The following is a 913,463-nucleotide window of genomic DNA, read 5'->3' on the forward strand; positions in this document are numbered from 1 at the left end:
GCTCGCGGCGAGGGTGGTGAGCGCCGCCTGCGGCATGTCGGTGGGGCTCAGTTCGGACGTGCCCCGGGCCAGCATCCGGGTGACGTCGACCGCGACGTTCCCGACGCCGATCACCACCGCCGACCTCGCGCCGGCCACGAACCCGTCGTCGACGGCGTCCGGATGGGCGCTGTACCAGGACACGAACTCGGTCGCCGACCAGCTGCCCGGCAGTTCCTCGCCCGGAATCCCGAGATGCCGGTCGGTGGCGGCGCCCACGCAGTACACCACCGCGTGGTACAGCTCGCGCAGCCGCGCCGTCGGCACCCCGTCCGGGCCGATCTGGACGCCCCCGAGGAACCGCACCCGCTCGTGCTCCAGGACCGTCCGCAGATTGTTCTGGAGGGACTTGATCTTCTCGTGGTCCGGCGCCACCCCGTAGCGCACCAGACCGTACGGGCACGGCAGCCGGTCCAGGACGTCGACGACCACGTCGGGGTCCTGCTGAACGAGGCTCTGGGCGGTGTAGCACCCACTGGGCCCGGAGCCGACGACGGCGACATGAAGCACGGCGGAACTCCTTGTCCAAAGATCGTCAGGAGTCGCTCTCAAGTCCAGCATCGCACCGCGGCCGCTCCGCTGACAGGGTGCAGTGCGCCGCATGGGTGCGTGTTCGTTCGTATGGAATGTGATCATGCGGTTACGTTGCGTGTGTGCTGGAAGCATCCTTTCTTAATCTTTCCGATCGCTCCGCGGCGGACGGTGCCGTGTCGGTGTGGCCCGCGTGGAGAGTGTGGGACGGCAACGGCGCCACCATGTGGTTCGGCGTCCGGCTGGAGTTCGGCGACGGCGCCCGGGTCGACGCGATCGCCGTGGTGTCGGAGGGGTGTGTGTCCATCGAGGACGTACGGGCCGAGCCGGCGCTGTCCCTCGACGACCTGGCGGCGCTCGCCGACTGGATCGAGGATCCGCTCTCCGAGGCGTGCGGGATCGGGGCCGTACCGGACGGCGGTGAACCGGACACCGCCCAAGCGGACACCGTCGGACCCGGCGGTGCGGACGCCGCGCCGAGCGGGGCCGGGGCGGCCTGGCCGGGCGGCGTCGAGGGGCAGTGGCTCGTCGCGCAGAAGTACCGGGCGGCCCAGGAGCAGGGCGTCGACCCCGTTCTCGCGGTGATGAGCGCGACGGGACACGGCCGCCGCAAGTCGCTCAGGCTGATCGGGCAGGCGCGCGACGCCGGCTTCCTGACCCGGCGCCGGGCCCGTCGCTGAGAGCGGCCCCAGAGGTGGCGGCCGTATCGGGCGGGTCCGTCAGAGCATGTCCCGCATCCGGGTGATCTCGCTCGTCTGCTGCGCGACCACCTCGTCGGCCATCTCCTCGATCTGGATGTTGTTGCCCTGCCCCTTCACGTCGGTGGCCATGGTGATCGCCCCTTCGTGATGGGTGATCATCAGCGTGAGGAACAGCTGGTCGAATGCCTTGCCCTGCGCGGCGCGGAGCTTTCGAAGCTGTGCCTCGGTGGCCATGCCGGGCATCGAGGCGTGCTCGTGGCCGTGGCTGTGTTCGGCCCTCTCGGCCTTGCCGTGGTTCTTCAACCAGCCCTTCATGGCGGTGATCTCCGGGCCCTGTGCGGCGGTGATCCGCTCGGCGAGGGCCTTGACCTTCTTCGACTCGGCGCGGTTCGGGACGAGTTCGGTCATCTCCAGGGCCTGGTCATGGTGCACGATCATCATCCGCGTGTAGTCGACGTCCGCGGAGTTGGGGGAGTCGTCCTCGGCGTGCATGCGCGCCGCCTCCTCGGCGGACAGCTCGCGGTTCGGCTCTCCGGGCTTGCCCGGTGCGATCACCGAAGGCCCGCTCCGTGCGGCCGGCTCGGAGTCGGAGTCGCATCCCCCGAGCGCGAGCACGGCCAGGGCGGCCAACGCGGCACCGGCGAGCGGCCGTTGACGCCAGGGCGTCTTGGTCACATGTCTGTTGCCCCCTGTTGATGTGTGCATGGTGAAGACGATACTCGGGCTTGCATGAACCGTTCCAGTGCGAACGGTCAAGGGAGGAAACAGTGATCCTGTTGAGCAATCCCCGAACACGCCGCAGACGCCTGGGAGTCGTCGCAGCCGCCGGTGGACTCCTCGCCGCGCTGCTGACCGCGCAGCCGGCCGTCGCCACCCCGGACCCGGGGGACGGCCCCGCCCAGGAACAGAAGGTCTCCGAGAGCACCCGGGCCGAAGTGCGGGAGGCTCTCGCGGACGGCGAGATACCCGGTCAGAACGAGATCGTCCACTCCGACAACATCGAACACGTCGCCAACATCCCCAAGGACGTGCTGCCGGGCACCAATTCGGACCTCGCCTTCCAGGGCAGATACGCCTTCGCCGGCAACTACGACGGCTTCCGCATCTTCGACATCGGCAACCCGAGGTCACCGAAGACGGTCGCCCAGGTCCTCTGCCCCGGCTCCCAGAACGACATCTCCGTCTCCGGCAACCTGCTGTTCCTGTCCACCGACTCCTCGCGCAGCGACAGTAGTTGCAACAGCACCACACAGCCCGCGACCGAGAAGTCGTCGTGGGAGGGCATGAAGGTCTTCGACATCAGCGACAAGACCAACCCGAAGTACGTCGCCGCCGTGGAGACCGCCTGCGGTTCGCACACCCACACGCTGGTGCCCGAACGCCGCAACGTCTACGTCTACGTCTCCTCGTACTCGCCGAACGCCGCCTACCCCGACTGCCGGCCGCCGCACGACGGCATCTCCGTCATCAAGGTGCCGCGGTACGCCCCCGAGAAGGCGGCGGTCGTCGGCTTCCCGGTGCTGTTCCCCGGTGAGGGCCCGGACGGCGGCGGCAACCCGGGCGCGCCCACCAACCCGGGTGTCTCCAAGACCACCGGCTGCCACGACATCACGGTCCTGCCCGGGAAGGACCTGGCGGCGGGTGCCTGCATGGGTGACGGGATCCTGTTCTCCATCGCCGACCCGGAGCACCCGAAGGTCATCGACCAGGTCCAGGACAACGTCAACTTCGCGTTCTGGCACTCGGCGACCTTCAACCAGAAGGCCGACAAGGTCATCTTCACCGACGAGCTGGGCGGCGGCAGCGGGGCCACCTGCAACGCGGAGATCGGCCCGAACCGCGGCGCCGACGGCATCTACGACATCGTCGGCAAGGGCGACAAACGCAAGCTCGTCTTCCGCAGCTACTTCAAGATCCCCCGACACCAGGCGAACACCGAGAACTGCGTCGCCCACAACGGCTCGCTGATCCCGGTCAGGGGCCGCGACCTCATGGTCCAGGCCTGGTACCAGGGCGGCGTCTCCGTGTGGGACTTCACCGACTCGGCCCACCCGAAGGAGATCGCCTACTTCGACCGGGGCCCGCTGACCACCGACACCATCAGGTCGGCCGGTTCGTGGTCGGCGTACTACTACAACGGCTACATCTACTCCAACGAGATGGCCAGGGGCTTCGACGTCCTGAAGATCAACGACCGGCGCACCGACCCGGCCCGCTGGGTCAAGCTGCGCGAACTCAACGTCCAGACGCAGCCCGACTACTTCGACTGACCGTCCGGGCAGCCGGGTGCGGACCCGGTCGCGAAGAACCGCGACAGATCCGTGTCGCACGTCCCGCCGGGCTCGGTCTCCGAGACCGGCGGGACCCCAAGCTCCCAGTCCAGCCGGTAACGCTTGAACAGCTCGGCCCGCAGCACCGGCACGGGCATCGGGGCCCCGGGCACCAGCGCCGCGTAGACCGCGCCCATGAGCAGGCAGCGCAGCATGGGGTAGTCGGCGTCGACGTCCAGTGAGCCATGCCGTACACAGGTGTCCCGCAGCAGCTCGGCCAGCCGCCGCTGCTCCGGGCACGGCATGAAGCCCTCGGCCTGGAGGATGCCCGCCATGTGCTGGCGCATCAGCACGGGCCGTTCCCGGGCCAGGCCCAGGATCGCGTCGATGGCCCGGGCCATCCGCTCCGCTCCGTCCTCGGTGCGCGGCTCGCGCTCCAGCGCCTCCTGAAGCGTGCGGTGCATCAGCCGGTGCACGGCGGACTGCACGAGCTGGCGCTTGCCGGGGAAGTAGTACGACACCAGTCCGCGTGCCGAGCCCGCCCGGTCCGCGATGTCACCCAGCGTGGTGGCCTCGTAGCCGCGCTCGCCGACCACCTCCACCGCCGCCTGCAGAAGCCGCTCCCGGGAACGCCGCCGCAACTCTTCATTGACCGAGGCGCTGCGCGGGGACATGCTGTAACTCCTGCGTTGACTGGCTGCCAGCCAACTATACTCAGCGCGTCCGGCCCGGCCTCGATACGGCCTGGCCGGGGCTGCTGTCTGCCCCGGGCGACACGGGGGATCGTCCGGGGCGGGCTCGCCCCCTGATGGTCGCCGGAGGCTACTTCTCCGGTCGTGGGGCGGTGCCGTTCGCCCGTGGCCCGGCGCCGCCCACCAGGTCCAGCACCGGCCGCAGCGCGTCCGGCCGCCGGTCCGCCGGCAGATGGTCCACGAAGTGCACCGCGCAGCCCAGCGCCGCCGCACCGCCGTCCGCACGCCGGTTGTCGCCGACCATGACGACATCGCGCGGATCGGCGTCGAGCGCCTCGCAGGCGGCCGCGAACAGCCGCGGGTCGGGCTTCTGGATGCCGTGCTCGTACGACAGCACATAGGTGTCCACGTACGGGTCGAGACCGTGCTCCCGGAACACCGGGCGGAGGTCCCAGCCGATGTTGCTGACCACGCCCACACCGACGCCGCGCTCACGCAGCGCCCCCAGCACCTCGGCGCTGTCCGGGTACGGCCCCCACGCGGCCGGTGTCATGTGGCGCTCGTAGAGCGCGTCGTGCAGCCGGTCGTCGGGCAACTGCACATGCCGGGAGAGGGCGGTGTACGCCGCCCGGTGCAGCTCCGCGCTCTTGTCCCGCACTCCCCAGACGCTCGCGACGTCCTCGGGCAGCCAGGACGGGTCGGCCCCGCCCGGCAGCGCGCCCATCGCCTCCAGCGCCTGCGCCGCCTCGGCCAACTCGGCCTCGGTGAGCTCCACTTGGACCTCGGCGAGCGCTCCGCGCAGCCAGGACTCGGTGGACTCGATACGGAAGAGGGTGCCGGAGAAGTCGAACAGGACTGCGGTCATGGTGCGGATCCTACGGCGCCGTGTCGCGCCGCGCGGGAAGATCGCCGCGCTGTGTGGAGCCGGGTGGCGCTCAGCCCCGTCGGCGGGCGTGCACCCCCACCGCCAGCACCACGACCAGCGCCCCCAGCAGCCAGCCGCCGACGACGTCCGTGGCCCAGTGGACGCCCAGCCAGACCCGGGTGAGCCCGACGCCGGCCACGGAGACTACGGCCACGGCGACGGCCGTACGCCACACAGCGCGCTGGGCGCCATGGCGGTGCAGCAGCCACAGCAGGAGACCGCAGACCACCGTGGCCGTCATGGCGTGGCCGGAGGGGAACGCGGCGTAGTGGGCGGAGTCGACGGGGTCGGGCCAGACGGGCCGGGGGCGGTCGACCAGGGCCTTCAGGGTTTGCTGGATCGCCGTGGCCAGTCCGCAGGCGGCCAGCAGCCACACGGCCGTCCAGCGCGCGGCTCTGCGCCACACCAGCCAGATCGCGACCGCGACGGTCAGGATGCGCATCGTCCACGGGTCCCAGACCCAGTCCGTCAGGATCCGGAACGCGTGCGTGACGCCGCGCTCGTCGACCGCCCAGCGGTGCGTGGTCTCCGCGATGTCCCCGTCGAGGGTGATCAACGGGTGCCACCGGATCGCGACCAGGGCGAGCAGCAGCGCCGAGCACAGCGCCAGGGCACCGGCCCAGCGGGAGGCTCTGCGTTCGGCCGGTGGACGGGGCGGGGACTCGACGGTCTGGGTGTGCATACTGCGATCCTCGCCGACCGATGGGGCGAGAGGCCAATGCCGGGGCTGGGATCGCGACGCCCGCCACAGGAGGACCGCCTCGTGCGGCGGGCGTCGTGCCGGGCTTGCGGCGCGCCGCCTCAGAGCGTCAGCAGCATCGCCAGCATCGCGATCCCCATCGACACCCGGCAGGCCCGCGCCAGCTCCGGCCGGTCGGCCCAGCCGACGCCCGCGCCGACGCTCGCGCCGCCGGCGGTGACCGGCAACAGCCGGACGCCGGACAACAGCACATATCCCGTGAAGTACAGGAGCAGAGCGCCCGTCAGGAGAGGGATGCCGGAACCGCCGTGCCCGAGCCGGTGGTCGGGTGAGGCGGCCATCACGATCGACATGTAGACCATGGCAAGGGCCCCCACCAGATGGTGCAGATGGTGCCCGCCGGCCCGCGCCGACCACAGGGCGTGCACGGTGGCCGCGCCGAACACGGCGACATAGCCGGGCCAGGCCCACGACGGCGGGGTGAACGCCGCGGCGGGCACCGCCATCGCGGCCATGCCGAAGCCCATCAGCGCCTCGCCGCCCGCGGCCCGGCGCTGTTCCTCGACGTGGCTGCGCATCCGCAGCAGGCAGTAGGCCCCGGTCGCCGCACACAGCGCGACCAGCAGCCAGCCGGGCGAAGCCGGTCCGTGCACGCGCACCTCCCCGCTCGACGGTCTCGGACAGTGCGTCGATGCCCCGGCCGTGCGGCGCGCACGCGAGCGCAAGGGTGTACACGGGGAGCATTCGACGGAGCACGGCAGGTCACGGCGACCGGTGGAACTGGCGATGTACACGATGGCCGGATCCCTGTGCGCGCTGTACGCGCACCAGCGTCCCTACGCGGCCCGGGTCCGCGCCCTGGCGTCGGTGGCGCTCGGCAGGGGCCCCCGCCGCCGCGTACGTCGAGGCGCACGGCACGGGCCGCGATCCCGCCCAGGCCCACGCCGCCGTGCGCACCGCCCTCGGCTGCGCCCTCACCGGCTGCGCCTCCCACCCCCTGGGGATCGGCCCCCTACCGGGCCCTGGTGCCCCTCGCCCACACCGGCGGGGTCGCCCTGGTCGGCGCGCTCGTAGGGCTCGGCGCTGCCCTCGCCGGTCGCGGGTCGCGCGTGCCGAGTGGAGCGGACCACGTACGCTCGCCGCTACGGGGCGAGGCAGGGCACCGCACCCGGACCAGCGCACGGGCGACACGACGGAGGGCGTACGGCCATGACGGCGACGAGCGGCGGGCCGACCGGGACGAGACATGACACGGTGGCCGGGGTGGTCCGCCAGTGGCGGACCGTCCACCCCGACCTCGACACCGCGCCGATGGAGATCATCGGCCGCATCAACCGCTGTGCCGCCCTCCTCCAGCAGGCCGAGGACGCCCCCCTGCGCCGGGCGGGCCTGAGCCGCCCCGAGTTCGACCTGCTCGGCGCGCTGCGCCGCACCGGCCATGAGCTGACCCCCAGTGAACTCGCCCGCGAGACCTTCGCCTCGGGCGCCGCCGTCACCAAGCGACTCAAGCAGCTCACCGAGCGGGGCCTGGTCGAGCGCCGCGGCGACACCCGCGACCGCCGCGTCGCCCACCTCCGCCTCACTGACGCGGGCCGGGACCTCGTCGACGGCATCCTGCCGGAGCAACTCGCCTACGAGACGGCCGTACTCTCCGAGCTCGCCCCCGAGGGACGGGGCGAACTCGCCTCCCTGCTCGGCGAGTTGCTCGGCCGGCTGGAGGGACGGCTGGGAGCGCTGCGCGCCTGAGCCGAGCCCGTCAGCTCTCGTCGGCCGACCGGTACACGCCGAACACCGCTCCCTGCGGGTCCCGCAGCACGGCGATGCGCGGCCCGTCAGGGAGGGAGGTGGGCTCCATGAGGACGCTGCCGCCCGCCCGCGCCGCGTCCGCCGACGTCGTGTCCACGTCCACCACCGCGAAGTACGGCATCCAGTGCGCCGGCACCTCGTGCGGGAACTTGTCGTCCATCGCGAGCATGCCGCCGAAGTCGGCGCCGTCGACGCCCCACTGCGTGTAGTGCTCGGCGGCATTCACGGTCCAGCCGAACACCGCGGTGTAGAACTCCACGGCCCGCTCGGGCGCCCGGGTCAGCAGCTCCACCCAGCCCAGCGAGCCGGGCGCGTTGAGCAGCCCCGCCCCCGGGAACGACCGTGCCTGCCACAGCTGGAAGGCCGCCCCGGTGGGGTCCATGGCCACCGCGAACCGGCCCATGTCGAACACGTCCATCGGGCCGACCAGCACCGTCCCGCCGGCCTGCGCCACCCGCGCGGCCGCGGCGTCCGCGTCCGGCACCGCGAACGACACGTTCCACGCCACCGGCTGCCCCTCCTGGTACAGCGGCGTCAGCGCGGCCACGGCCGCGTCGCCCAGGTGCGCGATCGTGTAGCCGCCCGCCTCCTGGCGCGGATCGGTCTCGGCGCGCCAGCCGAACAGCGCCTCGTAGAACCGCCTGGCCCCGGCCAGGTCACTGGTGCCGAGCTCGGTCCAGCAGGGCCCGCCGGTCACCGGCTTGTCGAGCTTCATGGCGCTCCTCCCGCGAAGGACCCCCTCCAGCACGCTAAGCCCCGCCCGGGGACCCGGCCATCCGACCCGAACGCCCTGGTCCTCCGGTCAGTACACCTAGATCCCGGGGCGGTACCGCAGCGGATGGTCCGCCGGTACCTCCACCAGCACGATCCGCGTCCCGTCCGGGTCGGCGATCCACATCTCGATCAGTCCCCAGGGCTCGCGCACCGGCGGCCGCACGACCCCGACGCCCTTCGCCACCAGCTCCTCGTGCGCGGCGGCGACGTCCTCGACCTGCATCCACAGCTGCACGGCCGGGGACGGCGGCGTCTCGGAACGCCCCGAGACCTCCAGGAAGCCCCCGCCGAGGAAGTAGACGGTGCCGCGGTGCGGGCCCGTCCCGAACTCGCGGTAGACGGCGAGGCCGAGCTGCTCGCCGTAGAAGTGCCGGGACCGTTCGGGATCGGTGGGTCGGAGCAGGGTCCGGCCGCTCAGTACGTGCACCATGCAGTCGGAGCCTAGTGGCGCGTTACGCTCAGCGGTGCCCGAGCCGCGCCCGAGTAGGGGAGAACCGCACCATGGACACCACCGCGACCGACTCCTGCGCCGGAGTCGTCTTCCGTGACGCCACCGAGGCCGATGTGGACACACTGGTCGCGTTGATCGAGTCCGCCTACCGCGGGGACTCCAGCCGGTCGGGGTGGACCACCGAGGCGGACATCCTCAAGGGCCAGAGGACCGATCCGCAGGGCGTGCTGGAGGTCCTCAGATCGCCCGACAGCCGGCTGCTCACCGTGGAGCGGGACGGACGGGTCGTCGGCTGCTGTCAGCTCGAACACCGTGGGGACCACGCCTACTTCGGGTTGTTCGCGGTCAGCCCCGCGCTCCAGGGCGCGGGCCTGGGCAAGGTCATCATCGCGGAGGCCGAGCGGCAGGCCCGCGAGACATGGGGTGCGAGCGAGATGCACATGACCGTGATCTCCGTACGGGAAGATCTGATCGCCTGGTACGAGCGGCGGGGCTACCGCCGTACGGGACGGATGACCCCGTACCCGTACGGCGACGAGCACCTCTCTATCCCGCAGCGCCCCGACCTGCAGTTCGAGCTGCTGGTCAAGGCGTTGGTGTGACGTTCACGCGGTGAAGCGGCCGGTGCGTTTGATCTCCGGGTAGTCGGTGGTCGCGCCGTCCAGCTCCAGGGCCCGGACCAGCCGCAGATGGTCCTGGGTGTTCACCACCCAGCCGATGATCCTGAGGTCCGCCTTCCGGGCGTGCTCCACGACCTCCAGGGTGATCCGGCGGATGTTCAGGCATACCGTCGCCGCGCCCACCGCGACGGCGCGGTCCACGATGTCGGTGCCGTAGCGGCTGGCGATCAGCGCGGTGCGCACCCCGGGCACGAGGCGGGCGATCTCGGCGACGGCGTCGTCGTGGAACGAGGACACCTCGACCCGGGGCGCCAGATCCCGGGCGTTCATCACCCCGGCGAGCGCCCGTGCCGCCGCGACGTCCTTGATCTCGGCCTGGAGCGGCGACCTCACGGCGTCCAGGACCTCTTCGAAGACCGGCACGCGCTCGCCGCGGCCCGCGTCCAGGGCGCGCAGCTCGGCGAGGGTCTTGTCGGCGATCGCGCCGGTGCCGTCGGTCGTGCGGTCCACGTCGGTGTCGTGCATGACGACGAGGGCGCCGTCCTTGCTCAGGTGGAGATCGAGTTCGATGACGTCGAGGCCGGCCTGCTGGGCGGCGACGAAGGAACGGAGGGTGTTCTCGGGTTCGACACCCATGACTCCGCGATGACCGATGGTAAGGAAGTTCAAGGTTCAACTCGCTTCCGTCGACGGCGGCTCGGCGTGCGCGAACCGGAGCGGAGCGTTCGCGCGGCAGTGCCGCAGCCTAGTGGTCCGTGCGCGTGATGAACCCCACGTGTACACGGGGTTCGCGGCGGTGGACATGTCGTGCCTGGCTCGCGCCCCTGACGGTGGTCACCCTGGCGTGGGCGAGTCCCGCGGGGATTGACCGGACTTGCGGGGTGAGTGATGCGTATGCCCACGGAGCGCCGGTCTAATCGCCGTAGAGGCATCCGGCAGGAAAAAGTTCGGTGACTTTGGGGGTCTGCAGGATAATTTCCCGAGGTCTCACTTGCTGGGAGAAACCTCGTATGCGTACGGTGTCCCGACGCGAGGTTCTCCAGCGGAGGATGGGACATGACGGAAATTCTTGTGCAGGCGGCTTCGGGGGATCAGGTTCCTCCCATGACCAGGGTGGTCGAGCACCCGGCATGGCCGGTGCTCAAGGATGCCGTGGAGCAGATCCGGCCATGGCAGTCCAAGGACGGGTCGATCGACTTCGAGGCCGAGGGCGCGCCCGCGCGTGCGGACGCCGAGGCCGCCGTACGCCGCGTCGTGGCGGCCGTCGAGGAGCTGTCCCCGCTGCTGCCGCACGACGCCGACTACCACGCGGCCCTGGTGAAGGACCTGAACCGCTGGGCCGAGGGCGGCTTCGAGGTGCCCGACTTCCTCGACTCGCTGCTGGCCTTCCAGCCCGCCGCGAGCCGCGCGGACGGCCTCCAGCACCTGGTCGTCTTCGCGATGTACACGCAGAACGGCAACCCCGACCGCAACCTCGAGGCGGTCGTCCTGCGCATGGTCTGGCCGGACTGGCTGGCCGAGCTGGAGCGCACCCGCTACGACAACCCGCTGTTCTGCGGCATCAAGTTCGAGGACTTCACGGCGGGCTACGACACCAACTCCGCCGTCCTCTTCCCCGAGACCATCGCCGTGCGCCAGGCCCCCGAGCGCTTCAGCTGGGGCGGCATCTTCTGCGACCGCGAGGCCGCCCGCTTCCGCCGGGTCACCGACGCCGCCGTCGACATACTCGGCCTGGAGCTGCCCGAGGACATCGCCGCGATGGTCCACGACCAGAAGCGCTGCGAGGAGGCCTTCGTGCTGTGGGACATGGTCCACGACCGCACCCACAGCCACGGCGACCTGCCGTTCGACCCGTTCATGATCAAGCAGCGCCAGCCGTTCTGGATGTACGGCCTGGAAGAGCTGCGCTGCGACCTCACCGCCTTCAAGGAGGCCGTGAAGCTCCAGGCGGACGGCGTCCCGCAGGCTCGTGACGTGCAGTACGCGGTGCTGTTCGACCGCATGTTCCGCTTCCCGGTCACCGGCGAGCGGGTGCGCAACTACGACGGCCTCGGCGGCCAGCTCCTCTTCGCCTACCTGCACAAGCACGGCGTCGTCCGCTGGACCGACAACAGGCTCGCCATCGACTGGGAGCGCGCCCCGCAGGTCACCAACCAGCTCTGCGCCGAGATCGAGAAGCTCTACCGCGACGGCATCGACCGCCCCAAGCTCGTCCACTGGTTCGCCGGCTACGAGCTCGTCTCCACCTACCTCGCCCCGCACCCGGGATCCAAGTGGGCCAAGGGCCCCGACGCCCTCGACCTGTCGCAGCCGCCCCGGAAACTCGTCGATGACGTGCTTCCGGACGAGTTTCCGCTGAGCATGTTCTATGAGGCCCTCTCCAAGAAGCTGAAGAACGTGATCGCCTCGACCCGGGGCATCCGTGCGGAGAGCGCCGAGCGAGTCGCCGCGTGAGCGACCGCAGCACCAGCAACACTGCTCAGGAGGCGAAGAACATGGCGGGGAACGGAGCTCTCAGCGGTGCGGTGATCGCGGTGGCCGGCGCGGGTGGCCCCGCGGGCCGGGCGGCGCTGCTGCGACTGGCCGAGGCCGGTGCGACCGTCGTCGGCGCGGACAACGATCCCGAACGGCTCGCGGAGGCCGTGGACGCGGCACGCTACGCGTCCGGCGGCGCGACCGTCACCGGCGAACCCGTCGACCTGCTCGACCTGCAGTCCGCCCGCGAGTGGGCCGACCACATCGAGAAGGACTTCGGCCGCATCGACGGCTTGGTCCACCTCGTCGGCGGCTGGCGCGGCAGCGAGACCTTCGTCAAGACCAGCCTCGACGACTGGGACTTCCTGGAGCTGCTGCTCATCCGCACCGTGCAGCACACCTCGCTCGCCTTCTTCGAGGCCCTCCAGCGCAGCGACCGCGGACGGTACGTACTGATCAGCGCCGCCGGCGCGACGAAGCCGACCGCGGGCAACGCCTCCTACGCCGCCGCCAAGGCCGCCGCCGAGGCGTGGACCCTGGCGCTCGCCGACGCCTTCCGCAAGGCCGGGGGCGCCGAGGGCCCGTCCTCCGCGGCTGCCATCCTGGTGGTGAAGGCGTTGGTGCACGACGCGATGCGCGCCGAGCGGCCCAACGCGAAGTTCGCGGGCTTCACTGACGTCAAGGACCTGGCGGACGCCGTCGTCGGCGTCTGGGACAAGCCCGCCGCCGAAGTGAACGGAAAACGCCTGTGGCTGACCGAGAAGCCGTGAACCCTCCGAAGACCGACGCGCGTCGCCATCACGACCCGGAGGTCCGCGGTTTCGCCAGTGACAACTACGCCGGCGCCCACCCGGAGGTGCTCGCCGCCGTGGCCCTGGCCAACGGCGGGCACCAGGTCGCGTACGGCGAGGACGACTACACCGAGAACCTCCAGCGGATCATCCGCAGCCACTTCGGCGCCACCGCCGAGGCGTTCCCGGTCTTCAACGGCACCGGTGCCAACGTCGTCGCGCTCCAGGCGGTCACCGACCGCTGGGGCGCGGTGATCTGCGCCGAGAGCGCGCACATCCACGTGGACGAGGGCGGGGCGCCGGAGCGGATGGGCGGCCTCAAGCTGCTCACCGTGCCGACCCCCGACGGCAAGCTCACGCCCGAGCTGATCGACAAGCAGGCGTACGGCTGGGACGACGAGCACCGGGCGATGCCCCAGGTCGTCTCGATCACCCAGAGCACGGAACTGGGCACCCTCTACACGCCGGACGAGATCCGCGCCATCTGCGAGCACGCCCACGCGCACGGCATGAAGGTGCACCTGGACGGCTCCCGGATAGCCAACGCGGCCGCCTCCCTCGACGTCCCGATGCGGACGTTCACCGACGCGGTCGGCGTCGACATCCTCTCCCTCGGCGGCACCAAGAACGGCGCCCTGTTCGGCGAGGCGGTCGTGGTCCTCAACCAGGACGCCGTCAGCCATATGAAGCACCTGCGCAAGCTGTCCATGCAGCTCGCCTCCAAGATGCGTTTCGTGTCCGTGCAGTTGGAGGCCCTGCTCGCCAAGGACCTGTGGCTGCGCAACGCCCGTCATGCGAACGAGATGGCCCAGCGGCTGGCCGAGGGCGTACGCGCCGTCCACGGCGTGGAGATCCTCTACCCGGTGCAGGCCAACGGCGTCTTCGCCAAGCTCCCGCACGACGTGAGCGAGCGCCTGCAGAAGAGGTTCCGGTTCTACTTCTGGGACGAGGCGGTCGGCGTCGTGCGCTGGATGTGCGCGTTCGACACGACCGAGGACGACGTGGACGCGTTCGTGGCGGCGCTGAAGGAGGAGATGGCGCGCTAGGCGTCACGTGAGCCCCGGAATCTGCATAGATATGCGATCACTCGAAGAGTCATTGACTCGCGAGTGATCGCGTTTCTACTGCAGCATGGAGCGGGCGGATGACTCGTATGTCTATGCACAGCTAGGGGACCGGCATCTGCACGGTGCCTGGCATCGGCAGGATCCGCGCCTTCACGCCCGACCCGGAGTCCAACGAGTTGGACTATCCAGTCCTGTATGCTGAACCGCACCCGGCGACCGGCCGTACCTGTGGAAGACGCTCCCCACCGCACTCTGAGGCAGCCGATGACTCTCTCCCTGACCGTGTCCGACGAGGTGCGTGCCCTTGCGCCCGGTTTCACGCACGTCGCCGTCGAGGCGCACGGCCTGGTCAACGGCCCGAGCACCGATGCCGGCGCCGCGCTCCTCGACGACGCCGCCCGCCGGCTCGCCGTACGCCTGGACGGGCGCGCCCCGCACGAGGACCCGCACATGGCGGCCTGGCGCGAGGCCTACACGGCGTTCGGATCGAAGCCGTCGCGCACCCGCAATTCGGCGGAGGCGCTCGCCAAGCGGGCCCTGGCCGGGGCCGGGCTGCCGCGCATCAACGTCCTCGTCGACGTCTACAACGCCATCAGCGTCGCCCACCTCATCCCCGTCGGCGGCGAGGACATCGACCGCATCCAGGGCGGGATGCGGCTGGTGCGCGCCACCGGGGACGAGGACTTCGTGACCGTGGCCGGCGGCGAGGAGGTCGTCGAGCACCCCGACGCCGGCGAGGTGGTCTGGCGCGACGACGCGGGCGTGACCTGCCGCCGCTGGAACTGGCGCCAGGGGCCGCGCACCCGGCTCACCGAGGAGACCACCTCCGGCATCTTCCTGCTGGAGAGCATGGCCCCGATGCCGGTCGCCGAGGTCGAGGCCGCGGCGGCCGAACTGGCCGAACTGCTTCAGAAGTTCAGCCCCGGAGCGCGGATCACGGTGCGTTCTCCGGCGTCGTGACGGCCGGGCGCCCGAGCGTGTCGCGGGCGCACCTGCGGAAGTCCGCCACCAGCCGGCCGCGATCCCCGGCACGCGTGGCCAGCACCACATGGCTCGGTTCCACGCCCTCCAGGGGGACCGTGGTCAGATCGGGGCGGATCGTGTGCACGCGCGGGGTGGCCGGGACGATCGCCACGGCCTGACCGTCGGCTATCAGCTCGTACTTGTCCTCCATGGCCTCCACCAGCGGACCGTCCGGCGCCGGCCGCCCGTCGGGCCGCGGATCGATGCGCCAGTAGGCGTTCCACACCGGGTTGTTCCGCACCCGGGGCATGGGCTCGTCGGCGATGTCGTCCAGGGTCACCGACTCCTTGCCGGCCAGGCGATGGTCCAGCGGCACCATCAGCACCCGCGGCTCGTCGTGGAGGACCGTCACCTCCAGCCCGTCGGCCGGGAGGGGCAGCCGCGTCACCACCGCGTCCACCCGGTGGTCGAGCAGGGCCAGATGTGCCTCCTCCCACGGCAGGTGCACGGCGTGCACCTCGGCTTCGGGACGGCGCCGGCGCAGGGCGCGTACGGCCGGGGTGACGATGAGGGTCGTGGTGTAGCCGACCGTGAACCTGCCGGGCCGGGCCGCGGCCCGGGTGCGCGCCGCGGCCTCGGCGGCCGACCGCAGCAGCGCCCGCGCGCGGGGCAGGAAGACCTCCCCGGCCTCGGTGAGCCGGGTGCCGCGCGGGGTGCGATCGAGCAGGCGGGCGCCCAGCTCCTGCTCCAGCCGGCGGATCTGCCGGCTCAGTGACGGCTGGGCGACGCGCAACGCCTCGGCGGCGCGGCCGAAGTGGCCGTGCTCGGCGACGGCCGTGAAGTAGCGCACGAGGCGCAGATCGAGGTCCGGTGAGGGCTGCGGTGGCTGGGGCACTCTCCCAACGTACGCCTCCTCACCGCACTCTGGGCTGGGGTGATGCCTGAAACGTATGGCTCACTGCGAAAGGGGACTTGGACCCGGGGTGCCTCGTGCTCGCAGGGTGGAGTCACCGGCCCGGAAACGTCCGGGCCTTCCGACTTCCCTGCCGAAGGAGTGCTTTCCTGTGCGTGTCCTCGTCACCGGCGCGACCGGATTCATCGGGTCCGCCGTCGTCCGCGACCTGCTGCGAGCCGGGCACCAGGTCCTCGGGCTCGCCCGCTCGGACCGTTCCGCCACGGCGCTGAAGGAGGCCGGGGCCGAGGTGCGTCGGGGCGACCTCGACGACCTCGCCGGCCTGCGGGAGGCGGCGGCCGCAGTGGACGGCGTCGCCCATCTGGCGTTCATCCACGACTTCTCGAACTACCCGGCCGCCGCACAGGCCGACGAGCGGGCCATCGAGGCGATGGGCCAGGCGCTGGCGGGCAGCGACCGCCCTCTCGTCGTCACCGCCGGCACCATGTCGCTCGCGCCGGGCCGCACCGCCACGGAGGAGGACGTGGTCGACCCGCGGACAACCGCGGTGCCCCGCCGGTCCGAACAGGCCGCTGCGGCGTTCGTCGAGCGGGGTGTACGGGTCTCGGTGGTGCGGCTTCCGCCGTCGGTGCACGGCGAGGGCGACCACGGCTTCGTCCCGCGTCTGATCGAGATCGCCCGCGAGAAGGGCGTCTCGGCCTACCCAGGCGACGGCTCCAACCGCTGGCCCGCCGTGCACCGCGTGGATGCGGCCCGTCTCTTCCGGCTGGCCCTGGAGGCGGCGCCCGCGGGCAGCAGGCTGCACGGCATCGACGACGAGGGCGTCCGGGTGCGTGACATCGCCGAGGTCTTCGGCCGCCACCTGAATCTGCCGATGACCTCGATTCCTCGTGAGGAGGCGGCGGGTCACTTCGGCTGGCTCGGCCCCCTCTTCGCGGCGGACGCCCCGGCGTCCAGCGCGCTCACCCGCGAGCTGCTGGGCTGGCAGCCCACGCGGCAGGGCCTCCTGGCGGACCTCGAAGCGGGCCACTACTTCAACTGAGGGCCGGCACCACCGGCGTTCGACCGACGCCGGCCGGCTGTGCGCTCAGCGCGCCTCGGACTCCCGAACCTGCTCCGCCGTGGGCGCGGTGCCGCCGAGGTGGGCCGGCATCCACCAGGTGTCGCTCGCGTCCTTGGGACGCACGGGGTAGGCGCGCTGGGCGGCCTCCAGGAGTTCCTGCACCCGCTCGCGCAGCTGGCGGGTGATCGCGCCCGCGTACTTGTCCTTGGAGGCCTCGAGAGCCTCGCCGACCCGGATGGTGATCGGGATGTGGCTGCGCCTGAAGTTGCGCGGGTGGCCCTTGGTCCACAGGCGCTGGGTGCCCCACACGGCCATCGGGATCAGCGGTACGCCCGCCTCCTGGGCCAGCCGGGCGGCGCCCGACTTGAAGCTCTTCAGCGTGAACGACTGCGAGATCGTGGCCTCCGGGAAGACCCCGACGATCTCGCCGGACTTCAGCGAGTCCAGCGCGTGGGCGTACGCCGCCTCACCCTGCTCGCGGTCCACCGGGATGTGCTTCATGCCGCGCATCAGCGGACCGGAGATCCGGTGCCGGAACACGGACTCCTTCGCCATGAAGCGCACCAGGCGCTTCTGCGGGAGCGCCGCGAGCCCGTTGAAGACGAAGTCCAGATAGCTGATGTGGTTGCTCACCAGCACGGCGCCGCCCGAGCGCGGAATGTTCTCCGACCCCTTGCAGTCGATCTTGAGGTCCCACGCCTTGAACAATGTCTGGGCGAAGCCGACGACGGGACGGTAGACAAGCTCTGCCATGGACGGGGTGGACCCTTCCTTCTCTGCCTGGGAAGGAAGCTCCCAGTGGGAAAGTTACGCAGCCGTAGGTTTACGGCTTGCCGCAGATCGTGCCCCAAGAACGGCCGAGGGCCAAGCCCAAGTGCCTGGGAACGGCGAGATCCTCGTCACGTCCACCCCTTGATCCACCTCGGACTTTGGCGTCGCCTTTACCCGGCGGCGGCCGTGAACCGCCGTGCGAGCAGGTACATCTCGCACCCCAGGCAGTAGCCGAACACGGCGTTCAGGAACGCCGCCGCGAGCGCCGCCCCGGTCGCGGCGAGACCCAGCCAGTCCGGCCCGAGCGTGTACCCGATCAGCCCGACGCCCGCGAAGACCAGTCCCACCGCCTGGGCGAACCGCGGCGGCTGCGGCGCCTCGAACTCCGTCGGCGGCCCGATCCGCGGCCGCACGGCCCTGCGGAACAGCCGGCCGTACGGCGAACGGCCCACCCCGCCCGCCGCGCCCAGCGCGAACGCCAGCGTCTGCCAGGCCAGCAGCCAGGCGCTGCCGGTGACCAGAACGACCGCGAGCACCACGGTCGTCACGGCCGCCCCGAAGCGCGGCCCCCTCACGTCGATGTCCATGAATCAAGCATTCCGCATGGGAAAGGCTTCTGGGGAGTCGGGAATCTTTGCGGTCCCGTGAACGCTTGAGCAGGGTGATGACCGGACTTGTGGTGTGCGTGGCGGTGCTCGCGGCGGCGAGCGCCTACGGAGTGCTGCATCGGCGGCGGAGCGGGAGAGTAAGGGTGCGCGGGCGCGACGACGGAAAGCGGCTCGGGGCGGCCGAGTTGGGCACCGGGCTCGGCGAGCGCGCCACCCTCGTGCAGTTCTCCAGCGCCTTCTGCGCGCCCTGCCGGGCCACCCGGCGCGTGCTCGGCGAGGTGGCCGGCATGGTCCCGGGTGTGACCCATGTCGAGATCGACGCCGAGGACCACCTGGACCTGGTCCGCCGGCTCGACATCCTCAAGACCCCGACCGTGCTGCTCCTCGACGCCGACGGCAACGTGGTGCGGCGGGCCACCGGTCAGCCGCGCAAGGCGGATGTGATCGCCGCCCTGGGGGAAGCGGTCTGAGGGGCCGTGACGCGAGGGTGAGTCATCTCCCACATCGCGGAACGTACTTGACTGTGTGCACCAGCTATCGTCAGCCTGACCGTATGCCTGAGGAACTCCTTCTCTTCGGACGGGCCCACGTCGATCTGGCCCGCACCGCGAGCGCGTGCTGTCCGAGCTGTTGAACGGCCACGGATCCCCACGTCTCTCCTCGCAGAAGGACAACTCCATGACGGCCATCTCCGGCCTCGGCACCCCTCGGCTCGCCTCACCGGACCTGCTCCGCTCGGTCTTCCGGCGCCATGCCGCCGGAGTGGCCGTGATCACGGCCACGGGTGAGACGGGCCCGGTCGGCTTCACCGCCACCTCCCTCACCTCCGTCTCCGCCGAGCCCCCGATGCTCTCCTTCGGCATCGGAACCGGTGCCTCCAGCTGGCCCGCGATAGCCGCCACGGACCACGTCGGTGTCCACATACTCGGTGAGCACCAACAGGAGCTGGCCGCCACCTTCGCCCGCAGCGGCGCCGACCGCTTCGGGCCGCCCACGGTCTGGCGCGAGGGCCCCGAAGGCGTTCCGCTGCTCGACGACGTCCCGGCCTGGATGGTGTGCCGGGTGGTGGGGCGGGTGCCGGCCGGCGATCACCGCATCGTGCTGGCCGAGGTCGTCCTGGGCGACCCCACGGGTCCCGGGCAGCCGCTCGTGTACCACCAGGGCAGGTTCAACGGCCTACGTGACTGACGTCACCGGACTCCTGTGACCGAACCGGCGTTCCGTGGTTCTGCGAAGCCGTCGAATTCCGATTACGCTGCGTTGCAAAGGTCACAGTTCAAAGCGCTTGCTTAGCGGGGACGAACTGGGTGTACTGACGAGTAATATTTCGTTCGGAGCGCGGGTCGCCCCGAACGGGATCGGCCGCTTGGGGCGCCTATGCTGCCTGCAAGTAGGCAGCAGAGAAATGTCGACGCAGTAGGAGAGCCGGCGTGAGCTTGAGGATCGTTGTCACCGTGAAGTACGTGCCCGACGCCACTGGCGACCGGCACTTCGCCGATGACCTGACCGTCGACCGGGACGACGTGGACGGTCTGCTCTCCGAACTCGACGAGTACGCGGTCGAGCAGGCGCTGCAGATCTCCGAGAACTCCGACGACGACGTGGAGATCACCGTTCTGACGGTGGGCCCGGAGGACGCCAAGGACGCGCTGCGCAAGGCGCTGTCCATGGGCGCGGACAAGGCGATCCACGTCGAGGACGACGACCTGCACGGCACCGACGCGATGGGCACCTCGCTGGTGCTGGCCAAGGCGGTCGAGAAGGCCGGCTACGACCTGGTGATCTCCGGTATGGCCTCCACGGACGGCACCATGGGTGTCGTACCGGCCCTGCTGGCCGAGCGTCTGGGTGTCCCGCAGGTGACGCTGCTGTCCGAGGTCTCCGTCGAGGACGGCACGGTCAAGGGCCGCCGGGACGGCGACGCCGCCTCCGAGCAGCTCGAGGCCTCCCTGCCGGCCGTCGTGTCGGTCACCGACCAGTCGGGCGAGGCGCGTTACCCGTCCTTCAAGGGCATCATGGCCGCCAAGAAGAAGCCGGTTCAGTCCTGGGACCTGTCCGACCTCGACATCGAGGCGGAGGAGGTCGGTCTCGAGGGTGCCTACACCGTCGTGGACGCCGCGGCCGAGCGCCCGGCCCGTACCGCCGGCACGATCGTCAAGGACGAGGGCGAGGGCGGCAAGCAGCTCGCTGAGTTCCTCGCGAGCCAGAAGTTCATCTGAGCTCGACTTCGCTGACCGCCCCTCAAGTTTCGCAAGCAGGAGAGCATTCCCATGGCTGAAGTTCTCGTCTACGTCGACCACGTGGACGGTGCCGTCCGCAAGCCCACCCTGGAGCTGCTGACCCTGGCTCGCCGCGTCGGCGAGCCGGTCGCCGTCGCACTGGGCAACGGCGCCGCCGACACCGCCGCCACCCTCGCCGAGCACGGCGCCGTCAAGGTCCTCACCCACGAGGCGTCCGAGTACGCCGACTACCTGGTCGTCCCGAAGGTCGACGCCCTGCAGGCCGCCGTCGAGGCCGTCTCCCCGGCCGCCGTCCTGGTGCCGTCCTCCGCCGAGGGCAAGGAGATCGCCGCCCGTCTGGCGCTGCGCATCGGCTCGGGCATCATCACCGACGCCGTCGATCTGGAGGCCGGCGACGAGGGCCCGGTGGCCACCCAGTCGGTGTTCGCCGCCTCCTTCACCACCAAGTCCCGTGTCTCCAAGGGCACCCCGGTCATCACCGTCAAGCCGAACAGCGCGGCCGTGGAGCCGGCTGCGGCGGCCGGTGCGGTCGAGGCCCTGGCCGTCACCTTCTCGGCGCAGGCGACCGGTACGAAGGTCACCGGCCGCACGGCGCGTGAGTCGACGGGCCGTCCGGAGCTGACCGAGGCCGCGATCGTGGTCTCCGGTGGCCGTGGTGTCAACGGCGCGGAGAACTTCGCGATCATCGAGGCGCTCGCCGACTCCCTCGGCGCGGCCGTCGGTGCCTCGCGTGCCGCGGTGGACGCGGGCTGGTACCCGCACACCAACCAGGTCGGCCAGACCGGCAAGAGCGTGTCCCCGCAGCTGTACATCGCCTCCGGCATCTCGGGTGCGATCCAGCACCGGGCCGGTATGCAGACCTCGAAGACGATCGTGGCGATCAACAAGGACGCCGAGGCCCCGATCTTCGAGCTGGTCGACTACGGCGTCGTCGGCGACCTCTTCGACGTCGTCCCGGCCCTGACCGAGGAGATCAAGACCCGCAAGGGCTGATCACCACGCAGGCACAGCGAGGCCCCCATGACCGTGTCGACGGTCATGGGGGCTCGTGTCATCCCAGGGTCAGATACGCCTGCACCGGCAGATGGTCGCTCGGGAACTGTCCGTCGTCGGAGAACGTGTTGATCACCGCCCGGTGCGCCGTGACACCGGGTGTGCTCAGGATCCAGTCGATGCGGTCGCCGTTCGGGGTCAGCGGCTGGTAGCCGTGGAAGGTCGCGTACAGCGCGCTGCGCTCGCGCGCGGTGTCCCAGGTGTCGACGAGACCGGAGCCGAGCAGCGAGTCGTACACCGCGTTCTCGTGGGCGGCGACATTGAAGTCCCCGGTCACCAGCACCGGCAGCGAGCGGTCGAACCCGGCGATCCGCTCGGCGATGAGCGAGGCGCTGCGCTCGCGCGCGTACTGGCTCACATGGTCGAAGTGGGTGTTGAGGGCGTAGAACTCCCGCCCGTCGTCGGTCAGATCGCGGAAGCGGACCCAGGTGACCATACGGGCGAAGCGGGCACCCCAGGTGTTGGAGCCGATCACGGCCGGGGTGTCGGAGAGCCAGAAGTGGTCGTACTCGGTCGGGCGCAGGCGCCGGGAGTCGTAGAAGATCGCCATGGATTCGTCGCGGCTGCCGTGCAGCCGTCCGGTGCCGACCCAGTCGTAGTGCGGGCCGAGGTCGGAGTCGATGTCCAGGAGCTGGGAGAAGATCCCCTCCTGGGTGCCGATGACATGCGGGGCCTCGCGGCGCAGCAACTCGCGCATCACCGGTCTGCGCACGGTCCAGCTGTTGGGTTCCGTCGTGCTCGCGAAGCGCAGGTTGAAGGACATGACCCGCAGGTGGCCGCGGGGCGGACGCTCGCCCGCCGAGGCGGCGGACGTGGGCAGTGCTGTACTGGAGAGGGGCGCGGTGACCGCGGCGGCCAGCGCGACTTTCAGGCCCAGGCGGCGCGTGACCCGGCTGTGGTTCGGCACTGAGGCTCCTTCGCTGGGAACTGCCGGACGAGTCGTGCGGGGCGTGCGTATGCAACTGTGATACCGCGTCCTGAGATGGGCGTGAACATGGCGAGATGGGGGAGTGACTCCCCGTGGACATGGTGTTGACCGGGCGGAAGGTCCCCAGATAACTTCATTCTACGGATTGTTGATTCCGCATGGTGGAAATCAGGAGGATGTGGGATGGGTCAGGGCCAGCAGGAGAAGGTGGCGACGAGCCTCGCGGGCGCCGTCAGCGAGGAGATCAGCGCCTCCCTCGCGCCGGTCGACGCCGAGCTGGAGCGCCGCTACCCCGGAGACCCCGGCACCCGCCAGCCCGTGCACACCGTCTACGTCCCCGGCGACGTCTTCGCCGCCGACACCATCCGGACCTGGGGCGAGAAGGCCCTCACCCTCCTCGACGAACACTCACCGGACGCCGCGTCCTTCGCCGCCGTCCTCGGTCTGTCCGACGAACTCGCCGAGCCCGTGTACACGCGCGTGCGCGCCAAGCTGGAGCACGAGCCCATCGAGGACCTGCGCGTCGACTTCGAGGACGGCTACGGCCCCCGCCCGGACGCGGAGGAGGACGAGACGGCCGCCCGCGCCGCACGGCTGATCGCCGAGGCGTACGAGAACGGCACGGCGGCCCCGTACATGGGCATCCGCATGAAGTGCATGGAGGCGCCCGTACGCGACCGGGGCATCCGGACCCTCGACATCTTCCTCACCGGCCTGATGGAGGCCGGCGGCCTGCCCGACGGGCTGGTGCTGACGCTGCCCAAGGTGACCTACCCCGAGCAGGTCACCGCCATGGTGCGGCTCCTGGAGGAGTTCGAGAAGGCACGCGGGCTCGAGCCCGGCCGGATCGGGTTCGAGATCCAGATCGAGACCAGCCAGTCCATCCTGGCCACCGACGGCACCGCCACCGTCGCCCGGATGATCCAGGCCGCCGAGGGCCGCGCCACCGGACTGCACTACGGCACCTTCGACTACAGCGCCTGCCTCGGCGTCTCCGCCGCCTACCAGGCCAGCGACCACCCGGCCGCCGACCACGCCAAGGCGATCATGCAGGTCGCCGCGGCGGGCACCGGCGTACGTGTCTCGGACGGCTCCACCAACGTCCTGCCGGTCGGCCCGACCGAGAAGGTCCACGACGCCTGGCGACTGCACTACGGCCTCACCCGCCGTGCCCTGGCCCGCGCCTACTACCAGGGCTGGGACATGCACCCCGGTCACATCCCGACCCGGTACGCCGCCGTGTTCGCCTTCTACCGCGAGGGCTTCGAGCAGGCGGCGGGCCGTCTCGCCCGGTACGTCAACCGGACCGGCGGCGACGTCATGGACGAGCCCGCCACCGCCAAGGCCCTCGGCGGCTATCTGCTGCGCGGCCTGGACTGCGGCGCCCTCGACATCGCCGAGGTCGCCCGGCTGACCGGTCTGACCCGTGCCGATCTGGAGGGCTTCGCGGCGCCCCGGCGCGGTGACCTGACGGTCTCCGCCAAGTAGCGGGCCGGTCACATCCGTCCGTGCCCGCTGGCGCCGTCACCCGGGCCCCGTACTCTGTACGAACGCAATGACGGGTCACAGGAACGGGGCAGCGGTGTCTTCGGGGGAGAACGGACGGGCGGACGCGGCCGGCCGGATGCTGGCCGGGCGCTATCGCGTCGTGGCACAGCTGGGACGCGGCGGCATGGGCGTGGTCTGGCGGGCCCTCGACGAGGTCCTCGGCCGTGAGGTCGCCGTCAAGGAACTGCGCACCTACTCGGACGCGGACGGGCCCGAACTCGCGGATCTGCGGTTGCGAATGCAGCGCGAGGCCCGCGCGGCCGCCAGAGTGCGGCATCCGGGAGTCGTCGCCGTGCACGACGTCGCCGAGGTCGACGGACGCCCGCTCATCGTCATGGAGCTGGTCGAGGGACCGTCCCTGGAAGCCGTGTTGCGCGAGCGCGGCACGCTCGACCCGCGCGAGGCGGCCGGCATCGGCGCCAAGGTCATGGACGCGCTGGCCGCCGCCCACCGGGCCGGAGTCCTGCACCGTGACGTCAAGCCCGGCAACATCCTGCTGGAGACCACCGGCCGCGTCGTACTCACCGACTTCGGCATCGCGACGATGGAGGACCCGGGCGACGGCTCGGCCACCAACCTGACCCGCACCGGCCATCTCGTCGGCTCCCTGGACTACTTGGCCCCCGAGCGCGCCCAGGGCGGCGACCCGGGTCCGTCCTCGGACGTCTGGGCGCTGGGCGCCACGCTTTACGCGGCGGTGGAGGGCTCCGCGCCCTTCCGCCGTACGTCGACCTTCTCCACGCTCACCGCCATCGTCACCGAGCCACTGCCCGAGCCCGGAAACGCCGGACCGCTCGGCCCCGTCCTCCAGCGGCTGATGGACAAGCGGCCCGAGTCCCGCCCCGAGGCCGAGCAGGCGCGCGACCTCCTCCAGGCGGTCGCGGACGCGGGCGGCAAGGACACGCCGACGGCCGCACTGCGCGGGCCGGCCGGCTCCGGTCCCGGGGACACCGAGCGCAGCGTCCCGGCGGTGCCGCCCGGCTTCGGGCCTGCGGCATCGGCGGGCCACGAGGGGCAGCCGGGTCGGACGGCACCCGCGGGTGAGGCGTCCTGGGGCGGCGACACTCCTGTGCAGGGTGTGTCGCCCGGGTCAGGTCTCGCCGGGGCGGCGGGCTTCGGACCGGAGGCATCGGCGAGCCACGGGGGCCAGCCGAGTCCGACGGCACCCACAGGCCAGGCATCCCCTGGCGGCGACAGTCCCGCGCAGGGCGTGCCCGCGTCCGACCTCCCCGGGGCACCGCGCTTCGGGGCCGCCGCGCCACCGGCGGCGCAGGGACCCGGCACTCCAGGGCTGGGATCCGCCACTCCCGGGCAAGGCACGCCGTCGGCCCAGGGGTTCGGCGCCGCCGACCATTCCGGCCCGGCCGCCGCCGCTCCCGGTAGCCCCGGCCCGGCTGCCGCTCCCGGTAGCCCCGGCCCGGCTGCCGCTCCCGGTAGCCCCGGCCCGGCCGCCACCCCCGGGCAACCGCCCGTGTCGCCGTACGGCAGCACACAGGGCCCGTCCGGACCGCAGCGGCACGGCCTCGGCACTCCCACCCCACCCCACGACCCGGACGCCACCGGCTCCATGGTCACCTCCTCCGGCACACCCTCCCGGCGCAAGGGCCGCGCCCTGCTCGCCGCGGTGGCCGTCACCGTCGTCCTCGCGGCGGCCGGGGTCACCGCCGCCCTGGTGAACAACAAGGGCGAAGCCGGGACCGGGGCGCAGGACGTGTCCTCCTCCACCTCGCGGGGCACGTCCGCCGCGGCGAACGGCAGCCCCGACGCCGGCCGCTCCGACGAGTCCGGCCCGACCGAGAAGGACGACGAGAAGTCCCCCGACGCGACCAAGTCCCCGAGCCGCGGCGCGCAGAGCGATCCCACGGACCGCCCCACCACCTCGGCCCCGACCGAGACCTCGGGCGAGGGCGGCGGCAACGGGGGCACCACGGGCGGCGGTTCCGGCGACGGCGGCACCACGGGCGGTGGCGGCACCTCCGGCGGCTCAGGCACGACGGGCGGCGGCGGAACCACAGGCGGTGGCGGTGGCAGCACACCGACCCCGTCCTGCCACTCCATCGGCGGCGGCAAGTACAACTGCCAGGTCTGGCGGACCGCCAAGTCCTACACCGCCTCCGGCACCGAGGTCGGCGTCCTCAACGCGGGCACCAACTACTTCTACTGCCAGCAGAACCTGGGCCGTCGCGAGACATACGGCGAGTGGACCAACGTCTGGTGGGCCAGGACCGACGACGACAGCGGCAACGCCAACGTCTACGTCAGCGACGTCTACATCGAGGGCGGCGACAACGACGAGCCGGTGCCGGGCCTGCCCACCTGCTGACCAGCCCTGATCGTGTCGCGGACGGGGGCGCGGAGTATCGGCTGCGGCGGACGGAGTGAGGCTTCGACCTGGCCGCGGACGTCCCGACGACGAGCCGCCGCACCACGCACAGGAGCCCTCTTTCGTTGGACTAGCGGCTTGATTAGACCCCGTTCCGCACCGGTTCGAACGGAGGTGCACGGCTACGTACGTAGCCATCGAAGTAGCCATAGTGCTCAGGGCAAGCCAGTGATGACTCAGGTGCCTGGGCCTGCGACTTGGGGCCTCTGCTGGACTATCCGGAGGGCTTGCTGCACCAGTCGAGGTGGTGCCGACACCTGGCGAGCTTGTACCTCTTCAATAGCCCCGCTCGGCTATACAGCTATTCGCGACTGAGGCCGGCGGCCCGGTCGCGCCATCTGACGTCGCAGTAAGGGAGGTAGCGCCAAACGTGCCGAGCCACGTGAAAGCGGGGCTGCGGCTGTTGATCAGCCTCAGCCCCGCTGAGTTTTCCTTCTCGCCGCTACACCTACGAGGGGCAGCGGTTGAGTGGTCACGCCGCGTCGCGCATGGGCGATGGCTCGGGCCGTGAGGTCAGACTGGCGGCGAAAGCTCCATAAGTGTCGGCGTGGTCCTTCAACAGGTGGCTGTACGTACTGCGCAGCATCTCGACTGAGTCGCCTACCCACGCGGCCACGGTGTGCTCGGGGATTCTGTTCTGGAGGCACGTGGAGATGAAGGTGTGCCGGAGGTCATGGAAGGTTGGAAGGTTCCCCTTCTCATCCTTGATCCCTAGCTTCCGCAGCGTGGGCTTCCACAGACATTCGTTGAAGTGGTTCTTGCAGAGGAGGGTGTTGTGTGGCCCCCAGAAGAGGGCCTGTACCGAGCCACGCTGGCAGTCATCGATCTTCTGCTTGTGCTGCCACAGGACGTTTTGTGCGGCCCGCGGAGGGTGGCGGTGCATGTGTTCGTTGAGGGTTTCTTGGAGATACGGGGGGATCGGAACGTCTTTCGTGGTGAGGCGCGGGCTCGTCTTGAGGCGGTCTATGAGCGTGGGCTTGTGACGAGTCTCCTTGGTCTTGAGCACTTGGCGGTGAACGGTGAGCAGCCTTCTGTCTGTGTCGATGACGTCTGTGCACACGGCTAGCGCCTCTGCTTGCCGGACGCCGCAGGCGAAGCCGAGCATCGGGATGGGACGGTAAGGCTCGGGAAACTCGTCATAGATTGCCCAGCACTCGTCTGGGGTGAAGACGTACGACTCCGTCGCGCTTACGTAGGGTCCGGGGACCTCGTATGTGGGGTTGGCGGCGATCCTTCCGTTCTGGAGGGCGTCTCTGATAATCATCTTGAAGACCTTCCAGTGGCCTTCGGCCGTGCGGTTGGCGAGGTTCTTGTTGGCCTCCATCTCCTGGACCCAGACCTCTACTTGGGCCCGCTTGATGGTCCGCAGGCGCTTGCTTCCCCAGCGAGGGTTGAGGTGTAGGCGAATAGACACCTCATAGTTCACGACGGTGCCTTCCTTGGCGCGGCGCCTGCTGAGCCAGTCGGCAGCCCACTCTTTGAAGGTCAGGGATGCTTCGGCAGGCTCCGGAGCTACGCCGCTAGCCATGTTGTCCAGAACGGCTTGCGCCTGAGCCTGGGTTATGCCAACTGACTCGGGGATAGTGGCTCGTGTGCGGTTACCCTCGGCGTTCGTGAGGTTGTAGGACCAGCTATGGCCGCAGCCGCCCTTCTTGGGGCGGTTCTGGTCGGAGCAGTCGCACCGCTTGTAGACAGTGGGCTTGCGTGCCACGGGATACCTCTCGAGATTCAGTGGGTTCGCGGGTGACTCCCTGGCCAGGGGAGTTTGACTGTACGTAGGCGCAGCCGTGGCCGGTCAAGCCCGACGGGCGGGGGCTGGACGAGCGGTGATGGACCTTCTATTCGCGGCAATGGCACCTACGTCGGCGTGCGGGATTCACTCCATGCGCGCTTCTATCCATGCCTCGAAATCGCGCTCCCGGACACGAAGAATGCGATCGCTGACACGTACGACGGGGATATCCCAGTTCCTGTAGTTGTCGAGCACCGTGCGCTTTGTGACTTCCATTCGCTCGGCAATCGTCTCGAAACTCAGCAATACGTTGGAGCCACCGCGAGCCATCGTCGTCCTTGCTTTCTCGTAGGTGTCCCCCGGCGGACCGATCCGGCCGGACGGAGCCGGTTGCGTTCCGCCCGGCACCGATACGTACGTCGATCATCGGAATCTGTTACACCTCTGCGAGGCCCGCCGGTCTCCAGCGCGATGAAGTCGCTTCGTGGTGGTGACGGTTGGGATGGACGGGTTGCCCTCGAGATCGATGGCGGCGGGGTGGTGGCGTTCGTTGGGCATCGCAACATGGGCGCGGCAAATCGGGCGCACGGCCGGGGCGTCTGCGACGGCCGGGGCATACCCGCACCGCGTGGCAGCGAAGGTTGCGCGCCATCGCTGATCTGTTCGATGCGTTCTGTGACTGATTGGTTATGCTGCCTCGGTGCCGCATCGGAACGTGATCGTCCGTTGGTGGGGAGACCGTGGTGGTTGGTCCGAGGGCGGCGCTGTAGTTGATGACCACAGCACCGGCTTGGGGGGATAGCACGCCGTGACCGACATTCTGGAGGCCCTGGTCGCACGCGCCGTAGCAGGCGGGGACGACGGGGCTGACGCCATTGGGGCGTTATACGACGAGCTCAATGACACCGTGTACCACTGGGTGCGGTTCTACATCCGGGACGGACACGTCGCGGAGGATTTGTGTCAGGAAGTGTGGCTGAAGGTCGCCCAGAACATCAGCAAGTACCGCGCGGGGACGTGTCTGCTGGCCTGGCTGCGCACGATCACTAAGAACACCGCGCTTGACTACCTGCGCTCGGTGCAGCGGCGCCCCTCGGAAGTGCTGTACGCCGACCACCTTGAGCTCGACCGGCCGCGCTTCGATCAGAACCCGGAAGAGCACGCCGAACGGCGCGCACTGGCCCAGGCTGTTGCCTATCACCTGCAAAAATTGCGCCATGAGCAGCGGCAGGTCCTGATCCTGCGGTTCTTCGACGGGCTAACTCCGGGGCAGACTGCGCAGATCATGGGGAAGTCGGATGGCGCTGTCCGTACCCTCACGGTGCGAGCGCTGCGCAAGCTCGCCGCAGTCATGCCGGCAGGGGAGTCGTCTTCCGAATTGGTCGAAGAGCTGCTGTCGGCGGCAGCGGGCGGACATAGAGTTGTCGGAACACGGGTTGATGCACGAGAGGCGAGGGTGCATGTCGCGACGCGCTGACCAGAGTGAGCGCTTGGAGCGGGCGCTGGAAGGCGGGCCCATCCCTCATGATGAGGAGACCCGCCAGATGCTGGCTGCCGCGGGTGCACTGCATCCCGGCTACCAACGCAGTCCCTCGCGGGTGCGCGATGCCAGAGAGGCAATGCTCCGTGCGTACGCGCGTACCCAGAACGCGCAGGAGACGCGGGAGGACGCGGGATCCGGTGACGGCCTGGACGAGCCGGAGCTTCATCGTGAGGAGATTGAACTGCCCGACGGTGGGCAGCTCGTGCTCACGGACATCGAAGACATCACACCGGAGCGTGCCCAGAAGATGGCCGACCGCGTCGCTCGCATCCTGAACAGCAAGGAAAGAGACCACCAGAGTTGAGCAGCGCAATACCGGAGGGCTTCGGCGTCTGGGGGCAGCCATGACCGAGTCGCAGCCTCGTGTCCGGATCCACATCTTCACTCCCGAGGACGAGGACGAGGACGACCTCACTGACCTGGGCCTCGTCAATGTTGGAGGCGAGCGCCTCCTGTTCCTGAAGCCTCAGAGCTTCGATTCGGCTGTTCGGCAGGTGCGTTCCGCATTGCCGGATCTCCCGCTGGAGCAGGTTGAGCGCTTGTTGCGCGAGCACCAGGAGTTCAAGGACTTCGAGGAACTGCTGGGGACGGCCAAGTCAGTTTCGCCCTTGGACATCACCCCTATGCTCGACGAGCCTCGCCTGCCGGGACGTCTGCGCGGCCGCACAAAACGATGGGTGATCGCTGCTGCGCTGGCGCCTGCGCTCGCGGGGAGTTGGGCACTGGGCTACTTCAGCGCCGGCAGCCCGGCAGGAACTTCAGCGAGTGTGCCGGACAAGAGCCCGTCGCCGAGTGCCACCGACGCTTCGGCCGTGCGGCCCGCAGCGAAGCCGTTCGTCGGCCCGGAGTTCATGGACTTCTCCAAGGCTGGGCAGATCGACTGCAAGCCGATCGCCAACCTCGAAGCGGAGTGCACGGACGCGGACGGCATGGTGATGTCGAGTAAGGCAGCGATCGGGCCGGACAGCACGATCTTCACCTTCTCGTACGGTTCGGAGCAGATAGGGCTGAGAATCTTCGGAGACGCGACCTACGCGGAGACGTGGGCCCGGCAGGACGGTACGACCGAGCTATACCCTAACCTCACCCGCTCCGGCCGGTACGTGCTCTGGGGCACGGACAAGAAGCGGTTGTCGGAGTACACGGAATTGCTCCAGGCCGCGAATGCTAGCTCCTCGACTAGACCGCACATGATGCGTTCGGCGGCACCGCTCCCGCCCCGTCTGGCCGCGCTCACCCTAGGCACCTTGGGGCTTGGCGAAGGGGACGTGGCGACCATCCTGCACTCGCCGCGCAGCGCGCCGCTCGCCGAGCCCGTACTCCTAGCTGCGCAAGCAGTGCTCGGTGTCCAAACAACCGTTCCGCGGTTCACGGGTGGCGATGACATCGTCGCGATTGCCGCCGGTCTTGATCGGCCGCCTGTGGTGTCCCCGGCCGAGCACACCACGGACATGGACCCCCCTACGGTCCCGATCGTGCCCCGGGGCACTCAGCCCACGCCGATCGAGAACACCGAAGGGACGCAGCCGACTACGTCGACGCCGGCTCCTGCGGAAGAGCCGACCGCGGAAGGACCCCAGGCCGAGCAGCCGACATCAACGCCTGCTCCGGTCGAGTCAACAGCGCCGGAACAGTCCACACCTCCAGCAACGTCGGCCCCCGAGCCGTCGACTCCCCCGGCCTCCGATCCGGTCGAGGAGACGACTGCAGTCCCGGAGCCCACGGCTGTGGATGAGACCCAGACCGACGAAGGCTCCGGCCCGGTCGAGGAAACTCCGGCCGCCCCGGAGAGCCCGGCGCTGTCTGACGAGGGCTCAGCCCTGGTGGAGGAGACTCCGGCCCCCGTGGACCTGCCCGTGGATACCGCCGCTCCCACCGAGGAGCCGTCTCCCGCGGATCCGAGCACGGGGCAGAGCGTGGACGACCTGCTGATCCTGGACTCGGCCTGGACGGTCGCAACCGCCTGAACAGCCAGAGGGGGCCCGGACTGATGTCCGGGCCCCCTCGGTGTACACGGGTCAGAACGGCGGTTCGTCCCGGTGCGGCGCGGCCCACGCGTCGTCGGCTGCGGGACGGTTGTGCACCGCGGCGGGGTGCTGCGCGCTGCCCCCAGTCTTGGTGACCTTCGCGGTGGCGTTGCGCAGGCTGGCTCCGACTTCCTCGACGTCCAGCTCGTAGACCGTGCGGTTGACGCCCTCACGGTCCTCGTAGGAGCGCTGCTTGAAGCGTCCCTGGACGATGACGCGCAAGCCCCGTATAAAGGACTCGGCGACGTTCTCGGCCGCCTGGCGCCACACGGCGCAGGTAAGGAACAGGCTTTCGCCGTCCTTCCACCCGTTGGTCTGTCGGTCGAAGGTGCGTGGGGTGGAGGCGATGCGGAACTTGGCCACCGCGGCGCCGGAGGGGGTGAAGCGGAGTTCGGGGTCGTCGACCAGGTTCCCGACGACGGTGATGACGGTCTCGCCTGCCACGGACAGGGCCTTTCAGGGTTGGGGCCGCCCGCGCGGGTGCGGGCGGCCGGGAAGGTCAGGCGAACAGGCGCTTCCAGGTCTCGGGCCCCGGGATGCCGTCGGCGTCGCTACCGGTCCAGCCCTGGGCACGCTGGAAGGCCTCGACGTTCTTGCGGTCGGCGTCGGACCACCTCGGGCCAGGTCCCTGGGTGTAGAACCTGCCGAAGCCCTTCCGGACGAGCTGCTGCCCGAGCAGGGTGACGCTCGCGTTGCTCTTGCCGGGCCCGAACTTGCCCCGGCCCGGGAACGGGGGCGTCGGCTTCGCCGTGACCTTGGACGGCAGGGTGCCCAGCAGCTTCTTGAGGGACGTCTTGCCGGGGACACCGTCCGCCGCCGTGCCGGAGTAGCCGAGGGACTCCTGGAAGTCCTGGTAGTTCAGGGTGTCGGCGTCCGTCCACGTGGGGCCCGGCCCGCTGGTGTAGTGCCTGCTGAACCCCTTCCTCACCAGGGCCTGGCCGACCTTGGTGACCTGAGTGCCCTTGGCGCCGTAGCCGTACGCCAGGCCGTTGATGGTGACCTGGTAGCGGGCGGCCCCGGAGCTCGAGCCGCTGCCCGGGAGAGAGCCGCCCGGGTCCGGCGCCGCGTCGTAGTCTCCGGCCGGCATGCCCGCCTGCACCCAGGTGTAGAGCCTGGTGCCGGGGCACGCGGTTGCGAACCCGTCGCGGTGACCGCGCTTGGCCAGCGTGCGTCCGGTCTTCCTGCACGCCTCCTCGTACAGGGCACGGCACGCGGCGAGCGCCTTGGCGCTGGGCGCCTGGTCGCCGCCGATGGCGATCTGGACACCGATGCCGCTGATGTTGTGGTTGGGGCAGTGGGCGCCCTGCAGGGTCCAGCCCCGACCCTCGTAGATGTTCCCGGCCTGGTCGATGACGAAGTTGTAGCCGACGCCGGACCAGCCCTGGTTGATGTGCCCGGCCTCGATGGCGCGCATGATGGCGTAGCCGGTGCGGGTGATCGGGGTGCCGCCGTCGTAGTGGACGAAGAACTCGGTGCGCTTCGACAGCGAAACGGTGGCCGGGGCGCCGTTCCAGGGCTTAGCGCCCCAGGTGGCGCGAGAGATGATCTTGATGGTCATGGGGGGTGGTGCCTTCCGCTCTGGTGATCAAGTGGAGGGCACCGTGCAGGGTGCGACTGGTTAACGTCGCGTGCTGCGCCTACCGGCCTTGGAGAACACCGGTGCAGCGGTCATTGGCTAGATTGATCTTGAGCGGTGGAAGGGCCCGTTATCGTGATACGGGCCCTTCGCGATCGGATGCTAGTCAGCGCTGGTGCTCGAACCAGAGGACTAGGTGTGCCGTCACATGAGGTTGGTGCCACGACCGCGATCACCGCGCAGCCGGTGCCCCGGTTTCCGGCTTTCCCCCTGCACTGCCGGGTCGGCTGGCTACCGTCTTCGTATGACGTGGTGGCAGGCGGCCCTTTGGGGCCTGGCCGGCGGAGGAGCGGCCTCGGTGCTGTCCTTCACGACGGCCGTAGTGTCGTCCGGGTACTCCTGGCCCTGGAGGAAGAAGATAGACGCCGGGGAACCGTCTGGGGAGTTGGGGCCGCGGCTGTTCGTGCTGGCCGCCGGGGCCGTGCTGGGCGCCGCGGTTGCGGCCGCCGCGCACGACCAGATCAGCGGCCCCTGGCCAGCCTTCATCTTCGGCGTCGGTGCCCCCGCCACACTCCGCGGCCTGCTCTCCGGCGTCGAGGTCGCCCCCCGCACCTACCCCGCGCCACCCCCTGGGCCCGCGTCGGCCTCGTCCGCGCCGCGCACGGCCCTGCCCGCCCCCGGCCCGGGAGAGGTCCGTGAAGACGCACCCTGACACCCCGCTCGGCCGCATCGCGCTGGCCGCCCGCCCCGCCCGGCCGTGGCTGCACATCCGCGCCTCCCGCTGGTGGCGCCGTGTCCTGCTCGCCGCCGGCGCGCGGCAAGCGCCGTGGGCGGGGAAGAACTGGCGCGGCGCAGACCTGCGCGGCGCGGACCTGGCCGGCGTGGACCTGACCGACGCGAACTTGACCCGCGTGTTCCTGAGCGGCGCGGACCTGACCTACGCGTTCCTGAGCGGCGCGAACCTGACCCACGCGGAAGTGCGCGGCGCGAACCTGAGCCACGCGGACGTGCGCGAAGCGAACCTGACCGACGCGGACCTGACCGATGCGGACCTGCGCAGCGCGAACCTGCGTGGCGCGAACCTGCCCCGTGCGTTCCTGCGTGGCGCGAACCTGCGCCGTGCGAACCTGGCCGACGTGGACCTGGCCGGCGCGAACCTGATCGACGCGAAGCTGCGCGGCGCGAACCTGCGCGGCGCGAACCTGACCCGCGCGAACCTGGACGGCGCGAACCTGAACGGCGCGAACCTGATCCGCGTGGACCTGCGCGGCGCGTTCCTGCGTGGCGCGAACCTGCCCCGTGCGTTCCTGAGCGGCGCGGACCTGACCCGCGCGGACCTGGACGGCGCGGACCTGGACGGCGCGGACCTGACCGACACGTACTTGACTGGCGCGAAACTGACCGGCGCGAACCTGCGCGGCGCGGACGTGAGCGGCGCGAACCTGGCCGACGTGAACCTGGCCGACGCGGACTTTGTGGATTTGACTTGGTCAGAGCAGACAATTTGGCCCGATACGCTTGCCGTGCAGATGCGGGCGCGCTCTGTACCGCTCGGGAGCGGCAAGTGGCGTGTGCAAGGGGCTGGCAACAGCGGAGCCGACCTGGAAGCACCGCCTCTGCCCATGCGTTGACGGCGACCACCACCGGCCTGTGACAGCCGAGACCGCGGCGTGCCCGCGTGCCGTGGCACCAACCTCATGAGACGACACAACTGATACGGAGGCTGACGGCACCGCTACCGACGCCGTACGAGGCATCCCGGATCAAATTGCTCTTCACATCCTGGCCGTGCTGCGCAGCCTTCCGTGCAGCCCACACGCGCAGGCCTCGGATCCAACGCATCCATGGATGCGTTGGGGTGGGGGCATTGCTAGGCTTGCTCACGGTGTTCCCTTCACTTCCTTTCACTACCTGATTGGGTGGGGCATCACGCAGAGAGCCCCCTGACGCTGGCCTGAGAAACTCGCGTTATGGCGGGGCTCCTGCTGTTTCAGCAGTGTAGTGAGCGGCGAAGCCAGCGTGGTCAGTCGGCGTAACACAACTACCCTCTGCGCTCCTGACTGTGACGTTGCGTCACCTTTTTCGCGTTGATTCGCGACGCAACACGGCGGAACGCAGCTCTCCATACTTCTGCTGTGCGTCTCGTCACACTTGGCGGGGCCCTCCTCCTGTGGCGGGACGACGTACACCGTAGGGAGTCGGATCGGCCACCGCACAAAGCCGCCGCCACTCTCGGCCACCAGCTACCTTTTCGCACGTCACAGCGGGGGAGTAGCGGCGAGTTTCATCTAGTTACCGCGAGGGAGCGAACTGAGGCCAACTAGAGCTAGGTAGGGTCAACTGCGGTTTTCCAGAATGGCTGAATCGCGTAGGAAAGCCTCATAGTGAGACCCCGGGGGTGACCGTGAACACCTCGTCTGCGTCCCACTCGCCGAGAACCTCGTCAAAGTGCCTGGATTCAGCATGTTTTCGCGGCGCCACGCGTACTCTGCCTCGCAGGCCTAGGCGTCGGGTCAGAAGACCGTTCGGGCGTCACAGAGCTGACCTGTCAATAGCGTCTCCTCGTCATCCGTCGACCACCTCGGCGTCGACGACGTCGCCGTTCTCGAGCTGTGGCGGGTACTCCACCGCGAACAGGCTGCGGTCTAGGCGCTCTGCGAGGGCGGCCAGGTCGACGACCTGTTCCTCGGGGCCGACGGGTACGTCGCCCAGGCCGTTGATCTCGACCGCGACGACAGCGTCTTTGCCGTAGTGCTCGCGGTGCTGGCGCTCCAAATACCAGGCGTCGGCGCGCCAGTCGGGCGATGTGCGGTCCTCTACGGTCTCCTCGACGATCTCGCCGGTCACGGAGTCGCGGAACCGGCGGGTGGTGACCTTGGTGACGATGCCGCCGTCGGCGACGCGGCGGATGTTCATCATGGCGCGCGCGGCCGCCGTGGCGCGGGCGGTGCGGACTTTCTCGTACAGGGCTGCGTACTCCTCCTCGTCGGGGTCCGGGTCTTCGCCTGCCTCGCGGGCTTCGACTTCGGCGCGTCCGCGGGCCATCCACGCCAGGAAGCTCGAGCGGGAGACCCCGGCCATCTCGGCGGCCAGCTCGACGGCCACGCCCGTGCGCGAGGCGCCGACGAGGCGCGCCTCGACCTCTTCGGAGAGCAGGCGTGGGCGACCGCTGCGGCTCTGCGGCCGGCGTGCCTTGCGTCGGGTGGACATGGTGTTCCTCGGAGGGCGGGTCAGCGGCTGGAGGTGAACATGTGCCCGCACGCGGGGCACGTGGCGTGGGGAGCGCGGCCCTCGCCGTCGGGGCTGAGCTTGTCGCCGTCGCGTTCTCCGTCGTCGGGCAGGTGGAGCAGGGGCGTCTCGTCCTCGCGGCCGCCGCCGGGGAGGGTCTCGGGGTCGACCTGGCCGAGCATCTTGTCGATCTCTTCGTGCGGGATGGCTAGGGAGTCGAACAGCTCCGCCTCGTTGGTGGCTAGGTCCTCGAGGACCTCGGCGAGTTCGCGGGGGTCCCATCCGCCCTCGCCGGGCAGTCGGTTCAACTTGATGGCCAGGGCCTCGGCTTCGGCATCGTTCTTCGATGACCAGCCGCGCAGGATGGGAACGAGCCAGCCGCCGTCCTCGTCGATGGCGATGCCGCTCGGCGCGCGCATGCCGCGGGACTGCATCTCGATCAGGGACTCACGGCGGCCGTGGCCGTGGAGGGTTTGCTGGGTGCGCTCGTCGACGACTGGTATCTCCACTAGGCCGTGCATGTCGATCGACGCGATGATGAGCTCGAGTTCGTGCCGCTTCGGGTTACGGGCCGCCGGTGTCAGGTCGGTGAGCGGCACGTAGGCGATGAAGCGCGGCGGCCTGGCGATCGTCTCGGTCACGGCTGGTGCGGTCCTCTCCCATGCGTCGGTGTCCGGCAGCGGGAGAGGGCTGCGAGCCCGCGGACTCCTACCGCGGCGCCCCGCCTCGCAAGCGGGGCATGCCGTCATGGCCGGCCCTCACCCGCCGCCGGGCCGGTTCCGCCCTCGTACCGGATGGGGCGGAGCCGGAGCTCGGCCGCGTTCGGTGACGTCGCCGAATGCTGCAGAGCCGCAAGGAAGGTAGGAGGGCGCGCTGTTAGCGTCGCGTCCTCCACAAGGCGTTGCCCTGGGTGTACTATTCGGATCGGCTGGGAGAGCAACCCAGCTACCTGGGCCTAGGTGTAACAAAAAGCGGCCGGCGGCGTACCTCAAAGCGACGCCCCGAGACACCCCGCCCGGGAGGACCAAAACCCTGGGCCACGGCGTCCGGGGAAAGAGAGGAACACCCAGATGTCGAACGACGTCGCCGACGGCACCCCGGTTGAGGAGCCGAAGGAGCTCCCCCTGCCGTCTCTTGCGCTGATTGGTGCGCTTGCCCGCGCCATGGAAGAGCATCAGGAGGTGGTCATCAAGCCGCGGAAGGACGCGCCGAAGGTGCCTCTGGTCGAGGGCTTCTTGAAGGAGAGGCGCAAGGACCTCGTCGTGGATGTCGATGGCGTAGAGGTCGGGTACTACAAGGTCTCCACCACCAGGGACCGGTTCGAGGTGGCCGACCGGTCCGCGTTCGACGCCTACGCAGAGGGCAAGGGCGAGATCGACATCGTCATCACCGCGAAGCCTGCGTTCGAGAAGGCGGCGCTCAAGCACGCCACTGTCAGCCAGGAGACCGGCACCGTCTTCGACCGGCGGACCGGTGAGGAAATCCCCGGCGTCAAGTTCGTCCCGGGCGGGCAGCCCACTGGCAATGTCACCTGGACATGGAAGAAGCGCAATGGGGAGCCGGTCGGTAAGGACGTACTGCTGAGGGCTTACCGGGGCGGTCGACTCGACGAACTGCTGAAGGAGACGCCGGAGTTGCTGCCCACGAGGCAGCCCGGCGCGAGCGACGAGTGACGACGGCCGCTTGGGTCCGGCCTCCTGCGGCCGGGCCCCTCTCCCCAGGAACCCAGACCATGACCACGACTGCGACCGACCGGAGTCGGAACTTCTCCGACCGAGCGCACCGCATTCTTTTCGAGCTCGCCATGCATCCCGACGGCGAGTGGGTCGGCGTGACGTCCATCTACACCAGTCTCGGGCTGAACTCTCACGAGGTTCGCGGCGCCCTCACCGAACTGCGCAACGCGGGCATGGCCGAGAGGAAACGGCGCTACGTGCGCGACGAAAAGACCGGCCGCCGGACACACCGCACCTACTTCCGCCTGACCGACACCACCAGCGAGGCATCCGCATGACCAGCCGCCTAGCGAGCCCCACGGCGGTCCGTCACAACCGGCGTCGCCCCTACTACGTCCACGTAGAGTCGACGACCGTCCGCAACACGCGCCTCAGCTACCGGGCGCTCGGGCTGTTGACCTATCTCCTCGATCAGAAGGAGGGGTGGCAGGTTCGGTCCGACCAACTCTCCAAAGGAGAGGGCCGCGAGGGACGTGAAGCCATACGGACCACGCTGCGCCTGCTCGCGGCTGAAGGCCACTACCGCCTCGAGCGGCGCCGACTGCGCAACGGCAAGGTAGTCATGGGCACGGCGGTGTCGGAGTATCCCGTGGAACAGTGGATCAAGGATCACGAGATTTTCAGCACCCAGAAGGATCCGGCCGTCCCCGTCGTCGAGCAGGAGGACGGCACGTTCTTCGTCGAGTACCCCGACGGCACCCTCGGCAGTGACGGGTTCGAGATCGACCCGTACGACGACGCGGAACCCCCCGCCGACCCGGAACCTGAGCCGGGTAAGGGCTTGGCTGAAGAGGAGCCACCCGCCGAGGAGCAGCAGCCCGCCACACCGCCGAAGAACGCCACCCGTACGCGACGCCCTCGCCGAACTCCAGCACAGAAGGCCGCCGATGACGCGAAGAAGGAGGCTGCAGCCAACCAGAAGGCCGAGGAGAAGGCTGCCCTGGACGCGGCCGCTGAGGAAGTCGCCAAGTGGTGGTGGGACGACGCCGAGAAGCACCTCGGCCCATTCGTCGGCAAGACGAACGGCTACGTCGCCATGCGCGGCATGGTGAAAAAGGCGCTGGAGAAGGGCTACACCAAGCGGCAGTGCGCGGACGCCCTCCGGCACGCACGCAAACACCTACCAAGCGCGCAGCAGTGGCAGAACGCCCTTGGGGTCATCACCAACCGCATTGTTCCGAACCAGTCCAACGGGCGGGCCCCGTACAGCGACTCGGCGACCTGGGGCTACCAGGGCGACGATCCGCCAAGCACGCCCGTCGGCACCACCAGCACCCCGGCAGACGACCTTGACGACGCCACCTTCGGCGTCCTCGCACGACCGTAAGGAGCGCCACGATGTCGGTCACCACGGACACCCGAGCCCCCGCTCCGGCGCGCGGCCTGAACGCCCTTGGAGATTTGAGCGCTCATCTCCTCGGTGTCCTCGAGCGCGGCGGCGCCGACATGTCCCAACTCGGCGTGCCCGCCCAGCCCGAGCCGGAGGACGGCCTCTGGGAAGACGTGGCCGTACCGCAGGCCCGCGCGCGGCGGAACATATGGCGGAACAGCATCCTCGATGCCTCGCACGACGAGTACCTGTCGTTTCGGCTCGACCACCTGGACGAGAACCAGAAGCCGAACACGCTTCGGAAGTGGCTCAAGTCGCTGGTGGAGGCTAAGAAGCTCGGTGCGCGGCCGTCGCACCTCAACCTGATCATGACGGGCAACATCGGCAGTGGGAAGACAGCCGGGGCAATAACGATCGGCAACGAGGCAGCGGAGCGGGGCCTGTGGACCCTGTTCGTCAAGCATGCCACCTACCTGACTTGGCGGCGCCCGGACTCTGCACCACGCAACTTGAAGGCATGGGAGGTGCGCAAGCAGTTCGTGGAATGCGACCTGCTCATCCTCGACGAGCTTTGTGGCGAGATGGACATGACTGCCACCGAGTTCGCTCGCAGGGAGACCATCGACCTGATCGAATCCCGGATCGCGTCCGGTCGGCCCACGGCGTACACCACGAACCTGCGCAGCCGCAGGCAGCCGGGCAGTCAGGGCATGGGCGTGGTGGACATCCTGGGGGAGCGGCTGCTTTCCCGGCTCGAGTCCTCCGCCCACCTGGTGAAGGTCGTGGGCCCGGACAGGCGGAAGCCGGCGAAGCCGCTCGACTGGTGACCACCGGAGCGAATAGGCCTATGTGTCCTGGAAACTGACGAGGTGGGAGTTGCAGACGCAGGCGCAAGAGGCGAAAGACGCTATATCGTTTAGTCGATCCGGAAGGCTATGAGCATACGCCGACCGGGGAGACCCGAACGAGAGGAAAGGTGTCTTGAAACGTCTGTCCGCCCGCTCAGACACGGATGAGGAGCCAAAAGCTCTCGATGACTCCGATGTACCGCCCCTCAGTGGCCGGGAGCGCTTTGGTGCTGGGCTGACCGCCCTGGGCGGGGCCGCCGTCGGAGGCCTCGGTTTCTATGCATCGTTCGACGCTGTGTCCAAGGCGGCCGCGTCCTGGGGCTTCACCGAACCGTGGGTCCTGCCCACCGCCATCGACTCAGCCATCCCCGTCTTCACCGGGGCGTATCTCTTTCTCATCCGTATGGACATGCCGCTGTGGTGGGCGCGGCTCGTTCCCTGGGCCCTGAGCCTGGTCACCTGCGCGCTGAACGTCGCCTCCGGCGACTCCCTGTGGTCCAAGGTCGCCCACGGGGCCATGTCCCTGCTCTGGGTCGCCGTCTCCGAGATCGCCGCGCACACATACGCCGTCCGCATCGGCGCGGCCACCGGCCGCCGCCGGATGGACAAGGTGCGGCGGTCCCGTTGGTTTCTCGACCCTGTGGCCACCTTCCTGCTCTGGCGCCGCATGCAGTTGTGGGAGCTGTCGTCGTACGACAAGGCCCTCGAGCTCGAGCAGGAACGGCTCGAGTACCGGGCGCTGCTGCGTAGCAAGTTCGGTCGGGCCTGGCGCAGGAAGGCGCCCGTCGAATCGCTGCTTCCGCTGCAGCTCGTCCGCCACGGCCGCCCACTCAGGGAGACAGCCGCCGCCGGCCTGCTCGCAGCGGGCATCGAGCCCACAGGCATCTTCGCCTCAGCACCTGAGCCGCCCGTGCTTCCGGCCCCGGCCCTTCCGGTTCCGGGGGTGCCCGTCGTGCCCGCCCCGGCCAAGCCCCCGACTCCGTCCGTTCTGCCAGCCGTCAAAAAGCCCCGCCCCGTCGCGGTCACCGCGCCTGCGCAGCAGGGCGGCATCCCGCAGTGGAGTACCGAAGGTGAGCTGTACGAGATCATCAAGGACGTCATCGACAACGGCCGCCGGGACGTGTTCAACGGACCGCTGACCGGCAGGGCGATCGGCCTGGTGCTCGGCAAGCACGAGGGCGAGGGGCGTAAGGTCCGTAGCCGCCTCATCAAGACCTATGCGGCGACGAAGGGCATCAGCATCCCGGACAAGGCCACCATGAACCAGGTCTTCGCCTTGTTTGGCCAAGCGCTGACGCCAGCCAACCCGTAGGGCATCCTGCCCCTACCCGTACCGAAGCGGCGGGCTCCCCACCTGGGGTGCCCGCCGCCTGCATGATCGGACCCTTCCACATGACACCGGAGATCCTGGCCCGGGTCGCTTCCGCTCGAGCGGCCCGTGACCTGTCCGACCTCGCCCGGCAGGCTGTCGCGACGACCGCACAGACCGCCAGCCCGACGGAGCGCATCCGAGAGGCCCGCCGACTACGGGAGTTGGCCAACCAGGTTGTCGAACTGGTCGTGCTCGCCGAGGCCCTGGGCGGTGCGTCCTGGGAGGAGATCACGGATGCACTCGGCCGGCGGGAGCCGGGCACCGTGGAGCGGGAGTTCGCCGAGGACGTCGCCGAGTGGGGCGCCAAGACCGAGGAAGAGTTGGAGTGCGCGGCCGAGGGGCACGACGCCATTGACGAGTGGTACGCCCGGCATCGGGAGGACCAGGACCCGGAGCGCCCAGCTCCTGTTGCGGATCTTCTCAACAGGCATTGAGCTACCCGACCAGGCGGGTAGAATAGTAAGCCGATGTCAACGGCGAGAGGTTAAGCCCTCCACCGTTGCATCCTCCGCGGGAGAGCAACCCGGGGAACCACGAAGTGAGGGAACACCCAGATGCCTGGTATCACCGCGCCTCAACGGCCGCGTACATCCCGGAAGCCGACCGGGCTGCCGAACCCGCCGATGATCCTCCTTGCGGGGGCTGAGAAGACCGGCAAGAGCCGTCTTGCTGCTGAGGGCACCGCCTCCGAGTTGCTCGGTATGACCTTGTGGATCGAGATCGGGGGCTCGGAGGGAACCGCCGACTACTACGGCCGACTCCCCGGGGCCAACTACGAGATCGTCAACCACGATGGCAGCTACCAGGACATCCTCGACGCCGTCCGTTGGGCCGTCGCCCAGCCGCCCGCCGTCGAGGGCAAGCGGAACATGATCGTGCTGGACAACTTCACGAACCTGTGGGACATGCTCAGCGACGAGCAGGCCCTTTACGCCCGGTGGAGGGCGGAGAAGAAGGCGAACGAGCAGCGCCGCCGCGGCCCCAACCCCGACCTCCCCGTCACCGTGGACCCCGACCTGTGGAACCGGGCGAAGGACCGGTGGGGCGAGATCCTGTGGCATCTGCGGCGGCACTCCGGCCCCGTGATCCTCATAGCCCGCCAGGAACTCGTCACCGCGTTCGAGAACGACAAGCCCACCCGGGACAAGACCCGCAAGACCAAGGCGGAGAAGAACCTCCCGGCCGCGGTCGACGCCATCGTTGAGCTCCACGCCCTGGGGGAGGCGTACCTGACTGGCGTCCGTACGCTGCACTGGGATGTCATGCCCGGCCAGAGCGAGCGGTTCGAGGATTTCAGCATCGACGCCCTGCTACGCCGCATGGGCTTCCAGGAGGCCGCCGCCGCTCGCCAGGTCACCGAGGCCCGGCCGGAGGCGTACCTGGACGAGCAGCAGAGGCAGCGCCCCCAGCAGAACCAGCAGCAGAGGCAGCGTCCCCCGCAGCAGAGGCAGGCTCCTGCCCAGCGGGGCGAGCGGCCGAAGCTGACCGGCGACCAGGCTGTCGAGCTGATTCGAAGGGCGCTCGCCGACGAGAGCAACCCGGAGGCCGAGCTGCAGGGCGTCCGGGAGACGTGGGGCATCGTCACCCTGCAGCAGATCCCAACCCGCACGCAGCAGTGGGGCGAGATGAGCGCGGACGACCTGATCACCCGCTCCCTCGCGTACGCCAAGGGTCGCGCCGAGTGGAAGCGGCAGCAGAGTGCCGATGGGCAGGCGGAGCAGACCTCGGCCCCGGCGGCGCCCCCGCCTGGCGCGGCCGCGGCGGACGGGGCCCGGGAGCACCAGGTCCACGAGGAGTCGGAGCCGCCGGCCGACGACGACGCGCCCCCGCCGCCGGACCCGCAGGCAGAGGAGCCGCCGCTGGACGAGTCCCCGGAGGACACCAGCGCGGCCGAGGAGCCCCAGGACGTTCCCGCCGCCCGGCCTCCGGCTGTACCCCGCGCGCCCCGCAGGCCCCGGAACGAGGCCATCGCGCTCCGGGCGCTGAACGCCGAGGCGGACGTCCAGGCCCGGATCAAGATGATGACTGTGGGTGAACACCTCGAGCCGATCTCCGAGGCGGGCGACCCGCCCATGACCGTGCTCCGGGACTACCTCCAACAGCACCGGCCCGCGATCATCGCTCAGCTCGAGCAAGAGGGACACACGGAGCTCGCCGCCTACTACCGGAACGCCCCGACCGTCGACCCACAAATTCAGGAGAAGTTCGCCCCGTACTTCGCGGGCGCGCCCGCCGGGCAGTGAGGTGACGTGAGGTGACGCGCGCCCGACCTCCTTCGGGCGCGCCTCCCCGGCGTGCTTCCCCCTCCCACTCTCATCACCTCACCAGGGCGCGCCCGTGCTGCTCGCGCGCGCCCAGATCGTCCGCGCGCCGTTCCGCCCCTGCATCGCTTGTGTGCGCTCGGTCATTGACCGGGATGCCATACGGTCCGCGGGTGTTACGCCTTCTCCGTCCACCCCAGGAAAACCGTGCGACGGTGAGGCCGGGAGCGCAGGATCATGTTGTTCGAAGGGTCGTCCGAACCATCGAGACCCACGCCCCGACCAGGGCACGGCACGGCACGAAGGAACCTGATCATGCGTCTGATCTTCATCGACGACAGCCGGCAGAGGAACTGCCCCCGCAAGGGCCTGGGAGACCTCGTCGCCCTCGGCGCCGTCAGCGTCCCCGAGAAGGCGATCTCGCCGTTCGCCGAGTCCCTGCAGGAGATCAGGAACAATCTCGGCATCCCCGACGACGAGGAGCTCAAGTGGAAGCCGGCGAAGGGGAGCTTCCTGGCGACCGCCGGGCGCGAACTCGTCACCCAGCTCCGCCGGCGCATGCTCCAGGCTGCGATTGATCACGAGATCCGGTCGATGGTGGTCATCCTGGACCACTCCGCGGCCTACACCGGACGCACGCTGGCCCAGGTCGGCCAGGAGATCCTCAAGTGGCTCTACGAGCGCATCACCATGCACCTGGGCGATAACGGGGAGATCGGCATCGTGATCGCGGACAAGCCTGGCGGCGGGCCAGCACAGGAGGGCAAGTGGCTCGCGGAAACACTCAAACTGACGAACGGCGGCACCGAGTACGTCAAGCCGGACAAGGTCGTACTGCCCATCGTCACGGCCCCAGCCACCACATTCCGCACCTGCAGCTTGCCGACCTCGTCGTCGCGGCGTCCACCGCGGCCGTCGCCGGCATCCCGGCCGGACTCGCCCTCAAGGACCTGCTCTATCCGCTCGCCCACCAGCACGGGCTCGGAGCCATCAACGGCGCCGGCGTCGTCATCTTCCCGGACCACCCCAACCTCTACTACTGGGCGTTCGGGGAGACGCTCTACGCGAGGCCGTCCTACATGATGGGCTACGACCTCCCGCGTCCCGAGAGCACGTACTTCGAGGACGACGGCCTTCAGGGCGAGACACCGGCCCCGTCGCCGGAGTGAGAACGGTTCCGAGGAGGTCAACGGCATCGGGCGCCCGATAGGTGCGGCCGTCGCGGACCGAGCCTCGGGATGCCACCGTCGCGGTCATGGCACGGACGGCCCGATGTCAGTGCCATGCCGCAGACTTGGAGGATGCACCGGAACGGCAGGCTGTTCAGCAGCGGGACTCTTCGCGACTATCTGCACAAGAATCTCCAGAAGATCACCCAGGCGGTCGACGCATGGGATCCCGAGAAGTTCCTGATAACGACCGAGGCCGACGTCATCGAGGAACTGACGAACGCCTTCCGCATCGTGGTGCCCACGCTCGACCGCGAGGGCGTCGGGATCGAGCCGCTGAAGCAGGGCTACGGAGTCGTCGAGAGACTCGGAGACTCCCTCAGGGTCGCCCAGAACACGGTCACACTGCTGGTTCCCTACACCGGAGACCGCGCCATCTTCGCCCTCCAGCCCAACCCCCACATGGAACCGGGACCACAGGGGACGGTGACCGACACGGAGGTCAGGCTCGCCTGGACCGGCCAGAGCACGGACCACGAATTCGTACGCCGAGCCCTGGACGAGAGGATCAGCGAGATCACGAAGTGTCTCGGCTGGGCGCGGGCCAACGTCAACGGCTACAACGCACAGATCGAGCAGGTGATCCCTCAGAGGGTGCATGCCCGCAAGCAGGCTCTTCTTGCCAGCAGGAACCTTGAGGCCTCGCTCGGGTTCCCGATCCGCAAGCGCACGGACGCCAAGACCTACGAGGTCCCGCTGGTCCGGAAGAAGATCAAGACGGAGTCCGCCGAGTCGTCCACGGACCCTTCGTTCAAGCCCGAGCATGTGCTCGCCGACGCGGACTACGAAGAGGCGCTGCGGGTCCTGAAGAACGCCCGTAATCAGCTGGAACGCTCACCCTCGCTGGCCGGCAAGCTCGACGAGGAGGAGATCCGGGATGTGTTGCTCCTGGCACTGAACTCCCAGTTCGAGGGCACGGCCGCGGGCGAGGTGTTCAACTTCAAGGGCAAGACCGACATCCTCATCCGGGTCGAGGACAGGCACGTGTTCATCGGCGAGTGCAAGTTCTGGAAAGGCCCGAAGACCATCACCGACACGCTGAACCAGTTGCTCGGCTATCTGACCTGGCGGGACACCAAGGCGGCCGTGCTGTTGTTCGTCAGGGAGAAGGCGTTCTCCGAGATCGTCTCCAAGGCCCTGGGGAAGCTGGAGGAGCATCCCAACTTCAAGCGGCGGGGCTCGACCAACGAGTTCGGCACCCGCCATGACTTCGTCTTCCATGTCGATGGAGATCCGTCCCGCGAGGTCAAACTGGCCTTCCTTCCCTTCCACCTCCGCCAGGCCGACTCCGGCAGCTGAGACGGGCACGGTCAACGGTCAGACACAAGCCCCGTTCACAACGTTCCCGGCGCGCCCGTGCCGTCCCCCGGGCGCGCCGATCCGCGCGCACCCAGGCGCGCCTCGAGACCACGCGCCCTCACCCCGGCCGCGCCGCGCGCCAAAGCAGACGCGCCCTGGCGCGCGCCCTTGACCTGTACATTCCCGCAGGCGCGCCGCGCGCCTGATCGTGGCGCGGCTCGTCGAGCGCGGCCCCGGGAGATGACCGTGCGGGGCCCTGGTCGGCGCGCCTAGACGCGCGCGGGCTGCTCGAGGGTGAGCGCCCAGCGGCGCGGTGGGCCGCGCGGCCGCGCGCCGATCGACCGTTCCCGCACCGAGGACCGCGCCAGTCCCGCGCGCGGTCCAGCCTCCAGGCGCGCCCGGACATGACGAAGGGCGCGCCATCGGGCGCGCCCTGGGAGAGTGGACGATCGGTCGAGAGCGCGCCTACTGCGCGCCGGACCGGGCCGCGCGCCGGATGTCCCGACGGTCGCGGCGCTCCTGCTGCTTGGCGGCACGGTCCTCGCCGCGGACCTGGCGCAGGAGCGCGAGCAGTTCCTGGGGGTGGGCCTGGCCGAGGAGCTTGAGTGCCTGGAGCCGGTGGTTCGGCTCACTCGGCATCCGCCCCTGGCGTGCGTCCGCGTACTGCACGGCGTAGCGCAGGAACGAGGCCTCGGTCTGCACGCGCTGCCGGAAGCCTTCGACCCGGCGCCGGTGAGTGGTACGGCTCTCGCCGGGCGCCGGCTCGGGCATGAAGCCGGCCGGATCCTCGAGCATCAGGCGGCAGATGTCCGCCGTCCTCCTGGCTACTCTGTGTGAACGGAACGCGAGCTCCTCGACCCGTGGTGACGTCGGCTCGGGCACCGGCTCCCCGAGGACCAATCCAGTCCACCGATCGGAGAAGGCGTCATCGTCCAGTGCCGCCAGTTCCTTCGCATGCTCGTGGGCCAGGTCGTCGACGACGTCCTGGATCGGGCCCATGGCGGCCTTGATCGCCGCCCGCCACGGCGCGATACGGGCCTGCTGCTGCCGCTTGGTCTCCCCCTCCTGGAGGGGGTTGTAGGTCTTCGCTCGCCGCCCGGCCGTCTCGAGGGCGAGGAGCGTACGCGGGGCGAGCAGGGGCGAACTGAAGGCTTCGCCCTGGACATCCCGAGGGACCCGCCGGTCGGTGCCGCCCGTGACGTAGGCGACGACCCTGTCCATGAATGCGTCGTCGCTCAACCGGGACAGACGCTGGATCTCGGCCGCGACCTTCCGCGCATCAGCCATAGGGGGTGCTCCTCCGTTTCGGGTAAGGCCCGTGCTCTCGGGCTCTGGGTGTGCCTGTAAACAGGGTGAGGTGGCCGCACGGTCGCGAAGAGGCGTAGCCGGATCATCGCAGGAGCATCCGCTCCCCGGCCCCGAGTGCTCTACACGCACCCGGTTGATCGGCCCCGTCTTGGCCAAAGGCGACCACGGGCCGTAGGAACACCCTCTTCCGAGAGATGCGTGTCAGCCCATAAACCTTTGACCGGAGTCTCAGACGCGGTTCTTCGCGGCGGCAGTACGGCCACCTCGCTGCAGATGGTACCCGCCGGCCGGAGGACGGACGGGCGGCGTAGGCCTTACTCGGCCTGATGGGACGTCCTCTTGGTCGTCAGGGACTCGATCATCGGGGCGAGCTTGCTCGGCTTCCACACGAGGTCATAGCTCGTCTGGGAGGCAGCCAGTACACCCAGGATCGTGACCATGGTCAGCTTGCTGTGCTGGAACTGATCCCAGCCTCCAGCCGCCGCCACGGCGAAGACGCCGGCCACGAGCGAGACCACGACCGCGACAGCCTTCTTGTACTTCGCCGACCAGGCCGGGCGCTGCACGACCGCGGTGAGCAGCGGGAGCACAGCGCCGACCTGACCGCCGGTGGAGAGAGCTTCGAGCGTTGGAGACATGGTGTTGCCCTTCATGCGGGATTACGTGACGGGCGGACTGTGCGCGAGGTCGGTGCCTTACGTCGCGTCCTGAGTCAGCCGCTGGACCCGTCGCCCAGGTCCTCGGCGATCTCCCGCGGCGGGGCAGGGGCGGGGCGCTCATAGAGCTTCACGACCAGGGCGCGGAGCTGGTGGATGTACTCGACGGCCGCGGCCTTCCAGCGCCTCCACTGCCGCTGTTCCTCCTCCAGACGTTCGACCCGGCTCTCGAGTGTGGCCACTCTGTCGAGCGTCTGCGCGTTCGTCGCGCGCTGCTGCTCGAGGAGCTGGGTGAAGCCCTGGGTCATGGTCTGTACCGAATCCACGGTGTCGGTCTTGCGCTGGTTCCCTCGGTACACCAGCCACGCCCCACCCAGCACGCCAGTCATGCCGAAGATCGGAGAGAGGACAGGCGCCAGAGAGGTGAGCAGCTCCACGGGGGCGCCTCCTCGGTCATCGGCCGTCGGTTGGGGTGCGCGGGAGCCGGGGCCCGAAGTCCCGCGGCTCCCCGCGACGATGACGTTGGAGGAGGGTGGTGGTTAGCGTCGCGTGCTGGCTGCCGTCAGACTCCGTCGATCAGGCGCTCGGCGAGGTACGGGGAGAAGGTGCCTGCCGGGGTGTTGTCGGGAGCGATGCCACACTGGCCGTCCGAGTCGCCGGGGTACTTGATCCACAGCAGGTACTCGGCTCCGCCGACGCCGACCGAGCTCGGGACTCCGAGACGGCGGCCGGCCGGGTTGCAGTAGTCGACGTGCTGCCCGTTGTCGTCCACCGCGCCGTTGCCGTTGCGGGCGGTGTCGATGACAAACTTCACGCCGGTCACGCCCGCGCTGGCGAGCTCGGTGACGACCTGGTGGCCGTAGCCGCAACTGATGTCGGTGGCGTCGAAGTTGCTCACGCCGATCGCGATGCGCTCCGTCGACGCGATGCCGCCCTTGATGAGCCGGGCCGCCGTCTCCGCGGGCTTGAGCCACGTCGCGTTGCCGGCATCGAGGTAGGCCCGGACGAGCGGCTTGGCACCGAAGGCCTGCGCCGCGTAGGTCGACAGTTCATATCGCTTGTCGCGGGCCTCCTGGGTGGGCAGGGACTCGGCCTGGGCGAGGGAGTCGGGTTCGACGATGACGATGGCGGGCCGGTCCCCGATCCCGGCAACGAAGGCGTCGACCCACGCCTTGTACGCCTCGGGGGTGAGCGCACCGCCGTGGGACTCGCCACCGTTGTCCCGCCAGTACATGTTGTACGCGGCTAGGATGGGCACCTTCCCGGCCGCGGCCGCCGCGGACACGTACGCGTCGACGTCGGCCTGGATGTTCTGATTCCAGTCGCCGAACCACTTGGCTCCGGGGCGCCGGGCTATCGCGTTGCGGATCTTCGCGGCTCGCCCGTCGGTGGGGTTGAGGGCCAGCCACTTGAGTGCGTTGCTGTCGGGGTCGACGTAGAAGCCCTCTCGGACGGTCGACGTCGTCAGGCGGACCTCTGCGAGCGTGACGGTGACGGGCGTGCCCTGCCCCATCTGGAAGGACACCTGACCGGTGGTCGTGTCCAGGTCCGAGGTGAACGTGTAGACGAACGACGTGTCGACGGTGCCCAGGACGACGGTCTTGTCCAGGGCCGCAGTCCACGGGTCAGAGCCGAGGCCGACCTGGACGCGCAGCGAGGTGTTCACCTGGGAGGCGCGGGCGGTGAAGGTCAGGGTGTACGCGGCGCCCTTGCGCAGCACGATGCCGTCCTGCCCGAGCGGTGCGTCCCACAGGTTGACGGCGTCGGTCGTGGCGGTCGCGTCCATCCCGCCGGCGGAGCCCGCGGCGATGCTGACCTTGGCGGGGTCTCCCGCCCACCAAGAGGTGGTGCCGTTGCTGAAATCGTGGTTGCTGACGAGGTCGCCGTAGGTTCCGGCCATGGGCGGGTGGTGCTCCTTGCTACTTGGTGAAGGTCACCCGCAACTTGGGCGGGTAGGTCTGGCCGGCGCCTCGGAAGATGCCGTAGTACGTGCGATTCGTGGTGTTGGGGTCGAGCGCGATTCCGCGCCATCGCGTCGAGTCGAAGACGCTGGTGATGTCGACCCACTTGCCTTGATTCCGGGCCCACGAAATGGTCTTGACCTCGCTGTCCGAGCTGAACGTTGCGGGTCGGGAGGTGTGTGGGTGGGCCTTGATGACGGCCTTGCCGCCGCTGGCGTAGTACCAGTGCTCGGCGTACAGGTAGACCTCAGCTTTGACGATCTTTGCGCCGGACAGGTCGGTGCCAAGTGCGGAGGGGAAGCCGATCAACGCGGACTGGATGCCGTTATTCGAGGAGTAGTAGCCCTGAACGCACTTGTTGCCGTAGTAGGCGTTGTAACCGGCGCGCTTGGCGTACGACCCGGACCACGAGGCCGTGTAGGTCTTTGTGTAGGTTTGCACGGGTTCGGCGGCGCTTCCGCCGCCGGTGTTGTATCCACCGGTGACGGGGATCTCCGGGCCGGTGTCCTCGATGTAGAAGACATTGCTGCGGCCGGTCGTGCTCAGCCCAAGGTCGAGGGTTTGCCCGCTGCTGCCGCCTGAGTTCTCGAAGGAGAGCAGCAGGCGGTGCAGACCGCCGCCGAGCGTGGTGCCGCTGGCGTTGTACTCCAAGCTGACTTGCTGGTAGCGGCCGGTGTGGGCGGGCGTGTGGATCGAGGTCTGGCGCAGCGTCGAGGTGATGGTGGGCTTCGAGGTGCCCCCGTCGCGCAGGTAGAGGCGGATCTCTCCGTCCGTGGCGTTGTCGAGGTTTGCGGTCGCTCGGAACACGACCCGGTAGAGGCGTCCGGCCTCGGCGGTGAACGGCAGCTCGTAGTAGCCCATTTCGCTGCCCGTTGCGGTGACCGTGGATGTGGGGTGTGCGCGCGCGACGATGCCCTTGGGGCCGGCACCGATCAGGGCGGAGACGGGATCGCCGCCTACGGTGAGGTCACCCGCGACGTTGAGGTCGGCGAAGTTGCCATTCCCCGCGGTGTCGATGGTTGCCACGGCGGTGCCGTCGGTGCGCAGGGTGAGGTACTGCGGCGCGCCAGTCACCAGAGCGACGGCTTCTTGCCCGGTTTCGTCGAACAGGCGCAGTCCCTGGGGGCCTACTTCGGCGCGGGCGCCGCCGATCGCGCGGCCGAAGACCGGATGTACTTCCGCGTTGTCCCACACGGCCCATCCGCGGGTGGCGGCCGAGGCCTCCAGACACAGCACGGCCTGCGTGGTGCCGGTCGGGGCGGCGACTTGCCCGGTGATGCGCTGCCATCGACCCGGCTCCGGTGTGGTCGTCTCCACCACGCCATAGCCGAGCACGGTGCCCGCTGCGCTCTCCCAGCGGGCGAGGATCTTCACCGCCTGGGCGACGATGTCCTGCGAGACCAGTATGTCGACGCCGAGCCAGAGTTGCGTGCGGGACAGGACCGGGACCTTAGCCAACGGCAGTGTGAAGTATGTAGGGGTGTCGGCGGTCAAGTCGCAGTTGATGCCGACTCCGAAGCGGTTGCCGGGGGCCAGGGCCCAGGGCGCGCCGCCCGCGGCCACGATGTTCGCGGTCGCCGCGGTCTCGAAGGATGGGTCGGGGATCAGGTTGGTGCCCTGGCCTACGGCAATGTGTTCGGGCGTGACGGCCCCGACGGACAGGTGCGTGGTGTTCACGGCCCCTGCGGCGATTTTGCCGGCGGTCACGGATTGCGCCTTTAGCTCTCGCGAGGAGATCGTGTCGGCGGCGATCTTCCCGGCGACCACGGAGTTCGCGGCAAGCAGGTCCGCACCGATGGTCTCCCTGACCAGCTTGGATCCGGGTACGGACGCGTCCTTGAGCCACACGGCCAGGTCAAGCAGCGCGGACAGGTCGGGCCCGTCGACGGCGCGTGGGGTGCCGGCGACTACGGGCGAAGCCTGGCCGGTGATCTCCGCGGTATTTGCGGCGACGAGCCGCACGTACACGGTGTTATAGGCGGCGGTCGCCACGGTGACAGTGCCGCCCGCGGTGTTGCTGATCGTCGCCGCGAGCGTCGTTGCATCAGGAGCGAAGTTCTCGGTGAGGCCGATGTGCACTTGGATGCGAGCGAAGTCGCTGGGGGTGGCGTAGGCGTCTTCCCATTGCCCGTCCCAGGTGACGATCAGTCCGGCGAGTACCGGCTCGAGAACCGGTGCCGTGGGGGTGGGCGGCGGGGTGGAGTTGACCGCGACGACGGCCACCGCTCCGTCGTCCTGGACACCGACGGAGCCGCGCAGCACTCCGCCCTCGTCGTAGATGTCGAGGGAGCCGCCCTCGATGGAGGAGTAGCCGGCCTGCGCGGTGCGCTCTACGGCTTGTATCCGCCGCTCAAGGTCGGCCAGGACCTGGGCGAGGCGCCGTGCGTCCGACTGGATGTCCAGAAAGTTGGCCATGGGCGCGGATGCTGGACGTTGGCCATGGTTAACGTCGCGCGCTGCCCGGCGAGGACATCCGCCGGGTTAGTAGTGGAAGCTGTCGGAGCGCTTCAGGAACAGGGTGCACAGGCCGTCTGCGCTGATTTCGTCGCTGACGATGCGGTGCCACACGTCGACGTCGCCGACCCATGGCACGTGTACTTGAACGCGGATGTCGTCGCCCAGGGCCCAGGAGCCCAACCGGGCGTTGGGGTGGTCGATGATCTGGATGGCGGGGATCTGCAGGGCCTGTGTTCGGCCGGCCAACTCCTGAGTGCCCCGGGTGCGCAGCGACTTGTCCGACGACAGTGTCTTGTCGGCGACGGTGGCAACCCGTCGCAGGCGCCCGTCGTAGCGGTAGACCTGCGCCCGCTTCATCTTCCGGCCCTCGCCTTTGCCGAGCACGATGACTTCGTTGGCGTACTCGTCGCCCATGCCCTCGGGCTTGGCGATGGCTGCGATGTTCTCGCCGTCGGCGAATCGCAGGTCTTTGCGCTTCCTGCCGATCCGCGGCTTCCCCAGGATCAGCCGGTGCTGGATTTCGTTGCCGCTGCCGGTCCAGGCGTGCGTCTCCATCCAGTCGAATGGGGTGTCCCTGGCAAGGGCGTCGAGGGCTTGGCCACAGTCGGGGGCGTTCCACCAGGCGAGTTCCCACGGGTCGGAGCCGTCCGCGGCGCCCAGCTTCTCGCCCAGGTCGTGGGTGTCGACCTTGAGCCCGATGTTCCCGTAAGGGCGTGACTGGACGTGGCTCCAGATGTTCCGGAAGGCGTCGTACACGTCGATGCGAGGGCCGCCGTACGGCTTCGGCGGGGGTGGCACCCGCTGCTTCCCCTTTTGCCCGTCCACCCAGCCGTCATGGTTCTTGTCCTTGCCTGCATACGGGTCCTTGGGCGTGATCAATGCGCCGGAAATCATGTAGCTCTCGTACGGGATGCCCTGCGGGTAGGCGGAGAAGCCCTCGCAGTAGATGGAGGCCTTCGGCCCGTCGTACGCCGTTTTCGTGACGATGCCGCCCCACCGGATACGGCCGTCGATCTCCAGGTACAGCTTGGTACCCCACTCCTGCAGGATCGGCTTGCCGTCGGAACCGATCATGCGGGCGTACTCGGGTTCGATGGTGCCGTTCAACGACCCCGGCCCGGACAGATCCCGTCTCGGGTTCGAGGCCAGAGCGAGGGGTACCTCCCAGTCCAGGATGGGCTCGGTGGCGGCCCGTCCCCCGCTGGCCCGCTGCGCGATGTACCGCCAGCCCGTCGGCACCTCAGATCTCCTCGTCGTCCGGGGCCTCGACGAACTCGACGTCGGCGATGATCGACGTCCCGGCGTCCACGGAGACGTCCCCCGTCTCCGCCTTGTACATGTAGGTCTGCAGGCGGAGGGTCTGCGTCGTGCCGCGCTTGGACGATGGCACGCTCATGTTGTCGGCCACCACGACGGTTTGGCGGCGAATATTGGCGCCTTGGTCGTCATCAATGACTGTGTCCTGGCCAGGGTCCCCACCAAAGACGCTGTGCATCTTGGCGAAGACGTCAGCCCTGGTGAAGCGCAGGCCAGCCACGGTGACGACGATCTTCGCGCGGGTGGCCCACAGCGGCACGTCAATGTCCCAGCTCGCCACACCGGGCCAGTTGTGCCACTTGTTATCGGAGTAGCCGAGCGTGCTCAGTGACGTAGGGAAGACGGTGTAGAGGCGACGGTCCCGCCGCGGACTCACCATCGACCGCAGATCCTTGATCATGGCCTGAGTGATGGCGCTGGTGTTGGCCGGGATGTCGATACGGGCGAGCGCAATGGCGGAGTCCGATGCGCGCACTTGGCTGACGCGTGTTGTCGTGCGGGGCACGCCGCTGATGACCCGGGTGAAGATGTACGGTCCCACCGTCGGATCCGCTGGATTGGGCCACGTCTCCCCGAAGGAGTACGGGTTCTCGACCCGAGCCACGATGAGATCGGAGCGGGGAGATACCCCAGTCGCAGCGATGTCGACACTGTCGGCCGTCGGCAACCGCCCCGCGTACGCCTGATACGCCGCGCCGGCGGCCCGGTTCACGATGGCGCACGCCCCGGTCGTCACCTGCACTTCGGCCCCGGGAGAGGACAAGGCTCTCACTCGCAAGTCTCTGGAGCCGACCACGCCCTCCGCCCCTCCGAACGCGGCGAACGCCAGCAGGCGCGCAACCTCCGAACTGTGCTGGGCGCCGCCCTCGGTGAACCACGGCACGCTGTCCCACGCCATGACTGTCTACCTCCGCTGCTCGATGCTTGGCAGCGGAATGTGGCCAGAGCCGGGGGCTTGTGTCGCGCCGTCGAGGATCACAGGTAGGCGTAGGCGTCCCGCCAGGCCACCGTCATGTAGGCCGTGCCGGTTGCGTCAGTGCCACGCAGCACAAAGTCCTGCGTGCCCAGGGGGAGTTTCATGTCCTTCAGCCGCGGCGTGCCGCGGGTGAGGAGGCCGGCCACCGAGGCGTTGCCGTTACGCAGCACGGTCCGTGCCCAGGGGCGGGTGTCAATCACGACGCGTTCACCGACTCCGAGGGTCAGGTCGAGTCCGGCCTTCCAACGGCCGACGACGTCACACACGGGATTCGTGATCGGGCCGTAGATCGTGATGACCGGCCAAGCGGGCTTCGTACCACCCACCGTGACTTCGCCAGCAACCTTCCCGGAGCCCTCCCCGGTCATCGTCAATGGCGTCGTGAGCGGCCCCACCAGGCCGTGGTGATCGGGTGGCACCAGATCGATGCGAACCTTCTGCTCGACATCGTCGTAGGCCGTGGAGTCCAGACATACAAACGTGCACACCACGGGTGTGTAGCCCTGCCGAGTCAGTTTCGATCCGGCCGGTGCCGCCTTCCGCGGGCGTCCGTAGAAGCGGCGGGCGCGGCCGCCCTGCGTGGTCCTGAGTACCGCTGGGGTGGCGAAGCGTCTACGGACCGCTTCGGCGTCCCAGGCCTGCAGCATTGTTGACACGGCACTGAGGTTCGCATCGTGTCGCCCGAGCTGGGTCGGGGCCTCGTCGACAGCGTCCACGCCCACCTCGAAGGTGATGGTGGCCTGGCCGCGGTAGTCCTGCCCGAGCCGGGCCCCGTCCTCCTGCGGCATGGGCACGTCGCCGGCGTCGACGTCGGCGTAGGTGATCTCGTACGGCTCGATCAGGTAGTAGCCGGACGCGATAGTGCCGAAGGTGAAGTTCGCGCCCGGGTGGACCTCGTTGGCGCTGTAGGAGAGGTTCCATTCGCCCTCACGCAGTGGCATGTGCACCTCCTCGACGGATACGGCGCAGCTCGAACAGGGCGCTGTTCAGGGCGTCGCCCGGAGTCATCGGGGCGCCGGTCATGGTCAGGTTGAGGTCACCGCCGACGAGTGCAGCGGCGGCCGGGGCGGTGCTCACCCGGGTGCGGGCTGCGCTTGCCGTGTTGGAGCTGCGGACGGCACCGGAGGCGTACTGGCGCATGGCTCCCTGGGCGAAGTACACGACCTGGCCACCGAACATCTCCGCGACCCGCTGGAGGATGGCCTCGCTGCGCTTGCGTTTGCTGGGGGCCAGGGGGATGTACGCCTCGCCCTGTGTCTCCGGCTCATTCCATATGCGTATTTCACCCGGCTTTCCGATCTGTGCGATGTGCCGTTCGGCGCCGGCCGCGAATGCCTTGATCCGGCTGGCAGCCGCGCGGATGCCGCCGTTGGCGTAGTGGACGATGCCGCCGTCCGCATGCGTCCGCACAACGGAGGGCTTGCCTGACTCGCTGTACTGGACGGTGACGTGGATGGTGCGGCCGGTGAGTCCGTTGATGCGGTCCTGGATGCGCTGCACCTGGGCCAAGGGCGTGGCGTTGGGCGCCGTGATCTCGATCTTCTTGCCCTTGAGGTCCTTGACTTTGTAGCCGAGATCCTTGATTGCCTGCTGTGCTACCGCGGTCGGCGCTTCCATCTTGAGCTTCTTGCCGGGCGGCAGACCGGCGACCTTGTCGCGGATCGCCTGGAGATCGCCGGTGGCCTGCCTGATGATCGCCTGGACGGTGACCTTCTTCTTGTTCGGGGCGGTGGCGATGTCCTTGGACAGGGCGGCGATGTTCACGCGCGCCCCGCCGGTCGGGGCCGTGACCGACACCTTCTTGCTGCCAGGAATCCGCTGCACGGTGAAGCCGAGGGCCGCGAGCTGTGCGCGCGCCTCGGCCGTGGGCGCCTTGATCTGTACGGCCTTGCCGGGCGGGAGGCTCTCCAGCTTGCTGCGCAGGCCGAGGACCTCGGCGGTTGCGGCCGGGATTCCCTGAGCGGTGACGAGGGTGGTGATGGTGTCCGGGATGAATCCCATCTGGTCGGCGAGTGCCTTGGCCTGGTCCTTGGGGATGCCCATGCTCGTGGCGAGTTCAATGGCCTTCGCACGGGCCCGCTCCATCGCCCCATTGCTCTGGTCCATGGCCTGGGACATCGGTATGAGGCCCTGCTCCCCGGCCTCCATCGCCCGGGTTGCCACGCCCAGCATGCTGTCGCGCAGCTCCTGGAGCTGCGTGTTGAGGGTCTGGCCATTCCGGGAAGCGGTGTTGACCAGTCCGTCGGCGCCGACGAGGGCCTTCCCCCAGCCTTCGGCACGCGTGATGTTGCCCTTCATGGTGTCATCGACCTGGAGCATCACGGCGTTGAGCTGGGCCTGAGCGTCATGGAAGCTCTGCGTGTTGCCGTTGAGGGCATCCAGTGCCCGCTTGAGGGCATCGGTGCGTTCGTCTGCCGTCTTGGTCTTGTCACTGAAGGTCTGCACCGCGGCCTGCAGGCGGGTGTAGGAGTCCGTGCCGGTGGTGCCCGACTTGTTGATTGCGTCGGCGAGTTCCTTGTGCTTCTTCTGGCTCTCCTCGAGCTCACCCTTCACGGCGCCGAGGGCGTCCTTCGCGCGGATCGCGGCCAAGCCCTCGTCGTCCCACGACTGCGCAGCTCCCTGCGCCGTGGTGATCCACTCTTCGTGGTCGTCGGCTGTCTGCTGGAGCTGCTTCTGCAGCTCTCCGAGGGTCGTGCCCTGGCCGAGGTAGGCGTTCGTCAGCTCGCCGAGGCTGACGCCCGCCTTGCGCATCATGTCGACCAGCTTTCCCTTGCCGTCGGCGAGCTCCGTGTCCTGCAGGAGCTGCGCGGCCTGGGCGCGGACGTTCGCGTCGATCGCGCCGCCGGACGCGACCAGAGCATCGGTCAGGGACTTCACTCGTTCCTGGTGAGCCTGGGTGGCACGGGCGGCTTCTTCCTGCCGGGAGGCGAGGAGGCCGAGACCGATGGTGATGCCCGCGATGGCGAGACCGAGCGGACCACCCAGGGCGGACGTGATGCCGCCGATGGCCCTGGAGGCAACCCTGTTGGCTGCGCCGATCCCCCGCAGTGTGCCGGTCAGCCGGTTGCCCTGCGCGGCCGCGCCGGAGTACGCCAGGCCCATGCGCTGCCACATGGTGATCTGCGGGCCCATTACCCCGGCGCCCATGGTGCCGCGCATGGTGGTGCCGAGCGTGCGCACGGAGGTACCTGCGGCCGTGACCGAGGTGCCGAAGGAGCGCAGCATGCCGGCGACGCCGCTGATCACCTTCAGGGCGAGCATCGTGCCCAGGAACGTGGCCAGGACCGTGGTCGCCCCCGGGACGATGTTCATGATCGAGTTGAAGACCTCGAGTAGCCCGCTGAAGGCCAGGAGCAGTACACCGAGGCCGGTTCCGGCGGACGACAGGTTCCCGATCGCTGTGGCGATGTTCGAGATGACGGAGATGAGCGCGGGCCCGACGGATTGACCGAGGGCGTTGAAGAAGGTGCCGAGGGCAGGCATCAACTCGGTTCTGATCTGTCGGACCAGGTCGAGGATTCCGCCGTCCCGCATGGACCGACCGAGCCCGCGCATGAGGTCCCCGAACAGGGCGTTGACCTCGTGGAAGACGGGCGCCGCGTCGCTGAAAAACTGCTCCATGGCGCGCTGGCCGGCGCCCGAGGTCGCCCAGCGCTCAAACCTCAGCATGCTGCCCTCGAGCCCGTCGAGCAGCGCGTTGCCGGTGTCCATGGCCGCGCGGCCGACACCACCGAGTCCCTTGATCAGGCTGCCGGTGGTCCGACCGAGCTGCGCGGCCTTGTCTCCCGCGTGGTCTAGGAACTTGGCGAGGCTGCCGGTCTCCCGGCCGGCCTGCACGGACGCCCGGAACCACTGCGTCAGTCGCTTGCCGCCCTTGGCGACCCGCTCAGTGAACGGCCCGGAAGCCACCAGGAAGTCCAGAGTGGCGCGGCCCATGTTGGCCAGGCCGTCCGTCATGTGGCTGATGACGCGGGAGTTGGTGCCCGCGATCGTCTTGAAGTCCCTGCGGAACGGACCGGTCTGCATGAACTTCGCGCCGCGCTCCGCCAGAGACCCCATCTGGGAGGCCGAGTCGCCCAGGGCGTCCTCGAGGAGCGGGAACACCGACTTCGCCAGGGGCTTGATGTCGTCGGCGACCTTGCTGAAAAACCGCTCGCTGACGGCCATGCGGACCTTGCCCCACGCCACTTGCAGCGAGGACACCGCGGATACCGCCTCACGGGCCGAGGGAGAGAGCTTGTCCAGCGCCTCCTTGACCTTCTTCTGCTGCGCCTCGGTGACCTTGCCGTCCCGGGCGAGCATCTGCTGCGCCTTGACCGACTCCTTGAGGGCGTCGCCGAAGCCCTTGAAGGCGACCGTCGTGCCGATCGCCGCGGTGGCGCCCGCTGTGATCAGGCCGGGTATCGCGCCGAGGACACCGACCGCGGGCGCGGCCGCGGAGACGAGGGCGGTCAGCCCGGCGCCGTACTGGCCGATGAGGGCGACCGCAGGCTGCAGCAGGGAGACGACGGCGCCGACACCGAGCATGCGCAGGCCACGGCCGCGGCCCGGCAGGCGGAAGTTGACCGGGACGTTGACCGGGTTGCGGTCGGCTTCGCCCTGGGCGCCCGCGATGAGTCCGCGGAGTCGGCCGAGGAGTCCACCGCCCGAGCCGTCGCCGTCCCCGTCCGGGCGGACGGGGAGGTTCAGGTCGGCGTCGTCGATGCGTCGTCGGATGCCGTCGAGGGAGGCGCGGAGCCGGTCCTCGTCGATCTCGACGCGGATCTTTGCGGTGACGCCCTTGGACGCCTCCTTGACCGCTTCCTTGAGCCGTCGCTTGAGGCCCTTGGAGTCGACCTCGACTTTGACCTTGGCGGCCAGACCTTCGGCGGCCGTCTCGACTGACGTGCGGAGCTTCTCCGCGAAGCCGGCCAGGTTGGCGACGACCGGAACTTCGAGACGCCCGGCCTGCAGGCCCTCAGCCACTGCGGACCATTCCTCTCTGCATGGCCGCCATGAGCATTTGCCTGTGGCCGGTCATGCGGGGTGCCTGCGGTTCCGGGGTGGGCTGCTGCGGCCGGGGTGGGCTGCCGTGGCCGCTGCGCGTCGTGGTGCCGGAGCGCGGCGGGCGAACGATGGTGGTGGGCTCCTCACGCCGTTTGTCGGCGGCGAGAATGCCGATCTCCTCGACGATCAGCGCCAGCAGCTCCAGGACGTTGTGCCAGCCGCCGAGCGGGGCGGACCGGACCCGGGAGTCGTCTGGGAGGCCGTCGACGAGGGAGATCAGTCGTCGGAGTCCAAGGAATGCGGGTTGTCCGGGACGAAGCCAGACGCGTCGGGCGTCGACTCCGTGGTAGTGGGAGAGGTCGGACTCGACGTCGCTCCAGCGGTCTCGGAGGAGTCGGCCGACCGAAAGAGCTTTCCCAACTCCACCCCGTAGACGCGGGCCAGGCCGGTCGTCAGCCGGACGTAGTCGGGTACGGACGGCTTCCGCTTGAGGAAGTCCTCGGTCTGGTCCTCGAGGAGGATGGCGTACGTCTCGCGGATCGCCTCGAGGAACTTGCGTGGCAGGGACGGGCGCCGGAACAGGGCGTTGACGACGTCCTTGATGCCGGCGTCGCCGTCGGCGGAGTTGATGACGTCGCCGAGGAGGCCGACCAGGTCCAGCTCGTCGGACAGGATCGGGTCGAGGGCCGCGGCCGGCAGCTCCGCCGGGAGGATGAACTGTTCGCCGCGGAACTTCACGGGGATGCCGTCGGGGTGCTGAACCTCGCGGCGTTCGGCGTCCAGGTCGATGACGAACGATGACGACATGTGCGTGACCTCTTCATGAGTGCGTAGCTGGGTTGCCGTGTTTGGCAGCGCGCGGACAGTGGCAGCGCTGCGCGGCTTGTGTCGCGGCGTGCGGCCGCCCTCGCCTCACGGCGCGAGGAAGGGGCGGCCGCAGGCCTGGGTCACGCGTAGGTGAAGCCGCCGGTCTTGGTGACGCTGCCGCCCGCGGTCGTGACGATCACGTCCTTGGCGCCGGAGGTGCTGGCCGGAGTGGTGACGGTGAGCTTGGTGTCGCTCTCGACCGTCAGGTCGGTACCGGCCGTGCCTCCGAAGGTCACGGCGGTCGCGGTGTCGAGGTCGGTTCCGACGATCATGACGGCAGTGCCGCCCGCGACCGGGCCCGTGCTCGGCGTCACGGTGGCGATGGTGGGCACCGGGGGTTGGAATGCCGGGTCGTCCGTCAGCACGTACCACGGATCCGTGTCGTCGCCACCCTGGACGGCCAGGCGCAGCGGGAGCACGGACTCCTTGGTCTTGGCGAGATCCTTGGAGACGCCTTCCATCTGCATGGTGCGAGGGATGACGTAGCGGTAGTGCTTGCCGCCGTCGATGATCTCGATGCACCCGGCGATTTCAGTGCGGCCCCCGATGCGGGGCGGGGCGAACTTGAAGTGCTTCGGGCCGCCCCCGGAGGGGGTGACGGCCGTGATGCGGCCGCCGCCGTACACCGCCCGGAAGTTCTTGCCGGACCACTGCTGCAGGTCCACCTCGACGGTCGCGGCATCCGTCGTCTGGAAGGTCCGGGTGGGGTACGAGGACTGGGCGCTGCGGACCTGCTCGAAGTTCGGCTCAGAGTTGAACTTGAGCGAGTCTTCGGTGAACAGGCCGACTGTGTACCAGCCCGCGGGCATTGCCACCGTGGCATCGGCCGGGGCTGCCGTCCCGACGGGGGCCAGCCACAGGCGGCTGAGCTGAGGGATGAGAATCTCGTTGTTGTTCGTGGTCTCGCCAGCCATGGCGGGCTTCTCCTTGGTGTCCGGTGCTAAGGCGCGGACACCTTGGAGAGCTGGGGTGGTTAACGTCGCGTCGTCACGGGTGGAGGGTGACAGAGAGGTTCATGACCCACCTGGGTTGGCCGTCGACGAGGGGGCTCCACAGCAGCAGGCCCGACGGCTTGATGCCGCTGATGACCGGCCGGCCGGGGACATGGGGCGCCTCCCCCAGATCCTGCGCGGCCGCGGCGCACCGCAGCAGGATCTGCCGCAGTTCGGCCTTGCCCGGCCAGCCGCCGGGATCGCCGTACACCTCGAGCGTCACCTCCGGGGCGATGGCCCAATTCAGGTCCCGCAGGTCCCCGCCGGGGCCGTGGTCGATGCGCAGGTGCGGCCAGGGTGCCTCTTGGATTCCGGACACACGGCCGGGGCCGCCGAGCGCGTCGGCGACCGCCGGGTGTTCCTGCAGCCAGGCGAGGATCGCGGAGACCGGATCCGCGTCCGCCAGGGTGAGCTCGCTCATCAAACCTGGGTGGCGTAGCCCTGGCCGTGCAGCCGGTGGGCGTAGTCCGGGGAGACGAGGAGCTCGGCGCCCGGCGGGTAGTCGGTGCCGTCGATAGCGTGGTGGTGCGCCAGGGTGACGGTGACCGGTTCGACGCCGGTGGGCAGGGCGGGGCCGACGACGTCCGGGTCCGGGGCCGGCCTGCGGGAGGGACGGGCCGGGGCAGCCCCGGAGACGTCCGCGGCGGACTCTTCCGCCGCGGCGTCCGCGGCGGGCTTCTTGGTGGTGTTCGTAGCCATGGCGCGCACTGTGCGCGCCCGGCCCGCTTGTGTCGCGTCGTCAGCGGCGGGCGGCGACGATGGCGGCCGCGCGGGACATGAAGTGTGTGCCGTCGGCGCGCAGGTTGCCCGGGTAGACGGTGCCCACCTCGGCCTCGACAACCATGGGGGCCTGGACGGAGACGGTGACTGTAACCTTCTTCCCGGCGACGACCGGCTGCCCGGTGTTGATGTGCCGGGCGATGCCCTGCGGGTCCTTGTGCGCTCGGCAGCGGCAGTTCTTGAGGTTGGCGACGGCCCGAGAGCTCTCGTCGAGCGGCTCGAGCATGTACGTCGTGGGGCCCACGCCGCGGTGCACCATGTCCCAGCGCATGGAGTCGATCGAGAAGCGCAGGTTCCCGGGGACTTCCTGCCCGTTGGCGGAGACGTGGGTGGGGCGGACCTTGTCGTCGCCCATGGTCACCCAGCGCTTGGTAGGCGGGGCCAGCCGCTTCGCCTCCACCTCGACCTGGTGGGCGATCCGCTGCACCGCGGGGGCCAGCATGCGGGCGAGCTGCTCCTCCAAGCCCTGCGCGGGGGTGAACTTCGCGTCAGCCATCACGGCACCTCGGGCGGGTTGAGCGTGGCAGTGGCCTGCACGTAATCGACATCCGGGACGCCGGGGACCGCGTGCTCGCGGGTGCTCGACAGCGTCCAGGACCGGCCGGTCTCGTCGGAGAGGGTGTCGCCCTCCTTGACCGGCCAGGCCTGCGGATCGAGCCGTACCGACCATGAACCGTCGGGCTGCTCGAGGACCGACCCGGGCCAGGTGCCGCGCGGGGCCGGCTTCTGGTTGGGGTTCGGCGGTACGGGCACGCCGTTGGCGTCGCGCACCCAAGGGTGAGCGAGCACGTACACCGTGAGCATGGCGTTCGGCAGCACGACGGCCACGGTCGTCAACTCTCTTTCGTCAGCGGCCGCGGCTCGAGGAGTACGGCCACGGCGGGCGGGCGGGCTGGTTCAGCGGCGCGAACAGGCGGCGCTTCCACCGGGACAGGCTGTCGAGGGTGGGTAGGGCGCCGGCCTGGCCGGTGGTCGGCTCGGACTCGTAGGAGATCGACTGTCCCTCCGCACTGACGGAGGACACGCGGCGCCCCTGGGAACCCACGCCGCCGGGGCGGTTGCGTTCGGACTCCGCGGCGTGCGTGGTCACGTACCTGACGACAGGGTCGATCGCGGCACCGTCGAATCCGACGAGGAAGTCAACGTCGTAGGTGCCATCTCCGCGCGGGCGGTAGGCGGAGACCTGCACCAGGTCGTCGGCCTCGAACGGCCACGACTTGGGATCCCCCAGGTCCTCGTCGCGGTGCCAGTAGGGGGTGAGGGCGGTGCGAGTGACGAGCTGGGGGATGGCGGGCTGGCCGAGGTAGGCGACGACGTCGGCCTGCGCCTTCCGGATGGCGGTCAGCAGGTCGTCGCGTTGTTCCGCGTCGAGCGGCAGGGGAACGCCGAGTTCCTTGGCAACCGCTTCGGGGGAGGTGACGAGACCCAGCCCGAGGGGCAAGTCCAGGCGTACGGACTGGTCCTTGACGGGCTGGGTGCCCTCGCTCGGGGTGAAGGTGACGGTGGCCCAGTAACGGCTGGGCGGCACGTCAGGCAGCGCGAACCGGTACACCCCGGCGCGCAGCCGGGTGGCTGGTCCCACTTCCGCCACAAGGGTGGAGCGGTCCGGTCCGTCGTACAGGGACAGGCTGGTGACCTGCCCTCCGGCCGGTTCGGGGTCGTAGTGCGCCCCGCCGTACATGGGCTTGTGGTCGTAGGTCGACACCCCGGGCTCCCTTACTGCTGGGTGGTCGCGTCGGCCTGGGAGGCGAGTCGCGCGGCCTGGGCTTCCAGGCGCTCCCGGATTCGCGCGGCGACGCTCTCGGAGACATGGGCGCCCGCGGGCTGCAGGAGGCGGTGAACTGGGTTGCGGTGTGGTCCGAGGAACGTCTTCTCGACCAGGCGCACGGTGCACACGAGGGTGGAGCCGTACGGGGTGAGGGGCACGAACACGGAGTCCACGTCGGCCGGGGGTTCCTTGGTCGCGTCGTCGATGATGACCTCGGCGAGGTTCTCGTCGTCGGGGATGACCTCGGTCGGGGTGGCGTATGAGGGCGCCTCCGGGGCTGCCGGGGGTTCCTGGACGGCCGGCGGCTCGAGCGGAGCGGCGTCGGGCGCCTTCGGAGTGGCGTCGGCGGCCGGTGTCGACTCCTCGGGCTCCTGGGCAGTCGGGGCGGTCTCGTCGGTGGTCGCTGCACTGGCGTCCCCGGCGGGGGCGGTCGCCTTCGCCGGGGCGCCGGCCGTCGTGGTGGCCTCGGCGGTGGAGTCGGCAGCGGTGTTCTTGGTGGCCGCGGTCTTGCGAGTGCGGGCGGTGCCTGCCATGAGTGGCTCTCCCTCTCGGGGTTGTGGTCCGGACGGCGCGTACCCTGCACGGCCGCGCGCGCTTGTGTCGCGCGCTGCGCTGGTTACCTCGAGAGGTTGTGTGAGCAGTGGAAAGCCCCGGGGTGCAGCCCTCGGGGCTTTCCACCGTCAGGTATCAGGAGTAGGTGAAGCCTCCCGTCTTGGTGACGTTGCCGGTGTCGGCCGCGACGACGACGTTGACGGCACCTGCCGCACCTGCGGGGGTCTTGACTTGCAACTCGGTCGCGGAGATGACCTTGAGCTCGGTGCCCGGTGTCGCGCCGAAGTTGACCGCGGAGACCCCGTCGAGCCGGGTGCCCGTAATGGTGATGGTGGTCCTGCCCGCGGCTGGGCCGGTCGTCGGCGTGATGGTGGTGACCGTGGCGGCGGGGTCGAAGTGTCGGTCGGTCTGGGACTGGGGGACGACGGTCCCGGCCTGGTAGAGCAGGTGGCGCCGGGAGCCCTCGGGTCTGCCGTCGCCGGGCCCGTAGGCCTTGGTCTCGTATACGTCCTCGCTGAGGCGCATGGGGGTGTCGCTGGCGGGGACTGCGGGGAACGCGGACTGCTCGATGCGTGTCCCGTCTTCCTTGTAGAGGCCCATGGAATCCTTCCTGGGGTCGAGTGGCCGGCGAAGGATGGGGCACGGGGGTCGCTTGGGTCGCGTACTCGCTGGGGAGCGGGGAACTTGCCCAATTGGGCAAGAACGATCTTGATGTGCCCCCGAGGCGGCTACGGCCGTCCGCCCCTGAACTGCTTGCCGGGGCCACGACGTCGCGCGTCCTGTTCCCGCTGCAGTTCGCTGAACCGTTTGTCGCCCTGCTTCTTCTTGAGGTGCTTGATGTTGTTCGCAGGGATGCCAACCTTCTGCGGGCCGAGCACGGACACCAAGCACCCCTCATCGGCCCGGGAGGTGTACCCGGCCTCGGTGAGGGAGTCCGCGTCGGGGAAGATGTCGACGTGCCGCTCGATGGTCACGTCGACCAGGTGGTCCTCGCGGCCCCCGAGTGAGTACACCCACTTGAAGTTCTCCGGCGGGTCAGGCTCCACGACGTCCCGGAACAGAGAAACGCTCTTGGTGTACGCGTAGAACTTCACGCCCGGCGCGGCCCGCATCACGCGCATCCACGCCTCGGTGTACTCCGTGGAGAAGAAGTCGCCGGCGTCGTGACAGCGAACCCACCGGCCTTGGTACCGCTTGTGCTGGAGTTCCGCGGTCATCTGCGCTTCCCAGCCGGGCAGATCGTCGAGCAGCATCATCAGATTCGCCTCGTGGCGCGCCTTGACGCCCGCGAACCGGTAGGCGCCCTGCCGCGCGTAGCAGAGCTGCGCGCAGATCCCCGCAGACGGGCACGTGTTGTAGGTGCGGCCGTCCGGCAGGGTCCCGGCCCACGCCGGGATGGACCAGTTCCATATGCCCTGTCGCCGCAGGTCTGTGTTCTGGGTGAGTAGCCACCGTGGTTTGTCAGTCATGCCCGGACCGTGGAGTTCTGGGATGGCTTGCGTCGCGCTCAGAGGATCCGCAGGTCGTCCCAGCCCTCGGGGCCGACGCTGAACACCAACAGGCCGGAAGTCGAGACCTCCCCGGAGCGGACGGCGTACCAGTCGCTGCCGTTGTCGAGGGTGGGGGCCTGGATCCACAGCCTCCCGTTGCCCATCTGCTGCGCGCGGAAGTGGTGGTAGTGGCCCGTGATCAGGATGTCGGCGTCCGCGACAGGCTGGCGGCCGAAGGTCTGCCCCCTCCACCAGTCGCCAGCTTTCTCAGGCCGCGGGTACTGGTGGCCGTGAGCCAGGCCTACGATGCGCCCGGCGATGTCGAGCGACACGGTGTCCCGCCACCGCTCCGGCATCACGAACGAGACGTGCCCGTAGGCGTCCTGGTTGCGGGCGTAGGCGTCGGCCACCTGGGACATGACCTCGATGCCCCAGTCGTCGACGGGCGGGCCGACGGCGTCCTTCCCGCGACGAACACGGCCGTGGTTGCTGCCGCACGTCGCGGCGACGACACGGGCGAACTTCCCGGCGAGGCGGTCCAGGCCCTCGAAGGTGACGCGGCGGTGGACGCGGATCATCTCGGTCAGGGTCAAGTCGTTGGTGAACGCCTGCTGCGTCGTGTTCTCGAAGCCTTCGACACAATCTCCGGCGTCGGCCCAGTAGGCGACGGACGGGGCGCGGCCGACGGCCTTGAGATCGCGGATGTGGTCGTCCAGCTTGTCGAACCGGTCGGCGACCCGGGCGATGAGCTCCGGAGTGCCGCCGTCGCGGCCCACCTTCCCGGCCTGGGCGTCGGCGTACACCACGACCAGGGCGCGCTCCGCGGTGTCGACGGCGGCGCGCGGCTTCCGGCGGCGGCGCATCGCGTCCCGTACGAGGGCGTCGACGTCGCCGGCGGACATCCACGCGGGCTCGGCCGGTTCGATGACGTACCGGCAGCGCCACACGGCGCGGGTGACGGCGTCCTCGCCCTGGGCGTCGCGGTGCCAGGCGGCCGGGTCGTGCTTGGCCTCGACGAGGCGGACGCGGAAACCGTCGGGGATGGTCAGCCCCATCTCCTCTACGCGCTTGCGCAGCTCGTCGTCACCGGCCGGTGGCTTGTCGGCGGGCGGGGCGGTGACGACCATCGTGCCGCTCGGCTCGTAGCGCACCCCGCTCTCCCAGCCGCGAGGAACGGCCGGTTGGAGCCGCTGGGTCTGCGCGGGCTGGCTCTGTTCATGGGAGGCAGGCTCGAGGAGCGCCTGCAGCTCGTTGTTCAGGGTCATCGCTCGCACCGGCATCCGTTGGGCTTCCCACGTCGTCGGTGCCGATTGACGGTGTAGGCCGTGACGGCGTCGCCGTACCGGCTGAGGGTCTCGGCGATAGCCGTGGCGGAGACACTGGCCGAGTCCAGCACCGCGCGGAGGGATGCGGCCACGTCGGCATCTGCGGCTTCCAGGAGCGCGCCGACGCTGCAGCGGGGGCCTCGATGAGCGGCGGGAGCGCCCGCAAGCGCGTCCAACTCCTGAGCGAGGCCTATGGGTTGTTTCTCGATCACCAGCGTCCTCCGTCGTCGTGACTGTGGTACGTGGGAGGGGGCGCGCCCGTGGCCCGGGTGCACCCCCTCACCCCCGTCCGGATCACGGGGCCGGCGTGGTCCAGGTGCCGATGACGAAGCTCTCCGGCCGCGGAACCTCGAGCGCCAGGCGCTCGTCGGCGCGGAACGTGATGAGGCCCTGCTCGTAGTTGATGCCGTTCTCCGACGAGACGGTCACGGAGACGTTCTCGCGGTCGTGGAGCTGCGCGCCGAGACCGAACGCGCCGATGAGGAAGTCGGTGTCGGCCATCGCGGTCGTCTCGACGACGTTGAGGCGCCACACCTTCTTCTCGGCGCCGATCGCGACGGCGATGGCGACGCGGAAGGCGCCGTTCTTGTCCTCCTCGACCTCCACGTGCTCCCACATCGTGGGCGACAGGACGATGCCGGTCGGGTCGTATTCGGCCAGCAGCGCCCTGGTGATCGCGCGCCGAATCTGGACGCTGTACTGGTCGGTCGCGAGACCGGTGTACTGCTGGACGCCCGGCGTGTTGTAGATGCCGGTGATGGACTGGCCGTCGCCGATGCTGTGCAGAAGGTCCCAGTCCTCGGCGTACTTGACGCCCTCCACCATGCGTGTGTTGATGAAGGTCTTGAGCCTGGGTTCGTCGCTGAGGATGTTCTTGTGCGCATCGAGCAGGTGCGCGACCTCGGCCACCGGGTACATCACCGGGGTCAGCGTGAGCTTCGACCGTGGGGCGCGGCCCCAGGTGTCGGTGTCCGCCCCGGTCGCCGGCGACGTGCCGTCCGCGGCGTACCGCTCCTTGATCTGCTTGGCGCTGTTCGTCCAGCCGGTCTCTCGCGCGCCGTACAGGACGGCGTTCTTGGTCGTGCTCTTCGGGAACAGGTCCCTGATGTGGAACTTCCTGAAGGGCCTTTCGGCGATGCCGAGGTTCTGCGCGGAGCCGAGGACCTGGTGGGTCACCGTGCCCGCGGACAGGGAGAAGATGGACTTCCCCTCGATGTCGGCGCGGATGTACGGCTTGTCACGGAACCCTGCCTGCGTGGCGTTCTGGTAGGAGGCGGACTCGACGAACAGGTCGCCGAGGGACTTCTCCTCGATGCCGGGACGCTGGCCGTAGTGGGTGGCCGCGGCCGGCGGGTTCTCCGGGGCCTCGAGGTACTGCTTGATCTCGACCAGGCCCTGCTCGGCGTCGATCAGGCTCTTGATCTCCGCGGCCTCGGCAGAGACCTTCTTGAAGGCCTTCGCCTGCTCGCTGGAGACGACGAACTGACCGCCGTCCTCGACCTTGAAGGTCTGGCTGATGCGCTCGGCCTCGGCGGACTTGACCTGGAGCGCCTTCTGCAGCTCCTCGATACGTGTGGTGGTGGCGGGCATTTGGGGTGCTCTCCCTGATGCTGGGGGCGGTTGACGTGCGTCGCTCGCCCGGCCAGCACCGGGACGCCTCAACGCGAGGCGGAATGGAAAGGGGAGACTGGGGTTAACGTCGCGTGCTGCCCGCTCGGGACGTCAAGAGTGGGCAGCACATGGGGTTTGACCTGCTGTTTTGTTGTCAGCGGTGCGGGAGCTCCGCGGGTTGGGTCCGGGTTGGGGGGTGCAACTCAGCTCCGTATCAGGGCGAGTGCGGCCTTCACTTCGTCGGCGTCCATGCGCACGGTGTCCTCCGGTGCGCGGGCCGGCTCCGCGCCCTCGTGGTCCACGTCGTCTTCTCCGTCGTCGACGTCGCCGAAGGCGTCTTCGTCCCACAGGGCCAGTCCGAGCGGGGTGGCGGCCGCCGTACGCTCCGCAGGTGCGGCGTCGTCTTCGTCGGCGGCGATGTCGAGTCCCTTGGCGGACAGGGCCGCGATCAGGTCGCGTACCTTGTCGCGAACCTCCTCGAACTGCTCCGGGTCCGCGGTGCTGCTGCTGACGCGGGCGGTGGCGTCGGCAAGCGTCTCCACGGTGGGCTGGACGACCCGGGCGTCGACGTCTTCGGCCTCGGTGGCTGCTCGGTGGGCGGTGGTGCCCTCCGGTACGACGATGGTGGCAAGTTCGACGGGCTGCGGCTTCTCCAGGGTGATGTCACCGGTGGCCGTGACCGTGTACGGAATCGCGTAGTGGCTGCTGCGTCGCTCGGTCGCCCCGTCTTCGCTGTGCACGGAGACGATGACGCGGTCCGGATAGGTGCCCTCGATGCACGTCCAGGTGCCGCCGTCCTGGTCGAGGAGTTCCCGGACCTTGTCGGAGAGGCGGGAGCGGAACTGTTCCTGCGACTCGGGCATGGGCTTGGGGGACATGGCGAGAGCCTCCAGGTGGGCGATGTGCTTGCTCTTGGCCTCGATGACCGTGGAGCGGGCGGACTTGTGCTCGATGCGAGGCAGGGCGCGGGCGGCCTGTACGGCGGCGCGCGCGGACTTCTTCTCGGTGGAGGTCACGCCGTCCCGGGTGGCGTTGATGATGCCCTCGAGGACGTTCTCGGAGATGGGACGGGTCGGCTTCGGTGCCGGGCCCTGCGGGAGGGCGGCGCCGGCCAGGAGCTCCAACGGAGTTTCGCGGCACTCAGGCCGCAGAAGCGCCATGTCGGGGAGGGCAGTGATCGGCCACCAGGCCGTGACCTCCGTCGCGTCGCCCTTGGGGTCATCGGGGTTGGCGATGCGGCGTTCGTCGTGCGGCACGTTGATCGGCACGGAATCCTCGGTCGGGACGACCGCGACGAAGCCCCGGTAGATGCCGTTCGGGGCCGTCCAGGAGCCGATGACGCTTGCAGTGCCGGGCAGGGTCGAGCCGGTCTCCTCTCCCCACTCGCGTACCGCGGCCGTGAGGGGGTCTTCTCCGTCTTCCCTGTGTCCGCCGGGGAACTCCCACATTCCCGCGGCCGGATCGTCCTCGTCGAGCGTGCGCTGGATCATCAGCACGCGTCCGGTATCGGCGGCCTTCACGACCAGGCCCGCGACTTTGATGGCGTCCTTGCCCTTCGACGAGGCGACGACGTCGATCTCGACATGGGAAGGCGTGGTCTTGTACTCGAGGCCGTCGTGCCCGCCGGTGGCGGACTTCACCTCGAGGCTGCGCGTCAGGGGGTGCGCTCCGTGCAGAACGGGCGATACCTCGTACAGGTCCAGGTGGTGGATGACGCGGACTCCGTCACCGCGCAGGGACGCCTCTCCTTCTCGTACGCGGTAGCCGATGGAGAACGCGGCCTGCCCGTGCTCATGCCACTGCTTGACCTGCTCGTAGGCGTCACGGCCCTGGCGGGTGCGCAGGTTGTAGATCACGGTGGCGACGAGGGCGCCGGCCTCGGCGGGCCAGTCGGGGATGTCGGCGAATCGAGGGTCGCCGGGCATCCACTCCTCGCACGCGGCGACGACGCCGACGGGATCCTTCCACCCGTGATGCCAGACTGATTTGACGGGGCGTGAGGCCAAGGTGCGGGTGAAGGCGCCGGGCAGGACGAGGTCATTGACCTCGTCCACCACGCCGGTGACGGCATAGATTGCCCGGCTGGTGCCTCGCTGGGTGGTGCTGGGGCGTGCGGATCTGGTGGGTGGAGCAGCGCTCGGCACGGCGGGAAACCTCCGGCGGTGGACAGTGGGCCGCCGGGCACCGTGCCGTTCGCGTCTGCCTAGTGTCCTGTGCTGGCCACGGGCTGGAGCGGCCGCTGCTCAGCTTCGGAGCGGGCCATGGACCAACCGCGGTTCCAGTAGCGGTATCCGAACTGCTCCTCGGCGTTGCCGTACATGTTGTACGGGCAGGCGTCGGAGGGGTCTCCGGCCTCGTACGCGGCCTTGCCTTCGTTGAGCCGGTCCTGGAAGGTCTGGCGGTCGAGCTGCACTCTCGGCTCTCCTTACTGGCTCGCGAACATCGGGTCTTGCACGCCGCGGTCTTCGGGCGGGGCCTGGCCGCCTGGGGCTGCCGGGTCGGTCGTGCCGTCTCCCCCTTCGGGGCCGTGCGATCGGGTCATCTGCGCCCCGTCCACGTCGATGGCCCACGCATCAGGGTCTGTGTAGCGCCACATCTGGCCCGTGGAGTCACGCACCCATCCGGTCAGTGTGCCGTCCGGGGCCTGGTCGAGCCAAGCCTGTTCCCCATCGCTGCCGGTGTACGCGGCGAAGGCGTTCTCTGGGTCGGTCTCGTCGCCCTCGTCGTACATGTCTCCGGCCCAGGGGCGGGAGTCGTCGTCGGGCAGTTCCGGGGCCGCGCCCGGGTCCTCTCCGACGCCTTCTCCCTCCGGTGGCGTGTCCGTTGCCGGAGGCGCAGCGTGGTCCTCCGCCGGTGCGGCGGGGGCCGCGGTCGGGTCCTCGGGCAGGTCCTCCACCGCGGGGTCTTCGGAGGGGTCGTTGTCGGAGACGCCGGGGCCGGCCGTCTCGAGTGAGGCCTCTTCGGTGCCCGCGGTGTCCTCGTTCTCGTCGTCTTCCTCCCCGAAAGGCTTGCCGCCCTGGGGGAGAGCCTTGATGGCGAATCCGTATCTGGTCACGTGCGGAGCATGCGCACGGGGGAGCGGCTTGTGTCGCCGCCACCGCCCTCTCACCCTCTACCAAGATCATTCTTGCCCAATTGGGCAAGTCCGCCGGATCGGCTCCCCGGTACGCGCACCTGCCTCGGCACGCTCCCGCTCTCCTCGATGACGTTGGTGTACTCGCGGAGGACCGCGAGGACGGACGCCTCGTCGCCCCCGGCAACGGCCGTCATGGGGCCGGTCGGTGACAGGGCGACGGTCTCGCCCAGGTGGAGCTCCACCAGGGCCGCGGTCCGGTACGACCCGATCACCGGGCGGTCAGCCCGCCCGGTGATCTGCACTGTGTAGGTCGCACCGTCGTCGAACGAGCCGGTGACGGTGAGCACTGCATGCCTCCTTATCGAGTGGCCATCAGGCCCAGGAGGAACGCCCGCAGGTCGTCGTCCTGGTACCAGTCGCCGTTAAACATGGCCTGAACGGACCGCGCGAGACTGTCACCGGTCTCCGGTTGCGTCTGCTGCCGCCGCAGGAGTCGGTCCAGTGCGCTGCGCCGCATGCGGCGGGCGCCGGGCCGGCCGGTGTGCGTCCTGGTGAACCAGAACGCGCGCTGCGCGGCGTCCAGGTCGCCGAGGTGGCGGGCGAAGTGCTGCGCCAGGGCGTGCCCGGCGGTGCCCAGTCCTTCGTCGGCCAGGTCGGCGACAGTGATCCGCTGTCCCTCCGGCTCGTAGCGGCCCTGCGTGCCGTCGACGGCCGTCAGGCGGCGCGACTCGGGGGTGTTGAGCCACGCCCGAGGGATAAGGCGCTGCACGCCCCGTACGGCCCGTTCGGCGTCCGGGTTGGTGTCCGGGCCGAACACGATCGCGGCGTTGCCTTCGGGGCCCATGTCGCGGATGTCGGCAAGGGCTGCGGCGACGGCGTCGGGGACCGCGGCGGCGTACCGGGCCCGCAGGCCGGCGTACTCCCGGCGGGCGGCCGTCAACTCCATGCGGGCCGCGTCGATCTCGACCTCGAGGTCCGGGTCATCCGGGATGGTCGAGCCGCTGCGGGCCGCCTGCAGGTTGACCAGGCGCCGCTCGCTGGTGGCCACGTAGTCGTCAGCGTGCTGCAGCGTGGCGTGCGGGTCGTCGCCGAAGTCGTCGCCGAGGGCTGCGGACAGACGGCGGGTCACGTCCTGGTCGACGTCGCTGCCGGCCGCCCGCAGGGCCGCCATGTGGCGGAGCGCGGTCAGGCCGGGGCCACCGTCGGCCGCCCGGTCCGGCGCCCACTGGATACGGTCTGACCGGTCCGGGAGCCGTCCGGCTGCGAGCCGTCCCCACGTCGTCGGGCGCCGGAAGGTGACGCGCTGCTGCGCCTGCCCGAACCGCCCCGGTTCCGGCATCAGTCCGGCCCAATGAGAGATCCGCGCCGCCAGCGATTCGCCGTCCGCGTCGGGCAGGTTCACCGCACGGTGCAGACGCGCCAGGCGGCGTGACTCCGGCCACTGCCGGACACGGCGGACCATACGGCCGAGGAATGCCCGCAGGCGGGCCAGGCGCTCCCGTGCAGTGCTGTACTTCTCGGCGATCTTTCGTGCTCCGGCCTTCACTAGTTCCGCGAGGCGCTTGGTCATGCGGATCAGGAGAGCAACGATCCGAGCGAGGAGGCCCGGCTGTCGGCCGGCGTCCGGGGACGCCGCGGCGACCCGGGCGGCGATCCGGCGGGCCGTGGCCTGCCGGGAACCGGCCATGTGCTGGGTGAGGATGCGGGCGATCCGCTCGGCGTCGCCCGGGTCCACGCCCGCGGCCTGGAGCTGCTGCAGGAGCGCGTTCACCGCGTCGTCGGCGTGCCCCGTGACCGCCTGCGTGACGTCCGGGTCGGAGTCGGGATCCGTCGTGGACGGTCGACCCGCCACCTGGTCAGGGATGAGACGCAGTAGGTCCCGTGCGCGGGCCGCCAGGTCCTCGTCGCTCTCGTCGGGGAGCGGCTCGAGGTCGTTGATGGTGCGCAGGGCTGCCCGCACGGTGTCCGTGTGCGCCTGCTCGCGGGTGTCGCGGAGACGCCGCTGGGCGGCGGCCCGGTCTCGTCCGGTGATGCCCGCGGCGTCGAGCGCGGCGGCCGCGTGGCGTCGGGTCGCCTGGCGGGCATCGCTCAGGGCCTCCGGGGTGAGGCGCTGGGCGATCTGCTCGCGCAGGGCATGGATGTCACCGGGCGGCTCCGTGCCCGCTGTGGCCTCGTCGATGATGCGCGCGGCCAGGCTGCGGGCGTGGTCGCTGACGATCCGGTCGACGTCGGCCTGCTGCACCTGGTTGGGATCGCGGGGCGTACCAACCGGCGGGAGGGCCGGGGTGGGCCGGTTCCGGTCGTAGACGTTCACCGTACGGCCGTTGTGCAGACCGAAGTCGTGGACGTTGCCCTCCTCGTCCATGCCCGTGAGCTGCGTCCACCAGCCGTTGCGCTGCGGCTCGCCGATGATCGTCAGCCGCCGGTGGCCATTGAACTGGTAGCCGGTCCGGCTCACGGGCGCGTCGATGACGTCGCCGTCTCGCAGGCTTCCCGGGCGGACCCGGGCGACGGGCACCGAGGGTTCGTCCGGCGAGCTCAAGGTGTCCGGGGTAGCCGGAGTGGTCGGGGCGTCCGGGGTGGTGTCCGTGTCGTCGACGTCGGGCGGGGTGACGGGGTCCGGCTCGGCCTCGGGGAGCTGCCACACGGGCATCGCCCCGTGGACGACGCGACGCCGCCACTGCTGGTTCTCCTGATCCTCCAGGAGGAAGCTGCGCACGCCGCCGGGGCCGTCTTCGGCGTCGATGATGCGGAAGACACGCACCTGGTCGCCGCGGCGCTCGTCGGGCATGGCCACCAGGTCGCCATCCCCAACCTGAGCGGCGTTCGACGGGCGAGGCCGGTCGAGGCCCTCGGGCGGGGTACGGCCGGCGGCTCGGTCGAGGTGGTCCGCGGCCCGCAGAGCGGCGCGGCCCTCGAGAGTCGACGGGTCCGCGGCCGCGCGCAGTTGGGTGGCGAGTGCCGAGGCCTGCTCCGGGGTGACGGGCAGATCCGCGGTGATACGTACGGCGGCCTGGTGGGCGTCGGGGTTGTCCTCCGGGCCGTCGGCGTGGTCGCCGATGACGTCCCGGTCGCCCGCGGTGAGGTCCGGGTCGACGGTCGGGCCGGTTACCGGCTCCACCGTGTAAGGCGCGGGGTGCACAGTCAGGTCGTCGGCCGGTCGGGGGGCATCGTCCGGACCGAGCTCCGGGGCGCCGCCGTCCGGGCCCTGGGCGCGAGGCAGTACCGCGCGGGCATCGACGTCGATCTCGCCCATCTCGCCCGTCGTGGTGTCGGCGTATTGCAGGGTGACGCGGTCTCCGTCTCTGCTGGGCTCACCGGTGATCGCGACGGTGGCGAGGTGGCCGTCGAGGTCCAGGACCACGACGTCGCCGTCCTTGAGGTCCGCGGCCGCGGGCTCGTCGATGCCGGTCACCGGTTCCGGGGCGTCGTCGCGCACCTCGCCGGTGACGCGAAGGTCTCCGGCGCTGCGGGTGATGGTGCCGTCGGCCGTGGTGATGGTGACGGTGTCTCCATCGACGTCGTCGACGGGGCCGAGGAGGGCCCCGTCGTTGTCACTGACGACGCTCTGCGTGGTCACCCGGTGCCCGTCGGCGGTCCAGCCGTCGGGGCGCTGCCCGTAGGTGACGGTGACCGTCGTCGGCGAGACCGCGGTGTCGTCGTTGCCGTCGGACCAGTGCACCGAAACGGTGGTGTCGGTGGCGCCGGTGACGGTTCCCCCACGGTCGTCGGTGCTGGTGACGGTGCTGCCGGGGAACAGACCACGGCCCCCGCCGTCGGTGGGGATCTGGTCGGGCAGGTCGCCCGAGCGGAGCGCGGCCTGGGCACCGCTGGCCGGGGACCCGGGCACAACGTCGTCCGGCGCCTCGGCGCGCGCCGCGGTCGCGTTGACCGATGTGTAGACGTTTCCGCTGGCGCCGGTGCCATCCGGGTTTTCCGTGACCCAGGTACGCCACATCTGATCGGTGCGACCGCGGCGGGTGACGTCGACCAGCACGGGCCCTTGGTGGACGTACCCGGCGCGCTGGACGGGACGGCCGTTCTTGGTGGTGCCGTTCATGCGGACCATGTCACCGGGCACGAGGTCCTCGACTCGGGCCCAGTGTGCGGGCTGTCCGCCGATCGGCTCAGGGTCGGGCTCCGGCTCGGGCTCCGCCGGCGGACGGACGGTGTCCTCTGGATCCTTGACGGGCTCCGGCGTCGGCACCGCGGGGGACGGCGTGGTGCCGTCGCCCTGCGGCTCGTCCTCGGCGCGGGGCCGCTCGGTGTCGCTGTCCGGCCCGCCGAGGCCCTCGAGGAGGCGGCGGGCCCAGAAGGCGCGCGCGTCAAGGTCGTTGAGGACGTCGCGCTGCTCTCCTCCTCGCTGAGTGTCGGGCAGGAGGCCACGCAGCCATGCGAAGTCGTCGCGCGCCTGGACTAGGTCGTCCCTCAAGTCCCCGCTGGGCGACCGCTGGTCACGGAAGGCGTCGACCGTGCCGGTCAGCCGCTCATAGCGGGCGCGCGCCTCCGGATTGTTGCGGAGGGACTCCGGCAGTTCCGGCAGCTCCCGCGTCATGCCCGCCAGGTGCACGGTCACGGTGTCCCACACGTCGTCGCTGGGGTTCGCCGGGTCCGCGGGGCCGTCCTGCAGGGCGCGGATGACCAGGTTGGCGATGGCCGTGTCACGGCTCTGGGAACGGCTGTTCAGGTCGTGATCCAGGCCGAAGAACGGGTGGGCGTCCCACACCGGTTCGCGGTCGGGGTCGGACCGGTAGAGGTTGGAGATGGTGCCGATCTGCTGGCCGTCGAGCCACACGGACTCGGATTCGCCTGCAGGGCGCAACTCGGCCCGGTCAGCGAACTCCTTCATCCGGTCATGTCCGCCGAACCGGAATGCGGCGTCTTCCTCGCTCTCGACATCCGCGGGGTTGAACGGCGGCGGCGGGGTGACGTCATCGGCCGTGAAGGGGGCCGTGTCGTCCGGGGCGCCGCTCTCGGTTTCGGCCGCGCGGCGCTGCTCCTCCTCGAACAGGTCTCGGTCTCTGCGGTCTCCGTCGCGGCGTGACTGCTTGAACTGTGCGAACGTCTGGCGGCCGCCGTTGTTGTCGAACCACTCCTGCAGTTCCTCGCTCGCGTACTGCCTCCACCGGTCGCGCGCCGACAGGCTGCCACCGGAGAACAGCTCTCGCTCGTCGAAGGGCAGAGCGCCGAACTTGTACTCGCGCTTGAAGAAGTAGCCGTTCGTGAAGTCGACAGCCTGGCGGTAGCGGGCCTCGTCCCAATCGGCGAACTCGGCACGCAAGACACGGTCGGCCTCCCGCTGCCGGTACTGCGGATACGTGAGCCGGCCGTGGCCGACGTTCTCGTCATCGCCGTCGATCCAGAGGTTCAGCTCAGGCGAGGCCAGTTCCTTCGCGCGCTTGTTGCTGTACTTGGTGCCGGAGAACACGGCGCGCGGATCAATGCCCTGGGCCTCGGCCTCGGAGCTGAGCATGCGCCCACCAGTGGCCTCCATGGCTGCCTGGAAACGCTCCTCATCGAGGGCGTCGAACTCTCGGCGCAAGCGTCCGGGGGCGGCCGAAGCGGGCTGCGTGACGTCCGTGTCGCCGAAGCCGAGGGCCTCATCCATGGCACGGCCGCGGCGCTCCGCCTCTTCGGCGTCCGCCGGCGGAGTGTCCGGTACGGCAGCACGGATCCGCTCGTCGACGTAGCCGTCGCGGCGGTCCATCTCCGCCATGACGCGCAGTTCGTCATCCGGGCCCAGGCCCTGCCGGTAGGCGGCCTCGAGCTCCGGGTCGCTCAGGGTGGAGAGGTCCTCGGGCAGGGTGAACGCACCGCTGCGCTCCTGCTCGTAGTCGTCCTGCACTGCGCGGAGCGCTTGGGGGAGGCTGCGGCCTTCCCCATCACGCCACGCGAGCGCGCTAGCCGGGCCCCACGGCTGGTGCCAGTCGAATGGGTCGCCGTTGCGGTCGGTTATCTCCTCGAACCGCCCGGCGAGGGTCCGCGCCTCTTCGGGGTCGTCCGAAGTCAGGGTGAGGCCGGGCAGGTTGGTGCCGTTGCGGGCCTGGGCGAAGCGCCACACGGTGGAGCCGTCGGCCTGCGGCTCGGGGTACACCGCCAGACCGCCCTCGGGCGACAGAGCGAGGCCTTCCCGGTCCGCCAACTCGGCCAGGTGGGAACGCCGCTCGGGGGTGTCCTCGGCCGCTGTGAGGTCCTCTCCGGTCCGCCAGGCGTTCCGCAGGGAGTCAACGTCGCGGTGACGGGAGCGGCGGGATCGGCCACCGTCACGGTTGCCGGAGGAACCGCTGCCGCCCTCGCCGCCGTCCCCGGTCGCGTCGGGGACGTTGAAGTCCGGCAGGTTCAGGTGCGGCAGGCCGGGCCCACCCGGACCGCCACCGCCGGGGCCGCCGTTGCCGCCACGGTCACGGCGGCGACGCCGACGCCTGCGCCGCTTCTCGTCGTCTTCGTCGCCCTCCGGGGCGTCCTGGTCGTTGTCCTCGCTCTCCGGGCCGTCGCCCTCGCCGCTGCTCGAGTCGTTGCTGTCGTCGCCGTCGGGCGTGCCTGCGTCGCCGCCGTCGGGCTCGCCATCAGGGTCGGCCGCACCGCCGTCGAGATCGCCGTCGCGGTTCCGCTGGCGGCGCTCCTCGTCGTCCTGGTCGTCGTTCTGCTGCTCGTCCTCCTCGCCCTCCTGGGCGCCCCCGTCCGTCGCCTCGTTGCGGTTGTCGTCGTCCTGGCCGTCGTTGGACGCGCCGTCGGTGCTGCGGTCGTCGTCCTGGCCGTCGGGGTCGTCGCCGCGGCGTTCATCGCTGTCGTCCTGCTCACCGCGAGCGATACGTGCAGCGCGGCGGAATCGATCGGCGGCGAGCTCACCCTGCGGGCCTGCGAGCTCATACTGCTCGGCGAGCGCGTCGATCCGGTCTGCGATGTCGCGGAGCTCCGCATCCCGATCTTCGGATGAGTCGGCGCGGTCGAGACGGTCGACGAGCTCCTGCATCTCCGGCAGCGACTCGCCGCCCACGGCGTTCATGCCCTCGCCGAACAGGCCCTGCGCCCGGCCGGCACGGTCGTCGTCGTTCGGGCCGTCCAGGTCCGGGCCGTTGTCGGGGCCGTCAGCGTTTCCGTCGGTGTTCTGGAAGTCCGGATACCGAAGGTCGCGCTCGGCCTTCATGCGGGCTGCGGTGGCCCACGACCTGGTCCTGCGCGTCTCGTACGGCAGCTCAAGGTCCGGGTCGTCGAACTGGCTCTCCAGCCACGCGGCCTCGTCGCGGATCTGGCGGAGGTCGCCCTGCAGATCGTCCGTCTCGCCCCGGCTGACGCGCTGGATGAGGTCCTGCAAACGCTGGATGCGCTCCGGGTCCTGTAGGCCTTCCCTGCTCTGGAGGGTGGCGATGTCGTCGCCGATGTCGGCCATGCGGGCGCGGAGTTCGTGCCGCCATGCCGGCGTCGGCTCCGGCCGCGTACGGTCGCTGGCCCACGCGAAGGTGTCGTCGGGGTGGCTCAGGAAGACGGGGCTGATGTCCGAGCGGGAGCCGTCGAGATTGGAGACGGACAGGACCATCGTCCCGTTGTCGTTCCGGCTCACGCTGTTCACGCGGACCGGCTGCCTCCAGCCCACGGGGTACGGGCGGCCGTTCCCGTCCTGCCGCGTGATCGGCACGCGGATGACGTCGTTCTCGGCCACGTCGTCGCGGTCGCCGAGGGCCCACCCCTCGGGTGCCTCGCTGCGGGCCTGCTCCCGCCGGGCGTCTTCGTCGGCGTTCTCACGGCGGACGTCGCGGTTGCGGACGAGCGCGGCCACGGCCTCCGCGCGTCTCGCGTAGGAGTCGGGGGAATCCTGCCCGTCAGCGTTGGTGTACCGCCACTTGCGAGCGAGTTGGCTGACGGTGCCGGCGTCCTCGCCGTCGACGGTCACCGGGTACGAGCCGTCATCGTTCCGCTTGCCGATCTCGGCCCGCGCGAGCGCTTCGGCCCGCTCCTGCTTCTTCTTCTCCTTCTTCTCACGGTCCCGGCGGGCGTTGTCGCGATTGCGCTGCTCCTCGTGCAGCTTGCCGCGGCGGCTGGCGACAGGGGAGAGCGCGAGCATGGCGTTGCCCTGAATGCGCGGGCCTTCCCCGGTGCGCGAGACGTGCCGGTTCTGCCACGCCTGCAGCTCCTCGAGCTCGGCCTGGATGTCCTCGTCGGTCATGTCCGCCGGCGACGTGTCCCGGATCGGCGCGTCGGGCGCCGTGGCGCTGTCGGCCGTGTCCCTGTCCTCGGACTGCCCCGGGCGCTGCCAGGCGTCCCACTGCTCGGGGGTGAACCGCTCCACGAGGCCACGGGGCGGCATGGTGACGGTGTGCTGGGTCGGGTCGCCGGGCTCCCACTGCTGCCGGTCGTCGTTCCAGCGTCGCGACTGGTAGGTGACGAGAGTGCGGCCCTGGTCCCCGGACGCAGAGGCGGCCCGCCCCTTGAAGGTGCCGTAGTACGGGGCAAGGCTGCGGTCGCGGTCGGCAGGGTTCTCGGCGTCGAACCGGACGAGGTCGCCATCGCGGATGTCCCACGGGTGGAACAAGGTCCCGCCGTTGGGGCCGTCGCCCTGGGGCTCCGGTTCCCGCTCGGGCAGCGCGGCGAGCGCGCGGTCGAGGTCCTGGCCCAAGTCGAACAGACCGGCCCGGACGGACTGCGCCTCGTCGGACTCGGGCAGGAGGTCCCGAGTCAGTCGTCCCGCGACGTAGTCGAGCTGTTCGCGGACGCGCCGCAGGTCCTCGCGGGCGTCGCCGGTCGGCGGGTCTCCGGCGAGGATCCCATCGAGGGACTCGCGGATCTTGGCGTAGTCGCCGCGGATACGACGGACGTCGTCCTTGTGCTGCCGGGACAGGCCCGTGAGGTTCGGCAGGGGCGGGAGCTCGGGCAGACGGTCGAGGACGGTGCGGGCGGTCTCCGTCTCGTCTCCCGGAGTGTCCGAGGTCTCGGGGCCGTCAGAGCCTTCCGCGGTACCGGGGGCCTCGGGGGTGTCCGGGGTGCCGTTGGTGATGAGGTCCGGCGTGCCGAACTCGTCAGTCGGCCGGGGCGCGTTCGGGTCCGCGGTCGGGGCCGGACGCTCGTCCTGGCCGAAATCGTCCGGGGTCATCTGCGTCCACGGCAGGCCATCGCCGGCGTCGCTTGGCTCCCGGTCCGGCACTATGCCGGGCTTGGCCGTGCCGAAGGTGGCGTCGGTGCGGGGCACTTCGAGCTCGACGTCCTCGTCACCGCTGCGGCCGGTGATTAGGACCTGGCCCATGTCACCGCGGCGGATCTCGGAGACCTCTAGCGGCTCCGACCAGCCGGTCACGACGCGTCGACGGTTGTCTTCCGAGCGGCCCAGCTCGGGCACACGGATGGTGTCGTCCGGCTGCACGTCGTCCCACGCCGAGTGCTTCCAGCCCTCACCGGCCCGCTCATTGCGGGCGTCGGTGAGCTTGTTGAGCGCGGTGATGGCGGCCGCGCGAGTCTTGTACCGCTCACTGGTCGGGGTCCGGCCGTCGCGGTCGACGAACAGCCACTTCCCCTTCTTCTCCTGGTAGACGATCCCGATGGGTGCACCGTCTCGGCCCTGGACCTGCTCAGCCTTCTTCGCGGCCAGCGCGGCAGGGTCACGGACGAGGCTGGCCAGGGCCCGGCGGTGCGACTCGTCGCGTCGGCGCGCAAAGTTCCGTTCGGACCGAGCGGTGGTCAGGGCGTGGATGCGGGCGCTGACCTGCCGACGCACGGTCCGGGCCGCCGGATCGTTGCCCTCGGGGAGGGTGGCGCCCTCAAGGTGTGCCAACTCCGCCGCGATCTGGTCGTCCCGCATGGTCTTGGGGTCGGTGGCTCCCGGGCGGGGCGTGCCGTCGTCGGCAGGCTCGTCGAACATCGTCCTGATCTCGCCGCCGCGGCGGCGGGCGAGGACGCTGTCGTACGGAGTGGGCCCGCGGCCCTGCAGGCGCAGGTTCTTCGGGCCAATGGAGTCGACGGTGTCCCAGGAACGGCCGGTCCACACTTCGTCGCCCGGCAGGAAGTCGGTGACCGCCCAGGTCCCCGCCGGGGCGAAGTAGTGCCCCTGGAGCTGCTCGAGCTGCTCCTCGGAGAGCTCCGGCTTCTCGGTCGACTCTTCCGGGGCCTGGTAGGCGACATTCCGCCCGTCCAGCCACTCCTTGAGTCGACGCACCTTGTCCTCGCGGCGGGACAGCGTCATGTTGCTGGGCAGGTAGAAGAACCGGGGTTGTGTCCTGTCCCGGCTGGCCTTGAATCCCAGGCTTCGCAGCACCGCGAACTCTTCGTCGCTGACCATGCCGTTCGGCGTGGGGAAGCGAACGACGGTCCCGGTGCCGCTGTGGTCGATGGTGACCTGGTTGGGGGCCGCGGCAGGCTCGGCGGCCGCCGGGGCATCGGCATCGCTCGGTGCGTCGGCAGCGTCCGGGGCCGGGGCCTCGGCCTCCGGCGTCTCGCCCGCCGGGGAGTCCGCGGACGGGGCGGCGCCCTCGGGGGCGTCTGTCTCGGGTACTTCGGGAGCGTCCTCGTCCGGGTGCAGTACGCGCAGTTCTCGGTCCGCGGCGAGGAAGTGCTCGCCACCGTTCTCGTCGACGACGCGGATACGGCCTCGGGGGGTACGCAGCGGCGGCTCCGCCACGGTGTGCGTGCGCCCCTGAGTGTCGACGAACCGGTCTCCCTCCTCGAAGTCCATCGGCTTGCGGGACTGCGGGGGGCGCAGCTTGCTCGTGTCGCGGCCCTCGGCGTCGGCGAACATGTCCGGCGTGCCAAAGGGATCGTCGGCCTGGTCGTCCGGGTTGTTCGGGTCGGCCACGAACTGCTGCTGTTCCTCCGGGCCGACGTCGAACAGGCCGCCGGGCTCCTCCGCGGGCGCCTTCGGCTTGGGCTTCGGCTCCTCCTTCGGCTTCCGGCCGGCGCGGCGGGCCTCCTCCGCCTCGAGGACTCGCAGGCGGGTGCGGTCGACGCCGGACAGCTCGCCGCCGTTGGCCATCTCCCGCTCCATCAGGGAGACGATCTCGTCGCGGATCTCCCCGTCGTCCATAGAGGACGGGGCTTTGGAACCTTCGGGGCGTACCGCGTCGATCTGCGGGGACACCTCGTCGGGGGTGAGGGTGACGGTGGTGTTCGCCTCCGGGGCGTCAGGTTGGGGGACGTCCGGCTTCGGGGCGTCGGACTCGGCCGCCGTACGCTTCCGCTTCTTCTCCGTGATTGCGCGGGAGTCGGCCTCGAACCGGTCGGCGTTGTCGTCCAGGCCCTCCTCGAGCCGGTGCAGCGCCTTTGCCAGGTCCTGCGTGACGCCCTCGGTGTCCAGCTCGTGGAGAGCGGTCAGGGCGCCATGCATCGCGTCGGCGTTCTCCTGGTAGCCGTCAGTGCCCTTTGGGGTGTCCGTGACGTTCTGCATGTGCTGGGCCAGGGTGCGGAATTCCTCCGGCGCTCCGTCCGGCCACTGCTGCTCGGCGAGCTCGTTGACCTTGCCCCAGTCGCTGAGGACGCGCGCGGCCGCCCGCTTGGCGTCGCCACTGTTGGGGTGCTGCTGCGTGCGGTCGGGGACGTCGCGGAGAACATCCTCCGGCCGCCGGCGGGCCTTGGGTACTACGGTCAGTGTGTCGCCGGGGCGCGTGCCGAACTGGTCGATCTCGCCGCGGCCGCCGAGGTTGCGGGTGGTGAAGGTGCGGCCGCCCTGGTAGCGGTCGATACGCCCGACCACGTGCCCAAACTCCCCGCGTGCAATGACGTCCCCGACCCGGACGCGGTCGGCACGGAGTTCCTCGGGCGTGAAGCCATCGGTGTGCCCGGACACGGCGACCTGGCTCGGCATACGCAGGACACGTGCGGTGTCCCCGGACACCATCACCTTGCCGTCCGGGCCAGTCAGCGTGACGTCCACCAGGGGAGCGCCACGGGTCCCCGGGCCCCCCGAGAACGTGGGGGCAACGGTGCCCTCAACGGTGACCGTTCCCGGCTTGGGCTGATTCCGAGTGCTCATCGGCCACTCGATGTCGCTGCTGGAGACGGTGACCTTGACGCGGTCGCCGGGCTTGAGGGCCTCACGACTGACCGGCGCGGCCGAACCAGCGTCTGCGGCCGGGGCCACAGGCTCGGACGGCCGTGGACGCGCGGCCGCGGGCTTCTTCGCCGCGGGCTTCTTCTTGCTGCTGTCGAACTCCTGGCGAGCCCGCTCGATCGCGGCCCGAATGTTCTCACCCCTGCTGGACTGCCACGTCCGGGCTACCTCGTCCAGGTTCGGGTCGGTGAAGTCGAACACTCGACTGTCAGGGCCGAGACCGTCACCCGTACCCGAACGCACGTGACGATCAAGGAAGTAGGCGAAGCTGCTGGCCTCGTTGCGGTCCTTGAAGTCGCCTGCCATGTCCATGCGCTGGCCGGTCCCAATGGCGGTCAGGTACCAGCGACGGGTTGTGTCGTCGCGGAGGGCGAGCAGCCTGCCATTCGCGGTGGCCTGCAGTTCCTTCTCGACGGCCAGGTGCCGCAGGAACGTGGCCATGGCGGGCTTTTGACCGGGGTGCTCAGCGAGCTGCAGAAGGTGCCGACGGACAGCAGCGATGTCTTTGAACCGGTGGTTTCCAGGCGAGTTGATCAGCCGATTAGGCAGGTGATCGATGTCAACGACCTCGGGCTGGTCATCGTCGTCGTCGGGTCCGTCTCCGTCGTCGTCACCGATGGGGCGGCCCTGATCGTCGGTGTTGTGTGGATCGTTGGGGGTGTCGGGGTCCCCGTCGTCGTCCCGGCGCAGGCCGTTGCCGCGGCGCGGGTCCTTCGTGCGCCGCTCGTCCTCGGCAACGACCTTGTCCTCGTTGTCCGTGGGCGCGGTGCCGTCGGGCCGGGCAACCATGGACACCCACTTGGCGCTGGTGGTGTGCCGTCGGCCGCGGAACTCGTTCGGGCCACTCTGGTCCTGGACGAGGACGCGGTCGTTGGGAAGCGCACGGACAACGCGTGCGAGCTTGCCACCCCACAAGCGAACCGTTCCGCCGGTCTCGATAAACCTGCCCTTGCTGTCGCGTGGGTGCAGGGCGGGGTTCCACTTACGGCGGGCAGCCTTGACCTCGAGGTCGTCACTCAGGTCCTGCAACTCAGCGTGCGCAGCAGCGGGGCGATTCAGCATGCCGCGGACCATGCACACCGGAGGTGGTTAGCGTCGCGCCGTGCTGATCGGGCGCGACGCCGTGATCGCGGCTTACATGGTCTCGGTGAGGATGTGCAGCAGGAACCACGCCGCGCCTCCGCCCAGAATGACGGTGAACAGCGCGCGGCCCGCCTTGGAGCTGCGGATCCGGAACAGCTTGCGGGTGTTCTCGCTGAGCGTGTCGTCGTCCTTCTTGTTGAATAGCGCGATGGCCTCGTAGACGAAGAAGAACGCCGTCCATGAGCCCCAGAGAAGTGCGCTGGTGTTCCTGCGGATGAAGGCGAGGGTGCGTCTCACAGTCACTCCTTGGGGCCGGTGTCGTAGTGCAGGCGGCAACGGCAGTTGATGGTCAGGGCGATCGGAGCGAAGGGGTCGCCGGGGTACCGGAGCTGGGCGCCGTCGATCTCGTACGGGGTACCAACGGGCAGGGTTTTGCCGTGCAGTGCCTTGTGCGCGGGCCGTACGCGGTCGTCCTGGCGCGTGATCCACGTCCGGACGACTCCGGGCCCGGCACTCTCCGCCGCGGCGTCAGCGGCCCCGTTGATGGTCGACACGGCGCACGTCTCCGCGATCCGTTCGACCCAGCCGAGTCCGGCGCGCTCGTAGAACCGGCCGACCGTCCGCTCCAGGTCCTCGAGCCTGAGCTCCGCCTCCGGGATGGTCTGGAGACTGCGCAGTTCCTCGGCCAGGTCGCCGAGCAGCGCGGCTACGGCCTGGCCGGCGTACAGCGCGGTGATGAGAGCAGAGGCGACGGCAGTCGAGGGAGCCGTGTCGGTGCCGGCGATGGCCTGGCCGAGCCTGCGGGCTGTGGTGGTCGCGGCCTGCTGCAGGATCGGGGCGAGGGTGTTCGTCGTCTCCTCTTCCCAGCGGGCCGCACTGACGACGCGGTCTTCGTCGATATTCGCGTCGCCGACCCGGGTGTCGTTCTCGTTCTCCGGCTCCCAGAACCGCGTGTACTTGCGGATCTTCGGCGCGCGGAGCCGGGCGATGATGACCCCCTGCTGGCGTGCCAGAAGCGCAGTGAGGGCTGCCTGTATGGCCATGGAGAGGGCGTCGAAGTCGGTGTCGGTGACCTCGAAGCCCTCGACGGGCAGTGCCTTGGTCTCGAGATGGGCGCGCGCCTTCTCGACGTCCTCGGCGGCGGGGCCGGACTCGGGCTGGATGGTGGTGGCGAGGGCACGCGCCACATCGCCGGCAGCGTCTCCCGGGGCGGCTTCGGTGACTTCGGCGCGCGCCGCGGCAACGTCATCGGCCGCGGTCAGGGCCGGGCCGGAAGGCAGCTCGAGGGGCGCCTGCCCGCGGGCCATGGCAACGTCGTCAGCGGCGGTCGGGGCCAGTTCGAGTGCGCGGGCCTCGGCGACCGCCGCGGCGGCGGACTGGTCCCCGCCTGCTGCGGGCAGTGCGGCGTTCGGGTCGGCTCCAAGGCCGCCGCCGGCACCGGGTTCCGGGGCGAGGCCGAGCGCGGCGGCGTCCTGGTCGTTGGCCGGGACGGGGGCCTTCTGCGGGCTGATCCACAGGGCGCGGGACTGAGGAACGTTGAACCTGGGGCGCCCGGCGATGTCGCGGTACTCGTCGATGGTGATCAGACCCGCCTCGAACTCCTTGCGGGCCTCCTCGCGGGCCTGACGGCGGGGGAACTCGAGGGCCTGCACACCGCTGGTGTCGAAGCGGATCACCCAGTCGTCGGACAGTTCCGGGTCGAACGCCGACGCGATGAGGTTGAGGTGGGGCAGTTCGGTGTGGTCCCAGAAGTTCCACTCTTCGCGGTCGGCGTTGTTGAACGTCCGCTCGGAGGCGTTTCCGATGACGCTCTCGTAGACGCCGAACGAGGAGAGGATCTCGTTCTTCGCAGTGCTGGACAGCGTCTCGTAGGCCATCTCTCGCGGGCGGGCGGAGGTGTCGACGTAGGTAACACCACCGGGTCCTGTCCCGACGAGGGTGAGCTGCCCGGCATTGTGCGCGCCCGGGGCGAGGCGCTTCTGGATTCGCTCGACTTCGTTGGCGTCGACGCCGTCCAGGTCGATGCCGACGATGCCGCCGGGGCGGCCGTCGTTGTCGATAAAGCTGATGTTGTATGTGCGGGCCTTCACGTCCAGGTCGACCGACAGCCCGGCGGCCTCGAGCGGGGTCACGCCGCAGAAAGGATCGGTCGGGTGTGGATCACGCAGCCAGATGACGTACTTCGGCTTGAGCTCCCGGATGCTCCCGTTGTAATCCGTGAACTCGAAGTGCTTCACGTAGCTGGCGTTCTCGTCGTCCGGGATGATCTGGACGCGATCCGGTGGTAGCAGGTCAAGCCTGACCAGGACTCCGCCGCGGCTGTAGGTCTTCTCGATGAACACGCCCTTTTTGCTGAGTAGCAACTGGGCGCTGAGTCGCTTCTTGAAGACGTCGCCGGTCTCCAAGGGGTTGGCCTGCTTGTTCAGCAGCTTCAACAGCGGGTGGTCCTGGAGGACTTCCTCGAACTGCCGCTCGTCGCCGCCGCGGCCGATCTGCACCGGCAGGGTGGAGGCGTGCTTGCTGATCGCCTCGACGCTCTTGAAGGTCCAGATGGAGCGTTCGTAGCCCTCGATGATGACGCGCTCGAGGTCCCAGCCGTCCGCGCGGCCGGGGGTGCCCCACACGTTCGTGACGCCGGCGTACGACATGGACGTGTAGACGCCCCCGGCGAGGAGGTCCTTAGTCTCCGCGGGTGCGGACGGCGGCTCGGCTGTTCTGGGGGCGAGTAGCCCGCGGAGAGTGGGGAGGAACTGGCGGGGCATCAGGCCCCCTCGGACTCACGGCCGGTGGTGAGCGCCAGGCCAGCCGCAGTCACTGCGAGGGCGACGCCGATCCAGCCGAGGGGCACGCATAGCGCGAACGCGCAGCCGGTCAGACCGCTGTAACCGACGCCAACGGCTGTCCAGCGCAGGATGTGGGCAGCGCGTGAGGCGTCGGGCTTGGGGGCGATCAGCAGGCCCGTGGCGAGGATCCCGCCCATGGCGGCGGAGAGGCCTGCGGCCCAGTGGAGTGCGCCCAGCGCCACAAGGACACCGAGCACGCCGAAGGCGGTGAGGCACAGACCGGCGGCTTCGCGGGCGAGGGCCCTGGAGGTTCGCTGAGTAGTCACGCCGCGCACCATGAACAGCGGGCGGCGCTAGTGTCGCGTGCTGCTCAGCGCTTGGGGCGGGAGACCCCGGACATGTAGGCGCTGATGCCGCGCCGGTTGATCGTGCCGCCGGGGATGATCCGCGCGTTGGGTGGCGGGGTGGGGATCTTCCGCTTCGCACGCTGGGTCTTGTCCCCGCCGATCAGATGGCTATTGTCGATCTTGGCGGCGCAGTCATCGCCCTTGACCTCGTCGTACGGCCGACGGCAGCCCTTGCAATAGACCTCGAGCGCGTCGACGCGCTGTCCCTCGGTGGCTTTGAACGAGCCGCGGTAGTCGGCGACGCTCGCGATCTTCGGCGTGACCTCGACCTCGGCGGCCACAACCCAGACGTGGGAGAGGTCCGGCGCTTCGGGTTCGGCGGCGGGCTCCGATGGGGGAGTGGTCTGCTGCTCGGGTGTGGGCCCCGGCGTGGCGGCCGGGGGCGCGACCGGCTGGGAGTCCGGCTCGGGTTCGAGCCAGGCGAAAAGGCTGTCCTGCAGATGGGAGCGGCCGGTCTCGGGCGAGAGGGGGGCTGTCGCGGTCGTCACCGTTCCTCCGGATCACTGCGGGGTTGACGTAAAGTGCAACCCCCTTCACTGCCGGAACGCCAACGGCCGTGTTCTGTTACACCTGCAGCCCGACGCACCGGAGTGCGCCGGGCACATGTCATTGAGACGCGAGCTCGGCGGGATACGAATTCTGCACAACACCGTCTTCCAGGTAGACGGTCTCGTCGATGGCAAGTGCCTGCAGAGCGAAAAGGACCCGCGGCCTCGCCATAGTGGGCAGCCGGCTAATGACGACATCAGTGGGCAACACACGCAGCTCCCCACGCGGATCTCGGTAGGTGAGCGGGGTAACGTCACCGCGGGACATGGAAGCGGTCGCGAGGACGTGTGTGATGACCTTCCGCCGCCGCATCTGCTTCTGGTCCAGCACGACGCGCCGCAGAACAGGGATTCCGCTCATTGCGCCACCTAGAACGTGCTGGGCTGCCTGCCACGGACTCTCTCCCACGTGGACGGCGTCGACGGGTAACACGATGCTGCCCAGGGTCTCGGCCACCAGCAAGCAATCAGCCCCGACCGGGACGAGGAGCTGAACGCCGACCACCGGCGGCCGCCAGTTCTCGTATCCACCGCGACGGCGTGCCGCAGGTATCGCAGCCGTGGCCGGCATCACGCCGGATCGCCTTGTACTGCGGCCACGATCTCATCGAGATGCCGCGGCTGGCTGGTGCTGGGAATGGGCACCACGTGCGGGCCCTGGCCCAGAAGCCAGTGCAGAGGAGCAGCGGGCCCGTACGCCCGAGCCAAGTTTCCGGCGGCGAGCGGCCTGTAGGCCACGTAAGGGATGCTGAGATCCTGACACACCTCCACGACGGGATCGTCGCGGTCGATCTTGTTGAGGACGTTCTGCACCGCGGCGACCGGCTGATCCTTGAGCACCCTGCCGAGGTCCTCGGGTGTGACCTTCGACAGGCCGATGTGCCCGATCTTCCCCTCGTCCTGCATGGCCTGCATGACGGCGATCTGGTCGTCGAGGGCCACCTCGGGGTCGATGCGGTGCAGGTAGCACAGCTCCAGCCGGTCGACCTTCAGGCGGCACAGGCTGGCCTCGACGCACGCTCGCAGGTAGAAGGGGTTGCCGAGGGGCACCCACTGGCCTGGAGCGGGGCGGACCAGTCCGACCTTCGTGGCGATCAGTACGTGTTCCGGGTACGGGTAGAGCGCGTCCCGGATCAGGTGCTCGACGGTGTGGGGGCCGTACGCGTCGGCGGTGTCGATGTGGCTGATGCCGTGGGTGTGCACGGCGTGGCGGAGGACGCTGAGCGCAGTGTCGCGGTCCGTGGGGTCGCCCCAGGTTCCGGGGCCGGTCAGGCGCATGGTGCCAAACCCGAGCCGGGACACCGTCTTCCCAGCGATGGTGATGGTGCCTGCGGGCGGAGTCATACCAGCGCCTCCTTCAGACAGCGCTCAACGGCGACGTTGACGGCGTGGGCGTGGCTGTCGGGGTCACTGGTCACTCGCTGGTGGGGGATGCCGTCGTCGGCCAGGAGGCGGTGCGCGTGCTGGTCGACGAGCTTGCGGTAGCGGGGGTCGTAGTCGTGGCTCGTGTCGACGGGCACTTCCTCGTCGAGCATGGTCGCGAACAGCAGGTCATACTTCGGCAGTTGCGTGGCGGCGAGCGCCAACAGGCGTTCGCGCTCAAGGCGGGGCGCAGTCCCCCCGCGGAACTCCAGCGCGGCGTGCCAGTAGGCGAGGGCATCGTACGAGGCCCGGTCGACGAGGACGACTTCCGCGCCCAGGGCGAGCGCGGCGATCTCGTCGGCGACTCCCTGCGTGATGATCCACTCGGTGGACTGCGCGGTGTGGTGCTGCATCTTCGGCAGGCCGGCTTCCGCAGCGCGCTTGCCGAGTCGACCGGTGCGGGCCACGGTCATGCCGTGGCCGCGCAGCTCCATCTCGATGCGCTTCAGGAGCGTCGTCTTGCCGGTGGAATGCGTGCCGAGCACGCCGATCCGGATGGGCTGGTAGGAGGTCACCACAGAGTCGGGTCCTTTTCTGGTTCAGGGGCACCGGGCAGGCCGGGCGGCACAGCCGCGGCGATCAACTGGTCCCAGGTCTCGTATCGGGAGGCCATGGCGATGAGGAGCTGGGCCGTGGCGAAGGCGTCGAACGTGGCCCTGTGCCGCTGGGCGGGGGCCTCGCTCAGGTCGGGCTGCAGGTGCTTGATGAGGGCGTCCAGGCCATAGCCGCCCAGGCCCGGGAAGGTCTTCTTGGCGAGCCGGAGCGTGTCGAGGACGCCGGCGGGCTCCCAGCCCGGCAGGTGCGCACGCAGCACGCCGTAGTCAACGTGTGCGTTGTGCGCACAGATCCAGGCCGTTCCCATGAAGGCGTGCACCTGGTCCGCGATCTCCGACCATGCCGGCTTGTCGGCCAAGTCCTTGTTCGACAAGCCGTGCACGCGGGTGGCGAAGGCGGTGACCGGCCGGTTGGGGCGGGTGAGCCACGCCTTCGCGGTAGTCTTGTCGAGGCTGCCGTCCCGGACGGGCAGGGCTGCGACCTCGACGAGATCGGGCGGCGTAGTGCCGTTGCCTTCGACGTCGACGACGAGCAGCGCGGGCCAGGTGCCGAAGTTCATGGTGTGTCGGTTCCGTTCTCCGCCTCCCAGCCGATGGGGGCCCGGCCGTGCTGGCGGTAGAGATGGGGATGCTCGCGGGCGTGGCACTGGAAGCCGAACCCGTGCTGCAGGAAGTAACGGGGCGGCTCGTCCAGTCCCTCGACGACGATTGCACGGTCATTGACCTCAACGGCGCCAACTGCCCCGAGGGCGCGCGCCGCGCGCTCGACGTCCGCCAACTCCGGCTTGTTCCATGCCTTCTGGCACAGAGCGATCTGCTCGGGCGGACAGATGTTGCACAGCTCGCGCACCCCGAAGTGGCCGTTGTAGTCGGCCTCTCCATGGGCGTAGGCGACTCCGCAGCTCGTCTTGCGGAACAGTGCCCCCCAGGGCAGGCCACCGGGCAGCCGGCTCGCGTCGAAGGTGTCCAAGATGCGCTGCTCCGCCAGCTCCGGCATGATCTTGCGCCGGGCCGTGTCCTCGTACGGCATCGGCAGGCCGTGCGCCTCGTAATAGGCGGCGATCTCTTTCCGGAAGAACAGGCCCGTGAACACCGTGGCGTGTGCATGCAGCGACAGCTCGCGGGCCCGCTCGATGTGCTCGTCGGAGTCGTTGAGGCCCGGCACGATCGGCCGCCAGTAGTTCACGACCCGATAGCGTTCGGCGTGCTCGTGCAGCATGCGCAGGCTGTCCGCCGCGTACGTGGAGTTGACGGGCTCGATCGCGGGGTCGTCGATGCCGGAGTGGGTGACGAGCACGGTGAGCCGCAGGTTCTTGAAGGTGTTGAGGACGGCGCAGTCTTCGGCATCCACCCGCCACCGGGTGATGATCAGCACGTGGTTGGTCAGGCCCTGGTCGTCGAGGAGCTGCAGCACGCGGAAGACGTGTGGCTTGACGACCGGCAGCATTGGGTCGGTGGCCCGGTTCAGGAGCTGGATCGGTGTCTTGTGCGGGCGGAAGTATTGGTGGTCGACGAGCTGCTTCACGGCGTCCTCGTCGCTCATCAGGCGCCGCGGGGTCTTCATGCCGAAGTTGTCGAACAGGTGGCGGACGCAGTAGCCGCACTCCAGCGGGCAGCCGACGATGTGGTTCACCGACAGGCCCGACTTGCGGTACTCGATCACGTCGGCGAGCTCGGGTTTGAGTTCAGCTATCTGCGCGGGGGTCAGCAGGGGCAGTAAGCGGCGGGCCGCGACAGGAGCAGTCACTAGAGCCTCCGGAGGCTGGGGGCGGTCAGCGGTTGGTGTGCGTGGGCTGGGGCGGAACACCGTTCGAGGTGAGGAGCAGGCGGCGGCCGGCGCCGAACCAGGTGCCGAGGTCCCGGCGGGCCGCATCCGCGTCGTCCGAGGTGTGAACCAGGTTGTGGACCAGGCGTTTCTCGGTGAGGGCGCGTTCGAGGCTGTCGTTGCCGAGGTCGCCGCGGATCGTGCCGGGCGCGGCGTGGGGCGGGTCGAAGTGGCCGATGAGCTGGCGCAGCCGGTTGTGGATGCCTGGTTCCCCGTAGGCGAGAGCGACTGTCACGGCCTTGCCCGCGTAGGCGTCGTCCAGGCAGGCGGGGATGTCTCGGTCGGGGAACCAGCCGCGGTCAACGAGGAGATCCCAGTAGTGCACGTTGGCCTGCCATGCCTGCACGATGACGTCCTGGCGGTTGGCGATGGTGCAGCCGGCGGACTCGATCCGCTTGAGTACGGCGTCCACCAGGCCGCGCTCGACCGCGTCCGGCTTGCACAGGACGACGGAACAGCGGTCGAAGTCGGAGACCTGCAGGGGGCGGCCGGACCCGTACCAGGTGCCGAACTCGTGGCGGGCGCCGGCCGGATCGTCACTGGTGTGGACGAGGTTCCGCACGAGTCGCTTCTCGGCGCGTGCAGCGGCGAGGCTGTCGTCCCCGAGGTCGCCGCGGATCGTGCCTGCCACCGCCCGGGTCGGGTCGGTGTGGCCGATGAGCTGGCGCAGCCGTGCATGGAGGCCGGGTTCACCGTGCGCGAGGGCCACGGTGATCTGCCGACCGGTGTACGCGGCGTCGAGGTAGGCGGGCAGATCCAGTTCCCTGGGGGCGGTGTCGGCGAGGAGATTTCGGTAGACGACGTGCGGCTGCCACGGCTCGGCGATCAGGTCCAGGCGATTCGAGACGGTGAAGCCCGTGTCGGAGATCATCCCGAGTACGCGGTTGACGAGGCCGCGCGCCACGGCGTCCGGCTTGCACAGGATGACCGCCCAGCGCTCGAAGTCGACGCCTTCCACCACGGCGCCGCTCATCGGCCTTCCGCCGCTCACTTAGCACCCCCGGCCGCAGCCGCCGCGCAGGCCGGCCACTTGCGTTCCATGAGCCAGCGCAGGCCGGGGTCGAGCGCGGCCAGGACGCCCGGGTCGAAGGCCATGGTCTGGTCGTGCTGGACCTGCCGGTACAGCTCGAACAGCATCAACACCTGCTGCCAGTACGGATCCAGGCCCAGGCCGCGGATGTGTTCGGCGCTGTAGCGGAGTTGGTTCGTGCGCAGCGCCTCTTCGTGCATAAGGACGTGCGCGATGGTCGCTCCCTCGGTGCCCGCTGGCATTGCCGGGAAAGCGAATGAGGGCACGGTGGGACGTGAGTCGGCCTCGGCCAGGACGCGCTTGACGCGCTCGGCGTTGCGGTCGTTGACGTGGGCGGACCCGATGAAGTGCGTGTACGTGCCGAGCTCCAGGCCGAGCTGGATGGCCGCGTACTCCTGGATCATCGTGAAGGAGAAGACGTCAGACAGCAGGCCGCAGTCGAGATCGTTCGCGCGCATGTTGCAGACCACGTGCAGATGCCCGTCGCGCGGGAGCAGATGCAGGCCGGCCAAGCATGCGACGTCGGGGTTGTTGTGGTCGGCGAGTTCCTTCGCCTTGAACACCGGCAGGTAGCCGCGCTTGCTGTCGGGCTCGGTCAGCAGTAGCTCCATCACTTGGTCGAACTGCGACTGCTTGGTGCTGCCGTTCGTGCTGAACAGCGCGTGGCCGTACGCGGAACCGCCGAGGCGGATGCCGTCGACGCTGCTGGCGCGCATGGACGGGGCGTAGTAGCCGATCATGTCCAGGTCGCGGCGTCCAGCGAGGTACCAGAGCGCTTCGGCGAACTGGAACACCGGGTTCGCCTTGCGCTCGGCGATGTACGGCAGGCGCTGGCGGGGGTTGGTGAGGCGGAACCCTACGCCGATGACCTCGCGGGCGTCGTTGCCGCGGGCCGAGATGTGGTGTTCGGCATCCTCGGTGGCCAGCCGGAGCAGGGCCAGGTAGGCGCCTTCCACACTGGTGAACTCGGGGGTGGTGAGCATGGGGCTCCAATCGAGGGGGGTGGTGTACCTGCGCCATGACCTGGGATCGGATGTCGTCCGGGCCGCCGGGCAGGGGGCCTGCCCCCGGCTGTGGTTGCGCACAGGGCGCCGGGGGCAGGTGTTCATGCGGTGCTGGGTCTGATCGCCTCGGGGTGCGGATCAATGGGCCGGTTCGTAACGGCGAAGACCAGGTGCAATGAGTGCCCCGGAGTATCAGGGGTGCTGACGTCGTGCTTCATGCCGTGCGGCAGAACCATCACGTCCCCTGCCCGCATCACGATCTCTTGCGGAGCGGCCTGGGCGATCGGCCAGACCAGCCACCGCTTCACGCCCGAGAACTGCACGATCAGGCCCGTCCAGGCGTCATCGTGCGGGCCCAGGTTGCGATCACCCGCGAGCGATTCGTAGGCCGTGCAGACCACTTCGCGCCGCAGCAAGCCGGCCAGATAGAGCGTTGCCAGGCTGACCCAGCTATCGCTCCGCACATGCAGGCTCTCGTACACCCGGGTCCTCGGCCGGTCTAGGTGGCACCCGGCGACATCGTCCGCGTGGTCAGGGCGGACGAAGCCGTCGCCGTCGGCCAACGCCACCGTCTGGCCCGGCTGTCGCGCGTCCGCCAGCGGCAACCGCCGATCAGCGAGCCACTCCGCAGTGAACACGCTCCTCTCGCATATGAGACGGTCGGGCGCGAGCAAGATCCCCTGCACAGCCGTCGCCCACAGCGGAGCGAGAAAGGTAGTGGCCGTCGCGAAGGGCGAGTTCAACGTCAACATGACTCGTCCTTCTGGTTGGCCATGACGTACCAGTGCGTGCCGTCCTTCTTCATGCAGTTGCTTGCGCGCGCCAGCAACGCGTACGTGTTGAGGGCGTGGTCGCCGGGGTCGAGGACCTGCGTCGCGTGAAGCACGTCCGTCCTGTCCAGCTCGGACAGCTTGTGCGGCCGCAACTCCACCACACGCCGTTCCGTGTCGACCGACTGAACGAGAACCTCGTCCGGGGCGAGGTCCAGGTCGTGAGGCGTGTGCATGAGCCGGAAGGCACTTCCAGCGGGGTGCTGATCCAGCAACCGGCTGATCTCACGGAACAAGTCGGTCTGGTGCTCGACCAACGTGGGACCCGTAACAGTCATCTGCTACTTCTCCATGGTGTTATGAAATGAGATGGGATGTTCGAGGCGTGGCGCCCGCCCGCCAGGGGGGGAGTCGGACGAGCGCCACGCCAATGCGGGCGTCCAGCTCTCGGGAGTGGCATTGCGAAATCACTGGACGATCGTTGCGGCCCGGCGTGAGGGAACAGTGCCTTGTGCTGTGAGGGAGCAGTCGGATTGGCTCCCCCGCGCCGGGGGTGGGTGCCTGCCCGATGACCGCAGGCCGGATGGGCACCGGGTCACCGGGCAGGGGTCTAGGCGGCCAAGTCGTCGCTGTACAGCGGTACGCCCAGGAGGCAATGTTCGATGCGGCGCAGGGCGTGGTCGACGGCGAGGTCGCCCACGTTGGCGCGCTCGACCCAGCGTGCTTCGCCCAGACCGCCGGCCTTGGTGACGGCCGGCTCGACGTCGTCAGGGATGTCAACCCGGTAGACGTAGTTGGTGCCTTCGCGGTGCTGTCCCGGCTGCTCTGGGACGTGGTCGACGATGACCATGCGACCGGCCGTCGCCCGAAGGGTCAGCCTCTCGGCGAGCAGGCGGCTGAGGGCGCGCCGGGGAAGTTCGTTTGCGGCTGCTGAACCTCCCGGCAGGCCCCACTCGGAGACGGCGGCCCTGTACGGACGGCTGACCATGAGAACCTGTGTGCCCCTGGTGATGAGGGCGAGGGCCCCCACGCGGCGGGGTGGGGGGTCCTGGAACCAGTCTCGTGCCTCTTCGTCCCGTGTCTCTTCGGGCATGACGCTCCCTGGTCTCGATGATGACGGTGGTAGGCCCACTACGGCAGTCCGACAACTGCCGCACCGGGGTTGGTGCCTGCCTGGTGGCCTCATGCCGAACGTCATGGGTTACCGGACAGAGGTCTAGGCGGCGTCCCTCCACTTGGCCTCTTCTGCGGCCATCGCGCGCAACTCCTCTGGAGACACGGCTTTGACCCCGTGAAGGCTGACGACGGTGAAGTTGGCCAGCGTCCAGCGGATTTCCTTATCGCCGACGTGGACGTGCTGAAGATCGCCAGGCCGGGAGCCAGGACTGGGAAGAGGAGCCAGCGTCACCGGGTCGTGGACTACCCCGGCCACACCCCAGAGCGGGTTGTACTCAACGAGCGCGGCAGCGTGCCCCCGCCCGAGGGGAGGGCAATTCTCGATCGCCTCCACCGCGCAGAGAGGATGCACGGGCGGTGCGGCGGTGGTCTCCCCTTCGGCGATCGGGGTCGCGGCACCCACCAGGTGAAGCGTGCGCTCGTCATCGGCCCGCCACCCGAGCGCAGTGTCTCCGCACACCTGGCACAGGCTGTACCGCACGGCACGCTTCTGGCGGTGCGTATTTATCCGGTTGAAGTCCGGCCGGCCACGGCCCTGGGCAAGGCCGGAGCGCACCCACAGTGCCTCGTGGCGCCGGTCGGTCACCGGGTGCTCGTCCTCGTAGCCGATGCCCTCGCCGCCGCGTCCGACAATCCGGATGACGGGCGGCTGGGGCAGGACCTCCCCGGTCCACGCGGTGATGTACGGGACGCGCGTGCCGTTCCAATAGTGCTGTTGTTGCGTCATGGCTCCACCACCCCCGGGGGAAGCACCGCGCACACGGTCTTGCCGGAGCCATCGTGGTGCAGGAACCAGCCGAGCATGGCCCCCAACTCCGCGACCCTCCGAAGGCCTCGCCCCTTTTCTCCTCGGGCTGCGGCTGTGAAGTCTGGGAATGACGGATTGCGGTCGGACACGTCGATGAGGAGATCGCCCGCTTCGTCTACGGCGGCACGCACGAAGATTGTCTGCGTCTCCGCGTGGTCAGGCAGTCCATGACGTACTCCGTTGTCAACAAGACGGGTGAGCACCTCCTCGGCTTGGAGAATGGCACCCACCCAACCGAGCGCGGGAAGGCAGTAGCGGATCCACATCCGTCCAGCTCTCAGGGCAGAGGTACTGCCGGGCAGTTCAGTCTGCAAGGCGGTAACGATCGGCGATGTCTGTACTGCTACTAGACGGTTTGCCCCAACATCCTGGACGGGCGGCTGCACTGTGCGAAGGAGCTGCGGCAGCGCCCGGTAGACCATGCTGGCCTGGGTGGGCGCTCCGCCGAGCAACTTCCGGGCGTGCGCGGCAATGTCGTCAACTTCCCAGATCGACACCTGGAGTTCGTCCAACGCGTACTGCTTCTGCGTCCTGCCGCGGGCCAGCGCCTGGATGTAGTGGAGGACGTCAGGAGGAAGCCAACCGGTGTCTTCAGGGTCTGGAACATCAAGAGCCCCATGGACACGCGCGCGGAAGATGAGTTCTGGTAGGCGCCCGTGCGACTGGCTGCGTTCGGCGCCGAGCTTCTTCGCCACCGCGGACCACATTCTTCCCAGGCCGGCCGCAGGAATGCGGTGCTTCTCCTCAGACAGCTTCTCCGTGATCCCCGAACTTCGAAGGCCGAGCGCTGCTAGTGCGAGCGCACGCCGTTCCGGCAGAGATAGAGACACGGCATCCGCTGGTAATTCGGGACGTACGAGGATCGTCACAGATGGCCCCTCTGAGCAGGTACGACGTCTTGTGCGGGAGAGCGCGTCATGGGGCGTTGTCTCCCATCAGGTCGAGGATCGCGAGGATGGCCAGGGCCAACCGGCGGAGGTGGCTCAGCTCGTCCTCGAGACGAGGGTGCTCTGCGCTCTGGTAGATCAGACGTCGCATCTCGTCGACCGGGTACGGCCGGACGAGGTACGGCACAAGCTCCACGAGCTTGGTGGTCGCCTCCCGGAAGCGCTTCACGATGGCTCTGGCCTCCCGTGGGGCGAGGTCCGCGTACGGGCCGAGCACGGCCTCCAGGTCGTCGTACGTCTGCTCGTCGATTGCCTCGCTGGCGAGGGAACGGCGCAGGGAGTGGAGGATCGTGCCCAGCGTGTCGTGATCGTCGGTGGTCCGACGGCTCAGCAACTGCGTGGCGACGTCGAGAGTCACTGCGGCCATCAGGCACTCTCCTCGGGGAGAGCGAGGGAGCACCAGGTTTCTGCGCCGTCGTCGTTGGTGCCCCATCTGCCGCCATGCTCGGTGACAAGGGCCTCGACTAGGGCAAGGCCGCGACCAGATTCGGCGTCCTCGTTGGCGTCCTTCCGCGTGGCACCGCCCGGCATGCCGTCGATGACGGTGATGCGCAGAAAGCCGTCCCGGACGCTGAGACTCAGGGTGATCTCCTTGGTGCCGCTGTGCAGTACGGCGTTCGTGAGCAACTCGGAGACGATGACCATCACTTCGTCGATCAACGCGCCGAGTCCGCAGAACCTGAGCTTGGCTGCAGCGATTCGTCGCATAGCGCCTACTCGGGTTGCGTCCTGGGGCCGGGGCGGATCGTCGCCAAAGCGGGGCGCGACGGAGATCCGCTCGCTCATCACTTCCCCGTCGCGGCGTGGCACCGCGCGAGGAGTCCGTACGGCTGTCGTCGTCATCACGTCCTCTGGGGGGAGTGCAGGAGCGACCTGACGGCCGACACAGTCCTGCGCAGGGGGGTTCGTTCCGGGGGACCGAGGAGGGCCTGGGCCTCCGTGATGCACCGCGCGAGCGGGACCGGGCTCGTCAGCAACGGCGCCCCGCCGATGGCCTGTTCGTCGTCTGGCGGCTCCAGCCACTGCGCGAGCAGACCGGCCGGCCGAGGTGCGGGCACGAGGATCACGTGACCGGCGCTGAGGCAAGCGGGCCGAGGACGGCGTTCAGGCCACTGGGCAGTGGCCATCAGACTGTTCCAGCGCAGCGCAGTGCCCACCGGTACCAGCACAGCCGCAGAACGCAGGCTGGTGAACAGCACCGCGGGGCCGAGCGGCTGCTCGTACTGGGCGAGGAGCCGGTACGCCGTACTGATCAGGGATCGGTCGGCCATCACGATGTCGAAGGCCATGCCGCACTGGAGTCGCCGAGGGAGGTGGGCGTTCTCCCGCCACAGACTGACCGCCAAGTCCGGGTCCGGGGTCGCTGTGGCGAACCACGCGGACAGTGCCTCAACCTCGGCGACTTCGCGGGTTTCCATGAGCCCTCCCGGCATCACGACGGCACGCGCGGTGTGTGCGATGTGACCCAGTGCAGCGAAGGCGCTGAGCGGTGACCAGGGCTTTTCCCCGGAACTCTGCCGGGCATCTACCGGAACTTTGGCGGCTCTTTCACCGGCCCTTTCCCTCTGACCAGGGCTTTCCGTTGACGAACTCTCACGCGCCGCCACCAGAGTCGCTACCGTGAGGGCGAAACCAGACGGCGAGGGGTGGCCCATGCGTGAACTCAAGCGGTTACGCATCAGCGCGAACCTGTCGCAAGAGGCGGTGGTTGAAGAACTCACCGACCTTGCCAGGCGCCTCCACGCCGAGCGCCGCATCAGCAAGCCCCCAACGTTCAGCGTCCGCCACTTGCGCAAGTTGGAGAACGAAGAACCTCCCCCCTGGCCTCACCCCGATGCCCGCGCTGTGCTGGCGGGCTACTGGAAGCGCCCCGTAGAGGAACTGGGACTGCGGCCGCCGGCGGACGACGGTGGCCTTGTGGTGCTCACGCCTGTGCCCCTGCTCAGTCAGGCTCCCTCGTCCGGCCCGTTGCTGGTCGCCGCCGGATCGACACCGCTCACGGATGCGGCTCCGCCGTGGCTGGCTGAGACCACCACCAGCACCAACCGTTCTGGTGAGTGGCGGATCGTGCCGGAGGAAGTGGAGTTTCTGTCGGCCGCTGCCGATGACAACTATGCGATCGACCAGCAGTTCGGCGCGAACCGGCTGTGGCGTCCAACCCGGGCGCATCTAATCTGGACGCACCACATGATCGACCGGGGTACCTACGACGATCCGCTGGGTCAGCAACTTCACGCCCTGGCGGGGAAGCTCACCACGTCGCTCGGCTGGTTCTGCTACGACGCAGGCCTTCAGACTCAGGCGCGTCAGTACTTTTCCGAGGCACTGAACGCGGCCAACTACACGAGCGATGACGCGCTGGCCAGCCGCACGCTGAGCAATATGGCCAGACAGGCTGTCGACCTGAACAAGGGACGCGAAGCCGTGCGCTTCGCCAAGCTCGGCCAAAGGCACGCGGAACTCTGGAACGCGCCCAGCCGCGTCACGGCCCTCCTTGCGATCCGCGAGGCGCAGGGGCACGCCCGGCTCGGAGACGACTTCAACTGCGAGGCCGCCATCAAGCGAGCCTGGCAGGAGTGGGAGCGCGGGGACGACGAGCGAGACCCGGACTGGGCCCTGTTCCTCAATCTCGCCGAGTTGACCTGTTTGGAGGGCATGTGCCGCCTGGACCTCGGCCAGATGGCGCGCGCGCAAACGCTCCTGGCGCGGTCCGAATCGCTGCAGGATTCCGCCCACTCCAGAAACCGGGGGATGTGCCTCGGCCGGCTATCGGTCGCGGCCGTGGAGAACGGCGACGTAGACCATGGTTTGGCGGCCGCTACGGAAGCTCTGCGCCTCGTCGAGAGCGGGATGTCTTCCACGCGGACGGCCGGACAGTTGAAGATCGTCCATGACGGCATGCTTCCCCATCGGTGCGCCCGTGGCGTTGGGGACCTACTAGAACAGATTCGTGCTCACGTCGCGTGAGCCAGCAAAGGAGAGTGCACCGTGGACCCGGAGTTCCAGCGGCACGATGCGAAGTCGGCGCAGGACGTAGTTTCCGAGCTGGTTGACGTCTATGCCAAGGTGTACGACGTTCCCCCATATATCGGTGACCCGTTCTTCTCGGTCGACTTGTTCCGAACCCGCCTGGAAGCAGCGTTCGACACCGAGGGGTTCGAGACCGTGACTGCCCGTCTGGACGGCCGGATCGTTGGGTACGTACACGGCGCGACCCTGCCCGCAGACAAGCCCTGGTGGGCCTCCCTCGGTGACCAACGGCCTACCGAGCTGGTCGACTTGGCGGAGGCCGGGGGCATCTTCTGGCTCCGCGAACTGATGGTGCTCCCCGAACTGCAGAACCAGGGCCTTGGGCGGCAGATCCACGACACGGTCATTGCCGGTCGCGCGGAGAGCATCACGGCCCTGACCTGCATCGTCGATAACCAGCCTGCCCACGATGCTTACCTGCGATGGGGATACTCCATTATGGGGCAGATCAAGCACGCCCCAGAATCGCCACTTTATGACGCGATGTACTTGCCCTCTCGCTGAAACACGGAACGCACATGACGCAAACGATCACTCGCACGAGTCCCACCCCGGTCCCGGAGACCTCTGGTCGCCGGGACCGGCTCACGCAAGGCCCCGACGTGCTGTTCTGCTACGGCACGCTGCAGTTCGATGCCGTGCTCGAGGCGCTCCTGGGGCGGATACCCGAGCGGACCCCAGCGTCCGCGCCTGGCTACCGAGCGGCTGCACTGGCAGGCCGTGTCTACCCGGGCCTCGTCCGGGCGTTCGACAGCTCGGCGGCTGGCGAGCTACTGACCGACCTCAGCTATAAGGAATGGGAGATCCTCGATGCGTTTGAGGATCTCCGCTATGAGCTGCGCGAAGTCGCCCTCTCCACGGGCAAGCTGGGATGGGCGTACGTCTGGCCGGGCGGGGACGTCCGCCCGGAAGACTGGGACGCCGAGGAGTTCCAGGCCCAGCACCTCACGGAGTACGCGGCTCGCTGCGCGCGGCTCGCTCCGAGCCTCGCCGCGGGACTACCCAAGGGCGAGTAGCACGAGCGGCATCCGAGAGCGTTCCCCGCGCTCGGATGCCGCTTCATCCCCCCGTCGGGGCCCTCGGGTTGTGCACGGGGACCTTGTCGAACGGGTCCTTCTTCCCAGCCTCCGCCGGGCGCACGTAGACCTTCCGGGGGATGGACGACCCCTTGGCCCATCGGCCCGCGTCCTCGAGTTCCTGATCGGTGGCACCCGCCTCGGCGAGGTCGGTGGCGCCGCCCGCGCGCAGACCATGGGAGGTGACTGGTCGGCCGTCGCTCACCAGCCCGGCCTTGGCGAACCAGTGCTTCACCCGCTCGTTGACGACGTGCCCCCGAAGATGCACGCCGCGCTTCGTGGCCGTCTTCGCCCGGGTCTCCTCCGTCGCGGGCATGCCGTTCTTGATCGGGCCGCCGCATCTCCAGGTCCAAGGTGAGCGTGTCCCGCAGTGAACAGCGAAAAGCTCCAGTCGCGGTCGTGTCTCCCCTACGATCTCGCTATGCTCCGACTACTCATCGACACGTCTGTTTGGTTGAATATTGCAAAGCGCCGGGACGGCCAGCAGATCATTGTCCCCCTGCGATTGCTGCTGTCTCAGAAGAAGATCGAACTCCTTGTCCCATCTCTGATCCTGGACGAGTTCGACCGAAACCGCCCGCGCGCAGAAGCGGCAACATCGACGAGCGTTCGAGAGCGCTTTCGAGTTCTCCGTCAGGATCTTCAAGATTATGGTGATGACGAGGCACAGCGTTGGATTGCCGAAATGTCCCACCAGATCCCGTACGTAAGTGCTCGCTCTCTCCAGAACTTCTCTGAAATCTCAGATCTGCTGCGCGTAGGGACACAACTTCCGTCGAGGGACGCGGAGCATGCGGCCGTCGTCAGGCGTGGCCTCGAAAAGCGGGCCCCGCTCCATCTCGACAAGAACAGCGTGGCTGATGCGCTCTTGGTTGAGCAGTATGCAACCGCCCTTGGTGCCGGATCGGGCGAAGATCAGTACGTCTTTGCGACGGCCAACTACATTGACTTCTCGGTCCCTAAGGGCGACCGACGCCAGCCCCACGACGACATTGCTAACCTCTTCACAGCATCGAACTCCCACTATGTCTATGACGTGGATGGCCTGGTCAAGGTTCTCGGAGAGAAACTGGGCAGCGATTATCTCGATGAAGCCGATGACGTGGAATTCATCCAGAACGCATCCGAGACTCGATCACTCGCAGATATTCTTACCGCCGAGCACGAATTCTTTGACAAGATCTGGTATGGGCGAAGTGTGATTCGTGAGGAGCTTCATCCGGAGAAGCATTCCGAACTACCAGAGTCGATTAAGGAAGGCATGATGGCAGCCCGAAAGCGCGTCGAGGACACGTATGGCCTGGAAAGCCTTCCGCCAGTCGATGATTGGGAATGGGGCTTCATGCACGGCAAGCTCTCGGCTCTGCGCTGGGTGCTTGGGGAGGAATGGGACTTCCTCGACACGTGAGCGTCGACCAAGGTTCGAAGGCGCGCCGCAACCCCGACTTCCCTCCGGCGCCGCATCATGCCCGGACCTGATCAGTCAACTGCTGCATCCCCGGGACAAGCTGAAACAGCATCTCCTGTTGGGCCCTGTCCGATCCGGCTCCGTGGGCGGTACTCCGGCGACCGTATGCGGGTCCGGCATCTTCGTCCGTCATCGGTGCACTCAACTTTCGATGACATCGATCAACCTTCACTGACCCGGGACAACGTCGTACGTCGGCAGCATGGACGTAGATGTCGGACAGCACGGCAGAATTCAGTAGCGCACGATTCATTTCAGTGCGTTCTTCAGTGCCGCACCGAGAGATTTCACTGATGGCTGATGGCCCTCCGAGGTGCGCGGGGCGAGCAACTATTTGGCCATGGCGATCGTCTTTCGGGCATGACGTACCCGAGCCCTGCACCGTCCCCGGCTCTGCCTGTCTGGCCGCACTGCTGCCACGGCACTACCCCGGAGGATCCGGTCGGCTGCCGCGGCATTCACGTCCCCGGCCACACCTCGTGTCTCGCTCACCTGGCGGACACCGACCGTGACGCCTATCTGGCCAGCCTGGCCCCCGGCGCCGACATAGATCACCGCGGCACCCCCTTCACCGAGGAGCTGCTGAATCGGTTATTGGGAGCCCTTCGCGACCCTGCCACCGGACACCCCCGCCTGGGCGCCGCCCGGTTTACGTCGGCAACCTTCCAGGGTGGGGCCTGGTTCGGGTTGGCGACCTTCCAGGGCGACGCTGAGTTCGGGTCGGCGACCTTCGAGCGGGCCGCCTGGTTCCCGTTGGCGACCTTCAAGCGCGAAGCCCGCTTCCCGTCGGCGACCTTCCAGCGCGCTGCCTGGTTCGGGTCGGCGACCTTCGAGGGCGCCGCCTGGTTCCCGTCGGCTACGTTCGAGGACGCCGCCGCATTCGAGTCGGCGACCTTCGAGGGCGACGCCCGGTTCGGGTCGGTGACTTTTCAGAGCGGCGCCTGGTTCCCCTCGGCGACCTTCCGGGGCGACGCCCGGTTCGAGCAGGCCGTTTTGAGTAGTCGGCAAGTCTCGGGCCGCTGGTGTGCGCCGGGCGGGTGATGCTGTCCGGGGCGGTGTTCGGCGGCCCGGTGACCCTCTCGTTCGCCACACCTCGCCTTGAGTGCCGCCGGACCCGCTGGTCGTCAACGGCCGAGGTGCGTCTGCGCTACGCAACGGTGGACTTCGCCCATGCGGTCTTCGAATATCCCCTCACGATCGCGGCGGAGCCGGATCCGTTCGTGCTCCCCGACGGCCGACGGCTCGCAGAGGAGCCCTTCGCCGGCGTGCTCGACGCCGCGGTGCGGATGGCCTCGCTGCGCGGAGTCGACGCGGCCCACCTGGTCCTCGCCGACGTCGACCTCACCGGATGCCTGTTCGCCCGCGCCTTGCACCTGGACCAACTGCGACTGGACGGCGCCTGCACCTTCGACACGGTTCCGCCCGCAGTGCACTGGCGGGGCTGGCGACCCATACGGTTCACTCAGCGGCGCACTCTTGCAGAAGAACATCACTGGCGCGCGAGCCAGCCGACGGCGGTCCGGGGTTGGAATGTGGCTGTGTTCGACGCCGGACGCGTCGGCCCGTTGCAACTGGCGCCGGTTTACCGGGCGTTGCGCAAGGCGTTCGAGGACGGCAAGCACGAGCCTGGGGCTGCCGACTTCTATTACGGCGAGATGGAGATGCGTCGCCACGCCGACGACATCCCCCGAAGCGAGCGGAGCCTTCTGACCGCTTACTGGGCGCTGTCCGGCTACGGAATGCGCGCCTCCCGATCCCTGGCGTGGCTCGGCGCCGCCATGCTCGTCACCATCGTGCTGCTGATGGGCTTGGGGCTCCCCCAGGACGCTCCGAAGCAGGAAGCGACCGGCACCGTCCCTACCGGCGGAGGCAGCGTCACCTTCGAGATCGACAAGGACGATCCGCAGAAACCCCACCGGCGACCGGTTCACCGGCGAGCGCTTCGAGAAAGCCCTGAACATCACCCTCAACTCGGTTGTGTTCCGCTCCGCCGACCAGGACCTGACCACCGCCGGCACCTACATCGAAATGACCTCCCGGCTGGCCGAGCCCGTTCTTCTGGGCTTGGCAGCGATAGCCGTCCGTAACCGCGTCAAACGCTGACCCCGTTGAAGCAACTGGTGCACCCGAACCGGCATAGGCCGTCGCACTCTTCACGGACATGTGGGCATCGCGCTGGTAAGGAGTGCCGGTAGTCACACGGCATACCTATACGGCACGGTACGGACCCGCTGACCAGTGGAAACGCTGAAACCGTAACAGGAATCGAGGCCCCGACGTACATGTCATGAGGGCTGGCCCGCACTCGCCCCCAGCAACAGGAGATGCCCCTCCATGAGCACCCCACGGCCCGTGTCCCTACAGTGGTACGACAACCGCGGCATGCCCGTTGCGCCGACCTGGGACCGTGCCCACCTGGTGGACAAGGTCATCAACGCGTACGCGCTCAACGGCACAGTCCTCGACCGCGACGTCGTCGACCTCCACCTCGCCGAGGCCGCCGACAAGGCGGCCTGTTCCCTGCTGCGCGACCAGTGGACCGATGGGTTCCCCGTCGCCGCGTACTCGGAACTCCTCGCAACGATCGCCGCACTTCGCAGCGTCCTCGGCTACTCCCCGACGCCGACGGCCGTAGACGTCAACACCTGGGCACGCAACCTGCGGGACGCCTCCGCCGAGGCCTCGGGGAACGACAAGGACTTCCACGAGGTCCGGATCGTCGAGGGCCCGCACATGGGCGTCCTACTGGGCGTGTGGGGGCCGAAGACGCCGCAGGAGCCGGACACTCTGGCCGGTCCGCTCCTCATGCCTACCGAGGTTGGGGACAGCAAGAACATGGAGTTCGGCACCGCCTACTACCGGCGGCTCAAGTGGCCCGAACCGAACACCGGACGGTGGGAGTACATGCTCGACCGGAAGCGCCCGTTCCCGGCCGCAGGCTCCCGTCCGCGCTTCCTTCCCGTCCCTGCTCAGGGCGGCTGCCCGTGATATCGATCCTCTCCGCCGTCATCCCGTCCCCGGCCGCGGACGCCGCGCACGAAGCTGCGCACGAGACCGCGGCCCGGTTCTGGCAGGGCGCCTACTCGGTGGCCTGCCCGACGTGCCACGTCCAGGCCGGCGAGCTCTGCCTCGCCCGGCGCAGCATCCACGCCGCCCGCCGGAGCCTGTACCTGCAGAACCCGAAGACCACCGGCCTGGTGCCGCTCCTCGTTGGGCGCGTCCGATGACAGCGATCACCACGGCGGCCGGGGCCGCGCGGAAAGCCGTCGCCTGGGCGACGTCCGCCGAGGACGCCGACAAAGCCGCGCGCGACCGTCGCCAGAAGGGCAACGAGTGGGCCTCCCGCCGCGGTGGGGCCGGCAACGCCGCCGACTGGCACGAGCGGGCCGAGTCTTGGGAACGCACCCGCGACAAGGCCGTGGCCATGGCGAACATGTGGGCCAACGTCGCCGGCGTCATGCACCTGGCCGAGGAAGGTGAACCGTCGTGACCGCTCTTGCCGTTGAAGCCCCGGCCGCGCCCGAGTGGTCTGGCCGCCTGGTCGTACGCGCCGCGGACCGCCCCCTGCTGCACATCGCGGGGGAGGGCGTCACCGCCCCCGCCATGCCGGTGTTCACCGTGCCCCTGGAGTGCGTGCCGGACGCCGAGCAGGCGCCGGGCGTACGGACGTGGGACGGGCCCGTGACGGAGGCGAGTATCTGCCCGGCCTGCCTGCGCTCGCTTCGCGGAGAGCCGGAGCCGGAACAGCCGCGGCTCGTCCCCGCCGGCGTCGCCGAGGCCCTGCCCGAACCGGGCGCCGAGCCGGATGCCCGCGGCCGCCACCTTCGCGCCGTCCCGGACCTGCCGACGTACGCCGAGGCGCCCCTGCCCATCGAGCACGCCGGGCGCCGGATCACCTGGTCGGCCTGGAAGCCGGCCCCGATCATTTACCACTATGACCCGTCGTGTGAGTGGTGTGGTGATTCCGCGCACGGCGAGATGACCAGCGGTCGTTCGGGACACCCGACGTCCGAGACGGTCCCACTGCGGATCTATCTCGCCCGCCGGTGCACCTCCTGCCAGTTGATGACCGCATACGAGCAGGTCCCCGGCGACTTGATGGTCATTGCCCACCACAAGTCACGCGCCCCGAAGGACTGCAACCGATGACCGCCGTTGCCGAAGCTCCCGGCCTCCCCGATCTCGAGCAGCGCCTGGCCCTGGTCGCGTGTGGAGAGAACACTCGGCCCGGTAAGACGCGGGCCTGCGACTCCTGCAGCAACAAGAGCGGCACCCTGCTCCGTATCACCGCGACCGGGGCCGCCGACGCCCTAGCCGCGGCGATATGCGGCACCGGGGACTGTCGGGTCCGGACGTGCGACCCGTGCAAGGAGAAGGCCGTCCGGATGATCCACCTCTACAACGAGGAGGCCGAGTGACCACTGCAGTCGCCCCGCCGAGCACCGCCGCGGTTGCCTTCGACCTCGAGGGCGGTCTCATCGACGTCTCGAGCATCCACTACCTGGCGAACGACGCCTCCGCTTTCCACCGCGCGAGCCTCGGATGCCCGCCCAACCGCGACGTCGTGGCAGCCGCACGGCACGCACACGAGAGCGGGAAGACCGTCCTCGTCATGACCGGCGGGGACAAGCGCCTGGAGCAGCTCGTAGCCACGTGGCTGGTGCGTAGTGGCGTACCCGCCACCCTGATCCTGATGCGACCCGCGGCGACTACCGGCCCGGCGCCGTAGTGAAGCGGGAGCGACTGCGCGCCGCCCATCGCCAGTTCGACAGCTTCACCGTGTGGAGCGCCGACCCGAGCGTGACCCGCCTGTCGGAGCAGGAAGGTATCGACGTCATGCCGCTCCCCGGCTACTGGGGGTGCGCCCCAGTGACCAGGTCCGGAAACGAGACTCGAAGCCCTCTTGCAGGGCGGTGATTGCGTAGCCGAGACCCCCAACTTGCTGATCTTCAGGGGTAGATGAGGTATCGATGGACGCATGAGCGATAACTCGAAGCCTCCGGAGTGGCCGCACTGTGGTGTTGGAGCCGATCCAGTTGACCCCGTCGGATGCCGGGGCATCCTCGCACCGATGCAGAATTCTGTGACTTGCCTACCCCATGACCCAACCCTCCAAGAGGAATACCTCGCCGCCCTCACTCCTGGAGACAATATCGACCTCCGCGGCTGCATAATTAAGGAAGAGTTTTGGAATGAAATCTGCTCATCGGTGAACGATGGGGAAGGTCCTAAATTCGGGCGTACTCGATTCAATGAAGCGATATTCGATGGCGATATCGTGTTCGATGACGCCAAGTTCGGTGACGCAGACTTCCGGCGAGCAGTCTTCACGGGCGGCCCATCCTTCGTAGGGCCTCATTTTGCAGATAATGCATCCTTTGAGGATGTGCAATTTGGCGGCATGGTGAATTTCGAAGGCGGCCGATATGAAGGGACTATGTTCTTCGAGCGAGCCCAATTTGCCGGGGATGTGGTCTTTAGCGATCTCACATTTACGGTCGGGAGCTGGTTCAATGATGCCCGGTTCAGCCGAGGTGTCTCATTTCTGGGCTGTCGGCTCTACGGAGGCTTTTGGTTCACAAAGGCCAACGTTGCAGGGACGACAAACTTCATGGATTGCTCGCTAGGTCCAGCCACATTTGTTGACACGGTGTTCGCGGGGGAAACCAATTTCGACCGAGCATCATTTGCTGGCGGCTGCAACCTAGAAAAGACGCGAATCAATCCGGCGCCAATATTCGGCCCAGTCGTTTGCGAGGGGCCACTGAATCTAACTGATGCACAGATTACGGCGCCAGTGGTGATGGATGTTTCGGCCACTGAGATATGGCTAATCGATGCTACGCTGCAGGAGTCCGTCACACTCCGGGCGAGATATGCGGCGATTGATTTGACCAGGGCCCGTTTGTTCTATCCGTGCACCATAACAACCGATCACGCTCCTAGTGAACGGCCAGATGAATCTCGTCTTGCTTTGCGCGCACTTGTCGAGGTCACATCCAACCAACCAGTTCGAAATTGGGTGCATGACTCGGCCACCATATCGATAGTCTCCCTTGAAGGCGTTGACGTCTCTTTTCTTTTGCTCTCTGATGTCAACCTGGTCCGTTGTGAATTTGCCGGGGCGCACCATCTCGATCAGCTTCGCCTTGAAGGATACTGGAATCTCGGCGAGTCGCCCGTATTGGACCGGCGCGGCATTTTCCCTTTTCAACCAACCCGGCGTCTGGTGATAGAGGAAGAACGGAAATGGCGGGCACTCCGCAACAGGCGTGACTATGAGGCAGGGGGATGGGGGCGCCGTCCCGAACGGGAGCAGGATGTTCCAGGCCTGGCAACACTTACCACCACCTATCGCCAGCTTCGCAAGGCCCGTGAGGACGCCAAGGATGAACCAGGCGCTGCGGACTTCTACTACGGTGAGATGGAGATGCGCCGTCACAGCCGAGCATGGAGCGATGCAGAACGCTGGCTGCTCCAGGCGTACTGGCTGCTGTCCGGCTACGGGCTGCGCGCCTCGCGGGCGCTCGGATGGCTGGTCGTGGCGATGATGGCGACGATCCTTTTGATGATGGGCTTCGGCCTGCCGCAGGACTCCCCCAAGCAGGAAGCGACGGGCACCGTCCCACCGGGAGGCGGCAGGGTCACCTTCGAGATCGACAAGGAGGATCCGAGGAACCCGACCGGCGATCACTTCACCGGTGAGCGCTTCGACAAGGCCCTGAGCGTGACGCTCAACTCGGTCGTGTTCCGGTCCAGCGGCCAGGACTTGACCACGGCCGGCGGGTACATCGAGATGGCATCCCGCTTCTCCGAGCCGGTCCTTCTCGGCCTCGCCGCACTGGCGATCCGGGGGCGTGTGAAGCGGTGATCTCGTAAGAGCCGAGTACAGCACCAATCGTCCACGGCGTGCCCATTTCCAATCTTGGACCCGTTATTCCGCGAACGCGCCGTTCCCTGCTTCACTCGTACCCATCGATGCTCCGCTGTCCGTTGGAGTATGCCTTGATTCCGTGGCAACTTCGGTGCAAGCGGCGGAATGGTGCAGCAAGGCGCAATCGGCGGCGCGAAAGTGGAGTGGCTTCTTCTCCCTCCGATCACACAGAATCGCTGTTCGGGCTCCTCGAGGGAGGCCGCAAAGCAAGGCGCGCGGAAGGAGAAAATCGTCCTGGCTGGTTGGCGCCAGAGCTCCTGTCGTGTCCGTGTCGCAGGTTCGTGCGATGATCCCCCGTCATGGGGAGACACATCTGGGGGAAGACGGTCGGCGCGCTGGTCCTGGCCGTGACCGTGGCGGCCGCGAGTGGCTGCAGCAGCTCAAGCGACGAGGACACCGCGAAGCCGGCCGCGAAGGCGAAGACGCTGAGCGTGAAGGAAGCGACCACCACGTTCCAGGCCGCGGTGACGAAATTCGATACGGACGGCGGTTGCCTCGAGCAGGAGCCGGGAACGTGCTGGGAGCAGATGCAGGCGCTCATGAAGCCCGCGCGCGACCTGCGGAAGGCAGCGAACGCCGACAAGGGCACGGGGCCGGAGTTCTGGTCGGAGGCGTACGCGCTGATCGACACTATGGAAGACGGCATCGCCGTGGGGGAGGACCAGGGCGTCCCGGTCGCCGACACGGAGATGGCGGCGACGATGTCGAACCGGGACGACGTCCTCGGCTCCGCCCACAAACTGTCGGACTGGCTCGACGCGCACCCAACTTCGTAGCCACCAAAGCAGGGGGCCCGTACAGCGTCGTATTGTCCCTTAGTCGTGTGCTCAGGCTGGGACAAGGAAGGACGGCACACCGGGCGGTAGCGGTGAGCGCGATGTCGACGCACAGGCGGAGCGGCGTCGGCGTACGGGCGCAGGATCGGCAAGTAGTCGACGGGAGTCGCTCGAAGTTGCTTAGTCAGCGGGAGGTACGTCGCGTACGACCACGTCGAGAGTGGACACCCTCCGTACCGAGGCTCCCTCGTACGTGCGGCCCCTCCGGTACGGGTGAAGGGTGAACGGAACCTGGGTGGCGCGGCTGGTGAGCTCCGCGACGGCTGTGTCCGCGCGGGTCCATTCGACATGCGGTAGCGCAAGGTTGTTGAAGGCGTCATTGCTGAGGGGCTGAGGTAGCTCGGCCCGCAGCACGGTAAGGCGCGAGTCTTCAGGGTTGGGTGTGAACAGCACCGAGGCCGTCAAGCCGCAGCCCGACGCAGTGGCCCCGCCCACTTGGTCAGAGACGACGACTCCGCTGAGGTGCCAGCGGACGATGGCCGTACACCACTCTTGATCCCCGATGCGGTACATCTGGGCCGACTCGATTGCGCCGACAGTCGCGTGGCTGGCCACCCACCCAAGGGCCGGAATGATCGCGTTCTCGCTAATGCCCACCACGGCGTTGCACGCAAACGATCCGTCCACGGGAAGGTAGCCGCCTGCCTGCACCGCTGGCGGGACCTGCTTCAAGACATCCGGACTGTTGAGGATGCCGACCACGCGGTCCAGGTCCGTCGCCGTCGGCTCTGTGAAGTGCGTGACCACCTCGTCCAGATCGGTCCAGTGGACGAACCTAACTTCCAGGCCAGCGATGTCATCGCACATGGGAGACGGGTACACCGTGCCGTCACCGAAGTCCTTGGTGTTGGCGCTGGCGAAGTAGACAGTTTCCTCGGGGTGTTGCCGGGCGTACTCGACTGCAGACAGCCAGATTGCGGCATCCCGGGAACCGGTCTTCGCGCCCTTCGACGTCTTGCATGGAGGGAGGCAGTTCGCCTCTCGGAACGCCGCCTCGCGCAAGGCCTCGTTGCTCGTCGGGATCGTCTCCACGACTTCGCTCCATCTGTCTCGCCAGTGTTCGCGGATGCTGTCCGTCTCGCACAGGCCAATCGGCACCTCCAGCCCCCAAGGAGTGGCCTGCCGCAGGGCCTCAACGGCTTGAGCTGCCGCCTCGAACTTCTCCTGATACTTGATGGCCTGCTGAGCGGCCAGTTCCTCCATGACCATCCACGGGACCCCGACCCGTTGGGCGCCGATCGCCCGGATCGCACGCAGCAGATCGGCGCTGCTGCTCTCCGGGCCGAAAGACCGAAGGATGCTCGTGTCCAGAATGATCAATGCCCGTCTCCTGTCGACCTGTTGAGGTGATCTTCCAGGGTTCCAGTTCGTACGCGCGCGTGCATCCGAATACGTCCCGCGTGCGTCCCTACTGCTGAACCGGAGGGGGTTGTGTGAGGGACGTAAGTGGCCAGCGGCAGGCGCGACTTCGCCTGGCCAGGCAACGGCCGACGCCTGACGTCGTACGGGCTCGTAGCCGATGCGAGCCGAGCGATGTACCCGGCTCCTGGTGGCATCGCACCGACTGGGCCCGTTGGGCAACGGTGGCAGGTGTCGTGGCCGGTATCGGCACCCTGCTGTTCACCGGCATTGCAACGTACTTCGGGGCGATGGTGTCGAGGGACCAGCTGGAGCAGTCACGAGACGACGCCGAGAAGGAAGCACGCAGCCAAGCCTCGCGTGTATCGACCTGGGTCGACTACGCGCAGGACGGCGGAATACAGCTGCACGTTATGAACCGCTCACCAGATCCGGTCTCGGAACTCGACTTGTTCTTTGAGGCCCATAACGGCGCGCCGGATGCCCTCGACCTCAACGTCGTGTATTCCCTGGTCCTGCCCGATCTGCCGCCCTGTTCCGACCTCGTTCTCGACCCCAGCACTTGGCGCTACAGGACTTCAGGGCGCGATCCGGAAAGCCCACCGAAGAGTCCTATCGCTGTCCTACCGTCCAATGACGGGTGGAAGCAGCAACCGGAGCCGGACACGCTGATAGTTGTCTCCCTTCGCTTCGTGGACCGCACAGGAGAACAGTGGTGGCGCGACTATGGGCAGCTCAAGAGCATTGAATCCTACCCCGACAAGTTCACCAGTGAAGGCGCGATCGAGTCCGGAATGGGAGGTTTCACCCGGATTCCTAAGGTACAGCGGACCCCCTCGTGTGATGAGGCTCCGGCGTGATGCCTCTGTGGGCAGAGGGGCGAACGAGGCGGGTGCACAGCGGGCGCGGGTCGTCGTACTGCTCCCATATCGGATCGAGAGCGGGTGTACCGGTGAGAGGCCGAGGCGAAGCCCGCAGGCTCGACGCGTAGGAGGCGACACTAGGGAGCTGAGTCGCGCACTCTTCGCCGGCTGTCCCCATCGGGGCAGCTTTGCCGAATAGAAGGAGTGCGCATGACCGCCATCTCTTGGACCCCGAAGCTCACTAACGTCTCTGGCGCCGACGGCACGACCAGCACGGGCCGATACGTCGACGCGAACGGCGTCTGCACGTTTACCGCGCAGATCAACGCAAAGAAGGAGACCGTGTCGGCCTCCAGCGCCGGCTTCGGCCTGACTCTGCCGGTACCGGCCGCGGCCGGCGTCCGCTACACGTTCCAGCTCAGCCTCGACGGCCGTGACGCCGACAATGGCGTCTGGACCGGTGAGGCGGTGATCTATGCCGGATCAGACGGCACGAAGATCGACCGCATGCGCGTCACCAGCGGCACGAACGGCGCTGCGGTGCTGAACATCGAGCACCTCTACGGTGACGCCGAGGGCGCCACCAATGCGGAGATCATTACCGTTACCGGTTCCTACCCGACAGCCTGATCCCACCGGTGCCGCGGGGCCGACGGCGTTTCCGCGTCGGCCCCGCGGCCTTTCCTGATGTGCTCAAATGCGTTGGAGCCGACGCTCCTCGGACTCCACGAATAGGTATCCCCCACGTGATGAGGGTTTCTGGTCTTCAAGGAGTCCACACACGGGCAGCAGCGCCGAATAGGATGGTCGTTGGCCCGGTACTGCATCCCCCGTCAGTACCGGGCCCTTTCACGTGCCGTCAGTTGGTGGCGTGGTTGTGCTGGATTCGGTCGGCGTGGCCGGCGATGGTGTCGGCGGCCTGTTCAAGGGCGGCAAGGAACGGGTCGTACGCCGCGGTGAGGACCGCGTCTCGCAGGAAGCCGTCGACAGTCTTGCCCGCGGCCGCCGCCGCGATCTGCACCTGGTTCTGCTCGGCGGCCGTCAGCGGCACTGTGAGGACTTCAGTCTGGGCGACGTCCATGCGAGGACCGTACCAGCGCCCTGGGGGCCGTCAGGCGCCGTCTCGGGGCTGATCTTAGTCTTGTGCTAGACGTGGCCGGTCTAGTTGAGCAGTCCGCGACGGCGCGGGGGGTTGATCGGCTCCGGCTCGTACGGGGCCAGGAGGATCGCCTCGGCACGGTCGGGGGACTTCATGCCGCGCCCCTTCATCTGCTTCTTCGACTCGACGACGGAGTAGCCGCCGGCGTTCGACAGCAGCTTCGGTGTGGAGAGCTGCGCCGCGGACTTCTTGTCGATGCGGTAGCGCAGGCGGCCGTGGCCGGTGGACGGGTCGGGTTGCAAGAGGCTGCGGGTGGCGAGCCACATCTCATCCCTTTTGCGATAGGGCCGCATGACGGCGCCCGGGTCGTCCTGGGTGGGGTTCTCGGACACCATCACGCCGACGATCTGCGCCTTGTGCCGCCCGTTCTCGCCCCAGCGTTCAAGCATGCTGGTGACGCCGTGACCGATGCCGTTCTTGTCGACCTTGACGCGGACGGGGTGCGGGGAGCGCAGGGCGTCGGCCAGGCGCTGCGCGGCGTGGATCTCCTCGAGGACCTTCTCCGCGACCTTGACCTGGTCGTCGTTGGCGGCGCCGGCGCTCGCGTGCCGGTTCTCGATGACGTCGCCGACGGAGCGGGCGATGGCGAATTCGTCGCCACCGTCTGCTGCGACGTCCACGCCCAGGCGGACCCAGGCGCCTTCCTTCACGGTGTGGGTGGCGGTCTCACCCTCGAGGCCGAGGTCGCAGAGGCGGTGCCAGCCGGGCCCGGTGGGGTCATCGGCGTTGATGGCGTCCTCGATCCAGGTGGGCGGGATGACGAGGCCTCCGCCGCCCTTCGGGAACCTTGCGTACACCTTGGCCACGACGTACGGGTGATCTTGGCCGTACGCGCGGATCGTGCGGTCCACCCAGTCCTGGTCCGGCATGTGCCGACTCAGCGTGTGCAGGTCGTTCGGGTTGGGCGGGCAGTCCGTGCAGTACGGGACCCGCTCGCCCGTGATCGCCGGGGAGGTGAGGGAGGAGATCGGGATGGTGACGGTGGTCGGTTCCTCCGGGGCGTCGCCCTCGATGCACAGCTCCTCAAACCAGGACGCGGGGTCGTCCATGGCCGGGTTGCCGATCGCCAGCATCGCGGCGTGTCCGCCGGTCAGCAGGTTGTTCGTGCCGTGGCCAATGGCCGGCGCGATACCTCCGGCCTCGTCGACGATCAGCAGGATGTGGGCCATGTGGATGCCCTGCATCGCCGCTTCGTCGTTCGCCGGGGCCGAGAAGCCGTACGCGGCGACGAAGTCGTGCCCTTGGGGGGTGGGCATCTTGTACTGGACCGTGTCGCAGTAGCCGGGCAGGCCTGCCCGGGGGACCACCTTGCGGATGTGGGGCCAGAGTTGCCGCTGCACCTGGCGGAACCGTGTCGCGGTGGTGATACAGAGCGCGGTGCCGACCGGGTAGACGTTGACGAACCAGGTGGCGGCCCGAGCGGCGAGGTGGGTCTTGCCAACGCCGAAGCCAGCCGGGACGGCGACACGCTTGTGGTCGACGAGCGCGTCCAGGACGTCGCGCTGCAGGCTCCATATGGACTCGCCGAGGACGTCCTCCACGAAGCCCGACGGGCTATCCCGCCAAAGCCCGTACAAGGAGCCGGTGACCCGCTCGACCTCCCGCATGACGTACGACCGCTCGCGGGCGCTGATGTCGTGCTTGAAGGCATGGCGTCGCGCGGCTACAGGGGCACGGAGCAGGATGTCGGCGACATTGGAAGCGTCGCGGGAGATGACGCCCGGCTTACGGGCACGCTGCAGCTCCTGGCGTGAGGGGGCCACGCGAAGGCGAGACGAAGGCTGCGTGCGAGACATGCCGGGGAAGGTGCAGCCCGCGAGGATCTAGTGTCGCGGCCTGGCCGACGGTCCATGCCCAGACCATCGGCCAGGCCGCGGAATCCGGCACTGCCCAACAGGAGATGCCACCCGGGGAACGGGATCGGCGGAGTGTGCCGGAAATCTTGCCGGGGGCGCCCCTGCTCCGGGGAGTGGAGCAAGGGCGCCCCCGGTCTCGGGGGGTGCGTGGCTGGAGTGCCTTACCCGGGGGGAGCTCGGGGTCAGATAGCCAGCCGCACCTTGTAGTACGTCAGGGGCCGGATTCTGTTACGCCTGGTCCACGATCGGCGGCGCCGTGGTCCAGATGTCCGTGATGAAGACCGGGTAACTGCGCTGGTATGGCTCGCGCAGGATCCGCTTCGTGAGTCGCTCCAGGTAGTCCCGCGAGAGGGGCGGGCGCTCGATCTCGAACGACCACACCGCCTTGGGGGTGGTCTCGTCGAGCGGCTTGCCCGCGGCGACCCATCGGTCGATGGCCTCTCGGGCGGCCTTCCTCACCCGGGCGAGCTCCTCGGCAATTGCGGCCGGCGAGGTGGACACGAACACGATGGAGCCCTTGCCACCACTGTCGGCATCCCAGCCGAGGGCGGCATCGAGGCGCTCGGCCTGCCGGATCAGCTCGAGCAGCGCGGCGACGGTGGAGCAGCCAGGACAGCCGCAGCTCCCGACCGTGGGCGCGGTCGACTCGGCGGCGTTTTGAGGCTGCTCGGCGGTCGAGGCGTTGTAGGCAGCGACGAGGTCCTGTTCCTCCTCGGCCCGGAGTATCGCCCGGCGGAAGACCTCCATGTCCCTCTCAACGGCAGCCCGCTCGTCGGCGGTAAGCCGAAACCAGGGCTGGAGGTCTCTGCCCTCGCTCTCGGCGATCAGGCGCCGGGTCTCGTAGAGGTGGCGGGTCAGGTTCGGCGGAAGCATCGTGCGCCTGGGCATGGAAGATCGCATCGTCATGCCCAGGGGAACGTCAGACGGCCGGATCCTGTGACACCCTCCCCTCCCATGCCACTGCTGCACCTGGTGTCCCTCGAGGCTTAGCGATCACTGGTACGCGCCGATGCCTGAGCGAAGCGAAGGCATCGGAACCTACTTAATGGTGGTACGTGATCTTGTTACTAAAGGGGCCCAGTTCTCCGGAAGCCGGAAGTCCGGCGACCCGTAAACCGGCGACCGGAAACCCGTCTCCGGTGGCCGGGGACCGAAAACCCGTCTCCGGTGTGACCAGCGGCGAGGCAACAAGAAGACCGGCCCCGATGGTGCTGGGGCCGGTCAGTTTCGGGCGGGCGGTGCCTTACTGGCCGTGGCGCTTACGGGCCGCTGCCCGCTGCTTGTAGATCAGATCCCTGTGCACGCCGGCGTGCTCGGCGATCTGCTCGGGCTTCCAGCCGTAGGGCTCCTGCGACAGTGCAAGCACCGCCTCCTGCATGTAGCGCACGGCGATCTCGCGGCGGGCCCGTGCCGCGTACACGATCGGGGCCGCCTTGAGGAGCTTCTCCTCGGCGTCGGCGACGCGCTTGATGCCCGCCTCCTCGGCGGCCTGGACGAGCTCGGCGTTCGTCCCGTTCGGCAGCGGGTGCCGCTTGTCGCCGAACATCAGTCGGGCGAGCGCGTGCCGATAGCCCATGTTCGTGAGTCCCGCGGTCCCTGACAGGCCGAGACGCTGCTCGTAGAACCAGAGGTGCGCGAGCGCCTCGTCTCGCTCGTCCAGGTGCAGAGCGAGCTCCGCGTCGGCCTGCTCGATGATGCGAGCGGCTTTCACGACCAGGGCGTCGGGGCGCGCCTTGGCGACCAGGTCCTCGGGCCGCTTGAGGCCGAGGTCCTCGAGGACCTTCTGTTCGGCGTCCTTGTCGATCTGGTCGTAGTTCGGGGCCTTGATGCGTGGGCCGTACGTGATCCCAGCCTTGGGCATGGTGGCTATTCTCCGTCCAACTGTGGCGCGGTCTTGCGCCGGCGCGCGGCGACTGGGGCAACCCCATGCCTCCACCACGGCGAGAACAGTACACCAAGGTAAATGGGCGTGTCAGGGACGCCGCGACTGCACGGGCACTGACCTGCAGCGGAGCGCGGCGAACGCGACGCCGCCCAGGACCAGGACGAGGCCGTACCCGTCGCGCACGTACTCTTGCTCGGGAGCTGGGTTGCTCGGGGTGTCGGTGGTCGCGATCCGGCCGAAGCCGATGTTCGGGCCCTGCGGGATCCGTACGGCCCACAGCCGGAACGGACCCAGGCGCAGGTACCGCGGCTCGCGCACGCGACGCTGCAGGATGATGCGGGGACTCATGACGTTGCGCCTGCCTCCCTGGCGCGCCGCTCGGCCTTGTTGCGCTTGTACTCGGCCCACTCCTTCCGCGGCATCAGGGTGAACGCCCCCATGGCCACGCGGCCGATGACCAGGTCGAGGCCGGCCTTCGGGCCGGCGCGGTCCTTGCCGTGCAGTACCCAGCCGATGCCGAGGATCGGCGCCGGGGCTGTGGGCGGCACCCGCCATACGCCGAGGATGAACCGGCCGAAGTCGAGGAAGTGCGAGCGGCGGACGGACAGGAGGAGCTCGGCGACGAGGAACCCGGCGGCCGCGGACAGCGACCAGCACCGCCACAGAGTGAAGGTGATCACCGCATACGCGGCCCACTCGATGCTGCGGACGATCCTGTCCGCGGTCCAGAACGGCAGCCGGTAGCGGACGGTGCCGGGGAGCGTCTCGTAGTCGAAACGGTCGTCCCCGTCCCTCCACGACAGGTGCGCTCTGGACTTCTTCGAGTACGACGCCTGATGGGGGCCGTCGTGCTCGGCGAGGCGCTGGCACTGCCACCGGTCCCCGATGTACCACTTCGGACGGGCCGGGCACTGACGACGTCGCTTCATCGCCGCACCCACGAGAACAGGAAGTCGAGCAGGCCATCGAGGAGCCCCTCGAAGTGGGTGGCGATCCATCCCGGCCCGGATCCCGTCGACGCGCGGCCGCGGCTGCGGCGTTGGCGCTTCATCGGGCGGCCGCCACGGTCGTGGAGCGAACGCCGTCCGGGGTGAGCTGGTACTCGCGGCCGTCCGCGTACATCACCAGCACCTCGCTTGGGAGCTGCGGCCGGCGCACCTTCCACCCGGCCTCGTACGACTCCCGCGGGTTGTCCTCGAACCAGCCGTTGCAGACGGTGCAGACGAGCAGCAGGTTGTGCGCCTGGTTGATCCACTCCTCCCGTGCGCCGCCCATGCCGCGGTTCACACGGTGGTGAATCGTCAGGTCCTCCCGCTTCCCGCAGCGCACGCACACGCCGCCGTCGCGGTCGTAGACAATCGCCTTCACCACGTCGGTCGGGCCGGTTCGCCGTCGTGCCTTCACAGCACTGGTCTCCTCGCCTGCCCCGGGCGCCGGGCCGCAATGGTCACGGCCCTGGTGGGCGCGCCCGGGGCGAGGCGGGGAGAGTGAACGGCGGCCGCGGCTTACGTCGCGTCGACCGGCTGCGCCTCCCACAAGGTGCGCGCCACGTTCTCCGTGCCCTGCGCCGTGCGGGGGCGACTTGCGCAGTTCCATCCGGGCCGTGGACGTCGTTGCGCAACCACCGTCCAGCCGGCTGCGCGCAGGCTCGCGCCGGTCTCGCCTTCCTGCGTGTACGTGATCAAGCGGGTGTACCCGAGCGCCTTCGCGGCTCGCCACGCCGCTCCGTACAGCAAGCTGTTGGCGTTGCGTACGCCGTCCGTCGCGGTCCGAGTGACCTCGAGTGTCTGGCCGTCGTCGAAGTGCCGGGCCACGGGGCGTCCCACCATGGCCACGGCACGCAGGATCCCGTCCTGATCCGCAGCCCCGACGGCGAACACGGCCCCAGGGGGCGGTCTGTGGTGCCGGTGCCACGTGGCGACGAACTCCTTGGCGTCCTTTTGCCGGACCGGCACCAGATGCAGCCGCGTCTCCTCCTCCCTCATCGCCGCGGCTCGGTTCTGCCCAGGGCGCTGGGTGCTGGCTCCAGGAGACGGTGCAACTGCGCCCAGGTGGTCACGCCCAGGACGTCCTCGGCGAAGCCGGCCAGGGTGTCGGCCCACAGTGCGTACGGCGTGCCGTGCCGGAGGTACGACAGGACCAGAAGGTCACACAGGACGTCGTCGTCGAGAATCGCGAGGGTGGCACGCCGGTCGGCGGCGGAGGCCGCGGTCAGGTGCTCGAGCAGATCCAGGCGGGCGAGCCAATCGGGTACGGATGACGTGGCTTTGCACAGGCCGGAGTCGACGATGTTCCGGGCGCGGGCCGCGAGGCCGGCGATCCGGGTGCGGGGTGCGGCGGTCGCGAACATGGCCGCGGACCGTAGGCACGGGCCCGCCTACCGTCGCGCTGTGAGGTGTCGTGACGTGAAACAGCAGATCAGGCCGCGTCATGTCACCTCGTCGAGAGGCGACGGCAGGTGAGGTGACGCGATACGGATCCGGGGCATCACGTCACCTCTCCTCCTGCCGGCTCAGTCCTCGCGGTGCTCGGCGAGCGCCCGCTCGAGGGCGTCGAGGATCGTCACGATGTCGTCGATCTTCACGTAGGCGATCCCGAAGGTGACGGTGCCGTCGTCGTGGACGTCGAATGCGTACTCGGAGTACGTCTGCTCGTCCTCGTAGTGGTAGCTGCCGGGCTCCGCCTCAGCGAACCCGCCGGGGCCCTCGTCGAACCAGTTGGCGCCCCACGTCTCCTTCATGGCCTGGCCGACCGCGGCCTTGGGGACGTGTTCGAACTCGATCGTGGCGCGCCCGTGGTCATCGAGGCACACCTTCCCCTCGCCCTCACCGGGCTTCTTCCAGCGCAGGGTGGGGCCGAAGCACTGGCATTTCTCGGCGGGGGTGAGGGCGGGGAACGCCGTGGTGAATGCTTCCTGCGCGGCGAACTGCTGGTCGTCCCAGCTCATGCGCCAGTCGTGGATTGCTCGGATGACGTGCGGTTGCACGCTGCTCCTTTCCGCCCTGCGGCGCGGGGCCGCCTGGGCGGCGGCCGCGGGACGCGTCGCGAGCGGGCGCACCCTGCACACCGCGGAAGCCTTGCGTCCGCTTCGGGGTTACTGGCCGGTCGCGCGTGACGAGTGTCGGCTGCACGCTCGAGGTGTGGACTGGCCCGTCTCTGTTGCTCTCGTTCAGTCCGTGCAGACGCTGCCGGTGGGCTTTGATCTCCACTACGAACCCAAGTTATGGACAGGGTTTGTTCCTTGTCCGTTGTCCACGGCTGAAACGAGTCGGGCCCTCCGGCAGAAGCCCCGACCCCGTGCCGGCGTCAGTTCTGGCAACCGCACCCTGATGCGGTCCTGGCCTCGGCCATGGTGATCGCGGGGGCGACTGAAGTCTCAGCCGGACGTACAGAAGGCGTCGACGCCGCAGCAGGCGTCTCGCCCTCCGTTCCGCGGCGGCCCGCACGGTCGGATTCGGCAGCTTTGAGGCCGCCGGCGCGAAAGAGCTCATCTCGACCGGGGCTGGTGGGACTTCAGCCGCCCGAGCAGCGCCAGCCCGGCCACTCCCGCACCGACGGACCAGAGCCCGGCAACGACGCGCCGGTGCTGCTGTCGCTGGAAGTCTCGTTGTTGCGCGTACGTACGGATCCCGGAGCCGTGACCGGGGGAGCACCTGTCGCCCGGGACCATCGGCTGCCCATGCTCTTCCTGGTCCGGTCCCATGTTGTGGCCCATGCACGTCACCTCGTCCACCAGGCCCTGGTTCTGCACTCCTTCGAGGGCCTGGTACAGCCCCCACAATCCCAGCGTCAGACAGGCGAACACCAGGACGCCACGTATCGTCACACGCACACTCCACTCCTCACGGACAGGCTGCCGCTGCGAGGTGACATGCCGGACAGGGGGCTACTCCAGGGCCTTTTGGACGGCGGTCAGGATGGCTTCGGTGTCGGCGCCCAGAGCGCGGGCGGCTGTGGTGAAGTCTCGTGCAAGCGTGGCGAGTTGGTTCGGGTCGGGGTGGGCCGGTTCGGACGGGAGCGCCGCGACCCGGGTGCCTGCGCCACGGCGGGAACGGATCAGATCGGCGGCTTCCAGCTCGCGGTAGGCGCGGGCCACGGTGCCCGGTGCGAGGCCCAGATCGGCGGCAAGCTGGCGCACCGTCGGCAGTCGTTCGCCCTCGGTCAACTGGCCGGTGCGGATCAGGGCAGCGAGCTGGGCGCGGACCTGCTCGTACGGCGGTACCGCGCTGGTGGTGTCGACGCGGACAACCGGGCCGGTCATCGTCGGGCCGCCCGGGGCGCCATCACGGTGAACAGGGACCACGCCAGAGTGACCAGCCCCAGCAGGCCCAGGGGGTAGATCACCAAGGCGGTCACGGTGCCCAGCGTCGCGGCGCAGCTCGTGTGCGTCAGCACGACGGCGATCATCAGGACTACGAGCAACAGCTGGCTCGAGACCAGGACACCCCAGGCTGCGGCGATCATCCAGCAGCGGTCGCGGCGCTGCTGGTCGTCGCCGGGGCGGTGGGCGATGCGACGCAGGGCCCAGGCGCAGGCGGCGGTTCCGACACCGAGAGAGACGGCGATCGGGATGCCGTAGAAGAGGCCAGGCCAGGGGCCGAGGGGTTGGTCAGCGCCGTCGCAGCTCCAGGTGACGGCCCGGCCCGCCCGGCCCAGGACGTCGGGGGAGGCCGTGGCAGCGCCGATCACCAGCAGCACGACGAGAGATACCGCCTGGAGCAGAAGCAACGGGGTCGCACGGGGCGGCACGTGGTCTCGGACCCGACGCGGAGTGAGACCGGCGGTGCGTACCGCTTCCCGGGGACGGGGGGTGAGGGCGTCACCGAGCAGAACACCGCCCACCACGCACAGCCCGAAAGCGGTGATGGCCAACACGAGGGGCATGCCGTAGTCGTCGCCGAAATCGCTGGTGTCCATGCTGGCCAACAGCGGCGCGGCCACGGCGCCCACGGCCAGACCGGACCAACGAACGTAGCGGTCCGCGCGGGAGCGGCGACAGGATTCGGGCAGGACGGTGTCGAGCACAGGGACCCCAGTCGAAGTCGAAGTGGTAATGGCTGCGCATTGCGCCCAGCAGAAGCGGACACCGAGTGCGGCAGCCATGCTTGTATCAAGCAGTGAGTACAAGATGGCGCGGACAGGACCTTGTGTCAAATGCTCGATACAAGTTGAGTGAGTGGCCGTTCCCCGCGCATTCGAACACCCCCTGGAGCACTTACACCCACCCTGGCCCTGGGGTGAGCCGCCACGGCCGATCGATACCGGCCGATCGTGGCCACACTGCGTCCGTCCCTGGTGCCGACCACCACCTGTCCAATGCCAAACGACGTCACTTCCCACTGCCACGCTGGGCGATAGCCCGTGGACAGCTCAACAGCGCATAAATCAAGTTCGACGGTCACCGGCTCGTCATGTGGCGGACCGAGGACACCGTGCGCCTGCAGACCCGGTCCGGCCGGGACGCCACGGCCGTCTGGATGGATCTTGCGCTTGCAGGCATGCAGCTCCCTGCCGGGGTCGTCCTGGATGGGGAGGCGATCGTCTACATTGCGGGCCGGATCGACTTCGGGGCCGCGCAGTCACGCGCCAACTCGACCCCGGCACGGGCTCGCGTCCTGGCTGAGCGACACCCTGGCCACTACTTCGTTTTCGACGTCCTACGCCACCCTGCCCATGGAGACACTCGCGGCTGGTCGTACGTACGGCGCAGGGCGCTCCTCGAGCATCTTCTTGAGGAGTACGGCATGGGCCCGCCGATCCAGGCCGTGCCGACGACGACGGATGTTGAGCTGGCCCGCGCCTGGTGCGAGGCGCTGCAGCCGCAGGGCGTGGAGGGCCTCGTCATCAAGGTCGGGGCGAGCACATACCGGGGCGGGTCCCGTCAGTGGCGCAAGGTCCGCCACGCGGAGACCGTGGACGCGAAGGTCGTCGGCCACACGGGGCCGGCCTCGCGGCCGCGGGCCCTGGCCGTGCGTCTCCCGGACGGGCGTATCGCGCTCTCGCAGGCATTGAAGGCGGCGCCGTCCGCGCAGATGGCGCCGTTCCTCGAGGGCGCGGGCCCGGGGCGGCAGGCGCGTACCGGCGGGGGTGATCGGTACCGCGCGGTCGACGTCGACGCGGTCGTGGAGGTTCTGGCGGGTACGACCAGACACGCGGTCGTGACTGTGACCCGCGTGCGGTAGCCCGGGGTGCTGCAGGCGTGCCATGGTGTAAACGACTGCCTGGCAGTCTTTCGGCTCGGGGCCCCTTCTGGCCCTCAATTCCGTCGGGGACCCGTCGCCTCTCATCGGGCCGTCAGCATCCTGGTGCTAGGACCAGGGGCTGGCGGCTTGGTGCAGTTGTATCGCCGCCTCAATCACGCGCAGCGTCCAGTAGGTGGCCGTCATGACGGCCCCTGTGATGACGCAGGCCACTCGGACCCGACGCCACCATGGGCGCTGCTCGTCGTTGCGGTGGTTCTCGGTCCGCACCATGCGGTACCTCCCAACTGCCTGACGGGGGTCAGGCGACCCGGCCCTCGAACTCTCGGGACCCGGGTGTCCGAGAGGGCGTTGCCCGGATGGGGGTATCGCTGACGTCTATTGCAGCACTACATGTGGGGATTGGCTCATACGTGCCGCCGTGACGGGCGGTGCTCAACGCTCGGCGGCATCACGAAACGTATCTGAACGGCTAGTTAGTACTAAAACAGGCAGCAGAGGCGCCTGACCTGCGCATTCTCGTGCGGGTGGAACTGTTTAACCCCGGGTCATGACGCAAAGTAATCGATGTGTCGTGCGTCACGTTCCGCTTGACGGTCTCCTGGTGCATCACTTTGATGCCCCCTCACGAGCGGCGGCCCGCGCCGCATCCATGGCCTCGGCGAACTTGGCGTCGCGGTGGCGCCGCTGGTAGACGGCGGCGGCGGTGACGCCTACGGTGGCCGCGGCCGCCAGAACGGTCGTGCCTGGCTTGCTCAGGGCATCGAGGAAGCGGGCCACTCGTTCGGGGGTGAGGCGCATCTGCCGTGTGTACCCGTACGGCGCGGCCGCCGAGCTCACCGCGTCGCAGGCCATCGCGAACGCCGGGTCGCTCCTCCAGCCGCTGGTGCTGGAGACGCCGAGGATCAGCTCTGCCCGGCTCGGGGCGACACCGAGGGCCAGGAGCCGCAGGAAGTCAGCGCGTCCTGTCCGACCCGCTTCCTCGGGACCGTCGGGGTCACGGCCGGCGAGGGCGATCGTCAGTCGCGCATCGGTACGCGCGCTGGCCCACACGGCGGGCAAGTCGAGGCCAAGGTCTACGACCGCGGTGTCCAGGGCCTGGCCATGCCGGAGGGCGGTGATCAGCCGTTCTGCCTGGCGGGCGGTGAGCTGGTCGGTGGTCATGCTTCCGCACCATAGAGCGGCCGCGGAACGCGCTGTGCCCCGGCCGAGGAGTCGTCCGGCCGGGGCACAGCACGTGGTGGGGTCAGGCTTCGGTGCCGCGCGTGCCGCCGGTTCCGGTCGAGCACTCGGGGTCGAAGATGTTGCAGGCCGTGCCGGTCGGGTCCGGCGGCATGGGCGCGGCCGGCGACGGCGTCGGCCTGGGCGGTTCGCTGCTGGCCGGGGAGCTGGGCGACGGGTCCGCGGGCGCCGTGGTCGTCGGGCCGGGCTTCGGATCGCTCGAGGAGTCGCGGGCCTGAGTGATGACGACCGAGAGCATGGCGACGACCAGGACCAGGGCGAGGCCCAAGCAGACGACCATCACGTGCAACAGGCGCGCGAACCGCGGGCAGGGGGTGTCTCGGAAGCAGGGGGCGGGCTTGGGACAGACGGGGTCGGACACGGGTGTTCCTCCGGTACGGGGACTGGGCGACCGGACGGTGTCCGACCCGGGCGCCTTGCGTCGCGTCCTGCGGAGCGTCACCTGATGCGGACCGGCGGAGCGGGAACCTTCACGGCGGGCGCGGCCGTGCCGGGACCTTCGGGGCGGGCGCCTTCGGCGGGGCGGCGAGCTTGCGCGCGGTGCTCGAGCCGCTCCCGGCATGGTTGGTGCCAGCGGGCGCCGCGCCTGCAGAGCCGTACGGCAGGCACGTCACGGGGTCCAAGGTGCCGACGACGTACCCGGGGCAGCGGCGGGAGCTGCTGTCGCTGTCGTCGTCGACGTCGGCGACCAGGAGCGCGAACAGCACGACCAGGCCGAACACGAGGGCGCCCACGGCGACGGAGACGACCAGGCGGGACGTGCGGTCGTTCGGCGCGGAGAACTTGGTCAGAGAGGGCTTGGTCACGGCGTGGCCTTCCAGGGGCGAAGTGGTGAGGCCGCGGATCGTGGAGGCCGGGGACGTCTTGCGTCGCGCGGTGCCGAACAAGGGTGCCTGCCGGGCCCCGGCCAGGCGGGCGGTGCCGGTACGTGACCGGGCACACGGGACCACGTTGTCTGGGTATGGACGATCTCGAGGACTGCCCGGTTGGCGATCCGCCCTCCCCGCTGCTGCCGCTGCTCACGGTCGAGGAGGCGCAGAGTGTGGTGGAGGTGCTGGGCGCGGTGGCGGCAGGCGGCGCGGTGGACGTGGAGCTCGCCGTCGTGCTCCTGTCGAATCTCGCGGCGAGGGTGCCGTCGCGTGCGGAGTCGTCACTGGGTGCTGCGGAGGCTGAGCTCCTGAAAGCGGCGGCTCCGTTCGGCCCCCCCCACAGGTTTCAGACGCGGTGTACACGGCGTTCTATCAGCTCAGCCGGGCCACCTCTGTAGGGAATGCGGCGACTTTGCGGAGCGCCCGGGATCGCGTGGCCCGGATCGACGGTGCGCGGATCCGACTACCCGACAGCGAGCCAGGCCGACGTCTGCGCTCTGCGCTGAAAGCCTACGCAGCGGCGTGGGTCGCCCTGGACGCGTCCGCCCGGTCGCACAGGGACAGCCCTGCTCAGGCGTAGAAGGGGCAGGGCGTTCTACCGGGGCGGATCCTCGCCGGCGATCCGGTCGAGGTCGACGTCGAGGGCAGCAAGGTCCGGCTGCTCGAGGAGCTCGGTCATGGCAGCCTCGCGCATCTCCGGCTGGTAGGCCTCGGTCACCTCGGCCGCGGTGACGCCCAGGCCGCGGGCAAGCTGGGCGGTCTGCGCGTCGTCGAGACCGTTCGTCGCGGCGATGGTGGCCCAGACGTGGAACGTCTTCTTCGCCTCCTCGTCGAGCTCTCAGCCCATGGCGCGGGCGTGGCGGCACATCCAGTCGTAGAACGACTCGTCGGTCATCAGTCTCCGATCTCGGGGCGGGCCGGGCGCGCGGATCAACGATCCCAGCACCTGGCCCCAGCTTGGGGCGGAACCGCCCGAAGCTGGAGCGGGGACCGGTCAGGCTGCGGTGTCGACGTCGTCGCGGGCCAGGGGGACGGCGCCCTCCGCGGTCTTGAGGGCCTGGCGGGCGGCGACCAGGTCCGGGCCCTGGACGCCGTGGTCCCGGCAGGTCTTCCACCAGCCGTGCGTCTGGACGGCGGCCGTCGCTTCCCGCAGGTCCTCCCACAGCTTGTCGTACGCCTCGGCGTCGGCGGGGTCCCAGCCGGGGGAGGCCTCACGGCCGGCTCGCTCCCGGCCCCGGTCGGTCACCTCCGGCCACCCACTGTTCGGTTCACGGGACCAGGGGAGGCGCGCCTGGAGGGCGTGGAGCTCGGCGTACAGCTCGGCGGCCCGGCGCTGGGCGTCCCGCAGCTTCTGAGGGAAGGCGTGGGCGTTGAACTTCTCCTCCTCGGCGGAGGCATGCTCGGGGGAAGGGGTGGTGGCGCTCATCCTTCGGAGCCTAGTTCGAGAGACCGACAGTGCTCCGGCTCCGGCTCGTTCCGCATCGCGGCGTCGGCACGCGCCAGGGCGTCGGACACGGACTCGCCCAGCGGGGCCGGTTCGTACACGGTGACGGTGGGACTGAGGCGCTCCACGAGGGCCGCGGCGAGATGGTGGTGGAGGGTTCGTTCGTAGTCGGCGCGGAGCTGCGGGTCGCGGTCGATGCACCGCCAGGCGGCGCGGTCGATCTGCTGCTGGACCGTGATCTCCTCGCCGTCGACGGTGACCGTCGCGGCCAGGACGACGAACGGTCCGAACGGGTTGAAGGCTGCGTCGTACACGGGGCCGGACGGCTCGAGGCTGCTCATGTGCGGGGGAACGGCGCGCGGCGGCGGCCTGTTACAGGCGTCCGGCGGTGGCGGCGGGGTGCGTGGGCCAGCCAGTACGGCGGGCAATGCTGGGCGTCCTCGAGCGTCCGGGCGAGGCTGCGGAGCGCCTCGGTCGCGCCTCTGACCTTCGTTGCGGTGTCCGTGCCGCGGTCGGTCATGTCCGGGGGAACGGCGGACCGGGAGTGGCCGTTACATCCGGGCCCGGGAACGGCGACGGCCCCCGCCGTGTGGGCGGGGGCCAGGCGGCCCGTGGGTCAGGTGGCTAGCTCGTAGTCGTCCGGGGAGAGCATGTCGTCCATCTCGTAGAGCTGGGCGAGGTAGTCGCGCACCAGGGCCTCGCCGAGGGCGCCGAACATGCCGGACAGGACGATGGCGGCCATGACTGGGGAGACGACATCGGCGGCCTGTTGGAAGGCCGAGGTGCGGCTGCCCTGCCACGGGTAGGAGCGGCGGAACCCGACGAGGAGACCGGCCTCTGCCTCCGTGAGCCGCAGACCGTCGCTCTCGCGCTTCCAGGTCCGGGACTTGCCGGTGAGGCACCAGGACGGGCCGTCGGCGGAGAAGCAGTTCCCGCCCTTGGCCCGGCCGGTCTTCGGGTCGACGGGCCGGGTGCCGCGCGTGTTGACGCGCTCGCCGGGCTGCCAGCCGAGGGCCTGCGCCATGGACGTCGCGGGGAGCGGGCGGATGCGGGCGGTCGTCGTGCCGCTGCACCAGCGGGAGGCGATCATGTACACGCGCTTGCGGCGGGACGGCAGGCCGTAGTCGGCGGCCTCCATCACCTCACGGTTGGCGTACATCCACTCGGACGAGTAGAACTCCATGGCCAGGTCGTCGAGGATCTCCTCTGGGAGGTTGCTGGACTGCTCCATGGCCATCCAGCGGATCGGCGCTCCGGCGGCCTGGAGGGCGAGCGGCCAGATGACGACCTCGAGCATCAGCGCGATTCGCGGGTCGCTCACGTCTGCGGCCTCCGCGCGAACCTCGTCCCAGGTGGCGCCAGACCGCTCGCGGTAGCCGACGTGGTAGCCGTGCTCTGCGCACATCGGGCACTCGTCCAGGTCGGGGTACAGGTCGTCACAGTCGATGTCGGTGACGGGCATGGTCCCGGCGGCCTCGCTGACGTACCCGATGGCCTCGCACAGGATGACGATGTTCTGGGCCTCCAGGCCGGACAGCTTGCCCGCGGGGGAGAACGTGGGGCACGGCGGGCTGATGATGACCGCGCCGGTGTAGCGCAGCGCGATGTGCTCGGGGTCCAGGGTGGTGATGTCGGCGCAGATGCGGCGGTGACCGGCGGCGCGGGCGGTGGCGCAGGCGTCCGGGGAGATGTCCACTCCGACGGCGTCGACGGCCACGCCGAGGACAGCAGCGATGCCCTCCGACCAGCCGCCGGGGCCCGCGAACAGCTCCACCACGCGGATCGGGTCGCCGGGCAGCGGAGCGAGCAGCCACTCAGCGGGCCACGGGTTGGCGGCGGCCTCCAGGACGGCGTACACCTTCGGCGGGATCGGCATCCCGGCCTTGCGGGCGAGGGTGGCGACGTGCACGGCGGTTGCAACCGCTGGGGGCAGGGTCCGCATCTGGTGTTCCTTCGTTCGTGGTCCTCGTCGGCGGTGCTCTCCACCAACACGTCGAATAGTACACCAAGGGCAATTCAGTGAGGTGTGAACAGAAAAAACGCGCAGTCTATTGCCCTGGGCTGCGCGTTCTCTCTGGGGTGAGGGCTAGTCAGCAGTACGTCGCGGCGTGTGCCTGGGCTTCGAGCACTGCGGCGGCGGCCTCGACGTCCGCCCTCAGATCGACCCCGGCGCGCTGGAGCTCCTCGAGCAGCTCCCCGGCGCTCGGGTCGTCGCCCTGGTCGTACTCGGCAACGTGCCCGGCGACCTTCGTGCGCATCGTGAGCAGCTCGGTCTCGACGGCCAACAGCCGGCGCAGCAGCATCGGCAGCGCGGTGCGGGAGTAGTTGCCGAGTCCCTCGGTCGTCTTGCGCCCGGCGATCGTGTCGGCGTGCACTTCGGCGGCGTCCAGGGCGAGGGGGAACGACGGCGGGGTGGCGGGGCGCAGCATGCGGTCCAGCTCGGCGAGCAGTTCGGGCGTTGCAGGGGTCAGCACAGGGTGGCTCCGAATCGGGGAGGGGTGCGCCCGGGGCTGTGCGGGCCTCGGGCGCAGGGGGGCGGGGTCAGATCACTTGCCGTGCACGGTCGGCGGCTCGGCGTGGTCGTCCGGCTCGCACATCGGCCCGTGCTCCTGGCAGTGCTCGGCAGCGAGCGGGATGCCCAGCGGCGTACGCCCTCCCTCGTTCTCCGCCTCGATCTCTTCGTCCGTCCGGAGCTCCTCCGGCAGGAAGTCGAGGAAGTCGTACCGTGCGAGTTCGTCGATCCGTCGGAGAAGCTCGAGGACTTCCTCCGGCTTCCGGGGGTCGGTGTCGCCCCACAGGGCGGCCAGGTCCTCCGGGACGTCCGGCAGCCGGTCGGACGCCAGGTCGTACGGGTTGAGCTCCCGCACGATCTCGCCCTGGACGTCGCGTACGGAGTCCAACTCGATGGTGTCGTCGTCGTAGTCGCCCATCGGCCGCTTGAGGACCAGGTACGCGCCGGTGGGGAACTGGCGGTGCAGCGTCACGGACACCAGGGACAGCGTCTGTACGGCGGCATACCGTGCCTTGGCCATGGCGTCGTCGAAGGCGGAGAGCGGGGCCAGGTTGGCGGTGGTCACGAGGGGTTGTCCTTCCGGGTGTTCAGCGGGCGAGGTGCGGGGCGAGGGAGACCAGGAAGTCGACGCCGACGGCGTGCAGGTCGACGGAGGCCGGGGTGGTGTCGTGCGCGCGGGCGGCCGGGTCGAAGGCGGGGGCGACGTGCCCGTACGGGCCAGACCCCGATCCGAACGCGAGCCCCTTCTGCTCGAGTTGCTCAACATGCCCGTGCCGGGCCAAGACCTGGGCCATGCGGCGCTCGAGACGCCCCCGGATCCCGGCGGGCACGACCCGACTGCCCGAGGCGGCCTCCGGCAGGAAGTGGGCCACGGCCCGTTCCACGGCGCGCACCGGGCCCTGAATCTGGACGTCGGCCACGGGATTGGTGCCGTGCAGCGTGGCCGAGTAGCGGCACCCGCTCGAGGACCAGGTGACGCCGGACGTGTTCACCAGCAGACCGGCCCGCTCGTACGTGGCCACGCCCTGAGCGCGCATGGCGTTGCCGATCTCGTAGAGCAGCGCGCGGCGCGCGCGGGCGCCGTCCTCGAGGCGGCGGGCGGCCTCGTCGTCGACGACGGGCAGCACCAGGCGCAGGACCTCCCGCGCGATGGCGGCCGGGGCGAGATGGTCAAGGCAGACGTCCGGGCGGGTCGGCTCACGGTCGGGGAGCTGCCATCCGATCTCGGTGTCCCAGGTGCGGGCGACCAGGACCAGGGCGCGCTCACCCTGCACCAGGCGGGCGCCGGGGTACCGGGCGGTCCACCAGGGGGAGCACGGCTCGACGGTCCAGGGTGAGCCGGCCCGCGCGGGCAGCAGCGCGGCGACGTGCTCGGCGAGCGTCACGGCGGGGCAGGCGCGGCGGGTCGGGGCGGTGACGGACGGGGTCATGTCGTGGGGCCTTTCGGAAGGGGCCGCACCCCCGGGCAGAGGGCAGGGGCGCGGCCGGGCGGCAGGGTCAGACCAGGTGCGCGGCGGCGGCGAGGAGGAAGTCGATCCCGACGGGGCCGACCTGCGCGCAGACGCGGGTGCCGTCGTCGACGGGGTCGCCGAGCTCGGCGCGGGACGGGAGCGCGATCCAGCCGTGCAGGTCGTGGTAACCGCCGAACTCGACCTCGTCGGCGTCGACCGGCTGGAGCTGCGCGAACCGGTCGGTCAGATGCCGCGTGAAGGCGCTACCGGCGTCCGTGGAGACGTGGCCGTCCAGCGGGGGCAGCAGGACCGGCAGCGCGCCGTAAAGGCCGCTCAGGGGCCCCTCGTAGGTCAGGTGGAAGTTCGCTGCGACGCCGTGCGCCCACACGCCCCACTCGGCGCCGCTGTCGGCCGTCCACTCCAGGCCGGGACCATCGAGCCGCTCACTGCTCTGGGGGTTGGCGCCGTGGTCGATCAGGTGGAACCCGAACTCCGTCAGCGCGGTCCCCTTGTGGTGCATGACCCGCTCCCACGCCTTCAAGCCGTCGGTCCGGTGCGCGGGTTCCTGGGCGATGGCCTGGACGACGTCGCGGTCCAGGTCGGGCAGGATCCAGCGCAGGGCGCGCGTGGCGAGCGTCGCCAGGGATGCCGGGTCGGTGCCGCCGACGACAGCGTCCGGCGTCACCGGGAACAGGTCGGGCCGGTCGGCGTACAGCTCCACGCGGTCGCCCTCCTCCACGACGATCAGGGAGCGGCGGCCGTCGGTGATCCGGGACGTGGCGGCGTTGTTGCGGATGACGTACGGGGCGGGGCCGACCGTCCACGCCTTGCCCCGGCGGGCGGGCAGGAGGGCGGCGAGCGGGGCGGCAGTGGTCGCGTGGCTGATGGCAGAGATCACGGGTGTTCCTTCACTTCGGGTCAGTCCGGCGCGGTGCTCTCCGGCCGGGCAAGGTGGTCATGCGGGCGGTGCTTGCGTCGCGCCCCGGGGCGGCTCGTGCGTCCGGGCCCCGGGGCGCGACGGGTCTACAGGTCGCCGGGGTTGGCGAGGATGCGGCGGGCGGAGCGCCCGGCAGAGCTGCGGAGCGCGGCCTCAGCCATCCGGCGGGTGCGTGCTCGTTCCTGGGCTTCGGCCACCTGGGCGGCCTGGCGGCGGACAGCTTCGGCGCGCATCTCGTCGACGCGGGCCTGCCAGGCGCGGGCGGCGTCCTCGGCGCTGTCCCCTTCGGAGACGTCCCACAGGGTGGAGCCGCCGCGCAGGTCGGCCAGGAGGACGCGGTCGAACGAGTAGGCGCGCAGCAGGGCCGGGCCGTCGTCGGTCCACTTCGTGACCAGGATGTAGAGCCGGGACACGTCGGCGTCGGCGGGGAGCGCGGGGCAGTCGAACGCGCGGTGGGAAAGGCGGGTGATGGCGCCGTGAGCCTGGCAGCCAGCGAACGGGACGCCGGGGCCCTGCTCGGCTCCGCCGCACGCCGCACGGGGGCAGGTGCAGCCCTGCGGCTGTCCGCCGGTGACCGCGTGGATGTGCCTTGCCAGCAGGTTGGTACGCATCGGGTGTTCCTCCGGTTCGTGGTGGACCCGGCGCTGCTCTCGCCGGGTAGTACGCCGGGCGGGCGCATCCTGTGACGCCCCGCCCGGCTGAGAGGCGGTCAGTGCTGGTTGCAGGGGCGGCCGTTGTCGACGCGGACCTCGGCGGCGAGGCGCAGGTGCTTCTCCCAGACCTTGAAGACCTGGCGCAGCCAGTCGTCCGTGCGCTCCCACTGGTGCGTGCCGTCGGCGTGCAGGAGGTGCAGCGCGTGCGCCTGCACGGCCTCCCGCTGGGCGAACTTGGCGAACTCCGGGCGGGCCGGGTTCAGGGGGCGAGGGAACGGGAGCTCGCGGTCGACGAGCGGCACCAGGACGTACTCGCCGAGCTCGGCGGGGAACAGGGCGGCCGGGTGGTCCACGGCGATCTGCTCGGCCATGAACAGTTCCTCGGTGGCCTCGGTCGGCAGCTCCTCGTACGCGCCGGGCGGCACGGCCTCGAACTCCCGGGCGGCGGCGTCCAGACGGGCGGCGATGCCCGCGAGGGCGGCGCGGATGGAGTCCTCGGTGGTGTAGCGGTCGCGGGCGATCTCGGCGACGACGCGGGCGCGCTGGGCGGTCTGGCGGTACTGGTCGAGGAACGGTGCGGTGGTGGTCACGGGTGTCTCCGTCTCCGGTGCGTGGAAGGTGGGGCCGGGGCGCGGCGGGGGTTTCCGCGCCCCGGCGGTCAGGGGGTGGCTCAGGCGGCGATCAGCGCGGCGCGGACGGCCTTGTACTCGGCCTTGCGCGGCTTGTACGCGGCGGCGATCTGCGCGACCTGGGCGCGGGTGTAGCGGTAGGCGGTGACGGCGTGCTTCTTGAAGCCCTGGGCGGTGCGGCGGATGCGGGCGCGGCGGCCCTTGATGCCCGCGTTCTTCGCGGCGGTGCGCAGCGCCTTGACGACGCCCTTGACGGTCTCGCGGTCGGCGCCGGTGGCGATGACGTGCGTGGCCAGGGAACGGGCGGTGGTGCGGACGCGGCGAGCGGCGCGGGCAACTTCGCGGCGGGCGGCGGAGGCGGCGCGGTTGGCGCGGACGCGGTTGCGGAGTTCGACGGCGCGGCGGGTACGGGCAGAAGCCATTGGGTGCTCCTCGGTTCGTGGTCTGTCGGCGGTGCTCTCCGCCAACAAGAAAATAGTACACCAATGGCAACATCAGAGGGGATGTGTGACTCGAAAGGATTCTAGTCTCCGCAGATGAGAGCGCACACGACCGCTTCCCGCGCGGTCGGGTTCACTGCCTCCGGCTTATCGTTCGGCTACAGCTCGAACAGGGTGTCGGTGTCCGGGGCGGGGGCGGCAGCCGGCCTACGGGTGCCGGTGGCGCGGCGGCCGGTCGGCGCGTCTCCGAACAGCGCTTCGGTGCCGTACGCGTCCGGGACGGCCAGCACGGGCCGGGTGACGGCGTCGGCGTCCACCAGGGCGAGCGGCGCATCCGGGTCGAAGTCGGCGCGCTGCATGGCGGTCCAGTCGATGCCCTGGGCGTCGGCGACAGTGCTCACGGGGTCTCTCCTGTCTCGGGCGGTCGGGGCGCGGTGCTGCGCCCCGACGGGCGGAAGGGGGGCTACGCCTCGGTGGGTGTGGTGACGTTCAACTGGTCGGCGCTGATCGTGTCCTCGCGGGGCGCCGTGTCGGGCGTGCCGTCCCACAGGACGCGGGCTCTGAACGGGCCGTAGAACGAGGGCCGGTACAGGTCCAGCACGAGTCCGACGGACGGGCCCTGTCCGAAGGTGACACGGTCCCCAACGGCGTAGCCCCCGCTCTCCTCGCGCTCCTGCGCGATGTCGGCCGGGTCGACGGGCCGGACCAGGTCGCGGCCGGTAAGGAACGTCTCCTCGTACCCGTCCCACTGCACAGCAACCAGGCCGTCAGGGGCGACGCGGCGCAGGGTGCCGCGCTGTATGTACCGGCGGGGCGTCCGGTCGTACCCCCACGCGGGGGTGTGCCAGGCGATCCGCTCGACGCGCTGCTCCGGCTCGTACGCCATGGGGCACCAGGCGGCGGGCACGTACAGCACCAGGTCGTCGGGCTTGGTCGTGTAGTTCCGCCCGTCCAGCGTGATGGTGCCGGTGTCCCGGGCCAGGGCATGGAGCGGCTGCGTCAGGGCGTAGCGGGGGCGGGTGAACGGGCGGGCGGAGCGTAGGTCGGCTGTGTGGGTGAGGGGTCCGTCGTCGATGCCGACGAGCAGGTCCCCGCCCCGGATCTGCCAGGCGGGCGTGACGCGTACGAGGGAGTGCTCGATGCCGTTCGGGAGCTGCGCGGCGGCGAGGTCGGCGGTGATAGCCATCAGGGGCATGTCGTGGGTCCTTCCGGAGGAGGGGCCGGGGCGCGGGGTGCGCCCCGGCGGGGAGCTGTCAGACGCGGGCGCGGTTATCGGGGAGCTTGCCGACGGCGGCGGCCAGACCGAGGCGGAACCACTGGGCGCGCTCGGAGTCCCACTCGGCGCGGACGAACTCCGGCACCTCAAAGCCGAGGTGGGTACGCGGGGCGCCCGGGTGCGGGTCGACCGGCTCGGGCTCCCGCTCCTCCATGGGCGCGGTGATCGCCTCCACACACTCGTCGGTGAGGCGGCCCGGCCCCCACTCGTAGTCGGCCCCGGGACCCGTCAGCTTCCACAGGGCCGTTCCGCTGTGCGCGAGCGTGTAGCGCAGCTCCCAGGTGCGGCCCAGGTGCGTGACCACGTACGTCAAGCGACTGCCGGGCTTGAGCGTGTCGTCGAACTCCACCCCGGCGGCCGTGAGGGCGGCGCGGAGCTGCGCGGTGTACTTGGCGGGGATGTAGCGGGGCAGGGACACGGGAGCCTCTCTCGGTGGTGCAGGATGCCGGGGCGCGGCAGTGCGCCCCGGCGGGGACGGTCAGGGGTAGGTCAGCGCTGTGCGGTGTTTGCGTCGCCCTGCGAGCCGCACACGCGGTTGCCCATGACGCGGCAGTCCCACCCGCTCTCGTCCTCGTCGACGCGGCCGTCGCGGTTGTCGTCACCCATGGCGTCCGCGCGCCCGTCGAGGAACCCGTCGTTGTACGCGGTCACGGTGTCCGCGTTGCGGTCGACCTGGGGCCGGAAGTCGTCCGGGGTGGCGTCGGACGCGCCGATGGTTCCCAGGGTGCCCAGGACGATCACGGTGACGCCGGACGCGAGGAGGGCGGCCGCGCGGGGGCGGCGCGCCAGGATGCGGCCGAGGCGGGGGAAGCGCTGCATGGGGTGTTCCTTCGTTCGTGGTCCGTGGCCCCGGTGCTCTCCGGGACCGTGGGCGGTGCGCCCGGCGCCCGTTCCGGCAGTGAGCCGGCCTCGGGGGCGGGGCGCACCGCCCGCCGGGGGGTACGGCGGGCGGTGCGGTCTGGGGTTACGCGCGTCCGGCGCGCGCCTCCTGCTCGAGCCACTGGTCGAGCAGGGTGTCGAAGTCCTGGCCGGTACGCGCCACGGCGTAGGCGGCGGAGCGGTCACCGGCGATGAGGCAGTGGACGGTCGCGCCGTCGATCGCGTCGGCCTGGCGGTGCATCTCCTCGAGCTGGTCCTCGTAGCTCTCCTCGTAGGTGAGAGCGAGGTTGTGGACCTTCGCGTCCTCAGTGCCGAGGCCGGTGGTGACGGACAGGAAGAACAGGAGCTGCTCGGTCTTGTCGAGGGAGACGGCCATGGTGTGTTCCTTCGCTCGTGGTCTCGCCCCGGTGCTCTCCGGGGCGGCGGGGTGAACCGCCGAGAAGAACAGTACACCAATAGCAATCTCGCGCAACCGCGTCATCGGATATTCGTCGAAAGTTGCAGGTGATAGTCGTTGTGATAGGCCTGTAACACGGTTCATTGATTGACCTAGGTTGATTATTCTCGAGTGCGGCTGTACGGTCAGGGCACGCCACTAAGGCGGGGTCGGGGCGAGCATCCCCGGCCAGACCACGAACCAAGGAGCACCCGATGGCTGAGACCCAGACGACCGGCATCAAGAACGCGGACGAACTCATCACCCTTGCGGCCGCGTTCGGCCTGACCGTGACGGTCGAGACGACCGACCGCGAGACGCTCACCAGCTACGTGGTGCGCTTCGCGATCCCGGTCCCCGTCGCGTACGCCGGTACCGAGCTGGGCCGCACCATCGCGGGCGACTCCGTGGCGCTGCTGTGGACCAAGGCGAAGAAGAAGGGCGCCCGGGGGTGCCTCGTGGACGCCACCGTCTGGAGCGTCGTTTCCCACCGGAAGGTGCGCACCCTGCGGGAGGTCACCGCCGCCGTCGAGACCCTGGGGCACAACTCCGCCAAGTACGCCCGCGACACTGCGCCCCTGCCGGACGACGTCGTCGACACCCTGCACGCCGTGTTCGTCGACGACCGTAAGGTCCACCCGGGCATCCCCGCCTCCCACGTCCGCACCATCGTGAAGAACCGCCGCTTCCGGGGCTGGACCTTCCACCAGGACGACGAGAACGCCATCTGCATTGAGAGCCGCCGTTACGTCCCCGAGACCGTCACCGGGCCGACCCCGGAAGACGTCGTCGACGCCCCGCACGCCGTCTACGACAGCCACAACGACTGGCACAAGGACATCCCCGCTGCCGACGTCCGCCACATGATCACCGTCCGGCGCGCAGCGGGGCAGTCCAGCCACCAGGGCGACGACGGCACTATCACCGCCACCGGGATCCGGTTCGTTCCGCAGCCCGCCGGCTCACCCTCCCCCGCACGTCAGCACGTCCGCATCGTCAACGGCGGCACCCCCGAGATTGTCGACACCCGCGCGGCCTTGCACGAGATCAACACCGCGATGATGCAGCCGGGCAAGCGCGCAGTCCGCGAGATGTCCGCCTCCGGCTCGAGCGCCCGCATCGTCTACAGGGACCCCGCGCGCGGCACGGTGGACCTGCGCCCCGCCACGGCTGAAGACCTCGCCCCCGCGCCCATCCCGGCCGCCGCCGCGCCCCTGTTCGCCGCCATGGCCGCGTACGAGGCCACCATGTTCTGCACCGGGCCCCGTGACCTCGAGGACCTGGCGCACCAGTTGCTCGCCCTCGGGAAGGTCGCGCCCACGGCGCACCACCTCGAGGTCGGCGAAGCGCACGCGGACGTCGAGGGGGCGTGGGAGGCCCTGCGCACCGCCCCGGACCGTCAGGCCCGCACCACGGCCCACGACAAGGCCCGCGCCGCCGTCGAGCGGGCCCGTGCGGTGATCCTGGCCGTCGCCCCGCACGCCCACCGGATGCACGGCACCGACGTGCCCGGCACGGCCGAGGAGATCCGGGCCGCCGCCGTGGCGTACAACGCCGTCGGCAGCACGCCCGAGGAGCTGTCCGCCGTCGAGACCGGCACGCCCCAGGTGCGCGTGCGCTGCTCGAGCGACTCCGGCACCGGATGGAAGGTCACGGCCACGATCACGGCCGGGGTCGACACGCCCCAGGGGTTCCTCCCCGCGCACCCGGCGATCGTCGAGAAGTTCCGCAAGCGGGACGGCCGCGAGGACGCCGCCGCCAACGCCCGCCGGGTGATCGGCGCCCTGTTCCGCGTCAACGTCCCCGTCGAGTACGTCCGCAGCTCCCGCGGCTGACTCGCCCGGCGCCGTCCGGCCGGATCGGGTCGGGCGGCGCCCTCGAGGCCCCGTACGCGCCCGCGCGCGTGTGGACGGTCCAGAAAGTCCAGAAACCCGCGTCACCTGCCCTGTCTCCCTGGGGCGACGCAAGCCGCGTCCGCGCGGCCCACTGCCCGGCGAGAGCACGCCGGACCGAACCACGAAGCGAGGAACACCCTGTGTCTGCTGCCGTTCTCTTCGACGTTCCCGCCCCTGCGGCGGATGATAAGCCCAAGGCAAAGCGCCCTGCCCTCGTCTACGCCGAGCGTCGTTGGTTCGCCGACGTCGACCGCGTGACGTACCTGGGCACGCATCAGCCGTCTTGGCTCGCCCGCGAGGAGTTCGGTAAGGACTGCATCCCGCTGTGCGTCTCCCACGGGCGCCTGGCCGACCGTAAGACCCTGCCGCGGGCCGTCACCCCGTGGATGCTCGACTCCCGCGGATTCACGGAGCTGTCGCAGCACGGCCGATGGACGGTCTCGCCGTACACGTACGCCGCGGCGGCGCGACGGTACTACGACGAGATCGGCCTGATGGACATGTGTGCCATTCAGGACTGGATGTGTGAGGACGAGATCCTCGCGAAGACTGGCCTCACGATCGCCGACCACCAGATCAAGACCGTCGCGTCGTTCCTCAACCTGATGACGCTGGACGCCGACCTGCCGTGGATGCCGGTGATCCAGGGCCGCACCCTCGACGACTACCTGCGGTGCATCGACCTGTACGACCAGGTCGGTGTGGACCTCACGCTCGAACCGGTCGTCGGCATCGGCTCCGTGTGCCGTCTGCAGCAGACCGACGAGGCCGCCCGGATCATCGAAACGATCTGGGGGATGGGGATCCGCCTGCACGGGTTCGGCTTCAAGAAGACCGGTCTGCGGCGCGTCGCCCACCAGCTCTACAGCAGCGACTCCATGGCCTGGTCCTACAACGCCACCAACCGGGCCCCGATGCCGGAGTGCGTGGGCAAGCACGTCCACTGCGGCAACTGCCCCAAGTACGCCATCGCCTGGCGTAACGCGCTCCTCAACTCCCTGCCGGACGACCCGCAGCTCCTGCTCGCCGCCTGACCCCCGAAATCTTCCGGGGCGTCCGCCGCGGGCGCCCCGGCCCTCACCCCTACAAGGAGAACCCCGTGTCCGCCGTATCCAGCAAGCTCGCCGAACGGTTCACCCAAGTCCGCGAATTGGTCGACGTCGCCGAGATCTACGCCGAGGACGGCGCCGCCATGTCGGCGATGCAGAACCTCGTCAGCGCCATCGCGGCGATCCGCAGCATCATCGAGCCCGGCCCCGGCCAGGACCGGCGGCCCGTGCGGCTGGAGAGGCTCGTGGAGACCGTGGAGGGCGCGCAGCGCACCCGGAAGCCCGAGGAGATCGCCGCCGTGCCGTGGGTCGCCGAGGCGATCGGCCTACACGACCCCGCCATCCGTGCCCTGGGCGAGGTGGCGGCCTTGGCCGAGCAGCGGTACCGGGCCGCGCTGGTCGAGTGGATCACCCGTGACTGGACGTGCCTGTGCGTCGTGAGCTGCGACGAGGACCCGGCGACCGCGTGCAGCCTGTCCGGCCAGCAGCATGTCCACCCGGAGATCCCCGGCCGCCCCGGCGTGTACGGGCCGTGCCCCGTGCACCCGGACGCCCCCGGCGACCGGTAGCAGCTCCCGCAACACCCTTCCCGGGCCGGAGAGCAACCGGCCCCAACCACGAAGCAGAGGAACACCCCATGTCTCGTGCCACGCGCGCGCACACGATCCGCGGCCACCTGGTCGCCGGAGGTCTCGTCGACCTCGGCCTGGGCGAGGCCACGCAGAAGGCCGGCCCCGACGGACACGACGTCGACGGGTTCTCCGTCCGGCAGCACCTCGAGGGGGACACCCTCGTCGTCATCGCCGGAGCGTACGGCCCGAACTGGCTTCGCACACTGGCCGAGTTGACCGGCCGACTCGAGAGCCCTCACGTCAAGTGCACCGTCCGCGGCCAGGCTCCCGGCCTCGGCGACCACGAGGTCCTGGTGCGCTGGTCGACGTCCGAGGAACTGCAGGCCCGGAAGGTGGCCGAGGCGCAGCGCCAGGCCCCGCTCAAGAAGCAGCTCCGCGAGCAGCAGGCCGTCCAGGAGGCCGAGGAGCGGCGCCGCTCGCTCGAGGCGGCCGGGCAGTCCGGCCTGTTCTGACACAGCCCGCCCGGCCGTGACGTTCCCCCAGGCGTCACGGCCGCCCGGCCCTCGCTCATCACCCGGCAGGAGATACGAGATGACGCCGTACGAGCGCCTCATGGCCGAAGCCATCCCGACCGGCAGGTTCGGCCGCCCCGCTGTCGACGACCCGGCCCGCACGGCGACGTCCTCGACGGACACGCCGGAGCAGCAGGCCGCACGCCGCGCCGTTCTGGACGAGGCGCAACACGGCTGGCGCCTTCCGGACGAGCGCTCGCAGCGGAACCGCGAGCGCACCGCCGAGCGCAAGCGCGCCGCCCGCCCGCGTCACCTGCGCATCGTGCCCGACCGGACCGACACCCGAGCCGCTTGACCACCACACGCCCAGAGAGGCACCGCCATGCGCTGGAACGTCACGCCCCGCCGCCGCAAGCCGAACTCCGGCCGCTGGAAGGCCGATCTCACCGAGTACGCCCGCCGCCGGCCGTGGCCGCTCGAGTTCCCGAGCCTGTCCGTCCCCCGCCCCGCCTGACCGCCCGCCCACCGCCGCGGTGCATCGCCCGCGGCCGCCCCCGAGAACGGAACGCCATGCCCAACCAGCTTGCCGTTGTCCGGTCGCTCGGCCAGGACGTCATCGGCCCCAACCACCACTATTCGTTCGGCGAGATCGCCACCATGCCGCCCGAGGCGTACCACGCCGTCACGGATGCGATGGCCGCGATCCTCGAGCGGGTCGCCGTGGCCGTTGACTGGCGGCGCCTCCTCGTCGAGGCGTCGTGGCGGCATATGCGCCTTCACCCGGATCGGAAGGAGGAGCTGCTCTGGTACCAGAGCGAGGCGGAGAACGTGTGCGGCGAGTGCCTGGCCGAGGCTCTCCTGCAGGAGAACACGGGCGCGCTGGACTGGGAGCGGGAGCCGGAGGCCGAGATGCGGCACCAGGCCGTCGACTGGGCCGCGATCGTCGCCGAGGTCCTCCAGCACCGTCGGGGCACCCTCGAGCACCAGTACCGGACGCCGCACCGTGGCCGGTGAGCATGCCGAGGGCCGCACCCTGGTCTGCCCCTGGTGGGACGACGGGCGAGGCGGCCGGTACCTCGTCCCCGGGTGTCACGCGCGCGTGGAGAACCCCGACATCGAGGTCTGCCACTGCCTCACGATCGAGCAGCAGCTCCAGGCCGCGCACCGCCAGAACGCCGCGGCGGGCCGGGCGCTCCGCGGTCAACAGGCCTGGCATGACGCGATCGTCCGGGCCGTCTACGACCACTCCGACGGCATCGCCATCATGAAGGCCGCCGCGAACCTGTCCGAGCACGGATCCGGCAGAGGGGTAGCGCCGTGACGTCGACCTGGATGGGTGGTTGCTCGACTTGGCGTGGACGCAGCCGGCCTTTCCATACCCGCTGTCGACGTTGAGGAGGCGTACGCCGACGGCGAAGACGGTCCTGGCATGGAGCACAAGGAGCTCACCGCACGGCAGCTCCCGGTGATCCGCGAAATCGCTACCTGGCTCACCGATCACAGCCGGAAGGGCCCTTCGTCTAAAAACCCGCCATGGCGGCGCGGGGCGCCCAACACAGTGTCTCAAGAGCTCACCTTCGAGGCCCTCGTGAGGCGCCATCCCGGGCGCCGATGGTGGGCGCGGAACAGCTACCTGGTGGATGCGGCCGCGTTGTTGAGGCCATCCAGCAGTTTGCGCTCCGAGGGGGTAAACGGTGGCTGATCAAGTTGTGGGCGCAAAGGGCCGACCAGGGCCGTCAGCAGCACACGAGGGTGAACGACGGAGGCGGGCGAGGCCTGCAGGGCTAGCAGATCGGTCAGGGCCGTGGCGGCGCGGAATGATCCGGTGGCGGTGCGGGACAAGCGGCTGACGTACCGCTGCAGGAGCCGATCGACGACGTTCGGGTTCGCGCCGGTCGTAGTGGAGTAGTGGATGTCCTGTCCCACCGCGAGGGCCCAAGCGGTGTCGACGGGGCCCGCGATGGCACGTTGGGCACGCCTCGCCAGGCCCGGGGTCAGGCCGTCCGCCAACAGAGTGCGCAGGGCCAGGGCGCCTTGAGCAGCCACCGAGATGCCCTGTGCGTAAACGGGGTTGAAGGACGCGACGGAGTCCCCCAGCGCTGCCAGGCCGTCCGGCCACCGACGGAGCCGTTCGTAGAAATAGCGCCGGTTGGCCGTGCTGTGGGTGATGCTGACGTCGGTGAGTGGTTCGGCGTGGGCGAGCAGGTCAGCCAGAACGGGGTGGCGCAGGGTGCGGGCAAAGGCCTCGAAGGCGTCCGGGTCCCGGGTGGGTTGCCCCCCGGGGGCACCCATCAGGCTGACGTGCCAGCGGTCGCCCTCGATGGGCAGGAGCCCGCCAGCGTTGCCGGGCTGAGGCAGCCGGGGGTCGGCCTGCACACCGACCATGGGCCAGTCGCGGGTGGGGACAGGAGCGCGATAGAGGCGGCTTGCGTAGACGAGACCCGAGTCGATCCGCTTCTCTGCTAGGCCGGTGATACCCAGATGGGTGAGCCATTGTGGGGTGCGCGTGGCCCGGCCAGAGGCATCGATGACGAGACGTGCGCGCAGTTCTGCTTCCTTGCCGTCGGCGGCTTGTACTCGCACGCCTGTGACCTGGCGGTGATCTCCGAGCAGCCCGACGACCTTGGTGCTCGTGCGCACACTGACCCGGGGGTCTTTGAGGACCTGCGCTCGGACGACGGAGTCGGTCAGGTCGCGGCTCGCCGAAAACATGTAGTGAGTGGCACGCTCCCAGCGCCGGTACCAGCCCTCGGGAGAGTAGATGACCATGTTGGTGGTCATCGGTATGCGGTTGGCACCTGCGGCCAGCATCTGCTCCATCGTGCCGGGCAGCAGACTTTCGATGGCCTCAGCGCCGCCTGCATGCAAGAAGTGGATGTGTGCAGCCTGGGGCACGCCAGTGCGTGGCGCGGGCCCCTCGGGTAGATCGTGGGCCTCGATGATTTCCACGGAATCCACGTGGTCCTTGACCGCGGCCGCAGCAAGCATGCCCCCGATGCTGCCCCCGATGACGACGACTCGGGTGGAACTCCAGCGCGGTGCTTCAGTCATGACGGGCTGCTTTCTGCTGGGGCACGTAGTGCTCTTGAAGATTACGGACGATGGGCGAGGCGAGCGCCATAGACAAAGGAACGAGGTCCACCCCGCGCTGTGCCCCGGTCTCGGTGGCCTGTAGCTGGTGATCCGGATTGGTGCGCTGCCGATGGCGAGCGGCGAGGAGCATGGCTGCCTCCGCGGTGATCGCGGCGGTGGACTCGTCGGAGCCGTCGCGGAGGGCCGCGTCATAGGCGAACTCCCGGACGGCAGGGTCGCAATAGGGCGCAAGAGCATGGACTGCGTCGTAGAGGGCTGTCTTCCGCCCAGTCAGGAGCACGGCCGGAGGAGTGCGCCACCAGGGCAGCGACGCGCGGATGGCGCCGGGGGTGGACACGTCCCTGACAGCCTGCCAAAGCGGGTTGAGCTGACGCAGATGCCGGATAGTGCGGGCGATCTCTGCGACGCGCGGACCAGCGAGCGGCACAACGAAGCCGATGGCGCCCAGCAGAGAGGCTGGAGTCGCCAACTGACGGGTTACATCGCCAGCGAGGAAGTCAAGGTTGTAGCCCATCCACCGGGCAACCACAGCCGCCAGCCTGACGCTGGCGTAGCTCACGACGATCAGGTAGGCGGGGGCGAGGATGAGCAAGCCTGCTCGAAGGGAGCCGTGGACTTCCTTCGACCAGCGCCAGCAGAGGATGCTCGCGGTCAACATGGCCACGCCCTGCGCCACCAAGTAAAGGACGATCATCTCTCGGATATAGGGCGTGTTGGCGTAGTAGACATCAAATAGAGTCACCTGCTCCACCGGAGCATCCCCCGCCCAGAACAGGGCAATGACGGCAAGAAGAGCCAGACTGTAGGTGGTGATGCACACCCGTGAGGCACGCCGTGTCTGTTCCAGGGGCGCCGGACGCCAGTTGATGATCAACAGGAGACTCGCGCCAGAGAAGGCGATGGTCGTCAAGTACACCGCTGGGGCGGCAACATTGGTGATCCCAGTGAACTGGTTGAGCGCGACGACGGAATCCGGCGCGGCGAGGACCATAAGGCAGCCAGCCGCGAAGAGGAGCACACAAGCGGCGCGGAGCAACATGTCGTGCCGCCGCCGGACCAGCGCGGGGACTTTCAGAGCGCAGACCAGCAGCAGGATGAACCCGCACACGTAGAAGCCGATACTGTCTGATAATCCGGATGTCACCTTGCCTCTTCTCTCCTCGATACCTGTGCCGTGGGCGCGCCCTCGCGGCTAGCTCCGGCGGACACGGTGCGCCATAGACGCCTGGATCCGGCCAGCGAGCTGGTCCGGGTCAGCGGCGGTGCGAGCCTCGGTGAGGGCAACCTGAACGTCCGTGGCGAAGCGGTACCCGAAGAGCTCCGCCTCCACTTCGTCCTCGTTCTCGTGGGCGCCGGCGCGAGCGGCGAAGTGTAGGGAGGCATCCATGCTGGTGGTGGGAGAGAGCTCCGCGCCATCCGTCTCTGCGATGAGGGCAACGAGTTGCGCCAACGCGTCAGGCGGTTGGCTCTCTTCGGAGCGTGCCGCAGCAGCCCCGTGGGCTGTGAGGCTGCTGCAGTGGCCCTGGAACATGTGCCACGCCTCGTGCCCGATGATCACCAACTGGTGCGCGGGGTCGGTGTTCTGTTCGTAGCCGATCAGGTCGTGGCTGGCGCGGTCGACCCACACCCCGCTGGCGATCCCTGGCGGAAACGGAATCGAGCGCAGCCTCACCGGACGCCCCCGAACCTGTGTGAGGGCATGACCTATCGAGGGAATTAAGTTCTCGTCGCTGAGCGTCGGGCGTAGTTGGCGGACGAGCTCTGCGCTGCGCTTTCGCATCTCTTTTGATCCCGAGCTCACTGGTCTCCTTCATGCTCATCAAGGCTCAGCAGGGCTGTGAGGGTCGCGTTGAGGACCTTCCAGTGCTCCGGTGGCAGATCACGCGCCTGTCGGAGGCGGACGCTTCGGACGTCGTCGAAGGATTCCTGAGCCGGAGCCAGGGGGTCGGGCACGGATTCGGTCCGCTCCGACGCCGGTTGGTGTTTGGCGAGGATGTCGAGCAGTACACGGTTGAGAGCCTCAGGCGCCGGCGCTGTGAAGAACGCCAGACCGTTGCCCTTGACGCCGAAGAACTCCACGAGTCCGTGAAGGAGTTCAACACTAGGTGTCTTCTCGCCGGAGCAGACTTGGCGTGCCCAGAAAGCAGAGATGCCCAACTGGCGGTGGAGGCTGCCAGCGAGGTCCGACATCGGCTTCCCGGTACGCGCCAGATGAGCGTCGGAGAGTGCCTTGATGCGAGCTTGCACCCGATCGTTAACGGTGTCGGCGGGTGGATTCTTGCCCCTGAGCAGGCAGCGAACAGTGTGCTCGGGTAGCGCCGACTTGGCTGCCAGGTCTCGGGGGTTGAGGATGGCCGACCTGTCCAGATTCTGTTCTCTGATGAGCGTCTCGAGGCGCCTGAGGGTCTCGAGGACCGGATTGCCCACCGAAGTGCTCCCGTGGGGTTGGTGATCAGTCGTGGTGCCCGCACTCTACGCGGGCCGGGCCAGAAAAGAAACGATCGTTGCTCAGCAGAGAAAACGATCATTGACATCAGCCGTCTCCTCATTGCAAGATCCCAGCAGTGGAACCGGCCCGTCCACAAACGGCGCGTGATTGCCAGCGGGGGCTCTCGCGAAGAGCAGTGTCTCGCCCGTGCCGTGTGCCGCGCTCAAGGCAGGCCAAGATCACAGAATTCGAACTAACATTCGCATCAAATAGCAGACGGGCCAGACCAGGACCGCGACGATCTCGGACAACGGGACACCCTCACGTGCCCACCTTGGGCATAGCGCCACTCGACGGGACGGACAGCTAGTGACGATCTCTCACGACACATCTCCGCTTTCGACCCTTGGCCTCCGGGTAGGCGTCGCCAGACGAGGCACCGCCCCATCGCATGGGCTACCTGACATAGAGAACTCGATCGAGTTCCGTCTCGGCCCGGAACACGCCCCGGTCCAGAGCATGCGCCGGTCCCGCAGTTTCGTCGCGAAGGTGCTGCCGGCGCTCCTCGCGGACACGCCCAATGCCAAAGCCGTCGAGGATGCGACGCTTGCCGTCCTGACTGAACTTGTCGATGTCACTGCTCGGCATCGCGCCAGCGTTGACCTGAGCGGCCGGGTCTCGTGCGACGGGGATCATGTCCTGGTCACGGTCGGAGAGATGGGTCGGCCGTTGCCGGCGCCCGAGGAGGAACCGGGCCTGTTCCTCGTCCACCGGCTGGTCGATGACATCGGCCAACACCGCGGCGACGGCGACGGGTACGCGACTTGGGCGTCCATTCCGATTCGACAGAAGGTTCAATAGGGTCAAGGAGCCCTAGATTGCTGCCAACTTGCCGTTTGTGGCGGGTGCTTCTTTCTGGTCTCTTAGGTCCGCCGCGGGTCTGGAGAATGGGGACGGGTCCTGCTGTCGGTCATGCTCGCTGGAGCGAAGTGTCGGCGTCCATCGGGGCGTGGGTCGATTTCGGGTGCCGCTCGCGCGAGGCGAATTGCGGCCTGGTGGACCTTGGAAATTGAGTTCTGGCGGCGCTGGCGCGCGGGAAGTCCCGAGCTATCGCGCCGATTTCTGCGAGTGTGTGACGCATGTCACGGGCGAAGTCCACATGTTGGACGCTCTCGAGTCACGTTGACACGCCTGCAAGGCGGAGCGCGTCCTCGTCCCCTGCTCCTGGGCGCCTGACGGACTCAAGTCCCGTCGAAGCCGTGCCCGAGGTGCCCACGAGGCAACTGACGCACGGCATGGTCAGAGGCGGCTGCCGCGCGGCGCCCGGCACTTCGCGCCCTCCGAACCGTCAACGTGGCGGTTAGCGTGCCGTTCGACGCCCGAGCCCGACGCCTAGACCTGCTGCCGTGCGAGGTCTCCGAACAACACCAGGTGCTCTTGCAGGTGCGTATGGCTTGTTGCGGCACTGTGCCACTCCACGTCAGGGATAGGCGTTCCAGCGGGTCGGTTCCACCATGTCTCGACCGTCCGGCGAAGCGTGGCTATCTCAATCAGGATGTCCACGGCCACATTGGCAATGTCATCGGTACCCATCAGCTCCACGTCGATCACCGCCCGCCTCAGGGTGCGCTCCACGACCTCAACCTCCTGGAGCGCGTCTCGCGTTCCCGGCGGCTCCGCGAGTGACTGAGCGTCGTAGGAGTCCGGGATCATCGCGTTGAGCCTCTCCGACAAGCCGTCGGCGTCAAGTAGGAAGGCCCGGTATGCCTCCCGCCGCGTCTGCCGCTTGTACAGCGAGATCGATGAGTGTGCAGTCAGGTACGCGCCCCCCGCTGTCGCCACAGCGCCCACCAGGGCGCCCAGTACAGCCGCCAAGCCCTGATCCACTACGCCCCCGAATCGCCAGTCAGCCAAGGCTGATCACGATATGCGGCGGGGCGCCAAGCCAAGACGGCGGGCTCAGGTTCTCGCACCGCGAGGCCTCGGGGTCGCGGTCATCGCCGACGGCGGAGCAGTGATCCAGCCCCAGGCTGTACCGTGGCCGAGACGCCAAGATGTTCCGACGGAGCCATGGGCCCAAGGGCGGCAACAGTGCGGCGAATGCTGGAGGACAGAGGATTTACGTAGCCGTCAAGGTAGCCACGAACAGGGTCGTCCGCCGCGTTCACGCAGGTGGTAGCGCTGCGGTGACCCTCCTGCCAGCAGAACCTGGGCCGCCGCGAGACCTACGGCGAGTGGACCAACGTCTGGTGGGCCAGGACCGACGACGACAGCGGCAACACCAACGTCTACGTCAGCGACGTCTACATCGAGGGCGGCGACAACGACGAGCCGGTGCCCGGACTCCCGGTCTGCTGAGCACTCAGGGCTGCTCGGCCCGCAGGTGCCCCTCCAGCCCGGAGACGGTCACCAGCTTCTCCTGCGCGAACAGCGAAGTGCCCCGCTCGCACAGCTCCGCGTCGGCGCGTGCCCGTGCGCAGAACTCCTCGGGGGTGACGCCGAACAGCTCCCTCAACCGGGCCGAGCCCACCAGGAGTTCGGTGAGCAGCGGACGCTGGCCGGGGTGGGTGCGCGGCGCGCCGGTGCCGTCGTGCAGGACGCCATGGCGGTTGACGTAGGCGAAGGCGCCGGGGAGCGCGGTGCCGTCCGCCAGCTCGATCCGCACGTCGGCCGCCGGCAGCCAGGCGCGGCCGTAGTTGCCGTCCGGCAGGGGCACGCCCTCGCTCGCGTCGATCACCTCCAGCTGCTCGTCGTCGAGCCAGGTGAGGAACAACTCCCGTGCGTGGCCCGGCGCGTGGAACGGCGACGCCGACACATAGCCCATGCGGCTCACATGCGCGGAGACGCCCACCTCCAGGCCCGTCACCCGGGTCTTCACCATCGGCAGCGGTGAAGCGATGCCGAACGCGTCCATCTTGCACCGCAGTTGGCCGGGGCAGGCGTTGGAGCCGACCGCGAGGACGGGCACGCGGTCGTCGTACACCAGCCGGTCCAGGGGCAGCAGCCGGTCACCGTCGAGGAGCCCGGAGTCCGACGGCCAGGCGCCCGGGTAGAGCAGCGGATGATCGCGCGGCGCCTCGGCCAGGCCCAGCGCCTGAAGGCTGCGGTCGCTCATGGGCGGCTCAGTCCTCCGGCGGCAACTCGCCCGAGCCGCGGGTGATCAGCCGCGTCGGCAGTTCGATGCGCTCGGGGGTGACCAGGGTGCCGTCGAGCTGGCGGAACAGGCGCTCGGCGGCGGTGCGGCCGAGGGTGGCGGCGTCCTGGGCGACGACGGTGACGCCCGGCTGGAGCAGATCGGCGAGTTCGATGTCGTCGAAGCCGACGAGGGCGACGCGGCGGGTCTGCTCGGCGAGGACCCGGATCACGGTGACGGTCACACGGTTGTTGCCCGTGAAGATCGCGGTGACGGGGGAGGGGCCGGCGAGCATCTCCTCGGCCGCCCCGCGCACCCGCTCCGGGTCGGTGACGCCCAGGGACATCCAGGAGTCCTCCACCGGTATCCCCGCGTCCTCCATGGCGTCCCGGTAGCCGCGCAGCCGCTCGGCGGCCGTGTGGATGCGGGGCATGTCACCGATGAACCCGATCCGGCGGTGGCCGTGCGCGATGAGGTGGGCGACGCCGTCGCGAGCACCGCCGTGGTTGTCGGACAGGACACAGTCCGCGTCGATCTTCCCGGCCGGACGGTCGACGAAGACGGTGGCGACGCCCGCCTTGAGCTCGGGCTCCAGATACCGGTGGTCGTCACCGGCCGGAATGACCACCAGCCCGTCCACCCGCCGCGCGCACAGCGCCAGCGCCAGCTCCTGCTCGCGGTCCGGGTCCTCGGCGCTGGAGCCGTTGATGAGCAGGGCGCCATGCGCCCGGGCGACCTCCTCGACCGCCCGGCTGAGGGGGCCGTAGAAAGGGTCCGCGAGATCCTCCAGGACCAGGCCGATGCTCGCCGTACGGCCCTTGCGCAGCACCCGGGCGCTGTCGTTGCGGCGGAAGCCCAGGGCGTCGATGGCCTCCTGGACGCGGCGCTCCGTCTCCGGGGTGACACCGGGCTCACCGTTGACCACGCGCGAGACGGTCTTCAGACCGACTCCGGCCCGCGCCGCGACGTCCTTCATGGTCGGACGGTTGCCGTAGCGGTTGTCGGGAGCGCGGTCGGATCGGCGGATGGTCTCGGGCACGATGCGCTGTCCTGTCCTGTCGTCATCCACGGGGATGCGGCGGTCCATGGGTTTGTATGAGGATGTGGCGTCGAGCATAGAGCCTGGACAACGTTGTCAGATCCGGGAGACACTGTCCACCGCAATCTCCGGCCTGCGCCCCCACCGTGAGACCGGCTCGCCCAATTCCCGTGGTTGACGGGGAGATCCGAATGGTTGACGGGGAGAACTGACACTGATGCACACCGACCTCGTGGCTGCGCTCGACATCGGCGGCACAAAGATCGCCGGAGCGCTGGTGGACGGCCACGGCACGATCGTGGCCCGGGCACAGCGCGCGACGCCGGCGCGGGAGGACGGCGAGACGGTGATGCGGGCCGTCGAGGAGGTGGTCGGCGAACTCACGGCATCGCCCCTGTGGGGGGACGCCACGGCCCTCGGTATCGGCAGCGCGGGCCCGGTGGACGCCTCGGCGGGCACCGTGAGCCCGGTCAACGTGCCGGGCTGGCGCGACTTTCCGCTGGTCCGGCGGGTCCGGGAGGCGGCCGGCGGGCTGCCCGTCGAACTGATCGGAGACGGAGTCGCCATCACGGCGGCCGAACACTGGCAGGGAGCAGCCCGGGGCCACGACAACGCGCTCTGCATGGTCGTCTCCACGGGTGTCGGCGGCGGCCTTGTCCTGAACGGCCGCCTGCACCCGGGCCCCACCGGCAACGCGGGCCACATCGGCCACATCAGCGTCGACCTGGACGGCGACGCGTGCCCGTGCGGTTCACGCGGCTGCGTGGAGCGCGTCGCGAGCGGCCCCAATATCGCCCGCCGGGCGCTCGAGAACGGCTGGCGACCAGGCCCGGACGGCGACACCTCCGCCGCCGCGGTGGCCGCCGCCGCACAGGACGGCGACCCGGTCGCCATGGCCTCCTTCGAGCGCGCCGCGCAGGCCCTGGCCGCCGGGATCGCGGCCACCGCGACCCTCGTGGAGATCGACATCGCAGTGATCGGCGGAGGAGTGGGCAAGGCGGGCGACATCCTCTTCACACCCCTGCGCAAGGCCCTCCACGACTACGCCACCCTGTCCTTCGTCCAGCGCCTGACGATCACCCCGGCACAGATGGGAACGGACGCGGGCCTGGTGGGAGCCGCAGCCGCCGCCCTCGCACGGAAGGCGGACCCGACAGCGGCGGGGGTGTGAGGTCACCGGCGGAACGTTCACTCACCGGCTTGAGGGCCCACCGGGCCGCAGTCGCCCACGGCGGGAAGGGGACGTGCCGGGGGGTGTCCGCCCGCAGCGGCGGGCGTCAACAGACGCCGGCCTCCCTGCCCGACGGCAACCGCCCGACCGAGGACGGACACCCCCCGGCGCGGCCCCGACCCACAACGCAGCGCAGGCGCTACACGAACCCCCACCAGGCGAGCGGGCCGCCGCAGGCATGCCCGCCCACCCGCTCAACAACTCAACCGAGCCTCCGCCCAGTCCCCATGGTCCGAGGTGATTCCGTCACCCCCATCGGTGACAACGAGACGGACGACCCGCGCCCCCCTCACATCGCCCGTGATCGGCTGCGCCGGCATCGCATTGGTGAGGACGCCGGTCGAGGCGGCCTTCGTCCCGTCCGCCCAGATCTCGAAGGCGACGGTGCCGTCCGCCCCCTCCTCGTCATCGAGCCCGACCTGCGCGGTGACGGTCTCACAGGCACCCCCGGCGTAGTACTCGACGGCACTCTCGGCATGGACCCCCAGCCCCGTGCCGTAGACGACACCGCCGATGGTGATCGGCCCGCCGTCGCCCGCCGCGCTCTCTCCGTTGCTGGTGTTGCGCTCGACCGGCCCCCAACCGTTGGTGGCCGACAGCCAGGGAAGGTCACCGAGCCCGGACGTGCCCGGAGGCGGCGCCACCACCACGGTCGCCGTCAGGGGCAGCGCGCTGTCGACGCGGACACCGGCCGGTGAGCGGTAACTCGCCCTGAGGGTGAGGCCGTACGACCCCGTGGGCGTCCCCTCCGGTGCCGTGACCGCCCACGTGGTGCGCAGGGAGCGGCCCGTCGTCAGTACGGGCGAGGCGGTCGGGGACGTCGACTCGACCGACCATCCCTCGGGGCCGGCCAGCGTGACGGACACCCGCCTGGCGGGCGTACGGCCGAGGTCGGTGACCGTCGAGGTCAGCGCGGCCGTCCGGCCCGCCTCGACCAACGGGCCGCCGTCCAGGCCGAGTTCGACGGCGGGCGGGTGCTGGGCCCACTCGGGGTCGGTGAAGGCGCGCAGCAGGACCGTGCCGTGCGCGGGGACGGTCGCGGAGATCGTGCCCGCGGTGTTGTGGCTGCGGTGCTGCCACAGGTCGCGCAGGGTGTAGGCGTCGGCGGCGGGCAGGCCGACCGCTCGGGCGCTCGTGGTGATGCGCTGGGCGCTGCCGGTCTCGTTGAACAGGGCCACCGCGCGGCTGCCGTCCCGCATCTCCTTGGCGACGACCCAGCGTCCGCCCTCCGACGAGATCACGGTGCCCTGTTTGCCGAGCGGGTCCTGGTCGACGGCGATGACCTCGCGGTTGCCGAGGATGTCGAAGGTCTCCTCGGAGGCCGACCGCAGGTCCGAGCCGATGAGCAGCGGCGCGGCCATGATCGCCCACATCGAGAAGTGCGAGCGGTACTCGGTGTCCGTCATGCCGCCGTTGCCGACCTCCAGCATGTCGGGGTCGTTCCAGTGGCCCGGGCCGGCGTGCGGCGCGAGGGGCAGGTTCTGCTTGAGGATCGACAGCATCGAGCCCCAGTTGTCGCTGATGTCGCCGGTGGTGCGCCACAGATGGCCGACGTCGGCGGCCCACTCCCAGGGCTTGTTCTCGCCCCATTCGCAGATGCTGTAGACGATCGGGCGCCCGGTGGCCCTGAGCGCGTCGCGCATGGTCTCGTAGCGCTGCTTGGCGTCCACGCCCTGGTTGTTGCAGTTGTCGTACTTGAGGTAGTCGACGCCCCAGTCCGCGAACTGCCGGGCGTCGCTGTACTCATGGCCGAGGGCGCCGGGGAAACCGGCGGTGTTGCAGGTCTTGGTGCCCGCGCTGGTGTAGATGCCGAACTTCAGGCCCTTGGCGTGGACGTAGTCGGCGACCGCCTTGATCCCGTTCGGGAAGCGGACCGGGTCGGCTACGAGCTTGCCGTCGGCGTCCCTGGTGGGCAGGGCCCAGCAGTCGTCGAGGTTGACGTACTCGTATCCGGCGTCCTTGAGGCCCTTCTCGACGAAGAGGTCCGCGATCCCCTTGACCATGGACTCGTTGAACTCGGCACGGCAGTGGGTGGAGTTCCAGTTGTTGAAGCCCATGGGCGGGGTGAGCGCGAGACCGTCGTCCAGGGCGGGGGCGACGGGCGCGGCGGTGGCCGCGGGGGCGCCGAGTCCCGTCGCGCACAGCAGGCCCGCGGCGAGCGCTCCGGCCAGTCTTCCTCGGGTTGTGCGGGTGTGAAGGTGACGCATCGTCACGTTCCTCCGTACCTGCGAAAGTGAGATGACGGCATGTACGCGTCATGATGCGCTCACGTTAGAACCTGTCGGAGTATGTTGGAAAGTGGTCCGTACCTGGAAATGGCGCCATGACTCACTACGTCGCGACCGACTTTTGAACACGTTCAAGAATCTGCGCTAGACTGGTTCCCGCACCCGAGGGGGAGCCGATGAAGATAGTGATTCCCGGAGGAACCGGGCAGGTGGGCACGATCCTGAACCGCGCGCTGAGCCGCGCGGGCCACCAGGTCGTCGTCCTGACCAGGCGGCCCACACGCGACGGCGAGGTCCGGTGGGACGGTGAGTCGTGGGGCCCGTGGGCCGAGGAGATCGACGGCAGCGACGTCGTGATCAATCTGGCCGGGCGCAGCGTGAGCTGCCGCTACACCCCGGACAATCTGCGGGCCATGATGGATTCGCGGGTGCGCTCCACCGAGGTCGTGGGCGAGGCGATCGCCGGCGCCGCCCGGCCGCCCCGGGTCTGGCTGCAGATGAGCACGGCCACCCTCTACGCCCACCGCTTCGACGCCCCCAACGACGAGGCGACCGGCATCGTCGGCGGCGGCGAGCCCGATGTGCCGGACTACTGGTCCTACAGCGTCGAGATCGCCAGGTCCTGGGAGCGAGCCCAGGAGGTGGCCGACACGCCGCACACCCGCAAGGTCGCCCTGCGCTCCGCCATGGTGATGAGCCCCGATCGCGGCGGCGTCTTCGACGTTCTGCTGGCGCTGGCGCGGCTGGGTCTCGGCGGCCCCGTGGCGGGCGGCGGACAGTACGTCTCGTGGATCCACGACCAGGACTTCGTCCGCGCGGTCGAGTTCCTGATCGACCGGGACGATCTCCGCGGACCGGTGAATCTGGCCGCTCCGGAACCCCTGCCCCAGCGCGCCTTCATGCGGGACCTGCGCTCCTCTTGGGGCGTCCCCGTGGGCCTGCCCGCGACGAGGTGGATGGCCGAGATCGGCGCGTTCGCGCTGCGCTCGGACACCGAGCTGCTGCTGAAGAGCCGGCGCGTCGTCCCCGGTCGGCTGCTCGACGAGGGCTTCGACTTCGCGTACGCCCGCTGGCCGGAGGCGGCCGGCGATCTCGTACGGCGGCGTCGGCGCGCGCGCAGGCGGATCGGCGCGGAGGTTCCGTCATTGTCCGGTTCGTCCGGGGGTGGGGCGTGACCCCGGGGCCGTTTCTCAGTTGAACCGGCCATGAAGAAGCGCAGCATGCTCGCCATCGCCTCCCTGGCCACCGGATTCGTCGTCGCGGCGGTCACTCCGTCCCACTCGGTCGAGTCCTCCGGCACCTCCGGCACCGGGTCACCCTCGTCCGGACTGCCCGGCATGGGCGGTCAGATCAAGGCTGCGGGCCTGGACATGAGCGGCAAGAACAAGCTCGCCGGCCTCAGCAGGACCGCTCCGACCAAGCTCGCCGGGATCAACGTGGACCAGGCGCTGGACACCTTCGGCGGCGCGATCAACCGCGAAACGGACCGGGCCGTGAACAACGCCCCGCACGGAAAGCAGGGGAAGAAGGGCTGACGAGCCCGCCGACCCGATCACACGGCGCCGTACCCCGCAGCGGAGCGGAGGGCGGCGCCGTCGTCATGCGCCCTCTACGGGAGCTGGTTTTGGTGGCAGGGTGGAGCGGGCAAGCCACAGGGGGCCAACAGAAGAGGGGGAAACGTGATCGTTTGGATCAACGGTGCGTTCGGTGCGGGGAAGACCACCACCGCACGGGAACTGATCGAGCTGATCCCGAACAGCACGCTCTTCGACCCCGAGGTCATCGGCGGAGCACTCACCCACCTGCTCCCGCCCAAACACCTCACGGAGGTCGGCGACTTCCAGGACCTGCCGATCTGGCGACGTCTCGTGATCGACACGGCGGCCGCGCTGCACGCCGAGCTCGGCGGGACCCTCGTGGTCCCGATGACCCTGCTGCGCCAGGAGTACCGCGACGAGATCTTCGGCGGCCTCGCGGCCCGCCGCATCACCGTGCAGCATGTGCTCCTCGCCCCGGCGGAAACGATCCTGCGCGAGCGAATAGCCGGGCGGGAGATCCCGACCGACCTGCCCGACGGCGACATACGCCTCCGGCAGTGGTCGTACGACCACATAGAGCCCTATCGCACCGCGCTCGCCGCCTGGCTCACCGCCGACGCGCACCCCGTCGACAACAGCGGCCTGACGCCGTACGAGACCGCCGTACGGATCGCCGGGGCCGTCGGCAGCGGTGCCGTGCCCGTCTGCGACATCGTGCAGACGCCCGAGCCCACCGCCGAGACCCTCGCCGCGGGCGTGCTGCTCTTCGACGAGGAGGGCAGGGTGCTGCTCGTCGACCCCACGTACAAGGCCGGCTGGGAGTTCCCCGGCGGCGTCGTCGAACCCGGCGAGGCGCCCGCGCGCGCGGGCATGCGCGAGGTCGCCGAGGAGACGGGGATACGGCTCGACGACGTGCCGAGCCTCCTGGTCGTCGACTGGGAGCGGCCCTCGCCCCCGGGCTACGGCGGGCTGCGCCTCCTCTTCGACGGCGGCCGGCTCGACTCCGACGAGGCCGAACGCCTCCTGCTGCCCGGACCCGAGCTGCGCGACTGGCGCTTCGTCACCGAGGAGGAGGCCGCCGAACTGCTGCCACCGGTGCGCTACGAGCGGCTGCGCTGGGCGCTGCGGGCGCGGGAACGCGGGGCGGCGCTCTATCTGGAGGCAGGCGTTCCGGCGCCGTGACCGAGAACGCCGTACGGCAGCGGCGTCAGCCTGCGCTCCTAAGGGCGACCATTCCTCGCCGCGGTGGCCGTACAGCTCGGTGACGAGCCAGAGGACCAGGTGGAGGGAGGTGTAGCCGCGGTCGTAGCCACGGTGCCGGTCGAAGAACTCGCGCTCGGGCGACGTGACGGCCACCGGCCCCTGTTCCACCAGCCGGCAGGATACGCCGGCCGGGGCTCGGGCTGGGGACGCTGTCGATGCCGTGGCGGCAGTACGGCGGCATGCCGAACAGGTTGGCGGTGGAGCGACGATTCCCCGGGTGCCGCTCGACAGCGGTGAGCGGCACCCGCTTCACGAAGACTCGTCTGTGCCGAGCGGCCTGCCCGACGCCACCAGGGCCGCGAGTTCGTGGTCGGAGCGAAGCGCGAGGTGTGGGTCGTGGAACCGTCCTCGGCGCCCGCGCCCTCAACTCGCCGCGTAATTGCGCAGGAACAGCGCCTCGGCGACCGAAAGCCGCTCCAGCTCCTGCGGGGACACGCTCTCGTTCACGGCGTGGATCTGCGCCTCCGGCTCGCTCAGGCCGATGAGGAGGATCTCCGCGTGTGGGTAGAGCGCGGCGAGGGTGTTGCACAGCGGGATCGAGCCGCCCTGGCCGGCGTACTGCATCTCCTGGCCGGGGTACGCCACCGCCATCGCGTCCGCCATCGCCTGGTACGCCGGGCTGCCGGTGTCGGCGCGGAACGGCTGGCCCTGGCCGATCTGTTCGGTGCGCACCCGGGCGCCCCACGGCGTGTGCGTCTCCAGGTGGGCCTGCAGCAGCTTGGTCGCCTCGGCCGCGTCCACGCCCGGCGGCACCCGCAGGCTGATCAGCGCCCGCGCGCTGGCCTGCACGGACGGGGTGGCGCCGACGACCGGCGGGCAGTCGATGCCGAGGACCGTGACGGCCGGGCGTGCCCAGATGCGGTCGGCGACCGTGCCGGAGCCGAGCAGCCCGACGCCGTCGAGGACCTTGGCGTCCTCGCGGAACTGCTCCTCGGCGTACTGCAGGCCCTGCCACGACGCCTCGTCGGTCAGCCCGTCCACCGTCGTCGAACCGTCCTCCGCGCGCAGCGAGTCCAGCACCCGGATCAGGGCGCCGAGCGCGTCGGGCGCGGCACCGCCGAACTGGCCGGAGTGCAGGTTGCCCTCCAGGGTGTCGATCTGCACACGGACGGCCGTCATGCCGCGCAGGGTCGAGGTCACCGTCGGCAGCCCGACACGGAAGTTGCCCGCGTCGCCGATCACGATGGTGTCGGCCTCCAGCAGGTCCGGATGCTCCTCGGCGTACCGCTCCAGACCGCCCGTGCCCATCTCCTCCGAGCCCTCGGCGATCACCTTGACGTGCACCGGCACGCCGCCGTTCGCCTTGAGCGCGCGCAGCGCCAGCAGGTGCATGACCAGGCCGCCCTTGCAGTCGGCGGCGCCGCGCCCGTACCAGCGGCCGTCGCGCTCGGTCAGCTCGAAGGGCGGGGTGCTCCAGGCGGCCTCGTCCAGCGGGGGCTGCACGTCGTAGTGGGCGTACAGCAGGACCGTCTTCGCACCCTCGGGTCCGCGCAGGTGGCCGTACACCGACTGCGTGCCGTCGGGGGTGTCCAGCAGCGCCACGTCCTCGAAGCCCTCGGCGCGCAGCGCGTCGGCGACCCAGCGGGCGGCACCCTCGCTCTCGCTCTTCGGGAACTGGTCGAAGTCCGCCACCGACTTGAAGGCCACCAGCTCGGCGAGTTCCGCCCGCGCCCTGGGCATCAGCGAGGCGACGGTCTCGGCGACCGGATTCGGCGACATGGGCACGCTCCTTGTGGGTGCGACGTTGTACGTATGAGTGCTGTGATCCTCCCACAGCGGGCTGCGACGACGCCCGCCGTAGGATGCGGGGGACAGCAGCAGACGGCGGCTTGATCGGGAGCAGTAGACCATCGTGAGCAGCGAGAACTCTTCGGCGGACGACGTGCGGCAGGTGTGGGACGTCGTCGTGGTGGGTGCGGGACCCGCAGGGGCCTCGGCCGCGTATGCGGCGGCGGTCGCCGGGCGGCGCGTGCTGGTGCTGGAGAAGGCGGAGCTGCCGCGCTACAAGACGTGCGGCGGCGGCATCATCGGCCCCTCGCGCGACTCGCTCCCGCCCGGCTTCGAACTGCCCTTCCGGGACCGGGTGCACGCGGTGACGTTCTCCAGCAACGGCCGCTTCACCCGCACCCGCCGCTCCAAGCAGATGCTGTTCGGGCTGATCAACCGGCCCGAGTTCGACCAGCGGCTGGTCGAGCACGCGCAGAAGGCGGGCGCGGAGCTGCGCACGGGTGTCACCGTGCAGCGCGTCGAGCAGCACGGCTCGGCGGTGCCGGACCGGCGCAGCGTCGCCGTCGTCCTCCAGGGCGGCGAGACGCTGCTCGCGCGGGCCGTGGTCGGCGCGGACGGCAGCGCGAGCCGGATAGGGGCCCATGTCGGGGTGAAGCTCGACCAGGTGGATCTCGGTCTGGAGGCGGAGATCCCGGTGCCCCAGACGGTCGCCGAGGACTGGAAGGGGCGGGTCCTCATCGACTGGGGCCCGATTCCCGGCAGTTACGGCTGGGTGTTCCCCAAGGGCGACACCCTGACGGTGGGCGTGATCTCCGCGCGCGGCGAAGGGGCGGCCACCAAGCGGTACTTGGAGGAGTTCATCGGGCGGCTCGGGCTCGCCGGCTTCGAGCCGAGCGTCTCCTCCGGCCACCTGACGCGCTGCCGCGCCGACGACTCGCCGCTGTCGCGCGGGCGCGTGCTGGTGTGCGGGGACGCGGCGGGGCTGCTGGAGCCCTGGACGCGCGAGGGGATCTCGTTCGCGCTGCGGTCGGGGCGGCTCGCGGGGGAGTGGGCGGTGCGGATCGCCGAGGCGCACGACGCGGTGGACACCCGGCGCCAGGCGCTGAACTACGCCTTCGCCGTCAAGGCGGGGCTCGGCGTGGAGATGAGCGTGGGCAAGCGGCTGCTGACGGTGTTCGAGCGCCGTCCCGGTCTCTTCCACGCGGCGCTGACCGGGTTCCGGCCGGCCTGGAAGGCGTTCACGGACATCACCCGCGGCGCCACCTCCCTGGCCGAGATCGTCCGCACCCACCCGATGGCCCACCGCGCGCTGACCGCGCTGGACCGCCGGCCGGTGGCCGAGGGCGGCGAGGTCACCTCCTGACGGTGATCCGGAAGACGGGGTGGTCCGGGGCCGCCGCGACGATCTCCTCGTCGGAGGACTTCGCGGTGACCCCCTGGAAGTACTGGTTGACCTCCCAGCCCCACTTCTCCAGATAGGTCCGCAGGATCGGGAGCTTCTCCTCGTCGGGAAGCTCCACCGCGGAGAACTCACGGACCTTGCGCCCGACGCGGAGCTCCCCGCCTTCGGCGGCGCGCATGTTGCGCACCCACTGGGAGTGGCCGCGGGCCGAGACCAGGTACTGCGCGCCCTCGTGGCTGTGCGGGTTGACCGGGATGCGCTGCATCCTGCCGCTCTTGCGCCCGCGCACGGACATCTCCGCGGTGCCCGCGATGCTGAGCCCGTGCCGGGCCAGCCAGCCGACGACACTGTTGAGGCGGACGTTGAGCGGGCTGCCCTTGAGGTAGTAAGGCGACGACATGGTGACCCCCAGAGTTTGAGAGAGCGGTGCTCTCGCTTGGGAGCAGTGTGCACGACACCGCCGATCCAAAGCAAGAGCAGCGCTCTCGATTGTGTGCACCGCTCTGACTTTCGTGGGAGACTGTGTCACATGAGCATGAGCAGCACGCCACTGGGCGCCCGTGCCCGCGCCAGGATGGAAGTCGCCGCGGCCATCAAGGACGAGGCCCGCAGACAGCTCGCGGCCGAGGGTGCCGCCAAGCTCTCGCTGCGCGCCGTGGCCCGCGCGCTCGGCATGGTCTCCTCCGCGCTGTACCGCTACTTCCCCAGCCGGGACGACCTGCTGACCGCGCTCATCATCGACGCCTACGACTCCGTCGGCGAGCGCGCGGAGGCCGCGCACGCCAAGGCCGCGGACGCCGGGCCGGTGCGGCGCTGGACGGCGGTCGCCGAGGCCGTACGGGAGTGGGCGCTGCGGCATCCGCACGAGTACGCGCTGATCTACGGCTCGCCCGTGCCCGGCTACTCCGCCCCCGACACCACCGTCCCGCCCGCCTCCCGCGTCGGCCTCGTCTTCATCGGCATCGTCCGCGACGCCCACCACGGCCAGGGCCTCACCGAGTTGCCGCCCCTGCCCCCCGAACTGGCCCCCGAGGCCGACCGAATGGCCGCCGATCTCGCCCCCGACCTCCCTCCGGCGACGGTCGCGGCCCTGGTCGCCGCCTGGGCGCAGCTCTTCGGACTCGTCGGGTTCGAGCTGTTCGGCCAGTTCCACCGGGTCGTGGAGGACAGGGAGCCGTTCTTCCGGCACGCGGTGGTCCGGCTGGCTCACGGGGTGGGCCTGGTGGAGGGCGAGCGGTAGGACCGTGCCGGCCGTCGGGGCACGGGCACCGGTGAGGCGTCGCCGGGCCGCCTCGTGCGCGGACGGCGCGTCCGACGGGCGGCCGGTGCGGCACGTGGCCCGCGTCAGCAGCTCGACGACGCGTTCGCGCACGGGGTGCGCGGCGATCAGGCGGACGAGTTCATGGACGTACCCGAAGGACCGGCCGAGCGCGATCTCGCCCGCCTGCCGGCCGCCCTTCCAGATCGGTGCGCCGCTTCTCCGCCCACCGCAGCCGCTCCGCCTCCAGATACGGCGCCCCCAGTCCCTCGGTGAACTCCCCGCGCCACAACTCCTCGGCACGCCGGGCCAGTTCGACCGCGCGCCGCACCTCCCCGGCGCTCCGCCAGATCGTCGACCCGGACGCCGGTCAGCCGGTATCCGGCGCCGGTCCATGTCAGCTCCGGCCCGTCGCTCGGCGCGCGGCGCAATCCGGAGGCGTACTTCTGCACGAGGTCGCGCACGTGGGCCGGTGCCGCCCCGCCCCCACCGTCTCGATCAGGCCGTGGATCAGGGAGTCCGAGACGGCGGACGTACTTCGCCGGGAGTACGTGTGATCACCACGCGCGGGTGACGCCGCCCGGTGGCCATCGCGTCTAGCGTGGCGGACATGGATGAGCAGCAGGTACGGCGGGGCGGCGGTCCGCGGATGTGGTGGCGGCACGGTCCACCGGGGTGGAACCGCTGGGACGACGAGGAGGAGCACGCCCCTCGCTGGCCCTGGCGCTCCACCGTGCTGCTCACGGCCTTCGTGATGGCCGGTTCGAACTTCGCGGCCGAGGGCCAGCACGACCGAGCGGAGCTCGATCCCTTCGCCCGTGTGCTGCTGTTCGTGACGACGGGACTGCTGCTGTGGCGCAAGCGGTATCCGGTGGCCGTCGCGTTCGGGACGTCGGTGGCCGCCACGGTCTACCTGGGCGCCGGATATCCGTACGGGCCGGTCTTCCTGGCCGTCGCGCTGGCCTGCTTCAACGCCATCGTCATGGGGCACCGCAAGGCCGCGTGGACGGCGGTCGGAGTGCTCTGGATCGGGCACGCCCTGGTGGCGCACTGGCTGTACCGATGGCTGCCGCCGTCCGGTGACCCGGCCGCTCCCTGGGGGCAGGAGGGCGTGATCGCCGCCTGGGTGGCGGCGATCGTGGCGGTGTCGGAGCTGGCCAGGACGCGGCGCGAGCAGTGGGCGAAGGACCGGGCCGAGCGGGCGCAGGCGGCGCGGCGGCGGGCCGACGAGGAGCGGCTGCGGATCGCCCGCGAGCTGCACGACGTCCTCGCGCACAGCATCTCCGTGATCAATGTGCAGGCGGGCGTCGGCCTCGCGCTGCTGGACACCGACCCCGAGCAGGCGCGCACGGCGCTCACCACCATCAAGGCCAAGAGCAAGGAGGCGCTCGGCGAGGTCCGCCAGGTCCTCGACACGCTGCGCACGCCCGGTGACGCACCCCGCGCCCCGGCCCCCGGCCTCGACCGGCTGCCCGAACTGGTGAAGCAGGCGGCCAGCGCGGGCCTCACCGTCGAGGTCGAGGGCGAGCCGCCCCGTCTGCCGCCCGGTACGGACCTCGCGGCCTTCCGGATCGTGCAGGAGGCCCTCACCAATGTCGTACGCCACTCGGAGTCCCGGCACGCGCGCGTGCACCTCGATCACGACGACGGCGCGACGCTACGGTTGCGTATCGACGACGACGGTCCGGCGACCGGCGCCGACGCGGGCGGCAGCGGCAACGGACTCGCCGGAATGCGGGAGCGGGCGGCCGCGCTGGGTGGCACGATCGAGGCGGGCCCGCGGGACGACGGCGGCTTCCGGGTGCTCGCCGTACTGCCGTTGAAGACCGCCGCCGAGGTCAAGGAGAAACGGTGATCCGCGTACTGCTCGCCGACGATCAGTCACTGGTGCGGGCCGGCTTCCGGGCGCTGCTCGGTGCGCAGCCCGACATCGAGGTGGCCGGGGAGGCCGCCGACGGCGAGGAGGCGCTGCGCAAGGTGCGCGAACTGCGGCCCGACGTCGTCCTGATGGACATCCGCATGCCGCTCCTCGACGGCCTCGCCGCGACCCGCCGGATCACCGAGGACGACGCCCTGAAGGGCGTGAAGGTGGTCATGCTCACCACCTTCGAACTCGACGAGTACGTCTTCGAGGCCATCCGCTCGGGCGCCTCCGGCTTCCTGGTCAAGGACACCGAGCCGGAGGAACTCCTGCGCGCGGTACGGGCCGTGGTCGAGGGCGACGCGCTGCTGTCTCCCGGAGTGACCCGGCGGCTGATCGCCGAGTTCGCCGCCCGCTCCAAGGAGCCCGCGGCCGCCGGCACCCTCGCCGAACTCACCGAGCGCGAGCGGGAGGTCATGGCACTGGTCGGCATCGGCCTGTCCAACGAGGAGATCGCCCGCCGCCTGGTGGTCAGCCCGCTCACCGCGAAGACCCACGTCAGCCGCACGATGGTGAAGCTCGGCGCGCGGGACCGGGCCCAACTGGTGGTGCTGGCCTACGAGTCGGGGTTGGTGCGGCCGGGCTGGCTGGGCTGAGGGCCCCGCCGGAACCGCATCAGGACGCTGACGACCCGGGCGAAGAACACCACCACCGCGACCGTGGCGCCCACGCCCACGAGGGCACCGCGCGTACCGTCCGACATGTCGAAGGCGTACGCCGGCCCGACGATCGCCCCGAACAGCACCGCCGCCGCGAACGCGGCACTGAACAGCGCGTACCCGATCTCGACGGTGATCGCGTCCCGCTCGGCCTGATCGCGTCGTCCCCCGTGGTTCTCCATGCCTTGAGTCAAACAGGGGTGCGCCCGGCGGAGCAAGCCGCTCCGCCGGGCGCACCCGGGAGGCCTCCCCCTAGTCGCGGACCGCCACGCGTTCCGCTTCCGCCTCCCTCACGGTGGACTTGGCGACCACGACGGTCCGCCGGCCGCGCCGGGTGCGCAGTCCGGTGAGGGCGATCAAGAGGCCCGCGACCGCGATCACGGTGATCACGACCAGGGCGGGCAGGTAGCTGTCGAGGACGGCCTGCGGGGAGGCGGGCTCCTCGGGCGCGTTCGCGGTGAGGACCGCCGTCACCACGGCCAGGAACAGCGCGCCGCCCACCTGGACCGAGGTGTTGAGCAGGCCCGAGACCATGCCCTGCTCGTGCTCGTCGACGCCGTTGGTGGCCTGGACGTTGAGCGAGGGGAAGGTCAGCGCGAAGGCGGAGCCGACCAGCAGCATGGTGGGCAGGATGACCACCGCGTAGACCGGGTCGAGGTCGATGCGCAGGAACAGGACGTAGCCGGCGACCATCAGGGCGAAGCCGATCGCGATCAGCCGTGCCGTGCCGAACCGGTCGATGATCGCACCGACCTTCGTCGCCGACAGCGCCACGAGCGCACCCGCCGGCAGGAACGCCAGCGCGGTGTGCAGGGCAGACCAGTCGAGCAGTTGCTGCATGTACAGCGTGACGAGGAACTGGAAGCTGATGTAGCTGCCGACGAACGTCAACGCGCCCAGCTGTGCCCGGACCTGGGCCCCGGAGCGCAACACCCCCAGCCGGATCAGCGGGCTCGGGCTGCGCCGCTCGACGAGGACGAACGCCGTCAGCAGGACGACGACGGCGACGAAGGACAGGACCGTGCGGGCCGAGCCCCAGCCCACCTCGGGCGCCTGGACGACGGTGAACACCAGCAACAGCATCGACGCGGTGCCGAGGACGGCGCCGGGGACGTCGTAACCGCCGTCCGTCCGCTCGCGCCTGGTGCGCGGCAGCAGCCTGAGGCCGACGGCCAGGGCGATCAGCGCGATCGGCGCGGGCAGCAGCATCGTGAGGCGCCAACTGGCCTCGGTGAGCAGGCCGGAGAAGACCAGTCCCATCGAGTAGCCGGCGGCGCCGCAGGTGGTGTAGATCGACAGCGCGCGGTTGCGCACCGGTCCCTCGGCGAAGGTCGTGGTGATGATGGACAGGCCGGCGGGGGCGGTGAAGGCCGCGGCCAGGCCCTTGACGAAGCGGCTGGCGATCAGCAGCGGGCCCGAGTCGACGAGCCCGCCGAGCAGCGAGGCGAGCGCGAACACGGCCAGGGCCACCAGGAAGACCTGGCGCCGGCCCAGCAGGTCCGCGATGCGGCCGCCGAGCAGGAGCAGGCCGCCGTAGCCCAGGATGTAGCCGCTGACGATCCATTGCAGCGTCGAGGTGGACAGGCCCAGGTCGGCACCGATGGACGGCAGGGCGACACCGACCATCGACACGTCCAGCGCGTCCAGGAACATCGCGGCGCACAGCACCAGCAGGGTGCCCCACAGCCGGGGCGTCCAGCGGTCCGCCGTGGACGGTGCCGCGGGGGAGTTGAGCGGAGAGGTCATGCCGAGGAGGTTACATGCACATGCATGAGATGCAAGCGCATTTAATGCGGCTGCAATAAACTAGTCTTTCTGCTACGGTGCGCCCCATGGCGGCGAAGAAGGCCGAGCAGGCGCTCGTGGACCAGTGGCGGGACATGCTGGCGCTGCACGCGCGCACGCAGTGCGAACTCGACCGCGCGCTGCACCAACACGGCCTGTGCGCCAGTGACTTCGAGGTCATGGACGTTCTGGCCGAGGGCTCCGGGCGAGGCCGCTCGGGGAGCGACTCGTCGTTCCGTGTGCAGGAGATCTCCGAGCGGGTGCATCTCAGCCAGAGCGCGCTGTCGCGGCTGATCGCCCGGCTGGAGAAGGACGGCCTGGTCCAGCGCCTGATGTGTCCGCAGGACCGGCGTGGCGTGGTGGTGGCCCTCACGGCCAAGGGGCGCGCGCTGCACGGCGAGGTGCTGCCCGTGCAGCGCGCGGTGCTGACGAGGATGCTGGCGAACTGACGGTCGTACGGGCCGGGTTCGGCCTCAGATGACGGCGGAGCTCTCCCGCCACAGCGTCGCGACGGAGGCGTCGCCGGTCACCTGCGGGAAGGGCAGCCGGTTCCACAGCGACAGATACAGCCGGTCGGCCGGCCCGGCGATCTCGCAGTCGGCCTGAGCCGCGGCCGCGGCGCCCCGCTCGGTCACCGGCGGCTCCTGCGACAGCCGTACGGTCCACACGGCGTCGTCCGTGTCCGTCGCCCGCACCCGCAGCACCCGGAGTTCGGCGCTGCGCACCCGGCTCTTGGGCCGGGCGTGGAAACCGCGCAGCAACTCGTCGATGCCGTCCGCCGCGAAGCCGGGGTCGATCTCGCTCGGCGTGCCGCCGCGTGCCGACTCCGCGTCGAAGCGGTGCACGGTCGTCTCGTGCGCCTGCCTGCGCGCCCAGAACGCCAAAGGTGACGGGGCGGGCAGGAAGTGCCAGCACTGTACGTCCGCGGGGGCGCCGACGAGCGTGTCGAGGAGGTGCCGATGTCCCTCGCGGAACCAAGCGAACAACTCCGCGCCGTCGAGGTCGGGCAGCCCGCCGTCGGGGTGGTAGGAGGTGTGCCCCTCGGCCACGAAGGCCGCCGCCCAGCGATGCACCATCCCCGTGTGCCGCACCAGATCCCGCACCTGCCAGTCCGGGCAGGTCGGCACCTTCGCGTCGGCCCCGGCCTCCTCCGCGGCTGCGGCGAGCAGCCGGCCCGCACGGTCCAGGACTCGAACGTATTCGGGTGTCTCCATGGACGTGAGTGTGCAGCATGGAGTGCGGTCGAGGGCAAGAGCCATGATCGGCCGTGCGGCGTTTCAGGGGGGAGCGGGGGAGACCAGATCCAGGTGCAGGCGGTTCCTCGTGCGCTTGGGCTCCGGGACGAGCCGGCACCACAGCCGGGGCCCGACGCCACGGGGCTCGACCAGCACCGTCGGGTCGTCCTCCGGGCCGGCGATCCCCAGGGCGCGCAGCCGGGCGAGTTCGGCGTCGTCGTACGGGGCGACGGCGTAGCCGTCCAGGGCGGCCGCCCAGAAACGGGCCGTGACAGCCGGTCGGGCACAGTCGATGACGATGTCGTGGAGGCGGGCCATGCGGATCAGAGACCCTTCCGAGCACCGACGGCGAGGGCGTCCGTCCGGCGGCGGAACAGGAATCGGTGAGCCAGATGGTGGGAGCGTCGCCCCAGTGTGGTCTCGCCGTGTTCCTTCAGGGAGAAGTGGCCGCAGAGCAGGGACACGACCTCGTCGGCGCTCGGGTGGTGAATCGTGTTGCCCAGGGAACCGACCCGGTCGGGGCCTCCCTGGGCCGAAGGGTCCCGGTCCGAATAGCAGACCATCCCGAACAGGCCCTCCGGTCGCACCAGGGCGGCGATCGTGTCCCGGTACAGGTCCCGGTCCTCGGGGCGGATGTGATGGAACACGCTGTAGTCGATCGCCAGGTCGAACGGCCGGCGCGCCCGGAAGCGCAGGATGTCGGCGACCTCGAACGAGACGTTGCCCAGCCCCAATTGGGCCGCGGCCCGGCGTGCCGCGCCGACGGCCGACGCGCTGAAGTCGATTCCCACCGTGTCGTGCCCCGACATGGCCAGCGCGCAGGTGTCGCGGCCTCTGCCGCATCCGAGGTCGATCACACGGGCGGGGGAGGGGACCCGGGCGATCCAGTGCAGAACCTCGGCGGGTGTCTCCGGGACGTCCCAGGGCGTCGGACCATCCCCCACGTCGCGGTAGACGCGCTCCCAGTGCTGGACGGGTTCGACCTTCACGCCGCGGGCCTCCTTGAACGAGTCCGTCCGTTCTCCAGCAGCGCGGCGAGTTCCGCCGCGGCGACCTTGTCGCCGAATCCGGTGCGCTCGGCGCACTGGCTGTATCCGGTTCGATAGACGCAGCGCACCTCCCCTGCCTGGCACAGAGCGGCCTCTTCCATGTCTCCGTCACCGAAGCGCAGGATCCACACGGCGGGTTCGCCCGTGCCGAACCCCGCGAGATGGGCCGCCAGTTCCCGGGTGTGGGGCAGCTCGTAAGGGGTGGGAGCCGGCAGGCCCCTGAGCCTGGCCACGGTGCGCGCACTGGACATGACCACCTGACAGCGCGCCATGACCCGGTTCAGCAGATCCGACGGCAGCCGGGCCTCGATGTCGTGGGGCACCACGTCGAAACAGACCGGCGTTCCGGCCCGGGCCGCTGTCGCCAGGGCGTGGAACACGGCATGGCGTGAGCGTGGGAAGAGCAGCGGATAGCCGTCGACGAACAAGACGTCCGCGGCTTCGATCGCGCCCCGGAACGCCTCGACGTCGGCGGCCGACAGTTCCTCCACCGGCGCGGGCGAGCTGGCCACGAGGGTGCGACGGCCCGCGCCGGGAGAGTCCGTCCCGTCGCGCAGGACGACGACGTAGCCGTTGGGCAGGCCGCGCTGCTGACGAATGCACCAGGTGACTCCCGGTTCGTTCTCCAGCGTGCGCAGGATGTGATCCGTGGAGGGATCGTCGCCCGTCTTCACCAGTGCGTGCACCGCCTCGAAGTGGCGGGTGGCGGCCCGCGCCATGGAGACGGCCGTACCGGCGAGGACCATACGCACCGGAGAGAGGGCATACACGTCCTCGCGCACCTCCGCGAGTGATGCGGGCACAGCCGTGCGCACGTCGAGCCGGAGATCTCCGATGACGGCGACACGGTAGGGCGCGGGTTGCGGGCCGGCGGACTCGTGCATGCCCGTCAGCCGCTGTCGCAACCCCAAGAGCCAGGCTTCGGCAGTCGAGGGCGACAGGTTCAACCGTCGTCACGGTCGTCGACCGACCACCAGTGGGTCTCCGTGTCACCGGGGAATCGCTCCGGGAGGTAGAGATCCGCCTCGATCCTGCGGTCCACCAGCTCGGCCGAGTAGGGGACGCCCGCCTGGGCGAACTCCTCCCTGATCCGTTCCTTTATCTCCGCTGAGTGCTTCTGGCCGCGCCCCACGCCGTGAGCGGTGAAGGACTGCTCGGGCTGGAACATGACGAACGTGTGATCGCTGCTGTGGCGGGAGTGGGACGTCTCGTACAGAGGGGAGAAGACCGAGACGAACATCCGCTGGCGATGGAAGAGGAACTGCCAGCCCGGGCCGCGCACATCGCCGCTGAGCGAGTCGTTGGGCAACTCGTCCACTTCGGTGAGGGCTTGGAGCAGCCGGCGGAACCAGTGCGCGAGGTCCGCCATGGTCGCGGCACCCGGTGCGCGGTCGGCGACGCCGGGCACGGAGATCACGAACCCGTCGAGGCGTTCATGGGGCGCCGCCTTCGCGAACCTCGTCAGATGCGGAGCCAGCTCGGCCACGTTGGCCGTCAGGGATTTGTCGACATCCCAGTCGGGAGCACCCCACAACCGGGACACCGGTGAGAACAGACAGGGCGAGTCGGCCTGCAGCTTGGCGAAGTCCTGGAGCGCGCCGGCCGTACTCGGGTCGTACGCCCTGGCGAACCGCCCCTTGTCACGTACGGCCACGTGATCGAGCTTGCTGTCCAGTTCGTTCGTGAGCGAGATCCCGCAGTTCGCGGAGATCCGGTACAGGGCCTTGTGCATCCGCGGCACGGACGTGCGCAGCGGTACCCAGTCGTCCAGAGTGCGCGGCGTCTTGGGGCCGTCGTAGTAGTTGACGGCCCGGCCGATCTGACCGGCCCAGTGCAGGAGGTCGAGGAGCTCGTCGAACAGACGCGGGTCCTGCTTCGACCGCTTCTTCGCGCCGGGCGCCGAAGCGGACGTGTCCTTGGGCGGATCGGTGACCGGCACGGCGAACTGGTTGGCGGTACAGGTCGAAATGATCCACAGGTCGGCGAGTTCGGCTCCCACATTCGACGATTGGGCGGCGGGCACCGAGGCCAACTCCTGGCTGAATTCCCCTACTTCCTCCAGAAGCCGCACCACGCCGGCGTGCGGGCTCCAGTATCCGCCGACGGCCTGAATCATCTCGTGGACGGCGCTCTGGGTCGGGCTCATGCCGGTCCGGCGGGGACTGCCTCCCACTGTCGCCTCCTTGTGATCCCATCCGACATGGGGACGTGTGACTCCGCGATAGGGAGCAGCTGGGTGAAGTCGTCGATCACCGCGTCGGGTTCCATGACCTCGGAGTCGTAGACGTCCTTCAGTTTTTCCGGTTTCCAGAAGGAAAGGCGCCGCACCGTCGCGTAATTCTCGGGTGCGTACCCCGAACCGTAGCGGGCCCATACCGTCACGGCTCCGATACTGCTTCCGGGCACCAGGTCGTTCGCCACGCTGTCTCCGACGACCAGGACTTTTCCATGGTCCTGGGGAGCGAAATGCCGCAGGGCTTCCGTGTACGGATGGGTGCTCGGCTTCTGTTTCGCATCGGTGAATGTCCGAAGGGCCAGACCGGCGGGTGTGGAGCGATGGGCCAAATGGCGGTCTCCGCTGTGTGCGCCCTCCCAGGCGACAAGAGCGTCCAGTTGCTCCTGCAGCCGCAGACAGCGCACTCGGCGCAGGACTTCGCGGATCGGCGCGTTGCTCACTCCGATCACCGTGAAACCCCGTTCACGCAGGGTTTCCAGGGTGTTCCTGACGCCGGGATAGAGTCGCAGGTGTTTGCTTCGGCTCCGTACGAAGGCCGAGAAACCCGACCAGACCAGGTCGTTGACCTCGTCCGGCCGCCGGGAGCGCAGGAAGTCCAACTCCCTGATCGCCCAACGGTATTCGGGAGCCCGGTGCCGGCTGTAGACGGCCTGGAACTGTCGGTGCAATTCATCCGGATCGACGTCGGCGGCAGAGCTCAGCTCGTCCACCATGGCACGAAAACAAGGACCGAAGTAATCGATCCAGTCGTACAAGGTATTGTCGAGATCGGTGATCAGGACGGGCGAATGGCTCGGCATGCGTCTCATTCTGCTCCGATGGGACACGTGTTGAGCGCCGGACGAGGTAATTCCGATAATGGATTCATCTGAAGGCTTCCCGGGGTAACGAGTTCAGTAGAACGATCAGCATTTCGAACGCGGCGGCCACCGCCACACGGCGGATCGACCCGCCGGTCCGACGCTCGAGGTCGCTCTTGTCTGCGTCCGCGGCATCCGAGATGCCGCGCAGAGCCACGAAGCGTACACGCTTCAGCATTCCGGAAGTGGCGGTTGCCGCAGCTATCCCGGAAGACTCCATGTCGATCGCGGTAAGGTCCCGCTTGTGCTCCTGCAACCAGGCCGTGAATGCCTGGTCGGCGCCCACCACCGGCCCGCAGGCCAGCGGGCCGACCACCAGTGGGCGGGCCGGGGAAACCGTCGGATCACCGGGAAATCGCCGGGCCAGTCGTGTCCTGGCCTGGGCCAGTTCCTCTTCGGCGACGAAGGGCAGTTGGTGGGCGCGGTGGGTCAGGTACTCGTCCGGCCGTACGCCCATGCCCGCGATCCGCAGCCGGAAGCCGCCCCCTCCATCGGATTCGGCCCGGGCGTTGTCCAGGTAGGAGACGACCTGATCGGCCAGCAGAACGTCCCCCGGCTTCAGATCGGGTGACAGCGCACCGGCGATTCCCACGTTGGCCACGATGCGGGGCGGGAAGTCGGCCAGCATCCCGGCCGAGGTGGCCGCCGCCTGTTCCTGGCCCTTTCCGACCATGGTGAAGAGCATGCGCAGGAGTTGGCCGCGCCCGGTCTGCCAGCGCACCTCGTAGGAGACCTGGCCGGTGCGGACGTCCTCCAGCACGGTCAGCGGGCCCAGCGTCTCCTTGGCACATTCGAGGACCACGGCGGTTTCCTCGGCCAGCGCGAGGACGATGAGCACGGTCGCCGGATCGTTCTCCGGCGCCGGTCGTGGAGTCGGCCGCACGGCGGTCGATCGGGTGCCGTGCTCCACGGCCAGGCGTGCGACGCTCTCCATGACGGCGCGCGGACTGCCGCCGCCCCGCGCGGCATCACATGCCTCGGCGTAGAACCCGACCAGGTGCTGGAGTTGTCTGGTTCTGTCGGGAGACGGCCGAGACAGGTGATCATGGACATTTCTGAGCAGTCCGTCTCGCAGAAGGATGACGCTCGGGTCGTCTCTGAGAGCGATGACGTCCTCCAGGGACAAGTGCCCGAAGGCGTCCAGCAGCCCGATCATTTTGAGTGCGCGGCGGTATTCCACCAGATCGACGATGAGTTCGGGGTGGGTACTGCGGACGCCGCAGTCGACGATTCCGATGCGAGGCAGCCGCCCCACCATCGTCGTCCGGTACTCGGTCAGATACCCCATGGCCCAATTCCAGCCGAGTGCCAACTCGATGCGCCTGCGAGCCTGCGGGGTCAGCTCCAGGTCGAAGATCCTCAGATCCTCCACCACACGCCACAGGAAAGCGTGGCTGCCCAGCCTGTCGGGCACCGCATGCAGCGCCCGCTCGTATGCGCTGGGGGACGTGGCGGCCGGAATGGAGTGATAGGCGTTGTGCAGTTCTCGCACCGGGAACGACGCGAGTGCTCCATCGGCGGCCGTTCCGCCCGCGAGCCCCTCGACGTCCAGGGACCAGCGTGACTTGACGTCGGCCGTGGTGTCGATGTTCCGGGCCTGCAGAACGGGGTGCAGGGCACGTAATCGGCGTCTCGAGGCGGGATATTCCAGCAGTCCTTCGAAGGAGGTGTCGGTGAGGTGCGCCCGCTTGCCCTCCAGCAACTGATCGACGTCCATCGTGGATCCCACCAGGAACAGGACCTCGCTCTCGGCCAGTAACTGCAGATCGCTCAACAAGCCCGGTGCCACCGAGGATTGGACGAGGTCGGTACTAGGCATCACCAGGACATCGGGTGACACGAACGCGGTCAGCCGAAGTGCCTCGCGCAACAGGGTGACGACGTCGCGATGCGGCCGGATCCGGCTCTTCACTTCGTACAGTCTCAGCAGTTGCTCGTGCAGGAAGTGAATGAACACCTCAGGCTACCGGTGGTCGGCCGGAGCGGATGTGCCGTGTTTTCTCACCCGTCGCACATGCCCTCAAGCGGTTCGATAAGGCACACGGACCACTTTCCCTGTTCATGGCTTCGCCCCCTCCGCTGCCGCGGCCTGCCGTCAGAACAGATCTGCCTGAGCACTATTCCCCTGTGCCGTTGTTCCGACACCCGGGAATTTCACCGACCCGTCAGCGCTCGGCCGCATGTCCGACGAAGAGTCCGACGACGGCTGCCGTGGCCGCCAGTGCCGCGACACTGGTGAGGGCGATGGGCAGGGAGAACCAGTCGGCCATGAAACCGATGGCGGGCGGTCCGAGGAGCATGCCCCCGTAGCCGAGCGTGGAGGCGATCGCCACTCCCTCGGGCCCGCAGAGCGCACCGGCGCGTTCCACGGCGACGGGGAAGAGGTTGGCCAGGCCGAGCCCGGCGATCACGAAGCCGACGAGCGCGGCCCACAGGGCGGGAGCGAGCGCGCCCAGCAGCATGCCGACCGCGGCGGTCGTCCCGCCCACCACCAAGGTGCGGGTCTGGCCCAGGCGTTCGAGCAGCCGGGTGCCGGTCAGGCGGCCGATGGTCATGGCGAGCGCGAAGCAGGAGTAGCCGGCGGCGGCCACGCCCGGCGTGGTGCCGAGGTCCTGCTTCAGATGCAGTGCGCTCCAGTCGGCCAGGGCGCCCTCCCCGTACGCCGTGCACAGGGCGATCAGACCGAAGGTGATCACGAGTGGACGGGCGCGGGTGCCCGGCCGGCGCGGCGCGGACGTCGACCGCCGTGTGTCCTGCGGCGGTGTCGGGGGCGGGATGCGCAGCAGGACGCGGCCCGCGACGACGGTGACGAGCAGCCCGGTCACGGTGAGGCCGAGCAGGTGCTGGGTGGGGGACAGGGAGCCGGCGACGAGTGCGCCCAGTCCGGCGCCGGTCATGCCGCCGAGGCTGAAGGCGGCGTGGAAGCTGGGCATGATCGGGCGCCGCACGGCGTGCACCAGATCGACCGCGGCGCTGTTGAAGGCGACGTTGATCCCGCCGTACGCACTGCCGAAGACCAGCAGCACGCCGCCCAGGGCGAGCGCCGAGTGGGTGAGGGGCGGCAGGGCGACGCTGAGGGAGAGCAGGACGCCGCAGACCACGGTGACGGGGTGGCTGCCGTAGCGGCGGCACAGGCGGCCGGTGAGCATCATCGTGACGACGGCACCCGCGGAGACCCCGAGCAGGGCCAGTCCGAGGGCGCTGGCGGAGGCGCCGGTCTGCTCCTTGACGGCGGGGATGCGGACGACCCAGCCGGCGAAGAGGAAGCCGTCCAGGGCGAAGAAGGTGGTCAGGGTGGCGCGGAGGCGGCTGAGGTCGGTGCGGGATCCCGGCACGGCGTTGTGCGATCGGGATTTGTTTATTTGCGGCACAAAGTCAGGCTAGGTGGGTGCGGGGGAAGGGGCAAGGGGCGGCCGGAGGGGGAGAGGGCGGCGCCGGGGGCGCGGTACGGCCCCGCGGCGGGATCATCTCCGCCGCCGACTGTCCGGGGCCCGTCCGAAGTGCGACGCTAAGAGACGAGAGGTATCCGCCGAGGGAACTCGGGAGGGCACGATGGGACGTGACGTGCCGGCCCTGGTGTTCACGCGGGAGGACCGCCGTCGGTACCGGGAGAAGATGCACACCTGCCTCGACGTGCTGGCCCAGATGCTGCGCGAGTCGACCTTCGAGAGCGAGCGGCCCAAGGTCGGGCTGGAGATCGAGCTCAACCTGGTGGACGACGACGGGCTGCCGGCGATGCGCAACACCGAGGTGCTCCAGGCCATCGCCGACCCCGCCTGGTCGAGCGAGTTGGGCCGCTTCAACCTGGAGATCAACATCCCGCCGAGAGAGCTGACGACCGGCGGCCCCGGAGCCTGGGAGCAGGCCATCCGCGACGCGCTCAACCACGCCGAGGAGCGCGCCTCCGCCGTGGGCGCGCACCTGATCATGATCGGGATTCTGCCCACTCTCGGGGAGTCGGACGTGGGGGAGACCGCCCTGTCCGGCGATCCGCGGTACCGGCTGCTCAACGAGCAGATCTTCGCGGCCCGGGGCGAGGACCTGCGGATCACGGTGGACGGCGTCGAGCGTCTGTCGACGTACGCCGACACCATCACCCCCGAGGCCGCCTGCACCAGCACCCAGTACCACCTCCAGGTCTCGCCGAGGGACTTCGCGGACTACTGGAACGCCGCTCAGGCCGTCGCCGGTGTACAGATCGCCCTCGCGGCGAACTCGCCGTACCTCTTCGGCCGGGAGCTGTGGCGCGAGACCCGTATCCCGCTGTTCGAGCAGGCCACCGACACCCGCCCCGTGGAGATCAAGGCCCAGGGCGTACGGCCCCGGGTGTGGTTCGGCGAGCGCTGGATCACCAGCGTCTTCGATCTGTTCGAGGAGAACGTGCGGTACTTCCCGGCCCTGCTTCCGCTGTGCGACGAGGAGGACCCGCAGCGCACGCACGACACCGGCGGCATCCCGCAACTGGGCGAACTGACCCTGCACAACGGCACGATCTACCGCTGGAACCGCCCCGTCTACGCCGTCACCGACAGCGGACCGCACCTGCGCATCGAGAACCGCGTCCTGCCCGCCGGCCCCACCGTGGCCGACACCATCGCCAACGGCGCCCTCTACTACGGCCTCACCCGCGCCCTGGTCGACGACGACCGGCCGGTGTGGACGCGGATGTCCTTCTCGGTCGCCGAGGAGAACCTCCACACCGCCGCCCGCGACGGCATCGACGCCCGCCTGTACTGGCCCGGCATGGGCGAAGTCCCGGTCACGGAGCTGGTGTTGCGGCGCCTGCTGCCTCTGGCCCACCGGGGCCTGGAGCTGGCCGGCATGGACGCCGACTGGCGCGAGCCCCTGCTGGGCATCATCGAGCAGCGCTGCGTCACCGCCCGCAACGGCGCCCTGTGGCAGGTGGAGACGGTCCACCAGTTGGAGAAGGCCGCCGCCACCTCCGAACGGCGGGACGCGCTGCGGCGGATGACCAGGACGTACATGGACTACATGCATCTGAACGCGGCCGCGCACACCTGGCCCGTGGACTGACCCGCGCCTCACCGGGGAGCTGGGTCTCCCTTCCACGTCGCCGCCGTTGTCAGCGGCACGGCGACGGGCGGCTCCGCCGACGTCGTCAGCTCGACACGGCGTCCTTCGGCCGCCGAGCGCAGCAGCGCGCTCATCGTCTCCAGCACGTGCAGGGCGAGTTCACCGCTCGCGCGGGGCGCCCGCCGGCCGTCGGCGGCGACGAAGTCGAGCAGGCCGATACCGCGGGCGCCGTCGACGTAGCCCGCCGAGAGCGGGAGCGTGCGCCACTCGGTGGCGCCCAGTTCGAAGAGCCGGACCTCGCCGTCGAAGCGGTTCGGATCCGGAACGGCGAGTGTGCCCGTCTCGCCGTGCACCTCGATCGGCGCGGCGGTCGTGGCCACGCCGTCGAAGCTCGTCGTGATCGTCGTCAGGGTCCCGCCGACGTGCTCCAGGACCCCACTGACATGGGTGTCCACCTCGACCGGGATCCGCTCGCCCGCCCGCGGCCCGGAGCCGATGACGCGCTCGGCGCGCAGCCGCCCGGCAGCCCCGGTGACGGCCCGCACCGGACCCAGCAGATGCACCAGGGAGGCGAGGTAGTACGGACCCATGTCCAGCAGCGGGCCGCCCCCGTCCGTGTAGTAGAAGTCGGGGTGGGGATGCCAGCGTTCGTGGCCCGGCGTGACCATCACGGCCGACGCGAACTGGGGGCGTCCGACGCTCCCCGCGGCCACGGCCGCACGCGCCGTCTGCACGCCGGTGCCCAGGACCGTGTCCGGCGCACACCCCACACCGACGCCCGCCTTCGCGGCGGCCTCCAGCACGGCGTGCGCGTCGGCGAGGCCGGCGGTCAGCGGCTTCTCCCCGTAGACGTTCTTGCCGTGGCCGATGGCGCCGAGGGCGATCTCGGCGTGGGCCGCGGGGACCGTGAGGTTCAGCACCGTGTCGACGTCCGGGCTGCTCAGCAACTCCTCGACGGACAGCGCCCGGACGCCGGGGAGTTCGGCGGCGACTGCGGCCGAGCGGGAGGCGTCGAGGTCGGCGACCGCGGTGATGCGTACGGCCGGATGGCCCACGAGCGTGTCCAGGTACGCGCGCGAGATGACGCCGAGTCCTACGACGCCGATGCGGTGCGCGTCGCCCACAGCATGCCCCTCTCGATGATGGTGCGGACGGCGGGGTGCTCCAGCACGTCGAGGCTGTGGCCCGGCGTCGTCACCACCACACGCCCGGCGCCCCACTGCCGGGTCCAGACCGCCGGACAGGTGACCGGGCGGTGCCAGGGCTGCCACGGCCGGGTCGGGTGGGTGGTGGTGGCCAGCACGTCGATCAGCTCGTCGTGCAGCACCCAGTACTGCTCGGTGTGCAGCTCGAAGTCCCCGACGCCCGCGGTGACGGGGTGGTCGCGGCCCAGCTCCGTGATGTTGACGGTGTGCGGCAGGTAGTTGTCCTCCTGAACCCCCTGCCGCTCGCAGGGCTCCTTGCCCGGGTGGGTGGCGAACTGCCCGCCCACCAGATGGAGATAGTCGGAGGCGGCCCGGAAGGAGTCGGCGATGCCGCCGTGCCAGCCGGTGAAGCCGGTGCCGGCCACGACCGCCGCGCTCAGTCCCGCCAACTCCTCGGCACCGATCTGCGACATCGTGACGCACTGCACGACGAGATCGGTGCCGGCCATCGCGTCGGCGTCGGCGTAGACCTCGGTGGACTCCTCGATCCTGACGGCGTACCCGTTGGCGCGCAGGAAGGGCAGGAACAGCTCCGTGGCCCGGACCGGCTGATGCCCCTCCCATCCGCCTCGCACCACCAGGGCGTTCTTCCGCGTCATCTCGTCCCTTCGTGGGCCGGCACAGTCCCCTCACTATGTGCCGGTCGCTCGCGCGAGGGAAAGAGTCGGGGTTCGACGCGAAATTTTCGGATCCCGGCTACTGGGGTGGTGTTTCGCGCGCAGCATGGCCAGCGTCCGACCAGGGCCGCCTGCACACTTCTCCACGGGAGTTGGTCGCGTGACGGATCAACCGTGCCGGAGACATGCGATGTTCCGCTCTCGGACGCGGCCGTCCCCGGCACCATGACGGCCGCCGAACTGCGCAAGGCCGCGGCGGCGGGCCGCGTCTGAATAACGCCGCCCGGCCGCCGGCGCGTCAGATCCAGCCCTGCTCCCAGGCCCGGTGCGCGGCGGCATGGCGGGTCGGCACGCTCAGCTTGGACATGGCCGAGGACAGGTAGTTGCGGACGGTGCCGGGGGCCAGATGGACCTCGGTGGCGATCTCGGCGATCGACGCGCCCGTACGGGCGGCGCGCAGGACCTCCAGCTCGCGGTCGGTGAGGGGACAGTCGTCCTCGGTCAGCGCGGAGGCGGCGATGTCCGGGTCCACATAGCGGCGGCCGGCGGCGATATCGCGGATGATCTCGGCCAGCCTGGTCGCCGGAGTCGTCTTGGGGACGAAGCCGCGCACCCCGGCGGCCAGGGCCCGGCGCAGTACGGCGGGCCGGGCGTGCCGCGTGACCAGGACGACCTGGGTGGACAGCGCGGCCCGGATCTCCTCGGCCGCACGCAGCCCGTCGGTGGGCGGCATCTCCAGATCCAGGACGGCGATGTCGGGGCGCAGCTCGCGGGCCAGCCGTACCGCGTCGGTGGAGGTCGCGGCCTCCGCGACCACGGTGAGATCGTCCTCCAGCCCCAGCAGGGCGGCCAGGGCGCTTCTGAGCAGGTCCTCGTCGTCGGCGAGCAACAGGCGGATCATCGGGCGGCTCCGTCCGCCGGGCTCGGTGGGTCCGGAGTGGTCCGTGACGGCGCCGGCAGCGCGGCCGTGACCACGAAGCGGTCCCCGTCCCGCCGCCAGGTCAGCTCGCCCCCCGCCGGGCTCAACCGCTCGGCGAGGCCACGCAGTCCCGTGCCCTCCGGCGAGGCCGGGACGTCCGACACGCCGTCGTTGCTCACCCGCAGCCGGGCGAAGCCGTCCGCGACCCGGTACTCGACCTCGGTGTGCTCGGCCTGGCTGTGCCGCAGGACGTTCGTGGTGGCCTCCCGCATCACCAGGCCGAGCAGGTGACGGCCGGCGTCGGTGAGGGCGGTGGCCGCGGCGTCGGGGTCGAGCGTCATCCGCGCGTCGATGCCGGCGGCGGCCAGCACCCGGGTGGCGTTGGCGATCTCGTCGTCCAGAGTCGTACGCCGGTACCCCCGCACCACGGCCCGGGTGTCACTGAGGGCGTCCGCCGCGAGCCGCCGTATCTCCTTCAGCTCCACGGCCGCCCGCGCCGGGTCCGGCTCGACCAGCCGGGCCGCCAACTCGCTCTTCAGGGCGATCACCTGGAGATGGTGGCCCTGGATGTCGTGCAGGTCGGCGGCGAACCGCAGCCGTTCCTCCCGGACCGCCAGCTCCGCCTCCAGCCGCCGCGCCTCGTCCAGTCGCCGTGCGGTGTCCCAGGCCCACAGCGGGCCGAGCGTCACCCAGGCCGTGAAGGCGACCAGCCCGGCGGGGAACAGCGCGGCGTACGCCAACTCGCCGTCCCCCTCGACCAGGCTGACGACGCTCCCGGGCAGCAGTGCGACGGCCCCGGCGGCCACGATCAGCAGGCGTCTGCGACGCGGCGGCAGATACGTCGCGGCGATCGCCACCACCACGGCGGGCGCGACCGGCCACAGCCCGTAGTTCCGCAGGGCCAGCGGAGCCGCCGCGAGCACGACTGCGGCCCCGGCCGCGGCGATCAGCCATCCGGCGGGCGGCCCGCCGGGGTGCGCGTCCGCCACGGGAAGGAGCTTCAGTCGACGGCTCAGCAGCACGACGCTCGACCCCACCTCGACCGCCAGCGCGGCAGCGGCCGGTGCGCGGGCCCACAGCGGAACGCCGCCGTCCAGGACCCACGCGCCGACGAAGACGGCCAGGACACCCGCGATCGTGCCCGGCACGGTCCACCAGGTGTAGCGGCGAAGGCTCGTCAGCCCCGCCGCCCCGTGATCCGCCGCCCGGTCCCCCACCCGGTCATTGTGGCCCACGCCGCATGACAAATGTCATGCCGGTCCGTGACAACGCCACGCGCGGACAGGGGGATTCGGCACTACTGGCGGGCCGCGCCGCGCAGCAGGGTTGAGGTGTCGTCAGCCGATACCCCGCCCCGGTACCGACACAGAGCCCGTCACACACTCGGAGGTTCCCATGTCCACCCCCGCGCCCCACGCGACGGCAGACCGCCCGCACCCCCTCGCGATCCTCACACGGCGCTGGCCCACCGCGCTGGCCGTCGTGGTCTGCGTCTTCAACATGGCCACATACGGATCGGAGGACCTGGCCGGCGCCGTCGGCGGCATGGGGGAGACACTGCCCTTGCTGCCGCTGATCTACCTGATGGTCAATCAGCTCGGCCGGCCCCGGTACACCTGGCCGGTGCTCGGGGCCGGGCTGGTGGCCGTGTTCGGCCTCGGGGCGCAGGACGCGGTCGCCCCGTCGACGGTCCTCGTCGCCTTCGCCGCGACCCTGCTGGCCTGGGGCACCGTCCGCGGAACCCCGAACGGACGGGCCACGTTCGGGGCCCAGGCCGTCGGCGCGGTCCTGTTCTGCGGGCTCGCGCTGGCCGGGCTGGCGGTGGATCCGGATCTGGGCCGCTATCTGGTGGCGGCCGGCTGGTTCTGCCACGGCGTGTGGGACTTCGTGCATCTGCGGCTCGACAAGGTCGTCTCCCGCACCTTCGCCGAGTTCTGCGGCCTCATCGACGTGTTCGTCGCCGTCCAACTGCTGTTCCTGGTCTAGCCGGTGCGAGGAACGGCGAGAGAGCAATGGCCGAGAAGCGACGGGGGCGGGACCCGTAACCGGGTCCCGCCCCTTACGTTGCCACCAGTGGTCTCTCCCGTCCGATCCGCCAACTCCGCGCACTGGGAGCTCCCTTGGACACCGAAGACACCTCCGGCGACCCGCGTTCCGGCCCCCTCTCCCGCCGCAGATTCCTCCAGGCCACCGCCACCGCCACGGCGCTCGCCACCGTCGGCACCCCGGTCGCGGCCGCCGCCTCCGAGGCGACCGCCCTCTCCTTCACCGCGGCCACGGGCGGCTCCGCGACCCTCGCCCCCTCCGGCGACCGGCTGGTCGCCGAGGTGCAGAACGTGCTCTGGTCCCTCCCGCGCACGGGCGGCACCGCCGTCCCGCTCACCCCGCCCGGCCTCGAACCCGCCCGCCCGCAGTTCTCGCCCGACGGCGGCCGACTGGTCGTCTGCGCCTACCGCGGCGGCGGCTTCCACCTCTGGACGCTGCGGCCCGACGGCTCCGGACTGCGGCAGCTCACCGACGGGCCGTGGGACGACCGGGGCCCGGCCTGGTCGCCGGACGGCACCCGGATCGCGTTCGCCTCCGAGCGCGGCGGCGACACCGTGACCGGTGCTCCGTACCGCATCTGGGTCGTGGACGTACGTACCGGCGAGCTGACGCGGCTCACCGGGCGCCCCGGCCAGGACGGGCCCGGCCAGGACGCCCGCTGGGAGGACTTCGACCCGGCGTGGTCGCCGGATGGCGGGCGGGTGCTCTTCGTACGCGGGGGCGTCACGGCCACGGGCACCCTCCGCGCCACCATCGTGGCCTCCGTCGCCGCCGACGGCTCGGGCCCGGTCACCACCGAGCACACCGACGACTCCGGCGCCCAGCTCATGACCCCCGCCGTCTCGCCCACCGGACGCCTGGCCTACCTGCGCACCACCGCCTCACCCGCGGCGTCCTGCACCCTCGTCGTGGACGGCAGACCCGTCGCCGTCCAGGGCGACCTCCTGCCCGCACCGCCCCGCTGGGCGGACGCCCGGCGCCTGCTCCTCACCGTCGACGGGCACTTCCGCCTGATCGACCCGGACGTACCGGGCGACGGCGAGGAGATCCCGTTCACCGCCACCCTGGCGGTGGACCGGCCCCGCTACCGCGGCAAGGCGTACGACTTCGAGGGCGCCGGCGCCCGCCCCGTACGCGCGCTGCACCTGCCCGCCCTGTCGCCGGACGGCCGCAGCGTCGCCTTCGCCGCCCTCAACGCGCTGTGGACCGCCGGGACCACCGGCGCACGCGCGCCCCGCAAGGTGCTGCAAGTCCCCTCCACCCGCTATGTGCTGGCGCCCACCTGGACACCCGACGGCACGGCGCTGGTGTACGCCGACGACCGTGACGGGCTGTTCGCCGTACGGCGCCGTGACCTCGATACGGGGGAGGAGGACGTACTCGCCGAGGGCGGCCGGGTCTTCCCCGCGCTCTCGCCCGACGGGGACCGGCTGGCCTGCCTGGACATGTCCGGCAACCTCGTCGTGCGCGACCTGCCCGACGGCACCGAACGGATCCTCGCCGCACCGCTCGGCTCCGGCGGGCTGCCCGGCCGCCCCAGCTGGTCGCCCGACGGCCGGTACCTGGCGCTCTGCGACCGCAACCGCCTCAACCAGCGCTTCCGGGAGGGCTACAACCTCATCCGGGTCGTCGACTCGACCACCGGGACCGCGGCCCTGCACGCGCTCGCCCCGCACACCTCGCTCTCCGACCGTTACGACTCCGGACCTGTCTGGTCCCCCGACGGCCGCTGGATGGCCGTGGTCGCCGAGTCGGCCCTGTGGCTGCTGCCGGTCCGCGCCGACGGCACCCCGGACGGTGAGCCACGCCGGCTGACGTCCGAGCCGGCCGACCACCCCTCCTGGTCCGCCGACGCCCGCACCCTGCTCTACCTGTCCGCGGGCGCCCTGCGCCTGATCGACGTCCGCAGCGGCAGGACCCGTACCGTCCGCGTCCCGCTGGACTACCGCCGGCCGCGCCCGGCCGACACGGTGGTGCACGCGGGCCGCTTCTGGGGCGGCACCGGCTCGGACGTCCGCGAGGACATCGACGTCGTCGTCCGCGACGGCCGGATCGCCGAGGTGGCCCCGCACCGCGCCGGCCGGTCGGCCGCACACCGCGTCGACGCGAGCGACCGCACCGTGATCCCGGGCCTGTGGGACGCGCACACCCACCCCTGGCAGACCACGTACGGCGGCCGGCAGACCGCGCTGCAACTCGCCTACGGCATCACGACGGCCGTCTCGCTGGGCGGCTTCGCCTACGAGCAGGCCCGCGTCCGGGAGGCCGTCGCCGCCGGGGTGCTCGCCGGGCCCCGGCTGCTGGCCACCGGCGAACTGCTCGACGGGGCGCGGGTCGCCTACAGCATGGGCCGCGCCCACCGCACCCGCGAGGGACTGCGCCGCTCGCTGGCGCGCGGCCGGGCGCTGGACTGGGACTTCGTGAAGACGTACGTACGCGCCCCGGGCTGGGTGATGAAGGAGGCCGCCGACTTCGGGCACGAGCGGCTCGGCGTGCGCAGCGGCAGCCATCTGTGCACCCCGGGCGTGCAGCTCGGCCAGGACCTGACCACCCATCTGCAGGCCACCCAGCGGCTGGAGTTCGGGCACGCGACCTCCGCGACCGGGCGTTCCTACCAGGACGTCGAGGAGATCTACACCGCCACCGACTTCCATCTCGTCGCGACCCCGTTCACGGCCCTGGCCCTCCTCGGCGCCGACCCCGCGCTCGCGGACGATCCGCGCGTCACCGCGCTCATGCCGCCGTGGGACGTCGCACTCGTCCGCGAGCAGGCCGGGCAGCCACCCACCGACGCCCAACTGGCCACCCTGGCACGGGAGATGGACGTCTACCGGCGGATCCTCGCGGGTGGCGGTCTGATCGCGCTCGGCACCGACCAGCCGCTCGTCCCGGTCGGGCTGCATCTGCACCTGGCCCTGCGCGCCCTGCACCGCGCCGGACTCTCCCCGACCGAGGCGCTGCGCACCGCGACGCTGCTGCCCGCGCGGGTCTTCGGCGCCGACGCCGACCTGGGCACCCTGGAGGAGGGCAAGCTGGCCGACCTCACCGTCGTGGACGGCGACCCCTTCACCGACTTCGCCACGCTGATCCGGACGACGGCGGTCCTGCGCGGCGGTGCGCTGTTCGAGCGGGCGGAGCTGGTCGACTCCTACGACGCCGCCCCCGGGCGACCGGCGCGGGAGGAATGGCTGGAGGTGAGCCGCCGTATGCGACGCGAGGGATGCTGCGACCCGGGCCTGTGAGCGGGGCACGGTTCGCACACACCTTGTGAGACATCTGCGCAGGAGTGTCACTCGGGCTGCACACAGCCCGTCGAAAGCCTCGTTAGCGTTGCAGGCCGTTCGATCCCCCGTGCGAACCCAGGAAGACCGTAGATGGACTACTGCTCCTCGTGCCGTCGGCATCTCAACGGGGCCCTCGTGTGCCCCGGGTGCGGCGCCTACGCCCCGGACATCGCTCCCTCCGCGGTAGCGGGTGGCACCGCGTCGGCCGCGCCCGGTCCGACGGCACAGGCTCCGGCCGTCGCCTGGTACGACGGCTACTTCCGTGACGAGCCGGCGCCGCCGTCCGCCACGGACGGGACCGCGCCGCTCGCTCCGGCCGAGGATGTCGAGGGCGTGCCCGCCACCGCCGCCCCGATGGGCCGGGCGGCACGCCGTCGACAGCGGGCCCGCTGGAAGAAGAACCAGCGCCGCGCCGTGGTCGCGACCGCCGTCGCCCTGGTCGGCGGCGGCCTGACCGTCTCGGCGATGAACCAGCAGTCCGGCGACAAGGCCCAGGCGGCCACCGCGCCGGAACGGCCGAACACGGGCCTCCCGGAGCAGGAGACGGACTTCACCCGCCCGACCTCCACTCCGCCGGACACCCACAAGTCCCCGCGCACCACCACGCCCTCCTCGGATCCGACCCCGACCAACGCCGCGCGCGAGTCCGTCACCACACCGCGCACCACGCGGGACTTCACCCGACCGGACGCCGCCGCCACCCCGACCCCCACCGCGCCCGAGGCCCCGCGGACCCGGCCCGGCTCCCCGGACCCCGCAGGGGCGGACTCCGGCGACAGCACGGGCGGGGAGACGGCCGAGCAGCAGACGCCGACCCCGGCGCCGAGCGACAACGCGGACTCCGGAGCCTCCCCGGCGCCGACGAGCCCGGCCCCCGAGGAGACCTCCCCGGAACAGCTCTGCGTGCTCAACCTCGTGTGCCTCGGCTGACCACCCGGGGACCCGGGACCTGACCGCCGCAGCACATGCCACCTGAGATCACCGTCACCCTCCAGCATCGCCACACAACCTCGTGGATGCGGTCATGCTGGAAGAAGCAGGACGACGCCCTCAGGAAGGAACTTTCCCCATGGTCGAGCAGGACGATCGCTTCGATGTCGTGGTCCTCGGCGCCGGCCCCGGCGGCTACGTCGCCGCCATCCGCGCCGCCCAGCTGGGCAAGCGGGTGGCGGTCGTGGAGGAGAAGTACTGGGGCGGCGTATGTCTGAACGTGGGCTGCATTCCGAGCAAGGCCCTGCTGCGCAACGCCGAACTGGCGCACATCTTCACCCGCGAGGCGAAGACCTTCGGCATCAAGGTGGACGGGCAGGTCAGCTTCGACTACGGCGAGGCGTTCCGCCGCAGCCGCAAGGTCGCCGACGGCCGCGTCAAGGGCGTCCACTACCTGATGAAGAAGAACAAGATCACCGAGTTCGACGGCCGCGGCACCTTCCTCGACCCGCACACCCTCCAGGTGGCCGGCTACGACGGCGCCACCCGCACCATCGGCTTCGAGCACTGCGTCATCGCCACCGGCGCCACCCCCAAGCTGCTCCCCGGCACCCGGCGCAGTTCCCGCGTGGTGACCTTCGAGGAGCAGATCCTGGCCGAGGAACTGCCCGGCTCGATCGTCATCGCCGGCGCCGGGGCGATCGGCGTCGAGTTCGCCTACGTCCTGCACAACTACGGCGTGAAGGTCACGATCGTCGAGTTCCTGGACCGTATGGCCCCGCTGGAGGACGCCGAGGTCTCCGCCGAACTCGCCAAGCAGTACCGCCGGTTGGGCATCGACGTGCTCACCTCCACCCGGGTCGACGCGGTCGACGAGTCCGGTGAGCGGGTGCGTGTCACGGTCACCGGCAAGGACGGCGCCCAGCAGGTGCTGGAGGCCGACAAGGTGCTCCAGGCGATCGGCTTCGCGCCGAACGTCTCCGGGTACGGCCTGGAGACCACCGGCGTGACCGTCACCGAGCGCGGCGCGATCGACGTCGACGGCCGCTGCCGCACCTCCGTCCCGCACATCTTCGCCATCGGCGACGTGACGGCGAAGCTGATGCTCGCGCACGCCGCCGAGGCGATGGGCATCGTCGCCGCCGAGACCATCGCGGACGCCGAGACCATGGAGCTCGACTATGTGATGATCCCGCGGGCCACCTACTGCCAGCCGCAGATCGCCAGCTTCGGCTGGACCGAGGCACAGGCCCGTGAGCGTGGCTTCGACGTGCAGGTGGCGAAGTTCCCCTTCACCGCCAACGGCAAGTCGCACGGCCTGGGCGACGCGACCGGCTTCGTGAAGCTGATCAGCGACGCCAAGTACGGCGAACTCCTCGGCGGCCACCTCATCGGCCCGGACGTCACCGAACTGCTGCCCGAGCTGACCCTGGCCCAGCAGTGGGACCTGACCGTCCATGAGGTGGCCCGCAACGTCCACGCGCATCCGACGCTCGGCGAGGCGGTCAAGGAAGCGGTGCACGGCCTCGCGGGTCACATGATCAACTTCTGAGGTCGGGGCGACACACCTCCTAGCCGTCGAGCCACCAGCGGGCCGCCGACCAGGCCAGTGCGTAACTGAGGCCGTTCACCGCCCAGTGCAGGGTCATCGGCGCGATCAGGCTGCCGGAGCGGCGGCGCAGCTCGCACAGCACGACCCCGGCGAGGGCCGTGGCCACGATCGCCACGGCCACCGTCGGGGCCACGCCGCCCGGGCCGTCGCCGAAGGCGGAGGCGACCGCGGCGTTGGAGCGGTTGATGCCCCGGGAGGGCATCAGATGCCACAGCCCGAACAGCAGCGACGACACACCCGTCGCCCACGCCGCACCGTGCCGACGCCGGATCATGGCCCACAACACGCCGCGAAACGCGGTCTCCTCGAGCAGCACGGTCCCGAACGGCACCCGCACCAGCGCTCCCCACAGCATCCGCCCCAGGGACAGATCCGTGGCCCTGGCGTCCCGGAACGCCTCGCGCCCGGCCGGCACGGCGAGCAGGACCAGCAGCACCAGCAGAACGATCCCCACCAGCACCGGAGCCCACCGCAGTCCCCGGCGCACCGCCACCGCGTCGAGCCCCAGATCGGCCCGGGTGAGACCGTCCCAGCGGGCGATCAGCAGCAGGACGGCGGTCGTCGTCACGCAGATGACCACGTACATGGCGGGGCCCCGCGCGAGCCAGTTGTTCAGCAGGTTCGCGGCGGCGAGCACGGCGACAGCACAGGTGATCCGCATCCGGGTTCCAGCATCCCCCGGCGCGGGCGGTCGGCCCAGAAGACGACACGGACTCCCACCTGTGGCGCCCCGCCCCTCCAGTGCGCATCCTCGGTGGTACCGCCACCCAGGGAGGCACGATCGACATGCCGGCCAAGAACCTCACCGTCAACCGCGCGGCCCTCGGCCATCGTCTGGCCTACGCCCTGCGCCACCCCGACCGAGTGCCCCGCCACTTGGCCCGCTCCGCCCGCGACATATGGCTGCGCCGCCGCCACCCGGACCATGTCTCCTACTACCGGGCCGTGATGCGCTCCGACACCCGGGCCGACCCGGACGCCGCCGTCGGCAGCCACAACCGGGAGCGGTGGCTGGCGCTCGGGGCGATGCAGTTCGACTACCTCGTCGGTCACGGGCTGCGCCCCGAGCACCGGATGCTGGAGATCGGCTGCGGCAACCTGCGCGGCGGCTGGCGGTTCATCCGCCACCTGGAGCCCGGCCACTACTACGGCATCGACATCTCGCCCGACATCCTCTTCGCCGCGCAGGACACGATCGTCGAGATGGACCTGCGGCAAAGGCTCCCCACGCTGACCCCGGTGCGCGACCTGACGCTGCGGTTCCTGCCCGACGCCCACTTCGACGTGGTGCACGCGCACAGCGTCTTCTCGCACTCGCCGCTGCCGGTCATCGAGGAGTGCCTGGCCAACGTCGGCCGGGTGCTGGCGCCCGACGGCTGGTTCGACTTCACCTTCGACCGCACCGAGGGCACGGAGCACCACGTGCTGCGGGAGGACTTCTACTACCGCACCGAGACCCTCCTCGCGCTCGCCGAGAAGCACGGGCTGCGGGCCCGCTTCATGGCGGACTGGGAGGAACTCCCGCACCGCCAGTCGAAGATCCGGGTCACGCACGCGGTGTGAAACGCATCCATGAACCGATGCCCCGTCAGTAACTTTTTGTTTCCGGCCAGTAGGTCATCTGTCCCGGACTCTTGACTCGGCATGCGGCAGTGGCCATCCTCGTCGCACATTGTGCGAGGTCATGACAACCAGACCCCGCTCTCCCGCCGACCGAGGGACATGGGCCGTGACCAGAGCCGGACGCCCGTACCGCAGACGCAAGAACGTCACCGTCGTGTCGCTCCTCCTGCTCGTGCTGTCCCTCGCGTTCGGACCCACACCGAGTTCCGCGGCCGGCGCCAACTGGTGGGACCCGACCGCACGGCCGGCGCCGGACTCGCAGATCAACGTCACCGGGGAGCCGTTCACCGGCACCAACGCCCAGGGAGAGGTGCGCGGCTTCGTCGACGCGCACGACCACCTGTTCTCCAACGAGGCGTTCGGCGGGCGGCTCATCTGCGGCAAGCCGTTCTCCGAGGCCGGGGTCGCCGACGCGCTCAAGGACTGCCCCGAGCACTACCCCGACGGCTCGCTCGCGTTCTTCGACTTCATCACCAACGGCGGCGACGGCAGGCACGACCCGGTCGGCTGGCCCACTTTCAAGGACTGGCCCGCGCACGACTCGCTGACCCACCAGCAGAACTACTACGCCTGGGTGGAGCGGGCCTGGCGCGGCGGCCAGCGGGTGCTCGTCAACGACCTCGTCACCAACGGCGTGATCTGCTCCGTGTACTTCTTCAAGGACCGCAGCTGCGACGAGATGACGTCCATCCGGCTGCAGGCCAAGCTGACGTACGACCTGCAGGCCCACATCGACAAGATGTACGGCGGCCCCGGAAAGGGCTGGTTCCGGATCGTCACCGACAGCGCGCAGGCCCGTGAGGTCATCGAGCAGGGCAAGCTGGCGGTCGTCCTGGGCGTCGAGACCTCCGAGCCCTTCGGCTGCAAGCAGATCCTCGACATCGCGCAGTGCAGCAGGGAGGACATCGACAAGGGCCTGGACGAGCTGCACGCGCTGGGCGTGCGCAGCATGTTCCTGTGCCACAAGTTCGACAACGCCCTGTGCGGGGTCCGCTTCGACGAGGGCGGACTCGGAACGGCCATCAACGTCGGCCAGTTCCTGTCGACCGGCACCTTCTGGAAGACCGAGAAGTGCACCGGCCCGCAGCACGACAACCCCATCGGCGGCGCCGCGGCGCCCGAGGCCGAGGAGGAGCTCCCGGCGGGCGTGGAGGTCCCCTCGTACAGCGCGGACGCCCAGTGCAACGTCCGAGGGCTCACCGAACTCGGCGAATACGCCGTCCGGGGCATGATGAAACGCAAGATGATGCTGGAGATCGACCACATGAGCGTCAAGGCCACCGGCCGGGTGCTCGACATGTTCGAGGCCGCGTCCTACCCCGGCGTGCTCTCCTCGCACAGCTGGATGGACCTGAACTGGACCGAACGGGTCTACGGCCTCGGCGGCTTCATCGCCCAGTACATGCATGGCTCGGAGGGCTTCGTCTCGGAGGCCAGGCGCACCGAGGCGCTGCGCGACAAGTACGGCGTGGGCTACGGCTACGGCACCGACATGAACGGCGTCGGCGGCTGGCCCGCCCCGCGCGGAGCGGACGCGCCGAACAAGGTGACGTACCCCTTCAAGAGCGTCGACGGCGGCTCGGTCATCGACCGGCAGACCACCGGCGAGCGCACCTGGGACCTGAACACCGACGGCGCCGCCCACTACGGCCTCGTCCCGGACTGGATCGAGGACATCCGCCGGGTCGGCGGCCAGGACACGGTGGACGACCTCTTCCGGGGCGCCGAGTCCTACCTCGACACCTGGGCGGCCTCCGAGGGCCACGAGTCCGGGGTGAACCTGGCGCGCGGCGCGACCGCGTCGGCCAGTTCCTCGGAGTGGAGCCTGTTCACGAGCTACCGGCCGAACCGGGCCGTCGACGGCGACGGCGGCACCCGCTGGGCGAGCGACTGGAGCGACGACCAGTGGTTCCAGGTCGACCTCGGCTCCACCCAGCTGGTCAAGCGGGTCACCCTCGACTGGGAGCGCGCGTACGGCAAGGCGTACCGCGTCGAGCTCTCCACCGACGGTGAGACCTGGCGGACCGCCTGGTCCACGGTCTCCGGTGACGGCGGCCTGGACACGGCCAGGTTCACCGGCACACCGGCCAGATACGTACGCGTCCAGGGGCTGGAGCGCGGCACCGACTGGGGCTACTCCCTCACCGAGGTCGGCGTCCACAGCAGCTGACACCCAGGAAGAGGGGCTCCATGGCACGGTTGCCGTCCGCCGAGCGGCGGCGACAGCTCACCGAGGCCGCGATCAGGGCGATGGCCCGGGACGGCGTCCCCAGGACGACCACCCGGTCCATCGCCGCCGAGGCCGGCGTCTCGCTGAGCGTCTTCCACTACTGCTTCGACTCCAAGCAGGAGCTGATCGAGTCCGTCATCACCACCATCACCGAGCACTACGTGACGCTGGTGAAGGACGCCCTGCGGCCCAGGGCCACCCTCGACGAGACCGTCCGGGCCGGCTTCCAGGCGTACTGGGACCACGTCCGCGCCCACCCCGACGAGCACATGCTCACCTACGAGCTGACCCAGTACGCCCTGCGCCAGCCCGGCTTCGAGCATCTGGCGCGCCGGCAGTACGAGCTGTACGCCGAGACGTACGCCGACCTCATCGAGCAGCTACGGCGGTCCATGGGCCTGCGGCTGCGCGTCCCCGCCCCCGTCCTGGCCCGCTACCTGGCCGCCATGACCGACGGCCTGACCCTGAACTACCTCGTGCTCGGCGACGAGGCGGCCTGGAACGACATCCTCGACACCGTCTCCGCGCACATGGCGGCGCTGGTCGGCGAGGCCTGACCGGGACGTCACGTACGTGCGGCGGCGGCCCGCTCCCGGTCCGGCTCCGCCGCCTCCCGCCGGAACAGCCACCCCAGCTCCGGCTCCACCACGAAGCGCAGGGCCCGGCGGACGGGCGGTGTGCACAGCACCGTCACCACCGCCGCGCCCACCAGGGTGACGACGACCGCGCCGAGCGGCCGGTGGATCCAGGCCGGGTCGTACCAGCCCCAGTACTTGGAGCCCTGCGCGACGAAACCGTGCAGCAGATAGCCGTACAGCGTGCCCACGCCCAGCACCGTGCACCACATCCGCCGCCCGGGCACCCAGGACAGGAAGCACGCCACCAGCACCAGCGAGCAGACGAACAGGACCGGCGTCATCAGCATCCCGTACCACTCGGGCGCCCCCAGCTCCCGCGCGCTGTCGCGGTGATAGAACCAGGCGCCGGTCATCCGCGGCACCGCCCAGTACGCCACCACGAACGCACCCGCGAACACCGGCACGGCCGCGATCCGCACCGCCCGGCGCCGCACCAGCCGGAAGTGCTCCGGCTTCAGCGACAGACCCAGCACGAAGTACGGCAGGAACTGCAGGGCGCGCTGCAGATCGAGGTCGTTGCCGATCGACGGCGACAGCGTGGCCAGCATCGCCACGGCCAGCGCCAGCGGCACCGGCAGGCGCACCCGCCGCCACAGCGGGGTCGTCAGCCGCCACAGGAACAGCGCCGCCAGGAACCACGTCAGATACAGCGGGTCCAGCAGACTGATCGGCCGGTCCGGCTCCTGATCCGTCCAACGGGTGAACAGGGTGTACGCCGTCTCGAAGACGACATACGGCACGACGAGGCCGCTGACCAGGCGTTTGAGCTGTTCCGGACGGCCGTCGAAACCACGCGAGAAATAGCCGGAGATCACGATGAAGGCCGGCATGTGGAACGCGTACACAAGCATGTACATGGCGCTGACGGCCCGGCTGCCGTCCCGCAACGGCTCCCAGGCATGCCCCACGGCCACCAGGACGATCGCCGCGTACTTGGCGTTGTCGAAGAACGCGTCCCGCTGCTTCGTCGGCGCAGGCGACGGCGCCGTGACGGCGGTGAGGGTGTGCTGCGACATCCCACGCGCCTCACCACTTCCGGACAGCGCAAACCTCCGGGGGCGGCGCACCGGTCACCCGAATGCCCGGCGTGTCGCGATAGGGCCGACTGAGTGTGGCCGTAACCCATGTGATCGCTTCGAATGGTGAGCCCGAAGGACATGGCTGACGGTGGATCACGTCAAGGCTTGGCTCCAGTGGTGATGAAGCGTCAACCGCCCAGGCCATGACGGAAGGACTCACTATGCGTTCTGTCCGCATGCTGCTAGCCACCGCGACGGCCACGGCCGCGCTGGCGATCGCGCCCGCCGCCTATGCCGTCACCGCCGGTGACTGGGACAACGAAGACGGTTCCTACAGCAAGGAGACCGACAAGCCGAAGGACCACGGCAAGTCCGAGGACCATGGAAAGTCCGAGGACCACGACCAGTCCTACAGCAAGGAGCACGAGAAGGAGGGCAAGCACGACGAGCCTCGTGGCGGGATGCACACGGGTGGCGGAGCGCTGGCCGCCGTGACCAACGGCGACGACTGGGGCGGCGACAAGGATCCGAAGCACGACCCGGACAGCTACCGCAACAAGGACGGCGGGCATGACAAGTGGGGCGGCGGCCACGACGACGACTCGTGGAAGGGCGACGACGAGGACTCCTGGGGCGGTGACCACGACGAGGAGTCCTGGCGGTCCGGGCACGGCAAGCCGCACGGCGGGATGCACACGGGCGGCGGCGGCCTCGCCACGCCGGGTGTGACCACGGGCGGACTGGCCGCGCTCGCGGTCGCCGGCACCGGCATCTACGCGCTGCGCCGCAAGAAGGCATCCGGAACCGCGGCCTGACCATGCCCGATGCCCCAGGGGGTGTTGTGAAGGTCCCGCACAGCACCCACGGCGCCCGGCACGCCGAGGGCACGCACCGGCCGTGACAGCGGCCGCTGCCGCGGCGGGCGCGGGCACCGCACGGGACCTTCAACCACACCCCCAGCCGCTGTGGCCGCCGCACGTGCGCCGCGCGTCGCGGCGGCCCCGTCCCCCATCTGCCGTATCCGCTGCCGTGTCCGAATGAGGTGGTGCCCGATGGCCGCCGGCTGTTCCCCTTCCCCCGATACCGATCCGGCCCCTTCCGACACCGCCGGTTCCGTTACCTCACGGCGGATAAGGCGGGCGGCTGTGGCGACCTTCTGGAGCGCGATCGCCGTCATGGTCCTGGCGGTCACCCTGGGCGGCGAGGACCACTCGTCCGACCCGCGCCGCGCCTGGGGCGCCCCGCCGGCGGTCGAGTCGGCCGCCCCCTCGCCGGCCGACTCGCACGGCCCGTCGGCGGACAGGTCCCCGCCCGCCGACCGGCCCGTGGGCAAGTATCTGCAACGGTCCCGGCCGGTGCGCCTGACCATCCCCAAGATCTCGGTCGACGCGCCGTTCGTCGACCTCGCCATCGGCCGGGCCGGCCGGCTCGAACCCCCGCCGGCCGGCAACACCAACCTCGTCGGCTGGTACGCGGGCGGAGCGTCCCCCGGCGAGCCGGGCACGTCGATCATCGCCGGCCATGTGGACACGGCCACGTCCGCCGCGGTCTTCGCCAACCTCAGGGAACTGCGCAAGGGGGACCGCTTCCACGTGGCGCGGGCCGACGGGCGCCGGGCGTCCTTCCAGGTCGACAGCGTGGAGACCTTCGACAAGGACCACTTCCCGAGCGACCGTGTGTACGGCGACACCCCCCGCGCCCAGGTCCGGCTCATCACCTGCGCCGGCTCCTACGACCGCCAGGTCAAGGACTACACCGCGAACCTGGTGGTCTTCGCCCACCTCGTGTGAACCGCGGCCGGCGGCTCAGCACCGCGGGATCTGGGACTTCCAGGTGTTCGGGCCGCCGGTGTCCAGGTACCAGTCGTTGACGTACCCGTCCCCGATGCCGTTGTCGACCCGCATCCAGTACCGGTAGCCGTGCCCGTCCGCGTCCCCGTCCCCCGTGGTCCAGCAGATCAGGCCGAGCTCGTCCCCGTTGTGGTACCGACCGAACACCGGTGACTTCGGGGCGCTGTAGCGCGGTGCGGTGCGTACGGCCAGGTGGGATCCGGCGTCGATGCCGGTGACGTAGGCGCACTTGGCCCGGTCGCCCGAGATGCTGCAGGTGTGGATCGCGGCGCCGGCCGGGCCCGCCGAGGTCAGCACGGCGGACGCCGCGACGGTGAGTACGGCACCCGTGACGGTGAGGGCGCGCAGACGTGTGGTGTGCTTCGGCTGGGTCATGAGAGTCCTACCTTTCAAGGGGGTCAGAACTGGTCATTCGTAAGATCGGTGGGCCCAGGGGCTGCGGGTATGGCTGTCATCGGAGAGCCGTTGGATGGCTCAAGGAACTTGGCCGCCCGGAGCTCCGCGACGACTCGACCGCCAATTGGGAGATGCGACTCGATCGCTGTGTAGGACCACGCCGGCGAGGTCGTCTGCGGGATTGATCGACGACGAGCTGGCGGAGGTGACCGTGCCCCAGATCTGGGCCGGAGTGGACATCGGCAAGACGCATCACCACTGCGTGGTGATCAACACGAATGGTGAACGGCTGTTGTCCCGCCGCGTCCAGAACGACGAGTCCGACCTGTTTCAGCTGATCGGCGACGTGCTGGCGATATCCCCGGACGCGCTGTGGGCCGTCGACCTCAACCACGGCGGGGCCGCGCTGCTGCTCGGCTTGCTGGTCAACCACGGCCAGCCGGTGGCCTATCTGACCGGCTTCGCGGTTCATCGCGCGTCGGGCACCTACCGGGGCGAGGGGAAGACGGACGCCAAAGACGCCTTCGTCATCGCCGACCAGGCACGCGTCCGGCGTGACCTCGGCCTGCTTCGGCCGGGCGACGACATCGCCGTCGACCTGCGCACCCTGACCGCCCGTCGCCTGGATGTGGTCTTCGACCGAACCCGGCAGATCAACCGGCTGCGAGCCCAGCTCCTGGAAATCTTTCCCGGCCTGGAGCGGGCGCTGGACCTGACCCTCAAGGGGCCAGTCATGCTGCTGACCGGCTACCAGAGCCCGGCCGCCATCCGTCGCGCGGGTGTTCGGCGCATCGAGACCTGGCTGAAGAACCGTAAGGTCCGCGGCGCCGCAACGCTCGCCCGCACGGCCGTGGAGACCGCCCAGGGGCAACTGACCGCGTTGCCCGGGGAGAAGCTGGCTGCCGCCATGGTGGCCCGCCTCGCGAAGGCGGTCATGGACCTCGATGCAGAGATCGCGGAGCTGGAGACTCTCATCGAGGCGACATTTCGTCAGCACCCGCACGCTGAGGTGATCCGCAGTCTGCCTGGCATGGGTCCCAGGCTCGGAGCGGAGTTCATCGCCGCTACCGGCGGCGACTTGGGTGTCTTCGGCAGCTCCGACCGCCTGGCCGGATTCGCCGGACTGGCTCCACAGCCACGCGATTCCGGTCGGGTCAGTGGAAACCTGCGCCGGCCTAAGCGATATCACCGTGGACTGCTGCGGACGCTGTATTTGTCGGCGATGGTCAGCCTGCAGTGCTGTCCGGCCTCGAAGGCCTACTACGACCGGAAGCGGCGGGAGGGCAAGGGACACAAGCAAGCACTGCTGGCTCTCGCTCGCCGCCGGGTCAACGTGCTGTGGGCGATGATCCGTGACGGAGAGTGCTACCACGAGACACCTCCCGTCACACTCGCGGCTTGACATCACGATTGGGAAGTTCCTTCTGCCTGTTCGCCGGGATCAGCGGCACTGCGGGATCTGGGACTTCCAGGTGCTCGGGCCCCCGGTGTCGAGATACCAGTCGTTGACGTATCCCCAGGTCCTGGGCGTGGAGACCAGCATCCAGTAGCGGTAGCCGTGGCCGTCGGCGTCCGGGTCCCCGGTCGTCCAGCAGGACAGCTCCAGCCACTGGCCGTTGCCGTAGCGGGCCACCGCCGACGCGCCGTAGCGCGGCTGGGTGCGCATCACCAGGGCCGAGCCCGGGTCGATGCCGATCACCCGGGCGCAGCGCGCCGGGTCGCCCGGTCCGGCGCCGGGGCACGGACGCGGGGCGGCCTGGGCGGGGGAGGCGGTGAACAGCCCGGCTCCGGCGAGCAGGACCGCGGCCGCCCCCGCGACGGCCGCCGACCTGCGTCGGGAGGTGAGCAGGGACGATGTGGGCATCGGCTCCTCCAATCGATCGTGTCGAGCGTCGATGCACCCCGACCCTGACACCGGACGGGACGGGAGACAGCCTCTGATGTCTCAGGGTGGCTCGGGCCCGCGTGGGCGGGGGCCGGGTCCGGTATCGCGGCACTCTGCGCTGACCTCGTGTCTTACAGTGACTGCGACCCATTCCGGCGACTGAATCTGTGAGGTACTCGCCCACCATGCCGACCGAGACGTTTGAGTTTCAGGTAGAGGCCCGTCAGCTGCTCCAGCTGATGATCCACTCGGTCTACTCGAACAAGGATGTCTTCCTGCGCGAGCTCGTCTCCAACGCCTCCGACGCGCTCGACAAGCTGCGCCTGGAGAAGCTGCGCGACGACGCGCTCGACGCAGATGTGTCCGACCTGCACATCGCGATCGACGTCGACAAGGAGTCCCGTACCCTCACGGTCCGGGACAACGGCATCGGGATGTCGTACGACGAGGTCGGCAAGCTGATCGGCACCATCGCCAACTCGGGTACGGCCACCTTCCTCAAGGAGCTGCGCGAGGCGCAGGACGAGGCCGGGGCCGAGGGGCTCATCGGACAGTTCGGCGTCGGCTTCTACTCGGGCTTCATGGCGGCGGACGAGATGACGCTGGTGACCCGGCGCGCCGGCGAGACCCAGGGCACCCGCTGGACGTCGCGCGGCGAGGCCACGTACACCCTGGAGACGGTCGACGACGCCCCGCAGGGCACCTCGGTCACCCTCCACCTCAAGCCCGCCGACCCCGAGAACCAGCTCCACGACTACACCTCGCCCTGGAAGATCAGGGAGATCGTCAAGCGGTACTCGGACTTCATCACCTGGCCGATCCGGATGGTCCCCGAGCCGGGCGACGGCGACACCACGCCCGAGCCCGAGACGCTGAACTCCATGAAGGCCCTGTGGGCGCGCTCGCGCGAGGAGGTGTCCGACGACGAGTACCACGAGCTGTACAAGCACATCAGCCACGACTGGCGCGAACCCCTGGAGACCATCCGGCTCCAGGCCGAGGGCACCTTCGAGTACCAGGCCCTGCTCTTCGTCCCCTCGCACGCCCCGCACGACCTGTTCACCCGGGAGTTCAAGCGCGGCGTCCAGCTCTATGTGAAGCGCGTCTTCATCATGGACAACTGCGAGGCGCTGCTGCCGCCGTACCTGCGCTTCGTCAAGGGCGTCGTCGACGCGGCCGACCTCTCGCTCAACGTCTCCCGCGAGATCCTCCAGCAGGACCGGCACATCCGGATGATGCAGCGCCGGCTGACCAAGAAGGTGCTGTCCACGGTCAAGGACTTCATGACCAAGGACACCGACCGCTACGCCACCTTCTGGCGGGAGTTCGGCACGGTCGTCAAGGAGGGCCTGGTCACCGACTCCGAGAACAGCGAGGCCATCCTCGCCGTCGCCTCGTTCGCCACCACGCACTCCGACGACGAGCCGACCACCCTCGCGCAGTACGTCGAGCGGATGAAGGACGGCCAGGACGACATCTACTACATCACCGGTGAGTCCCGGCAGAGCATCGAGAACTCCCCGCACATGGAGGCGTTCCGCGACAAGGGCATCGAGGTGCTGCTGCTCACCGACGCCGTCGACGAGGTGTGGGTCGACGCCGTGGGCGAGTACGAGGGCAGGAAGCTGCGGTCCGTCACCAAGGGCGAGATCGACCTCGACGCCGAGGACGACGAGAAGGCCGACGGGGAGCGGGCCAAGCAGGCCGAGGAGTACGCCGGGCTGCTCGGCTGGATGGGGGAGCAGCTCGACGAGGACATCAAGGAGGTGCGCCTGTCGACGCGGCTCACCGTCTCGCCGGCTTGTGTCGTCTCCGACGCCCACGATCTGACGCCGGCCCTGGAGAACATGTACCGCGCGATGGGCCAGGAGGTGCCGCGCACCAAGCGCATCCTGGAGCTCAACCCCGAGCACCTGCTGGTGAAGGGCCTGAACCAGGCGTACAAGGAGCGCGAGGACCGCTCGGGGCTCGTGGAGTCCGCCGAGCTGCTCCACACGCTGGCGGTGCTCGCCGAGGGCGGCCAGCCCAAGGACCCCGCCCGCTTCGTGAAGCTGGTCGCGGACCGCCTGGAGCGCACCCTGTAGCCGGGGCTGTCGGCCATGTGGCCGTGTGCGCGGGCCATTGTCAGTGGCCCGCGCTACCTTCCTTGAAGTCGGCTTGCGGCCCCATTCCTGGAGGATTCATGGCCTCGCGGCTCAACCCCTACATCACCTTCGCCGGTGACGCCCGGCAGGCGCTGGAGTTCTACAAGGACGTCTTCGGCGGCACCCTGAACGTCAACACCTACGCCGAGTTCGGCCAGAAGGACTCCCCGATGGCCGACAAGATCATGCACGGCATGCTCGAGGCCCCCAACGGCTTCACCCTGATGGCCGCCGACACCCCGACGGACGACCACCGGCCCGGCAACAACATCTCCGTGAGCCTGAGCGGCGACGACGACGCCGAACTGCGCGGCTACTGGGAGAAGCTGTCCGCCGACGCCTCGGTGGCCGTGCCGCTGGAGAAGCAGATGTGGGGCGACGTCTTCGGCATGTGCACGGACCGCTTCGGCATCACCTGGATGGTCAACATCAGCCAGCCGGCCGGCTGAAGTCGGAGACCTCCTCCAGCGCCGGGTCGCCCTTGTCGCTCGCGCGGACGGTGCCGTCGCCCCGCAGGTCCACCGAGGCGGGTGAGGTGGACACGGCGGCCGAGGTGCCGACCGCCGTGTCCGCGGCTTCCGCCGCGCCCGGTGCAGCGGTCCGTCAGGGCGTGGTCAGCTCATAGAAGCCCCTGCCGAACGTCGCGGCCACCAGGCGGTGGTGACCCGCGTCGTACTCGATGTCGTCGACCGGTACCTGCGGCATGCCGCGGCCCAGACGCAGCCAGTGTCCGCCGCCCGTGACGCTGGTGAACACGCCCTGGTCGGTGCCGATGTAGAGGATGCCGCCGCGGGCGACGACCAGGTCGTTGACGGGTGCGGCCGGGAGGTTGCCCGACAGGTTCCGCCAGTGCCGGCCGCCGTCCGTGCTGCCGTACACATGGGGCAGCGGGGAGCCAGAGCGGTATCCGGAGTGGGTGGTCCAGACGCGGTCGGGGTTCTTCGGATCGACGACCACCCGGGTCACCCAGGGCAGCCCTTCGGCCAGCTTCGTCCAGGTCGCGCCGAGGTTCCTGGTGACCCACACCCGGCCGTCGTCCGTGCCGGCGTACACGGTGCGTCCGTCGTTCGCCGGGGCGATCGAGGTGATCGTGCCGTAGTTGGTGTAGATCGGGTCCGGGCCCGGGCCGCCGCTCAGGTCCGGGCTGATCGGCTGCCAGGTCGCGCCGCCGTCCGTGGAGCGGTTGAGCACCTCGGAGCCGTAGTAGAGGATCTTCGAATCGCGCGGGTCGAAGACCACCGGCGTGAACCAGTTGCGCCGCTGGTACGTCGTCCGGTCCGCGAAGTACGTGAGCGTGTCGCCGCCGTCGGTGGAGCTGAAGCAGTTGCCGTACTGGTAGCAGGCGAAGACGTTGTCCACGTCGGTCGGGTTGATGAGGTTCTCCTCGCCGTCGCCGCCGAGGTACTCGTTGAACCTCTCCCCGCCCCAGGACCGCAGGGAGCCGTTGTCCTGGGCCCCGCCCGAGATGCGGGTGACGTCCTGCGGGCTGATCGCCGCGCTGTAGAGCTGGGTGTAGGGCTGGTGGCGGGACTTGACCCAGCCGCCGTCGCCGTTCGCGTCGGAGCGGTAGACGCCGCCGTCGTTGCCGAGGTAGACCCGGCCCGGGCGGCGCGGGTCCCACACCATGGCGTGCTGGTCGACGTGCATGCTGGTGTCGTCGGCCGTCCAGGTGGCCCCGCCGTCCTTCGTGGTCATCAGGGGCACGCCGGCCACATGCACGTGCTCGTTGTCCCGGGGGTCGATCCACACCTTGCCGAACCACCAGCCGAAGCTCGACTGGGAGCCCGTCATGTCCTCGTTGGCAGGGGTGCGGGTCCAGTTGTCGCCGCCGTCGGTGGAGGCGTAGAAGCCCTCGAAGGGGCCACTGGCCTTGTTGGCGATCGCATAGAGCTTCTCGCCCGCGACCGCCAGGCCGATGCGTCCCACGTCCGGGCCCTCGGCGGGCAGTCCGCCGCCGAGCCGCTGCCAGGTCGCGCCGTCGTCCGTGCTGCGGAAGACGCCCGAGCCGACACCGCCGTACGTCCGCAGTCCGGGTGTGCGGCGGTGGTCCCACAACACGGCGTAGAGCCGGTCGCCGTCGACGACGATCTCGGTGGCGCCGGTGAACTCGTTGGCGCCGGCGAGGATCCGCTCCCAGGTGGCGCCGCCGTCCTCCGAGCGGTAGACGCCCCTGTCTCCACCGCCGTTGTAGAGGGAGCCGGCCGCGGCGACATAGATGCGGCGCGGGTTGGCGGGGTCGATGGTGATGGCGCTGATCGCGCCGGAGTCGCGCAGGCCGATCGGCTTCCAGGTCCGGCCGCCGTCCTTGCTGCGGTACAGCCCCGTCCCCTCGTAGGTGATGCTGCCGCCACCCGGGTTGGGCTCACCGGTGCCCACGTACAGGGTGCCGTCCGGGGCGGTGGCCACCGCGCCCATGGCCTGCGTCCAGCTGTCGGGCCACACCGAGTGGAAGGTCGCCCCGGCATCGGTGCTGCGCCACAGCCCGCCGCTCGCCGCCGCGGCGTACAGCGTGTCGGCGCGCTTGGGGTCGAGGGCGAGGGAGACGATCCGGCCGCCGATGTTGGTGGGCCCGACGCTCTTCCAGCGCCCGCCGACGGTGGGCAGTTCGCGGGCCTGCGCGGCGGCGCGGTCATGCGCGTGGCGCGGCATCGACTCGCCGGGCAGGGTCTTCTGCAGGTAGCGGTACTCCGCGGGGGCGGCCGGTCCACGGACCGGCCGGTACACGTCGGAGGGCCCGGGCGGCGCCGACGCCCCGGACGACGGGGGTGGTGCGGCCGCCGCCGGTGCCGTGAGCAACGCCGCTCCGGTGACCGTGGCGAGAACCAGTGACAGCAGACCTCTGCCCATGTGGACCCTTCCGTCGTCATGGCTGTCTACAACCGGAACGACGGTACGAGAGAAGGCAGTTGGGCAGAAGAGCGCGAAGGTGCCGGCTGTGGCGGGAGTGCGGCCGAGGCTGTTGACGTACCGCCCACGTGGGTAGGTACAGGGCGTAAAGCACCCGAAGGAAGGGAAAGGAGCTATACGGCGAACCCGCGGGGAGTGATCGGCAGTGCCCGGGAGGTCGGGCCCGAGTACTGAGGAGGGGCCACGCATGGGCGGGCAGCCCTTGTATCTCGAACCGCGGCTGGAGTCGCGGCTGCGCTCGCTGGCGGACTCGCCGGAGCTGCTGCACAGGCTCACCGACGCCCTCGGGTCTCCGCTGAACATGGTCGTACCCGACCAACTCGCCGACAACCTCCAGCAGTTCCGCTCGGTGTACGGCTCCCACCACCTGTCCGGCCAGGTGTTCTTCGCCCACAAGGCCAACCGGTCCAGCGCCCTGCTGCGGCGGCTCGCCGCCACGGACGCCGGCGTGGACGTCGCCTCCCTCGGCGAACTGCAGCACGCCCTCGGCGCCGGCTTCACCCCCGACCGGATCACCGCCACCGGACCGAAGAACCCGGAGTTCCTGTGGCTGGCGGCGCGCACGTCGGTCACCGTCAGCCTCGACACCCGAGGCGAACTGGACCAACTCGCCACGCTGGTACGCAAACACGCGCTGCCCCGCACCCGCGTCCTGCTGCGGCTGTCGGGCTTCGAGGCGTCCGGCGTACGGGTGCTGAGCCGCCGCAGCCGGTTCGGCACCGCGGTAGGGGAGTCGACCGCACTGCTGGAGACCGTCGAGCGGCACGGCGACGTGGTCGACCTGGTCGGCGTCGCGTACCACATGGACACGACGAGCCTCACCGAGAAGGCCACGGCCCTGGAAGGCTGTCTGCGGGTCCTGGAGGAGTGCCGCAGCCGGGGGCTTCGGCCCCGGGCCGTGGACATCGGCGGCGGCTTCGGCGTCAACTACCTCGCCGACGGCGGCCAATGGGAGCGGTACACCACCGAACTGACCGAAGCCGTGCTGGGCATCCGCCCGCCCCTGACATACGGCGGCCACGGCTACGGACTGCGCAACGAATCCGGCACCCTGCGCGGCGCCCTCGGCCTGTACCCGGCGCACCGTCCCATCGCGGGCGCCCGCTATCTCGACGAACTGCTCGCGCACCCGGCGGCGTCCCTGGGCGGCCGCCCCCTGGCCGCGCTGCTCCTCGACCACCTCTACGACCTGCACATCGAACCCGGCCGGGCCCTCCTGGACCAGTGCGGACTGACCCTGACCAAGGTCCTGGAGGTGCGCGACCAGGAGACCGACGGCCCCTTGGCCGTACGGCTGGCGGCGAAGGCCGACGACGTGGCGCTGGAGGACCACGGGGTGCTCATGGACCCGGTCGTCGTCCCACGGGACGGAGCGGACGCGGACCGCGCCGAACCGGTCGCCGTGCACCTCTTCGGCAGCCGCTGCCTGGAGTCCGACCTGATCACCCGCCGCACGGTCTTCCTGCCCCGCCGCCCCGTCCCCGGCGACCTGCTGGCCTTCGCCAACACGGCCGGCTACTGCATGGACTTCCACGCCACCCGTGCCCAGCACCAGCCCGCCGCGCGCAAGGCCGCCGTCTGGCAGGAGGGCGACAGATGGCGCTGGTGCCTGGACGACCAGTACTGGCCGACCACACCCGTGGGGGGAGCGCAGTGAGGTACGACAGCATCACCGAGGCCATCGGCAACACACCGCTGGTGCGCATCGACCCGGCCGTGCACGGCCTGAGCCACATCGACCTGTACGCCAAGCTGGAGCTGCTCAACCCCTTCGGTTCGGTGAAGGACCGGGCCGCCTGGAACATGGCCCGCCCGCGGCTGGCCGCCGCGCCCGAGCGGGGCGGTCAGGTCGTCGAGCTGTCGAGCGGCAACACCGCCAAGGCCCTCGCCGTCCTCGCGGGCATGCACGGACGGACCTTCAAGAGCGTCACCAACCGGATGCGCATCCCGGAGATCAAGGACCTGCTGCTGCTGCTCGGCGCGGAGATCGAGGAACTGCCCGGCCAGAGCGAGTGCCTGGACCCGACGGCCACCGACGACCCGCTCACCCAGTTCCACCGCACCCTGTCCGAGCCCGGCAGCACCTACCTGCACACCGACCAGTACTTCAACCCCCGCAACACCGAGGCCCACTTCACCGGTACCGGACCGGAGATCGTCAAGGACCTCGACGGCCGGTCCCCGGACTGGTTCATCGCCTGTGTGGGCACCGCCGGCTCCTCCACCGGCGTCGCCCGCGCCCTGCGCGAACACGACCCCGCCGTACGGGTCGTCGGCCTGGTCGCCGCCAAGTCCGACTTCATCCCCGGCATCCGCACCATCGACGAGGCGCACGAGGTGGGCCTGTTCGACCCCGGCACCTACGACACCATCGAGTCGGTCAGCGCCGACGAGGCCATCGAGGGCATGCTGACCCTCAACCGCCGCTGCGGCATCCTCGCCGGACCCACCGGAGGCGCGGCCTTCTTCGGCGCGCTGCGACAACTACGCGCTGCTGACGAAGAGTTGACGGAGCGACAGTCGGCTGTCTTCATCGTCTGCGACCGCGTGGAGAGCTATCTGAGCTACGTCCGCCAACGGCGCCCCGACCTCTTCGGCCGCCCCCGCCGCGGCAACTCCCCGGCCGACCTGTCGGACGCCGAGATCCGCACGGCACCGGCCCTCGGCGTCGCCGACGCCCAGGCGTGGATCACCACCGGGGAACCGCTCGTGGTCGACCTGCGCAGCCCCTACGCCTACGCCGCCCTGCACATCGACGGCTCGGTCAACATCGTCGACGAGCTCTTCGAGGAACTCCTGCACGGCGGCCTGCCGTTCAGCCGCACCCGCCCCGTCCTGCTGGCCTGCCCGGTCGGCGAGAAGTCCGCCCGCTACGCCGCCCTGCTGACCCGGATGGGCCACCCCGGCGTCCGCAGTCTGACCGGCGGCATCATCGCCTGGCGCGACGCCGGCGCACCTCTGGTACGGGACTGACCGCATGACCGTGTCCAGGACCGATGCCCAAGTGCCCCTCCCCGTCGAGGATCTGGCGGACTGGCAGCGCGCCCTGCGGGCCCAGTTCCCGATCATCACCGCCCACCCGGAGCAGTCCTATCTGGACAGCGCGGCCACCGCCCAGAAGCCGCAGGCCGTGCTCGACGCCGTCCACACCTACCTCACCACCACCAACGCCAACGCCGGACGCGGCACCTACACCTGGGCCAACCGGACCACGACCCTGGTCGAGCAGACCCGCGGCCGGGTGAAGCTGTTCCTCGCCGACCCGGCGCCGGAGCGCTCGGCCGTGCACTTCACGAGCGGCACCACCGAGGGACTGCGCACCGTCGCCCGCGACTGGCTGCCCGGGCTCCTCGCCGACGGCGACGAGATCGTCGTCCCGGTCGCCGACCACGAGGCCAACATCGCGCCCTGGCTGGAGACGCAGCGCCAACTGGCCCGGCAGGGCGTCCACGTCCATGTGCGGCCGATGCCGTACCAGGCGGCGTCCGGCGACTACGACCACACCGCCCTCGCCGAACTGGCCGGTCCGCGCACCCGGTTCGTCGCCGCGAGCCACGTCCACCACGTGTACGGCGGCAACATGAACATCCACCGCATCCGCCGAGCGGTCGGACCGGACGCGGTCATCTGCCTGGACGCCGCCCAGAGCGTCGGCCATCTGCCGGTGTCCGTGGCCGATCTGGACGTCGACTTCGTCGTCTTCTCCGGGCACAAGGCCATGGCCCTGCCCGGCACGGGAGCCGTCTGGGCCCGTCAGTCGCGCGGGCCCGCGTTCACGCCGGGCGGCTGGTCGGGCACCCCCAACACGGTCGGCATCGCCTCCCTCGCCGCCGCCCTGGACTGGCTGGACGCGGCCGGCGCCGACCGGATCGAGCGATGGACGGTCGCGCTCGCGGCCCGTCTCACCGAGGGCCTGCGGCACCTCGACGCCTACGAGATCCTCGGCTGCCAGTCCAGCCTGGCCGCCGACTCACCCGTCCAGCGGCGCCAGGGCATCGTCACCCTCCGCCACCGCGCCATCGACTCGGGAGACCTGGGCTTCATCCTCTTCAGCCACGGCTTCATGGTCCGCTCCGACCAGCACTGCCAGGGCCGGGCGGGGGAGAGCACCGGCTCGGTGCGGGTGAGCCTGCATGTGTACAACACCGTCGAGGAGGTCGACCGGCTGCTGGGGGTCCTTGCCACCCTCGGATGACGTACCGCCGTTAGGGGGAATGGGAACCGTTTCCACCTGTAGGGTCTGGCCCAGACGGTGCGTACGAGTGCGGAACGGCGAGGTGGCACGACCGGATGGGGCTGAGCCTGGCGACGGCGGAGCGATGGGTGCGGCGCTGGGAGCTCCAGCAGCAGCGATACGCCGTGGACCGCGAGGAGCGGTTCACGGTGATCGCCGACGTCGTCGAACAGGCGGTGGCGGACCCATGCGGCCCCTCGGCCCGGCCGCTCGTCGTCGACCTCGGCTGCGGCCCCGGCTCACTGGCCGCCCGGCTCGCCAAACGGCTGCCGCAGGCGGACCTCGTCGCCGTCGACATGGACCCGCTGCTGCTGGAGCTGGCCCGCACCCATCACGCGGACGCGGCCCGCTACGTCGACACGGTGATCGGCGGGGAGGGCTGGACGAACGCCCTGTGCCTCGACCGCCCGTTGGACGCGGCCGTGTCGACGACGGCCCTGCACTACCTGGACCCGGACACCCTGTACCGCACCTACCGGCAGCTCGCGGCACTGCTGCGGCCCGGCGGCGTCCTCGTCAACGGCGACCACTTCCCGCACGACGACATCGCGCTCGCCGACCTCGCCGGACGCGTCGGCCGCCGGCACGCCGAACGCCGGCGCGCCCTGGCCCACGAGGACTGGGCCTCCTGGTGGACGGCCGTCGCCCGGGACCCCGAACTGTCCGACCTGCTCGCCGAGCGCCGGCGCAGGCAGCCGGCCGGCGGGAGCGACGGCGCGCCGAGCCTGTCCGTGGCCACGCACGAACGGCTGCTGCGGCGGGCGGGGTTCAGGCACGCCGGATCCGTCTGGCAGTACGGCGACAGCCATGTGGTCGTGGCCATCCGCTGACCGGATCCGCCCGCTTCGTCACCAAGCACTGCTAAAGGATTCAACGGGCACCTTGACAGGGTGCGTACTGTTTCGCGACGTTTGAGCCTCGCCACAGAGTTCGATACGGGGGACAGTGTGGCCAGGCGCCCAAAGCGCCACCGGGGGATTTCTGCTGGGGGGAGCGGTCGTCATGCGATCCACGAGCGCCATCACCGTTCACAGACCCGAGGAGCTGAACGAGCCGCTGCGCCGGGCGTGGCACCGGGCCATGGACGAGTCGCCCGACTACGCCAACCCGTTCCTGGCGCCGGAGTTCACACTCGGGGTCGGCAGGCACCGCAAAGGGGCGTATGTCGCGGTCCTGCACGAGCAGGGAGAGCCCGTCGGCTTCCTCCCGTACGAGCGCAACGCATGCGGCGTCGGCCGGGCCATCGGCCTGGGCCTGTCCGACTGTCAGGCGCTGGTGCACCGGCCGGGGGTCGGCTGGGACACCCACGAACTGCTGCGGGCCTGCGGACTGTCCGTCTTCGAGTTCGATCACCTCGTCGAGGAACAGCCGTCGTTCGCCCCCTACGTCACCGGCACGTTCGCCTCTCCCGTCCTCGACCTCAAGCCCGGCGAGGGCGGCTACCCCGAGTGGCTGCGCGCCACCTACCCGGGGCTGGCCAAGACGACGCTGAAGAAGGAGCGCCGCCTGGGCCGCGACGCGGGCGAGGTGCGGTTCGTGTACGACGAGCGCGACCCGCGCGTGCTGCGCACCCTCATGCGGTGGAAGTCCGCCCAGTACCGCAGAACCGGGCGGATGGACCGGTTCTCCAGGCCCTGGATCGTCGATCTGGTGGACCACTTCTTCCAGGTCCGCGAAGAGCACTTCACCGGCATCCTGTCCGTGGTGTACGCCGGTGACCGACCCGTCGCCGCGCACTTCGGGCCGAGGTCGCGCACCGTGCTCGCGGCCTGGTTCACCGCGTACGACCCCGAGTTCGGCTACTACTCGCCCGGACTGATGATGCACCTGAGGCTGGCTCAGGCCGCGGGCCGGGACGGCGTGACGCTCATGGACATGGGGCGCGGCGAGAAGGAGTACAAGGACTGGCTCAAGACCCGTGAACTGCGGGTGGCGGAGGGGTTCGCGGTGCGCCCGCACCCGGTGGCCGCGGCCCACCGGATGTGGCGCAGACCGGTGCGCGGACTGCGGAACACCGTCCTGGCCCATCCCCGGCTGCGCGAGCCCGCCGACCGGCTGCTGAAGACCGTCGGCACCCTGCGCACCAAGGGACCGGCCCACGCACCGGGCGCGGGAGCCCGCGCCCGCTGAGCGCGCGCCCCGCTCACCGCCCCCTTTGGGTGACCCTTCGGCGGACCCTTCCACGGAAGCAGGTGACGATGCCGTACGGATCGCGGCTCGCCGCGACGATGACACGGCGCATCGGACGTGAATGCGTCTACACGCCCTCGGCCCGACTGGCCCTGTATCTGGCGCTGCGGCGCTGGTGCCGGCCGGGTGCGCGGGTGCTGATGTCCCCGGTGAACGACGACGTGATCCTCTTCGTCGTCCTCGCCGCCGGACTGCGCCCGGTCCAGGCCCCGGTGTCCCGGTGGGACGGCAACATCGACCCGGCCGCCGTACCGGCGTCCACCTGGCGCGCTGTGGACGCCGTTTTGACCACCAACCTGTACGGGCTGCCCGACCGGGTCGTCGAACTGCGCCGCCGCTGCGCCGTGCTGGGCATCCCCCTGATCGAGGACGCGGCACACGCCATCGGCACGCATGTGGACGGGCAGCCGATCGGGACGTTCGGGAAGGCCGCGGCGTTCAGCCTCTCCAAGCATGTCGCGGGGATGGCGGGCGGCTTCCTCGCCGTCGACGACGCACGCACCCGACGCGAGCTGGAGCTCCTGCGCGACGACCTGCTCACCCCACGCCGCCTGCGCGACGACCTGGCCACGACACTGCGCCCACTGGCCCGGTCCACGATCCGCACGCTCCACCTGGCGCGCCCCGCCTGGCGCACCATGCGGCGCCTCGGCCTGCTGGAGCGCGACGGCTTCCGGATGGCCCTGCACGCACCCCGCCTGGCCGGCAGCGCGCGCGACGCGCCCAGCCTCGCGGCGTACGAGCCCTGGGTCCGCGTCGACCTGCACGGCTTCCGCTCCCGCCACGGGGCCCTGGTGCGCGGCCCGCTGGAACTGCGGATGGCGCTGCTCGACGGCGACCTCGCCCGGCGCCGGGCCGGGGTGTCGCTGCTGTCCGGCACCGCCTGGGCCACCCCGGCACTGCACGACCGGGTGACACACGACGGCCCGCCCGCCCTCTTCCGCGTCCCCCTCCTGGTCCACGACCGCGACAGCGTGGCGGAACACCTGGTCGACCACGGAGTGATCACCGGCTACATCTACGACCCGCCGCTCGACGACTACGCGGGCGCCGAGTTCGTCGAACCGTCCCCCGACCCCGCGGCCGCCCGCTGGTTCGCCGCGCACACCCTGCCGGTCGACCCCCATCTGGCCCGCAGGATCATGGACGCCCTCACCAAGGAACACGTGACCCCGGCCCACCCGCCGATGCCGGTCGCCGACGTACGCCCCGGGGCCGGCCGGGTCACGGGGGAGACCTCGTAGTTCGTCCGGTCGGCATGGTTCGTCCGGTCGGCCTTCCGTGCCTACCCTGGAGGTGTGGCTCGGTCCAACGACGAGGTCGCCGCGCTGTTCCAGGAGTACGCGGATCTGATCTCGATCACCGGAGGAGACGCGTTCCGGACGCGCACCTACGAGAAGGCCGCCCGCTCGATCGGCGGCTACCACGCCGACGTGTCCACGCTCGACGTCAAGGGGCTCCAGGAGATCCCCAATGTCGGCAAGTCGACCGCCGAGAAGATCGTCGAGTACTTCAAGAGCGGCAAGGTGTCCGCCGTGGAGGAACTGCGGGCGAAGATCCCCGCCGGGGTCCGGCAGCTCACGGCCATCCCCACGCTCGGCCCGAAGAAGGCACTCGTCCTCTACGAGGAACTGGGCATCTCCACCACCGAGGAACTCGCCGACGCCATCCACGAGGAGCGGCTGCGCGACCTCAAGGGCTTCGGGCCGAAGACCGAGGAGAACATCCTGCACGGCATCGGCCTGCTCCAGTCCTCCGGCGACCGGGTCCTGATCGACGTCGCCCTCGGTCTCGCCGAGGACATCGTCGCCGAGATGTCGCAGGTCACCGGCTGCAAGCGGTGCTCCTACGCCGGATCGCTGCGCCGCGTCCGCGAGACCATCGGCGACATCGACGTCCTCGTCGCGGCGAAGAAGCCGGAGCCGGTCATGCGGGCCTTCACCGAGCTGCCGTACGTCTCCGAGGTCATCGCACACGGCGAGAAGAAGACGTCGATCCGCACCAGCAAGGGCCTCCAGGTCGACCTGCGGGTCGTGCCGCCGGACTCCTGGGGCGCGGCGATGCAGTACTTCACCGGCTCCAAGGCGCACAACATCCGCACCCGGGAGATCGCCGTCCACAAGAAGCTCAAGCTCTCCGAGTACGGCCTCTTCGACACCGAGACCGGCAAGAAGATCGTCTCCGAGACCGAGGAGGAGGTGTACGCCCGCCTCGGCCTGCCCTGGATCCCGCCCACCCTGCGCGAGGACCGGGGCGAGATCGAGGCGGGGCTGCGCGACGAGCTGCCGGAACTCGTCCAGGAGAAGGACATCCGCGGCGATCTGCACACCCACACCGACCTCACCGACGGGCTCGCCCCGCTGGAGGAGATGGTCGCCGCGGCCGCCGAGCGCGGCTACGCCTACTACGCGGTCACCGACCACGGCCCCGACATGGCCATGCAGCGCATGACCGACGAGCGGATCCTCGCCCAGCGTGAACACGTCCGCGCGCTCGACGGGGAGTACGGCAAGCGCGGCAAGCGGGGCGGTATGCGGGTGCTGCACGGCGCCGAGCTGAACATCGACCCCGACGGCGGTGTGGACTGGCCGCCCGAGTTCCTCGCCGGCTTCGACCTGTGCGTGGCCTCGGTGCACTCGCACTTCAACCAGGGCCGCGAGGCGCTGACCCGGCGGATCGTCAAGGCCTGCGAGAACCCGCACGTCAACATCATCGGCCACCCCACCACCCGCCTCATCGGCAAGCGCCCCGGCATCGACGTCGACCTCGACGCGGTCTTCGCCGCCTGCGCGCGCACCGGCACCGCCCTGGAGGTCAACTCCCATCCGGACCGGCTCGACCTGCGCGACGAGGACATCCTGCGGGCCCGGCGGCACGGCGTGCGGTTCGCCGTCGACAGCGACGCCCACGCGGTGATCCACCTCGCCAACCTGCGCTACGGCGTGGGCACGGCGCAGCGCGGCTGGCTCACCCAGGACGACGTGATCAACACCTGGCCGCTGACCCGGCTGCGGCGCTTTCTGAAGAAGACCTAGCTTTCCGAAGGCCTAGCTTTCCGAAGGCCTAGCTTTCCGAAGGCCTAGCTTTTCAGAACAGGCCCTGGCGCCGGGGGACGTTCATCCGGTGGACGGCCGCGTCCGTGAGCGCCGCGGCCACCTCGGGGACCACCCTCCGCTGCTGTTCGGTGCGCGGTGCGTGCTCGCGCAAGAGCGGTCGCAGGGACCGTACGCGGGCGACCAACTCGGCATCGGTGCCGGCTGCTGCCATCTCGGCGACCTCCCGATCACGACGAGTGACCACCGTGGCGCGGATGCCGAGGGCTGTCAACGCCCGCTCCCCGAAGCGGAGTTGACGCGCGAGCGAGTCCGGTGATCTTCGTTCGTTTGAGCGGCCGTCGAGAAGGGGGGCGTGCCGACGTGGGCCGGGCCGAACGGGTCAGGCTTTGCCCATGTCGCCGCAGAGGGGTTGTCCTGACATTACGTCCCTGCCTAGGGTCGCCCTCGAAGTGCAAGCGCTTTCTGAAGCGGGCTGTCCGCCGACCGTCCGAGGAGAACCGTATGCCCCCACGCTCCGCCCGCCGCCGCGTCGCCGTGATCGGCACCGGCGCCATCGTCAGCGGCAGTCACCTTCCCGCGCTGAGACACCACGCCGACCGGGCGGAGCTGGTCGCCGCCGTCGACGTGGACCAGGGCCGGCTGGACGCCTTCCGCGAACTCGCGGGCGAGCAGGTCGCCGGGTACACCTCGACCGGCGACATGCTGGACGCCGTACGCCCCGATCTGGTCCTGATCGGCACCCCGCCGTCCCTGCACCGGGAGCAGACCGTCGCCGCGCTCAAGGCGGGCGCCTGGGTGCTGTGCGAGAAGCCGCTGTGCCTGTCGCTCGCCGAGTACGACGACATCGCGGCGGCCGAGGAGGCGTCGGGGGCCTATGCCTCGGTGGTCTTCCAGCACCGCTACGGCTCGGGCGCCGTCCACGCCCGCGAGCTGATCGCGGGCGGTGAGCTGGGCGTCCCGCTGGTCGCGCACTGCCAGACGACCTGGCACCGGGACGCCGCGTACTACGCGGTGCCGTGGCGCGGGCGCTGGGTGACCGAGGGCGGCGGGCCCACCATGGGGCACGGCATCCACCAGTTCGACCTGCTGCTGCATCTGCTGGGCCCCTGGGCGGAGATCCGGGCCATGGCCGCGCGCCTGGTCCACGACACCGAGAGCGAGGACGTCTCGACGGCCCTCGTCCGGTTCGAGAACGGCGCCCTCGCCACCGTCGTCAACAGCGTGCTGTCCCCGCACGAGGTCAGCCGCATCCGCATCGACTGCGCCGACGCGACGGTCGAGCTCACCCACCTGTACGGCCACCGCAACGACGACTGGGTCTACACCCCGGCCCCGCACGTCCCCTCCGAGCGCGCCACCGCCTGGCGCACCCCGGCGGCGGACGTGCCCAGTTCGCACACGGCCCAGCTCGGCGCCCTCCTCGACGCCCACGACAACGGTGTCCGGCCGCCCGGCAGCGGCCCGGACGCCCGGGCCACCCTCGACTTCGCCGCCGCCCTGTACAAGTCCGCGTTCACCGGACAGCCGGTGTACGCGGGCGAGATCGGGTCCGGCGACCCCTTCTATCCGGCCATGCACGGAGACCACCCCCACTGGGCCCCCAAGGAGCGCGCATGAGCATCCGTGTCACCCACGCGCACGGCGACCACATCGCGGTGACGGCGGCGAACGGCACCGAGATCCTCCGCTACGTCTACCGTCCCGACCCGGAGGCCTTCGAGTCCCGCAAGCCGTACGCCCACCCGGTGCGCACCCTCGCCGGGCACACCGTGACCGGGTACCGGCCCAGCGACCACCGCTGGCACAAGGGCCTGCAGATGACGGCGAGCCATCTGTCCGGGCAGAACTTCTGGGGCGGCAACTGCTATGTGCACGGCCAGGGTTACCTGCCGCTGCCGGAGCGGATCGGCTCGATGCGGCACGAAGGCTTCCCGGTGTTCGCGGTCGAGGACGACCGGCTCACCGTCGCCGAGGAGCTCACCTGGGTGGAGAACGGTGGTGCCGAGTGGGCGCGGGAGACGCGCGGGCTCATCGTGCACTCGGTGGACGAGGCGGCCGGCGCCTGGGCGCTGGACTGGTCGATCCGGCTCACCAACACCCGTGCCGAGCCACTGCGGTTCGGGTCCCCGACCACCGAGGGCCGGGAGCTGGCCGGCTACACCGGACTGCAGTGGCGCGGCCCGCGCGACTTCACCGGCGGGACCGCCTTCGCGCCGGAGTCCGACGCGGACGCCGACAAGCTGATGGGCAGTCAGGGCCCGTGGCTGGCCTTCACCACCGAGCACGACGACATCGACGGGCACTCCACCCTCGTGTTCGCGCACGCGCCCGAGAACCTGGACGCCGTTCACGAGTCGCACTGGTTCGTGCGCTCCGAGCCCATCCCCACGGTGGCGTTCTCCTGGGCGTTCTTCGAGGAGTTCGAGCTGCCGCCGGGCGAGTCCTTCGAGTACCGCTACCGCATCGTCGTCGCCGACGGGGCCTGGGACCGGGAGCAGGTGGCCGCCCACCTGGAGGCAATGCCGTGGTGAAGCCGAACCTTCCGCACCCGCTGCCCGGCGCCGTCGGCCTGTCCCATCTCAGCGCCTACGACTGGGAGGCCGCCGACGGCGTGTGCGGCGGCAGCCCGCATCTGCACCTGGTGTGCACCGAGGCGTACGTCGTCACCGGCGGCCGGGGTGCCGTGCAGACGCTGAGCCCCGACGGCTACCGGGACATCCCGCTGGAGCCCGGCTCCGTCGCCTGGTTCACGCCCGGAACCGTGCACCGCATGGTGCAGGGCGGCGATCTGCGCATCACCGTGCTGATGCAGAACAGCGGCCTGCCGGAGGCCGGGGACGCCGTCTTCACCTTCCCGCCGGACGTGCTCGCCGACGCCGAGAGATACGCGGCCGCCGCTGTGCTCCCACCCGGCACCGGCCCGGAGACGGCCGCCGCCGCACGGCGCCGCAGGGACCTCGCCGTCGAGGGCTACCTCGCCCTGCGCGAGGCGCTCGAAGCCGGGGACAGCGGCCCGTACCGCGAGTTCCAGCGTGCCGCCGCCCGGCTCGTGCGCGCCAAGGTCCCCGACTGGCGGGAGCTGTGGCGGGCCGGCGCCCTGGCCACGGCCGAGCGCACGGGCGCCCAGCTCGACGCGCTGGAGGCGGGGGAACCGGCGTACCTGGGCGAGGCGACCGCGTACGAAACCGCGCCCACCCGGCTCGGCGGGTTCGGGATGTGCGGCCGCCGGGACGAGTACAACCTGCCGGGGACGACGCTGCCGTACGGCGGCGAGTAGCAGGTCAGGGGGGCCGAGGGGGGCGAGGGGGGCCAACAGAAAGCCCGAGGAGAGGAGAGGTGACCTCGGCATGCCCGGACACAGGACAAAGGGGTTCTGCGCTTCGGCCGCCGCTCTCGCGCTGTGCGCGATGCTGGCGGGCTGCTCAGGATCCGGTGAGTCGGTCGGCGGCGGCAAGGTCGTGCTGCGCTACACGTGGTGGGGCAACCCGGACCGCGCGGAACGCACCGAGCAAGCTGTCGCCCTGTTCGAGAAACAGCACCCGAACATCGAGGTGCAGACCTCGTTCTCCGCCTACGACGCCTACAAGCAGAAGCTCGCCACCCAGGCCGCGGGCGGCGACGCCCCCGACGTGATGCAGCTCGACTACCGCCAGATCGACCAGTACGCCTCGGGCGGTGTCCTGCTCGACCTCGGCAAGCAGAAGGCCGTACTGCGCACCGGAGAGATCGACGCGGGCCTGCTTGCCACCGGCAAGCTGGACGGCACGCAGTACGCGATTCCCCAGGGCCGCGGCACCGAGACCGTCGTCTACGACGTCAAGGCGTGGAAGGCGACCGGTGTCCCGCTCCCGGGCGGAAGCTGGACCTGGAGCGAGTGGGCCGACACCATGCGCGCCCTGGCCGAGGAGACCGGCAAGCCCGGCGCCACCGACCCCGGCTGGAGCGAGGACAGCTTCGAGGTCTGGCTGCGCGGCCAGGGCAAGTCCCTCTACACCGAGGACGGCGGGCTCGGCTTCACCGCCGACGACCTGACCCGCTGGTGGACCTTCACCGACCGGCTCCGGCGCGAGGGCGTCGTCTCACCCGCCGAGCAGACCACGCAGCTCGACGGCTCCGTCGAGAACACCCCGCTCGGCCGCGGTGAGGCGATGACCGACGCCAACTGGGACGCTCCGGCCAGCGGTTACCTCGCCCTGATACCCAGCGGTGTCGCACTCGCGCCGATGCCCTCCGGCGAGGACGGCACCCCCGGCCAGTACTTCAAGCCGTCGATGTTCCTCGGCATCGGGGCCAACACCGCGCACGCGAAGGAAGCCGCCCGGCTCGTCGACTTCCTCGTCAACGACCCACAGGCGGCGAACGTCCTCGGCGCCACCCGCGGCATCCCCGTCAACGGCTCGATCCGCGAGGAGATCGAGCCGCGGCTCAAGGACTTCGACAAGACCATCGGCGACTACCAGGCCTCCCTGGACGGCACCCTCAACGACCCGCCGCAGGCCCCGCCCGCCGGCGACAACGCCCTCCAGACCACCTTCCAGCGCGACTACGACCAGGTGTCGTACGAGCGCATGTCGCCCCGCGAGGCGGCCGAGAACTACGTCACCGAGGCGAAGGCGGAGCTGCGGTCATGACCACCACCACGATCCCCGGCCGCGCGAAGCCCGCCACCGCCGCCACCCCGAAACGCCGCCCCAGGCGCGAACGCCAGGGCGCCGCCTGGGTGTTCCTCTCCCCATGGGTGCTCGGCGCCGTCGTCCTGACCCTGCTGCCGATGGCCGTGTCGCTGTACCTGTCCTTCACCGACTACGACCTGTTCAACCCGCCGCGCTGGGTGGGCCTGCGCAACTACGTCCAGATGTTCACCGAGGACCCGCGCTACTGGCGCTCGGTGGTGACCACCCTGACGTACGTCGTCATCGCCGTGCCGCTGCAACTGGCGCTCGCCCTCGTGGTCGCGATCGCCCTGAAGTCCATGAGGCGCGGCAAGGCCTTCTACCGGTCCGCGTTCTACGCCCCCTCGCTGCTCGGCGCGTCGATGTCCATCGCCCTCGTCTGGCGGGCGGTCTTCAACGACGGTGGCACGGTGGACAACCTGTTCGGCACCGGCGGCTGGGTCAACCAGCCGGGCTGGGCACTGCTCGCCGTGGCGCTGCTGACGGTGTGGCAGTTCGGGGCGCCGATGGTCATCTTCCTCGCCGGTCTCCAGCAGATCCCGGGCGAGCTGTACGAGGCGGCGGCCGTCGACGGGGCTGGGAGGTGGCGGCAGTTCCTGTCCGTCACGGTGCCCATGCTGTCCCCGGTCCTGTTCTTCAACCTGGTCCTGCAGACCATCCAGGCCTTCCAGGTCTTCACGCCGGCCTTCGCGCTCAGCGCCGGCAAGGGCGGCCCCGCCGACTCGACCCTCGTCTACACCCTCTACCTCTACGACCGCGGCTTCGTCGCCTCCCACATGGGCTACGCCTCCGCCATGGCCTGGGTCCTGCTGATCGTGATCGGCGCCGTCACCGCGGTGCTGTTCCGCACCTCGCGCTCCTGGGTCTTCTACGCCTCCGAGGGGGACCGATGACCACAACCGCCCTTGCCCGTAAGCCGGTTCGCTGGGGGCGTCTCGCGCTGCACCTCGGCTGTCTGGCCGCCCTGCTGGTGATGCTGTACCCGCTGGCGTGGCTGCTGGCCACCTCGCTCAAGCCCGCCGACGAGGTCATCGCGAGCCTCGACCTGCTGCCGCGCCACCTGGAGTGGTCGAACTACTCCACGGCCCTGGACGGCGTGAACGACGTCTCGATCTGGCGGCTGCTTGCCAACTCGCTGCTGATCGCGGGCGGCGCGGTCCTCGGCAACGTGATCAGCTGCTCGCTCGCCGCCTACGCCTTCGCCCGGCTGCGCTTCCGCTTCCGCGGGCCGCTGTTCGCGTTCATGATTGCCACGATCATGCTGCCGCACCACGCGGTGCTGATCCCGCAGTACATCATCTTCAACCAGCTCGGCCTGGTGAACACCTACTGGCCGCTGATCCTGCCGAAGTTCCTGGCGACGGAGGCGTTCTTCGTGTTCCTCGTCGTGCAGTTCATGCGCGGCCTGCCGCGTGAGCTGGAGGAGGCGGCCCGGATCGACGGCTGCGGGCCCTTCCGCAGCTTCTTCCTGGTCGTTCTGCCGCTCACCCGCCCGGCGCTGATCACCACGGCGATCTTCACCTTCATCTGGACGTGGAACGACTTCTTCACCCAGCTCATCTACCTCTTCGACCCGGAGAAGTTCACGCTCACGCTCGCCCTGCGCTCGTTCGTGGACGCCTCCAGCACCTCGGCCTTCGGCCCGATGTTCGCGATGTCGGTGATCGCGCTGCTGCCGATCGTGCTGTTCTTCCTCGCCTTCCAGCGCTTCCTGGTGGAGGGCATGGCCAGCTCCGGACTGAAGGGGTGAGCGGGATGCCGGCACGCGAGGCGGGCGAGGTGTTCGGCCCGCGGATGACGCTCTTCGCCGACGTGCTGAGCGTCGGCCTCGCCACGGCCGTGGCCTGTCTGCCCCTGCTGACCGCCCCGGCCGCGCTGTCGACGGCGTGCGCGGTGCTGCGGGGCGCGCGGGAGGGGCAACCGGCCACCGCCGGGCGGTACTTCGCGCTGCTACGGCGCCGGCTGCGGGGCGGCGATCTGGCGGCGGGTGCCCTCGCATGGGCGGGAGTGCTGCTGCTGGCCGCCGATCTGGCGCTGGCCGGGGCGGGACTGCCGGGCGGGGCGGCCTTCGCGGTGACCGCCGCGGGGATCGGGGCGTGCGCCGTCGTGGCCGGACTGCGCGCCTGCGCCCGCCCCGAGTCGCTCACCGACTGGCGGGCGGCCCTGCGGTTGGCCGCCCGGGACTCGGTGCGGGACGTGGGCGGCAGTGGCCTGGTGCTGCTCGCGGTGGCGACCGCCGCCCTGTGCGCCTGGACGCTGCTGCCGCTGGCCTTCCTCGCTCCCGGGCCGTTGGCCTTGGCGCTGACCGCCGTTCATGTCCGACTGGCTGTCATATCCGAGAGTTAAGCACTCATTTGCGCGCATGCGGTGTGAGCAGATGGTTGGGGTGTCGATCATCTTGTCATGAACCTGCGACCCGACGGGCGGGCCGCAGCCTCATGGAGGTGTGGAAATGCGCCGCACACTCGCCACCGGTCTCGCCGCCTCAGCCATGTCCCTCGCGACACTCTTCGCCGCCGCCCCGGCCGCCGACGCCGCCCCCGCCGACAAGCCCCAGGTCCTCGCCGGTTGGACCCAGACCAGCGCGTCCAGCCACAACGCCTGGGTCGCCGCCCGCAACAACCGGTCCGCCTGGTCCGCGTACGGCTTCGACTGGTCCACGGACTACTGCTCCTCCTCGCCCGACAACCCCTTCGGCTTCTCCTTCGCCACGTCCTGCGCCCGGCACGACTTCGGCTACCGCAACTACAAGGCGCTCGGCGCGTTCGACGCCAACAAGTCGCGGCTCGACAGCGCCTTCTACGAGGACCTCAAGCGCGTGTGCGCCAACTACGGCGGCGCGACGAAGTCCGCCTGCTCCAGCACGGCGTGGACGTACTACCAGGCCGTGAAGGCCTTCGGCTGACGGCTCGACGGCAGGAGGGGCGCCGCGGGTGCGGCGCCCCTCTGTTCTTCCTGCCGAGTAATCAGCTCGCGGCCCGGAACGAGCGCAGCCGCAGGGAGTTGCCGACCACGAACACCGACGAGAAGGCCATGGCCGCCCCGGCGATCATCGGGTTGAGCAGCCCCGCCGCGGCCAGCGGCAGCGCGGCGACGTTGTAGGCGAAGGCCCAGAACAGGTTCGACCGGATGGTGCCGAGCGTGCTGCGGGCGAGCCGGATCGCGTCGGCGGCGACGCGCAGATCGCCGCGCACCAGGGTGAGGTCGCCGGCCTCGATCGCCGCGTCCGTGCCGGTGCCCATCGCCAGCCCCAGGTCGGCCTGGGCCAGCGCGGCCGCGTCGTTGACGCCGTCACCGACCATGGCGACCGAACGGCCCTCGCCCTGAAGCCGCTTGACGACCTCGGCCTTGTCCTGCGGCAGCACCTCGGCGATGACGTCCTCGGGCGCGATACCGACCTCGCGGGCGACGGCCTCGGCCACGGCCCGGTTGTCGCCGGTCAGCAGGATCGGGGTGAGGCCGAGGGCGCGCAGCCGCCGGATCGCCTCCGGGCTGGTGTCCTTCACCGCGTCGGCGACCTCGAGGACCGCCCGCGCCTCGCCGTCCCAGGCGACCGCGATGGCGGTACGACCGGCGGCCTCCGCCTCGGACTTGGCCCGCCGCAGACCCTCGGGCAGCTCCATCGCCCACTCCTGAAGCAGCCGCTCCCGGCCCACGAGCACCGCGTGGCCCTCGACGATGCCCTGCACCCCGAGGCCGGGCACGTTCGCGAAGTCCTCCGGCGTGGGCAGCGCACCCAGCTTCTGCAGCGCCCCGTCGGCCACGGCGCGGGCGATCGGGTGCTCGGAGGAGTGCTCCAGCGCGCCCGCGAGGCGCAGCACCTCGGCCTCGTCGGCGTTGTCGCCGGTGTGCACGGCCAGCAGGGTCATCCGGCCCGTCGTCACGGTGCCCGTCTTGTCCAGCACGATGGTGTCGACCTTGCGCGTGGACTCCAGCACCTCCGGGCCCTTGATCAGGATCCCGAGCTGCGCGCCCCGGCCGGTGCCCACCATCAGCGCGGTCGGCGTGGCCAGGCCCAGGGCGCACGGGCAGGCGATGATCAGTACGGCGACCCCGGCGGTGAAGGCGGCGGCCGCACCGGCGCCGTTGCCGAGCCAGAAGGCCAGGGTGCCCAGGGCGAGGGCGATCACGATCGGCACGAAGACGGCCGATATCCGGTCCGCGAGCCGCTGCGCCGCGGCTTTGCCGTTCTGCGCGTCCTCCACCAGCCTGGCCATCCGGGCGAGCTGGGTGTCCGCACCCACGCGGGTCGCCTCGACGACGAGCCGGCCGCCCGCGTTGAGCGTCGCGCCGGTCACCGGGTCGCCCTGGGCCACCTCGACCGGTACGGACTCGCCGGTGAGCATCGAGGCGTCCACCGCCGAGGAGCCCTCGACGACCGTCCCGTCGGTGGCGATCTTCTCGCCGGGACGCACGACGAAACGGTCGCCGACCTTCAACTCCGCCACGGGCACGGTCCGTTCGCGGCCGTCGTCGCCCAGCACGGTGACGTCCTTGGCGCCCAGCTCCAGCAGCGCCTTCAGCGCCGCGCCGGCCTTGCGCTTGGAGCGGGCCTCGAAGTAGCGCCCGGCCAGGATGAAGGCGGTGACTCCGGCGGCCGCCTCCAGATAGATGTTCCCGGAGCCGTCACTGCGGGAGATGGTCAGCTCGAAGGGGTGCGTCATGCCCGGTTCGCCCGCGGTGCCGAAGAACAGCGCCCACAGGGACCAGACGAACGCGGCCGACGTGCCGACCGAGATCAGCGTGTCCATGGTGGCCGCGCCGTGCCGCAGATTGGTCAGCGCCGCCTTGTGGAAGGGCCAGGCGGCGTACGTCACGACGGGCGCCGCCAGCGTGAGCGACAGCCACTGCCAGTACTCGAACTGCAGGGCCGGGATCATGGCCATGGCGACGACGGGCACGGCCAGCGTCACGGCGGTGACCAACCGCTGCCGCAGCGGCCGTATCCCGTCGTCCTCGTCGGCGCCGCCGGTCTCCTCCCGCACGGGCGGCGCGGGCTCCCGCGCGGTGTACCCGGTCGCCTCGACGGTGGCGATCAGGTCTTGGACGGAGACGTCACCGCCGTAGCTGACCTTCGCCTTCTCGGTGGCGTAGTTGACGGTGGCGGCCACGCCGTCCATCCGGTTCAGCTTCTTCTCGATGCGCGCCGCGCACGAGGCGCAGGTCATGCCGCCGATGGCGAGCTCTACCTCGGTCGTGGGGTCGGACGCGGTGGTGGTCATCGCTGCTCCTGTGCGGGATGCGGGCGGGGAGTCCGGTGCGGCAGGGCTCCGGCGGTTCGGGGTGCGGGTCAGGCGGCGCGGCCGGTCAGTTCGTAGCCGGCGTCGTCGACGACCTCCGCCAGCCGGGCGTCGTCGGGCTCGGTCGCACTGGTGACGGTGACCTGTCCGGCGGCGAGGTCGACGTCGACCGCGGTGACGCCGTCCAGCTCGCCGATGACCTTGGTCAGCGTGGCCTTGCAGTGGGCGCAGCTCATACCGGAGACGGCGTAGGTGGTGGTGGACATGGGGTTCCTCCTGTGACGTGTGGTCGCGGTCGACCGCGATACGGGGCGGGAGTATCCTTGCCGGTGTCCATGTATACCCCTAGGGGGTAGGCAAAGCAAGCCCGGATCCGGATTGACTTCATACCCCCTAGGGGTATGGTGAGGTGCATTGAAGACCGCATGAAGGCCGTATGAAGGCCCAGACCCGCAGGAGACCGCCATGCATGCCGGACTGAGGATCACCGCGTTCGCCGCCGCCCTGGCCGCGACCTTCGGCACCGCCTACGGCGTGGGCAAGGGCGTCGACCCCGTCGTCGACGACCCCGCGCCCGCCCGGCACGAGACCCACCCCGAGGCGGCACCGGAACCGGAGGGCGGCGGCCATGGCGGGGGCGGGGCGACGTCGGCCGGCGGGCTCCAGGTCTCCGAGGGCGGCTACACCCTCGACCTGACGACCCCGAGCGTCACCGCCGGCAAGCGCTCCGACCTGCGCTTCGTGATCCGCGACAGTGGCGGCCGCGCCGTCACCGCGTTCCACCGCGAGCAGGAGAAGGAACTGCACCTCATCGTGGCCTCACGCGACCTGGTCACCTACCGCCATCTGCACCCCACCCGCGCCGCCGACGGCACCTGGAGCATCCCCGTCGAACTGCCCCGCGCCGGCGGCTACCGCGTCTTCGCCGACTTCACCCCGGCGAAGAAGGACGCCGAGAGCCTCACCCTCGGCGCGGACCTGGCGGCCTCCGGCGCCTACGCACCGCGGGAGCTGCCCGCCCCGAACGCCACCGCGAAGATCCACGGCTACGAGGTCGGCCTCGACGGTGGCCTGCGCCCGGGCAAGGAGAGCGAGCTCAAGCTGAAGGTCTCCCGGGACGGCCGCCCGGTCACCGACCTCCAGCCCTACCTCGGCGCCTACGGCCACCTGGTGGCCCTGCGCTCCGGCGACCTCGGCTACCTCCACGTGCACCCCAACGGCCGGCCCGGCGACGGCAGGACGAAGCCCGGCCCGCAGATCTCCTTCTCGGCGACCGCGCCGAGCAGCGGCACATACCGGCTGTTCCTCGACTTCCAGCACAGGGGCGAGGTGCACACCGCCGCGTTCACGGTCCGGGCCGGGGCCGCGGGCGCCACCGTCGAGGCGCCCACGCACGAGGACGGTGCCGAGGAGCACGGGCACTGAGGACCGGGGCATGCGCCGCTCATCCCACCGGCCACCGGCCACCGGCGCCCGGTACGCGCGCTCGCCACGCCGGGCTCGACACCCGCCCTGGACCCGCCACCCTGACCACGCCGACCGGAAGCCGGGTCATCTGATGGATGCGCTGAGAGGCGAAGTCCCCGACGACCACGAGCAGGGCGTCGGCGCAGGTGGCCGCCAGGAGGTTGGGGCCGGGGGCCCGGGGAGGCGGCGGGCCAGTTGCGGGGCGATGAGGGCGACGAACAGGATCCACGCCGAGCCCGCCCCACGTCGTCGCCCGTCTCTGGATCCGCAGCCTCCTCGCGGTCGGCGACGTCCGCCCAACTCCGGCCGTTGAGACTTGCAGCGGGGCGCTCACCCCGATGCCGGCCGGCGCCGGCCGCTAGCCGCGGATGCCCTGCCGCCACGCCGGCAGATACACGAGGACGGCGGTCGCGGGCCCGCCGTCCGCCACCGACCGGGCAGCGTCGCGGGAGTCGGGAACCCTCTTTGCGTTGGCCTCATCCAAGTTCGACGTCCTGTCGAGGACACCGGCCGACCGCCCCCGCGAACCCGCCTCATCCCAGCGCCCGGTCCAGGTTGAACGCGGCACTGATCAGGGCCAGATGAGTGAACGCCTGCGGGAAGTTGCCCTGTTGTTCGCCGGTGTGGCTGATCTCCTCGGCGTACAGGCCCAGATGGTTGGCGTACGTCAGCATCTTCTCGAACGCCAGCCGCGCCTCGTCGACCCGGCCGGCGCGGACCATCGCCTCGACGTACCAGAACGAGCAGATGGAGAACGTGCCCTCGTCGCCGCGCAGTCCGTCGGGGCTCGCCTCCGGGTCGTAGCGGTAGACCAGCGAGTCGGACACCAGGTCCTGGGTGAGCGCGTCCAGGGTGGAAAGCCACTTGGGGTCGGTCGGCGCGATGAACTTCGCCAGCGGCATCATCAGCACGGCCGCGTCCAGCACGTCGCCGTCCTCGTGCTGGACGAAGGCCTTGCGCGTCTCGGACCAGCCCCGGGCCATGATCCGCCGGTAGATCCTGTCCCGGCACGCCTGCCAGCGCGGCAGATCCGCGGGCAGACCACGCCGGTTGGCCATGCGGATGCCCCGCTCGATGGCCACCCAGCACATCAGCCGCGAGTACAGGAAGTTCTTGCGGCCGCCGCGGGTCTCCCAGACGCCCTCGTCGGGCTGGTCCCAGTGCTGGCACACCCAGTCCACCAGTGTGCAGACGTCGTCCCACTGGGCGCTGGAGATGGGCTGCGCCCACTTGTCGTAGAGGTAGATGGAGTCGATCAGCGCGCCGTAGATGTCGAGTTGGAGCTGGTCGGAGGCCGCGTTGCCGATGCGTACCGGGGCGGAGCCCTGATGTCCCTCCAGATGCGTGAGTTCGCTCTCGGTGAGGTCGGTGCGGCCGTCGATGCCGTACATGACCTGGAGCGGGGCGGAGTTCCCGTCGGGGCACGGACTGACGTACTGCGTCAGGAACTTCATGAACGCCTCGGCCTCGTCGGTGAACCCCAGCCGCAGCATCGCGTAGACACAGAAGGCGGCGTCGCGCACCCACACATAGCGGTAGTCCCAGTTGCGTTCGCCGCCGAGCTGCTCCGGCAGGCTCGTCGTCGGCGCGGCGATGATCGCGCCGGTCGGGGCGTAGGTGAGCAGCTTGAGCGTGAGGGCGGAGCGGTGCACCATCTCACGCCAGCGGCCCCGGTACTTGGAGCGGTGCAGCCAGCTCCGCCAGTACGCCACCGTCGTCGCGAACTGCTCCTCCGCCTCCGTCCGCGCACACCGGCGCGGCGCCACGTCCCCGCCGACCTGGTCCAGGGCGAACACCGCCGACTCGCCCTCGGAGAGCTTGAAGTCGGCGCGGGTGTCCATGCCGTCGATCTCCAGCGGCACGGTCGCGGTCAGGCCGAGCGCGAGCCCGTCGGACTCGAAGACCGCCACGTCCCCGGACATGCGCACGGTGTGCGGCCGCCGGCCGTAGTCGAACCGCGGCGCCACCCGGGTGCGGAAGGGCAGCGAACCGCGCACGCACACCACCCGCCGGATCAGCCGATGCCGATCGGCCTCGGCCGACGCGCCGTCCACCGGCATGAAGTCCTGCACCTCGCCGACGCCGTCCTCGGTGAAGAACCGGGTGATCAGGACGTTGGTGTCGGGGAAGTAGAACTGCTTGGTCCGGGCCGGCACCGCCGCGGCCAGCTCGAAGCAGCCGCCCCGCTCCGCGTCCAGGATCGCCGCGAAGACGCTGGGGGCGTCGAAGGACGGGCAGCAGTACCAGTCGATCGTGCCGTCCGTGCCCACCAGGGCCACGCTGCGCAGATCGCCGATCAGCCCGTGCTCGGCGATCGGCACGTACCGTGACGCCCCGGGGGCGTCCGTCCCCGTCGGGATCGTGCTCATCGCAGCCTCCCTGGCCCGCCATGCGCCTCGCTCCCAGCGTAGGTGGAAACCGCCGGGCGAGGGGGCGCACGGGATCCGGGGCTCAGACCGCGATGACCCTCAGCCCCGCCTCCTCGAAGCCCCGCACCGTCTCCGGGTCCGCCGCCGCGTCCGTGACCAGTGTGTCCACCGCGTCGGCGGCGCAGATCCGGGCGAACGCGCGCCGGCCGAGCTTGCTGGAGTCCGCCGCCACGACCACCCGCTCGGCGCGCTCGCACAGTAGCCGGTTGATCGCCGCCTCCGCCTCGTCGTGCGCGGCGGCGCCGTGCGTGACGTCGAAGGCGACGACGCCGAGCACCGCCACATCGATGGTGATCTGGCCCAGCACCCCGTCCGCGAGCGGACCGATCAGCTCGTACGACTGCGGACGCGCGACCCCGCCGGTGACCACGATCTTGAACTGGGGGCGCACGGCCAGCTCGTTGGCGATGTTGAGCGCGTTCGTGACGATGGTCAGCGCGGGCGAGCCGGACGTCAGATCGCTGCGCACCGCCAGGGCGCGCGCCACCTCGGTGGTCGTCGTGCCGCCGGTCAGCCCGACCGCCTCGCCGGGCGCGATCAGCTCGGCCACCGCCTTGGCGACGCGCTGCTTCTCGGAGGCGTGCCGGGCCGTCTTGTAGCGCAGCGGCAGCTCGTACGACACCCCGTGCACCACCGCGCCGCCCCGGGTGCGGACGAGCATCTGCTGCTCGGCGAGCTGGTCGAAGTCACGGCGGATCGTGGCGGCCGACACCGCCAGCTCTGCGGCCGCCTCCTCGACGTCCAGCCGGCCCCGCTCGACGAGCAGCTCCAGCAGCGCCTTCCAGCGGGCGTCGCGCGACATCCACCCTCCATTCCTCGGCCTTCCGGCGACCCTAGCGCACCCCGTCGCGCCCGACTGCTTGATAATGCTCGAAAGTCGGCGATACCTTGCAAGAAAGAGCATGCAGTCCGGAGTGGGAAGAACGGGAAGCCGGAGGGTGGCGGCATGACACATGTCGAGGACGAGCTCAACAGCCAGCCCGAGTGCTGGACACGCGCCGCGGCCGAGGCGGCCGGCCTCGGCGGGTCGCTTCCGGCGCCGGGGGAGCGGACCGCGGTCGTCGGCTGCGGGACGTCGTACTTCATGGCGCAGGCCTTCGCCGCACTGCGCGAGGGATCGGGCCAGGGGGAGACCGACGCCTTCGCCGCGTCGGAGTTCCCGCACGGGCGCACCTACGACCGTGTCCTCGCCCTCACCCGCTCCGGTACCACCACCGAGGTGCTCGACCTGCTCGGGCGGCTGAACGGACGTACACGCACCGCCGCGATCACCGCCGACCCCGACACGCCCGTGATCGAGGCCGTCGACGACCTCGTCGTCCTCGACTACGCGGACGAACGGTCCGTGGTGCAGACCCGCTTCGCGACCACCGCCCTCACCCTGCTGCGCGCCCACCTCGGCCTGCACACCGACGCCGTCGTGGCCGACGCCCGCACCGCGCTCGCCGCCGAACTGCCCGAAGGGCTCGTGGAGTGCGGGCAGTTCACCTTCCTCGGCCGCGGCTGGACCGTGGGACTCGCCAACGAGGCCGGGCTGAAGATGCGCGAGGCGTCGCTGTCCTGGACCGAGGCCTACCCGGCGATGGAGTACCGGCACGGCCCGATCTCCATCACCACCGGCTCCACCGCGACCTGGATGTTCGGCGAGGCGCCCGAAGGGCTCGCCGAACAGGTCCGTGCCACCGGCGCGCTGTGGATCGAGGGCCGCCTCGACCCCCTCGCCGAACTGGTCCGCGCCCAGCGCCTCGCCGTCGCCGTCGCCGCGGCCCGCGGCCTCGACCCGGACCGGCCGCGCCACCTGACCCGCTCGGTGATCCTCACCCCCTGACGCGTCCCCCCACACCGAGACGCGTCCCCTCCCGCGCCGAGAAAGGACCGGCCGTGCCCCTCGCGACCACCGGCGAGCTCATCACCAGCGCCGCCACAGCCCGTTCAGCCGTCGCCGCCTTCAACGTCATCACCCTGGAGCACGTCGAGGCCGTCATCGCCGGTGCGGAGTCGGCGGGTTCGCCCGTCGTCCTCCAGGTCAGCGAGAACGCCGTCAAGTTCCGCTACGGACGGCTCCTGCCGCTCGCCCGCGCGGCCGTCGCCGCCGCCGAACGAGCCGCCGTCCCCGTCGCGCTGCACCTGGACCACATCCAGAGCGACGACCTGCTGCGCCAGGCGTCGGACGCCGGGTTCAGCTCCGTGATGTACGACGCGGCCCGCCTGCCGTACGCGGACAACCTCGCCGCGACCAAGGCCGCCGTCGACTGGGCGCACGCCCAAGGCCTGTGGATCGAGGCCGAGTTGGGGCGGCTGGGCGGCAAGAACGGCGAGCCGCCCCTGGACGCCCACGCCCCGGGCGCCCGCACCGACCCCACCGAGGCCCACGCCTTCGTCACCGACTCCGGCGTAGACGCTCTCGCCGTGGCCATCGGCAGCTCGCACGCCATGACCACCCGCACCGCCACCCTCGACCACGACCTCCTCAAACGCCTCTCCGCCACCCTCGACGTCCCCCTCGTCCTGCACGGCTCCTCCGGCGTCCCCGACGCCGAACTGGCTGCGGCGGTCGCGGGCGGCATCGCCAAGGTCAACGTCGGCACGGCCCTCAACATCGCCATGACGGGCGCGATCCGCGACTTCCTCGCCGCGCATCCCGAGGCCGTCGACTCACGCAAGTACCTGAGCGTGGGGAGGGAGGCGATGGTGGACGCGGTGGTGCGCATCGTCCGGGTGCTGAGGGCCGCCGCGGCTACCGCTTGACGGCTTTGAGCACCACGAACTTCGGGTCGCTCGCGACCGTTTGACTGTTGCCGAACAGCCGCCGCAGCTTCACGTGGTACCCGAGATGCCGGTTGCCGATCACCCACAGCTCGCCGCCCGGCCGGAGCGCCCGCCGGGCACCCGTGAACATCCGCCAGGCCGTCGAGTCCGTCGTCGCCTGGTGGGAGTGGAACGGCGGATTGTTGAGCACGAGGTCGACACTCCCGGCCGGCACGCCCGCCATCCCGTCCCCGACCCGGAACTCGGCGTGCCCCGGCACCCCGTTCGCCCGGTACGTCGCCTCAGCCGAGGCCACCGCCTGGAACGACTCGTCCACGAACAGCACCTCGGCCGCCGGGTCCGCCAGCGCCACCGCCGTACCCACGACACCGTTGCCGCACCCCAGGTCCACCACCCGCCGCTCGCCCCTGACCTCCGGCAGATGCCCCAGGAAGAACCGCGTACCGATGTCGAGCCGGTCGGCACAGAAGACGCCGGCGTGGTTGACGACCGGGCGCCGTGAGACCGCGCCGACGCCGTCGGGGAGCGTGTAGGTGTACGGCCACGGGTTGGCGGGCCGGCCCTGCGACGGCCCGGGCGTGCAGAAGATCAGCCGGGCCTTCTTCTCCGCCAGCGAGGTGCGGGTCGGTCCGATGATCCGCTCGAACAGCTGGAGTGTCGAGGTGTGGATCTCCTTCACCATGCCCGTGCCGACGACCACCGTGCCCTCGTGCACCGCGGGCGCCAGCCGCAGCAGCTGGTCCTCCAGCAGCGCCAGGCTCTTCGGCACCCGCACCAGCAGGACGTCGACCCGGTCCGGCGGGGTGTCCTGCGTGGTGAGCAGCCGGACGGTGCCGGGCTCGACGCCGTGCCGGGCGAGGTTGGCCCGGGTCGCCTCCTGGGCCAGGTAGGAGTCCGTGATCTGCGTCGGCCGGTGCGCCGCCAGCGCGGTGACCAGGGCGCCCCAGCGGTCACCGACGACCACGACCGTGCCGGACAGCTCGATCTCCCGCGCCGCCAGATGCCCGAGGAGGTACTCGTCGGAGGCGTCCCAGGCGCGCAGCCGCTCGCGCGGGTCCTCGGGGAAACGGGTCAGTGCGAGCTCGCCCCAGGGCGTCGTCATACGGTCGTTCATCGTGCGTCAAGGCTAAGCGACCCCGGCGACGCGCCCGCACCCGTGGTCGGCCGAGCCGCAGCTCACAACCGGTGGGGGAGGATGGAAGGCATGGACGCCGAGCTGTTCCCCAGGGAGCGTACTCAGGTCGCGCCCGGCGCGGTCCATGTGCCCCGCTGGCTGGACACCGAGCGCCAGCGCGAGCTGCTCGCGGCCTGCCGCGCGTGGGCCCGCCCACCGACCGGCCTGCGCACGGTCCGCACCCCCGGCGGCGGCACCATGACCGCCCGGCAGGTCTGCCTGGGCTGGCACTGGTACCCGTACGCCTACGCCCGCACGGTCGTCGACGGCGACGGCACCCCGGTGAAGCCGTTCCCCGGGTGGCTCGGCGAGCTCGGCCGCAGCGCGGTGCGGGAGACCCTGGGCGAACCGGAGGCGCCGTACGACATCGCGCTGATCAACTTCTACGACGCCGACGCCCGCATGGGCATGCACCGCGACAGCGACGAGAAGTCGCACGCGCCGGTCGTGTCCCTGAGCCTCGGCGACACCTGTGTCTTCCGCTTCGGCAACACCGAGACCCGGAGCCGGCCGTACACGGACGTCGAGCTGCGCAGCGGCGATCTGTTCGTCTTCGGCGGCCCCGCACGGCTCGCCTACCACGGCGTGCCGAAGGTGCACCCGGGCACCGCACCGCCGGAGTTGGGACTGACCGGGCGGCTGAACGTCACGCTCAGAGTGAGCGGGCTGTAGGCCGTCCCGTTCGCGGATCATGGGAGACTCCCCCTCATGAGCGGCAAGGCGGACCCCCGGCCGGCGGGGGAAGGGACCACCTCGAGGACGCGGTTGGACCGGGGGCGCGGTGCGCTGGGACCCGCGTTGGAGCTCGTGCACACCGGACGCGCCCCCACCCGCGCCGTCCTCACCGCCGAGCTCGGGGTGACCCGGGCCACGGCCGGCGCGGTCGCCGCCGAGCTGGAGGCGCTCGGGCTGATCCGGGTCGACGCCCGGCCCGGCGCGGCGGCCGGGTCGCAGGGGCGGCCCTCGCACCGGCTGTCGGTCGCCGAGGACGGCCCCGTCGTGCTCGCCGCGCAGGTGCACGCCGACGGGTTCCGGGCGGCGCTGGTCGGCCTGGGCGGCCGGATCGTCGCCACCGCGCCGGGCTGCGAGACCGTGGACGCCGATCCGGCGAAGGTCCTCGGGTCGGTGGTCGAAGCCGGCGCCGACCTGCTGAGCGCAACCGGGCGGCGCTGCGTCGGCGCCGGACTCGCCGTACCGTCCGCCGTCGCCGAACCGGACGGCCTGGCCCTGAACCCCCTGCACGTGGCGTGGCCCGTGGGCGCCCCCGTCCGCCGTATCTTCGCGGAGTGCGTGCGCGCGGCCGGGATCACCGGACCCGCCTTCGCGGGCAACGACGTCAACCTCGCCGCGCTCGCCGAGCACCGGCACGGCGCCGGACGCGGCGCCCGCGACCTGCTGTGCGTGGCCACCGGGCACCGGGGCGTCGGCGGCGCGCTGGTGCTGGACGGCCGGCTGCACACCGGCAGTTCGGGCCTGGCCCTGGAGGTCGGCCACCTCACCGTCAACCCCGAGGGCAGACCCTGCCACTGCGGCAGCCGGGGCTGCCTCGACGTCGAGGCCGACCCGCTGGCCCTCCTCATGGCGGCGGGGCGGGAGCCCGGCCCCGAGGTCTCGCTGCTCCAGCAGGCCAAGGACCTGATCCGCGACCACTACCACGACCCGACGGTCCGTACGGCCACCGAGGCCCTCATCGACCGCCTCGGCCTCGGCCTCGCGGGCCTGGTCAACATCCTCAACCCGGACCGCATCATCCTCGGCGGCCTCCACCGCACCCTCCTGGACACCGACCCCGAACGCCTGCGCGCCGTGGTCGCCGACCGCAGCCTGTGGGGCCAGAGCGGCGGCGTCCCGATCCTCGCCTGCACTCTCGACCACAACAGCCTGGTCGGCGCGGCCGAGTTGGCCTGGCAGCCGGTGCTGGACGATCCGCTGGGGGCGCTGACGTAAGGGTCACCCCTCCTCGGCGGTCTCCAGGATCCGCGTCCGGGGCGCACCGGCCAGGGGTCGTCGACCGGCCGCTGGTCGGCATGGCTCCTCCTGGGCCGTTCCCGCCGCTCACCTCCATGCTCGACCGCGGGTCGGACGGCCGCACGCCGGCGGTAGGCTCGAAGGCATGCGGATCTCCGTCTCCTCGGACATGGACGAACCAGTGGCCCGATTCCTCGTCGCCGAGCTGCGCGAGCGCGGCCACGAGGTGGCCACCCACGGCGCGCTCAGCCCCGGCGACAACCCCCAGTGGGCGCCCTGCTCGGAGGCCGCCGCCCGCGAGGTCGCCGCCGGGACGGCGGACCAGGCGGTCGTGTGCTGCTGGACCGGCACGGGCGCGTCGATCGCCGCGAACAAGGTGCCGGGGGTACGGGCCGCCCTGTGCACCGACGCGTACACCGCGGACGGCGCCCGCCGCTGGAACGACGCCAACGTGCTCGCCCTGAGCCTGCGACTGACGTCCGAGCCGCTCCTCAAGGAGATCCTCGACGCCTGGTTCGCCGCGCGGGCCAGCGAGGACGCCGAGGACCGGGGGAACGTGTCCCACATCGGACAGCTCGACGACAGCAGGCTTTAGCCCTCCGGGTCCGCCGTCGACCGACCGAGCCCCGGCGACGACGGTGCCCCCACCGAGCGGCAGCCGGTTCCCGAAGCCGGCTCAGGCCATCCCCGAGGACCGTGGGGACCGCCCTCACCACTGCCGGCCCCGCGGCAACGCGCCGCGCCCCGGCGCCGACAGGCGCAGCACCTGGTACACATCGCCCTCGGCCTTGGGCGCGTCGTGCTCCCAGAGCGAGAAGTGGACGACCTCCCACGCATGCGTGTCGACAGCGGCGGCCGCCAGCACGGCACCGTCCTGAGCCGCCAGCCGCGCCGTCTCACTCACCGCGTCCGCCATGAACGCGGCCAACTCCACACCCTCCGGCACCGGTTGACGCCGACGCACGGCGAGCCCGGCGGGGGAGCCCGCGGCGCCGCCCCACAGAAAGGCGTTCATGCCCTCCATGGTGTTCCAGAGGTAGAACGGCCCGTACTGGTTGACCGCCGAGCCGTGCACGCCGCGCTCGCGCAGCAGATACGTCTTGGCCGTCCCAGTCGTCCAGCAGATGCTCGAGGCGGGCGACGCGGGAGCGGATGACGTCCGTGTCGCAGTCGGCGGGCAGGGTGAACTCGTACTGCATGGCGTGCACGCCAAGTCCCTTCTCGGGCCCCCGGATCAGGGGGCACGGGTGTCGGCCGGCGGGGAGAGCAGCGAGAGCAGCCCCCGGACCCCCGCGTCGAAGGCGGCGGGCGAGCCGGACGCGCGGGCGAGGACATAGCCGCCCTGGACGGTCGCGACGATCGTCGCCGCGATCTCCTCGCCGTCGAGCCCGGCCGCGAACCCGCCCCGCTCCCTGCCCTCCTCGACGATCTGGGCGAGCCGCTCCCGCAGCCAGTCGAGCGTCTCGTCGACGGGCGCCCGCAGCGCGTCGCTGGCGATCACGTACGGATCCATCGTCAGCCGTCCGACCGGGCAACCGCGCAGCACGTCGCGCTCGCGCCGCAGATACGCCTCGATGCGCTCGTACGGCGTTCCCGGCCCGTCGAGTACTCCCTCGGCGGTAGCCCGCATCTCCTCGGCGGTCCGCCGGATCGCGGCCAGCGCGAGATCCGGCTTCCCCTTGAAGTGGTGGTACATGCTGCCCTGTCCGGCGCCCGAGCGCTCCGGGATCGCTTTGGGGCTGGTGCCCACATAGCCGCGCTCCCACAGCAGCTCACGGGTGGACTCGATCAATCGATCCCCTGCAGAGCAGTGGAACCCGCCCTGCCTACTCCCCGCGAGGTACACGCACTGCCGCTGGCCGTACGACGACCCGGACCCCCCTCCGGCGCGAGTCTCGAGGCATCACCGAACGAACCGTCCGAACCGAATCGGGAGATGACTCGAGATGCAGACCTTGGCACACTTCGCCGACGGCGGCCCCGGGCCGTGGATCCTCTTCTTCCCGCTCATCTGGGCAGCCGTCGTGATCGGCGGTATCACCCTGCTGCGCCGCACGGTGTGGCGCGGACGCCGGGGCCCGTGGCGCTCGGCCCCCGACGACAACTCGCCCATCACGGTGCTCGGCCACCGCTTCGCCTCCGGCGAGATCGACGAGGACGAGTACTGGCGCCGGCTGTCCGTCCTGGACGAGCAGTTCGGCCGCACGGGCAAGGGCGGTGCGGCATGACGTCCACGACCGTCACGACCACCACGTCGACGGCCGCCCGGGTCGTCGACGCCGTGAAGGTGTACGGCAGCGGCGACACCAGCGTGCGGGCCCTGGACGGGGTGAGCGTCGACTTCCCGGTCGGCCGCTTCACCGCGATCATGGGGCCCTCGGGCTCCGGCAAGTCCACCTTGATGCACTGCGCGGCCGGCCTCGACACGCTCACCTCGGGCACCGCCCACATCGGCGACACGGAGCTGAGCAGCCTCGACGACCGTCGGCTCACCCTGCTGCGGCGGGACCGCGTGGGCTTTGTGTTCCAGTCGTTCAACCTGGTGCCGACGCTGACCGTCGCGGAGAACATCACGCTGCCGCTGGACCTCGCGGGCGGCAGGGGCGACGCGGAGTGGATCGACGCGCTGATCGACGTCGTCGGCCTGCGCGACCGGCTCCACCACCGCCCCTCCGAGCTCTCCGGAGGCCAGCAGCAGCGCGTCGCCGTGGCCCGCGCCTTCGCCGGCCGGCCGGACGTCGTCTTCGCCGACGAGCCGACCGGCAACCTCGACTCCCGCTCCGGTGGCGAGGTGCTCGGCCTGCTCGGCCGCACGGTGCGCCAGACGGCCCGCACGGTCGTCATGGTCACCCACGACCCGGTGGCCGCCGCCCACGCCGACGAGGTCGTCTTCCTCGCCGACGGGCGCCTGGTCGACCGTATGCAGGCCCCGACCGCGGACACGGTCCTGGATCGCATGAAAGCCTTCGAGGTGCCGTCATGAACGCATCCGTCCGCCTGAGCGTGTCCTCCCTGCGCGCCCACAAGCGACGCTTCGCCGGTACCTTCCTCGCGGTGTTCCTCGGCGTGGCCTTCCTCGCCGGGACGCTCGTCATGGGCGACACGCTGCGCGCCAGCTTCGACACCATGTTCGGCAACGCGACCAGCGGCACCGACGCCGTCGTCCGCAGCGCCGACGCCATCACCACGCCCGGCGAGAGCGAGGGCGTGCGCGAGCCGGTCGACGCGGACCTGGTGAGCAGGATCGAGCAGGTCCCCGGCGTCGCGGCCGCCGCGCCCACCATCCAGGGCGCCGGCCAGCTCGTCGGCAAGGACGGCGACCCCATCGGGGGTCAGGGCCCGCCCACCCTCGCCGGCAACTGGATCAACGACCCGAAGCTCAACGCCTACCAGCTCGCCGAGGGGCACGCGCCGCGGAAGTCCGGCGAGGTCGTCATCGACCGCGGCACCGCCGAGCGCGGCGACCTGAAGATCGGCGACACCACGACCCTGCGCACGCCCGACCCGGTCCAGGTGACCGTCGTCGGCCTCGCGACCTTCGGCGGCGAGGACGGCATGGCCCAGGTGACCTTCACCGGCATGACCCGGGCCGACGCCGAGAAGTACCTCACCGCCCGGCCCGGCGAGGCCGCGACCATCCAGGTGCGGGCCGGACCCGACGTCGGTCAGCGGGAGCTGGTCGACCGGCTGACTCCGGTGCTTCCCGAGGGCGTCGAGGCCATCACCGGTCAGGAGTCGGCCGAGGAGAACACCGACATGATCTCCAGTCAGTTCCTGTCCGTCTTCACCACCTTCCTGCTCGTGTTCTCGGGCGTGGCCCTGCTGGTGGCCACCTTCTCCATCCACAACACCTTCGCGATCGTCGTCGCCCAACGCACCCGCGAGAACGCCCTGTTGCGCGCCCTGGGCGCCGCACGCCGCCAGGTCACCGCATCGACCCTGGTGGAGGCGACCGCGGTGGCCGTCACCGCCTCGGCGGCCGGTCTGGCGGGCGGCATCGGCATCGCGGCGGGCCTGCAGGCACTGTTCCCGGCGATCGGATTCCCGTTCCCCGAGGGCGACTTGGTGACCAGCGCCCTGTCCATGTCGCTGCCCCTCGCCGTCGGCATCGTGGTCTGCCTCGGCTCCGCCCTGCTGCCCGCCGTACGGGCCGGCCACACGGCACCGCTGGCCGCCCTGCGCGAGACGGCGGTGGACACCTCCGGCGCCTCCCGCTCCCGCGCCGTGATCGGCATGGGGCTCATCGCCCTCGCGGTCGCCGTCACCCTCACCGGCGTCCTGGTCTCCCCGTCCATCTGGCTGGCCGGAACCGGTGGCGTCCTCGCCCTGGTCGCCTTCGTGGTCCTGGGCCCGGTCGCCGCCACGACCGCGGTACGGGTTCTCGGCGGCCCCCTCGACCGACTGCGCGGCGTCACCGGCGGCCTCGCCCGGCGCAACGCCCTGCGCAGCCCCAAGCGGACGGCGGCGACCGCCAGCGCCCTGATGATCGGCGTGGCCGTGGTTTCTCTGTTCACGGTGTTCGGAGCCTCGCTGAAGGCGACCATGGACCAGACCGTGTCCCGGTCCTTCGCGGGCGACGTCGCCGTCAGCACCCCGTCGTTCGGGGCGGGCGGCAGCGGGCTGAGCCCACGCCTGGCCGACGCGGTCCAGCGACTGCCCGAGGTGGACACCGCCGTCGGGCTCGGCCGAGGAGTCGCGAAGGTCGACGGCGAGGGCCGGGCGCTGACGGTCACCGACCCGGTCGCCCTGGAACGGACCTTCGACCTCGGCAAGGTCGACGGCTCCCTGCGCGACCTCGGCACCGACGGCATCGCCATCACCGAGAAGGAGGCCGACAAGCAGAACCTGACGACGGGTGACAAGGCCCGCCTCACCTTCACGGACGGCCGGACCGAGACCTTCACGGTCCGCGCGCTCTATGGCCAGTCCGAACTCGCCGGCGACTACGTCATCACCCGTGACGCGTGGGCGCCGCACCGCACCCAGGACGCCGACACCCTGCTCGCCGTCTCCTTCAAGGACGGCGTCGGCACGGACGAGGGCAAGGCGGCGGTCGAGAAAGCCGCGGAACGGTACGGCGACCCCGACGTCCAGACCCGGGACGAGTACGCGCAGTCCTCGGCGGGCGGTATCGACATGATGCTCACCCTGGTCTACGCACTGCTCGCGCTCGCCGTGCTCATCGCGCTCCTGGGCATCGCCAACACGCTGACCCTGGCCATCCACGAACGCACCCGCGAGCTGGGCCTGTTGCGGGCCGTGGGCCAGACCCGCCCCCAGCTGCGCGCGATAGTGCGCTGGGAGTCGGTCCTGGTCGCGGCCTTCGGGACCGTGGGCGGCCTCGCCCTCGGCGGATTCCTCGGCTGGGTCCTGGTCAAGGCCTCCGACGGCGCGAGCGACAGCGCCTTCGCCTTCGCGATGCCGCCGCTGCAACTGGCGGTGGTGGCCCTGGTCGGCCTGACGGCCGGAGCCCTGGCGGGACTGCGCCCGGCGCGCCGCGCCGCACGCCTGGACGTGCTGCGGGCCATCGCCACGGAGTGACAGCGGCCCTCAAGGCCAACGGCGGCCGGCGCGCACCGACCGCCGCCCCCTCACCGCCCGGTCAGCCGGCAACGGCCGACCGGGCGGGAGCGCGTTCGGGCCTGCGCAGATCGACCCGCTGCCCGACCTCCGCGAACCGTCGCGCGGGCTTGTCCACCACCGCCCGCTGCGGCGGCCGCGCGGCCGCCGCCCGCGCCGCCGCCACCGGCGTCGGCAGCGTGAACCACACGACCTTGCCGGACGCGCCGTCCGGCCGCGCGCCCCAGCTCTCACTGACCGCGGCCACCATCGCCAGCCCGCGCCCGCACGTGGCGAGCGTGTCGCCGTCCTTGATGTCCGCCACGACCGGCAGTCGCGGGTCGTGGTCGCGCACCGAGACCATGAGCCGGTCGAGCAGCAGCTCGATCTCCACGGTGCACGTCTTGTCCGGCTGGGCGTGCTGGTGAACGTTGGTCAGCAACTCGGTCAGACCGAGGGCGGCGCGGTCTATCAACGGATCCAGATGCCAATAACGCAACTGCGCCGATACGATTCTGCGGACCTGACCGATCCGCGACGGCAGGGCTTGGAGCTCCACCGTGCAGTGCCTGCTTGGGTAACTGATCACGGCTGCGACTCCCCGACTGAAGAGGTCCGGAAGAACACGGAGTACGGATCCAGCAGGGTGCTTGAAGAAAACGGCCGCCTGCTGTCGTGGCCGGCGGGCTGGTTCGCAGCGTTATCGCCGGTAAACCCAGAGTGACGTGAGACCAGCGTGACGCAGGGGGTGCGGTACCGCAACTCGCGGTGACTCAGCCCTTACGCCCCGCGGCCTTCCGTACGGCCTCGATGAACCGGCGTGCCGCGGGTGGGCCGGGCTCTCCCGGAGCGGGGTCGTGATCGCCCAACGTCAGTGAATAGCGCTTGCCGTTGAGGTCCGCGAGCGCCCGGTCGTCCGGGGCGAACCAGGGCTTGGACGCCCGTACGGCCTGCACCGGCGCACTGTCGATCTCGCTGCCGTAGCTGGTGAGCAGCTCCACCCGGCCGTCGCTGATCCGTATCTGCCCGGCCCGGGTCAGCGAGCGCAGCCGCTTCCCGATCCGCACGCCCGTGGCCCTGAACTCCGGCTCAGCCATGCCCCGCCCCTTAGTGCGCCTCGGTGTGCCGGTCCGTCCCGCGTGGGCCGTAACCGGCTCTGATCGTGATCCAGTGTGCCCCCGTTCGGGACCGCTGTCCCGTCCGGTGCAGTGTGCCCGCGTACCGCGTCAAGCACCAGTACACACGTCCCACCTGGGCGCGAGCACTCGGAGCACTCGCGCGAATGCGCCCCCGACGGCGGCGTGAGACCACCGGTCCAGGGTTGCCTTTGAGGTTCTCAAAGGTGTGTTTATGCAGGTGAGAAGCGTGCGGAAGGTGTTTATGCTCGAAGCGGCGGACACGCGGGTCGCCGTTGTCCGAAGAGTATGAGGAGCACGCCGTGAGCACCGTCCAGCAGACCCCGTCCGGAGTGACCCTCGACATCGACCACAGTGACGCCGCCTACCGCGTCTGGCTGAAAGAAGCCGTCCGCAAGGTGCAGGCCGACGCCAACCGCTCGGCCGACACACATCTGCTGCGTTTCCCGCTGCCCGAGCGGTGGGGCATCGACCTGTACCTCAAGGACGAGTCGACCCACCCGACCGGCAGTCTCAAACACCGCCTCGCCCGCTCGCTGTTCCTCTACGGTCTGTGCAATGGCTGGATCCGGCCGGGCCGCCCGGTGATCGAGGCCTCCAGCGGCTCGACGGCCGTCTCCGAGGCGTACTTCGCCAAGCTGATCGGCGTGCCCTTCATCGCGGTCATGCCCCGCACGACGAGCGCCGAGAAGTGCCGCCTCATCGAGTTCCACGGCGGACAGTGCCACTTCGTGGACGACTCGCGGAAGATGTACGAGGAGTCCGCACGCCTCGCGATCGAGACCGGCGGCCACTACATGGACCAGTTCACCTACGCCGAACGGGCCACGGACTGGCGCGGAAACAACAACATCGCCGAGTCCATCTTCCGCCAGCTGCGCCTGGAGCGGTTCCCCGAGCCCGCGTGGATCGTCGCCACGGCCGGCACCGGCGGCACCTCCGCGACCCTCGCGCGCTACGTCCACTACATGCAGTACGACACCCGCATCTGCGTCGCCGACCCGGAGAACTCCTGCTTCTTCGAGGGCTGGACCACCGGCGATCCGGACGTCACCTGCGACTGCGGTTCCCGTATCGAGGGCATCGGCCGTCCCCGCATGGAGCCGAGCTTCGTGCCCGGCGCGATCGACCGGATGATGAAGGTGCCGGACGCGGCCAGCGTGGCCGCCGTGCGCGCCCTGGAGCGGGCCATCGGCCGCAAGGCGGGCGGCTCGACCGGCACCGGGCTGTGGAGCGCGCTGAAGATCGTCGCCGAGATGGTGGCCGACGGACGGCAGGGGAGCGTGGTGACGCTGCTGTGCGACCCGGGGGACCGGTACCTCGACAAGTACTACTCGGACGCGTGGCTGACCGAGCAGGGCCTGGACATCGCCCCCTACACGGCGGCCGTGGAGCAGCTTCTGGAGACGGGCGTCTGGCCCGAGTGAACCTCAGCGGGAAGCCGCGGCCAGCCGCCGGTCCAACGAGGTCACTGCGTCCCGGAAGGCCCGCCCGAGGCCGGCCCGTGCGAGGCCGAACGTGAACCGGAAGGGCGCCGTGCCGTCCACGGCGAACGTCCACTGCACCCGCGTCCCCGCCCCCGCCGGGGCGAGCCGCCACTCCTCGACCATCGCCCGGGCCCCCGGCGCGTTGGTGACGTCGACGCGGTAGGCGTACACCTCCGGGCTCTTCGCCGCGAGGATCGTCTCCTCGAAGCGCGTACCGCCCCTGAGCCGGATCTCGCGCCGCGCACCGTCGTCGAGCGGGCGGGCCAGCGTCACCGCGGCGAACCACTCCGTCCAGCCCGGCACGTCCTCGGCGAGCGCCCGGAACACCGTCTCCGGTGGCGCGGAGATCTCCCTCGCGAAGACATGCCGTACGGGCGCGCTCCCGACGAAGTCGAGCCCCACCTCACGCAGCAGGTGAGCCATGGACGAAACCCCCTATGCCGACACCGCACCGGGCAGCGCCACCATAGCTGGCACCCCGTCAGATGTCTGCACCCTCATCGGGCTCGCCGGCCACCACCAGCCGCCGCAGATGCTCGGCGATCTCCGCACGCGCCGCGCGCTCGAGGCCGGCGTCCGTCACCAGGGTGTCGACCTGCTCCAGCGCCGCGAACGAACTCAGCCCCACCACACCCCACTTGGTGTGGTCGGCGACCACCACGACCCGGCGCGCCGACTGCACAAGGCGCCGGTTGGTCTCGGCCTCCGCGAGGTTCGGCGTGGACAGGCCGGCCTCGACCGATATGCCGTGCACCCCGAGGAACAGCACGTCGAAGTGGAGCGCCCCGATCGCCTGGTCGGCCACCGGGCCCACCAGCGAGTCGGACGGGGTGCGCACCCCGCCGGTCAGCACCACCGTGGCCGCGCCCTGCCGGGGGCCCGTCGTGCGCTGCGCGGCGTGGAAGACGTCGGCGACCCGCACCGAGTTCGTGACCACGGTGAGGTCGGGCACGTCGACCAGCTGATGGGCCAGCGCGTACGTCGTCGTACCGCCCGACAGAGCGATGGCACTGCCCGGCGCGACCAGCTCGGCCGCCGCCCGCGCGATGTCCTCCTTGGCCGTCAGCTCCAGACCCGACTTCGCCTCGAAACCCGGCTCGTGCGTGCTGGCCTCGACCACCGGGACCGCGCCGCCGTGCACCTTCTCCAGCACGCCCTGCCGGGCGAGCGCGTCGAGATCGCGGCGCACCGTCATGTCCGACACGCCGAGCTTGCGGGTCAGCTCGTTGACGCGGACGCCGCCCCGGCGCCGCACCTCGTCCAGGATCAGGGAGCGCCGCTGCTCCGCGAGGAGGTTCTGATTCTCGCTCACGTACGCTTGGATCCTTTCGCCTCGAGCCGTCCGACACACCCCGCGTACCGGCTCTCACAAGGACATTCTCGCGTCCCTCCGGGCCGATGGGACGTCCCATCCTCGCATGGAGGGGTACCCCTTGCGCCACTGGTCGTCCCGACGCGCGCATGCCACATCGATATCGTCCGTTCCGCTGTACTTCACGCGGAACGGGGAGATTCCGTGAGAAGAGGTGTGCGGGACCCTCCCGGTGGAGATCCTGTGCCCGCACGGACAGAAGCCGACGGCTCGTCACGGGGGAAGTGCGAACAGTGGAACGTGCTGCGACGGGCGGGGCGGGCCCCGCCACGGAACTGCCCGACAGGCGGGGTGCGGGGCACCCGGATGCCGGGACCGCCCTGGAACTCCTGGTCCACGGCGTGGGCGGCACCACGCCGCAGGAGATGCTCGACGATCCGCGCACCGTACGGATCACCGGCGACGACACGGCCGCCGTATTCCGGCGCGCCGACGACGTCGACGCGGAGAGCCGGCCGGACGACTACCGGGGCAAACCGGTGCCCGAGGCGTACGTCTGGTGCAACCTCACCTCCGGCAACAGCGCACGCGCCCTGTGGCTGTTGCTGCTGCCGTTCATGGTGGTCAACCTCGCCCACTGGATGCGCCCGACCACCCGGGGTCGCGCGCGGACGGTACGCCTGTACGGACTGCTCGTACGGCTCGCGGGGCTGACGCTGACCGTGCTGCTCGTCGCCGCCGCCTGCGAGGTCGCCCTCGACCTCGCGGCCTGGCAGTGCGCGGGCACGCGCGCGTGCGCCGAGCAGCACAGCTGGCTGGGCTTCCTGTCGCCCGCGGCCTCGGGCGACGGCTGGTGGAGCCACCCCGGCCGCAGGCTCGCCCTGGCGGCTGTGGTGCCCGCCGCGCTGACCGGCCTGCTGTGGTACCTCTCCCGCCGCACCTGGAGCGCGTACGAGTCCCAGCAGCCGATGACCCGCGAGCCCGAGCCCGACGAGGAGCCCGGCGGCACCTCCCTGGGCCGCCCCGGCTTCTGGTACGGCCGCCGCCTGGTCGCCCGACTGCGCGCCGCGCACACCGCCGCCGGCCTGCTCACGGTCGCCGCGGCGGTCGGCTCGGCGGCCGCGCGCTTCGACCGCCGGCCCGGCGGAACCGCACTCCTCGACGCACTGGGCTGGCTCCTGGACGCGGCACTGGTCGGCTGCGCGACCGTCGTGGTCTGGGTGGTCTGCCGCCGCGGCCGCAGCGAGAACCGCCTCGACCAGGAACTCGACGAACATCTCGTACGGCGCCTGCCGCTCGCCGCCCTCGTCCTGCTGGCGCTCACCCTGGTGTACGCCGGCTGGGACCGGCCCGGCTGGCAGTCGACCGGCCGTCTCCCGGGCGACCCCACCTTCGGCGCCATCGCCTTCCTCCAGGGCCTGCTCGTCATCGTCCTGGCCGTCGTCGCCCACGTCCTGCACCGCACGCGGCCCGACCCGCGCGCCGCGATGCGCGGCCTCGGCGGACCGGCCGTGGTGATGCTGGCCTGCGCCCTCGGCGGGGTGATGTCCGGCGGCGTCGCCCAGCGGGTCGCCGACTGGCTCGACGGCGCGGGCACGTCGATCGTCGGCCCGCCGGTCCTGCTGACCTGGCAGGCCTCCGTGATCCCGCCGCTGCTGGTCCTCCTGCTGCTGCTCTGCGGCGGGCTGGCCCGGCGGGCCTGGCGACTGCGCCGCGCCGAGCTGGGCACGGTGGAGCGCGACTACGCCGGCGAGCCCCGGGACACGGCACGCACCGGCCGTATCGCGAGCACGCGCGCGATGGCCACGCTCACCGACCGCGCGCCCCTCGTCGTCGCCACCACCGCCGCGGCGACGCTGCTCCTGGGCGCCGGAGCCCTGGTCGGCGCCCTGACCACCGACGAGACACCGAGCGGGGCCGCCGACGTGACGTACGCCTTCGTGCACGGCGCCGCCCAGACCGCGCAGGCGCTGGGCTCCTGGCTGATCGGCGTCGGCTTCATACTGTTCGTCACCTGGGGCAGGCGCGCCTACAAGGACGCCTCCGCACGGCGCACCATCGGCATCCTGTGGGACGTCGGCACCTTCTGGCCGCGCGCCGCACACCCCTTCGCGCCGCCCTGCTACGCCGAGCGCGCGGTGCCCGACCTCACGTGGCGGATGGCGACCTGGACCCGCGCCGAGGAGGGCCGCCGCCTGGTCATCTCCGGGCACTCCCAGGGCAGTGTGCTCGCGGCCGCCGCGGTCTGGCAGCTCACACCGACCGACCGCAAGCGGGTCGCGCTGCTGACCTACGGCTCCCCGCTGGAGCGCCTGTACGGTCGCTGGTTCCCGGCCCACTTCGGCCCGGCCGCGCTCACCTCCCTGCACGCCGAGGTCGACTGCTGGCGCAATCTGTACCGGATCACCGACCCCATCGGCGGCCCGGTCCGGCTGCCCGGCGACTGCGGCCCCGCGGTGGACCGCGAACCCCTCAAGGACCCGCTGGCGTACGGCCGCACCGTGGAGCACCCGCTGCCCGCGCCCATCCTCGGCCACGGCGAGTACCAGGCCGACCCGGTGTTCGCCAAGGAGCGGGAGCGCCTGCTGGCACGGCTCCGGCCCGGGGTGCCCGGTCAGCGGCCGCAGGCCACGCCCGAGAGCTGATCGGGCCGGCTCGCGCGCGGCGGGTCAGATCAGCTCCGGCAGGTCCTCCTCGTACAGCAGCGTCAGGTCGTCCGTGCTGGGCTCCTCCAGCTGGGCGACCCGGCCCGCGTGCCGTTCCACCATCGCCTCGAAGGTCTGGCGTGCCGTACGGCCGTTGCCGAACGCCGGGCCCTTGGGGATCGCCGTGAAGTACTTCAGCAGGGCCTCGCAGACACCCGGGCCGAGCCGGTACTCGTGCTCCTCGGCCTGCTGCTCCACGATCCGCAGCAGCTCGTCGGGGCCGTAGTCGCTGAAGGTGATGGTCCGTGAGAAGCGGGACGCCACCCCGGGGTTGACCGACAGGAAGCGCTCCATCTCGGCGGTGTAGCCCGCCACGATCACCACGACCGCGTCGCGGTGGTCCTCCATCAGCTTCACCAGCGTGTCGATGGCCTCCTTGCCGAAGTCCCGGCCCGAGTCCTCCGGCGACAGCGCGTACGCCTCGTCGATGAACAGCACGCCGCCACGCGCCTTGTCGAACGCCTCCTGTGTGCGGATCGCCGTGGAGCCGATGTGCTCGCCGACCAGGTCGACACGGGACACCTCCACCAGGTGACCCTGCTCCAGGACGCCGAGGGAGGCCAGGATCTCGCCGTAGAGGCGGGCGACCGTCGTCTTGCCGGTGCCGGGGGAGCCGGTGAAGACCAGATGCCGCTTGACCGACGCCGCCTTCAGGCCCGCCTGCTGGCGGCGCCGGCCCACCTCGATCATGTCGGTGAGGGCCCGCACCTCGCGCTTGACGCTCTCCAGGCCCACCAGCGCGTCCAGTTCACCGAGGACGGCCTTGGATGTCCGCGTCGGCTTCTCCTCGGCCTGCGTGGCGGCGACGAGCGGCTCCTGCTCGGTGGTGCGCTGGCCGGGGATGGCGCCGAGCAGGCCGGGAGACTGGTGCGCCGTCTGCACCGCGGGCTCCGGCGCCGGAGGCGGCTGCCTGAGGCCCGCGCTCTCGTCGCTGGTGCAGTCCTCCACATCGGGGCCCACCCCGGAGGCCGCGTCCGGCCCGCCGTCCGCGAACTCGTACCCCCCGCGCGCGCAGCGCTCCGTACGGCACTTCTTCAGCGTCGTACGGCAGCCGTCGATCACATGGAAGCCATAGCCGGAGCTGCCCCGCACCCGGCAGTTCAGGAAGGTGCCGCGGCCGCCCGCCGAGACGTAGAACCCGGCCTCCGCCGGGGACTCGACCGTGCAGCGCTCGACGGTGGGGTCGGCGCCCTTGGTGACGATCACGCCGGTCTGGGTGCCGTCCAGAGTGCAGTTGTTGAGCATGCCGCCGCTGCCGTGGTCGCGGAACCAGGCGCCCGTCGCCGCGTCCCGGATCCGGCAGTCGTCGAGCTGGGCGGTCGCGCCGTCGCTCACCGAGACGGCCGTGTTGCGCACCTGGGACAGGTCGCTGTCGACGACGTCCGCGCGGGAGCCGCGGTCGAGGACGAACAGCGCGTCCGGCACGTCGCGCACCCGGCAGGAGTCCAGGACGGCGGTCGCGCCGTCGCTCACCCACACCGCGGGATAGTCGCCCGTGCTGTCGAAGATCTCGCACTGGTTGGCGTCCACGCGCGTGCCCGGATCCCACACCGACAGCCCGTTGCGCCCGAACTGACGCACCGTCGTGCGGGTCAGGGTGAGGATCGAGCGGGAGCGCAGGTCGACCGCGTTCTCCGGGATGTCGTGGATACGGCAGTCGGCCAGCGTCAGCACGGCGTCGGTGTCGAGGGTGACACCGTCGGCGGTGGTGCGGTGAACGTCGCAGTCGGTGAGGTGGGCGGTGGCCCGGCCGGTGACCTGGACACCGGAGCCCCGGACCTCGTAGACCTCGCAACCCACCGCTTCCAGCGCGGAGTTCTCCCCGGTCGCCGTCAGTCCCGAGCCCGCGGCGTGGTGCACCCGGCAGCGCTCCAGCCGGGGGTGGGCGCCGCCGCGCACGGCGATGCCGGCCTGACCGGCCGCGACGACCTCGCACTCCTCGAACACCCCGCCCCCGCCGTCCAGTACGGCGATGCCGATGCCCGCGGGGTTGTCGACGGTGCAGCGCCGCACGGTCGGCCGCGCCGCGCCGCGCACCTCGATCCCGGCCGCGGACCGCGTGACGATCCGGACGTCCGTCAGCTCCGGGGCACCCTCCTCGACCAGCAGCGCGGGGGCCGCCGCGTCCTGGCCCTCCACATGCAGGTCCTGAACCACCGCCGACGCGCGCACCGTCAGCGGTACACCGTCCACGGGCGCGATGCGCACCGAGCCAGGGGAGCCCTCGGGGCCGCGCAGGGTCACCGCCCGCTGGACGACGAGGTTCTCCCGGTAGGTGCCGGGCGCGACGGTGAGGACGTCACCCTCGGCCGCGGCCTCCAGGGCGGCGGCGAGCGATGCGTACTCACCCGTGCGGCGCCGCCACCGCGATGTGCCGGTGTGCGTCACCTGGACCGTGCCCTGTGCCATGGCGTTGACGTGCCCCCACCTCGTAGTACGCGGGTTTTGCTGCCGAAGAGTTCGGCCGGTCCACCGTAGCGTGCGCGCGGGCGGTGGGTTGACCAGAGCGGGAAGGCCGTCAGCTGCCGGTGCCGGTCCGGCCCCAGTCCGGACCCGCTCTGTCCCAGGCCTGGTCCCAACGCTCGTACCGGCGACGGACCATGCGCCAGACGACCAGCCGTCTCACGCCCTCGATCAGGCCGACCGTCAGCAGCGCCGCCCCGAACCCGGCGAGCACGGCATGCGTCGCCGCCGTCGCGGAGTCCAGCGGACGGGCCACGGTGCGGCCGTGCTCGTCGGTCCACAGCGGGAAGCGGTCGCCCGGGCGGGGGGTTTCGAGGCGGGCCATGACCCGGTCCTGGTGCACGGTGCCGTCCGGTGCGGTCCAGTCGGCCAGCACCCGGGTGCGCATGTTCCGTCCGGTGGCCGCCTCGGGGTCGACGTCCAGTGAGGAGCCGGGCACCTTGCGGACCACCGTCGCCGTCACCAGGTGCCGGGACGCGCGCTGTTCACGCACGGACTCCTGCAGGGTGCCCTGGGCGAGACCGCCCACCAGCGCGCCCACCAAGGGCGTCACGACCAGGATCAGCAACAGGGCCGCCAGAGCGACCCAGGCCTCGGCCAGATCGGTCGCACGGCGCAGCGGATTGTGTCGCCAGCGCCAGAGTCCGCTGATCGCCCGCATCGTCCGGCCACCCCCTTCCCCCTCCGTGATAACCCGTGGCGGAGCCGTTCACCGGCGGGCCCCGCCGAAGAGAGAGCGAAATCACCTGCGTTCGGGGCCTTTCATGAACTTCTCACGAAGAGTCCAACGCACGGGCTCCGAGCCGAGGTTCCCACCCGGCGTCGTCGGCGGGGATCCTTCTCAGCCGAGCACCGTGACCGGGTCGCCCACCCTGATCGTGCCTCGGGACAGGGGCACCAGGTTCTGGCCGAACAGCAGCCCTCCGCCCAGGCGGCGGTGTCTGCCCAGGGTGAGCAGGGGCTCCCTGCCACGCTCGGCGGTGGTCTGGTCGGTCGTGGTCACCACACAGCGCCCGGACTTCTTGGCGGCGCGGAAGGCGACCTCGCCGATGGAGATCCGCGACCAGTCGTCCTCGGCCCAGGCGGCGGTGCCCGACACGACCACGTTCGGCCGGAAACGGTTCATGGGCAGCGGGCCCTCGTGCGCGTGATCACCCCGTGCGATCAGGGAATTGAGGGCGTCGAGGGAGGCGGTCGTGGTGAGCAGCAAGGGGTAGCCGTCGGCGAAGCTGACCGTCTCGCCCGGCAGGGCGTACTCCGGGTCGACGGGCCGGCAGGTGCCCGGGTCGGCCATGTACACCAGGCGCGCACCGACGCCGAGATAGGCGCTGTACCAGAGGTGTGCGGCGTCGTCCTCGGCGAGCACCGCCTCGACCTTGTCCCGGAAGAGCTCCACCGGCATCGTGCCGACCGGGCTCGGCACGGGCACGGTCAGCGGATCCATGCCGGGCGCGGTCAGCCGAACGCCGCCGCCGGCCAACGGCTCGGCGGCGGCCAGCGCCAGGCGCGGTTGCTGGCGCTGTGTCACGACCTTTCCCCCGTCGTCGATCAGCATCCAGCGTCGATCTCCGGCCAGCCCCCAGGGCTCCACGAGGGCTTCCGGGCGCGCTGTGCCCCGGCAAGCCTTGACCGGATGAACGTGAATCGACTTCAGCTGCGCATGCCCCATGGGGCCATCGTGCCAGGTGGCGCCGACAGCCCTGGGGACAGCTCAGTAGCCGCGGTACTGCTGGTTGTTGTACGGGTCCTGATAGGGAGCCGCGGCGGGGCGGGGAGCCGCGGGGCGCATGGCCTCGTAGCCCGTGCCGCCGGGGGCCACCGGGCGAGGCTGCTGGGCCTGCGGACCCGGGTAGCCGCGCGGCGCGGCCGCCTGCTGCGGGATGTAGGCCGCGGGCGCCTGCTGCAGCGGGGAGGGCTGCTGCGCCTGCGGATAACCGTAGGAGGGCTGGGACGGGGCCGCCGGGAGGGCGGGCAGCGCCGACGGCAGCGCGGGCAGGTTGCTGCCCGGGGTGTCGTAGGCGGCGGGGACCCGGATCGGGGCGATCTGCGGGGTACCCCGCTCGGCCACGAGCGAGTCGTAGATCGGGGTGTCCGGGAAGGAGGCGGAGTAGTAGCCGCCGCCATAGGTGGAGCGGGGGGAGGTCATGGCGCATACGTTAAGCCCACGATGTGCTGGTTGGGGAGACCGATAAGAGGGTTGTTTTACGTGTCTGCAGTGACGCTGGATCCCCAATGCGAGCGAACTTGGCAAAAAGGGACGCCAATCGGCGTTCGGATCGTGTAAATGCCGAGTTCCGGGCCGGTTACCGGTGGTTGACCACCAGTGTTGCCGTGCCCCTGATCGGAGTCCGACGTGGCGGGGAATAGGTTGACCCTGTAGAGAGAACCCAATGGGCGGCCGGGACATCCCTGGCACGGCGATCAGGCGATGGGGGCGGACATGACAATGCCGAAAGGATCGAATGCGCCGGTGCCGACGACGGCACTGCGAGTCGAATTGGGCTGGCGCTCCGGACCCGGCGTGCCCGACGTGGACGCCTCGGCACTGCTGCTCGTCGGCGGAAAGGTCCGCTCCGACGCGGACTTCGTCTTCTACAACCAGGCGACGCACTCCTCGGGCGCCGTCCGGCACGAGGGCAAGCGGGACGCCGGCGGCCGGGTGACCGACAGCCTGCTCGTCGACCTCGCGCGCGTGGAGCCCGCCATCGAGACCGTCATCCTCGCCGCCTCCGCGGACGGCGGTACGTTCGGTCAGGTCCCGGACCTCTGCATCGACGTCAAGGACGCCGCGCAGGGCACCGCCGTCGCCCGCTTCGAGAGCGACGGCGCCACCGTCGAAACCGCTTTCGTGCTCGGTGAGTTCTACCGCCGCCAGGGCGCGTGGAAGTTCCGCGCCGTCGGCCAGGGCTACGGCAGCGGCCTCGAGGGCCTCGCCACCGACTACGGCATCACGGTCGACGAACCCCAGCAGACGCCGTCCACCCTGACGTCGCCCCCGCCCGCGGCGCCCCCGATGACCACGCCGCCGCCCGCCATGCCGCCGGCCGCCCCGACTCCGCCGCCCCAGGCGCCGCCGGTCAGCCTCAGCAAGGTCACGCTCACCAAGGCAGCCCCCTCGGTCTCGCTGACCAAGCAGGGCGGCACCTCGGGCACCATGCGCGTGAACCTCAACTGGGAGGTGCGCAAGCAGTTCTCCGGCTGGGCGAGCAAACTGGGCCGCCCGGTCGCCATGCACAACGACCTCGACCTCGACCTGTGCGCCCTGTTCGAACTGACCGACGGCAGGAAGGGGGTCATCCAGTCCCTCGGCAACGCCTACGGCGCCCTGCACCAGCCGCCGTACATCCACCTCGACGGCGACGACCGCACCGGTGCCGTGGCCAGCGGCGAGAACCTCACCATCAACCTCGATCACCAGCAGGCCTTCCGGCGCATCCTGGTCTTCGTGACCATCTACGAAGGGGCGCGCTCCTTCGCCGACCTGCACGCCACGGTCACCCTCACACCGCAGCACGGCGCCCCGGTCGACTTCTCCCTCGACGAGTGCACGGTCCCCTCGACGGTGTGTGCCCTCGCCCTGATCACCAACACCGGCGACGACCTGATCGTCCAGCGCGAGGCCCGCTACCTGGTGCCCGAGCGCGGGGTCAGCCCGCAGCGCACGGTCGACCACGCCTACGGGTGGGGCATGAACTGGACGCCCGGCCGCAAGTAGTCAGCCCTCGTCGGGCAGGGCGTCCGGGCGCGTGTAGGTGCGGCCCTTCCAGGCCGCGCCGCGCCCCCGGTAGTGCTGCACCGCGGAATCGACCGTCATCAGCAGATAGAGGAACGCGGTGAACGGCAGCAGGGGAGCGAGCCACAGCGGCTGGCGGTAGTAACGGAGCATCGGTACGTACGTCCCCGTCATCACCAGCCACGCGAGGCCCCCGGCGGCCGCCGTCGCCGCATCCGCACCGACCAGGCCCGCGACCACGGCCACGGGCGGCACCAGATACACCAGCGCGAGCCCGGCGACCGTCCCGGCCAGCAGCAGCGGGCTGTGCCGCAACTGGGCGTACGCGCTGCGCGAGACCATCCGCCACAGATCGCGCAGCCGCGGATACGGACGCACGCTGTCCACCCGCTCGGCCAGCCCCAGCCAGATATGGCCGCCGCCGCGCTTGACGGCCCGCGCGAGCGCCACGTCGTCGATGACGGCGTGCCGGATGGCGTCCGGGACGCGGGCCCGCTCGGCGGCATCCGTACGCAGCAGCACACAGCCGCCGGCCGCGGCCGCCGTCCGCGCCCCCTTCCTGCCGATCCACCGGAAGGGATACAACTGCGCGAAGAAGTACACGAAGGCGGGCACGACCAGCCGCTCCCACAGGCTCTCCACCCGCAGCCGCGCCATTTGCGAGACGGCGTCGAAGCCGCCGCTGCGGGCCGCCGCGACCAGCTCCCGCAGGCTGTCGGGCGCGTGCGCGATGTCGGCGTCCGTCAGCAGGAGGTACTCGGGGGCACGCGCGCGTGCCAGGCCGATGCCGTGCCGCACCGCCCAGAGCTTGCCCGTCCAGCCGGCGGGCGGCTCGCCGGGGGAGTCCACCGTCAGCGGCAGTCCGCCGTGCTTCCGCGCCAGCTCGCGCGCGAGTTCCCCGGTGCCGTCCGAACTGCCGTCGTCGACGAGGAAGATCTCCGCAGGCCCGGGGTAGTCCTGGGCGAGCAGCGACGGAAGGCTCCGGGGCAGGACCGCGGCCTCGTCGCGCGCCGGCACCACGATGCAGACCGACGGCCACTCGTCCGGCCGCGTCCGCCGCGGAAGCCTGACATCAGTACGCCAGAAGAAGCCCTGGCACAGCAGCAGCCACAGCCAGGCGGCCAGTGATCCGGCGGCGGTCCACGCGATGGCGCTCACGCGCGAAGTCTGCCCCACCGAAGCGGCCGGCAACGGCCCATCGTCTATCGTGGCCGGGTGAAGATCGCGCTGATGGACTCCGGAATCGGCTTGCTCGCGGCCACCGCCGCGGTACGACGGCTGCGACCCGACGCGGACCTCGTGCTCTCACTGGACCCCGACGGCATGCCCTGGGGGCCCCGAACCACCGAAGACCTCACACGGCGCGCCGTGGCCGTCGCCGACGCCGCCGCCGCGCACCGGCCCGACGCACTGATCATCGGCTGCAACACCGCCTCGGTGCACGCCCTGTCCACCCTGCGCGCCCGGTTCGAACCCGGCATACCGGTCATCGGCACGGTCCCGGCCATCAAGCCGGCCGCGGCCGGCGGCGGCCCCGTCGCGATCTGGGCCACGCCCGCCACGACCGGCAGTCCTTACCAGCGCGGACTGATCAAGGACTTCGCCGACGGCGTCCCCGTCACCGAGGTGCCGTGCTTCGGGCTGGCCGAAGCGGTCGAGCACGCGGACGAGACGGCGATCGAGGCCGCCGTCGCCGCGGCCGCCGCGCTGACCCCCGCGGACGTGACGACCGTCGTCCTGGGCTGCACGCACTACGAACTCGTCGCCGAACGCATCCGCACCGCCGTCCAGCGCCCCGGCCGCCCGCCGCTCGTCCTGCACGGCTCCGCCGGAGCGGTCGCCGCCCAGGCGCTGCGTCGGCTCGGCGAGCCGCCCACCCCCGAGGCCGAGGCGAGCGGCACCCTGACCGTGCTGCTGAGCGGCCGCGAGGGCGAGCTCCCCGAGCCCGCCCTGATCTACGACGAAGGCCGTCTGCTCCAAGCGGTCAGCCCCGCGCAGTGACCGACGGTCACAAAGCGGACGCGTATGGTCCGCGGGTTTCCCGGTCGGCGCAGTCACCCTCTGCGTCGAGGTACCGGCGCAGCGAAACCTGAGTAACCTCATAGCCATGAGGGACCACCCCCACGGCAGGAACCCGCACCCCGATGTCTGGACCGGGCGGGCGACCAACCGGGTCCAGTGGCTGCTGGCACTCATCGGCGCCGCCTGCATGGCGCTCGGGATCGAGCTGGCGGTCGACTCGCCGTGGACGGGCGGCGGCGCGCCGCTCGCCATGGCCGTCGTGGGCTGTATCGCGGCCGGGGTGCTGGTCCTCTTCGGCACGCTGGCCTTCGTGCATGTGGCCCTCAAGGTCGACCAGGAGTGCCTTGAGGTGCGCTGCGGCCACATCGGTGTGCCGCGCCGCCGCATCCCGCTGTCCGAGGTGGTGGGCGCCGACTTCGTGCCCCATGTGACCCCGCGGCACTGGGGTGGCTGGGGCTACAGGTGGCGACCCGAGAAGGGCACCGCGGTCGTCGTACGGCGTGGTGAGGGTCTGGTGCTGCGGCTGTGGGACGGCCACACGTTCACGATCACCGTGGACGACGCGGAGACGGCCGTGAGCGTGATCAGGGAGCGACTGCGGATGCGGGCGGCTGGAACCGCGCACTGACGAGGCCGTGATCGGGTTCCTGGCTTGGTGGTCCGAGTAGCCATGTGCGTCGGCCACAGCTCCGTATGTCGGTTGGCACCATGTGGATCCGCTACACCGCCGTTCACGGAATCATGGGGACAGCCGGTCTCCACGCGCATGAGTGTCGTCCTCGCGCTGCGATGACTCGACGGCGATCGGGCGTGCCGTGGCCAGCCCGGCCAGCAGACCCGCGCCGACCGACACCGCGGTGAAGCTGAGCGCGTTACCGACCGCGGCGATCGCCGCCACGGCCGTGAGTGCCGCACCCGCGGTGAGTGCGACCGGCGTGGGGCGGGTGGTGCGCCACAGTGCGAACAGGATCCAGCAGAAGGCCGCCGCCAGCAGCAGTACGCCGACGAGGCCCTGTTCCGCCGCCTGCTGGAGGGGCGCCGAGTGCGGCTTGCCGTCGGACAGCAGTGTCCTGGTCGCCGTCGTGCCGAGTTCCCTGAAGCGCCCCGGGCCCACGCCCAGGGCGAGGTCCTCGCGTGCCAGGCGCAGTGCGTCGTGCCACAGGTCGATCCGGTGGGCCGTCAGTTGGTCCTCCAGCCGGGCGAACAGCCCGCCGGGCACCGCGTTCGCTGCGATCGCCCAGGTCAGGCCGGTGACCGAGGCCGCGGTCAGGGCCAGTCCCGCGATGCCGAGGCCGCGACGGCGGATGCGGCCGGCGGCGAGCGAGCACAGCAGGACCGCGCAGCAGATGACGAAGCCGCTGGTCGAGCCCAGAGCGGCGGCGGTCACCGCGATTCCGGCCGCGAGGGCCCGTAGGCCCAGGCGCAGGGCGGGCGACGTCGTGGCCCAGGCGGCGCAGCAGGCGGCGCCGACGGAGAGGGTCAGTACGGCGGCGGTGGCCCCGGCGTGGCCCAGGGGGGTGACGATCTGCGGGCCGGGGGAGAGATGCGGAGCGCTCACCGTCAGGCTCACTCCGCCCAGAGCCCCCGCGCAGGGCGCGGCGACCGGCAGCAGCGCCCCGCCGATCCGGCCCGCGGCGTAGCCGGCGGCCACGGCGAGGATCGCCAGCAGCACACCCTCGGGGCGGCCGTCGTGCACGGCGGCCGACACCAGCGACCACGCGGCGCAGGCGCCCAGCACCACCACGCCCGCCGCGTCAGAAACGTTTCGTCTGTCACCGTCCTCATGCGGACCTGCCACAGACGTCATCCCCGCGACACCCAACCCGCCCCCCGAAACCGGTCCCCCGACCTGTGACGGACCCTCGCCGCCCGGACGGACCCCACCGGCCGGTACGACTGAGGCTCCGGCATACCGTAACGGCTTATGGTCGATTTGTGGACGTGTCGTGCAGGAACGATGCGTCGGTCTGTCGACGGCTTCGCGGCCGGGCTTCTCGCCACGGTCCGTACTCGCCCGGAACCATACGTACCGCTCGGGCCCGCCCAGGACCCCGTCGCCGCCGGGCCGCGCTGTCCGTGCCAAGGTCAACCGCCGTACACTCCCGGAGTGACCGTCACCGCAACCTCCGTGGACGAGTCGGACCAACTGGAGCCGCAGATAGCGCCCGCTTCGCGCGTGGCACGGCTCGTGCGCCTGGTTCCGGCCCTCACCGCGGCGCTCTCCGGAGTGCTGCTCTACGTCAGCTTCCCGCCGCGCACCCTGTGGTGGCTGGCCCTGCCGGCCTTCGCCGTCTTCGGCTGGGTGCTGCGCGGCCGCAGCTGGAAGGCGGGCCTCGGCCTCGGCTACCTCTTCGGCCTCGGCTTCCTGCTGCCGCTGCTGGTGTGGACCGGAGTGGAGGTCGGGCCCGGCCCCTGGCTCGCGCTCGCCGCGATCGAGGCGCTCTTCGTCGCGCTGGTGGGCGCGGGCGTCGCCGCGGTGTCGAAGCTGCCGGGCTGGCCGCTGTGGGCGGCGGCGCTCTGGATCGCCGGAGAGGCGGCGCGCGCGCGTGCTCCGTTCAACGGCTTCCCCTGGGGCAAGATCGCGTTCGGCCAGGCCGACGGTCTCTTCCTGCCGCTCGCCGCGGTGGGCGGCACGCCGGTGCTCGGCTTCGCGATCGTCCTGTGCGGCTTCGGGCTCTACGAGTTCGTACGCCTGGTCCTTCAACGGCGGCGCACTCGGGCCATCCAGCGGTCCGCTGCGGCCGTGGCCCTGCTGAGCGTGGCCGTGCCCGTGGTGGGCGCCGTGGCCGCGCGGCCGCTGGTCAGCGACAAGGCCGAGGACGGTACGGCCACCGTCGCGGTCATCCAGGGCAACGTGCCGCGCGCGGGGCTGGACTTCAACTCCCAGCGGCGGGCCGTACTGGACTACCACGCGCGGGAGACCGAACGCCTGGCCGCTGAGATCAAGGCGGGCAAGGCCGAGCAGCCCGACTTCGTGCTGTGGCCCGAGAACTCCTCCGACATCGACCCCTTCGCCAACGCCGACGCCCGTGCCGTCATCGACACGGCCGCCAAGGCGATCGGTGCGCCCATCTCGGTGGGCGGTGTCGTCGAACGGGACGGAAAGCTGCTCAACGAGCAGATCCTGTGGGACCCGGTCAAGGGACCCGTCGACACCTACGACAAGCGGCAGATCCAGCCCTTCGGCGAGTACCTGCCACTGCGCTCGCTCGTCGGGGCGATCAACGAGAACTGGACCTCGATGGTCCGCAAGGACTTCAGCCGGGGCAGTGAGCCGGGCGTGTTCACCATGGACGGCGCCAAGGTCGGCCTGGTCACCTGCTACGAGGCGGCCTTCGACTGGGCGGTCCGCTCCGAGGTCACCGACGGCGCGCAGATGATCTCCGTGCCGAGCAACAACGCGACCTTCGACCGCAGCGAGATGACCTATCAGCAGCTCGCCATGTCCCGCGTCCGCGCCGTCGAGCACAGCCGGACCGTCACCGTGCCGGTGACCAGCGGTGTCAGCGCGATCATCATGCCGGACGGGAAGATCACGCAGCGGACGGGCATGTTCGTCGCCGACTCGCTGGTCCAGGAGGTCCCGCTGCGCTCCAGCGAGACGCCCGCCACGCGGCTGGGCATCCTGCCGGAGATCGCCCTGCTGGTCGTCGCCGCGGGCGGTCTCGGCTGGGCGATCGGCGCCGGGCTCCGCGCGCGGCGCGCCGGTGACGTGTAGCCGTACGCCGGTCGCACGCCCCCGGAACTCGCCGGGGGCGCCCCCACCGGCCCGTTAGGGTCGGGGCCATGGCTACTCCTGACTTCATTCGTACGATCCGGGCCTCGGCCGGCCACCAACTGCTGTGGCTCCCCGGGATCAGTGCCGTCGTCTTCGACGACGAGGGACGGGTCCTGCTGGGGCAGCGCGCGGACAACCACAAGTGGACGGTGATCAACGGCATCCCCGACCCGGGCGAGCAGCCCGCCGACTGCGCCGTGCGCGAGGTGCAGGAGGAGACGGGCGTGCGGTGCGTCGCCGAGCGGGTCGTGCTGGTCAGGTCCGGCAGCCAGGTCACCTATCCCAACGGCGACATGTGCCAGTTCATGGACATCACCTTCCGCTGCCGCGCCGTCGGCGGCGAGGCCCGCGTGAACGACGACGAGTCCGTACAGGTGGGCTGGTTCGAGGTGGACGCGCTGCCCGAGATGGACGAGCGTCAGCTGTTTCGGATCAAGCAAGCACTGGCCGACGAACCCACGTGGTTTGAACCTATGGCCTCGGACTGAAGTATGTGCGGCAACCATATGTGGCCTGGTGGCGGTGCTGCCTAGGGTCGAGCCATGACCTCGCCCAGCACCCTCCCGGCCCGAGGCCCGTCCTCGCCCTCCCCGCTCGACCTCGGCGGCCGCACCGCGCTGGTCACCGGTGCCGCCGGTGGCATCGGCCGTGCCTGTGCGCTACGGCTCGCGGCCGCAGGGGCCAAGGTCAGAGCGGTCGACCGGGACGCCGCGGGCCTGGAGGAGCTCGCCGAGCGGGCCCGGGGGCTCGCCGGCGCGGTGGAAGCACATGTCCTCGATCTCACCGACCTGGACGCCGCCGAACTCGCCGCCGCCGGCACCGACGTCCTGGTCAACAACGCGGGGCTGCAGCTGGTGCGGCCCATCGAGGAGTTCCCGCCCGACGTCTTCCACACGGTGCTCACCGTGATGCTGGAGGCGCCGTTCCGGCTCATCCGGGGTGCCCTGCCCCATATGTACGGGCAGGGCTGGGGCCGGATCGTCAATGTGTCCTCCGTCCATGGGCTGCGCGCCTCGGCATTCAAGTCGGCCTATGTGGCCGCCAAACATGGCCTGGAAGGACTCTCCAAGACCGCCGCCCTGGAGGGCGCACCCCATGGCGTCACCTCCAACTGTGTGAACCCCGCCTATGTGCGCACCCCACTGGTCGAGAAGCAGATCGCCGACCAGGCCCGGGCGCACGGCATCCCCGAGGAGCGGGTGCTGTCCGAGGTGCTGCTGCAGGACAGCGCCGTCAAGCGGCTCATCGAACCGGAGGAGGTCGCGGAGGCCGTGGCGTACTTGTGCGGCCCACAGTCCTCCTTCGTGACCGGCACGTCGCTGGTGCTCGACGGTGGCTGGACCGCGCACTGACCGGCTGGGGCCGGCCGTGTTCCGAGTTGTCCACAGGGCTGACGGGACGACGGTGCGATGAGCAATCCTGTCGGCATGTCCCGCGATCACGTGCACCCCGACCAGCGTTCCGCCGCCGCAGCCGGAGCGCCCCTGAGCAGCGTCGAGACACCGTTTCTCGAGCTGCTGGCCCGGGGAGCGTCCGCCGACGCCTACGAGCAGCCGGCGCTGCTCGCCCGTGCCGAGGGCAGAGCCACCGAGCAGATCGTCGCCCTCGAACAGGCCAAGCTGCTCGCGCTGCGCGTCCGCTCCGAGCTGGAGGGACGGCGCCGACGCGAGGCCGAGCTGTCGGCCCTGTTCGAGACGGCCCACGACCTGGCCGGACTGCGGGACCTGGACGCCGTACTACAGGCGATCGTGCAGCGCGCCCGCTCACTCCTCGGCACGGACGTCGCCTACCTCAGCCTGAACGACCCGGCCCGGGGCGACACCTATATGCGGGTGACCGAGGGCTCGGTCGCCGCCCGCTTCCAGCAGCTGCGGCTCGGCATGGGGGAGGGGCTCGGCGGACTCGTCGCGCAGACCGCCCGCCCCTATGTCACCGACGACTACTTCAAGGACGACCGCTTCCAGCACACCCTCACCATCGACGCCGGAGTGCGCGACGAAGGGCTGGTCGCCATCCTCGGGGTGCCGCTGATGCTGGGGCACCATGTCATCGGGGTCCTCTTCGCGGCGGACCGGCGCGCCCGGGTCTTCGAGCGGGAGCAGATCGCGCTGCTCGGCTCCTTCGCCGCCCTCGCCGCGGCCGCCATCGACACCGCGAACCTGCTCACCGAGACCCGCTCGGCCCTCGCCGACCTGGAGCGGGCGAACGAGATCATCCGGGACCGCAGCGGAGTCATCGAACGGGCCTCCGACGTACACGACCGGCTCGCCCAACTCGTACTGCACGGCGGCGGGGTGCACGACGTGGCCGCCGCCGTCTCCCAAGTCCTGGACGGCGCGGTCGAGTTCACCGAGGTCACCGCCACACCGGCCGAGGCCCTGGAGGCATCCCGCGCCGAAGGCCACGCGGTACGTCACGCCGACGACTGGATCGCCGCCGTGGTCGCGGGCGGCGAACTCCTCGGCGCACTGGTGCTGCGCGGCCAGCCCGGCCTCGACCCCGTCGACCAGCGCACCCTGGAACGGGCCGCGACGGTCACCTCTCTTCTGCTCCTGGCCCGGCGCTCCGCGGCCGAGGCCGAACAGCGGGTGCGGGGCGAGCTGTTGGACGACCTCCTCGACGCCCGCGACCGAGACCCCCGGCTGCTGCGCGAGCGCGCGGCGAGGCTGAACGCCGACCTCGACGCCACCCACGTCGTCCTCGCCGCCCGTCTCGACGCCGCAGCGGCCGACGCCGACCAGGAGGCAGCCGCGCGCAGACGCCTGTGGTCCGCCGCGTCCCACCTCGCCGCGACCCGGCACGGACTGGCCGCCGCCCGCGACGGCGGCACCGTACTGCTCCTGCCCCTCGCATCGGGAGACACGGCCACCGCCGTGGCCCGCCGCGCCGCCCGGCACCTCGGTACGGCCGTACACGAAGCCGTCAGCGTCGGCGCCTCCGCCCCGGTCGAGGACCTGGCCGCCCGCCCGGACACCGTGGCCGCCGCCTACGAGGAGAGCCGGCGCTGCCTCGACGCACTGCGACTGCTCGGCCGTTCCGGGGACGGCGCAGCCGCCGAGGACTTCGGATTCCTGGGGCTGCTGCTGGCGGGGGACCGGGACATCGCAGGCTTCGTCGACCGTACGATTGGCCAGCTCGTCGCCTACGACGAGCGCCGCGGCACCGACCTGCTGCACACCCTCGACGCGTACTTCGCCTGCGGAATGAGCCCGGCCCGCACCAAGGACGAACTCCACGTCCATGTGAACACGGTCGCGCAGCGCCTGGAGCGCGTCGGCCGCCTCCTGGGCGCCGACTGGCAGAGCCCGGCGCGCGTCCTGGAGATCCAACTGGCCCTGCGTCTGCACCGGTTGTCGGCACCGACACAGCGCTGACCCCCGCACGCACGGGCGTACGGGGGTCGGATTCCCGGGCCGGCCGCGTGAGCCGGTGACCAGGGGCCGGAGATCAGACGGTGTGCGCGTCCGTCGCCGGGGCCGCCGCGGGCTCGGCATCGGCGGCCGAAGGGGCGATGTCGGCCAGATCCCGGTGACGGGTCTCCTTGGCCGCGCCGACCGCGATCACCGTCAGGACGGCAGCGGCGATGACGTAGAGCGCGATCGGGGTGGAACTGCCGTAGTCGGACAGCAGCGCGGTGGCGATCAGCGGTGCGGGAGCGCCCGCCGCGACCGAGGCGAACTGGGCACCGATCGAGGCACCGGAGTAGCGCATCCGGGTGGCGAACATCTCGGAGAAGAAGGCGGCCTGGGGTGCGTACATGGCGCCGTGCAACACCAGACCCACGGTCACGGCGAGGAGCAGACTGCCGAAACCGCCGGTGTCGATGAGCCAGAAGAACGGGAACATCCACAGCCCGACGCCGATCGCGCCCACCAGATAGACGGGACGGCGACCGATCCGGTCCGACAGCGCACCCCAGCCCGGGATGACGGCGAAGTGCACGGCCGAGGCGATCAGGACGGCGTTGAGGGCGGTCTGCTTGGAGACACCGGCGGACGTGGTGGCGTAGACGAGGATGAAGGCCGTGATGACGTAGTAGCTGATGTTCTCCGCCATACGCGCGCCCATCGCGACCAGCACATCACGCCAGTGGTGCCGCAGCACGGAGACCAGCGGCAGCTTCTCGGCATCGGCCGCGGAGGCGGTTGTGGCCTTGCGTGCCTCCGCCTGCGCCAGTGCCTGCTTGAAGACAGGCGATTCATCGACAGAGAGACGAATCCACAAACCGACGATCACCAGCACACCGGAGAGCAGGAACGGGATCCGCCACCCCCAGCTTCCGAAGGCGCTGTCCGACAGCACCGCCGTCAGCAGCGACAGCACACCGGTCGCCAGCAACTGTCCCGCGGGCGCACCGGTCTGGGGCCACGAGGCCCAGAAGCCACGCCGACGCGCGTCCCCGTGCTCCGACACCAGCAGCACGGCCCCGCCCCACTCACCACCGAGTGCGAAGCCCTGCACCAGCCGCAACACGGTCAGCAGCACAGGCGCCGCGGACCCGATGGTCGCGTGCGTCGGCAGCAGTCCGATCGCGAAGGTCGCCCCACCCATCAGCAGCAGGCTCAACACCAGCAGCTTCTTACGGCCGAGCCGGTCACCGTAGTGCCCGAAGACCAGAGCGCCCAGCGGCCGTGCGGCGAATCCGACGGCGTACGTCAGGAACGACAGCAGAGTGCCGACGAGAGGGTCGGAGTCCGGAAAGAACAGCTTGTTGAAGACGAGGGCGGCGGCCGACCCGTAGAGGAAGAAGTCGTACCACTCGATGGTGGTGCCGATGAGGCTGGCGGCGACGATGCGACGGAGGTTCGCGGGTGGTGGGGGAGCGGTGGTTCCGGAGGCCATGTGCGCCACTTCCTCGTGTGCGGTGGGGACGGGTATGTGTTCGCACACCGTAGGAAGGCGCAGGTCAGGGGCACATGTGGTGGGGCTACATAGTTCGGGGGCGGGGTGTGCGTGTTGCCCCTATGTCGGCACGGGCCGTCCCTGCCACCGACTTCCTTGAGCGCATCCCAGGAATGGCTGATTCACACCTAAGAGATCAGTCACCATCCGTTGATGAATCATTACTATGTGCCACCCAATGACAGCCTCGTCGAAGGAAGCCGTGTGGAGCGCAGCCGTACCGACCTGAAGATCCGCGCCGTCCTCGCCGCGATGGGCGTCACCGCCGCCCTCGCGGCCGCGCCCTCCGCCCAGGCGGCCCCGGCCGAGCCGGGCGCTCCTCGGGCCGTCGCCACGGCACCGGCTCCCTGCACAGGCGAGTTCGAGGGCGACAAGCGGCTCGGTCCGAAGCACCTGCCGCGGAAGTGGCAGCAGCCGGTGGGGCCGCTGCTCAACCACTACCATCGCACCGGAAAGCTGTCCTCCACCGAGTTCCTCGAGAAGTACTGGCAAGGGCCTGCCGGCACCGGCAGCTGGAAGTACCCGCCGAACGACGGTTTCGCCGAGGTCAACGGCACCGTCGACAAGGCCCCCAAGCTACTGGTCGACGGCCAGCGTCTGGACCGCTTCGGCTCCGAGTACGGCTCGTATCTCGCCCCCGCCGGTGACGCGTACGCCAAGCGCGCCCTGCCCCCGCAGAACCTCAACACCCGGGACGCGGCCTTCCCGTGCGACTATCACCTGTACAAGGTGACCAAGCCGTTCGTCGTCTGGCAGGGCTCCATCGCTCCCTGGTTCGAGCAGCCGGGCGGTGGACAACAGATCAAGCTCGACCCGGCTTTCCTGGATCCGGGCGAGGGACAGCGTCTGAACGTCAACTGGCTCCTGGACCACGGTTATCTGGCCCGCGTCCCCTCGTGAGCCACCGGCAGACACTCGAGCGGGTACTCCGAGAGGCTGGAGTGCCCTCCGAGCACTACTGGATCGAGGGCGTCCACGAACCCACGCCCACCCCGCCCGACTTCGTCTATCTGCGCGCACGGCCGGACGGCGGCTGGGAGACAGGGGTATTCGAACGGGGCACGTACGAGCCCGCCGCCGAGCATCCGACAGAAGCCGCCGCATGCGCCCACCTCCGTACCTTGCTCGGCGTCTGATCATCAACCGCAAGAACGCTCCTACCGGTCTCCTTCCGTCCGGCGGGGTCGAAACGGCGTACTCCGAGGATTCATCACTGGTACAGGTCGCTGCGGCGGTGGTACGGACACATGCTTCGACGGCTCCCCCCGGTTGTCAGGCGCGAAGTTCGAGCACGTGGGTCAGCATGTGACGGTGGCGGCAGGCGGAGTCCATCGGTGGGTGCGGGGAACCGTGTCGGAGATGCCGTAGTCCTTCTTGAGCTGTTCGGGGATCGCGTAGTGCATGACGCGTCCGCGGGTGAGAGAGGACAGCTCGAAGATGGTGGTGAGGTGGCCGAGGCGGTCCAGGGCCCAGGCGCCGAGCGGGGAGTGGTCCTCGATGGTCTCCAGGACGCCGAGCAGGTGGGGGACGGCCTTGACGACGGTGTCCCAGGAGCTGCGGGGGACTTGGAGCCAGTCGGCACAGGTGCCGCCGATGAGGTGGCGGATCAGCGCGGAGACGATCGGGTCGAAGAACGTGCCGGGTACGACCTCCTCGTACAGGTCGATCAGCTGCCGCGTCAGGTTTGCGCCCTCGGCGGACGGCCCCATGTGCCGGATCATGTACAGGTCGAAGAACTGGCGGGCCTCTTCCAGGGTTTTCGGGACGGCGTCCTGGCCGACGCCGAGCATCGCTCCGACGACCCGCCAAGCGTAGAAGTACGCCTCGGCGCCCTCGGTGGACATGTGGATGCCCAGGCGGTGCAGGGAGTCGAGCACGAGCAGGGAGAAGGACATCTGCCCGCCGATCATGTCCTCCTGGCAGATCGGCACGCCCAGTGCCGCGGTGTCCCAGCGGTTCTCGCGCTTGAGGTGGTGGCGGATGGAGGCGTGCAGGAGTCGGACCTTCTGGGCGGCGGGGATGAAGCGGCTGCCGGCTTCGAAGGCGCCGGGCTGCATGAGGTAGACGGTGAACTGGCCGGTCTCCGCCATCCGCTTGGAGGGGTACTTCAGTCCGTGGGTGGCCGACAGCAGCCTGGCCACGTGCGGGATGGCGTAGCAGGCGGGCATGGAGGCGAAGGACAGGGCGGTGGAGATGTGCACGTTGTTGTCGATGAAGAACAGCCGGGCCTTCTCCATCTCCCCCCAGTCGACCCAGGTCGGCGGGACGCTGGTGGCCTGGAGGTAGTCCCGTGCGATGTCGGGCAGCCCGTCCGGCAGGGGAGCGCCGGCGGTGGAGACGTAGCGCATCAGGGTGTTGAACTTGCCGACCTCTCCGCGGTCGAAGAGCGCGGCGACGGTGGCGTCGGCGAGTTCGTCGCCGGCTTGGCGCAGGGAGTCCATCGATGCCTCGGTGTACGTCATGGCAGGGTTCCTTGCCTTCCACGGGGTGCTCGACGAGTGGCGGGAGGGTCTGGTCTGGGGCGGCAGGGGATTGCGCCGCTCCTGTAGGGGCTTGCGCCGCTCCCGTGCGGGGTCAGGACAGGCGGATGGCGGCCGAGTGCGCCAGCGCGGTCAGGGCAGCGGCGGCATGCGGGGGCAGGTTCAGCTCGTGGAGTGCTCCGAGGGCTTCCTCGACCCGAGCGGTGATCATGTCCTCGACGCGGTCGGGTGTCTTCAGCCGGCGCATCACCTCGCGGACCGCGCGCAGACCGTCCCCGTCCGGGTCGCGTCGGCCCAGAAGGGCGCGGAGCTGTTCCCGCTCGTTGTCACCGGCGATGCGCCAGGTCTCCGCCAGCAGGGCTGTGGGCCGGTGGCCGCGTACATCGTCGGCGTTGGCCTTGCCGGTGCGTGCCGGGTCTCCGAACAGACCGAGGAGGTCGTCTCGTAGCTGGAACGCCTCACCCAGCGGGAGTCCGTAGGCGGAGTAGCCTTCGCGCAGCCGCCCGTCCGCGCCGGCGAGGGCACCGCCGATCAGCAGGGGCTGCTCGACGGTGTACTTGGCGGTCTTGTACCGGATGACCTTCAGCGACGCCGTGGTGTCCGGCTCGGCCCCGGTACGCAGGATTTCCAGGCACTCGCCCGCGATCAACTCGCGGGCCAGCGCCGACCACAACGGGCGGGCCCGAGCCAGGTATGCGGCGGGCAGACCGCTGGTGGCGAACAGCTGTCCGGCCAGGCCCATCAGCAGATCCCCCACCAGCATCGCCAGCGACCTGGCGGCGGCGACGGCACGCGGGCGACGGCGTACGGCACCACGCAGAGCGATGTGCGTGGTGGGCCGGCCGTGGCGTAACGGGCTGTCGTCGATGAGGTCGTCGTGCACGACCGCGGCGGCATGCACCAGTTCCAGGGAGGCCGCCGCCCGCACCAGAGCATCGCTGTCCGGCTGCCCCACGGCGCGCCAGCCCCAGTAGCAGAACGCCGCCCGCATCCGCTTGCCGTCCGCGACCACGGCCTCCAGTTGGTCGGCCACCGGACCCAGGAGCGGATCGATCGCCGCGAACTGATCGGCCTCCCCGGCGACGAACGAGTGCACCACCTCGTCGACACGGGCCTTGAACGCGGCCGGCTCCCACCGGTCAGACATCATCGGTGGCCCGCCGAGCCAGGGCGTGCCGGGCAAGAATCTCCAGATGGGCCGGGGGTACGGCCGCGTACCGGTCCAGCATCAGCCGCCCGCGCGCCGTCAGATCATGCTCAGCCTCCGCCGCCAGCTCCGCCGCGTCCGCGCGACGCAGCAGCCCCCGCACCGCCCCCAGGGCGGAACCCACCGTGCTCACCGCAAGATCGGCCAGCCCGGCCACCAGCAGGACCGCCCGCTCGTCCAAGCCCTCGCGTCGTTCAGCTTGTTGCGTCATGCCACTCCCCACCCACGGCACTTCCGGGCGGCGCCGGTCACGCGCCGTCGCCCCAGCATCGCGACACAACGGGCATGGGAGAGAAGGGATTCACGATCGAGTGATCACATCGCTTGACCGTGCGAACAGCGGCCTCCTCAGAGGTGACGCTGCCAGCCCTGGGCGGGTGTGAGACATCGGCCGCGGGCGACGGCGACGAACTTGATGATGCGACGGCGCGGGCCCCTCCACCTGTCTAACGTTCCTCGCATGGATCATCGCGAGCGGCAGTCGGTACAGCACTTCGATCACTGTCCGTGGCTCTTCGCCGAGGAGGCGACCAGGGCGCAGCGCCTGGCCCAGCAGGAGCGGCAGCGGGCCGTCGGCGGGGACACCGAGATCGGCGAGCGGTGTTACGTCGCCGACTCCGCAGCCGTGTTCCCGGACCGGCTGCGGCTCGGCGACGACTCGTACATCGCCGCGCATGCCTACGTCACCGGTGAGTTGACGACCGGTACGGACTGCACCCTGAACCCCTTCACCACGGTCCGGGGCACGGTCACTCTGGGCGACGGCGTGCGGATCGGCGCGCACAGCTCGGTGCTCGGCTTCAACCACTCCATGGCTCCCGACCGGCCGGTCTTCCAACAGCCCCTTACCAGCCGGGGGATCAACGTGGGGGACGACGTGTGGATCGGCTCGCACGTGGTCGTGGTGGACGGTGTGACCATCGGTGACCACTGTGTCGTCGGCGCCGGGGCGGTGGTCACCAGAGATCTGCCCGCCTGGACCGTGGCCGCCGGGAACCCGGCGCGGCCGATACGCGACCGGCGAGACAGGAGCGCGGGTCCGGCGGGAACGCCCGGAGACGTCGCGAACGACCTGACCCGCTTCGCCGACAGCGCCCGTGCTCAGGCCGCCGACATCCTCGCCCGGTGCTGGGACGGCGACCGGTACGTCGACCGACCCGGGGCCGTCCCCACGATGCGTGCGCACTGCGACGCCGTGGAGATCGCCGACCTGCTGCTCGGTTCCGCTCCGCCGCAGCTGGCCGCCGATGAGCACGTCCAGCGGCTGAGTGCGGCTCAGGACCCCGTCAGCGGTCTCGTGCCGGAACTCGGCGAGCCGCTCCCGAGCGAGGACGACGGCGACGACGGCGACGGCGACGGCGATGACGGCGACGGCCTGACAGGAGACGGGGCCGCCCTCTACCACATCCTGTCCGTCGGCTACGCCCTCGACCTGCTGGGCGCATCGTTCCCGCACCCGGTACCCGGAGTACGGGAGATGACGGCAGGTCAACTCCTCGTACGTCTGGAAAGCCTGCCCTGGCGCGACAACGCGTGGGCCGCCGGTGCCTGGATCGATGCCTGGGCCACGGCCGCACACTGGAACCTACGGCACGGCGAGGGTGGCACGTCCGGCTCGCTGGAGGCGCTGTTCGGCTGGCTGCTCACCCGGGCCGACCCCTGGACGGGCATGTGGGGGCGCCCTTCCGCGCAGGCCGGCCGACTCCAGGTCGTCAACGGCTACTACCGTCTCACGCGCGGCTCGTTCGCCCAGTTCGGAGTGCCGGTGCCGGATCCGGAGCGGGTGGTGGACACCGTCCTGGCCCACGCCCACGACGCCCGTCACTTCGGGGCCGGACAGGAGAACGCCTGCAACGTGCTGGACGTCGCCCACCCGCTGTGGATGTGCTCCCGGCAGCTCACCACGGGCACCGGAGGCGACGGGTATCGCTCGGCGGACATCCGAGCCTGGGCCGAGCGGCAGCTGGCAGCGGTGCTGTCCGCGTGGCGGGACGGCCAGGGGTTCGGGTTCGGTGCCGCCGCGGTCGGTCCCGGTCCGGAGCCCGGGCTCCAGGGCACCGAAATGTGGCTGGCGATCGTCTGGTACCTGGCTGATCTGCTGGGCCGGTCGGACGCGCTGGGCTATCGCCCCCGCGGTGTCCACCGGCCGGAACCGGGCACCGTCTTCCCGGCCCCGCCGCATGCCCGTCCTGCCCCTCCGGGCCCCGGCCCTGGGCACCCCTCGACCTGTGCCTGAGCCGCAAGGCCCGGGCCAACGACTGTCGCACCGGCATCGGCCGGACGCCGACCTCGACAGCCGCCACCTCGTACAGCTCGGCGCCGAAGCCCTTCGGCGCTCAACGGCCCCACAAGGCGACGGCCCGGCGCAGTCGTGAAGCGGATGGAGGCGGGCTGTCCTGCTACTGCTCACCCAGAGCGGTGGCGCCTTGGTCGACCTCGACGTCCGAGCGCCGTACGCCGATGAATCGCGTGGGTCGGAAACGTCGGAGGAGGTCCTGCTCCTGATCGGTGGTGATCTCGGTCGCGGCCAGCCGTCCCAGAATCGGCGCCAGGGTGACCCCGCTGTGCGAGACGAGGCAGTAGACGCGGGACTGCCCCGAGGCGTAGCCGGCGACGGTATGGCCGTCCGCGGGCAGTGACCGGAAGCCGATGCGCAGGTCGATTTCCGGTGCACGGCCGGGGCCGGTCAGCAGTGCGGAGAACCGCCGGGCGATGGTGCGTGCGAGGTCCCCGTCCGCGGACGGAGGAGCTGCCGGATCGACCTCCGCATTCAGATCAAGAGCCTGCAGGACGGTCTGCCCGCCGCCCGCGGGGCGGAGATTGAGGCCAGGACTATGGATCACACAGCGCAGGTCGAGTTCCGGCGACCTGGCGTACCCGAGCAGGCCGACCGTCTGCGATCCGCGACCCGTATCCGTCACCATCGGAACGTCGATGCCGGTCCGTGCCGCGAGTCGTTGGGTCCAGCGGCCCGCCGCCAGGACGACTCGATCGCCTCTGAAGATCTCGCCTCCGGCCAGGGCGACGGACACTCCGTCAGACCCCTCATCGATGGCCTTGACCTCTCCGGACACCAGCCTGGCTCCGTGCTGTTCGGCGTCTGCCAGAAGGTTCGCCACGAAGACTTCCGGCAGCACGTACCCCTCGCTGGGGAAGTAGGCGATGGACGTGATGGGCTCCGGGACCCGGAGGTCGCCCGCGATCCGCGTGGCCTCCTCGGGCGTGACCCAGTGGGCGGGGTAGCCGAGCGACCGGAGCCGTTCCACGTTGTCGGCGAGCCATTGTTCGCTGGAGGAGTCCGCCCACTGCAGCGCTCCGCTGGGGAAGTACGAAGGGGCGCCGCGCAGTTGCTCCGCGAGCCTGGGGTGCTCCTCCATACCCGCGAGGTTCAGCGCGTGGTAGTCCGGGTCCAGCTTCCGGCTCGAGTTGGTCCAGGCAAAGGTGGTGGCGGTGGTACCGGCGCCGGCTCCCCACTGATCCAGCAGGAGGACCTCCGCACCGACGACGGCAAGCTGCCTCGCGACGCTCAACCCCAGCACGCCGGCACCGATGATGATGACCTTCATCGTCTGCGCGTTCCCTTCTGTGGAAGGCACGCCGCTCACGGAGCGGGACGGTCGGCATGGAACCGAACAAGGCACATGGACAGTAGCGCGGCCATCGTCCGCTGGTAACACGGAATGCCCCGGCGAGGGCGCCGTCGTCGTACGTCCGCCTCATACCGCGGTACGACGTCGACCCCTCGGACCAGCCCGCGGGGGGACCGGATCGGTGCCGTTCCGTTCCTAGCGTTGCTGGTGAGTCGTCCGACGGGCGCTCGAAGCCGAGGGAAGGCACGCTGATGATCGAGGCACGGCTACTGACCAAGGGGTACGGGGAGAAGACCGCGGCGGCCGCACTCCAGGAGCTGGGCTCGTCGAGCGCGGTCGTCTGCACACCGAGCTCCAACGTCGGCGCCGTCGCCGCCTATGAGTCGGCAGGATTCCGGCGGTGCCCCGAGGTCCGGGATCGATACCGGGACGTCTAGGTGTTGCGGGACCGGAGGCTGTTGACGCCTGGAAGTTCGCGGTGGGTCCGGACGTTGCCTCCAGGTATGAGGATCAGCGAAGCGTCCAGGGTCAGCGGCGTGAGTGCCAGGTCGTTGCGGTACTACGAGGATGAGGGCTTGATCGTCCCGGGCCGTTTCAGCAACGGGTACCGCGACTACTGCAGGTCGACCATCGACCGGGTCCTCGTCATCCGCTCGCTGCTGGAGTCCGGACTGCCCGTGCGGTTGATCAAGGAGGTCCTGCCTCATCTCACGGACGGTCCCGATGATGTCGGCACGGACGTGGTGTGCGCGGAGTTCCTGCACGAGGTGCGGAGTTATCGCGATCGGCTCGCTGCCCGCATCGCCGATCTCAGTGCTCAGCGGGCGGCACTCGACGCCTACCTGCGAGAGGTCCGGCCCACGGACGCATGATCGCCGCTTGACCTTGACGCCAGTGTGAGGCTTCTACGTTCCCCGGCATGGAGATCAACGAGCAGCACCACGGCGTGGAGCGGACGATGCGGGCCCTGGTCCAGCACTCGCACGGCGGGCCGAAGGACCAGAGCCTTACGACGGACCAGCGCCGCCCCACTCCGGGTGCCGGCGAGTATCTGATTCGAGTCGGCGCCGCCGGGGTGAACTTCGCGGACGTTATGCAGACCCGGGGAACCTACGCAGGAGGACCACAGGCGCCCTACGTGGCGGGCTTCGAAGCGGCCGGCGAGATCGTCGCCGTCGGTCCGGAGGTCGCCGACGCGCTTGAGGTCGGCGCCCACGTCGTCGGAGCCGGCCCGGGCGCCTTCGCGCAGTACATGACGATGCCGGCCGCGGAGGCGCTTGCCGTCCCATCCGGCTGGACGGACGCCGAAGCCCTTGGTCTGGTGTTGAACTGGGCGACCGCGTTGGCGGCACTGAAGCCGCTGGGCGAGGTCGAAAGGGGTGACGCGGTGCTCATTCATGCCGCGGCCGGCGGTGTGGGCCAGGCGGCCGTCCGCCTCGCCCACCACTACGGCGCGCGTGTGATCGCCACGGCCTCACCCGCCAAGCACGGCACCGTCAAAGCGCTCGGCGCCGAGGCGGTCCTGGACAGCACCCGCCCCGATCTGACCGCGGAGATCACCCGCCTGACCGGCGGCGTGGACCTGGTCCTGGAGTCCGTGGGACGAGCCACGTTCCAAGTCAGCCTGGCCGTCACCCAACCCTTCACCGGACGCATCGTCGTGTTCGGTGCCGCCTCCGGCAACGCCGGCCTGACCACACACGACCTGGTCTTCACCCACCCCGTGCAGGTCAAGGGCCTGCACATCGGCACGCTGGCAGCCGCGGCCCCGTCCATCTATGGCGAACTGCTCGCCGAGCTCGACACGCTCATCGCCGCCGGCGTGTACTTGCCCGGCACTCCCCAGGTCCACCCTCTGTCGGAGGGACCGGCCGTGCTGCGGGAGCTCGAAGCGGGCCGGACCCACGGCAAGCACGCTCTAGATCCCTGGCGCTAGGAACCGGCTGCGTCTCGCGCAGCGCTGCAAGGCCGGATCGCCTTCGGACTCCCGGCCGACAAGGCTGTGAGGAAGGCCGGGCGGATCCCAGAGGGCGGTGGCGGCCACGTCTGCCGTCACTCCGCAGTCGACGGATTCAGCCGAGACGACGTCACTTGGCGGGTCCGGCCCACAACGAGCGCACATGACCAATGTGTTGAGCGACGAGGCGGCGGCAACGTCGCCCATCGCGGGAACCTCGAGCAGCAGGCGGACATGAGCGAACTGATCCAGTCGGGCGTGGCAGACACTCCGAGCATGTCGGCTGGGAGCCTTGCTCATGTCCGCCCTCACAGTACGAGATCTCATCCGAAGCCCGAAGCCTGAAGCCCGAAGCGCGAAGCGATCAGCGCAGCACGAACCCGGGCGTCATGTCGTCGTCGGGATCGACTACGAACACATGCTCGCCCGTGGCATAGGCGGTCCCGGTCACCATGGGCGTCACCGCGTCCCGGCCGTGTTCGACGCCGCGGCCGATGACGCGGCCGCGGAAGGTGGAGCCCACGATGGAGTGGTGCACGAGGTGCCGGTCCTCGGTGAGGCGGCCGGTCGCCGCCAGCGTGGCGATGCGCGCGCAGGTCCCGGACCCGCAGGGGGAGCGGTCGACCTCTCCGTCGGCGAAGACGGTGACGTTGCGCTGGACCGGGTTTCCGGTCTCGTCGTCGCCCAGGTCCTCGAAGAAGATCACGCCGTAGACGCCGTTCAGGCGTGCGTCGGCCGGATGTTCGGCGTACCTGGTGCCGTTGAGCTCGTACTTCATCTCCCGGCTCAGCTCGATCAGCCTCGGCAGGTCCCGGGCGGTGACGGTGAGTCCGAGGTCGGCGGCGTCGACGTGGGCGTAGATCGCGCCGCCGAAGCTGATGGCCGTATTGATGGTCCCTGCCGATGTCTCGACCTTCACCAGGTCGTGCAGCTGGTAGCTGGGGACGTTGACGAAGTCCACCGATCTCACCTTGCCGTCCGGGCCGGTCGCGACGCGGGCGGTGACGCGGCCGGAGGGGACGTCGATGACGACGTCGGTGACCCCGCCGTCGGCGATCGGCACCCGGCCCGTCCTGATCGCCCAGGCGCCGAGGGCGATGGTGCCGTGCCCGCAGGCCGTGGAGAATCCGTCCTTGTGCCAGAAGAGCACGCCGAAGTGTGCGCCGTCGTCGTCGGGTTCGGTGATGAAGCCGCCGTACATGTCGGCGTGGCCGCGCGGCTCGGAGCACAGCAGTGCCCGCAGTCCGTCGACCGCGGGGTCGCGCATGGCCTCGACCCGCTTGTCGGCGACCGTTCGTGCGTGCAGGGGCGGCACGTCGGTCACGATGCGGAACGGCTCGCCTGCCGTGTGGTAGTCCACTGTGCGGACCGTGAAGCGGTGCTCCATGGCTGCCCCACCCCTCTCGCCCGTGCTTCCGTTTACGGACACCATCAGCGCCAGCATTGCCGATCCCCGGTGACAGTGCAATGTTACATTGCACTGTCACCGGGGATCGGCCTGCCTCAACAGGGACGGGATTTCATGAAGACCATCAGCCTCAGCGAGCGCGAGGTCCGTGCGGCCGTGTCGATGCGCGAGGCGATCGACGCCGTGCGTCGCGGCTTCGTCGGCCTCGCGAACGGCGAGTTCGAGATGCCGACGCGTACCGCGCTGCGGGACGGTCGGTTCCTCGTGATGTCGGCCCACCATCGGCCGACCGAGTCGGCGATGATCAAGACCCTGAGCGTCAACTTCGACCGTGTGCCCGCCATCACCGGCACCGTCGTCTGGAGCACCCTGGATCGGCTCGACCACCTGATCGCAGACGCCGCCGCCGTCACGACCCTGCGCACGGGCGCGGCGGTCGGCGTCGCCACCGACCTCTTCGCCGCTCCCGACGCCGACCGGCTCACCCTGATCGGCGCCGGCGGCCAGGCCCTCGACCAGGTGCGCGCCGTCCACACCGTTCGCCCCCTGCGGCACCTGACCATCGTAGGCACCGGCACGGGACGAGCCCACGCGCTGGCGGACACCCTGCGAGCCGAACTCGACGGCACCGAGATCAGGACCGCCACCGACCCGGCCTCGGCCGTCGCCGACGCTCACATCGTGTGCTGTGCCACCCCGGCGACCAGCCCGCTCTTCCCCGGGTCCGCCCTTCCGGCTCGGGTGCACGTCAACGCCATCGGCGCCTTCCGTCCCTCCATGCGGGAGCTGCCGGACGAACTGCTGGCCACCGGCACCGTGATCATCGATGAACTCGGCGCCGTCCTCGAAGAGTCCGGCGAGATCATCCACGCTCTCCAGGCCGGCGCCATCACCCAGGACGACCTCACCGAACTGGGCACCGCCCTGACCGCGGCCCCACCGGCCCCGCGTGGCAAGCGCACGGTGTTCAAGACCGTCGGTGTCGCCATGCAGGACTGGGCCATTGCCCGCCTTCTGGCCGACAAGTTCCTCTGCTGAACTCCGCTCAGCATGGTTCCGCCTCCTCGGTCGGCCTCACCCACCTGGGCGCGCTGTTCGACGAGGTCGTCGCCTGGAGCACCGCCCTCGCGGGGCTGCGCGATCCGGCCGTCACGGCGGCCGCCTGACTCCGGCGCCGGCGCCTCTGAGGATGAAGGGCGGGCCGCAAGCCGCCGCCACGTGCTCGCGGGAGCCCCCGCCGGCGCCGCGATGGGACCGAGCGCGTTCGCGACATCCCCGGCGCCGGCGGCACCTGCGGCCGACGTGCTGCCCGAGACCGACGTCCTGGTCCGTGGCACCACCACCGAGTCGGTGGGCAAGTGGCTGCCGGCGCCCGCGCACTCGGTCGTCATCGACGCCGCCGTGGCCTGTTACTGCCCGGCTTCGTCGACACCCACCGGCACATGTGGCAGTCCGCACTGCGCGGTGTGGAAGCGGAGTGGACCCTTGGCGACCACTTCGCATGGATGATGCAGAAATGGGAGGCCGTCAACGACGGGGTCACCACCGTCACTGACTGGTCCCACGGGACTGCGTCCCCCGACCTCGGCTGGGTCGGCCGGGCGGCCGGACCAACTCGTCACCATGCAGATCGCGTTCGACATCGGCTGCCCCACCGACGACGCCTGCCTGATGAGCCCTCGACGAAGTGGCTGTCGTGCCGGATGCCCGCAAAGGAAAGGGCAAGGAGAACTCTCTCCTTGCCACTCTCAACGTATAGCGCGCCGGGGGGCTTGCCGCAAGACCCGGGTCACGGCGCACAATCGTCGGCCGAGGCCACAACCTGCGGAAATGGGGGAAGCACGACGTGCGTGCGTTGGGAAAGCGACCAGAGGCGGGGACGTGAACGAGCAGTACGTGTTGGACCTTCAAGAGGTGGACGAGACGCAGGTCGCGGTCGTTGGCGGCAAGGGCGCGCACCTGGGCGGGCTGTCGCGGATCGAAGGCATCCGTGTGCCGGGTGGCTTCTGCGTGACGACGGACGCCTTCCGCCGGATCATGGCTGAGGCTCCGGACATCGACGATCGGCTCGATCAGCTCTCCCGCACGAACCCGGACGACCGGGAGGCGATCCGTGCGCTCGGCGCGCGGATTCGCCGGACCATCGAAGAGATCGCCATTCCGGGCGATCTCGCGGCGGCGATCACCCGCGCCCACGCCCGGCTCGGCGAGCAGGCCGCCTGCGCCGTCCGATCCAGCGCGACGGCGGAGGATCTGCCGACGGCCTCCTTCGCCGGCCAGCAGGACACCTACCTGAACGTCATGGGGCCGACGGAGATCCTCCGGCACGTCAGCCGGTGCTGGGCCTCGCTGTTCACCGAGCGGGCCGTGACCTACCGCCAGCGCAACGGCATCGACCACCGTACGGTCCATATGGCGGTGGTCGTGCAGCAGATGGTCTTCCCGGATGCGGCCGGCATCCTGTTCACGGCCGACCCCGTCACGGGCAATCGGAAGGTCGCCACCGTGGACGCCGGTTTCGGCCTCGGTGAGGCACTGGTCTCCGGCCTGGTGAACCCGGACGTCTTCAAGGTGCGACACGGCGAAGTCGTCGTCAGGACGATCGCCGCCAAACAGCGTGCCGTGCTCGCCCTTCCGGCTGGCGGGACGCGGGAGGTGGCGATCGACTCGCAGCGGCAGGAGCAGCCGGCGCTGACGGATGCGCAGGTCGTGCGGCTCGTGGAGCTCGGCCGGCGGATCGAAGCGCACTTCGGCCGCCCGCAGGACATCGAATGGTGCCTGGTCGACGATGACTTCCGGATCGTTCAGAGCCGGCCGATCACGACCCTGTTTCCCATCCCCGAGACCGACGACCAGGAGAACCACGTCTACGTCTCCGTCGGCCATCAGCAGATGATGACCGACCCCATGAAGCCCCTGGGGCTCTCCATGTGGCAGCTGACGGCCATGGCACCGATGCACGAGGCCGGCGGGAGGCTGTTCGTCGATGTCACCCGGCGCCTGGCCTCGCCCGCGAGCCGAGCCGTCCTCCTGGACCTGATGGGGAGGGGAGATCCGCTGGTCAGGGACGCGCTGGAGACCGTACTCGACCGCGACGACTTCGTCCCGTCGCTCCCGGACGCGAGTCCCGGCGGACCTCCGGCCGGCGGCGCGTCCGCGCCGATCGCGACCGATCCCGCCATCGTCACCGAGCTGATCGAACGCAGCCAGGCGTCCATCGCCGCCCTGGAGCGCGACATCCGGACGAAGACCGGACCGGCGTTGTTCGACTTCCTGCTGGAGGCCGTCGAGGAGCACAAGCGAGTCCTCAGTGATCCGCTGAGCTTCCAGGCGATCATGGCGGGGATGGAGGCCACCTGGTGGCTCAACGACAAGCTGCGGGAGTGGCTCGGCGAGAAGAACGCGGCTGACACGCTCACGCTGTCCGCCCCCGACAACGTCACCTCGGAGATGGGACTGGCGCTGCTCGACGTCGCGGACGTCATCCGCCGGCGGCCGGAGGTGGTGGCGTTCCTCCAGGGCGTCGAGGACGAGGACTTCCTGGACGAGCTGCCGAAACTCCCGGGCGGGGTCGAAGCGCGGGACGCCATCGAGGCCTACCTCGACCGGTACGGCATGCGCTGCGTCGGCGAGATCGACATCACGAGGCCGCGTTGGCGCGAGCGCCCCACCACGCTCGTGCCCGTGATCCTCGACAACGTCAGGATCTTCGAGCACGGTGCCGCCGAACGGCGCTTCGAGGAAGGCCGGCAGAAGGCGCGGAAGAAGGAACAGGACGTTCTGTCACGCCTGCGCGCCCTGCCGGACGGGGACCGGAAAGCCGACGAGACCAAGCGGATGATCGACCGGGTCCGCACCTTCATCGGGTACCGGGAGTACCCGAAGTACGGCATCATCAGCCGCTACTTCGTCTACAAGCAGGCCCTGCTGGACGAGGCCGAGCGCCTCGTGCAGGCCGATGTCCTTCCCGCGAAGGAGGACATCTTCTACCTCACCTTCCAGGAACTCCACGACGTCGTGCGCACGAACCAGGTCGACGGCCGGCTCATCCAGCAGCGCAAGGACGCGTTCCGGTCGTACCACGCGCTCACACCGCCCCGGGTCCTCACCTCGGACGGCGAGGCCCTCACCGGGGCGTACCGGCGCGACGACGTGCCGGCCGGCGCCCTGATCGGCGTACCGGTCTCCGCCGGGACCATCGAGGGAAGGGCCCGCGTCATCCTCGACATGGCGAAGGCCGATCTCGAGGCGGGCGACATCCTGGTCACAGCCCACACGGACCCCAGCTGGTCGCCGCTGTTCGTCGGCATCGCGGGCCTGGTGACGGAGGTGGGCGGCCTGATGACCCATGGTGCGGTGATCGCCCGGGAGTACGGCCTGCCGGCCGTCGTGGGCGTCGAGCAGGCCACCCGGCTGATCCGGGACGGACAGCGGATCCGCGTGCACGGAACCGACGGCTACGTCGAGATACTTGCGTGAAACGCGCCGAGCGGTTGGTCTGTGCGATCGCGTCCTGGATGTGGAGCTACGGCAGTTGCGCTGCCTCGTCGCGATCGTCGACGAGGGCACCTTCACCGACGCGGCCACCGCGCTCGGCGTCTCCCAGGCGCCCGTGTCCCGAACCCTCGCCTCACTCGAACATGCCGTGGGCGTACGGCTGTTGCGCGTACGTCGCGCCAGGTGACGGCCACCGTGACCGGGCTGCGGGTGGCTGCCAAGGCGAGCGGGTGCTGGCGGAGGTGAAGGACCTGGTCCGGGAGACCACCTCGGGCCACACCCGCCAGCGGATCGGCTACGCCTGGTCGGCGCTCGGCCGCGCCGCCCAGGCCGTGGGGAAGGTCCCCCTCGACGTCCGGTCCCTGGGTGCGGACCTGCCCACCGTCGTGGGACACAAGATGCGGGCCCCCAAGGGCGCCGCGGCGCTGTACGTGCGCGAGGGCGTGCGACTGGAACCGGTCGTCCACGGCGGCGGCCAGGAGCGCGGCCTGCGGGCCGAAACGGAGAACGTCGCTCTCGCCGTCGCCCTCGGCACCGCCGCACCACGCTGAACGTCAGCATCGACGGCTTCCTCGGCCATGAACTCCTTGCCGCCGTCCCCGAGATCGCCGCCTCGGCCGGGTCGGCCTGCCGCAGCGGCAGCCACACCCCCTCCACGGTCCTGACTGCCATGGGCCTCGATCCGGCCCGTGCGCTCGGGGCGCTGCGGCTGTCGCTGGGCCGCTGGACGACGGCGGCCGGCATCGAGACGGCGGCGACGGCACTCACCAGGGCGATCGAGTGGCTTGTCAGCCCACGCGGATCACCGTGAACGTCTCTCCGTCCCTCGGCGGACGCGTCCAGGAACGGGTGGTGAACGTGTGCAGCCGCCCGTTCACGATGGCGTGACGTGGCAGGGACGCACCGAACTCCCCGGCCACCGCTTCCAGCAGCGGCCGCTCCGCCTCGGCGGCGTTGTCCAGGTCAGCGAAGAACCGGCTCGGGTCCAGCGCTTGCGGTATCTCCCCGCGCCGCTCGATCTCTCCGTTCGAGTAGGTGAACGCGTACTGCTCGACCCCGTCTCGCGCCACCGAAAGGTGGAAGTGCGGCTCCCCGAACCGCGGCCTCAGGCCGCTCCACACCACGATCGCACGGGTGCCCGCGCTGGCGCCCTCGGCCGGGGAGATCAATCGCCGCTGGTCGAAGGGGGCGGGTTCGCCGTCGAAGGCGAAGCTCCAGTCGGGGCCGGCCCGGCCGACCGCCATGAGAGCCCTGTCGTCGTAGGACGAGAACTCCCTCTGGTCGTTGAGAGATCTGCGGCGCGCGTCCCACAAGGTCATGGGTTCGTTCAGCGCGGTGTCGTCCCCGTCCGCGAGACGTGCGGGCAGCTCCGCCGGCTCCACCCCTTCCACGAGGACGAACCGGTAGGAGATGCGGTTGTTGCCCGGATCCGGCTCCGCGAGCCATGCCAGGTCGCCCGGGTCCAGCCCGGCCTCAGGACCCGGTGCCTCACCCGCCTGCCCGCCCCTTGGCGTGGACAGCAGCTCGCGGCCCCGCTCCGGGGTCAGCAGCGACCCGAGCACGGGGTCGGCCAGCCACCCCAGCGGCGCCAGGTGATCCGGTCCCAGCGGCTCCCACAGGGGCAGGGCATCCAACAGCGTCCGCCATGCGCCGTCGGTGTCTCCCCACCGCGCCGACTCCCGCGCCCGCTCGACCGCCTCCCCGAACGGCCCGGCCGCCGTGTACCGGTACTGGCCGCTTCTGACCTGATCCAGCGTCGCGTACGCCAGTGCCACCAAATCGTCGTCGGCGCCCCGCAGATGGAACCGCAGCGTGGAGTCGTCCCGGTACGAGTGCGCCGCGTGCTCGGCGACCAGCGGCGGCAGCAGATCGGGTGCGTACCGCGGGTCCGTCGCCAGGCCGTCGAAGTACACCATGTAGGACTGTCCGAGCAGACGGCGTATCTGGTCACCCAGCCCGGCGGCCCGCGGTCTGCCGTACTCCTTGGCCTCGTCCAGCGCCTTCACGGCCCGCTCCCAGCCGCCGCGCAGCGCCTCCAGCCGGGCCTCCTGCATCGACGCGTCCAGCCTCTGCGTCGTGTCGTTGACGAACGCCGGCGCCCCGTCGCCCCGGCGCGCCCGCAGGCTGTGGAACTGCCGGTACATGTCCCGCATGAACTCGAGGAAGTTCGCGTGCCGCTCGGGTGGCTCGGCCCGCCAGCTCGCCCACGTGTACACGGCCCACTCGCCGTGCTCGTCCATGTCCTCGGGATCCAGGAGGACGTGGGTGGCGTCGGACTCGACGTCGAGCTGCAGCCCGCGCCGCCAGAGGTCCGCCTCCCGCCGCTCCTCGGGCCCGGAGTCCTCGTCCAAGTACTCCTCGAACAGGTCCGCGAGTCCCGACTCGTTGTCGTGCCAGTGCGCGGCCGCGGTCCCCGCCAGCAGCCACACGAACCCGCCCGCGTGCCGCCACCCGTCACTGACCTCGAGGAACTCCCGGTACGACGGGGGCATCCGGCGGCCGAGGCGCTCCTCCATGGCCGCGATCCGCTCCTCGGTCGCGGGCGGGAACCCGAGCCATCGTGCCTGCCGGGCGCTCTCGTCGTCCTCGCTCCGAACGTCGTCGTCCGGCAGGGAATCGGCCCACTCCCCGCTCCATCCGAGCAGGAAGGACCGCCAGTCGAATGCCGTGGAATCCGTCATGCGTCCGATGCTGCCACCCGCCACTGACAACGCGTCGGCCGCGCACGGGAGTCACCGGGCCTTGAGCGTCACCAGATGCTCTCCGTGTGCCGTGCGCACCTCGTAGCGCACGATCTCGTCCATGTGCATCGCCGACGCGCCTGTCATGGTGTTCTCGCGGGCGTCGTGATGGGCGGCGGACCAACTGGTCACCGTCTCCTCCGAGCCGTCCCGGCCGATGGCCACCAGATGACAGGGGCGCGGACCGGCGCCGTCCTTCACCTTCAGCTCCACCTGGCTGCCGTACGCCTCGTTCTCGGTCGTGACCTGCGCCCACACCCCGGACCGCGCGTCGGTCGCCTCGACGACCTGGGCGCCCCTGTCGTCGCCGCTCGCCATGATCGCGACACCGGGGCCGGCGAGGGCGATCACCACCGAGGCGGCCACGGCGTACAGGGTGCGCCGGCGTCGGGCGCGACGGCGGACCGCCACCGCTTCGAGCAGCCGGTTCAGCATCTGCGGACCCGGCTTGGTCATGGGGTGCACGAATCGGGGCGTGGACCGCCGGTACAGCATCAACTGGCGGGTGATGGGCCCGAACTCGGTCACGTGTGCGGCGCAGCGCGCGCACTCCATGAGGTGGTCCTCGAAGCGGAACGCCTCCGCCTCGTTCAGCACGCCGAGCGCGTACGCGGCGACGTCGCGATGCCTCTCCAGGGACCTCATGCCGAATCCTCGTGCCGTTGGGTGCGGGGTGGGTTACTCCTTGCACCCACTGGTACGCACCAGACAGTCGAATCACTCAAGCCCCTTACCGAATCGCAACCCAAGGATTCGGAGCGGTCGGCGCCGAGGATTGGTCCGAGGAGAAAAGAACTTAAAAAAGATGGATGGCGAGGTGCCCGAGCGGCAGTCCGAGCTGCCACGCAGGGGTCCACACCTTGGGGCCCTCGTCCTCACCGACCGGTACGCCGCCGCCCGGCACCGCGTTCAGATCGGGCGCGAGCAGTTCGGTCTCCTGCAGCCAGCGCCAGGCCGCCTCGGCCAGCTCCAGGTCGGGCGCGGGCCCGCCGGAGTCGGCCGCCTGGGCCGCGAGGCCCGCGATGCGCTCGCGCACCCAGTCCTGCCACGGCTGGTCGTAGGCCGTCAGTGACAGCCAGGTCTCCAGCTGGGTGACCACCCGGATGCCGGAGAGCTCGCCGTCGGTGTCGGACAGGAAGATGGTGAGCGCCAGGGCGTCGCGCCCGGCGCGGAACTCGAAGGACGTCGGCGGCATGAGATCGCCGGTCCGCAGCAGCTCGTCGGCGATGTACTCGGCGTACAACCACGCCATGGGGACGGTGAGTTCGCCGCCGCCGGTGCCGTCCGTGCTCTCCTGACCTCTGTGCAGCATCCCTTCCTGCCTTCCTCCGGTGAGTGCGTCGCCCCACCCCGGGGCCGTGGGCCCTTGCCCAATCCGGAACACGGATGAGGACAGCCGATTACTCAACCGGGGTGTTCAGCAAGGCGCTTTACGGAGGTTTGACTCGCCCTTCGGTTTCACCGCAGGTCGGCCGCGTATCCGGGAAGCACCCGGCGCAGGGCGCGCAGCGCATAGTACGCGCGGGACTTCACCGTACCGGGCGGAATACCGAGGGTTTCCGCGGCCTCCGCAACACTCGCCCCTTGGAAGTACACGAGCACCAGGACTTCACGGTGCTCCGGAGTGAGTGTCTTCACAGCCTCGCGGACATCGAGCATCTCGGCGGCCCGCTCGGCGTGGTCGGAGATCACCCGCGCGTTCTCCAGAATCGCGTCCCCGACCTCCGGCGGCCGCGCCTGCCGGGCCCGCCGCGCGTCGATCGCGAGCCGCCGCCCGACCGTCAGCAGCCAGGGCCGTACGGAGTCGAAGTCGTCGGCGCGCAGGGCCTCGGGATGCTGCCAGGCGCGCACCAGCGTCTCCTGCACGAGGTCCTCGGCGCGCTGCCGGTCGCCGTCGCAGAGCCGGAGCAGCAGCGCGAACAGGGGCCGGCCGTGCTCGCGCTGCAGCGCGGCGAGCTCGTGCTCGGCGGTCGTAGTCCCGTTGGGGAGGGTGGTTCCGGCCGTCATGGCCGTATGGCATCGCAGGCGGCTGCTGTGGGACAGAGCACACACACGGATCTGCGGCGGACGGTCGATCGCGTCGGCGAACGGTTCGATGAACGGTCCCTTCCGCAAGCCGGGGCGCGCCGGACGGGCTAATCGAAGCGGCCGGATTGTTTGCGGGAGTGCACTATTTCGTACCTATTTTGGTGCGTATATACGACCACAAGGGGTGAGCTGATGATCGCACGCAGTCGGCTTGTGGCCATCGCTGCCACGGCTGTCCTCGCCGCAGGAGCCGCCTGCCAGGCCCACAACCGCGAGGCCTCGGGACGCCCGGCCCCCTCCGGGTCCCGGAGCTTCACCCTCGTCGCCTCGGGTGACGTCCTCCCGCACACCTCGATCATCGATCGCGCGCGCTTCGACGCGGGCGGCAAGGGGTACGACTTCCGTCCGATGTTCGCCGGCGTCAAACCCGTGGTCTCGGGCGCCGATCTGGCGCTGTGCCATATGGAGACCATCTACGGCGAGAACGGCGAGTACAGCGGCTACCCCCTCTTCAAGTCCCCGCCCGAAGTGGCCCGGGGCCTCGCCGCCACGGGCTACGACGGCTGCTCCACCGCCTCCAACCACAGCCTCGACGACGGGGCCGCCGGCATCCTGCGCACGCTGAACGCCCTCGATCAGGCGAAGGTGCGGCACGCGGGGACGGCGCGCACCGCGGGCGAGGCGCGCAGTGTGACGGTGCTGCGCGCGGGGGCGGCCAAGGTCGCGCATCTGGCGTACACCTACGGCGTCAACGACTTCCCGCTCCCGCCGGGCCAGCCCTGGGCGGTCAACCTGATCGACCGGGAGAAGATCGTCGCCGACGCGCGCGCCGCCCGGAAGGGGGGTGCCGACGTCGTCGTCGTGTCGCTGCACTGGGGCACCGAGTGGCAGGACGCGCCCGACGACGACCAGGTGAACCTGGCCCGTGAGCTCACCTCCGCCCGTTCCGGCGAGCGCCCCGACATCGACCTGATCCTCGGTACCCACGCCCATGTTCCGCAGGCCTACGAGAAGGTCAACGGCACGTGGGTGGTCTACGGCATGGGTGACCAGGTCGCCGGCGCGATGTACAACCACCAGGGCGTTCAGGACCCGCGCGGCAACCAGTCCACGCTGGCCCGCTTCACCTTCGCCCCGCCGAGCGAGGCCGGGGAACGCTGGGAGGTGTCGAAGGCCGAGTTCGTCCCGCAGCTGTTCGACATCGACGCCGGCCGGGTGCTCAACCTCAACCGGGCCATCGCCAAGGGCGCCGAACTGCGCGGGGTGCGGGACCGGATCCGGGAGGTCGTGCTGAGCCGGGGGGCCGGGGACGACGGGCTGGAGATGGGGGAGTAGGCCCATCCACGCCCGCCCGCCGGCATGGCCGTCAGTCCATGTCCACGTGGTCGAAGGTCTTCAGCATCTGCTTCAGCACCCGCACGCACGCCTGGAGCTCGTCCTCGGTCAGATCGCCGCCGACCTGCCGGTTCAGGGCGTGCTCGCGGGCGAGGATCGCGGTGATGACGGCCTGGCCCTCAGCCGTGATCCGGATCAGCGAGGAGCGCTGGTGCGCCGGATTGGGGGTGGCCTCGACCCACCCCCTGGCCGCCGCGTCGTTGACCATGCGCTGCACGAACTGCCGGGTCAGCGTCATGACCCGGCCCATCTGGGGCACCGTCATGGGCCCGTATCTGTGCAGCAGGACGAGGACGGAGCGCACGCCGACGGACACCCCCTCGACCTCCTCGCCCTGTTCGAGCTTGCGCAGGCCGCGCCGGTACAGCGCGCCGATCAGGTCGAACACCTCGCTGATCCGGTCGCCGAGATCGTCGGGGGAGAGGGGCTTGGCGGAGTCGCTCACCGGACCATCATGACACCTCGGTTGCCAAACCGCGGAGAAGATGACACCTTGGTTGTCATGACGACAGCGAAGAAGGCTTCGGATCTGCGCATGTTCGCCTCCGCCGACGGAGACCTCGCCCACCGCGACGCCGGGGCCGGGGACCTCGTGGTCCTGATCCACCCCGGATACGTCGACCACCGCTACTTCGACGACCAGATACCGGCCCTGGTCTCCGCCGGTCACCGCGTCATCGCGGCCGATGTACGCGGCCACGGCTTCTCCGCCAACGCGAGCAAGCCGTTCCGCTGGGCCGACGACCTCGGTGGCCTGCTGCGCCATCTCGATGCCGGGCCCGCGGTCCTGGTCGGCGCGTGCATGGGCGCGGCGGTCGTCACCGACACCGCCCTGGAATACCCCGAGCTGGTACGCGCGGTGGTCGTCAGCGGCGGCGGGACCAGCGCGTTCGAGTACTCCGACCCGTGGACGAAGGAGCGGGCCGCCGAGTCGGCGCGCATGCTGGGCGCCGGCGACGTCGCCGCCTGGGTCGAGGCCTTCGCCAAGAACGTGGTCGGGCCGCACCGCACCCTGGACGAGGTGGACCCCGACGCCGTGCGCAGGATGCGGGAGATGGCGGCCCACACCATCGCCAAGCACACCCTGGGCGAGAAGGACTGGCACGTGCCCCTCGCCGACCCCTGGAGCCGGGTGCCGCAGATCGACGTGCCCGTGCTCGCCATCCATGGCGCGCTCGACGCGGCCGACGGCATCGAGATGGCCGAACGGCTCGTCCACGGCGTGCGCGACGGCCGCTCGGTGACCATCGAGGACACCGGGCACTTCCCGAGCCTGGAGCGGCCCGAGACCTTCAACCGGATCCTGCTCGACTTCCTGCGGACCCTGTGACGCCCCGTCGCCTCAGCGTGCGACCACGTAACTCAGGTCCTGCACGCTGAGCGACGCCGGCCTCAGACGCAGCCACACGGTGCCGCGCTCCGCCGGGTCGTCGTGCAGATAGTGCACGAACCGCGGATCCCAGCGGCCCTCGTCCGTCCCCAGATAGCGCGTCAGCTTGCGCCGGCCGCGAGGGACGTCGAAGGCCACGAGTTCGGCTTCGCCCCGCGCGATCACCTGGCGCACCAGGCCCGTCGCCGGATCGCACTCGTCGACCACGAGGGCCACCGCCGGGTCCTCCCGGACCCGGTGCACCAGCCGCGCCCACGGCCCGGTCAGGATCCAGAAGGCGCCGTCCTCCCAGAGGAACCAGACCGGGCGCACCGTCGGCCCGTTGGTCGCGATGCGCGCGGTCAGCGGCTGCCGGAGGAAGGCATCGACGTCGAAGTCGGTCACCACAGCATCCTCGGGCAGCCGACCACCCCGCGCATCAGGCCCGGACTCGTCCCTTCGCCCTAGGCCCCAGTCGTCAGATTCCCGCCTGCCGCGCGGCGCCATGCACGCTCCTGCACGCGCGAACCGGCTTCGCTCGGCTCGCGCGGGGGCGCCCCCGTCGCGGCGGGCGCGCGGCCCGCCCTTCGGGCGACGGGAATTCGACGACAGGGGCCCAGGCCCCGCGGCGGGCTACGGCACCACCGTCACCGGCCACCGACCGGCCTTGACCAGCCGAATCGCGACCGACCCCACGATCCGGTGCCCCGCCTGCTCCGACGCGCCCACCACCACGGCGTCGGCCTTCAGATCGTCCGCCGCCTTCACCAGCCCGCTGAAGGGATCGCCCTGGAACGTGTGGAACTCCCAGCGGACGTCGAATATCCCCTTCAACCGCTCCGTCGCGTCCCGGATCTGGGCGATCAGATCCTCGGCGATCTCGTTGGTCGTCTCCGCGACCGGCGCCCCGAGTGCCGCGCCCGCCGCCATCACCGGCTGCACGTACACCACGGCGAGCAGCGCGTTCTGCCGCCGGGCCAGACCACCGGCGTACGCCGCCGCGCGCAGCGAGGAGTCGGAGCCGTCCACCCCGACCACGATGACCTTGGGCCCGTCCGTGCCCCGCTCGAACCGGTGCGCGTGCTGTTCCGTCACGGCAGGAGGCTATCGGAGGTCGCAGATCCGCCCGCCGGCCGGGACGCTCGACGGGCGAGGAGGCCCGGGGCTTCCTACAGTCGGAACATGAGTGCCACCGTGGAGGCCGCACGGGACAAGGACACCACGGGCCCCATACGGCCGCCCGGCCATGGCCTGACCAGCAGGGTGCCGGAAGGTTTCGCGACCTTCCTCGGCGCCCTCGGACTGCTCTGCGCCCTGCTGGCCCTCATCCCACCGCTGCGCACCGGCCTGCGCCCGGTCGTGCGCGCCCTCGACGAGATCATCGTCCCCGTCAGCGCCAACCTCGCCTACGCCGTCTTCCTCTTCCTGCTCGCCGCCGCCACGGCCGCCCGCAAGAAGATCGCCTGGTGGCTGCTCGTCGTCCATCTCGGCCTGCTCGTCCTCACCGACGCCCTCGGCACGGCCCTCGGCGACTACTCGGGCTCCATACCCTCCCTCGTCGTGTGCGGCCTCGCCCTGGCCCTGCTCGTCGTCGCCCGCAGGGAGTTCTACGCCGCCTCCCGCCACGGAGCCGTACGAAGAGCCCTCGGCGTCCTCGTCGTCGGGCTCGCCGCCGGGATCCTCGTCGGCTGGGGGCTCGTCGAACTGTTCCCCGGCACACTGCCGCAGAGCCAGCGACTGGCGTGGGCCGCCGACCGGGTCTGCGGCGGCCTCGTCTCCGGCGCCACCTACGACGGACGGCCACCGCACCCCCTGTACTTCCTGCTCGGCCTGTTCGGCGCGCTCGCCCTCCTCAACGCCGCCGCGACGCTGTTCCGCTCGCAGCGCATGGAGGCCGCCCTGCACGACGACGAGGAGGCCCGCGTCCGCGCCCTCCTCAAGGCCTACGGCGACCAGGACTCCCTCGGCTACTTCGCCACCCGCCGCGACAAGGCCGTCGTCTTCTCACCCAGCGGCAAGGCCGCCGTCACCTACCGCGTCGAGGCCGGCGTCTGCCTCGCCAGCGGGGACCCGGTCGGCGACCGGGAGGCCTGGCCGCACGCCATCGCCGTCTGGCTGGACCTGGCCCGCCGCTACGCCTGGGTGCCCGCGGCGATGGGCGCCTCCGAGGACGGGGCCACCGCCTACGCCCGCTGCGGACTCGGCGCCCTCCAACTCGGCGACGAGGCGATCCTGCGCGTGCAGGACTTCGACCTCGAAGGCCGCGACATGCGGATCACCCGGCAGGCCGTCCACCGCGTCCGCCGCACCGGAGCCCACTGCCGTATCCGCCGCCACCGCACCCTCACCGAGGCGGAGATGGGAGAGGTCATCGGCAAGGCCGACGCCTGGCGCGACACCGAGACCGAACGCGGCTTCTCCATGGCCCTGGACCGCCTCGGCGACCCGGCCGACGGCGACTGCCTCCTCGTGGAGGCCCTCGGCGAGGACGGCCAACTGCTCGCCGTGCTGTCCTTCGTGCCGTGGGGCAGGGAGGGCATCTCCCTGGACCTGATGCGCCGTGACCGGGGCGCCCCCAACGGCGTCATGGAGTTCATGGTCGCCGAGCTGTGCGCCGCGGCCCCGAAGCTGGGCATCCGCCGGATCTCCCTGAACTTCGCCGTCTTCCGCTCGGTGTTCGAGGAGGGCGCCCGCATCGGCGCCGGACCCGTACTGCGGCTGTGGCGGCGACTGCTGCTGTTCTTCTCCAAGTGGTGGCAACTGGAGGCCCTCTACCGCTCCAACGCCAAGTACGACCCGCAGTGGTTCCCCCGCTTCCTCTGCTACGGCGAGGCCGCCTCCCTCGCCCGCATCGGCCTCGCGTCCGGCATCGCCGAGGGATTCGTCTCCGTACCGTCCCTGCACAAGCTCCGCAGAAAGGGGCACCCGCGTGGCGGGCCCCGCCCCGCGACCACCGAAGGACTGCCCTCGCTGGCGGCGCTCGGCCTCGACGGAGGGGACGAGGCCGGGGCGGCCGGGCCGGATGCGGGCCTGCCCGAGCAGGTCCGCATCCGGCACCACACCCTCGACCGGCTGCGCGCCGACGGCGTCGACCCCTACCCGGTGGGCATCCCGCACCGCACCCACGCCCTCGCCGACGTCCAAGCGGGCGAGCAGGTCACCGTGGCCGGCCGGATCATGCTGGTGCGCGACTTCGGCGGCCTCGTCTTCGCCGTGCTGCGCGACTGGTCCGGCGACCACCAACTCGCCCTCACCCGCAAGGACACCGGCGCCGCCCTCGACCGCTTCACCGCCGACACCGACATCGGCGACCTCATCAGCGCCACCGGCCTGGCCGGCACCAGCGACAAGGGCGAGCCGACCGTCTTCGTCACCTCCTGGCAGCTCATCGGCAAGTGCCTGCGCCCGCTGCCCGACAAACGCCGGGGCCTCGCCGACCCCGAGGCCAAGGTCCGCCTGCGCTACCTCGACCTGGTCTCCAGCCCCGCCGCCCGCGACGTGGTCCGCACCCGCTCCACCGCCGTACAGGCGGTGCGCCAGGGCCTGCTGGAACGCGGCTTCCTCGAGGTGGAGACGCCGGTGCTGCAGCAGATCCACGGCGGCGCCAACGCCCGCCCCTTCACCACCCACATCAACGCCTACGACCTCGACCTCTATCTGCGCATCGCCCCCGAGCTGTACCTGAAACGGCTGTGCGTGGGCGGCCTGGAGAAGGTCTTCGAGATGGGCCGCACCTTCCGCAACGAGGGCACCGACTACAAGCACAACCCCGAGTTCACGATCCTGGAGGCCTACCAGGCGTACGCCGACTACGACGTGATGCTCGACCTCGTCCGCGAGCTGATCCAGGGCGCCGCGACGGCCGCCTTCGGCTCGCCGGTCGCCCGCAAGGACGGCACGGAGTACGACATCTCCGGGCAGTGGCCGGTCAAGACGGTGTACGGCGCGATCTCCGAGGTCCTGGGGGAGGAGATCGACCCCGACACCGAACTCCTGCGGCTGCACCGTCACTGCGACCGCGTGGGCGTGCCGTACACCGCCGACGACGGCCACGGCGACGTCGTCCTGGAGATGTACGAGCGCCTCGTCGAGGAGAAAACCCACCTGCCGACCTTCTACAAGGACTTCCCCACCGACGTCTCCCCGCTCACCCGCCGGCACCGCGTGGACCCCCGCCTCGCCGAGCGCTGGGACCTCGTCGCCTTCGGCACCGAACTCGGCACCGCCTACTCCGAACTCACCGACCCCGTCGAACAGCGCCGCCGCCTCACCGCCCAGTCCCTGCTCGCCGCCGGTGGAGACCCCGAGGCCATGGAACTCGACGAGGACTTCCTCGACGCCCTCGAATACGCCATGCCCCCCACCGGCGGCCTGGGCATCGGCGTCGACCGCCTCGTCATGTTCCTCACCGGCCTGACCATCCGTGAGACCTTGCCGTTCCCCTTGGTACGCAGCCGCTGAGTGACCCGCTCGGCCCCGACCGTGGGCCGCGTGGGTGTTTTCATACCGCCGTCCCGGTGTCGTACTGGTGCGTCGGTCTCGAATCGGGCGACGGATGAGTCATGACGAAGGATCAGTTGCCCCGGGGTCTGCTCAGCCGGCGCCGTGCGCTGCTCGCCGGTGCCGCGGCGGTCGGAGCCGCCGGCAGCGCCGGGCTGTTCACGACGTTCGCGGGCGACGAGCCGGTCCGGCGGCACCCCGCCCCGGCCGCGGGCCCGCAGGCGCGCCCCGCGCTCAAGCCCTCCGCCTACCGCCTCCAGCCGCTGATGGGATACGGCCCGCCCAAGGCGGCACCCCGCCGGACCCTGGTACGGCGCGCACCCCTGCTGCGGGTGTCCGGACGCGGCCGCACGATGGTGCTGACCTTCGACGACGGGCCCGACGCCCGCTACACCCCGTACATCCTGGACACCCTGCGCGAGTACGACGTGCGCGCGATGTTCTTCGTGTGCGGCGAGATGGTCGCCGACAACAGGGGCCTCCTGGCCAGGATGGCCGACGAGGGCCATGTCGTCGGCAACCACACCTGGTCCCACCCGCTCCTCACCCGGCTCGGCCGCGGCAGGATCCGCAGGGAGATGGAGCGCACCTGCGACATCATCGAGGAGTCGTACGGCGAGCGCCCCGCCTGGTTCCGCGCCCCCTACGGCGCCTGGAACCGCGCCGCCTTCCAACTCGGCGCCGAACTGGGCATGGAACCGCTCGCCTGGACCGTCGACACCCTCGACTGGACCAGCCCCGGCACCGCCACCATCGTCGACCGGGTGCGGGACGGCGCCGCCCCCGGCGTCGTGGTGCTCTCGCACGACGCCGGGGGCGACCGTTCCCAGAGCGTCCTGGCACTGCGCGCCTATCTGCCGCGGCTCCTTGACGCCGGGTATCACCTCACCGTTCCCGAATGGCATTACGCGTGACGGCTTTCGCCGCCCGACCGGGAAATCCTCAGCGGACCTCGACCAGGCTGGCGAAAGCGACGACGTTCCCGTCATAACCGGTCTGCTTGGAGAAACCGCCGCCACAGGTGATGACCCGCAATTCGGCGTTTCCCTTGGAGGCGTAGACGCGGTCGCCGGGGAAGTTGTTCTTCTGGAACACCTCGATGCCGTACACCTCGAAAACGGCCGTCTTTCCGTCCTGGCGGGCGATCTCGACGCGATTGCCCTTCGCCAGGGAGCCGAGCCCGTAGAACACGGCGGGTCCCTGCAGGTTGTCGACATGGCCGACGACCACCGCGGTGCCCTTCTCGCCCGGCGAGACGGAACCGGTGAACCAGCCCGCCAGATTGGGGTCCTCCGGCGGTGGCGCGCCGACCCAGCCGTCCGCGTCCAGGCCGACCGGGATCATCGGCGCGTCGACCTGGATCCCGGGGATCCTGACCCGGTCCGGCAGCGAGAACGGCAACGGCTGGGCGGCCCGGGCGAGAACGGAGCCGGGCGGCTGCCGGTCCGCCGCGGCCGCCGAGGCGGGCTGCGGCGGACCCTCGTCGAACTCCCCGGAGCCATTGCGAATGAGCGCGAGACCGGTCAGCAGGACAAGCGCTATCACACCCCACGGAGCGCGCTTCTTCCGCCGCTCCTCCTCTTCGGGTAGCTCGAAACCGGACATTCGACTTCCCCTCTCGACGCGGCCGTCGCCACGTCATTCGCGCATACGAAAACGCTAAGTCCCGCGCGTGAAACCGGCGACGGGGCAGAGACGAACGGGTGGCCCGAACTCCTGCGGTGCGCCATCCGAGTTGCCACCGGCCGGAAAATTCTGACAGTGCGTGACCTGCGGCAATTCCGATTGCGGGGTGGTCCCTCGGCGTGTCCTCTCACCAATACGGACCATCGCCGAAATGCGGCCCCGGGCAGGGCAACTGAGGGTCTTTCTTGGAGGCGCTTTCTCGCCGATCGATACCGGGGACGGTACCCGGGGCGTCTTCCGCGGAGGATCACATGCGAACCACTCGAACCCTGGCGGCCGCCGCCACCGCGGTAGCCGCCCTCGGCCTGGCCACCCCCGCGGCCACGGCACGCGACGGCATGCCCGTCGGCCCGAGCAACATCGTCGCCCTGCCCAGCGTCATCGCCCGCGGCGGGCAACTGACCATCACCGTGGACGGCTGCCCCCGCGGCGGCACCGCGACCTCGGACGCGTTCCGGCCCACTACGCTGACCCCGTCCCACGGCAGTACCGCCAAGGGCACGGCGACGATCGACCGGCACGCGAGGCCGGGCGCGCACAGCATCACGGTCCAGTGCCATGGCTCCAGCAGGCCCCTGACCCACCCCAACGCCTTCACCGTCATCGGCGGCGTCCGCGGCGGCCTCGGCGGCAGCACCTCCACGGGCGCGACCCCGACCGACATGGCCATCGGAGGCGGGCTGATCGCCGTGGCCGTCATCGGCGGCGGTGTGTTCTGGATGCGGCGGCGCGCGGAGAAGCGGATCTGATCCGTTGCCGATGCCGGACAGGAAGACAGTCCAACGTCCTCAGGCCTTCGCCCCGGATCCCTGATGGGGATCCGGGGCGAAGGCCTGAGGACAAGATGTGCCGGCGGGACAAGTTGTGTCGGCGACGGCGTCAGGCGCCGTCCTGGTCGGCGTCGGTGCGGCGCCCGGAGAGGCTGTACGTCGTGCCGAGTACGGCCGTGACGAGCACGGCGCCCAGGCCGATCTCCTTCAGATCCAGTCCGGCGAGGCTGCCGCCCGCGCCCGCCCGGACGCCATGCTGCGGGAGGTGGGGCCGTTCCGGCCGGCCGCCGGCGATGGTGAGGTCGACGGTCTGCCAGAAGGTGCCGCAGTAGAACGACACCTCGTACACGGCACCGGGCTTGGCGTCCCGGTCGACCGTGGCCGTGGCCGTCGTCCGCCCCCGGGGAATGGTGACCGTGTCGAAGACCCCCGACGAGACCGTCACGCTCTGCTCGCAGCCCGTCGCCCGCAGCCGGACCTGTCCACCGGGCGCGATGGTGGTGGGCAGCACGGTGGCCCAGAAACCGGAGTTGTCTCCGTGCGCCTGAGCGGTGGGGGCGGTCACGGCGAGAGCGCCGACGCCCAGCAGTGCGGCAGTGACGACACGTATCGCGCGCATGGTGTCCCTCCGGTCCCCGAGGAGCAGTCGCGGACCTTTTCCGCTTCCGGGAGAAATGCACCTCGATGAGCGAAACGCTAGGAAGGCGGGCGCACTTGCGCGATCGGTGTCGTACGAACGGGTCAAGCGGGTGGGCCGGTCAGGGGACGGCGTTCGCCGCCGTCCCCCGGTGAGGGGCCGTCAGCCCCCGAGGTGCGGGAAGAGCGCGCGGAACGGCTCCATCGACGCCGTCACACCGCGGCTGTACGGATCGTCGAAGTCCCAGATGAGAAAGAGCAGGAAGGCGATCAGCGCCGAGAACAGCCCGGCGAGGATCAGCTCACGGGTCGTACGCCGGATCTGCAGGGCGAACACCATCCCGATGGTGACGACACCTCCGGCCAGCAGTCCGAACCACACCACGCCCGGCATGGTGTCCCCGGTCGAGTTGGCGCGGGCGTTGCGCGCCTGGTCCGCCGCGGTCACCTGGTCGAGGAGCGGCTGGTAGGCCTGCGCCTCGAAGTCCGTCTTCGGCTCGTAGTCGGTGACGTCCTCGCGTACCCGCTGAAGCAGTTCGGCGCCGCGTTCGGTGACCGCGCCGTGCTCGGACATGTGCTGCCACTCCTTGGTGACGACGTGTCCGACATAGGCGTTGACATCGTCCCGAATGCGGTCGCGGACGTCGGCCGGATAGACCCGGACCCGCTCCGAGACCTCGTGCAGCGCCACGGCCTCCGCCTGGACATGGTCCTGGGCGGCGCTGCGGGCCTCCCACACCCCGGCGATGGCCAGGCCCAGCACGATGGCATAGACCACGCCGATCCACATCGTCATGTACTCGATGACGTCCGGTGTCTCGGAGGGGTCCTCGTCTTGGGGTGCCGTGCGGTGCCGAACGAGGGTGATGACGACCACCACGGCGCAGGCGGCCAGCATCGCGAGGGTGAGAACAAGCCATTCCGGCAACAGGGGCCTCCAGGATCAGCGCGGACGGAGCGCGGCGACGGCGGCGATAGCGGGCGCCGCGATGAGCAGGACGAAGGTCAGGGGCGACGGGGCGTCGTGCGTCGCCCGCCGGTGCGATGTGGCGCGGTAGGGCGGGTAGTGCACGGTGGAGGCGGAGGGACTCGGGGTGGGCTCGGCCGACGGCTTCGGCGTGGGCTTCGGGGTGGGTGTGGGCGTGGGGGTGGGTGTCGGGGTCGGCCGCGGCCGGGGCGGTGCGGGCTGGGGTGCCGGCTTCGCCGGTGGCGGTGGCGGTGGCGGTGGCGGTGGGGGAGGCGGGGGCTCGGGTTTCGGGGTGTGGGTGGTCTTCGGCGGCGGTGACGTGGGCGTGGGGTCCGGTGTGGGCGTCGGCGTGGGGGTCGGTGTCGGTGTCGGCGGTGGGCACTGAGTCGGCGTCGGCCAGGTGTCCCCGACGATCGCGACCGACGCCGCGCCGTCCGGGCCGGTGTCGGCGTACGCGCAGACCGTCGCCCCGGCCGCACCGGCCGGCGCGGACACCAGCAGCCACGTCAGCGTCGCCACCGTCAACGTCCTTGCGACCAAGCCGGATTGGGTCGGTTTGAGTCCATGCACGACGAAGATCTTGAGGCCACTTCCCGCCTGTACACGCCCGAGGGCGGAGGGAATGCCCCGAACGGGCGACGGATGGCGCTCGAAAGGTTTGAACAGGCGACCTGCGCGTAACCGCCGGGGCGCACGCGCGTGCGACGGGCACAGGTTTCGGAAAGAAATTTGTGCGCCGGTTGAACACGCCAGTGGCTTTCATGCGTACCCCTGGTCGTGCGGCGGCGCAGCAGGGCGCTGCAACACCCTTGTGATGATCGGGGAGTTGACGATGAAGACCTCGTGGCGGAGCGCCTCGCTCGTGGTGAGCGCCGTGGCCGTGGCCGCGCTGACGACGGCATGCGGCTCGGAGACCGCCCCGCCGGCGAGCAGCCAGAACGTGGGGGCCACTGCCGCGGCCGGTGACTACGGAAACAGTGCCGGCCTCGGGTCCGGATACGACGCGGGCGCGGCGGGTCAGGAGGGCGGCGCCTCGCCGTCCGCGGCTGCCGGCGCGAGCGCCGGTGAACTGGCCGTGGCCACCAATGAGGAACTCGGCGAGCTGCTGACCGACAGCGCCGGTATGACGCTCTACCGCTTCGACAAGGACACCGCCGACCCGCCGAAGTCGAACTGCGACGGCGACTGCGCGAGCAAGTGGCCGCCGGTCCCCGCGGACGACGCCACGGCCGGCAAGGACGTCGACAGTTCGGTGCTCGGCTCGGTCACCCGGTCCGACGGCACCAAGCAGCTCACGATCGACGGCTGGCCCGCGTACCGCTATGCGAAGGACGCCAAGGCCGGCGACGTCAACGGCCAGGAGGTGGGCGGCACTTGGTACGCGCTCGCCCCTGACGGCAAGAAGGCACAGGGCGGTTCCGGTGGCGGCGCCGCCGGCGGCGGCGGTGCCGAGGCCGCCGACCTGCCGGGCCTGTCCACGCGCAAGGACCCCAAGCTGGGCGAGATCGTCATCGACAAGAACGGCCACACGGTCTACCGCTTCATGAAGGACACCCAGTGGCCGATGTCGACCAAGTGCACCGGCGAGTGCCTCGACAAGTGGCCCGTCGTCGCCCCGGTGGACGCCAAGGACACCAAGGGCATCGACCTTCAGGGCTCCACCCCCAACCGGGGCTACGTCGTCTTCGACCGCCCCGACGGGATCAAGCAGCAGTCCATCGACTGCGTCCCCATCTACACGTTCGCGGGCGACAAGAAGCCCGGTGACACCAACGGTCAGGGCGTCGGCGGCACATGGTTCGCCGTCCGCCCCGACGGAAAGCCGGTCGGCGCGTCGGAGAAGTAGAGATCACACCTCCCCAGGGTTGATCGCCTCACCCAGCCGAGCAGGACCACGGAAGGGAGGGATGACGACAGCGAGAGTGCCGGACGAACGGCCGGCGCGCCGACTCACCGGTCCGCCCCCTGAAGCTTCACGCGCAGGGGGCGGGCCGGTTTGCCTGCATTTACCGGCACGTGCCACTGGCAGTGACCGGGAACGGATGGTCAATTTCCGTTTCCGCTCGCTCCTTTGGCGGGCGATCAGTAGCCTCTGCTCGAACACCGGATCGCCTACGCCTTGGAGAGATAGATGGAGCGTCCCGCCTGGGCCCCACGGAGCATCGACATCTCGGTGCCCAGCGTCTCGCGGATCTACGACTACTACCTGGGCGGTTCGCACAACTTCGAGGTGGACCGGGAAGCGGCCCGCAAGGCCATGGACTTCATGCCGGGACTCCCCAAGATCATGCAGGCCAACCGGGCGTTCATGCGCCGCGCGGTGCGCTTCGCGGCCGACGAGGGCATCACCCAGTTCCTGGACATCGGCTCCGGCATCCCCACGTTCGGCAACGTCCACGAGGTGGCCCAGACCGCCAGCCCCGGCGCGCGCGTGGTGTACGTCGACCACGACCCGGTCGCCGTCGCGCACAGCCAGGCGGTCCTGGCGGCCAACGACGACGCCGACGTCGTCGCCGCCGACCTGCTCAAGCCGCAGGAGATCCTGGCCAGTTCCCAGGTCGAGCGCCTCATCGACCTGAACCGGCCAGTCGCCCTGCTTCTCGTTGCCATACTGCACTTCGTGGAGGACGAGAACGACCCGTACGCGGCGGTGGCCGAGCTGCGCGACGCGCTCGCGCCCGGCAGCCTGCTGGTGCTCACCCATGCCTCGTACGAGGGAATCCCGCTGCCCGAGGGACGGGCCCAGGGCACGGTCGACGTATACAAGGACATTCGCAACCCGCTGATCATGCGCTCGCGCGACGACATCGCGCGGTTCTTCGAGGGGTACGACATGGTGGAACCCGGACTGGTGCCGATGCCGCACTGGCGGCCCGACACCGCACCGGAGGACGAGGATCCGTGGGCCTTCTCCGGTTTCGCCGGCGTGGGGCGTACCGCGTGAGGGCGGGGCCGGACGGGCCGGAGGACAGACTGCGCCGGTTCGCGACGATCTGGAGCCGGGCGGTCTTCCCGGTGACCTCGACGTCGTCGACCCGGCCGGAGTTCGAGGAGCAACTGCTGCCGCTGGCCCGGCGGTTGAGCGAGGCCCTCAGGGCCAGGACCTTCGACGCGAACGCGGGCAGGGCGGTCGGCGCCGCGCTGGTCGCCGCGCACTGCACCGACCCCGAGGCGCTCAGCCGCTCACTGGACTGCGTCGACGCCTACCTGGTGCTCTACTGCGGCGACGGCGGCGACCAGGAGGACCTGCGGGCACGCTCGTCCAGGCTCCAGCACGCCATGGCCGCCGGGTTCGCCCAGGCGCTGCGCGAGCGGACCCTGGCCGAGCAGGAGGCGATCTCCGCGGCCGCCCTCAAGGCACAGGGCGTCGTGGCCCAGGCGCTGCACGCCACCGAGGCCCGCTTCCGCGCGGTGTTCGAGGGCGCGGCCATAGGAATCGGCATCGCCGACCTCGACGGCAACATACTGCAGGTCAACGGCGCCCTGCTGCGCATGTTCGGCATCTCCGAACAGGCCCTGCGCAGCCGCAACGTCATGGAGTGGACCCACCCCGAGGACGCGCCGCAGACCTGGAAGCTCTACGACGAACTCGTCCGCGGCGAGCGCGAGCACTACCACGTCGAAAAGGCCTTCTACCGGCCCGACGGAACGGTCCTGTGGACCAACCTCACGGTCTCCCTGCTGCGCGACGCCGACGGCGACCCGCAGTACCAGCTCGCCCTCATGGAGGACACCACCGAGCGCCGCCTGCTCAATCTGCGGCTGCGCTACGAGGCCACCCACGACGCGCTCACCGGCCTGCCCAACCGCACCTTCTTCTTCGAGCGCCTGGAGAAGGCACTGGGCGCCGGGGAGGGCCAGCGGTTCGGGCTGTGCTACCTCGACCTGGACGGCTTCAAGACCGTCAACGACAGCCTCGGCCACGCGGCCGGCGACCGGCTACTCGTCGAGGTCGCCGACCGCCTGCAGTCGTGCGCCACCGCGCCCGGCGAGATGGTGGCGCGGCTCGGCGGCGACGAGTTCGTGGCGCTGACCACCGGCCCCGACACCGAGCGCGAGGTCGACGAGCTCGCCGCCCGGATCATGAACGCGCTCATCGCCCCGATCAGTGTCGACGGCCGCGAGCTGACCGTGCGCGGCAGCATCGGCATCGTCGAGGGCCCGGCCGGGGAGCGCGGCCCGGCGGAGGTGCTGCGCAGCGCCGACATCACGATGTACCGCGCCAAGTCGGCGGGCGGCAACCGCTTCGAGCTGGCCGACCCGGAGGCCGACGCCCGCGCCATCACCCGGCACGGCCTGACCACGGCGCTGCCGACGGCGCTGGACCGGGGCGAGTTCTTCATCGAGTACCAGCCGCTGGTCCACCTCGGCGACGGCAGTGTGCGCGGTGCGGAGGCCCTGGTGCGCTGGCTGCATCCGCAGCACGGCGTCCTCGGCCCGGACCGGTTCATTCCGCTCGCCGAGCACACGGGACTCATCGTCCCGCTCGGCCGCTGGGTCCTGGAGCAGTCGGTACGCCAGGCACGCGAATGGCGCGAACGGCACGACGACGCGGGTCCCTTCCGCATCAACGTCAACCTCTCGCCCTGCCAGCTCACCCACCCCGGACTCGTCCAGGACACGGTCGAGATCCTGGAGCGCACCGGCATGGCACCCGACGCCCTGTGCCTGGAGGTCACCGAGTCCGCCCTCATCGGCGCCGACGACGACCTGCTCAAGCCGCTGCGCCGGCTGGCCGAGATGGGCGTCGACATCGCCCTGGACGACTTCGGCACCGGCTACTCCAACCTCGCCAACCTGCGCCGGCTGCCGGTGAGCATCCTCAAGCTGGACCGCTCCTTCACCCAGAGCATGCAGCAGTTCCCGGCCGACCCCGTCGACCTCAAGATCGTCGAGGGCATCGTCTCCCTGGCCCACAGCCTGAGCCTCGCGGTCACCGTGGAGGGCGTGGAGACCGGCGCCCAGGCCGAGCAGCTGCGGATACTCGGCTGCGACACGGCCCAGGGCTGGTACTACGCCCGCCCGGGCCCACCGGAACGACTGCACGAGCTGGCGCTGGTGGACGCGACGGGCTGAGTCCCGGGGCCGTGCGGGACGGGGCGGGCTGCGCCCCGGTCCCGTGGCCCGTGTCGGCGCGTACGGGCGACGACCAGGCCCATCGCTCCCGGCCGACGGACGACCGAGCCCGCCCGGCCCGGTCGTATAGCGTGAGTTCCGCCGACGGCGGCACCACACGCCCGAGCCGGTCAGCGGAAAGGCAGGACCCGCCATGCCCGACGGGCCGATCGATCTGGATCTGCGCAAGCTGCGCTATTTCGTGGCCGTGGCCGAGCGGCGGCACTTCGGACGAGCGGCGCTCGCCCTGCACGTCACCCAGCCGGCGCTGTCCCGGCAGGTGCGTCAGCTGGAGCACGACCTGCGGGTGGAGCTGTTCACCCGCAGCACGCGCGACGTCGCGCTCACCCCGGCCGGCGAGCAGTTCCTGCGGGACGCCAAGGCGCTGCTCGCCGCCTCGGAGGCCGCCCAGGAGCGGGCCCGCCGGATCAGCGCCGGGGACAACGCGCTGGTCGTCGGGTTCATGCTCGGCACGGACGTCAGCCTCGCCCTGAACGCGTTCTCCGGACAGCATCCCCGCGTGTCCATCGAGCTGGTCCGGATGCGCTGGTGGAGCCAGGCACGGGTGCTGCTGGAGGGCGCCGTGGACGTCGGGTTCGTACGGCCGCCCGTCGAGGCCGACGGCGTGGAGCTGCTGCCCCTGTACCGCGAGCACCTCACCGCCGTACTCCCCGTCGAGCACCCGCACGCGCACGACGCCAAGGTCGCCCTCGCCGCGCTGGCCGAGGACCCCGTCCTGGAGTACGCCGACGCGGCCGAGGCCTGGTCGGCCGTCTGGAACGCCGACCCGCGCCCCGACGGCACCCGGCCCGCCCACGGCCCCGCCTTCCACGACATGGAGGAACTCCTCGGTTACGTCCGCGGCGGGCGCGGCATCGCGTTCGTGCCGCACTCCGTCGCCGCCGCCTTCCCCCGGTCCGACATCGCCTACGTCCCGGTCGCCGACGTACCGCCCGGGCAGGTGGCCCTGGCCTGGAACGGCGCGCGCCCCTCGCCGCTCGTCGCGAGCTTCGTCGAGGCGGTGCGTGCGGCCGTGCGGGTGAGCGGGACGGCGTAGAACTGCGCTCATGCCGACTCGGCATCAATGGCGCGGGAAGAGGCATTGGACGGGACCGAACAGGCCCCCAAGACTCGGAGGCACCAGACCTTCCCGGAGTACCTCCCCGACCCTTTGGAGCCCGCGATGCGTGCAGCCGTCGCCACCGGAGCCAACCGCCCGCTGGTCCTCGACACCCTCGACGTCCCCCAGCCCGCCGCCGGCGAGGTCCTGGTCAAGGTCCACGCCTGCGGCGTCTGCTTCTCCGACCTGAGCCTGCTGCGCGGGCACTACCCCTTCGCCAGGTTCCCCGTCGTCCCCGGCCACGAGATCACCGGAGTGGTGACCGCCGTGGGCGAGGGCGTGACCTTCCCGGAGGTCGGCACGGTCGTGGGCGCCCAGTTCCTGTACGACTCCTGCGGGCACTGCGACTACTGCGTGCGCGGAGACCGGATCCTGTGCCCGCGCAAGCGCGTCACAGGCGTCGTGGCCGACGGCGGCTACGCCGAGTACGCCCTGCTCAAGGCCGACTTCGTCACCCCGCTGCCGGACGGCCTGGACCCCGTGGCCGCGGCCCCGCTGATGTGCGCCGGCCTCACCGCCTTCAACGGCCTGCGCCAGGGCGGCGCGCAGGCCGGCTCCCGCGTCGCCGTCGTCGGCCTCGGCGGAGTCGGCGCCCTCGCCGTGCGCTACGCCGCCGCCATGGGTGCCCGCGTCGCCGTGGTGGGCCGCTCCCGGCGCGGCGAGGACCAGGCCAAGACGCTGGGCGCCGAACTGTTCGTCGCCACCGACGAGTCCGACCCGGCCGACGCGCTCAAGGCCTGGGACGGCGGCGCCGATCTGGTCCTCAACGCCGCCCCGTCCACCGTCGCGGCCGCCGCCACCCTGGGCGGCATCGCCCCCGACGGCACCCTCCTGCTCCTCGGCTACGGCTCCGAGCCGCTCTCGCTGCCCACCCAGCCCATGATCCTCAACCGCCTGCACGTGGTCGCGTCCCCCTCCGGCTCCCCGCACGACCTGCGCGACACCCTCGCCTTCTCCACGGCCCACGGCATCCTCCCCGAGGTCAGCCCGATCACCCTGGACCAGGCGCCGTCCGTCCTCGACGCGATGGCCGACGGCACCGCCCGCGGCCGCAGCGTCATCACCTTCGGCTGATCCCGCAAGGAGTTCACCATGCCCTACGTCGCCCTCGTCACCGGTGCCTCCAGCGGCTTCGGCGCCCTGACGGCCCGCGCCCTCGCCGACGCCGGCCACACCGTGCACGCCGGCATTCGGCAGACCACCGGCCGCAACGCCCCGGCGGTCGCCGACGCCCGGTCCTACGCCGACGAGCACGGCGTCGACCTGCGCACCGTCGAACTCGACGTCTCCAGCCAGGAGTCCGTGGACGCCGCGGTCGCCGAGGTGGGGCGGATCGACGTCGTCGTGCACAACGCCGGTCACATGGTGCTCGGCCCGACCGAGGCGTTCACCCCCGAGCAGATCGCCGAGATCTACGACACCAACGTGTTGTCCACGCAGCGCGTCAACCGGGCCGTACTCCCACAGATGCGGGCCCGGCGCGACGGTCTGCTGCTGTGGGTGGGCTCCTCCAGCACCTACGGCGGCACCCCGCCCTACCTCGCCCCGTACTTCGGCGCCAAGGCCGCGATGGACCACCTGGCCAAGAGCTACGCGGTCGAACTGAGCCGCTTCGGCATCGACACGGCCATCGTGGTCCCCGGCTCCTTCACCTCGGGCACCAACCACTTCGCCCACGCGATGCACCCGCAGGACACGGCCACCGCGGAGGCGTACGACGCCTTCTACGCCGGCCTGATGGACGACGTCGGCAAGGCGCTGGCCGCCCTGGCGCCGGCCGACGCCGACGTCCGGGAGGTCGCCCGGGCCATCGTCCGCATCGTCGGCACCCCCAAGGGCGAGCGCCCCTTCCGCACCACCATCGACCCGGCCGACGACGGCTCCGAGCGGGTCAGCGACGTCGCCGACGGCATCCGCACCGACTTCTACCAGCGCATCGGCATGACGGACCTGCTGACCCCCCGCAGCTGACGCTCACCGCTCCAGCAGCATCCGCTGCAACTCCCGCGCGGCCCGCGGCGGCGCCACATCGCTGCGGTGGGCCAGCGCGATCGTCCGGTGCAGCCCGGGCCGGGCCAGCGGGGTCACCCGCAGTCCCCGGCCCGACCGCGCCGCCACCATACGCGGCACGACGGCGACCCCCAGCCCGGCCCGCACGAACCCGAGCACCGCGTCCATCTCCCCGCCCTCCACCGCGAAGTCCGGCTCGAAGCCCTCGGCGCGGCATGCGGCGACCGTCAGTTCCCGCAGGTCGTAGCCGTGCCGGAACATCACCAGGCGCTCGCCCTCCAGATCGGCGATGCGCACGGTGCGCCGCCCACCGCCGGGCCGGGCGGCCTCGGGGGAGGAGACCACCACCAGGTCCTCGCGCAGCAGCTCCACCGTGGTCAGCGCCGGGGACGGCGTCGGCAGGGGCAGCACCACCAGGGCCAGATCCAGGGCGCCGCGCGCGAGCTGCCGTACGAGATCGTGCGAGCCGCCCTCCTCGATCAGCAGCTGGATGCCGGGATAGCGGTCGTGGAAGGCGCGCAGCACGTCGGGGAGCAGGCCGGTGCACAGGCTCGGCGTCGCGCCCAGCCGGACCCGGCCCCGGCGCAGCTGCACCAGCTCCTGCACCTCGTGCCGGGCGGTGTCCGCGTCGGCCAGGATGCGCCGGGCCAGCGGCAGCAGGGCCTCCCCGGCGTCCGTCAGCGTGATGTTGCCGCGGGCCCGCAGGAACAGGTCCGCGCCCAACTCCCGCTCCAGCGCCTTGATCTGCTGCGACAGCGAGGGCTGCGCGACATGCACCAGGTCGGCGGCCCGGGTGAAGTGCCGGGTCTCGGCGACCGCCACGAAGTACTGGAGCTGTTGGAATTGCACCCGGCCATCATAGGTGTCGCATAGGGATTGCCTATGGAAACGAGCCGGACCATGTCTTGGACCGATGGGGCCGTTCGGCCCTAGCGTCATGTTCCATGGCTCTGGCAACGCGGACGGACCGACGGCCGTCCATGGCGCGCACGGTGTGGGACTCCACCGTCGGCAAGAAGACCGTGATGGCGGTCAGCGGACTGATCATGCTGGCGTACCTGGTCGCCCACATGATCGGAAACCTGAAGATCTACTTCGGCGCGGGTGAGTTCAACGCCTACGGCCACTGGCTGCGCACGGTCGGCGAACCGTTCATGCACTACGAGTGGACGCTCTGGCTGATCCGCGTCGTGCTGGTCGTCGCGGTCGTCGCCCACGCGGTCTCGGCGTACCAGCTCAGCCGCCGCGACATCAAGGCACGCCCCAGCAAGTACGTGCACAAGAAGCCGCGGGCCTCCTACGCCACGCGCACCATGCGCTGGGGCGGCATCATCCTCGGACTGTTCATCGTCTGGCACGTCCTGGACCTGACGACGGGCACCGTGCACTCCGGCGGCTTTCAGGAGGGCCACCCGTACCAGAACGTCGTGGACACCTTCTCCACCTGGTACGGCAACGTCATCTACATCGTCGCGATGCTCGCCCTCGGCCTGCACATCCGGCACGGCTTCTGGAGCGCAGCCCAGACCCTCGGCGCCGGCAGCCGCACCCGCGACCGCGCCCTGAAGACCGTCGCGAACGTCCTCGCGCTGCTGCTCACGGCCGGGTTCATCGCCGTGCCCGTGGGCGTCATGACCGGAGTGGTGAGCTGACCATGAACGAGTACACCGACTACACGACCGGCGCACCCGTCGTCGACGGCAAGGCCCCCTCCGGCCCCGTCAACGAGCGCTGGGACAAGCGCCGCTTCGAAGCCAAGCTGGTCAACCCCGCCAACCGGCGCAAGCACACGGTGATCGTGGTGGGGACGGGCCTGGCCGGCGGCTCAGCCGGCGCCACCCTCGCCGAACAGGGCTACCACGTCGTCCAGTTCTGCTACCAGGACTCCCCGCGCCGCGCCCACTCCATCGCCGCCCAGGGCGGTATCAACGCGGCGAAGAACTACCGCAACGACGGCGACTCCATCCACCGGCTGTTCTACGACACCGTCAAGGGCGGCGACTTCCGGGCGCGGGAGTCCAACGTCCACCGGCTCGCGCAGATCTCCGTCGAGATCATCGACCAGTGCGTGGCGCAGGGCGTGCCGTTCGCCCGCGAGTACGGCGGCCTGCTCGACACGCGCTCCTTCGGCGGCGTCCAGGTGTCGCGGACCTTCTACGCCCGCGGCCAGACGGGCCAGCAACTGCTGCTCGGCGCCTATCAGGCGCTCAGCCGGCAGATCGCCGCGGGCAACGTCGAGATGCACCCGCGCACCGAGATGCTCGACCTGATCGTCGTCGACGGACGGGCGCGCGGCATCGTGGCCCGGGACCTGATCACCGGCAGGATCGACACGTACTTCGCGGACGCCGTCGTCCTCGCCAGCGGCGGCTACGGCAACGTCTTCTACCTGTCGACGAACGCCATGAACTCCAACGCCACCGCGATCTGGCGGGCCCACCGGCGCGGCGCCTACTTCGCCAACCCCTGCTTCACCCAGATCCACCCCACCTGCATCCCGCGCACCGGCGACCACCAGTCCAAGCTGACGCTGATGAGCGAGTCGCTGCGCAACGACGGCCGGATCTGGGTGCCGAAGGCCAAGGGCGACGACCGGCCGCCGAACAAGATCCCCGAGGACGAGCGCGACTACTACCTGGAGCGCGTCTACCCGTCCTTCGGCAACCTCGTGCCCCGCGACATCGCCTCCCGCGCCGCGAAGAACGTCTGCGACGAGGGCAGGGGAGTGGGCCCCGGCGGACAGGGCGTGTACCTGGACTTCGCGGACGCCATCAAGCGCATGGGACGCAAGGCCGTCGAGGCCAAGTACGGCAACCTCTTCGACATGTACCAGCGGATCACCGACGAGGATCCGTACGAGGTGCCGATGCGGATCTACCCGGCCGTGCACTACACGATGGGCGGACTGTGGGTCGACTACGACCTCCAGACGACCGTCCCCGGCCTGTTCGCGATCGGCGAGGCCAACTTCTCCGACCACGGCGCCAACCGGCTGGGCGCGAGCGCCCTGATGCAGGGCCTGGCCGACGGCTACTTCGTCCTCCCGGCCACCATCAACGACTACCTCGCCCGCAACCCGCACCATGAGAAGGTCACCGACGAACACCCCGTCGTGCGGGAGGTGCTGGCCGAGACGCAGGACCGGGTCAACCTGCTGCTGGCCGTGGACGGCGACCGTACGCCGGACTCCTTCCACCGTGAACTCGGCGAGCTGATGTGGGAGTTCTGCGGGATGGCCCGCACGGACGCCGGGCTGCGCAAGGCGCTGGAGCGGATCCCGCAGATCCGCGAGGAGTTCTGGCGGCGGATCAAGGTCCCGGGCACCGGCGAGGAGTTCAACCAGTCGCTGGAGAAGGCCAACCGCATCGTCGACTACCTGGAGCTCGCCGAGCTGATGTGCCTCGACGCACTGCACCGCTCCGAGTCCTGCGGCGGCCACTTCCGCGAGGAGTCGCAGACGCCGGACGGCGAGGCGGCCCGCAAGGACGACGCGTTCGCCTACGCGGCGGCCTGGGAGTTCACCGACACGGGCGCCGCTCCCGTCCTGCACAAGGAAGACCTGGTCTTCGAGTACGTCCACCCCACCCAGCGGAGCTACGCATGAAGCTCACCCTGCGCGTCTGGCGGCAGAAGAACGCCGGCACCGAAGGCGCCATGTCCACGTACGAGGTGGACGGGATCTCCTCCGACATGTCCTTCCTGGAGATGCTCGACACCCTCAACGAGGAGCTCATCCTCAAGGGCGAGGACCCGGTCGCCTTCGACCACGACTGCCGTGAGGGCATCTGCGGCGCCTGTTCGCTCGTGATCAACGGCGACGCGCACGGGCCCGAGCGGACGACGACCTGCCAGCTGCACATGCGGTCCTTCAAGGACGGCGACACGATCGACATCGAGCCGTGGCGGGCGTCGGCGTTCCCGGTGATCAAGGACCTGGTCGTGGACCGGTCCGCGTTCGACCGGATCATCCAGGCCGGCGGCTACATCACCGCGCCGACGGGCGCCGCGCCCGAGGCGCACGCCACGCCGGTGCCGAAGCCCGACGCCGACCTCGCCTTCGAGCACGCCGAGTGCATCGGGTGCGGCGCGTGCGTCGCCGCGTGCCCGAACGGGGCGGCGATGCTGTTCACCTCCGCCAAGGTCAACCACCTGAACGTGCTGCCGCAGGGCGCTCCCGAGCGCGAGACCCGGGTCCTGGACATGGTGGCTCAGATGGACGAGGAGGGCTTCGGCGGCTGCACCCTCACCGGCGAGTGCGCCACGGCCTGCCCGAAGGGCATCCCCCTGATGTCCATCACGAGCATGAACAAGGAGTGGCTGCGGGCCACGCGGAAGGTGAAGCGGTAACACGAGCCGCACCGCAGAACGTTCGCCGACAGGTGCGGACGGGCGGGGCCGGGAGTGGTGCTCCCCGGCCCCGTCTCGCGTTTCGGCGCCCCGCCGAGCGAAGCGTTCAACATCCGCACATCAACTCTCCTGGCACAGGTCACGCGTACGCCAACCGGCATCGGAAGAACAGGGGCGGCACCTCACACCGCTCGCAACCGCCCCTTCGCTGCCGTCCCCGGCCCGTGACCAGGAGTAAGCCATGACCGGCGTACTGACCGTCGACCGTCCCCCGCAGCCCACGGCACCCACCCGATACACCGTGGGCCTCGCCCGCAACGAGGAGGACGTGCGCGCCGCCCAGCGGCTGCGGCACGACGTCTTCGCGGGCGAGATGGGGGCCCTGCTGTCCACCCCGCAGCCGGGCCTCGACATCGACGCCTTCGACGCGTACTGCGACCATCTGCTCGTCCGCGAGGAGGTGTCCGGCCAGGTCGTCGGCACCTACCGGCTGCTGCCCCCGGAGCGCGCCGCGGTTGCGGGCCGACTCTACTCGGAGGGCGAGTTCGACCTCACCGGGATCGACTCCCTGCGCCCGAACCTGGTCGAGGTCGGCCGCTCCTGCGTCCACCCCGACCACCGCGACGGCGCCGTGATCAGCCTCATCTGGGCCGGCATCGCCCGCTACATGGTCGACCACGGCCACGAGTGGCTGGCCGGCTGCTGCTCGATCCCGCTCGCCGACGGCGGCACGCTCGCGGCGGCCACCTGGGACCGGGTGCGGGCCAAGCACCTGGCCCCGGAGGAGTACCGCGTACGACCGCTGCACCCCTGGCAGCCGACCGCGCCCGTGCCCGCCCAGCGCGTCGAACTGCCCGCGCTCCTGCGCGGCTACCTCCGTCTCGGCGCCTGGGTCTGCGGCGAGGCCGCGCACGACCCGGAGTTCGGCGTCGCCGACCTGTATGTGCTGCTGTCGATGCGCCGGGTCAACCCGCGCTATCTGCGGCACTTCCTCTCCCTCGTCCCGGCGTGACGGTCGTGGCGGCCATGAGCACGTCCTCCCTGGGTGCCGTGGGTGTCTCCGCGGTGATCACGGGCAGCGCGGGCCACGCCCCCGACGCGGGCACCCTCTGGCGGCCCAGCGCCCCCTGCTCCCCGCGGACCTGCGTCGACACGACGGGACGGGCCAGGGCCGTCCCCCTGGCCGCGTTCCGGATCGCGGCGGTGCTGTTCCTGCTGGTTCTCGGGTTGGCGGCCATTCCGCTCGGTTCACGGATCCCCGCCGGGCTGATCCGGCGCTGGTCCCGCTGGATCGTCCGGGCCGCGGGGGTCCGGGTGCGAGTGGACGGCGGCGCGGCGCCGGACGGCGGGCTGCTGCTCGTCGCCAACCATGTCTCCTGGCTGGACATCCCGCTGCTCGCCGCCGTGCGCCCGGCCCGGATGCTCGCCAAGTCCGAGATCCGTGACTGGCCGGTCGCGGGATGGCTGACCGCCCGCAGCGGCGCCCTGTTCATCGACCGGGACCGGATCCGCGCCCTGCCCGAGACGGTGGCCCGGATCGCCGGGGCGCTGCGGGCGGGCGAGGCGGTCACCGTCTTCCCCGAGGGCAGCACCTGGTGCGGCCGTGCCCAGGGCCGCTTCCGCCGGGCCGCCTTCCAGGCCGCCCTCGACGCGGGTGTCCCGGTGCAGCCGGTGCGGCTGCGCTACCGGGTCGCCGGGGGCGCGCCCGGCACGGCGGCCGCCTTCGTCGGCGAGGACCCGCTGCTGGCGTCGGTGTGGCGGGTGGCCAGGGCACGCGAACTCGTCGCCGAGGTGGAGGTGCTGGAGCCGATCGCGCCGGACAGGCGGGCCGACCGGCGCTCCCTGACCGGGGCCGCCGAGATGTCGGTGCTGCTCGGGACACAGCGCGTCGTACCGCTCCCGGCGCCTGCCATCGGCAACGAACGGCCGGCCCCGTCGTGCGAACCCCTCACGGCATGACCCGGGCGAGATAGCGCGCCGTCGTGCTGTCCCGCGCGCGAGCCACCCGAGCGGGCGGACCCGCCGCCACGATGCGTCCGCCCGCGTCACCGCCGCCCGGCCCCAGGTCGATCACCCAGTCCGCGCCCGCGACGACGGACATGTCGTGCTCGACCACGACGACGGTGTGCCCGGCGTCCACGAGCCCGTGCAACTGCCGCATCAGCACCTCGACGTCGGCCGGGTGGAGCCCGGTGGTCGGCTCGTCGAGCAGGTACAGCGTGTGACCGCGCCGGCCGCGCTGCAGCTCGCTCGCCAGCTTGATGCGCTGGGCCTCACCGCCGGACAGCTCGGTGGCGGGCTGCCCGAGACGGAGATAGCCGAGGCCCACGTCGAGCAGGGTGCCCAGGCTGCGGGCCACGGCCGGGGTGTCCGCGAAGAACTCCGCCGCCGACTCGACCGTGAGGTCCAGCACCTGCGCGATGTTCCGTCCCCGGTACGCCACCTGGAGCGTCTCCGGGTTGTAGCGCGCCCCGCCGCAGTCCGGGCACGGCGCATACGTGCTCGGCAGGAACAGCAGCTCCACGCTGACGAACCCCTCGCCCTGACAGGTCTCGCAGCGTCCGCCCGCGACATTGAAGGAGAAGCGCCCGACGCCATACCCACGGGCCTGCGCGTCGTCGGTGGCCGCGAACACCTTGCGGACGACGTCGAAGAGGCCGGTGTAGGTGGCGAGGGTGGAGCGCGGGGTACGCCCGATCGGCTTCTGGTCGACCGAGACGAGCCGGTCCACGCCCGCCAGGCCCTCCGTGATCTCACCGATGAGCGTGGACTTGCCCGACCCCGAGACCCCGGTGACGGCCGTGAACACCCCGAGCGGGAACTCGGCCGTCACCCCGCGCAGGTTGTGCCGGGTGACCGGGCCGACCTTCAACTGGCCGCGCGGGGTGCGCACTTGGCGTACAGCGGCGGGAGAGTCGTCGAACAGGATGCGCGCGGTGGCCGAGTCCGCGACCGACGCCAGCTCGGCCACCGGCCCGCTGTGCAGCACCCGCCCGCCATGCTCACCGGCCCGCGGCCCCACGTCGACCAGCCAGTCGGCGCCGCGCACGACATCGAGGTGGTGCTCCACCACGAACACCGTGTTCCCGGCGGCCTTCAGCCGCTCCAGCACCCTCAGCAGCGCCTCCGTGTCCGCCGGGTGCAGTCCGGCCGACGGCTCGTCGAGGACGTACACCACACCGAAGAGCCCGGACCGCAGCTGGGTCGCGAGGCGCAGGCGCTGCAGCTCGCCCGCCGAGAGGGTGGGCGTGGCACGGTCGAGGCTGAGGTAGCCGAGGCCGAGCTCGACGACCGGGGCGATACGGGACCTGAGGTCCTCGGTGAGGACACGGGCCGTCTCCGACGAGGCCCGGCCGTCCAGCGTGCCCGCCAGCTCCGTGAGCGGCAGTGCCGCCAGCTCGGCGATCGTGCGGCCCGCGAAGGTCACCGCCAGCGCCTCGGGCCGCAGCCTGCTGCCGCCGCACGCCGGGCAGGGCGCGGCGGCGAGGAACCGCTCCGCCTTGGCCCTGAGGGTGGGGCTCTTGGAGTCGGAGAAGGTCTTCATCACATACCGTCGGGCGCTCATGTAGGTGCCCTGGTACGGCCGTTGGATGCGGTCGGCGTCGCGCACCGGGTGGACGGTGACGACCGGCTGCTCGTCGGTGAACAGGATCCACTGCCGCTGCTCGGCGGGCAGCTCACGCCAGGGCCGGTCCACGTCGTACCCGAGCGCGTCGAGGATGTCCCGCAGGTTCTTGCCCTGCCAGGCACCGGGCCAGGCGGCGATCGCGCCCTCCCGGACCGACAGCGCCGGGTCGGGGACCAGCAACTCCTCGGCCGTACGGTGCACTCGGCCCAGCCCATGGCACTCCGGGCACGCCCCGGCCGCCGTGTTCGGCGAGAAGGCGTCCGAGTCGAGCCGCTCGGCGCCCGGCGGGTAGTCCCCGGCTCGGGAGAACAGCATCCGCAGGGAGTTGGAGAGGTTGGTGACCGTGCCGACGGAGGAGCGGGACGTCGGCGCCGAGCGGCGCTGCTGGAGGGACACGGCCGGCGGAAGCCCGGTGATCTCGCCGACCTTCGGCGCGCCGACCTGATGGATCAGCCGGCGCGCGTACGGCGCGACCGACTCGAAGTAGCGGCGCTGGGCCTCGGCGTAGATCGTGCCGAAGGCGAGCGACGACTTCCCCGACCCCGACACCCCCGTGAACACGGTCAGCACGTCCCGCGGAATGTCGACGTCCACGCCCTTCAGGTTGTGCTCACGGGCGCCGCGGACGCGGACGTAGGGGTCGTGCGGGGAGTACATAAGGCCCAGAGTCTAGGCGAACCGGCCGCACGCCTGTACGAGCCACCGGCCACCTGATGTTCATGAAGCCGTCGGCTCACCCACACCGGCCGCCCATACCGTCTCGCCAGTCTCTCTTCCTACCGAGGAGTATCGTGAGCGCTTCAGCTCTGAGCACTCTCACCGCCGCGCTGCTGATGGTCACGGGCGCGCCCGCCCCGCAGCCGGTCTCCGTCTCCGCGCGCGTCGAGACGCCCGCCGTGTACGACGACGAGGCGGGCGGCGACGCCGACGCCGACGACCCGGCCGTCTGGGTCGACCCCCGCCACCCGGGCCGCAGCCTCGTGATCGCCACCCTCAAGGAGGCCGGCCTCGACGTCTACGGCCTCGACGGCAGGCGCCTGCAGCGCATAGCGGCCCCGGCCGCGCCCGGCGAGGACGCCGCGCCGGGCCGCTTCAACAACGTCGACGTCGTCTACGGCTTCGAGCTGGACGGCGAGAGAACCGACCTGGCGCTGGTCAGCGACCGCGGCCGGGACCGGGTGCGGGCCTACGCCATCGACCCGGCCGCCGTCAGGGCGGGCAGGCCCCCGCTGAAGGACGTGACGGCGGCGAACGCCGCGCCGGTGTTCTCGGCGAGCGAGGCCGACGTCGACGACCAGCGCACCGCCTACGGCCTGGCCGCCTTCAGCGACGACGACAACGCCTACGTGGCGGTGTCGCGCCGCTCGGAGACCCGCGTACGGCTGCTGCGCCTGGAGGACCGTGACGGCCGCGTCGGCTACCGGACCGAGGACACCCTCGACCTGCCCGCCTCCTTCACCCTGCCGAACGGTGAGAGCTGGACGCCGTGCGCCGACCCCGGCGACCACGCGCAGGTCGAGGGCATGGTCGTCGACCAGGAGGAGCACGTGCTGTACGCGGCCCAGGAGGACGTCGGGCTGTGGCGGATCGACCTGGACGACGAGGAGTTCGGCCGGCCGAGGCTGATCGACCGGGTGCGCGAGTACGGCACCCCGTGGACGTATGACCCCGAGGCGGAGGAGGAGTGCGTCATCGACAGCGCCGACGATCCCGGCTTCGGCGGTGAGCACCTGAGCGCCGACGCCGAGGGCGCCACGATCTACCACGCCGCCGACGGCAAGGGATATCTGCTCGCCTCCAGCCAGGGCGACGACACCTTCGCCGTGTACGAGCGCGGTGGCCGAAACGCCTACCTCGGCTCTTTCGCCGTCACCGACAGCGCCGCCACCGACGGAGTGCAGCACTCCGACGGCAGCGCCGTGGTCAACGTCCCGCTCGGCCGGTCCTTCCCCAAGGGCCTGCTCGTCACCCACGACGGCGAGGCCACACCCGCGGACGGGGACCGGGAGGGCACGAACTTCAAGTTCACGGGCTGGGAGTCGGTGGCCGACGCGTTCCCGAAGCCGCTGACGATCGACACCGAGTCCTTCGACCCGCGCGACACGGACTGACCCACCGCCCGGCCGCTCGCCCGGATCAGGCGCCCACGATCCGGGCGAGCCTGCGGTACGAGTCCACCAGCGCCACCCGGTCGTACGTACTGGTCGTGACCAGCACCTCCTGCGCCCCCGTCTCCTTCAGCACCGTCTCCAGCTCGTGCGCGACCTGCTCCTCGGTGCCCGCGATGTGCCCGGTGAGGCCGCCCTCGTAGAAGCCGCGCTCCTTCTCGGTCATCACGAGAGCCTCGACACGCTCGGCGGGCGGCAGCGCGGGGAACGTGCCGTGTGTGCGCGAGTACGCCATCGACCAGGCCTCCGGCACGAGCAGCCGCCGGGCCTCCGCGGGCGTGGCGGCCACCGCGACGGAGCCGGAGATCACCACGTACGGCTCTGCGGCCCAGGGGGAGGGCCGGAAGTGCTCGCGGTAGTGATCGATCCCGCGCAGCATCTTCTCCCTGGTCCTGAGATCACCGATGACCATCGGCAGGCCCGTGCGGGCCGCGATGTCGGCGCCCTCGCCCATGGCCAGCACGAACGGCGGCACGGTCAGGCCCTCGGCGGGCCGCGCGTGCACCCCGGTCGGCGAGGAGCCGCGGAACCAGCCGAGCAGCTCCTGGATCTGCCCCGCGAAGTCCTCCGCGTCCTCCTTGTCCCGGCCCAGCGCCCTGCGCACCCCGTCGGTGAAACCGACGGACCGGCCCAACCCCATGTCGACACGCCCAGGGAACAGCGACTCCAGCACCCCGAACTGCTCGGCCACGACCAGCGGCCGGTGGTTGGGAAGCATCACTCCGCCGGTGCCGACCCGGATGGCGCGGGTCGCGGAGGCGACGGCGGCGGCCAGCACCGTGGGCGCGGAACCCGCGACGCCGGGCACGCCGTGGTGTTCCGACACCCAGAACCGGTGATAGCCGAGCGCCTCGACCTCCTGAGCCAGCCGTACGGTGTCGCGCAGCGCTTCGGCGGTCGGGTGGCCCTCGCGGGTGCGGGAGCGGTCGAGGACGGAGAAGCGGGTCGAGGCGATCACGGAGCTCATACCGGGTTCAACACCTGGGAGCCCACGGGATTCCTCATGGCCCCTGCGGGCTCTTCACGGTGCGATGTTGTGGTTCAGGCGGAACAGGTTGCCCGGGTCGTAGCGCCGCTTGAGGTCCCTGAGCCGGTCGTGGTTCGTGCGGTAGTTGGCCCGTACGCGGTCCTGGTCGTCGCCGTCCATGAAGTTCACGTAGCCGCCGCCCATGGAGTGCGTCTCCAGCGCCCCGTGGAAGGCGCGCACCCAGCCCTTCTGGGCCTCGCACTCCTCCCGGGTGGTCAGCGTCGGGCTGAGCGCGATCGCGTAGTCGGCGTCCCGGTAGGAGAAGGCGGTGTCCTCCGGGCCGACGCGGTGGCAGGCGCCGTCGATGGGGAAGACGACCGTCACGCTCTGGATCGAGGGTGTGGCGGCGCCGTACTGGACGAGGGCGTTGACGGCTCCGTCCGGCAGACCCTGGGTGAAGGAGCCCTTCCAGTAGTGGTAGAGCCCGGCGGGCACCAGGTCGTCGAAGAGCGTGTTGATCACCGGGTAGGGCATGCGCTCCAGGTGCCGGCCCACCACCGGCCCGAGTGCGGCGATCCGGTCCCGGATCTCGTCGTCCTCGTCCGGCGGCCCGCTCCAGCAGGCGATCACGCCGCACAGCGGCCGACCGTGCCAGCGCTCCGGCAGGAACGGCACCGGCGGTCCGAGTCCTACGACGAACACGGCGCCGAGCCGTTCGTCCGCCTCGGCGACCAGCTCCCGGTAGCGGCGGATCACATCGGCGTCGAGCGGGAAGAAGGTCGGCCCGCCGAGGATGTCGGCGACGGGATGCAGCCGGTACGCGAACGACGTGACGACCCCGAAGTTCCCGCCGCCCCCGCGCACCGCCCACATCAGGTCGCCGTGCTGGTCGTCCGTGCAGGTCATGAAGGATCCGTCGGCTGTCACGAGGTCCACCGCGACCAGGTTGTCGCAGGCCAGACCGCAGCGCCGGGCCAGATGGCCCAGGCCGCCGCCGGTCGTCAGTCCGCCCACGCCGGTGGTCGAGACGATCCCCCCGGTCGTGGCCAGCCCGAAGGCATGGGTGGCGTGGTTGACGTCCGCCCAGGTGCAGCCGCCCTCCACCCAGGCGGTGCGGGCGTCGGGGTCGACACGGATCCCGCGCATCCGGCCGAGGTCGAGGACGACCCCGCCGTCGCAGGTCCCGTAGCCGGGGACGCTGTGGCTGCCGCCGCGCACGGCGAGCGGCAGGCCCTGGTCGCGGGCGAAGTCCACCGTGGCGATGACATCGCCCGCGTCGACGGCCCGCACGATGATCGCCGGCCGCCTGTCGTGCATGGCGTTGTAGACCTTGCGGGCCTCGTCGTAGGCCGGGTCGCCGGGCTGGACGACGTCGCCGCGCACGGCTCCGCGCAGCCGGTCCAACAGCCGTTCGTCGAGGGTGGGTGTGTAGGTGGCCATGACCCCACCTGCTTTCCGCTCCGGGCTCGGGAAGAGGTACCTCTCCGGTCTACGCCGGGGCACCGGCGCGTTCATCGCCGGAATCGCCCATCACCGGTGGGCCCGGCATGGGCAGAACGGCCCATGGGGGCCGCCTTCAGGTGAGGCCGTGCTCGTACGCGTACGCCGTCGCCGCCGCCCGCGAGGACACGTCGAGCTTGGCGAAGATGTTGTTCAGGTGCCGGGCGACGGTGTGCTCGCTGATCACCAGCTCGGCGGCGACGGCCCGGTTGGTGCGGCCCGCCGCGACCAGCCGCAGCACCTGGATCTCCCGCTCGGTGAGCCCACCCGGCCGCGGCCGGCGCACATCGGCCAGCAGGGCCGCGGCCCGGCGGGTGTCGGGTACGGCGCCGAGCTGCCGGAAGGTCTGTTCGGCGGACCGCAGCTCCATCCGGGCGCCCTCGTCGTCCCCGGCGGCCCGGTCGGCGGCGGCCAGGGTCATCCGCGTCTGCGCCGCCTCGTACGGCACCCGCAGCTCCAGCCACAGCGTGAGCGCCCGACGCAGTCGGGGCAGTGCGCGGTCGAGGTCACGGGCCGCGAGGGCCAGTGCGCCCGAGGCCGCCGCGGCGCTCGCGTGCAGCAGCGTCGTCGACGAGCCGCACCGCCGCTGCCACTGACGGGCCAGGGTCCGCAGCTCCTCGGCGGCCGCGCGCGCCTCGGCCGTCCGGCCCAGCGCCAGGGAGACCTCCACCTGGGCCGCGAGCAGTCTGCAGCGTTCGAGACCGCCGGCCCCGGCCGTGTCGGCGAGCGCGAGCCGCAGGGCCGTGGCCGAGGCGTCGGCCTTGCCCTGGGCGAGCCGCAGCAGGGCGAGACCGGGCTGCGGGTCGCGGCCGAGCTCGTGGGTGCGGTCGTACGACTGCTCGGCCGCCGCGAGCTCGCCGCGCCGCCGCTGGATCTGGCCGACCACATAGACCGCCTCGGCGGCCATCCGCCGCTCGTACGGCAGCAGTTCCGCGCAGGTCCGCTCCGCCTCGGTGAGCGCCTCGGGCCAGCGGCCGTGCAGCTCCAGCACCTCGACCCGGTGCACCCGGCACAGCCCGCGGAAGTTGTTCTCGTCCGGCATCGCCGCGCACCAGCGCATGGCCGCGTCGGTCCATTCGGCGGCGCGTTCCAGATCGGCGCAGGCCATGGACTGCTGGAGGCCCAGGCAGTAGATCCACCCGGTGAAGAAGGAGCTGAGCTCACCCGCCATGGCCGAGCACATCGCCTCGTCCAGCAGAGCGAGCCCTTCACCGACCCGCCCCTGGGCCACCAGTACGCCCGCCTGTGCCTGGACGCTCATGGCGAGCAGATCAGGGCTGCCGCGGCGCCGCGCGATCCCGGCCATGCGCCGGGCCGTCGCCATCGCCTCGTCGAACGCGCCGCGCCGCTGGGCGTCCTCGGTGTCGACCCAGGCGAGATAGCACTGCTCGACGCACTCCGGCTCACCGCGCAGCTGCCGCCGGGCCCGGCGCAGCCAGCCGGCGGCCACGGCCCCGCGCCCCGCCAGCTGGTGCTCGTAGAACAGCAGCCAGGCCATGTGCCCCGCCCGCCGGGCCGCCCCCGCCTCGACATACCCGGAGTAGGCCCGCGTACGGTGCGCGATCGACTCCTCGACGTGGCTCGTCCACCAGGCGGCGTCGGCGAACGCGGCGCAGTCGTCGGGGGTGAGGCAGGCCGGGTCCAGGCCGCCCAGCAGCCGGTAGGCCGCCGCCCACGCCTCACGCGCGACGGCGTCCCTGGCCTGCCGCAGGGTGTCCGCGGCCGCCCTGTCGATCGTCCGCTCCGCCATCCGCGGCTCCCTTCTCGCGCTCCGCGAGCAGGACCGGCCCCTCACCAGAATAGGCAGGGCGAGCGGAGGGAGTCAGTGAGCGGACACCTGGAGCGGTGCCGGGTGCTCGTGGTCGCAGGTGTCGTCGATGCCGTACGTGTCCCAGGCCGGGAACGGGTCGTCGGCCGGAAGCCCCTCGCCGTCGGTCATCAGGCAGTCGGCCAGCGCCGCCCGGAGCGCCGCCGCGTCCAGCTGCGTGCCGATGAGGACCAGCTCCTGTGCGTGGGGCGCGTCGGTGTCGTGCGCCGCGCTGGGCTCGAAGCGGGCGACGGAGCCGGCCTGCGACCACAGCCCGGTCACCCGCGGCCGGCTGGCGAGGGTGAAGAACCCCTTGGAGCGCAGCACCTTGCCGTACGCGCCGCTGTCGAGGCGCTCGGTGACGAAGGTCCACAACCGCCCGGGGTGGAAGGGGCGTTCGGAGCGGAACACGGTGGAGGAGATGCCGTACTCCTCGGTCTCCGGCACATGGTCGCCGTTGAGCTCCCGTACCCAGCCCGGTGCCTGCTGGGCGCGTTCGAGGTCGAACAGCCGGGTGCCGAGCACGTCCTGGAGCGCCACGCGTCCCTGTACGGCGTCGACGAGCCGTGCGGCCGGGTTGAGCCGGTGCAGCGCCGCCCGCAACTGGTCCGCCGTCCCGTCGTCCACCAGGTCCAGCTTGTTGAGCACGATGACGTCCGCGAACTCGACCTGGTCGACCAGGAGGTCGCTGACGGTGCGCTCGTCGTCCTCGTACTGGTCGAGGCCGCGCTCGGCGAGTTCGTCGCCGCTGTCCAGCTCGGTGAGGAAGCCCGCGGCGTCCACGACCGTGACCATGGTGTCCAGGAGGGCGAGGTCGCCGAGGGTGGCTCCGTCGTCGCGGGCGAAGGCGAAGGTGGCCGCCACCGGCATGGGTTCGGAGATGCCGGACGACTCGATGAGGAGATGGTCGAAGCGGCCCTCGCGGGCGAGCCGGTCGACCTCCTCCAGGAGGTCGTCACGCAGGGTGCAGCAGATGCAGCCGTTGGTCATCTCGACCAGGCGCTCCTCGGTCCGCGACAGCGCGGCCTCGCCGCCCCGCACCAGCGCGGCGTCGATGTTGACCTCGCTCATGTCGTTGACGATGACCGCGACGCGCAGTCCCTCGCGGTTCGCCAGGACATGGTTGAGCAGGGTCGTCTTGCCCGCCCCGAGGAAGCCGGACAGGACGGTGACGGGCAGACGGCGGTCGTACGGCATGTCCGGTCAGCCCTCGGGGCGCAGCAGTCCGCGCTCGTACGCCTTCACCAGGTGCTGCGGCACCAGGTGGCGTACGCCGTCGACCGTCACGGGCACGAGCTGCGGCGTGGTGGCCTTCCACTGGGCGCGGCGGTGGCGGGTGTTGCTGCGGGACATCTTCCGCTTGGGGACAGCCATGTCGGACCTCCTCGGTGGGTGAACACCGAGGAGGCTATATGAAAATGGATCCCATTAACAATTGACCGTTGTTTCCCGGGGCTGCTCCGGCGGGCTAGTCCTTGGTGCCCACCAGCATGCGCACCTCGAACTCCGTGTACGCGGCGTCCTCCTGGGGCTGCCGGCGTTCGCCCAGCACCGTGCCGAGCCAGCCGAGGAGGAAGCCCGCCGGGATGGAGACGATGCCCGGGTTCTGCAGCGGGAACCAGGCGAAGTCGGACTCCGGGTAGAACGAGCCCGGCGTGGCGGAGACCACGGGGGAGAACAACACCAGCAGGACCGAGCAGGCCAGGCCGCCCCAGAGGCTGAGCAGCGCTCCCTGGCCGGTGAAGCGGCGCCAGAAGAGGGTGTACACGATCGTCGGCAGGATCGCGGACGCCGCGATGGCGAAGGCGAGGAACGCCAGCGTCGCGGTGTTGGCGCCCCAGGACACCAGGGCGAGCATCATCGCCAGGATGCCGATGACGGCGGCGGACAGCCGGGCGACCATCAACTCCTCGGTCTCGCTCGCGCGGCCCTTGCGGATCACCTCGCCGTACAGGTCGTGGGCGAGGGAGGTGGCGGCGGCGAGGGTGAGGCCGGCGGCCACGGCCAGCAGCGTGACGAAGGCGAGGCAGGACAGCAGGGCCGTGAGGACGCCGCCGCCGAGGGCGTTGGCCAGGAGCAGCACGGCGGCGTCGCCCTTGTGGTCGGTGTTCGAGATGGTCTCCCGGCCCACGACGGCGGTGGCGCCGAGGCCGAGGACGCCGGCCGCCAGGCAGACCAGGCCCACCAGGCCCACCGCCCAGACGACGGAGGAGCGCAGGACGTCGACCTTACGAGGGGCGAGCAGACGCATCACGACGTGGGGGAGGGCGGCGAGGCCGAGGACGATCGCCAGTTGCAGGCTGAAGAAGTCGATCTTGCTCGAGGTGCTGACGCCGTAGCGCAGTCCGGGCTCCAGGAACTGGGTGCCGGTTCCGCTGTTGTCCGCGGCCGCGGACAACAGGGCGCCCGGGTTCCAGTCGTAGTGGTGCAGCACCATGACCGCGGTGACCGTCACGCCCGCCACCAGCATCACGGCCTTGATGATCTGGATGACCGTGGCTCCGGGTGCGCCGCCGATGGCCGCGTACACGATGACGATGGTGCCGATCACGATCACGCACAGGGTGCGGGTCGCCGCGCTGGGTTCGCCGGTGAACTGGGTCAACAGGGCGATGCTGCCGACGAGTTGGGCGACCAGATAGAGAGTGGTGATGGCCAGGGTGCACACGGCGAGGGCGAGTCGCGCCGGTCGCTGCAGCCGGGGCAGGCGCATGGCGAGGGTGTCGCCGAGGGTGAACCTGCCCGCGCGGCGCAGGGGTTCGGCGATCAGCAGCAGCACCATCATCCAGGCGACCACGGTGCCGCCGAGGTACATCAGCCCGTCGTAGCCGGTCAGGGCGACCAGTCCGGTGCTGCCCAGCAGGGTCGCGGCGGACAGGTAGTCACCGCACATCGCGAGGCCGTTGCGCAGCGGGGACATGGTGCGGTTGCCGAGGTAGAACTCGCTGATCTCGTCGCGCTGAGGGGCCGTCAGCAGTGCCATGAACAGCGTGACCACGACCACCGACAGGAACAGCACGAACGTCAGTTGCAGGCTGAACCGGTCGACGATGCCTTCGGACATGGTCACCACGTGCGGTACCCCCCGGAGCCGGGGCGGACGGTCTGTCCGGCGTCGCCGTGCGAGCCCGCCTGTTGCTGGTGCAGTCGTGAACTCAGGCCGCGGGCGAGCGGATCGACCCGGGTGCGCATGTGCCGTACATAGCACCAGGCCGTCACGCCCATCACGACGAACTGCCCGAGCCCCAGGGCGAGGCCAAGCGTGAGGGCCCCGGCCAGGCGCTGGTTCATCAGGCCGGGAACGGAGTGCGACAGCAGGACGTACAGCAGGAATCCGCCGACGGACAGGAGCGACGCGCGGACGCCGAACCCGCGCTGGGCGCGGCGCAGAGAGTGAAATTCAGGGTCTTCGGATATGCGCTGGGGTGGGGCAGGCGCGTTATTCGGCGAACCGTATGTGGAGCCGTATGTGGAGCCGTATGTGAAAGAATTGTCGTGCCATGGTGAAAAATCGGGCACAGGCGCACCTTCTTCGCTGCGTCATGCCGAACACACTGGTGAGTGCGGGCTTGGTGGGGGGACGGTCGGAGCGGCGAAAGCCGGAAGCCGGAGTATGTCAGCGGGCTCTTTCAACAATCAACCGGCTCTGTGAATTGCCGAACCCCGGTGGCGTGTTCACGCCCCTCACGATTCATCGGCGATCTTCTGTGGCCTGGGAAGAAAGGCCGTCCCGGAGATAGTCCGGACCATGCCTTTCGGCCGGTCTGTCTCAAACAGGACCCAGGAGGATCCCTGAAGCCCCTTTAGGGTGAGAGATGTGACGGACAGCAACGAGCGCCCGATCGCCGTGTTCGACCTGGACAACACCCTCGCCGACACGGCACATCGGCAGCACTTCCTGGAGCGCAGGCCCCGGGACTGGGACGCCTTCTTCGCGGCCGCCCCGCAGGACCCGCCCATCGAGGAGGGCATCGCCCTGGTCCGGGAGAGCGCCGAGGAGTGCGAGATCCGCTATCTCACCGGGCGTCCCGAGCGCTGCCGGCGCGACACCCTCGACTGGCTCGCGGCGCACGGACTGCCCGACGGGCCGGTGTACATGCGGCGCGACAACGACCGCAGGCCCGCCCGGCGCACCAAGCTCGAGATCCTGCGCCGCCTCGCCCGCACCCGGGAGATCCGGGTGCTGGTGGACGACGACGAACTGGTCTGCGAGGACGCCGAACGGGCCGGCTTCACCGTCGTACGGGCGCGCTGGACCGCCCCCTCCGCCGCGCTGAAGGCGGCACAGGAGCGGGAGGGGCGGACCTGAGGACCAGGCTCCTGGCCGCAGCCGCCTAGTCGGACTCCTCCAGGCGGAAGCCGACCTTCATGGTCACCTGCCAGTGCGCGATCTCACCGTTCTCGAGCTGGCCACGCACCTCGACCACCTCGAACCAGTCCAGGTTGCGCAGGGTCTGCGAGGCGCGCGCGATGCCGTTGCGGATCGCCTGGTCCACGCCCTCGGGCGAGGTCCCGACGATGTCCGTGACCCGGTAGGTGTGGTTCGACATGTGGGTGCTCCTCTCACACGCGTCACTCCACCGTGCCCCAAGGCGCGGCATCGCGCGAGCCGTCCGTCAGCGGGCCACGCTCAGTGACAGCGCGAAGCGGCCCTGACGGTCCGTCCACCAGTGCGACTGCTCCAGCCCGGCCGCCGACAGCTCCGCGCCCACTCCCTCCTTGCGGAACTTCGCCGACACCTCGGTGCGCATCTCCTCGCCCGCCGCGAAGTCGACGGCGAGGTCGAGCGCGGGCACCTTCACCGTGTGCGCCGTGCGGGAGCGCAGCCGCATCTCGATCCACTCGTTGTCCGCGTCCCAGACGGCGACGTGGTCGAAAGCGTCCGGATCGAAGTCGGCGCCCAGCTCCCGGTCGATGACGGTCAGCACGTTCTTGTTGAACGCGGCCGTCACCCCGGCCGCGTCGTCGTACGCCGCGACCAGGACCCGCTCGTCCTTGACCAGGTCCGTGCCGAGCAGCAGCGCGTCCCCGGGGGAGAGCAGGGCGCGCACCGAGGTGAGGAACGCGGCCCGCTCGGCCGGCAGCAGATTGCCGATCGTGCCGCCGAGGAACGCCACCAGCCGCGGACCCGGCGCCTCCGGCAGACCGAGGCCGCCGGTGAAGTCGGCGATCAGCGCGTGCACGTGCAGAGCCGGCCGCTCCTCGATGAGCGCGTGCCCGGCCTGGGTGAGCGCGCTCTCACTGACGTCGACGGGCACATACGTGTGCAGCCCGGTCAGCGCGTCGATCAGGTAGCGCGTCTTCTCCGAGGAGCCGGAGCCCAGTTCGACCAGGGTGCGGGCGCCGGTCGCGGCGGCGATCTCGCCGGCCCGGTCGACGAGGATCTCCCGCTCGGCGCGGGTGGGGTAGTACTCCGGCAACTCGGTGATCTTCTCGAAGAGTTCGCTGCCGTGCGCGTCGTAGAACCACTTCGGCGGCAGCGTCTTGGGAGTGCTGGTCAGGCCCTTGAGGACATCGGCGCGCAGGGCCGCGTCGGTGGCGTCCTCGGGCAGGGTGCGGGTCAGCAGGAACGGACTCACGTGCTGGGCTCCTTGGACGGTGCGGGGACCAGGGGGTCGCTGGGTTCCTTGAGCGGGGTGAGCAGCACATCGGTGCGGCTCGCCGCGAGGAGGGTGCGGTCGGGGACCTGAATCCAGTGCGGATCGTCGTCGTAGGGCTCGGAGGCCACGACGGTGCCGCCGCCGGGGCGGGTCAGATACCAGAGCGTGTCGCCCCAGGCGGTCGCGGCGATGGTCTCGCCGCTGGTCAGCAGCAGGTTGAGCCGGGAGCCGGGGGCCGCCTCGGCGACCTCCAGGACCGTGTCGGCCAGCGCCTGCCCCTCCTCGTCGCCGCCGCGCAGCCGCGCGAGGACCAGCGCCCACACGAACGCCGAGTCGTTGCGGGCCTCCAGCGACAGCAGGTCCACGGCGGGCAGGCCGGAGACCAGGGGCGTCAGCGAGCCGGGCCATCCCTTGACCGCGCCGTTGTGGCTGAACAGCCAGGTGCCCGCGGCGAACGGCGCCGCCGCGGCCTCCTGGTCGGCACCCGCCACCGTCGCGTCCCGTACGGCGGCGAGCAGCGCGGTGCTGCGGACGACCCGGGCGAGATCGGCGAAGGACACATCCGCCCAGATGGGCCCGGCCCGGCGGTACCGCGCCGGCACCGGATCCCCCTCGGCGTACCAGCCGACCCCGAAACCATCGGCGTTGACGGTCCCGTACCGCTGCCGCCGAGGCGCCCAGGACTGGCGGTACAGGCCGTGCGGTGGCTCCACCAGGAGTCCGCCGAGCGGCTCCTCGGGGCCCAGATAGGCAAGGTGACGGCACATCAGGCGTCTCCCGCCGAGCGGGCCGTGCGGAACCCGGAGAAGATCTGCCGCCGTATCGGATAGTCCCAGTTGCGGAACGTGCCCCGGCAGGCCACCGCGTCCACGGCGAACGAACCGCCGCGCAGCACCTTGTACTCGGGACCGAAGAACACCTCCGAGTACTCCTTGTACGGGAAGGCCTGGAACCCCGGGTACGGCAGGAAGTCGCTCGCCGTCCACTCCCACACGTCACCGATCAACTGCCGTACGCCGAGCGGCGACTCGCCCTCCGGGTAGCTGCCCGCCGGCGCCGGGCGCAGATGCCGCTGGCCGAGGTTGGCGTGGACCGGCGCGGGATCGGCGTCGCCCCACGGGTAGCGCATCGAGCGGTCACCGGCCGGGTCGTGGCGGGCCGCCTTCTCCCACTCGGCCTCGGTGGGCAGCCGCCGCCCGGCCCAACGGGCGTAGGCGTCCGCCTCGTACCAGCACACGTGCAGCACCGGCTCGTCCGGCGGCACGACCTCGGTGACGCCGAAGCGGCGCCGGAGCCACTGCCTGCCGTCCCGGTGCCAGAACAGCGGGGCGTGGATCGAGTGCTGCCGGATGTGCGCCCAGCCCTCCGGCGTCCACCAGTGTTCGGTGTCGTAGCCGCCGTCCTCGATGAACGCCTGGTACGCGGCGTTCGTCACCGGCGTGGTGTCGATGTGGAACGGCGCCACCTCGCGCCGGTGCGCCGGGCGTTCGTTGTCCAGCGCCCAGGGTTCGGTGGAGGTGCCCATGGTGAACGGGCCGCCGGGGACCAGGACTTCGGACGGCCCCGTGAACAGGGGCACCGGATCCGGGTCGGGGGCGGTCAGGGCTTGCGGCCCCCTGCGGAGCTGATGGGTGATCAGCATCGTCTCGTCGTGCTGCTGCTCGTGCTGCGCGATCATCCCGAAGGCGAAGCCCGCCTCGGTCAGCCGCGTCCCGTGGAACGCGGTGCTCTCCAGGATGTCCAGCACCCGACCGCGCACCTCGGCCGCGTAGTTCCGGGCCTCGCCCGGCGGCAGCAGCGGCAGCGAGGGGCGTTCGGCGCGCGGGTGCTCGAAGGCGTCGTAGAGGCCGTCGATCTCGGGCCGCATCGCCTCCCGCCCGGCGACCGCCCGCAGCAGCCACTGCTCCTCCTGGTTGCCGATGTGCGCGAGGTCCCACACCAGCGGCGACATCAGCGGCGAGTGCTGGGCGGTCAGGTCGGGGTCCTCGACACAGGAGGTGAGCAGGGTGGTGCGGGCACGGGCGGTGGTCAGGGTGGTCAGCGCCCGCTCGCGGAGCGTGTCGACGTCGAAAGCGGGGTCGGTCATGTGCGGATGTCCTTCCCATGCAGGGTGCGGTCCGTGCCGTAGAGCTCGTCCAGCAGGTCGTCGGCGGGGCAGCGGCCCCTTGCGACATAGCGGTCCTGGTACGCCGCCACCGCGTCCATGACCTCGGCCGTGGCCCCCAGCCGGGGCAGGGCCTGTAGCGCCGCCGCGAAACAGGTGTCCGCCACCTCCCGCAGCTCCGGGTCGGCGAGGCCCGAGCGGGCCGCGTCGGTCCACAGCGGGTTGTGCGGCGCGGGCAGCGACAGCGCGCGCTCGGCCAGCGGCTTCACGGCGCGGTAGGCGGTCTCGGCCGCCTCCGGGTCGTCGAAGAGCGCGGTCGTCACGGCGAGCGGCACGATCCAGCCGTCCTCGCCGGGCTGGGCGTCGATCATGCGCAGTTCCAGATGGCCACGCGGTCTGACCGGCGGGAACAGTGTCGTGAGGTGGTAGTCGAGATCCTCCTGCGTGGGCGGTCTGGGCACCCCCGATCCGGGCGCCCTCGATCCGGGCGCCCCCGATCTGGTCCACTCCCGGAACGACAGCCCGTCCGGGACGTCCCACGGGCCACCCTCCCGGCGCACGCACATCACCGGCGCGTCCAGGACGTGCCGCGCCCAGACGGCCCGAGGATCGCCGTTCAGCGGGGGAGCGCCCGCGCGGCCCGGGCCGATCTCCATCCACAGCAGCTGCCGGGTGGAGAGCCAGCCGGTGGGCTCGCTCCCGGCCAGCGGGGAGTTGGCGAACGCGGCGACCAGGACCGCGCCGAGCTGGTGCGCCAGCCACCAGCGCCGCCCGTGCCCGAGGGTGCCGGGCTCGTCGTATCCGGCGTCCAGGCACACCTGGACGGAGGCCGAGGTGCACATCATGGCGCGGCCGGCCGGACCCGCACGGTCCAGATACGCCTCCATCGCGTCATAGCGCGGCTGGCGCAGGAAACGGCGGGGCGAGTGCCAGGGATCGTTGCCGATGCCGACCAGAGCGAGACCGTGCTCGCGCAGGACCGCGCGGGCGGCGTCGAGGTCGGCGGAGACGGTACCGATGCACTCCATCAGGGAGGCGGCGGGCGGCGAGCTCAGCTCCAGCTGGCCGCCGGGTTCGACGGTGAGCGCCGACCTCAGGGGCACGGTCCGCAGTGCGGCGTAGGCCGCTTCGAGTCGTTCGGGTGTCACGGGGAGCCGCGGGCTGCGCAGCTCATGGACGAGCCATTCCACTTCGACCCCGAGCGTGCGGGGTGGGCCGGTCTTGAAGCAGATGCCCCGGACCAGGGCCTCCACCTCGGCTTCGGTGACCGCGGTGCGAGGCTGCTCCGTACAGCCACTGACCGAATCGGACATGTCGGGATCCTCCTGAGAGTCCAGGGTGCAGTGCCACCGGCCCGGATCTTGTGGGGCCGGGTCGGCACACTCGTCCAACCCAAAACCCTCTCGCCGCTTCGCACAAGAGTGCGTAGCGGCGCGTTCCGGAGCGGTAACTTCCGCGCTCCGGGCGTTGGCAGGGGCTTTCCCGGTCGTTCTCGGTCGGCTGTGGGGCCCGGGAATTCTGTTGCACCGCATCACCAGCATCGCTCACGATGCGTGGGTGAGCACGACGGGGGAGATCGCGGGCGGCCCGAGCGGTCGCGTGACCATGGCGCGCACGGGGGTGGCGCCATGAGCGCGCGCCTGCGCGGGATCGCGCGGCAGACGGAACAGATCGTGGCGGCGGGCGGCTACCGCGCGCCCGGCGGCCATGAGGTGACCATCGGCGCGGCGATCGAGGCGGCGCGGGCCGGTACGCGCATGTACGGGCCCGGGCCGCTGCCGCTGCCCCGGATCTCCCGCATGGAGACGTTCTTCGAGGTCACGGGCGAGAGCAGCCTGGAGGCGGCCCGTCGGCTCGGCGCCGGGACCGCCGCATTGAACTTCGCCTCGGCCCGCAACCCGGGCGGCGGCTTCCTGAACGGCGCCCAGGCCCAGGAAGAGGCCCTGTGCCGCGCCTCCGCGCTGTACACCTGCCTGATCGAGGCCCGTGAGTTCTACGACCACCACCGCGCCCACCGCGACGCGTTCTACACGGACCGCGTCATCCACTCACCCGGCGTCCCCGTCTTCCGGGACGACCGAGGCGGCCTGCTGGACGAGCCGTACACGGCCGGCTTCCTGACCGCCGCCGCCCCGAACGCGGGCGTCATACGGCGCAGGACACCCGAGCGCACGGGCGAGTTGCCGCGGGCCCTGGCGATCCGCGCCGAGCGCGTGCTGGAGACGGCCGCCGTGCACGGATACCGGCGGCTGGTGCTGGGCGCCTGGGGCTGCGGGGTGTTCCAGAACGACCCCGCGCAGGTGGCGGGGGCGTTCCGGGGACTGCTCGGGCCCGGCGGACGGTTCGCCGGGGCCTTCGAGCACGTGGTGTTCGGGATCCTGGACCGCACACCCGACAGCCCGGTGCGCGCCGCGTTCGCCCGGGCGTTCCCGGAGCCTCAGGTCCAGCCGTAGCGCTCGTGCAGCCGCCGCCTGACCAGGTTGAACCGCCCCCGGTCCAGGGCGCATGCCTCCCGGCGCATGCCCTGCTCGTGCAGCCGGAGGATGCGGTCCACGTCGACCCAGGAGTCGCGCCCCGATCGGTCCCACGGGCCGCTGCCGATAGCGACCCACTCCCGGTCCCCGTCATGCCGTTTGCTCGACAACTGCACGGCGAGGAACGTGCCGCGGGCCTCCCGTGCGACGACGAGCACGGGGCGGTCCTTGCCCCTGCCGTCGTTCTCCTCAAAGGGAACCCAGGTCCACACGATCTCGCCGGGGTCGGGGTCGCCGTCGTGCGCGGGGGAGTACTCCGTGCGCACCTTGCCGACCGCGCGGGGGTCGGCCTCGGTGGTGGCGGTGGGGCCGGAGCGGCCCGGTACGTTCTCGTCGGTAAGGGTGCTCACGGGGGCACCTTAGGGGCCGGCCCATGAGCCGCGCGTGGCGGGTCACTTCTCGTCCAACGGCACCTTCCCGTTCGGGATGACCGCGCTGGGCGCCGTCTCCCCCCGCTGCGGCGGCCACAGCTCGTGCCACCGCAGCTCCGACTCCAACTGCGCGGCCAGCGAGATCAACAGCGGCTCGCTGTTCGCCGGCCCGAGCAACTGCCCGCCGACGGGCAGATCGCCCACGAACCCGGCGGGGACGTTGACACCGGGCCAGCCCAGCACGTTCCACGGCCAGGCGTAGGGGCAGGCCGCGATCATCGCCCGGTCGGTGGCGAAGCCGCCGAGGCCGAGCATCGCGCCGATCCGGGGCGGGGGAGCGGCCGTTGTGGGCGCGAGGACGACGTCGTACGACTCGTAGAACCTGCCGATACGACGGTGCAGGACCGCCTCCGCACGCCGCGCCGCCCGCAGCGGGAGCCCGCCGAGAAGCCGGCCGAGGCGGGCGGCGCTGCGGGTGCGCGGGTCGAGCAGCGCGGGGAAGGGGACTTCGTCGGCCCACTCGGCGATACCGGCCGTCGCACGCGGGACGAAGGTCAGCCCGATCTGGCCGTACGGCGGATCGGCCTCCTCGACATGGTGCCCCAACGCGCTGAGCTTCTCGGCGAGTTGGACGATCCTGGCCCGCACCTGCGGATCGAGTCGGGCGGGCACGGCGGTGAATGGCGGCCTGAGGGAGAGCGCGACGCGCAGCCGGCCGGGGTCGCGGCCGACGGCCTCGCAGGCGTCGACCGCGGGCGGTCGGTGGGGGTCGAGTTCGTGGTTGCCGGCGGCGGCGTCCAGCAGGAGGGCCGCGTCGGCGACCGTACGGGCGAGGGAGCCGTTGACGGTGATGCCCTTGAAGGACTCGCCGCGCGGCCAGGTGGAGATGCGCCCGCGCTGCGGTTTGATGCCGATGAGGTGGGTCCAGGACGCGGGGATCCGCACCGAGCCGGCGCCGTCCGAGCCGAGCGCGGCGGGGACCAGCCCGGCGGCGACGGCGGCGGCCGAACCGCCGGACGAGCCGCCCGGCGTGTGGTCCCGGTGCCATGGATTGCGGGTGGCGCCGAAGGCGGGCCCCTCGGTGAACGGCCACTGTCCCAGCTCACAGGTGTTGGTCTTGCCGACGATCACGGCCCCGGCCGCCCGCAGCCGCCGTACCGCCTCCCCGTCCTCGGCGACCGGCGGGAACTCCCCGCGGCAGCCGAACGCGGTCGGTTCGCCCGCGACGTTCATGTCGTCCTTCACCGCGACCGGCACACCGAGCAGCGGCAGGCGCAGCCCGGCCGCGAGCTTCTCGTCCGCGGCCGCCGCCTCGGCGAGAGCGGCCTCGGAGCGCACCACCCGGAAGGCGTTCAGGGACTCCTGGCTCGCCTCGATCCGCGCGAGCGCCCCGGCGACGAGGGACTGCGACGTCACCTCCCCGCCGGCCAGCGCACGGGCGGACTCGGCCAGGCCTGCGGCACGGTCGGGCGTCATACGGGCACCTCCGGGACGACACTGTCTACCGAACGGTAACCTCCGGTCGCCGGGGGCGGAACGTTTTCGACCGGTGCGGCTCCCAGGTTCACCACAGGTTTCTCCCAGGTCTCGCCTCCCGTGCGCAAACCATTGACGCGCCCGAGCCTCACCCCTACTTTCTGATCGAATTCCCGAACTACGTTCGAAATGTCGGACGTTACGGACGTGTGCTTCGGGATCGTCCCTTGAGCCCCAGGGAGAGCCGCACGTGACCAGACGTCCCCACACCCCGTCCCGCCGCACCCTGCTGCGCGCGATGGCCGCCGTGCCGGCCTCGGCGCTGATCCTGGGCGAGGCCCCCGGTCTGCTCGGCACCGCGCTGGCGGCCGCCCCGCCGAACGGCTCGGCCACCCGCTACTCGATCGTGCCGTTCCTGAACAGCAACGACGGGACCGTGAACGTCTACCAGTCGGACGACGCCACCGACTTCCGTCTGGTCAGGGCCTCCGCGTACACACCGCCGAGCAACCGCATCCGCGACGCGAGCATCATCAGGCACACCGACGGCTACTACTACATCACCTACACGACCCACACCTGGCAGGACACCAGCACCACCATCGGCTTCGCGCGCAGCAGCGACCGGGTCAACTGGACGTTCCTGTACGACTACCCGGTCCCGATCGCGGGCCTCTCCCGCGCCTGGGCGCCGGAGTGGTTCGTCGACAGCGACGGCAGCGTGAACGTGATCGTGTCGTGCTCGACCGCCAACGACCAGTGGATCTTCACGCCGTATCTGCTGAGGGCGACGAACTCCGCGCTGACGGCGTGGAGTTCACCTCTCGCGCTGTCCGGCATCGGCGCGAACCACATCGACACGTACATCGTGAAGATCGGCTCCACCTACCACGCCTTCACCAAGAACGAGACGACCAAGTACATCGAGTACGCGACGGCGTCGTCGCTGACCGGCCCCTACACCATCTCGAGGACCGGCGACTGGGCGGGCTGGGGCAGCTACCGCGAGGGCCCGTCCGTGATCCAGCTCGACAACGGCGCCTGGCGGATGTTCTTCGACGGCTACGGCGACGGCACGTACTACTACAGCGACAGCTACGACACGTTCGCCACCTGGTCGGCCCCGGCCGCACTGCCGGTCGTCTCCGGCACCGCCCGCCACTTCACGGTCATCAAGGAGACGGTCTCGGGCGGCCCGGCCCTGGCGAAGAACGTCACCCGCTCCTTCCGGTCGGGCAACTACTCCACCCGCTACTGGCAGACGCAGTCCTCCCTGCTCAACCTCCCGGTGGTCAGCGGCTCCAGCACCACCGCCGAGAAGCGGGCCGCCACCTTCACGGTCGTGGCCGGCCTCGCCGACGCCAACGGCTGCTCCTTCCGCGACGCCTCCGGCAACTATCTGCGCCACTACGACTTCCGAGCCCGCTTCGACCCGAACGACGGCACGTCGATCTTCGCCCAGGACGCCACGTTCATCGCCCGAGCCGGCGCCCAGAGCGGCTCGATCCGCTTCGAGTCGTACAACTACCCCGGGTGCTACCTGCGGCACTACAGCTACCAACTGCGCGTGGACCGCACGGACGGGACGGAGCTGTTCCGGCAGGACAGTTCGTTTGTGCCGGTGGCGGCCTGGGCCTGAGCTGGGGCATTGCTGACCTGGGAAGTCGGCTTGAGGGATCCCGGCTGTGGCATGGGCGTTGAGCGTCGGATCGAGTCGCCGTCCGTGGGGAGGAGTGGGCTCCGTTGGTGAGTAGTCCGTGGTGCTAGCGAGTGGGCCTTGCGGTACGACATGGCACATGTCGTAGGAACCGTCTTTGGGCGTCCACGTGGTCCGAAGCGGCACCGTTTGCGTAGGCGGATTCCCTGAGGTCCGGGAGCGTGTACGGAGTTGGTGACACGGGGCGTGACACGTGAGGCGCCTTTGGCGCCCTGGTTCGACAGGGATTCAGTGCAGACGGGGGCCTGATACGACGGGCCTCGCCGACTTGCTCCGGCGAGGCCGGTCGTGCATGTGCTGAGGCCGCCCTGGAAATGCCTCCGCTTCGGAGTTCAGAGGAGCGGGGGAGGGGCGACGTCGTGGTCGGTTGTCCCGGAAGAGACCAGGCGACCCCGTGACCTGCCACGCTGGGCGGCTGCGCGTCGCTGGCCTGCGCAGATGACCTTTCGGCTGTTTCGCGCTCGTGCCCGTTGACGCAACCGGAAGTCCCAGAGAAGTCCCACGGAACTCCCACTGCCGACGGCCACTCTTTCGGCGTTGTGCAGGGTGAGGATGACGTCCCCTCGGGTGGTGTGGCCGGGTCGCCTTCGTGATGGCGCAGGTCCCGACGGTGATCGGCCCGGCATCCGCGAACCCGGCGGGGACGTCGCCGTGACCATCTCGCGCAGCGGTCCGGGAGGTCCGGGAGTTGGTCGATCGTCTGGTTGCCGAGGGGGGTCCGTCCTGCCGACCTCGATGACGACGAGGTCGCCCCTTGAACCGGCTTCCGGAGATGCCGGCTCCCGGACGACGCCGGACGAGCCAGAGGTATACCTGGGCGGGTGGAGTCCGGGCTGTGGCTGCCCAGGTGGGCGTCGGTCCGGGACGGCTGGTGGAAGTGCCGTACCGGACCGATGGAGGTCACGCCTCGCGGGAACCCTCGTACATGGCCTCGATGGCCTTGGTGTACTCGCGCTCCACGACAGGCCGCTTGACCTTGAGGCTGGGGGTGAGCTCACCGTGCTCGACGTCGAGGTCGCGCGGCAGTACCGAGAACTTCTTGATGGTCTGCCACCGCTGCAGTTCGCCGTTGACACGCTGCACGAAGCCGTCGATCAACTCGTGCACCTGCGGTGACGAGACGACCTCCGCGTAGCTGCGGCCTTCGAGGTCGTGGGATGCCGCCCACGGCATGATGACGGTCTCGTCCAGGGCGATCAGAGCGGTGCAGTAGTTGCGGCCGTTGCCGATGACCAGCACGTTGCTCACGAACGGGCAGACGGCCTTGAAGCGCCCCTCGATCTCCGTGGGAGCCACGTACTTGCCGCCCGAGGTCTTGAACAGGTCCTTCTTGCGGTCGGTGATCCGGACGAAGCCGTCGCCGTCGACCTCGCCGATGTCGCCGGTGTGGAACCAGCCGTCGCTCTCCAGTACCTCGTCGGTCTTCTCCGGAAGGTTGTGGTAGCCGCGCATGATTCCGGGGCCTCGGAGAAGGATCTCGCCGTCGTCGGCGATGCGGACCTCGGTCCCGGGAAGGGGTTTGCCGACGGTGCCGACGCGAAGGTCGTCGGCGGGGTTGACGGTGCAGGCGGCGCTGGTCTCGGTCAGACCGTAGCCTTCGAGGACTGGCACGCCGGCGCCGGCGAAGAAGTAGCCGATATCAGGCGCGAGGGCGGCACTGCCCGAGACGCTACCGCGCAGATTGCCACCGAAGGCAGCGCGGATTTTGCGGTACACCAGCCGGTCGGCCAGGGCGTGCCGCACGGAGAGCCACAAAGGGACCCTGCTCCTCGCGGTCGCCGCCACGGTGTTCTGCTGCGCCCTGGCGTAGTCGCGGGCGATGCGCGCCGCCCAGAGGAAGATCTTGTACTTGGCGCCGCCCTCTGCCCTCGCCTTGCTCGCGATGCCGTTGTAGACCTTCTCGAAGATCCGCGGTGCGGACGCCATCACGGTGGGCCGGACGGCGGGCAGGTTGGTGATGATGCGGTCGACACGCCCGTCCACGGCCATCACATGTCCGGTCCTGATCTGGCCGGATATCAGAGCCTTGCCGAAGACGTGGGACAGCGGCAACCAGAGGAACTGCACGTCGTCGGGGCGCAGCAGCCCGCTGACCTCCTGCGCGACACCCTGGTAGGACCAGCAGTCGTGGACGAGGCGAACGCCCTTCGGGCGGCCGGTCGTGCCGGAGGTGTAGATGAGGGTCGCAAGCTGTTCCCGCTCGATGGCACCGACGGCTGCCTCGATCGCGTCAGGGTGCTCTTCCAGATACGCGGTGCCGAGCTTCTCGAGTTCGGCGAGGGACAGCACCTCCAGGCCGTCCACGGGTGAGGCGTCCGCCTGTGGGTCGAAGAGGATTGCGTGGTCGAGGCCGGGCAGGCGGTCGGCATGGGCGACCGCCTTGGCCAGCTGCCCGACGTTCTTGACGAAGATCGCCCGGCTGCCTGAGTCGGCGAGGATGTACGCCGTCTCGTCGGCATTGGTGCTGGGGTAGACGGCGGTGGCGGCAGCGCCCGCGCACATGACGCCCATGTCGGCCAGGATCCATTCCACGCGAGTGGAGGAGATCGCCACACGCTCCTCGGGACGCACCCCAAGTGCAAGAAGGCCGGCCGCGATCACCTTGACCCGCGCGCCGGTCTGCGCCCAGGTCAGCGAGTGCCACTGCTCGGTGCCGGAAGAAGCGCCGTCGTCGACAGGCGTGGGGTAGCGGTAAGCCTCCAAGTCGGGCGTGGCCCGGACTCTTGAGAGGAAGAGGTGCGCCACGGAAACGGGGCGGCTTTCAAGAAGGGACTGCGCGGAACTCACAACGACCTCCGTGCCCGGATGCGCCCATCCAGAGACTTGTTAACTGACTGGTAACTCGTAAGCAGAGCTGAGATTAGAGGCAAAACAGCCGACGCGCGAAGTGCATCTGCTCAGACGGCGAGCCACCGAGCCGACCTCTTCGAAGCCGCGCCAGCACGATAGACCCCCTCGCTCACACGCCCGTTCCGGCCCGACACCCCACGCCGAAATGCCGTAGCACAATAGGTCCTTCTACCGACACCACCGATCTGGTGGCGCCTCCGTGCCTGTAGCGGCAAACACGGTCGACAGTGAGTAGTCCGAGGGCGGTCCATCCGCGTGTCGCGTACCTGCGCCGCTCGTTCCTCCCAGCGTCTTCGAGGCGGCGCCGGACCTGCGTCGAGCCGAGCAGCGCGTCGTCATCCCACAAGACGATTCGGGCAGTGCTGGCCATACGCAACACGACTTCCCGAGCATCGGCTCTGGAAGTTCGGTACGGACCCCTGCCGGTGGGCGCAAACAAGCGTGAAGTCGGCGAGGCCGTAGGGCCGTCCGTCCATCTCGAGTGGCACCCGGTGGAAGCCGGGGCGGTAGCGGGTGTACTGACGGGGCCGTGGGACGGGCGTCGGATGCTGTTCACCAAGGGGCAGGCCGCGGGCGGTCAGTTCGAGGTCTTCGGCGTGAGGCGCTACGACATGCTCCCGTACGACCTGGGGCAGGGGCACGCTGTCAGATCCCTGCTGAATCGCGGTCTTGGGCCCGGTCCCACGCCGTGCTGAGAGCGCGCGCCAAGCGAGGCGCTGCGGCTGTGCGCGACCCTCACGTACACCAACGGAGGACCAACGGAACGGTCTTCCCTCAGACTGCTGCGCTGATGAGTCTTCGATGAATCGCCGACCGTGGGTGCGCTGCGCGCCGTTCGTCAATGCGCTACAGCAGTGGGTGGAACGTGTAGCGACGGCCTGGTCGAGCGGGCAGAAGCCCAGGGCGGGAGGCCGCTCCCCAGACGGCCCGCCACGGTGGAACGGCGTATGAGGGTTCGTCGGCTGGTCAGACCCCGGACGAGACTTCGGTCTTCCCACCAGAGGCCGCGGCTGTTCCCTGTGTCGCCCGGAGTGTCTTGTTGCGGCGTACGGAGGACAGGAAGGAGGCCGCGATCAGGAACACGCCGACCAGGCCGGTGATGATCTCGCTGATCTCGTGTCGGATCGTCACCAGCAGGATCGCGGCAAGCGCACCGATCGCGTAGTGGGCGCCGTGCTCCAGGTAGACGTAGTCGTCCAGGGTGCCCTCGCGGACCAGGTAGACCGTCAGTGAACGGACGTACATCGCGCCGATGCCCAGGCCGAGGGCCATCCAGAAGATGTGGTTGGTGATGGCGAAGGCGCCGATCACCCCGTCGAAGGAGAATGACGCGTCCAGCACTTCCAGGTACAGGAAGAGGAAGAACGCGGCCTTGCCGGCGAGGGCGACCGCCGAGACCGGTTTGCCCTCGGCCCTGGCCTTCTCTTCCTCCTCGTGTGCGTGCTCCTCCTCCTCTTCGAGTTTGTCCTCGAAGTACCCGGACAGGCCGCCCACGACGAGGTAGGTGACCAGTCCGGCGACGCCGGAGAGCAGCACGGTGGCGGACTTGTCCGCGTGGCCCGTGCTGACGTGGGCGTGGGTGGCGAAGGCCATCGCGGTGGCCAGCAGTACGATCAACGCGACGCACACCGAGAGCATGTCGACCTTGCCGAGTCTGGCGAGCGGGCGTTCCAGCCAGGCCAGCCACTTGATGTCCCGGTCCTCGAGGATGAAGTCCAGGAAGATCATCAGCAGGAACATACCGCCGAAGGCGGCGATCGCCGGGTGGGCGTCGGTGACCAGGTCCTCGTAGCGGTTCGGGTCGTCGAGGGCGAGCTGCACCGCCTCGACGGGGCCGACCTTGGCGCTGATGGCGACGATCACGACCGGGAACACCAGCCGCATGCCGAACACCGCGATCAGGATGCCGACGGTGAGGAAGATCCGCTGCCAGAAGGCGTTCATCTTCTTCAGGATCCCGGCATTGACCACCGCGTTGTCGAAGGACAGCGAGATCTCCAGGATCGACAGGATCAGGACGACCCCGAACGCCTCCCATCCCCACTGCCACGCGGCGAAGGCAAGACCGCCCGCTGTTACGGCGAACGACCAGCCGAATGTCCTCAAGATCATGTCTTTCCCATGCGGTCGGAGTAAGTCAGTCGGAGTGAATACGGAGGCTGGAGGTCTCCGGCGCTGCTCGTGTCACGACGCCAGCCGGTCGAGATGGCTTGTGGGCGCGTGGGGTGCTACCTCGAACCAAACGGTCTTTCCCGTGGCCGTGGGTGTACTGCCCCAGTCGGCCGCCAGAGCCGCGACCAGCAACAGGCCGCGGCCGCTCTCGGCGTACGGCCCGCCACCATGCGAGGCCGGGAAAGGGCGAGCCGTGTCGGCCACCTCCACCCGCAGCCGGGCCCTCGTCCAGCTCACGACGGCGCTGTACGGGCCGGTGGCGTGCCGCAGCGCGTTGGCGATCACCTCGCCGGAGAGCAGCGCCAGGTCATCCAGCGTCTCGTCCGGAAGCGGCAGACCCCAGTCACGGACCGTCGACAGGACGAGCCGACGAGCCGTGGGAACGGTCTCGTCCCCCGCGCTGAGGGTGAATCCGCGGCGCAGGGGTTCTCTGTGGAAGTTCACCATGATCATCCCTTGACGGGTGCGCTCCCCGGTGCGGACCGGGCTGCGACACCACGGACACGGTCGGCGCGGGCGTGGGGCGGCAGGCATATGGAGAAGGGGCTGGCAGTGGTTTCCGGGAGCGGCCGGATGGGCTTGTCGTTCGCGCGTGTTGGTGCGTTCTCGCCGGGAGAGGCTGACCCTGCCCACGATGGCTGGCGTGGCCGGCCCGGCCCGGAAGCACCGGGCCGGCCACCTTCCCCTATGTCTGACTCAGGACTTCTGGGCGAGGGCTTTCAGCGCCTTCTCCGCGCCGGGGTTCAGCGGGACGGGGGTGACGATCTCAGCCATGTCGAGTTCGATCTCGGCCGCGGCCGCGTTCACCTTCTCCAGGTCGCTCTTCTTCTTGTAGATGAGGTTGACGATCTCGGCGGCGAGGTCCGGGTCGAAGCCCTTCTTCACCAGCAGCACGTTGGGTACCACGATCGTGGGTACGTCCTTGGGCTGGTTGTATACGGACTTGGGGATGGAGCTCGTCTGGTAGACGTCGCCGTACTCCTCGTTCAGAGCAGGCAGCTGCGGTGTCACGTCCAGGAAGCGGACCTCTTTCTTGAGGCTGGTGGTGAGGTCCGTGATGCCGCCGCTGGGCAGTCCGCCCGACCAGAACAGGGCGTCGATCGTGCCGTCCTTCATGGCGTCCACGGTCTCGGGGAGGCCCAGGCGGTCGGCGGAGATGTCCTTGGCGGGGTCCAGTCCTGCGGCCTGCAGCAGCCGGTTGGCGATCACTTCCGTGCCGGAACCGGGGGCCCCGGTGGAGATTCGCTTGTCCTTCATGTCCTTGATGGAGTCGATCCCCGAGTCGGACCGGACCAGCACCTGGGTGTAGTTCGGGTACAGCCGGGTCAGCGCCTCGATGTCCTGGGGGGAGGAGAAGGACTCCTTGCCCTTCACGGCGTCGCCTGCGGTGTCCAGCAGGGAGAAGGCGATGTCGTAGGTGCCGGCGCCGAGGCCCTGGATGTTCTGCACGGACGCGCCGGTGGTGGTGGCGGTGGCCCGGTAGCCGTCGATGTTGTCGGAGATCAGCTCCGCGAGGCCGCCGCCGATCTGGTAGTAGACGCCGGTGGTGGGCCCGGTCGCGATGGTGAGCCGGCCTCCCTTCCCACCACTGCCGGCGGCCGTGTTCTCCGTCTGCTTCCCGCCACCGCAGGCGGTGGCGAGGAGACCTATGGCGAGTGCGGCGGTGGCGAGGCGCAGGGTGCGCATCCGGTGCTTCACGAGGGTCATGAGGGGAGCTGTCCTTCCGTGATGGTGTTCGCCTCTCGGTTCTCACCGGTGGTGGGGACCGAGAGGGCGGGCTGCCTGCGGCGCACCAGATGCACGCCGAGGGCGAGTGCGAGGGCCGCGAAACCCGCGGTGATCGCTACGGGTTCGAGGTACAGGAGGCACAGGGCGGCGGCCGCGCACAGGGCCCGTTCCACCGGTCCTGCCGGGCCGAGGAGCCGGCCTCCGGTGGCGGCGGCCAGTGCGGCCACGGCGAGGGCGGAGACGGCGGTGGTCCACAGGACGCCCCACAGGCCGCCCGTGCCGAGAAGATGGGCGCCGTTGTCGGTGAGGACGAAGGCGAACGGCACCAGGAACGCGGGCAGCGAGTACTTCCAGGTCGCGACCATGGTGCGCATCGGATTGCCGCCGGTGATGGCGGCCGAGGCGGCCGCTGCCATGGCCGTGGGCGGGCTCACCTCGGAGAGCACGGCGTAGTAGAAGATGAACATGTACGCCTCGTGGGTGGCGACTCCCAGTTCGAGCAGGGCGGGCGCGATGATCACCGCGGCGATGATGAAGGAGGCGGTGACCGGGACCGCGAGCCCGAGGATCGACACCGCCACCGCGGCGAAGAGCACGGTCAGGACCAGCGTCACCGTCGGGTTGTCGCCGAGGACCCCGGCGGCGTCGACGATGACCGAGGCCAGGTTCAGGCCGAGGCCGGTCTGGGTGACGACGGCGACGATCATGCCCGCCGCGGCACAGGTCGCGACGACAGGGAGGACCGACTTGCTGCCCTCGGCGAGGGCGGCGTAGAGCCGTCGCGGAGTCATCCTGTGCTTCGGGTCGAGGAACGACAGCAGGAACTGCAGGGCCGTCGCGTAGACCACCGCCCTGAACGGGGGCAGTCCCATCGCCATGAAGCCGACGATCATGAAGAGGGAGAGGAAGTGGTAGCCGAACCGGCCGAGCAGCCGCAGTGCCGAGGTGGGCTCGTCGTCCACCACGGGCTGCGTGTGGTGCTTGCGGGCGTCGATCTCCACCGCGAGGAGGATGCCCAGGTAGTACAGGAGCGTGGGCACCAGTGCGTACAGCAGGACGGTGAGGTAACTCTCCCGCAGGTACTCGGCGATGATGAACGCGGCGGCGCCCAGTGTCGGCGGGGAGAGGATCGCGCCGATCCCGGCGGCCGCGAGGACTCCGCCGCCCTGCTCCTTGCCGTAACCGGCCCGGCGCAGGACGGGCCAGGCGACCGAGCCCAGGCTGACCGCGGTCGCGGTGCCCGAGCCGGAGACGGTGCCGAGGAGGAAGCCCGCGGCGGTCACCGTGCGCCCGGGCGCGCTGCGGGAGCCGCGGAAGGCCGCGAACGACAGGTCGATGAAGAACTTGCCCGCACCGGAGATGTCGAGGACGGCGCCGAAGATGGTGAACAGGACGATGTAGGTGCCGGCCACGTTCAGCGGCACGCCGTAGACCCCGTCGGTGCCCATGAAGAAGTGGGCCGCGATCGCGTCGATGTCGAAGCCGCCGTGCGCCAGCGACCAGTCGTACGGCAGCAGCCCGCCGTAGTACGCGTACACCAGGAAGCTCGCGCAGAAGGCCGGCAGCACCCAGCCGGTGGTGCGCCGGCACGCCTCCAGGACCAGCACGATCATGGCGAGGCCGACCGCCGTGTCCAGCGAGGTCGGCAACTGGCGCCGCTCGATGAAGGCGTCGAACTCCAGCAGCGGATACAGGCACACGGCGAGTGCCGCCGCGGCGAGCAGCCAGTCGAACCAGGCCGGGTTGTCCTGACGTACGGCCGCCTTGCCCGACGCCCCGGCGGGGGTGGTGGCACGGTCACCGCGTCGCCAGGGCAGCAGCAGCGCCGGTACCCGCACCGTCCCGCGGTGGGTCAGGAAGATCAGCGGCAGCGTCCCCGCGAGGAAGAGGGTCAGGTAGTACTGGGTGCCCTTGGCCACCGGAAAGAAGATCGCGTACAGCACGAAGACCGACAGCGCGGCGCACACCACGGACACGGCCGCGGCTACCCCGGGAGAGAGTTTGCGGGCCGGCCGCTCCTGTTCGAACTCGGCCACGAGCTCCTCGGCTGATCGCTGCCTCGGCTCGGGCGGCACCGTTGCCATGCTCATCGCGGCTTCTCCTGGGACTAGGCGGTTCGTGGTGTCCCAGACCGTGGCAGCTGTTTACACGCGGGCAACAGGGCATGCCCGAGGACTTAACGTAGGTTTAGGGTTCAGTGACGGCGGTCACTTCTACGCTCATCGCAATGGCTGTGACCTGCGCGCTCCCTCGGCACCTCTGCCGCCGGGCCTCAGGGCCCGCCGGATTTCAGTAACCGGGAGGCCGTGTGCGGATACTTCTCGTCGAGGACGACAACCGGGTCGCCGACGCCCTCACCGGTGCCCTTCGACGTCACGGGTACGAGGTACGGCGTGCCGCCAACGCCGCCGACGCCCTGGCCGCACCCCCCGCCGATCTCGTGCTGCTCGATCTGGGCCTGCCCGACCGGGACGGCATCGAGGTGTGCCGCGAACTGCGCGCCCGCGGCGGGATACCGGTGATCGCGGTGACCGCGCGGGGCGACGAGCCCGACCGGGTGCGGGGGCTGCGCAGCGGCGCCGACGACTATGTGGTGAAACCGTTCGGGACCGCGGAGCTGCTGGCCCGGATCGAGGCGGTGCTCCGGCGCAGCGTGAGCCAGCGCGCCCACGAGGACCTGCTTGTCGCCGTCGACGGCCTGGAGATCGACCTCGCGCGGCGCACGGTCACCGTGGACGGGGTGAGCATCACCCTGACCCGCAAGGAGTTCGACGTTCTCGCCCTGCTGGCCCGCGCGGGCGGTGCCGCTGTGCCCCGCGACCGGATCGTGGTGGAGGTGTGGCAGACGACGTACGACGGAATGTCCCGCACCCTCGACGTCCATGTGGCCACCCTGCGCGGCAAGCTGGGGCGGGCCGGGGGCCTGGTGCAGACCGTGCGCGGCTTCGGGTACCGGCTCTCCGCGGGTCCGGGGGCGGCCCGTGGTCCGGGGGGTGACGCCGGTCCGGGAGTCGACGGTGGTGGCGCGGAGGCCGGCGGTCCGGCGGCGGCAGGAGAGTGAGGACGCCGGATGCGCCGCCGACTTCTCGTCATCGTCTTCACCCTGGTCGCAGGTTTGATCGTCGCGCTCAGCCTGCCCTTGGTACGGGCCACCGCCGAACGTACGGTCCAGAGCTCGTTCATCGGGCGGGTCGAGGACAGTGCCTGGTTCGCAGACCTGGCCGCCACCGCCCTGGAGTCGGGGCGGACCGGCCGGCTGGAGGCCACCGCCGACCGCTACGCGAACCTCTACGACTCACGCGTCGCGGTGGTCGACGCCGACAGCGAGACCGTGATCGCCTCGCGCCCCGTCGACCTGGCGGAGCCGCAGGTGCGGTCGGCGCTGCTGCTCGCCCTCGCCGACCGGCCTCCCGAGCAGCCCAGTGTGTGGTGGCCGTGGGACGACCGGCCCTTCGTGCTGGCCGAGCCGGTCCGGCGCGACGGCCGGGTGCTGGGTGCCGTGCTGATCGTCTCCCCCACCGACCGCGCGCGTTCCGAGGTGGCCGACCATCTGACGCTGGTGATACTGGGCAGCCTCGCGGCACTGGTCGTCGTGGTGATCGCAGTCGCGGCGCCGGTGGTCCGCTGGGTGCTCCGTCCCGTCCACGACCTGGACCGCGCCACCCATGAGGTCGCCCTCGGGCGCCTGAAGACCCGTGTGTCCGAGCGGGCGGGCGCCCCCGAACTGCGTCGCCTCGCCAGCCACTTCAACGTGATGGCGGACAGCATGCACGCCGCCCAGGAGCAGCAGCGGGCGTTCGTGGCACAGGCGTCCCACCAACTGCGCAACCCGCTGACCGCGCTTCGGCTGCGGGTGGAGAACCTCGAAGAATTCGTGAAGGACCCGCGCGGCCTGAACGAACTGCACTTCGCTGTGGAGGAGGCCGACCGGTTCGGCGAGATGCTCGACGGGTTGCTGCGGCTGGCAAGGGCGGAGGCGTCCGAGGCGGAACGCGCACCGGTCGACGTCTCCGCCGTGGTGAGACACCGGGTCGTCGCCTGGCGGGCGGCCTTCGCCAGCGCGGGCGTCCCGCTCAGCACGACGATTCCCGACGAGGTGAGCGCGCTGTCCCTGCCCGACTCCCTCGACCACGCACTCGACACCCTGCTCGACAACGCCCTCAAGTTCGGCGACGGCGCACCGGTCGACGTCTTGGTTCACCGCCAGCCTGCTGGGGAAGCAGCGGGGACGGTCGATGTGACGGTACGGGATGCCGGTCCGGGCCTGACCGAGGAGGAACTGTCCCAGGCGGGCGGCAGGTTCTGGCGCAGCACACGCCACCAGAACGTCCGCGGCACCGGCCTCGGCCTCGCCCTCACTCGCATGCTGGTCGAGGCGGGAGGCGGCGAACTGCTCCTGGAAGCCGTACAGCCGCACGGACTGTCCGCCACCGTACGGCTGCCCGCCGCGCCCACGCCCCCGGCCGCCGAGCCCTGACCTCAGGGATGTGACTCGCGGTACCAGCGCTCCGCGCCGGGGTGCAGGTCCAGCGGGTATGTGGCGATCGCCGTACGCCGGTCGAGGCGGCGGGCCTCCGGGTGCGCCCGGATGAGCCGGGACTGCCCCTCGAACAGCAGCCTGGTCAGCCAGTACGCCTCCGCCTCCGGCATGTCCCGCCGCACCACCAGGAAGTTCGGCACGCTCACGGTGGTCACCGCGCTCCTCGCGCCGTAGACGACGGCGGGCACGGTGGTCTCCGTGTAGAGCTCACCGTAGGACTCGGTGAGGGCGCCGACCACGTCGCCGAGGTCGACTAGGCGGATCGGTGTGGTCCGGCGCAGCTCCGTGATCGCCGCCGTGGGCAGGCCACCGCTCCAGAAGAAGGCGTCGATCCGCCCGTCGGCCAGGGCGGACGCCGACTCGCGTACATCGAGCCGCTGTCCGGTCACGTCGTCGTCGGCGGAGAGCCCCGCGACGTCCAGGACGCGTTCGGCGACGATCGCGGTGCCCGACCCCTCGGCGCCCACGGAGACCCGCCGCCCGCGCAGCTCCTTCACGCTGCGCACCGGGCTGTCGGCGGGGACCACGAGCTGCACGTAGTTGTCGTACAACGCGGCCAGCGCCACCACGGGCACGCGACCGGTGAAGGGCGCTCGCCCGGCGACGGCGTCCGCGGCGGAGTCGGCGAGCGTGAAGCCCACCCGGGCCGCGCCCGCGCCCACCCGGCGGAGGTTGTCGACACTGCCGCCGGTGTGCAGGACCCGGGCGGAGGCGTCGGGCAGCCGGCGCTCGATGAGATCGGCGTATCCGGCGCCGTACTCCGCGTAGACCCCGCCCCGGTTGCCGGTGGCCACCGTGACCTCGCCCGAAGGATGCGGCGGCGCGTCGCTCCCGCCGCATCCCGCGAGCAGGAGGGCCGCCGTGAGGGCGGTGGCGAACACGCGTGCCAGCCGCATGGAGATCCTCCTCGACCTGCGCAGCCGTGCGCCTGCCGTGCCGGCTGTGCCTGCTGCACCTGCTGTGCCGGCTCGGGCGGTGTGGGGCGCGTACCTGTGGTCCGCCTCGATCAGCCTAACCACCGTGCGGCCTCGCTTCTTAGCCGGAGGTCAGCGGGCCGCACTGCTGGAGGGGGCCGTGACGTCCGCCCGGGCCGGATCCGGTGCGAGCTCTTCCAGGAGGCCCGGCGAGAAGTTGCCGCCGGTGAGGATCGTGCCCAGCGAGCCGGTGCCGAGGTCGTGCCGCAGGGCGGCGGCGACGCCGACCGCGCCGGAGGGCTCGAGGAGGAGTCCCAGGGTGTCGCGTACCGTCCGCAGGGCGAGCAGGATGTCCTCCTCCTCGACGAGGAGCACGTCGTCGACGACCTCGCGCATCCAGTCGACCGCGGCAGGTACGGGGACTCGTACGGCGATGCCGTCCGCCATGGTGCTCACCGGGCCGGTGGCCTCGGGTACCCCGGTGCGCCAGCTCGTCGCCATGGCCGGTGCGCTCGCCGCGCAGACGCCGATGATCCGGGTGCGGGGTGAGCGGGCCTTCGTCCAGCAGCCGATGCCGCTGATGAGGGCGCCGTTGCCGACCGGGACGAGGAGGGTGTCGAGACCGAGCGGGGCGAGCTCGACGGCGATGGTGCCGGCGCCTTCGGCGATGAGCGGCTCGTCGCCGTCCTCCACGAACACCAATTCGGGGCGGGTTTCGGCGTACTCGCGGGCCGCGTCCTTGGCCTCGTCGAAGTCCCGGCCGGTCTGGACGACCTCGGCACCCAGTTCCCGCATGCGGGCGACCTTGTTCGGGTTGGCGTCGTGCGCGGTGAACACCGTCACCGGAACCGAGCGGGCCCGCCCGGCGTACGCCACGGCCTGGCCGAAGTTCCCGGCGGAGGCACAGACGACATGTGCTCCGGCCGTCAGCCGCCGCACATAGAGGTCCGCTCCCCGCCCCTTGAAGGAACGGAGCGGATTCAGCGTCTCCACCTTGACCACGATGTCCCGGCCGAGCGCACGGGAGAGCGCGGCGTCCCGGAACTGGGGTGTGCGCAGGAAGGCCGGGTCGATCCGCCGGGCGGCCTCGTCGATGCTGTCAGGAGACAAACGTGTTTCGGTCATGACTGATCCTAAGCGGCCACCGGGCAAGGGACGGAAGTTCCGTACCGGATTGGGTACTTCCACGGATCCCCTCGGCAGGTGGCCTGTGCCAGGCTCCGCACGGCCCCACCCCGAAGAGGAGCGATCATGCCCAGCCACGACCAGATCAGCCGCTTCTACGGGCTGCCGATCACCCCACGGATGATCGACGCGTCCGAGGAGCGGCTGACCTTGGCCCTGCTGGAGGCGCTTCAAGAAGGCCTGATCAGGGCCTTCCCCGGATACCGTCGTCGGGTGTGGTGCCACCACGTGCCGGACCAGGCTCGCAGGGACTACGGGGCCTTCACCTTGGTAAGCACGAGGTACGGCGGCTCGTCCGGAGCGCGGAACTCCACCGTCCCTCGGCCGCTCGGGTAGAGCTGAACGCCTGTGACCTTGCGGAGTCCGCCATCCTTGATGTCCAGCATGATGAAGTCGCTGGACGTGTCACTGCTGATGTACTCCCACTGGCCGCTGAAATCGTCAGGGCTGGAGGAATCGTCCGTCGACACGTCAGTGGCGGAGAACGTCCCGTCGGAATCGAGCACGATCTCGCCGCCGGTCGCGTCGTTGTGGTACACGCCGGGCAGTTCGTCGGGGTCGACTGAGCCCATGCCCATACACCCTGAGATGAGTAGCGCGGAAGCGGTCAGGGCAGCGACCAACCACCGTCCACCGGTCCTCTTGCGCATCACGGCCCCAGCGTAACGTTGAACTCGATGACCTGGGTCTTGGGTGACATCGGCCCCGAGTTGCCGACGATCTTGTCGACGAGCGAACCGACGGTGTCGCTCCACAAGTCCGTGTACCCGATGACGGGCGGGCGGGTCGCGGACGCGATGTCCGACTCGTTGCAGGCGGTGTAGCCGTCACACTCGTCACGCCCAGCCAGGAACCTCAACAAGATCGTGTTACGAGCTCTTATTGATCCGAAACGGTAGGTGTTCGGGTCGTTGATCCCTGCGTGAGTTAACTGGTGGGGGACGCAAGGCAGTTGTCGCCGTCGGCGCAGGAGGCCCTTCGGCTGCGGGCGGTGGCCGCGTTGGCGGCGGGCCGGACTCGTGAGGGTGTCGCGGCGGTGTTCCAGGTCTCGCTCAAGGCCGTGGACAACTGATGCGTGAGGTGGCCGGCCGGCGGGCGTGAGGCGCTCGTGGCCCAGCCGCGTGGGCGCCGGGTCGGTGACCATCAGGTTCTCGACGAGGTCGAGCAGCAGGCCATTTGGCAGGCCGTGCTGGATCACCGTCCCTGTGACCTGGGTCTGGCTGGACAGCTGTGGACACGTGCCGGGGTAGGGGACCTGATTGCGAAGCCGTACCGGGTGCGGCTGACCGAGCAGGGGGTGGGTGGGCAAGTACCTGCGCCGCTGGGGCCTGCCCTTCCAGCGCCCGGACAAGCGGGGCGCAAGCCACCCACCCCGTCGCGGCGGCGTCCAGGCAGGCGAGCGCAGCAGCGACCAGCGCACTCGGCCTGGGGTCGTCCGGCCGGTCAGGACCGCCCCCCCCGCCGGCAGGCGTACGCGGAGATGCCGCCGACCAAGGCGTTCCTGTTCCTCACCTTCCTCGGCGGAAACCACACCAGCTACTGGAGCGAAGGCCGGTGCGCCGACTGCCGGGCTGTTCGGCGCACCGCGCCACTGGACTGCTCGCCCCTCGAAGGTCGGATCATCCCGGTGAGCGGTGCCACGGCCTGAGGGCGGTTGGTCAGGAGGCCGGGTGGTCCGTCGCGTCGTCGCGCGTGAGGTAGCGGTGGAGCAGCAGCGCGAACACGCCCGCCGCGATCGGCAGCGTCGTGGCCACGATGCGCCGGATGCCGGCGTCGCCGGTCTGGTCGTAGAGGAAGCCCACCGCGGCGCCGGTGAAGGCGGCCCAGGCCGCGACGCGCACTACCCGGGCAAGGTGCTCCTGGACCTCGCGCTGGCGGTCGCGCTCGGCGGAGACTGCCTCGCCGACGTCGCACTGCTGCGCTCCGAGCCGGCCGTGTTCGGACCGGTGGCCTCCGACTCGACGGTCTCCCGCCTGATCGACACCCTCGCCACCGCCGGGAAGGCGCTGACCGCGATCCGCGCGGCTCGGGCCGAAGTCCGCAGCCGCGTCTGGAAGTTGGCTGCAGATCGGACTCCGGACGCCGACGGGCGGGAGATCATGGACCTGGACGGAGTGCTGGTCATCGCGCACCCAGACAAGCAGGACGCCGCCCCGACCTGGAAGAAGACCTACGACCACCACCCGCTGATGGGGTGCGTCGACCACGGACCGGGCGGAACCGGTGAGCCGGCGGCGGCCCTGCTGAGGCCGGGCAACACAGGCTCGAACACGGCCGCCGACCACATCAGTGCCGCCCGCCTCGCCCTGGCCCAGCTGCCGAAGAAGTACCGGCGCGGGCGGCGGACCCTCATCCGTTGCGATTCCGCAGGCGGCACTCACGAGTTCGTTGCCTGGCTCGCCCAGCGCGGGCGCTGGTTGTCCTACTCGGTCGGCATGGTGATCACCGAGGTCCTCCACAGCCATGTGCTCAAGATCCCGGCATCGGCCTGGACCCCGGCCGTCGAGACGGACGGCGAGGTCCGCGACGGCGCCTGGGTCGCCGAACTCGCCGGCGACGTCCTGGACGGCTGGCTCAAGGGCATGCGGCTGATTGTCCGCGGGGAAGGGCCTCATCCCGGTGCCCAGTTGAGGATCACGGACGTTGACGGCATGCGGATCACCTGCTTCGCCACGAACACCCCCGACCGGCCGATCGCCGAGCTCGAGCTCCGCCACCGGCTGCGGGCCCGCGCGGAGGACCGCATCCGGGCCGCGCGTTCAACCGGCCTGCGCAACCTGCCCCTGCATGACACCGCGCAGAACCAGGTCTGGCTGGAGATCGTTCAGGTCGCTTTCGACCTGCTGGCCTGGATGCCCATGCTCGCCCTGACCGGCAAGGCCCGGCTCTGGGAACCGCGCCGCCTGCGGCTCCGGCTGTTCACCGCCGCCGGCCAACTCGTCACCACCGGCCGTCGCCGCATCCTTCGCCTCGCCCGCCACTGGCCCTGGACCAGCGAGATCACAGATGCTCTTGAACGGCTCGCGCTTCTGCCGAACCCCGGCTGGACAGCGTATTTCGCCTGTCCCTACGAGAAGAGGACCCAGCCCGGGGCAGTGGAACCCGGCGCCCACCCGACGCGACACTCGGGCCGTCCGCATGCCCGCCATCAACCACAGAAGGCGAAACGGTCCATCGACTCAGTCGGCAGACCGTCATGCAAGATCGTTAATGTTTAAGTATTGGATTATCTGGAAACGATAACACGAGATCATATCTGATTAATCTTGCCAATTTCTGCACGAGTGAATCGTCGGCTAAGGCTGGAGCGCTACACTGTCTGCTCAGTCACGAAAAGGCATGACAGGGGGGGAAATGGGTGGCTCGAAAATCAAGCCGGATTCGCCCGAGAGGCTTTCAGGAAACGATACGGGCAGGGATCGAACTGGATTCTTGGGCAATATCGTTGGGGTCACTGGAATTATTGTAACGGTCACCAGTAGTGCTATTACGATTGCAGACACATGGACTGGAGTCGAGTGGCGTAGGGTATTTACCGGGCTTGGCGTGTTTGTCGTCGCTGCCGGAATCTATCAGCTCATGAAGGCTTGGCGGAATCGAAACGTCATGCGGATCATGCTGGCCGTCACTGCCGCATTGTTGGGCTCTTTCTTGACGGGCCTGTCCGTTGGGCAGCTTTCGGCTGAGGGAGGAGAAAGAGGGCCGGACGGAGCCGCAGGCAGCACTTCCAAGCCTCAACCCACGTCTTCATCCGAGTCAACTGCTCCATCCCCTTCAGGGGTCGAGTCCACCCCTCCCGAGGAGCCATCTCTACTCCGTTCGACGAATGGGAATCCCATTACGTGGAACAGCGGCTACGGAATCGACCTTGATTCGGATGACGGGGATTGGGGTATTGGTCAGGGCGAGGAAGGTCGGGATCTCTACTGGTGGGGAGGGTTGAATTACGGGCTCGGCATCGCCTCGGGAAGCCAGATGGCGATCGTTTCCGGAGGCCCGGATATCGGCAAGTGCAGGAATGCGACCGACCTTCAATCTGCGATCAAGAAGGATGAAATCCGGGATGGAATTTCTTTCTGTGTCCTGTCGACAACCGAAAATCACGTCGCATGGGTCACCGTTGCAGATTTTTCGGATTCGAAACGCAAAATGAAGCTCGAAATTACCGTGTGGGATGCGGGCCTGACTGTCTCGTAAATGAGGTCTTTCAGGGTGCCTACTGATCGGGTGACGGGCTAGGGTCCCGGCAAAGTCGTCTGGCAGCCCTGCAACGTGGGATTTGTGGGTGAGTGAGGTACGCGGGCGTGTTCCGGTCCGGGGGGAGTGGGCCCGGGACGCGGGGGCGGCGGCCATGAACCAGCTGCAGCGGGGGCGGTGGACGAGTCGACTCTGCGGCGCCTGTTCCGCGGCTGGACGCGTACCGCCTTGACGCGCTCCTGGGGGCCCTGGGCGGCGACGAGTGCGCGCTCGTCGCGGGTCAGCGGGTGATCGCGGTCGACGGCAAGAGCGTGAGGGGCGCACGCGGCGGTGACGCCTCGGCCCCGCACCGGGTCGCCGCGCTCGCGCATGGCTCGGGAGCGGTACTCGGCCAGGTCTGTGTGCGTGAGAAGAGCAACGAGATCCCCGCGGCCCGCGCACTGCTGGAGACACTCGACATGGACGGGGCGGCATGTTTGGCCGTGGCTCGGTCCTCAGGTGGCTCGTTGAGCTGTGCATGGTGAGGGCTGGGGCGCGTGAGTTGATCGTGGCGGAGTACCGGATCACTGGGCTGGCGTCGAATGTGATCGGTGAACTGATCGGCGAGGTCGGGCCGTTGTGGCACGAACAGCATCAGGCCCGGCTCACGGCTCGATCGCGGCAGCGTGCTGTAGGCGCCGGGGCGAAGCACGGGCTCGTCTTCGTCGACCGGCTGCTGGCCACGCTGGTGAGTCTGCGCCATGGCACTACCCACGACGTGCTGGCCTGCTGGTTCGGTGTGGACCGCTCGACCATCACACGGGCTATCGGCGAGGTGCGGCCGCTGCTGGCGCAACGAGGCTGCACCGTCGCGCCGGGCATCCGGCTGCGGACACTCGTCGAGGTCGTCGAGCACCTGGGTGCCGATGGTCGGACCGGGATCATCGACGGCACGGAGATCCGTGTGCGACGCCCCGCTGCAGCCCGGCCCGGCCGGGCAGTTGCGCGGACATCACCCAGGCCCGACAGCTCGGACTGGCCAAGCTCCTGGCCGACAGCCCGTTCATAGAGATCCTCGCGGATGCCGACGCAAGGCACACTCCTCACGGCGCATCTATGTCGAGCACGGCATCGCACATTGGGCGGCGCGAGCACATGAGCGACATCGTCCAAGCCGTCGCCGGACTGCTCTCACACCAACGGTCCGCCAGCCTCTCCCGCGGCTTTCGAGGGTGAACACCGTCAGTGCCGTAGACCTCGACGTGCCACGGCCAACCAGCACGAGGTCGTTAGTTCCACGTTCACAGCGAAAGACATGACCAAGTAGACGAGCGCCCGCTCGGCTGCCGGCGCTCGCTGAGGAAGGAGGCAGCGTGATCTGCGGACTCGTCGCGCGGGTTCCGTGCACGCCGGCGGCCGCCTCGGGTGTGCACGCGATGTGCACGTGGTCATGTCCGACGGGGCTGCCGCGCAGGTCCGATCAGTGCCAGGGAGTGGAAGGACGTTCCCGGCAGGACAGTTCGTTTGTGCCGGTGGCGGCCTGGGCCTGAGTCGCGCCCACGCCGGGGGGCCGCGATGTTCCATAGGAACTCCCTATAGCACCTCCTGCAATTCAGTCTTTGCCTCTCGTTCTTTTCCACTCGTACCGTGAAACCGCTCGACGAAGTGATCCACCTTTCGTCGAGCGGACAATTACGCGATCGAGAGGACCGGTGGCATGACCACAATGCAGAACGGGTCGGAAACGCGAGAACTCGCGGGAAAGCGCGCCCTGGTCACGGGTGGTTCTCGTGGAATCGGAGCGGCCGTCGTGCGGCAGTTCCTGGACGCGGGCGCCGAGGTGCTCACGACCGCCAGGTCGGCGACCAGCACGGTGCCGGAGGGGGCCGCCTTCGTGGCGGCCGACGTGCGGACACCGGCCGGGGCGGAGAAACTCGCCGCGGCCGCGCAGGAGCTGCTGGGCGGGGTGGACATCGTGGTCCACAACGCGGGTGGGGCGCGACCTCACGCGGGCGCCTCGGACATCCCCGCCGAGGAGTGGCAGGACGCGCTGGACCTGAACTACCTGGCGGCGGTGCGGCTGGACTCGCTGCTGGTATTGGGGATGCGGGAGCGGCGCTCAGGGATGATCGTGCATGTCTCCTCGGCCGCGGTCCTGACCCCGATAGGACCGTTCCTGCACTATGTGGCGGCGAAGGCGGCGCTGGAGACCTACAGCCGGGGACTGTCCCTGGAACTGGCTCCGTCCGGAATCCGGGTCAACACCGTGACTCCCGGCAGGGTCGCGACCCCCGGCGGGGAGGCGACGCGGGAGGAATGGGCGCGCATGAACGTGGCGCCGAGCCAGACCAACGCCGACGACACCACCCCGCTGGGGCGCGACGGTCAGCCCGACGACATCGCCCACGCGGTGCTTTTCCTCGTGTCCGACCGGGCGAGCTGGCTGACCGGAAGCAATCTCGTCGTGGACGGCGGCGAATTCCCCAGGGGGTGACGCCGCCGGCATTCCACGGGACGGGTCGCGCCCGATGGGTGGGGCATTTTCAAGAACGGTCCGAGTCGTTGATCCGGTGCACCAGGTCGAGGACCGACGCCACACCGTCCGGGCCGCCGACGGACAACCCGATCTCGAACTTGCGGACGCCGCGCGAGCGCAGCGTCTCGATCCTGGTCCGTACGTCCGCCTCGCTACCGGCGATGAGGAACCGGTCGCGCAGGTAGTCCCAGACCCCGAGGTCCATCGCGGCCTCGATGTACTCCTGCCTTCGCGCAGTCGACTGGTGTCCGTGCTGTGAGAGGTCGTACAGCTCGCCGAGCTTCCTGACCCCCTCCTGGAACTCGGCCGGGACGAGCTTCGACGACATGTCGAATCTGGCGAAGTGGTGTGACAGGGACGCCACGATCCAACCGGCGTCGGTCACCGCGCGATCCGAGTCGCTGTTGATGCTGATCGCGCCGGTGTTCCAGACGAGGTCGATGGCGTCGGGATCCCGGTTCGCCTGCTCGGCCCCTCGCCGCACCACGTTCATCACTTCACGGACGACGTCCTCGCTGTAGCCGAGCCCGATGAAGATGCCGTCCGCCCTCTGGGCGGCCAGTTCGAGCGATCTCAGCCCGTGAGCCGCCAGGTAGACGGGCACCTTCACGCCCGGTTCCCGCTTCAGCCGCAGATCCGCGTCGCGCCAGCGAGCCCGGCCGTCACGCAGCAGATCCCGGACACACGTCACGTACTCCCCGAGGTCCCGCAGCGTCGCCGCGCGCCGCGCCAGGTTGTACACCCCGCTGTCGCCCGTGCCCATTCCGAGGAACACGCCGCCTTGAGCGACTTCGGCGAGGCTGGAGATCGCTCGCGCGGTCACCACCGGGTGCCGGGTCACCGGATTGGTGACCGCGACCCCGAGGGGCACCGTCGAAACGCACTGTGACAACACCCCGAGCGTGGTCCAGCAGTCCGGGAGCCCGGCCGGTGAGTCCCACACCCCGATCTGGGCCGCGCCGTGTGACTCCGCCCGCGTGGCCGCCGCGACCGCCTCCGCCACGGATCCCGCGCCGATGTTGACCTTGATCTCGATCGGACGCCTGCTGGCCTTCACTGGGGGACCTCCTGGTGTGTGTCGGGGCCCGCCAGCCGTACGCAGCGCCCACGGTGACGAGTAGGCGGGCCACCCTCCGTTGCCGGTGCGACCCGGTCGACTCGGGAGACCACGATGTCGTGGTCCCCAGCTCGGTACTCATCCATCACGGTACTTCTACCAGGTCAACGCGCCGTGCAGCACGGGTATCCCGTCTGCCGCACGCATCCGCGGCCAGGGGGGAGACGGTGGGCCCGAGTCCCGGCCGCCGTCGCCGAGAGCCGTCACGGACCCTCGTGGGTGCTCAACGGCCCGCTCGTCCCCCGCCCTGCGGCCGTTCCGGAGCCGGCGGAACCACCCGCTCAAACAACTCCCTGAAGTGGCGTCCAAGTGGCCTCGGACCAGGTCTCCTTACGCAGGAGTTCGAGCAGGGCCGCCTCCGCCGGACCCGATCCGGGCCGGACCACGGCGATGACCGGCCGGGACACCACCGGCAACACCGGGCGGGCGAGGTGCTCGTAGCCGAGCGGCACCGCGGAGGCCGGGACGAGCGTCACCCCCAGCCCGTGGGCGGCCCAGCGCACGGCCGTCGCCGTCTGGGACACGCGGGCGGCCGTGGTCGGGGTCGGATCGTTGCCCCGCATCACGTCCAGCAGCACGCCGTCGAGCGCGCTGTCGCGGTCGAACCTCACCCATGACTCGCCCTCCAGGTCGCGCAACTCGACCCGGTCCGCGGCGAGTTGCCGGTGCCCGGCGCCCAGCACCACGACGAACTCCTCGTCGCCGAGGTGGTGGGCGTCGGAAGGGGTCCGCTTGCACGCCGCCATCAGGGCGAGGTTCAGTACGCCCTGGCGGCACAGCCGCTCCAGTTCGGCGGAGCTGGGCTCCTCGAAGACGGTGACCTCCAACCGTGGGAAACGGCGGCGCAGCGCACCCAGCGCGCCCGGGAGCTGCCGCGTGCCGAACCCCATCTGGACCGAGACCACCAGCTCGCCCACCAGGTCGTCGGCACCGGCCCGCGCGGTCGACCTCGCCCGCCGCGCCGCGCTCACCGCGACCTCCGCCTCCCGTAGAAACGCGCGGCCGACCACGGTGGGCACCAGTCCGGTCGGCGTGCGGGCGAACAGCTCCACACCGAGTTCCCGCTCCAGTCCGCGGATCTGCTGGGACACCGACGGCTGAGCAACGCGCAGCCGCTCCGCCGCGGCCGTCACCGAGCCCTCCTCGGCAATGGCCAGGGCGTACTCGAACTGACGAAGGCTCATCGACTCCCGTCCCCTCCCCGCGGCGGACCGGGCATCGCCGCCGTAGTCGTCGTAGCAGCAAGTAACCCGGTTCCACCGGCGGAGATTCCCGTGGACCGGCCACGGGCCCGCGTGGCTGCCTCGGGACTGACCCCCGCACGAGCAGCGCGCCCCCGCTCCACCAGTGGTGGAGCGGGGGCGCGTTCACGGCGTGCTGCCGGTGGTGATGATCTCAGCGCACCTCCCGTGCGTACGGCGCGACGGTGATCCGGTCGATCAGGGGCGCGTAGCGGGAGCGCAACGGTACGCCGGGGAAGGTGTCCGAGGCGTAGGTCGTGCCGTCGAAGTTCGGCAGTTCCTCGGAGCGGAAGGTGATCGTGTTCTGTCCCTTGGTGAGTTGGATCGGGACGGTCAGCTCCCAGAAGTTGTTCTGGTGGAAGCTGTGCGGGAAGCCGACGCGCCGCGTCTCGCCGCCGTTGACGGTGATGTCGGCGTGCCGGGCCAGCGGATCCGGGTTGTAGTGGGTGGCCTCGGCCTGCTCGGGGTTGGAGTAGCGGACGCGCAGCGCGTACAGGCCGGGCCGGTCGGCGCTGACCGTGAAGGTGGCGGTGTTGCCGTTGCCCGGCTCTCCGCCGACGCCGGTGATCGCCGTGCCCTCGGTGGCCAGGGAGAGCGGGGTGAGCGTCGCCGAGCCCGCGAGCCGGGCGTCACCCGCCTCGTACGTACGCCCCTTGAGGGCGCCCTCGGTGGGCGTGACCGTGAGGCGGTCGACGAGGGTGCTGGACGAACCCCCGGTCAGCGTCACCTTGTTGATGCCGCCCGAGAGGGAGACCGCCACGCTGCGCCTGCCGTTGGCGAGACTCAGCACCTTGTGCCCGTTGACCGACAACTCGGCATTGGCGCCGCCGAGGGTGTCGACCCTGAGGGTGGCTTCGCGGTCGGCGGGCGAGTAGACCCAGAAGGTGGCGGTTGCGGACTTCGGGAGCCGGGCCGCGCCCGAGCCGGTGGCGGGGGTGCCGGCCTGTGCCGGCAGTGTGTAGACGGGCCCGGCGCCGTCGCTCAGCCAGGCCAGTTCGCCCTCGTACACCTGCGTGCCGGCCGAGGCCTCCGGCAACGACAGGGTGAGCCGGTCGACGATGGCGTCGCCCTTGGTGGCGCGTTCGCCGTCGAGGCTCTTCGCCGCGAGGGTCAGGGTGTGCTTGCCCTTGGTGAGCTTCACCTTGGTGTCGGTGTGGTCCCACACCACCCACTTGTAGCCGAGCGGCAGATGCAGCTCCTGCTCGGTGTCCGCCTTGCCGTCGACCCGCAGGAAGACGTTGGTGGGCCCTTGCTCCTTCACCTTGTCGAAGGTGTTGAGGGAGTTGGCGAAGACGCTCAGGTCGTAGGTGCCGTCTTCGGGTACGTCCACGGTGAAGTCGAGCGTGACGTCGGAGCCGGTGCGCAGGCCGCCCACGTTGTAACCGCCCGAGGTGTAGAACTTCGACACATCGCGGGGCGAGCCCTCGGGGCCGTTCTTCGAGTAGCCGGACCCGGTGTGGGCGGCGTCCTCGGCCTCGTACGACCCCTGCCAGCGCACGGGCGGCGACTGTGTGTCCTTCGCGTCCCCGGCCGGGCTGAGGACGATCTCGTACGCCGAGGACTCCTTCAGCGTCGGCAGCGCACCGTCGCCGAAGTCGACGTCCACCGTGCCGTCGTCACCGACCTTCAGGTTCTGCTCGGCGAGCAGCTTCGGGCCCGCGTTGTCGCCGATCTGCCCGCTCCACTCGATCTCGCGGACCCAGGCGTGCACACGGCCGCCGAAGACCGACTTCGGGACGCCCGCGAAGGTGATGTGGCCCTTGCCGGTGGAGCCGCCGAAGATCAGCCGGGACTGCTTCTTCTTCTCGTCGAGCGTGGCGACGCCCTGCATGGTGTAGTTCTCGCCCGGGAACGGCGGGTTCACCTTGAGGGTGTGCCCGCTCATCGAGGCGTACGCGTGCAGCAGCCACCACTGCCCGTTGCCACGGTTGGACTGCACCGCGGAGTCGGAGAGGTTGCCGTCGATGTTCCAGTACGCGATGTCCGCGTCCACCTTGGACTCCTCGATCGCGGACACCCACTGGATCATCTGGCCGGGGACCGAGGTGTGGTAGTTGAAGGCGTACTCGTTGATGTTGACGGGGAGTCGGGTGCCCTCGCGGTCGGTGCCCTGGAACAGCTCCTTCTCCCACGTCCGGTACTTGGCGACGCTCGTGCGCACCGCCTCCGGGTGGCTCAGCTCGTGCCAGGTGATGACGTCCGGGAGGGTGCCGGCGGCCAGGGCATGGGTGAGGAAGCCCTTGACCTGGCTGTACAGGACGCTGGTGTTGGGCCCGGCGATGCGGGCGTGCGGCATCCTCGCCCTGATGAGCCGGTACGTGTCGTCCCAGGCGGCGAAGTAGTCGTCGGGGTCGTTCAGCCAGCTGACCTTGTTGTAGCTCCACTCGCCGGTGCCGAACATGTTGCCCTCGGGCTCGTTGAACGGCACGAAGACGATGTTGTCCTGGTACTCCTTCGGCAGCTTCAGGACCTGGTCGACCTGCTCGGCGATCTTCTCCTTGTAGAGCTTGAGCTTCTCCTCGGGGGTGTCGCCGGGCCACTGGTAGGGGAAGCCGCGGTGGATGTCGGTCATGTAGATGTAGACATCGCCGTCGGTGGAGTCGGCGAGCGGCTTGACCACCTCCAGCGCGTCGGCACCCGGGTGCTGCGGCCCGTCCTGCGCCTTCGTGGAGACCGTGCGCAGGCCCATGCCCTCGATGAGGTTGTTGGTGGGGACGTCCGGTCCGTACAGGCCGTAGAGGGTGCCGGAGGCGCCGCCGTGGAACGCGCCGGTGTCCGAACCGAGATCGACGGTGAGCTGCCCCTCGCGGACCACGGTGACGGTCGCCTTCACGTCCCGCCCGGCCGCCGTTCCGGCGACCGTGAAGGTCCCCGGGTTCGCGTACCTGTCGGCCGGCACGGCGTCCCAGGTGACCGGCGTGTCGCGGTCGTAGCCGTCGGAGAAGGAGGAGCGGACGGCGGTGGGGAGGGAGGGGGCGGTCCCGGTGGTGGTCCGGACGTCGAAGGACGTCTTCGAGAGTTCCTGGACGGTCGGCACGGACTCGACCGTACCGGCTATCTGCTCGGCGCTCAGCGCCGAGTGCCACACGGTGAAGTCGTCGATCGCGCCCTTGAGCAGCGGATCCGGCCACAGGGACTTGCCGAGGTAGCCGGCGGCGGTGGCCGAGCTGTCCAGCAGCTCCTTGGCCTCGATGCCGGTCGCGGCGGAGGCGACCGGCACGCCGTCGAGGTAGGTGGTGAGCCGGCCGGCGGTGGTGTCGAGGGTGACGGTGACCGTCCGCCACTCGTTCGCGGGCAGCATCGCGTAGCCGCGGACCTGTGCCTCGGCTCCGCCCCCGCCGGTCGTCACGGAGGTCTGGAACACCCCGTCGCCGTTGTACGGAGTGCTGAAGAGGTACTTGGTGGTGTTGGTGCCGAGATCGAAGATCCGCTGCCAGGACGACTTGTCGCCGCTCCATTTCACGCGGGCGGAGACCGTCAGATCGGTCGCGTCGCCGATCACTTCGCGGGGCAGCCGGACGTAGGCGCCGTCGGAGGTGTGCGCCCCGCCGGGCAGGGCCAGCGCCTGGCCGCCGTCCGTGCCCGCGACGGACTGGGCGGTGGCTCCGTTGACCAGGGTCGCCGTCAGGCCGTTGCCGGAACTGTCGGTGATCTTTCCGGAGGTGAGGTCGTCCTGGTCGAAGCTGTAGTGGGCGGCGGGCTGAGGTGCCTCGGCCGCCTGAGCGGGGACGGCGGGCGCGGCCAGCAGGCCCGCGCCCAGGGTCAGTGCCACGGCGGCCGGGGCTCGGCGCCGGGCGTGTCTGTCAGCGGATGACATGGATTGCGTCCTCAATCCTTGAGTAAGGGGTTCCGGGCGGCCCAATGTGCGTCGAACCGGTTCGACATCCGGCTGTCGAGGACTCAGGAACATGCCAGGTGGCAGGGGTGACGGCCCTGAGCTGCTCGGGACGTGAGGAGCTGACCCACGCTCGCCGGAAGGATCACTTCATCGAACCGGTTCGGCGAAGCTAGCACCGAGACAATCGACCAGCAATCCCTCGGACGCAAGGATCTCCGGGGTTCGGGTCGGTTCGCGGAAGTGCTGTCAGAGGTGTTGACAGGCGGTCGGGCGGTTCCTACCTTCACTTCACGCGAACCGGTTCGACGACCGGCCCTCGCTCTTCGTCCCACCCGTACCCTGATGACCGGCGGGCGCTCGCTCCCCCAAGGTGTCGAACCGGTTCGAGCAAGGAGTTCCACGTGAACATCGGTGAGATCGCCCGGCGTGCCGGTGTCTCGCGGAGCACCGTGTCCTACGCGCTCAGCGGCAAGCGCCCGGTGTCGGACGAGACCCGGCGCAGGATCCAGGAGGTCATCGACGAGCTGGGCTACCGGCCCAACGCCAGCGCACGCGCCCTGGCCAACGGCCGGACCAGCACGATCGGCCTGGTCTTCCCGCCGGCCGGTAACCACTACACCGGGATGCAGCTCGACTTCATCGGCAGTGTGGTGGAGGCCGCGGCGGCGCACGACTACGACGTGCTGCTGTCGCCGAGCGGCGTGGACAGCGACCGCTCGTTCCAGCGGCTGCTGGGGGAGCGGCGCGTGGACGGCGCGATCCTCATGGAGATCAGGCTGGAGGACGACCGGGTCGATCACCTGGCCGCCCTGGACTTCCCCTCCGTCGCCATCGGCCGCACCGCTCATCCGGAGCGCGGCTGGTGGGTCGGCCTGGACCACACGGCGCTGGCGGCCGCGTGTGTCCACCACCTCGCGGACCTGGGCCACCACAGGGTCGCCTTCGTCAACCGGCCCGAGCAGCTCCTGCGCACCGGATACGAGTCGGCGCACCGGGGCCTGGACGGGTTCACCAAGGCCGCGGCCGAACGCGGGCTGACGGTCCGGACGTACTGCTGCGGGGACGATGCCGCCGCGGGCCAGGAATGCCTGGCGCGGATCCTGCACGACGACCCGGCCACCACGGCCCTGGTCACGCTCAACGAAGCCGCCCTCGGCGGCCTCTACCGAGGGCTCGCCCGGGCCGGCCGCCATGTGCCACGCGACTTCTCCGTCACCGGAGTCGTGGCCGGCCGCTGGGCGGAGACGGTGACCCCGCAGCTCACCGCGGCGGACGTGCCGGCGGAGGAGATGGGCCGGCGCGCCGTCGACCTGCTCATCGAACGGCTCGACCATCCCGACGCACCGCCCAGGCACCATCTGCTCACGCCCCCGATCTCGTTGCGGGCCAGCACCGGCCCCGCCACCGGCAGACCCTCCGCCGAACCCCCGGGCGCCTGACGCCACATCACCGCCCGCCGTCCCCCTTCACCCCTCCCGAGTACGCCAGTCGCCGCGCCGTCGCAGTCCGACGTGCCCGCCTCCGCTACGTCACCCCTCCCACGGCACCTCCATGCCAAGAACGAAGGACCCGCCATGCACAGCTCCTCCAGACGACGGCTCCTCGTCGCCGTTGCCCTGTCGACCGTCGTCGCCGTCGTCGGCACCGCCTGCTCCACCGGCTCGGGCAGCAGCGGCGCCAAGGGCGCGGACAGCGGCACGTACACCATCTGGGACCCGTACCCGCAGTTCGCCAAGGGCTCGGCCTGGACGAAGCTGCTCGACGAGTGCGGCACCGAAGCGGGCGTGAAGATCAAGCGGACCGGCTTCGACACCAGCGACCTGGCCAACAAGACGCTGCTGGCGGCCCAGCAGGGCAACTCCCCGGACGTACTGATCGTCGACAACCCGGTGGTGTCGACCCTGGCCGAGGCGGGCGTGCTCACCACGACCGAGGAGAACAAGCTCGACACCTCGAAGGTGGACCCCAACCTGCTCGCGGCCGGACAGTCCGGCGGGAAGACGTACGGCACACCGATCGGCGCCAACACCCTCGCCCTCTACTACAACAAGAAGGTCCTGAAGGAGGCCGGGGTCGACACCGCCTCGATCAAGGACTGGAAGTCGCTCACGGCGGCGCTGGAGAAGGTCGAGAAGGCCGGCAAGAAGGGCATCACCTTCTCGGCGATCGGCACCGAGGAGGGCAGCTTCCAGTTCCTGCCGTGGTTCTGGGGATCGGGCGCGAAGCTGACCGAACTCGACTCCGCCGAGGCCGTCTCCGCGCTGTCGCTGTGGAAGAACTGGCTGGACAAGGGCTACGCGCCCAATTCGGTCATCAACAACACCCAGACCACGAGCTGGCAGGAGTTCGCCGGCGGCGACTACGCCTTCGCGGAGAACGGCACCTGGCAGCTCGCCAATGCCGAGAAGGCGGGCTTCGACTACGGCGTCCTGCCGATCCCGGGCGCTGACGGAGGCAACGCCGCGGCTCCGACCGGCGGCGAGTTCGTCACCCTCCCGGTCCAGGAGGACACCGGCCGCTACGCCACCGCCCAGAAGCTGGGGACCTGCCTCACCAGCGCCCAGAACATCTACGACACCGACACCACCCTCTCCTACGTGGCCCCCACCGGCGAGGTCCAGGACAAGCAGGTGGCGGCGAACGCCGAGCTGAAGCCCTGGGTCGACGCGGTCAAGTCGGCCAAGGGGCGCACCAGCGACGACCTGGGCACCAAGTACCCCAAGATCTCCGAGCAGTTGTGGAAGGCCGTCCAGTCCGCCCTCAGCGGCTCCAAGTCGCCCGAGGAGGCACTGGCCGAGGCCCAGTCCGCCGTCAAGTAGCCAGCGGATCGGACCGCAGATGAACCACACGACACAGCTGCCGGACCGCGCGTCCGTGCACGCCCGGAAGGGGGCGGCCGCCACCGCCCCGCCCCCGGCCCGCGCCAGGTCGCCGCGCCGGCCCACCTCCACACAGTGGGCCGCCTGGGGATTCCTCGCCCCGGTGGCCCTCTACCTCATCCTCTTCTACGCCTATCCGCTCTACCGCAACCTCGACCTGAGCCTGCGCCACTACACCGTCCGCTCCTTCGTCCAGGGCGACGCGCCCTTCACCGGCCTGCAGAACTACCGGACCGTCCTCGACGACCCGACCTTCGCCCCTGCACTGCTGCACACCGTGGTCTTCACCGCCGTCTGCCTGTTCTTCCAGTACGCCATCGGCCTGGCCCTCGCGGTCTTCTTCAACCAGCACTTCCGGCTGTCGGCGACCCTGCGCGCCCTGTTCCTGGTGCCCTGGCTGCTGCCGCTGATCGTGTCCGCCTCGACCTGGTCGTGGATGCTCAACAGCGACTCCGGCATCGTCAACGCCGCCCTGAACCTCGTCGGCATCGGGCCGGTGAACTGGCTGACCTCGCCGTCGTGGTCGCTGACCTCGGTGATCATCGCGAACATCTGGATCGGCGTCCCCTTCAACCTGGTCGTGCTCCACAGCGGCCTGCAGTCGATCCCGAACTCGTTGTACGAGGCGGCCGCCCTCGACGGGGCGAACGCCTGGCAGCGCTTCTGGCGCGTCACCTTCCCGCTGCTGCGCCCGGTATCGGCGATCACGCTGCTGCTCGGACTGATCTACACGCTCAAGGTCTTCGACATCATCTGGATCATGACCAAGGGCGGCCCGGCGGAGTCGTCCACCACCTTCGCCACCTGGTCCTACCAACTCGGCTTCGGCAACCTCCTGCCCGCGTTCGGGCCGGGCGCCGCCGTCGGCAACCTGCTGGTCGTCGCAGCCCTGGTGTTCGGCCTCATCTACATGAAGGTCCAGCGAAAGCAGGCGCTGTCATGAACCGAAGCACCCACCGCACATGGTGGAAGACGGCCACCGGCCTCCTGCTGACCGGGATCATGCTCTTCCCGGTCTACTGGATGCTCAACGTGTCCTTCACCCGCGACCAGGACATGCGCAAGAGCCCACCCGACCTGTTCCCCGCCCACGGCACCCTGGCCGGCTACCGCACCGTCCTCGACGAGCAACTGCCCTACCTCGGCACCAGCCTCGTCATCGGCCTCGGCACGGTCGCGGTGACCGTCGCCCTGTCCGCACCCGCCGGCTACGCCCTGGCCAAGCTGCGCCCACGCGGCGGCGGCCTGCTGAGCTTCGTCCTGCTGGCCGCCCAGATGATCCCCGGCATCATCATGGCGATGGGCTTCTACGCCATCTACCTCCAACTCGGCCTGCTCCAGTCCGTCCCCGGCCTGATCGTCGCCGACTCCACCCTGGCCGTCCCGTTCGCGGTGCTCATCTTCACCGCCTTCATGTCCGGCATCCCCGGCGAACTCCTCCAGGCCGCGAAGACCGACGGAGCCGGCGCGCTGCGCACCTTCTGGTCGATCGTGCTGCCGATGAGCCGCAACGCCGTCGTCACGGTGTCGCTGTTCGCGTTCCTGTGGTCCTGGTCCGACTTCGTGTTCGCCGGCACCCTCGTCAACGGCGGTCCGCACGAGCCGATCACCCTGGGCATCTACCACTACATCGGCAACAACAACCAGGAGTGGAACGCCATCATGGCCACCGCCGTCGTGGCCTCGCTGCCCGCCGCGGTGATCCTCGTCCTCGCCCAGCGCTACGTCGCCGCCGGTGTGACCGCCGGAGCCGTCAAGGACTGAGCTCCACCATCCCGTCTCGACCCAGCCGGCCCCCACCCCGGTCGGCCGGTCCGACCTGCACGAGAAACGAGTCACGCCTCATGACCGCCGCCACCCCCGGCCCGGCCTTCTCCGTCCGCGACATCCCGTTCAGCACGTACGGATCCTGGTTCGACATCTCACCCGTGGTCGCGGAGAAGGCCTACGCCGACGACCTCCACCTCGTCTCGCACCAGAACGGCATGCACGCCGTCCTGCGCCTGATCCCGCTGGACCCTTCGACGGGCGCCCGCGCCGAGACCGGCGTCGAGGCGACACCGGCCCTGCTCAGCTGGATCGGCACGGGCGGACGCGTCGACCTCGGCTACGAGTCACCGGACACCGTGCGCCTGCGGGGGAGCGGGCTGGACATCAGGGTGTGTGCCGCCGCGCAGGCGCTGACCCCGTTCAGCGGCACGTACTTCTTCCACGATCCGGCAGCCGACGCGCACGTGTTCACGTCGTACGAGACCGGACGCCGCTACCGGATCACCGTGCTGTCCGGCACCGTCGCCGGCACAACCGGTGCCCAGGGACTGGGCGGCACCGACCGTGGTCTCGTCGTGACCGCGGAGGCGGGCGGAGCCTGGGAGATCGCGATCGAGGAACTCGACACCGCGCGCCCGCCGTACACGTCCGCGGCGACCTTCGACGAGATCGTGGAGACCGCCCGGCAGTCCTTTACGCACTTCGTCGACGCGGTGGCCCCGTGGCGCTCGTCCACCACCCCGGCCGCCGAACTCGCCGCCTACGTCGTCTGGTCGGCGACCGTACGACCGACGGGCCTGGTCACCCGGCCCGCCGTGCTGATGTCCAAGCACTGGATGGACAAGGTGTGGAGCTGGGACCACTGCTTCAACGCCCTTGCCCTGGCCCCCGGTTGCCCCGAACTGGCCCTGGACCAGTTCGCCCTGCCCTTCGACCACCAGGACGAGAGCGGTGCGCTGCCGGACTCGGTCACGCACTCCGAGGTGCTCTACAACTTCGTCAAACCCCCGATCCACGGCTGGGCTTTCAGCCGGCTGCGCCGTCGGCTGCCGACGCCTCCCGGCCGGGAGGAGCTGACGGAGACGTACCGGCGCCTGGCGCGCTGGACCGAGTTCTGGCTCACCGCGCGGCGGGCCCCGGGGGCCATACTGGCCCACTACCAGCACGGCAACGACAGCGGCTGGGACAACGCCACCACCTTCGACCCCGAGCGCGTCGTGGTCACCGCCGACCTGGCCGCGTTCCTCGTCCTCCAGCTCCATGAACTCGCCTACCTGGCAAGGGAACTGGACATGGCCGACGAGGCGGACGGGTGGACGCGGGCGGCCGGGACCATCCAGGCGGCGCTGCTCGACGAGCTCTGGGCCGACGGCAGGTTCGTCGCCAGGGGAGTCGCCGGCGGGGACACCTGGAGCAGCGCCGGCCTCCTCGACCTGATGCCCGTCGTGCTGGGCGAGCATCTGCCCGACGAGATCAGCAGCACGCTGGCCGACCACGTCAAGGCCCATCTGACGCCGTACGGCCTCGCCACCGAGCTGCCCAGCTCACCGCACTACCTCGCCGACGGCTACTGGCGAGGCCCGATCTGGGCTCCCGCGACCATCCTCATCGAGGACGGTCTGCGCCGCGCCGGGCACCACCGGCTGGCCGACGACATCAGTGCCCGCTTCCGCGCCCTGTGCGAGACCCATGGCTTCGCGGAGAACTTCGACGCCCTGACCGGCACGGGTCTGCGCGACCGCGCCTACACCTGGACCGCCAGCAGCTACCTCCTCCTCGCCGAGGCACACGCACGCCGGGAGTGAACGGCGCACGACCATCCGGACGTCGTTCCGCGTGGCGAGTGCCCGGGCGTGGTGGCTCGTGGTGTGCCCTGAGATGTCAGGACGGCTCACCCGTGAATGGAGACACCCGGCATGCTCGGACAATCGAAGGCGTTCAGTGGCTTCTCGGTCGACGACCTCGGACAGGCCCGCCGGTTCTACGGCGAGACACTCGGCCTCGACGTGGCGGAGACCGGCGAAGGGGACATGCGCATGCTGACCATCAAGCTCGGCACCGGCGCCCAGGTGTTCGTCTACCCCAAGGAGACGCACACCCCCGCCACCTTCACGATCCTCAACTTCCCCGTGGACGACATCGAGGCCGCCGTCGCGGAACTGACAGGGCGTGGCGTGACCTTCGAGCGCTATTCCGGCTTCGACCACGACGACAAGGGCATCGTCCGGGTCGGCAACGGCGGACCCACGGCGATCGCATGGTTCACCGACCCCGCCGGGAACGTCCTCTCCGTGCTCCAGGAGAACTGACCGGAGGGCTACCGCCGTCGCACGGGCCAGTCGGCGACCTCGCCGACGAGCTCGTCGAGGCGGAAGGCGTCGGGGCCGGCGACCTCCACCACGCCGTCGACCGGCGCGCCATGGCGGTGTGGCACACGGGGGCGGCGCGAGTTCATCGGTGGCGCGGGCCGCTGGGGCAGGCGGGCCTGAGGGCGATGTCGGGGTGGATGCATGGCTCGCTGCGGGGCACGTACGTAATCCGGCCCGCCCGCCCCGAGCAGGGTGTCCCAGTGACCGCGAGTAGGCGGCGGCCGCGCGGCGCCTCGCCGACGCCGTGCAGGCCGCGGCGTCGGTGCTCTGGTCCTCGGGGCGGACCCGGACCCCGCCCATCGAGTAGTGCGCGGTGGGTGTGATCTCGATCGGCACGCGGGTGCTGTCCAGCATCTGCAGGTCGAGAAGGGCCTGATTAGCCGCGGGGGAGCCGGTTCATGATCGTCTCGGCGTTGCGCAGGCTCCCCCCATCACCGCGTGCGGCCGGAGCCGTAGGCCTCCAAGACCGAGCCCTGGGTGACGATCTTCACCGTGCGCGGGTCGGCGGGCAGACAGCTCTCCTCGACCGCGAGGGCGTCGGCACCGGCCTCGGCCGGTTCGATCGCCGCTCGCGGTCCGGCACCGCCGGTCAGCCGAACTGGCCGGGTCGGTAGTCCCCGGCGGGCTGCTGGTTGATGACGTTGATGCGGTTGTAGGCGTTGATGACGGCCAGGAGCGAGATCAGCGCCACGAGCTGGTCCTCGTCGAAGTGCTTGGCGGCCGCCGCCCACGCCTCGTCGGTGACGCCACCGGCCGCGTCGGCGATACGGGTGCCCTGCTCCGCCAGCTCCAGGGCGGCGCGTTCGGCCTCCGTGAAGACCTCGGCCTCCCTCCAGGCCGCCACCAGGTGCAGGCGCTGCGCGGTCTCGCCGGCCTGGGCGGCGTCCTTGATGTGCATGTCGGTGCAGAATCCGCAGCCGTTGATCTGGCTGGCGCGGATCTTCACCAGCTCCTGGACGGTGCCCGGCAGGGCGGAGTCCGACAGCAGCTTGCTGGCCGAGTTGATGTGCCGCAGGACCTTTCCCGCGAGGGGGTTGCCGAAGTAGTCGAGACGCGGTTCCACGATGATCTCCTGTCTGTGGGGCGGGTTTCCACACCACTGACCGGGGTGGACCGATCCTTGTGACAGCACTCCGTGTGTGAGCCGCGTCTCACGGTTGTCCGCGGGCGCACGCAATTCCTGACAGCCTTTCAGTTGACTTCGGCCACCGCCCGCCGGTGCCCTGAATGTTGAAGAAGTGACGTATGGCACCCTGTGGGAAAAGATGCGCGCTTTGTGACTGTGTGGTGCTCTGGTTGTGGAGGCTATGGCTGACCCCAGAGGAGATGGTGATATGCCTTCCATTGACAAGGCGATCCAGGACACGACCGGCGTGCGGACCGACCTCGAAGCGGCACTCGACCCCGCTGAGCCCGACGGCGTCTTCCGCGACAGCCGTGAGTGCGCCGCGCTGGCGCTACTCTCCGCAGACACCAAGCTGCTGCTGTCCCCGCCGACCCCTCGCCCGAAGAAGGGCTGAGCGGACCGACGGGAGCGACTGAATGGACCAGTCAGGCACTTCGGCCCTGTTGCAGGGCGCGGTGCAGGACATTGCGTCCGACGTGGTCTCCGCCCTGCGGGGCGGAGACCACGTGCGCATGTCCGGCACGATGGCGGTGGACGACATCGAGGGCGGCCTCTCCCTCGCGGCCGTACGGGTGTTGGGAGCGGACCTGCTGCTGCCGCACGTCCTCTTCCCGACTCCGCCCGCCCCGGAGGCACTTGCCGTGTTCCGCAGAACGGTGGAGGCCTTCCCGCCACGCCCCGACGCGGCACCCACCGTCCTGTGGAGCCACTGGGCCATGCGCCGCACCCTGCGGCGCCTGGACTCACCGCTGAACGGCCCGCCCGCAGTCGACGCGGACCCCCAACCCGACGCCGGGTGGCTCGACGACGCGCCCTGGCAGACCCTGACCCACCAACTCGCCGTACTGGCACCCCTCGCGCTGCCCGGCGAGGACTGCGCCGTGACCCGCGCGGCCCGGCGCCGCCCGGTCGACGTGTCCCGGGGCTTCGTACGCGCGGTACGCCGCCGCGACTGGCAGCAGGCCGCCGGAGCGGGACGCTGGCTGACCCTGCTCGACGGGGTGCCGGACACCCTCGGCCTCGAAACAGGGCTGGACTTCGTCGAGTTGATGGGCGGCTCCGACCCCCGGGTGGCCCTCCAGGTACAGGCGGCACGGGTCATGCGGGCCGCCGGGGCGCTCGTATGACAGCCATGGGCGTCGGCGAGATCCGCGAGGTGGGCGCCGCGGCGTTCGCCTGGCTGTCCGCGCACCGCGCCGACTTCGCGCTGGGCGAGGACGCGTTCACCGCCGACGGCCACGTGGACGTCACCTGGAAACCGCTCGGGGAACTCGCCCAGACCTGCCAGAGCGTACGGTCCCACCTGGCGCCGTCGGACCCGCTGCACGCGTGCGCGTCCGACCTGCTGCGGTTCGCCTGGCAGCAGACCGGACGGGGTGAACTCTTCGTACGCCTCCAGCGGTTGGAGCCCTTCGCGACCTACCCCCTGGAGGTCTACTCCGTCTTCGCCGCGGCCGGGCTGCGGCATCCCGGGTACGAGGCCGCCGCCGCCACGACCGCCCGCACCCGGGGCTGGCGGCTCACCGAACAGGAACCCACGCGCCGGCTCGGTGTGCTGAAGGCCGAGCGGCGCAGCGGCATCCACCGGCCTGACGAGTCCGCGCAGGTACTGCGGCGCACCTGGCTGGGCGGACTGCCGGAACCGTGGACGTTCGAGCGCTCCTCGGGGTACGCGCTCACCCACGTCGTCTTCCACGTCACCGACTGGGGCCGCACCCCCGCGGGCGTCCCCGCGGACGTGGCCGCGTATCTGGAGCACTGGCTGCCGTCCTGGCTCGACACCTGCCTGGACGCCGGGATGTGGGACCTGAGCTGTGAACTGCTCGTCGTGGCCGCGAGCCTGCCCGACCCGCCCGACCTGGCGACCTTTCGCAGTGCCTGGACCCGGATCGCGACGGCGCAGCACGACTCCGGCGCGCTCCCCCAGGAGGCTCCCCCGGAGGACCCGAAGGACCCGGAGGACCCGGAGGACCCGGGCCCGGAGCCGGACTTCCTGCACTGCTACCACTCCACCCTGATGGCCGCCTTCGCCGCGGCCCAGACCCTCAAGCGCCTCAGCGGCGCGACCGACGACGACACCGAAGCGGGCGGCGCCGGTCACGCGTCGTACGCGGGCCGCACGCACACCCGCCACGGGGGACAAGGAGTGCCCGGATGACCGACACCCGACTGATGCACACCGTCGGTGTCCGCGCCCTGGAGTGGCTGTGGAACCACCGCGACGGTTTCCGGCTGGAGACCGACGTCGATCCCGAGGTCGGCTTCCTGGAGCGCTTCAAACCCGTCGGCGAACTGGCCCTGATCTGCCGGGTGCTGTTCCGCGAGGGCGTCGCCGGCTCCAAGCAGGCCGAACTGGCGCGCAAGCTCCTCGACCACACCTGGCGGCACACCCTGGACGGCGGCCGCATGCTGGTGCGCGGCCAGCGCGTCGAGCCGCTGTCGCCCATCCCCTTCGAGGTGTACCTCCCGTACAAGGAACTCGGCTACAGCGAGCCAGAGGTGGAGCGCGCCACCGTCCTCTACCACCGGCTCGAAAGCTGGTCGGCCCTGGAACTGGACCCGACCCGGCGCCTCGGACTGGCCGCGTTCCAGCGCCGCTTCGGCCTCCCGCCCCGCACACCCGAGACGGCCCTGGTCGGCCCCACCTGGCTGGCCCGCCGGCCCGAGCCCTGGACGGTCAGCGGGCACATCGCCTACGACGTCACCCACACGGTGTTCCACCTCACCGACTGGGGCGAGCACCCCGAGGCCCTGCCGCCCGACATCGCCGACTACCTCGCGACCTGGCTGCCGGTGTGGATCGACGACTGGCTGGACCTCGAACGCTGGGACCTGCTCGGCGAACTCCTGGTCGTGGACGCCTGCCTGCCCCGCCCCACCCTGGACGAACGGGCCTGGGAGGGCTTCGCCGCGGCGCAGCAGCCCGACGGCGCGATGCCCGCCGTACGCGCGATGCCGCAGGGCGAGCCGGACGAGGTGTTCGACATGGTCTACCACCCCACGCTGGTCGCCGCGTTCGCCTCCTTGCTGGCCACGTCCCGCGCCCTCACCGAACTGACCCACGCGGCGACATGACGGGCCCGACCACGCCGTGGCCCGGGACGGCCGGCGGCATAGGCAGCGACGACACAGGCGGTGACGGCACAGGCGGCCTCGCCGGCGGTGACGACGAGCTTCGTGAGCGGCTCGCGGACGCGGTGGCCGCCGTCGACGCCCCCGATGTCGTCTTCGCCGTCTCCCGGGACGGCCGCCGCACCCTGCACTGCGGTGGCGCCGCCCCGCCCCCGCCGGTCCCCCGGCAGGACCTGCGCTACGAGATCGGTTCGGCCTCGAAGACGTTCGCCGGGCTGCTGCTGGCCCGGCTCATCCAGCGCGGCCTGCTGACCGGGGGCGAGCCGGCCGCCGCCCTTCTCGACCCGCGCCGCCGGACCGACCCGGCCGCGGTGACGCTCGCCCACCTCGTCACCCACACGGCCGGACTGCCCACCCTGCCGCCCGACTTCTATCCGAGGGCGCTCCCCGCCTGGCGTACCAACCCCTACGGCCGCTACGGGGCCGAGCGGGTGACCGGCGCCTTTCTGCGGCACCGCGCGCGGCATCGGCCCGGCACCCGGTGGCAGTACTCCAACTTCGGCGTCGCCGTGCTCGGCCACGCCCTCGCGGCGGCGTCCGGCACGACATGGGAGGAACTGCTCGGCGCACACATACTGCGTCCCCTCGGCCTGACCGGCACCGCCCTGCGCGCGGAGGACCCCAAGGCGGACGCCGTCGGGCACGGCAAGGACGGACGCACGCCCACCCTCCCCTTCGACGCCGGAGGCTTCGCCGCGGCGGGTGCCGTCCGCGCCACGCCGCTCGATCTGCTCACGTTCCTGGAAGCCCATCTCGACCCGGCCGGCTCCCCGCTGGCCGGGGCGCTGCGGGCGGTGCGCACGCCCGTGCTGCGACGCGGACTCGGACACCGGCACGTGCACACGATGGCGTGGTTCCGGCATCCCACGAACGGCGGGCCGATGTACTTCCACAGCGGTGCCACCCTCGGCCAGCAGGCCTTCCTGGGGTTCCGCCCCGACACCGGCACCGCCCTGGTCGCGCTGTGCACCCGCCGCTTCCGCGCCCGCGACGCCTTCATCGCCTCCGCGTACGCGTTCCTCGCTGACGAGTGACGTACGCCGGCATGCGGTGCGGGGCCCGTGCCCCGCACCGCATGCCGTACGGCTCCCGCGTCCTGCTAGAGCCGCTGCCACAGTGCCGGCGTCGCACCCGGCGCCCACCTGCCCTGCGCCTGGTGGCTCTGCAGGCACTGGTAGCGCACGCCCGCGTGGGTGACCGTGGCGCCGGCCTCGTAGACATGGCCCGCGGACCAGGTGGCGGCCGTGCCGTTGTCCCCCGGGGCGGGAGAGCCGCCCTGGGCGGCCGCGGTCTTCAGGACGAGGCCGAAGTCGCTGAGGATCGGGTTGATCGGCTGGTAGAAGGTGGTGCCGCCGTCCGTGCAGTCACCCGAGCCGCCGGAGGTGACGCCCTGGGCCTGGGAGCCGGAGATGTACGGGCCGCCGGAGTCGCCCGGCTCGGCGCACACGGTGGTCTCGGTGACGCCGTCGACGGTGCCCTCGGAGTAGCTGACACTCGTGTCGTGCTGCTCGATGGTCCCGCAGTGCCAACCGGTGGTGGAGCCGGAGCGGCAGATCGACGCGCCGACGAGCGCCTGGACCGAGCCGGTGACCTGTGTGCGCTGGCCGCCCTCGCCCTTCACGTCGGGCGTGGCCGTCCAGTCGCTGTTCACGCTCACCCAGGACATGTCCTTGCCGGGGAACGTCGAGGCCTCGAAGGCGCCCTGCTGGGCCATGTTGAAGCCGGTGGTCGTGTCGTCGGCGCTGCCGCAGTGACCCGCCGAGGCGAAGCCCTGCTGGGTGTCCTTGGTGACGGAGAACCCGATGGAGCAGCGGGCGGTGCCCTCGATGTAGTAGGCCTCGCCGCCGACGAGGTCCGCCAGCAGCCGCGGCCGTGTGGCCGACACCCGGACGGCCACGCCCTTGCCCTCGAGGCCGGCGGCCTTGATGAAGGCCGTGGCGGCCGAGCGCTTGACCGCCTGGACGACGACCCGGTTCGACGGTACGTCGACGTACCAGACCGGTGTGTCGCGCGTATTGGCACCGGTCGCGGCCTTGTCCAGCTTCTCCTTGACGGCCTTGAGCTCGGACAGCGGCCGCTTGACGACGACGGCCTTCGCGCCCTGCGCCTGAATGGCGGAGACATCGCCCGCGTCCGTGGTCGCGACGGCGAGCTCGGCGGAGGTCGCCCCCCGCAGCCAGGCGCCGGCGAAGCGCTTGCCGAGGGAGTTGCGCAGCCGGCCCGCGCGAGCGCCCGCCTCCGCCTCGTTGACCAGCCGCTCGGCGGCCTGCCCAGGCTTCAGCTTCAGATCGCGCTCCATGGCGCGCACCACCGCGGCCGGCGGCCGGTCGGCGCCGAGCGTCTGCGCCGCGGTGGAAGCGGGCGCGGGCGGCGGGGCCGCCGTCGCGGCCGTGGTGACACCGGTGAGGACGAGGGCGCCGAGAGCGGTCAGGGCGGCGCGGCGACCGGCCGCCGTATGTCTGCCGAGCATGCGATGTACCTCCATCGAGTACGCGTGGGATTCCGACCAGATGGAGGCCTTGACGCAAAGACAGGGGTCAATGTCAGAAGAGATGATTTTTCGCGCTTTGGGGGGCCTCCGCAGCCTGCCATGTGCGCCAGCGGGCGGATCACCAAAGTTTCATCGTTCGTTTTCTTGAATCATTCGTGTTTAGCGAGGTAGGTTGACGCCATGACCGCATCCCAGACTCCGACCCCCGCCGAGGAGCTGCGCGGTGCCGGCCTGCGGGTGACCGCGGCGCGTGTCGCGCTGCTGGAGACCGTCAGGGCCGGTGACCATCTCGGCGTCGAGGCCATCGCCTCCGGGGTGCGAGATCGCGTAGGTCATGTCTCCGTCCAAGCGGTGTACGAGGGCCTTCACGCACTCACCGCGGCGGGACTCATACGTCGTATCGAACCGGCCGGCAGTCCGGCCAGGTTCGAGGGGCGTGTCGGCGACAACCACCACCACATCGTGTGCCGGTCGTGCGGTGTCGTCGCCGACGTCGACTGCGAGGTCGGCGAGGCACCCTGCCTGACCGCGTCCGACGACCACGGCTTCGCGATCGACGAGGCCGAGGTCATCTACTGGGGCCTGTGCCCCGACTGTTCCACCGCCAGCAGTGCACCCCGAGCACTGTGATCCACCTAGTTCGGAAGGTTTCCCATGGCTGAGAACCCCGATGCGATCGTCACTGACGCGAAGACGGAGGGCACCGGTGGCTGCCCCGTCGCGCACGGTCGCGCCGCCCACCCGACGCAGGGCGGCGGCAACCGCCAGTGGTGGCCGGAGCGGCTCAACCTGAAGATCCTCGCCAAGGACCCTGCCGTCGCGAACCCGCTGGGCGAGGAGTTCGACTACGCCGAGGCGTTCAACGCCCTCGACCTGGCGGCCGTGAAACGGGACATCGCCGAGGTGCTGACCACTTCGCAGGACTGGTGGCCCGCCGACTTCGGCAACTACGGTCCGCTGATGATCCGGATGGCCTGGCACAGCGCCGGCACCTACCGCATCAGCGACGGCCGTGGCGGTGGCGGCCGCGGTCAGCAGCGCTTCGCGCCGCTGAACAGCTGGCCGGACAACGGCAACCTCGACAAGGCCCGCCGTCTGCTGTGGCCGGTCAAGAAGAAGTACGGCCAGTCCATCTCCTGGGCCGACCTCATGATCCTGACGGGCAACGTCGCGCTGGAGCAGATGGGCTTCGAGACCTTCGGCTTCGGCGGCGGCCGCGCCGACGTCTGGGAGGCCGACGAGGACGTGTACTGGGGTCCCGAGACCACCTGGCTCGACGACCAGCGCTACACCGGCGACCGCGAGCTGGAGAACCCGCTCGGCGCCGTCCAGATGGGCCTGATCTACGTCAACCCGGAGGGCCCCAACGGCAACCCGGACCCGATCGCCGCGGCCCGCGACATCCGTGAGACGTTCCGCCGGATGGCGATGAACGACGAGGAGACCGTCGCCCTGATCGCCGGTGGCCACACCTTCGGCAAGACCCACGGCGCGGGCCCCGCGGACGCCGTCGGCGCCGACCCCGAGGCCGCCTCCATGGAGGAGCAGGGCCTGGGCTGGAAGTCCACCTACGGTTCCGGCAAGGCCGGCGACGCGATCACCAGTGGTCTGGAGGTCACCTGGACCACCAAGCCCACCCAGTGGAGCAACGACTTCTTCAGCATCCTCTTCGGCTACGAGTGGGAGCTCACGCAGAGCCCCGCCGGCGCCAACCAGTGGGTGGCCAAGGACGCCGAGGCGATCATCCCCGACGCGCACGACCCGTCGAAGAAGCGTCTGCCCACGATGCTCACCACCGACCTCTCGCTGCGCTTCGACCCGATCTACGGCCCGATCTCCAAGCGCTTCCACGAGAACCCGGACCAGTTCGCGGACGCCTTCGCCCGCGCCTGGTACAAGCTGACCCACCGTGACATGGGCCCGAAGTCGCTGTACCTCGGCCCGGAGGTCCCGGCGGAGACGCTGCTGTGGCAGGACCCGCTGCCGCAGGCCGAGGGCGAGGCCATCGACGCCGCCGACGTCACGGCGCTCAAGGCCAAGATCCTCGACTCCGGCCTGACCGTCCCGCAGCTGATCAAGGCCGCGTGGGCGTCGGCCGCCACCTTCCGCGGCAGCGACAAGCGAGGCGGCGCCAACGGTGCCCGCGTCCGCCTGGAGCCGCAGCGCAACTGGGAGGTCAACGACCCGGACGAGCTCGGCCAGGTCCTGCGCACCCTGGAGAACATCCAGGGCGAGTTCAACTCTGGTGCCAAGAAGGTCTCCGTGGCCGACCTCATCGTCCTCGGTGGCTCCGCCGCCGTGGAGAAGGCCGCCAAGGACGCCGGTGTCGACGTCGAGGTGCCGTTCACCGCGGGCCGTGTCGACGCGACCGAGGAGCACACCGACGTCGAGTCGTTCGCCGCCCTTGAGCCGTCGTCCGACGGGTTCCGCAACTACCTCGGCAAGGGCAACCGCCTGCCGGCCGAGTACCTGCTGCTGGACCGCGCCAACCTGCTCACGCTGAGCGCCCCCGAGATGACCGTCCTGGTCGGCGGCCTGCGGGTGCTGGGTGCCAACCACAACGGCTCCAAGCACGGCGCCTTCACCGAGACGCCGGGCCGGCTCACCAACGACTTCTTCGTCAACCTGCTCGACCTGGGCACGACCTGGAAGTCCACGTCCGAGGACCAGACCACGTTCGAGGGCCGTGACGCCTCGGGCCAGGTCAAGTGGACCGGCACCCGTGCCGACCTCGTCTTCGGCTCCAACTCCGAGCTGCGCGCCCTCGCCGAGGTCTACGCGAGCGACGACGCCAAGGAGAAGTTCGTCAAGGACTTCGTCGAGGCGTGGGTCAAGGTCATGAACCTTGACCGGTTCGACCTCGTCTGATCCGTACCGAACACCACGTCCAGGCCGGCCCGCACGGGTCGGCCTGGACGTCTTTCCGGGTCCATGGGTGCCACAGAGGCCCCAGTTTTCACAGAACGCACACCGGGGCACATAAATTCTTTAGGTTTCAAGCGCTACGCTCGCGGAAACAGGGGAGTGGCCAACGACGGCCCACCCGTCGCGTCACCCGCTCCTCCTTCCCCCCACCAGCACAGGAGACCCGGCGTGTTTGACGGCGACGTAGTAGTGATCGGCGGCGGCTATGCCGGCGTCCGTCTGGCGAAGCGACTGGACACGACGGCACGGGTCACGCTGGTGGACCGCAAGGAAGTCTTCTTCCACCGCATCGCCTCCCTGCGCGCCGGGGTGCGCCCGGACTGGTCGCACAGCCCCTTCATCCCCTACGACCGGCTGCTCAGCCGTGGCCGAGTGGCCGTCGGCAAGGCCGTCCGCATCGACACCACCGAGCGACAGGTGATCCTCGGAACGGGGGAGCGGCTGCACTACGACGTCCTGGTGATCGCCACCGGCGCCGACTACCCCGAACCCGCCCGCTTCACCGGCACCACCACCGAGGAGGCGGTGAAGTCCTTCGTCACGCACCAGCAGCACGTCGCCACCGCCGACCACGTCCTGGTCGTCGGCGGCGGCCCCTCCGGGGTCGAGCTCAGCGCCGAGATCCGCCTCGCCCGGCCGGACGCCCGGGTCACCCTCGCCCACTCCGGCCCGGAACTGCTGCACTCCACGGGCAGCGCGCGGGCCGGACGCAAGGCGCGGGCCTGGCTGGAGTCCCACGACGTGGATGTGTGGCTGGACTCCTTCATGTCCCCCGGCAACGACTTCGGCACCTACCGCGACGCCCGCGGGAACATCATCGAGGCGGACCGTTCCTTCTGGGCCACCGGCACCACACCCAACACGCTCTGGCTGCGCCTGGCCGGGCACGGCGACTGGCTGACCGACTCGGGCCACGTCAAGGTCGACGAGGCGCTCCGCCTCCGGGGGTGGCTGGACGTGTTCGCGGTCGGCGACGTCAACGACGCCACCGACCTCAAGATCACCCCGGCCGCGCTCGCCCAGGCCGACCTGGCCGCCCACAACATCCGCGCCTACCTGAACAGCGCCGGCAAGCACCGCAAGAAGCCCCGCTTCTACCGGCCGATCCACCGCACCCCGCTCATCGTGCCGTTCGGCCCCGCCGACGGAGTCACCGTCCTGCCCGTGCCGGGCGGCGAGACGGCGGTCCTCGGCAGCCGCACCACCACCGTCACCAAGGCCAAGAACCTCATGACGCCCTATATGAGGCGCCAGCTCGGCTACACCGCGGCGTAGCGCTCCGCTGGGTGGGCCGGGATACGCCGTCGGTCGTCTGCGGCTTCGGTGTGGCTGGTCGCGCAGTTCCCCGCGCCCCTTAGGGGCGCGCCTGTACTGCGTATCGAAGGCGGGCGCGCCGGGTACTCGGAGCCCTCACCCAGCCGGGTGGCTGACGGAGGTGTGATGACTGACCGCAGTCAGGCGATCCTCGAGGCGGCCAAGCAGGTCGGCGCGCTGCTGAAGCGGAACGGGCACAGCTTCGCCCTCGCCGGCAGCGTGGCCGTCTACGCACACGGAGGCAGCGGCCACCTCCAGCACGACGCCGACTTCTGCGTACGCCGCTCCGACGCCGAGGCGGTGGCGGACACGCTGGCCGAGGCCGGCCTCGGCGTCCGTACGCCGCCGGAGGACTGGCTGATGAAGACCACGTGCCTCGGCGAGGACGTCGACCTCCTCTTCGAACTCGCCCATCGCCCGGTCACCACCGACATGCTGGCCCGCGCCCAGGAGATGCCGGTCGACTCGGTGCGCATGCCCGTCCTGGCGCCGACCGATCTCATGCGCGCCCTGATCGAGGCGTTCTCGGAGCACCACTGCGACTTCGGGCCGGCGCTCGCCGCGGCCCGCGCCCTGCGCGAGAAGGTCGACTGGGAGGACGTACGCGCCTCCTGCGGGGACGAGCCGATGCCCGCGGCGTTCTTCTACCTCCTGGAACGCCTGAACGTGATCGAGCCCCGGGAGGTGCACCGATGAGCGGACACGGCGGCCGACCCGCCCCCGGCGCGGCGGAGAGCCTGGACTACCGGGTCGCCCACTTCGCCGACCACCTCGCCGCCGGCGACCTCGGAGAACTCGGCGTGCGGATCGAGATCCGCGGTGAGGCGGTCCTGCTGACCGGGACCGTGCCGTCGGTGGCGTGCCGTGCCGACGTCCTGCGCCTGGCCCGCGAGGAGCTGCCCGGAACCCCCGTCCACTGCGACATCGTGGTCGCGGACGCCTCCGTGCCGGACCACGCCGAGGAGGTCGGATGATCCGGATCGCGGCCGTCGGGGACATCCATCTGGGCCCCGAGAGCCAGGGCGTGCTCCGCCCCTCGTTCGAGACGCTGGACGGCAGCGCCGACGTCCTGCTGCTCGCCGGGGACCTCACCCGCCACGGCACCCGTGAGGAGGCCCAGGTGGTCGCACGGGAGATCAAGGACCTGCCGGTCCCCGTGGTCGCGGTCCTCGGCAATCACGATCACCACGCCGACTGCCCGCAGGAGGTCGCCGCAGTGCTCCGGGAGGCGGGCGCGCGGGTCCTGGAAGGGCAGGCCACCGTGGTCGGCGACGGCGACGTGTGCATCGGCGTGGCCGGCACGAAGGGGTTCGGCGGCGGGTTCGTGGGCCGCTGCGCAGGCGAGTTCGGCGAACCGCTGATGAAGGAGTTCGTCCGGTACTCGCGGAGGTGTGCCGACAGCCTGCGGGCCGCCCTGGAGGAACTCGGCGGGCAGGACTGCGACGTACGCATCGCCCTGACCCACTTCTCCCCGGTGCCGGACACGCTGGCCGGCGAGCCGCCCGAGATCTATCCGTTCCTCGGCAGCTATCTGCTGGCCGAGGCGATCGACAGGGCCGGCGCCGACCTCGCGGTGCACGGGCACGCCCACCTCGGGACGGAACACGGCATGACCAGCGGGGGAGTGAAGGTGCGCAACGTCGCGCAGCCGGTGATCGGCCGGGCGTTCCACGTCTACCACCTGTCGGAGCCCGGCTGAGGCCGCCTTTCCGGTGCGACGGGTACGTTTGGATGGATTCCCGTTCCCCGCCAGTTCCCGGACGGTCCGGCAGTGCTCGCAGATCTCTCCCCGCTCATCGCGGCGACCACCCAGTGGCTGACGCTCTCCTACCCGGCGTGCGGTGGCGCGCTGGCGGCTGCCCTGAGCGAGGTGCAGGCCCGCCAGGCCGTCACGGTCGCGGCGTGGCTGCGCTATCCGACGCCGACCGACGCCGCCCTGGTGCAGATGGCCGGCCCCGGTGGCACGGCCGGGCTGGACTGGATCACCGGCGCGGACCCGGCCGGGCACGACGACGCGGACGACTCCGCCTGGCGCACCTGGGTCGACGAGGTGGTCGCCAGCTGGGCCGCCTGCCTGCTCAGCGACGGCGAGCTGGCCCGGCTCGCCATCGCCCGGCTCGCCAACGGCGGCGGTACGCCGGGTGCGCCGGTCGAGTTCCGGCGCCTGGTGTCCCCCGACACCCGCGACCGCGAGGCGGCGGCCCTGCTGCGCCACCCCGACCTCGTCGCCCCCGTGGCGGCCCTGCACCGCCCGGCCCTGCACGAGCGCATCGACCCGGGCCGGGCGCTGACCGCCTGAGGACGGCCGAGCGGGGCCGTCAGTCCGGCTTGCCGCGTCCCGTCAGCGCGTCGCGCAGACGGTCGACCAGCCCGGCCCCCGGAGCCAGCAGCTTGTTGGCCGGCGGCCTGTCCGGGGCGGCCGGGTGCGGCCGGGTCGGCGCCACCTTCTTGGCCTGACGCACCTTGTCGCCCAGATCGTCGAGTGCCTCCGGGGGACAGGCCGCGCGCAACTGGGGGAAGAGGGCGCCCTCCTCGTCGGCGATGTGCGAGCGGACGTCCGTCATCAGCATCCCGATCAGCCGGTCGAACTCGGGATCGGCGGCGTCGCACCCCTCCAGGTCCTTCATGATCCGCTCGGCCCTGGAGTGGTCCTCGATCTCCCGGTCGGCGATGGCGTCCCCGCCCGCGACATGCCGCCGCACGGCCGGGTACAGGTACTCCTCCTCCGCCACCGAGTGCCGCACCAGCTCCATCGTGGCCTGGTCGGCGTACAGCTTGCGGTCCTCGTGACCGGGCGCGAGCCCCTCGATCCGGCCGAAGAGTTCCTCGACCTCGCGGTGATCGGTCATGAGTTCGTCGATGACGTTCCCACCATGACCCATGTTCTGTTCACCTCCGTACTTCCGCGGCGGCCCGGACGGGCGCGCCGTGCGCGTCGAGTGCCCGCATCCGACGGATGCAACACGGCGCCGCCCCGCGCGCCGACGCCGTCAACGCGCCGCCTAGGGTGCGGGCATGACCTCGCAGCCGTACCTCTCCGAACTGTTCTCGCTGGACCGCCGGGTCGCCGTGGTGACCGGCGGCAGCTCCGGCATCGGCCGGGCCATCGCCGAGGCGCTCGCGCGGGCCGGCGCGAGTGTCGTGGTCGTGGCGCGCAGGAAGGCGGAGCTGGCCGCGACGGTCGACGAGCTGACGGCCCACGGCTGCCGGGCCGCGTGGGTGAGCGCCGACCTGGGCACGCGCGACGGTGTGCGCGCCGCGGCCGAGGAGGCGGTCGAGGCGTTCGGCGAGCCGGACATCCTCGTCAACTGCGCCGGGATCAACCTGCGCCCGCCGATGGGCGAGCTGGGCGAGGACGTGTGGGACACCACGATGGCCGTGAACCTGGACGCGCCGTATCTGCTGGGCGAGCGGTTCGGGCCCGGCATGGCGGAGCGCGGCTTCGGACGGATCATCCACATCACCTCCCAGCAGGCGCACCGGGCGTTCGTGCAGAGCGGCGCCTACGGTGTCTCCAAGGGGGCGCTGGAATCGCTGGCCCGCTCCCAGGCGGAGGCGTGGTCGCCGTACGGCGTCACCTGCAACACCCTTGTGCCGGGCTTCGTCATGACGCCGCTCAACACACGCCTGTCGTCCGACCCGGAGCGGGTCGCGGCGCTCGCCGCGCGCACGATGGTCGGGCGCAACGGCCTGGCCGAGGACTTCGCCGGCGCGGCGGTGTTCCTCGCGAGCCGCGCGTCCGCCTATGTCACCGGCCAGTCGATCTTCGTCGACGGCGGGTTCTCGGTCCACTGAGCCCGCGAGAGCGGGCCCGTCACCGCAGGTCGAGCCGCATCAGGATGCGGGGGTGACCGGCCAGCACGGACGTCGTGTCGGCGACATGGACGAACCCGGCGCGCTCGAAGTTCTTGCGGAGCCCGGCGTACGCCATCGTCAGGTCGACCCTGGCGCCAGCGTTGTCGAGGGGGTACGCCTCGACCACCGGCGCGCCCCGGTCGCGGGCGAAGTCGACGGCGCCCGCGATGAGGGCGTGGCTGATGCCCTGCTTGCGATGGCCGGGGCGGACGCGGACGCACCACAGCGACCACACCGGCAGGTCGTCGACGTGCGGGATCTTGCGGTTGCGGGCGAAGGACGTGGCCGAGCGCGGCGCCACCGCGGCCCAGCCGACCGGCTCGTCACCGTCGTAGGCGAGCACCCCGGGCGGGGGATCGGCGCGGCACAGCCCGGCGACGTACTCGCCGCGGGCCGGTCCGCGCAGCTCGTTGTTCAGCTTCGACGGGATCCGGTAGCTCAGACACCAACAGACGTTCGCCCCGGGCGACTTCGGGCCGAGCACGGCGTGGACGTCCTCGAAGACGGCGGCGGGGCGGACTTCTATGGCCATGGCACCACGATGTCACGGCGCGTACCTGAGCGGCGGGTGACTCGGCGGCTCACGCCGTGGCGTGGAACCCGTGCAGCGTCCTCGCCACCTCCGTGTCGGAGACCTGGCCGAAGTCCTCGTACCACTCACCGATGACATGGAGGCCCGCGGGCTGCTCCAGGCACACGAGGTCGTCGCACTCGGTGCGGACGGATTCGACGGTCCTGGGGCTGCCGACGGGGACCGCCAGGACCAGCCGTGCCGGACCGTGGCGGCGCAGGAAGCGCAGCGCGGCCACCGCGGTCAGACCGGTGGCCAGGCCGTCGTCGACGAGGACGACCGTGCGGCCGTCGATCGACGGGGGCGGGCGGCGGCCGCGGTAGAGGTACTCGAGGCGGTGCAGTTCGTTGCGTTCCCGCACGACGACGTCGCCGAGCCGGTCCTCGGACAGATGCATCATCGCCAGGCTCTGCCGGTCGTACAGCGGTGGATCGTCCGCGGCGACCGCGCCGATCGGCGTCTGCGGCCGGATCGGAGTGCTGATCTCGCCGGCGACCAGCACGTCCAGCGGGGCGTGCAGGGCCCGGGCGACCTCCACGGCCACGGGCACGCCGCCGCGGGGCAGGGCCAGCACGAGCACATTGGGCAGATCGCCGGAGTCGGCCCACTCGACCAGCCGCAGGCCGAGCTCCTGTCCGGCGTGGGTACGGTCGCGAAACGGCACGGCGCTCCTCCCTCACGCTCGACGCAGCCGCCGAGTGCCCGGCGTACCCACCGCGAAACGGGCAGGCGCGGCCGGACGGGCCGGCCGCCCGCACCGCTTTTCGCGTGTTGCGAGGCGGGAACCCGGGTAACCCCGGCACAATCCGGAGTCCTCAACGCGACGTGGCCGGTACGCCGGGCTGCGCACCGGCCACGCGGAGCGCATGGTGGTGACATGAGCACGCGTCCCCTTGTGGTGGTGCTGCCGCCGGGGTCCGACGGCGGCCGTCAGGTGACGATCCGTGGCGAGCCGACGGGCACCGCGTACAGCCTGTTCGACGTCATGGACCTGGTGCACCGCGCGGGCCTGCCCGCCGAGGACCGGGCCGTCGACGACCCCGACCTGATCGAATGGCGCGGCGGTGGACCGTACGACTGGAACGGCACGGACACGTCCGACACGGCGAACGAGTGAACGCCGACGGCTGGATGAAGGGCAGACCCATGCAGTTCCGTGACCGTACGGTGGCCGGGCGGGAGCTGGCGGAGCAGCTGCGCGTCCGGCAGGACAAGGGCATGCTCGCGCAGCCCGTCGTCCTCGCCCTGCCCCGCGGCGGCGCCGCCGTCGCCCGGGAGATCGCCCGGGCGCTGGATGCCCCGCTGGACGTCCTCGTCGTACGCAAGATCGGGGCGCCGTTCCACCAGGAGTTCGGGGTCGGCGCGCTCGCGGGCGGCGACGACCCGCCGCTGTTCGACGAGCCGACGCTGGACCGGCTGGGCCTGAGCGAGGCGGATCTCGCGCCGGTGGTGGAGCGGGAGCGCAAGGAGCTGCGGCGGCGCGAGGAGCGCTATCGGCAGGGCCGCCCGGCGCCGGAGCTGCGCGGCCGTACCGCCATCGTGGTCGACGACGGCGTGGCGACCGGCTCCACCGCACGCGTCGCGGTGCGCGCCGTACGCGGCCGGGAGCCCGGGCGCCTGGTGCTCGCCGTCCCCGTCTGCGCTCCGGAAGCGGCCGAGGAGCTGCGCCGGGAGGTCGACGATTTCGTCTGCCTGCACCAGCCGAGGCTGTTCAGCTCGGTCGGCGAGTGGTACGAGGACTTTCGCCAGCTCACCGACGACGATGTGCTGGCGGTGCTGCGGGGCGAGTGAGGCTCACCCCAACAGTGAGGCTCACCCCAAAGGGGCGGGCTTCCTGAGGGTGAGTGCGCCGTCCGGGCCCAGCGCGACATGGACGCCGTAGCCGATCCGGTCGAGGGTCGTGTGCAGCCAGCCGCGGTCCTCCCGCGGCGCCGGTTCCAGCCGCATCCGGCGGGCCAGCAGGGGCTCCATGCGCAGGTCGGTCAGCTCGCCGGTGTCCGACGCCAGCGTGACGAAGTAGGCGATGCGCAGGTCGTCGCGGTACTGCTCGTACCCCGGGATGCCCTCGTAGTCGTCGATGAAGTCGCCGCAGCCGTGCAGGACGAGCCGGTCCCGGTACACCTCGACGGCGCGCGGGTGGTGCGAGGAGTGGCCGTGCACGACGTCGGCGCCGCCGTCCACCAGGGCGTGCGCGAAGCGGCGCTGGTCGCGGGGGACGACATAGCCCCAGTTGGAGCCCCAGTGCACGGACACGACCACGATGTCGCCGGGCCGTTTCACCCGCCGTATCCGCCGCACGGCCGCGGCCGCCGTCGCCGGCGACAGCTCGGGTACATAGGCGACGCCGGGCAGGTCGGCCGTCGCCGCCCAGTCGGCCGGGATGCCGCTGGTGGCGACGCCGAGGGCGAAGACGAGTATCCGGCCGCCGTGGGGGAGCGGCAGCGCCACGGGCGCGTACGCCTCCTCGGCCCCGCGCCCCGCACCCGCCGTCCGCAGCCCCGCCCCGTGCAGCACGTCGAGCGTCTCCCGCAGACCGGCGCGGCCGAAGTCCCGCACATGGTTGTTGGCCAGCACGCACACGTCGGGCCGGGCCACCGTGAGAGCGGGCAGGTTGGCCGGGTGCATGCGGTAGTGCACCGCCTTGCCGGGCTCGAACGCGTCGCTGCGCGTCACGGACGTCTCCAGGTTGACGATCCGGACGTCGGGACCGTTCGACTCCAGCAGCCGTAGCGCCTCGCCCCACGGCCAGGACGGGTCGACGGGCGCCGGGATGGGGCCGCTCACCGACTCCGCCATGCTCACGTAGGCGCGGGCGTCCGTGACGTACCCCTCCCGCAGCTCCGGGTCGCCGGGGCGGGCCAGGATCTGGTCGACGCCACGTCCGAGCATCACGTCGCCGCAGACGAACAGCGTCACCGTGTCGCCGCTCATGTCTCCACGGTACGAGCCCCACCGGGCCCCGGGAACGCCGGGGGGCGCCCCGGTAGGAAACGCCCCGCGCGGGTACCCCGCACCTGCGACGCCGGGTGTGGGACTCCGTCGGCCCGGGCGCGGGAGGCCGTCATGGAACTGGTCCAGGAAGCTCCCCACCGCTTCCGTATCGCCCCGCACGGCCCGATGCGGGTGCCGGGCGTGGTGTTCGCGTCCCGGAACCTGCTCAGGGACGCCGAGCAGTCACTGGAGCAGGTGGCCGCGGTGGCCACGCTGCCCGGCATCGTCGGCGCCTCGTACGCCATGCCCGACATCCACTGGGGATACGGCTTCCCCATCGGCGGCGTCGCGGCGACCGACGTGGCCGAGGGCGGGGTCGTCTCGCCGGGCGGGGTCGGCTTCGACATCTCCTGCGGGGTGCGGCTGCTGGCCGCCGACACCGACGGCGAGGGGCTGCGGGCGGCGCTGCCCGCCGTGATGGACGGCCTCGACCGGGCCATTCCGCGCGGCGCGGGGCCCGGCGGGGTGTGGCATCTGACCGGCCCGGGGGAGCTGGAGCGGATCCTGCGCGGCGGGTCGCGGTACGCGGTCCAGGAGGGGCACGGCGAGGAGCGCGACCTGACGCGCTGCGAGGACGGCGGGGCGGTCGCCGACGCCGACGTCGACCAGGTCAGCGCGCGGGCGCGCGAGCGCGGCCTCGGCCAGGTCGGCAGCCTCGGCTCGGCCAACCACTTCCTGGAGGTGCAGGTCGTCGACGAGGTGTACGACGAGACGGCCGCCGCCGCCTTCGGGCTCGCCCCCGGCCAGGTGTGCGTGATGATCCACTGCGGCTCCCGCGGCCTCGGCCACCAGATCTGCACCGATCACGTCCGGCTGATGGACCGCGCGATGGCCCGCTACGGCATCAAGGTCCCGGACCGCCAACTGGCCTGCACGCCGGTCGAGTCACCGGAGGGCGAGAGGTACCTCGGCGCCATGGCCGCCGCGGCCAACTACGGCCGCGCCAACCGCCAGTTGCTGTCCGACGCGGCCCGCACGGTCTTCCGCAGGGCCGCCGGCACCCGGCTGTCCCTGGTGTACGACGTCTCCCACAACCTCGCCAAGATCGAGACCCACCCGGTGGCCGGGGCCCGCCGCACGCTCTGCGTCCACCGCAAGGGCGCCACCCGGGCCTTCCCGCCCGGCCACCCGGACCTCCCCGACGAACTGCGCGCGACCGGCCAGCCGGTGCTGATCCCCGGCACGATGGGCACCGCCTCCTACGTCCTGGTCGGCGTGACCGGCGGCGACGCGTTCTCCTCCACCTGCCACGGCGCCGGCCGGGTCCTCAGCCGCCACCGCGCCGCCCGCGCCGTGGGCGGCCGGGAGCTGCGGGCCCGGCTGGAGTCGGCGGGCATCGCGGTACGCCCGCGGTCGTTGCGCGGCCTGGCGGAGGAGACTCCCGAGGCGTACAAGGACGTGAACGAGGTGGTGGCCGCGAGTGAGGGTGCGGGGCTGTGCCGGACGGTGGCCCGGCTGGTGCCGCTGGGGGTGGTGAAGGGCTGAGGCCGCCAGGGGTGGAGGCCGCTGGGGTGATGGCCGCTGGGGGCGGTGAAGGGCTGCGGTCCGCGGCCGCCGCACCCCTCACACGTCCACGGTCACCGCGCACGACCACCCGTACGGACCCGGCCCGATGCGCAGCCCGTGCCAGGAGACGCCCTTCGGGCCGGCGCCGGTGACCTCCACGTCCGCCAGGTCGGCGAGGGCGAGCCGCACGTCGAGGTCGCCGTCCTCGGTGTCGGCCTCCAGGTCGACCGGCACCCGGCCGTCCACGTCGAGACGCAGGACCACCTCGTCGAGGAGCGCGGTCAGCAGCCCCTCGTCGCTGTCCTCGGCGAGCCGCACCCGCTCCACCGAGGTGGGCCGCACCGCCGCGATGTCGGCGAAGCACTCCACCATCCCCAGCGCGGCCTCCACCAGACAGCGCTCCCGGCTCACACCCCACGCCTCGATCCGCACGTCGGCGGTGTGCGGCACCGTCCGGTGGCCGCTCTCGCCGCGCCGCCGCGCCTGGATGTCGTCGTCCATGTCGCCGACCATGGGCACCACCTGATCCGCCGAGTCGTCCCCGAGGAGTGCTCCACGGATAGGGGTACCCGAGACGGGGCACCGCGTACCGCCGGGACCGAAGGAGCCGACATGCCGGACATGGAGCGGGACGAGGCGCGCGGGCGGTTCACCGAGGCATCCGTCGCACGGCTGGCGACGGTCGACCCCGAGGGCCGGCCGCATCTGGTGCCGGTCGTGTTCGCGGCGCGCGGCGACGAGGTCGTCACCGCCGTGGACGGCAAGCCGAAGCGGTCGCGGCGGCTCAGGCGGCTGCGCAACATCGCCGTCAGCCCGGCCGTCTGCCTGCTGGTGGACGCCTACGACGACGACTGGGACCGCCTGTGGTGGGTCAGGGCGGACGGCGGCGCCCGGATCCTGCCGCCCGAGGCGCCGGACGAGGCCGCGCATGCCGAGTACGCCGACGCCGTGGAGCTGCTGCGGCAGAAGTACCCGCAGTACCGGCAGGAGCCCCCGGAAGGGCCCGTGATCGTGATCACCGTCCTGCACTGGAGCGGCTGGCGGGCCGTGCCGGACGACGAGTGAGGTGCGGGCGCGGCGGTCCACAGCCGCAGACCCATTGACCTTGACCATCCACGAACATAATCTCCGTCCTCATATGTAGACGAGGTCTTCATGTGCGGATCCCATTCAGTGGGGTGAACGTAGGCGGCCGGCGTTCGAAGGAGAACAGAGATATGCCGCTCGTGGTGGTCGGGACCAGCGTCCTGGTCCTGCTCGTCCTGATGACCAGGCTCAAACTGAACGGCTTCGCGGCCCTGCTGCTGGTGGCGGTGGGCGTCGGCCTGGTCCAGGGCATCGGGATGGAGAAGATCCCGGACATCCTCGCCGAGGGCATCGGCGACCAGGTCGGCGACACCATGCTCACCATCGGCCTCGGTGCCATGGTCGGCCGGGTGATGGGCGACTCCGGCGCCGCCCAGCGCATAGCCGGCCGGCTGCTCGAGGTCTGCGGGCCGCGCTGGGTGCAGGTGGCCATGGTGCTGACGGCCATGCTCATCGGCGTGACGATGTTCTACGAGGTGGCCTTCGTCATCATCGTGCCGATCGCGTTCACCCTGGTCCGGGTCACCCGGGCGAACCTGCTGTGGGTGGGGCTGCCCATGTCGATCGCCCTGTCCACCATGCACAGCTTCCTGCCGCCCCACCCCGGCCCCACCGCGGTCGCCGCCACCTTCCACGCCTCCGTCGGACTGACCCTGTTCTACGGCCTGTTCATCGCCGTGCCGATCGGCGCGACCATCGCCCTGCTGTGGCCCCTGCTGCCCTTCGTCCGGGCGATGAACCCCGCCATCCCCAAGGGCCTGGTCAGCGAGCGGGTCTTCGAGGACGACGAGATGCCCGGCATGGGCTGGTCGCTGTCCGTCGCCCTGCTGCCCGTGGTGCTGATCGCCGGTGCGGCGGTGGCCGACCTGGCCGGCGCCGGCGACGGCGGCCCGATGCACTTCGTGGCCTTCATCGGCTCCGCCCCGATCGCCCTGCTGCTCACCCTGCTCGTGGCGGTCTGGGCGTTCGGCCCGCGCATCGGCCGCAGCCTGGCCGAGGTCAGCGCCTCCTGCAAGGAGGCCGCCCAGGCGATGGCGATGATCCTCCTCGTCATCGGCGCGGGCGGCGCCTTCAAGAACGTCCTCGTCGAGGGCGGGATCTCCGACTACATCAAGGACGTCACCGACGGCTGGTCGATCTCCCCGATCGTCCTGGCCTGGCTGATCGCGGCCATCCTGCGCATCGCCCTCGGCTCCGCGACCGTCGCCGTCGTCACCGCCTCCGGCGTGGCACTGCCCCTGCTCGCGGGCAGCGGCGTCCACCCCGAGGTGATGGTGCTCGCCGTCTCCTGCGGCTCGATCGCCTTCTCCCACGTCAACGACCCGGGATTCTGGATGTTCAAGGAGTACTTCAACCTGTCCGTCCTCGACGCCATCAAGGCACGCACCACCTACACCACGGTGCTCGCGATCCTCGGCCTCGGCGGCGTACTGGTCCTGGAACAGGTCCTCGACGCCCTCAAGGTCTGACCCACCGCCCGCCCTCACGAGAACGGCACCGCCCGCCATGAGCCAGCCCATCGTCACCCGCTTCTCCGTGTATCCGGTCGCCGGCCGCGACTCGATGCTCCTCAACCTCTCCGGGGCGCACGCCCCTTACTTCACCCGCAACGTCGTCGTACTGGAGGACTCCGAGGGCCGCACGGGCCTGGGCGAGGTGCCCGGCGGGGAGAAGATCACCCGCACCCTGCGCGACGCCGAATCCCTCGTCGTCGGCGCCCGCTTGGGCGACCACAACAACGTCCTGCGCGCGATCGGGGCGAGGTTCGCCGACCGTGACGCGGGCGGGCGCGGCGCGCAGACCTTCGACCTGCGGACCACGGTGCACGCGGTCACCGCCGTCGAGTCCGCCCTCCTCGACCTGCTCGGGCAGCACCTGGAGGTCCCCGTCGCGGGCCTCCTGGGCGACGGCAAGCAGCGCGACGCCGTACGGGTGCTCGGCTACCTCTTCTACGTCGGCGACCCGGACCGCACCGACCTGGACTACATCCGCGCCCCCGACGCACCCGTCGACTGGTACCGCGTCCGGCACGAGCAGGCGCTCACCCCCGAGGCGATCGTCCGCCAGGCCGAGGCCACCTACGACCACTACGGATTCCGCGACTTCAAGCTCAAGGGCGGCGTCCTGCCCGGCCCGGAGGAGGTCAAGGCCGTACGGGCGCTCAAGGACCGCTTCCCCGAGGCGCGGATCACCCTCGACCCCAACGGCGCCTGGTCCCTGCGCGAGGCCGTCGAACTGTGCCGCCCCCTCCTCGGCACCCTCGCCTACGCCGAGGACCCCTGCGGGGCGGAGGACGGCTACTCCGGCCGTGAGATCCTCGCGGAGTTCCGCCGGGCCACCGGCCTGCCCACGGCGACCAACATGATCGCCACGGACTGGCGCCAGCTGACCCACGCCCTGGCCCTGCAGTCGGTGTCCATCCCGCTGGCCGACCCGCACTTCTGGACCATGCGGGGCTCGGTGCGCGTCGCCCAGCTCTGCAACGCGATGGGCCTGACCTGGGGCTGCCACTCCAACAACCACTTCGACATCTCCCTGGCGATGATGGCCCACTGCGGAGCCGCCGCGCCCGGCGAGTACAACGCCCTGGACACCCACTGGATCTGGCAGGAGGGCCTGGAGCGGCTCACCGTCGACCCGCCGAGGATCACCGGCGGCGAGGTCGCCGTACCGGACACGCCCGGCCTGGGCGTCGGCCTGGACAGGGACCGGCTCCTCGCGGCACACGAGCTGTACCGGGAGAAGGCCCTGTCCGGCCGGGACGACGCCGTCGGCATGCGGTACCTGATCGAGGGGTGGACCTTCGACGCCAAGCGGCCCTGCCTCGTGCGCTGAACCCGCCGACGCTCCGTCAGAGGGCGAAGACGCGGCGGGCGTTCCCGTGCAGGAACAGCTCCCGCGTCTCCTCGTCCAGCTTCAGGTCGTCCAGGTGCTCCAGGGCCCGACCCGGCGTGATCATGGGGTAGTTGGAGCCGAACAGCACCTTGTGCCGGCCCCGGCCGCGCAGATACTCCACCAGTTCCGGCGGATAGCGGCGGACGGTGTAGGCGCTGGTGTCGACGAAGACGTTCTCGTGCTTGTCGGCGACCGCGATCATCTCCGTGGTCCACGGATAGCCGATGTGCCCGCACACGATCGTCAGCTCGGGGAAGTCCAGCGCCACCTGGTCGACGTACGGGATGGGCCGCCCCGTCTCCGACGGCCGCAGCGGGCCGGTGTGCCCGACCTGGGTGCAGAACGGCACACCGAGGTCCACACAGGCCGCGTACAGCGGGTAGTACAGCCGGTCGGTGGGCGGCAGCCCCCACAGCCACGGGACGACGCGCAGCGCCACGAAGCCCAACTCCTCGACGGCACGCCGCAGTTCCCGCACCGTGGCCATGGGCCGGGCGAGATCGGCCCCCGCCACCCCGCGCAGCCGCCCGTCGGCCTGCGCGACGAAAGCGGCCACCTCGTCGTTGTCGATCAGCGGACCCTGCGGCCCGTACCAGGCGGCCGCGAGGCCCACCTCCACGTCGGCGTCCTCCAGCGCCGCCACCGTGACCTCGACGGGCAGCGGCTCGTCGGACCGCTCCATGCCGGTCCACCGGCGCAGCGACTCGAACATCTCGTGGTTGGCGTGGCGCGGCGTGGGGTGCTGCATCCAGGCGTCGATCACGGGCATGGACTACGGCCTCTCCGGAGGGGTCGGGATGGCGGGATGTCGGCATGTCGGCATTCACCTCCCACACTCTCCCGCGACCTATGGTGGACGCCATGTACTCGACGCGGGTCTCCCGGCATGTGAACGCCTCGCGCACGGCCGTCTACCGGGCGCTGCTGGACGCGGACGCGGTGCAACGGTGGCGGGTGCCGGACGGGATGACCGGGCACGTGCACGCGTTCGAGGGGCGTGAAGGCGGGGCGTTCCGGGTCTCGCTCACCTATGACCTGCCGACCGGCACCGGCAAGTCGGCCGCGCACACCGACACCTACCACGGCCGCTTCGTACGGCTCGTGCCGGACGAACTGGTGGTCGAGGAGGTCGAGTTCGAGACCGACGACCCCGCCCTGCGCGGCACGATGACGATGACCACCACCCTCACCGCCGCCGCCGACGGCGGCACGGACGTCGTGATCGCGCACGAGGGCATCCCCGACGCCGTCCCCGCCGCGGACAACGAGACCGGCACCCGCATGGCCCTGGCCAACCTGGCCCGCCTCGTCGAGGGGACGCCACCGGCGAACTGACCCCACACTCACGTGATCTTTGCCCGGGCCGGGCCGGCGTGGAGCGCGTGATGGACTTCTGCACCGAGGACGCGTACGTCCCGGAAGCTGAGCGCCGGCCGGCCCTAGCCGCGCGGCAGCACGGTCACGCGGTGGAAGTTGCAGTCGCCCCCTGCAGGTCGCCCGGGCCGGGCGGGCAGGGTCTGATGGGCCTTGAGTGCGGCGCTGACCAGGCTCATCAGCAGATCGACGTCCGTGTCGCAGTCGAGGTGCACGGTCACCCAGCCCGAGCCGGGGACCAGTCGGATCGCCGTCGACCCCTGGAGATCGTCGTGAAACCGCCCGATGGCCGCCACCGTCAGATGCAGGTCCACATCCCGGTCGGAGTGGAAGTGCACGATCTCGCTGTGGACGGAGCGCAGTGCCCGCCCTGCGCCGCAACTGGCCGGGCCCGAGGTGAGGTCGGGCCAGGCCTGCAGTTGTTCCATGGCGCGCTGGGCCAGTGTCATGTACCCATAGTCACCCGATCACCGCGCCGCAACCAGAGGTTGAGCAATTCGTAACCGGTGCGTGAGGTACCTCTCGGCCATCGTCACCTAGTCGGGAGGCGTCGGAGTGTCGTGCGTGCGGTACATCGCCTGAACGTCCAGCTCGAGCTGGACCGTGGGCCCGACCACCGCGATGCCGCGGGCCAGCATGGAGCGCCAGTTCAGGGTGAAGTCCTCCCGGTGCAGCTCCGCCCTGGCCAGCGCAGCGCACCGCAGCTCCGCGCCGTAGCCGCCGTTGACCGACCCCAGGTAGGTGGTGTCCAGCTCCACCGAGCGGCTCACGCCGTGCATGGTCAGCGAGCCGTGCAGGGTCCACTTGGCACCGCCCCGGTAGGCGAAGCGGGTGCTGGCGAAGTCGATGTACGGGTAGCGCTCGACGTCCAGGAAGTCGGCCGAACGCAGATGGTTGTCCCGGGTGTTGTTGCCCGTCGTGATGCTGGCCGCGTCGATACGCACCGACACCTGGGACGCGGCCATGTCGGGCGCCACCCGGATGCCGCCGGTGAACCGCTCGAAGCGGCCGTGCACATGGGCCATGCCGACGTGCTTCGCGATGAACCGGATCGCCGTGTGCGGCGGGTCGAACATCCAGGTGCCGGGCATCGGGAGCTCGAGCTGCCGGGCCGACGCCAGCTGCACCCGCACGGCGGGCTGCGGCGGACCGGCGACGACGTCCAGGGGCTCGCGGTGCGGGGTCAGGCCCTCGGCGGTGACCATGAGGCTGTAGTGGCCCGGGGGCAGCGCGGCGAAGAACAGGCCGTACGGGTCCGTCGTACCGGACGCCACGACCTCGTGCGAGTCCAGCGCGGTCACCGTCACCTCGGCGCCGCGCATCGGCAGCCCGACCGGATCGACGACCTCGCGCCCCACGACGCCCGCACCGGGAGGCACGGGGAACGGGACACCCGGCGCTCCTCGGGAGCGTCGACTCCTGAGCAGACCGAGGCGCATGCTGATCACCTTTCTTCCAGGCATGAGGGGATCCATGAGCGTGGGGGGCGAGTTCGGTTCGGGTCAGTGGGCGAGCGTGGCCGGCGGCGCGCCCTCGTACGCCGCCCGCAGCAGGGCGAGCACGCCGTCGACCGTGACCGGGCGGGGGTTGGCGTACGCCTGGCCCGCGGTCTGCGCGGCGGCCGTCGCCAGGTCGGCCTCGGCGAGGCCCAGTTCGGCCAGGGTGCGGGGCGCGCCGAGGCGTCCGGCCAGGTCCCACAGGGCCGTCGGGGCGTCGCTCGCGTCCAGGGCGCGGGCCATGGCGGCGGTCGCGTCCGGGGCTGCGGACGCGTTGTGGGCCAGGGCGTACGGCAGCACCACCGTGTGCGTCTCGGCGTGCGGCAACGAGAAGGTGCCGCCCAGGACATGGCACAGTTTGTGGTGCAGGCCCATCGTGGTGGCACCCAGACACGACCCGCACAGCCAGGCCCCGTACAGGGCACGCCCGCGGGCCTGCGTCGACTCCGGTTCGCCCGCCACCGCCGGGAGCGCCCCCGCCATCGCCCGTACGCCCTCCTCGGCCATCAGCGCGACCAGAGGCGAGGTGTCGGGGGCGTACAGGGCCTCGACGGCGTGCGCGACGGCGTTGATGCCGCTGGTCACGGAGAGCGGCACGGGCAGGGAGAGGGTGAGCTCGGGGTCGTAGACCACGCTGCGGGGCAGCACCTTCGCATCGCGGCCGGTGCGCTTGACGCCGTGCTCCGTCAGGCCCCACACCGGGGTCATCTCCGAGCCGGAGTACGTGGACGGCACGGCGACCAGCGGCAGCCCGGTGCGCAGCGCGACCGCCTTGCCCAGCCCGATCGACGAGCCGCCGCCCACGGCCACGCACCCGTCGGCGCCGGCCGCGCGAGCCGCCTGCACGGCCACGTCGGCGACCTCGGCCGGAACATGCATCCGGGCCCGGTCGTGCACCCCGACGCAGACCGGCCCGAGCGCGTCGGCGACCGCCCGCGCGGTCTGCGCACCCCGCGCCCCGCACACCACCAGCACCCGCCGCAGCCCCAGCCGCGCCACTTCCCCCGGCGTCGCGGACACCGCCGCCCCGGCCCGGAACACGACCCGCACGGGCCGGCTCTCGTAGGAGAAGTCGAGGGCGTCCGTCACGACGGCTCCAGCACGAGGTCGAAGCGGGCGTGCCGGAAGGGGTTCGGCACGCCGTGCTCCCGTGCCGCCGACGGGTCGTCGACCGGCGCGAAGTCGGTGACCAGGCCCGGCTTGACGGCGAACACCGCGTCCGAGCCCAGGTAGTCGCTCCCCGCCACGAAGATGTGCGTGGTCACCGGGGTGTGCCCGGCGGCCGTGGCGATGAAGTGGATGTGCGCGGGCCGGTAGGGATGCCGTCCGGTGGCCCGCAGCAGCCCGCCGACCGGGCCGTCCGTCGGGATCGGATACGGGCTCGGCACGCATGTCCGGAACCAGAACCGTCCCTCGCCGTCCGCGGTGAACAGGCCGCGCCCGTTGCCCGGGGGCTGCACGTCCGGCCGCTGCACGTCGTAGAAGCCGTTGCCGTCGGCCTGCCACACGTCGACGACCGCGCCGGGCAGCGGGTCGCCGTCCCGGGACCGCACCCGCCCGCTCACCACGCACGGCTCGCCGCCGCCCACCAGGTCGATGTTCGCGCCGAGCTCGCGCACCGGCGACTTCGTCATGTGGAACGGGCCGAGGACGGTCGACTCGGTGGTGCCGGGGCCGTGGCGGTCGTTGATCGTCTCCACCAGCATCGACAGGCCGAGCACGTCCGACAGCAGGATGAACTCCTGCCGGGTGTCCGTGCACATCCGCCCGGTCGCGGTCAGGAACCCGATCGCCCGCTCCCACTCCTCCTGCGTCAGCCGTGTCTCTCGCGCGAAGGCGTGCAGATGCCGCACCAGCCCGGTGAGCAGCTCCCGCAGCCGCGGATCGGCCGTGTCCCGCAGGCTGGCGACGACCTCGTCGGTGACCGTCGGCTCGCCGGTCATGTCGGCTCCTTCCCGTCCTGCTGCCCGCTCATCTCAACCGTGCCCGAGAATCCGCCGCAGTGCGTCCGTGAGCAGCCGTTCGGCGTCCTCGGACCCGCCCGCGTGCCGGAAGGCCACATACCCGTCGGGGCGTACGAGGAGCACGCCGGCGTCGGAGATCTCGCTGAGCCGCGCCCAGTCGCCGTACGGGTCCTCGTACTCCTGGCCCGGTCCGACCACCACCGTCGCGATGTCGAGGGGCTGTGCCTCGGCGGCCCGCAGCCACGCCTCGCCGCCGATGCCGGTGAGCAGCGTGAAGCGGCCCTTGCCGACGGTGTCGAGGGTGGACAGGGTGCGGGTGCCGCGGGTGAGCCAGGCGTGCGGGAGCTTGGCGCCGGGGCGGGAGCTGGGCTGGTGGTACAGCTCGGGGTCGCGGGTGAAACCGGGATCCGGCGTGCCGTCGGGGACGACCGCGGCGGAGGTGTAGCGCTGGTTGAGGTCGACGCCGTGCGCGTTGAACTCGTACACCTTGAAGGCGATCGCCTCGCGCAGCGCGGCCCGCTGCTTGGCGGCGGCCTCGGTGGCGTCCTTGCGGGCGGCGATGTTGGCCCAGAGCTGCTCGGGCGTCTGCGGGGAGAGCCCGTCGAGCGCCTCGAATATGGGGGCGGTCTCGGCGATGGACTTGTTGGCGCGGGTCACGATCTGCTTGCCGACCGGAGCCCGCTCGGCGTCGTAGGTGTCGAGGAGCTTCGGCGAGGCGACGCCGTCCAGGACGAGCTTCAGCTTCCAGGCCAGGTTGTGGGAGTCCTGGATGGAGGTGTTGGAGCCGAGCCCGTTGGACGGCGGGTGGCGGTGCACGGCGTCACCGGCGCAGAACACCCGCCCGTTGGCATACGTCTCGGCGTACATCTCGTTCACCGTCCACGCCGACGACGACTTGATGGTCACCGGTATCTCGTCGTCGCCGACCAACTGCCGTACGACGGACAGGGCGTACTCCTCGGTGAGGTCGGGGGCGCCCGCCGTCACGTCGTAGCCCCACACGATCAGCCACTCGTTCCAGGGCCGCACACAGCGCACCAGGCCCGCGCCGATGCCGCCGACCGTGGCGCCCGGCGCGAGTACCCAGTAGAGGGTGGAAGGGCGGTGCGCGGTGTACCTGCTCAGGTCCGCGTCGAAGACGATGTTGACGCTGCCCGCGACGCCCATCTGGCCGCCCATCGGCAGCCCGGCGTCCTCGGCGACCTGGGAACGGCCGCCGTCGGCGCCGATCAGGTACTTGGCGCGGATGGTGTAGGCATCGCCGCGCAGCCGGTCCTCGACGGTGACCGTGACGCCGCCCGCGTCCTGTTCGAAGGACCGGTAGACCGTGCTGAACCGGAAGTCGGTGCCGCGCGCGATCGCCGCGTCCACCAGCACAGGCTCCATCAGGTGCTGCGGCATGTCGCACATGCGGGTCGGACTGGCCAGTTCGTGCGCGGCCTGCACGAGCGGGTCGTTGCCCCAGGAGCGGACCCGGCCCAGCTCCTCGCCGGCCAGGCTGGTGCAGAAGGTCGTGTCGCCCATCAGATGCTGCGGCGTCGCCTTGGCGATGACGTCCTGCTCGACGCCCAGATCGCGCAGCACTTCCATGGTGCGCTGGTTGGTGATGTGCGCGCGGGGCGTGTCGGCGAGGCTGGCGTACCGGGTGACGACCATGTTGCGCACGCCGTAGGTGCTCAGGGCGAGCGCGGCCGACGCGCCCGCCGGGCCGCTGCCCACGATCAGTACATCGGTCTCGACGGTGTGCACGACAGAACGCTCCAGGAATGAGACAGGGATGACAGCAGACCTCGACTTCCAAGATCATGGAGCGGAGCGGCCCGCCGTGGGTGTCTCAATACGAGACAGCTCCATACGAGACAGCCCGATACGAGACAACCCGCCGTCGCCCCGCGCGCGAGACCACCGATACGGTGGAGGACGCCATGAGCACCGCCGAACAGCTTCCTGCCCTCGCCCCGCTCCGTCATGCCCGCGAAAGGTTCCTGACGGGGCGTCCCCTCCCGGACGGTGTACCGGAGGACGTGGTCGCCGCCTGGCGGCGCGCCCGGTTCTTCGGTGTACGGCCCGATCTCGACGGTCCGGTACGGGAGTCGGCCCACCCGGCCGACTCGCCCCTGCTGGAGGCGGCGCGCCCCGTGCTCGCCCGTATCGCCCCGGCCCTCGACGCCGGGCGCTCGGCGCTCGTGCTCACCGACGAGCGGCTCCAGGTGCTGTGGTCCACCGGCAGCGCCCCCGGCGACGACACCTGCCGCGACCTGTCCGAGCGGGAGGTCGGCCACAACAGCGCCGCGCTCGCCCTGCGCACCCGGCGCCGCGCCGAGGTCCACGGCCCCGAGCACTTCCTCGACGTCTGGCAGGACGTCTCCGCGGTCAGCGTGCCCCTGCTCTGCCCGGAGACGGAGCAGGTGCTCGGCACGGTGACCGTGGCCGCCGGCCTGGGCGCGGGCTGCCGGCCGCATCCGGGCGCCGCCCTCGCCGAGGCGGCCGCCGCGGCGGTGGAGGCGGAACTGCGGGCACGCGCGCGTACCGCGGAACGGGCCTTGCTCGACGCCTACGAGCGCGCCGCACGGGGACGCGCACGGGCGGTCGTCGCTCTGGACGGCCGTAACCGCCTGATCAGCGAGGCCGCGGCACGCCTCGCCTCGCCACAGGTACTGGAGGCGCTGGAGCGCGGCGCCCGGGCGTGGGGGAGGGGCACCCGTGCGTCGTACGACATCCCGCTTCCCGAGGACGCCGGGTGCACCGTCGAGATCACCCCGGTACGGCACGAGGGCCGCGCCCTCGGCCTGGTCGCCGTGCTCGCGCCCCGTCCCGACGAGCCGGTGGCGGCGCCGCCGCGCCCGGCGGGTGCCCTGGCCGGCGGCTCGGTGCCGTGGCGGCACGCGGTCGCGCGGGCGACGGCGCTGTTCCGTACGGCCGGTCCCGTGCTGGTGACGGGCGAGCGGGGCACGGGCAAGACCGCCCTCGCCCTCGAACTGCTCGACGGCACCGCCCCGCTGGTCCTGGACGCCGCGGAGTCACCCGACCTCGGCCTCAAGGCCGGAGAGCGCGGCGAGACGGGGGCCGAAGGCCGGGCGCGGGCCGGCGACCGCCCCCTGCTGCTGCGGCACGCCGAACGGCTGGCCCAGCCGGACGTAGCCGCCCTCAACTCCCTCCTCGACGAGCACCCGGACGCCCGCCTGGTCGCCACCTACACGCCAGGAACCTCACCGGGCCCCTGCCTCCAGCGTCTCCTCGACACCCTCGCGGCCCGTTCGGTGACCGTGCCCGCGCTGCGGGAACGCCCCGAGGACATCCGGGAGTTGCTCCCCGCCCTCACGCCCCGGCCCGCTCCCGGCAGCCCGCCGCTGACCTGGACGCTGGACGCGCTGCGGGCGCTGGAGCAGCATCCCTGGCCCGGCAACGTCACCGAACTCGCCCACCTCATACGGGCGCTGGCGAGCCAGCGGCGGGTCTTCGGGCCGGTGCGGCGCGGTGAACTGCCCGATCCCGTCCGGGAAGGACCCGCGGGACGGAGCCTCAGCCCGATGGAGCTGGCCGAACGCGCCGCGATCCTGGAGGCGTTGCGCCGCCACGGCGGCAACAAGGCGCGCGCCGCGGCGGCGTTGGGGATCGGCCGCGCCACCCTCTACCGCAAGCTGCGGGAGTACCAGGGGCGCGACGCCCTCACTGGGCCGAGGCCCTGACCTCGGAGGTCGTCAGCGTGCCCCGGTCCAGTTGTGCGCCACATCGACGACGACGCGATCGGTCGCGACCCACACCCGGAACGGCAGCCGCGCGCGGACACCGAGCCCGATCTGTGTGTCGCCCTCGAAGCTGCCGACGAACCGGGCGTCCCGGAACGTGCGGTACCCCGTGAGATCGACGCCCGTCAGACGCTGACCGGCCGTCGCGGGATAGGTCGGCTTTCCGGTGGCGGGGTCGTACGCGGGGGCGGCCACGCGTACCTCGATGACGGCTCCGCCGCCGACGGAGATCGGCCGGCCCGAGCCGTCCTGGTACAGGCGGCTGACGTAGCGGACGGAATAGCCGAGTCCGCTGGTGCCCGCGCCGGGGACGTCGACGACCATGCGGTCGAAGCAGGCGTGCCGGCCGGCCCTGATGTTCGTGACCGACTTCGTCGTCGCGCCGGAGCGGGTCTCGGCCGTGCTGCCCCAGCCGGTGGGGCAGGCCGTGGTCTGGGTGGTGGCGGTGGTCGTGGTGGCCTCGGCCGGGACCACCGCCACACCCAAGGTGGCGACCATGAGTGCGGTGGTCGCCGCCCATGTGCTTGTGTTTCGTCCCATTGTGTCCCCCGGGAGGTGATGTGCCTGATATTAGGGGAGACTCCCGCCTTGGTCGAATGGTTGCACTGTCGCGGAACTTCGCAATCCGGACCGACGGCGATCGGCTGCTCGCCCGGGAACCCTGGGCGGACCTGGGACGTTCCACGAAGGACGGCCGTTGCGCACGGCGGTCGCGGGCGGATCGAGGGGGCGATGTGACGCGGTTGACGGTCGTAGGGGGCGGAATCGCCGGCACGGGCGCGGCTCTGGCCCTGCACAAGGCCGGATTCGACGTCGCCGTGTACGAGGCGCATCCCGACTCCGCCGCGGACATCGGCGCGTTCCTCACGCTGGCGAGCAACGGCATGCGCGCCCTGGCGGAGGTGGACGCCTCGGCGGCGGTCACCGCCATCGGCTTCCCGCTGACCGCGATGCGCGTCCTGGACGACACCGCGCCGAAACGGCGCGAGTGCCGCTCGGCGAGGCCGGTACGCCGCGGCTGCGGTACCGGTGCGTGCGGCGCGGCGACCTCAACTCCGCCCTGCAGGCCGAGGTCACCCGCAGAGGCATCGACATCCGGCACGGCATGCGCCTCGTCGCGGTCGAGGACAGCGCTGACGGCGTCACCGCCCACTTCGCCGACGGCACCACGGCCACCGGCGACCTGCTCATCGGCGCCGACGGCCTGAACTCCACCGTCCGCCGGCTCACCGCCCCCGACACGCGGCCGGTCTACGCCGGACAGCACGTCCTCTACGGCTACACGCGCGACGCCCCCGAGGCGGGCCCGGCCGAGACCATCACCATGGTGCGCGGCAGCTCGGTCTCCTTCGGGTACGCGATGTCGCCCGAGGGAGAGGCCCACTGGTTCGCGCGCGTCGCCGACGAGCCCCTGGCCGAGGCCGACATCGAACACGGCACCCCGGCCCGCTGGCGCGAGCTGCTGCTGCCGCGACTCCGCAAGGACGCCACCCCCGCCGCGGACCTCGTCGAGGCCACCGCCGACGACCTCATGGTCACCAACGCCACCGAACTCCCCACCGGGACGCCCTGGCTCTCCGGCCGCACCCTGGTCATCGGCGACGCGGCCCACGCGGCGTCCCCCGCCACCGGGCAGGGCGCGTCGATGGCGCTGGAGGACGCCGTCGTCCTCGCCAAGTCCCTGCGGGACGCCCCGGACACCGACGCCGCGCTCTCCCTGTACGAGACACTGCGCCGCCCCCGCGTGGAGAACAACATCACCGTCAGCGGCAACATCTCCCGTGGCACCCACACCCCGTCGGGCCCCGGAGCCCGACCCGCCGGGGCGAACCGGCGGGGCGACGAGGAGCTCATACGGCAGCTCGCCTGGAGCACCGACCTCCGGCCGCCCGCCTCGTAGCGCGACGCCCCGAATCGATGGTGCTGCCAACCGGCGCAACCCTGACGTGCGCAGGCCCCTCATAGAGGTCGAACCACCCCGGGTTCGCGGAGAGGAGGGCGTGTTGGCCCGTCAGTTGTCCCGTCGACAGTTCGTGGTCTACTCACTCGCGGCGACCACCCTCACCGTCGCGGCACCGCTCGGCTGCGACGGCTCCACCGCCGAGGGCGCCGAGGAAGGCGCGGACGGTGCACGCCGCGCCTCCGACGTCCTGGTCACCGGCACCGACGGCGAGATGCTGGTGCTGGAGGTCACCCCGGCCAACAAGGTCGTCGTACGGCTGCCGCGCGTCGAGGTCGGCCAGGGCGTCACCACCGCCGTCGCGATGATGATCGCCGAGGAGCTGGACGCCCGGCTCGCCGACGTCGCGATCCCGCTCGCGGACGCCCGCAGCGAGGGCAACCAGTTCACCGGCGGCTCCAACTCGGTCAGTTCGCTGTACGGACCTGCCCGCCAACTGGCCGCCACCGCCCGCGCCAAGCTGGTGACCGCGGCCGCCCGCCGCTGGCACGTCCCCGCGCGCACCCTGCGCACCCGGGGCACCCGCGTCTACGGCCCCGACGGCCGCTCGGCCACCTTCGGATCGCTCACCAGAAGCGCCGCCCGGATCACCAGACCCGCCGTGTCGACCGCGCCCAAACCGGCGTCGAAGCACCGGGTGATCGGACGGCCCACGACCCGCATCGACGCCCACGACATCGTCACCGGCAAGGCCAGGTACACCGGCGACCTCACGGCGGCCGGAGCGAAGCCGACGGTGGTGGCCCGGCCGCCGACGCTGGGCGGCAAGGTCGTCTCGGTCGACTCCGCGGCCGCCCGCGCCATGCCCGGGGTCCACGCGGTCGTGCGGTTCGACGGCGGGGTCGCCGTGGTGGCGGAGACCTTCCACCACGCCTTCCAGGCCCGCGACGCCCTGCGCGTCACGTGGGCGCCGGGGCCGCTGGCGAACCTCTCCGACGCCCAGATCCGCTCCCGGCTGCGCGCCGCCGTACCGAAGCTGGGGACACCGCCGCGCGGATCGGCGCAGACCGAGGCCGAGTTCGAGTTCGCCTTCGTCAGCCACGCCCCGATGGAGGTCCTCACCGCCGTGGCGGACGTGACGGCGGGGCGGGCCGAGATCTGGTTCTCCTCCCAGACCCCGCAGTCGGCCAGGGAGGACATCGCCGCGGCGGTCGGAGTGCCGGTGTCGAAGGTGCGGGTCCATGTGATCCGCGGCGGCGGCTCGTTCGGGCGGCGACTGACCTACGACGCCGCGATCGAGGCCGCCGTCATCTCCAAGAAGGCGCGCCGGCCGGTGAAGCTGATGTGGAGCCGGTCCGACGACATCCGGCACGGCAGAATGCGCCCGGCCACCCACCACCGCATCCGGGCCAGCCACGCCCGGGGCCGCGTGGTGGCCTTCGCCCACGCCATGGCCTCGGTCAACGAGTCCTCCGGGGAGCGGGGCCTGTCCACCCAGGGCGGCTCGCGCGCCCCCGCGGCCGCCCCGCTCCCCAGCGACAGCGGCCTGTACAACTTCGGCCGCCTCTCCGGCGACTCGGGCTCCGTCGAACTGGCGATCCCGCTCGGCGCCTGGCGCTCGGTGGACTCCGGCACGGTGCGCACCGCCGAGGAGATCGTCGTGGACGAGATCGCCCGCAGCCTCGGCGAGGACCCGGTCGCCTTCCGCCGTACGACCCTGCGCGGCAGGACCGTCAAGGCCGCACTGGAGAAGGTCGCGACCGCCGGGAAGTGGGGCCGGACCATGCCGCCGGGCCACGCACAGGGCGTCGCCGTCCACGAGGAGTACGGCTCCTGCGTGGCCTGCCTCGTCGAGATCGACGCCGGCGACCCGAAGAACCCCCGGGTGACGAAGGTGGTGATGGCGGCCGATGTCGGAACGGCCGTCAACCCGCGCGGCCTGGAGGCCCAGCTCATGGGCACCGCCGTCGACGGCATCTCCACCGTGCTACGGGCCGGCCTGCACATCGACAAGGGAGCCGTCCGCGAGAGCAGCTTCGCCGACTTCCACTACGCCCGCCAGCGGCACGCCCCGCTGCGCTTCGAGGCGCACATCATGCCCTCCCGGCGCGACCCCGGCGGCGCCGGCGAACTCGGCGTCCCGGCCGCGTCCGCAGCCGTCGCCAACGCCTACGCCCGCGCGACCGGCACCAAGCCGCGCCGCTTCCCCCTGAACTTCTGAGCCACCCGAAGAGAAGGTCCCCCATGCCCTCCTACACCTTCACCCTCAACGGGAAGCGGGTCACCGTCGAGGCCCCCGCCGACATGCCCCTCCTGTGGGTACTGCGCGACCTGCTGCACGTCACCGGCCCCAAGTACGGCTGCGGTGTGGGCGCCTGCCGCGCCTGCACCAGCCACCTCGACGGCGACGAGATCCAGCCCTGCGTCGTCCCCGTCGCCGACTGCGCCGACCGTGAGGTCACCACCATCGAGGGCCTGGCCGACGGCGACCGGCTGCACCCCGTGCAACGGGCCTGGCTCGACTGCGACGTAGCCCAGTGCGGCTTCTGCCAGCCAGGCCAGATCATGGCCACGGCCGCCCTGCTGAAGAAGACGCCCCGGCCGACGGACGCCGACATCGACCGCATCGAGAACGTCTGCCGCTGCGGCACCTACTCCCGGATCCGCGAGGCGATCAAGAAGGCCGCCGCCAACGGCTGACCGCGGCCGGCGCGAAATCCCGGTGCCCCAGCGAGTCCGGAACGTTCGCCGCCGCCGGCCACAACAGGCCGCGCTGCCACCGAAAAAGGTTCGCGGCCGCGGAAGGCGCCCGTACCCTGAGGCCGTGCACAACAGCTTTGAGGGCCCGGGCGCCATGGCGGCGCGGTTCACCGGGCGTCCGGTGACCGGTGAACGTCGGCTCTCCGGCACGCTCGCCGAAGTCACCCTCGACGACGGCCGGGTGGTGATGGTCAAGCGCGGCGACGGCGACCGCGCCGCGCAGGCCGAGGCGGCCGGACTGCGCTGGCTGGCCGAGGCCGGCACCGTCCGTGTCCCGGACGTGCACGGCCACGACGGGCAGTGGCTGGTCACCGACCGCGTGACGACCGGCCGGCCCGGCGCGGCGGCGGCCCACCGCTTCGGCCGCGACCTCGCCGCCCTGCACGCCACCGGCGCCCCCGCGTTCGGCGCCGCGCCGCCCGGCGGCCCGCAGGACGCCTACATCGGACTCGCCCCGATGCGCAACGTCACCGGCCCCGACTGGCCCCGCTGGTACGCCGAGCACCGGGTGCTGCCGTATCTGCGCCGCGCGGTCGACGACGGCACGCTGCGCGGCACCGAGGCGCCCGTGATCGAGCGGGCCTGCGAGCGGTTCCCCGAACTGGCCGGTCCCGCCGAGCCGCCGGCCCGGCTGCACGGCGACCTGTGGAACGGCAACGTCCTGTGGGGCGCCGACGGGCACGCCTGGCTGATCGACCCGGCCGCACACGGCGGGCACCGCGAGACCGACCTGGCGATGCTCCACCTCTTCGGCTGCCCCCACCTGGACCGGATCCTGGAGGGCTACCAGGAGGCCGCGCCCCTCGCCGCCGGCTGGACCGACCGCATCGGCCTCCACCAACTGTTCCCGCTCCTGGTGCACGCGGTCCTCTTCGGCCGCGGCTACGCCGAACAGGCCCTCGCCACGGCCCGGGCGCTACCGCGCACTCGATGACGCCCGGACCGTACGCGACGCGCTGTCCGGCGCGCGGTACACCACCGAAGTGCCCCTCGGTCCTTGGGATGTGAAGGTCCTTCAGGGCCGGTGACTCACTCGGCGGCACGCACCGGGCGTCCGGTGAACGCGTCCAGCAGGATCCGGTCGCCGAGCGGGCGTTCCAGCGTGACCTTCACCTTCTTGGAACGCAGGTCCGTCGTGCAGATACCGCCCCTCGCCCCGACCCGGTAGCCGGACAGCACCACGCTGCCGTCCGTCTCCAGCACGTCCACGCCGGGACCGTCGTCGCATGACCCGTGGTGGGCCAGCACGGTGACGGACCGGCCGTCGGCGGCGACCTCGACCAGCCTGTTCAGCTCCCACAGCCCGCCGCTGAGGTGGTCGGCCGGTCCGATGGGCGGCTCGGGGTGCTTCGGGGAGCTGAGGGCGACCCGCTTGAGCGGGGTGTCGTAGCCCTCCAGGGTGAACAGCCAGGCCGGGACGGTCGCCGGGCCGCGGCTGGTGGCCAGCGTCGTCTCGCCCAGCTTCGCCCCGGTCACCGTGAGGCGCGGCGCGGGCGAGTCGGCGCGGTCCAGCCTCTTGTACGTCTCCCGAGCCCCCGCGAGCGGCAGCGTGAGCGAGTCGCCGTTCGGCCATGTCACCTTCGCGTCCTTCGCGGATGTCTCGGGCAGCTCGCCGCGCAGCACGAAGTTCCGCATGAGGTAAGCCTCCTTGTCGACATCGTTGTGGAAGGCGTCGTCGGGCAGTTGCACCAGGTCCGCCATCGGGAAGTAGCCCTTGCGCCAGATCTCGGCTGCCGGTGAACCGTCCCAGGCCTTGGCGACCTCGCGGGCGCGGGGCTCGGTGTCGGGCGCCGGGTCGGACCGGTCCTCGCTCGCGGCGCCGGTGCCGCATCCGGCGGCGAGCAGCCCGAGTGCGGCGAGCAACCGGACGGTGCGTGAAGCGGTCGTACGCATGGTTCTGGACATGGGATCCCCCCGAGCGGACGGCGAAGAGCCGGACAGGGCGGTGCAGGCGCGCCCGACACTGTGACGGACGAAGGGTGCGGCGCGTTCGGTCGGATCAAGGCCGCGGCCGCCGGGGGATCACTCGCCCCGCCCTGGTGACGCCGAGCCGTCGCTAGATGACGGCGTCGGCGCGCAGGGCCTCGATCTCCTCGCCGCTGTGGCCGAGTTCGGTCAGGATCGCCTCGGTGTGCTCGCCCACCGCGGGCACCGGGTCCATGCGCGCGGGCAGGCCCGCGAGGTCGGCCGGGGGCAGCAGCGCCTGCGCCGTCGCCCCGCCGGGTACCGCCACCTCGCGCCAGCGTCCGCGGTCGGCCAGGACCGGGTGGTCCAGGAACGCGGCGACGTCGTTGACCCCGGCGCAGGCGATGTTGATCGCCTCCAGGTCCTTGAGGATCTCCTCGGCGGCGGAGCGGGCGCAGCGCTCGGCGACGACGGCGTTCAGCTCGTCGCGGTGGGCCACCCGCGCGGAGCTCGTGGCGAAGCGCGGGTCGTCGGTCAGTTCGGGCCGGCGCAGGAACTCCGCGCACAGCACGGCCCACTCACGCTCGTTCTGGATGGAGAACAGCACCTCTTTGCCGTCGGCGGCCGGGTAGGCGCCGTACGGGGCGAGGGTGGGGTGCTGGGTGCCCAGGCGCGCCGGCTGGGTGCCGCCGTAGCGGGTGTAGTAGGCGGGCTGGCCCATCCACTCCGCCAGCGCCTCGAACAGGGACACCTCCACCGGGTGGACCGTGCCCGTGGTGGCGCGCGTGTACAGGGCGGTGAGGACGCCGCTGTACGCGTACATCCCGGCGGCGATGTCGGCCACCGAGATGCCGACGCGCGCGGTCTCCTCGGCGGTGCCGGTCAGCGACACCAGCCCCGTCTGGCACTGCACCAGCAGGTCGTACGACTTCCGGTCGGCCCACGGCCCGGACGTGCCGTACCCGGAGATCGTGCACGGGATCAGCCGCGGCCATCGCTCGCCGAGCGCCTCGACGCCCAGGCCGAGACGGTCGGCGGCGCCCGGCGCCAGGTTCTGCACGAACACGTCGGCGGTGTCGAGGAGCCGGTGCAGGACCGCCAGACCCCGGGGGGCCTTCAGATCCAGCGTGAGGGATTCCTTCGACCGGTTGAGCCAGACGAAATAGCTGGACTGTCCGTGCACCGTCGTGTCGTACCGGCGGGCGAAGTCCCCGTCCCCCGGCCGCTCGACCTTGATCACCCGCGCCCCGAGGTCGGCGAGCTGCCGGGTGGCGTACGGGGCGGCCACGGCCTGCTCGACGCTGACGACGGTGATGCCGGACAGCGGGAGGTGAGGGGCGTTCACAGCGGCGCCCGAAGTGTTTCGACGGCGTGGACCAGTGGGGCCAGTTCGGGGTTTTTCGCGGCTTCGTCGAGGGCTTCGCGCAGTGCGGACTCGTTGGTGGGGCGTGCCTGTTCCAGGAGTTTGAGGCCGGTTTCGGTGACGTCGGTGTAGATGCCGCGGCGGTCGGTGGGGCAGAGGTAGCGGGAGAGCAGGCCGCGGTCCTCGAGTCGGGTGACGAGGCGGGTGGTGGCGCTCTGGCTGAGGACGACGGCGTCGGCGACCTGTTTCATCTGGAGGTGGCCGCCTTCGCCGTTGTGCTGGCGGCTGAGGACGTCGAGCAGGGAGTACTCGCGCACGCTCAGGTCGTGCCGGGACTGCAGGGCGCGCTCGATGTGCGTCTCGATCCTGCCGTGCAGCAGGGAGAGGGCGCACCAGCCCTGGGCGAGGGCGGTCAGCGCGGGGTCCGTGGCGGTCATGGCGCCTGTGTCCTCCGTCCGGATATGAATATCCCTCAGGATAGGCCATGCGTGAAATTTCCGGCGATTGCGTGTAGAGCGCGCCTGCAAGTACTGCCAGGGGGCTCCGTGGCGGCCCGCGCCGCTACGTCCGCGTCAGTCGCCGCATGGTCAGCGCCAGGCCCAGCCTGAACCGGCCCTGCGGGGTGCGCAGTGGCCAGCCCAGCAGGTGTTCGGCGTGCGTCAGCCGCTCCTGGAGCGTGGAGTGGTGGACGGTGATCTCGGCCGCCGCCGCCCGCAGGCTCACCGTCGAGGCGACGGCGTGCAGCGTGGCGAGCAGCCAGGGTGCGGCCGCCGCGGCCGACTCCAGCGCCTGTACGTCGGGCGGCGGCTCGGCGCCCGGTGCGACGAGCCCGGCGAGCAGGGCGATGCCGCCCAGCTCGTCGGCGTGGACGACGCCGGGGCCGGGGTCCTGTGCGGTGCCCTCGGCCGTGAACCGGAGGGCGACGCGGGCCTCGGACCAGGAGCGCGGCAGGTCGAGCACGGCGACGGCGGGCCCCACGCCCACGCGGCCGACGGGCGGCTCGGCGTCCAGGTGGGCGGGCACGATGCGGGGGCGCCCGTCCAGCGGGGCGAGGACACGGGCCGGCGCGGCGAGGTCGAGGCCCAGCCCGCGCGCCGCGTGCAGCCGCGCCGCCTCCGGAGCGGTGCCGTCGAGGACGGTCTCGACGAGGGCCGGATCATCGGCCGGGGCCCGTCCGCGCGTCCGGTCCAGCACGAGCCGTATGACACCGGCGGCCCGCTCCAGGATCACCGCGTCCACGACACTCGGCTCCGCCTGCCCGTCCCGCTCCAGCCACAGCGCGGGCGCACCGTCCGGCGTCAGCGGGGCCGACGGCCAGGCGGGGTCCGGCGGCAGATCGCTCTCCCGGCGCGTCCCGTCGGTCTCGACCCGCACATGGACCCGCCGGTCCGCGTCCATCAGCCGTGCCGGCACCCCGGCCAGCACGGCGGCGCCGCGCACCAGCGCCTCCAGCCCGGCGCGGGACTCGGCGAGCCGATCGAAGTAGGCGATGACCCGAACGGCGGCCCCGGCATCCGGATCGAGCGCGGTCAGGCGCCCGGCCAGCTCTTTCATAGGCCAATGGTGCGGCATGCGGTCAAGTGCCGGGACCTGCGGCCGGCCTTGAGGGGTGCGGGATCGTATGGAGGTGGGGCTCCGTCGTGTGGGTGCGTGCCACGCGGTGTCACGGCTCAGCGGCCGCCGCGACCAGGCCGGCTTTTTCATGGGCCAATGGTGCGGCATGCGGTTGAGTGCCGGGGCCTTCGGTCGGCCTCGTGGGGCGCGGGGCTGTATGGGGGTGCGGCTCCGTCGCGTGGGCGCGCGTCACGCGGTGTCACTGGCTCAGCAGCCGCCGCAACCAGGCCAGCTGCGCCGCTCGGCAGACCTGCGACAGTGCCGCCTGGGGCGCGAACCCGTCGAACCCGTGGAAGCCGCCGGGCCACACGTGCAGCTCGGCCACCCCACCCACCTGCCAGATCCGGGACGCATACGCGACCACCTCGTCACGGAACGTCTCCGCAGAACCGACGTCCAGGAAGGCGGGGGGCAGCCCCGACAGGTCCCCCGCACGCGCCGGCGCGGCATACGCCGGCACGTCGGGCCTGCCCCAACGCTCACCGAGCAGCGCCGTCCAGCCGGTCTCGTTCGCCGTGCGGTCCCACACACCGAGCCCCGCCATCTGGTGGCTGGACGGGGTGTCGTTGCGATCATCCAGCATCGGGCACAACAGCACCTGGCCGATCAGCTCCGGACCGCCGCGATCCCGGGTGAGCAGCGCCAACGCCGCGGACAGCCCGCCACCCGCGCTCGCCCCGGCGACGACGATCCGCTGCGGGTCGCCGCCGAACTCACCCGCGTGCTTCGCCGTCCACTCCAGGCCGGCGTACACGTCCTCGATCTGCGCCGGGTAAGGGTGCTCGGGCGCGAGCCGGTACTCCACCGACACCACGACCGCGTCCAGCTCCTTCGCCCAGGCCAGGGCGACGTCGACGCCCACGCGGTTGTTGCCGAGGATCAGGCCGCCGCCGTGGACGTGGTAGATCACGGGCCGCGACTCCGCGCCCGCCGGGGCGGCCGGCCGGCAGATCAGCAGGGAGATCTCGGGCGCTCCCTCGGGGCCCGGCACCGCACGGTCCTCGACCTCGAAGAACCCGTCCACCGTCAGATCCAGATCCGCCAGCATCTGGATCCCCGCACCCTGGCGGACGTCGGCTATCTCGTCCATCGTCAGGCCGGGCGAAATCACGTCCTTGATGAGCTCCAGCGCGGCGGCGAGCTCGGGGTCGAACGGGGGCGGGGCCTGGGTCATGGCGTCTCCTCACACAGGGGCACGAGTGTGCCCGGCGGCTCTGCGGCCAGCATCGGCGCACCGGCCCCCGGCGTAGCGCCGCCGTTCGGCGGAACCTCCCCGCCGTCCGGCGGGTGGCACTCCCGTGACCTGGAGCTTGCCAGGAGATGACCCGTTGTTCACCTGCCGTGGGTGGAGGAAGTCTCCTGGTGGCGACAACCCTGACAAGGCGGGCGACAAGCGCGCACAGGGCCACGACGGTCAGCAGCCAGATGGCGAGGGAAACGTTCACGGGTGCTACTCCTGGGCGGGCACGTGGACGGTCGTCTGGGTCGTCCTGGCCTGTCTCTTCGGCCTCGGCCTGCTCTACTACGGCGGCGCCCGCCCCACGGGCGAGTTCTTCGCCGGGTACATCACCGAGAAGTCGCTGAGCGTCGACAACCTCTTCGTCTTCGTCCTGATCATGGGGAAGTTCGCGGTCCCGTCCCAGTACCAGCAGCGCGTCCTCATGGTCGGCGTGATCATGGCCCTGGTACTGCGCGCGGCCTTCATCGCGGCCGGCGCGGCGATCATCTCCACGTTCTCGTGGGTGTTCTACCTCTTCGGCGCCTTCCTGATCTGGACCGCCTGGAAGCTCGTCCAGGACGCCCGCAAGGAGGAGCACGAGGAGGAGTACCAGGAGAACAAGCTGCTGAAGATGGTGGAGCGGCGTTTCGGCGTGGCCGACCGCTACCACGGCACCAAGCTGTGGATCGGGCAGAACGGCAAGCGGGTCATGACCCCGATGCTGGTCGTGATGCTGGCGATCGGCTCCACGGACGTGCTGTTCGCCCTGGACTCCATCCCCGCCATCTACGGGCTCACTCAGGACCCGTACATCGTGTTCACGGCCAACGCCTTCGCGCTGATGGGCCTCAGGCAGCTGTACTTCCTCATCGGCGGTCTGCTGAAGAAGCTGGTCCACCTCAGCTACGGCCTGTCGATCATCCTCGGCTTCATCGGCGTGAAACTGGTGCTGCACGCGCTGCACGAGTCCGGGGTCCACGTCCCCGAGATCAGCATCCCCTTCTCCCTGAGCTTCATCGTGCTCGTCCTTGCGGTGACGACGGTGACCAGTCTGCGGGCCTCGAAGCGGCAGGAGCTCGCCGAGGCCGAGCGCGCGTCAGCAGATGGCGGATGAGCGCCACCGCCGTGAGCACCGCCACCAGCACGCACACCCCGGCCCACCCGAAACGGCCGTGGGCACGGGCGCCCAGCCAGGAGCCGGCCGTGCCGCCCAGGTAGGCGCAGGTCATGTACGCGGTGTTGAGGCGGCTGCGGACATCGGCGCCCAGATCGTAGATCCGCACCTGGTTGGCCACCATGCCGGACTGCATGCCGACGTCCAGCAGCAGCGTGCCGACGACCAGCGCGGTCAGCCCCGGCGCGCCGCCCACACCGCCGAACCCCAGCACCACCGCCGACGCGCCGACCACGAGGAAGCACACCAGGTTGACCAGGTCCGCGCCACGGCGGTCCACCAGCCGCCCCGCGACCGGCGTGCACAGCATCGTCCCCGCGTTGACCAGGGCCAGCAGCCCGGCGGCCGTGGCGTCCATGCCGTACACCGGGCCCGTGAGCAGCAGCGCCACGCCGGTCCACACCGCGGAGAAGGCGCCGAACACCGTCGCCTGGTACAGGCACGAGCGACGCAGCTCCGGCTCGGTGCGCAGCAGCCGCAGGGGTGCGGCGAGCAGCGCCGGGTAGGTCGCCGTAGTAGCCGGGGGCGCCGTCGGCAGCAGCCGGGCCAGCAGGGCCGCGACCGCGAGGGACACCGCGGCGGCGACGACGTACGGCGCCCGCCAGCCCAGCCAGTCGCCGAGGGCGCCGCCGAACGCGCGGGACAGCAGCATGCCGGCGAGGGCGCCGCTGAGCAGGGTGCCGCTGACCACGCCGCGCCGCTCGGCGGGCACCAGACCGGCCGCCAGGGGGCCCGCGAGCGGGGCGAGCACCGTGGCCGCGCCGACGAGGGTGCTCGCGGCGACCAGCGGCAGCAGCGCCTGTGCCGTGCTCGCGGCGAGCAGGCCGAGGCCGGTCAGCGTGAGCAGGGCGACGAGCAGCCGGCGCGGCCGCAGCCGGTCGCCGAGCGGGACCAGCAGGAAGATGCCGGCCGCGTAGCCGAACTGGGTCGCCGTCACCACCGCGGCGGCCGAGTCGGGGGACACGCCGAGGCCGGAGGCCACCAACGGGCCGACCGCCTGCGGGAAGTAGACATTGCCCACGGTGACCCCGCACGCGAAGGCGAGCAGCGCGATCGCGGAGGTAGTCTGCCGGGGATGGTGATCCGTCATACGCCGAAGTCCACGGCGGCGACGGGCGGTTGCCAAAGGATGTAGCGGGAGGCTAAATGATCAGCTTCCTGCTCGACGTCGACGACCTCGCGGACACCCGGTTCGCGATCTCGCCGTTGCGTGAGGCCATGGGCAGCCTGCGGGCCCTGCGCGCCCCCGCCCTCTACCCCCTGCACACCCCATGGCGCCGCTCGGTCCTCGACCGTCTCGACCCCGCCGACGGCCCGCTGCTGCGCGCCCTGGTGGGACCGACCCTGGCCCTGCCCGACTTCCTCACCCCGCGCCCGACGACCTTCGCGCCCACGCTGGAGGACCAGCTCGCCGTCGTACGGGCGACGCCTCCGGATCTCGTACGACGCGACCTGCGCGCGGCCCATGCCCCGCACCCCCTCCCGGACGCCCTGCGGCAGATCACCGCACCCGGCGACGCCCCCGTGGCCGAGCTGCTGGAGGAGCTGTCCGACCTCCTGCGGCGGTACTGGGAGTCGGCCATCGGGCCGGACTGGCCCCGGATGCGGCTGGTGCTGGAGGCCGACATCACCCACCGCGCCCGCCAACTCGCCATGGGCGGGGCCCAGCTCCTCTTCTCCGACCTGCACCGCAATGTGCGCTGGCGCGACGGCGTCCTGCGCGTCGAGCAGATGATCGGCTGGCACGAGGTGGACGGATCCGGGCGCGGGCTGCGCCTAGTACCGTCCCTGTTCGCGCACAAACCCGCGCCCCCGGTCAGCGCCGCCGAACCCCCGATGCTCGCCTATCCCGGCAGGGGCGCGGCCACCCTGTGGGAACCGCGCCCCGAGCCCGGCGCCTCCGCCCTCACCGCGCTGCTCGGCGCGCCTCGCACCACGCTCCTGCGGCTGCTCGCCGAACCGCTGCCCACGGTCGAGCTCGCCCGCCGCCTCGGCGTGACGCCCAGCGCGGTCTCCCAGCATCTGAAGGTGCTGCACGCGACCGGACTGGTCACCCGGGCCCGCGACGGACGGCGCGTGCTGTACCGGCGCACCGAACTCGGCGACCGGCTGGCCGACGGGGCTTGACTTCGAGAGCACTCGAGGTTCTAGCGTCACTCGTGACGGGGGCAAGGCCCGGGTGAACGGAGACAGGACATGCGCGTCGGCGTGCACATCAACCGCTTCGACCATCCCGGAGGAGGCCCCGCGCTCGGCAGTGAACTCGCCGCCGCGGGCACCGCCGCCGAGGAAGCCGGCGTGAGCTGGCTGTCGGTCATGGACCACTACTTCCAGATGGAGTTCAACGACCGCGCCGAGGACCCCATGCTGGAGGCCTACACGACCCTCGGCTACCTCGCCGCCCACACCTCCACCCTCCGCCTGGGCGCCCTGGTGACCGGGGTGACCTACCGCCACCCCGGCCTGCTCGCCAAGATCGTCACCACCCTCGACCTGCTGTCCGGGGGGCGGGCCGCCCTCGGGATCGGCGCCGCCTGGTACGACCGGGAGCACCAGGGGCTCGGGGTTCCGTTCCCGCCGGTCGCCGAGCGCTTCGAGCGACTGGAGGAAACCCTGCGGATCTGCCTCCAGATGTGGGACCCGGAGGCCAACGGCCCCTTCGAGGGCAAGCACTACCGGCTGGCCGAGACCCTCTGCGTCCCGGCGCCGGTCAGCGCCCCGCACCCCGAGATCATGATCGGCGGGGGTGGCGAGAAGAAGACGCTGCGGCTGGTGGCCCGGTACGGCGACGCGTGCAACCTGTTCACCACCTCACCGGAGGAAGTCGGGCGCAAGCTCGACGTGCTGCGCGGCCACTGCGACACCGAGGGGCGCGACTACGACCGGATCCGCAAGACCGTCGTCTATTCGGGCGAGGCCGCCGCGACGGGCGACCTCGACGCCTTCACCCGGGAGATCGCCGGTTACGCCAAGCTCGGCATCGACACGGTGATCCTCGGTCCGCGCACCGGCGAACCGGCCGCGTTCATCGAGAACTTCGCGGCACCGGCCGTGCAGCGGCTCGCCGGGCTGGAGTGAGCCGGGGAGATCAACGGCAGGGCGACTTCTGCGCGCTGTCGGCCGGCCGGCTGCGGGAGACGACGCGCATGCCCCGGGCGTCCACGACGCGCATCTGCAGCGAACCGCAGGCGCACCGCGTCCACACCGTGCTGCCCGCCGCCGTGGAGTGGCGGGACACCACCTGGTAGGGCTCGGCGCCGTCGGGCCACCCGCAGTGCGGGCAGACGGTGCCGGTCGTGCTGGTCATGGCGACTCCTCGTGCTTCGGTGGCTGGTTCGGCCGTCGCGACACCACCAAGGGTGCGATGCGTCTTCGTACACGTCCAGGTTGACTTTGTGGACCTCACCTTGAAGCGTGGACTTCATGATTGACCTGCGCCGACTGCATGTACTGAGAGCCGTTGCGCACTACGGCACGGTCACCGCGGCCGCCCGCGCCCTGCACTTCACCCCGTCCGCCGCCTCCCAGCAGATCCGCCAACTGGCCCGCGACCTGGGCGTGGACCTGCTGGAGCCGCAGGGCCGCGGGGTACGGCTGACCCCGGCGGCCGAGAGCCTGCTCGCGCACGCCGACGCGATCCAGGCCCGCTGGGAGCTGGCCGAGCTCGATCTGCGGGCCGATCACGGCGCGCCCGCCGGGCCGCTGCGTGCCAGTGGCTTCCCGCTGGCCGTGTCGGTGCTGCTCGCGCCCATGGCGTCCCGGCTGCGGGAACGTCATCCGCGGCTCAGCGTCCGCATCCAGGAGGCCGAGGTGCCGGCCGGCTTCGACCTGCTCTTCGAGGGGGAGATCGACCTGGCGATCGTCGAGGCGACGATCTACAACCCGCCCCTGAGCGACGACCGCTTCGACCAACAGCCGCTCCTGGACGACCCGTTCGACCTCGTCGTCCCCGAGGACCACCCGCTCGCCGGGCGGGACGGTGTCGACCTCGCGGAGGCGGCGCACGAGGAGTGGATCGCGCCGGTGCCGGAGAGCCCCTGCCGTCCGCATGTGCTGTCGGCGTGCGGGGAGGCCGGGTTCACCCCGGACGTCGTGCATCACGCGATGGACTGGAACGTCATGGCCCACCTCGTCGCCCACCGCCTCGGCGTCGCGCTCATCCCCCGCCTCGCCCACCTCACCCCGCACCTGCCGATCACCCGGGTCCGTTGTACGGGCAACCCGCACCGCAAACTCCTGACCTGCACCCGGGGCGGCGGCCATGCCCGGCCGGCGGTGGCGGCGGCCCTGGCGGAGCTGCGGGATCTGGCGCCGACCGCGGTGGCCTGAGACGCGCGAGGGGGCCGGAGCGCTCGGCTCCGGCCCCCTCGCGGCTGCCTCCGGCGAGGTCAGGCGGCGACCGCCTCGCCCGCGTGTCCGTGGACGCGCGCGATGACCTCGGTGAGCTGGGCGGCGACCTCGGCGTCGTCGGCCGGGTGGGTCTCGGCGAAGCGGGTCACGGAGCCGGGGATGGACAGCTTGATGTCCTCCAGCACCTTGCCGCCGGCCACGCCGACGGACTTGCGGGCCTCGTCCTGCGCCCACACACCGCCGTACTGGCCGAAGGCGGTGCCGACCACGGCGACCGGCTTGCCCGAGATGGCTCCGGCGCCGTAGGGGCGGGACAGCCAGTCGATGGCGTTCTTCAGGACGGCCGGGATCGTGCCGTTGTACTCGGGCGTGAACAGCAGCAGCGCGTCGGCGCCGGCAGCGGCCTCGCGCAGCGTGGCGGCGGCGGCCGGGACGCCGCCCTCGACATCGACGTCCTCGTTGTAGAAGGGGATGTCGGCCAGGCCCTCGAAGAGCACGACCTCGGCGCCCTCGGGGGCGAGCTTGACGGCCGCCTCGGCCAGCTGACGGTTGTGCGAACCGGCGCGAAGGCTGCCGACGAGCGCGAGGATGCGAACAGACATGCGAACTCCAAAGGTGCTGAAACACTGCCGCGGATAATCCGGACCGAGGTCCGTTTAGATTTCTACCACCTAACCGGACCACGGTCCAGTTTCATTCCCGATGCTTTACTCTGGCTTCATGTCCGCACCCGAGCCGCCCTTCCCGAAGCCCCAGGAGCCCTTCGGCACGCCACAGTTGCTGGAGGTCGGCCCCGCCCCCGACGAGCCCTGCCTGCGCGCCGACGCGGCCCGCAACCGCGCCCGGCTGCTGGACGCCGCCGCACGGCTGATCGCGGAGCACGGCGCGGCCGGGGTCACCATGGAGGCGGTGGCCGCGGAGGCGGGCGTGGGCAAGGGGACGGTCTTCCGCCGCTTCGGCGACCGCACCGGCCTGCTGACGGCACTGCTCGACCACTCCGCGCGGAGGCTCCAGGGCGACTTCCTCGGCGGGCCGCCGCCGCTCGGCCCCGGGGCCGAGCCGATCGAGCGGCTGCGGGCGTTCGGCGTGGCGGTGCTGTACCGCGCGGTCGAGCAACTGGACCTGCAACTGGCGGCCCAGCCCGAGCCCGTCCGCCGGTTCCAGCACCCCTCGTTCAAGGCGCTGCACACCCATGTCACGGTGCTGCTGCGGCAGATCCAGCCGGACGCCGACTGCGACCTGCTCGCCCGGACGCTCATGGCGTATCTCGACCCCGCCCTGATCCACCACCTGACCCGGCAGTGCGGGATGCCCATGGAGCGACTGGAGAAGGGCTGGCTGGACCTGGTCGCCCGCGTGACGCGCACAGCGGCGTGAACGGTCAAGGGCCCTGAGTTCAGGCCCGAGTACAGGTTCTGCAAAGATGCGGTGCGTCATGGTGCAGATACCGAAAACGCCCGCGCCCGCTCTCCCCGCACCGCGCTCGGTACCCACGAGCGCCGATGTGGCCCGCCTCGCCGGCGTCTCGCGCGCGACCGTCTCCTACGTCCTCAACAACACCAGCGCCGTCCGGATCAGCGAGCCCACCCGTCGCCGGGTCCACGAGGCCGCCAAGGAACTGGGCTACGTCCCGCACGCCGCGGCCCGCAGCCTGCGCGCCGGGCACAGCCGCATGGTCCTGATGCCCACGCCGAGCTTCGCCGCCGGCCCCCTCTACAGCCGCTTCCTCCGCGATCTCCAGTTGGCCCTCGGCCGCCTCGACTACACCGTCGTCCAGCACGGCGGCGTCGGCCTGCACGGCGACGAGGCCGCCCGCGCCTGGGCCGAACTGCGCCCGGTCGCCGTCCTGGTGTCGGGCTCCGGCCTCGGCCCGAAGGGCGTGACGGTGCTCAAGCGCTCCGGCGCCCGGGCCGTGGTCACCCTCGGCCCCGACTCCGTCGAGGGCGCCCACACCCTGCTCATGGACTTCGAGGCCGTCGGGCACTGCGCGGGCAGCCACCTCTATCAGCGCGGCAGGCGCCGGATCGGCGTCGTCTTACCCGAGGAGGACAACCTGGAGGCCTTCTCCACCCCCCGCCTGGAAGGCGTACGCCGGGCCCTGCACGGCACGGACGCCACCGTGACCACGCTGCCCCTCGCCTACACCGAGGAGTCCGCCGCGCGGCTCGCCGCCCGCTGGCGCGACCTCGGCCTGGACGCGGTGTTCGCCTACAACGACGAGTACGCGATGCTGCTGATGCGCGCCCTCCAGGACGAGGGCGTCGACGTCCCCGCCGAGACGGCCGTCATGGGCGCCGACGACCTGATGCTCGGACGGCTGCTGCGGCCCAGGCTGAGCACCGTCCACATCGAGCTCCCGTCCAGCCGCGACCTCGCGGAACTGGTCGACCGCGCGGTGCGCGACCCTGGCGCGGCGCCCGCGACGCACCGGGTGCTCGGCGCGACGGTGGTGCACCGCGAGTCCAGCTAGGGCCTGTTCCGAGGCCTGCGGACAGGCCCCGGGGGCCCGGTCGACGTACCGTCGAAAGCCAGGGAGGCGTGGGAATGCGTACGACGGTCGGCATCATCGGCGGCGGCCCCGCCGGGCTCCTTCTCGCCCGGCTGCTGCATCGCGCGGGCGTCGACTGCGTGGTGCTGGAGGCCAGGAGCCGGGAGTACGTCGAGCAGCGCCAGCGGGCCGGGATGCTGGAGCAGGGCACGGTCCACGCGCTGCGCGAGGCCGGCGCCGCCGAGCGGCTGGAGGCCGAGGGCCTGGTGCACCGGGGCATCGAGCTGCGCTTCGACCGGGAACGCCATCACATCGACTTCCCGTCCCTGACCGGCGGCCGCACGGTGACGATCTACGCGCAGACCGAGATCGTGAAGGACCTCGTGGCACTGCAACTCGCCGACGGGCCGCCGCTGCTGTTCGAGGCCGAGGCGCTCGCCGTCGAGAAGCCGGAGAGCGCGACGCCCGTCGTACGGTTCCGGCACGAGGGCCGCGAGCGGACGCTGACCTGCGACTGGGTCGCCGGCTGCGACGGCTTCCACGGCATCTCCCGGGACGCCTTCCCCGCCGGGGCCGGAAGGTCCTTCGCGCACGACTATCCCTACTCCTGGCTCGGCATCCTCGCCGAGGTCCCGCCGTCCTGCGAGGAGTTGATCTACGCGCGCGGTGAGCGCGGCTTCGCACTGCACAGCATGCGCTCACCGTCCGTCTCCCGGCTCTACCTCCAGGTCCCCATCGGCACCGAGGCCGCCGACTGGCCCGACGACCGCATCTGGGACGAACTCGCCGCCCGTTTCGCGATCGACGCCGACTGGACCCTGAACCGCGGACCGATCACGTCCAAGTCCGTGACACCGATGCGCAGTTACGTCCACGAGCCGATGCGCCACGGCCGTCTCCTGCTCGCCGGGGACGCCGCCCACATCGTCCCGCCGACCGGCGCCAAGGGTCTCAACCTCGCCGTGTCGGACGTACGGGTCCTGGCCCGCGCGTTCGTCGAGCTGAACCGTACCGGGAGTACACAACTGCTCGACAGGTACTCGGAGGTCTGCCTTCAGCGCGTGTGGCAGGCCACTCGATTCTCGGATGACATGACTAAGATGTTGCACGCTCAACCAGATGGGGATGTGTTCGACCACCGGATGCAGCTCGCACGTCTGCGCCGGATCACCGCATCCCGCCACGCCGCCGCCGAACTGGCGGCGAACTACGCGGGACTTCCACTGCCCGTGTGAGTCCCGCCCGGTGATCGAACGGAGAGTCGCAATGCCGTTGCTCGACCCCAGGACCTGGCAGTCCCGCGCCCTGTCGGGAGGCGAGTACGCCGTCACCGAGCCCGCCACCGGCGACACACTCGGCACCGTCACCCTGGCCTCCGCCGAGGACATCGGTACCGCCGCCGAGGCCGCCCGCGCCGCCCAGACCGAGTGGGCCCGCCTGCCGCACTTCGTGCGCGCCGCAGCGCTGCGCAAGGCCGGCGACCTGTTCACCGCGCACGCCGACGAACTGCGCGCATGGCTCGTCCGGGAATCCGGCTCCATCCCCGGCAAGGCCGACTTCGAGCTGCACGTCGCCGCGCAGGAGTGCTACGAGGCCGCCGCCCTCGCCTCCCGCCCGGCCGGGCAGGTCCTGCCCAGCGAGGCGCCCCGGCTGTCGTACACCCGCCGGGTGCCGGTCGGCGTCGTCGGCGTGATCGCGCCGTTCAACGCCCCGCTGATCCTCTCCATCCGCTCCGTCGCCCCGGCCCTCGCGCTCGGCAACGCCGTCGTCCTGAAGCCGGACCCCCGGACGGCGGTCTGCGGCGGTCTCTCCCTCGCCGCGATCTTCGCCGAGGCCGGTCTGCCCGAGGGGCTGCTGCACGTCCTGCCGGGCGGCCCGGAGGCGGGCCAGGCACTGGTCGCCGACCCGCGTGTGCCGGTCATCTCCTTCACCGGCTCCACGGCCGCGGGCCGGGCCGTCGGCGAGGCCGCCGGGCGCCACCTCAAGCGCGCGCACCTGGAGCTGGGCGGCAACTCCGCCCTGGTCGTGCTGGAGGACGCCGACATCGAGGCGGTGATCTCCACGGCCGCCTGGGGTTCGTTCTTCCACCAGGGCCAGATCTGCATGACGACCGGCCGCCACCTCGTCCACGAGTCCCTGTACGAGGAGTACGTCGAGCGGCTCGCGGCCAAGGCCGACGCCCTCGCCGTCGGCGACCCGCACCGCGCCGAGGTCCATCTCGGCCCGCTCATCGACGCCGGCCAGCTCGGCAAGGTGCACGGCCTGGTCGAGGCCAGCACCTCGCGGGGCGCCAAGCTGGCCGCGGGCGGCACCCACGAGCAGCTCTTCTACCGGCCCACCGTGCTCGCCGGCGTCGACGACGACACCCCCGCGTACGCCGAGGAGGTCTTCGGCCCGGTCGCGCCGGTGCGTTCCTTCGCCACCGCCGACGAGGCCGCCGCCCTGGCCGCGGCCGGCTCCTACGGCCTCTCCCTGGGCATCGTCACCGGCGACGCCGCCCGCGGCCTGGACCTGGCGGAGCGGATCCCGACCGGGATCGTGCACATCAACGACCAGACCGTGAACGACGAGGCCGTCGCCCCGTTCGGCGGCATCGCCGCCTCGGGCACCGGGGCCCGGTTCGGCGGCGAGGCCAACCTGGAGGCGTTCACCGACGTGCGCTGGACGACGGTGCGCGGCGATGTGGCGGGGTACCCCTTCTAGGCCCTACTGGCCGTCCTGCTCGGCCTGCGCCTGCTGGGCGGCGACGGCCTTGTGGACCTCGTCCATGTCGAGCTTGCGGGCCTGCCCGATGACGTCCGTGAGGGCGGCCTCGGGCAGGGCACCCGGCTGCGCGAACACGGCGACACGGTCACGGACGATCATCAGCGTCGGGATCGACTGGATACCGAAGGCGGAGGCCAGCTCCGGCTGCGCCTCGGTGTCGACCTTGCCGAACACAAGGTCCGGGTTCTCCTCGGCCGCCTTCTCGTACACCGGGGCGAACTGACGACACGGCCCGCACCAGGACGCCCAGAAGTCGATCAGGACGAACTCGTTGTCCGTGACCGTCTGGTCGAAGTTCTCCTTGGTGAGCTCCACGGTGCTGCTCATGGCGTTGATCCCTCATCCCTCTTGCTGGTGTACGGGCGAAGCCGTCGGCGACAACACGACCGTACGGTCACGTATTCCGCGCGCGTACCCGTGTGGCCACGCCGCACACCACCCGTAAGACTGAGCCCATGACGGAAACGGATTCCATCGCGTACGACGTCGTGGTGCTCGGAGCGGGACCGGTGGGGGAGAACGTCGCCGACCGCACCCGTGCGGCCGGCCTGTCCACCGCGGTCGTGGAGAGCGAGCTGGTCGGCGGCGAATGCTCGTACTGGGCGTGCATGCCCAGCAAGGCACTGCTGCGCCCGGTCATCGCGCAGGCCGACGCCCGCCGCCTGCCGGGCCTCGCCGGGGCCGTGCAGGGCCCCCTCGACGCGGCCGCTGTCCTCGCCCGGCGCAACGACTACACCTCCGACTGGCACGACGACGGCCAGGTCCAGTGGCTGACCGGCATCGGCGCCGACCTCTACCGCGGCCACGGCCGCCTCGCCGGACCCCGCACGGTGGAGGTGACCGGCTCCGACGGCGTACGGCACGTCCTGACCGCCCGGCATGCCGTCGCCGTCTGCACCGGCAGCCGGGCCGTCGTGCCCGACCTGCCGGGAATGGCCGAGATCAAGCCCTGGACCAGCCGCGAGGCCACCAGCGCGCAGAGCGTGCCCGGCCGGCTGATCGTGGTCGGCGGGGGAGTGGTCGCCACCGAGATGGCCACCGCCTACCAGGCCCTCGGCTCGCGGGTCACGCTCCTGGTCCGCGGCAAGGGCCTGCTGAACCGCATGGAGCCCTTCGCCGGCGAACTGGTCGCCGAGGCGCTCACCGAGGCCGGCGCCGATGTCCGCACCGGGACCTCGGCCGAGACGATCACCAGGGAGAACGGCACGGTCGTGGTCGTCACCGACCACGGCGACCGGATCGAGGCCGACGAGATCCTCTTCGCCACCGGGCGCGCCCCGCGCACCGACGACATCGGCCTGGAGACCATCGGCCTGGAACCCGGATCCTGGCTGGAGGTCGACGACAGCCTGCGCGTCACCGGCAGCGAATGGCTGTACGCCGTCGGCGACGCCAACCACCGCGCCCTCCTCACCCACCAGGGCAAGTACCAGGCCCGTATCGCGGGCGCCGCCATCGCCGCCCGCGCCTCCGGCGTACCGCTCCTGGAGTCGGACCCCTGGGGCGCCCACGCCGCCACCGCCGACCACGACGCCGTCCCCCAGGTCGTCTTCACCGACCCCGAGGCCGCCGCCGTCGGCCTTTCCCTGGCGGAGGCGGAACAGGCCGGCCGCCGCGTCCGCGCCGTCGACTACGACCTCGCCTCGGTGTCGGGAGCCTCGCTGTACGGCGACGGCTACCGGGGCCGCGCCCGCATGGTCGTCGACCTGGAGCGCGAGATCCTCCTCGGTGTGACGTTCGTCGGTCCGGGCGTCGGCGAACTCATCCACTCGGCGACGATCGCGGTCGCCGGGCAGGTGCCGATCAGCAGGCTGTGGCACGCGGTTCCGTCATATCCGACGATCAGCGAGGTGTGGCTGCGACTGCTGGAGTCGTACCGCGACAACTGACGTACCGGGACAACTGACGTACCGGCACAACCGCCGTACTCAGTCCGGCAGTTCGAAGCCGAGGGCCCGAGCCGCCTCGTCCGGGGCCGGCTGGGCCCAGTACTCGGCCATCGCCTGGTTCGAGGAGAGCGAGCGCGGCTCGGCCCGGTCCAGGTAGAGCATGCCGTCGAGGTGGTCCGTCTCGTGCTGCACGATACGGGCGGGCCACCCCGAGAACACCTCGTCGAAGCCGCGCCCGTGCTCGTCCTCACCGGTCAGCCGCACCTCGGCGGGCCGGGCCACCACCGCCTGGTAGCCCGGGACGCTCAGACAGCCCTCGAAGAACGCGGCACGGACGCTGCCCACGGCTTCGTACGACGGGTTCACCAGCACCCGGAACGGCTGCGGCACCCGCCCCCGCACCAGCGCCACCTCCGCCGGCACCGGCGCCGGGTCCTCGACCACCGCGATCCGCAGCGGCACACCCACCTGCGGTGCGGCGACGCCGACCCCTGGTGCCGCGTGCATCGTGATCCGGAGGGCCTCGACGAAGCGGGCCAGCAGCGCGGGGTCCAGCTGACCCTCGAAGCGCTCGGTGGGCCGTCGCAGCACCGGCTCACCGGCCGCCACGATGGGCAACGGGCCCTCGGCGGCCAGGAGTTGCTCGACCTGCTCGGCCAGCGGTGCGCGATGGTTCGGAAGTGCCATCGCGCCAGGATGCCATGACGGCCATAGCGTCGGCGGACTTCCTTGTGGCCTACGTCACTTGAGATGGCGGGAACTCGGCGGTCCCGGCGCCCGACTACTGGACTGCCACAGCAGAGCAACGTCCCCACTCCCCGAAGAGGCCGCCGATGTCCACCGCCCCCACGACCACCAGGGACGAGGCCACGCCACCCGCCGCCCCGGCAGCGCCGAAGAACCGGTGGGCGCCGCTGCGCCCGCTGATCCTGCGCCTGCACTTCTACGCCGGCGTGCTGGTGGCGCCGTTCCTGCTCGTCGCCGCCGTCACCGGCCTGCTCTACGCCGCCTCGATCCCGGCCGAGAAGGTCGTGTACGCCGACCAGCTCACCGTCCCCGTCGGTGAGAACAAGCTGCCGGTCTCCGAGCAGGTCGCCGCCGCCCGCAAGGCACACCCCGAGGGCACCGTCTCTGCCGTACGGCCCTCCCCCGAGGACGACGCGACCACCAGGGTGCTGCTGTCCGGGGTGCCGGGCGTCGACGAAGGCCACACGCTCGCGGTGTTCGTCGACCCGTACACCGCGCAGGTGCGCGGCGCCCTCGAGCAGTACGGCTCGACCGGCGCGCTGCCGCTGCGCACCTGGATCGACGAGCTCCACCGCGATCTGCACCTCGGCGAGACCGGCCGCCTGTACAGCGAGTTCGCGGCGAGCTGGCTGTGGGTGATCGCGGGCGGGGGAGTGGTGCTGTGGTTCTCCCGGCGCCGCGGCCGGCGCAAGGTGCGCGGCACCAGCGGCCGGCGCCGCACCCTCGGCCTGCACGGCAGCGTCGGCGTCTGGGCCGCGGCCGGGTTCGTGTTCCTGTCGGCGACCGGCCTGACCTGGTCGGCGTACGCCGGCGCCAACATCGCGGACCTGCGCACCTCGCTCGGTCAGGCCACCCCGGCGGTGTCCGCCGCGGCGGGCGGCGAGCACGCCGGCCACGGCGACGCGGCGGCCTCCGGCGGCGAGGCCGCGCACGGGGTCGGTCTCGACCAGGTCCTGGCCGCGGCACGCGCCGAGGGGCTGGGCGACCCGGTGGAGATCGTGCCGCCCGCCGACGCCTCCTCCGCGTATGTCGTGAAGCAGATCCAGCGCAGCTGGCCCGAGAAGCAGGACTCGGTGGCCGTCGACCCGGCCAGCGGCGAGGTCACCGACGTGCTGCGGTTCGCCGACTACCCGGTCCTGGCCAAGCTCAGCCGGTGGGGCATCGACCTGCACAGCGGCCAACTGTTCGGCCTGGCGAACCAGATCGCGCTGATGCTGCTGACCCTCTCGCTGATCCTGCTGATCGTGTGGGGCTACCGCATGTGGTGGCAGCGCGGCCGCGGCTCGGCCTTCGGCCGCCCGCTCCCGCGTGGGGCCTGGCAGCAGGTGCCCCCGCAGATCCTCGTCCCCCTGGTGGCGGCCGTCGCGGTCCTCGGCTACTTCGTACCGCTGCTCGGCATCCCACTGGCCGCGTTCGTCGTCGTGGACGTCGTCCTCGGGGAGGTCGCTCATCGGCGGGGCGGGCGGAGGCCCACGGAAGCGAGGTAGCGGGAACGAGAGAAGCCCGAAACAGCCGGCTCAGAGCTGCTCGAAGTCACCCGCCAGCGCCGAGGCGAGGCGCATGTGCGGCTCGGCCTCCTCGTGCCGGCCCTGCCGTTGCAGGGTGCGGCCCAGCATCAGCCGGGCGTACTGCTCGACCGGGTCGCGCTCGACGATGACACGCAACTCGTTTTCGGCGCGCTGAAGTTGGGCCGAGTGGTAGTAGGCGCGCGCCAGCAGCAGCCGCGGTGCGGTCTGCTCCGGCACCTCCTCGACCAGTTGGCCGAGGACGCGCGCGGCGCCGGCGTAGTCCCGGGCGTCGAAGAACAGCCGCGCGCGCTCCCAGCGCTCGGCCGGTGTTCCGTGGTCGTAGTACCTCGTGTCCACTCGTGACCTCCTTCGACGCCGACAACGAAGGCACGTGGTTCAATATTCCACTACTTGACGGCGGCGGCGAGATCCTCCGCGGGTATGCCGTCGTAGATCCGCGCGGTGATGGGGGCGGTCTCGGTGGAGGTCCGCTCGTCGACCACGGAGTCCGCCTCTGCCCCGGTGATCTTCAGCGCGCCGGTGACACCGTCGGCGAGGCGGTCCCGCTCCACCGGCCCCTCGGCGACGGCGGCGAGCCGGAGTGTGACGGACTGCTGGAAGATCGTGCCGTGGCTGGAGGTCATGACTGCTCCTGCTCCTTGTCGGGCTGGCTGTCCAGCGCGAGGTCGGACTCACTGTCCGGGGTGAACGGGTCGAGAGGCGCGTCGAGCAGGATCGCCAGGTCGCGTGTGAACTCCCGGGTGCGCGCGCTGTCCAGGCCCCGAGCGGTGCCAGCAACTGCTGCAGCAGCCCCTGGACGACGGTGATCGCCTCCCGGGTCCGCGCACGTCCCTGCTCGGTCAGCGCGAGCTGCACCGCGCGCGGGTCGCGGGGATCCCGGGTGCGTTCCAGGAGGCCGGCGGTCTCCAGCGTCCGCGCCAGCTTGGAGACGTAGAGCGGTTCGAGCCCGGTGTGGTCGGCGAGGCGCCGCTGGCTGGGGCGCTCGCCGCGGCGTTGCATGCCGTACAGCGAGGCCACCAGCGCGTACTGCGCGTGGGTGAGCCCCAGTGGGCTGACGGCCCGGTCGACCGCGACCCGCCATTTCGTCGACAGACGCCACACCAGGAATCCGGGCGAAACCTTCTCGGAACGCATCGAGACAGCCCCGGGGCACGGACTGACGAGGCGGCCCCGGCGGGGCTAGGTTGGGCGGCATGAGCAATCTTGATCGCGAGGCGGTGCCCGCCATCTGCGGCGGCCGTGGTTTCGTCGTGGCCGAGCCCGTACGCGAACTCCTCAGCCCTCGCCGGGTCAGGCTCGGCGAATCCACCGAAGTCCGTCGCCTGCTGCCCAACCTGGGCCGTCGCATGGTCGGCGCCTGGTGCTTCGTCGATCACTACGGTCCCGACGACATCGCCGACGAACCCGGCATGCAGGTGCCGCCGCACCCACACATGGGCCTGCAGACGGTGAGCTGGCTGCACGAGGGCGAGGTGCTGCACCGGGACTCCACGGGCAGCCTCCAGACGATCCGCCCGCGCGAGCTGGGTCTGATGACCTCCGGCCGGGCGATCAGCCACTCCGAGGAGAGCCCGAGGTCGCACGCCCGCTTCCTGCACGGCGCCCAGCTCTGGGTCGCCCTCCCGGACGGCCACCGCCACACCGACCCGCACTTCGAACACCACGCCGAACTGCCGGTCGTCACGGCGCCGGGCCTACGGGCCACGCTGATCCTCGGCGGCCTCGACGGAGCCTCGTCGCCCGGCACGACGTACACCCCGATCGTCGGCGCGGACCTCGCCCTGTCGCACGGCGCCGACGTACGCCTCCCGCTGGAGCCGGACTTCGAGTACGCCGTGCTGTCCATGTCCGGCGAGGCCCGTGTGGACGGTGTGCCGGTACTGCCCGGCTCCATGCTCTACCTCGGCTGCGGCCGCACCGAACTCCCGCTGCGCGCCGAGTCGGACGCGGGCCTGATGCTCCTCGGCGGCGAGCCGTTCGAGGAGGAGCTGATCATGTTCTGGAACTGGATCGGGCGGTCCCAGGAGGAGATCGTGCAGGCGCGTCGGGACTGGATGGATGGGTCGCGGTTCGGGGAGGTCAAGGGGTACGACGGTGCTCCACTGCCCGCACCGGAACTGCCGCCGGTGCCGTTGAAACCGCGGGGAAGGGTGCGCTGAACTGCGGAAACGCGTCAGCGTTGGTGGCCGAGTGGTGAAGCGCTTTGACCCTGACTCATGACCTGGGCAGCCAGGCGGCTACGCGGCGAACGCCTCGGCGTGCCTGAAGTGAGCCATGGCGGGGCCGCCGGCCGTTGTGGCTGCGGCCCCGCACAGGCGTCGGGGTCAGGACGGGTCGCCGTACTGGAGGCCGCGTCCGTTGGTGCCGACGTAGACGCGGCCGTAGGTGTCGGGGTCGCCGGTGATGACGCCGACGCCGCCGATGGCGCCCCACTGGTGGGCGTCGTCGTTGACGCGGAGCCATGTGGCGCCCTTGTCGGTGGAGCGGAAGACTCCGGTGACGTCCTTGACGGTGCCGATCAGGTATAGGGCCTGGTAGCCGGTGCCCGGCTTGGCCTTGCCGAAGCCGAGGGCGGAGGCGGACTGCACGGACTTCAGCGTGGTGAAGCTACGGCCGCCGTCGGTGGAGTGCAGCAGCCCCTTGCCGCCGCCGGCGATCCACAGGTCTCCGGCGATGCCGGGGACGGCCGTGAGCCGACCGGAGGGCAGGCCGGTGGCGCGGGCGGTGAAGGTCGCGCCGCCGTCGGTGCTGGCGTAGAGCGTGCCGCCGGACAGTGAGTAGAAGGTCCTGGCCGACGAGCGGTCGGCGACGACCACGGCCTCGGTGCCCAGGCCGTTGACCCTCGACCAGCTCGACCCCTTGTCGGTCGAGCGGTACGGGGCCTGACCGGCCTGGGTCCAGACGATGGTGGAACCGTCCGCCGCGAGCGCGACATGGCCGTCCTGGGCGCCGGCCACCGGCTCTGCCTTGAAGCCAGTCCAGCTGACGCCGCCGTCGGTGGAGTAGGCGCCGTCCTGCGCGCCACCACGGCCGACGCGGACCATCATCGCGGGCTTGGACTGGGCGAAGTCGATGTCGGTGCTGTTGGTCATCATCGGGTTCTTCAGCCGGCCGGAGGGCACCTTGGTCAGGTCGTCGTGCCGGAAGCCGCCCTGGTCGCCCATGGAGGTGATGACGGTGGCGCCGCCGGGAGGGGCGATCGCGTCCAGCAGCGCGGTCTCCTCCAGCCCTCGGGCGCCCATGCTCCAGTGGCTGGTGCCGCCGCTGTCGGAGGCGTTCGCGTCCTTGCTGCGCAGGATGCCGTTGCCGGTGCCGTACAGCACGTGCCCGGAGTCGAAGGGATCGATGGCCAGGGCGGTCATCCAGTGCCCGGTGTGGGTGCCGACGTAAGGAGCGGCGGAGGCGTTGCGCACCGACTTGTCGGCCAGTGCCTTCCAGGTCGTGCCGCCGTCGGTGCTGCGGTAGATCTCGTCCTCGGGCCACCAGCGGCCCAGGGTGGTGACCATCACCGTGGAGGGCTTGCGCGGGTCGACGGCCAGACCGGAGAAGCCGTAGTCGCCCCGGGACGGGGAGATGTTCTTCCATGCCCCGCTGCCCGGCGTGTACTTCCACACCGAGCCCGCCGTCACGCCGTTGGGTCCGAGGTTGTTGGTGTACGTCAGGTACAGCGAGCCGTCACCGGACAGCACGCCGTGCTGCGGCAGTTGGCCGGTGGGCTGCCCGGGGACGGCCTGCCAGGTGCTGCCGCCGTCGGTGGAGCGGTACAGGGAGGTGGACCTGTCGGCGACGCCGACGTAGATCGTCTTGCTGCCGGCCGGGCCGTACGTCACGAAGGAGATGCCCGCGCCGCTGCTCGCCCCGTCCTTGATGGGGAACGAGGAGACCTGACTCCACGTCACGCCGTAGTCGGTGCTGCGCCACAGGCCGTTCTTGCGGGTGCCCAGCAGCAGGGTTCCGTGGTTCGCGGGGTCGACCACCAGCCGTTCGCCCGCCCCGCGGCCGTCCTCGTTGCCGCCCAGCTTGAACGGCAGATCGGTGCGCTTGAAGGTGCGGCCCCGGTCGGTGGAGCGCAGGATCGCGCCGTTGCCCGCCCAGTCGTTGGTGTAGGTGCCCGCCCCGAGGTAGAGCCGCTTGGGGTCGACGGGGTCGGTGGCCACCGAGTCGATGCCCAGCAGGTTCCAGTCCTTCTCACCGAGCCAGTCGGTCAGCGGGATCCACTGCTCGGCCGCGGTGTCCCAGCGGTAGGCGCCGCCCATGTCGGTGCGCGCGTACAGCAGGCCCTTCTCCCGCGGGTTGAACACCAGCCCGGTGACGTAACCGCCGCCCACGACCTGGGCGTTCTGCCACCTGTACGGTCCGGCCGCGGCCGTGGTCTGCGCCCCGCCGGTCCCGGCCGCCTGGGTCTGGGCCGTCTTCACCAGCTTCCACTGCTGGTTGGTGCCGCCGTGGCCCGGATACTGGATGACCGCCGCGCCCTGGGCCGTGGAGCCTCCGGAGACGTCCAGGACCTGGCCGCTCCGGCGGGAGGTGAAGGTGACGGCGTCGGAACCGCTCACATCGCTGATCCGCCACTCCTGGGAGGCGGCGGAGGTGTCGGTCTGCTGCTCGGCGGCGGCCGCCCGAGCGGTCGAATTGCCCGCTATCCCCAGCACTTTGCCGCTGTTGCGGTTCACCAGCTCGTAGTAGCCGTCCCCGGTGGGTCTCAGCCTCCACTGCTGGTTGGCGGTGTCCTGGTCGGTGTACTGCTGGATACGGGTGCCGTCGGCGGTGGAGAAGCTGCTGACGTCCAGCACCTTGCCGCTGCGTACGGAGACCAGACGGTAGTAGGCATCGCCGTCGACCGTAGCGGCCTGCGAGTCCTCCTGCGCGAACAGGAGATACGGCACGACCGCGGCGGGCACGCCGAGCAGCACAGCGGTGGCGGTCCAGCGACGGCGGTGCCGGCCGCGGCGCCCGCCGTTCGTGGGGTTGTTCATGGGGAGGCGTTCTCCTTGCATACTGTTCAACAGCGGAAAGCGGGATCCCGGCCCCGGAACTGGCCGGATCCGCTTCCTTGTCGTCACAGGTTCCGCACAGGTTGCCGCGAGTCGGGAACTTTTTCAGATCGCCTCGTGGCGCGGTGGGCGCTGATCCAGCCGGAGGAGGGTCCTCGCCCCTGATCCGGCGCCGGAACCGCGCCCGAGCGGCCCCGGATCAGTAGCCGTAGATCATCTTGTAGGCGACCTCCGGGAGGAACTGTCCGGCCGAGGAGCCGGCTCCGACGCCGCAGTTGCCGTCGGACTCGCCCGGGACCTTGATCCACAGGAGCATCTCGGCGCCTCCGCCCAGCTGGGTGGGGGTGCCGATGCGGCGGCCTGCGGGGTTGCACCACTGGCCGTTGGAGCCATTGCCGTTGCGGCTGGTGTCCACGACGAACGGCTTGGTGTAGCCGTACCGGGCGCCGAGTTCCCTGTTGACGGCGTTGCCGTACGCGGTGTTCTCGGCCGTGGTCAGGTAGTTGGAGACGTTGAGCGAGAAACCGTGGGCCTGCCGGAGGCCGGCTTCGTGCAGGCGCTGGGCCATGGTCGCCGCGCCCGCCCAGGCCGGGTTGCCGGCGTCGAGATAGACCCAGGTGTTGGGGGCCTGACGGTTGAACTCGGCGAGCGCTCCGGTCAGCATGGCCTCGCGTTCGTCGATCTGGGCCTGGTTCATACAGCCGTAGTCCCCGAGGGAGTCCGGTTCGAGGACGACGACGGCCGGGCGGCCCGCGATCCCGCCCGCGAACTGGGCGATCCAGCTCGCGTAGGCGGACGGCGAGGAGGCTCCTCCCGCGGAGTGCCCGCCGCAGTAGTCGCGGTTGTAGATGTTGTAGGCGACAAGGACGGGCAGCTTGTCCCGGGCGTCCGCGGCGCCCACGTACGCGCCGGTGGCGGTGCCGATGGTGCCGCTCCAGGAGCCGAACCAGCGGGCCGTCGGTGTGTTGGCGATGGAGGCGTTGATCGCTTGTGCCCGGCCGTCACCGGGGTTGGCGGCGACCCATCGCTTCGCGCTGGAGTCGGGGTCCGCGTAGAACCCGTTGGTCATGGTCGTGGGGTCCGCCGCGTGGGCGGACGGCGCGGCGGCGAGCGCCAGCGGCAGCGAGGAGAGCGCTGCCACCAGGGCGAGGAGTTTGCGGCGCATGACGGGTACCTCGGCTTTCTGACAGGGGTGCGTCCGAAGGTTGGCGGTGAGGATGGGGAGCGCTCCCACCGAGGAGGTGCTCCCCACAGCACAGTCGGTCAGCAGGTCGAGTTGGTCTGGGTCAGGAGGCCGAGCCGCCACGGGAGGAGGTTGTAGTCACCGCCCGCGTCGGGGTTCATGCCCTGGTAGAGGTACTGGAGCCGGCAGGCGGGGATGGTGAGTGTCTGGTCGTAGCCGGCACGGATCATCTCGCCGTGACTGACGTCGCGGGTCCAGGCGCCCGAGGGGAAGGTGACGTTGTCGGCCCGAGCGAACGGGTTGCTCTCGGACGCGGCCAGGGGAGTCCAGGAGCCGGCGAGACTGCCTGAGGTCCAGGAGCGGAAATAGCGTCGGCCGTCCGATCCGATGGCCTCGACGAGCAGCAGGTACTGGTCACTGCCCTGCACCTTGTACACGTTGCTCGCTTCGAACAAGGCGTACTTGGAGACCCAGTGGCCGTTGCCGATGTTCTGCTTGATGATGTCGGGGTTGGTGGAGTACGAGGCGTTGCCGGTCTGGTACACGAGGTACCACAGGCGTTGCGGCGCGTAGTAGAAGACCTGCGGAGCGGCGCGGTACCCGCGGCCGATGGCGCTGCGGTCCAGGTAGTGGTGCGTGGCCGAGCCGGCCTGGGACCAGTCACTGAAGTTCAGGTAGACCAGGTTGTAGCCGGAGGAATTGGCGACGCTCGCGAACACGTGGTACTTGCCGTTGTAGTGGACGACCGTTGGGTCCTTGATCCCGGCGATGTTGTGGGTGGCGTCCGACTTCGGCGAGATCAGCGGGCCGCTGGAGCTCCACGAGTAACGGCTGGGCAGAGCAGCGGCGTTGGTGGCGCTCCGCGGAGCGGCGGATGTGCCGCTGGTGGCGGCGGGCGTGCCGCCCAGCGTCGTCAGCACCGCGTTGTACGCAGGCTTCTTGTTGCCGCTGCGGTCGAACAGCAGCGGGTTCTCCGAGGCCCGCCAGGAGTCGCTGTCGCGGATGCCCCAGACCGTGATGCCGGTGCAGCGTGCGACGTTCATGCAGGCGCTGACCGTGTTCGCGTACGCGGTCGGCGACGCCTGTGCGATGTCCAGTTCGGTGATCTGGACGTCCACGCCGAGCGCGGCGAAGTTCGACAGTGTGGTCTGAAAACTGGCGGGCGGTCCGCCGGTGCCGAAGTGGGCCTGGAGGCCGACGCAGTCGATGGGCACGCCGCGCGCCTTGAAGTCGCGGACCAAGCGGTGGACGCCCTGGGTCTTGGCGTCGCTCCAGTTCTCGATGTTGTAGTCGTTGTAGCAGAGCTTGGCCGTCGGATCGGCCGCCCTTGCCGTGCGGAACGCCTGCTCGATGAAGCCGTTGCCCAGCACGTCCCGGAAGACCGAGCTGCGGAGCTGACCGCTGGGTCCGTCGGCGAAGGCCTCGTTGACCACGTCCCAGGAGTGGATCCGGCCCTTGTAGCGGTTCATCACGGTGGTGATGTGGTTGTTCATCACGCCGCGCAGTGTGTTCGCGTCCCTGATCGAGCTGACCCAGCCGGGAAGTTGGGAGTGCCAGACCAGGGTGTGGCCACGCAGGCGCTGACCGCGGGCCTGCGCGCGGTTCGCGATCTGGTCGGCGGGGCCGAAGTTGAACCTGCCACGGGACGGCTCGGTCGTGTCCCACTTCATCTCGTTCTCGGCCGTGACCGAGTTGAACTCACGGTCCAGGATGCCGGTGTACGTGCCGTCGCCGAGCCGGCCCGCGGCCACGGCGGTTCCGAAGTACCGTCCGGACTGGGCCGCCTGGGCGCCCAGGGTGGAGGCCTTCACGGCGTCGGGCGCGCCGGTCGCGGTCCCGGGGATCGCCAGGACGGTCGCGGCCAGCAGGGCGAGGACCGAGGCTCGGCGACGGCCGAGGCGTTTCAGTGGGTTCATGGTTCTCCTCGGGGGGTGGGGGGTTGCGTGGTGCGGTCGGTGGCCCCCTCGGGGCGTAGTGCGGTCGATGGACCTCTTCAGGGCGTGGACAGCTCGAACCGCGTGACGCGGACCGCGCCGCCGAGTGCCTGCGTGGCGTGGTTGAAGAGGGCGAAGCGGTAGCCCATGAAGAACCGCCAGTCGTTGCCCAGGAGGAAGGCGGGGCCGAGACGGGTGAAGGTGGTGCCGTCCGTGCTGTAGGAGAAGGTGGCGGGGCGGGCCGTGCCGGGGCGGATGTCCGCGCTCGCGCGCAACCAGACACGGCTGCCCGGCACGGCCGTGCTCGCGACCTCGGTGCCGATGCCGGTCGTGTTCCAACTGCCGTCCATCGTCAGCCCGTTGACCATCACCACCCGCGCCGTGCCGCCGTCACGCCTGATGCCGATCCAGGCGGAGGAGTCACGCAGCAGCGCCAGTCCGGCCCGGTCGCCGTCGCGCATCGCGGAGTGGTCGAGCTGGACCGTGGCGGTGGAGGTGGGGCCCTGGATGCGGTGCGTCAGGGTGTTGCGGGCCCAGTAGAGGTCGTTGGTGACGGTCGCTGTGCGCAGGGTCAGCCCGTTGCCGACCGACCACTTGGTGTTGTCCGGGTTGTGGTTCCACTCCCATCGCGGCTTCAGGGTCGAGCCGTCGAAGGTGTCGACGCCGGTCATGGGGGGCACCGGGCGAGGCGGAGGGGGCACGGCCGGGCTGGGATACGAGGTGCCCCATGAGCCGTCGACGAGCTGCACGACCGGCCAGCCGTCCGAGGTCCACGTCACGGGCGCCAGGGCGGGCATCCGGCCACCGGGGTAGGCGTCGACGAAGGCCATGTAGTACCAGGCGCCGTTCTGCGTCTGTACCAGCCCGCCCTGGTGCGGGACACCACCGCCGGGGATCGGCCCGCGCAGGTCGAGGAGGACCTGCCGCATCGTGTACGGACCGAAGGGGCCGCGCGAGGACTTCAGGATGTACTGGCCGTTCGCGGGGCGGGTCAGGAAGATGTAGTACTGCCCGTTGATCTTGTAGAAGCGGGAGCCTTCGAGGGTGCCGACGCTCGACGGTGTCGTGAACACCTGCTGGGTGCGGACCTGGGTGCGGCCGTCGGGCGAGAGCTGGGCCACGCTGATGGTCGTGTTGCCGTACGCCACATAGAGGGTGTCGTCGCTGTCGACGAGCAGTCCCGCGTCGTAGTAGGGCGTGCTGATCGTCGTCAGCCTGTTCCATGGCCCCTCGGCGGCGGTGGCGGTGTAGACGTACGTCCGGGCGAAGTCGATCTGGCCGAGCCAGTAGAAGGTCCGGTTGCTCGGGCGGTAGGCCAGTGACGACGCCCAGATCCCTCTGACGTAGCCACGGGCACCGTTCAGGTCGTACTTGGCGCCGAAGTCCAGAACGGGCACCGAGTGACCGGCGACCTCCCAGTTCACCAGGTCGTACGACCGGAGGACGGGCGCGCCCGGCGAGTAGTGCATCGTCGAGGCCGAGGCATAGAAGGTGTCACCGACGCGGATGACGTCGATGTCCGCGAAGTCCTGCCAGATCACCGGGTTCGTGAAGGCCGCCGCGGCCGCGAGGTCCGTCCTCTGGGCAGCGGCGGAAGCGATGCCGGGGACCGCGGCCGGAGGAAGCAGGGCACCGGCGGCCAGGCCGGTGGCGGCCGTCAGAGCGCGGCGACGGGACCATGCTTGATGAGAGCATGACAGATCCATGATGGCGTTCTCCCTGTGTGGCTCGGCCGTTGTGTGGCGGCGCTACCTGGAAGTGCCTTGTTTCGCCCGCGTGGAACGACTACGTCCTGGTTCGGTATGTCGAACGCAGATCGATGCTCCGGGCATCCAGGATGATAGGGAGCCCGTGAGTGCCGTCAATACCTCTCGCATTATTCGGTTGACGATTCGAAACATTCGGTGCCGGGTGCGGTGGTCGCGGCAGGTCAACGGCGCACATGAGATGGCTGCGCGTGGCGTTGACGTGTTCTGAAGCCCCTCATTCATCCTTGGCAATGAGAGTTTCCGAATGGCGTGCGAAATTTCGGACCCGATTTCTCAACGGCAGGCCTCAACAGCGCTCGCGTGCTCCCGGCGGACGGGCTGGTGCCGTGGCTGCTGTGGTGCGCGGGTTGCCGTAACTCCTGCATGTGTGGGCCCTTTCGGTCGGTTCAGCCTTCGAGGGGCTCGTAGTCGAACCAGTCGAAGTGGACGGTGCCGGCAGCCGCGTACATGCCGATGACGCGGCCGGTGAAGCCGCCGGCGACCTCGGTCGACAGGTAACGGCCGTCGAGGGCGGCGAGTTCGGTGAACGTGCCGTCGGGTTGCTCGATGCCGAGGGAGACGATGTCGGGTCCGGTGCACGGCCCGTGCGGAGGCGGTGGGTCCGAGATGGTGAGGGCGAGGACCAGTGGCCCGGCGGGTACGGCTTGTTCGGCCACGACCGTGCGCAGGGAGCCGACGCGCGCGATCACCCGTACCTGCGTCCCGGACGCCTCGATCGCGTAGTGGTGCCGCTCGTCGAGGCGGACAGCGAGGCCGCCGCGACCCTGCTCCGGGTCGACCAGGGTGCGGGCCCGGCAGGTGAGGTGCTGCTGGCGGCGGCCGGTGAACACCGCGTCGGGCTCGTCCAGGGAGCCGCCCCGCGCGTGGAGCGTCAGCCATCCGGGGCGCTCCTTGGTGGTGCAGAGCCCGGTGGGGCGGTCCCGCACGGAGATCCAGGTCGGTCCGAGTGCGCTGAGCTCGAAGTCGTCGCGTCCTTCCGCGACGGGGGCGGGGGAGAGTGGCCACGGGAGCGTGGCGAGGTCCGTGGTGACCTCGCCGACGACGGGCCAGTCGTCCTCCCAGGTCACGGGCGCCAGAAAGGTCTCCCGGCCGAGCACGTGCCAGCCGGGGGTGCCGCCGCGCGGCCGTACGCCGAGGAAGACCATCCACCACGAGCCGTCGGGACCCTGGACCAGGTCGGCGTGGCCGGTGTTCTGGACGGGGTGGTCGGTGCCGCGGTGGGTGAGGACGGGGTTGGCCGGGCACGGCTCGAAGGGGCCGGTCGGCGTGCGGCCGCGGGCGATGGACACGCCGTGGCCGCGTTCGGTGCCGCCCTCGGCGATGAGCAGGTACCAGTAGTCGCCGATCCGGTACAGGTGCGGCGCCTCCGGGGCCTTGGCGCCGGGGCCGCCGGACCAGAGCTTGTGCGGTGTGCCGTACGTCTGCCCGGTGGACGGGTCGAGGCGGACCTGCGAGACCCCGGCGACGGTGCACCAGCAGGTGCCGTCCTCGTCCCAGGCCAGGTCGGGATCGATGCCGGGTACGCCGGGTGCGGGGATCGGATCCGACCACGGTCCGGCGGGGTCGGTGGCGGTGACGATCAGGTTGCCGCCGCCCTCGCTGCAGTTGGTGACGATCAGCCAGAAGCGTCCGTCGTGGTGGCGCAGGGTGGGGGCGTAGATGCCGCCCGAGGACGGCATGGAGGCCGGCAGGCGCAACTGCTCCGGCCGGTCCAGGGCGTTGCCGATCTGCCGCCAGTGCACGAGGTCGCGGCTGTGGAAGAGGGGTACGCCGGGGAAGTACTCGAAGCTGGAGCAGGCGAGGTAGTAGTCGTCGCCGACCCGGCAGATGCTCGGGTCCGGGTGGAACCCGGGGAGCACGGGGTTGGTGGCGCGGGCGGGCTGGTTCTGGGCGGGCACCCTTGGTCGTCCTTTCGTCGGGTGGGCGGCAGGGACGGCGCTCAGCGAGCGTCCGGCTCCGTGCGGGTGATGCGCAGCAGCGCCGCGGAGGGCGCGGTGGGCAGGGTCACGGTGAGGTCGGCGGTGTCCGGGTTCCAGACGGCAACGGCCTGACCTGCGGCGGGGTACAGCACCTCGGCACGGGCCGCGTCGCCCGCCTGTTCGGGCAGCCGGAGGGTGGTGGTGGCCGGACCGCCCGGTCGGCGCCAGACGGTGAGGTAAGTGGTGGCGGGGGTGTGCAGGGCCAGGGCGATCCAGGGGGCGTCCCAGCCGGGAAGGCCGAGCGGCCAGGACGGCACGGCCCCCGGCAGGTCGGCGCGGACGGCTTTGTACACGGCGACCGCCTCGTGGACCAGGGAGCGGGCCTCGGGCCCCAGTTCCGGCAGGTGGCCGGAGAGGTGGATGCGGCCGAGGAGGGCGCCGGCCATGGTGAAGGCGACTTCGTCGAGGGAGTCCTCCGGCTGTGGATAGGCCCACACGGCGCCTTGCTCGGGGGTGACGGCGGTGGGTGCGGAGGCCGCGATGGGCGCGTAGAGGAGCAGGTTCTGCTGGTCGCTGGTGGACTGCAGTTGCAGCCGCGACAGCAGGGCGTGGTCCCATCGCATGCCGCCCGAGGCGCAGTTCTCCACCACCAGGTGCGGATGGCGGTCCAGGATGCCGTCGAGCCAGTCGAGGTGCGCCCGGTTGTGGCCGAGCAGGCCGGCGCCCGGGGTCTCGCCGGGGTGGGCGCTGGTGCCGGAGCCGGGGTCGATGTTGTGGTCGAGCTTGAGATAGCCGACGCCCCATGCGCCGACCAGGCGGTCCACGACCTGGTCCAGGTGGGCGCGGGCGGCCGGGTGGCGCAGGTCCAGGTGGTGCCGGCCGGTCTCCGTGAGGCGGACGCCGTCGCGGCGGAAGAACGCCTCGTCGGGCAGGGACTTGGCCATGGGGCTGTCGACGCCGATGACTTCCGGCTCCAGCCACAGGCCGGGGATCATGCCGCGCTCCCGGATGCGGTCCAGCACCTCGTGGATCCCCTTCTCGCCGGGGAAGCGGGAGGCGGCCGGTTCCCAGGCGCCGACGGTGGTCCACCAGCCGCCGTTGTCGCCGTCGTACCAGCCCGCGTCGATGACGAAGTACTCGGCGCCGGCCTCGGCCGCCGCGTCGATCAGCGGCAGCAGCTTCTCGGTGGTGGGGTCGCCCATCAGGCAGTTCATGTAGTCGTTGAAGATGACGGGCAGCCGCCGGTGGTCGGCGTGCGGGCGGCGCTGCGCGCGGCGGTAGCGGGTCAGCGCGGCGAACGCGGCGTCGGGGCCGCCGTCGGCGCTGAAGGACAGGGCGGCGGGTACGGTGCGGAAGGCGGCGCCGGGTTCCAGGGGGTGGCGCCAGCCGTGGTGGGCGTCGGTGGGCCCGAACAGTGCCGCGTAGGCCGCCCGTTCGTGCTCCTGGCACTCCCAGCGCCAGCCCCCTCCGTTGTGCTCGATCTGCCACACCCAGGTGCGGCCGGTACGCCGGTCCGTCAGTCCGCCCATGGGCAGGTGTCCGCAACTGGACCAGGTGCCCTGGCCGTTCAGGGCGAAGCCGGCCTTGCCGTGCCCGTACTTCACGCGTCCGCTGACGCCGGGTGTGGTCCGGCGCATCGGCTGCCGCCGCCAGCGGCACTCGGCGAGCCAGTCGTTGTCCGCCCACAGCAGGTCGGCGGCGTCGACGGCCGCCGGGTCCCGCGGGGTGAGGCAGCCGACCGTGAGCGAGCTGACCGACTCCAGGTGCAGTGTGGTCCGCCCTTCGTTGCGCAGGGTCACTTCGCTGCGGAGCACGGGGATGCCGTCCGGTGACCGGTAGGTCACCTCCGCGGCCAACCCGGTTTCCGGGTCGTGGAGATGCACGGTCAGCGTGTGCCAGTCGCCGTCGCGGGCCGCGCGGTGGGCCCGGTGGCGCAGCCGCCCGCCGAGAGCGGTCCCGATCAGACGGCTGCCCGACCAGCCACGGCCGTGACCCGCGGCCGTCACCTCGACCAGCGGTAGGGACGCACCGGGGTCGCCGCCCGCTTCGCCGGGCAGTCCGAGATGCGTCAGGCGGGCGCCGCCGTCGTCACCGAGGACGAACTCGAGACGCAGGGCGTCGTGACCCCAGCGGAAGCTCCGCTGTTCGTTCTCCATGGTGTCCTTTCCAGGTCAGTGGCGTTCAGGCCGTAGTTGAAGAACGGGGTGAGGCTGCCGGACCACCAGCCGGACTTGTGTGCTGAGTGGGGGGATCACGCAGAGTGCGGGGCGGCCGGGAGCCGAACCTCACTTCGGGTCGCCGTAGATGACTCCGCGTCCGTTCGTCCCGAAGTAGACGCGACCGTGGATCCGGGGGTCTCCGGTCATGGTGTTGCCGGTCCAGGCGTACTGGTGCCGGTCGTCGTTGATGCGGATCCAGGTCCGGCCCGCGTCGTCGGACCGGAAGATGCCGCGCACGCCGCGGATCTTGGAGCTGGTGTAGACGGCGGGGTACGGGGCGCCGGGTGCGGCCTTGCCGAATCCGACGACGTCGCCCTGGTCCACCACTTCGAACCTGGTGAAGGACGATCCGGAGTCGGTCGACCGCCACAGCCCGTACGGTGTGGGGGTGGTGGGCTTGTCGGTGCCGCCGGCCAGCCAGATGTCGCCCTCGTGGCCCGGTACCGGCTTGAACCGGACGTTGCCCGCGGTGGGCAGACCGGTCGCCGCCGTGGCCTCGAAGCTCTTGCCGCCGTCCGTGCTGAGGTAGAAGACGCCGGAGTCGTAGGCGTAGAACTTCGCCGGGTTCACCCGGTCGGAGCGTACGGGGGCCCCGGTCGGCAGCCCCTTCGAGGCCGTCCAGGTCGCTCCGTGGTCGTCGGACCAGCTGACCGGCGCTCCGGCCGGGGACCAGACGATCCGTCTGCCGTCGGCGCTGATGGCGACGGCCTGGTCCTCGACTCCGGGCCCGGTGACGCCGGCCGGCTCACTGCGCGACGGCGTCCAGGTGTCGCCGCTGTCGGTGGAGACGGCGAAGTGCTGGGTCCAGCCGCTGGTGGGGTGGCCGACCCGCACGATGGTGTGGGGCGCCAGCTCCGCGTAGTCCAGGGCCGGGGTGCCGCCGAAGGTCGGGCTGTCGTACATCTTCGGCGCCTTGCGGAAATCCGTGTGCCGGAAGCCGCCGACATCGCCGACGCCGGAGAAGAGGTGCGCGCGACCGGCGGGTGGGCTGATCAGGCACAGGACCGCGGTCTCCTCCAGCCCCTGGGCCCGCACGGACAGGTGCACCGTGCCGCCGCCGTCCCAGTCGGTCAGGTTGTCGGCGCCGTAGATCGTCGCGCCGGTGCCGTACATGAAGTGGTCGGAGTCGAAGGGGTCGATCTGGACGGACTCCATCATCCAGCCCAACTTGGGGGCCATCTCGGGCAGCGACGGCGAGGCGTTCCAGGTCAGCCAGGGGGCGGCGGAGATGTCGATGTCGTAGCGCAGGGTGCGCTCGGAGTTCGAGCCCAGGTCCCACGCGCGGGTCCAGCTCGCGCCGCCGTCGGTGGAGCGGAAGAGGATGCAGTCGGGGTGCCACTTGACCTGGGTGGACACCATCAGGGTGTCCGGGTTCTGCCGGTCGATGGTCAGGCCGCTGTAACCGTACTGGTTGTCGTCGCTGGTGGACGGGACCGGGCTGATGCGGGTCCAGGTGCCGGTGGCGGTGTCCAGCTTCCACACGTCGCCCTTGGACCCGTCGTAGGGGCCGGCGGTGTCGCTGGTCGCCAGGTACAGGTGGCCGCCGACGTGGTCGAAGACCGCGTGGTGCGGGATGAAGCCGGTGGGCTGCCCGGGTACGCGTTCCCAGGTCGCTCCCGCGTCGGTCGACCGGTACAGGATGTTGTCCTTGTCGGCGACGGTGACGTAGAGGGTCCGGGTGGCCTTCCCCGGTCTGCCGGTGCGCTTGTCGAAGACGACCTGCAGCACGCCCAGGTTGTCGCCGTTGTAACCGTCGGGGTCGGTGGGGTCGGGCACGAAGTTGCCGACGTTGGGGAAGTCGGTCACCTTCGCGAAGGTCTTGCCGTGGTCGGTGCTGCGCCACAGCCCGTGGCCCCCGCGCACTCCCAGGTAGAGAATCTTGTTGCGGTTGGGGTCGATCACCAGCCGCTCGCCGATGCCCCGGCCGGGCATGTTGCCGCCCAGCCGGAACGGCAGCGGGGTGGTCTTCCAGGTGCGGCCGCGGTCGGTCGAGCGCAGGATCGCCGCCATGCTCGGGTCCCAGTCGGGGAGGGTGTAGGTGCCCGCCGCCAGGTAGACGCGGTCGGGGTCGACCTCGTCGGTGGCGATGCTGATGATGCCGGTGTGTCCGTACTCGTCCCAGCCGATCCAGTCGGTGAGGGGTATCCACCGCCGGGACGCCGTGTCGAGGCGGTAGGCGCCTCCGATGTCGGTGCGCGCGTACACCAGTCCGGGCTCGCGCTGGTTGAAGACGATGCCGGTGACGAAGCCGCCGCCGACTATCTCGGCGTTGCGGAAGGTGTAGGGCGTGTGCCGGACCTTCCCGGCCATGCGGGCGGATGAGGCGGATGAGGCGAGTGTGGCGGATGTGGCAGATGTGGCGGATGTGTGCGATGTGACGGGTGCGGCGGAGGCACCGGAGGGGGCGAGCAGGGGGAGTGCGGCCGTGGCCGCGCCTGCGGACAGCAGGCCTCGACGGGAGAGGTGCGGGGCATGGGTCATGACGGGTCCTTGCCTTTCGGGTGCGGGTCCGTACGAGGCCTGCGCACAAGCAGCGGTCCGGCCGGCTCCAGAAGGCGACTGCGCAGGCCTCGTCCGGCGCGCCGAGGGTGCCGTACCGGTGAGGTGGCCGGAGTCGGGGGACCGCCGAGGCGCTCGGTGATGGATTCTCCGTCGCTGAAGCCGGAGTTGGTCTCCACGCCGGCGGCTGTTCGCAGGACGACTCGGCGGTTCATCTCACGGCTCATGTCGTTGCGGCCCTTCGTTTGCGTCGATCCGACCGGCGGGCGGGCAGAGCCTGCGTCGTCCGGTGGTCTCATGTCCGGAGGGCGGTAGCAAACCGAGTCGACGCGCTTCGACGTTTCGGTGAGAGTAAGGCCGTGTTTCCGGGGCGACAACGGGCCATCAAGGTCACTTTTCGATAACAGGCGCGGTCGGGGGTGAGAGCACGCACCGCCCTCCATGCAGCTTTACCGCAGGTGAACTGGACTTCTAGGCGAACTCTCAACGAGGAATGCCGACGCCGGAAGAACGGCTCCCGACGACTGGGCGACCTGTGATTGACACACGACTCGGCGTCATGTCAACGTCGAAGCGCTTCGACTCACGCGACAGCGCGATCGAGAAGAGCCGTACGCCGCCCGGCTCCGCAGTCGCCCACCACCGACCTGCCGTTCCGTGACCCCGCGCTACCCCTGGCCCGGCGAGTCGACGACCTGATCTCCCGGCTGACGCTCGACGAGCGCATCGAGCTGCTCTACCAGTACTCACCAGGAGTCCCGCGCCTCGGACTCGGCCGAAGCCATCGCCCTGACAGCGCCCCTCGCCGTGACGGGGCCGGCGCTCCCCGCCCGCACTCTCCTCGGCGGACGACTGGAGGCCGTCGACTTCGACGAGTGCGAGGGCGGTACGCTCGTCGACGCCATCCGGGAGAAGGGGGAGGCGGTCACCCCGGCGACCGGTGACATCCGCTGCGCACTGCGCTACGGGTCAGTCGACCTGGGCAGCCCGGCAGACGGGCCGCGGGTCATCACGGCCGAGGTGTCGTGCGCGACGGAGGAGGACGCGACCGTCGAGATCTACGCCGACGGCGCTCCCGGTGCCGGAACCTTGCTCGCCGCCCTCCGTGTCAGCACCGGCACCGACGGCCGGTACGACTGGCGCACGGTCAGCGCGCGGATGCCGGAGGAGGTGACCGGGGTGCACGATCTGCGTCTCGTTCTGCGGGGCGGTGTCCACCTGGCCGCGATCGCCGGCGGGACGTGGTGAGGAGCGGTGGGACGCGGCGAGAAGACGGTCCGCCGCCGCGTTCCACACTTTCCGAGCGGTGACGCACGGATCTATCCTCTGCCTGAACGTCGTCCGTACCGGAGGAGGGCCGGGGCGGGTATGCGACAGACCGCACGCCATGACGTCGTCTTCGTCGCCGGCACCGCCGGAGAGCATGAACTGACCTGGTCGCAGAAGGCCCATGAACGCGAAGGATGCCACCCCCATCTCCACGGACCCCGCAACAGGAACGTACGGATGGGGCGGGCACTGGACGGCCGGCCCGACATGTCCGCGGTGCTGCATGCCTTCGCCGCGGTCATGGCTCACTTCGAGGCGCTGCGCACGCTCTACCCACGTGACGCCGACGGGCACCCGCGCGCGGTCGTCGTGGCTTCCGGAGTGCTCCGGATCGACGAATACGCCTCCGACGCCCCGCCGACCTACGACGAGCTGAGCGCCTTCACGCTCCGACTGGCCGAGCCCGGATTCGCCCCGGACGACCTGCCGTTGCGGGCCGCCGTCATCACCGTGGACGGCAGACCCATCCACATCGCGCTGTCCTTGCACCACTTCTCGTCGGACACGACGAGCGCCCGAATCGCGGCCGAACACATAGCCCGACTGGCCGCCGATCCGGGCGCCGACCTCGGCTCGGGGTGGCAGCCGCGCCAGATCGCGAGCTTCGAAGCCAGTCCCTCGGGGCGACGGCACGCCCATCGTGTCGACACCCATGACCGGGCCATGCTCCGTCGGTCCGCCATGCCCGAACTCCAGGCGCCCTCGGGCCACAGGGCCGCCGTCTACGACTTCGTATGCCTCGACTCCGCGGCGGTCGCCCTCGCGGCGGCCGGTCTGGCGAAGCAGTACCGGACATCCGCCGCCGCCGTCCTGCAAGCCGCATACGCGTGCACGCTCGCCGAGCACCTCGGCATCGGCACCTGCGTGTTCAACACCGTGATGCCCAACCGGCACACCACCTCCGCCCGCGAGGCGGTGGCCCATATCGCCGGCAGGGCCCTCGTCCCGGTCGACACGTCCCTGGGCGGCGACCGGTTCCCGGCGCTGTGCCGAGCCGTCGACGCGGCACTCGTCAGATCCTCCTCCGTCAGCCTGCGAGAGCCCGACCGCTACGCCAGATCCCTGGACGAGGTCTCCGCCGAACTGGGCCGCTCCGCCCACAACCCGTACGTGGTCAACATCCGCCCCATAGCGCCCCGCACGCTGATCCGGGCTCGCGCGGACAGGGCACCGCAGGACCTCGACCGAGCCATGGCATCCAGCCGTTACCGACGATTCCCCAAACCCGTCGACGCGTACTCCGGAAACCTCTCCTTCGATGTGTGGGGCATGTCCGAGACGGCCGGAATCAGTCTCGGGACGGATGCGACGTCGTTCGACGCGACGGATCTCGAACAGATCCTGCGGTCCTTCGAGAGCCGGCTGGTCGCAGCCGCGATCGGCGGTCACGCCGCAAGGAGCGGCTCCTTCGCCGACGCATAGAGCGCGGCGGAGCGCGGACGGTCGGCGTCGAGGTCACTCACGACGCCGGGTGTGCCGCCTGATGCGAGCGGCCTGCCTCTCTGACTGAGCATTTGGTGCCGTTTTTCCGTACGGGCGGACATTCGCGCCGATGTGAACCGGGACGGCGCGGTCGACGTCACCGGGGATCTGGATGTCGCGGGCAAGGCGGCGTGGAACAGCGGGCGAGGTGCGATCTTCCTGCCCAACCTGACGCCCCTTGCCCTGTCGATCCGTACGGCGATTTCCACACCCGTCATCCGGAGCGTGGGCCCCGGCGGCGGGCTCTCGCTGCGGCCCCAGCTGACACGTGATCACGACTTGGTGCCGCGCACCGTCGACGGGCGGGGCGGTGCTGCGGAGGCGTAGGGGAATACGCCGCCGCAGCGCTCGCATGTCCCGAGGATCAGAGGGCCGTGAAGGTCCACATCAGGTTGGTGCTGGCGCCATCGGCCCACTGCTTGGTGACGGAGCCCGAGGAGACGTCGCCGCCGCCGTCGAGGACCAGGCCGGTGGTGCGGTTGGCGATCGAGTAGCTGTCGCCGCCGCGGTGGGTGATCTTCCACTGCTGGTTGGTGCCGCCGTTCCAGGCGGCCTGTCGGGCCGGAGAGCCGTTGTCGGTGGCGCCCCAGCCGTCGGCGACCATGCCGTTCGTGCGGTTGACCAGCCGGTAGTAGCCGCCTGAGACCGGCTCCGCGTGCCACTGCAGGTTGCTGCTGCCGTCCCAGGTCCACTGCTTGAGGTTGGACCCGGAGGCGACGTTGCCGCCGCTGTCCAGGGCGAGGCTGTTGGTGACGTTGCTGATCCGGAAGTACGTCGCCGGGTTGAACCGGACCCTCAGCGAGGTGATCCGGTCGTTGTTGCCGGTGACCCTGAGGTCGGGGTTGTCGGCGGTGAAGGTCCAGGAAGTGCCGGTGAAGTTGTCTCCGGAGTAGCCGATCACCTGGTAGCCGGGGGCCGGCCGGAGGGAGGAGAGAGTGGCCGCGCCCAGTCCGAGCGCGGTCAGGTCGGCCGCGGTGTGGTCGCCGAGGGGCAGCAGGGCGTAGTCGCCGGTGTAGTCGACGTCCTTGAAGCCGATGGCGCCGGCGAGCGGCCGCAGGCCCGGGATCGTGCCGGAGAACGAGAGCTTCAGGACGTAGGCGTGCGCACTGTACGGCGCGGAGGAGAGCAGGGTGACCGTGAGGCCGGAGGAGTTCTGCGTCGGTGTGGGCAGGTCGATGTAGGTGCCGGCGGTGGTGCCGAGGAGCTTGACCGACGACAGCGAGGAGAGGTCGATGCGGTCCGAGCTCAGGGTCTTGATCGTCAGCGAGCTGCCCGGCCAGCCCAGGATGGTGGCGTACAGGACGTTGTCGGCCTTGTTGCGGGTGAAGCGGATGTCCTGTGGCGTGCCGGCGTGCGGGGTGGTGAAGGAGCCGCCGCCCATCTTCGTCGGGCCCTCGCCGTACGCCGTCCAGGCGCGGGTCGCGTACAACGACTCGCCGAAGCGCTTCAGGTGGTCCCCGATGCCCAGCAGGATGTCCTTCTGAGCCTGCGGGATGGTGCCGTCGGCCATCGGCGCGATGTTCAGCAGCACGTTGCCGTTCTTGCTGACCCGGTCGATGAACGAGTGCAGCATCTGCTGGATCGTGTAGTAGCCGATGCCCTGGGTGTAGCACCAACTGCTGCTGGAGATGCTGTCGTCGGTCAGCCAGTACGGGGTGGTGATGTCGGCCGGGCCGCCGCGCTCGAAGTCGAAGACCTCGCCCTTGCCGTGCATGCCGTCCTTGTACGTGGTGACGACCTCGCGGCCCCAGCTGTTGGCCTGGTTGTAGTAGTACGCCAGGAAGTTGAGGCGCTGTTGCTCGTCGACCTCGTCCAGGTTGAAGTCCTGCCACAGGATGTCGGGCTGGGCGCGGTCGACGACCTCCTTGAGCTTGTCGAACCAGAGCTGGTTCTCCGCGGTCGAACCCAGTTGCCCGTAGAGCTTTTTGAGGCTCGGGTCGGTCTGGGCGGCGACGTGCTCGTAGAAGCCGGTGAAGTTGTACGCGTGATGCATGGCCACCAGCAGCTTGAGGCCCTTCGCACGGATGGCCGTGGAGAAGAGCTTCAGCAGGTCAAGGCCCGGGCCCTTCTTCACCGAGTTCCACTCGTTGACCTGGCTGTCCCACATCGAGAAGCCGTCGTGGTGCTCGGCGACCGGGCCGGCGAACCTGGCGCCGGCGTCGACGAACAGCTGCACCCACTCGTCGGGGTCGAACTTCCCGCCGGCCGACTTCAACTTCGGCGCGAACTTCACGAAGTTGCCCGCCAGGTCCCGAGCACCGTTGATGAAGTTGTGGTACGGCCACGCCGACGGCTGGCCGTAGGTCGCGATGTGGTGCTGGTTGGCGCCGTCTCCGGGTCGGTACATGTTGCGCGGGTACCACTCGTTGCCGAAGGCGGGAACGCTGAAGACGCCCCAGTGGAAGTAGATGCCGAACTTCGCGTCCTGGAACCACTCCGGGGCCGGCGGGTGCTGGTCGACCGAGTCCCAGTCCGGTGTGTACGTACTGGGCGCCGCCTGGGCGACGTTCGCGCCGAAGAGACCTCCGGCAACGGCGGCCGCGGCAACGCAGGTTGCGCCGGCTAGGAAGTGGCGTCTGTTGATCGAACTCGACATGGAGACATCCCTGATGCAGGAGGGGACAGGGGAATGCAGGGCGCCGCTTGTTACGCATGAAGGTCCGCCATGTCTCCGTGTGATGTCAACTGGCGTACAGGGATGAAAGGCCTTCTGTGGCTTGGTAATTGGCTCCACTTGCACATCGTCTGGTGCGATTTGTGGCCATCGAAACATGGCATGTCTGTCGAGGTCTCGTGGCCGATTTGGACCGTCCACCGGCGATGAAAAATGGGATGAATCTCGCGCCTTCGCGGTGTTCGGCATTCGTCCCGGACAGTCTGAACCTGCGCGACGTACCGTCGGCCGGCGTCAACGACTGATCCTCGGCCGACTGGTCCACCGAGACCGGCTTCGTCACCGGCCCACGGATGCCCGGCCTGCAGGTCCTGGACCGCATCGGCTCCGGCGACGGATCCGCCGCCGGCCTGGTCCACGAACTGCTGGGCGTCGCCGGCCTGGAGCAGGCCCTGGCCTACGGCACCGCCCACGGCGGGCTCACCATGACCACGCCCGGAGACGTCGCCATGGATCCCGGGCTGCGGTGCGTCCGTGATCGGCAGCCTCTGCCGCGTCACCCCGGCCGACGACGCGGCAGCCGCCGTGGGCGCGGTCTGGGAAGCCGGCCTGCGGAGGCTGCTGGTGCCCAACGAAGAGCCACGACGCGGCGTCGACACCGAGGGCTTCGTCGTACGGGACGACCTGCGTCGGCAGTGGGACTTCAGCCAGGACGGCGTGCTCCGCTCCATCGAGGGCACGCTTGAGCGCACCGGCCTGGACCGCCTCGACATCGTCGACCTGACAGTCGGCTCTGGACGACGTCCTGCCCGCCGCCCGGGAACTGGGCAAGAGTGTGGTGGTGGGCGTGTTCAGCTCCGGACTCCTCTCCCGCGACCGGTCCGCCGCGGGCATGAAGTACGACTGCCAGGACGCCCCGCCTGCCCTGGTCCTCCGCGCTCGGGCGATCGCCGAGGTCTGCGAGGCGCACGGGACCGCCCTGCCCGCCGCCGCGATCACCTTGCCGCATACGCACCTCAGTATCATCAACGTCACTCTCGGACTGCGGACTGCGGAACGGGCCGGACGAAACGTGCGACTCCAGGATCAGCGCGTCCCCACGGCCTCTGGGACGATCTCCGTGCTCAGGGGCTGCTCAGGTCGGACGTGCTCGCGGGGCACGGTGGCGGGGGAGGGATGCGCGGTGTCTCTGACGGACAAGGCCATCGAGCGGATCCGTGAGCTGATCCGGACCGGTGCGCTGCCGCCCGGCTCGAAGCTCCCGCCGGAGCCGGACCTGGCCGCCCAGCTGGGACTGTCCCGCAACCTCGCCCGGGAAGCGGTCAAGGCACTGGCCGTCGCGCGGGTCCTGGAGGTCCGGCGGGGCGACGGCACCTATGTGACCAGCCTGCAGCCGAGCCTGCTCCTGGAGGGACTCGGGGGCGCGGTGGAGCTGCTCCAAGGTGACTCGGTCGCCCTTCAGGACCTCATGGAAGTACGGCGGCTCCTCGAACCGATGGCCGCGGCCCTTGCCGCCACCCGGATCTCCGACGCCCAGCTGGCCGAAGTGAAACGGCACCTGGACGCCATGCGCGAGGCCCGCGACGACGTGGAACAGCTCAACGCCCATGACGCCGCCTTCCACCGCGCCGTCGTCTCGGCCACGGGCAACGAGACCCTCCTCACTCTCCTGGAAGGGATCTCCGGCCGCACTCTGCGCGCCCGCATCTGGCGCGGTCTGGTCGACGACAAGGCCGCCGGCCGCACCCTGGCCGAACACGAGGCGATCTTCAACGCGCTGTCCACCCGGGATGCCGCCCTCAGCCAGGCCGCCGCACTGCTGCACGTGAGCAACACCGAGCAGTGGCTGAGGGAGCACCTGCGCTCGGCCGAGCCCCTCCCCGTCCGGACGACGGAGCGGAAGTGACGAGTGGGCGCTGCCTGCTCACTGGGTGGAGAAGGTGGCGTCGGACGCGAACTCCGCCGTCCCATCGTGCCGGTGCCGGTGCCGGTGCCGGTGCCGGGGGCGGGGGCGACGTAGACGCCGTACGCCCTGTGGCCGCCGACGGTGACCGGTGCCTCGAAGGCGTTGCCCTTGCCGGACTGGTCGCCACCGGCGGATACGCCGACATGGGCGGCGTCAGGACCGGCGGCCGGACGGCCAAGCCGGCCGTGGTCTCCACCACGCTGCCCGGCTTTCGCAAAGACCGTGGAGATGGCCGCTTCCTCCAGCGGTCTGTCGTTCGCCGGCGTGGTGCAGGGCCGCCCGCGATCCTGGCCGAGCGCGTGGCCGGTGACCGCGGTGATGTGTTGGAAGTCCCGGTTCCGGTGCAGGAGGGGGCAGTCCCCGCAGCTTGGTCTGCTGTCGTGGGACTGCCCTCTTCCGATCGGACCTCTGCCTGTGCGGCAGGGGTGGGGGGTTAGGGGAGTGTGGTCCACTTCTGGTTGTTCTGGCCGTTGCAGGTCCACAGGATGACTGGGGTCCCGTTTGCGGTTGCGGCCCCGTTGGCGTCGAGGCACAGCCCGGCGTGGACGTTGCGGATCGACCCGTCGGCCTGCATGGTCCACTTCTGGTTGTTCTGGTTGTTGCAGGGCCAGATGATGACCGGCGTGCCGTTGGTGGTGCCCTGGTCGGAGGCGTCCAGGCACTTGTCGCCGTAGACGCGGATCTCGCCGCCTTCCCAGGTGGTCCACAGCTGGTTGGCGGCGGTGTGGCAGTCCCAGATCAGCGTCTTGGTCCCGGCCGCGGTGGAGGCACCGTCCACGTCGAGGCAGCGGCCGGATCCGGTGCCGCGCAGGCGTGCGGTGGTGGCGGCCAGGGGGCTGCCGCCGGTCACCTTGAACACGGCGACGCCGTGCGCGGGGACGCTCGCCGAGATCTGGCCGGACGTGCTCGATGTGCCGCCGGTCCACAGGTCGGTGAGGGTGAACGAGCCGCCGGACAGGCCGACTTGTGCAGCTGTCGTGGTGACGGTCGCGGTGCCCTCTCCGCGGTTGACCAGGCCCACGGCGACGGAGCCGTCGGACAGGGGCTTGGCGAACACCTCGGTGCTGCCGTCGTCGCGGACCCGGCGTCCGCCCGCGCCCAGCGAGTCCTGGTTGACCGCGAGCAGGCGCGGGTTGCGCAGGATGGCGCTGACGTCGGCGGACATGCTGCGGATGTCATTGCCGGCCATGAGCGGGGCACCCAGCAGCGCCCACAGGGCGAAGTGGGAGCGGGACTCGGTCAGGGACAGGCCGGGACGGCCGACGACCAGCATGTCGGGGTCGTTCCAGTGTCCCGGGCCCGACTGCGCGGCCAGGGGCGCGGTGACGTCCAGGACGTTGCCCACGCCCATCGGGTAGCTGTTGGTGTTGTTGTTCTGCCAGATGTCGAGCAGGTCCTCGGTCGTCCGCCACAGGTCGGCGACCACACCCCAGTTGAACTTGTCGCCGGTGGGGGCGTGGAAGCTGTTCGGGTTGATGCTGTAGACGATCGGGCGGCCGGTGGCGCGCAGGGCGTCACGCATGATGGTGAACTGTGCGATCTGTTCGCTGAGGGTGCCGCTGCCGGAGCACCAGTCGTACTTGAGGTAGTCCACGCCCCATGAGGCGAACGTGGTGGCGTCCTGGGCCTCGTGGCCCTTGCTGCCGGTGGAGCCGGGGTAGGTGCCCACCCCCTGGGCGCACGTTTTCTCGTTGGGTGCCTGGTAGATGCCGAACTTCAGGCCCTTGCTGTGGATGTAGTCCCCGAGCGCCTTCATGCCGCTCGGGAACTTGGTCGGGTTGGCCCGGAGGTTGCCCTGCGCGTCGCGCTGCGGGTCGAACCAGCAGTCGTCGACGACGACGTACTGGTAGCCCGCGTCCTTCATACCCGAGGACACCATCGCGTCGGCGGCCTGGCGGACCTGCGCCTCGGTGATCCCGCAGCCGAAGCTGTTCCAGCTGTTCCAGCCCAGCGGCGGGGTCAGCGCGGGGCTGCCCGGTGCGGCCTCGGCGGTCGTTCCGGCGGAGGCGGTGACGCAGGCGGTGAGGGTCAGTGCGGTGGCTGCGAGGAGACGCAGCAGTCGTCTGTGTACGGGAACCATGGGGGTCCTTTCCGGGAGGCGAAGCGGAAGCTGCTTTGCCTCCCTTGAGGGGCAGGGTCACGAGCTTGTGATCATTTGTGCGCGGTGCGCGGGTCAGCGCTGAAGGGTGAGCAGGCCGGGCCGGTACGGCAGTTGCTGGTAGGGCGTGTTCGGCGGGATGCCGGGGGAGTAGCCCTGGTAGAGGAACTGCAGGTTGCAGGGGTCGATGGTCATGGTCTGATCGGGGTTGCTGCGGACCAGGTCACCGTGGCTGATGTCGTTGGTCCAGGTGGCACCGCTGTTGGCCTTGCCCGCGAAGGGGCTGCTCTCGCTGCCGGCCTGGAGGGTCCACGGGCCGTTCAGGCTGGAGGCGGTGAACGAGCGGAAGTAGCGGCCGCCCGCGCCCTTCGCCTCAACGATCATGAGGTACTGGTTCTGGCCCTGGACCTTGTAGACCTCCGGCGCCTCGAACAGCTTGTCCTCCGTGTCGCTCATGACCGTCGTGTACGACGAGCCGAAGCTGCTCGGGAAGTTCCCGATCGGCATGGTCGACTTGAAGATGCTGCCCTTGTCATTGGCGAAGAACAGGTACATGTTCTGGTCGTCGGCGATCATGGTCGGGTCGATCGGGCCGCCTGTGGGGAGGCTGCCGGTGAACAGCTCCTGCGGCGCGGACCAGCCGTTGGGGTTGGTGGGGTCGCTGGACGTGCGGTAGGTGAAGGGCCAGGCGGTACCCCACCCATTGGAGACCAGCACCCAGATGTTCTTGGGCGCGAAGTAGAACAGTTTGGGCGCCACCGCGGCCCCGCTGATCCCGCTCTGGCCGGCCGTCGCCATGTCCGACCAGTTCGTGAAGGGACGGAACGTCATCGCGCCCCACGACGACCCGTTCGAGGTGGTCGCGTAGACCAGGTGCCGGCCGTTGTACGTCACGGTGGTGAAGTCCTTCAGCGCGACCCAGCCGTTCGCCGGCTGCGCCAGCGGACCCGTCGAGGTCCACCGGTACGTCGACGGAAGAGCACATGTGCCGCCCGGCGGCGCGGACAGGCCGGTCCACTTCTGGTTGCTGCCGCCGTTGCAGTTCCAGAGCTGCACCGCAGTCCCGTTGGCCGTGGCGCCGCCGCTGACGTCCAGGCACAGCCCGGACTCCACGGCGACGATCGTGCCGTCGGCGTTCACCCGCCACTGCTGGTTCGTGCCACCGTTGCAGGACCAGATCACCGGCCGGGTGCCGGCCGTGGTGGCGTGGCCCGGGACATCCAGGCACTTGTTGCCGTACACGGTCAGCTGGTTGTTGTCCGTCAGCGTCCACTGCTGGTTGGTCCCGCCGTGGCAGTCCCAGATCTGCACGTTCGTGCCGTCGGTCTGGCTGGCGCCCGGCACATCGAGACACCGGCCGGAACCGACACCGCGCAGGGCGCCGGTGGTGGCCGCCTGAGCCGGGTTGGCGACGAGCGTCGCCGCCGACGCCACCAGGGCCGCGAGCAGCACGGACAGATGTCTGCGACGGAAAGTACGTCTGAGCACGGGGACCTCATTCCTTGGGTGAGCGGTTCCGGTCGGCCCCGTCAGGGGCTGTCCGGACTTGATGTGCTGCGACCCGACTGTGTTCGGTATTACGAACGATGGTCGAAGCGTCGGGCAGGCTGGAGGGCGGAGAACGACCAGGATCTGGTTCCGCGGCGGCCTAGTTCCTCAGGATGCGCCACCGGTTGTCGGCAGTGCCGTCGTCCGCGTCCTGGACTGCGAACGCGCCCACGGCGGTGGAGTTGTTCGCGATGGCGAGCAACTTGCCACTGTGCTCGTTGCGGATCTTGTAGGTTCCGTCTCCCTGGCCGAGCAGCGTCCACCGGTGATCGGCGGTGCCGTTGTCCGACCACTGCAGGACAGTCGCGCCGTCCGCCGTCGACATGCCCAGGACGCCGAGCACCTTGCCGCTGTGGGCGTTGCGGAAGCGGACCGCGTTTCCGTCGGCGATCATCTGCCAGTCGTGGTCGGCGGTGCCCGAGTCGTTCCACTGCAGAGCGCGGCCACCGTCGGCCGTGGACATGTTCTGGATGCCCAGCACGAGACCGCTGCCCACGTTGGCGAGACGGACGGTGCCGCTGGTGTTCCAGTAGACGGTGTAGTTGTGGCCGTGTGCGTCGTGGAACGGGCCCAGGTTGACGGTGGAGCCGTTGGCGGTGGCGGTGAAGGCGAGCGAACCGCCGCTGGTCCGTGTGATCGAGGACGTGTTCAGCGACGGGAGGGAACTGAGCGCGGAGTCACCGTAGTTGCCGGACAGGACCACTGGCCCGTAGGTGATCGCGGTGACGTTCGGATTGTCGTTGGCCGCTCGCATGATGACCCGCATGGGCAGGCGGACGGTGACCGTGTCGCCGGAGGTCCAGGCGCGGGTCAGGGTGGCGTAGCTGCCGGGGGTGGTGGTGATGTCCTGCGTGACGCCGTTGACGCTGACGGTGGCCCCGCTGGTCCACCCCGGGATGCGGACGCGCATCGCCCAGGTGCCACTGACGTTGCCGGTGACCTGCAGGGTCGTGGTGTCGCCGACGGGGTACGTCGTGGTCTGGGTGACCGTGATTCCGCGCTCCGACCAGTTGAGCACCGAGGGCACGAACAGGTTCACGATCAGCGTGTCGTCACTGCGGAAGTAGATGGAGTCCATCAGCCTGGTGTGCGTCTCCAGGCCTGTGCCCTGGCAGCACCAGAAGCTGTCGTAGTCGGTGCTCCAGGTGCCGCCGCCCCACGCCGGGCCCACACCGCGTCGGCCTCCCGGGTTGAGCGGGGTGAAGTAGGTGACGTGGCCGTGAGGGTCGGCCGGGTTCTGCTGGCCGATCATCTGGTTCAGCCACGCCCGCTCGTAGTAGTCGAACAGCGCGGCCCGGTTCGGGTCCAGCGCGAACAGTTCCCGGGTGAGGGTGAGCATGTTGAAGGTGTTGCAGCTTTCGCACGTGTCCCGGTTCAGGTAACCGGCGATGGCGTTCGGATCGCGGAAATGCTCCGCCTGGCTGTTGCCGCCGATGGCGTAGGTGTGCGAGGTGACGCAGAAGTCCCAGGCGTTGGTGGCGATGTCCCGGTAGCGACTCGTGCCGGTGGCCTTGTACTCCCGGGCGGCCCCGATCCACTTGGGTACCTGGGTGTTGGCGTGCAGTCCGCTGAGCCGGTCCTGGCCCGACGCCAGCGGGTCGAACACCGCCGCGTGGTCGAACCGCCGGGCGACGGTGAGCCACCGGGCATCGCCTGTCTGCTGGTAGAGATCGGTCAGCACCGCGTTCATGCCGCCGAACTCGGTCTGCAGCATGGTCTGCATCTGCTGGCCGCTCAGCCGGCCGGTGCGCCAGTCGACCCATCCCGCCAGGGCGAGCAGCACGTCCCGGGCCTGTGTGCTGCCGATGTGGCGCCATACGTCCAGCAGCCCGGCGAGGGTCTTGTGGATGGTGTAGTACGGCACGTTGCCGTTGGTCAGGGTCCGCTGCTCGAGAGCGGTGAAGTCGGACTCGGGGTAGCCGGAGAGGTACCCGGCGTTGAAACCGGCGGCGCTGTTGTTGGCCTGGCATTTGGCCAACTCCGCCACCATATGGGTGGCCTTGTCCCGGCAGGTGGTGTCCCCGGTCACGGCGTACAGCTGTGCCCAGGCCGTGAGGAAGTGCCCTTGGACATGGGTGCGGAACGGGAACGTCGGCGCGTCCCAGCCGCCGGTGGCAGCCGCGCCGTTGGTGGACAGCCGATGGTTGGCGCGGAAGTTGTACAGCAGCCGGTCGACATCGACGAACCGCAGGTAGCTCTGCGTACGGTCCTGGTTGTCCAGCCAGCGGCTTGCGGTGAGCCGGACCCGGCCGAGTTCGAAGGGGTGCGCCAAGGCCCCGATGTCGGCCCTTGCGGGAGGGACGGCCGCGTGGGCGGGAGATGCCCCGACGAAGGATCCGGTGGCAGAGGCGGCTGCGGTGGCCCCGGCTAATTGCAGCAGGCGCCGTCTGCTGACGGAGGAAGACATCTTGAACCTTTCGGTGAGGGGAGAGCGACTGCTTGGCCGTCGGTGCGTTCGCTCGTCGGATCTCCGTCCGGAGCCGACGGCATCGATACATGGGATGGATTAACGGACATGAACGTTGCCTGTGTCTAGTCTTGCGACACGAAAGACTGGGTTACCTGCGGGTATGCGTCCGGCTAGCATCTTGACACTGAGTCAAACATTGGAGTGCGCGAAGAAGTGTGAGGAGCGCGAGAGCCGGATAACGTGAACTCGTACTGTCGACAGGGCTCCCGCCCCGCCTGCGCCGCATCGGTCGTGCGTGCCGGAGCCGCGCGCGTGGTGGTGTAGCAGTGCTTGAGACCGTGGGACGAGGGCATCAGCAACGGTCGGGATGGTCCGCGCCGGCAACGATCCGACGCTGACCATCAATGCGGACCAACTCCCTCTGCTGACCGCCCCGGTCATCACCGAGCATCCAGGCACCCCGCCGGGCAACTCATCCGGCGGGGTGTCGGCGTTGTGCGTGGCGACCTCAGGCCATGGCCAGGACGGCGGAGACCAGCGCCCGCAGGCAGGCGCCTTCGGCCTCCTCGTCCGGCAGGGAAAGGCGCTGCATCGTCAGCCCGTCGAAGCCCGCGAGGAAGAACCTCGCGATCGTCTCGGCGGGCTGGGCGAGCTGGTGACCGGCGCGATCGGCGGCCTCGCTGATCAGCTTCGCCGTCACCGTCAGGATGCCGCCGTAGTGGCTGTGCAACGCCTCCTGGAGATGGGGCGTGCGCAGGGCGAACAGGGAGAGCTCGGTGAGGAGCTGGTAGGACGCGGGCTGTTCGAGCACGGTGCGCCACAGCGCCTCGGCGAGCGTGACGATCGTGTCCTCGAAGCTCGCGTCCGTGGGCGCGGCCTGCTCCACCTGGGCGACCAGGTCCTGGGTGAGCTGCTCCATGACGGCCCGGTACAGCTCCTCCTTCGTGCCGAAGGTGTAGTGCACGGTCGCCTGGGCCACACCGAGCTCGGCGGCGATGGCGCGGGTGCTGCCGGCGGCGACGCCCTCCCTGCTCATCAGTTCGATGGCCGCCTTGATCAGTTGTGGGCGGCGCTCCGCCGCGGATACATGAGCCATGCCGGCATTCTACGCGACTCAGTCTGTCGAACAGGTCGCTCGACAAGAAACCCTGGGAATCGGTTCCGTCGATTGACTGTGTCGACCAACACAATCGACCGACATTGTCGAGTGACAAGGTCGCCTGTATGTTTCTGGCCAGCGACAGCCTGCGCCGAATGAAAGGCAAGCTCATGACTCACGAGACCGTGCGCGGAACCGAGCCGATCCCCCAGCGGCCCGCCCTGCCCTTGGTCGGCCACGCCTTCGACATCCCCAGTGGCGCCGACGGCCTGCTCTACGTGATGAAGGAGGCCAAGGAGCTGGGGCCGCTGTTCAAGCTCCGTGTCTTCGGCAACGAGATCAACTTCGCCTCCGGCCTCGACCTGGTCACCGAGCTGGCCGACGAGAGCCGGTTCCGCAAGAACGTGCACCCGGACCTCGTGGTCCTCCGGGAGATCGGTGGCGACGGGCTCTTCACCGCGTTCAACGACGAGCCCAACTGGCGCAAGGCGCACGACATCCTGATGCCGGCCTTCTCGCTCGGCGCGATGCGCGGCTACCACGCGACGATGCTCGAAGTGGCCCGGGAGCTGATCGGCAAGTGGGACCGGGCGGTCGGCACGGAGCCCGTGGACGTGGCCGGCGACATGACGCGGCTGACCTTCGACACGATCGGTCTGTGCGGTTTCGGCTACGACTTCGAGTCGTTCAGCCGGGAGGAGCCACATCCCTTCGTCACCGCCCTCTCGCGAGCGCTCGGCTTCGCCCAGGCCAAGGGGGAGTCCATCCCCGGCACGGAACTGTTCAAGTGGAAGCAGGCCGAGCAGTTCCGCGCCGACGTGACCCTGATGAAGGATCTGGTCGACGACGTCATCCGTGAGCGCCGGGCCTCCGGAGACCCGAGCACCGACGACCTGCTCGGGCGCATGCTGCACACGCGGGACGCGGTCACGGGCGAGCCCCTGGACGATGTCAACATCCGCTACCAGGTGATCACGTTCCTCATCGCCGGTCACGAGACCACCAGCGGGGCGCTGTCGTTCGCCCTGTACTACCTGACCAAGCATCCCGAGGTGCTGGCCCGCGCCCAGGCCGAGGTCGACGCGCTGTGGGGCGACTCGGACGCTCCCGAGCCGGACTACGGGGACATCGGCAAGCTGACGTACGTCCGCCAGGTGCTCAACGAGGGCCTGCGGCTGTGGCCGACGGCCCCCGCGTACGCCGTGGAGCCGCTGGAGGACACCGTCATCGGCGGGAAGTACGCCGTGGGCAAGGGCGAGTCGATCCAGATCCTCATCCCGCAGCTGCACCGCGACCCCGCCTGGGGCGAGAACGTGGAGCTGTTCGACCCCGACCGGTTCCTGCCCGAGCGGGAGGACGAGCGCCCGGTCCACCTGTTCAAGCCGTTCGGCAGCGGCGAACGCGCCTGCATCGGCCGCCAGTTCGCGCTGCACGAGGCGACACTGGTCCTCGCGCTGGTGATCCACCGCTACCGCCTGATCGACCACACCGACTATCAGCTGAAGATCAAGCAGTCCCTCACCCTCAAGCCGGACGAGTTCACGCTGAACCTGGCCCGGCGCACCAGCGGGGAGCGCCGCCTGCCCACCGCCGCGGCCGTCGCCGTGAGCAGCGCTCCCGCCGACCAGGACCGGCCCGCCGTCCGGCGCGCCACCGGCACCGCGCTGACCGTCCTGCACGGCTCCAACCTGGGCACCTGCGCGGGCATCGCCCGCGACCTGGCGGCGGACGGTGACGAGCGCGGCTTCGCCCCGTCCGTGGCTCCCCTCGACGACGCCGTGGGCAAGCTCTCCGCGGGCGACGGACCTGTGGTGATCGTGGCCGCCTCCTACAACGGCCGGCCCACCGACGACGCCACGGAATTCGTCAGCTGGCTGGAGGGCTTGGAGCCCGGCGCGCTCGACGGCCTGGAGTACGCCGTACTCGGCGTCGGCGACCGCAACTGGGCCGCCACCTACCAGCGCATCCCCACCCTCATCGACGAGCGGCTCACCGCCGCGGGCGCCACCTCACTGCTGGAGCGCGGTGCCGCGGACGCCGCCGGTGACTTCGCCGGCACGGTGGACCGGTGGACCGGCGACCTGTGGACGGCCCTGCTGGAGCGGTACGGAGCCGCCGCGGGAGCGGAAGAGGCGGAGCCCGCCGCCGACCAGGAGACGGGACTGTATGAGCTGGAGGACGCGACCGACTCGGTCATCGGCGGGCTCGCGGCACGGCACGGCGTGCAGCCGATGGAGGTGCTCGACGCGTACGAACTGGTCGACATGGAAAACGGGTTGGGCCGCTCCAAGCGATTCCTGAGGCTGCGGCTGCCCGACGGCGTCACCTACCGCACCGGCGACCACATCGCCGTACTCCCGAGGAACCCGGCCGACCTCGTGCGCCGGGTGGCCGACCGCTTCGGCCTCGATCTGGACCGCACCGTCCGGCTCCGGGCCCGTCGCCGCAGCCGGGGCGCCCTGCCCGTCGACCGGCCGCTGACCCTGCAGCGCCTCCTCACCGACTTCGTCGAACTGCAGGACCCCGCCACCCAGGAGCAGGTCGCCGTGCTCGCCGAGCACACCGCCTGCCCGCCCGAGAAGCGGCCCCTGGCCGAACTCGCGGCGCTGGACCCGGAGACCTTCCGCGAGCAGGTCACCGCCGCCGGACGCAGCGTCCTGGACCTGCTGGAGCGCTACCGCGCCTGCGAGCTGCCGTTCGAGGTCTTCCTGGAGCTGCTGCCCGTCCTGCGCCCGCGCCACTACTCGATCTCCTCGTCCGCCGAGGCCTCTCCCGGCGAAGTCGACCTGATGGTGTCGCTGCTCACCGCGCCCCACCGCTCCGGCGAGGGCACGTTCCACGGCATCGCCTCGCACTACCTCCAGACCGTGCACGCCGGCGACACCCTCCAGGCCAGGGTGCTGCCCTGCAGCGAGGCCTTCCGCCTGCCCCAGGACGAGTCGGTGCCGGTGATCCTGGTCAGCGCGGGCACCGGTCTGGCGCCCTTCCGAGGCGCGGTCCTCGACCGCCACCACACCAGGTCGACCGGCACCCTGCTGTGCTACTTCGGCTGCGACCACCCCGACGTCGACTACCTCCACCGCGCGGAATTCGAGGCGGCCGAGGCAGCCGGAGCCGTCAGCATGCGGCCCACCTTCTCCTGCGCCCCCGAGGACGGCGCCCGCTTCGTCCAGGACCGCATCGCCAAGGAGAGCGACGAGGTCTGGGCGCTACTGGAGGCCGGCGGACGCGTCTACATCTGCGGCGACGGCCGCCGCATGGCCCCGGCGGTGCGGGAGGCGTTCATGAAGATCTACCGCGACCGCACGGGCAGCGGTGATGACGAGGCGAGCGCCTGGCTGAGCGCCTTGATCGAGTCCGGCCACTACGTGGAAGACGTCTGGGCCGGCTGACCACCCAGGGCGCGGTGGCCGACGTCACCGCACTCCGCCGAGCCCGCCGACCGACAGGGCCACGGACGCCCCCTCCCCCCACGTCCGTGGCCCTGTCTCCTTCGCAACGTGTCCCGCCCTTCCTGAACTCGTGAGGCCCTCATGCTTCTTGCACACTCGGCGCACCGCCGAGGACCAGTGACAGTCCCCAACTCCTCGCAGAGGAGCGGCCGGTGAACGCGCGCGGCGGCTCCGCCCTGACCTTCGGCGTGGCGGTCGCGCTCATCGCCGGAATCACCCTCGGCAACGGCGGAGCGAACGTGATGCCCGTCTTCGTCGACGACTTCGCGTCACGCTTCGCACTGTCGGACTCCGCCGCCGGACTCGTGGCCGCGACCCAGCTGATGGCGACGGCCATCGTCACCCTGCTGCTGGCCGAGCGGGCCGCACGGCCGGGGCGGGTGCTGATGACCCGCTTCGGCCTGGCCGTCGCGGGAGCCGGCTTCCTGGGAGCGACGGCGGCCACCGGCCCGGTGACCCTGATCCTGGCCAACCTGGTCCTCGGTGCGGGGCTCGGCGCGGTCTACGCCGCGGCCACGGCGGCGCTCGCCGCAACCGACGACGCCGACAAGGCGTCCGCGGTCACCATTTCCGGCGTGGTCGGCGTGACGGCACTGCTGATCATGGGGGTCCCCGCGGCCAACCACGACCTGGGGGAGGGCACCGGCTTCCTGCTCATGGCGCTGTGCTGTCTCGCCGCCTGGCCACTGGTACGCCGACTCCCCGACGGCCCGGCGGCTGCGGTCTCCGGAACCGCCGGTACGGGCGAGGCGGCATCGGCGAGACCGTCGGTCGTGCTGCTCCTCGGCACCGGGCTCCTGTGGGCCGTCACCCAGGGCGCATGGTCGTACGCCTCGGTCCTGGGCCGCCAGCACACCGGCATGTCCCACTCCGCCGTGTCAGCCGTCCTCGCTGTCTCCAGCGTCGTGGCGCTCGTCGGCGCGGCGGTGGGGCCCATGGCGGCGCGGCGCTTCGGACGCATGCGGTCCATGGCCGTCTTCGTCGCGGCGCAGGCCCTCGCGATGGCGGTCCTCGTCCTCACCCACGACCCCGTGCTCTTCACCGTCGCGGCCGTCCTCTGGCAGAGCTGCCAACTGGCCGTCCTGGTGCAGATGCTCGCCGCCGCGGCGCTCATCGACCCGACGGGACGCCTGGTCGCCTCCCTCAGCGGAGCGGGCGCTCTGGGCACCGGCGTCGGACCCCTGGCCGTCGGCGCCGTCCTCGACGGCGCCGGGGCCGACGTACTCGGCCTCGTCCTGGCGATCGGCACCTTCCTCGCCTCGTTGCCCCTGCTCCGGATGACGGTGGCCGGCACGAAGGCATCGGCCGGGCGCGAGCTCGCGCCCCCGTCCGCCGCCGAGAGCGCGTGAGTACTTCAGCCGCGTCCGTCAGGTGACGTCCCCGAGGGCGTGGCGGGCAGCAGCGGCCCGGCGCTGGCCGCTGCGGTCCTCTCCGTGGCCGCAGGGGTCAGTTCCCGCCGGCCGCGCGGTGCATAGGTTCCCCGAACAACGTGAGACATCCAAGGAAAGGAGCGGACTGGTGAGTGAGAACCAGTACGACACCTGTGTGATCGGTGCGGGCCCCGCGGGGCTGGCGGTCGCGAGGGCGCTGGCCGAGCGGGACCTGCCGTACACGCACATCGAACGCCACACGGGACCGGGCGGCCTGTGGGACATCGACAACCCGGGCAGCCCGATGTACGAGTCGGCCCACTTCATCTCCAGCAAGACCCTCTCCGGCTTCGGCGGCTGTCCGATGCCGGACCACTTCGCCGACTACCCGCCGCACCGGCAGATCCTGTCCTACCTGACGTCGTTCGCCGAGGCATACGGGCTCAGGGACCGGATCGAGTTCGGCACCGAGGTCCGCGGCGTGGACAAGAACCCGGACGGCACCTGGACGGTCACCCGGGGCGACGGCCGGGCCAGTACCCACCGGCAGGTCGTCGTGTGCACGGGGGCGCAGTGGCATCCCAACGTCCCCGACCTCCCCGGCGACTTCACCGGAGAGATCCGCCACACGGTGACCTATCGCAGCAGTGCCGAACTGCGGGGCAAGCGGGTGCTGGTGGTGGGTGCGGGGAACTCCGGGCTGGACATCGCCTGCGACGCGGCGCGGTCCGCGGACCACGCGGCGATCAGCATGCGCCGTGGTTACTGGTTCATACCCAAGCACCTGTTCGGCCGGCCCGTGGACACCATCGCCGCGGGCGGACCCCACCTTCCGATGTGGCTGCAGCAGAAGCTGTTCGGCGGCCTGCTGCGACTCCTCAACGGCGACCCGCGCAGGCTCGGTCTGCAAAAGCCCGACCACAAGCTGTTCGAGACCCACCCTGCCATCAACTCGCTGCTGATCCACCACCTCCAGCACGGGGACATCACGGCCAGGCCCGGCATCGCGCGCACCGAGGGCCGCACGGTGCACTTCACCGACGGCACCAGCGACGACTTCGACCTGATCCTGCTGGCCACGGGCTACGTCCACAAAGTCCCCGTGGCGCAGAAGTACTTCGGCGACGAGCAGCACCCCGACCTCTACCTGTGCTCCTTCTCCCGCGAGCACGAGGGCCTGTTCGGCGTCGGCTTCGTCGAGACCAATTCCGGGGCCTACCAGCTCTTCGACAGCCAGGCCCAGTTGATCGCGTCCTTCATCCGGGACGCGAGGGCCGGGCTGCCGACCGCCGAACGGTTCGCCCGCATGATCCGCAGCGACCGGCCGGACCTGTCCGGCGGACTGAAGTTCGTCGACTCGCCGCGCCACACCGGCTACGTCCACAGCGAAGCCTTCGTGAAGTACCTCGGCAAGGTCGCCGAGGGGATGGGCTGGCGTACCGCCGGCCTGCCGCCTCGGGCAACGTCCGTGGGTCAGGAGGCGGTGGCGTCATGACGTACGACTTCCGTGACAAGGCCATCCTGGTGACCGGCGGCGCCGGAGGCATCGGCAGCGCCCTGTGCCACCGCTTCGCCGCAGGAGGTGCCCGCGTCCTCGTGGTCGACATCGACGAGGCGCGGGCCCAGCGGACCGCCGCCGAGCTGCCCGGGAGCGGGCATGCCGGGCTGGGCTGCGACCTGCTGGACGGCGCCGCCGTGCAGCGGATGCTCGACGGCGTCGCGGTCACCCACGGCCGTATCGACGTCCTGGTGAACAACGTGGGCATGACCAGCGCGGAACGCTTCGACGAGCGCAGCGTGGCGAGCATCGAGCGGGAGATCGACGTCAACCTGGTCGCCCCGCTGGTCACGACCCGGATCGCCGTCCCGCTGCTGCGGGCCTCGGCTGACCCCCGGGTGGTCACGACCGTGTCCCTCGGCGGGATCTTCCCGCTGGGCGAGACCCCGATCTACACCGCCTCGAAGTTCGGGCTGCGCGGCGCGATGCTCGCCATCGGGCTGGACCTGCGGGGCAAGGGCATCAAGGCGGGTTCGGTGCTGCCGTCGGCGACCGACACACGGATGCTCCGTCAGGAGGCCGTCGACGGCGGGAACTCCATGCAGTTCCAGGACGCGCCGCAGCAGCCGTCCGATGTCGTCAGGGCGGTCGTGAGCCTGCTGGACAAGCCCCGCCTGGAGGCCTACGTCCGCCCCGCGGAGTCCCGGCTGGTGCGGGTCGCGATGCTGGCGCCGAACCTGCTGCCCAGGCTCTTCCCGCTGTTCCGCAAGCGGGGTGAGCGGGGCATGGCCCGCTATCTGGAGGACCTGCGCCGCCGGGGGCTGGCCCGCCAGGTCGGCGGCCGGTGGGAACTGGTGGAGGAAGCGTGAGCGGGACGGACATCATGGGCATCGAGGAGACACTCGACGTCGTCAATCCCACGACAGGTCAGCTGATCACGACCGTACCGGCGGCGAGCGAGCAGGACGTCGTGCTGGCGGCCGAGCGGGCGCACAAGGTCTTCGACAGCGGCGTCTGGGCCGGCCGGTCCCCGCGGGAGCGAGCCGCTGTGCTGCTGCGCCTGGCCGACCTCATGGAGCGCCACGCCGCCTTCCTGGCCCGGCTGGACTGCGAGGACGCGGGCAAGCCGATCACGGAGTGCCGTACGGGAGACGTGCCCGCGGCGATCGAGTCGATCCGCTGGTTCGCGGAGGCGGCCGACAAGGTCTTCGGCCGCGTCGCCCCCACCGGTCACGGGAGCCTGGGCCTGGTGAGCCGGGAACCGGTCGGGGTGGCCGCCGCGATCCTGCCCTGGAACTACCCGCTGGCCATGGCCGCCTGGAAGGTCGGCCCCGCGCTCGCCGCGGGCAACTCCCTGCTGCTCAAGCCCGCCGAGGCCACCCCGCGCTCCACCCTGCACCTGGCCGCCCTGGCGGCCGAGGCGGGCCTGCCGGACGGCGTGCTCACCGTGCTGCCCGGACACGGCGCCGTCACCGGCAGGGCGCTCGCCCGCAACCCGCTGGTGCGCGCACTGTCGTTCACCGGATCCACCGCCACCGGACGCCGTATCCTGGCCGACGCGGCGGAGACGAACTTCAAGCGGGTGTCCTTGGAGATGGGTGGCAAGAGCCCCCAGATCCTCATGCCGGACGCACTCGAGTACGGCGACGAACTCATCGACGACATGATCGAGGCCGCGTTCCTCACCATGGGGCAGAACTGCACCGCCGGCTCCCGCGTCCTGGTCCACCACAGCATCGCCGAGGACGTCCTGGACCGGTTCACCGCCGCCGCCGAAAGCCTCACCATCGGCGACCCCGCCGACGTAGGCACCCAGGTGGGGCCGCTCATCAACCGTGCCGCCTTCGACCGGGTCGCGGCGGCGGTGGACGCGGCCCGCTCCGCCGGAGCCCACATCCACACCGGCGGACTGCCGCACGGTCTGCCGCCGCGCGGTGCCTACTACCCGCCCACCGTGATCAGCCGGGCCCCAGAGGGCAGCGACGTGCTCACCAAGGAACTGTTCGGCCCTGTCGTCACCGTCCAGACCTTCACCTCGGAGGACGAGGCGGTGCGGTGGGCGAACGCCACCGAATACGGGCTCGCCGCCTCGGTGTGGACCCGCGACCTCGACGCCGCGTTCCGGCTCGCGCGGGGTGTCGAAGCCGGGGTGGTCTCCGTCAACGCGTACAGCGAAGGGGACATCACCACTCCCTTCGGCGGGTGGAAGCAGTCGGGGTTCGGCGGCGCGGAGAAGTCCACGGACGGCTTCGCGCAGTGGACCAGGGAGAAGACCGTCTGGATCCGCACGCGTTGATGTTGCTGGGGAGGCCGGGGCCCCATGGCCGGTGACTCGGTGACTCGGTGACTCGGTGACTCGGTGACTGGGTGACTGGGTGACTGGGTGACTCGGTGACTCGGTGACTCGGTGACTCAATGGCTTGGTGCGCCTTGGTGGCCTGGTGGCGCGGGGGCACTCCCGGTCAGTCCCGGTCACTCCCGGTCTCTCCCGGTCACCGTTCCCCGGCCTCCCCGCGCAGCCGGGCCGGGGTCACCCCGTGCCAGCGGTGCACCGCCCGCCGCAGTGCCCGCACGTCGGAAAAGCCCGCCTGCCGGGCGATGTCCCGCAAGGTCAGCTCGGGCCGGCGCAGCAACTGCTCGACCCGCTCGCGGCGCACTCCGTCGACGAGCGCCTCGTACGTCGTGCCGCACTCGGCCAGACGACGGCGCAGGGTGCGCTCGCTGGACGCGTGCCGCCGGGCCTGTTCGACGAAGGACGGCACGTCGGGCAGGCTCTGCGCGATCGAGATCTCCAGCACCTCCAGCAGATCCTGCTGATCGCGCCTCGACGCCGCCTGCTCCTCCAGGAGTTCCACGACGGTGGTGAAGGTGACCCGGTCGCGGCCCGGCATCGGCCGCCCGGCCCATGCCGTGGGGAACACCAAGCGGTTCGCCACGGCGTCGAACCGTACCGGGCAGCGGAACAGCTCGGTGAACGGCCCCATGTCGCCTGGGGCGGGGAAGGCGAACTCGACGCTCTGCGGGGCGAACTCCTCCCCGGAACTCAACCGCGTGAGGGTGACGACGCTGGCGAACGCCTCCTCGGCCAGGAAGACCGCGACCGCCGGATCGAGGGCGGGATCGGGCAGTTCGGCCCGCAGCACGTAGCCGACTTCCTCCGGCCCGGCCGACCAGACCACCATCGCTCCGGACTGGTTCTGGAAGCGCACGCCCGTCTCGATGGCCTCCCGCAGGGTGCCGGCGGCCATCTGAGCGAATCCGAGGAGCCCCCACGCCGTCAGGTGCTGCGCCGCACCCACCCGCAGGCCCAGGTGAGGGTCACCCGTGAGCTCCAGCGCACGCCGGATGACGGCACTGCCCTGGCGGTACGAGACCCGCAGCGCCGCCGAGCACATCATCGCCTCGTCCAGCCCGACCCGGCTCAGTTCGGGCCGGAGGTCGACGCCGTACCCGTCGGCGACGGGGGTGAGGCAGCGCAGAATGTTCGGCGGGACGGTCGCCGAGGTACTGCGGCTGGTTCCCGGCGACTGCGCCGGGGCGGGGCTGTCGGGCATGGCGTTCCTTGTGACCGGGCGTTGCTCGCTGCACACACAGTAGAAGGGGTTCTCCGCCGGTCCGGCCAACAGGCCGGTCGCGGACGCCAAGAGCCGCGACCGGTCTTCCGGGGGCGCAGAAGATCATCCCTGGGTCAGAACGTCAGCATTGCTAGAACAGTAGGTCGATAGATCGCTTCCGCCACCCGGCCTTGATGTGCCGCACGGCGTCGGGAGAGCGTCCGCGTCGCGCGCCTCGGGCCACAGCGGGTGTCAGAGAGGGCGAACCTGGAGGTGAACGGGGCATTCCGTTGGCAAGGGGAGCCGCCATGGCGAAGGAGGGGCGCCGCGGTTCCCCTCCCGCCCCGGGCTATCGACCCCCGTTCGGCAGCACGGGATCGATCCGGAAGAGTTCGGTGCCGACCTGGCCGACGAGGCCGTGGTCGTGGACCATCAGTTCGGGGGCGACCCCTCCCTCCACCGGGCCGTCCGGCACCCGTACCTCGCCGCGCCAGCGCACCGCGCCGCTGTCCAGGTCCAGGCCCACCAGCTGCCCGGACGGATCGAGGTAGTACGCCACGCGGCTGTCGAGGTCCACCGTGGCCTCGGAGGACAGTTCCCGCATGGAGGGGTCGCGCGGGTCCTCGCGCAGACGCAGCCCGAGATCGCGCGACCACAGCCGCTCGCCGGTGTCGGCCGCGTACGCGACGGCGTTGCCGTCCCCGCCGAACGACAGCACGATGCCATCCGCGACCACACCCGCCGGCAGCCCCTCGACGCGGTGCTGCGACACCTTGCCCGAGTCGAGGTCCACGCGGATCAGAGTGGCGGGGCCGGGGGCGCCGAGGTACCGCTGTTCGCCGGCCGCCGCGCCCAGCAGCACGGCGTCGCCGTCCGTACCGAGGTACGACGTCGGGCCGTCGACGGTCGCCACCGTGCGTGGCTCACCGGTCTCCGGGTCCAGCCGGACGACGGTGCTGCGCTGCGGGGCCTTCTCGCTGTCCGGTGAGCACATCAGGTACGGGACGCCGTCGATCGCGTCCCGGTCGCAGTCGGCCTGCTTCCACGCGTGCGTCCACAGCGTACGGCCCGTCCTGTCGTCCAGCGCCACCACGCTCTTGAAGGTGGGGGCATTGGCGAGGATCCCGCCGTCGAACAGCACGGCGGAGGACCGGCCGCGGCTGTCGTCGGCCAGTTCGTGCTTCCACAGCACCCGCCGGCTCTCGGCGTCGAGGGCGACGAGGTCGGTGCCGGCGTCGGACGCCCCCGGGTCGTGATCGGCGTAGGTGTACAGCACGCCGTCGCGCACACCGGGCAGCGAGCCCGCCGGAGTTCTGCCGCTGTCCGCGTCCCCGGCCTTCTCCTCCCACACGATCTTGCCGCTGCGGACGTCCACGCGGATGCCGTCGTACGCCTCCCCCCGGCAGTAGACCGCGTCGGGCCCGGTGGTGCAGGCGTCCCAGGACTTGCCGGGCAGCGTGGTCTGCCACAGCACCCTGCTCCCCGAGGCCGGCGGCCGGTCCCCGTTGTCGCCGCCCGCGCCGGTGGTGAGGAACGCGCCGACGGCGATGCCGGTGAGGCCGAGCGCCGCGCCGGTGGTGCGCAGCAGCAGACGCCGCCGGCGGCGGCGCACGATGCGGTCGGCGATGCCCGCGGGAGCGGCGGGGTCGTCGGGGGTCCAGCTCTGCAGGACGTCCCGGATCGTGCGGTCCAGCTGGTCGGCGTTCATGTGTGGGCTCCCTTCGCCAGGTTGCTGCGCTGGGTGTCGGATGCGGCCCGGGCCGGGGCACCCAACTCCGGTGCGAGGCTGCGCAGCTTGGACAGCGACCGATGGGTGGTGCTGCGCACGGTGCCCACCGAGCAGCCCAGGGCGCCGGCCACCTCTGTCTCGGACATGTCCTCGAAGTAGCGCAGCACCAGCATCGTGCGCTGCCGCGGGGTCAGCCGGGCGAGCGCCTGGCCGACGGCGATCCGCAGATCGGCGGCGGACGTGCCGTCGGCGACGCCCGTGTCCTGCGGCAGTACGGCGAACGTCGCCTCGCGGTGCGGGCGACGCAGCCGCCAGCGGCTGATCTGATGCCGGTACATCACCTTGCGGACGTAACCCTCCGGGTCGTCGATGTGCCGCCAGCGGCCCAGCGCCTTCATCAGCGCGATCTGCACCAGGTCCTCGGCCTCGTGCCGGTCGCCGCCGGTGAGCAGGTTCGCCAGGCGGAGCAGGGCGCTCCACCGGGCGTCGACGAAGTCCCGGAATCTCTCGTGGTCCTGTGGGTCCATGGGCCCTCCCGTTTCCTAACGCTCTCAAGGACGCGCGGGCCGTGGACGATCTATGCCTGCCGCTGCGGGTTTCTTCGGTTCGGGTTGCGATGAGCGTTGTCCTATCCTGCCCGGCCACCAGAACCAGCGGCCCAGGTCGAGGGCGAGGGCGGGGACGAGGACCGTACGGACGAGGAAGGTGTCCAGGAGGACGCCGATGCCGACGAGGACGCCCATCTGGGCCATCGTCACCAGGGGCAGGCCCGCGAAGATCGCGAAGGTCGCGGCCAGGACGATGCCGGCCGAGGTGATGACGCCTCCGGTACTGGTCAACCCCTCCAGGACGCCGCGCTCGTGGCCCAGCCTCCCGGTCTCCTCCCGGACGCGGTGCATGAGGAAGATGTTGTAGTCGATGCCGAGGGCCACCAGGAAGACGAAGCCCATCAGCGGGATCGACCAGTCGACGCCCGCGAAGCCCAGGGCGTGCTCGAAGAGCAGATTGGAGGCGCCGAGGGCCGCGAAGTACGACAGCACGACCGTGGCCAGGAGCAGGAGCGGGGCGACCAGGGCCCGGAGCAGGAGGATCAGGACGGCCAGGACGACGAGCAGCACGATCGGGACGACCGTCGTCAGGTCGCGGTCGGCCGCCCGCTGGGTGTCGAGGGCCTCGGCGGTGGTGCCGCCGACGAGGGCGTCCATCGGGTGCACGGCCTCGCGGAGGTCGTCGATCGTGTCCTTGGCCGCCTGACTGTCGGGGGCGTCCTTCAACACCACGGTGAGAGCGGTGAGTTGGCCGTTCGGCGTGCGGTCGCCGCCCTCCTCGACGCGGGCCACCCCGGCCACCGCGGACGCGGCCGCCCGCACCTCGGCGGCCCGGTCGGTACGGGTGATGATGTCCGCCGGGTCGGAGGCGCCCGACGGGTAGTGCGCCGAGATCCTCTCCTGTGCCACGACCGACTCGGGCTTGTCCTGGAACATCTCCGCCTGAGTGAGGCCCATGTTGATGCCGACCGCGCTCAGCGCGAGCACGCCGGTCACGGCGACGGACATCAGCCACGACCAGCGCGGGCGCAGGGCGACGGCGGCCCCGACGCGGGACCAGATCGTGCGCGGCTTGCGGGCGGGCGTGCCCTCGTGCGGGACGAACGGCCAGAACACCCAGCGGCCGGCGATGACCAGCAGCGCGGGAAGCACCGTGACCATCGCGAGGAAGCCGCAGACCACGCCCACCGCGCCGACCAGCCCCAGCGAGCGGGAGGAGTTGATGTCGGCGAACGCCAGGCAGGACAGCCCGACGGCGATGGTGGCCGCGGAGGCCAGGATCGCCGGACCGGAGCGGCGCAGCGCGATCCGCATCGCCTCGTGGCGGTCCACGTGGCGGTGCAGTTCCTCGCGGTAGCGGGCGATGAGGAGCAGGGCGTAGTCGGTTCCGACACCGAAGACGAGGACCATGAGGACGCCCGCGCTCTGCGGGTCGACCGGCAGTCCGGCGTGCTTCGCCAGCAGGTACGTGGTGACCTGGGTGAGGACGGCCGCGAAGCCCACCGAGAACAACGGCAGCAGCCACAGGACCGGGCTGCGGTAGGTGAGCAGCAGCAGGACGGCCACCACCAGGCCGGTGGCCAGCAGCAGCGTCGTGTCGAGGCCGTCGAAGACCGCCACCGAGTCGGTGAGGGACCCGGCCGGGCCGCCGACCTCGACGGCCACGCCGGGCGGCGCGTTGGCGCCGGCCACGTCACGCAGCTCGTCGACCTTGTCGGTGATGTCGTCCTCGCTGTCCAGCGGGACGATCGTCATCAGGGCCTCGCCGTCCTCGGACGGGATCGGCTGCGAGAGCGCCCGGCCCGCGGGGACGTACCGTGCGAAGGCGTCACGGTCGGCGGTGGCCTTCGCCCGGGCCTCGGTGCTGTCGCCGGTGTAGACGACGACGGCCGGCATCACCGTGTCGGTACGGAACTTCTCCAGCTCCGTGTTGACCCGCGCGGACTCCGCGCCGCGCGGCAGGAAGGCGTTGGGGCCGGTCTCCTCGACGTCGCCGAGTCTGCCGGCCAGCGGGCCGAGGGCGACGGCCAGGATCAGCCAGACGGCCAGGACCAGCCACTTGCCGCGGCGTCCACCGGGCGCGCGGGCGACGCGCTGGAGCAGCGCACGCATGAGTAGTCTCCTTACGTAGGGAGCGCGCCGCCGGTCCGTCTCGACGGCCGGCGTCAGGGCGCACGGGGCCCGCACCACGGCGCTTGCAGGTGTGACGACCTGCCGTGATGTACGGGTGGGTGTGTCCGGGTCGGTGTTCTTCCTCGGTACGGCCGGGAGTTGCCGCTCCCGGCCGTACACGTGCCGTCGGCCGCTATTCGATCTCGCGCATCATCTTCTCCATCGAGGACACCGACAGCCGGGTCTGCGTCAGCTCGTCCAGCGTCTGGCGCTGTTCGTCGGCCATGCGGCGCTGCAACTCCACGGTGTCCTCCAGGAGTTGGGCGTACTTCGCCGCGAGGTCCTGGTACTGCTGCTCGCGCGCGGCCAGCATCCGGGCCCGCCAGGTGGCGGCGACCTGCCAGACGATCACGATCAGCAGGGTGAAGAGCCCGGCCGCACCCACCGCCCCGACCACCGCACCCACGGTGTCGGCGCTGTCGGCGAGGGTCACCTGTTCCGCATTCACTTCGCTTCCTCTTTCTCGGCCTCGGTGAGCGTCGCGGCCGCCCGGGCGATGACGTCGGGCGTCAACTCGTAGACGAACGGCGTGACGTCGAAGTACTTCATCGCCTTGCCGTCCTCCGCGAGTTCGAGCGTGCCGACGACCAGTCCCGCCGCCTCCAGCCGCTGGAGATGCATGTGCAGCAGGGGCCGGCTCATGCCGATCTCACGCGCCAGTGCGCTGACGTAGTTCCGGCGCTCCAGCAGCGCGCCGACGATCCGCATGCGGTGCGGGTTGCCGAGGGCGGTGAGCACCTTCAGCAACTCGTCGCCCGTCGGTGCCGGAGGCGGGACCTCGGGCATCGCGGCCCCTTTCCGTCGTACCTGTCAGAAAAGGCTGACAGTAGCCGGGAGCACCTGTCAAAGATTCCTGACACATATCGGGGATGGGTCGGGGTCAGATGGGGGAGGCATGGGGGTTGTCTCAGGGTCGGCTCGGGGTCGGCCCACGCTCACCGCAGCAAACAAGCCGTTCGACTGGCGAGTTAACCCGGTGTTTCAGGAGTGGTGGTCGATCGCCGTCGGCGAGCCGCTAGGATCACGGCATGGTTACGGCTCGGTCGCCCCGGCGCATGGACCGGATCCGCTCTGATGCGGGTCCGTTGCTGCGCCTGCTGGCCTTCGCCGTGCTCCTGTTCGGCGTCCTGGTGACGCATGGCGTGCACGTGGAGAGCGTGCAGGGGCACCTGTCCACCAGTGCGATGGCCGCTGCCGGTCCAGCGGCCGACGGGGCTCGCCATGGAGTCGTCGACCCCGTGCCGCAGTTCGCCGCGGAAGGCGACGTTCACCATGGCGGCGGCCATGAGTCGACGCAACCCGGTGAGCAGTGTGCGTCCGGGCAGCCCCAGCAGGGTTCCGCTCTGGCGCTGCCCTGCCTTGCAGCGTCGGTTCGCGCATCAGCCGGTGCCGATGACGCCTCGACCGTGCGCCTGTCCGCCGCCGATCGAGCCGTCGACGGGGCGTCACCAGCGGCGCTGAGAGCGGCCTCCGTGGTGCAGCAGGTCTAGAAGGACGGCGTCCTCCAACCGGCCGCCGGTTGTCACCGGTTCGGCTGGCATTGCGCGACGAGCGTCGTATCCCGTGCCCATGATGGGGCGTCACGTTCGTCGATGCTGTCCTGCCCCCCACCTGTCTGCGCCTCACTCCGGCCCTGCCGGAGACGGGGAAGCAGCGCGGAGGACCTGTGCCGACCCACCCCCGTATGCCCGCGCACGCCCCGTGGGCCCCATGCGACTCATCCCGGTGGCGCCGATTCGTCTCGGCGATCCGCGCCGCGCTCGTCATGGTGTTCGTGCTGTGCGCCGTCATGCACGGTGTCGCCGAGGAGACGCACGCGTCGGCGTCCGTGCCCGCGGCTTCATCAGCGCTGAACTCGGGCGGCGAACCTCATGGGTCTCATGGACCTCATGGTCCTCACACCCCGCACGGCCCTCACGAGACCGAAGGATGCGTGGCGGACGCGTTCGTCCGTACCGCGGCCCAGTCCACGGAGGAGCTTTCCCTGGACCTGATGGCCGTGGCCCTGGCCGAGGCCCTGGCCGTGGCCGTGCTCGTCGCCCTGTCCGTGGCGCTGGGCAGACCCCTCCTGCGGCATCAACTCCGCAGACGTCACAGCGCCCGCTCCGGCCGTGTCGCGCTCGTGCGCACATCGCGCTGGCGGATCTAGACAACTCGCTCGCAGCCGGCCGACCCCAACGGCTGCCGCGCACCCATGCCATGAACGCGGACCCCTGGTCCGCGCCTGTCGCCATGGCGCGCGAGACGAACCCGCACCCCGCATTCATCGAGCGAGAGTGAACACACAGACATGCAGTCATTGACCAAGGCCGCGGTCACCTCGGGCCAGGCCGCCCTGTCCGGCCTGGTGGGCAACACCCCGCTGCTACGGGTGTCGGAGCCGCTGGCCCCGGCGGAGCGAGGCTTCTGGGCCAAGCTCGAGGGGTTCAACCCCGGCGGTATCAAGGACCGTCCGGGCCTGCACATGGTGGAGCGGGCCCGGGCCCGCGGAGACCTGCGGCCCGGCGGACGGATCATCGAGTCCACGAGCGGGACCCTCGGCCTGGGGCTGGCCCTGGCCGGGATGGTGTACGGCCACCCCGTCACCCTGGTCACCGACCCGGGACTGGAGTTGTCCATGACCCGGCTGCTGACCGCGTACGGCGCCCAGGTCAACGTCGTCTCCGAGCCGCACCCCACGGGCGGCTGGCAGCAGGCCCGCCGTGACCGCGTACAGCGGCTGCTGGAGCAGCACCCGGACTCCTGGTGTCCGGACCAGTACAACAACCCCGACAACGTCGCCGCCTACACCCCACTGGCCCTCGAACTCGCCTCCGAGATGGGCCACATCGACGTCCTGGTGTGCAGCGTGGGCACCGGCGGCCACTCCGCGGGAGTCTCCCGGGTGCTGCGCCAGCTCTACCCGGAGCTGACCGTCGTCGGCGTGGACACCACCGGTTCGACGATCTTCGGCCAGCCCGCCCGGCCCCGGCTGATGCGCGGACTCGGCTCCAGCATCCATCCCCGCAACGTCGCCTACGAGAACTTCAGCGAGGTGCACTGGGTCGCCCCGCACGAGGCGGTGTGGACCTGCCGCCAACTCGCCGCGTCCCACTACGCCACCGGCGGGTGGAGCGTCGGCGCCGTCGCGCTCGTGGCCGGCTGGCTGGCCCGGACCATGCCGGCCGACGCACGGATCGTCGCCGTCTTCCCCGACGGCCCGCAGCGCTACCTGGGAACGGTCTACGACGACGACTACTGCACCGCCCACGGCCTGCTGAACTCCCCACCGGCACCCGAACCGGAACTGATCGGCCACCCGGACGAGAAGGAGGTCACCCGCTGGAGCCGGTGCACCACCGTGGTCGACCCCCTCACCGCGGAGGAGGCCCGGTGAAGGGGCTGATCCCGCAGGTGCGGTCGTACGAACGCAGCGTCCAGCTGTTGATGGTGAATCAGTTCACCATCAACCTCGGCTTCTACATGCTGATGCCCTACCTCGCCGCGCACCTGTCCGGAACGCTCGGACTGGCCGGCTGGATCGTGGGACTCGTCCTCGGCGTACGCAACTTCAGCCAGCAGGGCATGTTCCTGGTCGGCGGCACGCTCGCCGACCGGCTCGGCTACAAGCCGCTGATCATCGCCGGATGTGTGCTGCGCACCCTCGGCTTCGCCACGCTCGGGCTGGTGGACTCGCTGCCCGCGCTGCTGGCCGCGTCCGCCGCCACCGGGCTGGCCGGAGCGCTGTTCAATCCGGCCGTCCGGGCGTACCTCGCGGCCGACGCGGGCGAGCGCAGGGTGGAGGCGTTCGCCCTGTTCAACGTGTTCTACCAGGCCGGCATCCTGCTGGGCCCGCTGGTGGGCATGGTGCTGACCGGAGTGGACTTCCGTATCACCTGCCTGGTGGCGGCCGGGATCTTCGCGCTGCTGAGCGTCGTACAGATCCGGGCCCTGCCCGCCCGGCGTGCCGAGGACGCCGGAGGGCGGGCGAGCGACGGCGGTCAGGGCGTGCTCGCCCAGTGGCGCGGCATCCTCGCCAACCGGCCGTTCCTGCTGTTCTCCGTCGCCATGATCGGCTCGTACGTCCTGTCCTTCCAGGTCTATCTGGCGCTGCCGCTTCAGGTGCGCCGGCTCGGCGGGGACGGGGAGTTCGGCACGGCGGCGGTGGCGGTGCTCTTCGCCGTGTCCGGGCTGAGCACGATCCTGGGCCAGACGCGGGTGACGGCGTGGTGCAAGGCGCGGTACGAGCCGGGGCAGGCGCTCGTGCGAGGGCTGGCGGCGATGGGGCTGGCCTTCGTCCCCCTGCTGGCGGCCACCGCCGTGCCCGTACCGGAGTCCGGGGCCGGGCTGTGGCTGCTCGCGGCGGTTCCACCGACGCTCGCCGCACTGCTGCTGGCCGTAGGCACGATGATCGCCTACCCGTTCGAGATGGACACCATCGTCCGCCTCAGCGGTGACCGGCTCGTCGCCACCCACTACGGGCTGTACAACACGATCTGCGGTATCGGCATCACCGTCGGAAACCTGGGCACGGGCGCCGCGCTCGACGCCGCCCGCGCGGCCGGGACGCCCGCGCTGCCGTGGATCACACTCATCGCGCTGGGCCTGGCCTGCGCGGCCGCCCTGTACGGCCTGCACCGCACCGGCCGACTGGCGGCACCGCCCGCGTCCGAGCCGCTGCCGACGGCCGTCTGACCCACCGGCCGGCCGGTGCGGGGGCGGGGCACCGCACTGTGCTCCGCCCCTGCCGCTCGCGGGCTACGGCGGTGCACCCGTTTTCACTAAGGTCCTTGATGAACCTGTGCAGGGGCCGTTGGCCGTGTCTCCGCGACCTGGATCGACCGGCGGCGCACGATAGCGGATCAAAGGAACGGAGGACCGGGCCGCATGGATGCGTGGCAGCCGCTGTTGGTACTCCTCGGTGTGGTCGTCGCGGGCCTGGCCGCGCTCTACGGGCTGGGGTTGTGGCTGGCCGCCGACCGGACCCCGCTCGACAGCGGTCCGTTCTCGGGTGGTCTGGCGCCGGGCGAGCACGCGGTCTCCCGGTTCCATGTCCGCTGGTACGCGGTCACCATGATCTTTCTGGCCTTCGACATGGAGATGCTCTTCATGTACCCGTGGGTGAAGGTCGTGTCGGAGGTCGGGACCCCGGCGGTGGTCGAGATGTTCCTCTTCCTCGGCATCCTGTTCGCGGGCGTCGCGTACGCATGGCGTGAGGGGGCGCTCCGATGGACCTGAGAACACGGCTGCGCAGCCGAGTCGCCCGTCGACCGAGGGTGTTCCACGTGGCGGTGCCGGGCGGCACCGAGGCGCGTCTCGGCGTCGAAGCCGAACTGCGGCTGCGGGGCTGGCCGGTGTCGGGCACACCCGCGGACGCCGATCTCCTGATCGTCTGCGGCACGCCGCGCCCGCACGACGCCGAGTGGCTCGACCGGCTGGAGGCCGGGATGCCGCAGCCCGCCGCGCGCGTCGTCGTACAGGGACCCGCACGGGCTGCGCAGGCCCTCGACACGGGGGCGGCGGCGCTCCTGACTCGACCCGCGCGAGCGCACAGCCACGAAGAGGCGCGTGGCGGCGGTCACGACGGTGGCCATGCCGATCACATGGACCACGACATGCACGACATGCACGGCATGGGCGAGGTGGCCGGGTTGCCGATGGCGGAGCGGGCCGATGACCGGGACCAGCTCCGCCTCGACCGGCTGCACCTACCGCTGGGGCCGGGGCTGGCCGACTGGCCCGCCGGGCTCGTCCTTCACCTCGCGCTGCAAGGCGACGTCGTACAGACCGTCGAGATCGGACAACTGCCGGTGCCGGAGGCCGGGTCGCCGTACTGGAACGAGCCCTGGCTGCGGGCCGCTCAGGGCGAGGAGATCGGGCGGGGCGTGGCGGCACGCCGGCGTTGCGCCGCGCATCTGGACAGCGTGGGCCGCTTCCTCGCCGTCGTCGGCTGGGAGGACGCCGCCGCGCGGTGCCGGCGGCTGCGGGACGAAATGCTGTCGGGCGCTTCACGCGAGTCCATCGGCGGGCGGCTGCGCGCCACGATGCGCAGGGTGGAGCGGTCGCGGACGCTGCGCTGGGGGACCGCGGGGCTGGGCGGGCTGTCGGCGCGGCGGGCGCGCTCGGCCGGGGTGACGGGGCCGGCGTCCGAGGCGGGCGGGGACGCCTATGACCGGCTGCGGGTCTGGCTGCGGGAGGTCGAGCGCGGTCTCGACGAGCTCGACGACGCGGAGCTGTTGGGCTCGGGGCACGTCCTGGTGGGCCCCCGTGGGCGGCTGGACGGCGAGCGGCCGCCGTCCCGGGCCCTGCTCGACGTCCTTCCGGAGTTGCTGACGGGCGCCGAGTTCGCCTGTGCGCGGATCATCCTGGCGAGCCTGGACCCCGACCTGGACGAGCTGGCGTTCGCGCCGACGGCCGGAGCGGCACATGGCTGATGCGGCGCCCCTGTGGGCCACGGCCGTCCTGCCGGTGGCTCTGATCCTGGCCGCCGTGTGCGCGGCGGGCTTCGACGCCGTGCTGTCGGCGGCGGCCGAGCGCGGCCGGGCGGGGACGGTCCGCGAGATGGGCGTCCGAGCGGCGGCTCCGCTGCGCGAGGGCCTGCGGTTGCTGGCCCAGCAGCCCCGGCGTACGACCGCCGCCGACACCCTCCTCATCAGGCTGGGCGTGGCGCTGGTCCCGTTGGCCGCGGTGCTCGCCGGGGCGGTGCTGCCGTGGGGTTTCCGGTCGGTGAGCGATCCGTCCGTCGGCGTCGTGTGGTTCAACGCGATGGAGGCCCTGTCCTGGGCCGCGGTGTGGCTGGCCGGGTGGGGGCCGAACTCGGCGCTGTCACTGATCGGCGGCTACCGGTTCCTGGCGCAGGGCCTGGCGTACGAGCTGCCGCACATGTTCGCGATCACCACCGCCGCCCTGGGCGCGGAGTCGCTACGGGTGGGGGAGGTGGTCGCGGCGCAGGACGGGCTGTGGTTCGTGGTGTGGATGCCCGCCGCGTTCGTCGTCTATCTGCTGAGCGCGCTCGCGATGGCCTTCTGGGGGCCGTTGGGGCATCCGCTCTCCCGGGACGCGGCCGGGGGTGCGGCCGCGGAGCTGACCGGCGTGGACCGGCTGGTGCTGCTGGGCGGGCGGTGGCTGCTGCTCGTGGTGACCGCCGGATTCAGCGTGCCGCTGTTCCTCGGCGGCGGGCACGGCCCGCTGCTGCCGGGCTGGGCGTGGACGCTGCTCAAGACCGCGGCCGTACTGGCGCTGCTCGTGGTGGGGCGCCGGCTGCTGCCCGTGCTGCGGATGGAGCGGTACATGGAGTCGGCGTGGCTGGTGCTGGTGCCGTTGACGCTGCTTCAGGCGCTGTTCGTCGCCGTCGTCGTCCTCAACCGATAAGCGAGAGGCCATGCTTGATGACGTGATCTTCTGGGCGCTGGCACTGCTGGCGGTGGCCGCCGGCGTCATGGTCTTCCGGTTCGACTCCATGGCCCGGGCGACGTACGCGCTGCTGACCTCGCTGCTGTGCGTCGGTGGCGAGGTGCTGCTGCTCGGCCTCGACTACCTCGGGGTCGTGATCGTGCTGATGATGACCATCGAGATGGCCATCATGGCCGTGTTCATGGTGATGTACATGATGAACCCGGCCGGTCTCATGCCGATGACCATGGTGCACAACAAGAAGGGCGCGGCCGTGATCTGCGCGGCGGTCTTCGCCGTACTCGCCGCCGGAATCCTGCTCGCCCCGTGGCCCTCCCGGCGCGGCAGGGCGTCGGCCGATCCGACCAGGGACCTGGGCCGGTCGCTGATGGGGCCGCAGATGCTCACCATGATGACCCTGGGCGTGGCCCTGTTCGCCACGATCGTCGTGACCGTCGTCCTGGCCACGCGGCGCGGTCGCTACGACCGGTTCGGCGACGACCTGAAGGCACGCACCGCCGACGACCCGGTACGGGGAGGGGTGGGCCGATGAGCCTGGAACTGTTCCTGCTGCTCGCCGCCGCCCTGTTCAGCGTAGGGCTGTTCGGCGCGCTCACCCAGCAGTCGATCGTGATGCTGATGATGGGCCTGGAGCTGATGCTGGGCGGCGTCATCGTCGGCGCCGCGGCCGTCTGGCACCACATCGCTCCGGCAGCCGCCGACGGGCAGGTGCTGGTGGTCCTGGCGGTCACGGTCATGGCGGTGGAGATGGCCGTAGGGTTCGCCGTGGTGACGGCGCTGTTCCGGGCCCGTGAGGTCGACATGACCGACATGGCCGCGGAGTTGAAGGAGTGAGCGCGCTGCTGTGGGCGCTCATCGCGCTGCCGCTCACGGTGGGAACGCTGCTGGCGGTCGCCGGCCGCCCGGCGGACCGGTACGCCCCAGGTGTCGCGGTCGGCACGGCCGTCGCCGCGCTCGGCCTCGCCGTCACGGTGGCGTTCGAGCACCCGAGGGTCGAGGCGCCGCTGCTCGAAGGGCTCCCCGCCGGACTCGCGGTCGACGGCCTGTCGGGCCTCATGGCCGTGACCGTCACGGCGGTGACCGCGGCCGTCCTGCTGTTCAGCGTCGCGGACATCGGACCCGGCGAGGCGCGCGCCCGCTTCTTCGGGCTGATGCTGCTCTTCAGCGGGGCGATGCTGACGACGGTCACCGCGACCACGCTGCCGGTCCTGCTGATGGCGTGGGAGGTGATGGGCGCCACCTCCTGGGCGCTGATCGGCCACTGGTGGCGCGACCCCGAGCGAGGCGACGCCGCCAACACGGCCTTCCTCACCACCCGCGCCGCCGACCTGGGCCTCTACCTCGCCGCCGGGGCGGCGCTGGCGAGCGGACAGAGCGGTTCCCTCGCCGATCTCCCGCACGCGGCGGATCCGTGGCAGGCGCTCATCACCGCCGGAGTCATCGCGGCCGCCCTCGGCAAGTCGGCCCAACTGCCCTTCAGCTTCTGGCTGTCCAGGGCCATGCAGGGCCCGAGCCCGGTCTCCGCCCTGCTGCACTCGGCGACCATGGTCGTGGCCGGGGCGTATCTGCTGCTGCGGCTCGAACCCCTTCTCGCGCGGTCCGGTTGGGGCGGGCCCGTGGTGGCGTGGACCGGCGCGGTGACGGCGGTGGTGCTCGGCCTGGTCGCCGTGGCGCAGACCGACCTCAAACAGCTGCTCGCCGCCTCGACCTGCGCCCAGATCGGCTTCATGGTGCTCGCCGCGGGCGTGGGCGCGGTCACCGGCGGCACCCTGCAGCTCATCGCCCACGCCGCCGTGAAGAGCCTGGCCTTCCTCGTCGCGGGCGCCTGGCTGACGGCCCTCGGCACCAAGGCACTGCCCGCCCTGCGCGGTGCGGCCCGACGGCACCGTACGGCCGGGGTCACCTTCAGCGTCGCGGCCCTGGCGCTGGCCGGCGTCCCGCCCCTGGCCCTGTGGGCGGCCAAGGACGTACTCCTCGCCGGCGCCCTCGAGGACAACACGGCGCTCTACGGCATCGGACTGGCCGGCGCGGTGATCTCCGCGGTCTACAGCGCCAAGGCCCTGTGGTTCGTCTGGCAGCCCGCACCTGACGACCATGAGGAACCGCTGCCGCGGGCCACCTGGCTGCCGCTCGTGATCCTGGCCGTCGCTTGCTTCGCCCTGACCGCCACGTCCTTCCCGCCCGTACGCGACGCGATCCAGCGGGTGCTCGGCGGCCCGGCCCAACCGAGCCCGCATGCAGGGGAGTTCCTTCTGTCCGGTGCCCTCGCGGTCGCCGTCTCGGCCCTGGTCTGGGTTCGCGGCCCCCGGCTCCTCACCCTGCCCGGCCGGATCACCGCCTTCGCAGCGCAGTGGCTGCACCTGGAGACCGCCACGCAGGCGATCCTCGTACGCCCGGTCCTGCGCCTCGCCGACGCGCTCGCCGCCTTCGACGACCGGGTGCTGGACCGCGCCGTGGAGGGCACCGCCCGTAGCTCGGTCCGGCTGGCGCGGTGGACCGACGCCCGGGCGGAGCGCCTCGTCGACGGCGCCGTGGAAGGTGTGGCGGGCGGCGCCCGGGCGCTCGGCCGGTGGGCGCGCCGGCCGCAGACCGGGCAGCTGCACCAGTACCTCGCCCAGGCGGTCGTCGCCTTCACCGTCCTCGCCGTCCTCCTCGTCCTCGTGAGGTGACCGCCGTGCTCACGGCCATCGTCCTGCTCCCGACCGCCATGGCGGCCCTCCTGCTGTGCGTGCCGCGCAGCGCACCGCGCCCGCTGTTCCTGACGGTGTGGGCGACGACCACCGCCGCCGAACTGGTCCTGACGGTGATCGTCTGGGCGGGATACCGGACCGACGGCGGCATGCAGTACGAGACGCGCGCCCGCTGGATCCCCAGTGCGGGCATCAGCTACCACGTCGGAGTCGACGGCCTGTCCCTGCCGCTGCTGGCCGTCACCTGCGTGCTGTTCCTCGCCTGTGCGCTGTACGCCTGGCGTCAGACCCGGCGGCCCAGGGAGTTCGCCGCCCTGTTCCTCTTCCTGCAGACCACCTGCCTCGGCCTGTTCGTCGCCCTCGACCTGATCCTGTTCTTCCTCTTCTTCGACCTGTCCATCGTGGCGATGTACTTCATCATCGCCGGATGGGGGCACAGGGACGCGGCCCGCTCCGCCCTGAAGTTCTTCCTCTACACCTTCATCGGTTCCCTCGCCCTGCTGCTCGGCTTCATCGGCCTCTATCTGGCCGCCGACCCGCACACCTTCGACATCGTCGAGCTGACCGACGCCAACCCCCTGGCCGGACGTGCGACGTACGGCGCCCTCGTCCTCCTCGCGATCGCCGTCGGGCTGGCGGTGAAGACGCCGACGGTGCCCTTCCACACCTGGCTGCCGCCCGCCCACACCGACGCGCCGGCCGCCGGCTCGGCGATCCTCGCCGGTGTGCTGCTGAAGATGGGCACGTACGGCTTCCTGCGCATCGCCATGCCCGTCCTGCCCGCCGCCTGGCGCGACCACGCCGTCGTCTTCGTCGTCGTCGGCGTGGTCTCCGTGCTCTATGGCGCGCTGGTCGCTCTCGCGCAGACCGACTTCAAGCGGTTGGTCGCGTACACATCGGTCAACCACATGGGCTACATCGTCCTGGCGATCGGCGCGGCGGGAGTCGTCGGCGGCGACCACGAGGAGGCCCGGCGCCTGGCGGTGACCGGGTCCGTCTTCCAGATGGTCAGTCATGGACTGCTGACCGGCGCGCTGTTCCTGCTCTCCGGTGTGCTCTACGAGCGGGGGCGGACGTACGAGATGTCCGCGTACTCGGGCGTCGCCGAGCGGGCGCCCGTCTTCGCCGCGCTGACCGGCGTCGCCGCCTTCGCCTCGCTCGGACTGCCGGGCTTCTCCGGCTTCATCGCCGAGTTCCAGATCCTCACGGGCAGCCTGGGCCCGCAGCCGGTCGCCACCGGCCTGGCCGTGCTGGGGATCCTCATCACGGCCGGACTGTTCCTGCGCGCCCTGCAACAGATCTTCCTCGGCCCCCTGCGGCTGCCCGCCACCGCGCCGGGTGCCGACCGGCCGTTCCCCGACATCAGGCTCCACGAGAGCCTGGCGATCGTCCCGCTGCTGGCGCTCGGTGTCGTCCTCGGTATCGCACCCCGCTTCGTCCTCGACGTCGTCGAACCGGCCTCCCGCACCGTGCTGGAGCTGCTCGCGCGATGACCGGGATGAACGAGAACCCCCTCGACCTCCTGCCCGAGGTCCTGCTCACCGCCTCGGCCGTGCTCGGGCTGCTGCTCGGGGCCTGGCTGCCGCGCCGCCGTCAGTGGCTGATCGGCGCGCTGGCGATCGGCGCGTGCGGAGCGGGCATCGTGGCCGCCGCGCTGGCCGCCACGGAACCGGTCACCACCGCGTTCGGCGGCTCCTTCGCCGTCGACCCGGTCACCGCGACCGCCCGCGTCGTCGTCCTCGGCGGCACACTCGTCGTGCTCGCCCTCAGCGTCGGCCCGCTGCGGGCCGACCCGCGCGAGACGGAGTTCTACGTCCTGCTCCAACTGGCCTCCGCGGGCGCGCTGATGCTGGCCGCAGCCCAGGACCTGCTGTTGCTCGCCGCCGCGTATCTGCTGGCGAGCGTGCCCGCCTACGCGCTCGCCGGGTTCCGCAAGGACGGCCCCGGCACCGAGGCGGCGCTGAAGTTCTACGTCGTCGGCGCGTTCCTCGGCGTGGTGATGCTCACCGGTGTCACCGTCCTCCTCGCCGCCGGACGGACCACGTCGTATCCCGGGCTGCGCACCGAACTCGCCGAGGCCCCGGGCGGACTGGTGGCGGTCGGCACGCTCGCCCTGGTCGCCGGCATCCTGTTCAAGGCCGGAGGCGTGCCCGCCCACTTCTGGGTGCCGGACGCCGTCCAGGGCAGTTCGGCGCCGGTGGCGGCCTTCCTCACCACCGTCCCCAAGATCGGGGCCCTGGCGGCGTTCTACCGGCTCGCCGCCGTGCCGCTCGCGGACGCGGACCTGCCGTGGGCCGACCTGGTGGCGGTGCTCTCGGTCGCCTCGATGACGTTGGGCAACCTGGCCGCCTTCTTCCAGCAGGACGTGAAACGGCTGCTCGCGTACTCCACGATCAGCCAGGTCGGCTATCTCCTGCTCCCGGTCGCCGTGGCCGGACGCTCCGACCTCGGCCAGGAGGCGCTGCTGTACTACCTGGCCGGGTACGCGCTGACCAACCTCGGCGCCTTCGCCGTCGTCTGCGCACTCCCCGGAGCCGACGCCATCGACGACTACCGGGGCCTGGCACGCACGCACCCCGCCCTGCTGGCCTCGCTCGTCGTCTGTCTGCTGGGCCTGGTGGGCACGCCCCCGACCGCCGTCTTCCTCGGCAAACTGGAAGTCTTCAGCGCCGCCATCGACGGCGGTCAAGCCTGGCTGGTGGTCGTCGCGGCCGCCAACACGGTGGCCTCCCTCTTCTACTACCTGCGCTGGATCGCCCCGGCGTTCCTGGTGCGCGGACCCACTGGCGCCTCCCGCGCGACGGCGGGGACCGCCGCCGTGGTCGCCTACGGGGCGGCCACCGCGTCCGTCGTGCTCGGGCTGCTCGGCGGCACCGTCCTGGACGTGTTGGGTGGTCCCCTCGCGCCGTGACCGTCCACGTCAGATGGCGTCACGCCCGGCCCGACGCGCGCTCCACCACCGTCACGTCCGAAGGCGCCCCGACCCGGGTCGGCGGGCCCACGCGCCCGCGCCCCGGGCCACGTGCAGTTGCGTGTCCCCGTACCGCTCCAGGCCCGCGACCGTCGGATTGGCCGGCTCGGCCACGTAGTTCATCGGCCAGAGCTGACCGCCGTGAGTGTGTCCGGACAGTCGCAGGTCCACCCCGTGCCGCACGGCCTCGTCCACGAACACCGGCTGGGGCGCCAGGAGTACCGAGGTCCGCGACGGGTCCCGGTCCCTCAGCGCGGCCACGACGTCGGGGCCGTCGTCGTGGTCCGCGCCGGAGAAGTACTGACGGCGGTCCAGGCGCCGCTCTCGCCTCCCCGAGGGAGGACCCCGGGACCCCGGGACCCCTCCCGAGCAGTCCTCGTAGCGTGAGCGCGACGCGTCGGCTACTGCGGGAGGTGTCCAAGCGGCGTGAAGGACATGGTGGTGGGCATCGTCTTCGGCCTGGTCCTGGTGGTGGCCTTCTTCGCGGTTCTCTGGGTGCTGGGGCGAAGCGGCGAGATCAACCGGCAGCAGTGCGAGGCGCGGGCCGACGAGTACAAGGGGCAGGCGACCTGCATTGTCGTAGTCAAGTGACCGGTCGGCGGCCTTCTCTCACCCGCTACTGCTCGGCGGCAACCTTGATCATGACCTCGTAGAGCTGCTGCGACGTCAGGGGAGCGGTGGGGAGCGGATGGGCGGCCTCGGTGCGCAGGCCGTCCAGGATGAAGGCGATGCCTCGGCGCCAGGCGTCGGGGACGTCGGTGTCCTTGGTGGCCCGGGACAGCACGGCGTTGTGGCGAAGACGAAGACCAGGTCCTCGCCGGTGAAGTCGGGGCGCAGGGCACCGGATTGCCGGGCCCGCTCGACGATGCGCGTGGCGGCGTCGCGGGCCCGCCCGCAGAGGGCCATCAGGCGTTCGGCGTTCGGGTCCTGCGGCGCTGATGGCGTAGTCCGGCACGTGCGTGTGGCCACCGGGCGCGGCGCGCTCGGCCTCCTCGCGGATCCCGCACCGGCGTACGCCGCCGGGCCGGGAGGGACAGGGCCTCGTCGACATCGGCGCGCGAGCCTGCGCAGAGATGGGTGAGCAGCCCTCGGTGCGGCTCGCGAGCCGTGTGGCCTGCCGCGGTGGCAGGGGGCGCCCCCCCCGCACCGCTCGCCTCGCCTGCGACCGCTGACCGCGCCCGCGGTCCCGTCCCGCCCGGCGTGACTCGCACCGACCAGTTCCCCAGGACCGGCGCACCGCGCCGTGGCACAGTGGCCGTATGTGCGGCCGCTACGCCTCCACCCGCAGCCCCGAGGACCTCGCCCAGCTTTTCCAGGTCGCCGAGTGGCATCCGGAGGAGACCCTCGCGCCGAGCTGGAACGTGGCCCCGACCGACGAGGTCTGGGCGGTCCTGGAGCGCGCGCCGCGCGGCGCCGGCGAGGACGCCCCGGCCCGGCGCCGGCTGCGGCCGCTGCGGTGGGGGCTCGTGCCGTCCTGGGCGAAGGACGCGAAGATCGGCGCGAGGCTGATCAACGCGCGCGTGGAGACCGTGCACGAGAAGCCCGCCTTCCGCCGCGCGTTCGTCAAACGCCGCTGTCTGCTGCCCGCCGACGGCTTCTACGAGTGGGACGAGGTCAAGGACAGCAAGTCGGGCAAGGTCCGTAAGCAGCCCTACTTCATCCACCCCGAGGACGGGCAGGTCCTGGCCCTCGCCGGGCTGTACGAGTTCTGGCGCGATCCGGCCGTCAAGGACGGCGACGACCCCGCCGCCTGGCTGCTGACCTGCACCATCATCACCACCGAGGCCACCGACGCCGCGGGCCGCATCCACCCCCGCATGCCGCTCGCCCTCACCCCCGACCACTACGACGCCTGGCTCGACCCCCACCGCCAGTCGACCGACGACCTGCGCGCCCTGCTCGTCCAGCCGGCCGACGGCCACCTCGGGGCCCGCCCCGTCTCACCCGCCGTCAACAGCGTCCGCAACAACGGCCCCCAGCTCCTGGACGAGGTCCCCGCCCCGTGACCACGGCGAAGGTGAGTACTCGGTAAGGGTTGCCCAGGGGGACCCCCACGGAGCGCTTTTGACATCCGTTTTCACCTAGCGTGGAGCCGAAGCCGGGACGGAGCGCGCTCGGCGGACCATTCGCCCCGCTCGGAGGTATCCATGCCCGCGTCCTCGTCCCGGCTGCTCGCACCGCTGATCACCGGCACCTGTCTGGTCCTCCTCGCCGGCTGCGGCGGCTCCTCGGACTCCGGCGACGGCGGTGGCGCGAACAGCCCCGCCGCGGCCTCCGCCATCCCGGTCGTGGCCTCGACGAACGTCTACGGCGACCTGGCCCGGCGCATAGGCGGCGGCAAGGTCGAGGTCACGTCGATCATCAGCGACCCCGACCAGGACCCGCACTCCTACGAGGCCAACACCCAGAACCAGCTAGCCCTGTCCAAGGCCGAGGTCGTCATCGAGAACGGCGGCGGCTACGACGACTTCATCGACCGCATGCTGAACAGCGGCGGCGCGAGCCCCGACGTGATCAATGCCGTCAAGGTCTCCGGGAAGACCGTACCGGCGGGCGGGGAACTCAACGAGCACGTCTGGTACGACTTCCCCACCGTCGCCAAGCTCGCCGACCGTATCGCCACCGCTCTCGCGAAGGCCGACCCGGCCGACACCGCCACCTTCACCGAGAACGCGAAGGACTTCGAGCGGCAGTTGGAGCCGCTCGAGCGGAAGGAATCCCGGATCAGGTCCGAGCACGGCGGCGAGGCGGTGGCCATCACCGAGCCCGTGCCGCTCTACATGATCGAGGCCAGTGGGCTGAAGAACGCGACACCCGAGAAGTTCAGCGAGGCCGTCGAGGAAGGCGACGACGTCTCCCCGAGGACCCTCCAGGACACGCTGGCCCTGTTCACGGACAAGAAGGTCAAGGCGCTCGTCTACAACGAGCAGACCTCCGGCCCGCAGACCGAGAAGGTGGAGCAGGCGGCCAGGTCCGCCGGAATTCCCGTGGTCCCCGTGACCGAGACCCTCCCCAAGGGCAAGGACTACCTCGGCTGGATGACCGCCAACGTGGACGCGCTCGCCGGCGCGCTCGCCAAGTGAGGCCGGCCACCGGGGCCGTGATCAGTCTGCGAGCAGCGGCACTCTCCTACGGCGAGCGCATGCTGTGGCAGGGCCTCGATCTCGACGTGCACGCGGGCGAGTTCGTCGCCGTGCTCGGCCCCAACGGCTCCGGGAAGACCAGCTTCGTACGCGCCCTGCTGGGTCAGCGTCCGCTCGCCGCCGGCACACTCACGATCCTGGGCCGCCCGGCCCGGGGCGGCAGTGGGCACATCGGCTACGTCCCCCAGCAGGCGACGCTGTCCGCGCAGGCGCCGCTGCGCGCCCGCGACCTGGTCCGCTTCGGTATCGACGGGCACCGCTTCGGACCCCGGCCGGGCACGGCCGCCGTACGCCGCCGCGTGGACGAGATCCTGGCCTCGGTCGGGGCCACCGCCTACGCGGACGTCCCCGTCGGGCTGCTCTCCGGCGGCGAACGCCAACGCGTGCGCATCGGGCAGGCGCTGGCGGCCGACCCGCGGATCCTCCTGTGCGACGAACCCCTGCTCTCCCTCGACCTGCACCACCAGCGGGCCGTCACGGAACTGGTCGACGCCCGCCGCCGCTCCCACGGTACGGCGGTGGTCTTCGTGACCCACGAGATCAACCCCGTGCTGGGCCTGGCGGACCGCGTGCTGTACCTCGCCCGCGGCGGCCACCGCGTCGGCACACCCGACGAGGTGCTCACCTCCGAGGCGCTGTCGCGGCTCTACGGCACACAGGTCGACGTCGTCCGGGTCCGCGACCGCGTGGTGGTCGTGGGCGCGCCGGACGAGGTGGCGCGGCCGCCGCACCATCCCGAACCGTCGCACGGAGTACGGCCATGACCATCGCCGAGGGCGTCTGGCAGCAGATCTTCCACTTCGACCACTACGGCGAACTGCTCGCCCTGGTCCGCAACTCGCTCATCGCCGGGGTCGCGCTCGGCCTGGTCGGCGGACTGGTCGGGGTGTTCGTGATCATGCGGGACCTGCCGTTCGCGGTGCACGGGATCAGCGAGCTGTCGTTCGCCGGCGCCTCGGCCGCGCTGCTGCTGGGCGCGAACATCGTGGCCGGCTCGATCGTGGGCTCGCTGATCGCGGCCGGCACGATCGGGCTGCTCGGTTCGAGGGCCCGCGACCGCAACTCGGTGATCGGCGTCATCATGCCGTTCGGACTCGGGCTCGGCGTGCTGTTCCTCGCGCTCTACAAGGGCCGCGCGGCCAACAAGTTCGGCTTGCTCACCGGGCAGATCGTCGCCGTCGACACCCCGCAGACGTCCTGGCTGCTCGGCACCTCGGCCGTGGTGCTGGTCGCGCTCGCGGTCCTGTGGCGACCGCTCGCCTTCGCCAGCGCCGACCCGGAGGTGGCCGAAGCGCGGGGTGTGCCGGTGCGAGGGCTGTCGTTCGCGTTCATGATCGTGCTGGGCCTCGCGGTCGCGCTGTCCGTCCAGATCGTCGGCGCGCTGCTCGTCCTCACCCTCGTCGTCACACCCGCGGCGGCCGCGGGCCGCATCACGGCCTCACCGGTGCTGCTGCCCGTCCTGAGCGTGGTGTTCGCGGTGGCCTCCATCGAGGGCGGCATCCTGCTCGCCCTGGGCGGCAGCATTCCCATCAGCCCGTACGTCACGACCCTCTCGTTCGGGATCTACCTCGTGTGCAGACGGGTGGGCGGCCATCGGGCAAGGCGGTGGGGAGCGGCGCGCGCCACATCCTGACGTAAGGTCAGCATGAAGATATGAACGAGTCTTCATTTGTTCCTCTATGGTGGTGGCATGACTGCCACGCTCACCCCGTCGTCGGCCGACCGGAAGGCATCCGCCCGCACCACGGCCGCGCCCCGCCGGCGCACCCGGCTCCTCGCGCTGCCGGAGGTCCGCTGGGCCGGCGCGGCCACCGCCCTGTTCCTGCTCGCACTGCCCCTCCAGCTCGCCGGCGCGCCCGCCTGGACCTGGGGCACGCTCTACGCGCTGGCCTACGCCACGGGCGGCTGGGAGCCGGGCTGGGAGGGGCTCAAGGCGCTCAAGGACCGGACCCTCGACGTCGATCTGCTGATGGTCGTCGCCGCGCTCGGGGCCGCCGCCATCGGGCAGGTCATGGACGGCGCCCTGCTGATCGTCATCTTCGCGACCTCGGGCGCCCTGGAGGCCCTCGCCACCGCCCGCACCGCCGACTCGGTGCGCGGCCTGCTCGACCTGGCCCCCGCCACGGCCACCCGGATCGGCCCCGACGGCACCGAACAGACCGTCGCCGTCGAGGAGTTGTCGGTCGGCGACACCGTCCTCGTCCGCCCCGGCGAGCGCGTCGGCGCCGACGGACGGGTGCTGGACGGAGCCGGCGAGGTCGACCAGGCCAGCATCACCGGCGAGCCCCTCCCGGCCGCGAAGGAGCCCGGCGACGAGGTCTTCGCCGGCACCCTCAACGGCACCGGCGCCCTGCGCGTCCGGGTCGAGCGCGACGCCTCCGACTCCGTGATTGCCCGCATCGTACGGATGGTGCAGGAGGCGTCCGAGACCAAGGCGCCCACACAACTGTTCATCGAGAAGGTCGAACAGCGCTACTCGCTGGGCATGGTGGCCGCGACCCTCGCCGTGTTCGGTGTTCCGCTCGCGTTCGGCGAGGAGTTCTCCGCGGCGCTGCTGCGCGCCATGACCTTCATGATCGTGGCCTCGCCGTGCGCGGTGGTCCTGGCCACCATGCCGCCCCTGCTGTCGGCCATCGCCAACGCCGGCCGGCACGGCGTGCTGGTGAAGTCGGCCGTGGTGATGGAGCGCCTCGGCCAGGTCGACGCCGTCGCCCTCGACAAGACCGGCACCCTCACCGAGGGCACGCCACGGGTCGTCGACGTACGGCCGCTGCCCGGAAGCGCTCTCGACGAGGACGAGTTGCTGACGCTCGCCGCCTCGGCCGAGCACCCCAGCGAGCACCCGCTGGCCCGCGCCGTGGTGGACGCCGCACGCGAACGGCGCCTGGACCTGCCCGCCGCACGGGACTTCACGTCCGCACCCGGCATCGGCGTGCGGGCCGTCGTCCGGGGCCGTACGGTCGAGGTGGGCGCCCCGGCCCGGCTGCCCGCCGACCCCGACGGCGAGGTCGCGGCACTGGCCGGGGAACTGGAGGAGTCCGGCCGTACCGCCGTCCTCGTGGCCGTGGACGGCGACCCCGCCGGAGTGCTCGGCATCGCCGACCGGCTCCGCCCCGACGCGGCCGCCACCGTCGCCGCCCTCACCGCACTGACCGGCACCGTCCCGACCCTCCTCACCGGCGACAACCGCCGGGCCGCCGCTCACCTCGCCGCCGAGGCGGGCATCGAGGACGTGCGGGCCGGGCTGCTGCCGCAGGACAAGCTGGGCGCGGTCAAGGAGATGGAGGGCGCGGGCCGCAAGGTGATGGTCGTCGGCGACGGCGTCAACGACGCGCCGGCGCTGGCCGCCGCCCACATCGGCGTCGCCATGGGCCGGGCGGGCTCCGACCTGGCCCTGGAGACCGCCGACGCGGTGATCGTCCGCGACGAACTCGCCGCCGTCCCCACCACGGTCGCCCTCTCCCGCCGCGCCCGCAGACTGGTCGCGCAGAACCTCGTCATCGCCGGGGTGTTCATCGCCGGCCTCGTCGTCTGGGACCTGGTCGGCACCCTTCCGCTGCCGCTCGGCGTCGCGGGCCACGAGGGCTCCACGGTCCTCGTCGGCCTGAACGGGCTGCGCCTGCTGCGCGACACGGCCTGGCAGCGGGCGGCGAGCGAGGGCACCGGCTGACGGGACAGGGGTCGTCACCCGGTCGGTGACAACCTCGGCGGTCAACGGCCCCTGCCGTTCCGTCCCTTGAGGCCGGTCGCAGCGGCCCGCAGGTCGGGGGCGGGTGACGACGGCCGGACCCAGCGCCGAAGTCGGGGCGGGAGCCGCCGGGACGACGGGTGCGACGATGCTCACCGGCGCCGCCGCACCCGGCGAACCGCTCAACTGCGCTCGGTGGCCGCATCGAGCCTCGACGGCCTCTGGCTCGTCCGTTCCTGACACGGGGCGGCCGCGCACACGGTGACTTCCGGCCGTGACGGGAGAGGCGGTCAGCGGCCGGGCGCCGGGCCGGTGCTGTGGCGGAGCACCAGGTCGACCGGGACCAGTGAGTCGGCCCGGGACGGCTCGGTGGCGCCGTCGAGCCGGTCGAGGAGCAGCCGCAGCGAACGCGTGCCGATCTCGGCGAAGTCGGTGCGCACGGTGGTCAGCGGGGGCAGGAAGTGCGCGGCCTCGGGGATGTCGTCGTACCCCACGACGCTGATGTCGCCGGGGACGGAGCGGCCCGCCTCGTGCAGGGCGTGCAGCAGGCCGAGGGCCATCTGGTCGTTGGAGGCGAACACGGCCGTGACGTCCGGGCGCCGGGCCAGGCGCCGGCCCAGCTCGTAGCCGGAGTCGGCGCTCCAGTCGCCGGTCAGCGGGGCCGGCACCGCGGCGCCCGCCGCCTCCAGACTGGCCTGCCAGCTCCCCATCCGGTGATCGGCCGAGGTCCAGCCGGTCGGGCCGGCGATGTGCCACACCGTACGGTGGCCCAGGCCCAGCAGATGTTCGACGGCCTTGCGGGCCCCGGTCCGGGAGTCGCCGGTGACCTGCTGGGTGTCGGCGTCGAGGCCGTTCTCCAGCACGACCAGCGGGGTGTCCAGGCGGGTGTCCGCCAGGGTCTTGCCCACCCACAGCTGCGGGGCGATGGCGATCACCCCGTCCGCCCCCTCGGCGGACAGCCGGTTCACCGCCTCGACCACCGTGTCGGGCTCGGCCGTGTCCAGCGCGATCGAGCTGAGCAGGTAACCGGCGTCCTGCGCCGCGGTGTTGATCGCGGTGAGGATGGCGGCGGGCCCGTAGCGGGCGGCGTCGAAGGAGATCACACCGACCATCCGGGTCCGTCCGCTGGCCAGTGACCTGGCACTGCGGCTCGGCCGGTAGCCCAGCGTCCGCATGGCGGCCAGTACCGTCTCGCGGGTCTCGGGCCGCACCGACGGATGGTCGTTGAGGACCCGGGAGACGGTCTGCTTGGAGACTCCGGCCAGCCGGGCCACGTCGTCCATCACGGGGCGCGCGCCCGCGAAGTTCCGTCTGCTGCGCCCTCTCGGAGCGGAGTCGTCGGCGGAGCTTCGGGTCATGATCGCTGTTCCCTCGACATCGTCACGGCGGTGGCGTCCCGCCCCGGCAGAACCCCAGCATAGGCAGGTGGGCGGGGCGCGGCCCCGGACTCAGCTCGCCCCGACGGCCCAGGTACGCCCGCGAACCCACTCGGCACGCGTCACGGCGGCCGTCCGCGCGTCCCGTGGCGCGTGGACCTTGGCATCGGGGTGCAGAGGCAGTACCCGCACAGACAGGGCCGCTCCCGCCGGCAGCCGGCCGATGTCCCAGACCCGCCCCGAGGAGAACTGGTCGGCGACCAGCGTGTCTCCCACGTACGCCCGCCCGACGTCCCCGGTCCAGTGCAGCCGCAGGAGGGTTCCGTCCGGGAGGTCCTCCGGTACGTCGACGCGGTACTCGGCGGCCACCGTGTCGAAGTACTTGTCCGCCGGGACGCTCGCCCGCTCCAGCACACCCGTCGAGGGCTGGGGCGCCGCACCGGCGGGCCGCACGAGGGTCACCGGCGCATCGCAGGCACGGGGGCCGTCCGCCTGGACGGTGTACCGGGTGAACACCCCGTCCGCCGCGCCGGTCAGCGCCTCCCCGTCCACCACCACCGCCTCCGGCGCGGGCAGCACGGCGAACGACGGCCGCACGGCCGTGCTGTGCACCCGCACCCCGTCGCCGTCGAACACCACCCCGTCCGCGCACAGCACCAGCCGCTCGGCGCCCCACGCCGTACCCCGGTAGACGGTGCGGGCCGTCGCCGCGTCCAGCACCAGCAGCCCGACCCGGCCACCGTCGACGGCCTCCACCTCGACCAGCGCGTCGGTGCCGGGCCGCAGCCCGGTCACCAGGATCCGGCCGTCGACGTCGGCGATGTCGCCGGACGGCGCACCGACGGACGCCACCGTGCCCGCGTCCAGGGCGAGTTCGGGCGCGATGCCCTCGGTGGCGGCGAGCACCAGGACGGTACGGCCGTCCAAGCCGACCGTGCACACGGGCTGCGCGGTGGCCCACTCCAACCGCACACCGGCGACGTCGATCCGCAGCGGCCAGCAGAAGTACGCGCCGCAAGGCACGGTCACCGGCGAACTGGGCAGGGTCAACGCCCTTGAGACGCCCGGGAATTCGACGTTGAAGGCGGTGTCGGGGTGGTCGGGCAGCGGCTCGTGCGGCTGGTGGTTGTTGACGAAGAGGAACCCCGAGGTGCCGTCGCCGCGGACGGCCCACCGCAGGGTGTCCCGGTCGTGCTGGCCACGGGGCCGGTCCTCCGGCAGCACGGACTCCATGGGGGCGATCAGGTGCCCGAAGTCGGCCAGCATCAGGTGCTGGAGGCGGAGTTCGTCGTAGGAGGGCCGGTACTGGCCGTACTCGCCGAGCGGCGCCTGGAAGTCGTACGTCAGCACGGGCAGGTCGTTCGGGTAGGCGGTGGCGTGGGACTCCTGGAGGGTGGAGCGCTCGCCGAGCGGGTTGGTGCCGCCGTGGAACATGTAGTAGCCCTGCCACACCGAGCCGCAGCCGATCTTGGTGAGGCCGAGCGCGCCGATGTCCGCGGCGTCCAGGCGCGGTCGCCGGTGGTAGGCGACCGCCATGCCGCCGCCCAGCTCGCAGGTGGCCCAGGGGAATCGGTCCGCGAGGGCGTCCGGGTCGCCGCCCCGGACGGCGGTCGGCCGCAGATCGGCGCCGATGCCCTCGTCGTCGCGCTGGTGGGTGAAGAAGAAGTGCTTGCGGCAGGTGTCCGGCCAGCCGCCGTCGGCCTCGGTCCAGAACGCCTCCGGGTACCCGCCGTACAGCGGAAACAGCTCGTCGCCGGGGAGCTGGACGCCGCCCCACGCGGTCGACGTCCACAGGGGCGCGCTCAGGCCGGCTTCCTGGGCCATCCGCTTCAGCGTCAGCAGATGGCCGGGCTGGTCGTAGAGCTCGTTCTCGATCTGGAGGGCGATGATCGGGCCGCCGTGGGCGCGGTCCAGGCCGCGAAGCTGCTCGGCGACGGCCGCGAACCAGCCGCGCACGGGCTCCAGATACGCCGGGTCGTCGGTGCGGGGTGTGCAGTCGCGGGCGAGCAGCCAGTCGGGCAGCCCGCCGTTCCGTGCCTCGGCGTGGGACCAGGGGCCGATGCGCGGGATGAAGTCCAGTCCGTGCCGGGCGCACAGCTCCGCGAAGCGGCGCAGGTCGAGATCGCCGTCGAAGCGGACGCGGCCCTCGATCTCCTCGTGGTGGATCCAGATGACGTAGCTCGCGACGGCGGTCACCCCGCCCGCCTTCATCTTCAGCAGCTCCTCCTCCCACTCGGCGGCCGGGTAGCGGGAGTAGTGGAACTCGCCGGAGACCGGGAACCAGGGGCGGCCCGCGCGGGTGAGCCAGCGGCTGGTCACCTCGATCGGGTCGGGGACGCCGGGCGCGTCGGCGAACGGGAGGTGCCCGTGCAGCGGGGGAGTGGTGGGTGCGGGGAGGCGCAGCAGGTGCATCACCAGGTGTTCTCCGGTCCGAGGTCGGGGGTGTCGGTCAGCAGGCCGCGGATCGTGGTGGTGCCGTGCAGTTCCAGCAGGACCAGTTCGTTGGCGCCCGGGCGCAGGACGGGGGCCGGGACGTAGAGGGTGTGCTGGGGGCCGCGGTTCCAGTAGCGGCCGAGGTGGAAGCCGTTGATCCAGGCCTGGCCCTTGGTCCAGCCGGGCAGGGCGAGGAAGGTGTCGGCCGGGGTGTCGACCTCGAGCGTGCCGCGGTGGAAGGCGGGTTCGGCGGCCGTGGTCGCGTCGGACGGCGCGAACGGCACCGCGCTCAGGTCGTCCAGCGGCAGGGGGTGGCAGTCCCAGCCGTGCAGCGGGCCGCCGTCGAAGGTGACCGGGCCGAGCAGGCCCTTGGGCGCGCCGATGCGCGGGCCGTAGTTGACGCCGCCCATGTTCTCGACGAGGACCTCCAGCGTGGCGCCGGGGTGCGGGACGCGGACGGGGAGGGTCTCCTCGTGGCGTTCGCGTTCCAGTACGCCGACGGGGGCGCCGTCGACGAAGACCTGGGCGCGGTCGCCGACCCCGCCCGCGAAGTGCAGCAGACCGTCGCCCGCCGTGTCGAAGGTGGTGCGGTAGAGCGCGTAGCCGGTCTGCAGGCCCAGGTCGTTCATCGTCGCCGGGCGCTCGGTGCGGACGGGCTCGGCGAGGGCCTTCGCGTGCCTGAGCAGCGGCGCTCGGTGGGTCAGCTCGACGGTGGTGGGCGGGAGTTTGGGAGCCGGTGCCGGGGCGGGCTCGTCGGGGACGGGCAGATGGCGGGCGATGACCTCGCGGAAGGCGTGGTACTTGGGGCCGGGGTCGCCGCACTCGGTGAGCGCCGCGTCGTAGTCGTACGACGTGATGGTGGGCGCGTAGGCGTGCTTGTGGTTGGCGCCGTTGGTGAAGCCGAAGTTGGTGCCGCCGTGGAACATGTAGATGTTGACCGAGGCGCCGGCCGACAGCAGCCGGTCCAGGTCGGCGGCCGCGTCGGCCGCGTCCCGCACATGGTGCGGACCGCCCCAGTGGTCGAACCAGCCGATCCAGAACTCCCCGCACATCAACGGGCCTTCGGGCCGGTGCCGGCGCAGCGCCGCCAGGTTCTGCTCGACCCGGCTGCCGAAGGTGGCCGTCGCGAGGACGCCGGGGAGGGTGCCGGTGGCCAGGTGCTCGGGGTCGGCCTGGTCGCAGGTGAAGAGCAGCTCCTCGACGCCCCTGGCGCGGAAGGCCTGCTCGACGTGTTTCAGGTAGGCCGTGTCGTCGCCGTAGGCGCCGTACTCGTTCTCCACCTGGACGGCGATGACCGGGCCGCCCGACGCGGCCATGTACGGCAGCAGCGGAGGCAGGAACGCGTCGAGGTAGCGGTCGAACGCGCCCGTGAAGCGGGGGTCGCTGGAGCGCAGCCGGATGTCGGGGTCCGCTATGAGCCACGCGGGCAGGCCACCGTTGTCCCACTCGGCGCAGATGAACGGCCCCGGGCGCAGCAGGACGCGCAGTCCCTCGTCGTGGGCGAGGCTCAGATAGCGGGGCAGGTCGAGGAAGCCGTCGAGGACGAGCGGGCCGTCGGGGTCGGGCTGGTGCAGGTTCCACGGCACGTACGTCTCCACCGTGTTGAGGCCCATCAGCCGTGCCTTGCGCAGCCGGTCGGCCCACTGGTCCGGGTGGACCCGGAAGTAGTGCATCGCGCCGGAGATGATCCGGAACGGCTCGCCGTGCAGCAGGAAACCGTCGGCGGACGTCGTCAGAGCGGACATGCGGAGACTTCCCTTCGGTTGGGAGGAACGGGGGTGCGGGTCAGCGCGGCCGGGTGGTGCGGATCAGCCAGCGGGTCGCCACCAGGCACAGGGCCGAGACGGCGCCCAGGACGAGGGGGACGCTGCGGGTGCCGGACCACTCGATGGCCTTGCCCAAGGCCGGTCCCGCCACCACGCCGCCGGTCATCGAGGCGGCGATCACCATCGCGCCCGCTCGGCGCGCCCGCGGGGCCGCCCGGTTGAGCCACGGCAGCCCGGTCGGGAAGATCGGCGCGATGAACAGACCCACGCCGGCGTAGGCGTACGGCGCCAGCGCCGGCACCGTGGCCAGCAGCAGACACACCGTCATGCCCGCGCACGAGACCGTGATGATGGCCTGCGCCGAGAACCGCAGCGCGAGCGGGGCGACCAGGAAGCGGCCGACGGTCATCATCAGCCAGTACACGGACGTGGCCGTGGCGGCGACCCCGGCCGAGTAGCCGACGGTCTCCAGATGGGTCGGTTCCCAGCCGCCGACACCGGCCTCGATGCCGACGTGCAGGACGTACAGGGCGACGAACACGGCGAGCACGGAGCCGAGGCTGCGGGCGAGGACCTGGCCGCCGTGCGACTCGGTGGCGGCCTCGGACGGCTGTGGCGGCTGGTCGCGCACGCCGCGCAGGCACAGCAGCAGCGGCAGGTTGGCCAGTGCGAAGCCGAGGAAGACCGCGGGGTAGTGGGCGGAGCCGACCGTGCCGATCAGGGCCGGGCCGAGGATCGCGCCGATGCCGAAGTGGGCGTTGAGGATGTTGAGCATGGCCGTGGAACGGTGGCCGAAGCCGACGGCGAACAGCTGGTTGAGTCCGTAGTCGATCCCGCCGAAGCCGAGCCCGGCCAGCAGGGCCATGGCCAGGGCGGTCGGCCAGTTCGGGGCGAGCGCGAAGCCGGCCGCGCCGACGGCCATCAGCACATACGAGGCGCCGAGGATCCGCCGGTTGCCGATGCGGCCGTAGAGCCGGTCGAAGGGCAGCACGCCGGCCACCCCGCCGACGAAGTGCGCGCTCAGCCCGAGACCGGCGGCCGACGGCGACAGGCCGAACTCCTCGCGGAACGCGGGGATCGCCGGGCCGTAGAGGGCCTGGAGCGCGCCGATGAGTACGAAGCCCACGCATGAGGCGACCACGGCGGCCGGGCTGAAGACCCGCGGGTGCGAAGGTGCCGACGTCAGCGTCATGGACAGTGATGTTACCGGTAACATCTTCGCGCTCGTCAAGATCCGTGCCGCACTGAGCGGCGGCGAGCTCGTGGTGTCGTCGCTCGCGCTGCAGAGTTGGACTGTCAGTACAGAGCCTGGACAGGTAGTCTAGAAGTCGACGGTGTGAGCGGACTGGGAGTGTGCGATGGCGGCCGAGGAGGCCCTGGAGGCGGAGCGGAGCGCGATCCTGGCCGCGCTGAGGCCGGTCGTCGACGGGCTTGTGGCGACGTTCGGGCCGATGTGCGAAGTGGTCCTGCACGACTACCGGCGGCCGGAGAAGTCCGTGGTCGCCGTGGCCGGTTCGGTGACCGGGCGGGCCGTGGGCGGGGCGATGAGCGAGATCGGCATGCGCGTCGTCGCGCGCGGCGAGGAGGCGGGCGACGAGCTGAACTACGTCACCCGGACCCAGGGCGGCAAGCTGGTCAAGGCCTCCACGATGGTGCTGCGGGACTCGACCGGCGCCGTGTTCGGCGCCCTCTGCGTCAACCTCGACATCACCGCCGTGAGCGACGCCCACGCCCTGCTCGGCGCCCTCGCCGGCCTCGGCGGCACCCCGGCCGAGGTGCCGGTCACCACCTTCGGCAACGACATCGACTCCGTCGTCGACGCCATCCTCGACGCGCATCAACCGCGGCAGAACGGCAGTTGGGCCGGTCTCGACCGCGCCCGGCGTCTGGAGCTGTTCCGCGGCCTGGACGAGCGGGGCGTCTTCGCCGTGCGGCGCGCGATCGAGCAGGTCGCGGCGCGGCTCGGCATCTCCCGCGCGTCCGCCTACAGCTATCTGTCCCAGGCGCGCGCCGAGACCGGGACGGCGACGGCGGCGGACCGGGCCGCGACCGACAAGACATCCTCTGGAGGACACGCGTGACGACCACCACCCCACCGGTCACCCTCGACGACGTCCGCGACGCCGCCGCGCGGCTCAAGGGAGTCGCGCACCGCACCCCGGTGCTGCGCTCACGCACCCTCGACGCACTCGCCGGCGCCGAGGTCTTCCTCAAGTGCGAGAACTTCCAGCGTGTAGGCGCCTTCAAGTTCCGAGGCGCCTACAACGCGGCTTCCCGTCTGTCGCCGGAGCAACTCGGCCGGGGCATCGCCGCCTACTCGTCCGGGAACCACGCCCAGGCCGTCGCCCTCGCCGCCCGGGAACTGGGCACCACCGCGGTCATCGTGATGCCCGAGGACGCCCCGCCGTCGAAGCGGGCGGCGACCGAGGGGTACGGCGCCGAGATCGTGACGTACGACCGCTACACCGGCGACCGCGTCGCCATCGCCGAGACCCTCGCAGCCGAGCGCGGTCTCGCTCTCATCCCGCCGTACGAGCACCCGCACGTCATGGCAGGACAGGGCACCGCCGCCCTCGAACTCCTCGAAGAGATAGGGGAGTTGGGCGCGCTGCTGACGCCGGTCGGCGGGGGTGGGCTCATGGCCGGCAGCGCGACCGCGGCCAAGGGGCTGTACCCGGACGTCCGCATGATCGGCGTGGAACCGGAGGCCGGGGACGACACCAAGCGGTCCCTGGAGGCGGGGCGGCGCATCAGCATCCCGGTGCCGCACACCATCGCCGACGGGCAGGCCCTGCACACACCCGGGGAGCTGACCTTCTCCGTGAACCAGAGGCTCGTCGACGAGATCGCGCTCGTGAGCGACGACGAGATCCGCGACGCGATGCGGTTCGCCTTCGAACGTCTGAAGATCGTCGTCGAGCCGAGCGGCGCCACCCCACTGGCAGCCCTGCTCAACGGCCGGGCGGGCGCGCTGCCGCACCGCGTGGGCGTGATCGTCTCCGGCGGCAACATCGACGCGGAGCGCTTCGCCGAGCTCTGCGGGAAACGGGGCTGAGGGCCGGTCGGAGCGGGAGCCCCCGGTTGGCGGCTTCGGATGGACGGGCGGACGATTGAGTGGTAGGAGGCCGGCCGCCGACGGCGGTGTCCAGGGCCGCCGGGGAGACCGGCCCCCGGCCGCGGTGAGACGCGGCCGGAAGGGAGCGCGTCATGTTGGAAGTGAAGACGCTCGACAAGCCGGACGAGCGGCGTGATTTCCCCCGCGGTCACCTCGAAGCCGTCCACATGACGGACCTCGACTTCGCCGTGGCGACCTTCGAGCCCGGCTGGCGCTGGTCGGAGTCCGTGGGCCCGATCGCGGGCACCGAGAGCTGCCAGATGCACCACAACGGCTACATCCTCCAGGGCCGCATGCACATCCGCATGGACGACGGCGGCGAGAGCGAGGTCAGCCCCGGTGACGTCTTCGTCTGCTCGCCCGGGCACGACGCCTGGGTCGTGGGCGACGAGCAGGTCGTGGCCTACGACTTCCAGGGGCAGACGGCGCGGGAGTACGCGAAGAAGTGACCGTCGGCCCTCGTCGGCAGGTCACACGGTGACGACGACCTTCGCGCGCGCGTGCTCCACCTCCAGGTACCGGATGGCCTCGGCCGCCTCGCTCAGCGGACACGTCCGCTCGACGACCGGGGCGATCTTCCCGGACTCGGCCAGCTCCCGAAGCGCCGCGAGGTTCGCCTTGGTCTGCCGGGCCGATATCTCGAGGAGCCGCTGGTGGCGCGCGAAGGGCGCCACCAGCCGCCGCTTGATGAAGAGCCCCATCGGTCCGACGACACTGCCGCCCTCGTACACCCCGCCGCCGGACAGGGCGAGGGTCCCGGTGGGCGCCAGGACCCGCCGGAACTCGCCGAGCGAGCGGTTGCCCACCAGGTCCAGCACCACGTCGTAGCGCTTCCCGCCCCGGGTGAAGTCCTCCTGCGTGTAGTCGACGATCCGGTCCGCGCCCAGTGACCGGACCAGCTCCACGTTCCTGGTGCTGCACACCGCCGTCACCTCCGCGCCGTACACCTTGCCGAGCTGCACGGCGAAGGTGCCCACGCCGCCCGACGCCCCGTTCACCAGCAGGGTCTGCCCCGGCCGCAGCCGCGCCACGTCACGCAGGCCGATGAGGGCGGTGTTGGCCGCGAGCGGTATCGCCGCCGCCTGCTCGAAGGTGAGGTTGGCCGGCTTCGGGCCCACCTCGCCGTCCTGTGCGCACACGTACTCCGCGAACGCGCCGTCGGCCTCCCCGTACACCTCCTCGCCGGGCTTGAGTTCCGTGACCCCGGAGCCGACCGCCTCCACCACACCGGCGAAGTCCCGGCCCCGCACGGGCGACTTGGGCCTGCGGAATCCCATCATGCCGCGGGCCAGCACCGGGTCGCCGTGCATGAAGTGCCAGTCGTACGCGTTGACCGAGGCCGCGTGCACCCGCACCAGCACCTCACCGGCCGCCGGCGTCGGCCTGTCGATGTCCCTGAACTCCAGGGTGTCCGCCGAGCCGTACCGATCCTGGATCACTGCCTTCATGGGATCCCCCTCCGCTCTTGTCGAGCCTAGGAAATCCCCGCTGTTCGGACCATCGGGGACGAACCCTGATTTTCATCGGGGTCCGGACTCGCCTCACCCTGAGGAAACCGTTCGGTTTCCCGTATGGCCGACGCGGCAGGTCAAGGCGGGGCTGTCGGCCGATCCGGCCGTCTCCACATGCGGCTCGCCGCCTGACTAGACCGGCAGCAGCCGCGCCACCAGCGCGCTGAGCTGCCGGGCGGTGCGGCACTCGTGCATCTCGACCAGTTCGGCGTAGGCGGGCGCGGCGGAGTCGCCGGTGCCCCAGACGGCCCGCTGCTCCGGGTTCAACCAGTAGACGCGGCGCGCCCGTTCGGCGATCTGCCGTACCGCCGGCAGATTCGGGTCGCCCATGTTCGTACGGGCGTCACCGAGGACGAACACGGTCGTGCGCGGGCCGACCGCGTCGCCGTAGCGCTCCGCGAACTCGCCCAGCGCCATGCCGTAGTCGCTGCTGCCGTGATAGCCCGTGAGCGTGGCCTCCGCCTCGATGCGGGCGCTGAGGCCGTCCGGGTCGGCGGTGCCGCGGTCGAGCAGCCCGGTCACCTCGTCGATCCGGTTGACGAAGGCGAACACCCGCACCTTGCTGAACTGGTCGTGCAGTGCCTGCACCAGCAGCATCGTGAAGTCCGAGAACCCGGACACCGACCCCGACACATCGCACAGCAGCACCAGTTCGGGGCGCACGGGACGCCGTCTGCGCAGCACCGGCCGCATCGGCACCCCGCCCGTCGACAGCGAGTCGCGCAGGGTCCGCCGTAGATCGATCGCGCCCCGGGAGGCGCGGCGGCGACGGGCCGCGAGCCGGGTCGCCAGCTTACGAGCCAGCGGCTGCACCGCCCTGCGCAGCTCGGCCAGTTGCGCCTTCCCGGCGAACAGGAAGTCGACCCGGTCGGCGGTCGGCGCCACCGCCCGCCGGGCGATCTCGTCCCGTCCACGCCGCTCGGCGACCCGGCGCCGCGCCTCCGTGGCCGCCAACTGGCGGAAGACCTCGATGCGCCGCCGGATCTCGTCCTCCAGGAGCCGGTCGGCGAACCCCGAACTCCCACCCTGACCACGGACGTTGTCGCGCACACGGGCGAGCAGGGTCTGCGGCCGGAGCCGTTCGAGCGCCTGGTACGACGACCAGCCGTCCGACTCCGGGGAGGAACCGTAGCCGCCGAAACCGTCGACCGCCTCGGCCGCCAACCGGGCCATCAGTGCCTCGTCGTTGGCGGCCAGGGCGGACGCCAGCCGGTCGCGCAGGTCGTCCCGACCCGCCGCCTTCTGCTCCGGGCCGCCGACACCGCGCGGGAAGTAGAGGTCGAAGACCGGGTCGAACACCGGCCGTTGGTGGGGGCCGTGCAGCAGCGTCGCCGCCAGGCCCTCGCGCAGCAGCTCCCGGTCCGCGAGGCCGAGCGCTTCGATCGCCCGCGCCGCGTCCACCGTCTCGCCGGTGCCGATCCGGACCCCGTGCGCGCGCAGCGCCCCCACCAGCGACGTCAGCCGGTCCGCGACGCCCGCGGGCGTGGTCACAGGGCGTCCAGGTCGAGCTTGGCGGTCGCCTTGAGGACGTCGTCCTGGTGCTTGAGCAGGACGCCGAGAGTGGCCCGCACGACCGCCTCGTCCAGCGTGCCGGCGCCGAGCGCCAGCAGGGTGCGCGCCCAGTCGATCGTCTCGGCCACCGACGGCACCTTGCGCAGGTCCATCGCCCGCAGCGCGCCCACGACCCGTACGACCGAGCGGGCCAGCGCCTCGTCGAGCCCGGCCACCTTCAGCCGGACGATGCGACGCTCCAGCTCCTCGTCCGGGAAGCCGATGTGGAGGAAGAGACAGCGGCGGCGCAGCGCCTCGGACAGCTCGCGGCTCGCGTTGGAGGTGAGGACGACGAACGGGCGGCGCGTCGCGGTGATGGTGCCCAGCTCCGGGACCGTGACCTGGAAGTCGCTGAGCACCTCCAGCAGCAGGCCCTCGACCTCGACGTCCGCCTTGTCGGTCTCGTCGATCAGCAGCACCTTGGGGTCGTCGCCGCGGATGGCCGTCAGCAGCGGACGCGTGAGCAGGAACTCCTCGCTGAAGATGTCCGTGCGCGTCTCGTCCCACGTCTCGTCGCGGCCCGCGCTGATGCGCAGCAGCTGCTTGGCGTGGTTCCACTCGTACAGCGCGCGGGACTCGTCGACACCCTCGTAGCACTGGAGCCGTACGAGCCGCGCTCCCGTCACCTCGGCGACGGCCTTGGCCAGCTCCGTCTTGCCGACCCCGGCCGGGCCCTCCACCAGCAGCGGCTTGCCCAGGCGGTCGGCGAGGAAGACGGTCGTGGCCACGGCGGGCGAGGCGAGATAGCCGGTCTCGGCCAGGCGTGCGGAGACATCGTCGACGGATGTGAACAACGGGGCCTCCAGTTCGGCAGCACAGCAAGAGAGCGGGACGGCAAGAGAGCGGGACGGCGATACAGCGGGACAGCAGGATCGTCGGGACGGGCCGGGCACCTATCTAAGCGCTTGTTCAGCGATGATGTCACGAGGGTTCCGGGTATCGGAAGGCGGTAGACCGATCGGTTTTCTCTCCTCTCGGGCCGCGCTGCTCATGACGCCACCGCGACCGCCCCGACCGCCGGCGTCCGCAGCATCCGCCGGGCCGTGAAGAGGCTGGTCCCCAGCGTCACCGCCGCCGCGATCGCGGCGACCGCCGCACCGATGCCGTAGACCTGACCCGGCAGCACCTCGTCGGCGCGGACCACGGCGAACGGGACGATCCCCGCGAGCGCGGCCAGCGCGCCGAGGAAGATGCCCGTGACCGTCAGGATCAGCCCCTCGACACCGACCGTCCCGAGCACCTGCCCCACCGTCGCCCCCGCGAGGCGCTGCTGCCCGAACTCCCGGACGCGGTAACTGGTCGCCGCGTACAGCGAGTTGACCAGCATCACACAGACGAAGACCACGATGATGCCGACGACCGTGAAGTTGAGCGTCTCGAGGTTCTTCGCGTCGATCGACTTCGCCACCCCCGAGGCCTCGACGGCCTCGCTCTCCACCGCCTGCATGGTGAGCGTGGCCGTGGCGACGGCCGTGAACAGGATCAGCGACATCAGAATCCCGGCCAGCTCGCCGGACCGCTCCCGCAGATTCCGTACCGCCAGCCACCCGCTCGCCCCGTCCAGCGGCAGCCGGTTCAGCACGCCGTCCAGCAGCCGCGGAGCCAGCAGCGCGAGGCCCACCGACAGCAGGATCGCCCCGTAGGCCGCCGGGGCCATCAGGGCCGCGTCCGATGCCGAGAACGCGAAGGTGGAGGTCACCGAGGCCACACCGGCGAGCAGGGCGGCGGACACGAGGAACTTCCGTGCCCCACCGGGCTGTTGGCGCCCACGCGTCGCCCGCCGTACGGCGAGGAAGGCGGCGCCGGCCGACGCGAGCAGCGTGATGTCGAAGCCCGTGAGGTACGCGATCGGGCCGAAGGAGTGCTCGACGGACTCGGCGACCTGGCCGCTGTCCTGGAACACCTCCAGCAGCGCCCGGCCGCCCAGCATCGCCGGGCCGATCGCCAGCGCCGCACCGACCAGGGCCACCACCACGGCCTCACCGACCACCATCCGCTTGAGCTGCGCCGGAGTCGCCCCCGAGCAGCGCAGCAGCTCCAGCTCGGCGGCGCGCTGCCGGACGTTGACCGTGAGCGTCGAGGCGACGGCGAAGAAGACCAGCAGGGTGCCGTAGCCACCGACCACGCCCGCTGCCGTGGACAGGGTCTCGGCGCTGGTGGAGTCGACGCCGTCCTGCGCCGCCGTGTCGTGCATCGAGTTGAACGTCATGATGATCGCCGCGCCCAGGAACGCGGACAGCAGGGTCGCGAGGAACCGCCCGGGGCGGTGCCGGATCGACCGCATGGCCAGCAGGAACATCGCTCACACCGCCACGGCCACGTCGTCGCCCAGGTGTGCCAGCCGCTCGGCCACCGCGTCCGGGGTCGGCGCGTCCACGCGGCCCGCCAGCCGGCCGTCCGCCAGGAACAGCACCGAGTCCGCGTAGGAGGCGGCGACGGGGTCGTGGGTGACCATCACCACGGTGCGGCCGTGCACCCGCACCGCCTGCTGGAGCAGCCGCAGCACGTCACGGGCGCTGCGCGTGTCGAGGGCGCCCGTCGGCTCGTCCGCGAAGATCACCCGGGGCTCGGTCACGAGCGCCCGGGCGATGGCCACGCGCTGCCGCTGACCGCCGGACAGCTGGCCGGGACGGTGCCCGAGCCGGTCACCGAGGCCGACGGAGGTCAGGACCTCCCTGGCCCGTCGGCGGTCGACGCGCCGTCCGGCGAGCTTCAGCGGCAGCACCGTGTTCTGCGCGACGGTCAGCGTCTCCAGCAGGTTGTACTGCTGGAACACAAACCCGATCCGCCCCCGCCGGAACTTCGTCAACTCCGCCTCGCCGCCTCCGGTCAGCTCGGTGCCGTCCACCCGCACGATGCCGCTGTCCGGCCGGTCGAGCCCGGCCGCGCAGTGCAGCAGCGTGCTCTTGCCGGAACCCGACGGCCCCATCACCGCCGTGAAGGTGCCGCGCCCCAGCCCCAGAGTGATCCCGTCCAGAGCGGTCACGGCACCGTCGTCCCTGCCATGGGTCTTGGTGACCTTGACCAGCCGGAGCGCCTCCGCGGCGGGTCCCTTGTCGTGCGTGGGTCGCGAGCCTGTGCGCAACATCGCCATCACTCTCCGTCCGGCACCCCCTGTGCCCTGCCGAAGAAGTTACGGAGACGACGAGCCGACCACATGGGGCGCAGAACCCGTATCCGAGGGTGTACTTGACGACACCCCGGGGGACCGTCGCCGTCGATCGGCTGGCGCATGACCTCCCCGGGGCGCGGCCGCCGCCAGTCGGCGTACCGCATCCTGGTGGCCACCACCCCCGACCGCCTCACCCCCTCCCGCGCGGACGTCTGGAACAGCGGCCGCGTCACTCACCCACCTCGGTCACCGTGCGCTACATCGAGCGGGGGACCTCCAGGCCCCCGCACGCCGATCGCACGCCCCAGCTGACCTGCGGCGGCCCGTCGTGTGGCGGAGCCGGTCCGGGGAACTCGGCCGGCATGGACGAGCCGACCCGCACCCACGCCTCGTACTGGATCGAGACAGCACCACCCGGCGAGCTCGCGCCCGCGCCGGACGCCGACCTCGAGGTCGACGTCGCCGTCGTGGGCGCGGGCATCGCCGGGCTGTGCACCGCCTGGGAACTGGCCCGGCGGGGTCGCGGGGTCGCCCTGCTGGAGGCGGACCGGGTCGCCGCGGGCGTCACCGGGCACACCACCGCCAAGCTGACGGCCCTGCACACCCTGATCTACGACCGGCTCCGCCGCACCCGGGGCAAGGACGCCGCCCGCCTGTACGCGACCTCGCAGACGGACGCGATCCGGCGTGCCGCCGAGGCCACCGAGGAACTGGGCATCGACTGCGAATGGGAGGAGACGGCGGCCTACACCTACGCCGAGGACGGCGACCGTACCGACGAGCTGCGGGCCGAGGCCGACGCGGCCAGGGAAGCGGGCCTGGCCGCCGAGTTCGTGACCGAGACCGAGCTGCCGTACCCGGTGGCCGGCGCGGTGCGCGTCGCGGAGCAGGCGCAGTTCCACCCCCGCAAGTACCTGATGGCGCTGGCCGCCGACCTGAAGCGCCTCGGCGGCCGGCTCCACGAGCACACGCGCGTGGTCGGCCTCTCCGAGGGCGAGCCCTGTGACCTGACGACCGAGGACGGTGTGAAGGTGCGGGCCGGCACCGTCGTGGTCGCCACCCACTACCCGATCTTCGACCGAGCACTCCTGTTCACCCGCCTCTCGCCGCGGCGCGAACTGGTCGTCGCCGCCCCCGTCGCCGCGGCCGGTGCCCCCACCGGCATGTACATCACCCCCGAGCAGCACACCCGCTCCGTGCGCACCGCACCCCACGGCGACGGCGAGCGCCTGCTCATCGTCACCGGCGAGCACTTCACCCCGGGCTCCGGCGTCGATGTCGAGGCACGCTTCGACGCCCTGTCCGACTGGGCGGTGCAGCGCTTCGGTGACCTCACCTTCACCCACCGGTGGGCCACTCAGGACAACGACCCCACCGACTCCGTACCGCTCGTCGGCCCCCTGCACCCCGCGAGCCGGCACGCCTATGTGGCCACCGGCTTCGGCGGCTGGGGACTCAGCGGCGGCATCATGGCGGGCAGGCTGCTGTGCGATCTGGTCACCGGCCGCGAGAACCCGTGGAGCGAGCTGTACGACCCCTGCCGGGTGATGTCGGTCCTGCGCGAGGGCAAGGACTTCGTCAGGCACCAAGCCGACGTGGCCCGCCACTTCGTCGGCGACCGGCTCCAGCACCTGCCGGGCCCCTCGGCCCCGTCCGTGGCCGACATCGCCCCCGGCGACGGAGCCGTCGTCCACGTGTCCGGCAAGCGCCGCGCCGTCCACCGCGACGAGGACGGCACGCTGCACGCCCTCTCCGCGAAGTGCACCCACCTGGGCTGCCTGGTCGCGTTCAACCGCGCGGAGCGGACCTGGGAATGCCCCTGCCACGGCTCCCGCTTCGCCCCCGACGGGAGGGTCGTACAGGGACCCGCCGTGCGGCCGCTGGAGCCGCGCGACATCTGAGGCGACCCGCTCAGCCGACCAGCACCACCTCCAGGGTGCGCGGGCCGTGCACCCCCTCGACCCGGTCCAGTTCGATGTCGCTGGTCGCCGACGGGCCGGAGATCCACGTCAACGGGCGGGCCGGGTCGAGGTGTTCGAGGGCCTGCGGGACGGAGGACACCACCTGCTCCGGGACCCGTACGACACAGATGTGGTGGTCGGGGACGAGGGTGATACGGCGTCGGCCCTGGTCGGGGGAGCCGTCCAGGACGATGGTGCCGGTCTCGGCGACCGCCACGGCACACGCCGTCACCACGCTGTCGACCTGGTCCAGTTCGTGCGGGGTGCTCTCCGCCCGGTCCGCGACCTGCTCGGCGTCGGCCGCCGACAGCCACTCGCGATCCAGTCCGGGCGGCACGAGCACCGACTTCGCGCCGCGCGCCGCGAGCATCCCGGCGATCGTCGCCGGGAGGTCGGCGAGGGTGCAGCGGTGCACGATCGCCCGGTAGTCCGCCAGGTTCTCGGCCAGCAGGTCGGTCGTTTCCTCGACGCCGCTGTCCCCGTGTGCGCGTAGGTACCCGCGTTCGATCGGGCTGTCGTCGCTCGGTACGTCGGCCGGCACGTCGGCCAGCGCGCGCCGCACCCGGCCCAGGATCCGTTCCCTGCTGCTCACTTGGCGCCGTCCCTTCCACCGTGCGTGCGCTGCCACCAGTCCCGGAACGGCTCCGCCGGCAGGGCCGGCAGATCCCGGGTCCCGCTCCACGCCCTGCCCGGCCCCGGCAGGGAGCGCGGATGCAGCCGGCGGGTGCGCGAGGCGAGCCGCTGGCCGGTGCGCAGCGCGCCCGGGCGGCTGAACGCCCAGCGCGCCGCCCGCATCGCGGCCCGCTCGGCGGCATGCCCCTTCGCGGGTTTGAGCACCACCTTGTTGCCCTGAGCCGTCACCTCGCCGCCCTCAACGACCCGCTCCCGCAGATGCACCAGCACCTCGGGGATGTCGATGGCGACCGGGCACACCTCGTAACAGGCGCCGCACAGCGACGAGGCGTACGGCAAAGACGCGTCGATCTCGCTGGTCACGCCCCTCAGCTGAGGGCTCAGGATGGCGCCGATCGGGCCGGGGTAGACCGAGCCGTAGGCGTGTCCGCCGGCCCGCTCGTACACCGGGCACACGTTCAGGCACGCCGAGCAGCGGATGCAGCGCAGGGCCTGGCGGCCGACCTCGTCGGCGAGGGTGTCGGTGCGGCCGTTGTCCAGCAGCACCAGGTGGAAGGTGCGCGGCCCGTCGTCGTCCGTGGTGCCGGTCCACGTGGACGTGTACGGGTTCATGCGCTCGGCGGTCGAGGAGCGGGGCAGGGTCTGCAGGAACACCTCCAGGTCCCGCCAGGTGGGCACGATCTTCTCGATGCCGACGACCGAGATCAGCGTCTCGGGCAGGGTCAGGCACATCCGCCCGTTGCCCTCGGACTCCACGACGACCAGGGTGCCGGTCTCGGCGACCATGAAGTTGGCGCCGGAGACGCCGACCTTGGCGCGCAGGAACTTCTCGCGCAGGTGCAGGCGTGCCGCCTCCGCCAGTTCGGCGGGCGTGTCGGTCAGGCCCTCGGGCGCCGGCCGGCCCCACTCTCCCATCTCGTGGGTGAAGATGTCCCGGATCTCGCCCCGGTTGCGGTGGATGGCCGGGACGAGGATGTGCGAGGGCCGGTCCTTGCCCAACTGCACGATCAGCTCGGCGAGATCGGTCTCGTAGGCGCGGATGCCCTCCGCCTCCAGTGCCTCGTTCAGCCCGATCTCCTGCGTGGCCATCGACTTGACCTTGACGACCTCCGACTCGCCGGTCGCCTTCACCAGGTCCGTCACGATCCGGTTGGCCTCGTCGGCGTCGGCGGCCCAGTGGACGGTGCCGCCCGCCGCCGTGACCGACTCCTCCAACCGCACCAGATACCGGTCGAGATGACGCAGCGTATGGTCCTTGATCCGCTTGCCCGCCTCGCGCAGCTCCGCCCAGTCGGACACCTCGGCGACCGCCTTGGCCCGCTTGGCGCGGATCGTGTGCGTGGCGTGCCGCAGATTGCCGCGCAGAGTCGAGTCGTGCACGGCCCCGTGCGCGGCCTTCGGAAAGGCCGGCATCCCGAGATACGTCCCACTCATGCCGCCGGCTCCTCCTCCGTGCTGGCCAGAATCTCCGCGATGTGCACCGGCCGCATCCCGGTCCGCAGCCGCGCCATGGTCCCGCCGATGTGCATCAGACAGGAGTTGTCCGCCGCGCACAGCACCTCGGCGCCGGTCGACTCGGCGTTGTGCACCTTGTCCGCGCCCATCGCCGCCGAGACATCGGAGTTCTTCAGCGCGAAGGTGCCACCGAACCCACAGCACTCCTCGGCCCCCGGCAACTCCACCAACTCCAGCCCCTTGACCGCCTTCAGCAGCCGCCGAGGCCGCTCGCCGAGCCCCAGCCCGCGCAGCCCGTGACAGGTCGGGTGGTACGTCACCTTGTGCGGGTAGTAGGCCCCGACATCCGTCACCCCCAGCACATCCACCAGGAACTCCGTCAGCTCGTACGTCTTCGGCACCACGGGCGCCAGCGTCGCCGCGAGGGCGTCCCCGCGCCCCTCCGCCCGCGCCCGCTCACCCATGCGCGGATACAGCTCCCGCACCATCGCCCCGCACGATCCGGACGGGGTGACGATCGCCTCGTACTCCCCGAAGACATCGGAGAAATGCCGGGCCAGCGGCTCGGCCTCATGGCGGTATCCGGTGTTGTAGTGCGCCTGTCCGCAACAAGTCTGGGCCATCGGGAAGTCGACCTCGACGCCCAGCCTGGTCAGCAGTTTCACCACGGCGCGCCCGGTGTCCGGATAGAGCGTGTCGTTGACGCAGGTCAGGAACAGGGCGACACGCATCGCGGCTCCTTGTGATCGATCATCGGATGAGTGCAGGGTAATGCGGGCGCGCGGCCCGGGGGAGACCCCGCTCACCCCCGGGCGAGCCGGGCCTCCGCCTCGCTCCAGCGCGCCGCGTCCCCGCGCGGCTCGTACCGCGTCAACGGCTGCGTACGGGTGAGCAGTCGCCGCCCGTCGGCGAGGTCGCCGACCAGGTCGTGGGCCCGCGCCTGGACGAGGACGTTCCCGAGCGCGGCGGCCTCGGCCGGACCGGCCACCACCGGCAGCCCGCAGGCGTCGGCGGTGAGCTGGCACAACAGGGCGTTGCGGGTGCCGCCCCCGACGACGTGCACGACGTCCACCGGATGACCGGCCAGCCGCTGCGCGTCCTGGACGGCCCGGCGGTGGGCGAGGGCGAGCGAGTCGAGGATGCAGCGGGTGATCTCGGCGGGCGAGACGGGCACCGGCTGCCCCGAGGCGCGGCACGCCTCGGCGATCCGCTCCGGCATCCGCCCGGGCGCCAGGAACGCCGCGTCCCCCGCGTCCACGACCGACCGCAGCGCCGGCGCCTTGGCGGCGTCCAGTAGCAGCGCACCCAGGTCCGGGTCGCCCCAGGCCCGTACGCACTCCTGGAGCAGCCACAGCCCCATGATGTTCCGCAGATACCGGACCGTGCCGTCAAGACCCAGCTCATTGGTGAAGTTGGCGGCCCGGCTCTCCTCGGTGAGCACGGGCGCGTCCAGCTCCAGCCCCGCCAGCGACCAGGTCCCGGTGCAGATGTACGCGAACCGCTCGCCGTCGGCCGGTACGGCGGCCACGGCGGAGGCGGTGTCGTGCGACCCGACGGCCGTCACCGGCACCGGGCCGGTGAGCCCGGTCTCCTCCAGCACCGCCTCGCGCAGCAGCCCCGCCGGATCGCCGGGCTGCCGCAGCGGAGCGAACAGGTCCAGGTCGATGCTCAGCCGGGAGGCGACGTCATACGACCAGTCGCGCGTGCGCGGGTCGATGAGCTGGGTGGTGGAGGCGTTGGTGAGCTCGGTGCCCTGCTCGCCGGTGAGCCAGTACGTCAGCAGGTCGGGGATGAGCAACAGCCGCTCGGCATGGGACAGTTGGGCCGAGGCGTGCGCCGCCGTGAGCTGGTACAGGGTGTTGAACGGCGCGTACTGCAGCCCGGTGGCGGCGTACAGCTCCCGCGTCGGCACGGTCGCCCACACCTTCTCGGCGACCCCCTCCGTCCGGGAGTCCCGGTAGTGCACGGGATTGCCGAGCAGCGCCCCGTCGGCGTCCAGCAGCCCGTAGTCCACGGCCCAGCTGTCGATGCCGACCGAGTCGACCTGCCCGGCCGTCCGCAGCCCGTCCAGCACCCCGGCGTAGAGACCGAGGACGTCCCAGCGCAGCCCCTCCGGCACCCGCACCGGCCGGTTCACGAACCGGTGCGCCTCGGTCAGCTCCAGGCTGTCGGGTCCGACGCGGCCGACCATGACACGCCCGCTGGACGCGCCGAGGTCGACCGCGGCGTACGACTTCACGGCCGCGCTCACCGCAGGAAGGCGGCCGCGACGCCGGCGTCGACCGGGATGTGCAGTCCGGTGGTGTGCGTCAGGTCCCCGCCGGTCAGGGCGAAGACGGCGTTCGCCACATGCTCGGGCAGCACCTCGCGCTTGAGGATGGTCCGCTGGGCGTAGAACTCGCCGAGCTTCTCCTCCTCGACGCCGTACACGGCGGCGCGCTGAGCACCCCACCCCCCGGCGAAGATCCCCGAGCCACGCACGACACCGTCCGGGTTGATCCCGTTGACGCGGACGCCGTGTTCGCCCAGCTCGGCGGCCAGCAGCCGCACCTGGTGGGCCTGATCGGCCTTGGTGGCCGAGTAGGCGATGTTGTTGGGCCCGGCGAAGACGGCGTTCTTGGAGGCGATGTAGACGATGTCGCCGCCCAGCTTCTGAGCGATCATCACGCGCGCGGCCTCCCGCGACACGAGGAAGGAACCGCGCGCCATGATGTCGTGCTGAAGGTCCCAGTCCTTGGCCGAGGTCTCGAGCAGCGGCTTGGAGACGGAGATCCCGGCGTTGTTCACGACCAGGTCGACACCGCCGAAGGCCAGCACGGCCGCCTTGAACGCGTCGGCGATCTGCTCCTCGGAGGTGACGTCCACCGTCACGGCGACGGCCTTGTCGGACCCACCGAGCTCCTCGGCGACGGCCTCGGCGTTGTCGCCGTTGAGGTCCGCGACGACCACACACGCGCCCTCGGCGACCAGCCGCTGCGCGATGGCCTTCCCGATGCCGCTGCCCGCCCCGGTCACCAGCGCCACCCGCGTCGCCAGCGCCTTGGGCTTCGGCATCCGCTGAAGCTTGGCCTCCTCCAGCGCCCAGTACTCGATCCGGAACTTCTCGGACTCCTCGATGGGCGCGTAGGTCGAGACGGCCTCGGCCCCCCGCATGACGTTGATGGCGTTGACGTAGAACTCGCCGGCCACCCGGGCGGTCTGCTTGTCCTTGCCGAAGGAGAACATGCCGACGCCCGGGATCAGCACGATCGCCGGGTCGGCGCCGCGCATGGCGGGGGAGTCGGGCAGGGCGTGCCGCTGGTAGTAGGCGGCGTACTCGTCGCGGTACTCGGCGTGCAGCTCCTCGAGGCGTGCGACGGCCTCGTCGAGCGGAGCGGTCGGCGGCAGATCCAGCACCAGCGGCCGCACCTTGGTCCGCAGGAAATGGTCCGGGCAGGAGGTGCCCAGGGCCGCAAGACGCGGGTGCTCGGCGCTCGCGAGGAAGTCGAGGACGACTTCGGAGTCGGTGAAGTGACCGACCTGCGGACGGTCCTGCGAGGCGATGGCCCGGATGACCGGCGCCAGCGCCGCGGCCCGCTCCCGACGCTCGCCGGCGCCCAGGGCCGCGTAGCCCTCGATCACCGGCCCGAAGGGCTCCGGCTTCCCGCGCTCGGCCAGGAAGCTCTCGGCGGTGCGGATGATGTGCAGCGAGTTGCGCTCGCACTCCTCGGAGGTGTCACCCCAGGCGGTGATGCCATGCCCGCCGAGGACGCACCCGATGGCCTGCGGGTTGGCGGCCTTCACAGCGGCGATGTCGAGCCCGAGCTGGAACCCGGGCCGCCGCCAGGGCACCCACACCACGCTGTCCCCGAAACACTCGGCGGTCAGCTTCTCCCCGTCGGCGGCACAGGCCAGCGCGATACCGGAGTCGGGATGCAGATGATCGACGTGCGCGGCCTCGACGAGCCCGTGCATGGCGGTGTCGATGGAGGGAGCCGCCCCACCCTTGCCGTGCAGGCAGTAGTCGAACGCGGCGACCATCTCGTCCTCACGCTCGACACCCGGGTAGACGTCGACGAGCGCGCGCATCCGGTCCAGCCGCAGCACGGCGAGCCCGCCCTCGGTGAGCGTGCCGAGGTCACCCCCGGACCCCTTGACCCACATCAGCTCCACGTCACCACCGGTGACGGGGTCGGTGTCGGTGCCCTTGGCGGAGGCGTTGCCGCCGGCGTAGTTGGTGTTACGGGGATCGGCGCCGAGCCGATGGGAACGCGCGAGGAGGGCGGCGGCTTCGGGGTGGGGAGCCATGATCATTCAGTCCTATCTGGAAGAGGGTGCGGGGAGCGCCCCGATAGGGGCGCGGGGAACTGCGCGACCAGCCACAGACGGCCGGCAGTCCGCAACGAAACAGAACCCGGCAGACGCTCACGCCCCCCAACCGGCCTGCTGCCCACCAACCCGCTCGGCCACGATCTTCTCGGCCCACCCGGACCGGGCATACGCAGCGATCGGGTCGGCATCGAGACCCATCTCCTCCCGCACCTCACGAAGCAGCGGACGCACATCCGTGTTGTACGCGTCCATCACCACGGCATTCGCCCCGAGCACATCACCGGCAGCCTGCGCCTCGGCCAAAGCGACGCGGTCAACCAGCAACGCCTTCGCTGTCGCCTCCTGCACATTCATCACCGACCGGATGATCGCCGGGATCTTCGCCTCGATGTTGTGGCACTGGTCGAGCATGAAGGCGACCTCGGGAGTGAACCCACCGCCGCGCACCACCTCGTACATGATCCGGAACAACTGGAACGGATCCGCAGCGCCCACCATCAGGTCGTCATCCGCATAGAACCGCGAGTTGAAGTCGAACCCACCGAGCTTGCCCTCCCGCAGCAGCGTCGCGACGATGAACTCGATGTTGGTGCCGGGAGCGTGATGCCCGGTGTCGACCACGACCTGCGCCTTCTCGCCGAGCTTCAGACAGTGCGCATACGCCGTCCCCCAGTCCGGCACATCCGTCGTGTAGAAGGCCGGCTCGAAGAACTTGTACTCCAGCAGCATCCGCTGTCCGTCCCCGAGCCGCTCGTAGACCTCGGCCAATCCCTCAGCAAGCCGGTCCTGCCGGGCCCGGATGTCGTCCTGCCCGGGGTAATTGGTGCCGTCCGCGAACCACAGCTTCAGATCGGCGGAGCCCGTCGCGTCCATGATGTCGACGCACTCCAGCAGATGGTCCACGGCCTTGCGCCGCACCGCCGCATCGGGATGGCAGATGCTCCCCAGCCTGTAGTCGTCGTCCTGGAAGGTGTTGGAGTTGATCGCGCCCAGCTTCACACCACGCTCTTCGGCGTGCTTGGCCAGCTCTGCGTATCCATCGGAGCCGTCGACCTTGTCCCAGGGGATGTGCAGCGCGACGGTCGGGGCCACGCCGGTGAACGCGTGCACCTGAGCGGCGTCGTCCAGCTTCTCGTAAGGCGTGCGTGGAACGCCCTGCTGGGCGAACACCTTGAACCGCGTCCCCGAGTTCCCGTACGCCCACGACGGCGTTTCGACGGCCTGGGTCTTGAGTGCGGCCTTCACCGCGGCGAGCTCGGTCACTGAGGGCTCCTGTGACATCGGGAGGGAAGTCGGACGGTGGTCGTCTGAAGCGCTTCGCTGTGAAACGATTCAAGACGGGAACGTATGGGCCCTCCGAAGGGGTGTCAAGCCCCGTGGCCAAGGCTGTTCCCTGTGACTCCCCCGTGACCTTCGGGCATCGAAATATTTTCGACACGAACCCATTGACGTGACATGGGCTCCATGCCTAACGTCCCGGCAACCCAGTTGAAACCTTTCACGACGCCGAGAGGCCCGTCCCGCCGGCGTCGTCGAGGAGCCCCCATGACCCACCCGTCCACCACGGGTCCGGCCCCGGTTCTCGCGCTCAGGGACGTCTCGAAGTCCTTCGGCGCGGTCCGCGCCCTGCGGGACGTCTCCCTGGAACTGTTCCCCGGAGAGGTGCACGCCCTCGCCGGAGAGAACGGCGCGGGCAAGTCGACCCTGATCAAGACGCTCGCCGGCGTGCACCGGCCCGACGCGGGCCAGGTGCTGCTCGACGGCGCGCCCGTCGTCTTCCACGGCCCGGGCGACGCCCGTGACGCCGGCATCGCCGTGATCTACCAGGAGCCGACCCTCTTCCCGGACCTGTCGATCGCCGAGAACATCTTCATGGGCCGCCAGCCGCGCCGCGCCCTCGGCCGGATCGACCACAGGTCCACCCACGAGGCGACCCTGGCCCTGATGCAGCGCCTCGGCGTCGAACTCGACCCCGACCGCCCCGCGCGCGGCCTGTCCATCGCCGACCAGCAGATCGTCGAGATCGCCAAGGCACTCTCCTTCGACGCCCGCGTCCTGATCATGGACGAGCCGACCGCCGCCCTCACCGGCAGCGAGGTCGCCCGCCTCTTCGGCGTGGTGCGCACCCTGCGCGAACAGGGCGCCGCCGTCCTGTTCATCTCCCACCGGCTGGAGGAGATCTTCCAGATCTGCCGGCGGGTCACCACCCTGCGCGACGGCGCCTGGATCGCCAGCGAGCCGCTGGACGGCATGACCGAGGACGACCTCGTCCGCCGCATGGTCGGCCGCGACCTCGACGAGCTGTACCCCAAGCAGGACGTGAAGCCCGGCGCGGTCGCCCTCAGCGTGCGCCGGCTGACCCGCGAGGGCGTCTTCACCGACGTCTCCTTCGACGTACGGCACGGTGAGATTGTCGGCCTCGCCGGGCTCGTCGGCGCGGGACGTACGGAAGTCGCACGAGCCGTGTTCGGCATCGACCGCTGGGACGCCGGCGAGGTCTCCGTCGAGGGCAAGGCCCTGGTCAACGGCGCCCCGTCCACCGCCATGGCCTCCGGACTCGCCCTCGTCCCCGAGGACCGGCGCGCCCAGGGCCTGGTGATGGACATGTCCATCGAGCGCAACATCGGCCTGACCGGACTTCGTACGACGGTCAGGGCCGGCTTCATGGACCGCGGCGCCGAACGCAGCCGCTCCCTCGACTGGGCCGTCAAGCTCCAGGTGAAGTACGCCCGGATCGCGGACACCGTGAACACCCTGTCCGGCGGCAACCAGCAGAAGGTCGTCCTCGCCAAGTGGCTCGCCACCGGCCCCAAGGTGCTGATCGTCGACGAGCCCACCCGCGGCATCGACGTCGGCACCAAGGCCGAGGTGCACCGGCTGCTCAGCGAACTGGCCGCCGACGGGGTGGCCGTCCTGATGATCTCCTCCGACCTGCCCGAGATCCTCGGCATGGCCGACCGCGTGCTCGTGATGCACGAGGGCCGCCTGACCGCCGAGATCCCGCGCTCCGAAGCCACCGAGGAAACCGTGATGGCCGCAGCCACCGGGAGGGCCGCCGCATGACGGTGACCACTCCCCGAGAGGCCCCCGTGACCGACGTACCCAAGTCCAGCGGCACCCGCCTGGTCGACCGCGTGTTCAAGATGCGCGAACTCGCCATCCTGGTCGTCTTCGCGGCGATGATCGTCGTCACACAGATCGGCAACAGCGAGTTCCTCACCGAGCAGGGCATCAAGGACCTGCTGCTGAACGCGACGATCCTCGTCCTCGTCGCCACCGGCCAGTCCCTGGTGGTGATCACCAGGAACGTCGACCTGTCGGTCGGCTCCACACTCGGCATCAGCGCCTTCGCCGCCGGTACGTACCTGCAGGGCGGCGGCAACTCGGTCGTCGCCGTGTTCCTGGCGGTCCTGATGGGCATCGCCTTCGGTCTGCTGAACGGTCTGCTCGTCAGCCTCGGCCAGGTGCCCGCGCTGGTGGTCACGCTCGGCACGCTCTACATCATCCGCGGCATCGACTCCATCTGGGTCGGCTCCCGCCAGATCACCGCCTCCGACCTCCCGGACGGCTTCGTCGACTTCGGCTCCGGCGGCATCTCCGCGGTGCCGTGGCTGGCGCTGATCGCCCTCGCGGTGCTGGTGGCGACCGCGTACTACCTCAAGCACTTCGGCAGCGGCCGCGAACTGTACGCCCTCGGCTCCAACCCGGAGGCGGCCCGCCTGGCCGGCATCCCGGTGCGCAAGCGGATCCTCGCCGCGTACACCTTCTGCGGGGCGCTCGCCGGACTCGCCGGCGCGATGTACCTGGCCCGGTTCGGCAACGTCGACTCCGGCACCGGCAACGGCTATGAACTCACCGTCGTCAGCGCGGTCGTGGTCGGTGGCGTCGTCTTCACCGGCGGCTCCGGCAGCGTCTACGGCGCGGCGCTCGGCGCGCTGCTGCTGACCTCCATCAACAGCGTGCTGCCCGCCCTCGGCGTCAGCTCCGTCTGGGTGCTCGCCATCAACGGCATCCTGCTCCTCCTCGCCATCGCCGTCGACCGGATCGTCGCGCTGCGCGTGGCCTCCGCCCTGAAGAAGAGGAACGCCCGCCATGGCTGACTTCCCGCTCTCGCGCGCCGTTCGCTGGGACACGGTCGTCGGCGCCCTCCTCATCGTCGTACTGCTGCTGTCGTTCGGGTTCGTCGACGGGTTCGGCAACGCGCTGAACCTGTCGTTCCTGATCGGCAACACCCTCCCGATCGCCCTGATCGCGCTGCCGATGACCCTGCTCGTCGTCTCGGGCGAGATCGATCTGTCGGTCGCCTCCACCGCCGGGCTCTCGGGCGCGGTGATGGGCGCGCTGTGGAACCAGGGCATGACGATCGAGACGATCATCCCGATCTGTCTGCTGCTCGGTGTGGTCTGCGGGCTGGTCAACGGCCTGCTGGTCACCCGGCTCGGACTGCCCTCCCTCGCCGTCACCATCGGCACGCTCGCCGCCTACCGGGGCATCGCGCAGATCGTGCTCGGCTCGGACGCGGTGACCGACTTCCCGACCCAGTACCTGGACTTCGCGGCCGGACGCATCGGCGACACCTTCATCCCGTACGCCTTCCTGCCCTTCCTGGTCCTCCTCGCCATCGCCGTGGTCGCGCTGCACGCCATGCCGTTCGGACGGTCGCTGTTCGCGATCGGCGCGAGCGAGGAGGCGGCGCGGTTCGCCGGGATCCGGGTCAAGCGGCAGAAGCTGATCCTGTTCACGCTCACGGGCCTGATGGCCTCGCTGACCGGGATCTTCTGGGCGCTGCACTACGCGAGCGCCCGCTATGACAACGCCACCGGCCTCGAACTCTCCGTCGTGGCCGCCGTACTGCTCGGCGGCATCGACTTCGACGGCGGCAAGGGAACGCTCGGCGGCGCGATCGCGGGAGTCTTCCTGCTCGGTGCGCTCCAGAACGTCATGAGCCTCCAGGACGTCTCCGCCCAGTCGCAGATCGTCGTCACCGGCGTTCTGCTCGTCCTCTCCGTGCTCGGCCCCCGGGTCGCACGCCAGATCGCCGTAGCGAGGGCGGGCCGCAGAGCCGCGTAAACGCTCCGCTGGAAAGCCGTTGCAAGTCTGCCGGCCGCCTGTGGCTGGTCGCGCAGTTCCCCGCGCCCCTTGGGGCATCCACTCACCTCCGTCAAAAGGACCCGTCATGCGCAAGTCATCCCTCCGCCGTACCTCGGCCGGCCTCGCCGCCGTCACCTCCCTCGCCCTGGCGCTGACCGCCTGCGGCGGCACCACCAAGGAGGACGTCAAGAACGAGGGCGCCTCCGCCGCCACCGCCGGCAAGGCCGACCCGAACGCCGAGCTGAAGAAGGGCCTGACCGTCGGCTTCCTGCCCAAGCAGGTCAACAACCCCTACTTCACCTCCGCCGACAAGGGCGGCGAGGCGGCCCTGAAGGAGCTGGGCTCCAGCTACAAGGAGGTCGGTCCGTCCAGCGCCACCGACACCGCCGGCCAGGTCTCCTACGTCAACACGCTCACCCAGCAGCAGGTCGACGCGATGGCCGTGTCCGCGCAGGACCCGGGCGCCCTGTGCACCGCGCTCAAGCAGGCCATGAAGAACGGCATCAAGGTCGTCACCTACGACTCCGACACCACCGCCGACTGCCGCAACGCCTTCGTCTCGCAGGCCTCCGCCGAGGACCTCGGCCGCACCGAGGTGCAGCTGCTCGCCGAGCAGATCGACTACAAGGGCGAGATCGCGATCCTGTCCGCCGCGCAGACCGCGACGAACCAGAACATCTGGATCGACTTCATGAAGGAGGAGCTGAAGGACCCCAAGTACAAGGACATCAAGCTGGTCAAGGTCGCCTACGGTGACGACGACGCCCAGAAGTCCTTCCAGCAGACCCAGGGCCTGCTCCAGGAGTACCCGAACCTGAAGGGGATCATCTCCCCGACCACCGTCGGCATCAAGGCCGCCGCCCAGTACCTGTCGGGCTCCAAGTACAAGGGCAAGGTCAAGCTGACCGGCCTCGGCACCCCCAACGACATGCGCAAGTACGTCAAGAACGGCACCGTCGAGGCGTTCGAGCTGTGGGACCCGGCCAAGCTCGGCGACCTGGCCGCCCGCGCCGCCGTCGCCCTGGTCTCCGGCCAGATCACCGGCAAGGAGGGTGAGACCTTCAAGGCCGGCGACACCACGTACACCATCGGCAAGGACGGCGTGATCAGCCTCGGCAAGCCGACCGTCTTCGACGCCAAGAACATCGACCAGTACAACTTCTGAGTCTGGAGCGGTACTTCATGCAGCGCGTCTGTTTTCTGCTCAAGGTCCGCAAGGACAAGCTCGCCGAGTACCGCGAACGCCATGCCGCCGTGTGGCCGGAGATGCTCGAAGCGCTCTCGGCCACCGGCTGGCACAACTACTCGCTCTTCCTGCGCGACGACGGCCTCCTCGTCGGCTACCTGGAGACCGAGGACTTCGAGGCCGCCAAAGCCGGTATGGAGGCCACCGAGGTCAACGCCCGTTGGCAGGCCGAGATGGGCGAGTTCTTCGAAGCCCTCGACGGCGCCCGCCCCGACGAGGCGATGAAACCGCTCACCGAAGTGTTCCACCTCGCCTGACCCCCGCTGTATCCCCCTTCCCCTCCTCTGCCTTCCTCGCCGACAATGGAGTCCCCCGAGATGAAGAGACGCACGCTGCTGGGTGCCGCACTCGCCGGAGCCGTCATGACCCCCGCCCTCACCTCCGGCATCGCCCGCGCCGCGGACCCGGGCCCGTCCCTCACCCTGACCGGCACCACCACACTCGACACCCAGGCCATCTTCTTCGTGTCGTACGACGGCCTGGTCAACAACAACGCCTTCCAGAAGAACGGCCTGCTGACCTACAAGGGCTACCAGTACGCCGTCTGGTACACCGCCGACCGCAACGCCGTCGTCGGCCGGCGCAAGTTCGGGTCCAGCACCTGGTCCACGGTCAAGGTCGGCCACACGCTCCGCTACAACGACTCCCACAACGTCATCTCCATGGGCCTTTCCAAGGTCGACGGCCGCCTCCACCTCAACATGGACTCGCACAGCGACGGCTTCACCTACGTCAAGTCGGTCGCCGGCCTCATGGACAACCCGGACGGCCTGAGCTGGACCGCGAGCCGCTTCGGCGCCCCCCAGTCCACCCTGGACGGCCTCGCGCTCACCTCGCAGTTCACCTACCCGCAGTTCATCTCCACCCCCGAGGGCAGGCTCCAGCTCAGCTACCGGGTCGCCGTCTCCGGCAACGGCCGCAACGCCCTGGCCGAGTACGACGGTTCGAAGTGGACCAACCTCGGCGAGTGGAGCAGCTCCACCGGGACGTACAGCAGCGAGCACGGCTCCTCGACCGCCCGCAACATGTACCTGCACGGCATCGACTACGACCGCAACGGCCGGCTGCACTCCTTCTTCACCTGGCGCGAGCAGAACGGCGCCGTGATGTGCTCGTCCGGCGGCATCACCAACCACGACACCGGCTACGTCTACTCCGACGACCGCGGCCGCACCTGGCGCAACAACGCGGGCACCGTCGTCGGCACCACCGGCGGCTCCGACAAGGTCGCCGTCACCGACGGCGGCCTGGTCGTCGACCCGCTCAACCCCGACCACTCCCTGATGAACCAGGAGAGCCAGTTCACCGACTCCGCCGGCCTGCCGCACGCGATCATCAGCTACGTCCCCGGCCGCTTCGGCCAGTGCACCACCAACTACGTCGCCGACCGCACCGCCAACGGCCGCGCCTTCCACGTCCGCAAGAACTCCTCGGGTGCGTGGCAGAAGACGGAGATCCCGGTTCCGCTCAACTCCAGCCAGCGCACCAAGCTGATCCTGGACAAGTACGACAACGCGTACGCGATCTTCCCGTTCTGCCGGATCGCCGGCGCCTCCAAGGCCTCCGGATACACCGACTGGTCGGTCCTGTACGACGGCGTCACGGCCGGGCTGAACGCGTTCGGCGAGGTCGTGATCGACGAGACACGTGTCGGACAGGACAACTTCCTGTCGATCATGTACCAGGAGAAGTCCAGCGGTACGACGCCCTCGGCGCTGCGCAACCTCAACTTCCGCCTGCCTGCCTGATCGCAGCCGTTGTGGGCGGCTTGACGGTAATGTGAAGGCCCTTCCCGCCGCCCGTGTCTTTTCTGTCTCACTGGAGGTCCCTGCCCGATGACCCAGTCGGTGGGTATCAAGGACGTCGCCCGCGCCGCCGGAGTCTCCGTCGGCACGGTCTCGAACGTCATCAACCGTCCGGACACGGTCGCGACCGAGACCCGGGCGCGGGTGCAGTCCGCGATAGACCGGCTGGGCTATGTCCGCAGCGAGTCCGCGCGCCAGCTGCGCGCGGGCCGCAGCAGGATCATGGGCCTGCTCGTCCTCGACATGGGCAACCCCTTCTTCGTCGACGTGGCGCGCGGCGCCGAACGCACCGCGCGCGACGCCGGACTCGGCGTGATGGTCTGCAACAGCGCACAGAGCGCGAGCGAAGAGGCCGAGTACCTGTCGCTCTTCGCCGAGCAGCGGGTGCGCGGCGTGCTGCTCACCCCGGCCGACGCCACCGGCCGCAACATCGAGGCGTTCCGGCGCCACAACATCCCCTTCGTCCTCGTCGACCGCGTAGCCGAGGGCACCACCGAGTGCTCGGTCTCCGTGGACGACGTCGCGGGCGGCGCGCTGGCCGTGCGCCACCTCGTCGACGCCGGGCACCGCTCCATCGCCTACGTCAGCGGCCCGCCCGGCCTCAACCAGGTCCGCGACCGCCGCACTGGCGCCCTGAACGCGCTTCAGGAGGCCGGCCTCGGCCCCGAGCACCTGCGCGAGCTGCCCACCGAGCGGCTCGACGTCGCCGCGGGCCGGGACGCCGGCGCCCGTCTCCTCGGCCTCGGGGGCGACCGCCCGACCGCCGTCTTCTGCGCCAACGACCTGCTCGCCCTGGGCGTGCTGCAGGCCATGTACGCCGCGGGCGTCGGCGTCCCCGACGACCTCGCGATCGTCGGCTACGATGACATCGAGTTCGCCGCCGCCGCGGCCGTCCCCCTGACCTCCGTACGGCAGCCCGCCGTCACCATGGGCACCCTCGCGGCGGAGATGCTGCTGGAGGAGACGGAGGCCGAGACCGGTGCCAAGCGGCACCAGCACCGGCGTGTCGTCCTGCAGCCGGAGTTGGTCGTCCGGCGCTCCAGCCTGTCGGCCCGCTGATCCACCGTTCAGTACGATTTCATGATCCCGGGGCTCGGTCGGCGGACGAACATGTGCTGAACTGGGACGCGGCCCGCAAACCATCCGCCCCGGGAGCACTGTTGACCGTCAGCTACCGCCAGCCCGGCGTCGTCCTCACCGACCGCCACTTCACCGTGCCCCTCGACCACGACGCCCCGACGGGCGAGACGATCGAGCTCTACGCCCGGGAGGTCGTCGCCAGCGACAAGGCGCACCAGGAACTGCCGTGGCTGGTCTACCTGCAGGGCGGCCCCGGCTTCGGCGCGAACCGCTTCGTCGGCAAGGGCGCCTGGCTCGGCCGCGCACTGAAGGAGTACCGGGTCCTGCTGCTCGACCAGCGCGGCACCGGCCACTCCACGCCCGCCAACCGCCAGACGCTGCCGCTGCGCGGCGGCCCCGCGGCCCAGGCCGACTACCTCACGCACTTCCGGGCCGACTCGATCGTCCGCGACTGCGAGGCGATCCGCCGCGAGGTGACCGGCGGCGCCCCCTGGACCGTGCTCGGCCAGAGCTTCGGCGGCTTCTGCACGGTCAGCTATCTCTCCCTCGCGCCCGAGGGCCTGACCGCCGCGATCATCACCGGCGGCCTGCCCTCGCTGGACGCGCACGCCGACGACGTCTACCGGGCGGCCTACCCGCGCATCGAGCGCAAGGTCGCCGCGCACTACGCCCGTTACCCGCAGGACGTCGAGCGCGCCCGCCGTATCGCCGACCACCTCCACACCGACGACGTCGTCCTGCCCAACGGCTACCGCCTCACCGCCGAGGCCTTCCAGTCCCTCGGCATCCTCCTCGGCGGCAGCGAGGGCAGCCACCGCCTGCACTACCTCCTGGAGGACGCCTTCGTCCGCACCCCGCAGGGCCCCGCCCTCTCGGACGCCTTCCGGGAAGAGGCCCAGGGCCTGCTGTCCTACGCGAGCCACCCCCTGTACGCCCTCGTCCACGAGGCGATCTACGGCCAGGACACCCGTCCCACCGCCTGGTCAGCCGAGCGCGTGCGCGCCGAGTTCCCGCAGTTCGACGTGGCCAAGACCCTCGCCGGCGACGGGCCGTTGCTGTTCACCGGGGAGTCGATCCACCCCTGGATGTTCGACAGCGACCCGGCGCTGCGCCCGCTGCGCGAGACCGCCGACCTGCTCGCCGCCCGCACCGACTGGACACCCCTGTACGACTCGGCGCGCCTGGCCGCCAACGAGGTGCCGGTCGCGGCGGCCGTCTACCACGACGACATGTACGTCGACACCGCCCACTCCCTGGCCACCGCCCGCGCGATCCGCGGCCTGCGCACCTGGGTCACCGACGAGTTCGAGCACGACGGCGTACGGGCCGGCGGCCCCCGCGTCCTGGACCGGCTGCTGGCGCTCACCCGTGACGAAGCGTGATGTCGGTGTCACACGTTAGGGTGCGGACATGACCGAGCCGACGCCCCCTCAGCTCAAGCCGATGCCCGACGACTGGCAGCGCGCCCTCGCCGTCGTCGCGCACCCGGACGACCTCGAGTACGGCTGCTCGGCGGCCATCGCCGCCTGGACGGACGGCGGCCGCGAGGTGGCGTACGTCCTGGCGACACGCGGCGAGGCCGGTATCGACACCCTGGACCCGGCGCGGTGCGGCCCGCTGCGGGAGCGTGAGCAGCGGGCCAGTGCGGCGGTCGGGGGCGTGTCGGCGGTGGAGTTCCTCGACCACAAGGACGGCGTGATCGAGTACGGCACCGCCCTGCGCCGCGACATCGCCGCCGCGATCCGTCGGCACCGGCCCGAGCTGGTGATCACGCTCAACCACCGGGACACCTGGGGCGGCGTCGCCTGGAACACCCCGGACCATGTGGCCGTCGGCCGCGCCACGCTGGACGCGGCCGGCGACGCGGGCAACCGCTGGATCTTCCCCGAACTCACCGCACAGGGCCTCGAGCCCTGGAACGGCGTGCGCTGGGTCGCGGTGGCAGGCTCCAGCACGCCCACGCATGCCGCGGACGCGACGGCGGGACTGGAGCGCGCGGTGCGCTCGCTGCTCGAACACCGCACCTACATCGAGGCGTTGACGGACGAGGACCCCGAGAAATACGCCCGTGGCTTCCTCACCGCGAACGCCGAGGCGACGGGGGAGCGGTTCGGCGGGAAGCCGGCCGTGGCGTTCGAACTGTTCAGCCGGTAGACCGGTTCGGCGGACGGAGGAGACGGGGGCATGGTGAGGGACACGGAACTGCTGGCGGACCGCTTCGAGGAGCACCGCGGCCGGCTCAGGGCGGTCGCCTACCGCATGCTCGGCTCGCTGGCCGAGGCGGAGGACGCCGTCCAGGAGGCATGGCTGAAGCTGAGCCGCAGTGACGCGGACGAGATCGACAACCTCGGCGGCTGGCTGACCACCGTCGTCGGCCGGGTCTGTCTGGACATGCTGCGCTCGCGCACCCGGCGCCACGAGGAGCCGCTGGACGACACCTTCGTCCCGGACCCCGTGATCCGGCCCCTGACGCAGATCGACCCGGAGCAGGAGGTGCTCCAGGCCGACTCGGTGGGCCTGGCCCTGCTGGTCGTGCTGGAGACGCTGGAGCCCGCCGAGCGGATCGCGTTCGTGCTGCACGACATGTTCGCGGTGCCGTTCGACGACATCGCGCCGGTCGTGGAGCGCTCCTCGGCCGCCACCCGGCAGCTCGCCAGCCGTGCCCGGCGCCGGGTGAAGGGGGCCACGCCGACGAGCGAGCCCGACCTGGGCCGACAGCGGCAGGTCCTCGACGCCTTCATGGCCGCCTCCCGCGCGGGGGACTTCGAGGCGCTGCTCGCGGTCCTCGACCCCGACATCGTGCTGCGGGTCGACTCCGGACCGCTGGTCGGCGGGGCGGCGGCGTCCAAGGTGGTGCGCGGTGCGAAGCCGGTGGCCGAACAGGCGATGCTGTTCCGGGAGTTCGCGCGGTACGCGCGGCTCGTGTACGTCAACGGCGCGGTCGGGGTGCTCAACGCCCCGGAGGGACAGCCGCAGTCGGTGCTGGGCGTCACCATCGCCGGCGGCCGGATCACCGAGATGTACATCCTGGCCGACCCCGAACGGCTGGCCGGCCTCGACCTGCCGGACCTGGGGCCTGTTCTGAGTTCCCCGCCTGCGCCCCGACGCCCGGCACGCACCCTCGGCGCACGGCGCCACAGGACAGGTGGCTCCGCCACATGACCTGTGGCGCCGCACGCCGAGGGCACGCACCGGCCGCCGCTGCGCCCGCGCTTCGCGCGGACGACGGGGAACTCAGAACAGGCCCCAGGCGGCTGAGTCAGGCGGCCACGGCCAGCGGACCGACGGTACGGTGCGGGGCGACCACCCGCCCGTCCGGCAGCAGTTCGCCGGTGTCTTCGAAGACGATGGTGCCGTTGCACAGCAGGCTCCAGCCCTGTTCGGGATGGGCCGAGACGATCACGGCGGTGTGGTGCTCGGGGCTGTCGGCGGTGGGGCACGGGGGCTGGTGGCTGCACATGACCTGTCTCCTGGGAGTTCTCGATCCGGCGTTGCTCCTGCTGTCGTCGGCCTCTGTATCAGTGGTAGCCGAGCTTGTTTTCCGTTGTATGAGGGGACCCCCACAGCGGCGGAAACTCATCGGTGAGGTTTCGTTCCGCGCCGGACATTAGGCTGATGTCATGCAAGATCACCCCGGCGACCTCATCGACCTGCGCGCGGACTGCGCGAACTGCTTCGGGCTGTGCTGTGTGGCGCTGCCCTTCACCGCCTCGGCGGACTTCGCGCACGACAAGAACGCCGGGACGCCCTGCCGCAACCTCCGCGACGACCACCGCTGCGGCATCCACGCCCGGCTCCGGCAGAGCGGCTTCGCCGGCTGCACGGTCTACGACTGCTTCGGCGCCGGACAGAAGGTCTCGCAGATCACCTTCGCCGGGCAGGACTGGCGCACGGGCTCCCGTGAGCACGCCCGGCGGATGTTCGACGTCTTCCCGGTCGTCCGCCAGCTCCACGAACTGCTCTGGTACCTGACCGAGGCGCTCACCCTGCCCGCGGCCAGCCCCCTGTACGCCGAACTGCGACGGCTGCTGCAGAAGACCGAGGCGCTCAGCCGCCAGGCCCCGGAGGAACTCGCCGCGCTGGACGTGGGCGCGCACCGGCAGGAGGTCAACGTCCTGCTGCTCAGGACCAGCGAACTGGCGCGGGCCGGCGTCCGCGGCCGCAAGAAGAACCGCCGGGGCGCCGACCTGATGGGCGCCCGGCTCAAGGGCGCCGACCTGCGCGGCGCGAACCTGCGCGGCGCCTATCTCATAGCCGCCGACCTGACCGGCGCCGATCTGCGCGGATCGGACCTCATCGGCGCCGACCTGCGCGACGCCGACCTCACGGACGCCGACCTCACGGGCGCGTTCTTCCTGACCCAGCCCCAGCTCAACGCGGCCCGGGGGAGTGCGGGCACCCGGCTGCCCGCCCTGGTCAGCCGCCCGACGCACTGGTGAGCGCGGCCGGAACCGAGCGGAGGGCGTGGAACCATACGGCGGCCATCTTCTCGCAGCCGACCTTCGTGGGGTGAATTCCGTCCACGAGATCAGCGGTGCTCAGCGCGTCGTACATCTTCACCAGATGGACGTCCGGCCCCTTCTGGGCGACCAATGAGGGAATCGCGGCGTTGAACGCCTTGACCCGGGCTTCGAAGGTGGCATCGGACTGCGGGGGAACGGTCGCCACAAAGAGCACGGACCGCGGCTTGACCGCCCGAATGCGGTCGATCAGCCCGGAGAGGCGCCGGGGTGCGTTGGCGATGTCGTGGTTCTGGTTCAGGTCGTTCGTGCCGATGAGCAGCAGGACGGTGCGCGGGTCGCTCTCGTCGAGCCAGGTGTCGATGTTCGCGTCGAGCTGGTCGATGCGCCAGCCGGTGTGGCCCTCGTGGTCGTGGTCACCGAGTGCGGCCGGACCATTGGCCATGGATCCCACGAAGTCGACCTTGTGCCCTGCGGCGGCGAGGAGTTGCCACAGCTTGACGCGGTAGCCACCGGGGTAGGACGTGTAGCCGTCGGTGAGGGAATCGCCGAGCGGCATGATGCGCACCCCGCCGTTGGATTCACCGGGAACGGCTGCCGATGCCGGGGCGCGGCCCAGGACGAGTCCGGCGGTCGTGAGAGCGCCGCCGACGATGACCATGCGTCTGGAAGGCTGTGCGTGCATGGTGACAGCCTGCCGTCGGCTGGGCATCGGCACCCCCACCGACACCGCACCGACTCGAGCGTGGTTGGCGTACGGCTCGATCTTCGATAGGTTAGGCAAGGCTTACCTAAGGAGGTATGGGATGGGTGTCAGCCAATCCTGGACGGCCGCGCCGTCCGCGGCGGAACGCGCCCGGTCGGTGCTCGCCGGCGCGTGGTCCTGCGCAGTGACCGCGGAGAGCTGCCGTGAGGAGCTCGTCGGCGCGCACACCGTGACCGAGGACGGACGTGTCCTGCTGGAGGTGCCGGAGGACAGTGTGCTCGTCACGGCGGCGATCTGCGCGCCCCGCGGGGAGCCCTCCGCCGTGCTGGAGTTCGCCGACGTCGCCCCCGTGCCCGTGCGCAAGCGGATCCGCACCCGGCTCTGGATGTCCGGCTGGTTCACCCCCGAGAACGGCGGACTCGCCTTCCGGCCGACGCGCGTGGTGCTGCGGCAGCCGTCCGGCGCCGTGGTCGTCGACCTCGACGAGTTCGCCGAGGCCACGCCCGACCCCCTGGTCACCGCCGAGGCCCGGCTGCTGACGCACCTCGCCGACTGCCACGCGGACGCCGTCGAACGCCTCACCCGCCTCGTCGACTCCGACAGCCTGCACGGCGCCGTCCGCGTCCAGCCCCTCGCCGTCGACCGGCACGGACTCACGCTGCGCATCGAGCGCGCACGCGCCCACGGCGACGTACGACTGCCGTTCCACCGCCCCGCCGACGACGTCGCGCAGCTCACCGAGCGCATGCACATCCTGCTCGCCCAGGCCAGCGCCGCCTCCTGCCCGCGCGCCCTACAGCGGCAGCGCACAGACGGCGACGGGTGACGCGAACGGCTCGCCCGCGAGGCGCAGTTCACCGCTGTCCTCGTCGACATGGAAGACGCTGACGGTGCCGGACCGCTGATTCGCCGCGAACAGCAGGGTCCCGTCCGGCGAGAGGGCGACCTGCCGCGGGAAGTCCCCGGACACCGGCACCGTGTCGAGCAGCCTGAGCCGAGCGCCCTTCGCCTCCACCGCGTAGCGCGCGAGGCTGTTGTGGCCCCGGTTGGCGAGATAGGCGTAGCGGCCGTTCGGCGTCACCACGATCTGCGCCGGATAGCTGGTGCCGGAGCCCGTGCCCGTGTCCTGCTCCGCGCCGATGGTCAGCCGGCCCGTGCCGGGGTCGTACGCGCAGACCGCGACGCTGTTGTCGACCTCGTTGGCCAGGTAGGCGTACCGGCCGCCCGGGTGGAAGGTGAGATGACGCGGGCCCGCACCCGGCTCGGTCCGCGCCCGCGCGACCTCGTCGAGGGTGCCCGCCTTCGCGTCGAGGCGGTAGGTGTACACCGTGTCCGTGCCCAGGTCGACGGCGAGCACATGGCGGCCGTCGGGGCTGGTGATGAACTGGTGGGCGTGCGGACCCTCCTGCCCCGGACCCGGCGCCGGGCTGGAGTGCGTGACCAGGTCGGTGCGCTCGCCGAGCGCGCCCGAGGCGTCGATGGGGTGCACGGCCACGCTGCCCGTGCCGTAGTTGGCGCTCAGCAGCCAGCGCCCGCTCGGATGCACCGACAGATGGCAGGGCGCCGCCCCGCCGGTGCTCCGGCTCCCCAGCACCTCGCGGTCGGCGAGGCGCACGGCGGTCACGGTGCCGTCGTCGCGCTCGTTGACCGCGTACAGCGTCCGGCCGCCCGGGTGCAGCGCCAGATACGACGGGTCGGCGACGTCCGTGATCGTGCCGGTGCCGGTGACACGGCCCGTGGCCGGGTCGTAGGTGGCGAGGCCGATGCCCCGGCCGCCGCCCTCGGCGGAGGTGTAGGTGCCGAGGTAGAGGGGGCGCGGGCCGGACGGGGCACGGCTCTCGGTCTGGGCGCTCGGGCGGGCCTCGGGGCTGTTCGCCCCGGAGGTCGCCGAATCCGCCGTGTCCGCGGGGGCGGGCGCGCCGTCGCACGCCGTGGCCGCCGGGAGTGTCGCGCCGGCGGCCGACGCCGCGAGGGTGCCGACGAACCGGCGCCTGCTCAGCCCACCACTGCCCATGTCCACACCTCAGGTCGTCGGTCGTCGCGGTCGCGACAGCAACCTTGGCGTGGACCACCCGCCGAGCGCAAGAAAAGCAACGGGCATTGCGACATGTGCAACGAGAGCGGGCTGTCTCGCGCCGTCTACCAGTCGCCGTCCTCCACCGGCTTGCCCTGCGCGTCCTTGAGCGGCGTCACCTGGCCCGGCGCGGGTGCCTGCCACGGCTCGTGGTCGTCGCCGATCCAGTCGCCCACCGGCTGCACCGCCTCCAGCGTGTCGGTGGGGGCGAGATCCTCCGCGTCCTGGTCGTAGTAGTCGAACCAGGGCAGGCCCGCCCGCGTGTACGCGGCCCGGTCGACCGGCGACGGCGGGGGAGCCTCGCCGGTGATGCGGCGCCACTCCGGAGGCGTCACCAGATGGACGAAGACCCGGCCGCCGGGGCGGTCGGCCCAGTCGGAGAGCGGACGGTCGTCCTCGTAGACCTCCTGGCGCATCGAACCGCCGACGCCCAGGCCCATCGCCGCCGCGGGCCGACGCGCCCGGCCCGCCGGCGCCGGGGCGCCTTGGGGAGCCGGTGCGGCCGCCGGCATGGCCGCGCCGTAGCCGCCGAACTGCGGCATCGACCGCGCCCGCTCCGCCCGCAGCCGCTCCCGCGCACGCCACTGCGCGAGCTGCGGCTCCTTCAGCGCGAAGGACTGAAGCTGTACGCCACCCCAGACCTCCTCGCCGGTGACCTGACCCTCGACGGTCGCGCCCAGCCCCAGCGGCACCGCCACGAACTGGCGGACCGTGCCCTTCCCGGAGTTGATTCCGTCCAGCCACGGCTGGCGGGGCAGCACGACATAGTTCTGCGGCTCGCGCGACAGCCGGTCGCTCCAGGGCTTGCCCGAGACCGCGCACACCTTGCCGACGCCGACCTGGAGGGCGGCCGGCTCGGTGGTGCCGCCGAAGCTGAGCCACATCGCCTCGCGCAGATACACGGGGAGCATCACACCGCCGCGCGCCCGCCACGCCTGAGGCACCGTGTCCGGATAGTCCGCCACCCGCCGGATGGGGAACTGGCCGAGCCCCGGCGGCAGCGGATGCGTGCCCTTCTCCGGCAGGCGCAGCGTACGGACGAACCGCACCGCCACCCCGCCCGGCAGCCGCAGCGTGTCCCCGTCGATCCGTACGGTCGTGTCAGCCATCGGCCCGCTCCTCTGGGTCCCGTCCCGGTGCTCCCTACCGAAAACGCTCGCCCATCCCGGTACGGTTCCGCCACAGTTGCTCCTGGACGCCCATGCGCTCGCGCAGCCGGGTCAGACGCGGCATCCGGGTCCGCTGTTCCTGCGACACCCGGTCCAGTTCCTCCAGCAGACGCTGCGAGCGATGCTCCGTGTCCAGCTCGTCGAGGATGCGGTTCACCTCGGTCAGGACGGCGCCGAGCAGCTGCCAGTGCCGGCTCTCGCGCTCGGCCTCCTCGCGCAGCAGCGGGGCGAGCTTGTCGCGGGTGCCCGCCGCCGCGCGCAGCTCCGCCGACAGCCGGGACTCGGCCGCGTCGGCGTTGCTGCTGACATGCGTGGTGACCAGCACCGAGAAGCTGACCACCGCGTCCGCGATCTCGGACAGCAGCTGCTCCACGACGGCGCCCGTCTCCTTCGCGAACAGCGGCTCGGGCTCGCGCTCCTTCGCGAGGTCGGTGAGGGTGCGCGCGAGCACCCGCAGGACGACCGTGCAGATCTCCAGCGTGTCCAGCCCGGTGCGCAGCACCACCCGGTGCAGCAGGCTGTCGCGCACGCGGGGATTGAGCCGCAGACTGTCCTCGGCCTGCCGGAGCGCCGCGTCCACCTCGACGATGTCGTGGTCGAGCCGGCGCGCCTCGTGCAGCCGGGCCGCGGCCTGCTCGAACGGTTGCCGGCCGGCCGCCTCCTCGCCGATGCGCAGCATCAACTGCCGCAGTCGGCGGGCCAGTCCCTCCAGCGACTCACCGGCCTCGTCCACCCACACCGGCGGCGCGAGCAGCAGATTGAAGCCGAGCCCGACCACCGCGCCGATCAGCGTCTCCAGCACCCGCGCCCACGCCGTGTCCCCGACGGTGGTGACACCGAGGACCAGCATCGCGCTGATCGCCACCTCGGGCACGTACTCGTCGACCCGCACCAGATGCCCGACCGCCAGCGAGGCCACGATCAGCAGCGCGAGACTCCACCAGGTCAGGCCCACCAGCAGGCTGAAGGCGATGGCGACCAGGACACCGGCCACCACCGAGTTCACCCGGCGGATGCCGTTGGTGAGCGTGGCGTACAGGGTGACCTGGACGACCAGCAGCGCGGTCAGCGGCGCCGTCAGCGGCGCGGCCTCGGGGCTCAGGCGCAGCGCGATCACGTACGCGATCGTCGCCGCGGCCGCCGACCGCAGCGTCTGGACCACCACGGGGTCCCGGCGCAGCTTCCCGAGCCGCTCCAGGGACACCCTCCCCTCACGTACCTCGCGCATCCTCGGGCTGTTCCCCTTCCACCGATGCTTCCCACCCACCGCTTGCGGAACGTAACCGTCCGCGAGGAACCCCAGATTGATCGCCACGGCCCGGTACGGCAAGGGGCTGAGCTGGTGATCGTCGACACCTGTGCGTCGACACCTGTGCGTCGACACCCGTGCGAGACCGGGCGGCCGACCGGGTCCGGGACTGGGGAAAACCCCCGCCGCCGCCCCGTGGCTGTCCCCACCCGGGCACGGAGGGTCGCGGGATGGTCCCCGTCCGCCCCGGGCGCAAGCCTTGGATCATGAGACAGCATCGGACCGGATTAGTGCTGACCCTGTTCATCATCCTCGCCGCCCTGACCACCGGCATCCCGGCCACCGCCGCCCAGACCCCCACGGTCGTCGACGCACTCGAGGGCGCCGCCCACCCCCTGCGCACGGTCGAACCCGGCGGCGACACCCGCGACCTGCGCCCCCTGGACCGGATGATCGGCGGCGCCGAGGTCGTCGGCCTGGGCGAGGCCACGCACAGCTCGCACGACTTCTTCGCCCTCAAGGACCGCGTCTTCCGCCATCTCGTCGCGGAGAAGGGCTTCCGCACCTTCGCCCTGGAGGCCCCCTGGAGCACCGGTCTGCGCCTGAACGACTACGTCCTGCACGGCAAGGGCGACCCGCGGCGCATCATGCGCGAGGAGTTCCAGCGGGACTACCTGTGGTGGAACAACACGGACTATCTGCGGCTCGTCGAGTGGATGCGGGCGTACAACGTCCGCCACCCCGGCGACCCCGTCCGCTTCATCGGCGACGACGTCGCCTGGACCGGGCCCGAGTCGTACGACGCCGTGGAGACCTACGCCGCCGAGGCGCACCCCGAGCTGAGCGCCCGGCTCGCCGAGCTGTACCGAGGGCTGCGGCCCACCGTGCGGACCGGGGAGTACATCGAGCGTTACCCGGAGCTGCCGTACGCCGAACGAAAGGAGCGGGCGGCGCGCACCGGCGAGGCCCTTGGGCTGCTCCAGCGGACGGCCCCGGGCGCGGACCGTGCGGCGTACGACTGGGCGGTGCGGCAGGCGACGGTCATCGACCAGACCGCCCGGCAGTACGCCTTCGACTTCGAGGACCCCCTCGAGCTCGCCGCGGCCATGCGCTACCGGGACGGGGTGATGGCGGCCAACGTGGTGTGGTGGCAGCGGCACACGGGGGACAAGGTGCTGCTGTCGGCGCACAACAACCACGTCGGCTATGTGCCGGAAGCGCCCGCCCAGTACCCCAAGGTGCAGGGCGCGTTCCTGCGCGAGCGCCTCGGCGCGGGCTATGTGAGCGTCGGCCTGACCTTCGGTCGGGGCTCGTTCAACGCCACCGGCTGGGACGACGACACCATCCGCCGCTGGACGCTGGGACCGGTCGGCCCGGGCAGCAACGAGCGGACCCTCGAACGGGTGCGGCACCGCGACTACCTGCTCGACATGCGGCGCGTCGGCGCGCCGGCCGACGACTGGCTGCGCCGGGCGCGGCCGACGCGCGGCATCGGCACCGCCTATCCGGACGGCCCGCACGACATCGCGCTCGCCCGCAGCTACGACGTCCTGATCCATCTGCACCGGGTGGAGGCGGCGCGGCTGCGGGAGAGGTAGCCCGCGCGGTCAGACGTACAGCTTGTCGAGGAAGGCGGCCAGATTGCCCGTGGTCCGGGCGATCTGCTCCGCCGGCGTCAGGCTCTCCTCGAACCGGCCGCCCGACTCGGGGACCTTCTTGCCGCGGACGTACAGCGAACAAGCGAGGTCGGTGCATATGTACAGGCCGACGGAGTTGCCCTCGCGTCCCGCCGGGCCGGCCTTGCGGGCCGTCATCAGCGAGACGCCGCCGCCCGGATGGGTCGTCAGGCACAGCGAGCACATGCTGCGGTGCAGGAACCCCCGCTGGGAGGACGGGAACCGGAAGGTGACGCCCACCGCGCGCCCCTCGCGTTCGGTCACCAGATAGCTGCGATCGGGCGCACCCGGATCCCGCCAGCCCAGGAAGTCGAGGTCGTCCCAGGGGCGTTCGCCGAGATCGCGGGGGAGGGGCAGCCGCTTGGCCTCCCCCTTCGAGCAGTTGATAAATGAGTTGCGGATGTCCTGCTCGGTGAGTGACCTCATGAGGGGTCTCCTGGGTGTCGATCGACTGAACCTAGGGGATCTAGGTTTGAGCCTAGGTTAGGCAGGCCGGACGGGAGGGATCCAATGGATTTCGCCGATGTGGGGTCACCTCGGGCCCGCGCGGCACTTCGGCATGTCGCGGCCTCCTCCGCGGGGCCGCCCGTCGACCCCGATGTGCGCATCACCCTCAACTTCCATCCGGACCGGCTGGTGCGCGCAGTGCCGATCCTGCGGGCCCTGGCCGAGGACGGCACGTACCGCTCCCAGTTCGTGACGGGCACCAGCAACGGCGGGCTCACCGCCCACCCCGGCGGTGACCGCTGGCGCTGGGAGAGCCGGATCTTCGGCGGGGTCTACGACGACGCGGCCGGACACGAGCGTCCCGTGTACGGCGCGCTGGACTTCCGCCGCCAAGTGGTGGGCGCCGCCCCGCGGTTCGGCTCCTCGCACTTCCGGCTGACCGGCGCGACGCTCGCCCGCGCCACCTTCTGCTACCCCGACAGCGCCGCCGAACCGACCGACTTCGGAGTCGCCGCCGGCATGCACCTCGTCGCGCTGGCCGAGGCCGACCGGCAGGACGCACTCAACGACTACATCGAGGCGCACATCCACGGAGGCGTCGTCCTCGCCCGCGACGTGGAGGCCCTCGTCCTGGACGCCGGCTACCGCGGCACCCCCGTCGAGTCGGCGGCCCGGCTGCTGCCCTGCCCCGTCGAGTGGCACCCCGGCTACCGGCTCACCGTGCCGGAACTGCGCCGCCACGCGGACTACCGGGGTCAGGAGTACGTCGACCTGGGCGCCCGGATCGCCGAGGACGGCCGCGTCGACCCGCGCGTCATCGGGGACGCCGCCCGCACCGGACGTCACGAACCCCAGGACCTGAAGATGGTGTGGCACACCCTGGCACGGTTCGGTGCCCCGGAAGGCGCTGGCACGGCCTACTCCGGCCCGTCCGGGGCGGCCGGTCCCGGCGGCCACACCCCGGCGGCGAGCACGCCCAGCGCATAGGCACGGGCGACCAGCTCCGTACGGTTCGCCGCGCTCCAGCGGGCCGACAGGCGCCGTAGGTGATAGTTCACGCCATCCACCGTCAGCCCGGTCTCCCGCGCCGTCGTGGCACCCCCGGCGAGCAGCGCCAGGACGCGCGCATCGATCGGTGTGATCCGCGCCGCCGGCGCCTCCGGGACCGGCTCCCGTTCGCCCAGGACCCGCAGCATCACCAGCAGCGCCGGCGTCTGCTCCACGGTGGCGCTCACCGGGTCCGCCGTCAGCTCCCCGTACCGCTCCGCACCGCCGGGCGCCCGCCGGCGCACCGACACCTGGTGGCGCGAGCGGTGCCGCAGCCGCAGCGCCTCGGCGTTCCGCTCGACCTGCGTCGCCTCCTGCGGCCGGAACAGCTCCAGCACGTCCCGGCCGCGCAGCTGCCCCGGAGCAGTACCGCACTCCGCGGCCATCGCCGGATTGGCGAGCTGCGCCGTACACATCGCAGACCGCGACCGGCACCGCGAACCGGTCGAAGACCCTGGCGGACGCTCCCTCACCGTTCCCCGCTATCCAGTGGGTCAAGGAGAGCCCAAATACCAACCTCCTCGCCCGGCTGGCGTCCGAAGGGCACGAGCTCAGTCACGAGCTGCTGGATGAGGTCCCGCCGTGCCGGAACCGGCGCTACATCCGCCAACTACTCGTCCACACGGGCACCTTGGAGGAACGCAACGGGATCTCGAACACACCGCACTGGTTCCTGCTCCGACGTGCCCGCCAACGGGCCGCCATGCGCTGCCACCCCGCCTCCGCCGGCCGCGATCTGCGGCGCCGCGTCAGTGTCGCCCTGGACATCCTGGTCTGGATGGACCAAGGCGGCTTGGCCCTCGCCGACCTCGCCCAAGAGCACATCGATGACTGGATCGCCGGGGCCACCAGCCAGCGGCGCTACCTGATCCGCTACTTCCTGAAATGGACCACGAGCCGACGGCTCACCTGCGAACTGACCGTCCCCTCCATCCCGAGCCAGGAGCCCCAGGACCTGCTCGACGATGACGATCGCTGGCGACTCCTGCAACGATGCCTGACCGAGGATGCCCTGCCGACGGCCGTCGGCGCCGACGGTGCGATCACCCTGCTGTTCGGCCTGTCCGCCGAACGCCTTCGCCACCTGACGCCTGAACACTCCAAGTTCGGTGACAAGCACGTCCACCTGGTCCTGGGCCGCCGCCCCGTCCTGCTACCGCCACGGCTCGCCGAACTCCTTCGGCAACTCGCCGAACAGCCCCAACTGCGACCGCAGCTCTCGCGAACCCACCCAGGTCCTCAGTGGCTCGTCCCGGGCATGGTCCCGGGCAAGCCGATCTCAACGCACGGCATGACCCAGCAACTCAACCGGCACAGCATCCCGGTTCGCACCGCGCGCAATGGGGCACTGGCTGCCCTCGCCGCTGATCTCCCCAGCCCGATCCTCGCCGACGTGACCGGGATGCACCGCCACACGCGCTCCGCTGGGTCGCCTATGCCCGACGCGACTGGGCCGAGCACCTCGCCGCCCGGGCAGGAATGAATCGCTAGGAGTGTGTCTCTGCCCAGATCCGTGCTCTTCCTAAGGCACTTGCCCGGGTGCGATCCTGGAAAAGGGCGCGGCCACCCGAGGCGTCCACGTCTCGTCTGAGTCAGGAGGTGTTCATCTCCCGGTGTCGGTATGGATGGCTTGCGTATGGGGTCTCCTCGGAGCCAGCGCCATCGAGGCCCATCAGCTGCACAGCGCCATCGGCCGGGTGAAGAACCTTCCTTGGAGGGTCCAGGGCGAGCTGCCACTCAAGCCTTACTTGGTCGCCCTCGTACTCAGACTCGCCCTGGGCGTGGGCATGGCCGCTGCATTCGGAGCCTCTGGGCAGGCAGGTGGTCCGGTGGGCGTGATGGCGGTCGGCATTGCCGCGCCCAAGGTCCTGGAGCAGTTGGCCGGCGGGAAGCTGGCGGAGCTCGAGATGCTACGGGCGGGCCGCAGCGTCGTGCCTGCGGCCCAACCGGACCCGGAAGCCGAGACCAGGCAGGGCGTTCCGGCAGACTCCGTACAGTCTCTGCAGTCCGACGCTGATTCAACCCGCGTTCCCGAGTCTGTCCCCGATCAGCGTTCCGGGCCGGGCCCCGCCCCGGCGGAAGGAGCAGGTGATGGCTGAGTCATTCATGCAACAACTCATCGCCTCGCTCGCGCGCCGCACGCCCGTCCTCGACGAGTCGATCCCCTCCCGAACCGGCTCGTCGGACACCACGGAGCGGTCGCGTCACCCGGCCAAGCCTCATCTGCTCGCCGAGGACCGGCACGACTTCGAGCGCACCCTGGACGAGGTGCTCGCCGCGGAACCCTCTGACAGGCCAGCACGCCTCGATGCCGAGCAGCTGCGCACGATGGCGCTCACAGCCTCCCAACTTATCGCGGCAACCGCGGCGTCCGAGTACACGCAGTATGTTGAGATGCGGGAACGGGCCAGGAACCCACGTGGGGCCGAAGCACCCCTCACGGATAGTGCCTCAGCCAAGCAACCCGGTGATTCGCGTACTGCGGTCCTAGCCGTCCTCACCCCTGTGCTCTTCGGAACCGCTGCGGTGATCTTCCTGCTCGTCGGCTACGTGCTGGGCATGGCAAGTCCGAAACCAGCAGTCGCCTCCACGCTGCTCACCACAGGCTGGTCCTTCGCTGCAGCCACGGCTGCAAGCCTGCTCATCGGCATGATCGGCCTCTTGCTGGCAGCCCTGCGCAACCGCCCTTCCTACGAGGAATGGGCTCGGAACGAGGAGGTCGCTGCGGCCAGGGACGCCTGGCGGCAGGCCCTGCGCAGGCGGGGCATCGAGCCATTCCTGCGGGAGGTACGCAACGCTGTGAACAGAAGCCTCGATCATGACCAGGCACCGTAGACGCCAGTGGACCATGTTCCTGTGTCTTCCCGCCCCGGACCGGGGCGGGAAGACACTCCATTTTGCAGAAGTCGGTCCTCCAATTCGCGGTCCGGATTCGGACCGGGCGACGCGGACCAACAGGCCTGGAGCTAAAGGGAATACCGCACGGTCGGAATACAAGAACGTCACCGACGACGACGGCAACCACATCTCCGCTGGCGAAGTCCGCGGCGTCCCCTGGGCCGCGATCACACCGGATGTGCACGCTATCCGCGTGCTGGAACGGATGGTGCCCCCGGGAGAACTCCTGCTGAGCTCCGCCCATCACGACGGTCACGGCTACACAGGCGCGTTGAGGAGCGGCCCCTTGGTCTTCCCGACCGAGGCCTTCGTGAACTGGGTGACCGCGAGGCCGAGACTCAAGACATGCCTGAGCAGGCCATCCCCGACGACCCTCACGGTGGCATCACAATGGGCCGGTTCAGAAGGACTCTGGCCTGGCATGTCGCCCGGCGGCCTGGAGGACTGGTCGCGCTGGCCATCCAGTACGGGCACATGCGTACCGTCCTCAACGCCCGCACCTCCAGCGGCTACGGCTCCCGCAGCCGCAGAGGCATCCACGCCATCCTCGACGTCGAAACAGCCCGGGCCGCCAATCTCCGGTCCTGCCGCCCGCCGGGCTCTGACCGCCGCCGCCCACACACCCCCCTTCGAGGGCCGCATCGTCCCCCGCACCTTCGCGAAGAAGGCAGCACCGTCACCGACGCCTCGGGCCACGGCCGGGACGCGACGGCCCCGCGGCAGTACGCCTGACGAACTCGACGAGTTGGCCCCTCACGCCCCCGCCTCGGTCAGCAAGCGCCTGCGTGTCAACGCCAACCGACTCCGTGAGACGGCCGGCATCCACGACGCCACCGCCCGCACTGCCGAGGCCATCACATGAACAAGCAGCACCGGGACGAACGCGCCCGCATCCACACGGCCATGGACCGGCTTCTGGCCGGACGGGCCACGGTGTCCAACGGCAGCCTCACTGTTGTCGCCCTCGCCGCCGACGCCGATGTCCACCGCATGGCCGAGCCGAGATCGAGGGGCTCCGCCAGCAGGTGACCAGGCTCACGCTCGCCAGCGCCGTTCTCACTCAACAGAGTGACGATCAAGCGAGACGCGAGCCCGTTCCCGACCATGTCGTCCCGTTCCCCCGACCGACAACCTGACGGGAGCTGAGATCAGCTGTTGCCGACCTCCCGCGCCGCACGCTCCAGTCTGCGCCGGTGGTCCTCCCACCCATGCCTGATCGCCTGGTGGCATGTTGTCGTTGCCCTGCAAATACCCGACAGATCCGTCGATGAGCTCTCGCACGATGTCGGCGTGGCCGGCATGCCGCTGGGTATCGGAGATCACGCGCACCAGTATGTGGTGCAGCGTCACGTCTCGGCGTTCCTCCGGCCACCATGGGACGTGACCGATCGCGTCGAGAGCCAGCGTCGCGATCGTGCTGTTGGAGTGCTCCCACGCTTGGTGATACAGACCGACGATTGCTTCGCGCGACTCGTCCGCGGTGGCCCACATGTCCGCGTTGGGTTCTACGTCCTCCGTATACCACCAGGGCGGCGGGTTCTCGTCGAAGAACGGCCGCCCGAACGTGTCGCCGAAGTACCCCAGCTCCACGCTGGCGATATGTTTGACCAACCCCAAAAGGTTCGTGCCCGTGGGGGTCAGCGGGCGGCGGATGTCGTATTCCGAGAGCCCATCGAGCTTCCACAAGAGGGCGTCACGCCCGTCTTGCAGGTAACGGAGAAGGTCCGCTTTCGGTTCGATCATGCTGGGCAGTCTTCCACTCAGCACTGACAGCCAGGCTCTACGGGACACCACGGGACGCTACTGCGCCGGCCCCGTTTTCCGGCTTGAGTCGGCGCCATCGTGCGGGGCGCACGGGAGCGTTCGGCGGTAGTTCCCGTGTCAACTGGCCCCACCCGGCCGAGCGGGGTGGGGCCGTCGCGGTAGGCCACCGCGAGGGGTAATGCCGGCTCGGGGTTCTCCAGGGAAGAGCTGGTCTTACGGATCCGCCGGGATTCGTGGCACGAGGAGCTGTCGGTGCGTGCGCCCTCCGCAAGTACCGAGTGCACCGTCGGCTGGTCCGTGAGGCCCTGGCGTCGCCGGTTCCACGGCCGCGAAAGACACCAGTACGGTCCTCGCCACGTCGAGTTGCGGGAGCGCCCGAACGCCGGCCAGCTCTCCGCGCTGGCCGCCGCCAACCCCTGCCTGCCGGAGCGCACCGCACTGGCGGGGCTGCGTGACGATGCGCGCACCCTGGTTGAGGTGATCGAGGGCTTCCCGGCCCTGCGCGGCTCCCTGGACTGGCCGGCCCTCCTCGACCTGCTCACCCCGCTGCGCCCCGCCACTACTCGATCTCCTCCTCGCCCGCCGCCGACCCCGGCGACACTGTGTACACCCGCGTCCAGCCGTGCCGGGAGGCCTTCCGGATCGACACCGGCACGCCCGTCGTCATGGTCGCCTCGGGCACCGGCCGCGCCCCGTTCCGCGGCGCGATCGCCGGCCGTACGGCAGCGCTCGCAGTCGGCGCCGAACTGCCCCCGGCCCTGTGCTACTTCGGCTGTGACGCCCCCGACGCCGACTTCCTGCACGCCGAGGAACTGCGTGCCGCCGAGGCCGACGACGTCCGGGAGCTGCTCGCCGTCGGCGCCCGGATGGCACCGGGCGTGCGGGAGGCCTTCCGCACGCGGTACCGCGAGAGCGCGCCGGGCGCCGACGACGCGGCGGCCGAGCGCCGGCTGGGCGGCCTGATCGCGGGCGGCCGCTATGTGGAGGACGTCCACGCGGCGTAGGTCACAATGGGAGGCGGTTCGAACGCGGCGGGGGACAGGGCTGATCCGGAGGGAGCCGCATGGCGGGGCGTAACGGGCGCACGGTACGGGACCTCAGGCGGGGCAACCGTACCGCCGTACTGCAGCGCCTCTACTTCGACGGCCCCCTCAGCCGTTTCGAACTGGGCCCGGCGACCGGCCTCAGCTCCGGCTCCGTCAGCAACGTCGTCGCCGAGCTGATCGCCGACGGACTGGTCGAGGAGGCCGGCAGCGTCGACTCCGACGGCGGCCGGCCCCGCATCCTGCTGCGCGTCGCGCCCGGCAGCGGCCACATGATCGGCGTCGACGTCGGCGAGACCCGGGTCAGGACCGGCCTGTTCGACCTGACCCTCACCGAACTCGCCCGCGCCGAACGGCCGCTGGAGCATCAGCGGTACGAGGTGGAGGGCATCGTCGGCCAAGTGCGCGACGGCATCGCCGAGGTGCTCACCGAGGCCGGCGTCGGACCCGGGCGGCTGCTGGGCGTCGGCATCGGCGTCCCCGGGATAGTCGAGGACTCCGGCGCGCTCGGGGCGGTCGTACACGGGCAGACGATCGGCTGGGACGCCGTACCGCTGGAGAAGCTGCTGCGCGACGGCTCCCCCCTCCCGGACGGCGTCCCGTACTTCATCGACAACGGCGCCCGCACCCTCGGCCAGGCCGAGATGTGGTTCGGCGGCGGACGGGGCGCCCGCAACGCGGTTGTCGTGCTCTTCGGCTCCGGCGTCGGCGCCTGCCTGGTCACCCCCGAGGTGGAGCACGGGCGGGCCGTCGAGTGGGGGCATCTGACGGTACGGGTCAGGGGGCGCCGCTGCCGCTGCGGTGCGCTCGGCTGCCTGGAGGCGTACGCGGGCGCCGAGTCGCTGCTCGACCGCTGGCGCCTGGAGGGCGGGCGCGCGCCGGAGGGAGCCGACGAGGAGACGGCGCTGACGGCGATGCTGGCCGGCGCCTATCCGGCCGAGGGCCGGGAGGCCGACCAGGCGGCGCTCGGCGTACTGGAGGAGACCGCCGAGTACGTGGGCGCCGGCCTGTCCGACCTGATCAACCTCTTCCAGCCCGAACGCATCCTGATCGGCGGCTGGGCCGGTCTCCAGCTCGGCGCCCGCTTCCTGCCCGCCGTACGGCGGCACGCGGCCGCGTACGCCCTGCGGCATCCGGCGCACAAGGTCACCATCGACCTGGGCCGGCTCGGCCCGGACGCGGTCACCGTCGGGGCGGCGATCCTGCCGCTGGCCGACTTCTTCGCGCACGGCGGCCGGCGCGCCGTGCCCGCGCCCGGGACACCGGCGCCCGAGCTGCGCACGGCGGTGGCGGAGCGGGTGCCGCACTGAGGTTTCGCCGGTGGTGCGGACGGTACTCGCGTGCCCCGGGACGACCTGGGACGACGCGAGGGAGGTGCCGTCATGGCCGACAACCGTCGCGGTGCTCCGGATCAGAACGGCGAGCCGGTGCCGAGGGACCTGCCGGACCAGCAGGCCGACGCCGGTGAGGACCCCTGGGAAGTGCCCGTCGAGCCCGCGGAGGACGCCACCGAAGGGGACGACGTCCCGGACACCGACGAGGCGGGCACGGGACGGCAGGGCGCGCCGCAGTCGGGCACCGTCCACCCCGAACATCCGGCACCGCAGGAACCGTCCGACTGAGCTCAGCCGGCTCCTCCGGTCGGGCGCGGGTCTCCACAGGGGTGCGGGTCAGCCCACCTTGCGGCCCCGCATGGGCTCGGTCGCCGCGCCCTCACCGCGCTGAACGCCGTGCAGGAACTCGTCCAGCACCTCGGGCGCGGTGCGCTCCGGCTGCCAGCCCAGTTCCGTACGGGCGCGTGTGCAGTCCATCAGCGGCAGCCTGAGGACCGCGTCGAAGAGATGCGGTGAGGCCGGTAGCAGATGCAGCCCCCACGCGGCGGCGACCGCCGAGCGGGCCGCCGTGCGCGGGAGCCGCACCGGACGGGCCCCGAGCAGTTCGCCCAGCAGCGCCGCGTCGACCGGCGGGTCGGCGGCGAGATTGAACGCGCCGCGGACGTCGGCCTTCACGGCGAGCACATACGCCGCGGCGGCGTCGTCAGTGTGCAGGGCCTGCACCCGCAGCCCAGGGATGTCGGGCAGGAACGGCAGCAGCTCCGGGCGCACCAGCGGCCCGGGCAGGAAGCGCCCGCCGAAGATGCGGCGCTGCTCGCTGGCCGACTCCCGCTTGAACAGGAAGGCCGGCCGCATCCGCACCACCCGCACCCTGGGATGGGCCCGGTCGAAGGTGTCCAGCGCCCGCTCCAGATAGGCCTTCTCCCGGCAGTACGCGGCGTCGGGCCAGCCGTGCGTCGGCCACGACTCGTCCACGGCCCGCTCCTTCGGCCCCGGCGAGTACGCGCCGACCGACGACGCGTGCACCAGCGTCGGCACCCGCGCCGCGGCCACCGCCTCGAAGACCCGGATGCCGCCCAGCACGTTCGTGCGCCAGGTCGTCGCCGGATCATGCGTGGGCTGGAACGCCCAGGCCAGATGGACGACGGCCGCGGCACCCGCGAAGAGGTCCGCCAGGTCGTCCTGATCGGCGGCGGTCAGGTCGACCGCCGTCCAGTCGGTCTTCGGCGGCGACCAGTGCGGAGTCCGGCGGGCCAGCCCCAGGACGGAGCCGACCTCAGGATCCTCCGAGAGAAGCCGCACCACGCTGGTCCCGACGTTGCCCGTGGCGCCGGTGACCACGATCCTGCGGGCCGCTTCGCTGCTCACCTGCGGTTCCTCCCGGAAGATGGGGACGGGAGCGTCCGGGTACCCCGGTCGGGGCGCGCGCACGCATCCGGCCCGCGCTACGCGGGGAAGGCGTTCACGCCCGTCAGCTCCGCCGACAGGTCCCACAGCCGCGCCGCCTGCCCCCGGTCGGTCGCCCAGTCCTTGACGCCGGTGCGCTCGTCGCTGTCGGGGGCGGGCTCGGCGATGTCACAGTCCTCGAGGTAGACGCCGCCCATGCCGTCCAGCTGGGGCGAGGTCGCCGCCCACACCTGGGTGGCCGCGCCCTGTGCGGGGGTCTTGAAGCCCTCGGGGTCCAGCGGGTCGCCCTGTTCGTCGATCCAGCCGCGCTCGATCATCTCCTCCTTGGAGAGGTGACGCTGCAACGGGGTGAGGATGCCGCCGGGGTGCAGGGAGAAGGCCCGTACCCCGTGCTCGGCGCCCAGCCGGTCGAGGTGGACGGCGAACAGGACGTTGGCGGTCTTCGCCTGCCCGTACGCCTGCCACTTGTCGTAGCCGCCGCGCCAGTGGACGTCGTCCCAGCGGATCCCGGAGAAGTGGTGGCCGCGCGAGGACACCGAGACCACACGGGCGCCGCCGGGCTCCAGCGCCGGCCACAGCCGGTTGACCAGGGCGAAGTGGCCGAGGTGGTTGGTGGCGAACTGGGCCTCCCAGCCGGGCCCCACCCGGGTCTCCGGGCAGGCCATGATCCCGGCGTTGTCGATCATGAAGTCGACCGTGCGGCCGGAGTCGAGGAACCGCTCGGCGAAGCCGCGCACGCTCTCCAGGTCACCGAGGTCCAGATCGTCCACCTCGACGCCGGTGAGACCGGCGAGCGCCTCCTCGGCGGTGGCCCGGCGGCGGGCCGGGACGACGACTTGGGCGCCCGCCTCGGTGAGGGCCCGGGTGGTCTCCAGGCCGAGACCCGAGTAGCCGCCCGTGACGATCGCGAGCTTTCCGGCCAGGTCGATGCCCTGAAGGACCTCGTCGGCGGTGCTGGTCGCTCCGAAGCCGGAGCCGATCTTGTGCTGTGCAGTGCTCATGTCCGGAACGCTACGAATTGGAGCGCTCTCGAAGTCAAGCCGACCGTGCGCATGCGTCCGGACAAGGGAAAGCCCCGACCGGACGGGGGAGTTCCGGTCGGGGCGGTCAGAGTGTGGGCGCGGATGGCGGTCGCCTCTCGGCGAAAGGCTCCACAGGGCTTCAGCCGAACGATCGTCCCTGTGGGCAAAAGGTGAGGCCCGGGGACACTGTCCCATCCGCACCCACGAGTCATTCAACGGGAAACTACCAACGAGTGTTCCTGTGTTTGCCCGGATGTGCGGTGATCTGTGTCACGCCGACGAACTGCGACTTAACGGGCTCACTTCACGTGCTCACTTCGCACGCGTCCAGTCCAGCAGCTCGTCCGCGGTCCAGGTGGTGAGGACCCGCTCGGCCGGCACCGCGCACTCCTCCGCCCGCGCACAGCCGTAGCGCTGCCAGTCCAGCTGCCCGGGGGCGTGCGCGTCGGTGTCGATCGAGAACAGCACGCCCGCCCCGACGGCCCGGCGCAGCAGCCGTCTGGGCGGGTCCAGCCGCTCGGGCCGGCTGTTGATCTCCACGGCCGTACCGGACTCGGCGCAGGCGGCGAACACCTCGTCCGCGTCGAACTCCGACTCCGGCCGGCCGCGTCCCGTGACCAGCCGCCCGGTGCAGTGTCCGAGGATGTCCGCGTGCGGATTGCGCACGGCGGTGACCATGCGACGGGTCATCGTGCGGGCGTCCATGCGCAGCTTGGAGTGCACGGACACCACCACGACGTCCAGCCGTTCGAGCAGCTCGGGGTCCTGGTCGAGGGAGCCGTCCTCGAGGATGTCGCACTCGATGCCGGTGAGCAGCCGGAACGGCGCCCAGGTCGCGTTGAGCTCCGCCACCACCTCCAGCTGCTCGCGCAGCCGGTCGGCCGACAGCCCACGGGCGACGGTCAGCCGCGGCGAGTGGTCGGTCAGCACCGCCCACTCGTGCCCGAGCCCGGCCGCGGTCCGGCCCATCTCCTCGATCGGGCTGCCGCCGTCGGACCAGTCGGAGTGCAGATGGCAGTCCCCGCGCAGCAGCTCCCACAGGCGCCGGCCGCCCTCGGGCGGCTGCACCCCGGGGCGGCCCTCCAGATCCGTCAGATATCCGGGCACCTGACCGGCCAGCGCCTCCCGCACCACGTTCGCCGTCTTCGGCCCCACACCCCGCAGCGACTCCAGCGTCCCGGCCCGCGCCCGCGCCCGTACCTCGTCCTCGGGCAGCTCCGCGAGCACCCGGGCCGCCGTGCGGAAGGCGCGTACGCGATACGTCGGCTCCAGGGACCGCTCCAGCAGAAAGGCGATCCGGTTCAGCGCCTCCACGGGATCCATCGCCACCTCCACCTCCAGGGTTCCCCGGCCCTGCCGCGCCCGCACGGTGGCGCGAACGGGGCGCGGGACGCACGGTCCTCGACTGATGACCTTAAGGACCCTTATGACCCGAAGGACCCGTTGACGCGGGTTGCGCTCTACGCTCTATGCATGACCGAAATCGCGAGCCCGCACATCTCTCAGCCGCGGATCATGGTGCTCGGGGTTCAGCCGGGCACGCCTCCGTTCCGGATCATGGAGATCGACGGTGTCGTCGTCGGATCCGCCAGGGCCGTCACGGACGTCCTGACGACCGCCGCCGCCTTCGGCATCACGGTCCACGACCTGGACGACCCGGATGTGATCCGCTGGGTCGGCGGCGACAAGTTCACCTGGCGCCACCACTAGCCTCCGGCCCTGATGGGCGCCGCCGGCGCAGTCCCACGGCTGGACGGCCGTGCCGTCGCAGCGGTGGGGCCGCACGGGTGCGCCGTCGGGGGAACTACTCGCCGGTCGTCACCGAGACGTGGTCCACCACCAGTTGCTGCGGGAACACGGTGGAGCCGTCCGGGTCGCCGGGCCAGTAGCCGCCCACCGCGAGGTTCAGGATCAGGAAGAACGGCTTGTTGAAGACCCACTGCCTGCCGCCCAGGTCGGCGGGGGTGCGCCGCTGGTAGACGTCGCCGTCCACGGACCAGGTGATGGAGTCGGGCGCCCAGTCGACGGCGAAGGTGTGGAAGGCGTCGGCGAAGGCCTGCCCGTTGGGGAGGGAGTACGCGGCGCCTATGCCGCCCGAGCCCGAGTAGCCGGGGCCGTGCAGGGTGCCGTGCACGGTCGAGGGCTCGAAGCCGACGTTCTCCATGATGTCGATCTCGCCCGAGTCCGGCCAGTTGACCGGTGTGCCCAGCATCCAGAACGCCGGCCACATGCCCTGTCCGCGCGGCACCTTGATCCGTGCCTCGATGTGCCCGTACTGGGCGGTGAACTTCCCGGCGGTGTTCAGCCGGGCCGAGGTGTACTCGCAAGTGCCGTACCAGCACTGGTAGTTGGCCGGGTTCTCCTTCCGTGCGGTGATCACCAGGTGGCCCTGGCCGTCCAGGGCCGCGTTCTTGTTGCCCGAGGTGTAGTACTGCCGCTCGTGGTTGTTGACGTTGTCGCCGGTCTCGATCTGCCACTTCGAGGAGTCGACCGCGGCGCCCGCGGGCCCGTCGAAGGTGTCGGAGAACGTCACCGCCGCCGAGGCGTCGGGCTGCTCCGCCTGCGCCGGGCCGATCGCGGCGGACGCGACCAGGACGGCCGACAGGGTGGCGAGCAGGGCGGTGCGGGGCAGGCGTGGGGAGGCCATCGCGCTTCCTTCCGTACGGCGGCGACCCGATGGACGGGTGCGCCGACCGAGGTGGGGGGTGAAGGTGTCGCACACTTGATTTAAGGAGTGAGGTAAGGAGGCGTCAATACCTTGGTACGGACCAGCGGTTGAGCGGTGCTCGTCGGAGGCGGAGTCGGCGCATGCCCGTGGGCACTCTTCGTCCGCCGCCGAACTGTTGGATTCCTAGGCTTCTCGCCATGAACGCCGCACACATCGGTGAGCTGCTCGCCGTCCTGGGCGCGGGGACGGCCGCCGGCGCCGTCAACGCCGTGGTCGGCTCGGGGACGCTCATCACGTTCCCGGTCCTGCTCGCGACCGGCCTGCCGCCCGTCACCGCCACGGTCTCCAACGCGCTCGGCCTGATCCCCGGCTCGATCAGCGGCGCCATCGGCTACCGGCGCGAACTGAGCGGCCAGCGCCGGCGCATCCTGAAGTGGGGCGCCGGCGCCGTCCTCGGCGGGCTCACCGGGGCGACGCTGCTGCTGGCCCTGCCCGCCTCGGCGTTCGAACGCATCGTTCCGGTCCTGGTCGGCCTCGCCCTCGTGCTGGTCGTCCTCCAGCCGCTGATCAGCAGGAGGCTGCGCGACCGCAGGGCGCGCGAGGGCGGATCCGCCCGCCCCGACGGCGGCGTCCCGCTGCTCGCCGGACTGACCCTGGCCAGCGTGTACGGCGGCTACTTCTCGGCCGCCCAGGGCATCATCTACGTCGCCCTGATGGGCATGCTCCTCGACGACGGCCTGCAACGCCTCACCGCGGTCAAGAACGTGCTCGTCGCCGTGGTCAACTCCGTCGCCGCGCTGTTCTTCCTCGTCGTCGCCGAGTTCGACTGGACGGCTGTGCTGCTCCTGGCGATCGGGTCGGCGGCCGGCGGCCATCTCGGAGCCACCCTGGGCCGTCGGCTGCCGCCCGCCTGGCTGCGCGCGTTCATCGTCGTGGTCGGCACGGTGGCCATCGTCCAACTGGTGCTGCGCTAGGAGGAGCGGGGCTTCCGGGCGTGCACCGCGCGGCTCAGCCGCCGTCCCAGCAGGAGGTAGCCGACCAGGGCTCCGGAGGTGTTGAGGATGACGTCGTCGATGTCGAAGGCGCGCCCGGTGACCAGCGCTCCCTGTGCGAACTCGACCAGGAGCATCACGGTCGCCGTCAGCAGCAGGACCCGCAGGACACCGCGGGTCTTCGGGGCGAGGACCGGGACCAGGATGCCGAACGGCACTCCCAGCAGCAGATTGCCGCCGATCTGCCGGACGGCGTCACGCAGTTCGGGCTGGTCCAGATAGGCCCGCAGTGAGCGGCCCGGATGCAGGTTGGTGTGCGTCAGGGCCTCCGACGCGGGTGAGGGCTGCAGGGTCAGCCTCGCCAGGACGACGGCGAAGGCGACCATGAACGCGAAGGCGCACAGCATCGCCAGCAGACGGGCGAGAAGGCGCAGCGGACTTCGCCCGGGTCGCGGGGTGCGCCCGGACTTGGCGGATCCCTTCGACTCGGCGGATCCCTTCGACTTGGCGGATCCCTTCGACTTGGCGGACCCCTTCGACTTGCCGGAGCCCTTCGGCTGGGCACCACCGCCCGCCGGCTTCGCGCCCTTGGCGGATTTGCCGCCGCCTGCGGCCTTACCGCCCCCTGCGGACGACTTGGTGGTGCCTGTGGATTTGGGAGTGCCGGGGTGCAACGCGGCGCGCGAACGTGAGGTTCCACGGGCCATGCGATCCTCCAGTCTTCAACTTCCCTTTGTAGTAAGGGGATTACCCCGGTGCCGCGAGGCGATGCCGCCGCGTGGCCGACCGGCAGCGACCCCTCCGGTGACCCGGCCGGGGCCGCTGCGGTGAGCGGTCAGGTCGCGTAGGTCACCTTCACCTCCTTGAAGCCGAGGGAGTGCAGGAGCCCCTTGAGCATGTCGGTGGTGTTGGTCTCCGCGCGTGCGGTCAGCCCGCTCTTCTCGGCGGCGTCGCCGATGTGCCGGACCGCCAGCTTCTGCACGGCCTGTTCGCTGTTCGGGTTGTCCGAGAAGAGGTCGCCGATGCGGTCGAGCAGACCGCGCTGCTTGGAGACGGCGTAGGAGCGGTCGGGGTCGAGGGACGGCTTGCCCAGGGCGGCGTGCGGCAGACGGAGCGTGGCGGACGTACGGTCGTCATTGACCGTGACGTCGTCGTCGCCGACCTTTCCGAGGTCGACATAGGCGTCCACGGTGCCGGCGCCGACGTACAGCGTGCGGCTGCCGCGGATGGCGTCGGGCAGGAACTTGGCGTCCTTTTCCAGATCCACGACGATCTGGAAGTTGCCGGAGGCCGCGTCGTAACGGCTGATGTCCTGGATGGACTGGAGCAGTGCGGGACCCGAACGGTCGTTGGTCTCGGTGCCGAACAGGTCCTTCAGACCGGGGAGCACGCTCAGCCGGATCCCGGCGAAGAAGACGACGAGCACCACAACCAGGGCGCTCACCACCTTCGCCCAGCCGGGCATGCGCTTGTTGATGCGCTTGATGGAAGTCGTCATGTCGACGTTCCTCCTTCCCTACTGTTCGAAGTACCCCCAAACCCCTTGCCGGACCTGTCTGTTGACCGATTGCCATCCCTCGACTTCACCCCCGGGACGATCGAGTGGCGGGAGGGACAGATGACGCGGCTGCACTCGTCAGTAGCATGAACCCGCCACCCGGATTGATCATGCGAGGAGCGGAACGTGCCAGAGATCGCCGTGTTCAGCGGCAGTGCCCACCCCGAACTGGCGGCGGAGGTCTGCGCCCACCTCGGGGTACCGCTCAGCCCGACCCGGGTCAGCCGGTTCGCCAACGACTGCCTGGAGGTGCAGCTCCAGGCCAACTGCCGGGAACGGGACGTCTTCCTGATCCAGCCCCTGGTCCGGCCGGTCCAGGAGCACCTGGTCGAGCTGCTGCTGATGTGCGACGCCGCGCGCGGCGCCTCCGCGCGCCGGATCACGATTGTCATGCCGCACTACTCCTACGCCCGCTCCGACAAGAAGGACGCGCCCCGCATCTCCCTCGGCGGCCGGCTCGTCGCCGACCTGATGGTGTCGGCCGGTGCGAGCCGTGTCCTCGCCATGACCCTGCACGCGCCCCAGGTGCACGGCTTCTTCACGGTGCCGGTCGACCACCTGCACGCGCTGCGCGAACTGGCCGCGCACTTCCGGCAGTACGACCTGAGCCGAACGACGGTCGTCTCGCCGGACCTCGGCAACGCCAAGGAGGCCGCCGCCTTCGCACGGCTGATCGGCGCCCAGGTGGCCGCCGGCGCCAAGCAGCGGTTCGCGGACGACCGGGTCAGCATCAGCTCCGTGATCGGCGAGGTGGCCGGACGGGATGTCATCGTCCTGGACGACGAGATAGCCAAGGGCAGCACGGTGCTCGAACTCCTGGACCGGCTGCGGGAGTTGGGGCCGCGCTCGATCCGGGTGGCCTGTACGCACGGTCTGTTCGCGGCCGGTGCGCTGAAGCGGATCGGCGAGCAGCCGGACGTACTGGAGATCGTGTGCACCAACACGGTGCCGATTCCGGCGGAGGAGCGCACCGAGAAGCTGCGCGTGCTGTCCATCGGACCGGCGCTCGCCGAGGCGGTGCGCCGTATTCACAACGGGGAGTCCGTCAGCGCCCTGTTCGACGCGCCGGGAACCGCGTAGGCGGGAGTTTCACAACGTGCCGGACGTGGCCTCGGACTGACCCAGGGCCGCGTCCGGCGTCGGATGCGGGGGCAGCAGCCGGTTCAGGCCGGTGATCCGCAGTACGCGCAGGGTCAGCGGGTGGGTGCAGACCAGGTGAAGCTGCCCGCCGTGGTCGTGCGTCCGGATGAGCGCCCGGTACAGCAGCCGCAGCCCCGAGCAGTCGAAGAACTCGATGCTCCGCAGGTCGATCACGATCCGCGCCTCGGGGCGCGCCGTCACCCGGTCCAGGTAGGGGGTTATCTCCACCGCGGCCGCGATGTCGATCTCACCGAGGAACTCCAGCACCGTGTGGTCCCGGTGCCGGTGGACGCGCAGATGCCGGCTGAACGGCGCAGGATCCTGCTGCACGACGACATCGCCTCCAACCTGTTCACTTGCGGCGGGTGCTCAAATCCAGTCCCCGCACTGCAAGTTACCCTCGATCGAGCGAATCTGAGCATGTTCGATTGACATATGTCTTTGAATTGCGACAGATGCTTCGCGCGATGTACGGGATGTGACCACGACCCCGCGTGACTACGACAGCGCGTGCCAGGCCCTGGACAGCGCCTGACGGAACTGCTCGGTCTGATGGGCCGTGAGGTCCCGCACCATCCGCGCCTCCAGCTCCCGTATCGGCCCCGCGTGCCGCGTCAGCAGCTCGCGCCCCGCGTCGGTCAGCAGGATCAGCAGCTCCCGGCGATTGCGCGGATTGCGCTCCCGGCGGACGAGCCCACGGGTCTCCAGGCTGCGTACCAGATCGGCGATCGACTGCGCCGTGACGAAGGAGTCGCGCGCGAGCTGTGCGGCCGACAGTCCGTCGTGTCTCTCCAGCACGGTGAGCGCGGTGTACTGCAGTGCCGTGATCCCGGACGGCTTGACCAGCTCGTCGAGGTGGGAGCGCACGACGAGCTCCACCTGCTTCACCATGTAGAGAAGTGACGGCGGTGCCTTGGTTGCCTGGGCGTCGAGCATGAGTTCAGCCTAGAGCATTGACAGGAATCCTGTCTGTAAAGAGACTGCGGAACAACAGGAAACCTGTTGGTTGAAATCTTGGCGATGAGGCTGAGGAGTGGCGATGACCACCTTCGAGATCGAACCCGGTCGACTGTTCATCGGGGGCCGGTGGCGCGAGGCCGCCGACGGATCCCGCACCGAGGTGGTCGACCCGTCCCGCGGCACGGTCCTCACCACCGTCGCGGACGCCGGTGCCGCCGACGTGGACGCGGCCGTGCGCGCCGCGCGGGAGGCCTTCGACGACGGCGCCTGGTCCGGGCTGAGCGGCCGCGAGCGCGGCAGGGTCCTGCACCGCGTCGCCGAGCTGATCAGGGAGAACGCCGACACCGTCGCCGAGCTGGAGAGCCGTGACGTCGGCAAGCCGATCACGCTCGCCCACGCCGTCGACGTCACCAACGCCGCCAACGACTTCGAGCACTACGCCGCCCTCGCCCACGCCCTGGACGGCGCGGTCCGCGACACCCCCATGAACGCCCTCGCCTACGTACGGCGCCGGCCGCTCGGCGTGGTCGCGGCCATCACGCCGTACAACTTCCCGCTGATCCTGGCCGGCTCGAAGATCGCCCCGGCGCTCGCGGTCGGCAACACGGTGGTGCACAAGCCGGCCGAGGAGACCCCGCTCAGCGCCCTGTTCATGGCCGACCTGTTCAAGCGCGCCGGTGTCCCCGACGGCGTGGTCAACGTCGTCACCGGCGGACCCGCGGCCGGCGAGGCGCTGCTGCGGCACCCCGGGGTCGACAAGGTCGCCTTCACCGGATCGACCGCGGTCGGCCGGAAGGTCGCGGCCATCGCCGGCGAGGCGCTCAAGCCGGTCACCATGGAACTCGGCGGCAACGCGGCCCACGTCATCTTCGAGGACGCCGACCTGGAGAAGGCTGTCGGCGCGATCATCAAGGGATTCGTCTTCAACACCGGGCAGTTCTGCATGGGCGCACCGCGGCTGCTGGTGGCCCGCCAGGTCTACAGCACACTGCTCGGCATCCTCGCCGACGCCGTGCCCGGCGTCCCGGTCGGCGACCCGGCCAAGCCCGAGACCGTCGTCGGCCCGATGGCGGGGGAGCGGCACCTGCGCAAGGTCGAGGAGTACGTCGAACTGGCCCGCAAGGACGGCGGCCGCATCGTCTGCGGCGGTGAGCGCCTCGACCTGGACGGCGGCTATTACTACAAGCCCACCGTGATCGCCGAGCTGGCGAACGACTCCCGGGTGATCCAGGAGGAGATCTTCGGCCCGGTCCTCACCGTCCAGCCCTTCGACTCCGAGGACGAGGCCGTCGAGCTGGCCAACTCCACCCCGTACGGACTGGCCTCGGGTGTCCAGACCGGCAATCTGGCCCGCGCCCACCGCGTCGCCGACCGGCTGGACGCCGGCATCGTCTGGGTCAACGACTGGGCGATGCTCGACCCCGCGGTGCCCTTCGGCGGCGTCAAGGACTCCGGCTTCGGTCGCGAGTACGGGCCCGAGGCGCTCGACGCCTACACCGCGACCAAGTCCGTCGTCGTCTCGCTCGACTGAGCGCACCGCCAAGGAGAAACCCGATGACCATCCCCACCCGTGCCGCCGTCGTCGAGTCCGGCGGAGCCCCGTTCACCCTCTCCGAGGTCGAGCTCGACGAACCCGGACCGTACGAGGCCGTCGTCCGCATGGTCGCGACCGGCCTGTGCCACACGGACCTCGGCGTGGCGAGCGGCGGACTGCCCTTCCCGCTCCCCGGCGTACTCGGCCATGAGGGCGCGGGCGTCGTCGAGGCAGTCGGCCCGTCCGTGACCGGCGTCGCGCCCGGCGACCATGTCGTGCTGTCCTTCACCTCCTGCGGCGACTGCCGAAGCTGCCGGGGCGGGCACCCCGCGTACTGCGCGACCTGGCTGCCGCTGAACCTCATCGGCGGGCGGCGGGCCGACGGCACCAGCACCATCAGCCGGGGCGGCGAGGAGCTCGGCGGGCACTTCTTCGGCCAGTCGTCCTTCGCCGAGCGGGCGCTGGTGGACGAACGCAGCCTGGTGAAGGTCGACCCGGACGTCCCGCTCGTCTCGATCGCCCCGCTGGGCTGCGGGGTGCAGACCGGGGTCGGCGCCGTGTGGAACGTGCTGAAGCCGGCGACCGGCAGCACGGTCGTCGTCCTCGGCGCCGGGGCGGTGGGACTGTCGGCCGTCATGGCGGCCGCCCTCACCCCGGCGACCACGATCATCGCCGTCGACCGCGTCGGCGAACGCCTGTCGCTGGCCAAGGAGTTGGGCGCCACCCACACCGTCAACGCGAGCGAGGCCGACCTCGGTGACGCGCTCGCCGTGATCACCGGCGGTCAGGGCGCCGACGGCGTCGTGGAGACCACGGGCAACGTCGGCGTACTGCGCCAGGGCGTCGACGCCCTCGCCCTGCGCGGCACCCTCGTGGTGGTGGGCGCCCCGCCGTTCGGCACCGAGGTCGCCCTGGACGTCAACGGCCTGCTCGGCGGCAAGCGGGTCGTCGGCCTCACCCTGGGCGACGCCGAGACACAGGCCTTCATCCCGGCCCTCGTCGAGCTGGTGAAGGACGGGCGGCTGCCGCTGCACCGCCTGATCAGCAGCTATCCGTTCGCGGACATCGACCAGGCGGTGCGGGACATGGGCGCGGGCAAGGCGATCAAGCCCGTGCTCACGTTCTGACTCAGCCGACCGTCAGGACCAGCTTCCCCGTGGTCCGGCCGGTGTCGCCGAGCGCATGTGCCTCGGCGGCATCGGCCAACGGGAAGGTGCCGGCGATCGTGGGGCGCAGCTTCCCCGCCTCCACCAGCTCCGCGATCGCCTTCATCCCGCTGTGCGAGGCGTCCACGAGCATCCGCAGCGCCCGCACACCGAGCCGCTCGGCCGCCACGTAGAACTCGTCCGAACCGCCCGGCAGGATCGAGACGACGATGCCGCCCGGGCGCAGCACGCGCAGCGAGCGTGTGGAGGTGTCGCCGCCGAGCGTGTCCAGGACGACGTCGACGTCCTTCACGGCCTCGGCGAAGTCCGTCTCCCGGTAGTCGATCGCCTCGTCGACTCCGATCTCCCGCAGGAAGTCGTGCTTGCCCGCGCTCGCGGTGCCGATCACATACGCGCCCCGCGCCTTGGCGATCTGCACGGCCACATGCCCGACGCCGCCGGCCGCCGCGTGGATCAGCACCCGCTGTCCCGGCCGGAGGTCGGCGTACTCGACCAGCGCCTGCCACGCGGTCAGCGAGACCAGCGGCAGCGCGCCCGCCTGCGTGTGGTCGATCGAGGCCGGCTTGTGCGCGAAGGCGCGGGCCGGCGCGGTGACGTACTCGGCGTGCGAGCCGTGGCCGAACGGGTAGGACAGCATCCCGAAGACCTCGTCGCCGACCTTGAACCGGGCCACGCCGATGCCCACCGCCTCGACCACGCCGGAGACGTCCCAGCCCAGGACGAAGGGCGGCTCGCCCAGGAAGCCGCCGGTGGCGCGGTGCTTCCAGTCGGTCGGGTTGACGCCCGCGGCGCGCACGCGGACCAGCACCTCGTTCGCGCGCGGCGCCGGGCGCTCCAGCTCCACTTCCTTCAGGACCTCGGGACCGCCGAGGACGTCCTGGCCGATGGCTCGCATCGTGTTCACAGTGCTCATGGTGGATCAGCCTGCCCGGAGCCGCCGCCCAGGAAAATGGCACGATTGCCAACCTTCGATAGGATCGTGCCATGCGTGATCAGGTGCATGGGGAACGGGTCGTGGTGCTCGCCCTGGACGGCGTCTACCCCTTCGAGCTGGGCATCCCCAGCCGGATCCTCGGCGCGGCCGACGGCCGGTACGAGGTGCTGACGTGCAGCGTCGACGGCCGGCCGGTGCACAGCAACGCGGACTTCACCATCGGCGTCCAGCACGGTCCGCAGATCCTCGCCACGGCCGACACCGTGGTCGTCGCCTCCATCGCTCCGCCGTACATCCCCACGGAGCTGTCCGCCGAGGTGGCCGACGCACTCGCGCTGATCCGGCCGGACGCGCGCATCGTGTCGATCTGCACCGCCGCCTTCGTCCTCGCCGCGGCGGGCCTGCTGGACGGCCGTAGGGCCACCACGCACTGGCAGACGACGGAAGCGCTGCGGCGCCGGTATCCGCTTGTGGACCTGGACCCGGACGTCCTCTTCGTCCAGGACGGCCGGATCCTCACCTCGGCCGGAGCCGCCGCGGGCGTCGACGTGTGCCTGCACATCGTCCGCACCGACCACGGCAGCGAACTGGCCAACGCGGTCGCCCGGCGCTGCGTCGTGCCGCCCTTCCGGGACGGCGGCCAGGCCCAGTACATCGAGCAGCCGGTCCCGGACAGCGGAGCCGCGAGCACCGCGGCCACCCGCGCCTGGGCCCTGGAGCACCTCGCCGAACCCCTCACCCTGACCGATCTCGCCGGCCACGCCCGGATGAGCCTGCGCACCTTCGCCCGCCGCTTCCACGACGAGGTCGGGCTCAGCCCCGGCCGCTGGCTGATCCAGCAGCGGGTCGCGCGCGCCCGGCATCTGCTGGAGTCCAGCGACCTGTCGGTGGACCGGATCGCCGGCCAGGTCGGCTTCGCCACGGGCACCTCCCTGCGCCAGCACCTGCACGCCGCGATCGGGGTGTCGCCGCAGGCGTACCGCCGCACGTTCCACCGTGCTGGTCAGTAAGAGTATTTGTCGATTTTCGCCTCCCTGGCTGACCGTGACGGAATACTCACTTCCGCCAAGGCCCGAGGTTGATCCTTTCGGGTTCAAACCCGATAAGCTCCCATCCGGCGCTGCGAGTTGACTCGGTCGCGATCGGTCATCTCGCGATGCGTACTCATGAGTGCGATCGCCCAGCACACCCCCCCTTGTTCGATCGTCGCCTCGAAGGATGCAGATGGAACTCGCCACACCGCCGCCGGCGGCGCGGCCCCCTGTCGCCTGGTACAGCTGGTGGCTCATGCCACTGGCTTTAGGAGGTGGGACCGTTGCCGCCACGTTCATGAGCTCGGAGCGAATAACCGCCGCCGTCGCCGGTGTCGCGGCCACCACCGCCGGCTCCGTGTGCGTACGCCTCCTGCTCCGCACCCGGGCGCAGTTGCGCCGGGCCGAGAGCGACTTCCGCGCCTCGCAGGCCGAGCACTCCCAGCAGTGGCAGCAGCACGTGGCGGGCCTGGAGCGGAAGTTCAGCGCCGACCGCGCCGCCCTGGAGGGCCGCCTCGCCGAGCAGTCCGGCGCCTATGAGGCCCAACTGGCCGAGCAGGGCCGCGCGTACGAGGAGCGTCTCGCCGAGGAGAGCGGCTCCTACGAGGAGCGCATCGCCGCGCAGGCCAAGTCCTACGAGGCCCAGCTCGCCGACCAGGCCGAGGTCTGGCAGGAGCAGCTCACCCACCAACTGTCCGCCGTCGCCCGGCTCGCCGACGAGCAGCTCCCCGACGCGCTGCGCCGACTGCGCGAGGGCGAGGCCATCGACGACGTCCTGCCGACCGTCAACCAGTGCGCCAAGGTCAGCGCCGAACTCCAGGCCAACCTGCGCAAGGTGCTGCGCACCTCGCTGATCGGGGTCGAGGAGGAGTTCAACCGCTCCACCTCCGCCGAGCAGGCCGTGGTCGGCATCGGCAACCGTATCCACGTCCTGACCAGCAAGCTCCGCGGCCGACTGCACGATCTCCAGGGCGAGCACGGCCGGCTGCCCGCCGTCGCCCGTGGCCTGATGGAGCTCGACCAGGCGATCGGCCCCGCCGACTGTCTGGCCGCCAGCATCAGCGTCCTCGGCGGCTCGGACCGCCCCGGCCGCCAGTGGCAGGAGCCGCAGCGCCTGCTCAGCGTGGTCCGCGGCGGCATCGGCCGGATCAAGGACTTCCACCGGATCGACGTACGCCATCTGCCCGAACTCGGCGTCGACGGCGGCCTGGTGGACCATCTGACGCTGATCTTCGCCCACCTCCTCGACAACGCCGCCCGCTACTCGCCGCCCACCGAGCCGGTGCTCGTCTCCGGCAAGGAGGTCCCGAACGGCGTCGGCATCGAGATCCAGGACTCCGGCAAGGGCCTGAACGAGGAGAAGAAGCGCGATGCCGAGCACGCCCTGGCCGGCACCGCGCCCGGCGCGGGTCTCGGTGGCATCTCGGAGGACGCGAACATCGGTCTGCGCGTCGTCGGCATCCTGGCCCGCCGGTACGGCATCCGCGTCACCTTCGCGGACTCGCCGTGGCTCGGCACCTCGGTGGTGGTAGTGGTCCCGCACAAGTACTTCAGCCCGCTGCCCGCGGCCGCCTCCGCCACGTCGGCGCCGGCCGCCCCGACGGCACCGGCCGACACCGCCGCACCGGCCCGCGAGCCGGTCGTCGTCGAGACGGCCCCGGCCGACACCGCCGACGCCGTGGACACCACGCCCGGTGGCCTGCCCCGGCGCCGCAGCAAGCGGCACGAGGGGGCGCGCCACGAGCCGGCCGAGCGCCCGGAGCAGAGCGAGGAGACGACGTCCGTCGCCGCCGTTCCGCCCGACGCGTCCTTCGCCGGCCTGGCCGCCTTCGCCACCGCGGGCCGCGAGGCCGGCGAGGACGAGGCGCCGGCCGATGGCCGCGAGTCCACCGAGCAGCACCGCACCGAAGAGAGCGACTAGTCCATGACGCAGCAGGGAACCGACGTGAGCTGGGCGCTCCGCGACCTGGTGGAGAGCATTCAGGAGATCAACTTCGCCCTCGTGGCCTCCAGTGACGGCAAGGCCATCACCGCCTACGGTGCCGAGGACCCCGACGACGTGGACCGCTTCGCCGCCGTGGTGGCCGGACTGCAGGCGCTGGCCCAGCCGGTCGCCGAGCAGTTCCCCAAGTACGCGGGGCAGCTCAGGCTGGCGATGATCGAGGTCGACGGCGGCCACCTCTTCGTCGTGCGCGCCGGGGTGGAGACCTATCTCGGCGTCCTCGCCCGGGAAGGCCTCGACCAGGGCCTGCTCGGCCATCAGATGAGGGACCTGGCGCGCAGGATGGGCGAGTTGCTCGGCACCACTCCGCGCCTGGAGGAGCACTCTGGATGAGTGCTCCCCGCCGGCCCACGGACCCGTCCGGTCTCGAGCGCTACTACGTCCTCACCCGGGGGCGCAGCGGACCGGGCGGTTCGGCGTCGAGCCTCGACGTGGCGACCCTCATCGTCTCCCGCACCGCCCCGGTACCGGGGATGCAGCACGAGTACGAGGAGATCCTCCGGCGCTGCCGCGATCCGCTGTCGGTGGCCGAACTCGGCGCCCACCTCGGATTGCCCTTCAACATTCTCGCGGTGCTCCTGACGGATCTGCTGGAGGCAGGCCGTGTCCAAGCCCGTGATCCCATCCCGGCGCAGGCCGCCGGGCGCGGGCCCGACCTCGCGCTCCTTGAGGAGGTACTCAGTGGACTTGAAAGGCTTTGACCAGCCCGGCGGGCCCGGTGCCGGGGGCACCCGCTCGGTGAAGGTGATGATCGCCGGCGGATTCGGTACCGGGAAGACCACCATGGTCCGCTCGGTCAGCGACATCAAGCCGCTCACCACCGAGGAGACCCTCACCCAGGCCAGCGCCGGCGTCGACCACCTCATCGGCGTCACCGACAAGACGGAGACCACCGTCAGCCTGGACTTCGGCAAGATCAGCCTCAACGAGAGCCTGATGCTGTACCTGTTCGGCACCCCCGGCCAGGAGCGCTTCTGGTTCCTGTGGAACGGCCTGTTCAAGGGCGCGCTCGGCGCGGTCGTGCTGGTGGACACCCGCCGCCTCGCCTCCAGCTTCCGGGCGATCGAGGAGATGGAGCGGCAGAACGTGCCGTTCGTCGTCGCGCTGAACGTCTTCCCCGACTCCAAGGACTATCCGGTCGAGGAGATCCGGGACGCGCTGGACATCTCCGCGCACATCCCGGTCGTGGCCTGCGACGCCCGCGACCGGGCCTCCAGCCGTGACGTACTCGTCGCGCTGATCCGTCATCTTCAGGAACGCTCGGCCGTCGCACTGGAGTCCCGATGAACGCCCAGCCCTTAAACGATCCCGAAGCGCCCCGCGGTTGCCCCTTCGGCCACGGGACCGAGGTCACCCGGCTGTTCGGGCCGGAGGCGGCGACCGACCCGGGCGGTATCTACGAGCGGCTGCGCAAGGAGCACGGCTCCGTGGCCCCGGTGCTGCTGGAGGGCGACGTCCCGGCCTGGCTCCTCCTGGGCTACCGCGACAACCGGCGGGTGCTGGACAACCCCCGCCAGTTCAGTCGGGACGCGCGGATCTGGCGGGACTGGCGGGAGGGCCGCATAGCGGACGACTCCCCGCTGGTCCCGATGGTCGCGTGGCGCCCGGACTGTGTGTCCCAGGACGGCGAACCGCACCGTCGACTGCGTGGCGCGGTCACCGACGGGCTCCAGGCCGCCGCCGACCGGGGGGTCCGGCGGCACGCCACGCACTTCGCCCACAAGCAGATCGACGCCTTCGCCGACGCCGGGCGCGCCGACCTGGTGGCCGACTACGCCGAGTATCTGCCGATGCTCGTCCTCACCCGTATCCTCGGGCTGCCGCAGGGGGAGGGGCGGCAACTCGTCGAGTCCTCCGCCCAGGTGTTCAAGGGTGGCGAGGACGCGATCGCGCACAACGACCGCATCATGCAGATCCTCGGCGAACTCGCCGAGCGCAAGCGGGCCGAACCCGGTTCCGACTTCGCCACGGCGCTGCTGGAGCACGAAGCCGGGCTCGACGAGGACGAGGTGGTCAGCCATCTGCGTCTGGTGCTGATCGCCGCGCACACCACGACCAGCAACCTGCTGGCCCGCGTCCTGCAGAAGATCCTCACCGACGCCTCCCGGCTCTCCGGCCTCGTCAGCGGCGAGCTGACCGTCTCCGCCGTGGTGGAGGAGATCATGTGGAACACCCCGCCGCTCGCGGTCCTGCCGGGGCGGTTCGCCACCGCCGACCTGGAGTTGGGCGGCCACCAGATCCAGGAGGGCGACCTGCTCGTCATGGGCCTCGCGGCGGGCAACGTCGACCCCGAGGTCCGGCCGGACGGGGTGTCCGTCCAGGGCAACGGCTCGCACCTGGCCTTCAGCTCCGGTCCGCACGAGTGCCCCGGGCAGGGCATCGGCCTGGCCATCATCGAGGTCGCCGTGGACGTCCTGCTGCACCGGCTGCCGGGGCTGCGCCTGGCCGTGCCGGCGGAGGAGCTCAGCTCGACGGCGTCCACGTGGGAGTCCCGGCTGGACACCCTGCCGGTCGAGTTCTCCGTCTGACCCCAACACCGCCGCCCGGCCGGACCTCCGGCCGGGCGGCGCCGTCTGCGCACCCCCTCCCGCGGGATCGAGGCGTCAGCCGTCGAGCCAGTCGCCTGTGACGCCCGTGGGCCGGTATCCCGTGGCGTTCCAGAGGAAATGCGGGTGGGCGCAGCCGAACATGTAGGCGAGCAGTGCGGTGTCTTCCCTCCCGGTCCGAGGGTCGTGCAGGGTGTGAAATTTCTCGGACCCGACTACGCCCGCGTCCTGTTGGACCTGACGAGCGCGGGCCGGCGACGGTGCGGCGCTGGATGCCTCCACCGCGGCGATGTAAGTGCGGCGCAGGATCTCCCATGCGCTGTCGATGTTGCCGTGCCAGGGGCCGTGCAGTGCTTCGAAGGCATGGAGCTCGGCGTCGAAGAGGGGCCATGGCCCGGGGTGTTGGACTCGGCAGCGGGCGGACAGCTCGGCGGCCCGGGGGCTCAGTGCCGGTGCGGTGGGCCGCGGGGCGATGGTGAGGGTGGTGCCGTGGGTGAGGATGCCGGTGCAGGGGTTGGGCTGCAGGTCGCAAAGAGGGCAGTCCTCGGCCGGGGGGAGGCCCGGGGTGATGCCGTCGAACCACAGAGCGTGACGGCCGGTGAGTCCCATCCAGACGATGGTGGTGGTCATCAGCCAGGTGTTCCACATCGGGCTGTGCGCCTCGGGGGTGCAGCCGTACTTCACGAGGGCTATGGCGCACGCGGAGTAGAGCGCCTTGGTGTGGGTGGGCATGTCGGCGAGCCAGAAGTTGCTGATCTCGCCGGTGAGGGCGTCGGCTCGTACGTCGGCCATGTCGTCGATGGCGCGGCACAGCAGCAGGGAGGCGAGGTTTTCCTCCTGCCAGAGTTCGGTGTCGGGGGCGACGTGCCAGAACAGGCAGTCCAGCATCTGCAGGAGTGAGTAGGTGCTCTGGCTGAGCGGGTTGGTCTGGGGGAGCACGACGCCGCCCGCGTGGTGCTGTTGGAGCCAGTACTCGTCGACGGATCGCTTGTGGGCCGCGAAGAGCCCGGAGACCAGGGCCCGTGCGCTGTTGGTGCTGAAGTTCTCGGCCAGGCGTTCTTCGACGTGTTGGGTGAGGCGCGTCGTATCGATGGTGTCGATCACGCGTTTGTATTCGTGGAAGACGAGGATGTCGTCCTCGAAGCGGTGGCGGTGGCCAAGGTCCCGCTCGAGGTCGTTCATCTGCCGGGTCCAGGACCAGCCACCGGTCAGGACGCTGTCGAGTTCCGGGCGGTTCGGCCAGTTCTTGACGGTGAGGGGACGGCCGGCGCTCTGCCGCCAGCGGTAGTCGTCCAGCGTGCGCGCGGGGGGCGTGGGCAGCCGAAGGCACAGTGGACAGTCGCAGACGTCGGTCTGCTCCTCCTCGCGCGGCGGGGTCAGTGCCCGGCTCCTCCAGGCCCCTTCCAGCATCGTGCAGGTCAGTCGGCAGACCTCGACATCGGTGCTGACTTGGGGGAAGGCCGCTTCGATCATGCGCAGGCCGGCGTCGAGGTGCCGCAACCTGGCGTAGCCCTCCTCGTCGGGTGGGAGGAACGCGGGCTGCGCCAGCCGGAAGGCTCCCTCCACCTGCAGCGTGGTGGCGGCGTGGCGGGATCCCAACGCGTCCAGCCGCTGTTGAACGGCGCTCTGGTACCTCCGGTACTCCTCCGTACTCCCCTTGACGCGTTCCGCCATGAGGCGGGCCAGGGCGTTCCCCGCCTCCGTGGGCTGGAGTTGGGCGCTTGGCTGCCCCGGAAGCAGACTGTCGGCGGACGCCTTCGGGACAGCGTCTACGACTCGAGATTTCACACCGGTCTCCCATCAAGTTGCGGCCATGACAACCGAATCGATCGCGTGGGTTCCCCCGTGTGATCTCTACGGAGGACCGGGGAGCTTCGGGGTGTACTCCGGATGTCTGCTGACGGGGGCGTCGGAGGGGAGGTCGAACGTGACGTCCTGAGGCATGCGCTTCCTTCCGGGAGACGGCGAGACAGGGTCCCCCGCCCTGCAAACGGGTGGCCGAAATGGCCACCCGTGCACTCGAACTCAGCTTCTATGGCCGAAAGTTGAACCGAGAAGCGGTGTGAGGCTTCCCAGAGCCTAAATGATCTACGCGTGACCTCACCGTGATGTCCGTTACTGCTTATGCCTCTTGAGCTGCGTATACTCGCGCGCCCCCCACATACGTCTGCGCGACCCGCGTGTCGCTGATCGCCTCCGCCGGCCCGTCGAACGGATCGCGGTCGAGGACGACGAGATCCGCCAGTGCCCCCGCCCGCACCACGCCCGTGTCGTCGAGGTGGTTCACATACGCCGAGCCCGCCGTGTAGGCGGCGAACGCCTCGGCGAGTCCGATCCGTTCACCGGGCAGGAACACCGGCGTGTCGCCGCCGCCCGGCGCCACCCGGTTGACCGCCACATGGATGCCGTGCAGCGGATCGGGGCTGCTCACCGGCCAGTCGCTGCCCGCCGCGAGCCGGGCGCCGGAGCGCAGCAGCGCGCCGAACGGGTACTGCCACGCGGCCCGTTCGGGACCCAGGAAGGGGATCGTCAGCTCGTCCATCTGCGGTTCGTGCGCGGCCCACAGCGGCTGGATGTTCGCGACGGCCCCGAGCCGGGCGAAGCGCGGCACGTCGGCGGGCTGGACGACCTGGAGATGGGCCAGGTGGGGCCGCGTGTCGCTCGGTCCGTTCGCGTCCCGCGCGGCCTCGATCGCGTCCAGCGCGTCCCGTACGGCCCGGTCGCCCAGCGCGTGGAAGTGGCACTGGAAGCCGAGCGCGTCCAACTCGGTCACGTACTTGGGCAGTTGCTCCGGGTCGAGGAAGCTGGTGCCCCGGTTGGCCGTGGCGCAGCCGCACTGGTCGAGGTACGGCTCCAGCAGCGCCGCCGTGCCGGTCTCGGCGACGCCGTCCAGCATCAGCTTGACGCTGCCCGCGCGAAACCGGCCGTGGCTCGACGCCGCCCGCCGCTCGACCAGTTCGGGAATCTGCTCGGCGCCGCGCTCGCGGTCCCACCACAGCGCGCCGACGACACGCGCGGTGAGCGAGCCGTCCCGCGCGGCCGCCAGATACGCCTCGGACGGGTCGTCCATGCCGAGGAACTCCCCGACCAGGGCGTCCTGCCAGGCCGTGATGCCGAGCGCGTGCAGATGCCGCTGGGCGTGCAGCAGGGCCGCCACCCGGTCGGCCCGAGTGGCGGGCGGGGTGAGCCGTCCCACGAGCCGCATCGCCCCCTCCTGCAAGGTTCCGCTCGGCTCACCGGAGCCGTCCCGGTCGATCCGCCCGTCGGCCGGGTCGGGCGTGTCGCGCGTGATGCCGGCGAGCGCGAGGGCCCGGCTGTTGACCCAGGCGCCGTGATGGTCACGGTTGGGCAGATACACCGGCCGGTCGGGCACCACCGCGTCCAGCAGCTCCCTCGTCGGCGTACCGCCCGCGAAGGCCTCCATCGACCAGCCGCCACCGGTGATCCACTCCCGTTCGGGGTGCGCGTCGGCGTACGCCCGCACCGCCGCGAGGGTCTCGTCCGCCGTCCGCGCACCGGTCAGGTCGCACTGGGCGAGCTCCAGGCCGGCCGGCACCGGATGCACGTGCGCGTCCTGGAACCCGGGCAGCAGCAGCCGCCCGGCGAGGTCCACCACCTCGGTCCGCGGCCCGGCGAGTTCGTGCACCTCCTGACGCCCTACGGCCGTGATGCGGTCGCCGGTGACGGCCACGGCGGTCGCGGTGCGGCCCTCGGGGGTGAGGACGGGGCCGCCGGTGAGGAGAAGGTCTGCGTGCATGGTCCGTTTCCTGGTCGGGGTCATCGGGAGGTGGCGAGCAGCTGGGGCGCGTCGGCGTCGGTGCCGGCACCCGTGTGGAAGTACGGCGACCTGCGCACCCATCTGGCCCACGCGGCGGCCACGAAGCCGGACGCGATCATCGCCAGGGGAGTGAAGAGCAGGAACCACCCGTTGTCCGCGCTGACTTCGAAGTGGTCGGCGGAGGTGTAGAAGGACCAGCCGAGGTAACCGCCGAGGCCGAGCAGAGCGGCCGCGCTCAGCGTGGGCAGCACCACCGCCCGCACTCCCTGCCACAGGTCCTCGCGCAGCAGGGCCCGGAACCGCACGGCGGCCGCCAGCGCCGTGAGCGCGTACGACAGGGCGACCACGATGCCCACGGCGGACACCGTCGCCATGATCATGTCGGCGAGCCGCGGGATGACCAGCGCCAGCGCCGCGAACACCGAGGCCAGCGCCCCGATCAGCACCGTGCCGGCGGCCGGAGTCCCGTACCGGGGGCTGACCTTGGACCACACCGGCCCGAGCGTACGGTCCCGGCTCATCGCGAACATCGCCCGGGCCGTCGGAATCACCCCGGCCTGCAGTGAGGCGACCGCCGAGAACATCAGGGCGATCAGGGGCAGCGCCGCCCACGGCTGGGAGGCGAGCCGTTCGCCGAAGAAGGCCAGACCCTCGGCGCCGTGGCCGACCAACTCCTCCTCGGACAGCACGCGTTGGAAGGCGATGGAGCCGAGCAGGAACAGTCCCAGCATGGTGAACAGGGTGGTGAGCCCGGCCCGGGAGGCGTCGCGCGGGTCGCGCACCTCCTCGTTGACGCTGAACGCGGACTCGAAGCCCCAGTAGCAGAACACCGACAGCAGCAGGCCCTGGGCGAGCGCGGTCGGCGACGGGATCGCGAACGGGTCGAACCAGCTCAGGCTGAAGTCGTGCGGGCCGGTGACGATGCCGTATCCGCAAAAGCCCAGCAGGACCACGTACTCGAAGACCAGCAGCCCGGCCTGGAGGCGCGCGGCGGTGCGGATGCCGGTCACGGCGGTGAGCGTGACCGCGACCAGGACCAGGATGCCGACGGCCGTCGTCTGCGCGGTCGAACCCGGGTCCAGCGCGAGGCCGCCCACCCGGTGCAGCCCGGCGTCGCCCGCGAGCTGGATCAGGGCCGAGCCGGTGACCGCCGTGGTGTACGCGAGGAACGCCACCACGGCCACGATGTTCACCCAGCCCACCATGAAGCCGAGCCACGGGGTGAGCGAACGGCCCACCCACACATAGCCGTTGCCCGCGTTCGGCTCGACCTTGTTGAGCCGGGAGTAGGCGCCCGCGATGCCCAGGACCGGCAGGAACGCCAGCAGCATGATCGCCGGCAGATGCAGCCCGACGACGCCCGCGGTGACGCCGAGGCCGATGCCGATGCTGGTGGTCGCGGCCGTGCTGGACGCGGCGATGGCGACACCGTCCAGGACGCCGAGGGACTTGCGCAGCGCGGGCCGCGCGGGAGGGTCGACGATGTAGGGCTGCTGGTCGGACATGGCCGCTCTCCGCTCGCACCGGGGGCCTGGGCGGCCCCGATGAGCGGACATGAAACTGCCCGAGGGGTTAACAGGTCAACGGCGTTGTCATAAGGTGCTGGGCACCGGCCAGAGGGAGGCAGACCATGAGCGAGCGCGTCGTCCCGCCCGCCGCCCGGCAGCGCAGGCGCCCCACCAAACAAGGCGTCGTCCTGTCCGAGGAACTGATCGTCGAGACCGCCCTCAGACTCATCGAGGAGCACGGCGCCGACGCCCTCTCGGTGCGCCGCCTCGGCCGTGCCCTCGGCGCCGACCCCAGTTCGCTGTACCGGTACTTCCGGCACACCGACGACCTGATGCTCGCCATCGCCGACGAACTGATCGGCCGCACCCTGCGCACCTGGCGTCCCACCGGCGACTGGCGTGCCGACCTGCGCGATCTCGGGCTGCGCATGCACGCGGGAGCCCTCGCGCAGCCCCGGGCGGCACTGCTCAGCTCGTACCGGGTGACGGGGCGGGCGCACGAGATCCAGGCCGTCGAGACGATCCTCGGCGTGCTGCGCGGGGCCGGGTTCCCGGACGCCGAGGCGGTGCGGATCTACCACGCCTTCGTCGACCAGGCCCTCGCCCACGGCGCCCTCGACTCGGCGAGCGCGGCGATGCCGGAGGCCGCGCGGGCGGCCGAGGCGGCGGTGTGGCGGTCGACGTACGCGCGGCTGCCGGCCGACACCCATCCGAACATCGCCGCCACGGCCCGCCATCTCGTGGCGGACATGCCACGCAGCTCCTACCCGGCGGCCCTGGACCTGCTGCTCGGCGCGGCCGGGGCCCGGCTGGCGGAAATCCGGTCCCGGACCCGGGAACCGACCGCCGCTGCTGCCGGCCACGTCGGCGAGCGGCCCTACGGGCCGCGACCCGAAGGCGACCGGCACAACGCGCCTCGGCGTCGGCCCGACCCGGGTGCAGGCCTGGCGCGAGGCTGACGAACTGGACGGGCGGGAGCTGATGCGGGACGGGAAGTGGCTGGTGGCGGACTGAAAGCGCCCGACGGGGACACCCGTGGGGGTACAGGGCGCGGGACAGGGCCGTCCCGCGCCCCGGACCCTGCGGAGGAACCATGCCACTGGTGAAAGCGGGCTTCGTGGTGCTCGACTGCGCCGAGCCCGAGAAGCTCGCGGTGTTCTACACGGAACTGCTGGAAGGCGAGCGAACGGACGTCACCGCCAACCGCATCGAGATCAGGGGCGCCGACGGGACCCGGCTGGCGTTCCGCCGCGACATGAACGCGACCCCGCCGAGCTGGCCGCGCCCCGAGAACTCCCTCCAGGCCCACCTGGACTTCGCCGTCGAGGACCTGGACGCGGCGGAACGCAAGATCGTCGGCCTGGGCGGCCGCCCCGTCGAGGCGAAGGAAGCACCGGGCCCCTACGAGGAACGCGGCTACGCCGACCCGTCCGGCCACTCCTTCACCCTGCGGCGCACGGTTGCCGCGACACCGAAGCAGGGTTGAGGCCACGGGGGTGAGCGTCGGGCGGGTCACGGTGAGCGCCGGACCCGCCCGGGTGGGCGGCGCAGACGGGCGTGCTCAGTCGCGTCCGCCCTTGTCGGCGACCGGCCACACCCCCGTCGAGCGTTCGATCGCCTTCGCGCCCGTGCGGTCCGCCAGGCTGCGGGCCATGGCGAACAGGGCGCCCTGTACCGCCGCCGCCAGCAGGATCTCGCCCCAGCCACGGTCGCGGTCCAGGGCGTCGGGGGCGTCCTCCTCGTGCCGTATCGCCATCCAGGTCTTGCGGAAGGCGAGCCCCGCCAGCGCCCCGCTCGCCCAGCCCAGCGCGAATCCCAACGGCTTGTAGGCAAGGGGGAGTTTCGGCTTCTTCTGCTTGTTCCTGGCCATGTGTGCCTGCGCCTCCTTCGTCGGTCAGGGCCGTCCGCGCGCCGGAACCCGCTCGGCCTCGGGCACCGGCCCGGGCGGTGTCCCGTCGCCGAACGGCCTGCCGCCCAGCTCCGCACGGTGGTGCGGCGTCAGCCAGCCCGCCAGATCCGGCCCGAGGGGCACGATGCCGGTCGGGTTGATGCCGCTGTGCACCTGGTAGTAGTGCCGCTTGATGTGGTCGAAGTCGACGGTGTCACCGAATCCCGGCGTCTGGTAGAGGTCACGGACGTACGCCCACAGGACCCGGTTCTCCGTCAACTTCCAGCGGTTGCACTTGAAGTGGCCGTGATAGACGGCGTCGAAACGGACCAGCGTGGTGAACAGCCGGATGTCCGCCTCGGTGATCGTGTCGCCGACCAGATAGCGCTGCCCGGCCAGCCGGTCGGTCAGCAGCTCCAGCCGCCGGAACAGCCGGGCGCACGCCCCCTCGTACTCCTGCTGCCCGGTGGCGAAGCCCGCCCGGTACACACCGTTGTTCACGTCCTCGAAGACATCCGCCATCACGGCGTCGATCTCGTCCCGCAGCGCCTCGGGGTAGAGATCGGGCGCGCCCTCGCGGTGCAGCGCCGTCCACTCGGTGGCCAGGTCGAGCGTGATGCGCTGGTAGTCGTTGGTGACCAGCCTGCCGCTGGGCACGTCCACCACCGCGGGCACGCTGACCCCGCCCGGGTAGTCGGTCTCCCGCCGGTCGTAGGCCTCGCTGAGGAACCGGATGCCGAGCACCGGGTCGCGGTCGCCCGGGTCCAGCGTGAACCGCCAGCTGCGGTCGTCCTGGATCGGGTCGGCGACCGCCAGCGACAGCGCCTCCTCCAGGCCGAGCAACCGCCGGGACACCAGCGCCCGGCTCGCCCACGGACAGGCACGGCTGACCACCAGACGGTAGCGGCCGGACGCCACCGGCCAGCCGTCCCGTCCGTCCGCCGTGATCCGGTCCGTGAAGTGGGCCTTCGACCGCTGGAACGACTTCTTCCCATAGGCGGTGTTGCCCCCGCCGCTCATGGCCGTGCTCCTCTCTGCCGTGCGCCGGGCCCCGGTCGGATACCGGGTTCCCGATCCCACCGAGTCCCCCGTTTCCCGCCGACGGCACGGTGTGAGCGGCACCGATCGGGGCAGTCGGAGTTGAATGAGCGGGACGAACAAGGCGCCGAAGACGGATCGCAGGACCCGTGTCACCGTCCTGGTGGCTCTCACGGCCAACCTCGTCATCGCCGTCGCCAAGGCGGTCGGCGGCCTGATCGCCCACTCGCCCGCGCTGCTGTCGGAGGCCGCGCACTCCGTCGCCGACAGCATGAACGAGGTCTTCCTGCTGGCCGCCCTGCGCCGCAGCCGCCGCCCCGCCGACTCCCGCCACCCTTTCGGCTACGGCAAGGAGCGCTTCTTCTGGTCCCTGCTCGCGGCCGTCGGCATCTTCGTGATGGGCGGCTGCTTCTCCTTCTTCCAGGGCTTCGAGGCACTGAGCGGCGGCGCCGAGGAGAAGTTCAGCGGCTATGTGGCGGGGATGACCGTCCTCGGTGTCGCCCTGCTCGCCGAGGGCGTGTCACTGGTACGGGCGCTGCACCAGGTGCGCCGGCAGGGCGGCATCGCGAAAGGGCTGCGTGATCCGGCCCTGCGCACGGTCGTCGCCGAGGACGCCACGGCCGTGCTGGGCGTGAGTCTCGCCTTCGCGGGCATGGCGCTGCACATGGCCACCGGGCGCATCGAGTGGGAGGCGTCCGCCTCGTTCGCCATCGGCGCGCTGCTGGTGTACGTCGCCTACCGGCTGGGCCGCGACGCCCGCGACCGGTTGATCGGACAGGCCGCCGACCCCGAGGCCGACGCCCGCATCCGTGCGCTGCTGGCGGCACAGCCCGAGATCGACAGCGTGGAGGCGCTGTTCACGATGAAGACCGGACTGGACACGGCCCTGGTGGCGGCCCGCGTCGACCTGGTGCCCGGCCTCGACAGCGAACAGGTCGAGGAGGTCGCCGTCCGCATCAAACGGTCCATCGGCCGCACCGTCGCCGAGGCGGACCAGATCTTCCTCGACGTGACCGAGCGCTCCGCCCGGGAGGCACGGGGAAGCCCCGCCGCGACGGGGGAACGCGGCGGGGCCTGACGCACGTGTGCCCGGCGAACGCGGGTTCATGCGTGCGGGCAGAACAAAATTTTCGCAAGCCCGGACGGCCGGAAGCGACGACCCGCCGACGGCACGCCTTCGACCGACCGGAGTCCCCCGGGAACCCGGTCAGTCCTCGCCGAAGGGCTCCAGCACGAACAGCGGGATGACCCGGTCCGTCTTCCTCTGGTAGTCCGCGTACGGCGGATACGCCGCGACGGCACGCTCCCACCACTCGTCCTTCTCCGCGCCGGTGACCTCGCGGGCCTTCATGTCCCGCGTCACCGTCCCGTCCCGCAGTTCCACATGGGGGTCGGCCTTGACGTTGTGGTACCAGACCGGGTGCTTGGGCGCCCCGCCCAGCGAGGCCACGGCGGCATAGCGGCCCTCGTGCTCGACGCGCATCAGCGGCGTCTTGCGGATCTTGCCGCTCCTGGCGCCCCGGGTCGTGAGCAGGATGACCGGCATCCCGGTGTTCATGAGGGTCGTCCCCTCGGTGCCGCCGGAGCTCTCGTACAACTCCACCTGGTCGCGTACCCACTTGGTCGGGCTGGGCTCGTACTCGCCCTCAAGAGGCATGACATCGGTCCCATCGTCGTGTCCTGGTGCTGACTGACACCGTCGTTCAACAGTGGCATGCGCGAGATTCATCCTGCCCATGGCCACGCCGTCATCCGCACGGCCAGCGCAAGGATCACGCCGCTCGACACCAGCGCCGTCACCAACCGCCCCCGGTGCCCCGTCAGCACCCGTCTCAGCAGCGCCCCGCCCCCGGCCAGCAGCAACTGCCAGCTCGCCGACGCGGCGAACGCGGCCAGCACGAACACCCCCTGTTCCAGGGGCGATACGGCGTCCGTGGCGCGGGTGCCGAGGACCAGGGCCGCGAAGTAGATCACGGTGGTCGGATTGAGCAGCGTGATGCCCAGGAGGGCCAGGTAGGCGCGCGCCGGGCTCGGGGGCGGGGGAGTGGAGCGGGTGGTGAGCCGGTGTTCGCGGTAGTGCCGTACGGCGGTGATCGCGCCCCGTACCGCGAGGGCCGCCAGCACCAGGGCGGAGGCCCAGCGCAGCGGCACCAGCGCCGGACGCAGCGCGCCGGCCAGTGCCGAGCCGCCGACGGTGGCCACGAGTGCGTAGAGCCCGTCGGCGGTCGCGACACCGAGCGCGGCGCAGACCCCGGTCCGCAGGGACGTACGAGCGGTGAGGGAGACCAGATAGGTCGCGACCGCGCCGACCGGGACGGCGATGCCGTAGCCCGCGAGCAGCCCCGCGACGAGCGCGGCGGTCACGACGTGGGAAGCGTGGGCCTCCACGGTCGGCCGGGCTGCTGCTGGGACCGCACCGCGGGAACGGCGACGGTCGGCGGCAGCGAGGCGATGGTCGTAGGCATGGCTGGATTCTGGCGCCGGTGACGGTGGGTCGGCAATCGAATTCCGCCCGAGCACCGGTCCGACCGCACCGCGGGGCCCCTCGGCCACCGTCGAGCCGAAGCCGTGTGCGACGATCCCCGGCCAGATCGCCCCCGCGCCTGATCTGGCCGAACTTGGCGTCGCCTTCTAGATGCCTCGGGCATCTAATGAAGATCGGCACGACGCACCCTTCGTCTGCGAGGTCTTCCATGACGGACACGACGGAATCGCACACCGTCACCTTCCCCCAGAGCCGAACCTGTCCGTACCACCCGCCCGCGGCCTACGACCCCCTGCGCGCGTCACGCCCGCTGGCCCGCATCGCCCTCTACGACGGCCGCCCGGTCTGGCTGGCCACCGGACACGCCCTCGCGCGCGCCCTGCTGGCCGACGCGCGGCTGTCCTCCGACCGCACCCATCCCGGCTTCCCCGCGCCGACGGCCCGGTTCGCCGCCGTCCGCGACCGCAGAAGCGCGCTGCTCGGCGTCGACGATCCCGAGCACCGCGTCCAGCGGCGGATGCTGGTTCCCAGCTTCACGCTCCGGCGTGCCGTCGAGCTGCGCCCGCAGATCCAGCGGATCGTGGACGACCGGCTGGACGCGATGATCGCCCGGGGAGCGCCCGCCGAGCTGGTGAACGACTTCGCGCTGCCCGTGCCCTCGATGGTCATCTGCGCCTTGCTCGGCGTGCCCTACGCCGACCACGAATTCTTCGAGGGCCAGTCACGACGCCTGCTGCGCGGCCCCACGGCCGCCGACACCATGGACGCCCGCGACCGGCTGGAAGCGTACTTCGCCGATCTGATCGACCAGAAGCGGAAACAGCCGGAACCGGGCGACGCAGTCCTCGACGAACTCGTCCACCAGCAGCTGCGCGACGGCGAGCTGGACCAGGAGGAGGTGATCGCCCTCGCGACCATTCTGCTGGTGGCCGGCCACGAGACGACCGCCAACATGATCTCCCTGGGCACCTACACCCTCCTCCAGCACCCCGACCGACTGGCCGAGTTGCGCGCCGACGCCGAACTGCTGCCCGCCGCGGTCGAGGAACTGATGCGGATGCTGTCCATCGCCGACGGGATGCTGCGGGTCGCCGTCGAGGACATCGAGGCGGGCGGCGAGACGATCCGGGCGGGTGACGGGGTGGTCTTCTCCACCTCGGTGATCAACCGCGACGAGGCCGTCTACCCCGACCCCGACGCCCTGGACTGGCACCGCTCGGCCCGCCACCACGTCGCCTTCGGGTTCGGCATCCACCAGTGCCTCGGCCAGAACCTGGCCCGCGCCGAGATGGAGATCGCCCTGCGCACCCTCTTCGACCGCCTGCCGACCCTGCGGCTGGCCGTCCCCGCGGAGGAAATCCCCTTCAAACCCGGCGACACGATCCAGGGGATGCTGGAACTCCCCGTGACCTGGTAAGAGGCTCCGGTCATGCACAACGAAACACGCGAAACGAACGAATCAGGCCATATCCATATCGACATCGACCACGATCTCTGTATCGGCGCCGGCCAGTGCGCCCTGGCCGCCCCGTCCGTCTTCACCCAGGACGACGACGGCTTCAGCGCCCTGATCCCCGGCCGCGAGGACGGCGGCGGCGACCCGATGGTGCGGGAGGCCGCCCGGGCCTGTCCGGTCAGCGCCATCACCGTGTCGGACGAGGAGAGTTGACGGGGCGAGTGCCTCGCTCGGCGCACCCAGTCGTCCACGGGCCCGCACTCCGGTGCGGGCCCGCCCGTCTCAGCGCGCCGCCAACAGCGACCGCGCCGCTTCCCTGGCCTCGGCCGCCGGCCGGGCACTGCCCGTGATCCCCGCCGTCACCATGGCGCCCTCGGCCAGCAGATACAGCGCCCCGGTCAGCCCGTCGGGCAGCCCGGCCCCGGCCACCAGTGAGCCGAGGTAGTCGCGAAACGCCGCCTTGTGCGCCCGCGCCTGTCCCGCCACCCGCTCCGAGAGGGCGCCCAGCTCGCCGTACGAGTTGATCCAGGCGCAGCCGCGGAAGTCCTCCTCGCCGAACCACTCCTGAAGCCAGTCGAAGACGGCCAGGATCCGCCGCTCGGGGTCCGGCTCCCGCTCCACGTACGAGGCGAGCCCGCCGCGCCAGCGCACGTCGCGCCGCTCCAGATACGCCTCGACCAGCAGCTCCTTCGCGGGGAAGAGCTGATAGAGCCGCTTGAGCGAGACCCCGGACGCGCCCCGGACGTCGTCCATGCCGACGGACTGGATACCGCGCCCGTAGAGCAGCTCCTCGGCGGCGTCCAGCACCCGCTCCCGGGCGGTTGCGCTGTCCATGTGCGACCTCTCCCGACCTCTCCTTGACCTGAGAACGTGCGTTCTCCTACGGTAGCAGCCAGCTGGAGAACGCACGTTCTCCACTGCTTCGCCCGCCACTTCGCCCCGGAGGACGACATGACCGACCGCCGCCCGCCCCTGCCCCCGTTCACCCGCGAGAGCGCCGCCCAGAAGGTGCAGGCCGCCGAGGACGCCTGGAACACCCGCGACCCGCACAAGGTCGCCCTCGCCTACTCCGAGGACTCGGTGTGGCGCAACCGCGACACCTTCGTCACCGGCCGCGCCGAGATCGTCGCGCTTCTCACCGCCAAGTGGGCGCGCGAGCGGGAGTACGCGCTGCGCAAGGACCTGTGGGCCTTCGACGGCCATCGCATCGCGGTCCGCTTCCAGTACGAGTGCCGGGACGCCGACGGCCAGTGGTGGCGGTCGTACGGCAACGAGCTGTGGGAGTTCGACGAGCACGGGCTGATGACCCGGCGCGAGGCGAGCATCGACGACGTGCCGATCGAGGAGAAGGAGCGCCGCATCCTCGGCCCGCGTCCGCAGAACGAGCGCGGACTGTCCTTCCCGGTGCGCTAGGTGTACTCGGCCGGGAGGTTGGTGACACGCCCGCTACCGGTTGTTGATCATGGAGGGACCTCCGGGCGTAGTGGAGATTGCCGTCTTCACTCACCTCGGAGGTCCTGGTGGCCCACGCTAATGCCCGGCTGACCTTTCACGGCAGATGCCTGCTGGTGCGTCGCGTTGTCTTCGACCGGCGCCCGGTCGCGCACGTCGCCAAGGAACTGGGAGTCTCCCGGCAGTGTGCTCACCGCTGGGTCAATCGCTATCGGGTCGAGGGCTGGCCGGGGCTGCACGATCGCTCCAGCCGCCCCCGCACCTGCCCCACACGCACGCCGGCCGAGGTCGAGGAGCGTGTTCTTCAGGCCCGCCGACGCCTGCGCCGGGGACCCGAGCAGATCAGCGAGGCCACCGGGGTTCCGGCCCGGACCGTGACCCGGATCCTGCGCCGCCACCACATGCCGCCCCTGGCAGCCTGCGACCCGCTCACCGGGCAGGTCATCCGGGCGGTGCGCAAAAGCGCCGCACGCTACGAGTACAACCAGCCAGGCGGCCTGGTCCACGTGGACGTGAAGAAGCTCGGCAAAATCCCCGACGGCGGCGGCTGGCGCGCCCACGGCCGCAGCGAGGACGTCCGCGGCCGCGGCATCGGCTACGACTACGTGCACGCCGCCGTGGACGACCACTCCCGCCTGGCCTACGCCGAAATCCTGGCCGACGAGAAAGGCGTCACCTGCGCCGCGTTCCTCACCCGCGCGGCCGCGTTCTTCGCCGGCCACGGCATCGCCCGCATCGAGCGCGTGATGACCGACAACGCCCGCAACTACCGCACCTCCGGCTCCTTCCGCGACGCCTGCCAAACCCTGGGCGCACAGCAGAAGTTCACCCGGCCCCACTGCCCATGGACCAACGGCAAGGTCGAACGCTTCAACCGCACCCTGCAGGCCGAATGGGCCTACCACCAGGTCTTTGCCAGCAACACCGAACGCGCCGACGCACTCGCACCCTGGCTGCAGTTCTACAACACTGGCCGCCGACACACCGCGCTCGGCGGCCAGCCACCAATCAGCCGACTGTCACCAAAGTCATGACCGGGTACAGCTAGGCCGTTTGAGTACGGTTCCCGGGTGACCGAACAGGCTGTGGCCGAACTGGCCCGCAAACCCTTCCTCTACGTCGTCGTCTGTGCCGCCGGCACCGCCGCGGACGTCAGCGAGCTGATCACCGCCGCGCAGAAGCGGGACTGGGAGGTCGGGGTCATCGCGACCCCGGTCGCCATGAACGGCTTCTTCGACACCGCCGCCGTCGAGGCCCTGACCGGCCGCCCGATCCGCTCGGCGTGGCGCACCCCGGCCGACCCCCGCCCGTTCCCGCCGCCCGACGCCGTCGTCGTGGCCCCGGCCACCTTCAACACGATCAACAAGTGGGCCGCCGGCATCGCCGACACCCTCGCCCTCGGCACCCTCTGCGAGGCGTACGGCCTCGGCGTCCCCATGGCCGTCCTGCCCTGCGTCGCCGACGCGCTCGCCGCCCACCCCGCTTACCGGGACAGCCTGGTGAGGCTGCGCGGGATGGGCGTGCGCTTCGGCGAGCCGTACGGCGGCGGGGCGGGCGCCGACGGCGGGCGGCCGGAGTTCGGGTGGGTACGGGCGCTGGATCTGCTGGATCGCGCTTGAGTGCCCGGCGGGCAACGCACCACGACGTACGCTCCCCTGGTACCCCACCCGAAAGCAGGAGCAGCAACGATGCAGTACGTGAAGCTCGGTTCGACGGGCCTGGACGTGTCGCGGATCTGTCTGGGCTGCATGACCTACGGTCTGCCCGACCGGGGTCCGCACGAGTGGACCCTCGGCGAGGAGGCGTCGCGGCCGCTGATCCGGCAGGCGCTGGAGGCCGGGATCAACTTCTTCGACACCGCCAACGTCTACTCCGACGGCACCAGCGAGGAGATCGTCGGCAAGGCGCTGCGCGACTTCGCCCGCCGCGACGAGATCGTGCTCGCGACGAAGGTGCACCTGCGGATGCGGCCGGGCCCGAACGGCGCCGGCCTCTCCCGCAAGGCCATCATGGCGGAGATCGACCACAGCCTCGCCCGCCTCGGCACCGACTACGTCGACCTCTACCAGATCCACCGCTTCGACCCGCACACCCCGGTCGAGGAGACGATGGAGGCCCTGCACGACCTGGTCAAGGCGGGCAAGGTGCGCTACATCGGGGCGAGTTCGATGTACGCCTGGCAGTTCTCCAAGATGCAGTACACGGCCGAGCGGGGCGGCTGGACCAAGTTCGTCTCGATGCAGAACCACTACAACCTCCTCTACCGGGAGGAGGAGCGCGAGATGCTCCCGCTCTGCGCGGACCAGGGCGTCGGCGTCCTGCCCTGGAGCCCCCTCGCCCGCGGCCGCCTCACCCGCGACTGGGGCACGGTCACCGACCGCAGCGCCAGCGACAACTTCGGCAGCACCCTGTACGGGGACAGCGACCGGGTCGTCGTCGAGGCCGTCACCCGAGTGGCGAACGAACGCGGCGTCCCCCGCGCCCAGGTCGCCCTGGCCTGGCTTCTGCGGCAGAGCACGGTGACCGCCCCGATCATCGGCGCGGCCAAGCCGCAGCACATCGAGGACGCGGCGGCAGCGGTGGAACTGGAGCTCACGGAGAAGGAACTGGAGGAGCTCCAGCAGCCCTACGTCGCGCACCCGGTCATCGGCCACTGACCGGATCCGCCAGGGGCTCAGTGGGGTCCGTGCCGCTCGAACTCCGTGCCGCACGGGCCCGAGCCCTCGCTCTCCGGCAGGGCGACGCGGTCGCCGCTCATCGTCAGCGTGCGGTAGTGGACACCGATGCGCTCGGCCGAACGCCCGACGTAGTGACCGATGAACGACCGGCGAAAGCGGTCCGCCGTACGGTTGGGCTGCGAGCCGTGCACCAGGCTGCCGTTGAAGAACAGCACGTCCCCCGGCCGCATGTCGACGGGTACCGCCTCCAGGCCGGGCGGCGGCGGGACGTACTCCCGCGCGAAGGACATCTCGGCGTCCGCCGGTTCCGGGCAGAACAGGTCCATGGCGTGCGTACCGGGCACGACTTCGAGACCCCCGTTGTCCCGGTCGATCACATCGCAGGCGATCCACGCCGCCACACAGGTGCCCGGCTCGACCCGCAGATAGAAGTTGTCCTGGTGCAGCGCCTGCCCCCGGGCGCCCGGCGGCTTGAAGTAGAACATGCTCTGCGCGGCCAGCACCTCCTCCCCGAGCAGCACCTCCAGCACGCCGCGCAGCCGCGGATCCAGCAGCACCCGCAGCGACAGCTCGTCGATCTCGTGCGGGTGCATCACCCGCGGATACGCGCGCAGCGGATCGGCGTCCGCCGGCCGGGGCTCGAAGTGCCCGGGCACCGGCCCGGCCGCGTGCAGCGCCGCGAACCGCTCGCACAGCCGGTCGATCTCGACGGGCCCGAACAGCGCGCGTACGACGGTGAAGCCCTGCTCCTGGAACTGGCGGAGCCCGGTCTCGGGCAGGATGGGAGCGCCGGTGGCGCCGATATCCGTGGCTGTCATGCGTCACTCCTCGAGGAGGTGTCGTCGGCCTGCCACGCTAGGCCGCCGCACGCATCAGGAGGATGACCGTGAGCGCTGACGGATTGCCCGACACTGCCGCGCCCGGTGATCCCGCACCACCGCCGGGCCTGGTGGTGGTCGGGCACTTCGACCAGCCGCCGGGGTACGGGATCAACCGGCCGCGCGGCGCGGACAGCTGGCTGTTCACCTGGACGACCGGCGGTCGCGGCCGACTGCGGCACGGGCACACCGAGGCGCGGGCCGGGGCGGGGGACCTGGTGGTGCTCGCGCCGGGAGCCGCACACGGCTACGGAGTCGAACCGGGCGCACGGCACTGGCGGTTCTGGTGGGCGCACTGCCAGGCCCGCCCGACCTGGCGGTCGTGGCTGCGCCCGTACGACGCCGGCGGGGGGATGTACGTCGTGACGCCGACGCCGGACGCGGTGCGCGGGCGCGTCGAGGCGGCGTTTCACCGGATGCTCGCCGACGCCCGCTGGACGGGCACGGAGGCGCCGCCCGTCATGGCGCCGGGGGAGGAGCCGGTCGCCGTGGCCCATGGCACCGCGGCCCGCGAACTCGCCCTGTGCGCACTGGAGGAGGTGGTCCTGCTCACCGCCGGAATCGCCCGAACTCAACTGCCCCGGCCCGGAGTTGACGACCGGGTGCGCAGGGCGCAGGCGCTGATCGACGCCGACCCGGCCGCCGCGCACACCGTCCGCTCGCTCGCCGCGCACGTAGCGCTCTCGCCCTCCCGTTTCGCCCACCTCTTCACCGGTCAACTCGGCCAGTCACCGATGCGCGCGCTGCGCGAGGCCCGTCTGCGGCACGCCGCGCGGCTGCTGGAGACCACCGGCCTGTCCGTGGAACGCGTGGCGGCCGCCTCCGGGTTCGCCAGCCCCTATCACTTCAACCGGGTGTTCCGGGAGCGGTACGGGACGCCGCCCGGCACGTACCGGTCGGTCGGCCCAATGGTTGGCGTGTGAGTTGTGAAGGCCCGGTGGAGGCGTGTGCGCGCGCATGACCAGGCGGAAAAGCCCAAGAGTGGCCGTTCAATGGTTTCCCTGGGGGTCGAACCCCGGCCAGTGAATACCGTTTCCAATTGCTTTGGCGAAATCTCGCAATGGTCGGCGGGTCCTTATTGACCATTCGTCAATTACCGATCGCCGCATGTGTAATGCGCAAAAACGGGAATGACTTGTTCTCGCCCCTTGACCTGTGCAAAGGTGTGCCTCGCTCCCCTACGCCCCACGCTTCACAAGAGCCGCGCCCGGAGCATACCCGTTGGTATGGACCTTTAATGCCGAATGCCCTCCGGAGGAACGCCGCCGTGCATGACGCAGGCCTGTCGAATTCCCCGACCGACGCCCGCATCTCTGAAGTCACGGACGCTCAGCTGAGCGCCGAACTGAAGAAGTGGACGGGGGTGTCGCCGGCGCTGCACCCGGTCGGTGAACTTCTCGACCGGCACTGGGAAGCGGGCTTCGCCTACGCGCGGCTGTGCACGGCCGACGCCAGGTCGGCGGGCATGCTCACCACCGCGGCGTTCACCCGGCTCTTCGGCGAGACCCTGCGGCAGACCGGCCCGACGGCCGCCTGGCGCCCCCGACTGCTCGTCACCGTGCGCCGTATCGCCGCGGAGTGGGACACCGACCGCAGACGGGAACTGCTCCACCCCGAGCTGCGCTCCGAGTCGGAAGGCGCGGAGCGCGCCGCCGCCCGGCTGCTGCCGCCCGCCGAGCGCCGGCTGCTGTCCGGGGCCTTCCAGCGCGTGCCCCAGTCGGCCCGCTGCCTGCTGTGGCACACCGAGGTCGAGGCCGAACCGCTGTCCGTGCCGGCCGCTCTCCTCGGCCTCGACGAGGAGTGCGCGCGTGTCGAACTGGGCCGGGCCCGCGACCGGCTGCGCGAGGAGAGCCTCCAGGTCCACCGCGAACTGGCCCCGGAGCAGGAGTGCCGCCAGTACCTTCGGATGCTGGACGTGACGTACCGGCGCGGCGGAGTCGACGTCGACCCCGATCTGCGCGAGCACCTGGACCGCTGCGAGCACTGCAGCGACAGCGCCTGCCAGCTCACCTTCTTCAACGAGGGACTCGGCCTCGCCCTCGCCGAGGCGGTGCTCGGCTGGGGCGCCGGAGACTATCTGGTGTCCAGAGCGAGCCTGACCGAGAAGCCGGCCCAGGCGGTGCCCGCACCGGCGCCGCCGCAGACTTTCGCAGGGGAGTCCTTCTTCGCCGACACCGCCCTCGCGGCGGATCCGCCCGCGCCCCCGGCCGTACCGCCGGCCCCCGCGCCGGAGGCCTTCGCCCCGGTCCAGGAGCCGTCCGCGGCCCAGCCCTTCGCCACCGCCGACACGGCCGCCCCGCCCGCCGAGCCGGGCCCCCGAAGAGCCCGCCGGGCCGCCCGGCGGGCCGCCCCGGGCACCGAGCCCGCCACGACTCCCGGCACCGGCGGCGCCTGCTCCGGCCGTGCGGCCCTGAAGGCGGCCCGCCGTGCCGCCCGGCGCCGCAATCTCACCGCCGCCGTCGCGACCGCCAGCGCCCTCGTCGTCCTGCCCCTGGTCATCTGGTCCATGGGCGACTCGGGCGACAGCACCGCCCCCACGGCCGGCGACCGTCCCTCCGAGGCGCCCGGCACCGGCTCCGACTCCGCCACCGGCAACCCGTCCTGGGCGGGGGCCGCCGAGGCCGCGAAGGGCGATCTGCGCGGCCGGCTGCACAACATCGGGTCCGGGCTGTGCGTCGGCATCGTCGGCGGGAAGGCCGTCGTGGACGCGGAGACCGAACTCACCGAGTGCTCCTCGGCCGCCGGCCAGCAGTGGGCGTACGAGACCGACGGACTGATCCGCAGCGGCGCCGACCCCGACCTCTGCCTCGACTCCCACCTCGGCTACTCGGTCCGGCTCGCCCCGTGCACCGGCGCCGAGGACTCCGCGACCAAGAACATCCGCTACGACTTCACCCTCCAGGGCACCCTGGTCCCGCGCTTCAACCAGGACCTGGCCCTGACCCCGGCCGCCACCGACGGCTCCGGCGCCCTGGTCCTCAAGAGCCGCGAGGACGAAGGCGACGACCAGCACTGGGTCGTCGACACCTCGACGCCAAAGCTCCAGATGGAGGTCGTCAACTGGGACTCGGTGGCCGAGACGCCGCAGGCCGCCCCGACTCCGACCGCCGAGCCGTCGAAGACGCCGTCGCCCACACCGACCCCGACCGCGACCCCGACGCCCTCGCAGCCGACGTCCGCGAGCCCCTCCCCGACCGACGACGCCTGCCAGTACAACCCGTACGCCTGCTCATGGGGTGGCGACAGCGGCTCGTCCGGAGGCGGGTACGGGGGCGGCAACGGCGGCTACGGCTACGGGTACGGCGGCTACGGGTATGGCGGTTACGGGTACGGCGGCCGCCGCTGAGCGGACGGATCAGCCCCCGGTGCCGGGCTGGACGATCGTCACGAACACCGACGACTCGTTGCCGGCCACCGGCACCTCACCGGCCGTCCACGCCACCTTCAGCGGATCCCGCTCGTCCGGCGGCGTGACCAGCAGCGCCGCCGGCGTCGCGGTGCGGGCCCCGCTGATCTCGGGGCTGGCGAAGGTCAGGCCGGCCCAGGCGCTGCTGCCCGGGGTCAGGGTGACGGTCATGGGAGTGTCGGGGGAGCGCTTCGGGTCCGGGCCGAGCTGCTTGCCCGACGCGTCCACGAACGCGGCACCGGGATAGCCGTGCAGGGTGCAGGTGTGGCCGCCGGTGTTGGTCAGCACGATCGGGAAGTTGCGCTGCCCGGCCCCCGGGCTGGGTCGGCCGATCGCCGCGCGCAACTCGGAGGTGTGGCAGCGGCTCCCGGGGCCCGCGGACTGGGTCGCGGGGCTGGCGGTGTCGGCGGCGCCCGGGGAGGTGGTGCCCGGCTCGGTCGTGGGGCTCCCGGTTCCGGTCGTGGGCGGCGCGGTCGTACGGCTGTCCGTGCCGGGTGGTGTCGACACGGCGCCGGTGCTGTCGCCGCCGTTGCCGCATGCCGTGAGCAGGCTCAGCAGCGCTACGGCGCCGACGAGGGGAGTCGCCCGGTGTAAGGAGGGGAAAACCCGTGCAGGTCCCATGTATCACGACTCCCCGTTCTGGCGTCGGCTACTCACCCTCGTCGAGCAGTCCGATCTCCGCCCAGATCGTCTTGCCGTCCGCCGTGTGCCGGCTGCCCCAGCGCTGGGTGAGCTGCGCGACCAGCAGCAGTCCGCGGCCGCCCTCGTCGAAGATCTTCGCCCGGCGCAGATGCGGGGCCGTGTGGCTGGTGTCGGACACCTCGCAGATCAGCGTGGCCGCGTCATGGATCAGCCGGAGCCGGATGGGGTGGGTGCCGTAGCGGATCGCGTTCGTCACCAACTCGCTCACCACCAGCTCCGTGGTGAACGACGCCATGCTCAGGCTCCAGACGCCGAGCTGGTCCAGGACCTGCTTGCGGATCGGCGCGACGAGGGCCGGGTCCGCCGGGATGTCCCAGGTCGCGACCCGCGAGGCGGGCAGCCCCTGGGTGCGGGCCAGCAGCAGCGCCACGTCGTCCGCCGCGCCGCCCTGCGGGAGCAGCGCGTGCAGAACCCGGTCGCAGGCCTCGTCCAGCGAGTCGGACACGCCCGACAGCGCGTCGCGCAGGATCGCGTGGCCGGCGTCGACATCGCGCTCCCGGCTCTCGATCAGACCGTCGGTGAAGAGGGCGAGCACCGTGCCCTCGCGCAGTTCGAACTCGGCCGACTCGAACGGCAGCCCGCCCAGGCCCAGCGGCGGCCCGGCGGGCAGCTCGATCTCCCGCGGCGCGCCGCCGGGCGGGATCATGACGGGCGAGGGGTGCCCGGCCCGGGCCAGGGTGCAGCGCCGGGAGACCGGGTCGTACACCGCGTACAGACAGGTGGCGCCGACCTCGCCGGGGCCGCCCTCGTGGCCCGCCTCGTCGGACAGCCGCACGACCAGGTCGTCGAGGTGGGTGAGCAGTTCGTCGGGCGCCAGGTCGATGTCGGCCAGCGTGCGCACGGCGGTGCGCAGCCGTCCCATGGTGGCCGAGGCCTGGATGCCGTGGCCGACGACGTCCCCGACGACCATCGCCACCCGCATCCCGGACAGCGGGATCACATCGAACCAGTCGCCGCCCACTCCCGAGCGCGCCGCCGGGAGATAGCGCGACGCCGCCTCCACCGCGGCGGTGCGCGGCAGGGACCTCGGCAGCAGGCTGCGCTGGAGGGCGAGGGCGGTCTCGCGTTCGCGCGAGTAGCGGCGGGCGTTGTCGATGCAGACGGCGGCGCGGGCCGTGACCTCCTCGGCCAGCAGCGCGTCGTCGGGCGTGAACGGCTGGGAGTTCCGGAACCGGGTGAGCACGGCGACGCCCAGGGTGGTGCCGCGGGCCTGGATCGGTACGGCCATGGTGGTGTGGATGCCGTACTCGCCGATCCGCTCGGCGCGCACCGGGTCCCAGGCGAGCCACTCCTGAAGGTCGCCGGTCGACATCGAGGCGACGATGGTGTGGCCCGCGAGCAGCGCGTCGGCCTGCGGTGACGGGGCGGGATACACATCCAGGTGCCCGGGCTTGACCACGGCCTCGGGGCTGCCCGGATTGACGGACTGGTGGGCGACCCGGCGCAGGCCGATCGGCGCGGTCAGCCGGCCGGTGGGCGATTCGCCGCCGTTCTCCGGGGGGTCCAGCAGATCGACGCTGATGAAGTCGGCGAGGGCGGGGACGCAGATGTCCGCCAGTTCCTGGGCCGTGCGGGTGACGTCGAGGGTGGTGCCGATGCGGACGCTGGCCTCGTTGACCAGCTGGAGCCGCTTCTGGGCCAGGTACTGCTCGGTGAAGTCGTGCGCGGCGACCGCCACTCCGCGCACCCGGCCCTTGGCGTCGGTGATCGGGGCCAGCCGCGCCAGCCAGGTGTTCGCCCGGTCGTCGCCGACCGGGACGTACGTCCGTACATCCGTGCCCCGGCCCGTGGTGAGCACGCGAAGGAGCTGCCGCTCGATGTCCCGGCTCTGCGGTCTGCCGGTCAGCTCTGGCACCCGCAGCCCGCGCACATGCTCCTCGGAGAGGCTGAGGATCTCCGCCATGACGGGGTTGATCCTGCGCAGCCGGAGCCGCTCGTCGTAGATCGCGATGGCACACGGGGACGCGAGGAGCCCGACGTCGTCCAGCGGGTCGTCGGGCGGCCGGGGGCCGTCCCCCTCGATCGGGGTGACCACGAGCCACTGGTGGTGGCCGTCGTCCCGCGGCCGCACCCGGTGGGCGAGCAGCCACACGGACACGCTGCCGCCGTCGCGGTGGCGCAGGGTGAGGATGCCGTCCCAACGGTCGCCGTCCGGGGTGCGGGACCCGCGGCCCGCCTCGCCGACCAGCAGCTCCACGGCGGGCCGCCCCACGACCTCGGCGGCCCGATGCCCCAGCAGCCGCTCCGCGCCGGCGTTCCACTCGACGAGCACACCGTCGTCGTCGATGACCGCCCGAGCTGTCGCGGCGTCGTCGAACGGGTACTCCGGGCTCATTGCTCCAGGCTAATGCGTCACAGCCCCATCCAGCCCCGATCCCTCCGGCCGCACTCTTGACTGTCCCGCGCGCCCCCCAGTCAGAATCTGTTTGTTCGCGATCAGTTGTGAGTACTTCTGGGCCCTGATGAGGGAGAGCCGTCATGACAGTCACTCGAAGATCGTTACTGGTCGCCGGTACGGCCGCGCCGGCCGCCGGAGCCCTGCTGAGCACCTCGACGGCACACGCCGCTCAGACCGTCGAGGCCATCGGGACGACGTCCGGTCGCCGTACGCTCCCGCTGCGCGACGGCTGGCGTTTCGCCCTGGTGAACCCGGGCGGGATCACCGACCCGACCGGTGCCCACGCCGACGCCGCCGAGCCCGGGCACGACGACTCGGACTGGCGCGAGGTCGCGGTGCCGCACGACTGGAGCATCGAGTCCGCCCCGACCACCGAGCACGGCACCACCAGCGGCACCGGCTTCTTCCCGGGCGGCCTCGGCTGGTACCGCCTCGCCTTCACCCTGCCGCCCGCGCTCGCCGGCAAGCGGATATCGGTGGAGTTCGACGGCGTCTACATGGACTCGTACGTCTACTGCAACGGCACTCAGGCCGGCCGTCACCCCTACGGCTACACCGGATTCGCCGTCGACCTCACCGACCTGCTGCACACCGACGGCAGCACCGAGAACGTCCTCGCGGTCAAGGTGCAGAACCGGCTGCCCAGCAGCCGCTGGTACTCGGGCAGCGGCATCTACCGCGAGGCCCGACTCGTCGTCACCGAGCCGGTGCACGTGGAGCGCTGGGGCACGTACGTCACGACTCCGGAGATCACCGACGAGCGGGGCCTGGTCCGGGTGCGGACCTCGGTGGTGAACGCCTCCGGCGGCGGCACGGACGTCGAGGTCGTCTCACGGATCGTCGACCCCCGGGGCCGTACCGTCGCCCGTGCCTCCTCCACGGCCGCCGTCACCGACAGGGCGACCGAGACCCATGAACTCACCGTCCCCGACCCGAAGCTGTGGGACTTCGCGACCCCGCACCACCGCTACACCCTGAAGACCGAGCTCCGCGTCGGCGGCAGGACCACCGACACCTACCGCACGACCTTCGGCTTCCGCACGTTCCGCTTCGACCCGGACGAGGGCTTCCACCTCAACGGCGCCCACAGCAAGATCAAGGGCGTCGACCTGCACCACGACCTCGGTGCCCTGGGCGCCGCCGTCAGCATCGACGCGATCCGGCGGCAGATGACCATCATGAAGTCGATGGGCGTCAACGCCTTCCGCACCTCCCACAACCCGCCCTCGCCGGAGATGATCCAGATCTGCGAGGAGTTGGGCATCGTGATGCTGGTGGAGGCGTTCGACTGCTGGCGCTCGCCCAAGACGCGCTACGACTACGGGCGGTTCTTCGACGAGTGGGCCGACCAGGACGTCACCGAGATGGTGCTGGCGGCCCGCAACTCACCGGCCGTCCTCCTGTGGTCGATCGGCAACGAGGTCCCCGAGTTCACCTCCACCTCCGGTCTCGCCATGGCCGACCGGCTCATCGCCGCCCTCAAGGCCTGCGACGACACCCGCCCGGTCGTCATCGGCTCCCACCGGCACCGCAGCGTGCCCGCCCCGGGCTCGCCCGGCGATCTGATCCTGGCCAAGCTGGACGGCCTGGGCCTCAACTACAACACCGCCAAGTCGGTGGACGCCCTGCACGCCCGCTATCCGAACCTGTTCCTCTTCGAGTCCGAGTCGTCCTCCGAGACCTCCACCCGGGGCACGTACCAGGAGCCCGAGCGCCACAACACCGGCGAGAACCACACCCCGGGCCGGCGGGCGACCTCGTCGTACGACAACAACCTCGCCTCGTGGACCATGAGCGGCGAGTACGGGCACAAGAAGGACCGGGACCGGAAGTGGTTCGCCGGGCAGTTCCTGTGGTCCGGCATCGACTACATCGGCGAGCCGACGCCGTACGACGTCTTCCCGGTGAAGGCGTCCTTCTTCGGGGCCGTCGACACGGCCGGCTTCCCGAAGGACATGTACCACCTGTTCCGGAGCCAGTGGGTCGACGAGCCGATGGTTCACCTGCTGCCGATGACCTGGAACCACCGGGAAGGCGACACGGTCGAGGTGTGGGCGTACTCCAACGTCGACACCGTCGAGCTGTTCCTCAACGGCAAGTCCCTCGGCACGCGGACGTTCGACACCAAGAAGACCGTCGACGGCCGGACCTACCTGGAGACCACCGAGGCGACCGGCGACGACAAGACCTTCACCGACGGCCCCTACCCGGGCAGCTACACCAGCCCCAACGGCAGCGCGGGCAAACTCCACCTCACCTGGAAGGTGCCGTACCGGGCGGGGGAGTTGAAGGCCGTGGCCCGCAGGGGCGGCAAGGCCATCGCCACCGACGTGCTGCGTACGGCCGGTGCGGCGAAGGCCGTGCGGCTGACCGCCGACCGCAAGGCCCTGGCCGCGGACGGCCGTTCGCTGGTCTTCGTGACGGCCGAGGTCGTCGACGCCCGGGGCGTGGTCGTGCCCGACGCCGAGCACCTGATCACCTTCGAGGTGGCGGGCGGTTCGCTCGCCGGGCTCGACAACGGGCGGCAGGAGAGCGCCGAGCGCTACCAGGCGAGCACGCGCACCGCCTTCCACGGCAAGGCGCTCGCGATCGTACGGTCCGGGACGAAGCCGGGCACCCTGAGGGTGACCGCACGGGCGGAGGGGCTGCGGGCGGGCGGCGTGGCCGTGAAGCAGGCCCCCGCCCGGTCGGTGGCGCTGACCCCGGCCGCGGTCTTCGAGCCCGACCACCCGGCGCCCCCGGACCACCCCTTCGCGGACGCCAGTTACTCCGGCCGGGGGGACACCCTCCCCGCCGCCATGCTCGACGGCGACCCGGCCACCGGCTGGTCCAACGGCTTCTCCAAGGCGGCGACCGCGCTGCTGCCCGCCTTCGACGGGGCCCGGGCCGAGGACTGGGTGTCCGTCGACTTCGGACGGGCACGGACCTTCGACCGGGTGGAGGTCTCCTTCACCGTGGACGCCACGCACACCCTGCCCGCGTCCGTCGTGGCCGAGGTGTGGGACGGCCGCCGGTATGTTCCGGTCGAGGGGGCCGACGTCGACTGGGCCGACACCTCGGACGCGCCGACCGCCGTCACCTTCGAGGCGGTACGCGGCACCCGGGTGCGGCTCACGCTGGTCAGCGCCCATCCGGGGGAGGCCCGGGGGGCGGTGCGGATCAGCAGGCTGGAGGTGCCGACGAGCTGAGCCGTCGAGCGGTCCGGACGGGAAGGGTCCCGCCAGTCACGTCCGGACCGTTGACGGACTGTCATGTCGGCAACAAGCATGGCTGCGTCCGCATCTGGGAGCGCTCCCACCGCGAGCGTCACCCGCACCTCACCCGAGGAGCCCAGACGTGAAACGACGCAGAACCGCCCTGTTGTCCCTGACGGCCCTGCTGGCGGCGGGGCTCATCGCACTCCCGGCCGCGCCGGCCGGCGCCGAAGAGGTGGAGCAACTCAAGAACGGCACCTTCGACAGCACCACCGAGCCCTGGTGGTCGACCAGCAACGTCACCGCCGGCCTGTCCGACGGACAGCTCTGCGCCGACGTCCCCGGCGGCACCGCCAACCGCTGGGACGCCGCCGTCGGCCAGAACGACATCACGCTGGTGAAGGGGGAGTCGTATCGCCTCTCCTTCACCGCGAACGGCTCGCCCGAGGGGCACGTCGTGCGGGCCCTCGTCGGCCTGTCGGCGGCGCCGTACGACACCTACTTCGAGGTGACGCCGGAGCTGAGCGTCTCCGGGAACTCGTACTCGTACACCTTCACCTCACCGGTCGACACCCCGCAGGGCCAGGTCGCCTTCCAGCTCGGCGGCAGCGCCGACGCCTGGCGCTTCTGCATGGACGACGCCTCGCTCCTCGGCGGTGTCCCGCCCGAGGTGTACGAGCCCGACACCGGGCCCCGGGTGCGGGTGAACCAGGTCGCCTATCTGCCCCGCGGGCCGAAGAACGCCACGCTCGTCACCGATGCCACCGCTCGGCTCCCCTGGAAACTGAAGAACGCCGGTGGTGCCGTGGTCGCCCACGGCTGGACCGTACCGCGCGGCACCGACGTCTCCTCCGCGCAGAACGTCCACTCCATCGACTTCGGCGCCTTCCGCAAACAGGGCCAGGGCTTCACGCTGGTCGCCGACGGGGAGGAAAGCCGGCCCTTCGACATCGGGACGGCCGCCTATGAGCGGCTGCGCCTGGACGCCGCGAAGTACTACTACACGCAGCGCAGCGGCATCGCGATCCGCGACGATCTGCGCCCGGGCTACGCCCGCCCCGCCGGACACGTCGACGTCGCACCCAACCAGGGCGACGGCGCGGTGCCCTGTCAGCCGGGGGTGTGCGACTACACGCTCGACGTCACCGGCGGCTGGTACGACGCGGGCGACCACGGCAAGTACGTCGTCAACGGCGGCATCTCCGTGTGGGAGCTGCTGAGCACGTACGAGCGTGAACTGCTGGCCCGCACCGGGGAGTCGGAGAAGCTGCGCGACGGCACGCTCGCCATCCCGGAGAGCGGCAACAAGGTGCCGGACATCCTGGACGAGGTCCGCTGGGAGCTGGAGTTCCTGCTGAAGATGCAGGTGCCCGCGGGGCAGCCGCTGGCCGGCATGGCGCACCACAAGATCCATGACGAGCAGTGGACGGGTCTGCCGCTGATGCCGCACGACGATCCGCAGAAGCGTGAGCTGCATCCGCCGTCCACCGCGGCCACCCTGAACCTGGCGGCGACGGCAGCGCAGGCCGCGCGCCTGTACAAGCCGTACGACAAGCGGTTCGCGGCGAAGACGCTGGCCGCCGCCCGCACGGCGTGGTCGGCGGCGCTCGCGCACCCCGACCGGTACGCCTCCGAGAGCGACGGCGTCGGCGGCGGCGCCTACGCCGACAGCGACGTCACCGACGAGTTCTACTGGGCCGCGGCCGAGCTGTATCTGACCACGGGGGAGAAGCAGTTCGCGGACCGCGTCCTGAACTCGCCCCTCCACACCGCCGACATCTTCGGCGCCATCGGCTACGACTGGGCCAGGACCGCCGCGGCGGCCCGGCTGGACCTCGCGACCGTGCCGAGCAAGCTGCCCGGCCGGGACAAGGTCCGCCACTCGGTGATCAAGGGCGCCGACCGCTACCTGGCCACCCTGAAGGCACAGCCGTACGGCATGCCCTACGCCCCCGAAGGCAACCTCTACGACTGGGGCTCCAACCACCAGATCCTGCACAACGCCGTCGTCATCGCCACCGCGTACGACATCACCGGCGCCTCGAAGTACCGCGACGGCGCGGTGCAGAGCATGGACTACCTCTTCGGGCGCAACGCGCTGAACATCTCGTACGTCACCGGCTACGGCGAGGTCAACGCCCACAACCAGCACGCCCGTTGGTACGCCCACCAGCTCGATCCGAGCCAGCCGAACCCGCCCGTCGGCACGCTCGCGGGCGGGCCGAACTCGAGCATCCAGGACCCCTACGCACAGAGCAAACTCCAGGGCTGCGTCGGCCAGTTCTGCTACATCGACGACATCCAGTCCTGGTCGACGAACGAGCACACGATCAACTGGAACTCCGCTCTGACCCGGATGGCCTCGTTCGTGGCCGACCAGGGATGAGGACGGTCCCGGTCAAGGAGTGACGTTCTTGACCGGGAGGTCCTTGCTCGCGCCCGCCACGTAGTAGTCCTTGGGCGCGGAGAAGATCACGAACTCGTTGTCGTAGTCCCGGATCCTGGCGCGGACGGTGAAGTTGCCGCGGGCGTCCGTGGTGGTCCGGGCGTTGTAGGAGCTCTCGTAGTACGTCCGCAGGAACACCCGGGTGCCGGCGATCGGGCCGTGCCCGGCGGGCCAGGAGATCCTGCCCTTCACCACGAGGGTGTCGCCCTCGCGCACCGTGGTCTTGTTCACCCGGTACGCGAGGGCGCTGGTGACCGGCCGCACCTTGACGGTCGTGTCCGCGAACGCCATGTGGAAGTCGGTGGGATCGGTGTCGTAGACCGCCCGGAACATCACTTCGTGCCGCGGGAACAGATACGGGCTGGGCGTGCTCTCCACCCGGTCCGCGGGGACGTCCTCCAGGGTGAAGTGCCCCTCGGCGTCCGTGTGGACAGTGCCCAGGCCACGGGTCTCCCACTCGGTCGGGTCGATGGGGTCGCCCCACGGGTTCCAGGTGTCGAACAGCACCGACTCCTCCAGCCGCACCGGAGCGCCGGCGACGGGCGTGCCGTCGGTGCGGGTCAGGGTGCCGGTCAGGTCGACGGTGCGGTGCGTGTAGTCGGTCGTGGCGGTGCTGCTGTCGAGCGTCACCACGTACTCGTCGCCGTCCGCCGCGTGGGCGGGCGGTAAGACCACCGCCGAGGCGGCCATCAGGAGAACGGCGACTGCGGTCGATCGGGCTGCCGTTGAGCGCGGGGACATGTGAACTCCGTTGGTGAGGTGGACCGTTGTCGTGCCCGAAGCACCAGGGGTGTCGGTATGGGGTGTGACAGCGGGCCGCCACCGCGGGTTGTAGGGGCCGTGGGACGTTACGGCCCCCGTACATGCCGTTCGACTGCTGGTCGCCTTCCTGTTCTCCTACCGTTCGTGTTCGACCAGCTCGCCGGGCCGTTCATGAGCGGTGAGGGTGTGGAGCTGCGCCTGGCTGAGCGGCTCGTGCACCTCGATGTACTCGCCGTGCGGGAGACGCTTGATCACACCGGTCTCCCGGCCGTGCAGCACCCGCTGCCGGTCCCGTAGTTGCAGACCCAGGCAGATGCGGCGGGTGACGACGAACACGGCCACCGGGACGACGAGCGCCGCGATCCGGATCGCCCAGGTCACGGTGTTGATCGACAGATGGAGACGGGTCGCCACGATGTCGTTGCCGCCGCCGGCCAGCAGGATCAGATAGAGGCTGATCCAGGCCGCGCCGAGCCCCGTGCGGACCGGGCGGTTGCGGGGCCGGTCCAGGAGGTGGTGCTCACGCCTGTCGCGCGTCACCCGGGCCTCCACGAAGGGATACACACCGATGAGCACCAGCAGCAGCGGGAAGACCACGACCGGGATCAGCACCCCGAGCACCAGTGTGTGCCCCCACAGGGTGATCTCCCAGCCCGGCATGATCCGCACCAGGCCCTCGGCGAAACCCAGGTACCAGTCGGGCTGGGCGCCGGTGGAGACCTGGTCGGCGCGGAAGGGGCCGTAGGACCAGACCGGGTTGATCGTCGCCACGGCCGCCATCAGGGCGAGCGCTCCGAAGACCAGGAAGAAGAATCCGCCCGCCTTCGCCATGTACACCGGCATGAACGGGGCGCCGATCACATTGCGCTCGCTGCGCCCGGGGCCCGCGAACTGGGTGTGCTTGTGGTAGAAGACCAGCAGCACGTGCGCCACGACCAGCGCCGCCATGATGCCGGGGACCACCAGGATGTGCAGCGAGTAGAAGCGGGCCACGATGTCGTCCCCGGGGAACTCGCCGCCGAACAGGAACATCGACAGATACGTCCCTACGATCGGGACCGACAGCAGCGCCCCGTTCACGAACCGCAGGCCCGTCCCCGACAGCAGGTCGTCCGGCAGCGAGTAGCCGAACAGCCCCTCGAACATGCCGAGGAACAGCAGCGTCCAGCCGAACAGCCAGTTGACCTCCCGCGGCTTGCGGAACGAGCCGGTGAAGAAGTGCCGCATCATGTGCGTGAGCATCCCGGCGACGAAGACCAGCGCCGCCCAGTGGTGCACCTGCCGCATCAGCAGCCCGCCTCGCACGTCGAAGCTGATGTCCAGCGTGGAGGCGTACGCCTCGGACATGCGCACGCCGTTCAGCGGGAGGTAACTGCCGTGATACGTCACCTCGTTCATCGAGGGGTGGAAGAAGAAGGTCAGGTACACGCCCGTCAGGATCAGCACGACGAAGCTGTACAGACAGATCTCGCCGAGCAGGAAGGACCAGTGGTCCGGGAAGACCTTGCGCAGATACTTCCGGCCCAGGGAGTGGGTGCCGAGCCGGCCGTCGAACCAGTCCGCCACCCGCTCACCCCGCCCCGGCAGCTCCCGGGCGCTCATGCCTCCCCCCGCTGCACATGCGTGAGCTTCTCCGGATTGGCCACGACGTAGACGCCGGACACCTGCTCGCCGTCCGGTGTCAGGTCCAGGACCAGGACGGCGTACGGCTCCTCGCCCTGGAACAGCACCGCCGCGTCGTCGCCGTTGACCCGCCGGTAGCGCAGTTCCAGGTGGCCGCCTGCGCCGCCCCGGCGCGCGAGCGAGCCGAACAGCCGGGCCGCCTTGTCCCGGCCGTGCACCGGACGCAGTCCCGCCCCCTTGCGCTTGCCGCCGCCGTCCGCCCACACCGTCACGTCCGGCGCGAGGATCTCCATCAGCTCGGCGATGTCCCCGCCCACGGCGGCCCGCACGAACCGTTCGGTGGCCTCCCGGCGCACCCGCGGATGAGCCTCGTACAGCGGCCGCCGGGCGTGCACATGCCCGCGCGCACGATGCGCGAGCTGCCGTACGGCCGCCGGGCTGCGCTCGATGATCTCCGCGATCTCCGTGTGCGCGTAGCCGAACACCTCGTGCAGCACGAACACCGCACGCTCCAGCGGCGTCAGCGACTCCAGCACGACCAGCATCGCCAGCGACACGGACTCGGTGCGCAGCGCCGGTTCCTCGACGCCGTCGTCCTCGCCCTGCGCGACCAGCGGCTCCGGCAGCCACGGGCCGACGTACGTCTCCTGACGGCGGCTGATCGCGGCCCGCCGCGTCAGCGCGTGATTGACGGCGATCCGCACCAGATACGCCCGCGGGTTCGCGACCCCGTCGAGCGGCGCGCCCCCTCCGCGCGCCGTCCACGACAGCCAGGTCTCCTGCAGGACGTCCTCGGTGTCGGCGACGCTGCCGAGCATGTTGTAGACGACGCCGAACATCAGCTCACGGTGCTCGACGAAGACGGCGGTCGCGTCGTCGGTGACGGGTACGGGGATGTCGGACATGCGGGGCCCTCCTGGTGCGCGCTCACTACTGCGAGGCCCGCCGGGGGTCGGAATGTGACATCCCACGGTCGAATGTGACCCACGTCTCCATCGGTCGCATGCCCGACGGCGGTGTTCGGGTGCCGCGAGGTACCGGTGTACATCGCACTTGACCTGCGAGTATTTACGGGTAAGTACCCGAGCGGTACCGTGAGAGCCATGCCAGCTCTCAATGTGGAGTTCAGCGACCGCGAGCTAGAGGACCTGCGGCAGATCGCCAAGGAACGCGGTACGTCGATGAAGGCGCTCGTCCGGGAGGCCGCCGCGGCCGACATAGCACGGCATCGGGCGCTCCAGGAAGGCGCCGAGGCGTTCCGCCGGTTCTTCGCGACGCACGCGGACGAGTTCGCGGCCGCCTTCCCCGACGACGAACCGCCCGTCAAGGGCGAGGGACGGGCCGCCTGACCGATGGCACCCGTCCTTCACATCGACGTGCCCTGGCTGCTCCAGCGGCACGAAGAGGTCCTGCCGGACCAGCCCACGATCAACGACTTCTCCGCGTTGGTCGCCGCCGTCGCCCGCCATCGCGTCGATCCGCCCCGCCTGGGCGTCGACTCCGACCCGGCCTGGCGGGCCGCCGCGCTGCTGCACACCCTCGCCCTGCTCAAGCCGCTTCCCTCGGCCAACGCCCGCTTCGCCTGCGCCTCCGCGGTGGCCTACATGTTCGTCAGCGGCGTCGGCATCGACCCGCCCTACGGCGCCCTCGTCGACCTCGCCCGTGACCTGATCTCCGGCAAGGTCGATGTGTACGGCGCTGCCGACCGGCTGCGCTCCTGGCAGATCTGACCCCTCCCCGCCGGCCCTTCCCGAAGGGCCGCTTCCAGGGGACTGCGCGGGCGCGTGCGCCGGGGAGCGTGCGTGGTGCTCCGGCGCGTGCGTCGGTTTCACACGGGGTGCTCGGAATGCCGAATGATGACACGGCTGCGGCGAGTTGGCACCGTATCTGACTTCCTTTCAGTGTGACGGATGTTGCTCAAGTGCCTTGTTGGTCATGAGCGTGCTGTGCAAGGGTGAACATACCCGTGGGGGGTGGAAAAAGGCCGGCTCATTCGTTCCGTGGGGAACCGGTGCGGATGGATGTTGGTGAATTCTCGCTCCCCGCGCTCGTGTCGAAGAGGTACACACCAAGTCACCGGGTCCCTTTTCGGCATCAGAACTTCTGTGTCATGCGCGTGGGAAGGAATCCGTTCAGTGCCCACCCCCCACCCCCCTCGCCCTCCTTACCCCCCACCCGGGGGTGTTCCGGAGGAATCCGACGAAGGCCTCGCCGCCAGACTCCGGGGCCGCCCGGACGGCGAGGCCGCTCCGTCCGTCGCGCTGCTCATGGCGCGGCACTGGCAACCGGCCCACGAATACGCGGTGATCTGTCTCGCCTCCCCGGCCGACACCGCGAACTTGGTCACCGCGGCCGCGTTCCACCACGTCCTCGACCGTCTGGCACTGGGCGAACCGGCCGTCGCGCTGCGCCCCCGGCTCCTCGTCGCGGTCCGCGACGCCGTCCGGCAGTGGTCGGCCGACGACCGAATAGCGGGCGTTCTGCCGGAACTGGCGAAACCGGCGGGCGGCCGTGGTATGCGTACCGCGAAGTCCATGACGCCCGAAAATCGGAAGCTTGCCGATCGGTCATTCCAGGCGCTTCCGGGACTTGCCCGATGTCTGCTCTGGCACACCGAGGTCGAAGCCGAGCCGCTAAGCGTCCCCGCCGGTCTACTGGGCATGGATACCGTTACCGCCTCGGCCGCGCTCGAACAGGCGCGTGATAAATTCCGCGAAGGCTGTGTACATGCCCATCGGGAACTCGCGCCGACGAAGGATTGCCGGTTCTACAACCGCCTCCTCGATGTCCCGATTCGCCGGGGCGGGGCCCTGTTGCCGGATGTGCAGCAGCATCTGACGGAGTGCCGCTACTGCCGTAACGCCGCCGAACAACTGAGTCATTTCGAGGGCGGTTTGGGCGTACTCATCGCCGAGGCGGTGCTCGGCTGGGGCGCACGCCGCTATCTGGACACCCGTCCGGGCCGTACCCAGAGCGGCGGACCCCGGGCGCGCGGTTCCGCCCGGCACGGTTCCGCGCGCCGGCGCCTCCTGCCGCGCCTCCCCGGGGGCATCCGCAGATCGCCCGGCGGCCAGCGCACCTCACGGACACTGCTCACGGGGGTGGGCGTGGCCTCGGCCGGGCTGATCGCCGTCATGCTCGCCACCGGCCTGCTGACGGACGACGACGGCGTCGACCCCGACGCCACGGCCACCGGCGCCGGAACCCGGCTCCCGCCCGCGGTGTCCACCGCGCCCCCGGGCACCGCCCAACTCCCCGACGCACCGCGCCAGACCAGGCTGCGCAACGCCGACGCCGAGCTGTGCCTCGACATCCGGGGCGAGCCCGAGGAAGGGGCCGGCACCGAGCTGGCCGAGTGCTCCGACGCCGACACCCAGCAGTGGTCGTACGAGAAGGACGGCCTGCTGCGCAGCGTCGCGGACCGCGGCCTGTGCCTGGACTCGCATGTGGACGCCGGTGTGGTGATCCTCGGCAAGTGCGCCGACGACGACTCGGAGCGTGCCGACGACGTGCGCTACGACCTCACCGTGCAGGGCGAGTTGCTGCCCCGCTGGGACGAGCAGCTCGCCCTGACCTCCACGACCGCGGACGTGGGCGCCGACATCGTCGTCAAGGTCCGCGACGGCTCCGAGTCGCAGCGCTGGCTGGCCGATCCGCCGACGTCGGCGAGCCCCGGGTCGCTGTCGAGCGAGGAGGTGGAGACGCCGGAGGCGCGGGCGGTGGGGCTGAGGGAGGAGGAGGCGTAGGCGCGCGGTTCCTCGGCCTCTTCAGGGAGCCGCCGTGCCCCGACCCGCTCAGTTCACGACGTCCCGCGGGGCCTCGCCCGACAGGAACCCCGTCACGTTCTGCACGGCGGCCAGAGCGATGCGGACCAGGGTCTCGCGGGTGACGCCGCCGGCGTGCGGGGAGAGCACCACGTTCGGGGCGCGGAGCAGCCGCAGGGCCCGGGTGGGCGGTTCGGGGTCGAAGACGTCGATGCCCGCGCCGGCCAGGGCGCCCTTCTCCAGCGCGTCCGCGAGGGCGTCCTGGTCGATCAGGGCGCCCCGCGCCGTGTTGATCACGAACGCCGTCGGCTTGAGCAGCGCCAGCCGCTCGGCGTTCAGCAGGTGCCGGGTCTCGTCGGTGAGCGGCGCGTGCAGGGAGACGTAGTCGGCGGTGCTCAGCAGTTCGTCGAGGGGCACATGGCGGGCGCCGCCGAACTCGGCCTCCGTCTTCGGCGCCAGTCGCCGTCGTCCGGCGTAGAGCACGCTCATGTCGAACACGGCCGCGCGCCGGGCGACCTCCCGCCCGATCTGGCCCAGCCCCACGATGCCCAGCGTCTTGCCGCACAGCTCGGTCAGCGACTGCTGGAGCCGGGGGAGTGCCCAGTCGGCGTCGACGAGCGCGGTGTGGGCCGGGATCAGCTGCTTGGCCAGGGCGAGCATCAGGGCGAAGGTCTGCTCGGCCACGTTCTGCGCCTCGGCACCGCTGGAGCCGATGTTGCACACCCGCACCCCGCGCTCGCGTGCCGCGTCCGCGTCGACGTACTCGAAGCCGTGGCTCGCGCACTGCACCAGCGCCAACTCCGGTGCGGCGGAGAGGTGTTCGGCCCTCACCGGGGCGAGCGCGGTGATGATCACGTGGGCCGAGCGCAGGGCGGCCGGGTCCTCGTCGGCCGTCTCGACGACCGTGACGTGCGCGCTGTCGGGGAAGAGCGAGGCGAGACCCGCGCCGATGCCACGGCCGCCGACGTGCGGTGAGATGACGGCGAGGACGTTCTTCGGGGCGGTCATGCGGATTCCTCGATGAGGTCGAAGGGGCCGACCGTGGCGGGGGTGGCGTGCCCGGACAGGGCGAGGGTCAGGTCGAGTTCGGCGAGCAGACAGCGGATGACGTGCTCGACGCCGGCCTGTCCGTCGAGGCCGAGCCCATAGGCGTACGGCCGTCCGACGAGGACCGCCCGCGCGCCGAGGGCGAGGGCCTTGAAGATGTCGTCGCCGGTGCGGATGCCGCTGTCGAACAGCACGGCCAGCCGGTCGCCGACGGCCGCCACGACCCGGGGCAGGGCGTCCGCCGCCCCGACGGAGCCGGCCACCTGGCGGCCGCCGTGGTTGGAGACGATCACCCCGTCCATCCCGGCGTCGGCGGCCGCGCGGGCGTCGTCCGGGTGCAGGATGCCCTTCAGGACGATCGGGCCGTCCCAGTTCTCCCGCAGGAAGGCCAGGTCCGGCCAGGTCTTCGCGGGGTCCGAGAACATCCCGACGAAATGCATGACCGCGGCGTTCGGATCCTCGTGCACCGGCTTGGCCAGGCCGGCCTGGAAGGCCGGGTCGGAGAAGTAGTTGGCCGTGCCCACGCCGTGCAGGAACGGCAGATACGCCTGGTCGAGATCGCGGGGCCGCCACGCGAGCATCGGCGTGTCCAGGGTGACGACGAGCGTGCTGAACCCTGCCGCCCTCGCCCGGGCCAGGAAACTCCGCCCCACCTCCAAATCCTTCGGCCAGTACAGCTGGAACCAGCGCTCGGCGTCCCCCATCGCCTCCGCCACCTGCTCCATCGGGGTGCTGGAGGCCGAGGACAGGGTGAACGGCACGCCCTGCGCGGCGGCGGCACGGGCGGCCGCGCACTCGGCGTCCGGGTGCATGATCGACAGCACCCCGACCGGTGCCAGCGCCAGCGGAGCGGGCAGCGCACGGCCCAACACCTCGACGGACAGGTCCCGTTCGTGCACGTCCCGCAGCATCCGGGGCACGATCCGGCGCCGCCGCAGGGCCGTGCGGTTGGCGCGGGCGGTGCTCCCGTCGCCCGCGCTGCCCGCCACATAGCCGACGGGGCCGGGACCGAGGCGCTGCTCGGTCAGCTCCTCCAGCCGGGTCAGATCGGTGGGCAGCCGGGGCACGGCCCCCGCCATCCCGTTCAGATAGATCTCGTACTGGAAGTCCGCCCAGTGCTTGCCCATGGGTACGCCCCGCCTCTCGCCAGTGAGAACGCGCTGTAGGCAGACCATACCGACCGGTAGGCGGGGAAGTGGATCAAGGGGCGGTCACGGACTCGTGGAGGACACGGGCCAGTTCGCGCGGCTGGGAGAACATCGGCCAGTGGCCGGTGTCCAGGTTCACCAGCTCCCAGCGCTCGCTCTCGAGGAGTTGGGCCGCCGCGCCCCACGGTTCGTCCCCGTCGAGGAGGCACTTGACGTACGTCCCCGCGAGTTCGCCCAGATCGCCCGTGAGCACGGCCGGTTCCGTCGCCGTGGCACCCGGGTGCGGGGTCGCGCGGTGCACGAACCGGGCGATCTGCTCGTCGGTGAGGCCCTGTCCCGCGCAGTCCTCGGCGGTCACCGGCGGCCAGTAGCCGGTCGCCTCGATGGCCTTGCGCACCTCGTCGCTGGGCCAGCCCGCGAGGAACGACTCGCCGTCGACCGGGACGTTCGCGTCGACGAAGACCACACGGGTCAGCCGGTCCCGTATCCGCTCGGCCGCCTGGCCGACCGGCACGCCGGAGTAGCTGTGTCCGACGAGGACGACGTCCCGCAGGTCGAGCCGCTCGATCTCGTCGACGATGTCCCGGACATGGGTCTGCTGCCCGGCGGGCTCACCCTGTCTCTCCGCGAGCCCGGACAACGTCAGGGGATGGACGCCGTGCCCGGCCGCACGCAGTGCCGCCGCCACCTCGTCCCACGCCCACGCTCCGAGCCATGCTCCTGCCACCAGTACGAAGTTGGTCATGCCCGCAACGTAGCCGACGGGTCTGACAACGGCTCCTCCGTCACTCTGTGTCCGCGTCCTCCGGTTCGTTGTCCGGCCCCTGTGCCCGGACCCGCTGGACGTTCTCCAGGGACTCGCGCAGTTCGGTCAGCCAGTCGTCGGTGTGCCGCTGCACCAGCCGTACGCACCAGGCGAGGGCCTCGCTGCGGCTGCGGGCGACCCCGCCGGCGATCAGGGTGTCGAGGACCTGGCGCTCGGGCTGCCGCAGCCGGGTCATCACGGGCGCGGCGACATGGGTGAACAGGGCGCGCTCACCGTCGCACTCCACACCCCAGGAGACCTTCCTGCGGAACCGGCGCTCCGCATCCCGGGCCACCTCGATCCGGGCCTCCCGGGTGCGCTCCCGGAACTCCTGGATCCGGCCCTCCACGGCCGCCTCCCGCTCGGTGTCCGAGACGCCCTCGGCCAGGTGGGGTGCGGGAATGCGGCCGATCACCGTGATCTCCTCGCGGTCGACCGTGACCTCGGTCAGCTCCTCGAAGAGGTCGTCCGGCAGGCGGCCGGCGAACCAGCCGCGCAGCTTCTCTCGTTGTTCGCTGGTAATCATGTAATCACCATTACTCCGCCTCGCCGTGAACACAAGGGCGTGGCGGGCGTGTCAGCCGAGGGCTCAATCGGAATGTTTCAGGCCTATTAATCAGCATGCGGAATCCGGCCAAAGCGCGCGTTGGAACGATCAAGAGGCGCCAGGTTTCGGCGTTGGAACGTTCGAACTCCGTTACTTCACGCCACTGATTCAATACGCAAGGTTACTGAAACCGATGGTGTCGATGTGAGTTTCGGAGCCGGACTCGGCAGACTCCCGGTCGTCGTTCCGGCACCGATCGCGCCGGAGCCGGCACACCCTCAATTCGAGCGGAAGGATGCACACAATGCGGAACACCGCGCGCTGGGCAGCGACCCTCGGCCTCACGGCCACCGCCGTCTGCGGACCCCTCACCGGATCCGCCCTGGCCGACACGGACGCCGCCCCCGCCTCTCTCTACGCCCCCTCGGCCCTGGTGCTCACCGTGGCCCACGGCGACACCGCCGCCATGACCACTCCGGTGCGCGCGGTCACCTTGAGCTGCGCCCCGACGCCCTCGGGCACCCATCCCGCCCCTGGGTCGGCCTGCGCCGAACTGCGTGGGGTGAACGGGGACTTCGACGCCCTCAGAGGCAGAGACGGCGTGCTGTGCACCAAGCAGTACGACCCCGTGGTGGTCACGGTCGACGGGGTGTGGCAGGGCAAGCGCGTGTCCTATGAGCGCACCTTCGGCAACGAGTGCGTGAAGGGCTCCTACGGGACCAGCCTCTTCGCGTTCTAAGGACCGGGATCGCACGGTCCCGTGCAGTTCGGCAGGGCTCGCGGATGGGGAGTGCGAGCCGGGCCGAGGAGGCCGTGCGATCTCGCATCGGGGGTCGGTCGGGCGGAGTGGGGCCGCCCGGCCGGCGCCTCGTGGTACTACCGAGGTGTGCCCTCCTCGCCGGGGATTGCGGGGAGGAGGGGAAAGCGCCCCAGCAGGCCCGCGCCGCGCAACAGCCGCCGGATCCGTGGCGCGTCCGACACGACCCGCAGCCGGCCACCCCGGTCCCTGGCCCGGGTCTCGGCCCGGCACAGGACCCGCAGCCCCGAGCAGTCGAAGAAGACCACCCGCCGCAGGTCGACCAGTACGTCCGACTCGGGAGTGGTGGTCGCGGCCGCCAGATGCTCGGCGAGGAGCGCCTCGGTCGCCAGATCGATCTCACCCATGACCTCGACCACCGTGAACGAACCGCATCTGCGTGTGCGGGCATGGGTGTTCGCCGGGGGCGGCGCGGACCGGGCGGGGTCCATGGCCGGGCCCTCGATCGGATAGGGGGCGCGGTCGTCGGCATCCGGCGTCATGTCCGCTCCACCTCGGCAGGGGCGCATTTGATCGGGGTTGTTACCCGGGGGCGGGGCCGAGCATCCCTGCGGCGCCTCGCGCAAGATCTAGTTCACTCGACCTGATGAATCTCGCCCGACAGGGCTTGACTCTTCGTCGGTCGGTTCCGGCATCCGGTTTATATGCCTTGACAGGCATATAACTGTCGAGGCATGTTGGCGGCATGTCCGACGACGCCTCCCTCTGGAGCGCCCTGGCCGACCCCCATCGGCGGGCCATCGTCGCGCTGCTGCTCGAGCGGCCGAGGTCCGTGGGGGAGATCGTGGAGGAATGCGGGCTGAGCCAGCCGAGTACCTCGAAGCATCTGAAGGTGCTGCGGGAGGCCGGCCTGGTGCGGGTGCGGCAGGACGCGCAACGGCGTGTCTACGCCCTCGACCCGGGCCCGATCGCCGAGCTGGACGCCTGGCTGGCGCCCTACCGGAAGCTGTGGAACGAGAGCCTCGACGCGCTGGGGCGCCGCTTGGACGAGGCAGCGTCGGACACCCGCGAGGAACCCGCCCCGAAGGACTGATCCGCCATGACCACCGAGCTCACCGGCACCTATCTGACCCTGGACGACGGCCGCCCGGCCGTCCGCTTCAGCCGTACCTACGACCACCCCGTCGAGCGGGTCTGGCAGTTCGTGACCGACGCCGACGAACTCGCCGCCTGGTTCCCGTTCCGCGCGGTGATCGACCTGCGCCCCGGCGGCGCGGTCGCCTTCCCCGACGACCCGGACATGGCGGACCTCCCGGGCACGGTCATCGCCGTAGACGCGCCCCGCCACCTGTCCTACGAGTGGGGCGGCGACGAGCTGCACTTCGACCTGGAGGAGATCGACGAGAAGCGCACCCGCTTCACCCTCACCAACGTCCTGGCCGCCGAGGACACCGCCGCCCGCACCAGCGCCGGCTGGGAGGTGTGCCTCGCCGCCCTCGACGCCAGGACGCGTGGCGAGACGTTCGAGGAGCCGCACGCCGGGGTCGACGCGCCGTGGCAGGGCGTCTACGACGGTTATGTCGCCGCCGGATTCCCCTCGGGGGCACCGATCCCCGGCACCGAGGCCTGACCCCTCACGCCAGCTGCCGGCGCACCAGCTCGTGCAGCCGCCCGTTCACATCGGCGAGCAGCTGCGCGGGCGGGCCCTGCTGGGCGACCTTGCCGTCCTCCATCACGATCACCCGGTCGGCGTCCAGCACCGTGGACAGACGGTGCGCGATGACGATGCGGGTGGCGTTGAGGGCCTTGGTGGACTCGATGACCGTGCGCTGGGTCTCGTTGTCGAGGGCGCTGGTCGCCTCGTCGAAGAAGAGGATGCGCGGCCGGCGGATCAGCGCCTGGGCGATCATCAGGCGCTGGCGCTGACCGCCGGAGATCGCGCCGCTGCCCGAGACGATCGTGTGCAGGCCCATCGGCATCCGCTTGATGTCCTCGGCGAGCCCTGCCATCTCCGCCGCCGCCATCGCCTCCTCCGGCGTGTACGGCTCCGTACCGCAGATGACGTCCAGAATGGAGCCGGTGAACGGCTGGGCGTGCTGGAGCACGACCCCGCACTGTCGCCGCACGGCCGACTGGTCGAGCGCCGCCAGGTCCTGGCCGTCGTACAGCACACTGCCCGAGACCGGCTTGTCGAAGCCGATCAGCAGCCTGAGCAGCGTCGACTTGCCGCAGCCGCTGGGGCCGACGACCGCCACGAACTCGCCCGGCCGGACGTCGAAGGACACGTCGTCGAGGACCAGGGGACCGTCGTCGGAGTACCGGAAGGACAGGCGGCGCGCCTCGATCGAACCGGTCAGCGGGCCCGGCCGGGTGCTCGCCGTGCGCACCTCGGGCGTGCCGTCCAGCACCGGCTTGATCTGCTCGAACAGCGGCAGCGCCGCCACCGCCGACACGAACGAGCCCGTGAGCTGGGTGACCGAGGTCAGCAGCATCGTCACCGAGGTGTTGAAGGTGAGGAACGCCGCCGCCGACATCGACCCGCGCGCCGGACCCGCCAGCAGCATGAACATCAGCAGGGTGCACAGCGGCAGATACACCGCGCCCAGCACCGTGGTGAGGTTCTTGATCCGACCCACCTTCTGCTGGAGCTCACGACTGCGCGCGAACTGCGACGCCCAGGCCGCGTACGCGTAGTTCTCCGCCGCCGCGACCCGCAGCTTCGGCAGCCCGCGCAGCGTCTGGAACGCCTGGTTGTTGAGCTTGTTGCTCAGCACCACGAGCCGACGCTGCCAGCGCACCTGCCACAGCCCGAGCCCCAGGAACACCGAGGCGATGACGACGAGCATGCCGATCGCCGCCATCGCCATCGGCACGCTGTACCAGAACAGCAGCGCCAGGTTCATCGCTCCCACCGTCACCGACGAGGCGACGACCGGCCCGACTCCGGCCATCAGACGGCGGATCGCGCTGATGCCCATGGCCTGGCTCGCCAGCTCGCCGGTCGAGCGCTCGGTGAAGAACCGCGTCGGCAGCCGCAGCAGCCGGTCCCACAGGGCCGGCTGAAGCGTCGCCTCGATACGGCCCTCCAGGCGCAGGATCGTCAGGTTCTGCAGCAGCATGAACGCCGCGGCCACCACACTGCTGATCATCACGGCCAGACAGAACTGCACGATCAGCCCGGTCTGGGCCTTCGGCACGAACTCACCGAGCACCTTGCCGGTCGCGATCGGCACCAGCGCACCGATCGCCACCGTGATCAGACCGCTGATCAGGAGGTTGGTCAGGTCACCGCTCGTGCCCCGCATGCTGAACCGCAGCAGCCTCAGCGGGCTCAACGCGCGGTCGGGCAGCGGACGGTAGAACATCACCGCGCGCGGCTCGAACTCCTCCGCGTTGGCCTTCTCGACCGGCGTCTCACGCCCGGTCGACGGATGGACCGCGACATAGCCGCCGCGCCGCCACAGCAGTGCCACCGGCGCACCGGACAGCGCCCGGTGGCCGACGAGCGGGCCGACGTTGTCCCGCCACCACCGCCCGTCGAGCCGTACGGCACGGGTGCGCACGCGCGAGGCGATGGCGACCCGCTCGACCGGGTCCAGCCGGTCGCTCTCGGTGCCGGACTGCGCGGGCTCGGACAGCGTGATCCCGGCCGCCTCGGCGACCAGCTTGCAGGCGGCGTAGCTCGCGTCCGCGTCGGCCGCCGTCGTGCGCTTGTCGCCGCGCTTGCCGATGGACGCCAGCAGCGTCCGATCGGCCTGCGCGCGCACCGCCTCGCCGGCCTTGATGCCCTCGGCGGTGCGCGTCTCATGGGTGCGCTCCAGCTGCTCGATCCAGCGGTCGAGGGTGGTCAGCAGGCGGTACTGCTGGTCGACCATGGACTGCCAGACCGCCGGGTCCATCAGCAGGTCGGCCGCCGCCTCCGCGCCGTACAGCGAGCCGTACTGCACGCTGCCCGGCGGCACCTGCATCCAGAACACGTCGTCGTCGGTCACCTCGGCCGCCCGCTCGGTGGCCATCGGCGCCTGGAAGAGGATGGACAGGCTCCGGCCGACGCCCAGGGCGAGGGCGTACTCCAGGGGGCTCGTCTGCGGCGGGACGTACTGCGGGTTGCCGTACTCGTCGTAGGACCACGTCTGTGTGTTCGCGGGCTGGTACAGCTCGCGCAGTCCGATGCGGTGCACCACGCAGTCCCGGAGCGGGCGGGCCACCAGCGTGTGCTGCGGTCCGGCGACCGGGCCGAGCAGCAGCGAACCCGCCTCCAGCCGGCCGAGGTGGTGCCAGTGGCCCTGCTGTCCGGCGTCGACCGCGAACAGGTCGACCGCGCCGGACGCGACCAGCCACAGCACCTGCGGGCCTTCGAGGTCCAGGCGGTTGAATCCGGCGCAGTCGATGCGCGTGCCCATCTGCCCGAGCGCGCCCAGGACGAGGTCACCCTCGTGGAGGGAGGTCATCTCACCGCTCCTTGACCAGAGCCGCGTACGCGCCGCCGCGCGCCACCAGCTCCTCGTGCCGCCCGCGTTCGACGATCGTGCCGTGCTGGAGTACGACGATCTCGTCGCTGTCGCGCACGGTGCTGAGCCGGTGCGCGATCACCACACAGGCACAGCCGCGCTTGCGCAGGTTGTCCATCACGACCAGCTCGGTCTCGGCGTCCAGCGCGCTCGTCACCTCGTCCAGCACGAGGATGCTGGGGCGGCGCACCAGCGCCCGCGCGATCTCCAGGCGCTGGCGCTGCCCGCCGGAGAAGTTGCGGCCGTCCTGCTCGACCCTGCTGTGGATGCCGCCGGGGCGGCGCATGACCACGTCGTACAGCGCCGCGTCGCGCAGCGCGTCCACCACCGCCTCGTCCGGGATCGACGGGTCCCACAGCGCCACGTTGTCGCGGACGGTGCCCTCGAAGAGGAACACCTCCTGGTCCACGAAGGAGACGGAGGCCGCGAGCGCGCCGCGCGGGATGTCCTCGATGCGCTGGTCGTCGATGCGGATGACGCCCTCCCACGGGGCGTACAGACCCGAGATCAGCCGGGACACCGTGGACTTGCCGCTGCCCGAGCCGCCGACCAGGGCCACCTGCTGGCCGGGTCCCACCGTGAGGTCGAAGCCCGTCAGCAGGGGCTTGTCGAGGGGGCTGTAGCCGAAGGTGATGTTCTGCAGCTCGACATGGCCGTGCAGTCGGCGCGTCGACTCGCCGGTGCCGGGACGGCCGTAGAGCGGGTCCGCCTCGAAGTTCTCCACGTCCTTCAGGCGTGCCACGTCGGCGGCGAAGTCCTGGATGCGGCCCGCGACGCCGTTCAGCCGGGTGATGGGGGCGGTGAAGCGGGTGACCAGGGCCTGGAAGGCGACCAGCAGGCCGACGGATATGCCGCCCTCGATCGCGCGCATGCCGCCGATCCAGAGGATGAGCGCGCTGTTGAGGGTGGCGAGGGTGGGGGCCACCACGCCCAGCCAGGCGCTGGGCACACCGAGGCGCTGCTGCTCCTCCAGCGTGGTGGCGTGCTGTCCGGCCCACTTGCGGAAGTAGCCGTCCTCGCCGCCGGTCGCCTTCATCGTCTCGATGAGCTGAAGGCCGGTGTAGGCGGTGTTGGTGAGCCGGGCGTTGTCCGCGCGCAGCTTGGCGGTGCGGGTGGCGCGCAGCCGGATGACGACCCGCATCGCGACGACGTTCAGCAGGGCGACGCCGATGCCGACGAACGTGAGCTGGGGGTCGTAGGTGTAGAGGAGGATCGCGTAGAGGACGACGACCACCGCGTCCACGCCCGCCGCCGCGAGGTCGCGGGCCAGGGTCTCGGCGACCGCGTCGTTCGATTGGAGCCGCTGCACCAGGTCGGCCGGGCTGCGCTGGGAGAAGAACGTCACCGGCAGCCGCAGCAGATGGCGCAGGAAGCGGGCGCTGGAGAGGGTGGAGGAGATGATGCGGCCGCGCAGCAGGTTCGCCTGCTGCAGCCAGGTCAGCACGACGGTGAGCGCGACGCACGTCCCCATCGAGGCGAACAGCACGCTCAGCAGGGAGGTCTGGCCGCCGATGAGGAACATGTCGATGTAGGTGCGGCTCAGCGCGGGCACCGCCGCGCCGACCACCACCAGCAGCAGGCTCGCCAGGACGGCCGCGGGCATCGTGCCGGCGGTGCCGCGCAGCCGGGCCGGCATCGCGCCCAGGATGCCCGGTTTGCGGCCGCCCTTGGAGAAGTCCTCGCCGGGCTCCAGGACCAGCACGACGCCGGTGAAGCTGCCGTCGAAGTCCTCCATGGGGATGAAACGGCGGCCCTTGGCGGGGTCGTTGATGTAGACGCCGCGGCGGCCGAAGCGGCGGCCCATGCCGTCGTAGACGACGTAGTGGTTGAACTCCCAGAACAGGATGGCCGGCGTCTTCACCTCGGCGAGGGCGGCCGTGTCCATCTGCATGCCCTTGGCCGTCAGGCCGTAGGAGCGGGCCGCCTTCAGCAGGTTGCTGGCGCGCGAGCCGTCGCGGGAGACGCCGCACGCGATGCGCAGCTCCTCCAGCGGGACATGGCGGCCGTAGTGGCCGAGGACCATCGCGAGGGAGGCGGCGCCGCACTCCACGGCCTCCATCTGGAGCACGGTGGGGGTGCGGACGGTCTTCGTCTTCCCCTTCGGCACGGGGCGCTTCGGCGGGGCGGCGCGGCGCCTGCTCCGTGTCTCCTGCGCGGCGCTCACGGCAGCAGCCAGTCGACGGGACGCTCGTCGGCGAGGCGGATCGAGCCCGAGGCCGGCGTCATGGAGGTGAGGCCGAAGGGCGGTCCGTCCGCGGACGACCACTTGTAGCCGCTCTTCGTGCTCGACCTGCGGTCCAGCTTCACCAGTACGGCGACCGGCCGGCCGTCCTTGGTGAACTGCTCGCCCAGCTGCTGGTCCCCGAGGAACGCGGCGATCTGCTGCGCGGACTGCGCGGCGCGGTCCACCGACTTCACATGGCCGCGCAGCACTCCGTACTCCTGGGTGGGCACGGAGGAGACGGTCAGGTCCACGGGGGCCTTGTCGGGGATGGTGGCCGCGTTCTCGGCGGGGACGTACACCGTGGCGTAGAGCGGGTCCTTGGCGTGGGCGATCTTCTCGACCGCGGCGACGTTCGCGCCGGTGGAGATGATCTGCCCGATGGTGGCGGCGAGCGCGGTGACGCGGCCCGCGGCGACCGTGCGCACGACCGTCTCGCCGTCGGCGGTACGGACCTTCAGCACGGGGGACTTGGCGGGGAGCCGCTCGCCCTCCTCGGCGACGACCGCGGTGACCTGGCCGGCGACCGGGCTCTGCAGGATGTAGCTGCCCTGGCCGTGGGTGAGGATGGCGGGCGCGGTGACGGTGGAGGCGACCGAGCCGGTCACCGCCCACACGGACGCGGCGGCCATGACCACCACGGTCACGGAGAGGACCAGCCAGCCCTGGGGGCGGGCGAAGCGCACCGGAAGGTCGAGCTCCTCCGGTGACTGGAGCTTGGCGAGGGCCTGTTGGCGGAACTGCACGGAACTTTCCCTCACCTGAGGATGAGTATTCGGGCACCCGAGAGCCCCGGAACCGGGGAATGGCTCCGGGACTCAGAGGTTGCAAAAGGTGCGATCAGAGACCGGCGACCAGGTTGGTGACCGGGGCGGTCTGCAGGCCGGTGACACCCTCCACGGTGCCGACGACCGTGTCGACCAGGCCGGAGACCGGGGCGATGCCGTTGACAGCGTCCAGGGCACCGTTCACGGCGTTGACCTGCAGGCCGCCGGAGACGTTGTCGAGCTCGGCGTCGGAGATCTCGACGGTCTCAACCTGGGGGGTGGAGTTCATGATGGAACTTCCCTTCCTAATGGATATCTCACAAGGGGGAGCGGCCCCCTCTGGGGACAGATGACGGCCGCGACCGCAGGCGCCTGGCGCCGTTTCCGGAAGCCGTTGGCGGCCCCGCGATGCGATGGATCAAAGCACGCTGTGGGCGCGTGCTTCCAATCAAACATCCGTCTCACCAGGGCACTTGGGCCCCAGGGGCATCGATCCGTGCAGACGTGGGCACGTCTCGTCGGCGAGTTCTTCACATGCGTCACAGCATCGGCTCGGACGGGCTGTTGCATCTGCCCGGGAGTGCTCGGGTCGCTGTGGCGGCGAATCCGACACTCCCGACCCAATGGCGTAACCGGCGGTAGCGGCTTGTGCAGAACCCTGGTCCACGGTGACTTCGTTGAGTATTGAATGTGCGGATTCGTTGAAGCTTGGATTCCGCTCTGTGTTCTCAACCGACCGTTACTGATCAGTGGCGGACCGTGTCAGCCGAGTAGCGCGTAGACCGTGCTCGCCCGCGCCGCGATGTCTCCCGAACCCTCGTCCGTCATCGAGATATCGGCGAACGCCATACGGCGGCCCAGCTTGGTGACGACCGCTTCGATCAGGACATCCGAACCGATCACCGCGCGCTGGAACGACGTCGACTGCTGGACGGTCGTCATCGGTCCGTACGCCCCGCGCGCCACCGACACGGCGATCACGGTGGCGGTGTCGGCGGCGGCCATCAGCGCCTGCCCGGACAGTGCGCCGCCCTCCCGGGCCAGCTCCTGTGACCAGGGCATGCGCAGAACGGCGCGGTCGTCCTCGACCGCCTCGACCGTCAGGCCCAGGGCGAGGACCCAGGGGGCGAAGTTGGCGGAGAGGATCTTGTCGGCTTCAGCGGTGGTCATCGTCATATGGGGGATTCTTCCCGCCGCCGAGCCCTCCTGCGCGGTGCCTGGCCGAATAGGCGTCCCGACTCGGGTGCCCGCAAACGGAATTGAACGCACCACCCGACCCGTGCGTACCCATGGCCAACCAGGCGCCCCGAACAGCCGCCGCTGAGACGGCGGCACAGACCCCGTCCCCCAGGAGGTCGAGAAGTTTGAGTCACAAGCGAATTCCGAAGCGCAAGGCCGCGATAGCCGCGGGCGGCGTGGCGGCGCTCGGAGCGGCCGCGATCCTGTTGCCGAACGCCAACGCGTCGCAGGACGGCGCGTCGGACGCCGCCGCCGCTGCCCCCAAGACTCTGAAGGCGGCGGACGCCTCGGATCTCGCCTCGCAGCTCTCGGGACTGCTCGGCGACGCCTTCGCCGGTTCGTACTACGACGCCGAGAGCCAGCAGCTCGTCGTCAACGTCATCCCCGGCGACAACAACAACGTGGTCGTCCAGGCGAAGAAGGCCGGCGCGAAGATCCGCGAGGTCGAGAACAGCCTCGCCGAGCTCGAGTCAGGCGCGCAGACCCTGAAGGCCGAGGCGACCATCCCCGGCACGTCCTGGGCGGTCGACCCCAGAACGAACAAGATCCTCGTCACCGCCGACTCCACCGTCACCGGCGACAACTGGGACCAGCTCGAGTCGACCGTCGACAGCCTCGGCTCCGGCATGGCGACCATCAAGAAGTCGGCCGGCACCTTCAAGACGTTCCTCTCCGGCGGCGACGCCATCTTCGCCGGCGGCTCACGCTGCTCCACGGGCTTCAACGTCACCGCGGGCGACGGCACCCCCGCCTTCCTGACCGCCGGTCACTGCACGCTCGCCGGTAACGAGTGGTCGGACGCCGAGGGCGGCCAGCCGATCGCCACCGTCGATCAGTCCACGTTCCCCGGCGACGGCGACTTCGCGCTGGTCAAGTACGACGACCCGGCGACCGAGGCGCCCAGCGAGGTCAACCTCGGCAACCAGACCGTCGCGATCAGCCAGGCCGCGGACGCCGAGGTCGGCCTCCAGGTCTTCCGGATGGGCAGCACCACCGGGCTGAGCGACGGTCAGGTCCTCGGGCTCGACGCCACCGTGAACTACCCGGAGGGCACGGTCACCGGGCTCATCCAGACCGACGTCTGCGCCGAGCCCGGCGACAGCGGCGGCTCCCTGTTCACCCAGGACGGCCAGGCCATCGGCCTGACCTCCGGCGGCAGCGGCGACTGCACCGTCGGCGGCGAGACCTTCTTCCAGCCGGTGACCACCGCCCTGGAGGCGGTCGGCGCGACCCTCGGCGACGCCGCGGGCGGCGGCGCGGGCGCCGGTGACGAGGCCGGTGCCGGCGACGAGGCGGGCGCGGGCGAAGAGGCCGGCGCCGGTGAAGAGGCCGGCGCCGGTGAGGAAGCCGGCGCCGGTGAGGAAGCCGGAGCCGGTGAAGAGGCCGGAGCCGGTCAGGATGTCGGCAACGGCAACGCCGACGGCACTGGCAACGGCCTCGGCGAGATCGTCGGCAACGGCGTCGGGAACTGACACCCGAGACCCGACGCACGGATCCGGCTGATCCAAAGGACACACGCGGATCCGAGTGACCCGGACGAGAACGTGGTCCGGCCCTCCGGCGGGAGGGCCGGACCGCTCCGTTTCCCGGGCCGTCAGCCACGCGCCCGCAACAACAGCAACGCCACGTCGTCGACCCGCTCCCGCACCGCCGTGCCGTGCCGCACGAGCAGGTCGGCCAGCTCGTCCAGGGGCCGCTCCCCGGCGTCCTCGAGCAGCCGCCCGAGCTCGGCGAGCGCGTCCTCGATGTCGACGCCCGGAGACTCGATCAACCCGTCGGTGTAGAGCACGAGCACACAGCCGGGCGTGAGATCGACCTGCGTCGTCGGATAGGCGGGCGTGCCGTCGATGCCCAGCAGCGGGCCGCCCGCGAGGTCCAGCACCCGCACCCGCCCGTCCGGCCGTCTCAGCAGCGGCGGCGGATGCCCGGCCCGGGCCATCACCGCCCGGCCGTGCTCCGGGTCCAGGGACAGATACACACAACTGGCGAACAGGTCGGAGCCCAGGTCGATCAGCAGCCGGTTGGTGCTGCGCATGACCTCCTCCGGCGCCTGGCCCACCGTCGTGTACGCCCGTACGGCGGTGCGGATCTGGCCCATCAGCCCGGCCGCGGTGACGTTGTGGCCCTGCACGTCCCCGATCACCGCCGCCGCCAGGCCGTGGTCCGTCGGCACCAGGTCGTAGAAGTCGCCGCCGATCTCCATGCCCTGCGTGGCCGGCAGATAGCGCGCGGCCGCCTCGATACCGGTCAGCGTCGGCAGCGTGTGGGGGAGCAGGGCGGCCTGCAGCCCGTGCGCCAACTGGTGCTTGGCGTCGTAGAGCTGGGCCCGCTCCAGCGCCTGTGCGATGAGCCCGCCCAGACTGGTCAGGACCGCGCGTTCGTCCGCCGGGAAGGGGTGCGGCTCGGTGTAGGCGAGCACACAGGTGCCCACCGGCCGCCCGGAGGCGATCAGCGGCAGATACGCCCAGGCCGCGAAGGAGTCGGGGGCGGCGACCCGCGCCGGATACAGCCGCTCCAGCTCCTGCCGGGAGTCGAAGAACGCGGGCACCCCGGTGCTCAGGACCTGTCCGCCCGGGGTCCGCTCGGCCAGCGGCAGCCCGTCGAAGCGCTCCACGGTGTGCGGGTCCGGAAAGCCGCGGTGGCCGAGCACATGCAGCCGGCCCGACCGCGAGCCCAGGACGACCAGCGCCTGACTGCCGACGGCCGGGACGACCTCGTCCGCGACCAACTGCACCACGTCCTGCACGCTCGCCGCCTCGGTCAGCGCACCGGCCAGGCTCAGCACCTGCGAGATGGTCACCAGTCGGGACGGCGCGTCACCCGGCTGCGGTCCGCGGCGGCCCATCTCCGCCACCGCGCGGGCCCGGCTGATGCGCACGCTCAGCCCGGTCGTACTCGGGTACATGCGGAACGACAGCCACTCGCCGGGCGGACGCAGCGCCACGAACGACGTGGTCTGCTGGCTGAACAGCGCGGCCCGGTAGCGGTCCTCGTAGACGGGGTCGTTGAGCCAGGGCACCGCCGCCCACAGCTGGTTGCCGAGCAGCCGGGTGACCGGGACCCCGATCAGCTCGGCCGCCGCCGGGTTGGCGAAGCTGATCCGGCCGTGCAGATCGAGCGAGCACAGCCCGTACGGCAGCCGCTGCACCATGCGCGCCGCCTCCACCGTGCCGAACATGCCGGCCGCGCCGCCGAACGCCGGACCGGCCAGCAGATCGGGCTCCGGCAGCGGCGGGCGGCTCGCCTCGATGGCCCGCTCCAGGCGCACCGCGAGCCGCCGGCAGGCCGCGGTCAGATGGTCCCGGTCCCGGGCGGACAGCTCCGGCGGGTGCGAGCCCGGCCAGGTCACGAAGATCGCGCCATAGGCCGTGGTCTCGGTGGCCACCGGCAGCGCCGCCAGCGCGAACGGATACGGCAGCACGACCGCGATCCGCGGATACCGGGCCGCCATGTCCTCCTCGCCCCCGACCCACACCAGCCGCCGCTCGCGCACCGCCTCCGCGACCGGGATCGGCGCGCTCAGCCCGACCCGCTCCCACGGTGCCGCGAACGCCCTGGGCAGCCCCGCCATGACCGCCATCTCCAGCACCGGCTCGTCGGCCGCCAGCAGATACACGCCACCGGAGTGCGCGTGCACCTCCTCCATCATCGAGGCCAGCGCCAGCGACAGCAGCGGTCGGCCGACCCGTGTCCTCGCGGCCGCCGGCGCCTGGGCGGACGTCTGCCCGTCGGACACGCCGACCACCTCCTCCGCCGGAGCCTCGCGACGGGTCCCAGGCCACAAATCTCCCTCTTCACGGCCCGCCGCGCACGGCGAGCGGACGGCGCCTTTCGAGCAGCCGCCGCGCAGGCCCCTTCACAGAACGCTCCCAGGGGCTGCGCAGGTGACTCATAAGCGCTGTAATGGCGGACGTGGTCACAGAGGGCGCCGCGGGACGCAGGACGAGGAGACTGCGTGCCGAGGAGGCCCTGAAGGCGCTTGCCGTCGATCCGGACCCGCCCGAGCGACTGCGGCGGATCCTCGAGCAGGCGCTCGTCTTCGGAGGGGCCTCCCTCGCTGCCGTGTACACGTCGAGCGAGGACGGTGAGCTGCTCTGCCTCGTCGAGTCCGTCGGCGTGCCCCGCACTCTGTACGGCCTGCGCGACGGCTACGCCCCGACCGGAGGGTCCCCGCTCGCCGACGCCCACCGCGACGGCCGCCCCGTGTGGCTCGGCCCGGAGCAGCTCGCCGACCGCGCGGAGTCACGGCGGGTGCCGTCGCGGGACTTCTCCCTCGCCGTCCTGCCCGCCCACGGCGACGCCGGCTGTCTGCTGGCCGTGAGCGAGCGCCCGGGCGGCTTCGACGCCGAGGACCGCGCGTGCCTGGAGCTGATCGCCGAGGCCGTCGCCCTGCCCGCACCGTCGGCGGCCGCCGAAGCGGGCGAGCTGCCGGTCAACGCCTTCAGCCTCGCCATGGACACCGGCCGCGTCGAGGTCGGCGACACCATCCTGGACCTCTTCGGCCTCGGCCCGGACGAGTTCGACGGCAAGGTCGAGACCCTGCTCGGCCTGACCGTCCCGGAGGACCTGCCGTCGCTGATGTCCGTCGTCGAGGCCGACCACATGTCCATCGGCGACCGCGAGTTGGAGTTCCGCGTCCTGCAACCCGCCGGCCCGCCCAGGTGGCTCCGGCTGAGCGGCCGCCTCCTGCCCGGCGGCGAGGGCCGCCCGGCCCGCCTCGTCGGCACCGTCGCCGACGCCTCCACCCTGCGTGCCGAGGTCACCGACGTGGCCCGCGTCCAGCGCCTCGCCGCCGCCCTCGCCACCGCCGGCACCGTCCGAGACGTCAGCCACGCCGTCGTCACCGCCCTGCGCAAGCCGCTGCGCGCCGACCGCATCGCCCTCGCCGAACTGGAGCACGACCGCCTCGTCGTCACCGTCCTCGACCCGCCCGAACCCGAGTCCTGGCCGGAGCTGTGGCGCCTGGAGTGGCGTACCGAATGGCCGGACGCGCCCGTGCGGGCCATGCCCACCCTCGCCGCCGCGCTGCGCGAGGGCCGCGCCCGGATCTGGCCCGCCGGCACCCCGCTGGAACCCGCCCTCGCCGACGTCGGCCCCGGCGGCCTCGCCGTGCTGCCGCTGCCCGCCGGGGGCCGCGTGGCCGGCGCCTGCCTGATCGGCTGGGACGCCCCGCACGAGTTCGGCGCCGACGAGCGCGCCCTGCTCACCGCCTCCGCCGGCCTCGCCGGACAGGCCCTGCTGCGCGCCCACGCCTTCGACGCCGAGCACGAACTCGTCGGCATGCTCCAGCGCCAGCTCCTGCCGCGCCGACTGCCCCGGCTGCCCGGCGCGGAGGCCGTCGCCCGCTATCTGCCGACCACGGCCGGCCTGGAGGTCGGCGGCGACTGGTACGACGTGATCCCGCTGCCCGACAACCACGTCGCCCTCGTCATCGGCGACGTCCAGGGCCACAGCGCGGCCGCCGCCACCCTCATGGGCCAGATGCGCACCGCGCTGCGCGCCTACGCCGCCGAAGGGCACCCCCCGGACGTGGTGGTCCACCACGCCAACCGGCTCCTGATGGAGATGGAGACCGACCTCTTCGCCACCTGCTGCTACGTCGACATCGACCTGGAGGAGGGCTCCGCCTGGTGCGTCCGCGCCGGCCACCTCCCGCCCGTGCTGCGCCACCCCGACGGCCGGACCGAGATCACCGAGGCCGAGGGTGGCCCGCCGCTCGGGGTGATGCGGCAGGCCGACTTCCCGATGAGCCCGCTCGGCCTGGCACCCGGCACCGTCGTCGCCCTCACCACGGACGGCCTCGTCGAGTCCGCCGAGGACGACATCGACACCGGCATGGACCGGCTCGCCCGCCGACTCGCCGGCTCCGACCCCGCCCACCTCGGCCTCGTCGCCGACGCCCTGCTGGTGGGGGCGCGCCGCAGCGACGACATCGCGCTGCTCCTGCTGCGCTACGACGGCATGGCCGTACGGCCGCTGCGCGAGAGCTGGACGGTCTGGCGCGTCCCGGAGGCCGTCGGCCACGCCCGCCGCTTCACCCGCCGCACCCTGCGCGCCTGGACGCTGGCGCAGCCGGACGTGGACGCCGCGCTGCTCGTCGTCTCCGAACTGGTCACCAACGCCCTCGTGCACACGGACGGCCGTGTCCGCCTCGACCTCACCCTCGTCAACCACCGGCTGCGCGTCGCGGTCGCCGACGCCTCGCCCCGGAGCCCCGTCAAGCCGACGAGCGTGAGCTGGGAGGCCACCGGAGGGCGCGGGATCCTGCTGGTCGAGGCCATGTCGGTGGCATGGGGAACGGTGCCGGTCAGTGGCGGAAAACAGGTGTGGAGCGAGATCGCCCTGAGGGCCTGAAGCCCGACCCCGGTGAACGCACGACAGCACGGCAGTGACAGACAGGCCAACGCCTCAGTCCTCAAAATGGCCGAATCGGGGCTAAGGTGAAGCAGATGAAGGCTCTCGTGCTGTCCGGTGGCGCCGGTACGCGCTTGAGGCCGATCACGCACACTTCGGCCAAACAGCTCGTGCCGGTGGCCAACAAGGCCGTTCTCTTCTACGGGTTGGAATCCATCGCCGCGGCCGGCATCACCGACGTCGGCGTGATCGTCGGTGACACCGCCACGGAGATCCAGGACGCCGTCGGCGACGGCTCCAAGTTCGGCCTGGAGATCACCTACATTCCGCAGGAACGCCCGCTGGGGCTGGCGCACGCCGTCCTCATCGCCCGTGACTATCTGGGCGACGACGACTTCGTGATGTACCTCGGCGACAACTTCATCGTCGGCGGAATCGCCGACCTCGTCGACGAGTTCCGGCAAGACCGCCCCGACGCCCGGATCCTGCTGACCCAGGTACAGGATCCGCGGGCCTTCGGTGTCGCCGAACTCGACGGCAGCGGCCAGGTCATCGGCCTGGAGGAGAAACCCGAGCACCCCAAGAGCGATCTCGCGCTGGTCGGCGTCTATCTGTTCACGCCCAAGATCCACGACGCGGTCCGCGCCATCACCCCGTCCTGGCGTGGCGAACTGGAGATCACCCACGCCATCCAGCACCTCATCGACCGCCGCGCCGACGTGCGCTGCACCGTCATCAAGGGCTACTGGAAGGACACCGGGAACGTCGGCGACATGCTGGAGGTGAACCGCACCGTCCTGGAGGACATCACCCGCCGAATCGACGGCGACGTCGACGAGGCGTCGCAGACCGTCGGGCGCGTGGTCGTCGAGGAGGGCGCGCGCGTCGTCAACTCACGCATCGTCGGCCCCGCCGTCGTCGGCTCCGGCACCGTCGTCCAGGACTCCTACATCGGCCCCTTCACCTCCATCGCGGAGAACTGCCGGATCATCGACAGCGAGCTGGAGTTCTCCATCGTGCTGCGGGACTCCACGATCCACGGGGTGGGCCGGATCGAGTCCTCGCTCATCGGCCGGCACGTCGAGGTCACCCCCGCGCCCAGCGTCCCCAGCGCCCACCACCTCGTCCTCGGAGACCACAGCAAGGTGCAGATCCACCCATGAACCTTCTCGTCACCGGCGCCGCCGGCTTCATCGGCTCGACCTACGTCCGCAGGCTGCTCGCCCATGACACACCCGACGCGCCACGGATCACGGTGCTGGACAAGCTCACCTACGCCGGCACCCTCGACAACCTCGAACTCGACCACCCCCGGCTGAAGTTCGTGCGCGGCGACATCCAGGACGCCGAACTCGTCGACAAGTTGATGGCCGAGGCCGACCAAGTGGTGCACTTCGCCGCCGAGTCCCACGTGGACCGCTCGATCGACGGGGCCGGCGACTTCGTGCTCACCAACGTGGTCGGCACCCAGACCCTGCTGGACGCGGCCCTGCGCTACCGCGTCGAACCCTTCGTGCACATATCGACCGACGAGGTCTACGGCTCCGTCGCGACCGGCTCGTCCACCGAGGACGACATCCTGCGGCCCAGCTCGCCGTACTCCGCCTCCAAGGCCTCTTCCGACCTGCTCGCCCTCGCCTACCACCGCACCCACGGCCTCGACGTCCGAGTCACCCGCTGCTCCAACAACTACGGACCGCACCAGTTCCCCGAGAAGGTCGTCCCGCTGTTCATCACCAACCTCCTCGACGGGCACCAGGTCCCCCTCTACGGCGAGGGCCTCAACGTCCGCGACTGGCTGCACGTCGACGACCACTGCCGCGGCGTCGAACTCGTGCGCACGAAGGGCCGCCCCGGCGAGATCTACAACATCGGCGGCGGCACCGAGCTGAGCAACAAGGACCTCACCGGGCTGCTGCTGACGGCCTGCGGCGCCGACTGGGACCGGGTGCGGTACGTCGAGGACCGCAAGGGCCACGACCTGCGCTACTCCGTCGACTGGACCAAGGCCCGCACCGAACTCGGCTACCGGCCCCGCCACGACTTCGCCTCGGGCCTGGCCGCCACCGTCGCCTGGTACCGCGACCACCGCGCCTGGTGGGAACCCCTCAAGCGGCGCGTCGGCGAGGAGCACGGATGAGGTGGCTGGTCACCGGCGCGGGCGGCATGCTCGGGCGCGACCTGGTCGAGGAACTGCGCACCCGCGGCGAGCAGGTGACGGGCCTGGACCACAAGGCCCTCGACATCACCGACTCCGAGTCCGTCGCCCGCGCCCTCGCGGCACACCGTCCCGAACTCGTCGTCAACTGCGCCGCGTACACGGCCGTCGACGACGCCGAGAGGGACGAGGAACGGGCCCTGCGCGTCAACGGAGACGGCCCGCGCCTGCTCGCACGGGCCTGCGCCGCACACGAGGCCGGCCTGATCCAGATCTCCACCGACTACGTCTTCGACGGGGACGCCCGAACTCCCTACACGGAAGACGACCCCCCGGCCCCGCGCACCGCCTACGGCCGCACCAAACTGGCGGGCGAGCAAGGCGTGTCGGACGAACTGCCCGCCGCGAGCACGGTCGTACGCACCGCCTGGCTGTACGGCGTCCACGGCCGCAGCTTCGTCCGCACGATGATCGACCTAGAGTCCCGACTGGACACCGTCGACGTCGTGAACGACCAGCGCGGCCAGCCCACTTGGAGCGCCGACCTCGCCGCGCTCATCGCCGACCTCGGCCCCCGCGTCGGCCATGACGCGCCCGGCGTCCTGCACGCCACCAACTCCGGCGAGGCCACCTGGTACGACCTGGCCCGCGAGGTGTTCCGGCTGCTCGGCGCCGACCCCGACCGGGTGCGCCCCGTCACCGGCGAGGCCTTCCCCCGACCCGCGCCCCGTCCCGCATACAGCGTCCTCGCGCCCGGCCGTCGGCAGCGGCTCGGCCTCGCACCACCGCGCGACTGGCGCACCGCCCTGCACGAAGCACTGCCCCGGATCCGCAAGGAGACCCTTCGTGAAACGCCATGAGTTCCTGAAGGAACTGCACAAGGTCAGCGGCAACCGCAACTACCTGGAGATCGGCGTCAACGACGGCCGCAGCCTCCGGCTGTCCCGCGTCCCCACCATCGCCGTCGACCCCGCCTTCAAGGTCGTCACGGAGATCCGCTGCGACGTCCACCTGGTCAAGGCCACCAGCGACGAGTTCTTCGCCCGCGACAACCCGCTCAGCCACCTCAAGGGCGGCCGTCACCCACTGCGGAACCTGCGGCGGGGGCGCAGTCCGCTCGGGTACTGGCGTCGCACCGTCCTCGACCTGTCGTTCATCGACGGCATGCACCTGTTCGAGTACGCCCTGCGGGACTTCATGAACATCGAGCGGCACTCCGACTGGACCAGCGTGATCGTCTTCGACGACATGCTGCCGCGCAACGTCGACGAGGCGGCACGGGATCGGCACACCGGCGCATGGACCGGGGACGTGTACAAGATCGCCGAGATTCTCGGGCGGTACCGCCCCGACCTGGTGACGGTACAGGTGGACACACATCCGACCGGGCAGCTCGTGGTGTTCGGCGCGGACCGGCGCAACACCGTGCTGCGCGACCGGTACGACGAGATCGTCGCCGAGTACGACGTGCCGGATCCCCAGAAGGTGCCGGAGACGATTCTGGACCGGGCGGGGGCGGTGGCGCCGGAGGCGCTGCTGGGGGCGGGCTTCTGGCGGCCGTTGACGAGGGCTCGTGCCTTGGGCGTGGGGCGGTCGCGGGGATGGGAGCCGCTGCGGAAGGCCGTCGAAGGGGTGGGTGGGGGTCACTGAACCGCCCCCTGCCACCTCAGGGCGTTGCCGGACCGCTTCCTGCGCGCATACGGGCGTAGTGGGCGCTGCAGGCCTCGTACGACGGGAGCAGCCCGGCCTCTCGTGCCTCCGCCAGGGACGGAGCCTGCGCGTCCTTCGGGGACAGGATCGGCGCGATGTGCTCGGGCCAGGTGATGCCCAGGTCCGGGTCCAGGGGGTGCACGCCGTGTTCGCGTTCCGGGGCGTAGCCCGTCGAGCACAGATAGGCCACCGTGGCGTCGTCGGTGAGGGCCATGAAGGCGTGGCCGAGGCCCTCCGCGAGGAACACGGCGTGGTGGCCGTCGTCGTCGAGGCGGAGCGCCTCCCAGCGGCCGAAGGTGGGGGAGCCGACGCGGATGTCGACCACCACGTCGAGGACGGCGCCGCGCAGACAGGTCACGTACTTGGCCTGGCCGGGCGGTACGTCGGAGAAGTGGACGCCGCGCAGTACGCCCCAGCGGGAGACCGAGCAGTTGGCCTGGGCCAGGGACAGGTCGTAGCCGGTGGCCTCGCGGAACTCCGCGGCGCGGTACCACTCGTGGAAGCTGCCCCGGTCGTCCGGGAAGACCTTGGGCTCCAGCGCCCAGGCGCCTTCGATGCCGAGCGATCGCATGGCGTCACCTCCTGCGGGCGGCCCGGGCGCGCAACCGGGCCGCCGTCCGGCCCAGCGCCGTGCCGAGTTTGCGTCGTGCCTTGCGGACAAGTCGTCGTAGGGCGCTGGGCCGGGGCTGGTGCACGACGTGCAGGCCGTCGGCCCCGGCGCGCAGGGCGAAGGGCAGTGCGAGGAAGCGTGAACCCGGCGCGGCGAGCCGCACGCGCCAGGTCGTCCCGCGCAGGTCGGCGAGGGGCAGCACCGCCTCGAGCACTGCGCCGGGGCCTTGCGGCGCCAGCGTCGCGGGTACGTCGTGGGTGGTGTGGGAGGAGATGAGACGGAGGGTTGTTCGGGTGCCCGCGCGGGGGACGTGCAGGGGGAGCGGCACGCGCAGCCGGTCGGCCGAGGCCGTCACGGCGTCCCGTGCGAGGGTCGCCAGGCCGAGGCCGTGGGTCGCGCGGTCGACGTCCAGGGCGAGATGGGCGTGCGGTGACGTCCAGTACGGCAGGACCAGATGGTCGCCGGCCAGGGCGGCGGGCGGCGTGGGGCGGGCCGCCCGGGGGGCCGGGCCCAGTCGGCACTCCTTGGTCCAGCCGCCCAGCTTGACCCGGACGAAGGCGTCCCAGACGCCGGCGCGGTTGAGGGCGGCGGGGTCGACGGTGGCCGTCGCGTGCAGCATCAGGCGGACCTGGCCGTCGCCGGCCGGCACCTCCTCGCGGGTGAACTCCACCGGCTGGAAGTACTGGGCGGCGCTCGCGCGCTCGCGCACCAGCAGATCCGCGGTGGCCCCCTTGAACCGGGCCGTCGTGTCGGCGCCCACCCAGGCGACGGCCGCGGCCAGGTTCTCGGGCGGGCCGTCCAGGGGCGTGCGGGCCGTCCCGGCGGGGAAGGTCATCGGCTCACCGGCGGACGTGTACTCGGCGGTGAAGCCGACCCGCAGTGTGCCGTCCTCCCAGGCCACGCGACCGGGGACGGCCGTGAGGGCGATGCCGGCCTCCCACTCGGCGAACGCCTCGACGTCGTCGTAGCGGTCCGCGGTGATCAGCGCGGAGACGACCTGCTGCGTCGGCTGGAGCCCGGCCGCCACGCCGGGTCCGAAGCGCTCCACGACGACCTGGTGCATCTCCTCGAACAACTCCCGGCGATAGTCCGCCGGCAGGGCGAGCAGCCGCCGCCCGCGCATCCGCTCGACCATCTCCACCCGCAGCCAGCGCCGGAACAGCCGGTCGCGCGACGGCCCCGGCTCGGTGTACCGCTCGACGACGTCCAGGGCCTCGCGGAGGTTCTTGAAGTAGCCGCCCGGGTCGAAGCGCTGGAACCCGGCGTTCGAGGCGTCGTCCCGCCGGACGTGGTAGTAGCAGACGTAGTCACCGAGCACCGCCACATTGCCCGCGCGCAGATACGCCTCCGTGACGAAGACGTGGTCCTCCAGGCGCCGTCTGCCCTCGGGGAAGCGCAGGCCGATGTCGTCGAGGAAGGCCCGCCGGAACATCTTGTGCGGGGTCAGGCTGTCGATCAGTGGCGCGTTCTCGACGGTGGCGCGCGGGTGGTTGCGGCGGAACAGCTCCACCGGGACCCCGCGGCCCTTGCCGGCCATCTTGCCGACCACGACATCGGCGTCGTTGGCCACGCCGTAGTCGTACATCCGCTCAAGGGCCTCGTCGCCGAGGTGGTCGTCGTTGTCGACGAACATCACGTACTCGCCCTCGGCGGCGGCGATGCCGACGTTGCGGGGCTTGCCCGACCAGCCGGAGTTCTCCTGGTGCACGACCTTCACCCGGGGTTCCGCGGCGGCCAGCTCGTCCAGCCGGGCGGGCGTGCCGTCGGTGGAGCCGTCGTCCACGAAGATCACTTCGTACTCGTCCGGCGGCAGCGACTGCCGCAGCAGCGAGTCGATGCAGTCCTCGACATAGACCCCCGGGTTGTACACGGGGACCACCACGCTGACCTTGATCGGCATCGGTCTCCATGCCCCCTGAGGGTCGTCGGCCGTTTGCACCGGATTACTGCGCTCGTGGCCAAATGCTAACCCTGTTACTGGGTTTGTCCACCGCTCAACGACACCGAAGGGGCCCGGGGAACCGCCCCGAGGATCTCCGCACCGCTAGCCTGACGGCGTGCGACTGCTGCTGATGTCCGACACCCACTTGCCCAAGCGCGCCAAGGCCCTGCCCGACCGGCTGCTCGCCGAACTCCCGGGCGCCGACGTCGTGTTCCACGCGGGGGACTGGGTGGACACGGCCACGCTCGACCTGCTGGAGAGCCGCTGCCGCCGGCTCGTAGGCGTCCACGGCAACAACGACGGACCGGACCTGCGCGCCAGGCTCCCCGAAACGGCGTACGCCGAACTCGGCGGCCTGCGTTTCGGCGTCGTCCACGAGACCGGCCCCGCCCAGGGCCGCGAGGCGCGCTGCGCCGCCCGTTTCCCCGACATCGACGTCCTGGTGTTCGGGCACAGCCACATCCCCTGGGACACGACCACCGCCACGGGCCTGCGCCTGCTCAATCCCGGCTCCCCGACGGACCGCCGCCGGCAGCCCCACTGCACCTACATGACCGCGACCGTGGCCGAGGGGCGTCTCACAGACGTGGAACTCCACCGGCTGCCACCACGCTGACGGCCGGTGTCAACGGGGAATGGGGCCTGCACAAGATCCGGGCCGCTCCTCGCGTATAGGAAGCGGCCCGGGCGCTGCAGTGCGCTGTCATGGACCTCCTTCCCGCTCAGAGGCTGGGTTCGGGGGCATGAATGCCTCCGTTGTGCCGTGACTACCCCCTCGCGCCCTCCTTACACCATCCGATTTCCGGCCAAATACGGCCGATCGGTGCGGGGGATCACCTCCGACGGCCCCGCCGCCACCGCAGTACCCGCACCACCAGCAGCACCACGCCGAGCACCGCCCCCACCGCCGCGGCGCGCTTGGCCACCGGCGCCCCGGCCGTGCGGAACAGATCCAGCGGCTCGTCCGGCTGCTCCCCGGCCACCGTCGCCTCGCCCGCGGGCGCGGCCAGCCGCTCCGACAGACATCGCGCGAACTGCCCGACCAGCCGGTCGCCCACCTCGGCCAGCACCCCGCGCCCGAACTGCGCCGGACGCCCGGTCACCGTCAGATCGGTGCGCACCGACACGGTCGTGGCGCCGTCGCTCTCGCTGAGCGTGCTGGTGACGGTGGCCCGAGCGGTGCCCTGTCCGTGGATCTCGCGGCCGCTGGCGCTCAGCACCATGCGGTGCGCCGCCTCGTCCTGCTCCTCGAAGACCGCGGTGCCCTTGTATGTCACGGTGACCGGACCCACCTTGACCTTGACCGCACCGTTGACGGTCTTGCCGTCGTACTCCTCGACGCTCGCCCCCGGCATACAGGGCGCCACGCGCTCGATGTCGAGGAGGGTGCGCCAGGCGTCGTCGACCGGGACGGGGACGGTGAACTCGTGGTGCAGCTCCATGACTTCCTCCAACCGGCTGCTGAGCGGGACTTTCAGAACACCCCCTGGGGATGGATCGCGCCCGCCGTGGCCGTCAGCGGTGCGCCGCTGCCGCCCCACCGCAGCGCGACGATCTCGGCGGCGACGGACACGGCGACCTCCTCGGGCGTACGGGCCCCGAGGTCGAGCCCGACCGGCGAGCGCAGCCGCGCCAACTCGTCCTCGCCGAGCCCGGCTTCGGCCAGCCGCTCCATCCGGTCGTCGTGGGTACGGCGGCTGCCCATCGCCCCGATGTAGGCCGCCGGGCGCCGCAGTGCCACCTCCAGCAGCGGCACGTCGAACTTCGGGTCGTGGGTGAGCACGCAGATCACCGTGCGCTCGTCGGTGTCGGTGCCGCCGAGATAGCGGTGCGGCCAGTCCACGACCACTTCGACGCCGGGTGGGAAGCGCTTCGGCGTGGCGAAGACCGGGCGGGCGTCGCACACCGTGACCCGGTAGCCGAGGAAGTCGCCGATGCGGGCGACCGCGGCCGCGTAGTCGATGGCGCCGAACACCAGCATGCGGGGCGGCGGCGCGAAGGAGTGCAGGAAGACGGTGACCGCGTCCTCGCGGCGCTCGCCGTGCGGGCCGTAGTGCCGCAGGCCCGTCGCGCCGAGGGCGAGTTCGCCGCGCGCGTCGGCCGTCACCGCCGCGTCGAGGCCGGACGTGCCCAGGGTGCCCGCGACCCGGTCGGGCCACACGGCGAGCGCCGCCCCGCGCGGCGCGGGTCCGTCGGTCACCGTCGCCACGGTCACCGGACGGCCCGCCGCGACGGACTCCGCGACCTCGCCGAACGACGGATCATCGGCCGGCGTCACCGGCCGCACCAGCAGGGTGATCTCACCGCCGCAGGTCAGCCCCACCGCGAACGCGTCCTCGTCGCTGTACCCGAAGGTCTCCAGACGTGCCTCGCGGCTCGCCACGACCTCCTGCGCGAGCTCGAAGACCGCGCCCTCCACACAGCCCCCGGACACACTGCCCACGACCTCGTCGTCCGGGCCCACCGCCATCGCGGCACCGGGATCGCGCGGGGCGCTGCGGCTGGTGGCGACCACCGTGGCGAGTCCGAACGGCACCCCGGCCGCGTACCAGCCGCCGAGCACCGGAAGAATCTCACGCATCGCCCGCTCCTCTCACCACGGCCGCCAGCCGCTCCAGCGCGGCCAGGCTGTGCCCCTCGACGAAGTCGTCCACGCTCGGCAGCGCCGCCGCCATCCCGGCCGCCAGGGGCGCGTAGCCGGGGCGCGCCTTGCGCGGGTTGGCCCAGACCACCCGGTGGGCCAGCCGGTGCAGCCGGCGCATCTGGGCGCCGAGCAGCTCCGGATCGCCGCGCTCCCAGCCGTCGGACAGCACCACCACGATCGCACCGCGCGCCATCCCGCGCTGCCCCCACCGGTCCAGGAACGCCCGCAGCAGTTCACCCAGCCGGGTGCCCCCGCGCCAGTCCGGCACGGCCGCCGCGACCGCGGTCATCGCCAGATCCGGATCGCGGTGCGCCATCTCCCGGGTCACCCGGGTCAGCCGGGTGCCGATCGTGAACACCTCCGTACGGCTGCCCCGGGCGGCCGCGTGCGCGAAGCGCAGCAGCGCGTCCGCGTACGGTGCCATGGAGCCGCTGACGTCCACGAGCAGCACGATGCGCCGGGGCCGCTCGGTCCGCGTGTGGCGGCGCAGCCGGGCCGGCTCCCCGCCGCGCCGCAGCAGCTCACGCACCGTGCGATGCGGATCGACCTCCCCGCGCCGGGCCGGCCGCCGCCGCGCCGAGCGCCGCGCCTCGCCGTGCAGCGCGAAGGCGGCCAGCAGCCGGCGCACCTCCTCCCGCTCGGCCGTGTCCAGACCGGCGACGTCCCGGTGGCGCAGGACCTCGGCGGAGCTGGCGAGGGCGGCCGTGGGCGTCGTCCCGCGCTCGTCGGAGGCAGGTGTGCGGCGCTCGCTCTCCACGTCCTGGAGCACCAGCCGAAGCCGGGGCACGGGAGCGGGCGCCGGCCTTCGCCCGACAGGTTCCCCGTCGCCGAAACAGGCCGCGAAGACCCGCTCGTAGCGCTCCAGGTCGTCCCGGTCCCCGCACAGCGTCAGCCGCCCCGCCCAGTACACGTCCGCCCGCATCCCGGGCCCGGGGCGGGTGTCGGACGACGGGACGTCCGACACCCGCCCCAGGGCCTCCACCGCGCACAGGAACGCGTACACCCGCTCGGCGCTCGCGTCGACGCCCGCCTCGCGCAGGGCACGGGCGAAGCCGAGGAGGGCGGCGTCCGCGGCGAGCACGGCCGTCACGCCCCTCGGACGGCGAGCACCGCGGCGAAGTCCAGTCCCCGTGCCCGCTCCGCGTCCTCCCGGTACTTCAGCACCGACCCCAGCGTGGCCGTCGCCAGCTCCGCGTCCACCTCGTCGGCGCCCAGGGCGTCGAGGGCCTCGGCCCAGTCGATCGTCTCGGCGACACCCGGCGGCTTGAGCAGATCGTGGCCGCGCAGCTCCTGCACCAGCGCCGTCACCTGCTCCGCCAGCCGCGCCGAGACGCGCGGCAACCGGCGCCGCACGATGGCCAGTTCACGGGCGAAGCCGGGATGGTCGAACCAGTGGTACAGACAGCGCCGCTTCAGCGCGTCGTGCACCTCGCGCGTCCGGTTGGAGGTCAGCACCACCACCGGCGGGGTCTTCGCGCGCAGCGTGCCGAGCTCCGGGATGGTGACCGAGAACTCCGACAGCAGCTCCAGCAGGAACGCCTCGAACTCGTCGTCGGCCCGGTCGATCTCGTCGATGAGCAGCACCGACGGCTGGGTCTCCAGGGCGCGCAGCAGCGGCCGGGCGATCAGGAAGCGCCGGTCGTACAGCTCGCCCTCCAGCCGGTCGGCGTCGGTGACGCCGACGGCCTCGGCGGCCCGCAGCCGCAGCAGCTGACGCGGGAAGTCCCAGTCGTACAGGGCCTGCGAGGCGTCGATGCCCTCGTGGCACTGCAGCCGGATCAGCGGGGCGTCGAGCGCCTCGGCCAGGGCGGACGCGAGCGCGGTCTTGCCGACGCCCGCGTCGCCCTCGCAGAGCAGCGGCCGGCCCAGCCGCAGGGCCAGGTAGCAGGCGATGGCCAGCCCGTCGTCGACGAGGTATCCCGTCTCCTCCAGGCGGGCCCGCACCTGCTCCGGGCCGTCCGTCACGGTGATCGCCGCTCACCCCATCCCGGCGGCCGCCAGCACCGCCCGCTTGGTGAGCACCCGCGCCAGATGCGCCCGGTACTCGGGCGAGCCCGAGGTGTCCTGTGCCGGCCGGGTGCCCTCGGCCGCCTCGTCGGCGGCCCGGGCCACCGCGTCCGGGTCCGACGCGCCGGACAGCGCCTCCTCGGCCGTGGCGGCGCGCAGGGGCGTGGTGCCCATGTTGGACAGCCCGACGCGCGCCTCGGCGATGCGGCCGTCGTCGCGGCGCACCAGAGCGGCCACGCCGACGATCGGCCACGCCTGGGCGACCCGGTGGAACTTCTCGTACTTGAAGCCCCAGCCGTCCGTCTTGGGCACCCGCACCTCCAGCAGGATCTCGTCGGGCGCCAGCGCGGTCTGCAGATAGTCGACGAAGAACTCCCGCGCCGGGATCGCCCGCCGCCCCCGGGGACCGACCGCCACCAGCTCGGCGTCCAGGGCCAGCACCACCGCGGGCAGGTCCCCCGCCGGGTCGGCGTGCGCGAGGGAGCCGCCGAGGGTGCCGCGATGCCGTACGGCGGGGTCCGCGACCGTGGCCGTGGCGGCGGCCAGCACACCGGCGTGCCGGCGCACCAGCGGGTCGTGGAGCACCTGGTGGTGGGTCGTCATGGCGCCGATGGCGAGCGTGCCGTCGTCCTCGCGCACCCCGCGCAGCTCGGGGACGCGACCGAGGTCCACGAGCAGCTCGGGGAAGGCCAGCCGCATCCGCAGCAGCGGCAGCAGGCTCTGCCCGCCGGCCAGGACCTTGGCGTCCTCACCACCCTCGGCGAGCGCGCGCACCGCCTCGTCGACGCTGCGGGGCCGGGCGTACTCGAATGCGGGGGGAATCATGCCGACGCCTCCTTCCCGGTACGAAGGGCCTGCCAGACCCGTTCGGGTGTGCAGGGCATGCGGACGTCCCGCACGCCGAACGGGCGCAGGGCGTCCACGACCGCGTTGACCACGGCCGGCGTCGACGCGATGGTGCCCGCCTCGCCGACGCCCTTGACGCCCAGCGGGTTGGAGGTGGCCGGGGTCTCGGTGCGGTCGGTGACGAACTCGGGCAGGTCGGGGGCGGCCGGCACCAGATAGTCGGCCAGGGTGCCGGTGACCAGGTTGCCCTCCTCGTCGTACACGGCCTCCTCGTACAGCGCCTGGGCGATGCCCTGGGCGATGCCGCCGTGCAGCTGGCCCTCCACGATCAGCGGGTTGACCACCTTGCCGACGTCGTCGACGCACACGTACGACCGGATGCGCACGGCGCCCGTCTCCGTGTCGACCTCGGCCGCGCACAGGTGGGTGCCGTGCGGGAACGAGAAGGTGTCGGGGTCGAGGACGTGCTCGGCGTTGATCGACGGTTCCATGCCGTCGGGCAGGTCGTGCGAGGCGAAGGTCGCGAACGCCACCTCCTGGATGGTCTTGCGCGCCTCGGGCGAGCCCTTCACGCAGAAGGCGCCGTCCGCGAAGTCCAGGTCGGCCTCGTTGGCCTCCAGCAGGTGCGCGGCGACCTTGCGGGCCTTGTCCACCACCTTGCGCGCCGCCTCGTGGACGGCGACGCCGCCGACGACGAGGGAGCGCGAGCCGTAGGTGTCCATGCCCTGGGTGGCCAGCATCGTGTCGCCGTGCATTACCTCGACGTCGTCGAAGGGCACCCCGAGGACATCGGCCGCGATCTGGCTCCAGGACGTGACATGGCCCTGGCCGTGCGGGCTGGTCCCGGTGATGACCTCGACCTTGCCGGTGGGCAGCATCCGGATGCTCGCCGCCTCCCAGCCGCCGGCCGCGTAGCGCATCTCGCCCAGCCAGCGGCTCGGCGCGAGGCCGCACATCTCCGTGTAGGTGGAGACGCCGATGCCCAGGCGCACCGTGTCCTGGTGCTCGATGCGGTCCGCCTGCTCGGCGCGCAGCTTGTCGTAGTCGAACAGGGCGAGGGCCTTGTCGGTGGCGGCCTCGTAGTTGCCGCTGTCGTAGGTGAGTCCCGCGATCGTGGTGTACGGGAACTCCTCGTGCCGGATCCAGTTGTGGCGCCGCAGCTCGATGGGGTCCATGCCCAGCTCGGCCGCCAGATCGTCCATGATCCGCTCGATCGCGAAGGTCGCCTCCGGACGGCCCGCGCCGCGGTAGGCGTCGATCGGGGTGCGGTTGGTGAAGACACCGGTGCAGGAGAACTCGTAGGCCCCCATCTTGTAGATCGCCGGGTACATGGAGGCGCCGAGAACCGGGATGCCCGGGCTGAGCAGCATCAGGTACGCGCCCATGTCCGCCAGCAGCGAGACCTTCAGGCCCAGCACGGTGCCGTCGCGGCGGGCGGCGACCTCGATGTCCTGGACCTGGCTGCGGCCGTGATGGGTGGCGAGGTTGGCCTCGGAGCGGGACTCGGTCCACTTCAGCGGTCGGCCCAGGCGCTTGGCCAGGACGAGGGTGATCACTTCCTCGCCGTACACCTGGAGTTTCGAGCCGAAGCCGCCGCCCACGTCGGGGGCGACGACGCGGATCTTGTTCTCCGGGATGCCGGTGGTGACGGCGAGCAGGACCCGTAGGACGTGCGGGATCTGGGTGGCGGAGTAGAGCGTGAACTCGCCGGACGCGGCGAGCGGCGTGACCACGACGGCTCGCGGCTCCATCGCGCTCGGGATGAGGCGCTGCTGGTGGTAGCGACGGGTCACGACGACGTCCGCCCGCGCTTTGGCGGCCGCGTAGTCGCCGTCGGTCGTGCGGTAGTCGTAGCAGCGGTTGGTGCCCTTGTCGGAGTGGACCAGCGGGGCGTCCTCGGCCAGCGCCCCCTCGATGTCCAGGACCGTGGGCAGCGGCGTGTAGTCGACCTCGACGGCCTCCAGGGCGTCGGCGGCCGTGTACCGGTCGCGGGCCACCACGACCGCCACCGGGTCACCGGCGTAGCGCACCTCGTCGACGGCGATCGGCGGGTGGTCCGGCACCACGGTGCCCTCGGCGACGGGCCAGGCGCACGGCAGCGAGCCCATCGACTCCGCGACGTCGCGCCCGCTGAACGCGGCGATGACGCCGGGGCGTTCGAGGGCGGCGGAGACGTCGACGCGGTCGATGCGGGCGTGGGCCATCGGGCTGCGCAGGATCGCCAGGTGCAGCAGCCCGTTGACGCTGATGTTGTCGGTCCAGTTGGTCTGGCCGGTGATCAGGTGGGCGTCCTCCTTGCGGGGCCGGGCACGGCCGACCTCCCGCTGCACCGCCTCGGTCATGTCGTGACCTCCTGCTCGGCGGCGTCCAGGACGGCCCGCACGATGTTCTGGTAGCCGGTGCAGCGGCAGAGGTTGCCCTCCAGGCCGTGCCGTACCTCGTCCGGTGTGGGGTGCGGATGCTCGCGCAGCAGATCGCGCGCGGCCATGATCATGCCGGGGGTGCAGTATCCGCACTGGAGGGCGTGCCTGACGTGGAACGCCTTCTGCAGTTCGGACCACTCCCCGTCGTGGGCGAGTCCCTGCACCGTGGTGACCTCGCCGCCGTCCGCCTGGACGGCGAGCAGCGAGCAGCTCTTGACGCTCTCGCCGTCGAGGTCGACCGTGCAGGACCCGCAGTTCGAGGTGTCACAGCCGATCGGGGTACCGGTCAGACCGAGGCGGTCGCGCAGGTAGTGGATCAGGAGGAGACGGGGTTCCACGTCGTCCTCGTAGGTGGTGCCGTCCACCTTCAGCGAGATGTGGGTCATGTGCCCTCCAGAGGCCGAGTGGGAATGGACAGGGGAAACATCGGCCGGGCGTGATGTACGTCACTGTATGGCCGTCGCGGTGCCACGGCGAGTGCTGCGGCAGCGTTCGTTGAGCGTTAATCCATTGCCTGATCGGGTCCGGTCCTGCTGCACTTCTCGGGTCCCGTCGTCACGCAACGAGGAGCAGCTATGCGCACTGCGTTCATGTCCACCCAGGAAGGAACGACCCCCTCATCGAAGGACATGACGCTTCGTGCACCTGCTCAACCTCGGGATCCTCGCCCATGTCGACGCCGGTAAGACCAGCCTGACCGAGCGCCTGCTGCACTCGGCCGGCGTGATCGACGAGATCGGCAGCGTCGACGCCGGGAACACCCGGACCGACACCCTCGCGCTGGAGCGCCGGCGCGGCATCACCATCAAGTCCGCCGTCGTCTCCTTCGCGCTGGACGACGTGACGGTCAACCTCATCGACACCCCCGGCCACCCGGACTTCATCGCCGAGGTGGAGCGGGTGCTCGGCGTCCTGGACGGCGCCGTGCTGGTGGTCTCGGCCGTCGAGGGCGTCCAGCCGCAGACCCGTGTCCTGATGCGCACACTGCAACGACTGCGCATCCCCACGCTCGTCTTCGTGAACAAGATCGACCGGCGCGGGGCCCGGTACGACGCCGTCCTGCGGGCCCTCTCGCAGCGGCTGACGGCGGCCGTCGTGCCCATGGGGACCGCCGAGGGCCTCGGCACCCGCGCCGCCCGCTTCGTCCCCGGGTCGACCCCCTCGGCGCTCGACGTCCTCGCCGACCACGACGACGGGCTCCTCGCGGCCTACGTCGAGGACACGGTCTCCCACGACCGTCTCCGCACCGCCCTCGTCGACCAGACCCGGCAGGCGCTCGTCCATCCGGTGTACTTCGGCTCCGCCATCACCGGCGCGGGGACCGACGCGCTGATCGGCGGCATCCGGGAACTGCTCCCCGCCGCCGACCGGGACCCGGAGGGGCCTCTCTCCGGCACCGTCTTCAAGGTCGAGCGGGGGCCGGCGGGGGAGAAGGTGGCGTATGCGCGGATGTTCTCCGGCACGCTGCGCACCCGCGACCGGATCCGCTTCGGCGACACCGGCGCCGAGGGCAGGGTCACCGCGATCAGCGTCTTCGACCAGGGCGCGGACGTGCGGGAGGGGGTGGTGGCGGCGGGCCGGATCGCCAAGCTGTGGGGCCTGGCCGATGTCAGGATCGGCGACGCGATCGGCGAGCCCCGCAAGGCGCCCGGACAGCACTTCGCCCCGCCCACCCTGGAGACGATCGTCGCCCCTGCCGACGGCACCGACCGGCGGGCCCTGCACCGTGCGCTTACCCGTCTGGCCGAGCAGGACCCGCTGATCGACCTGCGCCACGACGAGGTGCGCCAGGAGACCTTCGTCTCCCTCTACGGCGAGGTGCAGAAGGAGGTCATCCAGGCCACGCTCGCCGACGACTTCGGCCTCGACGTCACCTTCCGCGAGACGACACCGCTGTGCGTAGAGCGGCCCCTCGGCTCGGGCGCGGCGGTCGAGTTCAACAAGAAGGACGGCAACCCCTTCCTCGCCACGGTCGGCCTGCGCGTCGAGCCGGCCCCCGTCGGATCCGGCGTGGAGTTCCGCCTGGAGGTGGAGCTGGGCTCGATGCCGTACGCCTTCTTCAAGGCCGTCGAGGACACCGTCCGCGAGACCCTCGGCCAGGGCCTGTACGGCTGGCGGATCCCCGACTGCACGGTCACCATGACCCACTCCGGCTACTCGCCCCGGCAGAGCCACGCCCACCAGGGCTTCGACAAGAGCATGTCCAGCACTGGCTACGACTTCCGCGGCCTGACCCCGCTGGTCCTGATCGAGGCGCTGCGCCGGGCGGGCACCCGGGTGCACGAGCCGATGCACCACTTCCGCGTCGAGACCCCGAGCGACACCCTGGCCGCGCTGCTGCCGGTCCTCGCCAGACTGCGCGCGGTGCCGCAGACCACGCGGACGCGCGGCGCCTCCTGCTCGCTGGAGGGCTCGGTGCCCGCGGCCCATGTCCATGAACTGGAACAGCAGCTTCCGGGGCTGACCCGCGGGGAGGGCGAGCTGGAGAGTGCCTTCGACCACTACGCGCCGGCCGTGCGCGGCGCGGAGCCCGAGCGCCGGCGCACCGATCTCAATCCGCTGAGCCGGAAGGAGTACCTGCTGAACCTGACGCGCAGGGTCGGCAGTTGAACGTGGGGTGGCCGGAGGCGGCGGAGGCCTGAACTTACTCCGGAGTCAGGGGGTGTTGACGGTGTCCTGATATCACCGGACTGTAGTGGACATGGCGAACATACGGACGCGTCTGCTCGTTGTCCTGGTCGTCCTCTTAGGATCCCTCACGGTGGCGGGCCCCTCTCCCGCCACCGCTGCCCCCCTCCCCGACTCCCTCTGGTTCGACGAAACGCCGCTCACCGTGCGGAACGGCCGCTTCGTCGACGGAAACGGCCGCGAGGTCGTCCTGCGCGGCTACAACGTCTCCGGCGAGACGAAACTCAAGGAGAACAACGGTCTGCCCTTCGCGTCGACCGCCGACGCGAAGAAGTCCGCGACCGCGCTGCGCGCCCTCGGCGGCGGCAACTCGGTGCGCTTCCTGCTCTCCTGGGCCTACGCGGAGCCCGTGCGCGGCCAGGTGGACACCGCCTACCTGGCGAAGGCCACCGACCAGATGCGCGCGTTCCTGGACGCCGGGATCCGCGTGTACCCCGACTTCCACCAGGACCTCTACTCCCGCTGGCTGTTCGACGCGGACAGCTGGTACACCGGCGACGGCGCACCCAAGTGGGCCGTCGACCTCGGTGACTATCCCGACGAGTACTGCGGGATCTGCCCGTTCTGGGGCCAGAACATCACGTCCAACGAGGCCGTGAAGCAGTCGACGTACGACTTCTGGCACAACGCGTACGGCCTCCAGGACGCCTTCCTCGACACCGCCCAGAAGACGATGGCCTACGTGAAGCAGAACCTGACCGCCGCCCAGTTCGCGGGCGTCGTCGGCTTCGACCCGTGGAACGAGCCGCACGCGGGCGGCTACGACTCCGGCCAGACCAGCCGGACGTGGGAGAAGGACGTGCTGTGGCCGTTCTACGTCAAGTTCCGCGCCCGCATGGACGCAGCGGGCTGGCAGGCCAAGCCGGCCTTCGTCGAGCCCACCCTCTTCTGGAACGCCAACCTCGACTTCCAGAAGGAGGAGGGCGGACTGCTGGACGCCGGCACCCTCGGCCCGCGCTACGTCTTCAACACCCACTTCTACGACCAGAAGGCCATCTCCGGCATCTTCATGTGGGGCAAGGCGGCCGACGGGCAGTACGTGGGCGACTTCGGGACCGTCCGCGACCGCGCCGCCGCCACCGGGACGGCGGCGATCGTCAGCGAGTTCGGGCACCCGCTCACCGGAACCGTCTCCGACAAGGCGCCGACGGTCTACAAGGCGATGTACCAGGCCCTCGACTCCCGGGTGAAGGGCGCGAACTGGTGGTCGAACCCGGCGGGTTCCGGTCCCGTCCTGTCCGGCTCCCAGTGGCAGTGGGACATCTACAACGGCCGTCACCGCGAGCTGATGAACGACAACCCGGACAAGGTGCAGACCGCAGGCGACGCCTGGAACGGCGAGGACCTGTCCGCCGTACGCCTCGACGACTCGGGAGCGCCGACGCTGCGGCAGGACGCCCGCCTGCTCGACCGGATCTACCCGAGCGCCACCTCCGGTACGACCGTCGCCTTCACCTACGAGGACCGCTCCCGGGACGGTTCCACGACCCTGACCTGGAACCCGGTCCCCAGTTCGATGCCGAACGTGGCGCGGCTGGTGGGATCGGGACAGTACGGGCTGCTGCTGTGGCGCTCCGGCAGCGGCACGGCACCGACCGAACTGCACCTTCCGGCGTCGTTCCCGACCGGGTCCACGACCGTGGTCTCCGACCTCGGCACGGTGTACGCGCCGCCGTCGTACACCTCGGCCACTCCGGTCGGCGTGGCCGCGGAACCCGGCGGCACGGGCAGCCGCCGGCTGCTGCTCACCGACACCGACTCCGGGATCCCGCACTACGCGCTGATCACGAACGGGTCGAGCGCGCCCTCCACCGCCCTGCTGGACGCCGCACGGTCCGAACTCTCCTCCTGGGCCGTGCGGAACACCGGATAAGCACCGCCGTTTGACCCTCCCCTTACGTCAGGCTGCACGCTGTACCTGACGAAAGGGCAGGTGAATGAGTTATTCCGTGGGGCAGGTCGCGGCCTTCGCCGGGGTGACCGTGCGCACGCTGCACCACTACGACCGGGCGGGGCTGCTCTCGCCCAGCGGTCGCAGCGGCGCCGGTTACCGGCTGTACGGCGACACCGACCTGGCCAGGCTCCAGCAGATCCTCTTCTACCGTGAGCTCGGTTTCTCCCTCGACGAGATCGCCGAGATCCTCAAGGACCCGCAGGCCGGCGCGCTGGAGTATCTCCGGGCCCGGCAGCGGCAGTTGAGCGAGGAGATCGGCCGGCTCCAGCGGCTGGCCGAGGTGGCGGAGCGGGCGATCGAGGTCCAGCAGACGGGCGTCGAGCTGACCCCCGAGGAACGCTTCGACGTCTTCGGCGAGATCGCCTTCGACCTCTCCTACGCCACCGAGGCACAGCTCAAGTGGCAGGACTCGGCGGGGCAGCGGGAGTCGATGGCGCGCGCCGCCGCCCACACCAAGGAGGACTGGCGGCAGCTCATGGGCGAGGCATCGGCCTGGCGCGCGGAGTTGCTTGCGGCCTTCGACGACGGGGAGCCCGCCGACGGCGAGCGGGTCATGGACCTCGCCGAGGAACACCGGCTGCACATCGCCCGCTGGTTCACCACCTGCCCGCCCGACATGCACCGGCGCATCGCGGACGACTTCGCGGCCGACCCGCGCGCCTTCGCGCTCGTCGTGCCGCCGTCGCAGCAGCGGCCCGGCCTCGCCGCCTATCTCTGCAAGGCCGTCCACGCGAACGCGGCCCGCCGGGCGGACCCCGAGGAGGACAGATGAGGATCCTGATCGCCGCCGCCGGATCACGCGGCGACGTCGCGCCGTACACCGGGCTGGGGGCGGGCCTGCGCGAGGCCGGGCACGATGTCACCCTCGCCACGCCCGACACCTTCGCACCGCTGGTGCGGGAGGCGGGCCTGGGCCTGCGGAGTCTGCCCACCCGCCCGCAGGCCCGGGGCGGAGTCGAGGGCAGAGGTGAACTGATGCGCGCGGCGGCCGCGTTCGTCACCGAGCTCGGCCGGGGCTTCGCCGACGCGGTGGACGAGGGCACGGACCTGCTTCTGCTGTCGACGACCACCGCCCCGCTCGGCTGGCACCTGGCCGAGGCCACGGGCACCCGGACGATCGGCGTCTACCTCCAGCCCACCGCCCCGACCGGCGACTTCCCGCCCAACGTGATGGGCACCCGCTCCCTCGGCCGCCTCGGCAACCGCGCCGCCGGACGCCTCGCCCTGCGCATGGCCGACCGCGTCTACGCCGAGGCCGTCACCGAGCTGCGCCGCCGCCTCGGCCTGCCACCGCTCGCTCCCTCGCGGATGCGCCGACGCCAGGAGCGGGCGAACTGGCCCGTCCTGCACGGCTTCAGCACGGCGCTCGTGCCCCGCCCGTCGGACTGGCGCGAGGGACTCGACGTCGTCGGGACATGGTCGCCGTACGTCGCACCGGAGCGTCGGCTGTCCGCCGAGGTGGAGGACTTCCTCGCGGCCGGAGCGCGCCCGGTGTTCATCGGCTTCGGCAGCATGGCGGCCGGTCACGGTGAGCGGCTGAGCGAGCTGGCCGTGGACGCGCTGCGCCGCGCCGGGCTGCGCGGCATCGTCCAGGCGGGCAGCGCCGGGCTCGCGGCCGCCGGCGACGACGTCCTGACGATCGGCGACGTACCGCACGAGCTGCTGTTCCCGAGGACGGCAGCCGTGGTCCATCACGCCGGGGCGGGCACCGCGGCGGCCGCACTGCGCGCCGGAGTGCCCGCGATCCCGGTGCCGGTGACGGCCGATCAGCCGTTCTGGGCGGCACGGCTCGCCGCGATCGGCGCGGCCACCGACCCGATCCCCTTCGCGTCCCTCACCGCCGAGCGGCTCGCCGACGCGCTCGGCCGGGTCGTGCGCAAGCAGCCGTACGCCCGTGCCGCCTCGGTCGCCGCACGGCACATGGCGACCGAGGACGGTGTGGGCGCGGTGCTGAAGGCCCTGGGCTGATCAACCGGCCGAGGGGCTCGTCCAGCCGGCCGCCACCCGGCCCAGCCGGACCCGCTGCGGATGGTCGCCGACCGGGACCGACACCTGCTTCTGACCGGTCGCGAAGTCGATGGCCGTGACCTGGTCGGTGCCGCTCTCGGAGACCACGCAGGACTTGCCGTCACCGCTGACCGTGGCCCAGTAGGGCTTGGAGGCGGTGACCAGCGGGCCCTCCTGGAGGGTGGAGCGGTTCACGACCGTGGCGTAGTCGTCCATCGTGCCCGCGACGCACAGCTTGCTGCCGTCCGGGCTCATCGACAGGCCGTGGTGGCGTGAGTCGTTGACGAAGGACGTGCGGTCGTCGCTGGTCGCCGGGTTCTTCGGCAGGGTCTTGGTGCGGGTGATCTTGTCGGTGGCCAGGTCGTACTCGAAGAAGCCGTTGAAGAACGACACCTGGAAGTACAGCTTCGACTCGTCCGGCGAGAACACGGCCGGGCGGACCGCGTCCGAGTAGTCGTTGAGGCCGAGGGCGTCCAGCTTGGGGCGCATGTCGATGACCTTGACCTGCTGGTACGTGGTCGCGTCGACGACGGTGACGCGCCGGTCGCCCTTCGTCCAGTCCAGCCAGGGGGCGTCGGTCTGGGTGTTCACGTCACCGATCGCCATGTTGTAGATGTACTTGCCGTCCTTGGTGAAGATGTTCTCGTGCGGCTTGTCTCCGGTGGCGAACTTGCCCAGCTCCTGGCCGGTCCCGATGTCCAGCACATGCACGGTGTTGGAGGTCGACGCCGACACCGCCACCCGCTTGCCGTCGGGGGACACCGCCATGTGGTCGGCGCGGTAACCGGACACCGGGAAGCGCCAGTTGACCTCTCCGGTGGCCAGGTCCAGGGAGACCACGTCGGCGAAGCTCGGACGCGAGACGACCACGGACCTGCCGTCGGGCGTCGAGTACATGTCGTCGACGAACTGGTCGTGGCCCTCGCCGACACTGTTGCGGATCGCCATGAAGTAGATCCACTTGATGGGGTTGGCGTTGATCTCCGCCATCCGCTCGTCCTTGTCGGGGATGACGTTGATGCGGCCGATCTTCGCGAAGTCGCCGGAGGACTTGATGACATCGGCCGTGCCGTCCCAGTTGTTGCCGACGAACAGCACCTCGCGCAGGGCGGCGGAGGAGTCGGCGGCGGTCGCGGCGGTCGCGGGGGCGGTCACGGTCAGGGCGAGGGCGGCGGCTACGGAGCACAGGTGCCTGGGTCTGATGGCAGGCATGACTGCTCTCTTCCTCTGAGGGGGGGAAATCTGAACACAAGTGCTTTCAGAATCAACTTACTGAAAAGTAAGGAGGGGGCGCCCTTCTCCACAAGACTGCGTACACGACAAAATTGGCCGTCGGGTCGGCGAGGTGGCGGGAGGACAGCGTGGCGGGCAGGCTCAAGGCGCCCACCGGCCGTTACGGCGGCAAGTCGGCCGAGGAGCGGCAGGCCGAGCGACGACGGCGCTTCCTCGACGCGGCACTCCAGCTCTTCGGCGACAGCCCCGGCTACCGGGGCACCACCGTCGCCGCGCTGAGCGAGGCCGCCGGGCTGTCGACCCGTCAGTTCTACGAGGAGTTCCGCACCCTAGAGGACGTACTGGCCGCGCTCCACCTCGAGGTCAACGGGTGGGCGGAGGCGGCGCTGCTGGCCGCGGCGGCGGAGTCGGAGAACCTGCCGCTCGCCGAACGCGCCACCGCGATCTTCCGCGCGTACGCCGGGAACGTCACCGCCGATCCGCGCCGCATCCGCATCACCTTCGTCGAGATCATCGGCGTCAGCGCCCCCATGGAGAAGCAGCGGCTGGCCCGTCGCGCCCGCTGGATCGACCTCGTCTGCGCCGAGGTGGCGGCCGCCGTCGCCCGTGGGGAGGCGGCCCCGCGTGACTACCGCCTCGCCGTGACGGCGTTCATCGGCAGCGTCAACGGGCTGCTGCACGACTGGAGCGCGGGCTGGGTGGACGCGACCCTCGACGAGGTCGTCGACGAACTGGTCCGCATCCTCCTCGGCATCCTCCAGCCGTCGGGACCGCCGCTCGCCGGGGCCTGAGGCCCGGGACGTGCGGGCGGGTCAGCGGCCGAGCCGGTTCACCGCGTCCAGCACAGGAGCCATGCCGTCCTCGGCGCGCAGCCCCTCGGCCAGGGCCCGGGCGCGCCGGCCGTAGGACGGGTCCTCGGTCGCTCGGCGCACCGCCGCCGTCAGCGCCTCGGCCGTGAACCTCCGCAGCGGCACGGCGGCCGGCGCCACGCCGAGGCGGACCAGGCGCGCGGCCCAGAAGCCCTCGTCGAACTGGACCGGCATCGGCACGGCCGGCACCCCGGCGCGCAGCCCGGCCGCGGTCGTGCCCGCCCCGCAGTGATGGATCACGGCGGCCACGCGTGCCGGCCAGAACCAGGTCTGGCAGTACCACAGCACCCGCAAGGAACTGGTCGTCTACGGCAACAAGTGCCTCGACGCCTACAACCGCGGCACCGCCAACGGCACCCGCGTCGTCATCTGGGACTGCAACGGCCAGAACAACCAGAAGCGGACGGTGAGTTAGCGACGTCGCTCCGCTGGGCGTCGGTCACAGCGTGGTCGACGCCCTCTCCGGCTGGGGCGCGTGATGCAGGTCGAACGCCGGGGATTCGGACCGGATCCTCGGCAGGGTGAGGAAGTTGTGGCGCGGCGGCGGGCAGGAAGTCGCCCACTCCAGGGAGCGGCCGTAGCCCCAAGGGTCGTCGACGTCGACCGGCTTGCCGTACTTGGCGGTCTTCCAGATGTTGTAGAAGAACGGCAGGAACGACAGCCCGAGCACGAACGAGAACACGGTCGACAGCGTGTTGAGCGCCGTCAGTCCCTCCACCGCCAGATAGTCCGGAATCCGGCGCTGCATTCCGTTCACACCCAGCCAGTGCTGGACCAGGAAGGTGCCGTGGAAGCCGATGAACAGCGTCCAGAACGTCATCTTGCCGAGCCGCTCGTCGAGCATCCTGCCGGTGAACTTGGGCCACCAGAAGTGGAAGCCGGAGAACATCGCGAAGACGACGGTGCCGAAGACGACGTAGTGGAAATGGGCCACCACGAAGTACGAGTCGGACACGTGGAAGTCCATCGGCGGCGAGGCCAGGATGACACCGGTGAGGCCGCCGAAGACAAAGGTGAGAAGGAAGCCGGTCGCCCACAGCATCGGTGTCTCGAAGGACAGCGAGCCCTTCCACATCGTGCCGATCCAGTTGAAGAACTTCACGCCCGTGGGTACGGCGATGAGGAACGTCATGAAGGAGAAGAACGGCAGCAGGACGCCGCCGGTGACGTACATGTGGTGGGCCCACACGGTCACGGACAGGCCCGCGATGGCGATGGTGGCCGCGATCAGACCCATGTAGCCGAACATCGGCTTGCGGGAGAAGACCGGGATGACCTCGCTGATGATGCCGAAGAACGGCAGCGCGATGATGTACACCTCGGGATGGCCGAAGAACCAGAAGAGGTGTTGCCACAGCAGGGCTCCGCCGTTGGCGGGGTCGAAGATGTGGGCGCCGAACTTGCGGTCCGCCTCCAGGGCGAACAGGGCGGCCGCCAGGACCGGGAAGGCGAGCAGGACCAGCACCGCGGTCAGCAGCACGTTCCACACGAAGATCGGCATGCGGAACATGGTCATGCCGGGGGCGCGCATGCAGATGATGGTGGTGATGAAGTTGACCGAGCCGAGGATGGTGCCGAAGCCGGAGAAGGCCAGGCCCATGATCCACATGTCGGCGCCGATGCCCGGGGAGCGGACCGCGTCCGACAGCGGGCTGTAGGCGAACCAGCCGAAGTCGGCCGCGCCGTCGGGGGTGAGGAAGCCGCCGACCGCGATGAGCGAGCCGAACAGGTACAGCCAGTAGGCGAACATGTTCAGCCGGGGGAAGGCCACGTCCGGCGCGCCGATCTGCAGCGGCATGATCCAGTTGGCGAAGCCGGCGAACAGCGGCGTCGCGAACATCAGCAGCATGATCGTGCCGTGCATCGTGAACGCCTGGTTGAACTGCTCGTTCGACATGATCTGCAGACCGGGTCGAGCCAGCTCGGCGCGCATCAGCAGCGCCATCACGCCACCGATCACGAAGAACGCGAACGACGTGACCAAATAGAGCGTTCCGATCGTCTTGTGGTCGGTGGTGGTCAGCCACTGGACGGCCCTGACGCTCTTGATGTCTCTGATCCTCTTCACGCCCCGCCTGTGTCCGCGCCCCACCCGCACGTCACACTCGAGTGACGCGACGAGAATCACGGAATCGGGTGTGACGATCCGGCGGGTGCCGGACACGAACGGGACATGAGCAACGACGAGATCTTCGCCGCTGCCTATCGCGAGCACTACTGGGCGGTCAGCCGCTATGTCGCGCGGCGACTGGACGGGCGTACGAGCGAGGTCGAGGAAGTGGTGGCGGAGGTGTTCACCGTCGCCTGGCGCCGCCGCGCCGATCTGCCGGACGCCCCGCTGCCCTGGCTGTACGGCGTGGCACGCAACTGCCTGGCGAACGCGGTACGCGGCTACGGGCGCCGTCGGCGGCTGGTCGACCGCCTCGGCAACGACGACGCGGCGCACGGCCGGCACCTGGTGGCCAGCCCCGACGCGGAGGCGCCCGGCGCCTGGGTGCACGAGGCGCTGGCCCGGCTGTCGGCGGCCGACCAGGAGGTGCTGCGGCTGACGGCGTGGGAGGAACTCGGCGTCGAGGAACTGGCCGTCGCCCTCGGCTGCGGCCGACGGGCCGCGTCCATGCGGCTGCACCGGGCCCGTCGCCGACTGAGAGCCGAGATCGACCGTGTGAGCCCGACGACCGCGCCCAAGGAACGAAGCCATGGCTGACGAACTCGAACTGCTGCGCAGGGCCAACCCGGTACCGGTCGACGGCCCGCACTACGGCGACGGCCCGCTGGACCACCACGCCGAACGGCACCTCGACCGGCTGCTGCGCGAGCGGCCGCCCGCCCCCCGCCGCCGTACCCGGCCGGCCTGGGGTCTCGCGGCCACGGCCGTCGTCGTCGCGCTCGTGTCGGCCCTGCTGCTCACCGGCCGGACCACCGCCCCCGCGGTCGCCGCACCCCGCCCGCTGGTGGTGCGGGCCGACTCCACGCCCGTACCGCTGAAGCGGCTGGCCGAGCGTGCCGAGCAGGCGGCGTCGGCGGACTCGCCCGCGCTGCGCAAGGGCACCCATGTGCAGTCGTGGAGCCTGGCCATGAGCGACGCCGATCCGCCGGTCACCCTCCCGCGGGAGACGATCGTGCGCTGGAACGACGACGACAGCCACACGGAGATCGTGGTGGCGACCGACCCGCGCCACCCCGGCCGACCGGTCCTCACCGACGAGGGCGGCGAACCGCGCCTGGTCGACGACGGTCACGTCCTCACCAGACGGACCCATCCGCCGAGTTGGAGCGACGCCCCGCCGGAGTCCCGGCCCCCGCACGACTCCGCGGCCCTGCACGACTACCTGGAGGAGACGGAGCGCGCCTTCCTGTCGGACCACTCGCAGCCGCTGTCCACCGCCGAACTGCTGGACGCCACCAAGACCCTGCTCGACCACTGGACCCTCGGCACCCGCGAGTCGGCCGCGCTGGCCCGGCTGCTGGCGGACGCCCAGGGGCTGCGGCCCGTCGGCCAGGTGACGGACCGGCTGGGGCGGCGCGGGCAGGCGTACGTGTACGACGGTCGAGGCAGCCGCCGGATGCTGATCCTGGACCCCGCCAACGGCGCCGTGCTCGGGCTGGAGGCGACCTTCACCCGCGACGACGCCGAGTTCGGCGTGCGGGCCGGTGACGTGATGGAGTACAGCGCCTGGATGCGCTGACCGGGGACGACTGCCGCGGCCGGACCGGACGTGACCGGCCCGCCGCCGCACGTGCCCTGAAGGTCCAGGTCAGTCGTCCCGTGACCTGGACCTTCGGCAGCGTCCTCCCTACTCGTCCCATGCCTCGATCATGATCTGCCGGGAGATCCTTCCGTCGCGCAGCGTGATCATCGACTCGGACATGACCCGCACGCCGTCCGCGTACTCACAGGACTCGCTGTAGGCCGCACGGTCACCCTGGACCACGCATCCCTCCAGCTTGTGCGTCATGTTGCGGTTGTAGACGTCGGTGAGCATCTCGGCTATCTCGCCACGGCCGTGCAGCACCTTGGGGTGGCTCGGCTGCGCGTTGCGGTTGACGACGCGGATCTCCGCGTCGTCCGTGTAGAGCGACAGCAGCGTGTCCGGGTTCTGTCCTTCTACAGCCCGGCGCAGTGTCTCGGTGTCGAATGCGGGGGTTGCGGCGGTGCCCATGGTGACCTCCTCGGAGGCCCGCGGCACGAAGACGCCGGCCGCGAGGGCCTCACTTCCGAGCCTCCTCCGCCCCGCCGGGCTCGGCAAGCGCTGCCGGAGCACTGGGCCTGACGGGTGAGGGGCGCCGGCCGGCCGTGTCCGGTGGCGGGTCGGTCGCGTTGCGGAAAGCATGATCTCAACACGACGTATCGCCGCCGCCGTTGGTCTCGCAGTCGGTGTCACCGGCCTCGCCGCTCCGCTGGCGAACGCGGGCACGGCGGACGCCTCGACCGCCTCGAAGGCCGGAATGCTCAACCCGGTGACCACCCTCGACCAGCTCGCGGTGTCCGGAGTTCCCGCGGACCGCAGGGCGAAGATGCCGCTGCCGTCCCAGCAGCTGGCCCGGCTGGACCAGCTCAAGGAGCTGAGCCGGCAGCAGCAGCGGCCGCAGCAGCAGATCAAGGCCGTCGACACGCCGGTCACCAGGATGCTGCCCGCCGTCGACCTCTGAGGCGCCGCACCCCGAAGGGCCGCCCGGGTACCGGGCGGCCCTTCGCATGTGCCGAGAGTGACGTGCCGTCTACCCAGCGGTGTCCAGGAAGTGGAAACCGGGCCTCGGGTGCATCAGGAAGTCGTGGTGGGAGATGTTCCACGCATACGCCCCCGCCAGCGCGAACGCCACCCGGTCCCCGGCCCGCAGCCCGGCCGCCGGCACCCGGCGGGCCAGGACGTCCTTCGGGGTGCACAGCTGCCCCGCCAGGGTGACCGTCCCGCCCTCGGCGGCCGGCCGCGGCCACGGGTGCGGCCAGGCGTCCACCGGCAGGACGGAACACGGCTGGTCGTGCCCCTTGGTCGCCGGGGTGCGCAGATGGTGTGTGCCGCCGCGGACCACGGCGAACTCCTCGCCGTGGCTGTGCTTCACGTCCAGTACTTCGGTGGCGTACCAGCCGCAGTACGCCGTCAGCGCCCGTCCCGGCTCGATACGCAGGGTCAGCTCCGGATGCCGCTCGGTCAGCCGGGCGAGCCCCGCGCCGTAGGCCGTCCAGTCGAAGCGGTGCTCCGGGGCGCCGTAGTCGACGTGCATGCCGCCGCCGACGTTCACCTCCTCGAGCCGCACCCCGAGGCCCGTCGCCCACGAGACGACGGACTCAGCCACCGCCACCTGCTCCGCGGCCTCCAGCCCGCTGGCCAAGTGGGCGTGGATGCCGCGCAGTTCGAGCTGCGGGTGGCTGCCGTCGGTGAGCCGCCGGATCACCGGCTCGGCCCGTGCGGGGTCCATGCCGAACGGCGTCGGCCGGCCGCCCATCGCCAGCGAGCTGCCCGCCAGCGACCCGTCGGCCACCGGCAGGTTGACGCGCGCCAGCACGGCCACCCGCCGCCCCGGCGCCACCCGCCGCGCCAGCTCGGCCAGCATGCGCAGCTCGTACTCGCTCTCGACGTGGAAGCGCTCGACTCCCTGCTCCAGCGCCGCCGTCACCTCGTCCGGAGTCTTGCCGGGGCCGCCGAAGGCCAGCGGGCGTCCCGGTACGGCCTTGGCGACATGGGCGACTTCGCCGCCCGAAGAGACCTCGTAGCCGTCGACGTACGGGCCGAGCGCGCCGAGGATCTCCGGCTCCGGGTTGGCCTTGGCGGCGTAGTACAGCTCGACCCGCTCCGGCAGCGCGTCCCGCACGGCGGCGGCGTGGGTGCGCAGGGCCGCCAAGTCGTAGACATACGCGGGGAGTTCGGTCGAGTCGAGGGACAGGACGCGGTCGCGGACCGCGGGCGTGGGCGGCGTCATCGGGCGGCACCTCCGGTCGTGTCGCGCAGGACGTCCTCGGCGAGCGGCGACGGCAGCCGCACATACCCCGCGTCCCGGTCGGCCTTGCGTTCCCAGCGGGTGAGGAGATTGGCCTTGGCGGGCAGCGGCACGCCGGCGAGGAGGGCGGCCAGCCTTGGCGGGCAGCCCCGGTCGTCGGCGTACGCCCGGACCGTGTCGCGCACCCGGGCCCACAGCGCGGCCTCCGCCTGCGGGTACAGGTCGGCGAGGGCGGCGAGCAACTCGGCGACATGGTTGACCAGCAGGCAGTAGACGACGCGGTCCCAGCCGCGCTGCGCGTCGTACGTCATCGGCCCCGCGACCTCGGCCGGCAGCGCGCCGAGGGTGTCCTCGTGGTGGTCGGGGACCAGCTTGGTGCCCTCCAGGTCGCGGAACAGCACCTGCGCGGGCCGGCCGTCGCCGTCGACGCAGATCAGCACGTTCTGCAGGTGGGGCTCCAGGACCAGTCCGTGGTCGAAGTACGCGGACAGGACGGGCGGGACGAGGAGGTCGAGGTACGTCGACCACCAGTCGAGGGCCGTGCGTTCGTCCGCTCCCGCCAGGAGCCGGGACAGATGCGCGCCGCCGGTCGGGTACTCGTCGGCGACGGCGGCCGCGAGCAGGGGAGTGGCGCCGGGGGCGAGCCGGCTCGGCAGGCCCTCGCGGACGATCACCCCGAAGCCCTCGAACAGCGCGCGGTCCGGGGTGCCGTCCGGTCCCGGCAGGGCGAGTGTGCGGTAGGCGGGCTCGCGCAGCATGTCGCTGCCGGGGAAGCGCTCGGCCAGGTCGGCGAGGGCCGGGGCCAGGACGCGGGTCAGCGCGACGGCGCCGGACAGCTCGTAACTGCTGTTCTTGCGCAGACAGTTGGTGATCCGCACGTTCAGGCTGAACTTCAGGAAGGTCTCCCCGTCGTACAGCGTGCGCACCGACGCGGTGGCGGCGAACGGCTTCCCGCCGGGGCCCAGGTCGAGGACGTCGCCCCGGTCGAGGGCGGCGCGCAGCAGCGGGTGCTCGCGCAGCGTCTCGTACTGCCAGGGGTGCGCGGGCAGCAGCCGGTAGCCGTCGGGGACGTCCGTGTGCTGGCGGTCCAGCGGGGCGAGCGACGCGGGGCCGGCGCACTCCTCGGCGATGAGATGCGTACGGACGGCCAGGTGCCGCAGCGGGAAGGACGCGCCCACCTCGGGCGCGTACGCGGACCAGGCGCGCGGGTCGCCCGTGCGGGCCTTCGGGGTGGGGTGGAAGCGGTGGCCGAACAGCAGGGACTGCTCGGAGGCGAGGTAGGCGGAGAGCCGGTCGTCCGTGACTCCGGTCATGCGGGGGGCGGCCAGGGCCGTCCCGACCGCGTCGTGGCTGGAGACGATCTGCTCCAGGAACTCCTCGTTGCGCACCCCCGTCCGCAGCCACAGCTCGTCGTGCGTGTACTCGGCCAGCCGCCGCCAGTCCACCTCCGCCCAGTCCCCGCCGCGCTGCTCGCTCACCGGCCCGGTGAACCGGTGCGCGCCGAGCAGCGACGTACGGCGCAGGGCGACCCGCAGCAGGACACCGCGGCGCGGCAGCCGCAGCAGCAGACGGCCGTCGGTGACGACGCTCTGGTGCTCAGGGCCGGAGACCTCGCGCAGCAGGCAGTTGAGAAGGGTGTGGGCCACCACCTCGTCGGCGGTGGGCAGTTCGGCGGGGGCGACCGGGGCAGTGCCCTGCTCGGGGAGCGAGTCGGTCAGGGAGGGCATCAACGGCTCCAGCGGGTGCGCAGGTGCGAGGTGGGGAGAGCGAGGGCCGAGACGGCGGCGGCGGCACCGCCGATCAGCACGGGTGCGGCCGGTCCGAAGCGGGCGCTGCCCGCCGCCGCGGCCACGCCGGCGGCGACCGCGCCGGCCTTGGAGAAGAACTCGATCGAACCGAACAGCCCGCCGGGCGCCCGGCCCTTGGCGCAGTCGGCGGCCAGCACCGACAGACACACAAGACCAAGCGTGAGCCCCGCCCCCAGCAGCAGCCGTACGGCGATCAGGGCGGCCAGGGATCCGGCGACCGCGTGCCCGGCGAGCCCGAGCGCGATGCAGGTGAAGCCCAGCGCGAGCCCGGCACGCGGCCGATCCCGGAAGGCGGCGTGCACGGCCAGCGCCGCCACCAGATAGCACAGGTGGGGCAGGGCGAACACGACTCCGGACAGCGCCGGGGACGTGCCCGGGAGCCGGTCGTCGACGAGCACGATGAGGTAGGGGAAGGAGATGACGGTGGAGAACACGAAGGCGAACTCCAGGACGTAGAGGGTCTTCAGGGAGACGATCGGCTGAGCGGCGTCGACCGCCTCGGGTATGTGCTCCGGCTCCCGCGCGCGCTCGGGTTCGGGCAGCGCCGCCAGCAACAGGGCCGCCGTCAGCGGCAGTACGGCGAGCAGGGCGTACTGGCGGTGCGGGGACAGCCAGCCCGACAGCGAGCCGACCACGATCGGCGCGGCCACCAGCGCGGCCCGCGCACTTCCCTGCATCAGCGTGAGCGCCTTCGACAGCGCCGGGCCCTGGAGGGTCGCGCCCAGATAGCCGTTCGACGCGGCGAACGTGCCGCCCAGGATGCCCTGCAGCACCAGCGCGACGGTGAAGGTGGCCAGGGAGTCGGCCCAGCCCGCGAGCAGGAAGGACACCGCGAGGCCCAACTGGGCGCGCAGCAGCAGCCGTTTGCGGCCGTAGCGGTCGGCGAGCCGCCCCCACAGCGGGGCGCCGAGCGCGCCGAACACCGTCGGCACGACATAGAGCACCCCGGCCCAGCGGGCGTTCCGGTCGCCCAGCTCCGGGAGGATCTCGGTGAGATACGGGGGCAGCCCCAGCGCGGCGAACGACGCCACGAAGTAGCAGCCCGCCACCGCGTGCACCTGCGCGCGTCCGGACGCCGGCATCCGCAGCGCCTCGGCGCTCATGCCGAACCCCCTTGGGGGAGCAGGTAGTTGGGGCCGGTCGTGTAGTGCTTGTTGATGTCGGCGGCGCCCGAACGCTCCTTGGACAGCAGCGTCCCGGCCGTCACCATCGCCTTCACCGGCAGCTCCGGCGCCTGCAGCACGCGAGCGCGCAGGACGTCCGCCGCGTCGCCGCCGAGCCGGTCGACCGCCTCGGTCAGCCGCTCGCGGACGAGCCGCAGCAGGGCCCGGCGGTGCCGCGTGGATCCGAAGGCGTAGGCGCCGGCGCACAGATGGACGGTGATCGTGGTGAACACGTCGGCGACCGGCCCGTCGTCCGTGCCGAGGATCCGGGCGTCGTCGAAGTCCCATGGCCCGGGCAGGGCCGCGGCGAGCCGCTCGGTGTTGATCCGCGGCCCGTCGTTGTCCTTGAACAGCAGCCGAAGCTCGCCCGACCGCAGCACCAGGGAGACGTTCTGCTGGTGCGACTCCAGCGCGACGCCGTAGCCGAACAGCGTGGTCTGCCAGTCGAACAGCAGGGTCAGGGCCGCGTCCAGCAGGGCGAGCGGATCACCGCCGTAGAAGCGGTCGGCGAGCCCGTCGATCACCGGGCGTCCGTCCGGCGCCTCGGCCAGGAGCGCCGCCAGCGGCACCACCTCGCAGTCGTCGAGCCCGGCCGGGTAGCGGCGGCACAGCACGGCCAGCAGCTCGTGCCCGGCGTGGGCGTACGTCGTCTCGTCGGCGTGCAGGACCGTGTCCCGGAAGCGGGGCTCGCGGGCGATCACCGCCTCCAGCAGCCGCTGGCCCACCGCTCCGTCGACCAGCGTGCCGGGCTTGATGGTGCGCTTGTTGCGCAGGCCCAGCGTGGCGGTGGCGAGGGGGAGTTTGAGGTGGACGCAAGGGTCGTCGACCGTGGCCACGGTCCGCATGGAGAGGGTCGGTACGACGTCCAGGCAGGCGCGGTCGGCCAGTACGGACCCGCCGGGCAGGGCGTCGACGGTCAGCGGATGCACGGGCAGCGTCACATGCGTGTCCCGCAGGTCGGGCAGGCCCAGCATGTCGGGCGTCGGCCAGAACTCCGGCAGCTTGCCCGCCACGGTGACCTCGTCCCAGGGCACGGCGAGCCAGCGCAGCGCGAAGCGCGGGCGGAACTCCGGGGCGTACGCGCGCAGTTGCTCTTCCGTCAGCCCCGAGCGGCCGCGTGCCGTCGGGTAGACGGGGTGGTCGTGGCGGGCGGCGAGCGTGTCGTACGCCAGGCTGCCGCCGAGGCCGTGCCCGACCGTGAGCCGGGCCATGACCTCCGCCCGTGTCGCCGTGTGCAGCCGCAGGGTCGCCAGCGTCTGACGGCACTCCTCGGCGAACGCGTCGAAGCCGCCCCGGTCCTCGGGCTCGGCGAGCTCACGCAGCGCGCCGAGCACGCTGTCGTACGAGGTCAGCTCCGCACCGTCCGACTCGCGTACGAGGACGGGCCGCCGGGCGGCGTACCGGCACTGGAAGCCGTCCTCGGCGACCGGCAGCAGCAGGGCGTCCTCTCCCGTGGCGAGCCGCAGCCAGGGGCCGTCCTGCTCGTGGACGGTCGTGCTGCGGGTGCGCAGGCCGACCACGTCCTCGCGCAGGAGGGCGCTCAGCACCCGGGTGAGGAGTTCCGCCTCCCAGCGGTCCGTCGCGGTCACGGCTGGATCTCCCAGCGCCGCTCGGCCAGGAAGTCCGCCACCGTCCGGTCCACGGCCGGCTGATCGGTGCCGGTGGCACGCAGCACACCGAGGTAGTCGCGGTTGGTGCGGTACAGCTCGTGGTGCTCGCCCACCGCGCGCAGCGGACGGTACGTCAGATGGACGCCGTCCACGTCCAGTTCGGCGGCGGCCGGGGCGCCGACGAGGGTGCCGGCGCGGTCCGCGCACGGGTACTCCAGGCGGGCCGCGCCGTCGCGGCGGGCGCCGAGGTCGGCCGGGAGCGGCCGGCCCAGGTGGGTGCGCAGGATGTGCTCGAAGAGCGGGATCTGCAGCAGGCGGGCCAGCAGCAGGTCGCACTGGTCGCCGATGGCACGGTAGTTGACCTCGATGATCCGCGCCCGCCCCGCGTGCACCACGAACTCGGTGTGACAGGCCCCGAACCCGACGCCCAGCGCGTCCAGCTGCCGAAGGACCTGTGCGACGACCGGTTCGGGGTGGGCGGGGACGAAGGTGAGGCGCTCCTCGATGAAGTACGGCGGCGGTGACAGCTCGGTGTGGAAGCCGCCCAGGACATGGCGGACCCGCCCGTCGCCGAGGGTCTCCAGGGTGAACAGGTCGCCGGGCAGGTACTCCTCGACGACCAGGACGGCGCCCGGTCGGCGGCCCAGGATCTCCTTGGCGTGCGCCACGAGTTCCTCCGGGCCGTCGACGAGGACGACGTCCTCGCTGGCCACGCCCTCGCGCGGCTTGACCACACAGGGGTAGGGCGCGTCGGCGGGCGCGAGCGGTTCGGTCAGCTCGGCCGACCACACGGTGTCCACGCCGGCCGCGGCGAGCCGGCGGCGCATCTCGGCCTTGTCCTTGCAGCGCACGGCGGCCCGCCAGTCCTTGCCGGGGAGGCCGAACCAGTCGGCGGCGAGGGCGGCCTGGGTCTGGAGGTGGTCGCTGTTGGTGAAGACGGCGTCGGGCGTGTGATGGGTCGAGATACGGGTGATCACGGCCCGGAAGTCACGGACGTCGCACTCCAGGACCTCGATGTCCGGGTAGGTGCGGCGGTGCGCGTCGGGCTGGTCGGTGAGGACGGTGACGGCCAGGCCCAGCCGGGTGGCGGCGGGCAGGAAGCCCTCGGTGACGGAGTCCGTCGGGTTGAGGGCGAGCAGGTACAGGCGCATGGCAGAGGGGCGACTTCCGCTAGCGGGTGGGGGGTTGGGGCGGGCCGGGCCGGTCGGGCCACGGCCCGCCCAGAGGGTTCAGCGGCGGTTACTTCGCCGGGAGCTCGACGCCGGTGGCCTTCGCCACGTCCTTGAGCATCTCCTCGGCGGCCTGGACCCCGATGCCGGACATCCAGATCTCGTCCTTGACCTCGAAGACCTTGCCGTCCTTGACCGCCGGGAGGCTCTTCCAGACCGGGTTGGAGACGACCTGCTTCTTCTGGGTCTTGTCCTCGGCGTCGGCGGCGCAGACGAAGATCAGGTCGGCGTCGGCCTGGTCGATCTCCTCGGGGCTGACGTCCTTCATCGTGACCTCGGGGTCGTCGGAGATCTGCGACTTCGGGCGCTGCAGGCCGATGTCGTTCAGGACGACGCCGCTGTAGGAGTTGGTCTGGTACAGACGGGTCGGACCGGCGATGAAGCGGACCACGGACACGACCGGCGTCTTGCCGCCGTCCTTCTTCTTGATCGCGTCACCGAGGGCCTTGGCCTGCGTCTCGTACTCCTTCAGCTTGGCCGCGGCCTCCTTCTCCAGGCCCAGCGCCTCGGCGTGGACCTTGAGGTTCTCCTTCCAGACACCGCCGGTGGTCTCGGTGAACACGGTCGGGGCGATGGCGCTGAGCTTGTCGTAGACCTTCTCGTGGCGGACCTTGGAGGACAGGATCAGATCGGGCTCGAGGGAGGCGATCTTCTCCAGGTTCGGCTCCAGGAGCGGGCCGACGTCGACGGTGTCCTTCAACTCGCCGTCCAGGTAGGCCGGGAAGCCGCCCGAGGTCTTGAAGTGCGGGGCGACCGCGCCGACCGGGTCGATGCCGAGCAGGGTGACGTCGTCCAGCTCGCCGGTGTCGAGCACGACGACCCGCTTCGGCTGGGAGGGGATCTTCACGTCGCCCATCACGGTCTTCAGGGTGCGCGGGAAGGCGGAGCTGTTCTTGGCGGCCTGGGCCGTGTCGCCGTCCGTGGCGGAGTCCCGGCCACCGCAGGCGGCGAGGACGGCCGTACCGAGTACGACGGCGAGCAGCACGGCGAGCAGCCGGCCGATTCCGCGCAGGGGAGATCGCATGAACATGGGGTCTTTTCTGTGAGTGGGGACGGATCAGGCGGTCGCGGCGGAGTGCCGCACCGCACTGCCCTTCGGGACGACCAGCGGGGTGCCGGTCTCCGGGTCGGGGATCACCCGGCAGTCCACGTCGAACACGGACTTCACCAGCTCCGCGTCGAGTACGTCGGCCGGGGCGCCGGCGGCGGCGAGACGGCCGTCCTCGAGGACCACCATGTGGTCCGCGTAGCGGGCGGCCTGACCGAGGTCGTGCAGCACCATCACCACGGTGCGGCCCGCCTCGGCGTGCAGCGCGGCCACCAGGTCGAGGACGTCGAGCTGGTGCCGCAGGTCGAGGAAGGTGGTGGGCTCGTCGAGCAGCAGCAGCTCGGTGTCCTGCGCCAGGGCCAGCGCGATCCAGGCGCGTTGCCGCTGACCGCCGGAGAGCTGGTCGACGGGCTGGTCGCGCAGGGCGGCGGTGCCGGTGCGCTCCAGGGCCTCGTCGACCGCCTTCTGGTCGGCGGCCGACCAGGGGTTCAGCAGCCGCTGGTGCGGATAGCGGCCCAGCCGCACCAGCGCCTCCACGGTGATCGCCTCCGGGGTGACCGGCTGCTGCGGCAGCAGGCCCATACGGCGGGCCAGCGCCCGCGCGGACATCCGGTGGATGTCGGCGCCGTCGAGCGTGACCGACCCGGCGGCCGGGGCGAGGAGCCGGCTCAGCCCTCTCAACAGGGTCGACTTGCCGCAGGCGTTGGGGCCGACGATCGCGGTGACCGCCCCGCCGGGCAGCGTCAGATCGAGGCCGCCGACCACCGTCCGGTCGCCGTAGCGCAGATCGAGGCCCCGGGTGGAGAGCTGGTTGGCGGTCGCGGACATCTGCGGCTCCTGGGTGCCGGTGGGGGACATGTGCGGTGGCTGAACGCCGGTGGAGTGTTGGTGCGGGGCGCCGGTCATCCGTGGTCCCTCCTGACGGGCGAGCTGTGGCGCAGCATCAGCACCAGCAGCCAGGGCGCGCCGAGGGTGGCGGTGACGGCGCCGACGGGCAGCCCCTCGATCGGCAGCAGGTGCTGGACGACCAGGTCGGAGGCGAGCAGCAGCACCGCCCCGGTGAGCGCGGCCAGGCCCAGTGACGCGGCGGTCGGCGGTCCGGTGGCGAACCGCACGATGTGCGGCACGGCGAGCGCCACGAAGGTGACCGGGCCGGCGAGCGCGGCCGCCAGCGACGCCAACGCGACGGCGATCACGAGCAGTTGGAGCCGCGCCGAGGACGTGCGCAGGCCCAGAGCGCCCGCCGAGTCGTCCCCGAGGTCGAGCACGGCCAGCCGCCGGTGCATGGCCAGGGCGGCGGTGAGCGCGAGCACCATGGCGCCGCCCGCTCCCCACACCTCGGTCCAGGTCCGCCCGTACACCGAACCGGTGGTCCACTGCAGCGCCGATCCGGCGAGCTCGGCCGGGAAGCGCACGATCATCAGGTTCACTGCGGCGGCGAGCCCCGCCTGCACGGCGAGCCCGGTGAGCACCAGCCGGGTGACCGCGAGCCCGGAGCCCCAGGCGAACACGCCCAGCAGCAGGGCCGCGAGGAGCCCGCCGCCGAGTGCCCCGAGCGGGATCAGCGCCTGCGATGCCCCGGCGGCGATGAGCGCGACCGCGCCCAGCGACGCCCCGCCGGTCACGCCCATGACGTCGGGGGAGGCCAGCGGATTGCGGAACAGCCGTTGCAGCACGCAGCCCGCCGCCGCGAGCCCGGCACCGGCGACGATCGCCGCGACCGAGCGGGGGGCCCGGAACTGCTGCACCACCAGCACGTCCCCCGGATCGCCGAGCCCGACAAGGGCCCGCAGCGCCGTGCCGGCCGGCATCGGTATCTCACCCGTCGTCAGGGACACGGTGAGCAGCGCGAACAGCAGGGCCAGACCGGTCGCGGCGAACAGCAGGACGCGGCGCCGGACCCGGGCGCGGGACGTGGACTTCGTCCGCACGGAGACGACCGCGGCGCTCACCGGGCCGCCCTCCGCGCCAGCAGCGCCAGCAGGGGCGCGCCCAGGAACGCGGTCACGATGCCGACCTCCAGCTCCGAGGGACGGATCACCAGCCGGCCGAGCACATCGGCCGCGAGCAGCAGCAGCGGGCCGGCGATGAGGCAGCCCGGCACCAGCAGCCGGTGGTCGCCGCCGAGCAGCGGCCGTACGAGATGGGGCGCGGCGAGCCCGATGAAGGCGATCGGGCCGGCCACCGCGACCGCCGACCCGGCGAGCAGGACGACCGCGATGCCGCCGGCCAGCCGGATGCGGGCCACCGGAACCCCGAGCGCCTGGGCCGAGTCGTCGCCCAGGGCGAGGGCGTTGAGGGCAGGGGCGACGGCCAGCGCGACGACCAGGCCGAGCAGCAGGGTCGGCAGGACCGGCCACAGGACGTCCAGGGCGCGCCCGGACAGGGACCCGGCCAGCCAGAAGCGGGCCTCGTCCAGGGTGCGCTGGTTCATCAGCATCACCGCGTTCGTCCAGGACAGCAGCACGAGTTGGAGCACGGTGCCGCCGAGGGCCAGCCGTACGGCGTCGATGTCCCCGGCGCGGCGGGCGAGCGCCTGGGCGAGCAGGGCGGCGGCGGCCGCGCCCGCGAACGCGAACCACACGTACTGGGCGGGGCTGTTGAGCTTCAGCGCGAAGATGGCGACGACGACCGCGAAACCGGCGCCCGCGTTGATGCCGAGCGTGGTCGGCGAGGCCAGCGGATTGCGGGTGATGCCCTGGGCGACGGCCCCGGCGACCCCGAGCGCGGCGCCGACCGCGAGCCCGATGACGGTTCTCGGCAGGCGCAGCCCGGTCACCACGAGGGCTTCGCGACCGTGAGCGTTCCCGAACAGCGCGTCGGCCACCGTGCCGAGCGGCACGGAGCGGGCACCGAGGGCGAGGCTCAGCGCGGTGCAGAGCGCGAGGGCGGCGAGTCCGGTGAGGAAGAGCGGTATGTGCCGCAGGGCACGGAAGGGCACACCGATGGGTGCGCCCCGTTGGGTCGCAGTCACAAGCCGTGAGCTTAGGTTAGGCTTGCTTTATGTTTCAACTGCTGTGTGATCACTGTGGCGTACGCGATAGGTGATCAGTCGCAACCGGTCCACCTGGCATTCTGCGCTTGATCACTATTATAAGGTAAGCCTTACCTAGCTGCCTCTCATTGAAACCTCGTACAGGAGCACAGATGTCCGTGGCGCGCACGCTCGGTGATGTCTATGCCCGGCTCACCGAACTCTGCACGGTGCTGTCGGTGCGAGTCGCCGAGGAGGGCCGGGCAGGTGTGTCGGCGGCGGAGTTGGTCAAGGACGAGTCCGTGCTCGACGCCTTCGTGGCGGCCGAGGCGGCCCGGATTCACGACCGCTACGGGGTCGTTCCGCGTCGCGACGTCGCCGCCTCGCGCGCCCTGCACGACTACGCCTGGTCGGTCTCGCTCCTGATGAGCGGAGCCCGGTACCTCGAACGCCGAGTGCCCCGGATCCGGCCCGAGGACCTGCGCCTGGACCTCGCCACCGCCGAGTTCACCATCACGCCCGGGAGCGACCTCACCTGCCTGACCGACGACCCGGCGGCCAGACTTCCCGGAGTGGTGACGGTCCCTCATGAAGAGGCGCTGGACGGCGAGTTGCGGGCCGCGGTCGCCGATCACATGGGCCCGCTGCTGGACGCCATCGGACCCATCGCCCGGCGCCGCTCACGCGCCCTGTGGGGCATGGTCTGCGACGACCTGGTCTCCGGCATCTGGTACCTCGGCCGCATGCTGGGCCGCGAGGACGAGGCCGTGCGGGCGGCCGGCCGACTGCTGCCGGGCCCCGTGGCCCCGTACCCGAGCGGCGCCGACTTCCGTCACCTCACGACCGACGACGGGCGCCGGCACCCCACCCGCACCCGCGCCGGATGCTGCATGTACTACACGATCCGCCCGGCCGAGGCGTGCGCCACCTGCCCCCGCACCTGCGACGCGGAGCGGCTGCGCCGCCTTCAGGGCTGAAACGGCGATCGGCGGCCGCGCCGCATGACACGGCGCGCCACAACCGGCCGAGTTCACTCGGCCGTGGCCAGGAACTGCGTCGCCGCCAGCTCCGCGTACAGCGGGTCCGCGGCCACCAGTTCGCGATGCGTGCCCACCGCGCGCACCCGGCCCGCGTCCATCACCACGATCCGGTCGGCCATCGTCACCGTCGACAGACGGTGCGCGACGACCAGCACCGTGGTGGTACGGGCGACATCGGCGACCGTGTCGCGCAGCGCCGCCTCGTTCACCGCGTCCAACTGGGACGTCGCCTCGTCGAGCAGCAGCAGCCGGGGGCGGCGCAGCAGGGCGCGGGCGATGGCCACGCGCTGGCGCTCACCGCCCGACAGCCTGGTGCCGCGATGCCCGACGAGCGTCTCCAGACCGTCGGGCAGCCGCGCGACCAGCCCGTCCAGCCGGGTCGTCTTCAGCACGCGGGTGAGGGAGCCCTCGTCCGCGTCCGGATTGCCGAGCAGCAGATTGGCGCGCAGCGAGCCCGACAGCACCGGCGCGTCCTGCTCGACATAGCCGATCGCGGAGCGCAGTTGAGGCAGCTCCCAGTCCGCCAGATCCCGCCCGTCCAGCGAGATGGTCCCGCCCTCGGGGTCGTAGAACCGCTCGATCAGCGAGAAGACCGTCGTCTTGCCGGCCCCCGACGGACCCACGAACGCCGTCATGCCCCGCGCGGGCACGGCGAACGTCACCCCGTGATGGACGTACGGCAGATCCTCCGCGTACCGGAAGCGCACGTCCTCGAAGGCCAGCGCGGCGGGCTCCGCCCCGGTGGCGGGCAACGGCGCGGGCTGCGCGGCCGGTTCGGCGGGCAGCCGCAGCGCCTCCTGGATCCGGGCCAGCGCCGCCGCCCCCGTCTGGTACTGCGTGATCGCGCCGACGACCTGTTGGATCGGCGACATCAGATAGAAGACGTACAGCAGGAACGCCACCAGCGTGCCGATGTCGATCGCCCCGGTCGCCACCCGCGCCCCGCCCACCGCGAGCACCGTGATGAACGCGATCTGCATGGCGAGCCCGGCCGTGTTGCCCGCCGCGGCCGACCACTTGGCGGCCCGCACGCTCTGCCGCCACGACTCCTCGGCGGCCTCGTGCAGCGTCCGCTCCTCACGGTGCTCCGCGCCGGACGCCTTCACCGTGCGCAGCGCGCTGAGGATCCGCTCCAGCGAAGCCCCCATCACACCGACCGCGTCCTGCGCCTGCCGGCTGGCCTTGTTGATGCGCGGCACGATCACGCCGAGCACCGTGCCGGCGCCCAGGATCACGGCGAGCGTGACCGCGAGCAGCACCGGATCCACCAGCCCCATCATCACCACCGTCGCTGCCAGGGTCAGCCCTCCGGTGCCGAGCCCCACCAGCGAATCGGTCGTGACCTCGCGCAGCAGCGTCGTGTCGGAGGTGATCCGGGCCATCAGATCGCCCGGCTCACTGCGGTCCACGGCCGTGATCCGCAGCCGCAGCAGATACGACGACAGGGCGCGCCGCGCGCCGAGCACCACCGACTCGGCGGTGCGCCGCAGCACGTATGAACCCAGCGCGCCCAGCGCCGCGTTGGCGACCACCAGCGCCGACATGATCACCAGCGCCCCGGTGATGGCCCGGTCATGGGACAGGTCGTCGATCAACTCCCGTGCCACCAGCGGCAGAAGCAGCCCCGTGGCACCCGTGACCAGTGAGAGCAGGGCGCCCACCAGCAGGGTCCACCGGTGTGGGCGCACATAGCCCAGGAGCAGCCGCCAGGTGGGCGGAGCGGCGGGGTTCTCGGCGATGCTCACGGGGCTCCTCCGGAGTCGTACGGAGCATTCAGGCTACGTCGGCTCCCGGCCGCGGGGCCTGCCGGTTTCCGGGAGGGTAAAATACCCCTAAGGGTATGAAGAGGAGTGGACGTGGAGCTTCAGTTCGAGGGCGATGACCTCAAGTCGGTGCTGAACCGGCTGCGCCGGGCGCAGGGGCAGATCTCCGGAGTGATCAGGATGATCGAGGAGGGCCGCGACTGCGAGGACGTGGTCACCCAGCTCGCCGCCGCCTCGCGCGCCCTCGACCGGGCCGGCTTCGCGATCATCGCGACCGGGCTGCAGCAGTGCCTCACCGACACCGAGAAGGGCCGCGACAACGGGGAGACGACGGAGCAGATGAAGGCCCGCCTGGAGAAGCTCTTCCTGTCGCTGGCGTAGGCGCGGTCGTGACCGGAAGCGGAGGTGAAGGCCGCCGCCTCCGTGCCTCTACCGATCAGTCACGTCTAGGGTCGGATGTGCACGAAGATCCGCGGAGGAAAGGTTTGGCACCATGGCGCAGGAAGTGCGGGGCGTGATCGCACCGGGCAAGGACGAGGCCGTGCGTGTGGAGACGATCGTCGTGCCGGATCCGGGGCCGGGCGAAGCCGTCGTACAGGTGCAGGCCTGCGGGGTGTGTCACACCGACCTGCACTACAAGCAGGGCGGCATCAGCGACGACTTCCCCTTCCTGCTCGGTCACGAGGCGGCCGGCGTGGTGGAGTCGGTCGGCGAGGGTGTCACGGACGTCGCACCCGGTGACTTCGTCATCCTCAACTGGCGTGCCGTGTGCGGCAACTGCCGCGCCTGTCTGCGCGGGCGCCCCTGGTACTGCTTCGACACCCACAACGCCAAGCAGAAGATGACCCTCGCCGCCACCGGCCAGGAGCTCTCCCCGGCGCTCGGCATCGGCGCCTTCGCCGAGAAGACGCTGGTCGCGGCCGGACAGTGCACCAAGGTCGACCGGTCGGTGGCCCCGGCGGTGGCCGGACTGCTGGGCTGCGGGGTGATGGCGGGCATCGGCGCCGCCATCAACACCGGCGGTGTGGGCCGCGGCGACTCCGTCGCCGTCATCGGCTGCGGCGGTGTCGGCGACGCGGCCATCGCCGGATCGAACCTGGCCGGCGCCGCGAAGATCATCGCCGTGGACATCGACGACCGGAAGCTGGCCAAGGCCCGCACGATGGGCGCCACGCACACCGTCAACTCCAAGGAGACCGATCCGGTCGCGGCGATCCGCGAGCTGACCGGCGGCTTCGGAGCCGACGTCGTGATCGAGGCGGTCGGCCGCCCGGAGACGTACCGGCAGGCCTTCTACGCCCGCGACCTGGCCGGCACGGTCGTCCTGGTCGGCGTGCCCACCCCCGAGATGAAGCTCGAACTGCCGCTGCTCGACGTCTTCGGCCGCGGCGGGTCGCTCAAGTCCTCCTGGTACGGCGACTGCCTGCCCTCCCGCGACTTCCCGATGCTGATCGACCTGCACCAGCAGGGCCGCCTGGACCTGGGCGCGTTCGTCACCGAGACCATCCAGCTGGACGAGGTGGAGAAGGCGTTCGAGCGGATGCACCACGGCGACGTCCTGCGCTCGGTGGTGGTGCTCTGATGGCCGCCCGCATCGAACGCCTCGTCACCTCCGGGCAGTTCACGCTCGACGGCGGCACCTGGGACGTCGACAACAACGTGTGGCTGGTCGGCGACGACCACGAGGTCGTCGTCATCGACGCCGCCCACGACGCCGACGCCATCGCCGAGGCCGTCGGCGACCGGCGCCTCACCGCGATCGTGTGCACCCACGCCCACAACGACCACATCGACGCCGCGCCCGCCCTGGCCGACCGCACCGGCGCCACGATCTGGCTGCACCCGGACGACCTGCCGCTGTGGAAGCTGACCCACCCGGACCGCGACCCCGACGCCCACCTCCTGGACGGCCAGGTCATCGAGGCGGCGGGCGCCGACCTGACGGTCCTGCACACCCCGGGGCACGCACCGGGCGCGGTCTGTCTGCACGACCCCGGCCTGGGCGTCGTCTTCACCGGCGACACCCTGTTCCAGGGCGGCCCCGGCGCCACCGGCCGCTCCTACTCCCACTTCCCGACGATCATCGACTCGATCCGCGACCGGCTGCTCACCCTCCCGCCCGAGACCAGGGTCCTCACCGGCCACGGCGAGACGACCACCATCGGCGACGAGGCCCCGCACCTGGCGGAGTGGATCGACCGAGGCCACTGAGGCCGGAACCGGTCGGACCGGAAAACCCGTGGTCAGGGGCGTGGCGCGACCGTACGATCACGCCCCATGACCACCAACACGCTCGTGACCCTGCATGACGTACGCGTCCTGCGCTGCGCTCCCGACGGCCCGCCCCTGGACAGCGAGAGCGCGGCGCTCGATCTGATCGGCGACGCCTTCGGGCAGGAGGCCGAGGTGGTCGCCGTGCCCGTGGAGCGCGCCGGGGACGAGTTCTTCCGGCTGCGGTCGGGCGTCGCGGGCGCGGTCATGCAGAAGTTCGCGAACTACCGGCTGCGCCTGGTCCTCGTCGGCGACATCTCCCACCACATTGCCGAGAGCACGGCCCTGCGCGACTTCGTCCACGAGACCAACGGCGGCGGTCACATCTGGTTCCTGCCGACCTACGACGACCTCGACGCCCGCCTGCGCCCGGCCGGGTGACCCCTCGACAGGACCGGTAAAAGACGACAGAAGATGTCCGGCTTACCCGGCACCCTCGGGAACGACACCGCACACGAGGCACGGGAGGCCGGACATGTCACAGCCGCTGAAGGACAGGGTCGCGCTGGTCGCCGGGGCGACACGGGGAGCCGGACGCGGCATCGCCGTGGAGCTCGGGGCGGCCGGCGCCACCGTCTACGTCACGGGACGCAGCACACGCGCCCGGCGCTCGGAGTACGACCGCCCGGAGACCATCGAGGACACCGCCGACCTGGTCACCGAGGCGGGCGGCCAGGGCATCGCCGTACCCACCGACCACCTCGACCCGACGCAGGTCCGCACCCTCGTGGACCGCATCGCCGACGAACAGGGCCGCCTCGACGTCCTCGTCAACGACGTCTGGGGCGGCGAGAAGCTCTTCGCCTGGGACAGCCCCGTCTGGGAGCACGACCTCGACAAGGGCCTCAGGCTGTTGCGCCTCGCGGTCGAGACCCACGCCATCACCAGCCACCACGCCCTGCCGCTGCTGCTGCGCCACCCGGGCGGACTGGTGGTCGAGATGACCGACGGCACGGCTGACTACAACAACGCCCACTACCGCAACTCCTTCTTCTACGACCTCGCCAAGGTGTCCGTGCTGCGCATGGCCTTCTCCCTCGGCCATGAACTCGGACCGCGCGGCGCCACCGCCGTCGCGCTCACCCCGGGCTGGCTGCGCTCGGAGATGATGCTGGAGGGCTTCGGTGTGCGGGAGGACAACTGGCGCGACGCCCTCGAACGCGTCCCGCACTTCGCCATCTCCGAGACCCCGCGCTACGTCGGCCGCGCCGTCGCCGCCCTCGCCGCCGACCCGGACGTGGCCCGCTGGAACGGCGAGTCCCTCTCCAGCGGGCAGCTCGCCCGGGTCTACGGCTTCACCGACCTCGACGGCAGCCGCCCCGACGCCTGGCGGTATCTGGTCGAGGTGCAGGACGCGGGGAAGCCGGCGGACCCGGCCGGTTACCGCTGAGCGGGCACCGCGTCGGCCGCGGGGGACGGCCAGCGCGCCGAGTGGCCCGGCGGGAGGCCCAGGTCCTCCCGCACCGCCGTGTAGTAGCCCTCGCGTCCGGCGCGCTGCCGCTCCAGCAGCGATTGCCAGGCCTTGGGATCCCGGGTGCTCGCGCGTACGAAACGCTCCATCTCCATCGCCGTCATCACCCAGTCCCGTGCCCGGTCCACCACCACGGTGCTGCCGAGCATGATCAGCGCCTCGCCCGCCGGATCCCGGCGGCTGGTCGCCTCGCCCAGCAGCGGTTTGGCCTCCTCCAGGGGCAGGGGATCCGGGTGCGGGTCGACGCCGAGCGCGGCGGCGACCCGGAACGACACCGTGACCGTCTTCTTCACCGAGTGCGCGTAGTCGGCGTACACCGCCAGCTTGCGCTCCTCCCAACGCGCCGCCTGCTCCCGGCGAAACCTCGCCTGATCACCCCGCACGACGACCACGTACGAACCGAGCGCGCCGATCACGACGCCGAGGAGCGCGGGGAGTTGCTGAATGAACACCGACATGTTCGTACGCTATCTGCCCGGATGATCGTTTCGGGACTACGTTTGCGTCCATGACGGACACGACGCGCTTCGCGGCTCACGCAGTCCTGATCACCGGCGCGGCCCGCGGCATCGGCGCCGCCACCGCGCTCCGGTTCGCCCAGGAGGGCGCGCGCGTCCTGCTGACCGACCGGGACGGACCCGAGGTCGAGGAGACGGCGGCGGAGCTGCGGGGGCGCGGACTCGTGGCGCGGGCGCTGGTGTGCGACGTCGCCGACCGCGACTCCGTCGAGGCGGCCGTGACCCGCGCCGTGGAGGTCTTCGGCTCGCTCGACGTCCTCGTCAACAGCGCGGCCTGCTGCACACCCGACACCGAGCTCTTCGAGGACGGCCCGGACGAGGCGTGGGCCAGCGACCTCGACATCACCCTGACCGGCACCTACCGCTGCTGCCGCGCCGCCCTCCCGCACCTGGCCGCCACGGGGCGCGGCGCCATCGTGAACATCGGCTCCGTCAACGCCCTCCAGGACTTCGGCAACCACGGCTACAGCGCGGCGAAGGCCGCCCTGGGCTCCCTCACCCGCACGCTCGCGGGCCATGCCGCCGCCCGCGGCGTCCGGGTCAACCTGGTGACGCCGGGCACGGTGCGCACCTCGGCGTGGCAGGGGCGGGACGCGGAGCTGGACGCGGTCCGCGGGCTGTACCCCCTGGGCCGGGTCGGCGAACCCGAGGACATCGCCGCGGCGGTGGCCTTCCTGGCGTCGCGCGACGCGGCCTGGATCACCGGCACCACCCTCACCGTCGACGGCGGCCTCACCGCGGTCAACACCGGATTCCGGGCCGCGGTCCGGCGCCCGGGCGACGACGCCTGAAGCGTCCGGCCCGAGTCCGCCGCGCCCGCCGGCCTGGCGATGTTTCACCGTTTGGTCACAGCCCGGCCAACGCCACAACCGATGCCCCCGCAGGCCGGTCTAGCAGGCAGAAGTCCACAGGAACACGCAGGGGAAGGGCCTGGCCATGGGGGACATACGCAGACGGCGCGCCGTCGCACTCGGCATCACCGCGGGACTGGTAGCACCGCTCACACTGACGCTCACCGCCGCACCGGCGCAGGCGGCCGCGAGCTGTACGACCCAGGCAGGGCCGTACCAGAAGAAGGTGGAGAAGTTCCTCGGCCGCCCGGTCGACGGCAGGCAGTCCGCCGCCGACTGCAGGGCCATCCGGGCCTTCCAGACCAAGCACGGCATCACCCCGAACGTCGGCTACGCGGGTCCCATCACCTGGGGCGTGATGGACCTGATGAACAAGCAGAAGGCCGTCGGCAGGAACCCCAACAGGGACGGCAAGTGCCCCGTCAACAAGGGCCGGATCGCCTGTGTGAACCTCACGCTCCAGTTGAGCTGGATCCAGGACGGCAGCAGGCTGGTGTACGGCCCGGTCCCGGTCCGCACCGGCCGTAACGGCTACGAGACGCGCACTGGTCTGAAGAAGATCTACTGGCGCAACATCGACCACGTGTCGACGATCTACCACGTGCCCATGCCCTACGCGCAGTTCTTCGACGGCGGCCAGGCCTTCCACTCGGTCGGCGTCAGCATGTGGAACCCGCCGGGCTCGCACGGCTGCGTCAACATGACCAAGACCAGTGCCAAGAAGTACTGGTCGCTGCTGAAGAACGGCGACGACGTCTACGTGTACGGCCGCAAGCCGGGCACCTGAGAGATCTCGGGCACCCGGCTCGCGGAGAAACGTCACGCCTCGGGGGCGTCCCCGAAGTCCGGGATGTCCAGCCTGGCCCCGCCCTGCCGCGCCGACTCGTGCGCGACGATGCCCGGCAGGGTGTAGCGGGCCGCCACCCACGCGTTCACGGACGGCAGACTGCGGCTGTTGACCGCGGTCACGAAGTCGTCGACCAGGAAGTGGTGGCTGCCCTCGTGGCCGTTGTGCAGGTTGTCGAACTCCCTCGGCAGCCGGGCGCGGTCGTGCACCGGCGCCGAACCCGAGGTGAAGGCCGCCCGCAGCTCCGGCGCGATGTGCTGGAGCGAGGGGTCGTCGGGGGACAGGGTGGGCTTGGGCTCCAGCAGCTCGCTGATGTCCCTGACCCCCTTCTTGTCCTGCCACAGGGCCACCGTGGCGAGCTGCTCCATGCTCGCCTCGGTGCCGAAGAAGCGGAACCGCGACTCCCTTATGTGCGAGGGGTAGCCCACCCGGCGGAACTCGTTCGTACGGAACGACCCGCCGCCCGCGACCTCGAACAGCGCGGTCGCGTTGGACACGTCGTTGTCGAACTGGGAGACGCCCTTGTCGAAGACGCCGTCGCCCCGGTCGTCCACGACCCCGATCGCCGAGACGCTGACGGCGTGCGTCCGCCATGCCCCGAGCACGCCGCCGACCGAGTGCGTCGGGTACAGCAGCGGGGGATAGGAGGCGGTCGCCTTCCAGTTCTCGCCGCCGCTGTACTGGTACGCCTCGTAGAACCCCAGGTCCATGTCGTGGACGTAGTCGCCCTCGGCGTAGAACAGCCGCCCGAAGGCGCCCTCGGCGATCTGGTTGCGGGCGTGCACGGTCGCCGGGTTGTACTGGCTGGTCTCGCCCATCATGTACGTCAGTCCCGTCGCCTTGACCGCGTCGATGATGGCCGCGATCTCCTCGGCGGTGATCGCCATGGGCACGGCGGAGTAGACGTGCTTGCCGGCGTTGAGGCCCTGGAGCACCAAGGGGCCGTGGGTCCAGCGCTGGGTGAAGACGGCGACCGCGTCGACGGCCTTCGACTCCAGCATGGCCTCGTACGACGGGAAGGTGCCCGCGAGCCCCTGTGCTTCGGCGAGCTGCTCGGCCCGCTCGGGCAGCAGATCGGTGACGTACACGTCGCTGACGCCGGGGTGGGCCTGGAACAGCGTGGCGAACTGGCCGGAGAACTGGCCGGCGCCGACGATGCCGAGGGAGAACGTCATGTAAGGCATGCCCTTCATTGGTCAAGAGATGACTGGTCGAGAGATCACTGGGAGAGGATCAGATTGATCTGGTCGTTGGTCCGGTCGAGGCTGCTGACGGACTCGCCGTTGCCGTAGATGTCCTCCATCGCCGGCGTCATCAGCGCGGTCACGTCGGCCGCGTAGTTGGTGATCGGGTAGGAGAAGGTCCGGAAGTCCTTCTTGTCGGCCACGGGTTCGGTGAACGCCGTGACGTCGATGCCCTTCTTCTCGTAGGCGGCGATGGCCGCCTCGGTGCCCGCGGGGGTGGCGGGGAAGACGACCCCGGCCCTGCCCACCACGGTCTGGCACTTGTCCGAGGCCAGGTAGGCCACCCACTTGCGGGCGCCCGCCTTGTTCTTGGAGGCCTTGGAGATGGAGTCGGCGAGGCCGTTCATCATGGTGGCGCGTTTGCCGGTCGGGCCGACGGGGGTCAGCGCGGTCTTGATGTCGAGGCCCTTGAAGCCGTCGTAGCTGGAGATCATCCAGGCCCCGTCGAGCGCGGCGGCCGCCTTGCCGGCGGCGACCTGGGTGTTGGCCTGGTTGGACTGGACGTTGTAGTCGGAGAACGGGGCCAGGTAGCCCTTCTTCGCCAGGCCGAAGTACCAGTCGATGACGGACTGGAAGGTCTTGCTGTCGTACTGGTACTCGGTTCCCCAGCGTGCCTTCTCCGTGTAGCTCCACCCGGCGGAGGCGGCGAAGGAGCTCCACTGAGTCTGGCCGTCGCCGAAGCCGCCGCCGTTGGTGGCCAGCCCGTAGACCTTGACGTTGTCCTTGTCGAAGCCGGGCTCGTCACCCCGCCGGCCCTTGGCGTCGACGGTGAGATGGGCGATCGCCTTCTCGAAGGTGCCGCCGTCCTTCGGGTTCCAGGCCAGCGAGTTGAGCTGCTCGGCGGTCAGCCCGGCGTCCTTGGCCATCTTGTCGTTGTAGAAGAGGGCGACGGTGTCCCAGTCCTTCGGGGTGCCGTAGCGGTGGCCGTCCTGGCCGATCCAGTTGGCGGCCAGGCCCGGCTGGTAGTCGGAGTCCTTGATGCCCAGGTCGTCCAGCGGCTCCAGCACCTTCAGATCGGCGAACTGGCCGAACTTCTGGATGTGGTCGGTGAACACGTCCGGCTGGGTGCCCGCGATGAACCCGGCGGTGAGCTTGGTCCAGTAGTCGCTCCACCCCAACTGGGTGATCTTCACCTTCAACCCGGGGTTCTCCTGCTCGAACCCCTTCGCACAGGCCTGATAGGCGGGCAGCTGGTTGGTGTCCCACAGCCAGTACGTCACCGTGTTCGAGGACGCCCCGGTCGAGTCGCCCTGCGCACAGCCCGCCGCCAGGGACAGGGTGAGCGCTCCGGCCAGCGCGGTCAGCGTACGAAGTCGCATGGTCAGGTCCCTCACTTGATCCCGGTGAAGCCGATGGTGCTGACGATGCGGCGGGCGAAGCAGGCGAACAGCACCAGCATCGGCAGCGCGGCGATGAGCGTCGCCGCCGTGAGCCCCGACCAGTCGACGCCGGTGGCCGGGGTCTGCGCCCGGAAGATCGCCAGGGCCACGGTCAGCACGCGCGAGCTGTCGCTGTAGGAGACCATCAGCGGCCAGAAGTAGTCGTTCCAGGACGTGATGTACGTCAGCACCGACAGCGTGATGACCGGCGTGGACGCCATCGGCAGGATCACCCGGAAGAAGATCCGCACCTTCCCCGCGCCGTCGAGCAGCGCCGCCTCCTCGACCTCCTGGGGGATGTTCATGAAGAACTGCCGCAGGAAGAACACCGCGAACGGCGTCATGAACAGGCTCGGCAGTGCGATGCCCAACAGGCTGTCCACCAGGTGGAGTTCCTTGATGAGCACGAAGTTCGGCAGCAGCGTGAAGATGGTCGGCACCATCAGCCCGGCCAGGAACAGCGCGAACACCTTGTCCCGGCCCCGCCAGCGCAGCCGCGCGAAGGCGTACGCGGCCATCGCCGAGAAGAAGATCTGGCAGCCGGTGATCAGGGTCGAGACGATCACCGAGTTGAGCAGATAGCGCCAGAAGTCGAGCCCGCCGCCGGCACCTCCCTGGGCGACGGCCTCCTGGGCGGACTGCAGCCCCAGGGCCCGCTCGAAGCCGCTGGTGCTCAGGTCGACGGGGAGGGGGTCGGCGGGACTGGCGTTGAGGCCCGCGTTGGTGGACAGCGCGGTGCGCAGGATCCAGTAGAACGGCAGCAGGGTGATCAGGACGATCAGGCCCAGCACGGTCCAGGCGGCGGCCCGGCCGGGGGAGAACCTGCGGCGCGGCGGTCGTACGGTCGTGGTGGTGGGTGCGGTCACGGCGGCCATGTCGGTGTCTCCCTTCCGTCAGCCGAGATCCGTCTGGCCGGCCCGGGTGAGCCGGTACTGCAGGACGGTGATCGCGCTCAGGACGACCAGCAGCGCGACGGACATCGCGGAGGCGTAGCCGAACTGGAAGCGGCCGAAGGCGGAGCCGTAGATGTAGTACTGGAGCACGTTGGTCGCGTTCGCCGGACCGCCCGCGGTCGTCACGGCGACCGTGTCGAACACCTGGAACGAACCGATCACCGTCATGATCAGCACGACCGCGAGGACCGGCCGCAGCAGCGGCATGGTGATCCGCCAGAACATCCGCCACTCGCTCGCGCCGTCGACCTTGGCCGCCTCGTACATGTCGCCCGGTATCGCCTGCAGACCGGCGAACAGCAGCAGCGCGGTGTAGCCGACGTGCCGCCACACGTTGATCAGGGCGATGGTGGGGATGGCCCAGGTCTCGTCGTTGAGGAACGCGATCCGGTCGACGCCGAGCGCGTTGATGATCTCGTTGCCGATGCCCAGCTGGGTGTCCAGGATCCACAGCCAGACCAGGCCCGCGACCACGTTCGACATCAGATACGGCGTGAGCACGATCCCGCGCAGCACCGCGGACTGCGTCAGTCGCTGGAGGAGTACGGCGATGGCGAGTGCCGCCACCGTCTGCACGCCGATGTTGATGATCACGTACTCGACGGTGACCGTCAGCGAGTCCCAGAAGATCGGGTCGTGGACCATCCGCACGTGGTTGTCCAGGCCCACCCACTCCGCCGGCGTCAGCAGGTTGAAGCGGGTGAAGCTCAGGTAGACGCCCCGCAGCGTGGGCCAGAGCAGGAAGACGGCGAAGCCCAGCAGCGCGGGTGCGAGGAACACCGCGGCGAGCCGCCCGTCTCCCTGGTCGTCGCGGGTCGCCGCCCGCCGTGTCCGCTGCTTGGTCCCTGCCCCTTCGGCGCCGCCCAGGGGGAGACGCGACGGGGGACTGCTGGAGGCGATGGTCATCGGGAGACTCCCTCGGCTGCGGCTCGTCCTCGGCCACTTACTTTTGTGGCGGAAGAATCCAGCCGTCAAGAGTGCGGCGAACATCTTCTTCAAGCCGCCCGTGCTGCCTTAGACTGGCCTGGTTGTTTTCGAAGAGGAAAAAAATGATGTGGGAGCCTGACGACCATGACCGCAGTAGCCGCCAGCTGGCTTCCCCTCAGCCCCGGTGAACGCTCGGTGGCGATCGAGGTGCTCCTCGCCGGCCCCCTGTCGCGCACCGAGCTCGCCCGGCGGCTCGACCTGTCCGCCGGCAGCCTCACCCGGCTGACCAAACCGCTGATCGAGTCGGGCCTCCTCGTCGAGGTCCCCGAAGCGGGCGGCGTGGTGGAGGCGCGCCAGGGGCGCCCGTCCCAGCCGCTGGACGTCGTGGCCGAGTCGCGGTCCTTCATCGGCTACAAGATCACCGAGGACATGGTCTACGGCGTGGTGACCACCCTCAGGAGTGAGATCGTCGCCCGCCACGACCGCCCCCTGACCACCCATGAACCCGCGGAAGTCGTGGCCCTGCTGGGCGAGATGACCGAGGAGCTGGCCGCCGGCCGCCCCCGGCTCGCCGGTATCGGCATCGGCGTGGGCGGTCTCGTCGAGGACCGTGCCGTGGTCGGGGAGTCCCCGTTCCTGCACTGGCGTGACGTGCCGCTCGCCGAGCTGGTCGAGGGGCGCACGGGCCTGCCGGTGGTGGTGGAGAACGACGTCGCCGCCCTCGTCGAGGCCGAGACCTGGTTCGGCGCCGGTCGCGGCCTCGACCGGTTCGTGGTCCTCACCATCGGCGCCGGCATCGGCTACGGGCTGGTCCTGGGCGGCAACCGGGTGCCGTACGCCGAGGAGGACCGCGGCTTCGGCCGGCACTGGATCGTCGATCCCAGCGGTCCGCTCACCCCCGACGGGGAGCGGGGCAGTGCGGTGTCCCTGCTCACCATCCCCAACATCCGCTACCAGGTGCGGGCCGCGACCGGCCGCGACCGGACCTATGAGGAGATCCTGCGGCTCGCCGCCGCGGGGGAGCCGATGCCCGCCCGGGTCATCCAGGAGGCGGCCCGCGCCCTCGGGATCCTGGTCGCGCAGATCGGCAACTTCGTGCTGCCGCAGAAGATCCTTCTCGCCGGGGAGGGGGTGGGGCTCATGGACGTCGCCGGTGAGACCGTGGCGGACACCATTCGCGCCCACCGGCATCCGCTCGCCGCTCCGATCGACCTGGAGACCAAGGTGTCCGACTTCCACGACTGGGCGCGTGGCGCCGCCGTACTGGCCATCCAGGTGCTGGTGCTGGGGGCGGCGGACGCCTGAACTCGGCGGTCGGCGTTGACAGATGGACGTGATCGACAACACGTGATCAGCAACACGTCCGATATGCCCGTCTTAGGTGTGCTTACTCACAGCGCCTTCACGTGCGGAGCCGTATGCTTCACAACATGTCCACCACTGTTGAAATCGCCTCCGATCGCTCGGCTGACGAGGTCAACGAGGAGATCCGGGCGCTGTGGCGCCGGTCGGGCGGGACACTGAGCGTCGAGCAGCGCGAGGAGTACCAGCGCCTCGTCATGGAGTGGGCCGCCGCGGCCCCGCAGACGGCGAAGGCGGCCTGAGCGCTCGACTCGCCGGAGTCCTGAGCACGCTCCCCTCGCCGAGACCGAGCCCGTCAGCCCCAGGTCGCCGAGTAGTACCTCTGATATGCCTTGCGGTCCTGCTCCGCGCGGATGAAGCGGGTCGCCGCCAGCGCGACCAGGCTGCCCGCGATCACCAGCAGACCGGGACCGATGTTCTTCGGGTCCGCCAGCCGGGACAGCAACGTCGACGCGGTGACGCCGGTGATCGGCGTCGACGCGCCGGGCGACGCGTCCCCGGGCGCGGCGGCGCCCTGCGTCGCCGACGGGGCCGGCGCGGCACCCTGCTGCCCCGCACCGTTCGGCGCCGCCACGATCAGCTTCATGTTCAGCGCGGCCAGCGCCTTGGTCACCGGCTGGAAGAACGTCGTACCGCCCGAGTTGCAGTCCCCGCTGCCGCCCGACGTCACACCCAGCGCGACCCCCTCGGAGAACATCGGGCCGCCGCTGTCCCCGGGTTCGGCGCACACATTGGTCTCGATCAGCCCGGTGACCGTCCCCTCGGGGTAGTTCACCGTGGCGTTGAGCGCCGTCACCTCGCCGCCCCGCAGCCCGCTCGTACTGCCGCTGCGGAACACCCGCTGCCCGACGGCCGGATCGGCCGCGCCCGTGATCCGCACGCCCTTGTCGTCACCGATGGACACCACCTCGGCCCCGGCACCCGCCTTTCCGCTCGCGTACTGCACCAGCGAGAAGTCACCACCGGGGAAGTTCTGCCGCACGGTCTGCCCGATCTCCCGGCGGCCCTGGTTGTCCGCGAACCACACGGAACCGTCCGGACCGCAGTGCCCGGCCGTGAGGATGAAGTCGCGCTGCCCGTCGGTGACGTTGAACCCGGCCGAACAGCGCCCGGCCGTCGACAGCAGCGGCAGCGCACCGTTGAGCCGCGTCGTGAACGTGCCCTCGGTGCGCTCCATCCGGACCATGCCGCCCATGCCGTCCGCGAGGTCCGTCATCCGGGACCAGTCGCCGGCCGAGACGGTGCTGTCGCCCTTCACGACCACCTCGTTGGACCGGTAGTCCATCACCCACGCCGTGCCGGCCACCCGGGGCGCCGAACGCAGCGTCGACGTCGCCGAGTTCAGCTTGTCCATGCTGTGGTCGACCATCTTCGCCTCGGCACCGGCCTTGCGCACCTCGGCGGCCGCCGCCTCGTCGGTGACCGCGACGACCGGCTTCCCGTCGGCACCGATCCAGCTGCCCGCCGTACGGGAATCGCCCAGCCTGGAGACCAGCTCACTGCCGGTGCCGGCGGCCGAGGCGGCGTAAGTGCGCGGGACGGCGGAGCCGTCGCCGGGTTCGCTCGCCACGGCGCGGGTGACCATCGTTCCTCCGAGGAGGAGTCCGCCGACGGCCGCCAGCCGTGTCACCCGCCGGACGAGACGTCGTCGTGCGTGCCTCATGCATGGCTCCCGAACCAAGTACAGCGCGGCGTCAATGCCACGGGGCCCTCCCGGAGTTGAGCACCCTCTCTCCATACGGAGCCCGGCACGTCCGTGTTCACCGCACCGGTGATCTTTCTCGCGCGGCGACCTATCTTGTGCCCATGACCAGGATCCCGCACGCGATGTCCGATGAACCCAACCCCCTGCGCGCCCTCGGTCTCGACCGGCTGCGCCGTCGTACGAGCATGAAATGGCGCGCCTACCCCGACGACGTCCTGCCGCTGTGGGTCGCCGAGATGGACGTACCGCTCGCCGAACCCGTCGTGCGCGCCCTCACCGACGCCCTCGCCCTCGGCGACACGGGCTACCCGGCGGGCACCGGCTACGCCGAGGCGCTCGCCGCGTTCGCCGAGAAGAGGTGGGGCTGGGACGGTCTGGCCGTGGAGCGCACGGCGATCGTGCCCGATGTGATGCTCGGGGTGGTCGAGATGCTCAGACTGGTCACCGGACCCGGCGATCCGGTCGTGGTGAACTCACCCGTCTATCCGCCGTTCTACCAGTTCGTGGAGCACATGGACCGACAGGTGGTGGAGGCCCCGCTCGGCCCGGACCTGCGCCTCGACCTCGACACCCTGGACGAAACGTTCCGGCGGGTCACCGGCGGCGGACGCCGCGCCGCCCTCCTGCTGTGCAACCCCCACAACCCGACCGGCACCGCGCACACCGCCGACGAACTGGCCGCGGTCGCCGCCCTCGCCGACCGCCACGGCGTGCGCGTGGTCGCCGACGAGATCCACGCACCGCTCACCGCCGCCGGCGTCGCGTTCGTGCCGTATCTGAGCGTGCCGGGAGGCGAGAGCGGCCTGTCGCTGATGTCGGCCTCGAAGGCCTGGAACCTGGCCGGCCTCAAGGCGGCGCTGGCCATCGCCGGACCCGCGGCCGCCGCCGACCTCGCCCGGCTGCCCGAAGAGGTCAGCCACGGGCCCAGCCACTTCGGCATCATCGCGCACAGCGCCGCCCTGCGCGACGGAACCGGCTGGCTCGACGCGCTGCTGGCCGGGCTCGACGACAACCGGCGGCTGCTCGCCGACCTCCTGGCCGAGCACCTCCCGGCCGTCGCCCACCGCCCCGCCGAGGCCACCTACCTGGCCTGGCTCGACTGCCGCGCCCTCGGTCTCGGCGACGACCCGGCCGAGGTCTTCCTGCGGCGCGGCCGGGTCGCCCTGAACTCCGGAACACCCTTCGGGACCGGCGGCGCGGGGCATGTGCGGATGAACCTGGCGACCTCACCCGAGCTGATCACGGAAGCGGTACGGCGGATGGCGTCGGCGCTCGACTGAGCCGAGCCCAAGGCGGCGGGGCAGCGCCCCACCCCGCCGCCTAGACTGCGCGCCATGGACGACACGACCCAGGCGCGGCTCGGCGCGGGCAAGTACCTGCTCATCACCAGCTACCGCAGGAACGGCACCGGCGTCCCCACCCCGGTGTGGGTGGTGCGGGACGGCGACGCGCTGGGCGTGTGGACGGTCGCCGACTCCTGGAAGGTCAAGCGCATCCGGGCGCGCGGCGACGTCCTCGTCGGGCCCTGCGACCTGCGCGGCAAGCCCACGGGCGAGCAGGTCCCGGCGACCGCCGAGATCTGCGACGAGGCGACCAGCGCCCGCTACCGCGGGCTCATCGCCCGCAAGTACGGGATCGCCGGCCGCCTCACGCTCCTCGGCAGCCGACTGCGCCGCGGCGTGAACGGCACAGTCGGCATCCGGATCACCCTGACGCCCTGACCGGGGTCGGGTACGTCCGGCGACGGGTCACGACGCGTCCAGCACCGTGCCGGTGATCACCGGCGCCCCGGGCAGCGGCTCACCGAAGTCGTCGGTCGGCTGGAGGCGCACCGACTCGGCCGGCTCGGCCACCCGGTCCGCGATCGTCGGTATCCGTATCTCCTCGGTCGTGCTGCCCGCGGGGACGTTCACCCAGAGGGAGAAGCCGTCCACCTTGGACAACGCCCGTTCCGGGTCCGGGGACGCGCCGGTGTTCTCGTCGAGCCAGCGGGGGTCCACGTCCTTCGTCGACACCTCCCGGCCGTCCGTGACCGGCAGTAGGGCGTACGTCGTGGTGATGTCGGCGTCGGCGGCCTCGGACAGGGACACCCGCCACCTCAGCGGCTGCCCTTCGGTCACCCGGTCGGCGACCGGTGTCACGGAGACCGACGGCATCGGGTCGTCGTTCCGCACGGTCACCCCGCCCAGGTGGGCGCCGACCACTGCGCTGCGCACCGCCTTCACAAACACGTTCTGGCCCGTGTCGTAGCCGTAGCGCGTATTGCCCTCGACCTTCACCGGCACATCGATGGCCTGTCCGCCGGGCCGTACCGTCACCAGCCGGTCCGTGACCCGGCCCGTGACCGGGTCGGCGACGAACAGCCGTACTTGTCCGCTGCCCTGCCCCGAGACCTTCACCGGCACCCGGTAGGTCCGCACGCCAAGGTCGCCTTCCTCGACGGTCAGCCGCCCGACGTCGACCCGGGGCAGCGGGGCCGGACGCACCTCGGGCGTGCCCGGCCGCCAGGCCCAGGCGTCCATCAGCCAGGCCCGTCCGGACCGCGTGCGCGGCGTCAGTTCCAGGTTCTTGACGTGCCGCAGGTCCAGCGCGGCCGCGTCGTCGGCCCCGATCGGCACCCGCACCTCGCGCGCCCAGTACGAGGCGGTCCGGTCCGTCCCGGGCAGCCCGTCGACCGTGACGCGGCCGAGGGGCCGGTGCCGTCCGGCGGTGTCGGTGACGGAGACGTCCAGCTGCGTTCCGGAGGTGTTCGGCGGCACGAAGACGCGCAGTGCCAGCGCCTTCGCACCGGCGAGGGACAACGGCCGTTCGGGGCTGATCCGGGCGGCGGAACCGGCCGCCGACCAGCGCAGCGCGACCGCGCGACGGCCGCGCTCACGATCGGTCTCCCACCGCGCGAAGTGCGGTGACACCCCTGCCGTCTCCGACGACAGACAGGCCCTCGCCGTGGCCGGATCCACCGCCGAGCACAGCCGTGCCCCGCTCACGGTGACCTTGCCGTCCGGCAGGAAGCCGGCGCCGCGCCGCGCACCCACCGCATGGGTCAGGACGCGCGCGGGGTCGGCCGAGGGCGCGCGGCGGCCCGAGCCGTCGAGCAGCGGACGCACCCGGTCGTCCTTCGCGACGAACAGCCGTGCCGCCGCCGCGATGTAGGTGGCGCCGGCCTTGTGCTGCTGGTCGGCGGTCAGCCGGGTCCTGGTGCCGGGGGAGCAGACCGCGTCGGGCTCTTCCTCGTCGGTCCAGAAGTCGTCGTCGGCGGGCGCCTGGGCCTGGCCGGGCGTCCACTCGCTGTTGAAGAAGTTGTGGTTGGCGCCGACCATGTAGACCGCGCTGTGCAGGGCGGCACCGCGGCCGACCCGGCGGGTGCCGTCGACGTACACCTCGCCCTGGAGGTCGGAGACGTCGCCGTCGCAGCCCGGCAGGATCGTCATCGACGGCACGTCCGGCACCGGGTTCTGGCCGAAGATCGTCGGGCCGATCAGGACGGTGCCGCGAATGTGCCAGCGCACCGGGCCGCGATAGCCGTCCTGGTCGGCGGGCGGCGGATAGAGGCTGTCCATCGCCGCCCGGTTGACGCCCTCGCCACCCCGCGAGTGCCCCACGAGCAACAGCCGGGACAGATCGGCCCGGGGCGCCTGCCGCACGGCCGCCGGGGCGGTGTCCGGACGCGCGGACCAGCCGGCCCAGCGGGCGAGGTGCTGCCGTACCAGTGACGAGCGGGCCTGTGCGCCGCCGTCCTCGGCCTGCCAGTCCTGGCCGTTGACGCCGTTGGCGGAGATCGACACCGTCACATGGCCCTGGGAGGCCAGGAGCCGCTGGTCGCGCAGATACCCCCGGTGGCTCGGCACCGGCTTGGAGCCGGCGGCGCAGGGCCAGTCGCCGGTGGTCTCGCCCTGCGGGGTGTAGCAGGTGGAGTGCCGGCCGTGCAGGAACAGGGCGAGCGGACGGCGGCCCTCGGCACCCTTGGGCGCCACCACCACGGCGCGCATCTCGACCGGTTCGGCGAATCCGGGCAGCCGCACCGGGGGGAGGTCGTACTCGCCGGTGACGGTCCGGTACGCGCCCGGCTTGCCCGGGTCGACCTGGTTCGCGGGCAGACGCTGCGGCACGCTCACCCCGGAACGTCCGCCGGACGAGGAGCCGGGGGAGGTGTCCGGCGCGTCCAACCGGCGTCCCGCGGCCCGCACTTGAAGGTCCCGCACGGAGTCCAGCCGGACCCCGTCGAGGCCGAGCCGGAACGTCCGCCCGTCCTTCGCCGGAGCCGGTGCGCCGAGGACTCGGTCACCGGCGTAGAACTCGACCCGGGCGTCCCCCATGGGCACCCGCTCGTCGGACCGCCACACCAGCTTCCGCTCCGCTCCCTCGCCGGTGACGCTCCAGTCCGGCGGCAGCCCCTCACCGCCGTCGGCCGCCGCTAACGGCCTCGCACCGGACGCCGGTTGAGCCTGAGCCCACCCTGGCGAGGCCCCCACGACCGCGAGCAACGCCAGCGCGGTGACCCCTATTCGCCGGGCACGTATCACGTGCCCCTCCTTCCGTTCGCTCCGGGACGGGCCGTCCCGGGCCCTCACCCTGTGAGGACGGAAGGTGTCAGTGGTGAGTTGCCTGTGACGACAGGGCAAAGCGAGACGAAGGAGGCCGACCGGCCTGCGGGCAGGACTGGTTGGGCGCCCGGCGGGATAGGCCACCCCAATGAGCCGAACTCCCCGTCACCGCGCCGCCGTCGTCGGCACCGGCCACCGCGCCCGGACCTTCACCCGGGCCCTCGCCGAGCGCCCCGACCACGTCGTCGCCGCCCTCTGCGACCCCAGCCCCACCCGCATGGCCTTCCACAACCGGCTGTTGGCCGAGGCCGGCGCGCCCACCGCCACCCAGTGGGCGCCCGACCGGTTCGTCGACATGCTCGCCAAGGAGGAGATCGACGAGGTCGTCGTCACCACCGTCGACGCCGAGCACGACCGCTACATCGTCCCCGCCCTCGAAGCGGGCTGCCGCGTCGTCACCGAGAAACCGATGACCGTCGACGCGGACCGCTGCGCCCGCATCCTCGACACGGTGCGCGAGACCGGCAACTCCCTCACCGTCGCCTTCAACTACCGCTTCAACCCCGTGCACGAGACGTCCGCGCACTGCTCGTCGACGGAGCGATCGGCGAGATCCTCTCCGTCCACTTCGAGTGGCTGCTCGACGTGCGCCACGGCGCCGACTACTTCCGCCGCTGGCACCGGGAGAAGGACCGCAGCGGCGGCCTGATGGTGCACAAGTCGAGCCACCACTTCGACCTGGTCAACTGGTGGCTCGCGGACGAGCCGAGGGACGTCTTCGGCTACGGCCGACTCGCCTTCTACGGCCGCGAGGCGGGCGAACGCCACGGCTTGCGCCGCGACTACGACCGCGCCCACGGCGCCGACGGGGCCGCCGACGACCCCTTCGCCCTGGACCTGGCCGCCAACGACACCCTGCGCGCCCTCTACCTCGACGCCGAAGAGGACGACGGCTACGTCCGCGACCGCAACGTCTTCGGCGGGCCCGTCACCATCGAGGACGACATGGCCGTCCTGGTGCGCTACGCCAAGGGCGCGACGATGACGTACCACCTCACCGCGTACTCCCCGTGGGAGGGTTACCGGGTCATGTTCAACGGCAGCGCCGGGCGGCTGGAGTTGGAAGTGGAGGAGAGCCAATGGCAGCGGCCCACGACCCGGATCGGCTCGGGCAGCGGCGCGCTGCACGGGGACACGGCCGCCGAGCATGCCGGCGGGGCACGGCTCACCCTGCGTCCACTGTGGCGGGCCCCGGAGGACGTCCCGCTCGTGACCGCCCACGAGGCGCACGGCGGGGGAGACCCGCGGATGCTCGACGCCCTCTTCGGCCCGGTGGCCTCCGGGCGGTCGGCCGACCCGGGCGCGGTGGCGCATCCCAGGGCCACCGAACGCGACGGCGCGCTGGCCCTGGCCGTCGGGCTCGCCGCGAACCGGTGCTTCGAGACGGGACGGCCCGTCGACGTACGGGAACTGGTCCCCGGCCTCTGGCGGGGAGATCAGGTCCAGGCGCGGTAGGGCTCGTCGACCAGTTGGAACACCGGCTCGCCCCGCACCGGGTCCTTCGCCGTCGACAGCCGGACCCGGTCCCCGCTGTGGATGCCGATGGGCGGGCCCATCACCCGGCCGCGCACGACGAACCCCTCGGCCATCTCGATGAGCGACACATTGCGCGCGGCGGGGGTGTTGCGGTGGACCACCGTGGAGTGGCGGATGGTCCCCACACCCTCGCTGCGCTCCGTGCGCAGGTCGCTGCCCTGGCAGACCGGGCACAGCAGCCGGTGGTACATGGCGGTGCCGCACCAGGTACAGCGCTGGAAGACGATGGCGTCCGTCTCGGGGGCCGTGCGGTCGAGGACGCCCGCCGCATGGCCGACGGTCTGACGAGCAACGCTTCCTGAGTGGTGGTACACGCTGGTCAACTCCCTGCGCTGGGCCGGAATCCCACGTGCGCGGCTCACCGTGCCACCGTGCACACCGTCAGCGTATGGCACTCAGTGCCACACGTAAAGGCACTCCGTTCCCTTAATCTCGCCGAGATCCCGGACGCGCGGATCAGCCGCGTCCCAGCGTGGCCTCGATCTCCTGGACCACCCGCCACAGCGGGGCACCGCGCCGGGACACGACGACCACCACGTCGTCGGGCTGCTCGTCCCGGGCGGGCGGCGGGACGGGGGCGACACCGAAGGCCGACTGCACATACCCCAGCGCGTGGTCGACCGCGGCGCTCGCGTCGCCCTGGCCGTCCGAGCGCAGCCAGGACCGCAGCGCGTTGTTGTGCGCCGCGACCACGGCGGCGGCGATCACGTCGGCCTGGAGGGTGCCGTCCCGCCGGCCGGCGAAGCGCTCGCGCAGATACTCGGCGAGCGCCCGCTCGTAACGCCACACCACGGACAGCTCGTACGCCCGCAGTCCGGGCACCTTCTTGGTGAGCCGATAGCGCTGCACCGAGAAGGTCGGGTTCTCCGCGTACATGCGCAGCACCAGCCGGGCCGCGTCGCACACCCGTCGCACCGGCTCGTGCTCGTCACCGCTCGCGGCGAGGAACGCCGTCATGTCGGCGAGACAGCGCTCGTGGTCCGGGAAGACCACGTCCTCCTTGGACGGGAAGTAGCGGAAGAACGACCGCCGTCCGACGCCGGCCAAGGTCACGATGTCGTCGACGGTCGTCTGCTCGTAGCCCCGCTCCAGGAACAGCTGGAAGGCCGCGGCGACCAGGGCGTCCCGCATCGGGGGCTTCGTGCTGCTGGAGCTCATGGACGGAACGTAGCACCCAGGGATGCGTCAATGGCACTCAGTGCAACCCTTGGAGGGAACCGAGTGCAGCCGACGAGCCCCACGCCGCCCGCCCGACCCCACATCCTGTACGTCACCCGACCTGGCCCATCCGTCCCGCGGCCGCCGCCACCGCGACGAGGACATCCTCCTCACTCCCGGCTGCGCGACGACTTCGACCTCGCCCTGTGCCATCCCCGGGACGCGGGTGTACAACCCGCTGTCCGGCAAGGCGGGCATGGCCGGCAAGCAGTACCTGCCCGACCTGACCGCCGGCGGACACCCGGTCATCCCCAGTGCGCCCTGCGCGGGACGGCTTCGTCGCCGTGATGAAGGCGTCGCTGCACCGCTTCCTCGCCGCGCCCGCCTGGCCGGGCCCGCGCGTCCCGTCCCGCGCTGAACCCGCGGGACGTCAACCCCGTATCTCTCCTCGGGGATTGGCGAAGCCCCGTGCAGACGGGGGACGGAAGGAGAGCGGTGTGTCCACACGGCCCGACCCCGCGGAGCCGGACGAAGGCCCGGCCCTGGAACCGATCCGCGTCCTGCGCCCGCGCCGCACCGACGCCCTCGCGGAGTTGTTCAAGGAGTGGGAGCAGGACCAGGCCGGCTACGAGACCGTGGCCGTGCCCGTGGCCCTGCCCGGCGCCGAGGACGCGACACAGGAACTGCCGGCCGTCGCCGAGGACACCGCAGGCGCCCGGCGCCGTGGCCGGCCCGGCCCGGCCGGCCCCGGTTTCCGCCGCACCGCCGTCGCGGTGGCCGTGACGGCGGCCGCGGTCATCGGCTTCGGCGGCGCCCTCCTGCTGCCCGGCCACGACGACGACGCGACGGCCGGGGAACCGGCCCCGTCCGAGACCGCCTCCGCCGCCGAGCCCGACCCGACCGCGCCCGCGGCCCCCGGCGAAGGCGAGGCAGGTGATCCCGCCTGCACCGCGTCCTTCCGGACCGTCAACAGCTGGCAGGGCGGCTTCCAGGGCGAGGTGACGGTGACCAACGCGCCCGCGGCCTCCGCCTCCGGCTGGACCGCGACGGTCGTACCGCCCGACGGCGCCCGCCTCACCCAGGTCTGGGACGGCACCCTCGCCACGGCCCGGGACGGCAGGGCGACGGTCACCAACGCGTCCTGGAACGGCGCTCTGGCACCCGGCGCGAGCGTCACCTTCGGGTTCCTCGCCGACACCTCGGACGCGAGCGGTCAGCCGTCGGCCACGGTCACCTGCGCGGCGACGGCGGGCGCGTCCTGACGCCCGGTGCGCGGGCCCCGGGCGCCGCGCGCCGACGGCTCAGCGGCCGTGGTCGACCAGTGCCTGGGACACGGCGCGCACGCTGCGGGCGATGTGCTGCAACTGCATGACCTCCGCCGCGTACAGCTTGATGGTGTGCTCGATGACCGACTCGGGCAGGCCGAGCCCGGGCAGGTCCGCCCGCGCCGTCTGCAGCGCGGTGCGCGCGACCCGGATCTCGTTGTGGACCTGGATCTGCGCATGCCGTGCGAGCAGCACGGGGTGGCGGATCAGCGCCGGATAGCTGGCGTAGCGGGCCGGCACCAGCTCGCGCAGCCACTTGGCCGCGGAACGCTCCCAGTCGTAGGAGCCGGGGGTCTTGACCTGGCACGGCCAGTCCGGGCTGATGCGCGTCGTCGTCAGGGTCATGGTCATCGCTTCCGGGTGTGCGGCGTCGTCTGGGTGTCCGACGGGGTCGGGGGCGGCCCCGGCCTAGGGGATGACCGGGGCCGCCGCCACGGGCGCTCGCGCAGGCGATGCCCGACAGAACAGCCCGAGCGCCGACGCGGGTAGGAGACGGCGGCCACGGCTGTTCGCAGAGGAGCCCGGAAAGACAGGCGGCAGTCGCACGACGGATGGGGTGACGTGCGCATGAGCGGACCGGCTGCTTTCGGCGGGCGGATGTTGCGTGTGCAGTATTTATATATGCCGTCTGCTTTGCAAGGCGTATGAAAACATTCATGCGCGCTTTGTTGTGAATGCTGCCGGTGTGGCCTGCTTTGACCTGAGTGGATCAGTCCCGGAGGAAGAACTGGTGCTGGTCGGAGAGGTGCTCGTACTCCTCGAGCCGCGCCTGCGTCCGCTCCGGGTCGGCGTCGGTCATGGCCTGCAGCAGCGCGGACGCCATCACGCCGGGCGCGGCGTAGGAGTCGAAGACCAGCCGGGATCCGGTGCCGGTGGCGAAGACGACGTCGGCCGAGTCGGCCACAGGCCCGAGCGCCAGGTCGGTGATCAGGGCGACCCGCAGCCCAGCCCCCTGCGCGACCTGCACGGCGGTGAGGGTCTCGTGCGCGTGCCGGGGCAGGGAGAAGGCCAGCACCCAGGTGCCGCCGGCCTCGCGCGACTGGAGCAGCGCGTCGTAGGCGACGCTGCCGCCCCGGGTCACCAGCCGCACGTCGGGGTGGATACGGCGGGCGGCGTAGGCGAAGTACTCGGCGAGGGATCCCGAGATGCGCAGTCCGAGGATGGTGAGCGGGGTCGACTCCGACAGCTTTCGGCCGATGTCGATGACCTGGTCGGGGTCGGCGAAGTCGCGCCGCAGGTTCTCCAGGTTCTCGATCTCGGCGTCCACGGCGGCCTGGAGCTCGTTGGCACCGTTCTCGTCCGCCGCGACGGGACCTCCGGCCAGGGCCCCCAGGGCGATCGCCTGGAGCTTCTCCCGTAGCGCGGGGTAACCGCTGAAGCCCACCGCCGCGGCGAAACGGGTCACGGACGGCTGGCTGACCCCGACCCGGTCGGCGAGATCGGTGATCGACAGGAACGCCGCCTCGGTGATGTGCTCGATCAGGTACTGGGCGATGCGCCGCTGCCCGGGGGAGAGCCGGGGCTGGTCGAAGAGCGCCCTGAGCTGGGAAGTCGGCGATGCCTCGGTCTCCGGGACCGTCTTTCCCGAGGTGATGGCGGATGCCTGTGCGCGTGCCTGCTGAGGCGATGGCACCGGCGCGCCTCTTTTGTCTCCCACAGTCCTTCAACATAGCTCACGCACCGTGTCGACCATGGCCGCTCCGGCGTCACGGTCACCGGCGGTAGATCGTGATCGAATGACCGACCGTGTCGACCGGCCGACTGCTGTCGATCAGTTCGGCCAGCCGCCCGGTCGCCTTGGCCACCGACGAGGCGGACACGACGAGCAGCCCGCGCACCTCGTCGGCGGGGACCTCGCGCGGATCGGCGGCGCGGATCCCGTAGTGGGACGGCACCCCGCTGCCCTTGTACACCAGCCAGATCCGCTCGCCCCGGTACCGCTCGCGCAGCCGGTCGGCGAGCCTGCCCAGGTCCTGGCCCCAGTCGACATTCGAGTCGTGCAGCCGCAGACGGGTCTTCGCCGGACCGCCGAACGCCTCGTTGGAGTACGGCAGATAGTAGGGGTACGTCCGCAGTGAGCTCACCGCGACGAACAGCACCAGCGCCCCGGCCGCGACCGGCGCCCACCGCCATCGCACCGCGAGCACACAACCCGCCGCCACCGCCAGGAACATCGGCACGAACACGGCGTAACGCGTGCCGAAGTCCCGCGACCCCAGCATGGCCGCGCCCAGCAGCACGGCGGCCGGAAGCAGCAGATACGGTGCCACGGGCCGCAGCCCCCGCACGGCCACCACGGTGACGGCGCCCGCCGCCCACAGGGCGAGCATGCCGAGCGGTGTCTTCACCAGCAGCGCGGCCGGCAGGTAGTACCAGAGCGAGCCCGTGTAGAGCCGCCCGAACAGAAAGCCCTCCCACGGGTGGTTCTCGAAGCGGAACTGGACCCGCATCCCGTCCCGGTACGCCTCCGGGAACGGCAGCAGGTCCACGGCGAGCCCGCGCAGCCCGCGCACCACGGGAACGGGCTGCTCCGGCGCCCAGCGCAGCCGCGGATCGACCACCAGATACGACGCCCACACGACGGCGATCGCAACCAGCGTCACGACACCCGCGCCGACGGCGGCCCGCCCCAGCGCCCGGCGACGCGACTCGGCGGGCACGCGCGCGCACCACACCGACAGCCCGGCGAGCGCGGCCAGCACCGGGACCGCCGCCAGCGTGCTCATCTTCGTCGCCAGGGCAGCGCCCAGCGCCACCCCGGCCAACGGCACATACAGCCGGGGCCGGTGACGGGCCCGCCACAGCAGCCACACCGCCGTCAGCACGAACCCGGCCGCCGGCACGTCCAGCGTCGCGAGCGAGCCGTGCGCGATGACGTCGGGGGAGAAGGCGTACAGCCCGAGTGCCACCAAACCCCCCACCGACCCGGCGAGTTCACGGGCGAAGGCGAACACGATCAGCCCGAACCCGAGTGTCAGGGCGATCACGGGCAGCCGGGCGAAGAGCATCAGGCGCCAGGGGTCGTTCCCGGACTCGTACAGCAGATGCCGCCCCAACCGGCCCTGGTCGCCGGTGAACGAGGGATCGACCTGTGGATCGGCCAGCGCCACCCCCACGCCGACGACCAGCTTGCCCAGCGGCGGATGCTCGGGATTGTGGACCACGCGGTGCTCGTGGAGGTACTCGGCCGCCGTGCCGACGTAGACGGGCTCGTCGATCGTCGGCGTCTGCTGGACGGCGGTCGTGACCATCGCCACGGCCATCTGGCCGAGCAGCACGGCCACCAGGAGGGGCACGAGCCACCGCCCGACGGGCCGCCGCGCGGGGCGGGTGTCGGGGAGCGCCCGCGAGGCCGGGGCCGCCTGCTGTTCGAGCGTCATCATCCGCTCCACGGTGCCGTGCCGGCGGGAGCTGATCCGGAGCCGGCCCATGGGCCTACTCTGCATCAGCTCCCGCCCGGGACACCGTTACCGCTTCAGGAGTCGTACCGACAGACCTTCCGTCGTGTAGACGGGTACGGCCCGCAGCGTGTCGGAGTTCAGCTCCACCCGGTCGAACCGGCCGCGCAGCCGTCGCGCCTCGATCACCGCGACCGTGGTTCCCGCGACCGGCGGCCGCTCTGCGTCGAGCCGCAGCGACAGCACGCCGCCCCGGCCCAGCACGGCCCGGCCGGCCACCTCGAGTGCCGGACCGTGGTTCTTGCGCAGCAGCAGCTCCAGCCGTGTCTCGCCCTTCTGGACGTACGAGCCGCGCACCCGCAGCACCTTGTCCGCGCGGAGCGTGCCGCCCGTCACCCGCACATCGCCCTGGCCGAGGGCGTTGGCGGACGCGGCGACCAGCACGCCGCCCTCGACGGCCGTGCCGCCGTGGTACCGGTTGTGCCCGGTCAGGGTGAGCGTGCCGGTGCCGCGCTTGGTCAGTCCGCCCTCGCCGCGGATGTCGTTGCGCCAGGTGTCGGCCGCGCCGAAGCCGTCGGCCGCCGCGTCCAGCGTGACGGTCACGTCGGAGTCGAAGGCGCCGTAACCGTCCGCCGCCGCGAACAGGTCGAGCCGGCCCCACTGCTCGGGTCCGTCCAGCAGGACGTACCCGGCGCGCAGCGCGGTCGTGCGCAGCACCTCGCGGCGCTGGGCCGCCGTCAGATACGGCTGCCGCGTCTCCAGCAGCACCTCGGCGCCCTTCGGCACCGTCAGGGCCTTGTCGCGGCCGTGCCGGGCCAGGATGTACGTCAGCTTGGGCCGCACCGTACGGGCGTTGGCGTCCCGGTCGGCGTAGGGGTCGGTGTCGGTGCCGGCCGAGTGGGCGTAGGCGTACAGGGTGTCGGCCGTCGTGCCGGTCCGCTCCTGGAAGTAGGCGAGGGCCTGGGCCCGTGCCGCTGTCTTGAGCTCGGCGTTCGCCGGGTCGGCCAGCGCGGCGGCGGCCAGGGCGGTGGCCATGACGCGGCCGCCGATGACGTCGACCGCGGAGTGCATGCCGGACACGATGCGGTCGTGGCTGAGGTCGAACGCCCGGGTCACCATCTCCTGGAAGCGCTCGGGCACGGCGTACGCGTAGGCCAGGGCCGCCAGGTGGAGGGCGTTGGTGTGACCGCTGGGGAAACCGCCGTCCTCGGCCGGGTCGGTGGAGCGCTGCCGCAGCAACTGCGGGGCGACGACCACCTTCGAGTCGTACACCGGGTAGCCGAAGGCGTCCGTCCGTCCGGTGTCGACGACCTCGCTGTCCTCGTTCATGCGCCACGGACGCGGGTACTGGTAGGAGAACTTGGCGGGGTTGCTGGAGGCGAACGGCCCACGCACCGTGTTGACCAGCGTGGCGACCCGGCCGAGCGCCGAGTCGGTGGAGCCCGCGCCGGTCGCGGATCCGGCGGGGGCGTCGGCGGGCACCGAGTCGCTGATCTTGCCCGCGGGGGTGCCGTCCGGTGCCTCGGTGATGGAGGTGACCGCCTTGGCGCCCGCCTTGTACAGCTCGGCCAGCGGGCCGAGCCCGTCGATCACGGAGTAACTCTGGTGCTGGCGGTCGGTGATGAACGCCCGCTTCGCCTCCGCCTCGGTGCGCCGTGCCGTGATGCGCGCGCTGTAGGTCATGTTGGCGCGCAGCACCTCGGGCATCAGCGGCGTGCCCGTGTCCCAGGAGCCGCCGGTCTTCCACACGTTCGCGAAGCCGCCGAGGATCCGGACCACGGCGTTGGTCTCGGGCGTCTGGTTCGCGACGACGTTGGTCTTGTAGTCGTCGACGAACGTGGCGGCGTTCGTGGCGGCCTTGGCGTCGGCGGCGGGGAGCCAGCCGGCGACGGCGGGGACGGCCAGCAGGGCCGCACCGCCTCCGACGGAGGCGGTCAGAAAGCGCCTTCTATTGATGGACGGGGTGGCGTGGCCCTCGGCGGGTGACGACATGCGTGCCTCTTTCGAAGGTCTACGGCCCTACGGCCGGACAGGAGATCGAAGTAATCGACTCGACCGTATGGAGCGCGGGAGACTCATGAGGCGCAAGGGATCGAGTCCTACGAGCGAAGATCTACGGGCGAGTTGTGTCGGACCCGGGATGGCCCGGCGTCCGACAGGTGTCACACAAGTGAACGGGCGAGTGCTACGGCCCCGTCGACCGGCGGCAGTTCCAGGGGGCGCGGCACGGCCCCCGGCACGCGGTCGGCGAGCGCGGCGGCGAACGCCTCGTACAGGACGGACTGCGCGAGGATCGTGCTGCCCGCCACCACGACGTCGTCCACCGGGACCCCGCGCGAGGCGAGTTGCCCGACCAGTGCGGCCAGGGAGCGGCCACCCTCGTCGATCACCGCGCGCGCGAGCGGCGAACCGGCCTCGGCGGCCGCGAACACCACCGGCGCATGCCGGCCCCACTGTGCGGAGACGTCCTCGGCGCCCTCCAGCGCCGCGCCCAGAGCGGGCACTTCGGCGACCTGGAACGCGTCGAGGAGCCCGCGCGCGAGTGCGTCGGGCTCCTCACCGAGGTCGTGCGCCGCCCATACGGCCCGTGCCGCCTCGCGGACCAGACCGGCCGAGCCGCCCTCGTCGCCGAGGACCGCGCCCCAGCCGCCGACCTGGACCGGGCTGCCGTCCGGCAGCCGGCCCACCGCGACGGATCCGGTGCCGGCGACCAGGCCGACCCCCTTGTCCAACCCGGCGGCGGGGACGAGCAGTTCGGCGTCGCCCACCACCAGCGCGGGCGCGTCGAAGTGGAGTTGCAGAGCGGTGCGGAGCTGGGCGCACTGACGGGGCGTCTCGCAGGCGTGCCCGCCCACGGCGAGCGCGGACGGGCGGGTGCCCCTCGGCAGGGCGTCGGCGACCAGCGCGGCCAGCCAGCCGGCGGCGGCCACCGGGTCGTGCGGCCGCCAGCCGCTGCTGGTGCGGACGTGATCGGCGACCAGGGCGTCGCCCGCACGGGCGCGCAGCTGCGTCTTGGTGCCGCCCACGTCGATACCGACCACGAGGGGCGTCGATTCCTGCACAGGTCCTCTTTCGTCGTTGCGCAGCGCGATGACGGCGGGCGAACCGTGCCAAGGGCTCCGCTGGGCGTGCCGCTGTGGCGTCATGTCTGTGCGGCGCCATCGTGGCTGGTCGCGCGGTTCCCAGCGCCCCTTTGGGGCACTGCCGGAACCGCCGCGGACTTCGCTCAGGGAACGGGCGTTCAACAATCGGGAAGCCCCGGGACGGGCCTCGTGCGGAACACGGCAGGCGAGTACCGTGCACTTCGTTAGGAAGTTAACTAACGAAGTAGGGTGCGCGTCAAGAGGCGCGGAAACCCGATGCCGAACGACCTTGGCGACCTCGGTGGAGCCGGGGAGTCCGGGGGCGTTCCCGAGTCGTCCGGTGCGTGCTCGCGGCGTGGGCCTTTGGCCGGTGCGCGAGACTGCGAGCCGGGCGGTGCTGGAGCGCGCCCGGACTTCTCCGGCGCCGCCCGGCCGTCGCAGCACCACCTGGGGAGAGCATGGACCTGAGCGAGAGCGCGCGTGCGGTGTTCGCCGTGCTGGCCGCGGCCGGCAGCGCGACCCGGCCGCAGCTCGCGAGCCTGGCGGGCCTGTCCAAGCCCACCGTGTCCGCCGCCGTCGCGGAGCTGGAGAGCGCCCGGCTGGCCGCCCGCTCCGGCACCGCCTCCGGCGGCACGGGCCGCTCCGCCGCCGTCTACGGTCTCGGGCCCGCCGCCGGGGCGGTGCTCGCCGTGGACCTCGGTCCCGCCCTCACCCGGGTGCGTGGCTGCGCCCTGGACGGCACCCTGCTCGCCCAGGCCACCGGGGCCCGGGAGGAGGCCGCCGACGTGGTGCGCGAGGCACTGGTCGCGCTGCCCGCCGACGCCCCGCTGCGCACCGTCGTGGTCGCCGTCGGCGACGTCACCGCACGCGAGAAGGAGGGCGCCCGCATGCGCCCCGCCACGGCCAAGGCCGGCCCCGTCTTCGACGCCATGGCCGTCGCCCTGCCGCCGGGCGTTCCCGTCCACCTCGAGAACAACGTCAACTGCGCCGCGCTCGCCGAACTGCACGAGGGCGCCGCGCGCGGCCGGCGCACCTTCGGCTACCTGCGGATCGGCGTCGGTATCGGCCTCGGCATCGTGGTCGGCGGTCAGGTGCTGCGCGGAGCCAACGGCGCCGCCGGTGAGCTGGCCCGGCTGCCCTACCCCTGGGACGACGGCCGCGAGCCGCGCCACGAGGCCCTGGAGGAGTACATCGGCGCCCGCTCGCTCCTGCGGCGCGCGGCCGAGTCCTGGCCGGACGAGGACGGGCCCTGCCCCCGCACCGCCGAGCAGCTCTTCGCCCTGGCGGGCCAGGGCCGGTCGGCGGCCCGCGCCGTGATCGGCCGCCATGCCGCCGACGTCGGCCGTCTCGCCGCCGCCGTGACCGCCGTGCTGGACCCGGGACTGATCGTGCTCGGCGGCAGCACCGGCGCGGACCCGCAGGTGCTGCCCGGTGTGCGGGCGGAACTCGCCCGGCTGAGCTGGCCCACCGAAGTCGTCAGCAGCACGGTCGGTGACCTCGGCACGGTGGTGGGCGCCGCCCGGCTCGCGGTCACCCGAGGAGTCCAAACCGTGACCGAGACCGCGGGGGCGAAGGATTGACGGCCTCCGACTCGATCTGCCAATGTCCGGACAAGCGCTTTCTGAGTCGGCCGGGACGCCGACTCCGGGTGAGCCTCCCGCCCGTACACGCAGTACGGCAGCCGCACGAGGGCGTGCTTGTGCGACGACGGCCCTCAGGGCCGGGGATCCCACCCGTCAGGGCGATGCGGCCGGGCGAGGCCGCACCCCCGGAAAGCGAAATTTCTTGCAAAATGCACCCGTGCCGCGTTGGTCGGCGCCGTGCTCCGTCCCCTACGACGAAAAGGGATCGAAGATGACCACTGTAGGTGTGCGGCGCTCCCGCCGACTCGGCCGCGGCGGCATACGTCGCCTGGCTCCCCTCGCTGCCGTGGCCACGGCAGGTGCCCTGCTCCTCTCCGCCTGCGGCTCTGGATCCGAGTCGGGCGGGACATCCAAGTCGCTGACGTTCTGGATCTCCACGGTTCCGGGGCAGGACGCGGGCTGGAAGAAGATGGTGGCGCAGTACGAGAAGGAGACCGGCGTCAAGGTCAAGCTCGTCAACATCCCCTACGACGGCTACGCGACGAAGCTGCGCAACTCGGCGCAGGCGAACTCGCTGCCCGACGTGGCGGCCGTGCCGGCGCTGGACCCGATCTGGTCGAACAAGCTGATCGACCTCAGCGACATCGCCAACAACAAGACCAACAAGATCAACGCCAACTTCGTCGCCAAGGACTCGTCCGGGAAGGTGCTGTCCATCCCCTCGGACGTCACCGCGTCCGGCATGTTCATCAACAAGTCGCTCTTCGAGAAGGCCGGCGTCTCCTACCCGACCTCGCCCGACAAGACCTGGACCTGGACCGAGTTCATCAAGGCGGCGGACGAGGTCCGGGAGAAGACCAAGGCCAAGTACTCCCTGACCTTCGACCAGTCGCCGTCCCGGCTGCGCGCCATGGTGTACGAGATGGGAGGGAAGTACGTCCACGCCGACGACTCCGGCAAGTTCTCGGTGGACGCGGCGACCAAGAAGGCCGTGAAGTACTTCGTCGGACTGAACGACGACAAGACCATGCCGAAGTCGGTGTGGACCAGCGGCGCCGACCCGTCGGCCATGTTCCAGAGCGGTGATGTCGTCGCCTACTGGTCCGGCGTGTGGCAGGTCGCCGCCTACGCGGAGAGCATCACGAAGTTCGAGTGGGCGAGCGTCCCGACTCCCGCCCAGCCGGTGCAGGCCAGTGACGTCAACAGCGGCGGCATGACGGTGGGCTTCAACAACAACGCCGACGCGGCCGCCGCCGCGAAGAAGTTCCTGTCCTGGCTGTACGAGCCGGCCCACTACCAGGCGCTGTGCGAGGCCTCCGGCTTCCTGCCGGTCGAGAGCGGTCTGAACCCGAAGTACCCCTTCAAGTCCGAGGCGGCGCAGGCGGCGTTCAAGCTCTACAACGAGTCCATCCCGCTCTACGACCCGATCTCCGGCTACTTCAACACCGCGCAGACGAACTGGGTGCTGAAGGGCAAGAGCCTCGCCGACGACCCGACCAAGGCGGAGCTCGGCAAGGCGATCAACGGCGAGCAGTCGGCCGACCAGGCCCTGCAGAACATCGTGGACGGCTACAACCAGCAGGTCGGCGGCTGAGCGTAGACCGGCGGGCCCGGGCGGCGGGGTCGAGGACACCGCCGCCCGGCCTCGGGCCCCCACGTGATGCCGGGCTCATGGCCTGAGCCCAGGAACCCATTCCACCAGCACGGAGTCAGGAAGATGACAAAACGCGCCTCGGACGTGTCCGTGAGCCCGCCCAGGAGACGCAGTAAGTACACCCTTGCGCCGCTCGTCCTCATCTCGGCGAATGTCGTGCTCTTCGCGCTGTTCTTCGCCTGGCCGGCGGTGATCGGGCTCGTCTACTCCTTCACGAACTACACGGGCGTAGGGGCGTTCCAGTTCGTCGGGCTGGACAACTACCAGAACCTGTCCGGGGACTCCACCTTCTACGACGCGCTGAGCCGGACGCTGCTGTACACCGTGCTCTTCGTTCCGCTGAACTTCGTGTTCTCGCTGCTCATCGCCAACGTGCTGGTGAGCAGGCACGCCAAGGGCGCGTCGGTCGCCCGCGTCTTCTTCTTCATCCCGTGGCTGCTGTCGCCCATCATCGTGGGCGTCCTGTGGCGGTGGCTGTTCGGTGAGAACTTCGGACTGGTCAACTACCTCATCGAGAAACTCGGCGGAAGCGCCGTTCCGTGGCAGTCGAACGCGGACCTGTCGCTGATGGTGGTGGTCGTGGCGGCGTCCTGGGCCTGGACGGGCTTCTCCATGCTGCTGTTCATCGCGGCGATCAAGAACGTACCGGCGTCCTACTACGAGGCGGCCGCGCTCGACGGCGCCGGTCCGTGGCGCCAGTTCATCAGCATCACACTGCCGAGCATCGCGCCCACTTCCTTCATCGTCATCCTGCTCAACACGATCCACGCGATGAAGGAGTACCCGCTGTTCGCCTCCCTCAACAACGGCGGACCCGGAACGTCGAACAACCTGCTTGTCCAGTACATCTACCAGACCGGCTTCAAATCGGGCCAGATCGGCTACGCGAGCGCCGCGTCGTTCGTGCTCATGCTCATCCTGATGGCCGTCGCGATCATCCAGATGATCGTCAACCGGCGGGTGGAGAACCGATGACAACCACAGACATGCCACGCAAGGTCGACTCCGGGCCCGGACGGGCGGTTCCCAAGAAGCGGCCGGGCGGCGCGGCGAGCGGTGGGCTTCGGCGCGCTGTGCCCGCGACGACACTGCTGTGGGTCCTGGCGGCCGTCTACGGGTTTCCGGTGCTGTGGTTCGTCCTCAGCTCCTTCAAACCGGCGGGAGACTTGTTCTCCTCGCTGGCGCTCTTTCCGGACGACCCCAGCCTGTCGGGCTACAAGGCGGCGTGGGACGGCGCCAACTTCTCCCAGTACTTCATCAACACGACCATCGTGTGTGTGATCGCGACGATCCTCACGGTGGGAGTGAGCTGCTGCACGGGGTACGCGCTGGCCAAGTACGACAACAAATGGCTCAAGGTGTTCTTCATCTGCATCCTGGCCACGACGATGCTGCCGTCCGAGGTCATGCTCGCCCCGCAGTTCCTGGTGGTCCGCGACCTCGGCCTCTTCAACTCGCTCGCCGGCATCATCTTCCCGGCCCTGCTCACCGCGACCGGGTGCTTCATGTTCCGCCAGTTCTTCCTGACGGTCCCCGACGAGCTCATCGAGGCCGCCCGCATCGACGGGGCGCGTGAGCTGTCGATCTTCCTGCGGATCATGGTGCCGATCTCCCGGCCCATCATGCTGACGCTCGCCATCCTGTCGTTCCAGTGGCGGTGGAACGACTACATCTGGCCGCTGCTGATGCTCAACGACCCCGAGAAGTTCACCGTGCAGATCGGCATCCAGAGCCTCGTCGGCGCGCAGAACATCAACTGGTCGGTGGTGCTCGGCGGATCGGTCATCTCCATGATCCCGCTGATCGTCGTCTTCCTGGTGTTCCAGCGTTACGTCATGAACGCCGACATCAACGCCGGACTGAAGGACTGACCTTGCCCCACCCGCTGGACCACGAGTTCGTCCGCTCGGCGGCGCGCGCGGCCGACCGGTCGGCCGCCCCCCTGGCGGCCGACCCGGACGTGGAACCCGCCGGCGTGCCGCACCGTGGTCTGGCGCGGCGGGTGAAGACCCTGGTCGCGGCGTACCGTTCCCCGGACTCGGCACTGCACGGCAGCGGACAGGCGGTCGCCGCCGCGATGACCCACCTGCGCGCCCTGCGGGCCGTGCAGACGCCCTCCGGTCTCTTCGCGGGCGGCGACAACGTCCAGTCACCGCCCGACTCCGCGTTCACCGTCAACGACGTGTGCGACGCGTACGTCCTCGCCGTCGGCGCGGGACCGGAACTGGCCGAGGTGACGGCCGGGCTCGCCGAGATCGCCGGCGCCGCCACCGCCAGTCTCCTGACCGGTGGCGTGCACACCCCGAACCACCGCTGGGAGCTGAGCGCGGCCCTGGCCCGGCTGCACCGGTCCTTCCCCGACGACCGACTCCTCGACCGCGTCGAGGAGTGGCTCGCCGAGGGCGTCGACATCGACACGGACGGTTTGTACTCGGAACGCAGCGCCGTCTACGCGTCCATCGTGACGAACCCGTCGCTGCTGTTGCTGGCCGAGGTGCTCGGGCGTACCGACCTGCTGGACGCCGTCGAACGCAACCTCGCCACGACCCTGGACCTGATCAGGCCGGACGGCACGGTGGAGACCGTCCACTCGCGCCGCCAGGACCAGAAGCTCTCGTTCTCGCTGTGGCCCTACCTGCCGCACTACCGGCTGCTGGCGATCCGTACCGGCCGGGGCGACTTCGCCCGCGCGGCCCGTCTGGCGGCCGCCGCCGGCATCGACGACCCCGACCTGCTCGCCCAGACCCTCCTCACTCCGGACCTGTGCCGCGCCCTGCCGGCCCCGGACGCGGAGAAGCTCCCGCGCGACCGGTACCTCCCCACCGCACGCCTCGCCGCACACGTCTCGGCCACCGCGCACACCGTGGTGTACGGCGGCTCCGACGTGCCCGAGCACCGGCGCATCCGCTCGGGCCTCGCCTGCAACCCCACCTTCCTGCGCATGTTCGCCGGTGCCGCCGTCCTCGACGCGGTCCGCCTCTCGCGGGTGTTCTTCGACCTGGGCCCGTTCCGTGCCGCCGACATGGAACAGCTCGCCGACAACCGGTACCGGCTCACCCAAACCCTCACCACCGCCTACTACCAGCCGCTCCCGAAGGACCTCAGGCGCGACGACGGCGCCTACCGTCTGGTGGACGAGGGCCGCTTCTCCGCGGCGATGGCCTTCCCCGACCGCCCTCAGGACGAGGTCTCCCACACGACCCGAGTCGAGGTCGACCTGCGGGAGGACGGGGCCGACCTGCGGATCGACATCAGCGGCCCAACGGTGCCCTGGGCCCTCGAACTGACCTTCCGGCCGGGCGGCGAGCCGCAGGGCGCCGTACCGCTCGGCGACGGAAGCTGGTGCCTGACGACCGAGCCGTTGACCTACCGCGTCGGCGACGACGAGATCCGCATCGAGGCCGCCGTCGAGACGGGCGGACCGCTCGCCGGACCGGACCGGAGCGACGTACTGCGCTACGACCCGGGGCAGGACCACACCGTGGTCGGCGGCACCGACGCGACGACCGGGAACCGCGTCTACCTCGGTGGGCACGGACCGCAGACACTGACCCTCACACTGCGCGCCACCTCTCAGGCATGAAGGGCTGATCTCCTTGCACCTCCCACGCCAGCTCGGGCCGCTGCACGACCTGCCGGACACTCCGGAGGCGTACGACGCCGTGCTCGCCGACGTCACCGAGCAGGCCCTCGCGCGCCTCACACCCGAGGGCAACCTCGAACACCCCGACTGCGTCGACGACATCGGCGACACCTCGCTCGGCATCACCTCCCTGCTCGCCCTCGCCTGGCAGCGCGGAAAGGACCCGCGGCTGCCGGAGACGGTGCGCCGCAGCCTCGCCTTCCACCTGCGCGAGCGGGTCTACACCGAGGACAACCCCGGCTACCCGAACCTGAAGGCACGGGGCAGCGGCCTGCCGTACGCCCGCTACACCCTGGCGGCGGGCGCCCACCCCATCGGGGACTGGCCCAGCACCGTGTGGGCGCTGCTCCAGGCCGTCAACCTGCTGGATCTGGCGGAGGGGCTCGTCGAGGACGAGCAGCGCGCCGAACTCCTCTCCATGGCGCACGGCTACTGGCGCTGGCTGACCGAGGCGACCTTCTTCAACCCGCAGGAGGCCGGCAACCAGGCGATCGGCTGCGTGGTCGGCGGACTGATGCTGGCCCGGCACCTGCCCGCCCCCGACCGCGACGCGGTGCGTCGGCGCGCCCTGCGCCTGTACGAGGACGAGATCCGCGCCCACCGGGTGCGCGACCGGGGTGCCCTGCTGCCGCCCGAGCACGGCGGGGCGTACGACAACAACTACGGCCCGATCTCCCTGTCCTTCCTCGCCCAGGCCCACCGGATCAGCGGCGAGGAGGTCTTCGCCGAGGACGGCGACGCGCTCGCCCGCTACCTCGACGCCCGGCTCCCCTCGGGCGGCTTCGACAACGGCGGCCCGCGCTACAGCGAGCAGCACAGCGGCTTCGAGTCCGTCCTGGGCCTGCGCTACTTCAGCCGGCGGATCGGCTCCGACCTCGGCCGCTACCGGGGCGACACCCGCTGGGGCCGGCACGCCGTCAAGGCGGACGGCGCGGTCGACGGCCACTTCGCCTGGATGCTGGTCTGGCAGATCCAGGACACCACCCGCTGGCACCGCACACCGTCCCCGACCCCGGCCCGCCACCAACTGCGGGCGGGCACGGTCTCGGTGGCCTTCGACGACCGTATGACCCCGTCGCTCCTCGAGGCGGCCGGCACCTACTACCTCCCCGCCGCCGTGAACCGGCAGCACGGCTTCGGACCGGTCACGGACGGCTTCCTGCACTGCCGCCCGATGGGCGAGGTCCGCGTGCGGGACGTGCGCGCGGGCGGCCTGACGGCCAAGCTGGTCACCAAGCCGGTCGTGGGCCGCGACCACGTCCTGCGCCATGTGCGGTCCCTGTATGTCACCGACGGCACCAGCCTGTGGACGACGGTCGCGCTGGAGCGGCTCCCCGGAGCGCCCTACCTGCTCGCCGGCCTGCCGTACGCCACGGACGACGGCGAGAGGGTGCGCCGGACCGCGGAGGGCGCGGTCACCGCGGCCGGAGAACTCCGGCTGACGCACCCCGAGCCGGACGGCGTGGACTACTTCGACGCCCGTACCCAAGGCACCCAGGAAGAGGCGGCCTTCGCCCTGGCGGCCGACCCCCGCGGCTACGGCAACCCCGACCTGGGCTGGAGCCACCTGGTCTCCTCGACCGCACTGGAGGCCGAACCGGCCCCCGGTGCCCCGCAGGACCTGCACGTCTTCGCCGTGCGCTACGGACCGGCGGGCCCGTTCGCGCCCTCCTTCGCCCACGACGGCTCGGATCTGACGGTCCGCACCGAGGCCTTCACCGCAGTGATCGGCGAGCCGGCGGGCGACGCGCACGGCGAGCCGGAACTGATCCTGCGGCCCGCGTAGACCGTCGCTCGACACCCTTACCGCAGGACGGGCACCGCCGTGACCGGCACCACCAGGTCCGCGCGGTCCCGGGTCGGGGCGACCAGCTCCGCGTTGCGCTGGTCCGAGCGCATCACCCAGGCCACCGCCTGCTCGTGCGACTTGCCGAACTCCTCGTGCCGCGCGATCAGCCGCCGCAGCCGCTCCTCCTCGTCGAGCTCGCAGAACCACACCTCGTCCAGCTCCGGCCGCACCCGGGCCCACGCGCCCGTGCCCAGCAGCAGGTAGTTCCCCTCGGTCACCACCAGCCGGGCGGTCGGCGCCACCGGGACGGCCCCGGCGATCGGCTGCTCCAGAACCCGCTCGAAGCCGGGCGCGTAGACGGTGTCGGCGTCCTCGTGCAGCCGCCGCAGCAGCGCCGCGTACCCCGCCGCGTCGAACGTGTCGGGCGCGCCCTTGCGGTCCCGCAGCCCGAGCCGCTCCAGCTCGACGTCGGCGAGATGGAACCCGTCCATGGGCACATGTGCGACCCACGGGTCCCCGCCACCGTTCAGCTCCCGCACCAGGCGTTCGGCGAGCGTCGACTTGCCCGCCCCGGGACTGCCGGCGATGCCGAGGACGGCGCGGCGGCCGGATCGGGGGAGGGACCGGGCGCGGTCGAGGAGGTCGGCGAAGGTCAGGGTCACCACCAGAGTGTCGCACCCGTCATTCGCCTGGCCGAACAGCGTGCGGCATACCCATCCCTCACGGGTTAGCTTGGCAATGTTTTAATCATTGCCCGTTCCCCGCCCGTCCAACTCGTCGGGCTGTGGGGCTCAGAGGCCCTACGGCTCGTAGGGGTGAGGAGTGGACGATGACCCAGGGCACACGGCCCATGCCCGTCGGTGCGGGACGGCGCGACGGGGTGCTCGTGTCCGGCAGGTCGTGGCGGGCGCGCGGCGAGGTTCTGCTCGCTGCGGTGGCCGCCGCCTTCACACTCCTCCAACTCCTCCTCGTACGGCCCTCGATGGGCCTCGGCTGGGACGAGATCGTGTACGTCAGCCAGGTCGGCGGCGACGCGCCGGCCGCGTTCTTCAGCGCCCCCCGTGCGCGCGGCGTCCCGCTGCTGGTGTGGCCCGTCGCCTCCTGGTCGTCGTCCACGATCCTGCTGCGGGTCTACCTCGCCGTCCTCTCCGGGCTCGCCCTGTACCTGGTCCTGCGTGTCTGGCGCGGACTGTTCCCGGCCCGGGTCCTGGCCGGCGCGGGCGTCTTCTTCGCCACCTTGTGGGTGACCCTCTTCTACGGCCCGCAGGCCATGCCCAACCTCTGGGTGGCGTTCGGTGCCCTGCTCTGCGTCGGCTGCTTCCTGCGGGCCCGCGCCGACCGCTTCGATCGGTGGGCCCTGTGGGGCGTCCTGGCCGGCGCCCTGCTGATGGCGTGGATGCGGCCCACCGACGCCGTCTGGGTCACGCTGCCGCTGCTGGTGCTCGCGGCGGTGGCACGGCACTGGCGGCTCGGGGCCGCCCTCGTCACGGGACTGGTGGCCGGGGGCATCCAGTGGGTGATCGAGGCGTACGTCAGCTACGGCGGCCTGCACGAGCGGCTCAACGAGGCGTCCCGCATCCAGGGCGGCCTCGGCTGGAACCTCGCCGTCGACGACCAACTGCGCAGCCTGGTCGGCCGCGCCCTGTGCCGGCCGTGCGACGTGCCGACGCCCGGCCCGGCCGTCTACGCCTGGTGGCTCGTGCTGCCGCTGCTCGCCGCCTACGCCCTGGCCATCGCGGTCCGGGCCGGACGCGCCGCCCGTACCGTGGTCCCGCTGGCCTGCGCCACGACGGTCGCCTTCCCCTACCTGTTCCTGATCGGCTACGCGGCCCCCCGCTTCCTCCTGCCCGCCTACGCCCTCCTTGCCCTGCCCGTCGCCGATGCGCTGCTCCACCTGGCCACTCGCCCGAACGGCCGCCTGCGACCGGTGGTCGCCGCCGTCGTCGCGCTCGCGTCGGCCGGGCATCTGGTCATGCAGTACATCGTCCTGGACCGCACCGTGGACCGCACCACCGCCGCCCGCGTCGACTGGGCCCGCTCCGCCGCCGAACTCAACCGACTCGGCGTGCGCGCGCCGTGCCTGCTCACCGGAGCCGAGGCCATCCCGGTCGCCTACTACACCGGCTGCGACTCGGGCGCCATCAGCGGCAACAACGCCAACACCACCACGGCCGAGATCCTGCGCACCGCACGGACAATCCCGGTCGGCGCCCTCTCCGTCCCCGGCCACCAAGCACCCCGCTACGCCCAGGACTGGGAACTCCACCGCCTCCACGGCCTCGAGGTCCACATCGCACCGGCGCCGAATGCGGGCGGAGCGGGATGACGTCCGCCGCGGGGCGTCGTGAGCGCCAAAGGCGTTTCCCGGTCGTCCGGTTCAGGTAGGAGTCCGGTTGTCGGTCGGACTCAGGAGGGGGAGTGCCATGACGAGCGAGGAGCACGACGGGCGGCTGGGGGAGGAGTTCTTCACTCCGGGGACGTCGTCCTTCACCGAGTTCCTGGCCGCGCACCGCCCGGCCCTGCTGCCCATGCGCAGCCCCCTCCCCGACGGCGTCCGCGCGGCCCCCGGCCGCTTCCCGCACGGCACCACGGTGCTGGCCCTCACCTACCGCGACGGCGTGCTGATCGCCGGCGACCGCAGGGCCACCATGGGCAACCTCATCGCCCAGCGCGACCTGGAGAAGGTCCACCCCGCCGACGACCACACGGCCGTCGCCTTCGCGGGCACCGTCGGCCTCGCGCTGGACATGGTGAAGCTCTATCAGGTCGAGCTGAAGCACTTCGAGAAGATCGAGGGCGTCCCCATGACGCTCAAGGCGAAGGCGTCCCGCCTGGCCGGCATGATCCGCCAGAACCTCGGCCAGGCCATGCAGGGCCTCGCCGTCGTGCCGCTCCTCGCCGGCTACGACCCCAGGGCACCCGAGGGCGCCCGGGGCCGCATCTTCGACTTCGAGGTCACCGGAGGGCCGTACGAGAAGCACGACTTCCACGCCGAGGGCTCCGGCTCGCCGTATGCCCGAGGGGCGCTCAAGAAGCTGTTCCGCCCGGACATGTCCCGGCGCGAGGCGGTGCTCGCCGCCCTGCACGCGCTGTACGACGCGGCGGACGACGACTCGGCGACCGGCGGCCCCGACATCAACCGGCGGATCTTCCCCAGCGTCTCGGTGATCACCGGGGACGGCTTCGAGCGGCTGGCCGAGGCGGAGACCGAGGAACTGGCCCGCGAGATGGTGGAGCAGCGTGCCGCCCGGCCGGACGGGCCCAACGCCGCGCCCTGACACGCGGCCCCGCTTTCCGTCCCCATGGCCCGGAGCTGTGCTTTCCATGGCCAAGAACTGCCCCGGCCTTTACTGCACATGGTTTGCAAGTACCGGAGGATGGCTGCAGGCTGTACAACGCAGCCGCCCTCCACAGAAAGACACCTCCTCCCCGATGACGGCTGCCCCTGACTCCACTCCGACCCTCCTGGCCACCACACCCGTGTGGCACCGCGTCCGCACCTCCATGACGCGGCAGGAGTGGAGCAGGGTCGGCGGCATGGCCGCCTTCGTGCTCGCCCTGCACCTCGTCGGCTGGGTCACCCTCGTCGCCGTCGTCGCGCCCGAGCACCACGGCGTCGGTCAGCGGTCCTTCGGGATCGGCGTCGGCGTCACCGCCTACACCCTCGGCATGCGGCACGCCTTCGACGCCGACCACATCGCCGCGATCGACAACACCACCCGCAAACTGATGGGCGAGGGGCAGCGGCCGCTGTCGGTCGGCTTCTGGTTCTCGCTCGGCCACTCCAGCGTCGTCCTCGCCCTGGCCCTGCTGCTCTCCCTCGGCGTGAAGGGCCTTGCCGGACCCGTCCGCGACGACGGCTCCCGCCTCCACGACGCCACCGGCCTGATCGGTACGACCGTCTCCGGCGCCTTCCTCTATCTGATCGCGGCGATCAACCTGGTCGTCCTGGCCGGCATCTGGAAGGTGTTCCGGCGGATGCGCTCGGGCAGCTACGACGAGGCCGCCCTGGAAGAGCGGTTGAACAGCCGCGGCTTCATGAACCGCCTCCTCGGCCGCGCCACCAGGTCGATCACCGAGCCCTGGCACATGTACCCGCTCGGCCTGCTGTTCGGCCTCGGCTTCGACACCGCCACCGAGGTCGCCCTGCTCGTCCTGGCCGGCTCGGGCGCCGCGTCCGGGCTGCCCTGGTACGCGATCCTGTGCCTGCCCGTCCTGTTCGCCGCGGGCATGTCCCTGCTGGACACGATCGACGGCACGTTCATGAACTTCGCCTACGGCTGGGCCTTCTCCCAACCGGTCCGCAAGGTCTACTACAACCTCACCGTCACCGGCCTGTCCGTCGCGGTCGCCCTCCTCATCGGCACGATCGAGCTCCTCTCCCTCCTCGCCGACCGCCTCTCCCTGCACGGCCCGTTCTGGAACCGGATCAGCGGCCTCGACCTGAACACGGCCGGCTTCGCCGTCGTCGGCCTGTTCGTCGTGACCTGGGTCGTCGCCCTGGCCGTGTGGCGGATCGGCCGGATCGAGGAGAAGTGGACGACGGGCCCGCGCACCGAGGAGTCCTGACACCGCGTCGCCCTCGCCTCTCGCGCCGGTCAGCCCCGTACCCCCACGTCCTTGCGCCACCTGACGAACTGCTGGTCCGGATCGCCGGTGTACGCCCACGGCGCGCGCGTGGCGCGCCGCCCCAGCATCCGGAAGAGGGCCCCGGCGATGTCCCGGGCCCGCGCCTGACTTGCCGCGTGTGCCAGGTAGTTGAGGTCGCGCAGCTCGCCGGGGGCCACGCCCTGCTCCCCGCGGCCCATGATCCAGCGCTCCCAGGTTCGGCGTACGTCGCTGACGGCGCCGTCGTTGCTCCAGTGCTGCCCGAGCCCCATGGCGGCATGCTGTCCCTTGGCCGCGTCCAGGGCGTACCGGAACTCCTCGACCCGGGCGTACTGCACGAGCACCGGCAGCGGGCAGCCGGGCGGCGCCACCCCGGCCGCGTCGCGGGCGAAGTCGTACATCAGGCCGTGGGTGCCGTGCCAGCGCGCGGAGTAGTAGTGCAGCACCTGCAGATGACCCTCCACGCTGTACGGGTCGCGGCCGTGCAACTCGTCCCACCAGCGCCCCAGTTCCTGCCGCCGTACTCCTTGCGGATACAGCCGTGCCACGGACATCAGCGAGATCCACGGCGTGGGATCGTCTGGATACGAGTCGGCGGCCTTGAGGCACGACAGCACCGCGGTGTCGATGCGCTGCTGGTCGATCGGCACGCCCCGGCCCGCGGCGATGGCCACGTTGAACGCCCGGGCCGTCTCCGTGGCCGCCCGCAGCACCAGCGCGTCGCCGCTGTGCGGCTCGGCGGCGAGCCACGACTCCACGGTCGAACTGCCCGCGCAGGCCTGGGCGAGCAACCGGACCCGGTGGCCCCGCACCAGCCAGTCGGGCCCGGTGGCCCGCAGCAGCTCCCGCAGGCCCTGCCAGCGGCCGATGACGATGTCCTGGCGGGCACGGGTGAGGGGAGCGTCCCCGCAGTCGGGATCGAAGTCGGGAGTGAAGTCGCGTTTGAAGTTGCCTCGCGCCATCGCCGGTCCCCCTCAGAAGTCGGTGGGAAGACCCTCGTGGACGAGGGGACCTCGGTCGCCGCCGCCCCCGGCGGGGACGTAGTCCGCCTCGACGGTCCGGGTGGCGTCGAGCTTGGCGGGGCGGTAGTAGTCGCTGCCCCGCCGCCAGTACCAGAGCATCGGGACCAGCCCGGCCGCGAGACCGCCGATGCCGATCGCGATCGCCGAGCCGCTCAGCTCGCCCAGCGACTCGACGAAGATCCAGAACATGAACAGGGCCCCGAACAGCGGCCACAGCCCACCGAGGACGAAGGCACCCACCGACGTCAGCAGCACCTTGCGGTAGGCGACGACCGCCGCCAGACCCGTCAGCCCGTAGTACACGGCGATCTGCAGCCCGATCGCCGAGATGGCGTCCGCCAGGATGTCGCCCACCGTGCCCAGGGCGTTGGAGGCGACGAACATCGCCAGCGCCACCACGCCGACCACCGCGATCGCCACCCACGGCGTGTTCCACCGGTGGTGCACCCGGCCCAGCGCGGCCGGCATCGTACGGTCCCGGCCCATCGCGAACAGCGAGCGCGTGACCTGGATGAGCGTGGTCTCCAGCGTGGCGACGGTGGACAGCATCACCGCCACGATCAGCAACTTGCCGCCCCAGCCCGGCCACAGCTCCTCACCGAGCACCGCCAGCACGTTGGCGTCGTTCGCCTGGATCTGCTCCGAGGAGAGGATGATGTTCACCGCGATCGTGAACACCTCGAACAGCAGGAAGACGATGCCCACCCCGATCAGCCCCGCGAGCCCGGTCGTACGGCGGCTGTCGCGGGTCTCCTCGCTGAGGTTGCTGGTGACGTCCCAGCCCCAGTAGTAGAACGCGGCGATCAGCGCCCCCGAGGCGAACCCGGTGACCCCGTCGAAGTGCCCGAAGCCGAGCCAGGACCAGTCGAAGGCGCGGGCGTTCGGCGAGTGGAGGAGGGCGAGTACGGCGAACAGGGCCAGTATCGCCAGCTCGACACCGGAGATCGCGATCTGCGCCCGGACGGTGAGCCGGGCCCCGCCCAGCACCACCAGCAGCATGACCAGGAACCAGCAGGCGCCGACCAGCGTGGACAGCGCGGTGTTCCGCGCGAGTTCCTCGTCGAACAGGGTGAGCGTCATCGATCCGGCGGGCAGCGAGCCGGCCACCATGAACAGGGTCGTCGAGATCACCAGCGCCCAGCCGCTGACGAAGCCCAGAAAGGGGTGCAGCGTCCGCCCCACCCAGGAGTAACTCGCGCCCGCGTTCACATCGATCCGGCTGAGGCGGCTGAAGGCGAGAGCGATGCCCAGCATCGGTATCGCGCAGTACAGCAGCGCGGCCGGACTGGCCAGGCCCACCGAGCCGACGAGAACCGCCGTGATCGCTGCGATCGAGTACGCCGGGGCGCTGCCCGCGACCGCCATCACCACCGTGTCGAACGTGCCGAGGGCATTGGCTTGCAGCCCTCTGCCCGTGTTGTTGCTCATGCGCGCCGCTTTCCGTCGTGCACGACGCCGGGGCGATGCGGCCCCGACGGCGTAGAGGGGGGTGGGGTGGAACAACGCCACGAACCGCAGAGGGGTGACCTCGGGCCAGGGGCGGCGAAACGGGGTGGCGGACACTGTACGCCGTTGCGTTGTCGCACGGTCACGCCGTGTGTGCGAGTGATGATAGCCATACCCCTTGAGGTCTCAAGCGCCGTGGGATCTCCCAGGGTTGGACGACGCGCGACGGGAAACGCGTTGAGGACATGCGTGAGCCGGACCGGCAGACGCCCGCGAGCGAAGGAGGCATCCATGGGCACCGAACACACGCCCTCCGAGCAGATGGCGGACGACGCGTACCAGCCCACCGGAAGCAACGAGGAACAGCAGGACGCCGCACCGCTCGACCTCCAGGACGCCGTCGACGAGCGGACCTACGACGACACCCTCGACGAGGGCTACTCCCCGCCGGAGAAGCCCCTCGGGGTCTCCAAGCACGGCACCACCGCCGCCGAACAGCACACCGGCGAGACCCTCGACGAACGGCTCGCCCAGGAGGTCCCCGAGGTCGGCGTGCCGGCCGGCGACGAGGTGGGCGACCTCCCGGGCGGCGACGGCGAACCCGTCGACCCCGAAGCCGGCACCGACCGCGCGGGCCGACTGGTCGCCCCGGACGAGGGCCTCCGCGGCGACACCACGAAGGAGGAGATCGCCGCCGACCGGGGCATCGACGGCGGAGCGGCCGGCGCCGAGGAGGCCGCGGTGCACGTGGTCGACGACGAAGAGCTGCGGGAGGGCGGGGAGACCTGACGCCCGGCCTCGATGCGGGGGGGGCTCAGTCCCCGATGCGGTCGATCTGGCGCAGCCTGTTCGTGGCGTCCAGGGCGGCGACCTTGTACGACTCCGCGAGCGTCGGGTAGTTGAACACCGCGTCGACGAGATAGTCGACGGTCCCGCCGCACCCCATCACCGACTGCCCGATGTGGATGAGCTCCGTCGCCCCCGTACCGAAGCAGTGCACCCCGAGCAGGGTGCGGTCCGCGGGGGAGACCAGCAGTTTCAGCATGCCGTGCGAGTCGCCGATGATCTGCCCGCGGGCCAGCTCGCGGTAGCGGGAGATGCCCACCTCGAACGGCACCCGGTCCTCGGTGAGCTGGTCCTCGGTCCGCCCCACGAAGCTGATCTCCGGGATGGTGTAGATCCCGATCGGCTGGAGGTTGAGCATCGGGCCGACGGGCTCCCCACAGGCGTGGTATGCCGCCGCACGCCCCTGTTCCATGGCGGTAGCGGCCAGCGCGGGGAAGCCGATGACGTCGCCGACGGCGTAGATGTGCGGCACCTCGGTGCGGTAGTGCTCGTCGACCGTGATCCGGCCGCGCGCGTCCGCGGTCAGCCCGGCCTTGTCCAGGTCCAGCTCATCGGTGAGCCCCTGCCGGCCCGCCGAGTACATCATCGTGTCCGCGGGGATCTTCTTGCCGCTCTCCAGGATGGTCAGCGTCCCGCGCGGATGCCGTTCGACGGCGGCCACGGTCTCCCCGAAGCGGAACGTGACGGCGAGGTCGCGCAGGTGGTACTTGAGCGACTCGATCACCTCGACGTCGCACATGTCGAGCATCCCGGCGCGCTTCTCCACCACGGTGATCTTGCTGCCGAGCGCGGCGAACATCGAGGCGTACTCCATGCCGATCACCCCGGCGCCCACGATGACCATGGAACGCGGCACCCGCTCCAGCGCGAGCACGTTGTCCGAGTCCATGATCGTCCGCCCGTCGAACTCCACGCTGCCCGGTCGTGCGGGCCGGGTGCCGGTGGCGATGACGATGCGCTCGGCGGTCAGCAGCCGCTCATGGCCGGTGATCTCGCGCAGGGCGACGGTGTGCGGGTCGACGAAGCGGCCGGTGCCGGCGTAGAGGGCGACGTGGTTGCGGGAGAGCTGGCTGCGGATGACGTCCACCTCGCGGCCGACCACGTGCCGGGTGCGCGCGGTGAGGTCGGCGACGGTGATGTCCTCCTTGAGCCGGTAGCTCTGCCCGTACAGATCGCGCTGGGTGAGACCCGTCAGGTACAGCACCGCCTCGCGCAGGGTCTTGGAGGGGATGGTCCCGGTGTGGATGGACACGCCGCCCACCATGTCGGGGCGGTCGACGACGGCGACGCGGCGGCCCAGCTTGGCCGCGGCGATGGCGGCCTTCTGGCCACCGGGGCCGGATCCGATGACGAGCATGTCGAAGTCGGGCACCCTCCGGAGTCTGACAGCCGCAAGACCGCTTTCGAAAGGGTGAGCCGTGAACCACTGCCCGGCCGAAGTGCCGGATCCGGAACGGAAGTTGCGGCTCGGCGCGGCCCACGCGTCTTTCGCCCCGCCGCTCGGGCGCGATGTCCGGCGCGCGGGTCGATAATGCGGGTATGGGTCATCGACTGGCCGACGTGAGCACGCCGGCCCGGCTGGCCGCCCCGCAGGAGGGCATCGGCCGGGACGAACTGGCGCTCGCCACCCGCAACCACGGCCTGCCCCTCGAAGCCCTGCGCCACGACGTCACCCCACCCGGACTGCACTACGTCCTGACCCACTACGACATCCCGTACGTCCCCGACGACACCCCCTGGCCCCTGACCCTGAACGGCCGCGTCCGCCGCACCCTCCGCCTGGACCGGGCCGACCTCCGGGCATTCCCGCAGGTCACCACCCGCGTCACGCTGGAGTGCGCGGGAAACGGCCGCGCCCTGCTGACCCCCCGCCCGGTGAGCCAGCCCTGGCTCGTCGAGGCGGTCGGCACCGCCGAGTGGACCGGCGTGCCGCTGCGCCTGCTGCTCGCGGAGGCCGGAGTCGGCCCCGGCGCGGTCGAGGTGGTCTTCACCGGCGCCGACCACGGGGTCGAGCGCGGCGTCGAGCAGGACTACCAGCGTGCCCTGCCCCTCGACGTGGCCGTGGGCAGCGACCCCGAGGTGCTGGTGGCGTACGCGATGAACGGCGCCCCGCTGCCGCCGCAGCACGGCCGTCCGCTGCGGCTGATCGTGCCCGGCTGGTACGGCATGGCCCATGTGAAGTGGCTGCGCGAGATCACCGTCGTCGACGAACCGTTCACGGGGTTCCAGCAGGCCGTGGCCTACCGGCTGCGCCGGGATCCCGACGACGAGGGCGAGCCGGTCACCCGTATCGCCCCGCGCGCCCTGCTGGTCCCACCCGGCTTCCCGGATTTCATGTCCCGGGCCCGGGTGGTGCGGCCCGGTCCCGTGGCCCTGGAGGGACGTGCCTGGTCAGGGCGCGCACCGGTGACGCGCGTCGAGGTCAGCACGGACGGCGGGCGCACCTGGCGGGACGCCGAGCCGGCGCCGGACCACGGGCAGCGGTGGGCCTGGCGCGGCTGGCGGCACGACTGGACGGCGACCCCGGGCGAGCACGTGCTGACCGCGCGGGCCACGGACGCCGGCGGCGACACCCAGCCCCTGGACCAGCCCTGGAACCGCGGGGGCTTCGCCAACAACCTCGTCCAGCGGGTCCCGGTGCTGTGCCTGGACGAGGACGGGACGGCTTAGCCCGCAACGGCAACGTGGCCCGCAACGGCACTGCGAAGGCATGCGGCGTCGCCCTGGGTGCACTCCCGCGTCCCCAGGGCGACCGGTGCCGATCGTGGCGGGGTACGGCTAGGGCAGGAGCTTGTCCAAGGCGGACGGCCCCTCGGCCGCCAGCTTGCGCTTGGCCCATTCCAGGTTGCGTGGAGTGATGTCCTTGCCTGAGGCAAGGACGATGTCCTCGGGGGACACCTCGGTGCCGGTACGGGCGTGGAGCAGGTCGTCCGGGGTGGCGCGGTCCTCGGACGGCCCGGACGCTTCGGGCTGGGACGTCGGCATCATCTCTGCTCCTCGGATCCGGATCACTGGTTCGGGCCCGGTGAGGTCATCGGGTCTGTTATCACCATTCAACGCCTGAGCGGACCCTGCATCCGGAAGGGGCCGCAGACCCGCCCCGCACCGGGACCACGTCAGCCCTCGAAGGGCGTCAGCGTCAGCGTGATCCCCGTCGGCGCCGTGTCCTGGATGTACGAGGCGAAGTCGGCCACGTCGTCGAAGGCGAAGCCGTACGCCCTGCCGTCCTCGGTGGCCGTGTGCATCGCCTTGGCGTAGTGGTTGGTCAGGTCGGTCCGGTAGAAGGCGGCGGCGTCGGTCGTCGGCTGGGCGGGGTGGCTGAGCAGGGTCGAGCGGTTGAAGCCGGCGCCGAGGATCGCGGCGACGGGCCCCGTCGTGCCGTCGTTCGGGGCGGCGAGGTTGCCGTCGCAGAACAGCACGTCCCGGGTCGACGGCTTGGCGAAGGACACCTGCGCGGGCCCGTCGAAGGTGAACCGGTCGCCGCGCACCCGCCCGGTGAACGCCCCCGCGTTGGTGGTGACGGTGAGGTCCCGCCCGGTGTACGTGCTCCACACCTCGTCGATGTACGGCGCGAGGTAGTCTTTGGCGAACAGCCCGGCGTCCAGGCCGTGGCCCGGTGCGATGACGCGGGTGTCGTCCACGACGAGCCGGGCGAACTCCTCGACCTGGCGGACCGCGGCGAACGCGGCGGCACGTCCACCGGCGCGCAGCTTGCCCGTGGTCTGGTCCTCGGCGCCGGTCAGACGGATGCTCAGCGGCACGCTGAACATGTCGACCATGGTGGTGTTGCAGAACATCCCCGACGCGTTGTACGTGAACTCGGCGCAGTCGTGCAGCACCGGGTAGTTGGGGTCCGAGGTCACCCAGCCGGCCGGGTACTGCAGCGCGGCGTTGCCGTTGCCGTCGGTGACGGCCTTGAACTTGAGCTTCTCGCCGAGCGACACATAGATCCGGCCGGACATGTGGGGCAGGGACAGCCGGGTCTCGCCGCTGCCGGCGAGGGAGATGGCGTAGTCGGTGAAGCCGTCGGGGCCGTTGTCCGACAGCGCGATCGGCGCGAGGGTGCCGTCGGGCGTGACACGGACCTGCCTGCCGTCCTGGTTGCCGACGATGTAGAGGTGGACGTTCGCGTTGCCGAAGGAGCCGCTGTCGTTGACGATCGTCAGCGGCAGCGGACCCGCAGCGGCGGGCGCGCCATTGCCCGCGGACGTGCCCGCGAGGGCGTACGGGCCCATCGTGGCGGCGGCGGGGACGGCCACCGCCGCACCGCCCAGGGTGAACAGAAGCCTGCGTCGGCCGAGTCGGCGCTGGTGACGGGAAGTCATGTGGGGGGTCTCCCGGAGTACTTGTGGGGGTACTGGGGCCGTGGCGGCGAGCCGTGCGGCCCGGCTCGCCTGAGAGCGCTCTCGAAGCGGGTCGGACCGACCTCGGCCACCACCGATGGGCCCCGATGCTACGCACGACCACGGCATTGGCCAATGGGTCTGCACCAAGTTCAAATCCCCTTGAGGTGCGTGAACTTGACGGACAGCGAAACGGGCACGGCCGCTTAAGCCCTGCCTAAGGCCTGTTTAAGCCTGGTGGTCGTCTTGAGAGCGCTTTCACCTTCTAAACCGATGGACGCCCCTGCCGAAGATCACATATCCTGTGGCTCCACGCCCTGAGACGGACGGAAGGAGGCGAGTGCCGTGCGGTTCACATCACTTCAGCGCTCCCTTTTCCGTGACCCCGGCGTGCGTATCGCGATCTGACCGGGAGCGCTCCAAGCAGCCCACATCCCGGAGGAATCCGTGACCGAACTGGTCATCCGCGCGCTCACCGAGAGCGACGCCCATCTCTTCGACGCACACCCCGACCCGCTCGGCGCCCGTGAGGGCCACCGGCAGACCCGATTCCGCCCCGAGTGGAAGCGGGTGGCCCTGCGCGACGGCGACGTCGTCGCACGTGGCGCCTGGTGGGGCGGCCCCGACGACTCGGAGCCCCTCAACATCAACTGGTTCGACGTGGCCGACGGCGAGGAGGAGGCCGGCGCCGAACTCCTGCGCTCCGCCCCCTGGCGGGTCGAACTCGAGATCAACCTGCCCGGCGGCTGGCGCGACGACCCCGCCCTCAAGGCAGCCGCCGAGGCCCGCTTCAACGCCGCCCGCGCGGCCGGATACGAACTCCTCGTCGAACGCTTCCTGTACCGCTGGACCCCCGACCTCGGCCTGCCCGAGCGCCCCGGACGCCTGCGCTTCAGCGCCGAGCCCGACGACGCGGTCTTCTTCGACGCCCTGCGCCGCATCCACTCCGTCACCCTGGACGCACACGCACTGCGGGACATCGAGGAGGGCGGCCTCGACAAGGCCGCCCAGGAGGAGCTGGACTTCTTCCACTGGTGCCCGTCCCCACGGGAGTGGTGGCAGGTCGCCCACACCCCGGAGGGCGACCTCGCCGGCATCCACATCCCGGCCCACAACCCCTCCGGCCCGACCGTCGGGTTCATCGGGGTCGTCCCGGAACAGCGCGGCCACGGCTACGCCTACGACCTACTCTCCGAGTGCACCCACGTCCTCGTCGAGCAGGGCGCGGAGTTCGTCACCGGCGCGACGGACCAGGGCAACTTCCCGATGGCCGCGAACTTCGCCAGGGCGGGCTACCCCGTCGTCAAGGAACGGATCAACTTCCATGGGGTGAGCCAGGAGTAGCGACGCCAGGCCCCGCGTCACGCGACGGCGGTCCCCTCGAGCTCGACCATCTGGCCGGGGACCGCCAGTCGTGTCACCCCGAGCATCGTGGTGGCCGGCGCCACCCCGGCGGCGCCCAACCGCGACGCCAGCACGCCGTAGTGCGGGAACAGCAGATCGACGTCGGTGGTGTAGACGTTGAGCCGGACGAGGTTCGCGAGGGACATGCCGGCCTCGCCGAGCACGGCCTCCAGGTTGTCGAGGCTCAGCGCCAGTTGTGCGGCCATGTCGCCCTCGTGCAGGGGCTTGCCGTCGTCGCTCATCGCTGTCTGTCCCGAGCAGTACAGGGTCCGGGTGTGCCCGGAGACGATCTCACCCTGGTTGAATCCCAGCTCCGCCGACCACGTCACCGGGTTGACCGCCGTTCGTTCCACTGCCACATCAGCTCCATTCGATTCCTGGAATTTCGTTCCTGGGAGCAAGGAGCCTTCCAACAAAGCACGACATCCTTTGTCATGTATTCGATAGGGTTTTCGTGTGCGCGCCGATCGGTTGGTCTCCCTGGTGTTGCTGCTGCGTCAGCGCGGTCGGCTGACCGCGGACACGCTGGCCCGCGAACTGGAGGTCTCCACCCGCACCGTGCTGCGCGACATCGAGGCGCTGTCCGCGGCCGGGGTCCCGGTGTACGCCGAACGTGGCCGGCACGGCGGGTTCGCGCTGTTGCCCGGGTTCCGGACCGAGCTCACCGGACTGAACCACGACGAGGCCCTTGCCCTGCTGACCGCCGGGTCGGCGCGCGGCGAGCAGGCGTTCGGCCTCGGCTCGGCGCTCGCTTCGGCCATGCGCAAGGTGGTTGACGCGCTGCCCGAGGTTCACCGGGCCACCGCGAGCGACGCGGCCGAGCGATTTCTCGTCGAGCCGGAGACCGATCTGCTCTCACGCCCGCTGGTCACCGACGAGGTGCCGGACACGACCATGATCGAGATCCGGCGCGCGGTGCTCGCCGGACAGAAACTGCGCATCCACTACGCGGCCGCCGACCAGGCGCCCCGGTGGCGCACGGTGGACCCGATCGGCCTGGTCACCGTACGCGACCGGGGCTATCTGCTGGCCACGAGATCCGGCGCGGACCGTACCTACCGGCTGTCGCGGGTGCTGGCCGCCGAGGAACTCCCCGAACCGGCCCAGCGACCGGACCGGGTCGATCTGGACCAGGTCTGGCGGGAACGCTGTGCCCAGTTCCTCTCCAGCGACCACATCGCCGTACTCATCCGGGTGAACCCGGAGCGGTGGGAGGACCTGCTGGGCACCGCGGTAGCCGTCCGCGCCGCGGAACCCGAGACGGACGGACGGCTGCGGCTGGAGGCGACGTTCCAAGACCTGCGCCACGCCGAGTGGGCGCTGTGGCAGCTCGGCACGGACGCGGAGGCCTTGGCCCCCGAGTCGTTGCGCACCAGTCTGCGTGACCGCGCCGCCGCCATCGCCGCCCGTTACGGAGACGCATCCTGAAGCCTTGGCCAGGGCGCGGAAGTCACCTGGAGGAGCGAGCAGTTCGGCGGTGGGAGGATCCAGTGGAGCGAGTCCCGCTGGGCGAGCCCTCAGCGGCTGCCGTTCAGCAACCCCTCCGCCTCGGCCAGAATCTCGGTCACCCGCAGCCCGAACGCCGCGTCGCACGCGTGCGCGTTGCCGGTGCCGGCCGCGGTGAGCAGGCCGTCCCCGGCGCGGATCAGGGCGGACACCGCGCTCTCGGTGCTCTCCGGGAGCACCGTCACCCCGGCCGCGCCCCGCAGTTCCACCGTCGCCCCTGCGGCGGCGGGCGGTGCCGTCAGGCTCAGGGTCAGCGTGCTCGACGCGCCACCGGCGTGATCGAGGACCAGGTGGACGGTGTCGCCCGGGCCGGGCGCGGCCGCCGCCACGCGCCTCGCGTCCCCCAGGACCGGCAGCAGCACGGACAGCGCATGCGGGCCCACGTCCCACAGCGCGCCCTTCTCCCGCCGCCACGGCGAGTCCGCGAACGGATTGCCGTCACCGCTGAACACCGCCCCGAGCCACTGTGCCCGCCCGGTGAACCATCCTTGCGCGGCCGCCTGTTCGGAGATCCACGCCTCGGTCTCCGGCTGGAACCGGGCGGTGAAGAAGACGACCGAAGCGACCCCGGCCGCTTCGACGCCCTCGACGACGGCCCGCGCCTGCTCCACCGTCGGCGCGAGCGGCTTGTCCAGCAGCAGATGGCAGCCCGCCCGCGCGGCCCGCACCGCCAGCTCGGCCTGAACGGCGGGCGGCAGGGCCACGGCCACCGCGTCCACGTCGGCGAGCAGCGCGTCGACGTCGTCGTAGGCGCGCACGCCGTAGCTGTCGGCCAGCTCCTTCGTGGGGGCGGCACGGCGGCCCCACACCCCGACGAAGTCCAGGTCCCCGTGCCGGCTCAGGGCGGGGGCGTGGGCCATCTGGGCCCACGGGCCGGTGCCGAGCAGTCCTATGCGCATGCCGCCGCCTCTCACTGTGCCGAAGCTCTCGCGACCGATGCCGGGCCGCCGGGCGGCTGTCGATCGATCGAGGTGAGCGTGCCACATCGACCGGGAGGCCGTGCAAGCGGTTGCACGGCCATCTCGGCGGCACAGCCGCGATTTCCATCGGACCTCGCGCGTCCCGGCGGCGACGCTGGAGTGGGTCCGGAACGGCCCGTGACCCCACGGACCGTCCGCGGACGACAACGTTGCCCGCGCGACGGCCGAAAGAGCCGAAAGAAGGGGCAGGAACCCTCGCCCGGCTCCTGACCGGCCGTACCACCTTCGTGGTCGCCCACCGTCTGTCCACCGTGCGCCGCGCGGACCGGATCGTGGTGATGGGGGACGGCCGTATCCAGGAGATCGGCACCTACGAGGAACTCCTGCGCCGGGGCGGGGCCTCCACGGCACTGCACGGCGGCCGGGTCGCCTGACGCGTGCTGTCCCACCCGCTCCACCGACGCGCCGTGGTGGAGCGGGTGGCACGGCCGGCTACGGCAGGCCCACCACTCGGCCCAGCTCGATCCGGTCGATGTCCGGCGCCCAGGCGGTCGCGTTGCCGAACGTCACCTTGTTGGACCCCTTCCTCAGATCGACCGGCACGCCCACCGTCCAGTAGTCGTCCGAGCTCCAGGTGTTCTTGAAGGTGACGCGGACCGGCGCTCCGTCGCCCACCGTGATGTCCGCCGTACGGGACATGATGTCCGTGTTGTAGGCGTGGCCGTTGTCGCGCCGGTCGTTGTGCGCGTAGTGCACGACCAGCAGATAGCGGCCGGAGCTTGGCGCCCGCACCGTGAACTCGGCGGTGGAGGAAGGGCTGTTGCCGAGTCGGCCGATGTACGACCCGCCGGAGGCGTACGCCGAGTCGACCAGCTCGGCCCCGCCCGCGAGCGTGGCCGAGTCGGCCTCGTGGCCGAGGGTGCCGGCCGTCGAGCCGGCGCCCGAGACGGTGAGAGAGCGGACGGAGGCGTGCTGCGCGGTCATCGCGACGCGGTTGTTGCCCGCCGCCAGGTACAGCCGCAGGGGCCGTCCGGGCGCCGCCGTCACCGTCTCCCCGTGCAGGGCGAGCCGCACCGCCGCCGAGGCCCTCGGCACCACCGTGTAGTAGCCGTCGCGCGGGGCGTAGACGTCGAAGACCGCCTGGTCACCGGAGCGCAGGACGAGCGCACCCGTGCCCACCCCGGCCGACGAGGAGTAGTCGTACGACGGCCTGCCGCTGATGTCCGCGAGCGTGGCCTCGTACGAGGCGGAGGGGACGCCGTCGCGGGCGGTCAGGTCGACGCGGTCGAGCGTGACCTCGGCGGCGCCCTTGGCCAGCGTCAGCTCATGGGTGCCCGCCGACAGGCGTATCGGCAGTTCCTTCTTGGCGCGGTAGGTCCAGTTCTCGGTGGAGGGGTAGGTGACGGTGACCGGGTCGCCGCCGTCGACCGACAGCCGCTGGGTGGCCGGGGCGCCGGACTGGTTGCCGTAGAGGATCGCCAGGTCGTACGTCCCGTCGCGCGGGACCGTGACCGTGAAGTCGACCTTGCTGGTGGCCTGGTTGAGGGAGCCGACGTCCTTGGTGCCGGAGGCGGCGTAGCCGTTGGCGTTCTCGACCGTGCCCTGGGTGTAGACCTTGCCGTCGGTGACGGCCGCCGCCTCGGCCTCGTACGACGCCGACCAGGGGACGGAGGGCGTGGCCGGGGTGCCGGAGCCGCCCGGGGTGAGCACGATCCGGTAGGCGGACATCTTCCGCATGCCGCGCAGCGGAACGGTCACCGAGCCGTCGTCGGCCACCTTCACCTTCACCCGTGCGAGGACACGGGGCGTCGCGTGCTGACCCTCGTAGCCGGACCAGGCGGCCTCGGCGACGGTCGCGGTGACTGTCCGGCCAAAGACGGACCGGGGGACATGGCGGACCACGACGTCGGAGTCGCCGGCGGAACCGCCGAGCAGCACCTGGGCCTGGCGGCGCCCGGTGTCCAGGGAGGCGAGGCCCTGGAGGGTGTCGATGGTGTCGGCCTGCGGCGGGGTCACCTCGACCGTGTCGCCGGTCAGCCCGGCGTACCAGCGGAAGAACCACCAGCCGCCGTTGGGGATGTTGGAGCGGACCACATGGCCGCTGAGGTTGCCCGCCGCGTCCCAGTAGGCCGCGTTGGCGTACACCTTGTTCCTCTCGAACATCGACACCCACTGCACGAGCTGCCCGGGCACGGACAGGTCGCGGCGGTTGGCGTACTCGTCGATGTTGATCTTCAGCGGGGCGATGCCCGCCTCCCGCTCCAGGGAGCGGTAGTCGTCGTAGTGCGCCTGGAAGTCCCGCAGCGAGCCGGAGCCCAGCTCGTGCCAGGTCATCACCTGGGGCAGGACGTCCTCGCGCTTGGCGAAGGCGAGGAAGTCCCTGAGCAGTCGGGTGTGATAGGCGGCTTCGTTCGGGCCCGCGATCCTCGCGTCCGGATCGATCGCGCGGATCCGGTGGTACACCGTCTTCCAGTCCCTGAAGAACCGGTCGCGGTTGGCCTCGTACTGGGCCTGGTCGGCGACCCCGAGCTTGTACCAGATCTGGTCGGGTTCGTTGAACGGGATGTAGACGAAGCGCTCGCTGTTCGGGTCGGCCGCGACCTCCTTGGCGATCTTGTCGACCTTGGGGAGGTAGTCGTCGATGCCGAGGTCCTCGTACGGCCACTTGGCGTAGATGTCCTGCATCATCACGTTGATCTCGCCGCCGCCGTTGCGGAAGAACGACTTGGAGACGGTGAGCGCGTCGCCGTTGGGGTGCTGGGCGCCGCCCTCCGGCTTCTGCGAGATGCTGGTGACCTTCAGCGGCGCCAGCGCGGCGTCGCTGGGCACCCCGTCGTCGCTGAGCCCGTACAGCGCTCCGTTGGCGCCGAGCATCACCGGGCCCTCGGAGGCGGCCAGGTCGACGGTGAGGCGCTGCGGGTCGGTCGCTGCCGACGCGGGCCCGGCCGCGGGGAGGGTGCCTGCCATGGCGGTTGCTCCAAGTACGGCTGTGACCAAGGTGGTTCTGATGCGGGATCTCGTACGGGCTCGTGTGCGGGTGGGGGTGATCACGCTGCTGGACCTCCAGTCACTGCGGTCATTTGACGGCTCCACTGGTGATTCCGGACACGATCTTTCGCTGGCCGACGACGAACACGGCGACCATCGGCAGGCTCATCACCACGACGTACGCGAAGACGAGATGCCAGTTGTTGAGGTAGAGCTGGGCGCTGGCGACCTGGTAGAGGTTCAGTGGGAGGGTGGCCCGCTCGCCGCCGCCCAGGACGAAGAAGGCGTAGAAGACGTCGCTCCAGGCGTAGAGCATCACCATGATCGTCGCGGTGGCGATCACCGGCCGGAGCAGTGGCAGTACGATCCTGCGGAAGATCCGCCAGGGTGTCGCGCCGTCGATCCGGGCCGCCTCCTCCAGCTCCATGGGGATGGCGCGGATGAAGCCGGTCATGAAGAAGATCGACGTGGACAGATACATGCCGGTGTAGACGGCGATCATGCCGGGCCGGCTGCCCGCGAGGCCGAGCTGGCGCAGCTCCATCACGATGGTGATGACCGCGGGCGGCAGCAGCAGTCCGCTGATGCACAGCGCGTACGCCGTCGACACCAGCTTGGACTTGCGACGCGCGAAGACCCAGGCCGCGCCCGCCCCGAGGAGCAGCACGAGGACGACCGAAGGCACCACGACCAGCAGGGAGTTGAGGAAGCCGCGCAGCATCTCGCCCTGCCCCACGGCGTCCGCGTAGTTGCCGCCGGGCTGCCAGTGCCGGGGCAGGTCCAGGTTCGGCTTGATGGACTCCGCCTGGGGCTTGGCCGAGGTGACGGCGACCAGCCAGAGCGGTACGCCGACGGCCAGGCCGGCCAGCAGCAGGACGAGGGCGGGGCGGCCGTACCGCCAGGCGACGGTGGCGCTCACAGCAGCTGCTCCCTTCGCCTCAGGCCGACGACCAGCGGAATCGCCACGGCGACCACGACCAGGAACAGGACCAGGCTCATCGCGGACGCCTGGGCGTACAGGCCCTGTCCGAAGACCCGGAACATGTAGATGTTGAACACCTCCGTGGCGGCGGCCGGTCCACCGCCCGTGGTGGCCTGCACGATGTCGAAGGTGTTCATCGAGCCGATCAGCGCGGTGGTGACGTTGAAGGTGACGGCCGGTGCGAGCATCGGCCAGCGCACCGACCAGAAGGTCCGCCAGGGCCCGGCGCCGTCCATCCGCGCCGCCTCCAGCATGTCGCCGGGGATGCCCTTGAGCCCGGCCAGATAGATCAGCATCGACAGGCCCATCCACTTCCAGCCGTGGATCAGGGTGACCACCACCAGCGTCCACGTCGTCGAGCCCAGCCACGGGATGTCCGTGCCGAGCACCGAGTTGAGGGCACCGTCCTGATCGAGCAGGGCCTGGAACACATAGCCGGTCGCGAGCGCCGAGATCAGCACCGGCAGGAAGAACACGGCACGGAAGAACCGGTTGAAGCGGGAGTCGGACTCCAGCAGCAGCGCCAGCACCAGCCCGAAGCCGTTCTGGAACAGCGCCGCCAGCAGCGCGTACAGCAGCGTCGTACGGATGGCGCGCAGCAGTGAGCCGTCGTCGGCGACGGTGCGGAAGTTGTCCAGGCCGGTGAACGCGATGTCCGCGTGGTACGAGGACCAGTTGGTGAACGGGTAGTAGAAGTTGAGCAGGTTGGGCAGCAGGAAGAACCCCGCGAAGACGACCAGCGCGGGCAGCGCGAACCACCAGGGGTGGTGCACGGCCGCGCGCGGCAGCCGTCCCACGCCCTTGGGCGCGCCCTGCGCGGAGGTCTGCTCGCGCGTGTGTACGACAGTGTCCGCCATCGCTAGAACCCGGGCGCGCCCTGGGCCTTGGCCACCTGCGCGAACTGGTCCTGGATGGCCTGGGCGGCCTGCTGGGCGTCCTTCTTGCCGTAGATCATGTCGGCGAGGTAGAGGTGGGTGTCGGGGGCGACGATCGCCTTGGCCTGGAAGACTCCGATGGCGGTGGACAGGGCGTCGACCTGGGCCGTGGCGGTCTGCGGCAGTCCGCCGGGGGTGGGCACGGACGGCTGCACGGACGGGATCTTCATCGCCTTGATGTAGTCGGCGTAGCCGGGCCCGAGCCAGAAGGCCAGGAACTGCCGGGCCGCGTTCTGCCGCTTGTCGTCACCGGTCTTGAAGGCGACCACACCGTTGGTCTGGTCGGGGGAGTACAGGCCGGTGGCGGAGGAGTTGGCGACCGGGAACCAGCCGATCTTCTCGTCGATCTCGGCGGTGGAGTACTTGGCCTGCAGCTGGCTCTGGAAGGACGTGACGTTGAGGACCATGCCGACGTCGCCCTTCCACAGCGCGTCGGCCTGTCCGGTGAAGGTGCCGGTGCGGTAGTTCTTCTGCGCCAGTCCGGCGTCGAGCAGCTTCTCCTTGTACTTCTTGATCGCGCCGACGACGACCGGGTCGGTCCATTTCTCCCGGTTCTTGTTGAGCCCGTCCCACCACGCCTTGTCGAGGTCGGTGAGCTGGAGCTGCATCTGCCACTGCAGGGGCCACTTGTCGCCGCCGGCCTCGTAGAGTGCGGCGGCGTCCGTGTCGTCGACGACCTTGTGGCCGAGGGCGAGCAACTCGTCGTAGGACTTGGGGAAGTCCTTCTCGCTCAGCCCGGCCTGCTCGAAGACGTCCTTGTTGTAGTAGACGCCGAGCATGGCGGGGCTGGTGACGATCGCCGCGTACCGCTTGCCGTCGATGACACCGAGCGACTTCTCGGTGTCGCCGAGCCGGGAGACCCAGTCCTCCCTGTCGAGGGTGAGGAGGTTCTGCTGCGGCTGGACGAACGGCAGGGTGGAGATCGACGGCTGCCAGAACATCAGGTCGGGGCGGTCGCCGGAGGCGAGCTTGGTCGGCACGTTCTGCTCGTACAGGTCCGGGATCGCCTGGGTCCGCACCGTCGCGCCGGTGGCCTTCTCGAAGGCGTCGATGACCTGCTTGGGCGCGTTGACCGTGTTCTGCGCGGTCCACATCGTCAGCTTCACGCCGTCCAGGCGGGCGGTCGGATTCACCGCCGGCTGCCCGGTGTCGGACGTGGAGTCCGCGGCCGTGGGGTCGCTGCACGCGGCAGCGGCCAGACCGAGCGCGCCTATCAGTGCCAGTGCGGGGAGTGCTCTTCTCTTCATCACGTGCCTTTCGGAGCAGGTGGTTCAGGAAGCCGGACTCACAACGGCCTTGTGTTCAGGGCGGGTTCAAGCAGGCGGCGGCCCCGAGCTCTCCCGCACCACCAGCTCCGGTACGGACACGGGGTGCGGGGCGACCTGCGCGGCCTCCTCCAGCACCCCGTGCAGCAGGGCGAACGCGGCCCTGCCCAGGCCGGTGAAGTCCAGGCGTACGGTCGTCAGGGACGGGGTCAGATAGGCGGAGTGCGGGGCGTCGTCGAACCCGGCCACGCTGACCTCGCCGGGCACCGGGCGGCCGGACTCGTGCAGGGCGCGCAGCACCCCGAGCGCGAGGTCGTCGTTGCCGCACAGGATCGCCGTGACGGCCGGGTCCCGCGCCAGCTTCCGGCCCGCCGCATGGCCGCCCGCGGGGCCCCAACTCCCCTGCACCGGGCGGGGTTCGGGCGCCCCGGCCTCGCGCAGTGCCTGCCGCCAGCCGCCGGTACGGGCGCTGGTGCGGCGGGTGCTGGACGGGATGGCGACGTAGTGCACCGTCTCGTGGCCCAGCGAGAGCAGATGGCGGGTCGCCCGGTAGGCGGCCTCCCGGTCGTCGGCCCACACCCAGGGGCGGTCCCCGCCGGGCGGGCTCGCCGGGGTCTCGACCACGCCGACGACCGGGAGCTCGGCCGGGATGGCGCCGAGCGCCGCGACACCGGCCGGATCGTACGCGATCACGATCAGCCCGCCGCCCGCGTCCGCCGCCCGCCGCACCTCGGCGGCGACCGCGCCCTGGTCGGCCGATTCCAGTACGCCGATCCCGACCGCGTAGGACGCCGCGCGGGCCGCCTCCTCGACGCCCTGGAGGATGGAGGCGTAGCCGTAGTGGGTGGTGTTCGCGGTCAGCACGGTCACGGCCCTGGAGCGGCCGCTGGCCAGGGCGAGCGCGGTGGCGTTGCGCCTGAAGCCCAGCTCGTCGATGGCGGCGAGCACACGGTCCCGGGTGGTGGGCTTGACGCTGGGATGGCCGTTGATCACCCGGGAGACGGTCTGGTACGAGACGCCGGCGGCGGTCGCGACGTCCCTGATGCTCGCCGGGCGCCTTGTGTGACCGGTCACATTCATGCCAGGATTGTGACCGGTCACACAGGGGCCGTCAAGAGACCGTAACGAGGGATTCACGCGACTGCCTCCGGCGGTACGGGCAGGGCGGGGTCGGGAGGGGAGACACCTTGACCGGTACGCCGGATGTCGCGCAGGAGGACTCCAACCGCCCGCACGACGGCTTCAGTTGGGGTCACTCGATGCTGCGGGCCGAGTTCGCCTTCGCCCCTGACGACACCCTGCGGCTGGTCGGACTGGACCGCCCGGGGGCGATGCGGGCCGCCGATCCGGAATCCGCCCTCCCCCTCGTCGAGCTGACCGCCCTCGGGCACGGCAGCGGCTGGTCCGGCCCGCGCTTCACCGGCACGGCCCTCGGTAGCCGGCTGAAGTACCGCCGCCATCGCACCGGCAGGCGCGGCGACTGGAGGTGGCTGCACGTCGAACTCCACGACCCGGCCACGGGGTTGACGGCGTTCGTCGAGCTGACGTCCCCCGCCGGACTGCCGGTGCTGCGCTCCCGCGTCCGGCTGCGCAACGACGGCCCCGAGCCCCTCGTCGTCCAGTCCGTCAGCAGTCTGCTGGTCGCCGGCCTGCCGGCACCGGACGCCCTCGACGTGCGCCGGGCCCGCAACGACTGGCTGGCGGAGTGCCGTTGGTACACCGAACCGCTGCGCGACACCGTCGCCGACATCGACGTCGACGCCCACCAGCACGACAGCCGCGCCGCCCTCGTCCTCGCCGGGCGCGGCAGCTGGCCCACCGACGGCCATCTGCCCATGGGGGCGCTGACGGAGCGGGGGAGCGGCCGGACCTGGCTGTGGCAGATCGAGTCCCCGGCCGGCTGGCGCTGGGACCTGGGCCAGAGCGCGCGCGGCACGTACCTCGCGCTGAACGGCGCCACGGACGCCGAGCACCAGTGGCGGATCCGGCTCGCCGCCGGCGAGGAGTTCACCACCGTGCCGGGGACGTTGGCCCTCGGCACCGGGTTCGACGCGGCCATGGGCGCCCTGACCTCGTACCGCCGTGCCGTGCGCCGCCCGCACGCGGACCACACCGCGCTCCCGGTGGTCTTCAACGACTACATGAACACGCTCATGGGCGACCCCACGACACAGAAGCTGCTGCCCCTGATCGACGCGGCCGCGGAGGTGGGCGCCGAGTACTTCTGCATCGACGCCGGCTGGTACGACGACTCGTCGGACGGCGGCTGGTGGGACGGCGTCGGCGAGTGGCGGCCCGCCGCGCGCCGCTTCCCCGCCGGCGGCCTCCGGGCGGTGCTGGACCGGATCCGCGAGCGCGGCATGGTGCCCGGGCTGTGGCTGGAGCCGGAGGTCGTCGGCGTACGCAGCCCCGTCGCCGCCGCGCTCCCGCCGGACGCCTTCTTCCAGCGCGACGGCATACGCCTCACCGAGCAGGGCCGCCACCAGCTCGACCTGCGCCATCCGGCCGCCCGGGCGCACCTCGACAAGACGGTGGACCGGATCGTCGGCGAGTGGGGCGTGGGCTATCTCAAGCTGGACTACAACATCGTGATCGACCCGGGCACCGTCGCCCCCGGCGACCTCGCACCGGGCGCCGGACTGCTCGGCCACGCCCAGGCCTACCTCGACTGGCTCTCGGAGGTGCTCGACCGGCATCCGCACCTCGTGATCGAGAACTGCGCCTCGGGCGGCATGCGCATGGACGGAGCCACGCTGTCCGTCGCCCAGCTCCAGTCCACCAGCGACCAGCAGGCCCCGCTGAGCTACCCGCCGATCGCCGCCGCCGCGCCGACCGCCGTACCGCCCGAACAGGGCGCCGTCTGGGCCTACCCGCAGCCCGGCCACGACGACGACCTGATCGCCTTCACCCTGGGCGGGGCACTGCTCGGCCGGATCCATCTGTCCGGCCACCTGGACCGCATGACGCGGCACCAACTCGCCCTCGTGAGCGACGCGCTGACCACGTACAAGACGATCCGCCGGGACCTGGCGCGGGCGCTGCCGTTCTGGCCGCTGGACCTGCCCGGCTGGACCGACCCATGGCTCGCCCTGGGGATGCGCTCGCCCGACGAGCGCACGACGTACGTCTCGCTCTGGCGCCGTGGCGGCGAGCCGGTACTACGGTTGCCGGTGGACCACCTGACCGGTCGCGAAGTCCACACGGAGATCCTGCACCCCTGCGCCGCGCCGGCCGACGCGGCGGTCTGGGACGGGGACGCGCTGCGGGTGACGCTGCCGCACACGCCCGGCGTCCTGCTGGTCCGGCTCACGGCGGGCGGCTGAGCACGCCGGCCCTGGACGGCACATGTCCGGCAAGACAACGGAGCGATAACAGAAGGCAACTGATAGAGGCCTGGCGAGGTCTAGTCCGCCATGAAGATCTCTTTCCTGCTGCACAACGCCTACGGGATCGGAGGCACGATCACCACCACGTTCAACCTGGCCCAGGCACTCGCCGAGCGGCACGAGGTGGAGATCGTCTCCGCCCTGCGGCACCGGGAACACCCGAACTTCACCCTGGACCCGAGAGTGTCCCTGCGGCCGCTGGTGGACCTGCGGCAGGAGAAGGAACATCCACTGCATCTCAGACCGGCGCGCGTGTTCCCCGCCGCCGAATACCGCTACCGGCAGTACAGCGAGCTGACCGACCAGCGGATCGGCGAAGCCCTGGCGGCGACCGACGCCGACGTCGTCATCGGCACCCGGCCGGGGCTCAACGTGCACCTCGCCCTCCAGGCACCGGAGCACGTCGTCCGCATCGGCCAGGAGCACCTCACCCTCGACAACCACTCGCCCCGCCTGCGCACCGCACTGCGCCGCGCCTACCGCCGACTCGACGCGCTCACCACCGTCACGGAGGCCGACGCCGCCGCCTACCGGCGCAAGATGCGGCTGCCCGGAGTCCGGGTGGAGGCCCTCCCGAACAGCGTCCCCGATCCGGTGCTGCCCCCGGCGGACGGTGCCGCGAAGGTGGTGGTCGCGGCCGGCCGGCTGGTCCCCGTCAAGCGCTACGACCTCCTCATCGAGGCCTTCGCCCCGGTCGCCGCCGCACACCCGGACTGGCAACTGCGCATCTACGGCAAGGGCGAGGAACACGAACGGCTGCGGGAGCTGATCCACCGCCTCGGTCTGTACGACAACGCCTTCCTGATGGGCGCCGCGGCCCCCATGGAGGCGGAGTGGGTCAAGGGCTCGATCGGCGCGACCGCGGCCAACTTCGAGCCGTTCGGCATGACCATCGTCGAGGCGATGAGCTGCGGACTGCCCGTCGTGAGCACCGACTGCCCGTACGGGCCCGGCGAGATCATCGAGGACGGCGTCGACGGCCGGCTGGTACCGGTCGGGGACCGCGAGGCCATGAGCGCCGCGCTGCTGGAACTCGTCGGCGACGAGGAGCGCCGCCGTCGGATGGGGCGCACGGCACTGGAGAACGCGCGACGGTACTCCCCGGGCCCGGTCGTCGAGCAGGCCGAGCGCCTGATCGACGAGGTGAGGGCCGGGCGGAGCACCGGGCGACCGGCCTCACCGGAACCCGGCCGAATACAACACGCTCTGGTCAGCCAGGGCTTCGCCGCACGCGACGCCGCGTACACCGTGGCCTCGGGCGCGCTGCGCGCGGTACGGAGGGGACGCCGATGAACACGAAACCCGGTACGACAGGTGCCGGCGGCCCGCGCGCCGACTGCACGGCCGACGCGGACGGCCGGATCACCTTCACCCTCGAGGCGCCCGCGACCGCCGCCCGCCTGCTGTTGAGGCTGCGCCCCAAGAAGGGACAGCCCGAGAAGGTCCTGCACACACTCGACCTGGAACCCGCGGCGGACGGCCGCCTCCGGGCCGTCCTGGAGCACGAGCCCGTACTCGCCGAGGGCCGTTGGGACATGTACCTGATCCCCGAACCGGGCGCGCCCCGCCGGCGACTGCGCCCCGGTCTGCGTGACCTGCGGGCCCTCGTCGACGGCCACCGACGGGACCGGCCCTCGCCGGTCGCCGTGCGGATCCCGTACGCCACCAAGGACGGCTACCTCGCGACGCGGGCCTGGCTGCGCACCGCCCACGCGGAGGTCGCGGGCATCGATGTCACGGACCGCACGATGACGGTCAGGGCACGGCTGCACGGCACCTCGTTCAGCGGGGGAGCCACCGTGCGCCTGCGGCTGCGCGGCGGTGGCGGCACCGTGCGGACCCTGGTGCCGCGCGTCGAGGACGACGGCCGGGGGTTCTCGTTCACCGTGGAGTACGGGGAGCTGGTGGCCGACGACGCCGGAAACCGGGTCTGGGACCTGTCCGTCCGGGCCGGATCGGCCGAAGGGACGGCTCCGGTCCGGATCGGCCGTCTCCTCGACGACGTGGCGGACCGCAAGGAGGTCTTCGTCTTCCCGGAGGCCGTGGTCGGCGGCGCGGTCGTACGCCCCTATTACACGGTCGACAACGATCTCTCCGTACTTGCGGACAGAACCTGACCGCAAGTGTTCCTACGGTCGTTCCATGACGCAGACACAGCAAGCACAGAAGATCCTTGTCACCGGAGCCACCGGAACCGTCGGCCGCCAGGTCGTGGCCGAGCTGCTCGCCCGAGGCCACGCGGTCCGCGCCCTCACCCGGGATCCGGCGAAGGCCGACTTCCCGCCCGGCGTCGAGGTGGTCCGGGGCGACCTGACCGAGCCCGACAGCCTGGTCCCGGCCCTGGAGGGTGTCACCGGCGTCCACCTGATCACCTTCGGCGGGGCCTACTTCGCCCCGCTGGAGACCGGCCCGCGCATCCTGGAGCTGGCCCACGCGGCCGGGGTGCGCCGGGTCACCGTGCTGCACGGTGGCGGGGGGACCCCGCTGGAGGACGCGGTGCGGGCGGACGACGGGGTGGACTGGACGGTGGTCATGCCGGTCGAGTTCATGGGCAACGCCCTGGAGTGGGCGGACGGGATCGTGACCTCGGGCGAGGTGCGCGAGCCGTTCGTCTCCCGGCTGAGCGCCATGGTCCACGAGGGCGACATCGGCGCCGTCGCGGCGGTCGCGCTCACCGAGGAGGGGCACGGCGGACAGCAGTACGTGATCACCGGGCCCGAACTGCTCACCGTCGCCGACAAGGTGGCGACGATCGCGGAGGCCCGCGGCCAGGAGATCGCCCTGGTCGAGCTGACCGAGGAGCAGGCCGTCGCGCAGTGGCGGGCGGCGGGTCACCCCGAGGACGTGATCGGGTTCCTGCTGGAGGCGTACGGCAACACACCGGAGATCGGCCGCACGGTCGTCGACACCGTCGAGAAGGTCACCGGCAGGCCCGCCCGCGCCTTCGGCCAGTGGGCCGCGGAGCACGCGGCCGCGTTCAAGGCGGGCTAGCACCACCGCTCCGCCGTGTCGTGGACGTCCTGTGCGTGCGACTCGCACGAACAGGACGTCCGCGCCGGCGGAGGGGGGCGCTCGAAATGGCCAAATCGGGGCCGGAAGTCGTCTAGACCTCTCAGGAGCCTTGAACCGGCAGGTCCGGGTCTGCTTGGGTGACGGACCGATGGCCGCCGTCCGGCGGCGTATAGGGGGAACGGTTTCTGTGCGGGGCCGGCGACGGGGGCGTGCATGCGCTGGGACTCCGACTCGCGGTTGAGCGGGCGGGGCAGGCTGTTGCGGCCGCACATCACTCTCACCCTTCATGCAGACCAGGGGAAGGTGCATGAGGCATTTCCGGCTGCTCGTCCTGGGCAACGGCATCTCGGCGTACGGCAGTTACCTGAACATGGTGGCGCTGAACGTCTTCGTCTACGACGCCACGGGCAGCGCACTGGCCGCCGGGCTCTTCATGGCCGTACGGCTGGCGACGAGCGTCGTGTCGGGCTGGGTGAGCGGCCGGCTGGTCTCGGCCCATGACCGCAAGCGGCTGATGGTCGGTGCCGACCTGTGCCAGGCCGCGGCGCTGCTGACGCTGCTGCTGGCGCCGGACGGCATGCGCACGGGCCTGCTCTACGCCCTCGCCGTGGTCACCGGCGGCTGCTCGACGCTGTCCCAGGTGGCCCTGCGCAGCAGCATCCCGGAGATCGTGGGGGCGGAGCACCGCGTGCGGGCCAACGGGCTGCTGGTGACGGGGCGTTCGCTGGCCATGATCGCCGGGTTCGCCTCGTCGGGCCTGGTGGTGGCGCAGCTCGGGTACTCCGCCGCGTTCGCGCTGGACGCCGCGACCTTCCTGGTCTCCGCGACGGTGCTGTTCCTGCTGCCCGTGCGCACCAAGGCGGCCGCCGCCGACGGAGGTCCGGCCGAGACGTCCGGTGCCGTGCGCTGGACCGCGCGGATGCTGCTGGGCACCGCGCCGGTGCTGATGGCGATGATCGCGGTTCGCGCCGTGGACGGGCTGGGCTCCTCGTCCCACAACGTCGCCCTGCCGATCTACTCCAGCAGCCTGGATCCCGACCATCCGGCCACGTTCATCAGCCAGTTCTGGGCCACATGGGCCATCGGCAACATCGTCGCCCAGCAGGTGATCGGCCGTGTCACCAAGAAGACCGGGCGGACGCCGGGGGAGCGGGCCTTCGCGCTCGGCGCCTGTGTGATGTCGGCGGGGTTCATCGTGGTGTTCTGCGGACTGCCCACCGCGCCCGCCGTCCTCGCCGCGCTCGTCGCCGGAGCCGCCGACGGATTCACCGAGATCGTCTACGTGTCGCGGCTCCAGACCGCCCCCGACGACCAGCGCGGCCGCCTGTTCGGGCTCTCCGCCTCGGCCGAGAACACCGGCTTCGGCCTCGGCATGCTCGTCAGCGGCGCCCTGCTGGAGAAGTTCTCCCCGCTGCACGTGGTGGCCGCCTTCCACGGCCTGGCGATCGCCCTGTGCCTGGCCCTGCTGCTGTCCCTCCTCAGACGGGGCGGCGCGCGCGGCCCCGGCGCCGAGGAGAGGGCCGACCGTGACACATCGACAGTGGTCAAGGGACGCGGCTGATGACGACGAGCGAACCCGACCCGCGGATGGCCGTCATCGGCATGGCCTTCCGGCTGCCCGGCGCCGACACCCCCGAGACGTTCTGGCGCCTCATCCATGACGGCACGGACACCATCACGCGCTTCACCCAGGAGGAGCTGGCCGCCGCCGGTGTCCCCGCCGAGGAGTACCGGGCACCGGACTTCGTCGGCGCCTCCGGGGTACTGGACGACATCGCCGGCTTCGACGCCCAGCACTTCGCCATGAGCGCCCGCGAGGCCCGCCTCACCGACCCCCAGCACCGCATGTTCCTGGAGTGCGCCCAGCACGCCCTGGAGAACGCCGGCCGTCCCGGCGAACGCGACGGCACCCGCGTCGGCGTCTTCGCCAGCACCGGCTACCACCTGTACACCCTCCAGAACTACCTCCTCAACAACGTCCTGCCCACCGAGCCCGTCACCGACTGGATGGCGGGCATGCAGATCACCGTCGGCAACCACAGCGACTTCACCGCCACCCGCGTCGCCTACCGGCTCGGCCTGACCGGACCGGCCGTCAACGTCCAGACCGGCTGCTCCAGTTCGCTCGTCGCCGTGCAGTGCGCCGCCCAGTCCCTGCTCCTGGGCGACTGCGACATCGCCCTCGTCGGCGCCACCGCCGTCCATGTGCCGCAGGTCCTGGGCTACCGGTACGTCAAGGGCTCGATCCTCTCCAGGTCCGGCCGGCTCAGGGCCTTCGACGCGGGTGCCGACGGCACCGTGGGAGGGACGGGCGTCCTGGCCGTCGTACTGAAGCGGCTGACCCGGGCCGAAGCCGACGGCGACACGATCCACGGTGTCATCCGCGGCTGGGGCATCGGCAACGACGGAGCCGACAAGAAGGCCTTCACCGCCCCCAGCGCCCGGGGCCAGCGCACGGCCATCCGCCAGGCCCTGCGGCGCGCCGGCGTCGGCGCGGACACCATCGGCTACCTGGAGACCCACGGCACCGGCACGCTCAAGGGCGACCCCATCGAGTTCGACGGCGCCGCCCGCGCCTACCGCGAGGACACCGACCGCACCGGCTACTGCGCCCTCGGCTCCACCAAGGCCAACATCGGCCATCTCGACGCCGCCTCGGGGCTCGCCGGACTCGTCAAGACCCTGCTGGTGCTGCGACACGGCGTCATCCCGCCGATGGCGAACTTCAGCGAACCCAACCCCGCCCTCGACCTCGACCGAAGCCCCTTCTACATCCCCCGGACCGCCCGGCCGTGGCCCGACGGCGACGTGCCCCGCCGCGCGGGCCTCACCTCACTCGGCGTCGGCGGCACCAACGTCCACCTGATCCTGGAACAGGCCCCGGCCCCCACGCCCCGCACCGACGCCGCCGCCCCTCCGGACGTGCTGCTGGTCTCCGCGAGCAGCGAGGGCGCCCTGACGGACAACGCCCGGGCCCTGCGCGACCGGTTGCGGCAGCCCCCCGCACCGCACCCGGCGGACCTCGTCACCACCGCGGCCCTCGGCCGCACCCACGGCCGCCACCGGCTCGCGGTCCGCGGCGCCACCCCGGCCGCCCTCGCCGACGCCCTGGACGCCTGGCTCGCCGGAACCGCGGCCGGGACCACGGGGGAGGCACCGGGGGAGGGGCACGCGCGCGTGGCGTTCCAGTTCACCGGGCAGGGCAGCCAGTACCCGGGCATGGCCGCCGCCCTGTACGAGCGCTTTCCCGTCGTACGCGACGTGCTCGACACCTGCGAGCGGCACCACCGCGACCTCACCGGGGACCCGCTGTTCACCGACGACGGCGCACTCCAGGACACCGCCACCGCGCAACCCGCGCTGTTCGCCCTCCAGTGCGCCCTCGTCCGGCTCTGGCACGAGACCGGCGTCGAACCGCACGCCGTCACCGGGCACAGCGTCGGCGAGTACGCCGCGCTGTACGCCGCCGGAGCCCTGTCCCTCGACGACGGACTGCGCCTCACCACCGAGCGCGGCCGGCTGATGCGGGAGCGCTGCGCACCCGGCGCCATGGTGGCGGCGGCGCTCGACCGCGAGGCCGCCCTCGCCCTGGCCGCCGAGGTGCCCGGCCTGGAACCGGCCGTGACCAACGGCGACCGCGCCCAGGTGCTGGCCGGGACGGTCGAGGCCGTGGACCGGGCGTGCGCCCTGCTGGACGACCGCGGCACACCGGGGCGGCGGCTGCCGGTGACCCGCGCCTTCCACACCGCGCTGATGGAACCGATGCTGGAGGAGTTCCGGAAGGTCCTCTCCGACGTGTCCTTCCGGCCGGTGCGCGTCCCGTTCGTCAGCGCGCTGGACGGCGTGACCCGCCCGCCCGGCTGGAGCCCGGATGCCGACCATCTCGTCCGGCACACCCGTGAGCCCGTCCGCTTCGACCGGGCGCTCGGCGCCATCGGGGCCCAACAGCCCGCCGTACTGCTGGAGATCGGACCGCACAGCACCCTCAGCGCACTGGCCCGCCGGGCGCTGCCCGCCGTCACGTCGCTGCCGTCCCTGCGCCGCGGCACCGGACTCGGCTCCCTCTGGGGCGCCGCCGCGGGCCTGCACTGTGCGGGGGCGGACGTCGACTGGCGGGTACTCCTGGCCGGCAGCGGGGGCCGGCGCATCCCCCTGCCCGGATACCGGTTCCAGCACAAGGACCACTGGACGGGGCCGCGGTTGACGGCCCTGAGCACCAGAACAGCAGCGAGAAAGGGAGCCGAAGTGGTTCAGCAAGACGCAGCGGTCGCTCACGTACTCCACAGCATCGTCGAGACGACCTCCCGGCACCTCGGCGAGGATCCGTCGGCGATCGTCGCCGACGCGTCCTTCTTCGACCTCGGCGCCGACTCGCTGCAGATGATCAGCGTGCTGCGGGAACTGGAGCAGGAGCACCGGGTCAAGGTGACGATGCGGCAGCTCTTCGAGGAGACGGGTACGCCGCGGCGGCTCGCGGAGTTCATCGTGGCGCGGATGCCGGCGGCGCCGTCGGAGCAGGAGGCACCGCCGCCGCCCGCGCCACCGGAGCCCGCACCCGCACCCGCGCCCCGGCCCGCCTCCGAGTACGCCACCCGCGAGGAACTGGAGGACCTCGCCCACAAGATCCAGCAGATGTCCCGGATACAGCTCCAGATGATGAACCAGCTCTCCCAGCTGCTCGCCCTCCAGACCGCCTCCGTGACCGAGCGGCTCAACGGCCAGGTGGCCAAGTGACCGCACTGAACGGCATATCCGCCGCACTCGACCGGGACCTCGCCGCGATGACCGAGCTCTCGCAGCGCATCGCCGAGCAGATGAGCGGCGACGCTCCCGTGCCGGAGCAGCCGCCCGGCGTCCACGGCCCCCGCGTCACGCTCGCCCGGACGTCCGGCATGGTGCGGGACGCCTCCCCGCAGACCCAGCAGCGGCACCTGGCCGACCTCGTGCGCCGCTACACCGCCAGGACCCCGACCTCGAAACGCATCGCCCAGCGCTATCGCCGCGTCCTGGCCGACAGCCGTGCCGTCGTCGGCTTCCGCAGCGGCACGAAGGAGATGCTGTACCCCATCGCGGGCCGCCGGGCGAGCGGGGCGCGGCTGGAGGACGTGGACGGCAACGAGTACGTCGACATCACCATGGGCTTCGGCGTCCTCCTCTTCGGCCATGAGCCGGACTTCGTCACCGAGGCCGTCCGCGAACACCTGTCCCGCGGCATCCAGCTCGGCCCGCGCAACGTCGAGACCGGCGAGGCCGCCGAACTCCTCGCCGAACTCACGGGCCTGGAACGGGTCGCCTTCGCCAACTCGGGCACGGAGGCCAACTCCGCCGCCATCCGCCTCGCCCGCGCCGCCACCGGCCGCGACAAGATCGTCACCTTCCTGGGCGCCTACCACGGCCACGCCGACAATGTCCTCGGCCGCCCCTCCGGCACCGGCGCCGACCAGCTCACCGTGCCGGTCTCCCGGGGCATCCCACAGGCCGCCGTCTCCGATCTGCTGGTGCTCGACTACGGCAGCGACACCGCCCTGGAGACCATCGAACGGCAAGCCGGCGACATAGCCGCCGTCGTCGTGGAGCCGGTGCAGAGCAGGCACCCCGCCCTGCAGCCCGTCGAGTTCGTACGCAAGCTGCGGGAGCTGACCCGCCGGCACGGCATCGTCCTGCTCTTCGACGAGATGCTGACCGGCTTCCGCCCCGCCCCGCGCGGCGCACAGGAGCTGTACGGCGTCACCCCCGACCTCGCCACCTACGGCAAGCTCCTCGGCGGCGGCTTCCCCATCGGCGCCGTCGCCGGCCGCGCCGACATCATGGACGGCGTCGACGGCGGCCACTGGTCCTACGGCGACGACAGCTACCCGCCCGCCGACACCACCTTCTTCGGCGGTACGTACATCCAGCACCCGGTGTCCATGGTCGCGGCCCGCGCCGTACTGACCCACCTCAAGGAGCACAGCCCGCACCTGCAGGAGCGGCTCAACGCGCGCACCGCCGAACTGGCCACGACGCTCAACGGGTTCTTCGAGGACGAGGAGTACCCGCTGCGGATCAGCCACTTCGGCTCCCAGTTCCGCTTCGAGCACCGCGCCGACATGGAACTCCTCTACCACCACCTGATGCTGCGCGGCGTGCACGTCTGGGAGTGGCGCAACTTCTTCCTGTCCACCGCCCACTCCGACGGCGACGTCGAGTTCGTCGCGGACGCCGTACGGGATTCACTGCGCGAGCTGCGTTCGGCGGGCTTCTTCCCGAGTACCCGGCCCGTGGCACCGAAGCCCTCCCCACCACGGCCTGAACCGCCCGCGCCGACGCCCACCCCGGTGGCCTCCATGGCCTGGAACGCGGCGGCCGTCACCGGATCCCGCACGGCACCACCGGCGAGCGAACCCACGGCACGCACCACCGACTTCAGCGTCTACTTCTTCGGCGACTACCCACAGGACGCCGCCACGCCCCGGCGCGGCCAGTACGAACTCCTCATGGAGACCGCCCGGTTCGCCGACCGGCACGGCTTTCACGCGCTGTGGATGCCCGAGCGGCACTTCCACTCCTTCGGCGGCCTCTTCCCCAACCCGGCGGTACTCGCCGCCGCCCTGTCCCGCGAGACCGAGCGGATCCGGCTGAACGCGGGCTCAGTCGTCCTGCCCCTCCACGACCCCATCCGGGTCGCCGAGGAGTGGTCGATGGTCGACAACCTCTCCGGCGGGCGCGTGGGCATCGGTGTCGCGAGTGGCTGGAGCGCCAGGGACTTCGTCCTCTTCCCCGAGCGTTTCGGCCGGCACAAGGAGCTGATGTACGAACAGCTCGAAGAGGTACGCAAGTTGTGGCGCGGGGACGCCCTGCGCCGGGCCGGCGGCGACGGCGAGGCCGAGGTGCGGCTCTTCCCACGGCCGGTGCAGGACGCCCCGCCGCTGTACACCGCGGTGGTCGGCAACCCCGCCTCCTACGCCCGCGCCGCCCGCCATGACCTGGGGATCGTCACCAACCTGATGACCCAGAGCGTCGAACAGCTCCGCGAGAACATCGCCCTGTACCGCCGCACCCGGGCCGAGCACGGCCTGGACCCGGACGCCGGGCGCGTGGCCGTCCTGCTGCACACCTACCTCGCGGACGACCACGACGCCGCGAGGACCGAGGCGTACGAACCGCTGTCCCGCTACATGCGCGCGTCCATGTCCGTCTTCAGCGGCGTCACCAACAGCCTCGGGCACCGCATCGACGTCGCCGAACTGAGCGAGGACGACCTGGACGCGGTGTTCCGTCGCGCCTACGGCCGGTACTGCGACCAGCGCGCCCTGATCGGCACGGCGGACAGCGTCCGGCCGGTGGTGGACGCGGTGACCGCGGCGGGCGCCGACGAGATCGTCGCCCTGGTCGACTTCGGCGTCGCGCAGGACGCGCTGCGCGAGGGCCTGCCGCGCCTGGACGCGTTGCGCCGCCACTACCGCCGGCCGGCCGACACCGCCCAGGCGCCGACCATCACCGAAGTCGCCCCGGCCGACGCGCCCTTGTCACCCGGCCAGGAACGGATCTGGTTCCTGGAGCGCCTGCTCCCGGGCCGTACCGCCTACAACGAGGTCAAGGCCGTCCGCCTCGACGGCCCGCTCGACGTACCGGCACTGCACGCCGCGCTGCGCGCGCTCGTCGCCCGGCACGAGGGCCTGCGCACCGTGTTCCGGGAGATCGGGGGCGAGCCACGCCAGGTGGTGCGGCCCTCCGCCGACCCGGACTTCGAGGTCGTGGACGGCACCGGCAGCCCTCGAACAGCTCTCCAGGACGTCCTGACGGCCGAGAGCGCACGCCGCTTCGACCTGGCGGACGGCCCGCTGTTCGTCACCCGGCTGGTCAGGCTCGCCGAGGCGGAGCACGTCCTCGTACTGTCCCTGCACCACATCGTGGTCGACGCGGCCTCCGCCACCGTCCTGGCCCGCGACCTGTCGGCCCTCTACCGGGCCGAGCGCGACGGAACCCCCGCCGACCTGCCCGCGCTCACCTGGACCTACGCCGACCACGCCAGGCGACAGACGGCGTCCGCGCACAGCGCCGAGGCCGACGAGGACCTGGCCTACTGGCGCCGCACCCTCGACGGCGACCTGCCCGTCCTCGCCCTGCCCACCGACCGGCCGCGCCCGGCGACGATGACCTCCAACGGCCGGGCGGTCTTCCACACCCTCGACCCCGAACTGTCCCGACGGCTGCGCGAGTTGGGCCGCACCCGCCGCGGCACCCTGTTCATGACCCTGCTCACCGGGTACGCGGCGATGCTGCACCGGGTCACCGGACAGAGCGACATCGTCGTCGGCACCCCGATCTCCGACCGGCCGGAACGGGCCGAGGACGTGCTCGGGTTCTTCGTGAACACCCTCGCCCTGCGCCTGGACCTGTCCGGCGACCCCACGTTCGCCACCCTGCTGGACCGCGTGCGCACGGTCGCCCTCGACGCCTACGACCACGCCCGTGTGCCCTTCGAGCGGGTGGTGCGGGAACTCGCCCCGCCCAGGGCGGTCGACCGGACGCCGGTGTTCCAGGCGTTCGCCGAGTTCCAGCGGGCCGAGCCGTTCCGCCTCGAGCTGCCCGGCATCGAGGCCACACCGCTGGACGCCGGGCCGGACAAGTCCCTGACGGATCTGACCGTCTACTTCACCGACCAGCCACAGGGCGTCCGCTGCCATCTGGAGTACAACACCAACCTGTTCGACCCGCCCACCGTCGACCGGTTCCTCACCACCTTCCGGGACCTGCTCACGGCCGCGGTCGAATCACCCGACACACCGCTGTCCCGGCTCGCCCCGACGGCCGCCGACGGCGACCCCGCACCGCCCGGCCGGCAGCACGGCCCGGCCCGCCCGATCGCCGAGACCACCGTCCACGAGCTCGTCGCCCGGCAGGCGGCCACGCTGCCGGACAGTACGGCGGTGATCAGCGGCGACAGGCGCCTGACGTACCGCCAACTCGACGACAGGGCCGAACGGCTGGCCGCCGCACTGCGTGAAGCGCAGCCCGCGGTCAGCGGTGAGGTCGCCCTGTGGCTGCCGCGCTCCGCCGACCTCGTCGTCGCCATGCTCGCCGTGCTCAAGGCCGGCTGCGCCTATGTGCCGCTCGATCCGTCCCTCGGCCGGGTGCGTGCCGAGCAGATCATCGCCGAGTGCGGGGCCCGGATCGTGGTGTCGACGCGGGACGAGGCGGCCGCCCTGAAGCTGCCGGCGGGCGTCACCGTCGTACCGCCCGACGCGGCCGCGCACCACCCACCGCGCGCCGCGTCACCCACCGACCACCACGCACCCTGCTGTGTCCTCTACACCTCCGGCAGCACCGGCACACCCAAGGGAGTCGTCCTCGCGCACCGCGGCGTCGTCGACCTGTGCGAGTGGCACCACCGGCGCTTCGGCTTCACCCCGGCCGACCGGAGCGCCGTCGTGTGCAGCCAGAGCTTCGACGCCTCGCTCCTGGAGATCTGGCCGGCACTGACCGCGGGAGCGTCGGTCACCATCGCCGACGAAGAGGTCCGCAGGGACCCGCTCGCGCTGGCCCGGTGGTACGCCGGGCAGGGCGTCACCTTCTCCTTCCTGCCCACGGCGCTGGGCGAACAACTGCTGCGCCTGCCGGCGGACGACCAGCCGCCGCTGCGTCATCTGCTGCTGGGCGGTGACGCACTGCGCACCAGGCCGCGCCCCGAGGCGCCGTACGAGACGGTGAACGTGTACGGCCCGACCGAGATCACCGTGCTGTGCACGACCGAGACCGTCGCCCCGCGGAGCCGGGACCTCACCCCGTCGATCGCGATCGGGCGCCCGGTCGACAACGTACGGCTGAGCGTGCTCGACGAGTCGGGCGAGCCGGTTCCGGTCGGCGCGGTGGGGGAGTTGTACGTCGGCGGACCGGGCGTGGCCCTCGGCTATCTGCACCGGCCCGAACTCGGCGCGGAGCGGTTCCTGCCGGACCCCGACGTCGGCCCGCGGGCCCGCCGGTACCGCACCGGCGATCTCGTGCGCTGGACCGGTGACGGCAAACTGGAGTTCTGCGGCCGGGCCGACGACCAGGTGAAGATCCGGGGCTTCCGGGTCGAGCCGGAGGAGGTCTCCCGCGTCCTCAACGCCCTCGACGGGGTGCGCGAGGCGGCCGTACTGGCCCGACGCAACGACCGGGACGAGGCCTACCTCGCGGCCTACGCCGTCCCCGCCGACCCCGTCGGCACGGCGCCCGACGACCGGCAGGCCCTCGCCGACCTGCTGGCCGAGGAACTGGCTGCCCGGCTGCCGGAGTACCTCGTGCCGCGCGCCTGGCGCGTCCTGCCCGCGCTGCCCACGACGGGCAACGGCAAGCTGGACCGCTCCGCGCTGCCGGCCCCCGACCTCGTCACCACGGCACCGAGCAGCAGGCCGAGCGGCGACGATCCCGCCGTGGGCGGGCGCACCGGCGTCGAGCGGCGGGTGCGGGAGCTGTGGGCGGCCGAACTCGGGATCGACGCCGACGGCATCGCGGACGACGCCTCCTTCTTCGACCTGGGCGGCCACTCGATCACCGCGATACGGCTGGTCAACCGCGTCCGCGAGGAGTTCGGCACCGAGTACCCGATGCTGGGCTTCTACCAGGACCCGACGCCGCGAGCCATGACGGCCCAACTGGCCACCGGCGCCTCCGGGGGACCCGGCACCGTCGAACGCCGGGCACCCGCCACCGCACAGCAGTCCCGCTTCGCCGACGTCCACGCCGACCACCTCCTCCCGCAGGTCTTCAACGTCGCCCTGCGGATCACCTTCTCCGGTGACCTGGACGTGGCGGCCCTGCGCACGGCCCTGAACCGGCTGGTCGAACGGCACGAGGGCCTGCGCACCCGGCTGGCCCGCAGCGGGGACGGCTGGGAGCAGCAGGTGCTGCGCGCCGGCCCGGTGGAGCTGCCCGTCGAGGACCTCACCGCACTGCGGGCCGAGGAGCGCCAGGATGCCGTGGATCGTGCCAGTTCCGAGGCCGCGGAGACACCGCTGGATCCCACCGAGGGCACCCCGATGGCGCTGCGCCTCCTGCGCACCGGCGACAGCACCTGGATCCTGCTGCTCGTCCTGCACCACTCGGCCTGCGACGGCTGGTCCGTCAGCCTGCTGCTGAAGGAACTGGCCGCGCTCTACAAGGCTGCCGCGCAGGGCGGGCCGGACACCCTGCCGCCTGTGCGCTGCCAGCCCGTGGGGTACGCCCAGTGGCAGCGGGAGCAGGCCGACGAGGCCGCCGACGGGCGGAAGCTGGAGTTCTGGCTGCGCGAGCTGGACGGCGTGCCGTTCACCGTCGAGCTGCCGCTGGACCGGCCACGGCCGAAGACCGCGAGCGGACGCGGCGGCGCCGTGATGTTCACCGTGCCGGCCGAGGTACGGGCCGGAGTCGAGCTACTGGCGCGTCGGCGAGGGACGACGCCCTTCGTGGTCACGGCCGCGGCGCTGGGACGGCTGCTCGCACGGAAGTCCGGCCAGCCCGACGTCGTGTTCAACGTCTCCTACGCCAACCGCGAGCGCCGTGCGTTCGAGTCCCTGCTGGCCTGCACGGTCACCGGCTTCGCGCTGCCGGTGCGGGACGGCGCGGCGGATTCCTTCGCCGCCCTGACGGACCAGGTCGCCCGCACGGCCGTGGCGGGCATGGACCGGGCCATGCCGGTGCGGCGGATCGCCCCGGCGATGCGCGAACGTGGCGCCGACGTACCGGACCGGCTGGACGTCGGCTTCGCCTACCAGAGCTCGCTGGAGGCGGAGGTCGAACTGCCCGGCCTGACCACGGCTGTCGAGGACCTCGCGCCCGCCGCGTCCCGGACGGAGCTGACCTTCGGGCTCGTCCCGGCCGGGGACGAACTCAAGGGCTTCGTCGAGTACTCGTCCGACCTGTGGGACCGCGCCACCATCGAGGGCTGGACCCGCGACTACGTCGCCCTCCTGAGGGAGGAGGTCGAGCCGGCCCCGGGGCAGTGAGCCTTGGTCGCGACGCCGTCCCGCGTGCCGTGCGGGACGGCGGACGCGTACGCTCACGCGGCGCTGCTGCTCCTCGGCATCCAGTGCCGGCACGTCACCTCGTGCTCCGTGCCGAGACTGGTCCACCAGCGCTCGCAGCACGCGGAGTCGAGCTCCGCCTGGACGATCGCGTCGGCGGCATCCCCGCCGCCCCGCGAAGCACGCGCGATCAGATCCAGCAGAATCCGCCGCTGCTCACCGATCACCGTCTCCCGTACGACGGCGATCACCGGCACCAGGCCGGCGGCCGCGAACAGACAGGCGGCCCACAGCGGGCCGAACCGGAACTCGAGGATCGAGGTCCAGGCGAGCCCCGCGCTCGTGGCGATGTAGAGGACACACAGCAGGCGGCTGGAGCAGTTCATGGGCGTACACCGTCCTTGAGGCGGATCGATTCCCCCTGTCCAACTGCTCACGGCCCTCGCGGATTCGGGTGAATTATCCCACCGTGACTGACCAGAGGTCGAACGCCGGGAATGACTAGGTGTCGACCGTGGCCTTTCGCTGGAACGCGGAGCGGTAGGCGTGCGGGGTGGTGCCGACCACCCGGCGGAAGCGCTCACGGAACGCCGTCGGTGAGCCGAACCCCGCCTGCCGGGCGATCCGTTCGACCGGATGGTCGCTGTTCTCCAGCAGATACTGGGCCCGCCGCACCCGTGCCCGCAGCAGCCACTGCAGGGGAGTGGTGCCGGTCTGCTCACGGAAGCGGCGGCTGAAGGTGCGCTCGCTCATCCCCGAGCGCTCCGCCATCGCGCCCAGTGTGATCTCCCCGGCCAGGTTGTCCTCGATCCACTCCAGCAGCGGTTCGAGCGCCGAGCCGCGCGGCACGGGCGGATGCTCGTGCACGATGAACTGGGCCTGCCCGCCCTCCCGTTCCAGCGGTACGACGGAGACACGGGCGGTGTGCGCGGCCACGGCCGTACCGAGGTCCCGCCGGATCATGTGCAGGCACATGTCCAGACCGGCGGCGGCCCCGGCGGAGGTGAGGACCTGCCCGTTGTCGACGTACAGCACGTCCGGCTCCACCTGGACGTCCGGGAAACGCCGGGCCAGCTCGCCGGTCGCCATCCAGTGCGTGGTGGCGCGCAGCCCGTCCAGCAGTCCGGCCTCGGCCAGCACGAACGCGCCCACGCAGATGGACGCGATCCGCGTGCCCGCCCGCGCGGCCCGGCGCAGGGCCGCCACGACCTGCTCCGAGGGCGGACCGGTGTCGTCGCGGCCCGGCACGATGATCGTGTCCGCGTCCGCAAGGCCGTCCAGCCCGCGGTCGATACGCAGGGCGAAGCCCTCCGTGGGCACCTCCGGCGATTCGGCGCACAGCCGCACCCGGTAGGGACAGCGGCCGTCCGGCAGCCGTGTCCAGCCGAACATCTGGAAGGGCGTCGCCATGTCGAACGGCACCACGTTGTCGAGAACCAGGATCGCCACGGTGTGCATGAAGGCCACCTTAGGCAGGTTCCCGCCAGCGGCAGAAGCCCAGGTCATGGGTAGGATCCCCGGTGTGGGGCCGGGTGCGGGAGCTGGCGGGAATCCGTTGGAAGCTGTCGTTTCAGCCCCTGTGCGGGCGGCCGGAAGATCCCTAGCGTGGGCCCGGTGACCAAGATCCTGCTCATCCTTCACGTCCTTGCCGCGATCATCGCCGTCGGCCCCGTCACCGTCGCGGCCAGCATGTTCCCGCCGGCCGCACGCCGCGTCCCGGCGGCGGACGGGGCCGTGGCGGTGGGCACCGTCCAACTGCTGCACCGCATCTGCCGCGTCTACGCGGCCATCGGGGTGTCGGTCCCCGTCCTCGGCCTCGCCACCGCCCTGGCGATGGGCGTCCTGGGCAGCGGCTGGCTCATCACGTCCATCGCGCTGACCGCCGCGGCCGCCGGGATGCTCATCGCGTTCGTCCTGCCCCGCCAGGAGGAACTCCTCGGGCAACTGACCGCCGAGAGGCCCGTCGAGCGCTCGGCCACCGTGCAACTCGCCATGGTCACCGGCGTCTTCAATCTGCTGTGGTCGACCGTCACCATCCTGATGATCGTCCGGCCGGGCTCGACGACGGGCGCCTGAACCGGGCCGGGCGGGCGGCCCCACGACGCCGCGTCGGGGCCGCCGTAGTCCCCGTTCGTCCGCCGTCAAGCGCTCTGGCAGAATTCGTACTTCAGTGTGCGTCGGCGCCTAGACTCGACAGCCGTGCCCATATGCACACAGGGGCCACGACACGAAAGGCGCGTTGACGGGTGTTCCAGGATTCCCCCATTTACGACCGGCTCATCGCGGAGCGCGGCGACATCCCCACCCAGGTGCGCAGGGAGGCCGAACGCGTCAGCCGGGAAATGGAGTTCGTGATGCAGCCGGGGCCGCCCCTCGGCGGCGCACCGGCTCCCGGACGCCCGGCACCCCCGGCCCCGGCGTGGCAGCGCAGCGCCCTGCCGCCCGGCCAGTTGCCGGGCTGAGCCCGGTCAGACGGCCTTCGCGCTCGCGCCGTTGACATGGCCGTCCCGCCCCGCGGCGGGGCGGGCGAGCCACCCGGCGATGCTGCGGGCTATCGGCTGACCCGTGTCCACTTCGATGAAGCCGAACTGCCCCGACTGGTTGCACTCCAGGAACCACCAGGTCCCGTCGGCGTCCTCGACGAAGTCGAAGGCGCCGTAGGCGAGTTGGGCCTCCCGCAGGTACGCGCGCACGGCCTCGGCGACGCGCGGCGCGACCTCGACGGGCCGCCACGGCACATCGGACGCGGCGAAGCGGACGTCCACCTCGGCCTCGGTGCCGGTCGCCTTGCGGGCGGCCAGCAACTCCTCGCCGACCGCGGTGAGACGGATGTCGGCCCGCTTGGCGACGCGGCGTTGCAGCAGGGTGGGGCCGAACGCGACGGCCGAGAAATCCGTGTCCGGGGCCACCCTGCTGGTCGGCACCGCGCGCGGCGGGTCCTGCGGATGCGCGCCGGACACCGGCTTGACCACCAGATCCGGAAAGCGCTCGGCGAAGTCCCGGGCGGCCTGCGGGAACGTGGTGATCAAAGTGGCCGGCACGGGCAGCCCGCAGCGCTGGGCCAGCCGTAGCTGCCAGGGCTTGTGGCGGGCCCGGCGGGCCGCGTCGGGATGGTTCATCCAGCGGGCGTCGCTGCCGCGCAGCATGCCGTACAGCGCCTGCCCCGCCTCCTCCGTCAGCCAGGCCGAGGGGCTGGTCGCCCGCTGCGCCGCCGCTCCCGGCCTGCGCAGCCATATCGAGCGCAGCCCACCGATGCTCACCAGGCGCCCCGCGGACGACAGATGGCCGCGGAAGGCGCCGTGCACGAACTCGCCCGACAGGGCGACCCCGCCGGTCAGGTCGGCGGGATCGAGGCGGAACACCGGAACGCCCGAGGCGTTCAGGTGCACGACCACCATGTCGGCGGTCACGTCCTCTTCGCTGGTCAGAATCAAGACGGTCATCGTCGCCGACCTGTGTTCAGTCGTCGAAGTGAGTCTTCGAGCCGGCCGTGGACGTCGTCGTGCCCAACTCCCGCAACAACGCGTGATCACGGGCGGCTATGCGGCCGTCACGGAGCACGTTCAACTGCATACCGGAGTCATAGACGTACGGAGTGGTGACCTCCAACTCCGCTGCCGGCCGTGCATAGTTGAGCGCGAACGGTTGCATCGTCTCTCCCTCACAGGTGCTGCTCCGATCGAGCCTGGTCACCCGGCGGCGGCCCTCGGTCACCGACGCCCTTTGTCTTCTACTTACTTAAACGAATCGAACGGGTGGTTGGTTTCCTTACTTTCTGTAGTCAACGGCGTCCGGCGGCCTCGCCTCGGGAGAACGGCGCAGGGTGCGCAGTGCCAGCAGGAGCACGCCGATGTCGTCCAGATACACCGGATCGGGCATCAGATCGGCCGGCAGCACGAAGTACAGGACGGCACCCCAGAACACCCAGCGCGGCCCGGTCGGCAGTCCGGAACGCCGCAGCAGCCGCCGCGTCCGTACGAGCCGCACCAGCAGGCCGACGGCCACGGCGAGGAGGGCGGCCGCGAGGGCCAGGGCGACGACGATCGCCGCGGTGGTCGACTCCACGGGTCCTCCTCCCGCCGGCGGCGCACGTCGCGCCCCTTGCTGGTCGGATGCCCGCTCACGTCGTGCGCATTGCATGACGGCGGTCACCCGGCCGCATCAAGTCACCCGTCAGGACGGAAGACGCACAAACCGCCCGGTCACCTGCTTGACCGCCCCGACGGGCGAACGAAGCAAGCAGGGAAGTGCCCCCGCCCGACGCAGTAGCCCCACCCCACCAATCCACCGCAGCCGGGATACGCCCCCGGGGTGCACGGGCCGGTCGTTTCCCGTACTTTTCGCTCGCCCCGGCTACTGGTCGGACGTCTCCGGCTGTTCCTCCGCGGTGGCCTTGCGGGGCCGGGCCGTGCCCTTGAGGCGCTCGAAGGTCCGGGTGAGCTGCTGGAGGGGGGACGCCGGGGTGGCGGCCGGTGCTTCGGGCTGCCGTTCGGGTGCCGCCTCGGCGGACTCCCGGTACGCGGTCAGCGCCGCGTGCGCCTGTTCGGCGGCCTCGCGGTACAGGTCGCGGGACTTCGTCATCGCCTCGAGGGCCTCCGCGTACATCGCCACGAGCTTGCGCTCGCGCGCGAGTTCCTCCTCCAGGGTCAGCAGCCGCCAGTCCTCGCGCAGCGCGGTGAGGGCCTGCTCGGCGCCGTCCGGCAGCGGGCGCGGCAGCGCGGCGAAGCGGGTCACGGCGTGGATGAGTTCGGCCGGCTCCGAGCCGTCGAGGAAGACGCTGCGTACGGCGAAGTCGTCGACGCCGTAGCCGGTCGGCGCCGGGGCACCCGGCAGCACCACGGCACCGCCGCGCGGGACCTCGATGTCGAGGTCCCGCAGGGCCCAGTTCACGACACGGAGCTGGCTGGGCGCGGCACGGTGCTCCACCACCCGGTGCGCCAGGCCCGGCGGCAGCATCCCGGCGAGGGGCACGCGGCCGCGCTGGTCGGTGCTCATGGCCTCGTGGACGACGACATGGATGCTCCAGCCGTCACGGGCGGAGTCCCGCAGTATGCGCCGTACCGCCTTGTCGTCCGAGGGGAGCGGGTTGATGTCCCGCAGACGCAGGCCCGCGACGGCCTCGTGGTCCCAGGTCGCGTCCGGATCCTGCGGCCAGAACATGGCGGCCGGCGACGGCCAGCGCGGGTCCCACGGGGCCTCCGCCTCCGCGACCAGCACCCACTGCTGCCCGCTGCCGGAGTCGTGCTCGACGGTCAGCCGGGCGCGCACGGTCACCGACTCGGCGACCCGCCACCGGGCCTCGAAGATCCAGTCCTGGGCGCCCTCGGTCTCGGGCAGTTCCTGAAAGTCGTCGATGGCCCGGCTGTCCTTGAGGTGCCGCAGACTGAGCCGGAGTACGTCCTGTGCGGCGGACCCCGCGTGGCGACCGCGGGCGAACCAGACCGTGGGAGGGGCCGTGGGGCGGGTGCTGGGAGAGCTGGGCATGGGTCCATCTGTGGGGCGGGGGCACGGGCTCGTACCAGTATCGTCGCCGCAGGTGGATGCCGATCGCCTGGGGTCCGCACACGGGGTGTGCGCGATCCGCACCGGCCGACCACCGCTCACTCGTGGCCCGCTCCCCGCCCCGTCATGACAATGACTCGGTGAGCAGGACCCGCCCACCATCCGCATTGGGGCGGGTCCTGCTCGTCCCCGACTCCTCGCTCAGCCGTGGTACGTGATGTAGCCGTTGCCGTCCCGGTCGTTGCGGCTCTTGGTGTAGGAGTGCGAGTCCGCCCCGGCCCCCGAGGGCTTGTAGAGGTAGATCGAGTCCTGGTCGTTGTTCCAGATGAAGTTGCAGTTGTCGCGGTAGACGACGTTGCCCGCGTCGGAGTCGGTGCCGTTGCCGCCCCGGAGCTTCACATAGTCGCCGGGCTGCAGATAGTGGTTGGCGGTGAACCTGAAGCGGTTGCCGGCCTTGTCCTTCACGACATAGCCCTTGAGGTTGACCGTCGTGCGCGACGCGTAGTTCTTGATGGTCAGGTATTCCTCGTCGGTGTTGCCGGTCCGGCAGTTGTTGGAGTCGCGGCCGGGTGCGTCGTACTGGACGCCCCGGATCTTCAGCGCGGACGAGTACTCGGTGGCCTGGGCCGGGGCGGCGGCGAGCGCGGCGAGGGTGCCGGCCGCGAGGGCGGTTGTGGCGAGAATGCGTATACGCATGGAGAAATATCCCCCCTGTGTGGAACTTCTGTGAAGATCCGGAGTGTATCCAGGGACTGTCGCCCCTGTGTCGACTTCACCGAAATGCGAGACGTGGGCGCGGCGACGGCGAAGGGGCCGGGGTGGGAACCCCGGCCCCTTCGGTCGGCCTCGGTCGGTGTCGCCGGCGCCGCCCTACGCGCCGCTCTCCCGGAGCATGTCCTCGCGCTCGACGAGCTTCACGCGCTCCCGGCCCTGCGGCTCGCCCAGGGCCTTCTCGGCGGCGTCGAGCCTGTACCAGCCCTCCCAGGTGGTGAAGCGGACCTCGCGCTCGGCGAGGAACGCCGCCACGGCCTCCGGCTCGGGCGAGGCCGGCGTCTGCAGACGGTCGTTCGCGTAGTCGTCCAGCAGATTCGACACCGTCTCGTTGGCGTCGCCCTTGGTGTGCCCGATCAGGCCCACCGGGCCACGGCGGATCCAGCCGGTGACATACGTCGACTGCAGGTGCTCGCCGGACTCCTGGACGACCCGGCCGCCCTCGTCCGGGACGGTGCCCGTCTCGATGTCCCAGGGCAGCTTGGGGAGTTTGTCGGAGAGGTAGCCGACCGCGCGGTAGACCGCGGTGACGTCCCAGTCCTTGAACTCGCCGGTGCCCTTGACGTTGCCGGTGCCGTCGAGGGCGGTGCGCTCGGTGCGCAGGCCGACGACCCTGCCGTCCTCGCCGAGGACCTCGGCCGGCGACTCGAAGAAGTGCAGGAACAGCTTGTGCGGCCGGTCGCCGACGTCGCGGATCGCCCAGTTCTCCAGGGTCTTGGCGACCATGTCGGCCTGCTTGTTGCCGCGCCGGGTCTCGATCGAGCCCTCGTCGTAGTCGATGTCCTCGGGGTCGACGATGACCTCGATGTTGGGGGAGTGGTCCAGCTCCCGCAGCTCCATCGGCGAGAACTTCGCCTGCGCCGGGCCGCGGCGGCCGAACACATGGATCTCCAGCGCCTTGTTGGCCTTCAGACCGTCGTAGACGTTCGGCGGGATCTCCGTCGGCAGCAGTTCGTCCGCCGTCTTGGCGAGGATGCGGGCCACGTCCAGCGCGACGTTGCCCACGCCCAGCACCGCGACCTTCTCCGCCTGAAGCGGCCAGGTGCGCGGCACGTCCGGGTGGCCGTCGTACCAGGACACGAAGTCGGCCGCGCCGTAGGAGCCGTCGAGGTCGATACCCGGTATGCGCAGCTCGCGGTCGGCCGTCGCGCCCGTCGAGAAGATCACGGCGTCGTAGAACGCCCGCAGGTCGTCCAGGTTGATGTCGTTCGGGTAGTCGACGTTGCCGAAGAGACGGATCTGCGGCTTGTCGAGCACCTGGTGGAGGGCCGTGATGATGCCCTTGATGCGGGGGTGGTCGGGGGCGACGCCGTACCGGATCAGTCCGAACGGTGCGGGCATGCGCTCGAACAGGTCGATGGACACGCCGGGTTCGGCGGCCACGTCGGACTTGAGCAACGCGTCGGCGGCGTAGATCCCGGCGGGGCCGGCTCCGACGATGGCTACCCGCAGGGGGCGGGGCATGATCAGGTTCCCTTCGAGAGGCGATAGATCGACTCGAACGGGAAGCCTAAACTAAGGCAAGCCTAAGTCGGTACGCGGGTCCGACCTATGAGCTCATAAATCAATTCTATGGGGTGTCCGGGAGCCCGGGACCTCGGTTGCCGTACCGCGGGGGCGGTGCGGCAACCGAGGGCTCCGGTCAGTCGAGGTGGTAGCTGTCCCCGTACACCTTCCAGTCCAGCGGTGTGTCGAGGTCGAGGTTGCCGTCGCGCAGGAAGACCCGCTGGGCCGTGTCGACCCGGCTGGTGTCGCTGTGGGCCTCCTCCTGTTTCATGGCCCACACCCGCGCGTCCAGGAAGGCGTGCAGGTAGGTGACCTCGTCACCGCCCTGCGCCGGGGGCCGGGCCCGGTCGAGGGCGCGCCCGCGGATGTTGCGGAAGCTGGTGGGGTCGGTGCCGTCGCCGTGCATCACGATGGCGTCGTAGTACACGAACTGGCCGAGCACCCGCAGGCCGTCGGTCCTGCCCTGGCGTACGGCCGGGTTGAAGTACACCCGGTCGCGCTCGTCGTTCTGCGCCCGCCGGAACGCCTCGTCCCGCGCGGCCCGGACCCAGTCGCCGGGGTAGTCGGGGTCGAGTCCGTCGTGCGAGTCGGTGCCGTTCACGCGGCGCAGCGCCGGCAGGTACGGGGCGAGGACGTTGCCGGGGCGGCGGTCGGCGTACAGCTCGACCAGGTCGAGCATGTCGCCGGTGCCGGAGCAGAAGCCGATGATGCCGGCGGTGTAGCCGCGGCCGTCGCCGATGTCCTCGATGTACTTGTACTGCGCCTTCCAGTCGAGCGAGGAGTTCTCCGCGCTCGACACCAGCTTCATGGCGATCTCCTTCTTCGCCGGGTCGTCGAGTCCCACCGCGGCGTGGCGCGCGGCGGCGTGCGGGGAGTTGAGGAGCGGGGCTGATGCCAGGGACGCGCCGATCAGGGCGAGCAGTGTGCGGCGCGACGTGCGAGCGGGGTGCTTCACGGCGGCTCCAGATGAGGTGGGGGTGGGGAGTTGGCCGTACGTGACACTGATAGGAAGGTTTCCTATCAGACTGTGGACGCGATGGGCAGCGGTCGCGTCAAAGGTTCGTACCTATCTACAAGCCGTCGGCTACGGCAGCGGCTGCTCCGACCAGATCACCTTGCCCGCGGGCAGATACCGCGTCCCCCACCGCTCGGCGAGCTGCGCCACGAGGAACAGGCCGCGCCCGCCCTCGTCCGTCATGGCCGCGTACCGCAGATGCGGCGAGGTGCTGCTGCTGTCGAAGACCTCGCAGATCAGGCTCCGGTCGCGCAGCATGCGCACCCGGATCGGGGCACCGCCGTACCGGATCGCGTTGGTGACCAGCTCGCTCAGGATCAGCTCCGTGGTGAACGTCAGCTCCTCGAGCCCCCAGCTCTCCAGCGTCCGCGTCACGGTGGCGCGCACCTGTGCCACGGCGGCCGGGTCGGACGGCACGTCCCACTCGGCGACCAGGTCGGCACCGAGGGCCCGGGTACGCGCCACGATCAGCGCGATGTCGTCGCTCGGCCGGGCCGGCAGCCGGGCCTCAAGCACCGCCTGGCAGATCTCCTCCGGCGTCCGGTCCGCGCCGGCCAGCGCGTCGCGCAACAGCTCCAGACCCTCGTCGATGTCCCGGCCCCGGTCCTCCACCAGCCCGTCCGTGTACAGCACCAGCCGGCTGTCCCGCGCCAGCTCCAGCTCGGCCGTCTCGAACGGCAGCCCGCCCAGGCCCAGCGGGGGACCGGCGGGCACGTCGGGGAAGTCGACGGTGCCGTCCGGCCGCACCAGGGCCGGCGGCGGATGTCCGGCGCGGGCGATCGTGCACAGCCGGGAGACCGGGTCGTAGACCGCGTACAGACAGGTCGCACCGGTCACCGCGGCGCCGTCGCCCTCCTGGGCCTCGTCCTGGTCGATACGGGCCACCAGCTCGTCGAGGAGCGCGAGCAGCTCGTCGGGCGGCAGGTCCAGCGCGGAGAAGTTGTGCACGGCCGTACGCAGCCGCCCCATGGTGGCCGCCGCGTGCAGCCCGTGGCCGACGACGTCCCCCACCACCAGCGCCACCCGGGCACCGGACAGCGGCAGCACGTCGAACCAGTCACCGCCCACCCCGGCCTGCGCGGGCAGATACCGGTAGGCGATGTCCAGGGCGTTCTGCTCGGGCAGCCTGCGCGGCAGCAGGCTGCGCTGAAGCGTCACCGCCATGCTGTGCTCACGCGTGTACCGGCGGGCGTTGTCGATGGACACCGCCGCCCGGGCGACCAGCTCCTCGGCGAGCGCCACCTCGTCGGCGTCGAACGGCTCGGCCTTCTTCGACCGCCAGAAACTCACCACGCCCAGCACCAGGGACCCCGCCCGCAGCGGCACCGCGACCAGCGAGTGGATGCCGAACTCCACCACCTGCGCCGTCCGCTCCAGATCCTGGGCACGCCAGCCCGGCGCCTCCTGGAGGCGGGGCTCGATGACGGCCGACCCGTCGCCGAGCGCGCGGCCCTGCGGCGAGGAGTCGACGAACCGGATCTGCCGGCCCACCGGGTACAGCGGCGCGTCCTTGCGGATCCCGCTCAGCGCCGTGCGCCGCAGCCGGGTCGCCGCCTCCGGCTGCCCGCCGCCCAGCACCGCGTCGAACAGGTCGACCGTGGCGTAGTCCGCGAACCGGGGCACCGCCAGCTCCGCCAGTTCCTCGGCGGTACGGGTGACGTCCAGGCTGGTGCCGATGCCCACCCCGGCGTCGTACAGCATGTTCAGGCGCTCGCGGGCCTCCTCGGCGCGCCCGGACAGGGCACGCAGCTCCGTCGAGTCGCGCAGCGTGGCGACGCTCCCGGAGGGCTTGCCCCTGAGGTGGGTGGGACGCTGGTTGACCGCCAGCAGCCGGTCCTTGACCAGGTGCACCTCGTCCGTGGCCATCCGGCCGGAGTCCAGCAGCTCGGCCGTGTCGGCGGCGAGGCCGAGGTCGCGGACCCGGCGCCCCTCGGCGTCCTCGGGCAGATCGAGCAGCCGGTGCGCCTCGTCGTTGGCGAGCAGCATCCTGCCCTCGTCGCCGACGATGATCACACCCTCCCGCACCGCGTGCAGGACGGCGTCGTGGTGCTCGTACATCCGCGTCATCTCGTCCGGCCCGAGGCCGTGCGTCTGCCGCATCAGCCGTCTGCTGACCAGCGCCGTGCCGCCCGTGGACAGGGCGAGCGCGACCGCGGCGGCGATCAGGACGAGGGGGAGCTGCCGGTCCGCCGTGCCGCCCACGGTGGCCGTCGTGATGCCGGCCGACACCAGGCCGACGACCTTCCCGTCGGGATCCTCGATCGGGACCACCGCCTGCACGAGCGGGCCGATGGTGCCGGTGATCTGCTCGGTCACCACCCGGCCTTCGAGCGCCGGTTCCAGGTTCCCGACGAAGTGCTTGCCGATGCGGTCCGGCTTGGGGTGCGTGTAGCGGATGCCGTCGGTGTTCATGACGACGATGAAGTCCACGCCGGTCGCCTCGCGAGCCGCCTCGGCCCGGGGCTGGAGCACGGCCGTGGGGTCCGGGCCGTCCAGCGCCTCCCGGGTGCCCGGCGCGTTCGCGAACGCCTCGGCCACCGCCACCGAACGGTTGCGCGCCTCCTGCGTGCTGTCGTAGCGCACCTGGAGCACCAGGGCCACCACTGCGGCGACGACCAGCAGCAGCACGATCACCACCTGCAGCAGGAACACCTGCCCGGCGACGCTGCGCCCACCGACCGCCGACCGCAGCCACGCCAGCGGGCCCCTGCGCCGGCCCGGATCGCGCGGCACTCCCCGTTCGGGCACCACAACAGCGCGGTCGGGCGCACGCCGAGTGCGCGGACCGCTGGGACGACGGGCCGACCGGGCCCCGGATCGACCCGATAGTCGGACCATGTGCCCATGTCTACACTGCCGCGCCTTCGGAGGCGAGAGACGTCACAGACCGTGACAGGAGGTGTTTCCTCTCTCACCCGACGATCACATCGTGAAGCGTCGAGCGCGGGCAACTCCCGTGTCCGGAGCAGGGTTACGACGCCGTCGGCGTGCCCTCACTTCCGGCGCAGCGGCGTGGCCCGCCGGGTGGCGAGCAGCAGCGCGATGTCGTCGGGGCGATCCGCCATGTGCCGGGCCGTCGCGGTGAGCCGGTCGGCCACGCCCGCCAGCGAGCGGCCGCCCGGCCGGGCACCGAGGGCACCGGCCTTGGCCAGCGCCACCCGCAGCGCGCTGATGCCCTCGTCGATGTCGACGCCGGGCCGCTCGACCAGCCCGTCCGTGTACAGCGCCAGCACGGCACCGGGCTCCATCCGTAGCTCCGCGACCGGATACTGCGCCTGCTGGTCCACGCCGAGCACGATCCCGCCCGGCAGATCCACCAGATGGGTACGACCGTCCGGGCGGCGCAGCAGCGGCCGCGGATGCCCGGCCACGGCCGCCTGGGCGACGCCGGTCGCGGGGTCGAGGCGGATGTAGCAGCAGCTCGCGAACAGGCCGGTGTCGAGGTCGATGAGCAGGTGGTTGGTGCCGCTCATGACCTCGTCCGGCGGCCGGTCGCCGAGCGCGAAGGCCCGCACGGCGCTGCGCAGCTGGCCCATGGTGGCCGCCGCCTGCACACCGTGCCCCTGCACATCGCCGATGACCAGGGCAAGGCCGTCCCCGGCGGGCACGACGTCGTACCAGTCACCGCCCACCTCCATGCCCTGGGTGCCCGGCAGATAGCGCCCGGCGGTCTCCAGCAGCGGGTGCTGGGACAGCCGCCGGGGCAGCAGTGCCTGCTGCAGCCCGCGGGCCAGCGCGGCCTCGCTCTCATAGCGCTGCGCCTTCTCCATGGCGTGCGCGATCAGGCCGGCCATGGCCGTGAGCACCGCGCGTTCCTCGCTGCTGAAGCTGCGCGGCCGGTCGAAGCCGAGGATGCACGAGCCCACGGGACGCCCGGAGGCGATCAGCGGCAGGAAGGCGCGGGCGCCCTCCGTCGCGTCCAGCGCGATGCCCGGATAGGCGTCGGCGAGCTGCTGCATCGAGTCGAAGAACAGCGGACGCCCGCTGGTCAGGGTCTCCACCCCCGGCAGGCTCTCGTCCAGCCCCACACCTTCGAACGGGGCGAGGAACCCCTTCGGGAAGCCCGTCTCCCACGCCAGGTACAGATGCCGCTCCTGGAGCAGATAGATGGCCAGCCGGCGGCCGCCGAACGCGGGCAGCAGCTCCCGCATCACCACGGCCGACACCTGACGGGGCGTGACGGCCTCCGTCAGCGCGATGGCGAGGATGATCGGGCGGTACAGCGGGGCGAGCGAGGGCGCCCCGGCCGGCTCCGGAGTGACATGCGGCTCCGGCAGGTCGGACGGCGTGTCCGCCACCCCGTGCCCCGGGCGGATCGTGCAGGTCAGCAGGTCGGGCCCGGGATAGACGGACAGGGCGAGCCAGTCGCCGCCGAACGGGCGGTCGGCGGGTTCCCGCTCGGGGACGGACGGTCTGCGGACATGGAAGTGCACCGGATCCGGAGCCAGCAGGGCCACCCGCAGATGGTCCTCGACGGCGGGCTGGTTCAGCCATGGCACGCCCTCCCACAGCGTCCGGCCCAGCAGCTCGGTGCGCGACCGGCGCAGCAGCCGCGCCGCATGCGGATTCGCGTAGACGACCGACCCCAGCCGGTCCAGGCAGAACACCCCGTCGGGAAGCTGATCGGCCGCCACGTCCGCCACCGCGCCCGCCCCCGGGTCGAGGACGACACCGCGCACCGGCGACGCCCCGAAGGGAGCCGAGTCGTCGTACGGCCCCCAGACCTCGACCAGCCGCAGCGCACCGTTGGCGGCCCGCACATACAGCGGCAGCGCCGGTGGCCGGCCGCCGGCCGCCTCCCGCAGCGCCGCCAGAATCCGGTCCGCGTCCCCCGGGGCGACGGCCGCCGCGAACTCCTCCACGGTGGCGTGCGCCTCGCCCGGAGGCTCGCCGAGCACGACGTTCAGCCGCTCCTCCGCGCTCACGACACCCGACACCGGATCCCAGGCGAACCGGCCGAGATACCCGGAGGGCCGGCGTCTGGCCGGCGGCCGGACGCACAGGGGCCCGCCGTCCCAGGACACCGCCGACCCGTCCTGGTCCTCCAGGGTCCGCAGCGCCGATCCCAGCTCCTTGGCGAGCTGCGCCATGCGCTCGCGCACGGGCAGCAGCTCCGCGGCGTCCGGCGCCGAGGGCCGCAGCACGGTCAGCACGCCGAAGACGGAGGAACCGCAGGTGACGGGGACGTACAGGGAACCGAACTGGAACGGCAGACCGGCCGCGAACTGCGGATAGCGGCGCATCGTCTCGGTCGCGTTCGGCAGCACCACCTCGACCCCGAGCCGGTAGGCGTCCGCGACCGGAAACGGCCGGTCCACATGCAGTCGCCACCATGGCCGGAACAGCGGCCCCGGCAGGCCTTCCAGCACCGCAAGCCGGAGCAGTCCGGGCGTGCCGGAGCGCAGGTAGACCCCTCCCGCGTGGCCACCGGCCGCGCTGATCGCCTCCGCCGAGGCATCGATCAGCAGCGCCGCCAGCCCGCCGGGCGTCCGCTCTGCGCCCTCGGCGCTCACCGTCATCGGCCCTACCTCGTCCGTACGCCGTCGCGCGCGCGACACAGCAAGAATGCGCCACGACGCCCCCCGCCCGCACCTGGGCGGCGCAACCTCGTGCGGAAGATTTCCGGTCAGGGGCGTCCCGCGGCGCTGCGGGACGCCCCTGACCGGAGACACGATCCCCCGCAACCGGGCGGCTTCCCGGCCCGTTGTCGGTGCGAGGCCACGCCATCACCGGGAACACTCGGAAGCGACCCGGCGGGCTCAGCACAGGCAGGAGAGCAGACGCATGGAGTACTACGACCTCGGCGGCCACACCCGCTCCGTCACCACCTCCTCCGCCCAGGCCCAGCTCTGGTTCGACCGCGGCCTGGTGTGGACGTACGCCTTCCACCACGAGGAGGCCGTCGCCTGCTTCGAGGCCGCGGCCCAGGCCGACCCCGACTGCGCCATGGCCCACTGGGGCATCGCCTACGCCCTCGGCCCGAACTACAACAAGCCCTGGGAGTTCTTCGACGACCAGGACCTCGTACGCACCGTCGACCGCACCCACGCCGCGGTGGAGCTGGCCCACGAGAAGGCGGCGCACGCCACCCCCGTCGAACAGGCACTGATCGCCGCACTGCGGGCCCGCTACCCGCAGGCCAAGGCGGTGCCGGACTGCTCGATCTGGAACGCCCCCTACGCCGACAGCATGCGCGCCGTGTACGAACTCGCCCCCGACGACCCGGACATCGCCACCCTCTACGCAGACGCCCTGATGAACCTGACGCCCTGGCAGCTCTGGGACCTCGGGACCGGCGAACCGGCCGAAGGCGCCCGCACGACGGAGGCGAAGGCCGTCCTCGACCGTGCCCTGGCGACCGACGCCGGACGCGACCACCCGGGGCTGGTCCACATGTACGTCCACCTGATGGAGATGTCCCCGACCCCCGAGGCGGCCCTGTCCGTCGCCGACCGGCTGCGCGGACTGGTGCCCGACGCCGGACACCTCAACCACATGCCCTCGCACCTGGAGGTGCTGTGCGGCGACTACCGGCGGGTGGTCTCCGACAACACCGCGGCGATCGCGGCCGACGAGAAGTACCACGCCCGGGCCGGGGCGATGAACTTCTACACCCTCTACCGCTCGCACAACTACCACTTCAAGATCTACGGCGCGATGTTCCTCGGCCAGTCCGAGGTCGCCCTCAAGACCGCGGCAGAGCTCGAGGCGTCCATTCCCGAGGAACTGCTGCGGGTGCCGAGCCCGCCGATGGCCGACTGGCTCGAGGGCTTCCTCGCCATGCGCGTCCACGTGCTGATCCGCTTCGGCCGCTGGGACGACATCCTCGCGCTGCCCCTGCCCGCCGATCCCGAGCTGTACTGCGTGACCACCGCGATGCTCCACTACGCCCGCGGTGTCGCGCTGTCCTCCACCCACCGCGTCCAGGAGGCGGAGGCGGAGCGCCGGCTCTTCCGCGAGGCGGTGGCCCGGGTCCCGGAGACCCGCATGCTCTTCAACAACACCTGCGCCGACATCCTCGCCATCGCCTCGGCGATGCTCGACGGCGAACTGGAATACCGCAAGGGCGACCACGACACGGCCTTCGCCGCACTGGAACGTTCCATCGAACTCGACGACAACCTCCCCTACGACGAGCCCTGGGGCTGGATGCAGCCCACCCGGCACGCCTACGGCGCCCTCCTCCTGGAGCAGGGGCGTGTCGAGGAGGCCGAGGCGGTCTACCGCGCCGACCTCGGTCTCGACGGCACCCTCCCGCGCGCCCTGCAGCACCCCGGCAATGTCTGGTCCCTGCACGGCCTGCACGAGTGCCTGATGCGTCTGGGCCGGACCGGGGAGGCGCAGATGGCGGCCCAGCAACTGCGGCTGGCCGCCGCGCTGGCGGACGTACCGATCGAGGCGTCCTGCTACTGCCGCCTCGACACCACCGCCGAAGGCCCCTGCTGCGCCTGACGGCCGTCGTGCCGGGCGTGCTTCGGGTGTCCTCGACGCCTTCACCCTGCGGCGCCCGGCAGCCTCTGCTCGAACCACACCACCTTGCCCGTGCTCACCCTCGTCACGCCCCACCGCCACGAGAGCTGGTCGACCAGGAACAGTCCCCGGCCGCCCTCGTCGCTGAGCCGGGCATGCCGCATCCTCGGCACCACCGGAGAGTCGTCACCCACCTCGCAGCGCAGCACGTCCGTGGACAGCAGCCGCAGGGTGATCGGCCGGGAAGCGAAGCGCACGGCGTTCGCCACCACCTCGCTGACCATGAGCTCGGTGGTCTCCAGCAGGGACTCCAGGCCCCACTGGCGCAGCGTCCGGCGGGTCAGCCGACGGGCCTGTCCCGCGGTCTGCGGGCGGGGCGCCATGTACCAGTACGCGACGGTCTCCGGAAGGATGCCCTCGAACCGGGCGGCGAGCAGCGCGATGTCGTCGTCCCGGTCACCCTTGCCCAGCGTGCCGAGGGCCTCGTCGCACAGCTCCTCCAGCGCCAGGGGTGCCGCCGCGGAGGCGGCCGCGCGCAGCCGGGCGCACAGCCGGTCCACCCCGGTGAGCACGTCCGAGTCGCGGGACTCGACCAGGCCGTCGGTGTACAGCAGCAGCGTCGCTCCCGTCGGCGCGTTTGTCTCGACGGTCTCGAATCCGCCGCTGCCCACGCCGATCGGCGCCCCGGGCGGGACATGGAGGACCTCCGTGCCGCCGTCGGGGTGCAGCAGGACCGGCGGCAGATGGCCGGCGCTGGACACCAGCAGGCGGTGCAGCACCGGGTCGTACATGGCGTACAGGCAGGTCGCCGTGTGCTCGCTGCCCAGCCGCCCGGCCTGTTCGTCGAGGTGGTGCAGCACCTCGTCCGGGGGCAGATCGAGCCCGGCCAGGGTCTGCACGCTGGTCCGCAGCTGGCCCATGATCGCGGCCGAGGTCATGGAATGGCCCATCACATCGCCGATGACCAGGGCGACGCGGTTGCCGGGCAGGGGGATCGCGTCGTACCAGTCGCCGCCGACCTGGGCGGTGCGCGAGGACGGCAGATAGCGGCTGGCCAGCCGGACGCCGGGCGGCGCCGGGAGGGACGGTGGGAGCATCGTGCGCTGCAAGGTGTCCGCGATGGACGCCTCACGTTCGTACAGCATCGCCTTCTCGAGCCCGAGCGCGGTGTGGGTGGCCAGTTGGGAGGCGACGAGCAGGTCGTCGCCGGTGAAGTCCGGCCGGTCGGGTGCGCGGACGAGGACGACGCTGCCCAGGACCTGGCTGCGGCCGTGCAGCGGGGCGACGATCAGGCGTCCCCCGAGCGGCACCGCCGGATGCGGCGACCCCAGCAGCTCGGCCGTCGCGGGGGCGATGCCCGGCGTGTTCCCCAGCACCGGCCGCCCGTCCTGGAGCAGTTTGGCGAGCAGGCCGCCGGCGGCCGGGCGCACGGACTCCGGTGCCTGGACGGTGGGTGTGTCCGTCGGGGGCGGACCGGAGCCGGGGTGCGGGCGCGAGGCCTGGTCCATGGTGTGCAGCCGCAGGACCGCCGGGGTGCTGCCGGTTTCGTCGCCGACCGGCAGGGGGGCGTACAGATGGACGAACGCGGTGTCGGCGAAGGCCGGGACGGCCGCCCGGCACAGTTCGTACAGGGTCTCGTCGAGGTTCATGCCGCGGGCGATCCGGCGGGTCGCCGCGTCGAGGTAGCGCAGCCGGTCGGTCTGCGGCTCGGCGACGCCCGGTCGGTCGCCCCGCGGGGTTCCGGAAGGGGTTTCCGCGGACAGGGGCGACGGATCGGGGTGCGGCGGCCGATGCGACTTCGTCATGCCTGTCCTTATGCCGGTCCGTCCGACCGTCCGACCGTCCGACCGTGCGGCCCGCGCCGGAGCGAGCGGATCAGGGTCGTCAGGCGCGGCGTCGGCAGCGTAGGAAGATCTGTACCTCCGGCTGGATGTCGGCGGCCGCCGGAGCATAGGAGTGCGAGGACTCCTCGATGATCTCGAAGCCCGCCGTCTCGACGACCTCGCGCAACTCGTCCCGCAGATAGCCGGAGACGCGGATGCTCGTTCCGATGAACGGGATCGTGAAGTCGTCCACATCGGCCTCCACCATCGACAGCGCGAACAGGCCTCCCGGAACCAGCAGGTGGTGGACGGTCCGAAGGGCGAGAGGGATCTCGGCGCGCGGCAGCATGAGCAGGGAGAAGAAGGCGGTCACCGCCTCGAAGCGGCCGAGGTCCAGCGGGCCCCCGGGCCGCAGATCCGCTATGTCCGCCTGATGGAACACCGCACCGGGCACATGGGCGCGGGCGAGCGCCACCATCCCGGCCGACAGGTCCACACCGAAGACCGCGAAGCCCGCCTCCGACATCTGGCGGGCGGTCGGCAGGCCGGTGCCGCTCCCCAGATCCAGTACACGAGCACCGGGCCGCAGGGACCGGATGAGCCACTCGGTGGCCGCGACCTGGCCCTCCTTGTGCGGGAAGGCGTCGTCATAGCGGTCGCCGAGTGCGTCGAAGGCCTCGGCCTGACCGGTGCGGTCGGGCCACAACGCCCCGTAGTCGATCTTGTCGGCGGGGTTGCTCACCAGGAATCTCCTCCCGGAATCATGGGCCATTTTTTCACATTCGTACGGATTCGGTAGGTGGGGGCTCCGCATCCGTGGGGCTGTCCGGGCTGTCCTCCAGGAATCCGCCCGACTGGTGCTGCCACAGCTTCGCGTAGGCGCCGTTCGAGGTGAGCAGTTCGTCGTGGGTGCCCTGCTCGATGATGCGGCCGTGATCGAGGACGACGAGCTGGTCCATGGTGGCGACCGTGCTCAGTCGGTGCGCGACCACCAGCGCGGTCCGCCCCTCCATGAGCCGCCACAGCGCTTCCTGGACGAGGAGCTCGCTCTCCGAGTCCAGCGCGCTGGTCGCCTCGTCGAGCAGCAGGATCGGCGCGTCCCGCAGGATCGCCCGGGCGAGGGCCACCCGCTGGCGCTGGCCGCCGGACAGCTTGATGCCGCGCTCGCCCACCATGGTGTCGAAGCCGTGGGGCAGCGCGTCGGCGAACTCCGTGACATGAGCCGCCTCGGCCGCGCGGCGGATCTCGGCTTCGCCGGCGCCCGGCCGGGCGAAGGCGATGTTGTCCCGCAGCGTGCGGTGGAACATCGCCGGGTCCTGCGGCACATAGGCGATCAGGCCGCGCAGGTCGGCCTGGCGCAGTCTGCTGATGTCCTGGCCGCCGATCAGGATCCGGCCGGCGTCGATGTCGGTCATCCGTAACAGCAGCCGCGTCAGGGTGGTCTTGCCGCCGCCGGAGCGGCCCACGAGGCCGACCTTCGTCCCGGCGGGCACGGCCAGGTCGAGGCCCTCGAACAGCGGCCGGCCGCCGGTGTGGGCGAAGTTCACCCGCTCGAAGCGGACATGGGCGGGACCGGGCCGCAGCGGCTCCGGTGACGGCGGATCCACCACGGTCGGCGGCGTCAGCAGCAGCTCGGTGAACTGCGCGGCCTCCGTCATCGAGCTCTCCAGCCGACGGTAGATCTGGTTGAACTCGAACATGATCCGCGTCGCGTTGGCGTAGTAGGTGAACGCCACCACGATCGCCTCCACCCCGCCCCCGCCCAGCGCGACCGCCAGCAGCAGGCCCAGCGCGTTGGTCAGCACCGACATCGGCGCGACCAGGGTGTCAATGCGCAGATTGCCGTAGTCCCACGACCGCAGGGTGAGCCGGCGCGACGTGGCGACGCGGGCGCGGTGCTCGGCGGCCTCGCGCTCCTCGGCGGCGAACGCCCGCACCGTGTCCATGTTCATCAGACTGTCGGCGACATGCCCCGACACCCGCGCGATCGCCTCCTCGCGATGGTCGACGAGCGCCTGCCGGCGCCGGATCAGCGGCACCACGCACACCGCTGTCAGCGCGATCATCGCCAGCAGCCCGACGACCAGCAGCGGCTCGTAACGCCACAGCACCACCGCCCCGAACACCAGCGGCACGAAGCTGCCCACGATCTGGAACGTCAGTGTGTCGACGAACTGCTCGTAGCGGGCGGCGAAGCTCAGGACGCGCTTGGTCAGCGATCCGGCGAAGTTGTCGTGGAAGAACGCGGCGTCCTTGGCGAACAGCTCGTCCATCCCGATCACATACAGATGCTCGATCCCCAGCGCGTCCAGGCGGTTCAGACAGTGCAGCGCGATGCGCCACAGCGCTTCCGAGAGCAGGAGCACACCGACGAAGCCCAGCACGTACGGCAGCGCCGAGGCGACGGTGACGGCCGTGTCGCCCGCGACGTCGCCGACGAGCTTGGCGACGATCAGCGGCGCGATGTAGTTGATGCCGATGTTGCCCAGGGCCGACAGCAGCATGGCGGGTATCGTCAGCCACCGCAGCCGGGCCAACTCCCGGCCGTAGTAACGAAGTGCGAGCAGCACCGAGCGCTTGCCCGGCAGGACCCTGCGTGACTCAGGCGTTCCCATCCCACCCCTGTATGGCTACGTAGAGTGTCGGTTCGAGTACGCAGTGTCCCGCGGCGGTGGCTGTGGCGTCCAAGTGTTTTCCGGCCGGTGGCGGCGGCCGGGTCACGGCTTTCCCCTACCACAAGTAACATGATCAACTTTCTTCTCGGGTGCCCCTCGCGGGCACCCCGGCACGCACGCTGCCGCCACCCCCCACCAGTTCAATTCCGAGGACCTCGATGTCGTCTCAAAGCGATGCCCTCCAGCAGACGCGCACCGACTACGAACACCACATGCGGACCTGTCGGCAGTGCCATGCCGACACCATGCCCTGCGCGGTGGCCAAGCACCTGCTGCGCCTGTACAACAACGCTCGAAGAAGCGCTGCCCGGCCCTGAGGCCCAACTCTCCCTGGCTCTGGAGGACTTCGTGCGACTCCTGCCCCGCTCCGCGTCCGGCTGGACCATGGCCGTCTTCGGCCTCCTGGCCGCCGTCATGGGCCTGGTGGGGCTGGTCGCCCCCGACGCCCTGCTCCGGCTCATGGGCTTCACGCCCGTGATGGGCCCCGGGCGGGGGACGGGAGATCACACGCTGGTCTTCGTGACGGCGTCGTCCATGGCGGCCCTCAACATGGGTGTGTACTACGTGCTGGCCGCGCTCTGCGACTGGAAGGCGTTCTTCCGCTGGACCGTGCCCTTCCGCCTGCTGACCTGCGCGGTCTTCACGCTCGCGGTGATCGGCGGCCGGGCCCCCGCCGGTTTCCTCGGCGTCGGCCTGTGGGAGGGGATCGGCGCGCTGGTCACGGGTGCGGCCCTGCGCCACGAGAGCCGGCGCACCCCCGGCTCCGGCCAGGTGCCGGCCGCCGTCAGCTGAGGACCGCCTCCCAGGTGTCCACGGCGTAGTGCACGGTCATCCCGTGCCGGGCGTACAGCGCCGGGGCCCCGGTGGCGTTGGCGGTGTCCACACCCAGCCCCACCGTGTCGCGGCCACGGGCGGCGAAGGCGGCGAACGCGTTTCGCAGCAGCAGGCCGCCCAGCCCGGCGCCCCGGGCCTCGCGCACCACGCCGATGCTGCGGATCCAGCCCATGGCCTCACGGTCGTCACGGGCCATCAGGAACCCGGCGTCCCCCAGGTCCTCGGTACCCGCGATCCACACCAGGGACCAGTCGAGGGCGTCCGCGTCGACGTCCCGCAGCCACTGCTCATACGTGCGCGGCTGGAAGTCGAAGTGCTCGGCGAAGCTCGACTGGTACAGCGCGTGGACCCGGGCACGGTCGGCCGGGTCGGCGCACGCCCGCAGCCGGATGCCGGGCGGAACCTCCGGCATCGCAACCTCCACCGAAGTCAGCGGGCGCTGCAGCACGTGATAGCGCCGTACGACGTACCAGCCCCGCCGCTCGATCAGGTCCGTGTCGAGCGTGGGCCGCGTGTTGAGGTGCAGATGCACCACCGCCCGACTCGCGCCGTTCTCCCGGGTCCTGGCCAGGGCCCGGGCCTCCAGCGCGTCCAGGATCAGCTCGCCCGCCCGCTGGTGGTCGGGCAGCACATAGTGGTCGACGTCGACACGCTCGCCCCCCGACTCGTCCCACAGCAGCCCGTACGCCACCAGCCGGTCCCCGTCGAAGACCAGCCACGAGTCGCGGTCCAGAGCGATGTCGGGCCGTTTCAGATCGGCCAGGACGGTGTGCAGATCGGTCTCGGGCCGGCCGATCTCGATCCGGTCGATGTCGTTGAGCAGGTCGGTGACGGCGGCCGCGTCGGCGAGACCGGCGGGGCGAAGGGCGTAGGGCATGGGCCCAGAGTCCGCGCGAGGGCGGGAGGGCCGCAACGGATTTTCGGCGACCCTCCCGCCCTTCCCCCGATGCCCGCGCGGCGTCAGCAGGTCGCGGAGGCCGGCAGGTCGCCGTACTCGTTGCCCTTGAGGTAGACCGCGCTCACATAGCCCTCGACGAGCTTGACCCACACGTTGTTGGTGTAGCCGTTGTCGCGGATGGTCTCGCCGCGTACCCAGCAGTACGCCCCGCGCGGCTGGCCCGCCGCGACGCTGCCGACCTTGGCGTACGAACGCGCGGGTCCGGAACGGACGTTGACCGTCTCGTACGGCACGACGGCGTACGGCGCGGCCATGATCCGGGCATCACCGCGGTTCACGTCGGAGGCCGCGACCGCGGTGGCGGCCGTGAGCGGCCCGAGCAGCGCGAGCGCGCCGGCGCCGACGAGCGCGGCCCGGGCGAAGGTACGGGTGGTCATGACGGGTTCCCCCTGGTTCGGCTGGTCACTTGCCCGGCATCCGGCCGGCACTCGGAACTGTAGGGAAACGCGAGGTCACCAGAACCCTGAGAGTTCTCAGGTACCGTCCGCCACGGCGCGAACCCTACGGTCTGGAACATCAGCGGTGCGCGGCCGCGACGACCGCCGGCACCGCACACCACCGACCCAGGAGAGAGGGCTCGCATGCGCCGCCGAACGCTTCAGACCCTGCTGGCCACATCAGGCGCCGCCGCGATGCTGGCGCTCACCCCGCTCACCGCCCAGGCCGCACCGTACTCGGGCGGCAACTACGGGGCCTACGGCTTCGAGGGCCAGTACCCGACCGTCTCCGGCTGCTCCGGGTCCTTCCGCCAGATCGGGGCGACGAGGACCTTCGAGGGCATGAGGCTGAAGTACTTCTACTCCGACCGATGCGGCTCCTTCGCCCGCATCGAGAACTCCCGCACCAACTGCGCCGCCCTGCTCGAACGCTCGAACTCCGGGGCGGGGCGCGCCGACGGCTGGGTCTCGGAGACCGTCGACCCCGGCATCAACTACGCCTACACGAAGATCGGCAACAACCTCCACGGCCGCGTCTCGCGCGCCCTGCTGGTGTGCGACGGCCACGCCCTGACGCACACGAACTGGTACTGACCGCGGGGCAGCTCCGCGTGGGGGCCGGGATCCCAGGCAACCGAGAAGGCTTTCGGCTCGTCCTTGGGATCATGCACACCGCCAGCATCACCGGCCCCCTGACCGCCTCGCTGCGCCAGCTCCTCGAGTTCGCGTGGCTGCAGACACGCTCCTGCGCCTTCGCCATCGCCCTGATGTCCGGCGTGGCGGCGTCGACCCTGCTGCCCGGCCTCCCCGTGGCCCGCTACGACCTGCTCGTCGTCTACGGCGTGCTGCTGACGGGGCTGTTCTGGCTGCGCGGCTGGGAGAACGCCCGGGACGTCGCCGTCATCGCGGTCTGCCACGTCATCGGCCTGGCCTTCGAGCTGGTGAAGGTGTCCCTCGGCTCATGGAGCTATCCGGAGCCGGCCGTGCTGAAGTTCGCGGGCGTCCCGCTGTACGGCGGATTCCTCTACGCCGCCGTCGGCAGCTATGTCTGCCGCGCCTGGCACCTGTTCGACCTGAAGCTGGTCCGGTACCGCCCGCGCGCGACGGCCGCCGTCGCCGCCGCCGTGTACGTCAACTTCTTCAGCCACCACTGGCTCCCCGACGTCCGCTGGCTCCTGGCCGCGGCGCTCCTCGTCGTCACCGCGGGCACCTGGGCGCACTTCACGGTGCGCGGCGTGCGCCGCCGTATGCCGCTCGCGCTGTCGTTCGTCCTGATCGGCTTCTTCCTGTGGATCGCCGAGAACCTCGCGACCTATGTGGGCGCCTGGCGCTACCCCTACCAGCTCGACGGCTGGCAGCCCGTGGGGCTGGAGAAGTTCGGCGCCTGGTCCCTGCTGATCAGCGTCACCGTCGTGCTGGTGGCAGTGACACGGTCGTACCACGGGCCCGGGAGCACCGGCACGTCGACGCGGGCCGGGCGAAGGCGGAGGCCCGGCCCCCGCCCTCGCTGACCGCTAGGCGCTCTTCGGCCCCGCCTGCTGCACGACCTCGAAGGACCACAGGGTGGACCCGCTCGCCGCCGGCTTGGGGCGCTCCCCGCCTCCCTCGCCGCCGCCCTGGTGGGCCGACTTCATCGGACCCTCCATCCACGCCTGGAAGGACGCCTCGTCACGCCAGCGCGTGTACACGAGATAGGTGTCGGTGCCCTCGACCGGCCGCAGCAGCTCGAACCACTCGAACCCGTCGGAGCTCTCCACGGCATGGGCCCGCGAGGCGAAGCGCTTCTCCAGCGTCTCGCGCTGCTCGGCGGGCACGGTCAGTACGTTGATCTTGACTACGCTCATGGTGCTCATCCTGCCAGGAGGAGCGCCCCGGCCGGTCACCGCCCGGGCCGCCCCCCCCACGCGTGGCTCAGGCCGTGTGCAGCCTCAGCCCGTAGCGGCCGAGTATCTCGTTGACGGGCTGGAACCAGGTCTCCCCGCCGCCGGAGCAGTTGCCCCAGCCGCCCGAGGTGACCCCCTGCGCCTGGTCACCGCTGATGAAGGAGCCCCCGGAGTCGCCGCCTTCGGCGCAGACGCTGGTCTTGGTCATCTGGTGCACCGCGCCCTGGCTGTAGTTGACCGTCTCGTTCTTGGCCAGCACGGTGCCGCAGTGCCAGTGCGTCGTGGAGCCGGACCGGCAGACGGAGGCGCCGACGGGTGCCTCGCCCGAGCCGCGCACGAGGCGGTCCGGGACCGTGCCCCAGCCGAGGACGACCGGTACCGTCCACCAGCCGCTGCCGACGCTCACCCAGGCGTAGTCGTTGCCCGGGAACGAGGAGCCCTGGAAGGTCCCGATGTGGGTGCCGTCCCAGCCCCTGACACTGGCGCCCGACTGTCCGCAGTGCCCCGCGGTGATGAATCCGCCGTGCACCGAGAAGCCTATGGAGCAGCGGACGTTGCCCGTGTAGTACGGGTCGCCGCCGACCGTGCCCGCCGCGAAGGTGCGCGGGGCGGCGGCCACCGTCTCGACCGTGACGGGCCCCGCTGCGCGGGCACGCGAGACGAACCGGCGGACATCGTTGTCAGCCCGCTTGTCGCGGACCACGTTCACGACCACGGTGTTGGCGGCCGGGTCGACGTGCCAACTGCTCACGCCCGACGGCGCGGGCAGGCGGTCGATGCGTGCCTTGGCCGCGTCGAGTTCGCGCGCGCTGTGTGCGACGGTGCGCACGCTCGCCCCGGTGGAGCGGAGCTCCCGTACGGTCGTCGACGGGGCGTCGGAGGTGACGGCCACGGTGAGCCGCTCGCTGGCCGCGTCGAACCAGGCGCCGCCGTAGGCGGATCCGGCCGCCCTGCGCGCCTTCGGTGCGAGGTCGATGGCGGTGCGCTCCGCCGCGAGCCGGGCCTCGGCCCGCTCCTTCGACAGGCCGAGGTCCCGCTGCATCGCCTGGAGCAGCCCGGGGGAGGCGGGTTCGGTGTCGGCCGCCGTGGGGGATTCGTCCGCCGAGGCCTGCCCGGTGCCGCCCGCGGTCCAGCCGCCGAGCACCAGCAGTGCGGCGAGGCCGGCGTACTTGAGTCTGCTGCGTCTCAAGGGAGTTGCCCTTCGTCGTTCCAACAAGGTGGGGTGGAACAACCGCAATCTGAGAGCGCTCTCACTCGGGGTTGGGTAGAGCATAGCGATGTCGGCATGTCAGGTCCATACCAGAGATGACAGGAAGGCGCGGCTCAGCCGAGGTTGCCGGCGCGGGCGTCCCGCCACCGGTCGACGCCGCCGTTGGTGGCGTACTTGTCGATCTCGGCGAGTTCCTCGTCGGCGAAGTCGGGGTTCTCCAGTGCGGCCACGTTCTGCTCCAACCGCTCGGTGCGCGAGGCGCCGATGACCAGCCCCTGGGCCTTGGCGAGGTCGTGGTGGGTGATGCCGAGGCCGAAGGCGCGCAGGACGACCTCGCGCCGGCCTCGAAGGGCTTGTGGTCACCGAAGTTGTGCCGGTATCGAAGGGTGCGGATCATGCTCAGGCCCGGCCCGTGGTCGTCGTGGGCACGTTGTGTCCGTCCACACGTACGACCGGTCTGCCGGACGCGAGGGCCGAGGCGGGCCAGGACAGCGTGACGTCCCTGGACTCGCCGGGGAGCAGCCAGAGGTAGTTGTCGCCGTACAGCGTGGGCAGCACCCGGTCACCGGTGGCGGAGTCGAGGGGCGAGACGCGCACCATCGCCGCGACCGTCGTACCCCGGTTGCGCAGGCGTGCGGTGAGCCCGCGCCGGGCGCCCGAGCGGTCCGTGCCGGTGATCTCGGCCGACACCCGGGTCCGCTCGACCTGGTTCAGCGCGCGCATGTGGGCGGGCTCGCGGTATCGCCAGTACGTGTTCTCCGCCAGCAGGCCGCCGCGCGCGTCCACGAGGCGCAGCCGCAGCAGATGGAAGCCGGGCAGGTCGTCCGGCCGGCCCGCGCTGAAGGCGGTCGTGGTCGACGAGGCGGCGACCATCGTCAACTGCTCGCCGGAAAGCACCGCTTCGACGACCCCGAGGTACGCAAGGTCTTCGACCGCTGGCAGGAGGCGCTGCCGTACTTCGACCCCAACGGCACCGCCGGTGCCTTCCAGGACGCCACGACCGCCCTGCTCAACGGGCGCAGCGGCATGATGCTGATCGGCACCTTCTTCGCCGACGCGGCGCCCAAGGACGCCCTCGACGACATCGACTTCTTCCGCTTCCCGGTCATCGACCCCAAGGTGCCGCTCGCCGAAGAGGCCCCCACCGACGGCTACTTCGCCAGCGCCCGCACCGGACGCCGCGACGGCGTGCTCGACCTGCTCGGCTACCTCGCCACCGCCGAGGCCCAGGAGATCTACATCAAGGGCTCCTCCGGCACCGTCCTGCCCTGCCATCCCGACGCCGAGGACGCCGGCACCCCCCTGGTGAAGAAGGGCCGCAGGCACATCGAGGAGGCCGCCGAGATCACCCAGTTCTTCAACCGCGACTCCAGCGACGCCCTCCAGCCCACCGCCGACACCGCGCTGACCAAGTTCCTCGCCCGGCCCAAGGAGTTCGGGAGCATTCTCGCCGACTGGCAGCGCGATGCCGAGAAGATCTGGAACGTCTGACATGGCCGTCGTGACCGCCCCCCACCGCAAGCCCCCGGTCCCGGCGCCGTCCCGTGGCGGCCGGGCCCGGGGCCCTGGGCGCACACCCCCGCTGGTGCTCGCCTTCGTCCTCGTCCCGCTGCTCGCCGAGGCCGTGTGGGTGTTCTGGCCCGCGCTCCAGGGCTTCTACCTCGCCCTGACGAGCTGGGACGGCGTGTCGACGCCGAAGTTCGTCGGCCTGGACAACTTCCGGGAGATGGCGGGCGACGACATCTTCCGCGGCGCCGTCGGCCACACCGTGCTCTGGCTCGTGCTGTTCGGCGGCCTGTCCGCCCTGCTCGGCCTCGCCGCCGCACTGCTGCTCCAACAGGAGCGGCGCGGCGTCGGCATCTACCGCGCGGCGCTCTTCCTGCCCGTCGTGTTCTCCCTGGTCGCCACCGCCCTGGTCTGGCAGGCCATCTACCAGCCCGACGGAGTCCTCAACCAACTCCTCGAATCCGTCGGCCTCGGCAGCCTGCGGCACGCCTGGCTCGCCGACCAGGACACCGCCCTGTACGCGGTCATCGTGCCCGCGCTGTGGCGGCAGATCGGGTACGTGATGGTCCTCTACCTCGCCGGACTCAAGGGCATCGACCCGGCCCTGTACGAGGCCGCCAAGGTCGACGGAGCGACCGCCTGGCAGCGCTTCCGCCATGTCACCCTGCCCCAACTGCGCAGCGTCAACGCGGTCGTTCTGTCCGTCATCGTCATCGACTCGCTGCGCTCCTTCGACGTCGTGTGGTCGCTCACCCGAGGCGGCCCCTACCACTCCTCCGAACTGCTGAGCACCTATATGTACTCGACCGCCTTCCAGTCCCTGCGGCTCGGATACGGCTCCGCCCTGGCCGTCGTCATCTTCGTGCTGGCGTTTGCGGAGTGCTGGGCATCGGGGCCGACCTGCGGGCCTGGACCCCGCGGCAGCGGGCCGAGGCCGCCCGGTGGATCGCCCGCTACAAAGAGGTGCGGGAGGTCATCCACCACGGACAGGTCCGGCTGCTGGGCTCGCCGGCCGACCCCACCTGCGGAGTGCAGTACGACGCCGGAGAGCACACCGTCGTCGCCGCGCTGAGCACCGGACGCCTCGACGGCGCTCCGCTCGTGCCCGGACGGCCCGACCGGCTCCGGCTGCGCGGGCTGGACCCGGCGGCGCACTATCGGGACACGGCCACCGGAACGACGTACAGCGGCGCCCATCTGCTGCACTACGGGCTGCCCTTCGCCTGGAGCGCCGATCATGATGCGGACCTGGTGGTGCTGGCACGCCGGTGAGCCGCATATGTTTCCCGCACGGCCCGTTCCCGCTCGCGAACCACGCTCACGAAGGAGTCGACCCCACGATGGACCGCTTCACCGGCCGTACGGCCGTGGTCACCGGCGCGGCCTCCGGCATCGGTGCCGCGACCGCCGCGCGCCTGGCCCAGGAGGGAGCCGCGGTGGTGCTCGCCGACGTGGCCGAGGAGCGCGGTGCGGCGGTGGCCGAACGGATCACGAAGGACGGCGGCCGGGCACGGTTCGTGCGGGCCGACGTGGCGGCGGAGGACGACTGGCGCCGGATCGTCGCCGCCGCCCATGACTTCGGGCCCGTGGACGTCCTCGTCAGCAACGCCTACACCGTCGACGTGGCCCCGGCGCACGAGACCACCCTCGAGTCGTGGCAACGGCAGCTCTCCGTCAACCTCACCGCGAGCTTCCTCGGCTTCCGGGCGGCGCTGCCCGATCTGCGGGACCGCCGGGGAGCGGCGGTGCTGACCTCGTCCGTCCACGCGCGCACGGGCATCCCAGGACACCCCGCCTACGCCGCGTCCAAGGGCGCCCTGCTGTCCCTGTGCGGACAGCTCGCCGTCGAGTACGGGCCCGACGTCCGCGTCAACGCCGTCCTGCCGGGACCCGTCCTGACCGCCGCCTGGGACCGGGTGCAGCCCGAGGACCGCGAGCGCAGCGTCGCCGAGACCGCCGCCCGCCGCTTCGGCACCCCCGAGGAGGTGGCCGCGGCCATCGCCTTCCTCAGCGCCGACGAAGCGTCCTACATCACCGGCACGAGCCTCGTCGTGGACGGCGGCTGGAGCGTCGTGAAGGCCTCCGCATGACCCACGCCTCCCCTCTCATCTGCAGAAAGGCTGTACGACATGACGCCCTACGCCCGCTGCGGCGTGCACGGCCAGACCGTGGAGGCCCTCGCCCGCCGCATCCTGTGCGGTCAGATCCCCGAGGGCGCCACGCTCGACCTGGTGGCGCTGCAGAGCGAGTTGGACGTCAGCCTCACCGCCCTGCGCGAGTCCCTGAAGGTGCTCGCCGCCAAGGGCATGGTCGACGCCCGCCAGAAACGCGGCACCTTCGTCAGGGCCCGCGCCGACTGGAACCTGCTCGACGCCGACGTGCTGCGCTGGCAGTTCGAGGGCGCCGACCAGGCCACCGACGCCGACCGGACGCTGCTGCGCAATCTCGCCGAGGTCCGCGCCATCGTCGAACCGGCCGCCGTACGGCTGGCCGCCGAGCGCCGCACCGACGCCGACCTCGCGGCCCTCGAAGCGGCGCTGGAGGCGATGGGGGAGGAGGGCTTCGACCCGGGGCAGGCCGTGGCGGCCGACCTCGCCTTCCACCGCGCCCTGCTCACCGCCACCCACAACGAACTCCTCGAACGCATGGAGATGGTGATCGAGCCCGGCCTCGCCCACCGCGACCGCATCGTGCACAGCCACCCCCACAGCGAGGACCCCGTACCGGCCCACCGCGCCGTCCTGGACGCCGTACGCGACCAGGACCCGCAGGCCGCGGAGGCCGCGATGCGGGCCCTGCTCGTCCAGGCCGGTCGCGATCTGGACCGGGTCGAGGCCGACGACGACACGAAAGGCACCGGCGGCAAGTGAAGATCACTCGAATAGAAACCTTCCTGGTCCCGCCGCGCTGGCTGTTCTGCCGCATCGAGACCGACGACGGCGTGGTCGGCTGGGGCGAACCCGTCGTCGAGGGCCGGGCCGAGGTGGTCCGCGCCGCCGTGGACGTCCTGGCGGACTACCTCCTCTGCAAGGACCCGCTGCGCATCCAGGACCACTGGCAGGTGCTCACCAAGGGCGGCTTCTACCGCGGCGGCCCCGTCCTCTCCAGCGCCGTCGCCGGCCTCGACCAGGCCCTGTGGGACATCGCCGGCAAGACCTACGGCGCCCCCGTGCACGCCCTGCTCGGCGGGCCCGTACGCGAACGCGTCCGCGTCTACGCCTGGGTCGGCGGTGACGAACCCGCCCAGCTCACCGAGCAGATCACCGCCCAGGTCGAGGCCGGCTTCACCGCCGTCAAGATGAACGCCGCCGGCGCCACCTCGCCCATCACCACGGCGGCCGAGACCGCCGCCGTCGTCGCCCGGGTGGCCGCCGCCCGCGACGTCCTCGGCCCGGACCGCGACGTCGCCGTCGACTTCCACGGCCGCTTCACCGCCGCGAGCGCCCGCCGCGTGCTGGCCGAACTCGCCCCGCTGCACCCGCTGTTCGTGGAGGAACCCGTCGTCCCCGAACACGGCCATCTGCTGCCCGGCCTGGTCGCCGCGACCCCGATCCCCCTCGCCACCGGCGAACGCCTCTACTCCCGCGGCGAGTTCCTGCCCGCCCTCACCGCCGGCATCGCCGTCGCCCAGCCCGACCTGTCCCACGCCGGCGGCATCTCCGAGGTGCACCGCATCGCCTCCCTGGCCGACACCTACGGCGCCCAGCTGGCCCCGCACTGCCCGCTCGGCCCCATCGCGCTGGCCGCCAGCCTCCAGGTCGCCTTCGCGACCCCCAACTTCCTGATCCAGGAACAGAGCCGAGGCATCCACTACAACAAGGACGCCGACCTGCTGTCCTACCTCGCCGACCCCGCCCCGTTCCGCTTCGTCGACGGCCACGCGCCCCGCAACGATGCCCCCGGCCTGGGCATCACCCTCGACGAGGCGGCCGTACGCGAGGCCGACCGCACCGGACACGCCTGGCGCAACCCCGTCTGGCGGCACTCCGACGACTCCTTCGCCGAGTGGTGACGCCGTTGCTGCAGATCACCACCGACCCCGCGCACGGCGGCCGCTGGACCTCCCTGCGCGCACCCGGACGCGAATGGCTCTGGCACCGCCCGGACCCGGAACGCGACCGGGCCGTGCCGGGCGACGCGTTCGTGGACGCGGGCGGTCTCGAGGAGTGCGTTCCCACCGTCCGGGGCCTGCCCGACCACGGGGACGCCTGGTCGCGGCCCTGGACCCGGACCGGCGGCACCGAACACGTACGGGGCGCGTCCTTCACTCTCGAACGGTCCATCCGTCCCACGGCCGACGGCGGCGCCCAGGCCGACTACACCCTCACCGCACAGCCCGGCTTCCGCTTCGTGTGGGCGGCCCACGCCCTGCTGGACCTGTCCGCGCACGCAACCCTGCGCATGCCGTCCGGCGCCACCACCCGACTGTTCCCCGAAGCGGCGCCACTCCTGGACGAACCCTGGCCCACCGGCGCACCCTGGATCACCGGCCCGTGGCCCACACCCCGCGGACTGCCCCTGCACCGGCTAGGCCCCGACGACGGCACCGCGGTCGGGGCCGTCGTCGACACACCGCTGTGCTGCGTCCACGACGACGGTGACCGACTCGCCCTGGAACTGCGGGCGGACGGACAACCCGTGTCGATCGCCCTGTGGCGCAACCTCGCCGGCCACCCCCAACCGGACCCCTACCGCAGCACGGGCGTCGAGCCCATGCTCGGCCGCGTCTTCGACCTCGCCGACGCCGGACCCGACGACGCCGCACGGGTCCCGGAGTCCGGCGAGGTCCGCTGGCGGCTCACGCTCACCGGGGCCTGCCGCTGCCCCTCGAACCCCGCACCGAAGGAGCACCGTTCGTGGACCTGACGGCCGCGCTGGCCACTCACCGACTGGTCGCGATCGTGCGCGGCGACGACCCCGACGCCGCGCTGCGCACCGTACTGGCCCTGGTCGAGGAGGGCATCGAACTGATCGAGGTCTCGCTCAGCGGCAAGGACGCCCTCGCCGTCATCGAACGCGCCCGCCACGCCCTCGGCCCCGGCCACCCCCTCGGCGCAGGCACCGTGCTGACCGCCGACGACGCCCGCGCCGCCCACCGTGCCGGAGCCGACTTCGCGGTCACCCCCGGACTCGGCGACGGCGTCACCACGGCACAGGAGCTGGGCATGCCGGTCCTCGCCGGAGTGCTGACCCCGACCGAGATCATCGCCGCCCGCGCACTGGGCGTGGCCGCGCTGAAGGTCTTCCCGATCACCCAGTCCGGGGGAGCGGCCTATCTCAAAGCCCTGCGCGGCCCGTTCCCCGACGCGCCGTTCGTCCCGGTGGGCGGGGTCGACGAGGCCGCCGCGCGCGCCTGCCTCGCGGCCGGTGCCGTCGCGGTCGGCGTCGGCTCGCCCCTGGTCGGCGACGCCGCCGACGGCGGCAGCACCGCCGCGCTCAGGGAGCGCGCCCGCCGGTTCCGCACCGTCGTGGCACAGGCGGCGACGCCGTGACCGCGCAGCTGAGGCCCACCCGCCCCGACCGCCTGGAACTGGGCGAGGGCATCCGCTGGACCGGCACCGACGTCGTCCTCGTCGACATCCTCGCCGGCCGGCTGCTGACCGCACCGCACGACGAGACGGCGCCCCTGCGCACAGTGGCCCAACTCCCCGTCCCGCTGGGCGCCGTGGCACCCCTGTCCGGCCACTGCGGCACCTGGGTCGCGGCCGCCGACACCGGCATCGGCCTGCTGCGTCCCGACGGCACCCTCGACTGGCTGGCGCGGCCGGAGGAGAACGCCCCGCACCGCATGCGCATGAACGACGCCGTGGCCGACCCCTTCGGCCGGTTCTGGGCCGGCAGCATGGCGTACGACGCCGACGAGGGCGCCGGTTCCCTGTACCGCCTCGACCGGGACGGCACGGTCGCGCGGGTGCTGGACGGCATCACCGTGCCCAACGGACCCGCGTTCACCCCCGACGGCGGCCACATGTACCTCGCCGACAGCGCCCGCGGTGTCGTACGGCGCTACCCCGTGGACCCGGTGACGGGCGACCTCGGCGCACCCGAGGACTTCGTCACGATCCGCGAGGGCAGCCCCGACGGCATGGCCGTCGACGTCGAGGGTGCCGTGTGGATCGCCGTCTGGGGCACCGGCACCGTACGCCGCCATCTGCCCGACGGCACACTCGACCGCACCGTGCGCCTGCCGGCACGCCAACCGGCCGGGGTGTGCCTAGGGGGTGTTCTGAGGGTCCCGCACGGCACCCGCGCCCGCCGCGGCAGCGGCTGTTGTCACAGTCGGCACGCACCCTCGCCGCACCGGCCAAAGGGCCAAAGCCGCTGCCGCGGCGGGCACGGGCACCGCACTGGCCCCTCAGAGCACCCCCTGGCCCACGACGTCCTGCACATCACCACCGCCCGCGTGGGCCTTGCCGCACCCGGCCACGACGACGGCGCCCTGTTCACCGTCCGGGTGGACGTGCCCGGCACGCCGACGCCGGCCTGCCGGCTCGACACCGTCCGCAGCCCCTCGACCAGCGGGGACGCCGGATGACCGCCACCTGGCGCCCCGCTCCCGGCCCGGTCGTCTGCGTCGGAGAGACGATGGCCGCCCTTGCCCCCGACCCGCCGAGCCCTCTGCGCACCGCACCCCGGCTGCGTCTGTCGGTGGCGGGAGCCGAGTCGAACGTCGCCATGTACCTCGCCGACCACGGCATCCCGGTCGCCTGGCTCTCGGCACTCGGCGACGACCCGCTGGGACATCGCGTCCGCGACACCGTCGCCGCGACCGGCGTCGACGTCTCGCACGTGCGCACCGACCCCCACCGCCCGACCGGCCTGCTGGTGAAGGATCCGGGCCCCGACGGTACCCGCGTGCACTACTACCGGCGCGGCTCGGCCGCCTCCGCCCTCGGCCCGGACCTGCTGGACGGCCCGCCCGTCCGCACGGCGGCACTGCTGCACCTGACCGGCATCACCCCGGCGCTGTCCGAGTCCTGCCGCGCCCTGGTGACACGGGCACTGACCACCGAGCCGGGCACCCGCCCGTACGCGGTGAGCTTCGACGTCAACCACCGGGCCGCCCTGTGGCCGCACGGCACGGCCCCGGCCGCGCTGCGCGAGCTCGCCGACCGCGCCGACATCGTCTTCGTCGGCCTGGACGAGGCACAGGCGCTGTGGGGCGCGAACTTTACCGAGGAAGGCGTGCGCGCGCAGCTCCGGCGGCCGCGCATCCTCGTCGTCAAGGACGGGGCGAACACCGCGACCGCGTTCACCGAGGAGGGCACCGTCGCGGTGCCGACACCGCGTACGGCGGTCGTGGAGGCCGTCGGCGCCGGCGACGCCTTCGCGGCCGGGTTCCTCGCGGGCCTGCTGCGGGGCGCGACCACGGCCAACGCCCTCCGCCTGGGGCACATCACCGCCGCCTCCGCGCTCCAAGTGACGGGAGACCACGGCCCGTTGCCCGATCCGGCGGAGAGGGAGGCGCTGCTCGCCCTGTCGGCGCGGGAGTGGGCGGAGCGGGCGGTGGTGTCGCCGTCGGCCTGAGCACCCGGACGTTCGCCGCGCGCCGGGAGATTTGCCCGCCTATGCTCCATTTGTGTGACGACTATCTTCCAAGAGCTGGTGGCGAAGGAGCGCGCGGCCGAGCAGGCGCACAGCCGCGTGGAGGAGCTGCGGGGCATGTACGGACCGCCGACCCAGCAGGGCGGCTGGAGCCCGCGGCAGAGCGAGACCTACAACACGGCACTGCGGGCCTGGCGGGATCTGGCCCGGGAGGTGCGGATCGCGCTGGCCGAGTACGCCAGGGCGCAGGGCGCGACGTGCAGCGATGTCGAGGAGCAGGTGAAGAAGGCGGTCTGGCACACGGAGGCGGGCGGCGCGGGGCTGTAGCGGAGCGGGTTGCCGGGCCGCGCCGACCTGTTCACCCGCGGCCCACGCCGGGGCGTCCCAGGGCCGCCGCGAGGAGCAGCGCGGTGAGGGCGGTGAGGGTGACGCCCCGCCAGCCGAGGGCGTCCAGCACAGGTGCGGCGAGTGCGCTGCCGAGGGCGCCGATCGTGAAGTACAGCACGAGGTAGACGCTGCTGAGGCTTCCGGAGCGGCGGGGGTCGAGGGCGATGATGCGGCTCTGGTTGGCGGCCTGGGCGGCGAAGCAGCCGGCGTCGAACAGGGCGAGCCCGAGTGCCGTGACCGGTGGGCGGCTCAGACCGGTGGCCAGCAGCGCGGTTCCGGCCGCGGCGGCCAGGACAGCGGCGGTGATCACGGCGCGGGGGGTGTGGCGGTCGGTGAGGCGTCCGCTCAGGGGGAGGGCGGCGAAGCCGAGGAGCCCGGCCAGGCTGTACAGGCCGATGGCGGTCGGGCCCAGGGAGTGGGGCGGCTCGGCCAGGGCGAGCGCCAGGGCGACCCAGACGAGATTGAACGCGAAGTACCACAGGCCGCCGGTGGCCACGGCGCGGCGCAGCGGTGGGTGGTGGCGCAGCAGCGGGGGAAGCGAGGCGAGGGTGGCGCGGTAGCCGAGGTCGGTGCGGGGACGCTGCCGGGGAAGCAGCGTACGGGCGGCCGCCGCGCAGAGCAGGACGAGGACGGCGAAGACGAGGAGCATCCGCCGCCACCCGAGGACGTCGGCCAGCGCCCCTCCCACCACCCGGCTGAGCAGGATGCCGGCCGACATGCCGGCGGCCACGGTGGCGACGCCGGTGCCACGCCGCCCGGGCCGCGCGTGCCGGCCCGCGATGTTGCCGGCCTGCGCCGCGACACTGGCGGCGGCGCCGATCAGCAGATGGGCGGCCAGGAGCAGGGCCGGGCCGGACGCGGTGGCGGCGATCCCGAGGGCGGCGGCCAGCGCCGTGAGCTGTGCGGTCACCAGGCGACGCGGGGCGACGTGGTCGATGAGGGGCAGCAGGAGGGCGAAGCCGGTCATGCAGCCGACGAGCGCGGCCGTCGGCACGAGGCCGATCACGGAGAGGGGCACGCCCAGATCGGCGGCGACGGCCGAGAGCGCGGGCTGGAGGGCGTAGTTGTTCGCGATCGCCGTGCCGGCTGTGCAGGCGAGGACCAGCGTGCCGCCTCGGGGCAGCGGCCGGGTCACGGCTGGGTGCCGCGGGCGAGGATCACGGCGTAGCGGCACTCGGTGTCGGTGGTGTTGGCGAAGACGCGCTCGGTGGGCTCGCCGAGTTCGATGGTGTCGCCCGCGCCGAGTTCATGGACGGCGTCCCCGTCGTGGAAGGTCAGCCGGCCGTCGAGGACCCAGACGACCTGTCGTACGAAGGCGAACGCCGCGGCCGGGTACGGCACCCGGGCACCGGCCGGCAGACGGATCTCGGCGATCTCGGCGGGGAACCGCGGGCCGGTGATCTGCCGGCGCCGGTAGCCGGTGCCCGGGTCGCGCCACTCGGCCGCGTCGGTCTGGCGGCGCACACCGGGCCGTGCGTCCGCCTCGTGCGGCGCGCCTTCGGCGAGGGCGAGCAGGGACGCGACGCTGAGCTGGAAGGCGGCCGACAGCTTGCCGAGGACGACGGCCGTGGGGCTGCTCTCACCGCGCTCGATCCTGCTGATCATCGCCTGGGAGACACCGGAGGCGTCCGCGAGCTGGGCCAGGGTCCACCGGCGGCGTTCACGTTCGGTGCGGATCCGGGCCGCGATCCGCCCCACCAGAGGATCTACTATGTTGGACATGAATCCAATATATAAGAGGGGTGGTGCTGTGACGGTACGCCCGGCACATCTCGGCGACGCCGAGGCCGTCCGCGCGATCCGCAACCACGCGGTCGAGCACTCGACGGCCCTGTGGACCGACACCCCGCAGTCCCCGGCCGAGGGGGCGGCCTGGCTGTCCACACACATCGAGCGCGGCTCGGCGTTCGTGGCCGACGTGGACGGCGAGGTGGCCGGGTTCGCGGTCTACGGCCCGTGGCGGGAGCTGGACGGATACCGCCACACGGTCGAGGACTCGGTCTACGTCCGCGAAGGCCGGCACGGACTCGGCATCGGCTCCGCCCTGCTCGCAACGCTCGTCACCGCGGCGCGCGAGGCGGGGCACCGGGTCGTCGTCGCCGGTATCGAAGCGGAGAACACCGCGTCGATCCGGCTGCACGAACGGTTCGGGTTCCGGCATGCCGGCACCCTGCCGGAGGTCGGCACCAAGTTCGGCCGCCGACTCGACCTGGCCCTCATGCGACTGGCTCTGAACTGAACCGCCGGCCCGCCCGTCAGCGCATCCAGGCTCGCGTGCCGAACGAGGTGCACGCCCGGGACGCCACCTCGGCGGCGGCCCGCAGGGCCTGGGCGAAGCCCTGTGAGTTCAGCTCCCGTTGGGCGGCGAGGTGATGGGTCAGGGCGCCGTGCAGAACGTCGCCGGCGCCCAGCGTGTCCGCCACCGGCACGGCGGGCACGTCGACGGTTCCGCCGCCGTCGGGGCCCGCCCACACGATGGGCCGTTCTCCCCGGGTGACCGCCGCCCAGGCGACCCCGTGCCGGTGGAGGAAGCGCAGGACGTCGGTGGGGGTGCGGGTGCCCGGCGGATGGAAGTCGGCGGAGCAGACGGCCACGTCGATCCACCCCAGCAGGTTCTGTGTGCCCGGCTTCCAACTGCCCGCGTCCAGGACGGTACGGCGCCCGGCGGCGCGCGCGGCGTGAGCGGTCGCCGTGGCCAGCTGCATGTGGTGACCGTCGAGTTGGACGATGTCGCAGGCCGCCACCAGCGCTCCGAGATCGGCGGGCGGGGCGAGCCGGTGTCCGGTGGCGTTGGTCGAGGCGACGGCACGCTGACCGGTGGCGGCGGTGACCATGATGGAGGACACGGCGGGAGGGTCGGTCGCGTGGGGCGCGAGGTCCGACACGGTCACGCCCGCCCGGTCCAGGTCGACCGTGACCGCACGGGCCAGCGGGTGGGAGCCGATGGCGCTGAGCAGCCCGGCGGCGCCGCCCAGGTGGGCGAAGGTCACGGCCGCGTTCGCCGCCGGACCGCCCGCGGCCACGGTCTGTTCGCGGGCCGTGAGCTTCTCGTCGGGAGCCGGGACATGATCGACGAGCTGGATGACATCCAGGGTGCACAGACCCACGAAGAGCCCTCTTCTCGCGCCTGATCGCACCGAGGCGCACCTCCTCTCGCCCCCACCCCCTGTCCGACCGGTCCCCTCAACCGTGCCCACCCGGACCGGTCAGGAATCGAGAAGCCCCGGCCGCCCGGTCGCCCCTAGCGTGACGTGCATGGCAACCACGACATCCACCCAGTCCCTCGCATCCGTCACCCTCGAGGTCACCGACCCCGAGGCCGCCCGCCGCTTCTACACCGCCTTCGGCGTAAACGAGCACATCGACCTACGCGCCGCCGAGGCGCAGTCCACCGGATTCCGCGGCTTCACCCTGGCACTCACGGTGTCCCGGCCGGCCACCGTCGACGGCTTCCTCGCCGCCGCCGTGGACGCCGGCGCCACGGTGCTGAAGCCCGCCGCGAAGTCGCTGTGGGGCTACGGCGGGGTCGTCCGGGCGCCGGACGGCACGATCTGGAAGGTCGCGACCCCGGCGAAGAAGGACACCGGTCCCGCCACCCGCGAGATCGACGAGATCCTCCTGCTGCTGGGCGTCGCGGACGTGAAGGCCAGCAGGCAGTTCTACGTCGCCCGGGGCCTGACCGTGGCCCGGAGCTTCGGCGGCAAGTACACCGAGTTCGCCGCCGACGGCTCCAGCCCCGTCAAGCTGGCCCTGTACAAGCGCCGCGGCCTGGCCAAGGACCTCGGCGTCGCCGACGAGGGCAACGGCGCGCACCACATCGTCCTCGGCAGCACCGTCGACGCCTTCACCGACCCGGACGGCTTCACCTGGGAGCCCACGACGTCACTCCTGCCCACGAAGTAGACCGCGGCTGCCACGGCGACGGTGCTCAGGTCTCGACAGCGCCCTCCGGACGACGCACACCAGGGGGCTCCCCGCGGATGAAGCGTGACACGACACGGAGGCCCCGCTCAGTCCGCCGGGTCACGGGTCGGCCGGCGCGGAGTTCCTCCCGGGTTCGGGCACGCTTGATCTTGCCGCTGGTGGTGCGGGGCAGGCTCATCGGGCCGACGACCCGGACGGCGAGGCGCGGTTCCGGTCCAGGCTCTTGCGCCACCACCACCGACGGCGACGGCCCGTATCCGCTCCCGCCCGTCGGGACATACGGATCGAGGTGCCACCCCAGGAAATGACTGCGGATCGTGCCACAAAGGGTGAGGCAATGGCCCAGACTGCGGGGATGGAGTTCTTCTGCTACCACCGCGATCGGTCCGACTCGCTGCCCCTGCGCGAGAAGCTGGGGGAGGAGCACTGGTCGTACATGGACCTGTTCACCGAGCAGTTGATCGCGCGGGGCCCGACCTTCGCGGCGGACGGTGAGACGCCGACCGGCAGTGTGCACATCGTCGACCTGCCCGACCCCGCCGCGGCCCGCGCGTTCGCCTTCGACGAGCCCAACTACCAGGCCGGCGTGTACCGGGACGTGCTGCTGCGCCGCTGGCGCAACCTGCTCGGACGCACCATGTGGGACTTCCCCGGCGGCAGCGGCAGCGGCGGCGACCGGTATCTGGTGCTGGGCCTCGGCCCGGAGCGAACCGACGGCCCGACCGAGCCGCCGGCCGGCGAGGACCTCATCGCGTACGGGCCGCTGCTGTCCGACGACGGCACCGCCTGGCTCGGTACGGCGGCGCTGGTCAGGGCGCCGGACGCGGCGACCGCACGTGCCGTGCTGGCGCCCCACCGGTACGCCCATGTCGAGGTCCACGCCTGGGAGTTCGGCGGGCGACGCTGAGGCGGGGGGAGCGCCGGCACCGGCGCTCCCGAAGTCACCCGAGGGGCGGTCGCAGGGTCGCCGGAGTCGGACCGTCCGGGCGCACGGTGATGCCGTACTTCGCCTTCTCGGGCGTGGCGGAGAAGGCCACGGTGTGGGCCGGCAGCAGATGCTCGAGCAGGACGGTCGACTCCCGCAGCGCGAACTGCATCCCGAGGCAGGCGCGCGGACCGATGCCGAAGGGGAGATAGGCACCCGTGTGACTCGGCCGACCGTTCGGGGTGAGGAAGCGCCGCGGGTCGAACCGCTCGGGATCCGGCCACAGTTCGGGATCGCGGTGCGTGAGATAGGGGCAGACCAGGATGTCGGTGCCGGCCTCGACGGTGTGGCCGGCGAGCGTGTCGTCCTCGGCGGCGTGGCGGGGCAGGACCCAGGCGGACGGGTAGAGCCGGAGCGTCTCGTGGACCAGCGCCTGAATGGCCTGACGGCGCTGGTCGGAGCCCTCGCCGCCGGCGGCGAGAGCCTGTTCACGCGCGCCGGGGTACTGATCGAGCAACAGATACAGCCAGGTCAGGGTGTTGGCTGTGGTCTCATGCCCGGCCGCGAGCAGGGTGACCAGCTCATCGCGGATCAGCCCGTCGGTGTACTCGGGCCGCTCGGCGGCGGCGTCGATCAGGACACGCAGCAGCCCCGGGCCGTCGGGGCCGACCTCCCCGCCGCGGGCGGCCTCGATCGCGTGCCGGGCGACCGCGTCGATCCGGGCCAGATCGGCGGCCACGGCTTCCCTCGCGTCCTCGGCATCGGCGGGCAGCGTCGGAAGGGCGGCACCCACGGCCTCCACGGCCGTCAGTTCGCGCTGGGTGTCGTCGTCGAGGGGATGACCGGTGAGCGAACGCCAGATGACGTCCAGGGCGAAGCGCTGCATCTCCCGCCCGACGTCCAGAACCTGCCCGGTCCGCGCGTACGCCGCCCAGCGCTCGGCGGTGACCCGGGCCGCCTCGACGATCCGGGCGTCGTAGCGGCGCATCCCGGTGCCGGTGAACTGGGACTGAAGCAGCCGCCGTTGCCGCTTCCACGCCTCACCCTCGGCCGACAGGACGCCGTCGCCGACCAGCAGCCGTGCGCGGTGGGACCGCTTGACGTACTGCTCCGGGTGGCGGGCGAGCACATGCTGAACGGCGTGCGGCTCGGTCACGAGAACGGTCCGGGCGGGCCCGAGCCGGAAAGCGGCGACGCCACCGACCCGCTCACGCACCAACGCCAGGAGTTCGACCAGTTCACCTCCCCGCGCATGCCACCGCTTCACGAGCTCGGGCTCGACTTCGGGAACCGGCCGGGCCGTTCCGGAAGCGTGTGGGAGGGAGCCGAGACCGGCTTCGGTGTCCATGGTCGTTGTTCCTTCTCGAGGTCGGCCGCGGGGTGCTGCTGCATCGGACTGTACGGGAGGAGCAGGCGCATTTGGTGACAGTCCGCCAGGGCCAACCCCGTAGCGCGCGGGGGCCTTTCTCACGCCACGCCACCCGAGGGGATGCGCTCGCGCTCGTCGATCGGTGAGCATGGCGGACATGGCCTTGTCGACGGAGTTCACGGAACTGTTCGGTGTGCAGCACCCGATCGCTCTGGCCCCGATGGGCGGGTCGGCCGGAGGCGCCCTGACGGCCGCGGTCTCACGCGGCGGTGGCCTCGGACTGCTGGGCAGCGGCAACGGTGACGAGGGCTGGCTGGCCCGCGAGTTGCCCGTCCTGGCCGCGGAGTGCGCCGGGAAGCCGTGGGGCATCGGCTTTCAGACGTGGGCGATCGACGACGGCGTGGTCGGGCGGGCGCTGGAGCACGACCCGGCGGCGATGATGCTCTCCTTCGGCGACCCGAGCCCCTTCGCGGAACGCGTCCGCGACTCGGGCACGGCGCTGATCCTTCAGGTCACCGACCTGGAGGAGGCCCGCAGGGCAGTGGATCTCGGCGCCGACGTGATCGTGGCGCAGGGCACCGAGGCCGGCGGTCACGGGTCCGGGCACGGGCGATCGACGCTGCCGTTCGTGCCGGTCGTGGTGGACCTGGCGGCGCCGGTGCCGGTGCTGGCGGCCGGCGGTGTCGCCGACGGGCGTGGCGTGGCGGCGGCCCTGGCGCTGGGGGCGGCCGGCGCGTTGCTCGGCACCCGCTTCCAGGCCACGGCCGAGGCCCTGGTGGCCCCCGCGACGGCCCAGGCGATCGTGGCGGGGCGCGGGGAGGACACCGAGCGCAACAGGGTGCTGGACATCGCCCGCGCATCGCGCTGGCCCGCCAAGTACACCGCCCGCACCCTCGGCCACCCCTTCCTCGACGCATGGCGGGACCGGGAGGACGAACTCGCTGCCGCCCCGCACGCCCGGCAGGCGTACCGCGACGCCGTCGCCCAGGGCACCATCCCCGCGTTGCCGCAGTGGGCCGGCGAGGCGATCGACCTCATCACCGACCTGCCGTCCGCGGCGGACCTGGTCGGCAGGTTGGCGGCACAGGCCGAGGAGGCACTGTCCCGAGCCGGCAGCCGCTGACTTGGAGCTTCCGGGCCCCCTCCCCGGAACCGCTACCGGAATCCAGTCGCGGCGCATCGGCCTTCAGGCAGACCATGCCCGCCGTCCGGAAGCGGTCCGGTTCCGGTTTCGTCAGCCACCGGCACCGCGTCCTCGTCGCGCAGATCCTCCAGCACAAGCTCACGCGCGTCATCACGCACACGGTCGGCATCCCGCCTGGCCCGGCCGAGCAGGTGCTGCACGCCGTCCGGACTCCTCTCCCCGGCCCATGAGGACCTCGAACGCCTGTCGTGCTGTCGAGTCCGCATCCGCCACACGCTTCCTGCGTGAGCGATGAGTGTGGGCGGCGGATCGGGTCTGCCCTGGTATGACTCGAATCATCGCTGACATCTCGGTCTCTCTCGACGGCTTCGTCACCGGGCCCGACCCCGGCCCGCTCAACGGCCTGGGCACCGGCGGCGAGGCCCTGCACACGTGGGCGTTTTCCGACGACCCCGACGACCGCCGGGTCCTGCGCGAGGGGACCTCCCGCTCGGGCGCCGTCGTCCTCGGCCGCCACCTCTTCGACGTGGTCGACGGGCCGAGAGGCTGGGACGACAGCGTCGGCTACGGCGCAGGCGAGGTCGGCACGCCCGCGTTCGTCGTCGTGACGAGCTCGCCGCCGGAGTCGGTGCGGACGACCAACCTCGACTGGACGTTCGTCACCACCGGACTGCCCGACGCCGTCACCGCCGCGCGCGAGCGAGCCGAGGCGGCGTCGTCGGCCGGCGGCAAGGACCTCGACGTCATCCTCATGGGCGGGGGCGCCACGGTCGGCTCGGCGCTCGACGCCGGGCTGGTCGACGCGCTGACGCTGCACCTCGCGCCCGTCGTGCTGGGCTCCGGGACAGCACTGTTCACCAGTGGAGCGCCGCGCACGCTGGTGCAGCGGAGCGTGATCGCGACATCCACCGCGACACACCTGACCTACGACGTCCTGGGGTGACCCGATGACCACTGTCAACGCCAACGAGATCGCCTTGGGCGTGGAGTCGTTCGGTGCCGACGACGCGCCACTCGTCCTGCTCGCGGGCGGGACGACGATGCTCTCCTGGCCCGACGCGCTGTGCGAGCGCCTCGCCGCCGGCGGGCGCCGTGTGGTGCGCTACGACCTGCGCGACAGCGGGGAGTCGACAACGACGGACCCGGAGGCCCCCGCCTATACCCTGCGCGACCTCGCCGCGGACGCGGCGGCCCTTGCAGACGCGCTCGGCGGGGGCCCCGCGCACCTCGCGGGGATCGGCGTCGGCGGGATGGTCGCCCAGGTGGCCGTGCTCGACCATCCGGGCGCGTTCTCGGCGCTCACCCTGGTCGGCACCCGCGCGGTTGCCCCTGGCCCGCCCGACGGCGACCTCCCCGACCACGACCAGGCGACGATGCGCCGGCTGTTCACGCGTCCGATGCCCGACTGGACCGACCGTGAGGCGGTGGCGGAGTTCGCCGCCGCCGGCGCGGAGATCCTCGGCGACGACCCCGTCGCCGCGCGTGCAACCGCCGTGCGCGTCTGGGACCGCACGCCCGGCACCGCACCCCCGGTCCAGATGGCGAACCAGCTGGGCATGGTGTTCTCCAGGCTCGACTGCAAGCCTCGCTGGCGCGAGCGCCTGCCCGAGATCGAGGTCCCCACGCTCGTCGTCCACGGCCGCCGCGACCGGTTCTTCCCCGTCGGCAACGGCGAGGCGATCGCGCGGGAGATCCCCGGGGCGCGGCTGCTCGTCCTCGAGGAGGCCGCCACCGCGATCCCCGCTGCGGCGGTCGGTGAGGTCACCGAGGCGGTGCTCACACTCGGATAGCGGACGGAGGGCGTCGAGGCCGCGTTCTTCACAGGTCCAGCCGGAAGGCGGCGGCATCGGCGTATCGGCGCGCTGATCCGGACTGCGGGGTGCAGCGAGCAGGTCCGATCAACTGCAGGCCAGTTGCCCGTCAGTCACCGGGCGGGACCGCTGCTGCAGACGGACCCAACGGTGCCGGTAGTTGACGGGGCTACCGGCCCGCTCGCCCGTCACCGCCCGTCCCTCAGGCCCGGGGCGAAGCTCCACCACCGGCTGGTGGACAGTGCCTCCGTCGTACTCGGCCACCTCGACCTCGGCAACCCGCCCCGCACAGAACATGGCCCGCCGAGACCGCCGACGCTCCCGAATCGCGGAGATCTCCACCACGAGCGGGACCGCCAGAACCGCCAGCCCGCCCAGCGCAGGCAGGACCCGGCTCATTTGGCTCACGAACCCGGCACGCCGTGCCGGCCGTACCGGTCCGGGGCGCTCCGCCGATGGCCGCGCACCGCCAGCACACCCAAGGCCAACGCGGCGAGCGCGCAACCGACGGACAACCGCGGGTTGTCGCGGCTCGTGGCGATCTCGGCAAGCAGCAGCAGCCCTGCCGCCAGAAACTGCTGGGCGGTGATCAAGATCTCGCCCTCCACACCGCTCAGCAGGATCGCTTCGCCGATCACCACAAAAGCCCCGGCGAGTGATGACTTCAGCCGGACACGCCCACTTCTGGGCAGGAACAGCACCACCCAGACCAGGGCCACCGTAGCGAAGGCCGGCCACGACCAATTCACGTCCTGCCCCCTTGTCCCATGGCTGGATCAACCTGCCGCGGCACTCCGGTGAGCGCGCGGCATGCGCGCATTCTCACGGCCAACAGCCGGGACCGGTCCCGCGAGCAGAGGCTCGGGAGACGGAGTCGTCGCGTCCAACCGCCGCGTCCGCGCCGTCCTCTTCCACGGTGACGGCGGTCAGCAGCAACGGTGAGTACGCGTGCGGTGACGTGATCAAGGTGCTCCGCGGGTTCGCGAGCCGGCTCGTCCTGACCGTCGTCGGCGGTCAGCCCCGCACATGCAGCCCGAAACCCGTGCGGCCTGCGGCCTCCAGACCCTCCTTCAGGTGCAGCGAGGGGATGTCGTAGTCACCGAAGTTCTGCCGCCGGAACGCGATCGGCTCGGTCGACTCCAGGGTGAGCAGGCGCCGCTCCCACGCCTTGGCGACGTCCGGGTATTCCTCGTCGGTCATCCGGTCGGTGCCGTACAGCACGAACGGCGGCAGTACCTCGATGCCCGGGTAGTAGAGGATGCCGTGGTGGATCGGGAAGAGCAGATCGTCGATGGGGCCGTTGATCCCACGAGCGGCGTAGTGCGACGCCGGGCCGCCGGCGGTCACCGACAGGAGCGCCTTCCTGCCCGCGAGGGTGCCTTCGCCGAAGCGCTCGCCGTACTTGGTGTCGCTGTGCTCGCCGACGCCGTACGCGAAGCGGTAGACGAACACCCGGTCCACCCAGCCCTTGAGGATCGCGGGCATCGTGTACCACCACAGCGGGAACTGGAAGATGATCATGTCGGCCCACAGCAGCTTCTCCTGCTCGGCGAGGACGTCCCGGGTGAGTGCCCCGGCGTCGAAGGCCCGGCCCGAGTCGAGGGCGACCTTCAGCGGACTCGAGGTGTGGGGGCCGTAGTCCGCGGCGTCCACGACCGCCTTCCAGTTCATCGCGTACAGATCGCTCACCCGTACCTCGTGCCCGGCATTCTCCAAGGTGGACACCGCGAGGTCCTTCAGCGAGCCGTTGAGCGACTTCGGCTCCGGGTGGGCGTAGACGATCAGCGTCTTCATGAGAACTCCTTCGGATCGGATGCCCTCGATCCTGGGCGCTGTGCCGCCCGGCGTGCAGGAACGCCGCTTCCGTCGGACGGGACTTCCTGGTAACGGCAGGACCACCCTTCACGGGCAACACCGAGGCCATACTGGAGAGATGGACGATCTCGCGGGCTACCTGCGGACCCGACGCTCCCGGGTCGACCCGGCGGCCGCCGGCATCCCCACCGACAACCGCCGCCGGGTCGAAGGGCTGCGCCGCGAAGAGGTCGCGCACCTGTCCGGAGTCAGCGTCGACTACTACGTACGTCTGGAGCAGGGCCGCGCGACCCAGCCCTCCGAGCAGGTCCTCGGCGCGCTCGCCCGTGTCCTCGGCCTGGACGAGACCGAACGCGGGCACCTCTACCGACTTGCCCGGCAACGCCGCCGCCGTGCGAAGGCACCCGGCGGCCGGGTCCGGCCGGAACTGCTGCGTGTCCTCGACCTGGTCGCCGACGCACCCGCGCTGATCATGAACCACCGCCTGGACGTGCTCGCGGGGAACCGCCTCGCCGGGTTCCTCTACGGCCGGCCGATGCCGGGTCTGAACACGGCCCGGCACATCTTCTGCGAGGAGGCCGAGCGCGGCCTGTACGCGGACTGGGAGACCTGCACCCTCGACGTGGTCGGGCATTTGCGCCTGGCCGCCGGCAAATACCCCGAGGACCCCCACCTGGCGTCGCTCATCGGCGAGTTGGCGATGGGCAGCGAGCGTTTCCGTCGCCTGTGGGCCCGCGCCGACGTGCGCGCCCGCACACATGGCCGCAAGGCGTACCGGCACCCGCTGGTCGGACTGCTCGAACTGCACCAGGAGAACTTCGCGTTACCGGACGAGTCAGGCCTGGAGCTGCTGGTGCTGTCCGCGCCCCCCAACAGCCCCGCCGAGGACGGACTGCGCCTGCTCGCGGGCCTGGGCTCGGACGGCGGTGACGAGCAGTCACGGTGAACGCCAGGATCCGCGAGTAGCTCGACGACGCCTCCCGCTCGGCGAGCGACGGGGTGTCCGCGCGGCCCGACTCGCCCTCTCACCCGCGCCGGACATCGGGCGGATGTACTCGGCCCGGCGTCCGGTCGGCAGCATGCTGGAGCCGGTACCGGAGCCGCTGAGGAGGTTGCATGGACTGGCTGATCTCGGCGATCGGCGGGGCGGTGGTGGTGATCATTCTGCGGGATGTGTTCCACACGCTGTGGCATCCGACCCGCCACGGGGGACTGAGCCGGCTGGTGATGACAACGCTGTGGCGGCTGTCCTCCCGCGGCCGTCGGAAACGGCGGGCCGCCGGCGTCGCCGGACCGCTCGGCATGGCCCTCGTGGTGGCGATGTGGGCGCTGGGGGTGGCCGTGGGCTGGGCGGTGATGTACTGGCCGCACATGCCGGAGGCGTTCGTCTTCTCCAGCGCCCTGGAACCGACCGAGCACTCCCAGCCGGTGGACGCCCTCTACGTCTCCCTGGTGATCGTGGGCACCCTCGGCCTCGGCGACATCGCACCCGCGGCGGAGTGGCTGCGGGTCGTGGCGCCCTTGGAGGCGCTGGTCGGTCTCGCTCTGCTGACCGCCACCGTCTCATGGGTGCTCGGTGTCTTCCCCGCGCTCGCACGGCGCCGGACCCTGGCGCTGCGCATCTGCCATCTGCGCCGCGCCGGAGTGGCCGACGAGCAACTGGACTGCGACACGGGGGCGACGGTGCTGGACGCGCTGGCCGCCGACATCGCCCGTGTGAGCGTGGACTTCGCCCAGTACCCGGAGTCGTACTACTTCTACGACGGGACCGGCGACACCTCCCTCGCGCGGAGCATCGGCTACGCCGCCGAACTCGCCGAGCGAATGGGGCGGGCCAAGCACCCTGGCGCCCGGATCGCGTCCTCCGTGCTCGGCGCCGCACTCGACGACCTCGCCTCGGTGCTCGACGAGCGCTTCCTGCGGACCGGGAAGACCCGGCCGGAGATCCTCGGCGTCTACGCCCGCGACCACGGCGGCGGGATGTAGGGCCTGCCGGCAGAGGGCGATCGGCACCTCCGAAACGGCGGACGGCGGGCCCGAAACGCGGCAGGATGGCCGGCATGACGTTGCCTGCCCTCCCCGAGGAGTCCTTCCAGCGCGTGCTCTGCGTCGTCGCGCACCCCGACGACATGGAGTACGGCACGTCCGCGGCCGTCGCTCGCTGGACCAAGCGCGGCATCGAGGTCGGCTACCTCCTGCTCACCCGCGGCGAGGCCGGTATGCCGAACCCTCCCGAGGAGACGGCACGCCTGCGCGTCGCCGAGCAGCAGGCCGCCTGCGCCGTCGTCGGCGTCGAGCACCTGACCGTCCTCGAACATCCGGACGGCGTGCTCGTCTACGGCCTCGACCTGCGCCGGGACATCTGCCGGGAGATCCGCCGGTTCAAGCCCGACGTCGTGCTCGGCGCCGGTTACGAGGTCGAGACGCCGTACGGATTCGACCAGGCCGACCACCGCGCGGCCGGGCTCGCGACGCTCGACGCGGTGCGCGACGCGGGCAACCGGTGGGTCTTCCCGGAGCAGATCGACGACGAGGACCTTGAACCGCACTCCGTGCGCTGGCTCATCGTCCCCGGACTCGCCGGCTCCGGCGCGACCCACGGCGTCGAGGTCACGGGCGAGCCGCTGCGCCGCGGCGTCGCCTCGCTCGAGGCACACGCCGCGTACCTGGCCGCGCTCCCGGGCCACCCCGCGCCTGAGGACTTCATCCCGAAGTTCACCGCGATGAACGGCAAAGCCATGGGCGTCGAGCACGCGGTCCTGTTCCGCGCCCACGACCTGCAGGCACCACCGGCGTTCGTCACCGAAGCCCTGCAGGACTGACTCGGGGCCACCCGGTGACGAACCGCCCGTCAGCGGCAGGGGCCTGGAGATTCTTGAACCACGCCGGATCGTCGTCGGGCACCCCCTTTGGCCTCGACCGCCGCTTCGCCCCCAATTCCTCCTGAAGGCCTGGACGCAGCCAGGAGCGGCGCGCTCCCCCCGAGGCGAGCACCGCTCAGTAGCCCTGGTCGATCGCCTTCTCCCGCATCAGTTTCTCCAGCTCCGTGTCCGACAGCGGGTGGAGCGTGTTCAGCAGGCGGCGCAGACCGGGTTCGTCGAGGTACTGGCTGCTGACCGCGACCTCCGCGTCCCGGTGGCGGCGGACGAGGGTGACGTCGCGGGCGCCGCCTGGGAGGCTGCGGATCATACGCATCTCACCGTGCACGTCCACCGTGCAGGTCACGCCATCCTCCAGGAACTCGGGGCATCGCAGTGCGGGCGTGAGCGGCGGGCGTGCCGTCAGACCCACGTGCCCCAACTCGTACCCCGCCCGGATGGGGCCGTAGTCGACGCTGAAGTAGGCGGGCCCGACCACGGCACGGGATACCCGCATCCCCGGCGGGGCGGCGGCCAAGTACAACAGCTCCGAACGCTCCCGGTACCGCGCGACCTCCGCCGCGTGCCGACGCTGCTCCGCCTGCGCCGGGCCGACAAAGCCCCCGTAGACCACGCCGGCCGCCAGCACGGCCCCCGCCCCCAGCCGCACCCACCGGCTCGGCACGAAGAACGCCGCGGCCACGGCGTACGGCGCCCCCGTCAGCGCGATTCGGGTGCCGCCGCTCCCCAGGTCGACGTCCCCACCGTAGACGGCCAGGCCCGCCAGGACGCCGAGCGTGCCCAGAACGAAGACCAGGGCCGCCCAGCCGAGTCGGCGCGAAACGGAGCCGCACAGCGGCACCACGGTCCGCGCCGGTATGCCCGCCATGGCCAGCAGACCCACCACCAGCGGCACACCCAACGCGAAGGCCGACAACGCCGCCCCGGCCCCACCGCCCCAGCCCGACACCAGCAACCCGAAGCCGAGCACCGGCACCGCGGCCGTCATCGTCGCCCAGACCAGGAAGAGATGCAGAACCGTCAGCGCTCTTCTGCCGCTCGTCATGCCCGCAGCCTGCCGGACCACGCACGCTGGGAGGCCCTTCACCCCGAATTTCTCCCCCACGCCTCAAGTCCTGCGAACGCATGTGTCATACTCGGGCGCCGATCATGGCAAGAAACGACCGGGGGGCCGTGTGAACGCCGTCTCTCTGGACGCACCCTATCTGGACACGGATGCGGATCAACTCTGCTTCTCGCTGGACCTGACGGAGCGTCCAGCGCTAGCAGAACGTGTGGTGTCGCTCGGCGGGCTGGACGTGCGGCTGCGACTGCTCGGGGCCTCGCACCAGGTCTTCGCCGGTCCCGTGCGGGAGACGGTGGCCTGTCTGCAAGGAGCGGTGAGGGGTCTGCCCGAGACGTGCACCCGTCATCTGCCGGGCTGGGTCTACGACTTCGGCGCCACCACCCGCCGACTGACTCCCGAGGAGTTCGGTGCCGAGGTGGCGCGGGTCCTCGGCCTGGCCACCGACGCCGGGCACAGCCTGTGCGGAGTCTTCCCCGGTTCGCCGGAGGCGGTCACCGCGGTGGTCGTCGAGACGGCCGAGGGACCGCACGGCACCGGGCTGCTCTGGCGCACCTGGCACACGTATCCGCAGAACGGCCAGATCGTATCGACGTACAGCCGGCTGGAGGCCCGATGAACAGCGCCCGACTCGTCCGCGCAGCGGTGGCGGCCGTGCTGGCCGCGACCCTGCTCACCGCCTGCTCCAGCGACGGGGACGACAACGCGGTCCCGCGCGACTGGATCAGGAAGACGTACACCGCGACCGGGGTGGACTGGCTCGACCCGGACAGCACCCCGAGCGAGGTCGCCCAGGCGATCCACGCCGAACGGACGGCCCTGGACCGTGCCTCCGGCGACCGCACGGAGTTCCTGCGCTACGGCGACGACATGGTCACCGTCTCGCCGCACCGGAGCGGCAGCCTGATCGAGATCGAGGACTACCGCAACGGCTACCGCCGCCACAAGCAGCACCTCACCTACTGGCCGGACCCGAACAGCGCCAGCTTCCGCGGCGGCGGCCCCGGCGAGGGCAAGTAACGCCCGTGACCGGCCGGATCATCACCCGACGCATCCCGCACTCCTCCCGCACAGCACCTGATCACGCCCCGACCCCGCCCCCAAGAAAGGCAACGCAGTGACCGAGATCTTCGAGTCGACCGGCCAGGCCCTGCTCTACGGAGTCGTGGGCCTCGTCGTGATGGCCGTCGGCTTCATCGCCCTCGACCTCGTCACGCCGGGCAAGCTGTACCACGTGGTATGGACCGACCGGAACCGTGGCGCGGCCGTCCTGCTGGGCAGCCAGTCCGTCGCCGTGGGCCTGGTCATCATGAAGGCCATCGAGGCGAGCGAGTCCGAGCAGGGCCTCGGCTACGGCCTGATCAGCACGCTGCTGTACGGACTGGCCGGGGTGCTGGTGATGACCGTCGTCGGCATCGTGATCGGCGTGTTCACGCCGGGCCAGATGGGCGCGGTCGTCCTCGACGACCAGGACGGCCGCCCGCACCCCGCCGCCTGGGTCCAGGCCGGCATGTACCTGGGCACCGGGTTCATGGTCGGCGCGGCCATCTCGTAAGGCGCCCTCGGTGAGCGCCACCCTGCAAGGCCGCGACAGCACCGCGGCACCCTCTAGCCCCCCGGTCGTCCGGCACACCCGGGGGGCCCGTTTCCTGCTGCTCTTCGCCGTCTTCCTCTGCGCGGCCTGTGGCCTCGTGTACGAGCTGGCCCTGACCGCGCTGGGCAGCTATCTCATCGGCAACTCGGTGCTCCAGACCTCCGTGGTGATCTCCGTGATGGTGTGCGCCATGGGGCTCGGCTCGCTCGCCGCCAAACCCCTGCGCCGCCGCGCGGTGGGCGCGTTCGCGCTCGTGGAGGGCGTGCTGGCGCTGGTCGGCGGGCTGTCGGTGCTGGTGCTGTACGCGGCGTTCGCCTGGCTCCAGCTGTACACCCCGGCGATGATCGTGGTCGCGGTGGCCGTCGGCCTGCTGATCGGCGCCGAGATCCCGCTGCTGATGACCCTGCTCCAGCGGATCCGGCGGCAGGAGGCGGGCAGCGCGGTCGCCGACATGTTCGCCGTCGACTACATCGGAGCGCTGGTCGGCGGCCTGGGCTTCCCGCTGTGGCTCCTGCCGACGTTCGGCCAGCTGAAGGGCACGCTGGTGGTCGGCGCGGTCAACGCGGTGGCCGGTGTCATCGTGGTGGTGTTCATCTTCCGTCGGCAGATCCGGCGCTGGGTGCAGGGCGCCCTGCTGGCCGGGGTCACCGCGGTACTGGCCGTGCTCGGTACGACGTACGCGCTCGCGGACGACCTGGAGGTGACCGCGCGCCAGCAGATGTACCGGGACCCGATCGTCCACGCGGAGACGACGCCGTACCAGGAGATCGTCGTCACCCGCTCCACCGCCTTCACCGGCGAACCGGACATCCGGCTCTTCCTCAACGGCGACCTCCAGTTCAGCTCCGTCGACGAGTACCGCTACCACGAATCCCTCGTCCACCCCGCGCTCGCGGGCCCCCGCGCCAACGTGCTGATCATGGGCGGCGGCGACGGGCTCGCCCTGCGCGAGGTGCTGCGCTACGACGACGTACGGCACGTCACCCTGGTGGAACTGGACCCGGCGATGACCCGGCTCGCGCGCGATTTCCGGCTCCTGCGCGACCTCAACGACAAGGCGCTGGAAGACCCGAGGGTCGAGGTGGTCAACGCCGACGCCTTCAACTGGCTGCGCGGCGCCCGGCAGCGGTACGACGCGGTCGTCATCGACTTCCCCGACCCGGACACGGCGGCGCTGGCCAAGCTGTACTCGGTGGAGTTCTACCATCTGCTCGGCCAGGTCCTGACGCCGCAGAGCAGGGTGATGGTGCAGAGCGGGTCGCCGTTCTTCGCGCCGAAGACGTACTGGTCGATCGCGAAGACGATCGAGACGGCGGGCTACTCGACCTCCGAGTTCCAGGTCGACGTACCGAGCTTCGGCAACTGGGGTTTCGTCCTGGCCGGCCCGGGCGGCGGTACGTCCCCACCGCTGCGGCTGGCATCGGGTGCGCCGCGACTGCGCTACCTGGACGAGGCGGTCCTGAAGGCCGCCGCGGTGTTCCCCGTGGACCGCCGCCGCCAGGACGTACGGCCGAGCACGCTGATGGACCCGGCCGTGCTGGAGTACGTGCTCGACGAGTGGGAGAACTACTGACCGCCTGCGGGCGAGATTCTTTGCGTGTGGGCAGGGACGGGCTCAGTAAGATCAGACCATGAGCGTCGAGGTGCAGATCGTCCGCGAGGCGAGTGACGAGGTGGTTGGAGCACTCGCCAGTCTGCTCCCTCAGCTTTCGACGTCGGCCGGCCCCGTGGACCATGAATCGGTTGCGCGGCTGCTGAGCAGTGACGCGAACACACTGCTCCTCGCTTTCGTCGAGGGCAGCGCGGTCGGCATGCTGACCTTGATCATGTTTCCGTTGCCGTCCGGTCTGCGAGCGCGCATCGAAGATGTCGTGGTCGATGAGGCGGTCCGGGGCCACGGCGTTGGCGCGGCCCTGACCGAGGAAGCGCTGCGACTGGCGCGGACAGCGGGTGCTCGAACCGTCGACCTCACATCTCGTCCATCCCGGCAGGCCGCGAACCGGCTGTACGAGCGCCTCGGATTCGAGGCCCGCGACTCCACGCTCTATCGCTTCGCCGTACAGGCATAAGCAGACAAACCCGATCATTTTCCGGCCCGTCGGCAACACCACGCCCTCAGGAGGCCGCACGTTCCTGAAGCAGCGTGCGCTCCGCGGGGTTGGTGGTCAGTTCGAGGGCGAGACGGTCCGCGGTGCGGGCCTCGTCGGGGCGGTCGAGTGCGCGCAGCAGGTCGGCGCGGGTGGCGTGGAACAGGTAGTAGTGGTCGAGCTCCGGGGCCAGGTCGTCCACCTCGACCAGGGCGGCGCGCGGGCCCCGGGTGTAGCGGAGGGCGACCGCGCGGTGGAGGCGCGTGACCGGCGACGGGGCGAGGTGCAGCAGCATGTCGTACAGCAGCACGATCTGCTCCCAGTCGGTGTCCGCCCAGCGCGGCGCCTCCGCGTGACAGGCGACGATCGCGGCCTGGAGCTGGTACGGGCCCGGGCGCTGCCGCCTGATGGCACGGGTCAGCAGCGCCGCGGCCGCCGCGATCGCCTCGTGGTCCCACAGGGAGCGGTCCTGGTCCTCGAGCCGCACGAGGGTGCCCTCGGGGGTGAAGCGGGCGGCCGTCCGGGCCCGGTGCAGCCGGATCAGCGCCAGCAGCCCGGCCACCTCGGGCTCGGTCGGCATCAGCCGGTCGAGCAGCGCCGCCAGCCACTCGGCGTCGTCGGCGAGGTCGTGCGACTGAGCCTGTCCGGCGGTGGAGAGGTAGCCCTCGTTGAACAGCAGGTAGATGACCGCGAGGACCTGGGAGAGGCGACCGGCCAGCTCTTCGTGGTCGGGTACGCGGTACGGGATCCCCGCCCTGGTGATCTTCTGCTTGGCCCGCGTGATGCGCTGCGCCACCGTCGACTCCCGTACCAGGAAGGCGCGGGCGATCTGCGCGGTGGTCAGACCGCACACCACCCGAAGGGTGAGGGCGATCTGCGCCTCCTGCGTCAGCGCGGGGTGGCAGCAGGTGAAGATCAGCCGCAGTCGTTCGTCCGGTTCCGAGGTCTCGCCGTCGTCCGGTGGCCACCGCAGCCGCGCGAGCTTGCGCCGGTAGTTCTCCTGGCGCCGCAGCAGGTCCAGGCCGCGCCGCCGGGCCACCGTGAACAGCCAGGCGTCGGGCCGCTCCGGGATGCCCTCCTGCGGCCAGCGCTTCAGCGCCACCAGTACCGCGTCCTGCACCAGGTCCTCGGCGGTGGAGAAGTCGCCGGTCACCTGGATCAGCGAGGCGGCCAGCCGGCCCGCGTGCTCCCGGACCACGCGCGCCAGCCGGTCGTGCGACTCAGCCGTCCCGTACGGCGATGAGGTCACCGCCGCTCACTCCATCGGGCCGGTCTCCACCGGGCGGATCTCGACCACCGGACAGCCGGGCCACGTCCGCACCATCCGCAGGGCCTCGTCGAGGTCGGCGACGTCGATCTCGGTGTATCCGCTGACGACCTCCTTGCCCTCGACGAACGGCCCGTCGACCACGACCGGCTCCCCAGCCCCCAGCCGTACGGTCGTCGCCGTCTCCGGATCCCGCAGCTTCTGCCCACCCGTGATCCGGCCGGCGTGGGCGGCGAACCACTCGTTGACCCGCTCGAACGCCCGCGCCCGCTCGGCCGGTCCCATCGCCCGGAACTCGGCGGCGAACTCCTCGGTCTCGACGAACAACAGCACGTACTTCACGACTGGCCTCCCTGTCCCATCATGGCCGCCATCCGCCGCTGCGCCTCCTGCGGCGTCACGTCCTCCACATGCGTGGCCACCGTCCAGCAGTGCCCGTACGGGTCGACTACCGTCCCGTCCCGGTCGCCGTAGAACTGATCCTCCGGCGCCCGCTTCAGCGTCGCCCCAAGCTCCACGGCACGAGCGACGACCGCGTCCACGTCCTCGACGTAGAGGAACAGGAACGTGGGGCTGCCGGGCAGGCCTCCGGCGGGCGGAGCCTCGGTCCCCAGCATGGGCGAGGCGTCCTCGACGATGACGACCGAGTCCCCGATCTCGATCTCGGCGTGCGCGACGGTCCCGCCCGGACCCGGGAACCGCATCCGCTCGGTGGCCCCGAACACCTCACGATAGAACTCGAGCGCCTTGGCGGCGCCCTGGACGACCAGACACGGGGTGACCCGGCGATAGGCGTCGGGAATCGGCTTCGGCCCGTTTGACGATGACATGGCTCGCCTCCTTGTGGCTCCTGTGCAGGGCGGGAATGCCCTGCTACTGCCCTGCTACCAAGAAGACGATCGGCGGACCGTCGGATACGACAGCCACACCGATCGGATTCCCGGATTTCCGCGTGCGTCGCCGAGGGTGAGGGCCGGCTGCGAGGCGACCAGCGGCCCGGCCTGCATGGCGTGCTCCAGCAGGAGCAGCGCGCACACGCCGGTCGCCGCGAACCCGTACGCCGGAACGCGGCGGCGGCGAGGGCCACGGCCAGCCCCAGGCACACGACGAGCGCGGGAATCCAGCGATCAAGGGCCACATGCGTGCGGTTGCCGGTCGGCGCGGCGGCGGCGAGCGCGACCGCCAGCCCCGCCACCACCCCCGCCACGGCCAGCCAGCCCGTGCCCGGCGGATGCCGGTGCATCAGCACGGAGGCGACGATCACCGTGAGCATGCCGGCCAGCCAGACGGGCCGTCGCAGCAGATCGAGCAGCAGCCCGGCCCGGAACCCCTGCGAGCGCGGGACGGTGAGCGCCGCCTTGCGCTGCAGCACGGTCGCCACGGCGTTGCTCAAGGCCGCGCAGAGCGCGAAGACGACGGAGAGCGGGGTGTGCAGCGCGGGTCACCTCCCGGACCGGCGGGCATGCGACACCGGTCGGCCGCGTCCTGTCCTGCCACCGTCGCCCGCGGCTCTCGCGCCCGCGCGGGGAACGTGCTGCCGCCCGCGATCAGTCGGCGACGGCCTCGATCAGCGAGAACGGTACGGCGTCGACGAGCGGCGTCACCGACGTCAGGGAGAGGCCGGCGCGCCCGCACACCTCCGCGAAGTCCTCGCGGGTGCGCTCCCTGCCGCCCAGGTTCACCAGCATGTTGAGGTCGCTGAGACAGGTGATCCCGGCGTCGCTCGCATGGTCCTCGGCTGTGGTGCCGACGGACTCGGGCAGCACGGGCTCCACGATCAGGACGATCCCCCCGGGCGGCAGCACCTCGCGGCAGTGCGTCAGGATCGTGACCGCCTGTTCGTCCGACCAGTCGTGCAGGACGCTCTTCATCAGGTACACGTCCGAGCCCTCGGGGACGGAGCGGAAGAAGTCCCCCGAGCGCACGGAGCAGCGGTCGGCCAGCCCGTGTCGTTCCAGCGTCTTCGGTGCCCCGGCCAGGCCCTGCTCGGTGTCGAAGACCACGCCGGTGAGTTGTGGATGCGCGCCTAGCACCGCGGAGAGGAGGGTGCCGTCGCCCCCGCCGACATCCGTGACCGACGTGAACCGTTCGAAGTCGAAGGCGTACGGCAGCACGGCGGCCGTCTCGGCGACGGCTTGGCTCATCGCCGCGTTGAACTGCGCGGAGAGATCAGGGTGTTGGGCGAGGTGAGTGAAGAAGTCCGTGCCGAAGACGCCGTCGAACGCGACCTCCCCGGTGCGGACGCTGCCGTCCAGGTGCTCCCAGGCACGGATGATCGCCGGCTCGGTGAACATCCGCACGAACGAGGTGAGCGACTCGGGGTGCCCGGGGTCGAGCAGTGCTCCGGCCGAAGTCACCGAGAAGGTGTCGGGGGCGTGCTCCGTCAGCAGGCCGAGGCCGGCCAGAGCACGCACCAGCCGCGCCATGGCCTGTGGTTCGGCGCCGGCGTCGGCGGCCACCGCGGCGGCCCGGCGCGGGGTGTCACCGACGAGCTCCACCACCCGCAACCGGACCGCGGCGCGCACGGTCTGCGCGGCCATGCTCCCGAACGCGAGCCGGGCGATCAGGTCGCGGTCCGCCATGGCCACTGTCTGGACATCGGTGTTCGACACAGGTGCTGTCCTTTCGTGTGGGGTGATACGTGCGTGAACCGGCGTGTGCGGGCGCGTGTGACTGTCCTTCGGCGCGCGGTGCGCGTCAGCCGGCGGTCGTGTTCATGTCGGCCAGGGCGCCCGGCGTGCAGCCGGAGAGGGCCAGTACATCTCGATGGAGATGGGACTGATCGGCGTATCCGCAGGTCAGCGCGATGTCACTGACACGCTCACCCGCGCACAGCGCGCGGGCGGCCCGGTCGAAGCGGACCAGCATGGCGGCCCGCTTGGGGGTGAGGCCGATCTGGGCACCGAATCTGGACCACAGCCGCTTGCGGCTCCATCCGCAGGACGTCGCGAGGTCGGCGACCCGGACCCGCCCCCGACTGGCCACGATCGCGTCCCACGCGGCGGCGACCTCCGGCGACATGGCCGGCGCCTCGACGGCCCGCCGCGTGAGGAACTCCTCGGTCAGCGCGAGGCGTTCGTGCCATGTCCCGGCGTCGGTCAGCCGCTCGCCGAGGCGGCGCGCGCGTGGCCCCCACAGGTCGTCGAGACCGGTGACGGACCCCTGCAGTTCGCAGGGGGAGACGCCCAGCAGCGCGTATGCGGCCCGGGGCGACAAGTGCACCTCGACGCACTCGACACGCTCACCGCGAACACGGGCCGGCCCCGGCGACAGCGAGGCCACGAGGCCGCGCATGGATCGGTGACCGGTGGGGCTCTCCACCGTGAGCGGGGTGTCACCGAGACCGATGACCAGGATCACGGCGGGCTGGGGGAGTACCCGCAGGTCCAGCCCTACGCCGGCGCGGTCACGGAATCCGGCCATCCGCACTCCGTCGAGTGACCTGCCGCCGAGCGGGTGCACGATCTCCCAGCCGGCGTCGGCATCGCGATCCACGGGAGCGGCGGCCCCGGCCTCATGTGTGCGCATGCCTCTACGGTCGCCGAGATCGGCCGTCCTGTCTTGGACGAAAGTTCCGCGGACCTGGACGGCCGGGCGGGCGGGGCCCGCCCGGCCGTGCTGTCGGCCCCGGGGATCAGGCCGTGGCCGGCAGCACGTGGTCGCCCACGCCGTCCGTGCTCAGGCACAGCGAGCAGACCACCGCGTCATGGGTGGCACAGGCGGTGAGGTCCGGGCGCTCGTACGGCTGGTGGCAGACATGGCAGTCGAGGGTGAGGGCGCTGGGGTTGCCGTCGCCGTCCAGGAGGGGCTCGTCGATGCCGTCGTCGGTGCGGCGCAGGTAGTACCGGCCCTGGGTGACGACGGCCATGAGCGGGGTGAGGAGGAAGGCGATCACGGCCGCGGCGACGGGGGAGTACGGCTGGAGGGTGTCACCGAGGGCGTGGAAGTACATGGCGATGGACAGCCCGGAGGCGGCGCCGAACGCCACGACGCCGACCGGGTTGACGGCGTGGAGCATGCCGCGGCGGAACTCCGGCTGGAGCGGGGAGAGCTTCAGCAGGTACTTGTTGACGCCGATGTCGGTGGCGACGGTGACGACCCAGGCGATGGCACAGTTCGAGTAGAAGCCGAGGATGCTGTTGAGGAAGCTGAACATGTCGGCTTCCATCAGGATCAGCGCGAACGTCAGGTTGACCAGCACGAAGATCATGCGGCCCGGGTAGCGCTTGGTGACGCGGGTGAAGGAGTTCGTCCACGCCAGCGAACCGGAGTACGCGTTCGTCACGTTGATCTTGATCTGGCTGATGACGACCAGGACCACGGCCAGCGGGACGACCATCCAGGACGGCATCATCGCGTCGAAGGCGCTGCGGAACTGCTGGATCGGCTCGGGCGCGGCGGCCGGTCCGACCTCGGCGAGGATGTACACGGCGAGGAAGACACCGATGGCCTGCTTCAACGCGCCGAGCACCACCCAGCCGGGCCCGGCCATCACCACGGCCGTCCACCAACTGCGCTTGTTCTCCTCGGTCTTGGGCGGCATGAAGCGCAGGTAGTCGATCTGCTCGCCGATCTGCGCGATGAGCGACAGACACACGCCGGCGCCGAGGAGCACGGAGGCGGTGTTGACGCCGCCCTCGCCGTCGGTGCCGGCGTAGGCGAGGAAGCGGTCGACCGTGCCGGGGTCGGTGGCGACCAGGTAGACCAGCGGGCCGACCATCAGCAGCAGCCAGATCGGGGTGGTCCACACCTGGAGCTTGCTCAGCGCCTTCATGCCGTAGATCACCAGCGGGATGACCATGAGGGTGGAGACCAGGTATCCCAGCCACAACGGCATTCCGAGGCCGAGCTTCAGCCCCTGGGCCATGATCGAGCCCTCGAGGGCGAAGAAGATGAAGGTGAAGCTGGCGAAGATGACGCTGGTCAGGACGGACCCGTAGTACCCGAAGCCGGAGCCGCGGGTGATCAGGTCGAGGTCGATGTTGTAGCGGGCGCCGTAGTACGCGAGCGGAAGGCCGGTCACGAAGATGACGACGGCGGCGACGGCGATCGCCACGAGCGCGTTCCCCGTGCCGTGGGCCAGACCGATGCCGGCGCCGATGGAGAAGTCGGCCATGTAGGCGATTCCACCGAGGGCGGTGGTGGCCACGACCATGGGGCTCCACCGGCGGTAACTGCGCGGCGCGAAACGGAGGGTGTAGTCCTCCAGCGTCTCCTTGACCGCTTGGTCGGCGACGGCCGACGTCGTCGACATCGTCGATCGTGACTCGGTGGTGCTCATCACGCCTCCCGGTGGGGCTGGGTGCGGGTGCTGCGTCGAAGTGGGCAGCCCCGCATGGCGTCATCGGCACGACGGGGAGTATGACGGGCCGTCATGAGTGCCTTCGGCGGCCTGTATACGACTGTGATCCCACAGCCGGTCACGTTAGATAGCTGTTGTTACCACCGGTTTCGCCTTGTCGTGAACACGATGTTTCGGCGTCGCACGCAGCGCGTCGGCGGCCTTGGCCACCCGCACCGCCGGGTCGATCCAGTGAAGCGCCGTCGCCGTCGCCGACACGACCACGTCATACGACACCTCCGGCAGCGGCCAGCGCTCGAACTCGGCCGTCACCACCTCCACCCCCGCGGCCCCGGCCAGATCGCGGCGCGCGATCGCGGCCATCCGCGGCCCCGCCTCGACGGCCGTGACCCGACACCCGCGCCCGGCGAGCGGCACCGTCGCCTGACCGGTCCCGCAGCCCACCTCCAACACCCGACTGCCGGCCCCGGCACCGGCGAGCTCGTCCAGATCGTCGTACAGCTCCGACGGATATCCGGGCCTGGCCCGGTCGTACCGCTCCGCGTCCTCGTCGAATGTGCGGCTCAGGCGGGTCCGCAGGGATTCCTCGGGCCGGTCGTCGCGTTGCGCGCGCGTGAGATCGTCGGGCATGGGGGTCACGCTGGCGAGAGGGCTCCCCGCCGGCGCGACGGTTTCCCCGCACCCTGCCTTTCCGATGGGAGAAGAATGCGGCCGCGTTTCGAACGACCTGCAGACCTGGCCGAGTCCGCAGAGCTTGCGGAACGCCTGCGCCACGTCTACTGGATCGGCGGCGGAAGCGGCGCGGGCAAGTCGACCATCGCCCGCCGGCTCGCCGACCGGCACGGCTGGCGGCTCTATGCGACCGACGACGTGATGCAGGATCACGCCCGCAGGAGCACGCCCCAGGAAGCCCCTCTGCTCCACCAGTTCATCGCCATGGACATGGACGAGCGATGGGTGAACCGCTCCCCGCAGGTCATGCTCGACACCTTCCACTGGTTCCGAGGCGAGGCCTTCGGCCTGATCGTCGAAGACCTGCTGCGCCTCCCGCAGGAACCACACATCGTCGTCGAGGGATTCCGCCTGCTGCCGCACCTCGTGAAGCCGCTGCTCGCCGCCCCCGAGCACGCCGTCTGGCTCCTTCCCACACCGGAGTTCCGCCAGGCCGCCATGCGGAGCCGGGCCGCGCCGGGGGAGGGGTTCGTGTGGAAGACCAGTGACCCGGAAAGGGCCGGCCGCAACATGGCCGAACGCGACCACATGTTCACCATGCGCCTTCAGAGGGAGGTCGAGCGCCTCCACCTCCACGCCATCCACGTCGACACCACGATGCGGGAAGACGCTCTCGCCGAGCGGGTGACCACCGCATTCCGGCTCTGACTCCGATCCGCCATCGGCCGGCGCGAAACCCGCGCCGGCCGACACAGCTGCGCTGTCAGTGCCTCAGCACTCGCCGCGCCATACGACCTTGACGATGCGCGTGCCCGGGGCCGCGTTCGCCTTGTAGGCGCCGGGGCCGGGGTTGTAGTGCAGGCAGGCCGTTTCGCCGCCCCCGCCGGGCGAGGTGTAGGTCACGTCGACGTGGTCGGCACCCGGGAAGCGCACCCCGTTGTTGAACGCCGAGCGGAAGGCGACGTTTCCACTCCAGTTGCCCTTGGTCTTCACGACGAGCCGACCGGTCTGGTTCTCACCGCTGTAGGCGCAGAAGTACTCCTTCCCACAGCCGGGCGGATTGGCCTCCGCCGACGCGCCCGGCGCGGTGACCAGCACGGTGGCGAAAGCGGCAGCCGCCACTGCCCCGACGGCAGCTTGTTTGCGCATGTCGTTGTTCCCCCTTGGTCGGAATACCGAAGATCTTGGTCACGTACGCGTCTCAGCCTGCCTGTCACCGACCGCCCTCCGCCAGAAGATTCGATCCACGTCGAAAGCGAATGCTGACGGGCATGGCCGACGGCGCGCGCAGGCGATCCGCACGGGAAAGAGGTTGCGCGGCATGCGGATCGATCTGAAGGGCCGCACCGACCTGGTCACCGGTTCCACCCAGGGCATCGGCGCGGCGATCGCCGCCGGCCTGGCCCGCCCCGGAGCCCGCGTGGGCGTGAACGGCCGCAGCCCGGGGTGGAGGACTTCGTCCGCGAACTCGTGGACCGCGACCTGCCGTGGGACGAGGCCCAGCGTGCCTTCATGCGCGAGCACCGCCCACAGAGCCTGCTGCAACGGCTGATCGAACCGGAGGAGATCGCACACATGGTGGTCTACCTCAGCTCCGACCAGGCCTCATGTCAGAGGCTGGCGAGCAGGTCGTTGAGCGGTGTGGGTACCTGGTCGGGGCCGAGGGCCTCGGTGAGGACGCGGGCGTAATGGATCTTGCGCCCCTTCTTGGTGCCGAGGAAACGACGCAGCTGCTGCCTCGGAGCGCGGTCCTGTTGCGCGGGCTGGCGTAGGAAGGTGTGCAGGGCGCGCTGGTCGTCCTGGGCGTGGACGAGTTCTTCGACGCGGTCTGTGCCGAGCGCGCGGATGAGTTCGTCTTCGAGATCGGCGGTGCAGACGAAGATGTCCGGCTGCGCGATGCCGGTGCTGTGCAGGGCGCGGCTGTAGTAGGGACGTTCTGCCACGTCGCAGAGTCCGGTGAGCCGCAGGCCGAGGCCGGCTGGTCCGAGGAGCCGGGCATAGCGTGCGATGCTCATGGCACCGCCCATGGCCACGAGACAGGCGCCCTCGGCCGCCAGGTCCCGACCGCGCCGCTCGGCCAGCGTGCCGACCGCGGCGGCGTCGCTGGGCCCTTCGAGCAGGACGACGGTCCGCACGGACAACTCGGCGGCGAGTTCGCGCGCGGGGCGGCCGGGGCCGCCGGCCGCCCATGCAGTGACTGCTTCCTTGAATGCGCCCATGTCGGCCATGGGGACGAGTGTCCGCCCGTGTGCGGCTGCCGTGCCAGGCGTTTTCCGACGTGGGCGGCCGTGCGCTGTCGGTGGTGCCGTTGGTCGTCGTCGGTTCGACAGGCGGGCGGGCCAGGGCAAGCGGTGACGCGGGCTGTCCGAATCTCCCCGTTGCGTGCAGACGGGGACAGGCCGGTGGGATCAGAGGCGGACGCCGAGCCGTTCGAGCATGGATCACTCGCTGCCGGTTCGCTCAGTCGAAGGGAACGGCGTCTGTCGGGGCGGTGTGCCAGTTGGTGACGATCGGGTTCTCGACGGTGATGGTGCCGACCGGCAGGGAAACCGGGTTGGGGTCGTCGTCACCGACGCCGACGATGATGCTGTCCAGTTCCTTGCCGCCGTTTCCGCTGGTGGTCTTGGGGTTCACGCCGGCGTACGCGGTGATGCTCCCGCTGAGCTTTATCTGCTTGCCGACGGACTGCTCGGCGGGACCCGCCTGGGTGCCGTCGGATCCGAACGCCACGGTCGGCAGCGCGGCGGGCAGGTAACAGGTGATCCCCGACTTCGCCTTCGCGGTGATCAGGATGTATCCGCCGGCCTGGGTCTCGGACCTGGTGCTCCAGGAGATGTCGTTCGCGCCGCAGGTCTGCCCGACCGGCTCCCGCCCGCCGGTGCCGGTGTGGGCACCGGAGCCGGCCCCGTCGCTGGATCCCTGGCCCGACGCGTCAGAGCCCTTGTCGGTGCCCTTGCCGCCGCCTGCGGTCGACGATCCGGACGGGGTGGCCGCATCGCCGGCCGGAGTGGCGGACGAAGACCCCTGCGCGGCGCCGCTGTCCGTGGACTCGCCCGAGTCCTGGCACGCGGTCATCAGCATGGCGCCGCCCACGAGGGCTGCGGAGACGAGGATGGTCTTGCGACGGTTGCCGGACATGAAATCCCCCTGGGTGATCGGTGGTTGACGCCGAAGCGGTTCGGCTTCTCAGTGCCTTTCTCGATCACTATGAGGAGTCTGCGAGCCGAGGGGATCCCGGTGCCTTCGTTCCAGGACAACGCTGTCACGGACTGGTGACATGATCACGAAGCGGATATGGAGGCGGCACGGGATGTTACGTGCCCGTCGGAACTCTCCAAGCTCAGGCCAGGGACTCGAAGTAGGCCTTCTGCGCGGGGTAGTAGTCCTCGAAGTCGGGCCGTGGCCCGCCCGTGCGTGCGGCGGTGAGCATGTCCAGGTAGTACTCCCAGCCGGGGCCGGTCTCGCCGAGGTGCTCTGTGGAGGCGAGGTGCTGGACCAGCCGGAGTTCGGTGGTGCCGTCGGTCTCGGCCAGCAGCAGTTCCATCGACCAGGATCCGGCCTCGTCCTCCATCGAGACGGCGAGCCGACGCGGCGGTTCGCAGGCTTCGATCCGGAGTGGGCACCAGGGCGCCGACTCCTCGAACACCATCTGCACCTCAACGGTGCGGCCGGGAGCCGCCTCGCCGCGCCACGGGCCGAACCAGCGGGCGGTGCGCTCCGGCTCGGTGACACTCGCCCAGACGTCGTCGGCGGAGGCGCGGTAGACGCGCGTGAGGATCAGGTCGTACCCCGTCGGCGTGGGGATGAGCTGTCCGGTGGGTTCGATGGTCATGCCGTGTCCTCCTTGGGGTGGCGTGCGGAGCGCTGATCGTTGGCGGAAGCGGCCCGGCCGCGGTCCCGTCGGGTGCGGTGGACCTCGGTCTCCAGCGCCGCCAGACGCTGCGGCCAGTCGAGGCGCTGGGCGTCGAACTGGGCGAGCCAGGCGGTGAGGTCATCCAGCCGGGAGCGGACGAGCGAATAGCGCCGATGGCGTCCGACCTGCTGGTCCCGGACCAGGCCGCTCTCCCGCAGTACGCGCAGATGGCGACTGACCGCAGGCCGGCTGATGGCGAACCGGGCGGCGATGTCGCCTGCCGTGAGCGGGGTGTGGCGCAACATCACCAGGATCTCCCGGCGTACCGGATCGGCGATGGCGCTGGCCACCTCGCTCAGTTCGTCCACAGCAAAAGCGTAACCTATAGGTTACGCATCAAGCCGACAAGAAGCCATCAGCCATGGCGCGCGACTTGATGCTGCAGTCACACGCGGGGGTGGCCACCCCCACGATCGGTGACCAGCGACGGGCACGGTGACCGGACGGACCGTCTCTGACGGCGACGTTGTGAAGCGGCAACCGAGTCGGACGTGGAAGGGGAGAGGGATGAAACGGCTGTGGGGGCCCGGCGGTGGTCGTCGACCAGGAGCAGAACGAGGGCGAGGACTACGAGATCTCCAGCCTCGACTGCGCCTATCCCGCGGAGGGCCAGACGCCGGGACCCGCCGGCTACTCACGCCTGCCGGAGCGGGATGAAGAGTGAAGCGGCGCAGCGGCAGTGACGCCAGGCAAAGGCTCCTCAGAACCATGACAAACTCTACATACGGGAGAAGTGATGGTTGGAGGAACGGGTGGACTTCGACGCTGTCGCCGACGAGCTGTACGGCCTGCCACCGGGCGACTTCATCACCACCCGGGACGAGCGCGCCAAGGCCGCCCGCGCAGCGGGGGACCGGGATCTGGCTGAACGGATCCACCGTCTACGCCGCCCCTCCGCGTCGGCGTGGGCCAGCAACCTGCTGGTACGCGAGCAGCCGGACGAAACCGAACGTCTGCTCCGGCTCGGCCAGGCGCTGCGGCAGGCTCATCAGGACCTGGACGGCGAGCAGCTTCGGGAACTGTCGGCACAGCAACGGCAAGTGACCTCCGCTCTGGTTCGGCACGCCGGGCAGTTGGCCGCCCGGGCAGGGCAGCGCATCAGCGAAAGCGCCCAACGTGAGGTTCAAGAGACCCTGCACGCGGTGCTGGCCGACCCGGAGGCCGCTCGGCAGTGGGCCCGTGGCCGTCTGACGAAGCCGTTGAGCGCCCCGGTCGGATTCCCCGCCCTGCCCCAGACGCCCCGGGCGCCGAAGACGGCCCCGGCCGCCCGCCGCGATGCCAAGCGGGCCGGCCAGGTGGTCGATCTGAACACCGCGCGCGCCCGCCGCAAGGAGCAACAGGAGCGCCTCGAGCAGGCCCGCCAGCAGGCCGCGGACGCCGAGCGGGGGCTGGAGGAACGTGAGAAGGAACTGGCCGTGGCCCGGGAGGCACAGCGCGCGGCGGAGGAACGTCGGCAGCAGGCCGAGCAGCGCCTCGCCGAGCTGTCTCAGCAGATGAAGGAAGCCGAGAGCGAGCAGCGGCAGGCCCGGGATGCCGCCCGCCGTGCGCGTGACGACACACGGGACACCGACCGGGCTGCCCGCGAAGCCCGGCGCCGGGCCAAGAGCGCCGCCACACGTGCCAGGCAGCTCGCCGAACAGCTCGTCCGCAAACGCTGAGGACCTGAAAGCGCCGCCGACGCCGGAACCGGCACCGGCACGTCTGAAACGACCTGCCACGTACCGGAATTGGCGGCCCCAGGGTCGCCAGGAACGAGGCCGTACACGGGCCCGGCCGGCCCCCGAACACGTTTCGGGCGCCGTGCGCGCTCCCGGGGCCGACCATCCCCCGACAGGCCCTCAACGACCCGTTCACAGCCTCCACGAAGTGCCTCTGACCTGCTGTTCTCCTGGATTCCGCCTACGCTGGGGAGATCTGCCGGACACCATGGGAGGGGTCTTCGTGAGTGGGGATGGCATGGAGTACGAGGCTGCCCGAATCGAGGTGCTGGAGGGGCGGGAAGCCGTTCGCAAGCGGCCCGGGATGTGGGTCGGATCGACCACGGAACATGGCGTGCATCAGCTCGTGCTCGAGGTCGCGGGCCGGGCGGTGAACGAGGTGCTGGCCACGGGCGCCGGCTGCGTCGATGTCACGCTCACGTCCGACGGCGGGGTGCGCGTCGCTGACGACGGGCCGGGAGGCGCCTTCGAAGCCGGGGTCGCCGCAGACACTGGTGGCCCAGGCCTCGAGGCCCTGCTGACCAGCCTGCACACGGAGTCCGAGCCCAGTGGCCGACACGTCGTGGCGCTGGGCCATCTCGGTATCGGGCTCTTCGTCGCCAACGCCCTGTCGAGTCGGCTGACGGTCGAGGTGCGGCGCGACGGGGTCAGCCGGGCCCAGGAGTACGCGCGCGGTGTCGCCCTCGCCCCGCCCGCCGCCGTGGGACCGGCGACCGGCAGCGGGACGACCATCGCCTTCTGGCCCGATGCCGAGATCTTCGAGACGACGCAGTGCTCGTTCGCCGTGCTGGCAGAGCGCTTCCGCCAGGTGGCCTTCCTCAACCGGGGACTGGAGATCTCACTGACAGACGAACGCCCGGCGGCAGGGGCGAGGGTGGCGCGGTTCCGGTTCCCGGACGGCGTACGGGACTTTGTGGCGGCCCTCGACGCGGAGACTGGGGCGCTCCTCCATCCGGACGTCATCGGCTTCGAGCGGGAGGACCCGCGGATGGCGGGGACGATGGAGGTGGCCCTGCTGTGGAGCGCCTCCCGTGTGGAGCGGGTGCACAGCTTCGCCAACAGCCGGGCCACTCCTCAGGGCGGCACACACGCGGACGGCTTCCGCGACGGGGTCGCGGCCGCGGTCACCGCGTATGCCCGGAAGCGGGGGCTGCTGACGGCGGCGGATCCCGGTCCCGTCGCCGACCGGATCGGTGAGGGCCTGACGGCGATCGTGTCGGTGAAGCTGGACCGTCCCGAGTTCTCCGGCGCCACGCGCGGACTGCTGGGCGACGCCGAGGTGCGCGCCTGCGTCGGGGAGGCCGTACAGGAACATCTCGGCTGCTGGTTCGAGGAGCACCCGGAACGGGCCGCGGAGGTCGTCGACCGGATCGTTCGCGGCATCCATCAGGACTGAACAGCAACAGCAGCGGACGGCTGGGCCTTCGCACAAACGCCCACAGCGGGCCATGCCATGCGACCTGCTTGGACGCCCCCGCAAACCGGCTCGCCACTGTGCCGCCGCCGACGAGCGTGAGCAGCACCGTCCGCACTGTCAGCGTTCCGCTGCCAGCCGGACGCCCAGACCGATGAACAGACTCCCGGTCGCGGTGTCGATCCGGCGCCGCACCACCTGCCGTTCACGCAGCCAGCCGCCGATGCGCCCGGCCAGGATGCCGACCGTCCCGTCGGCGAGGAACTCCAGGACGATCAGGACGCAGCCGAGGACGGCGAATTGCACCCACACCGGACCCGCCGCCGGGTCGATGAACTGAGGCAGGAACGCGACCATGAACGTGAACGTCTGCGGGTTGGCCGCCGAGGACACCACGCCGTTGAGGAACGCGCGCCGCCCAGACATCCCGCCGGCGGCCGGATCGTCGGCCTGTGCGTTCTTGCGCTTGCGGATTATCTGGACACCGAGATAGACGAGATAGGCGGCCCCGGCGAACCTCAGCACCGTGAACACGACCGGGAACGCGGTGAGCAGGACGGCGAGCCCGGCGGCTGCCGCGACGACGTACAACGCGTCCCCCGTGATCACCCCGAGGGTTGCCAACAGCCCGGCGCGGGCCCCGCCCCGCATGCCGCATCCGAGTACGAACAGCATGTCCGGCCCTGGTGTGACCAGAGCGACGATCGTGGTCACCGTGAAGACGGTGAGCAGGTGAGGATCCACGGGCATTCGGCGAGCCTTACGCCTGACGCTCGGCCAGGCAATCGATTATCCGGCTCAACTGTGGTGAGGCGCGTACGCATCGGTGAACCTCGAGGAGTTCGTGCAATGAGCGGACGCCCGCGCGTGCACGAACTCGCCGATCACCCGCTTGGTGATCTCGGGCCGCCCGTCCCCGCCGCGAGCGCGTCGTACACGTACTCGTCGAGGCCGAAGGTCGTCAGCATCAGGACCTTCGTCGTCCCGGCGGCGATGCGTACCGCCTGCACACCGTCCTCGGCCTCGCCCCACGACCTCGATGTCCTCCTGAGTGTCGCGCGCCACCGGCCACACGAGCCGGGCGAACTCCCAGTCAGGCCAAGCGGCTCAGCAGGTCGCGCGCCTCGACCCTGGCGGCGGACACCACCGGCTCGCCGAGCCCGCACAGCCGCAGACACGATGACGCGATGGCATCCGTGTCGGCGGCGTCCGGCTCACGGGAACGGCGTAGCTGAATGACGACCTCTACCAGCTGGATCAGCAGTTCGCCGATCCGCTCGGGCCGCAGGCCGCGGGCGACGTCCGCGGTTGCCGCCAAGGTGCCGAGGGCCCCGTAGCTCTCCTGCAGTCGACCCCGGTCGGCACGGAAGGCGTCGAACCGCTCGGACAGCACCTCCGGCAGGAGATAGAGCGTGCCGATGTTGTACGGGGTGCGGGACAAGGTGCGTACGTCCGTCGCCGCCACCGCGTAGAGAGCCGCGGCCGCGGTCGCCCGCTCCGGCACCCACGCCTGGATCCGCTCCACCATCTCCAGGCTCGGCCGGACCGAGGTGGCCAGCAGTTCGGCGAGGATCTCGTCCTTGGTGGCGAAGTGGTAGTACAGCGAGGCCTGTCTGATGCCCACCCGCTCGGCGATCACGCGGGTGCTGGTGGCGGCGACGCCGCGTTCGACGAAGAGCGCACCGGCGGCGTCGAGGATCTGTTCCCGAGCGGAGATGCCGGGGTCGGACGGCGGCGTGTGCCGGGGTCTTCCTTGGCGGGGCCGCGTCGCGTTCATGATCCCATCCTGCCACCTCGGCGGGCACCCGGCCGTGGCCGGTACCAGGGTGCCCGCCGGTGCCGGCCCGGCTCCGGTCACGGGGACGCCAGATAGGCCCGCCAGCCGCCGTACCGGGTGATGTCGGGGGCGCCCTCGACGGCGTACGGCTCCACCAGGAAGCCGCTGATGTGCCGTCCGTCGGCCAGTTCGACGGTGCCGATGGCCAGGGGCGCGGGAACAGCGGCGGTCAGCGCCCCGAACCCCGCTGCCGGCAGCCGCCAGATCTCGCCCTCGATGCCCGAGCCGTCTTCCGCCCCCGTGTCACCGTGTGGGCCGGTTCCGGTATCCGGCCCGCCCTGAGCGACCCTGACCAGGCCCGGCTTGGCCGGCTCGGTGGCCAGGGCATGCAGCCTGTAGTTGCCGGCGGTGCGTGCTGGGCCCACCAATGTGCCGCCCGCCTGGACCAGTTGGGCGTTCAGGGGTTGTCCGGTGAGGTGCGCGCCGACCACGAAGAGGTCGAGCCCCGGATCGGCGAACCGTTCGGCCAGGGCGGCCAGGGCGCGGTCGGAGAACGCGGGGCCGGTGAGCATCACACCGAACGGCAGGCCGTCCACGGACCCGGCGGGAACGGCGAGCGAGGCGTAGTCCAGCAGGTTGGCGAAGTTGGTGAAGCGGCCCATGCGGGCGTTGGCACCGACCCGGTCCGCCGCCACCTCGTCGAGCGTGGGGTGCCAGGTGGTGGTCGGGGTGAGGAGCGCCGCGCAGCCGTCCAGGGCCGTACGCGCGGCGGCGCCGAGGGCGGCGAGCCGGGCGGTGTCGGCGGCCCAGTCGACGGCGGTCTTCTCCCGGCCGGCCAGCACGATGGCGGCGACGGTGGGGTCGAGGTCCGTACCGATCAGGTCGCGGTGCTTGTCCAGGTGCTCGCCCACCGCGGCGTACCGCTCGGCCACGAACGCGCCGCCGTACAGCAGTTGCGCGGCCTCCAGCAGCGGGGTGACATCGGTCTCGACGATCTCCACTCCGGTGCCCGCCAGGCGGGCGACCGCGGCGTCGAAGGCCTCGCGCCAGCCGTCGGCCATGCCCTCCAGGTGCTCCGGGGCCGGGACCGCGACCTTGGGGCGCGCGGGCGGCGGCGGGAGCTGGGTGCCGGTGCGGGAGAGCGGGTCGGCAGGGTCGGGGCCCTCGACGATCTCCGCGGCCGTGCGGGCGAGCCGCAGGTCGCGGGCGAAGACAGTCACGCAGTCGAGGGTGTAGCACGCCGGGACCACACCGGTCACGGGCACCAGGCCCTTGGTGGGTTTGACACCGACGATGCCGTTGAGGGCGGCGGGCACCCGTCCGGAGCCGGCCGTGTCGGTGCCGAGCGCGATGTCGGCGATGCCCAGCGCGACCGCGACGGCGGAGCCGGATGACGACCCGCCGGAAACGCGGGCCGGGTCCCAGGCGTTGCGCACCGCGCCGTAGGGGCTGCGGGTGCCGACCAGGCCGGTGGCGAACTGGTCCAGGTTGGTCTTGCCGAGAACCAGCGCGCCGGCCGCGCGCAGCCGTGCCACCGCGGGCGCGTCGCACCGCGGCAGGTAGGCGTAGGACGGCGCGCCGGCGCTCGTGTGCAGGCCGGCGACGTCGATGTTGTCCTTGACGGCCGCGACCAAGCCGGCCAGTGGCAGTCCGGGGTCGATTCCGGCGGCTTCGGCGAGCACCTCGTGGCGGGGCCTGAGATGGATCCAGATCTCGGGCCGGTCGGCGGATTCGATGCGGTCGTAGGCGGCCTCGGCGCGTTCGACCGGGGTCATGGCGCTCATGCCTTCACCGTCGCGAGGACCTGGCCGGGAGCGACCTGCTCGCCGGGTTTGACGTAGATCTCCAGGAGCGTTCCGGCGGCGGGGGCACTCACTTTGGTCTCCATTTTCATCGCCTCCAGCGACAGGATCGGGTCGCCTTCGGCGACGGTGGTGCCCGGTTGTGCGACGGTCTGCCAGACGGTGGCGGTGAACGGGGCGGTGACCGGGACCGCGCCGTCGGGGACGGTGACGGAGCCGGCGGCCGGGGGTTCGGGACCGTCGTCCCGGTCGAACTCGCCTGCGGCCCGCCAGCGTTCCTTCTCGGCCTCGAACGCGGCGCTCTGCCGCTGCCGGAAGGCGGTGATCGAGTCGGCGTTGGCGGTGAGGAAGGCGTTGTGGTCGGCGATCGAGAAGACGCCCTCCTCCGTGTCGAGGGGACCGCGGCCGGCGTCGGTCTCGGCGCGCAGTTCGAGGAGTTCCTCCGCGGTGACGGGGTACCACTCGATGCGGTCGAAGAAGCGCAGGGCCCAAGGGGAGTCCTGGAACAGGCCGCCCCTGCGGAACCGGTTCCAGATCTGCACGGTGCGGCCGACGAACTGATAGCCGCCGGGGCCTTCCATGCCGTAGATGCACAGATAGGCACCGCCGATGCCGACGGAGTTCTCCGCGGTCCAGGTGCGGGCCGGGTTGTACTTGGTGGTCACCAGGCGGTGCCGAGGGTCGAGCGGGGTGGCCACGGGGGCGCCGAGGTAGACGTCCCCGAGGCCCAGTACCAGGTAGGAGGCGTCGAAGACCGTGCGGTAGACGTCGTCGGCGCTCTCCAGGCCGTTGACACGACGGATGAACTCGATGTTCCACGGGCACCAGGGGGCGTCGTCACGCACCCCGGCCATGTAGCGCTCGATGGCGAGGCGGGTCGCCGGATCGTCCCAGCTGAGCGGCAGCCGTACCGTGCGGGAGGGGACCACCAACTCGTCGGTGGGCGGGACCTCGTCCTCCAGTTCGCGCAGCAGCGCGGTGAGGTCGCGGGCCCTGAGCCGGCGGGCGTCGGTGTGGATCTGCAGGGAACGGATGCCCGGGGTGACGTCGACGATGCCGTCGGGCGCGTGCGCGGCCAGGGTCTCCCGCAGGGCGTGCACCCGCATCCGCAGGCCGAGGTCGAGCGTCATGGGGCCGTACTCGACGAGGACGTTGTCGTCGCCGTCGCGGCGATAGGTCACGCCGGGGCGCGTATCGGTGGCCTCCAGTCGGCCCAGTACGCCGTCGTCGCCGTCTCCGCCCGCGCTGATCAGCGCGGGCGAGGCGCGGCGGGCGTCGAGGGCGGCCGCCTCGGCCTCCTTGACCGGTACGAACCGGACCGTGTCGCCGGGGCGGAGCTGGCCGAGCTTCCACAGCTCGCCGCTGGCGACCACCGCGGGGCAGACGAACCCGCCCAGGGACGGCCCGTCGGGGCCCAGGACGATCGGCGTGTCGCCGGTGAAGTCCAGAGCGCCCACCGCGTACGGCGTGTCGTGGATGTTGGACGGGTGCAGTCCCGCCTCGCCGCCGTCCTGGCGGGCCCACCGCGGCCTGGGTCCGATCAGGCGGATCCCGGTGCGGGCCGAGTTGTGGTGCACCTTGTAGTCGGTGGCGTAGAGGGTGTCGATGTCGTCGCGGGTGAAGAACTCCGGTGCCGCGTGCGGTCCTTCGGTGACACCGATCCGCCAGCGCGAGGTGATCGCGGGGCGGCGCTCGGGCGGGGTCGGGCCACCGGGGGCGCCGGTGGACGCCGCGGGCCGCAGCACGTCTCCGGCGAGCAGCGCCCGGCCGCCGTGGCCGCCGAAGCCACCGAGGGTGAACGTCGAGGCGCTGCCCAGGTATGGGGGCACGTCGATGCCGCCCCGGACGGCCACGTAGGTGCGCAGGCCGGGCCCCTGTGCGGCGCCGAGCGCCAGGGTGGCGCCGGCCGGGACCGGGACCGGCTCCCACAGGTCCGCCATGGCGCCGTCCACGGTGACGGGAACGGGGGCGCCGGTGACGGCGACCACGGTGGCGGCGGAGAAGCGCAGAGTCAGGCCGCCGGCGGTGACTTCGAGCGCGGCGGCCTCGGCCGGGTTGCCGACGGCCAGATTGGCCTCGGCGAAGGAGACGGTGTCGAAGGGGCCGCTCGGCGGAACGCCCACGTGCCAGTAGCCGAGCCGGCCGGGCAGGTCCTGGACGGTGGTCATCGCGCCGGGCACCAGGACGTCGATACGCGGCTCGGGGTCGACGGTGGTGTCGAGCGTGCTCGTGCTGTGCGCGGCCTCGCGCACCTCGCCGCGCACGGTGAGCGAGCGCAGCAGGCCCAGGTTGGTCACGATGCCGTCGATCCGGCTCGCGCCGAGGGCCTCCCCGAGTACGTCGAACGCGGTGTCGCGGGTGGCGCCGTGCGCGATCACCTTGGCGAGCATGGGGTCGTAGAATGGCGAGACCTCCAGGCCGGTCTCGACGAAACCGTCCACCCGGACACCAGCCATCTCGTCGCTGCCCTGGCCGGGGAAGACCGCCCGGGTGATCAGGCCCGAGGAGGGCAGGCAGTCCTTGCCGGGGTCCTCGGCGTAGACCCGGGCCTGAACGGCATGTCCGGTGGGCGTCCACTCCCGCTCGAACACCGCGTCGTCGACCCGGCCGTCGCGGGCCAGGGCGAGCATGAGTTCGACGAGGTCGACGCCGTACGCCTCCTCGGTCACCGGATGCTCGACCTGGAGCCGGGTGTTGACCTCCAGGAAGCTGGCTTCTTCGCGCGCCGGGTCGTAGACGAACTCCACGGTCCCCGCTCCGCGGTAGCCGACCGAAGCGAGCAACTGGCGCGAGGAGTGGTGCAGCAGCGCGCGGACACGGTCGGGCAGGTCGGGGGCCGGGGCCTCCTCGACCACCTTCTGGTTGCGGCGCTGCAACGAGCAGTCACGGTCGCCGATGACGGCGATCCGCCCGGTGCCGTCGCCGAAGACCTGCACCTCGACATGACGGGCCGGGCGCACCAGGCGCTCCAGGAACAACCCGGCCGACCCGAAGTTGGACTCGGCGAGCGCGGCCACGCGGCCGAAGGCCTCGCGCACCTCGTCGGCGGTGACACACGCCTGCATGCCGATGCCGCCGCCACCGCCGGTGGCCTTGACCATCACGGGCAGCCCGATCGACTCGGCCGCGGTGACGGCCTCCTCGGCGCTCGTGAGCAGCCCCGTCCCGGCCAGCAGCGGTACTCCGGCCGCCTCGGCCAGGGCGCGGGCGGTGTGCTTCGCGCCGAAGGCGGTGATCTGGTCGGCGGTCGGCCCCGCGAAACGCAGGCCGGACTCCTCGACGGCGCGTGCGAAGGCGGCGTTCTCGGAGAGGAAGCCGTAGCCCGGGTGGATGATTCCGGCGCCCGTGTCGAGGGCCGCCTCGATGATCGCGTCGCCGCGCAGATACGAGTCGCGGGCGGGGGCCGGACCGAGGCGGACCGCGTGGTCGGCCTCGCGGACGTGTGGGGCGGCCCGGTCGGCGTCGGAGAAGACGGCGACGGTGGCCAGGCCCATCCGAGCGGCCGTGCGGATGACACGGCGGGCTATCTCACCGCGGTTGGCGACGAGAACGGCGGTGGGGCGGGTCACGCGGCGCCCTCCGGGGTGCCGGGGCCCCGCGCGGGTCGCCGGCTCGCGCCGTCGGGGCTCGCCGGGCTCGCCGGGCTCGCCGGGCTGGGCGGGCTGGGCGGGTCCACGACGATCATCCGCAGCGGGGTCGGATTGAAGTCGTTGCACGGGTTGTTCATCTGCGGGCAGTTGGACACCAGCACCAGGACGTCCGTCTCGGCGCGCACCGCGACCCGGCGGCCGGGCGCCGACATGCCGTCCACGATGCCCAGCGCGCCGTCCGCCTCGACGGGCACGTTCATGAACCAGTTGAGGTTGGAGACGAGGTCCCGCACCCCCAGGCCGCGCCGGGACGCCTCGGCGAGGAAGTTCTCGCGGCAGCCGTGATGGAACATCACATGGTGGCCGTAGCGCAGGGTGTTGGACTCCTTGCCGCACGCGCCGCCGATGGTGTCCTGACGGTCGATCTCGTTGGCGACGACGGTCATCAGCGGTCGGCCCTCGTTGCTGCGCAGGACGGTGCCCGTGCGCACGTAGGCGTTGCCCTGCCAGGCCAGCGTGTCGGGGACGCTGTAGCGCTCCTCCGGGTCGTCGGCGTTGTAGAGCACGCAGTCGGCGGACTGGTTGCCGCCGACGTCGACGATCGTCAGGACGTGCCCCTCGGCCACCACCGCCGACCAGGGCGCGTTGGGTGACACCTGCTCGTCCAGGACTACGGCGCCCTCGACCAGGCTCGCTCCCCAGTCAAGGGCGGAGCCCTCCGCGTACACGGCACCGACCGGGACGGTGGAGGCGACGGTGCCGCCCGACGCGGTGGGGTGGGTCTTCACGGTGTTCACGGTGTTCGCACCGGGCGTGGCGGGCGCGGTGTTCTCGGTCTGACTGGTCGCCATGTCACAGCCCCCGGGCTTCGCAGTAGTCGACGGTGTTGAGGTACGCCCGGTGCAGCTCCGGCGTCGCGGTGAACCGCTCCTCGTCGGGACCGGTCGCGGCGCCGCGCCAGGCGTGCACCCGTAGCGGTCCGACGACGTATCCGGGGCGCGGGTCCAGCGGATGAGCGACGTTGGCGACCAGCACCAGGAGGGGCATCTCCGCGACGAGTTCGACATGCGCGCCCGGGCCCGCGCTGCCCTGCCAGGTGAGGGCGCCGTCCGCCTGGACGCGTACGCCCTGGAAGAAGGACACGCTCGGCGGCAGATCACGCCGGTTCAGACCATGTTTGGCGGCCGCTTTGACGAAGAGTCCGCGGCCCGACGGGGACGGTCCCTCGGGGCGGGCGTCCCCGTACTTGCGGGCGTTCCAGGCGTCGGTGGTGGTGCCGCAGAAGGCGTCGTGCCGACCGGAGGAGTCGCCGGAGACGACGGCCATGATCCGGCCGTCACCGGACAACAGCGGGTGGTTCACGCCCAGGTACGCCTGCCAGGGGATCTTCTGGGTGTCGGCGACGTTCAGCCGCTCGACCGGTTCCAGGGCGTTGAAGAGCAGCAGATGCGCGCAGGCGTCACCGGTCGGGTCGTCGAACCGCAGCCGGCTGCCGCGGGCGACGACCTTGTGGGTGTAGCCGCCGGGTGCCACGGTCTCCGCCCACACCAGGGCGGCCCGGTCCACTCCCGGCGGGCAGTGCGGGCCGGCGGACGCCGGGAGATACGGCATCCACTCGCCCGCCTGCCCGCCCTGTGCGCGGGCGTCGTCGCGGGCGCTGTGGACACTGTCGGTCAGGTGCAGGTCACGGACCTTGGCGGGGGTCTGCTGCTGGAAGGGGCTTTCGGCGGGCTGCTGCTCGCCGGAGCATCCGGTGTGTTGCCCGCCGTGCGGAGTGTCGGCCGTCGGCCCTTCGGTCGTCGTCATCATGGGTGTGCCGTCGTCCCTTCGTCGGTGCGTCGTCAGCGCGTCCGGTGATGCGTGCCGGGGCGCGTACCGCCGAGCCGTCAGGCGGGCTCGGGGACGGCCTCGGCGGGCGGCTCGAGGTGGGTGTGGGGAACGTGTCGCAGCTCGATCCGGCGGTGCAGCCGGCGGGCGAGGAAGTAGCCGGCACCGACGGCGAAGCTGAGCCCGATGAACAGCAGTGCGCTCCACTGCAGCCACCAGGTGCCCTCGGTGAGGTCGTAGATCTCCGCGCGCGGCCACAGCAGGTTGACCGCCATGCCGACCTGGAAGAGCACGGCGAGTGTGTTGACGACCGTGCCCCAGCGCCCCAGTGAGAACAGTGGCTGCCCCGTCTCGTCGACGCCGGCCGGGAGCCGGTCGGTGCCCCGGTACCGGATCCGGGCGACCAGCAGCGGCAGCGTCACACCCAGGTAGGCCAGGTAGAGCATGGCGATGCAGAGGCTGGAGAGCGCGGTGAAGATCGCCGACTGGTGGATGTTGACCAGGAGCGCGGTCGCGGCACCGACGCCGACCACGATCGAGGTGATGATCGGCGTGCCCGTGCGGGCCGACACCTTCCCGAGGTACCGGTGGAAGGGCAGGGCGCCCTCGCGCGCCATGGAGTAGATCATGCGGGCGCCGGAGGTCTGCACGGCGAGGGTGCAGGCGAACACCGCGACCGCGACACAGCACAGCAGCAGCCGCCCCAGAACGTCTCCGAGCCGGTCGGTGAGCACCCAGGAAAGGCCGCCTGCGGCCAGGTTGCCGTCGGTCAGGCTGCTTGCCGCCAGCAATCCCGAGAGGATCAGCAACGCGCCGCCGATGCCGGAGATGACCAGCGCCCGCAGGATGGTACGGGGAGTGGTCCGGCGTGGGCTGTGCGTCTCCTCCGCCAACTCGCCCGCCGAGTCGAAGCCGACCATGACGTACGCCGCCATCAGCGAAGAGGCGAGGAAGGCCCCGAGGTAGCCGCCCTCCCCGGCCCAGCCGGTGTTGTGGACCACCACCTGCGGGCCCCGCTCGGGCAGGAAGAAGAGCACCAGCACCAGCGCGATCACACCGACGATCTCGATCATGACGCCGATGCTGGTGGCGGCGGCCATCTGACGGATGCCGAGGATGTTCACGACGGTGGTGATCACCAGCAGGACGCAGCCCAACAGGACCGCGTTCTGGGCGCCGGTGGGGGAGGCGACCGACGGGTCGGCGTCCGCTCCGCCGACGATCTGGAAGCCGGACCAGATGGCCGGCAACACCGCCTGCGCGGCGATCGCGGCCGCCGCGACGGTGAGGATCTGCCCAATGATCATGATCCAGCCGGTGAACCAGCCGACCGTGGTGCCGGCCAGTCGGCTCGACCACTGGTAGATCACCCCGGAGATGGGCCAGCGCGCGGCCAGTTCGGCGAAGCACAGCGCGACCAGCAACTGGCCCACGAACACCAGCGGCCAGGTCCAGAAGAACGCCGCCCCACCGAGGCCGAAGCCGAGGCCGAAGAGCTGGAAGACGGTGGTGAGGATCGACACGAAGGAGAAACCCGCGGCGAATGACGCGAAGCTGCCCATGCCGCGGCGCAGTTCCTGGTGATAACCGACGGGAGCGGTGCTGGTGGCGACGCCGTCGCCGGGATATGACGCAGGGGTGAGCTCAGATCGGTTCATCACCGCACCTCCGAACGGGGTTACCTGTCGAGTGACAGGTATTGCGATGGTGGGGCGGACTGGTCTCACTGCAGAGTCACGGGCGTTAACGTCGTGTAACCGGTGCCGCTCGGGCGTGATGGACACCGTGACGCCGGCTGTCGCCCCGGGCGGCGTCAGCAGAATCGGGCTCGTCAGCGACTGGTGGCGAAGGCGGCGAGCACTGAGTTCTTCTCAGCAACGGTGCTGCGCCGGTTCGTCGATGGCACCCGGCTGGTCCGGCCGGGCCGCGAGCACGACACCACCTGGGCCCGGGCCCACGGCCTGCTCGACGCCCTGAACCGGCTCTCCGCCACCCGGTCAAGAAGCCCAGAGGCGGTGAACTCGCCGAGCCCGCCGAGGCGTTCAACGCCGTGGTCCGAGACGCCCACGCCGTCGCCGAACGCGCCAACGCGCTGCTGAAGGTCACCTTCAAGGCGACATGCACGGTATGCAGCACGGGCTGCACTCCGCGCTCAAGCCTCGTCCGGCTGCTGAATCCCTCGCTCCACGCGTGCGATTGCCGCCAATTCTCCCGCTGCCGGATCGTCAGGAATTGCGAATGATCGCTCCGTATCTCCGGCCGGGCCATGAACCCGTCTCCGAAAGCTACCGAGGCGAGGGCAAAACCGACGCCAAGGACGCCGCCGTCATCGCCGACCAGGTCCGCGTGCGCCGCGACCCGCACCCGCCCTCAGGACCTTGCTGACCGGCTACCAGACCCCAGCTGCCATCCGCCTGATCGGCGCCCAGCGGCAGGAGACCTGGCCGCGCACCCGCCACGTCGTGCGCCGCGACCATCACGCCTTCGACGACCGCAGACGCGCCGAGGGCGAGGAACCAGTGGCTCCGTACCGTCCAAACACACGAACCGAGGGCCGCCGCGTTCGAATCGTTCATGAGCTGCGGCAGCACCGCTCGCCGGTGCTCAGTGGCGGTACGCGGCTGTCGCGATCTCGATGAAGGACCGGATCAACGGGTTGGTGTCCCCTTCATTCCACACCGCCACCACTCGGCTCGGCGCCATGTCGATCAGCGGTACCACGGCCAACTCCGCGGGCAGGTCGTGTCCGAGCGGGGCCAGGCCGACGGTGCCGTTCCACAGCACGGCCTGCAGGCACTCCTGGACGGCACGCACCACGGGGCCCTCGCGCGGCCTGCCGCCGTTCCAGTACGACTGCCAGTCGGGGTCGGTTCCCTGCGGGAACTGAAACCAGCGGCGGTCGCTGAGGTCGGCCAGCCGCAGCCGGTCGCTGCGGGCCAGCGGATCATCGGCGCGCAGGACCACGCCGACCTGATCGGTCCGCAGCACACGCACCGTCAGGGCGGTCTCGTCGAACGGCGCTCGAGTCAAGGCGACGTCGACCGATCCGGCGCGCAGCCCGCACGTCGGGTCGGTCAGATCGGTGTCGCGGATGCGGATCTCGATGCCGGGGTGGCGCCGGCGGTAGGCGGCGGCCAGCCTGGTCACTCCCGGGTCGGTGCCGTCACCCAGGATGCCGACGGTGATGGTCGTGCCGCTGGCCGCCGCGCTCACGCGTTCACGGACGCGGTCGGCATGGTCGAGCAGGGCCCGCGCCTCGTCGAGCAGCACCGTGCCCACCGGCGTGAGCATGACGCCGACAGGCGAGCGGGCGAACAGCAGGGCGCCGACATCGGCCTCCAACTGCTTGATCGCCCGGCTCAGCGGCGGCTGGCTCATGTGCAGTCGGGTGGCGGCCCGGCCGAAGTGGAGTTCCTCGGCGACCGCCACGAAGTAGCGCAAGGTCCGCAGCTCCACGCTGCAACGATACCCACCAGGTATCGGCGCCGTGGGATAGGTCTTGGACACCGACAAGGCCCCGGCGGTGCACTCGTGAGCATGACCGAAGAAGCCGGCAGTCACACCGGGCACCGCCTCGCGATCGCCGAGTCCGTCCTCGCCCCACACACCCTGGGACCGCCCCAGCACCGCCACGCCCGACACGACGAGGGCTTCTACATCCTTTCCGGCGCTGCGACGCCACCGCGGGCACGCTCGTGATGGTTCCGCCCGGTACCTCGCACACCTTCGCCAACCTGACCGACCAACCCGCCGTCATGCTCAGCACCTTCACCCCCGACCTGTACGTGCGGTACTTCCGAGCCCTTCAGGACGTGCTCGCCGACGGCCGGCGGCTGACGCCACAGGCCAACATCGACACGATGAACCGCTACGCGACCGAGCCGTGGCGCTTCCGCCCTTCGGCTGAAGGGGAATCATGAACATCGCCTATTGGATCATCGCGGGACTGCTCGCCCTCTTCTACTTCTACGCGGGCGCGATGAAGATGTTCCGCAGCCGCGATCAACTCCGACCGATGATGGCCTGGGTCGACCGCACGCCGTTGCCCGTCGTGAGAGCGCTGGGTGCGGTCGAAATGCTCGGCTCGACCGGACTGATCCTGCCGCCGCTGACCGGCATCGCTCCCTCGCTGGCGCCGGCCGCGGCCATCGGCTTCGTTCTCCTGCAGATCGGTGCGGTCGCCGTCCACCTGGCCGGCGAAGACCGCCGGATCGCACTCAACCTCGGGCTCATCGCCACCGCGGCCGTGACCATCTGGCTGGCCACCGGGCTGTGACCGAGCGCAGTCACCCGGACGCCCCTGACGTCGGCTTCGAGGCCGTCGAGTCGGCTGGTCATCTCTGGGTCGCATTCGTTGGCGGACGGTGACCACAAAATCAATTCTTGACCTTGCCCAAAGGTGAAGGCCGACACTGCCTGTGGCGACCAAGCTGTCGAGCTGAGCGCCTGGCTCTGACTGAATCCGGATGCGAGGACCCGCATGGATGACGACGCTCTTCTGGCAGAGCAGATGGCCTACTACAGGGCCGGCGCGGCCGAATACGACCGGCCCTATGCGGAGTACGAAGACCTGCGGAGGCTGCTGGCTGTCGTCGATGACCTCCCGATTGCCGGGGATGTGCTGGAGTTGGCCTGCGGAACGGGCCAGTGGACCCCTCTACTCGCCGCGCGGGCGCGGTCAGTGACGGCTGTCGACGCGGCTGCGGAAGTGTTGGCCCTCGCTCGCGCGCGCACCGCATCCCCCACCGTGCAATTCCTTGAGGCGGACCTGTTCGCGTGGCAGCCGCCACGACGCTACGACACCGTGTTCTTCGCCTTCTGGCTCTCCCATGTCCCGCCGACGCGGTTGCCCGACTTCTGGAACTCCGTCGCCGCCGCGCTCGCGCCGGGCGGCAAAGCGATCTTCATCGACGACGGCCCCGCCGCAGCCGCGCAGGAGGAAGTCCTCGCGAACCAGCCGGCCCCGGCGGCGCTGCGCCGCCTCGATGACGGCAGCCAGTACCGCATCGTGAAGGTATTCCACGATGCCCAGACCCTCACTGACGACCTCACAGCGTTGGGGTGGTCGGTCGACATCCGGCCCAGGGGCGGGAACTTCATCGGCATTGCAGAACCGCCGACCACCCCAGGCCAAGAAGCGGCTCGGCCCGAGGCTGGGTGGTCTGTCGGTGGAGGCTGCTGAGGCGTGTTTCAGAAGAGCAGGTCTCGCACCAGGTCGAAATCGATGTTCTCCGGTCTACGGAAACGCAGACAGCCCTTGCCCATGTCCTGTCCGGCCAGCCGCTCCTCGAACTCGTCCCGGACATCGCCGCGCATGAGGTAGAAGGAGATGTACTGCTCCTGGCTAAAGCGTGTTGCAGAACGCTGTGATCAGGCAGGCTGAACTGGGCGTTTGTCGCGTCTGGTCACGCGGTGAGGGCGAGGTTGTGCATGCGGGCGACGGCCTGAACGGCGTGATGGAGGCCGTCGCCGCGCTGCCGGCAGTCACGCAGGATCTTGTAATTCTTCATCCGTCCGATCACATGCTCCACACGGGCGCGGACCTTGCGGTGCTCCGCGTTGTCCTCCTCTTCGCCCTTGAGTAGCGGCCGTCCGGGGCGTTTGCGGTGCGGGACGATCAGGCCGGTGTTGAGATAAGCGCCGTCGCCGAGCACCGTCACGCCTTCGCAGTGCTCGGCCAGTCCGGAGCGCCGCCAGGCGTGCGCGTCCGCGGTGGTGCCCGGCAGCGGACGGGCCGCGGCCACCACGAGCCGGGTGTCTGCGTCCACGATGACCTGCACGTTTGCTGAGAAACGGTAGTTACGCGAGGAGGCACCCACACCTCGGTCACGGACCGGGATGAGGGTGCCGTCCACGATCCACAACCGCTCGACTGCCTCCTGCGGGGCACGTACCGGCTCGAGCGCGAGCAGCGGCCCCAGCCGCTGGATCACCCGGCACACGGTCGCCGGGGAGATGCCGAACAGCGGGGCGAGCTGCCGCATCGTGAGGTTCGTGCGGTAGTAGACAGCCACCAGCAGCACCCGCTCGGCCAGCGGAAGCCGCCACGGACGACCCCACCCGCACCCCTCACCACCACGTTCCCGAACCGCCCTTAGCAGCCGCCCGAACTGCTCAGCCCGCAGACCGGTGAACGTCTCCACCCAGACCGGCTCAGCCCTCAACACCCCACCCATGCAAGGGAAATGCCCTGATCACAGCGTTCTGCAACACGCTTTAAGGGCTGTCCCGCAAGTGTCGGATGAGTCGACAGTCTTCCAGGCTCGCGGCGAGGATGGGGGGCGTCGTCGATCCGTTTTAGCTCTTGCTAAGGGGCAGCTCGTGAGCCTGTCGTATCGAGCGCGTGTGGCTGCGCTTCTGGGGGACTCTCCGCTGACCTCGGAGGCTGTCATCACGGAAGTGCGCGACTTGCTCTCGCATGGCGAGGAGGCATTGGCGTTCGACACAATGTGCTCGTGGATCTATGAGGACGCCCTGCCCCTCACCCGGCAGTACCACGCTCGACTGGTGGCGCTGGCCACCGAGATGGGGACCCCGACGTCCGTGCAACGCCTCGACGAGCTGTTGGTCGACTGATATCAGCCTCTCGGTGATCTTGTTGAGGGATGATCCTGTCCGTGGCTGGTGTGATTACGGCGTCGGAGCCGTCCTGGACAGCCCCGTTCACCGGGCTGAGCCCGCGGCAGTTCGGCAGGCTGCTCGCCGCGTTGCGGCGCGAGGGTGAGGACCCGGTTCGTAAGGGCCGGCCGTGGAGCCTGCCGCTGGAGGACCGAGTGCTGCTGGTCGCGGCATACTGGCGGACAAACCTGACGCTGCGGCAGCTTGCGCCGCTGTTCGGGGTGTCGAAGTCCGCGGCCGACCGCATCATCGACCACCTCGGGCCCTTACTCGCGCTCCAGCCCCGCAAGCGGTTCCGTAAGGACACGGTGCTGATCGTGGACGGCACCCTGGTCCCCACCCGCGATCACAGCATTGCCGAGCAGTCCAAGAACTACCGGTACTCGACCAACCACCAGGTCGTCATCGACGCCGACACCTGCCTGATCGTCGTGGTCGGCCGGCCGGTCGTGGGCAACCGCAACGACTGCAAGGCGTGGGAGCTGTCCGGCGCGAAGTCCGCCGTCGGCCGCACCACCGTGATCGGCGATGGCGGCTACCGAGGGACCGGTCTGGTCATCCCGCACCGCCGTGAGCGCGGCCAGGCTGAACTGCCGGTCTGGAAAGAGGAACACAATGCCTCCCACCGCAAGGTCCGCGCCCGCGTCGAGCACGTCTTCGCCCGCATGAAGAACTGGAAGATCCTCCGCGACTGCCGACTGAAGGGTGACGGCGTCCACCACGCAATGCTCGGCATCGCCCGCCTACACAACCTCTCGCTCGCGGGGTGACACGGAAACAAGCAGGTCACCCAGCGCGGTAGAGGTCATTTACGGGACAACGCTTAAAGCGTGTTGCAGAACGCTGTGATCAGGCAGGCTGAACTGGGCGTTTGTCGCGTCTGGTCACGCGGTGAGGGCGAGGTTGTGCATGCGGGCGACGGCCTGAACGGCGTGATGGAGGCCGTCGCCGCGCTGCCGGCAGTCACGCAGGATCTTGTAATTCTTCATCCGTCCGATCACATGCTCCACACGGGCGCGGACCTTGCGGTGCTCCGCGTTGTCCTCCTCTTCGCCCTTGAGTAGCGGCCGTCCGGGGCGTTTGCGGTGCGGGACGATCAGGCCGGTGTTGAGATAAGCGCCGTCGCCGAGCACCGTCACGCCTTCGCAGTGCTCGGCCAGTCCGGAGCGCCGCCAGGCGTGCGCGTCCGCGGTGGTGCCCGGCAGCGGACGGGCCGCGGCCACCACGAGCCGGGTGTCTGCGTCCACGATGACCTGCACGTTTGCTGAGAAACGGTAGTTACGCGAGGAGGCACCCACACCTCGGTCACGGACCGGGATGAGGGTGCCGTCCACGATCCACAACCGCTCGACTGCCTCCTGCGGGGCACGTACCGGCTCGAGCGCGAGCAGCGGCCCCAGCCGCTGGATCACCCGGCACACGGTCGCCGGGGAGATGCCGAACAGCGGGGCGAGCTGCCGCATCGTGAGGTTCGTGCGGTAGTAGACAGCCACCAGCAGCACCCGCTCGGCCAGCGGAAGCCGCCACGGACGACCCCACCCGCACCCCTCACCACCACGTTCCCGAACCGCCCTTAGCAGCCGCCCGAACTGCTCAGCCCGCAGACCGGTGAACGTCTCCACCCAGACCGGCTCAGCCCTCAACACCCCACCCATGCAAGGGAAATGCCCTGATCACAGCGTTCTGCAACACGCTTTAGCGAAGGCGATCTCCGCGGAGCCGGCCCGCTCATACGCGGGCATGCCATACGCCATGACCTCGTCGACTCCCTCGAGTTCCGTCCGCGATCCTATTCCGGCCTGGCAACGGTGATCTTTTCAAACAGGGCACCGGTTTCCGCCGTGGCCTGCCCTTGATTTCCTCACAAACGAAGTCGGAAGTCGGTGACATGCGGGCGCCGAATCTCGTGCTGATTAGGTGCCGGGAAAACACGCACGTGGGCTGCGTTCTGGCGTTCCTTCTGCCCGCGTGACCTGCCAGCTCGGCCAGAGGATATCCTCCTTGCCACTCGTCCAACCGAGGCTTTCGGTGGCCCTGGGATGCGCGGAGGCCTGATGGAACGACGCCAGCTTGAATACTTCATCGCGGTGGTCGAGCACGGCGGTTTCACGGCCGCGGCCACCGCGCTCCACGTCGCCCAGCCATCGCTGTCCCATGCGATCCGTACTCTGGAGCGCGAATTCGGGGGGAAGCTCTTCCACCGCCTCCCGCACGGTGTCGCTCTCACCGCGGCCGGCGAGGCGCTGGTCCGGCCGGCACAGCAGGTTCTGCGTGATCTGTCCACGGCTCGTTCGCTGGTCAGGGAAGTCCTCGGGCTCAGCGGCGGCCGGCTCGACATCGTCTCCCAGACGACCCTCTCGGTCGACCCGCTCGCCGGGATGCTGGGCCGCTTTCACCGCTTGCACCCGAAGGTCTCCATACGCGTCGTCGATCCGGAACAGGGCCCTGCCGTGGCGCACATGGTCGCGGCCGGCCAGTGCGAGCTCGGCCTGGTGGACGCCTCCGTGCCCACCGCGGACCTGCGCGGTATCGATCTGCCGGAACAGGAGATGCACGTCGTGCTGCCCCCGGACCACCCGAGCGTGCCGGGTGACACCATCACCTCGCGTGAACTGGCCGCACTGGATCTGATCGTGACACCACCGGGCACCGAGACCCGGGCGGCGGTGGACGAAGTGTGCACCGCGCTGGGTGTCGTACCGCGCATCACGGTGGAGACGGCACACCGCGCGATGATCGTCCCGCTGGTCCTCTCCGGTGTCGGCGCCGCACTGCTGCCGGCCTCCATGGCCCGGGACGCCGCGCTGCGCGGGGCCAGGATGCTGTCCCCCCGGCCGCGGCTGCTGCGTCACGGCCGGCTGGTCTGGCGATCCGGCCCGCTGTCGCCCGCCGCCGAGGCCTTCGTGGCCCTGGCGTCCTCACCCGAGCAGGACTCATCCCTGCAGGTATAGAAGTTTTCTACCGCCGTCATTCAAAACCGGTTCGCAGAAATCCAGGGCGTCTTGTTGACCGTTCTCGGTGGCGGCTGCCACTTTGACTGCGTTGCAGACAGGGTATTCCGGTCGCTGATGCTCGGCTGTATTTCGCCGGTGATTCTGTCGTGTTGCGAGGGCGTGATATTTCCCCCAGCGGGCACCGAATCGGAGAAATGCATGACTGAGTTCGACGCCGGACGCCACATACTTCCGCGGCCCGACACCCGTCGACCCCAGACGACCGCGCTGGACGTCCACGACCAGGAGACCCCCTTCACTCCGATCGGCCCGGTGCCTCCGCCCGAGGGCGCCCCGAACGTGGTGATCGTGCTGGTCGACGACCTCGGGTTCGGTACCTCCAGCGCGTTCGGCGGACCGTGCGACATGCCGGCCGCGGACCGGCTCGCGGCACACGGGCTGCGCTACACCCGCTTTCACGTCACGGCCCTGTGCTCCCCGACCCGGCAGGCCCTGCTGACCGGCCGCAACCACCACTCCGTCGGCATGGGCGGCACCACCGAGATGACCACCGCGGCCCCCGGGTACAACGGGTTCCGGCCCCGCAGCGCGGCGACCATGGCCCAGATCCTGCAGGGCAACGGCTACAGCACGGCCGCCTTCGGCAAGTGGCACCAGACCCCGCCCCGCGAGATCAGCGCGGTCGGACCGTTCGACCGCTGGCCCACGGGGGAGGGGTTCGACACCTTCTACGGGTTCATGGGCGCCGAGATGAACCACTGGTACCCGCTGCTCTACCAGGGCACCACTCCCGTCGAGCCGGACCGTCGGCCCGAGGACGGCTACCACCTGTCCGAGGACCTCGTCGACCATGCCATCGACTGGGTGCGCACCCAGCGCACACTGACCCCGGACCGGCCGTTCTTCACCTACCTCGCGCTGGGCGCCGCGCACGCGCCGCTGCACGTCGCCCCCGAATGGCAGGAGAAGTACCGCGGACGGTTCGACGACGGCTGGGACCGCCGGCGCGAGGTGACCCTGGAGCGGCAGAAGGAACTCGGTGTCGTACCCCCGGAGACGGAACTCGCACCGTGGGCCGAGGGCGTACCCCACTGGGACGAACTCACCGACAATCAGCGCCGGTTGTCGGCCAGGTTCATGGAGACGTTCGCCGCGTTCACCGAACACGCCGACGCGCAGGTCGGCAGGTTCGTCGACGCGCTGGCGGAACTCGGCGAGCTGGACAACACCCTCTTCCTCTACATCCTGGGCGACAACGGCGCCTCGGGCGAGGGCGGCATCGAAGGGACGATCGTCGAGCACCGGCTGGGGCACGGCGTGGTGGACGACCCGGACGAGATGATCGACCACATCGACGAGATCGGCGGCCCGCTCAGCTACCCGATCGCCCCGGCGGGATGGGCGCTGGCACTGAACACCCCCTACCAGTGGACCAAGCAGGTGGCCTCGCACTTCGGCGGCACCCGGGACGGCATGATCCTGCACTGGCCGCGCGGAGTCACCGAGCGCGGCGGGCTGCGCCACCAGTTCTCGCACGTCATCGACGTCCTGCCGACCATTCTGGACTGTGCGGGGATCCCGCAGCCGTTCAGCGTGGACGGGGTGCCGCAGCAGCCCATCGAGGGCGCCAGCATGCAACCCACCCTCGCCGACCCCCAGGCGCCGGAACATCGTCGTACCCAGTACTTCGAGATGTGCGGCAACCGGGGCATCTACCACGACGGCTGGATGGCGGTCACCCGGCACGGCATCCCCTGGGAGATGGTGCCGGACAAGGAGCGGAGATTCGCCGACGACGTCTGGGAGCTCTACGACCTGAGCAAGGACTGGAGTCAGGCGCACGACCTCGCCGCCGAACACCCCGAGAAGCTGCGCCAGTTGCAGGACCTGTTCCTGATCGAGGCATCGAAGCACCAGGTCTTCCCCCTGGACGACCGGGTCACCGAGCGGGAGAACCCGGCCGTGGCAGGCCGCATCGATCTCCTCGGCGACCGCACCTCCGTCACCTACCGCGCCGGAATGCGCCGCTTCACGGAGGAGACCACCCCCAACGTCAAGAACCGCTCCCACAGCATCACCGCCGACCTCGAACTGCCTCAGACGGCGGCCGAGGGCGTGATCATCGCGCAGGGCGGCCGATTCGGCGGCTGGACCCTGTACTTCACCGAGGGCAGGCCGGCCTACGCCTACAACTACTTCGGAATGCACCTGTACACGGTGCGCGGCAACGAGCCCCTGGCACCGGGACGGCACGAGATCCGGCTCGAGTTCGACTACGACGGCGGAGGACTCGGCAAGGGCGGCACCGCCACGCTCCTGGTGGACGGAGAGAAGCACGCGACCGGACGCGTCGGCCAGACCATCCCGTACTACTTCTCCTTCGACGAGACACTCGACGTCGGCGTGGACCTGAGCACACCGGTGACCGACGACTACCCCGTCCTCGACAACGAGTTCACCGGGACCATCCACACGGTGCGCATCGACCTGGCCGCCCAGAACACCGAATCGTCCGAGTACGACGGCGGACTGCACCGGCGCGTCATGGGGGCACAGTGAACTGCTGCGCACCGTCCGGCGGCCGGAGTCAGGAGCGGCCGGCGGCACTCGGACCGTCCGAAGTCCGGTCGGCGGCCACCGAGGGCATGGTGGCCGTCCCCGCCGGCGATTTCCTCATGGGCAGCGAGGACGCACTCGCCTACCCGGCCGACGGGGAGGGCCCGGTGCGCACGGTGCACGTCGCCGCCTTCTGGATCGACGCCTGCGTGGTGTCCAACGCCCAGTTCGCGCGCTTCGCCGCCGACACCGGATACCGCACCTCGGCCGAGCGAATCGGTTGGTCGTTCGTCTTCGCGGGGCTGCTCCCGGACGACTTCCCACCCACCAGAGCGGTGGCGGCCGCGCCCTGGTGGCGGCAGGTCGAGGGCGCCGACTGGCGCCACCCCGACGGACCGCAGTCCACCTGGGAGGACCGGGCGGACCATCCAGTCGTCCACGTCGACTGGGACGACGCCCAGGCCTACTGCGCCTGGGCCGGCAAGCGCCTGCCCACCGAGGCGGAATGGGAACGCGCCGCCCGGGGAGGGCTGCACGCCAAGGTGTTCCCCTGGGGCGACGAGCTCGAGCCGGGCCGCCGTCCCCGGATGAACGTGTGGCAGGGCGACTTCCCGAACCGGCACCCCACGGCCGACGGCTGGTACGGCACCTGCCCGGTCGACGCCTACGAGCCCAACGGCTTCGGCCTGTACAACGCCACCGGCAACGTCTGGGAGTGGTGCGAGGACCTCTTCTCTCCCTCTCCCGCCGGACAGGAGCGCGTCGCCAAGGGCGGTTCCTACCTCTGCCACGCCTCCTACTGCCGCCGCTACCGGGTCGCCGCACGACAGGGCCTCTTCCCGGACTCGGCCACCGGCAACGTGGGGTTCCGGTGCGCCCTGGACATGACCTGACCCCTCGTCACACCCCACTACTCGTACAACAGTCCGACACTTCGGCACTGGCACAAGGAGCAGAACCGTGACTCCGCCAACGCGTAGACGCGCGGGTTTCCCGCATCAGTGGCCAAGCACCGCAGCAGGGAACCGGCCCGGCCCTGTGCAGGACGTTCTGGATGACGCGGTTTTCGTTCGCGCCGTCTCCGTATCGGGCGTCCACCGGGATCACGCGGCGAGCGGCACTCTCAGCCTTCTGCGCGAGTATTCCGAGGAACTGTCCCCAGCCCACGTCGAGAGCACTGCGGTTGAGCCCGGCCTTCACACGCCGGGAGAGCGCCTGGAAAGCCTTGTTCAGCCGACGCGACGTCGCCTGCCGGGAAGAGAACGTGCGGTGATCGGCGAAAACGACACGGCGCCGACCGATGTGGCGACGTACGACGACGACCACAAGGCCGGCATCCGTGACATCAGGTGCTCGAACTCCGAGCGCCGGTTCTGTTCGTCCCATCATTCTGCGAGGTCGTACACCCCGCTGGACCACCGGCTGACCTTCCTGGTCACAGCCACACGAGCACTCTACACACGCCGCACATCGAGCGCGGCAGGAAGGCGGTACAGGTGAACAGCGCAGATCGGGGACCCGAGTTGAGGTCAGCACGACGAGGTACGCAATGGCGTTCCGGCGCGGCGGGGGTGGCCGTACTCGGTCTCACCCTGACCGCCTGCGGCGGGGCGAAGATCGGCGAGGACTCCGCCGGGGCGGACGCCGGCCCGGGCAAGTGCGGCTCGTTCAACCTCGCGGTCAGCCCGTGGGTGGGCTACGAGGCCAACGCGGCGGTCATCAAGTACGTCGCGGAGAAGGAACTCGGCTGCAAGGTCGTCACGAAGGATCTGAAGGCGGAGATCGGCTGGCAGGGCTTCGAGACGGGCGAGGTCGACGCCATCGTGGAGAACTGGGGCCACGACGACCTGAAGAAGAAGTACATCGACCAGCAGAAGATCGCCGTGAACCTCGGCTCGACCGGCAACAAGGGAATCATCGGCTGGTACATCCCCCCGTGGATCGCGAAGAAGCACCCGGACATCACCGACTGGAAGAACCTCAACAAGTACGCCGCCAACTTCAAGACCTCTGAGTCGGGCGGCAAGGGTCAGCTCCTCGACGGCGACCCGTCGTACCAGACCAACGACGAGGCGCTGGTGCAGAACCTGAAACTGGACTTCAAAGTGGTGTACGCGGGGAGCGAGACCGCGCTGATCCAGGCCTTCCGGGACGCCGAGAAGAACAAGAAGTGGGTCATCGGCTACTTCTACGAGCCCCAGTGGTTCTTGTCCGAGGTACCGCTGGACAAGATCGACCTGCCCAAACACACGGAGGGCTGCGACGCCGATCCGGCGAAGGTCGCCTGCGACTATCCCGTGTTCGACCTCGACAAGATCGTCAGCACGAAGTTCGCCAAGTCGGGCAGCCCGGCCTACGACCTGGTGAAGAACTTCAAGTGGACCAACGAGGACCAGAACACCGTCGCAAGATACATCGCACTCGAGAAGATGCAACCGGAGGCAGCGGCGAAGAAGTGGGTCGAGGCGAACCCCGACAAGGTCAAGGCCTGGCTCGGTGGTTGAGAATCGATGAGTCTTCGGCTGCAGTGCCAGTCGCCGATCAGGAAGAACTGGAGCAGGTGCCGAAACAGCGGCCGCTCTGTCCCGCTCCTTTTGTAGAGAGGGAGGGATACGCACGTATTCGGGGGCTTCGCCGAGCCGCTGTCTGGTCCCGGGCGACCGCCGCGGAGCCGGGATGGCGGCCCGTGTCCCGAAAGCGCTGGCGACATCCTGACGGCAGGACACCGCGTCCCGGCATCCGAAGTGAGCGGGAGCCCGATACGACCACGGCTGTCCCCTCCGCCCGGCGCCCCAACGGCCTGGTGAGCAGCGATCGCCGGCCCCAGCCCGACTCCCGCGGCAGTCGCCGTACCCCGTCCGGGAGTGACGCGCCGCCCCTGGTCAGCCAGTCGAGCGGGGCGGAGTGCCTGAGCGGGGCCGGACCGTGGCCGTCTCCGGTTCCACGCACGTCCGGGCCGGACGTCGAGACCGGCGAGCTCGTGGCCCTCGACGCGCAGGTGGCGCATGCGGGCCGTGATCGCTTCGGGCCGGGCCCGGACACCACGTCGATGTCCGCGCTCTGCGCGGCCGGCGCCGCCCGGTTCAACTGCTGGACGGCGAACTCGTTGAGCTGCTCCTCCAGCGGGTCGGCCTTGGGATACATCACGGCCGTGACCTCGGTGATCTTGCCGTCCTTCAAAAGGATCTGGACCGGGCCCGATATCGTCTGGACTGAGTGACCGGTGACGGTCCTCGTGCCCGTCGTGGTCGATACATTGCCCGGGCTCGTGGATGCGCTCGGCCCGCCCGAGCCACCACATCCGCTCGAGCGGCCGGACCCGCCGGGCGCGCCGTCACTGCTGGACGGGACAGGCGCGGCCACGGTGACCTGGGGCGGCGCGCGGCACGAAGCGCCGACAAGAGTCGTCCCGGTGTCCAAAAGCTGCCTCATGCGGATCTAGCCTTCGGTGCGCCGGCCGTCGCACCCGCCCGGGCGATGCCCTGGCGGGTCTGACGTCGCCCTGGTTCACAAGATCAATGCTCGTGCCGAGCGACGGGGAGAGCGGCGACTGACTGCGGAGCTGAAGTAAATGCGGGGCAGGGGGCATGGGCATCCCTTTCCTCCCGCCGTCTTCCGGTCGTCACTCGGAGGCCCCACCCGCCTCGCAGGGCGGCCCCGGCTCCAGAGCACCGCGGCTGATGCTGCTGCCAGCTTTGCGATGGTCGAGAAATGGAGCTCACGTGAGGGCACAGCGACGTCTGACGTTGGCATGTGGGTTCACCGGTGCTCGGTGGCGAGCCTCACGGATGACGCGGTCGGCGGTTTCCTCGGGTGTGAGGGCCGCGGTGTCGAACCACCAGCCGACACCACCGAGTTCGCGTTTCATGTCGGCATCGAGATCTTCATAGCCGTCGAAGTCGAATCGCTCCACTGGGTCACGGATGGTGTTTCGGTACCGACAGGCCTCGATACCCGGTGCGAGAACGACGAACTGGACCTGCCGATCCGGAAGGAGGGACACGAAGAGGTCCAACTGCTCGCGGTCGGGGATCACCCAGTCGATCACGGGCGTGAAGCCGGCGTCGGAGAAGTTGTTCGCCAGCATGCACAGATTGCGGTTGCACAGCTCCACCTGCCGCGCCGCCTCGTCGGCAGGCGCTCGGCGACGAGTCTGGTCACCGTCGACTTCCCGGCCCCGGGCATGCCCGTTTGTTCTCGGGTGATCCATTCCGCTTGAGCGGAGCTGCCGATGCTGCTCCTCCGCAGTCGCCGGGCCGATGCGGACTTCCACGACGGCAGGCGGCGCCACCGCCCCAGTTCCCGCAAGGACCTATGCAAGAGGCCACTTGGACAGGGAAAACGCAACTTCGACATGGGCCGTAGAGGCAGCTACCTTCACCTGGTCTTTGGCGGTCGCCCACGGTCGCACGGGGGTTCCTTCAGGCTGAGCCACCCGTGACGGGATGGGTCCACACCAGGCACCCCCAACCAGGGAGAGACGCATGCCCCATCTTGCTCTGTACACGTTCGGCGTCCTGAAGTCGCCTCTCGCCGATCCCGCACGTCTTACCCGGGAGTTCCACGAGAGCGGTGACGCCGTCTACCGGGAGATCGGCCAGCACCCCGGATACATCGCTCGTGCTGAAGCGGCAGATCACAGCCTGGGCGCACGGACGGATTTCGACTCGGACTGGGGTGAGTGGGGAGAGTTTGCTGTTCCGGCCTGGTACGGGAAAGGCCGCACGGCGGAAACCGTCGCCCTGGCCGCGACCCTCTCACTCTGGACCGACCTGCGATCCGCCTTCGACTCCGTCTACACCGGTCTGCACCGCGCGGCGCTCAACAGGCGTTACGACTGGTTCGAGAGGACGGGCCACCCGGGTCATGTGTTCTGGTGGGTCACCGACGGCACGATACCCACCTGGCAGGACGGGGTTGCCAGGCTGGAACACCTCCACGACCACGGCTCGGCGCCGTACGCCTTCACCTTCCACCACTCGTTCGATCCGGGCGGAACACCTGAATGACGGCGGACATCAGTGATCGAACGCGGTCAGGGCGAGGGTGCGCTGCATAGCGCCCGCCCGGTGAGCCGAAGCGGGGTACCGCGCTTTCATCGCAGTGTGATCCGGGCGGCGACCGGCAGATGGTCGCTGCCGGTGGCGGGCAGCGTGCGGATGTCGGCCACGGCTGCTGAGCGGGCCATGACCTGGTCGATCCGGGCCAGCGGAAAGCCGGCGGGGAAGCTGAAGGCGAAGCCTCGCCGCGCCACGTTCATCCGTGAGGTCAGCGGGGCCAGCCCGCGGTCGTCGACCGTGCCGTTGAGGTCGCCCAGCAGGACCACCGTTTTGAGCTGCTCGGCGGCGAGGGCCTTGCCCAGCAGGCCGGCGCTCTCGTCGCGCCAGGATGATGCGAGGCCGCTCGCCCGGATGCGGACCGAGGGCAGGTGTGCGACGTACGCCGCGATCTCGCCGCGCGGCGTGTGGACCACGGTCCGCATGCCGCGACTCCAGGGCACCGCAATTCCCTGCGGCTTGATGTCCAGCAGCCGGGCATCGGTGAGCGGATGCTTCGACCACAGTCCGACGGTGCCCCGGACCGCGTGGTACGGGTAGTCGGAGGCGAGAGCCCTCTCGTAGGCCGACAGCGCCGGGGGCACCAGCTCCTGCAGTGCGATGAGATCGGGCCCGGCGCCCGCCAGGGCGCGGGCCGTGCCCACCGGGTCGGTGTTCTCGTCGCTGACGTTGTGCTGCACCACGACCAGGTCGTGCGGGCCGGACTTCGCCCCGGGCAGGAGCAGCCCGCCGAAGAGGTACGTCCAGGCCGCCACCGGCAGGAGCAGGGCCACCAGGGCGGCGGCTGAACGGCGCAGCAGGGCCAGACCGAGCAGTACTACGACCACCAGGCCAAGCCAGGGCAGGAACGCCTCCAGCAGACTGCCCAGGCGGCCCGCGGAGTTGGGCACCGCCCGATGGAACGCCAGCAGCGCGGCCGTCAGCACCGCGAACGCGGCGGGCACCCGCCCCCGCGTCCAGACCCACCGGCGCCCTGCATCGCCCCTTCTGCCGTCGTCCGGAACCCACTGCCCGGGCCGGCGCCGCGCCCACCGGGACACTGCTGCCTGCACCGTCGACATCACACCGCTGTCCGCCCGATCCACCTGGCTTCCCATCCGCTCGGCTCGCTACCCAAGACGAATCGCCAGGTGAATCAGTTTCCGCTCGCCGTCAGCCACCCTCTCCTGGGAGTCGAGGGCGAGAAGCAGCGTGCCGATCCGACAGCAACCAGCGTGCCACGGCGGCACAGGATGTCCCCATCCCGGGCCTGTGGTAATTCGCTTGAACCACGGACGGGCGGACGTGGCAGGCTTGCGCGGTGATTGTCGAGCTGGCCCCCCGATTTCTGACCTGGGACGATGTGGATCCCGCCCGTCATCCCTTCGACAGCGCGTCGGCACCGCAGGTGGTGCGCTCGCTCGGTCCCGCCCGGCGGGTTCCCCGCCGCCCGGACGTCGCCTTCGGTGACCCGGCGATGAGTGCCTGGAGCTGGGACGAGGGCCAGCCGTGGGCCGACGCCATGTCGCACGCCCTCGCCGAGCACTATGGCCGCTGGACCGTGGGCTGGCGCTGGTCGCACGACGAAGGGGACTTCGACGGGGGACCGGTCGGGAACTGGTGCTGCCCGCGTGACTCGATCACCACGCCGGAGGAGACGCTTGCCCGTGTCGTCGCGGCGCTGTGCGAGTGGCGCGAGTGGCTGGAGAGTCTCGCCGGGTGGTTCCAGACGTACCCGCTGGTCCTGGCCGACGTCCAGGACCAGCGGATCCTGTGGGAGCGGGCGGCCCAGAACCTGATCCTGCACGTGACCGACCGCACCGGCTGCGGCAGCGGCTGGCACGGACACTGCCATCAGGTGCTCACCTGGTTCCTCAGCCACTGGGGCCTCGCACCCGACCTGGCACAGGAGTTGGTCGAGCAGGCGATCGGCGGGCGGTTCGAGAGCTGGACCGGCCCCGACCCGGTGCTGGTCGAGGATGTCGCGGAGCAGCTCGCGCTGTCGCTGCGGCCGGACGACGGCGAACGGCCCGCCGTTCCCGTGCCGGACCACCTGGAGCGCTGGCTCGCGGTGCGCGAGACCGCGCCGTGGCAGGACGCCCCGGACGGCGGCGGGGACGGACCGGTGACCCCGTCGTGCGATGGCGCGGCAGAGGACATCCGAGCCTTCGACGGTGCCCTGGACCCCGCCCGCGCCCAGGGCCTGCTCGCCGCCCTGGAGCTGCTGCGGGCCGACGCGGCGCGTGGCGCCTTGCTCGACTTCGAGCTGCTTCGGAGTTGGCAGCGACACGTCCTGAGCACACCGCAGCCGCCGCCGTTCCGCGACCTGCCGGCCTTCGCCAAAGGAGGCCGGGAACGTTACGGCATCGGCCCGGACACCCGTGCGCGTCTGGACACCTGCCTGGCCGAGAGCGCGTACGACGCCGAGCGGCCTCTTCCCCTCACCGCCCGGGCCGCACGCGCCTACCTCGACGTCTGCTTCTTCCATCCCTTCGACGACGGCAATGCCCGGTCCGCGTTCCTGGCCCTCATCTTCGTCCTCGCCCGCGAAGGCGTCGCGCTCGACGGGGTCAGCCTGCTGCGTCGTGTCACCTTCCAGGCCGATGAGCCCCAGGACACACTGACCCTCACCCGATACATCGACTGCCACCTCGCGGAAACCCGACGCAAAGCGGCTCCATAGCGGTACGACTCCGACGTGGCTGCTGTGGGCGGAGGTTCCCTCAGACTCTGCGGGTGAGATTCAACGGGTCAGGCGTGCCTGCTCGCCGTTCACGAGCTGGGTCCCGAGCGGGGTGGGGAAGTGGTGGGCGTTGGTACCGGTCCGGTGGGTGGTGATGAGTCCGGCGTTACGCAGCACCGCGGTGTGGTGGGAGACGGTCGCCGGGGAGATGCCGGTGCGGTGGGCGAGGTCGGTGGTGGTGATGCCGTGCCCGAGGGCGATGGCGTGCAGCACGGTCGCGCGGCTGTGGCCCAGAAGCGCCGTCAGGCCAGTGCGGCGGGGCTCCGGAGCCGCGTCGGACGCTGGGGTCCAGATCGTGTCATGGGAGACGGGGAACGCCAGGACGGGTGGTTCGGGGGAGGGAGTGACGACGGGCGTGTGACCACAGAACAGGGACGGGATCAGGCGTAGGCCCCGCCCTTCCAGATGGAGGTCCGCATCGAGGTCGGGACGGGCGAGTTCGAGTACGGGGGGAGTCCAGCGGATGGTGGGGTGCAGGCGGGAGAGCATCGCGTCCAGTCCCTCGGTCAGCAGTGCGCGTACGGCGGACAATCGGGCCGCCTCGGCTTGGGCGTGCAGGTGCCGTTGCAGGGGGGCGATCGCCGTCCGGTGCCAATCACGCAGGGCGTGGCCGACGGTCTCCAGAGCTCGTGGGGAGCCGTCGGCGAGCGAACTGGCCCATGTCGGCAGCGGTTTGCTCGTGAAGTCGGCGAGTTCTTCCAGGTCGCTGCGCAGGGTGGATCTCGGTGTGTGCAGCAGCGCGTCCAGGTCGGCGTCGACATCGGTGGTGATCATCGGGGTCAGGAAGTCCGGACAGCCCCCACGGGACGGCACCAGCGAGCCGAGGACATGCGCGGAGTGGGGGATCTGTTGACGCACCCAGCGCTGCCATGGCCCGAACACAGCGCCCGGCCTGCGCCGTTGCAGAACTCGCAGGCTGATCACTGCCTCGTGCAGCGGGTCGGGCCCCTCCCCGAGGGACACCCGCAGCAGATCGTCACGAGTGAAATGAATGCGGAACGCCACACCTTCCCCTCTCCGAAGCCGTCGACGCAAGGATCAGGCGAGCAGGATTCTGGCCACGGTACCCCTGGTCCAGAGTCACGCGGCTGGGCCTCACACGCCCATCTGACGCATCCATGGAAAAGGGTTTGAGCGAGCCGGCGCCGCGTTGCTACGGTCCTGATGGACCGTGAAGTCGTCGTATGGAGGTGAGACCCGTGAACGCTGTTACCCGTGGGTGCTCCCTCAACCCGTCACGGTCCGGCGGCTGACGTTCGGGGTCGCCAGGAGCGCCTGAGATCGAGGCACTCCTGGAAGGGAGACTCCGATGAACACGAAGCCTTTCACATCCGGCCTGGGCCAGAACGCGGTGATGGTCACACGCGTCGCGGACAGGCAATGGCAAGCACTGGATGACGACTTGGTCGTCGGCCGCGGGCATGCGGAGCAGCGGCCCGACGGACGCCTGTTCGTCAGCATCGACGCCTGGCACGACGCGGCCTTCGACCGGCTCGCCGAGGCGATGCCGGCGGAACTGCCGGCGCCGCTGTACACGGTGGTCGACGAAGCCGACGTCGAGCTGACGGCCTGCTGGAGGCGGGCCGGTTTCACGGTCCGACGCCGTGAATGGGAGTGCGTCGTGCCGACCGACCCGCGGGTCACAGGGCTCGGCGAAGTCCTGCCGCCTTCGGGCGTGACGATCGTCCCCGCCGGTCAGGCGGACGAGGGCCTGCTGCGGGCGGTGGACCGCGCGATCCGTGACGAAGTCGAGGCGACCGTCGGGTGGCGGTCGATGCCCGCGGAGGTGATTCCCTTCCCCGAGGGCGACACCATCGTCGACCCGTCGCAGTACGCGGTGGCGGCGGCGCCGGACCGCTACCTGGGGCTGATCCGGGTGGTGACGGTGAACCGGCCGCGCATCGGGCTGGTCGCGGTCCGGGTCGGCGAACAGCGCCGCGGCATCGCGCGGGCGCTGCTGGCCCACGCGCTGGGGACGCTGTACCGCTCCGGGTTCGCCGAGGCCTGGGCCGAAGTCCAAGAGTCCAATCGAGCGGCCTCGGCGCTGTTCGATGGCATCGGCGCCCGGCCGATGAGCAGCAACCTGGAGCTGGTGCGATGACGAAGCACAAGAACGTCATCGAAGTCGAGGGCAAGGTCGTCGAGTGCCTGCGCAGCGCCATGTTCACCGTGGAGCTCGAGAACGGCCACCAGGTGCTCGCGCACGTCAGCGGGAAGATCCGCAAGAACTACATCAAGATCTTGCTGGATGACCGGGTGCTGGTGGAGCTCCCGCCGTACGACTTGACGCGCGGCCGGATCGTGTTCCGGTACCGGACCTGACGGCGGCCGGCACCAGCAGGTCCGGCCCGAGCCGAACCCCGCCCCAGGGAACGTGTCGGCGCGCTGGAAGGTCTCGCTGACGACGCCCTACCGGACCGGACGCGGGCAGACTTCCACGGGCAGGGACCGCACACCGGCCCCTGCCCGTTCGGCTTCGGCGCCGGTTCTCAGCCGTGGGCGGGCCGCGGGTGTGGAACCCGTCCAGGACGACCTGGACGGCGCGTTCCCGTTGGGCGCGTGCGAACAGCGGCTCGGCGATCGCGTAGAGCGCGTCCCGGCACGGCTGGTACGCCGTCGACTCAGGGGTGAGGACCGTGGTGAGCACGTGCTTGGTGCCCAGGTGGGTGACGAACTGCCGCATCCAGGCGACCAGCGCATCCCAGGCATCGGGCTCGTCGACATATCGGCCCGTCCAACGTGACGCTCGACCAACTGTGCGCCGCCCAGACCATGGCACAGATCGCCGCGGTCACCGCCCACTACAACATCAGCGCCCGCACCGGCGCCGAGCTGCTGCGGGCCACCGAAGAGAGCGGGTCGACCCGATCGCCCGTCGGCACGGCGCCACCCCGTGGCAGATCGCCCTGGCCTGGCACCGTGGTCGGCGGCACGGAGGAGCGGGTGTTCACCATGCTGCCCGGCCGGGCGGACGCCGACACGGCGGGAAGGTGGGGCTGCTCCCCTCGGGGGAGCAGCCGTTCGCCTACGTCGCTGTCATCACCTGCCCATGACTCATCGAATGTCCTGGTGGTGGTTACGCCGGGTCGATGCGAGAGACGCTGCCGCCCAGGTCGAGGACGTACAGCTCGCCATTGCCTCCCTGCGCGAACGAGACCACCTGGCCGCCGTCGACTCCGAGGTCGCTCACGCCGGTCACCTCACCGTTCTCCATCTGCAGAGCGCGGACGGTGCCGTCGCAGTAGTCGCTGAACACGTACTGGCCCTTGAGGTCCGGGATCGCCTCGCCTCGGTAGACGTATCCGCCGGTCACCGAGCAGCCCTGGCCGTTACGGTCGTACTCGTGGACCGGCGGTACGTGGTTCGCGGGCTCCGTGCCGCCCCGGAAGGGATGGTTGCCCTCCATCTGGGACCAGCCGTAGTTCTCGCCGCCCTTGCTGCTCGCCGGGGCCCAGTCGATCTCCTCCCAGGCGCTCTGGCCCACGTCCCCGATCAGCAGGTCGCCCGTGCCCGTGTCGAAGGAGAACCGCCACGGGTTGCGCAGCCCGTACGCCCAGATCTCGTCCTTCGCGTTCGGGTCGTCCACGAACGGGTTGCCCGGCGGGATCGCGTACGGCTTGCCGCCGCTCGGGTCGATGCGCAGCAGCTTGCCGAGCAGTGTGTCGAGGTTCTGCCCGTTGCCGTGCGGGTCGCCGCCCGAGCCGCCGTCGCCGAGCGCGATGTAGAGGTAGCCGTCGGGGCCGAACGCGATGTCGCCGCCGTTGTGGTTCGCGTAGGGCTGTGGCTGGGTGAGGACGGTGCGCCGGGTTTCCGGCTGGATCTTGCCGTCCCGCACGGCGAACTCGTCCACGGTGCTGGCGCCTTGGAGGTTCGTGAACGAGATGTAGAAGTGCGCGAACTCCTTGTCGAACGCGACGCCCAGCAGGCCGCGTTCGCCGTTGGTGGTGGTCTCGCCGGATATGTCGAGGACGGGCTCGCTGAGCCCCTGGTCGTCCAAGGTCCTTACCGTGCCCGCGCGTTCGGCGATCCAGACCGTGCCGCCGGGACCGGCGGTTCCGGCGGATGGATTCTTGGCCGTGGCCACCTTCTCGAGTACGACCTTCGCCGCCTGACGTGGGGCACCGGGCTCGTCGGCGGACGCCGTGGTCAAGGCGAGGGAAGCGACGAGGCAGAGGGTGCCGATGATCGCCGAGCTTCTGGTGCGAACTTTCACCGTGATCCTCCTAGAGGCGGCGAACGGGGGAGGGCACCCGGCTGCCAGGAGCAGAGTGAGGCGGGTGTCGTCCACGCCGGCACGCAACCCGGGGTGGGGGGTGGGGGGATGGTGCGTTGCTGGCCACGGGTGAGGGTACCGGGACAGGAGTTGTTGAAATAGACCACACTCCGCCGGTCTCTCTCCGCCACGCCCGTCCGTGCGCCTGACGGGCGTGCCGTGAGCCCGCCGGCCGGTGGGGTCAGTGGAAGGCGGGCATGATCTTGTCGTGGATGAGGCGGAGTTGTGTGTTCACGTCGGCTGCGTCTTCCAGGTCGCGGCCGGTGAAGGCTTTGACGAGGGTGCGGTCGGTGAGGGCGCAGATCATGTGGTTGACGCCGGTCGGGGCGATCTCCCGCTGGATCTTCTCGAGGCATTCTTCGGGGGTGCCGGAGATGGAGAGGCGTTCGGCGAGTTCCGGGCTGGTCAGCTCGATGCCGCGGGGGAGGTCGCCGGCGGCGATCGCGTCGATGACCGGCTTGAGTTCGGCGGGGTCTACGTTGTTGCGGCGTAGTTGTTCCTCCGGCATGGAGGAGGCGTAGATGCCGACCATGCTGCGGGCCGCGTCTTTGGCCGCGGCGGAGTCGGGGCCGGTGGCGAAGACGACCCAGGCGCCGATGTCGAGTGTCCGCCAGTCTTTGCCGGCCCGTTCGGCGCCGGCCTGTATGTGCCGCACGGCGTAGTCGTAGGCCTCGCGGGTGTAACTCAGGGCGTGGTGGCAGCCGTCCGACAACTCGCCCGCCGCCTGGAACGATTTGGGGCCCCGCATCGCCCCGAGTTTGAGCGGGAGGCGGTCCTGGACGGGCCGGGCGAAGGTGAACAGGCCCTCGTATGTGTAGAACTCGCCGTCGTACGTGATGGCGCCTTCGTCCAGTAACGTCCGTACGACGTGGAGTGCCTCCTTGACCCGGGACAGGGGGCGGGTGCGGGCCCAGTCGATGCCGTACTGGGCCAGGAGGCCGAAGTTCCCGCTGGAGAGCACGCCTTCGGCCCGTCCGCCGGAGAGTTCGTCGAGGGTGGCCAGGGCCTGGGCGATCAGAGTGGGTTCGCGGAGTGTGACCGGGGAGACGCTCGGGCCGAGGCGGATCTGTCGGGTCTGGCCGGCTGCCGCGGCGAAGAGCAGCCACAGGTCCTTGTGCCAGGTCTCGTCGGCGGCGTAGCAGGCGTGGAAGCCGAGTTCGTCGGCGAGCCTGATCGAGGCCAGGGACTCGTGGAGGGGGTAGTCGGGGAGCATGGCGTAGCTGAACTTCACCGGGGTCACCTTCCGTGGCGGGGCTGGGCCGTTCTGCGGATCGGTCGTGCTCCTCGCATCCGAGGGTGGGTAAGCGTCCCGCGCCTGTCCAGTGCGTGGCTCTAGGGGCGTCGGCCGTTTCCCGCGCGGTCGTGGTGGTTAGTTTCGGAGGCATGACGGATGCCGAGACCTCCAGGGCGTCGCGGGCGGACGGGGCGACGATCCCTTCACGTGGTCGTCTTGCGGTGGGGGATGCCGTGCTGCTCGCGGTGGCGGTGCTGGGTGTTTCGGCCACGGGGCCGCTTGCCGCGGCCGCGCAGGCCCCGGCGTTGGCCATCGCGTTCTGGCGGAACGCCGCGGCGAGCGTGGTCCTGGTGGGCGGTCTGGCGTTTCGGGGCGGGCGGCGGCGTGCGGGGAGCGGGAGCGCGGCCCGGCTGTCGTTGCTGTCCGGGGTGTTTCTCGCCGGGCATTTCGCGGCCTGGATTCCGAGTCTCACGATGACGTCGGTGGCCGCTTCGACGGCTCTGGTGTGTGCCGCGCCTTTGTGGTCGGGGCTGATCGCACGTGTGCGTGGGGTGCGGCTGGGCGGGCGGGTGTGGGCGGGGATGGCGCTGGCGCTGGGCGGTGTGCTGCTGATCGGCGGGGCCGATTTCCGCACCTCGTACACCGCTTTGGCCGGGGATCTGCTCGCTCTGGTGGGGGCGTTGTGCATGGCCGCCTATCTCGCGGTCGGGGAGCGCGCGCGGCGGGTGGTGGACACGGCGCGTTATGCCGGGACCAGTTACGCCGCCGCGGCGGTGCTCCTGCTGCTGGCGTGTCTGCTCTCGGGCAGCGCGCTGTTCGGCTATGCGGCTCGTACCTGGGTGCTGCTGGCCGCGCTCACGGTGTGCGGGCAGCTCGTCGGTCATACGCTGTTCAACAGGTCCCTGAGGCGTCTGAGCGGGCACACGGTTGCCACGATCACCCTGCTGGAGGTGCCCGGTGCGGCGCTGATTGCCGCCGTCTGGCTCGGACAGGCCCCGTCGCCGGCCGTCGCTGCCGGGGTCGTGGTGGTGATGCTGGGTGTGTTCGTGGCGATCCGCGGTCAGCGTCTGCGGGGCGGCGGGCGGCCACCTTTCAGCCCTTCACCGCCCCCGAAGTGAGACCTTGAACGATGTGGCGGCTGGCGAAGGCGAACAGGAACATCGTGGGCAGGATGGTGAGGACGGCCGCCGCGGACATCGAGCCCCAGTCGATGTTGAAGCTGGAGATGAAGCCGTTCAGGGCTGTGGGGACGGTCTTGTTGCTGTCGCTGTTCATGAGCGTCACTGACAGGAAGAGCTCGTTCCAGCAGTTGACGAAGTTGAAGATGAACGCGGCGATGATGCCCGGGCGCATCACCGGCAGCAGAACCCGGAACAGTGCTGCGAACCGTGACAGTCCGTCGATCATGGCGGCCTCCTCCAGGGCGTCCGGGATGTTCTCGAAGAAGCCGCGCAGCATCACCGTGCAGAACGGGATGCACACCGCGACGTAGACGAGGATCAGGCCGAGGCGGTTGTCGACCAGCCGCAGGTCGGTCATCAGCAGATACAGCGGGCCCAGCGCGATGAACGACGGAATCATCTGGGTGACCAGCGCGGCCATCAGCAGAGCGGACTTGGTGCGGAACTCGAAGCGGGCCAGCACGTACGCCGAGAGCATCGAGATCGCCGTGGCCGTCGCGCCGGCCACGGTGGAGACGATGAGGCTGTTGGTGAGATAGGTCCCGAAGTCGGCCGTGCCGAACAGGCCGCTGTAGTTCTCCAGGGAGAACCGCTCGGGCCAGTAGGCGAGCGGGAAGCGGAAGATGTCGCCGGGTGCCTTGAGCGAGGTGACGGTGATCCAGTAGAGGGGGAAGACGGTGAAGAGCAGCCACACGCCGAGGAAGGTGAACTTCACGGCCCGGCCGGCCGTGGACTCCTTGCCGATCACGACCTCACCCCCTTCTTCTCGCGCGTGGCCATGAGGAAGAACACCGCGAACACCAGCAGCGCGGCCACCACGAGGAGGCCGAGTGCGGAGGCTCTGCCGTAGTCGCCCTGCTGAGTGATCTTGATCATCCAGGTGGTCACGATGTGCGTCTCGTTGTTCGGCCCGCCGCCGGTCATGCCGAAGATCAGGTCGGGGAAGTTGAAGATCCAGATCACCCGCAGCAGCACGGTCAGCGCCAGCGTGGTCCGGATGTACGGGATGGTGATCTGGAACAGCGTGCGTGCCTTGCCCGCGCCGTCCAGCGCCGCGGCCTCGTAGAGCTCGTCGGGGATCGACTGGAGCGCGGCCAGGATCATGATCGCGAAGAAGGTGACGCCGTACCAGATGTTGGCGATGAGCACGGCCACCATCGCCGTCTTCGGATCCGCCAGCCAGGCGATCGGCTCGTCGATCAGACCGGCCTTCTGGAGCAGGTCGTTGACGACACCGAACTCGCTGTTGAACAGCCAGCGGAACAGGATGCCGATGAGGAACCCGGAGATCGCCCAGGGAAAGAAGATCAGCGCCTGGTACAGGCCGCGGAAGCGGAAGCGGCGGCGCAGCCACAGCGCGAGCGCGAAGCCGATGACCAACTGCGGCACGATCGAACCGAAGACCCAGATCGCACTGTTGCCGAGTACGGTGCTCCAGGCCGGGTCGGCGAAGACGTCGCGGAAGTTCTTCAGCCCGACCCAGGAGGTGTCGGTCAGGTCGGTCAACTTCCAGTTGCGGAAGGCCATCTGGCCGCCCGCGATCACGGGGTAGTAGGTGAAGACGGCCACGAAGACCGCGGCCGGTGCCATGAACGCGGCGATCTGCAGACCGCGCCGGGTGGTGAACTCCCGTCGGCGACCCCCGTGGGGGAGACCTCGCTCGGGGGTGGGGTCCCCCCTGCCCGGCGCCGTCGTCTTCGTCGCCGTCTTGGACGTGACGGACATGTCTACTGCCCCTGCTGCCACTTCTCGGTCCAGTACGCGTCCCAGCCCGCGACCAGCTTCTTGGGCGTCGTCCTGCCGAGGATCAGCTTCTGCACGTCGGCGTCGGCCTTCTGCTGCCACTCGGCCCACCAGGTGACACCGCGCGGCTGGGTGACGACCAGGTACTTGTCCGGCTGCTCGGTCATGGTGACGTAGCTCGACCAGGGGCCGGTCTTGTAGAAGGGGTCGCTGGTCGCGGACTTGAGGATGGGCACCAGGCTGTTCTTCTTGGTGAACGTCGTCGATGCCTCGCCCTGGGACAGGAACTGGACCAGCTTGACGGCCTCGACCTTGTGCTCGCTGCCCCGGGCGACGCCCCACCCGGCGGTGGCCAGCGGCTGCACGGTCTTGCCGCCGGGCCCGGCCACGAGCGGCGCGGTGTCCCACTGGCCCTTCGAGAGGGACTTGGACTCCGAGACCGTGGCGATCACTTCGGGGTCCTGGAGCAGGAACGCGGTGGAGCCGTTGGAGAAGGCCTCGACCATCTCCGGGTAACCCCAGGCGACGGACGACTTGGGCGAGGCCTGCTGGAAGAGCTTGAGGTAGTTCTCCATCGCCTCCTCCGCCTCGGGAGCGGCGAAGATCGTACGGCCGTCCTTGAGCTTGAAGCCGTTCGCCGGGTCGACCTGGTCGGCGAGGTAGGCCTCGATGGCCGCGGTGGCGTTGCTGTTGGAGTTGGCGCCGCCCCGGAAGGCGTAGCCGTAACGGCGTTGGGCCGGGTCGTGGATGGCGGAGGCCTGCTGGAGCAGTTCCTGCCAGGTGGCCGGCGGCTTGCTGAAGCCCGCCTTCTTGACGAGGTCCGTGCGGTAGAAGAGGCTCAGGCCGTAGAAGCCGTACGGGACGAAGTACGTCCTGCCCTTGGCGTCCTGCGAGGCCTTGACGGCGTTCTCCGTCATCGCCTCCCAGCCCTTCCAGCCGTCGAGGTCCTTCTTCATGTCGTAGAGCCAGCCGTTGTTGGACCAGGGCCCGACGGTGATGTCGCGGACCTCCAGGACGTCCACCCCGCTGCCGGACTGGAGCATCTGCTGGAGCTTCTGGTCGGCCTGCTCGGTGGGCGGGGAGACCAGGTTGACCTTGACCTTGGGGTTCCGCTGCTCGAAGTCGGCTATGAGGTCCTTGAGCAGGTCGGTGCGTGTCGGGTTCGTCAGGCTCTCGACCATGTTGAGGGTGACTGTTCCGCTCGCCTCGGGGCTCATGGTGGAACAGCCGGTCAGAACCATCGCGGCGGCGGTGCCGAGCGCGAGAGCTGCCGTCCTTCTTCTCATTGTGCTGACCTCTTCCCTGAGTTTTCTCGTGCCCACTCGCCGAGGACGGGGACGCATTCCTCGGCGAAGTACTCGTAGTCGGCGGCGGTGTTGTAGACGTGGGCGGACAGGCGCATGTAGCCGATGCCGGCGAAGCTGGTGAAGGCCGCTTCCACGCCCAGCTCGAGAGCCGCCCGGTCGCGCAGTGCGTCGGCCTCGATGCGGTCGGCGGCCAGTCCGTCCGGTAGGCGCACCAGACGCATGCCGGGAACGGGCATGCCGACGTCGACCGCGCTGTCCACGCCGGTCAGTTCGGCGAGCGCGGTGCCGACGACACCGGCGCCGTAGTCGGCCAGGTCGTCCATGTAGCGGCGGGCGGCGGGCCATCCCCAGGTGCGCTCGACGAAGGCGAGGGACGTCGGCGCGGCCAGGTAGGCGGTGGCGTCGACGGTGCCCTGCTGGTCGAAGCGGTCCGGGTAGGGGTCGGCCGCGGCCCAGGAGTCGATGAGGGGGTGGAGCCGGTCGCGCAGCGGGCCGCGGGCAACCAGGGCGGCCGTGCCTCGCGGGGCGCAGCCCCACTTGTGGAGATTGCCGGTCCAGACGTCGTAGGTCGCGTCGGCGAGCGGTTCGGCGAGCAGGCCGGGCGCGTGCGCGCCGTCGACGAGGACGGGGATGCCGCGTCGGCGGGCCTCCGCCCCGATGCGCTCCACCGGCAGCCGGCGCGCGGTCGCCGAGGTGATCTGGTCGACGACGACGAGCTCGGTGGCCGCACCGAGTTCGGCCACCACGGCCTCGTACGCCTCGTCCTCGTCCGCGTCGAGCGGCACCTCGGCCGTACGTACCCGGCCGCCCCAGCGCCGTGCCAGCCGCTCGGCGCCCATCGTCACGGCCCCGTAGCCGTGGTCGGTGACGACGATCTCCCCGCCGGGTCGCAGCGTGAGGGCGGCGTAGACGACGCTCGCGCCGGCGCTGGCGTTCGGCACCAGGGCGAGGTCGCCGGGACCGACGTGCAGGAAGTCGGCGAGCTCGACACGGGCGGCGGCGAGGCGCTGGGGGAGCGCCGGGAACCACACCACGGGTGAACGCTCCATCTCCACGCGCAACAGCTCCTGACGCTCCTGAGCCACCAGCGGAACCGCCCCGAAGGAGCCGTGGTTCAGGTGCTTGAGGGCCGGATCCAGCGACCACGCCCGGTCGGCGGGTCGGCCGTCCGCCAGCAGCAGAGGGCGCGGTGCGGTGGTCACCTCGGTCTCGCTCACATGACTCCACATCTGGGCAGGGCGGGGCCTACGGAAGCTCGGACTCCGCCAGACACATTTGATGACTCGGCATCCTGCACCACCTTTCTCGACCGAAACAAGGGTCGTACAGTGAAAGTCATCAGATGACTCGCCTGTGACACGCATCCGACACGTCTGACACTCGCTACAGTGCTCCGAGGGGCCGACGGCATGACCGCCGGACCGCCCAGGGGAGGAAGAGGGGACGGATGTCCGCAGTCGAGAAGGCGTTCCACGGCCTGCGCCACATGATCGGGACGGGACGCCTCGGTCCGGGCGAGCGCATTCCGCCCGAGGCCGAGCTCTGTGAGGAGTTGGGCGTCTCGCGAGGGTCGCTGCGTGAGGCCGTACGGATGCTCGCCGCCCTGGGCGTCATCGAGCCCCGGCACGGCTCGGGCACATACGTCTCACAGCTGAGGCCCGAGGACGTGATCGGCAGCCTCTCCCTGACCCTGGAACTCCTGCCGCTCTCGGGCCTGTTGGAGGTCTACGAGATCCGGCGCGTCCTGGAGGCCCACGTGGCCGCGCAGGCGGCGGCACGCTGCACACCGGAGACCGTGCGCACCCTCTTCTCCCTCATCGAGGACATGGAGGCCACGAGCGACCCCACCAAGGCCTCCGAACTCGATCACCGCTTCCATGCGGAGATCGCCCGTGTGGGCGGCAACCCCACCCTCGCCACCCTCCTGGCGGTCTTCCGCGCCCGCTCCCGCAAGTACCAGGTCTTCACCCTGCCCGAAGGCCCTGACCTGCGCAGGAAGAGCGACGACGACCACCGCGTCCTGGCCACCGCCATCGCCGACCGCGACCCCGTCGCCGCGGCCGGCGCGGCGCAGGCGCATGTCGCGCAGACGGAGCGGTGGCTGCGTGCGTTCATGCCGCCGGTGGAGGAGGCCGACGGCACGGACTGACCATCAGGGGGTGGGCGCCACCCACCCCACGAGCACGGCAACCTCGTACGACGCCGAGGAGTGAGGCATGGCCCAGGGCGACGGCGGTCAGGAAGTGGAGTTGAGTGTCTGACGGGCGGGGCCGTTGAGGCCGTGTGCGGCTGCTTCCCGGCCCACTCCGACCAGCTCGTTCACCCTGCGGTAGACGTGCACGAACCGCGGGATCGTCAGGTAGCCGAGCTGCCCGGTGCGGCCGTCCTCGGCGTGCAGCCGTGCGTAGTCGCAGACGCCGTTCAGTACGAGCCTGCCGAAGCCCAGCAGGATCGAGGCGACCTCGGTGCGGACCTCCTCCGGGTCCGAGAGGCGGCTGACGGTCGGTGCCAGGGCCGTGGTGGTCGTTTCGGCGTCACGCAGCTTCTGGTGGCCGTGGTGTACCAGGTACAAGTGGGTGAGCTCGTGCGCGAGCACCATCTTCACCGCGTCGAGCGAACGGTACAGATCGTTGTCGAGGTACAGCGAGAAGCGCCCGTCCTGCCCCTGCGGCGCCCTGCGCTCGAGCCGCCCCGGTTCCGGGAGCCCGGCATGGATGAGGATCCGTTCCGGCGGCAGGACCTCCTCGTCCAGGCCCAGCCACCTCAGGTACTTGACGTAGTAGTGCCGCGTCGACCCTACGAGAGTGGCGGGATCGAAGAGGAAGTCGTCGCCTCGCCGCGGCCGTTCCCCGCAGATGACGGGGAAGAGCTCGCCGACGAGGGCATCCAGATCGTTCGGGGCGTACTCCGGGGCGGTGCTCTGCGCGGTTGCCATGCGCGTGATGGTGCCGAAGTCTCGCCGGGAGGGGTCCCGGGAGCGGATGGCGTCCCACTTCGTGTCACTCGGCGGAGGGAGTGATCAGTGCTCGGCTCGATGGCGTCGCATCAGGATCGCGGTGAACTGCTGGGACGTGCCCCACGGAGTGAGGTGGTCCTCACCGGCGGTGTCGACGAGGTGGAAGCCGGGGAACTGGGCGGCGAGTTCGGCATGGGTGTAGCGGACGATGGGGAGGCCGCTGCACGTGGTCGGGCCGTCCGGGCCGAACGTCGCCACGACGAGCCATCCGCCCGGCCGCAGCGAACGGTCCAACGACGCGAGGTAGTCGGCGCGTTCCTCGGGCTCGATGAGGAAGTGGTAGACGGCCCGGTCGTGCCACAGGGCGTACTGGCGTCCCATGCGCAGGTCGAGGACGTCGGCCACGGTGAGGGTGACGTCCGCCCCGGCCGGACCGAGCCGGTCGCGGACGGTCCGCAGGGCGGTGGCCGACAGGTCGACCGCCGACAGGTCGCGGTAGCCGCGATCGAGGAGGTGGTCCACCAGCGTCGACCAGCCGGCGCCCACGTCGATGACCGGCTCGTCGAGGCCGAGCCCGGCCTTGTCGACCAGGCCCAGGGAGAGCTCCGGGACCGACTGCCACCAGGAGACCCCGTCGACGTCCTTGTCGTGATGGACGCCTTCCCAGAAGGCCGTACGGGCCGCTGTCTCGTCGGGGTGCGGAATGGCGTGGTCGGTCATGGTGCCGAGGGTAGACCCGGTGGGCCGGCCTTGAGCGGCACCGGGCGGTGCCGTCATGGTTCCGTAAGGCGGTGAGCCGCCGTCATGATTCCGTAAGGGCCGAGCCACTCCTTGCCGAGCCCGGTCGTGGCTACGGTGACGACCATGTTCCAGCTGACAGACCCCGACCGGGCACCCGGTCCTCTCGGTGACGTCGCGACCCTGGTCGACGGCGGTGACATGGACTGTGGCAGCGGTCTGCTGCTGCTGATCACCCGTGCGATGCGGCGTTTGGAGCCCGGGCAGTCGCTCGGTGTGCGCAGTGCGGAGGCGAGCGTCGTCACGGACCTGCCCGCCTGGGCCGACCTGGTCGGGCACGACGTCGTGGCCGAGGTCGCCGAGTCCGCCGGCGGCCCGTGGTGGTTCGCCGTGCGCAAGGCGCGCGGGCCTGGGCGGGAGACCCGGGCGGGCACGGTCTTCTCCCAGGGCGAGCGGACGCCGGTGGGCCGCCGGCTATGGCTCTACACCAACTTCGACTGCAACCTCGCCTGCGTGTACTGCTGCGCCGAGTCCTCTCCGAAGGCCGCGGCCCGGCGCTTCGAACCGGCCCTCGCCGCCGCGGTGTTCGACGAGTTCCGGGCCCAGGGCGGCCGCGAGGTCTTCCTCACCGGCGGTGAGCCCTTCATGCACCCCGAGCTCGGCACCCTCGTCGATGCGGCGACCGGCCTGGAGCGCACCGTGCTGACCAACGGGATGATCTTCGCACGGGGCAACCGCCGCAAGACCCTGGAGAACCTGGACCGTGACGTGGTCCTCCAGATCAGCCTCGACTCGGCCACGCCCGACCTGCACGACCGGCAGCGGGGCGCCGGCTCGTGGTCCCGGGCGCTCGACGGCATCGCGCTGGCCCGTTCGCTCGGATTCCGGGTACGGGTGGCCGCCACGCTGCAGGACGAGGACCCCGAAGGCGTCGACGCACTGCACCGGCGCCTCGACGACGCCGGGATCGCCACGGCGGACCGGGTCATCCGGCCGGTCGCCCACGAGGGCTTCGCCGACCAGGGAGTGCACGTCTCCCTCGACAGCCTGGAGCCGGAGCCGACCGTCACCGCGGACGGCGCCTGGTGGCACCCGGTGGCGGTCACCAACGCCCATCTGCGCATCGCCGACGCCCCGCTGCCGCTCGCCGAGGTCTTCGGCGTCGTACGCGACACGCTCGCCGTGCAGGACGCGGCGGCCAGGACGGGACGGGAGGTGTTCCGCTGTGCCTGAGCGAACGACCACCCGGAAACGACGGGCGGGCTGGATCCTCGCGCCCGCCACCGATCCCGTCCCGCGCGGCCAGGCCGCCGGGGCGGCCTTCCTCCGTGTGCTGCTCGGTCTGATGTGGCTGCAGAACGTGTCGTGGAAGGTGCCCCCGGACTTCGGGAACGCCGACGGAGGGCTGTACAAGTGGACGGCCTTCGCCGTGAGTCACCCGGTGTTCCCGCCGTACAGCTGGGTCGTGGAGAAGGCCGTCCTGCCCAACATCGAGGTCTTCGGCTGGGGTGTGCTGATCACCGAGAGCGCCCTGGCGGTGCTGTTGCTGACCGGTGCCTGGGTGCGGGTGGCCGCGCTGGTCGGCGTGGGCATGTCCTTGTCCATCGGTCTCTCGGTCGCCTACGCCCCGCACGAGTGGCCATGGGCGTACTGGCTGATGATCGGCGCCCATGTGGCCATCCTGTTCTCCTCGGCGGGACGGGCGTTCGCCGTCGACGCGGTGCGGGCGGGCGTCGGCTCCGCCCGCAGGCTCGGCCTGGCATGGGGCGTGATCGCGGTGGTGCTCGGCGGCCTCGCGGTGCTGGGCTCGGCCGGGGACGATCCCCTCGCCGCCAAGGGCCATTACGTGCAGGCCTGGAACCTGATGATCGGCGTCGGCCGCTACAACCTCGTCGGCAGCTTGGTGCTGGTCCTGATGGGCGTACTGCTGCTGGTGGCCGGGCGCGGCGGCGGCGCCCTCCTCAGCCGGGCGGCGGCAGTCGTCGGTGCGGCGGCCGCCCTGTCCCTGCACGCCCAGATCGGCTTCAGCGACCCGCTCCTGGGCGGCACCGCGACCTCGGCGGCCCTCCTGCTGTCCGTCGCGCTGGTCGCCGCGGCCGTCGCCCGGAACAGGAACACCGTCCCGAACGGAAACAAGGAGGTGTCGGGCCGGTGAGACCGATGACCCGTCGTACGTTGCTCCTCGGCGCCGGGGCGACGTTCCTGGCGAGCGCCTGCGGCAGCGGGGGAGGGGGTGTGGGCGCGGCCGGGAAGGGAACGCGCCGGCTCGGCATCTCCGCCATCCCCGATCAGGACCCCGAACTGCTGGGCCGGCTCTACCCCGCCGTGGCCGAGCGGTTCGCCGACGCGACCGGCCTCAAGGTGGCCTACCGCCCCGTCACCGACTACACCGCCGTGGTGCGGGCCTTCGAGATCGGCGACATCCACCTGGCCTGGATGGGCGGGCTGACCGGCGTACAGTCACGCCAGCGGGTGGCGGGCGCCACCGCCCTCGCCCAGCGTGACATCGACGCCGACTTCCACAGCCTGTTCATCGCCCACAAGGACTCGGGGCTACGGCCGTTCGACACGACGGAAGGGCTGCGCGGCCTCGCCGGGCACACCCTCACCTTCGGCAGCGAGACCTCGACGTCCGGCCGGCTCATGCCCCAGTACTTCATGCGGCAGGCCGGACTGAAACAGAGCCAGCTGCGCGGCAAGCCGGGCTTCTCAGGCTCCCACGACGCCACCATCGAACTCGTCGCGGGCGGCAGCTTCGAGGTCGGGGCCGTCAACGAGCAGGTCTGGGACGCCACGGTCGCGGCGGACGACGTCGACCTGAGCAAGGTGACCGTCCTGTGGCGCACCCCCGGCTACGCCGACTACCACTGGCTGGCCCGCCCGGACCTCGACGACACCTTCGGCGCCGGCACCGAGAAGAAGGTGCTGGACCTGCTCCTGGGGCTCGACGACCAGCGGCCCGAGGACGCGGAGCTGCTGAAGCTCTTCGGCGCCAAGTCCTTCGTACGGACGAAGAACTCCGCCTACGACCGGATCGAGGACGTGGCCCGCGACCTGGGGCTGCTGCGGTGAGCGACGACGACTCCGCGCCGGTGATCCGGCTGCGTCGCGCGGGGCGCCGGTTCGGCGCGCACGCGGCGCTGAGCGACCTGGACCTCACCATCCACGCCGGGGAACGGGTTGCGGTGCTCGGCGCCAGCGGCGCCGGCAAGAGCACGCTTCTCGCCCTGCTCAACGGGTCGTTGGAACCCAGCTCGGGCAGTGTGGAGGTCCTCGGCGAGGACCTCGCAAGCCTCTCCGCCGCCCGGCGGCGGCCGCTTCAGCGCCGTATCGGCTCGGTGAGCCAGAACCTCGCCCTGATCGAGCAGGTCCGGGTGGTGCACAACGTCAACGCGGGCCGGCTCGGCCGGTGGAGCACCGCACGGGCACTCGCCTCACTGGTCTGGCCCCGGTCGCTCGACGGCGTGCGGGACGCGCTCGACCAGGTCGGGCTGGGCTGGGCGCTGTACGAACGCACCGAACGACTGTCCGGCGGCGAGCGGCAGCGGGTGGCGATCGCCCGACTCCTGGTGCAGGCCCCGGAGTTGGTGATCGCCGACGAACCCGTCTCCAGCCTGGACCCGGTACGCGCAGCGGAAGCCCTGGCCCTGCTGAGCAGACCGGACGCCGGTCCTGCAACGCCCCAAAGGGGCGCGGGGAACTGCGCGACAAGCCACGACGGCGCCGCAGACGTCCGACGACCTATCGCGGCACCCCTCGCGGAGCGGGCGCGCACCCTCGTGGTCAGCCTGCACCAGCCGACCCTCGCCCGCGAGCACTGCACGCGGGTGATCGGCCTGCGCGAGGGCCGGATCGTCCTGGACCTCCCGGTCGCCGACGCGACGGACGCGGCCCTGCACGACCTGTATGAGCTCGCATGACCCTGCAACTCGACGCCCCGCCGTCCCCGCCGGCCGCATCGGCCGCACCGGTGCGTAAGGCCGTCAGCGGGCGCAGGGTGCTCTTCCGCAGACTCGCGGCGCTGGTGGTGACGACGGGGGTTCTGGCCTGGTCGGTGGGGCGGGCCCTCCCCTCGGGTGGCGAGCTGGTCAACCGAGGCGGTCTGGCCCTGCTCGACGACATCGCGGCGACCGCACTGCACCCCTCCCTCGAAGCCGACTTCCTGGTGGTGGTGCTGGAGGCGACAGCGACGACGCTGGCCCTGGCCCTGCTGGGCACCGTGGGTGCGCTGCTGCTGGGCCTGACCGGCGGTCTGATCCTCAGCGACGTGGCGTGGAGCGGCCGGCTGCCCCGGCCGGTACGTGCCGGACGCCTCCTCCTGCGCGGCGCGCTGGTGGGGGTCCGCTCGGTCCACGAACTCGTCTGGGCGCTGTTCCTCGTCAGCGTGCTCGGCCTCGACCCGCTCGTCGCTGTCCTGGCGCTCGCGCTGCCGTTCGGCGCGCAGAGCGCCCAGATCTTCGCGGAGACCTTCGACGCCGTGCCCGGGGCGCCGCTGCGTGCACTGCGCACCGCCGGCGCGAAACGCTGCTCGGCGCTCGTCTACGCCCTCCTCCCCGGCTCGGCACCGCTGGTGCTGTCGTACTCCTTCTACCGGTTCGAGTGCGCCCTGCGGTCCGCGGTCGTGCTCGGTGTCGCCGGCGTCGGGGGCCTGGGATTCGAGCTCACCGTCAGCCTGCAGTCGCGCAACTGGGGTGAGGTCTGGACGCTCGTCGCCGCGCTGCTGGTGCTGGCGGGGGCGGTCGAGCTGTGGAGCAACCGCGTCCGCTCCGATGTCGCGGTGGTGACCTGCGCGGACTGGTCGGTCGGACGCGAACGCGTCGATGGTGAGGGACGGTCGTCCGGTGGCCTGTCCCGCTCGTCGCGCTGGTCCCTGGCCCTGCTGCTGCCGTCGATCGCGGTCGCCTGGTGGTGGGTCGGCCTCTCACCGGCCGGACTCGCCTCGGCCCGAACCCAGGACCTCGCCGGCCGGCTGCTGTCCGACCTGTGGCCCCCCGCGCTCCCCGAGGGCGGCTGGCGGGCCCTGACCGGCGCTGCCCTCGACACCCTGGCCATGGCCGTCCTCGCCACCGCCCTGGCGGTCGCGATCACCCTGATCGTGGGCCCCTGGGCCGGACGACCGCGCGCCGACCGCCGCGGTCGTCCGGCAGCCTGGCACCGCAGGGCCCTGTGGTCGGCGGCCCGCCTGCTGCTCCTCGTCCTGCGGTCGATCCCTCCGACGGTGTGGGCCGTCGTCGCACTCCTGGCCCTCTTCCCCGGCGTCCTGCCCGGAGCCCTGGCGCTGGGCCTCTACACCGGCGGCATCCTCGGCCGGCTGGTCGCCGAGGCCTGGGAGACCATGGACCTCAGACCCCGGGAGTCCCTGCGCAACGCCGGCGTACCCGACGCGGTCGCGGCCGTCGCGTCCATCGGGCCGCCGTCGGCGAACCACCTGATCACCTACACGCTCTACCGCTTCGAGATCTGCGTACGTGACACCGCCGTCGTCGGCGTCGTCGGCGCCGCGGGTCTGGGCCGACTGCTCACCGAGCGACTCTCGGCCTTCGACTTCCCCGTGGTCACCAGCGTCCTGCTGGCGTCGCTTCTGGTCAGCCTTGCCGTAGAGACACTCGGGCGCCGACTGCGCCGCACGCTCGGCGCGTGAGCCCCATCGACGGCGACCACAGTCCCGGCGAGCCGCCAGCCACGAAGCGTTGCTCGGTCTCGCCTGCTGCCTCATCACCCACCGACAGATCCACTCGCTCCGCAGAGGACCCGAACTTCCACGGTCCATGACGCTGCCGGTGCGACGTATGCCGGCCCCGCTTTCGACGGCTTCGGCGCCGCATTTGCCGAGGGCCGGCTCACCGTGCCGGCAGTGCGCGCAGCAGCCCGGCATGGCGTGCATCCAGGAAACGGTGCCCGTGCTGCTCGGGGCGGGTCTGCGCCGGACTGTGGGGTGACATCGCTGCGTGGCTTCTCCGTGATTCACGGCCGGAGCCTCGGCAGCGGTCGCGCAGACGTGGCCGACCGTGATCGGCCGAGGGTGCGCACGGCCGGTTTCCCGCTCAACTCCGAAATGGCATAGGTTATGGGCGGCGGCAGGCTCCGGCCGCACGTCGATGACCGGCCGCCGACGCACTGCCGCCGAGGGCGCGGCACCGGCATCCGTCTCGCATCCCTGACGAGGACCCTTCCATGACGCTCCGCTCCCGTCCTGCCCTGTCGGCCGCCACGGTCGTACTCGCGGTGACCCTGGCCGCCTGCGGTGGCGGTTCCGACGACGCCTCGTCCGCCGGAGACGGCCACGATCACTCCGAGACGTCGATCAGCCACATCCACGGGGTCGGCATCGACCCGGCCGACGGCACCCTGTGCGTCGCCACACACCACGGCGTCGTCGCCGTGGCTGAGGACGGCAAGGCGAAGCGGGTCAGCGACGAAGCCGACTACATGGGCTTCACCGTCAAGGGCCCTGGCACCTTCCTCGGCAGCGGCCACCCAGCCTCCGGCAGCGACGAGCCCGGCAACCGCGGCCTGATCGAGAGCAAGGACGCCGGCAAGACCTGGAAGACCCTCTCCCTCGGCGGCGAGGTCGACTTCCACGCACTGGAATACGCCCACAGCACCGTCTACGGCTATGACAGCACCAACGGCATGGTGCGCGTCAGCAAGGACGGCAAGCAGTGGGCCAAGCGCGCTTCCATCGCCGCCGCGGACATCGCCGTCAGCCCGAACGACCCCGACCTGATCCTGGCCACCACGGAGGACGGCGTCGCGAAGAGCACCGACGGCGGCAAGAGCTTCGGCAAGAGCGCCGAACCCGTGCTGTTCTTCCTCTCCTGGGCCAAGGGCGGCCTCTACGGCATCGACCCGGCCGGTGGCCTGAACCGCAGCACCGACGGCGGCGCAACCTGGACGAAGACCGGCACCGTCCCCGGCGGCCGACCCCAGGCCCTGACCGCCGTCTCCGCAGACCGCGTCCTGGCCGCCACCCAAGGCGGGGTCTACGAATCCACAGACGGCGGCAAGACCTTCACCGAACGCCTTGAGACCGCCCCGGCCGACGACCACTGATCCGCACCTGGCACCAACGCACTGGTCGGTGAGCGAAGAGAGCAACAACCGGGGATACGTGGGCGGGGCGGGCGTCGGCTGTGGCCGCAGGACCTCAACTACCGCTCCTGTCGGACTCGCGGGTGACGGCCGCCTTGGAGGTGAAGACCCTGTCGGCGCGAAGGAGAGCCCACAGCGCGCTCGGTCGAGGTCGTTGCCAGGGCGATGACGGCCTGGACGTGTGCGGCCCTCACCACCCTTTCGGCAGTTCGGGCCGAGATGCCTATACGTCTGTCCGGTGCAGGTTGCGTCGCGGTCCGGCCCACCGAGGGCAGGCAGTGGCTGGAGCACTTCTACCTTGCTCCGCACTGTCAGGGCCGAGGGCTGGGATCCACTGTCTTGCGCACGGTACTGGAGCGAACGGACGCGCAGGGCACGACCGTGGGCTTGAACGTCTTGCAGGGCAGTGCTGCCCGCCGACTCTATGAGCGCCATGGATTCGTCGTGGAAGCCCAGGACCCGATCGATGTCTTCATGATGCGCCCGCCGGGGGCGATGGCGAGCACTGCTGCGAAGGCCTGACCCGCAGCGGTGCGAGGGCCCCGCCTCGGTCCGCGAGGTTGTCTCCTACGGCGGTGACGTGTCTCGTCCCAGCTTCCCCTCTGGCGTCTCCCCTGCTCATCTCAGCGATTTGATCGAGGAGTTGGCAGATCCGTGGCTGGCGAGCGGCGGCGGGCGGTCGGTGCTGGCCCGAAGCACGACGTCTGCCCAACGAATACCCTGACCAGGTCAGCGCCCCGCCGATTCACGGCCACAGCCGCCCAGTTCCTGGTCTCCCGGGACTTCGAGCCGTTGGCCGGCGCCGCAGTCCTCGCGGCGTAGCCGGTGGCCGTCGGCTTCGGCATCTCTGTGGTCAGGACTGGTTGGTGTCCACGACGAAGCGGCGGCTGAGAGTGATCTCGCGTGAGAGCAGGCCCGGGTCGGCGGTCACCGTGAGCTCGTACTCCCCGTCCCGCAACGCCCTCACATCGAGCACCCTGTGGCTTCCGACCCACACGGTGGGGACGATCTCGCCGTTCAGCCTGACCTCGGCATTGCGCAGTGCCTCGTTGGCCAGCGCCTCGTCGTCGTTGCGTCCGACCGTGTCCACCGTGAGCGGGGCCTTGGAGAGGGCGGCGGCGTTCAGCACACCGCTGCTGGGGATGCCGCGCACCCGGAGCTCCGGCCGGTTCACCGCGTTGTTCACCGCCATGAAACCGATCGCCAGGGCGGCGGCGATGGCGGCAGCCGCAAGTGTGACGAGTACCCTGCGCCGGGACCGGGCTCGCGCAAGGCCCGATGTCTTCGGGGTCAGCCGCATGGGCACATCCTTCGAGGAGTTGCTGCTGTGGGTCGTCGGCTCCGCCTCTTTGTCCCGCCCGTGGTCTCTGCGTCGGCTCGAGGACTGACGGGCCTGAGGACACGGACCGGACCGCGGACGTCCGGCGACCCTGATGCTGCCACCTCACCCGTCACGGAATCCAGTTCGAGCTCACCCTCCCCTGGATGAACGCCCTCCAATGTCCCAAGAGGGCCCTGGTACAGGGGGAGTGCTCGCTATCTCCTGGTAGGACTCCGTTGAAACGGTTTGGGTTTGGCGGCCGAAGCCGCCGGCGGGACGGAGCACCACAGGATCGCGGCACAGCTGCCGGTCCGCGCCGCTGCACGGAGGTGAACCGTCCGGCATGGTCGACCAGGAACGGTTGGGGGCGATCCACGGCGCACTCGCCTCCCCCTCGTTCGCCTCGTAGTTGCAGTCCGGCCTCGTAGCCCGCGAGGAGACGGCCCGGGTCAGAGACCTGGGCCGTCGCACCGTCCGCTGTAATCGCTCGCCGCGGGCCCGCCGGGTCAGAGGAAGCTGACGTTCTGGGCGAGGGCGAGTCGGCCGGAGTAGTTGATGGTGTTGGTCGCAGGGCGCATGTAGGCGCGCCAGGCGTCGGAACCGGACTCGCGGCCGCCGCCGGTCTCCTTCTCGCCGCCGAAGGCCCCGCCGATCTCGGCGCCGGAGGTACCGATGTTGACGTTGGCGATGCCGCAGTCGGAGCCCTCGGAGGACAGGAAGAGCTCTGCCTCCTGCTGGTCGCGGGTGAAGATGCTGGAGGACAGGCCCTGGGGGACGTCGTTGTGCAGGGCGATCGCCTCGTCGAGGGTGTCGTAGGTCAGGACGTACAGGATGGGGGCGAAGGTCTCCTCCCGTACGACGTCGGTCTGTTCCTCGACGCGGACGATGACCGGCTCGACGTACGCGGCACGGGGCGCGAGGTCGGCCAGGCGTCGGTCGCCGCCCGCCAGGATCTTGCCGCCCTGGGCCTGTACGCGGGTGAGGGAGTCCTGCATGGCGTCGAGGGCCTTGGTGGTGATCAGCGGGCCGACCAGGGTGGTCTCGTCGAAGGGGTCGCCGATGGGGAGCTTGTTGTACGCGGCGGTGAGGCGTGCGATGAGGGTGTCGGCGATGTCGCGGTGGACGATCAGGCGGCGCAGGGTGGTGCAGCGCTGGCCCGCCGTGCCGGCCGCGGCGAAGACGATGCCCTGGACGGCGAGTTCCAGGTCGGCGGAGGGGGCGACGACCGCCGCGTTGTTCCCGCCGAGCTCCAGCAGGCTGCGGCCGAAGCGGGCCGCGACCCGGGGGCCGACCTCGCGGCCCATGCGGGTCGAGCCGGTGGCGCTGACGAGCGCGACGCGCGGGTCGTCGACGAGCTTCTCGCCGAGGGTGCGGTCGCCGAGGAGGAGGCGGTGTACGTCGCGGGGCGCGCCCACGTCCTCGGCGGCCTGGGCAAGGAGCCGGTCGCAGGCCAGGGAGATCAGGGGGGTCAGCTCGGACGGCTTCCAGACGACCGTGTCGCCGCAGGCCAGGGCGACCGCGGTGTTCCAGGACCACACGGCGGCGGGGAAGTTGAAGGCGGAGATCACGCCCACCACGCCCAGCGGGTGCCAGGTCTCGGCGAGGCGGTGGCCGGGGCGTTCGGAGGCGATGGTGCGGCCGTAGAGCTGGCGGGACAGGCCCACGGCGAAGTCGCAGATGTCGATCATCTCCTGGACCTCGCCCAGCGCCTCGGAGCGGATCTTGCCCGCCTCGATGGTGATCAGGTCGGCCAGGTCGCTCTTGTGGTCGCGCAGCAACTCGCCCAGACGGCGCACCAGTTCACCCCGACGGGGCGCGGGCGTGGTGCGCCAGGTCAGGAAGGCCTCGCGGGTTGCGGTGAGGGCATCCTCCGCGTCGGTGTCGGTGGCCGCCGCCAGGCCGAAGAGGTCTTCGCCGGTGAGGGGGGTGCGGGCCTGGAAGTCGTTGCCCTCGGGGACCGTGACGCCGGTGCGCTCCAGGGCGGCGCGGGCGCGGGCGCGCAGGTCGTCGGTGGTGGGCAGGGTGGTGCTGGTCATGGGGCTCCTTGTCGGACGGAGGGCTCGATCGAGGGGACTCAGGCGAGGGGCTTCTGGCCGAGTTGCTCGGTCACCCGGGCCAGGGAGGCGTTCTGCTGCTCTTCGTAGAGGGCGAAGGGGTCCAGGACCTCGCGGCCCATGGCGCCGGAGAGCCACTCGGCGTCGTAGGAGGCGCCCTCTTGGTCGTTGTTCCGTGAGCCCTCGCCGTTGAGGTTGGACTGGAAGATGCCTGCTGCCGAGCGGGGCAGGAAGTCCTCGTAGACGATCGGCTCGGCGCGAACCCAGCCCTGCGAGAGCAACTCGCCGAGGGCGGAGGGTGGTTGAGCGCCGTCGCGTGGGCGGTCCGGTGCCGCGTGGTAGGTGAAGTAGGCCAGCTTCCGGGCGGCCAGCTCCTGTTCGCTGTGCGGCAGGTGCTCCTCCCAGACGGTGCGGGCGACGTCGGAACGGTCGGCCTCGGGGCGGTGCGCGGCCTCGCTGTCGACGACGGTGAGCAGGTGGTCGTAGAGGGCCCGGCCCTCGCGGGTGAGGGCGATGCCGCGGGCCTCGACCTCGCCGAAGCGCACCCGCAGGGCGCCGCGGGTCACGGTGCCGTCCGTCAGGCGCAGGGCGCGGGGCTCGGCGAGGGCGCGGAAGGACGTCTGGCGCAGCAGGACGTCGGGACCCTTCCAGGCCGGCGGGCCCTGAATGGTGTCGATCATCTCGATGCCGCGGTCCGTCATACGCCGGTAGAGCTCGTCGATGTCCAGGACGCGGGGGGTGAGGTGGTTGATGTGGGTGCTGCGGACGCCGCCGATGTCCGCGGCGACGGCGGAGACCCGTTCCAGCGTCTCGTACCAGGCCTTGTCCACTGGTTCGGTCGACAACTCGAAGGCCGCGACGGCGAGTTGGAGGAAGCGTTCGGCTTCCGGCTCGGGCAGTTCGCGCTCGGCGTCCGCGCGGTCGGCGAGGGTGAGGAGTTCCGGCGGGAACAGTTTGCGGCCGGCGAGGAAGGTCTCCAGGCGTGCGCGCAGGTCGGCGTCGAAGAACCGCGGGTCGGCTGGGGTGAGTAGGGAGGTGAAGACGCGGAAGGGGTTGCGGGCCAGTTCCTCGCCGTCGACGGGGCGGAAGGCGGTCGAGACGACGGGGATCGCGCTGGCGGCGGCCTCGCGCAGGTCGTAGAAGCCGACCGGGCGCATGCCCAGGGCGCCGAAGATGCGGGCGACCTGTCGCAGTTCCCGAGGAGTGCCGACCCGGATGGCGCCGTGACGCTCGGCGGTCACCCGGCTGATGGAGCCCAGGCGTTGGGCGTCGGCGCCCTGGGCGCGCAGGACGTCCTCGTTCACCTCGCGCGAGACGTCCACGAGCGTGGTGTAGGCGGGGACCTCCCGTCCGTACATGTCGGAGAGCCGTGCGGCGAACGCGGCGCGCAGCTGCCACTGGCTGATCATGGACGGTCTTCCCTTCGGTCGGGTCGGGGGTTCAGACCACGTGGGCTTCGGGGCGGATCTCGGCGCCCGCCCGGAAGCGGGCGGCGCTGAGCGGGGTGATGTCGACGAAGGGGGTGCGGTCCAGGTGCAGGTCGCGGACGATCTCGCCGACCGCTGGGGCCTGGAGGAATCCGTGGCCGGAGAACCCGGTGGCGTAAAGGAAGTTGACCACGTCCTCCGAGCGGCCGATCAGCGCGTTGTGGTCCGGGGTGACCTCGTAGAGCCCGGCCCAGCCGCCGGCCGTCTCCAGGTCCGCCAGGGCGGGTGCGCGGTGGCGTGCGACCTCGCGGAACAGGCCGAGCCACTCCGGGGTCCAGGTGGTGTCGAAGCCGTCCGGCTGGCCGGGGTCGGCCAGTCCGAACAGCAGTCCGTCGTCGCTGTTGTGGAAATACGCCGAGGACGCGAAGTCGATGGTGAAGGGGATACGGGGGGCAGGGGGCGTGAGCGGGACGGTGAACGCCAGTTGGCGGCGTACCGGCCGGACCGGGAGGTCGACGCCGGCCATCTCACCGATCCGCGCCGACCAGGCGCCGGCGGCGCAGACGACCGTGGTGCAGTCGATCCGTCCGTGGTCGGTGCGGACGGCCGTCACGCGGTCGCCGCTGGTGTCGATGCCGGTGACGGCGGTGTGCGTGGCGATCGTGACCCCGGCCCGGGCCGCCGCCCGCGCGTATCCCTGGACGACCAGTGCGGGACGGGCATGGCCGTCGGCGGGTGAGTGGACGGCGGCCAGGAGTCCGTCGGTGCTGAGGTAGGGACACAGTCGGTGTGCCTCGCGCGGGTCGATCATGCGGCTGGGCACGTCGAGGGCGTTCTGGATCCGCACGGCGGTCTCGAAGTCCGCGGCCTGCTGCTCGGTGGTGAGCAGGAAGAGGTAGCCGACGGTGTCGAGAAGGATGTCGGCGCCGGGGCGGTCCGGGAAGTCCCGGAAGGCGCGCAGACTCCGGTCGCCCAGCTCGATGTTGAGCGGATCGGAGAACTGGGCCCGGACGCCGCCGATCGGCTTGCCCGAGCTGCCGCAGCCCAGCTCGCCGCGTTCGACGACGACGATGTCGCGCACTCCGGCCTCGGCCAGGTGGAAGGCGATACTGGTCCCCATCACACCACCGCCGATGATCACGACGTCGGCGCTGGCGGGGACGGTGCGATAGGCGGGTGAGGAGGTCAACAGGCCATCCCTTCGCGGGCTGTGCGGAGCGGGGGCGTTGCCGAACAGCTGTCTGCACGTCATCGTCCGGCAACCCGACCGTTGAAGTCCATGAACAATTAATGCGCCCGATCTTTTACGATCGCTATACGATCGCCGTATGGACTGGACGAGTGCCCAGCTGCGCTCCCTGGTGGAGCTGACCCGGCGCGGCACCATCACCGCCGTGGCCGAGACCCTGGGGTACACACCCGGCGGGGTCTCCCAGCAGATCGCCGCGCTCGAGAAGACCACCGGCATGGAACTGCTGCGGCGGGTCGGGCGCCGGGTCGAACTGACCGACGCCGGGATGACGCTGGCCCGACACGCCGAACGGATCCTGTCCACGGAGGCCGAGGCCGTCGAGGCGCTGGAGCGCACCCGGGGCGAACCCGCCGGGACCCTGCTGGTCGGCCTGTTCGCCACGGCCGCCGCCGAGATCCTGCCGCCGGCGCTGCGCAGGGCGGGCGAGGTGCATCCGGGGCTGACGGTGCACAGCCGCGACATGGACGTGGACGAGGTGTACGACGCGGTCGCGTCCGGGGCCGTGGACCTCGCCCTCGGACTGGACTACCCGGACGTGCCGATCCCGCGTGATCCGGCCCTGCGGGTGACCCAGCTGTACCGCGAGCGCTTCTCCCTGGCGGTGCCCGCCGGGTCGATGACCGACCGCACGGTGGTCTCCCTCGCGGACACCCAGGACCTCGGGTGGATCATGCCGTCGGCCGACAGCTACTACGGCCGTGCCGTGCGTACCGCCTGCCGGCGGGCGGGCGTCGAGCCCGCGGTGCTGCACGAGGTGACGGACACCGCGGCCACGCTGGCACTGGTCGAGGCGGGGGTCGGCGTGAGCTTCGTGACCGATCTGATGCTCAGGCTGCGTTCGTCACGCTTCGACGTGGTGGAGCTGAGCGAGAGGGTCGAGCGGCACATCGTCGTGGTGATCCGTTCCACCGCGGAGCGCCGCCCCACGGTGGCGGCCCTGGTCGACATCTTGCGAGTAATGGCCGAGACCCGGCGTGACACCTCGGTGCAGGCTGCGCCGCCACGTCGGTAGAAGCATCAGCTCTGCTTGGCCTCAGCGTCGCAAGTTCTCGCGCTGAAGCGTCTTTCATCGATCGTCGACGGTGAGTGATGGTTTCAGGCCAGAGTCCCCTCTGGCCGAACGGAGTGAGCCTGATCATGGCGCGTCAGACATCCGGTGCGAAGCGAGAGGTGTTCTCCAGCCGCTTCGCGTTCGTGGCCGCCGCCATCGGAATGGCGGTGGGCACCGGCAACATTTGGCGATTCCCCCGCGACGTCGGAGCGGGCGGTGGCGGCGTGTTCATCATCGCCCTGGTGCTCGCCAACCTGGTCTGGGCCGTCCCGCTGCTGATGGCGGAGTCACTGCTCGGGTCCCGCAGCCGGCTCGGCACCATCGGGGCCTTCCGCCACTTCATGGGCCGGAAATTCGCCTGGATGGGCGGATTCATGGGCGTGGTCACGGTCGGCATCCTCTTCTACTACACGGTGATCTGCGGCTGGGCGGTCCGCTACTTCGTCTACGCGGTCAGCGGCAAGTTCGCCTCGGGTGTCGACAGACGGCAGACCCAGCAACTCTGGGACGGCTTCGTCGCGAGTCCGGCACAGACGATCCTGTTCCACGTGCTCGCGGCCTTCCTCGTCGGTTTCGTGGTGATCCGCGGCCTGAAGGGCGGCCTGGAAGCCGTACTCAAGATCACCGTGCCGCTGTTGTTCGTCATTCTGGTGCTGCTCGCGGCCCGTGCGATGACCCTGTCGGGGGCCGGCGAGGGGCTGCGCTACCTGTTCGTGCCCGACTGGGGCAGGATGCTCGACGGTGAGATGTGGCTCGGCGCGTTTGTGCAGATGGCCTTCTCCACCGGTGCCGGCTGGGGCCTCTACCTCACCTACTCGGTGTACATGCGCAAGAAGGAGGACTTCGCGCTCAACGCGGGAATCGTGGTCGCCGGCAACCACCTGGCCTCACTCCTCGCCGGGATCGCGGTCATCTGCACGGTCTTCGCGGTGCAGTCGCCGCAGTATGCGCAGGACGCCGTCGCGGCCGGGGACCAGGGGCTGATGTTCGTGTACCTCGCCGCGCTGTTCGGCCAGATGCCCGGCGGCACATGGGTCTTCGCGCCGCTGTTCTTCCTCGTGCTCGTGCTCGCCGGCCTGTCCAGCCTGATCGCCATGATGGAACTCGCCGTGCGCAACGTGATGGACTTCGGCATCCAGCGCAAGACGGCCGTTGTCGCGATCGTCCTCGTCACGCTCGTCGGCGGCATCCCCTCCGCGCTCGACCTGGACGTGCTGACCAACCAGGACAACGTCTGGGGCGTCGGGCTGCTGATCAGCGGACTGTTCGCCGCGATCGCCATGATGCGCTACGGCCTGGAGCGTGCACGCCGTGAGCTGGACCTCACGAGCGACTTCACGGTCGGTGCCTGGTGGAAGGTCCTGATCGCACTCTTCCCGCTGATGTTCGGTGCGGTGTTCGGCTGGTTCATGTACCTCTCCGTCACCGATGACTCGCAGACCTGGTACGACCCGCTCCAGACGTTCAGCATCGGCACGATGGTGCTCCAGTGGACGGCGCTCCTTGTCGTGATGCTGCTGCTCAACAACCTGTTCTCGCGGAGGCTGAGCCGTAGCCCGCTCACCGCCGACGGCGACGAACGATCGCCCGCCCACCGGGAAGAGGAGGTCTGACCATGGACGCGGAAACCCTGATCTGGACGTTGGTTCTCTTCGGCGGGACCGTGCTCGCCGTGGTCTGGCTGAGCTACGCCGCGTGGCGCAAGGACAAGGAGAAGGCCGGCGGTATCGAGCGGCACACCGAGTGAGCCGACCGCCGGCTCCCGCGCCGACGACGCGGTCCTCCCCGGCCCGGGACACCGGGGAGGATCACGATTCAGGCTCCTCGGCCGGGTGCAGATACGGCTCACCGGTGGGCACCGCGCGCCGCAGGGCGCCGAGCACCGTGCCGAGCAGAGGATTGCTGTTCTCGCTGCGGTGCAGTGCCATCACCTGGCGATGCGCGGAGCGCTGAGTGAGCCGGACGGCCTCGATCTCCTCACTGGGTACGTGGCCGAGCGCCGGAACGACCGCCACGCCGAGTCGTGCGGACACCAACTCCCGTACGACGTTGTAGTTGTTGCTGCGGAACGCGACCTCCGCGTCGAATCCGGCGGCCGCGCACAGCCGGATCAGCGACCGGGCCCCGGCGGTGCCCTCCCGGCTGGTGATCCAGCGGGCCTCGGCCAGCTGCGAGAGGCCCGCGCACGGACCGCTGCCCCAGGGCCGCAGCAGGACGAGGTCCTCGTGCAGCAAGCGGTGACGGGTCAGTCCGTCGGGCCACTGCCGAGGGCTGAGCCCGTACTCGTAGACCAGAGCGATGTCCAGGTCACCACTGCCGAGCAGGTCCACGAGTTCTTCGGGTTCGCCCTCCTCGAGCTGGATCCGCGCCCGCGGGTGGGTTTCGACGAGCGCCGACAGCGCGGGAGGCACCAGCCGGACGCTCGCCGTCGGGAAACTGCCCAGCCTCAGCCGCCCGGTGGCTCCGGTGGCGAGTTCCCGTACCTGGTGGTCCAGGTCGTCCATGGCGGCCAGCACCCGGGTGCTGAGGTCGACCAGGCGGTGGGCCGCGGCCGTCGGACGGATCCCGTGCGCCTCCCGCTCGAACAGGACCAGCCCGGTCTCCTTCTCCAGGGCGGAGATCTGCTGCGAGATCGCGGAGGCGGTATAGCCGAGGCTGCGGGCCGCGAAGGCGAACGAACCGCTCCTGACCACGGCTTGCAGCGTGAGGAGATGCAGGGGCTTCAGCAACGCGGGCTCCTCGGGGAACGGTGATGCAGAGGTCCGAGCACAAGAATTACTTGCCCTCAAGAGCGAAAACTATCGCTCTGCTGGTTCTTGTGAAGCACCTCGATCCCCACAGATCGTGTGACAGCCGGGTCGGACACGACCGGTGAGGGCGGAAGGAGCGAGCACGGTGACCACGACAGTACAAGGCCACGTCGGCCTCGACGCGGCGGCTGTGACCGAAGCCCTCGACCGGGGCGAATGCGGCGAAGTCGCCGGTGACGCCGGCCGTCGGGCCCAGTACTCCGCCGATGCCTCCAACTACCGGCAGGTCCCGCTGGCCGTGGTCTTCCCGCGCGCGCGGCAGCAGGTCCTCAACGCGCTCTCCGTGTGCCGCCGCCTGGGAGTGCCGGTCACCGCCCGCGGCGCGGGCACCAGCACCTCCGGTCAGGCCGTCGGCCCGGGTGTGGTGCTCGACTTCTCCCGCTACTTCAACCGGCTGCTCGCCCTGGACCCGCAGACACGCACCGCGACGGTGCAGCCGGGCATCGTCCTGGACGATCTCCAGGCGGCCGCCGCCGAGCACGGCCTGCTGTTCGGCGCCGATCCGTCCACCCACAGCCGCTGCACGCTCGGTGGCATGATCGGCAACAACGCGTGCGGAACCCATTCCGTGGCCTGGGGCCGCACCGCGGACAACGTCGTGGAACTCGAAGTCGTCACCTACCGCGGCACCGTGGTCCGCCTCGGCGAGATGACCCAGGACGAGATCGACGAGGCCATCGCCGTGGACGACGAGCGCGGCAGGCTCATCGCCTCCCTGTACCGCCTCGCCCGCAGAAGCCTGGCCACGCTGCGAACCGAACTCGGGACGTTCCCGCGCCAGGTGTCGGGCTACGCACTTGAACATCTGCTGCCCGAGCGCCGGTTCAACCTGGCCAGGGCCCTCGTCGGCAGCGAGGGCACGCTGGCCGTCGTCCTCTCGGCGACCGTCCGCCTCATCTCACCCCCACCGGCACGAGCTCTGGTCGTGCTCGGCTTCCGGGACGCCTGCGCGGCCGCCGATGCGGTGCCCGCCCTCCTGGGCCACCAACTGCTCGCACTCGAAGGACTCGACCAGGCGTTGACGGACATCGTCACCCGGCCCGAGACCCGCGCGGCCATCGACACCCTCCCCTCCGCGTCGGCCTGGCTGTTCGCCGAACTCGGCGGCAGCGAGGACGAACTACCCGACCGGGCCAGGGAATTGACCAAGGCCGCCGACGAGTGCCCGGGCTTCACCGGCGGCGACGTCATCACCGACCCCGTACGCGCCCGCCGGCTGTGGCGGATCCGCGAGGACGGAGCGGGGCTGGCGACCCGTATGCCGGACGGCTCCGAAGCCTGGCCCGGCTGGGAGGACGCGGCCGTCCCACCCGACCGACTGGGCCCCTACCTGCGCCGGTTCACCGGCCTGCTGGACCGGCACGGACTCCACGGTGCCGTCTACGGGCACTTCGGCGAGGGCTGTCTGCATGTGCGCATCGACTTCGACTTCACCACCGAGCACGGTACGGCCGTCTTCCGCGCCTTCGTCACCGAGGCCGCCCAGCTCGTCGCCGCGCACGGGGGCTCGCTGTCGGGCGAGCACGGGGACGGCCAGGCGCGGTCGGAGCTGCTGCCGCTCATGTACGGGCCGGGTGTCATCGCCCTGTTCGAGGAGTTCAAGAACATCTGGGACCCCGACAACGGCCTCAACCCCGGCATGATCGTCCGGCCACTCCCCGTGGACGGCAACCTGCGGGTCGGCCCGCACCGCACGCCACTGCCCCTGACGACCGTGTTCCCCTTCCACACCGACGACGGTGACTTCGCCAAGGCCACCCGCCGCTGCGTCGGCGTCGGCAAATGCCGTACCACTGCTCCTCGCGGCGACGTCATGTGCCCCAGCTACCGGGTCACCCGGGACGAGAAGGACTCCACCCGCGGCCGGGCCCGGCTGCTGTACGAGATGACGCAGGGCGAAGTGATCACGGACGGCTGGCGCTCCCGCGAGGTCCGGGACGCCCTCGACCTGTGCCTGTCCTGCAAGGGCTGCAGCGCCGACTGTCCGGTCGGGGTGGACATGGCCACGTACAAGTCGGAGTTCCTGCACCACCACTACCAGGGGCGCGTGCGGCCCGCCTCGCACTACACCATGGGCTGGCTGCCCCTGCTGTCCCGGCCGGCCGCGCGCATGCCACGGCTGGTCAACGCGCTGACGTCGTCCCGGGCGGCGCCCCTGGTCAAACGCCTGGGCGGCATCGCGGCGGAACGGGAGATACCGCGCTTCGCCCCACGGACCTTCCTGTCCTGGTTCCGCACCCGCGCACCCGAAGGCGACGGGCACCGAGGGCCGGTCCTGCTGTGGGTCGACTCGTTCAACAACCACTTCACCCCGGACGTCCTGAAAGCCGGGGTGGCCGTGCTGGAGAACGCCGGCTTCCGCGTCCAGGTCCCCGACGGCACCCAGTGCTGCGGACTGACCTGGATCACCACCGGGCAACTCGGCGTCGCCCGCCGCATCGCCCGACGTACGATCGCCGCCCTCGCCCCGGCGCTCGGCGCGGGCGTCCCGGTCGTCGGCCTGGAACCCAGCTGCACGGCAGCCCTCCGGACCGACCTGCCCGAACTCCTCGACGGCGACGAAGACGCGCGCGCCCTCGCCCGGGCCACCGTCACCCTCGCCGAACTCCTCGTCCACCACGCCACCGACTGGCACCCCCCGCACATCAAGGCCCGGTCCATCAGCCAGACCCACTGCCACCAGCACGCGACCTCCGGTTTCGGCGCCGACAGCACGTTGCTGCACCGGATGGGCGTCGACAACACCGTGCTGGATGCGGGCTGTTGCGGCCTGGCCGGCAACTTCGGCTTCGAACGCGGCCACTACGACGTCTCCGTGGCGGCGGGCGAGCAGGTCCTGCTGCCCGCCGTACGAGCCACCGCTCCCGACACGCACATCCTCGCCGACGGCTTCAGCTGCCGTACCCAGATCGCCCAGCGAACCGACCGCACCGGTACGCATCTCGCACAGCTCATCGCCGACGCCCTCTCCAACCTCGCCAACGGACAAGGAACCGCCCGTGACTGACGCACTGTCCCTCGTCGACGACTGGGGCCCGGAAAAGATCGTCGTCGTCTCGCACCGACGTACCGGCATGAAGGGCGTCCTGGTCGTCGACAACACCGCCCGGGGCATCGGCAAGGGCGGCACCCGGATGAGTCCGCACGTGACCGTCGGCGAAGTGGCCCGCCTGGCCCGCGTGATGACCTGGAAGTGGGCGAGTGTCGACCTCTTCTACGGCGGTGCGAAGGCCGGCATCGTCGCCGACCCCTCCTCCCGCGACAAGGAAGCGGTCCTGCGTGCGTTCGCCCGCGCGCTGTCCAACGAGGTGCCCCGCGAGTACGTGATGGGACTGGACATGGGGCTGACCGAGAGCGATGCCGCCATCATCCAGGACGAACTCGGTGACCGCGGTGCCGCGGTCGGCACCCCCGAACACCTCGGCGGCGTCGCCTACGACAAGCTCGGCGTCACCGGCTACGGGGTCGCCGAAGCGGCCGACGCCGCGGCACAGTACCAGGACCTGCCCCTGACCGGTTCCCGCGTCGCCATCCAGGGCTTCGGCGCCGTCGGCAACGCGGCGGCCCAGCGCTTCTCCGAACTGGGCGCCACCGTCGTGGCGGTCTCCACAGCCCACGGAGCCCTGCACGATCCGACCGGCCTGGACGTGGCCGGCCTCCTGGCCGCCCGCGACGAACACGGCGACCACTTCGTCACCCGACACCAGCACGGAACCCCCCTGCCCCCGGGCGGCGAACTCACCGTGGACTGCGACATTCTCGTGCCCGCCGCACTGCAGGACGTCATCGACCGCGCCACCGCCCAGCGGATCAAGGCCAGACTCGTCGTCGAAGGCGCCAATCTGCCCACCTCACCCGAGGCACAGGACATCCTCGCCGAGCGCGGCATATCCGTGATCCCCGACTTCGTCGCCAACGCGGGTGGGGTCGTCGCGGCCGCCTTCGCCATGGACTCCCGTCACTCCGGCTTCCGGCCCGACACCGCCGCCATCTTCGAGACCATCTCGTCCAGGCTGCGAACCAACACGATCACCGTTCTCGAGGAGGCCCGACGCCGAGAGGTCACCCCGCACACCGCCGGCCGCGACCTGGCCGAAGCACGCGTCCGCACCGCGATGCGCAGCAAGGGACGCATTCCCCTCGCCTGATGTCGACGGGGCCATGGCAGCGCACACCGCACTTGGCGTTCCACGCATCGACAACGAGGACGACGACCCACGACAGCTCGTCCCGAGGCGCAGCACCGCTAGGGTGACCAGCACTCGGTCGGTGAAGACCAGTTGGTGGTCCGGCCCGGCACCGGAGGCCCGCTTACAGTTCCCGCCCGCGCCGCTCGCGCAGCGAGGACTCGCAGCCGGCTGTCCAGGAAGCGGCCAACTCGCCCAGGGGCTGGGAATCCTGTACTACTCCTGCCAGCCTGCTGTTGCGGCAGCCCACTCCTGTCATCGGCCTGGCGGACCGACCAGGGTGGCACGGGACCGCCGTAGGCGCCCTGAGGGCCGAAGTCACCGTGCGCGAGCACCTTGCCCGCATCGTGCGCGCCTGTTGGCCATGCTTCAACGGACGACATCTCCCTGTCCCTCGGCTGAACAAGCTGGTCACTGGTCGGCCGCCGCCGGGCCTGCCCCTACGGGGTGGCTCAGCCTGTCGGCGGATGCCGAGGGCTCTTGGCGGCGGGTCTGCTTGAGGCATGGGGATCGACCGGAGGGCGATGGTGAAGGCCGGGCTCGCCGCAGGGGCGGCGGTGGCCACGGCGGGTGCGGGGCGGCAGGGTGCCGCCGCGGGCGGCGGGGTGATCGAGCTGCGGGGCGGCGACGCCGTGCGCGGCACCATACCGCGTCGCCGCGGCCGGCTGGAGCTGGATGCGCGGGAGCGTCCGGGCGAGGGCTGGTTCGCGGAGTACGAGGTGACCGCCGCGTCGGCCGCGGCCGCGGGGACGTACCGGCTGGTGGCCACGGCCACGGTGCCGGTGGAGCATCCGCAGGTCGCGCAGATCGGCTCCTACGTGTCGCTCGGCGTGAACGGCGAGCCCTGCCGGGAGGTGGCGCACTCCCAGCCGCACTGGTACGAGGCCGAGCACGCGGGTGGCGACCTGTGCCGGGCAGTGTGGCGGGACGTGGAGCTGCACCAGGGCAGCAACACGCTCACCGTTCGCGTCGAGGAGCAGGCCGTACTGGATGACCGGATGGCATACCGGCTCCGGCTGGAGCGACTCACCCTGACACGAGTGCCGGTGCAGGTAGCTGAGGTGGAGTGGGACGGGGGCGCGTTGCGGCTGCGGCTCAACGGGCGAGCGACCGAGCCGCTGCGTGTGCCCTGCCGGGTGACGGACTACTTCGGTGCGGAGGTCGTCGCGACAGAGGCGGCCTTCGCCGTGGGCCGGCGTACGGCCGTGCTGCGTCTGCCGGAACTCCCGGCGGGCCATTACCGGGTGCGCGCCGGCGGCCTGCTGACCCGGTTCGCCGTGCTCTCCGAGCACCGGGCCGTGCCGGGCGCGGCCGACCGGTTCGGAGTGAACGCCTTCGCACTCTCCCTGATCCCGCCGTCCCGCCTGGACCGCTTCGCGGAGCAACTGCGTGCCATGGGCGCCGGGTACGTACGGGGTGGCGCCCCCTGGCCGGTCGTCGAGCCGCGCCGGGGCAGCTACGACACCACGTCGCACGACCGGGTCACCGCCGCCTTTCGGGCGCACGGCCTGCGCACCTTGGAGGTGGTCTCCGCGCCGCCCGAGTGGGCCATGACGGTCCGCTCCCTGCCGCTGCCGGACGACCTGCGCGACGCCTACCGCTACGGCCGCCACCTGGCCCGGCACGCACAGGGTTCCGACGTCGTGCAGGTGTCGAACGAGCCGGACGTCGACGACACCCGCTCGACCGGCGACGTCCACGCGGCCTACGTCAAGGCCCTCGCCCTCGGCCTGCGCGCCGCGCCTGACGGGCCCACCGTGCTACTCCCCGGCATCGCCGAGGCGGGCAGCCCGTTCCAGCGGCTGATGCTGCTCAGCGAGGTGGCCCGCTACGCCGACGCCTGGGCCTTCCACGGCTACCCCGACCCGGCCGAGCAGCACAACCCACAGTTCCCCGCCGCCGCACAGGAACAGCACGAGCTGCTGCGCGCCCACGGCTGGGAGGGCATGCCCGCGTGGATGACCGAGTCGGGCGTCTTCCTCACCGTCCCCCAGGGCCACGAGCCCACGGCGGACCAGGAGCGGGCGCAGGCCCGTTACCTGGTGCGCTCCTTGGTGCAGGGGCTGGCGGAAGGCAACGCCCGGCAGCTGTGGTTCGACGGCCCGCCCACGCACGACGAGGGTGTCTGGTTCTCCCTGCTCGCCCGGGACTTCTCTCCCCTGGCCGCCTACAGCGCCCACGCCGCGCTCGCCGGCCTGCTCGGCGAGGCACGCTTCCAGCGGCCGCTGCCGGACGTGGCGGGCTACGTCTTCGCGGACGGGCGCGGACACACGGTCACGGTGGTGTGGGCGGACGCACCGCAGGACGCGGAGCACGAGATCCCCGTGCCGGCCGGCCGGGTGCGGGTGTACGACGTCATGGGCCGGCACCGGGAGACTGCGCACACCACAGGCGCCGTTCGGCTACGCCTTACGCCCGACCCTCTCTACCTGGTTGCCGACGGGAGCGCCCGCGCGGCACATACGGACGTGTCCGGTCCGTCGGCCGGATCCGCCGGATCTATCGGATCGGCCGGGCCGCCGCGGCCGTCCGCCGCCGACCATGTCGTCCTCAACCAGCGCTGGCCCGGCCGGAACGCCGCGCCGGGCAAGGACAACGGCGACGCCCCGCCGCCGCACGGCTACCGGCTCGGCCGCACGACCCGGATGACGCTGGAGATCTACAACTTCGCCGACCGCGACCAGTACGTCGAGCTTCGGGCCCGGGTCGACGAAGGCTGGGAGGTGTCGGCGGCACAACAGACCGCCGTGCGCGTGCCGGCGCAGGACCGCACCCGGGTCGCCTTCACCATCCGGGCCGGGAGCCGGGTGCGCACAGGCCGGGACCACACCCTGGCCATCGAGGCGACGGCCGACGGCCGCAGGGTGACTCCGTCGGTGAGCTGGATCCAACGCCGCTGAGACGTCCGGATCGAGCACCGCCTCCACAGTCAGTCGGCGTCGCGAACCGGCATTCAACTGCCGGGAAGGTCAGTGCGGTTTGGGGCACGCAACAGCCTGGCTTGGTGCCGGTGGCCCGCTCCGATCCGCTCCGCCCGTTCGTCGCCGTGCGGCAGTTTGCCGTACGGCGCACTGGTGCTGTCCACGTCCCAGTTCGGGGTCGGTCGCGACCGAGATCGGCATACTCAGCGATGCGTTCCCAGGTCCAGCGAGGCTTGCACCGGCAGGTGGTCGCTCGGAAACCGGCCATTCACCGCGAACGTGTTGATCGCTGCCCAGTGTGTGGTCACCCGGGGGGTGGTGAGGATCCAGTCGATGCGACGACCGTCGGGCTCCGGCGGTTGGAAACCGTGGAAGGTCGCGTACAGCGGCCCGCGCGCACCCGCCGCGTCCCAGGTGTCCACGAGCCCGGCGGCCAACATCGCGTCGTAGACCGGGTTGTGGTGTGCTGCGACGTTGAAGTCGCCGGTCACCACGACCGGTAAGGAGCTGTCGAAGGCGGCGATCGTCTCGCGGATCAGCTCCGCGGAGCGCTCGCGCGCGTACTGGCTCCGGTGGTCCAGATGGGTATTGAGGACATAGAACTCCCGGCCCTCGTGGGCGAGGTCGCTGAACCGGATCCACGTCACCACACGCGGGAAGCGCGCGCCCCAAGTGTTGGACGCGATCACGGACGGTGTGTCGGAGAGCCAGTAGTGGTCGGACTCGATCGGCGCCAGGCGTCCGGTGTCGTAGAGGACCGCAGAGAACTCGTCCTTTCTGCTGCCCATACGACCGATGCCGATCCAGTCGTAGCGCGGGCCGATGTCCTTCTGGATCCTCCGCAGCTGCCGGTAGAGGCCCTCCTGGGTACCGATGACGTGGGGGTGCTCCCGGCGCAGCAGTTCCCGCATCACCGGGCGCCGCACGGCCCAGCGATTGCTGCCGGTTGGGCGGGCGACACGCAGGTTGTACGTCATGACGCTCAGCGCGCCCGGATGCTCGCCGTCCGCGCCAGACTGGGTTGACCCGGCGGTGGCCGCCGCCGCGGTCCTCAGGCCCTGGTGTCGCGTCACTCCTATGCCGTCCGGCACGCGATCTCCTCCCGTAGGGCCTGCGTGGTCCCATGAGTTCCCTGCCGGTCGATTATTGCCGACGCCAGTTAATCGCCTGGCCGGTGGCGGCGACTGGCGACCGGCGACCGGCGGGACAGGGCGCAGACGTCGGACGGCGACGTGCCGGTCGGCAGCGTGCGGCGGGTTCGTGTAGCGATCCCTGGTTGTCGCACGTGCGTGCCACACCGGCCAGTGGACCCGGCACCACATCGCAGGGGGCTGAACACCATCAGCCTCTCCACAAAGCCCTCCATCGTCGCCGGTAGTGGTCCGAGATGGTCAGATCGATCAGGTCGGTGGTACGGGCGGGCCGGTTCGGCTGCGCCGTCCTCGATGCCAGGCGGCCCAGCGGCGGACGTGGTAGCGGGCCAGGCATGCCTGACCCTTCGCGGCCTGGAAGCGCTCCTGGAGGGCAAGTCGGCCGCCGCCCGGGGCGCGGCGGATCAGCAGGTGCCGGCGCCGATCGGCACCGATCTCGATTTAGACCCAATTGGAGTGGCGCGGCCCCTTCACCCCCCGGCGGTCGGCCACGGCAACCGCGCGAACAGCGATCCGCCCCCCGGGGTGCCGGTGAACGGCCGCCGCACGTCGGCTGAGCCGGTGCCCTTCCTCAGGGAGTCGGTCTCGTCCACGATCAGCACGCCGATGACGGCACCGAGCGCCCACGCTGTGACTCGCAGCCACCGCACGATCTTCAAGGTCCACACAACCCTTGGTGATCACGAAAACGCGGACGGAGCAGCAGCCCACTGCCGTTCGGCCGCTCGACGCGCCCGCCCGCGGGTGACACTGCTCGCCGCGCCCCGTCCGGCGTGCCAGGAGAACTGGCAGCATCCTGCCGAGCCGGGAAGGCCGAGCCGGAGGAGGTCGTTGTGCCGTCGATCGCCGTCAATGGGGCAGACATCTACTACGAGCTGCGGGGCACCGGCCCATCGGTGATGTTCATCTCCGGCGCGGCTACGACCGACGAGGCAATTCGCGCAGTCCTCGGCCAGACGGCTGGGAGACCACGTCGGTGGCCGAGCAGGCCGACGACGCGGCGGCGCTTCTCTCTGAGCTGGGGCTCGCTCCCGCCGCTGTGTACGGCAACAGCTACGGGCGACCTTCGCCCTCGACCTGTTGCTCCGCCACCCTGGCGCTGTCCGTTCCGCGGTATTGCACGAGCCTGCGATGATCTCGGTCGTGGCCGACCCGGCGGCGGCGCAGGCAAGCGTGGCGGCGGCCATTCAGGAGGGAGTGGCCCAGGGCGGTCCTCCAGGAGCTGTCGACCGCTTCTTCCGCCCCGTGGCCGGCGATGCGACCTGGGATCGTGTGCCCACGGACCTGCGCAACAGAATCACGTCGAACGGTGAGACGCTCCTCGGCATGGAGCTGGGTACGTTCGAGGCCTACCGCCCTGGCGATTCGGCATTCGCCGGTATCACCACACCCACCCATGTCCTGGTCAGCGAGAATTCACCGGGCGTCTTCCACGAGGTCGCCGCGTGGCTGTCCGGTCGGGCGGGGTTCGAGGTGGTACGGACACCCGGCTCGCACACGCCGCAGTTCGACCACCCGGACGAGCTCGTCCGAACCATCAGGCCGCTACTACGCGGACGCGGACGCACGTAGCTGTCGCAACCACGCTTGGGCGCTGCGGCTCGTCCAGGCGCAAGATCGTGAAGTCGGAGGGCGGTATGAGGCGCCCGCCACAACGCACGCGACTACGAACGTCTGCCCCCCAGCACTCCGAGGCTCACCCGAACTGGTTGGGCAAGCCCGAGGCCACGATCGTCAGGTCGGCTACCTCAGCGCACCGACTCCCTCGCCGTCCAGGTCGTTGACTGCCACGCGCCGTCCCGTAATTGCGAGAAGCAGTGAAAGCGCAGGTCCGGTCACTTCCAGACCATCGCCAATCGACACATCGGCGTCGGTTGCCGTGAGGCGGAGAGGGGCCACTAGTTCCCTGGCGCCGCCGAAAGACGCCGGGGTGTGAGCCTGCAGGCGAAGCGCCCTGACGACGGCATCCCGGGGGTAGAGGCGGGTGAGTCCCAAGGGACGGCGGATGTCCTCACCGTGGACGACCTCCTCGACGATCCGGCTGTCAAGGGGCGCCGGAGGGGTCGACTTCCGCGAGGCCACCTGACGAAGCCGCGCCAACGTCTCCAGCGGTGAGGCACCGCGCTCGTGCGCCACACCGTGAGCGTTCAGGCGGTGGAAGTCGAACCGTGCCCGGGCGAGGCGGGCCACGAAGCCGACACGCGTCGTGCGAGCTGAGTCGACCAGGTGGGCAACGACATCATGGACCGTCCACCCCACACAAAGTGACGGCTGCTCCCACTGCTTGTCATCGAGACCCTCAAGGTCGTGGATCAGTGCCGCACGCTCCGCATGCACGATCGGCCAGACATCTCTGACGGGCTCCGGGCTTCCCATGGCCATCGTCTCTCCTCGATGATCGGCTTGTTGCTTTCGTAGAGCTACAGACTCACGATCGCCACAAACCTCATCGCGAAGAGCAGTTCTCCACCTGCGCCACCGTGTCCCGCGCCGCCTCCCGACTTACCGGCCGTGGATGGGTGAACAAGCCCTGCTCGGTCCCGGTCAGGATCCCGCGTTGGACGAGCCGATTGAGTTTCGGGCGGGTGTTGTTGATGGTGTTGGGCGCGATCTCCAGGCCAGGCCCATCGCCCCGCACACCTGCCGCGCCCACAGCGGCGCGTCGGCCGAGGCGAACACCGTCATGATCTCCTGGTAGGCCGGATGGTCAGGCAGCTTCGGCCCGCGTGGCGATCTACCGTTCCCGCTCCTCCAGCCGTGCCAGCACCGCACCGAGGGTGAGCTGCTCGCCGGTCATGCGGTGCGCCAGGACGGCGCGGTTGCCCCGGACAGCCGGCGCAATATCACTGCGGTCATCGCCCAATAGGCCATATCGCTCCTGCCCGCGAGCGGTAGGGCCGACGCAGCCCGCTCGCGGCCCTCAGGCGTGTGGAGGAGCCGGGAGCGGGTGCGGGGAGGCGGGTCAGATGCCGCCCGCCCTCACGCACAGCGGCTGGGTGCCCTTGATGTAGCCAGCGCCGGTATTCCTCCAGAAGACCGCGCACCAGAGGTCACCGTGCGCACCGTCCTGGTATCCGGACCAGTCATGCGTGCGGTCCTTCCATTCCCCGTCCAGGCTGTTCTTGATGGTGCCGCGCGGGCCGAACAGCTCCCAGTGGCCCATGCCCGTGCTGGTGGAGGCACGGACCTCCATCCTCACGACGTCGGCGTCGAACAACTGGTTCTGGAAGTCCACACACAACGTGTGGGAAATGAAAAGGGTGGTCGACTGGCAAACCTTCCGGTTCTGCGGTGCGGCCGCGGCCGCGGAGGCGGAGGCGGAGGCGGAGGCGGTTCCCGCCAGGACGATTCCCGCGGCCATCGCGGCGGCCATGCGCTTCATGCTGTCGTTCTTCCTTTCGGAGAGGGGGAAGGAGTATCCGGGCCGATGCGTGCCGGGCTCAGAAGTAGACCGGGGCGCAAGCAGTGTCCATGTAGCCGCCCGCTTCGTAGAGGGTGGCGCAGACGCGCGAGGCGTCGCGGGGCATTAGGACTGTGACCTCGAACGTGGCGTACTCGTCGCGCCGGTTGCCGCTCCACGAGCGGTCCCTGCCGAACATCTCCCTGTTCTGGGCGTCCAGGACCCGGACGTGGATGCGCGGATTGCCCACGCCCGTGAGGGAGGTGAAGTTCCCCCTGATCGTGTTGAGGTACCTGGGCGACTGGGCGTCCCATCCGACGCCCAGGAGGCCCGTGCCCAGCTGAATCCGGGTGCCGCCGGCGCCCGTCGCGGCGGACGCAGGCGCGGCGGACATCATGGTAGCCAGAACGGCCCCCGCGCCCGCCAGGGCGAGACCGCGCAGAGTCAGCCGGGCCCCCCGGTTCCGCCGCGTCTTCCGATTCTCGTTTTTCTGCAAGGACATGCTGTGCCTTTCGGGATTCGGGTCAGGAGAACCCGTCGGACCTGTGACGGGGACACACAGGAGGTTCACAGCGGTCCATGACCCCTCCGTGCGCCGAATGTGATCGGAACATGACCGTTCCTCATTGGTCGCCGTCACACAGCCCATAGCGGCTGACCTCGTATTTCCGGCGCCTACGTTCACGACAGCCAGGCCCTGACCCCCCTCCTGAAGGGCCTACCGGCCATCCGGTCCCGCCGAGGCATCCGGCATCGCATCGCCCGCAACAGCGTCAAGACCTCACCGCGACTCGGCCGAGACCGCTGACTGATGAGGCGTGAGCAAATCTCAGATGGCGACCTTGGCCTTGCCTTGATGCGGTCTATACGTCATCTTTACTGGCGGCGTGCCGGGAAGTCTGGTCGGCAGTTCGCCCCGCTGTGGGGTGAGTTCAGCATGTTGCCGACCGAAGTGGGGGCTGATGTTCCAGCGCATCATGCGAGAGATTTTGTCCGGGCTGACGGTGGCTGTCGTGGCGCTACCGTTGGCAATCGCATTCGGTATCACCGCGACCGGCACCTCCGAGGGCGCGCTCGTCGGACTGTACGGCGCAATCTTCGCCGGATTCTTCGCGCCCCTGTTCGGTGGTACGCCTGCCCAGGTGACCGGGCCTACCGGCCCCATAACTGTCGTCGCCACCGGAGTTATCGCCGACCACGGGCTTGACGCCGCGTTTCTCGCATTCGTCATGGCCGGCGGGTTTCAGATCCTGTTCGGACTGTGCAGACTCGGATCGCTCATCCGCTACATTCCCCACCCGGTGGTGTCGGGGTTCATGGGCGGTATCGCGTTGATCATCATCCTGGGCGAACTGGACCAAGTGGAGAAGAGCTTCCTGGTTGTTGCAGGAACGATTGTGCTCATGTTCGCCTCCGCGCGAGTGATCAAGTCGATCCCTGCCAGTCTGCTCGCCCTGGTGGTCATGACCCTGCTCCTGCGGCTCGTGGACTCGTGGGTGCAAGGCGTGCGGATGGGACCGGTCCCGCTCAACACGGCGATCGACTACATAGGCAAGATCCCAGAGTCGATTCCCTCGTTCGCCGTCCCGGACCTCGGCGGATCGCAGCTGCTCAGCCTCCTCCTGCCTGCCCTGAGCATTGCTCTGCTGGGTTCCATCGACTCGTTGCTGACCTCGGTCGTCATGGACAACATCACCGGCCAGCGGCATCGCAGCAACAAGGAACTGATCGGGCAGGGAATCGGCAACGCCGCCAGCGGACTGTTCGGCGGCCTGGCCAGCGCCGGCGCGACCGTCAGGTCCGTCGTCAACGTCCGCAGCGGCGGCCGTACCGCACTGTCGGCGGCCACGCACAGCGTCATCCTGCTTGCCCTGGTGGTGGGCCTCGGTGCTGTCGTCCAGTACATCCCGCTCGCGGTGCTGTCGGGGATCCTGATCCTCACCGCAGTCGGCATGTTCGACTGGGAGAGCCTGCGCCAGGCGCACGTCTCCCCGCGCGGGGACGTCGCCGTAATGTTCGCGACCATGGTCGTCACCGTTCTCGTCGACCTGACGGTGGCCGTCGCCGTCGGCGTCGGCCTGGCACTCATCGTTCATGTCGCGAAGTCGCGTCGGCGGAAAGCCTCGATCGTCCACGATGGCGCCGACACCTACCGCATCGAAGGGCCGCTGTCTTTCCTGTCGGTCGACCATGTCTTCGCCAAGCTGCGCAACGACAGGTCGAGTCTGTCGCTGAGCCTGAAGGACGTGACCTACATGGACCTGTCCGGGGCGAAGGCGTTGCTGACCTTTATCGACCATTCGCACAAGTCAGGCGTCAAGCTCGGAATCAAGGACCTGCCACCGCATGTCGAGAACAGGCTGATCACACTCGCGAACGAGGAACAACGCGACAAGCTGCAAACCGTCGTTGAAGCAAGATCATAGACGTTCCTCCTGTCGTTATGGGTGGGCGCACAGGTCTCGCGCGGGGCTGGTGAACCCCCGCCGCCAATTCGGCTGGTTCGGTCGGTGAGGGGGCGAGGCTGCAGCGTCGACACTGGGGCATGGACATGATCAGCACCGCTGATGTTCCGGAGGGGGAGCGGTTCGCATTCTGGCGGGAGGTGAGTGCGAAGCTGTGGGTGCCCTACGACTTGCGCTGCGATCCGCAGTTGGCAGGCGGATTTGAGGCTCGGGTCGGGATCAGTGATTTCGGCCCAGTGCAGGCGACACGGCTGACCGTGGTGCCGCATGAGGTGCACCGCACTCCCCAGCTCATCCGCCGGACAGACCCCGAGGTGTTCAAGCTGGGTTTCATCGCGCACGGTGGCGGCATAGCGGCCCACGACGGCCGACAGGCGGACTTCCGCGTGGGGGACCTGATGCTGTTCGACACCTCGCGCCCCTTCCTCGTCAAGCACACGCCGCACATCCCGGTGAGTCAGATGCTGCTCCTGCGCTTCCCGCGCTCTCTGCTGCCGTTCCCCGACCGGGAGTTGAGGCGGCTGAGCGCCGTACGCATCCCGGGCGACCGGGGCATCGGCGCACTGTCCTCCCAGTTCCTACGGCAACTCGCGCAGCGCATGGACGAGTTCAGCCCGTCCGAGACGACCCGCCTGGCCACCCTCACCCTCGACGTCCTGACCACAGCCCTGGCCGACGCCCTGGACTCCTCCAGCACAGTGCCGCCCCCCACCCGGCAACGCGCCCTGCTGGCCCGCATCCACACCTTCATCCGGGACCACCTCGCCGATCCGGACCTGACCCCGTACACGATCGCCGCGGCTCACCACATCTCCCTGCGCTACCTGCACAAACTGTTCCAGCAGGACGGACACACCGTCGCCGGCTGGATCCGCGAGCGACGCCTGGAGCAGTGCCGACGCGACCTCGCCGACCCCCTGCCGACCGCCCGCCCCATCCACGCGATCGCCGCCCGGTGGGGGTTCACCAGCCCCGCGCACTTCAGTCAGGCCTTCCGCAAGGCCTACGGCCTTTCACCGCGCGAGTTCCGGAGGCAGTGCGCGACTGTGCACACAGACTAAAGACCTGTGCGCGCACCACTAAGGACAAGCCCGGTTTCGGCATTCACCATGTCATGAGGAATGAAGGAGACACGAGCCAGCCGGAAGGGCGAACAAACATGGTGGTTACGGCACACAGGCCGCGCATCTCACGGAAGGGGGTTGCGGCCCTCTTCGCCGCGCTCACCGTCCTTTTCTCGGCATTGTCGATCGCCGTTCCGACGGCGCGGGCAGCGGAGACAAAAGGCGAGGGGCAATCAAACGCGTCTGACGTCGGAATAACAGCCTGGACCCCTGGGGTGAGCCCGATTGACTCCTCCAGGGAATCCGTGCTGCGAAATTTCAGCACGGAGCAGCGGAACTCAGCCCTGAGGAACTGCCCGGGTGGATATCTGTGCGTTGCAGCCGGTGAGGGCGACGGCCAGCACAGTGTATTCATCCTCTACTATTGTGGCACCCGTACCCTCTCCAACTTCCTGGGCGCCGGCGCTGCCGCCAACAACCAGACAGGAGGGGCAGTGGCCCGCCTGCTGGACCGAAGCGGGGGTCTCGTTCAGAGTATTCCGGTCAGCCCTACGCCAGTACGTGTCGACAACTGGGACCCGATCTGGTACATCGACCCGTGCTGACGGACGCCTTCAGCCCTCCCGGGGTTCGGGTAGGGCGGGGCAGGAGCCCGGAGCCGATCCGCTCCCAAGGAAGCCTTGAGTTCCGCGAGCAACTCCGGCTCGTCGGGGGCGAGATCGGCCTGCAACTCCTCCTCGCCGCACAGCGGGTAGCCCGCGACGCTCGTGCCGTCCAGCGGGTACGCCGGGTCGGGGCGGGCACCGAACTCCAGTAGGGTCACCGTTGCATCAGCGCCACGCCTCGGCCGTGCAGGTGGAGGTCGTTGGACTCCGACAGCCGGGATCACCACACCAGAGACGTCGGGCCGCCAGGCGGTGACGACGGCGCCCACCGTCATGCGCACGACGCTGCCGACGTGGTCGACGAGGGTGCCGAGCAGGTGGACGTCGGGCCGTGCGGGCCGAGCAGGATGGCGCCGACGGGACTTGATGCGGGGCGGGCGGCGGACATGGAAGAGCCGGTAGGAGGCGTGATTGGTCTCCTCCGCGGCGTCGAGGACGGTGATGGTCTCTACCAGCAGTCCGTACTGGACCAGGAAGTACAGGCGTCCGCCGGGCTTGAGCGCTGCGGCCAGAGCAGGCAGCAGCCGGTACGGGTCGATGAAGGGGAAGGCGTTGACGGAGTAGATGACGTCGTATGGCACATCAGGTTGAGCCCGGTCAGCTGGGGGTAACGGAGGCGGGCGCGCTGGATCTGGGTGGCCGAGGAGGCGATGGCGTCCACCCGTGCACCACGATCGCGGGCGAGATGGGCGGCGTGCCGGGCCAGCCCGCACCCGACGTCCAGCATGCGCAGGCCCTGCACGTCGCCGAGGGTCTCGTCGCCCGGCCCGGTACCGCCAGGACCCCAAATCGATCCGCTCCACCTCCGCCAGAGCGGTGGCACGCTGGAGATGATGGCGGCCGTACTCCGTCCACGCTTCGGTATTGGTCGACTCCGGGGAATTGCGTCCGATGCACGATTCGGAGTCGTCCGAGCTGGTGATCTGCGGCATCAAGGTACCTCCTGTAAGAGCTAGCAGCGGGCTTCTGACCTGCACTCTTGCTGTGACTCGTTCATCTGATGCATGATTCGCGCACCCAGTGGAAGAGGGGTGCGTGACGACGACCGACCTGAGTGAGGGCTCAGCCCGGCTTGTGCTGCTGAACGGCTGACGCTGCTGCACCCCGAAGACACCGTGTTTGAGGCGATGTTGGAGGGCTGGACGCGTCAGCAGCGTGGAGGCCGGCGCCTGCAGCCGAAGGCGATCAACGACCGGCTGCGCGTGGTACGGCAGTTCAACGACTTTGCCGAGGCGTATCCGTGGAACTGGTCTGCCGCCGCCATGGACGAGTGGACGACGTATCTGATGGCTGAGCTCCACCGCGCGGAGTCGACGATCCGCGGATATCAGACCGCCGTGCGCCTGTTCTGCGACTACATCACCTCGCCGCACTACCAGTGGCCGCAGGAGTGCGAACTGCGGTTCGGCACGCACCCGGTGCAGATCTGCCACGAGTGGAACACCGCAGCCCATCTCGTCGACTACGAGGCGGAGGCGGGCCGGCGGCCGATGACGCGGGAGGAGATCCAACTCTTCCTCGAATACGCCGACGCTCAGGTCGACCGTGCCATCAGGCTCGGCCGCAAGGGGGCACTTGCTGCCTACCGGGATGCCACGGTCTACAAGGTCATCTACGGGTGGGGGCTGCGGTGCACGGAGACGTCGAAGCTCGACCTCACCGACTGGTACCGCAATCCCAAGGCCCCGGAACTGGGCCGGTTCGGCTCCCTCCACGTCCGGTACGGCAAACGGTCGAAGGGGTCGCCGCCGAAGCGGCGGAGGGTCCTGAGCGTCATGCCCTGGGCCGTGGACGCGGTCGAGGACTACGTCACCAACATCCGCACCCGCTACCGGGCTTCGGTCGGAGCGGCCCTGTGGCCGACCGAGCGCGGCGGACGGCTCCAGGCCCGGGAGATCGAGGACCGCTTCGCCGAATACCGCGATGCGCTCGGCCTGGACTCCGACCTCGTGCCGCACTGCCTGCGACACAGCCACGTCACCCACCAGATTGAGGACGGCGCGGACCCGGCGTTCGTCCAGCTTCTCTTGAGTCCTCTGGACTGTGTCCTTGACGTGCAGCACGGGCCTGGGGTGGGCGGAGATCTGTGTGGTGGAGGTGATTATCTACCGCCGTTCATCACGCAGTTCCCCAGGAGGTCTGATGCTGGTGCAACGGGTGCTGATGCCCGCCTCGTCGCTTGAGTCGTGGACCGTGCTCGGCGACGAGGGCGGCATAGTCGAGCCGATCGAGCGCTACCTCTCCTACCTGACCGACATCGAGCGGTCGCCGAACACGGTCAAGGCATACGCCCATGATCTGAAGGACTGGTTCGTCTTCCTCGACCGGCGGGGCCTGGACTGGCGCGAGGTCCGGCTGGAGGACCTGGGCGAGTTCGTCGCCTGGCTCCGGCTGCCGCCCGCGGGCCGCGATGGCCGCGTCACGATGCTCCCGTCGGCGGAGCATCACTGCGGGGTGACCACAGTGAACCGGAAGCTGTCGGCGATCAGTGGTCTGTACGTCTTCCACGCACGCCACGGTGTGGACCTCGGCGATCTCGTCACTGAGCTGCAGCCGGTCCGTGCCCGGCGCACGGGCTGGAAGCCGTTTTTGTATCACCTGGCCGGCGGCCAGCCCGAGCGGCGTCGCACGATCAAGCTGAAGGCGCCGCGCACGCATCCGACGATCCTGACCGCTGCCCAGGTCCAGGCGATCCTGGACGCCTGCACCCGGCTGCGGGACCGGTTCTTGTTCGCGCTGCTGTGGGAGACGGGGATCCGGATCGGTGAGGCGCTCGGGCTCCGGCACGAGGACCTGGCAGCGGCGGAGGGCGAGTTGACGGTCACGCCGCGGGTCAACGACAACCGGGCTCGGGCCAAGTCCGCTTCGCCTCGCACGATCCCGGTCGGCCCCGAGGTGATCCGGCTCGACGCGGACTATCTGCACGGCGAGTACGGCGACCTGGACAGCGACTACATCTTCGTCAACCTCTGGGGCGGCTCCTACGGGCGTCCGCTGACCTACGCGGCCGTCTACGACCTGGTGCTGCGGCTCCGCCGCGACACCGGGACCGAACTTCGACCCCCACTGGTTCCGGCATACCCGGGCGACCTTGCTTCTGCGCCGCAAGGTGCCCATCGAGGGCGCCTGCGGCACCGGCTGATCGCCTGCGGGGTGCTGCCACCGGTCGACCGGCACCTGATCGACACCGAGGTATGGCTACACCACCGCCTCGGCCAGCTCGGCGAGCATCCCCACGAGCGGCTGCTGCGCCAGTTCGCTTTGTGGCACCAGCTGCCGCGACTGCGGGCGACAGCGGCCACCCGACCGCTACGGCCGACTGCGAAGTTCTACACCACCCAGCAGTTCACCCAAGCGCAGACATTCCTCACCTGGCTGCACGACAACAACATCGCCCCGGCGGCGGTTACCCAGGCCGACACCGACAACTGGTACACCAGCCACCGCGTCCATCAACGCCAAGGCGTGCGCGGCTTCCAGACCTGGGCAATCGAGCACGGACACCTGCCCCGCCACCTCGTGGTGCGCCAGGTCGTGTTCAAGCCCGGCAAGACCATCACCCAACAACGCCGGCTGGCCCTGCTACGCCGCTACGTCACCGACCCGACCACACCGAACGGAACCGGCGACAACCCGACCGACACCGTGCCGCTGCCGATCCGGGTAGCGGTATGCCTGCTGCTGCTCTACGCCCAACCGCTGAGCCGGATCCACTGCCTCACCACCGCGGACATCACCGAATCCGACACCGGATCCGGTCGGGAGTTGTTCATCCACCTCGGTGAGCCGCCCACACCAGTGCCCGAGCCGTTCGCTCATCTGCTGCGCCGCCTCGCCGCAGAGGCAACCGAGGCAAAGGGCAACGAACAGGGATGGCTGTTCCCTGGCCGGCTCGCCGGCCAACCGATCACCTACCGCACCCTGTCCGACCGGCTGCGGCAACTCGGGTTCCCGCTCATCGACGCCCGCGTCTCCGCACTGCGGCAACTGGTTCTCCAGGTCCCGGCCCCGGTCGTCGCCGACGCACTCGGATTCCACCAGAAGAGCACCGCCCGCCAGGTCGCCCACGCCGGCGCCACCTGGAACCGCTACGCCGTCGGCAACCACAACACCTGATCGAGACCGCGCACCGAGACGAAGAATGCCGCCAACGATGACGAGCGCCGCGATCGCATAGGTCGCCTGGTAGCTCTGAAACGGCCACCGCATGATCATTGGTGTTTGTGAGGACAACCAAAGATCGTGTGGTGGCCGCGGGTCACAGCGTGGAGCTTGCCGGCTGGCGGGTCATCTTCGATGAGCTGATGGGGCGGGTCGCGGGCCGGTTCGCCCCGGGTGGAACCGCACCCCACCGCCCGGGACTACCTCCTGGGCCTGCTGTCAGGCATCAAGTGCAAACTGCTGGAACCATGCCGGGCATGCCGGGCCGCAGGCGATGCAGCGCCTGCTGCGCACCGCACGTGCGACGACTTCCGATCCGGCACGTGCGCCTCAACGTGATACCCGATGCCCAGGGGCGCGGAGTCGGCCGGTTCGCTGTCGAATCGGTGGCCGCCGCAATCAGGCGCCGCGATGGTACCCAGATGCACCTCACGCGGGAGTCCGGAGAAGACGGTCCCGAGGGCTTCTTCCAGAAACTCGGGTTCAGCTCACCGGTGAGAAGAGCGAGGGGCAGACGGTCGGCGTGCTGGATCTGACCAACGCCTGCCGCGGCCACCATCACCAGCGTCGTTGCGTTGCTTCCTGGACTCCCCGGTGGCGCCTACGACCCCGTAGCCCATACTCGTGCGCGACGCTCAGGACTCGCCGCGGGCATTCCTTCGCGGCCCGATGAAGACGGCCCAGGCGGCCACACCCAGGCCCGAACCCAGGGACAAACCCAGCGCGACAACGAGACCGGCGTTGTCAAAAAGACCCCCGACGACGACGCCGAAGAGAAGGCCGAAGGCAGAGCCAAATGCGATCCAGACCCCGAGATTCGCCCAGATCCCGAGACCTGCGGCGGGCGGGGGCGTGTTGTTGCTCGTCATTGCATCTCTCCTAGGGACGCGGGCGGACAGGGCTGACAATCTGGCGCGGCCGAGTACCCGCCGCGGCTACGCGGTGGCACGGCGGATGAGCGTGTATCCGCCGCCTGCGAACGCGGCGGCGACCAGGACCGGCCAGCCGGCGAGCAGCGCCGTGGGGGGCTGGTCGAGCAACCAGTGGCCGATCGTGTGCCATTGCCGGGTCCACGTGATCAGCGCGGCGGCCAGCCCGAGCGCTGTCATCGTCAGGGTGAGGCTGGCGAGGACGCCGGTGGTGCCCCAGCGCAGGTGCACCGTGCCGAGCAGGATCCCGAAGTGGGTTACGACCAGCATGGGTACCGCGTAGCCGAGCAGGAGCAGCACCGGGTTGGCGTCATCCATGAACGACAGGTCGAAGTACCGCATCCCCATCCCCCAGTGGCCGGTGGCCTGTTCCACGGCGCGTAGCAGGCAGAGCACCAGCGCGTAGGCCACCGACTGGGCGAGGGCGAGTAGTGACCAGGCCAGGTAGAAGTCCCGGCGGGTCACGCTCATGCCCAGCGCGTACGGGAAGATCTGGGTGACCGAGAAGGTGGCCATCGAGATCGCGATAGCGTACAGGCTGACCAGGCCGCCGGTGTCCCTCACGCCGTCGCCCGGGTCGTGGTTCGCCAGGAAGAGCAACAGGTTGATGCCGAACGCGACGGCCGTCAAGCCCCACGTCCAGCCCAGGATGTGCGGCCAGGCCGGTATCTGGAGACGGGCTACCGGACGGATGCGGTTCATCGGGCGGCCTCCCGGTCCGTCGGCGCTGTTGTCGTCGGCGCTGTTGTTGTCGGTGGTGCGGTCAGGCGGACCACGAGTTGCTGCAACGACAGCGGCTCCAGCTCGACGTTGAGCGTCTGCGCGAGCGTCTTCGCGTGTGGTCCGAGCCCGCCGAGGAGGGTTGACCGGACCTGGCCGCTCGACCGCTCGCGGTGCAGCTCGGTGCGTCCGGCCGCGAACCCGTCCACGGCCTCGGCCCGGCCGGTGGCCGCCACCGCCCGTCCGCGCAGGTCGTCGGCGTCCTCGTCGAGCAGCAGCCGGCCACGGTCGATGAGCAGCACCCGCTCGATCAGATCGCTCACCTCGTCGATGAGGTGGGTGGACAGCACCACGGTGCGGGGATGCCCGGAGTAGTCGGCGAGTAGGCGGTCGTAGAAGAGCTGCCGGGCGGCCGGGTCGAGCCCGAGGTACGGCTCGTCGAAGAACGTCAGGGGCGCCCGCGCGGCCAGCCCGACGGTGACGCCGAGGGCCGAGAGCATGCCCCGGGAGAGTCTGCGGACCAGCCGCCCGGCTGGTAGCTGGAAGTCCGCGGCGAGGCTGTGCGCGAACGTGTCGTCCCAGTTCGCAAACAGCCGGCGTGCGGTGTGAAAGACGTGGCGCACGGTGTAGTAGTGGGGGTAGCGCTGGCTCTCCCGGACGAAACAGACCTTCGACAGGACGGCCGGGTTCTCCACCGGTGGCGCGTCGAAGACCGACACGTTCCCCGACGACGCGAACGCCTGCCCGGTGAGGATCTGCATCAGGGTGGTCTTGCCCGCCCCGTTTCGCCCGAGCAGGCCGTAGATCGTGTGCTCGGCCAGTGCGAAGCTCACGTCGTCGAGTGCCGTGACGTCGCCAAAGCGTTTGGTCACCCCGTGTGCGGTTACAACCGCCGTCATCCCAGGTCCTTCCCGACAACCGGACCGAATGAATCGATCATCTTCATCAGCTCGTCGTGGCCGATGCCGAGCTTGTGCGCCTCGGCGAGCAGGGGTTGCACGTACTGTTCGGTGAACCGTTCCCGTCGCCGCTCGCGCAGCCTGGCCCGGGCGCCACCGGCGACGAACATGCCGATGCCGCGTCGCTTGTAGAGCGTTCCCTCCGACACGAGCTGGTTGACGCCCTTGGCCGCGGTGGCCGGGTTGATCCGGTGAAAGGCGGCAAGCTCGTTGGTGGACGGGACCTGGGCCTCCTCCACCAGCGACCCGTCGATGATCGAGTTCTCGATCATCTCGGCGATCTGAAGGAAGATCGGTCGGTCGTCGTCCATCGTTGGCTTATCCACCCAACTGGTTAGCTACATATGTAACTAACCATGTGACCTTGCGCCGCGGATGTCAAGCCGCCCGGGCGTCCCACGACCTCAGCTGCGGCGGTGCCGGGACCCGTTTCCCGCTCAGGAACGGCAGCCGGGATGCGTGGGCGGCGTCGTCTCGGCGCAGGACGGTGTGATCGGGCCGTACGGCTGGCGGCGCCGTGCGCACCTGGGCAGGGTGGACGCAGAACCGACACCGACACGAGGAACGGTGGCCGACCAGGACGAGCGACAGCACCGTCCGCGGGGCTCCGCGCCCTCGACGCCGAGGGCGAGCGCGTCACCTTCGAGACGGTGGCGAAACGGGCAAGTGTCTCCCGGTCCTGGCTCTATGCCCAGCCGGACTTGCGAGCGGAGATCGAGCACCTTCGTGCAGCACACCGCCGAGCCCCCGCCTCCCCGCTGCCTGCACGTCAACGCACATCCGACGCGTCTTTGCTGCGGCGACTCGAAGCCGCCAGCGCCCGCATCCGCCGTCTCACCGAGGAGAACCAGCAACTTCGCGAACAACTCGCCCGGGCCTTGGGCGAACAACGTGCGGCGACGACTCGCACAGGCCCGCCGCGAGGCGGCGCGAGCAATGCCAGGTCAGTAACGATCGGCCCGTGCTGAAAGGACCTCAGATGCCCCCAACCGCTACGTCGCACACAGCGACCACGACACAAACACACAGGTCAACAGCCCAGCCCGACAGCAAGCTCAAGATAATCCAGGGGCAGGTGGGGCACCGCTTCGCCTCGACCACCGCGCTCTACACCGGCGTGAGCAGCGACTTCATGAACACGATGATGCGCAAGGTCCTGGACAAGGCCCTGCACAACGGACAGTAGGGAGACAACGTGACGGCAAACCTGGACTACCGGTGGCATCTGCGGGAGGTCATGGCCACCCGCGGCATGTACACCACCACCGACCTGCGTCCGCTGCTGGCCGAGCGAGGAATCGACCTGTCGCCCAGCCAGGTCTACCGGCTGGTCGTGGAACGTCCCGAGCGGCTGAGCCTGAAAACGCTCATGGCCCTGCTCGACATCCTCGGGTGCGCGATGGACGACCTCATCGAACCGGTGACCGTCCGAGCCTCCGGCCGCAAGACGGCAACCGCGGGCAGCACAGACAGCGCACCACCGGGACCGGCAGCAGGGGTTGGAGACTTCCGGCCCAAGCGCGCCCGCATCGTCCCCACCGAGGAGTAGCCCGTGGACGGGTCTCTGCCACGGACCGCAGTCGAGCCGGAGTCCGTGATCGCGGAAGTGGTCCGCACCATCGAGCCAGATCTTGACCAGGACCTGGTGGAGACGGTGGTCACCGACACCTTCCGTCACGGCCCGCAGCGCAGGCAGCCCGCCTCGCTGCTCCAGCAGGACCCCGCTTGGCTGACGGGCGGGCGGCCGGAGTCCCCTCCGGTCGTGGAACGGTTCGTACGCGCCCTGCGCGAGCACGGTGCTCAGCACCGTCCAGCCACCGAGTTGCGGAATGTGCGGACAGCCCCGGCGTCTGAGGGGCAAGGCTGTGGGCAGTGACGCTCGGATCTGCGGACGATGCGCAGACCGCCAATGGCACCGTGCCAATCCGTGCGCCATCTGCGGCCGGCCGGAAGTATCCACGCGCGACCGCCAGGGACGCCCGCGGTGCCGGCTTCACCCACCGGATGGCGGCGCAGATCCGGTGAAGTCGTTGTGCCGACTGATCCAGCTGGTGAGCCCCGCGATGTCCGACGAGGCCATCGCCGATGCCGTTCGAAGCGTTGAGCCGGTCAGAGCCAGACAGCGGCAACTTCTGTGGGCCTTGGAGGACATTCCCGACCTGTTGACCGGCCAGGGCGCGTACGGCCCCGCGAAGACCCTGGCGCTGATCGAAGCCCTCCAAGAGCGCGGCGCCGAGAACTTGGTGGTCCCGCCGTGCCCGCACTGCGGCCGGAGTGTTCCCCTCTCCAACGTTCGTGACGGGATCCGCTGCTGCTACGACTGCCGCAGAGCCTTGGACGCGGAGCCGTGCCACCGCTGCGGACGGACACGTCCGGTGATGGGCCGTACCCACGACGGCCGTCCATTGTGCGACTCCTGCCGATACCACAACCCCCTTGTTCACAGGATGTGTTCGAGGTGCGGCGAGCGTCGGTACATCCAGGCCCGGGCGCGCGGCCAGGTGCTGTGTGAACGCTGCCACCAGCTCCCGACCACCGTCTGCACCGACTGTGGTGAGGAGCGCCCCTGCTTCCACGCCGCTACCGGCGCCCCCTTGTGCGAGCCGTGCAAGAGGAAGCGACGCAAGCGCGAGGTGTGCGTCGTCTGCCGGCGTGAACACATCGTCAGTTACCGGACCGAGGACGGAGACCCGATGTGCGCCGGGTGCGGTGCCACGCCCCGGCCGTGCGCCGTGTGCGGACGCGTCATGCGCATCCACGCCCGCACGCCGGACGGCGACGGGCTGTGAGTACGCCTCGCTCGTCGCCATGATGAACAAGACCGCGCCCGACCTGCCTTACCTGCTGCCGATCCACATGGCAGCGGCGTGCCTGGGCGCGCCGACCGCCAACCCGCAGCACCGCCTGGACGCAAACGGCGCCCCGCCGATCCTGGTCTCCAACGCGCTGCACGACCCCGCCACCGGCTACCCGTGGGCGGTCTCGGTGGCCCGGCAGCTCGGTCGCAGCGGCGTGCTCCTCACCTACGAGGGCCATGGGCACGGCAGCGTCACCAGCGGCCCGTGTATGGAGAACGCCGTGGACAGCTATCTCACCGACCTGGCAGTCCCACCACAGGGCACCAGCTGCCCCGCCGTGCCATTCTGACAGCTTGCCGATCCGGATCCCCCCTTCTGTACGGACCCGGATCGGCAAGATTGATCACGACATCACACAGGCCCCAGGGGCAGCGGGCCAGAAAGTGGGGGTCGAGGAAGCCTCGCTCGGAGGCCGGGCCGAGGAGCAGCCGGGCGAACGTGACGAGCCCGGCCCTGGCCAGCAACTCGGCGGAATGGTCCACCGGCCAGCTATAGGCGGGCGTCACCTTGTGGTCAAAGTGGACCGGCTCCGGTCCATCGGTCGCGAAGAACGAGGCCAGGAGCAAGACCCCTTGTATGGCCGCAGGCTCCATCGCCGGCGCGGTGCTGGGCGGCCTGCTTCTGGGTGTGTTCCCGGACCTGGGGCTGATTCCTCTGCTGGCCGTGATCCTGCTTTCCGCAACTTCTGATAGCCGGAACTACCAGCAAACTCGCCGCTCACAGAGGTCGTCTCCGATCGGATGCACGGGGTGTCATGGGCGCAGGGCGAAGCAGGCGAGCCGGTCCAGGTCGACGGCGGTCGAGCTGGACCAGCGGGCGGTGAGGAGCTCGACGTCGGGCGCGGTGACGCCCAGGCTCTTGAGGGGATCGTCGTCGGCCCGCCGGTCGGCGAGTTCGGTGACCACCCAGAAGGTTCCGCCGGGGACGAGGAGCTGACGGACCTTGTCCAGGAAGACGGCCTTGTCGGCGATGAACCGGAAGACGAGCCGGCAGGTGATGAGCGCGTAGGCCGGGTCGGGCAGCTCGCTCAGGTCGTCGGCGGCGAAGTCCATGACCTGGAACCGGGGCTGATCGCTTGAGCCCGCGTCAGCATCCGTGGCAGCGGCAGCATCCGTGGCAGCGGCAATGGCGCTGGGAGCGCAGTCGACGCCGATGGTCTGGTAGCCGAGCTGGTGGTGTAGATGGCGGGCCAAGGCGCCGTCGCCGCATCCCATGTCGAGTGCCGGCCGTCCGTGGCCGGGACCGAGATGGTCGGCGAGGAGCTGGGTTTCGGTGTCGGTGATCTGCCGGTAGCGGCGGCCGGAGGCCCACAGGGGTTCCCAGTAGGCGACGGGGGAGGCGATCACGCGTTGTTCCCTTCGGCGAGAATGAGCGATGAAGTCCATGTGGAGTGCGAACATCGTGTGGGCAGTGGGGTTCATACGGGAGTTCTGCCCATGGCTCCGATCACCGCCTCGGCGACCTCGCCCGCCTCCTCCTGGATCTTGAGCAACTGGACCTGGAGCAGGATGCGTTGCTCGCGGGAAGGGGCGTGGTCTCCTAACCGGCCAGCAGGGCGGGCGATGGTCTTCCGGGTATCAGTCATACGCGTGTTGCTCCTGGGGAGGGAATGACGCTGTGCCGGTACGGTCACCGGTCTTGGGTCAGAGCGACGAGCTCGGCGAACAAGCCACCGGAGCTGACCAGGTCCTCGTACTGGCCGTGCTCGATGACTCGGCCCTTGTCCATGACGAGGATGCGGTCGGCGAGGCGGGTGTTTTCCAACTGGTGCGTGACCACGATCGTGATGCGGTCCGTGGCGCCGCGTTTGATCTTCTCGAAGATCTGGTGTTCTCCTCGGGCGTCCATGTGGGAGGTGGGTTCGTCCAGGATGAGCAGTTCGGGGCGCCTGTAGATCGCGCGCGAGCAGGCCAGGCGCTGCCACTGTCCGCCGGAGAGTTCGGCGCCCCCGAACACTTCCCGGGCAAGCAGCGTCTCGATGCCGTCGGGCAGCGCCTCGACCGCCTCTCGCATGCCTACCGCGTCGATCGCTTCCCATACATGCAGGTCGTCGTGGGTGCGGGGCTGGCCGAGGGTGACGTTCTCGCGGACGCGCAGCGGCCACTGGGCAAAGAGTTGCGGCACGAGCCCGGTACGGGCCCAGACGCTGTTCTGATCAAGGGTGGCGAGGTCGGCGCCGTTCCACAGAACGCGCCCCTTGTCCGCAAGGTAGATGCCGGTGATCAGGCGCAGGAGGGTGGACTTGCCGCTGCCGTTCTCGCCGACGATGGCCAGGATCTCGCCACGGCGCAGGGACAGGGATACGCCGTCGACGGCCGGGCGGTCCTTGCCGGGGTACTGATACACCACGTCGTCGATCCGGATTTCCTCGACGGTCGTGGGCGCTGACAACTCGCCGCGCTGCGGGGCCCGTTGCGCGGCGTCGTCGAGGAATGTCTGCATGTCGGTCAGGTAGAGGCTGGTGTGGAACAGGGCCGCCCCGTTGATGACGACCTGGGAGAGCGCTGCGAGCGTGGTCTGAACGGCGACGACGGCAGTTGCGGCGATGGCGAGTTCGATGCGCCCGGTGATGGCCAGCCAGGTGAGCGCGGCCCAGGCCAGAAGAAGGAAGAAGCCGCCTGCGGCCGAGGACAGCAGGGTGATGCGCAAGGTCCGTGGGGCGGCGTCCAGCAGACGGCGGTCGATGCGCTGGGACAACGACCGGTACCAGAACAGAAGATAGCCGGTCATGCCGTTGGCGCGGACTTCGTCACCGTGTTTCGGCGTGGTGGTCCACCAGCGCATCATGTGGCGCACGTTGCGGTCCGACACGTTCGCGTAGTGCATCTCGTAGTCGACGCGCGCGGTGAGAACGGCGCCGACTCCGGCCGGCAGGACGGCGAGGAGGAGCAGCGGCAGCATCGCCCAGTGGAGCACGGACAGGACTCCGCCGGCGGCCACCATCCTGATGAGGGCGGCCACGAATCGCTGCGCGTCGTTCACCATCACGTGCGTGCGCACCACGCCCATTTCGGCGGCTTCCTGCCGGTCGGCGAACCCGCCCTGGGCGTAGGCGGCGGCTTCGACTCGGCACACCGCCTCGACCAGCGCGGTGTCGGCGTAGGTCGTCAGCGGCGGAGTGAGCCTGCGATCCGCGTACGACGCGAGCGCGCTGGAGAGCCGCCCGAGTGCCGCCGCGCCAGCCACGACGATCAGCGCGGGGACTGCCTGATGAAGACGGTCGGCTACGGTGCCGAGGCCAAGGATCGGCTGCATGGCGCGGGCAGTTGCGGCCAGGCCCACCGCGGCGGCGGCGCCTGTGACCAGTTGGCAGGCAGCGAGGAGGAGAACGGCCGTGCGGTCGAGCTGCCAGGCCATTCGGCAGATGCGGCGCAGCACGGACGGCAGGCGGGCGCACATGTGCGTGAAGGACACGTCGCCGAGCGGGTTGACGGAGTACTCGCCGCTGTAGCGGATCTCCGCAGGTGGCGGGGGAGGCGGGGTCTCAGCGCTGGCAGTCGAGGCGTCAGTCACAGGCACCTTCTGTCCCTCCTGGGGGTCGGGGGCCGAACCTGGATGGCCCGGCGATGCACGGCATAACGACGCAGCGCCGGAATCGAACGCGCGCGATTCCGGACGCCGTGCGGGCCTTGATACGCAAGGGGTCGAACATGCGGACACCGTGCTGGAGCCGTTCCCGAGCGGAGCGGATTGGCCGAATCGCCGACGTCTGAAACGCCTGTGACGCATGAGGTTTCAAGCGAGCGTCATTCCTCGTGAAGGCATCGGCCCGTCGCCCTGAGTCCATCAACGTCGTGTCGCTCAACAGGCGTGCGGCCCGGCTGAGTTGGACGAGCTGCGTATGTGGCGAGTCAGGGGAGGCTGCGCAGCGCGACTTCGCCTTCGTCGACAGCCTCCATGAGCGCGCTGATGGGGTGCTCGGGCAGGCGCCCGCCCCCGGTCCTGACGCGTCCTCCGTCACGGCGCGGGGACCGCCCTGCTCCGTGACGTCTACTACCGCGTGCGCCAGCTTTGGCTCGCTCCGGCGTGCCGTGTGGTCGGGCCGGGGCTGTAATGGGCGGCGGGACCCCTTCGGCGGCGGAGCGGGCCGCTCGCCGGGCCGCTCTCCGGACCGGGCACCCACCGCCGTCTTCTCGTCCGGTGCAGGAAGGCATGCTCATGTCCGTTGCCGCTCATCCCGATCCGCTGCCTAAGGTGCTGGTCGTGCTGACTGCGGTCACGGGGATCGTCGACGCGGTGGCCTTTCTGGGCCTGGGGCAGATCTTCACGGCCTTCATGACCGGCAACATCCTCTTCCTCGGTTTCGGGCTCGCCGGGGGCGAGGGTCTGGCGCCTCTCGGTTCGTTCACGGCGCTGGCCGCATTCGTGGTGGGTGCCGCTGCGGGGAACCGGCTGGGGGTGGCGTTGGGGTCCACGCGCGGGCGGTGGATCTTGACGTCGGCCGTCATCGCGGCGGTGCTGCTCGTGGTTGGGGCGCTGACCGCGCTCGGATTGCCGGCCGCCGCGGGTGAGCCGTCGCCGCGGCATTACGCGGTGATCGCTTCGACCGCGCTGGCCATGGGTGTGCGCAGCGCGACGATGTGGCGGCTCGGAGCCGTTCTCAACACCACTCTCGTCACCGGCACCCTGGTCACCTGGATCAGGTACTCGGCTCTGGGCGGTGGGGCGGGGGATACGTCCCAGCGGTATCGGGCCGCGGGCCTGGTGGCGGTGCTGGCCGGTGCGGCCCTCGGTACGCTGCTGCTGCGGGTGAGCATCACCGTGGCCTTGCTGGTCGCGGCGGCGGGTGTGCTGGGTGGCATGGGGGGATACGCGGCCCGCCGGGCATCCCGGCGGCCCCCGGACGCATGACGCGCACGCTTCCCGGACGGCCGTTCCCGCCCCTGACTACGTGCAGCAGCGTGTCAGACAGCAGGGACTCGGCGATCGGCCACACTGCCCGCACGCCCGGCGGAGCCCAGCCGGTGTCCCAAATGCGAGCCCGGATCCGGTTGCCGGCCGGGTCATCGAAGCTGACACGGAGATCTGGTGGCTCCGCCTCCAGGTGCGGCGGAAGCGGAAGTCGTCGCTGGGGTCGTGGACGACGCGGCTGGTCAATACGCGCGGCACCGGATCAGCACCCTCAGGTGAGCCCGGTGGCGCGACGCCGGGGGCTCGGGGAGTTCCACGTCATCCGAACGGGCGTCGCCCTCGTCGACCAGCTTGTCCCAAGCGCAGCAGGAGGATGAGCTTCTCGCCCGGTACTCGACGCCCGCCAGCGCCTCGTCTTCCGCGCTGCGTGGAGTACGCGTTGGCGGACTGCAGGCCTCCTGGACCCCCGCCTCCGGCCCTCCCGGACCCACTCCTCCGGGATGGACAGCTTCTCGGCGAGCTCCTGGACCGTGGGGGAGTGGCGGCCGTGCTGCTGGGCCAGCGTCGAGAACTCCACACCCCGGTCCGGGTCGAACCGGTCGACCGACTTGATCAGGTCGATGGTGGCGATCTGGGTCAGGTCGTCCAGCGGCTCACCGCGGTTGCGGAAACGGCGCGCGAGGTGCTCGACGAGCGGCAGATCCATCCAGACCAGCTGGCTGCGCAGCTGCGGTCCCGGTGCCGCGGGCCGGGCAGGCCTACGAACGCCCCGGACGGTCCGCACGCGCCCGCCCGACCCAGACCCAGGTCACACGCGGTGCCGTCAGCGTCGGACCGTGGCCGGCCTGCCGCATCGAGAGCGGACCACGGTGAGGAGGGCGTGTACCGACCTGGTCGCCTGCGGACGTGCAGACGCCGCTGGTCGTCGTCTTGGGCTCGGTGTGCAGGTCATGGACCTCGACGGCGTTTCCTGCGGGTCAGGCGGCGCTCTTCTTACGGCGCCCGGTGCGGGCGAGGGCGTCGGCCAGCTCCCGTCGGTTCATCTTGGAGCGGCCCGCGATGTTCTGCTCGGTGGCGCGCTCGTACAGCTCTGTCTTGCTCAGCTGTCGTAGCTCCTCCCTGCCGCCACGGCCCCGCGTCGCCTTCTTCTCGCCAGCCTGCTTCGCCGATAGCCTGCGCCCTGTCTTGCCCGTCGGCTTCTTCCGCTGTGCGGCCCGCTTCGACCTGGAGCTGCCGGCCTGGTGGAGGCTTGTCTCCAGGACCGACATCAGGTCGATGACGTTGGTCGCCTGCGGAGCCTCCTCGGTGCGGGCGACCTCCTCGCCCTGGGCCTTCGCTTTCACCAGTTCCTTCACCTTCTCCTGGTAGGTGTCGCGATAGCGGGACGGGTCCCAGGGCGCGCTGAGCGCGTCGATCAGATGGATGGCCATGTCCCGCTCCTTGCTCTTGCCGACGCGGCGCGTGGGCAGCTCGGACAGTTCCTTGCCGGGATCGCGGACCTCGTCAGCCCAGTGCAGGGTCTGGAGCACGAGAACCTTGCCCTCCGCGCGCAACGCGGTCAGGTACTGCTTGCCGCGCATCACGAACGTGGCGATCCCCACCTTGTCCGCCTCCGCCAGCGCTGCGCGCAGCAGCTCGTAGACCTTGGTGTACTCCTTGCCGCGCGGGCCGACGTAGTAGGTGCGGTCGAAGTAGACCGGCTCGATGTCGGCCAGGTCGACGAAGTCGCTGATGTCGAGAGTCTTGGATCGGCCCGGAGCGATCTCGTCCAGTTCGTCGGGCTCCACGACGATGTACTCGCCGTCGGCGGCCTGGTAGCCCTTGACGATGTCCTCGCTCGCCACTTCCCTGCCCGTGCGCTCGTTGACCCGCCGGTTACGGATCCGGTCGGCGGTGCCGCGCTGCAGCTGGTGGAAGTGGACCGTGTGATCCTCGACCGCGGTGAACAGGCCGACCGGCACCGTGACCATGCCAAAGGTGATCACGCCGGTCCAGATCGCGCGTGCCATGACCGACCACCCTTCCTGCCCGTCGTCCTCCGGGTACCCGAATCAGGTACTCCTGCCGACCACGCCGGCACTGCGGCGGTCAGTGCGCGCGCCGTGCCCTGCTCGTGTTGCGAGCGGCTCGTGCACGGCGCCTGAGCAGGCCACCGACGGTCGGCGGACACCTGGGGTGCCCATGCTCCAGCACACCCGCGCGCTGCTGCGCACCCCGCAGCGCGGGGACGGGCATGACCTGCCGACTGGTGACCAGTGAAGCGGCGTTCGTATGTGCGCGGATGCCGCGAATGACGTGCCGGATCGCCTGTGCGAGGGCACGTCCCCCTCGCGCCGGTCGCCGTCCGTGGTGGGAGCGGCGTTCTCGGCTTCCGTCCACAGCGTTTCGACGACGGCGTCGAGAGCTCGCCGGGGTGAAGGTCACACGCGGATGACGCGCAGGCCCACCTCGGCGAAGTCCACGGCGGCCTCTGTCTCCATCCCGGTGTCGGTGATCATGACGTCGAGGTCGCGGAGTTCGGCGAAACGGCAGAAGGTGTCGTTGCCGATCTTGCTGCTGTCGGCGAGCAGCACCCGCCGCCGAGCGCGCTGGCACATCGCCCGTTTGACCTCGGCCTCGGCCAGGTCCGGTGTGGTCAGACCGTGTTCGACCGAGACACCGTTGGTCGCCAGGAAGGACACGTCGATGAGGAATGTCCCCAGGGTGCGGATGGCGACCACGTCGACTTCCGCGAGGGTACGAGCCCGTACCCGGCCGCCCAGGGTGAGGACCGTGAGTTCGGCGTGCTGCGCGAGCAGCTGGGCGATCGGCAGGCTGTTGGTGATCACCGTCAGTTCACGGCCGGCGGGCAGCAACTCGGCCAGGCGGAAGGTGGTCGACCCGGCGTCCAGCAGGATCACTCCCTCGTCGGGCACCTCGTCCAGCGCCGCCGCGGCGATCCTCTTCTTCTCCTCCTCCATCACCTCACCACGCGTGGGCAGATCCGGCTCGAAGCCGAGCCGCCGCAGGGGGATCGCTCCACCGTGCACTCGCCGCAGCAGACCCTGGCGCTCCAGCAGGGCCAGGTCCTGCCAGATCGTCTCCGGGCTCTCGGAGAGGGCATCGGCCAGCCGTTCCACGCTCGCCTGTCCCTCCTCGCGGGCGAGAGCCACGATCCGCCGCTGACGTTCCTTGGCCTGCATGATGTGCTTCACCTCTTGCTGCGGCGGCCTCTCGGACACGGCCTGGCGAAGGGATCACCAGGCCGATGCGTCCAGCGACGCCGGTGTGGGAGACAGGGACTGCTCGGCCCAGATGACCTTGCCCCGCGGGGTGTAGCGGGTTCCCCAGCGCAGGGCGAGCTGAGCGACGAGGAACAGGCCGCGCCCGCCCTCGTCGGTGGCCGTGGCCTGGCGGAGGTGGGGGGAGGTGCTGCTGCCGTCGGAGACTTCGCAGATGAGCACCCGGTCGCGCAGCAGACGTACCTGAACGGGCCCCGCGGCGTGCCGGATGGCGTTCGTGGCCAGTTCGCTGAGCAGGAGCTCCGTGGTGAAGGCGCAGTCCTCCAGGCCCCATTCGGTCAACTGCCGGGCGGCGGCCTCACGGACGCCGGAAATCGCCGCCGGGTCGGCGGGTACGTCCCAGCACGCGGTGTGTTCGGGGCCGAGGGCGCGGGTGCGGGCGACGAGCAGGGTCACGTCATCACAGGACTGAGGGCCGGGCAGGACTCGCAGCACCGCCTCACAGGTCTGCTCGGGATCCCGGTCGGCCTGTGACAGGGCGGTCCGCAGCCGTTCGAGGGCCACGTCGATGTCCCAGCCGCGGTCTTCGATGAGTCCGTCGGTGTACAGGACCAGCCGGCTGCCCTCCGGCAGACGCAGTTCGGTGGTCTCGAAGGGAAGGCCGCCCAGGCCGAGGGGAGGACCGGCCGGCAGGTCCGGGAAGTGGACGGCGCCCTCGGGGTCGACCACCGCGGGCGGGGGGTGGCCGGCCCGGGCCATCGTGCAGCGCTGGGAGACCGGGTCGTACACGGCGTACAGACAGGTGGCACCGATGACGTCGTCGCCGCCGGAGCGGGACGTCCCCTCCTGGCCCAGGGCGATGACCAGGTCGTCGACGCGGCGGAGGAGTTCGTCGGGGGCCAGATCCAGGGTGGCGAAGTTGTGCACCGCGGTGCGCAGCCGGCCCATGGTGACGGCGGCGTGCAGGCCGTGTCCGACGACGTCGCCGACGACCAGGGCGACGCGCGCCCCGGACAGCGGAATGATGTCGAACCAGTCGCCGCCCACCCCGCCCATGGCGATCTGGGCGGGCAGGTAGCGATGGGCGGCCTCCACGGCGGTCTGTTCCGGGAGAACGCCCGGCAGCAGGCTGCGCTGCAGGGTGAGGGCGACCGTCTGCTCGCGAGTGAAACGGCGGGCGTTGTCGACACAGACGGCGACACGGGCGATGAGTTCCTCCGCCAGGTGCAGGTCGTCCTCCTCGAAGGGCCTGGACCCCCGGCGGCGGTAGAAGGTGGCGAGCCCCAGCGACGCCCCGCGGCTGCGCAGCGGAACGGCGATGAGGGAGTGGATGCCGTAATCCACGATCTCCCGGATGCGGCCGGGGTCCTGGGCCAGCCACTCGGGGACCGCGTGCACATCCGGTTCGAGGACCGCCTTTCCCTCGGCGAAGCACCGGGCCTGCGGCGCGGACGAGGCGAAGCTGACCCGCTTGCCGACCGGGAAGAACGGTGGTTCGGCCTGGTGGGCGCCGAGCGCCGCACGCTGCAGGGGCGCACTCGGTACGAGCGCCTCGTCGCCGCGCAGCACCGGCTCCAGCAGATCGACCGTGACGATGTCGGCGAACCGCGGAACGATCACCTCGGCCAGTTCCTCCGCGGTGCGCGCCACGTCCAGCGTGGTGCCGATGCGGATACTCGCGTCGTACAGCAGTTCCAGGCGCTCCCGCGCGGCCATCGCAAGCCGCCCCAGCTCCGGATGGCCGACGGCCAGCAGCCACTCGGCGGGCCCCGCCTCCCCTGGCGCCGTGGCCGCCGACGGCATTTCCCCCGGTACGCCCGGCACGGCTTGACCTGGTGGCTCGTCCGGCGGGGCCGCGCCTGAACGCTCCGGAGTGGGAGCCGGAATCACCGCCGCCGGTGTGCTGTCCGACGGTGTGGTGCCGCTCCCGCTCGGCACCGGCACCACGCGATGCCCCGATGCGTCCCCGACGAAGCTCAGCTTGACCGCCACGCCCTCCTCGCCCGAAGCCCCCGCCACGGGACGGCTCACGAGCGTGGCCATACGGCCTTCGGACAGCGGCACCTGCACCGCGGTGCGGCCGGCTCCGGAGATCAGCTCGGTGGCCTTCTCCCGCAGGACGTTCCGGTCACTGTCGGTGAGTGAGGAAAGGGAGGTGTCGTGCGAGCCGGGCAGGCTCCGCGCCATGTCCGCCATCGCCGCCTGCACGCGGCGCTCGATCTGCAGGGCCTCCTGGAGCAGGGCGTGCTCTCGCTCCGTGCGCTCCTCCAGCAGCCGCAGCGCGACAGCCTCGGCCGCCTTGCGGACCCAGGCCGCAATGGCGGTGTCCGCGTCGGCGCACAGTGAAGTGAGACCGACCACGCCCTCGAGGCTTCCGCTGAGGGGATCGCGGACGGCGGCGCCCACCGAGACGAAGGGCTGCAGGCCGACGGCGAAGTGCTCGGCGCCGAAGACGCGGAAGTCCTGGCGCTCCTCCAGGGCCGTGGCGATGCCGTGGGTGCCGACGTACTCCTCCGTGTAGGTGAACCCAGGCGCCAGTCGAACCGCCTCAAGATACCTGTACAGCGCCTTCTCGCCGGCCCGGCAGCGCAGGATCACGCCGTGCCGGTCGGCGAGGAGGACGCCCACGCGCGCGCCCGCCAGCTCGGATTCCAGCCCCTCGAGTACGGGCGCCGCCGCCCGGGCGAGCCGGCCCTCCAGGCCGGGGTCCGCCTGGTAGGGGGGTTCGATCCGCTCCGGCGACAGCCCCATCGCGGCACAGCGCCGCCATGAGTTCAGGATCGGGGCCCGCAGGCTGGCCACGGCCGACTCGCCCCGCAGAAACCGCTCCCGGTCGCGGGCCAGGGCATCGTCGGTGCCCCAGAAGTCCGTCACGGAGACCTCCTCTTCCCGGAGGCAGAATCCCGAACGGCTCGAGGCGATCGGGGCCGGAGCGTGGCCGCTGCCGGGAACTCGGGTCTGCCCGGCAGCGGACCCGGGCGCTCACTTCTGCGGGACGCGTCCGTTTTTTCACGATACTCCGCCCGTACCCCCGGGGGACCCGCGTAGCCGCTCGTACCGCGAGGTCACACGGGCGGGCCTGCGGTTCGGCGGGTTCACCGGCCCGTGGCCCCGGGCAGCGCCGGTGGCCCTTCGGGCACGGGGCGTCCGAAGTGCTTGGCGAAGAGCACACAGGCCGCACCCACCAGTACGCCCGCCGCGATGGCGGCCAGATACAGGACGGGACTGCCGATCAGACCGATGACCCACAGGCCGCCGTGCGGGGCTCGCGAGGTGGCGTCCACGGCCATCGACAGGGCGCCGGTGACCGCGCTCCCGGCCATGATCGACGGGATGACCCGCAGCGGGTCGGCCGCCGCGAACGGGATGGCACCTTCCGTGATGAACGAGGCCCCCAGCAGCCAGGCGGCCTCCCCGGCCTTGCGCTCGCTGTCGGTGAAGAGCGCCCGCCGCACAACCGTGGCCAGGGCAAGGGCGAGCGGAGGCACCATGCCGGCGGCCATGACGGCGGCCATCACCTTCAGATCGCCGCTGGCCAGGCCGGCGACGGCGAAGGTGTACGCGACCTTGTTGACCGGGCCGCCCATGTCGAAGGCCATCATCAGGCCGAGCAGAGCGCCCAGCAGGACCGCGTTGGCCCCGCTCAGGCCGTCCAGCCAGTCGGTGAGGGCACGCTGCGCGGCGGCGATCGGCTCCCCGATGACGATGATCATCAACAGGCCCATCACCAGTGTGGACACGAGCGGAATCCCGACCACGGTCATGACCCCCGCGGCCGCCCGCGGCAGGCGGATTCTCCGCAGGGCCGTCACCACGGCACCGGCGAGCAGACCGCCGGCCAATCCGCCGAGGAAGCCCGCGCCGGTCGCGACCGCCAGCAGGCCGGAGACGACTCCGGGTACCAGGCCCGGCCGGTCGGCGATGGCGTAGGCGATGAAGCCCGCGAGGATCGGCACCAGCATCGAGAACGCCGTTGTGCCGATCTTGAACAGCACCCCGGCGTAGCCGGCGCGCTCGACCAGCTCGGACAGGTCGGTGACCTCAGGGTAGGTCTGCCCCTGCCAGGTGCCGCCGTCGACCTTCACGGCGACCTCGGCGCCGCCGGTCATGAAGGCGAGCGCGATCAGGATGCCGCCCGCCGCGACGAACGGGATCATGTAGCTGACTCCGCTCATCAGCCACTGGCGCACCCGGGTCGCCGGATGGACCCTGGCGCCCTCAGGTGGTGGTACGGCGGGCTCGGTGATGTCGGCCTCGGCTGCACGGGCCCCGGCCGCCCCCTCGCCTGCGGTGACGTGCTCGGCGGCATCGCCCGGACCGGTGCCCTCCGTCGTCGCCGCCCCGGCCGTCGCCCCCGCGGCCTCCTCGGCTCGCGAGATCAACTCGCCCGGATGGTTGATGGCCCGCTGCACGGGGGCGACCACCAGGGGTTTGCCCGCGAACCGCTCCCGGTCCTGGATCTCGGTGTCGGCCGCGAGGATCACCGCGTCGGCTGCCGCCACCTGCGCGGCCGTCAGCCTGACCGCACCGGCCGCGCCCTGCGTCTCCACCACGATGTCGTGCCCGGCGTCGGCGGCGGCCCGCTCCAGGGCCTCGGCGGCCATGTAGGTGTGGGCGATGCCGGTCGGGCACGCGGTGACAGCGACGATCCTCACCTTCCGCCCACCTCCTCGTTGATGAGATCGACGACCGCCTGCGCGTCCACCGCCTGACGCAGGGCCTGCCGGAAGGAGACGTGCACCAGACGGCGGGCGAGCGACGCCAGGATGTCGAGGTGCTCGGCGTGGCCGCCGGCCGGCGCCGCGATCAGGAAGGCCAGGTCCGCCGGGCCGTCCGCGGCGCCGAAGTCGACGCCGTCGGCGCTGCGCCCGAAGGCGAGCGTGGGCAGCGTGACATGGACGGAGCGGGCGTGCGGGATTCCGATGCCGCCCTCGATACCGGTGGGCATCTGTTCCTCCCGGCCCCGCACGTCGGCGAGAAATCCGTCGAGGTCCGTGACGCGGCCGGCGGCGACGAGCCGGGCGGCGAGGGAACGCACCGCCTCATGACGGTCCGCGGCCCGCAGGTCCAGATCCACGAAATCCACGGTGATGAGGTCGGGCATCGTGTCAGTTCCGTTCGGAGAGCGGGCGGTCGGGATCGATGCGCGGGTGCACGACGACGGCCGACCGGTCCAGGTCCCACTGCCTGGGCATGCCGCTGCCGGGCTGCGACACCGCGGCGGCGCCCCAGGCCAGGGCCTCGGCAAGGGCGGCGGGCCCCTCGGTGGAGGCCGCCAGGTACCCCGCGAGGAGAGCGTCCCCGGCGCCGACGGAACTGCGCGGCTCGGCGACGCGCTGCTCCGCGTGCCACACGGCGGAGTCGCCGACCAGGAGGGCACCATCGGGACCGAGACTGGCCAGCACCGTCCGGGCGCCGCGCGCCCGCAGCGCGTTCGCCGCGGTCAGGGCCTCGCCGAGAGTGGTCACCGGCATCCCCGCGGCCTCGGCGAGTTCACCCTGGTTGGGCTTGACCAGATCCGGACCGGCGGGCAGGGCGGCGGCGAACGGGGCGCCGCTGGAGTCGACGGCGATACGCGCAGCCCCGCTGCCGCGCAGGCGCGACACCAGGTGAGCGTAGAGGTCGACGGGGGCGCCGCGCGGCAGGTTACCGGCGAGAGCCACCCACCCGACGCCATTGGCCGTGGCACAGGTGGCCGCGGCAAGCGCATCGATCTCGGTGGCGGCAAGCTGCGGGCCGGCCACGTTCAGCTTGGTGACGGTGCCGTCGGGCTCCACGACGCTGATGTTGACCCGGACGCTGTCGGTGATCGGGACGGTGACCACCTCGACGCCCTCGGAGGCGAGCAGCTCGGCGAGCCGTTCACCCTCGGTGCCGCCGCAGGGCAGGACGGCCACCGTCCGGTGACCGTTGGCGGCCAGCGCCCTGGAGATGTTGACGCCCTTGCCCCCCGGATCGAGACGGCTGCCGGTGGCACGGATGACCGAGCCGGGCCGCAGGTCCGGAACCTCCAGGGTGCAGTCCAGGCTCGGGTTGGGGGTGAGGGTGACGATCACACGCGCACCACACAGAAACCGACGGCAGCGAGGTGCCGGTCTGCCCTCCATCAGGCGGATGCCCGATGGCCCTGTGGCGACGAGCCGCCACGGTCGTGCCGCCGACACGGGCGAAGGGACACTGCTGGTGACCGGCAGAACAACACTACCTCTGGCTGGTGATGACGCAGCCGGAGAGAACGCAGGGCGAGCCCGATCGGTCCCGGCCACGCGTCGGTGGCGTGGGAGGGGAGAGTCCGGTGTGCCCTCCCCAGCCCGGCCGTCGGTGGAAGACTGCGAAAGACGCGGTCCTTCGCCGCCGAGGGGGCCGACGTGGAGCGGGCGGTGTTCGCCGCGCTGACCGTGCCGGTCATGGGCTGCCCCGGTGCGGCGGGCATCGCCGCCCCTGCTGCCATCGTGCGCGGCGCCGGGGAGGTCGCCGACCTGGGCGTCATCATGCGCGCCGGCGAGGCATCCCAGACCCTGCGCAGCCTCACCCACGTCCTGCTGACAAGACCGGCACCTTCACCGAGGGACGAGCGGCCCTGGCTGCCGCCGCACCGGCCCCCGGCAGGGATCCGGCCCGGACGAGCGGCTGACGGTCGCTGCCGCAGCCGAAGCCCGCTCCGAACGCCCCCTCGCCCGCACGATCACCGACGGTGCCACCCGGCGCGGCCTGCCCGTGCCGGAGGCCGAGGGCTTCCGCTCGACCGTCGGCTCTGGCGCCGCTGCAACCGTCGCCCACCACAAAGACGTCGGGCACGATGGCGGTCTCACCATGCGGTCGCCCTTTTACTCCGCATTTGCGTATCCCGTTGAATGAGGCTTCCCGTCAGCCGGAGGAGACGAGTGATGGGCGAGCATGTTCACGTTCGCATCGGGCACGGCGTCAGGGTGAGTGACGACGGTGACCTGGTCGAGCTCTCCCGCTGCCGCTGCGGCGCCACCTGGGCCAAGTCCTACCGGGTGGCCGACGGCGCCCCCGAGGAGTGAGTGCCGGCGAGGCCGACCACAGACGGGGCCGCCTCCAGGGGCGCCAGGTCGCCGGGAAGGGACTGGCGACACACGCCGGGGGGCCGCGGCATCCTGCGACCTGACCTGAGGCAAGCCCCCGCCGTGCCCCTGACCGGCCCCGACTCGCTCGACCTGCTCCTCGACTCCTGGCCGGCCTGCGGCGGAGGCCCGCGTGGTCGGGGACCGGCGGCGCCACTTCGACCCCGTAGGTCGACCACGCCCAGCAACTGCAGGTCCACAACGCCCAGCGCGCCTGCTCGGTCCGGGTCGCGACCGTGCCGGTCTCAGCACCCGCCGGCCCGTGTCACGGCCGCACGGGCGCCGTCGGCCGGGCGCGCAACTGCTCCTCGCACCAGTCCCTGGCCAGCCGTGCGACCTCCTCCAAGGCGCCGGGCTCCTCGAAGAGGTGGGTCGCGCCCGGCACGACGTGCAGTTTGTTCGTGGTGCGCAGCCGTCGTACGGCTTCTTCGTTGAGCCGCAGCACCTCCGGGTCGTGACCGCCGACCAGCAGCAGAACCGGAGCAGACACCTGCTCCAGCGCATCACCGGCCAGGTCGGGACGCCCACCGCGCGAGATCACGGCGAAGACACGCCGCGGTCGCTCGGCCGCGGCCACCAGGGCCGCCGCGGCGCCTGTGCTCGCGCCGAACACGGCCACCGGCAGGTCCTTCGTTCCGGCCTGCTCGCCCAGCCAGTCGATCGCGGCCACCAGACGGCGACCCAGCAGCGGGATGTCGAATCGGTGCTCGGCCGTCACCGCGTCCTGCCGCTCCTCCCGCTCGCTGAGCAGATCCATCAGCAGCGTGCCCAGCCCGCCGGCGGTGCGCAGCTCGCCCGCGACCATACGGTTCCGCGGGCTGTGCCGGGAACTCCCGCTGCCGTGCGCGAACAGAACCACCGCGCGCGCCCCGTCGGGCGTCTCGAAATCGCCCTCCAGCGCCACGCCTTCGGCGGGGACAAGTACCGTCTCGGAGATCACGACCATCATCTCCTTCCGAGGGCCCGACGGCCTCGGTATCCGATGGCTCCTGCGATCCTTGCCGCGTACCCCTCCACGGGACACGGACTCACACAACCGCTGTCCTGGGCCCGGACGTCCTGCAGTGGGGCCCACGCGTCCTCGGCGAGCCAGCGGGCCGTTTCGTCCCCCTGGCCTGGAAACTCGCATGCGGTACGCGGTACGCGAGCGGAAGCGAAGGTCGGTGCCGAGGATGTGCCCCGGATCGTTCGCACGCCGATCACGAGGACATCGGCGTAGCCGGGGTCGACCAGATGGGTCAGTTCCTCGGCGAGCCGCTCGGCCACCGCCCGGTTTGCACCTCCAGCTGAAGTTCGGTGGCCGGGGGAATGCAGCCTCATGAGGACGACTCCTTGGACCGATTCGTTCGGCAGACAGGACGTCTCCCTCGGCTGGCTTGTCACCGGGTGGTTCGGTGGGGCGGACGCTCCCTTCGTCGGCGGCGGAGGACAACGGCGAGGTCCACCGTCGACAGCACGGCGAGTGCGGCGCACAGTCCTGCGAGGACCGCCAGTTGTGAGGACGTCGGGCTGCTGTCCGGCTCGGCGCGCGACGACCACAGGGCGAACAGCACGGTTGCGGCCACGAAGAGCGGCGTGAAGAACACGGACAGCAGCAGCCGCAGGCCCAGGGCGCTACGGGCTGTGACAGGCTCGGTGCCCGTGCGCTCCCAGCGGCGGCCGATGAAGCCGGACCGTGATCGCGGTACCGGGACACGCGCGTCAGCTCCGCCCCTGGACTTCGATCGGCTTCGGTGTACGAGCGGCATGACCGCCGAGTTCCACCATTTGCCCGCGACAATCGACAGTCTGGGGGCATCCGGCGCAGCGACACCGCCCATTCGGCAGCTCAGGGCGGTAGCCGGGTCAGCCGGCGCCGTGACTGAGGTCGCCCGGGTCCGCCGGCGCGGCCAGGTTGTCGTTGCCGACGGCTCCAGGATGCCGCGCCTCCTCGTGGGCGAGGGCCGCGATCGTTCCTCCGGCGAGTACGGTGCGCCGGCGGCTGTCGGAGAGGCGGTGGCGGACCAGATACGTCTCGTCCTTGGTGGTGTTGTGCAGCCGCAGGCGGGACTCGGCTCCGGAGGCCAACTCGGGGCGGAGGTTCTCCAGCCGGAGCCGGTCGCCGGCATCGATGCGGTCGTAGTCGGCCGGGTCGTCGAACTCCAGCGGCAGGACGCCGAAGTTGGCCAGGTTCTGCCAGTGGATACGGGCGTAGGACTTGGCGATGACGGCACGCAGCCCCAGGTGACGTGGTGTGATGGCGGCGTGTTCGCGGGAGGAGCCCTGGCCGTAGTTCTCCCCGCCGACGACGAAGTGCCGGCCCTGCCCGCCGTCGGCGGCGAGTTCGGCGGCACGCCGCGGGTAGTCGGGGTCGAGGCGGGTGAAGGTGAATTCGGCGAGCTTGGGGATGTTGGAGCGGAACGGCAGTGCCTTCGCCCCGGCTGGGGAGATCTCGTCGGTGGAGACGTTGTCGCCGCACTTGAGCAGGACAGGGCCCTCCAGCACGTCGGGCATTGGGTCGAAGTCGGGGAGACCGGAGATGTTGGACCCGCGTTCCAGTTCGATTCGGGCGCCCTGCTCGGGCGGCAGTGGCGGTTCGAGCATGGCCCGGTTGACCGACGCGTGCCCGGGCAGGCGCAGCTGCGGATAGGGCACGCCCTCCCTGGCCGCCCACTCGCGGGGGTCGGTGATCTCTCCGGTGAGCGCGGAGACCGTGGCGGTCTCCGGAGAGCAGAGCCAGACCGCGTCCTGTTCGGTGCCGGAGCGGCCGGGGAAGTTGCGCGGGAAGGTGCGCAGGCTGTTGCGGCCGGGCGCGGGAGCCTGGCCCATGCCGATGCAGCCCAGACAGCCGGCCTGGTGGATCCGGGCCCCGGCGGCGATCAGGTCGAAGGTCGAGCCCATCCTGGTCAGATCGGCGAGGATCTCGCGCGAGGTGGGATTGACATCGAAGCTGACGGCTGGATGCGTCTGACGGCCCGCGACGAGGGTCGCGGCGATGGCGAAGTCGCGCAGACCCGGATTGGCGGAGGAACCGATGACCGCCTGCCCGATGGGCTCACCCGCGACCGCGCGCACCGGCACGACGTTGCCGGGCGAGGTGGGGCGGGCGATGAGCGGTTCGAGCGCGGAGAGATCGATCTCGTCCGTGAGGTCGTGGACGACGTCCGACTCGGCGGCCAGTTCGCGGAAGTCCGCCTCGCGGTCCTCGGCACGCAGGAAGTCCCGTACCGCGGCATCCGAGGGGAAGACGGAGGTGGTCGCGCCGAGTTCGGCGCCCATGTTGGCGATGACGTGCCGGTCCATGGCCGTCAGCCCTGCCAGGCCCGGGCCGTGGTACTCCAGGATCCGGTTGACCGCGCCCTTGACGCCGTGCCGCCGCAGCAGCTCCAGCACCACGTCCTTGGCGCTCACCCACTCCGGCAGATGGCCGGTCAGGCGGATGCCCCAGATCTCCGGCATGGTCAGGTGCAGGGGCCGTCCGGCCATCGCGAGCGCGACCTCCAAGCCGCCGGTGCCGAGCGCGAGCATTCCGAGCGCCCCGGCGGCGCAGGTGTGCGAGTCGGATCCGGCCAGAGTCCTGCCGGGGACGCCGAAGTACTGCATGTGGGTGGGGTGGGAGACGCCATTGCCCGGCTTGGAGTACCAGATGCCGAAGCGACGGCACGCGGAACGCAGGAAGGCATGGTCCTCGGCGTTGCGCTCGTCCGCCTGGAGCAGGTTGTGGTCGACGTACTGGACGCTGACCTCGGTACGGACCCGGTCCAGGCCGAGGGCCTCGAGTTCCTGCATCACCAGAGTGCCGGTGGCGTCCTGGGTGAGGGTCTGGTCGATCCGCAGCCCGATCTCGTGGCCCGGTTCCATCCTGCCCTCGACCAGATGGTCGTCGATGAGCCGGTGCGCCAGCGTGCCGTGCGAGAGCGTCACAACGTCCAGGCTGCGCGCTCCGCCCCGTGTGCGGCAAGCTGACGCCCTTGCCTGCAGCATGCGACCTTTCGTCTCCCCACAGGGTGGGCAGCGCCCGCACGGGTACTCGAAAGGCGTTCGGGAACGAGCGGAAGAGACGCACGGGAGGTGGGCAGTGATGACTCTGCCTGTACGACGTACCTCCGGCAGGCTCGCCGAGCGGCCGCTCTGGGCCAGGGATCCGCTGGCCGAGTTCGACGACCTGTTCAGCCGCATGGGATCGCTGCTGGAGTCCACGTTCGGCGCGGCGCCCGCAGCCGCGGGCATGACCTGGTCACCGCTGGCCGACTTCTCCGAGACCGAGGAGGCCTACCTGATCGAGGTCGACGCTCCTGGTGTCAAGCATGATGACATCGACATCGAGCTGAGCGGCCGGGACCTGATCATCAGCGGTGAGGTCAAGGAACGCGAGCGGGCCGGCACGCTGCGCCGTGCCATGCGACGGACGGGACGTTTCGAATACCGGGCGCTGCTGCCGGGTGAGATCCACGCCGAAGGGATCGACGCAACGCTCCGTGAGGGGGTGCTGACCGTCAAGGTTCCCAAGACGGAGACAGCCAAGCCCCTCCACATCCAGGTCACGTCCGAAGACTGACACACAACATGGTCCGCCCGTCCGCCGAACGCCACGACGGACGGGCCGACTTCGCGGATGTCGAAGAAGACATCCCTGCAGTCAGACGCCGCTGACCAGCAAGATCCGCGCTGTCTCACCTCGCGCGCAGGCCCCCCGTCCGCTGCTGCTACGCGGACGGCGGCCCGGGCTCGGGGGCTGGTTCGAGTTCTGTCACCGCGTATTCGATCCGGACGTCGTCGGCCAGCTTCAGCGCGCCCAGGAACGCCGCGTACGGCTTGATCCCCCAGATGGATTGGGTGACGGTCGACCAGCCGCACACCGTGCCGTCTCCATCGCTGCCTCCGTGCACGGTCACCGGCTGAGTTCGGCCTTTGATGGTGAGCTCCCCGGTGATCTCGAAGGATTCGAGCGTTCCCGTGATCCTCGTGGAGTGAAAGGTGATGGTGGGGTACTGGGCGGTGTGCAGCAGGGCTTCTCCCTCAAGCGTCCGCTTGATCTCCGCCTTGTCGGCGTCGGTGAGGGGTTTGAGCCCGCCGGTTCCCTCCCGGACGGTCAACGATCCCGCCTCAACCGTCACTGTCACCGACGACCTCCCGGGGTCGTCGGTGACGACCACCGCCTCACCGGACCAGCGGGTGGCCTCGATCGTGAGGTCGTGCCCCGCTTTTCGGCCGAGTCCGGCCCGACTGGTCTTGATCAGCAGGCGTCCGGTCGACGGCCCGAGGCGGTAAGTTCCAGCACTTACTGTCACAGATATGACGGTACGTGATGGGCGCGTGGTGCGCGTCCTGAGGGGCGCGGGCATGGTGACCGCGCCCCCCGCTGAGCCCGTGTCCTACGACTGTGCGCCGAGCCAGCGGAATCGAAGCCTCCGACGAGATCGCGGTCGGAGCCTTCGTCGTGCCGTGGTTGGGCGGTCGGCTTCAGTTGCTGTCCTCGGACCCACGCGGCTCAGCGTGGATGACACCACCACGCTGGGCCCGGCGGGCTGACAAACCCCACCGGTCGGCCATTGTTGCGGCTCCAATCAGCCGGCCGGGGTGGGGTCGTAGGGGGACAGGGCCGGGGCGAGTTGCACTCCGGTGGGCCAGGCCGAGGGTGCGGTGAGGGCGTCCGGAAGGCCGAGTCCGACGCGGGCCGCCTCTACGGTGGCCGACGGGGCCAACTGACGGCAGCCAGCGGCGATGACCTCGAACAGGTGCCGCACCTGGCCGGGCCGTGCGGCAGCAGTTGGCCGTGGAAGTCCTCGTGGTGGGCGAGGACGAGAGCAGCGAGGCCGAGGCCTGCGACATGGGCCGAGACCCTGCCGGTGCCGTCGAGCGCCGTGTATCCGCCCTGCGCCGAGCACGACGGGATCGCAGCACCGGGGCAACCGAAGACTCCAGCGCGCCCACGGCGAACACGGTGGAAGCGAGCCCGGGAAGCAGACAGGTCCGCCGGTGTCGCCCGCTGGGGCGACGCACGGGATACCCGCCGCGGCACCGGCGTCGGCGAGCTTGCGCGAGACCAACGCCGACGCGTACGGGGTCGCCACGCCGACGTGGGCGATGCCGACATCTTGCCGAATGCTGTGGTCCAGGGCGGCGATCAGGTCGCTGAAACAGCCGTCCGGCTGCACCTGACAGACCTCGATCTCGGCGTCGACCGCGATGCTGATGACGGCCTCGCCGGTGTCTGCCCTGGCGATGATGCCGGCCACGCGGAAACCGGTGCCCACCATGTCCTGGGCCCAGCCCTCCTCCGTACCACGGACGTATTGTCGGTGCCGAGTCCGGGCAGGTGCCGCGGTCCAGTTCGAGCAGCGTCTGCACGGACCGTCGGGCGGCGTGCTCGTCAGCCAGGTCCAGCGGGTAGCGGGTTCGGGGCGACGTCGGACTGCGGGGAAGGCCGTTGAGCATGGCGTCGGCCGCGTCGGCGAGCGTGTCCGTCTTTGGCCGTGGTGACGTCGAAGCTGTGGGAGTGGGCGACGTCCAGCTCGTTCACGCCGACGGGCCGATGTTGACGCGGATGGCCGGTGCCTCGCCCAGGCCGGGATCGCCCTGTCGCGGTCGCTGGTTGATCGTCGGCTGCGCCGTCGTCCGGCGGTTGCTCCGACAGCGGCGCCCCCCCACAAAACATCGACGGTGTCGACGTCCGGCCGGATACGGCCGCGGCGGTGCCGGGGAGGCCGAGGCTGCCGGTGACGCGCAGCCGGTCGCCGGGGCGGCACTCGCTCTGCGGTTGCGAAGCCGGCCGCTGTCACCTGACCGGAACCGTGCCTCTCAATAGTCATGCGACACGTTGACCCCACAGCGCCATCGCGATTGCATGCTTGTGGCCCTCCGGTGGGGAGCAGGGGGAGAGGGCCACGTCCTGAATACAGGGGGGAAAATGAGGGGAAACACAAAGCGGAGCGCCACCAGACGTGTACGGGCTGCATTAAGCGCCACGGTCGTGGTCTGCGCGGTCATGACGGTGCTGCCCGGAGCCGCTTCGGCCGAGGCCATGACCGTGCCGGGCGTCGCGAGCGACAGCGGGGCCGGAGTCGAGCGGATCAGTGTCGCGACCGACGGCACCCAGGGCGACGGCGACTCCGCCGGCGCCACGATCACGGCCGACGGTCGGCGTATCGCCTTCTCGTCGTTGGCGAAGAACCTCACACCCGCCAACCCGGCGACATCGGAAAGGGTGTTCGTCCGCGACCGGCGGACGAGTCAGACCAAGCTGATGAGCACCCTCACCACCCCGATCCAGCGCCCCGTGATCAGCGGTAACGGGCAATACGTCGCCCTGTGGGGGTGGTTGTTCAGAGACACAAAGACCTTCCTGTCTCAAGTGAGTTCAGGAAGCACGATCGGCATCACCTGCCCGGGCCTCAGCTGCAGCCAGCCGTCGCTGAGCGCGGACGGCCGCTACATGGCCCATGTCGCCACCTTCAGCCGACCGCCGTCCCGGCAGCGCATCGAGGTACGGGACTGGCAGGACGACACGGCGGAGACCGTCGCCGAGTTCGGCCACAACATCTCGGCCCGACCGTCCGTCAGCGGCGACGGCCGCTTTGTCGCCTACCAGGACGGCCAGGCGGAGGACGTCTTCGTGTGGGACCGGACCGACGGCATCTCCTCCGGCCCGATCGAGGACCCGTCCAAGGCGGCGACACTCGTCCAGCTCAGCAAGGACGGCAGCAAGGTCGTCTACCTCTCGGGCTCCGACACCTACGTCCACGACGTCAGCTCGGGCACCGACCAACTGGTGCCGAACGTGCGGGGCGTGGCTATCGATCCCACCGGACGCTATCTGCTGTACGCCCCGAACGACACGAGCGGACCGTCGCTCATGCTGCGCGACCTGGAGACGGGCACCGACGAGATCGTCTCGAACCAGCCCGCCTCGGCCGGGACCGAAGCGGTCAGCGCCGGTGGGCGCGACGTCGTCTTCCACTCCGCGGCCGACGACATCGTGCCCGGCGACACCAACGGCAAGTCGGACATCTTCGTCCGCCGCTTCTACTGATCGCCCGGTCGCCGCCCCGAACACCGCGCTTTCTGCTGCCCCACCGCCCGCGCGGCCCCGCATCGCCTGCGGGGCCGCCGTGAACTCGGCTTCGTCGAAGACCTGCAAGAACAGCCGGAGCTGAACCGGGTACTCCCCGACCAGCGAAGCGGCGGACTCCAGGGCCAGGGCCCCGCTGCGCGCTGCCGCCCAGTCGACAGAGGGCTTGCCACTGCGGTCGATCAGCGCAGTGGCGCCTTCGACCCCAGCGCGTACCGGGCCAGCACTGCCATCCGGTTCGGCGGGACCTGCGACAGCTTCAGCCGACCGAGCTGCGCCGAGTTCCCCTTCGCGGCCAGCTGGCAGAGCGCCGCGATCCCCAAGACCTGGGACGGCCAGGACCTCAAGCCGGAACCTCAAGACCGTCGATTCGGGCGATGAATGCGTGAACACCATCGCCGTCAAGGGCAGCGACGGGCTGTCGCGGCTGATCATCGTCGACGACCCGGATGCCGAGATCGCTCGACTGCGCACGGCCGGGTTGTCTCTCCGCAGCGATGACGCCACCGGCCCGGGCGGACGCCAGATCCTTCTCACCGACCCCGCCGGCAACCTCATCGAACTCTTCCAGCCGCCACACCGGCTACGCCCTGACCGGCACGGAACAGGGGTGTCCCCGGCCGCTCCGAGGCAGACGGATACTCCTGGCCGGTTTCTTCAGCGTTCCTCGGTGCCGTCGCACCGTCCCTCCCCGCGTTCCGCAACCGGCTCCCCAGCCGATGGGGGGGGGCGTACTGTCCGCGGCGTAAGGACATGGGCGTGATCGCCGGCATTGCCTCAAGCGGGTTCAGGGCGTTCACACAGGGATCATTCGCTGCGGGACGTCGAGCCGGGCCAGCGGGCCTACGACGGCACGGCGAGCGTGGCCCGTTCGCGGGGCCGGATGGATCAGGTGCTGCGCGTGACCAGCGCCCGGGTGGGGGCGTTGCCGGGTCTGCGCCGGCTGCGTGCCACGGGACCCTTGTGGGTGCGTCGGACCGCGACAAATCGGGTTTCGCGGGGGAAGCTGCCTGTATGGCAGCCTCGTCCTCCTCCGATGCCCAGTACCGTTTCGACGATCTGACGGCTCTGTACATCAACTGCACTCTCAAGCCGTCTCCGCAGCTCAGTCACACCCAGGGTCTGATCGACAGGAGCGCGGAGATCATGATGTCGCGGGGCGTCACGACCTCCGAGATCCGTGCCGTCGACCACGACATCGCGCCCGGTGTGTATCCGGACATGACCGAGCACGGCTTCGCGGTGGACGAGTGGCCCGAGCTGTACGAGCGGGTGATGGCCGCGGACATCCTGGTCATCGCCGGGCCGATCTGGCTGGGCGACAACGGCTCCGTGACGAAGAAGGTGATCGAGCGCCTCTATGCCTGCTCCTCGCTGCTCAACTCCCAGGGCCAGTACGCCTACTACGGCCGTGTCGGCGGCTGTCTGATCACCGGTAACGAGGACGGGGTGAAGCACTGCGCGATGAACGTGCTCTACAGCCTCCAGCATCTCGGCTACACGATCCCGCCTCAGGCAGACGCGGGGTGGATCGGCGCGGCCGGTCCCGGGCCGTCGTATCTGGACCCGGGGTCGGGCGGTCCGGAGAACGACTTCACCAACCGCAACACCTCCTTCATGGCCTGGAACCTGATGCACCTCGCCGCCCTGCTGAAGCGGGCCGGAGGCGTGCCCGCCCATGGCAATCAGCGCTCGCAGTGGGATGCCGGCTGCCGCCCCGGTGCGGACAACCCCGAGCACCGCTGACCTGCTCCGGCTGGCGGAGGGGAGGGGGCGTCTCCGCCGGGCGGCTCTGTCAGGTCGGTCTTCCGTCCAGCCGGTCAGTTCATGTTTCCCCTGGGCCGGTGACGCCCCGTCACAGGTGGCCTGACAGCCGCCGGGTGTGCCCAACTGCTGCCGACCGCGTTGCCACGGCCATGCGGCCGTCGTCCTCCACAACTACCGCGCCGGCGGCTTGGCCTCGCCGACGGGGAACGCCGCTACGACGGACCGGAGAAACGGCTCGCCACGCGGCTGGCGGTCGGGGCGCCCGCCATCACCCTCGACCCCGGGCGGGACCCCTTCACCCCCGGGCAACGGCGCCTCGCACCGGGACAGGTTCACGGGCGGGTACGAGCACCGCACCTTGCCGGGGGTCGGCTACAGGCTGCCCAGGAGGAACCCGTCGCCTGTGCCTGGGCCGTCATCGACGCCAAGCACTTCCGATCACCCGCTTGACGGGTGATTCCCGCCCGAGCGGGTCCGCCACGAGGACCTGGTTGAGGAGCGGATGGCTGTGCCAGGCGGCTCGGCGCGGTACATCGCGGTACACCGAGGACGCCGGGCGGTCGTGGGAGGGGCGTCCTTGTCCTGCCCGTCACCGGCCTGGGCCTGTGAGGGGGAGGCTATGAATCTTCCCCGGCACCCACGTCACTTGCCAAAATGGTGATGTGAATCTCGATCATGTCTTCGTGTGCGGAAACCCGGCACTCGACTTCGCCGCCACGCTGCAAGCGCGCCGTTCGGTGCGTTTCGAGATGCTCGCGACGCCGGACAGGCTGACCGCATGGTACGTGGAGTCCGGCCTCGTCGATGCGGTTTCCCCCGGTCAGGAGGCCGACGTCGAGCAGGCGACGGCCGTACGGGAAGCCGTCTACCGGCTGGTCACCGCCCGTCGGCTCGGGGAGGAGTACGACGGGGCGGCGCTGACCGTCGTGAACCACGCGGCCCGCAGGCCGCCGGCCGTGCCCCAGCTCACCCCGTCGGGGCGATGGACGCAGGCAACGCCGGAAGAAGCCCTCTCCATGGTGGCGCGCCAAGCCGTGGAGCTCCTGAGCGGGCCGGACGTGCCCCTGCTCAAGGAGTGCGGCAACCCGGAGTGCACCCGCACCTACATCGACCGCTCGCGGGGCATGCGTCGGCAGTGGTGCGGGATGGAGTCCTGCGGCAACAAGATCAAGGCAGCCGCGTACCGCGCCCGCAGGAAGGCCGCACCTGCGGCTGGCCGCTGACCCGCCCGCGCCGTCGGCCATCGTGACGGCCCCGGCCGTCAGGCCCGTACGGCCGGTTCGACTGCCGTCGCCTCTGTGGCGCGGAGGCGCTCGATGCCGGTGTCGAGCAGCGCCCTGAGGTGGGTCGGGCCGTCTGTGGAGATCATGATGGTCACGCCTGCCTGGATGCCTGCCGGCAGCGGGGCGGTCGTCCGGTCCGTATCAAGGGACCGGTGAATCCGGGCCGTTGGTCTGGAGGGCGGGCATGTTGCGGCCAAGGACGGTCGTTGGAGGACCCGGAGCCGACCCTCGACAGGCTTGCTCCTTGGTCCCTCCCGCACCTTCGCATGTCCGATGCCGCCTGCATCGACGTCCTGGAGCGTGTGCGCCGGCGCACCTGTGGCGGCCGTGAGCCCATGCCGGGAAATGTGGACGCCCTCCCCGGCCCGTCTGGCCCGTCAGGCCCGTCAGGCCCGTCCGGCTTTTCCCGGTTGGTCTTCCCGGCCCGTCCGGGCTGTTCGGCGTCCTGTCGTGTCTCGGGTTATCCCCACCCGGGATCCGCCAGCAGCCACCATGGCCTGCGACGACCGTGATCCGTAGCTTCGGGATATCGGCTCGAAAAGATCGCGGGAAGGCGGACCATGAGGCTGCGCAAGGGCGGCAACAGGCACGACGCGGGGGAGCGGCCGCAGGCCCGGGACGGCTCGGCGCTCGCCGTCGAACTGCGCGGCGTACGGCGGCAGTACGGCCGAGGAGCCGGCGCCGTGCACGCGCTGGCGGGCATCGACCTCGCCCTGCCGCGCGGCACGTTCACCGCGGTGATGGGCCCTTCCGGCTCCGGCAAGTCGACCTTCCTGCAGTGCGCGGCCGGCCTTGACCGGCCGTCGGCCGGCTCGGTGCGTCTGGGCGGCACGGAGATCACGGGTATGCGGGAGAACCGGCTCACCGAACTGCGCCGCAGCCGCCTAGGTTTCGTGTTCCAGGCCTTCAACCTCCTGCCTTCCCTCACGGTCGAGCAGAACGTGCTGCTGCCGATGCGCCTGGCCGCCCGGCGCGCAGACCGTCGCCGGGCGGCGGACGTGCTCGGGCAGGTCGGCCTCGCGGACAAGGCGCGCTGTCGGCCCGGTGAACTCTCCGGCGGCCAGCAGCAGCGTGTCGCCATCGCCCGCGCCCTGATCACCAGCCCGGACGTGATCTTCGCCGACGAGCCCACCGGGGCCCTGGACACCGGCACCGCCGCCGAGGTCCTGGGCCTGCTCCGCAGGGCGGTGGACGCCCTGGGGGCCACCGTCGTCATGGTCACCCACGACCCGGCCGCGGCCGCCTGGGCCGACCGTGTGCTGTTCCTCGCGGACGGTGTCTTCGCCGGTGGCCTCGAGGGCGGCTCGCCGGAGCAGATCACGGCCCGGATGGCCGCCCTGACGTCCCGTCCGGGCGCGCTGGCAGAGGCCGCGGCGTGAGGCGCCTGGCCCCCAACGGCCTCGCCCGCGCGGCCGTGCGCCTGCGGCCCGCGTCGTTCGCGGGCACGTTCACCGCGCTGATGATGGCGGCGCTGATCGTCTGCGCCTGCGGCATCCTGCTGGAGACGGGCGCCCGCGCCACGGTGCCGCCGCAGCGGTACGCGAAGGCACCCGTCGTCGCCGCGGCCGACCAGTACGCCCGCCTAGTCACGGGCAGCGGCGAGAGCCGGTCGCAGTCGGCGGACCCGCTGCCGGACACCGCGCGCCTGGACGCCGCGCTGGCGGACAGAGCGGCCCGCGTGCCAGGCGCCCGGTCGGCGGTGGCGGACGTCACGTTCCCGGTGCGCCGAGGCGACGGAGCCCTGACGGGCCACGGCTGGGGATCGCACACCTTCACCGGCGCCGCGCTCACCGCCGGGGCCGCGCCCGGTAGGGGCGAGGTCGTGCTCGCCCCGGCCGCGGCGCGGGCCGTGCAGGCCCGCGTCGGCGACCTGGTCGCCCTTGACACCGCCACCGGACGCGCCGACTTCCGCGTCAGCGGCCTGGCCAGGCCCGGATCCGGCGACACGGCCGGCGACGCGACCGGCGATACAGCCGGCGACACGGCCGACGCCGCGGCCGCGGGCGGCATCGCCTGGTTCGCCGACGCCCAGGCCCCCGCGCTCGCCGGGCACCCCGGCAAGGCCGACGCCATCGCCGTACTGCCCGAGGACGGCACGGACACCGCCGCCCTCGCCGCCGGCGTCGCCAAGACGCTCGCCGGCACCGGAGCCCACGTACACACCGGTGACGGCCGGGGTGCCGTCGAGGACCGCACGCTGGGCTACGCCAAGGAGACCCTGACCGGGCTCGGCGGCTCCTTCGGCGGAATCGCCACCGCGGTCGCCGTCTTCACCGCCTCCGGCACGGTCGCGCTGTCCGTCGCCCAGCGTGCCCGGGAGTTCGCGCTGCTGCGCGCCGTGGGCGCCACCCCGCGGCAGATCCGCCGCGCGGTCGCCGCCGAGGTGCTGCTCGTCGCACCGCCCGCCGGACTGATCGGCTGCCTGCCCGGGATCGCCCTGGCCCACTGGTGGTTCGGGCAGCTGAAGGACCGCGGGGCCGTCCCCGACGGCGTGGATCTGCACGTCTCCTGGATCCCCCTGGCCGTCGCCGTCGGCACGGGGCTGCTGACCGCGCTCGCCGCCGGCTGGGCAGCAGCCGGCCGCCGGCCCGCGAG

At 71.0% G+C, this 913,463-nt stretch carries 822 protein-coding genes and 41 pseudogenes (2 of these 863 only partly in view); 415 read left to right on the forward strand and 448 right to left on the reverse strand.

Annotation, left to right across the window (positions count from 1 at the left end):
- On the reverse strand, positions 1-549 hold the beginning of the coding sequence (locus IM697_RS17875; RefSeq protein WP_194048684.1) for an FAD-dependent oxidoreductase. It extends 795 nt beyond the left edge of the window; 549 of the gene's 1,344 nt are visible here — the first part of the coding sequence; the start codon lies at positions 547-549; its stop codon lies beyond the left edge, outside the window.
- 197 nt (positions 550-746) lie between these two features.
- Here IM697_RS17875 and IM697_RS17880 point away from each other — a divergent pair, with 197 nt between their 5' ends.
- Positions 747-1,250, forward strand: a complete 504-nt coding sequence (locus IM697_RS17880) for a DUF6214 family protein (protein ID WP_194048685.1) — start codon at positions 747-749, stop codon at positions 1,248-1,250.
- 39 nt (positions 1,251-1,289) lie between these two features.
- Here IM697_RS17880 and IM697_RS17885 read toward each other — a convergent pair whose 3' ends face one another.
- The gene (locus IM697_RS17885; protein WP_194048686.1) at positions 1,290-1,976 is read right to left on the reverse strand and encodes a DUF305 domain-containing protein; all 687 of its coding nucleotides are present in this window, start codon (positions 1,974-1,976) and stop codon (positions 1,290-1,292) included.
- A gap of 62 nt (positions 1,977-2,038) precedes the next feature.
- On the opposite strand from IM697_RS17885, the gene IM697_RS17890 reads away from it, so the two are divergent.
- Complete coding sequence (locus IM697_RS17890) at positions 2,039-3,541, forward strand: LVIVD repeat-containing protein (RefSeq protein WP_194048687.1); 1,503 nt, start codon at positions 2,039-2,041, stop codon at positions 3,539-3,541.
- Here the strand turns inward: IM697_RS17890 and IM697_RS17895 are convergent.
- The 4 genes from IM697_RS17895 to IM697_RS17910 form a co-directional block, all read right to left on the reverse strand.
- Positions 3,529-4,215 (reverse strand): TetR/AcrR family transcriptional regulator, encoded by a 687-nt coding sequence (locus tag IM697_RS17895; RefSeq protein WP_194048688.1) that lies wholly within the window; start codon positions 4,213-4,215, stop codon positions 3,529-3,531. The genes IM697_RS17890 and IM697_RS17895 overlap by 13 nt on opposite strands.
- A 148-nt stretch (positions 4,216-4,363) precedes the next feature.
- The gene (locus IM697_RS17900) at positions 4,364-5,098 is read right to left on the reverse strand and encodes an HAD family hydrolase (protein ID WP_194048689.1); all 735 of its coding nucleotides are present in this window, start codon (positions 5,096-5,098) and stop codon (positions 4,364-4,366) included.
- A gap of 70 nt (positions 5,099-5,168) precedes the next feature.
- Complete coding sequence (locus IM697_RS17905; RefSeq protein WP_194048690.1) at positions 5,169-5,840, reverse strand: phosphatase PAP2 family protein; 672 nt, start codon at positions 5,838-5,840, stop codon at positions 5,169-5,171.
- 119 nt (positions 5,841-5,959) lie between these two features.
- Positions 5,960-6,511, reverse strand: a complete 552-nt coding sequence (locus IM697_RS17910) for a DUF5134 domain-containing protein (RefSeq protein ID WP_194048691.1) — start codon at positions 6,509-6,511, stop codon at positions 5,960-5,962.
- Between the two features lie 556 nt (positions 6,512-7,067).
- Between IM697_RS17910 and IM697_RS17915 the strand changes: the two genes are divergently transcribed.
- Positions 7,068-7,604 (forward strand): MarR family winged helix-turn-helix transcriptional regulator, encoded by a 537-nt coding sequence (locus tag IM697_RS17915; RefSeq protein WP_194048692.1) that lies wholly within the window; start codon positions 7,068-7,070, stop codon positions 7,602-7,604.
- A 10-nt stretch (positions 7,605-7,614) separates the two neighbouring features.
- Here IM697_RS17915 and IM697_RS17920 read toward each other — a convergent pair whose 3' ends face one another.
- Together IM697_RS17920 and IM697_RS17925 are read right to left on the reverse strand one after the other, a co-directional pair.
- Positions 7,615-8,379, reverse strand: a complete 765-nt coding sequence (locus IM697_RS17920; RefSeq protein ID WP_194048693.1) for a VOC family protein — start codon at positions 8,377-8,379, stop codon at positions 7,615-7,617.
- A 96-nt stretch (positions 8,380-8,475) separates the two neighbouring features.
- Positions 8,476-8,868 (reverse strand): VOC family protein, encoded by a 393-nt coding sequence (locus tag IM697_RS17925; RefSeq protein ID WP_194048694.1) that lies wholly within the window; start codon positions 8,866-8,868, stop codon positions 8,476-8,478.
- 71 nt (positions 8,869-8,939) lie between these two features.
- Here IM697_RS17925 and IM697_RS17930 point away from each other — a divergent pair, with 71 nt between their 5' ends.
- Positions 8,940-9,491: a GNAT family N-acetyltransferase gene (locus IM697_RS17930; RefSeq protein WP_194048695.1), complete on the forward strand. Its 552-nt coding sequence runs from the start codon at positions 8,940-8,942 to the stop codon at positions 9,489-9,491.
- Positions 9,492-9,494: 3 nt separating this feature from the next.
- Here IM697_RS17930 and IM697_RS17935 read toward each other — a convergent pair whose 3' ends face one another.
- Entirely contained in the window at positions 9,495-10,178 is a 684-nt protein-coding gene (locus tag IM697_RS17935) for a glycerophosphodiester phosphodiesterase (protein ID WP_194048696.1), read from the reverse strand.
- 387 nt (positions 10,179-10,565) lie between these two features.
- Here IM697_RS17935 and IM697_RS17940 point away from each other — a divergent pair, with 387 nt between their 5' ends.
- The 5 genes and pseudogenes from IM697_RS17940 (at position 10,566) to IM697_RS17955 (ending at position 14,802) form a co-directional block, all read left to right on the forward strand.
- Entirely contained in the window at positions 10,566-11,963 is a 1,398-nt protein-coding gene (locus IM697_RS17940) for a DUF6421 family protein (protein WP_194048697.1), read from the forward strand.
- Between the two features lie 41 nt (positions 11,964-12,004).
- Positions 12,005-12,754 (forward strand): SDR family oxidoreductase, encoded by a 750-nt coding sequence (locus tag IM697_RS17945; RefSeq protein WP_194049759.1) that lies wholly within the window; start codon positions 12,005-12,007, stop codon positions 12,752-12,754.
- Positions 12,751-13,821: a threonine aldolase family protein gene (locus tag IM697_RS17950; protein WP_194048698.1), complete on the forward strand. Its 1,071-nt coding sequence runs from the start codon at positions 12,751-12,753 to the stop codon at positions 13,819-13,821. The genes IM697_RS17945 and IM697_RS17950 overlap by 4 nt, the downstream gene beginning before the upstream one ends.
- A 139-nt stretch (positions 13,822-13,960) precedes the next feature.
- Positions 13,961-14,098: pseudogene (locus IM697_RS44640) on the forward strand (transglutaminase); the annotation flags it as partial.
- A gap of 8 nt (positions 14,099-14,106) precedes the next feature.
- Positions 14,107-14,802, forward strand: a complete 696-nt coding sequence (locus IM697_RS17955) for a B3/B4 domain-containing protein (protein ID WP_194048699.1) — start codon at positions 14,107-14,109, stop codon at positions 14,800-14,802.
- Here IM697_RS17955 and IM697_RS17960 read toward each other — a convergent pair.
- Positions 14,777-15,700 carry a LysR family transcriptional regulator gene (locus IM697_RS17960; protein ID WP_194048700.1) on the reverse strand — a complete coding sequence of 308 codons (924 nt, stop codon included), beginning with the start codon at positions 15,698-15,700 and terminating at the stop codon, positions 14,777-14,779. The genes IM697_RS17955 and IM697_RS17960 overlap by 26 nt on opposite strands.
- Positions 15,701-15,869: 169 nt before the next feature.
- Here IM697_RS17960 and IM697_RS17965 point away from each other — a divergent pair, with 169 nt between their 5' ends.
- Positions 15,870-16,760, forward strand: a complete 891-nt coding sequence (locus IM697_RS17965) for an SDR family oxidoreductase (protein WP_194048701.1) — start codon at positions 15,870-15,872, stop codon at positions 16,758-16,760.
- 45 nt (positions 16,761-16,805) lie between these two features.
- Here the strand turns inward: IM697_RS17965 and IM697_RS17970 are convergent, their stop codons facing one another.
- Both IM697_RS17970 and IM697_RS17975 read right to left on the reverse strand, forming a co-directional pair.
- On the reverse strand, positions 16,806-17,534 hold the full coding sequence (locus IM697_RS17970; protein WP_194048702.1) for a lysophospholipid acyltransferase family protein: 729 nt from the start codon (positions 17,532-17,534) through the stop codon (positions 16,806-16,808).
- Between the two features lie 188 nt (positions 17,535-17,722).
- Positions 17,723-18,139, reverse strand: a complete 417-nt coding sequence (locus tag IM697_RS17975; protein WP_194048703.1) for a DUF4395 domain-containing protein — start codon at positions 18,137-18,139, stop codon at positions 17,723-17,725.
- Positions 18,140-18,216: 77 nt separating this feature from the next.
- Between IM697_RS17975 and IM697_RS17980 the strand changes: the two genes are divergently transcribed.
- The 4 genes from IM697_RS17980 (at position 18,217) to IM697_RS17995 (ending at position 21,393) form a co-directional block, all read left to right on the forward strand.
- A complete protein-coding gene (locus IM697_RS17980) occupies positions 18,217-18,630 on the forward strand; it encodes a thioredoxin family protein (protein WP_194048704.1) in 414 nt (137 codons plus the stop codon).
- Positions 18,631-18,838: 208 nt separating this feature from the next.
- Positions 18,839-19,348, forward strand: coding sequence for a flavin reductase family protein (locus IM697_RS17985; protein WP_194048705.1), 510 nt, complete (start codon positions 18,839-18,841; stop codon positions 19,346-19,348).
- Positions 19,349-19,590: 242 nt separating this feature from the next.
- Entirely contained in the window at positions 19,591-20,379 is a 789-nt protein-coding gene (locus IM697_RS17990; protein ID WP_194048706.1) for an electron transfer flavoprotein subunit beta/FixA family protein, read from the forward strand.
- Between the two features lie 51 nt (positions 20,380-20,430).
- On the forward strand, positions 20,431-21,393 hold the full coding sequence (locus IM697_RS17995; RefSeq protein ID WP_194048707.1) for an electron transfer flavoprotein subunit alpha/FixB family protein: 963 nt from the start codon (positions 20,431-20,433) through the stop codon (positions 21,391-21,393).
- A gap of 58 nt (positions 21,394-21,451) precedes the next feature.
- Here IM697_RS17995 and IM697_RS18000 read toward each other — a convergent pair whose 3' ends face one another.
- A complete protein-coding gene (locus IM697_RS18000; protein ID WP_194048708.1) occupies positions 21,452-22,360 on the reverse strand; it encodes an endonuclease/exonuclease/phosphatase family protein in 909 nt (302 codons plus the stop codon).
- A gap of 204 nt (positions 22,361-22,564) precedes the next feature.
- Here IM697_RS18000 and IM697_RS18005 point away from each other — a divergent pair, with 204 nt between their 5' ends.
- Both IM697_RS18005 and IM697_RS18010 read left to right on the forward strand, forming a co-directional pair.
- Complete coding sequence (locus IM697_RS18005; protein ID WP_194048709.1) at positions 22,565-23,869, forward strand: DUF6986 family protein; 1,305 nt, start codon at positions 22,565-22,567, stop codon at positions 23,867-23,869.
- Between the two features lie 94 nt (positions 23,870-23,963).
- A complete protein-coding gene (locus tag IM697_RS18010; protein ID WP_194048710.1) occupies positions 23,964-26,252 on the forward strand; it encodes a serine/threonine-protein kinase in 2,289 nt (762 codons plus the stop codon).
- 532 nt (positions 26,253-26,784) lie between these two features.
- Here the strand turns inward: IM697_RS18010 and IM697_RS18015 are convergent.
- Entirely contained in the window at positions 26,785-28,023 is a 1,239-nt protein-coding gene (locus IM697_RS18015; protein ID WP_194048711.1) for a tyrosine-type recombinase/integrase, read from the reverse strand.
- 165 nt (positions 28,024-28,188) lie between these two features.
- Positions 28,189-28,374, reverse strand: coding sequence for a DNA-binding protein (locus IM697_RS18020; RefSeq protein ID WP_194048712.1), 186 nt, complete (start codon positions 28,372-28,374; stop codon positions 28,189-28,191).
- A 478-nt stretch (positions 28,375-28,852) separates the two neighbouring features.
- On the opposite strand from IM697_RS18020, the gene IM697_RS18025 reads away from it, so the two are divergent.
- From IM697_RS18025 to IM697_RS18035, 3 genes are read left to right on the forward strand one after another with little or no spacing between them, the layout of a single operon-like run.
- A complete protein-coding gene (locus IM697_RS18025; protein ID WP_194048713.1) occupies positions 28,853-29,521 on the forward strand; it encodes an RNA polymerase sigma factor in 669 nt (222 codons plus the stop codon).
- Positions 29,522-29,534: 13 nt separating this feature from the next.
- The gene (locus IM697_RS18030) at positions 29,535-29,891 is read left to right on the forward strand and encodes a hypothetical protein (RefSeq protein WP_194048714.1); all 357 of its coding nucleotides are present in this window, start codon (positions 29,535-29,537) and stop codon (positions 29,889-29,891) included.
- Between the two features lie 40 nt (positions 29,892-29,931).
- Positions 29,932-31,554 carry a hypothetical protein gene (locus tag IM697_RS18035; RefSeq protein ID WP_194048715.1) on the forward strand — a complete coding sequence of 541 codons (1,623 nt, stop codon included), beginning with the start codon at positions 29,932-29,934 and terminating at the stop codon, positions 31,552-31,554.
- Between the two features lie 129 nt (positions 31,555-31,683).
- On the opposite strand, the pseudogene IM697_RS18040 reads toward IM697_RS18035, so the two are convergent.
- Positions 31,684-32,058 (reverse strand): annotated as a pseudogene (locus tag IM697_RS18040) (single-stranded DNA-binding protein); the annotation flags it as partial.
- 55 nt (positions 32,059-32,113) lie between these two features.
- Positions 32,114-33,172 carry a peptidoglycan-binding protein gene (locus tag IM697_RS18045; RefSeq protein WP_194048716.1) on the reverse strand — a complete coding sequence of 353 codons (1,059 nt, stop codon included), beginning with the start codon at positions 33,170-33,172 and terminating at the stop codon, positions 32,114-32,116.
- Between the two features lie 322 nt (positions 33,173-33,494).
- On the opposite strand from IM697_RS18045, the gene IM697_RS18050 reads away from it, so the two are divergent.
- Positions 33,495-33,902, forward strand: a complete 408-nt coding sequence (locus IM697_RS18050; RefSeq protein WP_194048717.1) for a hypothetical protein — start codon at positions 33,495-33,497, stop codon at positions 33,900-33,902.
- On the forward strand, positions 33,886-34,821 hold the full coding sequence (locus IM697_RS18055) for a pentapeptide repeat-containing protein (protein ID WP_194048718.1): 936 nt from the start codon (positions 33,886-33,888) through the stop codon (positions 34,819-34,821). The genes IM697_RS18050 and IM697_RS18055 overlap by 17 nt, the downstream gene beginning before the upstream one ends.
- A 934-nt stretch (positions 34,822-35,755) precedes the next feature.
- Here IM697_RS18055 and IM697_RS18060 read toward each other — a convergent pair.
- Positions 35,756-36,400 (reverse strand): hypothetical protein, encoded by a 645-nt coding sequence (locus IM697_RS18060; RefSeq protein WP_194048719.1) that lies wholly within the window; start codon positions 36,398-36,400, stop codon positions 35,756-35,758.
- Between the two features lie 20 nt (positions 36,401-36,420).
- A complete protein-coding gene (locus tag IM697_RS18065) occupies positions 36,421-37,059 on the reverse strand; it encodes a ParB N-terminal domain-containing protein (RefSeq protein ID WP_194048720.1) in 639 nt (212 codons plus the stop codon).
- A gap of 429 nt (positions 37,060-37,488) precedes the next feature.
- Here IM697_RS18065 and IM697_RS18070 point away from each other — a divergent pair, with 429 nt between their 5' ends.
- The 9 genes from IM697_RS18070 (at position 37,489) to IM697_RS18110 (ending at position 46,493) form a co-directional block, all read left to right on the forward strand.
- The gene (locus tag IM697_RS18070) at positions 37,489-38,091 is read left to right on the forward strand and encodes a hypothetical protein (protein ID WP_194048721.1); all 603 of its coding nucleotides are present in this window, start codon (positions 37,489-37,491) and stop codon (positions 38,089-38,091) included.
- Positions 38,092-38,150: 59 nt separating this feature from the next.
- Entirely contained in the window at positions 38,151-38,432 is a 282-nt protein-coding gene (locus IM697_RS18075; protein ID WP_194048722.1) for a helix-turn-helix domain-containing protein, read from the forward strand.
- A complete protein-coding gene (locus tag IM697_RS18080) occupies positions 38,429-39,481 on the forward strand; it encodes a hypothetical protein (RefSeq protein ID WP_194048723.1) in 1,053 nt (350 codons plus the stop codon). The genes IM697_RS18075 and IM697_RS18080 overlap by 4 nt, the downstream gene beginning before the upstream one ends.
- Positions 39,482-39,492: 11 nt before the next feature.
- The gene (locus IM697_RS18085; RefSeq protein WP_194048724.1) at positions 39,493-40,311 is read left to right on the forward strand and encodes an ATP-binding protein; all 819 of its coding nucleotides are present in this window, start codon (positions 39,493-39,495) and stop codon (positions 40,309-40,311) included.
- 316 nt (positions 40,312-40,627) lie between these two features.
- Complete coding sequence (locus IM697_RS18090) at positions 40,628-41,644, forward strand: DUF2637 domain-containing protein (protein WP_265582722.1); 1,017 nt, start codon at positions 40,628-40,630, stop codon at positions 41,642-41,644.
- 62 nt (positions 41,645-41,706) lie between these two features.
- Positions 41,707-42,138: a hypothetical protein gene (locus IM697_RS18095; RefSeq protein ID WP_194048725.1), complete on the forward strand. Its 432-nt coding sequence runs from the start codon at positions 41,707-41,709 to the stop codon at positions 42,136-42,138.
- 189 nt (positions 42,139-42,327) lie between these two features.
- On the forward strand, positions 42,328-43,947 hold the full coding sequence (locus tag IM697_RS18100; protein WP_194048726.1) for a DEAD/DEAH box helicase family protein: 1,620 nt from the start codon (positions 42,328-42,330) through the stop codon (positions 43,945-43,947).
- Positions 43,948-44,280: 333 nt separating this feature from the next.
- Positions 44,281-45,048: a hypothetical protein gene (locus IM697_RS18105; RefSeq protein WP_194048727.1), complete on the forward strand. Its 768-nt coding sequence runs from the start codon at positions 44,281-44,283 to the stop codon at positions 45,046-45,048.
- Positions 45,049-45,266: 218 nt separating this feature from the next.
- Positions 45,267-46,493, forward strand: coding sequence for a hypothetical protein (locus IM697_RS18110; RefSeq protein ID WP_194048728.1), 1,227 nt, complete (start codon positions 45,267-45,269; stop codon positions 46,491-46,493).
- A gap of 465 nt (positions 46,494-46,958) precedes the next feature.
- Here IM697_RS18110 and IM697_RS18115 read toward each other — a convergent pair whose 3' ends face one another.
- From IM697_RS18115 to IM697_RS18335, 45 genes are all read right to left on the reverse strand, one after another.
- A complete protein-coding gene (locus IM697_RS18115) occupies positions 46,959-47,780 on the reverse strand; it encodes a hypothetical protein (RefSeq protein WP_194048729.1) in 822 nt (273 codons plus the stop codon).
- Between the two features lie 335 nt (positions 47,781-48,115).
- A complete protein-coding gene (locus IM697_RS18120; RefSeq protein ID WP_194048730.1) occupies positions 48,116-48,439 on the reverse strand; it encodes a hypothetical protein in 324 nt (107 codons plus the stop codon).
- Between the two features lie 74 nt (positions 48,440-48,513).
- Positions 48,514-48,846: a hypothetical protein gene (locus IM697_RS18125; RefSeq protein ID WP_194048731.1), complete on the reverse strand. Its 333-nt coding sequence runs from the start codon at positions 48,844-48,846 to the stop codon at positions 48,514-48,516.
- 173 nt (positions 48,847-49,019) lie between these two features.
- Entirely contained in the window at positions 49,020-50,357 is a 1,338-nt protein-coding gene (locus IM697_RS18130; RefSeq protein WP_194048732.1) for a glycoside hydrolase family 6 protein, read from the reverse strand.
- A 19-nt stretch (positions 50,358-50,376) separates the two neighbouring features.
- Positions 50,377-52,833 (reverse strand): hypothetical protein, encoded by a 2,457-nt coding sequence (locus IM697_RS18135; protein WP_194048733.1) that lies wholly within the window; start codon positions 52,831-52,833, stop codon positions 50,377-50,379.
- 66 nt (positions 52,834-52,899) lie between these two features.
- A complete protein-coding gene (locus IM697_RS18140; protein WP_194048734.1) occupies positions 52,900-54,114 on the reverse strand; it encodes a hypothetical protein in 1,215 nt (404 codons plus the stop codon).
- A 1-nt stretch (position 54,115) separates the two neighbouring features.
- Positions 54,116-55,090 (reverse strand): hypothetical protein, encoded by a 975-nt coding sequence (locus tag IM697_RS18145; RefSeq protein WP_194048735.1) that lies wholly within the window; start codon positions 55,088-55,090, stop codon positions 54,116-54,118.
- Between the two features lie 77 nt (positions 55,091-55,167).
- Complete coding sequence (locus tag IM697_RS18150; RefSeq protein ID WP_194048736.1) at positions 55,168-56,109, reverse strand: hypothetical protein; 942 nt, start codon at positions 56,107-56,109, stop codon at positions 55,168-55,170.
- Positions 56,096-60,133, reverse strand: a complete 4,038-nt coding sequence (locus tag IM697_RS18155; protein ID WP_194048737.1) for a coiled-coil domain-containing protein — start codon at positions 60,131-60,133, stop codon at positions 56,096-56,098. The genes IM697_RS18150 and IM697_RS18155 overlap by 14 nt, the downstream gene beginning before the upstream one ends.
- A 297-nt stretch (positions 60,134-60,430) precedes the next feature.
- A complete protein-coding gene (locus tag IM697_RS18160; RefSeq protein ID WP_194048738.1) occupies positions 60,431-60,961 on the reverse strand; it encodes a hypothetical protein in 531 nt (176 codons plus the stop codon).
- A 140-nt stretch (positions 60,962-61,101) separates the two neighbouring features.
- Entirely contained in the window at positions 61,102-61,935 is an 834-nt protein-coding gene (locus IM697_RS18165; RefSeq protein ID WP_194048739.1) for an IPT/TIG domain-containing protein, read from the reverse strand.
- A gap of 73 nt (positions 61,936-62,008) precedes the next feature.
- Positions 62,009-62,434: a gp17 family tail completion protein gene (locus IM697_RS18170; protein WP_194048740.1), complete on the reverse strand. Its 426-nt coding sequence runs from the start codon at positions 62,432-62,434 to the stop codon at positions 62,009-62,011.
- Positions 62,434-62,712 (reverse strand): DUF7210 family protein, encoded by a 279-nt coding sequence (locus IM697_RS18175; RefSeq protein ID WP_194048741.1) that lies wholly within the window; start codon positions 62,710-62,712, stop codon positions 62,434-62,436. Before IM697_RS18175 ends, IM697_RS18170 begins: the two co-directional genes overlap by 1 nt.
- A gap of 40 nt (positions 62,713-62,752) precedes the next feature.
- On the reverse strand, positions 62,753-63,289 hold the full coding sequence (locus tag IM697_RS18180; protein WP_194048742.1) for a structural protein: 537 nt from the start codon (positions 63,287-63,289) through the stop codon (positions 62,753-62,755).
- Positions 63,289-63,621, reverse strand: coding sequence for a hypothetical protein (locus IM697_RS18185; RefSeq protein ID WP_194049761.1), 333 nt, complete (start codon positions 63,619-63,621; stop codon positions 63,289-63,291). The genes IM697_RS18180 and IM697_RS18185 overlap by 1 nt, the downstream gene beginning before the upstream one ends.
- Positions 63,622-63,640: 19 nt before the next feature.
- On the reverse strand, positions 63,641-64,498 hold the full coding sequence (locus IM697_RS18190) for a hypothetical protein (protein WP_194048743.1): 858 nt from the start codon (positions 64,496-64,498) through the stop codon (positions 63,641-63,643).
- 11 nt (positions 64,499-64,509) lie between these two features.
- Complete coding sequence (locus tag IM697_RS18195) at positions 64,510-65,094, reverse strand: hypothetical protein (protein ID WP_194048744.1); 585 nt, start codon at positions 65,092-65,094, stop codon at positions 64,510-64,512.
- 154 nt (positions 65,095-65,248) lie between these two features.
- Positions 65,249-65,713 carry an IPT/TIG domain-containing protein gene (locus tag IM697_RS18200; protein WP_194048745.1) on the reverse strand — a complete coding sequence of 155 codons (465 nt, stop codon included), beginning with the start codon at positions 65,711-65,713 and terminating at the stop codon, positions 65,249-65,251.
- Positions 65,714-65,841: 128 nt separating this feature from the next.
- Positions 65,842-66,582: a GP88 family protein gene (locus IM697_RS18205; RefSeq protein WP_194048746.1), complete on the reverse strand. Its 741-nt coding sequence runs from the start codon at positions 66,580-66,582 to the stop codon at positions 65,842-65,844.
- Between the two features lie 38 nt (positions 66,583-66,620).
- The gene (locus IM697_RS18210; RefSeq protein ID WP_228044731.1) at positions 66,621-67,868 is read right to left on the reverse strand and encodes a metallophosphoesterase family protein; all 1,248 of its coding nucleotides are present in this window, start codon (positions 67,866-67,868) and stop codon (positions 66,621-66,623) included.
- 354 nt (positions 67,869-68,222) lie between these two features.
- The gene (locus IM697_RS18215) at positions 68,223-69,518 is read right to left on the reverse strand and encodes a phage major capsid protein (protein ID WP_194048748.1); all 1,296 of its coding nucleotides are present in this window, start codon (positions 69,516-69,518) and stop codon (positions 68,223-68,225) included.
- A 224-nt stretch (positions 69,519-69,742) separates the two neighbouring features.
- Positions 69,743-71,596 carry an NUDIX domain-containing protein gene (locus IM697_RS18220; protein ID WP_194048749.1) on the reverse strand — a complete coding sequence of 618 codons (1,854 nt, stop codon included), beginning with the start codon at positions 71,594-71,596 and terminating at the stop codon, positions 69,743-69,745.
- 146 nt (positions 71,597-71,742) lie between these two features.
- Complete coding sequence (locus IM697_RS18225) at positions 71,743-71,952, reverse strand: hypothetical protein (RefSeq protein WP_194048750.1); 210 nt, start codon at positions 71,950-71,952, stop codon at positions 71,743-71,745.
- Positions 71,953-71,964: 12 nt separating this feature from the next.
- The gene (locus tag IM697_RS18230) at positions 71,965-72,594 is read right to left on the reverse strand and encodes a hypothetical protein (RefSeq protein ID WP_194048751.1); all 630 of its coding nucleotides are present in this window, start codon (positions 72,592-72,594) and stop codon (positions 71,965-71,967) included.
- A gap of 50 nt (positions 72,595-72,644) precedes the next feature.
- Complete coding sequence (locus IM697_RS18235) at positions 72,645-72,962, reverse strand: hypothetical protein (protein ID WP_194048752.1); 318 nt, start codon at positions 72,960-72,962, stop codon at positions 72,645-72,647.
- Between the two features lie 11 nt (positions 72,963-72,973).
- Positions 72,974-85,708 (reverse strand): hypothetical protein, encoded by a 12,735-nt coding sequence (locus tag IM697_RS18240; RefSeq protein ID WP_194048753.1) that lies wholly within the window; start codon positions 85,706-85,708, stop codon positions 72,974-72,976.
- A gap of 72 nt (positions 85,709-85,780) precedes the next feature.
- Positions 85,781-86,026 (reverse strand): hypothetical protein, encoded by a 246-nt coding sequence (locus IM697_RS18245; protein WP_228044733.1) that lies wholly within the window; start codon positions 86,024-86,026, stop codon positions 85,781-85,783.
- A 2-nt stretch (positions 86,027-86,028) separates the two neighbouring features.
- Complete coding sequence (locus IM697_RS18250) at positions 86,029-88,491, reverse strand: phage portal protein (protein ID WP_194048754.1); 2,463 nt, start codon at positions 88,489-88,491, stop codon at positions 86,029-86,031.
- Positions 88,491-88,838 (reverse strand): hypothetical protein, encoded by a 348-nt coding sequence (locus IM697_RS18255; RefSeq protein ID WP_194048755.1) that lies wholly within the window; start codon positions 88,836-88,838, stop codon positions 88,491-88,493. Before IM697_RS18255 ends, IM697_RS18250 begins: the two co-directional genes overlap by 1 nt.
- Positions 88,839-88,882: 44 nt before the next feature.
- Entirely contained in the window at positions 88,883-89,407 is a 525-nt protein-coding gene (locus IM697_RS44645; protein WP_228044735.1) for a hypothetical protein, read from the reverse strand.
- Between the two features lie 118 nt (positions 89,408-89,525).
- Entirely contained in the window at positions 89,526-89,924 is a 399-nt protein-coding gene (locus IM697_RS18265; RefSeq protein ID WP_194048756.1) for a hypothetical protein, read from the reverse strand.
- A gap of 113 nt (positions 89,925-90,037) precedes the next feature.
- Positions 90,038-90,811: an aldo/keto reductase gene (locus IM697_RS18270; RefSeq protein ID WP_194048757.1), complete on the reverse strand. Its 774-nt coding sequence runs from the start codon at positions 90,809-90,811 to the stop codon at positions 90,038-90,040.
- Entirely contained in the window at positions 90,808-91,404 is a 597-nt protein-coding gene (locus IM697_RS18275) for an AAA family ATPase (RefSeq protein WP_228044737.1), read from the reverse strand. The genes IM697_RS18270 and IM697_RS18275 overlap by 4 nt, the downstream gene beginning before the upstream one ends.
- Complete coding sequence (locus IM697_RS18280; RefSeq protein WP_194048759.1) at positions 91,401-92,003, reverse strand: 3'-5' exonuclease; 603 nt, start codon at positions 92,001-92,003, stop codon at positions 91,401-91,403. The genes IM697_RS18275 and IM697_RS18280 overlap by 4 nt, the downstream gene beginning before the upstream one ends.
- Entirely contained in the window at positions 92,000-93,190 is a 1,191-nt protein-coding gene (locus IM697_RS18285; RefSeq protein WP_228044739.1) for a radical SAM protein, read from the reverse strand. Before IM697_RS18285 ends, IM697_RS18280 begins: the two co-directional genes overlap by 4 nt.
- A 25-nt stretch (positions 93,191-93,215) precedes the next feature.
- Positions 93,216-94,241, reverse strand: coding sequence for a nucleoside-diphosphate kinase (locus tag IM697_RS18290; RefSeq protein WP_228044741.1), 1,026 nt, complete (start codon positions 94,239-94,241; stop codon positions 93,216-93,218).
- Positions 94,242-94,255: 14 nt separating this feature from the next.
- The gene (locus IM697_RS18295) at positions 94,256-95,281 is read right to left on the reverse strand and encodes a thymidylate synthase (protein ID WP_194048760.1); all 1,026 of its coding nucleotides are present in this window, start codon (positions 95,279-95,281) and stop codon (positions 94,256-94,258) included.
- Between the two features lie 122 nt (positions 95,282-95,403).
- A complete protein-coding gene (locus IM697_RS18300; RefSeq protein WP_194048761.1) occupies positions 95,404-96,054 on the reverse strand; it encodes a cupin domain-containing protein in 651 nt (216 codons plus the stop codon).
- Positions 96,048-96,308, reverse strand: coding sequence for a hypothetical protein (locus IM697_RS18305; RefSeq protein ID WP_194048762.1), 261 nt, complete (start codon positions 96,306-96,308; stop codon positions 96,048-96,050). Before IM697_RS18305 ends, IM697_RS18300 begins: the two co-directional genes overlap by 7 nt.
- A gap of 374 nt (positions 96,309-96,682) precedes the next feature.
- Positions 96,683-97,165, reverse strand: coding sequence for an NUDIX domain-containing protein (locus IM697_RS18310; RefSeq protein WP_194048763.1), 483 nt, complete (start codon positions 97,163-97,165; stop codon positions 96,683-96,685).
- A gap of 123 nt (positions 97,166-97,288) precedes the next feature.
- A complete protein-coding gene (locus tag IM697_RS18315; protein WP_194048764.1) occupies positions 97,289-97,975 on the reverse strand; it encodes a hypothetical protein in 687 nt (228 codons plus the stop codon).
- Positions 97,972-98,925, reverse strand: coding sequence for an ATP-binding protein (locus tag IM697_RS18320; protein ID WP_194048765.1), 954 nt, complete (start codon positions 98,923-98,925; stop codon positions 97,972-97,974). Before IM697_RS18320 ends, IM697_RS18315 begins: the two co-directional genes overlap by 4 nt.
- A 46-nt stretch (positions 98,926-98,971) precedes the next feature.
- A complete protein-coding gene (locus IM697_RS18325; protein WP_228044742.1) occupies positions 98,972-99,370 on the reverse strand; it encodes a DUF6415 family natural product biosynthesis protein in 399 nt (132 codons plus the stop codon).
- On the reverse strand, positions 99,370-99,789 hold the full coding sequence (locus IM697_RS18330) for an ATP-binding protein (RefSeq protein ID WP_194048766.1): 420 nt from the start codon (positions 99,787-99,789) through the stop codon (positions 99,370-99,372). Before IM697_RS18330 ends, IM697_RS18325 begins: the two co-directional genes overlap by 1 nt.
- A gap of 56 nt (positions 99,790-99,845) precedes the next feature.
- The gene (locus IM697_RS18335; protein WP_194048767.1) at positions 99,846-100,421 is read right to left on the reverse strand and encodes a hypothetical protein; all 576 of its coding nucleotides are present in this window, start codon (positions 100,419-100,421) and stop codon (positions 99,846-99,848) included.
- A 235-nt stretch (positions 100,422-100,656) separates the two neighbouring features.
- On the opposite strand from IM697_RS18335, the gene IM697_RS18340 reads away from it, so the two are divergent.
- Genes IM697_RS18340 through IM697_RS18350 form a run of 3 tightly spaced genes read left to right on the forward strand, consistent with a single transcriptional unit; the run spans position 100,657 to position 103,049 of the window.
- Entirely contained in the window at positions 100,657-101,970 is a 1,314-nt protein-coding gene (locus IM697_RS18340) for an NsdA family TPR-like regulatory protein (protein WP_194048768.1), read from the forward strand.
- A gap of 21 nt (positions 101,971-101,991) precedes the next feature.
- Positions 101,992-102,537 (forward strand): GNAT family N-acetyltransferase, encoded by a 546-nt coding sequence (locus tag IM697_RS18345; RefSeq protein WP_194048769.1) that lies wholly within the window; start codon positions 101,992-101,994, stop codon positions 102,535-102,537.
- Positions 102,538-102,551: 14 nt separating this feature from the next.
- Positions 102,552-103,049, forward strand: coding sequence for a gamma-glutamylcyclotransferase family protein (locus IM697_RS18350; protein WP_194048770.1), 498 nt, complete (start codon positions 102,552-102,554; stop codon positions 103,047-103,049).
- 43 nt (positions 103,050-103,092) lie between these two features.
- Here the strand turns inward: IM697_RS18350 and IM697_RS18355 are convergent, their stop codons facing one another.
- On the reverse strand, positions 103,093-103,425 hold the full coding sequence (locus IM697_RS18355; RefSeq protein ID WP_194048771.1) for a tyrosine-type recombinase/integrase: 333 nt from the start codon (positions 103,423-103,425) through the stop codon (positions 103,093-103,095).
- A 105-nt stretch (positions 103,426-103,530) separates the two neighbouring features.
- On the opposite strand from IM697_RS18355, the gene IM697_RS18360 reads away from it, so the two are divergent.
- The 11 genes from IM697_RS18360 (at position 103,531) to IM697_RS18405 (ending at position 112,287) form a co-directional block, all read left to right on the forward strand.
- Positions 103,531-104,517 (forward strand): PIN domain-containing protein, encoded by a 987-nt coding sequence (locus IM697_RS18360; RefSeq protein WP_194048772.1) that lies wholly within the window; start codon positions 103,531-103,533, stop codon positions 104,515-104,517.
- A gap of 360 nt (positions 104,518-104,877) precedes the next feature.
- Positions 104,878-105,618, forward strand: coding sequence for a pentapeptide repeat-containing protein (locus IM697_RS45695; protein ID WP_322734556.1), 741 nt, complete (start codon positions 104,878-104,880; stop codon positions 105,616-105,618).
- Entirely contained in the window at positions 105,615-106,664 is a 1,050-nt protein-coding gene (locus tag IM697_RS45700; protein WP_322734557.1) for a hypothetical protein, read from the forward strand. The genes IM697_RS45695 and IM697_RS45700 overlap by 4 nt, the downstream gene beginning before the upstream one ends.
- A gap of 295 nt (positions 106,665-106,959) precedes the next feature.
- Entirely contained in the window at positions 106,960-107,565 is a 606-nt protein-coding gene (locus tag IM697_RS18370) for a hypothetical protein (protein WP_194048773.1), read from the forward strand.
- Positions 107,562-107,804: a zinc finger domain-containing protein gene (locus tag IM697_RS18375; protein ID WP_194048774.1), complete on the forward strand. Its 243-nt coding sequence runs from the start codon at positions 107,562-107,564 to the stop codon at positions 107,802-107,804. The genes IM697_RS18370 and IM697_RS18375 overlap by 4 nt, the downstream gene beginning before the upstream one ends.
- Complete coding sequence (locus IM697_RS18380; protein ID WP_194048775.1) at positions 107,801-108,067, forward strand: hypothetical protein; 267 nt, start codon at positions 107,801-107,803, stop codon at positions 108,065-108,067. The genes IM697_RS18375 and IM697_RS18380 overlap by 4 nt, the downstream gene beginning before the upstream one ends.
- Entirely contained in the window at positions 108,064-108,726 is a 663-nt protein-coding gene (locus IM697_RS18385) for a hypothetical protein (protein ID WP_194048776.1), read from the forward strand. Before IM697_RS18380 ends, IM697_RS18385 begins: the two co-directional genes overlap by 4 nt.
- The gene (locus IM697_RS18390; RefSeq protein WP_194048777.1) at positions 108,723-108,995 is read left to right on the forward strand and encodes a hypothetical protein; all 273 of its coding nucleotides are present in this window, start codon (positions 108,723-108,725) and stop codon (positions 108,993-108,995) included. The genes IM697_RS18385 and IM697_RS18390 overlap by 4 nt, the downstream gene beginning before the upstream one ends.
- A complete protein-coding gene (locus tag IM697_RS18395; RefSeq protein WP_194048778.1) occupies positions 108,992-109,306 on the forward strand; it encodes an HAD family hydrolase in 315 nt (104 codons plus the stop codon). The genes IM697_RS18390 and IM697_RS18395 overlap by 4 nt, the downstream gene beginning before the upstream one ends.
- Before the next feature lie 342 nt (positions 109,307-109,648).
- Complete coding sequence (locus tag IM697_RS18400; RefSeq protein ID WP_194048779.1) at positions 109,649-111,448, forward strand: pentapeptide repeat-containing protein; 1,800 nt, start codon at positions 109,649-109,651, stop codon at positions 111,446-111,448.
- Between the two features lie 410 nt (positions 111,449-111,858).
- Positions 111,859-112,287: a hypothetical protein gene (locus IM697_RS18405; protein WP_228044744.1), complete on the forward strand. Its 429-nt coding sequence runs from the start codon at positions 111,859-111,861 to the stop codon at positions 112,285-112,287.
- Positions 112,288-112,467: 180 nt separating this feature from the next.
- On the opposite strand, the gene IM697_RS18410 is transcribed toward IM697_RS18405, so the two are convergent.
- Positions 112,468-113,667 (reverse strand): PIN domain-containing protein, encoded by a 1,200-nt coding sequence (locus tag IM697_RS18410; RefSeq protein ID WP_194048781.1) that lies wholly within the window; start codon positions 113,665-113,667, stop codon positions 112,468-112,470.
- A gap of 275 nt (positions 113,668-113,942) precedes the next feature.
- On the opposite strand from IM697_RS18410, the gene IM697_RS18415 reads away from it, so the two are divergent.
- Positions 113,943-114,566: a hypothetical protein gene (locus IM697_RS18415; RefSeq protein ID WP_194048782.1), complete on the forward strand. Its 624-nt coding sequence runs from the start codon at positions 113,943-113,945 to the stop codon at positions 114,564-114,566.
- Positions 114,567-114,779: 213 nt separating this feature from the next.
- Positions 114,780-115,199: a hypothetical protein gene (locus IM697_RS18420; protein WP_194048783.1), complete on the forward strand. Its 420-nt coding sequence runs from the start codon at positions 114,780-114,782 to the stop codon at positions 115,197-115,199.
- A 229-nt stretch (positions 115,200-115,428) separates the two neighbouring features.
- Here IM697_RS18420 and IM697_RS18425 read toward each other — a convergent pair whose 3' ends face one another.
- The 14 genes from IM697_RS18425 to IM697_RS18485 all read right to left on the reverse strand — a co-directional run bounded on the left by IM697_RS18425 (position 115,429) and on the right by IM697_RS18485 (position 124,386).
- Positions 115,429-115,650 (reverse strand): hypothetical protein, encoded by a 222-nt coding sequence (locus tag IM697_RS18425; protein ID WP_194048784.1) that lies wholly within the window; start codon positions 115,648-115,650, stop codon positions 115,429-115,431.
- Positions 115,651-115,730: 80 nt separating this feature from the next.
- Positions 115,731-117,491: a hypothetical protein gene (locus IM697_RS18430; RefSeq protein WP_228044746.1), complete on the reverse strand. Its 1,761-nt coding sequence runs from the start codon at positions 117,489-117,491 to the stop codon at positions 115,731-115,733.
- A 321-nt stretch (positions 117,492-117,812) separates the two neighbouring features.
- Positions 117,813-118,472, reverse strand: coding sequence for a hypothetical protein (locus IM697_RS18435; protein ID WP_194048786.1), 660 nt, complete (start codon positions 118,470-118,472; stop codon positions 117,813-117,815).
- A 355-nt stretch (positions 118,473-118,827) separates the two neighbouring features.
- A complete protein-coding gene (locus tag IM697_RS18440) occupies positions 118,828-119,445 on the reverse strand; it encodes a hypothetical protein (protein ID WP_194048787.1) in 618 nt (205 codons plus the stop codon).
- Positions 119,446-119,556: 111 nt separating this feature from the next.
- Positions 119,557-119,817 carry a hypothetical protein gene (locus IM697_RS18445; RefSeq protein WP_194048788.1) on the reverse strand — a complete coding sequence of 87 codons (261 nt, stop codon included), beginning with the start codon at positions 119,815-119,817 and terminating at the stop codon, positions 119,557-119,559.
- Positions 119,814-120,398, reverse strand: coding sequence for a hypothetical protein (locus IM697_RS18450; protein WP_194048789.1), 585 nt, complete (start codon positions 120,396-120,398; stop codon positions 119,814-119,816). Before IM697_RS18450 ends, IM697_RS18445 begins: the two co-directional genes overlap by 4 nt.
- Positions 120,395-120,520, reverse strand: coding sequence for a hypothetical protein (locus IM697_RS45435; protein WP_265582723.1), 126 nt, complete (start codon positions 120,518-120,520; stop codon positions 120,395-120,397). The genes IM697_RS18450 and IM697_RS45435 overlap by 4 nt, the downstream gene beginning before the upstream one ends.
- Entirely contained in the window at positions 120,517-120,873 is a 357-nt protein-coding gene (locus IM697_RS18455; protein WP_194048790.1) for an HNH endonuclease, read from the reverse strand. The genes IM697_RS45435 and IM697_RS18455 overlap by 4 nt, the downstream gene beginning before the upstream one ends.
- 101 nt (positions 120,874-120,974) lie before the next feature.
- Positions 120,975-121,454, reverse strand: a complete 480-nt coding sequence (locus IM697_RS18460) for an XF1762 family protein (RefSeq protein ID WP_194048791.1) — start codon at positions 121,452-121,454, stop codon at positions 120,975-120,977.
- Complete coding sequence (locus tag IM697_RS18465) at positions 121,451-121,819, reverse strand: hypothetical protein (protein ID WP_194048792.1); 369 nt, start codon at positions 121,817-121,819, stop codon at positions 121,451-121,453. Before IM697_RS18465 ends, IM697_RS18460 begins: the two co-directional genes overlap by 4 nt.
- A gap of 162 nt (positions 121,820-121,981) precedes the next feature.
- Entirely contained in the window at positions 121,982-122,455 is a 474-nt protein-coding gene (locus IM697_RS18470; protein WP_194048793.1) for a hypothetical protein, read from the reverse strand.
- A gap of 501 nt (positions 122,456-122,956) precedes the next feature.
- The gene (locus IM697_RS18475; protein WP_194048794.1) at positions 122,957-123,295 is read right to left on the reverse strand and encodes a hypothetical protein; all 339 of its coding nucleotides are present in this window, start codon (positions 123,293-123,295) and stop codon (positions 122,957-122,959) included.
- Between the two features lie 60 nt (positions 123,296-123,355).
- On the reverse strand, positions 123,356-123,730 hold the full coding sequence (locus IM697_RS18480; protein WP_194048795.1) for a GntR family transcriptional regulator: 375 nt from the start codon (positions 123,728-123,730) through the stop codon (positions 123,356-123,358).
- Entirely contained in the window at positions 123,727-124,386 is a 660-nt protein-coding gene (locus IM697_RS18485; RefSeq protein ID WP_228044748.1) for a hypothetical protein, read from the reverse strand. Before IM697_RS18485 ends, IM697_RS18480 begins: the two co-directional genes overlap by 4 nt.
- Before the next feature lie 494 nt (positions 124,387-124,880).
- Between IM697_RS18485 and IM697_RS18490 the strand changes: the two genes are divergently transcribed.
- Positions 124,881-125,651, forward strand: a complete 771-nt coding sequence (locus IM697_RS18490) for an ATP-dependent DNA ligase (RefSeq protein WP_194048797.1) — start codon at positions 124,881-124,883, stop codon at positions 125,649-125,651.
- Between the two features lie 126 nt (positions 125,652-125,777).
- Here IM697_RS18490 and IM697_RS18495 read toward each other — a convergent pair whose 3' ends face one another.
- The 4 genes from IM697_RS18495 to IM697_RS18510 form a co-directional block, all read right to left on the reverse strand.
- Positions 125,778-125,942 carry a hypothetical protein gene (locus tag IM697_RS18495; RefSeq protein ID WP_194048798.1) on the reverse strand — a complete coding sequence of 55 codons (165 nt, stop codon included), beginning with the start codon at positions 125,940-125,942 and terminating at the stop codon, positions 125,778-125,780.
- A 336-nt stretch (positions 125,943-126,278) separates the two neighbouring features.
- Positions 126,279-126,833 carry a hypothetical protein gene (locus IM697_RS18500; RefSeq protein WP_194048799.1) on the reverse strand — a complete coding sequence of 185 codons (555 nt, stop codon included), beginning with the start codon at positions 126,831-126,833 and terminating at the stop codon, positions 126,279-126,281.
- A gap of 82 nt (positions 126,834-126,915) precedes the next feature.
- Complete coding sequence (locus IM697_RS18505) at positions 126,916-127,272, reverse strand: hypothetical protein (protein ID WP_194048800.1); 357 nt, start codon at positions 127,270-127,272, stop codon at positions 126,916-126,918.
- A gap of 109 nt (positions 127,273-127,381) precedes the next feature.
- Positions 127,382-127,717: a hypothetical protein gene (locus IM697_RS18510; protein WP_194048801.1), complete on the reverse strand. Its 336-nt coding sequence runs from the start codon at positions 127,715-127,717 to the stop codon at positions 127,382-127,384.
- A gap of 155 nt (positions 127,718-127,872) precedes the next feature.
- On the opposite strand from IM697_RS18510, the gene IM697_RS18515 reads away from it, so the two are divergent.
- Positions 127,873-128,178, forward strand: coding sequence for a hypothetical protein (locus IM697_RS18515; protein WP_194048802.1), 306 nt, complete (start codon positions 127,873-127,875; stop codon positions 128,176-128,178).
- 197 nt (positions 128,179-128,375) lie between these two features.
- Here the strand turns inward: IM697_RS18515 and IM697_RS45440 are convergent, their stop codons facing one another.
- The 16 genes from IM697_RS45440 to IM697_RS18590 form a co-directional block, all read right to left on the reverse strand.
- The gene (locus IM697_RS45440) at positions 128,376-128,498 is read right to left on the reverse strand and encodes a hypothetical protein (RefSeq protein WP_265582724.1); all 123 of its coding nucleotides are present in this window, start codon (positions 128,496-128,498) and stop codon (positions 128,376-128,378) included.
- 276 nt (positions 128,499-128,774) lie between these two features.
- A complete protein-coding gene (locus IM697_RS18520) occupies positions 128,775-129,206 on the reverse strand; it encodes a hypothetical protein (protein WP_194048803.1) in 432 nt (143 codons plus the stop codon).
- Complete coding sequence (locus IM697_RS18525) at positions 129,203-129,565, reverse strand: hypothetical protein (protein ID WP_194048804.1); 363 nt, start codon at positions 129,563-129,565, stop codon at positions 129,203-129,205. The genes IM697_RS18520 and IM697_RS18525 overlap by 4 nt, the downstream gene beginning before the upstream one ends.
- Positions 129,566-129,840: 275 nt before the next feature.
- Positions 129,841-131,166: a DNA cytosine methyltransferase gene (locus IM697_RS18530; protein ID WP_194048805.1), complete on the reverse strand. Its 1,326-nt coding sequence runs from the start codon at positions 131,164-131,166 to the stop codon at positions 129,841-129,843.
- A gap of 148 nt (positions 131,167-131,314) precedes the next feature.
- The gene (locus tag IM697_RS18535; protein ID WP_194048806.1) at positions 131,315-131,698 is read right to left on the reverse strand and encodes a hypothetical protein; all 384 of its coding nucleotides are present in this window, start codon (positions 131,696-131,698) and stop codon (positions 131,315-131,317) included.
- Positions 131,699-131,770: 72 nt separating this feature from the next.
- A complete protein-coding gene (locus tag IM697_RS18540; RefSeq protein ID WP_194048807.1) occupies positions 131,771-132,301 on the reverse strand; it encodes a hypothetical protein in 531 nt (176 codons plus the stop codon).
- A gap of 22 nt (positions 132,302-132,323) precedes the next feature.
- Positions 132,324-133,166: a hypothetical protein gene (locus tag IM697_RS18545; protein WP_194048808.1), complete on the reverse strand. Its 843-nt coding sequence runs from the start codon at positions 133,164-133,166 to the stop codon at positions 132,324-132,326.
- A 67-nt stretch (positions 133,167-133,233) separates the two neighbouring features.
- On the reverse strand, positions 133,234-134,085 hold the full coding sequence (locus IM697_RS18550; RefSeq protein WP_194048809.1) for a hypothetical protein: 852 nt from the start codon (positions 134,083-134,085) through the stop codon (positions 133,234-133,236).
- Between the two features lie 125 nt (positions 134,086-134,210).
- Complete coding sequence (locus IM697_RS18555; protein ID WP_194048810.1) at positions 134,211-134,735, reverse strand: hypothetical protein; 525 nt, start codon at positions 134,733-134,735, stop codon at positions 134,211-134,213.
- 98 nt (positions 134,736-134,833) lie between these two features.
- Positions 134,834-135,367 carry a hypothetical protein gene (locus IM697_RS18560; protein ID WP_194048811.1) on the reverse strand — a complete coding sequence of 178 codons (534 nt, stop codon included), beginning with the start codon at positions 135,365-135,367 and terminating at the stop codon, positions 134,834-134,836.
- Positions 135,368-135,447: 80 nt separating this feature from the next.
- Positions 135,448-135,828: a hypothetical protein gene (locus IM697_RS18565; protein ID WP_194048812.1), complete on the reverse strand. Its 381-nt coding sequence runs from the start codon at positions 135,826-135,828 to the stop codon at positions 135,448-135,450.
- A 176-nt stretch (positions 135,829-136,004) separates the two neighbouring features.
- Positions 136,005-136,247 carry a hypothetical protein gene (locus IM697_RS18570; RefSeq protein WP_194048813.1) on the reverse strand — a complete coding sequence of 81 codons (243 nt, stop codon included), beginning with the start codon at positions 136,245-136,247 and terminating at the stop codon, positions 136,005-136,007.
- Between the two features lie 62 nt (positions 136,248-136,309).
- The gene (locus IM697_RS18575; protein WP_194048814.1) at positions 136,310-137,041 is read right to left on the reverse strand and encodes a hypothetical protein; all 732 of its coding nucleotides are present in this window, start codon (positions 137,039-137,041) and stop codon (positions 136,310-136,312) included.
- A gap of 58 nt (positions 137,042-137,099) precedes the next feature.
- Positions 137,100-137,540, reverse strand: coding sequence for a hypothetical protein (locus tag IM697_RS18580; protein ID WP_194048815.1), 441 nt, complete (start codon positions 137,538-137,540; stop codon positions 137,100-137,102).
- A 71-nt stretch (positions 137,541-137,611) separates the two neighbouring features.
- On the reverse strand, positions 137,612-137,941 hold the full coding sequence (locus IM697_RS18585) for a hypothetical protein (RefSeq protein ID WP_194050167.1): 330 nt from the start codon (positions 137,939-137,941) through the stop codon (positions 137,612-137,614).
- A 145-nt stretch (positions 137,942-138,086) separates the two neighbouring features.
- The gene (locus IM697_RS18590; RefSeq protein ID WP_194048816.1) at positions 138,087-138,377 is read right to left on the reverse strand and encodes a hypothetical protein; all 291 of its coding nucleotides are present in this window, start codon (positions 138,375-138,377) and stop codon (positions 138,087-138,089) included.
- Positions 138,378-138,652: 275 nt separating this feature from the next.
- On the opposite strand from IM697_RS18590, the gene IM697_RS18595 reads away from it, so the two are divergent.
- From IM697_RS18595 to IM697_RS18625, 8 genes are all read left to right on the forward strand, one after another.
- Positions 138,653-140,272: a hypothetical protein gene (locus IM697_RS18595; RefSeq protein ID WP_194048817.1), complete on the forward strand. Its 1,620-nt coding sequence runs from the start codon at positions 138,653-138,655 to the stop codon at positions 140,270-140,272.
- A gap of 200 nt (positions 140,273-140,472) precedes the next feature.
- Positions 140,473-141,366, forward strand: coding sequence for a deazapurine DNA modification protein DpdA family protein (locus IM697_RS18600; RefSeq protein WP_194048818.1), 894 nt, complete (start codon positions 140,473-140,475; stop codon positions 141,364-141,366).
- Between the two features lie 65 nt (positions 141,367-141,431).
- On the forward strand, positions 141,432-141,950 hold the full coding sequence (locus IM697_RS18605) for a hypothetical protein (protein WP_194048819.1): 519 nt from the start codon (positions 141,432-141,434) through the stop codon (positions 141,948-141,950).
- Positions 141,951-142,018: 68 nt separating this feature from the next.
- Positions 142,019-142,465 (forward strand): cell envelope integrity protein TolA, encoded by a 447-nt coding sequence (locus tag IM697_RS18610; RefSeq protein WP_194048820.1) that lies wholly within the window; start codon positions 142,019-142,021, stop codon positions 142,463-142,465.
- Between the two features lie 79 nt (positions 142,466-142,544).
- Positions 142,545-142,820 carry a hypothetical protein gene (locus tag IM697_RS18615; RefSeq protein WP_194048821.1) on the forward strand — a complete coding sequence of 92 codons (276 nt, stop codon included), beginning with the start codon at positions 142,545-142,547 and terminating at the stop codon, positions 142,818-142,820.
- Positions 142,821-142,847: 27 nt separating this feature from the next.
- Positions 142,848-142,979 carry a hypothetical protein gene (locus IM697_RS45445; protein WP_265582725.1) on the forward strand — a complete coding sequence of 44 codons (132 nt, stop codon included), beginning with the start codon at positions 142,848-142,850 and terminating at the stop codon, positions 142,977-142,979.
- A 56-nt stretch (positions 142,980-143,035) separates the two neighbouring features.
- Complete coding sequence (locus IM697_RS18620) at positions 143,036-143,479, forward strand: hypothetical protein (RefSeq protein WP_194048822.1); 444 nt, start codon at positions 143,036-143,038, stop codon at positions 143,477-143,479.
- Entirely contained in the window at positions 143,469-143,786 is a 318-nt protein-coding gene (locus tag IM697_RS18625; RefSeq protein ID WP_194048823.1) for a hypothetical protein, read from the forward strand. Before IM697_RS18620 ends, IM697_RS18625 begins: the two co-directional genes overlap by 11 nt.
- Positions 143,787-144,094: 308 nt before the next feature.
- Here IM697_RS18625 and IM697_RS18630 read toward each other — a convergent pair whose 3' ends face one another.
- The 8 genes and pseudogenes from IM697_RS18630 to IM697_RS18665 all read right to left on the reverse strand — a co-directional run bounded on the left by IM697_RS18630 (position 144,095) and on the right by IM697_RS18665 (position 152,206).
- Positions 144,095-145,516 (reverse strand): FAD-dependent oxidoreductase, encoded by a 1,422-nt coding sequence (locus tag IM697_RS18630; protein WP_194048824.1) that lies wholly within the window; start codon positions 145,514-145,516, stop codon positions 144,095-144,097.
- The gene (locus IM697_RS18635) at positions 145,509-146,702 is read right to left on the reverse strand and encodes a DUF6545 domain-containing protein (RefSeq protein ID WP_194048825.1); all 1,194 of its coding nucleotides are present in this window, start codon (positions 146,700-146,702) and stop codon (positions 145,509-145,511) included. Before IM697_RS18635 ends, IM697_RS18630 begins: the two co-directional genes overlap by 8 nt.
- Before the next feature lie 48 nt (positions 146,703-146,750).
- Positions 146,751-147,230, reverse strand: a complete 480-nt coding sequence (locus tag IM697_RS18640) for a toxin-antitoxin system, toxin component (protein ID WP_194048826.1) — start codon at positions 147,228-147,230, stop codon at positions 146,751-146,753.
- A 125-nt stretch (positions 147,231-147,355) separates the two neighbouring features.
- On the reverse strand, positions 147,356-147,985 hold the full coding sequence (locus tag IM697_RS18645) for a hypothetical protein (RefSeq protein WP_194048827.1): 630 nt from the start codon (positions 147,983-147,985) through the stop codon (positions 147,356-147,358).
- Positions 147,986-148,442: 457 nt separating this feature from the next.
- Positions 148,443-148,781, reverse strand: coding sequence for a hypothetical protein (locus tag IM697_RS18650; protein ID WP_194048828.1), 339 nt, complete (start codon positions 148,779-148,781; stop codon positions 148,443-148,445).
- Between the two features lie 597 nt (positions 148,782-149,378).
- Positions 149,379-149,900: a hypothetical protein gene (locus IM697_RS18655; protein WP_194048829.1), complete on the reverse strand. Its 522-nt coding sequence runs from the start codon at positions 149,898-149,900 to the stop codon at positions 149,379-149,381.
- Positions 149,901-150,289: 389 nt separating this feature from the next.
- Positions 150,290-151,101: pseudogene (locus IM697_RS18660) on the reverse strand (hypothetical protein).
- A gap of 7 nt (positions 151,102-151,108) precedes the next feature.
- Positions 151,109-152,206, reverse strand: a complete 1,098-nt coding sequence (locus IM697_RS18665) for a LacI family DNA-binding transcriptional regulator (protein ID WP_194048831.1) — start codon at positions 152,204-152,206, stop codon at positions 151,109-151,111.
- Positions 152,207-152,375: 169 nt separating this feature from the next.
- Between IM697_RS18665 and IM697_RS18670 the strand changes: the two genes are divergently transcribed.
- The gene (locus tag IM697_RS18670; RefSeq protein WP_194048832.1) at positions 152,376-153,329 is read left to right on the forward strand and encodes an ROK family protein; all 954 of its coding nucleotides are present in this window, start codon (positions 152,376-152,378) and stop codon (positions 153,327-153,329) included.
- Positions 153,330-153,583: 254 nt separating this feature from the next.
- On the opposite strand, the gene IM697_RS18675 is transcribed toward IM697_RS18670, so the two are convergent.
- Positions 153,584-155,596, reverse strand: a complete 2,013-nt coding sequence (locus IM697_RS18675; RefSeq protein WP_194048833.1) for an NPCBM/NEW2 domain-containing protein — start codon at positions 155,594-155,596, stop codon at positions 153,584-153,586.
- 197 nt (positions 155,597-155,793) lie between these two features.
- Between IM697_RS18675 and IM697_RS18680 the strand changes: the two genes are divergently transcribed.
- The 3 genes from IM697_RS18680 to IM697_RS18690 all read left to right on the forward strand — a co-directional run bounded on the left by IM697_RS18680 (position 155,794) and on the right by IM697_RS18690 (position 158,337).
- The gene (locus tag IM697_RS18680; RefSeq protein ID WP_194048834.1) at positions 155,794-156,792 is read left to right on the forward strand and encodes a TIGR01777 family oxidoreductase; all 999 of its coding nucleotides are present in this window, start codon (positions 155,794-155,796) and stop codon (positions 156,790-156,792) included.
- Positions 156,793-156,822: 30 nt separating this feature from the next.
- Positions 156,823-157,152 carry a hypothetical protein gene (locus IM697_RS18685; RefSeq protein WP_194048835.1) on the forward strand — a complete coding sequence of 110 codons (330 nt, stop codon included), beginning with the start codon at positions 156,823-156,825 and terminating at the stop codon, positions 157,150-157,152.
- Between the two features lie 144 nt (positions 157,153-157,296).
- Positions 157,297-158,337, forward strand: coding sequence for an NUDIX hydrolase (locus IM697_RS18690; RefSeq protein ID WP_194048836.1), 1,041 nt, complete (start codon positions 157,297-157,299; stop codon positions 158,335-158,337).
- Positions 158,338-158,781: 444 nt separating this feature from the next.
- On the opposite strand, the gene IM697_RS18695 is transcribed toward IM697_RS18690, so the two are convergent.
- Positions 158,782-160,137: a dipeptidase gene (locus IM697_RS18695; protein ID WP_194048837.1), complete on the reverse strand. Its 1,356-nt coding sequence runs from the start codon at positions 160,135-160,137 to the stop codon at positions 158,782-158,784.
- Between the two features lie 133 nt (positions 160,138-160,270).
- Between IM697_RS18695 and IM697_RS18700 the strand changes: the two genes are divergently transcribed.
- The gene (locus tag IM697_RS18700) at positions 160,271-161,509 is read left to right on the forward strand and encodes a geranylgeranyl reductase family protein (protein WP_194048838.1); all 1,239 of its coding nucleotides are present in this window, start codon (positions 160,271-160,273) and stop codon (positions 161,507-161,509) included.
- On the opposite strand, the gene IM697_RS18705 is transcribed toward IM697_RS18700, so the two are convergent.
- The gene (locus IM697_RS18705; RefSeq protein ID WP_194049767.1) at positions 161,499-161,948 is read right to left on the reverse strand and encodes a nitroreductase family deazaflavin-dependent oxidoreductase; all 450 of its coding nucleotides are present in this window, start codon (positions 161,946-161,948) and stop codon (positions 161,499-161,501) included. The two genes, IM697_RS18700 and IM697_RS18705, sit on opposite strands and share 11 nt — an antisense overlap.
- A gap of 129 nt (positions 161,949-162,077) precedes the next feature.
- Here IM697_RS18705 and IM697_RS18710 point away from each other — a divergent pair, with 129 nt between their 5' ends.
- Positions 162,078-162,788: a TetR/AcrR family transcriptional regulator gene (locus IM697_RS18710; protein ID WP_194048839.1), complete on the forward strand. Its 711-nt coding sequence runs from the start codon at positions 162,078-162,080 to the stop codon at positions 162,786-162,788.
- Between the two features lie 90 nt (positions 162,789-162,878).
- Here the strand turns inward: IM697_RS18710 and IM697_RS45890 are convergent.
- Both IM697_RS45890 and IM697_RS45895 read right to left on the reverse strand, forming a co-directional pair.
- Positions 162,879-163,013, reverse strand: a pseudogene (locus IM697_RS45890) (hypothetical protein); the annotation flags it as partial.
- Complete coding sequence (locus IM697_RS45895) at positions 162,949-163,137, reverse strand: hypothetical protein (RefSeq protein WP_407699632.1); 189 nt, start codon at positions 163,135-163,137, stop codon at positions 162,949-162,951. The gene IM697_RS45895 and the pseudogene IM697_RS45890, both read right to left, overlap by 65 nt.
- A gap of 279 nt (positions 163,138-163,416) precedes the next feature.
- Between IM697_RS45895 and IM697_RS18720 the strand changes: the two genes are divergently transcribed.
- Together IM697_RS18720 and IM697_RS18725 are read left to right on the forward strand one after the other, a co-directional pair.
- On the forward strand, positions 163,417-164,661 hold the full coding sequence (locus tag IM697_RS18720) for a sensor histidine kinase (RefSeq protein ID WP_194048840.1): 1,245 nt from the start codon (positions 163,417-163,419) through the stop codon (positions 164,659-164,661).
- On the forward strand, positions 164,658-165,323 hold the full coding sequence (locus tag IM697_RS18725; protein ID WP_194048841.1) for a response regulator transcription factor: 666 nt from the start codon (positions 164,658-164,660) through the stop codon (positions 165,321-165,323). Before IM697_RS18720 ends, IM697_RS18725 begins: the two co-directional genes overlap by 4 nt.
- On the opposite strand, the gene IM697_RS18730 is transcribed toward IM697_RS18725, so the two are convergent.
- Both IM697_RS18730 and IM697_RS18735 read right to left on the reverse strand, forming a co-directional pair.
- On the reverse strand, positions 165,284-165,568 hold the full coding sequence (locus IM697_RS18730; RefSeq protein WP_194048842.1) for a DUF6332 family protein: 285 nt from the start codon (positions 165,566-165,568) through the stop codon (positions 165,284-165,286). The genes IM697_RS18725 and IM697_RS18730 overlap by 40 nt on opposite strands.
- Before the next feature lie 70 nt (positions 165,569-165,638).
- Complete coding sequence (locus IM697_RS18735; RefSeq protein WP_194048843.1) at positions 165,639-167,132, reverse strand: MFS transporter; 1,494 nt, start codon at positions 167,130-167,132, stop codon at positions 165,639-165,641.
- Between the two features lie 86 nt (positions 167,133-167,218).
- Between IM697_RS18735 and IM697_RS18740 the strand changes: the two genes are divergently transcribed.
- On the forward strand, positions 167,219-167,620 hold the full coding sequence (locus IM697_RS18740; RefSeq protein WP_194048844.1) for a MarR family winged helix-turn-helix transcriptional regulator: 402 nt from the start codon (positions 167,219-167,221) through the stop codon (positions 167,618-167,620).
- 24 nt (positions 167,621-167,644) lie between these two features.
- On the opposite strand, the gene IM697_RS18745 is transcribed toward IM697_RS18740, so the two are convergent.
- The 8 genes and pseudogenes from IM697_RS18745 to IM697_RS18780 all read right to left on the reverse strand — a co-directional run bounded on the left by IM697_RS18745 (position 167,645) and on the right by IM697_RS18780 (position 175,886).
- Positions 167,645-168,385: a maleylpyruvate isomerase family mycothiol-dependent enzyme gene (locus IM697_RS18745; RefSeq protein WP_194048845.1), complete on the reverse strand. Its 741-nt coding sequence runs from the start codon at positions 168,383-168,385 to the stop codon at positions 167,645-167,647.
- Between the two features lie 84 nt (positions 168,386-168,469).
- A pseudogene (locus tag IM697_RS18750) lies at positions 168,470-168,724 on the reverse strand (VOC family protein); the annotation flags it as partial.
- A 5-nt stretch (positions 168,725-168,729) separates the two neighbouring features.
- Complete coding sequence (locus IM697_RS18755; RefSeq protein WP_194048847.1) at positions 168,730-169,395, reverse strand: class I SAM-dependent methyltransferase; 666 nt, start codon at positions 169,393-169,395, stop codon at positions 168,730-168,732.
- Entirely contained in the window at positions 169,392-170,339 is a 948-nt protein-coding gene (locus IM697_RS18760) for a carbohydrate kinase family protein (protein WP_194048848.1), read from the reverse strand. Before IM697_RS18760 ends, IM697_RS18755 begins: the two co-directional genes overlap by 4 nt.
- 59 nt (positions 170,340-170,398) lie before the next feature.
- Complete coding sequence (locus tag IM697_RS18765) at positions 170,399-171,628, reverse strand: YqcI/YcgG family protein (protein WP_194048849.1); 1,230 nt, start codon at positions 171,626-171,628, stop codon at positions 170,399-170,401.
- Positions 171,598-172,491: an HAD family hydrolase gene (locus IM697_RS18770; protein WP_194048850.1), complete on the reverse strand. Its 894-nt coding sequence runs from the start codon at positions 172,489-172,491 to the stop codon at positions 171,598-171,600. The genes IM697_RS18765 and IM697_RS18770 overlap by 31 nt, the downstream gene beginning before the upstream one ends.
- A gap of 64 nt (positions 172,492-172,555) precedes the next feature.
- Positions 172,556-174,463, reverse strand: coding sequence for a 5'-methylthioadenosine/S-adenosylhomocysteine nucleosidase family protein (locus IM697_RS18775; RefSeq protein WP_194048851.1), 1,908 nt, complete (start codon positions 174,461-174,463; stop codon positions 172,556-172,558).
- 253 nt (positions 174,464-174,716) lie between these two features.
- Positions 174,717-175,886 (reverse strand): MFS transporter, encoded by a 1,170-nt coding sequence (locus tag IM697_RS18780; protein ID WP_194048852.1) that lies wholly within the window; start codon positions 175,884-175,886, stop codon positions 174,717-174,719.
- Between the two features lie 217 nt (positions 175,887-176,103).
- Here IM697_RS18780 and IM697_RS18785 point away from each other — a divergent pair, with 217 nt between their 5' ends.
- Positions 176,104-177,585: a glutamate-cysteine ligase family protein gene (locus tag IM697_RS18785; protein ID WP_194048853.1), complete on the forward strand. Its 1,482-nt coding sequence runs from the start codon at positions 176,104-176,106 to the stop codon at positions 177,583-177,585.
- An 8-nt stretch (positions 177,586-177,593) separates the two neighbouring features.
- On the opposite strand, the gene IM697_RS18790 is transcribed toward IM697_RS18785, so the two are convergent.
- The 4 genes from IM697_RS18790 to IM697_RS18805 all read right to left on the reverse strand — a co-directional run bounded on the left by IM697_RS18790 (position 177,594) and on the right by IM697_RS18805 (position 181,543).
- Positions 177,594-178,709 (reverse strand): Gfo/Idh/MocA family protein, encoded by a 1,116-nt coding sequence (locus IM697_RS18790; protein WP_194048854.1) that lies wholly within the window; start codon positions 178,707-178,709, stop codon positions 177,594-177,596.
- The gene (locus IM697_RS18795) at positions 178,679-179,389 is read right to left on the reverse strand and encodes a ThuA domain-containing protein (RefSeq protein ID WP_194048855.1); all 711 of its coding nucleotides are present in this window, start codon (positions 179,387-179,389) and stop codon (positions 178,679-178,681) included. The genes IM697_RS18790 and IM697_RS18795 overlap by 31 nt, the downstream gene beginning before the upstream one ends.
- Positions 179,390-179,705: 316 nt before the next feature.
- The gene (locus tag IM697_RS18800; RefSeq protein ID WP_194048856.1) at positions 179,706-180,308 is read right to left on the reverse strand and encodes a response regulator transcription factor; all 603 of its coding nucleotides are present in this window, start codon (positions 180,306-180,308) and stop codon (positions 179,706-179,708) included.
- A complete protein-coding gene (locus tag IM697_RS18805) occupies positions 180,305-181,543 on the reverse strand; it encodes a sensor histidine kinase (protein ID WP_194048857.1) in 1,239 nt (412 codons plus the stop codon). Before IM697_RS18805 ends, IM697_RS18800 begins: the two co-directional genes overlap by 4 nt.
- Before the next feature lie 178 nt (positions 181,544-181,721).
- Here IM697_RS18805 and IM697_RS18810 point away from each other — a divergent pair, with 178 nt between their 5' ends.
- From IM697_RS18810 to lpdA, 4 genes are all read left to right on the forward strand, one after another.
- A complete protein-coding gene (locus IM697_RS18810; RefSeq protein ID WP_194048858.1) occupies positions 181,722-182,312 on the forward strand; it encodes a hypothetical protein in 591 nt (196 codons plus the stop codon).
- A 134-nt stretch (positions 182,313-182,446) separates the two neighbouring features.
- Positions 182,447-185,614 carry an amidohydrolase family protein gene (locus tag IM697_RS18815; protein ID WP_194048859.1) on the forward strand — a complete coding sequence of 1,056 codons (3,168 nt, stop codon included), beginning with the start codon at positions 182,447-182,449 and terminating at the stop codon, positions 185,612-185,614.
- A gap of 132 nt (positions 185,615-185,746) precedes the next feature.
- On the forward strand, positions 185,747-186,586 hold the full coding sequence (locus IM697_RS18820) for an SCO2400 family protein (protein ID WP_194048860.1): 840 nt from the start codon (positions 185,747-185,749) through the stop codon (positions 186,584-186,586).
- Positions 186,587-186,725: 139 nt separating this feature from the next.
- On the forward strand, positions 186,726-188,138 hold the full coding sequence (gene lpdA, locus IM697_RS18825) for a dihydrolipoyl dehydrogenase (RefSeq protein WP_194048861.1): 1,413 nt from the start codon (positions 186,726-186,728) through the stop codon (positions 188,136-188,138).
- A 19-nt stretch (positions 188,139-188,157) separates the two neighbouring features.
- Here the strand turns inward: lpdA and IM697_RS18830 are convergent, their stop codons facing one another.
- On the reverse strand, positions 188,158-188,859 hold the full coding sequence (locus IM697_RS18830) for a CPBP family intramembrane glutamic endopeptidase (RefSeq protein WP_194048862.1): 702 nt from the start codon (positions 188,857-188,859) through the stop codon (positions 188,158-188,160).
- A gap of 125 nt (positions 188,860-188,984) precedes the next feature.
- Between IM697_RS18830 and IM697_RS18835 the strand changes: the two genes are divergently transcribed.
- From IM697_RS18835 to IM697_RS18845, 3 genes are all read left to right on the forward strand, one after another.
- Positions 188,985-189,761 carry a class I SAM-dependent methyltransferase gene (locus IM697_RS18835; protein WP_194048863.1) on the forward strand — a complete coding sequence of 259 codons (777 nt, stop codon included), beginning with the start codon at positions 188,985-188,987 and terminating at the stop codon, positions 189,759-189,761.
- A 166-nt stretch (positions 189,762-189,927) separates the two neighbouring features.
- Entirely contained in the window at positions 189,928-191,991 is a 2,064-nt protein-coding gene (locus IM697_RS18840) for a discoidin domain-containing protein (RefSeq protein WP_194048864.1), read from the forward strand.
- A gap of 20 nt (positions 191,992-192,011) precedes the next feature.
- Positions 192,012-192,608, forward strand: coding sequence for a TetR/AcrR family transcriptional regulator (locus tag IM697_RS18845; RefSeq protein ID WP_194048865.1), 597 nt, complete (start codon positions 192,012-192,014; stop codon positions 192,606-192,608).
- Between the two features lie 8 nt (positions 192,609-192,616).
- Here the strand turns inward: IM697_RS18845 and IM697_RS18850 are convergent, their stop codons facing one another.
- The gene (locus IM697_RS18850; RefSeq protein WP_194048866.1) at positions 192,617-193,705 is read right to left on the reverse strand and encodes an acyltransferase family protein; all 1,089 of its coding nucleotides are present in this window, start codon (positions 193,703-193,705) and stop codon (positions 192,617-192,619) included.
- A 224-nt stretch (positions 193,706-193,929) separates the two neighbouring features.
- On the opposite strand from IM697_RS18850, the gene IM697_RS18855 reads away from it, so the two are divergent.
- Both IM697_RS18855 and IM697_RS18860 read left to right on the forward strand, forming a co-directional pair.
- A complete protein-coding gene (locus IM697_RS18855; protein WP_194048867.1) occupies positions 193,930-194,523 on the forward strand; it encodes a hypothetical protein in 594 nt (197 codons plus the stop codon).
- A 330-nt stretch (positions 194,524-194,853) separates the two neighbouring features.
- A complete protein-coding gene (locus tag IM697_RS18860; RefSeq protein ID WP_228044750.1) occupies positions 194,854-195,498 on the forward strand; it encodes a class F sortase in 645 nt (214 codons plus the stop codon).
- 15 nt (positions 195,499-195,513) lie between these two features.
- On the opposite strand, the gene IM697_RS18865 is transcribed toward IM697_RS18860, so the two are convergent.
- On the reverse strand, positions 195,514-195,933 hold the full coding sequence (locus tag IM697_RS18865) for a hypothetical protein (RefSeq protein WP_194048869.1): 420 nt from the start codon (positions 195,931-195,933) through the stop codon (positions 195,514-195,516).
- A 232-nt stretch (positions 195,934-196,165) separates the two neighbouring features.
- Between IM697_RS18865 and IM697_RS18870 the strand changes: the two genes are divergently transcribed.
- Positions 196,166-197,356: an IS110 family RNA-guided transposase gene (locus IM697_RS18870; RefSeq protein ID WP_456114997.1), complete on the forward strand. Its 1,191-nt coding sequence runs from the start codon at positions 196,166-196,168 to the stop codon at positions 197,354-197,356.
- Positions 197,357-197,395: 39 nt separating this feature from the next.
- On the opposite strand, the gene IM697_RS18875 is transcribed toward IM697_RS18870, so the two are convergent.
- Positions 197,396-197,818 carry a hypothetical protein gene (locus tag IM697_RS18875; protein WP_194048870.1) on the reverse strand — a complete coding sequence of 141 codons (423 nt, stop codon included), beginning with the start codon at positions 197,816-197,818 and terminating at the stop codon, positions 197,396-197,398.
- Positions 197,819-198,024: 206 nt separating this feature from the next.
- Here IM697_RS18875 and htpG point away from each other — a divergent pair, with 206 nt between their 5' ends.
- Together htpG and IM697_RS18885 are read left to right on the forward strand one after the other, a co-directional pair.
- Positions 198,025-199,923 (forward strand): molecular chaperone HtpG, encoded by a 1,899-nt coding sequence (htpG, locus tag IM697_RS18880; protein WP_194048871.1) that lies wholly within the window; start codon positions 198,025-198,027, stop codon positions 199,921-199,923.
- Positions 199,924-200,021: 98 nt separating this feature from the next.
- On the forward strand, positions 200,022-200,432 hold the full coding sequence (locus tag IM697_RS18885; protein WP_194048872.1) for a VOC family protein: 411 nt from the start codon (positions 200,022-200,024) through the stop codon (positions 200,430-200,432).
- A 154-nt stretch (positions 200,433-200,586) separates the two neighbouring features.
- Here IM697_RS18885 and IM697_RS18890 read toward each other — a convergent pair whose 3' ends face one another.
- Complete coding sequence (locus IM697_RS18890) at positions 200,587-202,830, reverse strand: WD40/YVTN/BNR-like repeat-containing protein (RefSeq protein ID WP_194048873.1); 2,244 nt, start codon at positions 202,828-202,830, stop codon at positions 200,587-200,589.
- A 247-nt stretch (positions 202,831-203,077) separates the two neighbouring features.
- Between IM697_RS18890 and IM697_RS18895 the strand changes: the two genes are divergently transcribed.
- The 7 genes from IM697_RS18895 (at position 203,078) to polX (ending at position 212,349) form a co-directional block, all read left to right on the forward strand.
- Positions 203,078-204,547 (forward strand): type III PLP-dependent enzyme domain-containing protein, encoded by a 1,470-nt coding sequence (locus tag IM697_RS18895; RefSeq protein WP_194048874.1) that lies wholly within the window; start codon positions 203,078-203,080, stop codon positions 204,545-204,547.
- Positions 204,544-205,863 (forward strand): pyridoxal-phosphate dependent enzyme, encoded by a 1,320-nt coding sequence (locus IM697_RS18900; protein ID WP_194048875.1) that lies wholly within the window; start codon positions 204,544-204,546, stop codon positions 205,861-205,863. Before IM697_RS18895 ends, IM697_RS18900 begins: the two co-directional genes overlap by 4 nt.
- A 4-nt stretch (positions 205,864-205,867) precedes the next feature.
- Entirely contained in the window at positions 205,868-207,085 is a 1,218-nt protein-coding gene (locus tag IM697_RS18905; RefSeq protein WP_194048876.1) for an aminotransferase class V-fold PLP-dependent enzyme, read from the forward strand.
- A gap of 95 nt (positions 207,086-207,180) precedes the next feature.
- Entirely contained in the window at positions 207,181-207,954 is a 774-nt protein-coding gene (locus tag IM697_RS18910; RefSeq protein ID WP_194048877.1) for a class I SAM-dependent methyltransferase, read from the forward strand.
- 172 nt (positions 207,955-208,126) lie between these two features.
- On the forward strand, positions 208,127-209,254 hold the full coding sequence (locus tag IM697_RS18915) for a GNAT family N-acetyltransferase (protein ID WP_194048878.1): 1,128 nt from the start codon (positions 208,127-208,129) through the stop codon (positions 209,252-209,254).
- A gap of 68 nt (positions 209,255-209,322) precedes the next feature.
- Positions 209,323-210,558: a DegT/DnrJ/EryC1/StrS family aminotransferase gene (locus IM697_RS18920; protein WP_194048879.1), complete on the forward strand. Its 1,236-nt coding sequence runs from the start codon at positions 209,323-209,325 to the stop codon at positions 210,556-210,558.
- Positions 210,559-210,612: 54 nt separating this feature from the next.
- Positions 210,613-212,349: a DNA polymerase/3'-5' exonuclease PolX gene (gene polX, locus IM697_RS18925; RefSeq protein WP_194048880.1), complete on the forward strand. Its 1,737-nt coding sequence runs from the start codon at positions 210,613-210,615 to the stop codon at positions 212,347-212,349.
- A 52-nt stretch (positions 212,350-212,401) separates the two neighbouring features.
- On the opposite strand, the gene IM697_RS18930 is transcribed toward polX, so the two are convergent.
- Positions 212,402-212,641 (reverse strand): hypothetical protein, encoded by a 240-nt coding sequence (locus IM697_RS18930; RefSeq protein ID WP_194048881.1) that lies wholly within the window; start codon positions 212,639-212,641, stop codon positions 212,402-212,404.
- A gap of 230 nt (positions 212,642-212,871) precedes the next feature.
- Between IM697_RS18930 and IM697_RS18935 the strand changes: the two genes are divergently transcribed.
- The 8 genes from IM697_RS18935 to IM697_RS18970 all read left to right on the forward strand — a co-directional run bounded on the left by IM697_RS18935 (position 212,872) and on the right by IM697_RS18970 (position 219,948).
- On the forward strand, positions 212,872-213,987 hold the full coding sequence (locus tag IM697_RS18935; RefSeq protein ID WP_194048882.1) for a Gfo/Idh/MocA family protein: 1,116 nt from the start codon (positions 212,872-212,874) through the stop codon (positions 213,985-213,987).
- Positions 213,984-214,901 carry a DUF6807 domain-containing protein gene (locus tag IM697_RS18940; protein ID WP_194048883.1) on the forward strand — a complete coding sequence of 306 codons (918 nt, stop codon included), beginning with the start codon at positions 213,984-213,986 and terminating at the stop codon, positions 214,899-214,901. Before IM697_RS18935 ends, IM697_RS18940 begins: the two co-directional genes overlap by 4 nt.
- The gene (locus IM697_RS18945; protein WP_194048884.1) at positions 214,895-215,647 is read left to right on the forward strand and encodes a cupin domain-containing protein; all 753 of its coding nucleotides are present in this window, start codon (positions 214,895-214,897) and stop codon (positions 215,645-215,647) included. Before IM697_RS18940 ends, IM697_RS18945 begins: the two co-directional genes overlap by 7 nt.
- A gap of 70 nt (positions 215,648-215,717) precedes the next feature.
- Positions 215,718-217,001: an ABC transporter substrate-binding protein gene (locus tag IM697_RS18950; protein WP_194048885.1), complete on the forward strand. Its 1,284-nt coding sequence runs from the start codon at positions 215,718-215,720 to the stop codon at positions 216,999-217,001.
- Positions 216,998-217,936, forward strand: coding sequence for a carbohydrate ABC transporter permease (locus tag IM697_RS18955; RefSeq protein ID WP_194048886.1), 939 nt, complete (start codon positions 216,998-217,000; stop codon positions 217,934-217,936). The genes IM697_RS18950 and IM697_RS18955 overlap by 4 nt, the downstream gene beginning before the upstream one ends.
- Complete coding sequence (locus tag IM697_RS18960) at positions 217,933-218,793, forward strand: carbohydrate ABC transporter permease (RefSeq protein ID WP_194048887.1); 861 nt, start codon at positions 217,933-217,935, stop codon at positions 218,791-218,793. Before IM697_RS18955 ends, IM697_RS18960 begins: the two co-directional genes overlap by 4 nt.
- A gap of 5 nt (positions 218,794-218,798) precedes the next feature.
- Positions 218,799-219,389 (forward strand): hypothetical protein, encoded by a 591-nt coding sequence (locus IM697_RS18965; RefSeq protein WP_194048888.1) that lies wholly within the window; start codon positions 218,799-218,801, stop codon positions 219,387-219,389.
- 106 nt (positions 219,390-219,495) lie between these two features.
- Positions 219,496-219,948 (forward strand): phospholipase, encoded by a 453-nt coding sequence (locus IM697_RS18970; RefSeq protein WP_194048889.1) that lies wholly within the window; start codon positions 219,496-219,498, stop codon positions 219,946-219,948.
- A gap of 61 nt (positions 219,949-220,009) precedes the next feature.
- On the opposite strand, the gene IM697_RS18975 is transcribed toward IM697_RS18970, so the two are convergent.
- The gene (locus IM697_RS18975) at positions 220,010-222,265 is read right to left on the reverse strand and encodes a heavy metal translocating P-type ATPase (RefSeq protein ID WP_194048890.1); all 2,256 of its coding nucleotides are present in this window, start codon (positions 222,263-222,265) and stop codon (positions 220,010-220,012) included.
- A 68-nt stretch (positions 222,266-222,333) separates the two neighbouring features.
- Positions 222,334-222,549 (reverse strand): heavy-metal-associated domain-containing protein, encoded by a 216-nt coding sequence (locus IM697_RS18980; protein ID WP_194048891.1) that lies wholly within the window; start codon positions 222,547-222,549, stop codon positions 222,334-222,336.
- Between the two features lie 199 nt (positions 222,550-222,748).
- Between IM697_RS18980 and IM697_RS18985 the strand changes: the two genes are divergently transcribed.
- Positions 222,749-223,708, forward strand: a complete 960-nt coding sequence (locus tag IM697_RS18985; RefSeq protein ID WP_194048892.1) for a hypothetical protein — start codon at positions 222,749-222,751, stop codon at positions 223,706-223,708.
- A gap of 575 nt (positions 223,709-224,283) precedes the next feature.
- On the opposite strand, the gene IM697_RS18990 is transcribed toward IM697_RS18985, so the two are convergent.
- Together IM697_RS18990 and IM697_RS18995 are read right to left on the reverse strand one after the other, a co-directional pair.
- Complete coding sequence (locus IM697_RS18990) at positions 224,284-226,119, reverse strand: glycoside hydrolase family 15 protein (RefSeq protein WP_194048893.1); 1,836 nt, start codon at positions 226,117-226,119, stop codon at positions 224,284-224,286.
- Between the two features lie 82 nt (positions 226,120-226,201).
- Positions 226,202-226,981, reverse strand: coding sequence for a DeoR/GlpR family DNA-binding transcription regulator (locus IM697_RS18995; protein WP_194048894.1), 780 nt, complete (start codon positions 226,979-226,981; stop codon positions 226,202-226,204).
- Positions 226,982-227,125: 144 nt separating this feature from the next.
- On the opposite strand from IM697_RS18995, the gene IM697_RS19000 reads away from it, so the two are divergent.
- Positions 227,126-228,007, forward strand: a complete 882-nt coding sequence (locus IM697_RS19000) for an SIS domain-containing protein (RefSeq protein WP_194048895.1) — start codon at positions 227,126-227,128, stop codon at positions 228,005-228,007.
- Positions 228,008-228,060: 53 nt separating this feature from the next.
- Positions 228,061-228,927, forward strand: coding sequence for a class II fructose-bisphosphate aldolase (locus tag IM697_RS19005; RefSeq protein ID WP_194048896.1), 867 nt, complete (start codon positions 228,061-228,063; stop codon positions 228,925-228,927).
- Here IM697_RS19005 and IM697_RS19010 read toward each other — a convergent pair.
- Positions 228,917-230,050 (reverse strand): methyltransferase, encoded by a 1,134-nt coding sequence (locus IM697_RS19010; RefSeq protein ID WP_194049768.1) that lies wholly within the window; start codon positions 230,048-230,050, stop codon positions 228,917-228,919. The genes IM697_RS19005 and IM697_RS19010 overlap by 11 nt on opposite strands.
- A 102-nt stretch (positions 230,051-230,152) precedes the next feature.
- Here IM697_RS19010 and IM697_RS19015 point away from each other — a divergent pair, with 102 nt between their 5' ends.
- The 3 genes from IM697_RS19015 (at position 230,153) to IM697_RS19025 (ending at position 232,685) form a co-directional block, all read left to right on the forward strand.
- Positions 230,153-230,794 carry an alpha-ketoglutarate-dependent dioxygenase AlkB family protein gene (locus IM697_RS19015; protein WP_194048897.1) on the forward strand — a complete coding sequence of 214 codons (642 nt, stop codon included), beginning with the start codon at positions 230,153-230,155 and terminating at the stop codon, positions 230,792-230,794.
- Between the two features lie 36 nt (positions 230,795-230,830).
- Positions 230,831-232,069: an ROK family protein gene (locus IM697_RS19020; protein ID WP_194048898.1), complete on the forward strand. Its 1,239-nt coding sequence runs from the start codon at positions 230,831-230,833 to the stop codon at positions 232,067-232,069.
- A gap of 166 nt (positions 232,070-232,235) precedes the next feature.
- Complete coding sequence (locus IM697_RS19025) at positions 232,236-232,685, forward strand: RpiB/LacA/LacB family sugar-phosphate isomerase (RefSeq protein WP_194048899.1); 450 nt, start codon at positions 232,236-232,238, stop codon at positions 232,683-232,685.
- A gap of 114 nt (positions 232,686-232,799) precedes the next feature.
- On the opposite strand, the pseudogene IM697_RS19030 reads toward IM697_RS19025, so the two are convergent.
- A pseudogene (locus IM697_RS19030) lies at positions 232,800-233,298 on the reverse strand (DUF4865 family protein).
- A gap of 26 nt (positions 233,299-233,324) precedes the next feature.
- Complete coding sequence (locus IM697_RS19035; RefSeq protein ID WP_407699633.1) at positions 233,325-233,882, reverse strand: TetR/AcrR family transcriptional regulator; 558 nt, start codon at positions 233,880-233,882, stop codon at positions 233,325-233,327.
- Positions 233,883-234,036: 154 nt separating this feature from the next.
- Between IM697_RS19035 and IM697_RS19040 the strand changes: the two genes are divergently transcribed.
- The 3 genes from IM697_RS19040 to IM697_RS19050 are packed head-to-tail and all read left to right on the forward strand — an operon-like array spanning position 234,037 to position 237,631.
- Positions 234,037-234,318 (forward strand): SHOCT domain-containing protein, encoded by a 282-nt coding sequence (locus IM697_RS19040; RefSeq protein WP_194048901.1) that lies wholly within the window; start codon positions 234,037-234,039, stop codon positions 234,316-234,318.
- On the forward strand, positions 234,315-235,073 hold the full coding sequence (locus IM697_RS19045) for an ABC transporter ATP-binding protein (protein ID WP_194048902.1): 759 nt from the start codon (positions 234,315-234,317) through the stop codon (positions 235,071-235,073). Before IM697_RS19040 ends, IM697_RS19045 begins: the two co-directional genes overlap by 4 nt.
- Positions 235,070-237,631 carry an ABC transporter permease gene (locus IM697_RS19050; RefSeq protein WP_194048903.1) on the forward strand — a complete coding sequence of 854 codons (2,562 nt, stop codon included), beginning with the start codon at positions 235,070-235,072 and terminating at the stop codon, positions 237,629-237,631. The genes IM697_RS19045 and IM697_RS19050 overlap by 4 nt, the downstream gene beginning before the upstream one ends.
- Before the next feature lie 61 nt (positions 237,632-237,692).
- On the opposite strand, the gene IM697_RS19055 is transcribed toward IM697_RS19050, so the two are convergent.
- Positions 237,693-238,238: an ATP-binding protein gene (locus IM697_RS19055; protein WP_194048904.1), complete on the reverse strand. Its 546-nt coding sequence runs from the start codon at positions 238,236-238,238 to the stop codon at positions 237,693-237,695.
- 184 nt (positions 238,239-238,422) lie between these two features.
- Entirely contained in the window at positions 238,423-238,746 is a 324-nt protein-coding gene (locus IM697_RS19060; protein ID WP_194048905.1) for a hypothetical protein, read from the reverse strand.
- Between the two features lie 341 nt (positions 238,747-239,087).
- Between IM697_RS19060 and cds1 the strand changes: the two genes are divergently transcribed.
- Positions 239,088-240,212, forward strand: coding sequence for an L-cysteine desulfhydrase Cds1 (cds1, locus tag IM697_RS19065; protein ID WP_194048906.1), 1,125 nt, complete (start codon positions 239,088-239,090; stop codon positions 240,210-240,212).
- A 3-nt stretch (positions 240,213-240,215) separates the two neighbouring features.
- Here cds1 and IM697_RS19070 read toward each other — a convergent pair whose 3' ends face one another.
- Positions 240,216-240,695, reverse strand: coding sequence for an SRPBCC family protein (locus IM697_RS19070; RefSeq protein ID WP_194048907.1), 480 nt, complete (start codon positions 240,693-240,695; stop codon positions 240,216-240,218).
- Positions 240,696-240,753: 58 nt separating this feature from the next.
- On the reverse strand, positions 240,754-241,584 hold the full coding sequence (locus tag IM697_RS19075) for a DeoR/GlpR family DNA-binding transcription regulator (protein ID WP_194048908.1): 831 nt from the start codon (positions 241,582-241,584) through the stop codon (positions 240,754-240,756).
- A 335-nt stretch (positions 241,585-241,919) separates the two neighbouring features.
- Here IM697_RS19075 and IM697_RS19080 point away from each other — a divergent pair, with 335 nt between their 5' ends.
- Positions 241,920-244,229 carry a hypothetical protein gene (locus IM697_RS19080; protein ID WP_194049769.1) on the forward strand — a complete coding sequence of 770 codons (2,310 nt, stop codon included), beginning with the start codon at positions 241,920-241,922 and terminating at the stop codon, positions 244,227-244,229.
- A gap of 24 nt (positions 244,230-244,253) precedes the next feature.
- Here IM697_RS19080 and IM697_RS19085 read toward each other — a convergent pair whose 3' ends face one another.
- The 4 genes from IM697_RS19085 to IM697_RS19100 form a co-directional block, all read right to left on the reverse strand.
- A complete protein-coding gene (locus tag IM697_RS19085; RefSeq protein WP_194048909.1) occupies positions 244,254-246,698 on the reverse strand; it encodes a right-handed parallel beta-helix repeat-containing protein in 2,445 nt (814 codons plus the stop codon).
- 109 nt (positions 246,699-246,807) lie between these two features.
- Positions 246,808-247,413, reverse strand: coding sequence for an Rv1733c family protein (locus IM697_RS19090; protein ID WP_194048910.1), 606 nt, complete (start codon positions 247,411-247,413; stop codon positions 246,808-246,810).
- A gap of 180 nt (positions 247,414-247,593) precedes the next feature.
- On the reverse strand, positions 247,594-248,421 hold the full coding sequence (locus tag IM697_RS19095) for an MOSC domain-containing protein (protein ID WP_194048911.1): 828 nt from the start codon (positions 248,419-248,421) through the stop codon (positions 247,594-247,596).
- 42 nt (positions 248,422-248,463) lie between these two features.
- On the reverse strand, positions 248,464-248,898 hold the full coding sequence (locus IM697_RS19100; RefSeq protein WP_194048912.1) for a DUF6643 family protein: 435 nt from the start codon (positions 248,896-248,898) through the stop codon (positions 248,464-248,466).
- A 300-nt stretch (positions 248,899-249,198) separates the two neighbouring features.
- Between IM697_RS19100 and IM697_RS19105 the strand changes: the two genes are divergently transcribed.
- The gene (locus IM697_RS19105) at positions 249,199-250,467 is read left to right on the forward strand and encodes a TerD family protein (protein WP_194049770.1); all 1,269 of its coding nucleotides are present in this window, start codon (positions 249,199-249,201) and stop codon (positions 250,465-250,467) included.
- Here the strand turns inward: IM697_RS19105 and IM697_RS19110 are convergent, their stop codons facing one another.
- Positions 250,468-251,643: a glycosyltransferase gene (locus IM697_RS19110; RefSeq protein WP_194048913.1), complete on the reverse strand. Its 1,176-nt coding sequence runs from the start codon at positions 251,641-251,643 to the stop codon at positions 250,468-250,470. It lies immediately after the preceding gene.
- 57 nt (positions 251,644-251,700) lie between these two features.
- Here IM697_RS19110 and IM697_RS19115 point away from each other — a divergent pair, with 57 nt between their 5' ends.
- Positions 251,701-252,486: a glutamate racemase gene (locus IM697_RS19115; protein ID WP_194048914.1), complete on the forward strand. Its 786-nt coding sequence runs from the start codon at positions 251,701-251,703 to the stop codon at positions 252,484-252,486.
- 106 nt (positions 252,487-252,592) lie between these two features.
- Positions 252,593-253,135 carry a hypothetical protein gene (locus tag IM697_RS19120; protein WP_194048915.1) on the forward strand — a complete coding sequence of 181 codons (543 nt, stop codon included), beginning with the start codon at positions 252,593-252,595 and terminating at the stop codon, positions 253,133-253,135.
- Positions 253,136-253,246: 111 nt separating this feature from the next.
- Here IM697_RS19120 and IM697_RS19125 read toward each other — a convergent pair whose 3' ends face one another.
- The gene (locus IM697_RS19125; protein ID WP_194048916.1) at positions 253,247-254,314 is read right to left on the reverse strand and encodes an O-antigen ligase family protein; all 1,068 of its coding nucleotides are present in this window, start codon (positions 254,312-254,314) and stop codon (positions 253,247-253,249) included.
- A gap of 300 nt (positions 254,315-254,614) precedes the next feature.
- On the opposite strand from IM697_RS19125, the gene lnt reads away from it, so the two are divergent.
- The 4 genes from lnt (at position 254,615) to IM697_RS19145 (ending at position 259,659) form a co-directional block, all read left to right on the forward strand.
- On the forward strand, positions 254,615-256,225 hold the full coding sequence (gene lnt, locus IM697_RS19130; RefSeq protein WP_194048917.1) for an apolipoprotein N-acyltransferase: 1,611 nt from the start codon (positions 254,615-254,617) through the stop codon (positions 256,223-256,225).
- Positions 256,226-256,293: 68 nt separating this feature from the next.
- Positions 256,294-256,773 (forward strand): NUDIX hydrolase, encoded by a 480-nt coding sequence (locus IM697_RS19135; protein ID WP_194048918.1) that lies wholly within the window; start codon positions 256,294-256,296, stop codon positions 256,771-256,773.
- Positions 256,774-256,827: 54 nt separating this feature from the next.
- Positions 256,828-257,637: a 3-hydroxybutyrate dehydrogenase gene (locus IM697_RS19140; protein ID WP_194048919.1), complete on the forward strand. Its 810-nt coding sequence runs from the start codon at positions 256,828-256,830 to the stop codon at positions 257,635-257,637.
- 75 nt (positions 257,638-257,712) lie between these two features.
- A complete protein-coding gene (locus IM697_RS19145) occupies positions 257,713-259,659 on the forward strand; it encodes a helix-turn-helix domain-containing protein (protein ID WP_194048920.1) in 1,947 nt (648 codons plus the stop codon).
- 73 nt (positions 259,660-259,732) lie between these two features.
- Here IM697_RS19145 and IM697_RS19150 read toward each other — a convergent pair whose 3' ends face one another.
- Positions 259,733-261,127: an MFS transporter gene (locus IM697_RS19150; RefSeq protein ID WP_194048921.1), complete on the reverse strand. Its 1,395-nt coding sequence runs from the start codon at positions 261,125-261,127 to the stop codon at positions 259,733-259,735.
- Positions 261,128-261,439: 312 nt separating this feature from the next.
- On the opposite strand from IM697_RS19150, the gene IM697_RS19155 reads away from it, so the two are divergent.
- Positions 261,440-262,087: a TNT domain-containing protein gene (locus tag IM697_RS19155; protein WP_228044970.1), complete on the forward strand. Its 648-nt coding sequence runs from the start codon at positions 261,440-261,442 to the stop codon at positions 262,085-262,087.
- A gap of 41 nt (positions 262,088-262,128) precedes the next feature.
- Positions 262,129-262,323 (forward strand): hypothetical protein, encoded by a 195-nt coding sequence (locus IM697_RS19160; RefSeq protein WP_228044752.1) that lies wholly within the window; start codon positions 262,129-262,131, stop codon positions 262,321-262,323.
- Between the two features lie 162 nt (positions 262,324-262,485).
- Here IM697_RS19160 and IM697_RS19165 read toward each other — a convergent pair whose 3' ends face one another.
- From IM697_RS19165 to IM697_RS19175, 3 genes are all read right to left on the reverse strand, one after another.
- Positions 262,486-263,649, reverse strand: coding sequence for an oxygenase MpaB family protein (locus IM697_RS19165; RefSeq protein WP_194048924.1), 1,164 nt, complete (start codon positions 263,647-263,649; stop codon positions 262,486-262,488).
- A 112-nt stretch (positions 263,650-263,761) separates the two neighbouring features.
- On the reverse strand, positions 263,762-264,817 hold the full coding sequence (locus IM697_RS19170) for a polyprenyl synthetase family protein (RefSeq protein WP_194048925.1): 1,056 nt from the start codon (positions 264,815-264,817) through the stop codon (positions 263,762-263,764).
- Positions 264,807-265,085: a polyprenyl synthetase gene (locus tag IM697_RS19175; RefSeq protein ID WP_194048926.1), complete on the reverse strand. Its 279-nt coding sequence runs from the start codon at positions 265,083-265,085 to the stop codon at positions 264,807-264,809. The genes IM697_RS19170 and IM697_RS19175 overlap by 11 nt, the downstream gene beginning before the upstream one ends.
- Positions 265,086-265,334: 249 nt before the next feature.
- On the opposite strand from IM697_RS19175, the gene IM697_RS19180 reads away from it, so the two are divergent.
- Positions 265,335-267,110, forward strand: a complete 1,776-nt coding sequence (locus tag IM697_RS19180; RefSeq protein WP_194048927.1) for an acyltransferase — start codon at positions 265,335-265,337, stop codon at positions 267,108-267,110.
- Positions 267,111-267,273: 163 nt separating this feature from the next.
- Here the strand turns inward: IM697_RS19180 and IM697_RS19185 are convergent, their stop codons facing one another.
- Positions 267,274-268,440: an NAD(P)/FAD-dependent oxidoreductase gene (locus IM697_RS19185; protein WP_194048928.1), complete on the reverse strand. Its 1,167-nt coding sequence runs from the start codon at positions 268,438-268,440 to the stop codon at positions 267,274-267,276.
- 317 nt (positions 268,441-268,757) lie between these two features.
- Here IM697_RS19185 and IM697_RS19190 point away from each other — a divergent pair.
- From IM697_RS19190 to IM697_RS19200, 3 genes and pseudogenes are all read left to right on the forward strand, one after another.
- Positions 268,758-268,901 (forward strand): annotated as a pseudogene (locus IM697_RS19190) (N-acetyltransferase); the annotation flags it as partial.
- Positions 268,902-269,000: 99 nt separating this feature from the next.
- Positions 269,001-269,336 carry a MerR family transcriptional regulator gene (locus IM697_RS19195; RefSeq protein ID WP_265582726.1) on the forward strand — a complete coding sequence of 112 codons (336 nt, stop codon included), beginning with the start codon at positions 269,001-269,003 and terminating at the stop codon, positions 269,334-269,336.
- 47 nt (positions 269,337-269,383) lie between these two features.
- The gene (locus IM697_RS19200; protein ID WP_194048930.1) at positions 269,384-270,400 is read left to right on the forward strand and encodes a zinc-binding dehydrogenase; all 1,017 of its coding nucleotides are present in this window, start codon (positions 269,384-269,386) and stop codon (positions 270,398-270,400) included.
- A gap of 385 nt (positions 270,401-270,785) precedes the next feature.
- On the opposite strand, the gene IM697_RS19205 is transcribed toward IM697_RS19200, so the two are convergent.
- Positions 270,786-271,808, reverse strand: coding sequence for a proline racemase family protein (locus IM697_RS19205; protein WP_194048931.1), 1,023 nt, complete (start codon positions 271,806-271,808; stop codon positions 270,786-270,788).
- A gap of 135 nt (positions 271,809-271,943) precedes the next feature.
- On the opposite strand from IM697_RS19205, the gene IM697_RS19210 reads away from it, so the two are divergent.
- The 5 genes and pseudogenes from IM697_RS19210 to IM697_RS44660 all read left to right on the forward strand — a co-directional run bounded on the left by IM697_RS19210 (position 271,944) and on the right by IM697_RS44660 (position 277,137).
- The gene (locus tag IM697_RS19210) at positions 271,944-272,867 is read left to right on the forward strand and encodes an ornithine cyclodeaminase family protein (protein ID WP_194048932.1); all 924 of its coding nucleotides are present in this window, start codon (positions 271,944-271,946) and stop codon (positions 272,865-272,867) included.
- Between the two features lie 843 nt (positions 272,868-273,710).
- The gene (rph, locus tag IM697_RS19215; protein ID WP_194048933.1) at positions 273,711-276,308 is read left to right on the forward strand and encodes a rifamycin-inactivating phosphotransferase; all 2,598 of its coding nucleotides are present in this window, start codon (positions 273,711-273,713) and stop codon (positions 276,306-276,308) included.
- Positions 276,309-276,342: 34 nt separating this feature from the next.
- Positions 276,343-276,646, forward strand: a pseudogene (locus IM697_RS19220) (LysR family transcriptional regulator); the annotation flags it as partial.
- 12 nt (positions 276,647-276,658) lie between these two features.
- Entirely contained in the window at positions 276,659-276,877 is a 219-nt protein-coding gene (locus tag IM697_RS44655) for an aminotransferase class V-fold PLP-dependent enzyme (protein WP_228044973.1), read from the forward strand.
- A 119-nt stretch (positions 276,878-276,996) separates the two neighbouring features.
- Complete coding sequence (locus IM697_RS44660; protein WP_228044754.1) at positions 276,997-277,137, forward strand: hypothetical protein; 141 nt, start codon at positions 276,997-276,999, stop codon at positions 277,135-277,137.
- On the opposite strand, the gene IM697_RS19230 is transcribed toward IM697_RS44660, so the two are convergent.
- From IM697_RS19230 to IM697_RS19245, 4 genes are all read right to left on the reverse strand, one after another.
- Complete coding sequence (locus tag IM697_RS19230) at positions 277,115-279,007, reverse strand: SMI1/KNR4 family protein (protein WP_194048934.1); 1,893 nt, start codon at positions 279,005-279,007, stop codon at positions 277,115-277,117. The two genes, IM697_RS44660 and IM697_RS19230, sit on opposite strands and share 23 nt — an antisense overlap.
- Before the next feature lie 51 nt (positions 279,008-279,058).
- On the reverse strand, positions 279,059-279,712 hold the full coding sequence (locus IM697_RS19235; RefSeq protein WP_194048935.1) for a zf-HC2 domain-containing protein: 654 nt from the start codon (positions 279,710-279,712) through the stop codon (positions 279,059-279,061).
- A gap of 151 nt (positions 279,713-279,863) precedes the next feature.
- Positions 279,864-280,379 (reverse strand): hypothetical protein, encoded by a 516-nt coding sequence (locus IM697_RS19240; RefSeq protein ID WP_194048936.1) that lies wholly within the window; start codon positions 280,377-280,379, stop codon positions 279,864-279,866.
- Between the two features lie 146 nt (positions 280,380-280,525).
- A complete protein-coding gene (locus tag IM697_RS19245) occupies positions 280,526-281,074 on the reverse strand; it encodes a sigma-70 family RNA polymerase sigma factor (protein WP_194048937.1) in 549 nt (182 codons plus the stop codon).
- A 213-nt stretch (positions 281,075-281,287) separates the two neighbouring features.
- Between IM697_RS19245 and IM697_RS19250 the strand changes: the two genes are divergently transcribed.
- Positions 281,288-282,430, forward strand: a complete 1,143-nt coding sequence (locus IM697_RS19250; protein WP_194048938.1) for a CapA family protein — start codon at positions 281,288-281,290, stop codon at positions 282,428-282,430.
- Positions 282,431-282,461: 31 nt separating this feature from the next.
- Here IM697_RS19250 and IM697_RS19255 read toward each other — a convergent pair whose 3' ends face one another.
- Positions 282,462-282,935: a MarR family winged helix-turn-helix transcriptional regulator gene (locus IM697_RS19255; RefSeq protein ID WP_194048939.1), complete on the reverse strand. Its 474-nt coding sequence runs from the start codon at positions 282,933-282,935 to the stop codon at positions 282,462-282,464.
- 57 nt (positions 282,936-282,992) lie between these two features.
- On the opposite strand from IM697_RS19255, the gene IM697_RS19260 reads away from it, so the two are divergent.
- A complete protein-coding gene (locus IM697_RS19260; protein WP_194048940.1) occupies positions 282,993-283,820 on the forward strand; it encodes an alpha/beta fold hydrolase in 828 nt (275 codons plus the stop codon).
- A 12-nt stretch (positions 283,821-283,832) separates the two neighbouring features.
- On the opposite strand, the gene IM697_RS19265 is transcribed toward IM697_RS19260, so the two are convergent.
- Positions 283,833-284,264 (reverse strand): pyridoxamine 5'-phosphate oxidase family protein, encoded by a 432-nt coding sequence (locus tag IM697_RS19265; RefSeq protein ID WP_228044756.1) that lies wholly within the window; start codon positions 284,262-284,264, stop codon positions 283,833-283,835.
- 228 nt (positions 284,265-284,492) lie between these two features.
- Positions 284,493-284,954, reverse strand: a complete 462-nt coding sequence (locus tag IM697_RS19270; RefSeq protein ID WP_194048942.1) for a universal stress protein — start codon at positions 284,952-284,954, stop codon at positions 284,493-284,495.
- A gap of 87 nt (positions 284,955-285,041) precedes the next feature.
- Between IM697_RS19270 and lysX the strand changes: the two genes are divergently transcribed.
- Complete coding sequence (gene lysX / locus IM697_RS19275; RefSeq protein WP_194048943.1) at positions 285,042-288,320, forward strand: bifunctional lysylphosphatidylglycerol synthetase/lysine--tRNA ligase LysX; 3,279 nt, start codon at positions 285,042-285,044, stop codon at positions 288,318-288,320.
- A gap of 101 nt (positions 288,321-288,421) precedes the next feature.
- Positions 288,422-289,273, forward strand: a complete 852-nt coding sequence (locus IM697_RS19280) for a polysaccharide deacetylase family protein (RefSeq protein ID WP_194048944.1) — start codon at positions 288,422-288,424, stop codon at positions 289,271-289,273.
- Positions 289,274-289,301: 28 nt separating this feature from the next.
- Here the strand turns inward: IM697_RS19280 and IM697_RS19285 are convergent, their stop codons facing one another.
- Positions 289,302-289,964: a class F sortase gene (locus IM697_RS19285; protein WP_194048945.1), complete on the reverse strand. Its 663-nt coding sequence runs from the start codon at positions 289,962-289,964 to the stop codon at positions 289,302-289,304.
- Positions 289,965-290,296: 332 nt separating this feature from the next.
- Here IM697_RS19285 and IM697_RS19290 point away from each other — a divergent pair, with 332 nt between their 5' ends.
- Entirely contained in the window at positions 290,297-290,794 is a 498-nt protein-coding gene (locus tag IM697_RS19290) for a hypothetical protein (protein ID WP_194048946.1), read from the forward strand.
- 130 nt (positions 290,795-290,924) lie between these two features.
- On the opposite strand, the gene IM697_RS19295 is transcribed toward IM697_RS19290, so the two are convergent.
- The 3 genes from IM697_RS19295 to IM697_RS19305 form a co-directional block, all read right to left on the reverse strand.
- Positions 290,925-291,434: a hypothetical protein gene (locus IM697_RS19295; RefSeq protein ID WP_194048947.1), complete on the reverse strand. Its 510-nt coding sequence runs from the start codon at positions 291,432-291,434 to the stop codon at positions 290,925-290,927.
- A gap of 180 nt (positions 291,435-291,614) precedes the next feature.
- Positions 291,615-292,379, reverse strand: coding sequence for a bestrophin-like domain (locus IM697_RS19300; RefSeq protein WP_194048948.1), 765 nt, complete (start codon positions 292,377-292,379; stop codon positions 291,615-291,617).
- Between the two features lie 15 nt (positions 292,380-292,394).
- The gene (locus IM697_RS19305) at positions 292,395-292,937 is read right to left on the reverse strand and encodes a hypothetical protein (protein WP_194050168.1); all 543 of its coding nucleotides are present in this window, start codon (positions 292,935-292,937) and stop codon (positions 292,395-292,397) included.
- 313 nt (positions 292,938-293,250) lie between these two features.
- Here IM697_RS19305 and IM697_RS19310 point away from each other — a divergent pair, with 313 nt between their 5' ends.
- The 6 genes from IM697_RS19310 to IM697_RS19335 all read left to right on the forward strand — a co-directional run bounded on the left by IM697_RS19310 (position 293,251) and on the right by IM697_RS19335 (position 300,624).
- Positions 293,251-294,264 (forward strand): SCO0930 family lipoprotein, encoded by a 1,014-nt coding sequence (locus tag IM697_RS19310; RefSeq protein WP_194048949.1) that lies wholly within the window; start codon positions 293,251-293,253, stop codon positions 294,262-294,264.
- A 285-nt stretch (positions 294,265-294,549) separates the two neighbouring features.
- Positions 294,550-295,362: an SAM-dependent methyltransferase gene (locus tag IM697_RS19315; RefSeq protein ID WP_194048950.1), complete on the forward strand. Its 813-nt coding sequence runs from the start codon at positions 294,550-294,552 to the stop codon at positions 295,360-295,362.
- Entirely contained in the window at positions 295,359-297,494 is a 2,136-nt protein-coding gene (locus tag IM697_RS19320; RefSeq protein ID WP_194048951.1) for a putative bifunctional diguanylate cyclase/phosphodiesterase, read from the forward strand. Before IM697_RS19315 ends, IM697_RS19320 begins: the two co-directional genes overlap by 4 nt.
- Before the next feature lie 193 nt (positions 297,495-297,687).
- Positions 297,688-298,590: a LysR family transcriptional regulator gene (locus IM697_RS19325; RefSeq protein ID WP_228044758.1), complete on the forward strand. Its 903-nt coding sequence runs from the start codon at positions 297,688-297,690 to the stop codon at positions 298,588-298,590.
- Between the two features lie 126 nt (positions 298,591-298,716).
- The gene (locus tag IM697_RS19330; protein WP_194048952.1) at positions 298,717-299,727 is read left to right on the forward strand and encodes an alcohol dehydrogenase catalytic domain-containing protein; all 1,011 of its coding nucleotides are present in this window, start codon (positions 298,717-298,719) and stop codon (positions 299,725-299,727) included.
- An 18-nt stretch (positions 299,728-299,745) separates the two neighbouring features.
- Positions 299,746-300,624: an SDR family oxidoreductase gene (locus tag IM697_RS19335; RefSeq protein WP_194048953.1), complete on the forward strand. Its 879-nt coding sequence runs from the start codon at positions 299,746-299,748 to the stop codon at positions 300,622-300,624.
- A 3-nt stretch (positions 300,625-300,627) separates the two neighbouring features.
- On the opposite strand, the gene IM697_RS19340 is transcribed toward IM697_RS19335, so the two are convergent.
- Positions 300,628-301,512, reverse strand: coding sequence for a LysR family transcriptional regulator (locus tag IM697_RS19340; protein WP_194048954.1), 885 nt, complete (start codon positions 301,510-301,512; stop codon positions 300,628-300,630).
- 131 nt (positions 301,513-301,643) lie between these two features.
- Between IM697_RS19340 and IM697_RS19345 the strand changes: the two genes are divergently transcribed.
- From IM697_RS19345 to IM697_RS19365, 5 genes are all read left to right on the forward strand, one after another.
- Complete coding sequence (locus IM697_RS19345; RefSeq protein ID WP_194049772.1) at positions 301,644-302,315, forward strand: succinate dehydrogenase; 672 nt, start codon at positions 301,644-301,646, stop codon at positions 302,313-302,315.
- 2 nt (positions 302,316-302,317) lie between these two features.
- The gene (locus tag IM697_RS19350) at positions 302,318-304,267 is read left to right on the forward strand and encodes a fumarate reductase/succinate dehydrogenase flavoprotein subunit (protein ID WP_194048955.1); all 1,950 of its coding nucleotides are present in this window, start codon (positions 302,318-302,320) and stop codon (positions 304,265-304,267) included.
- On the forward strand, positions 304,264-305,010 hold the full coding sequence (locus IM697_RS19355; protein ID WP_194048956.1) for a succinate dehydrogenase/fumarate reductase iron-sulfur subunit: 747 nt from the start codon (positions 304,264-304,266) through the stop codon (positions 305,008-305,010). Before IM697_RS19350 ends, IM697_RS19355 begins: the two co-directional genes overlap by 4 nt.
- Positions 305,011-305,251: 241 nt before the next feature.
- Positions 305,252-306,022, forward strand: a complete 771-nt coding sequence (locus IM697_RS19360) for a GNAT family N-acetyltransferase (protein WP_194048957.1) — start codon at positions 305,252-305,254, stop codon at positions 306,020-306,022.
- 14 nt (positions 306,023-306,036) lie between these two features.
- Entirely contained in the window at positions 306,037-306,969 is a 933-nt protein-coding gene (locus tag IM697_RS19365) for a lysophospholipid acyltransferase family protein (RefSeq protein WP_194048958.1), read from the forward strand.
- On the opposite strand, the gene IM697_RS19370 is transcribed toward IM697_RS19365, so the two are convergent.
- Complete coding sequence (locus IM697_RS19370; protein ID WP_194048959.1) at positions 306,959-309,295, reverse strand: excinuclease ABC subunit UvrA; 2,337 nt, start codon at positions 309,293-309,295, stop codon at positions 306,959-306,961. The genes IM697_RS19365 and IM697_RS19370 overlap by 11 nt on opposite strands.
- A 134-nt stretch (positions 309,296-309,429) precedes the next feature.
- On the opposite strand from IM697_RS19370, the gene IM697_RS19375 reads away from it, so the two are divergent.
- Positions 309,430-310,749, forward strand: a complete 1,320-nt coding sequence (locus tag IM697_RS19375; RefSeq protein WP_228044760.1) for a phytase — start codon at positions 309,430-309,432, stop codon at positions 310,747-310,749.
- A 25-nt stretch (positions 310,750-310,774) separates the two neighbouring features.
- On the opposite strand, the gene IM697_RS19380 is transcribed toward IM697_RS19375, so the two are convergent.
- From IM697_RS19380 to IM697_RS19410, 7 genes are all read right to left on the reverse strand, one after another.
- The gene (locus IM697_RS19380) at positions 310,775-311,773 is read right to left on the reverse strand and encodes an LLM class flavin-dependent oxidoreductase (protein ID WP_194048961.1); all 999 of its coding nucleotides are present in this window, start codon (positions 311,771-311,773) and stop codon (positions 310,775-310,777) included.
- 54 nt (positions 311,774-311,827) lie between these two features.
- The gene (locus IM697_RS19385; protein WP_194048962.1) at positions 311,828-313,213 is read right to left on the reverse strand and encodes an FAD-binding oxidoreductase; all 1,386 of its coding nucleotides are present in this window, start codon (positions 313,211-313,213) and stop codon (positions 311,828-311,830) included.
- 136 nt (positions 313,214-313,349) lie between these two features.
- On the reverse strand, positions 313,350-315,023 hold the full coding sequence (locus IM697_RS19390) for a LuxR family transcriptional regulator (RefSeq protein WP_194048963.1): 1,674 nt from the start codon (positions 315,021-315,023) through the stop codon (positions 313,350-313,352).
- 72 nt (positions 315,024-315,095) lie between these two features.
- Entirely contained in the window at positions 315,096-316,277 is a 1,182-nt protein-coding gene (locus IM697_RS19395) for a GTP-binding protein (RefSeq protein ID WP_194048964.1), read from the reverse strand.
- 6 nt (positions 316,278-316,283) lie between these two features.
- Complete coding sequence (gene rpmF / locus IM697_RS19400; protein ID WP_194048965.1) at positions 316,284-316,454, reverse strand: 50S ribosomal protein L32; 171 nt, start codon at positions 316,452-316,454, stop codon at positions 316,284-316,286.
- A gap of 94 nt (positions 316,455-316,548) precedes the next feature.
- Entirely contained in the window at positions 316,549-318,144 is a 1,596-nt protein-coding gene (locus IM697_RS19405) for a sodium/solute symporter (RefSeq protein WP_407699634.1), read from the reverse strand.
- A 2-nt stretch (positions 318,145-318,146) separates the two neighbouring features.
- The gene (locus IM697_RS19410; protein WP_228044761.1) at positions 318,147-318,599 is read right to left on the reverse strand and encodes a DUF485 domain-containing protein; all 453 of its coding nucleotides are present in this window, start codon (positions 318,597-318,599) and stop codon (positions 318,147-318,149) included.
- A gap of 298 nt (positions 318,600-318,897) precedes the next feature.
- On the opposite strand from IM697_RS19410, the gene IM697_RS19415 reads away from it, so the two are divergent.
- Positions 318,898-319,389, forward strand: a complete 492-nt coding sequence (locus IM697_RS19415; protein WP_194048967.1) for a phosphatase domain-containing protein — start codon at positions 318,898-318,900, stop codon at positions 319,387-319,389.
- Positions 319,390-319,414: 25 nt separating this feature from the next.
- Here IM697_RS19415 and IM697_RS19420 read toward each other — a convergent pair whose 3' ends face one another.
- The 5 genes from IM697_RS19420 to egtA form a co-directional block, all read right to left on the reverse strand.
- A complete protein-coding gene (locus IM697_RS19420) occupies positions 319,415-319,630 on the reverse strand; it encodes a dodecin (protein ID WP_194048968.1) in 216 nt (71 codons plus the stop codon).
- Positions 319,631-319,696: 66 nt separating this feature from the next.
- Entirely contained in the window at positions 319,697-320,659 is a 963-nt protein-coding gene (gene egtD / locus IM697_RS19425) for an L-histidine N(alpha)-methyltransferase (RefSeq protein ID WP_194048969.1), read from the reverse strand.
- The gene (egtC, locus tag IM697_RS19430; RefSeq protein ID WP_194048970.1) at positions 320,656-321,447 is read right to left on the reverse strand and encodes an ergothioneine biosynthesis protein EgtC; all 792 of its coding nucleotides are present in this window, start codon (positions 321,445-321,447) and stop codon (positions 320,656-320,658) included. Before egtC ends, egtD begins: the two co-directional genes overlap by 4 nt.
- Positions 321,447-322,766, reverse strand: coding sequence for an ergothioneine biosynthesis protein EgtB (gene egtB, locus IM697_RS19435; RefSeq protein ID WP_194048971.1), 1,320 nt, complete (start codon positions 322,764-322,766; stop codon positions 321,447-321,449). The genes egtC and egtB overlap by 1 nt, the downstream gene beginning before the upstream one ends.
- Positions 322,763-324,097 (reverse strand): ergothioneine biosynthesis glutamate--cysteine ligase EgtA, encoded by a 1,335-nt coding sequence (gene egtA, locus IM697_RS19440; protein WP_194048972.1) that lies wholly within the window; start codon positions 324,095-324,097, stop codon positions 322,763-322,765. Before egtA ends, egtB begins: the two co-directional genes overlap by 4 nt.
- Before the next feature lie 315 nt (positions 324,098-324,412).
- Here egtA and IM697_RS19445 point away from each other — a divergent pair, with 315 nt between their 5' ends.
- Complete coding sequence (locus IM697_RS19445) at positions 324,413-325,237, forward strand: TIGR02452 family protein (protein WP_194048973.1); 825 nt, start codon at positions 324,413-324,415, stop codon at positions 325,235-325,237.
- Here the strand turns inward: IM697_RS19445 and IM697_RS19450 are convergent.
- Both IM697_RS19450 and IM697_RS19455 read right to left on the reverse strand, forming a co-directional pair.
- Complete coding sequence (locus IM697_RS19450) at positions 325,222-325,668, reverse strand: type II toxin-antitoxin system PemK/MazF family toxin (protein WP_194048974.1); 447 nt, start codon at positions 325,666-325,668, stop codon at positions 325,222-325,224. The genes IM697_RS19445 and IM697_RS19450 overlap by 16 nt on opposite strands.
- Positions 325,669-325,710: 42 nt before the next feature.
- The gene (locus IM697_RS19455) at positions 325,711-327,165 is read right to left on the reverse strand and encodes an amidase (protein WP_194048975.1); all 1,455 of its coding nucleotides are present in this window, start codon (positions 327,163-327,165) and stop codon (positions 325,711-325,713) included.
- Positions 327,166-327,415: 250 nt separating this feature from the next.
- Between IM697_RS19455 and IM697_RS19460 the strand changes: the two genes are divergently transcribed.
- Complete coding sequence (locus IM697_RS19460) at positions 327,416-328,804, forward strand: glycoside hydrolase family 43 protein (protein WP_194048976.1); 1,389 nt, start codon at positions 327,416-327,418, stop codon at positions 328,802-328,804.
- Between the two features lie 978 nt (positions 328,805-329,782).
- Here the strand turns inward: IM697_RS19460 and IM697_RS19465 are convergent.
- From IM697_RS19465 to IM697_RS19485, 5 genes are all read right to left on the reverse strand, one after another.
- Positions 329,783-331,669, reverse strand: coding sequence for an AMP-dependent synthetase/ligase (locus IM697_RS19465; RefSeq protein WP_194048977.1), 1,887 nt, complete (start codon positions 331,667-331,669; stop codon positions 329,783-329,785).
- 1,029 nt (positions 331,670-332,698) lie between these two features.
- Positions 332,699-333,844 carry a DUF475 domain-containing protein gene (locus IM697_RS19470; RefSeq protein ID WP_194048978.1) on the reverse strand — a complete coding sequence of 382 codons (1,146 nt, stop codon included), beginning with the start codon at positions 333,842-333,844 and terminating at the stop codon, positions 332,699-332,701.
- A 72-nt stretch (positions 333,845-333,916) separates the two neighbouring features.
- Complete coding sequence (locus IM697_RS19475; RefSeq protein ID WP_194048979.1) at positions 333,917-334,351, reverse strand: ATP-binding protein; 435 nt, start codon at positions 334,349-334,351, stop codon at positions 333,917-333,919.
- A gap of 249 nt (positions 334,352-334,600) precedes the next feature.
- On the reverse strand, positions 334,601-335,611 hold the full coding sequence (locus tag IM697_RS19480) for a TAXI family TRAP transporter solute-binding subunit (RefSeq protein WP_228044763.1): 1,011 nt from the start codon (positions 335,609-335,611) through the stop codon (positions 334,601-334,603).
- A complete protein-coding gene (locus IM697_RS19485) occupies positions 335,608-337,722 on the reverse strand; it encodes a TRAP transporter permease (RefSeq protein WP_228044765.1) in 2,115 nt (704 codons plus the stop codon). Before IM697_RS19485 ends, IM697_RS19480 begins: the two co-directional genes overlap by 4 nt.
- 218 nt (positions 337,723-337,940) lie before the next feature.
- Here IM697_RS19485 and IM697_RS19490 point away from each other — a divergent pair, with 218 nt between their 5' ends.
- Positions 337,941-338,693 carry a response regulator transcription factor gene (locus IM697_RS19490; RefSeq protein ID WP_194048980.1) on the forward strand — a complete coding sequence of 251 codons (753 nt, stop codon included), beginning with the start codon at positions 337,941-337,943 and terminating at the stop codon, positions 338,691-338,693.
- A gap of 9 nt (positions 338,694-338,702) precedes the next feature.
- Positions 338,703-340,109, forward strand: coding sequence for a sensor histidine kinase (locus IM697_RS19495; protein WP_194048981.1), 1,407 nt, complete (start codon positions 338,703-338,705; stop codon positions 340,107-340,109).
- 2 nt (positions 340,110-340,111) lie between these two features.
- Here the strand turns inward: IM697_RS19495 and IM697_RS19500 are convergent, their stop codons facing one another.
- From IM697_RS19500 to IM697_RS19515, 4 genes are all read right to left on the reverse strand, one after another.
- A complete protein-coding gene (locus IM697_RS19500) occupies positions 340,112-341,068 on the reverse strand; it encodes a TAXI family TRAP transporter solute-binding subunit (protein ID WP_194048982.1) in 957 nt (318 codons plus the stop codon).
- 150 nt (positions 341,069-341,218) lie between these two features.
- Complete coding sequence (locus IM697_RS19505; protein WP_194048983.1) at positions 341,219-342,211, reverse strand: threonine ammonia-lyase; 993 nt, start codon at positions 342,209-342,211, stop codon at positions 341,219-341,221.
- Between the two features lie 311 nt (positions 342,212-342,522).
- Positions 342,523-342,843 (reverse strand): hypothetical protein, encoded by a 321-nt coding sequence (locus IM697_RS19510; RefSeq protein WP_228044767.1) that lies wholly within the window; start codon positions 342,841-342,843, stop codon positions 342,523-342,525.
- Between the two features lie 77 nt (positions 342,844-342,920).
- Entirely contained in the window at positions 342,921-343,469 is a 549-nt protein-coding gene (locus IM697_RS19515; protein WP_194048985.1) for a hypothetical protein, read from the reverse strand.
- A gap of 282 nt (positions 343,470-343,751) precedes the next feature.
- On the opposite strand from IM697_RS19515, the gene IM697_RS19520 reads away from it, so the two are divergent.
- Positions 343,752-343,919 (forward strand): hypothetical protein, encoded by a 168-nt coding sequence (locus IM697_RS19520; protein ID WP_194048986.1) that lies wholly within the window; start codon positions 343,752-343,754, stop codon positions 343,917-343,919.
- Between the two features lie 10 nt (positions 343,920-343,929).
- Here the strand turns inward: IM697_RS19520 and IM697_RS19525 are convergent, their stop codons facing one another.
- A complete protein-coding gene (locus IM697_RS19525; protein ID WP_194050169.1) occupies positions 343,930-344,112 on the reverse strand; it encodes a hypothetical protein in 183 nt (60 codons plus the stop codon).
- Here IM697_RS19525 and IM697_RS19530 point away from each other — a divergent pair.
- From IM697_RS19530 to IM697_RS19545, 4 genes and pseudogenes are all read left to right on the forward strand, one after another.
- Positions 344,101-345,315, forward strand: a pseudogene (locus IM697_RS19530) (IS1380 family transposase); the annotation flags it as partial. The gene IM697_RS19525 and the pseudogene IM697_RS19530 sit on opposite strands and share 12 nt — an antisense overlap.
- Positions 345,316-345,625: 310 nt before the next feature.
- Complete coding sequence (locus tag IM697_RS19535; protein ID WP_194048987.1) at positions 345,626-346,468, forward strand: hypothetical protein; 843 nt, start codon at positions 345,626-345,628, stop codon at positions 346,466-346,468.
- A gap of 547 nt (positions 346,469-347,015) precedes the next feature.
- Positions 347,016-347,516 carry a helix-turn-helix domain-containing protein gene (locus IM697_RS19540; protein ID WP_228044769.1) on the forward strand — a complete coding sequence of 167 codons (501 nt, stop codon included), beginning with the start codon at positions 347,016-347,018 and terminating at the stop codon, positions 347,514-347,516.
- 648 nt (positions 347,517-348,164) lie between these two features.
- Positions 348,165-348,941 carry an SDR family oxidoreductase gene (locus IM697_RS19545; RefSeq protein ID WP_194048988.1) on the forward strand — a complete coding sequence of 259 codons (777 nt, stop codon included), beginning with the start codon at positions 348,165-348,167 and terminating at the stop codon, positions 348,939-348,941.
- Between the two features lie 49 nt (positions 348,942-348,990).
- On the opposite strand, the gene IM697_RS19550 is transcribed toward IM697_RS19545, so the two are convergent.
- The 3 genes from IM697_RS19550 to IM697_RS19560 all read right to left on the reverse strand — a co-directional run bounded on the left by IM697_RS19550 (position 348,991) and on the right by IM697_RS19560 (position 355,158).
- On the reverse strand, positions 348,991-350,040 hold the full coding sequence (locus tag IM697_RS19550) for an LLM class flavin-dependent oxidoreductase (protein ID WP_194048989.1): 1,050 nt from the start codon (positions 350,038-350,040) through the stop codon (positions 348,991-348,993).
- 341 nt (positions 350,041-350,381) lie between these two features.
- Positions 350,382-351,284, reverse strand: coding sequence for a LysR family transcriptional regulator (locus IM697_RS19555; RefSeq protein ID WP_194048990.1), 903 nt, complete (start codon positions 351,282-351,284; stop codon positions 350,382-350,384).
- A 211-nt stretch (positions 351,285-351,495) separates the two neighbouring features.
- The gene (locus IM697_RS19560) at positions 351,496-355,158 is read right to left on the reverse strand and encodes a LamG-like jellyroll fold domain-containing protein (RefSeq protein WP_194048991.1); all 3,663 of its coding nucleotides are present in this window, start codon (positions 355,156-355,158) and stop codon (positions 351,496-351,498) included.
- A 422-nt stretch (positions 355,159-355,580) separates the two neighbouring features.
- Between IM697_RS19560 and IM697_RS19565 the strand changes: the two genes are divergently transcribed.
- The 6 genes from IM697_RS19565 (at position 355,581) to IM697_RS19590 (ending at position 362,137) form a co-directional block, all read left to right on the forward strand.
- Positions 355,581-356,618, forward strand: coding sequence for a LacI family DNA-binding transcriptional regulator (locus IM697_RS19565; protein WP_194048992.1), 1,038 nt, complete (start codon positions 355,581-355,583; stop codon positions 356,616-356,618).
- Positions 356,619-356,753: 135 nt separating this feature from the next.
- Positions 356,754-357,998 carry a sugar ABC transporter substrate-binding protein gene (locus IM697_RS19570; RefSeq protein WP_194048993.1) on the forward strand — a complete coding sequence of 415 codons (1,245 nt, stop codon included), beginning with the start codon at positions 356,754-356,756 and terminating at the stop codon, positions 357,996-357,998.
- Between the two features lie 19 nt (positions 357,999-358,017).
- Positions 358,018-359,001, forward strand: a complete 984-nt coding sequence (locus tag IM697_RS19575) for a carbohydrate ABC transporter permease (protein WP_194048994.1) — start codon at positions 358,018-358,020, stop codon at positions 358,999-359,001.
- A complete protein-coding gene (locus IM697_RS19580; protein WP_194048995.1) occupies positions 358,998-359,822 on the forward strand; it encodes a carbohydrate ABC transporter permease in 825 nt (274 codons plus the stop codon). The genes IM697_RS19575 and IM697_RS19580 overlap by 4 nt, the downstream gene beginning before the upstream one ends.
- An 80-nt stretch (positions 359,823-359,902) precedes the next feature.
- Entirely contained in the window at positions 359,903-361,633 is a 1,731-nt protein-coding gene (locus IM697_RS19585) for an amylo-alpha-1,6-glucosidase (protein ID WP_194048996.1), read from the forward strand.
- A 111-nt stretch (positions 361,634-361,744) separates the two neighbouring features.
- Complete coding sequence (locus IM697_RS19590) at positions 361,745-362,137, forward strand: VOC family protein (protein ID WP_194048997.1); 393 nt, start codon at positions 361,745-361,747, stop codon at positions 362,135-362,137.
- A gap of 280 nt (positions 362,138-362,417) precedes the next feature.
- Here the strand turns inward: IM697_RS19590 and IM697_RS45900 are convergent.
- Together IM697_RS45900 and IM697_RS19595 are read right to left on the reverse strand one after the other, a co-directional pair.
- A pseudogene (locus tag IM697_RS45900) lies at positions 362,418-362,606 on the reverse strand (succinate dehydrogenase); the annotation flags it as partial.
- Positions 362,607-362,786: 180 nt separating this feature from the next.
- Positions 362,787-363,260, reverse strand: a complete 474-nt coding sequence (locus IM697_RS19595; protein WP_194048998.1) for a carboxymuconolactone decarboxylase family protein — start codon at positions 363,258-363,260, stop codon at positions 362,787-362,789.
- 271 nt (positions 363,261-363,531) lie between these two features.
- Between IM697_RS19595 and IM697_RS19600 the strand changes: the two genes are divergently transcribed.
- The 5 genes from IM697_RS19600 to IM697_RS19620 are packed head-to-tail and all read left to right on the forward strand — an operon-like array spanning position 363,532 to position 367,489.
- Positions 363,532-363,717 carry a hypothetical protein gene (locus IM697_RS19600; protein WP_194048999.1) on the forward strand — a complete coding sequence of 62 codons (186 nt, stop codon included), beginning with the start codon at positions 363,532-363,534 and terminating at the stop codon, positions 363,715-363,717.
- 22 nt (positions 363,718-363,739) lie between these two features.
- Positions 363,740-364,450: a hypothetical protein gene (locus tag IM697_RS19605; RefSeq protein ID WP_194049000.1), complete on the forward strand. Its 711-nt coding sequence runs from the start codon at positions 363,740-363,742 to the stop codon at positions 364,448-364,450.
- On the forward strand, positions 364,447-365,481 hold the full coding sequence (locus IM697_RS19610) for a DUF6895 family protein (protein WP_194049001.1): 1,035 nt from the start codon (positions 364,447-364,449) through the stop codon (positions 365,479-365,481). Before IM697_RS19605 ends, IM697_RS19610 begins: the two co-directional genes overlap by 4 nt.
- Entirely contained in the window at positions 365,478-366,398 is a 921-nt protein-coding gene (locus tag IM697_RS19615; RefSeq protein ID WP_194049002.1) for a DUF6895 family protein, read from the forward strand. The genes IM697_RS19610 and IM697_RS19615 overlap by 4 nt, the downstream gene beginning before the upstream one ends.
- Complete coding sequence (locus IM697_RS19620) at positions 366,395-367,489, forward strand: serine hydrolase domain-containing protein (protein WP_194049003.1); 1,095 nt, start codon at positions 366,395-366,397, stop codon at positions 367,487-367,489. The genes IM697_RS19615 and IM697_RS19620 overlap by 4 nt, the downstream gene beginning before the upstream one ends.
- A gap of 65 nt (positions 367,490-367,554) precedes the next feature.
- Here IM697_RS19620 and IM697_RS19625 read toward each other — a convergent pair whose 3' ends face one another.
- Complete coding sequence (locus IM697_RS19625; RefSeq protein ID WP_194049004.1) at positions 367,555-368,925, reverse strand: alpha-lytic protease prodomain-containing protein; 1,371 nt, start codon at positions 368,923-368,925, stop codon at positions 367,555-367,557.
- A 201-nt stretch (positions 368,926-369,126) separates the two neighbouring features.
- Here IM697_RS19625 and IM697_RS19630 point away from each other — a divergent pair, with 201 nt between their 5' ends.
- The 7 genes from IM697_RS19630 (at position 369,127) to IM697_RS19660 (ending at position 375,484) form a co-directional block, all read left to right on the forward strand.
- On the forward strand, positions 369,127-369,576 hold the full coding sequence (locus IM697_RS19630) for a Fur family transcriptional regulator (protein WP_194049005.1): 450 nt from the start codon (positions 369,127-369,129) through the stop codon (positions 369,574-369,576).
- A gap of 24 nt (positions 369,577-369,600) precedes the next feature.
- Positions 369,601-371,814, forward strand: coding sequence for a catalase/peroxidase HPI (gene katG / locus IM697_RS19635; RefSeq protein WP_194049006.1), 2,214 nt, complete (start codon positions 369,601-369,603; stop codon positions 371,812-371,814).
- 225 nt (positions 371,815-372,039) lie between these two features.
- Complete coding sequence (locus tag IM697_RS19640; protein WP_194049007.1) at positions 372,040-373,146, forward strand: NAD(P)/FAD-dependent oxidoreductase; 1,107 nt, start codon at positions 372,040-372,042, stop codon at positions 373,144-373,146.
- Positions 373,147-373,242: 96 nt separating this feature from the next.
- Positions 373,243-373,881, forward strand: coding sequence for a hypothetical protein (locus IM697_RS19645; protein ID WP_228044976.1), 639 nt, complete (start codon positions 373,243-373,245; stop codon positions 373,879-373,881).
- Positions 373,878-374,159 carry a BON domain-containing protein gene (locus IM697_RS19650; protein WP_194049008.1) on the forward strand — a complete coding sequence of 94 codons (282 nt, stop codon included), beginning with the start codon at positions 373,878-373,880 and terminating at the stop codon, positions 374,157-374,159. The genes IM697_RS19645 and IM697_RS19650 overlap by 4 nt, the downstream gene beginning before the upstream one ends.
- Positions 374,156-374,884 (forward strand): metallophosphoesterase family protein, encoded by a 729-nt coding sequence (locus IM697_RS19655; protein WP_194049009.1) that lies wholly within the window; start codon positions 374,156-374,158, stop codon positions 374,882-374,884. Before IM697_RS19650 ends, IM697_RS19655 begins: the two co-directional genes overlap by 4 nt.
- Positions 374,885-374,956: 72 nt before the next feature.
- Positions 374,957-375,484 carry a hypothetical protein gene (locus IM697_RS19660; protein ID WP_194049010.1) on the forward strand — a complete coding sequence of 176 codons (528 nt, stop codon included), beginning with the start codon at positions 374,957-374,959 and terminating at the stop codon, positions 375,482-375,484.
- Positions 375,485-375,503: 19 nt separating this feature from the next.
- On the opposite strand, the gene IM697_RS19665 is transcribed toward IM697_RS19660, so the two are convergent.
- The gene (locus tag IM697_RS19665) at positions 375,504-376,067 is read right to left on the reverse strand and encodes a hemerythrin domain-containing protein (protein WP_194049011.1); all 564 of its coding nucleotides are present in this window, start codon (positions 376,065-376,067) and stop codon (positions 375,504-375,506) included.
- A 133-nt stretch (positions 376,068-376,200) separates the two neighbouring features.
- Between IM697_RS19665 and IM697_RS19670 the strand changes: the two genes are divergently transcribed.
- A complete protein-coding gene (locus IM697_RS19670) occupies positions 376,201-376,980 on the forward strand; it encodes an SDR family NAD(P)-dependent oxidoreductase (protein ID WP_194049012.1) in 780 nt (259 codons plus the stop codon).
- 19 nt (positions 376,981-376,999) lie between these two features.
- Here IM697_RS19670 and IM697_RS19675 read toward each other — a convergent pair whose 3' ends face one another.
- Both IM697_RS19675 and IM697_RS19680 read right to left on the reverse strand, forming a co-directional pair.
- A complete protein-coding gene (locus IM697_RS19675; RefSeq protein WP_194049013.1) occupies positions 377,000-377,572 on the reverse strand; it encodes a GNAT family N-acetyltransferase in 573 nt (190 codons plus the stop codon).
- Positions 377,573-377,621: 49 nt separating this feature from the next.
- Positions 377,622-378,275, reverse strand: a complete 654-nt coding sequence (locus IM697_RS19680) for a phosphoribosyltransferase (protein ID WP_194049014.1) — start codon at positions 378,273-378,275, stop codon at positions 377,622-377,624.
- A 213-nt stretch (positions 378,276-378,488) separates the two neighbouring features.
- Between IM697_RS19680 and IM697_RS19685 the strand changes: the two genes are divergently transcribed.
- Both IM697_RS19685 and IM697_RS19690 read left to right on the forward strand, forming a co-directional pair.
- Positions 378,489-378,728, forward strand: coding sequence for a hypothetical protein (locus IM697_RS19685; protein ID WP_194049015.1), 240 nt, complete (start codon positions 378,489-378,491; stop codon positions 378,726-378,728).
- Positions 378,729-378,757: 29 nt separating this feature from the next.
- Positions 378,758-379,402 (forward strand): phosphoribosyltransferase, encoded by a 645-nt coding sequence (locus tag IM697_RS19690; protein WP_194049016.1) that lies wholly within the window; start codon positions 378,758-378,760, stop codon positions 379,400-379,402.
- A 21-nt stretch (positions 379,403-379,423) separates the two neighbouring features.
- Here the strand turns inward: IM697_RS19690 and IM697_RS19695 are convergent, their stop codons facing one another.
- Entirely contained in the window at positions 379,424-380,542 is a 1,119-nt protein-coding gene (locus IM697_RS19695) for a CapA family protein (RefSeq protein ID WP_194049017.1), read from the reverse strand.
- A 132-nt stretch (positions 380,543-380,674) separates the two neighbouring features.
- On the opposite strand from IM697_RS19695, the gene IM697_RS19700 reads away from it, so the two are divergent.
- Positions 380,675-382,087 (forward strand): RtcB family protein, encoded by a 1,413-nt coding sequence (locus tag IM697_RS19700; RefSeq protein WP_194049018.1) that lies wholly within the window; start codon positions 380,675-380,677, stop codon positions 382,085-382,087.
- A 78-nt stretch (positions 382,088-382,165) separates the two neighbouring features.
- On the opposite strand, the gene IM697_RS19705 is transcribed toward IM697_RS19700, so the two are convergent.
- Positions 382,166-382,621, reverse strand: coding sequence for an archease (locus IM697_RS19705; protein ID WP_194049019.1), 456 nt, complete (start codon positions 382,619-382,621; stop codon positions 382,166-382,168).
- A 99-nt stretch (positions 382,622-382,720) separates the two neighbouring features.
- Between IM697_RS19705 and IM697_RS19710 the strand changes: the two genes are divergently transcribed.
- From IM697_RS19710 to IM697_RS19720, 3 genes are all read left to right on the forward strand, one after another.
- Positions 382,721-383,173: a TIGR03668 family PPOX class F420-dependent oxidoreductase gene (locus IM697_RS19710; protein WP_194049020.1), complete on the forward strand. Its 453-nt coding sequence runs from the start codon at positions 382,721-382,723 to the stop codon at positions 383,171-383,173.
- Between the two features lie 152 nt (positions 383,174-383,325).
- Entirely contained in the window at positions 383,326-384,663 is a 1,338-nt protein-coding gene (locus tag IM697_RS19715; protein ID WP_194049021.1) for a gluconate:H+ symporter, read from the forward strand.
- Between the two features lie 37 nt (positions 384,664-384,700).
- Positions 384,701-386,029, forward strand: a complete 1,329-nt coding sequence (locus IM697_RS19720) for an enolase C-terminal domain-like protein (protein WP_194049022.1) — start codon at positions 384,701-384,703, stop codon at positions 386,027-386,029.
- Positions 386,030-386,045: 16 nt separating this feature from the next.
- Here the strand turns inward: IM697_RS19720 and IM697_RS19725 are convergent, their stop codons facing one another.
- Positions 386,046-386,858 (reverse strand): amidohydrolase family protein, encoded by an 813-nt coding sequence (locus tag IM697_RS19725; RefSeq protein WP_194049023.1) that lies wholly within the window; start codon positions 386,856-386,858, stop codon positions 386,046-386,048.
- A 92-nt stretch (positions 386,859-386,950) separates the two neighbouring features.
- Between IM697_RS19725 and IM697_RS19730 the strand changes: the two genes are divergently transcribed.
- A complete protein-coding gene (locus IM697_RS19730) occupies positions 386,951-387,424 on the forward strand; it encodes an SRPBCC domain-containing protein (protein WP_194049024.1) in 474 nt (157 codons plus the stop codon).
- 104 nt (positions 387,425-387,528) lie between these two features.
- Here IM697_RS19730 and IM697_RS19735 read toward each other — a convergent pair whose 3' ends face one another.
- The 5 genes from IM697_RS19735 to IM697_RS19755 all read right to left on the reverse strand — a co-directional run bounded on the left by IM697_RS19735 (position 387,529) and on the right by IM697_RS19755 (position 392,672).
- On the reverse strand, positions 387,529-387,912 hold the full coding sequence (locus IM697_RS19735) for a luciferase domain-containing protein (protein WP_194049025.1): 384 nt from the start codon (positions 387,910-387,912) through the stop codon (positions 387,529-387,531).
- A gap of 87 nt (positions 387,913-387,999) precedes the next feature.
- Complete coding sequence (locus IM697_RS19740; RefSeq protein WP_194049776.1) at positions 388,000-388,902, reverse strand: YceI family protein; 903 nt, start codon at positions 388,900-388,902, stop codon at positions 388,000-388,002.
- Positions 388,903-388,965: 63 nt separating this feature from the next.
- Positions 388,966-390,048 carry a maleylacetate reductase gene (locus IM697_RS19745; protein WP_194049026.1) on the reverse strand — a complete coding sequence of 361 codons (1,083 nt, stop codon included), beginning with the start codon at positions 390,046-390,048 and terminating at the stop codon, positions 388,966-388,968.
- Complete coding sequence (locus IM697_RS19750; protein ID WP_194049027.1) at positions 390,045-390,902, reverse strand: intradiol ring-cleavage dioxygenase; 858 nt, start codon at positions 390,900-390,902, stop codon at positions 390,045-390,047. The genes IM697_RS19745 and IM697_RS19750 overlap by 4 nt, the downstream gene beginning before the upstream one ends.
- Positions 390,903-390,935: 33 nt before the next feature.
- Positions 390,936-392,672 carry an FAD-dependent oxidoreductase gene (locus tag IM697_RS19755; RefSeq protein WP_194049028.1) on the reverse strand — a complete coding sequence of 579 codons (1,737 nt, stop codon included), beginning with the start codon at positions 392,670-392,672 and terminating at the stop codon, positions 390,936-390,938.
- A 176-nt stretch (positions 392,673-392,848) separates the two neighbouring features.
- Between IM697_RS19755 and IM697_RS19760 the strand changes: the two genes are divergently transcribed.
- On the forward strand, positions 392,849-394,612 hold the full coding sequence (locus IM697_RS19760; protein ID WP_194049029.1) for a helix-turn-helix domain-containing protein: 1,764 nt from the start codon (positions 392,849-392,851) through the stop codon (positions 394,610-394,612).
- Between the two features lie 12 nt (positions 394,613-394,624).
- On the opposite strand, the gene IM697_RS19765 is transcribed toward IM697_RS19760, so the two are convergent.
- On the reverse strand, positions 394,625-395,212 hold the full coding sequence (locus tag IM697_RS19765) for an AMIN-like domain-containing (lipo)protein (protein ID WP_194049030.1): 588 nt from the start codon (positions 395,210-395,212) through the stop codon (positions 394,625-394,627).
- Positions 395,213-395,406: 194 nt separating this feature from the next.
- Between IM697_RS19765 and IM697_RS19770 the strand changes: the two are divergent.
- The 4 genes and pseudogenes from IM697_RS19770 to IM697_RS19785 all read left to right on the forward strand — a co-directional run bounded on the left by IM697_RS19770 (position 395,407) and on the right by IM697_RS19785 (position 400,266).
- A pseudogene (locus IM697_RS19770) lies at positions 395,407-396,572 on the forward strand (FAD-dependent oxidoreductase).
- Between the two features lie 133 nt (positions 396,573-396,705).
- Positions 396,706-398,793 (forward strand): xanthine dehydrogenase family protein molybdopterin-binding subunit, encoded by a 2,088-nt coding sequence (locus IM697_RS19775; protein ID WP_194049777.1) that lies wholly within the window; start codon positions 396,706-396,708, stop codon positions 398,791-398,793.
- Positions 398,794-398,816: 23 nt separating this feature from the next.
- A complete protein-coding gene (locus IM697_RS19780) occupies positions 398,817-399,272 on the forward strand; it encodes a (2Fe-2S)-binding protein (protein ID WP_194049031.1) in 456 nt (151 codons plus the stop codon).
- A gap of 154 nt (positions 399,273-399,426) precedes the next feature.
- Positions 399,427-400,266 carry a fructosamine kinase family protein gene (locus tag IM697_RS19785; RefSeq protein WP_194049778.1) on the forward strand — a complete coding sequence of 280 codons (840 nt, stop codon included), beginning with the start codon at positions 399,427-399,429 and terminating at the stop codon, positions 400,264-400,266.
- A 95-nt stretch (positions 400,267-400,361) separates the two neighbouring features.
- Here the strand turns inward: IM697_RS19785 and IM697_RS19790 are convergent, their stop codons facing one another.
- From IM697_RS19790 to IM697_RS19810, 5 genes are all read right to left on the reverse strand, one after another.
- The gene (locus tag IM697_RS19790) at positions 400,362-401,237 is read right to left on the reverse strand and encodes a hypothetical protein (RefSeq protein WP_228044772.1); all 876 of its coding nucleotides are present in this window, start codon (positions 401,235-401,237) and stop codon (positions 400,362-400,364) included.
- 151 nt (positions 401,238-401,388) lie between these two features.
- Positions 401,389-402,582 (reverse strand): CaiB/BaiF CoA transferase family protein, encoded by a 1,194-nt coding sequence (locus IM697_RS19795; protein ID WP_194049032.1) that lies wholly within the window; start codon positions 402,580-402,582, stop codon positions 401,389-401,391.
- Positions 402,579-403,037 (reverse strand): MarR family winged helix-turn-helix transcriptional regulator, encoded by a 459-nt coding sequence (locus tag IM697_RS19800; RefSeq protein WP_194049033.1) that lies wholly within the window; start codon positions 403,035-403,037, stop codon positions 402,579-402,581. The genes IM697_RS19795 and IM697_RS19800 overlap by 4 nt, the downstream gene beginning before the upstream one ends.
- Positions 403,038-403,161: 124 nt before the next feature.
- Positions 403,162-404,154 carry a helix-turn-helix domain-containing protein gene (locus IM697_RS19805; RefSeq protein WP_194049034.1) on the reverse strand — a complete coding sequence of 331 codons (993 nt, stop codon included), beginning with the start codon at positions 404,152-404,154 and terminating at the stop codon, positions 403,162-403,164.
- A gap of 259 nt (positions 404,155-404,413) precedes the next feature.
- Positions 404,414-405,388, reverse strand: coding sequence for an alpha/beta hydrolase (locus IM697_RS19810; RefSeq protein WP_194049035.1), 975 nt, complete (start codon positions 405,386-405,388; stop codon positions 404,414-404,416).
- Positions 405,389-405,542: 154 nt separating this feature from the next.
- On the opposite strand from IM697_RS19810, the gene IM697_RS19815 reads away from it, so the two are divergent.
- Positions 405,543-406,547, forward strand: coding sequence for a TerC family protein (locus IM697_RS19815; protein WP_228044774.1), 1,005 nt, complete (start codon positions 405,543-405,545; stop codon positions 406,545-406,547).
- On the opposite strand, the gene IM697_RS19820 is transcribed toward IM697_RS19815, so the two are convergent.
- A complete protein-coding gene (locus IM697_RS19820; protein WP_194049036.1) occupies positions 406,447-407,697 on the reverse strand; it encodes an MFS transporter in 1,251 nt (416 codons plus the stop codon). The two genes, IM697_RS19815 and IM697_RS19820, sit on opposite strands and share 101 nt — an antisense overlap.
- Before the next feature lie 56 nt (positions 407,698-407,753).
- On the opposite strand from IM697_RS19820, the gene IM697_RS19825 reads away from it, so the two are divergent.
- Both IM697_RS19825 and IM697_RS19830 read left to right on the forward strand, forming a co-directional pair.
- On the forward strand, positions 407,754-408,734 hold the full coding sequence (locus tag IM697_RS19825; RefSeq protein WP_194049037.1) for an ArsR/SmtB family transcription factor: 981 nt from the start codon (positions 407,754-407,756) through the stop codon (positions 408,732-408,734).
- 69 nt (positions 408,735-408,803) lie between these two features.
- Entirely contained in the window at positions 408,804-409,685 is an 882-nt protein-coding gene (locus IM697_RS19830) for an LLM class F420-dependent oxidoreductase (protein WP_194049038.1), read from the forward strand.
- 10 nt (positions 409,686-409,695) lie between these two features.
- Here IM697_RS19830 and IM697_RS19835 read toward each other — a convergent pair whose 3' ends face one another.
- Positions 409,696-409,914 (reverse strand): hypothetical protein, encoded by a 219-nt coding sequence (locus IM697_RS19835; RefSeq protein WP_194049039.1) that lies wholly within the window; start codon positions 409,912-409,914, stop codon positions 409,696-409,698.
- A 116-nt stretch (positions 409,915-410,030) separates the two neighbouring features.
- On the opposite strand from IM697_RS19835, the gene IM697_RS19840 reads away from it, so the two are divergent.
- A complete protein-coding gene (locus IM697_RS19840) occupies positions 410,031-410,936 on the forward strand; it encodes a LysR family transcriptional regulator (protein ID WP_194049780.1) in 906 nt (301 codons plus the stop codon).
- Between the two features lie 59 nt (positions 410,937-410,995).
- On the opposite strand, the gene IM697_RS19845 is transcribed toward IM697_RS19840, so the two are convergent.
- A complete protein-coding gene (locus IM697_RS19845) occupies positions 410,996-411,559 on the reverse strand; it encodes an NADPH-dependent FMN reductase (protein WP_194049040.1) in 564 nt (187 codons plus the stop codon).
- 100 nt (positions 411,560-411,659) lie between these two features.
- On the opposite strand from IM697_RS19845, the gene IM697_RS19850 reads away from it, so the two are divergent.
- From IM697_RS19850 to IM697_RS19865, 4 genes are all read left to right on the forward strand, one after another.
- Entirely contained in the window at positions 411,660-412,334 is a 675-nt protein-coding gene (locus tag IM697_RS19850) for a TetR/AcrR family transcriptional regulator (protein WP_194049041.1), read from the forward strand.
- Positions 412,335-412,392: 58 nt separating this feature from the next.
- Positions 412,393-413,427 (forward strand): LacI family DNA-binding transcriptional regulator, encoded by a 1,035-nt coding sequence (locus IM697_RS19855; protein ID WP_228044776.1) that lies wholly within the window; start codon positions 412,393-412,395, stop codon positions 413,425-413,427.
- 74 nt (positions 413,428-413,501) lie between these two features.
- Positions 413,502-414,680 carry a 4-hydroxybenzoate 3-monooxygenase gene (locus tag IM697_RS19860; RefSeq protein ID WP_194049043.1) on the forward strand — a complete coding sequence of 393 codons (1,179 nt, stop codon included), beginning with the start codon at positions 413,502-413,504 and terminating at the stop codon, positions 414,678-414,680.
- A 31-nt stretch (positions 414,681-414,711) separates the two neighbouring features.
- Positions 414,712-416,148 (forward strand): aldehyde dehydrogenase family protein, encoded by a 1,437-nt coding sequence (locus IM697_RS19865; RefSeq protein WP_194049044.1) that lies wholly within the window; start codon positions 414,712-414,714, stop codon positions 416,146-416,148.
- Between the two features lie 3 nt (positions 416,149-416,151).
- Here the strand turns inward: IM697_RS19865 and trxA are convergent, their stop codons facing one another.
- Complete coding sequence (gene trxA, locus IM697_RS19870; protein ID WP_194049045.1) at positions 416,152-416,538, reverse strand: thioredoxin; 387 nt, start codon at positions 416,536-416,538, stop codon at positions 416,152-416,154.
- Between the two features lie 128 nt (positions 416,539-416,666).
- Between trxA and IM697_RS19875 the strand changes: the two genes are divergently transcribed.
- Complete coding sequence (locus IM697_RS19875; protein WP_194049046.1) at positions 416,667-418,100, forward strand: dihydrolipoyl dehydrogenase family protein; 1,434 nt, start codon at positions 416,667-416,669, stop codon at positions 418,098-418,100.
- Positions 418,101-418,139: 39 nt separating this feature from the next.
- Here the strand turns inward: IM697_RS19875 and IM697_RS19880 are convergent, their stop codons facing one another.
- A complete protein-coding gene (locus IM697_RS19880) occupies positions 418,140-418,787 on the reverse strand; it encodes a peptide deformylase (protein WP_194049047.1) in 648 nt (215 codons plus the stop codon).
- Positions 418,788-418,933: 146 nt separating this feature from the next.
- Here IM697_RS19880 and IM697_RS19885 point away from each other — a divergent pair, with 146 nt between their 5' ends.
- Complete coding sequence (locus IM697_RS19885) at positions 418,934-420,334, forward strand: PepSY-associated TM helix domain-containing protein (protein WP_194049048.1); 1,401 nt, start codon at positions 418,934-418,936, stop codon at positions 420,332-420,334.
- Between the two features lie 30 nt (positions 420,335-420,364).
- Here the strand turns inward: IM697_RS19885 and IM697_RS19890 are convergent, their stop codons facing one another.
- From IM697_RS19890 to IM697_RS19900, 3 genes and pseudogenes are all read right to left on the reverse strand, one after another.
- Positions 420,365-420,712 carry a tetratricopeptide repeat protein gene (locus tag IM697_RS19890; protein WP_194049049.1) on the reverse strand — a complete coding sequence of 116 codons (348 nt, stop codon included), beginning with the start codon at positions 420,710-420,712 and terminating at the stop codon, positions 420,365-420,367.
- A 50-nt stretch (positions 420,713-420,762) separates the two neighbouring features.
- Positions 420,763-420,999: a hypothetical protein gene (locus IM697_RS19895; RefSeq protein ID WP_407699635.1), complete on the reverse strand. Its 237-nt coding sequence runs from the start codon at positions 420,997-420,999 to the stop codon at positions 420,763-420,765.
- A pseudogene (locus IM697_RS19900) lies at positions 420,996-421,510 on the reverse strand (MarR family winged helix-turn-helix transcriptional regulator). The gene IM697_RS19895 and the pseudogene IM697_RS19900 overlap by 4 nt, the downstream one beginning before the upstream one ends.
- Positions 421,511-421,569: 59 nt before the next feature.
- On the opposite strand from IM697_RS19900, the gene IM697_RS19905 reads away from it, so the two are divergent.
- Positions 421,570-422,535 (forward strand): pirin family protein, encoded by a 966-nt coding sequence (locus IM697_RS19905; RefSeq protein ID WP_194049050.1) that lies wholly within the window; start codon positions 421,570-421,572, stop codon positions 422,533-422,535.
- Positions 422,536-422,700: 165 nt separating this feature from the next.
- Here IM697_RS19905 and IM697_RS19910 read toward each other — a convergent pair whose 3' ends face one another.
- From IM697_RS19910 to IM697_RS19940, 7 genes are all read right to left on the reverse strand, one after another.
- Positions 422,701-425,352 carry an RICIN domain-containing protein gene (locus tag IM697_RS19910; protein WP_194049051.1) on the reverse strand — a complete coding sequence of 884 codons (2,652 nt, stop codon included), beginning with the start codon at positions 425,350-425,352 and terminating at the stop codon, positions 422,701-422,703.
- A gap of 217 nt (positions 425,353-425,569) precedes the next feature.
- Positions 425,570-426,535 carry a glycoside hydrolase family 6 protein gene (locus tag IM697_RS19915; RefSeq protein WP_194049052.1) on the reverse strand — a complete coding sequence of 322 codons (966 nt, stop codon included), beginning with the start codon at positions 426,533-426,535 and terminating at the stop codon, positions 425,570-425,572.
- A 98-nt stretch (positions 426,536-426,633) separates the two neighbouring features.
- Positions 426,634-428,469, reverse strand: coding sequence for a glycoside hydrolase (locus IM697_RS19920; RefSeq protein WP_194049053.1), 1,836 nt, complete (start codon positions 428,467-428,469; stop codon positions 426,634-426,636).
- Positions 428,470-428,546: 77 nt separating this feature from the next.
- Complete coding sequence (locus IM697_RS19925) at positions 428,547-430,193, reverse strand: glycoside hydrolase family 43 protein (protein ID WP_194049054.1); 1,647 nt, start codon at positions 430,191-430,193, stop codon at positions 428,547-428,549.
- A gap of 449 nt (positions 430,194-430,642) precedes the next feature.
- Entirely contained in the window at positions 430,643-432,154 is a 1,512-nt protein-coding gene (locus tag IM697_RS19930) for a glycoside hydrolase family 43 protein (RefSeq protein WP_194049055.1), read from the reverse strand.
- A gap of 41 nt (positions 432,155-432,195) precedes the next feature.
- Positions 432,196-434,331, reverse strand: a complete 2,136-nt coding sequence (locus IM697_RS19935; protein ID WP_194049056.1) for an alpha-galactosidase — start codon at positions 434,329-434,331, stop codon at positions 432,196-432,198.
- Between the two features lie 129 nt (positions 434,332-434,460).
- Positions 434,461-436,875, reverse strand: a complete 2,415-nt coding sequence (locus tag IM697_RS19940; RefSeq protein WP_194049057.1) for a sialidase family protein — start codon at positions 436,873-436,875, stop codon at positions 434,461-434,463.
- Between the two features lie 825 nt (positions 436,876-437,700).
- Between IM697_RS19940 and IM697_RS19945 the strand changes: the two genes are divergently transcribed.
- From IM697_RS19945 to IM697_RS19955, 3 genes are all read left to right on the forward strand, one after another.
- Entirely contained in the window at positions 437,701-438,141 is a 441-nt protein-coding gene (locus IM697_RS19945) for a carbohydrate-binding protein (protein ID WP_228044778.1), read from the forward strand.
- A gap of 120 nt (positions 438,142-438,261) precedes the next feature.
- Positions 438,262-439,644, forward strand: coding sequence for a condensation domain-containing protein (locus IM697_RS19950; RefSeq protein ID WP_194049058.1), 1,383 nt, complete (start codon positions 438,262-438,264; stop codon positions 439,642-439,644).
- Positions 439,645-439,776: 132 nt separating this feature from the next.
- Entirely contained in the window at positions 439,777-440,031 is a 255-nt protein-coding gene (locus IM697_RS19955) for a hypothetical protein (protein WP_194049059.1), read from the forward strand.
- 37 nt (positions 440,032-440,068) lie between these two features.
- Here the strand turns inward: IM697_RS19955 and IM697_RS19960 are convergent, their stop codons facing one another.
- On the reverse strand, positions 440,069-442,300 hold the full coding sequence (locus IM697_RS19960; RefSeq protein ID WP_194049060.1) for an alpha-L-fucosidase: 2,232 nt from the start codon (positions 442,298-442,300) through the stop codon (positions 440,069-440,071).
- Positions 442,301-442,587: 287 nt separating this feature from the next.
- On the opposite strand from IM697_RS19960, the pseudogene IM697_RS45905 reads away from it, so the two are divergent.
- From IM697_RS45905 to IM697_RS19965, 3 genes and pseudogenes are all read left to right on the forward strand, one after another.
- A pseudogene (locus tag IM697_RS45905) lies at positions 442,588-442,830 on the forward strand (PfkB family carbohydrate kinase); the annotation flags it as partial.
- 1 nt (position 442,831) lies between these two features.
- Positions 442,832-443,511, forward strand: a pseudogene (locus IM697_RS44670) (aldo-keto reductase family protein).
- A complete protein-coding gene (locus tag IM697_RS19965) occupies positions 443,502-444,224 on the forward strand; it encodes a FadR/GntR family transcriptional regulator (protein ID WP_194049061.1) in 723 nt (240 codons plus the stop codon). Before IM697_RS44670 ends, IM697_RS19965 begins: the two are co-directional and overlap by 10 nt.
- A gap of 493 nt (positions 444,225-444,717) precedes the next feature.
- Here the strand turns inward: IM697_RS19965 and IM697_RS19970 are convergent, their stop codons facing one another.
- From IM697_RS19970 to IM697_RS19985, 4 genes are all read right to left on the reverse strand, one after another.
- A complete protein-coding gene (locus tag IM697_RS19970) occupies positions 444,718-446,364 on the reverse strand; it encodes a glycoside hydrolase family 27 protein (protein ID WP_194049062.1) in 1,647 nt (548 codons plus the stop codon).
- Positions 446,365-446,457: 93 nt separating this feature from the next.
- A complete protein-coding gene (locus tag IM697_RS19975) occupies positions 446,458-447,870 on the reverse strand; it encodes a non-reducing end alpha-L-arabinofuranosidase family hydrolase (protein ID WP_194049063.1) in 1,413 nt (470 codons plus the stop codon).
- Positions 447,871-448,030: 160 nt separating this feature from the next.
- A complete protein-coding gene (locus IM697_RS19980; protein WP_194049064.1) occupies positions 448,031-450,337 on the reverse strand; it encodes a beta-L-arabinofuranosidase domain-containing protein in 2,307 nt (768 codons plus the stop codon).
- Between the two features lie 511 nt (positions 450,338-450,848).
- Positions 450,849-451,436, reverse strand: coding sequence for a TetR/AcrR family transcriptional regulator (locus IM697_RS19985; RefSeq protein WP_194049065.1), 588 nt, complete (start codon positions 451,434-451,436; stop codon positions 450,849-450,851).
- A gap of 173 nt (positions 451,437-451,609) precedes the next feature.
- Between IM697_RS19985 and IM697_RS19990 the strand changes: the two genes are divergently transcribed.
- From IM697_RS19990 to IM697_RS20010, 5 genes are all read left to right on the forward strand, one after another.
- Positions 451,610-454,831: a bifunctional cytochrome P450/NADPH--P450 reductase gene (locus tag IM697_RS19990; protein ID WP_194049066.1), complete on the forward strand. Its 3,222-nt coding sequence runs from the start codon at positions 451,610-451,612 to the stop codon at positions 454,829-454,831.
- 212 nt (positions 454,832-455,043) lie between these two features.
- Entirely contained in the window at positions 455,044-456,240 is a 1,197-nt protein-coding gene (locus tag IM697_RS19995) for an MFS transporter (RefSeq protein ID WP_194049067.1), read from the forward strand.
- Between the two features lie 169 nt (positions 456,241-456,409).
- On the forward strand, positions 456,410-457,756 hold the full coding sequence (locus tag IM697_RS20000) for a flavin-containing monooxygenase (protein WP_194049068.1): 1,347 nt from the start codon (positions 456,410-456,412) through the stop codon (positions 457,754-457,756).
- Positions 457,753-458,628 (forward strand): SDR family NAD(P)-dependent oxidoreductase, encoded by an 876-nt coding sequence (locus tag IM697_RS20005; protein WP_194049069.1) that lies wholly within the window; start codon positions 457,753-457,755, stop codon positions 458,626-458,628. The genes IM697_RS20000 and IM697_RS20005 overlap by 4 nt, the downstream gene beginning before the upstream one ends.
- A 14-nt stretch (positions 458,629-458,642) precedes the next feature.
- Positions 458,643-460,055: an aldehyde dehydrogenase family protein gene (locus IM697_RS20010; protein WP_194049781.1), complete on the forward strand. Its 1,413-nt coding sequence runs from the start codon at positions 458,643-458,645 to the stop codon at positions 460,053-460,055.
- A 196-nt stretch (positions 460,056-460,251) separates the two neighbouring features.
- Here the strand turns inward: IM697_RS20010 and IM697_RS20015 are convergent, their stop codons facing one another.
- From IM697_RS20015 to IM697_RS20040, 6 genes are all read right to left on the reverse strand, one after another.
- Complete coding sequence (locus tag IM697_RS20015; protein WP_194049070.1) at positions 460,252-461,313, reverse strand: AraC family transcriptional regulator; 1,062 nt, start codon at positions 461,311-461,313, stop codon at positions 460,252-460,254.
- Between the two features lie 349 nt (positions 461,314-461,662).
- Positions 461,663-463,021: an outer membrane protein assembly factor BamB family protein gene (locus IM697_RS20020; protein ID WP_194049071.1), complete on the reverse strand. Its 1,359-nt coding sequence runs from the start codon at positions 463,019-463,021 to the stop codon at positions 461,663-461,665.
- Positions 463,018-463,569 (reverse strand): SigE family RNA polymerase sigma factor, encoded by a 552-nt coding sequence (locus IM697_RS20025; RefSeq protein WP_194049072.1) that lies wholly within the window; start codon positions 463,567-463,569, stop codon positions 463,018-463,020. Before IM697_RS20025 ends, IM697_RS20020 begins: the two co-directional genes overlap by 4 nt.
- 24 nt (positions 463,570-463,593) lie before the next feature.
- On the reverse strand, positions 463,594-465,702 hold the full coding sequence (locus tag IM697_RS20030) for an MMPL family transporter (protein WP_194049073.1): 2,109 nt from the start codon (positions 465,700-465,702) through the stop codon (positions 463,594-463,596).
- Positions 465,703-465,895: 193 nt separating this feature from the next.
- Positions 465,896-466,210, reverse strand: a complete 315-nt coding sequence (locus tag IM697_RS20035; RefSeq protein ID WP_194049074.1) for a hypothetical protein — start codon at positions 466,208-466,210, stop codon at positions 465,896-465,898.
- Positions 466,207-466,548, reverse strand: a complete 342-nt coding sequence (locus IM697_RS20040; protein WP_194049075.1) for an ArsR/SmtB family transcription factor — start codon at positions 466,546-466,548, stop codon at positions 466,207-466,209. Before IM697_RS20040 ends, IM697_RS20035 begins: the two co-directional genes overlap by 4 nt.
- A gap of 269 nt (positions 466,549-466,817) precedes the next feature.
- On the opposite strand from IM697_RS20040, the gene IM697_RS20045 reads away from it, so the two are divergent.
- The 12 genes from IM697_RS20045 (at position 466,818) to IM697_RS20100 (ending at position 478,755) form a co-directional block, all read left to right on the forward strand.
- Complete coding sequence (locus IM697_RS20045; protein ID WP_228044784.1) at positions 466,818-467,252, forward strand: hypothetical protein; 435 nt, start codon at positions 466,818-466,820, stop codon at positions 467,250-467,252.
- 443 nt (positions 467,253-467,695) lie between these two features.
- The gene (locus IM697_RS44675) at positions 467,696-467,911 is read left to right on the forward strand and encodes a hypothetical protein (RefSeq protein ID WP_228044786.1); all 216 of its coding nucleotides are present in this window, start codon (positions 467,696-467,698) and stop codon (positions 467,909-467,911) included.
- 141 nt (positions 467,912-468,052) lie between these two features.
- On the forward strand, positions 468,053-469,138 hold the full coding sequence (locus tag IM697_RS20055) for a PLP-dependent cysteine synthase family protein (protein WP_194049077.1): 1,086 nt from the start codon (positions 468,053-468,055) through the stop codon (positions 469,136-469,138).
- A gap of 50 nt (positions 469,139-469,188) precedes the next feature.
- Positions 469,189-470,436 (forward strand): MFS transporter, encoded by a 1,248-nt coding sequence (locus IM697_RS20060; RefSeq protein ID WP_407699655.1) that lies wholly within the window; start codon positions 469,189-469,191, stop codon positions 470,434-470,436.
- Positions 470,437-470,628: 192 nt separating this feature from the next.
- On the forward strand, positions 470,629-470,979 hold the full coding sequence (locus tag IM697_RS20065) for an NADH-quinone oxidoreductase subunit A (protein WP_194049079.1): 351 nt from the start codon (positions 470,629-470,631) through the stop codon (positions 470,977-470,979).
- The gene (locus tag IM697_RS20070) at positions 470,970-472,175 is read left to right on the forward strand and encodes a hypothetical protein (RefSeq protein ID WP_194049080.1); all 1,206 of its coding nucleotides are present in this window, start codon (positions 470,970-470,972) and stop codon (positions 472,173-472,175) included. The genes IM697_RS20065 and IM697_RS20070 overlap by 10 nt, the downstream gene beginning before the upstream one ends.
- Entirely contained in the window at positions 472,168-473,112 is a 945-nt protein-coding gene (locus IM697_RS20075; protein ID WP_194049081.1) for an NADH-quinone oxidoreductase subunit H, read from the forward strand. The genes IM697_RS20070 and IM697_RS20075 overlap by 8 nt, the downstream gene beginning before the upstream one ends.
- 10 nt (positions 473,113-473,122) lie before the next feature.
- Positions 473,123-473,686, forward strand: a complete 564-nt coding sequence (locus IM697_RS20080) for an NADH-quinone oxidoreductase subunit J (protein ID WP_194049082.1) — start codon at positions 473,123-473,125, stop codon at positions 473,684-473,686.
- On the forward strand, positions 473,683-473,988 hold the full coding sequence (gene nuoK / locus IM697_RS20085) for an NADH-quinone oxidoreductase subunit NuoK (RefSeq protein ID WP_194049083.1): 306 nt from the start codon (positions 473,683-473,685) through the stop codon (positions 473,986-473,988). Before IM697_RS20080 ends, nuoK begins: the two co-directional genes overlap by 4 nt.
- A complete protein-coding gene (locus tag IM697_RS20090) occupies positions 473,985-475,823 on the forward strand; it encodes an NADH-quinone oxidoreductase subunit 5 family protein (RefSeq protein WP_194049084.1) in 1,839 nt (612 codons plus the stop codon). The genes nuoK and IM697_RS20090 overlap by 4 nt, the downstream gene beginning before the upstream one ends.
- Before the next feature lie 5 nt (positions 475,824-475,828).
- Complete coding sequence (locus IM697_RS20095; RefSeq protein WP_194049085.1) at positions 475,829-477,337, forward strand: complex I subunit 4 family protein; 1,509 nt, start codon at positions 475,829-475,831, stop codon at positions 477,335-477,337.
- Positions 477,334-478,755 (forward strand): NADH-quinone oxidoreductase subunit N, encoded by a 1,422-nt coding sequence (locus tag IM697_RS20100; protein WP_194049086.1) that lies wholly within the window; start codon positions 477,334-477,336, stop codon positions 478,753-478,755. The genes IM697_RS20095 and IM697_RS20100 overlap by 4 nt, the downstream gene beginning before the upstream one ends.
- Positions 478,756-478,774: 19 nt before the next feature.
- Here the strand turns inward: IM697_RS20100 and IM697_RS20105 are convergent.
- Positions 478,775-479,091 (reverse strand): annotated as a pseudogene (locus IM697_RS20105) (metallophosphoesterase); the annotation flags it as partial.
- Between the two features lie 150 nt (positions 479,092-479,241).
- Here IM697_RS20105 and IM697_RS20110 point away from each other — a divergent pair.
- Positions 479,242-479,406: a hypothetical protein gene (locus IM697_RS20110; protein ID WP_194049087.1), complete on the forward strand. Its 165-nt coding sequence runs from the start codon at positions 479,242-479,244 to the stop codon at positions 479,404-479,406.
- Between the two features lie 25 nt (positions 479,407-479,431).
- On the opposite strand, the gene IM697_RS20115 is transcribed toward IM697_RS20110, so the two are convergent.
- Complete coding sequence (locus IM697_RS20115; RefSeq protein WP_194049088.1) at positions 479,432-479,599, reverse strand: hypothetical protein; 168 nt, start codon at positions 479,597-479,599, stop codon at positions 479,432-479,434.
- Between the two features lie 475 nt (positions 479,600-480,074).
- On the opposite strand from IM697_RS20115, the gene IM697_RS20120 reads away from it, so the two are divergent.
- The 5 genes from IM697_RS20120 (at position 480,075) to IM697_RS20140 (ending at position 485,628) form a co-directional block, all read left to right on the forward strand.
- Complete coding sequence (locus IM697_RS20120) at positions 480,075-480,821, forward strand: SOS response-associated peptidase (protein ID WP_194049089.1); 747 nt, start codon at positions 480,075-480,077, stop codon at positions 480,819-480,821.
- 141 nt (positions 480,822-480,962) lie between these two features.
- Positions 480,963-481,898, forward strand: coding sequence for a metal ABC transporter solute-binding protein, Zn/Mn family (locus IM697_RS20125; RefSeq protein WP_194049090.1), 936 nt, complete (start codon positions 480,963-480,965; stop codon positions 481,896-481,898).
- 17 nt (positions 481,899-481,915) lie between these two features.
- Entirely contained in the window at positions 481,916-482,722 is an 807-nt protein-coding gene (locus tag IM697_RS20130) for a metal ABC transporter ATP-binding protein (RefSeq protein ID WP_407699636.1), read from the forward strand.
- Positions 482,719-483,591, forward strand: a complete 873-nt coding sequence (locus IM697_RS20135; RefSeq protein WP_194049091.1) for a metal ABC transporter permease — start codon at positions 482,719-482,721, stop codon at positions 483,589-483,591. The genes IM697_RS20130 and IM697_RS20135 overlap by 4 nt, the downstream gene beginning before the upstream one ends.
- 57 nt (positions 483,592-483,648) lie before the next feature.
- Positions 483,649-485,628: a heavy metal translocating P-type ATPase gene (locus IM697_RS20140; RefSeq protein WP_194049092.1), complete on the forward strand. Its 1,980-nt coding sequence runs from the start codon at positions 483,649-483,651 to the stop codon at positions 485,626-485,628.
- A gap of 308 nt (positions 485,629-485,936) precedes the next feature.
- Here the strand turns inward: IM697_RS20140 and IM697_RS20145 are convergent, their stop codons facing one another.
- From IM697_RS20145 to IM697_RS20160, 4 genes are all read right to left on the reverse strand, one after another.
- Complete coding sequence (locus IM697_RS20145; RefSeq protein WP_194049093.1) at positions 485,937-487,004, reverse strand: LacI family DNA-binding transcriptional regulator; 1,068 nt, start codon at positions 487,002-487,004, stop codon at positions 485,937-485,939.
- 90 nt (positions 487,005-487,094) lie between these two features.
- Positions 487,095-489,434 carry a beta-galactosidase gene (locus IM697_RS20150; RefSeq protein ID WP_194049094.1) on the reverse strand — a complete coding sequence of 780 codons (2,340 nt, stop codon included), beginning with the start codon at positions 489,432-489,434 and terminating at the stop codon, positions 487,095-487,097.
- Positions 489,434-491,200, reverse strand: a complete 1,767-nt coding sequence (locus tag IM697_RS20155; protein WP_194049095.1) for a glycoside hydrolase family 35 protein — start codon at positions 491,198-491,200, stop codon at positions 489,434-489,436. Before IM697_RS20155 ends, IM697_RS20150 begins: the two co-directional genes overlap by 1 nt.
- 40 nt (positions 491,201-491,240) lie before the next feature.
- Positions 491,241-492,413 carry an MFS transporter gene (locus tag IM697_RS20160; RefSeq protein WP_194049096.1) on the reverse strand — a complete coding sequence of 391 codons (1,173 nt, stop codon included), beginning with the start codon at positions 492,411-492,413 and terminating at the stop codon, positions 491,241-491,243.
- A 166-nt stretch (positions 492,414-492,579) separates the two neighbouring features.
- Here IM697_RS20160 and IM697_RS20165 point away from each other — a divergent pair, with 166 nt between their 5' ends.
- The 3 genes from IM697_RS20165 (at position 492,580) to IM697_RS20175 (ending at position 494,785) form a co-directional block, all read left to right on the forward strand.
- Entirely contained in the window at positions 492,580-493,302 is a 723-nt protein-coding gene (locus IM697_RS20165) for a helix-turn-helix transcriptional regulator (RefSeq protein WP_194049097.1), read from the forward strand.
- Positions 493,299-494,276 (forward strand): threo-3-hydroxy-L-aspartate ammonia-lyase, encoded by a 978-nt coding sequence (locus IM697_RS20170; RefSeq protein WP_194049098.1) that lies wholly within the window; start codon positions 493,299-493,301, stop codon positions 494,274-494,276. Before IM697_RS20165 ends, IM697_RS20170 begins: the two co-directional genes overlap by 4 nt.
- A 152-nt stretch (positions 494,277-494,428) precedes the next feature.
- Positions 494,429-494,785, forward strand: a complete 357-nt coding sequence (locus IM697_RS20175) for a cupin domain-containing protein (RefSeq protein ID WP_194049099.1) — start codon at positions 494,429-494,431, stop codon at positions 494,783-494,785.
- Between the two features lie 21 nt (positions 494,786-494,806).
- Here IM697_RS20175 and IM697_RS20180 read toward each other — a convergent pair whose 3' ends face one another.
- The 5 genes from IM697_RS20180 to IM697_RS20200 form a co-directional block, all read right to left on the reverse strand.
- Positions 494,807-495,784 (reverse strand): NAD(P)-dependent alcohol dehydrogenase, encoded by a 978-nt coding sequence (locus tag IM697_RS20180; RefSeq protein ID WP_194049100.1) that lies wholly within the window; start codon positions 495,782-495,784, stop codon positions 494,807-494,809.
- Between the two features lie 195 nt (positions 495,785-495,979).
- Entirely contained in the window at positions 495,980-497,338 is a 1,359-nt protein-coding gene (locus tag IM697_RS20185; RefSeq protein ID WP_194049101.1) for a vWA domain-containing protein, read from the reverse strand.
- The gene (locus IM697_RS20190; RefSeq protein ID WP_194049102.1) at positions 497,335-498,192 is read right to left on the reverse strand and encodes an AAA family ATPase; all 858 of its coding nucleotides are present in this window, start codon (positions 498,190-498,192) and stop codon (positions 497,335-497,337) included. Before IM697_RS20190 ends, IM697_RS20185 begins: the two co-directional genes overlap by 4 nt.
- Before the next feature lie 194 nt (positions 498,193-498,386).
- Positions 498,387-499,697 carry an ABC transporter permease gene (locus IM697_RS20195; protein WP_194049103.1) on the reverse strand — a complete coding sequence of 437 codons (1,311 nt, stop codon included), beginning with the start codon at positions 499,695-499,697 and terminating at the stop codon, positions 498,387-498,389.
- A 3-nt stretch (positions 499,698-499,700) separates the two neighbouring features.
- A complete protein-coding gene (locus IM697_RS20200; protein WP_194049104.1) occupies positions 499,701-500,486 on the reverse strand; it encodes an ABC transporter ATP-binding protein in 786 nt (261 codons plus the stop codon).
- Between the two features lie 144 nt (positions 500,487-500,630).
- On the opposite strand from IM697_RS20200, the gene IM697_RS46100 reads away from it, so the two are divergent.
- Together IM697_RS46100 and IM697_RS20205 are read left to right on the forward strand one after the other, a co-directional pair.
- Complete coding sequence (locus IM697_RS46100; RefSeq protein ID WP_456114994.1) at positions 500,631-500,822, forward strand: hypothetical protein; 192 nt, start codon at positions 500,631-500,633, stop codon at positions 500,820-500,822.
- Positions 500,823-500,872: 50 nt separating this feature from the next.
- Complete coding sequence (locus IM697_RS20205; RefSeq protein WP_194049105.1) at positions 500,873-502,411, forward strand: FAD-dependent oxidoreductase; 1,539 nt, start codon at positions 500,873-500,875, stop codon at positions 502,409-502,411.
- A gap of 10 nt (positions 502,412-502,421) precedes the next feature.
- Here the strand turns inward: IM697_RS20205 and IM697_RS20210 are convergent, their stop codons facing one another.
- The 6 genes from IM697_RS20210 to rhaI form a co-directional block, all read right to left on the reverse strand.
- Complete coding sequence (locus tag IM697_RS20210; protein WP_194049106.1) at positions 502,422-503,063, reverse strand: LutC/YkgG family protein; 642 nt, start codon at positions 503,061-503,063, stop codon at positions 502,422-502,424.
- A complete protein-coding gene (locus IM697_RS20215) occupies positions 503,060-504,538 on the reverse strand; it encodes a LutB/LldF family L-lactate oxidation iron-sulfur protein (RefSeq protein WP_194049107.1) in 1,479 nt (492 codons plus the stop codon). Before IM697_RS20215 ends, IM697_RS20210 begins: the two co-directional genes overlap by 4 nt.
- Positions 504,535-505,290, reverse strand: coding sequence for a (Fe-S)-binding protein (locus IM697_RS20220; protein WP_194049108.1), 756 nt, complete (start codon positions 505,288-505,290; stop codon positions 504,535-504,537). Before IM697_RS20220 ends, IM697_RS20215 begins: the two co-directional genes overlap by 4 nt.
- Before the next feature lie 71 nt (positions 505,291-505,361).
- Complete coding sequence (locus IM697_RS20225; protein ID WP_194049109.1) at positions 505,362-506,810, reverse strand: rhamnulokinase; 1,449 nt, start codon at positions 506,808-506,810, stop codon at positions 505,362-505,364.
- Positions 506,807-508,846, reverse strand: coding sequence for a bifunctional aldolase/short-chain dehydrogenase (locus IM697_RS20230; protein WP_194049110.1), 2,040 nt, complete (start codon positions 508,844-508,846; stop codon positions 506,807-506,809). Before IM697_RS20230 ends, IM697_RS20225 begins: the two co-directional genes overlap by 4 nt.
- Before the next feature lie 117 nt (positions 508,847-508,963).
- Positions 508,964-510,133 carry an L-rhamnose isomerase gene (gene rhaI / locus IM697_RS20235; protein WP_194049111.1) on the reverse strand — a complete coding sequence of 390 codons (1,170 nt, stop codon included), beginning with the start codon at positions 510,131-510,133 and terminating at the stop codon, positions 508,964-508,966.
- A 282-nt stretch (positions 510,134-510,415) separates the two neighbouring features.
- On the opposite strand from rhaI, the gene IM697_RS20240 reads away from it, so the two are divergent.
- From IM697_RS20240 to IM697_RS20285, 10 genes are all read left to right on the forward strand, one after another.
- Positions 510,416-511,933, forward strand: coding sequence for a sugar ABC transporter ATP-binding protein (locus IM697_RS20240; RefSeq protein WP_194049112.1), 1,518 nt, complete (start codon positions 510,416-510,418; stop codon positions 511,931-511,933).
- Positions 511,930-512,970 carry an ABC transporter permease gene (locus IM697_RS20245; RefSeq protein ID WP_194049113.1) on the forward strand — a complete coding sequence of 347 codons (1,041 nt, stop codon included), beginning with the start codon at positions 511,930-511,932 and terminating at the stop codon, positions 512,968-512,970. The genes IM697_RS20240 and IM697_RS20245 overlap by 4 nt, the downstream gene beginning before the upstream one ends.
- The gene (locus tag IM697_RS20250; RefSeq protein ID WP_194049114.1) at positions 512,963-513,940 is read left to right on the forward strand and encodes an ABC transporter permease; all 978 of its coding nucleotides are present in this window, start codon (positions 512,963-512,965) and stop codon (positions 513,938-513,940) included. Before IM697_RS20245 ends, IM697_RS20250 begins: the two co-directional genes overlap by 8 nt.
- A 106-nt stretch (positions 513,941-514,046) precedes the next feature.
- Positions 514,047-515,126, forward strand: coding sequence for a rhamnose ABC transporter substrate-binding protein (gene rhaS, locus IM697_RS20255; RefSeq protein WP_194049115.1), 1,080 nt, complete (start codon positions 514,047-514,049; stop codon positions 515,124-515,126).
- A gap of 17 nt (positions 515,127-515,143) precedes the next feature.
- Positions 515,144-515,464, forward strand: a complete 321-nt coding sequence (locus tag IM697_RS20260; protein WP_194049116.1) for an L-rhamnose mutarotase — start codon at positions 515,144-515,146, stop codon at positions 515,462-515,464.
- Between the two features lie 60 nt (positions 515,465-515,524).
- Positions 515,525-516,955, forward strand: coding sequence for a BNR repeat-containing protein (locus tag IM697_RS20265; RefSeq protein ID WP_194049117.1), 1,431 nt, complete (start codon positions 515,525-515,527; stop codon positions 516,953-516,955).
- Between the two features lie 87 nt (positions 516,956-517,042).
- Positions 517,043-518,071, forward strand: coding sequence for a LacI family DNA-binding transcriptional regulator (locus tag IM697_RS20270; RefSeq protein WP_194049118.1), 1,029 nt, complete (start codon positions 517,043-517,045; stop codon positions 518,069-518,071).
- A gap of 101 nt (positions 518,072-518,172) precedes the next feature.
- Positions 518,173-519,474: an alpha/beta fold hydrolase gene (locus IM697_RS20275; RefSeq protein ID WP_194049119.1), complete on the forward strand. Its 1,302-nt coding sequence runs from the start codon at positions 518,173-518,175 to the stop codon at positions 519,472-519,474.
- Between the two features lie 28 nt (positions 519,475-519,502).
- The gene (locus tag IM697_RS20280) at positions 519,503-520,246 is read left to right on the forward strand and encodes a PIG-L deacetylase family protein (protein WP_194049120.1); all 744 of its coding nucleotides are present in this window, start codon (positions 519,503-519,505) and stop codon (positions 520,244-520,246) included.
- Positions 520,247-520,276: 30 nt separating this feature from the next.
- Positions 520,277-521,254, forward strand: coding sequence for a sigma-70 family RNA polymerase sigma factor (locus IM697_RS20285; RefSeq protein ID WP_407699637.1), 978 nt, complete (start codon positions 520,277-520,279; stop codon positions 521,252-521,254).
- Positions 521,255-521,351: 97 nt separating this feature from the next.
- Here IM697_RS20285 and IM697_RS20290 read toward each other — a convergent pair whose 3' ends face one another.
- Positions 521,352-521,552 (reverse strand): DUF5999 family protein, encoded by a 201-nt coding sequence (locus IM697_RS20290; protein ID WP_194049121.1) that lies wholly within the window; start codon positions 521,550-521,552, stop codon positions 521,352-521,354.
- Positions 521,553-521,712: 160 nt separating this feature from the next.
- Between IM697_RS20290 and IM697_RS20295 the strand changes: the two genes are divergently transcribed.
- Positions 521,713-522,531, forward strand: a complete 819-nt coding sequence (locus IM697_RS20295; RefSeq protein ID WP_194049122.1) for a pentapeptide repeat-containing protein — start codon at positions 521,713-521,715, stop codon at positions 522,529-522,531.
- Here IM697_RS20295 and IM697_RS20300 read toward each other — a convergent pair.
- Positions 522,509-523,237 (reverse strand): SGNH/GDSL hydrolase family protein, encoded by a 729-nt coding sequence (locus IM697_RS20300; protein ID WP_194049123.1) that lies wholly within the window; start codon positions 523,235-523,237, stop codon positions 522,509-522,511. The genes IM697_RS20295 and IM697_RS20300 overlap by 23 nt on opposite strands.
- A gap of 121 nt (positions 523,238-523,358) precedes the next feature.
- On the opposite strand from IM697_RS20300, the gene IM697_RS20305 reads away from it, so the two are divergent.
- Positions 523,359-524,084: a DUF2470 domain-containing protein gene (locus tag IM697_RS20305; RefSeq protein WP_194049124.1), complete on the forward strand. Its 726-nt coding sequence runs from the start codon at positions 523,359-523,361 to the stop codon at positions 524,082-524,084.
- On the opposite strand, the gene IM697_RS20310 is transcribed toward IM697_RS20305, so the two are convergent.
- The 3 genes from IM697_RS20310 to IM697_RS20320 form a co-directional block, all read right to left on the reverse strand.
- Positions 524,052-525,272 (reverse strand): lactonase family protein, encoded by a 1,221-nt coding sequence (locus IM697_RS20310; protein WP_194049125.1) that lies wholly within the window; start codon positions 525,270-525,272, stop codon positions 524,052-524,054. The genes IM697_RS20305 and IM697_RS20310 overlap by 33 nt on opposite strands.
- 125 nt (positions 525,273-525,397) lie before the next feature.
- Positions 525,398-526,441: a hypothetical protein gene (locus IM697_RS20315; RefSeq protein ID WP_194049126.1), complete on the reverse strand. Its 1,044-nt coding sequence runs from the start codon at positions 526,439-526,441 to the stop codon at positions 525,398-525,400.
- Positions 526,442-526,475: 34 nt separating this feature from the next.
- The gene (locus IM697_RS20320; protein WP_194049127.1) at positions 526,476-527,729 is read right to left on the reverse strand and encodes an aromatic acid exporter family protein; all 1,254 of its coding nucleotides are present in this window, start codon (positions 527,727-527,729) and stop codon (positions 526,476-526,478) included.
- Positions 527,730-528,016: 287 nt separating this feature from the next.
- On the opposite strand from IM697_RS20320, the gene IM697_RS20325 reads away from it, so the two are divergent.
- Complete coding sequence (locus tag IM697_RS20325) at positions 528,017-529,348, forward strand: erythromycin esterase family protein (protein WP_194049128.1); 1,332 nt, start codon at positions 528,017-528,019, stop codon at positions 529,346-529,348.
- Positions 529,349-529,357: 9 nt separating this feature from the next.
- Here the strand turns inward: IM697_RS20325 and IM697_RS20330 are convergent, their stop codons facing one another.
- Entirely contained in the window at positions 529,358-529,852 is a 495-nt protein-coding gene (locus IM697_RS20330) for an FBP domain-containing protein (protein ID WP_194049129.1), read from the reverse strand.
- Positions 529,853-529,936: 84 nt separating this feature from the next.
- Here IM697_RS20330 and IM697_RS20335 point away from each other — a divergent pair, with 84 nt between their 5' ends.
- Positions 529,937-530,860 (forward strand): DUF3626 domain-containing protein, encoded by a 924-nt coding sequence (locus tag IM697_RS20335; protein WP_194049130.1) that lies wholly within the window; start codon positions 529,937-529,939, stop codon positions 530,858-530,860.
- Here the strand turns inward: IM697_RS20335 and IM697_RS20340 are convergent.
- Positions 530,791-531,418, reverse strand: a pseudogene (locus IM697_RS20340) (helix-turn-helix transcriptional regulator). The gene IM697_RS20335 and the pseudogene IM697_RS20340 overlap by 70 nt on opposite strands.
- A 205-nt stretch (positions 531,419-531,623) precedes the next feature.
- On the opposite strand from IM697_RS20340, the gene IM697_RS20345 reads away from it, so the two are divergent.
- The 4 genes from IM697_RS20345 to IM697_RS45715 all read left to right on the forward strand — a co-directional run bounded on the left by IM697_RS20345 (position 531,624) and on the right by IM697_RS45715 (position 534,847).
- Positions 531,624-532,403 carry a hypothetical protein gene (locus IM697_RS20345; RefSeq protein ID WP_194049131.1) on the forward strand — a complete coding sequence of 260 codons (780 nt, stop codon included), beginning with the start codon at positions 531,624-531,626 and terminating at the stop codon, positions 532,401-532,403.
- Between the two features lie 608 nt (positions 532,404-533,011).
- On the forward strand, positions 533,012-533,755 hold the full coding sequence (locus tag IM697_RS20350) for a hypothetical protein (RefSeq protein ID WP_194049132.1): 744 nt from the start codon (positions 533,012-533,014) through the stop codon (positions 533,753-533,755).
- 408 nt (positions 533,756-534,163) lie between these two features.
- On the forward strand, positions 534,164-534,550 hold the full coding sequence (locus tag IM697_RS45710; RefSeq protein WP_322734558.1) for a hypothetical protein: 387 nt from the start codon (positions 534,164-534,166) through the stop codon (positions 534,548-534,550).
- A gap of 126 nt (positions 534,551-534,676) precedes the next feature.
- On the forward strand, positions 534,677-534,847 hold the full coding sequence (locus tag IM697_RS45715; RefSeq protein WP_322734561.1) for a hypothetical protein: 171 nt from the start codon (positions 534,677-534,679) through the stop codon (positions 534,845-534,847).
- A gap of 119 nt (positions 534,848-534,966) precedes the next feature.
- On the opposite strand, the pseudogene IM697_RS20365 reads toward IM697_RS45715, so the two are convergent.
- Positions 534,967-535,561: pseudogene (locus tag IM697_RS20365) on the reverse strand (DinB family protein).
- A gap of 375 nt (positions 535,562-535,936) precedes the next feature.
- Here IM697_RS20365 and IM697_RS20370 point away from each other — a divergent pair.
- From IM697_RS20370 to IM697_RS20380, 3 genes and pseudogenes are all read left to right on the forward strand, one after another.
- Positions 535,937-536,586: pseudogene (locus tag IM697_RS20370) on the forward strand (ferredoxin reductase domain-containing protein); the annotation flags it as partial.
- A gap of 59 nt (positions 536,587-536,645) precedes the next feature.
- Entirely contained in the window at positions 536,646-537,935 is a 1,290-nt protein-coding gene (locus IM697_RS20375; RefSeq protein ID WP_194049133.1) for an ROK family transcriptional regulator, read from the forward strand.
- Between the two features lie 72 nt (positions 537,936-538,007).
- Complete coding sequence (locus IM697_RS20380; protein WP_194049134.1) at positions 538,008-538,247, forward strand: hypothetical protein; 240 nt, start codon at positions 538,008-538,010, stop codon at positions 538,245-538,247.
- A gap of 48 nt (positions 538,248-538,295) precedes the next feature.
- Here the strand turns inward: IM697_RS20380 and IM697_RS20385 are convergent, their stop codons facing one another.
- The 3 genes from IM697_RS20385 to IM697_RS20395 form a co-directional block, all read right to left on the reverse strand.
- The gene (locus IM697_RS20385) at positions 538,296-539,327 is read right to left on the reverse strand and encodes an SDR family oxidoreductase (RefSeq protein ID WP_194049135.1); all 1,032 of its coding nucleotides are present in this window, start codon (positions 539,325-539,327) and stop codon (positions 538,296-538,298) included.
- Positions 539,328-539,404: 77 nt separating this feature from the next.
- Complete coding sequence (locus IM697_RS20390; protein WP_194049136.1) at positions 539,405-540,367, reverse strand: SDR family NAD(P)-dependent oxidoreductase; 963 nt, start codon at positions 540,365-540,367, stop codon at positions 539,405-539,407.
- A 333-nt stretch (positions 540,368-540,700) separates the two neighbouring features.
- Positions 540,701-541,711 (reverse strand): PHP domain-containing protein, encoded by a 1,011-nt coding sequence (locus IM697_RS20395; RefSeq protein ID WP_194049137.1) that lies wholly within the window; start codon positions 541,709-541,711, stop codon positions 540,701-540,703.
- Positions 541,712-541,861: 150 nt separating this feature from the next.
- Here IM697_RS20395 and IM697_RS20400 point away from each other — a divergent pair, with 150 nt between their 5' ends.
- Positions 541,862-542,098: a hypothetical protein gene (locus IM697_RS20400; RefSeq protein ID WP_194049138.1), complete on the forward strand. Its 237-nt coding sequence runs from the start codon at positions 541,862-541,864 to the stop codon at positions 542,096-542,098.
- 94 nt (positions 542,099-542,192) lie between these two features.
- Here IM697_RS20400 and IM697_RS20405 read toward each other — a convergent pair whose 3' ends face one another.
- Positions 542,193-543,035, reverse strand: a complete 843-nt coding sequence (locus IM697_RS20405; protein ID WP_194049139.1) for a glycoside hydrolase family 16 protein — start codon at positions 543,033-543,035, stop codon at positions 542,193-542,195.
- 218 nt (positions 543,036-543,253) lie between these two features.
- On the opposite strand from IM697_RS20405, the gene IM697_RS20410 reads away from it, so the two are divergent.
- Positions 543,254-544,030 carry a sulfite exporter TauE/SafE family protein gene (locus IM697_RS20410; protein ID WP_194049140.1) on the forward strand — a complete coding sequence of 259 codons (777 nt, stop codon included), beginning with the start codon at positions 543,254-543,256 and terminating at the stop codon, positions 544,028-544,030.
- Here the strand turns inward: IM697_RS20410 and IM697_RS20415 are convergent.
- Positions 544,027-544,482: a VanZ family protein gene (locus IM697_RS20415; RefSeq protein WP_194049785.1), complete on the reverse strand. Its 456-nt coding sequence runs from the start codon at positions 544,480-544,482 to the stop codon at positions 544,027-544,029. The genes IM697_RS20410 and IM697_RS20415 overlap by 4 nt on opposite strands.
- A 401-nt stretch (positions 544,483-544,883) precedes the next feature.
- Positions 544,884-545,546: a DUF4230 domain-containing protein gene (locus IM697_RS20420; protein WP_194049141.1), complete on the reverse strand. Its 663-nt coding sequence runs from the start codon at positions 545,544-545,546 to the stop codon at positions 544,884-544,886.
- Between the two features lie 186 nt (positions 545,547-545,732).
- On the opposite strand from IM697_RS20420, the gene IM697_RS20425 reads away from it, so the two are divergent.
- A complete protein-coding gene (locus IM697_RS20425; RefSeq protein ID WP_194049142.1) occupies positions 545,733-546,686 on the forward strand; it encodes a ribose-phosphate diphosphokinase in 954 nt (317 codons plus the stop codon).
- Positions 546,687-546,695: 9 nt separating this feature from the next.
- On the opposite strand, the gene IM697_RS20430 is transcribed toward IM697_RS20425, so the two are convergent.
- Both IM697_RS20430 and IM697_RS20435 read right to left on the reverse strand, forming a co-directional pair.
- On the reverse strand, positions 546,696-547,076 hold the full coding sequence (locus tag IM697_RS20430; RefSeq protein WP_194049143.1) for an anti-sigma factor antagonist: 381 nt from the start codon (positions 547,074-547,076) through the stop codon (positions 546,696-546,698).
- Between the two features lie 168 nt (positions 547,077-547,244).
- Positions 547,245-547,682: a MarR family winged helix-turn-helix transcriptional regulator gene (locus tag IM697_RS20435; RefSeq protein ID WP_194049144.1), complete on the reverse strand. Its 438-nt coding sequence runs from the start codon at positions 547,680-547,682 to the stop codon at positions 547,245-547,247.
- 103 nt (positions 547,683-547,785) lie between these two features.
- Here IM697_RS20435 and IM697_RS20440 point away from each other — a divergent pair, with 103 nt between their 5' ends.
- Positions 547,786-549,237, forward strand: coding sequence for an aldehyde dehydrogenase family protein (locus IM697_RS20440; protein WP_194049145.1), 1,452 nt, complete (start codon positions 547,786-547,788; stop codon positions 549,235-549,237).
- 23 nt (positions 549,238-549,260) lie between these two features.
- A complete protein-coding gene (locus IM697_RS20445; RefSeq protein ID WP_194049146.1) occupies positions 549,261-550,367 on the forward strand; it encodes an NAD(P)-dependent alcohol dehydrogenase in 1,107 nt (368 codons plus the stop codon).
- 1 nt (position 550,368) lies between these two features.
- Here IM697_RS20445 and IM697_RS20450 read toward each other — a convergent pair whose 3' ends face one another.
- Complete coding sequence (locus IM697_RS20450; RefSeq protein ID WP_194049147.1) at positions 550,369-551,319, reverse strand: NADP-dependent oxidoreductase; 951 nt, start codon at positions 551,317-551,319, stop codon at positions 550,369-550,371.
- A 71-nt stretch (positions 551,320-551,390) separates the two neighbouring features.
- Between IM697_RS20450 and IM697_RS20455 the strand changes: the two genes are divergently transcribed.
- The 6 genes from IM697_RS20455 to IM697_RS20480 all read left to right on the forward strand — a co-directional run bounded on the left by IM697_RS20455 (position 551,391) and on the right by IM697_RS20480 (position 556,901).
- Positions 551,391-552,350, forward strand: coding sequence for a GlxA family transcriptional regulator (locus tag IM697_RS20455; RefSeq protein WP_194049148.1), 960 nt, complete (start codon positions 551,391-551,393; stop codon positions 552,348-552,350).
- Between the two features lie 214 nt (positions 552,351-552,564).
- Positions 552,565-554,292, forward strand: a complete 1,728-nt coding sequence (locus IM697_RS20460) for an ATP-binding protein (RefSeq protein WP_194049149.1) — start codon at positions 552,565-552,567, stop codon at positions 554,290-554,292.
- Positions 554,293-554,295: 3 nt separating this feature from the next.
- The gene (locus tag IM697_RS20465; protein WP_190070208.1) at positions 554,296-554,706 is read left to right on the forward strand and encodes a roadblock/LC7 domain-containing protein; all 411 of its coding nucleotides are present in this window, start codon (positions 554,296-554,298) and stop codon (positions 554,704-554,706) included.
- Positions 554,703-555,074 carry a DUF742 domain-containing protein gene (locus IM697_RS20470; RefSeq protein ID WP_194049150.1) on the forward strand — a complete coding sequence of 124 codons (372 nt, stop codon included), beginning with the start codon at positions 554,703-554,705 and terminating at the stop codon, positions 555,072-555,074. The genes IM697_RS20465 and IM697_RS20470 overlap by 4 nt, the downstream gene beginning before the upstream one ends.
- A complete protein-coding gene (locus tag IM697_RS20475; RefSeq protein ID WP_194049151.1) occupies positions 555,055-555,660 on the forward strand; it encodes a GTP-binding protein in 606 nt (201 codons plus the stop codon). Before IM697_RS20470 ends, IM697_RS20475 begins: the two co-directional genes overlap by 20 nt.
- Entirely contained in the window at positions 555,657-556,901 is a 1,245-nt protein-coding gene (locus tag IM697_RS20480; protein ID WP_194049152.1) for a cytochrome P450, read from the forward strand. Before IM697_RS20475 ends, IM697_RS20480 begins: the two co-directional genes overlap by 4 nt.
- A 75-nt stretch (positions 556,902-556,976) precedes the next feature.
- On the opposite strand, the gene IM697_RS20485 is transcribed toward IM697_RS20480, so the two are convergent.
- From IM697_RS20485 to IM697_RS20495, 3 genes are all read right to left on the reverse strand, one after another.
- The gene (locus IM697_RS20485) at positions 556,977-558,707 is read right to left on the reverse strand and encodes a hypothetical protein (RefSeq protein WP_228044788.1); all 1,731 of its coding nucleotides are present in this window, start codon (positions 558,705-558,707) and stop codon (positions 556,977-556,979) included.
- 334 nt (positions 558,708-559,041) lie between these two features.
- Complete coding sequence (locus IM697_RS20490) at positions 559,042-560,676, reverse strand: amidohydrolase (RefSeq protein WP_194049153.1); 1,635 nt, start codon at positions 560,674-560,676, stop codon at positions 559,042-559,044.
- Positions 560,677-560,696: 20 nt separating this feature from the next.
- Positions 560,697-562,202: an APC family permease gene (locus IM697_RS20495; protein ID WP_194049154.1), complete on the reverse strand. Its 1,506-nt coding sequence runs from the start codon at positions 562,200-562,202 to the stop codon at positions 560,697-560,699.
- A 125-nt stretch (positions 562,203-562,327) separates the two neighbouring features.
- Here IM697_RS20495 and IM697_RS20500 point away from each other — a divergent pair, with 125 nt between their 5' ends.
- Together IM697_RS20500 and IM697_RS20505 are read left to right on the forward strand one after the other, a co-directional pair.
- Positions 562,328-563,164, forward strand: a complete 837-nt coding sequence (locus IM697_RS20500; RefSeq protein WP_228044790.1) for a TetR/AcrR family transcriptional regulator — start codon at positions 562,328-562,330, stop codon at positions 563,162-563,164.
- Positions 563,165-563,298: 134 nt separating this feature from the next.
- Positions 563,299-563,691, forward strand: coding sequence for a VOC family protein (locus IM697_RS20505; protein ID WP_194049155.1), 393 nt, complete (start codon positions 563,299-563,301; stop codon positions 563,689-563,691).
- A 75-nt stretch (positions 563,692-563,766) separates the two neighbouring features.
- Here the strand turns inward: IM697_RS20505 and IM697_RS20510 are convergent, their stop codons facing one another.
- Positions 563,767-564,075, reverse strand: coding sequence for a DUF4235 domain-containing protein (locus IM697_RS20510; protein WP_194049156.1), 309 nt, complete (start codon positions 564,073-564,075; stop codon positions 563,767-563,769).
- Between the two features lie 24 nt (positions 564,076-564,099).
- The gene (locus tag IM697_RS20515; RefSeq protein WP_194049157.1) at positions 564,100-565,113 is read right to left on the reverse strand and encodes a glutathione S-transferase family protein; all 1,014 of its coding nucleotides are present in this window, start codon (positions 565,111-565,113) and stop codon (positions 564,100-564,102) included.
- A 124-nt stretch (positions 565,114-565,237) separates the two neighbouring features.
- Here IM697_RS20515 and IM697_RS20520 point away from each other — a divergent pair, with 124 nt between their 5' ends.
- Positions 565,238-566,209, forward strand: a complete 972-nt coding sequence (locus tag IM697_RS20520) for a cation diffusion facilitator family transporter (protein ID WP_194049158.1) — start codon at positions 565,238-565,240, stop codon at positions 566,207-566,209.
- 129 nt (positions 566,210-566,338) lie between these two features.
- Here IM697_RS20520 and IM697_RS20525 read toward each other — a convergent pair whose 3' ends face one another.
- Together IM697_RS20525 and IM697_RS20530 are read right to left on the reverse strand one after the other, a co-directional pair.
- Complete coding sequence (locus tag IM697_RS20525; RefSeq protein ID WP_194049159.1) at positions 566,339-566,788, reverse strand: nitroreductase family deazaflavin-dependent oxidoreductase; 450 nt, start codon at positions 566,786-566,788, stop codon at positions 566,339-566,341.
- 68 nt (positions 566,789-566,856) lie between these two features.
- Positions 566,857-567,495, reverse strand: coding sequence for a LysE family transporter (locus IM697_RS20530; RefSeq protein WP_194049160.1), 639 nt, complete (start codon positions 567,493-567,495; stop codon positions 566,857-566,859).
- A 329-nt stretch (positions 567,496-567,824) separates the two neighbouring features.
- Here IM697_RS20530 and IM697_RS20535 point away from each other — a divergent pair, with 329 nt between their 5' ends.
- Together IM697_RS20535 and IM697_RS20540 are read left to right on the forward strand one after the other, a co-directional pair.
- The gene (locus IM697_RS20535) at positions 567,825-569,033 is read left to right on the forward strand and encodes a cytochrome P450 (RefSeq protein WP_194049161.1); all 1,209 of its coding nucleotides are present in this window, start codon (positions 567,825-567,827) and stop codon (positions 569,031-569,033) included.
- Between the two features lie 51 nt (positions 569,034-569,084).
- The gene (locus tag IM697_RS20540; RefSeq protein WP_194049787.1) at positions 569,085-569,285 is read left to right on the forward strand and encodes a ferredoxin; all 201 of its coding nucleotides are present in this window, start codon (positions 569,085-569,087) and stop codon (positions 569,283-569,285) included.
- Between the two features lie 69 nt (positions 569,286-569,354).
- On the opposite strand, the gene IM697_RS20545 is transcribed toward IM697_RS20540, so the two are convergent.
- Positions 569,355-569,906 carry a TetR/AcrR family transcriptional regulator gene (locus IM697_RS20545; protein ID WP_194049162.1) on the reverse strand — a complete coding sequence of 184 codons (552 nt, stop codon included), beginning with the start codon at positions 569,904-569,906 and terminating at the stop codon, positions 569,355-569,357.
- Between the two features lie 117 nt (positions 569,907-570,023).
- Between IM697_RS20545 and IM697_RS20550 the strand changes: the two genes are divergently transcribed.
- The 4 genes from IM697_RS20550 to IM697_RS20565 all read left to right on the forward strand — a co-directional run bounded on the left by IM697_RS20550 (position 570,024) and on the right by IM697_RS20565 (position 573,181).
- Positions 570,024-570,485: a nuclear transport factor 2 family protein gene (locus IM697_RS20550; RefSeq protein WP_194049163.1), complete on the forward strand. Its 462-nt coding sequence runs from the start codon at positions 570,024-570,026 to the stop codon at positions 570,483-570,485.
- 107 nt (positions 570,486-570,592) lie between these two features.
- Positions 570,593-571,558, forward strand: a complete 966-nt coding sequence (locus tag IM697_RS20555) for an IS481 family transposase (RefSeq protein WP_194049558.1) — start codon at positions 570,593-570,595, stop codon at positions 571,556-571,558.
- 36 nt (positions 571,559-571,594) lie between these two features.
- Complete coding sequence (locus tag IM697_RS20560; RefSeq protein WP_194049164.1) at positions 571,595-572,143, forward strand: flavoprotein; 549 nt, start codon at positions 571,595-571,597, stop codon at positions 572,141-572,143.
- A 69-nt stretch (positions 572,144-572,212) separates the two neighbouring features.
- On the forward strand, positions 572,213-573,181 hold the full coding sequence (locus IM697_RS20565) for an aldo/keto reductase (protein ID WP_194049165.1): 969 nt from the start codon (positions 572,213-572,215) through the stop codon (positions 573,179-573,181).
- Positions 573,182-573,198: 17 nt separating this feature from the next.
- Here IM697_RS20565 and IM697_RS20570 read toward each other — a convergent pair whose 3' ends face one another.
- Entirely contained in the window at positions 573,199-574,020 is an 822-nt protein-coding gene (locus tag IM697_RS20570) for a phytanoyl-CoA dioxygenase family protein (RefSeq protein WP_194049166.1), read from the reverse strand.
- A gap of 62 nt (positions 574,021-574,082) precedes the next feature.
- Between IM697_RS20570 and IM697_RS20575 the strand changes: the two genes are divergently transcribed.
- Positions 574,083-575,003 carry a helix-turn-helix domain-containing protein gene (locus tag IM697_RS20575; protein ID WP_194049167.1) on the forward strand — a complete coding sequence of 307 codons (921 nt, stop codon included), beginning with the start codon at positions 574,083-574,085 and terminating at the stop codon, positions 575,001-575,003.
- A 344-nt stretch (positions 575,004-575,347) separates the two neighbouring features.
- Positions 575,348-577,426, forward strand: a complete 2,079-nt coding sequence (locus tag IM697_RS20580) for a ricin-type beta-trefoil lectin domain protein (RefSeq protein WP_228044793.1) — start codon at positions 575,348-575,350, stop codon at positions 577,424-577,426.
- Between the two features lie 9 nt (positions 577,427-577,435).
- Here the strand turns inward: IM697_RS20580 and IM697_RS20585 are convergent, their stop codons facing one another.
- Both IM697_RS20585 and IM697_RS20590 read right to left on the reverse strand, forming a co-directional pair.
- Entirely contained in the window at positions 577,436-578,107 is a 672-nt protein-coding gene (locus tag IM697_RS20585; protein ID WP_194049169.1) for a DUF4232 domain-containing protein, read from the reverse strand.
- A 28-nt stretch (positions 578,108-578,135) separates the two neighbouring features.
- A complete protein-coding gene (locus tag IM697_RS20590) occupies positions 578,136-580,523 on the reverse strand; it encodes a SpoIIE family protein phosphatase (RefSeq protein ID WP_194049170.1) in 2,388 nt (795 codons plus the stop codon).
- A gap of 143 nt (positions 580,524-580,666) precedes the next feature.
- Here IM697_RS20590 and IM697_RS20595 point away from each other — a divergent pair, with 143 nt between their 5' ends.
- Together IM697_RS20595 and IM697_RS20600 are read left to right on the forward strand one after the other, a co-directional pair.
- Positions 580,667-583,774, forward strand: coding sequence for a glycoside hydrolase family 2 TIM barrel-domain containing protein (locus IM697_RS20595; RefSeq protein WP_194049171.1), 3,108 nt, complete (start codon positions 580,667-580,669; stop codon positions 583,772-583,774).
- A 148-nt stretch (positions 583,775-583,922) separates the two neighbouring features.
- On the forward strand, positions 583,923-586,166 hold the full coding sequence (locus IM697_RS20600) for a glycoside hydrolase family 9 protein (RefSeq protein ID WP_194049172.1): 2,244 nt from the start codon (positions 583,923-583,925) through the stop codon (positions 586,164-586,166).
- Between the two features lie 12 nt (positions 586,167-586,178).
- On the opposite strand, the gene IM697_RS20605 is transcribed toward IM697_RS20600, so the two are convergent.
- The 3 genes from IM697_RS20605 to sigJ form a co-directional block, all read right to left on the reverse strand.
- On the reverse strand, positions 586,179-586,967 hold the full coding sequence (locus IM697_RS20605; protein ID WP_194049173.1) for an acyl carrier protein: 789 nt from the start codon (positions 586,965-586,967) through the stop codon (positions 586,179-586,181).
- 156 nt (positions 586,968-587,123) lie between these two features.
- Positions 587,124-588,590, reverse strand: a complete 1,467-nt coding sequence (gene qcrB / locus IM697_RS20610; protein WP_194049174.1) for a cytochrome bc1 complex cytochrome b subunit — start codon at positions 588,588-588,590, stop codon at positions 587,124-587,126.
- Complete coding sequence (sigJ, locus tag IM697_RS20615; protein WP_194049175.1) at positions 588,587-589,516, reverse strand: RNA polymerase sigma factor SigJ; 930 nt, start codon at positions 589,514-589,516, stop codon at positions 588,587-588,589. The genes qcrB and sigJ overlap by 4 nt, the downstream gene beginning before the upstream one ends.
- Before the next feature lie 198 nt (positions 589,517-589,714).
- Here sigJ and IM697_RS20620 point away from each other — a divergent pair, with 198 nt between their 5' ends.
- The 3 genes from IM697_RS20620 to IM697_RS20630 all read left to right on the forward strand — a co-directional run bounded on the left by IM697_RS20620 (position 589,715) and on the right by IM697_RS20630 (position 592,357).
- The gene (locus IM697_RS20620) at positions 589,715-589,960 is read left to right on the forward strand and encodes a hypothetical protein (protein WP_194049176.1); all 246 of its coding nucleotides are present in this window, start codon (positions 589,715-589,717) and stop codon (positions 589,958-589,960) included.
- A 3-nt stretch (positions 589,961-589,963) separates the two neighbouring features.
- Complete coding sequence (locus tag IM697_RS20625; RefSeq protein ID WP_093909932.1) at positions 589,964-590,341, forward strand: toxin Doc; 378 nt, start codon at positions 589,964-589,966, stop codon at positions 590,339-590,341.
- Positions 590,342-590,746: 405 nt separating this feature from the next.
- Positions 590,747-592,357, forward strand: a complete 1,611-nt coding sequence (locus IM697_RS20630; protein ID WP_194049177.1) for an RICIN domain-containing protein — start codon at positions 590,747-590,749, stop codon at positions 592,355-592,357.
- 48 nt (positions 592,358-592,405) lie between these two features.
- On the opposite strand, the gene IM697_RS20635 is transcribed toward IM697_RS20630, so the two are convergent.
- The 4 genes from IM697_RS20635 to IM697_RS20650 all read right to left on the reverse strand — a co-directional run bounded on the left by IM697_RS20635 (position 592,406) and on the right by IM697_RS20650 (position 595,901).
- Positions 592,406-593,383 carry a 2-hydroxyacid dehydrogenase gene (locus IM697_RS20635; protein WP_194049178.1) on the reverse strand — a complete coding sequence of 326 codons (978 nt, stop codon included), beginning with the start codon at positions 593,381-593,383 and terminating at the stop codon, positions 592,406-592,408.
- Positions 593,380-594,549, reverse strand: a complete 1,170-nt coding sequence (locus IM697_RS20640) for a lactate 2-monooxygenase (RefSeq protein ID WP_194049179.1) — start codon at positions 594,547-594,549, stop codon at positions 593,380-593,382. Before IM697_RS20640 ends, IM697_RS20635 begins: the two co-directional genes overlap by 4 nt.
- Positions 594,550-594,622: 73 nt before the next feature.
- Positions 594,623-595,315, reverse strand: coding sequence for an alpha/beta fold hydrolase (locus tag IM697_RS20645; RefSeq protein ID WP_194049180.1), 693 nt, complete (start codon positions 595,313-595,315; stop codon positions 594,623-594,625).
- A gap of 40 nt (positions 595,316-595,355) precedes the next feature.
- Entirely contained in the window at positions 595,356-595,901 is a 546-nt protein-coding gene (locus tag IM697_RS20650; RefSeq protein WP_194049181.1) for a hypothetical protein, read from the reverse strand.
- Between the two features lie 325 nt (positions 595,902-596,226).
- Here IM697_RS20650 and IM697_RS20655 point away from each other — a divergent pair, with 325 nt between their 5' ends.
- The gene (locus tag IM697_RS20655; protein WP_194049182.1) at positions 596,227-596,661 is read left to right on the forward strand and encodes a protease inhibitor; all 435 of its coding nucleotides are present in this window, start codon (positions 596,227-596,229) and stop codon (positions 596,659-596,661) included.
- Positions 596,662-596,798: 137 nt separating this feature from the next.
- Here IM697_RS20655 and IM697_RS20660 read toward each other — a convergent pair whose 3' ends face one another.
- Positions 596,799-597,221 (reverse strand): STAS domain-containing protein, encoded by a 423-nt coding sequence (locus IM697_RS20660; RefSeq protein WP_194049183.1) that lies wholly within the window; start codon positions 597,219-597,221, stop codon positions 596,799-596,801.
- Between the two features lie 203 nt (positions 597,222-597,424).
- On the opposite strand from IM697_RS20660, the gene IM697_RS20665 reads away from it, so the two are divergent.
- Together IM697_RS20665 and IM697_RS20670 are read left to right on the forward strand one after the other, a co-directional pair.
- Positions 597,425-597,772 carry an ArsR/SmtB family transcription factor gene (locus IM697_RS20665; RefSeq protein WP_194049184.1) on the forward strand — a complete coding sequence of 116 codons (348 nt, stop codon included), beginning with the start codon at positions 597,425-597,427 and terminating at the stop codon, positions 597,770-597,772.
- A gap of 6 nt (positions 597,773-597,778) precedes the next feature.
- Entirely contained in the window at positions 597,779-598,309 is a 531-nt protein-coding gene (locus IM697_RS20670) for an SRPBCC family protein (RefSeq protein ID WP_194049185.1), read from the forward strand.
- A gap of 4 nt (positions 598,310-598,313) precedes the next feature.
- Here IM697_RS20670 and IM697_RS20675 read toward each other — a convergent pair whose 3' ends face one another.
- From IM697_RS20675 to IM697_RS20695, 5 genes are all read right to left on the reverse strand, one after another.
- Positions 598,314-601,130 carry an NHLP bacteriocin export ABC transporter permease/ATPase subunit gene (locus IM697_RS20675; protein WP_194049186.1) on the reverse strand — a complete coding sequence of 939 codons (2,817 nt, stop codon included), beginning with the start codon at positions 601,128-601,130 and terminating at the stop codon, positions 598,314-598,316.
- Position 601,131: 1 nt separating this feature from the next.
- Positions 601,132-603,354 (reverse strand): NHLP family bacteriocin export ABC transporter peptidase/permease/ATPase subunit, encoded by a 2,223-nt coding sequence (locus IM697_RS20680; RefSeq protein ID WP_194049187.1) that lies wholly within the window; start codon positions 603,352-603,354, stop codon positions 601,132-601,134.
- Positions 603,351-604,157: an HlyD family efflux transporter periplasmic adaptor subunit gene (locus tag IM697_RS20685; protein ID WP_194049188.1), complete on the reverse strand. Its 807-nt coding sequence runs from the start codon at positions 604,155-604,157 to the stop codon at positions 603,351-603,353. Before IM697_RS20685 ends, IM697_RS20680 begins: the two co-directional genes overlap by 4 nt.
- Before the next feature lie 94 nt (positions 604,158-604,251).
- Entirely contained in the window at positions 604,252-604,467 is a 216-nt protein-coding gene (locus IM697_RS20690; protein WP_194049189.1) for a type A2 lantipeptide, read from the reverse strand.
- 473 nt (positions 604,468-604,940) lie between these two features.
- The gene (locus tag IM697_RS20695) at positions 604,941-605,354 is read right to left on the reverse strand and encodes a PaaI family thioesterase (RefSeq protein WP_194049190.1); all 414 of its coding nucleotides are present in this window, start codon (positions 605,352-605,354) and stop codon (positions 604,941-604,943) included.
- A gap of 188 nt (positions 605,355-605,542) precedes the next feature.
- On the opposite strand from IM697_RS20695, the gene IM697_RS20700 reads away from it, so the two are divergent.
- Entirely contained in the window at positions 605,543-606,889 is a 1,347-nt protein-coding gene (locus tag IM697_RS20700) for a S1 family peptidase (RefSeq protein ID WP_194049191.1), read from the forward strand.
- A gap of 122 nt (positions 606,890-607,011) precedes the next feature.
- Here IM697_RS20700 and IM697_RS20705 read toward each other — a convergent pair whose 3' ends face one another.
- Positions 607,012-609,162 (reverse strand): SpoIIE family protein phosphatase, encoded by a 2,151-nt coding sequence (locus IM697_RS20705; protein ID WP_194049192.1) that lies wholly within the window; start codon positions 609,160-609,162, stop codon positions 607,012-607,014.
- 158 nt (positions 609,163-609,320) lie between these two features.
- Here IM697_RS20705 and IM697_RS20710 point away from each other — a divergent pair, with 158 nt between their 5' ends.
- The 5 genes from IM697_RS20710 to IM697_RS20730 all read left to right on the forward strand — a co-directional run bounded on the left by IM697_RS20710 (position 609,321) and on the right by IM697_RS20730 (position 615,579).
- Positions 609,321-611,771, forward strand: coding sequence for a SpoIIE family protein phosphatase (locus tag IM697_RS20710; protein WP_194049193.1), 2,451 nt, complete (start codon positions 609,321-609,323; stop codon positions 611,769-611,771).
- Between the two features lie 95 nt (positions 611,772-611,866).
- Positions 611,867-612,934: a glucose-1-phosphate thymidylyltransferase gene (locus tag IM697_RS20715; RefSeq protein WP_194049194.1), complete on the forward strand. Its 1,068-nt coding sequence runs from the start codon at positions 611,867-611,869 to the stop codon at positions 612,932-612,934.
- Positions 612,931-613,911, forward strand: coding sequence for a dTDP-glucose 4,6-dehydratase (gene rfbB, locus IM697_RS20720; protein ID WP_194049195.1), 981 nt, complete (start codon positions 612,931-612,933; stop codon positions 613,909-613,911). The genes IM697_RS20715 and rfbB overlap by 4 nt, the downstream gene beginning before the upstream one ends.
- On the forward strand, positions 613,908-614,789 hold the full coding sequence (gene rfbD / locus IM697_RS20725) for a dTDP-4-dehydrorhamnose reductase (RefSeq protein ID WP_194049196.1): 882 nt from the start codon (positions 613,908-613,910) through the stop codon (positions 614,787-614,789). Before rfbB ends, rfbD begins: the two co-directional genes overlap by 4 nt.
- On the forward strand, positions 614,776-615,579 hold the full coding sequence (locus IM697_RS20730; RefSeq protein ID WP_194049197.1) for a class I SAM-dependent methyltransferase: 804 nt from the start codon (positions 614,776-614,778) through the stop codon (positions 615,577-615,579). Before rfbD ends, IM697_RS20730 begins: the two co-directional genes overlap by 14 nt.
- 16 nt (positions 615,580-615,595) lie before the next feature.
- On the opposite strand, the gene rfbC is transcribed toward IM697_RS20730, so the two are convergent.
- Both rfbC and IM697_RS20740 read right to left on the reverse strand, forming a co-directional pair.
- Positions 615,596-616,210, reverse strand: coding sequence for a dTDP-4-dehydrorhamnose 3,5-epimerase (gene rfbC, locus IM697_RS20735; RefSeq protein WP_194049198.1), 615 nt, complete (start codon positions 616,208-616,210; stop codon positions 615,596-615,598).
- 4 nt (positions 616,211-616,214) lie between these two features.
- Positions 616,215-618,149, reverse strand: a complete 1,935-nt coding sequence (locus IM697_RS20740; RefSeq protein ID WP_194049199.1) for a glycosyltransferase family A protein — start codon at positions 618,147-618,149, stop codon at positions 616,215-616,217.
- 157 nt (positions 618,150-618,306) lie between these two features.
- Here IM697_RS20740 and IM697_RS20745 point away from each other — a divergent pair, with 157 nt between their 5' ends.
- Entirely contained in the window at positions 618,307-618,807 is a 501-nt protein-coding gene (locus tag IM697_RS20745; protein ID WP_194049200.1) for a metallophosphoesterase family protein, read from the forward strand.
- A 217-nt stretch (positions 618,808-619,024) separates the two neighbouring features.
- On the opposite strand, the gene IM697_RS20750 is transcribed toward IM697_RS20745, so the two are convergent.
- Genes IM697_RS20750 through IM697_RS20780 form a run of 7 tightly spaced genes read right to left on the reverse strand, consistent with a single transcriptional unit; the run spans position 619,025 to position 626,497 of the window.
- Positions 619,025-619,633 (reverse strand): SRPBCC family protein, encoded by a 609-nt coding sequence (locus IM697_RS20750; RefSeq protein WP_194049201.1) that lies wholly within the window; start codon positions 619,631-619,633, stop codon positions 619,025-619,027.
- Between the two features lie 32 nt (positions 619,634-619,665).
- Positions 619,666-620,772: an XdhC family protein gene (locus tag IM697_RS20755; protein WP_194049202.1), complete on the reverse strand. Its 1,107-nt coding sequence runs from the start codon at positions 620,770-620,772 to the stop codon at positions 619,666-619,668.
- Positions 620,765-621,925 carry a vWA domain-containing protein gene (locus IM697_RS20760; protein ID WP_194049203.1) on the reverse strand — a complete coding sequence of 387 codons (1,161 nt, stop codon included), beginning with the start codon at positions 621,923-621,925 and terminating at the stop codon, positions 620,765-620,767. The genes IM697_RS20755 and IM697_RS20760 overlap by 8 nt, the downstream gene beginning before the upstream one ends.
- Positions 621,922-622,800, reverse strand: coding sequence for an AAA family ATPase (locus IM697_RS20765; RefSeq protein WP_228044795.1), 879 nt, complete (start codon positions 622,798-622,800; stop codon positions 621,922-621,924). The genes IM697_RS20760 and IM697_RS20765 overlap by 4 nt, the downstream gene beginning before the upstream one ends.
- 12 nt (positions 622,801-622,812) lie before the next feature.
- On the reverse strand, positions 622,813-623,667 hold the full coding sequence (locus IM697_RS20770; RefSeq protein WP_194049204.1) for an FAD binding domain-containing protein: 855 nt from the start codon (positions 623,665-623,667) through the stop codon (positions 622,813-622,815).
- The gene (locus IM697_RS20775; protein ID WP_194049205.1) at positions 623,664-626,030 is read right to left on the reverse strand and encodes a xanthine dehydrogenase family protein molybdopterin-binding subunit; all 2,367 of its coding nucleotides are present in this window, start codon (positions 626,028-626,030) and stop codon (positions 623,664-623,666) included. The genes IM697_RS20770 and IM697_RS20775 overlap by 4 nt, the downstream gene beginning before the upstream one ends.
- On the reverse strand, positions 626,027-626,497 hold the full coding sequence (locus IM697_RS20780) for a (2Fe-2S)-binding protein (RefSeq protein ID WP_194049206.1): 471 nt from the start codon (positions 626,495-626,497) through the stop codon (positions 626,027-626,029). The genes IM697_RS20775 and IM697_RS20780 overlap by 4 nt, the downstream gene beginning before the upstream one ends.
- A 253-nt stretch (positions 626,498-626,750) precedes the next feature.
- Here IM697_RS20780 and IM697_RS20785 point away from each other — a divergent pair, with 253 nt between their 5' ends.
- From IM697_RS20785 to IM697_RS20800, 4 genes are all read left to right on the forward strand, one after another.
- A complete protein-coding gene (locus IM697_RS20785; RefSeq protein ID WP_194049207.1) occupies positions 626,751-628,721 on the forward strand; it encodes an elongation factor G in 1,971 nt (656 codons plus the stop codon).
- Positions 628,722-628,812: 91 nt separating this feature from the next.
- Positions 628,813-630,672: a cellulase family glycosylhydrolase gene (locus IM697_RS20790; RefSeq protein WP_194049208.1), complete on the forward strand. Its 1,860-nt coding sequence runs from the start codon at positions 628,813-628,815 to the stop codon at positions 630,670-630,672.
- A gap of 64 nt (positions 630,673-630,736) precedes the next feature.
- The gene (locus tag IM697_RS20795; RefSeq protein WP_194049209.1) at positions 630,737-631,525 is read left to right on the forward strand and encodes a MerR family transcriptional regulator; all 789 of its coding nucleotides are present in this window, start codon (positions 630,737-630,739) and stop codon (positions 631,523-631,525) included.
- On the forward strand, positions 631,522-632,721 hold the full coding sequence (locus tag IM697_RS20800; protein WP_194049210.1) for a glycosyltransferase: 1,200 nt from the start codon (positions 631,522-631,524) through the stop codon (positions 632,719-632,721). The genes IM697_RS20795 and IM697_RS20800 overlap by 4 nt, the downstream gene beginning before the upstream one ends.
- On the opposite strand, the gene IM697_RS20805 is transcribed toward IM697_RS20800, so the two are convergent.
- Complete coding sequence (locus IM697_RS20805) at positions 632,722-633,972, reverse strand: beta-propeller fold lactonase family protein (RefSeq protein ID WP_194049211.1); 1,251 nt, start codon at positions 633,970-633,972, stop codon at positions 632,722-632,724. It lies immediately after the preceding gene.
- 149 nt (positions 633,973-634,121) lie between these two features.
- On the opposite strand from IM697_RS20805, the gene IM697_RS20810 reads away from it, so the two are divergent.
- Positions 634,122-634,784, forward strand: coding sequence for a TetR/AcrR family transcriptional regulator (locus tag IM697_RS20810; RefSeq protein WP_194049212.1), 663 nt, complete (start codon positions 634,122-634,124; stop codon positions 634,782-634,784).
- A gap of 21 nt (positions 634,785-634,805) precedes the next feature.
- Here the strand turns inward: IM697_RS20810 and IM697_RS20815 are convergent.
- A pseudogene (locus IM697_RS20815) lies at positions 634,806-635,114 on the reverse strand (nucleotide disphospho-sugar-binding domain-containing protein); the annotation flags it as partial.
- Between the two features lie 4 nt (positions 635,115-635,118).
- On the opposite strand from IM697_RS20815, the pseudogene IM697_RS20820 reads away from it, so the two are divergent.
- A pseudogene (locus tag IM697_RS20820) lies at positions 635,119-635,274 on the forward strand (ricin-type beta-trefoil lectin domain protein); the annotation flags it as partial.
- 27 nt (positions 635,275-635,301) lie between these two features.
- On the opposite strand, the gene ctaD reads toward IM697_RS20820, so the two are convergent.
- Positions 635,302-636,930: an aa3-type cytochrome oxidase subunit I gene (ctaD, locus tag IM697_RS20825; protein ID WP_194049213.1), complete on the reverse strand. Its 1,629-nt coding sequence runs from the start codon at positions 636,928-636,930 to the stop codon at positions 635,302-635,304.
- Positions 636,931-637,035: 105 nt separating this feature from the next.
- Between ctaD and IM697_RS20830 the strand changes: the two genes are divergently transcribed.
- Positions 637,036-637,569, forward strand: a complete 534-nt coding sequence (locus IM697_RS20830) for an RNA polymerase sigma factor (protein WP_194049214.1) — start codon at positions 637,036-637,038, stop codon at positions 637,567-637,569.
- Positions 637,562-638,551: a CU044_5270 family protein gene (locus IM697_RS20835; RefSeq protein ID WP_194049215.1), complete on the forward strand. Its 990-nt coding sequence runs from the start codon at positions 637,562-637,564 to the stop codon at positions 638,549-638,551. The genes IM697_RS20830 and IM697_RS20835 overlap by 8 nt, the downstream gene beginning before the upstream one ends.
- A gap of 108 nt (positions 638,552-638,659) precedes the next feature.
- Here the strand turns inward: IM697_RS20835 and IM697_RS20840 are convergent, their stop codons facing one another.
- Positions 638,660-639,025 carry a nuclear transport factor 2 family protein gene (locus IM697_RS20840; RefSeq protein WP_194049216.1) on the reverse strand — a complete coding sequence of 122 codons (366 nt, stop codon included), beginning with the start codon at positions 639,023-639,025 and terminating at the stop codon, positions 638,660-638,662.
- 169 nt (positions 639,026-639,194) lie between these two features.
- Between IM697_RS20840 and IM697_RS20845 the strand changes: the two genes are divergently transcribed.
- Positions 639,195-639,515: a hypothetical protein gene (locus IM697_RS20845; protein WP_194049217.1), complete on the forward strand. Its 321-nt coding sequence runs from the start codon at positions 639,195-639,197 to the stop codon at positions 639,513-639,515.
- Positions 639,516-639,584: 69 nt separating this feature from the next.
- On the opposite strand, the gene IM697_RS20850 is transcribed toward IM697_RS20845, so the two are convergent.
- From IM697_RS20850 to IM697_RS20890, 9 genes are all read right to left on the reverse strand, one after another.
- Positions 639,585-640,784, reverse strand: coding sequence for a type III PLP-dependent enzyme (locus tag IM697_RS20850; RefSeq protein WP_194049218.1), 1,200 nt, complete (start codon positions 640,782-640,784; stop codon positions 639,585-639,587).
- Entirely contained in the window at positions 640,781-642,529 is a 1,749-nt protein-coding gene (locus tag IM697_RS20855; RefSeq protein WP_194049219.1) for an IucA/IucC family protein, read from the reverse strand. Before IM697_RS20855 ends, IM697_RS20850 begins: the two co-directional genes overlap by 4 nt.
- Positions 642,529-643,713 (reverse strand): MFS transporter, encoded by a 1,185-nt coding sequence (locus IM697_RS20860; RefSeq protein ID WP_194049220.1) that lies wholly within the window; start codon positions 643,711-643,713, stop codon positions 642,529-642,531. The genes IM697_RS20855 and IM697_RS20860 overlap by 1 nt, the downstream gene beginning before the upstream one ends.
- Positions 643,710-645,362 (reverse strand): IucA/IucC family protein, encoded by a 1,653-nt coding sequence (locus IM697_RS20865; RefSeq protein WP_194049221.1) that lies wholly within the window; start codon positions 645,360-645,362, stop codon positions 643,710-643,712. The genes IM697_RS20860 and IM697_RS20865 overlap by 4 nt, the downstream gene beginning before the upstream one ends.
- Positions 645,359-646,534 (reverse strand): ATP-grasp domain-containing protein, encoded by a 1,176-nt coding sequence (locus IM697_RS20870; protein ID WP_194049222.1) that lies wholly within the window; start codon positions 646,532-646,534, stop codon positions 645,359-645,361. Before IM697_RS20870 ends, IM697_RS20865 begins: the two co-directional genes overlap by 4 nt.
- A gap of 88 nt (positions 646,535-646,622) precedes the next feature.
- Complete coding sequence (locus tag IM697_RS20875) at positions 646,623-647,642, reverse strand: ABC transporter substrate-binding protein (RefSeq protein ID WP_194049223.1); 1,020 nt, start codon at positions 647,640-647,642, stop codon at positions 646,623-646,625.
- 27 nt (positions 647,643-647,669) lie between these two features.
- The gene (locus tag IM697_RS20880) at positions 647,670-648,488 is read right to left on the reverse strand and encodes an ABC transporter ATP-binding protein (protein WP_194049789.1); all 819 of its coding nucleotides are present in this window, start codon (positions 648,486-648,488) and stop codon (positions 647,670-647,672) included.
- 74 nt (positions 648,489-648,562) lie between these two features.
- Entirely contained in the window at positions 648,563-649,612 is a 1,050-nt protein-coding gene (locus IM697_RS20885; RefSeq protein ID WP_194049224.1) for a FecCD family ABC transporter permease, read from the reverse strand.
- Positions 649,609-650,601, reverse strand: coding sequence for a FecCD family ABC transporter permease (locus IM697_RS20890; protein ID WP_194049790.1), 993 nt, complete (start codon positions 650,599-650,601; stop codon positions 649,609-649,611). Before IM697_RS20890 ends, IM697_RS20885 begins: the two co-directional genes overlap by 4 nt.
- Positions 650,602-650,807: 206 nt before the next feature.
- On the opposite strand from IM697_RS20890, the gene IM697_RS20895 reads away from it, so the two are divergent.
- Positions 650,808-651,611, forward strand: a complete 804-nt coding sequence (locus IM697_RS20895) for a (2Fe-2S)-binding protein (RefSeq protein WP_194049225.1) — start codon at positions 650,808-650,810, stop codon at positions 651,609-651,611.
- A gap of 53 nt (positions 651,612-651,664) precedes the next feature.
- On the opposite strand, the gene IM697_RS20900 is transcribed toward IM697_RS20895, so the two are convergent.
- Entirely contained in the window at positions 651,665-653,419 is a 1,755-nt protein-coding gene (locus IM697_RS20900; protein WP_194049226.1) for an ABC transporter ATP-binding protein, read from the reverse strand.
- A gap of 111 nt (positions 653,420-653,530) precedes the next feature.
- On the opposite strand from IM697_RS20900, the gene IM697_RS20905 reads away from it, so the two are divergent.
- The 5 genes from IM697_RS20905 to IM697_RS20925 all read left to right on the forward strand — a co-directional run bounded on the left by IM697_RS20905 (position 653,531) and on the right by IM697_RS20925 (position 657,098).
- On the forward strand, positions 653,531-653,818 hold the full coding sequence (locus IM697_RS20905) for a metal-sensitive transcriptional regulator (protein WP_194049227.1): 288 nt from the start codon (positions 653,531-653,533) through the stop codon (positions 653,816-653,818).
- A gap of 112 nt (positions 653,819-653,930) precedes the next feature.
- Complete coding sequence (locus IM697_RS20910) at positions 653,931-655,019, forward strand: S-(hydroxymethyl)mycothiol dehydrogenase (protein WP_194049228.1); 1,089 nt, start codon at positions 653,931-653,933, stop codon at positions 655,017-655,019.
- On the forward strand, positions 655,019-655,648 hold the full coding sequence (locus IM697_RS20915; protein WP_194049229.1) for an MBL fold metallo-hydrolase: 630 nt from the start codon (positions 655,019-655,021) through the stop codon (positions 655,646-655,648). The genes IM697_RS20910 and IM697_RS20915 overlap by 1 nt, the downstream gene beginning before the upstream one ends.
- A gap of 66 nt (positions 655,649-655,714) precedes the next feature.
- On the forward strand, positions 655,715-656,089 hold the full coding sequence (locus IM697_RS20920; RefSeq protein WP_194049230.1) for a DUF4180 domain-containing protein: 375 nt from the start codon (positions 655,715-655,717) through the stop codon (positions 656,087-656,089).
- A gap of 94 nt (positions 656,090-656,183) precedes the next feature.
- The gene (locus IM697_RS20925; RefSeq protein WP_194049231.1) at positions 656,184-657,098 is read left to right on the forward strand and encodes an SDR family oxidoreductase; all 915 of its coding nucleotides are present in this window, start codon (positions 656,184-656,186) and stop codon (positions 657,096-657,098) included.
- Here the strand turns inward: IM697_RS20925 and IM697_RS20930 are convergent.
- On the reverse strand, positions 657,089-657,637 hold the full coding sequence (locus IM697_RS20930; protein ID WP_194049232.1) for a hypothetical protein: 549 nt from the start codon (positions 657,635-657,637) through the stop codon (positions 657,089-657,091). The two genes, IM697_RS20925 and IM697_RS20930, sit on opposite strands and share 10 nt — an antisense overlap.
- A 50-nt stretch (positions 657,638-657,687) precedes the next feature.
- Between IM697_RS20930 and IM697_RS20935 the strand changes: the two genes are divergently transcribed.
- Positions 657,688-658,488 (forward strand): SDR family NAD(P)-dependent oxidoreductase, encoded by an 801-nt coding sequence (locus IM697_RS20935; RefSeq protein WP_194049233.1) that lies wholly within the window; start codon positions 657,688-657,690, stop codon positions 658,486-658,488.
- Between the two features lie 145 nt (positions 658,489-658,633).
- On the forward strand, positions 658,634-659,335 hold the full coding sequence (locus IM697_RS20940) for a L,D-transpeptidase family protein (RefSeq protein ID WP_194049234.1): 702 nt from the start codon (positions 658,634-658,636) through the stop codon (positions 659,333-659,335).
- Between the two features lie 32 nt (positions 659,336-659,367).
- Here the strand turns inward: IM697_RS20940 and IM697_RS20945 are convergent, their stop codons facing one another.
- From IM697_RS20945 to IM697_RS20960, 4 genes are read right to left on the reverse strand one after another with little or no spacing between them, the layout of a single operon-like run.
- Positions 659,368-660,570, reverse strand: a complete 1,203-nt coding sequence (locus tag IM697_RS20945) for a Gfo/Idh/MocA family protein (protein ID WP_194049791.1) — start codon at positions 660,568-660,570, stop codon at positions 659,368-659,370.
- Positions 660,571-660,614: 44 nt separating this feature from the next.
- Positions 660,615-661,958, reverse strand: coding sequence for an ABC transporter substrate-binding protein (locus IM697_RS20950; protein WP_194049235.1), 1,344 nt, complete (start codon positions 661,956-661,958; stop codon positions 660,615-660,617).
- Between the two features lie 11 nt (positions 661,959-661,969).
- Positions 661,970-662,893, reverse strand: coding sequence for a carbohydrate ABC transporter permease (locus IM697_RS20955; RefSeq protein WP_194049236.1), 924 nt, complete (start codon positions 662,891-662,893; stop codon positions 661,970-661,972).
- A gap of 18 nt (positions 662,894-662,911) precedes the next feature.
- Positions 662,912-663,877, reverse strand: coding sequence for a carbohydrate ABC transporter permease (locus IM697_RS20960; protein ID WP_194049237.1), 966 nt, complete (start codon positions 663,875-663,877; stop codon positions 662,912-662,914).
- Between the two features lie 165 nt (positions 663,878-664,042).
- Between IM697_RS20960 and IM697_RS20965 the strand changes: the two genes are divergently transcribed.
- Together IM697_RS20965 and IM697_RS20970 are read left to right on the forward strand one after the other, a co-directional pair.
- Positions 664,043-665,203 (forward strand): ROK family transcriptional regulator, encoded by a 1,161-nt coding sequence (locus IM697_RS20965; RefSeq protein ID WP_194049238.1) that lies wholly within the window; start codon positions 664,043-664,045, stop codon positions 665,201-665,203.
- Between the two features lie 113 nt (positions 665,204-665,316).
- Positions 665,317-665,502: a hypothetical protein gene (locus tag IM697_RS20970; protein ID WP_194049239.1), complete on the forward strand. Its 186-nt coding sequence runs from the start codon at positions 665,317-665,319 to the stop codon at positions 665,500-665,502.
- Between the two features lie 53 nt (positions 665,503-665,555).
- Here the strand turns inward: IM697_RS20970 and IM697_RS20975 are convergent, their stop codons facing one another.
- Positions 665,556-666,923 carry a S1 family peptidase gene (locus IM697_RS20975; protein WP_194049240.1) on the reverse strand — a complete coding sequence of 456 codons (1,368 nt, stop codon included), beginning with the start codon at positions 666,921-666,923 and terminating at the stop codon, positions 665,556-665,558.
- Positions 666,924-667,066: 143 nt separating this feature from the next.
- Between IM697_RS20975 and IM697_RS20980 the strand changes: the two genes are divergently transcribed.
- Together IM697_RS20980 and IM697_RS20985 are read left to right on the forward strand one after the other, a co-directional pair.
- Positions 667,067-668,245 (forward strand): MalY/PatB family protein, encoded by a 1,179-nt coding sequence (locus IM697_RS20980; protein WP_194049241.1) that lies wholly within the window; start codon positions 667,067-667,069, stop codon positions 668,243-668,245.
- 54 nt (positions 668,246-668,299) lie between these two features.
- Complete coding sequence (locus IM697_RS20985; protein WP_194049242.1) at positions 668,300-668,686, forward strand: PPOX class F420-dependent oxidoreductase; 387 nt, start codon at positions 668,300-668,302, stop codon at positions 668,684-668,686.
- Between the two features lie 27 nt (positions 668,687-668,713).
- Here IM697_RS20985 and IM697_RS20990 read toward each other — a convergent pair whose 3' ends face one another.
- Positions 668,714-671,488, reverse strand: coding sequence for a hypothetical protein (locus IM697_RS20990; protein WP_194049243.1), 2,775 nt, complete (start codon positions 671,486-671,488; stop codon positions 668,714-668,716).
- Positions 671,489-671,657: 169 nt separating this feature from the next.
- Here IM697_RS20990 and IM697_RS20995 point away from each other — a divergent pair.
- Positions 671,658-673,024, forward strand: a pseudogene (locus tag IM697_RS20995) (Gfo/Idh/MocA family protein).
- On the opposite strand, the gene IM697_RS21000 reads toward IM697_RS20995, so the two are convergent.
- Together IM697_RS21000 and IM697_RS21005 are read right to left on the reverse strand one after the other, a co-directional pair.
- Entirely contained in the window at positions 673,006-673,419 is a 414-nt protein-coding gene (locus IM697_RS21000) for a Zn-ribbon domain-containing OB-fold protein (protein ID WP_194049792.1), read from the reverse strand. The pseudogene IM697_RS20995 and the gene IM697_RS21000 overlap by 19 nt on opposite strands.
- Before the next feature lie 142 nt (positions 673,420-673,561).
- Positions 673,562-674,263 (reverse strand): TetR family transcriptional regulator, encoded by a 702-nt coding sequence (locus IM697_RS21005; RefSeq protein ID WP_228044797.1) that lies wholly within the window; start codon positions 674,261-674,263, stop codon positions 673,562-673,564.
- A 30-nt stretch (positions 674,264-674,293) separates the two neighbouring features.
- Between IM697_RS21005 and IM697_RS44685 the strand changes: the two are divergent.
- Both IM697_RS44685 and IM697_RS45720 read left to right on the forward strand, forming a co-directional pair.
- A pseudogene (locus tag IM697_RS44685) lies at positions 674,294-674,579 on the forward strand (hypothetical protein); the annotation flags it as partial.
- Between the two features lie 181 nt (positions 674,580-674,760).
- Complete coding sequence (locus IM697_RS45720; RefSeq protein WP_322734562.1) at positions 674,761-675,525, forward strand: cellulose binding domain-containing protein; 765 nt, start codon at positions 674,761-674,763, stop codon at positions 675,523-675,525.
- Positions 675,526-675,564: 39 nt separating this feature from the next.
- Here IM697_RS45720 and IM697_RS21015 read toward each other — a convergent pair whose 3' ends face one another.
- The 5 genes from IM697_RS21015 to IM697_RS21035 form a co-directional block, all read right to left on the reverse strand.
- Positions 675,565-675,939 carry a hypothetical protein gene (locus IM697_RS21015; RefSeq protein WP_194049244.1) on the reverse strand — a complete coding sequence of 125 codons (375 nt, stop codon included), beginning with the start codon at positions 675,937-675,939 and terminating at the stop codon, positions 675,565-675,567.
- Between the two features lie 358 nt (positions 675,940-676,297).
- Positions 676,298-677,221: a MurR/RpiR family transcriptional regulator gene (locus tag IM697_RS21020; protein WP_194049245.1), complete on the reverse strand. Its 924-nt coding sequence runs from the start codon at positions 677,219-677,221 to the stop codon at positions 676,298-676,300.
- 79 nt (positions 677,222-677,300) lie between these two features.
- The gene (locus IM697_RS21025) at positions 677,301-679,019 is read right to left on the reverse strand and encodes an ArnT family glycosyltransferase (RefSeq protein WP_407699638.1); all 1,719 of its coding nucleotides are present in this window, start codon (positions 679,017-679,019) and stop codon (positions 677,301-677,303) included.
- 36 nt (positions 679,020-679,055) lie between these two features.
- Positions 679,056-680,978: a phosphatase PAP2 family protein gene (locus IM697_RS21030; RefSeq protein WP_194049247.1), complete on the reverse strand. Its 1,923-nt coding sequence runs from the start codon at positions 680,976-680,978 to the stop codon at positions 679,056-679,058.
- A 170-nt stretch (positions 680,979-681,148) separates the two neighbouring features.
- Positions 681,149-682,048, reverse strand: a complete 900-nt coding sequence (locus IM697_RS21035; RefSeq protein ID WP_194049248.1) for an N-acetylglucosamine kinase — start codon at positions 682,046-682,048, stop codon at positions 681,149-681,151.
- Positions 682,049-682,527: 479 nt separating this feature from the next.
- Here IM697_RS21035 and IM697_RS21040 point away from each other — a divergent pair, with 479 nt between their 5' ends.
- The 6 genes from IM697_RS21040 to IM697_RS21065 all read left to right on the forward strand — a co-directional run bounded on the left by IM697_RS21040 (position 682,528) and on the right by IM697_RS21065 (position 690,735).
- Entirely contained in the window at positions 682,528-683,649 is a 1,122-nt protein-coding gene (locus tag IM697_RS21040) for an ROK family transcriptional regulator (protein ID WP_194049249.1), read from the forward strand.
- Positions 683,650-683,923: 274 nt separating this feature from the next.
- Complete coding sequence (locus IM697_RS21045) at positions 683,924-685,246, forward strand: extracellular solute-binding protein (RefSeq protein WP_194049250.1); 1,323 nt, start codon at positions 683,924-683,926, stop codon at positions 685,244-685,246.
- A gap of 123 nt (positions 685,247-685,369) precedes the next feature.
- Complete coding sequence (locus tag IM697_RS21050; protein WP_194049251.1) at positions 685,370-686,281, forward strand: carbohydrate ABC transporter permease; 912 nt, start codon at positions 685,370-685,372, stop codon at positions 686,279-686,281.
- Entirely contained in the window at positions 686,278-687,177 is a 900-nt protein-coding gene (locus tag IM697_RS21055) for a carbohydrate ABC transporter permease (protein WP_194049252.1), read from the forward strand. Before IM697_RS21050 ends, IM697_RS21055 begins: the two co-directional genes overlap by 4 nt.
- A gap of 2 nt (positions 687,178-687,179) precedes the next feature.
- Positions 687,180-688,889 carry a hypothetical protein gene (locus IM697_RS21060; protein ID WP_194049253.1) on the forward strand — a complete coding sequence of 570 codons (1,710 nt, stop codon included), beginning with the start codon at positions 687,180-687,182 and terminating at the stop codon, positions 688,887-688,889.
- A gap of 13 nt (positions 688,890-688,902) precedes the next feature.
- The gene (locus IM697_RS21065) at positions 688,903-690,735 is read left to right on the forward strand and encodes a hypothetical protein (protein WP_194049254.1); all 1,833 of its coding nucleotides are present in this window, start codon (positions 688,903-688,905) and stop codon (positions 690,733-690,735) included.
- Positions 690,736-690,752: 17 nt separating this feature from the next.
- On the opposite strand, the gene IM697_RS21070 is transcribed toward IM697_RS21065, so the two are convergent.
- On the reverse strand, positions 690,753-691,400 hold the full coding sequence (locus tag IM697_RS21070; RefSeq protein ID WP_194049255.1) for a nucleoside/nucleotide kinase family protein: 648 nt from the start codon (positions 691,398-691,400) through the stop codon (positions 690,753-690,755).
- Between the two features lie 167 nt (positions 691,401-691,567).
- Between IM697_RS21070 and IM697_RS21075 the strand changes: the two genes are divergently transcribed.
- From IM697_RS21075 to nicT, 3 genes are all read left to right on the forward strand, one after another.
- Positions 691,568-693,064 carry a hypothetical protein gene (locus IM697_RS21075; RefSeq protein WP_194049256.1) on the forward strand — a complete coding sequence of 499 codons (1,497 nt, stop codon included), beginning with the start codon at positions 691,568-691,570 and terminating at the stop codon, positions 693,062-693,064.
- A gap of 97 nt (positions 693,065-693,161) precedes the next feature.
- Positions 693,162-694,016: a proteasome subunit beta gene (gene prcB, locus IM697_RS21080; protein ID WP_194049257.1), complete on the forward strand. Its 855-nt coding sequence runs from the start codon at positions 693,162-693,164 to the stop codon at positions 694,014-694,016.
- A gap of 154 nt (positions 694,017-694,170) precedes the next feature.
- Entirely contained in the window at positions 694,171-695,307 is a 1,137-nt protein-coding gene (nicT, locus tag IM697_RS21085) for a Nickel transporter NicT (RefSeq protein ID WP_194049258.1), read from the forward strand.
- A gap of 29 nt (positions 695,308-695,336) precedes the next feature.
- Here the strand turns inward: nicT and IM697_RS21090 are convergent, their stop codons facing one another.
- Both IM697_RS21090 and IM697_RS21095 read right to left on the reverse strand, forming a co-directional pair.
- The gene (locus IM697_RS21090; protein ID WP_194049259.1) at positions 695,337-696,308 is read right to left on the reverse strand and encodes a hypothetical protein; all 972 of its coding nucleotides are present in this window, start codon (positions 696,306-696,308) and stop codon (positions 695,337-695,339) included.
- Between the two features lie 12 nt (positions 696,309-696,320).
- The gene (locus IM697_RS21095; protein WP_194049260.1) at positions 696,321-697,796 is read right to left on the reverse strand and encodes an APC family permease; all 1,476 of its coding nucleotides are present in this window, start codon (positions 697,794-697,796) and stop codon (positions 696,321-696,323) included.
- Positions 697,797-698,105: 309 nt separating this feature from the next.
- On the opposite strand from IM697_RS21095, the gene IM697_RS21100 reads away from it, so the two are divergent.
- A complete protein-coding gene (locus IM697_RS21100) occupies positions 698,106-698,603 on the forward strand; it encodes a DUF5709 domain-containing protein (RefSeq protein WP_194049261.1) in 498 nt (165 codons plus the stop codon).
- Positions 698,604-698,628: 25 nt separating this feature from the next.
- On the opposite strand, the gene sthA is transcribed toward IM697_RS21100, so the two are convergent.
- Complete coding sequence (gene sthA / locus IM697_RS21105) at positions 698,629-700,032, reverse strand: Si-specific NAD(P)(+) transhydrogenase (RefSeq protein WP_194049262.1); 1,404 nt, start codon at positions 700,030-700,032, stop codon at positions 698,629-698,631.
- Between the two features lie 167 nt (positions 700,033-700,199).
- On the opposite strand from sthA, the gene IM697_RS21110 reads away from it, so the two are divergent.
- Complete coding sequence (locus IM697_RS21110; RefSeq protein ID WP_194049263.1) at positions 700,200-701,330, forward strand: sulfite oxidase; 1,131 nt, start codon at positions 700,200-700,202, stop codon at positions 701,328-701,330.
- A 108-nt stretch (positions 701,331-701,438) separates the two neighbouring features.
- Here IM697_RS21110 and IM697_RS21115 read toward each other — a convergent pair whose 3' ends face one another.
- Both IM697_RS21115 and IM697_RS21120 read right to left on the reverse strand, forming a co-directional pair.
- On the reverse strand, positions 701,439-701,645 hold the full coding sequence (locus tag IM697_RS21115) for a hypothetical protein (RefSeq protein ID WP_194049795.1): 207 nt from the start codon (positions 701,643-701,645) through the stop codon (positions 701,439-701,441).
- A gap of 131 nt (positions 701,646-701,776) precedes the next feature.
- A complete protein-coding gene (locus IM697_RS21120; RefSeq protein ID WP_194049264.1) occupies positions 701,777-702,985 on the reverse strand; it encodes a glycoside hydrolase family 64 protein in 1,209 nt (402 codons plus the stop codon).
- Between the two features lie 465 nt (positions 702,986-703,450).
- Between IM697_RS21120 and IM697_RS21125 the strand changes: the two genes are divergently transcribed.
- A complete protein-coding gene (locus IM697_RS21125) occupies positions 703,451-704,347 on the forward strand; it encodes a GNAT family N-acetyltransferase (protein ID WP_194049265.1) in 897 nt (298 codons plus the stop codon).
- Positions 704,348-704,364: 17 nt separating this feature from the next.
- Here the strand turns inward: IM697_RS21125 and IM697_RS21130 are convergent, their stop codons facing one another.
- Positions 704,365-704,760: a RidA family protein gene (locus IM697_RS21130; protein WP_194049796.1), complete on the reverse strand. Its 396-nt coding sequence runs from the start codon at positions 704,758-704,760 to the stop codon at positions 704,365-704,367.
- 103 nt (positions 704,761-704,863) lie between these two features.
- Here IM697_RS21130 and IM697_RS21135 point away from each other — a divergent pair, with 103 nt between their 5' ends.
- Positions 704,864-705,835, forward strand: coding sequence for a helix-turn-helix transcriptional regulator (locus IM697_RS21135; protein WP_194049266.1), 972 nt, complete (start codon positions 704,864-704,866; stop codon positions 705,833-705,835).
- Between the two features lie 89 nt (positions 705,836-705,924).
- Here the strand turns inward: IM697_RS21135 and IM697_RS21140 are convergent, their stop codons facing one another.
- Positions 705,925-706,812, reverse strand: coding sequence for a Gfo/Idh/MocA family protein (locus IM697_RS21140; RefSeq protein ID WP_194049267.1), 888 nt, complete (start codon positions 706,810-706,812; stop codon positions 705,925-705,927).
- 275 nt (positions 706,813-707,087) lie between these two features.
- On the opposite strand from IM697_RS21140, the pseudogene IM697_RS21145 reads away from it, so the two are divergent.
- A pseudogene (locus IM697_RS21145) lies at positions 707,088-707,267 on the forward strand (ABC transporter ATP-binding protein); the annotation flags it as partial.
- Positions 707,268-707,325: 58 nt separating this feature from the next.
- Here IM697_RS21145 and IM697_RS21150 read toward each other — a convergent pair.
- The 5 genes from IM697_RS21150 to IM697_RS21170 form a co-directional block, all read right to left on the reverse strand.
- Entirely contained in the window at positions 707,326-709,800 is a 2,475-nt protein-coding gene (locus IM697_RS21150; RefSeq protein ID WP_194049268.1) for a CBM35 domain-containing protein, read from the reverse strand.
- 109 nt (positions 709,801-709,909) lie between these two features.
- A complete protein-coding gene (locus IM697_RS21155; RefSeq protein ID WP_194049269.1) occupies positions 709,910-710,740 on the reverse strand; it encodes a carbohydrate ABC transporter permease in 831 nt (276 codons plus the stop codon).
- Positions 710,737-711,660 (reverse strand): carbohydrate ABC transporter permease, encoded by a 924-nt coding sequence (locus IM697_RS21160; RefSeq protein WP_194049270.1) that lies wholly within the window; start codon positions 711,658-711,660, stop codon positions 710,737-710,739. The genes IM697_RS21155 and IM697_RS21160 overlap by 4 nt, the downstream gene beginning before the upstream one ends.
- 2 nt (positions 711,661-711,662) lie before the next feature.
- A complete protein-coding gene (locus tag IM697_RS21165) occupies positions 711,663-712,985 on the reverse strand; it encodes an ABC transporter substrate-binding protein (RefSeq protein WP_194049271.1) in 1,323 nt (440 codons plus the stop codon).
- Positions 712,986-713,051: 66 nt separating this feature from the next.
- Complete coding sequence (locus IM697_RS21170; RefSeq protein WP_194049272.1) at positions 713,052-714,083, reverse strand: LacI family DNA-binding transcriptional regulator; 1,032 nt, start codon at positions 714,081-714,083, stop codon at positions 713,052-713,054.
- A 107-nt stretch (positions 714,084-714,190) separates the two neighbouring features.
- On the opposite strand from IM697_RS21170, the gene IM697_RS21175 reads away from it, so the two are divergent.
- The 7 genes from IM697_RS21175 (at position 714,191) to IM697_RS21205 (ending at position 731,349) form a co-directional block, all read left to right on the forward strand.
- Positions 714,191-716,326 (forward strand): alpha-galactosidase, encoded by a 2,136-nt coding sequence (locus tag IM697_RS21175; protein ID WP_407699639.1) that lies wholly within the window; start codon positions 714,191-714,193, stop codon positions 716,324-716,326.
- 90 nt (positions 716,327-716,416) lie between these two features.
- Positions 716,417-717,682 carry a glycosyltransferase family 4 protein gene (locus IM697_RS21180; protein ID WP_194049273.1) on the forward strand — a complete coding sequence of 422 codons (1,266 nt, stop codon included), beginning with the start codon at positions 716,417-716,419 and terminating at the stop codon, positions 717,680-717,682.
- Positions 717,679-718,506, forward strand: coding sequence for a transferase (locus IM697_RS21185; RefSeq protein ID WP_194049274.1), 828 nt, complete (start codon positions 717,679-717,681; stop codon positions 718,504-718,506). Before IM697_RS21180 ends, IM697_RS21185 begins: the two co-directional genes overlap by 4 nt.
- A 25-nt stretch (positions 718,507-718,531) precedes the next feature.
- On the forward strand, positions 718,532-719,380 hold the full coding sequence (locus tag IM697_RS21190) for an SDR family oxidoreductase (RefSeq protein ID WP_194049275.1): 849 nt from the start codon (positions 718,532-718,534) through the stop codon (positions 719,378-719,380).
- A 328-nt stretch (positions 719,381-719,708) separates the two neighbouring features.
- Positions 719,709-720,962, forward strand: coding sequence for an MFS transporter (locus IM697_RS21195; RefSeq protein WP_194049276.1), 1,254 nt, complete (start codon positions 719,709-719,711; stop codon positions 720,960-720,962).
- Positions 720,962-724,135 (forward strand): type I polyketide synthase, encoded by a 3,174-nt coding sequence (locus IM697_RS21200; RefSeq protein WP_194049277.1) that lies wholly within the window; start codon positions 720,962-720,964, stop codon positions 724,133-724,135. The genes IM697_RS21195 and IM697_RS21200 overlap by 1 nt, the downstream gene beginning before the upstream one ends.
- On the forward strand, positions 724,132-731,349 hold the full coding sequence (locus tag IM697_RS21205) for a non-ribosomal peptide synthetase (RefSeq protein ID WP_228044799.1): 7,218 nt from the start codon (positions 724,132-724,134) through the stop codon (positions 731,347-731,349). Before IM697_RS21200 ends, IM697_RS21205 begins: the two co-directional genes overlap by 4 nt.
- A gap of 53 nt (positions 731,350-731,402) precedes the next feature.
- Here the strand turns inward: IM697_RS21205 and IM697_RS21210 are convergent, their stop codons facing one another.
- Positions 731,403-731,753 carry a hypothetical protein gene (locus IM697_RS21210; protein WP_194049278.1) on the reverse strand — a complete coding sequence of 117 codons (351 nt, stop codon included), beginning with the start codon at positions 731,751-731,753 and terminating at the stop codon, positions 731,403-731,405.
- A gap of 115 nt (positions 731,754-731,868) precedes the next feature.
- Positions 731,869-732,825, reverse strand: a complete 957-nt coding sequence (locus IM697_RS21215) for a GlxA family transcriptional regulator (protein ID WP_194049279.1) — start codon at positions 732,823-732,825, stop codon at positions 731,869-731,871.
- Positions 732,826-732,981: 156 nt separating this feature from the next.
- Between IM697_RS21215 and IM697_RS21220 the strand changes: the two genes are divergently transcribed.
- Both IM697_RS21220 and IM697_RS21225 read left to right on the forward strand, forming a co-directional pair.
- Entirely contained in the window at positions 732,982-733,443 is a 462-nt protein-coding gene (locus tag IM697_RS21220; protein ID WP_194049280.1) for a hypothetical protein, read from the forward strand.
- A 170-nt stretch (positions 733,444-733,613) separates the two neighbouring features.
- Complete coding sequence (locus IM697_RS21225) at positions 733,614-733,829, forward strand: hypothetical protein (protein WP_194049281.1); 216 nt, start codon at positions 733,614-733,616, stop codon at positions 733,827-733,829.
- Positions 733,830-733,835: 6 nt separating this feature from the next.
- On the opposite strand, the gene tgmB is transcribed toward IM697_RS21225, so the two are convergent.
- From tgmB to IM697_RS21270, 9 genes are all read right to left on the reverse strand, one after another.
- Positions 733,836-734,810, reverse strand: coding sequence for an ATP-grasp ribosomal peptide maturase (tgmB, locus tag IM697_RS21230; protein ID WP_194049282.1), 975 nt, complete (start codon positions 734,808-734,810; stop codon positions 733,836-733,838).
- Positions 734,811-734,826: 16 nt separating this feature from the next.
- Entirely contained in the window at positions 734,827-735,018 is a 192-nt protein-coding gene (tgmA, locus tag IM697_RS21235) for a putative ATP-grasp-modified RiPP (protein ID WP_194049283.1), read from the reverse strand.
- A gap of 117 nt (positions 735,019-735,135) precedes the next feature.
- Positions 735,136-735,432, reverse strand: a complete 297-nt coding sequence (locus IM697_RS21240; RefSeq protein WP_194049284.1) for a DUF1232 domain-containing protein — start codon at positions 735,430-735,432, stop codon at positions 735,136-735,138.
- Positions 735,433-735,720: 288 nt separating this feature from the next.
- A complete protein-coding gene (locus IM697_RS21245) occupies positions 735,721-736,851 on the reverse strand; it encodes a hypothetical protein (RefSeq protein ID WP_194049285.1) in 1,131 nt (376 codons plus the stop codon).
- Between the two features lie 219 nt (positions 736,852-737,070).
- A complete protein-coding gene (locus IM697_RS21250; protein ID WP_194049286.1) occupies positions 737,071-737,565 on the reverse strand; it encodes a lamin tail domain-containing protein in 495 nt (164 codons plus the stop codon).
- A gap of 174 nt (positions 737,566-737,739) precedes the next feature.
- Positions 737,740-739,104, reverse strand: a complete 1,365-nt coding sequence (locus IM697_RS21255; protein WP_194049287.1) for an FAD-dependent oxidoreductase — start codon at positions 739,102-739,104, stop codon at positions 737,740-737,742.
- A gap of 178 nt (positions 739,105-739,282) precedes the next feature.
- The gene (locus tag IM697_RS21260; protein WP_194049288.1) at positions 739,283-740,101 is read right to left on the reverse strand and encodes a chitosanase; all 819 of its coding nucleotides are present in this window, start codon (positions 740,099-740,101) and stop codon (positions 739,283-739,285) included.
- A gap of 129 nt (positions 740,102-740,230) precedes the next feature.
- Positions 740,231-742,999, reverse strand: a complete 2,769-nt coding sequence (locus IM697_RS21265) for a SpoIIE family protein phosphatase (RefSeq protein ID WP_194049289.1) — start codon at positions 742,997-742,999, stop codon at positions 740,231-740,233.
- Between the two features lie 155 nt (positions 743,000-743,154).
- On the reverse strand, positions 743,155-745,680 hold the full coding sequence (locus IM697_RS21270) for a SpoIIE family protein phosphatase (RefSeq protein ID WP_194049290.1): 2,526 nt from the start codon (positions 745,678-745,680) through the stop codon (positions 743,155-743,157).
- A 265-nt stretch (positions 745,681-745,945) separates the two neighbouring features.
- Here IM697_RS21270 and IM697_RS21275 point away from each other — a divergent pair, with 265 nt between their 5' ends.
- A complete protein-coding gene (locus tag IM697_RS21275; RefSeq protein ID WP_194049291.1) occupies positions 745,946-747,613 on the forward strand; it encodes a tetratricopeptide repeat protein in 1,668 nt (555 codons plus the stop codon).
- Between the two features lie 41 nt (positions 747,614-747,654).
- On the opposite strand, the gene IM697_RS21280 is transcribed toward IM697_RS21275, so the two are convergent.
- The 3 genes from IM697_RS21280 to IM697_RS21290 all read right to left on the reverse strand — a co-directional run bounded on the left by IM697_RS21280 (position 747,655) and on the right by IM697_RS21290 (position 752,069).
- Positions 747,655-749,436 carry a SpoIIE family protein phosphatase gene (locus tag IM697_RS21280; RefSeq protein ID WP_322734563.1) on the reverse strand — a complete coding sequence of 594 codons (1,782 nt, stop codon included), beginning with the start codon at positions 749,434-749,436 and terminating at the stop codon, positions 747,655-747,657.
- A 79-nt stretch (positions 749,437-749,515) separates the two neighbouring features.
- Entirely contained in the window at positions 749,516-750,196 is a 681-nt protein-coding gene (locus IM697_RS21285; RefSeq protein ID WP_228044801.1) for a class I SAM-dependent DNA methyltransferase, read from the reverse strand.
- Positions 750,197-750,230: 34 nt separating this feature from the next.
- The gene (locus tag IM697_RS21290) at positions 750,231-752,069 is read right to left on the reverse strand and encodes an ABC transporter ATP-binding protein (protein ID WP_194049294.1); all 1,839 of its coding nucleotides are present in this window, start codon (positions 752,067-752,069) and stop codon (positions 750,231-750,233) included.
- A gap of 444 nt (positions 752,070-752,513) precedes the next feature.
- Here IM697_RS21290 and IM697_RS21295 point away from each other — a divergent pair, with 444 nt between their 5' ends.
- A complete protein-coding gene (locus IM697_RS21295; protein WP_194049799.1) occupies positions 752,514-752,921 on the forward strand; it encodes a hypothetical protein in 408 nt (135 codons plus the stop codon).
- Here IM697_RS21295 and IM697_RS21300 read toward each other — a convergent pair.
- Together IM697_RS21300 and IM697_RS21305 are read right to left on the reverse strand one after the other, a co-directional pair.
- The gene (locus IM697_RS21300) at positions 752,914-753,840 is read right to left on the reverse strand and encodes a GNAT family N-acetyltransferase (protein ID WP_194049295.1); all 927 of its coding nucleotides are present in this window, start codon (positions 753,838-753,840) and stop codon (positions 752,914-752,916) included. The genes IM697_RS21295 and IM697_RS21300 overlap by 8 nt on opposite strands.
- 83 nt (positions 753,841-753,923) lie before the next feature.
- Positions 753,924-754,298, reverse strand: a complete 375-nt coding sequence (locus IM697_RS21305; RefSeq protein ID WP_194049296.1) for an SH3 domain-containing protein — start codon at positions 754,296-754,298, stop codon at positions 753,924-753,926.
- Positions 754,299-754,502: 204 nt separating this feature from the next.
- On the opposite strand from IM697_RS21305, the gene IM697_RS21310 reads away from it, so the two are divergent.
- Together IM697_RS21310 and IM697_RS21315 are read left to right on the forward strand one after the other, a co-directional pair.
- Complete coding sequence (locus tag IM697_RS21310) at positions 754,503-754,952, forward strand: hypothetical protein (protein ID WP_194049297.1); 450 nt, start codon at positions 754,503-754,505, stop codon at positions 754,950-754,952.
- A gap of 71 nt (positions 754,953-755,023) precedes the next feature.
- Positions 755,024-755,869: a DUF817 domain-containing protein gene (locus IM697_RS21315; protein WP_194049298.1), complete on the forward strand. Its 846-nt coding sequence runs from the start codon at positions 755,024-755,026 to the stop codon at positions 755,867-755,869.
- Positions 755,870-755,872: 3 nt separating this feature from the next.
- Here IM697_RS21315 and IM697_RS21320 read toward each other — a convergent pair whose 3' ends face one another.
- The 4 genes and pseudogenes from IM697_RS21320 to IM697_RS21335 form a co-directional block, all read right to left on the reverse strand.
- Entirely contained in the window at positions 755,873-756,202 is a 330-nt protein-coding gene (locus IM697_RS21320; protein ID WP_194049299.1) for an antibiotic biosynthesis monooxygenase family protein, read from the reverse strand.
- 67 nt (positions 756,203-756,269) lie between these two features.
- Positions 756,270-757,430, reverse strand: a complete 1,161-nt coding sequence (locus IM697_RS21325; protein ID WP_194049300.1) for a trypsin-like serine protease — start codon at positions 757,428-757,430, stop codon at positions 756,270-756,272.
- Positions 757,431-757,564: 134 nt separating this feature from the next.
- Positions 757,565-757,735: pseudogene (locus IM697_RS21330) on the reverse strand (aldo/keto reductase); the annotation flags it as partial.
- A gap of 115 nt (positions 757,736-757,850) precedes the next feature.
- Complete coding sequence (locus IM697_RS21335) at positions 757,851-758,324, reverse strand: glycoside hydrolase family 2 protein (protein WP_194049301.1); 474 nt, start codon at positions 758,322-758,324, stop codon at positions 757,851-757,853.
- On the opposite strand from IM697_RS21335, the pseudogene IM697_RS21340 reads away from it, so the two are divergent.
- The 11 genes and pseudogenes from IM697_RS21340 to IM697_RS21395 all read left to right on the forward strand — a co-directional run.
- A pseudogene (locus IM697_RS21340) lies at positions 758,322-758,942 on the forward strand (extracellular solute-binding protein); the annotation flags it as partial. The gene IM697_RS21335 and the pseudogene IM697_RS21340 sit on opposite strands and share 3 nt — an antisense overlap.
- A 1-nt stretch (position 758,943) precedes the next feature.
- Positions 758,944-759,831: pseudogene (locus tag IM697_RS21345) on the forward strand (carbohydrate ABC transporter permease); the annotation flags it as partial.
- Positions 759,828-760,229: pseudogene (locus IM697_RS21350) on the forward strand (GH36 C-terminal domain-containing protein); the annotation flags it as partial. The pseudogenes IM697_RS21345 and IM697_RS21350, both read left to right, overlap by 4 nt.
- Before the next feature lie 68 nt (positions 760,230-760,297).
- Positions 760,298-761,047 carry an SDR family NAD(P)-dependent oxidoreductase gene (locus tag IM697_RS21355; RefSeq protein WP_194049302.1) on the forward strand — a complete coding sequence of 250 codons (750 nt, stop codon included), beginning with the start codon at positions 760,298-760,300 and terminating at the stop codon, positions 761,045-761,047.
- A 39-nt stretch (positions 761,048-761,086) separates the two neighbouring features.
- Positions 761,087-761,827 carry a FadR/GntR family transcriptional regulator gene (locus IM697_RS21360; RefSeq protein WP_194049303.1) on the forward strand — a complete coding sequence of 247 codons (741 nt, stop codon included), beginning with the start codon at positions 761,087-761,089 and terminating at the stop codon, positions 761,825-761,827.
- Entirely contained in the window at positions 761,824-762,969 is a 1,146-nt protein-coding gene (gene dgoD, locus IM697_RS21365; protein ID WP_194049304.1) for a galactonate dehydratase, read from the forward strand. The genes IM697_RS21360 and dgoD overlap by 4 nt, the downstream gene beginning before the upstream one ends.
- Before the next feature lie 5 nt (positions 762,970-762,974).
- Entirely contained in the window at positions 762,975-763,823 is an 849-nt protein-coding gene (locus IM697_RS21370) for an aldose epimerase family protein (RefSeq protein WP_194049305.1), read from the forward strand.
- Complete coding sequence (locus tag IM697_RS21375) at positions 763,814-764,449, forward strand: bifunctional 4-hydroxy-2-oxoglutarate aldolase/2-dehydro-3-deoxy-phosphogluconate aldolase (RefSeq protein ID WP_194049306.1); 636 nt, start codon at positions 763,814-763,816, stop codon at positions 764,447-764,449. The genes IM697_RS21370 and IM697_RS21375 overlap by 10 nt, the downstream gene beginning before the upstream one ends.
- The gene (locus IM697_RS21380; protein WP_228044803.1) at positions 764,446-765,492 is read left to right on the forward strand and encodes an SMP-30/gluconolactonase/LRE family protein; all 1,047 of its coding nucleotides are present in this window, start codon (positions 764,446-764,448) and stop codon (positions 765,490-765,492) included. The genes IM697_RS21375 and IM697_RS21380 overlap by 4 nt, the downstream gene beginning before the upstream one ends.
- Positions 765,489-766,484 carry a sugar kinase gene (locus IM697_RS21390; protein WP_194049307.1) on the forward strand — a complete coding sequence of 332 codons (996 nt, stop codon included), beginning with the start codon at positions 765,489-765,491 and terminating at the stop codon, positions 766,482-766,484. The genes IM697_RS21380 and IM697_RS21390 overlap by 4 nt, the downstream gene beginning before the upstream one ends.
- 54 nt (positions 766,485-766,538) lie before the next feature.
- Positions 766,539-766,829, forward strand: a complete 291-nt coding sequence (locus IM697_RS21395; RefSeq protein WP_194049308.1) for a hypothetical protein — start codon at positions 766,539-766,541, stop codon at positions 766,827-766,829.
- A gap of 31 nt (positions 766,830-766,860) precedes the next feature.
- On the opposite strand, the gene IM697_RS21400 is transcribed toward IM697_RS21395, so the two are convergent.
- Complete coding sequence (locus tag IM697_RS21400) at positions 766,861-768,024, reverse strand: MFS transporter (protein ID WP_194049309.1); 1,164 nt, start codon at positions 768,022-768,024, stop codon at positions 766,861-766,863.
- Positions 768,021-768,611: a helix-turn-helix domain-containing protein gene (locus tag IM697_RS21405; RefSeq protein ID WP_194049310.1), complete on the reverse strand. Its 591-nt coding sequence runs from the start codon at positions 768,609-768,611 to the stop codon at positions 768,021-768,023. The genes IM697_RS21400 and IM697_RS21405 overlap by 4 nt, the downstream gene beginning before the upstream one ends.
- Before the next feature lie 28 nt (positions 768,612-768,639).
- On the opposite strand from IM697_RS21405, the gene IM697_RS21410 reads away from it, so the two are divergent.
- Positions 768,640-769,128 (forward strand): GNAT family N-acetyltransferase, encoded by a 489-nt coding sequence (locus IM697_RS21410; RefSeq protein ID WP_322734564.1) that lies wholly within the window; start codon positions 768,640-768,642, stop codon positions 769,126-769,128.
- Positions 769,129-769,144: 16 nt separating this feature from the next.
- On the opposite strand, the gene IM697_RS21415 is transcribed toward IM697_RS21410, so the two are convergent.
- Positions 769,145-769,996 carry a PfkB family carbohydrate kinase gene (locus tag IM697_RS21415; protein WP_265582727.1) on the reverse strand — a complete coding sequence of 284 codons (852 nt, stop codon included), beginning with the start codon at positions 769,994-769,996 and terminating at the stop codon, positions 769,145-769,147.
- Positions 769,997-770,144: 148 nt separating this feature from the next.
- Between IM697_RS21415 and IM697_RS21420 the strand changes: the two genes are divergently transcribed.
- A complete protein-coding gene (locus IM697_RS21420) occupies positions 770,145-770,792 on the forward strand; it encodes a VOC family protein (protein ID WP_194049313.1) in 648 nt (215 codons plus the stop codon).
- A gap of 376 nt (positions 770,793-771,168) precedes the next feature.
- On the forward strand, positions 771,169-771,720 hold the full coding sequence (locus IM697_RS21425; protein ID WP_194049800.1) for a YciI family protein: 552 nt from the start codon (positions 771,169-771,171) through the stop codon (positions 771,718-771,720).
- Between the two features lie 34 nt (positions 771,721-771,754).
- Here IM697_RS21425 and IM697_RS21430 read toward each other — a convergent pair whose 3' ends face one another.
- On the reverse strand, positions 771,755-773,086 hold the full coding sequence (locus tag IM697_RS21430) for a cytochrome P450 (protein WP_194049314.1): 1,332 nt from the start codon (positions 773,084-773,086) through the stop codon (positions 771,755-771,757).
- 178 nt (positions 773,087-773,264) lie between these two features.
- On the opposite strand from IM697_RS21430, the gene IM697_RS21435 reads away from it, so the two are divergent.
- The 4 genes from IM697_RS21435 (at position 773,265) to IM697_RS21450 (ending at position 776,041) form a co-directional block, all read left to right on the forward strand.
- Entirely contained in the window at positions 773,265-774,230 is a 966-nt protein-coding gene (locus tag IM697_RS21435; protein WP_194049315.1) for an NAD(P)H-dependent flavin oxidoreductase, read from the forward strand.
- A 74-nt stretch (positions 774,231-774,304) separates the two neighbouring features.
- Positions 774,305-774,481 carry a hypothetical protein gene (locus tag IM697_RS45910; protein WP_194049316.1) on the forward strand — a complete coding sequence of 59 codons (177 nt, stop codon included), beginning with the start codon at positions 774,305-774,307 and terminating at the stop codon, positions 774,479-774,481.
- 95 nt (positions 774,482-774,576) lie between these two features.
- A complete protein-coding gene (locus IM697_RS21445) occupies positions 774,577-775,194 on the forward strand; it encodes a dihydrofolate reductase family protein (RefSeq protein WP_194049317.1) in 618 nt (205 codons plus the stop codon).
- A gap of 4 nt (positions 775,195-775,198) precedes the next feature.
- Positions 775,199-776,041 (forward strand): alpha/beta fold hydrolase, encoded by an 843-nt coding sequence (locus tag IM697_RS21450; RefSeq protein WP_194049318.1) that lies wholly within the window; start codon positions 775,199-775,201, stop codon positions 776,039-776,041.
- Positions 776,042-776,466: 425 nt separating this feature from the next.
- Here the strand turns inward: IM697_RS21450 and IM697_RS21455 are convergent, their stop codons facing one another.
- Positions 776,467-776,766, reverse strand: coding sequence for a hypothetical protein (locus tag IM697_RS21455; RefSeq protein ID WP_194049319.1), 300 nt, complete (start codon positions 776,764-776,766; stop codon positions 776,467-776,469).
- Positions 776,767-777,076: 310 nt separating this feature from the next.
- Positions 777,077-777,856, reverse strand: a complete 780-nt coding sequence (locus IM697_RS21460) for an NAD(P)H-dependent oxidoreductase (RefSeq protein ID WP_194049320.1) — start codon at positions 777,854-777,856, stop codon at positions 777,077-777,079.
- A gap of 139 nt (positions 777,857-777,995) precedes the next feature.
- Here IM697_RS21460 and IM697_RS21465 point away from each other — a divergent pair, with 139 nt between their 5' ends.
- From IM697_RS21465 to IM697_RS21475, 3 genes are all read left to right on the forward strand, one after another.
- Entirely contained in the window at positions 777,996-778,823 is an 828-nt protein-coding gene (locus IM697_RS21465; protein WP_194049321.1) for a helix-turn-helix transcriptional regulator, read from the forward strand.
- Positions 778,824-778,993: 170 nt separating this feature from the next.
- Positions 778,994-779,863 carry a potassium channel family protein gene (locus tag IM697_RS21470; RefSeq protein WP_194049322.1) on the forward strand — a complete coding sequence of 290 codons (870 nt, stop codon included), beginning with the start codon at positions 778,994-778,996 and terminating at the stop codon, positions 779,861-779,863.
- A gap of 74 nt (positions 779,864-779,937) precedes the next feature.
- Complete coding sequence (locus IM697_RS21475) at positions 779,938-780,699, forward strand: PIG-L deacetylase family protein (protein WP_194049323.1); 762 nt, start codon at positions 779,938-779,940, stop codon at positions 780,697-780,699.
- 175 nt (positions 780,700-780,874) lie between these two features.
- On the opposite strand, the gene IM697_RS21480 is transcribed toward IM697_RS21475, so the two are convergent.
- Entirely contained in the window at positions 780,875-781,801 is a 927-nt protein-coding gene (locus IM697_RS21480) for a hypothetical protein (protein WP_194049324.1), read from the reverse strand.
- Between the two features lie 130 nt (positions 781,802-781,931).
- Between IM697_RS21480 and IM697_RS21485 the strand changes: the two genes are divergently transcribed.
- The 5 genes from IM697_RS21485 to IM697_RS21505 all read left to right on the forward strand — a co-directional run bounded on the left by IM697_RS21485 (position 781,932) and on the right by IM697_RS21505 (position 785,482).
- Positions 781,932-782,438 carry a DUF2617 family protein gene (locus IM697_RS21485; RefSeq protein ID WP_194049325.1) on the forward strand — a complete coding sequence of 169 codons (507 nt, stop codon included), beginning with the start codon at positions 781,932-781,934 and terminating at the stop codon, positions 782,436-782,438.
- On the forward strand, positions 782,435-782,839 hold the full coding sequence (locus IM697_RS21490; RefSeq protein WP_194049326.1) for a DUF4247 domain-containing protein: 405 nt from the start codon (positions 782,435-782,437) through the stop codon (positions 782,837-782,839). Before IM697_RS21485 ends, IM697_RS21490 begins: the two co-directional genes overlap by 4 nt.
- 97 nt (positions 782,840-782,936) lie before the next feature.
- Positions 782,937-783,374 (forward strand): DUF350 domain-containing protein, encoded by a 438-nt coding sequence (locus tag IM697_RS21495; RefSeq protein WP_149827539.1) that lies wholly within the window; start codon positions 782,937-782,939, stop codon positions 783,372-783,374.
- A gap of 22 nt (positions 783,375-783,396) precedes the next feature.
- Positions 783,397-784,986, forward strand: coding sequence for a polyamine aminopropyltransferase (locus IM697_RS21500; protein ID WP_407699656.1), 1,590 nt, complete (start codon positions 783,397-783,399; stop codon positions 784,984-784,986).
- A gap of 58 nt (positions 784,987-785,044) precedes the next feature.
- Positions 785,045-785,482 carry a GNAT family N-acetyltransferase gene (locus IM697_RS21505; RefSeq protein WP_194049328.1) on the forward strand — a complete coding sequence of 146 codons (438 nt, stop codon included), beginning with the start codon at positions 785,045-785,047 and terminating at the stop codon, positions 785,480-785,482.
- 46 nt (positions 785,483-785,528) lie between these two features.
- Here IM697_RS21505 and IM697_RS21510 read toward each other — a convergent pair whose 3' ends face one another.
- From IM697_RS21510 to IM697_RS21540, 8 genes and pseudogenes are all read right to left on the reverse strand, one after another.
- Positions 785,529-786,749, reverse strand: coding sequence for an RNA polymerase sigma factor (locus tag IM697_RS21510; protein WP_194049329.1), 1,221 nt, complete (start codon positions 786,747-786,749; stop codon positions 785,529-785,531).
- Between the two features lie 6 nt (positions 786,750-786,755).
- Entirely contained in the window at positions 786,756-787,109 is a 354-nt protein-coding gene (locus IM697_RS21515; protein ID WP_194049330.1) for a YciI family protein, read from the reverse strand.
- Entirely contained in the window at positions 787,106-787,597 is a 492-nt protein-coding gene (locus IM697_RS21520; protein WP_194049331.1) for a VOC family protein, read from the reverse strand. Before IM697_RS21520 ends, IM697_RS21515 begins: the two co-directional genes overlap by 4 nt.
- A 123-nt stretch (positions 787,598-787,720) precedes the next feature.
- Positions 787,721-788,202 (reverse strand): annotated as a pseudogene (locus IM697_RS44700) (DMT family transporter); the annotation flags it as partial.
- Positions 788,203-788,314: 112 nt separating this feature from the next.
- Complete coding sequence (locus IM697_RS21525; protein WP_194049801.1) at positions 788,315-789,349, reverse strand: methyltransferase; 1,035 nt, start codon at positions 789,347-789,349, stop codon at positions 788,315-788,317.
- A gap of 115 nt (positions 789,350-789,464) precedes the next feature.
- Positions 789,465-790,295 carry a helix-turn-helix domain-containing protein gene (locus IM697_RS21530; RefSeq protein ID WP_194049332.1) on the reverse strand — a complete coding sequence of 277 codons (831 nt, stop codon included), beginning with the start codon at positions 790,293-790,295 and terminating at the stop codon, positions 789,465-789,467.
- 106 nt (positions 790,296-790,401) lie between these two features.
- Positions 790,402-792,048: an allantoin permease gene (locus IM697_RS21535; protein WP_194049333.1), complete on the reverse strand. Its 1,647-nt coding sequence runs from the start codon at positions 792,046-792,048 to the stop codon at positions 790,402-790,404.
- 204 nt (positions 792,049-792,252) lie between these two features.
- Positions 792,253-792,699, reverse strand: a pseudogene (locus tag IM697_RS21540) (class I SAM-dependent methyltransferase); the annotation flags it as partial.
- A 75-nt stretch (positions 792,700-792,774) separates the two neighbouring features.
- Between IM697_RS21540 and IM697_RS21545 the strand changes: the two are divergent.
- Positions 792,775-793,449, forward strand: a complete 675-nt coding sequence (locus tag IM697_RS21545) for a shikimate kinase (RefSeq protein ID WP_194049335.1) — start codon at positions 792,775-792,777, stop codon at positions 793,447-793,449.
- Between the two features lie 63 nt (positions 793,450-793,512).
- Here the strand turns inward: IM697_RS21545 and IM697_RS21550 are convergent, their stop codons facing one another.
- A complete protein-coding gene (locus tag IM697_RS21550) occupies positions 793,513-793,890 on the reverse strand; it encodes a peptidase inhibitor family I36 protein (protein WP_194049336.1) in 378 nt (125 codons plus the stop codon).
- Between the two features lie 172 nt (positions 793,891-794,062).
- Between IM697_RS21550 and IM697_RS45915 the strand changes: the two genes are divergently transcribed.
- Entirely contained in the window at positions 794,063-794,293 is a 231-nt protein-coding gene (locus IM697_RS45915; RefSeq protein ID WP_407699640.1) for a hypothetical protein, read from the forward strand.
- Positions 794,185-794,430 (forward strand): annotated as a pseudogene (locus IM697_RS21555) (hypothetical protein); the annotation flags it as partial. The gene IM697_RS45915 and the pseudogene IM697_RS21555, both read left to right, overlap by 109 nt.
- On the opposite strand, the gene IM697_RS21560 reads toward IM697_RS21555, so the two are convergent.
- The 4 genes from IM697_RS21560 to IM697_RS21575 all read right to left on the reverse strand — a co-directional run bounded on the left by IM697_RS21560 (position 794,352) and on the right by IM697_RS21575 (position 796,962).
- Positions 794,352-794,969, reverse strand: coding sequence for a TOPRIM nucleotidyl transferase/hydrolase domain-containing protein (locus tag IM697_RS21560; RefSeq protein WP_194049337.1), 618 nt, complete (start codon positions 794,967-794,969; stop codon positions 794,352-794,354). The pseudogene IM697_RS21555 and the gene IM697_RS21560 overlap by 79 nt on opposite strands.
- Positions 794,970-795,201: 232 nt before the next feature.
- Positions 795,202-795,879 carry a DUF4232 domain-containing protein gene (locus tag IM697_RS21565; RefSeq protein WP_194049338.1) on the reverse strand — a complete coding sequence of 226 codons (678 nt, stop codon included), beginning with the start codon at positions 795,877-795,879 and terminating at the stop codon, positions 795,202-795,204.
- Positions 795,880-796,081: 202 nt separating this feature from the next.
- Entirely contained in the window at positions 796,082-796,573 is a 492-nt protein-coding gene (locus IM697_RS21570) for an SRPBCC family protein (protein WP_194049339.1), read from the reverse strand.
- Positions 796,570-796,962, reverse strand: a complete 393-nt coding sequence (locus IM697_RS21575) for a metalloregulator ArsR/SmtB family transcription factor (protein WP_228044807.1) — start codon at positions 796,960-796,962, stop codon at positions 796,570-796,572. Before IM697_RS21575 ends, IM697_RS21570 begins: the two co-directional genes overlap by 4 nt.
- A gap of 224 nt (positions 796,963-797,186) precedes the next feature.
- On the opposite strand from IM697_RS21575, the gene IM697_RS45450 reads away from it, so the two are divergent.
- From IM697_RS45450 to IM697_RS21585, 3 genes are all read left to right on the forward strand, one after another.
- Complete coding sequence (locus IM697_RS45450) at positions 797,187-797,318, forward strand: hypothetical protein (protein WP_265582728.1); 132 nt, start codon at positions 797,187-797,189, stop codon at positions 797,316-797,318.
- Between the two features lie 88 nt (positions 797,319-797,406).
- The gene (locus IM697_RS21580) at positions 797,407-798,312 is read left to right on the forward strand and encodes a coiled-coil domain-containing protein (RefSeq protein WP_194049340.1); all 906 of its coding nucleotides are present in this window, start codon (positions 797,407-797,409) and stop codon (positions 798,310-798,312) included.
- 394 nt (positions 798,313-798,706) lie between these two features.
- On the forward strand, positions 798,707-799,768 hold the full coding sequence (locus IM697_RS21585) for a DNA topoisomerase subunit B (protein WP_228044809.1): 1,062 nt from the start codon (positions 798,707-798,709) through the stop codon (positions 799,766-799,768).
- Between the two features lie 138 nt (positions 799,769-799,906).
- Here the strand turns inward: IM697_RS21585 and IM697_RS21590 are convergent, their stop codons facing one another.
- From IM697_RS21590 to IM697_RS21625, 8 genes and pseudogenes are all read right to left on the reverse strand, one after another.
- Positions 799,907-800,536, reverse strand: coding sequence for a LysE family translocator (locus tag IM697_RS21590; protein ID WP_194049342.1), 630 nt, complete (start codon positions 800,534-800,536; stop codon positions 799,907-799,909).
- A gap of 155 nt (positions 800,537-800,691) precedes the next feature.
- A pseudogene (locus IM697_RS46130) lies at positions 800,692-800,860 on the reverse strand (response regulator); the annotation flags it as partial.
- 19 nt (positions 800,861-800,879) lie between these two features.
- Positions 800,880-801,563 carry a TetR/AcrR family transcriptional regulator gene (locus IM697_RS21600; protein WP_194049343.1) on the reverse strand — a complete coding sequence of 228 codons (684 nt, stop codon included), beginning with the start codon at positions 801,561-801,563 and terminating at the stop codon, positions 800,880-800,882.
- 77 nt (positions 801,564-801,640) lie between these two features.
- Positions 801,641-803,338 (reverse strand): allophanate hydrolase, encoded by a 1,698-nt coding sequence (locus IM697_RS21605; protein WP_194049803.1) that lies wholly within the window; start codon positions 803,336-803,338, stop codon positions 801,641-801,643.
- Positions 803,339-803,343: 5 nt separating this feature from the next.
- A complete protein-coding gene (gene uca / locus IM697_RS21610) occupies positions 803,344-806,934 on the reverse strand; it encodes an urea carboxylase (RefSeq protein WP_194049344.1) in 3,591 nt (1,196 codons plus the stop codon).
- Positions 806,931-807,806 (reverse strand): urea amidolyase associated protein UAAP2, encoded by an 876-nt coding sequence (locus IM697_RS21615; RefSeq protein WP_322734565.1) that lies wholly within the window; start codon positions 807,804-807,806, stop codon positions 806,931-806,933. The genes uca and IM697_RS21615 overlap by 4 nt, the downstream gene beginning before the upstream one ends.
- 1 nt (position 807,807) lies before the next feature.
- On the reverse strand, positions 807,808-808,764 hold the full coding sequence (locus tag IM697_RS21620; protein ID WP_322734566.1) for an urea amidolyase associated protein UAAP1: 957 nt from the start codon (positions 808,762-808,764) through the stop codon (positions 807,808-807,810).
- A gap of 77 nt (positions 808,765-808,841) precedes the next feature.
- A complete protein-coding gene (locus IM697_RS21625; RefSeq protein WP_194049345.1) occupies positions 808,842-810,440 on the reverse strand; it encodes an amino acid permease in 1,599 nt (532 codons plus the stop codon).
- A 616-nt stretch (positions 810,441-811,056) separates the two neighbouring features.
- Here IM697_RS21625 and IM697_RS45920 point away from each other — a divergent pair.
- Positions 811,057-811,149, forward strand: a pseudogene (locus tag IM697_RS45920) (IS110 family transposase); the annotation flags it as partial.
- A 237-nt stretch (positions 811,150-811,386) separates the two neighbouring features.
- On the opposite strand, the gene IM697_RS21630 reads toward IM697_RS45920, so the two are convergent.
- Positions 811,387-812,238, reverse strand: a complete 852-nt coding sequence (locus IM697_RS21630) for a LysR family transcriptional regulator (RefSeq protein WP_228044811.1) — start codon at positions 812,236-812,238, stop codon at positions 811,387-811,389.
- Between the two features lie 81 nt (positions 812,239-812,319).
- On the opposite strand from IM697_RS21630, the pseudogene IM697_RS21635 reads away from it, so the two are divergent.
- From IM697_RS21635 to IM697_RS21645, 3 genes and pseudogenes are all read left to right on the forward strand, one after another.
- Positions 812,320-812,702, forward strand: a pseudogene (locus IM697_RS21635) (cupin domain-containing protein).
- The gene (locus IM697_RS21640; protein ID WP_194049346.1) at positions 812,699-813,058 is read left to right on the forward strand and encodes a DoxX family protein; all 360 of its coding nucleotides are present in this window, start codon (positions 812,699-812,701) and stop codon (positions 813,056-813,058) included. The pseudogene IM697_RS21635 and the gene IM697_RS21640 overlap by 4 nt, the downstream one beginning before the upstream one ends.
- 204 nt (positions 813,059-813,262) lie before the next feature.
- A complete protein-coding gene (locus tag IM697_RS21645; RefSeq protein WP_194049347.1) occupies positions 813,263-813,964 on the forward strand; it encodes a class I SAM-dependent methyltransferase in 702 nt (233 codons plus the stop codon).
- Between the two features lie 8 nt (positions 813,965-813,972).
- Here IM697_RS21645 and IM697_RS21650 read toward each other — a convergent pair.
- Together IM697_RS21650 and IM697_RS21655 are read right to left on the reverse strand one after the other, a co-directional pair.
- A pseudogene (locus tag IM697_RS21650) lies at positions 813,973-814,128 on the reverse strand (DUF1801 domain-containing protein); the annotation flags it as partial.
- Between the two features lie 59 nt (positions 814,129-814,187).
- Entirely contained in the window at positions 814,188-814,958 is a 771-nt protein-coding gene (locus IM697_RS21655) for a transposase family protein (RefSeq protein ID WP_194038123.1), read from the reverse strand.
- Between IM697_RS21655 and IM697_RS21660 the strand changes: the two genes are divergently transcribed.
- Both IM697_RS21660 and IM697_RS21665 read left to right on the forward strand, forming a co-directional pair.
- Positions 814,957-815,358: a MafI family immunity protein gene (locus IM697_RS21660; RefSeq protein ID WP_194049349.1), complete on the forward strand. Its 402-nt coding sequence runs from the start codon at positions 814,957-814,959 to the stop codon at positions 815,356-815,358. The two genes, IM697_RS21655 and IM697_RS21660, sit on opposite strands and share 2 nt — an antisense overlap.
- 41 nt (positions 815,359-815,399) lie before the next feature.
- Positions 815,400-816,170, forward strand: a complete 771-nt coding sequence (locus IM697_RS21665) for a transposase (protein ID WP_194049350.1) — start codon at positions 815,400-815,402, stop codon at positions 816,168-816,170.
- Positions 816,171-816,284: 114 nt separating this feature from the next.
- On the opposite strand, the gene IM697_RS21670 is transcribed toward IM697_RS21665, so the two are convergent.
- A complete protein-coding gene (locus IM697_RS21670; RefSeq protein WP_194038123.1) occupies positions 816,285-817,055 on the reverse strand; it encodes a transposase family protein in 771 nt (256 codons plus the stop codon).
- 42 nt (positions 817,056-817,097) lie between these two features.
- Positions 817,098-817,193: pseudogene (locus tag IM697_RS44715) on the reverse strand (DUF1801 domain-containing protein); the annotation flags it as partial.
- A 261-nt stretch (positions 817,194-817,454) separates the two neighbouring features.
- On the opposite strand from IM697_RS44715, the gene IM697_RS21675 reads away from it, so the two are divergent.
- From IM697_RS21675 to IM697_RS21700, 6 genes are all read left to right on the forward strand, one after another.
- Positions 817,455-818,351, forward strand: a complete 897-nt coding sequence (locus tag IM697_RS21675) for a LysR family transcriptional regulator (protein ID WP_194049351.1) — start codon at positions 817,455-817,457, stop codon at positions 818,349-818,351.
- 201 nt (positions 818,352-818,552) lie between these two features.
- Positions 818,553-820,913 (forward strand): arylsulfatase, encoded by a 2,361-nt coding sequence (locus tag IM697_RS21680; RefSeq protein WP_194049352.1) that lies wholly within the window; start codon positions 818,553-818,555, stop codon positions 820,911-820,913.
- 116 nt (positions 820,914-821,029) lie between these two features.
- Positions 821,030-821,803, forward strand: a complete 774-nt coding sequence (locus IM697_RS21685; RefSeq protein WP_322734567.1) for a formylglycine-generating enzyme family protein — start codon at positions 821,030-821,032, stop codon at positions 821,801-821,803.
- A 145-nt stretch (positions 821,804-821,948) separates the two neighbouring features.
- Positions 821,949-822,410, forward strand: coding sequence for a hypothetical protein (locus IM697_RS45925; protein ID WP_194049353.1), 462 nt, complete (start codon positions 821,949-821,951; stop codon positions 822,408-822,410).
- 71 nt (positions 822,411-822,481) lie between these two features.
- A complete protein-coding gene (locus IM697_RS21695) occupies positions 822,482-823,414 on the forward strand; it encodes an ABC transporter substrate-binding protein (protein ID WP_228044813.1) in 933 nt (310 codons plus the stop codon).
- A gap of 476 nt (positions 823,415-823,890) precedes the next feature.
- Complete coding sequence (locus IM697_RS21700; protein WP_194049355.1) at positions 823,891-824,130, forward strand: hypothetical protein; 240 nt, start codon at positions 823,891-823,893, stop codon at positions 824,128-824,130.
- A gap of 498 nt (positions 824,131-824,628) precedes the next feature.
- Here IM697_RS21700 and IM697_RS21705 read toward each other — a convergent pair whose 3' ends face one another.
- Complete coding sequence (locus tag IM697_RS21705) at positions 824,629-825,183, reverse strand: phosphotransferase (RefSeq protein ID WP_228044820.1); 555 nt, start codon at positions 825,181-825,183, stop codon at positions 824,629-824,631.
- A gap of 211 nt (positions 825,184-825,394) precedes the next feature.
- Between IM697_RS21705 and IM697_RS21710 the strand changes: the two genes are divergently transcribed.
- A complete protein-coding gene (locus IM697_RS21710; protein WP_194049356.1) occupies positions 825,395-825,919 on the forward strand; it encodes a DUF3291 domain-containing protein in 525 nt (174 codons plus the stop codon).
- 86 nt (positions 825,920-826,005) lie between these two features.
- On the opposite strand, the gene IM697_RS21715 is transcribed toward IM697_RS21710, so the two are convergent.
- Complete coding sequence (locus tag IM697_RS21715) at positions 826,006-826,911, reverse strand: endonuclease/exonuclease/phosphatase family protein (protein WP_228044822.1); 906 nt, start codon at positions 826,909-826,911, stop codon at positions 826,006-826,008.
- Positions 826,912-827,267: 356 nt separating this feature from the next.
- Here IM697_RS21715 and IM697_RS21720 point away from each other — a divergent pair, with 356 nt between their 5' ends.
- Positions 827,268-828,629, forward strand: coding sequence for a Fic family protein (locus IM697_RS21720; protein WP_194049358.1), 1,362 nt, complete (start codon positions 827,268-827,270; stop codon positions 828,627-828,629).
- 60 nt (positions 828,630-828,689) lie between these two features.
- Here the strand turns inward: IM697_RS21720 and IM697_RS21725 are convergent, their stop codons facing one another.
- Positions 828,690-829,694 carry an ArsR/SmtB family transcription factor gene (locus tag IM697_RS21725; RefSeq protein ID WP_194049359.1) on the reverse strand — a complete coding sequence of 335 codons (1,005 nt, stop codon included), beginning with the start codon at positions 829,692-829,694 and terminating at the stop codon, positions 828,690-828,692.
- Positions 829,695-829,998: 304 nt separating this feature from the next.
- Here IM697_RS21725 and IM697_RS21730 point away from each other — a divergent pair, with 304 nt between their 5' ends.
- Together IM697_RS21730 and infA are read left to right on the forward strand one after the other, a co-directional pair.
- Positions 829,999-830,790 carry a GNAT family N-acetyltransferase gene (locus tag IM697_RS21730; RefSeq protein ID WP_194049360.1) on the forward strand — a complete coding sequence of 264 codons (792 nt, stop codon included), beginning with the start codon at positions 829,999-830,001 and terminating at the stop codon, positions 830,788-830,790.
- Positions 830,787-831,011 (forward strand): translation initiation factor IF-1, encoded by a 225-nt coding sequence (gene infA / locus IM697_RS21735; protein WP_194049361.1) that lies wholly within the window; start codon positions 830,787-830,789, stop codon positions 831,009-831,011. Before IM697_RS21730 ends, infA begins: the two co-directional genes overlap by 4 nt.
- Before the next feature lie 754 nt (positions 831,012-831,765).
- On the opposite strand, the gene IM697_RS21740 is transcribed toward infA, so the two are convergent.
- Together IM697_RS21740 and IM697_RS21745 are read right to left on the reverse strand one after the other, a co-directional pair.
- Positions 831,766-832,902, reverse strand: coding sequence for a PQQ-dependent sugar dehydrogenase (locus IM697_RS21740; protein WP_194049362.1), 1,137 nt, complete (start codon positions 832,900-832,902; stop codon positions 831,766-831,768).
- Between the two features lie 241 nt (positions 832,903-833,143).
- Entirely contained in the window at positions 833,144-834,193 is a 1,050-nt protein-coding gene (locus IM697_RS21745) for an LLM class flavin-dependent oxidoreductase (RefSeq protein WP_194049363.1), read from the reverse strand.
- Positions 834,194-834,345: 152 nt separating this feature from the next.
- Here IM697_RS21745 and IM697_RS21750 point away from each other — a divergent pair, with 152 nt between their 5' ends.
- Entirely contained in the window at positions 834,346-835,314 is a 969-nt protein-coding gene (locus IM697_RS21750; RefSeq protein ID WP_194049364.1) for a DMT family transporter, read from the forward strand.
- On the opposite strand, the gene IM697_RS21755 is transcribed toward IM697_RS21750, so the two are convergent.
- Genes IM697_RS21755 through IM697_RS21770 form a run of 4 tightly spaced genes read right to left on the reverse strand, consistent with a single transcriptional unit; the run spans position 835,289 to position 839,644 of the window.
- Positions 835,289-836,125, reverse strand: a complete 837-nt coding sequence (locus IM697_RS21755; RefSeq protein WP_194049365.1) for a carbohydrate ABC transporter permease — start codon at positions 836,123-836,125, stop codon at positions 835,289-835,291. The genes IM697_RS21750 and IM697_RS21755 overlap by 26 nt on opposite strands.
- Entirely contained in the window at positions 836,122-837,102 is a 981-nt protein-coding gene (locus IM697_RS21760) for a carbohydrate ABC transporter permease (RefSeq protein ID WP_194049366.1), read from the reverse strand. Before IM697_RS21760 ends, IM697_RS21755 begins: the two co-directional genes overlap by 4 nt.
- Positions 837,103-837,104: 2 nt before the next feature.
- Entirely contained in the window at positions 837,105-838,406 is a 1,302-nt protein-coding gene (locus IM697_RS21765) for an ABC transporter substrate-binding protein (RefSeq protein WP_194049367.1), read from the reverse strand.
- Entirely contained in the window at positions 838,403-839,644 is a 1,242-nt protein-coding gene (locus IM697_RS21770) for an aminotransferase class V-fold PLP-dependent enzyme (protein ID WP_194049368.1), read from the reverse strand. The genes IM697_RS21765 and IM697_RS21770 overlap by 4 nt, the downstream gene beginning before the upstream one ends.
- A gap of 230 nt (positions 839,645-839,874) precedes the next feature.
- Between IM697_RS21770 and IM697_RS21775 the strand changes: the two genes are divergently transcribed.
- Positions 839,875-840,576, forward strand: a complete 702-nt coding sequence (locus IM697_RS21775; RefSeq protein ID WP_194049369.1) for a FadR/GntR family transcriptional regulator — start codon at positions 839,875-839,877, stop codon at positions 840,574-840,576.
- An 87-nt stretch (positions 840,577-840,663) separates the two neighbouring features.
- Here the strand turns inward: IM697_RS21775 and IM697_RS21780 are convergent, their stop codons facing one another.
- Positions 840,664-841,362, reverse strand: coding sequence for a hypothetical protein (locus IM697_RS21780; protein WP_194049370.1), 699 nt, complete (start codon positions 841,360-841,362; stop codon positions 840,664-840,666).
- Positions 841,363-841,446: 84 nt separating this feature from the next.
- Positions 841,447-842,103, reverse strand: a complete 657-nt coding sequence (locus tag IM697_RS21785; protein ID WP_194049371.1) for a class I SAM-dependent methyltransferase — start codon at positions 842,101-842,103, stop codon at positions 841,447-841,449.
- Positions 842,104-842,247: 144 nt separating this feature from the next.
- Here IM697_RS21785 and IM697_RS21790 point away from each other — a divergent pair, with 144 nt between their 5' ends.
- The 7 genes and pseudogenes from IM697_RS21790 to IM697_RS21820 all read left to right on the forward strand — a co-directional run.
- Positions 842,248-843,354, forward strand: a complete 1,107-nt coding sequence (locus IM697_RS21790) for a radical SAM protein (protein WP_194049372.1) — start codon at positions 842,248-842,250, stop codon at positions 843,352-843,354.
- Positions 843,347-844,276 carry an Rv1678 family membrane protein gene (locus IM697_RS21795; protein WP_194049373.1) on the forward strand — a complete coding sequence of 310 codons (930 nt, stop codon included), beginning with the start codon at positions 843,347-843,349 and terminating at the stop codon, positions 844,274-844,276. Before IM697_RS21790 ends, IM697_RS21795 begins: the two co-directional genes overlap by 8 nt.
- A 5-nt stretch (positions 844,277-844,281) precedes the next feature.
- A complete protein-coding gene (locus IM697_RS21800; protein WP_194049807.1) occupies positions 844,282-845,193 on the forward strand; it encodes a putative selenate ABC transporter substrate-binding protein in 912 nt (303 codons plus the stop codon).
- Entirely contained in the window at positions 845,190-846,041 is an 852-nt protein-coding gene (locus IM697_RS21805) for a phosphonate ABC transporter ATP-binding protein (protein WP_228044824.1), read from the forward strand. The genes IM697_RS21800 and IM697_RS21805 overlap by 4 nt, the downstream gene beginning before the upstream one ends.
- Positions 846,038-847,762 carry a PhnE/PtxC family ABC transporter permease gene (locus IM697_RS21810; protein WP_194049374.1) on the forward strand — a complete coding sequence of 575 codons (1,725 nt, stop codon included), beginning with the start codon at positions 846,038-846,040 and terminating at the stop codon, positions 847,760-847,762. The genes IM697_RS21805 and IM697_RS21810 overlap by 4 nt, the downstream gene beginning before the upstream one ends.
- 533 nt (positions 847,763-848,295) lie before the next feature.
- Positions 848,296-849,174, forward strand: coding sequence for a F510_1955 family glycosylhydrolase (locus IM697_RS21815; protein WP_194049375.1), 879 nt, complete (start codon positions 848,296-848,298; stop codon positions 849,172-849,174).
- 279 nt (positions 849,175-849,453) lie between these two features.
- Positions 849,454-849,735, forward strand: a pseudogene (locus tag IM697_RS21820) (GNAT family N-acetyltransferase); the annotation flags it as partial.
- A gap of 331 nt (positions 849,736-850,066) precedes the next feature.
- Here the strand turns inward: IM697_RS21820 and IM697_RS21825 are convergent.
- From IM697_RS21825 to IM697_RS21840, 4 genes are all read right to left on the reverse strand, one after another.
- The gene (locus IM697_RS21825; RefSeq protein ID WP_194049377.1) at positions 850,067-850,513 is read right to left on the reverse strand and encodes a hypothetical protein; all 447 of its coding nucleotides are present in this window, start codon (positions 850,511-850,513) and stop codon (positions 850,067-850,069) included.
- A 527-nt stretch (positions 850,514-851,040) separates the two neighbouring features.
- Complete coding sequence (gene amaB, locus IM697_RS21830) at positions 851,041-852,570, reverse strand: L-piperidine-6-carboxylate dehydrogenase (RefSeq protein WP_194049378.1); 1,530 nt, start codon at positions 852,568-852,570, stop codon at positions 851,041-851,043.
- 38 nt (positions 852,571-852,608) lie between these two features.
- Positions 852,609-853,997, reverse strand: coding sequence for a 2-oxoadipate dioxygenase/decarboxylase (gene hglS / locus IM697_RS21835; RefSeq protein WP_194049379.1), 1,389 nt, complete (start codon positions 853,995-853,997; stop codon positions 852,609-852,611).
- 31 nt (positions 853,998-854,028) lie between these two features.
- Positions 854,029-855,135: an NAD(P)/FAD-dependent oxidoreductase gene (locus IM697_RS21840; RefSeq protein WP_407699657.1), complete on the reverse strand. Its 1,107-nt coding sequence runs from the start codon at positions 855,133-855,135 to the stop codon at positions 854,029-854,031.
- A gap of 208 nt (positions 855,136-855,343) precedes the next feature.
- On the opposite strand from IM697_RS21840, the gene IM697_RS21845 reads away from it, so the two are divergent.
- The 3 genes from IM697_RS21845 (at position 855,344) to IM697_RS45455 (ending at position 858,065) form a co-directional block, all read left to right on the forward strand.
- A complete protein-coding gene (locus IM697_RS21845; protein ID WP_194049381.1) occupies positions 855,344-856,279 on the forward strand; it encodes a LysR family transcriptional regulator in 936 nt (311 codons plus the stop codon).
- 125 nt (positions 856,280-856,404) lie between these two features.
- Complete coding sequence (locus IM697_RS21850; protein WP_194049382.1) at positions 856,405-857,931, forward strand: sodium-dependent transporter; 1,527 nt, start codon at positions 856,405-856,407, stop codon at positions 857,929-857,931.
- Between the two features lie 2 nt (positions 857,932-857,933).
- A complete protein-coding gene (locus IM697_RS45455; protein ID WP_265582729.1) occupies positions 857,934-858,065 on the forward strand; it encodes a hypothetical protein in 132 nt (43 codons plus the stop codon).
- Between the two features lie 61 nt (positions 858,066-858,126).
- Here IM697_RS45455 and IM697_RS21855 read toward each other — a convergent pair whose 3' ends face one another.
- Positions 858,127-859,047, reverse strand: coding sequence for a LysR family transcriptional regulator (locus tag IM697_RS21855; protein WP_194049383.1), 921 nt, complete (start codon positions 859,045-859,047; stop codon positions 858,127-858,129).
- A 166-nt stretch (positions 859,048-859,213) separates the two neighbouring features.
- Between IM697_RS21855 and IM697_RS21860 the strand changes: the two genes are divergently transcribed.
- The 3 genes from IM697_RS21860 (at position 859,214) to IM697_RS21870 (ending at position 866,215) form a co-directional block, all read left to right on the forward strand.
- Positions 859,214-862,135, forward strand: coding sequence for an FAD-binding and (Fe-S)-binding domain-containing protein (locus tag IM697_RS21860; protein WP_194049384.1), 2,922 nt, complete (start codon positions 859,214-859,216; stop codon positions 862,133-862,135).
- Positions 862,128-863,276 carry a Glu/Leu/Phe/Val family dehydrogenase gene (locus IM697_RS21865; protein ID WP_194049385.1) on the forward strand — a complete coding sequence of 383 codons (1,149 nt, stop codon included), beginning with the start codon at positions 862,128-862,130 and terminating at the stop codon, positions 863,274-863,276. Before IM697_RS21860 ends, IM697_RS21865 begins: the two co-directional genes overlap by 8 nt.
- A gap of 542 nt (positions 863,277-863,818) precedes the next feature.
- Entirely contained in the window at positions 863,819-866,215 is a 2,397-nt protein-coding gene (locus IM697_RS21870; RefSeq protein ID WP_194049386.1) for a hypothetical protein, read from the forward strand.
- 224 nt (positions 866,216-866,439) lie between these two features.
- On the opposite strand, the gene IM697_RS21875 is transcribed toward IM697_RS21870, so the two are convergent.
- Positions 866,440-867,327: an endonuclease/exonuclease/phosphatase family protein gene (locus tag IM697_RS21875; protein ID WP_228044828.1), complete on the reverse strand. Its 888-nt coding sequence runs from the start codon at positions 867,325-867,327 to the stop codon at positions 866,440-866,442.
- A 530-nt stretch (positions 867,328-867,857) separates the two neighbouring features.
- Positions 867,858-868,037, reverse strand: coding sequence for a hypothetical protein (locus IM697_RS21880; protein WP_194049388.1), 180 nt, complete (start codon positions 868,035-868,037; stop codon positions 867,858-867,860).
- A 493-nt stretch (positions 868,038-868,530) separates the two neighbouring features.
- Between IM697_RS21880 and IM697_RS21885 the strand changes: the two genes are divergently transcribed.
- The gene (locus IM697_RS21885) at positions 868,531-868,959 is read left to right on the forward strand and encodes an alpha/beta fold hydrolase (protein WP_194049389.1); all 429 of its coding nucleotides are present in this window, start codon (positions 868,531-868,533) and stop codon (positions 868,957-868,959) included.
- Positions 868,960-869,130: 171 nt separating this feature from the next.
- Here the strand turns inward: IM697_RS21885 and IM697_RS21890 are convergent, their stop codons facing one another.
- From IM697_RS21890 to IM697_RS21905, 4 genes are all read right to left on the reverse strand, one after another.
- Complete coding sequence (locus IM697_RS21890) at positions 869,131-869,769, reverse strand: maleylpyruvate isomerase family mycothiol-dependent enzyme (protein ID WP_407699642.1); 639 nt, start codon at positions 869,767-869,769, stop codon at positions 869,131-869,133.
- Between the two features lie 352 nt (positions 869,770-870,121).
- Positions 870,122-870,250, reverse strand: coding sequence for a hypothetical protein (locus tag IM697_RS45460; RefSeq protein WP_265582730.1), 129 nt, complete (start codon positions 870,248-870,250; stop codon positions 870,122-870,124).
- 99 nt (positions 870,251-870,349) lie between these two features.
- Positions 870,350-870,769 carry a hypothetical protein gene (locus tag IM697_RS21900; RefSeq protein ID WP_194049390.1) on the reverse strand — a complete coding sequence of 140 codons (420 nt, stop codon included), beginning with the start codon at positions 870,767-870,769 and terminating at the stop codon, positions 870,350-870,352.
- Positions 870,770-870,827: 58 nt separating this feature from the next.
- The gene (locus tag IM697_RS21905; protein WP_194049391.1) at positions 870,828-871,184 is read right to left on the reverse strand and encodes a hypothetical protein; all 357 of its coding nucleotides are present in this window, start codon (positions 871,182-871,184) and stop codon (positions 870,828-870,830) included.
- Between the two features lie 565 nt (positions 871,185-871,749).
- Between IM697_RS21905 and IM697_RS21910 the strand changes: the two genes are divergently transcribed.
- A complete protein-coding gene (locus IM697_RS21910) occupies positions 871,750-873,213 on the forward strand; it encodes a SulP family inorganic anion transporter (protein ID WP_194049392.1) in 1,464 nt (487 codons plus the stop codon).
- Positions 873,214-873,338: 125 nt separating this feature from the next.
- Complete coding sequence (locus IM697_RS21915) at positions 873,339-874,313, forward strand: helix-turn-helix domain-containing protein (protein WP_228044830.1); 975 nt, start codon at positions 873,339-873,341, stop codon at positions 874,311-874,313.
- A 552-nt stretch (positions 874,314-874,865) separates the two neighbouring features.
- On the opposite strand, the pseudogene IM697_RS21920 reads toward IM697_RS21915, so the two are convergent.
- Positions 874,866-875,148, reverse strand: a pseudogene (locus IM697_RS21920) (hypothetical protein); the annotation flags it as partial.
- Positions 875,149-876,108: 960 nt separating this feature from the next.
- Here IM697_RS21920 and IM697_RS21930 point away from each other — a divergent pair.
- From IM697_RS21930 to IM697_RS44730, 3 genes are all read left to right on the forward strand, one after another.
- The gene (locus IM697_RS21930; RefSeq protein WP_194049394.1) at positions 876,109-877,164 is read left to right on the forward strand and encodes a tyrosine-type recombinase/integrase; all 1,056 of its coding nucleotides are present in this window, start codon (positions 876,109-876,111) and stop codon (positions 877,162-877,164) included.
- Positions 877,124-879,097: a tyrosine-type recombinase/integrase gene (locus tag IM697_RS44725; RefSeq protein WP_228044832.1), complete on the forward strand. Its 1,974-nt coding sequence runs from the start codon at positions 877,124-877,126 to the stop codon at positions 879,095-879,097. The genes IM697_RS21930 and IM697_RS44725 overlap by 41 nt, the downstream gene beginning before the upstream one ends.
- A gap of 302 nt (positions 879,098-879,399) precedes the next feature.
- Positions 879,400-879,678 carry a GNAT family N-acetyltransferase gene (locus IM697_RS44730; RefSeq protein WP_407699643.1) on the forward strand — a complete coding sequence of 93 codons (279 nt, stop codon included), beginning with the start codon at positions 879,400-879,402 and terminating at the stop codon, positions 879,676-879,678.
- A 99-nt stretch (positions 879,679-879,777) separates the two neighbouring features.
- Here the strand turns inward: IM697_RS44730 and IM697_RS21950 are convergent, their stop codons facing one another.
- The 4 genes from IM697_RS21950 to IM697_RS21965 form a co-directional block, all read right to left on the reverse strand.
- Positions 879,778-880,011, reverse strand: a complete 234-nt coding sequence (locus IM697_RS21950; protein ID WP_194049396.1) for a hypothetical protein — start codon at positions 880,009-880,011, stop codon at positions 879,778-879,780.
- A 66-nt stretch (positions 880,012-880,077) separates the two neighbouring features.
- The gene (locus tag IM697_RS21955; RefSeq protein ID WP_194049397.1) at positions 880,078-880,773 is read right to left on the reverse strand and encodes an ABC transporter permease; all 696 of its coding nucleotides are present in this window, start codon (positions 880,771-880,773) and stop codon (positions 880,078-880,080) included.
- Positions 880,770-881,690 (reverse strand): ABC transporter ATP-binding protein, encoded by a 921-nt coding sequence (locus tag IM697_RS21960; protein WP_194049398.1) that lies wholly within the window; start codon positions 881,688-881,690, stop codon positions 880,770-880,772. The genes IM697_RS21955 and IM697_RS21960 overlap by 4 nt, the downstream gene beginning before the upstream one ends.
- A complete protein-coding gene (locus IM697_RS21965; RefSeq protein WP_194049399.1) occupies positions 881,687-882,061 on the reverse strand; it encodes a GntR family transcriptional regulator in 375 nt (124 codons plus the stop codon). The genes IM697_RS21960 and IM697_RS21965 overlap by 4 nt, the downstream gene beginning before the upstream one ends.
- A gap of 144 nt (positions 882,062-882,205) precedes the next feature.
- Between IM697_RS21965 and IM697_RS44735 the strand changes: the two genes are divergently transcribed.
- The 4 genes and pseudogenes from IM697_RS44735 to IM697_RS21985 form a co-directional block, all read left to right on the forward strand.
- Positions 882,206-882,718 carry a DUF6262 family protein gene (locus IM697_RS44735; protein WP_228044834.1) on the forward strand — a complete coding sequence of 171 codons (513 nt, stop codon included), beginning with the start codon at positions 882,206-882,208 and terminating at the stop codon, positions 882,716-882,718.
- A gap of 227 nt (positions 882,719-882,945) precedes the next feature.
- Positions 882,946-883,299: a helix-turn-helix domain-containing protein gene (locus tag IM697_RS21975; RefSeq protein ID WP_228044836.1), complete on the forward strand. Its 354-nt coding sequence runs from the start codon at positions 882,946-882,948 to the stop codon at positions 883,297-883,299.
- Positions 883,300-883,302: 3 nt separating this feature from the next.
- Positions 883,303-883,626, forward strand: coding sequence for a hypothetical protein (locus IM697_RS21980; protein ID WP_194049400.1), 324 nt, complete (start codon positions 883,303-883,305; stop codon positions 883,624-883,626).
- A gap of 911 nt (positions 883,627-884,537) precedes the next feature.
- Positions 884,538-884,897, forward strand: a pseudogene (locus tag IM697_RS21985) (alpha/beta hydrolase); the annotation flags it as partial.
- An 82-nt stretch (positions 884,898-884,979) separates the two neighbouring features.
- Here the strand turns inward: IM697_RS21985 and IM697_RS44740 are convergent.
- The 4 genes and pseudogenes from IM697_RS44740 to IM697_RS22000 all read right to left on the reverse strand — a co-directional run.
- Positions 884,980-885,183 (reverse strand): annotated as a pseudogene (locus tag IM697_RS44740) (SAM-dependent methyltransferase); the annotation flags it as partial.
- Between the two features lie 177 nt (positions 885,184-885,360).
- Positions 885,361-885,954 carry a class I SAM-dependent methyltransferase gene (locus IM697_RS21990; protein WP_228044840.1) on the reverse strand — a complete coding sequence of 198 codons (594 nt, stop codon included), beginning with the start codon at positions 885,952-885,954 and terminating at the stop codon, positions 885,361-885,363.
- Positions 885,955-886,025: 71 nt separating this feature from the next.
- Positions 886,026-886,193, reverse strand: a complete 168-nt coding sequence (locus IM697_RS21995; protein WP_194049401.1) for a nucleoside triphosphate pyrophosphohydrolase family protein — start codon at positions 886,191-886,193, stop codon at positions 886,026-886,028.
- 44 nt (positions 886,194-886,237) lie between these two features.
- Entirely contained in the window at positions 886,238-888,127 is a 1,890-nt protein-coding gene (locus IM697_RS22000; RefSeq protein ID WP_407699658.1) for an ATP-binding cassette domain-containing protein, read from the reverse strand.
- 621 nt (positions 888,128-888,748) lie between these two features.
- On the opposite strand from IM697_RS22000, the gene IM697_RS22005 reads away from it, so the two are divergent.
- On the forward strand, positions 888,749-889,459 hold the full coding sequence (locus IM697_RS22005) for a YoaK family protein (protein ID WP_194049403.1): 711 nt from the start codon (positions 888,749-888,751) through the stop codon (positions 889,457-889,459).
- 386 nt (positions 889,460-889,845) lie between these two features.
- Here the strand turns inward: IM697_RS22005 and IM697_RS45930 are convergent.
- From IM697_RS45930 to IM697_RS22040, 6 genes and pseudogenes are all read right to left on the reverse strand, one after another.
- Positions 889,846-890,267: pseudogene (locus IM697_RS45930) on the reverse strand (sigma factor); the annotation flags it as partial.
- Between the two features lie 169 nt (positions 890,268-890,436).
- Positions 890,437-891,468 carry a non-homologous end joining protein Ku gene (ku, locus tag IM697_RS22015; RefSeq protein ID WP_194049404.1) on the reverse strand — a complete coding sequence of 344 codons (1,032 nt, stop codon included), beginning with the start codon at positions 891,466-891,468 and terminating at the stop codon, positions 890,437-890,439.
- A 411-nt stretch (positions 891,469-891,879) separates the two neighbouring features.
- On the reverse strand, positions 891,880-892,641 hold the full coding sequence (locus IM697_RS22020) for a DeoR/GlpR family DNA-binding transcription regulator (RefSeq protein WP_194049405.1): 762 nt from the start codon (positions 892,639-892,641) through the stop codon (positions 891,880-891,882).
- A 54-nt stretch (positions 892,642-892,695) separates the two neighbouring features.
- Complete coding sequence (locus IM697_RS22025; protein WP_228044842.1) at positions 892,696-895,554, reverse strand: SpoIIE family protein phosphatase; 2,859 nt, start codon at positions 895,552-895,554, stop codon at positions 892,696-892,698.
- A gap of 221 nt (positions 895,555-895,775) precedes the next feature.
- Positions 895,776-897,784 (reverse strand): annotated as a pseudogene (locus IM697_RS22030) (PTS fructose transporter subunit IIABC).
- 4 nt (positions 897,785-897,788) lie between these two features.
- On the reverse strand, positions 897,789-898,736 hold the full coding sequence (locus IM697_RS22040; protein WP_194049408.1) for a 1-phosphofructokinase family hexose kinase: 948 nt from the start codon (positions 898,734-898,736) through the stop codon (positions 897,789-897,791).
- A gap of 831 nt (positions 898,737-899,567) precedes the next feature.
- Here IM697_RS22040 and IM697_RS22045 point away from each other — a divergent pair.
- The gene (locus IM697_RS22045; protein ID WP_194049409.1) at positions 899,568-899,708 is read left to right on the forward strand and encodes a hypothetical protein; all 141 of its coding nucleotides are present in this window, start codon (positions 899,568-899,570) and stop codon (positions 899,706-899,708) included.
- 325 nt (positions 899,709-900,033) lie between these two features.
- Here IM697_RS22045 and IM697_RS22050 read toward each other — a convergent pair whose 3' ends face one another.
- The 3 genes from IM697_RS22050 to IM697_RS22060 all read right to left on the reverse strand — a co-directional run bounded on the left by IM697_RS22050 (position 900,034) and on the right by IM697_RS22060 (position 903,671).
- Positions 900,034-900,708, reverse strand: a complete 675-nt coding sequence (locus IM697_RS22050) for a dienelactone hydrolase family protein (protein ID WP_228044843.1) — start codon at positions 900,706-900,708, stop codon at positions 900,034-900,036.
- 439 nt (positions 900,709-901,147) lie between these two features.
- Positions 901,148-901,516: a DUF6343 family protein gene (locus IM697_RS22055; protein WP_194049411.1), complete on the reverse strand. Its 369-nt coding sequence runs from the start codon at positions 901,514-901,516 to the stop codon at positions 901,148-901,150.
- Positions 901,517-901,613: 97 nt separating this feature from the next.
- Entirely contained in the window at positions 901,614-903,671 is a 2,058-nt protein-coding gene (locus IM697_RS22060) for an aconitate hydratase (protein WP_456114996.1), read from the reverse strand.
- 157 nt (positions 903,672-903,828) lie between these two features.
- Here IM697_RS22060 and IM697_RS22065 point away from each other — a divergent pair, with 157 nt between their 5' ends.
- Positions 903,829-904,305, forward strand: a complete 477-nt coding sequence (locus IM697_RS22065; RefSeq protein ID WP_194049413.1) for an Hsp20/alpha crystallin family protein — start codon at positions 903,829-903,831, stop codon at positions 904,303-904,305.
- A gap of 148 nt (positions 904,306-904,453) precedes the next feature.
- Here the strand turns inward: IM697_RS22065 and IM697_RS22070 are convergent, their stop codons facing one another.
- Both IM697_RS22070 and IM697_RS22075 read right to left on the reverse strand, forming a co-directional pair.
- On the reverse strand, positions 904,454-905,038 hold the full coding sequence (locus IM697_RS22070; RefSeq protein ID WP_228044845.1) for a YceI family protein: 585 nt from the start codon (positions 905,036-905,038) through the stop codon (positions 904,454-904,456).
- 276 nt (positions 905,039-905,314) lie between these two features.
- Positions 905,315-905,494: a hypothetical protein gene (locus IM697_RS22075; protein ID WP_194049415.1), complete on the reverse strand. Its 180-nt coding sequence runs from the start codon at positions 905,492-905,494 to the stop codon at positions 905,315-905,317.
- A gap of 1,241 nt (positions 905,495-906,735) precedes the next feature.
- On the opposite strand from IM697_RS22075, the gene IM697_RS22080 reads away from it, so the two are divergent.
- On the forward strand, positions 906,736-907,779 hold the full coding sequence (locus tag IM697_RS22080; protein WP_322734568.1) for a TolB-like translocation protein: 1,044 nt from the start codon (positions 906,736-906,738) through the stop codon (positions 907,777-907,779).
- 221 nt (positions 907,780-908,000) lie between these two features.
- Here the strand turns inward: IM697_RS22080 and IM697_RS22085 are convergent, their stop codons facing one another.
- Both IM697_RS22085 and IM697_RS22090 read right to left on the reverse strand, forming a co-directional pair.
- Entirely contained in the window at positions 908,001-908,165 is a 165-nt protein-coding gene (locus IM697_RS22085) for a hypothetical protein (RefSeq protein ID WP_194049417.1), read from the reverse strand.
- Positions 908,162-908,398, reverse strand: coding sequence for a hypothetical protein (locus IM697_RS22090; RefSeq protein ID WP_194049418.1), 237 nt, complete (start codon positions 908,396-908,398; stop codon positions 908,162-908,164). Before IM697_RS22090 ends, IM697_RS22085 begins: the two co-directional genes overlap by 4 nt.
- Positions 908,399-908,832: 434 nt before the next feature.
- Between IM697_RS22090 and IM697_RS22095 the strand changes: the two genes are divergently transcribed.
- The 4 genes from IM697_RS22095 to IM697_RS22110 all read left to right on the forward strand — a co-directional run.
- Positions 908,833-909,564 carry a flavodoxin family protein gene (locus IM697_RS22095; protein WP_194049419.1) on the forward strand — a complete coding sequence of 244 codons (732 nt, stop codon included), beginning with the start codon at positions 908,833-908,835 and terminating at the stop codon, positions 909,562-909,564.
- Positions 909,565-910,247: 683 nt separating this feature from the next.
- Positions 910,248-910,808 (forward strand): CGNR zinc finger domain-containing protein, encoded by a 561-nt coding sequence (locus tag IM697_RS22100; protein ID WP_194049420.1) that lies wholly within the window; start codon positions 910,248-910,250, stop codon positions 910,806-910,808.
- Positions 910,809-911,428: 620 nt separating this feature from the next.
- On the forward strand, positions 911,429-912,247 hold the full coding sequence (locus IM697_RS22105; RefSeq protein ID WP_194049421.1) for an ABC transporter ATP-binding protein: 819 nt from the start codon (positions 911,429-911,431) through the stop codon (positions 912,245-912,247).
- A protein-coding gene (locus IM697_RS22110; protein ID WP_194049422.1) for an ABC transporter permease crosses the window boundary here: on the forward strand, positions 912,244-913,463 show its 5' portion. It continues 1,318 nt past the right edge of the window; the window shows 1,220 of its 2,538 coding nt (coding positions 1-1,220); its start codon is at positions 912,244-912,246; its stop codon lies beyond the right edge, outside the window. The genes IM697_RS22105 and IM697_RS22110 overlap by 4 nt, the downstream gene beginning before the upstream one ends.

Source organism: Streptomyces ferrugineus (genome assembly GCF_015160855.1).
GTDB lineage: Bacteria > Actinomycetota > Actinomycetes > Streptomycetales > Streptomycetaceae > Streptomyces > Streptomyces ferrugineus.

Excerpts from the sequence above, each read along its gene's own strand:
- IM697_RS17885 (WP_194048686.1), bottom strand. The coding sequence starts at position 1,976 with ATGCACACATCAACAGGGGGCAACAGACATGTGACCAAGACGCCCTGG.
- IM697_RS17895 (WP_194048688.1), bottom strand. The coding sequence starts at position 4,215 with ATGTCCCCGCGCAGCGCCTCGGTCAATGAAGAGTTGCGGCGGCGTTCC.
- IM697_RS17900 (WP_194048689.1), bottom strand. The coding sequence starts at position 5,098 with ATGACCGCAGTCCTGTTCGACTTCTCCGGCACCCTCTTCCGTATCGAG.
- IM697_RS17905 (WP_194048690.1), bottom strand. The coding sequence starts at position 5,840 with ATGCACACCCAGACCGTCGAGTCCCCGCCCCGTCCACCGGCCGAACGC.
- IM697_RS17915 (WP_194048692.1), top strand. The coding sequence starts at position 7,068 with ATGACGGCGACGAGCGGCGGGCCGACCGGGACGAGACATGACACGGTG.
- IM697_RS17920 (WP_194048693.1), bottom strand. The coding sequence starts at position 8,379 with ATGAAGCTCGACAAGCCGGTGACCGGCGGGCCCTGCTGGACCGAGCTC.
- IM697_RS17925 (WP_194048694.1), bottom strand. The coding sequence starts at position 8,868 with ATGGTGCACGTACTGAGCGGCCGGACCCTGCTCCGACCCACCGATCCC.
- IM697_RS17930 (WP_194048695.1), top strand. The coding sequence starts at position 8,940 with ATGGACACCACCGCGACCGACTCCTGCGCCGGAGTCGTCTTCCGTGAC.
- IM697_RS17940 (WP_194048697.1), top strand. The coding sequence starts at position 10,566 with ATGACGGAAATTCTTGTGCAGGCGGCTTCGGGGGATCAGGTTCCTCCC.
- IM697_RS17945 (WP_194049759.1), top strand. The coding sequence starts at position 12,005 with ATGGCGGGGAACGGAGCTCTCAGCGGTGCGGTGATCGCGGTGGCCGGC.
- IM697_RS17955 (WP_194048699.1), top strand. The coding sequence starts at position 14,107 with ATGACTCTCTCCCTGACCGTGTCCGACGAGGTGCGTGCCCTTGCGCCC.
- IM697_RS17970 (WP_194048702.1), bottom strand. The coding sequence starts at position 17,534 with ATGGCAGAGCTTGTCTACCGTCCCGTCGTCGGCTTCGCCCAGACATTG.
- IM697_RS17975 (WP_194048703.1), bottom strand. The coding sequence starts at position 18,139 with ATGGACATCGACGTGAGGGGGCCGCGCTTCGGGGCGGCCGTGACGACC.
- IM697_RS17980 (WP_194048704.1), top strand. The coding sequence starts at position 18,217 with ATGACCGGACTTGTGGTGTGCGTGGCGGTGCTCGCGGCGGCGAGCGCC.
- IM697_RS17985 (WP_194048705.1), top strand. The coding sequence starts at position 18,839 with ATGACGGCCATCTCCGGCCTCGGCACCCCTCGGCTCGCCTCACCGGAC.
- IM697_RS17995 (WP_194048707.1), top strand. The coding sequence starts at position 20,431 with ATGGCTGAAGTTCTCGTCTACGTCGACCACGTGGACGGTGCCGTCCGC.
- IM697_RS18005 (WP_194048709.1), top strand. The coding sequence starts at position 22,565 with ATGGGTCAGGGCCAGCAGGAGAAGGTGGCGACGAGCCTCGCGGGCGCC.
- IM697_RS18020 (WP_194048712.1), bottom strand. The coding sequence starts at position 28,374 with ATGGCTCGCGGTGGCTCCAACGTATTGCTGAGTTTCGAGACGATTGCC.
- IM697_RS18035 (WP_194048715.1), top strand. The coding sequence starts at position 29,932 with ATGACCGAGTCGCAGCCTCGTGTCCGGATCCACATCTTCACTCCCGAG.
- IM697_RS18045 (WP_194048716.1), bottom strand. The coding sequence starts at position 33,172 with ATGACCATCAAGATCATCTCTCGCGCCACCTGGGGCGCTAAGCCCTGG.
- IM697_RS18050 (WP_194048717.1), top strand. The coding sequence starts at position 33,495 with ATGACGTGGTGGCAGGCGGCCCTTTGGGGCCTGGCCGGCGGAGGAGCG.
- IM697_RS18060 (WP_194048719.1), bottom strand. The coding sequence starts at position 36,400 with ATGTCCACCCGACGCAAGGCACGCCGGCCGCAGAGCCGCAGCGGTCGC.
- IM697_RS18070 (WP_194048721.1), top strand. The coding sequence starts at position 37,489 with ATGTCGAACGACGTCGCCGACGGCACCCCGGTTGAGGAGCCGAAGGAG.
- IM697_RS18075 (WP_194048722.1), top strand. The coding sequence starts at position 38,151 with ATGACCACGACTGCGACCGACCGGAGTCGGAACTTCTCCGACCGAGCG.
- IM697_RS18080 (WP_194048723.1), top strand. The coding sequence starts at position 38,429 with ATGACCAGCCGCCTAGCGAGCCCCACGGCGGTCCGTCACAACCGGCGT.
- IM697_RS18085 (WP_194048724.1), top strand. The coding sequence starts at position 39,493 with ATGTCGGTCACCACGGACACCCGAGCCCCCGCTCCGGCGCGCGGCCTG.
- IM697_RS18095 (WP_194048725.1), top strand. The coding sequence starts at position 41,707 with ATGATCGGACCCTTCCACATGACACCGGAGATCCTGGCCCGGGTCGCT.
- IM697_RS18100 (WP_194048726.1), top strand. The coding sequence starts at position 42,328 with ATGATCCTCCTTGCGGGGGCTGAGAAGACCGGCAAGAGCCGTCTTGCT.
- IM697_RS18105 (WP_194048727.1), top strand. The coding sequence starts at position 44,281 with ATGCGTCTGATCTTCATCGACGACAGCCGGCAGAGGAACTGCCCCCGC.
- IM697_RS18110 (WP_194048728.1), top strand. The coding sequence starts at position 45,267 with ATGCACCGGAACGGCAGGCTGTTCAGCAGCGGGACTCTTCGCGACTAT.
- IM697_RS18115 (WP_194048729.1), bottom strand. The coding sequence starts at position 47,780 with ATGGCTGATGCGCGGAAGGTCGCGGCCGAGATCCAGCGTCTGTCCCGG.
- IM697_RS18120 (WP_194048730.1), bottom strand. The coding sequence starts at position 48,439 with ATGTCTCCAACGCTCGAAGCTCTCTCCACCGGCGGTCAGGTCGGCGCT.
- IM697_RS18125 (WP_194048731.1), bottom strand. The coding sequence starts at position 48,846 with ATGACTGGCGTGCTGGGTGGGGCGTGGCTGGTGTACCGAGGGAACCAG.
- IM697_RS18130 (WP_194048732.1), bottom strand. The coding sequence starts at position 50,357 with ATGGCCGGAACCTACGGCGACCTCGTCAGCAACCACGATTTCAGCAAC.
- IM697_RS18135 (WP_194048733.1), bottom strand. The coding sequence starts at position 52,833 with ATGGCCAACTTTCTGGACATCCAGTCGGACGCACGGCGCCTCGCCCAG.
- IM697_RS18145 (WP_194048735.1), bottom strand. The coding sequence starts at position 55,090 with ATGGCGTGGGACAGCGTGCCGTGGTTCACCGAGGGCGGCGCCCAGCAC.
- IM697_RS18150 (WP_194048736.1), bottom strand. The coding sequence starts at position 56,109 with ATGCCACTGCGTGAGGGCGAATGGAACCTCTCCTACAGCGCCAACGAG.
- IM697_RS18160 (WP_194048738.1), bottom strand. The coding sequence starts at position 60,961 with ATGTCGTCATCGTTCGTCATCGACCTGGACGCCGAACGCCGCGAGGTT.
- IM697_RS18165 (WP_194048739.1), bottom strand. The coding sequence starts at position 61,935 with ATGGCTGGCGAGACCACGAACAACAACGAGATTCTCATCCCTCAGCTC.
- IM697_RS18170 (WP_194048740.1), bottom strand. The coding sequence starts at position 62,434 with ATGAGCGAGCTCACCCTGGCGGACGCGGATCCGGTCTCCGCGATCCTC.
- IM697_RS18175 (WP_194048741.1), bottom strand. The coding sequence starts at position 62,712 with ATGGCTACGAACACCACCAAGAAGCCCGCCGCGGACGCCGCGGCGGAA.
- IM697_RS18180 (WP_194048742.1), bottom strand. The coding sequence starts at position 63,289 with ATGGCTGACGCGAAGTTCACCCCCGCGCAGGGCTTGGAGGAGCAGCTC.
- IM697_RS18195 (WP_194048744.1), bottom strand. The coding sequence starts at position 65,094 with ATGGCAGGCACCGCCCGCACTCGCAAGACCGCGGCCACCAAGAACACC.
- IM697_RS18200 (WP_194048745.1), bottom strand. The coding sequence starts at position 65,713 with ATGGGCCTCTACAAGGAAGACGGGACACGCATCGAGCAGTCCGCGTTC.
- IM697_RS18205 (WP_194048746.1), bottom strand. The coding sequence starts at position 66,582 with ATGACTGACAAACCACGGTGGCTACTCACCCAGAACACAGACCTGCGG.
- IM697_RS18210 (WP_228044731.1), bottom strand. The coding sequence starts at position 67,868 with ATGACCCTGAACAACGAGCTGCAGGCGCTCCTCGAGCCTGCCTCCCAT.
- IM697_RS18215 (WP_194048748.1), bottom strand. The coding sequence starts at position 69,518 with ATGCCCGCCACCACCACACGTATCGAGGAGCTGCAGAAGGCGCTCCAG.
- IM697_RS18240 (WP_194048753.1), bottom strand. The coding sequence starts at position 85,708 with ATGCTGAATCGCCCCGCTGCTGCGCACGCTGAGTTGCAGGACCTGAGT.
- IM697_RS18250 (WP_194048754.1), bottom strand. The coding sequence starts at position 88,491 with ATGCCCCGCCAGTTCCTCCCCACTCTCCGCGGGCTACTCGCCCCCAGA.
- IM697_RS18270 (WP_194048757.1), bottom strand. The coding sequence starts at position 90,811 with ATGACTCCGCCCGCAGGCACCATCACCATCGCTGGGAAGACGGTGTCC.
- IM697_RS18280 (WP_194048759.1), bottom strand. The coding sequence starts at position 92,003 with ATGAACTTCGGCACCTGGCCCGCGCTGCTCGTCGTCGACGTCGAAGGC.
- IM697_RS18290 (WP_228044741.1), bottom strand. The coding sequence starts at position 94,241 with ATGAGCGGCGCCGTGGTGGAAGGCGTCGACTTCGAGCGCTGGGCGGTC.
- IM697_RS18295 (WP_194048760.1), bottom strand. The coding sequence starts at position 95,281 with ATGCTCACCACCCCCGAGTTCACCAGTGTGGAAGGCGCCTACCTGGCC.
- IM697_RS18300 (WP_194048761.1), bottom strand. The coding sequence starts at position 96,054 with ATGTTGACGTTGAACTCGCCCTTCGCGACGGCCACTACCTTTCTCGCT.
- IM697_RS18305 (WP_194048762.1), bottom strand. The coding sequence starts at position 96,308 with ATGCACACGCCTCACGACCTGGACCTCGCCCCGGACGAGGTTCTCGTT.
- IM697_RS18310 (WP_194048763.1), bottom strand. The coding sequence starts at position 97,165 with ATGCCCGAAGAGACACGGGACGAAGAGGCACGAGACTGGTTCCAGGAC.
- IM697_RS18315 (WP_194048764.1), bottom strand. The coding sequence starts at position 97,975 with ATGACGCAACAACAGCACTATTGGAACGGCACGCGCGTCCCGTACATC.
- IM697_RS18325 (WP_228044742.1), bottom strand. The coding sequence starts at position 99,370 with ATGGCCGCAGTGACTCTCGACGTCGCCACGCAGTTGCTGAGCCGTCGG.
- IM697_RS18330 (WP_194048766.1), bottom strand. The coding sequence starts at position 99,789 with ATGAGCGAGCGGATCTCCGTCGCGCCCCGCTTTGGCGACGATCCGCCC.
- IM697_RS18335 (WP_194048767.1), bottom strand. The coding sequence starts at position 100,421 with ATGGAAACCCGCGAAGTCGCCGAGGTTGAGGCACTGTCCGCGTGGTTC.
- IM697_RS18340 (WP_194048768.1), top strand. The coding sequence starts at position 100,657 with ATGCGTGAACTCAAGCGGTTACGCATCAGCGCGAACCTGTCGCAAGAG.
- IM697_RS18350 (WP_194048770.1), top strand. The coding sequence starts at position 102,552 with ATGACGCAAACGATCACTCGCACGAGTCCCACCCCGGTCCCGGAGACC.
- IM697_RS18355 (WP_194048771.1), bottom strand. The coding sequence starts at position 103,425 with ATGCCCGCGACGGAGGAGACCCGGGCGAAGACGGCCACGAAGCGCGGC.
- IM697_RS18360 (WP_194048772.1), top strand. The coding sequence starts at position 103,531 with ATGCTCCGACTACTCATCGACACGTCTGTTTGGTTGAATATTGCAAAG.
- IM697_RS45695 (WP_322734556.1), top strand. The coding sequence starts at position 104,878 with ATGGCCCTCCGAGGTGCGCGGGGCGAGCAACTATTTGGCCATGGCGAT.
- IM697_RS18370 (WP_194048773.1), top strand. The coding sequence starts at position 106,960 with ATGCCCGTTGCGCCGACCTGGGACCGTGCCCACCTGGTGGACAAGGTC.
- IM697_RS18380 (WP_194048775.1), top strand. The coding sequence starts at position 107,801 with ATGACAGCGATCACCACGGCGGCCGGGGCCGCGCGGAAAGCCGTCGCC.
- IM697_RS18390 (WP_194048777.1), top strand. The coding sequence starts at position 108,723 with ATGACCGCCGTTGCCGAAGCTCCCGGCCTCCCCGATCTCGAGCAGCGC.
- IM697_RS18400 (WP_194048779.1), top strand. The coding sequence starts at position 109,649 with ATGCAGAATTCTGTGACTTGCCTACCCCATGACCCAACCCTCCAAGAG.
- IM697_RS18420 (WP_194048783.1), top strand. The coding sequence starts at position 114,780 with ATGACCGCCATCTCTTGGACCCCGAAGCTCACTAACGTCTCTGGCGCC.
- IM697_RS18425 (WP_194048784.1), bottom strand. The coding sequence starts at position 115,650 with ATGGACGTCGCCCAGACTGAAGTCCTCACAGTGCCGCTGACGGCCGCC.
- IM697_RS18435 (WP_194048786.1), bottom strand. The coding sequence starts at position 118,472 with ATGCCCAGGCGCACGATGCTTCCGCCGAACCTGACCCGCCACCTCTAC.
- IM697_RS18440 (WP_194048787.1), bottom strand. The coding sequence starts at position 119,445 with ATGCCCAAGGCTGGGATCACGTACGGCCCACGCATCAAGGCCCCGAAC.
- IM697_RS18445 (WP_194048788.1), bottom strand. The coding sequence starts at position 119,817 with ATGAGTCCCCGCATCATCCTGCAGCGTCGCGTGCGCGAGCCGCGGTAC.
- IM697_RS18450 (WP_194048789.1), bottom strand. The coding sequence starts at position 120,398 with ATGAAGCGACGTCGTCAGTGCCCGGCCCGTCCGAAGTGGTACATCGGG.
- IM697_RS45435 (WP_265582723.1), bottom strand. The coding sequence starts at position 120,520 with ATGAAGCGCCAACGCCGCAGCCGCGGCCGCGCGTCGACGGGATCCGGG.
- IM697_RS18460 (WP_194048791.1), bottom strand. The coding sequence starts at position 121,454 with ATGAGGGAGGAGGAGACGCGGCTGCATCTGGTGCCGGTCCGGCAAAAG.
- IM697_RS18465 (WP_194048792.1), bottom strand. The coding sequence starts at position 121,819 with ATGTTCGCGACCGCCGCACCCCGCACCCGGATCGCCGGCCTCGCGGCC.
- IM697_RS18480 (WP_194048795.1), bottom strand. The coding sequence starts at position 123,730 with ATGACCGGCCCGGTTGTCCGCGTCGACACCACCAGCGCGGTACCGCCG.
- IM697_RS18485 (WP_228044748.1), bottom strand. The coding sequence starts at position 124,386 with ATGGACACCAGCGATTTCGGCGACGACTACGGCATGCCCCTCGTGTTG.
- IM697_RS18490 (WP_194048797.1), top strand. The coding sequence starts at position 124,881 with ATGTGGCGGACCGAGGACACCGTGCGCCTGCAGACCCGGTCCGGCCGG.
- IM697_RS18495 (WP_194048798.1), bottom strand. The coding sequence starts at position 125,942 with ATGGTGCGGACCGAGAACCACCGCAACGACGAGCAGCGCCCATGGTGG.
- IM697_RS18500 (WP_194048799.1), bottom strand. The coding sequence starts at position 126,833 with ATGACCACCGACCAGCTCACCGCCCGCCAGGCAGAACGGCTGATCACC.
- IM697_RS18515 (WP_194048802.1), top strand. The coding sequence starts at position 127,873 with ATGGACGATCTCGAGGACTGCCCGGTTGGCGATCCGCCCTCCCCGCTG.
- IM697_RS18520 (WP_194048803.1), bottom strand. The coding sequence starts at position 129,206 with ATGAGCGCCACCACCCCTTCCCCCGAGCATGCCTCCGCCGAGGAGGAG.
- IM697_RS18525 (WP_194048804.1), bottom strand. The coding sequence starts at position 129,565 with ATGAGCAGCCTCGAGCCGTCCGGCCCCGTGTACGACGCAGCCTTCAAC.
- IM697_RS18530 (WP_194048805.1), bottom strand. The coding sequence starts at position 131,166 with ATGCGGACCCTGCCCCCAGCGGTTGCAACCGCCGTGCACGTCGCCACC.
- IM697_RS18545 (WP_194048808.1), bottom strand. The coding sequence starts at position 133,166 with ATGACCCCGTCCGTCACCGCCCCGACCCGCCGCGCCTGCCCCGCCGTG.
- IM697_RS18555 (WP_194048810.1), bottom strand. The coding sequence starts at position 134,735 with ATGCGTACCAACCTGCTGGCAAGGCACATCCACGCGGTCACCGGCGGA.
- IM697_RS18565 (WP_194048812.1), bottom strand. The coding sequence starts at position 135,828 with ATGGCTTCTGCCCGTACCCGCCGCGCCGTCGAACTCCGCAACCGCGTC.
- IM697_RS18575 (WP_194048814.1), bottom strand. The coding sequence starts at position 137,041 with ATGCCCCTGATGGCTATCACCGCCGACCTCGCCGCCGCGCAGCTCCCG.
- IM697_RS18585 (WP_194050167.1), bottom strand. The coding sequence starts at position 137,941 with ATGCAGCGCTTCCCCCGCCTCGGCCGCATCCTGGCGCGCCGCCCCCGC.
- IM697_RS18590 (WP_194048816.1), bottom strand. The coding sequence starts at position 138,377 with ATGGCCGTCTCCCTCGACAAGACCGAGCAGCTCCTGTTCTTCCTGTCC.
- IM697_RS18595 (WP_194048817.1), top strand. The coding sequence starts at position 138,653 with ATGGCTGAGACCCAGACGACCGGCATCAAGAACGCGGACGAACTCATC.
- IM697_RS18610 (WP_194048820.1), top strand. The coding sequence starts at position 142,019 with ATGTCTCGTGCCACGCGCGCGCACACGATCCGCGGCCACCTGGTCGCC.
- IM697_RS18615 (WP_194048821.1), top strand. The coding sequence starts at position 142,545 with ATGACGCCGTACGAGCGCCTCATGGCCGAAGCCATCCCGACCGGCAGG.
- IM697_RS45445 (WP_265582725.1), top strand. The coding sequence starts at position 142,848 with ATGCGCTGGAACGTCACGCCCCGCCGCCGCAAGCCGAACTCCGGCCGC.
- IM697_RS18620 (WP_194048822.1), top strand. The coding sequence starts at position 143,036 with ATGCCCAACCAGCTTGCCGTTGTCCGGTCGCTCGGCCAGGACGTCATC.
- IM697_RS18630 (WP_194048824.1), bottom strand. The coding sequence starts at position 145,516 with ATGACTGAAGCACCGCGCTGGAGTTCCACCCGAGTCGTCGTCATCGGG.
- IM697_RS18665 (WP_194048831.1), bottom strand. The coding sequence starts at position 152,206 with ATGGACCGCCGCATCCCCGTGGATGACGACAGGACAGGACAGCGCATC.
- IM697_RS18670 (WP_194048832.1), top strand. The coding sequence starts at position 152,376 with ATGCACACCGACCTCGTGGCTGCGCTCGACATCGGCGGCACAAAGATC.
- IM697_RS18675 (WP_194048833.1), bottom strand. The coding sequence starts at position 155,596 with ATGCGTCACCTTCACACCCGCACAACCCGAGGAAGACTGGCCGGAGCG.
- IM697_RS18680 (WP_194048834.1), top strand. The coding sequence starts at position 155,794 with ATGAAGATAGTGATTCCCGGAGGAACCGGGCAGGTGGGCACGATCCTG.
- IM697_RS18685 (WP_194048835.1), top strand. The coding sequence starts at position 156,823 with ATGAAGAAGCGCAGCATGCTCGCCATCGCCTCCCTGGCCACCGGATTC.
- IM697_RS18695 (WP_194048837.1), bottom strand. The coding sequence starts at position 160,137 with ATGTCGCCGAATCCGGTCGCCGAGACCGTCGCCTCGCTGATGCCCAGG.
- IM697_RS18705 (WP_194049767.1), bottom strand. The coding sequence starts at position 161,948 with ATGTCGTCGCCTTACTACCTCAAGGGCAGCCCGCTCAACGTCCGCCTC.
- IM697_RS18710 (WP_194048839.1), top strand. The coding sequence starts at position 162,078 with ATGAGCATGAGCAGCACGCCACTGGGCGCCCGTGCCCGCGCCAGGATG.
- IM697_RS18720 (WP_194048840.1), top strand. The coding sequence starts at position 163,417 with ATGGATGAGCAGCAGGTACGGCGGGGCGGCGGTCCGCGGATGTGGTGG.
- IM697_RS18730 (WP_194048842.1), bottom strand. The coding sequence starts at position 165,568 with ATGGAGAACCACGGGGGACGACGCGATCAGGCCGAGCGGGACGCGATC.
- IM697_RS18735 (WP_194048843.1), bottom strand. The coding sequence starts at position 167,132 with ATGACCTCTCCGCTCAACTCCCCCGCGGCACCGTCCACGGCGGACCGC.
- IM697_RS18740 (WP_194048844.1), top strand. The coding sequence starts at position 167,219 with ATGGCGGCGAAGAAGGCCGAGCAGGCGCTCGTGGACCAGTGGCGGGAC.
- IM697_RS18745 (WP_194048845.1), bottom strand. The coding sequence starts at position 168,385 with ATGGAGACACCCGAATACGTTCGAGTCCTGGACCGTGCGGGCCGGCTG.
- IM697_RS18760 (WP_194048848.1), bottom strand. The coding sequence starts at position 170,339 with ATGCACGAGTCCGCCGGCCCGCAACCCGCGCCCTACCGTGTCGCCGTC.
- IM697_RS18770 (WP_194048850.1), bottom strand. The coding sequence starts at position 172,491 with ATGCCGAGCCATTCGCCCGTCCTGATCACCGATCTCGACAATACCTTG.
- IM697_RS18785 (WP_194048853.1), top strand. The coding sequence starts at position 176,104 with ATGGGACGTGACGTGCCGGCCCTGGTGTTCACGCGGGAGGACCGCCGT.
- IM697_RS18795 (WP_194048855.1), bottom strand. The coding sequence starts at position 179,389 with ATGACGCGGAAGAACGCCCTGGTGGTGCGAGGCGGATGGGAGGGGCAT.
- IM697_RS18800 (WP_194048856.1), bottom strand. The coding sequence starts at position 180,308 with ATGATCCGCCTGTTGCTCGCCGACGACGAGGACCTGCTCAGAAGCGCC.
- IM697_RS18810 (WP_194048858.1), top strand. The coding sequence starts at position 181,722 with ATGTCCACCCCCGCGCCCCACGCGACGGCAGACCGCCCGCACCCCCTC.
- IM697_RS18820 (WP_194048860.1), top strand. The coding sequence starts at position 185,747 with ATGGACTACTGCTCCTCGTGCCGTCGGCATCTCAACGGGGCCCTCGTG.
- lpdA (WP_194048861.1), top strand. The coding sequence starts at position 186,726 with ATGGTCGAGCAGGACGATCGCTTCGATGTCGTGGTCCTCGGCGCCGGC.
- IM697_RS18830 (WP_194048862.1), bottom strand. The coding sequence starts at position 188,859 with ATGCGGATCACCTGTGCTGTCGCCGTGCTCGCCGCCGCGAACCTGCTG.
- IM697_RS18835 (WP_194048863.1), top strand. The coding sequence starts at position 188,985 with ATGCCGGCCAAGAACCTCACCGTCAACCGCGCGGCCCTCGGCCATCGT.
- IM697_RS18845 (WP_194048865.1), top strand. The coding sequence starts at position 192,012 with ATGGCACGGTTGCCGTCCGCCGAGCGGCGGCGACAGCTCACCGAGGCC.
- IM697_RS18850 (WP_194048866.1), bottom strand. The coding sequence starts at position 193,705 with ATGTCGCAGCACACCCTCACCGCCGTCACGGCGCCGTCGCCTGCGCCG.
- IM697_RS18855 (WP_194048867.1), top strand. The coding sequence starts at position 193,930 with ATGCGTTCTGTCCGCATGCTGCTAGCCACCGCGACGGCCACGGCCGCG.
- IM697_RS18865 (WP_194048869.1), bottom strand. The coding sequence starts at position 195,933 with ATGACCCAGCCGAAGCACACCACACGTCTGCGCGCCCTCACCGTCACG.
- IM697_RS18875 (WP_194048870.1), bottom strand. The coding sequence starts at position 197,818 with ATGCCCACATCGTCCCTGCTCACCTCCCGACGCAGGTCGGCGGCCGTC.
- htpG (WP_194048871.1), top strand. The coding sequence starts at position 198,025 with ATGCCGACCGAGACGTTTGAGTTTCAGGTAGAGGCCCGTCAGCTGCTC.
- IM697_RS18885 (WP_194048872.1), top strand. The coding sequence starts at position 200,022 with ATGGCCTCGCGGCTCAACCCCTACATCACCTTCGCCGGTGACGCCCGG.
- IM697_RS18890 (WP_194048873.1), bottom strand. The coding sequence starts at position 202,830 with ATGGGCAGAGGTCTGCTGTCACTGGTTCTCGCCACGGTCACCGGAGCG.
- IM697_RS18895 (WP_194048874.1), top strand. The coding sequence starts at position 203,078 with ATGGGCGGGCAGCCCTTGTATCTCGAACCGCGGCTGGAGTCGCGGCTG.
- IM697_RS18905 (WP_194048876.1), top strand. The coding sequence starts at position 205,868 with ATGACCGTGTCCAGGACCGATGCCCAAGTGCCCCTCCCCGTCGAGGAT.
- IM697_RS18910 (WP_194048877.1), top strand. The coding sequence starts at position 207,181 with ATGGGGCTGAGCCTGGCGACGGCGGAGCGATGGGTGCGGCGCTGGGAG.
- IM697_RS18915 (WP_194048878.1), top strand. The coding sequence starts at position 208,127 with ATGCGATCCACGAGCGCCATCACCGTTCACAGACCCGAGGAGCTGAAC.
- IM697_RS18920 (WP_194048879.1), top strand. The coding sequence starts at position 209,323 with ATGCCGTACGGATCGCGGCTCGCCGCGACGATGACACGGCGCATCGGA.
- IM697_RS18935 (WP_194048882.1), top strand. The coding sequence starts at position 212,872 with ATGCCCCCACGCTCCGCCCGCCGCCGCGTCGCCGTGATCGGCACCGGC.
- IM697_RS18940 (WP_194048883.1), top strand. The coding sequence starts at position 213,984 with ATGAGCATCCGTGTCACCCACGCGCACGGCGACCACATCGCGGTGACG.
- IM697_RS18950 (WP_194048885.1), top strand. The coding sequence starts at position 215,718 with ATGCCCGGACACAGGACAAAGGGGTTCTGCGCTTCGGCCGCCGCTCTC.
- IM697_RS18955 (WP_194048886.1), top strand. The coding sequence starts at position 216,998 with ATGACCACCACCACGATCCCCGGCCGCGCGAAGCCCGCCACCGCCGCC.
- IM697_RS18960 (WP_194048887.1), top strand. The coding sequence starts at position 217,933 with ATGACCACAACCGCCCTTGCCCGTAAGCCGGTTCGCTGGGGGCGTCTC.
- IM697_RS18965 (WP_194048888.1), top strand. The coding sequence starts at position 218,799 with ATGCCGGCACGCGAGGCGGGCGAGGTGTTCGGCCCGCGGATGACGCTC.
- IM697_RS18970 (WP_194048889.1), top strand. The coding sequence starts at position 219,496 with ATGCGCCGCACACTCGCCACCGGTCTCGCCGCCTCAGCCATGTCCCTC.
- IM697_RS18975 (WP_194048890.1), bottom strand. The coding sequence starts at position 222,265 with ATGACCACCACCGCGTCCGACCCCACGACCGAGGTAGAGCTCGCCATC.
- IM697_RS18980 (WP_194048891.1), bottom strand. The coding sequence starts at position 222,549 with ATGTCCACCACCACCTACGCCGTCTCCGGTATGAGCTGCGCCCACTGC.
- IM697_RS18985 (WP_194048892.1), top strand. The coding sequence starts at position 222,749 with ATGCATGCCGGACTGAGGATCACCGCGTTCGCCGCCGCCCTGGCCGCG.
- IM697_RS18990 (WP_194048893.1), bottom strand. The coding sequence starts at position 226,119 with ATGAGCACGATCCCGACGGGGACGGACGCCCCCGGGGCGTCACGGTAC.
- IM697_RS18995 (WP_194048894.1), bottom strand. The coding sequence starts at position 226,981 with ATGTCGCGCGACGCCCGCTGGAAGGCGCTGCTGGAGCTGCTCGTCGAG.
- IM697_RS19000 (WP_194048895.1), top strand. The coding sequence starts at position 227,126 with ATGACACATGTCGAGGACGAGCTCAACAGCCAGCCCGAGTGCTGGACA.
- IM697_RS19010 (WP_194049768.1), bottom strand. The coding sequence starts at position 230,050 with ATGACGACGCCCTGGGGCGAGCTCGCACTGACCCGTTTCCCCGAGGAC.
- IM697_RS19015 (WP_194048897.1), top strand. The coding sequence starts at position 230,153 with ATGGACGCCGAGCTGTTCCCCAGGGAGCGTACTCAGGTCGCGCCCGGC.
- IM697_RS19020 (WP_194048898.1), top strand. The coding sequence starts at position 230,831 with ATGAGCGGCAAGGCGGACCCCCGGCCGGCGGGGGAAGGGACCACCTCG.
- IM697_RS19025 (WP_194048899.1), top strand. The coding sequence starts at position 232,236 with ATGCGGATCTCCGTCTCCTCGGACATGGACGAACCAGTGGCCCGATTC.
- IM697_RS19040 (WP_194048901.1), top strand. The coding sequence starts at position 234,037 with ATGCAGACCTTGGCACACTTCGCCGACGGCGGCCCCGGGCCGTGGATC.
- IM697_RS19045 (WP_194048902.1), top strand. The coding sequence starts at position 234,315 with ATGACGTCCACGACCGTCACGACCACCACGTCGACGGCCGCCCGGGTC.
- IM697_RS19050 (WP_194048903.1), top strand. The coding sequence starts at position 235,070 with ATGAACGCATCCGTCCGCCTGAGCGTGTCCTCCCTGCGCGCCCACAAG.
- IM697_RS19060 (WP_194048905.1), bottom strand. The coding sequence starts at position 238,746 with ATGGCTGAGCCGGAGTTCAGGGCCACGGGCGTGCGGATCGGGAAGCGG.
- IM697_RS19070 (WP_194048907.1), bottom strand. The coding sequence starts at position 240,695 with ATGGCTCACCTGCTGCGTGAGGTGGGGCTCGACTTCGTCGGGAGCGCG.
- IM697_RS19085 (WP_194048909.1), bottom strand. The coding sequence starts at position 246,698 with ATGGCACAGGGCACGGTCCAGGTGACGCACACCGGCACATCGCGGTGG.
- IM697_RS19090 (WP_194048910.1), bottom strand. The coding sequence starts at position 247,413 with ATGCGGGCGATCAGCGGACTCTGGCGCTGGCGACACAATCCGCTGCGC.
- IM697_RS19095 (WP_194048911.1), bottom strand. The coding sequence starts at position 248,421 with ATGGGGCATGCGCAGCTGAAGTCGATTCACGTTCATCCGGTCAAGGCT.
- IM697_RS19100 (WP_194048912.1), bottom strand. The coding sequence starts at position 248,898 with ATGACCTCCCCCCGCTCCACCTATGGCGGCGGCTACTACTCCGCCTCC.
- IM697_RS19105 (WP_194049770.1), top strand. The coding sequence starts at position 249,199 with ATGCCGAAAGGATCGAATGCGCCGGTGCCGACGACGGCACTGCGAGTC.
- IM697_RS19120 (WP_194048915.1), top strand. The coding sequence starts at position 252,593 with ATGAGGGACCACCCCCACGGCAGGAACCCGCACCCCGATGTCTGGACC.
- IM697_RS19125 (WP_194048916.1), bottom strand. The coding sequence starts at position 254,314 with ATGACGTCTGTGGCAGGTCCGCATGAGGACGGTGACAGACGAAACGTT.
- IM697_RS19135 (WP_194048918.1), top strand. The coding sequence starts at position 256,294 with ATGGCTACTCCTGACTTCATTCGTACGATCCGGGCCTCGGCCGGCCAC.
- IM697_RS19140 (WP_194048919.1), top strand. The coding sequence starts at position 256,828 with ATGACCTCGCCCAGCACCCTCCCGGCCCGAGGCCCGTCCTCGCCCTCC.
- IM697_RS19145 (WP_194048920.1), top strand. The coding sequence starts at position 257,713 with ATGTCCCGCGATCACGTGCACCCCGACCAGCGTTCCGCCGCCGCAGCC.
- IM697_RS19150 (WP_194048921.1), bottom strand. The coding sequence starts at position 261,127 with ATGGCCTCCGGAACCACCGCTCCCCCACCACCCGCGAACCTCCGTCGC.
- IM697_RS19155 (WP_228044970.1), top strand. The coding sequence starts at position 261,440 with ATGGGCGTCACCGCCGCCCTCGCGGCCGCGCCCTCCGCCCAGGCGGCC.
- IM697_RS19165 (WP_194048924.1), bottom strand. The coding sequence starts at position 263,649 with ATGACGTACACCGAGGCATCGATGGACTCCCTGCGCCAAGCCGGCGAC.
- IM697_RS19170 (WP_194048925.1), bottom strand. The coding sequence starts at position 264,817 with ATGATGTCTGACCGGTGGGAGCCGGCCGCGTTCAAGGCCCGTGTCGAC.
- IM697_RS19175 (WP_194048926.1), bottom strand. The coding sequence starts at position 265,085 with ATGACGCAACAAGCTGAACGACGCGAGGGCTTGGACGAGCGGGCGGTC.
- IM697_RS19180 (WP_194048927.1), top strand. The coding sequence starts at position 265,335 with ATGGATCATCGCGAGCGGCAGTCGGTACAGCACTTCGATCACTGTCCG.
- IM697_RS19185 (WP_194048928.1), bottom strand. The coding sequence starts at position 268,440 with ATGAAGGTCATCATCATCGGTGCCGGCGTGCTGGGGTTGAGCGTCGCG.
- IM697_RS19200 (WP_194048930.1), top strand. The coding sequence starts at position 269,384 with ATGGAGATCAACGAGCAGCACCACGGCGTGGAGCGGACGATGCGGGCC.
- IM697_RS19205 (WP_194048931.1), bottom strand. The coding sequence starts at position 271,808 with ATGGAGCACCGCTTCACGGTCCGCACAGTGGACTACCACACGGCAGGC.
- IM697_RS19210 (WP_194048932.1), top strand. The coding sequence starts at position 271,944 with ATGAAGACCATCAGCCTCAGCGAGCGCGAGGTCCGTGCGGCCGTGTCG.
- IM697_RS44660 (WP_228044754.1), top strand. The coding sequence starts at position 276,997 with ATGGGCCTCGATCCGGCCCGTGCGCTCGGGGCGCTGCGGCTGTCGCTG.
- IM697_RS19230 (WP_194048934.1), bottom strand. The coding sequence starts at position 279,007 with ATGACGGATTCCACGGCATTCGACTGGCGGTCCTTCCTGCTCGGATGG.
- IM697_RS19235 (WP_194048935.1), bottom strand. The coding sequence starts at position 279,712 with ATGAGGTCCCTGGAGAGGCATCGCGACGTCGCCGCGTACGCGCTCGGC.
- IM697_RS19240 (WP_194048936.1), bottom strand. The coding sequence starts at position 280,379 with ATGCTGCACAGAGGTCAGGAGAGCACGGACGGCACCGGCGGCGGCGAA.
- IM697_RS19245 (WP_194048937.1), bottom strand. The coding sequence starts at position 281,074 with ATGACGGCCGGAACCACCCTCCCCAACGGGACTACGACCGCCGAGCAC.
- IM697_RS19250 (WP_194048938.1), top strand. The coding sequence starts at position 281,288 with ATGATCGCACGCAGTCGGCTTGTGGCCATCGCTGCCACGGCTGTCCTC.
- IM697_RS19260 (WP_194048940.1), top strand. The coding sequence starts at position 282,993 with ATGACGACAGCGAAGAAGGCTTCGGATCTGCGCATGTTCGCCTCCGCC.
- lysX (WP_194048943.1), top strand. The coding sequence starts at position 285,042 with ATGAGTGCCACCGTGGAGGCCGCACGGGACAAGGACACCACGGGCCCC.
- IM697_RS19280 (WP_194048944.1), top strand. The coding sequence starts at position 288,422 with ATGACGAAGGATCAGTTGCCCCGGGGTCTGCTCAGCCGGCGCCGTGCG.
- IM697_RS19285 (WP_194048945.1), bottom strand. The coding sequence starts at position 289,964 with ATGTCCGGTTTCGAGCTACCCGAAGAGGAGGAGCGGCGGAAGAAGCGC.
- IM697_RS19290 (WP_194048946.1), top strand. The coding sequence starts at position 290,297 with ATGCGAACCACTCGAACCCTGGCGGCCGCCGCCACCGCGGTAGCCGCC.
- IM697_RS19295 (WP_194048947.1), bottom strand. The coding sequence starts at position 291,434 with ATGCGCGCGATACGTGTCGTCACTGCCGCACTGCTGGGCGTCGGCGCT.
- IM697_RS19310 (WP_194048949.1), top strand. The coding sequence starts at position 293,251 with ATGAAGACCTCGTGGCGGAGCGCCTCGCTCGTGGTGAGCGCCGTGGCC.
- IM697_RS19315 (WP_194048950.1), top strand. The coding sequence starts at position 294,550 with ATGGAGCGTCCCGCCTGGGCCCCACGGAGCATCGACATCTCGGTGCCC.
- IM697_RS19325 (WP_228044758.1), top strand. The coding sequence starts at position 297,688 with ATGCCCGACGGGCCGATCGATCTGGATCTGCGCAAGCTGCGCTATTTC.
- IM697_RS19330 (WP_194048952.1), top strand. The coding sequence starts at position 298,717 with ATGCGTGCAGCCGTCGCCACCGGAGCCAACCGCCCGCTGGTCCTCGAC.
- IM697_RS19335 (WP_194048953.1), top strand. The coding sequence starts at position 299,746 with ATGCCCTACGTCGCCCTCGTCACCGGTGCCTCCAGCGGCTTCGGCGCC.
- IM697_RS19345 (WP_194049772.1), top strand. The coding sequence starts at position 301,644 with ATGGCGCGCACGGTGTGGGACTCCACCGTCGGCAAGAAGACCGTGATG.
- IM697_RS19350 (WP_194048955.1), top strand. The coding sequence starts at position 302,318 with ATGAACGAGTACACCGACTACACGACCGGCGCACCCGTCGTCGACGGC.
- IM697_RS19355 (WP_194048956.1), top strand. The coding sequence starts at position 304,264 with ATGAAGCTCACCCTGCGCGTCTGGCGGCAGAAGAACGCCGGCACCGAA.
- IM697_RS19360 (WP_194048957.1), top strand. The coding sequence starts at position 305,252 with ATGACCGGCGTACTGACCGTCGACCGTCCCCCGCAGCCCACGGCACCC.
- IM697_RS19365 (WP_194048958.1), top strand. The coding sequence starts at position 306,037 with ATGAGCACGTCCTCCCTGGGTGCCGTGGGTGTCTCCGCGGTGATCACG.
- IM697_RS19370 (WP_194048959.1), bottom strand. The coding sequence starts at position 309,295 with ATGTACTCCCCGCACGACCCCTACGTCCGCGTCCGCGGCGCCCGTGAG.
- IM697_RS19380 (WP_194048961.1), bottom strand. The coding sequence starts at position 311,773 with ATGAGCTCCGTGATCGCCTCGACCCGCTTCTCCGTCCTCGACCGCTCC.
- IM697_RS19385 (WP_194048962.1), bottom strand. The coding sequence starts at position 313,213 with ATGGCCACCTACACACCCACCCTCGACGAACGGCTGTTGGACCGGCTG.
- IM697_RS19390 (WP_194048963.1), bottom strand. The coding sequence starts at position 315,023 with ATGGCGGAGCGGACGATCGACAGGGCGGCCGCGGACACCCTGCGGCAG.
- IM697_RS19395 (WP_194048964.1), bottom strand. The coding sequence starts at position 316,277 with ATGCCGTACGACCGCCGTCTGCCCGTCACCGTCCTGTCCGGCTTCCTC.
- rpmF (WP_194048965.1), bottom strand. The coding sequence starts at position 316,454 with ATGGCTGTCCCCAAGCGGAAGATGTCCCGCAGCAACACCCGCCACCGC.
- IM697_RS19405 (WP_407699634.1), bottom strand. The coding sequence starts at position 318,144 with ATGTCCGAAGGCATCGTCGACCGGTTCAGCCTGCAACTGACGTTCGTG.
- IM697_RS19420 (WP_194048968.1), bottom strand. The coding sequence starts at position 319,630 with ATGTCGAACCACACCTACCGGGTCACGGACATCGTCGGGACCTCGCCC.
- egtC (WP_194048970.1), bottom strand. The coding sequence starts at position 321,447 with ATGTGCCGTCACCTTGCCTATCTGGGCCCCGAGGAGCCGCTCGGCGGA.
- egtB (WP_194048971.1), bottom strand. The coding sequence starts at position 322,766 with ATGACCGACCCCGCTTTCGACGTCGACACGCTCCGCGAGCGGGCGCTG.
- egtA (WP_194048972.1), bottom strand. The coding sequence starts at position 324,097 with ATGTCCGATTCGGTCAGTGGCTGTACGGAGCAGCCTCGCACCGCGGTC.
- IM697_RS19445 (WP_194048973.1), top strand. The coding sequence starts at position 324,413 with ATGAGCGCGCGCCTGCGCGGGATCGCGCGGCAGACGGAACAGATCGTG.
- IM697_RS19455 (WP_194048975.1), bottom strand. The coding sequence starts at position 327,165 with ATGACGCCCGACCGTGCCGCAGGCCTGGCCGAGTCCGCCCGTGCGCTG.
- IM697_RS19470 (WP_194048978.1), bottom strand. The coding sequence starts at position 333,844 with ATGATCTTGAGGACATTCGGCTGGTCGTTCGCCGTAACAGCGGGCGGT.
- IM697_RS19475 (WP_194048979.1), bottom strand. The coding sequence starts at position 334,351 with ATGGTGAACTTCCACAGAGAACCCCTGCGCCGCGGATTCACCCTCAGC.
- IM697_RS19480 (WP_228044763.1), bottom strand. The coding sequence starts at position 335,611 with ATGACCCTCGTGAAGCACCGGATGCGCACCCTGCGCCTCGCCACCGCC.
- IM697_RS19485 (WP_228044765.1), bottom strand. The coding sequence starts at position 337,722 with ATGAGCATGGCAACGGTGCCGCCCGAGCCGAGGCAGCGATCAGCCGAG.
- IM697_RS19495 (WP_194048981.1), top strand. The coding sequence starts at position 338,703 with ATGCGCCGCCGACTTCTCGTCATCGTCTTCACCCTGGTCGCAGGTTTG.
- IM697_RS19500 (WP_194048982.1), bottom strand. The coding sequence starts at position 341,068 with ATGCGGCTGGCACGCGTGTTCGCCACCGCCCTCACGGCGGCCCTCCTG.
- IM697_RS19505 (WP_194048983.1), bottom strand. The coding sequence starts at position 342,211 with ATGACCGAAACACGTTTGTCTCCTGACAGCATCGACGAGGCCGCCCGG.
- IM697_RS19510 (WP_228044767.1), bottom strand. The coding sequence starts at position 342,843 with ATGGGCTCAGTCGACCCCGACGAACTGCCCGGCGTGTACCACAACGAC.
- IM697_RS19520 (WP_194048986.1), top strand. The coding sequence starts at position 343,752 with ATGCCGCCGACCAAGGCGTTCCTGTTCCTCACCTTCCTCGGCGGAAAC.
- IM697_RS19535 (WP_194048987.1), top strand. The coding sequence starts at position 345,626 with ATGGGTGGCTCGAAAATCAAGCCGGATTCGCCCGAGAGGCTTTCAGGA.
- IM697_RS19545 (WP_194048988.1), top strand. The coding sequence starts at position 348,165 with ATGACCACAATGCAGAACGGGTCGGAAACGCGAGAACTCGCGGGAAAG.
- IM697_RS19555 (WP_194048990.1), bottom strand. The coding sequence starts at position 351,284 with ATGAGCCTTCGTCAGTTCGAGTACGCCCTGGCCATTGCCGAGGAGGGC.
- IM697_RS19560 (WP_194048991.1), bottom strand. The coding sequence starts at position 355,158 with ATGTCATCCGCTGACAGACACGCCCGGCGCCGAGCCCCGGCCGCCGTG.
- IM697_RS19570 (WP_194048993.1), top strand. The coding sequence starts at position 356,754 with ATGCACAGCTCCTCCAGACGACGGCTCCTCGTCGCCGTTGCCCTGTCG.
- IM697_RS19575 (WP_194048994.1), top strand. The coding sequence starts at position 358,018 with ATGAACCACACGACACAGCTGCCGGACCGCGCGTCCGTGCACGCCCGG.
- IM697_RS19580 (WP_194048995.1), top strand. The coding sequence starts at position 358,998 with ATGAACCGAAGCACCCACCGCACATGGTGGAAGACGGCCACCGGCCTC.
- IM697_RS19585 (WP_194048996.1), top strand. The coding sequence starts at position 359,903 with ATGACCGCCGCCACCCCCGGCCCGGCCTTCTCCGTCCGCGACATCCCG.
- IM697_RS19590 (WP_194048997.1), top strand. The coding sequence starts at position 361,745 with ATGCTCGGACAATCGAAGGCGTTCAGTGGCTTCTCGGTCGACGACCTC.
- IM697_RS19600 (WP_194048999.1), top strand. The coding sequence starts at position 363,532 with ATGCCTTCCATTGACAAGGCGATCCAGGACACGACCGGCGTGCGGACC.
- IM697_RS19605 (WP_194049000.1), top strand. The coding sequence starts at position 363,740 with ATGGACCAGTCAGGCACTTCGGCCCTGTTGCAGGGCGCGGTGCAGGAC.
- IM697_RS19610 (WP_194049001.1), top strand. The coding sequence starts at position 364,447 with ATGACAGCCATGGGCGTCGGCGAGATCCGCGAGGTGGGCGCCGCGGCG.
- IM697_RS19615 (WP_194049002.1), top strand. The coding sequence starts at position 365,478 with ATGACCGACACCCGACTGATGCACACCGTCGGTGTCCGCGCCCTGGAG.
- IM697_RS19620 (WP_194049003.1), top strand. The coding sequence starts at position 366,395 with ATGACGGGCCCGACCACGCCGTGGCCCGGGACGGCCGGCGGCATAGGC.
- IM697_RS19625 (WP_194049004.1), bottom strand. The coding sequence starts at position 368,925 with ATGCTCGGCAGACATACGGCGGCCGGTCGCCGCGCCGCCCTGACCGCT.
- IM697_RS19630 (WP_194049005.1), top strand. The coding sequence starts at position 369,127 with ATGACCGCATCCCAGACTCCGACCCCCGCCGAGGAGCTGCGCGGTGCC.
- katG (WP_194049006.1), top strand. The coding sequence starts at position 369,601 with ATGGCTGAGAACCCCGATGCGATCGTCACTGACGCGAAGACGGAGGGC.
- IM697_RS19650 (WP_194049008.1), top strand. The coding sequence starts at position 373,878 with ATGAGCGGACACGGCGGCCGACCCGCCCCCGGCGCGGCGGAGAGCCTG.
- IM697_RS19655 (WP_194049009.1), top strand. The coding sequence starts at position 374,156 with ATGATCCGGATCGCGGCCGTCGGGGACATCCATCTGGGCCCCGAGAGC.
- IM697_RS19665 (WP_194049011.1), bottom strand. The coding sequence starts at position 376,067 with ATGGGTCATGGTGGGAACGTCATCGACGAACTCATGACCGATCACCGC.
- IM697_RS19670 (WP_194049012.1), top strand. The coding sequence starts at position 376,201 with ATGACCTCGCAGCCGTACCTCTCCGAACTGTTCTCGCTGGACCGCCGG.
- IM697_RS19675 (WP_194049013.1), bottom strand. The coding sequence starts at position 377,572 with ATGGCCATAGAAGTCCGCCCCGCCGCCGTCTTCGAGGACGTCCACGCC.
- IM697_RS19685 (WP_194049015.1), top strand. The coding sequence starts at position 378,489 with ATGAGCACGCGTCCCCTTGTGGTGGTGCTGCCGCCGGGGTCCGACGGC.
- IM697_RS19690 (WP_194049016.1), top strand. The coding sequence starts at position 378,758 with ATGCAGTTCCGTGACCGTACGGTGGCCGGGCGGGAGCTGGCGGAGCAG.
- IM697_RS19695 (WP_194049017.1), bottom strand. The coding sequence starts at position 380,542 with ATGAGCGGCGACACGGTGACGCTGTTCGTCTGCGGCGACGTGATGCTC.
- IM697_RS19700 (WP_194049018.1), top strand. The coding sequence starts at position 380,675 with ATGGAACTGGTCCAGGAAGCTCCCCACCGCTTCCGTATCGCCCCGCAC.
- IM697_RS19705 (WP_194049019.1), bottom strand. The coding sequence starts at position 382,621 with ATGGTCGGCGACATGGACGACGACATCCAGGCGCGGCGGCGCGGCGAG.
- IM697_RS19710 (WP_194049020.1), top strand. The coding sequence starts at position 382,721 with ATGCCGGACATGGAGCGGGACGAGGCGCGCGGGCGGTTCACCGAGGCA.
- IM697_RS19715 (WP_194049021.1), top strand. The coding sequence starts at position 383,326 with ATGCCGCTCGTGGTGGTCGGGACCAGCGTCCTGGTCCTGCTCGTCCTG.
- IM697_RS19720 (WP_194049022.1), top strand. The coding sequence starts at position 384,701 with ATGAGCCAGCCCATCGTCACCCGCTTCTCCGTGTATCCGGTCGCCGGC.
- IM697_RS19725 (WP_194049023.1), bottom strand. The coding sequence starts at position 386,858 with ATGCCCGTGATCGACGCCTGGATGCAGCACCCCACGCCGCGCCACGCC.
- IM697_RS19730 (WP_194049024.1), top strand. The coding sequence starts at position 386,951 with ATGTACTCGACGCGGGTCTCCCGGCATGTGAACGCCTCGCGCACGGCC.
- IM697_RS19735 (WP_194049025.1), bottom strand. The coding sequence starts at position 387,912 with ATGACACTGGCCCAGCGCGCCATGGAACAACTGCAGGCCTGGCCCGAC.
- IM697_RS19740 (WP_194049776.1), bottom strand. The coding sequence starts at position 388,902 with ATGCGCCTCGGTCTGCTCAGGAGTCGACGCTCCCGAGGAGCGCCGGGT.
- IM697_RS19750 (WP_194049027.1), bottom strand. The coding sequence starts at position 390,902 with ATGACCGGCGAGCCGACGGTCACCGACGAGGTCGTCGCCAGCCTGCGG.
- IM697_RS19760 (WP_194049029.1), top strand. The coding sequence starts at position 392,849 with ATGAGCACCGCCGAACAGCTTCCTGCCCTCGCCCCGCTCCGTCATGCC.
- IM697_RS19765 (WP_194049030.1), bottom strand. The coding sequence starts at position 395,212 with ATGGGACGAAACACAAGCACATGGGCGGCGACCACCGCACTCATGGTC.
- IM697_RS19780 (WP_194049031.1), top strand. The coding sequence starts at position 398,817 with ATGCCCTCCTACACCTTCACCCTCAACGGGAAGCGGGTCACCGTCGAG.
- IM697_RS19785 (WP_194049778.1), top strand. The coding sequence starts at position 399,427 with ATGGCGGCGCGGTTCACCGGGCGTCCGGTGACCGGTGAACGTCGGCTC.
- IM697_RS19790 (WP_228044772.1), bottom strand. The coding sequence starts at position 401,237 with ATGTCCAGAACCATGCGTACGACCGCTTCACGCACCGTCCGGTTGCTC.
- IM697_RS19800 (WP_194049033.1), bottom strand. The coding sequence starts at position 403,037 with ATGACCGCCACGGACCCCGCGCTGACCGCCCTCGCCCAGGGCTGGTGC.
- IM697_RS19805 (WP_194049034.1), bottom strand. The coding sequence starts at position 404,154 with ATGAAAGAGCTGGCCGGGCGCCTGACCGCGCTCGATCCGGATGCCGGG.
- IM697_RS19810 (WP_194049035.1), bottom strand. The coding sequence starts at position 405,388 with ATGACCCAGGCCCCGCCCCCGTTCGACCCCGAGCTCGCCGCCGCGCTG.
- IM697_RS19820 (WP_194049036.1), bottom strand. The coding sequence starts at position 407,697 with ATGACGGATCACCATCCCCGGCAGACTACCTCCGCGATCGCGCTGCTC.
- IM697_RS19825 (WP_194049037.1), top strand. The coding sequence starts at position 407,754 with ATGATCAGCTTCCTGCTCGACGTCGACGACCTCGCGGACACCCGGTTC.
- IM697_RS19830 (WP_194049038.1), top strand. The coding sequence starts at position 408,804 with ATGCGCGTCGGCGTGCACATCAACCGCTTCGACCATCCCGGAGGAGGC.
- IM697_RS19835 (WP_194049039.1), bottom strand. The coding sequence starts at position 409,914 with ATGACCAGCACGACCGGCACCGTCTGCCCGCACTGCGGGTGGCCCGAC.
- IM697_RS19840 (WP_194049780.1), top strand. The coding sequence starts at position 410,031 with ATGATTGACCTGCGCCGACTGCATGTACTGAGAGCCGTTGCGCACTAC.
- IM697_RS19845 (WP_194049040.1), bottom strand. The coding sequence starts at position 411,559 with ATGTCTGTTCGCATCCTCGCGCTCGTCGGCAGCCTTCGCGCCGGTTCG.
- IM697_RS19850 (WP_194049041.1), top strand. The coding sequence starts at position 411,660 with ATGCTTTACTCTGGCTTCATGTCCGCACCCGAGCCGCCCTTCCCGAAG.
- IM697_RS19855 (WP_228044776.1), top strand. The coding sequence starts at position 412,393 with ATGGTGCAGATACCGAAAACGCCCGCGCCCGCTCTCCCCGCACCGCGC.
- IM697_RS19860 (WP_194049043.1), top strand. The coding sequence starts at position 413,502 with ATGCGTACGACGGTCGGCATCATCGGCGGCGGCCCCGCCGGGCTCCTT.
- IM697_RS19865 (WP_194049044.1), top strand. The coding sequence starts at position 414,712 with ATGCCGTTGCTCGACCCCAGGACCTGGCAGTCCCGCGCCCTGTCGGGA.
- trxA (WP_194049045.1), bottom strand. The coding sequence starts at position 416,538 with ATGAGCAGCACCGTGGAGCTCACCAAGGAGAACTTCGACCAGACGGTC.
- IM697_RS19875 (WP_194049046.1), top strand. The coding sequence starts at position 416,667 with ATGACGGAAACGGATTCCATCGCGTACGACGTCGTGGTGCTCGGAGCG.
- IM697_RS19880 (WP_194049047.1), bottom strand. The coding sequence starts at position 418,787 with ATGGCACTTCCGAACCATCGCGCACCGCTGGCCGAGCAGGTCGAGCAA.
- IM697_RS19885 (WP_194049048.1), top strand. The coding sequence starts at position 418,934 with ATGTCCACCGCCCCCACGACCACCAGGGACGAGGCCACGCCACCCGCC.
- IM697_RS19895 (WP_407699635.1), bottom strand. The coding sequence starts at position 420,999 with ATGACCTCCAGCCACGGCACGATCTTCCAGCAGTCCGTCACACTCCGG.
- IM697_RS19905 (WP_194049050.1), top strand. The coding sequence starts at position 421,570 with ATGAGCAATCTTGATCGCGAGGCGGTGCCCGCCATCTGCGGCGGCCGT.
- IM697_RS19910 (WP_194049051.1), bottom strand. The coding sequence starts at position 425,352 with ATGAACAACCCCACGAACGGCGGGCGCCGCGGCCGGCACCGCCGTCGC.
- IM697_RS19915 (WP_194049052.1), bottom strand. The coding sequence starts at position 426,535 with ATGCGCCGCAAACTCCTCGCCCTGGTGGCAGCGCTCTCCTCGCTGCCG.
- IM697_RS19920 (WP_194049053.1), bottom strand. The coding sequence starts at position 428,469 with ATGAACCCACTGAAACGCCTCGGCCGTCGCCGAGCCTCGGTCCTCGCC.
- IM697_RS19925 (WP_194049054.1), bottom strand. The coding sequence starts at position 430,193 with ATGGATCTGTCATGCTCTCATCAAGCATGGTCCCGTCGCCGCGCTCTG.
- IM697_RS19935 (WP_194049056.1), bottom strand. The coding sequence starts at position 434,331 with ATGGAGAACGAACAGCGGAGCTTCCGCTGGGGTCACGACGCCCTGCGT.
- IM697_RS19940 (WP_194049057.1), bottom strand. The coding sequence starts at position 436,875 with ATGACCCATGCCCCGCACCTCTCCCGTCGAGGCCTGCTGTCCGCAGGC.
- IM697_RS19950 (WP_194049058.1), top strand. The coding sequence starts at position 438,262 with ATGCGACAGACCGCACGCCATGACGTCGTCTTCGTCGCCGGCACCGCC.
- IM697_RS19960 (WP_194049060.1), bottom strand. The coding sequence starts at position 442,300 with ATGTCGAGTTCGATCAACAGACGCCACTTCCTAGCCGGCGCAACCTGC.
- IM697_RS19970 (WP_194049062.1), bottom strand. The coding sequence starts at position 446,364 with ATGGTTCCCGTACACAGACGACTGCTGCGTCTCCTCGCAGCCACCGCA.
- IM697_RS19980 (WP_194049064.1), bottom strand. The coding sequence starts at position 450,337 with ATGTCTTCCTCCGTCAGCAGACGGCGCCTGCTGCAATTAGCCGGGGCC.
- IM697_RS19985 (WP_194049065.1), bottom strand. The coding sequence starts at position 451,436 with ATGGCTCATGTATCCGCGGCGGAGCGCCGCCCACAACTGATCAAGGCG.
- IM697_RS19990 (WP_194049066.1), top strand. The coding sequence starts at position 451,610 with ATGACTCACGAGACCGTGCGCGGAACCGAGCCGATCCCCCAGCGGCCC.
- IM697_RS20005 (WP_194049069.1), top strand. The coding sequence starts at position 457,753 with ATGACGTACGACTTCCGTGACAAGGCCATCCTGGTGACCGGCGGCGCC.
- IM697_RS20010 (WP_194049781.1), top strand. The coding sequence starts at position 458,643 with ATGGGCATCGAGGAGACACTCGACGTCGTCAATCCCACGACAGGTCAG.
- IM697_RS20015 (WP_194049070.1), bottom strand. The coding sequence starts at position 461,313 with ATGCCCGACAGCCCCGCCCCGGCGCAGTCGCCGGGAACCAGCCGCAGT.
- IM697_RS20020 (WP_194049071.1), bottom strand. The coding sequence starts at position 463,021 with ATGAACGCCGACCAGCTGGACCGCACGATCCGGGACGTCCTGCAGAGC.
- IM697_RS20025 (WP_194049072.1), bottom strand. The coding sequence starts at position 463,569 with ATGGACCCACAGGACCACGAGAGATTCCGGGACTTCGTCGACGCCCGG.
- IM697_RS20030 (WP_194049073.1), bottom strand. The coding sequence starts at position 465,702 with ATGCGTGCGCTGCTCCAGCGCGTCGCCCGCGCGCCCGGTGGACGCCGC.
- IM697_RS20040 (WP_194049075.1), bottom strand. The coding sequence starts at position 466,548 with ATGCCCGAGGTCCCGCCTCCGGCACCGACGGGCGACGAGTTGCTGAAG.
- IM697_RS20045 (WP_228044784.1), top strand. The coding sequence starts at position 466,818 with ATGGACCGGATCCGCTCTGATGCGGGTCCGTTGCTGCGCCTGCTGGCC.
- IM697_RS20055 (WP_194049077.1), top strand. The coding sequence starts at position 468,053 with ATGCAGTCATTGACCAAGGCCGCGGTCACCTCGGGCCAGGCCGCCCTG.
- IM697_RS20060 (WP_407699655.1), top strand. The coding sequence starts at position 469,189 with ATGGTGAATCAGTTCACCATCAACCTCGGCTTCTACATGCTGATGCCC.
- IM697_RS20065 (WP_194049079.1), top strand. The coding sequence starts at position 470,629 with ATGGATGCGTGGCAGCCGCTGTTGGTACTCCTCGGTGTGGTCGTCGCG.
- IM697_RS20070 (WP_194049080.1), top strand. The coding sequence starts at position 470,970 with ATGGACCTGAGAACACGGCTGCGCAGCCGAGTCGCCCGTCGACCGAGG.
- IM697_RS20075 (WP_194049081.1), top strand. The coding sequence starts at position 472,168 with ATGGCTGATGCGGCGCCCCTGTGGGCCACGGCCGTCCTGCCGGTGGCT.
- IM697_RS20080 (WP_194049082.1), top strand. The coding sequence starts at position 473,123 with ATGCTTGATGACGTGATCTTCTGGGCGCTGGCACTGCTGGCGGTGGCC.
- nuoK (WP_194049083.1), top strand. The coding sequence starts at position 473,683 with ATGAGCCTGGAACTGTTCCTGCTGCTCGCCGCCGCCCTGTTCAGCGTA.
- IM697_RS20100 (WP_194049086.1), top strand. The coding sequence starts at position 477,334 with ATGACCGGGATGAACGAGAACCCCCTCGACCTCCTGCCCGAGGTCCTG.
- IM697_RS20120 (WP_194049089.1), top strand. The coding sequence starts at position 480,075 with ATGTGCGGCCGCTACGCCTCCACCCGCAGCCCCGAGGACCTCGCCCAG.
- IM697_RS20125 (WP_194049090.1), top strand. The coding sequence starts at position 480,963 with ATGCCCGCGTCCTCGTCCCGGCTGCTCGCACCGCTGATCACCGGCACC.
- IM697_RS20135 (WP_194049091.1), top strand. The coding sequence starts at position 482,719 with ATGACCATCGCCGAGGGCGTCTGGCAGCAGATCTTCCACTTCGACCAC.
- IM697_RS20140 (WP_194049092.1), top strand. The coding sequence starts at position 483,649 with ATGACTGCCACGCTCACCCCGTCGTCGGCCGACCGGAAGGCATCCGCC.
- IM697_RS20145 (WP_194049093.1), bottom strand. The coding sequence starts at position 487,004 with ATGACCCGAAGCTCCGCCGACGACTCCGCTCCGAGAGGGCGCAGCAGA.
- IM697_RS20150 (WP_194049094.1), bottom strand. The coding sequence starts at position 489,434 with ATGCACCTGCTGCGCCTCCCCGCACCCACCACTCCCCCGCTGCACGGG.
- IM697_RS20155 (WP_194049095.1), bottom strand. The coding sequence starts at position 491,200 with ATGTCCGCTCTGACGACGTCCGCCGACGGTTTCCTGCTGCACGGCGAG.
- IM697_RS20160 (WP_194049096.1), bottom strand. The coding sequence starts at position 492,413 with ATGACGCTGACGTCGGCACCTTCGCACCCGCGGGTCTTCAGCCCGGCC.
- IM697_RS20165 (WP_194049097.1), top strand. The coding sequence starts at position 492,580 with ATGGCGGCCGAGGAGGCCCTGGAGGCGGAGCGGAGCGCGATCCTGGCC.
- IM697_RS20175 (WP_194049099.1), top strand. The coding sequence starts at position 494,429 with ATGTTGGAAGTGAAGACGCTCGACAAGCCGGACGAGCGGCGTGATTTC.
- IM697_RS20180 (WP_194049100.1), bottom strand. The coding sequence starts at position 495,784 with ATGAAGGCAGTGATCCAGGATCGGTACGGCTCGGCGGACACCCTGGAG.
- IM697_RS20195 (WP_194049103.1), bottom strand. The coding sequence starts at position 499,697 with ATGTTCCTGCTGGCCATGCGGTCGATCCGGCACCGCCCCGGGCGGTTC.
- IM697_RS20200 (WP_194049104.1), bottom strand. The coding sequence starts at position 500,486 with ATGTTGCGCACAGGCTCGCGACCCACGCACGACAAGGGACCCGCCGCG.
- IM697_RS46100 (WP_456114994.1), top strand. The coding sequence starts at position 500,631 with ATGACCTCCCCGGGGCGCGGCCGCCGCCAGTCGGCGTACCGCATCCTG.
- IM697_RS20205 (WP_194049105.1), top strand. The coding sequence starts at position 500,873 with ATGGACGAGCCGACCCGCACCCACGCCTCGTACTGGATCGAGACAGCA.
- IM697_RS20215 (WP_194049107.1), bottom strand. The coding sequence starts at position 504,538 with ATGAGTGGGACGTATCTCGGGATGCCGGCCTTTCCGAAGGCCGCGCAC.
- IM697_RS20220 (WP_194049108.1), bottom strand. The coding sequence starts at position 505,290 with ATGCGTGTCGCCCTGTTCCTGACCTGCGTCAACGACACGCTCTATCCG.
- IM697_RS20230 (WP_194049110.1), bottom strand. The coding sequence starts at position 508,846 with ATGGCTCCCCACCCCGAAGCCGCCGCCCTCCTCGCGCGTTCCCATCGG.
- IM697_RS20240 (WP_194049112.1), top strand. The coding sequence starts at position 510,416 with ATGACCCACCCGTCCACCACGGGTCCGGCCCCGGTTCTCGCGCTCAGG.
- IM697_RS20245 (WP_194049113.1), top strand. The coding sequence starts at position 511,930 with ATGACGGTGACCACTCCCCGAGAGGCCCCCGTGACCGACGTACCCAAG.
- IM697_RS20250 (WP_194049114.1), top strand. The coding sequence starts at position 512,963 with ATGGCTGACTTCCCGCTCTCGCGCGCCGTTCGCTGGGACACGGTCGTC.
- rhaS (WP_194049115.1), top strand. The coding sequence starts at position 514,047 with ATGCGCAAGTCATCCCTCCGCCGTACCTCGGCCGGCCTCGCCGCCGTC.
- IM697_RS20260 (WP_194049116.1), top strand. The coding sequence starts at position 515,144 with ATGCAGCGCGTCTGTTTTCTGCTCAAGGTCCGCAAGGACAAGCTCGCC.
- IM697_RS20265 (WP_194049117.1), top strand. The coding sequence starts at position 515,525 with ATGAAGAGACGCACGCTGCTGGGTGCCGCACTCGCCGGAGCCGTCATG.
- IM697_RS20270 (WP_194049118.1), top strand. The coding sequence starts at position 517,043 with ATGACCCAGTCGGTGGGTATCAAGGACGTCGCCCGCGCCGCCGGAGTC.
- IM697_RS20280 (WP_194049120.1), top strand. The coding sequence starts at position 519,503 with ATGACCGAGCCGACGCCCCCTCAGCTCAAGCCGATGCCCGACGACTGG.
- IM697_RS20285 (WP_407699637.1), top strand. The coding sequence starts at position 520,277 with ATGGTGAGGGACACGGAACTGCTGGCGGACCGCTTCGAGGAGCACCGC.
- IM697_RS20290 (WP_194049121.1), bottom strand. The coding sequence starts at position 521,552 with ATGTGCAGCCACCAGCCCCCGTGCCCCACCGCCGACAGCCCCGAGCAC.
- IM697_RS20295 (WP_194049122.1), top strand. The coding sequence starts at position 521,713 with ATGCAAGATCACCCCGGCGACCTCATCGACCTGCGCGCGGACTGCGCG.
- IM697_RS20300 (WP_194049123.1), bottom strand. The coding sequence starts at position 523,237 with ATGCACGCACAGCCTTCCAGACGCATGGTCATCGTCGGCGGCGCTCTC.
- IM697_RS20305 (WP_194049124.1), top strand. The coding sequence starts at position 523,359 with ATGGGTGTCAGCCAATCCTGGACGGCCGCGCCGTCCGCGGCGGAACGC.
- IM697_RS20310 (WP_194049125.1), bottom strand. The coding sequence starts at position 525,272 with ATGGGCAGTGGTGGGCTGAGCAGGCGCCGGTTCGTCGGCACCCTCGCG.
- IM697_RS20315 (WP_194049126.1), bottom strand. The coding sequence starts at position 526,441 with ATGGCTGACACGACCGTACGGATCGACGGGGACACGCTGCGGCTGCCG.
- IM697_RS20320 (WP_194049127.1), bottom strand. The coding sequence starts at position 527,729 with ATGCGCGAGGTACGTGAGGGGAGGGTGTCCCTGGAGCGGCTCGGGAAG.
- IM697_RS20325 (WP_194049128.1), top strand. The coding sequence starts at position 528,017 with ATGAGACAGCATCGGACCGGATTAGTGCTGACCCTGTTCATCATCCTC.
- IM697_RS20330 (WP_194049129.1), bottom strand. The coding sequence starts at position 529,852 with ATGAGGTCACTCACCGAGCAGGACATCCGCAACTCATTTATCAACTGC.
- IM697_RS20335 (WP_194049130.1), top strand. The coding sequence starts at position 529,937 with ATGGATTTCGCCGATGTGGGGTCACCTCGGGCCCGCGCGGCACTTCGG.
- IM697_RS20345 (WP_194049131.1), top strand. The coding sequence starts at position 531,624 with ATGCGCTGCCACCCCGCCTCCGCCGGCCGCGATCTGCGGCGCCGCGTC.
- IM697_RS20350 (WP_194049132.1), top strand. The coding sequence starts at position 533,012 with ATGGCTGAGTCATTCATGCAACAACTCATCGCCTCGCTCGCGCGCCGC.
- IM697_RS45710 (WP_322734558.1), top strand. The coding sequence starts at position 534,164 with ATGCCTGAGCAGGCCATCCCCGACGACCCTCACGGTGGCATCACAATG.
- IM697_RS45715 (WP_322734561.1), top strand. The coding sequence starts at position 534,677 with ATGAACAAGCAGCACCGGGACGAACGCGCCCGCATCCACACGGCCATG.
- IM697_RS20375 (WP_194049133.1), top strand. The coding sequence starts at position 536,646 with ATGGCGGGGCGTAACGGGCGCACGGTACGGGACCTCAGGCGGGGCAAC.
- IM697_RS20380 (WP_194049134.1), top strand. The coding sequence starts at position 538,008 with ATGGCCGACAACCGTCGCGGTGCTCCGGATCAGAACGGCGAGCCGGTG.
- IM697_RS20390 (WP_194049136.1), bottom strand. The coding sequence starts at position 540,367 with ATGAGCACTGCACAGCACAAGATCGGCTCCGGCTTCGGAGCGACCAGC.
- IM697_RS20395 (WP_194049137.1), bottom strand. The coding sequence starts at position 541,711 with ATGGATCCCGTGGAGGCGCTGAACCGGATCGCCTTTCTGCTGGAGCGG.
- IM697_RS20400 (WP_194049138.1), top strand. The coding sequence starts at position 541,862 with ATGACCGAAATCGCGAGCCCGCACATCTCTCAGCCGCGGATCATGGTG.
- IM697_RS20405 (WP_194049139.1), bottom strand. The coding sequence starts at position 543,035 with ATGGCCTCCCCACGCCTGCCCCGCACCGCCCTGCTCGCCACCCTGTCG.
- IM697_RS20410 (WP_194049140.1), top strand. The coding sequence starts at position 543,254 with ATGAACGCCGCACACATCGGTGAGCTGCTCGCCGTCCTGGGCGCGGGG.
- IM697_RS20420 (WP_194049141.1), bottom strand. The coding sequence starts at position 545,546 with ATGACGACTTCCATCAAGCGCATCAACAAGCGCATGCCCGGCTGGGCG.
- IM697_RS20435 (WP_194049144.1), bottom strand. The coding sequence starts at position 547,682 with ATGCTCGACGCCCAGGCAACCAAGGCACCGCCGTCACTTCTCTACATG.
- IM697_RS20440 (WP_194049145.1), top strand. The coding sequence starts at position 547,786 with ATGACCACCTTCGAGATCGAACCCGGTCGACTGTTCATCGGGGGCCGG.
- IM697_RS20445 (WP_194049146.1), top strand. The coding sequence starts at position 549,261 with ATGACCATCCCCACCCGTGCCGCCGTCGTCGAGTCCGGCGGAGCCCCG.
- IM697_RS20450 (WP_194049147.1), bottom strand. The coding sequence starts at position 551,319 with ATGAGCACTGTGAACACGATGCGAGCCATCGGCCAGGACGTCCTCGGC.
- IM697_RS20455 (WP_194049148.1), top strand. The coding sequence starts at position 551,391 with ATGCGTGATCAGGTGCATGGGGAACGGGTCGTGGTGCTCGCCCTGGAC.
- IM697_RS20460 (WP_194049149.1), top strand. The coding sequence starts at position 552,565 with ATGGAACTCGCCACACCGCCGCCGGCGGCGCGGCCCCCTGTCGCCTGG.
- IM697_RS20465 (WP_190070208.1), top strand. The coding sequence starts at position 554,296 with ATGACGCAGCAGGGAACCGACGTGAGCTGGGCGCTCCGCGACCTGGTG.
- IM697_RS20470 (WP_194049150.1), top strand. The coding sequence starts at position 554,703 with ATGAGTGCTCCCCGCCGGCCCACGGACCCGTCCGGTCTCGAGCGCTAC.
- IM697_RS20480 (WP_194049152.1), top strand. The coding sequence starts at position 555,657 with ATGAACGCCCAGCCCTTAAACGATCCCGAAGCGCCCCGCGGTTGCCCC.
- IM697_RS20490 (WP_194049153.1), bottom strand. The coding sequence starts at position 560,676 with ATGCACGCAGACCTTCTCCTCACCGGCGGCCCCGTCCTCACCCCCGAG.
- IM697_RS20495 (WP_194049154.1), bottom strand. The coding sequence starts at position 562,202 with ATGTCCGACCAGCAGCCCTACATCGTCGACCCTCCCGCGCGGCCCGCG.
- IM697_RS20500 (WP_228044790.1), top strand. The coding sequence starts at position 562,328 with ATGAGCGAGCGCGTCGTCCCGCCCGCCGCCCGGCAGCGCAGGCGCCCC.
- IM697_RS20505 (WP_194049155.1), top strand. The coding sequence starts at position 563,299 with ATGCCACTGGTGAAAGCGGGCTTCGTGGTGCTCGACTGCGCCGAGCCC.
- IM697_RS20510 (WP_194049156.1), bottom strand. The coding sequence starts at position 564,075 with ATGGCCAGGAACAAGCAGAAGAAGCCGAAACTCCCCCTTGCCTACAAG.
- IM697_RS20515 (WP_194049157.1), bottom strand. The coding sequence starts at position 565,113 with ATGAGCGGCGGGGGCAACACCGCCTATGGGAAGAAGTCGTTCCAGCGG.
- IM697_RS20520 (WP_194049158.1), top strand. The coding sequence starts at position 565,238 with ATGAGCGGGACGAACAAGGCGCCGAAGACGGATCGCAGGACCCGTGTC.
- IM697_RS20525 (WP_194049159.1), bottom strand. The coding sequence starts at position 566,788 with ATGCCTCTTGAGGGCGAGTACGAGCCCAGCCCGACCAAGTGGGTACGC.
- IM697_RS20535 (WP_194049161.1), top strand. The coding sequence starts at position 567,825 with ATGACGGACACGACGGAATCGCACACCGTCACCTTCCCCCAGAGCCGA.
- IM697_RS20545 (WP_194049162.1), bottom strand. The coding sequence starts at position 569,906 with ATGGACAGCGCAACCGCCCGGGAGCGGGTGCTGGACGCCGCCGAGGAG.
- IM697_RS20550 (WP_194049163.1), top strand. The coding sequence starts at position 570,024 with ATGACCGACCGCCGCCCGCCCCTGCCCCCGTTCACCCGCGAGAGCGCC.
- IM697_RS20565 (WP_194049165.1), top strand. The coding sequence starts at position 572,213 with ATGCAGTACGTGAAGCTCGGTTCGACGGGCCTGGACGTGTCGCGGATC.
- IM697_RS20570 (WP_194049166.1), bottom strand. The coding sequence starts at position 574,020 with ATGACAGCCACGGATATCGGCGCCACCGGCGCTCCCATCCTGCCCGAG.
- IM697_RS20575 (WP_194049167.1), top strand. The coding sequence starts at position 574,083 with ATGACCGTGAGCGCTGACGGATTGCCCGACACTGCCGCGCCCGGTGAT.
- IM697_RS20585 (WP_194049169.1), bottom strand. The coding sequence starts at position 578,107 with ATGGGACCTGCACGGGTTTTCCCCTCCTTACACCGGGCGACTCCCCTC.
- IM697_RS20590 (WP_194049170.1), bottom strand. The coding sequence starts at position 580,523 with ATGAGCCCGGAGTACCCGTTCGACGACGCCGCGACAGCTCGGGCGGTC.
- IM697_RS20595 (WP_194049171.1), top strand. The coding sequence starts at position 580,667 with ATGACAGTCACTCGAAGATCGTTACTGGTCGCCGGTACGGCCGCGCCG.
- IM697_RS20605 (WP_194049173.1), bottom strand. The coding sequence starts at position 586,967 with ATGTCCCCGCGCTCAACGGCAGCCCGATCGACCGCAGTCGCCGTTCTC.
- qcrB (WP_194049174.1), bottom strand. The coding sequence starts at position 588,590 with ATGAGCGCCCGGGAGCTGCCGGGGCGGGGTGAGCGGGTGGCGGACTGG.
- sigJ (WP_194049175.1), bottom strand. The coding sequence starts at position 589,516 with ATGTCCGACATCCCCGTACCCGTCACCGACGACGCGACCGCCGTCTTC.
- IM697_RS20620 (WP_194049176.1), top strand. The coding sequence starts at position 589,715 with ATGCCAGCTCTCAATGTGGAGTTCAGCGACCGCGAGCTAGAGGACCTG.
- IM697_RS20625 (WP_093909932.1), top strand. The coding sequence starts at position 589,964 with ATGGCACCCGTCCTTCACATCGACGTGCCCTGGCTGCTCCAGCGGCAC.
- IM697_RS20635 (WP_194049178.1), bottom strand. The coding sequence starts at position 593,383 with ATGACCGCCCCGAAGAACGTCCTCGCCGTCATCTCACCGCACGTCGGC.
- IM697_RS20640 (WP_194049179.1), bottom strand. The coding sequence starts at position 594,549 with ATGGGCAAGCACTGGGCGGACTTCCAGTACGAGATCTATCTGAACGGG.
- IM697_RS20645 (WP_194049180.1), bottom strand. The coding sequence starts at position 595,315 with ATGACCAACTTCGTACTGGTGGCAGGAGCATGGCTCGGAGCGTGGGCG.
- IM697_RS20650 (WP_194049181.1), bottom strand. The coding sequence starts at position 595,901 with ATGATTACCAGCGAACAACGAGAGAAGCTGCGCGGCTGGTTCGCCGGC.
- IM697_RS20655 (WP_194049182.1), top strand. The coding sequence starts at position 596,227 with ATGCGGAACACCGCGCGCTGGGCAGCGACCCTCGGCCTCACGGCCACC.
- IM697_RS20660 (WP_194049183.1), bottom strand. The coding sequence starts at position 597,221 with ATGACGCCGGATGCCGACGACCGCGCCCCCTATCCGATCGAGGGCCCG.
- IM697_RS20665 (WP_194049184.1), top strand. The coding sequence starts at position 597,425 with ATGTCCGACGACGCCTCCCTCTGGAGCGCCCTGGCCGACCCCCATCGG.
- IM697_RS20670 (WP_194049185.1), top strand. The coding sequence starts at position 597,779 with ATGACCACCGAGCTCACCGGCACCTATCTGACCCTGGACGACGGCCGC.
- IM697_RS20675 (WP_194049186.1), bottom strand. The coding sequence starts at position 601,130 with ATGACCTCCCTCCACGAGGGTGACCTCGTCCTGGGCGCGCTCGGGCAG.
- IM697_RS20690 (WP_194049189.1), bottom strand. The coding sequence starts at position 604,467 with ATGAACTCCACCCCCCAGGTTGAGACCGTCGAGATCTCCGACGCCGAG.
- IM697_RS20695 (WP_194049190.1), bottom strand. The coding sequence starts at position 605,354 with ATGACGATGACCACCGCTGAAGCCGACAAGATCCTCTCCGCCAACTTC.
- IM697_RS20710 (WP_194049193.1), top strand. The coding sequence starts at position 609,321 with ATGGCGGACGTGGTCACAGAGGGCGCCGCGGGACGCAGGACGAGGAGA.
- IM697_RS20715 (WP_194049194.1), top strand. The coding sequence starts at position 611,867 with ATGAAGGCTCTCGTGCTGTCCGGTGGCGCCGGTACGCGCTTGAGGCCG.
- rfbB (WP_194049195.1), top strand. The coding sequence starts at position 612,931 with ATGAACCTTCTCGTCACCGGCGCCGCCGGCTTCATCGGCTCGACCTAC.
- rfbD (WP_194049196.1), top strand. The coding sequence starts at position 613,908 with ATGAGGTGGCTGGTCACCGGCGCGGGCGGCATGCTCGGGCGCGACCTG.
- rfbC (WP_194049198.1), bottom strand. The coding sequence starts at position 616,210 with ATGCGATCGCTCGGCATCGAAGGCGCCTGGGCGCTGGAGCCCAAGGTC.
- IM697_RS20740 (WP_194049199.1), bottom strand. The coding sequence starts at position 618,149 with ATGCCGATCAAGGTCAGCGTGGTGGTCCCCGTGTACAACCCGGGGGTC.
- IM697_RS20750 (WP_194049201.1), bottom strand. The coding sequence starts at position 619,633 with ATGGAGCTGCACCACGAGTTCACCGTCCCCGTCCCGGTCGACGACGCC.
- IM697_RS20755 (WP_194049202.1), bottom strand. The coding sequence starts at position 620,772 with ATGCGTGAGATTCTTCCGGTGCTCGGCGGCTGGTACGCGGCCGGGGTG.
- IM697_RS20770 (WP_194049204.1), bottom strand. The coding sequence starts at position 623,667 with ATGATTCCCCCCGCATTCGAGTACGCCCGGCCCCGCAGCGTCGACGAG.
- IM697_RS20775 (WP_194049205.1), bottom strand. The coding sequence starts at position 626,030 with ATGACCGAGGCGGTGCAGCGGGAGGTCGGCCGTGCCCGGCCCCGCAAG.
- IM697_RS20780 (WP_194049206.1), bottom strand. The coding sequence starts at position 626,497 with ATGACCCACATCTCGCTGAAGGTGGACGGCACCACCTACGAGGACGAC.
- IM697_RS20790 (WP_194049208.1), top strand. The coding sequence starts at position 628,813 with ATGGCGAACATACGGACGCGTCTGCTCGTTGTCCTGGTCGTCCTCTTA.
- IM697_RS20795 (WP_194049209.1), top strand. The coding sequence starts at position 630,737 with ATGAGTTATTCCGTGGGGCAGGTCGCGGCCTTCGCCGGGGTGACCGTG.
- IM697_RS20800 (WP_194049210.1), top strand. The coding sequence starts at position 631,522 with ATGAGGATCCTGATCGCCGCCGCCGGATCACGCGGCGACGTCGCGCCG.
- IM697_RS20805 (WP_194049211.1), bottom strand. The coding sequence starts at position 633,972 with ATGCCTGCCATCAGACCCAGGCACCTGTGCTCCGTAGCCGCCGCCCTC.
- IM697_RS20830 (WP_194049214.1), top strand. The coding sequence starts at position 637,036 with ATGAGCAACGACGAGATCTTCGCCGCTGCCTATCGCGAGCACTACTGG.
- IM697_RS20835 (WP_194049215.1), top strand. The coding sequence starts at position 637,562 with ATGGCTGACGAACTCGAACTGCTGCGCAGGGCCAACCCGGTACCGGTC.
- IM697_RS20840 (WP_194049216.1), bottom strand. The coding sequence starts at position 639,025 with ATGGGCACCGCCGCAACCCCCGCATTCGACACCGAGACACTGCGCCGG.
- IM697_RS20845 (WP_194049217.1), top strand. The coding sequence starts at position 639,195 with ATGATCTCAACACGACGTATCGCCGCCGCCGTTGGTCTCGCAGTCGGT.
- IM697_RS20850 (WP_194049218.1), bottom strand. The coding sequence starts at position 640,784 with ATGACGCCGCCCACGCCCGCGGTCCGCGACCGCGTCCTGTCCCTCGAC.
- IM697_RS20855 (WP_194049219.1), bottom strand. The coding sequence starts at position 642,529 with ATGCCCTCCCTGACCGACTCGCTCCCCGAGCAGGGCACTGCCCCGGTC.
- IM697_RS20860 (WP_194049220.1), bottom strand. The coding sequence starts at position 643,713 with ATGAGCGCCGAGGCGCTGCGGATGCCGGCGTCCGGACGCGCGCAGGTG.
- IM697_RS20870 (WP_194049222.1), bottom strand. The coding sequence starts at position 646,534 with ATGCGCCTGTACCTGCTCGCCCTCAACCCGACGGACTCCGTCACCGAG.
- IM697_RS20875 (WP_194049223.1), bottom strand. The coding sequence starts at position 647,642 with ATGTTCATGCGATCTCCCCTGCGCGGAATCGGCCGGCTGCTCGCCGTG.
- IM697_RS20880 (WP_194049789.1), bottom strand. The coding sequence starts at position 648,488 with ATGTCCGCGACCGCCAACCAGCTCTCCACCCGGGGCCTCGATCTGCGC.
- IM697_RS20895 (WP_194049225.1), top strand. The coding sequence starts at position 650,808 with ATGTCCGTGGCGCGCACGCTCGGTGATGTCTATGCCCGGCTCACCGAA.
- IM697_RS20910 (WP_194049228.1), top strand. The coding sequence starts at position 653,931 with ATGGCGCAGGAAGTGCGGGGCGTGATCGCACCGGGCAAGGACGAGGCC.
- IM697_RS20915 (WP_194049229.1), top strand. The coding sequence starts at position 655,019 with ATGGCCGCCCGCATCGAACGCCTCGTCACCTCCGGGCAGTTCACGCTC.
- IM697_RS20920 (WP_194049230.1), top strand. The coding sequence starts at position 655,715 with ATGACCACCAACACGCTCGTGACCCTGCATGACGTACGCGTCCTGCGC.
- IM697_RS20925 (WP_194049231.1), top strand. The coding sequence starts at position 656,184 with ATGTCACAGCCGCTGAAGGACAGGGTCGCGCTGGTCGCCGGGGCGACA.
- IM697_RS20930 (WP_194049232.1), bottom strand. The coding sequence starts at position 657,637 with ATGTCGGTGTTCATTCAGCAACTCCCCGCGCTCCTCGGCGTCGTGATC.
- IM697_RS20935 (WP_194049233.1), top strand. The coding sequence starts at position 657,688 with ATGACGGACACGACGCGCTTCGCGGCTCACGCAGTCCTGATCACCGGC.
- IM697_RS20940 (WP_194049234.1), top strand. The coding sequence starts at position 658,634 with ATGGGGGACATACGCAGACGGCGCGCCGTCGCACTCGGCATCACCGCG.
- IM697_RS20945 (WP_194049791.1), bottom strand. The coding sequence starts at position 660,570 with ATGACGTTCTCCCTCGGCATCGTCGGCGCCGGCCAGTTCTCCGGCCAG.
- IM697_RS20950 (WP_194049235.1), bottom strand. The coding sequence starts at position 661,958 with ATGCGACTTCGTACGCTGACCGCGCTGGCCGGAGCGCTCACCCTGTCC.
- IM697_RS20955 (WP_194049236.1), bottom strand. The coding sequence starts at position 662,893 with ATGGCCGCCGTGACCGCACCCACCACCACGACCGTACGACCGCCGCGC.
- IM697_RS20960 (WP_194049237.1), bottom strand. The coding sequence starts at position 663,877 with ATGACCATCGCCTCCAGCAGTCCCCCGTCGCGTCTCCCCCTGGGCGGC.
- IM697_RS20965 (WP_194049238.1), top strand. The coding sequence starts at position 664,043 with ATGACCGCAGTAGCCGCCAGCTGGCTTCCCCTCAGCCCCGGTGAACGC.
- IM697_RS20970 (WP_194049239.1), top strand. The coding sequence starts at position 665,317 with ATGCTTCACAACATGTCCACCACTGTTGAAATCGCCTCCGATCGCTCG.
- IM697_RS20975 (WP_194049240.1), bottom strand. The coding sequence starts at position 666,923 with ATGAGGCACGCACGACGACGTCTCGTCCGGCGGGTGACACGGCTGGCG.
- IM697_RS20980 (WP_194049241.1), top strand. The coding sequence starts at position 667,067 with ATGACCAGGATCCCGCACGCGATGTCCGATGAACCCAACCCCCTGCGC.
- IM697_RS20985 (WP_194049242.1), top strand. The coding sequence starts at position 668,300 with ATGGACGACACGACCCAGGCGCGGCTCGGCGCGGGCAAGTACCTGCTC.
- IM697_RS21005 (WP_228044797.1), bottom strand. The coding sequence starts at position 674,263 with ATGAGCTCCAGCAGCACGAAGCCCCCGATGCGGGACGCCCTGGTCGCC.
- IM697_RS21015 (WP_194049244.1), bottom strand. The coding sequence starts at position 675,939 with ATGACCATGACCCTGACGACGACGCGCATCAGCCCGGACTGGCCGTGC.
- IM697_RS21025 (WP_407699638.1), bottom strand. The coding sequence starts at position 679,019 with ATGGGCCGGCTCCGGATCAGCTCCCGCCGGCACGGCACCGTGGAGCGG.
- IM697_RS21030 (WP_194049247.1), bottom strand. The coding sequence starts at position 680,978 with ATGTCGTCACCCGCCGAGGGCCACGCCACCCCGTCCATCAATAGAAGG.
- IM697_RS21040 (WP_194049249.1), top strand. The coding sequence starts at position 682,528 with ATGGACCTGAGCGAGAGCGCGCGTGCGGTGTTCGCCGTGCTGGCCGCG.
- IM697_RS21045 (WP_194049250.1), top strand. The coding sequence starts at position 683,924 with ATGACCACTGTAGGTGTGCGGCGCTCCCGCCGACTCGGCCGCGGCGGC.
- IM697_RS21050 (WP_194049251.1), top strand. The coding sequence starts at position 685,370 with ATGACAAAACGCGCCTCGGACGTGTCCGTGAGCCCGCCCAGGAGACGC.
- IM697_RS21055 (WP_194049252.1), top strand. The coding sequence starts at position 686,278 with ATGACAACCACAGACATGCCACGCAAGGTCGACTCCGGGCCCGGACGG.
- IM697_RS21075 (WP_194049256.1), top strand. The coding sequence starts at position 691,568 with ATGACCCAGGGCACACGGCCCATGCCCGTCGGTGCGGGACGGCGCGAC.
- prcB (WP_194049257.1), top strand. The coding sequence starts at position 693,162 with ATGACGAGCGAGGAGCACGACGGGCGGCTGGGGGAGGAGTTCTTCACT.
- nicT (WP_194049258.1), top strand. The coding sequence starts at position 694,171 with ATGACGGCTGCCCCTGACTCCACTCCGACCCTCCTGGCCACCACACCC.
- IM697_RS21090 (WP_194049259.1), bottom strand. The coding sequence starts at position 696,308 with ATGGCGCGAGGCAACTTCAAACGCGACTTCACTCCCGACTTCGATCCC.
- IM697_RS21095 (WP_194049260.1), bottom strand. The coding sequence starts at position 697,796 with ATGAGCAACAACACGGGCAGAGGGCTGCAAGCCAATGCCCTCGGCACG.
- IM697_RS21100 (WP_194049261.1), top strand. The coding sequence starts at position 698,106 with ATGGGCACCGAACACACGCCCTCCGAGCAGATGGCGGACGACGCGTAC.
- IM697_RS21110 (WP_194049263.1), top strand. The coding sequence starts at position 700,200 with ATGGGTCATCGACTGGCCGACGTGAGCACGCCGGCCCGGCTGGCCGCC.
- IM697_RS21115 (WP_194049795.1), bottom strand. The coding sequence starts at position 701,645 with ATGCCGACGTCCCAGCCCGAAGCGTCCGGGCCGTCCGAGGACCGCGCC.
- IM697_RS21120 (WP_194049264.1), bottom strand. The coding sequence starts at position 702,985 with ATGACTTCCCGTCACCAGCGCCGACTCGGCCGACGCAGGCTTCTGTTC.
- IM697_RS21140 (WP_194049267.1), bottom strand. The coding sequence starts at position 706,812 with ATGCGCATAGGACTGCTCGGCACCGGCCCGTGGGCCCAGATGGCCCAC.
- IM697_RS21150 (WP_194049268.1), bottom strand. The coding sequence starts at position 709,800 with ATGGCAGGCACCCTCCCCGCGGCCGGGCCCGCGTCGGCAGCGACCGAC.
- IM697_RS21160 (WP_194049270.1), bottom strand. The coding sequence starts at position 711,660 with ATGGCGGACACTGTCGTACACACGCGCGAGCAGACCTCCGCGCAGGGC.
- IM697_RS21165 (WP_194049271.1), bottom strand. The coding sequence starts at position 712,985 with ATGAAGAGAAGAGCACTCCCCGCACTGGCACTGATAGGCGCGCTCGGT.
- IM697_RS21170 (WP_194049272.1), bottom strand. The coding sequence starts at position 714,083 with ATGAATGTGACCGGTCACACAAGGCGCCCGGCGAGCATCAGGGACGTC.
- IM697_RS21180 (WP_194049273.1), top strand. The coding sequence starts at position 716,417 with ATGAAGATCTCTTTCCTGCTGCACAACGCCTACGGGATCGGAGGCACG.
- IM697_RS21185 (WP_194049274.1), top strand. The coding sequence starts at position 717,679 with ATGAACACGAAACCCGGTACGACAGGTGCCGGCGGCCCGCGCGCCGAC.
- IM697_RS21190 (WP_194049275.1), top strand. The coding sequence starts at position 718,532 with ATGACGCAGACACAGCAAGCACAGAAGATCCTTGTCACCGGAGCCACC.
- IM697_RS21195 (WP_194049276.1), top strand. The coding sequence starts at position 719,709 with ATGAGGCATTTCCGGCTGCTCGTCCTGGGCAACGGCATCTCGGCGTAC.
- IM697_RS21200 (WP_194049277.1), top strand. The coding sequence starts at position 720,962 with ATGACGACGAGCGAACCCGACCCGCGGATGGCCGTCATCGGCATGGCC.
- IM697_RS21210 (WP_194049278.1), bottom strand. The coding sequence starts at position 731,753 with ATGAACTGCTCCAGCCGCCTGCTGTGTGTCCTCTACATCGCCACGAGC.
- IM697_RS21215 (WP_194049279.1), bottom strand. The coding sequence starts at position 732,825 with ATGCACACCGTGGCGATCCTGGTTCTCGACAACGTGGTGCCGTTCGAC.
- tgmB (WP_194049282.1), bottom strand. The coding sequence starts at position 734,810 with ATGACCGTCTTGATTCTGACCAGCGAAGAGGACGTGACCGCCGACATG.
- tgmA (WP_194049283.1), bottom strand. The coding sequence starts at position 735,018 with ATGCAACCGTTCGCGCTCAACTATGCACGGCCGGCAGCGGAGTTGGAG.
- IM697_RS21245 (WP_194049285.1), bottom strand. The coding sequence starts at position 736,851 with ATGCCCAGCTCTCCCAGCACCCGCCCCACGGCCCCTCCCACGGTCTGG.
- IM697_RS21250 (WP_194049286.1), bottom strand. The coding sequence starts at position 737,565 with ATGCGTATACGCATTCTCGCCACAACCGCCCTCGCGGCCGGCACCCTC.
- IM697_RS21255 (WP_194049287.1), bottom strand. The coding sequence starts at position 739,104 with ATGCCCCGCCCCCTGCGGGTAGCCATCGTCGGAGCCGGCCCCGCCGGG.
- IM697_RS21265 (WP_194049289.1), bottom strand. The coding sequence starts at position 742,999 with ATGGTCCGACTATCGGGTCGATCCGGGGCCCGGTCGGCCCGTCGTCCC.
- IM697_RS21270 (WP_194049290.1), bottom strand. The coding sequence starts at position 745,680 with ATGACGGTGAGCGCCGAGGGCGCAGAGCGGACGCCCGGCGGGCTGGCG.
- IM697_RS21275 (WP_194049291.1), top strand. The coding sequence starts at position 745,946 with ATGGAGTACTACGACCTCGGCGGCCACACCCGCTCCGTCACCACCTCC.
- IM697_RS21280 (WP_322734563.1), bottom strand. The coding sequence starts at position 749,436 with ATGACGAAGTCGCATCGGCCGCCGCACCCCGATCCGTCGCCCCTGTCC.
- IM697_RS21290 (WP_194049294.1), bottom strand. The coding sequence starts at position 752,069 with ATGGGAACGCCTGAGTCACGCAGGGTCCTGCCGGGCAAGCGCTCGGTG.
- IM697_RS21295 (WP_194049799.1), top strand. The coding sequence starts at position 752,514 with ATGGCCGTCTTCGGCCTCCTGGCCGCCGTCATGGGCCTGGTGGGGCTG.
- IM697_RS21300 (WP_194049295.1), bottom strand. The coding sequence starts at position 753,840 with ATGCCCTACGCCCTTCGCCCCGCCGGTCTCGCCGACGCGGCCGCCGTC.
- IM697_RS21305 (WP_194049296.1), bottom strand. The coding sequence starts at position 754,298 with ATGACCACCCGTACCTTCGCCCGGGCCGCGCTCGTCGGCGCCGGCGCG.
- IM697_RS21310 (WP_194049297.1), top strand. The coding sequence starts at position 754,503 with ATGCGCCGCCGAACGCTTCAGACCCTGCTGGCCACATCAGGCGCCGCC.
- IM697_RS21315 (WP_194049298.1), top strand. The coding sequence starts at position 755,024 with ATGCACACCGCCAGCATCACCGGCCCCCTGACCGCCTCGCTGCGCCAG.
- IM697_RS21320 (WP_194049299.1), bottom strand. The coding sequence starts at position 756,202 with ATGAGCGTAGTCAAGATCAACGTACTGACCGTGCCCGCCGAGCAGCGC.
- IM697_RS21335 (WP_194049301.1), bottom strand. The coding sequence starts at position 758,324 with ATGGTCGCCGCCTCGTCGACCACGACCGCCTTCAGCGCGGGCCGGCCG.
- IM697_RS21355 (WP_194049302.1), top strand. The coding sequence starts at position 760,298 with ATGGACCGCTTCACCGGCCGTACGGCCGTGGTCACCGGCGCGGCCTCC.
- IM697_RS21360 (WP_194049303.1), top strand. The coding sequence starts at position 761,087 with ATGACGCCCTACGCCCGCTGCGGCGTGCACGGCCAGACCGTGGAGGCC.
- IM697_RS21390 (WP_194049307.1), top strand. The coding sequence starts at position 765,489 with ATGACCGCCACCTGGCGCCCCGCTCCCGGCCCGGTCGTCTGCGTCGGA.
- IM697_RS21405 (WP_194049310.1), bottom strand. The coding sequence starts at position 768,611 with ATGTCCAACATAGTAGATCCTCTGGTGGGGCGGATCGCGGCCCGGATC.
- IM697_RS21420 (WP_194049313.1), top strand. The coding sequence starts at position 770,145 with ATGGCAACCACGACATCCACCCAGTCCCTCGCATCCGTCACCCTCGAG.
- IM697_RS21425 (WP_194049800.1), top strand. The coding sequence starts at position 771,169 with ATGGAGTTCTTCTGCTACCACCGCGATCGGTCCGACTCGCTGCCCCTG.
- IM697_RS21430 (WP_194049314.1), bottom strand. The coding sequence starts at position 773,086 with ATGGACACCGAAGCCGGTCTCGGCTCCCTCCCACACGCTTCCGGAACG.
- IM697_RS21435 (WP_194049315.1), top strand. The coding sequence starts at position 773,265 with ATGGCCTTGTCGACGGAGTTCACGGAACTGTTCGGTGTGCAGCACCCG.
- IM697_RS45910 (WP_194049316.1), top strand. The coding sequence starts at position 774,305 with ATGCCCGCCGTCCGGAAGCGGTCCGGTTCCGGTTTCGTCAGCCACCGG.
- IM697_RS21445 (WP_194049317.1), top strand. The coding sequence starts at position 774,577 with ATGACTCGAATCATCGCTGACATCTCGGTCTCTCTCGACGGCTTCGTC.
- IM697_RS21450 (WP_194049318.1), top strand. The coding sequence starts at position 775,199 with ATGACCACTGTCAACGCCAACGAGATCGCCTTGGGCGTGGAGTCGTTC.
- IM697_RS21460 (WP_194049320.1), bottom strand. The coding sequence starts at position 777,856 with ATGAAGACGCTGATCGTCTACGCCCACCCGGAGCCGAAGTCGCTCAAC.
- IM697_RS21465 (WP_194049321.1), top strand. The coding sequence starts at position 777,996 with ATGGACGATCTCGCGGGCTACCTGCGGACCCGACGCTCCCGGGTCGAC.
- IM697_RS21470 (WP_194049322.1), top strand. The coding sequence starts at position 778,994 with ATGGACTGGCTGATCTCGGCGATCGGCGGGGCGGTGGTGGTGATCATT.
- IM697_RS21475 (WP_194049323.1), top strand. The coding sequence starts at position 779,938 with ATGACGTTGCCTGCCCTCCCCGAGGAGTCCTTCCAGCGCGTGCTCTGC.
- IM697_RS21480 (WP_194049324.1), bottom strand. The coding sequence starts at position 781,801 with ATGACGAGCGGCAGAAGAGCGCTGACGGTTCTGCATCTCTTCCTGGTC.
- IM697_RS21490 (WP_194049326.1), top strand. The coding sequence starts at position 782,435 with ATGAACAGCGCCCGACTCGTCCGCGCAGCGGTGGCGGCCGTGCTGGCC.
- IM697_RS21505 (WP_194049328.1), top strand. The coding sequence starts at position 785,045 with ATGAGCGTCGAGGTGCAGATCGTCCGCGAGGCGAGTGACGAGGTGGTT.
- IM697_RS21520 (WP_194049331.1), bottom strand. The coding sequence starts at position 787,597 with ATGTCATCGTCAAACGGGCCGAAGCCGATTCCCGACGCCTATCGCCGG.
- IM697_RS21525 (WP_194049801.1), bottom strand. The coding sequence starts at position 789,349 with ATGGCGGACCGCGACCTGATCGCCCGGCTCGCGTTCGGGAGCATGGCC.
- IM697_RS21530 (WP_194049332.1), bottom strand. The coding sequence starts at position 790,295 with ATGCGCACACATGAGGCCGGGGCCGCCGCTCCCGTGGATCGCGATGCC.
- IM697_RS21535 (WP_194049333.1), bottom strand. The coding sequence starts at position 792,048 with ATGAGCACCACCGAGTCACGATCGACGATGTCGACGACGTCGGCCGTC.
- IM697_RS21545 (WP_194049335.1), top strand. The coding sequence starts at position 792,775 with ATGCGGCCGCGTTTCGAACGACCTGCAGACCTGGCCGAGTCCGCAGAG.
- IM697_RS21550 (WP_194049336.1), bottom strand. The coding sequence starts at position 793,890 with ATGCGCAAACAAGCTGCCGTCGGGGCAGTGGCGGCTGCCGCTTTCGCC.
- IM697_RS45915 (WP_407699640.1), top strand. The coding sequence starts at position 794,063 with ATGCGGATCGATCTGAAGGGCCGCACCGACCTGGTCACCGGTTCCACC.
- IM697_RS21560 (WP_194049337.1), bottom strand. The coding sequence starts at position 794,969 with ATGGCCGACATGGGCGCATTCAAGGAAGCAGTCACTGCATGGGCGGCC.
- IM697_RS21565 (WP_194049338.1), bottom strand. The coding sequence starts at position 795,879 with ATGTCCGGCAACCGTCGCAAGACCATCCTCGTCTCCGCAGCCCTCGTG.
- IM697_RS21570 (WP_194049339.1), bottom strand. The coding sequence starts at position 796,573 with ATGACCATCGAACCCACCGGACAGCTCATCCCCACGCCGACGGGGTAC.
- IM697_RS21590 (WP_194049342.1), bottom strand. The coding sequence starts at position 800,536 with ATGCCCGTGGATCCTCACCTGCTCACCGTCTTCACGGTGACCACGATC.
- IM697_RS21600 (WP_194049343.1), bottom strand. The coding sequence starts at position 801,563 with ATGAACGCGACGCGGCCCCGCCAAGGAAGACCCCGGCACACGCCGCCG.
- IM697_RS21605 (WP_194049803.1), bottom strand. The coding sequence starts at position 803,338 with ATGACCCCGGTCGAACGCGCCGAGGCCGCCTACGACCGCATCGAATCC.
- IM697_RS21615 (WP_322734565.1), bottom strand. The coding sequence starts at position 807,806 with ATGGCGACCAGTCAGACCGAGAACACCGCGCCCGCCACGCCCGGTGCG.
- IM697_RS21620 (WP_322734566.1), bottom strand. The coding sequence starts at position 808,764 with ATGATGACGACGACCGAAGGGCCGACGGCCGACACTCCGCACGGCGGG.
- IM697_RS21625 (WP_194049345.1), bottom strand. The coding sequence starts at position 810,440 with ATGAACCGATCTGAGCTCACCCCTGCGTCATATCCCGGCGACGGCGTC.
- IM697_RS21640 (WP_194049346.1), top strand. The coding sequence starts at position 812,699 with ATGAACATCGCCTATTGGATCATCGCGGGACTGCTCGCCCTCTTCTAC.
- IM697_RS21645 (WP_194049347.1), top strand. The coding sequence starts at position 813,263 with ATGGATGACGACGCTCTTCTGGCAGAGCAGATGGCCTACTACAGGGCC.
- IM697_RS21660 (WP_194049349.1), top strand. The coding sequence starts at position 814,957 with ATGCAAGGGAAATGCCCTGATCACAGCGTTCTGCAACACGCTTTAAGG.
- IM697_RS21655 (WP_194038123.1), bottom strand. The coding sequence starts at position 814,958 with ATGGGTGGGGTGTTGAGGGCTGAGCCGGTCTGGGTGGAGACGTTCACC.
- IM697_RS21670 (WP_194038123.1), bottom strand. The coding sequence starts at position 817,055 with ATGGGTGGGGTGTTGAGGGCTGAGCCGGTCTGGGTGGAGACGTTCACC.
- IM697_RS21675 (WP_194049351.1), top strand. The coding sequence starts at position 817,455 with ATGGAACGACGCCAGCTTGAATACTTCATCGCGGTGGTCGAGCACGGC.
- IM697_RS21680 (WP_194049352.1), top strand. The coding sequence starts at position 818,553 with ATGACTGAGTTCGACGCCGGACGCCACATACTTCCGCGGCCCGACACC.
- IM697_RS21685 (WP_322734567.1), top strand. The coding sequence starts at position 821,030 with ATGGGCAGCGAGGACGCACTCGCCTACCCGGCCGACGGGGAGGGCCCG.
- IM697_RS21710 (WP_194049356.1), top strand. The coding sequence starts at position 825,395 with ATGCCCCATCTTGCTCTGTACACGTTCGGCGTCCTGAAGTCGCCTCTC.
- IM697_RS21730 (WP_194049360.1), top strand. The coding sequence starts at position 829,999 with ATGAACACGAAGCCTTTCACATCCGGCCTGGGCCAGAACGCGGTGATG.
- infA (WP_194049361.1), top strand. The coding sequence starts at position 830,787 with ATGACGAAGCACAAGAACGTCATCGAAGTCGAGGGCAAGGTCGTCGAG.
- IM697_RS21750 (WP_194049364.1), top strand. The coding sequence starts at position 834,346 with ATGACGGATGCCGAGACCTCCAGGGCGTCGCGGGCGGACGGGGCGACG.
- IM697_RS21760 (WP_194049366.1), bottom strand. The coding sequence starts at position 837,102 with ATGTCCGTCACGTCCAAGACGGCGACGAAGACGACGGCGCCGGGCAGG.
- IM697_RS21765 (WP_194049367.1), bottom strand. The coding sequence starts at position 838,406 with ATGAGAAGAAGGACGGCAGCTCTCGCGCTCGGCACCGCCGCCGCGATG.
- IM697_RS21775 (WP_194049369.1), top strand. The coding sequence starts at position 839,875 with ATGTCCGCAGTCGAGAAGGCGTTCCACGGCCTGCGCCACATGATCGGG.
- IM697_RS21780 (WP_194049370.1), bottom strand. The coding sequence starts at position 841,362 with ATGGCAACCGCGCAGAGCACCGCCCCGGAGTACGCCCCGAACGATCTG.
- IM697_RS21785 (WP_194049371.1), bottom strand. The coding sequence starts at position 842,103 with ATGACCGACCACGCCATTCCGCACCCCGACGAGACAGCGGCCCGTACG.
- IM697_RS21790 (WP_194049372.1), top strand. The coding sequence starts at position 842,248 with ATGTTCCAGCTGACAGACCCCGACCGGGCACCCGGTCCTCTCGGTGAC.
- IM697_RS21800 (WP_194049807.1), top strand. The coding sequence starts at position 844,282 with ATGACCCGTCGTACGTTGCTCCTCGGCGCCGGGGCGACGTTCCTGGCG.
- IM697_RS21810 (WP_194049374.1), top strand. The coding sequence starts at position 846,038 with ATGACCCTGCAACTCGACGCCCCGCCGTCCCCGCCGGCCGCATCGGCC.
- IM697_RS21815 (WP_194049375.1), top strand. The coding sequence starts at position 848,296 with ATGACGCTCCGCTCCCGTCCTGCCCTGTCGGCCGCCACGGTCGTACTC.
- IM697_RS21825 (WP_194049377.1), bottom strand. The coding sequence starts at position 850,513 with ATGCGGCTGACCCCGAAGACATCGGGCCTTGCGCGAGCCCGGTCCCGG.
- amaB (WP_194049378.1), bottom strand. The coding sequence starts at position 852,570 with ATGACCAGCACCACCCTGCCCACCACCGACGACCTGCGCGCCCGCGCC.
- hglS (WP_194049379.1), bottom strand. The coding sequence starts at position 853,997 with ATGATCAGCCAGTGGCAGCTGCGCGCCGCGTTCGCCGCACGGCTCTCC.
- IM697_RS21840 (WP_407699657.1), bottom strand. The coding sequence starts at position 855,135 with ATGGGGACCAGTATCGCCTTCCACCTGGCCGAGGCCGGAGTGCGCGAC.
- IM697_RS21845 (WP_194049381.1), top strand. The coding sequence starts at position 855,344 with ATGGACTGGACGAGTGCCCAGCTGCGCTCCCTGGTGGAGCTGACCCGG.
- IM697_RS21850 (WP_194049382.1), top strand. The coding sequence starts at position 856,405 with ATGGCGCGTCAGACATCCGGTGCGAAGCGAGAGGTGTTCTCCAGCCGC.
- IM697_RS45455 (WP_265582729.1), top strand. The coding sequence starts at position 857,934 with ATGGACGCGGAAACCCTGATCTGGACGTTGGTTCTCTTCGGCGGGACC.
- IM697_RS21870 (WP_194049386.1), top strand. The coding sequence starts at position 863,819 with ATGGGGATCGACCGGAGGGCGATGGTGAAGGCCGGGCTCGCCGCAGGG.
- IM697_RS21890 (WP_407699642.1), bottom strand. The coding sequence starts at position 869,769 with ATGGCCATGGGAAGCCCGGAGCCCGTCAGAGATGTCTGGCCGATCGTG.
- IM697_RS21900 (WP_194049390.1), bottom strand. The coding sequence starts at position 870,769 with ATGAAGCGCATGGCCGCCGCGATGGCCGCGGGAATCGTCCTGGCGGGA.
- IM697_RS21905 (WP_194049391.1), bottom strand. The coding sequence starts at position 871,184 with ATGATGTCCGCCGCGCCTGCGTCCGCCGCGACGGGCGCCGGCGGCACC.
- IM697_RS21910 (WP_194049392.1), top strand. The coding sequence starts at position 871,750 with ATGTTCCAGCGCATCATGCGAGAGATTTTGTCCGGGCTGACGGTGGCT.
- IM697_RS21915 (WP_228044830.1), top strand. The coding sequence starts at position 873,339 with ATGATCAGCACCGCTGATGTTCCGGAGGGGGAGCGGTTCGCATTCTGG.
- IM697_RS21930 (WP_194049394.1), top strand. The coding sequence starts at position 876,109 with ATGTTGGAGGGCTGGACGCGTCAGCAGCGTGGAGGCCGGCGCCTGCAG.
- IM697_RS44725 (WP_228044832.1), top strand. The coding sequence starts at position 877,124 with ATGCTGGTGCAACGGGTGCTGATGCCCGCCTCGTCGCTTGAGTCGTGG.
- IM697_RS44730 (WP_407699643.1), top strand. The coding sequence starts at position 879,400 with ATGCCGGGCCGCAGGCGATGCAGCGCCTGCTGCGCACCGCACGTGCGA.
- IM697_RS21950 (WP_194049396.1), bottom strand. The coding sequence starts at position 880,011 with ATGACGAGCAACAACACGCCCCCGCCCGCCGCAGGTCTCGGGATCTGG.
- IM697_RS21955 (WP_194049397.1), bottom strand. The coding sequence starts at position 880,773 with ATGAACCGCATCCGTCCGGTAGCCCGTCTCCAGATACCGGCCTGGCCG.
- IM697_RS21960 (WP_194049398.1), bottom strand. The coding sequence starts at position 881,690 with ATGACGGCGGTTGTAACCGCACACGGGGTGACCAAACGCTTTGGCGAC.
- IM697_RS21965 (WP_194049399.1), bottom strand. The coding sequence starts at position 882,061 with ATGGACGACGACCGACCGATCTTCCTTCAGATCGCCGAGATGATCGAG.
- IM697_RS44735 (WP_228044834.1), top strand. The coding sequence starts at position 882,206 with ATGCGTGGGCGGCGTCGTCTCGGCGCAGGACGGTGTGATCGGGCCGTA.
- IM697_RS21995 (WP_194049401.1), bottom strand. The coding sequence starts at position 886,193 with ATGACTGATACCCGGAAGACCATCGCCCGCCCTGCTGGCCGGTTAGGA.
- ku (WP_194049404.1), bottom strand. The coding sequence starts at position 891,468 with ATGGCACGCGCGATCTGGACCGGCGTGATCACCTTTGGCATGGTCACG.
- IM697_RS22020 (WP_194049405.1), bottom strand. The coding sequence starts at position 892,641 with ATGCAGGCCAAGGAACGTCAGCGGCGGATCGTGGCTCTCGCCCGCGAG.
- IM697_RS22045 (WP_194049409.1), top strand. The coding sequence starts at position 899,568 with ATGGGCGAGCATGTTCACGTTCGCATCGGGCACGGCGTCAGGGTGAGT.
- IM697_RS22055 (WP_194049411.1), bottom strand. The coding sequence starts at position 901,516 with ATGCCGCTCGTACACCGAAGCCGATCGAAGTCCAGGGGCGGAGCTGAC.
- IM697_RS22065 (WP_194049413.1), top strand. The coding sequence starts at position 903,829 with ATGACTCTGCCTGTACGACGTACCTCCGGCAGGCTCGCCGAGCGGCCG.
- IM697_RS22080 (WP_322734568.1), top strand. The coding sequence starts at position 906,736 with ATGACGGTGCTGCCCGGAGCCGCTTCGGCCGAGGCCATGACCGTGCCG.
- IM697_RS22095 (WP_194049419.1), top strand. The coding sequence starts at position 908,833 with ATGGCAGCCTCGTCCTCCTCCGATGCCCAGTACCGTTTCGACGATCTG.
- IM697_RS22105 (WP_194049421.1), top strand. The coding sequence starts at position 911,429 with ATGAGGCTGCGCAAGGGCGGCAACAGGCACGACGCGGGGGAGCGGCCG.